The 914,574-nt window shown below is 64.4% G+C and carries 836 protein-coding genes, 9 tRNA genes, 1 other RNA gene, 9 pseudogenes and 1 riboswitch (1 of these 856 only partly in view); of the genes and pseudogenes, 419 read left to right on the top strand and 436 right to left on the bottom strand.

The features are described 5' to 3' along the window. On the top strand, positions 1-56 hold the final stretch of the coding sequence (locus ABZO33_RS07935; RefSeq protein WP_414535578.1) for a GlxA family transcriptional regulator. The gene continues 952 nt to the left of window position 1, outside the view; only the last 56 of its 1,008 coding nucleotides appear in the window; its start codon lies off the left edge, out of view; its stop codon occupies positions 54-56. Positions 57-165: 109 nt separating this feature from the next. Here the strand turns inward: ABZO33_RS07935 and ABZO33_RS07930 are convergent, their stop codons facing one another. Further along, the gene (locus tag ABZO33_RS07930; RefSeq protein ID WP_414535577.1) at positions 166-711 is read right to left on the bottom strand and encodes a thioredoxin family protein; all 546 of its coding nucleotides are present in this window, start codon (positions 709-711) and stop codon (positions 166-168) included. After that, entirely contained in the window at positions 701-976 is a 276-nt protein-coding gene (locus ABZO33_RS07925; RefSeq protein ID WP_414535576.1) for a DUF2790 domain-containing protein, read from the bottom strand. Before ABZO33_RS07925 ends, ABZO33_RS07930 begins: the two co-directional genes overlap by 11 nt. Before the next feature lie 219 nt (positions 977-1,195). Between ABZO33_RS07925 and ABZO33_RS07920 the strand changes: the two genes are divergently transcribed. The 5 genes from ABZO33_RS07920 (at position 1,196) to ABZO33_RS07900 (ending at position 5,199) form a co-directional block, all read left to right on the top strand. After that, on the top strand, positions 1,196-1,936 hold the full coding sequence (locus ABZO33_RS07920; RefSeq protein ID WP_046855862.1) for a response regulator: 741 nt from the start codon (positions 1,196-1,198) through the stop codon (positions 1,934-1,936). Beyond that, on the top strand, positions 1,933-3,219 hold the full coding sequence (locus tag ABZO33_RS07915) for a sensor histidine kinase (RefSeq protein WP_414535575.1): 1,287 nt from the start codon (positions 1,933-1,935) through the stop codon (positions 3,217-3,219). The genes ABZO33_RS07920 and ABZO33_RS07915 overlap by 4 nt, the downstream gene beginning before the upstream one ends. Positions 3,220-3,356: 137 nt before the next feature. Further along, positions 3,357-4,055 (top strand): AzlC family ABC transporter permease, encoded by a 699-nt coding sequence (locus ABZO33_RS07910; protein ID WP_414535574.1) that lies wholly within the window; start codon positions 3,357-3,359, stop codon positions 4,053-4,055. Beyond that, entirely contained in the window at positions 4,052-4,366 is a 315-nt protein-coding gene (locus ABZO33_RS07905; protein ID WP_023632701.1) for an AzlD domain-containing protein, read from the top strand. The genes ABZO33_RS07910 and ABZO33_RS07905 overlap by 4 nt, the downstream gene beginning before the upstream one ends. Then, positions 4,363-5,199, top strand: a complete 837-nt coding sequence (locus ABZO33_RS07900) for an AraC family ligand binding domain-containing protein (RefSeq protein WP_414535573.1) — start codon at positions 4,363-4,365, stop codon at positions 5,197-5,199. The genes ABZO33_RS07905 and ABZO33_RS07900 overlap by 4 nt, the downstream gene beginning before the upstream one ends. On the opposite strand, the gene ABZO33_RS07895 is transcribed toward ABZO33_RS07900, so the two are convergent. Next, positions 5,186-5,965 (bottom strand): AraC family transcriptional regulator, encoded by a 780-nt coding sequence (locus tag ABZO33_RS07895; protein WP_414535572.1) that lies wholly within the window; start codon positions 5,963-5,965, stop codon positions 5,186-5,188. The genes ABZO33_RS07900 and ABZO33_RS07895 overlap by 14 nt on opposite strands. A gap of 103 nt (positions 5,966-6,068) precedes the next feature. Here ABZO33_RS07895 and ABZO33_RS07890 point away from each other — a divergent pair, with 103 nt between their 5' ends. Together ABZO33_RS07890 and ABZO33_RS07885 are read left to right on the top strand one after the other, a co-directional pair. Further along, positions 6,069-7,202 (top strand): MFS transporter, encoded by a 1,134-nt coding sequence (locus ABZO33_RS07890; protein ID WP_414535571.1) that lies wholly within the window; start codon positions 6,069-6,071, stop codon positions 7,200-7,202. A gap of 54 nt (positions 7,203-7,256) precedes the next feature. Continuing rightward, positions 7,257-7,484, top strand: a complete 228-nt coding sequence (locus ABZO33_RS07885) for a hypothetical protein (RefSeq protein WP_414535570.1) — start codon at positions 7,257-7,259, stop codon at positions 7,482-7,484. A 67-nt stretch (positions 7,485-7,551) separates the two neighbouring features. Here ABZO33_RS07885 and ABZO33_RS07880 read toward each other — a convergent pair whose 3' ends face one another. From ABZO33_RS07880 to ABZO33_RS07855, 6 genes are all read right to left on the bottom strand, one after another. Then, entirely contained in the window at positions 7,552-8,034 is a 483-nt protein-coding gene (locus ABZO33_RS07880; RefSeq protein ID WP_038705971.1) for a copper chaperone PCu(A)C, read from the bottom strand. Further along, entirely contained in the window at positions 8,035-8,643 is a 609-nt protein-coding gene (locus tag ABZO33_RS07875; protein ID WP_031315095.1) for an SCO family protein, read from the bottom strand. It abuts the gene before it with no gap. Positions 8,644-8,831: 188 nt separating this feature from the next. Next, on the bottom strand, positions 8,832-9,536 hold the full coding sequence (locus ABZO33_RS07870; RefSeq protein WP_414535569.1) for a hypothetical protein: 705 nt from the start codon (positions 9,534-9,536) through the stop codon (positions 8,832-8,834). 130 nt (positions 9,537-9,666) lie between these two features. After that, positions 9,667-10,251: a Fe-S biogenesis protein NfuA gene (gene nfuA / locus ABZO33_RS07865; protein ID WP_414535568.1), complete on the bottom strand. Its 585-nt coding sequence runs from the start codon at positions 10,249-10,251 to the stop codon at positions 9,667-9,669. A gap of 57 nt (positions 10,252-10,308) precedes the next feature. Then, the gene (locus ABZO33_RS07860) at positions 10,309-11,343 is read right to left on the bottom strand and encodes an acyltransferase family protein (protein ID WP_414535567.1); all 1,035 of its coding nucleotides are present in this window, start codon (positions 11,341-11,343) and stop codon (positions 10,309-10,311) included. Between the two features lie 199 nt (positions 11,344-11,542). Then, positions 11,543-13,843 (bottom strand): fatty acid cis/trans isomerase, encoded by a 2,301-nt coding sequence (locus ABZO33_RS07855; RefSeq protein ID WP_414535566.1) that lies wholly within the window; start codon positions 13,841-13,843, stop codon positions 11,543-11,545. Positions 13,844-14,016: 173 nt separating this feature from the next. On the opposite strand from ABZO33_RS07855, the gene metH reads away from it, so the two are divergent. The 4 genes from metH to ABZO33_RS07835 all read left to right on the top strand — a co-directional run bounded on the left by metH (position 14,017) and on the right by ABZO33_RS07835 (position 20,797). Further along, positions 14,017-17,724: a methionine synthase gene (metH, locus tag ABZO33_RS07850; protein ID WP_414535565.1), complete on the top strand. Its 3,708-nt coding sequence runs from the start codon at positions 14,017-14,019 to the stop codon at positions 17,722-17,724. A 160-nt stretch (positions 17,725-17,884) separates the two neighbouring features. Beyond that, the gene (locus ABZO33_RS07845; protein WP_414535564.1) at positions 17,885-18,997 is read left to right on the top strand and encodes a saccharopine dehydrogenase NADP-binding domain-containing protein; all 1,113 of its coding nucleotides are present in this window, start codon (positions 17,885-17,887) and stop codon (positions 18,995-18,997) included. Between the two features lies 1 nt (position 18,998). Beyond that, positions 18,999-19,478, top strand: coding sequence for a DUF2269 family protein (locus ABZO33_RS07840; RefSeq protein ID WP_414535563.1), 480 nt, complete (start codon positions 18,999-19,001; stop codon positions 19,476-19,478). 164 nt (positions 19,479-19,642) lie between these two features. Then, the gene (locus ABZO33_RS07835) at positions 19,643-20,797 is read left to right on the top strand and encodes a cysteine desulfurase family protein (protein WP_414535562.1); all 1,155 of its coding nucleotides are present in this window, start codon (positions 19,643-19,645) and stop codon (positions 20,795-20,797) included. 21 nt (positions 20,798-20,818) lie between these two features. Here ABZO33_RS07835 and ABZO33_RS07830 read toward each other — a convergent pair whose 3' ends face one another. Beyond that, positions 20,819-22,987, bottom strand: a complete 2,169-nt coding sequence (locus ABZO33_RS07830; RefSeq protein WP_414535561.1) for a TonB-dependent receptor — start codon at positions 22,985-22,987, stop codon at positions 20,819-20,821. 259 nt (positions 22,988-23,246) lie between these two features. On the opposite strand from ABZO33_RS07830, the gene ABZO33_RS07825 reads away from it, so the two are divergent. After that, positions 23,247-24,101: a CAP domain-containing protein gene (locus tag ABZO33_RS07825; RefSeq protein WP_414535560.1), complete on the top strand. Its 855-nt coding sequence runs from the start codon at positions 23,247-23,249 to the stop codon at positions 24,099-24,101. A gap of 48 nt (positions 24,102-24,149) precedes the next feature. Here the strand turns inward: ABZO33_RS07825 and ABZO33_RS07820 are convergent, their stop codons facing one another. Beyond that, complete coding sequence (locus tag ABZO33_RS07820) at positions 24,150-25,151, bottom strand: GlxA family transcriptional regulator (protein WP_414535559.1); 1,002 nt, start codon at positions 25,149-25,151, stop codon at positions 24,150-24,152. A gap of 100 nt (positions 25,152-25,251) precedes the next feature. Between ABZO33_RS07820 and ABZO33_RS07815 the strand changes: the two genes are divergently transcribed. After that, positions 25,252-25,863: a LysE family translocator gene (locus ABZO33_RS07815; protein WP_414535558.1), complete on the top strand. Its 612-nt coding sequence runs from the start codon at positions 25,252-25,254 to the stop codon at positions 25,861-25,863. An 11-nt stretch (positions 25,864-25,874) separates the two neighbouring features. Here ABZO33_RS07815 and ABZO33_RS07810 read toward each other — a convergent pair whose 3' ends face one another. Then, entirely contained in the window at positions 25,875-27,071 is a 1,197-nt protein-coding gene (locus ABZO33_RS07810; RefSeq protein ID WP_414535557.1) for an MFS transporter, read from the bottom strand. A gap of 107 nt (positions 27,072-27,178) precedes the next feature. After that, positions 27,179-28,078, bottom strand: coding sequence for a LysR family transcriptional regulator (locus tag ABZO33_RS07805; RefSeq protein WP_414535556.1), 900 nt, complete (start codon positions 28,076-28,078; stop codon positions 27,179-27,181). A gap of 75 nt (positions 28,079-28,153) precedes the next feature. Between ABZO33_RS07805 and ABZO33_RS07800 the strand changes: the two genes are divergently transcribed. Beyond that, the gene (locus tag ABZO33_RS07800; protein ID WP_414535555.1) at positions 28,154-28,483 is read left to right on the top strand and encodes a cupin domain-containing protein; all 330 of its coding nucleotides are present in this window, start codon (positions 28,154-28,156) and stop codon (positions 28,481-28,483) included. On the opposite strand, the gene ABZO33_RS07795 is transcribed toward ABZO33_RS07800, so the two are convergent. Next, positions 28,474-29,841 (bottom strand): MATE family efflux transporter, encoded by a 1,368-nt coding sequence (locus ABZO33_RS07795; protein ID WP_414535554.1) that lies wholly within the window; start codon positions 29,839-29,841, stop codon positions 28,474-28,476. The genes ABZO33_RS07800 and ABZO33_RS07795 overlap by 10 nt on opposite strands. 103 nt (positions 29,842-29,944) lie before the next feature. On the opposite strand from ABZO33_RS07795, the gene ABZO33_RS07790 reads away from it, so the two are divergent. The 4 genes from ABZO33_RS07790 (at position 29,945) to ABZO33_RS07775 (ending at position 36,079) form a co-directional block, all read left to right on the top strand. Further along, positions 29,945-30,538, top strand: coding sequence for a TetR/AcrR family transcriptional regulator (locus ABZO33_RS07790; RefSeq protein ID WP_414535553.1), 594 nt, complete (start codon positions 29,945-29,947; stop codon positions 30,536-30,538). A 233-nt stretch (positions 30,539-30,771) separates the two neighbouring features. Beyond that, on the top strand, positions 30,772-33,177 hold the full coding sequence (locus ABZO33_RS07785; protein ID WP_414535552.1) for a glucose/quinate/shikimate family membrane-bound PQQ-dependent dehydrogenase: 2,406 nt from the start codon (positions 30,772-30,774) through the stop codon (positions 33,175-33,177). Positions 33,178-33,298: 121 nt separating this feature from the next. Next, entirely contained in the window at positions 33,299-34,549 is a 1,251-nt protein-coding gene (locus ABZO33_RS07780) for a carbohydrate porin (protein WP_414535551.1), read from the top strand. 132 nt (positions 34,550-34,681) lie between these two features. Beyond that, complete coding sequence (locus ABZO33_RS07775) at positions 34,682-36,079, top strand: APC family permease (protein ID WP_414535550.1); 1,398 nt, start codon at positions 34,682-34,684, stop codon at positions 36,077-36,079. 7 nt (positions 36,080-36,086) lie between these two features. Here the strand turns inward: ABZO33_RS07775 and ABZO33_RS07770 are convergent, their stop codons facing one another. Further along, positions 36,087-37,100: an AraC family transcriptional regulator ligand-binding domain-containing protein gene (locus ABZO33_RS07770; RefSeq protein ID WP_414535549.1), complete on the bottom strand. Its 1,014-nt coding sequence runs from the start codon at positions 37,098-37,100 to the stop codon at positions 36,087-36,089. Between the two features lie 171 nt (positions 37,101-37,271). On the opposite strand from ABZO33_RS07770, the gene ABZO33_RS07765 reads away from it, so the two are divergent. From ABZO33_RS07765 to ABZO33_RS07750, 4 genes are all read left to right on the top strand, one after another. Beyond that, complete coding sequence (locus ABZO33_RS07765) at positions 37,272-38,456, top strand: acetyl-CoA C-acyltransferase family protein (protein WP_414535548.1); 1,185 nt, start codon at positions 37,272-37,274, stop codon at positions 38,454-38,456. Between the two features lie 14 nt (positions 38,457-38,470). Further along, positions 38,471-39,319: a 3-hydroxybutyryl-CoA dehydrogenase gene (locus ABZO33_RS07760; RefSeq protein WP_414535547.1), complete on the top strand. Its 849-nt coding sequence runs from the start codon at positions 38,471-38,473 to the stop codon at positions 39,317-39,319. A 12-nt stretch (positions 39,320-39,331) separates the two neighbouring features. Then, positions 39,332-39,919, top strand: a complete 588-nt coding sequence (locus tag ABZO33_RS07755; protein WP_414535546.1) for a TetR/AcrR family transcriptional regulator — start codon at positions 39,332-39,334, stop codon at positions 39,917-39,919. A 1,803-nt stretch (positions 39,920-41,722) separates the two neighbouring features. Continuing rightward, entirely contained in the window at positions 41,723-43,048 is a 1,326-nt protein-coding gene (locus tag ABZO33_RS07750) for a hypothetical protein (protein ID WP_414535545.1), read from the top strand. Positions 43,049-43,339: 291 nt separating this feature from the next. On the opposite strand, the gene ABZO33_RS07745 is transcribed toward ABZO33_RS07750, so the two are convergent. Together ABZO33_RS07745 and ABZO33_RS07740 are read right to left on the bottom strand one after the other, a co-directional pair. Then, positions 43,340-44,092, bottom strand: a complete 753-nt coding sequence (locus ABZO33_RS07745) for an anti-sigma factor family protein (protein WP_414535544.1) — start codon at positions 44,090-44,092, stop codon at positions 43,340-43,342. Beyond that, positions 44,089-44,607, bottom strand: a complete 519-nt coding sequence (locus ABZO33_RS07740) for a sigma-70 family RNA polymerase sigma factor (protein ID WP_414535543.1) — start codon at positions 44,605-44,607, stop codon at positions 44,089-44,091. Before ABZO33_RS07740 ends, ABZO33_RS07745 begins: the two co-directional genes overlap by 4 nt. Before the next feature lie 132 nt (positions 44,608-44,739). On the opposite strand from ABZO33_RS07740, the gene ABZO33_RS07735 reads away from it, so the two are divergent. From ABZO33_RS07735 to ABZO33_RS07720, 4 genes are all read left to right on the top strand, one after another. Beyond that, the gene (locus ABZO33_RS07735; RefSeq protein WP_414535542.1) at positions 44,740-45,786 is read left to right on the top strand and encodes a catalase family peroxidase; all 1,047 of its coding nucleotides are present in this window, start codon (positions 44,740-44,742) and stop codon (positions 45,784-45,786) included. Then, complete coding sequence (locus ABZO33_RS07730; protein ID WP_414535541.1) at positions 45,783-46,316, top strand: cytochrome b; 534 nt, start codon at positions 45,783-45,785, stop codon at positions 46,314-46,316. The genes ABZO33_RS07735 and ABZO33_RS07730 overlap by 4 nt, the downstream gene beginning before the upstream one ends. Before the next feature lie 79 nt (positions 46,317-46,395). Beyond that, entirely contained in the window at positions 46,396-47,613 is a 1,218-nt protein-coding gene (locus ABZO33_RS07725) for an MFS transporter (RefSeq protein ID WP_414535540.1), read from the top strand. A gap of 79 nt (positions 47,614-47,692) precedes the next feature. Further along, the gene (locus ABZO33_RS07720; protein WP_414535539.1) at positions 47,693-48,238 is read left to right on the top strand and encodes a cupin domain-containing protein; all 546 of its coding nucleotides are present in this window, start codon (positions 47,693-47,695) and stop codon (positions 48,236-48,238) included. A gap of 156 nt (positions 48,239-48,394) precedes the next feature. Here the strand turns inward: ABZO33_RS07720 and ABZO33_RS07715 are convergent, their stop codons facing one another. Next, positions 48,395-48,994 carry a 2-hydroxychromene-2-carboxylate isomerase gene (locus ABZO33_RS07715; protein ID WP_414535538.1) on the bottom strand — a complete coding sequence of 200 codons (600 nt, stop codon included), beginning with the start codon at positions 48,992-48,994 and terminating at the stop codon, positions 48,395-48,397. 27 nt (positions 48,995-49,021) lie between these two features. After that, positions 49,022-49,753: an SDR family oxidoreductase gene (locus ABZO33_RS07710; protein ID WP_414535537.1), complete on the bottom strand. Its 732-nt coding sequence runs from the start codon at positions 49,751-49,753 to the stop codon at positions 49,022-49,024. 89 nt (positions 49,754-49,842) lie between these two features. Between ABZO33_RS07710 and ABZO33_RS07705 the strand changes: the two genes are divergently transcribed. From ABZO33_RS07705 to ABZO33_RS07680, 6 genes are all read left to right on the top strand, one after another. Continuing rightward, complete coding sequence (locus tag ABZO33_RS07705) at positions 49,843-50,406, top strand: TetR/AcrR family transcriptional regulator (RefSeq protein ID WP_414535536.1); 564 nt, start codon at positions 49,843-49,845, stop codon at positions 50,404-50,406. Further along, positions 50,393-50,986, top strand: coding sequence for a DUF4157 domain-containing protein (locus tag ABZO33_RS07700; protein ID WP_414535535.1), 594 nt, complete (start codon positions 50,393-50,395; stop codon positions 50,984-50,986). The genes ABZO33_RS07705 and ABZO33_RS07700 overlap by 14 nt, the downstream gene beginning before the upstream one ends. Positions 50,987-51,246: 260 nt before the next feature. Continuing rightward, positions 51,247-52,488, top strand: coding sequence for a multidrug efflux RND transporter periplasmic adaptor subunit MexE (gene mexE / locus ABZO33_RS07695; protein WP_414535534.1), 1,242 nt, complete (start codon positions 51,247-51,249; stop codon positions 52,486-52,488). Between the two features lie 12 nt (positions 52,489-52,500). Continuing rightward, positions 52,501-55,680: an efflux RND transporter permease subunit gene (locus ABZO33_RS07690; RefSeq protein WP_401105205.1), complete on the top strand. Its 3,180-nt coding sequence runs from the start codon at positions 52,501-52,503 to the stop codon at positions 55,678-55,680. Next, complete coding sequence (locus tag ABZO33_RS07685; protein WP_414535533.1) at positions 55,677-57,092, top strand: efflux transporter outer membrane subunit; 1,416 nt, start codon at positions 55,677-55,679, stop codon at positions 57,090-57,092. Before ABZO33_RS07690 ends, ABZO33_RS07685 begins: the two co-directional genes overlap by 4 nt. Before the next feature lie 272 nt (positions 57,093-57,364). Next, positions 57,365-57,982, top strand: coding sequence for a LysE family transporter (locus tag ABZO33_RS07680; protein WP_414535532.1), 618 nt, complete (start codon positions 57,365-57,367; stop codon positions 57,980-57,982). A 97-nt stretch (positions 57,983-58,079) separates the two neighbouring features. Here the strand turns inward: ABZO33_RS07680 and ABZO33_RS07675 are convergent, their stop codons facing one another. From ABZO33_RS07675 to ABZO33_RS07665, 3 genes are all read right to left on the bottom strand, one after another. Next, complete coding sequence (locus tag ABZO33_RS07675; RefSeq protein WP_414535531.1) at positions 58,080-59,141, bottom strand: hypothetical protein; 1,062 nt, start codon at positions 59,139-59,141, stop codon at positions 58,080-58,082. Positions 59,142-59,237: 96 nt separating this feature from the next. After that, positions 59,238-59,633: a hypothetical protein gene (locus ABZO33_RS07670; protein ID WP_414535530.1), complete on the bottom strand. Its 396-nt coding sequence runs from the start codon at positions 59,631-59,633 to the stop codon at positions 59,238-59,240. A 67-nt stretch (positions 59,634-59,700) separates the two neighbouring features. Further along, entirely contained in the window at positions 59,701-60,402 is a 702-nt protein-coding gene (locus tag ABZO33_RS07665) for an NrtR DNA-binding winged helix domain-containing protein (protein ID WP_414535529.1), read from the bottom strand. A 142-nt stretch (positions 60,403-60,544) separates the two neighbouring features. On the opposite strand from ABZO33_RS07665, the gene ABZO33_RS07660 reads away from it, so the two are divergent. The 5 genes from ABZO33_RS07660 (at position 60,545) to ABZO33_RS07640 (ending at position 65,916) form a co-directional block, all read left to right on the top strand. Further along, the gene (locus tag ABZO33_RS07660; protein ID WP_414535528.1) at positions 60,545-61,195 is read left to right on the top strand and encodes a nicotinamidase; all 651 of its coding nucleotides are present in this window, start codon (positions 60,545-60,547) and stop codon (positions 61,193-61,195) included. Beyond that, a complete protein-coding gene (gene pncB, locus ABZO33_RS07655; RefSeq protein WP_414535527.1) occupies positions 61,192-62,391 on the top strand; it encodes a nicotinate phosphoribosyltransferase in 1,200 nt (399 codons plus the stop codon). Before ABZO33_RS07660 ends, pncB begins: the two co-directional genes overlap by 4 nt. A 155-nt stretch (positions 62,392-62,546) precedes the next feature. Continuing rightward, on the top strand, positions 62,547-63,920 hold the full coding sequence (gene ppnN / locus ABZO33_RS07650) for a nucleotide 5'-monophosphate nucleosidase PpnN (protein ID WP_046855903.1): 1,374 nt from the start codon (positions 62,547-62,549) through the stop codon (positions 63,918-63,920). A gap of 217 nt (positions 63,921-64,137) precedes the next feature. After that, positions 64,138-64,788 (top strand): TIGR04211 family SH3 domain-containing protein, encoded by a 651-nt coding sequence (locus ABZO33_RS07645; protein ID WP_414535526.1) that lies wholly within the window; start codon positions 64,138-64,140, stop codon positions 64,786-64,788. Positions 64,789-64,905: 117 nt separating this feature from the next. Beyond that, a complete protein-coding gene (locus ABZO33_RS07640) occupies positions 64,906-65,916 on the top strand; it encodes a zinc-binding alcohol dehydrogenase family protein (RefSeq protein ID WP_414535525.1) in 1,011 nt (336 codons plus the stop codon). Positions 65,917-65,963: 47 nt separating this feature from the next. Here ABZO33_RS07640 and ABZO33_RS07635 read toward each other — a convergent pair whose 3' ends face one another. Together ABZO33_RS07635 and ABZO33_RS07630 are read right to left on the bottom strand one after the other, a co-directional pair. Continuing rightward, positions 65,964-66,869 (bottom strand): LysR family transcriptional regulator, encoded by a 906-nt coding sequence (locus ABZO33_RS07635; protein WP_414535524.1) that lies wholly within the window; start codon positions 66,867-66,869, stop codon positions 65,964-65,966. Next, positions 66,866-67,045, bottom strand: coding sequence for a hypothetical protein (locus ABZO33_RS07630; protein WP_414535523.1), 180 nt, complete (start codon positions 67,043-67,045; stop codon positions 66,866-66,868). Before ABZO33_RS07630 ends, ABZO33_RS07635 begins: the two co-directional genes overlap by 4 nt. Positions 67,046-67,240: 195 nt before the next feature. Here ABZO33_RS07630 and ABZO33_RS07625 point away from each other — a divergent pair, with 195 nt between their 5' ends. The 6 genes from ABZO33_RS07625 to ABZO33_RS07600 all read left to right on the top strand — a co-directional run bounded on the left by ABZO33_RS07625 (position 67,241) and on the right by ABZO33_RS07600 (position 74,353). Further along, on the top strand, positions 67,241-68,461 hold the full coding sequence (locus tag ABZO33_RS07625; protein ID WP_414535522.1) for a M20/M25/M40 family metallo-hydrolase: 1,221 nt from the start codon (positions 67,241-67,243) through the stop codon (positions 68,459-68,461). A 6-nt stretch (positions 68,462-68,467) separates the two neighbouring features. Then, a complete protein-coding gene (gene glcD, locus ABZO33_RS07620; RefSeq protein ID WP_414535521.1) occupies positions 68,468-69,967 on the top strand; it encodes a glycolate oxidase subunit GlcD in 1,500 nt (499 codons plus the stop codon). Further along, on the top strand, positions 69,967-71,013 hold the full coding sequence (gene glcE, locus ABZO33_RS07615) for a glycolate oxidase subunit GlcE (protein WP_414535520.1): 1,047 nt from the start codon (positions 69,967-69,969) through the stop codon (positions 71,011-71,013). The genes glcD and glcE overlap by 1 nt, the downstream gene beginning before the upstream one ends. A 9-nt stretch (positions 71,014-71,022) precedes the next feature. Beyond that, positions 71,023-72,261, top strand: a complete 1,239-nt coding sequence (glcF, locus tag ABZO33_RS07610) for a glycolate oxidase subunit GlcF (protein ID WP_414535519.1) — start codon at positions 71,023-71,025, stop codon at positions 72,259-72,261. A gap of 213 nt (positions 72,262-72,474) precedes the next feature. Further along, positions 72,475-72,813, top strand: coding sequence for a hypothetical protein (locus ABZO33_RS07605; RefSeq protein ID WP_414535518.1), 339 nt, complete (start codon positions 72,475-72,477; stop codon positions 72,811-72,813). Between the two features lie 106 nt (positions 72,814-72,919). Then, entirely contained in the window at positions 72,920-74,353 is a 1,434-nt protein-coding gene (locus ABZO33_RS07600) for a PLP-dependent aminotransferase family protein (RefSeq protein WP_414535517.1), read from the top strand. Here ABZO33_RS07600 and ABZO33_RS07595 read toward each other — a convergent pair. Both ABZO33_RS07595 and ABZO33_RS07590 read right to left on the bottom strand, forming a co-directional pair. Further along, positions 74,346-75,539, bottom strand: a complete 1,194-nt coding sequence (locus ABZO33_RS07595; protein ID WP_414535516.1) for a cyanate transporter — start codon at positions 75,537-75,539, stop codon at positions 74,346-74,348. The genes ABZO33_RS07600 and ABZO33_RS07595 overlap by 8 nt on opposite strands. After that, a complete protein-coding gene (locus ABZO33_RS07590) occupies positions 75,536-75,994 on the bottom strand; it encodes a nucleoside deaminase (protein WP_414535515.1) in 459 nt (152 codons plus the stop codon). The genes ABZO33_RS07595 and ABZO33_RS07590 overlap by 4 nt, the downstream gene beginning before the upstream one ends. A gap of 198 nt (positions 75,995-76,192) precedes the next feature. On the opposite strand from ABZO33_RS07590, the gene ABZO33_RS07585 reads away from it, so the two are divergent. Then, entirely contained in the window at positions 76,193-76,630 is a 438-nt protein-coding gene (locus tag ABZO33_RS07585) for a carboxymuconolactone decarboxylase family protein (RefSeq protein ID WP_038705936.1), read from the top strand. Positions 76,631-76,680: 50 nt separating this feature from the next. Here the strand turns inward: ABZO33_RS07585 and argE are convergent, their stop codons facing one another. After that, positions 76,681-77,841, bottom strand: coding sequence for an acetylornithine deacetylase (argE, locus tag ABZO33_RS07580; RefSeq protein WP_414535514.1), 1,161 nt, complete (start codon positions 77,839-77,841; stop codon positions 76,681-76,683). Continuing rightward, positions 77,834-78,511 carry a DUF1028 domain-containing protein gene (locus ABZO33_RS07575; protein ID WP_414535513.1) on the bottom strand — a complete coding sequence of 226 codons (678 nt, stop codon included), beginning with the start codon at positions 78,509-78,511 and terminating at the stop codon, positions 77,834-77,836. The genes argE and ABZO33_RS07575 overlap by 8 nt, the downstream gene beginning before the upstream one ends. Before the next feature lie 366 nt (positions 78,512-78,877). Here ABZO33_RS07575 and ABZO33_RS07570 point away from each other — a divergent pair, with 366 nt between their 5' ends. Both ABZO33_RS07570 and ABZO33_RS07565 read left to right on the top strand, forming a co-directional pair. Continuing rightward, on the top strand, positions 78,878-80,194 hold the full coding sequence (locus ABZO33_RS07570; RefSeq protein ID WP_414535512.1) for a flavin-containing monooxygenase: 1,317 nt from the start codon (positions 78,878-78,880) through the stop codon (positions 80,192-80,194). Further along, complete coding sequence (locus ABZO33_RS07565; protein WP_414535511.1) at positions 80,194-80,610, top strand: RidA family protein; 417 nt, start codon at positions 80,194-80,196, stop codon at positions 80,608-80,610. Before ABZO33_RS07570 ends, ABZO33_RS07565 begins: the two co-directional genes overlap by 1 nt. A gap of 69 nt (positions 80,611-80,679) precedes the next feature. Here ABZO33_RS07565 and ABZO33_RS07560 read toward each other — a convergent pair whose 3' ends face one another. The 6 genes from ABZO33_RS07560 to ABZO33_RS07535 all read right to left on the bottom strand — a co-directional run bounded on the left by ABZO33_RS07560 (position 80,680) and on the right by ABZO33_RS07535 (position 90,064). Continuing rightward, a complete protein-coding gene (locus ABZO33_RS07560; protein ID WP_414535510.1) occupies positions 80,680-81,567 on the bottom strand; it encodes a pirin family protein in 888 nt (295 codons plus the stop codon). A 183-nt stretch (positions 81,568-81,750) separates the two neighbouring features. After that, entirely contained in the window at positions 81,751-83,388 is a 1,638-nt protein-coding gene (pgm, locus tag ABZO33_RS07555) for a phosphoglucomutase (alpha-D-glucose-1,6-bisphosphate-dependent) (RefSeq protein ID WP_414535509.1), read from the bottom strand. A gap of 79 nt (positions 83,389-83,467) precedes the next feature. Beyond that, the gene (locus tag ABZO33_RS07550; RefSeq protein ID WP_414535508.1) at positions 83,468-85,723 is read right to left on the bottom strand and encodes an ATP-dependent DNA helicase; all 2,256 of its coding nucleotides are present in this window, start codon (positions 85,721-85,723) and stop codon (positions 83,468-83,470) included. Beyond that, the gene (locus tag ABZO33_RS07545) at positions 85,720-87,372 is read right to left on the bottom strand and encodes a VRR-NUC domain-containing protein (protein ID WP_414535507.1); all 1,653 of its coding nucleotides are present in this window, start codon (positions 87,370-87,372) and stop codon (positions 85,720-85,722) included. The genes ABZO33_RS07550 and ABZO33_RS07545 overlap by 4 nt, the downstream gene beginning before the upstream one ends. Before the next feature lie 78 nt (positions 87,373-87,450). Next, positions 87,451-88,830, bottom strand: a complete 1,380-nt coding sequence (locus ABZO33_RS07540; RefSeq protein ID WP_414535506.1) for a hypothetical protein — start codon at positions 88,828-88,830, stop codon at positions 87,451-87,453. A 208-nt stretch (positions 88,831-89,038) separates the two neighbouring features. After that, positions 89,039-90,064, bottom strand: coding sequence for a zinc-dependent alcohol dehydrogenase family protein (locus ABZO33_RS07535; RefSeq protein ID WP_414535505.1), 1,026 nt, complete (start codon positions 90,062-90,064; stop codon positions 89,039-89,041). 207 nt (positions 90,065-90,271) lie between these two features. Here ABZO33_RS07535 and ABZO33_RS07530 point away from each other — a divergent pair, with 207 nt between their 5' ends. Next, positions 90,272-91,186 carry a LysR family transcriptional regulator gene (locus tag ABZO33_RS07530; RefSeq protein ID WP_414535504.1) on the top strand — a complete coding sequence of 305 codons (915 nt, stop codon included), beginning with the start codon at positions 90,272-90,274 and terminating at the stop codon, positions 91,184-91,186. A 38-nt stretch (positions 91,187-91,224) separates the two neighbouring features. On the opposite strand, the gene ABZO33_RS07525 is transcribed toward ABZO33_RS07530, so the two are convergent. The 3 genes from ABZO33_RS07525 to ABZO33_RS07515 are packed head-to-tail and all read right to left on the bottom strand — an operon-like array spanning position 91,225 to position 92,976. After that, on the bottom strand, positions 91,225-91,779 hold the full coding sequence (locus tag ABZO33_RS07525) for a hypothetical protein (RefSeq protein WP_414535503.1): 555 nt from the start codon (positions 91,777-91,779) through the stop codon (positions 91,225-91,227). Further along, entirely contained in the window at positions 91,776-92,300 is a 525-nt protein-coding gene (locus ABZO33_RS07520; RefSeq protein WP_414535502.1) for a hypothetical protein, read from the bottom strand. The genes ABZO33_RS07525 and ABZO33_RS07520 overlap by 4 nt, the downstream gene beginning before the upstream one ends. Positions 92,301-92,322: 22 nt before the next feature. Next, positions 92,323-92,976, bottom strand: coding sequence for a hypothetical protein (locus ABZO33_RS07515; protein ID WP_414535501.1), 654 nt, complete (start codon positions 92,974-92,976; stop codon positions 92,323-92,325). 264 nt (positions 92,977-93,240) lie between these two features. Here ABZO33_RS07515 and ABZO33_RS07510 point away from each other — a divergent pair, with 264 nt between their 5' ends. Then, positions 93,241-93,963 (top strand): tellurite resistance TerB family protein, encoded by a 723-nt coding sequence (locus tag ABZO33_RS07510; RefSeq protein ID WP_414535500.1) that lies wholly within the window; start codon positions 93,241-93,243, stop codon positions 93,961-93,963. A 152-nt stretch (positions 93,964-94,115) separates the two neighbouring features. Here the strand turns inward: ABZO33_RS07510 and ABZO33_RS07505 are convergent, their stop codons facing one another. Continuing rightward, complete coding sequence (locus tag ABZO33_RS07505; protein WP_414535499.1) at positions 94,116-95,024, bottom strand: AraC family transcriptional regulator; 909 nt, start codon at positions 95,022-95,024, stop codon at positions 94,116-94,118. A 203-nt stretch (positions 95,025-95,227) separates the two neighbouring features. On the opposite strand from ABZO33_RS07505, the gene rclC reads away from it, so the two are divergent. From rclC to ABZO33_RS07490, 3 genes are read left to right on the top strand one after another with little or no spacing between them, the layout of a single operon-like run. After that, on the top strand, positions 95,228-95,797 hold the full coding sequence (gene rclC / locus ABZO33_RS07500) for a reactive chlorine resistance membrane protein RclC (RefSeq protein WP_414535498.1): 570 nt from the start codon (positions 95,228-95,230) through the stop codon (positions 95,795-95,797). Between the two features lie 22 nt (positions 95,798-95,819). Beyond that, positions 95,820-96,038, top strand: a complete 219-nt coding sequence (locus ABZO33_RS07495) for a DUF2790 domain-containing protein (protein WP_414535497.1) — start codon at positions 95,820-95,822, stop codon at positions 96,036-96,038. Positions 96,039-96,059: 21 nt separating this feature from the next. Next, positions 96,060-97,076 carry an SLAC1 anion channel family protein gene (locus ABZO33_RS07490; protein ID WP_414535496.1) on the top strand — a complete coding sequence of 339 codons (1,017 nt, stop codon included), beginning with the start codon at positions 96,060-96,062 and terminating at the stop codon, positions 97,074-97,076. A 275-nt stretch (positions 97,077-97,351) separates the two neighbouring features. Here ABZO33_RS07490 and ABZO33_RS07485 read toward each other — a convergent pair whose 3' ends face one another. Then, entirely contained in the window at positions 97,352-98,560 is a 1,209-nt protein-coding gene (locus ABZO33_RS07485) for a hypothetical protein (protein WP_414535495.1), read from the bottom strand. 444 nt (positions 98,561-99,004) lie between these two features. Here ABZO33_RS07485 and ABZO33_RS07480 point away from each other — a divergent pair, with 444 nt between their 5' ends. From ABZO33_RS07480 to ABZO33_RS07465, 4 genes are all read left to right on the top strand, one after another. After that, the gene (locus ABZO33_RS07480) at positions 99,005-100,777 is read left to right on the top strand and encodes a metallophosphoesterase (protein WP_414535494.1); all 1,773 of its coding nucleotides are present in this window, start codon (positions 99,005-99,007) and stop codon (positions 100,775-100,777) included. A gap of 349 nt (positions 100,778-101,126) precedes the next feature. Further along, a complete protein-coding gene (locus ABZO33_RS07475) occupies positions 101,127-102,839 on the top strand; it encodes a tetratricopeptide repeat protein (RefSeq protein WP_414535493.1) in 1,713 nt (570 codons plus the stop codon). A gap of 409 nt (positions 102,840-103,248) precedes the next feature. Further along, a complete protein-coding gene (locus ABZO33_RS07470; protein WP_414535492.1) occupies positions 103,249-104,475 on the top strand; it encodes an MFS transporter in 1,227 nt (408 codons plus the stop codon). Positions 104,476-104,612: 137 nt separating this feature from the next. Further along, a complete protein-coding gene (locus ABZO33_RS07465; RefSeq protein WP_414535491.1) occupies positions 104,613-106,463 on the top strand; it encodes an ABC transporter ATP-binding protein in 1,851 nt (616 codons plus the stop codon). A gap of 54 nt (positions 106,464-106,517) precedes the next feature. On the opposite strand, the gene ABZO33_RS07460 is transcribed toward ABZO33_RS07465, so the two are convergent. After that, positions 106,518-107,405, bottom strand: a complete 888-nt coding sequence (locus tag ABZO33_RS07460) for a LysR substrate-binding domain-containing protein (protein ID WP_414535490.1) — start codon at positions 107,403-107,405, stop codon at positions 106,518-106,520. A gap of 127 nt (positions 107,406-107,532) precedes the next feature. Here ABZO33_RS07460 and ABZO33_RS07455 point away from each other — a divergent pair, with 127 nt between their 5' ends. Together ABZO33_RS07455 and ABZO33_RS07450 are read left to right on the top strand one after the other, a co-directional pair. Beyond that, positions 107,533-108,168 (top strand): glutathione S-transferase family protein, encoded by a 636-nt coding sequence (locus ABZO33_RS07455; protein ID WP_414535489.1) that lies wholly within the window; start codon positions 107,533-107,535, stop codon positions 108,166-108,168. Positions 108,169-108,191: 23 nt separating this feature from the next. After that, on the top strand, positions 108,192-109,220 hold the full coding sequence (locus ABZO33_RS07450) for an LLM class oxidoreductase (RefSeq protein ID WP_414535488.1): 1,029 nt from the start codon (positions 108,192-108,194) through the stop codon (positions 109,218-109,220). A gap of 75 nt (positions 109,221-109,295) precedes the next feature. Here the strand turns inward: ABZO33_RS07450 and ABZO33_RS07445 are convergent, their stop codons facing one another. The 11 genes and pseudogenes from ABZO33_RS07445 to ABZO33_RS07395 all read right to left on the bottom strand — a co-directional run bounded on the left by ABZO33_RS07445 (position 109,296) and on the right by ABZO33_RS07395 (position 123,326). Continuing rightward, on the bottom strand, positions 109,296-111,707 hold the full coding sequence (locus ABZO33_RS07445) for a TonB-dependent siderophore receptor (protein ID WP_414535487.1): 2,412 nt from the start codon (positions 111,705-111,707) through the stop codon (positions 109,296-109,298). Between the two features lie 172 nt (positions 111,708-111,879). Next, positions 111,880-112,800 (bottom strand): FecR domain-containing protein, encoded by a 921-nt coding sequence (locus ABZO33_RS07440; protein ID WP_414535486.1) that lies wholly within the window; start codon positions 112,798-112,800, stop codon positions 111,880-111,882. Continuing rightward, a complete protein-coding gene (locus ABZO33_RS07435; RefSeq protein WP_414535485.1) occupies positions 112,797-113,312 on the bottom strand; it encodes a sigma-70 family RNA polymerase sigma factor in 516 nt (171 codons plus the stop codon). Before ABZO33_RS07435 ends, ABZO33_RS07440 begins: the two co-directional genes overlap by 4 nt. 312 nt (positions 113,313-113,624) lie before the next feature. After that, positions 113,625-116,012: a TonB-dependent siderophore receptor gene (locus ABZO33_RS07430; protein ID WP_414535484.1), complete on the bottom strand. Its 2,388-nt coding sequence runs from the start codon at positions 116,010-116,012 to the stop codon at positions 113,625-113,627. 143 nt (positions 116,013-116,155) lie between these two features. Continuing rightward, entirely contained in the window at positions 116,156-117,094 is a 939-nt protein-coding gene (locus tag ABZO33_RS07425) for a FecR family protein (RefSeq protein WP_414535483.1), read from the bottom strand. A 52-nt stretch (positions 117,095-117,146) separates the two neighbouring features. After that, positions 117,147-117,647: an RNA polymerase sigma factor gene (locus ABZO33_RS07420; protein WP_414535482.1), complete on the bottom strand. Its 501-nt coding sequence runs from the start codon at positions 117,645-117,647 to the stop codon at positions 117,147-117,149. 202 nt (positions 117,648-117,849) lie between these two features. Then, the gene (locus ABZO33_RS07415) at positions 117,850-118,734 is read right to left on the bottom strand and encodes a DNA-3-methyladenine glycosylase family protein (RefSeq protein WP_414535481.1); all 885 of its coding nucleotides are present in this window, start codon (positions 118,732-118,734) and stop codon (positions 117,850-117,852) included. Positions 118,735-118,935: 201 nt separating this feature from the next. Beyond that, positions 118,936-119,943: pseudogene (locus ABZO33_RS07410) on the bottom strand (chitinase); the annotation flags it as partial. Positions 119,944-119,980: 37 nt separating this feature from the next. Continuing rightward, entirely contained in the window at positions 119,981-120,616 is a 636-nt protein-coding gene (locus ABZO33_RS07405) for a lytic polysaccharide monooxygenase auxiliary activity family 9 protein (protein WP_414535480.1), read from the bottom strand. Positions 120,617-120,843: 227 nt separating this feature from the next. Continuing rightward, positions 120,844-122,532 (bottom strand): phospholipase D-like domain-containing protein, encoded by a 1,689-nt coding sequence (locus tag ABZO33_RS07400; protein ID WP_414535479.1) that lies wholly within the window; start codon positions 122,530-122,532, stop codon positions 120,844-120,846. A 23-nt stretch (positions 122,533-122,555) separates the two neighbouring features. Further along, a complete protein-coding gene (locus tag ABZO33_RS07395; protein WP_414535478.1) occupies positions 122,556-123,326 on the bottom strand; it encodes a ribonuclease T2 family protein in 771 nt (256 codons plus the stop codon). 151 nt (positions 123,327-123,477) lie between these two features. On the opposite strand from ABZO33_RS07395, the gene ABZO33_RS07390 reads away from it, so the two are divergent. Together ABZO33_RS07390 and ABZO33_RS07385 are read left to right on the top strand one after the other, a co-directional pair. After that, a complete protein-coding gene (locus tag ABZO33_RS07390) occupies positions 123,478-123,660 on the top strand; it encodes a DUF2986 domain-containing protein (protein WP_414535477.1) in 183 nt (60 codons plus the stop codon). A gap of 25 nt (positions 123,661-123,685) precedes the next feature. After that, the gene (locus tag ABZO33_RS07385) at positions 123,686-124,159 is read left to right on the top strand and encodes a VOC family protein (RefSeq protein WP_414535476.1); all 474 of its coding nucleotides are present in this window, start codon (positions 123,686-123,688) and stop codon (positions 124,157-124,159) included. A 22-nt stretch (positions 124,160-124,181) separates the two neighbouring features. Here the strand turns inward: ABZO33_RS07385 and ABZO33_RS07380 are convergent, their stop codons facing one another. The 16 genes from ABZO33_RS07380 to ABZO33_RS07305 form a co-directional block, all read right to left on the bottom strand. Beyond that, on the bottom strand, positions 124,182-124,964 hold the full coding sequence (locus ABZO33_RS07380; protein ID WP_414535475.1) for an enoyl-CoA hydratase/isomerase family protein: 783 nt from the start codon (positions 124,962-124,964) through the stop codon (positions 124,182-124,184). 52 nt (positions 124,965-125,016) lie between these two features. Further along, the gene (locus tag ABZO33_RS07375; RefSeq protein ID WP_414535474.1) at positions 125,017-125,721 is read right to left on the bottom strand and encodes an NAD(P)H-dependent oxidoreductase; all 705 of its coding nucleotides are present in this window, start codon (positions 125,719-125,721) and stop codon (positions 125,017-125,019) included. Next, complete coding sequence (locus tag ABZO33_RS07370) at positions 125,718-126,242, bottom strand: hypothetical protein (protein WP_414535473.1); 525 nt, start codon at positions 126,240-126,242, stop codon at positions 125,718-125,720. The genes ABZO33_RS07375 and ABZO33_RS07370 overlap by 4 nt, the downstream gene beginning before the upstream one ends. Positions 126,243-126,296: 54 nt before the next feature. Further along, positions 126,297-126,920 carry a c-type cytochrome gene (locus tag ABZO33_RS07365; RefSeq protein ID WP_414535472.1) on the bottom strand — a complete coding sequence of 208 codons (624 nt, stop codon included), beginning with the start codon at positions 126,918-126,920 and terminating at the stop codon, positions 126,297-126,299. Beyond that, positions 126,917-127,336: a c-type cytochrome gene (locus tag ABZO33_RS07360; protein ID WP_414535471.1), complete on the bottom strand. Its 420-nt coding sequence runs from the start codon at positions 127,334-127,336 to the stop codon at positions 126,917-126,919. Before ABZO33_RS07360 ends, ABZO33_RS07365 begins: the two co-directional genes overlap by 4 nt. A gap of 3 nt (positions 127,337-127,339) precedes the next feature. Continuing rightward, a complete protein-coding gene (locus ABZO33_RS07355) occupies positions 127,340-127,864 on the bottom strand; it encodes a methylamine dehydrogenase light chain (protein ID WP_414535470.1) in 525 nt (174 codons plus the stop codon). Beyond that, positions 127,861-128,463 carry a methylamine dehydrogenase accessory protein MauD gene (gene mauD / locus ABZO33_RS07350; RefSeq protein WP_414535469.1) on the bottom strand — a complete coding sequence of 201 codons (603 nt, stop codon included), beginning with the start codon at positions 128,461-128,463 and terminating at the stop codon, positions 127,861-127,863. Before mauD ends, ABZO33_RS07355 begins: the two co-directional genes overlap by 4 nt. Further along, positions 128,460-129,014: a MauE/DoxX family redox-associated membrane protein gene (locus tag ABZO33_RS07345; RefSeq protein WP_414535468.1), complete on the bottom strand. Its 555-nt coding sequence runs from the start codon at positions 129,012-129,014 to the stop codon at positions 128,460-128,462. The genes mauD and ABZO33_RS07345 overlap by 4 nt, the downstream gene beginning before the upstream one ends. Then, positions 129,008-130,228, bottom strand: coding sequence for an amine dehydrogenase large subunit (locus tag ABZO33_RS07340; RefSeq protein ID WP_414535467.1), 1,221 nt, complete (start codon positions 130,226-130,228; stop codon positions 129,008-129,010). The genes ABZO33_RS07345 and ABZO33_RS07340 overlap by 7 nt, the downstream gene beginning before the upstream one ends. A gap of 36 nt (positions 130,229-130,264) precedes the next feature. Beyond that, on the bottom strand, positions 130,265-131,242 hold the full coding sequence (locus tag ABZO33_RS07335) for a WD40/YVTN/BNR-like repeat-containing protein (RefSeq protein WP_414535466.1): 978 nt from the start codon (positions 131,240-131,242) through the stop codon (positions 130,265-130,267). A gap of 13 nt (positions 131,243-131,255) precedes the next feature. After that, on the bottom strand, positions 131,256-133,616 hold the full coding sequence (locus ABZO33_RS07330; RefSeq protein WP_414535465.1) for an efflux RND transporter permease subunit: 2,361 nt from the start codon (positions 133,614-133,616) through the stop codon (positions 131,256-131,258). Between the two features lie 45 nt (positions 133,617-133,661). Next, entirely contained in the window at positions 133,662-135,488 is a 1,827-nt protein-coding gene (locus tag ABZO33_RS07325) for a DUF1302 domain-containing protein (protein ID WP_414535464.1), read from the bottom strand. 18 nt (positions 135,489-135,506) lie between these two features. Further along, complete coding sequence (locus tag ABZO33_RS07320; RefSeq protein WP_414535463.1) at positions 135,507-136,844, bottom strand: DUF1329 domain-containing protein; 1,338 nt, start codon at positions 136,842-136,844, stop codon at positions 135,507-135,509. A gap of 206 nt (positions 136,845-137,050) precedes the next feature. Next, positions 137,051-138,412 (bottom strand): NAD(P)/FAD-dependent oxidoreductase, encoded by a 1,362-nt coding sequence (locus ABZO33_RS07315; RefSeq protein WP_414535462.1) that lies wholly within the window; start codon positions 138,410-138,412, stop codon positions 137,051-137,053. 90 nt (positions 138,413-138,502) lie between these two features. After that, positions 138,503-139,507, bottom strand: a complete 1,005-nt coding sequence (locus ABZO33_RS07310; protein ID WP_414535461.1) for an AraC family transcriptional regulator — start codon at positions 139,505-139,507, stop codon at positions 138,503-138,505. Between the two features lie 124 nt (positions 139,508-139,631). Then, positions 139,632-140,501 carry a LysR family transcriptional regulator gene (locus ABZO33_RS07305; protein ID WP_414535460.1) on the bottom strand — a complete coding sequence of 290 codons (870 nt, stop codon included), beginning with the start codon at positions 140,499-140,501 and terminating at the stop codon, positions 139,632-139,634. 175 nt (positions 140,502-140,676) lie between these two features. On the opposite strand from ABZO33_RS07305, the gene ABZO33_RS07300 reads away from it, so the two are divergent. Next, complete coding sequence (locus ABZO33_RS07300; protein ID WP_414535684.1) at positions 140,677-141,669, top strand: NAD(P)H-quinone oxidoreductase; 993 nt, start codon at positions 140,677-140,679, stop codon at positions 141,667-141,669. Between the two features lies 1 nt (position 141,670). Here ABZO33_RS07300 and ABZO33_RS07295 read toward each other — a convergent pair whose 3' ends face one another. From ABZO33_RS07295 to ABZO33_RS07260, 8 genes are all read right to left on the bottom strand, one after another. Further along, complete coding sequence (locus tag ABZO33_RS07295) at positions 141,671-142,381, bottom strand: PA1136 family autoinducer-binding transcriptional regulator (RefSeq protein ID WP_414535459.1); 711 nt, start codon at positions 142,379-142,381, stop codon at positions 141,671-141,673. Further along, positions 142,378-143,232, bottom strand: a complete 855-nt coding sequence (gene hchA, locus ABZO33_RS07290; RefSeq protein ID WP_414535458.1) for a glyoxalase III HchA — start codon at positions 143,230-143,232, stop codon at positions 142,378-142,380. Before hchA ends, ABZO33_RS07295 begins: the two co-directional genes overlap by 4 nt. A 119-nt stretch (positions 143,233-143,351) precedes the next feature. Beyond that, complete coding sequence (locus tag ABZO33_RS07285) at positions 143,352-143,915, bottom strand: nucleotidyltransferase family protein (protein WP_414535457.1); 564 nt, start codon at positions 143,913-143,915, stop codon at positions 143,352-143,354. Beyond that, entirely contained in the window at positions 143,912-144,883 is a 972-nt protein-coding gene (locus ABZO33_RS07280) for an XdhC family protein (protein ID WP_414535456.1), read from the bottom strand. The genes ABZO33_RS07285 and ABZO33_RS07280 overlap by 4 nt, the downstream gene beginning before the upstream one ends. Positions 144,884-144,886: 3 nt before the next feature. Beyond that, on the bottom strand, positions 144,887-146,098 hold the full coding sequence (locus ABZO33_RS07275; RefSeq protein ID WP_414535455.1) for a c-type cytochrome: 1,212 nt from the start codon (positions 146,096-146,098) through the stop codon (positions 144,887-144,889). A 2-nt stretch (positions 146,099-146,100) separates the two neighbouring features. After that, entirely contained in the window at positions 146,101-146,640 is a 540-nt protein-coding gene (locus ABZO33_RS07270) for a (2Fe-2S)-binding protein (RefSeq protein WP_414535454.1), read from the bottom strand. After that, a complete protein-coding gene (locus ABZO33_RS07265) occupies positions 146,633-149,464 on the bottom strand; it encodes a xanthine dehydrogenase family protein molybdopterin-binding subunit (protein ID WP_414535453.1) in 2,832 nt (943 codons plus the stop codon). Before ABZO33_RS07265 ends, ABZO33_RS07270 begins: the two co-directional genes overlap by 8 nt. Before the next feature lie 163 nt (positions 149,465-149,627). Then, positions 149,628-150,539, bottom strand: coding sequence for a LysR substrate-binding domain-containing protein (locus ABZO33_RS07260; protein ID WP_414535452.1), 912 nt, complete (start codon positions 150,537-150,539; stop codon positions 149,628-149,630). 94 nt (positions 150,540-150,633) lie between these two features. Between ABZO33_RS07260 and ABZO33_RS07255 the strand changes: the two genes are divergently transcribed. From ABZO33_RS07255 to ABZO33_RS07205, 11 genes are all read left to right on the top strand, one after another. Then, entirely contained in the window at positions 150,634-151,725 is a 1,092-nt protein-coding gene (locus ABZO33_RS07255) for a tartrate dehydrogenase (RefSeq protein WP_414535451.1), read from the top strand. A gap of 274 nt (positions 151,726-151,999) precedes the next feature. Continuing rightward, complete coding sequence (locus ABZO33_RS07250) at positions 152,000-153,598, top strand: BCCT family transporter (RefSeq protein ID WP_414535450.1); 1,599 nt, start codon at positions 152,000-152,002, stop codon at positions 153,596-153,598. Positions 153,599-153,714: 116 nt separating this feature from the next. After that, positions 153,715-154,836 (top strand): aromatic ring-hydroxylating oxygenase subunit alpha, encoded by a 1,122-nt coding sequence (locus tag ABZO33_RS07245; RefSeq protein ID WP_414535449.1) that lies wholly within the window; start codon positions 153,715-153,717, stop codon positions 154,834-154,836. Positions 154,837-154,899: 63 nt separating this feature from the next. Next, on the top strand, positions 154,900-155,874 hold the full coding sequence (locus tag ABZO33_RS07240) for a PDR/VanB family oxidoreductase (RefSeq protein WP_414535448.1): 975 nt from the start codon (positions 154,900-154,902) through the stop codon (positions 155,872-155,874). A 247-nt stretch (positions 155,875-156,121) separates the two neighbouring features. Beyond that, positions 156,122-158,740: a T6SS effector BTH_I2691 family protein gene (locus tag ABZO33_RS07235; RefSeq protein ID WP_414535447.1), complete on the top strand. Its 2,619-nt coding sequence runs from the start codon at positions 156,122-156,124 to the stop codon at positions 158,738-158,740. Further along, the gene (locus ABZO33_RS07230) at positions 158,740-159,930 is read left to right on the top strand and encodes a DUF6708 domain-containing protein (protein WP_414535446.1); all 1,191 of its coding nucleotides are present in this window, start codon (positions 158,740-158,742) and stop codon (positions 159,928-159,930) included. Before ABZO33_RS07235 ends, ABZO33_RS07230 begins: the two co-directional genes overlap by 1 nt. A gap of 145 nt (positions 159,931-160,075) precedes the next feature. After that, positions 160,076-160,333, top strand: coding sequence for a PAAR domain-containing protein (locus tag ABZO33_RS07225; RefSeq protein ID WP_110701691.1), 258 nt, complete (start codon positions 160,076-160,078; stop codon positions 160,331-160,333). Positions 160,334-160,513: 180 nt separating this feature from the next. Beyond that, positions 160,514-161,683, top strand: coding sequence for a DUF1624 domain-containing protein (locus tag ABZO33_RS07220; RefSeq protein ID WP_414535445.1), 1,170 nt, complete (start codon positions 160,514-160,516; stop codon positions 161,681-161,683). 27 nt (positions 161,684-161,710) lie between these two features. After that, a riboswitch (cobalamin riboswitch) is annotated at positions 161,711-161,909 on the top strand. A gap of 109 nt (positions 161,910-162,018) precedes the next feature. Next, a complete protein-coding gene (locus ABZO33_RS07215) occupies positions 162,019-163,032 on the top strand; it encodes an ABC transporter substrate-binding protein (protein ID WP_414535444.1) in 1,014 nt (337 codons plus the stop codon). Then, complete coding sequence (locus ABZO33_RS07210; RefSeq protein ID WP_414535443.1) at positions 163,029-164,045, top strand: FecCD family ABC transporter permease; 1,017 nt, start codon at positions 163,029-163,031, stop codon at positions 164,043-164,045. The genes ABZO33_RS07215 and ABZO33_RS07210 overlap by 4 nt, the downstream gene beginning before the upstream one ends. Then, entirely contained in the window at positions 164,042-164,830 is a 789-nt protein-coding gene (locus ABZO33_RS07205) for an ABC transporter ATP-binding protein (protein ID WP_414535442.1), read from the top strand. The genes ABZO33_RS07210 and ABZO33_RS07205 overlap by 4 nt, the downstream gene beginning before the upstream one ends. 297 nt (positions 164,831-165,127) lie before the next feature. Here ABZO33_RS07205 and ABZO33_RS07200 read toward each other — a convergent pair whose 3' ends face one another. Beyond that, positions 165,128-166,573 carry an ATP-dependent nuclease gene (locus ABZO33_RS07200; protein ID WP_414535441.1) on the bottom strand — a complete coding sequence of 482 codons (1,446 nt, stop codon included), beginning with the start codon at positions 166,571-166,573 and terminating at the stop codon, positions 165,128-165,130. Continuing rightward, positions 166,570-167,748, bottom strand: a complete 1,179-nt coding sequence (locus ABZO33_RS07195; protein ID WP_414535440.1) for a DUF262 domain-containing protein — start codon at positions 167,746-167,748, stop codon at positions 166,570-166,572. Before ABZO33_RS07195 ends, ABZO33_RS07200 begins: the two co-directional genes overlap by 4 nt. A 452-nt stretch (positions 167,749-168,200) precedes the next feature. Between ABZO33_RS07195 and ABZO33_RS07190 the strand changes: the two genes are divergently transcribed. After that, complete coding sequence (locus tag ABZO33_RS07190; protein ID WP_414535439.1) at positions 168,201-168,548, top strand: DUF6124 family protein; 348 nt, start codon at positions 168,201-168,203, stop codon at positions 168,546-168,548. Between the two features lie 286 nt (positions 168,549-168,834). On the opposite strand, the gene ABZO33_RS07185 is transcribed toward ABZO33_RS07190, so the two are convergent. After that, positions 168,835-169,155 carry a hypothetical protein gene (locus ABZO33_RS07185; protein WP_414535438.1) on the bottom strand — a complete coding sequence of 107 codons (321 nt, stop codon included), beginning with the start codon at positions 169,153-169,155 and terminating at the stop codon, positions 168,835-168,837. A 137-nt stretch (positions 169,156-169,292) separates the two neighbouring features. Further along, complete coding sequence (locus ABZO33_RS07180; RefSeq protein WP_414535437.1) at positions 169,293-169,727, bottom strand: bleomycin resistance protein; 435 nt, start codon at positions 169,725-169,727, stop codon at positions 169,293-169,295. A 252-nt stretch (positions 169,728-169,979) separates the two neighbouring features. Here ABZO33_RS07180 and ABZO33_RS07175 point away from each other — a divergent pair, with 252 nt between their 5' ends. From ABZO33_RS07175 to ABZO33_RS07155, 5 genes are all read left to right on the top strand, one after another. After that, positions 169,980-170,135, top strand: a complete 156-nt coding sequence (locus ABZO33_RS07175) for a hypothetical protein (RefSeq protein WP_156177603.1) — start codon at positions 169,980-169,982, stop codon at positions 170,133-170,135. Positions 170,136-170,191: 56 nt separating this feature from the next. Then, positions 170,192-170,671 carry a hypothetical protein gene (locus ABZO33_RS07170; RefSeq protein ID WP_414535436.1) on the top strand — a complete coding sequence of 160 codons (480 nt, stop codon included), beginning with the start codon at positions 170,192-170,194 and terminating at the stop codon, positions 170,669-170,671. Between the two features lie 163 nt (positions 170,672-170,834). After that, positions 170,835-172,409: a diguanylate cyclase gene (locus ABZO33_RS07165; RefSeq protein ID WP_414535435.1), complete on the top strand. Its 1,575-nt coding sequence runs from the start codon at positions 170,835-170,837 to the stop codon at positions 172,407-172,409. A 112-nt stretch (positions 172,410-172,521) separates the two neighbouring features. Beyond that, positions 172,522-172,974, top strand: coding sequence for a hypothetical protein (locus ABZO33_RS07160; protein ID WP_414535434.1), 453 nt, complete (start codon positions 172,522-172,524; stop codon positions 172,972-172,974). Between the two features lie 149 nt (positions 172,975-173,123). Beyond that, on the top strand, positions 173,124-174,458 hold the full coding sequence (locus ABZO33_RS07155; protein ID WP_414535433.1) for an MFS transporter: 1,335 nt from the start codon (positions 173,124-173,126) through the stop codon (positions 174,456-174,458). 210 nt (positions 174,459-174,668) lie between these two features. Here ABZO33_RS07155 and katG read toward each other — a convergent pair whose 3' ends face one another. After that, positions 174,669-176,915, bottom strand: a complete 2,247-nt coding sequence (katG, locus tag ABZO33_RS07150; RefSeq protein WP_414535432.1) for a catalase/peroxidase HPI — start codon at positions 176,913-176,915, stop codon at positions 174,669-174,671. Between the two features lie 480 nt (positions 176,916-177,395). Between katG and ABZO33_RS07145 the strand changes: the two genes are divergently transcribed. Then, positions 177,396-178,493 (top strand): carboxynorspermidine decarboxylase, encoded by a 1,098-nt coding sequence (locus tag ABZO33_RS07145; RefSeq protein WP_414535431.1) that lies wholly within the window; start codon positions 177,396-177,398, stop codon positions 178,491-178,493. A gap of 30 nt (positions 178,494-178,523) precedes the next feature. Continuing rightward, positions 178,524-179,768 carry a saccharopine dehydrogenase family protein gene (locus ABZO33_RS07140; RefSeq protein WP_038705903.1) on the top strand — a complete coding sequence of 415 codons (1,245 nt, stop codon included), beginning with the start codon at positions 178,524-178,526 and terminating at the stop codon, positions 179,766-179,768. A 99-nt stretch (positions 179,769-179,867) separates the two neighbouring features. Here the strand turns inward: ABZO33_RS07140 and ABZO33_RS07135 are convergent, their stop codons facing one another. Then, positions 179,868-180,914: a class I SAM-dependent methyltransferase gene (locus ABZO33_RS07135; protein WP_414535430.1), complete on the bottom strand. Its 1,047-nt coding sequence runs from the start codon at positions 180,912-180,914 to the stop codon at positions 179,868-179,870. 185 nt (positions 180,915-181,099) lie between these two features. On the opposite strand from ABZO33_RS07135, the gene ABZO33_RS07130 reads away from it, so the two are divergent. Further along, positions 181,100-181,588 (top strand): signal peptidase II, encoded by a 489-nt coding sequence (locus ABZO33_RS07130; RefSeq protein ID WP_414535429.1) that lies wholly within the window; start codon positions 181,100-181,102, stop codon positions 181,586-181,588. A gap of 113 nt (positions 181,589-181,701) precedes the next feature. On the opposite strand, the gene ABZO33_RS07125 is transcribed toward ABZO33_RS07130, so the two are convergent. Together ABZO33_RS07125 and ABZO33_RS07120 are read right to left on the bottom strand one after the other, a co-directional pair. Further along, complete coding sequence (locus ABZO33_RS07125) at positions 181,702-182,556, bottom strand: type 1 glutamine amidotransferase domain-containing protein (protein WP_414535428.1); 855 nt, start codon at positions 182,554-182,556, stop codon at positions 181,702-181,704. A gap of 13 nt (positions 182,557-182,569) precedes the next feature. Then, entirely contained in the window at positions 182,570-182,875 is a 306-nt protein-coding gene (locus ABZO33_RS07120; protein ID WP_414535427.1) for a putative quinol monooxygenase, read from the bottom strand. Positions 182,876-182,962: 87 nt separating this feature from the next. On the opposite strand from ABZO33_RS07120, the gene ABZO33_RS07115 reads away from it, so the two are divergent. Beyond that, the gene (locus ABZO33_RS07115; RefSeq protein WP_414535426.1) at positions 182,963-183,889 is read left to right on the top strand and encodes a LysR family transcriptional regulator; all 927 of its coding nucleotides are present in this window, start codon (positions 182,963-182,965) and stop codon (positions 183,887-183,889) included. Positions 183,890-184,055: 166 nt separating this feature from the next. Next, the gene (locus tag ABZO33_RS07110) at positions 184,056-185,096 is read left to right on the top strand and encodes a cytochrome D1 domain-containing protein (RefSeq protein ID WP_414535425.1); all 1,041 of its coding nucleotides are present in this window, start codon (positions 184,056-184,058) and stop codon (positions 185,094-185,096) included. A gap of 156 nt (positions 185,097-185,252) precedes the next feature. Here ABZO33_RS07110 and gspF read toward each other — a convergent pair whose 3' ends face one another. From gspF to gspG, 7 genes are read right to left on the bottom strand one after another with little or no spacing between them, the layout of a single operon-like run. After that, on the bottom strand, positions 185,253-186,458 hold the full coding sequence (gene gspF / locus ABZO33_RS07105; protein ID WP_414535424.1) for a type II secretion system inner membrane protein GspF: 1,206 nt from the start codon (positions 186,456-186,458) through the stop codon (positions 185,253-185,255). Next, a complete protein-coding gene (gene gspE / locus ABZO33_RS07100) occupies positions 186,458-187,879 on the bottom strand; it encodes a type II secretion system ATPase GspE (protein WP_414535423.1) in 1,422 nt (473 codons plus the stop codon). The genes gspF and gspE overlap by 1 nt, the downstream gene beginning before the upstream one ends. Further along, positions 187,876-190,230 (bottom strand): type II secretion system secretin GspD, encoded by a 2,355-nt coding sequence (gene gspD / locus ABZO33_RS07095; RefSeq protein WP_414535422.1) that lies wholly within the window; start codon positions 190,228-190,230, stop codon positions 187,876-187,878. Before gspD ends, gspE begins: the two co-directional genes overlap by 4 nt. Then, positions 190,227-190,745, bottom strand: a complete 519-nt coding sequence (gene gspM / locus ABZO33_RS07090; protein ID WP_414535421.1) for a type II secretion system protein GspM — start codon at positions 190,743-190,745, stop codon at positions 190,227-190,229. The genes gspD and gspM overlap by 4 nt, the downstream gene beginning before the upstream one ends. Continuing rightward, positions 190,735-191,655: a type II secretion system protein GspL gene (gene gspL / locus ABZO33_RS07085; RefSeq protein ID WP_414535420.1), complete on the bottom strand. Its 921-nt coding sequence runs from the start codon at positions 191,653-191,655 to the stop codon at positions 190,735-190,737. The genes gspM and gspL overlap by 11 nt, the downstream gene beginning before the upstream one ends. Beyond that, positions 191,652-192,584: a type II secretion system minor pseudopilin GspK gene (gene gspK / locus ABZO33_RS07080; protein WP_414535419.1), complete on the bottom strand. Its 933-nt coding sequence runs from the start codon at positions 192,582-192,584 to the stop codon at positions 191,652-191,654. The genes gspL and gspK overlap by 4 nt, the downstream gene beginning before the upstream one ends. Before the next feature lie 24 nt (positions 192,585-192,608). Then, positions 192,609-193,055: a type II secretion system major pseudopilin GspG gene (gene gspG / locus ABZO33_RS07075; protein WP_414535418.1), complete on the bottom strand. Its 447-nt coding sequence runs from the start codon at positions 193,053-193,055 to the stop codon at positions 192,609-192,611. A 147-nt stretch (positions 193,056-193,202) separates the two neighbouring features. Between gspG and gspI the strand changes: the two genes are divergently transcribed. Continuing rightward, positions 193,203-193,601, top strand: coding sequence for a type II secretion system minor pseudopilin GspI (gspI, locus tag ABZO33_RS07070; protein WP_414535417.1), 399 nt, complete (start codon positions 193,203-193,205; stop codon positions 193,599-193,601). Between the two features lie 38 nt (positions 193,602-193,639). On the opposite strand, the gene ABZO33_RS07065 is transcribed toward gspI, so the two are convergent. After that, positions 193,640-195,874, bottom strand: a complete 2,235-nt coding sequence (locus ABZO33_RS07065) for a TonB-dependent siderophore receptor (RefSeq protein ID WP_414535416.1) — start codon at positions 195,872-195,874, stop codon at positions 193,640-193,642. 303 nt (positions 195,875-196,177) lie between these two features. Between ABZO33_RS07065 and ABZO33_RS07060 the strand changes: the two genes are divergently transcribed. Beyond that, positions 196,178-197,266, top strand: a complete 1,089-nt coding sequence (locus ABZO33_RS07060; RefSeq protein ID WP_414535415.1) for a TerC family protein — start codon at positions 196,178-196,180, stop codon at positions 197,264-197,266. On the opposite strand, the gene ABZO33_RS07055 is transcribed toward ABZO33_RS07060, so the two are convergent. Next, positions 197,267-197,560, bottom strand: coding sequence for a DUF1330 domain-containing protein (locus ABZO33_RS07055; protein ID WP_414535414.1), 294 nt, complete (start codon positions 197,558-197,560; stop codon positions 197,267-197,269). A 78-nt stretch (positions 197,561-197,638) separates the two neighbouring features. Between ABZO33_RS07055 and ribBA the strand changes: the two genes are divergently transcribed. From ribBA to ABZO33_RS07030, 5 genes are all read left to right on the top strand, one after another. Further along, positions 197,639-198,760 carry a bifunctional 3,4-dihydroxy-2-butanone-4-phosphate synthase/GTP cyclohydrolase II gene (ribBA, locus tag ABZO33_RS07050; protein WP_414535413.1) on the top strand — a complete coding sequence of 374 codons (1,122 nt, stop codon included), beginning with the start codon at positions 197,639-197,641 and terminating at the stop codon, positions 198,758-198,760. Positions 198,761-199,103: 343 nt separating this feature from the next. Next, complete coding sequence (locus ABZO33_RS07045) at positions 199,104-200,129, top strand: ABC transporter substrate-binding protein (RefSeq protein WP_414535412.1); 1,026 nt, start codon at positions 199,104-199,106, stop codon at positions 200,127-200,129. Beyond that, on the top strand, positions 200,126-201,043 hold the full coding sequence (locus ABZO33_RS07040) for an ABC transporter permease (RefSeq protein WP_414535411.1): 918 nt from the start codon (positions 200,126-200,128) through the stop codon (positions 201,041-201,043). Before ABZO33_RS07045 ends, ABZO33_RS07040 begins: the two co-directional genes overlap by 4 nt. A gap of 6 nt (positions 201,044-201,049) precedes the next feature. Further along, a complete protein-coding gene (locus ABZO33_RS07035; RefSeq protein ID WP_110701623.1) occupies positions 201,050-201,856 on the top strand; it encodes an ABC transporter permease in 807 nt (268 codons plus the stop codon). A 19-nt stretch (positions 201,857-201,875) separates the two neighbouring features. Then, positions 201,876-203,024 (top strand): ABC transporter ATP-binding protein, encoded by a 1,149-nt coding sequence (locus ABZO33_RS07030; RefSeq protein WP_414535410.1) that lies wholly within the window; start codon positions 201,876-201,878, stop codon positions 203,022-203,024. A 27-nt stretch (positions 203,025-203,051) separates the two neighbouring features. Here ABZO33_RS07030 and ABZO33_RS07025 read toward each other — a convergent pair whose 3' ends face one another. The 3 genes from ABZO33_RS07025 to mqo (ABZO33_RS07015) form a co-directional block, all read right to left on the bottom strand. Beyond that, the gene (locus tag ABZO33_RS07025; RefSeq protein WP_414535409.1) at positions 203,052-215,552 is read right to left on the bottom strand and encodes a filamentous haemagglutinin family protein; all 12,501 of its coding nucleotides are present in this window, start codon (positions 215,550-215,552) and stop codon (positions 203,052-203,054) included. 207 nt (positions 215,553-215,759) lie between these two features. After that, complete coding sequence (locus ABZO33_RS07020) at positions 215,760-216,908, bottom strand: substrate-binding domain-containing protein (protein ID WP_414535408.1); 1,149 nt, start codon at positions 216,906-216,908, stop codon at positions 215,760-215,762. A gap of 350 nt (positions 216,909-217,258) precedes the next feature. Then, positions 217,259-218,833: a malate dehydrogenase (quinone) gene (gene mqo / locus ABZO33_RS07015; protein ID WP_414535407.1), complete on the bottom strand. Its 1,575-nt coding sequence runs from the start codon at positions 218,831-218,833 to the stop codon at positions 217,259-217,261. 216 nt (positions 218,834-219,049) lie between these two features. Here mqo (ABZO33_RS07015) and aroQ point away from each other — a divergent pair, with 216 nt between their 5' ends. Together aroQ and ABZO33_RS07005 are read left to right on the top strand one after the other, a co-directional pair. Continuing rightward, the gene (aroQ, locus tag ABZO33_RS07010) at positions 219,050-219,499 is read left to right on the top strand and encodes a type II 3-dehydroquinate dehydratase (RefSeq protein WP_414535406.1); all 450 of its coding nucleotides are present in this window, start codon (positions 219,050-219,052) and stop codon (positions 219,497-219,499) included. Next, positions 219,496-220,341, top strand: a complete 846-nt coding sequence (locus tag ABZO33_RS07005) for a shikimate dehydrogenase (protein WP_414535405.1) — start codon at positions 219,496-219,498, stop codon at positions 220,339-220,341. Before aroQ ends, ABZO33_RS07005 begins: the two co-directional genes overlap by 4 nt. 71 nt (positions 220,342-220,412) lie before the next feature. On the opposite strand, the gene ABZO33_RS07000 is transcribed toward ABZO33_RS07005, so the two are convergent. Together ABZO33_RS07000 and quiC are read right to left on the bottom strand one after the other, a co-directional pair. Continuing rightward, positions 220,413-221,075 carry a TetR/AcrR family transcriptional regulator gene (locus ABZO33_RS07000; protein ID WP_038705885.1) on the bottom strand — a complete coding sequence of 221 codons (663 nt, stop codon included), beginning with the start codon at positions 221,073-221,075 and terminating at the stop codon, positions 220,413-220,415. A gap of 126 nt (positions 221,076-221,201) precedes the next feature. Beyond that, on the bottom strand, positions 221,202-223,109 hold the full coding sequence (gene quiC / locus ABZO33_RS06995; RefSeq protein WP_414535404.1) for a 3-dehydroshikimate dehydratase QuiC: 1,908 nt from the start codon (positions 223,107-223,109) through the stop codon (positions 221,202-221,204). Positions 223,110-223,617: 508 nt separating this feature from the next. Here quiC and ABZO33_RS06990 point away from each other — a divergent pair. Beyond that, on the top strand, positions 223,618-224,991 hold the full coding sequence (locus ABZO33_RS06990; protein WP_414535403.1) for an MFS transporter: 1,374 nt from the start codon (positions 223,618-223,620) through the stop codon (positions 224,989-224,991). A gap of 154 nt (positions 224,992-225,145) precedes the next feature. On the opposite strand, the gene ABZO33_RS06985 is transcribed toward ABZO33_RS06990, so the two are convergent. After that, on the bottom strand, positions 225,146-226,489 hold the full coding sequence (locus ABZO33_RS06985) for an OprD family porin (RefSeq protein WP_414535402.1): 1,344 nt from the start codon (positions 226,487-226,489) through the stop codon (positions 225,146-225,148). 277 nt (positions 226,490-226,766) lie between these two features. Between ABZO33_RS06985 and ABZO33_RS06980 the strand changes: the two genes are divergently transcribed. Further along, positions 226,767-227,090, top strand: a complete 324-nt coding sequence (locus tag ABZO33_RS06980) for a DUF2790 domain-containing protein (protein WP_046856021.1) — start codon at positions 226,767-226,769, stop codon at positions 227,088-227,090. A 1-nt stretch (position 227,091) separates the two neighbouring features. Here the strand turns inward: ABZO33_RS06980 and ABZO33_RS06975 are convergent, their stop codons facing one another. Both ABZO33_RS06975 and ABZO33_RS06970 read right to left on the bottom strand, forming a co-directional pair. Next, positions 227,092-228,246: a GGDEF domain-containing protein gene (locus tag ABZO33_RS06975; RefSeq protein ID WP_414535401.1), complete on the bottom strand. Its 1,155-nt coding sequence runs from the start codon at positions 228,244-228,246 to the stop codon at positions 227,092-227,094. Positions 228,247-228,390: 144 nt separating this feature from the next. After that, complete coding sequence (locus ABZO33_RS06970) at positions 228,391-229,275, bottom strand: LysR substrate-binding domain-containing protein (protein WP_414535400.1); 885 nt, start codon at positions 229,273-229,275, stop codon at positions 228,391-228,393. 104 nt (positions 229,276-229,379) lie between these two features. Here ABZO33_RS06970 and ABZO33_RS06965 point away from each other — a divergent pair, with 104 nt between their 5' ends. The 8 genes from ABZO33_RS06965 (at position 229,380) to ABZO33_RS06930 (ending at position 236,997) form a co-directional block, all read left to right on the top strand. Next, a complete protein-coding gene (locus ABZO33_RS06965) occupies positions 229,380-230,336 on the top strand; it encodes a DMT family transporter (RefSeq protein WP_414535399.1) in 957 nt (318 codons plus the stop codon). A 116-nt stretch (positions 230,337-230,452) separates the two neighbouring features. After that, positions 230,453-231,289, top strand: a complete 837-nt coding sequence (yghU, locus tag ABZO33_RS06960) for a glutathione-dependent disulfide-bond oxidoreductase (protein WP_414535398.1) — start codon at positions 230,453-230,455, stop codon at positions 231,287-231,289. Between the two features lie 154 nt (positions 231,290-231,443). Beyond that, entirely contained in the window at positions 231,444-232,007 is a 564-nt protein-coding gene (locus ABZO33_RS06955; protein ID WP_414535683.1) for a hypothetical protein, read from the top strand. Positions 232,008-232,023: 16 nt separating this feature from the next. Beyond that, on the top strand, positions 232,024-232,608 hold the full coding sequence (locus tag ABZO33_RS06950) for a hypothetical protein (RefSeq protein ID WP_414535397.1): 585 nt from the start codon (positions 232,024-232,026) through the stop codon (positions 232,606-232,608). 208 nt (positions 232,609-232,816) lie between these two features. Beyond that, positions 232,817-234,520, top strand: a complete 1,704-nt coding sequence (locus ABZO33_RS06945; RefSeq protein ID WP_414535396.1) for an amidase — start codon at positions 232,817-232,819, stop codon at positions 234,518-234,520. A 140-nt stretch (positions 234,521-234,660) separates the two neighbouring features. Next, positions 234,661-235,356, top strand: a complete 696-nt coding sequence (locus ABZO33_RS06940; RefSeq protein WP_414535395.1) for a transcriptional regulator — start codon at positions 234,661-234,663, stop codon at positions 235,354-235,356. 15 nt (positions 235,357-235,371) lie between these two features. After that, positions 235,372-236,286 carry a pyridoxal-phosphate dependent enzyme gene (locus ABZO33_RS06935; protein ID WP_414535394.1) on the top strand — a complete coding sequence of 305 codons (915 nt, stop codon included), beginning with the start codon at positions 235,372-235,374 and terminating at the stop codon, positions 236,284-236,286. 99 nt (positions 236,287-236,385) lie between these two features. Next, complete coding sequence (locus ABZO33_RS06930; RefSeq protein ID WP_414535393.1) at positions 236,386-236,997, top strand: TetR family transcriptional regulator C-terminal domain-containing protein; 612 nt, start codon at positions 236,386-236,388, stop codon at positions 236,995-236,997. 22 nt (positions 236,998-237,019) lie between these two features. On the opposite strand, the gene ABZO33_RS06925 is transcribed toward ABZO33_RS06930, so the two are convergent. From ABZO33_RS06925 to ABZO33_RS06905, 5 genes are all read right to left on the bottom strand, one after another. Continuing rightward, positions 237,020-238,438, bottom strand: a complete 1,419-nt coding sequence (locus ABZO33_RS06925) for a DOPA decarboxylase (RefSeq protein ID WP_414535392.1) — start codon at positions 238,436-238,438, stop codon at positions 237,020-237,022. Positions 238,439-238,677: 239 nt separating this feature from the next. After that, entirely contained in the window at positions 238,678-239,622 is a 945-nt protein-coding gene (locus ABZO33_RS06920; protein WP_414535391.1) for a LysR family transcriptional regulator, read from the bottom strand. A gap of 86 nt (positions 239,623-239,708) precedes the next feature. Beyond that, the gene (locus tag ABZO33_RS06915) at positions 239,709-240,419 is read right to left on the bottom strand and encodes a YebC/PmpR family DNA-binding transcriptional regulator (RefSeq protein ID WP_110995175.1); all 711 of its coding nucleotides are present in this window, start codon (positions 240,417-240,419) and stop codon (positions 239,709-239,711) included. A 105-nt stretch (positions 240,420-240,524) separates the two neighbouring features. Next, entirely contained in the window at positions 240,525-241,916 is a 1,392-nt protein-coding gene (locus ABZO33_RS06910; RefSeq protein WP_414535390.1) for an FAD-dependent oxidoreductase, read from the bottom strand. A 14-nt stretch (positions 241,917-241,930) separates the two neighbouring features. Next, positions 241,931-243,247 carry an MFS transporter gene (locus ABZO33_RS06905; RefSeq protein ID WP_414535389.1) on the bottom strand — a complete coding sequence of 439 codons (1,317 nt, stop codon included), beginning with the start codon at positions 243,245-243,247 and terminating at the stop codon, positions 241,931-241,933. 245 nt (positions 243,248-243,492) lie between these two features. Here ABZO33_RS06905 and ABZO33_RS06900 point away from each other — a divergent pair, with 245 nt between their 5' ends. Both ABZO33_RS06900 and ABZO33_RS06895 read left to right on the top strand, forming a co-directional pair. After that, positions 243,493-244,362 carry a LysR substrate-binding domain-containing protein gene (locus ABZO33_RS06900; RefSeq protein ID WP_139670143.1) on the top strand — a complete coding sequence of 290 codons (870 nt, stop codon included), beginning with the start codon at positions 243,493-243,495 and terminating at the stop codon, positions 244,360-244,362. 855 nt (positions 244,363-245,217) lie between these two features. Continuing rightward, positions 245,218-245,592, top strand: a complete 375-nt coding sequence (locus ABZO33_RS06895) for a DUF2784 domain-containing protein (protein WP_367856351.1) — start codon at positions 245,218-245,220, stop codon at positions 245,590-245,592. Here ABZO33_RS06895 and tam read toward each other — a convergent pair. Next, on the bottom strand, positions 245,569-246,345 hold the full coding sequence (gene tam / locus ABZO33_RS06890) for a trans-aconitate 2-methyltransferase (RefSeq protein WP_414535388.1): 777 nt from the start codon (positions 246,343-246,345) through the stop codon (positions 245,569-245,571). The genes ABZO33_RS06895 and tam overlap by 24 nt on opposite strands. Positions 246,346-246,489: 144 nt before the next feature. Continuing rightward, entirely contained in the window at positions 246,490-247,899 is a 1,410-nt protein-coding gene (locus tag ABZO33_RS06885; protein ID WP_414535387.1) for an amino acid permease, read from the bottom strand. 438 nt (positions 247,900-248,337) lie between these two features. Here ABZO33_RS06885 and ABZO33_RS06880 point away from each other — a divergent pair, with 438 nt between their 5' ends. Further along, positions 248,338-249,762 carry a PLP-dependent aminotransferase family protein gene (locus tag ABZO33_RS06880; RefSeq protein WP_414535386.1) on the top strand — a complete coding sequence of 475 codons (1,425 nt, stop codon included), beginning with the start codon at positions 248,338-248,340 and terminating at the stop codon, positions 249,760-249,762. 351 nt (positions 249,763-250,113) lie between these two features. Here ABZO33_RS06880 and ABZO33_RS06875 read toward each other — a convergent pair whose 3' ends face one another. The 3 genes from ABZO33_RS06875 to ABZO33_RS06865 all read right to left on the bottom strand — a co-directional run bounded on the left by ABZO33_RS06875 (position 250,114) and on the right by ABZO33_RS06865 (position 251,453). Beyond that, a complete protein-coding gene (locus tag ABZO33_RS06875; protein WP_414535385.1) occupies positions 250,114-250,398 on the bottom strand; it encodes a type II toxin-antitoxin system RelE family toxin in 285 nt (94 codons plus the stop codon). Further along, a complete protein-coding gene (locus tag ABZO33_RS06870) occupies positions 250,388-250,633 on the bottom strand; it encodes a type II toxin-antitoxin system Phd/YefM family antitoxin (protein WP_046857823.1) in 246 nt (81 codons plus the stop codon). Before ABZO33_RS06870 ends, ABZO33_RS06875 begins: the two co-directional genes overlap by 11 nt. Before the next feature lie 79 nt (positions 250,634-250,712). Next, positions 250,713-251,453, bottom strand: a complete 741-nt coding sequence (locus ABZO33_RS06865) for a hypothetical protein (protein WP_414535384.1) — start codon at positions 251,451-251,453, stop codon at positions 250,713-250,715. Between the two features lie 365 nt (positions 251,454-251,818). Between ABZO33_RS06865 and ABZO33_RS06860 the strand changes: the two genes are divergently transcribed. The 7 genes from ABZO33_RS06860 (at position 251,819) to ABZO33_RS06830 (ending at position 263,253) form a co-directional block, all read left to right on the top strand. After that, on the top strand, positions 251,819-255,214 hold the full coding sequence (locus tag ABZO33_RS06860) for an Ig-like domain-containing protein (protein ID WP_414535383.1): 3,396 nt from the start codon (positions 251,819-251,821) through the stop codon (positions 255,212-255,214). A 145-nt stretch (positions 255,215-255,359) separates the two neighbouring features. Continuing rightward, positions 255,360-256,325 carry an SCO family protein gene (locus tag ABZO33_RS06855; RefSeq protein WP_414535382.1) on the top strand — a complete coding sequence of 322 codons (966 nt, stop codon included), beginning with the start codon at positions 255,360-255,362 and terminating at the stop codon, positions 256,323-256,325. A 75-nt stretch (positions 256,326-256,400) separates the two neighbouring features. Next, the gene (locus tag ABZO33_RS06850; RefSeq protein ID WP_414535381.1) at positions 256,401-257,678 is read left to right on the top strand and encodes a bifunctional O-acetylhomoserine aminocarboxypropyltransferase/cysteine synthase; all 1,278 of its coding nucleotides are present in this window, start codon (positions 256,401-256,403) and stop codon (positions 257,676-257,678) included. Positions 257,679-257,742: 64 nt separating this feature from the next. After that, positions 257,743-258,510 (top strand): hypothetical protein, encoded by a 768-nt coding sequence (locus tag ABZO33_RS06845; protein WP_414535380.1) that lies wholly within the window; start codon positions 257,743-257,745, stop codon positions 258,508-258,510. A gap of 46 nt (positions 258,511-258,556) precedes the next feature. Next, positions 258,557-259,618 carry a PD-(D/E)XK nuclease family protein gene (locus ABZO33_RS06840; protein WP_414535379.1) on the top strand — a complete coding sequence of 354 codons (1,062 nt, stop codon included), beginning with the start codon at positions 258,557-258,559 and terminating at the stop codon, positions 259,616-259,618. A 204-nt stretch (positions 259,619-259,822) separates the two neighbouring features. After that, positions 259,823-261,577, top strand: a complete 1,755-nt coding sequence (locus tag ABZO33_RS06835; protein WP_414535378.1) for a flavin monoamine oxidase family protein — start codon at positions 259,823-259,825, stop codon at positions 261,575-261,577. Continuing rightward, positions 261,574-263,253: an alpha-keto acid decarboxylase family protein gene (locus ABZO33_RS06830; protein WP_414535377.1), complete on the top strand. Its 1,680-nt coding sequence runs from the start codon at positions 261,574-261,576 to the stop codon at positions 263,251-263,253. The genes ABZO33_RS06835 and ABZO33_RS06830 overlap by 4 nt, the downstream gene beginning before the upstream one ends. Before the next feature lie 84 nt (positions 263,254-263,337). Here ABZO33_RS06830 and ABZO33_RS06825 read toward each other — a convergent pair whose 3' ends face one another. After that, positions 263,338-263,634, bottom strand: a complete 297-nt coding sequence (locus tag ABZO33_RS06825; protein ID WP_414535376.1) for a DUF3077 domain-containing protein — start codon at positions 263,632-263,634, stop codon at positions 263,338-263,340. Positions 263,635-264,000: 366 nt separating this feature from the next. Between ABZO33_RS06825 and ABZO33_RS06820 the strand changes: the two genes are divergently transcribed. From ABZO33_RS06820 to ABZO33_RS06775, 10 genes are all read left to right on the top strand, one after another. Beyond that, the gene (locus tag ABZO33_RS06820) at positions 264,001-264,906 is read left to right on the top strand and encodes an AraC family transcriptional regulator (RefSeq protein WP_414535375.1); all 906 of its coding nucleotides are present in this window, start codon (positions 264,001-264,003) and stop codon (positions 264,904-264,906) included. A 230-nt stretch (positions 264,907-265,136) separates the two neighbouring features. Next, positions 265,137-266,447: an ABC transporter substrate-binding protein gene (locus tag ABZO33_RS06815; RefSeq protein ID WP_414535374.1), complete on the top strand. Its 1,311-nt coding sequence runs from the start codon at positions 265,137-265,139 to the stop codon at positions 266,445-266,447. Between the two features lie 71 nt (positions 266,448-266,518). Then, on the top strand, positions 266,519-267,442 hold the full coding sequence (locus ABZO33_RS06810; protein ID WP_414535373.1) for a carbohydrate ABC transporter permease: 924 nt from the start codon (positions 266,519-266,521) through the stop codon (positions 267,440-267,442). A 10-nt stretch (positions 267,443-267,452) separates the two neighbouring features. Next, complete coding sequence (locus ABZO33_RS06805) at positions 267,453-268,286, top strand: carbohydrate ABC transporter permease (protein ID WP_011533227.1); 834 nt, start codon at positions 267,453-267,455, stop codon at positions 268,284-268,286. 180 nt (positions 268,287-268,466) lie between these two features. After that, a complete protein-coding gene (locus ABZO33_RS06800; RefSeq protein ID WP_414535372.1) occupies positions 268,467-269,579 on the top strand; it encodes an ABC transporter ATP-binding protein in 1,113 nt (370 codons plus the stop codon). 11 nt (positions 269,580-269,590) lie between these two features. Further along, on the top strand, positions 269,591-271,060 hold the full coding sequence (locus ABZO33_RS06795) for a mannitol dehydrogenase family protein (protein ID WP_414535371.1): 1,470 nt from the start codon (positions 269,591-269,593) through the stop codon (positions 271,058-271,060). Positions 271,061-271,076: 16 nt separating this feature from the next. Continuing rightward, positions 271,077-272,567: a xylulokinase gene (gene xylB, locus ABZO33_RS06790; RefSeq protein ID WP_414535370.1), complete on the top strand. Its 1,491-nt coding sequence runs from the start codon at positions 271,077-271,079 to the stop codon at positions 272,565-272,567. Positions 272,568-272,608: 41 nt separating this feature from the next. Continuing rightward, positions 272,609-273,553 (top strand): carbohydrate kinase family protein, encoded by a 945-nt coding sequence (locus ABZO33_RS06785; RefSeq protein WP_414535369.1) that lies wholly within the window; start codon positions 272,609-272,611, stop codon positions 273,551-273,553. An 895-nt stretch (positions 273,554-274,448) separates the two neighbouring features. After that, positions 274,449-275,012, top strand: a complete 564-nt coding sequence (locus tag ABZO33_RS06780) for a hypothetical protein (RefSeq protein ID WP_414535368.1) — start codon at positions 274,449-274,451, stop codon at positions 275,010-275,012. Further along, positions 275,009-275,398: a hypothetical protein gene (locus ABZO33_RS06775; protein WP_414535367.1), complete on the top strand. Its 390-nt coding sequence runs from the start codon at positions 275,009-275,011 to the stop codon at positions 275,396-275,398. The genes ABZO33_RS06780 and ABZO33_RS06775 overlap by 4 nt, the downstream gene beginning before the upstream one ends. A gap of 152 nt (positions 275,399-275,550) precedes the next feature. Here the strand turns inward: ABZO33_RS06775 and ABZO33_RS06770 are convergent, their stop codons facing one another. Further along, positions 275,551-275,859, bottom strand: coding sequence for a DUF3077 domain-containing protein (locus tag ABZO33_RS06770; RefSeq protein ID WP_414535366.1), 309 nt, complete (start codon positions 275,857-275,859; stop codon positions 275,551-275,553). Between the two features lie 76 nt (positions 275,860-275,935). Further along, positions 275,936-276,172 (bottom strand): hypothetical protein, encoded by a 237-nt coding sequence (locus ABZO33_RS06765; RefSeq protein WP_028688843.1) that lies wholly within the window; start codon positions 276,170-276,172, stop codon positions 275,936-275,938. A gap of 974 nt (positions 276,173-277,146) precedes the next feature. Between ABZO33_RS06765 and ABZO33_RS06760 the strand changes: the two genes are divergently transcribed. After that, positions 277,147-278,775 (top strand): DNA cytosine methyltransferase, encoded by a 1,629-nt coding sequence (locus tag ABZO33_RS06760; protein ID WP_414535365.1) that lies wholly within the window; start codon positions 277,147-277,149, stop codon positions 278,773-278,775. Here the strand turns inward: ABZO33_RS06760 and ABZO33_RS06755 are convergent. The 17 genes from ABZO33_RS06755 to thrS all read right to left on the bottom strand — a co-directional run bounded on the left by ABZO33_RS06755 (position 278,723) and on the right by thrS (position 298,263). Continuing rightward, positions 278,723-279,184, bottom strand: a complete 462-nt coding sequence (locus ABZO33_RS06755; protein WP_414535364.1) for a very short patch repair endonuclease — start codon at positions 279,182-279,184, stop codon at positions 278,723-278,725. The genes ABZO33_RS06760 and ABZO33_RS06755 overlap by 53 nt on opposite strands. Further along, entirely contained in the window at positions 279,181-280,965 is a 1,785-nt protein-coding gene (locus ABZO33_RS06750; protein ID WP_414535363.1) for an AIPR family protein, read from the bottom strand. Before ABZO33_RS06750 ends, ABZO33_RS06755 begins: the two co-directional genes overlap by 4 nt. Then, a complete protein-coding gene (locus ABZO33_RS06745; RefSeq protein WP_414535362.1) occupies positions 280,955-281,971 on the bottom strand; it encodes a PD-(D/E)XK motif protein in 1,017 nt (338 codons plus the stop codon). The genes ABZO33_RS06750 and ABZO33_RS06745 overlap by 11 nt, the downstream gene beginning before the upstream one ends. Next, positions 281,955-284,852 carry a Z1 domain-containing protein gene (locus tag ABZO33_RS06740; protein ID WP_414535361.1) on the bottom strand — a complete coding sequence of 966 codons (2,898 nt, stop codon included), beginning with the start codon at positions 284,850-284,852 and terminating at the stop codon, positions 281,955-281,957. The genes ABZO33_RS06745 and ABZO33_RS06740 overlap by 17 nt, the downstream gene beginning before the upstream one ends. Beyond that, positions 284,849-286,339, bottom strand: coding sequence for an ATP-binding protein (locus tag ABZO33_RS06735; RefSeq protein WP_414535360.1), 1,491 nt, complete (start codon positions 286,337-286,339; stop codon positions 284,849-284,851). Before ABZO33_RS06735 ends, ABZO33_RS06740 begins: the two co-directional genes overlap by 4 nt. Positions 286,340-286,523: 184 nt before the next feature. Further along, the gene (locus ABZO33_RS06730) at positions 286,524-289,001 is read right to left on the bottom strand and encodes a sigma-70 family RNA polymerase sigma factor (RefSeq protein WP_414535359.1); all 2,478 of its coding nucleotides are present in this window, start codon (positions 288,999-289,001) and stop codon (positions 286,524-286,526) included. A gap of 425 nt (positions 289,002-289,426) precedes the next feature. Then, entirely contained in the window at positions 289,427-289,810 is a 384-nt protein-coding gene (locus tag ABZO33_RS06725; protein WP_414535358.1) for a hypothetical protein, read from the bottom strand. After that, entirely contained in the window at positions 289,786-290,247 is a 462-nt protein-coding gene (locus ABZO33_RS06720; protein WP_414535357.1) for a hypothetical protein, read from the bottom strand. Before ABZO33_RS06720 ends, ABZO33_RS06725 begins: the two co-directional genes overlap by 25 nt. Before the next feature lie 539 nt (positions 290,248-290,786). Further along, positions 290,787-290,863: transfer RNA gene (locus ABZO33_RS06715), tRNA-Pro, on the bottom strand. Positions 290,864-290,962: 99 nt separating this feature from the next. Then, positions 290,963-291,319 carry a MerR family transcriptional regulator gene (locus tag ABZO33_RS06710; protein WP_023629031.1) on the bottom strand — a complete coding sequence of 119 codons (357 nt, stop codon included), beginning with the start codon at positions 291,317-291,319 and terminating at the stop codon, positions 290,963-290,965. Then, positions 291,300-291,602, bottom strand: a complete 303-nt coding sequence (gene ihfA / locus ABZO33_RS06705) for an integration host factor subunit alpha (protein WP_009394049.1) — start codon at positions 291,600-291,602, stop codon at positions 291,300-291,302. The genes ABZO33_RS06710 and ihfA overlap by 20 nt, the downstream gene beginning before the upstream one ends. A gap of 4 nt (positions 291,603-291,606) precedes the next feature. Further along, positions 291,607-293,988, bottom strand: a complete 2,382-nt coding sequence (pheT, locus tag ABZO33_RS06700) for a phenylalanine--tRNA ligase subunit beta (RefSeq protein ID WP_414535356.1) — start codon at positions 293,986-293,988, stop codon at positions 291,607-291,609. A gap of 31 nt (positions 293,989-294,019) precedes the next feature. Next, complete coding sequence (gene pheS / locus ABZO33_RS06695) at positions 294,020-295,036, bottom strand: phenylalanine--tRNA ligase subunit alpha (RefSeq protein ID WP_194790419.1); 1,017 nt, start codon at positions 295,034-295,036, stop codon at positions 294,020-294,022. Between the two features lie 111 nt (positions 295,037-295,147). Further along, complete coding sequence (gene rplT / locus ABZO33_RS06690; protein ID WP_003250671.1) at positions 295,148-295,504, bottom strand: 50S ribosomal protein L20; 357 nt, start codon at positions 295,502-295,504, stop codon at positions 295,148-295,150. Positions 295,505-295,531: 27 nt separating this feature from the next. Further along, positions 295,532-295,726, bottom strand: a complete 195-nt coding sequence (rpmI, locus tag ABZO33_RS06685; RefSeq protein WP_003250667.1) for a 50S ribosomal protein L35 — start codon at positions 295,724-295,726, stop codon at positions 295,532-295,534. Between the two features lie 63 nt (positions 295,727-295,789). Continuing rightward, entirely contained in the window at positions 295,790-296,341 is a 552-nt protein-coding gene (gene infC / locus ABZO33_RS06680) for a translation initiation factor IF-3 (protein ID WP_172670897.1), read from the bottom strand. Continuing rightward, positions 296,341-298,263, bottom strand: coding sequence for a threonine--tRNA ligase (gene thrS, locus ABZO33_RS06675; protein ID WP_414535355.1), 1,923 nt, complete (start codon positions 298,261-298,263; stop codon positions 296,341-296,343). The genes infC and thrS overlap by 1 nt, the downstream gene beginning before the upstream one ends. A gap of 336 nt (positions 298,264-298,599) precedes the next feature. Here thrS and ABZO33_RS06670 point away from each other — a divergent pair, with 336 nt between their 5' ends. The 3 genes from ABZO33_RS06670 (at position 298,600) to ABZO33_RS06660 (ending at position 300,830) form a co-directional block, all read left to right on the top strand. Continuing rightward, on the top strand, positions 298,600-298,902 hold the full coding sequence (locus ABZO33_RS06670) for a hypothetical protein (protein ID WP_046856070.1): 303 nt from the start codon (positions 298,600-298,602) through the stop codon (positions 298,900-298,902). 163 nt (positions 298,903-299,065) lie between these two features. After that, positions 299,066-299,278: a cold-shock protein gene (locus ABZO33_RS06665; protein ID WP_007956027.1), complete on the top strand. Its 213-nt coding sequence runs from the start codon at positions 299,066-299,068 to the stop codon at positions 299,276-299,278. A gap of 124 nt (positions 299,279-299,402) precedes the next feature. Further along, positions 299,403-300,830: an ABC-F family ATP-binding cassette domain-containing protein gene (locus ABZO33_RS06660; RefSeq protein ID WP_414535354.1), complete on the top strand. Its 1,428-nt coding sequence runs from the start codon at positions 299,403-299,405 to the stop codon at positions 300,828-300,830. On the opposite strand, the gene thpR is transcribed toward ABZO33_RS06660, so the two are convergent. After that, positions 300,794-301,339 carry an RNA 2',3'-cyclic phosphodiesterase gene (thpR, locus tag ABZO33_RS06655; protein ID WP_414535353.1) on the bottom strand — a complete coding sequence of 182 codons (546 nt, stop codon included), beginning with the start codon at positions 301,337-301,339 and terminating at the stop codon, positions 300,794-300,796. The genes ABZO33_RS06660 and thpR overlap by 37 nt on opposite strands. A gap of 216 nt (positions 301,340-301,555) precedes the next feature. Here thpR and lpxO point away from each other — a divergent pair, with 216 nt between their 5' ends. From lpxO to ABZO33_RS06630, 5 genes are all read left to right on the top strand, one after another. Next, on the top strand, positions 301,556-302,455 hold the full coding sequence (gene lpxO / locus ABZO33_RS06650; protein WP_023632669.1) for a lipid A hydroxylase LpxO: 900 nt from the start codon (positions 301,556-301,558) through the stop codon (positions 302,453-302,455). 139 nt (positions 302,456-302,594) lie between these two features. Beyond that, positions 302,595-302,939 (top strand): carboxymuconolactone decarboxylase family protein, encoded by a 345-nt coding sequence (locus ABZO33_RS06645; protein WP_046856072.1) that lies wholly within the window; start codon positions 302,595-302,597, stop codon positions 302,937-302,939. Positions 302,940-303,017: 78 nt separating this feature from the next. Continuing rightward, on the top strand, positions 303,018-303,587 hold the full coding sequence (locus ABZO33_RS06640) for an N-acetyltransferase family protein (RefSeq protein WP_414535352.1): 570 nt from the start codon (positions 303,018-303,020) through the stop codon (positions 303,585-303,587). Between the two features lie 154 nt (positions 303,588-303,741). After that, positions 303,742-305,571 carry an SLC13 family permease gene (locus ABZO33_RS06635; RefSeq protein ID WP_414535351.1) on the top strand — a complete coding sequence of 610 codons (1,830 nt, stop codon included), beginning with the start codon at positions 303,742-303,744 and terminating at the stop codon, positions 305,569-305,571. 108 nt (positions 305,572-305,679) lie between these two features. After that, complete coding sequence (locus ABZO33_RS06630) at positions 305,680-307,098, top strand: diguanylate cyclase (protein ID WP_414535350.1); 1,419 nt, start codon at positions 305,680-305,682, stop codon at positions 307,096-307,098. Between the two features lies 1 nt (position 307,099). On the opposite strand, the gene ABZO33_RS06625 is transcribed toward ABZO33_RS06630, so the two are convergent. Beyond that, on the bottom strand, positions 307,100-307,861 hold the full coding sequence (locus tag ABZO33_RS06625) for a sulfite exporter TauE/SafE family protein (protein ID WP_110698285.1): 762 nt from the start codon (positions 307,859-307,861) through the stop codon (positions 307,100-307,102). Between the two features lie 101 nt (positions 307,862-307,962). Between ABZO33_RS06625 and ABZO33_RS06620 the strand changes: the two genes are divergently transcribed. Further along, positions 307,963-308,880, top strand: a complete 918-nt coding sequence (locus ABZO33_RS06620) for a LysR substrate-binding domain-containing protein (protein ID WP_414535349.1) — start codon at positions 307,963-307,965, stop codon at positions 308,878-308,880. Positions 308,881-309,001: 121 nt separating this feature from the next. On the opposite strand, the gene ABZO33_RS06615 is transcribed toward ABZO33_RS06620, so the two are convergent. Then, a complete protein-coding gene (locus tag ABZO33_RS06615; RefSeq protein ID WP_031315428.1) occupies positions 309,002-309,193 on the bottom strand; it encodes a hypothetical protein in 192 nt (63 codons plus the stop codon). Between the two features lie 528 nt (positions 309,194-309,721). On the opposite strand from ABZO33_RS06615, the gene ABZO33_RS06610 reads away from it, so the two are divergent. Then, a complete protein-coding gene (locus ABZO33_RS06610; protein WP_414535348.1) occupies positions 309,722-310,282 on the top strand; it encodes a cysteine hydrolase family protein in 561 nt (186 codons plus the stop codon). Here the strand turns inward: ABZO33_RS06610 and ABZO33_RS06605 are convergent, their stop codons facing one another. From ABZO33_RS06605 to ABZO33_RS06595, 3 genes are all read right to left on the bottom strand, one after another. Next, a complete protein-coding gene (locus tag ABZO33_RS06605; protein WP_414535347.1) occupies positions 310,283-310,636 on the bottom strand; it encodes an SH3 domain-containing protein in 354 nt (117 codons plus the stop codon). A gap of 47 nt (positions 310,637-310,683) precedes the next feature. Next, positions 310,684-311,175, bottom strand: a complete 492-nt coding sequence (locus ABZO33_RS06600) for a GNAT family N-acetyltransferase (RefSeq protein ID WP_414535346.1) — start codon at positions 311,173-311,175, stop codon at positions 310,684-310,686. 78 nt (positions 311,176-311,253) lie between these two features. Beyond that, complete coding sequence (locus ABZO33_RS06595; RefSeq protein ID WP_414535345.1) at positions 311,254-311,958, bottom strand: SDR family oxidoreductase; 705 nt, start codon at positions 311,956-311,958, stop codon at positions 311,254-311,256. Positions 311,959-312,061: 103 nt separating this feature from the next. Here ABZO33_RS06595 and ABZO33_RS06590 point away from each other — a divergent pair, with 103 nt between their 5' ends. From ABZO33_RS06590 to ABZO33_RS06580, 3 genes are all read left to right on the top strand, one after another. Further along, positions 312,062-312,973: a LysR substrate-binding domain-containing protein gene (locus ABZO33_RS06590; protein WP_414535344.1), complete on the top strand. Its 912-nt coding sequence runs from the start codon at positions 312,062-312,064 to the stop codon at positions 312,971-312,973. 315 nt (positions 312,974-313,288) lie between these two features. Further along, on the top strand, positions 313,289-313,474 hold the full coding sequence (locus ABZO33_RS06585) for a hypothetical protein (protein ID WP_414535343.1): 186 nt from the start codon (positions 313,289-313,291) through the stop codon (positions 313,472-313,474). 339 nt (positions 313,475-313,813) lie between these two features. After that, positions 313,814-314,773, top strand: a complete 960-nt coding sequence (locus ABZO33_RS06580) for a nucleoside-specific channel-forming protein Tsx (RefSeq protein WP_414535342.1) — start codon at positions 313,814-313,816, stop codon at positions 314,771-314,773. A gap of 56 nt (positions 314,774-314,829) precedes the next feature. Here ABZO33_RS06580 and ABZO33_RS06575 read toward each other — a convergent pair whose 3' ends face one another. Further along, a complete protein-coding gene (locus ABZO33_RS06575; protein WP_414535341.1) occupies positions 314,830-315,126 on the bottom strand; it encodes an ArsR/SmtB family transcription factor in 297 nt (98 codons plus the stop codon). A 65-nt stretch (positions 315,127-315,191) separates the two neighbouring features. Here ABZO33_RS06575 and ABZO33_RS06570 point away from each other — a divergent pair, with 65 nt between their 5' ends. Together ABZO33_RS06570 and ABZO33_RS06565 are read left to right on the top strand one after the other, a co-directional pair. Beyond that, positions 315,192-316,007 (top strand): alpha/beta fold hydrolase, encoded by an 816-nt coding sequence (locus ABZO33_RS06570; RefSeq protein ID WP_414535340.1) that lies wholly within the window; start codon positions 315,192-315,194, stop codon positions 316,005-316,007. A gap of 420 nt (positions 316,008-316,427) precedes the next feature. Further along, complete coding sequence (locus ABZO33_RS06565; protein ID WP_414535682.1) at positions 316,428-316,964, top strand: hypothetical protein; 537 nt, start codon at positions 316,428-316,430, stop codon at positions 316,962-316,964. Between the two features lie 283 nt (positions 316,965-317,247). Here the strand turns inward: ABZO33_RS06565 and ABZO33_RS06560 are convergent, their stop codons facing one another. Further along, entirely contained in the window at positions 317,248-317,904 is a 657-nt protein-coding gene (locus ABZO33_RS06560) for a hypothetical protein (protein WP_414535339.1), read from the bottom strand. A gap of 238 nt (positions 317,905-318,142) precedes the next feature. Here ABZO33_RS06560 and ABZO33_RS06555 point away from each other — a divergent pair. Next, a pseudogene (locus ABZO33_RS06555) lies at positions 318,143-318,445 on the top strand (DNA cytosine methyltransferase); the annotation flags it as partial. Between the two features lie 199 nt (positions 318,446-318,644). Here ABZO33_RS06555 and ABZO33_RS06550 read toward each other — a convergent pair. Then, positions 318,645-318,902: a hypothetical protein gene (locus tag ABZO33_RS06550; RefSeq protein ID WP_414535338.1), complete on the bottom strand. Its 258-nt coding sequence runs from the start codon at positions 318,900-318,902 to the stop codon at positions 318,645-318,647. Here ABZO33_RS06550 and ABZO33_RS06545 point away from each other — a divergent pair. After that, on the top strand, positions 318,897-319,139 hold the full coding sequence (locus ABZO33_RS06545) for a DUF4224 domain-containing protein (protein WP_414535337.1): 243 nt from the start codon (positions 318,897-318,899) through the stop codon (positions 319,137-319,139). The two genes, ABZO33_RS06550 and ABZO33_RS06545, sit on opposite strands and share 6 nt — an antisense overlap. Before the next feature lies 1 nt (position 319,140). Next, positions 319,141-319,485: pseudogene (locus ABZO33_RS06540) on the top strand (integrase); the annotation flags it as partial. Positions 319,486-319,662: 177 nt separating this feature from the next. On the opposite strand, the gene ABZO33_RS06535 reads toward ABZO33_RS06540, so the two are convergent. The 4 genes from ABZO33_RS06535 to ABZO33_RS06520 form a co-directional block, all read right to left on the bottom strand. Beyond that, positions 319,663-319,893, bottom strand: coding sequence for a DUF2188 domain-containing protein (locus ABZO33_RS06535; protein WP_414535681.1), 231 nt, complete (start codon positions 319,891-319,893; stop codon positions 319,663-319,665). Positions 319,894-320,617: 724 nt separating this feature from the next. Beyond that, positions 320,618-321,031 (bottom strand): hypothetical protein, encoded by a 414-nt coding sequence (locus ABZO33_RS06530; RefSeq protein ID WP_414535336.1) that lies wholly within the window; start codon positions 321,029-321,031, stop codon positions 320,618-320,620. 471 nt (positions 321,032-321,502) lie between these two features. Continuing rightward, entirely contained in the window at positions 321,503-321,979 is a 477-nt protein-coding gene (locus ABZO33_RS06525) for a hypothetical protein (protein WP_414535335.1), read from the bottom strand. 1,338 nt (positions 321,980-323,317) lie between these two features. Continuing rightward, complete coding sequence (locus tag ABZO33_RS06520) at positions 323,318-324,715, bottom strand: hypothetical protein (protein ID WP_414535334.1); 1,398 nt, start codon at positions 324,713-324,715, stop codon at positions 323,318-323,320. 395 nt (positions 324,716-325,110) lie between these two features. On the opposite strand from ABZO33_RS06520, the gene ABZO33_RS06515 reads away from it, so the two are divergent. The 4 genes from ABZO33_RS06515 (at position 325,111) to ABZO33_RS06500 (ending at position 329,644) form a co-directional block, all read left to right on the top strand. Then, positions 325,111-326,727, top strand: a complete 1,617-nt coding sequence (locus tag ABZO33_RS06515; protein WP_414535333.1) for a pentapeptide repeat-containing protein — start codon at positions 325,111-325,113, stop codon at positions 326,725-326,727. A gap of 518 nt (positions 326,728-327,245) precedes the next feature. After that, positions 327,246-327,923 (top strand): helix-turn-helix domain-containing protein, encoded by a 678-nt coding sequence (locus ABZO33_RS06510; protein ID WP_414535332.1) that lies wholly within the window; start codon positions 327,246-327,248, stop codon positions 327,921-327,923. A 41-nt stretch (positions 327,924-327,964) separates the two neighbouring features. Then, the gene (locus ABZO33_RS06505; protein ID WP_414535331.1) at positions 327,965-328,474 is read left to right on the top strand and encodes a hypothetical protein; all 510 of its coding nucleotides are present in this window, start codon (positions 327,965-327,967) and stop codon (positions 328,472-328,474) included. A gap of 285 nt (positions 328,475-328,759) precedes the next feature. Then, positions 328,760-329,644 (top strand): tyrosine-type recombinase/integrase, encoded by an 885-nt coding sequence (locus ABZO33_RS06500; protein WP_414535680.1) that lies wholly within the window; start codon positions 328,760-328,762, stop codon positions 329,642-329,644. A gap of 122 nt (positions 329,645-329,766) precedes the next feature. Here ABZO33_RS06500 and ABZO33_RS06495 read toward each other — a convergent pair. Beyond that, positions 329,767-329,854 (bottom strand) — tRNA-Ser (locus ABZO33_RS06495). A 146-nt stretch (positions 329,855-330,000) separates the two neighbouring features. On the opposite strand from ABZO33_RS06495, the gene ABZO33_RS06490 reads away from it, so the two are divergent. The 8 genes from ABZO33_RS06490 to ABZO33_RS06455 all read left to right on the top strand — a co-directional run bounded on the left by ABZO33_RS06490 (position 330,001) and on the right by ABZO33_RS06455 (position 335,802). Further along, positions 330,001-330,672 (top strand): Bax inhibitor-1/YccA family protein, encoded by a 672-nt coding sequence (locus tag ABZO33_RS06490; protein WP_028692373.1) that lies wholly within the window; start codon positions 330,001-330,003, stop codon positions 330,670-330,672. 213 nt (positions 330,673-330,885) lie between these two features. Further along, positions 330,886-332,265 carry a nucleobase:cation symporter-2 family protein gene (locus tag ABZO33_RS06485; protein WP_414535330.1) on the top strand — a complete coding sequence of 460 codons (1,380 nt, stop codon included), beginning with the start codon at positions 330,886-330,888 and terminating at the stop codon, positions 332,263-332,265. Positions 332,266-332,350: 85 nt separating this feature from the next. Further along, the gene (gene tusD, locus ABZO33_RS06480; RefSeq protein ID WP_414535329.1) at positions 332,351-332,743 is read left to right on the top strand and encodes a sulfurtransferase complex subunit TusD; all 393 of its coding nucleotides are present in this window, start codon (positions 332,351-332,353) and stop codon (positions 332,741-332,743) included. A gap of 1 nt (position 332,744) precedes the next feature. Next, positions 332,745-333,104, top strand: a complete 360-nt coding sequence (gene tusC / locus ABZO33_RS06475; RefSeq protein WP_094010420.1) for a sulfurtransferase complex subunit TusC — start codon at positions 332,745-332,747, stop codon at positions 333,102-333,104. Then, entirely contained in the window at positions 333,104-333,400 is a 297-nt protein-coding gene (gene tusB, locus ABZO33_RS06470; RefSeq protein WP_414535328.1) for a sulfurtransferase complex subunit TusB, read from the top strand. The genes tusC and tusB overlap by 1 nt, the downstream gene beginning before the upstream one ends. Then, a complete protein-coding gene (locus tag ABZO33_RS06465) occupies positions 333,397-333,732 on the top strand; it encodes a TusE/DsrC/DsvC family sulfur relay protein (RefSeq protein ID WP_414535327.1) in 336 nt (111 codons plus the stop codon). Before tusB ends, ABZO33_RS06465 begins: the two co-directional genes overlap by 4 nt. Before the next feature lie 29 nt (positions 333,733-333,761). Next, positions 333,762-334,745, top strand: coding sequence for a glycosyl transferase family protein (locus ABZO33_RS06460; RefSeq protein ID WP_414535679.1), 984 nt, complete (start codon positions 333,762-333,764; stop codon positions 334,743-334,745). Between the two features lie 97 nt (positions 334,746-334,842). After that, positions 334,843-335,802, top strand: coding sequence for a glutathione S-transferase family protein (locus tag ABZO33_RS06455; protein WP_414535326.1), 960 nt, complete (start codon positions 334,843-334,845; stop codon positions 335,800-335,802). A gap of 131 nt (positions 335,803-335,933) precedes the next feature. On the opposite strand, the gene cysG is transcribed toward ABZO33_RS06455, so the two are convergent. The 6 genes from cysG to ABZO33_RS06425 all read right to left on the bottom strand — a co-directional run bounded on the left by cysG (position 335,934) and on the right by ABZO33_RS06425 (position 343,509). Continuing rightward, complete coding sequence (gene cysG, locus ABZO33_RS06450; RefSeq protein WP_414535325.1) at positions 335,934-337,325, bottom strand: siroheme synthase CysG; 1,392 nt, start codon at positions 337,323-337,325, stop codon at positions 335,934-335,936. Continuing rightward, positions 337,326-338,606 (bottom strand): serine--tRNA ligase, encoded by a 1,281-nt coding sequence (serS, locus tag ABZO33_RS06445; RefSeq protein ID WP_414535324.1) that lies wholly within the window; start codon positions 338,604-338,606, stop codon positions 337,326-337,328. It lies immediately after the preceding gene. A 30-nt stretch (positions 338,607-338,636) separates the two neighbouring features. Further along, a complete protein-coding gene (crcB, locus tag ABZO33_RS06440; RefSeq protein ID WP_023630958.1) occupies positions 338,637-339,011 on the bottom strand; it encodes a fluoride efflux transporter CrcB in 375 nt (124 codons plus the stop codon). Next, complete coding sequence (locus tag ABZO33_RS06435; protein ID WP_414535323.1) at positions 339,008-340,333, bottom strand: replication-associated recombination protein A; 1,326 nt, start codon at positions 340,331-340,333, stop codon at positions 339,008-339,010. The genes crcB and ABZO33_RS06435 overlap by 4 nt, the downstream gene beginning before the upstream one ends. Before the next feature lie 12 nt (positions 340,334-340,345). Beyond that, complete coding sequence (lolA, locus tag ABZO33_RS06430) at positions 340,346-340,969, bottom strand: outer membrane lipoprotein chaperone LolA (RefSeq protein WP_414535322.1); 624 nt, start codon at positions 340,967-340,969, stop codon at positions 340,346-340,348. A 62-nt stretch (positions 340,970-341,031) separates the two neighbouring features. Continuing rightward, positions 341,032-343,509 (bottom strand): DNA translocase FtsK, encoded by a 2,478-nt coding sequence (locus ABZO33_RS06425; protein ID WP_414535321.1) that lies wholly within the window; start codon positions 343,507-343,509, stop codon positions 341,032-341,034. Positions 343,510-343,900: 391 nt separating this feature from the next. Here ABZO33_RS06425 and aat point away from each other — a divergent pair, with 391 nt between their 5' ends. From aat to infA, 3 genes are all read left to right on the top strand, one after another. After that, a complete protein-coding gene (gene aat, locus ABZO33_RS06420) occupies positions 343,901-344,581 on the top strand; it encodes a leucyl/phenylalanyl-tRNA--protein transferase (RefSeq protein ID WP_414535320.1) in 681 nt (226 codons plus the stop codon). A 57-nt stretch (positions 344,582-344,638) separates the two neighbouring features. Beyond that, a complete protein-coding gene (locus tag ABZO33_RS06415) occupies positions 344,639-345,346 on the top strand; it encodes an arginyltransferase (protein ID WP_414535319.1) in 708 nt (235 codons plus the stop codon). 103 nt (positions 345,347-345,449) lie between these two features. Then, positions 345,450-345,668 (top strand): translation initiation factor IF-1, encoded by a 219-nt coding sequence (gene infA / locus ABZO33_RS06410; protein ID WP_002553999.1) that lies wholly within the window; start codon positions 345,450-345,452, stop codon positions 345,666-345,668. Positions 345,669-345,793: 125 nt separating this feature from the next. Here infA and clpA read toward each other — a convergent pair whose 3' ends face one another. Both clpA and clpS read right to left on the bottom strand, forming a co-directional pair. After that, the gene (gene clpA / locus ABZO33_RS06405; protein ID WP_414535318.1) at positions 345,794-348,064 is read right to left on the bottom strand and encodes an ATP-dependent Clp protease ATP-binding subunit ClpA; all 2,271 of its coding nucleotides are present in this window, start codon (positions 348,062-348,064) and stop codon (positions 345,794-345,796) included. A gap of 30 nt (positions 348,065-348,094) precedes the next feature. Beyond that, a complete protein-coding gene (clpS, locus tag ABZO33_RS06400; RefSeq protein WP_414535317.1) occupies positions 348,095-348,469 on the bottom strand; it encodes an ATP-dependent Clp protease adapter ClpS in 375 nt (124 codons plus the stop codon). 231 nt (positions 348,470-348,700) lie between these two features. Here clpS and cspD point away from each other — a divergent pair, with 231 nt between their 5' ends. Next, entirely contained in the window at positions 348,701-348,955 is a 255-nt protein-coding gene (cspD, locus tag ABZO33_RS06395; RefSeq protein WP_217869270.1) for a cold shock domain-containing protein CspD, read from the top strand. Positions 348,956-349,031: 76 nt separating this feature from the next. Here cspD and icd read toward each other — a convergent pair whose 3' ends face one another. After that, positions 349,032-350,288 (bottom strand): NADP-dependent isocitrate dehydrogenase, encoded by a 1,257-nt coding sequence (gene icd, locus ABZO33_RS06390; RefSeq protein ID WP_401112190.1) that lies wholly within the window; start codon positions 350,286-350,288, stop codon positions 349,032-349,034. A gap of 450 nt (positions 350,289-350,738) precedes the next feature. Between icd and ABZO33_RS06385 the strand changes: the two genes are divergently transcribed. The 7 genes from ABZO33_RS06385 (at position 350,739) to ABZO33_RS06355 (ending at position 358,629) form a co-directional block, all read left to right on the top strand. Further along, entirely contained in the window at positions 350,739-352,964 is a 2,226-nt protein-coding gene (locus ABZO33_RS06385) for an NADP-dependent isocitrate dehydrogenase (RefSeq protein ID WP_414535316.1), read from the top strand. A 160-nt stretch (positions 352,965-353,124) separates the two neighbouring features. Further along, a complete protein-coding gene (locus ABZO33_RS06380; protein WP_414535315.1) occupies positions 353,125-353,565 on the top strand; it encodes an NUDIX hydrolase in 441 nt (146 codons plus the stop codon). A 51-nt stretch (positions 353,566-353,616) separates the two neighbouring features. Beyond that, a complete protein-coding gene (mnmA, locus tag ABZO33_RS06375; protein WP_414535314.1) occupies positions 353,617-354,741 on the top strand; it encodes a tRNA 2-thiouridine(34) synthase MnmA in 1,125 nt (374 codons plus the stop codon). Next, complete coding sequence (gene hflD, locus ABZO33_RS06370) at positions 354,738-355,364, top strand: high frequency lysogenization protein HflD (protein ID WP_414535313.1); 627 nt, start codon at positions 354,738-354,740, stop codon at positions 355,362-355,364. Before mnmA ends, hflD begins: the two co-directional genes overlap by 4 nt. Positions 355,365-355,583: 219 nt before the next feature. After that, positions 355,584-356,954, top strand: coding sequence for an adenylosuccinate lyase (gene purB / locus ABZO33_RS06365; RefSeq protein WP_046856178.1), 1,371 nt, complete (start codon positions 355,584-355,586; stop codon positions 356,952-356,954). A gap of 81 nt (positions 356,955-357,035) precedes the next feature. Beyond that, entirely contained in the window at positions 357,036-358,202 is a 1,167-nt protein-coding gene (locus ABZO33_RS06360; RefSeq protein ID WP_102682655.1) for a cupin domain-containing protein, read from the top strand. After that, entirely contained in the window at positions 358,195-358,629 is a 435-nt protein-coding gene (locus ABZO33_RS06355; RefSeq protein ID WP_217869264.1) for a GNAT family N-acetyltransferase, read from the top strand. Before ABZO33_RS06360 ends, ABZO33_RS06355 begins: the two co-directional genes overlap by 8 nt. Positions 358,630-358,743: 114 nt before the next feature. Here the strand turns inward: ABZO33_RS06355 and ABZO33_RS06350 are convergent, their stop codons facing one another. Further along, positions 358,744-360,594, bottom strand: a complete 1,851-nt coding sequence (locus ABZO33_RS06350) for a polyurethanase (RefSeq protein WP_414535312.1) — start codon at positions 360,592-360,594, stop codon at positions 358,744-358,746. Positions 360,595-360,831: 237 nt separating this feature from the next. Between ABZO33_RS06350 and ABZO33_RS06345 the strand changes: the two genes are divergently transcribed. The 5 genes from ABZO33_RS06345 to ABZO33_RS06325 all read left to right on the top strand — a co-directional run bounded on the left by ABZO33_RS06345 (position 360,832) and on the right by ABZO33_RS06325 (position 367,006). Continuing rightward, positions 360,832-362,778 (top strand): DNA topoisomerase III, encoded by a 1,947-nt coding sequence (locus ABZO33_RS06345; RefSeq protein ID WP_414535311.1) that lies wholly within the window; start codon positions 360,832-360,834, stop codon positions 362,776-362,778. 89 nt (positions 362,779-362,867) lie between these two features. Further along, a complete protein-coding gene (locus ABZO33_RS06340; protein WP_414535310.1) occupies positions 362,868-364,157 on the top strand; it encodes an NAD(P)/FAD-dependent oxidoreductase in 1,290 nt (429 codons plus the stop codon). Further along, a complete protein-coding gene (locus ABZO33_RS06335; protein ID WP_414535309.1) occupies positions 364,150-364,701 on the top strand; it encodes a helix-turn-helix domain-containing protein in 552 nt (183 codons plus the stop codon). Before ABZO33_RS06340 ends, ABZO33_RS06335 begins: the two co-directional genes overlap by 8 nt. 10 nt (positions 364,702-364,711) lie before the next feature. Further along, positions 364,712-366,064, top strand: coding sequence for a glutamine synthetase family protein (locus ABZO33_RS06330; RefSeq protein WP_414535308.1), 1,353 nt, complete (start codon positions 364,712-364,714; stop codon positions 366,062-366,064). 168 nt (positions 366,065-366,232) lie between these two features. Then, positions 366,233-367,006, top strand: coding sequence for a TSUP family transporter (locus ABZO33_RS06325; protein WP_414535307.1), 774 nt, complete (start codon positions 366,233-366,235; stop codon positions 367,004-367,006). A gap of 789 nt (positions 367,007-367,795) precedes the next feature. On the opposite strand, the gene nudC is transcribed toward ABZO33_RS06325, so the two are convergent. Further along, positions 367,796-368,626 carry an NAD(+) diphosphatase gene (nudC, locus tag ABZO33_RS06320; protein ID WP_414535306.1) on the bottom strand — a complete coding sequence of 277 codons (831 nt, stop codon included), beginning with the start codon at positions 368,624-368,626 and terminating at the stop codon, positions 367,796-367,798. Positions 368,627-368,661: 35 nt separating this feature from the next. Next, positions 368,662-369,474 (bottom strand): crotonase/enoyl-CoA hydratase family protein, encoded by an 813-nt coding sequence (locus ABZO33_RS06315; RefSeq protein ID WP_414535305.1) that lies wholly within the window; start codon positions 369,472-369,474, stop codon positions 368,662-368,664. Between the two features lie 151 nt (positions 369,475-369,625). On the opposite strand from ABZO33_RS06315, the gene nhaB reads away from it, so the two are divergent. The 5 genes from nhaB to ABZO33_RS06290 all read left to right on the top strand — a co-directional run bounded on the left by nhaB (position 369,626) and on the right by ABZO33_RS06290 (position 373,652). Continuing rightward, a complete protein-coding gene (gene nhaB, locus ABZO33_RS06310; protein ID WP_414535304.1) occupies positions 369,626-371,128 on the top strand; it encodes a sodium/proton antiporter NhaB in 1,503 nt (500 codons plus the stop codon). A gap of 268 nt (positions 371,129-371,396) precedes the next feature. Next, positions 371,397-372,011, top strand: a complete 615-nt coding sequence (locus ABZO33_RS06305) for a dihydrofolate reductase family protein (RefSeq protein WP_414535303.1) — start codon at positions 371,397-371,399, stop codon at positions 372,009-372,011. A 61-nt stretch (positions 372,012-372,072) separates the two neighbouring features. Beyond that, on the top strand, positions 372,073-372,546 hold the full coding sequence (locus ABZO33_RS06300; RefSeq protein ID WP_414535302.1) for a GNAT family N-acetyltransferase: 474 nt from the start codon (positions 372,073-372,075) through the stop codon (positions 372,544-372,546). 31 nt (positions 372,547-372,577) lie between these two features. Further along, positions 372,578-373,279, top strand: coding sequence for a YoaK family protein (locus tag ABZO33_RS06295; RefSeq protein WP_414535301.1), 702 nt, complete (start codon positions 372,578-372,580; stop codon positions 373,277-373,279). 130 nt (positions 373,280-373,409) lie between these two features. Next, positions 373,410-373,652 carry a hypothetical protein gene (locus ABZO33_RS06290; protein WP_414535300.1) on the top strand — a complete coding sequence of 81 codons (243 nt, stop codon included), beginning with the start codon at positions 373,410-373,412 and terminating at the stop codon, positions 373,650-373,652. Here ABZO33_RS06290 and ABZO33_RS06285 read toward each other — a convergent pair. Continuing rightward, on the bottom strand, positions 373,642-374,526 hold the full coding sequence (locus tag ABZO33_RS06285) for an alpha/beta fold hydrolase (RefSeq protein WP_414535299.1): 885 nt from the start codon (positions 374,524-374,526) through the stop codon (positions 373,642-373,644). The two genes, ABZO33_RS06290 and ABZO33_RS06285, sit on opposite strands and share 11 nt — an antisense overlap. Next, on the bottom strand, positions 374,523-375,593 hold the full coding sequence (locus tag ABZO33_RS06280; protein ID WP_414535298.1) for a sugar phosphate isomerase/epimerase family protein: 1,071 nt from the start codon (positions 375,591-375,593) through the stop codon (positions 374,523-374,525). Before ABZO33_RS06280 ends, ABZO33_RS06285 begins: the two co-directional genes overlap by 4 nt. Before the next feature lie 108 nt (positions 375,594-375,701). Between ABZO33_RS06280 and ABZO33_RS06275 the strand changes: the two genes are divergently transcribed. Then, the gene (locus tag ABZO33_RS06275) at positions 375,702-376,295 is read left to right on the top strand and encodes a TetR/AcrR family transcriptional regulator (RefSeq protein ID WP_414535297.1); all 594 of its coding nucleotides are present in this window, start codon (positions 375,702-375,704) and stop codon (positions 376,293-376,295) included. A 61-nt stretch (positions 376,296-376,356) separates the two neighbouring features. After that, the gene (locus tag ABZO33_RS06270; RefSeq protein ID WP_414535296.1) at positions 376,357-376,977 is read left to right on the top strand and encodes a TetR/AcrR family transcriptional regulator; all 621 of its coding nucleotides are present in this window, start codon (positions 376,357-376,359) and stop codon (positions 376,975-376,977) included. Between the two features lie 9 nt (positions 376,978-376,986). Here the strand turns inward: ABZO33_RS06270 and ABZO33_RS06265 are convergent, their stop codons facing one another. After that, positions 376,987-377,889, bottom strand: coding sequence for a LysR family transcriptional regulator (locus ABZO33_RS06265; RefSeq protein WP_414535295.1), 903 nt, complete (start codon positions 377,887-377,889; stop codon positions 376,987-376,989). A 249-nt stretch (positions 377,890-378,138) separates the two neighbouring features. On the opposite strand from ABZO33_RS06265, the gene ABZO33_RS06260 reads away from it, so the two are divergent. Both ABZO33_RS06260 and ABZO33_RS06255 read left to right on the top strand, forming a co-directional pair. Beyond that, a complete protein-coding gene (locus tag ABZO33_RS06260; protein WP_414535293.1) occupies positions 378,139-379,494 on the top strand; it encodes an MFS transporter in 1,356 nt (451 codons plus the stop codon). Next, the gene (locus ABZO33_RS06255; RefSeq protein WP_414535292.1) at positions 379,487-379,888 is read left to right on the top strand and encodes a DUF4440 domain-containing protein; all 402 of its coding nucleotides are present in this window, start codon (positions 379,487-379,489) and stop codon (positions 379,886-379,888) included. The genes ABZO33_RS06260 and ABZO33_RS06255 overlap by 8 nt, the downstream gene beginning before the upstream one ends. 29 nt (positions 379,889-379,917) lie before the next feature. Here the strand turns inward: ABZO33_RS06255 and surE are convergent, their stop codons facing one another. The 9 genes from surE to ABZO33_RS06210 all read right to left on the bottom strand — a co-directional run bounded on the left by surE (position 379,918) and on the right by ABZO33_RS06210 (position 390,082). Then, complete coding sequence (gene surE, locus ABZO33_RS06250; RefSeq protein ID WP_414535291.1) at positions 379,918-380,679, bottom strand: 5'/3'-nucleotidase SurE; 762 nt, start codon at positions 380,677-380,679, stop codon at positions 379,918-379,920. Between the two features lie 48 nt (positions 380,680-380,727). Further along, complete coding sequence (locus ABZO33_RS06245) at positions 380,728-382,251, bottom strand: FAD/NAD(P)-binding protein (protein WP_414535290.1); 1,524 nt, start codon at positions 382,249-382,251, stop codon at positions 380,728-380,730. Positions 382,252-382,299: 48 nt separating this feature from the next. Further along, positions 382,300-383,487 (bottom strand): pyridoxal phosphate-dependent aminotransferase, encoded by a 1,188-nt coding sequence (locus ABZO33_RS06240; protein ID WP_414535289.1) that lies wholly within the window; start codon positions 383,485-383,487, stop codon positions 382,300-382,302. A 23-nt stretch (positions 383,488-383,510) separates the two neighbouring features. Continuing rightward, positions 383,511-384,389 carry an acetaldehyde dehydrogenase (acetylating) gene (locus tag ABZO33_RS06235; protein WP_414535288.1) on the bottom strand — a complete coding sequence of 293 codons (879 nt, stop codon included), beginning with the start codon at positions 384,387-384,389 and terminating at the stop codon, positions 383,511-383,513. Positions 384,390-384,404: 15 nt separating this feature from the next. Continuing rightward, complete coding sequence (gene dmpG, locus ABZO33_RS06230; RefSeq protein ID WP_414535287.1) at positions 384,405-385,418, bottom strand: 4-hydroxy-2-oxovalerate aldolase; 1,014 nt, start codon at positions 385,416-385,418, stop codon at positions 384,405-384,407. A 27-nt stretch (positions 385,419-385,445) separates the two neighbouring features. Further along, complete coding sequence (locus ABZO33_RS06225; RefSeq protein WP_414535286.1) at positions 385,446-386,489, bottom strand: AbrB family transcriptional regulator; 1,044 nt, start codon at positions 386,487-386,489, stop codon at positions 385,446-385,448. An 85-nt stretch (positions 386,490-386,574) separates the two neighbouring features. Continuing rightward, the gene (locus ABZO33_RS06220) at positions 386,575-387,813 is read right to left on the bottom strand and encodes an ATP-grasp domain-containing protein (RefSeq protein WP_414535285.1); all 1,239 of its coding nucleotides are present in this window, start codon (positions 387,811-387,813) and stop codon (positions 386,575-386,577) included. Positions 387,814-388,029: 216 nt separating this feature from the next. Further along, entirely contained in the window at positions 388,030-388,860 is an 831-nt protein-coding gene (locus ABZO33_RS06215) for a hypothetical protein (RefSeq protein WP_414535284.1), read from the bottom strand. A gap of 49 nt (positions 388,861-388,909) precedes the next feature. Further along, entirely contained in the window at positions 388,910-390,082 is a 1,173-nt protein-coding gene (locus ABZO33_RS06210; protein ID WP_414535283.1) for an MFS transporter, read from the bottom strand. 94 nt (positions 390,083-390,176) lie between these two features. Between ABZO33_RS06210 and ABZO33_RS06205 the strand changes: the two genes are divergently transcribed. Then, positions 390,177-391,085 (top strand): LysR family transcriptional regulator, encoded by a 909-nt coding sequence (locus tag ABZO33_RS06205; RefSeq protein ID WP_414535282.1) that lies wholly within the window; start codon positions 390,177-390,179, stop codon positions 391,083-391,085. A 117-nt stretch (positions 391,086-391,202) separates the two neighbouring features. On the opposite strand, the gene preA is transcribed toward ABZO33_RS06205, so the two are convergent. The 3 genes from preA to hydA form a co-directional block, all read right to left on the bottom strand. Then, positions 391,203-392,477 (bottom strand): NAD-dependent dihydropyrimidine dehydrogenase subunit PreA, encoded by a 1,275-nt coding sequence (preA, locus tag ABZO33_RS06200; protein ID WP_414535281.1) that lies wholly within the window; start codon positions 392,475-392,477, stop codon positions 391,203-391,205. Continuing rightward, the gene (locus ABZO33_RS06195) at positions 392,478-393,845 is read right to left on the bottom strand and encodes an NAD(P)-dependent oxidoreductase (protein ID WP_414535280.1); all 1,368 of its coding nucleotides are present in this window, start codon (positions 393,843-393,845) and stop codon (positions 392,478-392,480) included. It lies immediately after the preceding gene. Between the two features lie 207 nt (positions 393,846-394,052). Continuing rightward, positions 394,053-395,492: a dihydropyrimidinase gene (gene hydA / locus ABZO33_RS06190; protein WP_414535279.1), complete on the bottom strand. Its 1,440-nt coding sequence runs from the start codon at positions 395,490-395,492 to the stop codon at positions 394,053-394,055. Between the two features lie 614 nt (positions 395,493-396,106). Between hydA and ABZO33_RS06185 the strand changes: the two genes are divergently transcribed. The 7 genes from ABZO33_RS06185 (at position 396,107) to csrA (ending at position 403,189) form a co-directional block, all read left to right on the top strand. Beyond that, the gene (locus ABZO33_RS06185) at positions 396,107-397,597 is read left to right on the top strand and encodes an NCS1 family nucleobase:cation symporter-1 (RefSeq protein ID WP_414535678.1); all 1,491 of its coding nucleotides are present in this window, start codon (positions 396,107-396,109) and stop codon (positions 397,595-397,597) included. 67 nt (positions 397,598-397,664) lie between these two features. Further along, on the top strand, positions 397,665-398,951 hold the full coding sequence (locus tag ABZO33_RS06180) for a Zn-dependent hydrolase (protein ID WP_414535278.1): 1,287 nt from the start codon (positions 397,665-397,667) through the stop codon (positions 398,949-398,951). A 179-nt stretch (positions 398,952-399,130) separates the two neighbouring features. Next, a complete protein-coding gene (gene modA, locus ABZO33_RS06175; RefSeq protein WP_414535277.1) occupies positions 399,131-399,889 on the top strand; it encodes a molybdate ABC transporter substrate-binding protein in 759 nt (252 codons plus the stop codon). Further along, positions 399,889-400,569, top strand: a complete 681-nt coding sequence (gene modB, locus ABZO33_RS06170; protein ID WP_414535276.1) for a molybdate ABC transporter permease subunit — start codon at positions 399,889-399,891, stop codon at positions 400,567-400,569. Before modA ends, modB begins: the two co-directional genes overlap by 1 nt. A 1-nt stretch (position 400,570) precedes the next feature. Then, entirely contained in the window at positions 400,571-401,662 is a 1,092-nt protein-coding gene (modC, locus tag ABZO33_RS06165; RefSeq protein ID WP_414535275.1) for a molybdenum ABC transporter ATP-binding protein, read from the top strand. A 58-nt stretch (positions 401,663-401,720) separates the two neighbouring features. Next, positions 401,721-402,743, top strand: coding sequence for a DNA topoisomerase IB (locus ABZO33_RS06160; RefSeq protein ID WP_414535274.1), 1,023 nt, complete (start codon positions 401,721-401,723; stop codon positions 402,741-402,743). A gap of 251 nt (positions 402,744-402,994) precedes the next feature. Further along, the gene (gene csrA, locus ABZO33_RS06155) at positions 402,995-403,189 is read left to right on the top strand and encodes a carbon storage regulator CsrA (protein ID WP_023628788.1); all 195 of its coding nucleotides are present in this window, start codon (positions 402,995-402,997) and stop codon (positions 403,187-403,189) included. A gap of 77 nt (positions 403,190-403,266) precedes the next feature. On the opposite strand, the gene ABZO33_RS06150 is transcribed toward csrA, so the two are convergent. The 4 genes from ABZO33_RS06150 to ABZO33_RS06135 form a co-directional block, all read right to left on the bottom strand. Beyond that, a complete protein-coding gene (locus tag ABZO33_RS06150) occupies positions 403,267-403,626 on the bottom strand; it encodes a response regulator (RefSeq protein ID WP_046856207.1) in 360 nt (119 codons plus the stop codon). A 4-nt stretch (positions 403,627-403,630) separates the two neighbouring features. Continuing rightward, positions 403,631-405,076, bottom strand: a complete 1,446-nt coding sequence (locus tag ABZO33_RS06145; protein WP_414535273.1) for an ATPase domain-containing protein — start codon at positions 405,074-405,076, stop codon at positions 403,631-403,633. Positions 405,077-405,082: 6 nt separating this feature from the next. Further along, on the bottom strand, positions 405,083-406,243 hold the full coding sequence (locus ABZO33_RS06140) for a two-component system sensor histidine kinase NtrB (protein WP_414535272.1): 1,161 nt from the start codon (positions 406,241-406,243) through the stop codon (positions 405,083-405,085). Positions 406,244-406,323: 80 nt separating this feature from the next. Continuing rightward, positions 406,324-406,608, bottom strand: coding sequence for a hypothetical protein (locus ABZO33_RS06135; RefSeq protein ID WP_414535271.1), 285 nt, complete (start codon positions 406,606-406,608; stop codon positions 406,324-406,326). 101 nt (positions 406,609-406,709) lie between these two features. Between ABZO33_RS06135 and ABZO33_RS06130 the strand changes: the two genes are divergently transcribed. The 3 genes from ABZO33_RS06130 (at position 406,710) to ABZO33_RS06120 (ending at position 407,618) form a co-directional block, all read left to right on the top strand. Continuing rightward, positions 406,710-406,922: a hypothetical protein gene (locus tag ABZO33_RS06130; RefSeq protein ID WP_414535270.1), complete on the top strand. Its 213-nt coding sequence runs from the start codon at positions 406,710-406,712 to the stop codon at positions 406,920-406,922. Between the two features lie 92 nt (positions 406,923-407,014). Further along, a tRNA-Leu gene (locus tag ABZO33_RS06125) sits at positions 407,015-407,099 on the top strand. Between the two features lie 105 nt (positions 407,100-407,204). Further along, complete coding sequence (locus ABZO33_RS06120; RefSeq protein ID WP_414535269.1) at positions 407,205-407,618, top strand: DoxX family protein; 414 nt, start codon at positions 407,205-407,207, stop codon at positions 407,616-407,618. Between the two features lie 15 nt (positions 407,619-407,633). On the opposite strand, the gene ABZO33_RS06115 is transcribed toward ABZO33_RS06120, so the two are convergent. Continuing rightward, positions 407,634-407,822 carry a hypothetical protein gene (locus ABZO33_RS06115; protein ID WP_414535268.1) on the bottom strand — a complete coding sequence of 63 codons (189 nt, stop codon included), beginning with the start codon at positions 407,820-407,822 and terminating at the stop codon, positions 407,634-407,636. 241 nt (positions 407,823-408,063) lie between these two features. Between ABZO33_RS06115 and ABZO33_RS06110 the strand changes: the two genes are divergently transcribed. The 3 genes from ABZO33_RS06110 to ABZO33_RS06100 all read left to right on the top strand — a co-directional run bounded on the left by ABZO33_RS06110 (position 408,064) and on the right by ABZO33_RS06100 (position 410,830). Further along, positions 408,064-408,738: a polysaccharide lyase family 7 protein gene (locus ABZO33_RS06110; RefSeq protein WP_414535267.1), complete on the top strand. Its 675-nt coding sequence runs from the start codon at positions 408,064-408,066 to the stop codon at positions 408,736-408,738. Positions 408,739-409,086: 348 nt separating this feature from the next. Beyond that, a complete protein-coding gene (locus tag ABZO33_RS06105) occupies positions 409,087-409,752 on the top strand; it encodes an SOS response-associated peptidase (RefSeq protein WP_414535266.1) in 666 nt (221 codons plus the stop codon). A gap of 268 nt (positions 409,753-410,020) precedes the next feature. Further along, positions 410,021-410,830, top strand: a complete 810-nt coding sequence (locus tag ABZO33_RS06100) for a DUF4377 domain-containing protein (protein ID WP_414535265.1) — start codon at positions 410,021-410,023, stop codon at positions 410,828-410,830. Between the two features lie 66 nt (positions 410,831-410,896). Here ABZO33_RS06100 and ABZO33_RS06095 read toward each other — a convergent pair whose 3' ends face one another. Together ABZO33_RS06095 and ABZO33_RS06090 are read right to left on the bottom strand one after the other, a co-directional pair. Then, the gene (locus tag ABZO33_RS06095) at positions 410,897-411,289 is read right to left on the bottom strand and encodes a nuclear transport factor 2 family protein (protein WP_414535264.1); all 393 of its coding nucleotides are present in this window, start codon (positions 411,287-411,289) and stop codon (positions 410,897-410,899) included. Continuing rightward, a complete protein-coding gene (locus ABZO33_RS06090; RefSeq protein WP_414535263.1) occupies positions 411,286-411,936 on the bottom strand; it encodes a DsbA family protein in 651 nt (216 codons plus the stop codon). Before ABZO33_RS06090 ends, ABZO33_RS06095 begins: the two co-directional genes overlap by 4 nt. Positions 411,937-412,047: 111 nt before the next feature. Between ABZO33_RS06090 and ABZO33_RS06085 the strand changes: the two genes are divergently transcribed. Both ABZO33_RS06085 and ABZO33_RS06080 read left to right on the top strand, forming a co-directional pair. Continuing rightward, the gene (locus tag ABZO33_RS06085; RefSeq protein WP_414535262.1) at positions 412,048-412,941 is read left to right on the top strand and encodes a LysR family transcriptional regulator; all 894 of its coding nucleotides are present in this window, start codon (positions 412,048-412,050) and stop codon (positions 412,939-412,941) included. A 91-nt stretch (positions 412,942-413,032) separates the two neighbouring features. After that, a complete protein-coding gene (locus ABZO33_RS06080; protein ID WP_414535261.1) occupies positions 413,033-413,239 on the top strand; it encodes a DUF6434 domain-containing protein in 207 nt (68 codons plus the stop codon). A 68-nt stretch (positions 413,240-413,307) separates the two neighbouring features. On the opposite strand, the gene ABZO33_RS06075 is transcribed toward ABZO33_RS06080, so the two are convergent. From ABZO33_RS06075 to sohB, 4 genes are all read right to left on the bottom strand, one after another. Continuing rightward, complete coding sequence (locus tag ABZO33_RS06075; RefSeq protein ID WP_414535260.1) at positions 413,308-413,523, bottom strand: hypothetical protein; 216 nt, start codon at positions 413,521-413,523, stop codon at positions 413,308-413,310. Between the two features lie 414 nt (positions 413,524-413,937). Then, positions 413,938-414,900, bottom strand: coding sequence for a hypothetical protein (locus ABZO33_RS06070; RefSeq protein ID WP_414535259.1), 963 nt, complete (start codon positions 414,898-414,900; stop codon positions 413,938-413,940). Between the two features lie 409 nt (positions 414,901-415,309). Continuing rightward, a tRNA-Cys gene (locus tag ABZO33_RS06065) sits at positions 415,310-415,383 on the bottom strand. Positions 415,384-415,527: 144 nt separating this feature from the next. Continuing rightward, positions 415,528-416,544 (bottom strand): protease SohB, encoded by a 1,017-nt coding sequence (gene sohB, locus ABZO33_RS06060; protein ID WP_414535258.1) that lies wholly within the window; start codon positions 416,542-416,544, stop codon positions 415,528-415,530. A 199-nt stretch (positions 416,545-416,743) separates the two neighbouring features. On the opposite strand from sohB, the gene ABZO33_RS06055 reads away from it, so the two are divergent. The 4 genes from ABZO33_RS06055 to ABZO33_RS06040 all read left to right on the top strand — a co-directional run bounded on the left by ABZO33_RS06055 (position 416,744) and on the right by ABZO33_RS06040 (position 419,887). Further along, positions 416,744-417,457, top strand: a complete 714-nt coding sequence (locus ABZO33_RS06055; protein ID WP_414535257.1) for a histidine phosphatase family protein — start codon at positions 416,744-416,746, stop codon at positions 417,455-417,457. Positions 417,458-417,511: 54 nt separating this feature from the next. Then, positions 417,512-417,829 (top strand): SCP2 sterol-binding domain-containing protein, encoded by a 318-nt coding sequence (locus ABZO33_RS06050; protein ID WP_023630010.1) that lies wholly within the window; start codon positions 417,512-417,514, stop codon positions 417,827-417,829. A 196-nt stretch (positions 417,830-418,025) separates the two neighbouring features. Then, positions 418,026-419,093 (top strand): phosphotransferase family protein, encoded by a 1,068-nt coding sequence (locus ABZO33_RS06045; protein WP_414535256.1) that lies wholly within the window; start codon positions 418,026-418,028, stop codon positions 419,091-419,093. A 26-nt stretch (positions 419,094-419,119) separates the two neighbouring features. Next, positions 419,120-419,887, top strand: a complete 768-nt coding sequence (locus ABZO33_RS06040) for an SDR family oxidoreductase (RefSeq protein ID WP_414535255.1) — start codon at positions 419,120-419,122, stop codon at positions 419,885-419,887. Between the two features lie 125 nt (positions 419,888-420,012). On the opposite strand, the gene ABZO33_RS06035 is transcribed toward ABZO33_RS06040, so the two are convergent. Continuing rightward, positions 420,013-420,834, bottom strand: a complete 822-nt coding sequence (locus tag ABZO33_RS06035; protein WP_414535254.1) for a class I SAM-dependent methyltransferase — start codon at positions 420,832-420,834, stop codon at positions 420,013-420,015. Positions 420,835-420,968: 134 nt separating this feature from the next. Between ABZO33_RS06035 and ABZO33_RS06030 the strand changes: the two genes are divergently transcribed. Then, entirely contained in the window at positions 420,969-422,009 is a 1,041-nt protein-coding gene (locus ABZO33_RS06030) for a PAS domain-containing protein (RefSeq protein WP_414535253.1), read from the top strand. A gap of 39 nt (positions 422,010-422,048) precedes the next feature. Here the strand turns inward: ABZO33_RS06030 and ABZO33_RS06025 are convergent, their stop codons facing one another. After that, positions 422,049-422,618 (bottom strand): SPOR domain-containing protein, encoded by a 570-nt coding sequence (locus ABZO33_RS06025; protein ID WP_414535252.1) that lies wholly within the window; start codon positions 422,616-422,618, stop codon positions 422,049-422,051. A gap of 157 nt (positions 422,619-422,775) precedes the next feature. On the opposite strand from ABZO33_RS06025, the gene ABZO33_RS06020 reads away from it, so the two are divergent. Next, positions 422,776-424,833, top strand: a complete 2,058-nt coding sequence (locus ABZO33_RS06020) for a hypothetical protein (protein ID WP_414535251.1) — start codon at positions 422,776-422,778, stop codon at positions 424,831-424,833. Positions 424,834-424,925: 92 nt separating this feature from the next. On the opposite strand, the gene ABZO33_RS06015 is transcribed toward ABZO33_RS06020, so the two are convergent. From ABZO33_RS06015 to ABZO33_RS06005, 3 genes are all read right to left on the bottom strand, one after another. Further along, positions 424,926-425,002 (bottom strand) — tRNA-Val (locus ABZO33_RS06015). 93 nt (positions 425,003-425,095) lie between these two features. Further along, entirely contained in the window at positions 425,096-425,905 is an 810-nt protein-coding gene (locus ABZO33_RS06010; protein ID WP_414535250.1) for a hypothetical protein, read from the bottom strand. Positions 425,906-425,999: 94 nt separating this feature from the next. Next, positions 426,000-426,076, bottom strand: a tRNA-Val gene (locus tag ABZO33_RS06005). A gap of 202 nt (positions 426,077-426,278) precedes the next feature. Here ABZO33_RS06005 and ABZO33_RS06000 point away from each other — a divergent pair. Continuing rightward, entirely contained in the window at positions 426,279-427,562 is a 1,284-nt protein-coding gene (locus ABZO33_RS06000) for an NAD(P)/FAD-dependent oxidoreductase (RefSeq protein ID WP_414535249.1), read from the top strand. 78 nt (positions 427,563-427,640) lie between these two features. Here the strand turns inward: ABZO33_RS06000 and ABZO33_RS05995 are convergent, their stop codons facing one another. After that, positions 427,641-428,384, bottom strand: coding sequence for a peptidase C39 family protein (locus ABZO33_RS05995; protein WP_414535248.1), 744 nt, complete (start codon positions 428,382-428,384; stop codon positions 427,641-427,643). A 299-nt stretch (positions 428,385-428,683) separates the two neighbouring features. On the opposite strand from ABZO33_RS05995, the gene ABZO33_RS05990 reads away from it, so the two are divergent. Continuing rightward, a complete protein-coding gene (locus tag ABZO33_RS05990; RefSeq protein ID WP_081941225.1) occupies positions 428,684-428,863 on the top strand; it encodes a hypothetical protein in 180 nt (59 codons plus the stop codon). A 96-nt stretch (positions 428,864-428,959) separates the two neighbouring features. On the opposite strand, the gene ABZO33_RS05985 is transcribed toward ABZO33_RS05990, so the two are convergent. Continuing rightward, on the bottom strand, positions 428,960-429,712 hold the full coding sequence (locus ABZO33_RS05985) for a TerC family protein (RefSeq protein WP_414535247.1): 753 nt from the start codon (positions 429,710-429,712) through the stop codon (positions 428,960-428,962). A gap of 15 nt (positions 429,713-429,727) precedes the next feature. Then, on the bottom strand, positions 429,728-429,967 hold the full coding sequence (locus ABZO33_RS05980; protein WP_046856230.1) for a hypothetical protein: 240 nt from the start codon (positions 429,965-429,967) through the stop codon (positions 429,728-429,730). Positions 429,968-430,099: 132 nt separating this feature from the next. On the opposite strand from ABZO33_RS05980, the gene nhaR reads away from it, so the two are divergent. From nhaR to ABZO33_RS05965, 3 genes are all read left to right on the top strand, one after another. Continuing rightward, positions 430,100-430,993: a transcriptional activator NhaR gene (gene nhaR / locus ABZO33_RS05975; RefSeq protein WP_414535246.1), complete on the top strand. Its 894-nt coding sequence runs from the start codon at positions 430,100-430,102 to the stop codon at positions 430,991-430,993. Between the two features lie 72 nt (positions 430,994-431,065). Beyond that, the gene (gene sstT, locus ABZO33_RS05970) at positions 431,066-432,277 is read left to right on the top strand and encodes a serine/threonine transporter SstT (RefSeq protein ID WP_414535245.1); all 1,212 of its coding nucleotides are present in this window, start codon (positions 431,066-431,068) and stop codon (positions 432,275-432,277) included. A 124-nt stretch (positions 432,278-432,401) separates the two neighbouring features. Further along, positions 432,402-433,040, top strand: coding sequence for a YceH family protein (locus ABZO33_RS05965; RefSeq protein ID WP_414535244.1), 639 nt, complete (start codon positions 432,402-432,404; stop codon positions 433,038-433,040). Position 433,041: 1 nt separating this feature from the next. Here the strand turns inward: ABZO33_RS05965 and ABZO33_RS05960 are convergent, their stop codons facing one another. After that, positions 433,042-433,233 (bottom strand): hypothetical protein, encoded by a 192-nt coding sequence (locus ABZO33_RS05960; protein WP_414535243.1) that lies wholly within the window; start codon positions 433,231-433,233, stop codon positions 433,042-433,044. Between the two features lie 179 nt (positions 433,234-433,412). Here ABZO33_RS05960 and ABZO33_RS05955 point away from each other — a divergent pair, with 179 nt between their 5' ends. Next, a complete protein-coding gene (locus ABZO33_RS05955; RefSeq protein WP_414535242.1) occupies positions 433,413-433,877 on the top strand; it encodes a DUF1348 family protein in 465 nt (154 codons plus the stop codon). A gap of 222 nt (positions 433,878-434,099) precedes the next feature. Beyond that, the gene (locus tag ABZO33_RS05950) at positions 434,100-434,378 is read left to right on the top strand and encodes a hypothetical protein (protein WP_414535241.1); all 279 of its coding nucleotides are present in this window, start codon (positions 434,100-434,102) and stop codon (positions 434,376-434,378) included. A gap of 220 nt (positions 434,379-434,598) precedes the next feature. Here ABZO33_RS05950 and ABZO33_RS05945 read toward each other — a convergent pair whose 3' ends face one another. The 8 genes from ABZO33_RS05945 to ABZO33_RS05910 form a co-directional block, all read right to left on the bottom strand. Beyond that, positions 434,599-435,660 carry an extracellular solute-binding protein gene (locus ABZO33_RS05945; protein ID WP_414535240.1) on the bottom strand — a complete coding sequence of 354 codons (1,062 nt, stop codon included), beginning with the start codon at positions 435,658-435,660 and terminating at the stop codon, positions 434,599-434,601. 28 nt (positions 435,661-435,688) lie between these two features. After that, positions 435,689-436,345 (bottom strand): LysE family translocator, encoded by a 657-nt coding sequence (locus tag ABZO33_RS05940; protein WP_414535239.1) that lies wholly within the window; start codon positions 436,343-436,345, stop codon positions 435,689-435,691. Positions 436,346-436,362: 17 nt separating this feature from the next. Further along, positions 436,363-437,256, bottom strand: a complete 894-nt coding sequence (locus ABZO33_RS05935) for an amino acid--tRNA ligase-related protein (protein WP_414535238.1) — start codon at positions 437,254-437,256, stop codon at positions 436,363-436,365. Positions 437,257-437,297: 41 nt separating this feature from the next. Next, a complete protein-coding gene (locus tag ABZO33_RS05930; RefSeq protein ID WP_414535237.1) occupies positions 437,298-437,684 on the bottom strand; it encodes a GFA family protein in 387 nt (128 codons plus the stop codon). Continuing rightward, the gene (locus ABZO33_RS05925; RefSeq protein WP_414535236.1) at positions 437,681-438,544 is read right to left on the bottom strand and encodes a DUF3865 domain-containing protein; all 864 of its coding nucleotides are present in this window, start codon (positions 438,542-438,544) and stop codon (positions 437,681-437,683) included. The genes ABZO33_RS05930 and ABZO33_RS05925 overlap by 4 nt, the downstream gene beginning before the upstream one ends. 22 nt (positions 438,545-438,566) lie before the next feature. Next, positions 438,567-439,757 carry a hypothetical protein gene (locus ABZO33_RS05920; protein ID WP_414535235.1) on the bottom strand — a complete coding sequence of 397 codons (1,191 nt, stop codon included), beginning with the start codon at positions 439,755-439,757 and terminating at the stop codon, positions 438,567-438,569. 153 nt (positions 439,758-439,910) lie between these two features. Continuing rightward, a complete protein-coding gene (locus ABZO33_RS05915) occupies positions 439,911-440,072 on the bottom strand; it encodes a hypothetical protein (RefSeq protein ID WP_173862437.1) in 162 nt (53 codons plus the stop codon). Positions 440,073-440,554: 482 nt separating this feature from the next. Beyond that, positions 440,555-451,381, bottom strand: a complete 10,827-nt coding sequence (locus ABZO33_RS05910; RefSeq protein ID WP_414535234.1) for a peroxidase family protein — start codon at positions 451,379-451,381, stop codon at positions 440,555-440,557. A gap of 655 nt (positions 451,382-452,036) precedes the next feature. Here ABZO33_RS05910 and ABZO33_RS05905 point away from each other — a divergent pair. From ABZO33_RS05905 to ABZO33_RS05865, 9 genes are all read left to right on the top strand, one after another. Then, positions 452,037-453,773 (top strand): type I secretion system permease/ATPase, encoded by a 1,737-nt coding sequence (locus tag ABZO33_RS05905; RefSeq protein ID WP_414535233.1) that lies wholly within the window; start codon positions 452,037-452,039, stop codon positions 453,771-453,773. A gap of 6 nt (positions 453,774-453,779) precedes the next feature. After that, entirely contained in the window at positions 453,780-455,117 is a 1,338-nt protein-coding gene (locus ABZO33_RS05900; RefSeq protein WP_414535232.1) for an HlyD family type I secretion periplasmic adaptor subunit, read from the top strand. Between the two features lies 1 nt (position 455,118). Continuing rightward, positions 455,119-456,447: a TolC family outer membrane protein gene (locus ABZO33_RS05895; protein ID WP_414535231.1), complete on the top strand. Its 1,329-nt coding sequence runs from the start codon at positions 455,119-455,121 to the stop codon at positions 456,445-456,447. Positions 456,448-456,513: 66 nt separating this feature from the next. Further along, entirely contained in the window at positions 456,514-457,122 is a 609-nt protein-coding gene (locus ABZO33_RS05890) for a hypothetical protein (protein ID WP_414535230.1), read from the top strand. Positions 457,123-457,380: 258 nt separating this feature from the next. Next, complete coding sequence (locus tag ABZO33_RS05885) at positions 457,381-457,683, top strand: hypothetical protein (RefSeq protein WP_414535229.1); 303 nt, start codon at positions 457,381-457,383, stop codon at positions 457,681-457,683. A 167-nt stretch (positions 457,684-457,850) separates the two neighbouring features. Then, positions 457,851-458,660 (top strand): isocitrate lyase/PEP mutase family protein, encoded by an 810-nt coding sequence (locus ABZO33_RS05880; RefSeq protein ID WP_414535228.1) that lies wholly within the window; start codon positions 457,851-457,853, stop codon positions 458,658-458,660. Between the two features lie 205 nt (positions 458,661-458,865). After that, the gene (locus ABZO33_RS05875) at positions 458,866-459,906 is read left to right on the top strand and encodes a hypothetical protein (RefSeq protein WP_414535227.1); all 1,041 of its coding nucleotides are present in this window, start codon (positions 458,866-458,868) and stop codon (positions 459,904-459,906) included. Between the two features lie 27 nt (positions 459,907-459,933). Beyond that, positions 459,934-460,851 (top strand): arginase family protein, encoded by a 918-nt coding sequence (locus ABZO33_RS05870; protein ID WP_414535226.1) that lies wholly within the window; start codon positions 459,934-459,936, stop codon positions 460,849-460,851. Between the two features lie 161 nt (positions 460,852-461,012). Then, positions 461,013-461,876, top strand: coding sequence for a diguanylate cyclase domain-containing protein (locus tag ABZO33_RS05865; protein WP_414535225.1), 864 nt, complete (start codon positions 461,013-461,015; stop codon positions 461,874-461,876). Positions 461,877-461,937: 61 nt separating this feature from the next. On the opposite strand, the gene bla is transcribed toward ABZO33_RS05865, so the two are convergent. Further along, on the bottom strand, positions 461,938-462,813 hold the full coding sequence (gene bla / locus ABZO33_RS05860; RefSeq protein WP_414535224.1) for a class A beta-lactamase: 876 nt from the start codon (positions 462,811-462,813) through the stop codon (positions 461,938-461,940). Between the two features lie 230 nt (positions 462,814-463,043). Here bla and ABZO33_RS05855 point away from each other — a divergent pair, with 230 nt between their 5' ends. Both ABZO33_RS05855 and ABZO33_RS05850 read left to right on the top strand, forming a co-directional pair. Continuing rightward, entirely contained in the window at positions 463,044-463,361 is a 318-nt protein-coding gene (locus tag ABZO33_RS05855) for a hypothetical protein (protein WP_414535223.1), read from the top strand. 96 nt (positions 463,362-463,457) lie between these two features. Then, positions 463,458-463,841 (top strand): tautomerase family protein, encoded by a 384-nt coding sequence (locus ABZO33_RS05850; protein ID WP_023632461.1) that lies wholly within the window; start codon positions 463,458-463,460, stop codon positions 463,839-463,841. Positions 463,842-463,886: 45 nt separating this feature from the next. Here ABZO33_RS05850 and ABZO33_RS05845 read toward each other — a convergent pair whose 3' ends face one another. After that, entirely contained in the window at positions 463,887-464,678 is a 792-nt protein-coding gene (locus tag ABZO33_RS05845; RefSeq protein ID WP_414535222.1) for a response regulator transcription factor, read from the bottom strand. A gap of 138 nt (positions 464,679-464,816) precedes the next feature. Between ABZO33_RS05845 and ABZO33_RS05840 the strand changes: the two genes are divergently transcribed. From ABZO33_RS05840 to ABZO33_RS05830, 3 genes are all read left to right on the top strand, one after another. Then, on the top strand, positions 464,817-465,920 hold the full coding sequence (locus ABZO33_RS05840) for a polyamine ABC transporter substrate-binding protein (protein ID WP_414535221.1): 1,104 nt from the start codon (positions 464,817-464,819) through the stop codon (positions 465,918-465,920). A 119-nt stretch (positions 465,921-466,039) separates the two neighbouring features. Beyond that, the gene (tssI, locus tag ABZO33_RS05835; protein WP_414535220.1) at positions 466,040-467,194 is read left to right on the top strand and encodes a type VI secretion system tip protein TssI/VgrG; all 1,155 of its coding nucleotides are present in this window, start codon (positions 466,040-466,042) and stop codon (positions 467,192-467,194) included. A 92-nt stretch (positions 467,195-467,286) separates the two neighbouring features. After that, the gene (locus tag ABZO33_RS05830; RefSeq protein WP_414535219.1) at positions 467,287-467,940 is read left to right on the top strand and encodes an HD domain-containing protein; all 654 of its coding nucleotides are present in this window, start codon (positions 467,287-467,289) and stop codon (positions 467,938-467,940) included. Between the two features lie 7 nt (positions 467,941-467,947). Here ABZO33_RS05830 and ABZO33_RS05825 read toward each other — a convergent pair whose 3' ends face one another. Then, positions 467,948-468,409 carry an Lrp/AsnC family transcriptional regulator gene (locus tag ABZO33_RS05825; RefSeq protein WP_414535218.1) on the bottom strand — a complete coding sequence of 154 codons (462 nt, stop codon included), beginning with the start codon at positions 468,407-468,409 and terminating at the stop codon, positions 467,948-467,950. Positions 468,410-468,540: 131 nt separating this feature from the next. On the opposite strand from ABZO33_RS05825, the gene ABZO33_RS05820 reads away from it, so the two are divergent. The 6 genes and pseudogenes from ABZO33_RS05820 to glsB all read left to right on the top strand — a co-directional run bounded on the left by ABZO33_RS05820 (position 468,541) and on the right by glsB (position 474,437). Beyond that, positions 468,541-469,776 (top strand): Zn-dependent hydrolase, encoded by a 1,236-nt coding sequence (locus ABZO33_RS05820; RefSeq protein ID WP_414535217.1) that lies wholly within the window; start codon positions 468,541-468,543, stop codon positions 469,774-469,776. Between the two features lie 35 nt (positions 469,777-469,811). Then, on the top strand, positions 469,812-471,017 hold the full coding sequence (locus tag ABZO33_RS05815) for a diaminopropionate ammonia-lyase (protein ID WP_414535216.1): 1,206 nt from the start codon (positions 469,812-469,814) through the stop codon (positions 471,015-471,017). An 84-nt stretch (positions 471,018-471,101) separates the two neighbouring features. Continuing rightward, the gene (locus tag ABZO33_RS05810; protein WP_414535215.1) at positions 471,102-472,271 is read left to right on the top strand and encodes a MerR family transcriptional regulator; all 1,170 of its coding nucleotides are present in this window, start codon (positions 471,102-471,104) and stop codon (positions 472,269-472,271) included. A gap of 25 nt (positions 472,272-472,296) precedes the next feature. After that, a pseudogene (locus ABZO33_RS05805) lies at positions 472,297-472,854 on the top strand (HD domain-containing protein); the annotation flags it as partial. Between the two features lie 9 nt (positions 472,855-472,863). Then, positions 472,864-473,370: a GNAT family N-acetyltransferase gene (locus ABZO33_RS05800; protein ID WP_414535677.1), complete on the top strand. Its 507-nt coding sequence runs from the start codon at positions 472,864-472,866 to the stop codon at positions 473,368-473,370. A 149-nt stretch (positions 473,371-473,519) separates the two neighbouring features. Next, on the top strand, positions 473,520-474,437 hold the full coding sequence (gene glsB, locus ABZO33_RS05795) for a glutaminase B (protein WP_102683362.1): 918 nt from the start codon (positions 473,520-473,522) through the stop codon (positions 474,435-474,437). A 13-nt stretch (positions 474,438-474,450) separates the two neighbouring features. Here the strand turns inward: glsB and ABZO33_RS05790 are convergent, their stop codons facing one another. After that, on the bottom strand, positions 474,451-475,482 hold the full coding sequence (locus ABZO33_RS05790; protein ID WP_414535214.1) for an AraC family transcriptional regulator: 1,032 nt from the start codon (positions 475,480-475,482) through the stop codon (positions 474,451-474,453). Positions 475,483-475,760: 278 nt separating this feature from the next. Between ABZO33_RS05790 and ABZO33_RS05785 the strand changes: the two genes are divergently transcribed. Beyond that, positions 475,761-476,663, top strand: coding sequence for a transporter (locus tag ABZO33_RS05785; protein ID WP_414535676.1), 903 nt, complete (start codon positions 475,761-475,763; stop codon positions 476,661-476,663). A gap of 82 nt (positions 476,664-476,745) precedes the next feature. Here the strand turns inward: ABZO33_RS05785 and ABZO33_RS05780 are convergent, their stop codons facing one another. The 5 genes from ABZO33_RS05780 to ABZO33_RS05760 form a co-directional block, all read right to left on the bottom strand. Then, the gene (locus ABZO33_RS05780; protein WP_414535213.1) at positions 476,746-478,023 is read right to left on the bottom strand and encodes a DSD1 family PLP-dependent enzyme; all 1,278 of its coding nucleotides are present in this window, start codon (positions 478,021-478,023) and stop codon (positions 476,746-476,748) included. A 16-nt stretch (positions 478,024-478,039) separates the two neighbouring features. Further along, positions 478,040-479,368, bottom strand: a complete 1,329-nt coding sequence (locus ABZO33_RS05775; RefSeq protein WP_414535675.1) for a D-arabinono-1,4-lactone oxidase — start codon at positions 479,366-479,368, stop codon at positions 478,040-478,042. A gap of 81 nt (positions 479,369-479,449) precedes the next feature. After that, positions 479,450-479,806, bottom strand: a complete 357-nt coding sequence (locus ABZO33_RS05770) for a c-type cytochrome (RefSeq protein WP_414535212.1) — start codon at positions 479,804-479,806, stop codon at positions 479,450-479,452. A 305-nt stretch (positions 479,807-480,111) separates the two neighbouring features. Then, positions 480,112-484,347, bottom strand: coding sequence for a hemagglutinin repeat-containing protein (locus tag ABZO33_RS05765; protein ID WP_414535211.1), 4,236 nt, complete (start codon positions 484,345-484,347; stop codon positions 480,112-480,114). A gap of 38 nt (positions 484,348-484,385) precedes the next feature. Continuing rightward, entirely contained in the window at positions 484,386-486,095 is a 1,710-nt protein-coding gene (locus tag ABZO33_RS05760) for a ShlB/FhaC/HecB family hemolysin secretion/activation protein (protein WP_414535210.1), read from the bottom strand. Positions 486,096-486,632: 537 nt separating this feature from the next. Between ABZO33_RS05760 and ABZO33_RS05755 the strand changes: the two genes are divergently transcribed. The 12 genes from ABZO33_RS05755 to glpT all read left to right on the top strand — a co-directional run bounded on the left by ABZO33_RS05755 (position 486,633) and on the right by glpT (position 499,153). After that, complete coding sequence (locus ABZO33_RS05755; protein ID WP_414535209.1) at positions 486,633-487,091, top strand: GNAT family N-acetyltransferase; 459 nt, start codon at positions 486,633-486,635, stop codon at positions 487,089-487,091. A gap of 167 nt (positions 487,092-487,258) precedes the next feature. Then, positions 487,259-488,761 carry a glycine betaine/L-proline transporter ProP gene (proP, locus tag ABZO33_RS05750; RefSeq protein WP_414535208.1) on the top strand — a complete coding sequence of 501 codons (1,503 nt, stop codon included), beginning with the start codon at positions 487,259-487,261 and terminating at the stop codon, positions 488,759-488,761. A 148-nt stretch (positions 488,762-488,909) separates the two neighbouring features. Further along, entirely contained in the window at positions 488,910-489,365 is a 456-nt protein-coding gene (locus tag ABZO33_RS05745; protein WP_023631311.1) for a (2Fe-2S)-binding protein, read from the top strand. Then, complete coding sequence (locus ABZO33_RS05740; protein ID WP_414535207.1) at positions 489,365-491,611, top strand: molybdopterin cofactor-binding domain-containing protein; 2,247 nt, start codon at positions 489,365-489,367, stop codon at positions 491,609-491,611. The genes ABZO33_RS05745 and ABZO33_RS05740 overlap by 1 nt, the downstream gene beginning before the upstream one ends. A 17-nt stretch (positions 491,612-491,628) precedes the next feature. After that, positions 491,629-492,963, top strand: a complete 1,335-nt coding sequence (locus ABZO33_RS05735) for a c-type cytochrome (RefSeq protein WP_414535206.1) — start codon at positions 491,629-491,631, stop codon at positions 492,961-492,963. 41 nt (positions 492,964-493,004) lie between these two features. Further along, positions 493,005-494,021: an XdhC family protein gene (locus ABZO33_RS05730; RefSeq protein ID WP_414535205.1), complete on the top strand. Its 1,017-nt coding sequence runs from the start codon at positions 493,005-493,007 to the stop codon at positions 494,019-494,021. A gap of 189 nt (positions 494,022-494,210) precedes the next feature. Beyond that, positions 494,211-494,792, top strand: a complete 582-nt coding sequence (locus ABZO33_RS05725) for a hypothetical protein (RefSeq protein WP_414535204.1) — start codon at positions 494,211-494,213, stop codon at positions 494,790-494,792. A gap of 63 nt (positions 494,793-494,855) precedes the next feature. After that, positions 494,856-495,416, top strand: coding sequence for a lipocalin family protein (locus ABZO33_RS05720; protein WP_414535203.1), 561 nt, complete (start codon positions 494,856-494,858; stop codon positions 495,414-495,416). Positions 495,417-495,475: 59 nt separating this feature from the next. Further along, positions 495,476-495,781, top strand: coding sequence for an NIPSNAP family protein (locus ABZO33_RS05715; protein ID WP_414535202.1), 306 nt, complete (start codon positions 495,476-495,478; stop codon positions 495,779-495,781). Between the two features lie 137 nt (positions 495,782-495,918). Then, a complete protein-coding gene (locus ABZO33_RS05710; protein ID WP_414535201.1) occupies positions 495,919-496,341 on the top strand; it encodes a DUF2231 domain-containing protein in 423 nt (140 codons plus the stop codon). Beyond that, on the top strand, positions 496,338-497,624 hold the full coding sequence (locus ABZO33_RS05705; RefSeq protein ID WP_414535200.1) for a PQQ-dependent sugar dehydrogenase: 1,287 nt from the start codon (positions 496,338-496,340) through the stop codon (positions 497,622-497,624). Before ABZO33_RS05710 ends, ABZO33_RS05705 begins: the two co-directional genes overlap by 4 nt. Positions 497,625-497,800: 176 nt before the next feature. After that, positions 497,801-499,153: a glycerol-3-phosphate transporter gene (gene glpT, locus ABZO33_RS05700; RefSeq protein ID WP_414535199.1), complete on the top strand. Its 1,353-nt coding sequence runs from the start codon at positions 497,801-497,803 to the stop codon at positions 499,151-499,153. 53 nt (positions 499,154-499,206) lie between these two features. Here the strand turns inward: glpT and ABZO33_RS05695 are convergent, their stop codons facing one another. From ABZO33_RS05695 to ABZO33_RS05680, 4 genes and pseudogenes are all read right to left on the bottom strand, one after another. Further along, positions 499,207-499,494 carry a HigA family addiction module antitoxin gene (locus ABZO33_RS05695; protein ID WP_414535198.1) on the bottom strand — a complete coding sequence of 96 codons (288 nt, stop codon included), beginning with the start codon at positions 499,492-499,494 and terminating at the stop codon, positions 499,207-499,209. A 14-nt stretch (positions 499,495-499,508) separates the two neighbouring features. Continuing rightward, positions 499,509-499,787, bottom strand: a complete 279-nt coding sequence (locus tag ABZO33_RS05690; protein ID WP_414535197.1) for a type II toxin-antitoxin system RelE/ParE family toxin — start codon at positions 499,785-499,787, stop codon at positions 499,509-499,511. Between the two features lie 226 nt (positions 499,788-500,013). After that, a complete protein-coding gene (locus ABZO33_RS05685) occupies positions 500,014-500,268 on the bottom strand; it encodes a hypothetical protein (protein WP_414535196.1) in 255 nt (84 codons plus the stop codon). A 360-nt stretch (positions 500,269-500,628) separates the two neighbouring features. Then, positions 500,629-502,429: pseudogene (locus ABZO33_RS05680) on the bottom strand (glycoside hydrolase family 15 protein). A gap of 243 nt (positions 502,430-502,672) precedes the next feature. Between ABZO33_RS05680 and ABZO33_RS05675 the strand changes: the two are divergent. Continuing rightward, positions 502,673-503,722 (top strand): 3-oxoacyl-[acyl-carrier-protein] synthase III C-terminal domain-containing protein, encoded by a 1,050-nt coding sequence (locus ABZO33_RS05675; RefSeq protein WP_414535195.1) that lies wholly within the window; start codon positions 502,673-502,675, stop codon positions 503,720-503,722. 46 nt (positions 503,723-503,768) lie between these two features. On the opposite strand, the gene zwf is transcribed toward ABZO33_RS05675, so the two are convergent. Then, entirely contained in the window at positions 503,769-505,277 is a 1,509-nt protein-coding gene (zwf, locus tag ABZO33_RS05670) for a glucose-6-phosphate dehydrogenase (RefSeq protein ID WP_414535194.1), read from the bottom strand. Beyond that, positions 505,278-506,297 carry a phosphogluconate dehydrogenase (NAD(+)-dependent, decarboxylating) gene (gene gnd, locus ABZO33_RS05665; protein ID WP_414535674.1) on the bottom strand — a complete coding sequence of 340 codons (1,020 nt, stop codon included), beginning with the start codon at positions 506,295-506,297 and terminating at the stop codon, positions 505,278-505,280. Positions 506,298-506,457: 160 nt separating this feature from the next. Between gnd and ABZO33_RS05660 the strand changes: the two genes are divergently transcribed. The 9 genes from ABZO33_RS05660 to ABZO33_RS05620 all read left to right on the top strand — a co-directional run bounded on the left by ABZO33_RS05660 (position 506,458) and on the right by ABZO33_RS05620 (position 520,145). Then, complete coding sequence (locus ABZO33_RS05660) at positions 506,458-506,625, top strand: DUF6026 family protein (RefSeq protein WP_220036851.1); 168 nt, start codon at positions 506,458-506,460, stop codon at positions 506,623-506,625. A 490-nt stretch (positions 506,626-507,115) separates the two neighbouring features. Further along, a complete protein-coding gene (glgA, locus tag ABZO33_RS05655; protein WP_414535193.1) occupies positions 507,116-508,675 on the top strand; it encodes a glycogen synthase GlgA in 1,560 nt (519 codons plus the stop codon). Positions 508,676-508,689: 14 nt separating this feature from the next. Beyond that, entirely contained in the window at positions 508,690-510,432 is a 1,743-nt protein-coding gene (gene treZ, locus ABZO33_RS05650; RefSeq protein ID WP_414535192.1) for a malto-oligosyltrehalose trehalohydrolase, read from the top strand. Continuing rightward, positions 510,429-512,498 carry a 4-alpha-glucanotransferase gene (gene malQ, locus ABZO33_RS05645; RefSeq protein WP_414535191.1) on the top strand — a complete coding sequence of 690 codons (2,070 nt, stop codon included), beginning with the start codon at positions 510,429-510,431 and terminating at the stop codon, positions 512,496-512,498. The genes treZ and malQ overlap by 4 nt, the downstream gene beginning before the upstream one ends. Beyond that, positions 512,495-515,269 carry a malto-oligosyltrehalose synthase gene (locus ABZO33_RS05640; protein ID WP_414535190.1) on the top strand — a complete coding sequence of 925 codons (2,775 nt, stop codon included), beginning with the start codon at positions 512,495-512,497 and terminating at the stop codon, positions 515,267-515,269. Before malQ ends, ABZO33_RS05640 begins: the two co-directional genes overlap by 4 nt. A gap of 17 nt (positions 515,270-515,286) precedes the next feature. Beyond that, complete coding sequence (locus ABZO33_RS05635; protein ID WP_414535189.1) at positions 515,287-515,556, top strand: DUF2934 domain-containing protein; 270 nt, start codon at positions 515,287-515,289, stop codon at positions 515,554-515,556. Between the two features lie 157 nt (positions 515,557-515,713). After that, the gene (glgX, locus tag ABZO33_RS05630; RefSeq protein ID WP_414535188.1) at positions 515,714-517,867 is read left to right on the top strand and encodes a glycogen debranching protein GlgX; all 2,154 of its coding nucleotides are present in this window, start codon (positions 515,714-515,716) and stop codon (positions 517,865-517,867) included. Positions 517,868-517,953: 86 nt separating this feature from the next. Next, on the top strand, positions 517,954-518,748 hold the full coding sequence (locus tag ABZO33_RS05625; RefSeq protein WP_367856544.1) for an endonuclease/exonuclease/phosphatase family protein: 795 nt from the start codon (positions 517,954-517,956) through the stop codon (positions 518,746-518,748). A 320-nt stretch (positions 518,749-519,068) separates the two neighbouring features. Further along, positions 519,069-520,145, top strand: a complete 1,077-nt coding sequence (locus ABZO33_RS05620; RefSeq protein ID WP_414535187.1) for an autotransporter domain-containing protein — start codon at positions 519,069-519,071, stop codon at positions 520,143-520,145. Positions 520,146-520,245: 100 nt separating this feature from the next. Here the strand turns inward: ABZO33_RS05620 and glgB are convergent, their stop codons facing one another. From glgB to ABZO33_RS05605, 3 genes are all read right to left on the bottom strand, one after another. Then, a complete protein-coding gene (gene glgB / locus ABZO33_RS05615) occupies positions 520,246-522,456 on the bottom strand; it encodes a 1,4-alpha-glucan branching protein GlgB (RefSeq protein ID WP_414535186.1) in 2,211 nt (736 codons plus the stop codon). Continuing rightward, entirely contained in the window at positions 522,457-525,774 is a 3,318-nt protein-coding gene (gene treS / locus ABZO33_RS05610) for a maltose alpha-D-glucosyltransferase (RefSeq protein WP_414535185.1), read from the bottom strand. A 77-nt stretch (positions 525,775-525,851) separates the two neighbouring features. Then, positions 525,852-527,870 (bottom strand): alpha-1,4-glucan--maltose-1-phosphate maltosyltransferase, encoded by a 2,019-nt coding sequence (locus ABZO33_RS05605; protein WP_414535184.1) that lies wholly within the window; start codon positions 527,868-527,870, stop codon positions 525,852-525,854. Between the two features lie 138 nt (positions 527,871-528,008). Between ABZO33_RS05605 and ABZO33_RS05600 the strand changes: the two genes are divergently transcribed. Both ABZO33_RS05600 and ABZO33_RS05595 read left to right on the top strand, forming a co-directional pair. Continuing rightward, positions 528,009-528,170, top strand: a complete 162-nt coding sequence (locus ABZO33_RS05600) for a hypothetical protein (protein WP_167388392.1) — start codon at positions 528,009-528,011, stop codon at positions 528,168-528,170. A 161-nt stretch (positions 528,171-528,331) separates the two neighbouring features. Then, on the top strand, positions 528,332-528,592 hold the full coding sequence (locus ABZO33_RS05595; protein ID WP_414535183.1) for an acyl carrier protein: 261 nt from the start codon (positions 528,332-528,334) through the stop codon (positions 528,590-528,592). Here the strand turns inward: ABZO33_RS05595 and ABZO33_RS05590 are convergent. Further along, entirely contained in the window at positions 528,567-530,237 is a 1,671-nt protein-coding gene (locus ABZO33_RS05590; RefSeq protein WP_414535182.1) for an AMP-binding protein, read from the bottom strand. The two genes, ABZO33_RS05595 and ABZO33_RS05590, sit on opposite strands and share 26 nt — an antisense overlap. Positions 530,238-530,520: 283 nt before the next feature. Here ABZO33_RS05590 and ABZO33_RS05585 point away from each other — a divergent pair, with 283 nt between their 5' ends. From ABZO33_RS05585 to ABZO33_RS05570, 4 genes are read left to right on the top strand one after another with little or no spacing between them, the layout of a single operon-like run. Continuing rightward, entirely contained in the window at positions 530,521-531,684 is a 1,164-nt protein-coding gene (locus tag ABZO33_RS05585; RefSeq protein WP_414535181.1) for an isovaleryl-CoA dehydrogenase, read from the top strand. Positions 531,685-531,703: 19 nt separating this feature from the next. Then, entirely contained in the window at positions 531,704-533,311 is a 1,608-nt protein-coding gene (locus ABZO33_RS05580) for a carboxyl transferase domain-containing protein (protein WP_414535180.1), read from the top strand. Positions 533,312-533,314: 3 nt separating this feature from the next. Then, on the top strand, positions 533,315-534,124 hold the full coding sequence (locus ABZO33_RS05575) for a gamma-carboxygeranoyl-CoA hydratase (protein WP_414535179.1): 810 nt from the start codon (positions 533,315-533,317) through the stop codon (positions 534,122-534,124). Next, the gene (locus ABZO33_RS05570) at positions 534,121-536,076 is read left to right on the top strand and encodes a biotin carboxylase N-terminal domain-containing protein (RefSeq protein ID WP_414535178.1); all 1,956 of its coding nucleotides are present in this window, start codon (positions 534,121-534,123) and stop codon (positions 536,074-536,076) included. The genes ABZO33_RS05575 and ABZO33_RS05570 overlap by 4 nt, the downstream gene beginning before the upstream one ends. A 133-nt stretch (positions 536,077-536,209) precedes the next feature. On the opposite strand, the gene ABZO33_RS05565 is transcribed toward ABZO33_RS05570, so the two are convergent. Beyond that, positions 536,210-536,917 (bottom strand): S24 family peptidase, encoded by a 708-nt coding sequence (locus ABZO33_RS05565; RefSeq protein ID WP_414535177.1) that lies wholly within the window; start codon positions 536,915-536,917, stop codon positions 536,210-536,212. A gap of 89 nt (positions 536,918-537,006) precedes the next feature. Between ABZO33_RS05565 and ABZO33_RS05560 the strand changes: the two genes are divergently transcribed. The 3 genes from ABZO33_RS05560 to ABZO33_RS05550 all read left to right on the top strand — a co-directional run bounded on the left by ABZO33_RS05560 (position 537,007) and on the right by ABZO33_RS05550 (position 539,519). After that, positions 537,007-537,321, top strand: a complete 315-nt coding sequence (locus tag ABZO33_RS05560; protein ID WP_414535176.1) for a DUF6124 family protein — start codon at positions 537,007-537,009, stop codon at positions 537,319-537,321. A gap of 430 nt (positions 537,322-537,751) precedes the next feature. Next, entirely contained in the window at positions 537,752-538,267 is a 516-nt protein-coding gene (locus ABZO33_RS05555) for a DUF4880 domain-containing protein (RefSeq protein ID WP_414535175.1), read from the top strand. Between the two features lie 103 nt (positions 538,268-538,370). After that, the gene (locus ABZO33_RS05550) at positions 538,371-539,519 is read left to right on the top strand and encodes a M14-type cytosolic carboxypeptidase (protein WP_414535174.1); all 1,149 of its coding nucleotides are present in this window, start codon (positions 538,371-538,373) and stop codon (positions 539,517-539,519) included. A 13-nt stretch (positions 539,520-539,532) separates the two neighbouring features. Here ABZO33_RS05550 and ABZO33_RS05545 read toward each other — a convergent pair whose 3' ends face one another. The 7 genes from ABZO33_RS05545 to ABZO33_RS05515 all read right to left on the bottom strand — a co-directional run bounded on the left by ABZO33_RS05545 (position 539,533) and on the right by ABZO33_RS05515 (position 545,854). Further along, positions 539,533-540,501 (bottom strand): spore coat U domain-containing protein, encoded by a 969-nt coding sequence (locus ABZO33_RS05545; protein WP_414535173.1) that lies wholly within the window; start codon positions 540,499-540,501, stop codon positions 539,533-539,535. Then, complete coding sequence (locus tag ABZO33_RS05540; protein WP_414535673.1) at positions 540,498-542,831, bottom strand: fimbria/pilus outer membrane usher protein; 2,334 nt, start codon at positions 542,829-542,831, stop codon at positions 540,498-540,500. The genes ABZO33_RS05545 and ABZO33_RS05540 overlap by 4 nt, the downstream gene beginning before the upstream one ends. Positions 542,832-542,899: 68 nt before the next feature. Next, the gene (locus tag ABZO33_RS05535) at positions 542,900-543,676 is read right to left on the bottom strand and encodes a molecular chaperone (protein ID WP_414535172.1); all 777 of its coding nucleotides are present in this window, start codon (positions 543,674-543,676) and stop codon (positions 542,900-542,902) included. A gap of 34 nt (positions 543,677-543,710) precedes the next feature. Further along, complete coding sequence (locus ABZO33_RS05530) at positions 543,711-544,214, bottom strand: spore coat U domain-containing protein (protein ID WP_414535171.1); 504 nt, start codon at positions 544,212-544,214, stop codon at positions 543,711-543,713. Positions 544,215-544,217: 3 nt separating this feature from the next. Further along, complete coding sequence (locus ABZO33_RS05525; protein ID WP_203647345.1) at positions 544,218-544,751, bottom strand: spore coat U domain-containing protein; 534 nt, start codon at positions 544,749-544,751, stop codon at positions 544,218-544,220. Between the two features lie 17 nt (positions 544,752-544,768). Further along, positions 544,769-545,302: a spore coat U domain-containing protein gene (locus tag ABZO33_RS05520; RefSeq protein ID WP_414535672.1), complete on the bottom strand. Its 534-nt coding sequence runs from the start codon at positions 545,300-545,302 to the stop codon at positions 544,769-544,771. Positions 545,303-545,326: 24 nt separating this feature from the next. Continuing rightward, the gene (locus tag ABZO33_RS05515) at positions 545,327-545,854 is read right to left on the bottom strand and encodes a spore coat U domain-containing protein (protein WP_414535170.1); all 528 of its coding nucleotides are present in this window, start codon (positions 545,852-545,854) and stop codon (positions 545,327-545,329) included. A gap of 287 nt (positions 545,855-546,141) precedes the next feature. Between ABZO33_RS05515 and ABZO33_RS05510 the strand changes: the two genes are divergently transcribed. The 3 genes from ABZO33_RS05510 to ABZO33_RS05500 are packed head-to-tail and all read left to right on the top strand — an operon-like array spanning position 546,142 to position 551,262. Further along, positions 546,142-548,394 (top strand): ATP-binding protein, encoded by a 2,253-nt coding sequence (locus ABZO33_RS05510; protein WP_414535169.1) that lies wholly within the window; start codon positions 546,142-546,144, stop codon positions 548,392-548,394. 11 nt (positions 548,395-548,405) lie between these two features. Further along, positions 548,406-548,867, top strand: a complete 462-nt coding sequence (locus ABZO33_RS05505; RefSeq protein WP_414535168.1) for a response regulator — start codon at positions 548,406-548,408, stop codon at positions 548,865-548,867. A gap of 10 nt (positions 548,868-548,877) precedes the next feature. Further along, positions 548,878-551,262, top strand: a complete 2,385-nt coding sequence (locus tag ABZO33_RS05500; protein ID WP_414535167.1) for a response regulator — start codon at positions 548,878-548,880, stop codon at positions 551,260-551,262. A 54-nt stretch (positions 551,263-551,316) separates the two neighbouring features. Here the strand turns inward: ABZO33_RS05500 and ABZO33_RS05495 are convergent. After that, positions 551,317-551,391: transfer RNA gene (locus ABZO33_RS05495), tRNA-Gln, on the bottom strand. A gap of 291 nt (positions 551,392-551,682) precedes the next feature. On the opposite strand from ABZO33_RS05495, the gene ABZO33_RS05490 reads away from it, so the two are divergent. The 3 genes from ABZO33_RS05490 (at position 551,683) to ABZO33_RS05480 (ending at position 554,384) form a co-directional block, all read left to right on the top strand. Next, positions 551,683-551,925: a hypothetical protein gene (locus tag ABZO33_RS05490; protein WP_414535166.1), complete on the top strand. Its 243-nt coding sequence runs from the start codon at positions 551,683-551,685 to the stop codon at positions 551,923-551,925. Positions 551,926-552,031: 106 nt separating this feature from the next. After that, on the top strand, positions 552,032-553,105 hold the full coding sequence (gene zapE / locus ABZO33_RS05485) for a cell division protein ZapE (protein ID WP_414535165.1): 1,074 nt from the start codon (positions 552,032-552,034) through the stop codon (positions 553,103-553,105). 58 nt (positions 553,106-553,163) lie between these two features. Then, positions 553,164-554,384, top strand: a complete 1,221-nt coding sequence (locus ABZO33_RS05480; protein ID WP_414535164.1) for an MFS transporter — start codon at positions 553,164-553,166, stop codon at positions 554,382-554,384. 82 nt (positions 554,385-554,466) lie between these two features. On the opposite strand, the gene ABZO33_RS05475 is transcribed toward ABZO33_RS05480, so the two are convergent. Continuing rightward, on the bottom strand, positions 554,467-556,281 hold the full coding sequence (locus ABZO33_RS05475; RefSeq protein WP_414535163.1) for an ABC transporter ATP-binding protein/permease: 1,815 nt from the start codon (positions 556,279-556,281) through the stop codon (positions 554,467-554,469). Positions 556,282-556,563: 282 nt separating this feature from the next. Between ABZO33_RS05475 and ABZO33_RS05470 the strand changes: the two genes are divergently transcribed. After that, on the top strand, positions 556,564-556,860 hold the full coding sequence (locus ABZO33_RS05470; protein ID WP_414535162.1) for a GNAT family N-acetyltransferase: 297 nt from the start codon (positions 556,564-556,566) through the stop codon (positions 556,858-556,860). Between the two features lie 22 nt (positions 556,861-556,882). Here ABZO33_RS05470 and ABZO33_RS05465 read toward each other — a convergent pair whose 3' ends face one another. The 12 genes from ABZO33_RS05465 to ABZO33_RS05410 form a co-directional block, all read right to left on the bottom strand. Next, complete coding sequence (locus ABZO33_RS05465; protein WP_414535161.1) at positions 556,883-557,095, bottom strand: formate dehydrogenase subunit delta; 213 nt, start codon at positions 557,093-557,095, stop codon at positions 556,883-556,885. After that, a complete protein-coding gene (gene fdhF, locus ABZO33_RS05460) occupies positions 557,092-559,968 on the bottom strand; it encodes a formate dehydrogenase subunit alpha (RefSeq protein WP_414535160.1) in 2,877 nt (958 codons plus the stop codon). The genes ABZO33_RS05465 and fdhF overlap by 4 nt, the downstream gene beginning before the upstream one ends. Continuing rightward, positions 559,965-561,509 (bottom strand): formate dehydrogenase beta subunit, encoded by a 1,545-nt coding sequence (locus ABZO33_RS05455; RefSeq protein WP_414535159.1) that lies wholly within the window; start codon positions 561,507-561,509, stop codon positions 559,965-559,967. The genes fdhF and ABZO33_RS05455 overlap by 4 nt, the downstream gene beginning before the upstream one ends. Beyond that, entirely contained in the window at positions 561,503-561,988 is a 486-nt protein-coding gene (locus tag ABZO33_RS05450) for a formate dehydrogenase subunit gamma (RefSeq protein ID WP_414535158.1), read from the bottom strand. The genes ABZO33_RS05455 and ABZO33_RS05450 overlap by 7 nt, the downstream gene beginning before the upstream one ends. Before the next feature lie 326 nt (positions 561,989-562,314). Further along, positions 562,315-563,472 (bottom strand): glutathionylspermidine synthase family protein, encoded by a 1,158-nt coding sequence (locus tag ABZO33_RS05445; RefSeq protein WP_414535157.1) that lies wholly within the window; start codon positions 563,470-563,472, stop codon positions 562,315-562,317. Between the two features lie 2 nt (positions 563,473-563,474). Beyond that, the gene (locus tag ABZO33_RS05440) at positions 563,475-564,227 is read right to left on the bottom strand and encodes a DUF1190 domain-containing protein (protein WP_062359546.1); all 753 of its coding nucleotides are present in this window, start codon (positions 564,225-564,227) and stop codon (positions 563,475-563,477) included. Positions 564,228-564,252: 25 nt separating this feature from the next. After that, positions 564,253-564,678, bottom strand: a complete 426-nt coding sequence (locus ABZO33_RS05435) for a DUF350 domain-containing protein (protein WP_023631082.1) — start codon at positions 564,676-564,678, stop codon at positions 564,253-564,255. A gap of 12 nt (positions 564,679-564,690) precedes the next feature. Beyond that, complete coding sequence (locus tag ABZO33_RS05430; protein WP_046856318.1) at positions 564,691-565,347, bottom strand: DUF2491 family protein; 657 nt, start codon at positions 565,345-565,347, stop codon at positions 564,691-564,693. A 291-nt stretch (positions 565,348-565,638) separates the two neighbouring features. Continuing rightward, positions 565,639-566,340 (bottom strand): PspA/IM30 family protein, encoded by a 702-nt coding sequence (locus ABZO33_RS05425; RefSeq protein WP_046856319.1) that lies wholly within the window; start codon positions 566,338-566,340, stop codon positions 565,639-565,641. Between the two features lie 16 nt (positions 566,341-566,356). Continuing rightward, complete coding sequence (locus tag ABZO33_RS05420) at positions 566,357-566,971, bottom strand: YjfI family protein (RefSeq protein ID WP_414535156.1); 615 nt, start codon at positions 566,969-566,971, stop codon at positions 566,357-566,359. A gap of 107 nt (positions 566,972-567,078) precedes the next feature. Beyond that, positions 567,079-567,711 carry a hypothetical protein gene (locus ABZO33_RS05415; RefSeq protein ID WP_414535155.1) on the bottom strand — a complete coding sequence of 211 codons (633 nt, stop codon included), beginning with the start codon at positions 567,709-567,711 and terminating at the stop codon, positions 567,079-567,081. A 256-nt stretch (positions 567,712-567,967) separates the two neighbouring features. Beyond that, entirely contained in the window at positions 567,968-568,897 is a 930-nt protein-coding gene (locus tag ABZO33_RS05410; protein ID WP_414535154.1) for a LysR substrate-binding domain-containing protein, read from the bottom strand. Between the two features lie 168 nt (positions 568,898-569,065). Here ABZO33_RS05410 and ABZO33_RS05405 point away from each other — a divergent pair, with 168 nt between their 5' ends. The 3 genes from ABZO33_RS05405 to ABZO33_RS05395 all read left to right on the top strand — a co-directional run bounded on the left by ABZO33_RS05405 (position 569,066) and on the right by ABZO33_RS05395 (position 571,702). Further along, entirely contained in the window at positions 569,066-570,049 is a 984-nt protein-coding gene (locus ABZO33_RS05405) for a DUF1852 domain-containing protein (protein WP_414535153.1), read from the top strand. 26 nt (positions 570,050-570,075) lie between these two features. Continuing rightward, positions 570,076-571,110, top strand: coding sequence for a methionine synthase (locus ABZO33_RS05400; protein ID WP_414535671.1), 1,035 nt, complete (start codon positions 570,076-570,078; stop codon positions 571,108-571,110). Between the two features lie 85 nt (positions 571,111-571,195). Then, complete coding sequence (locus tag ABZO33_RS05395; protein WP_414535152.1) at positions 571,196-571,702, top strand: flavin reductase family protein; 507 nt, start codon at positions 571,196-571,198, stop codon at positions 571,700-571,702. 25 nt (positions 571,703-571,727) lie between these two features. On the opposite strand, the gene ABZO33_RS05390 is transcribed toward ABZO33_RS05395, so the two are convergent. Next, positions 571,728-572,303 carry a hypothetical protein gene (locus ABZO33_RS05390; RefSeq protein WP_414535151.1) on the bottom strand — a complete coding sequence of 192 codons (576 nt, stop codon included), beginning with the start codon at positions 572,301-572,303 and terminating at the stop codon, positions 571,728-571,730. Positions 572,304-572,559: 256 nt separating this feature from the next. On the opposite strand from ABZO33_RS05390, the gene ABZO33_RS05385 reads away from it, so the two are divergent. From ABZO33_RS05385 to ABZO33_RS05375, 3 genes are all read left to right on the top strand, one after another. Continuing rightward, positions 572,560-573,597: a diguanylate cyclase gene (locus ABZO33_RS05385; protein ID WP_414535150.1), complete on the top strand. Its 1,038-nt coding sequence runs from the start codon at positions 572,560-572,562 to the stop codon at positions 573,595-573,597. 345 nt (positions 573,598-573,942) lie between these two features. Continuing rightward, positions 573,943-574,341, top strand: a complete 399-nt coding sequence (locus ABZO33_RS05380; protein ID WP_414535149.1) for a hypothetical protein — start codon at positions 573,943-573,945, stop codon at positions 574,339-574,341. Between the two features lie 9 nt (positions 574,342-574,350). Continuing rightward, positions 574,351-574,848 carry a GNAT family N-acetyltransferase gene (locus tag ABZO33_RS05375; protein ID WP_414535148.1) on the top strand — a complete coding sequence of 166 codons (498 nt, stop codon included), beginning with the start codon at positions 574,351-574,353 and terminating at the stop codon, positions 574,846-574,848. A gap of 151 nt (positions 574,849-574,999) precedes the next feature. Here ABZO33_RS05375 and ABZO33_RS05370 read toward each other — a convergent pair whose 3' ends face one another. Continuing rightward, the gene (locus tag ABZO33_RS05370; RefSeq protein WP_414535670.1) at positions 575,000-575,812 is read right to left on the bottom strand and encodes an aminoglycoside phosphotransferase family protein; all 813 of its coding nucleotides are present in this window, start codon (positions 575,810-575,812) and stop codon (positions 575,000-575,002) included. 110 nt (positions 575,813-575,922) lie between these two features. Between ABZO33_RS05370 and ABZO33_RS05365 the strand changes: the two genes are divergently transcribed. Next, positions 575,923-576,987, top strand: a complete 1,065-nt coding sequence (locus ABZO33_RS05365; protein WP_414535147.1) for an NAD(P)/FAD-dependent oxidoreductase — start codon at positions 575,923-575,925, stop codon at positions 576,985-576,987. 18 nt (positions 576,988-577,005) lie between these two features. Here the strand turns inward: ABZO33_RS05365 and ABZO33_RS05360 are convergent, their stop codons facing one another. Beyond that, a complete protein-coding gene (locus tag ABZO33_RS05360) occupies positions 577,006-578,061 on the bottom strand; it encodes a hypothetical protein (protein ID WP_414535146.1) in 1,056 nt (351 codons plus the stop codon). Positions 578,062-578,287: 226 nt separating this feature from the next. Here ABZO33_RS05360 and ABZO33_RS05355 point away from each other — a divergent pair, with 226 nt between their 5' ends. Further along, entirely contained in the window at positions 578,288-578,899 is a 612-nt protein-coding gene (locus ABZO33_RS05355) for a hypothetical protein (protein WP_414535145.1), read from the top strand. A 44-nt stretch (positions 578,900-578,943) separates the two neighbouring features. On the opposite strand, the gene ABZO33_RS05350 is transcribed toward ABZO33_RS05355, so the two are convergent. From ABZO33_RS05350 to ABZO33_RS05340, 3 genes are all read right to left on the bottom strand, one after another. After that, a complete protein-coding gene (locus ABZO33_RS05350; protein ID WP_414535144.1) occupies positions 578,944-579,351 on the bottom strand; it encodes a hypothetical protein in 408 nt (135 codons plus the stop codon). 64 nt (positions 579,352-579,415) lie between these two features. Further along, complete coding sequence (locus ABZO33_RS05345; RefSeq protein ID WP_414535143.1) at positions 579,416-580,219, bottom strand: tetratricopeptide repeat protein; 804 nt, start codon at positions 580,217-580,219, stop codon at positions 579,416-579,418. Between the two features lie 116 nt (positions 580,220-580,335). Next, complete coding sequence (locus ABZO33_RS05340) at positions 580,336-581,172, bottom strand: hypothetical protein (protein ID WP_414535142.1); 837 nt, start codon at positions 581,170-581,172, stop codon at positions 580,336-580,338. Positions 581,173-581,291: 119 nt separating this feature from the next. On the opposite strand from ABZO33_RS05340, the gene ABZO33_RS05335 reads away from it, so the two are divergent. The 3 genes and pseudogenes from ABZO33_RS05335 to ABZO33_RS05325 all read left to right on the top strand — a co-directional run bounded on the left by ABZO33_RS05335 (position 581,292) and on the right by ABZO33_RS05325 (position 582,427). Further along, complete coding sequence (locus tag ABZO33_RS05335) at positions 581,292-581,525, top strand: hypothetical protein (RefSeq protein ID WP_414535141.1); 234 nt, start codon at positions 581,292-581,294, stop codon at positions 581,523-581,525. 329 nt (positions 581,526-581,854) lie between these two features. Further along, positions 581,855-582,101: pseudogene (locus ABZO33_RS05330) on the top strand (hypothetical protein). A gap of 56 nt (positions 582,102-582,157) precedes the next feature. After that, a complete protein-coding gene (locus ABZO33_RS05325) occupies positions 582,158-582,427 on the top strand; it encodes a DUF3077 domain-containing protein (RefSeq protein WP_414535140.1) in 270 nt (89 codons plus the stop codon). A gap of 303 nt (positions 582,428-582,730) precedes the next feature. Here ABZO33_RS05325 and ABZO33_RS05320 read toward each other — a convergent pair whose 3' ends face one another. The 9 genes from ABZO33_RS05320 to ABZO33_RS05280 form a co-directional block, all read right to left on the bottom strand. Further along, entirely contained in the window at positions 582,731-583,243 is a 513-nt protein-coding gene (locus ABZO33_RS05320) for a DUF2514 family protein (protein WP_414535139.1), read from the bottom strand. Beyond that, positions 583,240-583,692, bottom strand: coding sequence for a structural protein P5 (locus tag ABZO33_RS05315; protein ID WP_414535138.1), 453 nt, complete (start codon positions 583,690-583,692; stop codon positions 583,240-583,242). Before ABZO33_RS05315 ends, ABZO33_RS05320 begins: the two co-directional genes overlap by 4 nt. 58 nt (positions 583,693-583,750) lie before the next feature. Beyond that, complete coding sequence (locus tag ABZO33_RS05310) at positions 583,751-584,347, bottom strand: tail fiber assembly protein (protein ID WP_414535137.1); 597 nt, start codon at positions 584,345-584,347, stop codon at positions 583,751-583,753. Continuing rightward, complete coding sequence (locus ABZO33_RS05305; protein ID WP_414535136.1) at positions 584,347-585,192, bottom strand: phage tail protein; 846 nt, start codon at positions 585,190-585,192, stop codon at positions 584,347-584,349. Before ABZO33_RS05305 ends, ABZO33_RS05310 begins: the two co-directional genes overlap by 1 nt. A gap of 13 nt (positions 585,193-585,205) precedes the next feature. Continuing rightward, complete coding sequence (locus tag ABZO33_RS05300; RefSeq protein ID WP_414535135.1) at positions 585,206-586,063, bottom strand: hypothetical protein; 858 nt, start codon at positions 586,061-586,063, stop codon at positions 585,206-585,208. 301 nt (positions 586,064-586,364) lie between these two features. Further along, positions 586,365-589,895, bottom strand: a complete 3,531-nt coding sequence (locus ABZO33_RS05295) for a host specificity protein J (protein WP_414535134.1) — start codon at positions 589,893-589,895, stop codon at positions 586,365-586,367. Positions 589,896-589,951: 56 nt separating this feature from the next. Continuing rightward, positions 589,952-590,536 carry a tail assembly protein gene (locus ABZO33_RS05290; protein ID WP_414535133.1) on the bottom strand — a complete coding sequence of 195 codons (585 nt, stop codon included), beginning with the start codon at positions 590,534-590,536 and terminating at the stop codon, positions 589,952-589,954. Then, positions 590,533-591,315, bottom strand: coding sequence for a C40 family peptidase (locus ABZO33_RS05285; protein WP_414535132.1), 783 nt, complete (start codon positions 591,313-591,315; stop codon positions 590,533-590,535). The genes ABZO33_RS05290 and ABZO33_RS05285 overlap by 4 nt, the downstream gene beginning before the upstream one ends. A gap of 2 nt (positions 591,316-591,317) precedes the next feature. Beyond that, positions 591,318-592,019 (bottom strand): phage minor tail protein L, encoded by a 702-nt coding sequence (locus ABZO33_RS05280; RefSeq protein WP_414535131.1) that lies wholly within the window; start codon positions 592,017-592,019, stop codon positions 591,318-591,320. Positions 592,020-592,152: 133 nt separating this feature from the next. Here ABZO33_RS05280 and ABZO33_RS05275 point away from each other — a divergent pair, with 133 nt between their 5' ends. Continuing rightward, positions 592,153-592,380: a hypothetical protein gene (locus ABZO33_RS05275; RefSeq protein WP_414535130.1), complete on the top strand. Its 228-nt coding sequence runs from the start codon at positions 592,153-592,155 to the stop codon at positions 592,378-592,380. Between the two features lie 147 nt (positions 592,381-592,527). On the opposite strand, the gene ABZO33_RS05270 is transcribed toward ABZO33_RS05275, so the two are convergent. From ABZO33_RS05270 to ABZO33_RS05240, 7 genes and pseudogenes are all read right to left on the bottom strand, one after another. Next, complete coding sequence (locus tag ABZO33_RS05270; protein ID WP_414535129.1) at positions 592,528-592,875, bottom strand: phage tail protein; 348 nt, start codon at positions 592,873-592,875, stop codon at positions 592,528-592,530. Continuing rightward, positions 592,875-595,430 (bottom strand): phage tail tape measure protein, encoded by a 2,556-nt coding sequence (locus ABZO33_RS05265; protein ID WP_414535128.1) that lies wholly within the window; start codon positions 595,428-595,430, stop codon positions 592,875-592,877. The genes ABZO33_RS05270 and ABZO33_RS05265 overlap by 1 nt, the downstream gene beginning before the upstream one ends. Before the next feature lie 46 nt (positions 595,431-595,476). Next, positions 595,477-596,211 carry a hypothetical protein gene (locus ABZO33_RS05260; protein ID WP_414535127.1) on the bottom strand — a complete coding sequence of 245 codons (735 nt, stop codon included), beginning with the start codon at positions 596,209-596,211 and terminating at the stop codon, positions 595,477-595,479. A 171-nt stretch (positions 596,212-596,382) separates the two neighbouring features. Next, positions 596,383-596,637, bottom strand: coding sequence for a hypothetical protein (locus ABZO33_RS05255; RefSeq protein WP_414535126.1), 255 nt, complete (start codon positions 596,635-596,637; stop codon positions 596,383-596,385). Positions 596,638-596,666: 29 nt separating this feature from the next. Next, the gene (locus ABZO33_RS05250) at positions 596,667-597,005 is read right to left on the bottom strand and encodes a phage tail assembly chaperone family protein, TAC (protein ID WP_414535125.1); all 339 of its coding nucleotides are present in this window, start codon (positions 597,003-597,005) and stop codon (positions 596,667-596,669) included. Positions 597,006-597,014: 9 nt separating this feature from the next. Then, positions 597,015-597,236: pseudogene (locus tag ABZO33_RS05245) on the bottom strand (phage tail tube protein); the annotation flags it as partial. Between the two features lie 165 nt (positions 597,237-597,401). Further along, positions 597,402-597,740, bottom strand: a pseudogene (locus ABZO33_RS05240) (phage tail tube protein); the annotation flags it as partial. Between the two features lie 189 nt (positions 597,741-597,929). On the opposite strand from ABZO33_RS05240, the gene ABZO33_RS05235 reads away from it, so the two are divergent. Then, entirely contained in the window at positions 597,930-598,166 is a 237-nt protein-coding gene (locus ABZO33_RS05235) for a hypothetical protein (RefSeq protein WP_414535124.1), read from the top strand. A gap of 102 nt (positions 598,167-598,268) precedes the next feature. Here ABZO33_RS05235 and ABZO33_RS05230 read toward each other — a convergent pair whose 3' ends face one another. From ABZO33_RS05230 to ABZO33_RS05140, 19 genes are all read right to left on the bottom strand, one after another. Further along, the gene (locus ABZO33_RS05230; protein ID WP_414535123.1) at positions 598,269-598,637 is read right to left on the bottom strand and encodes a DUF3168 domain-containing protein; all 369 of its coding nucleotides are present in this window, start codon (positions 598,635-598,637) and stop codon (positions 598,269-598,271) included. Further along, positions 598,634-599,119 (bottom strand): HK97-gp10 family putative phage morphogenesis protein, encoded by a 486-nt coding sequence (locus ABZO33_RS05225; RefSeq protein WP_414535122.1) that lies wholly within the window; start codon positions 599,117-599,119, stop codon positions 598,634-598,636. Before ABZO33_RS05225 ends, ABZO33_RS05230 begins: the two co-directional genes overlap by 4 nt. Next, on the bottom strand, positions 599,112-599,450 hold the full coding sequence (locus tag ABZO33_RS05220) for a phage head closure protein (protein ID WP_414535121.1): 339 nt from the start codon (positions 599,448-599,450) through the stop codon (positions 599,112-599,114). The genes ABZO33_RS05225 and ABZO33_RS05220 overlap by 8 nt, the downstream gene beginning before the upstream one ends. Further along, positions 599,447-599,764, bottom strand: a complete 318-nt coding sequence (locus ABZO33_RS05215; RefSeq protein WP_414535120.1) for a head-tail connector protein — start codon at positions 599,762-599,764, stop codon at positions 599,447-599,449. Before ABZO33_RS05215 ends, ABZO33_RS05220 begins: the two co-directional genes overlap by 4 nt. Then, positions 599,757-600,182 carry a HeH/LEM domain-containing protein gene (locus tag ABZO33_RS05210; RefSeq protein ID WP_414535119.1) on the bottom strand — a complete coding sequence of 142 codons (426 nt, stop codon included), beginning with the start codon at positions 600,180-600,182 and terminating at the stop codon, positions 599,757-599,759. Before ABZO33_RS05210 ends, ABZO33_RS05215 begins: the two co-directional genes overlap by 8 nt. Before the next feature lie 39 nt (positions 600,183-600,221). Continuing rightward, a complete protein-coding gene (locus tag ABZO33_RS05205; RefSeq protein ID WP_414535118.1) occupies positions 600,222-601,424 on the bottom strand; it encodes a phage major capsid protein in 1,203 nt (400 codons plus the stop codon). Next, on the bottom strand, positions 601,414-602,088 hold the full coding sequence (locus ABZO33_RS05200) for an HK97 family phage prohead protease (RefSeq protein ID WP_414535117.1): 675 nt from the start codon (positions 602,086-602,088) through the stop codon (positions 601,414-601,416). The genes ABZO33_RS05205 and ABZO33_RS05200 overlap by 11 nt, the downstream gene beginning before the upstream one ends. Further along, on the bottom strand, positions 602,066-603,277 hold the full coding sequence (locus ABZO33_RS05195; protein WP_414535116.1) for a phage portal protein: 1,212 nt from the start codon (positions 603,275-603,277) through the stop codon (positions 602,066-602,068). Before ABZO33_RS05195 ends, ABZO33_RS05200 begins: the two co-directional genes overlap by 23 nt. Then, positions 603,277-603,402: a hypothetical protein gene (locus tag ABZO33_RS05190; protein WP_414535115.1), complete on the bottom strand. Its 126-nt coding sequence runs from the start codon at positions 603,400-603,402 to the stop codon at positions 603,277-603,279. Before ABZO33_RS05190 ends, ABZO33_RS05195 begins: the two co-directional genes overlap by 1 nt. A gap of 80 nt (positions 603,403-603,482) precedes the next feature. Beyond that, positions 603,483-605,210 (bottom strand): terminase large subunit, encoded by a 1,728-nt coding sequence (locus tag ABZO33_RS05185; RefSeq protein ID WP_414535114.1) that lies wholly within the window; start codon positions 605,208-605,210, stop codon positions 603,483-603,485. Then, positions 605,210-605,689: a phage terminase small subunit P27 family gene (locus tag ABZO33_RS05180; protein ID WP_414535113.1), complete on the bottom strand. Its 480-nt coding sequence runs from the start codon at positions 605,687-605,689 to the stop codon at positions 605,210-605,212. Before ABZO33_RS05180 ends, ABZO33_RS05185 begins: the two co-directional genes overlap by 1 nt. 136 nt (positions 605,690-605,825) lie before the next feature. After that, positions 605,826-606,194 carry an HNH endonuclease gene (locus ABZO33_RS05175; protein ID WP_414535112.1) on the bottom strand — a complete coding sequence of 123 codons (369 nt, stop codon included), beginning with the start codon at positions 606,192-606,194 and terminating at the stop codon, positions 605,826-605,828. Next, positions 606,185-606,364 carry a hypothetical protein gene (locus tag ABZO33_RS05170; protein ID WP_414535111.1) on the bottom strand — a complete coding sequence of 60 codons (180 nt, stop codon included), beginning with the start codon at positions 606,362-606,364 and terminating at the stop codon, positions 606,185-606,187. The genes ABZO33_RS05175 and ABZO33_RS05170 overlap by 10 nt, the downstream gene beginning before the upstream one ends. A 60-nt stretch (positions 606,365-606,424) precedes the next feature. Then, positions 606,425-606,643 (bottom strand): hypothetical protein, encoded by a 219-nt coding sequence (locus ABZO33_RS05165; RefSeq protein ID WP_054892289.1) that lies wholly within the window; start codon positions 606,641-606,643, stop codon positions 606,425-606,427. Positions 606,644-606,646: 3 nt separating this feature from the next. Next, positions 606,647-606,844 carry a hypothetical protein gene (locus tag ABZO33_RS05160; protein WP_414535110.1) on the bottom strand — a complete coding sequence of 66 codons (198 nt, stop codon included), beginning with the start codon at positions 606,842-606,844 and terminating at the stop codon, positions 606,647-606,649. 4 nt (positions 606,845-606,848) lie between these two features. Then, the gene (locus tag ABZO33_RS05155) at positions 606,849-607,172 is read right to left on the bottom strand and encodes a phage holin, lambda family (RefSeq protein ID WP_134692840.1); all 324 of its coding nucleotides are present in this window, start codon (positions 607,170-607,172) and stop codon (positions 606,849-606,851) included. A 69-nt stretch (positions 607,173-607,241) separates the two neighbouring features. Further along, a tRNA-OTHER gene (locus ABZO33_RS05150) sits at positions 607,242-607,338 on the bottom strand. A gap of 109 nt (positions 607,339-607,447) precedes the next feature. Next, a complete protein-coding gene (locus ABZO33_RS05145) occupies positions 607,448-608,026 on the bottom strand; it encodes a hypothetical protein (RefSeq protein ID WP_414535109.1) in 579 nt (192 codons plus the stop codon). 11 nt (positions 608,027-608,037) lie between these two features. Next, positions 608,038-608,355: a hypothetical protein gene (locus ABZO33_RS05140; RefSeq protein WP_414535108.1), complete on the bottom strand. Its 318-nt coding sequence runs from the start codon at positions 608,353-608,355 to the stop codon at positions 608,038-608,040. Between ABZO33_RS05140 and ABZO33_RS05135 the strand changes: the two genes are divergently transcribed. Continuing rightward, positions 608,341-608,499 (top strand): hypothetical protein, encoded by a 159-nt coding sequence (locus tag ABZO33_RS05135; protein ID WP_414535687.1) that lies wholly within the window; start codon positions 608,341-608,343, stop codon positions 608,497-608,499. The genes ABZO33_RS05140 and ABZO33_RS05135 overlap by 15 nt on opposite strands. A gap of 127 nt (positions 608,500-608,626) precedes the next feature. On the opposite strand, the gene ABZO33_RS05130 is transcribed toward ABZO33_RS05135, so the two are convergent. From ABZO33_RS05130 to ABZO33_RS05110, 5 genes are read right to left on the bottom strand one after another with little or no spacing between them, the layout of a single operon-like run. After that, positions 608,627-609,916, bottom strand: a complete 1,290-nt coding sequence (locus ABZO33_RS05130; protein WP_414535107.1) for a tyrosine-type recombinase/integrase — start codon at positions 609,914-609,916, stop codon at positions 608,627-608,629. Beyond that, positions 609,913-610,341, bottom strand: a complete 429-nt coding sequence (locus ABZO33_RS05125; protein ID WP_414535106.1) for a VRR-NUC domain-containing protein — start codon at positions 610,339-610,341, stop codon at positions 609,913-609,915. The genes ABZO33_RS05130 and ABZO33_RS05125 overlap by 4 nt, the downstream gene beginning before the upstream one ends. Beyond that, positions 610,338-610,634: a DUF1364 domain-containing protein gene (locus ABZO33_RS05120; RefSeq protein WP_414535105.1), complete on the bottom strand. Its 297-nt coding sequence runs from the start codon at positions 610,632-610,634 to the stop codon at positions 610,338-610,340. Before ABZO33_RS05120 ends, ABZO33_RS05125 begins: the two co-directional genes overlap by 4 nt. After that, positions 610,634-611,428: an ATP-binding protein gene (locus ABZO33_RS05115; protein WP_414535104.1), complete on the bottom strand. Its 795-nt coding sequence runs from the start codon at positions 611,426-611,428 to the stop codon at positions 610,634-610,636. The genes ABZO33_RS05120 and ABZO33_RS05115 overlap by 1 nt, the downstream gene beginning before the upstream one ends. Beyond that, complete coding sequence (locus ABZO33_RS05110) at positions 611,418-612,266, bottom strand: replication protein (protein WP_414535103.1); 849 nt, start codon at positions 612,264-612,266, stop codon at positions 611,418-611,420. Before ABZO33_RS05110 ends, ABZO33_RS05115 begins: the two co-directional genes overlap by 11 nt. 440 nt (positions 612,267-612,706) lie before the next feature. On the opposite strand from ABZO33_RS05110, the gene ABZO33_RS05105 reads away from it, so the two are divergent. The 18 genes from ABZO33_RS05105 to ABZO33_RS05020 all read left to right on the top strand — a co-directional run bounded on the left by ABZO33_RS05105 (position 612,707) and on the right by ABZO33_RS05020 (position 621,449). Next, positions 612,707-613,432 carry a LexA family transcriptional regulator gene (locus ABZO33_RS05105; protein ID WP_414535102.1) on the top strand — a complete coding sequence of 242 codons (726 nt, stop codon included), beginning with the start codon at positions 612,707-612,709 and terminating at the stop codon, positions 613,430-613,432. A gap of 595 nt (positions 613,433-614,027) precedes the next feature. Continuing rightward, positions 614,028-614,411 (top strand): response regulator transcription factor, encoded by a 384-nt coding sequence (locus ABZO33_RS05100; RefSeq protein ID WP_414535101.1) that lies wholly within the window; start codon positions 614,028-614,030, stop codon positions 614,409-614,411. A 20-nt stretch (positions 614,412-614,431) separates the two neighbouring features. Beyond that, on the top strand, positions 614,432-614,764 hold the full coding sequence (locus ABZO33_RS05095) for a hypothetical protein (protein ID WP_414535100.1): 333 nt from the start codon (positions 614,432-614,434) through the stop codon (positions 614,762-614,764). Next, positions 614,761-615,249 (top strand): single-stranded DNA-binding protein, encoded by a 489-nt coding sequence (gene ssb / locus ABZO33_RS05090; protein WP_414535099.1) that lies wholly within the window; start codon positions 614,761-614,763, stop codon positions 615,247-615,249. Before ABZO33_RS05095 ends, ssb begins: the two co-directional genes overlap by 4 nt. Positions 615,250-615,251: 2 nt before the next feature. Then, complete coding sequence (locus tag ABZO33_RS05085) at positions 615,252-615,419, top strand: hypothetical protein (protein WP_414535098.1); 168 nt, start codon at positions 615,252-615,254, stop codon at positions 615,417-615,419. A gap of 81 nt (positions 615,420-615,500) precedes the next feature. Then, complete coding sequence (locus ABZO33_RS05080) at positions 615,501-615,749, top strand: hypothetical protein (RefSeq protein ID WP_414535097.1); 249 nt, start codon at positions 615,501-615,503, stop codon at positions 615,747-615,749. A gap of 90 nt (positions 615,750-615,839) precedes the next feature. Further along, on the top strand, positions 615,840-616,385 hold the full coding sequence (locus ABZO33_RS05075) for a hypothetical protein (RefSeq protein ID WP_414535096.1): 546 nt from the start codon (positions 615,840-615,842) through the stop codon (positions 616,383-616,385). 68 nt (positions 616,386-616,453) lie between these two features. Further along, positions 616,454-617,728 (top strand): DNA cytosine methyltransferase, encoded by a 1,275-nt coding sequence (locus ABZO33_RS05070; RefSeq protein WP_414535095.1) that lies wholly within the window; start codon positions 616,454-616,456, stop codon positions 617,726-617,728. An 8-nt stretch (positions 617,729-617,736) separates the two neighbouring features. Beyond that, the gene (locus tag ABZO33_RS05065) at positions 617,737-618,267 is read left to right on the top strand and encodes a hypothetical protein (protein ID WP_414535094.1); all 531 of its coding nucleotides are present in this window, start codon (positions 617,737-617,739) and stop codon (positions 618,265-618,267) included. Next, the gene (locus ABZO33_RS05060; protein WP_414535093.1) at positions 618,264-618,524 is read left to right on the top strand and encodes a hypothetical protein; all 261 of its coding nucleotides are present in this window, start codon (positions 618,264-618,266) and stop codon (positions 618,522-618,524) included. Before ABZO33_RS05065 ends, ABZO33_RS05060 begins: the two co-directional genes overlap by 4 nt. A gap of 49 nt (positions 618,525-618,573) precedes the next feature. Then, complete coding sequence (locus ABZO33_RS05055) at positions 618,574-619,083, top strand: hypothetical protein (protein WP_414535092.1); 510 nt, start codon at positions 618,574-618,576, stop codon at positions 619,081-619,083. Beyond that, on the top strand, positions 619,080-619,331 hold the full coding sequence (locus tag ABZO33_RS05050; protein WP_414535091.1) for a hypothetical protein: 252 nt from the start codon (positions 619,080-619,082) through the stop codon (positions 619,329-619,331). The genes ABZO33_RS05055 and ABZO33_RS05050 overlap by 4 nt, the downstream gene beginning before the upstream one ends. Then, positions 619,328-619,840: a hypothetical protein gene (locus ABZO33_RS05045; protein ID WP_414535090.1), complete on the top strand. Its 513-nt coding sequence runs from the start codon at positions 619,328-619,330 to the stop codon at positions 619,838-619,840. The genes ABZO33_RS05050 and ABZO33_RS05045 overlap by 4 nt, the downstream gene beginning before the upstream one ends. A gap of 94 nt (positions 619,841-619,934) precedes the next feature. Then, entirely contained in the window at positions 619,935-620,153 is a 219-nt protein-coding gene (locus ABZO33_RS05040; RefSeq protein ID WP_414535089.1) for a hypothetical protein, read from the top strand. A gap of 52 nt (positions 620,154-620,205) precedes the next feature. Then, the gene (locus ABZO33_RS05035) at positions 620,206-620,460 is read left to right on the top strand and encodes a hypothetical protein (protein ID WP_414535088.1); all 255 of its coding nucleotides are present in this window, start codon (positions 620,206-620,208) and stop codon (positions 620,458-620,460) included. 66 nt (positions 620,461-620,526) lie between these two features. Further along, the gene (locus ABZO33_RS05030; protein ID WP_414535087.1) at positions 620,527-620,943 is read left to right on the top strand and encodes a hypothetical protein; all 417 of its coding nucleotides are present in this window, start codon (positions 620,527-620,529) and stop codon (positions 620,941-620,943) included. A gap of 37 nt (positions 620,944-620,980) precedes the next feature. Then, positions 620,981-621,157 carry a hypothetical protein gene (locus tag ABZO33_RS05025; protein ID WP_414535086.1) on the top strand — a complete coding sequence of 59 codons (177 nt, stop codon included), beginning with the start codon at positions 620,981-620,983 and terminating at the stop codon, positions 621,155-621,157. Positions 621,158-621,167: 10 nt separating this feature from the next. Continuing rightward, the gene (locus tag ABZO33_RS05020; RefSeq protein ID WP_060545660.1) at positions 621,168-621,449 is read left to right on the top strand and encodes a pyocin activator PrtN family protein; all 282 of its coding nucleotides are present in this window, start codon (positions 621,168-621,170) and stop codon (positions 621,447-621,449) included. Here the strand turns inward: ABZO33_RS05020 and ABZO33_RS05015 are convergent. After that, entirely contained in the window at positions 621,418-622,560 is a 1,143-nt protein-coding gene (locus ABZO33_RS05015) for a tyrosine-type recombinase/integrase (protein WP_414535085.1), read from the bottom strand. The two genes, ABZO33_RS05020 and ABZO33_RS05015, sit on opposite strands and share 32 nt — an antisense overlap. Before the next feature lie 492 nt (positions 622,561-623,052). On the opposite strand from ABZO33_RS05015, the gene ABZO33_RS05010 reads away from it, so the two are divergent. Then, positions 623,053-624,543: a P-loop ATPase, Sll1717 family gene (locus ABZO33_RS05010; protein WP_414535084.1), complete on the top strand. Its 1,491-nt coding sequence runs from the start codon at positions 623,053-623,055 to the stop codon at positions 624,541-624,543. A 207-nt stretch (positions 624,544-624,750) separates the two neighbouring features. Here the strand turns inward: ABZO33_RS05010 and umuC are convergent, their stop codons facing one another. Together umuC and ABZO33_RS05000 are read right to left on the bottom strand one after the other, a co-directional pair. Beyond that, positions 624,751-626,022, bottom strand: a complete 1,272-nt coding sequence (umuC, locus tag ABZO33_RS05005) for a translesion error-prone DNA polymerase V subunit UmuC (protein ID WP_414535083.1) — start codon at positions 626,020-626,022, stop codon at positions 624,751-624,753. Then, positions 626,012-626,440 (bottom strand): LexA family protein, encoded by a 429-nt coding sequence (locus ABZO33_RS05000; RefSeq protein WP_414535082.1) that lies wholly within the window; start codon positions 626,438-626,440, stop codon positions 626,012-626,014. Before ABZO33_RS05000 ends, umuC begins: the two co-directional genes overlap by 11 nt. A gap of 107 nt (positions 626,441-626,547) precedes the next feature. Here ABZO33_RS05000 and ABZO33_RS04995 point away from each other — a divergent pair, with 107 nt between their 5' ends. After that, positions 626,548-627,234 carry an SOS response-associated peptidase family protein gene (locus ABZO33_RS04995; protein WP_414535081.1) on the top strand — a complete coding sequence of 229 codons (687 nt, stop codon included), beginning with the start codon at positions 626,548-626,550 and terminating at the stop codon, positions 627,232-627,234. On the opposite strand, the gene ABZO33_RS04990 is transcribed toward ABZO33_RS04995, so the two are convergent. The 29 genes from ABZO33_RS04990 to ABZO33_RS04850 all read right to left on the bottom strand — a co-directional run bounded on the left by ABZO33_RS04990 (position 627,235) and on the right by ABZO33_RS04850 (position 650,862). Further along, positions 627,235-628,524, bottom strand: a complete 1,290-nt coding sequence (locus tag ABZO33_RS04990; protein ID WP_414535080.1) for a hypothetical protein — start codon at positions 628,522-628,524, stop codon at positions 627,235-627,237. It abuts the gene before it with no gap. Positions 628,525-628,837: 313 nt separating this feature from the next. Next, a complete protein-coding gene (locus ABZO33_RS04985; RefSeq protein WP_414535079.1) occupies positions 628,838-629,380 on the bottom strand; it encodes a lysis protein in 543 nt (180 codons plus the stop codon). Continuing rightward, a complete protein-coding gene (locus ABZO33_RS04980; RefSeq protein ID WP_414535078.1) occupies positions 629,380-629,931 on the bottom strand; it encodes a glycoside hydrolase family 19 protein in 552 nt (183 codons plus the stop codon). The genes ABZO33_RS04985 and ABZO33_RS04980 overlap by 1 nt, the downstream gene beginning before the upstream one ends. Before the next feature lie 23 nt (positions 629,932-629,954). After that, positions 629,955-631,013, bottom strand: a complete 1,059-nt coding sequence (locus tag ABZO33_RS04975) for a phage late control D family protein (protein WP_414535077.1) — start codon at positions 631,011-631,013, stop codon at positions 629,955-629,957. A 57-nt stretch (positions 631,014-631,070) separates the two neighbouring features. Next, the gene (locus tag ABZO33_RS04970; RefSeq protein ID WP_186713635.1) at positions 631,071-631,277 is read right to left on the bottom strand and encodes a tail protein X; all 207 of its coding nucleotides are present in this window, start codon (positions 631,275-631,277) and stop codon (positions 631,071-631,073) included. Further along, entirely contained in the window at positions 631,252-632,094 is an 843-nt protein-coding gene (locus tag ABZO33_RS04965) for a phage tail protein (RefSeq protein ID WP_414535076.1), read from the bottom strand. Before ABZO33_RS04965 ends, ABZO33_RS04970 begins: the two co-directional genes overlap by 26 nt. Positions 632,095-632,103: 9 nt before the next feature. Next, on the bottom strand, positions 632,104-634,713 hold the full coding sequence (locus ABZO33_RS04960) for a phage tail tape measure protein (protein WP_414535075.1): 2,610 nt from the start codon (positions 634,711-634,713) through the stop codon (positions 632,104-632,106). 131 nt (positions 634,714-634,844) lie between these two features. Beyond that, entirely contained in the window at positions 634,845-635,141 is a 297-nt protein-coding gene (locus tag ABZO33_RS04955; RefSeq protein WP_414535074.1) for a phage tail assembly protein, read from the bottom strand. Positions 635,142-635,168: 27 nt separating this feature from the next. After that, positions 635,169-635,678, bottom strand: a complete 510-nt coding sequence (locus ABZO33_RS04950) for a phage major tail tube protein (protein ID WP_414535073.1) — start codon at positions 635,676-635,678, stop codon at positions 635,169-635,171. 12 nt (positions 635,679-635,690) lie between these two features. Next, positions 635,691-636,857, bottom strand: a complete 1,167-nt coding sequence (locus ABZO33_RS04945; protein WP_414535072.1) for a phage tail sheath subtilisin-like domain-containing protein — start codon at positions 636,855-636,857, stop codon at positions 635,691-635,693. An 82-nt stretch (positions 636,858-636,939) separates the two neighbouring features. After that, positions 636,940-637,350: a phage tail protein gene (locus tag ABZO33_RS04940; RefSeq protein ID WP_414535071.1), complete on the bottom strand. Its 411-nt coding sequence runs from the start codon at positions 637,348-637,350 to the stop codon at positions 636,940-636,942. A gap of 21 nt (positions 637,351-637,371) precedes the next feature. Beyond that, the gene (locus tag ABZO33_RS04935) at positions 637,372-638,943 is read right to left on the bottom strand and encodes a phage tail protein (RefSeq protein ID WP_414535070.1); all 1,572 of its coding nucleotides are present in this window, start codon (positions 638,941-638,943) and stop codon (positions 637,372-637,374) included. Then, on the bottom strand, positions 638,936-639,544 hold the full coding sequence (locus ABZO33_RS04930; protein ID WP_414535069.1) for a phage tail protein I: 609 nt from the start codon (positions 639,542-639,544) through the stop codon (positions 638,936-638,938). The genes ABZO33_RS04935 and ABZO33_RS04930 overlap by 8 nt, the downstream gene beginning before the upstream one ends. A gap of 1 nt (position 639,545) precedes the next feature. Next, positions 639,546-640,427, bottom strand: a complete 882-nt coding sequence (locus ABZO33_RS04925) for a baseplate J/gp47 family protein (RefSeq protein ID WP_414535068.1) — start codon at positions 640,425-640,427, stop codon at positions 639,546-639,548. Further along, positions 640,424-640,750: a GPW/gp25 family protein gene (locus ABZO33_RS04920; protein ID WP_110604271.1), complete on the bottom strand. Its 327-nt coding sequence runs from the start codon at positions 640,748-640,750 to the stop codon at positions 640,424-640,426. Before ABZO33_RS04920 ends, ABZO33_RS04925 begins: the two co-directional genes overlap by 4 nt. A gap of 2 nt (positions 640,751-640,752) precedes the next feature. Then, positions 640,753-640,968, bottom strand: a complete 216-nt coding sequence (locus tag ABZO33_RS04915; RefSeq protein ID WP_414535067.1) for a hypothetical protein — start codon at positions 640,966-640,968, stop codon at positions 640,753-640,755. 44 nt (positions 640,969-641,012) lie between these two features. Continuing rightward, positions 641,013-641,594 carry a phage baseplate assembly protein V gene (locus ABZO33_RS04910; RefSeq protein ID WP_414535066.1) on the bottom strand — a complete coding sequence of 194 codons (582 nt, stop codon included), beginning with the start codon at positions 641,592-641,594 and terminating at the stop codon, positions 641,013-641,015. After that, positions 641,591-642,106 carry a hypothetical protein gene (locus ABZO33_RS04905; protein ID WP_414535065.1) on the bottom strand — a complete coding sequence of 172 codons (516 nt, stop codon included), beginning with the start codon at positions 642,104-642,106 and terminating at the stop codon, positions 641,591-641,593. The genes ABZO33_RS04910 and ABZO33_RS04905 overlap by 4 nt, the downstream gene beginning before the upstream one ends. Further along, the gene (locus ABZO33_RS04900; protein WP_414535064.1) at positions 642,099-642,761 is read right to left on the bottom strand and encodes a hypothetical protein; all 663 of its coding nucleotides are present in this window, start codon (positions 642,759-642,761) and stop codon (positions 642,099-642,101) included. The genes ABZO33_RS04905 and ABZO33_RS04900 overlap by 8 nt, the downstream gene beginning before the upstream one ends. Further along, positions 642,758-643,078: a hypothetical protein gene (locus tag ABZO33_RS04895; RefSeq protein ID WP_414535063.1), complete on the bottom strand. Its 321-nt coding sequence runs from the start codon at positions 643,076-643,078 to the stop codon at positions 642,758-642,760. Before ABZO33_RS04895 ends, ABZO33_RS04900 begins: the two co-directional genes overlap by 4 nt. 2 nt (positions 643,079-643,080) lie before the next feature. Beyond that, entirely contained in the window at positions 643,081-643,377 is a 297-nt protein-coding gene (locus ABZO33_RS04890; RefSeq protein ID WP_414535062.1) for a hypothetical protein, read from the bottom strand. A 1-nt stretch (position 643,378) separates the two neighbouring features. Continuing rightward, positions 643,379-644,410, bottom strand: coding sequence for a major capsid protein (locus tag ABZO33_RS04885; RefSeq protein WP_414535061.1), 1,032 nt, complete (start codon positions 644,408-644,410; stop codon positions 643,379-643,381). 11 nt (positions 644,411-644,421) lie between these two features. Beyond that, positions 644,422-644,772, bottom strand: a complete 351-nt coding sequence (locus tag ABZO33_RS04880) for a head decoration protein (RefSeq protein WP_414535060.1) — start codon at positions 644,770-644,772, stop codon at positions 644,422-644,424. Positions 644,773-644,785: 13 nt separating this feature from the next. Continuing rightward, entirely contained in the window at positions 644,786-646,006 is a 1,221-nt protein-coding gene (locus ABZO33_RS04875; RefSeq protein WP_414535059.1) for a S49 family peptidase, read from the bottom strand. A gap of 2 nt (positions 646,007-646,008) precedes the next feature. Then, complete coding sequence (locus ABZO33_RS04870; protein ID WP_414535058.1) at positions 646,009-647,616, bottom strand: phage portal protein; 1,608 nt, start codon at positions 647,614-647,616, stop codon at positions 646,009-646,011. A 2-nt stretch (positions 647,617-647,618) separates the two neighbouring features. Beyond that, positions 647,619-647,834 (bottom strand): hypothetical protein, encoded by a 216-nt coding sequence (locus ABZO33_RS04865; RefSeq protein ID WP_186713655.1) that lies wholly within the window; start codon positions 647,832-647,834, stop codon positions 647,619-647,621. A gap of 11 nt (positions 647,835-647,845) precedes the next feature. Continuing rightward, entirely contained in the window at positions 647,846-649,777 is a 1,932-nt protein-coding gene (locus tag ABZO33_RS04860) for a phage terminase large subunit family protein (protein ID WP_414535057.1), read from the bottom strand. Positions 649,778-649,781: 4 nt separating this feature from the next. Then, positions 649,782-650,303 carry a terminase small subunit gene (locus tag ABZO33_RS04855; RefSeq protein WP_414535056.1) on the bottom strand — a complete coding sequence of 174 codons (522 nt, stop codon included), beginning with the start codon at positions 650,301-650,303 and terminating at the stop codon, positions 649,782-649,784. Positions 650,304-650,514: 211 nt separating this feature from the next. Then, positions 650,515-650,862 carry a phage holin family protein gene (locus ABZO33_RS04850; RefSeq protein ID WP_414535055.1) on the bottom strand — a complete coding sequence of 116 codons (348 nt, stop codon included), beginning with the start codon at positions 650,860-650,862 and terminating at the stop codon, positions 650,515-650,517. 50 nt (positions 650,863-650,912) lie between these two features. Here ABZO33_RS04850 and ABZO33_RS04845 point away from each other — a divergent pair, with 50 nt between their 5' ends. Beyond that, positions 650,913-651,275, top strand: a complete 363-nt coding sequence (locus tag ABZO33_RS04845) for a hypothetical protein (RefSeq protein ID WP_280093029.1) — start codon at positions 650,913-650,915, stop codon at positions 651,273-651,275. A gap of 129 nt (positions 651,276-651,404) precedes the next feature. Here the strand turns inward: ABZO33_RS04845 and ABZO33_RS04840 are convergent, their stop codons facing one another. The 6 genes from ABZO33_RS04840 to ABZO33_RS04815 form a co-directional block, all read right to left on the bottom strand. Then, positions 651,405-651,863 (bottom strand): hypothetical protein, encoded by a 459-nt coding sequence (locus ABZO33_RS04840; RefSeq protein ID WP_414535054.1) that lies wholly within the window; start codon positions 651,861-651,863, stop codon positions 651,405-651,407. A 9-nt stretch (positions 651,864-651,872) separates the two neighbouring features. Next, positions 651,873-652,247, bottom strand: coding sequence for a hypothetical protein (locus ABZO33_RS04835; protein WP_414535053.1), 375 nt, complete (start codon positions 652,245-652,247; stop codon positions 651,873-651,875). Between the two features lie 255 nt (positions 652,248-652,502). Beyond that, positions 652,503-655,067, bottom strand: coding sequence for a bifunctional DNA primase/polymerase (locus ABZO33_RS04830; protein ID WP_414535052.1), 2,565 nt, complete (start codon positions 655,065-655,067; stop codon positions 652,503-652,505). After that, positions 655,064-655,267 carry a TraR/DksA C4-type zinc finger protein gene (locus ABZO33_RS04825; RefSeq protein WP_046856368.1) on the bottom strand — a complete coding sequence of 68 codons (204 nt, stop codon included), beginning with the start codon at positions 655,265-655,267 and terminating at the stop codon, positions 655,064-655,066. The genes ABZO33_RS04830 and ABZO33_RS04825 overlap by 4 nt, the downstream gene beginning before the upstream one ends. Next, positions 655,260-655,748: a phage regulatory CII family protein gene (locus tag ABZO33_RS04820; protein ID WP_414535051.1), complete on the bottom strand. Its 489-nt coding sequence runs from the start codon at positions 655,746-655,748 to the stop codon at positions 655,260-655,262. The genes ABZO33_RS04825 and ABZO33_RS04820 overlap by 8 nt, the downstream gene beginning before the upstream one ends. A gap of 215 nt (positions 655,749-655,963) precedes the next feature. Continuing rightward, on the bottom strand, positions 655,964-656,158 hold the full coding sequence (locus tag ABZO33_RS04815; RefSeq protein ID WP_414535050.1) for a hypothetical protein: 195 nt from the start codon (positions 656,156-656,158) through the stop codon (positions 655,964-655,966). A 99-nt stretch (positions 656,159-656,257) separates the two neighbouring features. On the opposite strand from ABZO33_RS04815, the gene ABZO33_RS04810 reads away from it, so the two are divergent. The 9 genes from ABZO33_RS04810 to ABZO33_RS04770 all read left to right on the top strand — a co-directional run bounded on the left by ABZO33_RS04810 (position 656,258) and on the right by ABZO33_RS04770 (position 661,473). Then, the gene (locus ABZO33_RS04810) at positions 656,258-656,917 is read left to right on the top strand and encodes a LexA family protein (RefSeq protein WP_414535049.1); all 660 of its coding nucleotides are present in this window, start codon (positions 656,258-656,260) and stop codon (positions 656,915-656,917) included. Positions 656,918-657,173: 256 nt separating this feature from the next. Then, a complete protein-coding gene (locus tag ABZO33_RS04805; RefSeq protein WP_414535048.1) occupies positions 657,174-657,683 on the top strand; it encodes a hypothetical protein in 510 nt (169 codons plus the stop codon). Continuing rightward, on the top strand, positions 657,680-657,925 hold the full coding sequence (locus ABZO33_RS04800) for a pyocin activator PrtN family protein (protein WP_414535047.1): 246 nt from the start codon (positions 657,680-657,682) through the stop codon (positions 657,923-657,925). The genes ABZO33_RS04805 and ABZO33_RS04800 overlap by 4 nt, the downstream gene beginning before the upstream one ends. An 84-nt stretch (positions 657,926-658,009) precedes the next feature. Beyond that, positions 658,010-658,510 (top strand): hypothetical protein, encoded by a 501-nt coding sequence (locus tag ABZO33_RS04795; protein WP_414535046.1) that lies wholly within the window; start codon positions 658,010-658,012, stop codon positions 658,508-658,510. Continuing rightward, a complete protein-coding gene (locus tag ABZO33_RS04790) occupies positions 658,507-660,312 on the top strand; it encodes a DNA cytosine methyltransferase (RefSeq protein ID WP_414535045.1) in 1,806 nt (601 codons plus the stop codon). The genes ABZO33_RS04795 and ABZO33_RS04790 overlap by 4 nt, the downstream gene beginning before the upstream one ends. Next, a complete protein-coding gene (locus ABZO33_RS04785; RefSeq protein ID WP_414535044.1) occupies positions 660,309-660,503 on the top strand; it encodes a hypothetical protein in 195 nt (64 codons plus the stop codon). Before ABZO33_RS04790 ends, ABZO33_RS04785 begins: the two co-directional genes overlap by 4 nt. Positions 660,504-660,692: 189 nt before the next feature. Beyond that, positions 660,693-660,878, top strand: a complete 186-nt coding sequence (locus ABZO33_RS04780; RefSeq protein ID WP_414535043.1) for a hypothetical protein — start codon at positions 660,693-660,695, stop codon at positions 660,876-660,878. Then, positions 660,875-661,201 carry a hypothetical protein gene (locus ABZO33_RS04775; RefSeq protein ID WP_414535042.1) on the top strand — a complete coding sequence of 109 codons (327 nt, stop codon included), beginning with the start codon at positions 660,875-660,877 and terminating at the stop codon, positions 661,199-661,201. The genes ABZO33_RS04780 and ABZO33_RS04775 overlap by 4 nt, the downstream gene beginning before the upstream one ends. Continuing rightward, complete coding sequence (locus tag ABZO33_RS04770; RefSeq protein ID WP_414535041.1) at positions 661,198-661,473, top strand: pyocin activator PrtN family protein; 276 nt, start codon at positions 661,198-661,200, stop codon at positions 661,471-661,473. The genes ABZO33_RS04775 and ABZO33_RS04770 overlap by 4 nt, the downstream gene beginning before the upstream one ends. Positions 661,474-661,632: 159 nt before the next feature. Here the strand turns inward: ABZO33_RS04770 and ABZO33_RS04765 are convergent, their stop codons facing one another. Both ABZO33_RS04765 and ABZO33_RS04760 read right to left on the bottom strand, forming a co-directional pair. Continuing rightward, positions 661,633-662,346: a hypothetical protein gene (locus tag ABZO33_RS04765; protein ID WP_414535040.1), complete on the bottom strand. Its 714-nt coding sequence runs from the start codon at positions 662,344-662,346 to the stop codon at positions 661,633-661,635. A 101-nt stretch (positions 662,347-662,447) separates the two neighbouring features. After that, a complete protein-coding gene (locus ABZO33_RS04760) occupies positions 662,448-663,569 on the bottom strand; it encodes a site-specific integrase (RefSeq protein ID WP_414535039.1) in 1,122 nt (373 codons plus the stop codon). A gap of 104 nt (positions 663,570-663,673) precedes the next feature. Between ABZO33_RS04760 and dusA the strand changes: the two genes are divergently transcribed. The 3 genes from dusA (at position 663,674) to ABZO33_RS04745 (ending at position 667,816) form a co-directional block, all read left to right on the top strand. Further along, complete coding sequence (dusA, locus tag ABZO33_RS04755; RefSeq protein ID WP_414535038.1) at positions 663,674-664,684, top strand: tRNA dihydrouridine(20/20a) synthase DusA; 1,011 nt, start codon at positions 663,674-663,676, stop codon at positions 664,682-664,684. A 214-nt stretch (positions 664,685-664,898) separates the two neighbouring features. Continuing rightward, the gene (gene tal, locus ABZO33_RS04750; protein ID WP_414535037.1) at positions 664,899-665,819 is read left to right on the top strand and encodes a transaldolase; all 921 of its coding nucleotides are present in this window, start codon (positions 664,899-664,901) and stop codon (positions 665,817-665,819) included. 143 nt (positions 665,820-665,962) lie between these two features. Further along, on the top strand, positions 665,963-667,816 hold the full coding sequence (locus tag ABZO33_RS04745) for an alkaline phosphatase D family protein (RefSeq protein WP_414535036.1): 1,854 nt from the start codon (positions 665,963-665,965) through the stop codon (positions 667,814-667,816). A 28-nt stretch (positions 667,817-667,844) separates the two neighbouring features. Here the strand turns inward: ABZO33_RS04745 and rssC are convergent, their stop codons facing one another. Together rssC and rssB are read right to left on the bottom strand one after the other, a co-directional pair. Beyond that, positions 667,845-668,327 (bottom strand): anti-sigma factor antagonist RssC, encoded by a 483-nt coding sequence (gene rssC / locus ABZO33_RS04740; RefSeq protein WP_023631332.1) that lies wholly within the window; start codon positions 668,325-668,327, stop codon positions 667,845-667,847. Then, positions 668,324-669,508 carry a two-component system response regulator RssB gene (gene rssB, locus ABZO33_RS04735; protein ID WP_414535035.1) on the bottom strand — a complete coding sequence of 395 codons (1,185 nt, stop codon included), beginning with the start codon at positions 669,506-669,508 and terminating at the stop codon, positions 668,324-668,326. The genes rssC and rssB overlap by 4 nt, the downstream gene beginning before the upstream one ends. A gap of 269 nt (positions 669,509-669,777) precedes the next feature. Here rssB and ABZO33_RS04730 point away from each other — a divergent pair, with 269 nt between their 5' ends. After that, on the top strand, positions 669,778-670,077 hold the full coding sequence (locus tag ABZO33_RS04730; protein WP_414535034.1) for a PilZ domain-containing protein: 300 nt from the start codon (positions 669,778-669,780) through the stop codon (positions 670,075-670,077). 51 nt (positions 670,078-670,128) lie between these two features. Here ABZO33_RS04730 and ABZO33_RS04725 read toward each other — a convergent pair whose 3' ends face one another. Then, the gene (locus ABZO33_RS04725) at positions 670,129-670,836 is read right to left on the bottom strand and encodes a VacJ family lipoprotein (RefSeq protein ID WP_414535033.1); all 708 of its coding nucleotides are present in this window, start codon (positions 670,834-670,836) and stop codon (positions 670,129-670,131) included. A 188-nt stretch (positions 670,837-671,024) separates the two neighbouring features. Here ABZO33_RS04725 and ABZO33_RS04720 point away from each other — a divergent pair, with 188 nt between their 5' ends. After that, positions 671,025-671,576, top strand: a complete 552-nt coding sequence (locus tag ABZO33_RS04720) for a phosphonoacetaldehyde phosphonohydrolase-related protein (RefSeq protein ID WP_414535032.1) — start codon at positions 671,025-671,027, stop codon at positions 671,574-671,576. Between the two features lie 123 nt (positions 671,577-671,699). Next, on the top strand, positions 671,700-671,963 hold the full coding sequence (locus tag ABZO33_RS04715) for a DUF4404 family protein (RefSeq protein ID WP_031315272.1): 264 nt from the start codon (positions 671,700-671,702) through the stop codon (positions 671,961-671,963). A gap of 126 nt (positions 671,964-672,089) precedes the next feature. Here the strand turns inward: ABZO33_RS04715 and queF are convergent, their stop codons facing one another. Then, positions 672,090-672,920: an NADPH-dependent 7-cyano-7-deazaguanine reductase QueF gene (gene queF, locus ABZO33_RS04710; RefSeq protein WP_414535031.1), complete on the bottom strand. Its 831-nt coding sequence runs from the start codon at positions 672,918-672,920 to the stop codon at positions 672,090-672,092. 68 nt (positions 672,921-672,988) lie between these two features. Further along, a complete protein-coding gene (locus tag ABZO33_RS04705; protein WP_414535030.1) occupies positions 672,989-673,489 on the bottom strand; it encodes a plastocyanin/azurin family copper-binding protein in 501 nt (166 codons plus the stop codon). 257 nt (positions 673,490-673,746) lie between these two features. Between ABZO33_RS04705 and ABZO33_RS04700 the strand changes: the two genes are divergently transcribed. Together ABZO33_RS04700 and ABZO33_RS04695 are read left to right on the top strand one after the other, a co-directional pair. Continuing rightward, complete coding sequence (locus ABZO33_RS04700) at positions 673,747-674,427, top strand: heavy metal response regulator transcription factor (protein ID WP_414535029.1); 681 nt, start codon at positions 673,747-673,749, stop codon at positions 674,425-674,427. Further along, on the top strand, positions 674,424-675,770 hold the full coding sequence (locus ABZO33_RS04695) for a heavy metal sensor histidine kinase (RefSeq protein ID WP_414535669.1): 1,347 nt from the start codon (positions 674,424-674,426) through the stop codon (positions 675,768-675,770). Before ABZO33_RS04700 ends, ABZO33_RS04695 begins: the two co-directional genes overlap by 4 nt. A 31-nt stretch (positions 675,771-675,801) precedes the next feature. Here the strand turns inward: ABZO33_RS04695 and ABZO33_RS04690 are convergent, their stop codons facing one another. The 3 genes from ABZO33_RS04690 to ABZO33_RS04680 all read right to left on the bottom strand — a co-directional run bounded on the left by ABZO33_RS04690 (position 675,802) and on the right by ABZO33_RS04680 (position 679,049). Next, positions 675,802-677,046 (bottom strand): lipoprotein-releasing ABC transporter permease subunit, encoded by a 1,245-nt coding sequence (locus ABZO33_RS04690; protein WP_414535028.1) that lies wholly within the window; start codon positions 677,044-677,046, stop codon positions 675,802-675,804. A gap of 61 nt (positions 677,047-677,107) precedes the next feature. After that, complete coding sequence (gene lolD / locus ABZO33_RS04685; protein ID WP_172670900.1) at positions 677,108-677,791, bottom strand: lipoprotein-releasing ABC transporter ATP-binding protein LolD; 684 nt, start codon at positions 677,789-677,791, stop codon at positions 677,108-677,110. Between the two features lie 7 nt (positions 677,792-677,798). Then, complete coding sequence (locus tag ABZO33_RS04680; protein ID WP_414535027.1) at positions 677,799-679,049, bottom strand: lipoprotein-releasing ABC transporter permease subunit; 1,251 nt, start codon at positions 679,047-679,049, stop codon at positions 677,799-677,801. A 93-nt stretch (positions 679,050-679,142) separates the two neighbouring features. On the opposite strand from ABZO33_RS04680, the gene ABZO33_RS04675 reads away from it, so the two are divergent. Next, the gene (locus ABZO33_RS04675) at positions 679,143-679,727 is read left to right on the top strand and encodes a PilZ domain-containing protein (protein WP_046856391.1); all 585 of its coding nucleotides are present in this window, start codon (positions 679,143-679,145) and stop codon (positions 679,725-679,727) included. Between the two features lie 30 nt (positions 679,728-679,757). Continuing rightward, a complete protein-coding gene (locus ABZO33_RS04670; RefSeq protein WP_414535026.1) occupies positions 679,758-680,474 on the top strand; it encodes a glycerophosphodiester phosphodiesterase in 717 nt (238 codons plus the stop codon). 48 nt (positions 680,475-680,522) lie between these two features. Here the strand turns inward: ABZO33_RS04670 and sthA are convergent, their stop codons facing one another. From sthA to ABZO33_RS04655, 3 genes are all read right to left on the bottom strand, one after another. Beyond that, complete coding sequence (gene sthA / locus ABZO33_RS04665) at positions 680,523-681,917, bottom strand: Si-specific NAD(P)(+) transhydrogenase (RefSeq protein WP_023631920.1); 1,395 nt, start codon at positions 681,915-681,917, stop codon at positions 680,523-680,525. A gap of 203 nt (positions 681,918-682,120) precedes the next feature. Next, positions 682,121-683,119, bottom strand: a complete 999-nt coding sequence (locus ABZO33_RS04660) for an FAD:protein FMN transferase (RefSeq protein ID WP_414535668.1) — start codon at positions 683,117-683,119, stop codon at positions 682,121-682,123. 151 nt (positions 683,120-683,270) lie between these two features. Further along, positions 683,271-684,734, bottom strand: coding sequence for a glyceraldehyde-3-phosphate dehydrogenase (locus ABZO33_RS04655; RefSeq protein WP_414535025.1), 1,464 nt, complete (start codon positions 684,732-684,734; stop codon positions 683,271-683,273). Between the two features lie 167 nt (positions 684,735-684,901). Between ABZO33_RS04655 and mfd the strand changes: the two genes are divergently transcribed. From mfd to ABZO33_RS04640, 3 genes are read left to right on the top strand one after another with little or no spacing between them, the layout of a single operon-like run. Then, entirely contained in the window at positions 684,902-688,351 is a 3,450-nt protein-coding gene (mfd, locus tag ABZO33_RS04650) for a transcription-repair coupling factor (protein ID WP_414535024.1), read from the top strand. Positions 688,352-688,360: 9 nt separating this feature from the next. Beyond that, positions 688,361-688,921, top strand: coding sequence for a CsiV family protein (locus ABZO33_RS04645; RefSeq protein ID WP_414535023.1), 561 nt, complete (start codon positions 688,361-688,363; stop codon positions 688,919-688,921). A 4-nt stretch (positions 688,922-688,925) separates the two neighbouring features. Next, positions 688,926-692,240 carry an SNF2-related protein gene (locus tag ABZO33_RS04640; protein WP_414535022.1) on the top strand — a complete coding sequence of 1,105 codons (3,315 nt, stop codon included), beginning with the start codon at positions 688,926-688,928 and terminating at the stop codon, positions 692,238-692,240. Between the two features lie 67 nt (positions 692,241-692,307). On the opposite strand, the gene nagZ is transcribed toward ABZO33_RS04640, so the two are convergent. Continuing rightward, entirely contained in the window at positions 692,308-693,306 is a 999-nt protein-coding gene (nagZ, locus tag ABZO33_RS04635; RefSeq protein ID WP_414535667.1) for a beta-N-acetylhexosaminidase, read from the bottom strand. A 180-nt stretch (positions 693,307-693,486) separates the two neighbouring features. Beyond that, positions 693,487-694,191 carry a TetR/AcrR family transcriptional regulator gene (locus ABZO33_RS04630; RefSeq protein ID WP_046856397.1) on the bottom strand — a complete coding sequence of 235 codons (705 nt, stop codon included), beginning with the start codon at positions 694,189-694,191 and terminating at the stop codon, positions 693,487-693,489. A 209-nt stretch (positions 694,192-694,400) separates the two neighbouring features. On the opposite strand from ABZO33_RS04630, the gene lexA reads away from it, so the two are divergent. Then, positions 694,401-695,009, top strand: coding sequence for a transcriptional repressor LexA (lexA, locus tag ABZO33_RS04625; RefSeq protein WP_110698740.1), 609 nt, complete (start codon positions 694,401-694,403; stop codon positions 695,007-695,009). A 13-nt stretch (positions 695,010-695,022) separates the two neighbouring features. Continuing rightward, complete coding sequence (sulA, locus tag ABZO33_RS04620) at positions 695,023-695,499, top strand: SOS-induced cell division inhibitor SulA (protein WP_414535021.1); 477 nt, start codon at positions 695,023-695,025, stop codon at positions 695,497-695,499. A gap of 51 nt (positions 695,500-695,550) precedes the next feature. Here the strand turns inward: sulA and ABZO33_RS04615 are convergent, their stop codons facing one another. The 7 genes from ABZO33_RS04615 to ABZO33_RS04585 all read right to left on the bottom strand — a co-directional run bounded on the left by ABZO33_RS04615 (position 695,551) and on the right by ABZO33_RS04585 (position 703,814). Continuing rightward, entirely contained in the window at positions 695,551-695,784 is a 234-nt protein-coding gene (locus ABZO33_RS04615; RefSeq protein WP_023630868.1) for a hypothetical protein, read from the bottom strand. A gap of 51 nt (positions 695,785-695,835) precedes the next feature. After that, on the bottom strand, positions 695,836-696,357 hold the full coding sequence (locus tag ABZO33_RS04610; protein WP_414535020.1) for a DUF6586 family protein: 522 nt from the start codon (positions 696,355-696,357) through the stop codon (positions 695,836-695,838). A 147-nt stretch (positions 696,358-696,504) separates the two neighbouring features. After that, positions 696,505-699,117 (bottom strand): type I DNA topoisomerase, encoded by a 2,613-nt coding sequence (topA, locus tag ABZO33_RS04605; RefSeq protein WP_414535019.1) that lies wholly within the window; start codon positions 699,115-699,117, stop codon positions 696,505-696,507. Positions 699,118-699,217: 100 nt separating this feature from the next. Further along, the gene (locus ABZO33_RS04600) at positions 699,218-699,469 is read right to left on the bottom strand and encodes a DUF1653 domain-containing protein (protein ID WP_414535018.1); all 252 of its coding nucleotides are present in this window, start codon (positions 699,467-699,469) and stop codon (positions 699,218-699,220) included. A 78-nt stretch (positions 699,470-699,547) separates the two neighbouring features. Beyond that, positions 699,548-700,723 carry an acetyl-CoA C-acyltransferase FadA gene (fadA, locus tag ABZO33_RS04595; protein WP_232856043.1) on the bottom strand — a complete coding sequence of 392 codons (1,176 nt, stop codon included), beginning with the start codon at positions 700,721-700,723 and terminating at the stop codon, positions 699,548-699,550. Positions 700,724-700,753: 30 nt separating this feature from the next. After that, the gene (fadB, locus tag ABZO33_RS04590) at positions 700,754-702,901 is read right to left on the bottom strand and encodes a fatty acid oxidation complex subunit alpha FadB (RefSeq protein WP_414535017.1); all 2,148 of its coding nucleotides are present in this window, start codon (positions 702,899-702,901) and stop codon (positions 700,754-700,756) included. A 475-nt stretch (positions 702,902-703,376) separates the two neighbouring features. After that, positions 703,377-703,814, bottom strand: a complete 438-nt coding sequence (locus ABZO33_RS04585) for a hypothetical protein (RefSeq protein WP_414535016.1) — start codon at positions 703,812-703,814, stop codon at positions 703,377-703,379. Between the two features lie 110 nt (positions 703,815-703,924). Here ABZO33_RS04585 and ABZO33_RS04580 point away from each other — a divergent pair, with 110 nt between their 5' ends. Beyond that, positions 703,925-704,368, top strand: a complete 444-nt coding sequence (locus ABZO33_RS04580; RefSeq protein ID WP_046856401.1) for a universal stress protein — start codon at positions 703,925-703,927, stop codon at positions 704,366-704,368. A 76-nt stretch (positions 704,369-704,444) separates the two neighbouring features. Here ABZO33_RS04580 and ABZO33_RS04575 read toward each other — a convergent pair whose 3' ends face one another. Beyond that, entirely contained in the window at positions 704,445-706,376 is a 1,932-nt protein-coding gene (locus ABZO33_RS04575) for an ATP-binding cassette domain-containing protein (protein WP_414535015.1), read from the bottom strand. A 206-nt stretch (positions 706,377-706,582) separates the two neighbouring features. Here ABZO33_RS04575 and ABZO33_RS04570 point away from each other — a divergent pair, with 206 nt between their 5' ends. Continuing rightward, positions 706,583-708,511 (top strand): transglycosylase SLT domain-containing protein, encoded by a 1,929-nt coding sequence (locus ABZO33_RS04570; protein ID WP_110698749.1) that lies wholly within the window; start codon positions 706,583-706,585, stop codon positions 708,509-708,511. A 98-nt stretch (positions 708,512-708,609) separates the two neighbouring features. Here the strand turns inward: ABZO33_RS04570 and ABZO33_RS04565 are convergent, their stop codons facing one another. After that, a complete protein-coding gene (locus tag ABZO33_RS04565; RefSeq protein WP_414535014.1) occupies positions 708,610-709,413 on the bottom strand; it encodes an MOSC domain-containing protein in 804 nt (267 codons plus the stop codon). A 55-nt stretch (positions 709,414-709,468) separates the two neighbouring features. Beyond that, positions 709,469-710,404, bottom strand: coding sequence for a chemotaxis protein CheV (locus ABZO33_RS04560; RefSeq protein ID WP_414535013.1), 936 nt, complete (start codon positions 710,402-710,404; stop codon positions 709,469-709,471). Positions 710,405-710,742: 338 nt separating this feature from the next. Between ABZO33_RS04560 and ABZO33_RS04555 the strand changes: the two genes are divergently transcribed. From ABZO33_RS04555 to ABZO33_RS04545, 3 genes are all read left to right on the top strand, one after another. After that, positions 710,743-711,243, top strand: a complete 501-nt coding sequence (locus ABZO33_RS04555; protein WP_414535666.1) for a histidine kinase — start codon at positions 710,743-710,745, stop codon at positions 711,241-711,243. Positions 711,244-711,620: 377 nt separating this feature from the next. Further along, the gene (locus ABZO33_RS04550; RefSeq protein ID WP_414535012.1) at positions 711,621-712,517 is read left to right on the top strand and encodes a sensor histidine kinase; all 897 of its coding nucleotides are present in this window, start codon (positions 711,621-711,623) and stop codon (positions 712,515-712,517) included. After that, a complete protein-coding gene (locus tag ABZO33_RS04545; protein ID WP_414535011.1) occupies positions 712,507-713,169 on the top strand; it encodes a response regulator in 663 nt (220 codons plus the stop codon). Before ABZO33_RS04550 ends, ABZO33_RS04545 begins: the two co-directional genes overlap by 11 nt. On the opposite strand, the gene yegS is transcribed toward ABZO33_RS04545, so the two are convergent. After that, positions 713,153-714,040: a lipid kinase YegS gene (gene yegS / locus ABZO33_RS04540; RefSeq protein ID WP_414535010.1), complete on the bottom strand. Its 888-nt coding sequence runs from the start codon at positions 714,038-714,040 to the stop codon at positions 713,153-713,155. The two genes, ABZO33_RS04545 and yegS, sit on opposite strands and share 17 nt — an antisense overlap. Before the next feature lie 267 nt (positions 714,041-714,307). Here yegS and ABZO33_RS04535 point away from each other — a divergent pair, with 267 nt between their 5' ends. Then, on the top strand, positions 714,308-715,765 hold the full coding sequence (locus tag ABZO33_RS04535; protein WP_414535009.1) for a mannose-1-phosphate guanylyltransferase/mannose-6-phosphate isomerase: 1,458 nt from the start codon (positions 714,308-714,310) through the stop codon (positions 715,763-715,765). Positions 715,766-715,828: 63 nt separating this feature from the next. Beyond that, entirely contained in the window at positions 715,829-717,064 is a 1,236-nt protein-coding gene (locus ABZO33_RS04530) for a glycosyltransferase family 4 protein (protein ID WP_414535008.1), read from the top strand. Here ABZO33_RS04530 and glp read toward each other — a convergent pair. Next, positions 717,053-718,240, bottom strand: a complete 1,188-nt coding sequence (gene glp, locus ABZO33_RS04525) for a gephyrin-like molybdotransferase Glp (protein ID WP_414535665.1) — start codon at positions 718,238-718,240, stop codon at positions 717,053-717,055. The genes ABZO33_RS04530 and glp overlap by 12 nt on opposite strands. 16 nt (positions 718,241-718,256) lie before the next feature. Continuing rightward, positions 718,257-718,796: a molybdenum cofactor biosynthesis protein B gene (gene moaB, locus ABZO33_RS04520; protein ID WP_028692756.1), complete on the bottom strand. Its 540-nt coding sequence runs from the start codon at positions 718,794-718,796 to the stop codon at positions 718,257-718,259. Between the two features lie 180 nt (positions 718,797-718,976). Here moaB and ABZO33_RS04515 point away from each other — a divergent pair, with 180 nt between their 5' ends. Next, complete coding sequence (locus ABZO33_RS04515; protein ID WP_023632528.1) at positions 718,977-719,198, top strand: YgdI/YgdR family lipoprotein; 222 nt, start codon at positions 718,977-718,979, stop codon at positions 719,196-719,198. A gap of 82 nt (positions 719,199-719,280) precedes the next feature. Beyond that, a tRNA-Pro gene (locus tag ABZO33_RS04510) sits at positions 719,281-719,357 on the top strand. 97 nt (positions 719,358-719,454) lie between these two features. Here ABZO33_RS04510 and mqo (ABZO33_RS04505) read toward each other — a convergent pair. From mqo (ABZO33_RS04505) to ABZO33_RS04490, 4 genes and pseudogenes are all read right to left on the bottom strand, one after another. Beyond that, the gene (mqo, locus tag ABZO33_RS04505) at positions 719,455-721,020 is read right to left on the bottom strand and encodes a malate dehydrogenase (quinone) (RefSeq protein WP_414535007.1); all 1,566 of its coding nucleotides are present in this window, start codon (positions 721,018-721,020) and stop codon (positions 719,455-719,457) included. A gap of 331 nt (positions 721,021-721,351) precedes the next feature. Further along, the gene (locus tag ABZO33_RS04500) at positions 721,352-722,056 is read right to left on the bottom strand and encodes a methyl-accepting chemotaxis protein (RefSeq protein WP_371918082.1); all 705 of its coding nucleotides are present in this window, start codon (positions 722,054-722,056) and stop codon (positions 721,352-721,354) included. Positions 722,057-722,284: 228 nt separating this feature from the next. Next, a pseudogene (locus ABZO33_RS04495) lies at positions 722,285-722,395 on the bottom strand (hypothetical protein); the annotation flags it as partial. A 757-nt stretch (positions 722,396-723,152) separates the two neighbouring features. Next, positions 723,153-724,916 carry an ABC transporter transmembrane domain-containing protein gene (locus ABZO33_RS04490; protein WP_414535006.1) on the bottom strand — a complete coding sequence of 588 codons (1,764 nt, stop codon included), beginning with the start codon at positions 724,914-724,916 and terminating at the stop codon, positions 723,153-723,155. 247 nt (positions 724,917-725,163) lie between these two features. On the opposite strand from ABZO33_RS04490, the gene ABZO33_RS04485 reads away from it, so the two are divergent. After that, positions 725,164-725,337 (top strand): PA1571 family protein, encoded by a 174-nt coding sequence (locus ABZO33_RS04485; protein WP_414535005.1) that lies wholly within the window; start codon positions 725,164-725,166, stop codon positions 725,335-725,337. A gap of 54 nt (positions 725,338-725,391) precedes the next feature. On the opposite strand, the gene pdxB is transcribed toward ABZO33_RS04485, so the two are convergent. From pdxB to rlmM, 3 genes are all read right to left on the bottom strand, one after another. Further along, entirely contained in the window at positions 725,392-726,534 is a 1,143-nt protein-coding gene (pdxB, locus tag ABZO33_RS04480) for a 4-phosphoerythronate dehydrogenase PdxB (RefSeq protein ID WP_414535004.1), read from the bottom strand. A gap of 47 nt (positions 726,535-726,581) precedes the next feature. Then, positions 726,582-726,824, bottom strand: coding sequence for a sulfurtransferase TusA (gene tusA, locus ABZO33_RS04475; RefSeq protein WP_023632607.1), 243 nt, complete (start codon positions 726,822-726,824; stop codon positions 726,582-726,584). 67 nt (positions 726,825-726,891) lie between these two features. Then, entirely contained in the window at positions 726,892-727,956 is a 1,065-nt protein-coding gene (gene rlmM / locus ABZO33_RS04470; protein WP_414535003.1) for a 23S rRNA (cytidine(2498)-2'-O)-methyltransferase RlmM, read from the bottom strand. Between the two features lie 219 nt (positions 727,957-728,175). Between rlmM and acnA the strand changes: the two genes are divergently transcribed. The 3 genes from acnA (at position 728,176) to ABZO33_RS04455 (ending at position 733,589) form a co-directional block, all read left to right on the top strand. Next, positions 728,176-730,917 (top strand): aconitate hydratase AcnA, encoded by a 2,742-nt coding sequence (acnA, locus tag ABZO33_RS04465; protein ID WP_414535002.1) that lies wholly within the window; start codon positions 728,176-728,178, stop codon positions 730,915-730,917. A 129-nt stretch (positions 730,918-731,046) separates the two neighbouring features. Beyond that, positions 731,047-731,823, top strand: coding sequence for a lysostaphin resistance A-like protein (locus ABZO33_RS04460; protein WP_414535001.1), 777 nt, complete (start codon positions 731,047-731,049; stop codon positions 731,821-731,823). Positions 731,824-732,023: 200 nt separating this feature from the next. Continuing rightward, positions 732,024-733,589, top strand: coding sequence for a methyl-accepting chemotaxis protein (locus tag ABZO33_RS04455; protein WP_414535000.1), 1,566 nt, complete (start codon positions 732,024-732,026; stop codon positions 733,587-733,589). 111 nt (positions 733,590-733,700) lie between these two features. Here ABZO33_RS04455 and ABZO33_RS04450 read toward each other — a convergent pair whose 3' ends face one another. The 4 genes from ABZO33_RS04450 to ABZO33_RS04435 form a co-directional block, all read right to left on the bottom strand. Next, complete coding sequence (locus ABZO33_RS04450) at positions 733,701-734,585, bottom strand: pseudouridine synthase (RefSeq protein WP_414535664.1); 885 nt, start codon at positions 734,583-734,585, stop codon at positions 733,701-733,703. A gap of 50 nt (positions 734,586-734,635) precedes the next feature. Continuing rightward, positions 734,636-734,944 carry a hypothetical protein gene (locus tag ABZO33_RS04445; RefSeq protein WP_050704807.1) on the bottom strand — a complete coding sequence of 103 codons (309 nt, stop codon included), beginning with the start codon at positions 734,942-734,944 and terminating at the stop codon, positions 734,636-734,638. A 67-nt stretch (positions 734,945-735,011) separates the two neighbouring features. Next, complete coding sequence (locus ABZO33_RS04440) at positions 735,012-735,248, bottom strand: glutaredoxin family protein (RefSeq protein ID WP_046856422.1); 237 nt, start codon at positions 735,246-735,248, stop codon at positions 735,012-735,014. A gap of 73 nt (positions 735,249-735,321) precedes the next feature. Then, positions 735,322-736,530, bottom strand: coding sequence for an ammonium transporter (locus tag ABZO33_RS04435; RefSeq protein WP_414534999.1), 1,209 nt, complete (start codon positions 736,528-736,530; stop codon positions 735,322-735,324). A 303-nt stretch (positions 736,531-736,833) separates the two neighbouring features. On the opposite strand from ABZO33_RS04435, the gene ABZO33_RS04430 reads away from it, so the two are divergent. From ABZO33_RS04430 to ABZO33_RS04405, 6 genes are all read left to right on the top strand, one after another. Further along, positions 736,834-737,145 (top strand): DUF883 family protein, encoded by a 312-nt coding sequence (locus tag ABZO33_RS04430; RefSeq protein WP_023631678.1) that lies wholly within the window; start codon positions 736,834-736,836, stop codon positions 737,143-737,145. A gap of 9 nt (positions 737,146-737,154) precedes the next feature. Further along, positions 737,155-737,529 carry a phage holin family protein gene (locus ABZO33_RS04425; RefSeq protein ID WP_102683128.1) on the top strand — a complete coding sequence of 125 codons (375 nt, stop codon included), beginning with the start codon at positions 737,155-737,157 and terminating at the stop codon, positions 737,527-737,529. Next, complete coding sequence (locus ABZO33_RS04420; protein ID WP_414534998.1) at positions 737,526-737,852, top strand: hypothetical protein; 327 nt, start codon at positions 737,526-737,528, stop codon at positions 737,850-737,852. The genes ABZO33_RS04425 and ABZO33_RS04420 overlap by 4 nt, the downstream gene beginning before the upstream one ends. 78 nt (positions 737,853-737,930) lie before the next feature. Further along, positions 737,931-739,262, top strand: coding sequence for a deoxyguanosinetriphosphate triphosphohydrolase (locus tag ABZO33_RS04415; protein ID WP_414534997.1), 1,332 nt, complete (start codon positions 737,931-737,933; stop codon positions 739,260-739,262). 277 nt (positions 739,263-739,539) lie between these two features. Then, the gene (locus ABZO33_RS04410; protein ID WP_031315749.1) at positions 739,540-740,160 is read left to right on the top strand and encodes a response regulator transcription factor; all 621 of its coding nucleotides are present in this window, start codon (positions 739,540-739,542) and stop codon (positions 740,158-740,160) included. Between the two features lies 1 nt (position 740,161). After that, the gene (locus ABZO33_RS04405) at positions 740,162-743,794 is read left to right on the top strand and encodes a transporter substrate-binding domain-containing protein (protein WP_414534996.1); all 3,633 of its coding nucleotides are present in this window, start codon (positions 740,162-740,164) and stop codon (positions 743,792-743,794) included. A gap of 30 nt (positions 743,795-743,824) precedes the next feature. Here ABZO33_RS04405 and ABZO33_RS04400 read toward each other — a convergent pair whose 3' ends face one another. Continuing rightward, complete coding sequence (locus ABZO33_RS04400; protein WP_046856427.1) at positions 743,825-744,169, bottom strand: YggL family protein; 345 nt, start codon at positions 744,167-744,169, stop codon at positions 743,825-743,827. 185 nt (positions 744,170-744,354) lie between these two features. Between ABZO33_RS04400 and dacB the strand changes: the two genes are divergently transcribed. Further along, the gene (dacB, locus tag ABZO33_RS04395; RefSeq protein ID WP_414534995.1) at positions 744,355-745,818 is read left to right on the top strand and encodes a D-alanyl-D-alanine carboxypeptidase/D-alanyl-D-alanine-endopeptidase; all 1,464 of its coding nucleotides are present in this window, start codon (positions 744,355-744,357) and stop codon (positions 745,816-745,818) included. Between the two features lie 451 nt (positions 745,819-746,269). On the opposite strand, the gene ABZO33_RS04390 is transcribed toward dacB, so the two are convergent. From ABZO33_RS04390 to ABZO33_RS04370, 5 genes are all read right to left on the bottom strand, one after another. Next, the gene (locus ABZO33_RS04390; protein WP_414534994.1) at positions 746,270-747,079 is read right to left on the bottom strand and encodes an OmpA family protein; all 810 of its coding nucleotides are present in this window, start codon (positions 747,077-747,079) and stop codon (positions 746,270-746,272) included. Beyond that, positions 747,076-747,429 carry a DUF4398 domain-containing protein gene (locus ABZO33_RS04385; RefSeq protein ID WP_102683122.1) on the bottom strand — a complete coding sequence of 118 codons (354 nt, stop codon included), beginning with the start codon at positions 747,427-747,429 and terminating at the stop codon, positions 747,076-747,078. Before ABZO33_RS04385 ends, ABZO33_RS04390 begins: the two co-directional genes overlap by 4 nt. A gap of 9 nt (positions 747,430-747,438) precedes the next feature. Further along, the gene (locus ABZO33_RS04380) at positions 747,439-748,260 is read right to left on the bottom strand and encodes a substrate-binding periplasmic protein (RefSeq protein ID WP_023631442.1); all 822 of its coding nucleotides are present in this window, start codon (positions 748,258-748,260) and stop codon (positions 747,439-747,441) included. Positions 748,261-748,345: 85 nt separating this feature from the next. Continuing rightward, positions 748,346-749,275 (bottom strand): electron transfer flavoprotein subunit alpha/FixB family protein, encoded by a 930-nt coding sequence (locus ABZO33_RS04375; RefSeq protein ID WP_414534993.1) that lies wholly within the window; start codon positions 749,273-749,275, stop codon positions 748,346-748,348. Further along, positions 749,276-750,025: an electron transfer flavoprotein subunit beta/FixA family protein gene (locus ABZO33_RS04370; RefSeq protein WP_367856619.1), complete on the bottom strand. Its 750-nt coding sequence runs from the start codon at positions 750,023-750,025 to the stop codon at positions 749,276-749,278. It lies immediately after the preceding gene. 543 nt (positions 750,026-750,568) lie between these two features. Between ABZO33_RS04370 and ABZO33_RS04365 the strand changes: the two genes are divergently transcribed. Then, positions 750,569-752,233, top strand: coding sequence for an electron transfer flavoprotein-ubiquinone oxidoreductase (locus ABZO33_RS04365; RefSeq protein WP_414534992.1), 1,665 nt, complete (start codon positions 750,569-750,571; stop codon positions 752,231-752,233). 251 nt (positions 752,234-752,484) lie between these two features. Here the strand turns inward: ABZO33_RS04365 and ABZO33_RS04360 are convergent, their stop codons facing one another. The 5 genes from ABZO33_RS04360 to ABZO33_RS04340 all read right to left on the bottom strand — a co-directional run bounded on the left by ABZO33_RS04360 (position 752,485) and on the right by ABZO33_RS04340 (position 755,740). Beyond that, the gene (locus ABZO33_RS04360; protein ID WP_414534991.1) at positions 752,485-752,616 is read right to left on the bottom strand and encodes a hypothetical protein; all 132 of its coding nucleotides are present in this window, start codon (positions 752,614-752,616) and stop codon (positions 752,485-752,487) included. Continuing rightward, entirely contained in the window at positions 752,616-753,017 is a 402-nt protein-coding gene (locus tag ABZO33_RS04355; protein ID WP_050704793.1) for a type II toxin-antitoxin system MqsA family antitoxin, read from the bottom strand. Before ABZO33_RS04355 ends, ABZO33_RS04360 begins: the two co-directional genes overlap by 1 nt. A gap of 131 nt (positions 753,018-753,148) precedes the next feature. Next, positions 753,149-754,474, bottom strand: a complete 1,326-nt coding sequence (locus tag ABZO33_RS04350) for an MFS transporter (protein WP_414534990.1) — start codon at positions 754,472-754,474, stop codon at positions 753,149-753,151. 69 nt (positions 754,475-754,543) lie between these two features. Then, positions 754,544-755,029, bottom strand: a complete 486-nt coding sequence (locus ABZO33_RS04345) for a histidine kinase (protein ID WP_414534989.1) — start codon at positions 755,027-755,029, stop codon at positions 754,544-754,546. Between the two features lie 171 nt (positions 755,030-755,200). Then, positions 755,201-755,740 (bottom strand): sigma-70 family RNA polymerase sigma factor, encoded by a 540-nt coding sequence (locus ABZO33_RS04340; RefSeq protein ID WP_414535663.1) that lies wholly within the window; start codon positions 755,738-755,740, stop codon positions 755,201-755,203. A 153-nt stretch (positions 755,741-755,893) separates the two neighbouring features. On the opposite strand from ABZO33_RS04340, the gene ABZO33_RS04335 reads away from it, so the two are divergent. Genes ABZO33_RS04335 through ABZO33_RS04325 form a run of 3 tightly spaced genes read left to right on the top strand, consistent with a single transcriptional unit; the run spans position 755,894 to position 760,442 of the window. Next, positions 755,894-757,072 (top strand): efflux RND transporter periplasmic adaptor subunit, encoded by a 1,179-nt coding sequence (locus ABZO33_RS04335; RefSeq protein ID WP_414534988.1) that lies wholly within the window; start codon positions 755,894-755,896, stop codon positions 757,070-757,072. A gap of 1 nt (position 757,073) precedes the next feature. Further along, complete coding sequence (locus tag ABZO33_RS04330; protein ID WP_414534987.1) at positions 757,074-759,032, top strand: MacB family efflux pump subunit; 1,959 nt, start codon at positions 757,074-757,076, stop codon at positions 759,030-759,032. Positions 759,033-759,035: 3 nt separating this feature from the next. Next, positions 759,036-760,442, top strand: coding sequence for an efflux transporter outer membrane subunit (locus tag ABZO33_RS04325; RefSeq protein ID WP_414534986.1), 1,407 nt, complete (start codon positions 759,036-759,038; stop codon positions 760,440-760,442). Positions 760,443-760,502: 60 nt separating this feature from the next. Here ABZO33_RS04325 and ABZO33_RS04320 read toward each other — a convergent pair whose 3' ends face one another. Further along, positions 760,503-762,125 carry a twin-arginine translocation signal domain-containing protein gene (locus ABZO33_RS04320; protein WP_414534985.1) on the bottom strand — a complete coding sequence of 541 codons (1,623 nt, stop codon included), beginning with the start codon at positions 762,123-762,125 and terminating at the stop codon, positions 760,503-760,505. A gap of 147 nt (positions 762,126-762,272) precedes the next feature. On the opposite strand from ABZO33_RS04320, the gene ABZO33_RS04315 reads away from it, so the two are divergent. Next, positions 762,273-763,205 carry a siderophore-interacting protein gene (locus ABZO33_RS04315; RefSeq protein WP_414534984.1) on the top strand — a complete coding sequence of 311 codons (933 nt, stop codon included), beginning with the start codon at positions 762,273-762,275 and terminating at the stop codon, positions 763,203-763,205. Between the two features lie 205 nt (positions 763,206-763,410). Here ABZO33_RS04315 and ABZO33_RS04310 read toward each other — a convergent pair whose 3' ends face one another. The 3 genes from ABZO33_RS04310 to ABZO33_RS04300 all read right to left on the bottom strand — a co-directional run bounded on the left by ABZO33_RS04310 (position 763,411) and on the right by ABZO33_RS04300 (position 766,946). Next, the gene (locus tag ABZO33_RS04310; protein WP_414534983.1) at positions 763,411-764,811 is read right to left on the bottom strand and encodes an aspartate aminotransferase family protein; all 1,401 of its coding nucleotides are present in this window, start codon (positions 764,809-764,811) and stop codon (positions 763,411-763,413) included. Between the two features lie 132 nt (positions 764,812-764,943). Then, a complete protein-coding gene (locus tag ABZO33_RS04305) occupies positions 764,944-766,266 on the bottom strand; it encodes an ATP-binding protein (protein ID WP_367856628.1) in 1,323 nt (440 codons plus the stop codon). After that, positions 766,263-766,946: a response regulator gene (locus ABZO33_RS04300; protein WP_414534982.1), complete on the bottom strand. Its 684-nt coding sequence runs from the start codon at positions 766,944-766,946 to the stop codon at positions 766,263-766,265. Before ABZO33_RS04300 ends, ABZO33_RS04305 begins: the two co-directional genes overlap by 4 nt. Before the next feature lie 198 nt (positions 766,947-767,144). Between ABZO33_RS04300 and dsbD the strand changes: the two genes are divergently transcribed. Genes dsbD through dsbG form a run of 3 tightly spaced genes read left to right on the top strand, consistent with a single transcriptional unit; the run spans position 767,145 to position 770,453 of the window. Continuing rightward, entirely contained in the window at positions 767,145-768,863 is a 1,719-nt protein-coding gene (dsbD, locus tag ABZO33_RS04295) for a protein-disulfide reductase DsbD (protein WP_414534981.1), read from the top strand. Then, positions 768,863-769,693, top strand: a complete 831-nt coding sequence (locus ABZO33_RS04290) for a TlpA family protein disulfide reductase (protein ID WP_414534980.1) — start codon at positions 768,863-768,865, stop codon at positions 769,691-769,693. The genes dsbD and ABZO33_RS04290 overlap by 1 nt, the downstream gene beginning before the upstream one ends. Before the next feature lies 1 nt (position 769,694). Further along, positions 769,695-770,453 carry a thiol:disulfide interchange protein DsbG gene (gene dsbG, locus ABZO33_RS04285; RefSeq protein WP_367856630.1) on the top strand — a complete coding sequence of 253 codons (759 nt, stop codon included), beginning with the start codon at positions 769,695-769,697 and terminating at the stop codon, positions 770,451-770,453. Between the two features lie 58 nt (positions 770,454-770,511). Here dsbG and ABZO33_RS04280 read toward each other — a convergent pair whose 3' ends face one another. Beyond that, positions 770,512-783,459, bottom strand: a complete 12,948-nt coding sequence (locus ABZO33_RS04280; RefSeq protein WP_414534979.1) for a non-ribosomal peptide synthetase — start codon at positions 783,457-783,459, stop codon at positions 770,512-770,514. 319 nt (positions 783,460-783,778) lie between these two features. Between ABZO33_RS04280 and ABZO33_RS04275 the strand changes: the two genes are divergently transcribed. Beyond that, complete coding sequence (locus ABZO33_RS04275) at positions 783,779-784,306, top strand: RNA polymerase factor sigma-70 (RefSeq protein WP_414534978.1); 528 nt, start codon at positions 783,779-783,781, stop codon at positions 784,304-784,306. A gap of 57 nt (positions 784,307-784,363) precedes the next feature. Here ABZO33_RS04275 and ABZO33_RS04270 read toward each other — a convergent pair whose 3' ends face one another. Further along, on the bottom strand, positions 784,364-785,164 hold the full coding sequence (locus ABZO33_RS04270) for a substrate-binding periplasmic protein (RefSeq protein ID WP_414534977.1): 801 nt from the start codon (positions 785,162-785,164) through the stop codon (positions 784,364-784,366). A gap of 184 nt (positions 785,165-785,348) precedes the next feature. On the opposite strand from ABZO33_RS04270, the gene ABZO33_RS04265 reads away from it, so the two are divergent. Next, positions 785,349-785,900, top strand: a complete 552-nt coding sequence (locus tag ABZO33_RS04265; RefSeq protein WP_414534976.1) for an exonuclease domain-containing protein — start codon at positions 785,349-785,351, stop codon at positions 785,898-785,900. 72 nt (positions 785,901-785,972) lie between these two features. Further along, the gene (locus ABZO33_RS04260) at positions 785,973-786,257 is read left to right on the top strand and encodes a pyrimidine/purine nucleoside phosphorylase (protein WP_028692883.1); all 285 of its coding nucleotides are present in this window, start codon (positions 785,973-785,975) and stop codon (positions 786,255-786,257) included. Positions 786,258-786,372: 115 nt separating this feature from the next. On the opposite strand, the gene ABZO33_RS04255 is transcribed toward ABZO33_RS04260, so the two are convergent. Then, positions 786,373-787,062 carry an alpha/beta family hydrolase gene (locus ABZO33_RS04255; RefSeq protein WP_414535662.1) on the bottom strand — a complete coding sequence of 230 codons (690 nt, stop codon included), beginning with the start codon at positions 787,060-787,062 and terminating at the stop codon, positions 786,373-786,375. 49 nt (positions 787,063-787,111) lie between these two features. Here ABZO33_RS04255 and ccoN (ABZO33_RS04250) point away from each other — a divergent pair, with 49 nt between their 5' ends. The 16 genes from ccoN (ABZO33_RS04250) to ABZO33_RS04175 all read left to right on the top strand — a co-directional run bounded on the left by ccoN (ABZO33_RS04250) (position 787,112) and on the right by ABZO33_RS04175 (position 802,686). Continuing rightward, positions 787,112-788,536: a cytochrome-c oxidase, cbb3-type subunit I gene (gene ccoN, locus ABZO33_RS04250; protein ID WP_046856461.1), complete on the top strand. Its 1,425-nt coding sequence runs from the start codon at positions 787,112-787,114 to the stop codon at positions 788,534-788,536. A gap of 13 nt (positions 788,537-788,549) precedes the next feature. Continuing rightward, positions 788,550-789,158, top strand: coding sequence for a cytochrome-c oxidase, cbb3-type subunit II (ccoO, locus tag ABZO33_RS04245; protein WP_414534975.1), 609 nt, complete (start codon positions 788,550-788,552; stop codon positions 789,156-789,158). A gap of 5 nt (positions 789,159-789,163) precedes the next feature. Further along, positions 789,164-789,358, top strand: coding sequence for a cbb3-type cytochrome oxidase subunit 3 (locus tag ABZO33_RS04240; protein ID WP_046856463.1), 195 nt, complete (start codon positions 789,164-789,166; stop codon positions 789,356-789,358). Further along, on the top strand, positions 789,355-790,296 hold the full coding sequence (gene ccoP, locus ABZO33_RS04235) for a cytochrome-c oxidase, cbb3-type subunit III (protein WP_414534974.1): 942 nt from the start codon (positions 789,355-789,357) through the stop codon (positions 790,294-790,296). Before ABZO33_RS04240 ends, ccoP (ABZO33_RS04235) begins: the two co-directional genes overlap by 4 nt. Before the next feature lie 434 nt (positions 790,297-790,730). Further along, positions 790,731-792,173: a cytochrome-c oxidase, cbb3-type subunit I gene (gene ccoN / locus ABZO33_RS04230; RefSeq protein WP_414534973.1), complete on the top strand. Its 1,443-nt coding sequence runs from the start codon at positions 790,731-790,733 to the stop codon at positions 792,171-792,173. After that, a complete protein-coding gene (gene ccoO / locus ABZO33_RS04225; RefSeq protein ID WP_023631369.1) occupies positions 792,173-792,781 on the top strand; it encodes a cytochrome-c oxidase, cbb3-type subunit II in 609 nt (202 codons plus the stop codon). Before ccoN (ABZO33_RS04230) ends, ccoO (ABZO33_RS04225) begins: the two co-directional genes overlap by 1 nt. Positions 792,782-792,786: 5 nt before the next feature. Continuing rightward, the gene (locus ABZO33_RS04220; protein WP_198742805.1) at positions 792,787-792,978 is read left to right on the top strand and encodes a cbb3-type cytochrome c oxidase subunit 3; all 192 of its coding nucleotides are present in this window, start codon (positions 792,787-792,789) and stop codon (positions 792,976-792,978) included. Then, a complete protein-coding gene (gene ccoP, locus ABZO33_RS04215; RefSeq protein WP_414534972.1) occupies positions 792,975-793,952 on the top strand; it encodes a cytochrome-c oxidase, cbb3-type subunit III in 978 nt (325 codons plus the stop codon). Before ABZO33_RS04220 ends, ccoP (ABZO33_RS04215) begins: the two co-directional genes overlap by 4 nt. Before the next feature lie 297 nt (positions 793,953-794,249). Continuing rightward, positions 794,250-795,665, top strand: a complete 1,416-nt coding sequence (ccoG, locus tag ABZO33_RS04210; protein ID WP_414534971.1) for a cytochrome c oxidase accessory protein CcoG — start codon at positions 794,250-794,252, stop codon at positions 795,663-795,665. A gap of 15 nt (positions 795,666-795,680) precedes the next feature. Further along, positions 795,681-796,208 (top strand): FixH family protein, encoded by a 528-nt coding sequence (locus ABZO33_RS04205; RefSeq protein WP_102684959.1) that lies wholly within the window; start codon positions 795,681-795,683, stop codon positions 796,206-796,208. A gap of 128 nt (positions 796,209-796,336) precedes the next feature. Beyond that, complete coding sequence (locus ABZO33_RS04200; RefSeq protein ID WP_414534970.1) at positions 796,337-798,808, top strand: heavy metal translocating P-type ATPase; 2,472 nt, start codon at positions 796,337-796,339, stop codon at positions 798,806-798,808. Beyond that, positions 798,790-799,002 (top strand): cbb3-type cytochrome oxidase assembly protein CcoS, encoded by a 213-nt coding sequence (gene ccoS / locus ABZO33_RS04195; RefSeq protein ID WP_414534969.1) that lies wholly within the window; start codon positions 798,790-798,792, stop codon positions 799,000-799,002. The genes ABZO33_RS04200 and ccoS overlap by 19 nt, the downstream gene beginning before the upstream one ends. Then, positions 798,995-799,678, top strand: a complete 684-nt coding sequence (locus tag ABZO33_RS04190) for a sulfite exporter TauE/SafE family protein (protein WP_414534968.1) — start codon at positions 798,995-798,997, stop codon at positions 799,676-799,678. Before ccoS ends, ABZO33_RS04190 begins: the two co-directional genes overlap by 8 nt. Before the next feature lie 101 nt (positions 799,679-799,779). Next, the gene (gene hemN, locus ABZO33_RS04185) at positions 799,780-801,162 is read left to right on the top strand and encodes an oxygen-independent coproporphyrinogen III oxidase (RefSeq protein WP_367856639.1); all 1,383 of its coding nucleotides are present in this window, start codon (positions 799,780-799,782) and stop codon (positions 801,160-801,162) included. Positions 801,163-801,349: 187 nt separating this feature from the next. Continuing rightward, positions 801,350-802,084 carry a Crp/Fnr family transcriptional regulator FnrA gene (fnrA, locus tag ABZO33_RS04180; protein ID WP_023630845.1) on the top strand — a complete coding sequence of 245 codons (735 nt, stop codon included), beginning with the start codon at positions 801,350-801,352 and terminating at the stop codon, positions 802,082-802,084. Between the two features lie 53 nt (positions 802,085-802,137). Beyond that, positions 802,138-802,686, top strand: a complete 549-nt coding sequence (locus ABZO33_RS04175) for an adenine phosphoribosyltransferase (protein ID WP_038705708.1) — start codon at positions 802,138-802,140, stop codon at positions 802,684-802,686. Positions 802,687-802,807: 121 nt separating this feature from the next. On the opposite strand, the gene recR is transcribed toward ABZO33_RS04175, so the two are convergent. From recR to dnaX, 3 genes are all read right to left on the bottom strand, one after another. Beyond that, positions 802,808-803,410, bottom strand: a complete 603-nt coding sequence (gene recR, locus ABZO33_RS04170) for a recombination mediator RecR (RefSeq protein ID WP_414534967.1) — start codon at positions 803,408-803,410, stop codon at positions 802,808-802,810. A gap of 88 nt (positions 803,411-803,498) precedes the next feature. Beyond that, on the bottom strand, positions 803,499-803,834 hold the full coding sequence (locus ABZO33_RS04165; RefSeq protein WP_023632783.1) for a YbaB/EbfC family nucleoid-associated protein: 336 nt from the start codon (positions 803,832-803,834) through the stop codon (positions 803,499-803,501). A gap of 65 nt (positions 803,835-803,899) precedes the next feature. Next, the gene (dnaX, locus tag ABZO33_RS04160; protein WP_414534966.1) at positions 803,900-805,966 is read right to left on the bottom strand and encodes a DNA polymerase III subunit gamma/tau; all 2,067 of its coding nucleotides are present in this window, start codon (positions 805,964-805,966) and stop codon (positions 803,900-803,902) included. A 131-nt stretch (positions 805,967-806,097) separates the two neighbouring features. On the opposite strand from dnaX, the gene ABZO33_RS04155 reads away from it, so the two are divergent. Beyond that, positions 806,098-806,907, top strand: a complete 810-nt coding sequence (locus tag ABZO33_RS04155) for a substrate-binding periplasmic protein (protein ID WP_414534965.1) — start codon at positions 806,098-806,100, stop codon at positions 806,905-806,907. Here ABZO33_RS04155 and ABZO33_RS04150 read toward each other — a convergent pair. Next, the gene (locus ABZO33_RS04150; protein WP_414534964.1) at positions 806,868-807,362 is read right to left on the bottom strand and encodes a DUF2938 domain-containing protein; all 495 of its coding nucleotides are present in this window, start codon (positions 807,360-807,362) and stop codon (positions 806,868-806,870) included. The two genes, ABZO33_RS04155 and ABZO33_RS04150, sit on opposite strands and share 40 nt — an antisense overlap. Positions 807,363-807,446: 84 nt before the next feature. On the opposite strand from ABZO33_RS04150, the gene ABZO33_RS04145 reads away from it, so the two are divergent. Then, entirely contained in the window at positions 807,447-807,881 is a 435-nt protein-coding gene (locus tag ABZO33_RS04145) for a helix-turn-helix domain-containing protein (RefSeq protein ID WP_414534963.1), read from the top strand. Here the strand turns inward: ABZO33_RS04145 and ABZO33_RS04140 are convergent. From ABZO33_RS04140 to ABZO33_RS04110, 7 genes are all read right to left on the bottom strand, one after another. Next, positions 807,835-809,781 (bottom strand): hypothetical protein, encoded by a 1,947-nt coding sequence (locus ABZO33_RS04140; RefSeq protein ID WP_414535661.1) that lies wholly within the window; start codon positions 809,779-809,781, stop codon positions 807,835-807,837. The genes ABZO33_RS04145 and ABZO33_RS04140 overlap by 47 nt on opposite strands. Before the next feature lie 23 nt (positions 809,782-809,804). Then, positions 809,805-810,194 (bottom strand): hypothetical protein, encoded by a 390-nt coding sequence (locus ABZO33_RS04135; RefSeq protein WP_414534962.1) that lies wholly within the window; start codon positions 810,192-810,194, stop codon positions 809,805-809,807. A gap of 163 nt (positions 810,195-810,357) precedes the next feature. Further along, positions 810,358-810,454: signal recognition particle sRNA small type (gene ffs / locus ABZO33_RS04130), an RNA gene on the bottom strand. Between the two features lie 188 nt (positions 810,455-810,642). Next, the gene (gene ligA, locus ABZO33_RS04125) at positions 810,643-812,985 is read right to left on the bottom strand and encodes an NAD-dependent DNA ligase LigA (protein ID WP_414534961.1); all 2,343 of its coding nucleotides are present in this window, start codon (positions 812,983-812,985) and stop codon (positions 810,643-810,645) included. A 100-nt stretch (positions 812,986-813,085) separates the two neighbouring features. Beyond that, on the bottom strand, positions 813,086-813,976 hold the full coding sequence (gene zipA / locus ABZO33_RS04120) for a cell division protein ZipA (protein ID WP_414534960.1): 891 nt from the start codon (positions 813,974-813,976) through the stop codon (positions 813,086-813,088). Between the two features lie 204 nt (positions 813,977-814,180). Continuing rightward, complete coding sequence (gene smc / locus ABZO33_RS04115) at positions 814,181-817,669, bottom strand: chromosome segregation protein SMC (protein ID WP_414534959.1); 3,489 nt, start codon at positions 817,667-817,669, stop codon at positions 814,181-814,183. Positions 817,670-817,672: 3 nt separating this feature from the next. Then, the gene (locus ABZO33_RS04110; protein ID WP_414534958.1) at positions 817,673-818,332 is read right to left on the bottom strand and encodes a GntR family transcriptional regulator; all 660 of its coding nucleotides are present in this window, start codon (positions 818,330-818,332) and stop codon (positions 817,673-817,675) included. A gap of 272 nt (positions 818,333-818,604) precedes the next feature. Here ABZO33_RS04110 and xdhA point away from each other — a divergent pair, with 272 nt between their 5' ends. The 4 genes from xdhA to guaD all read left to right on the top strand — a co-directional run bounded on the left by xdhA (position 818,605) and on the right by guaD (position 824,740). Next, on the top strand, positions 818,605-820,059 hold the full coding sequence (xdhA, locus tag ABZO33_RS04105) for a xanthine dehydrogenase small subunit (protein WP_414534957.1): 1,455 nt from the start codon (positions 818,605-818,607) through the stop codon (positions 820,057-820,059). Beyond that, positions 820,052-822,451, top strand: a complete 2,400-nt coding sequence (xdhB, locus tag ABZO33_RS04100) for a xanthine dehydrogenase molybdopterin binding subunit (protein WP_414534956.1) — start codon at positions 820,052-820,054, stop codon at positions 822,449-822,451. Before xdhA ends, xdhB begins: the two co-directional genes overlap by 8 nt. Positions 822,452-822,579: 128 nt before the next feature. Beyond that, positions 822,580-823,425, top strand: coding sequence for a xanthine dehydrogenase accessory protein XdhC (gene xdhC, locus ABZO33_RS04095; RefSeq protein ID WP_414534955.1), 846 nt, complete (start codon positions 822,580-822,582; stop codon positions 823,423-823,425). A gap of 10 nt (positions 823,426-823,435) precedes the next feature. Next, entirely contained in the window at positions 823,436-824,740 is a 1,305-nt protein-coding gene (guaD, locus tag ABZO33_RS04090; RefSeq protein ID WP_414534954.1) for a guanine deaminase, read from the top strand. Here the strand turns inward: guaD and aqpZ are convergent. Both aqpZ and ABZO33_RS04080 read right to left on the bottom strand, forming a co-directional pair. After that, entirely contained in the window at positions 824,737-825,435 is a 699-nt protein-coding gene (gene aqpZ, locus ABZO33_RS04085) for an aquaporin Z (protein ID WP_414534953.1), read from the bottom strand. The genes guaD and aqpZ overlap by 4 nt on opposite strands. A 149-nt stretch (positions 825,436-825,584) precedes the next feature. Further along, positions 825,585-826,340 carry a GntR family transcriptional regulator gene (locus ABZO33_RS04080; protein WP_414534952.1) on the bottom strand — a complete coding sequence of 252 codons (756 nt, stop codon included), beginning with the start codon at positions 826,338-826,340 and terminating at the stop codon, positions 825,585-825,587. A gap of 355 nt (positions 826,341-826,695) precedes the next feature. Here ABZO33_RS04080 and ABZO33_RS04075 point away from each other — a divergent pair, with 355 nt between their 5' ends. Further along, positions 826,696-828,045 carry an NCS2 family permease gene (locus ABZO33_RS04075; RefSeq protein ID WP_414534951.1) on the top strand — a complete coding sequence of 450 codons (1,350 nt, stop codon included), beginning with the start codon at positions 826,696-826,698 and terminating at the stop codon, positions 828,043-828,045. A 153-nt stretch (positions 828,046-828,198) separates the two neighbouring features. After that, complete coding sequence (locus tag ABZO33_RS04070; protein WP_414534950.1) at positions 828,199-828,975, top strand: RHS repeat-associated core domain-containing protein; 777 nt, start codon at positions 828,199-828,201, stop codon at positions 828,973-828,975. 72 nt (positions 828,976-829,047) lie between these two features. On the opposite strand, the gene uraH is transcribed toward ABZO33_RS04070, so the two are convergent. Next, positions 829,048-829,401 (bottom strand): hydroxyisourate hydrolase, encoded by a 354-nt coding sequence (gene uraH / locus ABZO33_RS04065; RefSeq protein WP_414534949.1) that lies wholly within the window; start codon positions 829,399-829,401, stop codon positions 829,048-829,050. Positions 829,402-829,767: 366 nt separating this feature from the next. Between uraH and puuE the strand changes: the two genes are divergently transcribed. The 7 genes from puuE (at position 829,768) to ABZO33_RS04030 (ending at position 836,933) form a co-directional block, all read left to right on the top strand. Next, positions 829,768-830,694 carry an allantoinase PuuE gene (gene puuE / locus ABZO33_RS04060; RefSeq protein WP_414534948.1) on the top strand — a complete coding sequence of 309 codons (927 nt, stop codon included), beginning with the start codon at positions 829,768-829,770 and terminating at the stop codon, positions 830,692-830,694. After that, positions 830,694-831,209 carry a 2-oxo-4-hydroxy-4-carboxy-5-ureidoimidazoline decarboxylase gene (uraD, locus tag ABZO33_RS04055; RefSeq protein WP_414534947.1) on the top strand — a complete coding sequence of 172 codons (516 nt, stop codon included), beginning with the start codon at positions 830,694-830,696 and terminating at the stop codon, positions 831,207-831,209. Before puuE ends, uraD begins: the two co-directional genes overlap by 1 nt. 103 nt (positions 831,210-831,312) lie before the next feature. Continuing rightward, the gene (locus ABZO33_RS04050) at positions 831,313-831,816 is read left to right on the top strand and encodes an ureidoglycolate lyase (RefSeq protein ID WP_023631381.1); all 504 of its coding nucleotides are present in this window, start codon (positions 831,313-831,315) and stop codon (positions 831,814-831,816) included. A 189-nt stretch (positions 831,817-832,005) separates the two neighbouring features. After that, entirely contained in the window at positions 832,006-833,322 is a 1,317-nt protein-coding gene (locus ABZO33_RS04045; protein WP_414534946.1) for a urate hydroxylase PuuD, read from the top strand. Positions 833,323-833,516: 194 nt separating this feature from the next. After that, positions 833,517-834,872 carry a nucleobase:cation symporter-2 family protein gene (locus tag ABZO33_RS04040; RefSeq protein WP_414534945.1) on the top strand — a complete coding sequence of 452 codons (1,356 nt, stop codon included), beginning with the start codon at positions 833,517-833,519 and terminating at the stop codon, positions 834,870-834,872. A gap of 141 nt (positions 834,873-835,013) precedes the next feature. After that, positions 835,014-835,799 carry an outer membrane protein OmpK gene (locus ABZO33_RS04035; RefSeq protein WP_186715585.1) on the top strand — a complete coding sequence of 262 codons (786 nt, stop codon included), beginning with the start codon at positions 835,014-835,016 and terminating at the stop codon, positions 835,797-835,799. A 351-nt stretch (positions 835,800-836,150) separates the two neighbouring features. Next, complete coding sequence (locus ABZO33_RS04030) at positions 836,151-836,933, top strand: outer membrane protein OmpK (protein ID WP_102684649.1); 783 nt, start codon at positions 836,151-836,153, stop codon at positions 836,931-836,933. 91 nt (positions 836,934-837,024) lie between these two features. Here ABZO33_RS04030 and ABZO33_RS04025 read toward each other — a convergent pair whose 3' ends face one another. Beyond that, the gene (locus ABZO33_RS04025; RefSeq protein WP_414534944.1) at positions 837,025-837,939 is read right to left on the bottom strand and encodes a DUF808 domain-containing protein; all 915 of its coding nucleotides are present in this window, start codon (positions 837,937-837,939) and stop codon (positions 837,025-837,027) included. Positions 837,940-838,071: 132 nt separating this feature from the next. Between ABZO33_RS04025 and ABZO33_RS04020 the strand changes: the two genes are divergently transcribed. Further along, positions 838,072-838,683 (top strand): TetR/AcrR family transcriptional regulator, encoded by a 612-nt coding sequence (locus tag ABZO33_RS04020; RefSeq protein WP_023629827.1) that lies wholly within the window; start codon positions 838,072-838,074, stop codon positions 838,681-838,683. A 121-nt stretch (positions 838,684-838,804) separates the two neighbouring features. Here the strand turns inward: ABZO33_RS04020 and ABZO33_RS04015 are convergent, their stop codons facing one another. After that, on the bottom strand, positions 838,805-839,245 hold the full coding sequence (locus tag ABZO33_RS04015) for a GlcG/HbpS family heme-binding protein (protein WP_414534943.1): 441 nt from the start codon (positions 839,243-839,245) through the stop codon (positions 838,805-838,807). A gap of 257 nt (positions 839,246-839,502) precedes the next feature. On the opposite strand from ABZO33_RS04015, the gene gcl reads away from it, so the two are divergent. The 8 genes from gcl (at position 839,503) to ABZO33_RS03975 (ending at position 849,067) form a co-directional block, all read left to right on the top strand. Beyond that, a complete protein-coding gene (gcl, locus tag ABZO33_RS04010) occupies positions 839,503-841,278 on the top strand; it encodes a glyoxylate carboligase (RefSeq protein WP_217868969.1) in 1,776 nt (591 codons plus the stop codon). A 54-nt stretch (positions 841,279-841,332) separates the two neighbouring features. Further along, a complete protein-coding gene (hyi, locus tag ABZO33_RS04005; protein ID WP_028692836.1) occupies positions 841,333-842,115 on the top strand; it encodes a hydroxypyruvate isomerase in 783 nt (260 codons plus the stop codon). An 81-nt stretch (positions 842,116-842,196) separates the two neighbouring features. Continuing rightward, the gene (locus tag ABZO33_RS04000) at positions 842,197-843,090 is read left to right on the top strand and encodes a 2-hydroxy-3-oxopropionate reductase (protein ID WP_414534942.1); all 894 of its coding nucleotides are present in this window, start codon (positions 842,197-842,199) and stop codon (positions 843,088-843,090) included. A gap of 235 nt (positions 843,091-843,325) precedes the next feature. Continuing rightward, entirely contained in the window at positions 843,326-844,600 is a 1,275-nt protein-coding gene (locus ABZO33_RS03995) for a glycerate kinase type-2 family protein (protein ID WP_414534941.1), read from the top strand. Continuing rightward, positions 844,597-846,012: a pyruvate kinase gene (gene pyk / locus ABZO33_RS03990; protein WP_367856657.1), complete on the top strand. Its 1,416-nt coding sequence runs from the start codon at positions 844,597-844,599 to the stop codon at positions 846,010-846,012. Before ABZO33_RS03995 ends, pyk begins: the two co-directional genes overlap by 4 nt. 189 nt (positions 846,013-846,201) lie before the next feature. Further along, positions 846,202-847,077 (top strand): urea transporter, encoded by an 876-nt coding sequence (locus tag ABZO33_RS03985; protein ID WP_414534940.1) that lies wholly within the window; start codon positions 846,202-846,204, stop codon positions 847,075-847,077. 45 nt (positions 847,078-847,122) lie between these two features. Next, positions 847,123-847,944: an ion transporter gene (locus ABZO33_RS03980; protein WP_110739302.1), complete on the top strand. Its 822-nt coding sequence runs from the start codon at positions 847,123-847,125 to the stop codon at positions 847,942-847,944. A gap of 124 nt (positions 847,945-848,068) precedes the next feature. Next, the gene (locus ABZO33_RS03975; RefSeq protein ID WP_414534939.1) at positions 848,069-849,067 is read left to right on the top strand and encodes a sulfate ABC transporter substrate-binding protein; all 999 of its coding nucleotides are present in this window, start codon (positions 848,069-848,071) and stop codon (positions 849,065-849,067) included. A 160-nt stretch (positions 849,068-849,227) separates the two neighbouring features. Here the strand turns inward: ABZO33_RS03975 and ABZO33_RS03970 are convergent, their stop codons facing one another. Continuing rightward, on the bottom strand, positions 849,228-850,157 hold the full coding sequence (locus ABZO33_RS03970) for a class I SAM-dependent methyltransferase (protein WP_414534938.1): 930 nt from the start codon (positions 850,155-850,157) through the stop codon (positions 849,228-849,230). Between the two features lie 161 nt (positions 850,158-850,318). Between ABZO33_RS03970 and ABZO33_RS03965 the strand changes: the two genes are divergently transcribed. The 4 genes from ABZO33_RS03965 (at position 850,319) to ABZO33_RS03950 (ending at position 856,632) form a co-directional block, all read left to right on the top strand. Beyond that, positions 850,319-850,972: a DsbA family oxidoreductase gene (locus ABZO33_RS03965; RefSeq protein WP_414534936.1), complete on the top strand. Its 654-nt coding sequence runs from the start codon at positions 850,319-850,321 to the stop codon at positions 850,970-850,972. Next, a complete protein-coding gene (locus ABZO33_RS03960) occupies positions 850,969-852,072 on the top strand; it encodes an efflux RND transporter periplasmic adaptor subunit (protein WP_414534935.1) in 1,104 nt (367 codons plus the stop codon). The genes ABZO33_RS03965 and ABZO33_RS03960 overlap by 4 nt, the downstream gene beginning before the upstream one ends. Positions 852,073-852,108: 36 nt before the next feature. Next, complete coding sequence (locus ABZO33_RS03955; RefSeq protein ID WP_414534934.1) at positions 852,109-855,186, top strand: MexW/MexI family multidrug efflux RND transporter permease subunit; 3,078 nt, start codon at positions 852,109-852,111, stop codon at positions 855,184-855,186. A gap of 78 nt (positions 855,187-855,264) precedes the next feature. Then, positions 855,265-856,632 carry a TolC family outer membrane protein gene (locus ABZO33_RS03950; RefSeq protein WP_414534933.1) on the top strand — a complete coding sequence of 456 codons (1,368 nt, stop codon included), beginning with the start codon at positions 855,265-855,267 and terminating at the stop codon, positions 856,630-856,632. An 818-nt stretch (positions 856,633-857,450) separates the two neighbouring features. Here the strand turns inward: ABZO33_RS03950 and ABZO33_RS03945 are convergent. Continuing rightward, complete coding sequence (locus ABZO33_RS03945; protein WP_414534932.1) at positions 857,451-858,353, bottom strand: LysR family transcriptional regulator; 903 nt, start codon at positions 858,351-858,353, stop codon at positions 857,451-857,453. Positions 858,354-858,935: 582 nt separating this feature from the next. Between ABZO33_RS03945 and ABZO33_RS03940 the strand changes: the two genes are divergently transcribed. The 8 genes from ABZO33_RS03940 (at position 858,936) to ABZO33_RS03905 (ending at position 867,308) form a co-directional block, all read left to right on the top strand. Further along, positions 858,936-860,123, top strand: a complete 1,188-nt coding sequence (locus ABZO33_RS03940; RefSeq protein WP_414534931.1) for a hydroxymethylglutaryl-CoA synthase — start codon at positions 858,936-858,938, stop codon at positions 860,121-860,123. Positions 860,124-860,128: 5 nt separating this feature from the next. Beyond that, positions 860,129-860,911 carry an enoyl-CoA hydratase-related protein gene (locus ABZO33_RS03935; protein WP_046856508.1) on the top strand — a complete coding sequence of 261 codons (783 nt, stop codon included), beginning with the start codon at positions 860,129-860,131 and terminating at the stop codon, positions 860,909-860,911. An 80-nt stretch (positions 860,912-860,991) separates the two neighbouring features. Then, positions 860,992-862,935, top strand: coding sequence for an asparagine synthase (glutamine-hydrolyzing) (asnB, locus tag ABZO33_RS03930; protein ID WP_094010623.1), 1,944 nt, complete (start codon positions 860,992-860,994; stop codon positions 862,933-862,935). Beyond that, complete coding sequence (locus tag ABZO33_RS03925; RefSeq protein WP_414534930.1) at positions 862,932-864,056, top strand: FAD-dependent oxidoreductase; 1,125 nt, start codon at positions 862,932-862,934, stop codon at positions 864,054-864,056. Before asnB ends, ABZO33_RS03925 begins: the two co-directional genes overlap by 4 nt. A 10-nt stretch (positions 864,057-864,066) precedes the next feature. Further along, a complete protein-coding gene (locus ABZO33_RS03920) occupies positions 864,067-865,143 on the top strand; it encodes an acyl-CoA dehydrogenase family protein (protein ID WP_414534929.1) in 1,077 nt (358 codons plus the stop codon). 11 nt (positions 865,144-865,154) lie between these two features. Next, entirely contained in the window at positions 865,155-865,592 is a 438-nt protein-coding gene (locus ABZO33_RS03915; RefSeq protein ID WP_046856512.1) for a PaaI family thioesterase, read from the top strand. A gap of 206 nt (positions 865,593-865,798) precedes the next feature. Further along, positions 865,799-866,446: an FMN-dependent NADH-azoreductase gene (locus ABZO33_RS03910; RefSeq protein WP_414534928.1), complete on the top strand. Its 648-nt coding sequence runs from the start codon at positions 865,799-865,801 to the stop codon at positions 866,444-866,446. 1 nt (position 866,447) lies between these two features. Further along, positions 866,448-867,308: a glutathione S-transferase C-terminal domain-containing protein gene (locus ABZO33_RS03905; RefSeq protein WP_414534927.1), complete on the top strand. Its 861-nt coding sequence runs from the start codon at positions 866,448-866,450 to the stop codon at positions 867,306-867,308. Positions 867,309-867,317: 9 nt separating this feature from the next. On the opposite strand, the gene ABZO33_RS03900 is transcribed toward ABZO33_RS03905, so the two are convergent. Further along, positions 867,318-868,223: a DMT family transporter gene (locus tag ABZO33_RS03900; protein WP_414534926.1), complete on the bottom strand. Its 906-nt coding sequence runs from the start codon at positions 868,221-868,223 to the stop codon at positions 867,318-867,320. Positions 868,224-868,356: 133 nt separating this feature from the next. Between ABZO33_RS03900 and ABZO33_RS03895 the strand changes: the two genes are divergently transcribed. From ABZO33_RS03895 to ABZO33_RS03885, 3 genes are all read left to right on the top strand, one after another. Beyond that, positions 868,357-868,794, top strand: a complete 438-nt coding sequence (locus ABZO33_RS03895) for an Lrp/AsnC family transcriptional regulator (RefSeq protein WP_028692812.1) — start codon at positions 868,357-868,359, stop codon at positions 868,792-868,794. A gap of 521 nt (positions 868,795-869,315) precedes the next feature. After that, positions 869,316-870,851 (top strand): NCS1 family nucleobase:cation symporter-1, encoded by a 1,536-nt coding sequence (locus ABZO33_RS03890; RefSeq protein WP_414534925.1) that lies wholly within the window; start codon positions 869,316-869,318, stop codon positions 870,849-870,851. A 17-nt stretch (positions 870,852-870,868) separates the two neighbouring features. After that, complete coding sequence (locus tag ABZO33_RS03885; RefSeq protein ID WP_414534924.1) at positions 870,869-871,597, top strand: aspartate/glutamate racemase family protein; 729 nt, start codon at positions 870,869-870,871, stop codon at positions 871,595-871,597. 95 nt (positions 871,598-871,692) lie between these two features. Here ABZO33_RS03885 and ABZO33_RS03880 read toward each other — a convergent pair whose 3' ends face one another. The 8 genes from ABZO33_RS03880 to ABZO33_RS03845 all read right to left on the bottom strand — a co-directional run bounded on the left by ABZO33_RS03880 (position 871,693) and on the right by ABZO33_RS03845 (position 877,693). Continuing rightward, positions 871,693-872,886 (bottom strand): D-amino acid dehydrogenase, encoded by a 1,194-nt coding sequence (locus ABZO33_RS03880; RefSeq protein ID WP_414534923.1) that lies wholly within the window; start codon positions 872,884-872,886, stop codon positions 871,693-871,695. Positions 872,887-872,931: 45 nt separating this feature from the next. Continuing rightward, positions 872,932-873,594 (bottom strand): histidine phosphatase family protein, encoded by a 663-nt coding sequence (locus ABZO33_RS03875; RefSeq protein ID WP_414534922.1) that lies wholly within the window; start codon positions 873,592-873,594, stop codon positions 872,932-872,934. A gap of 189 nt (positions 873,595-873,783) precedes the next feature. Next, entirely contained in the window at positions 873,784-874,122 is a 339-nt protein-coding gene (locus ABZO33_RS03870) for an FKBP-type peptidyl-prolyl cis-trans isomerase (RefSeq protein WP_023629100.1), read from the bottom strand. A gap of 74 nt (positions 874,123-874,196) precedes the next feature. Then, positions 874,197-874,610, bottom strand: coding sequence for a GFA family protein (locus ABZO33_RS03865; RefSeq protein WP_414534921.1), 414 nt, complete (start codon positions 874,608-874,610; stop codon positions 874,197-874,199). Positions 874,611-874,716: 106 nt separating this feature from the next. Continuing rightward, complete coding sequence (locus tag ABZO33_RS03860) at positions 874,717-875,277, bottom strand: DUF1285 domain-containing protein (protein WP_414534920.1); 561 nt, start codon at positions 875,275-875,277, stop codon at positions 874,717-874,719. Between the two features lie 11 nt (positions 875,278-875,288). Beyond that, positions 875,289-875,894, bottom strand: a complete 606-nt coding sequence (locus ABZO33_RS03855) for a DUF4823 domain-containing protein (protein ID WP_414534919.1) — start codon at positions 875,892-875,894, stop codon at positions 875,289-875,291. A gap of 66 nt (positions 875,895-875,960) precedes the next feature. Then, positions 875,961-876,929, bottom strand: coding sequence for a GTP 3',8-cyclase MoaA (locus tag ABZO33_RS03850; RefSeq protein WP_414534918.1), 969 nt, complete (start codon positions 876,927-876,929; stop codon positions 875,961-875,963). Between the two features lie 128 nt (positions 876,930-877,057). Further along, positions 877,058-877,693: a TetR/AcrR family transcriptional regulator gene (locus ABZO33_RS03845; protein WP_023630645.1), complete on the bottom strand. Its 636-nt coding sequence runs from the start codon at positions 877,691-877,693 to the stop codon at positions 877,058-877,060. 73 nt (positions 877,694-877,766) lie between these two features. On the opposite strand from ABZO33_RS03845, the gene ABZO33_RS03840 reads away from it, so the two are divergent. Next, positions 877,767-878,900: an aminotransferase class V-fold PLP-dependent enzyme gene (locus ABZO33_RS03840; RefSeq protein WP_414534917.1), complete on the top strand. Its 1,134-nt coding sequence runs from the start codon at positions 877,767-877,769 to the stop codon at positions 878,898-878,900. A gap of 244 nt (positions 878,901-879,144) precedes the next feature. Here ABZO33_RS03840 and ABZO33_RS03835 read toward each other — a convergent pair whose 3' ends face one another. The 12 genes from ABZO33_RS03835 to ABZO33_RS03780 all read right to left on the bottom strand — a co-directional run bounded on the left by ABZO33_RS03835 (position 879,145) and on the right by ABZO33_RS03780 (position 889,020). Beyond that, complete coding sequence (locus ABZO33_RS03835) at positions 879,145-879,927, bottom strand: TatD family hydrolase (protein WP_414534916.1); 783 nt, start codon at positions 879,925-879,927, stop codon at positions 879,145-879,147. A 34-nt stretch (positions 879,928-879,961) separates the two neighbouring features. After that, positions 879,962-880,948: a DNA polymerase III subunit delta' gene (locus tag ABZO33_RS03830; RefSeq protein ID WP_414534915.1), complete on the bottom strand. Its 987-nt coding sequence runs from the start codon at positions 880,946-880,948 to the stop codon at positions 879,962-879,964. Next, positions 880,941-881,573, bottom strand: a complete 633-nt coding sequence (gene tmk / locus ABZO33_RS03825) for a dTMP kinase (protein WP_414534914.1) — start codon at positions 881,571-881,573, stop codon at positions 880,941-880,943. The genes ABZO33_RS03830 and tmk overlap by 8 nt, the downstream gene beginning before the upstream one ends. Then, positions 881,570-882,745: an endolytic transglycosylase MltG gene (gene mltG, locus ABZO33_RS03820; protein WP_414534913.1), complete on the bottom strand. Its 1,176-nt coding sequence runs from the start codon at positions 882,743-882,745 to the stop codon at positions 881,570-881,572. Before mltG ends, tmk begins: the two co-directional genes overlap by 4 nt. Before the next feature lie 3 nt (positions 882,746-882,748). Beyond that, the gene (gene pabC / locus ABZO33_RS03815; RefSeq protein WP_414534912.1) at positions 882,749-883,564 is read right to left on the bottom strand and encodes an aminodeoxychorismate lyase; all 816 of its coding nucleotides are present in this window, start codon (positions 883,562-883,564) and stop codon (positions 882,749-882,751) included. Next, positions 883,564-884,808, bottom strand: coding sequence for a beta-ketoacyl-ACP synthase II (fabF, locus tag ABZO33_RS03810; protein ID WP_414534911.1), 1,245 nt, complete (start codon positions 884,806-884,808; stop codon positions 883,564-883,566). Before fabF ends, pabC begins: the two co-directional genes overlap by 1 nt. Positions 884,809-884,962: 154 nt before the next feature. Continuing rightward, positions 884,963-885,199, bottom strand: coding sequence for an acyl carrier protein (gene acpP / locus ABZO33_RS03805; RefSeq protein WP_046856533.1), 237 nt, complete (start codon positions 885,197-885,199; stop codon positions 884,963-884,965). Positions 885,200-885,402: 203 nt separating this feature from the next. Beyond that, on the bottom strand, positions 885,403-886,143 hold the full coding sequence (fabG, locus tag ABZO33_RS03800) for a 3-oxoacyl-ACP reductase FabG (RefSeq protein ID WP_203647546.1): 741 nt from the start codon (positions 886,141-886,143) through the stop codon (positions 885,403-885,405). A 16-nt stretch (positions 886,144-886,159) separates the two neighbouring features. Next, entirely contained in the window at positions 886,160-887,095 is a 936-nt protein-coding gene (gene fabD, locus ABZO33_RS03795) for an ACP S-malonyltransferase (RefSeq protein WP_414534910.1), read from the bottom strand. 187 nt (positions 887,096-887,282) lie between these two features. Beyond that, positions 887,283-888,293: a phosphate acyltransferase PlsX gene (plsX, locus tag ABZO33_RS03790; protein WP_082120461.1), complete on the bottom strand. Its 1,011-nt coding sequence runs from the start codon at positions 888,291-888,293 to the stop codon at positions 887,283-887,285. Positions 888,294-888,296: 3 nt separating this feature from the next. Beyond that, positions 888,297-888,479 carry a 50S ribosomal protein L32 gene (rpmF, locus tag ABZO33_RS03785; RefSeq protein ID WP_028690987.1) on the bottom strand — a complete coding sequence of 61 codons (183 nt, stop codon included), beginning with the start codon at positions 888,477-888,479 and terminating at the stop codon, positions 888,297-888,299. A 13-nt stretch (positions 888,480-888,492) separates the two neighbouring features. Continuing rightward, positions 888,493-889,020, bottom strand: a complete 528-nt coding sequence (locus tag ABZO33_RS03780; RefSeq protein WP_023630499.1) for a YceD family protein — start codon at positions 889,018-889,020, stop codon at positions 888,493-888,495. A gap of 96 nt (positions 889,021-889,116) precedes the next feature. On the opposite strand from ABZO33_RS03780, the gene ABZO33_RS03775 reads away from it, so the two are divergent. Further along, positions 889,117-889,695 (top strand): Maf family protein, encoded by a 579-nt coding sequence (locus tag ABZO33_RS03775; protein WP_414534909.1) that lies wholly within the window; start codon positions 889,117-889,119, stop codon positions 889,693-889,695. Positions 889,696-889,789: 94 nt separating this feature from the next. Here ABZO33_RS03775 and ABZO33_RS03770 read toward each other — a convergent pair whose 3' ends face one another. Genes ABZO33_RS03770 through rluC form a run of 3 tightly spaced genes read right to left on the bottom strand, consistent with a single transcriptional unit; the run spans position 889,790 to position 892,416 of the window. Beyond that, entirely contained in the window at positions 889,790-890,776 is a 987-nt protein-coding gene (locus ABZO33_RS03770; RefSeq protein ID WP_414534908.1) for a S49 family peptidase, read from the bottom strand. Between the two features lie 2 nt (positions 890,777-890,778). Then, a complete protein-coding gene (locus tag ABZO33_RS03765) occupies positions 890,779-891,459 on the bottom strand; it encodes an HAD family hydrolase (protein ID WP_414534907.1) in 681 nt (226 codons plus the stop codon). A gap of 3 nt (positions 891,460-891,462) precedes the next feature. Next, the gene (rluC, locus tag ABZO33_RS03760) at positions 891,463-892,416 is read right to left on the bottom strand and encodes a 23S rRNA pseudouridine(955/2504/2580) synthase RluC (protein ID WP_414534906.1); all 954 of its coding nucleotides are present in this window, start codon (positions 892,414-892,416) and stop codon (positions 891,463-891,465) included. A gap of 793 nt (positions 892,417-893,209) precedes the next feature. Here rluC and rne point away from each other — a divergent pair. Then, positions 893,210-896,425: a ribonuclease E gene (gene rne / locus ABZO33_RS03755; RefSeq protein ID WP_414534905.1), complete on the top strand. Its 3,216-nt coding sequence runs from the start codon at positions 893,210-893,212 to the stop codon at positions 896,423-896,425. A 185-nt stretch (positions 896,426-896,610) separates the two neighbouring features. Here rne and murB read toward each other — a convergent pair whose 3' ends face one another. From murB to ABZO33_RS03715, 8 genes are all read right to left on the bottom strand, one after another. Continuing rightward, the gene (gene murB, locus ABZO33_RS03750) at positions 896,611-897,630 is read right to left on the bottom strand and encodes a UDP-N-acetylmuramate dehydrogenase (RefSeq protein ID WP_414534904.1); all 1,020 of its coding nucleotides are present in this window, start codon (positions 897,628-897,630) and stop codon (positions 896,611-896,613) included. After that, positions 897,627-898,091, bottom strand: coding sequence for a low molecular weight protein-tyrosine-phosphatase (locus ABZO33_RS03745; RefSeq protein ID WP_414534903.1), 465 nt, complete (start codon positions 898,089-898,091; stop codon positions 897,627-897,629). The genes murB and ABZO33_RS03745 overlap by 4 nt, the downstream gene beginning before the upstream one ends. After that, on the bottom strand, positions 898,091-898,855 hold the full coding sequence (gene kdsB / locus ABZO33_RS03740) for a 3-deoxy-manno-octulosonate cytidylyltransferase (protein ID WP_414534902.1): 765 nt from the start codon (positions 898,853-898,855) through the stop codon (positions 898,091-898,093). The genes ABZO33_RS03745 and kdsB overlap by 1 nt, the downstream gene beginning before the upstream one ends. Beyond that, positions 898,852-899,037, bottom strand: a complete 186-nt coding sequence (locus ABZO33_RS03735; RefSeq protein WP_003247142.1) for a Trm112 family protein — start codon at positions 899,035-899,037, stop codon at positions 898,852-898,854. Before ABZO33_RS03735 ends, kdsB begins: the two co-directional genes overlap by 4 nt. A gap of 33 nt (positions 899,038-899,070) precedes the next feature. After that, complete coding sequence (lpxK, locus tag ABZO33_RS03730; protein ID WP_414534901.1) at positions 899,071-900,081, bottom strand: tetraacyldisaccharide 4'-kinase; 1,011 nt, start codon at positions 900,079-900,081, stop codon at positions 899,071-899,073. Continuing rightward, positions 900,081-900,515, bottom strand: coding sequence for an ExbD/TolR family protein (locus ABZO33_RS03725; protein ID WP_414534900.1), 435 nt, complete (start codon positions 900,513-900,515; stop codon positions 900,081-900,083). Before ABZO33_RS03725 ends, lpxK begins: the two co-directional genes overlap by 1 nt. After that, the gene (locus ABZO33_RS03720; RefSeq protein ID WP_138221286.1) at positions 900,512-901,147 is read right to left on the bottom strand and encodes a MotA/TolQ/ExbB proton channel family protein; all 636 of its coding nucleotides are present in this window, start codon (positions 901,145-901,147) and stop codon (positions 900,512-900,514) included. The genes ABZO33_RS03725 and ABZO33_RS03720 overlap by 4 nt, the downstream gene beginning before the upstream one ends. 101 nt (positions 901,148-901,248) lie before the next feature. After that, the gene (locus ABZO33_RS03715; protein WP_414534899.1) at positions 901,249-903,465 is read right to left on the bottom strand and encodes a DNA internalization-related competence protein ComEC/Rec2; all 2,217 of its coding nucleotides are present in this window, start codon (positions 903,463-903,465) and stop codon (positions 901,249-901,251) included. 144 nt (positions 903,466-903,609) lie between these two features. Here ABZO33_RS03715 and ABZO33_RS03710 point away from each other — a divergent pair, with 144 nt between their 5' ends. Beyond that, positions 903,610-904,236 carry a DUF2062 domain-containing protein gene (locus tag ABZO33_RS03710; protein WP_414534898.1) on the top strand — a complete coding sequence of 209 codons (627 nt, stop codon included), beginning with the start codon at positions 903,610-903,612 and terminating at the stop codon, positions 904,234-904,236. Here the strand turns inward: ABZO33_RS03710 and ABZO33_RS03705 are convergent. The 3 genes from ABZO33_RS03705 to ABZO33_RS03695 all read right to left on the bottom strand — a co-directional run bounded on the left by ABZO33_RS03705 (position 904,120) and on the right by ABZO33_RS03695 (position 906,585). Then, complete coding sequence (locus tag ABZO33_RS03705; protein WP_414534897.1) at positions 904,120-904,899, bottom strand: ABC transporter permease; 780 nt, start codon at positions 904,897-904,899, stop codon at positions 904,120-904,122. The two genes, ABZO33_RS03710 and ABZO33_RS03705, sit on opposite strands and share 117 nt — an antisense overlap. Next, positions 904,896-905,828: an ABC transporter ATP-binding protein gene (locus ABZO33_RS03700; RefSeq protein ID WP_414534896.1), complete on the bottom strand. Its 933-nt coding sequence runs from the start codon at positions 905,826-905,828 to the stop codon at positions 904,896-904,898. Before ABZO33_RS03700 ends, ABZO33_RS03705 begins: the two co-directional genes overlap by 4 nt. Before the next feature lie 133 nt (positions 905,829-905,961). Beyond that, positions 905,962-906,585, bottom strand: a complete 624-nt coding sequence (locus tag ABZO33_RS03695) for a glutathione S-transferase (protein WP_414534895.1) — start codon at positions 906,583-906,585, stop codon at positions 905,962-905,964. Positions 906,586-907,118: 533 nt separating this feature from the next. On the opposite strand from ABZO33_RS03695, the gene ABZO33_RS03690 reads away from it, so the two are divergent. From ABZO33_RS03690 to ABZO33_RS03675, 4 genes are all read left to right on the top strand, one after another. Next, positions 907,119-907,358, top strand: a complete 240-nt coding sequence (locus tag ABZO33_RS03690) for a hypothetical protein (protein WP_414534894.1) — start codon at positions 907,119-907,121, stop codon at positions 907,356-907,358. After that, on the top strand, positions 907,355-907,594 hold the full coding sequence (locus ABZO33_RS03685; RefSeq protein WP_028690971.1) for a DUF3077 domain-containing protein: 240 nt from the start codon (positions 907,355-907,357) through the stop codon (positions 907,592-907,594). Before ABZO33_RS03690 ends, ABZO33_RS03685 begins: the two co-directional genes overlap by 4 nt. Positions 907,595-907,786: 192 nt before the next feature. Beyond that, on the top strand, positions 907,787-910,234 hold the full coding sequence (locus ABZO33_RS03680) for an acyl-CoA dehydrogenase (RefSeq protein WP_414534893.1): 2,448 nt from the start codon (positions 907,787-907,789) through the stop codon (positions 910,232-910,234). A gap of 197 nt (positions 910,235-910,431) precedes the next feature. Continuing rightward, a complete protein-coding gene (locus ABZO33_RS03675) occupies positions 910,432-910,842 on the top strand; it encodes a PA2817 family protein (RefSeq protein WP_414534892.1) in 411 nt (136 codons plus the stop codon). A gap of 101 nt (positions 910,843-910,943) precedes the next feature. On the opposite strand, the gene ABZO33_RS03670 is transcribed toward ABZO33_RS03675, so the two are convergent. Together ABZO33_RS03670 and ABZO33_RS03665 are read right to left on the bottom strand one after the other, a co-directional pair. Further along, positions 910,944-911,432, bottom strand: a complete 489-nt coding sequence (locus tag ABZO33_RS03670) for a hypothetical protein (protein WP_414534891.1) — start codon at positions 911,430-911,432, stop codon at positions 910,944-910,946. Between the two features lie 5 nt (positions 911,433-911,437). After that, the coding region (locus tag ABZO33_RS03665; RefSeq protein ID WP_414534890.1) for an RHS repeat domain-containing protein at positions 911,438-914,574 on the bottom strand (3,137 nt) is incomplete at its 5' end.

Below are 914,574 nucleotides of genomic sequence, written 5' to 3'. Positions count from 1 at the left end.
GCTATGCGGCGTACTTCGGTTATCCGCCGTCGCGGGAGCAACGGCTGGGAGAGTGATGTCGCCTGGGCCGGCCCTATCGCGGGGCAAGCCCGCTCCCACGACTGCCGTCCAGCAACCTGCGTGGGAGCGGGCTTGCCCCGCGATTGGGCCGCGGCGGACAACGCATCAGCCCTCCTCATCGAGCAATGCCTGGATCACCCGCTCCTGCCCCGCATAATCGCCTTCGCCAAAGTGCACATGGCGCACTTGGCCCTTGCGGTCGACGAAGTAGTGCGCCGGCCAGAACTGGTTGCCCCAGGCATTCCAGATCCGGTAGCCGTTATCCACCGCCACCGGATAGGCGATGCCCAACTGCTTTACCTGCGCCCGGACACTGCCGATGTCATGCTCGTAGTCGTACTCCGGTGTGTGCACCCCGACCACCACCAGCCCCTGCTCGCCGTAGCGCCGCGCCCAGTCATTGACATGCGGCAGGCTGCGCCGGCAGTTGATGCAGTCGTAGGTCCAGAAATCCACCAGCACCACCTTGCCCTTGAGGGCCGGGCCGTCCAGCGGCGGTGAGTTGAGCCACTGCTCGGCGCCGGCCAGCGACGGCATGGGGCCGTAGCTGTCGCGGGCCAGCAGGTGGCCGGCCAGGCCCAACCCGAGCAGGGCCAGGGCCACGCCGCCGGCCTTGAGCAGGCGGCGCTTGCCGCGCGCCTCAGTTGTCATGGCAGCCACTGGTGGCGTAGGAGCGGTACTCGACGCTCTGCGGCTTGCCCTGGGAGTCGAGGTAGTCCATGCGCGTGTTGACCACGCCGCAGGTGTCACTGCGGTCATCCTTCACCGACAGCACCTTCTTCACATCCAGCTTGTCGCCGTAGCGGTACTGCATCACGCTGGCGTCGTTGAGCGAGGTGCTGCTGGCCTGGGCGGTGATGGCGCCAAAGCCGAGGACGGCGAACAGGGCGGCGCTGGCGAGGGTCTTGATAGTCATGGTGGTTCTCCTGATGCGAGGTCTTGGCATGGGGAGGCGTCGCTCCCCGGTCGAGAGCCATTTCACTCCCGCCAGGTATCGCGCTTGTGTCCACCCAGGCTGTGATGTGCTTCCTCCTGTATCCACGGCAGTGCCAGATACACTGCAATACAAACCGTGGCAGGCAAGCCCGGATTCGCTCGGTACACTGCGCCCAACCCTCACTCACAAGGACACCCCATGGAGCATGTCGATCACATCCTGGTCGTCGACGACGACCGCGAAATCCGCGAACTGGTCGGCAACTACCTGAAGAAGAACGGCCTGCGCACCAGCATCGTCGCCGATGGCCGGCAGATGCGCGCCTTCCTGGAAAACAACACGGTCGACCTGATCGTTCTCGACATCATGATGCCCGGCGACGACGGCCTGCTGCTGTGCCGCGAACTGCGCGCCGGCAAGCACCGCAACACGCCGGTGCTGATGCTGACCGCGCGCAACGACGAGACCGACCGCATCATCGGCCTGGAAATGGGCGCCGACGACTACCTGACCAAGCCGTTCTCCGCCCGCGAGCTGCTGGCGCGGATCAACGCCGTGCTGCGCCGCACGCGCATGCTGCCGCCCAACCTGACCATCAGCGAAAGCGGGCGCCTGATCGCCTTCGGCCCCTGGCGCCTGGACACCACCGCGCGCCACCTGCTCGACAGCGAGGGCACCCTGGTGGCGCTGTCCGGCGCCGAGTACCGCCTGCTGCGGGTATTCCTCGACCACCCGCAGCGGGTGCTCAGCCGTGAACAGCTGCTCAACCTGACCCAGGGCCGCGAAGCGGACATCTTCGACCGCTCCATTGACCTGCTGGTCAGCCGCCTGCGCCAGCGCCTGGGCGACGACGCCCGCGAGCCCACCTGCATCAAGACCGTGCGCAGCGAAGGCTATGTGTTCTCGCTGCCGGTGCAGCTGCTGGAGTCGCCGGCATGAAGTGGCCGCGCACCCTGGCCTCGCGCCTGGCACTGATCTTCTTCACAGGATTGGTGCTGGCCTATGGCCTGTCATTCAGCCTGCAAGCCTACGAGCGCTATGTCAGCAGCCGCTCGATGATGCTCAGCAACCTTGAGCTGGACGTCTCGACCTCGGTCGCCATCCTCGACCGCCTGCCCGCCGCCGAGCGCCCGGCCTGGCTGTCGCGCCTGGAACGGCGCACCTATCGCTACCGGCTGGACGAGGGGCTGTCCGGCGAAGCCATGCCGAGCGAGAACCCGCCGATGGCCGCCGACTCGATCGTCAAGGCCATCGGCGACCGCTACCGCCTGACCTTCCAGGAAATCCCCGGCCCCAATGCGCATTTCCAGGCCCACCTGCGCCTGGCCGACGGCGCGCCGCTGACCATCGACGTCACCCCGGCATCGGTGCCGGTGGCCACTTGGCTGCCGGTGGTGCTGCTGATCCAGCTGGCGGTGCTGCTGGCCTGCACCTGGCTCGCCGTGCGCCTGGCCATCGGCCCGCTGACCCGACTGGTGCAGGCCGTGGACGACCTCGACCCGAACAGCCCCGGCCCGCAGCTCGACGAAAGCGGCCCGCGCGAAGTGCGCTACGCCGCCGTGGCCTTCAATGCGCTGCAAGCGCGCATCGCGGCCTACCTCAAGGAACGCATGCAATTGCTGGCCGCCATCTCCCACGATCTGCAGACGCCGATCACGCGCATGAAGCTGCGCGTCGAGCAGATGGACGACGGGCTGGAGAAGGACAAGCTGTGGCACGACCTCGACGCCATGGAGCACCTGGTGCGCGAAGGCGTGGCCTATGCCCGCAGCATGGACAGCGGCACCGAGGCGCCGTGCCGGGTCAACCTCGACGCCTTCCTCGACAGCCTGGTGTTCGACTACCAGGACAGCGGCGCGCAGGTGAATCGCAGCGGCAGCGCCCAGGCCACCCTGCAAACCCGCCCCCACGCCTTGCGCCGGGTGCTGGTTAACCTGGTGGACAATGCGCTGAAGTTCTCCGGCGCCGCGCAGCTGGAAGTCGGCTGCGAGAACGGCGTGACGCTGATCCGCGTGCTCGACGACGGCCCCGGGATCCCCGAGGCGGAGCTCGACGACGTGCTCAAGCCGTTTTACCGGGTCGAAAGCTCGCGCAACCGCAGCACCGGCGGTACCGGGCTGGGGCTGGCCATTGCCCAGCAACTGACCCAGGCCATGGGCGGCAGCCTGACCCTGCGCAACCGCGCCGAAGGCGGGCTGTGCGCGCAGGTCGAGTTGCGTTGAAGTAAAGGGCAAGTCTGCTGCTCAACCTGTGGCAGCGAGCTTGCCCCGCGATACGGCCACAACAAAGCAAGATCGTTCAAGCCACCCCCGGCCCCCTCTGTCATGCTTGTCTGCCCTGTCGATTCGTTGCCGCTTCCATGCCCAGCCCACCCATCGCCCGCCAAGCGTTCCTCCACGGCGCCATCGCCATCCTGCCGCTGTCCGTGGCCGTTGCCCCCTGGGGCCTGCTCGCCGGCAGCATGGCCATCGAAGCCAACCTCAGCGCCTGGCAAGGCCAGGGCCTGTCGGCCATCGTCTTCGCCGGCGCCGCGCAACTGGTGGCCATCGGCATGCTCAAGGGTGGCGCCAACCTGTTCTCGATCCTGCTCACCACCCTGCTGCTGACCTCCCAGCACCTGCTCTACGGGCTGTCGATGCGCCCGGTGCTGTCGGGGCTGCCGACGCGCTGGCGGTTGGGCCTGGGCTTTCTGCTCACCGATGAGTTCTTCGCCCTCACCAGCCACCACGACCAGCAGCAGTTCAACCGCTGGTACGCCCTGGGCGTCGGCCTGACCTTCTACGTGGCGTGGAACCTGTTCACCCTGGCCGGCATCGTCCTCGGCCAGAACATCCCGCACCTGGACCAACTGGGCCTGGACTTCTCCATCGTCGCCACCTTCGTCGCCCTGATCGCACCGCTGGTGCGCAACCTGCCGACCGTGGTGTGCGTGGCGGTGTCGCTGTTCTGCTCGGTGCTGTTCAGTTACTGGCATTGGGAGACCGCCCTGGTCGCCGCCGGCCTGCTGGGCATGGCCGCAGGCTTTATCTGCCAGAAGTTCTCCGGAGGCCGCCCATGATCTGGCTGCTGATCTTCGCCATGGGCGCAGTGGTGTTCCTCAACCGCTACGCCTTCCTCGAACCGCGCTTACCCCTGCGCCTGAGCTCCAATGCGCGGCAGTTCCTCGGCTTTGCCGTGCCCGGCATGCTCACCGCGATCTGCGGACCGATCATCTTCCTGCCCGAGCACCAGCTCGACCTGAGTCCGCTGAACCCCTACCTGCTCGGTTCGCTGGTGGCCATCGCCCTGGTGCTGTTGACCCGCAGCGTATTGCTGAGCATGCTGGCGAGCATGCTGATCTTCTTCCTCCTGCGCAGCTGGCTGGCATGACCACGCCCCTGCGCGAACAGGCCCACCTGTGGCAGGCGCCCGCCCTGGGCGATGTCGAGATGCTGCACGCCCGCTATATCCAGCAGCGCTTCGCCCCGCACGTGCACGAGGGCTATGTGTTCACCGTGATCGAGTCCGGCGCCCAGCGTTTCTGGCATCGCGGCAGCGAGCACCTGGCGCCGGTCGGCAGCATGGTGCTGATCAACCCCGACGAGCTGCACACCGGCGCCACCGCCCACGAGGCCGGCTGGCGCTACCGTGGCTTCTACCCCGAGCATGAACGGGTCACCGGCGTGCTCGACGAACTGGAACTGGGCCGCCATGACCTGCCCCGATTCAAGGACAGCGTGATCCAGGACCCGGCCCTGGCCGCAACGTTCAGCCACCTGCACCGGCTTTCGGAATCCTGCGCCAGCGCCCTGGAGCAACAGACCGCCTGGCGCCAGGCGGTGCTGGCCCTGGTGCAGCGCCATGGCCATTGCGCCGAGCCCGTCGCCCCCGGCAACGAACCGCTGGCCGTGGCCCGCGCCCGCGAGTTGCTGGAGAGTCAACTGGCCGATCCGCCGTCGCTGGAGGCCTTGGCAGCTGCGGTGAACCTTTCGCCGTTCCACTTCGCGAGGGTATTCCGCCAGGCCACCGGCCTGCCGCCGCATGCCTGGCTCAAGCAGCGCCGCCTGGCCCGCGCCCGGGAACTGCTCAAACGCGGTCAAGCCGTCCTAGAAGTCGCCTTTACCCTGGGTTTTGCCGACCAGAGCCATCTGAGCCGGCAGTTCAAGCAGGCCTATGGCGTGCCGCCGGGCGCCTATCGCCAGGCCTGTCTCAACCTGGCGTAGCGGCACGGCTCCAGGCGCCCGGCGTCAGCCCGGTCATGCCACGGAAGAACGCGATGAAGGCGCTGTCGCTGGCGAAGCCCAGCTCATCGGCGATCTCCCCCAGCGGCACGTTCAGAGCCAGGCGCTCGACCGCCCGCAGCAACCGCCACTGCTGGCGCCATTGCTGGTAACTCATCCCGGTGTCGCGACGCAGCAGGCGGCCAATGGTCTTTTCACTGGCCCCGGCTTGCTGCGCCAACTCGCCCAGCGCCGGCGGCAAGCGATCGAGGCCGTCCACCAGGCGCGCCAGGCGTCGGTCACGTGGCAGCGGCAACAGCATCGGCTGGCGCTGCGCACTTTGCAGTTCGGCGCGACACAAACCCAGCAAATGGTGATTGGCCCCATGCCGCCAGTCACTGTCGAAGGGTGCCTGGGCTATCCGCTCGAGCAGCTCGCGCAGCAATGGATTGACGTCGAGGATGGTCACCTGCTCCGGCAGCCCCACCGCCGCCGTCGCATCCAGGTACACCGAGCGGTAATCCACCGTCTCGCGCATCCGCGCACGGTGCGCCAGGCCGCCCGGTATCCACGCCGCGCGGCTCGGCGGCAACAGGCACAGCAGCCCCGGCGAGTCGATGCGCACGCAACCCAGGCGGGTGAACAGCAGCTGGCCTCGGACATGCCAGTGGTTGCCGGAGTCATGGTCACCCAGGGCCGAGCAGATGCCGATCACCGGTGCGCAGTGGGCGTCCGGGTCAAAAGCGCTATCGGGTGCGAGCCATGCCATTGCAGTTTGTCCTGTTTCATTGATTTCCTGGCCTGATCACGATAATGGATCACAGATCGCCAACCCTACCATGGGCCTCCGATCAACTGCAGAGGACAAGCCCATGCAAAATCGTTATTGGCTGGCTTTCGCCACTGCCATGCTCATGTTCCCGCAAATAGCCGAAACCCTGTACAGCCCGGCCCTCGTATCGCTGGCCGAAGGCTTCGCGGTTTCCGCTGCGGATGCCTCGTTGACCCTGTCCTTGTACTTCGTCGCCTTCGCGGTCGGCGTGCTGGTCTGGGGTCGGTTGTGCGATATCAAGGGCCGGCGGCCGACCATGCTCGTGGGCCTTGCCCTGTACGCCCTGGCGGCGCTCGCGGCACTGCTGGCCAGCGATTTCAGCCAGTTGCTGGCGGCGCGGATGGTCGCCGCCTTCGCCGCCGCGGTCGGTTCGGTGGTGACCCAGACCGCATTGCGCGACCGCTACAACGCCACGGAACTGGCCCGGGTGTTCTCGCTGATCGGCGCATGCCTGGCCATCAGCCCGGCACTGGGCATGCTCGCTGGCGGCTTGCTGGACCAGGCGTTCGGCTATCGCGGCGTGCTGGCCGCACAGCTGATCCTGGCAGCGGCACTGCTGGCCTGGGGCTGGCAGGCGATGCCCGAGACCCAGGCCACCACGCCCGCGCTGACACCGTTGCGCCAGGTGCTGATGCGCCTGCTGGCGGACCGCCGGGTGCTGCTGGCCAGTGCGCTGGTGGCCTTGTTCAATATCGCCGTGTTCGCCTGGTACAGCCTGGCGCCGTTCATCTTCGAACGCCTGGGGCAGGCACAGTGGATGGGCTATTCAGGCGTGGCCCTGGCCCTCGGCTCGCTGGCTGGCGCCAGGCTCAATGCCCTGCTGCTGGGGCGCGCAGTCGCGGCCGCCAACCTGATGAAGGGTGCCGCGCTGCTGCTTGTGCTCGGCGCGCTGGGCATGACGGCAATCGGTGAATCACCGTGGATCGTCGGGTCAATGGCCTTGGTGATGGTCGCGTTCGCCATGGCCATCCCCTTGCTGCTCAGCTCGGCACTGCTGGCCTACGCCGATTGCCGGGGTACGGCGGCAGCCTTGTTCGGCCTGCTGTATTACCTGCAGATCGGCGCGGGGCTGATGGTGGTCGGCATGCTACAGATGCTGGCGCCGGCGTTGCTGCTGATCGCGCTCGCCATCTGCGCGCTGAGCCTGGGCTATTTGCGCTATCTGCGCGGCTGACACCGTCGGGTGCAGCCGCTGCTACACTGACAAGGCTGAACGGAGGAACCCGCCATGTCCGAACGAGAAATCACCACGCTCCTGTCGCTGATGAGCCAGCGCCAAGCCTGCCTGAGCAGCGCCTGCAAGGAGATCGCCGACTGGATCGACCGCCAGGGCGATGTGCCCGCCGCCGGCAAGATCCGCGCCAGCCTGAAGGCGCTGGAGGCCGAGGATGCCCAAGTGCGCAGGACCCTGACCTCGCTGAATATCGAACGGCCGCTGCCACGTTTTCGTAGCTGACCGCTGAAAACCATCGCGGGCGATGCGGGCTTGTCGGAGCGCCGCATCGCCCGCGATGGGCGGTGCATCAGTGGTTCATGTGCATATGGTCGTGGCCAGCGCCGGCCTCGGCGTTGAGCGCACGCACCGGAGCCTGCACCTGCAGGGTTTCTTTCGCGCCCTTGGCATCCTCGATGGTCAGGGTCAGCGGCACCTGCTCACCCTCCTTCACCTGCTGGTTCAGGCCCATCAGCATCACGTGGAAGCCGTTCGGGTCCAGCTTCACCGCCTTGCCGGCCGGCAACTCGACCGCCTTCACTTCACGCATGCCCATCACGTCGCCGTTCATGGTCATCTCGTGCACCTGCACGGTCTTGGCCACGGGCGAGGCGACGCTCACCAACTTGCTGTCGCTGCTGGCGGTCAGGGTCATGAAGGCACCGGTGGCGTGCTGGTGCGGCACGCTGGCGCGGACCCAGGCGTCGCTCACGGTGGTCTGGGCCAGGGCCGGCAGGGCCAGGCTCATCAAGGCCAGTGCGGCCAGGCCGCGCTTGATCGGTTGCATCGACATTCAGCAGATCTCCATCAGGGTGACCAGGTCTTCGGCGCATTCCTGGGCGTTCAGGGAATGGCCCAGGCTCAGGCGCAGGGTGCCACGGGTATCGTAGACGTAGCTGGTGGACGAGTGAGAGATGGTGTAGGTATCGCCGGCCGGGACCTTCTCGTAGAACACCTTGAATTCACGGGCCACCGCGTCGATTTCCTCGGGGGTTCCGGTCAGGGCGACGATCGACGGGTCGAAGGCCTTGACGTAGGCATCGAGCACCTCGGGGGTGTCGCGCTCCGGGTCCAGGGTGATGAACACCGGCTGGAACAGGTCGCGGTCGCGGCCTCGCAGGATCTTGCGGATCTGCGCCACACGCGCCATGGCGGTCGGGCAGACGGCCGGGCACTGGGTGAAGCCGAAGAAGATCATCGGCATCGAGCCGTAGAAGCTCGACAGGGTGCGCTCGTTGCCTTGCGGGTCCTTGAGCTTGAACTTGCGCCCGAGGATCTCGTTGCTCATGTTCTTGCCGTACTTGAAGTCCAGGCCCCGGGCCGGGCTGCAGCCCGCCAGCAGGCCAAGCCCCAGTACGCCCATCCCGGCGACAACCGCGCGCCGGGTCAACAGATCATTCATGGAACCATCCTTTACAGGGAAGGTGCCGACCCCTGGGATGGGCCGGCCAGAAAACCGGGGCATTCTGTCACGCCACCCCCGCACCATCTACCCGACATCCGGCTGATCGGGCTGCAGCCCTTTGTTTACGGGGCGCGACCGGTTGTCGCAGGGGTTGAATTGGTAACAGTTTATTGCTACATGCCGGTTCAGTTCTGCAACCTGTCCATGCGCCTGGCTATCGTGGGGCAGCCGTTGATGTCGACAGCCTTCTGCCAGAACTCCCGACGCAACGGGCTGCGGCGATTAGCGGCAAAGCCGAGCAGCCGGTAGAGTTCGGCCTGGTAGGACGGCGCGTCGCCCCATTGCAACTGGATATCTTTCGGGTCCTGCTTGACACATTCCAGGGTCACCGACGGCTGCGGATAGTAGCCAGTGAACTGGGAAAAATCGGCAAGCGCCTTACTTAACGCTGGCGCATAGGCAGGCCCATCGACATAGCCAATGCATTGGTTGGCGATACGCAAAGCGGCTGGCGCGAAGCCTTGCTCCAGGCTCTTGACCAACAGCGTGCATTGGTCAGGGTCGTCGAGCACAGGCGCATCCGGCTGATAGGCGAACCGGTAGAGCGCCATTCGATACTGGGCCACGGCATGGCCTGCATCGACTGCGCGCTGCAACTGTTGCAGCGCCGGGCTCCATTCACCGCGCAATTGGCTCAGGCGGGGTTCCAGGTCCTGGGCGGCGGTGCCTTCGGCCAACTGTTGGATCATCCGCATCAGCTGCGGCTCGACCGCATCGAGACCGGCCACGGCCTGGCGGTAGTCGGCCTCGCTATTACCTGGGGGCTGGTAGGCCCCCAGGACGTGGGTCGAGAGCATCAGGGCAAACAGCGTGATACAGGAGCGGTTCATACCGAGCGTCCTTGTTCAGTCGAATGAAAGTAACTCAACGCACGCGGGGCAAGCCCGCTTCCACACCTGGGCAGCAGCTGCATCCAGGCGTGGGAGCGGGCTTGCCCCGCGATGGCGTCACCACTGGCGATCAGTAGTACGCGTTTTCCTTCTGGCTGTGGTCGGTCACGTCACGCACGCCCTTGAGCTCGGGAATACGCTCGAGCAGGGTGCGTTCGATGCCTTCCTTCAGGGTCACGTCGGCCTGGCCACAGCCCTGGCAACCACCGCCGAACTGCAGCACGGCGATGCCGTCCTCGACCACGTCCACCAGGCTCACGGCGCCGCCGTGGCTGGCCAGGCCCGGGTTGATCTCGGTCTGCAGGTAATAGTTGATGCGCTCGTTGATCGGGCTGTCCTCGTTGACCATCGGTACCTTGGCGTTCGGCGCCTTGATGGTCAGCTGGCCACCCATGCGGTCGGTGGCGTAGTCGACCAGCGCGTCCTCGAGGAACGGCACGCTGACCGCATCGAGGTAGGCGGTGAAGCTCTTCAGGCCCACCGGCTGGTCGTCGGGTTTCTCCTCGCCCGGCTTGCAGTAGGCAATGCAGGTCTCGGCGTAGGTAGTGCCCGGCTGGGTGATGAAAATACGGATGCCGATGCCAGGCGTGTTCTGCTTGGAGAGCAGATCGGCCAGGTAATCATGGGCGGCGTCGGTAATGGTTATAGCGCTCATGGAAGTTCCTCACAGACTTGCCGGCAGTGTACGCCAACCCGGCCGGGTAACAAAGTCCTAGCATTTGACTCGGGATAGCGCCAACGCCGGTTCCCGCGCCGCTCCGCCGGCCAACCAGCCCTTGAGCCGCCAATACAGGCCACGTTCCAGCCATTGGAAGCTGAGCCACGACATTAGTCCGATTGACGGCACGCACAAGGCGAACACCAGGTAAGGGTTCAGGCGCAACCGCTCGCTGATGAACAGGCCGGCATACAGCACCAGCACATGCACCAGGTACACCGAGTAGGAACAGTCGCCGAGGGCCTTGAGCACCTGGTTGCCCTTGAAGTACGGCTCCAGGGCAATGAACGCCAGCACTACCAGGGCGCTCGGCAGGCCCCAGTGCAACAGGCGCAGCGAAGCGTCGAGGTGATAGAGCGCGAACCCTGCCAGGCCAAGCAGCCCCAGCGGCAACCACAGGCCTTCGCGGATCAGCCCGCGGCGATAGAGCACGCCCAGGCCGATGCCCAGCAGGAACTCGTAGACGATGTCGTTGTTGTAGAAGCGGCTGAGCACACCCAGGCGCCCCAGCACTTCGCTCACCAGCAGCAATGCCGCCGTCACCAGCACCAGGTGATGACGCTGGCGCACCAGGAAGGCCAGGCCGAACAGCAGGTAGAAGAACATCTCGAAGTTCAGCGTCCAGCCAACGTTGAGCGTTGGATACAGCCCGTAGCCACCGGGGTTTTCCGCCGGGATGAACAGCAGCGACAGCAGCAGGTGCTGCCATTCGAAAACCTGGTGCGGCATCCAGCGGCTGGCTGCCAGCATCAGCACGGCCATCAGCAGGGTGTAGAACCAGTAGGCGGGCACGATGCGCAAGGCACGGTTGAGCAGGAACTGCCCCGGGGCGATGGCCTTGTCGCGGGTCGACAGGTAGATCACCAGGCCACTGATGACGAAGAAGATGTCCACCCCCACCGCGCCACGATCAGCGAGCAGTTGGCCAATGGGGCCGGTGGCGTGGAAGTCGAAGAAGATCTGCCGGAAGTGGTGGCAGACCACCAGCCAGGCGGCGAATGCCCGGAGTGCCTGAAGCGAATACAGCATGAAATACCCTGTGATCGGCGGTGCATTGAGGCATCGGCGGTCAGGCTACCGCCATCGCGGGGCAAGCCCGCTCCCACGCTTCTGGTCTCCAGAAACTGGCGTGGGAGCGGGCTTGCCCCGCGATGGCCGCAAAGCCGTCCCGAGCGAAGCCACTTACCGATTGCGACCGCAGGATGCCGGGAAAGTCCCGGCCAACCGATCAGAGGTTCTCGTAGCGGTTCATGTCCAGCACCCCCGCCTCCACCGGCTGGGTCTCCTTGATGTAGCTGTTCAGGTCATGGAAGTAGCGCCAGAAATCAGGATGACTGCGGCGCACGCCCCAGCGCATGACGATGCGCTCGAACTTGGCGGTATCGTCACGCGCCGCCTCCATGTCCTCGACGAACTCCGGCACATCGGCCGTCGGGATGTTGAAGATGAAGTTGGGGTAGCTGCTGAGCACGCCCGGATACAGGGTCAGAGTGTCCAGGCCCGGCTGGTAGCGGTAGGCCTCGCCAAGCAGGAACGCCACGTTGCTGTGCGCGCGGTTGCGCAGCAGGCTGTAGACCTGGCGCTGGCCGCCCTGCCCTTCGATGCGCAGCATGCTCGCCTCGGGCAGTTGGCCGATCACCTTGAGCCCCGCCGCCGGGCGCGACACCAGGCGGCTCAGCGACTGCTCGGCGTCACGGAGCTCCGCGGACAGGCCTGGCCGCGAGCAGTAGGCGCCCTGGCAGCGGTTGATCGGGTCCGGCGCCGCGTTCAGGCTGCCGGTGCGTTGCAGCAGCTTGAGGCCGAAGTCGCGCTTGGGATCGTGCTTGTCCAGTTTCAGCGCGCTCGGCGTGCTGGTGTCGATGTCCTCGTAGTCCATCCACATCTTCACCTTGCCGCTGTTCTGGTACCAGTCGCCGAGGATCTCGCCGCGCTTGCCCGCAGGCATCAGGCGCAGGAAGTTGACCTCGGCGCCATTGCGGATCAGGTCGAAGTACAGCCGCGTCTGCAACTGGTGCGAGACGTTGCCGAATACGTCGAAGTTCACCGCCAGCTGGTAGTAGGTGCGCTCGAACAGCGGGTAGTCGAACAGCCACATGGTCAGCGGCACGTCACCGATCAGGCCCTTGGTCACCGAGGCGCTGTCGAAATGGCGGAAGATGCTCAGCAGCGCATTGTCGTTGCCCGCCCACAGCGTCGACCAGCTTGGCGCCGGCTGTTCGGCATAGGCCTCACGGCGCAGGGCTTCGTACTCGTTGCGCTTGTCACGGTAGGCGTGCCACAGGCTCAGCACGCTGCCGACGTCATCGATCTGCCCCGGCATGGCCAGCAGCGGCGTGGCCTCGCCCCGGTACTGGGCGTCGGTGATGTACAGATCGTGGGCCGGCTCCTGGAACAGTGCCCAGAAGTTGTCGCGGATCACGTCGGTGGCGATCTGCCCGCGGCATACCGGGCCACGGATGAAGGTACGGACGAAGTACTCGGCGTTGTCCAGCATGAACTGGTAGCGGGCCACCGCCGGGATCGCCTCGAAGGTCTCGAACGGGTTGGAGCGGTGCCGCGGCCCATAGCCCGGTAGTGCGCTGGCATGCCAGTCGCCGCTGTAGAACAGCTGCTTGACCCGCTTGAGCTTCTGCGGCCCCATCGGGTAGGTGATGTGGGTCTTGTGCACGATCACGCCCTGCACCGGGATCAACCGATAGTAGAAGTCGGTGCCTGGTGGGTCGTTGGGGCGGCGGGTGGCGATCAGGTCCACCGGCTGGCCACTCGGGGTGCGCGAGCGCACCCACTGGAAGAAGTGGCCCTGCTCGCCGCCGACGAAATGGATGTGCGCCAGGAACAGGTGCTCGTACAGCCAACGGCCGACCAGCGCCTCGGTCGAGCCGGGGCGATTGAGCAGTTCTTCCCAGTCGGCGATCTGCTTCGCCTCTGCCGCGCTGGGCTGGATCGGGGTCTTTTCAACCGGCGCGCCAGCGGCCAGCCAGCGCTGCAGGGTCTGGTACTCCTGGTCGGTCAACCCGGTGACCGCCAGCGGCATGCCCTCCTTGGGATGGGCGCCGGCATAGGCATCGAATTCGTGGGGCAACGGGCACATGTTGTTGCGGTTGAGCCCCAGCACGATCTCTTCGGGCAGCTTGGCGTTGGGCGTGAGCGGGGTCTTGTGGCCCAGTTCGAGCATGCGCGCCATCAGCGCCGCCTGGCTGCCCTGCTTGTCCAGCACCGAATAGAAGCCCTGCTTGCGCCAGCCCGCTTCGTCGCGGGCATCGTAGAACAGCCGCGTGGTGGGCACCGCCTGGCTGCGTTCGCCCTGGTAGACCGGCACCTTCGAGGCACCACGCTCGGCGCCCTCGGCGCTGCCCAGGTTGAGCTGGCAGGCAGCGTCGTTGCAGGCGTGGCAGGCCACGCACTTCTCGGTGAAGATCGGTTGGATATCCCGGGTGTATGAGATCGTCGGGCTCGATTGGGGGGCCTGCCCGAACGCCGCGCCACTGAGGAGCAGGGCGAAGGCGCTGGCAAGTATGCGATGCAACATGTGCCGAATGTCCTGGTTCTTGAAAGCCATCACGATGTGCCTGGCGGGTCCTGAGGTGTTGGGGGCGTCGCGCTAACATGAGGGAAATTCATGCGAATGGGCGATACGCCTAAAATCCGTGCAGCTTTGTTATTATTCGGCACCTTCTGTTATTTGCCCGACCAGGTAGTCCTATGTCCGACCGCAGCGCTCGTTTACAAGCACTCCAGAACGCACTCAAAGAGCGCATCCTGATCCTCGACGGCGGCATGGGTACTATGATCCAGAGTTACCGCCTCGAGGAACACGACTATCGTGGCACGCGCTTTGCCGATTGGCCAAGCGATGTCAAAGGCAACAACGATCTTTTGCTGCTCAGCCGCCCGGATGTGATCGCCGCGATCGAGAAAGCCTACCTGGACGCCGGCGCCGACATCCTCGAGACCAACACCTTCAACGCCACGCAGATCTCCCAGGCCGACTACGGCATGGAGGCACTGGTCTACGAGCTCAACGTCGAAGGCGCGCGCATCGCCCGCCAGGTGGCCGACGCCAAGACCCTGGAGACTCCGGACAAGCCGCGCTTCGTCGCCGGCGTGCTCGGCCCGACCAGCCGCACCTGTTCGATCTCCCCCGACGTCAACGACCCCGGCTACCGCAACGTCACCTTCGACGAGCTGGTGGAGAACTACATCGAGGCCACCCGTGGCCTGATCGAGGGCGGCGCCGACCTGATCCTGATCGAGACCATCTTCGACACCCTCAACGCCAAGGCGGCGATCTTTGCCGTGCAGCAGGTGTTCGAGGAGGACGACGTCGAACTGCCGATCATGATCTCCGGCACCATCACCGACGCCTCCGGCCGCACCCTGTCGGGCCAGACCACCGAGGCGTTCTGGAACTCGGTACGCCACGCCAAGCCGATCTCGGTGGGCCTGAACTGCGCCCTCGGCGCCAAGGACCTGCGCCCTTACCTCGAAGAACTGTCGACCAAGGCCGACACCCACGTGTCCGCCCACCCCAACGCCGGCCTGCCCAACGCCTTCGGCGAGTACGACGAGACCCCGGCCGAGATGGCTGCGGTGGTCGAGGAATTCGCCGCCAGCGGTTTCCTCAACATCATCGGCGGCTGCTGCGGCACCACCCCGCCGCACATCCAGGCCATCGCCGAGGCCGTGGCCAAGTACAAGCCACGGGCGATCCCGGACATCCCCAAGGCCTGCCGCCTGTCGGGCCTCGAGCCGTTTACCATCGACCGCCAGTCACTGTTCGTCAACGTCGGCGAGCGTACCAACATCACCGGTTCCGCCAAGTTCGCCCGGCTGATCCGCGAGGAAAACTACACCGAGGCGCTGGAAGTTGCCCTGCAGCAGGTCGAGGCCGGCGCCCAGGTGATCGACATCAACATGGACGAAGGGATGCTCGACTCCCAGGCCGCCATGGTCCGCTTCCTCAACCTGATCGCCGGCGAGCCGGACATCTCCCGGGTGCCGATCATGATCGACTCCTCCAAGTGGGAGGTGATCGAGGCCGGCCTGAAGTGCATCCAGGGCAAGGGCATCGTCAACTCCATCTCCATGAAGGAAGGCGTCGAGCAGTTCAAGCACCACGCCCGCCTGTGCAAGCGCTACGGCGCCGCCGTGGTGGTGATGGCCTTCGACGAGGTCGGCCAGGCCGACACCGCCGCGCGCAAGCGCGAGATCTGCCAGCGCAGCTACGACATCCTGGTCAATGAAGTCGGCTTCCCGCCGGAAGACATCATCTTCGACCCGAACATCTTCGCCGTGGCCACCGGTATCGAGGAGCACAACAACTACGCCGTCGACTTCATCGAGGCCTGCGCCTACATCCGCGACCACCTGCCCTATGCCCTGACCTCGGGCGGGGTGTCCAACGTGTCGTTCTCGTTCCGCGGCAACAACCCGGTGCGCGAGGCGATCCACTCGGTGTTCCTCTACCATGCGATCAAGAACGGCCTGACCATGGGTATCGTCAACGCCGGCCAGCTGGAGATCTACGACGAGATCCCCGCCGCCCTGCGTGAAAAGGTCGAAGACGTGGTGCTCAACCGTACCCCGCATGGCACCGACGCCCTGCTGGCCATCGCCGATGACTACAAGGGCGGCGGCGCCACCAAGGAAGTGGAAAACGAAGAATGGCGCTCGATGCCGGTCGACAAGCGCCTCGAACATGCGCTGGTCAAGGGCATCACCGCCTACATCGTCGGAGACACCGAAGAGTGCCGCCAGCAGTCGACGCGCCCCATCGAAGTCATCGAAGGCCCGCTGATGAGCGGCATGAACGTGGTCGGCGACCTGTTCGGCGCCGGCAAGATGTTCCTGCCCCAGGTGGTCAAGTCGGCCCGCGTGATGAAACAGGCCGTGGCCCACCTGATCCCGTTCATCGAAGCCGAGAAAGGCGACAAGCCCGAGGCCAAGGGCAAGATCCTCATGGCCACGGTCAAGGGCGACGTGCACGATATCGGCAAGAACATCGTCGGCGTGGTGCTCGGTTGCAACGGCTACGACATCGTCGACATGGGCGTTATGGTCCCGGCCGAGAAGATCCTGCAGACCGCCCGCGAGCAGAAGTGCGACATCATCGGCCTGTCCGGGCTGATCACCCCGTCGCTGGACGAGATGGTCCACGTCGCCCGCGAGATGCAGCGCCAGGACTTCCACCTGCCGCTGATGATCGGCGGCGCGACCACCTCCAAGGCGCACACGGCGGTGAAGATCGAGCCCAAGTACTCGAATGACGCGGTGATCTACGTCACCGACGCCTCGCGCGCGGTGGGCGTGGCCACCCAGCTGTTGTCCAAGGAACTCAAGCCCGGTTTCGTCGAGAAGACCCGCCAGGAATACGTGGAAGTGCGCGAGCGCACCGCCAACCGCAGCGCCCGCACCGAGCGCCTGAGCTACGCCCAGGCCATCGCCGCCAAGCCGCAGTACGACTGGGCCGCCTACCAGGCCGCGGTACCCGCCTTCACCGGCGTCAAGGTGCTGGAGAACATCGACCTGCGCACCCTGGCCGAGTACATCGACTGGACGCCGTTCTTCATCTCCTGGGACCTGGCCGGCAAGTTCCCGCGCATCCTCACCGACGAAGTGGTCGGCGAAGCCGCCACGGCGCTGTACAAGGACGCCCGCGAGATGCTCGACAAGCTGATCGACGAGCAACTGATCAGCGCCCGCGCAGTGTTCGGCTTCTGGCCGGCCAACCAGGTGGCCGATGACGACATCGAGGTGTACGACAACGCCGGCGAGACCCTGGCCACCCTGCACCACCTGCGTCAGCAGACCATCAAGCCCGACGGCAAGCCGAACTGGTCGCTGGCCGACTTCGTCGCGCCCAAGGCCAGCGGCGTGACCGACTATGTCGGCGGCTTCATCACCACCGCCGGCATCGGCGCCGAGGAAGTGGCCAAGGCCTATCAGGACAAGGGCGACGACTACAGCTCGATCATGGTCAAGGCCCTGGCCGACCGCCTGGCCGAGGCCTGCGCCGAGTGGCTGCACGAACAGGTGCGCAAGGAGCACTGGGGTTACGCCAAGGACGAGCACCTGGACAACGAGGCGCTGATCAAGGAGCAGTACAGCGGCATCCGCCCGGCGCCTGGCTACCCGGCCTGTCCGGATCACACCGAGAAGGAAACCCTGTTCCGCCTGCTCGACGGCACCGCGATCGGCGAGACCGGCCCCAGCGGCGTGTTCCTCACCGAGCACTTCGCCATGTTCCCGGCGGCGGCGGTCAGCGGCTGGTACTTCGCCCACCCGCAAGCGCAGTACTTCGCCGTGGGCAAGGTCGACAAGGACCAGGTCGAGCAATACAGCGCACGCAAGGGCCAGGACATTGCCGTGAGCGAGCGCTGGCTGGCGCCGAACCTCGGCTACGACGCCTGAGCACACCGGGGCTGCTTTGCAGCCCATCGCCGCGGTTCGTCGCCACGACAAGCCGGCTCCCACAGGGTGACAACTGCACAGTACCTGTGGGAGCCGGCTTGCCGGCGATGGGCCGCAAGGCGGCCCCGCGTTACCCCGACACATGCACAAGGACCCCAGCATGTCTCCCCGAATTTTGGTGATCGGCGCCTACGGCAACTTCGGCCGTATCATCTGCCGCCACCTGAACCAGATGCCCGCCGTGCAACTGGTGATCGCCGGCCGCAATGCCAACAGCCTCGCGCAGCTGGCCGCACAGTTGCGCGGCACCGAAAGCTGGTGCGGCGATGCGATGGCCCCCGGCTTTGCCGATGCCCTGCGCGCGCTGCGTATCGACTGGGTGATCCATACCGGCGGTCCGTTCCAGGGCCAGCCCTACCGGGTGGCCGAGGCCTGCATCGAAGCCGGCGCGCACTACTGCGACCTGTCTGACTGCCGGCTGTTCGTCAATGGCATCGCCCAACTGGACGAACGTGCCCGCCAGGCCCAGGTCACCCTGCTCAGTGGCTGCAGTTCGGTGCCGAGCCTGTCGTCGGCGATTCTCGACGAACAGCGCCATCACTTCAGCCGTATCGAGCGCATCGAGCACGGCATTTCTTCCTCGGCGAAGATGCCCGGCCTGTCCACCATCGAAGGCGTGCTGGCCTATGCCGGCAGGCCCATCCGCCAGTGGCGCGACGGGCGCCCGTACAGCGTGGACGGCTGGCTCGGCCTGCAACTGCGCCATCTGCCCGGGCTGGGCTGGCGCCTGCTGAACAACGTCGACGTGCCGGACATGGACATCTTCGCCGCGCGCTACGGTGCCCGTGACTTGGCGTTCAAGGCCGGCTCCGGGCTGATGCTTGGCGGCCTGGCCAATGCGGCACTGGCGTGGCTGGTCAAGTTGGGCCTGGTGCGCGACCCGCTGCCCTGGGCGCGGCGCCTGCATCGGCTGGGCAGCCGTTTCGAACGCTTGGGCGATGGCAAGAGCGCAATGTACCTCGACGTTCGTGGCCTGGACCCGCAAGGCCAGCCACTGCGTCTGCAAGCCCAGGTCAGCGCCAGCGACGACAAGGGCCCGGAGATCCCCAGCTGCGCGGCGGTGGCGCTGATGGCCAGGGTGATCGAGGGCTACATTCCCGCCCCGGGCGCCCGCCCCTGCGTCGGCGAGATCAGCGTCGAGCAGTATCTGGCGGCCATCGGCGAACCGAACAAGGTGCGCTACAGCGTCAGCCTCCAGCACGAGCGAGGCTGAGATGAGCTACCTGCTGCTCAAGTACCTGCATGTGATCGCCGCCGTGTTCCTGTTCGGTTTCGGCATGGGCTCGTACCTGTACCTGATCGCCGCGAACCGCAGCGGCGACCCGCGGGTGATCGCTGCCGTGGCGAGGATGGTGGTGCGCTTCGATGCCTGGATCACCACGCCCGCCGGGGTCGTGCAATTGCTGACCGGTTACGCCATGGTCAGCATGACCGGCATGCCGTGGTCCGCCGACTGGCTGCAAGGCGCGCTGCTGATCTTCTTCGCGGTGGGCGCCTTGTGGCTGCCGGTGCTGCTGTTGCAGACGCGCATGCAGTGCCTCGCCGCCCAGGCGGCCGGCAACGGTACGGCGCTGGGCGAGAGCTACCAGCGGCTGTACCGTCCCTGGCTGTGGATGGGGGTTGCGGGGTTTGCCGGTATGTTCCTGATCGTGCTGGTGATGGTGACCAAACAGGCACCGTGGCAGTGGCTCTGATCGCCGCGAGTAGAATTTCCTACAAATAGATCAAATACGAGCAGGATTTTTTTCATTCCCCCGTCTATCGCGGGAAAAAGGAAAAACATTCATGTCGGCAGGCGCCTAGGATGATGTCCATGGATGCCGACAGGCGGTGTCCACGCACGGACCCGCCCTCGATCATGCCCAGCACCCCGCTCTACTTCGATTACGCCGCCACCACGCCGGTCGATGACCAGGTCATCGCCGCCATGCTCACCTGTCTGGGCCGTGAGGCGAACTTCGGCAACCCGGCCTCCAGCGGCCATTTCCACGGCCAGGCGGCCCGCGAAGCCGTCGAGCATTCCCGCCACCAGGTGGCCGAGCAGGTCGGCGCACAGCCCGATGATCTGGTCTGGACCTCCGGCGCCACCGAATCCAACAACCTCGCGCTCAAGGGCATCGCCCAGGGCTGCGCACAGCCAGGGCATGTGATCACCAGCCAGATCGAGCACAAGGCCATCCTCGACACCGCCGCCGAGCTGGAGCGCCTGGGCTGGGCGGTAACCCGCCTGGCCCCGGATGCCCGAGGGTTGATCCAGCCCGAAGCGGTCCAGGCCGCGCTGCGCCCGGACACCCGCCTGGTGTCGCTGATGGCGGTGAACAACGAACTGGGCACGGTGACCGACTTTGCCGCTATCGGTGCAATCGTCCGCGAGCACGGCGCGCTTTTGCACGTGGACGCCGCGCAGGCCGTGGGCAAGGTTCGCATCGACCTGGCGCAGCAGGCGGTCGACCTGATGTCGTTCTCGGCGCACAAGGTCTACGGCCCCAAGGGCATCGGCGCCCTCTACGTCGGCCCCCGCGCCCGCCCGGCGATGCGTGCGCAGATGCACGGCGGCGGCCATGAGCGCGGCCTGCGCTCGGGCACCCTGGCCACCCACCAGATCGTCGGCATGGGCAGCGCCTTCGCCCTGGCCGGCCAGCCCGGCGCGGCGGAGTACCAGCGCCTGGAGCAACTCGCCCGGCGCTTGCGCGACGGCCTGTTGGCAATGCCGGGGGTGACGCTCAATGGCTGCTCGGAGCAACGCATTCCCCACACCCTCAACCTGTGCATCGATGCCAAGGGCTTCAACAGCCTGGCCTTGGCCGGCGAGCTGGCGCTGTCGAGCACCTCGGCGTGCAACTCGGCGAGCAATGCCGCGTCCCACGTACTGCTGGCCCTCGGCCTCGACGAACACCAGGCGCGCAACAGCGTGCGCCTGAGCGTCGGGCGCTACACCAGTGAAGCGGACGTGGATACGGCGCTGGCGGTGTTTGGCCGGGTGATCGGCGCGGCGGCAGTAGCGCTCTGGTAGGGCGCGTCGCCGGCATAGGCTTCAAAAATCCAGGGTCCCCGAGAACTTCACCAGTCTCGGGTCGCCCTGGGTCAGATACCCGCCATTGGCCGACGCCCAGTAGTTCTTGTCCGTCAGGTTCTCCACATTGACCCGCAAGGTCACCGCCTTCTCCTGCACCTTGAAGCGGTAGCGTGCGCCAACGTCAAAACGGTTCCAGGTCGGCAGGCTCAGGGTGTTGGCCGGGTTGGCGTACTGCCCGCCGGTGCGCAGCATGCGGGCGTTGAGCGCCACGCCTTCCAGCCCCGGCACATCCCAATCGACACTGGCATTGAGCTGGAAGGTCGGCACGCCTACTGCGTGGTTGCCATCGGCCGTGCCGCCCTGGGTGTTCTTCAGCTCGGTATCCATGCGCGTGCCGCCGGCCATCAACCGCAGCCCCGGCAGCGGCTCGCCGAACACACTGAGCTCGAGCCCCTTGTTGACCTGCTCGCCATCCTGGACGAACACATTGCCGTCAACGAAACCATCGGTGGGCCGTTCGATACGGAACACCGCCAGGTTGGCGCCAAAGGTCTGGTAATCGAGCTTGAGTCCCGCCTCCACCTGCTTGGTCTTGGCCGGCGGGAACACCTCGCCGGCGTTGATCACCTGCCCCGATGCCGTGGCGCCCTGGGCCAGGCCCTCGATGCGGTTGGCATACAGCGAGACCGATGGGTTGAGCTTGTAGACGATGCCGTACACCGGCGTGGTGACCGCCTCGTCATAGAAGGCGTTGCGCCCCAGGTCCGGGCCCGGCCCGTCGTAGGCGTAGCCCTCTACCCGCAATTGCTGGCGCCGCACGCCCACGGTGAGCAGCAGGGTGTCATCGAACAGGCCCACGGTGTCGGACAGCGCGATGCTGCGGTTGCGGGTCTTGCCGGTCACGCCGGGGTCGTCCAGCTTGCCGCCGACGAAGGTCGGCGTGGTCGGTTTGGGCAACGGGTCGGTGCGGTAGATATTGGTGGCCTGCGAGTTGTAGAAGACGAAAGCGTTCTCTTGCTGGGTCCAGATACTCGCCGCGCCGATGTTCAACTGGTGGCTGACGGGCCCTGTCTGGAAGCGGCCATTGATGCCGCCCATGAAGGTGGTGTTGTCCTCGTTGTGGGGGATCTTCGAGCCGCCGATGGTGGCGTCGCCGCTGGCCGCGTCGGTGAGGATCGGCGTGCCGTAGAAGCCGTTCTCGTGGGTGTGCTTGACGCCGCCGGCCAGGTAGCCGCTCCAGTTGTCGTTGAAGTCGTAGTCGCCGCGCACCATGCCGAAGGTGTCCTCGGTCTCGGTCCAGGCCCAGTCCTGGCCGTAGTTGTGGTCGGCGTCCGGTGCGTGGGGGATGTCGGTCAGCCCCGCGCCCAGGCGCACCGAGTTGCGCATATGGTTGACCCGCTGCTTCTGGTAGCCGAAATCGCCCGACACCCGGAAGTTGTCGCCACGGTAGTCGAGCCCGGCAACGAACAGCTTGCTGCGTTGGTCCTGGTCGTCGACCGCGGTCTCGCCCTCGCGCTGCGAGAGGTTCAGGCGCACGCCGAAGCGATTGTCCGCGCCGAAACGCTGGCCAATGTCCAGGTGCTCGCCGATACGCCCGTCACTGCTGATGTCCTGGGTGTAGCGGCGGGTCGGCGTGTCGCCGGCGCGCTTGGGTTGCAGGTTGACGTTGCCGCCCAGGCCCGTGCCAGTGGGGCTGGCGCCGTTGAGAAAGGCATTGGGCCCCTTGAACACCTCGACCCGCTCCACCGCATCGGTGGAAATCATCTGCCGTGGCAACACGCCGTACAGGCCGTTGAACGCCACGTCGTCGCCATTGAGCGGCAGGCCACGAATGACGAAGACCTGGGACTGGTTGCCAAAGCCGAACGACTGGCGCACCGACGGGTCGTTGAGCAGCACGTCGCCGATGTCCTCGGCCTGCTGCTCCTCGATCAGCTGCGCGGTGTAGCTGGTCATGGTGAACGGCACGTCCATCATGTCCTGGTTGCCCAGCACGCCCATCTGCCCGCCACGGGCCACCTGGCCGCCGGCATAGGTTTCGGGCAGTTCGCCGGCAGGTGCCTTGAGCGCCTCGGCGTTGATGGCGGTGGCATCCAGCTCGATGGCGTCGTCTGCGCCATGGGCGCTGACGGCAACGGAACAGCACAGCGCAAGGAGGGTCGATTGATACGGGCAGGCACGTGTCATGGAGGGCTCCCGGGGAGGGTCAGCGCCGTCCTGGCGGATGAGAAACTTGAGGTGACTGAGTAGTGTTTCTAGCCGATAGTGCGAATTATTACCAAACAACCGCACTTTTTTGCCGACCAGCGGTCTACCCCCTCTTTTGCCGACTGCAATCGATTGCCAAGGCTTGGTTTTCATAGCGCACAGGGCCGGGCCAAAAGCCTTGCGCTTGTGTAGGATGGGCAGCGCAGATCCAGACGCTGCCAGTTACAGGGAGATCCACATGCGCGTCCCATCCGTTGCCGGCCTCGGCCTGACGCTGGGCCTGCTTGCCGCGACCGGCAGCCAGGCATATGCCGGCGAAGAAGCGCAACTGATCGATACGATCAACGTCTACCGCAGCCAGGCCCAGCGCTGCGGCGGCGAGGCTTCGCTGGAGCTGCCGCCGCTCAACAGCGACACCCGCCTGGCGCTGTCGCCGGAGGGCACCCGCGACCTGCAGCAGGCCATGACCCGCGCCGCCTACCCGATGGTCAACGTGCAGGCCATCAGCCTGTCCGGCCCACGGGATGCCAAGGCGGCAATGAAAGCCATCGAGGAGAGCTTCTGCCAGGTGGTGCTCGACCCGCAATTCGTCGATATCGGAGTCAGCCAGGAGGGCCGCGACTGGCGCATCGTCCTGGCCCGCCCGCTGCTCAGCGGGCGTCTGGGCGACTGGCAGGCCGAAGGGCAGAAGCTGTTGCAGGAGATCAACGCCGCACGCAACCTGCCGCGCCAGTGCGGCGGCCAGCCCTACCCCGCCGCCCCGGCGCTGGCCTGGAGCGCGACCCTGGCCGGCGTGGCTGCCAACCACACCCGGGCCATGGCCAACCAGAACTTCTTCGACCATATCGACCGCGATGGCCGCACGCCGGGCGACCGTGCGGAGCTGGCCGGCTACCTGTACCGGCAGATCGGCGAGAACATCGCCGCCGGGCGCGACACCGCGCGCAAGGTGGTCGACGGCTGGCTGGCCAGCCCCGGGCACTGCGCCACGCTGATGAACGCGGACTTCCGCGAACTGGGGGCGGCGTATGCGGTGGACCCGAAGAGCGACGCCGGGATCTACTGGACGGGGTTGTTCGGTACGCCGCAGTAAACCCACATCGCGGGGCAAGCCCGCTCCCACGCCCCTGCAAGCCACGGGTCAGACGGTGGGAGCGGGCTTGCCCCGCGATGAGTCCGGCTCGGACTTGCGCAGCGCCAGCGCCGTGCAGCCAAACCGCCGCCGCAGCCACTTGCCCAGGTAGCTCGCATCGCCCATGCCCACTTCATCGGCGATCTGCGCCAGGCTGTGGCTTGAGTTGAGCAACCGCCAGCGCGCCTGTTGCAGGCGCAGCTCCTGCCACCAGGCCTTGGCGCTCATGCCATGGCAGGCCTGGAACTGGCGGTCGAGCTGACGCCGGCTGATCCCCAGCTGCGCCGCCAGCGCCTCCACCGGCAGCTGCGCCGCCAGGTGATGGCGCATCAGCGCCGTGGCCCGTTGTACCTGGCGCCCCTCCCCGGCGCCGGCCTCCAGCGAGCGCAAGGCATGGCGACTGTCGCGGCTTTCATCCACCAGCATGTCGGCCAGGCCCTTGAGCGCCCGGGCGCGGCCGCAGGCGCGGGCGATCAGCTCCACCGCCAGGTCGATGGCCGCCGTGCCGCCGGCGCAGGTGATACGGCTGCCGTCGAAGCAATACAACTGGCCGGTCAGCAGCCGCACACGGGGAAACGCCACGCGGAACTCGGCCTCGTGGCGCCAGTGCACCACCACCTGATGACCGTCCAGCAGGCCACAGGCCGCCAGCAGGAAGGCCGCATTGTCGACGCAGACCAGCTTCACCCCCGCCTTGGCTGCCTGCTTCAGCAAGGCCCGGTAGCCCGGTGCCAAGGCCGCCGTGGCGCTGGCGTTGCGCCCGCCAAACAGTACGAGGTGGTCGTAGTCGCCCCAGTGGATGTCCGCGGGGGTCGCCTCGACCTGGACAACCGCCGCGCTGCTGGAAACCACCGGCTCGCGGTCCAGTCCGAGCACGGTCCAGCGACAATAGCGCTGGCGGCTGTAGTCCTCCTCATCGGCGGAAAAGCGCAGCTTGTCGAGGAACGCGCCAAACGGCAGCAAGGCGAACTCTGGCAGCGGCAGAATAAGCAGGCGCAGGTCGGGCGTCATTGCGAGATGTCCAGATATGACCATTGGATGACCAGATATTACCCCGTATCTGTACCTCCCTGCCCTACACTGGCGCCCTCACCACCGACAAGGCTCTCCCATGGCACTCGACACCTGGCTCATCTACCTGCTCGCCAGCATCGGCCTGTCACTGACCCCAGGCCCCAACAGCCTGCTGGCCCTGACCCATGGCGCGCTGTACGGCGCCCGGCGCACGCTGTTCACCATCCTTGGCGGGGTGCTCGGTTTCAGCACTCTGATCGCCCTGACCATGTTCGGCCTGAGCGCCCTGCTGCAGGCCTCGGCGTCAGTGCTGACGGTGCTCAAGTGGGTAGGCGGGGCCTACCTGGTCTGGCTGGGGATCCAGCTGTGGCGCACCCCGGCGCTGCATCTGGAGCAACCTCTGGGCGGCGTGGCGCTGAGCAATGCCGGGCTGTTCCGCCAGGGCTGCCTGTCGGCGCTGGCCAACCCCAAGGTATTGCTGTTCTATGGCGCGTTCCTGCCCCAGTTCATCGACCCGCATCGCGGCCTGCTGCTGCAGTTCGTGGTCATGGCGGCGACCTTCGCCAGTGTCGAATGCCTGGTGGAGTATCTGCTGGCGCGCCTGGCGTTCCGTATCCGCCCGTGGCTGGCCAAGGGCGGCCGCGGGTTCAACCGCGCCTGCGGCAGCCTGTTCGCCCTGATCGGTGTAGCCCTGCCGTTGGGGCGATGACCGCCCTGGGATCAGCGCCGTGAAACGATCAGGAACACCACCAGCGCCACCGCCGGCAATCCCGCGCCCAGCAATGCCACGCCACTCCAGCCAAACTGCGCATACACTCCGCTAGCCAGCGCCGAGCCCACGGCCCCGCCGAGGAAGATGCTGGTCATGTACAAGGCATTGAGCCGGCCACGGCTGGCCGGATCCAGCGCATAGACCTCGCGCTGGCCGATGACCAGGTTCATCTGCACGGCAAAATCCAGCAGCACCCCGGTCAGCCCCAGGCCGACCACGCTGGCGCCCGGTGCGCTCAGGCCCAGCAGCAACGCCAGCGGCGCCAGGGCCATCGCCAGTAGCGAAGCGCGCCGCGCATGCCCGGCATCGGCTAGCCGCCCGGCCAACGGCGCCGCCACCGCGCCCACCGCGCCCACCAGGGCGAACAGCGCGATCTGGCTCTGCGACAGGCCATGTTCAGCGACCAGCGCCAGCGGTACCGCCGTCCAGTACAGGCTGAACGCCGCGAACATCAGCGCCTGGTACAGCGCTCGCTGGCGCAACGCCGGATAGCGACGCAACAGCACCAACAACGAGGCCATCAGCCCGGCATAGCTGGCCTTGTGCGCCGGTACCCGGCGCGGCAAGGTCAACGCCAGCAGCAGGATGATCGCCACCATCACCCCGGCCGCGCCGACGAATACCGCACGCCAGCCGAAGTGATCCGCCACCAGGCTCGCCAGCGGCCGCGCCAGGAGGATGCCCAGCAGCAACCCGCCCATGATGTTGCCGACCACTCGGCCACGCTCACGCTCCGGCGCCAGGTGCGCCGCCAGCGGTATCAGCATCTGCACCGCCACCGAGCTGAAGCCGATCAGCAGCGCGTACAGCAAGAACATCTCGCCCTGCCCGTGGCCGCTGGTGCCGGCCAGCAGCAGACTGCCGGTGGCCAGCACTGCCGTGGCGATCATCAGCCGACGGTTCTCCAGCAAGTCAGCCAATGGCACCAGAAACAACAGGCCCAGGGCATAGCCGATCTGGGTCAGCGACACGATCAGACCGGCCCGTTCGGGGGACAGGCCCACATCCGGGGCGATCAAGCCGACGATGGGTTGGGCGTAGTAGATGTTGGCGACGATGGCGCCGCAGCAGAAGGCCAGCAACGTCACCAGGGCCCGGCTCAGGCCTGGAGCCGTTGCCTGGGCAACGGCGAGGGAGGGATTCATTCGAGGTTACCTCGGCTTGCGAAAGGATGTGCGCGAAGGGTGACGGACATCCGCCCCGGCGAGAATCCATCGCCCGCGCAACGGGCCTTTGCGCGAAGCGCAACACCTCAGCCGGTCAGCACCCCCTCGCAGAAGGCAACGAACGCCATCACCCGGCGCGAACCACGGTGATTGGGCAGGTACAAGGCGTTGATGCTGGCGCTGGCCACCCCCGGGCTCACCGTCCAGTCGGCGAACAGCCGTTGCAGGCGCCCGGCCTCGACGTCCTCGCGCACCAGCCAGTCGGCCAGCAGCGCCACACCGCTGCCGGCGATGGCGGCCTCGCGCAACAGGTCGGCGTTGGCGCTGCGCAACGGGCCGCTGACATCCAGCTCCAGGCGTTGTTCGCCCCGGCTCAGGCGCCAGGGCCGCGCCGACTGGCCGTAGCGAAAGCGCAGGCAGGCATGCGCGGCCAGTTGCTGCGGCTCGGTCAGTGGCGCCTGCTGGCGCAGGTAGGCCGGGCTGGCCACCAGCCAGCGCTCGAAGCGCCCCAGCGGACGACACACCAGGTCATCGCTGGGGGCCGGCTCGCCAAGGCGGATGGTCAGGTCGTAGCGGCCATCGAGCAGGTCGTCGAAGCGATCACTCAAGTCGATGTCCAGCTCCAGTGCCGGGTGCCGGGCAAGGAACGCGCCCAGGTGCGGGGCGATCACCCGACGACCGAACTCCACCGGCAGGCACAGGCGCAACACACCGACCGGCTCCTCGCCGCGGTCGGCGACGCTGGCGTCGGCCTCGGCCAGGGCCTCGAGGATCTCGCGGGCGCGCTGGTAGTAGCCGGCACCGGCCTCGGTCGGGCTGACCTGGCGGGTGGAGCGGTTAAGCAGGCTGGCGCCGAGCGCCTGTTCTAGGGCATCGACCTGGCGGGTGACCGAGGAAGTTGCCACGCCCAGTCTGCGGGCCGCTGCGGAAAAGCCCCCGGTTTCGGCAGTGGCCATGAACGCCTTGATCGCTAGCAACTTGTCCATCATGGTTTTCCGTGGGGGCAAAGGCCGAAACCTTCCTACAATCCCTTTCTGCAATCAACTACTGCGAGCAGCACCATGCCCGACAACCTGTTCACCGCCCTACCGCCGCTGCCCCCCGAGGCCGACGAGCAGTTCACCGAGCTGCTGCGGCGCCCGGGATTGCGCATCGAGCGTATCGTCTCCAGCGGCCAGGCCAGCCCGCCGGGATTCTGGTACGACCAGGCCGAGGGCGAATGGGTGGTCGTGCTCAGCGGCAGCGCCGGCCTGCGCCTGGAACACGAGCCGCACACCCGCGTGCTGCGCGTAGGCGATCACCTGGACATACCGCCCGGCTGCCGCCACCGCGTGGAATGGACCGAGCCCGGCGTGACCACGGTGTGGCTGGCGGTGTTCTATCAGGGCTGAACCAGCGCCGCGGTGAGCGGCCTTGCCTGCAGGCGATAGAAACGCCACGGCAGCAGCACCGCCGCCACGGCCAGGCCGCAGGCGAAGCCCACCCACACCCCCACCGGGCCCAACGCGGAATGGAAGGCCAGCCAGTAGCTCATCGGCAGCGCCAGCAACCAATAGCTGACCAAGGTCACCCCCACCGGCCAGCGGTAGTCCTGCAGGCCGCGCAAGGCGCCCAGCGCGGTAGACTGCAGGCCATCAGCCACCTGCATGGCCGCGACCACCACGAACATCGGCACGGCGATGGCGATCACCTGCGGGTCGTCGCTCATGGCCTCGGCGATGGAGCGGCCAAACACCGCCAGCAGCACGGTGGCCACCAGCATCCACGCGGTAACGCTGGCAAAGGTGGCGCTGCCGATGGCGCGGATGCGCGCCGCCTCGCCGCGGCCCTGGGCCTGGCTGATACGGATGCTCACCGCCGCGGCCATGCCCAGCGGCAGCATGTACAGCAGCGCGCCAATGGACTGCACCACTTGGTTGGCGGCCAGTGCGGCATTGCCCAGCCAGCCCAGCATCCAGGCGGCGATCACCACCGCGCCGGCCTCGGCCAGGTAACCCAGCCCCAGTGGCCAGCCCTCGCCCAGCAGCGTGCGCCAGGTCAGGCGTGGCCCCTGCGTGGCCGTGCGGTAACGCGCCAGCGAAGGCGCCAGGCGCCAGTAAGCCAGGGCCAGCATCACCGCCAGCGACTCGGCGATCACCCCGGCAATACCCGCCCCCAGCAGGCCCAGTGCCGGCAGGCCGAAATGCCCGTGGATCAGCCCGTAGCTCAGCGGGATGTTGAACAGCACCGCGCTCATCACCAGCAACACCGCCACCCAAGGCCGGCCGATGGCTTCCAGCACATCCTTGAACACCACGGCCAGGCAGTACGGAATCAGGAACACCGCCATGGCTTGCCAGTACGGCGTCAACAGCGCCACGTCCGGCAGCGGCACGCCTAGCCATTGCACCAACGGCAGGCTGGCCAGCATGGCCAGGCAGCCGAGGATGCCGACCAGCAATCCATAGCCCAGGCCGCCACGCAGCGTGCGCGCCACTTCGCCCGGATCATCGGCACCGAAGGCGTGGCCGACGCGCACGCTGAGGGTGGCGAGCATGCCGTACAGCCCGGCATGGAAAATCAGCCCGGCACTGCTGGTCAGCGCGACACAGGCCAGCACCACGGTACCCAGCGAAGCCAGCAGCACGGTGTCGGTCAGGCTGATCAACTCGGCCGCCGACAGGCCCAGCACCAGCGGCAGCGCCAGGCGCAGCAGGCCCGGCAGCTCGCCCAGCCAGGCAGTGGGTTTACGCGAAACGAGAGCAGACACGGTGACAATCTCCAATTGACATACGCCGCGTATGCTAATGCCATTTAATGACATACGCAACGTATGCTAATTTGCAGCCATCGCTTTTCACCCGGAGCTCTCCATGTCTACCCCTCGCCGCAGCCGCGCCGCCATGAGCGCAGACACCACCGAACGGCTGATCGCCGTTGCCCGTCGCCAGTTCGCCGATAAAGGTTTTGCCGCCGTGGTCATGGACGAACTGTGCGCCGAAGCCGACCTCACCCGAGGCGCCCTGCACCACCACTTCGGCGGCAAGGCCGGGCTGTTCACCGCCGTGGTGCAGCACCTGCTCGACGAGATCAACCAGGCCATCGACGCCCGCTACGCCACCCACGACGACCCCTGGGAGGGCTATATCGACACCTGCCTGTACTACTACGACCTGCTGCATGAACCGGCGCTGCGGCGCATCCTGTTGCAGGATGCCCCCGGCGTGCTCGGCCCGCGCCTGCGCGAGATGGAAGAGGCCAGCTACATCGGTCCCATGGCCCAGGGCCTGGTGGAACTGCAGCAAGCCGGCCGGCTGCGCGCCTTCGATGCCGTGGCCATGGCCCACCTGCTCAACGGCGCCATGGGCGACAGCGGTATCTGGGTGATCGCCCAGGACGATCCGCAGGCGGCCGCCGAGCGCGTGAAAGGGGCATTGCGCTGCCTGTTGGAGGGATTGCAGGCCTGAGTTCATTCTGGTTTTGGCGCGTGCTGCGTGGGAGCGGGCTTGCCCCGCGATTGCGTCCTCCCAGCCAACCTGGTTGTAGCGACTGGCCTCATTGCGGGGCCAGCCCGCTCCCACGTGGACGGTTAATCGCCTGCTCTACCTGCGACAATCTGCCACGAATCAAAATGTACTAACTTGTTAATTAGCTTGCTAAGGGATTAAACTGCCGGTATTCCACCTGCGAGATCCCTGGCATGAACGACTCACCCCGCGCCACTGGCGCCTCAACCTTCATCCTGGTCGGCCTGGGCGTTGTCATCGCCCTGCTCGGCCTGCTCCTGGCCGCTGGCGGCGTCAAGCTGGCCGGCCTCGGCGGTTCCTGGTACTTCCTGATCGGCGGCCTGGCCATGGCCATTGCCGGCATTCTCATCGCCCGTCGCAAGCCAGCTGGCGCCTGGCTGTACGCGGTGTTCCTGGTAGGCACGGCGATCTGGGCCGTGGCCGACACTGGCCTGGTGTTCTGGCCGCTGTTCTCGCGCCTGTTCATGTTCGCCGCCATCGGCCTGGCGGTGGCGCTGACCTATCCGCAGCTGGTCCGCCGCAAGGCGCACGGTGCCTATGGCATCGCCGGCGTGCTGGCCGTGGCCCTGGCCATCGCCGCCGGGAACATGTTCGTCGCCCACCCCAGCGTCGCCCCCACCGGCAAGGGCCCGGGCCTGACGCCGGTGGAGCCCGGCCAGCAACAGAAGGACTGGGCCCACTACGGCAACACCGAAGGCGGCAGCCGTTTCGCCGCGCTGGACCAGATCAACCGTGGCAACGTCGACCAGCTCAAGGTCGCCTGGACCTACCACACCGGTGATGTCGCCCTGAGCGACGGCAATGGCGCCGAAGACCAGCTCACCCCGCTGCAGGTCGGCGACAAGGTGTTCATCTGTACCCCGCACAACAACCTGATCGCGCTGGATGCCGACACCGGCAAGCAGCTGTGGAAGAACGCCATCAACGCCCAGTCCAAGGTCTGGCAGCGTTGCCGTGGCATGGCCTACTTCGACGCCACCACGCCGATCGCCCAACCGAGCCAGCCGAACAGTTCACCGATCACCCTGGCCAACGTGCCGGCCGGCGCCAACTGCCAGCGCCGCCTGCTGACCAATACCATCGATGGCCGCCTGATCGCAGTCGATGCCGACACCGGCGCGTTCTGCGAAGGCTTTGGCGACAACGGCCAGGTCGATCTCAAGGCCGGCCTGGGCAACGTGCCGGACTCGTACTACCAGCTGTCCTCGGCACCGTTGATGGCCGGCACCACCGTGGTGGTCGGCGGCCGCGTGGCCGACAATGTACAGACCGACATGCCCGGCGGCGTGATCCGTGGCTTCGATGTGATCACCGGCGCCCAGCGCTGGGCCTTCGACCCGGGCAACCCGCAGGATCGCGCCGCTCCGCAAGGCGACCAGACCTACGTGCGCAGCACGCCCAACAGCTGGGCGCCGATGTCGTACGACCCGGCGATGAACACCCTGTTCCTGCCGATGGGCTCCTCGTCCACCGATATCTACGGCGTCGAACGCAACAAGCTTGACCACACCTACGGCGCCTCGGTGCTGGCCCTGGACGCCACCACGGGTAACGAAAAGTGGGTGTACCAGACCGTGCACAACGACCTCTGGGACTTCGACCTGCCGATGCAGCCGAGCCTGATCGACTTCACCAAGGATGACGGCAATACCGTGCCCGCCGTGGTGATCGGCACCAAGGCCGGGCAGATCTACGTGCTCGACCGCGCCACCGGCAAGCCACTCACGCAAGTCGATGAAGTGCCGGTCAAGCCCAGCAACATCCCCAACGAGCCATACTCGCCGACCCAGCCGAAATCGGTGGGCATGCCGCAGATCGGCGCGCAGACCCTGACCGAGTCGGACATGTGGGGCGCCACCCCCTATGACCAGCTGCTGTGCCGCATCGACTTCAAGAAGATGCGCTACGACGGCCTCTACACCGCGCCCGGCACCGACCTGTCGCTGAGCTTCCCGGGTTCGCTGGGCGGCATGAACTGGGGCAGCATTTCCACCGACCCGGTGCATGGATTCATCTTCGTCAACGACATGCGCCTGGGCCTGTGGATCCAGATGATCCCGTCGCAGAACACGGGCGCGGCGGCGGGCGGCGGCGAGGCGCTGAACACCGGCATGGGCGCGGTGCCGCTCAAGGGCACCCCGTACGCGGTGAACAAGAACCGCTTCCTGTCGGTAGCCGGCATCCCGTGCCAGGCGCCGCCATTCGGTACCCTGACCGCCATCGACATGAAGACTCGCCAGGTGGCTTGGCAGGTGCCGGTCGGCACCGTCGAGGACACCGGCCCCCTGGGCATCCGCATGCACCTGCCGATCAAGATCGGCCTGCCGACCCTCGGCGGCACCCTGTCCACCCAGGGCGGCCTGGTGTTCATCGCCGGCACCCAGGACTTCTACCTGCGCGCCTACGACAGCGGCAACGGCAACGAGATCTGGAAAGCCCGCCTGCCGGTCGGCAGCCAGGGCGGCCCGATGACCTATGTGTCGCCAAAGACCGGCAAGCAGTACGTGGTGGTCACCGCTGGCGGTGCGCGTCAGTCCACCGACCGCGGTGACTATGTGATGGCGTACGCCTTGCCATAAGTGTCGACCCCATCGCGGGGCAAGCCGGCTCCCACAGCCCGGCCCCAGAGGCCTGGCACATAAGGTTTGTGGGAGCGGGCTTGCCCCGCGATGGCCTCCAGCAGCTCCCGAGATTTCCGAAATGCCATTTGTTTCACGCCTCACCCCCACCCTGCTTCTTGCCCTTGCCTGCACCCCTGCATTCGCCGCCGACAACACCCTGACCGGCGACTGGGGCGGCCTGCGCCACCAGCTTGCGGAAGACGGCATCACCTTCACCGGCGACTACAGCGGCGAGACCGCCTACAACGCCCACGGCGGCCTGCACCGTTCGGCCCGCTACTCGCAGAACCTCAAGCTGGGCGTGCAGTTCGACCTGGCGAAACTGTATGGCCTGGACAACGGCGGCAAGGTCCAGCTGACCCTCAACGACCGCCGCGGCAACAGTGCCTCGGAGGACCTGGTGGGCAACCGCCTGCCGATCCAGGAAAACTACGGCGGCCTCTACACCCGCCTCACCGAACTGAGCTACGAGCGCAACCTGTCGCCTTCGCTGAACCTCAAGCTCGGCTACATGGCCATGGGCAACGACCTCGGCGGGCTGGACAGCGGCATCCTGTGCAACTTCATGAACGCCGGTTTCTGCGGCCACCCGCTGAACATGTCCGGCGGCAGCGGCTGGACCAACTACCCCAACGCACACCTAGGTGCGCGGCTCAAGTACGACCTGGCGCCGGACTGGCAACTGCGCGTGGCAGCGTTCAACGTCGACCCCGAGAGCAACGGCAATTCCAGCCGCGCCTGGCATCTGGGGCCCAAGCACAGCACCGGCACCGTGCTCCCGCTGGAGCTGGTGTACAAACTGCGTGGCGAGCTGCCGGGCGAGTACAAGGTCGGTTACTACTACGACAGCTCGAACGTGAAACGCATCGGCAGCAGCGAGGACGTCGCCGGTCGTGGTGGCCATTACCTGCTGGTCGACCAGGCCATGTGGAACGACCCGGCATTGCCGGGCCGCCACCTGCACGCCTTCGGCCAGTACTCGGCCTCGAGCAAGGCCGCCTCGCCATTCACCAAGTGGTACGGTGCCGGCGTGGTGCTGTACCAGCCGTTCGCGGGCCGGCCTCGGGATACCTTGGCGCTGGGTTACGGGCGCGCAGTGCCGAACCCGCGCAGCCGCGACGTGCTCGAGGAGGCCGCATTCAATGCCGGCCAACCGTTCCCCGACATCGACAGCGCCGAGCAACTGATCGAGCTGAGCTACGGCTACCAGGCCACCTCCTGGCTGAACCTGCGGCCGGATGTGCAGTACATCGTCGAGCCGGGTGCGTTCTCGGGGAAAGACATCGACAACGCGTTGATATTCGGTTTGCAGGTCAAGGCGACGTTCTGAGCCCAGGGGCCGCCCTGCGGCCCCTGCCAACCCAGTTTTTTCCTCTGTACCAACCACATATTTACTAATTTCCCCACCTGCCACCCTGTCTCAGTATCTGCGCACTACAAAAACAAAGAGCGGGGAACTGTCATGAGTGCAAGTGCGTCCGTGCCTGCCAGCGTGCAGCACGATCAAGCCGGCTTTCGCCGGGTCCTGGGGCTGGGGTCGCTGCTGGCGGTGGCCGTGGGCCTGGTGGTGTCGCAAGGGGTGATGGTGATGATGCTGCAGGGGGTCGGCGCCGCCGGCCTGGGCTTCATCGTGCCGTTGGGGCTGGCCTACCTGCTGGCCCTGAGCTACGCCTTTTCCTTCTCCGAACTGGCACTGCTGGTGCCGCGTGCCGGCAGCCTGTCGAGCTATACCGAAGTGGCGCTGGGGCACTTCCCGGCGATCCTCGCGACCTTCTCCGGTTACGTGGTGGTGGCCATGTTCGCCCTGTCCGCCGAGCTGCTGTTGCTCGACCTGATCGTCGGCAAGGTCTACCCCGGGGTGTTCCCGCAGTATTCGGTGGCCTTCGGCGTGCTCGCGCTGTTCACCGGCCTCAACCTGATGGGCATCGACATTTTCGCCAAGCTGCAGAGCGCCATGGCCGTGGTCATGGTGATCGTGCTGCTGATCCTCGGCGTGGCCGCGATCAGCGAAGGGCACGCCGAAGGGGTCACCACCACCCTGCTGCAGGGCGACTGGAACCCCATGGGCGTCGGGGTGCTGGCCCTGACCGCCATGGCCGTGTGGGGCTTCGTCGGCGCCGAGTTCGTCTGCTCGCTGGTGGAGGAAACCCGCAAGCCCGAGCGCAACATCCCGCGCTCGATGATCATCGGCCTGACCGTGATCTTCGCCACCATCGGCCTGTACGGGTTGGGCGCGCTGTTCCTGGTGCCCCGCGAAGCCCTGAGCAGCGATGCCCTGCCCCACTACCTGTTCGCCACCACGGTGTTCGGCAAGACCGGCGAGGTGTTCCTGGTGATCGCCGCGGTGACCGCCACCTGCAGCACCCTCAACACCTCGCTGGCGGCCATCCCGCGCATGCTCTACGGTATGGCCTGCAATGGCCAGGCGTTCCCCCAGTTCAAGCAGCTCAGCCCGCGCGCCCGCACACCGTGGGTCGCGGTGTTGTTCGTGGCGGCGATCACCGGGCTGCCGATCCTGCTGATGGGCCAGGACGCGGCAGCGATCAACCTGTTGCTGCTGGCCGCCGCGCTGGCCTGGCTGCTGGCCTACATCATCGTGCACCTGGACGTGATCGCCCTGCGTCGACGCTACCCGCACCTGGCGCGACCGTTCCGCACACCGTTCTATCCGTTGCCGCAGCTGTTCGGCATCGGCGGCATGCTGTATGCGATCTGGAACGCATCGCCCAGCTCCGAGATGAGCCTGAAGATCTACGGCACCGCCGGGCTGGTGCTGGCGGTGGTTTCACTGATCGCGGTCGTGTGGATCAAAGTGGTGATGAAGAAGCCGTTGTTCAGGCCCGAGCCTTTGCGGCACTGACCGCCCATCAAGCCGATGCGCCGCGCTTGGCCCGGTAACTGCCCGGGCTCTGCCCGGTCCACTTCTTGAACGCCCGGTGAAACGCGCTGGGTTCCTGGAAGCCGGTGTGCTCGGCGATCTCGGCGATGCTCAGATGGCCTTCGCGCAGCAATTCGAAGGCCATTGCCCGACGCACCTCGTCCTTGATCTGCTGATAGGAGCGCCCTTCGCGCTCCAGCTGGCGGCGAAAGCTGCTGGCGCTGAGCTTCTGCCGTGCGGCCATGGCATCGAGCGTCGGCCACTGCCCGTAATGCAGCGCGCGCAAATGCCGGTAGACCTCCGCCACCCGGCCATTCTGGTTGCGAAAGCGGATCACCAGCCCCTGCGGCGCGCTGCGCAGGAAGCCCTTCAGCGCCGCCAGGTCCTGCACCACCGGCAGGCGCAGCCAGGCGCTGTCGATCTCCACTTCGGTGCGCCCGCTGCCCAGGCGCAGGTCCGGCCCCCAGAGCAACGCGTCATCTTCCTGCGCCGGGCGCGCCAGGGCCAGCTCGGTACGGTCGATGGCGATGCGCCGGCCGGCCAGCCAGCACAGCAGGCCGATCACCAGCACCAGGTAGGTTTCCTCGGCGTAGACCCGGGTCAGCGGATCGGCGATGGTCGACTGCACGCTGATCACGGTGCGCGCGCCACGCACCGTGACATTGCCGTTCAAATCACGCAGGAACAGGGCGAAACTGCCCAGGCACTGGCGTAGCGCCTTGCCCAGGGTCGGTTCCTGGATCAACCCGCGGCAGATCAGGGCGAAGCTGCCCAAAGGCATGCCGTGGCTGTCGAGCTGGAAGAACTCATCGTGCAACTCGTCGATCAGCGCCAGCCACAGCTGGGCGAAGGCCTTGGCTGGCACCCGCGCCAACGGCTGGGCCAGCATCTGCGGGTCGATGCCCACCGCCCGCAGATGGGCGTCGCGCGCCTGTGGCCGGTCGCGCAGGGCGTGGACCATGGCATTGAGGAAGTACACCGCGACCGTGTCGCTATCGCGCATGGCAGAAGTCCGCTGTCTATGCTGAGTGGCAAAAAATGCCAGGTTGTCTGAACAGATCCGGCATAGGCCGCCTGAGGGCCTTTGCCTAGACTCGATCCACCCCGGGAGGGTGCGGCCGCCATTCTCGCAGAGCCACCCCCGCCCCGCCACGCCTTCGCAAACGGAGCCCCAATGAGCAGCACAGAAATCTTCGTCGTCAGCGCGGTACGTTCGGCCATCGGCAGCTTCGGCGGTTCGCTCAAGGACCTGCCCCTGGCCGAGCTCGCCACCCAGGTGACCCGCGCCGCCATCGAGCGCTCGGGCGTGGCCGCCGAGCAGATCGGCCACGTGGTGATGGGCAACGTGATCCCCACCGAGCCGCGCGATGCCTACCTGGGCCGGGTGGCTGCAATGAACGCCGGCATCCCCAAGGAAACCCCGGCCTTCAGCGTCAACCGCCTGTGCGGTTCGGGCCTGCAGGCCATCGTCTCGGCCGCCCAGGGCCTGCTGCTGGGCGACAGCGACATCGCCCTGGCCGCCGGCGCCGAAGCCATGAGCCGCGGCCCGTACCTGCTGCCGCAAGCCCGCTGGGGCGCGCGCATGGGCGACCTGCAGGGCATCGACTACATGGTCGGCATCCTCCAGGACCCGTTCGAGCACTTCCACATGGGCATCACCGCCGAGAACGTCGCGGCGGCCCACGGCATCAGCCGCCAGATGCAGGATGAGGTCGCCCTGACCAGCCAGCTGCGCGCCGCTCGCGCCATCGCCGAAGGCCGCTTCGACGGCCAGATCGTGCCGATCGAGATCAAGACCCGCAAAGGCAGCGTGCAGTTCGCCGTGGACGAAAACGTGCGCAGCGACGCCAGCGCCGAACAATTGGCCGGCATGAAGGCGGTGTTCAAGAAGGACGGCACGGTCACCGCCGGCAACGCCAGCAGCATCAATGACGGCGCCGCCGGCCTGGTCCTGGCCACGGGTGACGCCGTACGCCGCCAGGGCCTCAAGCCGCTGGCGCGGATTGTCGCCTACGCCCATGCCGGCGTGGATCCGGCGCTGATGGGCCTGGGCCCGATCCCGGCCACCCAGAAGGTGCTGGAGAAAGCCGGCCTGAAAGTTGCCGATCTAGATGTGATCGAGTCCAACGAAGCGTTCGCCTCCCAGGCCTGCGCCGTGGCCCGCGCCCTGGGCTTCGACCCGGAGAAGGTCAACCCCAACGGTTCGGGCATTTCCCTCGGCCACCCGGTCGGCGCCACCGGCGCGATCATCGCCACCAAGGCTATCCATGAACTGCACCGCGTCCAGGGCCGCTACGCCCTGGCCACCATGTGCATCGGCGGCGGCCAAGGCATCGCCGTCGTCTTCGAACGCGTCTGAAAGGAGTCAGCAGCATGAACATCGAACACATCGCCGTGATCGGCGCCGGCACCATGGGCAACGGCATCGCCCAGGTGTGCGCACTGGCCGGCTACCAGGTCCTGCTGGTGGACGTTTCCGACGCCGCGCTGGAGCGCGGCGTGGCGACCCTGGGCAAGAACCTCGAGCGCCAGGTCAGCAAGGGCACCATCGACGCCGACAAGGCCAGCGCGGCCAAGGCGCGCATCCGCACCAGCACCGACTACGCCCAGCTGGCCAGCGCGCAGCTGGTGATCGAGGCGGCCACCGAGAACCTCGCCCTCAAGCAGCGCATCCTGCAGCAGGTGGCGGCCAATGTCGGCGCCGAGTGCCTGATCGCCACCAACACCTCGTCGCTGTCGGTGACCCAGCTGGCGGCCTGCATCGAGCAGCCGCAGCGCTTCATCGGCGTGCACTTCTTCAACCCGGTGCCGATGATGGCGCTGGTCGAGATCATCCGTGGCCTGCAGACCAGTGACGCGACCTACGCCCAGGCGCTGCTGGTCACCGAGCGGCTCGGCAAGACGCCGATCACCGCCGGCAACCGCCCGGGCTTCGTGGTCAACCGGATCCTGGTGCCGATGATCAACGAGGCGATCTTCGTGTTCCAGGAAGGCCTGGCCAGCGCCGAGGACATCGACACCGGCATGCGCCTGGGTTGCAACCAGCCGATCGGCCCGCTGGCCCTGGCCGACCTGGTGGGCCTGGACACGCTGCTGGCGATCATGGAGGCCTTCCACGAAGGCTTCAACGACAGCAAGTACCGCCCCGCCCCGCTGCTCAAGGAGATGGTTGCCGCCGGCTACCTGGGTCGCAAGAGCGGCCGCGGCTTCTTCACCTACTGACGGAGCCGCGCCATGCCCCCGGTCAACGCGGCGCTGCGCTGCGCCAATTTCGAGGAGCGGCGCGACCGGGCCATGGCCCTGTTCGCCGAAAAAGGCTTCGGCCAGGTCAGCATGCGTGAGCTGGCGGCGCACGTGGGCTTGACCGCAGGCTCGCTGTACCACCACTTCCCCAGCAAGCAGGACCTTTTGTACGACCTTATCGAGGAGTTGTACGAGGAGCTGCAGGCCACTCTGGACCAAGGCCGCCGGGCGCGGGCCCAGGGCAAGCCGGTGCTGGCCTGCCTGATCGCCGCGCACTGGCAGTTGCATGGCGAGCGGCCGTTGCAGTTTCGCCTGGCCGAGCGGGACTTCTGCTGCCTGAGCGAGGACCAGCAGGCGCGCCTTGCGCAATTGCGCGAACGCTACGAAACCGGGCTGCTGCGCCTGATTGCGCCGCAGGCGCGGTTGGCCGGGGACACCCTGGCAGCCACCGGGCATGTGCTGGCAACGCTGCTTAACCAGTTGCCTGGAATGTTGCGCGGCAAGGGCCTGGGCGAAGCCGAGGGGGTTGGGTTGATGGAGGGTCTGGTGGTGGGCGCCATGGAAAGGACGCTCGGTTAGCGCTTTGATCACGCCCTACAGACTGCCCCCCAACGCCCGCCGCAACTGTTCGCCACGGGCATCGTCCACCGCGCTGACCAGGACAAAGCTGTAATCCCCATGGGACCAGTAGCAGAATGCGGCCAATTCGGTGATCGAGGCGCTGCTCGACGGGGATGGAAATGGAGCAGGTGGACAAGGCTGAACTGCGTATCGTATGAGGGCTTGCAGGGCCTCATCGCGGAGCAAACCGCTTCTGGCTGTGAGAGCGGTTCTGCGTGTGTAGTCATGCCCCGGCGGGATTGATCACTTCCACACCAGCCTGCTCATAGCACTCCAGTGTTATTACCTCTACCTGATATTTTTGCCAGTTGTTAGAAACCTTGCATGCGCCTCTAATAAGGCCATCAAGCAAGGCGCACTGTTATGGATTCTTCAGGCAGTAAGTCGCCACGCGAGCTGATGCTGGCGGCAGTTCGACCAGAACCTGCTTGGTACGGCAACAGGTTAGCCCATCGTGAAACAACACATGCCTTCGCCGAAGCATTGAATGTGTTCCCATTGACTGAGTGTCGCGAAGTCGCTACGGGACAAGCTACTGGGAAAATATCGAAGACCAAATGTATCAGCTGTATTGTTCAGGGGCGGACCATCACGCGCTGATCAAGGAGAATAGAATTGAACTATCGTATCCAACCAAGCACCTTCTTTATCGTCCACGCGCTGATGTTATGTGCAATACTGGCCTGGAGCGAAGGGGCGTATTCCAAAACCGTTCCGTACATCTTAGTGTCTGCTAAAAATCAAACATGCGCAGTCAATTTCGAAGGAGGTAATTACACAACAAAAGTCGCATGCAAACTCCCTGGCGATGCCCCAGCAGAAAAAGTCATTATCGATGGCGGGTATCCAACTCCGTTTAGCTTCTGCGCATTGGATGAGCACGGACTCAGGCAGTATTGTGTAATAGGCAGCACATATACAAACCCAAACATTAGCATCTCCCTCATAGACCCCGATCCAGCACACAACTTTCTTGGAGTGCTAAAATACACCAACCCCCCCTACAGAACTGCAAAAATTGAATATGGACCACCTGTTACAGCGGTAGAGCTGTATCCTGGACTAAACTTGCAAGGCATTCGACTATGTGTCGTGTTCCTCTCCCAAGGCGACTCCAAGCGAACATGCGATGAATCAGGACGGCAAGCCGGATCTGCACGAATACTTGGGATTCCCGAATCGCCACCTAATACTAATATAGCCCCGGATGTAATTTGCTTAAGAACGCCTAAAGACGAATCCAATCGTTGCTTCCGCTCGACCTCATTTTCGGCCCCCGTTCGGATCATGGATATTAACAGCAAAACCCCCCCCAGAAATGGTGTAGTCATCACTACAAAGGGAGGAAACCTATCAGGCTCACTGTACAGCATAGATAATTTATGTACCCCCCCTCCCGATAGATGCCGTGCCTCCACGGCCAGCGAACCAGAGCGGCCCTAGGGTCTGTACGAAAAGTCTTGAGACGCAGGTCAGGCAAGGCGAAAACAGCCGAGGAACGGTCGGAGTCGCGCACGACTGTACTGAGTACATGAGCATTCCGAGGCTGTTTTCAACGCAGCATGAACAAGTATCAAGGCTTTTCGTCAGAGCCTTATCACGGGGCAAGCCCGCTCCTGCACTGTGGGACAGGTCAGCGTATGTAATCACGGTATCGAGGGGGGATTGCTTCCCTACAACAGATACTCATGGCTTTCCAGGTACTTGCCCCTACCTGATGTTTCGCCTCCAGATGAATCTATTGAGCAAGGGAGCAAAATTATGGATTCTGCAACTAGAAAGTCGCTGGCGGTTCTTACGGTAATTTTCCTGCTTTCAGCGTGCTCTTCCATCAAACAGATTTCTGCGCCGGTGACCACCGAGCTACCCGTGCTGCTCGAACTTGGCCCAGCAATGGACCGCCAAGCTTGGATCGACCAACAACACCAACTGAATCTCGCGCCCTATCTGAATGATTTGCTTGACGACCCCGCCAATCGGGAGCTTCGGCCGGTGAAGGTCAATCCGGCGCTGCTCGGGCGCGAAGCCAGGTTGATCTCGGTACAAGTGGCGGATCACCAGGTCGTGCGCTACCAGCTTCGCTGGTCCGCTGACGACAACCCGGTCAAGACCTACTGGTACGGCGACAGCCCCTCCGATCGCAATCAGCGATTCACCTCCCCCGCAGAGGTGGACGTGGATCCGATCAACTGGATGTCGCTGGCTCGCTACGGCGACAAGGTACTTGGGGACATACATGTCGATGGCCAACTGTATCGGCTCGATTACCTGGGAGCGGGGCAGCAGGTGCTGATCAAGGTCGACCCCTCGAAACGCACACTTGCCCAGACCTGTCTACAGGTGGAAGACCCGGATCCTTCGCTCCCCAGCCAGCTTGCTGCACGGCGGCCTGCAGTACAACCGAGGGCAGTCAGTATCATCCGGGTCATGATGATGAGTACTGTCGAGGCCCGTGCGGGTTATTCCCGGCGGCCGACAGACTATCCAAGCCTCTCGGATATCATGGAAGATCGCCTGATATTTGCCAATCGACAGTTAAAGGACAGTGGCGTGGACATCCAGTATGAGTTTGCTGGATATATTGAAAGTATTGTCAGTGAAAAAAACCTGACACCCAACGCTGTCTTGAACTTGATCCGCATGCGTGGCAGCGATGCTTATAACCAGATGCAGGCTGAGCGTGAACGCTTGCGTGCCGATCTGGTACTCACCGCCATTATTGATCCAAGCGTATTCGGAAGTTATTATTTGGCGTCACGCAAGGAAACCGGGTTTTCCACATGGAACGTGCTGGGCGACCACCTCGACATGGGGCATGTCTTGGGCCACAATATAGGCGCTCAGCATTACTGGAAAAGCGGCGACCCCGATTTCGACCCGAAATACCAACACGGTTATCTACTTCCCGGTGGCAACGCGATGACCATCATGGCAGATTATGAAGATTGCAGAACCTGCACGAGGTTGAACTACTACTCGAACCCTCGTAAAGTGTGGCAGGGCGTACCGCTGGGCACGGCAGAGCGGCATGATGCCGTACGTCGGTTGAATGAGCGACGCACAGAGGTTGAGGCATTCTATCCTTGATCACAGTTTTACCTGCGGCCTGAGATTTACTACGCTGATGTTTCAGCGGCACTGCTGAAACGCCCTACCTGCGCTGACAGCATGTAGCTCTAGATATTCTGCCGGTAAAAAATAGACGAAGGTAAACGGGCGAGCACTATGCAGACATGCAAGCTCAGGCTGTTTGGCCAGCATCGCCGTGGCGATGACTGGGTCATTTTAATCATTCACATAGCAGAGAGTGCCCGCTTTATGTCCCCAATAAATTACTTGAACGCTTTTGAAAAGTAGATGGCGCCGGCCTCGATCTGCCTACAGGCTGACGTCCAGCGCCCGGCGCAACGACTCGCCGCGTGTGTCATCCGCCGCGCTGACCAGGGCAAAGTTGTAATCGCCATGGGACCAGTAGCGCGCCTCCAGCTGGCCATCGGTGCGCTGGCCGGTAGGCATGCGCTCGAAATGCTCGCCGGGTGAACGCAGGAACAGGCTGATGCGCTGCCCCTGGCGATCTTCGAACACCAGCAACGCCGCTGGCCCCGCCTCGTTGCTCAACAGCCGCGCCCCCACTGGCGCAAAGCCATAGCCCGCCAGGTCCGGCAGGCGGCCGACGCGGTTGAAGTGAGTGCCCAGCCAGGCCTGCAGGCGTGCCGGGTCGCGAGCCTCGATATCCAGCGTGCTGGCCTCGGCGAACAGCCTGTGGGCCTGCACCGCATCGGCCATGGGCAGCATGCCGGCGAACAGCGTCGCCTCACGCGCCTGCCAGCCGCCCAGCCCGCCCAGGCCTACCGCCAGCATCAGCACCGCCGCTGTGGCCAGACGGCGCTGCCGACGTTGGCGCAGGCGGCGACGCAGTGGCGCCAGGTCAAGGTCCGGATCGCTCGGCCGCTCGCCAAAGCCGGCCAGGGCCGCCCGCAGGCACCGGGCATCGGCACGCCAGGCCTCGATGCGCGCGGCCTCCCGCGGATTGGCGGCCAGCCAGGCCTGCACCTCGGCCCGGCGCGCCGGCTCCAGGCGCTCGTCAACATAGGCGTGCAACTCGTGCTCGGTGGGGATCAGGCGTGTCATTTGAGTCTCCGCAGGGCCGGGGGCGTGGGGCTGCCCTCGGTCAGTTCACGCAGGGCGGCACGGGCACGCGACAGGCGCGACATCACGGTGCCGATGGGGATGCCAAGGGTTTCGGCCGCCTCCTTGTAGCTCAAGCCCTCGACACTGACCAGCAACAGCAATGCCCGCTGCTCGGGCGACAAGCGGGCGAAGGCCTGCAGGTCGGCCTGGGCCAGCACGATGCTCTCGATCTCGCCGCCCGCCGGCTCCTCGGCCTGGCCCCGGCCGAACCAGGCCAGCCAGCGCGCATGCAGGCGCTCGCGGCGCTTGCCGTCGAGGAACAGCCGGTAAAGGATGGTGAACAGCCAGGGGCGCAGGCTGTCGGTATCACGCTGCTGGCCGCGACGGCTCAAGGCGCGCTCGACCGTGGCCTGAACCAGGTCGTCGGCGCTACCGGGCTCGCGGGTCAGCCACAGGGCGAAGCGGCGCAGGCGCTGCAGCAGCTCGCGCCATTGTTGGTCGTCCAGGTCATGCATGGTCGGGTTCCGGGCCCTGCGGGCTGTCAGTGTACAAGGCAGACGCGCGGGCACGGAATCTATTCCCCCGCCGGGAATAAATCGTTGGCCCCTGCGTCGTACCGGTTCATTCCACCTGACCGGACCGTTCCCATGACGACTCCCCTGCACGGCCCCGCCAAGGCCCTGCGCCTGGCCGCCATCGCTGCCACGCTCGCCGCCCTGGGCGCAGGCTTTGCCTACGCCGCCGGCTGGATCGGCGCGCCAAGGCTGACCCCGCAACGCATCATCGACACCTTCGAAGCCCAGGCCGGCCACCACCCCGGCTACCGGAAGAACCATGCCAAGGGCCTGTGTGTCAGCGGTTACTTCCAGGCCAGCGGCCAGGCCGCCTCGCTGTCCAGTGCCCGGGTGTTCAGCCAGCAGAAGGTGCCGGTGATCGGCCGTTTCGCCATCGGCGGCGCCAATCCGTTCGCGCCGGACACCGCCATACCGGTGCGCAGCCTGGCACTTCAGCTGACCAGTGACGACGGCCAGGTCTGGCGCACCGGCATGAACAACCCGCCGGTGCTGGCCGTGAGCACGGTCGAAGGTTTCTATGAACAGGTCCTGGCCGGCACTCCGGACCCGGCCACCGGCAAACCCGACCCGGCCAGGCTGCAAGCCTTCTTCGCCGCCCACCCGGAGAGCGCGGCGTTTCGCCAGTGGGCAGCCAGCTACAAACCCAGCGACAGTTTCGCCAGCACCGCCTACAACAGCATCAACGCCTTCCGCCTGATCGATGCCAAGGGCCAGGCGCACCCAGTGCGCTGGGCGCTTGAGCCGCAGGCCGCCTACGCCGCCTTGCCCGCCCAGGTCGACGACAAGCAGTTCCTGCAGCACGACCTGCAGCAACGCCTGGCCCAGGGCCCGCTGCGCTGGACCTTGCGCCTGACCCTGGCCGAGCCCGGCGACCCGGTGGACGACCCTGCCCGCCCCTGGCCCGCCGAACGCCGCAGCCTCGATGCCGGCACCCTGGTCATGGAGCAGGTCGACGGCCCCGAGCAAGGCGCCTGCCGCGACCTGAACTTCGATCCATTGATCCTGCCTCACGGCATCGAACCCTCCGCCGACCCGATCCTCGCCGCCCGCTCGGCCGCCTATTCGGTGTCGTTCAACCGCCGCAGCCACGAGTCGCTGACCGAAGGAGCCCGCCCATGAGCGCCACTGCCTTTCACCCCCTGGCCCGGCTGCTGCACTGGCTGATGGCCGTGCTGATCCTGGCCATGCTGTTCATCGGCGTGAGCATGGTCGCCGACCTGTCGCCCCGCCACCCGTGGTTGATCGAGCTGCACAAGGCCACCGGCCTGGCCCTGCTGGTGCTGGTGATCCTGCGCATCATCCTGCGCCTGAGCCTGGCGCACCCGCCACTGCCTCGCGACCTGCCCGCCCTGCAGCGCCTGGCCGCCGGCGCCTCGCACCTGCTGCTGTATGGGCTGATGCTGGCCATGCCGCTGCTCGGCTGGGCGATGCTCTCGGCAGGCGGCTACCCCCGCCCGCTGCAACTGCCCGCCATCGCTCCCCACGACCTGCAACTCTATGCCGTGTTGCGCGAGGCTCACGGCTGGGCCGGCTACCTGCTGTTCGCCACCGTGCTGGTGCACCTGGGCGCGGCCTTGGTGCATGGCCTGGTGCGTCGCGACGGCGTCTTGCGTAGCATGTGGCCAGGTCCGTTGCGTCGCGGTGAGTGAGCACCGCCAGGGCTCGACAAATGTAAATAATAATTACTAACATCGACGCTCATTTCGTCGAACCGCCCTGGACTGCCTTATGAACGTTGCAAAGGACCCTGCCACGCTTGCCCCGGTGAGCAGCCCGCCCAGCACCCTGGACCTGCGCCCGCTGATGCTGGCCAACATGGCCTGCACCATGTCGATGATGGCCTTCGTCGCCCTGATCGGCCCGATCGCCCGCTTGCTGGGCATGGCCACCTGGCAGGCCGGCGCGGCGGTGACCGTGGCCGGCGTGGTCTGGGTGCTGCTGGCCCGGCCCTGGGGGCGCCTGGCCGATCGGCTTGGGCGGCGCCGGGTACTGCTGCTGGGCAGTGGCGGCTTCACCCTGGCCTACTGGGTGCTGTGCCTGTTCATCGACGGCGCATTGCGCTGGCTGCCGGGCGCGACCCTGGCCTTCTTCGGCCTGATGCTGGCCCGGGGCATGATCGGCGCCTTCTATGCCGCGCTGCCGGTGGGCGGCAACGCGCTGATCGCCGACCATGTCGAACCGCAGCGCCGGGCACGGGCCATGGCCTCGCTGGGTGCGGCCAACGCGGTCGGCCTGGTGCTGGGCCCGGCCCTGGCCGCACTGCTGTCGCGCTACAGCCTGAGCATGCCGTTCTATGTGCTGTCGCTGCTGCCGGCCACGGCGTTCTTCGTGCTGCTGTTCAAGCTCAAGCCGCAGCCGTTGGCCCAAGTCCATGCGCCCAACCCGGTGCGGCTGTCCGACCCGCGTCTGCGCAGGCCTCTGCTGGTGGCCTTCAGCGCCATGCTGAGCATTACCGTGTCGCAGATCGCCGTCGGTTTCTTCGCCCTCGACCGCCTGCAGCTCGAGGCCGGCGCCGCCGCCCAGGCCGCGGGCATCGCCTTGACCAGCGTGGGGGTGGCGCTGATGCTGGCCCAGGTGTTCCTGCGCCAGTTGGAATGGCCACCGCAGAAGATGATCAAGGTCGGCGCCTGCGTATCCGGGCTCGGTTTCGCCGCCGCGGCCCTGGCCACCAGCGCGCCATGGCTGTGGGGCGCGTTCTTCGTCGCCGCGTTCGGCATGGGCTTCGTGTTCCCGGCCTTTTCGGCCCTGGCGGCCAATGCCATGCACGCCAGCGAACAGGGCGCGACGGCCGGCTCGATCGGCGCCGCCCAGGGCATGGGGGCGGTAATCGGACCACTGGCCGGCGCCCTGGTCTACGCCCTCGATCCGCGCCTGCCGTTCCTGGCCGTGGGTGCCCTGCTGTTGCTGGTCGGGCTGTGGCCGGCAGGGTCTGACCAGCGCCACTGATGCGCACAGCGCGCAAGCCTGCAGAGTGTGTTTTAATGCCTCGCCCATTATTTTTGACACCTCTGCAAACAAGGCGGCTATGGACACGGGGACACGACTCAAACTGGTGCGTGAACGCAACAACCTCTCCCAACGGGAGCTGGCCCGCCGCAGCGGCCTGACCAACTCGACCATCTCGCAGATCGAGCAGAACCGCGTCAGCCCTTCGGTCAGCTCCCTGAAGAAACTGCTCGAAGGGATCCCCATGTCCCTGGCCGAGTTCTTCAGTTTCGACGAGCCGGTGCGCGAGGAGCGCTTTGTGTTCCGTGGCGGCGAACAGCCCGACCTGGGCCGCAACGGCCTGCGCATGCTGCTGGTCGGCGCCAGCGTCGAAGGTCGGCAGATGCGCATGCTGCGTGAGCTGTACGCACCGGGCGCCGACTCCGGCGAGCCGATCGTGCATGCCGAAGGCGAGGAATGCGGCCTGGTCACCCGTGGCACCCTGGAACTGTGGGTCGATGGCCAGGTGAGCATTCTCAACGCCGGCGACGGCTACTACATCCCCACCACCCTGCCCCACAGCTTCAAGAACATCGGCCCCGACGAGGCCGAGATCATCAGCGCCAACACCCCGGCGAATTTCTGATTCGCCAAAAGGGTTTCAGCGCTTGTGAGATCGAGCTCCGCCCGCGCGGCGCTCGATCTCACTAGCGCTACAACCCTGACGACATGCTCCTGACAGCCATGAAGCAATAGCGCCCAAGATCTTTGAAAGCGCTGCCTGCAAGAACGTGGTTGTACTTCATGCCTGCCTGACCAAGGCCTGCTCGACGAAATCCAGCCGGTCCTGGCCGAAGAACATCTGTCCATCGACGAAGAACGTCGGCGCCCCGAACAAACCGCGCTCGACCGCCTCCTCAGTGGCTTTGCGCAAGGCGTCCTTGACCTCTGGCCGGGCGGCCAATTCATGGAACATCTCGGCCTCGAAGCCACCGGCGGCCAGGGTTTCATTCAGTACCGCGGCGTCCGCCAGATTGCGCCCGTGCACGAACAGTCCTTCGAAAAGCACCTTCAACAAGGCTTCGAAACGCTCTTCGGCGAACAGCTGCACCCCCGTCAACCCACGCATCAAGGTCAAGGTATTGACCGGAAACCCTGGCGGCAGGGTCAGCGGCACGCCATAGCGATCGGCATAGCGCTTGAGGTCGATGCGCAGGTAACGCCCCTTGGCCGGCACCATGACCGGCGAGGCATTGCCGGTGGCCTGGAACACTCCGCCCAACAGAATCGGCTTGTACACCAACCGCGCCCCATGACGCGCGCACAGGGCGGGTAGCTGGGTAGAAGCCAGGTAAGTTGCCGGGCTGCCCAGGTCCAGGAAGAACTCGACGGTCTTGCTCATGATTCAATCCTTGTATGAGGGTGGGATTTACCAGCGCTCCATCCACGGGCGCAGGTCAAGCTCGAAGGTCCAGGCGTCCCGTGGCTGGGCGTGCAGGAACCAGTAACTGTCGGCGATGTGCGCAGGATCGAGGATGCCGTCCTGGTCCTTGAGCGCATAGCGTTCAGGGAAGCTGTCGCGGATGAAGGCAGTGTCGATGGCACCATCGACCACCACATGGGCGACATGGATGTTCCGCGGCCCCAGTTCCCGCGCCATGCTCTGGGCCAGGGCGCGCAGGCCATGCTTGGCACCAGCGAAGGCGGCGAAACCGGCCGCACCGCGGGTACCAGCGGTGGCACCGGTGAAGAGGATGGTGCCGCGTTCGCGAGTCACCATGCGCCGGGCGACCGCCTGGGCAGTGAGAAAGCCGGCGAAGCAAGCCATCTCCCAGATCTTGAAGTACTTGCGCGGGGTTTCCTCGAGGATGCTGCACGGCACATTGGCGCCGATGTTGAAGACAAACACCTCGATCGGGCCGATATCGCGCTCGATGGTCTCCACCAGTTCGGCGACCTCCTCTTCCTTGCGCGCATCCGAGCCAAAGCCATGGGCCTGGCCGCCAGCGGCACGGATCTCGTCGACCAGCGGCTGCAGCTTCTGCGCCTCGCGCCGGGTCACGCAGGCAATGTAGCCCTCACGAGCGAAACGCTTGGCAATCTCGCCGCCGGTAGCATCACCCGCCCCGATCACCAGCACGACCTTTTGTTGTTCTGCCATGGACCGCCCCATTGATGAATGATCGTTTAGTAAACGAACGCTATGCTACGATCAGCTCATCGTCAAGCCCACACCACGAGGTTGCGCGCATGCGCTATGCCACCGACCACAAGCAACAGACCCGCGAGAAACTGCTGGCCAGCAGCGGCGCCCTGGCCAAGCGCGGCGGTTTCGCCGCCACTGGCGTGGCCGGGCTGATGAAGGCCATCGGCCTGACCGGCGGCGCCTTCTACAACCACTTTCCGTCCAAGGACGACCTGTTCAGCGAGATTGTCCGCCGTGAATTGGCCAACAGCCCGCTGGCGCGCCTGGTCGAACGTGGCACCGACCGTACGCGGCTCAAGCGCCTGCTCGACCAGTACCTGAGCCTGGCACACCTGCACAATGCCGAAGGTGGATGCCCGTTGCCGCCACTGGGGGTGGAGATCGCCCGCGCCGAACGGCCGGTGCGCGAACAGGCCGAACACTGGCTGCTGGAATTGCACCAGGCCTGGAGCGAAACCCTGGATGACCCCGACCTGGCCTGGGCCTTGCTCAGCCAGTGTGTCGGCGCGCTGGTGGTGGGGCGCATGCTGGCCAGCGAACCGGTACAGGCACAGGTGCTGGACGCCAGCCGCAAGCTGGTCGAGCGGGTCTTTGATGAGGTTCGCTAGCACGCTGCTGGGGTTGCTGATGACCCTGCCCGCCTTCGCCCAGGACAGCTGCCCGGCCGGGCAGTATCAGGTCTGCCTGGTGGTGTGCTTCTGCGCGCCCATCGACCCCAACCAAGGAGGCCAGGTGCTGCAGGATGTCGAGCGCATGGCCACCGGCAGCCTGGTGTTCGCCCTGCGCCAGGCCCGCGACGAAGCCACCGCCAACGGCACGCAGCCGATTCCCCTGCATATCCGTGCCCAGCTCGAACCCTGGTACGACTTCGCCGTGCTCGACGCGGCACGTTACCGGGTCGGCAACGAACAGCAGGTCAGCGCCGCCAATGCACTACTGCAGAACCCGGACGTCAACGCCGTGACCCTGATCGACACGGTCATCTTTCGCCGCCCCGCCGATGCCGAGGACAACGTGGCGTTGTGGGCCCATGAGCTCAAGCACGTGCAGCAGTACCAGGAACTGGGCGTCGAGGGCTTCGCCCAGCAATACACCCGCGACTACCAGGCGCTGGAGGGGCCCGCCTACGAGATCGAGGCCAAGGTGGCCAAGGCATTGCGTGAAAAGGCCGCTGGCGGGCCGCGCTGACTCAACAGCCTGGCCCGAACGGCACTTTGAACTGAGCGTGGGAGCGGGCTTGCCCCGCGATTGCGTCCTGATGCCCTAACGGCATCGCGGGGCAAGCCCGCTCCCACGGGTAAACGTTGAAGTCGACACCATGCACCATTGTCGATGACAGCACCCGACATATCATTGCCCGTGATAATAACCTTCGCTCCATTTGATTCGTGCGTCACGCGCAAGACACTCAAACTCCGCCCACTACTAATATCTCGGCGGAGTTCTCCATGGATCACTCACTCAAACCCTTGCGCTTCCCCCTCGCTGCCCTGGCAGTGGTGGTGCTCAGCGCTTGCGGTCGCACCCCAGACGCCGTGCAGGCTCCCGCCGCGCCCAAAGTCAGCGTCGCCAAGGTGATCGAACAACCGATCAACGAATGGGACGAGTTCACCGGCCGCCTCGAAGCACCGGAAACCGTCGAAGTGCGCCCACGGGTGTCCGGCCAGATCGACCTGGTCGGCTTCACCGAAGGCGCCCAGGTCAAGAAAGGCGACCTGCTGTTCCAGATCGACCCGCGCCCATTCCAGGCAGAAGTGCGCCGCCTCGAAGCCCAGTTGCAACAAGCCAAGGCCACCGCCATCCGCAGCGCCAACGAAGCCCGCCGTGGCGAGCGCCTGCGTGACAGCAACGCCATCTCCGCGGAACTGGCCGAGTCGCGCACCAGCGCTGCCGCCGAAGCCCGCGCCGGGGTCGACGCGATCCAGGCCCAGCTCGACCTGGCCCGCCTGAACCTGAGCTTCACCCGCGTCACCGCGCCGATCAGCGGCCGGGTCAGCCGCGCCCAGTTCACCGCCGGCAACATCGTCACGGCCGACGTCACCCCGCTGACCAGCGTGGTTTCCACCGACAAGGTCTACGCCTACTTCGACGCCGACGAGCGCGTGTACCTCAAGTACAGCCAGCTCGCCCGCGACGGCCAGCGTGGCCAGAGCACCCCGGTGTACCTGGGCCTGACCAACGAGACCGGGAACCCGCACCTGGGCCAGATGAACTTCGTCGACAACCAGGTCAACCCGCGCACCGGCACCATCCGTGGCCGCGCCGTGTTCGACAACCGTGACGGCCAGTTCACCCCCGGCCTGTACGCGCGCCTGAAGCTGGTCGGCAGCGCCCAGTACGATGCCGTGCTGATCAATGACGAAGCGGTCGGCACCGACCTTGGCAAGAAATTCGTGCTGGTCATGGACAAGGACAACAAGGCCGCCTATCGCGCGGTGGAACTGGGGCCCAAGCTCGAAGGCCTGCGCATCGTGCGCAGCGGCCTGGGCAAGGACGACCGCATCGTCGTCAAGGGCCTGCAGCGCGTGCGCCCCGGCTCGCCGGTAACCCCGGAAGAAACCGCCATGGCCAGTGAACAGACCCTCGCCGCCCTCGCCCAGCAGCGTCAGGCCCTGGAAGCCAGCAATCCGGCGCCGAAGGTTGCCGGCGCCAATGTCAAAGTCGCCAGCGCCCAAGCGCCGCGCGGTTAAGGGACAACACCGATGAACTTTTCGAAATTCTTCATTACCCGGCCGATCTTCGCTGCGGTGCTGTCGCTGGTGCTGCTGATCGCAGGTTCGATCTCGCTGTTCCAGCTGCCGATCAGCGAATACCCCGAAGTGGTCCCGCCCACCGTGGTGGTGCGCGCCAACTTCCCCGGCGCCAACCCCAAGGTGATCGGCGAAACCGTCGCGGCGCCGCTGGAGCAAGCCATCACCGGTGTCGAGAACATGCTGTACATGTCCTCGCAGTCCACCGCCGACGGCAAGCTGACCCTGACCATCACCTTCGCCCTGGGTACCGACCTGGACAACGCGCAGGTGCAGGTGCAGAACCGCGTCACCCGCACCCAGCCCAAGCTGCCGGAAGAAGTGACCCGTATCGGCATCACCGTCGACAAGGCCTCGCCCGACCTGACCATGGTCGTGCACCTGACCTCGCCGGACAACCGCTACGACATGCTCTACCTGTCCAACTACGCCATCCTCAACATCAAGGATGAGCTGGCGCGCCTGGGCGGCGTCGGCGACGTGCAGCTGTTCGGCATGGGCGACTACTCGCTGCGCGTGTGGCTCGACCCGAACAAGACCGCCTCGCGCAACCTGACCGCCAGCGACGTGGTGGCGGCGATCCGCGAGCAGAACCGCCAGGTTGCCGCCGGCCAGCTGGGCGCCCCGCCCGCCCCAGGCTCGACCAGCTTCCAGCTGTCGATCAACACCCAGGGCCGCCTGGTCAACGAGGAAGAGTTCGAGAACATCATCATCCGTGCCGGTGCCAACGGCGAGATCACCCGCCTGAAGGACATCGCCCGGGTCGAGCTCGGCTCCAGCCAGTACGCCCTGCGCTCGCTGCTGAACAACCAGCCGGCCGTGGCCATCCCGATCTTCCAGCGCCCGGGCTCCAACGCCATCGAGATCTCCGACGAAGTGCGGGCGAAGATGGCCGAACTGAAGAAGGACTTCCCCGAAGGCATGGACTACAGCATCGTCTATGACCCGACCGTGTTCGTCCGTGGTTCCATCGAGGCGGTGGTGCACACCCTGTTCGAAGCGCTGATCCTGGTGGTGCTGGTGGTCATCCTGTTCCTGCAGACCTGGCGCGCCTCGATCATCCCGCTGCTGGCCGTACCGGTCTCGCTGATCGGTACCTTCGCGGTCATGCACCTGTTCGGTTTCTCACTCAACGCGCTGTCACTGTTCGGCCTGGTGCTAGCCATCGGTATCGTGGTGGACGACGCCATCGTCGTGGTGGAGAACGTCGAGCGTAATATCGGCCTCGGCCTGAAGCCGCTGGAAGCGACGCAGAAGGCCATGAGCGAAGTGACCGGCCCGATCATCGCCACCGCGCTGGTGCTGTGCGCCGTGTTCGTGCCGGCGGCATTCATCTCTGGCCTTACCGGGCAGTTCTACAAGCAGTTCGCCCTGACCATCGCCATCTCCACCGTGATCTCGGCGTTCAACTCGCTGACCCTGTCGCCGGCCCTGGCCGCCGTGCTGCTCAAAGATCACCATGCGCCGAAGGACCGTTTCTCGCGGTTCCTGGAAAAACTGCTGGGCAGCTGGCTGTTCGCCCCGTTCAACCGTTTCTTCGACCGCGCCAGCCATGGCTACGTCGGTGGCGTGCGTCGGGTCATCCGCTCCAGCGGCATCGCCCTGTTCGTGTATGCCGGCCTGATGGGCCTGACCTACCTTGGCTTCTCGTCCACCCCGACCGGCTTCGTCCCGTCCCAGGACAAGCAGTACCTGGTGGCCTTCGCCCAGTTGCCTGACGCCGCCAGCCTCGACCGTACCGAGGCGGTGATCAAGAAGATGAGCGAGATCGCCCTCAAGCAGCCAGGCGTGGCCGATTCGGTGGCCTTCCCGGGCCTGTCGATCAACGGTTTCACCAACAGCCCGAACAGCGGCATCGTGTTCACTCCGCTCAAGCCGTTCGACGAGCGCAAGGACCCGAGCCAGTCGGCGGCGGCCATCGCGGCAGCCCTGAACGCCCAGTTCGCCGATATCCAGGACGCCTACATCGCGATCTTCCCGCCTCCGCCGGTACAAGGCCTGGGCACCATCGGCGGTTTCCGCCTGCAGATCGAAGACCGCGGCAACCTGGGCTATGAAGCGCTGTACAAGGAAACCCAGAACATCATCGCCAAGAGCCACAACGTGCCCGAACTGGCGGGCCTGTTCACCAGCTACCAGGTCAACGTGCCGCAGGTCGATGCCGCCATCGACCGGGAAAAGGCCAAGACCCACGGCGTGGCGATCAACGACATCTTCGACACCCTGCAGGTCTACCTGGGCTCGCTGTACACCAACGACTTCAACCGCTTTGGCCGCACCTACCAGGTCAACGTCCAGGCCGAGCAGCAGTTCCGCCTCGACGCCGAGCAGATCGGCCAGCTGAAGGTGCGCAACAACCTGGGCGAGATGATCCCGCTGGCGACCTTCCTCAAGGTCAGCGACACCTCGGGGCCTGACCGGGTGATGCACTACAACGGCTTCATCACCGCCGAGATCAACGGTGCCGCGGCCCCCGGCTACAGCTCCGGCCAGGCCGAGGCGGCAATCGAGAAGTTGCTGAAAGAGGAACTGCCCAACGGCATGACCTTCGAGTGGACCGACCTGACCTACCAGCAGATCCTCTCGGGCAACACCGCGCTGTTCGTGTTCCCGCTCTGCGTGCTGCTGGCCTTCCTGGTGCTGGCCGCCCAGTACGAAAGCTGGAGCCTGCCGCTGGCGGTGATCCTGATCGTGCCGATGACCCTGCTGTCGGCCATCACCGGGGTGATCATCTCCGGTGGCGACAACAACATCTTCACCCAGATCGGTTTGATCGTACTGGTGGGCCTGGCGTGCAAGAACGCAATCCTGATCGTCGAGTTCGCCAAGGATGAACAGGCCAAGGGCCTCGACCCGCTGGCTGCGGTACTGGAAGCCTGCCGCCTGCGTCTGCGGCCGATCCTGATGACCTCGATCGCCTTCATCATGGGTGTGGTGCCGCTGGTGTTCTCCTCCGGCGCCGGTGCCGAGATGCGTCACGCCATGGGTGTGGCGGTGTTCTCGGGGATGATCGGGGTGACCGTGTTCGGCCTGTTCCTGACCCCGGTGTTCTTCTTCCTGATCCGCCGTTTCGTCGAGCGTCGCCAGGCCCGCAAGGCCGAGCACGCCGTGGCACTGGAGAACCATGCATGAAGTTGCTCAAACACCTGACTCCGAGCCTGCTGGCACTGGCCCTGGCGGCCTGCGCGGTGGGCCCGGACTACCAGGCCCCGCTGACCGAACCGGCCAAGCTGGACGCCGGCCTTGAAGCCAGAGCCTATGACCGCAGCCGCTTCGAAAGCGTGTGGTGGAAACAGTTCGACGACCCGGTGCTGAACCAGCTGGTGCAGGCATCGCTGGACAGCAACCGCGACCTGCGCGTGGCCTTCGCCCGCCTGAAAGCGGCGCGGTCGATTCGCGAGGACGTGTCCAACGACCAGATCCCCGTGGTCACCAGCCGCGCCAGCAGCGACCTGGGCAAGGGCCAGGTGCCCGGCCAGACCGAGCGCCGGGTCAACAGCGAGCGCTATGACCTGGGCCTGGACATGGCCTGGGAGCTTGACCTGTTCGGCCGCATCCAGCGCCAGATCGAGGCCAGCGAAGCCCAGGAAGCCGCCGCCGAAGCCGACCTGCAACAGCTGCAGGTCAGCCTGATCGCCGAGCTGGTCGACGCCTACGGCCAACTGCGCGGCGCCCAGCTGCGCGAGCAGATCGCCGTGGCCAACCTGAAAACCCAGCAGCAGTCGCGGGACATCACCGTGACCCTGCGCGACACTGGGGTCGGCAACGAGCTCGACGTGGTCCGCGCCGACGCCCGCCTGGCGGGTGTCGAAGCCACCGTGCCGCAGTTGCAGGCCGAACAGGTACGGGCCAAGAACCGCATCGCCACCCTGCTCGGCCAGCGCCCGGACGCCATGACTGTCGACCTGTCGCCCAAGGCCCTGCCGGCTATCGCCAAGGCCTTGCCGGTGGGCGACCCCGGCGAGCTGCTGCGCCGCCGCCCGGACATCCGCAGCGCCGAGCGCCAGCTGGCCGCGGCCACGGCCAACGTCGGCGTGGCCACCGCCGACCTGTTCCCCCGGGTCAGCCTTAGCGGCTTCCTCGGCTTCACCGCCGCACGTGGTTCGCAGATCGGCTCCTCGGCGGCCAACGCCTGGGGGCTGGGCCCGAGCATTACCTGGGCGGCGTTCGACCTGGGCAGCGTGCGCGCCCGCCTGCGCGGCGCCAAGGCGGATGCCGAAGGGGCGCTGGCCAACTACGAACAGCAAGTGCTGCTGGCCCTGGAGGAGTCCTCCAACGCCTTCAGCGACTACGGCAAGCGCCAGCAGCGCCTGCTGGCGTTGATGCGCCAGAGCGACGCCAGCCGCAAGGCGGCGGACCTGGCCTCGGTGCGCTACCGCGAAGGCACGGTGGACTACCTGGTACTGCTCGACGCCGAGCGCGAGCGCCTGAGCGCCGAAGACGCCCAGGCCCAGGGCGAGGTCGAGCTGTACAGCGGCATCGTCGCGATCTACAAGGCGCTTGGCGGCGGCTGGCAACCCGAAGTGGTGGCCAGCTCGCGCTGACCGCCCCCTGATGTAACGGCTCCTTTGGTTGGTTCCTCCCCCAACCGTTTGCCCCGAAGGCCTTGGTCTTCGGGGCTTTTTTATGCCTCGCTGCTGCCTAGGCGTATTCCCTGGATCGGCCTTTCACGTGTTCGACGTTGGAGTTGCAGCGCTCTTCAGATCGAGCGCCGCTGCAAGGGTCGCGACGGACACTGCACCGTCATGGCTTTGCAAACGCCGCGAATGATGGCATATATCGAGGTCTGCCTGCCCCCTTCACCAGGAGACTCCCCATGCTCGGCGTGACCGACTACGGCGCTTTCGTGATCGCGTTCCTCATCCTCCTGGCGATCCCCGGCCCCGGCAACTTCGCCCTGATCACCGCCACCGGCAAGGGCGGCATCAAGGGCGGGCTGGCCGCCACTTTCGGGGTGATTCTCGGCGACCAGGTGCTGATGTGGCTGGCCGTGGCCGGCGTGGCCACCTTGCTGGCCACCTACCCCACCGCCTTCCACGTGGTGCAGTGGGCCGGCGCCGCCTACCTGGCCTGGCTCGGCCTGCGCATGGTGCTGAGCAAGCCCGGCGGCGCGCCGCGTGACAGCGGCATGGCCAGCGGCCGCTACCTGCGCCAGACCATGATGATCACCCTGCTCAACCCCAAGGCGATCATGTTCTACATGGCGTTCTTTCCACTGTTCATCGACCCGGTGCGCCACCAGGGCGTGGTCACCTTCGCCTTTATGGCGCTGACCGTGGCCGGGCTGACCCTGCTCTACGGCCTGATCGCCGTGCTGCTCACCCACCGCCTGGCCGAGCGCATGCGCGCCAGCCCACGCATCGCCAACCTGCTCGAACGCCTGGCCGGTGTCTGCCTGGTGGGCTTCGGCATCAAGCTGGCGGCGATGCGCTGAGGTTCAGGCGTCGTGTAAACACATAACCATTGACAAAGCTGCGGATATCATCGCACCGACTCGTCCGCAGTGAATTCGATTGCCACCGAGGGGGCACTCACACACTCGAGCGGGGAAACAGGTGTTGCTCAACAAGGAACTTATCAATTCCTCCCAGCTCGAGCCGGGACCTGCAAAAGATCTTTTTCATCCCTTCGTCCAGCATCCCCTTAAATCTAGGAGAAAATATCAACCTATCCTTGAGCGCAAGCATTAAGTCGGAGACATCCCATCGCCCCTGCTGCGTCGAGATATCACAACGCTCGAAAATCTCTTGCTTGAATTTATTATCAAGCGCTCCAACATAGAAATACGACTCTCCATCAAAATTTTTTTTGGCCAGGAACGTAAAAAAATAATCTTCTCCTGGAAGCGTCATGTCCCTACAGGCAGAAAACATATAGCCAGGCTCATTAACCAAAAACTTCTTCACCACAATCGGCTGTTTGCCTTCCTGCACATCAACCGCCACTTTATCGTGAATATAGGCAACCCGTTCTCTCGCAGCCTGCTGATCATCAAGATGCCCCGTCATTATAAGCCTGGCTTCTTCAACCCCTTCCCCAGGGCTTTCAAGCGCAAGCGCTTCAAGCTCTTCAACCATAATCTTCAAAGCGCGTACTTTCTGGTCGTAGTCAGCCTTCTCTCTTCCGAGCGCTCTCATGAACTGAAGGTTCATCAAATGAAAATTGTCTGGGTCGGACATCTTGTCGAGCTCAAAAAACAATTTGCCATCATGCTCCTTGCAATAACCAATGAATGTCGTAGCCGACTTTACAGGCGTCTCCTTGAAACACATCTCATAGGGATTCTCTCTTAGATCATCCGTGAGAGCGTCTACAAACACTCGATCATTTTCTCTTTCAGCAAGGAACCTGACCTGTCGACTTTCAGCTATCTCGTGCGACCTGATCGCGACATTTGTACAGCCTTGAAAGCAACAGAGAAAATCGCTTGCTTTCACCTTGGCGCGCAGACGATTGAAAGCCTTTCTGAAGCTATTCCTGAGGCGATCACTCGGATTACTCAATAAGAAAGATCTAACAACCTCAGCCAGCACTTCATCCTGCTCAGCCAACTCCGCCACCAAGGTTTCAACACCTAGATAGTCCAAATCCACTATTTCGCTCCCCATTTATTAGCCGGTACGCAGCAGAGTGAAGCAGTATTTTTGTCTTAAATTGAACTGACAAGCATCACCGCCACGTATTGGGTTTCAAGCATCGCGCAGCAGGTCGTGGGCGTCGAGCAGGCGGAAGGCCACCTGCGGATTGCGCTCCAGCCCGCGGCGGATGGCAGCGGGGATCGACTGGCGGGTCTTGCGGCACAGCCCCGTCTGCACCGCAAGCTCGATGACAATACCACGCATGGTGCGTACCTCGTTGAAGCCCGGGGCGATATGCACGCGGATGCCCAGTTGTTCGTAGAGGCGCGCCTGCAGGCGCTGCAGGTCCTCCAAATCCTTCAGGTTTTCCAGGCGCTCGACCAGGCGCTTCTCCTCCTCGCGGGTGAGCAGCAGGATGCGTCGCTCGGGGCCGTCGGCCAAGTCTTCGCGGCCGCAGTCGCAGGCGCCCGGCGGACAAGGATGGCGTAATGGAGGCAGGTTGGTCATGGGGCAAGGATAGTCGCTACCCGACTACTGCTGGAAGTGGCCGCACCGCGATTACGGCCTGGCCTGACTATCCTCCCGCCAGCAGGCTGCGGTCGAACATGAACGCCCCGTTCCCCTGTGGGGTATGCCGGTACAGCTGCTGTGGCCGTCCCAGCCTGGGCTGGTTCTTCTCTCCGGTGTCCTGCACCCAGCCTTCACTCTTCATGCGCTCCAGGCGTTTGCGCAACGAAGTGTTGTTGACCGGCTGGCCCAAGCACGCCTGCGCTGCGGCCAGGGCATCCAGCACGGTGAACCGTTCCGGTGCCAGGTACAACGGCAGGTTGGTGTACACGGCCTTGGCCGCCAACCGTTCACAGGCGCGCTCGACCAGCAGGCCATGGTCGAACGGCAGCGACAGCTCACGCGACAGAACGCTTTGAAGGTCAAAGAAGGCAACCTGCGCGTTCTCTACCACGACCGCAGGATCGAGCAGCGCCAGGTAGTAGGTGCTCAAGGTCCAACCCCGCGGGTCGCGAACGCCATTGCCTTCGGTGCCTACCTGCTCCAGATGGCGGGGGACCACCTTGGCCTTTTCCGCCAAGGCCCGCGCGGCGGCGGCATCGAGACTGTTGTCCGAGGTGCTGCCATTGACGATGACACCTGGCAAGGCCCATTGGCCGTTGTAGGGCTCGCGCCCACGCCGGTGCAGTAATACCTCCAGGCAAAGGCTGTGCGGCGACAGGCGCAGCGCGATGATATCCACGCTGGCCAGGACTTGTGCTGCGCTCACGGTACGATTCCTTCTGGTAACCCACCTATATTCCACCAGAGCCACTAAGTCTATCAAGGGCTAATTATAATTTAGGGATAGCCTTGACACATATAATGCACCAGGTGAATTATATAGCCATCTCAGCCGAGAACCTCTGCCCATGATCATCGCCAGCTTCGACGTCGACGCGCAAAACGGCTTTACCGCCAACGCTCCCCAGGAGTTGCCGGTACCTGGCGGCCACCTGATCGCGCCTGCGCTCAACACCATGGCCCAGCGCGCTACGCTGCGCCTGGGCAGCAAGGACGCCCACCCGGCCAATGCCGCCTGGGTGGTCGCCGACGCCGGGCAGATGCTGCAACCGCTGCCCCTGGCCAACGCCGACCTGACCTGGGTCAGCCACTGCGTCCCCGGCACGCCCGGCTTCGAACTGCTCCCCGGCCTGCCCGCCCCCATCGACTACGACTACTTCATCTGGAAAGGCGTCGAACCCGACCTGCACCCCTACGGCGCCTGCTACCACGACCTGGCCGAACGCCGCTCCACTGGTGTCATCGAGTTCCTCAAGGTGCAACAGGTACAGGCGATCATCGTAGGCGGCCTGGCGCTGGACTACTGCGTGCGCACCACCGCCCTGCAACTGCGCCGAGCCGGTTTCGAGGTGTTGCTGTACCTGCCGGCCTGCCGCGCGCTGAGCGCTGATGGCGCACAGGCTGCCTGCACTGCAATGGCCAATGCCGGCATCCAGTTGTGCGGCGACGAACAGGCCCTCGACGACCAGCTCACCGCCCTCAAGGAGGCTCGCCCATGAGCGACAGCGTTTTCGGCCCACGGATCATCCAGAACCTGCTGGATACCGACTTCTACAAGATCACCATGATGCAGGCGGTGCTGCACAACTACCCCAACGCCGAGGTGGAATGGGAGTTCCGCTGCCGCAACAATGAGGACCTGGCGCCCTACCTCGCCGAGATCCGCTACCAGGTCGAGCAGTTGGCCGATGTGTCGATCACCCACGACCAGCTGGCGTACCTGGAGAAGATCCCCTTCATCAAGGCGGACTTCATCCGCTTCCTCAGCCTGTTCCGCTTCAACCTGCGTTATGTGCAGGTGGGCCTGGACGACGCCGGGCAGCTGGCGATCCGTCTGCGCGGCCCCTGGCTGCACGTGATCCTGTTCGAGATCCCGCTGCTGGCGATCATCAGTGAAGTGCGCAACCGCTATCGCTACCGCGAGGTGGTGATCGAGCAGGTCGGCGAGCGCCTCTACCAGAAACTCGACTGGCTCAAGGCCGAGGCCAGCAGCGACGAGCTGGCCGGCCTGCAGCTGGCCGACTTCGGCACCCGCCGGCGTTTCTCCTACCGGGTGCAGGAAGAGGTGGTGCACATCCTCAAGCGTGACTTCCCCGGGCGTTTCGTTGGAACCAGCAACGTGCACCTGGCCCGCGAATACCAGATCAAACCGATCGGCACCATGGCCCACGAATGGTTCATGGCCCACCAGCAGCTCGGCCCGCGCCTGGTGGACAGCCAGGCCGCCGCCCTCGAGTGCTGGGTGCGCGAGTACCGCGGCCAACTGGGCATCGCCCTGACCGACTGCATCGGCATGGACGCGTTCATGGAGGACTTCGACCTGTACTTCGCCAAGCTCTTCGATGGCCTGCGCCATGACTCGGGCGAGCCGCTGGCCTGGGCCGAGAAGGCCATCGCCCACTATGAGCGGCTGGGGATCGACCCGAAGGGCAAGACGCTGATCTTCTCCGATGGGTTGGATTTCCAGAAGATGCTTGAGCTGTACCGTGCGTTGAACGGCAGGATCCATGTCAGCTTCGGCATCGGCACCAACCTGACCTGCGACATTCCCGGCGTCACGCCGATGAACATGGTGATCAAGATGACCGCCTGTAACGGCGCGCCGGTGGCGAAGATTTCCGATAGCCCGGGTAAAACCCAGTGCCGGGACGAGAATTTCGTGGCGTACCTGCGGCATGTGTTCAACGTCCAATAACCCCGGGGCTGCCATGCAGCCCTTTCGCCGGCAAGCCGGCTCCCACAGGCTAGGCACTGCGGTCCAAGGTTTTTCACCAAGGCCCTCGTTGCCACGCACATTTGCTTGTATGGTGTTGTCCAAGAAGGATGTTTTACCCGCACAGGAAAGACCAGATGCCCCAACGCAATGTCATCAACGCCTCCGTCAGCCCCAAGGGCAGCCTGGAGACGCTGTCGCAACGTGAAGTCCAGCAACTGAGCGAAGTCGGTACCGGCAGCCTCTACACCCTGTTCCGCCAGTGCGCCCTGGCCATCCTCAACACCGGCGCCCATGTCGACAATGCCAAGACCATCCTCGAGGCCTACAAGGACTTCGAGGTGCGCATCCACCAGCAGGACCGCGGCGTACGCCTGGAACTGCTCAACGCCCCCGCCGACGCCTTCGTCGATGGCGAAATGATCGCCAGTACCCGCGAGATGCTGTTCAGCGCCCTGCGCGACATCGTCTACACCGAGAGCGAACTGGCCAGCCAGCGCATCGACCTGGAAAGCTCGCAAGGCATCACCGACTACGTCTTCCACCTGCTGCGCAACGCGCGCACCCTGCGCCCCGGTGTCGAGCCGAAGATGGTGGTGTGCTGGGGCGGCCACTCGATCAGCACCGAGGAATACCAGTACACCAAGAAGGTCGGCCACGAACTGGGCCTGCGCAAGCTGGACGTCTGCACCGGCTGCGGCCCGGGCGTGATGAAAGGGCCGATGAAGGGCGCCACCATCGCCCATGCCAAGCAGCGCATGCACGGCAGCCGCTACCTGGGCCTGACCGAGCCGGGCATCATCGCCGCCGAGGCGCCCAACCCGATCGTCAACGAGCTGGTGATCCTGCCGGACATCGAGAAGCGCCTGGAAGCCTTCGTGCGGGTCGGCCACGGCATCATCATCTTCCCCGGCGGCGCCGGTACCGCCGAGGAGTTCCTCTACCTGCTCGGCATCCTCATGCACCCGGACAACCAGGGCCTGCCGTTCCCGGTGGTGCTCACCGGGCCGCGCAGCGCCGAGCCGTTCCTGCTGCAGTTGCATGCCTTCGTCGGCGCCACCCTCGGCGAGGCAGCGCAGCGCCACTACCAGATCATCATCGACGACCCGGCCGAAGTGGCCCGGCAGATGGTCGAAGGGCTCAAGGCGGTCAAGCAGTTCCGCCGAGAGCGCAACGACGCCTTCCACTTCAACTGGCTGCTGAAGATCGACGAAGGCTTCCAGCGCCCGTTCGACCCGACCCACGAGAACATGGCCAACCTGGCGCTGCGCCGCGACCTGCCGCCCCATGAGCTGGCGGCCAACCTGCGCCGGGCGTTTTCCGGGGTGGTTGCCGGCAACGTCAAGGACAAGGGCATCCGCCTGATCGAGGAGCACGGGCCGTACCAGATCCGCGGCGATGCGGCGATCCTCGACCCGCTCGGGCGTCTGCTGCAGGCGTTCGTCGACCAGCACCGCATGAAGTTACCCGGTGGGGCGGCGTATGTGCCGTGCTATGAAGTAGTGGCCTGAGGGCACTGGGGGGCCGCTTTGCGGCCCTTTCGGCGGAGAGCCGGCTCTCAAAAGAGCAGATAATTCCTGGCTTTTCGCAATATTTTGCAGATATTTCCTGTGTCAGGTGGTGAACCTGCCTACAAAAAAACGGTCTTTCGCTGACGGTCAATCCACCCGACCGGATCGCCGGCCCAGTCATCGGGCCTTCATTCGTCCTGTTTCAGCGAAGACCAGCATGCCAGACATCCAGCCCGCTTCCCCTGCCCTCACCGCCCTGCGCGGTGGCCTGATCGCCGCCCTGATCGCCCTCGCCGCCCCGGCCCACGCCGAGGAGCCGGCCACTGATGCACGTTGGGTCAGTGACAGCCTGAACACTTACGTACGCAGCGGCCCCACCGATGGCCATCGCATCGTCGGCACGCTCAAGTCCGGGCAGAAGGTCACCCTGGTCACCAGCCAGGGCAACTACAGCCAGGTACGCGGGCAGAGCGGCGACCTGGTGTGGATCCTCACCAGTGACCTGCAGGCGGTGCCCGGCCAGATTGAGCGCCTGCCGCAGCTCGACGCCCAGGTGGCCGAACTGTCCGGCCAGCTCAAGACCATCGACGACAGCTGGAAAAACCGCGTGCAGGGCATGCAGGAGACCCTCGACTCGCGCAAGGCGCTGATCGACGAACTGGAAACCCGCAACAAGGCACTCAACGAGCAGCTCGAGCAGAGCCAGTCGAGCCTGCGCGACACCCAGGCGCGCCTGGGTGACGAGAACAAGCAGGTGATGATGCGCTACATGGTGTATGGCGGCAGCATCGCCGGGGCCGGGCTGCTGGCGGGGCTGATCCTGCCGGCGCTGACCCGTGGGCGCAAACGCAACGATCGCTGGTTCTGACCCTCATGGCCGCTACATTTTCAAGAAAATGCTGAAACTGTTCCTGTGATTGCGATGTTTTTGCGATAAATCTTGCAGGCTATGGTTGCCCCTCTACCACTCAGGGACCCAGATGCCATGAAAGCCATCGTCTTCACCCAACACGGCCTGCCACTGACCGACCCGGCCTCGCTCTACGACAGCGAGCTGCCCGCCCCTGCCCCCGGCCCACGCGATTTGCTGGTGGAGGTCCGCGCCATCGCGGTCAACCCGGTCGACACCAAGGTCCGCGCCGGCAGCGGCAGCACCGGCCAACCCAAGGTGCTGGGCTGGGACGCGGTCGGCGTGGTGCGCGCCATCGGTGAACAGGTGACCCTGTTCCAGCCCGGCGACGAGGTCTTCTATGCCGGTGCCATCGACCGCCCGGGCAGCTACAGCGAACTGCACCTGGTCGATGAACGTATCGTCGGCCACAAGCCACTCAGCCTGGACAATGCCAGCGCCGCCGCCCTGCCGCTGACCTCGATCACCGCCTGGGAGCTGCTGTTCGACCGCCTTGGGGTGCGCGAAGGCGGCGGCGAAGGGCAAAGCCTGCTGATCGTCGGCGCCAGCGGTGGCGTGGGTTCGATCCTCACCCAACTGGCGCGCCAGCTCACCAACCTCACCGTGATCGGCACCGCCTCGCGCCCCGAGACCCAGGCCTGGGTACGTCAACTCGGTGCCCACCAGGTGATCGATCACAATCAGCCGCTGGCGCCCCAGCTGGACGCCGTGGGCATTGGCCAGGTGGACCTGGTGATCAGCCTGACCCACACCGACCGCCACTTCGCGCAGTTGGTCGAGGTGCTGCGCCCACAAGGCCGCCTGGCACTGATCGACGACCCGGCCAGCCTCGACGTGGTGCCGCTCAAACGCAAGTCGCTGTCGTTGCACTGGGAGCTGATGTTCACCCGTTCGCTGTACCAGACCGCCGACATGATCAAGCAGCACGAACTGCTGGAACGAATCGCCAGGCTGGTCGATGAAGGCGTGATCAAGACCACGCTGGGCGAGCATTTCGGCGCGATCAACGCGGCCAACCTGCGCCGCGCCCACGCCTTGATCGAAAGCGGCAAGGCAAAGGGCAAGGTTGTACTGGAAGGTTTCTAGTCCGATAGAGGCCCTGTAGGCGCGATGACGCACCTGCAGGCGCCTTGCTAGCCCAACTGGGCAAACTTCTCCCGCAGGAAGCCCCGCAACCGCTGGATCGCCGGCGACACTGCCTGGCGGTGCACGCACACCAGTTGCAGTGGCGCCGCCTGGCCGCATTCCGCTGGAAACAGCTCCACCAGCCGCCCGGCCCGCACATCGGCCAGCACATCCAGCCGCGACTTGTAGACGATCCCCTGCCCCGCCACCGCCCAGCGGCGGACCACATCGGCGTCGTCACTGCTGCGGTCGCCCGAAACGCTCACCGTCCTGACCCCGTCCGGCAAGTGGAAGCCCCAGCGTTCGTGGGTCTGCTCGCCCATCACATAGCGCAGGCAGTTGTGCCCGGCCAGTTCCTCCGGTGTGCGCGGCGTGCCATGGCGGGCGATGTAGCTCGGCGCGGCGCACAGCGTGCGGCGGTTGTCCGGAGCCAGGGGCAGGGCCACCAGGCCCGAATCGGCCAACTGACCATAGCGGATACTGGCATCCAGGCGATCCCCAACCATGTCCGCCACCTGGTCGCTCAGGCGCAGCTGCAGGCTGATGCCCGGGTGCTGCCGCTGGAACTCGTCGAGCCAGGGCAGCAGCACATTGCGCCCCAGGTCCGAGGGCATCGACAGGCGCAGTACCCCGCCGATCTCTTCACGCCCCTGCTCCAGGGCCATTTCGCCCTCCACCAGAGCCTCGAGCACCTGCCGCGCATGGGGCAGGTAGCGCTGGCCTTCATCGGACAGACGCAGACGCCGGGTCGAACGCACCAGCAGGCGGAACCCCAGGCTGCGTTCCAGGCGCTGCACCGCGCCGCTGGCCAGGGCCGGCGAGATGTCCAGCTGGCGCGCCGCCGCGGAGAAACTGCCGGTTTCCACGGTGCTGACGAACACCTGCAGATCGTCCATGCGCACGAGCTTCTTCATGCTGGCACCTCGTTGGCCAGGCGCAGGGGCGAACGCAGCTTGCCGCTGGCGAGGCTGAAATTGCCCAGGGCATAGACCGGCCGCCCGGCCAGCAGGTTGGCGATCTCGAACACCGACTGCGAGGCCAGCGCCATCACCTGAAAACCTTCGTACGACAGATAACCGACCCGATGCATGGGCACACTCCGGAGCATGTCTCAAATTCGTACTGTATGGGTCATTTCCGTCACCGGTAAAGCCTGGCCTTCCCCCAACCCTCGGAGTCGCAACCATGTCTGGCGCATCGTTACGGGCTGTAGCTGCAACGGCTCGGGCGGCCATTCATCGGGTAGGGTCTACGCTGAAGGGTTCATGACAACGAGACCCTGCCCATGCATCTGCGACTTTGCACTCTGGCCCTTGCCCTCGCCTGCACCACCGCCCAGGCCGCCGAGCCCACGCCCCAGGACCTGCTCCAGCAGGCCCAGGCCGAACAGCCGCACTACCTGGAAACCCTCAAGACCCTGGTTTCGGTAGACACCGGCACCGGTACAGAGGCGGGCCTGAAACAGGTCGGCACCGAGCTGGTGAAGCGTCTCCAGGCCCTCGGCGCCAAGGTCACCACCCAACCGGCCACGCCGTCGGTGGGCGACAACATCGTCGGCACATTCAAGGGCACCGGCAGCAAGGATTTCCTGCTGATGGTCCACTACGACACGGTGTTCGGCCCCGGTACCGTGGCCAAGCGTCCGTTCCGTATCGAAGGCGAACGCGCCTATGGCCCTGGCGTGGCCGATGCCAAGGGCGGCGTGGCGATGATCCTGCATGCGCTGAAGCTGCTGCAGGACCAGCAGTACAAGGGCTATCGCACCCTCACCGTGCTGTTCAACCCGGATGAGGAAATGGGCTCGGCAGGCTCCAGGCAGCTTATCGCCGAGCTGGCGCGCCAGCACGACTTCGTCTTTTCCTACGAGCCACCGGACAAGGATGCGGTGACCGTCGCCACCAACGGCATCAACCGCCTGAAACTCACGGTGAACGGCCGCGCCTCCCACGCCGGCTCCGCGCCGGAGGCCGGGCGCAATGCGCTGATCGAGCTGGCGCACCAGTTGCTGCAATTGAATGCCCTCGGCGACAAGGACAAGGGCACCACCGTCAACTGGACCCTTGCCAAGGCCGGAGAGAAGGCCAACATCATCCCTGCCCTGGCCAGCGCCGAGGCCGACATGCGTTATTCCGACCTGAGCGAGACCGAGCGGGTGCAGGAGGATGCCTTGCGGATCATCAAGCAGCAGTTGGTCGCCGATACCCAGGTCGAACTGGTCATGGAAAAAGGCCGCCCGCCACTGGCGAAGAACGAGGCCTCGACGCAGCTGGCACAAACTGCGCGACAGCTGTACAGCAAGGTCGACCGACAACTGCAGCCAATCGCCATGCGCTTCGGTACCGACGCCGGCTACGCCTACGTGCCCGACAGCGACAAGCCGGCTGTGCTGGAGACCCTGGGCGTGGTCGGCGCCGGCCTGCATGGCGACGACGAGTACATGGAGATCGCCAGCGTGGCGCCGCGCTTGTACCTGACGGTGGCGATGATCCGCCATCTGGCGCAGTAGGCCTGCATGAGCATTCTCTACGACGAACGTGTCGATGGACCGCTGCCAGGCGTGGACAAGTCGGCACTGCTGGACGCGCTGCGTGAAGCCCTGCCCGACCTGGACATCCTGCACCGCAGCGAAGACCTCAAGCCCTATGAATGCGACGGCCTCTCGGCCTACCGCACACTGCCCCTGCTGGTGGCACTGCCCGAACGCTTGGAACAGGTACAGGCACTGCTGCGGCTCTGCCACCAGCGCGGTGTGCCGGTGGTGGCACGGGGCGCCGGCACCGGCCTGTCGGGCGGCGCGTTGCCACTGAGCCAGGGCATCCTGCTGGTCATGGCGCGCTTCAAGCGCATCCTCGAAGTCAACCCGCAGGGCCGCTTCGCCAGGGTCCAGCCTGGCGTGCGCAACCTGGCGATTTCCCAGGCGGCGGCCCCCCACGGCTTGTACTACGCGCCGGATCCCTCCTCGCAGATCGCCTGCTCGATCGGTGGCAATGTCGCCGAGAACGCCGGCGGCGTGCACTGCCTGAAGTACGGGCTGACCGTGCACAACCTGCTGAAAGTGGAGATCCTCACCGTCGAAGGCGAGCGCCTGATCCTCGGCAGCGACGCCCTGGACAGTCCCGGCTTCGACCTGCTGGCGCTGTTCACCGGCTCCGAGGGCATGCTCGGCATCGTCACCGAGGTCACCGTCAAGCTGCTGCCCAGGCCACAAGTGGCGCGGGTGCTGCTGGCCAGCTTCGCCAGCGTCGAGGGCGCCGGGCGCGCGGTGGCCGATATCATCGCCGCCGGGATCATCCCCGCAGGCCTTGAGATGATGGACAACCTGGCAATCCGCGCCGCCGAGGCGTTCATCCACGCCGGCTACCCGGTGGATGCGGCGGCGATCCTGCTGTGCGAACTGGACGGGGTCGAGGCCGATGTGCACGACGACTGCGCCCGCGTCGATGCCGTGCTGCGCCAGGCCGGTGCCCGCGAGGTGCGCCTGGCCTGCGACGAAGCCGAGCGCGTGCGCTTCTGGGCCGGGCGCAAGAACGCCTTCCCGGCGGTGGGGCGCATTTCGCCGGACTACTACTGCATGGACGGCACCATCCCGCGGCGCGAGCTGCCGCGGGTGCTCGCTGGCATCAGCCAACTGTCCGAGACATACGGCCTGCGGGTCGCCAACGTGTTCCATGCCGGCGACGGCAACATGCACCCGCTGATCCTGTTCGACGCCAACCTGCACGGCGAGCTGGAGCGCGCCGAAGCCCTCGGTGGCCGGATCCTCGAGCTGTGCGTGGCGGTGGGCGGCAGCATCACCGGCGAGCACGGCGTGGGCCGGGAGAAGATCAACCAGATGTGCGCCCAGTTCAACAGCGACGAGATCAGCCTGTTCCACGCGGTCAAGGCCGCCTTCGACCCACGGGGCCTGCTCAACCCGGGCAAGAACATCCCCACCCTGCAGCGCTGCGCCGAGTTCGGCGCGCTGCATGTGCACCATGGGCAGTTGCCCTTCCCCGACCTGGAGCGCTTCTGATGGGCACGGATCTCAGCCAGCAACTGCTGGAGCAGGTCAGCCAGGCGTTGCGCCAGGGCACCGCGTTGCGCATCCAGGGCGGCAACAGCAAGGCCATGCTCGGCCGCCCGGTGGCGGGCGATCTGGTCGACACCCGTGGGCACCGTGGCATCGTCAGCTACGCCCCCACCGAACTGGTGCTCACCGCCCGCGCCGGCACGCCGCTGCGGGAGATCGAGGCGACGCTGCGCGAGGCCGGGCAGATGCTGCCTTGCGAGCCGCCGCACCTGGGGCCCGAGGCGACACTGGGCGGCATGGTCGCCGCCGGGCTTTCGGGGCCACGCCGGCCCTGGGCAGGCGCGGTGCGCGACTATGTACTGGGCACCCGGGTGATCACCGGTCACGGCAAGCATCTGCGCTTCGGCGGCGAGGTGATGAAGAATGTCGCCGGTTACGACGTATCGCGGCTGATGGCGGGCAGCTTCGGTTGCCTGGGGCTGCTCACCGAGGTTTCGTTGAAGGTGTTGCCCAGGCCGCGCCAGTGCCTGGGCCTGCGCCTGGAAATGGATGCCCGCCAGGCGCTGGCCAGGCTGGCCGAATGGGGCCAGCAGCCATTGCCGATCAGCGCCGCGAGCCACGACGGCGAGGCGCTGCACCTGCGCCTGGAGGGCGGCGAAGGCTCGGTGCGCTCGGCCCGCGAGCGCCTGGGCGGTGAGGTACTCGACCCGCGCTACTGGAGCGACCTGCGCGAGCAACGCCTGGCGTTCTTCAGCGCGCCGGCCACGTTGTGGCGGCTGTCCCTGCCCATCACCTGCGGCGTGCTCGACCTGCCCGGGCAGCAGCTGATCGACTGGGGCGGCGCCCAGCGTTGGCTCAAGTCCGAGGCGCCTGCGGCCAGCCTGCGCGCCCTGGTGGCCGAAGCCGGCGGCCATGCCACCGCCTACACGCCCGGCGACGACAGCAGCGCGCCGCTGGACCCGATGACGTTGCGCTACCACCAGGCGCTGAAGCGCCAACTCGACCCCCAGGGCATCTTCAACCCTGGCCGCCTGTATGCACACTTGTGAGGCCGCGGCATGCAAACCCGACTGAGTGACTCCGCCCGCCACCTGGCCCGCGCCGACGAGGCCGAGCGCATCCTGCGGTCTTGCGTGCACTGCGGCTTCTGCACCGCCACCTGCCCAACTTACCAGCTGCTCGGCGACGAGCTGGACGGCCCACGTGGGCGCATCTACCTGATCAAGCAGGTGCTCGAAGGCGAACCGATCAGCGCCAGCACCCAGACGCACCTGGACCGTTGCCTGAGCTGTCGCAATTGCGAGACCAGTTGCCCCTCCGGGGTGCAGTACCACAACCTGCTCGACATCGGCCGCGCCGTGGTCGACCGCCAGGTGCCGCGGCCTCTGGCCCAGCGCCTGCTGCGCAGTGGCTTGCGTGCGGTAGTGCCGAGGCCGGCGCTTTTCAGGGCCCTGCTGCACAGCGGCCTTGCCCTGCGCCCCCTGCTCCCGGCCAACCTCAAGGCCAAGCTGCCGCTGCGGATCGCCGCCGCCGGGCAGCGCCCGTCAGCGGGGCACGCCCGCCGCGTGTTGCTGCTTGAAGGTTGTGTGCAGCAGGCGCTCTCACCCAATACCAACGCCGCCACCGCACGCCTGCTCGACCGCCTCGGCATCAGTGTCGAACCGATAGCCGAGGCCGGTTGCTGCGGCGCCGTGGATTATCACCTGGATGCCCAGGCGCGCGGCCTGGAGCGTGCCCGACGCAACATCGACGCCTGGTGGCCGGCCATCGAGGCCGGCGCCGAGGCCATCGTGCAGACCGCCAGCGGCTGCGGCGCATTCGTGCGCGACTATGGCCACCTGCTCGAAGGTGACCCGCGTTACGCCGCCAAGGCCGCCAAGGTCAGCGCGCTGTCCCGTGACCTGGTGCAGGTGCTGCAGGCCGAGCCGCTCGAACATCTGGGGCTGTGCGCCGAGCAGCGCCTGGCCTTCCACTGCCCGTGCACCTTGCAGCACGCCCTCAAGCTCGGCGGCGTGGTGGAGGGCCTGCTGACGCGCCTGGGCTTTCACCTCACCGCGGTGCCCGATGGTCACCTGTGCTGCGGCTCGGCCGGCACCTACTCGCTGACCCAGCCGACGCTGGCACGGCAACTGCGCGATGAGCGTATCAATGCCCTGGAGAGCGGCAACCCACAGGTCATTGCCACGGCCAACATCGGTTGCCAGGTGCACCTTGGAAGCGCCGGGCGAACACCGGTGCGGCACTGGATCGAGATCGTCGAGGCAGCGCTCGATGCCAAGCGCACTGCAACGCTGTAGTCCGTCTGACTGGGCATGAACGGCCTCGGCAACAGGTGCTGGAGCTGACGCGGATCAAGGCGATGTTCAACCTCCTGCCTGTATTTTCGGAACCCTCCTACCGAAAGCAAGGACGCTTCTTGATTGTTGCCACATCCGCGGCGAAACATCATCCGACCTGGAGACGTTACGGCCGCCCTGGCGCGGCCAACCCCATCCAGACGAGGCCATGCCATGCCCACACACGACCGCCCTACCCGCGAACTGCGCCATACCCTGCGCCAGTTGCTGGCCCATGAAGTCAGCAACCCCGACGACAACCCGCACCTGTCCGGTGTGCGCTTCTTCTGCGCCACCGACGAGCACACCCGCCAACTGATCGAGCGCGTCGAACTGCTCGCCAGCGAGGCCTTCTTCGACACCAAGGGCCGCGCCATCCCCGCCCGCATGCGTGAGGCGACGGTGGATGGCGTGTGCATCAGGCAGAAACGCAAGGCCTGCGACGACGAAACGGTGATCCGCATCGCGCTGCCCGAAAAAGGCTACATCACCATCAGTACCGCCCGCCTGTGAACACCCGCTGCCCGCAGGCGCGGACCTGGCTCGCGCCTGCGGCCCTTGCGGCTTTGCCGATAAACCCCGAAGCTTCTACATCCCTGCGCTTCGGACCCTTCCCACGATGGAACTGCACATCCGCCTCGATGGCCGCAAAGGCCTTGCCGAGCAGCTCTACCGGCAACTGCGCGCCGGCATCGACAGCGGCCACCTCGCCGCCGGCACGCAACTGCCGCCCACCCGCCTGCTGGCCGAACAGCTGGGGGTCTCGCGCAAGACCGTGGCCGAAGCCTATTCACGCCTGACCTACGACAACCTGCTCAGCGGCGTGGTTGGCCGTGGCACCTTTATCACCCCACGCCACACCTTGCGCCAGGGCGACAGCGAGCACATCCCGCTGGCCGCCGCCGACACCCTCGAACGCTGGCGCCAGCGCGCCACGGTACTGGCCCAGCGGGCGCTGGACGCGCCTTCGCGCTATGACTTCATCGGCGGCGCCTCGAGCAAGTCGCAGTTTCCCTACGATCAGTGGCGCAGCTGCATGAACTACGCCCTGCGCCGCAGCCAGCGCCACCCCGAGCGGCAGTTTTCCGCCCAGGGCCTGCCCGAGTTGCGCGAGGCCATCACCCATCACATCGCCTTCACCCGCGGCATCCAGTGCGCGCCCAGCGATGTGCTGGTGTGCAACGGCGCCCAGCAAGCCCTGGACCTGATTGCCCGGGTGCTGGTCGAGCCCGGCTGCAAGGTGGCCATGGAAGACCCGGGCTACCCACCGGCCCGGCAGTTGTTCCAAGCCTTGGGCGCACGCCTGCAGTCAGTGCCGGTGGACGACCAGGGATTGTGCGTGGAGCAGATCGAGGATGGCACCCGGCTGATCTACGTGACCCCCTCGCACCAGTTCCCGCTGGGCATGCCCATGGCCGCGCCACGGCGCGAGGCGCTACTGGCGCGGGCCGCCGAGCTGGGTGCGCTGATCATCGAGGATGACTACGACTGCGAGTTCCGCTACCAGGGGCCTGCCGCCGAGGCCCTGCAACGCATGGACCGGCATGGCCTGGTGGCGTATGTCGGGACGTTCTCCAAGACCCTGCTGTCCGAACTGCGCCTGGGCTACGCGGTGCTGCCGCCCGCCGTGCTGCAGGCCGCCTGCGTGGCCAAGCACCTGAGCGACTGGCACAGCCCGACCCTGCAACAATGGGCGCTGGCGCGGTTCCTTGGCGAAGGCCACCTGAACAAGCACATCCGCCGTTGCCACGAGGTGTACAGCGCACGCCGCGAGCGGATCCTGGCGCGGCTTGGCGGCGACCTGGCGCCGTGGTTCGACGCGGTGCCGACCAGCGCCGGCTTCCACCTGAGCGCACTGGCCAAGCCGGGAGTGAATGTCGAGTTGCTGATCAACCTGGCGCGCAAGGTGGAGGTGGGCCTCTACTCCCTGGCGCCGTTCTTCAGCGAAGCCCCGGTGCGACCGGGGCTGCTGCTGGGCTTTGGCGCCATCGAGCTGCTGGATATCGACCCGGCGCTGGACCGCGTCGCCGACACCCTGCAGCGCCTCAGTTGACCAGCGCTTCAGCGGGCTGCTGGCCACGGGCAATCGCCCTGGCGTAGCTCTTCGGCGCGAAGCACGCGGTCACCAGCAACATCGCCAGCACGGTGCAGGCCAGCAAGGTCCAGGAGGCCTGGAAGTCGCCGCTGACATCGCGCAGCCAGCCGGTGATGTACGGCACGATGCCAGTGACAATGAAGCCCACGCCCTGGACGAACGCCGCCAGGCTGCCGGCTTCGCCGGGGCTGCGCAGGTGCTCCAGGGTCAGCGTCAGGCTGAGGCTGAAACAGGCCCCCAGGCCCAGGCCGATCATCGCCACCCACAGGCCCATGGCGCTGGCCGGCGCCAGCAGCAGGCCGAGGAAGCCCCCGAGCTGGATCAGCAAGGCCAGCCACAGGCCGGGCCGCCGATCGACCAGGCGCCGCAGCAGCAATGGCAGGCCCAGGGCACCGCAGACCTGGAAAATGGTCATCAGGCCGACCAGCTCACCGCCCCCCTGGGCCGTGCCGCCGTGCTCCAGGTGATAGGCCGGCAGCCACGCCACCATGCTGGTATAGCCGCCATTGATCAGCCCGAAATACAACGCCAGCAGCCAGGCCCGGCGGTTGCCGAACCAGTGCCCGCCACTGCCGGCAGCCAGGCTTGGCGTGTGCTGGCGCGGACGCAGCAGCACCCAGGCGGCCATTGCCAGCAGCGCCGGCAGCGCCCAGAGGCCCAGGCCGAACTGCCAATGGCCGAAGTGTGCGGCAAGCGCAGGGCCGAGCACCGCGGCCAAACCACCGCCGCTCATCAACGCCGCCGAATACAGCCCCATGCTCGCCGCCAGGCGGCGGGGGAACCAGCGGTTGACCAGCCCCGGCATCATGCCCTGCACCACGGCAACGCCCAAGCCGGCGACCACGGCGCTGGCGATCAACGCCCAGGCGCTGTCCAGCTGCAGGCGCCACAGGCAGGCCAGGGCAATGGCCGCAAGCCCCGCGAGCATGCCGCCATGCTCGCTCAACCAGCGCCGCAGCCAGGGTTGCAACAACGGCACCAGGCCCATGCACAGCACCGGCAGCGCGGTCAGCAACGCCGCCTGCTGGTAACCCAGGCCGGTGCCCTGGCGCATGGGTTCGAGCAAAGGGCCAATGCTGGTGAGGATCGGCCGCAGGTTCAGGGCCAACAGCACCACCAGCAACAGGTTCAGCGCGCCCCTCATCCTTGGCTGGCCTGCTGCCATTCACGGTACAGGCCGCTCTCCCCCGTGGGTTTCAGTGGGCGCAAGGGCAGGCTCTGCTGCTGCGGCGGGCGGGCCATCTGCGCATACACCGCGGCGGTGGACAGGCCATAGGGCCCGCCTTCGTCGTTGTCGTAGGCGAACCAGGCACGCTCGATGCCACACAGGTGCATGGCTGCCAGGCACATCGGGCACGGGTGGCCGCTGGCATAGATCTCGGCGCCTTCCAGGCGCGGCCTGCCAAGGACCTGGGCGGCCTGGCGGATGGCCTGCATCTCGGCGTGGCTGGTCGGGTCCTGGGTGCTGTGGATCTCATTGACGGCGCGGGCGATCACCTGCCCCTGGTAGACCAGCACGGCGCCGAACGGGCGGCCGCCGGCCTGGATATTGGCGCGGGCCAGTTCGAGGGCCTCGCGCATGTAGCGATCTGCGGACATGAAACGGTTCTCCGGTATTGACCCGGCCATTATCCCGGCTGCGACGCCCCGACAGAAATGAAGAGATTGGATGCCTGTCAGTGGCCATCCAAATGCGCGATTGGCCTCCTGGCAAAGCGCGGGATTGGCTATTCGGCACGGCACGACTGGGCGCTAAGGTAGTGCCACTTGCCACCTGCACACCTTTGGAGCCTCACCATGCATGACCGTATCGAATGGGCCAAACACTCGCCGGAAGCCTACAAGGCCATGATCGGCCTCGAACAGGCGCTGGTTGCCTCGGGCCTGGAACACTCGCTGCTCGAGCTGATCCGCCTGCGCGCCTCGCAGGTCAATGGCTGCGCCTACTGCGTCAACATGCACGCCAATGATGCGCGCAAGGCCGGTGAAACCGAGGCGCGCCTGCAGACCTTGAGCGTCTGGCGCGAGACCCGCTACTTCACCCCACGCGAACGTGCCGCCCTGGCCTGGGTGGAGAGCCTGACCCGCCTGCCTGAGCGCGGCGCGCCGCAAGACGAGTACCAGGCGTTGCTCGAGCACTTCAGTGCCAAGGAAATCGCCAACCTGACCTTGGCCATCGCCACCATCAATGCCTGGAACCGCTTCGGCGTGGGCTTTGCGATGGTGCCGGCGTAACAATCGACAGGGTCCCCGCCCCGGCTGGGGCGGGTGTGCACCGCGATCGATCATGCCTGCGCCAGGTACTCGACCAAGCGCCGCAGCATCGCATCACAGCCGCGCAACTGCTCGACGCTGACGAACTCATCGGGCTTGTGCCCCTGCTCCATGCTCCCCGGCCCGCAAACCACGGTGGGAATCCCCGCCTGGTCGAACAACCCGCCCTCGGTGCCGAACGCCACCGTGCCGAAGTCATCCGAGCCACTGAGCAACGCCACCAGTTGCGCGGCCTCGCTGGCGGCAGGCGTGGCCAGCCCCGGGTAGGCGCTCAACGGCCGCAAGCGAATCGCGCTGGCCGCATTGACGGCGCGCATGCGCGGCAGCAGCTCGGCCTCGGCATAGGTCTGCAGTTGGTCCGCCACCACCTGGGCCTCGAAGCCCGGCAAGGCGCGTACTTCGAAATCGAATTCGCATTCCTCGGGGACGATGTTGAGCGCCCTCCCGCCCTTGATCACCCCGGTCTGCACCGTGGAGAACGGTGGGTCGAAACGCCCATCATGATGCTCGGGATGCGCCAGCTCATCACCGATCTCGCCCAGTTTGCCGATCAACCGCGCCGCATACTCGATGGCATTGACACCATAGGGGGCATAGGCCGAATGGCAGGCAGCACCGTGCACCTCGCAGCGCATGGCCAGCTTGCCCTTGTGCCCGAGCACCGGCTTGAGCTCGGTGGGCTCGCCGATCAGGCAAAGGCGCGGCTTGTGCGGGCGCCGTGCCAACGCCGCCAACATCGAACGCACGCCCAGGCAGCCGACTTCCTCGTCATAGGAGAATGCCAGGTGCACCGGCATCTTCAGGGGTTGGGCGAGAAACGCCGGCACCGCCGCCAGTACCGAGGCGATGAAGCCCTTCATGTCGGCCGTGCCGCGGCCATACAGGCGCCCGTCGCGCTCGCTCAGGCGAAACGGCTCGACACTCCAGGCCTGGCCGTCGACCGGCACCACATCGGTGTGCCCGGACAACACCACACCGCCCCGGTCAAGCGGGCCTATCGTGGCGAACAGGTTGGCCTTGGTGCCTTCGTCGTTGTGGAACAGCTCGCTGTGAACGCCAAACCCGGCGAGATAATCGCGAATGAAGGCGATCAGCTCCAGGTTGGAATCACGGCTGACCGTGGCGAAGCCGACCAGCCGATCCAGCAGCGCTCGGCTGCTGGCCTCACTCATCGCCGGGCACTCCGTAGCTGGGCGCGGCGGTCGGGTTCAGCGCGCGGGTCACGTAGTCCTGCATCTGTGGGCGATAGGCTTGCCACAGGGTGTCCAGTTCAGCGATCGGGTCCTGCTCGCTCCAGTCCACTCGCAAATCAACCAGCGGCCAGGTCAGCTCGCCGGCGATCTTCAGCGCCGCCGAGTGCACCGGCCCCGCCTCGCCCCCGGCCGTCATGGCCGCGTGCATGGCCGCCAGCAGGCGGTCGGCCAGGTGGCCACCAGCCTGCTCGAACGCCGTGACCATGGCCGCGATCACCGCCTGCGACGACAACAGGTTGCCGGCCGCCGCGCATTGCTCACCGGCCACCGCATGGTGCGTGCCCAGCGCCTCCTTGCCGGTGAACAGCGCCACCTGCCCGTGGCTGTCGATCACCGTGACCTGGCGGTACTCGCTCCAGCCATTGGCACTGAGCACCCGGTCCAGCGCCGCGGCGGGCGGCAGCTGGCCTTGTTCCAGGGCATCGAGGATCTGCGGGCCGAGGGCCGGCAGGGTGATGTTCTGCGTGGCCACGGCACCGACCCCGGCGCGCACCCACGGGCAACGGGCGCCGACGGCGATGCTCGATGAACTGATGGCGATGCCGACCTGGCCGGTTTCCTGGCAGCGGCCGATGATGGAGAAGGTCATGGTGCAGCTCCTGTGTTGAGTTACCGGCATTCTCGGCGGGCCAAGGCAGCGGCGAAACCAACATTTTCCTCGGTACAGGGCAGGAAAAAACTATGGCGGCGCCAAGTAGACCCCGTGGGAGCGGGCTTGCCCCGCGATGAGGTCGGCCAAAGCCCTCTTCGATGGCCTCGCGGGCACTATCGCGGGGCAAGCCCGCTCCCACGCATCACATAAAACCCGGTCGAGCCCTTCCCACCCTTCGCCAATTTATCGGCAAGCCCCAGCTAAATACTATTTTCGCGATTTCCCGCCCATCCCTAGTCTGGCCCCAGGCAAAGGCGGTCCCCACCGACCTGAACAAGAACGCCGCTGAAGAAGGGCTGGGACATGACACTGAACAACATCGAAATCGACACCCTCGTCGTCGGCGCCGGCCAGGCCGGCGTGGCCATGAGCGAACACCTGAGCAAGCTCGGCGTGCCGCACCTGGTGCTGGAGCGCAAGCGCATCGCCGAGGCCTGGCGCAGCGGGCGCTGGGATTCGCTGGTGGCCAACGGGCCGGTCTGGCACGACCGCTTCCCGGGCCTGGAATTCGACCTCGACGCCGACGCCTTCGCCGGCAAGGACCAGGTCGCCGACTACTTCGAGCAGTACGTACGCAAATACAACCTGCCGGTACGCACCGGCGTCGAGGTCAAGCAGGTGGTGCGCAACGCCGACCGCCCGGGCTTCACCATCGAAACCAACCAGGGCGTGATCCGTGCCAACCGCGTGGTGGCCGCCACCGGCCCGTTCCAGCGCCCGGTGATCCCGGCCATTGCGCCAAAGGACGACGGCCTGCATCAGATCCACTCCGCCGCCTACTACAACCCCGAGCAACTGCCGGCAGGCGCGGTGCTGGTGGTCGGCGCCGGCTCCTCCGGCGTGCAGATCGCCGAGGAGCTGATGCGCGCCGGGCGCCAGGTGTACCTGTCGGTGGGCGCCCACGACCGCCCACCGCGCAGCTACCGCAACCGTGATTTCTGCTGGTGGCTGGGCGTGCTCGGCGAATGGGATGCCGAGATCGCCAAGCCCGGCCGCGAGCACGTGACCATTGCGGTGTCCGGCGCCCGTGGCGGCCACACCGTCGATTTCCGCGCCCTCGCCCACCAGGGCATGACCCTGGTCGGCCTGACCCAGTCGTTCGAGGGCGGCGTGGCGCGCTTCCAGGACAACCTGGCCGAGAACATCAACCGCGGCGACGAGAACTACCTGGCCCTGCTGGACGCCGCCGACGCCTATGTCGAACGCAACGGCCTGGACCTTCCGCTGGAGCCCGAAGCGCGCAGGCGCCTGCCCGACCCGGCCTGCGTCAGCAACCCGCTGCGCGAGCTGGACCTGGCCCAGGCCAACGTCACCACCATCATCTGGGCCACCGGCTACGGCGTGGACTTCAGCTGGCTGCAGGTGGACGCCTTCGACGCCAACGGCAAGCCGCAGCACCAGCGTGGCGTGTCGAAAGAACCAGGCGTGTATTTCCTCGGCCTGCCCTGGCTGTCGCGCCGCGGCTCGTCATTCATCTGGGGCGTGTGGCACGACGCCAAGCACGTCGCCGGTCACATCGCCACCCAGCGCACCTACCTGGCCTACCGCGACCGCGAACAGCGCACGGCGGATGAGCAGCAACCCTCGATCAGCAACGTCAGCACCTTCGGAGCCCACTGATGCCCACTCACACTCGCATCCGCATGTTCAACACCAAGGCCACCTACCCCAACCAGACCCTGGACAACGACCTGTGCCAGGCGGTGCGCGCCGGCAACACCATCTACGTGCGCGGGCAGGTCGGCACCGATTTCGAAGGCCGCCTGGTAGGCCTGGGCAACCCGCAGGCGCAGGCCGAACAGGCAATGAAGAACGTCAAGCAGTTGCTTGAAGAGGCAGGCTCGGACCTGTCGCATATCGTCAAGACCACCACCTACATCACCGACCCACGCTTCCGCGAACCGGTGTACAAGGAAGTGGGCAAGTGGCTCAAGGGCGTGTTCCCGATTTCCACCGGGTTGGTGGTGGCGGGGTTGGCGCAGGCCGAGTGGCTGATGGAGATCGATGTGATCGCGGTGGTGCCGGATCAGGTGTGACGCGCTAAAAAAACGCGGGGCAAGCCCGCTCCTACCTCTGTGGGAGCGGGCTTGCCCCGCGATGCGTTTTCAGCGATTGGCGCCGAGTTCGACGCCGCCCATCTGCCCAAACCGCCCGGCCTGGAAATCATCGAACGACTCGGCGATCTCGGCCTGGCTGTTCATCACGAACGGGCCATACCCGACGATGGGTTCGTCGATCGGCTCGCCGCTGAGCAGCAGCACACTGACGTCCTCCAGTGCCTCGAGGCGCACATCGCTGCCATCGCGCTCCAGCAATACCAGGCTGGCCGCACCGGCTTCGCGCTCATCGTTGACCCGCAGCGTGCCGCGCAGCACCACCAGCGCGGCATTGCGCCCGGCGGCCACCGGCAGTTGCAGCGTGGCACCGGCCTTCAGGCGCAGGTCCCAGACGTCCATCTCGGTAAAGGTGCGCGCCGGCCCCTGATGGTCAAGGTAACGCCCGGCGATCACCCGCAGGCTGCCCGCCTCGCCTTCCAGCGTCACCAGCGGAATGTCACTGGCCAGCAACGTCTGGTAGCCGGCGGCGGCACGCTTGTCCCTGGCCGGCAGGTTGACCCACAGCTGCACCATCTCCAGCGTGCCGCCGCTACGGGCAAAGGCCGGGGAATGGAACTCCTCGTGGATGATACCGCCCGCCGCGGTCATCCATTGCACGTCGCCCGGGCCGATCAGGCCGCCCGCGCCGGTGGAGTCGCGGTGCTCCACTTCGCCTTGGTAGACGATGGTGACGGTCTCGAAGCCGCGGTGCGGGTGCTGGCCGACACCGCGCCGGGTCGTGGTCGGGGCGAAGTCATGCGGGCCGGCATAGTCCAGCAGCAGGAACGGGCTGATATGCCGCGCCAGGTGGTCGTAGGTGAACAGGCTGCGCACCGGGAAGCCGTCGCCCACCCAGTGGGCGTTGGGGCTGCGGTGGATACCCTGGATCTTTTTCATGAGAAGCCTCCTGTTGATGGGTTACACCTTACAGATGAGGCCAATACTGCGGTAGATAGCTGAAATGACATGGATCGTTCCATCAGTGGAACAACCCAACGCATCGCGGGGTAAGCCCGCTCCCCCGCCTGAACGAAGCAGGCAGTGGCAGCAGGCTTGCCCCGCGATGTGTATCAGCGTCGATCAGGCGATCGCCGCGTCCACCAGCACCTGGGCTTCGGCCACCAGGCGCTTGAGGTGCGCCTCGTCGATGAAGCTTTCGGCGTAGATCTTGTAGATATCCTCGGTACCGGACGGCCGCGCGGCGAACCAGCCGTTCTCGGTCATCACCTTCAGGCCGCCGATGGCCTGGTTGTTACCCGGAGCATGGCTGAGGATCTGCTGGATCGGCTCGCCGGCCAGCTCGGTGGACTTGACCTGCTCCGGCGCCAGCTTGCTCAGCAGCGCCTTCTGCCGTGCGTCGGCCTTGGCCTCGACGCGGGTGGCGTACGGCTTGCCCAGCTTGGCGGTCAGGTCGGCGTAGATCTGGCTCGGGTTGCGCCCGGTGCGGGCAGTCATCTCGGCCGCCAACAGCGCCGGGATCAGGCCGTCCTTGTCGGTGGCCCAGACCGAGCCGTCCTTGCGCAGGAACGAGGCGCCAGCGCTCTCTTCGCCACCGAAGCCCAGCGAGCCGTCGAACAGGCCCTGGGCGAAGAACTTGAAGCCCACCGGCACTTCATACAGCTCACGGCCAAGCGCGGCGGTGACCCGGTCGATCAGACCGCTGGAGACCACGGTCTTGCCTACCGCCGCATCACTGCGCCATTGCGGGCGGTTGCGGTACAGGTAGTCGATGGCCACGGCCAGGTAGTTGTTCGGCTGCAGCAGACCGTCGGCGGTGACGATGCCGTGGCGGTCGTGGTCCGGGTCGCAGGCGAAGGCCACGTCGAAGCGCTCGCGCAGGCCGATCAGGCCTTGCATGGCGTAAGGCGAGGACGGGTCCATGCGGATCTGCCCGTCCCAGTCGACGGTCATGAAGCGGAAGGTCGGGTCGACCTCGGTGTTCACCACTTCCAGGTTCAGCTGGTAGTGCTCGGCGATGGCCGACCAGTAGCGCACGCCGGCGCCGCCCAATGGGTCGACACCCAGGCGCAGGTTGGCGCCACGGATCACGTCGAAGTCGATGACGTTTTCCAGGTCGGCGACATAGCTGCTCACGTAGTCGTGACGCTGGGTGGTCGGCGTCGCCAGCGCCTGCTGGTAGTCCATGCGCTTGACGCCAGCCAGGTTGGCTGCCAGCAGCTCGTTGGCCTTGGCCTCGATCCACTTGGTCACATCGCTGTCGGCCGGGCCACCGTTGGGCGGGTTGTACTTGAAGCCGCCGCTCTGCGGTGGGTTGTGCGACGGGGTGATGACGATGCCGTCGGCCAGGCCCTGCTGGCGGCCACGGTTGTAACAGAGGATGGCATGGGACACCGCCGGGGTCGGGGTGTACTCATCGTCCTTGCTGAGCATCACCTGCACGCCGTTGGCGGCCAGCACTTCCAGGGCGCTGGCGGCGGCCGGGGCGGACAACGCGTGGGTGTCGGCACCGATGAACAACGGGCCGTCGATGCCCTTTTCCTGGCGATACAGGCAGATGGCCTGGGTGATCGCCAGTACGTGGTATTCGTTGAAGCTCAGCTCAAACGAAGTGCCGCGGTGGCCCGAGGTGCCGAAGGCCACGCGCTGGGCCGCCACCGCGGCGTCGGGACGGCCGGTGTAGTAAGCGGTCAACAGGCGGGGGATATCGACCAGCACGCTGGCCGGAGCCGGCTTGCCTGCCAAAGGACTGAGCGTCATGCGGAACCTCGAAATCAACGGATGTTGGTGTTTGAACGCGCAGTGTACTGGGAGTTTCAGCGCCAGGCGATGGCGGCGTTCACGCCAATTGCCACCAGCCGGGGAACATCTGCCGCACCCGCGGTTCGGCAAAGCGCTCGTCGATCAGCACCAGTACGCCACGGTCGTGGTCGCCGCGGATCACCCGGCCTGCGGCCTGGATCACCTTGCGCACCCCCGGGTAGAGATACGCATAGTCGAAACCGGCGCCGAACTGCCGGCCCAGGCGCTGCTTGAACTGCTCGTTGACCGGATTGACCTGGGGCAGGCCGAGGGTGGCGACAAAAGCACCGATCAGCCTTGTGCCCGGCAGGTCGACACCCTCGCCGAAGGCGCCACCGAGCACGGCGAAGCCCACCCCCTGCCCGTGCTCCACGAAGCGCGCCAGGAAGGCCTCGCGGCTGGCCTCGTCCATACCGGGGGACTGGCGCCAGACGGGTAGCGCCGGGTAGCGTTCGGCCAGCAGCCGCGCTACCTGTTCGAGGTACTCGAAGCTGCTGAAGAAGGCCAGGTAGTTGCCCGGCTGGCCGGCAAACTGGGCGGCGATCAGCTCGACGATCGGCGCCAGTGATGCCTGGCGCTGCTGGTAGCGGGTAGACACGTCGCTGACGATGCGCACCAGCAACTGCTCGGCGCGAAACGGCGCGGCGACCTCCAGCCAGGCGGTATCGGCCGGCATGCCCAGCAGGTCGGCGTAGAAGTGCCGGGGGTTCAGGGTCGCGGAAAACAGCGTGACGCTGCGCGCCGCGCTCATGCGGGGGCCCAGCAGCCGGGCCGGCACCACGTTGCGCAGGCACAACGTGGCCAGGCGCCGCCCACGGGGTCCGTTACGCGGGCTGATATCGAACAGGAAATGCTCGTCGAACAGCTCGGCGATACGGCTGAACTGCAAGGCCTGGAAGTAGAACTCCAGCACCTTGGGCTCGACCTCGGCGGGCGCCTGGTTCATGCGTTCCTGGATCAGCCCGATGCACTGCTGCAGGGCGCGCAGGAAGGCGTCGGGCAACTGTTCACTGGCCTGGTACGGCGCGACCTGCGCCTTATACAACGCGTTCCATTGCCGATTCAGCCGGTCGAGGGCGCTGCCCAGGCCGGCCGGCTTGCCCTGGCGCAGTGCCAGCAACTGGCCCTGGTCGAGGTTGGCGCTGTACATCTGCCGGCCCCGCTCGACCAGATTGTGCGCCTCGTCCACCAGCACCGCCGTGCGCCACTGGTTGGCCTGGGCCAGGCCGAACAGCAATGCATGGGCGTCGAAGTAGTAGTTGTAGTCGGCTACCAACAGGTCGACCCAGCGCGCCATCTCCTGCCCCAGGTAATAGGGGCAGACCTGGTGCGCCAGGGCCACCTCGCGCAGGCTGGCGCGGTCAAGCAGCGGCACCTGCGCGGCCGCTTCACGGGCGGCCGGCAGGCGGTCGTAAAAGCCCCGCGCCAAGGGGCAGGACTCGCCATGGCAGGCGTTTCCCGGGTACTCGCAGGCCTTGTCGCGGGCGATCAGCTCCAGGCTGCGCAGGGCCGGTTGCGGTGATGCTCGGGTGATCTGGCGCAGCGCATCGAGGGCCAGGGCTCGCCCCGGGGTCTTGGCCGTGAGGAAGTAGAGTTTGTCCAACTGCTGTGGTACCACGGCCTTGAGCAGCGGAAACAGGGTGCCGAGAGTCTTGCCGATGCCGGTGCTGGCCTGGGCCATCAGGCAACGGCCGGTGCTCACCGCCTTGTACAGGGTCTCGGCCAGTTGCCGCTGGCCTTGACGGAACGCGGGGTAAGGAAAGCTCAGGGCCTGCAGGCCCCGGTCACGTTCGGCCAGGCGTCGCTCCTGCGCCTGCGCCCAGGCCAGGAAACGCTGGCACTGCGCCTGGAAAAAGCGCCCGAGGTCGTCGGCGCCGTAATGCTCACTGATCACGGTCTGGGCGTCGCTGTCGACGTCCAGATAGACCAGCGCCACATCGATCGCCGACAACTGCCGCGCCTGGCACAGCAGCCAGGCGTAGACCTTGGCCTGGGCCCAGTGCAGCTGGCGGTGATTGTCGGGCTGGCGGGCCAGGTCACCGCGGTGGGTCTTGATCTCTTCCAGCCGGTTGCGTGCCGGGTCGTAGCCATCGGCACGGCCGCGCACCCGCAGCCCTTGATATTCGCCCTCCAGCGCCACCTCCGACTCATAGCCGGCGCCGCGCTTGGCCACCACCCGGCGGTGCCCGGCAATGCCCTCCTGGGCACTGGGCGACGGCGTGAAGCGCAGGTCGAGATCACCGACCTTGGCGCTGAATTCGCACAGGGCGCGCACGGCCACGGTGTAACTCATGCCGGCGTGGCCTGCCAGCGCACATGGCAGACCGCCACCGGCAGGCCGTGGGCGTGGCAGAACTCGAGCCAGCGCAGCTGGTTGTCCTGCAGGCGGTCGCCCGGCCCCTTGACCTCGACCATGCGATAGCCGCCCTGCCCCGGCCAGAACTGGATCAGGTCGGGCATGCCGGCGCGGTTGGCGCGGATGTCCTGCAGCAAACGCAGGAAGCAGGCTTTCAAATGCTCGGGCGGCAAGTGCTCGAGTGCCTGTTCGAGCAGTGGCTCGTCGAGCATCTGCCAGAACACGAACGGCGACTGCAGCCCTTGCTTGGCCGCATGGCAGTCGCGGATGGCCTGACGGTAGCTGCCGTCGTCCAGGCGCCCCAGACAGGTGTCGAACAGTGCACCGCGACGCTGCTGGAAATCGCTGTCGTGCAGGTCTTGCGGCCCGGCCTGGAATGGGTTGAAGAAAGCGCCGGGGACCGGTGCGAAGATCGCCTCCCAGCACAGCAGGCCGAACAGGCTGTTGAACAGCGTGTTCTCGACATAGTGGACAGCCCCGCCCTGCTGTTCCAGGTGCTGACGCACCGCCTCTTCCACCCCCAGTGCCGCCATCGCGGCGGGCAGTTCCAGCTCGATGAGCGTGACCGCGCTGGTGCGCCGACGCGGCTGTGGCGGGCCGCCGAGCTTGCGCGCCAGGCGTGGCAGCATGCGCTCCAGTGCCTGGCGCTCCAACGCGTTGGCAGGCGCCTGGGCCATGGCCTGGGCCAATGCGAGTGCCGGCTGCCACTGCTCGCTGCGCTCATAGACCCGGACCTGGCGGATGCGCGCCTCGGGGTGGGCGCAGTCGGCATAGACCTGCAACGCAAGGTCCCAGTCGCCAACGCGCTCGCATTGCTGGCCGATGCTGAACAGCAGCCGCGCCCGCCTCCGGACCAACCAGGGGTTGCTGTGGTCCAGGCCCGCGAGTGCCGCGAGCAGTTCGGTGGGCGCGGCGCCCTGTTCGAGGCGCTCGGCGCACTGGTGCAGGGCCATGGCCAGTTCGACCTCGCTACGCTGGCGCAAAGCTCGCGAGTCGGCGCTGAACGCCACCTGTTCGTAACGGAACACGCCCAGGTCGGCGAGCACGAAATCGGACCAGCTCTGGTACAGGTTGCCAAAGAACAACAGCCGCAGCCGGTCGCATAGCGGCTGCCGGCTCCAGTGCAGGATCAGCGTCGGGAAATCGGGGCACCACTGTGCCAGGGGCCTGGGCGTCAGCTCGAGTGCCTGCAGCTGTTCCAGCAATTCGGCCTTGCTGGCCCGAGGCCGGGGAATTGTCCCGGCGAAAAGTCCGGCCAACTCGTCCTTGCGCAGCAAAGCCCACAATTGCTCGACGGCCAACGGTGCGTCGGCTGCTACCCAGCCCAAAGCCAGCAACGGCTCCAGGGCCGCGTCGGTATCGCCGATCTCGGCATAGTCGAGCTTGTCACTGCGAAACCACTCGCCCTTGCGCATGACCATCCGTACCAGCAAGGCCTGCGCGGATACCGGCAGCTTGCTGAACGCCTCGATGAAAGCATGCTCGTCGCGGTCCAGCAGGTCGGCGTAGCGTTGCCCGACCCAGCTCAGGACCTGACGGAAGTTATACAGGTAGTACAAGGGATCATCGACGGAATGGGCGATCACGGTGCAGGTCGGATACGGGAAACAAGCACTGGTTATACATACAGACTACCCGCTGGGGCAAGCGCGCTGGATCAACGGTCACGCTCTGCTCCACGCTCCAGCCGGCAGCGGCCGCAGCCACAGGTCGCGCCGCCCCAGCAACTGGTACAGGCGCCGTGCCTGGCTGCCGAGCGTGCCGGCGTACAGCGCCCGCAACTGCACAAGCTGCAGGCCGCTGGTGTCCACCAGCCACTGGCTGACAGGCTCCGGACAAGTGCGGCCCTGCAGGGCACGGTGCAGGTACGGCAACGCCACGCGCATACCAGGATGACAGCGCAGCACGAAGGCTTCGAGGTTGTGCCCCTGCGCGTCGAAGGGGGTGAACAGTTGGCAAACCAGCTGCGCTTCATTGACGCCGTATGCCGCAAGCAGTCGCGCCTTCGCCTCGTCGCGCAATGCCCGCCCCTGCGGCCAGGCCACCGCCGGCTGGCGCAAACGCTGGTAGAACGCCTGCGCGCCCTCGCGGTAGGTGCGCTGCTCGAGGTACTGCGCCTTGAGGCCATGCAGGTGGGCCAGCGGCAAGGGGTCGAACAACCCGGCCGGCCCCTGGGCATGCCAGGCCTGCGCCTCCTCCCGCCCAAGCATGCGGTCAAGGTGCCCGCCGTCATCGGGATGGCGCAGCAGATCCTCCACCGTCATCAGGTGGGTATCGCTCCAGGGCTGATCGTGCTTGGGCGCTGTCGGCGGCTGCCAAGGGTCGGACAGCACCTGGTGCAGCTGTTCGACACCCGCGGCCAGGACGCTGTGGGGGGTCACGGTGTGCGCGACCTCCCCGCTATGGCGCAGGCAACGCCGCCCCCAGGCCAGCAGGCGGTGGCGCTGGGCAAGCGGCGCGGCGCTGACCAGGAGTTGCTCGCCGCCTTGCCCACCCAGCACCTGCCCAAGGCTGGCCCCCACATCCAGATATCCCCTGGCCCCGAGCAACGCCCCCGGCTGCCCGCCGGCGAGGTGCCCGAACAGCAGCCAAGCGTTACCCGCAGCGGCCAATTGTTCGGCCGAACAGGCCTGCCGGGCACCAAACGGGCCGAGCTGCCCGCCATCGGCGCGCAACAGCTCCACCCGCGGATCATCGTGCAGGAACAGTGCGCTGAAGCAACGGTCGTGAAGGGCCAGGGCGGTGTCGTCGAGGGTGGGCAGGCGGGCCGCCAGCACCCGCAGGCGGAAAGTGGCGGCGTGGCGAATGGCGATACTCAGTTGCGCGGCGCGCAGGCAAGCCAGCAGATGGGCGCTGCGCCGATCCACGCCGTGCAGCGCCAGTACCCGCAGGTTGCCGATGCAGTTCTGGCCACCGGCGATGACCAGCAGGCGCTGGATCAGCAACTGCACCGAGGCGCGCTGGGCCTGGCTCATGTGCTCCAGCAGGCGCTGCAGGACCTGCTGGTAGATATAGTGCATGGCTTGGTCGTGGGTTTCGGTCATGCTATCGCTCCATCTCCCTGACGGCTTCGAATTGAAGTCCGATTCTGGCAGATGAATAGCTGACCGGGCTTGAAGGAAACTTCCCAAAACCGGGTAGGAAAATGAGCTGTATTTGGCGGCGAGGCCACAAGGCAAAGCCCACCCCTACAGGGCGGGCTTCATGCCGCAGCGCTAGAAGCGGGCTCGCCCGGCGCTGGCGTCGGCAGCGTCAGCCCTGCCCGCCCATGTCCAGCACCACCCGTCCGCCGCAAGGGCATGCATCCATATGCCGGTGCGCCTCGACCACCTGTTCGAACGGGTACACCTTGATGATCTGCGGTGTCAGCAGCTGGTCGGCGGTGAACTGGTTGATGTCGCGCAAGGCCCGCTGCAACGCCACCTGGTCCTGGGCAATGCCCAGCTCCGGCTTGCCGGTGAAGTTGCCGATGCAGTGCACATGGAACTGGATGTTCTTCTGGAACGCCGCGCAGGCCGGGAACGGCGTCTGGTTGCCGCCCTGCAGGCCATACAGCACCAGGCTGCCGCGCGGCGCCAGGACATCGCCGAGCAGCGACATCTGCGGGCCGCCCATGCCGTCGAGGACCATGTCCACGCCACGGCCATCGGTGTACTTGCCGACCTGCATCAGCAGGTCCTGCTCCTCGGTGACGATTACCTTGTCCGCGCCCAGGCTCAGCAGGTATTCACGCTGCTCGGGTTCCTTGGTGGCAGCGAACACCTTCAGCCCCAGGGCCTTGCCCAGCTGCACGAAGGCCGGCCCGGCGCAGTGGCTGGCGTCGGTGACCAGCGCGGTCTGCCCGGCCTTGGCCCGGGCCAGGTCGACATAGGCGAAGTAGGCGATCAGCAGCGGGGTGTAGTGCACGCTGGCCTCTATCGGGGTCAGCACGTCCGGGTAACGGGTGATGGCGCTGCGCGGCAGCACGATCACGTCGCCGTAGACCGGATGATCGTTGGGGCTGGTGGCCGGGAAGCTGGCGACCCGGTCGCCCACCGCGATATCGTCCACGCCCTCGCCGACCGCGGTGACCACGCCGGCCATCTCATGGCCGATACCCGCCGGCAGCCGCGCCTGGGACGGCGCCAGGTTCTGCCGCCAGAGCACGTCGTACCAGCTGATGCCGATCGCCTCGACGCGGATCTGCACCTCGCCGGTGGCCGGGGACGGTTCGGCCTGCTCCTCGCAACGGAGCACATCGGCCTGGCCGAACTTGTGGAAACGGATCATGCGGGACATCGCATACCTCGCCTGTGTGAATCTCGTATTACCACGGACTTTATCCGGGCTTTCACGGTTGGACCATCAGTGGCTGTTAATAGTCGACATGCCTGTCATTGATTGGGCCCCTGACAAATCTGTGCATTGGCACCCGGAAATCGGTGCAGGGTACCAGCCTTTGGCCTTAAGATTCACCCCTGCCCCACTTCAGGCGAGCCGCATCGAATGAATCGTAACGACTTGCGTCGCGTAGACCTCAACCTGCTGATCGTGTTCGAGACGCTGATGCACGAACGCAGCGTGACCCGCGCCGCCGAGAAACTGTTCCTCGGCCAGCCGGCGATCAGCGCCGCGCTGTCGCGCCTGCGCAACCTGTTCGACGACCCGCTGTTCGTGCGCACCGGACGCAGCATGGAGCCGTCGGCGCGGGCCCACGAGATCTTCGCCCTGCTGTCGCCGGCGCTGGACTCGATCTCCACTGCCGTCAGCCGCGCCGCCGAGTTCGACCCGGCCACCAGCAACGCAGTGTTCCGCATCGGCCTGTCGGATGACGCCGAATTCGCCTTGCTGCCGCAACTGCTCAAGCGCATCCGCGCCGAGGCGCCCGGCATCGTGCTGGTGGTGCGCCGGGTCAACTACCTGCTGATGCCCACCCTGCTGGCCTCCGGCGAAATCTCGGTGGGCGTGAGCTACACCAGCGACCTGCCAGCCAACGCCAAGCGCAAGGTGCTGCGGCGCAGCATGCCCAAGCTGCTGCGCGCCGACAGCATGCCCGGCAACATCACCCTGGACGACTTCTGCGCCCGGCCCCATGCGCTGGTGTCGTTCGCCGGCGACCTGTCCGGGTTCATCGACGAGGCGCTGGACGAGATCGGCCGCAAGCGCCATGTGGTGCTGGCCGTGCCGCAGTTCAACGGTTTGGGGAGTTTGCTGGCGGGGACCGATATCGTCGCCACGGTGCCGGACTACACCGCCGATGCCCTCACCGCGGCGGGCGGCCTGCGGGCCGAGGACCTGCCGCTGGAAGTACGCAGCTTCGAGCTGCATATGGCCTGGCGTGGGGCGCAGGACAACGATCCGGCGGAGCGGTGGTTGAGGTCGCGGATACAGATGTTCTTTGGGGATCCTGACAGCCTTTGACACCCCTCCTCTGAGGGTTTCACTGCCCTGCTCACCCCTTACCGTTGTTCCACCAACCCAACCTGCCCCGCATCATCGACATGGGGAATCAGCGCACTGTCATCCAGGTCACGCATCAGTTCAGTCAGCATCTGCCGTTGGTTCTCGGTGATCGGCGGTGGCACATACCAGGCGCCCACACTCATGCCCTCACGCTTGTAGCTGAAGCTGCGCAGCAGCTCGCCGTCCTTGTAGACCTTGCCGGTCAGGTTGTGCACGTAGCTATAAGGCATCGGGAACGTCAGCAGCGTCAGGGCGTTGAGCGCGACCAGAAAACCAGCCCCCTCCCCTGGCGGTTGGCTGATGACCAGGGCGTAACCCTTGCGCGGCAGTCCGTGGTCGACGAACGAGAACGCGCCGGACGACCTGACCGCCTTGGTCAGCTCGTCGCGCTTCTGGACGTCCAGGCGGGTGTAGCCATCCGGCAGCACCAACAGGCTCATTGGCACGTAGGGCTTTTGCGCATGATAGCCCAGCGGCTTCATCGACGGGTTGCAGCCGCCGAGCATCGCCAGCGCTGCCGCCATCAGCCCCGCCTTGACCAGGTTGTTCATCGCTGCGCCTCCAGCGGCTTGCTGGACTGGTTGGCGACCTGCATGTCACGGGCGAAGGCGCGGGCGACCCGACGAATGTTTTCCTCGCGTTCAGGAACACCGAGGTCGAGCAGCCAGGCGTACTTGGCCATGTAGTTCTCATAGTGATAACGCTTCAGCACCTTGCCATCACGCATCACGGTGAAGTCGGCCTTGGTGTCCAGGTCACTCTGCAAGGGCAGCAGGAACAGGGTGGCGGCGCTGAGGAACAGCAACGGCACAGGCGCGACCTTGCGCTGGGCATCGAGCTTGACCATCACCTGGGTCTGCCCTTCGCCTGCGGCACCGTTCTCGACGTTGCTGAACACGCCGCTCTCGCGCAGGTAATTGCGCAGCTCGGTGCCGTGCTCGAGCGAATCGACCATTACCGCGATTGGCGGCAGGTAATCCTGGCCTGCCTCGATGTGCGGATCAGGCAAGGTCTGGGTACCTGCGCAACCGGCCAGCAGCAGGCTGGCGCTGAGGAACAGAGTCTTTTTCATTGCTGGGCTTCCTGGGTACGGGTCACTTCGCCGGCTGGGCGGTTTGGGGCAGTTGCATGACGAAGGGGAATGCCGGCGCCATGTTCAGGTTCAGCGCCTGCAGGGGCGGCAATGCAGGGGTGTAGCGCCGGGCGATCACTTCATCGCGCGGCTGTTGATCGCCATGGAAGAACAGGCAGGCGGAAGTTCCGAGGCAGCGCGAACGGAATTCGCCGATGTAGTACGCCTTGCCTGGCTCCAGGCGCATGGGCACGAGGAACTGTTCCCGTGCCCGGATGGAGCTGTAGCCACCGTTGTAGCCGATCCAGAAGAACTGGAAGTCATAGAACTCATAGTCGCCGGGCTTGAGGGGCATGACGAACACGCTGGCCTCGCCGGGCAGCGCCTGCTTGTCGGGGCCGCGCACCTCTTCGATGTCCTTCGGGGTGTGCGCCGCCTCGGCGAACCCCCACCATGCTGCCGCGCCGTCCTGCGCGCCACGTTTGCGCAGGAGGATGCGCTGGTTGGTGTAGGCACTATCACGGCCAAGGGGGCCGATGCTGCCTACCAGGTAAGTCACCGGGCCACCGGCGGCGGGTTGCAGGGCCTCGCTGACGAGGACGGGAGATTGGGCGGCGCAGCCAGTGAGCAGGGCAAGCGGTAACAGACGTGCGAATGCACGGAGCAATCCAGGCATGAAAAATCCTTGGGGCGGGTCTCGATCCACCGGCAGCTGCGATCAGGGAGCAAGCACCTCAGCTGCGGGGGCGCAATGATATAGCGCGGCAAGGGATGAGGCGAGCAGGAATACGGCCTTTTGCCACCCCCTTGGGCAGGCGCTATTTCCGAGCCACGACAACGAATTGAGCCGAACACCCCATTGGTCAGACGGTCATGGCGGATCGCCTTCAGGGGGCTATCGTTGCTTGTCTGGGCGACCACGACCGACGAGGGCGGTGCCATGAATACCAGTGATCTACTCGAACAGCTGCTTCGGGCCGGACAAGCTTCGCAGATGCAACAAGGGAGCGGCGGCAGGTCATCGCAAGACAGCCTGGGTGGCTTGGGTGGCTTGCTCGGCGGCCTGCTTGGCGGCGGCGGTACAACGGCTGGCGGTGGCGGCCTCGGTGGTTTGCTGGGCGGTCTGTTGGGCGGCGCTGGCAGCAACACTGGCGGCTCTACCCAGGGACGCTCCGCAGGCGGCGTCAATTACGCGGCCCTGGCGTCGCTGGGGATGATGGCGTTCAAGGCCTATCAAAGCTGGCAGCGCAGCCAGGCGGCAGCCCCGCAGCAGGCGGTCCGCACGGTGGATCAACTGTCCGGCCCCGAGGCCGAGGATCACAGCCATGCCATCCTGCGCGCGCTGATTGCGGCGGCCAAGGCCGACGGTCGCATCGACCAGCAGGAAGAACAGTTGATCTACGCCGAAATCAAACGCCAGACCAGCGACCCGCAACTGCAGCAATGGCTGGATGAAGAAGTCAGCAAGCCACTCGATGCTGCTGAGGTGGCGCAGTCGGCGCGGGACCCGGCCATGGCCGCGGAAATGTACCTTGCCAGCGTGATGCAGGTGGATGACCAGCAGGAAGCTGAGCGGGCCTACCTGGATGAGCTGGCCGGCGCCCTGCAACTCGATCCGGCCTTGCAGCTCCACCTGGAACAGCAGGCCAAGGGCGTCGCCTGACCGGGCTGCGGTGCCTGCGCTTGCCATTGATCCGAGGCCAGGGCAGGCAAGGATTTGCGAACGACGGTCGTGGGGCGATAGCTGCCATTCGGGACGTCTGCTAACGACCCAAAGCTGTCTTTCGTTAGGCGTTGAAAGCGCTTTGACCAGCGTCAAACACTCGATCTTCGAGCACGACCCGGTGACACGCCATAGTGCTCCTTGAACTTCTTGCTGAACGCGGCTTGTGACTGGTACCCGACCTGGCAGGCAATATCGGTAAGGCCATGTGGGGTTTCACTGAGCAGCCGCAAGGCCAGCTCCATTCTCACGCGCGTCAGCAATGCCCAAGGTGATTCCCCCGCAACTTTGACAAAGCTGCGCATGAAGGTCGCCCGCGACATGCTGGCGTGTTCGGCCAGGCTGTCGATTGTCCATTCAAATGCGGGGTCATCCAGCATGGCTTGCCAGGCCTTGTTCAGGCGTTTGTCGCTCAATAACGCCAAAGTGCCGCTGGCCGGAGCGTGGTGGAGCAGGTAGTTGCGCACTATCAGGGCAAACAGCGCGCTGGACAGGGTATCGATCAGAAACCGCGCACCTATCTGTTCGCCATCGGCTTCGGCGCGGAGCAGGCCAACCAGAGCGGACAACTGATCAGTTATTTGCGGGTAAGCGCTGGACACCTTCAGGAAACCGGGCAGGGCCCCCAGCAACAGCGATTCGCGCTGGTACAGGAAGCGGCCACACAGGATATCCAGCTCACCATCGCCGCTGCCAACCCGGTGCAAGGGAAGCAAGCCGCCCTGGCTGACCAGGGCCTCTGAGGGCGCGTCGTCATAACCTTCACTCTGCAACCTGTGAGGCTCGCCATCGGCAATCATCAGAATGTCGCCGGCACGCAGTGTGATAGGGGCATGGCCTGGCTGCACCGCCTGACAAACGCCCGCCAGCACAATGTGGTAGCGGGCCACACCGACGGGCTTCTGGTCGTGCTCCCGCGCCCAACTGCCTTGAAACCTGCAGCGCAGGTCCAGATTGCCCCTGACGCCGGCGAGCTGGATGAGTTTATCAATCGAATTCATAGGCTCACTTCAAAAACACGGCATGGGGTTGCTGAGCGAATTCTACCTGCTAGCCGACATTGGCGGCACCGCCCTTGCGGGACAGGCTGTCGCAGCCAACTGAGACTTCTCGACAAAACCTTGAGTGCAACGAGCAAAAGCGCACTGCGCAGGTTCTGCATCATGAGCGCACTTGTTCATTGCTCTTGGTTCGAGAGGTTCCCATGTCACGCTTCAAGCTAACGCTGCAACTACTCAGCAAACTCGATACACCCGGTGTCACGCTCATCCGCTTTGCCATAGCAGTGGTCTTTCTGTGGATCGGCGCACTCAAGTTCATCCCTTATGAGGCGGACAGCATCACGCCCTTTGTGGCCAACAGTCCGGTCATGTCGTTCTTCTATGAACACCCCGAAGACTACAAGGCGCATCTCACCCACGAAGGCGAGCTGGTGCCGGAAAAGCGCGCCTGGCAGGCCGCCAACAATACCTACGGCTTCTCCCATGGCCTGGGGGTGGTGGAAATCGCCATTGCCCTTCTGGTCTTGGCAAACCCGCTATCCCGACGTCTGGGTTTGCTCGGGGGTTTGCTGTCGTTCGGTACGCCGCTGGTGACCTTCTCGTTCCTGATCACCACCCCTGAGGCCTGGGTGCCTGCGCTGGGCGATGCGCATCACGGTTTCCCTTACCTGTCTGGGGCCGGGCGGCTGGTGCTCAAGGACATCCTGATGTTTGCCGGAGCCGTGGTGATCATTGCCGACTCTGCCCGCAGCCTGTTGCGTGAAAACGCCTGATTCCCCCGATTGGAGGTACACCATGAAAGCCAGAATTGGGTTACTGCTCGCTGCAGCGCTACTTGCAGCCTGTTCCAACCTTGCGCCAATCGGCCAGCCGGATATCGCCAAGGTCATCTCGATTACAGACACCCATGCGATCTGTGGTGTGGTGCCGGTAAACATGCTCTATGAAGACAGCCAAGGCATGCGCCACAGCATGAGCTACCGTGTGTTGGGCGATGGCTGCCACGATAATTGATAGACGCCGAAGGTGCTCAAGATGACTCAGAACATTGAAACGGCAGCTGACTTCGGTACGCCAAAAGCAGCTGCTCACGAAGGGCGGCTGGCCTACCTGCCGGTCGCCCTGTTCGGCTCGGTGATGGGCCTTGCCGGGCTCTCGGCAGCCTGGCAACTGGCAAGTCGGTTATACGGGTTGCCACTGTGGGTAGCACAGCTGATTGGCGTGTTGGCCATACTGACCTTTGGCCTGGTCGGCGTGGGTTACGCCATCAAGGCGGTCACCGCACCGCATGCAGTGAAGGCAGAGTTCCAGCACCCCATTGCCGGCAACCTGTTCGGCACGGTGTTCATCTGCCTCTTGCTGCTGCCGATTCCCTTGGCCGCCTATAGCCTGGAGCTGGCACGAGGGCTTTGGGTGGCGGGCGCCGTGGGCATGGTGGTATTTGCCTGGGTGATCGTGTCCCGCTGGCTGAGCCAGCGACAGCAAGCGGCGCATGCCACGCCGGCCTGGATCGTGCCGGTGGTGGGCTTGCTCGATATCCCCTTGGCCATGCCAGTGCTGCCGTGGGACAGCCTTGCTGGCGTGGGCCTGTTTGCCTTGGCGGTGGGGCTGTTCTTCGCGCTACCGCTGTTTACCCTGATTTTCTCCCGCCTGCTGTTCGAAGCCCCCATCGCTGCCGGCTTGCGGCCGTCGCTTTTGATATTGCTGGCACCCTTTGCAGTCGGTTCTTCGGCCTACGTGAGCGTGATGGGAGAGGTAGACCGCTTTGCCAGTGCACTGTACATGTTGATGCTGTTCTTGCTGGCTGTTCTGCTCGGGCGCTTGCGCTACCTGCTGAACAGTTGTCCGTTTCGTCTATCCTGGTGGTCGGTGGGCTTTCCATTGGCGGCAGCTGCGGGCTGCGCATTGCGGTATGCCGGACATGCCCCTGGATTGTTCAGCAACGGTGTGGCGATCCTGTTGTTGGCAGGCGCAACATTGATGATTCTCGGTATGGCGATGCGCACACTGTATGGCGTTCTGCAAGGACGTTTGCGGGAACTGGCGGGTTAAGCAGCCTCCAGATCTGGGGGCTCCGCAATACACGCACTCTGGTCTGCAGATAGCCGCAACACCCGCCTGAGCGATACCTGCACAACTGTCTGCTATGAGTCGGAAGCGGCCATTGCTAAGCGTCTGCTTTCGACCTATTGCAACCCGCCCGAAAAGGGCAGCTAATGGCGAAAAGCATTTGACGGACCAATGGGTAGATTAATATCTGCAGGCGTCGCCGGCAGTGCCTGCCCTCATTGCTATCCCCAATACATAATCAACCATCATGTTTCCCCTTAATCAAAGTCTAGCTCGAGAGAAATTCTACTTATTTTAGCTGGCGAGCCGTCCGCGGCTTGGGGGCATTGACGGAAGTGGGACTTATGCGCAAGAGGGACGACGAAACCACCTCGTTGAGCATGATTTTCTTGTCCCGCACAAGTTGCGCTCTGACTACGGTGTAGCTGTACCTCAGAGAAGGGCTCCGGCACCACGTAATCATAGCCCTTCAGTTGCTCGATCAAACCGGTGTAGTTCTGCAGCGGAATGGTTCGAGCCGGCTTATCCAAATCGTTGCCGAAGAAATTTTCCCAGTGACCTATCAGGACAAGCCGAGGGCGCGTGACTCGTAGAAGGCCGGCCGGGTAGTACGGCACCTTGTCCCAGCTGGCCGCGCAGAGGATCTCCACATCATAGCCTTTGCCGTCGGCCATCACAGGCGGGAACCCCCACGGCGGTTCCGCAGCACTATCCTGGTAATGAATCCGGTACATAGGCTTGCCATCATCACCCAGCAGATCGATAACCCAGGCCAGGGTTACGTGACCGAGCTTCCAGTCAAATATGGAGGTCGGCACCTCCTTAAGATCCTGGTCGTATGCGCCTGGCAGCCAGTTTCTGCCCCAGAAGTGCGGGGCATGCCTGCTTTCGACAGGCATCGCCCGGATCCTCCCCCGCGGTTTGCCAATCGGCAGAGCTGACGGGGACTCTCCATCCGTGATCCACTGTCCGGAAGAATAGAACCAGGTACCTCGCCAGCTCGGCTGCTTGGGATAGCTAATCTGGAACAGCTGAGGCTGTACGGTTTTGATGGGGTTCTTCTCCGCATGAAGCAGGTGCCGAACAGTTTCCGACCCATACACCACTGCGTTTGGGGTCTTAGTTCGTACAACATGGTCGACGTCCAACAAGTGATCGTAGTGGGCGTGACCGACCAGTAACATCCGCACATCCTTGGCCTCGGGCATATAATATTCGATTTTCTGAAAATCGGCGCTCACCCTGAAAGGGGGCAGCCCCTTGATGTTAAAAGAGGCCTGGTTGCTGAACGAAGGAGCGAGCAGCAGACCCTCCCCCTTCCAGTGCAGTAGCCAGCCACCAACGCCGAGATACTGGATCTTCGGACCTTCCCGGTTTTGCCGGTTGGATACCACCAAACCCTCGCTCACAGGTTGTGATGTGCACGCGATAAGCGGTAGCAAAGCGAGTAGCAGAATCCATCGCATATATAAGCTCCCGGTTGTGGCTTCCATTACGCTCTCAGTAAAGCATCCCACGCAGCCGAAGGCCTCCAAAACCCTCCTTGAGGGGACTGCCAGCAGCTTTTCAGAGCTCGTGAACGGTGTAGGAATTTCCTACAGACTCGGCCAATTGAAAACTATGGAAACCCTGCTAGGATCCATGATATAGCCAAAAGCCATATAACTTTTCACTTCACCGCTTCTCGTACTTACAGCACAGCATGCATATGGCGAATGAAGCTATGCGTATATAAGGAGCAACGTCATGCATACATTGCGGGAATGTGCAATCCACTCATCTGCAGCTCAACTTCGCATCCTGGATGCTGCCACTTTAATCTTTGACCCCATGAAGACCTTTCCGCTCTTTAGATGCACAACCTAAGATTCCGTGAGATATGGATCACACGCTTTAATGGGGGTAGGACCATGAAACATCACGTTTTGACGTGTATAAACTTCGCCCTTCTGTTGTTCGGTCTGGCAGGATGTAACTCGACTATTCGAGTTCTGCCAGACTCTCCATCTGCTACACCGATTGCCGGCGGCGACTTCCCCACCGCCGTTGTCTACTTTATAGCCGACAATCAGGAGAGGGAGCTATTCGGCGATCCAACATACTATTCCGCGCGCATTGCGCAAGACACCAGCGACGTCGCCATTCGCTCCGTCGAGCAGGATCTCTACACTAAATATGTTGCCGAGTCGGTAATGCGGCGGATCACTCAGCAAGACGGGACTCCCCCAGTGATCCACCTAGGCGATCTTTTGGACTATTCATGCCATTCCGAATTTAAGCGCCTTCAACGCTTTTCCTTTCTCTCTGCTCCAAACGTCTATATTGCCAAAGGAAATCACGATGGAATTTTTCAGGGAAACATGAGTTACGGTGGATGGATCGGAATGGCGTGGCTATACATCCGAAAAATCACTGTCAACTACAGCATTGACCCCTCCCTGGAGGGGCACTTCAATGCCGTCTGCGGCCAGCTAGATGATAATCCCCTTGCATCTGATGCCAATAGACTGCGCCCATTTCCAGATGCCCGTGAATGGCCACACCAGTTCAATTGTGATTACCTGCGGTTGAAGAGTAACGGTAGACTCCCAGTTGCTATTGAGACCTTCTGCAACGCCTCGGACTACCACCGACGCGTACTCGTGGCCCCGGGCGAAGAAACTCCCTCACTCGTTAATTCGCAACTGACTGTCCACGCACCATACAACTACACAGCAACCATGAACACGGGCAATTCGGTAAATAAATGGAACAGGGGCTCGCTGCTTCAATCCTTACGCGTCCCACTAAAGCAGCATGGCAATACCACCAGTGCGGAGCTTGGTGTGATTCTGCTCGACACAACGGATTGGCCCAGCGTGCCGAGCTTTAAGTTTCTTTCGAAAAAGTCGAACTCAGGTTTTGGCACGATTCGCCAAGGCCAGCGTGACCTCGTCGTTGAGCAGCTCAAGTCATGGCGGGACGATCCGACGCACAGCGTCAAGGCTGCGGTACTGAGCGGCCACTATCCGCTTCGGGCGCTTGACCGCAGTTCTGCACAGTGGATGCTAAAGCTGCGCGACGAGTTTCCTTTCTTAGCCCCCGTATACTTCAGTGCACACACGCACGAGGGATATACCTCTGTCGGTGACGACCAGGAAGTGTCCAAGTCCGTTATCCGGGAGATCAACGTCGGTTCGCTGATCGATGCGCCCGTCCACTACCGCAGAGCGGCCTTCAGCTGGGACGCAGAACGTTCGCGCTTGCTTCTTACATCTGAACTACGTACCCCCTGGACGGAATTAAACTGTGCGGCCGACGGATCGCCTCAAGCCAAAGCAGCTGCTGCAGGTAAGACATCAGCCGAAGCATACGCTCAGCGCAAACGCTTTCAGCCGCAACGGCAATGGTGCGAACGCCTGACTTTCGCCGGTAGGTCCATGCGTGACCTCGCAGGGCAGGCGGTAGCAGAAAAGGACTACGCCGAGTGCACTGGTAGCGAGCTGCGCCCGAGACCAGATTTTTTGACCCGCTACAGCATCGCTCAAGCATCTATGGATGCATCGCTGACTGGTAGCATTTCCGAGCAGGAGCGCCTAGCTTGCGCCGCTCTCGCTGGCGCAGAAGTCTTCTCGTTCAATAAGAAGCACAAGCCTCCGGGGACAGTCAGCTATGCCTTCGATTTGGTTGTAGGTGGCCCCTAGGCTCTGTACGAAAAGTCTTGAGACGCAGGTTAGGCAAGGCGAAAACAGCCGAGGAAGCGGAGTGTACTGGAGTACATGAGCATTCCGAGGCTGTTTTCAACGCAGCATGAACAAGTATCAAGGCTTTTCGTACAGAGCCTAAAAGTCCCGCAAGCACTGAAGGTGATCTGATCCTGAGCAAAGCTTCCGGCCGGTAGCTGCGCCCTACGAAGCGCAGCTTTGGATCGGAAGCCGCCGGTCGCAAAAGGCCGCTATCGACCCGAAGCTGACAGTCAGACTTTCACTCTATGGGTAGTCACGGTACCATTGATCAATCTGTCCATAAAACTAGAAGACGAGGCAAGTAGGCATGGCTTCATTTGAAGTAACTGAGTGGACACTGGAAGGTGTTCTAGACGAGATGAAGCGAATTCACAACACCATGAAAGATCGCCAATTCGCGTTCATTCTCGGTGCTGGAGCCTCCTTTACTTCTGGTATTCCCACGGGCCAACACCTAGCTGTAAGATGGCTTAAAGACCTGCATTTACGAGAGTGTTCAGATGGCTGCCCTCTAGAGAATTGGGTGGCTGGATGCGGGGTCGGTGACGTTACTCTCACCTTGGAAGCTGCGGCAGAGCATTATCCACAAATCTTCGAACGCAGGTTTGAAGGTGACCGTGAAGCCGGGTATGCCGAACTGGAAGCGGCTATGGAAGGGAAGGCTCCAAGCCTCGGCTATTCCCTTCTTGCTGAAATTATTCAACATACCCGCCACAAAGTGGTGGTCACCACAAATTTCGACAACCTGGTCGCCGATGCACTAGCCATGCATGCTCACCAGTCTCCCCTCGTCGTAGCCCATGAATCCCTTGCAGGTTTTGTTCGTCCGCAAATGCGACGTCCACTGGTCGCAAAAATTCATCGTGATTTATACCTTCACCCCATCAATGATCCGGCCGGGGTGTCGACGATGGAGCGAGGCTGGAAAATCGCTTTAAAAAAGCTATTTCAATATTTCACCCCCGTAGTAGTTGGGTACGGTGGTAACGACGGCAGCCTAATGAACATGCTCATGGGCCTGGACCAAGGAGATATCGCCGGGCGAATGATTTGGTGCTACAGAGCAGGTTCTCCTCCTCCAGAAAAGGCAATGGGTGTCTTAAGCAAACACAACGGCTTACTTGTAAAAATTCCTGGGTTTGACGAATTCATGCTTCAACTGGCGGCCAAATTAGTTACTGACTTTGATGTCGCAGCCATCGCTGAACGTACCGCAAAACTTGGGCACGAGAGGGCAGCTCGCTATCGTGAGCAGGCCAGTACACTCACCGAATCTTCAATCCATGGTTCCCCTGCCGAGCAACGTGCTGGTGAAGTTCTGACTCAATCGTTACGTTCAAACCACAGTTGGTGGGCATGGGAGATTAGAGCCAAGGCCGAGCAAGATATTGAAAAGCGTAAGCTCATTTATCTTGAAGGCATCGGCCAATTTCCAAACAGTCCAGATCTTGTTGGTAAATACGCTGCCTTTCTTGAGCTTGCGTACGATGACTTAGACAAGACCGAGGAAGTTTACAAAAAGTCGCTTGAGCTGGACCCTATGCACGCGCATAACATAGGGAATTATGCGAGCTTTATTGAGGATCACCGCGAAGACTACGACGTCGCTGAAGAGCTATATAAGAAATCGATCGAGCTTGACCCGAATCACGCAAACAATATTAGTAGCTATGCTAATTTTTTGGTTGAACACCGGCAAGACAACGATGCAGCTGAGGCACTATATAAGAAAGCTCTTGAAGTAGCACCTAGCAATGGGTGGAGTGTTTGTAACTACGCGATTTTCTTATCAGAGCACCGCCAGGACTATGACGCCGCTGATGCGTTGTATAAAAGGGCAATCGAATTAGATCCTAGCAGTGCTTGGGCCATCGGGAACTATGCAAAATTTCTCGCTTATAAACGCCAAGATTACGCCACGGCGCAAGCACTCTTCGAAAAGGCGGTAGAGTTAAAGCCTAGCTTCTGGAATAAGGCCAATTTAGAAGAGTTCATAGCGAGTCAAAATAAAAAAAATTGACTCTTTATTTGCCATTGAACCGCTCTCCGTGAATAGATAATTTTAGCACTTTACTGTAGTCGATAGCTGACCATGCCTCATGGCCGCTTTTGGCCGGTAGCTGCCTTCCTCGAAGGACCGCTATGGGTCGAAAGCAGCCGCCCACAGGTATCGCTTTCGATCCGCAACGACCGATGTGGACAACAGTGATCTTTGTGAGACCCGATTTGCCCGCGCACCAGGCAACACACTGAATCGCACGGGTTTCATCCATGTACCCCCGCCAGTGCCAGCCACTCATCGATCAGGCTGATGATTACTATCGAGCGCCCCGCCTGTTGGCTCGGCAAAACCGTCTCTTATAATCGCCAACCATTTTTCCCGCTCCCCTGTCCGCCCCTGGCGGCATCCCCCCATGGAATCCCGCACCATGCCAAGCGTCACTCCGCCGTCTCACGGCCGTCCCGAACACAGTCAACAGAGCGTCAGCCAACAGTGGCTGGCGATTCTCTCGGTCGCCGTGGGCGCCTTTGCCCTGGTCACCAGTGAATTTCTCCCGGTGGGCGTACTCAACGATGTCGCCAGCGACCTGGGCATCAGCGCCGGCCAGGCTGGCTTGATGGTCACCCTGCCCGGCATCATGGCCGCCCTCGCCGCGCCCCTGCTGTCGGTGGGCATCGGCGCCCTGGACCGTCGCTACCTGCTGATCGGCCTGACCTTGATCATGATCCTCGCCAACGCCGTCGTGGCCTACGCCAGCGACTTCAGCCTGCTGCTGTTCGGCCGCGTGCTGCTGGGCATCAGCATCGGCGGTTTCTGGGCCACCGCCATTGCCCTCAGTGGCCGCCTGGCACCCAAGGGCGTGGGTGTGGCCCAGGCCACCTCGATCATCATGGTCGGCGTGACCCTGGCCACTGTGCTGGGCGTGCCGGTCGGCACCTGGCTGAGCGGCCTGATGGGCTGGCGCATGACCTTCCTGGTCACCGCGCTGGTGGGCGTGCCGGTGCTGCTGGCGCAAGTCTTCCTGCTGCCGCGACTCACCCCCGACAAAGCCATTCGCATCAGCGACCTGCCGGCGCTGTTCGTCAACCCGCAAGCGCGGGTCGGATTGATCGCGGTACTGCTGATCGGCCTGGCGCATTTTGCCGCCTATACCTATGTCGCACCGTTCTTCAAGCAGAGCGCCGGCTTCGATGGGCCAACCATTGGTTCGCTGCTGTTGCTGTATGGCGTGGCCGGGGTGATCGGCAACATCTTCGCCGGTTTCGCCGCCAACCGCAGTGTGCGCCACACCCTGTTGCTGGTCGCGCTGATGATCGGCATCAGCACCGCCCTGTTCCCCTACTTCGCCACCGGCATGACCGGCGCCGCGATGCTGATCGCGCTGTGGGGCTTCGCCTTTGGCGCCTTCCCTGCCTGCGCCAGTATCTGGATGTTCGTGGTGGCCCCCAAGGATGTCGAACGCGGTATGCCGCTGTTCGTCGCCATGTTCCAGGTGATCATCGCCTTGGGCTCGTTCTTCGGCGGGCGCATCGTCGACCAGCTCGGTACCGCGGTGCTGCTGAGCCTGGCCACGGCCTTGGTGGGCTGCGGTTTTGTCGCGGTACTGGTGCTCGGGCGCAACGTCTCCAATCGGATGGCGGCGCAGCCTTGCTGACCGATTGCGCTGGATAACACTGGGCCGCAGCTGGCCTCGGGAAGACACGAGCGGTAAGGCGAACGCCTCGATGTGCGGTATGGTTGCACGATCGCTACGGCGTTGCCGATCAACGCCGCGCCCCTCCGGAGACCAGCATGCTGCGTGTTTTTGAACGATGGCTCGACCCCTTCCCGCCTGACGAAATCCCACCGCCACCGCTAGGCCTGCTGCGTTTCTTGTGGGCCTGCACGCGGGGCGCGCGCGGGTACATCCTGGCTCTGGCGCTGTTCAGTGCCGGCGTGTCGATCTATGAAGCCTGGCTGTTTTCCTTCCTCGGCCAGGTGGTCGACCTGCTTCCCGCCTGGCAGGCGGGCGGCGCAAGCGAACAGGAAAGCCGCGTGCTGTGGAGCATCGGTATCGTGCTGCTGACCAGTATCGTGCTGGTGGCCCTGCGCACCCTGATGCAGCACCAGGTGCTGGCGATCAACCTGCCGCTGCGCCTGCGCTGGGACTTCCATCGGCTGATGCTGCGCCAGAGCCTGTCGTTCTTCTCCGACGAGTTTTCCGGCCGGGTCACCACCAAGGTGATGCAGACCGCGCTGGCCGTGCGCGAGGTGTTGTTCACCCTGATCGAGGTCCTGCCCGGCATCGGTGTGTACTTCATCGCCATCATCGCCCTGGCCGGCGGTTTCGCCCTGCAACTGATGCTGCCGTTCCTTGCCTGGGGCGCCCTGTTCGGGCTGGCCATGCTGTACTTCGTGCCGCGCCTGGGCAAGGTCGGCCAGGAGCAGGCCCATGCGCGGTCATCGATGACCGGGCGCATCTCCGATGCCTACACCAACATCACCACGGTTAAATTGTTCTCCCATTCCAAACGCGAAGCGCACTTCGCACGGGCGGCGATGGAAGACTTCAAGCTCACCGGTTTTCGCCAGATGCGCCTGGTCAGCCAGTTCGAGATCGTCAACCAGGCGCTGGTGGTCGGCTTGATCCTCGGCGCCGGCGGCTATGCCCTGTGGCTCTGGCACCAGGGCCAGGTCGGCGCGGGCGCCGTGGCGGCGGTCACGGCCATGGCCCTGCGGATCAACGGCATGTCGCACTGGATCATGTGGCAGATGACGTCCCTGTTCGAAAACATCGGCACCGTGCAGGACGGCATGGCCACCCTGACCCGCGGCCCCAAGGTGCAGGATGCGCCCGACGCCGGCACGCTGGTGACCCGCGGTGGCGCGGTGACCTTCGACAAGGTGAGCTTCAACTACAACGGCGAACGCCAGGTGCTCGATGACCTGACCCTGCACATCCGCCCCGGCGAGAAAGTCGGCCTGGTGGGCCGCTCCGGCGCCGGCAAGTCCACGCTGATCAACCTGCTGCTGCGCTTCTACGACGTCAACGACGGCGAGATCCGCATCGACGGGCAGAACATCGCCCAGGTCACCCAGGACAGCCTGCGCAGCGCCATCGGCATGGTCACCCAGGACACCTCGTTGCTGCACCGCACCATCCGCGACAACATCGCCTATGGCCGCCCCGAAGCGACCGAGGCGCAGATCCGCAGCGCCGCGGCCAACGCCCAGGCCGATGGTTTCATCAGCCAGCTGAGCGATCGGCAAGGCCACAGCGGCTACGACACCCTGGTGGGCGAGCGTGGCATCAAGCTGTCCGGCGGCCAGCGCCAGCGCATTGCCATTGCCCGGGTGATGCTCAAGAACGCGCCGATCCTGTTGCTCGACGAAGCCACCAGCGCCCTGGACTCGGAGGTCGAGGTCGCCATCCAGGAAAGCCTCGACGACATGATGCAGGGCAAGACCGTGATCGCCATCGCCCACCGCTTGTCCACGATCGCCGCCATGGACCGACTCATCGTCATGGACGAGGGGCGCATCATCGAACAAGGCAGCCATGCCGAACTGCTCGACAGGAACGGCACCTATGCACGGCTGTGGCGGCATCAGAGCGGAGGTTTCCTGGGGGAGGACCAGGGGCTGGCGGAGGCGGTGGAGTAGCGGCGGGGAAACGTCGTGAAAGTCGCGACTCGGAAAGATACCGCCCCCTACCCTCTAGCCACCGCCAAGCTGCCCACCCAGCCAGTCGATGAACGCCCGCACCGGCGGGCGCTCGAGCTTCTCCCTGCGGGCGACCACGTAGTAGGCGAAGCGCGACGGCCAGGGCCGGTCCAGAGCCACCACCAATCGCCCTTCGCGCAGGTCATCCTCGGCATGCTGCGCCTGCACCAGCGCGATGCCCTGGCCAGCGACGGCCGCGCGCAACAGCAGCAAGTCCTCGTCGAAGCTCGGCCCGCGCCGGCTGTGGCTGTCCGGCACCACGCCGTGGGCCTGCAGCCACAGCGCCCAGTCGGCGCGCTCGGCCTCCTGCAGCAGCGGGTACTGCAGGCAATCCTGCGGCTCGCGCAGCAGCGGCCCGCCCGCGAGCAGGGCCGGGCTGCAGACGGGCAGCAGCACCGGTGCCAGGAAGGGGGTCGATTCTAGCCCCGGGTAGTCACCCAAGCCATGGCGCAGGGCGATATCGACGCGCCCGCGGTGCAGGTCGACCAGTTGCGCGGTGGCCTCCACGCGCACCTCGATATGCGGATGCAGCGCATTGAACCCAGCCAGGCGCGGCACCAGCCAGCTGGAGGCGAACGAGGGCTGGGTACTGATGGTCAAGGTGCTGGCGCCCACCAACGCATCCAGATCCAGCAGCGCACTCTCGATCTCGCCGAAGCCACGTGAGAGGCCCGGGTACAGCGCCGCCCCCGCCTCGGTGAGCTGCACGCCATGGCGGCTGCGGGTCAGCAAGCTGACGCCAAGACGGTCCTCCAGCTGGCGGATCTGCTGGCTGATCGCTCCAGGCGTCACCCCCATGCGCTCGGCTGCGGCCTTCAGGCTGCCCAGGCGAGTGGTTTCGGTAAAAGCGCGCAAGGCGAGCAATGGCAGGACAGCGCCCATAGGCAATTCCTTGATTTAGAAAATCTAATTCTGGTGACAGAAGCTATCGTTTTAAATACGCATACAGCATGCATAGCATAGCGCTCAGGCCAAACAACTTACGTTAGTTTCCCTGAGGTTATCCAGTATGCAAGACCCCTCCCTGGTTCTCTACACCGACAGCTCTCCCAACGGCTTTAAGATCACCATCGCACTTGAAGAGATGGGCCTGCCCTATCGCCTGGAGCATGTCCACATCGAGCACGGCGAAAACCTGCAACCGGCGTTTCTGGCGCTCAACCCGGCAGGCCGCATACCGGTGCTGGTCGACCGTGATGCCGACATCGTGCTGTTCGAGTCCGCCGCCATCCTGCTTTATCTGGCTCAGCTCAGTGGCCAGTTGCTTGATCGGGCAGCGCAACCCCGTTGGGCCGCGATCACCTGGCTGATGTACCACAGCGCCAGCATGGGGCCCCTGCTCGGCCAGCGCGTGCACTTCGAGTGCTTCGAGGCCACGCCCAACCCTGCGGCGCTGCAGCGCTACCGCAGCCTGACCGAAAGCACCTTCGCGACGCTCGAACAGCACCTGGTCAGCCGCTCGTGGCTGGCTGGGGACGCTTATTCGATTGCCGACATCGCCACCTTCGCCTGGCTGCATATCGCAGCCCTGGTGGGCTTTGATTTCAGCGCCCACCGCCACCTGACGCGCTGGTACCGGCAGGTCGAACGGCGCCCGGCCGTGCAACGCGGTATCCGCCTACCCGCCCCGGCCACCGGCCCATGAACACGCTGACCCAAGGAGCAGTCATGAACACCACCCCGAGCACCTGCGGCGCCAACGCCGATGCCTTTCGCGAGCACCCCGGCTATCGGCGTATGTTCGCTCCCGATACGCTGACGCTGGGCATCTTCATGCCGCTGCGCTTCTATGACGGCGATATGCGCGTGCTGTCCGGCCAGGCACGGCTGGTCGGCAAGATCGACCAGCTGGGCTTCGCGGCGGTCTGGGTGCGTGACGTGCCGTTGTTCGACCCGCACTTTGGCGATGCCGGGCAGGTCTTCGACCCATTTGCCTACCTCGCCTATCTGGCCGCCCATACCGAGCGCATCGCCCTGGTGACCGGCAGCACCGTCTTCCCCCTGCGCCACCCCATCGACCTGGCCAAGGCTGCGGCCACCCTCGACAACCTGTCGGGCGGGCGCCTGGTGTTGGGCATCGCTTCGGGGGACCGGCCCGTGGAGTTCCCGGCCTACGGCCTGGACCACGCTAGCCGTGGCGAACGCTTTGCCCAGGGCGTGGACTACTTCCGTCGGCTGCTGGCCCAGCAACCTGGGCCGATCGACTCACCGCTGGGGCAACTGGACGGCGCCCGCCTGCTGCCCGCGCCTGTCTGCGGGCGTATCCCGCTGGTGATGACCGGTTCTTCGCGGCAAAGCCTGCAATGGCTCGGCGAGCATGCCGATGGCTGGCTCACCTACCCGGACGCCACCCACGACAGTCGCGGGCCGCAACGTCTGGCGGAAAAAATCCGTGCCTGGCGCGCAGGTATCCCAGGTGGCGGTTTCCGCCCGCACATGACCAATGAATGGATCGACCTGGATGACGACCCGCACTTTCCCCGTACGCCGGTGCAGGGCGGCTATGTGCTGCGCACCGGGCGCCACGGGTTGGTGAGGCTGCTGGAGGAATGGCGCGAGGCCGGGGTGAACCATGCTGCGCTGGGTTTGCAGATGGCCAGGCGCCCCGCACAGGAGATCATCCAGGAACTGGCCGAGGAGGTGCTGCCGCTGTTTCCGACGCTGCCTGGGCCACAGCCTCACTCCCAAGGCTGGTAGCGCCAGGCATCCTCGGCCGTGCCGATGGGTCGGGTGGCGCCACGCCTGTGGATCACCCGGCCCGCCTCGCCTGTGTCAGAACGCGTAGACCAGCGTGGCCGTGGCACTGCGCGGGGTACCGTACCAGCCGCGCGCGCCGATCGCGGTGTAGTACTTCTCGTCGAACAGGTTGTTGAGGTTCAGCGACACGCTGGTTTGCGGCGTGAAGGCGTATTGCGCCATCGCATCGACCACACTGTAGGCGCCCTGGGTGAACGTCTCCTTGTTCGGGCCGGCGTTCTTGTAGTACTCCATCCCCTGCCAACGCACGCCACCACCCACTTTCAACTGCGGCAGGGACTGCAGGCGATAGCTGGTGAACAACTTGAAGGTATCGCGCGGCACTTCGGTCAGCAGGCGCTTGCCATCGGCGTTCTCGGCCTGGGCGTAGGTGTAGCTGGCAGAGACTTGCCAGTCGGGCAGGATCTGCCCCGCCATCTCCATCTCGAAACCACGGGTTTTGGTACCGGACTCGGCGCGGTAGGCCTGGTTGCCGTCCGGTGCGCGTTTGTTGCCGTCGGCCACGGCCAGGTTGTCCTGCTGCACCTCGAACACGCTGAAGGCGGTGGTCAGGCGCTTGTCCCAGAACTCGCTCTTTACCCCCAGTTCGTAGTTCACCCCCTCCAGCGGCTCAAGGTAGCCGCCGGTGGCGTCCTGCCGGCTCTGCGGCTTGAAGATGGTGGTGTAGCTGGCATAGGCCGACCAGTGCTCGTCGATGTCATAGACCAGCCCCACATACGGCGTGACCACCCCATTCTCGCTGCGCGAGGTGCGCTTGGTGGCGCCGGTGGCCAAGGTGGTATGGCTTTCGTCGCGCTTCCAGTCGATCAACCGCGCCCCGGTGATCAGCGACAGGTCATCGGTCAGGCTCCAGCGCACCGAAGCCACCAGGCCGTCCTGGGTTTCATCCAGGGCATCCTCGGTAGACTGGGTGTGGATGGCCGCCGGGATCGCCAGCGAACCGTCCCAGGTATGGATGTTGTCGATGCCCTGGAACGTCCACAGTGGATAACCAGGGTTGCGGTAGTAGGCCCGGTAGTGACTGGCGCCCAGGTACCCCTGGTGCTCGCGGGTGAACAGCTCGAACGGGCCGGAGGCCGACAGGTCGAAAGACGTCTGCCTGGGGTCGCCCGCCCAACGGCCGGTCCAGGTACTGATTCCGCTGCCATCGGGCTTGACGGTGCCACTGGCGGCAGTGGCGAACGTATCGTCATAGCGGCGACGGCTGTGCTCGGCGTTCAGCTTGAGCTGCCAACCGTTGTCCAGCTGATGCTCCAGGGTGGTGAACAGGGTTTTCGTGCGACGCTTGTGGTAGCTCCAGTCCGAGGCCGAGTTGAACGAACGCGACGGGTTGAAATGACTGCCGTCCGAATTGAACATCGGGAAGCCATGGTTGCCTGCCCCGTCGTTGTCCATCTCCTGGTACTCCGCGCCCACGGTCAGCATGGTGCTGTCGGCCAGGTCCCACTCGAGCACCCCGTAGGCCACCTGTTTTTCCAGCGACTGACGGTCGACATGGCTTTGGCTGTCGGTGGTCGAGGCCACGAAACGCCCGCGTACATGACCGCTCTCCGACAACTTGCCAGACACATCCAGCTCGGTACGGTAGCTGTCCCAGGAGCCGGCCTTGAGGGTCAGCTTGCGCTGGGTGTCGAAGGTCGGCTTCTTGCGGATCAGGTTGATGGTCGCGCCGGGGTCGCCGGTGCCCGACATCAGGCCCGTGGCGCCGCGCACCACTTCCACCCGGTCGTAGCTGACCATGTCGGCCAGGTCGTCGCGAAAGCCAAAGGTGTCGGGGCGACTGACGCCGTCGACCTGGATATTGCCGACCTCGAAGCCACGCACATAGATATGGTTGGCGTCGCTACCGGCCGGCCCCATGCTGCTGACGACCACGCCCGGCGTCTGTTCGAGCACTTGGGCCACATCGGTCAGGTTCTGGTCCTCGATCTGCTGACGGGTCACCACGCTGACCGACTGCGGCGTCTCCCGCGCTGAAAGCCGCAGGCCGGTCGCGGTGCTGGCCGAACCTGTGGTGTAGCTGCCGGTGCCTTCGGTGGTGCTGCCCAGGCCCAGGGCGTCGATGCTGGTCGCGCCGAGTTCGACGGCGCCGTCGTTGTGCACCTTGCTCAGCACATAGCGCTTGTCGCCGACCTGCTGCACGCGCAGCCCCGATCCCTGCAGCAACGCGGAGAAACCCTGCTCAAGCTCGAAGCTGCCGTGCAGCCCCGCGGAATGCAGCCCGCTGGTTTCGTCATTGCTGAAGCTGATGGTCACGCCGCTGGCGGCGGCGAACTGGCTGATCGCGGAGGCCATGCTGCCAGCCGGGATATCGTAGCGCTGCGCGGCGGCCCAGGCGGTCGAGGTCGCCAGCGCGGCGCCGCAAAGGCTCAGTGCGAGGGTCGCCTGGCGAATACTGCAGGCTAGCGAGGTACGGCGTGCGGACATGAAAAGGGGTTCCTGTTTCGGGTTGGCTTGGGCACGCTTGAGGCGCGCGCCCTCAAGAGCCGAAGCAGCGAAGGAAATCTGCTACCCCAAATGCGAAAAATTCTTGAATGCTCGAGAACGGATGAGATTTCACCCACTCTTCCTGGCTCAGGTCTCCCACGTTTGTGGGCCCCTACCCCTTGCCGATTGGCTCCAGACGCACCCAATAGCGCGTCATGCGCCGTGCGCGAACCGGCAACGCGTCTTCCAGGCTGGCCAGGGCGACGTCGGTGTCGTCCAGGTTGAATGCGCCAGACAGGCGCAAGCCCGCGACCTCCCCGGCGCAGCCGAGATAACCGGGGCGGTAGCGCGTCAGCTCGTGGACCACCTCGTCCAGGCGCCAGTCGACGCTGACCAGCATGCCCTCGGCCCAGGCCTGGCCACCGGGGGCCAAGGGTTGCAGGGGGCCGATGTGGTCGGCGGCAAAGCTCAGGCTGTACCCGCTGTCGATACGCACCACCTGTGACGCCCGGCTGGGCCGCACCTCCACGGCATGGGCGGCCACCGCTACATGGCTCACGTCGTTGTCCTGACGCACGCTGAAGCGAGTACCCAGGGCCAGGATGTCGCCTGCCACGGTGCGCACGCTGAGTGGCCGCGCATCCTTGGCGGTTTGCACCAGGATCTCGCCGCGCTGCAGCTGGATCAGGCGCTGACCCGCGTCGTAACGAACATCGACACGGCTGTCGGTGTTGAGGTCCAGGCGCGTGCCATCGGCCAGGGTCAGTCGGCGGCGCTCGCCGATCCGTGTCGCATAGTCGGCACTCCAGGGCGAAGCCCGGTACCCCTGCCAACCAACGGCCCCGACGCCGAGCAACAGCGCCAGTGCCTTGACGGCATGGCGCCGGTCGCGCCGGGCGTTCTCCAGGGTCTGCGCGGCACTGCGGGGGGCGCTGCCCAGGCGGCCTTGCAGTTGCTCCAGGCGCGCCCAGGCTGCGGCGTGGCGAGGGTCGGCGGCGCACCAGGCTCGCCACGCGGCGCGGGTGGGTTCATCGACGTGGCTGTCATGCAGGCGCACGTACCAGTCCACCGCCTCGCTGAGAATGGCCTTCATGCGTTCTCGACCAGCAGGCAATGCATCAGCGCGCGGGCCAGGTGCTTGCGCACGGTGCTCACCGAAACGCCCAGGCGTTCGCTGGTCTTCTCGTAGCTAAGGCCGTCCAGTTGCACGGCGAGAAACACAGCCCGCGTACGCGCGCCCAGCCCATCGAGCATACGGTCGATGGCCATCAGGGTATCGAGGACCGCGGCGTGGGTTTCGGCCGAGGGCGCATACCGCTCCGGCTGCTGCGCCAGGGCTTCGAGGTAGGCGCTTTCCAGGCTGCGGCGGCGATACAGGTCGATGGTCAGCCCACGCGCGATGGTCGCCAAGTAGTGCCGCGGCTCCTTGAGGGTGCCAGCGGTGCGCGCCAACAGCACGCGGATGAAGGTGTCCTGGGCCAGGTCCGCGGCATCGGCAGAGTTGTTCAGACGCTGGCGCAACCAGCCGTGCAGCCAGCCGCTGTGCTCACGGTACAGTGTTTCCAGGCCAGTATGCGCAGTGCCATCGGGAACAACGGTGGACATCACGCCTCCCTAAAAAGATTACCAGGTGCAAATAAGAACTTGTCTCAAGTGTACCCAGTGAGGGAGGGATTGGGAATGCTGGGATGTGAAAGGGGTCGCAGGGATTGAAGTTCGCCATAGGCCCTGGTGGGGTCTGGGCATAGCTGGATGTTTGGACGAGCGCAAAGCGAGGCGAAGAGGACTTTGCTAGTGGCTCCTTTCGACCCGTAGCTGCCAGTGAGTCCTGCGCCTACAGAAATTGCAGTTGAACTCATCGACAGCTTCGGGTTGAGTGCGCTCATCGGCGATGTCTTGCCGGTTGGCTTGCCTGCATCAAAAAACAGGCGTGTAACGCACGGTCAGCATCAGGTTGCGCGGATCGCCGAAGCTGTTGGCGCCCCAGCTGTTGCTGATGTTTTGGTAATAGTGTTTGTCGAAGGCATTGTTCAGGTTGGCCTGCAATTGCCACTCTTGCGATGGCCGATATGCGATCATGAAGTCGCTGACACCATAGCCACCCTGTTTTACCCCAAAGCTGGTGTAGGAGCCGCTCTGTGTACGCCAGCCACCACCCACCGTCCAGCGCTCAAGCTCACCGGGCAGTCGGTAGGTGGTGAATACCTTGAACAGGTTGTATGGAGTGTCGCTGTCGAAACGCTCACCCTTCTCTGCCGAACCGGTGGATTTAGTGTATTCAGCCCCAGCGTATGTGTAGCCAGCAGACACCTGCCAACCTGGCATCAGCTCTCCACCCACCTCCAGATCCACACCGCGAGTTCGCACTTCGCCACTGGCTTCAGAGCAGGCGCTGACGCCAGGGGCACATTGGGCGGACGGCAATGATTTGGCGAGGTTTTCCTGCACAAGCTGGAATACCGCCGCGCTGGCGTTGAGCGCGCCGCCGAAGTATTCACCTTTGATGCCGGCTTCATAGTTGGTGCCGGTGATCGGATCCAGCAAGCTGCCGCTGGTGTTTTGCGCAGCCTGTGGTTTGAAGATCCGCGTCCAGCTGGCGTACACCGAGTAAGTGTCGTTCAAGTCGTAGATTATCCCGGCGTAGGGGGTGAGTTCCCGGGTAGCCTTGTAATCGTCACCGAAGCTGTATTCACCTGAATGGGTAAGCTGTTCGTACTCGTACCAATCCAGGCGCGAGCCGAGGATCAGCCGCAGGTCGTCACGCAGATTGAAACGCAGCATGGCATAGGTACTCGATTGTTCCTCATGCCCCGTACGCGACCAGTTGTTGTCTATGTCAGGCTTTGGATAGGCACCAGGCTCAAAGTGCTGCGGGTCGATTATCACATCCGAATCAATGCCCGGGCCGCCCGGGCCATCATTGGTTTCGTCGCGCCGCCAACTGGCACCGACGACCAGTTCATGGGTAGTGCCAAAAAAGCTGAAAGGACCAGAAGCGTATGTGTCCAGGCTTTTCTGGGTGTGCTGGTAGGTGTAGCCACCGATGTTCAGGTGGTAGGCATTGTTCTCGTCGGTGTAAAGGCTGCCGCCGAGCATGTCCATGTCGCCGCGCAGCCAGGTGGCGTTCAAGCGTAGCTTCCAGTCATTGTCCAAGCGGTGCTCAACCTCGGCGAATGCGCTGCGGTTCTTCTTGTTCCAGTAGGTCCAGTTTGGCGCCGTGCGCGTCGACCGTGAAAAGTCGAAAAAGCTACCGTCAGGGTGGGTAGGCAGCCCGTTCCAATCAGCGCCGGGGTTGTCTTCGCGGTTATACCAGGCGCCAAGGGTGAGAGTGGTGGCCGGGTCCAGATCATATTCGGTAATGCCATAGAATAGCTGCCGCGTATTGCCATAGGCGTCGACGAAGCCGTTGCGATCCTGATAGGCGCCGACGAAACGGCCACGCAGGGTACCGCTGTCGTTCAACTTATTGCTGATATCGACCTCCCCCCGATAGTCGTCCCAACGCCCCGCGCTGCCGGTAAGGGACAACTGTGGCGTCAGTGTCGGGCGCTTGCGTATCAGGTTGAGGGTGCCAGAGGGGTTGCCAGCACCCACCATCAAGCCCGAGGCACCCCGCACCACCTCCACATGGTCGTACATGGCCAGCGTCGAGGTACCGAGGGTATCGCTGTCATAGGCCACGGGCAGACCATCGATCATGATGTTGTCGATGGCGGCCCCTCGCGAATAGAACTCGGGGCGCTCGCCACCTGTCTTGCGCAGGGTCAGGCCTGGCGTGTAGGTGGCAATGTCCTCGAGCTTCTGCAGGTTCTGATCGTCCATACGCTGGCGTGTCAGCACTGTCACCGATTGCGGGGTTTCGCGCAGCGAGATCGGCAACTTGGTCGCGGTCTGCATAGCCCCGGTGGTGTACGACCCGGTGTGCTCGCTGGTCATGCCAAGGCCCTGCCCCTCAATGGTGGTCGCGCCCAACTGCACCGCCGTTTCGTTGTCGCTGCGTTGCTGCAGATAGGCGCGGTTGCCATTGGCCATGACGAAACCCAGGCCAGTGCCGGCCAGCAGTTGTTGCAACGCAACGCTGGCCGTGTACTGGCCGTTTACGGTGTTGCTGGTCTTGCCACGGGTCAATGCGCCGTCGGCGAACAGCTGGATGCCGCTGCTGGCCGACCATTGCGCAATCGCGCTTTCCAGCGGCTGGGCGGCAATGCTGAAGGTGCGGGTCTGCGCCTGCACTGCGTTGGCCGCGTGTGCTTGCGGCATAGCGGCGAGCGTGCAAACGCAGCTCAAGGCGCTGACCAGCAGCAATGGCTTGAAGGGGGTGTTAGGGGTGGGCATTCGAATTTCCAGTCCGTCCTGATGGCAGTATTCGCAACTCATTCGCGTTTGCGATCAAGACTAATGACGTGCCACCGGCCAAACACAACGACGCGGATTTTCAGTTTTTTCAATCAGCGCTGTACTGGGCGTACCAAAGTCAACCACGGGCCCACAGTGGTAACACGAATCGGCAGGATGACCTGCAAGCTCTGCAACGCCGCATCGGCTTCTTGAGCTTGCATCGCTGCCGTGACCCGCAACTGAGCGAGGCTGTTGTCCGTCAGCAGCAAGTGCGCGCGGGAATACGATTGCAGACGCTGCAACACCTGCGTCAATGGCTCATCGCGGAACACCAGGCGTTGCTCACGCCAGGCCAACTGTTGGCCGGTATCCACATGCCTTAATGCGCCAATGCCCTGCGCGTCGAAATGCAGAGCCTGACCCTCTCCAGCCTCGGCCTGCTGCCCCGCACGGCTGACCCGCACGCTATGCTCGGTCACGGTCACGTTCGCGCCGCCCTCCAGCACCTGTATGTCAAACGCGGTACCCAAAGCGCGCACATTGCCACCTGCGGCTTCGACGATGAAAGGCCGCGCCGGGTTGGCCGCCACCTTGAACCAGGCTTCACCCTGGTACAGATGCAGGCGACGCTCACCTGCGCTGAAATTCACGCTCAGTGCGGTTTGCGGAGCCAGTTGTACGGTAGAGCCGTCTTCCAGCGTCCAACTGCGTACCTGGGCCACGTCAGTGCGGTAATCTGCCCAGCGCGCCGGCGAAAGGGCGAACACTGTGGCGGCCATCAGCACCGCCGCGGCGCTTGCCAATCCTATGGACGTGCGCCTGGAGATGCGCTTGCGCAAGGCACGGCTGGCGGCAACTTGGGCGTGGCCCGCCATCCCTGCCGCATTCCACACCTGGCTGGCGCGCTGCCAGGCAGCCGAGTGGCTGGGGTCGGCGGCAAGCCACTGCGCGAATGCCTCATGCTCGGCCGGTGTCGCCCCCGCATCCTGCAGGCGCACGTACCATTCAAGCGCCTGGTCCAAGGGGGTGTGAGAGTCGTGTTCGTTCATCATGCAAGTGCAGGCAGGTGACAGTGAAAACGCACGCAGTGTAACCAGCCTTTCATGACATTGCCTTCTCGATGCGCTGCATAGCCTTGACCATCTGGGAAACCACGGTGCTTTTGGAAATGCCCAGGCGCTCGGCAACTTGCTGGTGATCCAGCCCATCGATACGGCACAGGATGAAGACTTCGCGGCAGCGCGGTGGCAATTCGGCGATCACCTGCATCACCTGTTGCAACTCGCGGCTCGATTCGGTCTTGCGCGCCGGGTCGCATTTACCGTCCGGGATCATCTCGACCACCACCGGGTCGGCCTGCACCTCGATGCCCAGGGCTTCACGACGGCGGATATCCATGCCGAGATTGCGGGCAATACGGAAGATATAGGCCCGCGGGTTGCAGATACGCTCGCCCACCTTGCGGCTGGCCACACGCAGCCAGGTTTCCTGGGTCAGGTCATCAGCGATGGTCGTACTTCCGAAGTGACGCACCAGGTAGGCTTTGAGCGCTTCACGGTTGTCCAGGAATGTCGATGTCAGATGATCGCGATCTTGCGGCATTCACCAAGCGTCCTGCGCAGCGGCGGGGAATTGGCAGCAAGGTATCATTTGTTGCTAACAATTCTCAACTGCGTGTATTGACAGGGACGTGTGGGTGTAGGGATATCCACTGCTACAGGATTCGCTTCAAGTGAGAGAAATTGGGCAAGCCGACAGCGCTTTGGGCGTCCAGCCAAGCATCTGCTAGATACTGGCTGGCCTGTCAGTGCAAGCTTTGCCAGGCGCGCAGCACTGCATAGCCGCGCCAGGGTCGCCAGCCCTGCGCGGCTTGCGTTGCCGCCTGTGCGCTGCTAACCCCCAGGGCTTTTTGCAGCGCCACATCACCGGCCGGGAAGGCATCGGGCCAGCGCAACGCCCGCAAGGCGATGTATTGTGCGGTCCAGTCGCCGATCCCCGGCAGTGCGCGCAAGCGGGCACAGGTGGCCGCGACGTCCACCCCGGGGCTCAGGACCAGGCCGCCCTCCAGCACCGCCTCGGCCAGTGCCTTGAGCGCCGCCTGGCGTTGGCGGGTGATACCCAGCCGGCCCAGTTCATCACCGCTGGCCGCAATCAGCGCGGCGGGCGTGGGGAACAGACGGTCCATGCCAGCCAGCGGCGTTGTGATGGGTTGTCCGAAGGCCGCGACCAGGCGTGCGCCCAATGTGCGCGCAGCGGCCACGGTGATCTGCTGGCCCAGCACGGCGCGCACGGCCAGCTCGAAACCATCCACCGTCCCCGGAACGCGCAGGCCCGCACCCGAAGGAAACGCACTGTGCAGCACAGCGTCGATGGCGAGCGGGTCGGCATCGAGGTCGAACGCGTCGCGCACGCGGTTGATCAGCGTGGGCAGGACGCCCGCCAGGGAATTGCTGATCGTCACCCGCGCCTGGGCGCGCATCTCGTCAAAGGCCACGCTCAACCAGCCGCAATGTTCCTGACCGTCCTGCATGAGGCGCAGCGTACGGGTGTATGTCCCCTCCTCCACGCGCTCCATGCCGGGTATCGCCCGCAGGCGCAGAAAGCCGAGCATCGCCGCAGTGTCATAGGGCGCACGCCAGCCCAGGAGGACGCAGGCGTCGCTTTCGGTGGTGTCGATGATAGTGGTCATGGGTCACATGTTAGCCCTTGTGCAGGGCAGTGACTCGCCATTTTCGGACCTGCACCCTATCGACCAGGCACAAAAAATCCGATGCCTTGCGGCATCGGATCTTCATGTGGTGATCAAGCCGACAGGCCTCGACTGTCGGGCATCAGGCACGTCTGCCGGATGCTGGCTCGATCAGGCGTCGACGGACGCTGTGGCCTTGTTGCCACTGTTGATCAGCGGCCCGTAGCGCCGACTGAATTCCTGGTTGTAGGGCACGTGGTTCTTGTTGACCCCGCTGTCCCAGTTGACCGACCAGGTCATCAGGCCCTTGATCGACACGCCCTTGGCGTAGAGACGCTTGAACGCGTTGCTCACCGCCGTCGGGTTGATCACATAGCCGGTGGCGGCGGCATCGACGTTGGCCGGCAGGCCGATGACGAACTTGTCGGCCGGGATCCGGGTGAAGCCGCGGGTGCCACTGATCAGGCTCTCGGTCAGGTAGAACAGGAAGTCCTCCTTCATGGCATCGTTGTTCTGCGCGATCCAGGCGCCGTTGCCATTGTTGGCCTCCTGCACCCAGAGCCCGTCGCCCCCCTGGTTGTAGAACTGCGGGGCGATGAAATCGTAGTACCCCTCCAGTGCCTTGAGGTAGTCGACGTAGCGCCCGGCGCTGGTCAGGTAGGGAAACTCCGGGGCCATGCTGATGATGAAATGCTTGCCCTCGGCGGCGTAGTGATCCTTCACCAGCTTCAGCGCGGCAGGCAACACGGTCTTGTTGGCGGCGAAATCGATCGCGCTCTGTTCAAGGTCGATGTCCAGCCCGTCGAAACCGTAGGTTTCCACCAGGCGAATGATTTCATTGGCCAGCGGTTGTTCATGGCCCGGGTTCAGGGCGATATGCGCATCGGCGCCGCCCAGGGACATCAGCACCGCCCTGCCCTGGCTGTTGAGCACGCCCACCTGGCGGCGGAACTCGGCATCGGACAGGTTGTACGGCTTGAAGGTCGGTATGCCGCTGCCCTTCATGAAGGCCACCGCCACCACGTTGTAGTCGCGCGGCACCTCCTCCAGGCTCATGTTGGCGAACTGCCCGCGCTGGTAACCATCCGCCGGGCCGGCCGGCCAGTTGTGCCAGTAGCCCATGAGGATCTTCTTGCCCGCCAGGCTGGGCATCCGCGATGCAGCGTCATCCTGCGCCGCCTTGAGTTGGGTAAAGTCAATCGTTGCCATGTTCTAATCCTTCAGAACGTGTGTAGATCCCGCGGACTTACTGGAAGTCGACGTCGAATGCCTGGTAGAAGGCGTTGCCGGTGTTGGCGACGATCCACATCAGCACGATCACGTGACGGCCTTTCTTGTTGGCCGGCAGCTTCACTTCGTGATCGACCTTGGCCTTCAGCTCGCCGGCGTGGCTGTAGTACGGCACCTGCGGGTAGAAGTCCTCGGCGAACGGCTTGTCTTCCAGTTGCGCACGGGTGATGCGTTGTTTCGGGTCCCAGCCGTCCTTGGTGATCAGCCAGCGATAGCCGCGGGTGGTGTGTGGTGCGGTGTAGCGCCAGGTCACCTTGAACACTTGCCCGGCGTCGACATTGATCAGCGGCCAGGTGAAGGCGCGGTTGAGCTTCTTGCCCATCTCCTCGTCGGTGAAGTTGACGCAGTCACGGGCGTCGGTCTTGCCACCGCTGAGGATGTAGCCATCGGCGGGCGGCGCGACGCTCGGGTTGTCCGACTGGAACGGTGCGGGGAACGGACCGGCGGCCAGGGCCGGGAAGTTCTTGCCGCCTTCCATTTCATCGACCTGCCAGCCGCTCAGTACGCCGAGGTCGATGGCGACGGCGCCACGCGAGGCTGGGGTGGTGACGCGACCGTGACGAAGCGGGTTGTGGTTTTCTGGTTGGTTCATCGTTGTAACTCCATGTGGTTTGAGAACTCTCCCTTTCCGAAGGAGAGGCCTTCAAACTAACGGAGCTGGATTTATTGTCCACGCAGCCATTTTTGGTCCTGGCGTGCTCAAGTATTGGAACCGCCAATGAATACTGGACAAATATACAGTGCCACTTAAATTATCCTACCCACCCTGAAGCAAAACACTTACACGTCAGCGCGACGTCTGGCCAGTGTCAGAGCCTGTCAGCCAATGAAGTACTGCCGGCGCTTCGAGCGGTAGTTCGACGGGTCCAGGTGCACGGGCAGCCATTGCCCGGTCGCCTCCTTCAGATAATTGCCCTGGCTGCCGGGGCGGGCCTGGTACCTTGCCGCCAGGTAGCGGGCGTAGTGATGGTCGAACAGGCGCATGAACTCGCCGAAGTAGATGTCCGCCACCCGGGTGTCGCCGTGGATCACCAGCATGTTCTCGTCGTTCTTCACCTGGGAAGCACTGCTGAAGTTCGCCGAGCCCGTCACCACCGTGGGCTGCTCGCCCAAGGGATCGACCAGCATGTACTTGGTGTGGATGTAATCGTTGCTGTTGAGCGGGTTGTCGCGTTCCTTCAGCGCATTGGCCAGCGTGTTGTCCTCGCTCAGGTGGCTACCGGCAGCGAAGATCACGTCACCGTCGGTACCGATGTTCTCCGTCGCCCTGAGCGGATCATCCTTGATCACGTAGCGCAGCACATCGTTCTGTGCCTGGAATACCGTCTGGAACTCGGCGGCGATCTCGAAGGCAGCGGTGAAGCACACCAATTGACTGGCCGCACTGGCCAGGTTGGCGTACCACTGCAAGGTCTTGCGCGCCTGGAGCTCGTCCTTGTCTTCGCGCGGGCTGAACACCGGATAGGTGCCCGGCTGCAACGGCAAGGGCGGCAGCGGGCTGGCCTGGGCATTGGGGGTGCGCAACTTGCCCGGCGTCAGGTTGCGTTGCAGGCGTGTCCAGTAGTCGAGGTATTGCCGGGCGATTTCGGGGTCGTGGACGACGTGCCCCACGTTCGAATGGCCGAAGATCCCTCCGGCCGAAATATTGGTCGAGCCGGTCCAGACACTGACCGGCTGGCCATTCTCGAGCAGCACGATGAACTTGTTGTGGCGAATGCCCTCGCTGACCGTGCGCGGATGAGCGTGGGCGGCCAGGCCGGCCTGGGCGATGGTGGCGTGGTTCTCGGCCTTGTACTTGCTGGCCGCGTCATAGACCACCTGCACGTCGCCTTCACGCGCGGCATCGCCTAGCGCCTGGGCGACCGGCAGGTAGTGGAACTCATATAACGCCGCGCGCAACCCCATGCCCGGCCCGGCACCGCGCTCGATGAAGGCCAGCAGGGCTTCGTACAAGCCTCGCGAAAGCCATCGCATCGGCTTGGATTGCGGCGCGTCGGGGTCGGGGGCGACGTTGTCGAATTCCCGGGCGTAGGCCTGGGAGCCGATCACACCACGGTTGAAGTGCACGTCGTGGCGCACGCCCGCGCCCGGCGCTGCCGTGCTTTCGCAGCGCACACGCACGGCAACACCCAGGGCCTCATCGACACGCAGGTTCTTCGGCTCGCCGAACACCGGTTGCACCGCGTACTCGTAGTCGCCTTCGGCCGTGGCGGTGTAGTCCGCCCACAAGAAACTCTGGATGGGATGCTCGCTGGTCGGCACCCGCGTGCCCGGGGGCAGCCCCTTGTCCTTGTCTGCGAAGCGTTTCAAGCCACGCAGGTAATAGCGGGTACGCACCTTGCCAGTCGCATCGAACTGCTTGCGCTGCACGGCAAAGCCCAGCAGGTTCTGCTCGCCGATCAGCGTCGCAAGGTTCGGTGGCGTGACGAAGTCCCAGGCCAGCACCACCACATGGGTGCCGGCGATGGCGCGTACGCGCAGGTAGTCGCCAGTGGCGGATGCTCGCATGGGAGGCACTCCTTGCAGGAAGGTTACTGGTTGGGTGTGCGGACTTTGATCTGCTGGTTGTCGGGGGTCCCGCCGGCTGGGCACGGCATTGGGCCGAGCTGCTTGTCCAGGCAGACCCAGAGCTCTTTCAGGCGGTTGCCCGAACCCACCGATACCCGCAGGCTTTGCGCAGGCAACGCCGGGTTATGGGCCAGGAACGCCTGCTTGATGTCGCTCACCTTGGCGTCCACCAATTGGTTGGGACCTGCTTCGCGGCCGAGCATTTCCTGCAGGGAGGGTCGATGCAGCGAGTCGTAGACCTGCTGGATATCGGCAAAGTAGCGGTCCGGCGACGACCAGCCGCAGGTGCCGTGGGCTTGCCATTCGTTCTGCATCAGGTCCGGCCCGGGCATCATGCACAGGTGCTGCCTGACCAAGGGTGCCGGCAGCGAACCGACAGTCTGGCAGTTGCGCGGATGATCCTGGTTGGACCTGGCGTAGCCATTCTGCGGCCACAGGCCGTGCACCACCCATTCGAAACGATTGCCCGAGAAGCACTGGAAGGCTTGCTTTTCGCGTTGCGCCTTGGGCTTGTTGCGCTGGGCTTCACAATGCTCCGGCGACCAGGACAGCACCAGGGCCAGGTAATCGGTGGGCAGGTCCTTGTTGACGTAATCCACCGGGCGCGCCGGCGCAGGCTCGACATTGTCGGGCAACGCGCAGATCTGTTCGGCGAAGGTGGACGAGGCGGCGGCTGCCAGGCAGCCAAAGAGCAGCGCTTTCAGGCAGGTTGCAGCGTGTGGCGTCCATTGCATGATGACCTCCTTGACGGGTGCGACAGGCTCCATGCCTGTCGCTCGGTTGGACCCGTCAGGTGATGGTGTAGCGCGAATATGACGATTCGCCAGTGGCGGTTTGCTGTATCGTTCGATCCTGCCGCAGCAAGCGTCAATGAAGTGGAAAAACATGAACCGTCGCAAAAAGATCAACCAGCTGTTGAAAGCCCACGCCAAGAAGGCCAGCGCCAAGTTGGCGCCGAAAAACAAGAACCCCTACATTTCCAAGGCCGACCGATTGAAACTGGCGGCCGAGGCCGGCCAGTCCACCGAGGCGGACTCGGTGAGCGACGTCGCGCCGGCACAGCCCTGAACCTTCTGCATAAGCGAGCAATGCGATGGACCTCACGTTCAGCCACGTGGATGTACTGGTCGCCGATCTGGACGCCGCCTGTAGCTATTACACGCAGGTGCTGGGCGCCGACATTTCCAGGACGCTGGTCTGGGAACGCGGCGGCCTGCACGTCCATTACGCGATCGCCCGGGTCGGCCAGGAGCGTTTCATGCTGGTGCAGCCGCTGGCGGGCAACCTCAAGGACCTGCTCGATACCCATGGCGAAGGGATGATCTACCGCCATTGCTATTCCACGCCGGACATCGAGCAGGCCTATGACCAGCTGACGGCCAACGGCATCCAGCCCGAGGACGAAAACGGCAAGCCACTGGCTCGCGAGCACCTGCAATCGCCTGCCGGGGCCCGCATCATCTGGTTGCCCAAGCGTTTCGGGCATTTCTCGATCGAGATCATCGAGGCGCAGGCGCTCGAAGCCTTCATCGAGGACGCCTTCACCGCCCCGGTCGCTGCTGGCTGACGGCTCAAAAGCCTTGCGCCGGTCAGCCGAAGGACGGCGGCCGGCGTTCGCAGAAGGCCTCCACCCCTTCGGCAAAGTCGTCGCTGCCACTCACGCTCACGAATACCCCGCGCTCCCTGTCCAGCGCTGCGGCCAGGTTGCCATCCATGCCAACGCGCAGCAGCCGCTTGGCCCCCGTCTGTGCGGCGACGGCAGCGGCGGCCAGGCGCAAGGCCAGCGCCTGGCCCGTGGCCTGCAGGGCATCGCTGGCCACCACGTCGACAACCAGCCCAAGCGCCAGAGCCTCGCGCGCCGACACCGGTTGATTCAGCAACGCCAAAGCCAACGCCCGGTGCAACCCGAGCTGGCGCGGCAGGTGCCAGCTGGCGCCGCCGTCGGGCGTGATGCCAATGGCACCATAGGCGTAGAGCAGCCGGGTATCCTCGGTGGCGACCAGCAGGTCGCAGCCCAGTGCCAGGGACAGCCCGAAACCGGCGACGGCACCGTTGAGCAGACCCAATACCGGGCATGGCAGCTCGGTGAGGCCAAGTACCGCCTCATTAACCGCAGCGACCAGTTGCGCCACACCGGCGCTGCGAGCGTTCGACGGACCTTGCAACAACTGCTGGAAATAGCGGACATCACCGCCGACCGAAAAGTGCTCGCCTCGACTACACAGCACCACCACCTTCGGTGGCTGCGCCGCCAGGCCGCGCACGGCGTCACGCAAGGCAATGGCCATGGGCAGGTCGACACTGTTGCGCCGCTGCGGCTGGTCCAGGGTGAGAAACGCGATACCTTCGCGGCGCTCGACATGAATAGGCATGAACATCGCTCCTGAAGATTGGCGAGATCCTGTAGAGGGTGGTTTGCAGCCATTACAAGGTGATTGGCCGCAAGCTCGCGTCGAAATCATCCAGCGACGGGAACACCAGCGGCGCCCGTTCATCGAGTGTCAGCAGATGCTCGCGGTACTGCGCCAGACACGCCTGGCGCGCCTGTTCGCTGATGTAGGGAACATGGAACGCCACGAACGGCGGCAGCACCGACAACCCGACATAACCCAGCACTCCGCGCTGGATCGGGCGCAACATCGCGTCGAGTTCGCCATGTACGGCATCCGGCCCGAACATGTGGGTCTGCCCGCCCAGGGAGAAGCTGAGCATCGCCCGCTTGCCCTTGAGCCCGCCACGGTCATAGATGCGCGTGCCGCCATAGCAGTAACCCGAGACGAACACCCGATCAATCCAGCCCTTGAGGATGGCCGGCATGCTGAACCAGTAGATGGGGAAGTTGAGGATGATCAGGTCGGCCCGGCGGATCTTGTCCAGCTCTGCAGCGATGTCCGCGGCCAGGGTGCCGTTGTTGACCGCATGGCGCTGCTCCAGGGCATAGACCAGGTACTCGGCATTGGCGCGCTGGCGGAAGTCATCGGCGCTCGCGACCGGGTTGAAGCCCATGGCATAGAGGTCCGACAGCTGCACGCTGTGGCCCTGGTCCTCCAGGACCTCCACAGCCAGACGGGCCATGGCGCTGTTGAAGGACTGGGGTTCGTTGTGGGCATGGACGATCAGGACGTTCATGGCAGCTCCGCAGTGGCAGGTGGCAAGGGGGATTCGGCCAGCAAGCGCACGCCGTTGTATTTGAGGAAGAAGGTGTCGGCTTGACGCACCACGTCGCGGTAGCGGCCATTGAGGGCCATACGCATCATGTCCAGTTGCAGTTGCTCCTGATCGATCATGTAGTCCAGGAAGCGCCCGGCATCGCTGGGACCGGCGTTGCGTAGCGCCTGCAGAAAAGCCATGTATTTAATCGTCTCGCGATGAACGACGCGCAGCAGCAGGCCTTGCAAGGGTCGGGGCAGCGATGACACCAGCCAGGACTTGAGGCGCGTGAGCAGCCCGGGATGGGTGTCCAGCCCCCAGCGGTCGGCGGCGGCCTGGTAACGCGGCTGGTTGAAAGCCTCGAGGTCGGCGTAGGCCTTCCAGAACGAGTGCGATGGCTGGCCGTCCAGGCGGGTTGCCATGCGCTGTACCGCCGCCCTGGCGAAGGCGCGGTTGGCCAGTTCGTGGCGCAAGCCTTTGATGAAGGTGGGTGATGGCATAGATGGGCACAATTTCCGTGGGGTTGAAATCCTGGGGACGCATGGAGCGCCGACTCATGGGCTGGCGATGTAATCGAGCAATAGCCGCCGCTGTTCGCCGTCGTGCAACTGCAAGGCAATGCCGCGCATCCAGATGGCCAGCTCGCTGCCATGCCGCTCGCTACCTCGCGCGCCTTCACTGAACGCCGTCAACTGTCGGTCGAGATAGGCCCGGTCGAGCAGGCGCAGATTAGGCGTCTTCAGGTGCGCGAAGCCTTCGCCACGCGGCCCGTGGCAAGCCGCGCAGGTGCCCTGGTAGAGCGCCTGACCCGGCGCATCGGGCGCAAGCGACGCGGCGCTGGAGGTGGCGCCCAGGTCGGCGAAGTACCGCGCCAGCAGCGCCTGATCGCTGTCGCCAAGCAGCGTGGCGATCGCTCGCATCTGCGCGCCATGGCTGTCCCCGGGTGCGTAGCCGCGCCGCCCGGCCTTGAAATCGCGCAGCTGCGTGACCAGGTATTCGGCCTGTTGCCCGGCCAGGCGCGGCGCACCCAGGGCCGGGTTGCCCAGGCCTTGGGCACCATGGCAGGCCACACAGGTGGCGGCCTGGACGGGTGGGGTTTCGGCGTGCGCGCTGCACGTGGCGACAAGGGCCAGCAGGCCGGCGCAAAGGCGTAGCTTCATCGGTCGGGATGCTCTCATTGTTGTTCTCGTTCGGCGATGCGCTGCAATAACCGATTGCGCGTTGTCTCGACATCGACGGGTACCGAGCCGCGCCACTGGCCTACTTCAACGCCGGTATAGGGTTTGAAGTCGATGGGCAGATGACCGGCGTCGAAACGCGCCAGCATCCAGTTGAGGACGCCGGCCAAGGCATCGTCCGACAGCCCGGACAAGGCCGAGCCAGGTACCTGCACCAGATACTCGCGACCGCCGGGCACCCACAGGAACTTGCCCAGCTGGCCAGCGAAGGCCGGCACGCTGCGCTGCGGATTGCCGCTGCCGTCGGGCAGGTGGCAGCCCTGGCAGTTGAGCATGTAGTCGAACTGACGCGGCTCGGTGGCCAATGCCTGCGTCGACAACGCCAGCAGCACCATCCAGGGCAGTCGGCCGGCCATGTCCTACTCCTTGACCCCGATCACCACCGACAGCGAGCAGTGGTAGGGCATGTCCGCCTGGCTGCCGGAGCACCAATTGAGGTCGTTGGAATTCTGCGGGCGGTACAACGGCGTGTCGCCCTGGTCGCGCTGGCACACGCAACGGCCGCAGTTGCTCTTGCCGCAGCAGTCGTTGTACGAGATCACGTAGTCCTTGCCGTCGGTGGGGTTGCGGCAGGTGCCGATCCAGGTGATGTCCGAGCGCACGGTGCCCGGTGGGCAGCTGCTGGACGTGCCGCCGCAGCAGCCGCAAAGGAAACCGTCGATGGCGCAGTGGCGCCAGTATTCACAGCTGTTCGGGTCGCCCGACTCCTGCAGCCCCGCGCTTGGCTGGGCAAAGGCGCCGCCGCGAAACACCGGCAGCAGGGTGGTCGCCCCGGCGCCGACCAGCAAGGTGCCCAGGCCGCCGAGAAAGCCCCGGCGCGAAGTGCCGCGGGCGACACGGCGGGTGAGCAGTTGGGTGGCCTCGTCGAACCAACGGATGGTCATGGTTGCAGCCCCTGTTGCGCGGCGTTGTACGCCTGGACGGTGGCATGCCCCAGGCGCCGTGCTTCCAGCAGGCTTTCCAGGTGCTCGCGGGTGTTGACCAGGCCATGGCTGGCGACGCTGCCGTGCTCATCGATCAGCACGCCATAGGGCAGCCTGCTGATCTGGTAGGCCAGGCCCACCTGCCGCGACAGCAGGTAAGGGAATGCCTGCAAGCCGTGGGCGGCGATGAACGCCAGGTGCTCGTCGGCTTCGCCATCGCTGGCCAGCACGACCCTCAGGCGTTCCTCGCGGCGCAGCGCATCGAGCACCGGCAGCAGCGTCTTGCACACCGGGCATGTTTCGGAAAGGAAGAACAGCAAGGTGCCCTGCCCTTGCCCGCTGGAGCCGCCGAGGCTGACCGAGCCTCCGGTCAGACTGGGCAGGGTGAACACAGGCGCCGTGTCACCGGCCTTGATCGCCTTGCCCAGGGACAGCGCCCCCACCGGCTGGATGCGTTCATGCAGCAGCCCGACCTGGCGCGCCAGGGCCCACACGGCAAGGATCAGCATCAGGATGATCGCCCAGGACAACAGGCTGGAAATGATCAGTGCATAGGTCATGGCCGTTGCCTCGGGAGTGCACGGTTGGAGATCAGCTGGTTGGCCAGCAGGTACAGGGCGGCGACACAGACGAAGGCGAACACCAGGGTGCAGCCGTCGAGCCAGGTCAGCGCGCGTTCGTTCATCGGTGCCAGCAGGTTGCCGGCGGCCAGCGCCAGCAGCAGGTTGCGCCAGACCAGCGCCCGGGACGGCGGCTGGCGGCGGCCGCCGAAGTGGCAGCCACAGTCTTCCAGGGATGTACCCTCGCCTACGGCCGCCGCCAGCACGCCGGCATATAGCACCAGCAACACCACGGCGGGCAGCGTCGCCAACGGCCACCACAGGCTCAGCAGCAAGCCGGCGGCGGCCAACACGTCCAGCACCGGTAACAGGTGCACCCACAGCGGCGCCGCGCACCAGCGGCCCAACACCAGCGCATAGCGTTGCAGCACCTCGGCGAACGCCCGGGGATCGTGCAGCTTGTGCAGCGCGGCAGCGCCGAGCAGCAGGGCCAGCCCGCCGACGCTGGCAACATGCACCAAGGGGTCATGCAGCAGTTCGACGGTCACCATGGCATCACCACATTGAGGAAGCCCAGGGGGATGTCACCGACGCTGCGCAGGTGCTCGCCGCTGTCGGCGTCGTACAGGTTCACGCCCTGGCGCAGCAGCGGGGTCAACCCGGCCTCGCCTTCGCTCAGGTAGACCCACAAGGTGAACAGGCTCGGCATCGGCACCATCCAGTCCAGGCTGTACAGCCGTGGTTGCGCGCCCTGGCTGACGCCGATGGCGGTGCTCTGTTCCTTGAGCGACAGGCGCGCCACCCGCTGCTGGGTGGCCACATCGAACACCCACACCTCGGTGCCGGTCTTCTGGTAGTTCTCCGGCTTGTCCTTGTGCATCAGCACGTACAGGCGCCCGCTCTGCCGGTGCAAGGCCACGCCGTGGTTGCCGGCGATGCCCCAGCCATCGGCGCGCTCCTGATCGCTCAGCAGCGACCACTGCTTGCGCGGGCGCACGCCCTCGGCGCTCATGTCCAGGGCATAGGCGCGATTGTGCTGGGAGACAAAGTACCAGGTGTCGCCATCGCGCACGCCGGTGGTCAGCAGCAGGTCCTGCAGCGGATCGAACGCTGGCGGCGTGCGCTCCTGCAACGCCACGTGCCCCTGCTCGTCCAGGCGCAGGTGAAAGAACCCGCCGTTGCCGCAGATGGCGTAAAAATCGCGAGGTCCGGCCGGGTAGATCGACGCGCAGCCGGGGATCGCCACCTCGGTGACGAAGCGGTCGTTCGCCAGGTCCACCACCGAGATGGACTGTGCCGGGGTGAAGTTGAGCACCAGCAGGAAGCGCTCGTCATCGGACAGCACGCTGAGGCCCGTGGAGATCAGTGCGGTCATGCGCTTGGCCGGAATCGGGATCTCGCGCTTGGGGCTCAGGGTCCTGGCGTCGTACACCGTGACCACGTCGCTGCGCTGGCCGCGCACGCCACGGCTGAAGTAGATCTCGGTGGCATACAGCTCGTCACGGCTACGCGCCAGCTGCAGGCCGTTGGACCAGATGCCGGTGCTCAGCTGGCCGAGGTTGCGGCCCTGGTCGTCGAACAGGTAGGCGCGGCCATCGACCATGTTGGGCGCATTGCTGCCCCAGATCCAGAACCAGTGCTGGTCACGATGATCGCCAAGCACTTCGACACGGGCCTGTTCCGGCACGAAGTCGGCCAGTACCGACGCGGCGCCGGCGCACAACGACAGACCACACAGCAGATGACGCAAGTAACGCTTGAACATAGGGGCTCCGCAACAGGCGATCGGCCTGGCTTGAGTCTATCGAGGGGCATTGGCGGTGGATTGGCGCGGGGTGACAGCGGCATTGGCATCTGGTGCCACACCCTTGACCACGCCGGCGGCACCGAACAGCAGCAGGTGGCCGGATCGCGCGGCCAGGGCCGACAGGTTCAGGCGGTCTTCCCGTACTGCGCTGGTGAAGTGCGTCACTCGCGCATCGGAGATCGCCACCAGGCCTGAGTTGCCCACCAGCGCCACCCGGTCGTCATCCAGTTGCGTCACGGCGGTGATCGCTTCGCGGCTGCCGCTGTCGAGAGCCTGCCAATGTCGGCCATCGCGATCGCCCAGCAACACCCGCCCACTCATCCCCGCCAGCAGCACGCGACCATCACGCAGGCCGGTGCCGGTCCACAGCGAGCCACTGACGCCGGTGTCCAGCGCCTGCCAGGACCCGCCCTGGTCAGTGGAGCGGTAGGCATGGCCGGCCTCGCCGGCGATGAACAGGCTGCCGTCGGCGGCCTGGAACACCTGGTTGAGGTGAAAGTCGTCGCCCTCCTCGCCGACGGGCATCGGCTGCCAGCTGACACCGCCATCCGCCGTGCGCGCCGCATAGCCATAGGCCCCGACGACCAGGCCGTGGCGGGCATCGCTGAACAGCACCGACAACAGCACCGGCTTGCCCGCCAGGCGCTGTTGCAGGACCCAGTTCTGGCCGCCATCAACGCTGTGCAGCAGCACCCCGCCATGCCCTACCGCCCAGCCTTGGCGCTCATCGACGAAGCTCAGGGCAGTCAGCAAGCCATCCACCGGCACGCTGCGCGCCTGGCGCCATTGCTGGCCATCGCCGGACAACGCCACCACACCGTGGTCACCCACCGCGACCACCCCGTCTGCGGTCCGCGCCACCGCCACCAGGGGGGCATGGCGCACGTCGCTCAGGGCAATGGCCGGCGCCGCACTGACCTGCCCTGCCCATATCAACCCCAGCAACCAGGGCAACACCTGAACAGTCTTCATCCTTCAGCCCTTCTCAATGGGCGATCAGGGGCGCGCGGACCGGCCCCCGTCGCGGAACCAGCCTTTCCAGCACCACGGCCAACGCCGGCAGCAGGGTCACCGCCATCAGCATGTTGGCCATGAACATGAAGGTCAGCAGCAGGCCCATGTCGGCCTGGAACTTCAGCGCCGAGAACGACCAGGTGGCCACCCCCACCGACAGCGTCAGCGCGGTGAACACCGTGGCCACGCCCACTTCGCGCAGGGCCTGCTGGAATGCGGCAACGATGTCGCGCCCCTCTGCCAGATGCAATTGCAGGCGGTTGTAGAGGTAGAAGGCGTAATCCACCCCCACGCCCACGGCCAGGACCATCACCGGCAAGGTGGCCACGGTCAGGCCGATGTCCAGGGCCTTCATGAACCAATAACCGAGGAAGGTCGCCAGGGTCAGCGGCAGGCAGCAGGCAAGCATGGCCCGCCAGTCGCGGTACACCAGCCCCACCAGCAGTACGATGGTCAGGTACACGTAGAGCATCATCGGCAGCTCCGAGCCCTCCACCACCGCGTTGGTGGCGGCCTGTACCCCGGCGTTGCCGCTGGCCAGGCGCACGTCAACCCCTGGCAGTACATGGCGCTCGCGGTACTGCTCGACGGCCGCGGTTATCTGCTTGAGGGTGCTGGCCTTGTGATCGGCCAGGTACAGGTTGACCGGCAGCACGGTGCAGTCGGCATCGAACAGGCGCAGTGCTTCGGGCACCTGGCGCACGGATTCGCCCAGGGACAGCTCGTCGACCGGCAGCGCCGCCCATTTCGGGTTGCCCTCATTGACCCCCGAGGCCGCCAGCTTGGCCATGGCCGGCAGCGACTGCGCCGACAGTACGCCGGGCAAGGTGCCCAGGTACCAGGTCAGGCGATCGACATAGGCCATCACGTCGTGCCGATAGCACCCACCCGCCGGGGTCTGCACGGCCACGGTGAACAGGTCCAGGCCCAGGGCAAAGTGCCCCACCACCTGTTCCACGTCCTGGTTGTAGCGCGAATCGGCGTGCAACTCGGGCGCGCCCGGCAGCACATGACCGATGTGCCGACCCTGGCTCTGCCACACCGCCAACGCCATCAGGCCGACGCCCAGCACGGTCACTCGCACCGCGTTGCGCGGTTCGGCGATGCGCCCAAGGCCGGTCATCTGCCGCTCGCGGCGTGCCCGCAGGCGCTCGACCCTGGCCACGTAGCGCCCATCGAAACGGCAGTAGCTGGCCAGCACCGGCAGCATCACCAGGTTGGTGATGATCTTGTAGGCCACCCCCACCGACGCGGTGATGGCCAGTTCGCGAATCATCGGGATCGGCACCAGCACCAGGGTGGCGAAACCGACGAAGGCGGTGATCAGGGCCAGGGTGCCGGGAATCATCAGGCCGACGAAACTGCGTCGGGCGGCGGTCATGCCATCGGCGCCGGCGCAGACTTCCTTGGCGATGAAATTGACCTGCTGCACGCCGTGGGACACGCCGATGGCGAACACCAGGAACGGCACCAGGATCGCCAGCGGATCGAGGCCGAAGCCCAGCAGTGTCAGCGTGCCGAACTGCCACACCACCGACACCAGCGAGCACACCAGCGGCAGCACGGTGAGCCGCCAGGAGCGGGTGTACCAGTAGACGGCCAGCGCCGTGAGCACAAAGGCCAGGGCGAAGAATCCGACCACGCTGCGGGCGCCGGCGCCGATATCGCCCATCTGCTTGGCGAAGCCGATGATCTGCACGTCGAAGTCGGCATCGGCGTACTGCGCCCGCACCTGGTCCTCCAGCTGGCGGCTGAAGGCCAGGTAATCGAGGCGTTTGCCCGTCACCGGATCCGGGTCGGCCAGCTCCGCCACCACCATCGCCCCACGCTGGTCGTTGGCCACCAGGCTACCGACAAAGCCTCCAGCCAGGGTGCGCTCGCGGATGCCGGCAATGGCCCGGGCATCGAGGTTGCCGACGGTGACATCACCGCCGACCACATCCTCGGCCTTCATGCCCGCCTCGGTGATCTGCACCGCGCGGGTGTTCGGCGTCCACAGCGAGGTGACGCTGCGCCGATCGATGCCCGGCAGGAAGAACAGCGTCTGGGTCAGGTCGTGCAGGCGGGTCAGCGCCGCCGTGTTCCAGATATCGCCATGGCGCGCCCGCAGCACCACGATGACGCGGTTGGCGCCGAACAGCACGTCACGGTACTGGTTGAACGTCTTGATATAGGGGTGCTGCTGCGGCAGCTGTTTGTCGAAGCCCGCCGTCATCTCCAGACGCGCGGCGAACAGGCCCATCACCAGGGTGACCACGGCCAGCAGGCCGAGGGTCGCCAGGCGATGGCGAAAGACCAGGCGCTCAAGCGCCGAGACCAGATTAGCCAGCATGAATAGCCTCCCCACCACGCGCCCTGCAAGCGCGTGGCGGCCGGATCAGAAGGAGTAGGAAATATTGCCGCTGACGAAGTCGCGGTCGGCCATCAGGTTGTTGTCGCCTCCGCCCCAGTAGCGCACCCACTGCAGACCGCCTTTCCAGCGGTCGCGGTGGTTGAACAGCAGGGAGGCGGTCAACGACTTGCGCCCCTCGACGAAGGGCATCGCGTTGGGCGTGGTGCCCTTGACGTCATGGCTGAAGTCCAGTTGCGGGGTGACGGTGACGCCGCTGCCGAACAGGTTCGGGTAGTTGACCCCGAACTCGGCCACATAGCCCCACGAGGTGCGGTCGGGCAGCGAGTAGTCCGGCAGCACGTAGGGCACCTCGCCCGACAGATCCAGGCCCGGATAGCGCACCACCGCCACCTCGGCCAGCAGGAACGCGTCGGAGGCGCCCAGGGCGTCGGGGATGAAGCCCAGCGGGTCGTTGCCCGAGAAGGTGTAGGTGGCATTCACATCGGCCTGCCACTTGCGTGTCTCGACGAAACCCTTGTGCTCGCCGGTGTCGAACACGCTGTAGCGGTTGTAACCGCCACTGAAGGCCTGGCCGAAGGGTACGGTGGGGTCGATGGCCACGCTGTCCCGGGGCCGGAACGACAACTCACCGGCCACCGCCACCGGTCCGACCAGGGTGCTCACGGACAGGCCGAACAGGTCCTTGTCCTCGCCGTAGTTGATGAAGTAGTCGTCCACCACCAGGGCATCGGGGTTGCTGCGCGCGGTGTAGCCGACAAAGGGCAGCTTGTCGTGGTAGCGCTGGTAGAACAGGCCGAACTCGGTGCCGATCGACTCGGCCATCCAGCGCAGGGCGACACCGTACTGACCGCCATTGCCGGCCTTGCGCTCGCCGCCGTAGGGCACCGCCAGGCCGCTGGCGACGATCTGCTCATGGCTCAGGCCGCTGCTCAGCGGGTCGCCACAGCGGCCCGTCGGCGTGCCGGCGCAGACGCCCGGTTGCAGGCCCTCGATGTAGTTCGTCGGGTAGTAGATCGCCCGGCGCCCTTCCCCGGCGATATCGACGGTGGAAAAGTAGCTGCCCACCGGGTCCAGGCCGTAGGCATTCCACTTGAACTGGTAGTAGCCCTCCAGGCTCAGGCTATCGCTCAGCCCCAGGCTGAACGAAGCCATCGGCGCGGGGATGAACACCTCTTTGAGCTGGGTGCCCGGTGTGTGGTACTTGGGCAGGCTCAGGGCGTTGATCTGGTTGATGCCACCGCTGATGAACATCTCCGCGCCCCAGCTGATCACCTGGTTGCCGACCTTGACCTTGGCCGGCATCTCGCCGAGGTCGAAGCTTTTCGCCAGCCACAGGTCGAGCAGGTCGAAGCGCTGGGTGGCGTCGCGTCGGGCCGGGCCTTGAAGGTCGGTACGGCGGGTATCGTCCATCTTGAAGTCGCGGGCCCAGGCAACCCGGCCCAGGGCACTCCAGCCGTCGCCCAAGCGCAGGCTCAGTTCATGGGTACCCTTGAGCACCTGGGAGAACACGTCGTGCTTGTGGTAGTTGAGGTTGCCGTCGTCGGCATTGGCGTAGTTGATGTCGGCGTTGGCATAGCCATTGCCGCGTTCGAGGTTGTAGTAACGGCCCAGCTCATTGCCGGTGCCAGTGTTGCAGCCGCCGTTGTCACTGCCCAGCAGGTGGCAGTCGGATGACTGCAGGCGGCTGGCGAAACCGTAGGACAAGGTCGAGTCGAAACTGCCCGAGAGCCCGTCCTCGCTACCGAAGGTGAAGGCCTGGCAAGGCTGTACGCCGAGCCATCCGACTGCCGCCAGGGCCAGCGCCGGGCACGGGGCGGCCTTCGCCCATGCCCGCGAAGGGAGTCTGTTCATGCTGTGGTCTCCCGGGGATTAGCGCTCGCCGCGACGGCGCAGTTCGCCTGCGTTGAACAACTTGTCACTGACCCGGCCCTGCAGGCCGGCGGTAAGGTCCAGGGCCGCGCCCTGCTGGGTGAAGCCGTCGGCGATGTAACGCCGGGCGATCAGGTCGTAGCTGACATACTCGAAGCTGGTGCAGGCCTGGATCTCGGGGTCGGCCCACAGGCTGCCCTCCTGCACCCGCCACAGGTTGCCCCTGGCGTCGTACATGTCCACGTGCAGCAGGCTCCAGCTGTCCTCGTCGAAATAGAACACGCGCTTGGCGAAGGCGTGGCGCTTGTCGGTCTTGACCGTGGCCTCCACCACCCATACCCGGTGTTTCTCGTAGCGCTGCGCATCGCGGTCCAGGTACTGCTCGCCGATCAGCGTTTCATAGCGGTTGCTTTTGTCGACCAGCCGGTAGGAGTTGTACGGCACCACCATTTCGCGCTTGCCGACCAGCTTGAAGTCGTAGCGGTCCAGGGCGCCGGTGAACATGTTGATCTGGTCGACAAAGTACAGGTTGTCGGAGCCGGCGATCGGGTTGTCGTAGGCAAAGGTCGGGGCCTGGCGCACGCGGCGTTGGCCGGGGAAGTAGATCCAGGCGTTCTGTGGCTGGTCCAGGCGGGCATGCACCAGGTACATCTCGCCGGCGCGCGAGGACGGCGACTGGATGTCGTAGAGCAGCTTGGCTTCGATGTCGCCGGTGTCCTGGGCAGCTTTCACCGCCGGGTCATTGTAGGGGTAGTACTCGCTGGCCCACTGGCGGATCTCGGTGAGCCCGCCACCCGCTTCGCGGCGCAGGAACGAGATCTGTGCCTTGCGGCCCTTGGCCATGTAACGCAGCTTGTAGTTCCACAGCACCTCGATGCCGCTTTTCGGCTGCGGGAACGGCACCGCGGCCCCGGCGGCCTGCTCCAGGCGCCAACCATCGACACCGATGCGTGCCTGCCCGGCGAAGTCCTGGGTGCGCCTGGCCACCTCGGCCGGGATCGCGCAGCTGCGGTGTGTGGGGTAGACATCCAGGCGATAGCCCGGATAAGCCTTGATCAACGCCACCTGCCCTTGCGGCAGCTGCCCCTGGTACTGGGCCACATTGCTGGCATCGATCGAATACAGGCGCTGGTCGCCGGCATAGGGGTCGCCATGGCCCGGCGACCAGCCGGCCGGCGCCTGGGTCAGGCCGCCGGTCCAGGCCGGAATGCTGCCATCGGCGTTGCCGTTCTTTTCGGCCCCTGTGGGGGTGAGCTCGGCGAGGGCCGAGAGGGAAGTGATGGTACCGAGCAGCGCCAACAGCGCGCCGCCCAACAGGGACAGGGGGCGTGGTTTCATGAACTTTTCCTTGCGGGATTGTTGTGGTTATCGAAAGGCAGTTCGTAACGGGCAAGGGCGCGGAAAAAAGAGGCCGCCGAGGGACGGCCTCAAATGCGTTTCCGGCTCTGCGTGACAGACAGTATTCAATGGCGGCGGCCAACGGCTTGGCCGCAGGCGCCAGGGTATTTGTCATCCGGTGCCAGCAGGCGCGCACCCGCTGCATGTCAGGCCTTGAGCCCGCGCTCCTCCCACCAGTCCCACGCCCGCAACGCCTGGCGCGCCGTACGCCCGGCCCAGCACGACAGGGTGTTGCCGGGCATGGCGATGGCCTTGCGGTTGACGATCCAGAAGTCGCTCAGCTCGCTCTGGCGCCCCTGCAGCAGATCGGCGATGGTGCGGCCGTTGAGGTGGCTCAGCGCCACGCCATGGCCAAAGCAGCCGCCGGCGTAGATCACCCGCTCGTCGTCGATGAAGCTGATTTCCGGGACCATGTCGGCATTGACCGACACCGGCCCGCCCCAGCGGTAGGCGATGCGCACGTCACGCAACTGCGGGTAGATCCACTTCAGGTGCGCCTCGCAGTGGGCCCAGGTGGCCGGCGACGGCTGTTCGTCCATGGCGCTGCCGGAGTAGGCCAGCACATCGCCGCCACCCATGACGATGCGCCCGTCCACGGTCGGGCGGAAATAATGCAGCATCTGCCGGTTGTCGCCGAAGGCTTCCCGGCCCTGCCAGCCCAGGCGCTGCCACAGTGCATCGCCCAGGGGCTCGGTGACCACCTGGTAAGTCCACAGCGGGAACTGGCGCCGCTGCAGGGGGCGGGAGCCGGGCACCTGCCGCGAGTAGGCGTTGGTGGCAAGCACCAGCTTGTCGGTGGTCACCCGGGCCACGGGGGTGCGCAGCACGATGCCGCTGCCCCCGGTGTCGATGTCCAGCACCGGCGTGGACTCGTGGATGCGCACGCCCACCGAGGCCGCCAGGCCCTTGAGGCCCCGCACCTGCTTGCAGGGGTCGAGGTAGCCGGTCTCGGTTTCACGGATACCGCCCAGCAGGCGCGGCGAATCGTACTGTTGCCGCAACGTGGCAGCGTCCTGCCAGCGCATATCTGCCGCCAGGCCCAGGGACGCATACAGCTCCAAGGTCTTGTCCAGGCGCGCCAGTTGCCGCGGCGAATAGCTGACCCGCAGCAGTCCGGCATGGCGGTAGTCCGAATCGATGCCGTGCTGCTCGATCACCTCGCGGGTGTAGGCCACGGCCTTCTCCAGGTAGCGATGGGCGTCGATCATTTTCTGCCGCCCCCAGCGCAGTACCACCAGTTCCGGCTCGAGGCCGAACAGCCGGGTGCTGAAGCCGGCGTTGCGCCCACTGGCACCGAAGCCAATCTGCGCCGCCTCCAGCAGCACCACCCGAGCGCCGGGGTTGTCGCGCTTGAACTGCCAGGCCGTGTTCAGCCCGGTGAAGCCACCGCCGATGACCGCCACATCGACCTTGAGGTCTTCGGTCAGGCGGCTGTTGGGGAGGTAGGCGCCATAGTCGTGCTGCCAGAAGGAGCGGTGCTCGTGCGGGATATTGTTGTTGTCGTTCACGCTGAGTCCTCGGATTTCACCCTTGGGAGTGCAGTCCCGATCAGGGTATCGAGGGCAACGAACGGTGGATTGGCGATGGGTGCCAGATTTTCAGCACGCCGTGCCAGGCGTGCGCCCGGCCTGGCGAAACTGCTGCGGCGATTGCCCGGTCCAGCGACGGAACGCTCGGGTGAACGAGCCGGACTCGGCGTAGCCGAGCAGCAACGAGATCTGCGTCATCGAGTAGTCCGAATGATTCAGGTAGCCCAACGCCAGGTCACGCCGCACGTCCTCCACCAGCAGCGAAAATTCGATGTTCTGGTCCTTGAGCCGACGTTGCAGGGTACGCCGGCTCAGCCCCATGCGCTCGCTGACCTCGTCCAGCGACGGCACGCCACTGGCCATGCCCAGGGCGATCATGCGGGTGACCTGGGGCAACAGCTCGTCGCTGATGCTGCGCTGCTCGCGCTCCTGCTGCAGGTACGGCTCCAGCGCCCTGAACAGGCGCTCGTTGCCCTGCGCCACCGGGAGTTCGAGGACATCGCTGGAGAGCGTGATGCGGTTGGTTGGCTGGCTGAAGAACAACGGGCACATGAACAACTGCTTGTGCACTGACACGTCCGCCGGGCGCGGGTGCTCGAAGTCCACCCGCAGCGGCCGCACCGGGCTGGCGGTGATCAGCTGCAACTGGCGCAGGATCGCGGCGATGGCGAACTCGGCGTCCTGGCGGCGGTTGACCACGGTGCTGTCGGTGACCTGGTAGGTGATGCGCAGTTGGCGGCCCTCGCAGCCATAGTCGATGGACGACTCCTGGGCGAACACCACGATGTAGGTGTGCAGGGTCATCAGCGCCTTTTCCACGCTGGGCGCGCAATGCAAGGCGTGGCCCAGGGCACCGATGTCGTCGGCCTCGGTCTGGCTGCCCAGGGTCAGGCCGACGGCGGGGTTGCGCGTGCCGGCGGCTTCCCACAGGGCGACGTACTGGTCGCCGGGGATCTCGATATCGGCGCGCTCCAGCAGTGGCAGGTCAATGCCGAGGGCTTCCAGGTGCGGCGCGAAGGTGGTCCTGAAACGGCGGAAGAAGTTTTCCGAGATGACGGTGCGCACTGATTTCATGTTGTTCTTCGCAGGTCGTTTTTAGAGTGCCGGGATCTGGGAAAGGCGCCGCCAGGCGGCGCATCGCGGATGAGTCCGCGCCTACAGGGCTCGCAAGGTTGCCAACAGCGACTGTAACCGATTGTTACTGCGGTGGGGCAAACGCCCGCACCAGGTGCTCGATCACCGCGCGCACCCTGGCCGTATGGCGCAGATCCTGGTGGGTGACCATCCACACCTCATAGGGCTGGCTGCGCGTACGCTGCGGCCAGACCCGCCGCAAGCCATCACGCTGCCCCAACTCCACCGGGATCTCACCCAGGCCCAGGCCCTCGCCAATGCCCCGGCGCAGCATCATGCTGGCGTTGGCCGCCATCACCACCCGCCCCTCACCCATGGGCACGTCCACCAGGGTCGGCTCGGCGCGGTCGCGCCAGTACGGCTCGTACACCACCAGGTCGTGGCCGGCGAAGCTGCCCTCCTCCGGCATGCCCCGCCGCGCCAGGTAGTCCGCCGAGGCGAACAGGCCCATTTGCCAGCTGGCCAGCTTGCGCAGCACCAGGTCGGGGCTGTCCGGGCGCTGGTTGCGGATGGCGATGTCGGTTTCACGCTGCGACAGGTTGACGATCTCCGAGCTGCCGCTGAGCACCACGCGCACCTCGGGATGGGTTTCGTGCACCTGCCGCAGCGCCGGGATGACGAACTCCAGGGCCAGGGAGTCGGTGGTGGCGATGCGCACCTCGCCGGCCTGTTCGTTGTCTGCGCCTCGGGTGCGGCGGGCCAGTTCCAGGGCGGCCTGCTCCATTTTCTGCGCCAGTTCCACGGCCACTTCGCCGGTGGCGGTCAACTGGTAGCCAGCGGGGGTGCGCAGGAACAGGGTCGCGCCAAGGTCCGCCTCCAGCGCCGCCACCCGCCGGCCCACGGTGGCCTGATCGACCCGCAGTACCCGGGCGGCGCGGCGCAGGGTCAGTTCGCGGCTCAAGGCCAGCAGCATGCGGGCATCATCCCAGTTCATTGGTCCACTCCTGATTCAGCGCAGCCACTGCCGGCTGAAGAAAATCTGCAAAGGTGCGTCGCAAAATCGCCGCGCGACCCGGCAACCCAGGTTTCATACCCTGTGACGCAACGGGCCGACACGGCCTTTCTTCAGAATGACAGAGGTCTTCATGCGTCACATCATCCCAACCCAAATGAGCGCCATCGACATCACCCGGCCAGGCGGCCCCGAGGTCCTGCAGGTCGCCAGCCATGCCACGCCCCAGCCAGGCCCGCGCGAGGTGCTGGTGCAGGTGCATGCCGCCGGCGTCAACGGCCCAGACCTGTTGCAACGCAAGGGCCTGTACGACCCGCCCGCCGGCGCACCGGCCATTCCGGGCCTGGAGATCGCCGGCAAGGTCGTGGCCATCGGCGAACAAGTCCGCCACTTTGCCGTGGGTGACGCGGTGATCGCCCTGGTCCAGGGCGGCGGCTATGCCGAGTACGCCGTGGCCGACGAGCGCACCACCGCGCACCTGCCGGACAACCTGTCGATGGTCGAGGGCGCGGCCTTGCCGGAAACCTTCATGACCGTGTGGGTCAACCTGTTCCAGCGCGGCGGCTTCAAGGCCGGTGAAAGCGTGCTGATCCATGGTGGCGCGTCGGGCATCGGCACTACCGCGACGCAACTGGCCCGGGCCCTGGGCGCGGCGAAGATCTTCACCACGGTCAACGGCGCCGGGCAACAGGCCGCCAGCCTCGAACTGGGCGCCGACGTGGCCATCGACTACACCCGCGAGGACTTCGTCGAACAGGTCATGGCGCACACCGACAGCAAGGGCGTGGATGTGATCGTCGACATCATCGCCGGCGACTACGTGGCGCGGAACTTCAGGGCCGCCGCCATGGACGGGCGTATCGTGCAGATCGGCGTGGTCAAGGGCCCGGCCACCGAGGTCGACCTGTTCCCGCTGCTGACCAAGCGCCTGACCCATATCGGCTCGACCCTGCGCGCGCGCAGCGCCGACGACAAGGCGGCGATCCTCGGCGAGCTGCAGGCCAAGGCCTGGCCTCACGTACGCAGCGGCGCGGTCAAGCCGCTGATCCACGCCATCTTCCCGCTGGCGGCGGCCAGCCAGGCCCATGAACTGATGGAGTCGGGCCGGCATATCGGCAAGGTGGTACTGAACGTCGCGCACAAGGGCTGAGTCAGTCGAGCGCACCGCTGCCCAGTGCGATCCTGATCGCCTGGGCGGTGGTGCTCACTCCCAGGCGCCGGCGGGCGGCGCGCAAGTGGTTTTCCACGGTGCGCAGCGACAGGCCCAGGGTGGCGGCGATATCGGCCTGACGCTGCCCGGCGGCGGTCCAGGCCAGGACCTGGCGCTCACGCTCGGACAAGCGCCCCTGGCCGCTGGGCGCTTCCAGCAGCCGCCGAGCGCCCGCGAAGGCGGCCTGGGCCAGCAACGTCAGGGCCAGCCGTGCGGCAGGTGTCGCCACGACCTGCGCACCACCGAAACTCATGGCGCCTTCCAGGCCTGCGGGGCCGAACACCGGCACCTGCAAGCCGTGGATACCCGGCCCGCTTGGCGTTCGTACCACGCGGTAGCGCTCGTTGCCATCGTCCAGCCGCTTGCTCCAGAAGAACGGCTCGCGTGCCGCCAGCAGGTGACGGGTCACAGGGCAGTGGCGCACGTAGGTCTGGGCATCGACCGCCTGGCCATCGCCGAACCAGTCCCCCTCCACCCAATGGATGCGCTCGACCACCTCGTCCCGCGCAGCGCTGGCGCTGAACAGCACGAAGCGGTCATAGCCCAGCGGCCGGGCGACATTGCGCACGGCCGTCTGGATACCCGCCAGGTCGGTTGCCTGCGCGATCCGCTGGACGGCTTGCACCACCTGATCGAATGGCAGGTCCCTCATCCGCCGTTGACTGCCTTGAGCAACGCCGAGGCGGCCAGCTTGCCCAGCGCATTGCCGGCCAGCGGGCTGTCGCCGGTGAGCAGCTTGCGGTCCTGGTGGACGGCCCCGGAAATACCCTCGTTGATGATCTCGACGCCTTGGGCCTGCAGGCGTTCGCCGAACTTCCAGGTCAGGTGGCCGGGCATGTAGCCGATGTCCGGGGTCTTGGCATCCAGATCGTCTGGGAAGGCGCAGATCTTGTAGCCGTCGTAGAGCCTGCCGCCGGCCAGCAGCGCCGCCGGGCCGTGGCACAGGGTGATGACGAACTTGTCGTGGTCCGCCGCCCATTTCAGCACGCGCCCGACCTCTTCGCTTTCCGGCAAGCCGATCAGCGCGCCGTGCCCGCCCGGGATGAACACACCGATATAGTCCGAGTCCTCACCCAAGGCCTGCTCCAGCACATCGGCGAGCTTGCGTGGCTGCTTGAACGCCGGCTTGTAGCGATCGAACAGGCCCAGCACCTCGGTGTCCTCGCCGGGCATGGCCCAGTACTCGAACTTGACCGGGTTGCCCGACAAGGTCGCGACGTCGAAGGCGAAACCGGCCTTGTCCAGGTGGTACATCGGCAGCAGGGTTTCCACCGGGTGGTTGCCAGTGGAGAACAGCGTGCCGTTGTCGGTGAGCAGGTAGCGCTCGTCGGCACCGATCAGCAGGACCTTCCAGCGCCCGCCACGGTAGGCGTCGGGATAGTCGGCGCCGCTGAGGTCGGACTTGCGCGAGGTGAACTGGCTGAGGGAGTACGGCGAAGGGAAGAAGGCGTTGTCCTCGGCCGGGTCGGGGGTTGGGCGTTTGTCGTCGTTGGGGCTGGTCATGGTTGTGCTCCTGTGGCCTGGGGTAGGTAACCGGATCCATGCTAGGAGGCCGCCGGATGAGCGGCAATGAGGGTTTTCCCTCAACGGTGGCGTCGGTGACGGGGCGGCCCCAGGGCAGTCTAGCCGAGCGCCGAGGGCGTATCGACGTCGCGCAGCACACCGCTGTCCTGCAATTCCAGGAGCAAAACGCTGTTCGCATGCCGCCGCAGCACCGAACGCGCCCCTTCATCACCGGACAACTGGCCAAGCTCGGCCCAGTAATCCCGGCCGAACACCACCGGGTGGCCGTTCTGCCCCTGGTGTCGCGGCACCACGATGATCGAGGGCGCCGCCGAGGCGAGCAGACGACGGAAGGTCGCCGCCTGGATCCACGGCATGTCCCCGAGCAGGATCGCCACCGCCTGCGCCTCGCTGTCACCCAGCGACGCCGCGCCGGCCGCCAGGCTATGGCCCATGCCCAGGCCTGCCTCGGGGCTGTGGACGACCCGGCAGGCCGGCGGCAACCCAAGGTCCTCTGCCCGCTCGCCAGCGCGCAACACCACGCGCACCTCGTCGAACGCCGCCAGGGCGCGCTCGACGCTGTGCTGCAACAGGCTGCGCCCATCGGCCAGCAGGGCCCGGCGCTTGTCCGCGCCGAAGCGCGCGCCCTGCCCGGCCGCCAACACCAGGGCGACGACCTTCACAAGGCCTCGCGGGCGATGCCGCTGCGGGTCCGCAGGATATCGGCGAGCACCGCCAGGGCGATCTCCGCCGGCGTCTTGCTGCCCAGGTTCAGGCCGATCGGCGCATGGATGCGCGCCATGTCTGCATCACCGAGCTCGCCGATACGGCGCAGGCGCTCACGACGCTTTGCCGACGTGGCCTGTGAGCCCATCACACCGATGTAGAACGCTTCGGTACGCACCGCTTCGAGCATGGCCAGGTCATCGATCTTGGGGTCGTGGGTAAGCGCCACCACCGCGGTATCGCGATGGCAGCCGCCGTTGGCGATGAACAGCGAAGGCAGTTCACGGCGGATTTCTATCCCGTCGAGCACCACGTTGTCCATCACCTCGTCGCGAGGGTCGCACAGCACCACTTCGAAGCCCAGGCCCTTGCCGAATTCGGCGCAGAAATGCGCGACGCTGGAATAGCCCGCCAGCAACAGACGCTGGGCGGCGCCGATGCGCAGGCGCACGCAATGCTCGCCACGCTCCACCCGTGGCCCCTGGCCGAGGTCATCGCTCAGCCGCCGTTCACCGCTGCGCAGGTCAACCTCGCGCAACAGCCGCCGACGCCCGAGCAAGGCGCTCTCCAGCTCGGCGAGATGCGCCTGGGTGGCACAGTCGCCGGGCAGGTTCTCCACCAGCACGTCGAGAATGCCGCCGCACGGCAGGCGGATGTTGCCGCGGGTGTCGCTGCCGTCGCCGTAGCGCACCACGGCAACCGCCGTGGCGAACTCGCCGGCGGCGACGCGTTCGAGGAAGTCATCCTCGACACAGCCACCCGACAGCGATCCCACCCACTGCCCACCCTCGCTCACCGCCAGCAGCGAACCCGGCGCGCGCGGCGCCGAGCCATAGGTGCACAGCACGCTGCACAGCCACACGCGCAGGCCGTCGCGCGACCATTGCGCCGCCTGGCGCACCACCTGCAGGTCGAGATGCTGCACGGGTCAATCCGCCTTCAGCTGGGCCAGCTGCTGGGTGGTCAGGTCGCCCGGCAGGCCGCCCCAGGCTTCGCGCAGGTAGTTGACCATGTCGGTCAGCTGCTGGTCGTCGAGCTTGTCGGCAAAGCCCGGCATCGGCTGCATGCGCTCGAAGCCGGTGAACTGCTGTTCGCGGATGCCGTCGACGATGGCCTTGACCAGGTTGCGCGAGTCGGCCTGGCGCAGCACGGTGTTGCCCTGCATGGCCACGGCGATGTGCGGCTTGCCCTCGCCATCGCCGCCGTGGCAACCGGCGCAGACGTTGAGGTACTGCTGGCGGCCGCGCTTGGCGCTTTCGCCCAGGGTTTCATGGGCCACCGCCTGCACCACCTTGGCCGCCGGCGGCTGATCGCCCAGGAGGAACGTGGCCATGGCCGACAGGTCGCTGTCTTCAAGGTGCTGGGTGCTGTGGTGCACCACCGGGTACATCTCGTTGAACATGCTGCCCTGGGCACTGATACCGTGCTTGAGGAAGGTCGCCAGGTCGGCCTGGTTCCAGCCGCGGTCGGCCAGGTCCTGGGCCAGCAGGCTTGGCGCCAGGTAGCCCAGCAGCAGGCCGCCGGTCAGGCGCTTGTCCTGCTGCAGCGCGCCGATGAGATTGCGCGGGGTGTGGCACTCGCCGCAATGGCCGAGCACCTCGACCATGTACTGGCCACGCTTCCACGCCTCGCTGTTGCCCTTGCCCTCCTCCAGCTGCACGCTCTTGCCGTACAGCAGGTTCCAGCCCATCAGGCCGGTGCGCACATTGAACGGGAAGCTCAGGTTGGTTTCCGGCGCCGGCCGGTTGATTGGCGCCACACTCATCAGGTAGGCGTGGATCGCATCGGAATCCTCGCGCTTGATCAGGTGGTACGAGGTGTAGGGCATGGCCGGGTAGAGGTTGGCGCCGTCCTTGCGCTTGCCCTCGGTGAGGGCGGCGAAGAACTCGTCGCTGCTGTAGCTGCCGATGCCGTGCTGCTTGTCCGGGGTGATGTTGGTGCCGTAGATGGTGCCGAACGGCGAATGGATCGGCAGGCCGCCAGCATAGGGCGCGCCACCTTCGGCGGTGTGGCAGGCCATGCAGTCGGCGGCGCGGGCGAGGTATTCGCCGCGCTTGATCAATGCCTCGTCGGCCGCCTGGACGTTGCAGGCGACCAGCGCGCCAATGGCCAAGGCCAGGCTGCTCAGAACTCGCGTCATGCTCAACCCTCCTTGACCAGGCCGAGGTCGCCCAGCACGTCGCGGGTCGCCTCGTAGTAGCGCACGTAGCCGGTGCAGCGGCACACATGGTGGCCGAGGCTGGCTTCGATGGCATCCTCCAGCTCGCTCTTTTTCAGCGGCTTGCGCTGGGCTTTCTCCACCAGCACCGTGGCGGCGTTGACGAAGCCCGGCGCGCAGTAGCTGCACTGGAAGGCGAAGCGGTCGACGAACTTCTGCTGGATCGGGTTCAACTCGGTGGGGTTGCCGGCTTCGTCTAGCTTGGCGTGGCCTTCGATGGTGCGGACTTTCTTGCCCTCGAAATAGTGCGCGCCGGTGATGCAGGTGCGCACTTCCTCGCTGGTGCCGTCGGGGTTGTCGACGATCACCACGCAGGCGTGGCAGATGCCCTGCCCGCAGCCCAGGCGCGAGCCTGTGAGGTTCTGGTACTCGTGCAGGTAGTCGATCATCGCCAGGTCATCGGGGACCACTTCGGTGACGACAGGTTGACCGTTGAGGGTCAGTTGCAGCTTGCGGTCAGCCATTGAGGGCCTCCTTGACGCGGGCGGGGGTGATGGGCAGGTCGCGGACACGCTTGCCGATGGCATGGGCCACGGCATTGCCGATGGCGCCGACCACCGGGATCATCACCACCTCGGCGATGCCCTTGGACGGGTCGGTCGGCGACAGCGGCGGCAGGATCTCGGACGTCTGCTTCCACACCGCCACATGCTTGGCCATCGGCAGGCGATAACGGTTGAAGTTCCAGTCGCCCTCGCCCGGGCCACCCTCGTACAGCGGCATCTCTTCCAGCAACGCATGGCCAATGCCCATGGCGATACCGCCCTCGAGCTGGCCCTTGACCAGCTCGGGCACCAGCACCCGGCCGCACTCGACCCAGCTGTGGTGGTTGAGCACGCTGACCTCGCCGCTGCCCTTGTTCACCTTGACCTCGACGATGGTCGCCACCGGGCTGTAGTAGGTGACCATGGCGTTGTTCAGCTGGGTGGCCGGGTACTCGACGTTCTGCCGGTCGAGCAGGTGGAAGCCGGCGCTGTTCATCTGCGCCTTCTTCGCGTTCAGCGCACCGTCACCGTACTTCACCGCCAGGCCGTCGAGCGGCAGGCGCTCGCGCACACCGTCGATGACGAAGTCGGCCTCGGCCCAGCTCCAGCGGTTGAAACCGTGCACGCTGACGCCGGTGACCAGGCCCATCTCGTGGGCCTTCTTCGCAAGCGTGGCGAACGGGATCGGCTCCAGGCCGTTGCCGGTCAGCGCGCCGTTGACCCACACCGCGTTCTCGCGACGCACCACCAGCGGGTTGGCCTGGCCGCCGAACGGGCCCTGGCTCCACAAGGCCATGGCCGCCGGCCACAGGCCGTGGTTGAACAGTACCCGGGCCGCCTCGCGGGTAGCGTGGCTGAAGTAGAACGCCGAGTTGGTCGCCGACGACGGCGAAGCCAGCTTGGCGACCCAGCGCGGGTTGCGCAGCGCGGCGTCCTGCTCGGCCTGGCTGATCAGGTAGGGGTTGCCGCTGGTGCTCAGCTGCAGCTCAGGCCATTCGGTCTGGGCGGTCTGCACATGATCGGCGACGCGGCCGAGGAAGTCGCTGACCACCAGGGCCTGGGAGGTCGACATGCCGGTGCCCAGTTCGGTGCCGATATGGCGCAAGGTAATCTGGCCATCGGCAGTGAACTCGACCGCCGCCATCGGCGCTTCGGCGCCGGTGCCGAAGTCCTTCTGGGTGATGGCGAAGCCCACGCCGTACCAGTTGTCGTGGTCCTTGGCGTCTTCGGCCTGCTTGCGCGCGTGGCGGTTCTTCCACCAGTCGTGCTCGGCAGCCTTGTCGAGGATCTCGTGCAGGCGCAGGGCACCGGCGGGCACCGCGCCCTGGGTGTTCTTCATGCCCGACTTGAGCGCGTTCTTGCGGCGCAGCTCGATGGCATCCACGCCCAGGCGATCGGCAATCTCGTCGACCATCATCTCGGTGGCGGCCATGCTCTGCAGGGTGCCGTAGCCGCGCATGGAGCCGGCCTCGACACCGCGCGAGTGGTAGGCGGTGACCGACAGGTCGTTCTGCGGCATGTAGTAGATCGACTGCGCGGCGGTGGCGCCCACCGAGGCCACTGACGGGCTGTAGTTGATGCGCCCGCCGCCATCGACGGTCATGTCGGCGCGGAAGATCTTGAAGCTCAGGTCGTTCTTGTCCACTGCCAGCTGGTAGCGGATATCGAACGGGTGACGCTTGATGCCGCTCTGGAACTGCTCGTAGCGGTCGTTGGCCAGGCGGATCGGCACACCCGCGCCATACAGCGCGGCGACGGCGGCGTAGAACACGAAGATGTTGTTGTCCTTGGAGCCGTAGCCGACGGTGTAGCCCGGGTGCATGTTCAGGTGCTTCAGGCCGAAACGCGACGGCTTGATCATGTGCACGCACTCCTGCGCCACTTCGAACGGGCACTGGGTGGCGACGACGAAATGCAGGGTGCCGGTGGCCGGGTCGAACCAGCCGTTGCCGTTGTCCGGCTCGAGGGCGGCCGGCTCGATGGACGGGGTCTTGTAGCGCTCGTCGAACAGCAGCCACTCTTCCGGCAGCTGCTTGAGCTGCTCGTCGATACGCTGGGCGTAGAACATGCCCTGCTCGGTGAGGGTGCCGTGCTGCTTGGGCTCGGCGGTCCATACCGGCTTGCGCGCCAGGATGGTGGGGAACAGCATGGTGTTCTTCAGGCTCGAGTATTCGTCTTCGTCGAACGGCGTCTTGCCGGCCACGCGCACGAAACGGAAGCTGCCGTAAGGGTCGCGCTGGTACAGCGGGGCCTGGGCGCCGTAGCGGATCGCCTGGTCGTTGAACTGCAGCTTGAGCTTGGCCTTGCGGAAGCGCTCGAAGTCGTTCCAGATCAGGATCGCCACCGGGTGGCCGATGAACATCGGTACCTGGCCGGGTGGCAGCAACGGATCAGGCGAGTGCGCCTCGGGCCAGGCAATGCCGTCCTTCTTCAGGTCATCGGCGCTGACGACGCGGTCCGGCTGCAGCTCGGCGCCCAGCAGCGACAGGTCGTAGCCCGCGTAGATACGGTCGGCCTTGGTCGCCTTGAGCAGCATGGCGTGGCCTTGCTGCTGCGGCCAGCCAGGCATGTCCTTGGCACGGATGTCGCGGGCGAACACCTTGTTGCCGCAGACCTTGGACAGCGCGTCGTTACGCAAACGCACCTTGCCGTCGTGGTTCATCCACTTCTGCGCCGAGGTGGTGACCTTGCTCTCCATCAGGGCGGCGAATGCCTGGCTGCCGAGCGGCGCCATGGTCACGCCGACACCGGCGATCAGCCCGCCTTGCAGGAACGAACGCCGGGAAATATCACGGTTGGACATGGTTGATCCTCTGGGCAGCTCTTGGGTTGCCCATGCTTTTTCTGGTGCTTGAGAAACTGGAAGGGCGCGCACGATCACAAAAACTGACTACGAAGTCAAGTTAACCATCGTAGGGTGCTCCTGCAAGTCAAGCAGACAACTTGTCGCGGGGCGCCGCGAAGGGTCAATCCGGCAAGCGATAGCGCTCGGCGAAGTACTGGCGGAAGAACTCCACCGCCACCCGCACCTTGGCCGAGCCGGCCAACGGCGCGGTGTACACCGCCCAGATATCCGCCGCCTGCTGGTACTCGGGCAGCACCTGCACCAGGCGCCCGTCGGCGATGCTGTCATGCACGTCCCACCAGGAACGCAGCAGGATCCCCCGCCCGTCCAGGCACCACTGGTGCGCCACCTCGCCGTGGTTGCTGGAAAGCGCGCCGGTGACGCGCACGCTTTCCTCGCCCTGGGGGCCTTCCAGGTGCCACAGGCCGAACGGGTGGTCACGCTCCTTGATCACCAGGCAGTCATGGCTGGCCAGATCGGCCAGCACCCGCGGCGTGCCATGCGCGGCCAGGTAGCCAGGGGCGGCGCACAGCACCCGACGGTTGCGTGCCAGGGGCTTGGCGATCAGGTGCGGGGCGATGACATTGCCCACGCGGATGTCCAGGTCCACCCCTTCGGCGATCAGGTCCACCAGGCGGTCATGCACATCCAGGCGGATGTCCAGCCCAGGGTAGCGCGCTGCCAGCTCCGACAGCGCCGGCGCCACGAAGCGCCGACCCAGGCCCAGGCTGCTGGCGATGCGCAGTTGCCCTGCCGGCTCGCGCTGCCCGGCGTTGAGGTCGTCGTCCATGCGCCGCAGGGTTTCGAAGATCTGCTGCGCCCACTGGTAAACGCGCTCGCCCTCCTCGCTCACCGTCACCCGCCGGGTGGTGCGGTGCAGCAGGCGCACGCCAAGGCTTTCCTCCAGCAGGCGAATACGCTTGCTGATGAACGCCGCCGACATGCCGCGCTCATCCGCCACCGCAGCGAAGCTGGCGCGGCGGGCCACCTGCAGGAAGATGTCGAGGTCATCCAGGTTCGGCAGATTATTCACGTTTCGTGCACCAAGAATTGATGGATTGCCGGATTATCTCCGAAGCACAGCCTTATAGCATGACCGCATCTTCCCTGGACACGAGATGCGCCCCATGACCAAGACCTTCAAGATCGCCGCCATCCCCGGTGACGGCATCGGCAACGAAGTCCTCCCCGAAGGCCTGCGCGTGGTCGAGGCCGCTGCCCGCAAGCACGGCCTGGACCTTGAGTTCGAGTTCTTCGAATGGGCCAGCTGCGATTACTACCTGGCCCACGGCAAGATGATGCCCGACGACTGGTTCAACCAGCTCAAGGGCTTCGACGCCCTGTACTTCGGCGCCGTCGGCTGGCCCGACAAGGTCCCGGACCACATCTCGCTGTGGGGCTCCTTGCTCAAGTTCCGCCGCGACTTCGACCAGTACGTGAACATCCGCCCGGTGCGCCTGTTCCCCGGCGTGCCCTGCCCGCTGGCGAACAAGCAGCCCGGCGACATCGACTTCGTGGTGATCCGCGAGAACACCGAAGGCGAATACTCCTCCCTGGGCGGGCGCATGTTCGAAGGCACCGACAACGAGTTCGTGCTGCAGGAGTCGGTGTTCACCCGTCGCGGCGTGGACCGCATTCTCAAGTACGCCTTCGACGTGGCGCAGACCCGCGAGCGCAAGCACGTGACCTCGGCGACCAAGTCCAACGGCATGGCCGTGAGCATGCCCTACTGGGACGAGCGCACCGCCGCCATGGCCGCCCACTACCCCGAGATCAGCTGGGACAAGCAGCACATCGACATCCTCTGCGCCCGTTTCGTGCTGCAGCCGGAGCGTTTCGATGTGGTGGTGGCCTCCAACCTGTTCGGCGACATCCTCTCCGACCTCGGCCCGGCCTGCGCCGGCACCATCGGCATCGCGCCGTCGGCCAACCTCAACCCCGAACGCAAGTTCCCCTCGCTGTTCGAACCGGTGCATGGCTCGGCGCCGGACATCTACGGCAAGAACATCGCCAACCCGATCGCGATGATCTGGTCCGGCGCGCTGATGCTCGAGTTCCTCGGCCAGGAAAACAACGATGCTCGCTACCAGGCGGCCCACGACGACATCCTCAAGGCCATCGAGACCGTGATCGCCAACGGCGACACCACCCGCGACATGGGCGGCAGCCGTTCGACCCAGGAAGTGGGCAAAGCCATTGCCGAGTTGCTCGGCGCCTGATTCGGCGCAAGTCATCGCGGGGCAAGCCCGCTCCCACGGATAGAAGCGCGCCTTTGCGTGCGTGGGAGCGGGCTTGCCCCGCGATAGCGCCAGCCCAGCCCAATCATCCGGATTGTCCGACGATCCTATTGCCACCCACTTCGATTCAATGCAGAATCTGTCAACCAAAAGATACTTGTTATCTGTTAGTTAACAGAAAGGAAACACAGGACCTCGATACGGACTTCCCAACGCCTGACGCCTACTACAAAAAAAATGCTCCAGGAGACAATTGATGTCCCCCAATAACAAAAAGATCGACGTGTTCCTGATCGCCGTGAGCCTGTTGGCCGTGCTGCTCACCGTGATCGGCCTTGCCGCCTTCCCTGCCCAGGCCGAAAACCTGGCCAACCAGCTGTTCGAAGTGGCCACCCGCACCTTCGGCACCAGCGTCCAGGTACTGGTGTTCGGCAGTTCCCTGGCCGTGCTGTACCTGGCCTTCAGCAAATACGGCAACATCCGCCTGGGTGCCGGCAAGCCCGAGTATTCCACCACCACCTGGGTGTTCATGTTCATCTGCGCCGGCATGGGTTCCTCGACCCTGTACTGGGGCGTGATGGAATGGGCCTACTACTACCAGACCCCAGGCCTGAACATCGCGCCGATGTCGGCCAAGGCCCTGGAATACAGCGTCAGCTACTCGTTCTTCCACTGGGGCATCAGCGCCTGGTCGATCTACGCCCTGGCCTCGCTGGCCATGGCCTATCACTTCCATGTGCGCAAGAAGAGCGGCCTCAACCTGGCCTCGATCATCGAGGCAGTCACCGGCTTCAAGGCCACCGGCCCGGTCGGCCGCGCCGTCGACCTGATCTTCCTGCTGACCATGATGGGCGCGCTGACCGTGTCGCTGGCGCTCACCGCCTCGACCCTGACCCGCGGCCTTGCCGACCTGGCCGGCACCCCCAACACCTTCACTGTGCAACTGCTGGTGATCGGCGCGGTGGCGCTGCTGTTCTCGCTGAGTTCGTACATCGGCATCGACGGCGGCCTGCAGCGCCTGTCGAAGATGGTCTGCATCGGCGCACTGATATTCGCCGCCGTCGTGCTGCTGGTCGGTCCGACCCAGTTCACCCTGAACAACACCGCCAATTCCATCGGCCTGATGCTGCAGCACTACGTGCAGATGAGCTTGTTCACCGACCCCGCCGGCGACGGCGCCTTCACCCGCAACTGGACGGTGTTCTACTGGCTGTGGTGGGTGTCCTACGCCCCGGGCGTGGCCATGTTCGTCGCCCGCGTCTCGCGTGGCCGGCTGATCAAGGAAGTGGTGTTCGCCCTGCTGCTGGGCGGCAGCTTCGGTTGCTGGTTCTTCTTCGGCGCGCTGGAGAGCTACAGCATGCACCAGTTCATCAACGGCCAGATCGACGTGCCCAAGCTGCTCGGCACCCTCGGTGGCGAAGCCGCGGTGACCGACCTGCTGCTGGCCCTGCCCTGGGGCACGCTGTTCCTCGCCGCGTACCTGTTCATCATGGCGGTGTTCTGCGCCTCGCACATGGACGCCGCCGCCTACGCCGTGGCCGCCACCAGCACCCGCAACCTGCGCGAAGGTGAAGACCCAAGCCCCACCCTGCGCCTGTTCTGGTGCGTGGTGCTGACCCTGGTGCCACTGGCCATGCTGTTCGCCAAGGCCTCGCTGTCGACCATGAAGACCGCCGTGGTACTCACCGCGATCCCGTTCATGCTGATCTTGCTGGTGAAGATCTACGGATTCTTCAAGTGGCTGGTGGCCGACTACGGCCAGGTGCCGGCCTACCGCATCGAGGAAGAGGCCACCCGCCTGGCGGGTGAGGAACCGCAGCCGCAAGCGCCGCGTAGCGCTGCGGCGGTGCACTGAATTGAGATCGCAACCTGGGAGCGGCGCACCGTCGCTCCCACGGTCCGCAACAAATTTTTTTGCCCTGCTTGTTAACCAACAGATACGCGTTAACCAATAAGAACCGAGATAAAGCCATGAACGATTTCAAACGCCTGCCCTCCGACTTCTGCGCCAACCCCGAGGAAGCCTTCACCCTCCCGGCCAAGTTCTACACCCAGGCCGCCGTCTTCGAGCACGAGAAGGAAGCGATCTTCGCCCGCAGCTGGATCTGCGTCGGCCACCGCAGCGAAGTCGCCGAGAAGAACGCCTACATCACCCGCCAGGTGATCGGCGAGAGCATCATCGTCGTGCGTGGCCGCGACGATGTGCTGCGAGCCTTCTACAACGTCTGCCCGCACCGCGGCCACCAGCTGCTCGAAGGCAGCGGCAAGGCCAAGAACGTGATCACCTGCCCGTACCACGCCTGGACCTTCAAGCTCGACGGCGAGCTGGCCCATGCGCGCAACTGCGAGAACGTGGCCAACTTCGACAAGGACAATTCCACCCTGGTGCAGCTGCGCGTGGAGGAATACGCCGGCTTCATCTTCATCAACATGGACAACGACGCAGGCTCCGTCGAAGACCAGCTGCCGGGCATGCAAAAGCGCATGCGCGAAGCCTGCGCGGTGATCGACGACCTGCACCTGGCCGCGCGCTTCGTCAGCGACACACCGGCCAACTGGAAATCCATCGTCGACAACTACCTGGAGTGCTACCACTGCGCCCCGGCCCACCCCGGCTTCTCCGATTCGGTGGACGTCGGCCAGTACAGCCACAGCCTGCACGGCAACTGGACCTTGCAATACGGCCTGGCCAAGCCCTCGGAGCAGTCGTTCAGCTTCGACGAGTCGGTGAAAGACCCGTCCTTCGCCGGCTTCTGGGCCTGGCCGTGCACCATGTTCAACGTACCGCCAGGGGCCAACTTCATGACCGTGATCTACGAGTTCCCGGTCGATGCCGAGACCACCCTGCAGCACTACGACATCTACTTCCTCAACAAGGAACTCAGCGAGGAGCAGCACAAGCTCATCGACTGGTACCGCGAAGTATTCCGCCCCGAGGACCTGCGCCTGGTCGAGAGCGTGCAGAAAGGCCTGAAGTCGCGCGGCTACCGTGGCCAGGGCCGGATCATGGTCGATTCGCAGCGCAGCGGCGTCAGCGAGCACGGCATCGCCCACTTCCACAACCTGATCGCGGTCGCCCACCTGGACGACTGAACACACGCCAGCTCCCTGCCCCGCGCCAGGGCCTGGCGCGGGGCTTTGTTGTCGAGGTACGCCATGGCCAAGCAATACGAGATGTTCAAGGTGCGCGTGACCGGCGTGGAACAGGCCACGCCGCAGATCAAGCGCTTCACCCTGGCCCGCGCCGACGGCGCCGCCCTGCCCGCCTTCAGCGGCGGCAGCCACGTGATCGTGCAGATGCAGTCGGCCTGCGGCAGCCAGTTCAGCAATGCCTACTCGCTGATGAGCGACCCGCGCCAGTTGCACAGCTACCAGATCGGCGTGCGGCTCGAGGAGCAGTCCAAGGGCGGTTCGGCGTTCATGCACAACCAGGTCGCGGTGGGCAGCGAGCTGACCATCTCCACCCCCAACAACCTGTTCGCCCTGGACGCCGATGCCGGGCGCCATGTGCTGATCGCCGGCGGCATCGGCATTACCCCGTTCCTGGCGCAGTTGCACGAGCTGGAAGGTGGCGCCACCCCCTACGAGCTGCACTACGCCTTCCGCGCCCCGGAACACGGCGCCTTCCAGGGCGACCTGGAGCAAGGCCCGCATGCCGGCAACACGCGGTTCTACATCGACAGCCTGGACCGCAAGCTCGACCTCGCCGCGCTGTGCGCGGGCCTGGCCGATGATGCCCACCTCTATGTGTGCGGGCCCAAGCCGCTGATCGACGCGGTGATCGCCACCGCCGCTGCCGCGGGCATCGCCGAATCGCGGGTGCACTGGGAACAGTTCGCCGCCGCCGCGCCGGCCACAGGTGCGGCCTTCACCGTGGTGCTGGCCCGGTCGGGCACCGAACTGCACGTCGAGCAAGGCATGACCATCCTCCAGGCCATCGAGAAGTCCAAGGCCGCGAAGGTCGAGTGCCTGTGCCGCGAAGGCGTGTGCGGCACCTGCGAGACCGCGATCCTCGAAGGCGAGGCCGAGCATTTCGACCAGTACCTGAGCGACGAGGAGAAAGCCTCGCAACAAACCATGATGCTGTGTGTCTCGCGGGCGCGCTCGGCGAGGTTGGTGCTGGATCTCTGAGCCTCGGCGGCGGATCGCCTGCCCGCGCGGATTCGGCGGTGAGAGGTAACTGAATACTGCCAATAAGCGCTGAAAAGGAAAATCAGAGAAACGTCCTACGCGGATTTGGGAAGCCCTGTCGACCACCCTCAATCCGTTCCTCGCTAGTGTTTCAGGTCTGCGTAACGTCGCCCGTGGCTGACTGTAATAGCCAGCCACGGGCTCGGTACTAACCCACCTGCATGAACAGCTTCGCTGAGGACATCGGATGTTCGACTTCAACAAATTGCTCGAAATCAATCGGCAAGTCTGCGAGGCCCTGGAGGCCCCCTTCCCCAATGGCCCCGCCGTTCATTGCACGCGCACCTTCACCATCCTGCCCCTGCGCTATGCAGCGGTTGGCGGCACCACCGGCCAACGCCTGCGCTTGCCCAGCCTGCCCGAACACCTGCGCCATCCCTACAGCGTTGCCACGCTCCAGCATGCCGACTATGCCATTCGGCCACTGCGCCAAGGCTTCCTGTACGTCATGGAGAAACGCAAGCGCAGCGGGCAGCACAGCTTGCACCTGCCCTATCACATTGCGGCGAACGGTTCATTGTCGCTGGTTGCCCCCGGGCAGTCCGAGCCGGACGCCACAGACGCCCACACCCTGCGCGACATGATTCGCAACACGGCCTTGGCGTTCAACGTCCATGACCTCGAAGACCTGGCTGAGCTGCGCCTGTTCTACAGCCCCGACCCGCTGACCGAAGCGGCCCAGCAGCAACTGCTGCGTCGACGCGACAGGCTGCCGGCAGTGGATGTCGCCGCCTTCACCGGCCTTGGCTGCCCGACGCCCAGGCCTTATGTGCTGCGCCATGACCAACTGGACCTGGTCGCCGATTTCGCTGCGGAAACCGACAGCTCATTGCGCAAGCTGCTGGACAACCAGCTGTTCAGTGAAACCAGCGTCCATTCGCTGACAGCGGCCCGGTACATGCTGGGCCCGGTTGCCGGCAAACCCGAGGCCCGTGGCATCGCGGTGGTGGTGGAGGATGCCATCGGCATCACCCAGCAACTCAATGCCTGGCGCAACGCGGGCATGGAGTACCTGAAGGATTGGCTGGAGGCCTCAGAGTCGGTCGCGGGAAAACCCGGCCCCAGCAACGAGCGCAAAGTGCTGGTCGCCCAGGCCTTCACCGAACTGCATCAGCAATTCAGCGAGCGCAAGGTCGCCGCGCTGGTCGACCGTCACAAAGAGGCCATGCGTGCTCACCTCGCCGGTGCCGACCAAGGCGCCAACCCGCAGATGGCCGCCTGGTGGGCGCAGGCCAAGGAAGGCATTCTCGACACCGCAGGCGCACTCAGGCGGCAGGACCTGGAGGCCCGTGCGAACAACGGCGAGTTCGCCCGGCAATTCGAAGCGCGTTACCTGCCACACGTCGACCTCAAGGCCATGCACGACCAGCTTGCCTGGTTCGAATCCCACGGCCTCGAGGCGCAGCGCCTGGCCGACGTGCGGGCCGACGACCATCTCGTCTGGCTGCAATCTGAGCAACTGCTCGCGGCCCTGGCCTACTACGACGAGAACGACCTGGGCAGCGGGCTGTGCTTCGCTCACCAGACCGGGCTCTGCGTGGTCGGCATGGAGGGCGTGCCAGCCGGGGCACGGCTGCTCGCCCAGTGGTGGCATGCCGACACGCTGACGCCCGACAACCTGGCCCTGCGTTCCTTCGTCTTCAACCAGCGCGCCATTGCCGAGGTGCTGGAGCAGACACGTCAGGCCCTGCAAGCGCTGCCGCCGGAATACGACCACTGGCAGCAGGTGGACACCTCGCTCAAGTACGCCAAGGAACTCGCCTCGCAGTTCAGCCGGGTGGACGGCCACCTGGATGCGCTGGCCCAACACAGCGCCCTCAACACCGCCGGCGCCTTGGCCTGGCTGGGCCAACTGGGGCGCCAGAGCCTGCAGGCCGGCGCCCCCGGCAACATGGATCGCCTGCTGTACCGGCGCCTGGGCACCTACCTCATCGCCTCGCTGGGCGAGCAAGCCCTCAACCTGCGCCTGAGCGAACACGCACTCGAGGGTGACACCCCCTCGCGAGGACGGGTGGCGGCCCCCATCGTCCGACGCCTTGATCGCGTCTATGTGGAGACGTTGCAGGGCGCTCACGCTCATTCGTTCTATCGGCTTCGGCTAGCCAGTGGGCTGCTCCTGCTGGAGGCGGGGCTGCTCCTGTTGCAGGGGCAGCGGGATAACAAGGACCGGCGCTTCTGGAGCGAGGTGGTGGCCGCTGGATTGGCCAGTGCGGCGGCGGGGTTCGAGCTACTGGCGGTGGGGACCGAACAGACTCTGCTGGGCGTCGGGCGGAACAGCGCGATTGCGCGGGGAGCGGACATCAGCCTGGGGCGCTATCGGCTGTGGGGGGCGGGATTGGCGACGGTGGGAGGGATGGTCAGTATTGCGTGGGACTTCTCCGACGCTAAAGCAGCAGAGGCCAGATCCAAATCAACGCTTGCAGCAGCCTACGGCCTTAGAGGAAGCGCCACCATCGCTCTACTTCTAGGGCAGGGGGGAATTGCATTTTCACAGGCGAGTGCGTTTTTTCAATGGCTATCAATGAGTGCCAATCAAACTTGGAGAAGCAGCTTATACGCTACCCTTTCCACTCTTTCCGCACGACTAGCCGCGAACCGTGCCGCCATGATATTTCTGAGCCGCTTGAACTGGATAGGCGGCGCTATTGTACTCGGTACCACTATCACCTTACTCATTATCGATGACGACGCATTGGAAAAATGGTGTAGCAAATGCTGCTTCCGCCTTAAATCACCCAATAAAGGATACGTGAAGGACGCCGAAGAGCTCGAAGCGCTGTTCAATGCTATGAGCGAGGTGATTTAATGTATTTTATTGAGTGGTTCGCATGGCTGGCCTCCATTGACCCAAAAGAAGAGCGCGAAGCCTTTGAAAAACAGAACAAGACAATCAAGAAAAGAGGGGTATACGAAAGCGAAGACGAAGAATACGTTGCAGCCGCAAAAAAATCAGTATGCGACACCCCAAAAAGCCGCGGCCCTGTCTACCTGTACAATGAGCATGTTCTCGAAATGCGCTGCGGCATGTGGGAGGATAAGCGCGGACTGATCTCTATACTTTCTTTGACGATTATAATTTCAGCAGCATTTAACTTAGGGATAGCCATTGGCGGGATAGAAAAGCTTAACCACTTAATATCTAATGGCAAGCCATATGGCGAGCAATTATTCATGACACTTTTCTTTCTTGGCATATCTTTAACCCTCGCAGTGCCTTATCTGATGTATGGCCTGCGTTTAACGCGGTTGGAAATGTTCACCTCCCGCCACTTGTTGATACGCTTCAACCGTACCACCCAACAGGTCTATCTCCATCGCCCTGTCTACTGCGGCGGGATCGTCACGCTGCCGTGGAGCGGCGTATCGTCCAGTGGTTCTGATAAAAAATATGCACCACCAGGTGGCATGGGCATGCCACTGGAACTCACTTGGTCGCCTGTGTTCACCGGCACGCTGCGTCCCGAACTGATCTGGGTAGGCAAGTCCGCGAACAACTTCACAGAGCTTCAAGCCGAATGGGAGTTTATCCGTCGTTTCATGGATGAGGGCCCGGAGGGGCTACCATCTCCCCACATCACCTCGCACTTCCCCTGGCCCTGGCAAGCCTTTACGCCTCAGTTCGAAGGCCTGACCCACTACTTCCGCAGTTCCTCGCGCGTCCTCAAATGCGGCCTGCTGCTGCTCTCTCCCGCCTTCCTGATCATCGGAACAGGCCACTGGGTGAGTCTCCTGCTGTGCTGGAAACCTCGTTGGCCAAAGATCATCCGTGAAGCCGGCCTGCCGGGGAAGCCCGTCCCGGCACTGACCACCGTTGATGATTACCCACCCCATATTCAGGAGCGGTTGCGGGAAAACGCCTACCTCTGGGCCATACGCCCAGGCAAACGACCGGAGAGGAAGCGCCGAACGTCTCCACGTCGACCCAAGAGTGAAACTCAAAAGCCAGATGCCGAGAGGGATACCACCTGTGAGGCCAAAAGTATCGACCAGCCATGAAGCTGAGATCATCCGCGAAGCCGACATTCCCAGCGGTCCGGAAACGCCTGCTCGCCAACACTGGCCTGGCACTTCGAACCCGGTAGCCGTCCGGAGAAGAAGCCGCGCCACCCCCTATACCCAAGGCAAGAAAGGAGCACACGTGATGAAACCCATCGTTCTGGTAGGTCACCAGCATGACTGCCCCCTGCATGGCGCAGGCGAGGTCGTCTCAGGTCATTCGGCCACATTGATCAATGGCAGGGCGGTTGCCTGCGTGGGCGACAGGATCAGTTGTGGGGCCGTCATCGAAACGGGGTCGGCGAACCATGCCATCGAAGGTCGGGCCGTTGCGCGCCAAGGCGATACCACCAGCCATGGCGGCACACTGGTGGAGGGCGAGATCGGCTGGATGGTGGATTAAGGCGCTCGTAAGTACAACAACCCCAAAAGCCACAACGCCGCCCAGCGCTGGGCGGCGTGCTACGGTGGATTGCCTGCAAAGGCGTTCGCAGCGCCAATACAATCCAGTATTCAGAGCACAGAAAAATGAAATAAGATAACGTTTCACTCGAAAGTCTTTCCAGCCTGCGATCACTCCTCGATGACCAACTCTCCACCCGCCCTCCCCACCCAACGCCTGCAAAGCATCGACGCCCTGCGCGGCCTGGTGATCCTGTTCATGCTGCTAGACCACGTGCGCGAAACCTTCTTCCTGCACCGCCAGGTCAGCGACCCGATGACCATCGATGCGATCGACGCCACCGAACCCGGCCTGTTCGCCAGCCGCACCCTGGCGCACCTGTGCGCGCCGGTGTTCGTGCTGCTTACCGGGCTATCGGCCTGGTTGTATGGCGAAAAGCACCAGGGCCGTGGCGATGTCTCGGTGTTCCTGTTCAAGCGCGGTCTGTTCCTGGTAGTGCTGGAATTCACCCTGGTCAACTTCGCCTGGACCTTCCAGCTGCCACCGAGCGTGATCTACCTGCAGGTGATCTGGGCCATCGGCCTGAGCATGCTCGCCCTGTCGCTGCTGGTGTGGCTGCCGCGCCCGGCGCTGCTCGCCCTCGGCGCGCTGATTGTCGCCGGTCACAACCTGCTAGATGGCCTGCACTTCGGACCTGAATCGGCGCTGCATGTGCCATGGGCGATCCTGCATGAGCGCAGTTGGCTGGAGGTGGGCGAACACCTGCGCCTGCGCACGTCCTACCCGCTGTTGCCGTGGATCGGCGTGATCGCCCTGGGCTATGGGCTCGGCCCGTGGTTCGCCCGGGGCAGCGACGCCGGCAAGCGCCAGCAGCGCCTGCTATGGGCCGGCGCCGCCTTGCTGCTGGGGTTCGGCGCGCTGCGCCTGCTCAATGGCTACGGCGAAGCCCCCTGGAGCCTCTACGCCAGCGTCGGGCAGACGCTGATGAGCTTCTTCAATATCACCAAGTATCCACCGTCGCTGCTGTTCCTGGCCCTGACCCTCGGCGTCGGCCTGCTCCTGCTGCGCGGTTTCGAGCGGGCCGGCGACGCCCGCTGGATCGGCCCGTTGGCGGTGTTTGGTGCAGCGCCGATGTTCTTCTACCTGCTGCACCTGTATGCGCTCAAGCTGCTGTACGTGGCCTGCGTGGCGCTGTTCGGCCTGAACCAGGGCCGCTATTTCGGTTTCGATGGCATCGGGGCGGTATGGCTGAGCGCCGTGCTGCTGCCGCTTGCGCTGTACCTGCCGGTGCGCTGGTTCGCCCGGCTGAAAGCGCGCCGGCGCGATATCGCCTGGCTCAAGTACCTGTAAAAGCGTTTTCACCCGACAGCCCGATGATCTACCATGCCGCCCGCCGGTTTCCACACGGAATCAAAAGGGAATCCCGGGCTCGCCACTGGCGATCCAAAGGGAACTGCCCCCGCAACTGTAGGTGCCGAGCCTGCGCCATCGATGCCACTGGGTCTGCCGACCCGGGAAGGCTGGCGCCGGCCTGGACGCACCAGTCAGGAGACCTGCCGGCACGCATTCACCAACCGGCGGGGTGTCCGGGATGGTCATCCGCCCCTGGCCGCGTGCTTGCGCAGGCTGCCGGGCGATGCCTGTCCGTGGGCCATTCCGTGCACCACCCAGGAGATCGCCTCACCATGCCGCACCGCCTTGCCGCCCTCCTCGCCGGCCTGTCCCTGTCGGGCCTGGCCCACGCCAGCGCCACCCAGTACCCGCTGACCGTCGACAACTGCGGCATGCCGCAGACCTTCACCCAGGCCCCGCAACGGGCGGTGACCGTCGGCCAGGCCGGTACCGAGTTGCTTTATGCCCTGGGCCTGGGTGAGCGGCTGGCGGGCACCTCGCTGTGGTTCAACAACGTGCTGCCGGAGTTCAAGGCGCAGAACGACAAGGTCCCGCGCCTGGCTGACAACGAACCGAGCTTCGAGGCGGTGGTTGGCAAGCGTCCGCAACTGGTGACGGCGCAGTTCGAGTGGATGATCGGCGCCCAGGGCGCGGTCGGCACCCGCGAGCAGTTCCAGGAGCTGGGCATCCCCACCTACCTGCTGCCCTCGGACTGCGAGGGCAAGGACAACCTGGTGGGCGCCGACGGCACCCGCCTGCAGCCGTTCAAGGTGCAGAGCATCTACAAGAGCGTCAGCCAGCTGGCGGAGATCTTCGACGTGCAGGAGCGTGGCGCGCGCCTGAATGCCGAGCTTCAGGGCCAGCTGGAACAGGCCAGGCAGCGCCTGGCCGGCCAGGACCTGGCGCACACCAGCGCGCTGTTCTGGTTCTCCAGTGCCGACCTCAAGACCGACCCCTATGTCGCCGGCCGCCAGGGTGTGGCCGACTACATGCTGCAGACCCTCGGCGTGCGCAACGTGGTCGAGTCCAGCGAAGAATGGCCTACTGTGGGCTGGGAAACCCTGGTCAAAGCCAACCCCACCTGGCTGATCGTCGCGCGCATGGACCGCCGTCGCTACCCGGCCGACGACTACCAGAAAAAACTCGACTTCCTGAGCAGCGACCCGGTCACGCGCAACATGGACGCGGTCAAGCACGGCCGCATCATCGTCCTCGATGCCGACGCCATGCAGGCCGGCATCCGTCTGTTCCGTGGCCTGGACGTGCTCTCCAGCGCCTTCGCCAGCGGTAAAGCACCCCAGCCATGAGCCGCCTGCTGCCCATCAGCCTCTTTGCTTTGCTCGCCCTGTGCCTGGCCATGCTTGCCGGGATTGCCATCGGCGAGACCCGTGTCAGCGCCGAAGCGATCTGGCAAGTGCTGGCCAACCAGCTGTGGCAGGCCGGCCATGCCGTCGACCCGATCGACGCCGGCATCGTCTGGAACTACCGCCTGCCGCGCACCCTGGTCGCCGCCGCCTGCGGCGCGGGGCTGGCGACCTGCGGGGTGATCCTCCAGGCGCTGCTGCGCAACCCGCTGGCCGAGCCGTACCTGCTGGGCCTGTCTGCCGGCGCCTCGACCGGCGCCGTGGCGGTGGGGTTGTTCGGCCTGGGCGGCGCGGCGCTATCGCTGTCGGGTGGTGCTTTCATCGGCGCGCTGGCCGCGTTCGCCCTGGTGCTGCTGCTGTCGCGCGCCAGTGGCAGCCGCCATGACAACGCCCAGGTGATCCTCGCCGGCATCGCCGGCTCGCAGCTGTTCAACGCCCTCACCGCCTTCCTCATCACCAAGTCGGCCACCGCCGAGCAGGCCCGCGGCATCCTGTTCTGGCTACTGGGCAACCTCAGCGGCGTGCGCTGGCCGTCGGTGTGGCTGGCGCTGCCGGTCGCCCTGTTCGGCCTCGCGATCTGCCTGTGGCAGCGCCGGGCACTGGACGCCTTCACCTTCGGCGCCGACTCGGCGGCCTCGCTGGGCGTACCGGTGCGCCGCACACAGCTGCTGCTGATCAGCTGCGCGGCGCTGGTCACCGCGGTGATGGTGTCCATCGTCGGCGCCATCGGCTTCGTCGGCCTGGTCATCCCCCATGCCCTGCGCCTGCTGCTCGGCCCCGGGCACAGCCGCCTGCTGCCGGCCAGCGCCCTGGGCGGTGCGCTGTTCCTGATCATCGCCGACATCCTCTCGCGTACCCTGATCGCCGGCCAGGTGATCCCGGTGGGCGTGGTCACAGCCTTGATCGGCGCACCGGTGTTCGCGCTGATCCTGATCAGCCGTCGGGGGCGCCCATGACCGTGATGACCGCCATCGCCGACGCGCCGCTCACCTGCCAAGGGCTCGGCCTGCGCCTGGGCGGACGCGACGTGCTGCAGGGTGTCGACCTGAACGTGATGCCCGGCGAAACCCTCGGTGTGGTCGGCCCCAACGGCTCGGGCAAGTCCACCCTGCTCAAGCTGCTCGCCGGCCTGCGCACGCCCAGCAGTGGCAGCGTGCGTCTGCTCGGCGAAGCGCTGGAACGCATGCCACGCCGGCATATCGCCCAGCGCCTGGCCCTGGTCGAGCAACAGGCCGACACCCTGGACGCCATCAGTGTGTACGACGCCGTCGCCCTGGGCCGCACGCCCTGGCTCTCGGCCCTGGCACCGTTCAGCAACGATGACCGCGCCATCGTCGAACAGGCGCTGGCCGACGCCGACGCCAGCCACCTGCGCCGACGGCTATGGGGCGAACTGTCAGGCGGCGAACGCCAGCGCGTGCATATCGCCCGGGCGCTGGCGCAACGGCCGCAGGTGCTGTTGCTGGATGAGCCGACCAATCATCTTGATATCCAGCATCAGCTCGGCTTGCTGCGCCAGGTGCAGGCGCTGCCGGTGACGACGCTGGTGGCGCTGCATGATCTCAACCAGGCATTGACTTGCGATCGGCTGGCCGTGCTCGATCAGGGGCGGTTGGTTGCGCTAGGCAAGCCGGAGGCGGTGTTGACGCCGGAGCGGTTGTTGGGGACGTTTGGGGTGCAGGGGCACTACCTGGTCGATCCGTATGATGGGGCGCGAGTGTTGCGGTTTCGTTCTAGTTGAACGGAAGCGGTTCATCACCATTATGTATCTTCATCACCATACCTATCAAAATCAGTGTTACCCTGTGCTAAAGCCAAGTATTAAACCAAAAAAAACTTGCACAATAATTTATAGACAAACCCATTTCAAGACAACAAAACGCCCTGCCACTCAACATGCTAAAGCTCGAAAAACAAATCACCCAAATTATAGAGTAGTTCCGATCAAGCATAGAAAAACGGACAAGGCGGAGCACTTCATCTTCTTAAATTAAAAAACAAGAAGCTGTTTACACAGCCTCTTGATTAGAGCTCAACATCAGATTAGAGCATCCAACAGCTCGCTCGAGAATTCATCCGCCACATCCGAATTAAGCCGCACCCACAACCTAAAAAAAGACTCAATTACAGTTGCAAGATCTCGATCCATGTAATTAGCAACCTCTGAGAAGTAGTCATGGTGATCTACGCCTCTAGCACTATCCAAGGCTCTAGAGATAAGTCCCTCAGGGACTCCGAGAGCTACAGAGAGCTGATCTAGCGGTAGAGTATCAGCCTCACTTATAAGGAGCTCTTCAGGGCTAACATCACCCGGCAAGAAGCATTTATTTTTGATGTTAGAAATTTTCAGCTCTTTTTCACGACTGCGACAATCGCCATCAAAAACGCCTACAAAACCAAAATAATCAAAGTTCGATGGCAGCCTCGATAGAACCTCGCTTATTTTAGAATCGCCATCGCACACATGAAAGGAAAAACTCTCCGCAACATGCAATGAAGAACCTCTGATAAGCTCCTTTGCAAAGACGCAAGCGCACGGATCCTCTACGAATAAAACCCCTCGTTTAGGAGGATTCAAACCTAACACCCGCAACACCATAGAATCGTTCTCTGGCGGACTGGCATGAATTCCTGCACGATCCCTAGAAAGAATGGCTATATGAGAGCGAGGAATACGCTTCAATACATGCTCGGAGTGAGATGACAAAACACAAGAAATTCCAGTCTTACTCACCAACCTGGCTAGAATATTTGCCAGCTTATTTTGGGCATTTGGCGGCAAAAAACTTTCTGGCTCTTCAATGAAAAGCAGGTGCTTTACATTAGGAACACTGGAAATTTCCAGCAACTCTGCAAGCCAGCAGAAATAAAATAAAGATAGCTCCCCAAGCCCCATGCTAGTAGAGTCGTAGCTAAGGCTCTCGGTCTCAACCCTAAAAAAAGGAAGACTTGGAAAGCTTTCAAATTCCTCTTCTATATTTGTGATCTTAATAGCTCTATAGGTATTTCCAGTAGCGTAATTCACCGCCATTAGAAACTGCTCGCTTGCGTTCGTCTCCTCAAAACTTTCCAAAATTTCAGAAAAGTTCTCCTGCGATATCAAATCCTGGACTAAAGGAATGAGAACACATGGATCAAACATCATCCCAGTCAACTCTGGATCCGCGCCCCCAGCCTCCCCAAGTCTAGATACGACAGCCCCATCCTTCACCAAGAGAACAGCTTCAGTCTGCTCCACTAATGGCAGCTTAAATTTCGACCTATTGCTTTCCTCCTTATGAAAAGCATTGAATAACAGTCGAATAAAATTGCTTTTACCTACGCCATTTTTCCCTGCCACTGCGAAAATCCCAGGCGGAATATCTATATCAATACCAGAAAAACTACCGACACCTTCGGTCCTTGCTTGGCAAAGAGAGATTTGATAATTACGTCGAAAAACGGTTTTCCAGTAATCGGTAGCCCTAGCTGCGCGCATATTCATAGCTCGATATCACCCCAGGCGACCTTCTGGGATAGTTTTGTGAGATTTCTTTCAACCTCATCCAAGTCGGCTCTCGAGGAGATATAATGAAAGTATCTTTTCACATCTGAATATTGAGCTATATCATCACCACAGTCGGTGTAACACAAATAAAGCCCGAACAGTATTATATCACGAAGAATAACCGACGAAGTGTCCGACACTCGGGAGCTCGCGCGATCCTGATATATACCAATACATACATTTAAAAATTCAGTCGTCAGACCACGAGGAACCAACACCGTGCTCTTGCTTGAGTACTTGTCTTTGAAAGACTCAAACCAATCCATGTATGCCTCTATCGACCCATCGATTCCATCTCTACGAGCTCGGCAAATAAATACAATCCAACTGAACAAGGTTGCCTTGTTTAGCTTAGTCTTTTCCACTCGCGACAGAGCAGAGCCAATAATTTCGGAAAGAGCACCTTTCACATATTCAAGATGGCGCGCAGAAAAACCGGTAGCATCTCTATACCTGGTCGTAACCGACCCAGCAGTTACTTTTTTATTAAGGGATTTATTCTCCAAAGCCAGAAAAGTCTTTGCCAGCACATCATCATATGCCATACGAGAATTTGAAAACCCTATGGTTTCAGTGGTAAAACCACTATCCGCCATCCACTCAGCAAGATCTTTTACCTGTTGTCTTGCCTCTCCAAAAAATGCATTACGCTGCTCTGCAGATGTCAAATTTGTCGGCTGATTCAACCTGTAAAATAACTCTCCAGGCTCGCCAGGCTTGTAGTTAGATACGGTCAAAACACGAATCGTGAAATCTTCAATTCTGGACTGAATATTTGAAGGCAGGTCCTTCCAATACATATCATCCAAACTGGAGACTTCAGCATCCTTCGGATCTTGGCTGCCATTAATTGGAAATTCATTCTTAATGAAATCCCTGATAGCAGCCAAGCGCTGCTGACCATCTAAGACCTCTTGCTTTTCAGATAGAGGCGCCTGGATAACATGTATCGGCGGAATATGCCACCCCCTGATAATGCTATCAATCAACTTCTGTTTCTTTTGCTTACTCCAGACTTCACCGCGCTGAAAGTTCGGCTGAAGATCGAGTCTATTTTGCTCAATCTTCCTAACCAAAGTAGCAATATCTGGATCCGAACCGGTTAACTGCATCGTAACTCCATCAATTTTTATCTTTTAAACACTTTATGCGGGTATATATCTTTAATCTACTTTCCCGCAAGCCATCAAAACGCCACCTTACCATCGTGCACGAGCAACCGCCAGAGGTCTGATTTGTCTTAGAGAGTACTAATGAGCCTCAACATATGCTTGACTAAGAAATCTTTCTTGATCTCGAGTAATCACCTAGTTACCATCTGCTAGTCGTTGTCAGTCCAACGATCGGGTTTAGCAGCCCGTCCAATGATCAAGGTGCACACAGCGCTCCTATCTCGTTCAAGTCTCGATCTCGCATCGCGGTTTGTCTCGTGTTATGGCGGTTGTGCGCGGGGCGCCTTCGTGCGCGCCGGGTTCCTTGATCCCTGGTCTGCTAACCCGCGTACAGCTGCCACCCTTTCGTTTAGCAGCGATGCGTGGCAGCGCCATTGATCAAGGAGCTTCTTATGACCAAGGGAATACCCGACCCACCCTGCTGTGCCACCTACACCTTCGGCACCTGTAACAACCATCACGCCCCACTCTTCACCGTCCGTCCCGGCGTTTTTGCCGAGGATGCGCTGGTCCATGCCATCCAACTCGTGCAACAGGTCTACCAGGCCACAACCCTGTCTCGTGAAGAGGTGCAGGGCGATGCCCGGCGGATGCTGGGCGGCGCGCAGTTGTCGTTGGAAATGATCGAGGCCTTGTTGAACAAGGTGCTGGATGGGCTGGTGCTGTTGCCGACCAATCCGCCTGCGCCTGATCGGCCAGGGCGACTGGAAAAACCGATCAGACGAGAGGATTTCAGCTAGGAGTGGGATACGTGTCTGGCTGGCAGGTCTGTCGCCAGACGCTTTGAAGTGACTGCTTCAAGGTTTGGTGATTAGGTTTTTCATAGCTCCCAGGGGAGCTGCGTCGGGCCTGAGGTGATAGAGCCTCGCCGGCAAGCCTCCCACAGGTGTTCGCTCATGTTTTGCAACTGCATGGCACCGGCTACGCCGGTGATCGCGGGGCAAGCCCGCTCCCACGCTGGTCATGGCGACAACCTGACAACTGGGCGATCACCTGCAGTTGGGCGAAGGATCTCGGTTGGGTGCATCAGGTCAAATGCCCCTCCCGCGATAGTTTCCACACCTGCATCTCCTGCGGTGTCAGGCTCGCCAACACCTGCATGAAGGTTTCGGTCAGCTCGCTGCTGACATTACCGTGGGCCTGGTAGTTGCTCAGCAGATAGCGCTTTACCGTATTCGGCCAGTTGTTCGCCAGATGGGCGGCCTTGATGATGCCCTTGGCGTCCTGGTAGTTGGCGGCGGGCTTGACCTGGGTCAGCCGGCGCTCGAAGTGGCCGAAGCTCCAGTCATCCTCGCGAGCCTCGAACTCGTCCAGCAGTTTCACCTTGTACAACGCAAGCTCGGGCATGCGTGATCTCCTTGTGATGGGGTGGAAGGAGACGGTAGGCCAATACGGCAGGAATGGAAATGAACGCGGTGTTGAGGATGGTGGGTGTCGATTGGGACGGTCTGTCAGACGCCGGCTGCAGGGGCCGGTAGCAAGAGCTACCGCGCGGACAACGCAACCGGGCGCTCGCCCAGTTTCTGCGCCAGCCTCAACAGGTAGCCATCCGGGTCCTGGACCAGGAACTGGCGCAACCCCACTTCGACGGCATCTGCGCGATACCAGACCTCCTCGCACGCCTGGAACAACGGCCAGCGACGGCGCTCCAGCCGTTCGAGCAGCGGCGCGACAGTGGCGACATCGATCTGCAGGTTGATTCCCCGCCCGAAGGGTTTTTCCAGCGGCCCGGTAAGCCAGTGATCATCGGCATCAAGCTGTTCGAGCATCACCTGCGCGCCGTGCAGGTCGAGGTAGGCGAAACGCTGCTCCGGGCGTTGATAGGCAATCTCGAAGCCCAGCAGCGACACCCAGAAATCCAGGCTGCTGTCGAGGTCGCTGACGATCAGTTCGGGCACCATCCTGTTGCGCTGAAGCATACGGGTCGTCCTTGAGGGGCAGGGGCAAGCGGACGACATGATAACGCTTACCCCAACTTCCACCAGCGTGGCTGGCAAGCACGAAACGAATGCGATATGGCCCGTAGGGCCTGGCCACCTTGGCAGCCGCCTTAGTGGGCATAGGGCGCCGTAAAAGTGTTACGCCGTATGGCATCCTGGCCTGCGGCCCCGCGCCACTGCTAAAGTGCGCGCCGCGGCCCTTCCGGCCCCAGCAATGATGGAAACCTGCCGATGGAAAGAATGATCCAGTTCGTGGCGGTGGTGGTGGTCTGCACCAGCATCGGCATCGCCTGCGAGCACTACGAAGTGAACCGCTACCTGAAATGGCTGCTGATGGCCCTGCCGGCGATTGTCTGGGTGCGCCTGCGCAATCCGTTGCAACGCTGAATTTGCGCATGGGTTTGCAGTAAACTCGCAGGCCTTACCGTGCCCAAGGCTGCCCCATGTCCCGCCTGACCCGCCTGCTGTTGCCCGTACTGCTGCTCGGCGCCCTCGCCGCCTGCGACCAGAAGCCCAGCCGCGAGGAACAGATCCTCGCCAACCTGCCCTTGCAGGAAGCCTACGACCACAACATCGAACGCATGGCCGGGCTGCTGGCCATGACCCACGCGCAGGTGCCCCAGGACAAGATCAAGGAGGTGCTGCGCAAGCACCTCACTGTCGAGGATCAACGCCAGGACCTGTTCAAGCTGTACAGCGAGGAGCACTTCGACGACGCCGAATTCGCCAGCATCGTCCAGGCCACCCGTGATCCGGCCAAGGCCAGGGAACTGGGCCAGAGCGACGAGGGCAAGCGCCTGAGCGAGAAGCTCACCCGGCTGATGCGCGAGAGCGCCAGCGATCCCCAGGTCCAGGCCCTGGCGCAGGCGCGCATGCAGCAGGTCGAGGATGACCTGCAAGCACTGCAACAGGCCGCGCCCTGACCCTGGAGAGCACAGCAATCACGGCAAAGTCCGTGATTGCTGTGAGAAACTGGAGCGCCCTCCGTCAGTCAACCCTGCAAATGCCTGCCTGCATGGTTCACCTCGCGCCTAGCGCGTAAGGTGAGGTACCTGCTGCATCCCATGAGGCCAAGGATTGCAATACATGCCACCCCCCGCTCGGCGCCCCGACCTGCGCACACTCATACTCGTGCTCTGCGCCATCACCGCGTTGGTGATGCTGCTGGCCAGTTACTTCGCCAGCTACCGGGTGCAACGCCAACTGCTTATCGACAGCGCCCTGGAAGCCAACCGGGCGTACGCCGCCAAAGTGGCCGCCGTCACCGAGAACACCCTCGGCAACGCCCTGCAGCAACTGGCCTACAGCGCCAGCCAATGTGCCCGGCACCCCGATGACGATAGCCTGGTACAGGCTGAGATCGACCGTCTGCAACAGCAAAGCAACCTGTTCAACTCCACCTTGCGGGTCAACGCCCAAGGTGTGGTGCGTACGCTTGCGCCAGCGCCGCTGCAACACCTGGCCGGCACCCAGGCCAGCTCGGATGCATCCCGGCAAGCCTTGCGCGAGCGCCGCACGCTGGTGTCCACGCCCTTCCTGTCGGCGGCCGGCAACCTGCTGGTGATCATGTCGCAGCCGATCTTCGACGCAGGCGGGCGCTACCAGGGCTATATCGGCGGCAGCCTGTACCTGCGTGAACGCAACCTGCTCAACAGCCTGCTGGGCACGCACTTCTACCAGAACGGCGCCTACCTCTACGTGGTCGATCGCAACCGTCGACTGCTGTTCCACCCCGACAGCCAGCGGGTCGGCACCCTGGTGGGCGACAACCCATTGGTCGACGACCTGCCTGGCCTGGACCAAGGCACCCGGCGGCTGGTCAACAGTCAGGGCGTGGAGATGCTTGCCGGTTTCGCCACGGTGCCCAGCACCGGCTGGGCCATCGTTTCCCAGCAACCGCTGCAACAGACCGTGGCACCGCTGCGCCACCTGATCCTCAATGTCATCGCCATTTCCGCGCCGCTGGCCCTGCTCGGCTGCCTGCTGCTGTGCTGGCTGACGCAAGTCATCGCCCATCCGCTCAGGCAACTGGCCACGGTCGCCCGGGGCCCGGGCGAGCAGCAGACCACCGAGCGCATCCACCAGGTCCGCGCCTGGTACGCCGAGGCCGCAGAGCTCAAGCGCGCCCTGCTGTTCGGCCTGAACCTGTTGCAGGAGCGCATCGGCCGGCTCAACCACGACGCCCAGACCGACCCGCTCACCGGGCTGTTCAATCGCCGCGGCCTGCAGCAAGCACTGCGTCTGCTGCAGGCCGAGAAACGTGGCTTCGCCGTGGTGGTGCTGGACATCGACCATTTCAAGCGGATCAACGACAACCATGGCCATGACATTGGCGACCTGGTCCTGCAGCGTCTGGCAGGCCTGATGCGTGGCACCTGCCGTGAGGGCGATCTGCTGTGTCGCACCGGCGGCGAGGAGTTCCTGATGCTCCTGCCGGGCGCCGAGCTGGAAGTGGCGACCGCCATCGCCGGCCACCTGCGCCTGACCGTGGAACACACTGCTATCGAGCCAATCGGTGGGATCACGCTGTCACTGGGCGTGGCCAGCTGGCAGCCCCAGGCGGGTGACGAACCTGCGGATACCCTGCGCAAGGCTGACCAGGCGCTGTACCGGGCCAAGCAGAAGGGCCGCAACCGCGTGTGTATCGATAGTCAGGCCTGATGGAGAGTGAGGGGAAGCCTTCCTGAAGAATCAGGCGCCAGCCACGTTAAGCTACTGCCCCTTTTCAAACCGGTACACGCAGGTACCGGTGTTTGCCTCAAAGGACGTTCCCGTGTCGAAGATCCAGCGTTTCACCCTCCTCCCCCTGGCAGCGCTTGGCCTGCTCACCCTCGTGGCCTGCAGCGCCAACCCCGAGGCCAGGGCAAAAGTCGACCCCGCCGCCCTGGCCGGTTTCACGGCGGCCATGCAGAGCGCGCTCATCAACCGCATCGATGCCGCCAACCAAGGCACACTGGTTGGCGTGGTCACGCTCAAGCTCACCCTGGACCGCAACAACCGCCCCATCGCCTGCAAGGCTATGCGCAGCTCGCCCGCCCATGAACGGCTGCTGCCCATCTGGGCCAATGCCTCTCCCCTCAGCCAATTGAAGCAACTGGTTGAGCACGAATGCTGGAGAACCACCTACCCGCCCGTTCCCGACAGCCTGTTCGAAGACGGTCATGTCGATGTCATCGCGCCCCTGGTACTCATGCCTCGCCTGCCAACACCGATGCCACTGCCCTGAACCCGGCATCCGGTGCTAACAGGCATCCGGAGGTCGCCCCCGACAAAGCACCCTCGCCCTGCCGCTTGTCTACTGGCCCGAGAACAACGACGCCGCGCCCCGAGCGCGGCGCATCCGCCCAGGCTGCCAAGACCACCGGAGAGCACCCCATGTCCATCGTCCACGAGGTCCCACCCGCCACCTTGCGGCGGGTGATTGCCGCCTCGGCCATCGGCAACTTCGTCGAATGGTTCGACTTCGCCGTCTACGGTTTCCTCGCCACCCTGATCGCCAGCCAGTTCTTCGCCAGCGAGGACGCAAGCGTCGCCCTGCTCAAGACCTTCGCCGTGTTTGCCGTGGCCTTCGCCTTGCGTCCGCTGGGCGGCATCGTGTTCGGCGCGCTGGGCGACCGCCTCGGGCGCAAGCGCATCCTGTCGCTGACCATCCTGCTGATGGCCGGCTCCACCACACTGATCGGCCTGCTGCCGACCTATGCCAGCATCGGCGTGCTGGCCCCGGCGCTGCTCACCCTCGCCCGTTGCCTGCAGGGGTTTTCCGCAGGGGGTGAATATGCCGGCGCTTGCGCTTACCTGATGGAGCACGCGCCACGGGGCCGGCGCGCGTTCTACGGTAGCTTCGTGCCGGTCTCGACCTTCTCTGCCTTCGCCTGCGCGGCGGTCATCGCCTATGGCCTGGATGCGTGCCTCAGCCCCGAAGCGATGAACGCCTGGGGCTGGCGTATTCCGTTCCTGGTCGCCGCGCCCCTGGGCCTGGTCGGCCTTTACCTGCGCTGGCGCATGGAGGAAACCCCGGCGTTTCGCCAGGCAATCGCCGAAGGCAAGGCACACAGCCATACGCCGCTGGGCGACACCCTGCGCCACCATGGCCGCACCATCGGCAACCTCGGCGCGTTCATTTCGCTGACGGCGCTGTCGTTCTACATGTTCACCACCTACTTCGCCACTTACCTGCAGACGGTCGGCCACCTGAGCCGGGCCCAGGCGCTACTGGTCTCGACCGTGGCGCTGCTGTTCGCCGCGGCCGGCTGCCCGCTGGCGGGCGCCTTTTCCGATCGTGTCGGGCGACGCCGGACCATCGGCTTCACTTGCCTGTGGGTGATGATCGCAGTGTTCCCGGCCTACTGGCTGGCCAGTTCGGGGTCGCTGGCGGGAGCATTGCTGGGAGTGATCCTGCTCGCCATCGGCGCGCTGATGAGTGGCGTGGTCACCGCCGCGCTGCTGTCGGAGTGCTTCCCCACCCGCAGCCGCTACACCGCCTCGGCGATCACCTACAACGTCGCCTATACCCTGTTCGGCGGCACCGCGCCACTGGTGGCGACCTGGTTGATCGAACAGAGCGGCAGCCGCCTGGCGCCGGCGTTCTACCTGGTGGTGATTGCCTTGCTGGCATTGATCGGCGGGCTGGCGTTGCCGGAGACAGCGCAGGTTTCGCTGCACGAGGAAAACCCGGGCACCAACCCGTTGCAGGCATCCCAGGGGCTTTAGGCTCTGTACGAAATGTATCTGCACTCGCCCATACTGCGTTGAAACGGGGCTCGGAATGCTCATGTACTCCAGTACACTCCGCTTCCTCCCCCCGTTTCGCCTTGTCTGGCCTTCGCGCAGACACTTTTCGTACAGACCCTAAGACCGGGATAACAAACATCGCGAGGCATGTCGCATCGAAGCGCCGATGCAACATGCCCGCGATCGGCGTTATGCCAGGTCGAACCTGTCCAGCTCCATCACTTTCACCCAAGCCGCCACGAAGTCCTTGACGAACTTGTCCTTGGCATCGCTGCTGCCATACACCTCGCTCAAGGCACGCAGCTGCGCATGGGAGCCGAATACCAGGTCGACCCGGCTGGCGGTCCATTTCACCTGGCCGGTCTTGCGGTCACGGCCCTCGAACGCTTCGTTGTCCGCCGCAGTCGGCTTCCACTCCACGCCCATGTCCAGCAGGTTGCGGAAGAAGTCATTGCTGAGCACGCCGACCTTGTCGGTGAACACACCCTGCTTGCTGCCGCCATGGTTGGCGCCCAGCACCCGCAGGCCACCGATCAGCACGGTCAGTTCCGGCGCGGTGAGCGTCAGCAACTGGGCCTTGTCCAGCAGCAACTTCTCGGCCTTGACGCTGTAGCGCGCCTTGCTGAAGTTGCGCAAACCGTCGGCCAGGGGCTCGAGCACGGCGAACGACTCGACATCGGTCTGTTCCTGCGAGGCATCGACACGCCCCGGGTGGAACGGCACGCTGATACTGTGCCCGGCATCCTTGGCGGCTTTTTCCACTGCCGCGCTGCCGGCCAGCACGATCAGGTCGGCCATGGAGATCTTGTTCCCGCCCTCGTTGCGGATTTTCTCCAGCGCCGTCAGTACCTTGTCCAGCCCTTGGTTCGCCGTCCAACCGTTCTGCGGCGCCAGGCGCAGGCGGCCGCCGTTGGCGCCGCCGCGCTTGTCGGAACCGCGGAAGGTCGAGGCCGAGGCCCAGGCGGCGGACACCAGTTCACCGACACTCAGCCCCGAAGCCAGCACCTTGGCCTTGAGCGCGGCGATATCGGCGTCGCTGGGTTGAGGCCCGGCCTTGGGCAGCGGGTCCTGCCACAGCAGCTCCTCGTTGGGCATTTCCGGCCCGAGGTAGCGCGCCAGCGGGCCCATGTCGCGGTGAATCAGCTTGTACCAGGCACGGGCGAAGGCATCGGCGAGCTGGTCGGGGTTGTCCTTGAAGCGCCGGGCAATGGGCTCGTAGATCGGGTCGAAGCGCAGCGCCAGGTCAGAGGTGAGCATCGACGGCGCATGCTTCTTGCCGGGATCATGGGCATCAGGCACGCTCCCCGCGCCCTTGCCGTCCTTAGGCCGCCACTGGTGGGCACCGGCCGGGCTCTTGGTCAGCTCCCACTCGAAGTTGAACAGGTTGCTCAGGTACTCGTTGCTCCACTTCGTCGGGGTCGAGGTCCAGGTCACTTCCAGGCCGCTGGTGATGGTGTCGCCACCCTTGCCGGTACCGAACTTGTTGCTCCAGCCCAGGCCCTGCTGCTCGAGGCCCGCCGCTTCCGGCTCGGCGCCGACGTTGTCGGCGGGACCGGCACCGTGGGTCTTGCCGAAGGCATGGCCGCCGGCGATCAGCGCCACGGTCTCTTCATCGTTCATGGCCATGCGGCCAAAGGTTTCGCGGATATCCTTGCCCGATTTCACCGGATCGGGCTCGCCTTCCGGACCTTCCGGGTTGACGTAGATCAGGCCCATCTGTACAGCGGCCAGTGGGTTTTCCAGGTTGCGCTCGGCGGACAGGTCGCGGTTCTGTTCCTCGCCATGCTTGGCGGGCTCGGCCACCAGGTCACCCTGGCCGGGCGGCTGGGCCTTGAGCTGTTCCTTGCCGTAGCGGGTATCACCACCCAGCCAGACTTTCTCCGAGCCCCAGTACACGTCTTCGTCGGGCTCCCACACGTCGGCGCGGCCACCGGAGAAGCCGAAGGTCTTGAAGCCCATGGACTCCAGGGCGACGTTGCCGGTAAGCACGATCAGGTCGGCCCAGGAGATCTTGTTGCCGTACTTCTGCTTGATCGGCCACAGCAGGCGCCGGGCCTTGTCCAGGCTGACGTTGTCCGGCCAGCTGTTGAGCGGGGCGAAGCGCTGCTGGCCGGAGCCGGCGCCGCCACGGCCATCGCCGATGCGATAGGTGCCGGCGCTGTGCCAGGCCATGCGGATGAACAGCGGGCCATAGTGGCCGAAGTCAGCCGGCCACCAGTCCTGGGAATCGGTCATCAAGGCTGTCAGGTCTTTTTTCAATGCCTGGAAGTCGAGGCTCTTGAACGCCTTGGCGTAGTCGAAGTCCGGGTCCATGGGGTCGGACTTGCGCGAATGCTGGTGGAGGATCTTCAGGTTGAGCTGGTCAGGCCACCAGTCACGGTTGCTGGTGCCGCCACCGGCGGTCTGGTGGAACGGGCATTTCGATTCGTTCGCCATCTGCTTCTACCTTTTGGGTCGGTTCAATTCAGATTTCCGGGCGTTCTTGTAATTGCGCTGCCAGGTGTTGGATCAGGCGTTCGCCACGCGTGCCTGCCCCTCATCGGTTATGGCCGGGCACACCTGTGCGCCGGCTTTTCACGGAACCAGCACAAAGACTAGCCGAGCCTGGGCAGAGGTCTAATAGAGGCGATATTGGGGGGTGATAGCCTGGCTCTGTCAGCCTGTGGCGCCAGCAGATCAGGATCGTCACATTGATCTGTTCAACTGGGCTCGCCCCAATGCAAAAGCATATTCGGCCGTCCTTCGCGATAGCGGCCGACCCCGCGCCAGGGACGACGCAGTCACGGGCCTGATGGCACTTGCATAGCCAAGTGCGTGGACAACTCGGACGAAATGCGCCTCGCGCCCTTTCGTACCGCGGCAAGTGAAGGCACAATGCGTGTCCTTTTTTTGGCCGGCCTGGCCGGGGGCCTTTAAATGATCAAGACGCCGTACTACCTCATCGACAAAACCAAGCTGCTGAGCAACATGGAGAAGATCGCCTACGTGCGCGAACACTCCGGTGCCAAGGCACTGCTTGCCCTCAAGTGCTTCGCCACCTGGTCGGTATTCGACCTGATGCAGCAGTACATGGACGGCACCACCTCGTCTTCGCTGTTCGAGCTCAAGCTCGGCCGCCAGAAGTTCGCCGGCGAAACCCACGCCTACAGCGTGGCCTGGGCCGACGACGAAGTCGAAGAGATGCTCGACAACTGCGACAAGATCATCTTCAACTCCATCGGCCAGCTCGAGCGTTTCGCCGAGCAGTCCGAAGGCAAGGTGCGCGGCCTGCGCGTCAACCCGCAGGTGAGCAGTTCCGACTACCTGCTGGCCGACCCGGCACGCCCGTTCAGCCGCCTCGGCGAGTGGGATCCAGAGAAGATCGAGAAGGTGATCGAGAAGATCTCCGGCTTCATGTTCCACAACAACTGCGAAAACGGTGACTTCGGCCTGTTCGACAAGATGCTCACGCACATCGAGGAGCGCTTCGGCCACCTGCTGCACAAGGTCGAGTGGGTCAGCCTCGGCGGCGGCATCCACTTCACCGGCGAGGACTACGCGGTGGACGCTTTCTGCGCGCGCCTGAAGCAGTTCGCGCAAACCTACGGCGTGCAGGTCTACCTGGAGCCGGGCGAAGCGGCCATCACCAACAGCGCCTCGCTGGAAGTGACCGTGCTCGACACCCTGTACAACGGCAAGCACCTGGCCGTGGTCGACAGCTCGATCGAAGCGCACCTGCTCGACCTGCTGATCTACCGCCTCAACGCCAAGATGGCCCCCAACGACGGCGCGCACACCTACATGGTCTGCGGCAAGTCGTGCCTGGCCGGCGACATCTTCGGCGAGTACCAATTCGACAAGCCACTGGCCATCGGTGATCGGTTGTCGTTCGTCGACACGGCGGGCTACACCATGGTCAAGAAAAACTGGTTCAACGGTCTGAAAATGCCATCCATCGCGGTCAAGCAACTCGACGGCAGCGTCGAAGTGGTGCGCGAGTTCGGTTTCGAAGACTACGTTTCGAGCCTGTCGTAAGACAGGCTTTCATGAAGGAGAGCAGCTGAATTGAAGAAGAACGTTCTTATCATTGGTGCAGGAGGTGTCGCCAAGGTGGTGGCCCACAAGTGCGCACAGCATAACGACGAACTGGGTCGTATTGCGATTGCGTCACGGAACATCTCCAAATGCCAGGCCATCATCGACAGCGTCAAGGCCAAGGGTAGCCTCAAGGTTCCCGCCGACATCCAGGCCTTCTCGCTCAACGCCCTCGATGTCGAGGCGACCAAGGCACTGATCCGCGAGACCGAATCGCAGATCGTGATCAACGTTGGCTCCGCCTTCCTCAACATGTCGGTGCTGCGCGCCTGCATCGATACCGGTGTCGCTTATCTTGACACCGCCATCCACGAAGAGCCGGGCAAGATCTGCGAGACCCCGCCGTGGTACGGCAACTACGAGTGGAAACACCTCGAAGAGTGCCAACAAAAGAACATTACCGCCATTCTCGGCGTCGGCTTCGACCCGGGTGTGGTGAACAGCTACGCGAAACTCGCGCAGCAGCAGTACTTCGATCAGATCGACTCGATCGATATCCTGGACGTGAATGCCGGCTCCCACGGCAAGTACTTCGCCACCAACTTCGACCCGGAAATCAACTTCCGCGAGTTCACCGGGCAAGTGTGGAGCTGGCAGAACAGCCAGTGGACCAGCAACACCATGTTCGAGGTCAAGCGCACCGACGATCTGCCGGTAGTGGGTTCGCAGAACCTGTACCTGACCGGCCACGACGAAGTGCACTCGATCTCGAAGAACCTGAACGTGCCGAACGTGCGTTTCTGGATGAGCTTCGGCGAGCACTACATCAATGTGTTCACCGTGCTGAAGAACCTCGGCCTGCTCAGCGAGCAACCGGTGAAGACCGCAGAAGGCCTGGAAGTGGTGCCGTTGAAAGTGGTCAAGGCCGTGCTGCCGGATCCGGCCTCGCTGGCTCCGGGCTACACCGGCAAGACCTGCATCGGTGACTTGGTCAAGGGCACCAAGGACGGCCAGCCGCGCGAGGTGTTCATCTACAACGTGGCCGACCACGAAGAAGCCTACGCCGAGACCGACAGCCAAGGTATTTCCTACACCGCAGGCGTGCCTCCGGTAGCCGCCGCGCTGCTGGTTGCCCGTGGCCAGTGGGATGCCGGGCGCATGGTCAACGTCGAGGAGCTGCCGGCCGAGCCGTTCCTCAAGGCGCTGGACGTGATGGGCCTGCCGACCCGCGTCAAGGATGAAAAAGGCGATCGTCCGTGGGACGCTGAAGCCTAAGCTGCACGACGAAGGGGCGCCGGATGGCGCCCCTTCTGTTTGTCGGAGCTGTCTGTGGGAGCGGGCTTGCCCCGCGATAGCGCCAGCACCGGCAGAGCGCTACTTCCTGGCCTCCAGTATCAAGTTGAACGGCGTCTGCGTCGCCCGCCGGAAACGCCTGAACCCCGCCTCCTCGAACACCGCCCGCAGCCGCGCCTCCCCAGCCTGCGCCCCCAACCCCAACCCCACTTCCTGCGACAGCGAGTTCGGTGTGCAGATGAACGTCGAAGCCGCGTAGAACAAGCGCCCCACCGGGTTGATGTTGGCATCCAGCGTATCCTCGGCGAACGGCTCCACCAGCATCACCGTGCCGTCCCCCTTGAGTGCCTGATAGGCATGTCGTGCCGCGCCCACCGGGTCACCCATATCGTGTAAACAATCGAAGAAACACACCAGGTCCAGATCGTGGCCGGGATAGTCCTTGGCTGACGCCTGCTGGAAGCTGACCCGCCCGGCCACGCCCGCGTCACGCGCACGCTCGCTGGCGGTGAGCACCGAAGGCGCATGGTAGTCGTAGCCGATGAAGCGCGAGGCGGGAAACGCCTCGGCCATGACGATGGTAGAGGCCCCATGACCGCAGCCGACATCCGCCACCTGGGCGCCGGCCCGCAGTTTTTCCACCACGCCGTCCAGTGCCGGCAGCCAATCGGCCACCAGGAACGTCCGGTAGCCGGGCCGGAAGAAGCGCTCGGTGCCACTGAACATGCAGGGATGGTGATCACCCCAGGCCACGGCGCCATCGCCGCGCATGGCCGCCACCAGCTTGTCCTTGTCATGGAACAGTGCCGCCAGCACCGAGGCGCCGCCGGCCATGTAGGCGGGCGAGTCCTCCAGCGCCAACGTCATGGCCTGCTCCTCGGGCAGGGTGAACTGTCCATCGTGATGCACCAGGTAACCCGCCGCAGCCTGGCCATTGAGCCACTCGCGTACCAGCCGGGGCTGGCAGCCGGTGCGCTCGGCCAAGGCCTCGGGCGTGACTGGCTGGCTGTCGGCCATGGCCCGATACAGCCCCAACTCATCCCCCAGGATGACATTGGCCAGCGTCGCCGCCGCGCCCATGTCGCCCACCAGCTTGCCCATGAATTCGTGAAGCCGTGCCTCGTCCATGACCTGCCCTCCTCTGCCAGAAGGCCACCGTCGGCGACGTCCGGTCCGGGAGGCGGTGGTCGGATGGATGATCGGGTCGCGTCTGCAACAGACCCAGGCTTTAAGTCTAGACCCGCCTGCGCTATCTTCGCCGCGCCGCAGGCTTGGCCATCAGCCCGCATTCGCGCACTAAAGGAATTGTCAGCATGTTTTCCAGCCGTACCCTCGTCCTCACCCTGGGCGTCGCTTTCATCATTCTCGACCAATGGGTGAAACTGATCGCCCTGGTCGCCCTGAACAATCACAGCTATGTCTATGGCAACCCGAGCGTCTGGCTGGACCTGGCCCTGAGCCTCAACCCCGGAGCGTTCCTCAGCCTCGGCGCCGGACTGGCTCCGTGGCTCAAGCAAATGGTATTCGTGGTCGCCGTCGGCGTGGTGTGCGCCTGGGCCATGGTCTGGGCTTGGCGCCACTGGCCATCGGCACCGGTCAAGGCCAGCGCGGCCTGGTTCATCGCCGTGGGCGGGCTGTCCAACCTGATCGACCGGTTGTTCCGCGACGGCCACGTGGTCGATTACCTGGTCCTCAACATCGGCACCCTGCACACCGGCGTATTCAACCTGGCCGACATCGCCATCATGGCCGGTGCCACGGTGCTGGTGGTGGACGGCATTACCCGGCCGAGCAAACGCTGATCCCGCCTCGCCAATGGGCCGTACTGCGGGCCGCCCCAAGCGAGGCAAAGTCTGCGCACCTGAATGACCGAGGCCCTGCCAGCATCCGCAAGGCCTCAATCAGCTGCACTCGCTCAGTTCTTGCGATTACCGACACTCTCCAGCTGCTCAAGCAACGCCTTGACCAACGCCTTGTCGGAAAACGGATTCTGCCCGGTGATCAACTCACGATCGACCACTACATGGGGCTGCCAGGCCTGGGCATAACTCATGTCGCCTCCTGCGCCGGCCATTGCCTTGGCGGGATAGAACTGCAGACGCTGCTCCTTGAGTGAGCTCTCGAACACCTGCTCCTCAGGGTCAGAAAAAATGGTCATGCGATAGCCCTGGTACGTCCAGTCGCTGGCCGCCGGGGTTTCACCCCGGGCGAGCGCGGCGCGGTAGGCAACCGGATCCTGTTGCGCCGACAGCAACGTGATCGGGCCGTGGCAAATGGCAGCCGTGGGCTTGCCGGCCTGGTGGAAATGACGCAACAGGGCCCCGACGTCGGGGTTGTTGGCCAGGTCGATCAGCGGTGCGTGGCCCCCCGGGATGAAGATCCCGGCATAGCGGCCCATATCACCCGCCAGCACCTCCTTCACCGACAGCGTGTCGTCGATATCCGGCAGGCTATCGACCACCTGGCGGATACGCTGCATCTCGCTGGCATCGCCGCCGAAGTACATCGGGTCGATCGAGCGCTCATCGACACTCGGCGCATTGCCCTTGGGAGTCACCAGCACCAGCTTGTAGCCGGCCTTGAGCAACTGGTCGGCAGGCACGCCGAATTCGTTGAGGTAGTAACCGGTGGGGTATGGTTTGCCGTCCTTGAGCTGCAGCTGGTTCTCGCTGGACAACAGCACCAGTACCTCACCCTTCGCAGCGGCGGTGGCCTGACCGGCCAACAGGGCGCCAGCCAATGCCAGCGCGAGGGGAGCAATCATGTTCATGGTGTTTTCCTGATCAGTTGAATGGCGCGATATCCAGCGCACGGGCAAGCTGCACCTGGGTCGGTGCGGCCAGCCAGCCGGCGCTGGCCGCGCGATAGGCCTGGTAATGGGCACTGTTGCGATGGGCCTCGACGGCGGCGGCATCGACATACAGCTCGAACAGCTCGAACGCCATTACCTCGCCCTCGCGGACGAACAGGTCATAGCGCAGGTTGCCGGGCTCGGCGCGGGTCTGCTCCACCATCAGGCGCAAGGCCTGTTCTGTGACCTCACGGTGTTCAGGATGCGGCTGGATAGTGGCGAAAATGGCGATGGTCACGGGCGTCTCCCTCAACAAGTTGGGCCCATCCTAACCATCGCGTTATGATTCGATAATTCGAAAGCACTTATTCCTGTGATTCATTTTATGAATATCAGCAACAAGGACCTCAACCTGCTGCACCTGTTCCAGGTGCTCTATGAAGAGCGCAATGCCTCCCATGCGGCGCAACGGCTGGCCCTCAGCCAGCCCGCCCTGAGCCACAAGCTCAACAAGCTGCGCCAGCAGTTCGGCGATCCCTTGTTCGTGCGTGCGCCGCGTGGCCTCACGCCAACACCCAGGGCCCATGAACTGGCGCCCCGGATACAGCAGCTGGTTGCACAGCTACAGGACTTCTACAGGGATTGCGACGGCGATGATTTCCTCTCCCGCCCGACCCAGGTGCACCTTTACAGCACCGACTACCTGGAGCAGACCCTGCTGTCCAGGCTGCTGCCGATCCTGCGCACCCAGGCACCGAACCTGACCCTGATCACCCACAACACCCAGGGCAACCTGCCACGCGAGGCGCTGGAAAAAGGCACCTGCGACCTGGCCATCGCCGGTTTCTACAACGGCTTGCCGGACACCTTCCATCAACAGCGCCTGCTCAGTGAGGACTTCGTGGTACTGGCCGCCGCCGACAACCCGCGTCTGACCGAGGGCATGAGCCTGGAGGCGTTCCTGGCCTGCGAGCACCTGCTGACCACACTCACCGGCGACCTCGATGGCCGGGTCGATCACGCCCTGCGGGCTGTTGGTAGGCAACGTCGGGTGGTGGCCGGCCTGTCCAGCTTCATTGCCCCTACGCGCCTGGTGCGCGGCACCGACCTGCTGCTGACCTGCCTGCGCTCGCTGGCCATCGAGGCGGTCGAGCGCGACCCCAGCCTGCGCCTGCACACCCTGCCCCTGGTGCTGCCCCGGGTCGAAGTGATGCAGATCTGGCACGCGCGCACCCACGCCGACCCCTTGCGTCGCTGGTTCCGGCAACAGGTGTGGGAGGTGGCGCAGCAGGTCACTGCACCAGCTGGTTGATCTTTATCGGGCCTTGTCTGCAACCGGCCCGAACTTGAGTCTGGATCCACCGGCACTGCCCCTGCCGCTGCACATGTCCACTGAAACTCTCGGGCGGCCCGACGGGTCACAGCCAGTGCATGCAACAAGGATCACACCTTCAAGGAGACTGGACATGCCCTACCCCATGACATTCACATCCCCCTTCCGCCTGCTGGCCCTGGCCGGTGCCCTGCTGGCCTGCGCCACGTTGGCCAACGCCGACGACGTGCTGCTGGTCGGCAATAAGGCCGACGCCAGCGTGTCGGCCCTGGACACTGGCAGTGGCCAGGAAATGATCCGCCTGCCGGTAGGCACCGGCCCCCACGAGGTGGTGGTCAGTGGCAATGGCCTGCTCGCCGTGGTCGGCAACTACGGCGCGCAAGGCACGGCGAACAACAGCCTGAGCGTCATCGACTGGCCGACCCGGACGGTCGTGCGCACCATCGACCTGGGCGAAGACGCCCGCCCCCATGGCATTCGCTTCCTGCCCGACAGCCAGCGTGTGGTGGTCACCACCGAAGCCAGCGAACGTCTGCTGGTGGTCGACCTGGCCCAAGGTAAAGTGCTCGACCGGATCGACGTCGGTGGCGGCAAACCGCACATGGTCGCGCTGTCACCCGGTGCCGACCGCGCCTACGTCAGCCATGTCGAGAGCGGCACGCTGTCGGTGGTCGACCTGCTGCACAAGAAGAAAATTGCCGAGATCCCCACGGGCGCCGGCAGCGAAGGCGTGGCGGTAACCCCCAGCGGCACCCAGGTATGGGTCAGCAACCGCGACGGCAACGAAGTGGTCATCGTCGATAGCAAGCGCCTGGAAGTCACCGACCGTATCCGCACCGGCCTGTTCCCGATCCGCGTCGCGATGACCCCGGATGGCAAGTATGCACTCGTCACCTGCGCCAAGTCGGCGGAACTGGCGGTGATCGATGTGGTGGCCAAGAAAGAGATCAAGCGCATCGGCCTGGCGCGCGAAGGCGCCGAATACCGCCGCACGATGCTCGGCGAGGAGGCGCTGCCAATTGGCGCGGTGGTCTCGCCGGATGGCAAGCGGGTCTATGTGGCGATCAGCGGCGGCGATGAGGTCGCGGTGATCAGCACAGCCAACTGGACCGAGAAGGCTCGCTGGAAAGCCGGCCCCGAGCCGGACGCCCTGGCGATCGTGGTGCAGCCGAAGGAAGAGAGCTGAGCACCGCAAAGGCGCCTCGCGAGAGGCGCCTTTGCTCCCACTGGCCTTGGCTGGATGGAAGAAACCGGCCAAGATCCGCCCCCTCTTGCGGTCACAGCTCAACCTTCCTTCTTGATACTGGTTCCGCCAACAAGGTGTGGGAAGTGACGCAGCAAGTCACTGCACCAGCTGGTTGATCTCGATGATCGGCATCAGCACGGCCATGACGATCAGCAGCACCACCGCACCCATGATCACGATCATCAGCGGCTCGAGCAGCGCGGTCATGCCCATGGCGCGGCGCTCGATGTCTTTGGCCAGGCTGTCGGCGGCGCGGTCGAGCATCGGCGGCAGGTTGCCGGTCTTCTCGCCGCTGGCGATCAGGTGGATGAGCAGCGGCGGAAAGACCTTCTCCACCGCCAGCGCCGAGGCCAGCCCGGCGCCCTCGCGCACCCGCGCGGTGGCCTCGCTGACGCACTGGTCGAGACGGTCGTTGCCCAGGGTCTGGCGCGCCGCCTCCAGCGCCCGCAGCAGTGGCACCCCGGCGCTACCGAGGATCGCCAGCGTGGAGGCAAAGCGCGCCGTGTTCAGGCCCAGCACCAAGCGGCCGAACAACGGCAGCCGCAGGATCCGCCCATGCCAGGCCAGGCGCGCCGCCGGAGCGCGCAGGTAGATCCGCCAGGCCCAGAACGCCCCGGCCATCACGGCAAAGCACAGCACACCCCATGCGCGCACGAAGTCACTGGCCGCCAGCATGGCCAGGGTCAGCCCGGGCAGGTCCTGGCGTGCCTGGGTGAAGGCGCTGACCACCTGTGGCACCACGTAGCTGAGCAGGAAGATGACGATGCCCACCGACACCAGGCCGACCACGCCGGGGTAGATGAACGCGGTGAGGATCTTGCCGCGCAAGGTGTTGCGCTCCTCGATATAGTCAGCCAGGCGCTCCATCACCTGGGCCAGGTCGCCGGACTCCTCGCCTGCCGCCACCAGCGCCCGGTAGATCTCGGGAAAGTCCCGCGGCCGCCCGGCCAGGGCGTCGGCCAGGCGCATGCCACTGCGCACATCACCGCGCACCGCCGCCAGCAACTGCGCCACATGCTTGCGCTCGGCCTGCTCCAGGGTCGCACCCAGCGCCGCCTCCAGCGGCAGGCCGGCGGCCAGCAGGCTGGCCAGCTGGCGCGTGGCCCAGGCCAGGTCGCCATCGCTCAGCCTGGCGCTGAACAGGCCTGCGCCCTGCCCGGCAGCGGCCTGCGCCTCGACCTCCAGTGCGGTCAGCCCCAGGGCGCGCAGTTGCGCCATCGCGGCGCCCGGGCTCTCGGCTTCGAGCAGCCCTTTGACGATATGCCCCTGGGCGTCGGCGGCTTCATAGCGATAACGGTTCATCAGGCATCCCGTGTCACGCGCAGGATCTCTTCCAGGCAGGTACTGCCGCTGTCGACCCAGCGCTGGCCGTCTTCACGCATGCTGCGCATGCCGTTGCTCCGCGCAGCGACGCGCAGGGCCTGTTCATCGGCGCCCTGATGCACCAGGGCGCGCACGGTGTCGTCCACGCAGAACAGCTCATGGATGCCGGTGCGCCCGCTGTAGCCACAGTGGTTGCAATGCGCGCAGCCCACCGCCCGGTACTGCCCGGGCGTGGCCGGATCAGGCTCGCGGCAGTGCGGGCACAGGCGCCGCACCAGGCGCTGGGCCAACACGCCGAGCAGCGCCGAGGCCAGCAGGAACGGCTCGACGCCCATGTCGACCAGGCGGTTGACCGCCGACACCGCGTCGTTGGTGTGCAGCGTGGCCAGCACCAGGTGCCCGGTCAGCGAGGCCTGCACGGCGATCTGCGCGGTCTCCAGGTCGCGGATCTCGCCGATCATGATCACGTCCGGGTCCTGGCGCAGGATCGCGCGCAGGGCCACGGCGAAGCTCATGTCGATGCGCGCGTTGACCTGGATCTGGCTGATCCCCGGCAAGTCGTATTCCACCGGGTCCTCGACAGTGAGGATGTTGCTGACACTGGCATCCAGCCGCGCCAACGCCGCGTACAGGCTGGTGGTCTTGCCCGAGCCTGTAGGGCCGGTGACCAGCACGATGCCATGGGGCTGGCGGATCAACTGGTCCAGGCGTGCCAGCACCGCGGCGTCCATGCCCAGCGCCTCCAGGCGCAGGCGCCCGGCCTGTTTGTCCAGCAGGCGCATCACCACGCGCTCGCCATGGCCGGTGGGCACGGTGGACACGCGAATATCGATGGGCCGCCCGGCCACGCGCAGGGCGATGCGCCCGTCCTGGGGCAGGCGCTTCTCGGCGATGTCCAGCTGCGCCATGATCTTGATCCGCGACACCAGCGCGCCGTGCAGCGCCTTGCGCGGCGAGACCACGTCGCGCAGGGTGCCGTCGACCCGGTAGCGCACCAGGCAGTGGCTCTCGAACGGCTCGATATGGATATCGCTGGCTTGGTCGCGGGCCGCCTGGGTGAGCAAGGCGTTGATCATGCGGATCACCGGCGCGTCGTCCTGGGCCTCGAGCAAGTCGGTGACTTCCGGGATGTCCTGCAGCAGGCGGTCGAGGTCCACCTCGTTCTCCGCCGCGCCCACTACCGCCGCCGCGCTGCCAGTGTCGGCGTAGGCACTGACCAGCAGCGCATCCATCTGCGCGTCGTCGAGCGCCTCGACCCGCGCCGGACCATGGCGCCTGCGCACTTCGGCCACTGCCCAGGTCGGGCTCGACGGGCAGCGCGACAGCACCGCCCCGGCCTCGCCGTCGATTTGCAGGACCAGGCGCTGTGCTTTGGCCCAGGCATACGGCAGGCGGCTCAACGGGCCACCTCGTCCACCGGCACCGCGCGGATCGCGGCCCGCGGTGCACGCAACGCCGCCGGCTGGGCGCGGCCCTGGTCGGGCACCCCCTGCTCCACCGGCGGCAGCAGCGGCATGTCCATGTCCGGCAGCGCCCAGGAGTGCTCGGGCTTGAGATTGCCCTGGGTGCGGCGGATAAAGTCGTAGCGATTCAGCGTAATGCTGCGCCCGGCCGCGGCATCGCGCACGATGTACGGGCGCAGGAACACCATCAGGTTGGTCTTGGTGCTGGCCCGGCGCTCGCTGCGAAACAGCGCGCCGACCCCCGGCAGCCCGGACAGCCACGGGATGCCTTCGTTGCTCTGGGTGTAGCCGTCCTGCAGCAACCCGCCCAGGACCATGATCTGGCCATCGTCGAGCAGGATGCTGGTATCGATGGCGCGCTTGTTGGTCACCGTGCCGGCGGCGCTGGAGGCGCGCTGGTCGACGCTGCTGACTTCCTGGTAGACGTCGAGCTTGACCGTGCCACCCTCGGAGATCTGCGGCCGCACGTTCAGGCGCAGGCCCACTTCCTCGCGCTGGATGGTCTGGAACGGGTTGTTGCTGTTGCCGCCGCCATCGGTGACGTACTGGCCGCTGACGAAGGGGATGGTCTGGCCGACGAAGATGCTCGCTGCCTCGTTGTCCAGGGTCAGCAGGTTGGGTGTCGACAGCACATTGCTGCCACCCTTGCTGGTCAGCGCACGGGCCAGCACCTTGAGGTCGAGCACCTCGCCGATACCGGGGATCTTCACCGTGCCATCGACCACGCCCACCGACAGCCCCTTGGGCAGCACATCGATGCTGCTCGGCCCCTTGACCAACCCGCTGCCACCCAGATTGGCACCGCCGAACACGCCATTCTTGCCAAGGTTGCCGGCCTGCCACTGGATGCCGAACTCATTGGCGTCGTCCTCGCCGACCTCGACGATCAGGCTTTCCACCACCACCTGGGCGCGGCGCTGGTCAAGCTGGTCGATGACCTCGCGCAGGCTGCGGTACAGCGGCTCGGGGGCGGAAATCAGCAGGGTGTTGGTGGTCTTGTCGGCCTGGATGGTCGCGCCGCCGGCGGAGAACGCGGTGCCTTGGTCGTTCTGCTGCGCGCTGGCGCCGTAGCCGTTCGGCGCGCTGCCGGTGGCGTTGTTGTTCTGCGTGGCGGAATTGTTGCCGGTGCTGGTGCTGGTGCTGTTGCTGTTGCCGTTGCCGTTGCCGTTGCCACCACCGCCGGTGAGCATGCCGCCACCGCTGAGCAGCGCGCGCGTGCCGTCGGCAGTGGCGCTGTCGCTCTCGCCGGTCAGCAGCCCGCGCAGGCTCTGCGCCAGCTTGTCGGCCTGGGCGTTGCGCAGGTACACCACGTGCAGGTTGCCGGCGCTGTTCTGGGCGTTGTCGAGCTTGTAGACCAGGTCACGGGCCAGCTGAGTACGCTCGGGGCTGCCGGAACGGATCACCACGCTGTTCGAACGCGGGTCACCCAGCACGCTGATCTTCTGGGTCGGGTCGCTGCCCTGGCTGTCGAGCAGCTCGTTGACCATGCTGGCGATATCGCTGGCGATGCCGTTGTTGATCGCCACCACATCGGTGTCGATGGCCGTGGGAATGTCGACCCGGTCGAGGATCTGCGCGACCCGCTCGAGGTTCTCGGCGTAATCGGTGACGACCAGGGTGTTGTTGCCCGGGTAGGCGTTGATCGGGTTGTCCGGCGAGACGATCGGGCGCAGCACCGGGATCAGGTTGACGGCGTTCTCGTACTGCAGCCGGAAGGTCCGGGTGACCATGCCGTTGCCGGCGTCGCGGTCGCCACTCACCAGCGCGCCGCCAAGCAGCTTGGCGTCGGCCTGGGGCACCACCTGGGCCACGCCGCCGACATCGACCACGCTGAAGCCCTGCATGCGCAGGGCCGAGAGCAACATGGAATAAGCCTTGGCGGCCGGCACTTCGCCTTCGGAAACCAGGGTCAGCTGGCCCTTGACCCGTGGATCTACCAGGAACTGGCGGCCCGTAGCGCGGGACAGGCCGCGCACCACAGCCTGGATATCGGCATCGACGAAGTTCAGCTGTACCGGCTGGTCGCCAAGTGGATTGGCCGGAGCGGGTGCCGCCACCGCGCGGCTGTGGCGCTGCCCGACCCGCGGCGGCGACTGGCGCTGCTGCGGGCGGCTCTGCGGTTCGCGATGATCCAGCGTGCCCGGCGTGGCACCGGCTTCGGCCAGCGGGCGGCCCAGCTCGCTGCTGGCCAGGGGGCGTTGCACGCTCGGCGCGCTGGCGCAGGCGCTGAGTGCCAGGGCCAGGAGCAAGGGCGCGAACGGCAGTCGCGGTGAACGGAGGCACGTCATGAAGGGTCCTTAGCGCCATGCGCCTGAGTCATGCGAAGGGTTCCGGAAAAGGTCACCGGGCTGCCGGGCTCGCCGGGGTCCCGGCGCAGCGCCAGCTGGCCAACGCCGAGCCCCAGGCGCGGCGGCACAGACTGTAGCCAGGCCATGGCCGCTTCTGCGGGGGCCTGCTGCCAGCCCAGGCGCCAGGTGTCGCCCTCGCCGTCGAGCTGTGACTGCGCCAGCAGGCCAGCCTGCTCCAGGCTCTGGCGCAATGCCTGGGCGGTATCCGCGGGCCGTTGTGCCAGGCGCTCGCCGAGCAAGGCATCGAGCGCCTGCGCCTGGCTGCGCAGCTTGGGTGTTTCGGCCTGCCAGTGCTCGATCCGGGCCAGGGCTGGCAGCACCAGTACCTGCCAGCAGAACAGCGCGCCGAGCAAGCCGCCTGCCAGCGCGACCGCACGACGCTCCCTCGCGGCCAGGGCTTGCCAGCGTTGTCGGCCCTGCCCGCGCAGCATGCCGAGGCGGGCCTTAATCGACATGGGCCAGCTCCTCACCGGCTGGGTTGGCCGCCCGCAGGGTCCAGCCGTGCCCACTGGCCTGGCCTTCGATGCCGCGTGCGGCGAGGTCGGCCTGCCAGGCGCTGTCCGCCGGGGCCTTGCCACCATCTTCCAGAGGCGTGAGGCGCAGCACGCCATCCTGATAGTCCAGCGCCTGGACATTGCCTGCCAAAAACGGCATGACCTGGCCGGCGCCGTCGAGCAAGGCCGCCAGCCCCGAGCCGGCGCCGCCCTGCCCGGCCTGCAGTTGCTGACGTGCCTGTTGCAGGGGGTTGAGCACTACCGGCAACTGCGGGAAGGCCATGCGTACCTGGGCGACCATGTGTGCACGCAACTGCTCGCCCTCATCGGCCAGGTGCGCGGCATAGAGGTTCAAGCCCAGGCACCAGATCACTGCCGCCGCGCCCCAGATCGCCAAAGTGCGTCCCCAAGCTGGCGATTTCACCGGCCCGGCAAGCCCGCCGGCCAAATCGACCGACGACGCTGTATCGTCCTGCCGGGCGAACAGCCCGGCCACGCGGATGCCATCGGCCTGCAGCCACGCTTGCAGGCGCGCCATCTGCGCAAGGCCCAGCCAGGCCACGGCGACCTGCCCGTCAGCCTGGCGCGGCCCGTGCGCCACGTGGACCTGCCCGGCATCGCCGAGCACCAGCCCCTGGACCGCGCAGCCCACCGCCGCGCTCAGCCGCTTGCCCGTCAGCGGTGGCAAGGCCAGGGCCAGGGCCAGGCTGTCGTGCGCATGCAGGTGCAGACGCCAGGACGCGCCCTTGGCCTGGCGCTGCAACTGCGCGCGGGTGGCCTGGCCGCCACGCTCGGCCTGGCGGTAATCCAGCAGCGAGGCATCCTCCAGTTCCGCCAACGGCGGCAGCTGCACATCAACCAGCGTACTCATGCGCCCACCCGGCTCCAGATGACATCCGGCAACTGCCCCTCACGCTGGCGCAGCAGCGCCTGCAGCGGTAGTTCGCGGCTGCCCAGGCGCGCCTGGCCGCGCAGGCGGAACCAGTCGCTGTTGATCCCCACCCGCACATTGGCCATGGCCAATTGCGGCATGCGCAAACGGTTGACGAAATCGCCCCGGTTGATGAACCAGCGCCCACTGTCGCGCTCGGCCACCAGCGCCATGGCCTGCTGCAGCGACAGCCCCGGCACCTGCGCGGCAAGCACCTCGGCACTGGCAGTGTTGCCATTGATCCAGGTCAGCGCCGGCAGCACCGTGACGAATCGGCGCAGGCGCTGCAGGGCCTCGGCATCCATGCCCTTGAGCCCGGCCAGGGCATCGACGCTGCGCAGCATCGGGCGCCTGGCCGGCAATGGCTCGGCGGCAACGGCCGGCGAGGTCGCACGGCCGCCTTGCAGACCTTGACCGGCACTGCCTGGGGATACCGGCGGACGCTGTGGGTAGCTGTCGATCACCTGCCCGGCGATGGCCGTGGCCAGCCGTTCACCGATGCCGATCAGCGCGCACAGACGCTGGAAGGTCGCCAGTGCCTCGCTGTCCACCTGGCCATCGACCACCAGATTGCGCAGGTTGAACTTGCCCTGCTCATCCTCCAGCTGCCCATCGAAGCGCACGCTGCCGGACGGCACATCGCGCATCGGTCGCGTCCAGGGTTGGCCGCCACGTACCAGCGGATCGCGCAGGCGTTGTTCGAACAACACCCGGCGGCTAAGCTGCAGGCCGCCCTCCAGGGCCCATTGCCCCTGCAGCGCCATCTGCCGGTTCTCTACCTGCCGGGTCAGCAGCCCCTGGCGTTCGAGCATGCCCGCGGCGATCACCGCCACCACCGCGGCAATCAACAGCGCACTGATCACGGCCATGCCTTCCTGGCGCGCCATGGCCGGTCACAACTGCCAGGAGCCGAGGTCGGCGTTTACCCCATCGCCCCCGGCCTGGCCGTCGGCGCCCAGGGAAAACACATCGATCTCGCCGTTGGCGCCCGGGTTCAGGTACTGGTAAGGGCGGCCCCAGGGGTCGTTGGGCAGGCGCTCGAGGTAGGCACGCCATTGGCCATCCTTGGCCTGTGCCGGCTTCTCCACCAACACCTTCAGGCCCTGGTTCTGGTTCGGGTAGGCACCGTTGTCCAGGCGGTACAACTTCAGCGCCTGCATCAACCCACCGATGTCCTGGCGCGCCGCCGTGGCGCGGGCCTGGTCGGGGCGGTCGAGCACCTTGGGCACCACCATCGCCGCGAGGATCCCGAGGATCACCACCACCACCATGATCTCGATCAGGGTGAAACCCTGCTGGCGCAAGCGGCGGGTGGGAAGGTTGCGGCGGGCGATCTGCATCTCGGCATTCCTTGCGTGAGTTCGAATCGGGGGCCGATTGTGGCAAGGCGGTATGTCACGGATATTGAAAAAGCTCGGGAGTCGGCGTCGTCAAAGCGTCATCGGGCCGCTCTACAGTGCCGCTTTGCCTTGTGCGAAAGGTGCCCTGTGCGTGCCACCGAGGATGGTTTCACCCTGATCGAAGTGCTGGTGGCGTTGACCATCGTGGCGGTGGCCATGGCTGCCGCCGTACGCGCCAGCGGCTTGGTCACCCAGGGTAACGGGCTGTTGCGCGACAAGGCGCTGGCCTTGCTCGCCGCCCAGGGGCGTCTGACCGAGCTGCGCCTGGAAGGCAACGCCAGGCCGGGTGTCCGGCAGTTCGAATGCGACCAGGGCCGTCTGCGCTTGCGCTGCGAGCAGCGCGTGGCGCGCTCGCCGCAAGGGCTGCTGGAGGTGTCGCTGCAGGTGTTCGACCGCCAGCACGAAGGGCAGGCGCTGGCGCGGTTGCAGACCCTGCTCGGGGGCGCCGAGCCTGCGCCCGCCACCCCCGCCACCCCCGCCACATAGAAAGCGGGCGTGCCCGCTTCCCCGTACCGGTACCGCCCTCAGAACGCGTAGCGCGTGGTCAGCATGAAGTTGCGTGGGTCACCGTAGTAACCGCCGTTGTAGAAGCCCAGGTTGTTGAAGTACTTCTTGTCGGTGAGGTTGTTGCCGTTGAGGGTTACCGACAACTGCTCGGTCACCTGGTACCGCGCCAGCGCATCGAGGGTCAGGTAGTTCGACTGGGTGTAGCGGATGGTCTCGCCCGCCGCCACCGGGCTGTCCAGGTCCTTCCAGATCTTGCTCTGCCAGTTGGCCGAACCGCCCACGGTGAGCTTGTTCCACACCCCCGGCAGGCGGTAGGTGGTGGACAGGCGCAGCAGGTTCTCCGGCTCGATGGTGGAGATCTTGTCACCCTCGCCATCGCGGGTGATGCGGTGGGTGAAGCCGCCCTGCACATGCCAGTCCGGGGTCAGCTCGCCCGCCACTTCCAGCTCGAAGCCACGCGTCTTGGCGCCCTGGATCGCCCGGTAGATGCCACGGTTGGTGGCCGGGTCGGTGCGGTCAAGTTCAGCGAGGTTGTCCTGGCGAACCTCGAACAGCGCCAGGCTGGCATTGAGGCGCCCATCGTAGAACTCGCCCTTCAGCCCCAGCTCATAGGCGTCGCCCTCCTCCGGCTCGATCATCTTGCCGTTGGCGTCCTGCTCGCTCTCGTGCGGCTTGAAGATGCTGGTGTAGCTGCCATACACCGACCAGCTATCGTCCAGGTCATAGACCACGCCGGCATAGGGTACGACCACGCCGTTCTCTTCCAGGTCCTGGGTCTTGCTGCGCTGGCCACTGGTGGTGTCCAGGCGGGTGCTGTCGAGCTGCCAGTTGGACAGGCGACCACCGACGATCACCGACAGTTTGTCGGTGGGCTTGAAGCGGCCGGTGAGGTAGGCCGCGTCTTCCTGCACGCGGGTATCGACCTTCGACAGCGGACGCCCCCAGTCGGGTTCGCTGAACTCGCCGCGCCACTGATAGATGTTGGCGCCGCCGAACAGGAACGGCCAGTTGCTTTCATGGGCGCGCACGTCGCGGTGGGAGATACCCGCGACCAATTCGTGCTCACGCCCCAGCAACTGGAACGGGCCGCTGGCGTACAGGTCGTAGGCGTTCTGCTCGGTCTGGTAGCGGTAGCGGCCCAGCCACACACCCATACCGTCCCCTGTGGCGGCGTCGGGGTAGCCGCTGGCGGCCGAACCCAGGCGCATCGGCGCATCGGTTTCGCTGCGGGTGGCCGAGGCCTTGAGCGTCCAGTCGTTGGCCAGGCGCTGTTCGAGGGTGACGAACAGGTTGTCGGCGGTGTTGTCCCAGGCACTCCACTTGGCACCGGGGTTGAACGAGCGCGACATGCCGAAGCGGTTGCCCTGGCTGTCCAGCAAAGGTGTCGACGGCCCCCAGGACGAACCTTCCGGGCGGTTGCTCTGGCGGCTCAGGCCGACGCTGAGCACGGTGTCATCGCTGAGGTCGGCCTCGACGATGCCGTACATCACCTGCTTCTTCTCGGACAGGTTGTCCATGAACGACTGGCCGTCCTCGTAGGCCGTGACCAGGCGCCCGCGCACGTTGCCGTCCGAGGTCAGCGCGCCGCCGATGTCGAACTCGCCACGGTAGGTGTCCCAGCTGCCGGCACCGAGCGATACGTAGCCTGACAGCTCGCGGGTCGGCCGCTTGCGCACCAGGTTGACCGTCGCCGACGGGCTGCCGAAGCCACTGAGCAGGCCTGTGGCGCCACGCAGCACCTCGACCCGGTCGTAGATCACCAGGTCGGTCTGGTCGATGCCATTGCCGAAGCGGAAGGCCGCCGGGATGCCATCAACCTGGAAGTTGTCGATGTCGAAGCCACGGGCCTTGAAACTGGCGCGGTTGCTGTCGAGCTTGGTGACGGTGACGCCAGGCGTCTTGCCCAGCACATCGCTGATGCTGGTGAGGTTCTGGTCATCCATCTGCTGGCGGGTGATGACCGTGACCGACTGCGGCGTTTCCCGTGGCGACAAGGCCATGCGCGTGGCGGTGCGGCTGGCGCCGGTGGTGTAGGACCCGCTGCCTTCGGTGGTCTCGCCCAGCGCGGTGTCGGTGATGGCGGTGACGCCCAGCTCCAGGGTGCCCTTGCCGCTGGTAGTTTCGGCCCAGGCCGGGCCGGCCGGCGCGGCAAGGCTTGCCGCGAGGATGGCCAGTGCCAGCGGATGGCGCTGGCGGACGGTGTTGGCGTTCCCTGCCCTTTGAACCGTGTTCAGAGAGTGCTGTCGTTGCACGCTTGTCGACCCCTAGTTGTTGTGTCTGCTTGATGCAGGTGGGGCTAATCACTGGCGATTGTTGTGGTTGTGCGCCCGTTCTGCGACGGCTGCGGCGCATCCTAGGGTTTTTACGAATTTTTTACAATTGCGAATATTTCGCAACAATTGGATCCAGGCAAAGAAATGTAACAGCCTGCCATTCGGCAACCCCGGCGAACGCGACTAGGCTCAATCGCATATGATGCCGGGCCCCTCTGACGGTTTGCGCCGCCATGTCGGAATCACTGTTGCCATGCAACGTCGACAATCAAGGAGGGGCTCATGACGGCTCTGCACACATTCCTTTTCACGCCTTTTCTCGGCACCAGCACCTGGTTGTGGCTGGTCTTCATCACCATCGTCATCGCCTTGCTGGTCCTCGACCTCGGCGTGCTGCACCGCCAGGACCGCGAGATCGAGATGCGCGAAAGCCTGCTGCTGTATTCGGGCTACTTCAGCGTCGGTGTGCTGTTCGGCGTATGGGTCTGGTATGAACTCGGGGCGCAGCCGGCGCTGGAGTTCTACACCGGTTTCCTGGTCGAGCAGTCGTTGTCGATGGACAACGTGTTCGTCATGGCGATGATCTTCAGCTTCTTCGCCATCCCCCGCCGCTACCAGCACCGCGTGCTGTTCTGGGGCATCCTCGGCGTGGTGGTGCTGCGGGCGATCATGATTGGCGTGGGCGCCGCGCTGGTGCAGCACTTCGCCTGGGTGCTGTATATCTTCGGCGCCTTCCTGCTGTTCACCGGAGTGAAGATGGCGCTGTCCAAGGACGACGCCCACCCGGACCTGGCCAACAACCCGGTGCTGCGCTTCGTGCGCCGGCACATGCGGGTGACCGACCAGCTGCATGGCCGGCACTTCTTCGTCCATCTCACGCCGCCCGGCACCGATCGCGCCATCCGCTATGCCACGCCGCTGTTCCTGGCCCTGGTGCTGATCGAGCTGGCCGACCTGGTGTTCGCCGTCGACAGCGTGCCGGCGATCTTCGCCATCACCCAGGATCCGTTCATCGTCTACACCTCGAACATCTTCGCAATCCTCGGCCTGCGCTCGCTGTACTTCGCCCTGGCGGCGCTGATGCACCGCTTCGTCTACCTCAAGTACGCGCTGGCGTTGGTGCTGATCTTCATCGGCTGCAAGATCTTCTGGCACGGGCTGGTGGGCAAGGTGCCGGCCGGGATTTCACTGGGGGTCACGTTCGGGCTGTTGCTCGGTGGCGTGCTGCTGTCGTTGCTGCGCACGCGCAACCAGCCGCAAGCGGCCGAACAACAACCCGTGCAGGACGAACCACTGCCCACAGTGGACAAGCCGACAGCCATTGCCACCGACAGCAATCCCGAGAAGAAAGGCCCGCACCTGCGGGTCTGATCAGGGCGCGAGCCCCTCGACAATGATCACCTGCGCCAGCGCCGCGCCCTGGCGATGGCGGCAGGCCTCCTGGTACAGGTCCGAGCGATAGCAGGCCACGGCCTGCTCATAGGATTCGAACTCGATCACCACGCTGCGCTGCGGTGTCGCCCGCCCCTCCAGCGCCTCGCTACGCCCGCCCCGGGCCAGGAAGCGCCCGCCGAAGGCGACGAACGCCGCCGGGGCGCGCTGGGTGTATTGCAGGTATTGCTCGGGGTCGGTGACGTCCACGTGGGCGATCCAGTAGGCCTTCATTCGTCGCGCTCCTGTTGCATGGTCATTTTCGTATTATGGTATACCATAAAACTTTCTTGACCAGCATGAGCGTGCAACATGGCCTTCAACAGCATCGAAGAACTCCTCGAGGACTATCGCCAGGGCCGGATGGTCCTGCTGGTGGACGACGAGGACCGGGAAAACGAAGGCGACCTGCTGATCGCCGCCGAGCGCTGCGACGCCCAGGCCATCAACTTCATGGCCCGCGAGGCGCGTGGCCTGATCTGCCTGACCCTCACCGACGAACACTGCCAGCGCCTGGGCCTGGAGCAGATGGTGCCAAGCAACGCCAGCGTGTTCGGTACCGCCTTCACCGTGTCGATCGAAGCCGCCAGTGGCGTGACCACCGGCATTTCCGCCGCCGACCGGGCGCGCACGGTGGCTGCGGCCATGGCCGCCGACGCCCGCCCCGAAGACCTGGTGCAGCCCGGTCATATCTTCCCCCTGCGTGCCCGTGAAGGCGGCGTGCTGACCCGCGCCGGGCACACCGAAGCCGGGTGCGACCTGGCCCGCCTGGCAGGTTTCAGCCCGGCGTCGGTGATCGTCGAGGTGCTCAATGACGACGGCAGCATGGCCCGCCGGCCGGACCTGGAAGTGTTCGCCGCCCGGCATGGCATCAAGATCGGCACCATCGCCGACCTGATCCACTACCGGCTGAGTACCGAGCAGACCATCAAGCGCATCGGTGAAAGCGCATTGCCCACGGTGCATGGCACCTTCCGCCTGGTCACCTACGAAGACCGCATCGAAGGCGGCGTGCACATGGCCATGGTCATGGGCGAGATCCGCCGCGAGCAGCCCACCCTGGTGCGCGTGCATGTGATCGACCCGCTGCGCGACCTGGTCGGCGCCGAGTACGCAGGCCCGGCCAACTGGACGCTGTGGGCGGCGCTGCAGAAGGTCGCCGAAGAAGGTGCCGGGGTGGTGGTGATCCTGGCCAACCACGAGTCCTCCCAGGCCTTGCTCGAGCGCGTGCCGCAATTGACGCAGCCGGTACGGCCCTACCAGCGCGGCCAGTCGAAGGTCTACTCGGAGGTCGGCACCGGCGCGCAGATTCTCCAGGACCTGGGCGTAGGCAAGCTGCGCCACCTGGGGCCGCCACTCAAGTACGCCGGGCTGGCCGGGTATGAACTGGAGGTGGTGCAGAGCATTCCATTCGAACCGCAAACGGCTGGCTGATACCGGTAGTGCTGAATTTGCCACAGCCCCCGTGGGAGCGGGCTTGCCCCGCGATTGCGTCAAACCAGATGAAACACGTGAGTCGACTGGCGCAATCGCGGGTCAAGCCCGCTCCCACGGGGGTTGTGTCGTTTTTGCAGTCAGCACGGTGATGGCCGGTCGCCCAACCCTCTTGCGAAAAGTTTGGAATACCATAATATGACATTCCGTAGACCTTGAATTCTGCCGGCCGCACCTACACTGACATGACGGCCACGCTCCACCCGTTTGACGCTGCTCCCCGAACATGATTGGCGGGCGACAGAAGCCCGCCTCGAATAACAAAAGCAACGAGGGCGTAACCATGCTGTTGAGCAAACGAGTAACCGCAGTGCTGTCCGCCAGCCTGCTGACCCTGGCCTGCCAGGCCACCCAGGCGGCCGACAGCCTGAACTTCGTCAGCTGGGGCGGGACCACCCAGGATGCGCAGAAGGCCGCATGGGCCGAACCCTTCAGCAAGGCGTCCGGCATCAAGGTGGTGCAGGACGGCCCCACCGACTACGGCAAGCTCAAGGCCATGGTCGAGAGCGGCAACGTGCAGTGGGACGTGGTCGATGTCGAAGCCGACTTCGCCCTGCGCGCCGCCAGCGAAGGCCTGCTCGAACCCCTCGATTTCAAGCAGATCCAGCGCGACAAGATCGACCCGCGCTTCGTCTCCGACCATGGCGTCGGCTCGTTCTTCTTCTCCTTCGTGCTCGGCTACAACGAGGGCAAGCTCGGCGCCAACAAGCCGGTGGACTGGTCCGCCCTGTTCGACACCAAGACCTACCCCGGCAAGCGCGCCCTGTACAAATGGCCCAGCCCCGGCGTGCTCGAACTGGCCCTGCTGGCCGACGGCGTGACGCCCGACAAGCTCTACCCGCTGGACCTGGACCGCGCCTTCAAGAAGCTCGACACCATCAAGAAGGACATCGTCTGGTGGGGCGGCGGCGCCCAGTCGCAGCAGCTCCTGGCCTCGGGTGAAGCCGCGCTCGGGCAGTTCTGGAACGGCCGTGTGTACGCCTTGCAGCAGGACGGCGCGCCAGTCGGCGTGAGCTGGAAGCAGAACCTGGTCATGGCCGATTTTCTGGTCATCCCCAAGGGCGCGAAGAACAAGGACGCGGCCATGAAGTTCCTGGCCAACGCCAGCAGCGCCGAAGGCCAGGCCGAGTTCGCCAACAAGACCGCCTACGCGCCGGTCAACGTCGACAGCGTGGCCAAGCTCGACAAAGACCTGGCGCCGAACCTGCCGACCGCCTACGCCCAGGACCAGGTGACCCTGGACTTCGCCTACTGGGCGAAGAACGGCCAGGCCATCGCCGCCCGCTGGAATGAGTGGCTGGTCAAATGAAAGTCGCCATCAATGCCCTGCACAACGCGCAAGGCGCCCCCAGCGGCACCGGCGCGCCCGGGGCGGCCGAACGCCGCCCGCCCATCGGCCAACGCTGGCGCGGCAGCCGCAACCTGCTGCCGGCGCTGCTGTTCCTTGGCCTGTTCTTCTTCGCCCCGCTGGTCGGCCTGCTGCTGCGCGGGGTGCTGGAGCCCGAGCCGGGCCTTGGCAACTATGCGCAGCTGTTCGCCAACTCGGCCTATGCCCGGGTGCTGTTCAACACCTTCTCGGTGGCCGGCCTGGTCACCCTGATCAGCGTGCTGCTGGGCTTCCCGCTGGCCTGGGCGATCACCCTGGTGCCCAAGGGTTGGGGCCGCTGGCTGCTGAACATCGTGCTGCTGTCGATGTGGACCAGCCTGCTGGCGCGCACCTACTCGTGGCTGGTACTGCTGCAGAGCTCGGGGGTGATCAACAAGGTGTTGATGGCCATGGGCATCATCGACGCCCCGCTGGAGATGGTGCACAACCTCACCGGCGTGGTGATCGGCATGAGCTACATCATGATCCCGTTCATCGTCCTGCCGTTGCAGGCGACCATGCACGCCATCGACCCGATGGTGCTGCAGGCAGGCTCGATCTGCGGTGCCAGCCCCTGGACCAACTTCTGGAAGGTGTTCCTGCCGCTGTGCCGCTCGGGGCTGTTCTCCGGCGCGCTGATGGTGTTCGTGATGTCGCTCGGTTACTACGTCACCCCGGCCCTGCTCGGCGGCGCGCAGAACATGATGTTGCCCGAATTCATCATCCAGCAGGTGCAGTCGTTCCTCAACTGGGGCCTGGCCAGCGCCGCTGCCGCGCTGCTGGTGGTGATCACCCTGGTGCTCTTCTACCTGTACCTGAAGCTGCAGCCGGAGTCCCCGGTCGGCAACGCGAGGTAAACCGCCATGCTGCTTTCCCCCAATGCCATGGGTCGCCCGCTGCGCACCGGGCTGTACCTGACCACCGGGCTGATCGCCGCCTTCCTGCTGCTGCCGGTGGTGTTCATCATCCTGCTGTCGTTCGGCTCGTCACAGTGGCTGGTGTTCCCGCCACCGGGCTGGACCTTGAAGTGGTACGCGCAGTTCTTCGCCAACCCCGAGTGGATGGACGCGGCGCTGGCCAGCCTCAAGGTGGCGCTGCTCACCACCTTCGCCGCCGTGGCGCTTGGCCTGCCCACCGCCTTTGCCCTGGTGCGCGGTCGCTTCCCGGGCCGCGAGCTGCTGTACGGCCTGTTCACCATGCCGATGATCGTGCCCCTGGTGATCATCGCCGTGGCGGTGTACGCGCTGTTCCTCAAGCTGGGCTACACCGGCACCTTGTTCGCCTTCGTGGTCAGCCACGTGATCGTCGCCCTGCCCTTCACCATCATCTCGATCATCAACTCGCTCAAGCTGTTCGACCAGTCGATCGAGGACGCCGCGGTGATCTGCGGCGCCTCGCGCCTGCAGGCGATCGTCAAGGTGACCTTCCCGGCGATCCGCCCGGGCATGATCGCCGGCGGCCTGTTCGCCTTCCTGGTGTCGTGGGACGAGGTGGTGCTGAGCGTGATGATGGCCAGCCCCGACCTGCAGACCCTGCCGGTGAAGATGTGGACCACCCTGCGCCAGGACCTGAGCCCGGTGATCGCGGTGGCCTCGACGCTGCTGATCGGCCTGTCCCTGCTTGTGATGTTCATTGCCGCCGCCCTGCGCCGGCGCGCCGAAAACGCCTGACTGTCCGGAGACAATGACAATGAGTGCAGTGATCAAAGACGATACCCGCAACCCGACCCTGGTCAGCCTGCGCGGCCTGAACAAGCACTACGGCGACTTCACCGCCGTGGACAACCTCGACCTGGAGATCCAGGACGGCGAGTTCCTCACCTTCCTCGGCTCCAGCGGCTCGGGCAAATCCACCACCCTGTCGATGCTGGCCGGCTTCGAGACGCCCAGCAGCGGCGAGATCCTGGTCGACGGCCAGTCGCTGGTCAACGTGCCGCCGCACAAGCGCGACATCGGCATGGTGTTCCAGCGCTACTCGCTGTTCCCGCACCTGAACGTGCGCGACAACATCGCCTTCCCCCTGGCCATCCGCAAACTCGGCGCCGACGAGACCCGCAAGCGCGTGGAGGCCATGCTCAAGCTGGTGCGCCTGGAACCCTTCGCCCATCGTAAGCCGTCGCAGATGTCCGGCGGCCAGCAGCAGCGCGTGGCGATCGCCCGGGCGCTGGTGTACGAGCCGCGCATCCTGCTGATGGACGAGCCGCTCGGCGCGCTGGACAAGAAACTGCGCGAAGACCTGCAGGACGAACTGCGCCAGCTGCACCGGCGCCTGGGCATCACCATCGTCTACGTGACCCACGACCAGGAAGAGGCGATGCGCCTGTCCCAGCGCATCGCCATCTTCAGTCACGGCCGCATCGTCGGCCTGGGCACCGGCTACGACCTTTACCAGAACCCACCGAATGCCTTCGTCGCCTCGTTCCTGGGCAACTCCAACTTCCTGCGCTTCACTGCCAGCGGCAACGGCGCCGGGCACTTCGAGGGCCAGCCGGTAACGGTGCGCCTGACCCCAGGCCTGGCCAACGGCCAGGAAGCACTGATCATGGTGCGCCCGGAGAAAGCCCTGGCGCTGACCGTCGAGCAGGCGGCGCGCGAACCCTTGCCGGCCGGCTGGAACGAAGTCACCGCCACGGTCGCCGAGTTGCTGTTCCTCGGCGAAAGCCAGACCTGCCACGTGGTCACCCAGGGCGGCACGGCGCTGACGGTCAAGGCGCTGTCCGCCGCGGGCATGCCCATGCAGCCGGGCGACCAGGTCAGGGTGCGCTGGGCCGTGGCGGATGCATGCATCTACACCGACTGGGCCGAGAGCGACCTGAGCAAGGGCGCCGGGGCGCATTGAGCCAACCCGGGGCCGTAGCGCGGCCCCTCACAGCAACAGGTTGCCGCGCTCCTCATCGGTCAATTGCGCCTTCGCCCGCTCATCCAGCGCCCCTGCGCCCAGCACCTGCACCGGGCTCTGGCGGTTGTACTGCGGGTTGAGGCTCGCCCCATCCTGCCCCGGCACCAGCCGCTCGCCACCGAAGCCCAGCACCTGCACGGTGATCACCGACGGCTGGCGCTGGCGCGACGCGGCCTGTTGCTGGCGGCCCGCCTCCTCGGCCGCCTGGCTCGCCGACGACGCCGCGGCGCTGGCCGAAGCGATCGCCCCGGTGTTCACCGCAGCCACCACCGGCATGCCCTTGGCATCACCCTGCACCTGGATATTGGCGGCGTTGACCACCTGCAGCGCGGCAATGTTGACGTTGCCCGACACGCGGATCCCCGCCTCGCCGGCATCGATGGTGCCCAACGGCGCGATCAGATCGATATCCCCTGGCGGCACCTCGGCAATCGGGTTGAGCGTGGCGATACCGGCACCGGTGCTCGGCACGCTCGGCGCCAGGCCGACGTTGCCCCACAGGTCGTAGGTGCGCTTGGGCGGCGTGTACACCACGGTGGTCTTCGAGCCGCGACCGGCGTTGATGTCGCCCTGGGCCGACCAGCCGAGGATCGAGCCGCCGAAGGTGGTCATGATCCGGCTCTGGCCGAGCAGGATGTTGCCCTGGGAATACAGCTGGATATCGCCGCTGCCCTGGGTGATCACCCCGGCGGTGGACGGCGGCGCCTCGCCCTCGATGCCGAACACCTGCTGGCCACCCGGGGTCAGCACCTGGATGCCACCGCCGAAATCGGTGTGGATGCCCGCGCCGCCGTAGAAGGTGGCGCTGCCGTCGTAGCGGATCGGGTTGCCGGCCACGTCCTTGTCGGGGAACAGCGCAGCGATGGCTTGGCGACCGCGCAGGTAGCTGCCGGTGCGCGGGCCGTTGACTTCGTTGTACTCGCGCCCGCCTTCGCGCAGTTCGCTGAAATAGACCTGGCGGGCAAAGATGCGCTGCTGCTCGGCGGGCAAGCCGGCAAAGTAGGCGCGGCTATCGGCGCTGTCGCCGCTGAAGCCGAAGCGCTCGCGCAGCCAGGCCTGCAGCTCCAGGTCATAGCGCTTGAACACGTTGTCCGCCTGACCGCTGTCGGCGGGCTGCTCCGCGCCGAGGTAGCGCTCGAGCAGACGCTGGTAGTCCGGGCCGGCCTTGCCGGCGCCGACGACAATGGCGATAGCCGCGCCATCGTTGCCGCCACCACTGCCATCGACCCGGCCGATACTGTTGATCGCCGCCTCCTGATAAGCCGAGCCCACGCCCTGGCCGGACTGGAACAGGTTGCGCCCGGCGACCACCTCCAGCAGGCCGGGGCCGGCGACATTCAAGGTGCTCAGGCGAATGTCGCGCCCGGCGCTGATCAGCGAGACATCCAGGGCATCGCCATGAATGACCAGGTTGCCCGAGGAATAAATGTTGCCCTGATCCCCCGCCACCATGCCCGGAGCGCCGAAGCGCTCGACGCCCAGCGCCTTGCCGGCGTTGACGATGTCGCGCCCGGCCATCACCCGCACCGGCCCCGCACCCTGGTACAGCTTGAGCCCGGTCTGCTGGTACTCGATGATCTCGCCGGTGTTCAAGCCGACGATATCTCCGGCCAGGGCGTAGAAGCGCGCGGGTGTCTGCAGCCGTGGCCCGGCCTTGTAGGTGTTCAGGCCATAGCTGAACAGCGGCGACGCATCCAGGCTCGCGGCGATATCCGCGCTGAGGTTGCTGGCCTGGTACACGTACGAGAAGTCCTGGCCCAGCGTTGCCGGCCGTTGCGGCGTGGCGATGGCCGAAGTGTCGGTGCCCGCCTGGCTGATCACATAGCCGCCGGCATGGATCGACTCACCGGCGATCAACTGCAGGGCGCTGCGCGCCGAGGGCGCGGTCATCAGCGAATAGGCGGAGGTGGCGATGCCACGCTCGCTGGCCGAACTGCCGTAGTACAGGCTACCGTTGGCCGCCGTCACCCGCAGCGCCGTCGGGTAGAACAGACGTCCACCGTAGAGCGGCAGGTTGCGGCCCGGACGCAGCTCATCGAAGCTCACCGGCGTGACATTGCCGCCCAGGGCGAGCATGTCCACGGCGGTGGTCTCGCGCCACAACGAGAACCAGCTGTTGCCCTGCCCGGCGTAGCGCACACCGTTGTCGCCGAGGAAGCCGGTCATGTTGAACTGCGGCACCCGGCCCGGGTCACCGACACCCTGCACGACCAGGTCGCCGCGGCTGTCCAGGCGCACCGCGGCATCACCGGGCATGAGTGTCAGGCCACCCAGCGCCGCGGCCTTGGTCGAGGTATACGGGTCGTAAGCGCGCGACTCGCTGCTGTCATTGAAGGCGAAGCTGCTGCCATACACCTGCCTGACCACCCCGACGCTGCCCGCCTGGACATTCAGGGCACCGCGCAGGTTGACCAGTGTGCCACCCAGGTCGGGGGTGACCCGTGCCATCTCCAGGGCCGCGGACGCCGGGTTGATGCCACCGGCCACCCGCAGGTTCAGGTCGCCGCCGCCGGTCTGCACCAGGCGACCATCCTCGGCGATCCGGCCGCTGCCGCCGACCACCAGGTTCAGCCCCTGGCTGCGCTCGGCCTCGACGCCCGCGGTGTTGCTGGCCTGCAACAGGCCGGCCGAGCCACCCACGCCGACGTCCAGGTTGCCACCACCCAGGGTGCCGATGCCGGTGAAGCCCACCAGCCAAGGTTCGGCCACCGAGGCCTGGGGCTGCTGGGCGAAGGTGCCGAAGTTGATCCACCACGCCGCCGGGGTATCGGCACTGGTCTGGCCCTGGCGCCACAGCCAGTTGCCCACCGCGGCCGATGCCACTTGCGGCCTGGAGAGGGCGCCACCGGTCTTGCTCGCCACCAGGTTGCCGGTAAAGTCACCTCCGGCCGCGATCCGCAGGTTGCCGCCCTGCTCCGGATACCAGGCGCGGTAAAGGCTGTCGGTCAGCGCCTCATAGGGCGCGCCGGCGCTGCCGAGCAAGCTGCCGTCGGCCAGCCGGCCCCGGGCGAGCTGATGCGGATCGACGCCATCGCGCCACAGCGACGGCGCCTGGGTGCCGGCGGTGTAGACGCCGAACAGCGAGTCCATGCGCCAGTCGCCGGCACTGAGCAGGTCCAGATCGCCGGTGCCGGTACGTAGCACGCTGAACATCAGGGTCTGCGGCGTTACCTCGATACGCTCGGGCTCGGTCGGCGCGTCGATCTCCACGCACCAGCCGGGGATCGAGCACAGCTCCATGTCGGCGTCGGCCACCGGGGTGCCGGGCTCCATGCCATAGGTGTTGTCCGGCCCCCAGACCCAGATTTTCTTGCCCCCCAGCGTCTGGTCCACACACCAGCCGGCGATGTCGCACAACACCAGGTCCTCGGGTGCCACCGGCGTGCCCGGTTCCATGCCATAGGTGTTGTCGGGGCCCCACACCTTGATGGTCTTCACCGCCGGCTCGCACCAACCGGCGATGTCGCACAGCGCCAGGTCCTCGGGGGCTACCGGGGTACCGGGCTCCATGCCGTAGGTGTTGTCCGGCCCCCAGACCATGCCGGTGCCGCCAGCCCCGCCACCGCTGCGTTTCTGCTGCGCGATGTAGTGCAGGTCGGCCAGGCGCAGCACCCCGGCGTCGGTATCGGCGCGGGTGATGCGGCTGTCAGCGGCGTCCAGGTCGGCGCCGGCCACCAGGCGCATCGTCCACGACTGCGAGCCTGCCGGCAACATCTGCGCCAACGCCCAGTTGCGCCCCTGCTGGCCATTGTTTGCCGGGCGCAACTCGATCAGGTCGACGCCTGCCGCGAGCTTGACATCGGTGCCCGCCGGCAGCCGCGAGCCCACGGCCAGGGCGAGCGCACGGCCTTGGGTGAGGCCGCCACTGGGCAGGGCGATGCCCTTGCTCCAGATACCGCCCTGCACAGCCACGCTGACCGGCAGGCGGCTGCCGGCGTCCAGGCGCGTGCCCGAACCCAGGGTGAGCGCCTCGCGCAGCAGTGTGCCGGCGGCGTACAACAGGTTGCCGCCAGCGTCGCGTACCGCGGCCTCGAGTACCGTGCCCGCGGGCAGGGTCAGCGGCGCCGACAGGCTCATGGCGCTGGGCAGGCGCAGGTTGGCCGGCAAGGTGGTGGCGGCGAACGGCAGGTCGAAATTGAGCAGGCTGCCTTCGGGGAACAGCGTACCTTCGGCCAGCTCGACGCCGCTGCGAGGGATCACCAGGTCGCTGTCGAACGGCTGCTTGCCGGGCAGCAGCAACCAGCCCTTGCCGTCCATGCGCGCTTCGTCGCTGGCCAGGTCCGGCGGCATGAAGCCGTCGCTGATGCTGCCATACACCTCCAGGTTGCCGCCGGCGCGCAGCACCAGGTTGCCCACCTCGCCCGAACCATGGACGGCGGTCTTCGGTGTCAGCGGGTTGAGGCTGGCGTAGCGGTGGCCGGACAGGTCCAGGTCACCCTGCACCACCAGGTCGGTGCCGGTATCGACCGTGGCGATTTCCACGCCCGGGCGCAGGTGCAGGGCATGGGCGTAGCGGGCGTTGTTCAGCCCGGCCAGGCGCACGTCGAGCAGGTCGCGGTTGCGCAGCAGGTTGTCGATGAACAACATACTCAGGTCGTGCTTGCGGGTCAGGTAGTCCTGGTCGATGACCTGGATCGGCCGGCCACTGGCCGAGGTGCCGCCCGGCGCCGCGTCGGTGTAGCGCTGGTTGCCGACCACAGCGATGGAGCGCGCGCCGAGAATGTCCACTGAACCACGCACGTCGATGGCGATATCACCCGCCGTATCGCTGCCCAGACGCGGGGCGATCAGCTCCAGGGTGCCGCGCTGACGGCCATCGCCCAGCCCGGAGGCGGTGCCGTGGCGCAGGTCGATGCGTGCGCCGCTGGCCAGGGTCAACTGGCCCTGGCCGCTGTTGAGCTCGACCACCGCACGGTTCGGCGCATCGATGATCGCGCCGTAGCTGTCGACCCGCAGCATACTGCCATGGGCGTCAAGCAAGGCCCCGGCGCCCAGGGTCAGGCCTCGATTGGCGGCCAGGCGGATGCTGCCGACCTGCTCGCCGCTGGCATCGACATGGCCGTTGACCGTGAGCTGCCCGTTGTCCAGCGACACGTTGATCTGCTGGGCCTTGAGCTCATCGCCGATCACCAGATCGCCCTGCTTGATCTGGAAGCTGCGCGCACCGAACACCTGGTCACGGTTCAGGCGCTGGTTGAGGCCGGCAAAGTCGTCCAGCTGGCGGGCGCGGATATCGACCACCCCGCCCGCGTAAGGGACCTGCGTGCCGGCGGCGTCGTAACGGCCACTGGCCGCGCCGAGGATCTGGCCGAGCAGTTCGATGCGTCCGCCCTGCTCGCCCAGAGCGATGGCCGTCAGCCGCCCGGCGCGGTTGCCGCGGGCACTGAGGTCGATCAGCGCGCCAGCGGCCTGGTGAATATTGCCGAACTGGCTGCCCAGCACCAGCTCGCCGCCCCAGCTGTACTGGGTCACGTCGTTGAGGGTCAAGGTACGCCCGGCCAGGTCCAGCCGCGCAGCGTCGCCCAGACGCAGGTCGTCCAGCGCCTGCAGGGTCAGGCGGCCGCTGGGCAGGCTGAAGGTGCCATCGACCAGCAGTTGCCGCGCCTTCAGGCTCAGCTCGGCGCCCAGGGCCTGCCGACCGCTGGCCAGGGTGCCACCGCCGCCCTGCACGCGCAGGGTGCCACCGGCCTCGATACGATTGAGCGAGCCGGCGGTGCCGGTCCACAGCGGAGTGTCCACCAGCAGGTCACCGCCGCTGTAGGCAAAGCTGCCGTCGGCCTGGTAGTCGCCGCGGCGGTGGTGGACCAGCAGGCTGCCCTTGTGATTGGCGCTCACCTGGTGGCTGGCGTGCAATTCCACGCGGCTGAAGCCCAGGGTCTGGCGCGCCATGTCGGCGCTGCCATCGGGCTGGCTGTTGGCGCCGTAACCGAACTCCAGGTCCTTGACACGGATCGCCAGCAGGCCATCGCCACTGCCAGCCCCGCCGGCGATCGGCGCGCCCGCGGCGTTGCGCGCACCACTCCAGATCAGGCGTTCGGTGCGAATGGTCGCCTGGTCGCCGGCCTGGCCATGGCCATAGATGGCCGGCACGCCGAGCACCAGCGCCTGCAGGCGGTTCTTGCCGGTGACCGGGTCGTAGGTGTCGAGCGCCGTGGTGCCGAAGAAGTTCAGCGAGTCGGACGCCGCCAGGGTCAGGGTCTCCAGCGCTGGTACAGCCTCGGCCGGGCTGCCCTGCAGCAGGCGGTCGAGCACCTGCTGGTTGAGGGTCAGGCCCTGGCCCAGCACGCCGTCCGCCAGGGCGCGAGCCAGCGCGTCGGCACTGCCGACGTTGATCCGCCCGACCGCCAGGCCCAGGTGCCGGGTACCGAAGGCCACCCCGTCATCGAGACTGAAGGTCTTGTCGGTGGCGGCGAACAACGAGCCTTCCGAATACAGCCGGGTGGTGCCCTGGCAACCGCCAGCGCTGCAACCGCCAATGAGGATGGAGCCCGGCGACCAGCTGCTGGTGAACTGCGACGACACCACATCCAGCCGCCCATTGGACACCGCCAGCAAGGCACGGCCGTTGCTGTTGATGAAGTAGCCGTCATTGGCATCGAAAGGTACTGCGCCGCGGCCAAGGGTGACGATCCCGGCCCCCTGCTCGACGACGATGTTGCCACGCGGGTCGTTGTTGGTCAGGAACACTTCACCGGCCTGCAGCACCGCCCCCGAACGCAGCCAGATATCACTGCTGCCTTCGAGGAAGGTCATCTGGTTGCCGCCCTGGCCGTAGAGCACATTGGCGCGACCGCCCAAGGTCAGCCGGGGTGCCTGCAGGGCATTGAGCTCGCGGGCCGACAGCACCGCGATGTGCTCGCCGCTGGCCTGGCCGGCGCCGCCATCGGCCAGCACTTCAAGGCCACGGGCGCCGAACACCGCCGCGCTGCCGGCATGACCGCCTTCGGCGCCGGCGAAGTTCACCCGGCCAGCGACGCGCAAGGTACTGGCGGCCTCGCTGTTGCCCTGCACCCGCAGGTTCAGCCACTTGCCATCGGCCTCGATCGCCGCGCGCGGCACGCCTTTGGCCACGGCATCGGCGCGAGCGAAGGCGGCGTAGGAGGTTTCGTTGTACTGCGAGTAACGCCGCAGCACGTCGCCCGAAGTCAGGATCACCTGGCTCGACAGCGGCTGGCGAATACCGGTGTTGGCCACCGACAGGCTGCCCGTGGTAGTCCAGGAGCCGTTGCGCATCGCCAGGCTGGCAGCGTTGCCCCCGGCCATGGCCAGGCCATTGAGCTCGACCCTGAACGCCCCCGGCAGCAGCGCAAAGCTGGCCGGCAGCAAGGTATAGGTGCCCGCCGCCAGCCCAGGAACGCTGCCATCCAGGGTGATCTGCTGGCCGATCCCCGGCGCCGTCACGCCGGCCTCGCCGGTCACCGGCGCGTAAGGGCCGGTGAAGCTCGGCACAATGGCGTAGACCGGGTTGCTGCCCAGCGTGGGCAGGACCAGGCGGCCCTCGCCATCGAGTTGCATCAGCGGGTGGTAGCGGGCATCGGTGGAACCGCCACGCCCGGAGACGAAGCCGGCGCCGGTCAGCGTGCCGCCTCCGGACAGGTCGATCAGCGCGTCCTGGCGGATGTCGATGGACTTGCCGTTGAGCGATACCCCATACAGGCTGTCGCCCGCCGCGCCCAGCAGCTTCACCGCCTGGCCTCCGAACAGGTAGCTCAGGCCATCCACCGTCCCGCCGTAGGGCATGACCAGCCCTGCCGCGCTGACCGAGGTGATGCTGCCCGGCAACAAGGTGACCGCCTGGGTGCCGCCCGTCTCCTGCCCCAGCGACAGCCCGCCCAGCGGCGCGCGCAGCACACCGCCCTGCTCGACCTTGCCGGCGACCAGCGCCAGCCGGCCGAACACCGAGAACGGCTGGTCGGGCGTGCCTTGCCCAGCCCTGCCGATGCGCAAGGTGGCGTCGCTGCCCGTCTCGATCTGGCCGAAGGCACCGGTGGTCGGGTAGATCTGCGCGGCGAGCAGCTCCAGGTCGCTATCACTGCGCAACAGAGTACGGTCGATGCCATCGTTGACCTTGCCCAGTACCCGCAGGTCACCCTCGCTGCGCAGGCTGCCCAGGGCGAAACCACGGCGGTCGAAGTCCAGCGTGCGCCCCGCGGTCAAGGCCAGGCTGCCATGAGCGCCCAGGGTCAGCGCATCGCGCAGATCCAGCAGATGAGCATCGACCTGTAGCTGCGCCGTACTGTCCTGCGTGGACAGCCCGCCCTTGATTGTCGGCCGGATCGCGGCATCCGTGTTGCGATGGTTGCTGCCGGCAAGCCGCACATAGGGCGCCTGCAGGTGGACGCGGGCGTCGCCGGCGCTCCCTTGGGCCAGCACCAGTGAGCCGGTGTACAGCTGCAGGCTGCGGGCCATCCGCAGGTCGAGGTCGCCGTCGAAGGCCACCACGCCGTCGCTGAGCAGCGAGAGGCTGTCGAAGCCCCCTGCGTTGATCCTGGCGACGTCGAGCCATCCCTGGCCATAGCGCAGCGTGCCGTCCTCGACGTTGGCCGCGCCCTGGGCAAGGACCAGCTCGCGGGGGGCCTTGACTCCGTCGACCAGGCTACCGTTGAGATACAGGCCACTATCCAGCGCCACCTCCAGGCTGCCGCCTGCGGCGCCAAGGCCACCGGAGGCGGCGCTGAAGCTGCCGTTCAGGCGCAAGCCGTGGCTCGACGCCAGGCTGATGCGCCCGCCGTTGCTTGCCATGGCCAACGGCCCCTGGCCACGGATATCCAGCGTTGCCTGGGCGCCATCGGCGCGCAGGCGAGCGCCCTCGGCCATGTCCAGGAACAGGTAGGCGCCGTTGCTGGTGCCCTGTTCATGGTCGATCTGCCCGCCGATGACGATGCTGCCGCCAGCGTCGACCCGACCATAACGGCGACCTTGTGCATCCAGGGCGGTGACCGCCCGCCCGGACACATCGATCAGGGCCTGGTCACCCAGGCGGATCGAGCGCTGGTGCGCCCCTTCCGTCACCCCGGAGTCCATGGTCGGCAACCATTGCTGCAGCAGGCTGACACTGCCGCCCCAGGCATTGAGGGTGCCGTTCAGGTTCAGTTGCGCGGTGCTGGTCAGGCTGATGGAGTGCAAGGGGTCGACGCTGATCGTCGCGCCGCGCCCGACCACGAGCACCGCCGCTTCACGGCTCGCCTGGTCGAAGCGGCTATCACCCGCCGCCAGGGCCAGGCTCGCGCCGGCGCGCTGCTCCAGCTTGCCGGCCACGGCGTTCTGCGCCAGCAGCGGCGCCAACACGATCAGCGCCGGATCGCCGAGCGGCCGGCTGGCGTCAAGCTGCTCCACCGGCCGGGTGATGTCGATATGGCTGCCGGCGGCTACACTCAGGCCATGGTTGCCGGTGATGGCGTAATGCGCGAAACCACGGTTGAAGAAATCCTCGGCCAGGTGCACGCTGGCCTTGCCATCCGCAGCGCCGCCAATGCTCACCCGGTCGGCGGCCACGATCAGGGTGCCCGCGCCACTGCTGCCGTAACCGCGCAGCTCGCCGTCGAGGCGCATGCGCCCGCTGCCGGTGTTGTCCAGCGCACTGCTGTGCAAGGTCAGGTTGCCGCCACTGCCGCCGAGCAGGCGGTTGCCCTCGCGGCGTACCACACCGCCGGACACGTCCAGCACGCTGGCGCTGTCGAGCAGCACATCGCCGCTGCTGCGCAGGCTCAGGCTGCCACCGTTGCGCCAGGCGCGCTCACCTGGGTCCGTGCCCTCGCTGCGCACACCGCTGACATCCAGCCGCACCCCGGCGGCCACGCCGACCTGCGCGCGCAGCCCTGCCGGGGTGGCCAACGCCTGGTCCTGCAGGCTGGCGAGAACACGCTGGCGCAGCACATCGCCCAGGGCCATCTGCCCGCCCCTGGCGGTCAGGTCGGCATTGACCTGGACCTGCGGGGCATAGAGCGTCAGGCTGCCACCATCGGCCAGGCGCACGGCACCCTCGACCTCGATGCGCTGCTGGGCGGCAACACTCAGGCCTCCCAGCGCCAATCCGTTGAGCCAGTCGCTGTCGAGTGCCAGCTGGCCACGCCGCCGCTCATCCAACGGTGCCTGCAGGCCGACGTCGGCGCTCTGCCCCCCGGCGCCCTGGCGTATCAGCACTTGCTGCATGACCGGGGTCAGGCTGAAGCCCAGCTCCTTGGCATCGCTGAGGTAGCCGGGCACCTGTTGGCCAATCACCAGTTGCGCGCCCTGGGCCCGGGCGGTGTGCACCTGGCGATAGCCGTCGCGCCCGCGTACCGGCGCCTGCACCTGGCGCTCGTCCTGCCAGGTCTGACCGATCAGCTGGCCGTCGAGCAGCGCGCTCTGGGTCGCCACCACCAGGCTGCCGGCGTCGCGCCCCACGGTATAACCCTGCTCGTAACGCTGGCCGGGGGCAATCAACGGGTTGTAGAAGGTGCGGGTCTGGTCCCAGCGCGCGCTGTGCGCCTCGTAGCCGTTGTACAGGCCGGTGTAGAGCAGGTCGCCGGGGGCCTTCGACAGTTCGTAAAGGCGGCCGTCCTCACCGCGCAGCCAGCTCTGGCGGATGTAGCCGTCCTGCACCGCCAGGGTGCCGCCGGACAGGTTGATCTCGGCGCCGGCGCGGGTCACCAGGTCCTGGCCGGTGAAGGTCACCGTGCCGCCCTGGGCCATCCACTCGCCGACGCTGTGGTTGCGCGTGCCCAGGTAGCCGCCCACCTCGAGCAGGCCACCGGCGGTGTACCAGCGCTCGCTGGCATAGCCGTTGATGCCTTTCTCGACATGCACCAGCTCACGCACGTCCACCCACACATCGCGGTTGATCAGGCCGCCCTTGTCACGGTTGCCGGCCGCATCGCGCTGTTCGTTGCCCTGCACATTGATCTTGATGACATTGCTTTCCATCGCCACCTTGACCCCGAGGGCCCCGGCCACATCGATGCGCGCGCCATCGTCCACCAGGCTGCGCAGCCCGGCGCTGACGGCCACCTGGCCGCCGGTGGCCAGGGTCAGGGCGCCTTCCTGGAAATGCACGGTGCCGCCGCTGACCACCTCCACCCGCGACTGCTCGGGGCGATCGATGACCTTGCTCAGGTTGTCGAAGCGGCCCGTGGCATTGTTGCCGCTGACCCCATCCACCCCCTGCCGCGAGGCCTCGCGCTGGCTGTCCAGGGCCTGACTGTCGTCGAGCAGCACGGCGGTGACGCTGCCCTTGCCGAAACTGACCATGCCACTGGTGTCGCTGGCCGAGTTGAGCAGGTGGATGCTGCCGCGCCGGTCTACCGCGGTGCTGGCCAGGGCCACGCCATCCTGGCGCACGGCATGGCCGGTCAGGGTGATATCACCACCCGCCGCCTGGATCAGTCCGTTGTTGACCACGCTGCCGGCGCTGCTGCCGGGCTTCAGGCTGCTGGCGACCTCGTTGCCGCGGGTAGTGGAGAAGGCGTTGGCCTGGGTGCCCCTGCCCCGGCGGATGTAGAAGTCGTCACCGGCGGCAAGCGTTGTCTGGCCCTGTGGGGTGATGATCTGGCCCTCGTTGTTCACCTCGCTGCCCAGCAGCAGCACATAGCCGCCGCCTTCGGTGGAGGTGGCTGGGGCGCGGGTCTGCACTTGCGCGCCCCGTTGCACCACGACCTTGCCGCCGGCCTGGGTGAAGGTGGCCTGGCTGCCGTTGCTGTCGACATACAGCCCGCGCTCGCGGAACTGCTCGTCGCTGACCTGCGCCGCCGCCGCAACCAGGTTGCGCACGTTGACCTGGCTGCTGCCGTTGAACACCACGCCATTGCGGTTGACCAGCATCACCGTGCCCTGGGCCTCGATCTGGCCGTGGATCTGGCTCGGCCTGGCGTTGGGGTCGTTGACCCGGTTGAGCACCGCCCACTGCGCCTGCTGGTCGAACTTGACCGTGGTGTCGCGGCCGACGTTGAAGGTCTCCCAGTTGAGGATCGCCTTGTCGGCGGTCTGCTCGATCAGCACCTGGGTCTTGCCGCCCACCTGGCTTTGCTGTGGTGCCTTGGCGTTCTGCCAGCCCTTGGTCAGCGGGTTCTCGTCGACCTTCAGGCCCCCCTTGCCCAGGCCGTTGGGCACGGTCTGCGGCTGCACCTGCGCCAGGGTGCGCCCGGCGGCCTGTGCCGCCTGCTGCGCGGCGATGGCGGCCACGGTGTTGTCGAGGTTGCCCAGCGAGCGCTGGAACCGTTGCTGCAGGCGCTGCTGCTGGGCCAGCGGTGGCGGCGCGCCGGGCAGCTGCACTTGGCCACCTGCAGCGCCGCCACCAGCCGCGGGCGCGGCGCCCTTGGCCGCGAACCAGGCCGAGCTGAACGGCTGCGCGGCCTGGGCCGTGCCTGACAGCAACAGCAGTGCGATGGCCTGGGCCAGGGGCTTGAGCAGCATCGGCGCGTGGCCTGCAGGCTGGCGACGCCGATGGGCGACGGTGGCTGGTAGGTCTGGCTGGTGCTGGCCGCGCGACATTGCAGGGTTCCTTGTGCAGGGTCATGGAAGGCAGGTCGGTGCGGCCGTGATGCCGCTTTGCCATAAGGCAGTCGGCCCGAGCGCGGACCGAAGCTTTGTCATGCAAAGTTCATCTGCCTGGAGTACGCGCACACGCGAAAACCGACGGTGCCGTGCCGGCCACCGTCGGTTGTCAGCCCGTTGCGGGCCTGGCGCCTGGCGTGACGCTTACAGACGGCCGATACCGTTGCAGACCGAAGCGTTGGCGATGTTGGTGCCTTCGTTGTAGCCGTTGTCCAGGAACACCTTCTTGATCTCGGCGGCGTAGGCGGCCGGCAGGCTGACGAAGGAGTGCTGGGCGATGGTGGCGGCCTTGGTACCGGTGTACAGATCGTTCAGGAAGCTGCGGATGGCAGTGGCATCGGCGGCGGTCTGGTAGCACTGGCCGACCAGCAGGTTGGTGTAGCCGACGATCGGGTAGCCCGAAGTCGGTACCACGCCACCGGCGTTGAAGATCGGCACCCACTTGCTTGGGTCGGCGCGGTCGGCTGCGGTGCCCGGGGCGACAGCGGTACCCAGGGCGGTGCGGGCGTTGGCGGCGGTTGGCAGCGGCGCGGTACCGGCGGCCATGGCATTCTTGCTGACGCGGGCGACCACTGCGTTGTTGTTGGTGGCGACATAGTCAGGGCTGACGTAGCCGATGGTGCCATCGGTGGCGTTGACCGCGGTGACCACGTCGGCGCTGCCGGCGACGGCTTGCCAGGTGGCCGGTTCGCTGCCGACGTTGGCGGTGGTGAAGGTGCTGCTGACCACGAAGGACGACGGGCAGGAATCAGCCAGGAAGCGCGACAGCAGCTCGGTAGTGCCGCTGCTGCCGGAACGGTAGATGACCTTGATCGGCGTGGCGTCGGCAGTGCCCAGCAGTTGGCCCCAGGTGGTGGTGGTACCGGAGAACACGCCACACAGCTGGGCGCCGGTCAGTTGCAGGTTGGTCACGCCCGACTTCTTGTAAGGGATGGCTACAGAAGTGCCCACGGACGGGATCTGTACCAGTTTGCCCAAGGTGGCGGCCTGGTTGCTGTTGTAGGTCGACAGCTCGGAAGCGCTCAGCACCGAGTCGCTGCCAGCGAAGTCGACATTGGTGCCAACCGGCTGGTTGATCGAGGTCGGTGAGTTGGTCAGGAACGCCGTCTTGCCACCACCGCTGCCCACGCTGTCGTAGCTGAAATCGGCCGGCAGCAGGCGTGGCAGGGTCGAAGTGCCATTGTAGAGGTTTGCCGGCAGGGTGGCGCCGCCACCGACAACAGCAGCCATGGATTGGGCCGAAGCCAGGGTAGCAGCCACCAGGGAGGCGGCGATCACAGTACGCTTAAACATGAAGCAATCTCCTATCGTCGTGTTCATACGTTGAGTGGGTCGCGCATTGCCGTGGTCACAGGCCGTATACCCTGATCCAGAGGGGCTTGAGGCCTGTCCACGGGGCCAACATTCGCAGCTTGTGGTGACAGGCAAAGGAAAAAACATCGGGAGTTCGGCGGGGAAAGACTCGGGTGTCGGAGGGCGCTTTTCGGGCGTGCGGCGGGCTGGCCATGAGTCGACGCAGGCGATACGGGAGGGGACGCTCCGGAGGATGGCGGATCAGGCACTCGGGAGTTTGGCCAAGGGGAGAAAAAACAGTGTGCCAGTGCCGGCCACTTCACAGCGGCCGGTGGGTCATGGCCGGCTCTTCAGGGCGCGGCCACCTCGCTGGGCGATGCCAGTTGCAGGAGTTCGCTGGTATAGGTCCACTCTTCCTGGACCTTGTCCGGGTGTTCGTTCAGGCGGATGCCATAGGACGGGATGATCTGCTTGATCTTCGCCTGCCACTCAGGCGTGGCCACCTTGTCCTTGAACACCTTGTTCAGCAGGTCGAGCATGATCGGCGGCGCGGTCGAGGCGCCCGGCGAGGCGCCGAGCAACCCGGCGATGCTGCCGTCCTTGGCGGTCACCACTTCGGTGCCCAGCTTCAGCACCCCGCCCAGGTTGTCGTCCTTCTTGATGATCTGCACCCGCTGCCCGGCCTGCCACAGGCGCCAGTCTTCCTTTTTCGCCTCGGGGAAGTAGGTCTGCAAGGCGGCGAAGCGGTCATCATCGGACTGCATCAACTGGCCGACCAGGTATTGCACCAGGTCGAACTCGCGCACCCCCACCCGCACCATCGGCCAGGTGTTGTGCAGCGACATGCTGGCGAACAGGTCGAGCAGCGAGCCCTCCTTGAGGAACTTGGTGGAGAAGGTGGCGAACGGCCCGAACAGGATCATGCGCTTGCCGTCGAGCACCCGGGTATCCAGGTGCGGCACCGACATGGGTGGCGCGCCGGTGGCCGCGATGCCGTAGGCCTTGGCCATGTGGCGCTGGGCGATGGCCGGGTTGTCGGTGACCAGGAACGAGCCGCCCACCGGGAAGCCGGCGTAGTCCTTGGCCTCGTCGATGCCTGACTTCTGCAGCAGGTGCAGCGCGGCGCCGCCGGCACCGATGAACAGGAACTTGGCGTCGGTGGTCGCGGTGCCGCCATCCTTGAGGTTCTTGTACTCGACGTGCCAGCTGCCGTCGTCATTGCGGGTGATGTCCTGCACCTCGCTGGACAGCTTGAGGTCGAAGTTCGGCCGGGTCTGCAGGTAGCCCACGTACTGGCGGGTGATCTCGCCGAAATTGACGTCGGTACCGATCGGCGTCCAGGTCACGGCGAGCTTCTGGTTGGGGTCGCGCCCTTGCATCATCAGCGGCACCCACTTGGCGATCTGCGCGTGGTCCTCGGAATACTGCATCGGCTTGAACAGCGGGCTGGCCTGCAACGCCTCGTAGCGCTTCTTGAGGAAGCGGATGTTGTCGTCACCCCAGACGAAACTCATGTGCGGGGTGGTGTTGATGAACGAACGCGGGTTCTTCAGCACGCCCTGCTTGACCTGCCAGGCGAGGAACTGGCGGGTGATCTGGAACGACTCGTTGATCTCCACCGCCTTGCTGATGTCGATCTTGCCGTCCTTCTCCGGCGTGTAGTTGAGCTCGGCCAGCGCCGAGTGGCCGGTGCCGGCGTTGTTCCAGCCGTTGGAGCTTTCCTCGGCCACCTTGTCCAGGCGCTCGACCATCTGCATCGACCAGCCCGGCTCCAGCTCGTTGAGCCACACCGCCAGGGTGGAACTCATGATGCCGCCGCCCACCAGCAGCACATCGACGCGCTTGCTGTCGGCGGCCTGGGCATGCAGCCCCAGGGCCAGGGTGAGGGCCGCCAATGCCCATCTGGGCGTTTTGTGGATGTTCATGTGCTCTCCCGTATTGGTCATTCCGTGCGCCTGGAGGACAAGCTTAGCCGAGTGTTTTGCTCGGGCATGGTTGCAGTGTTTTCGCGCCCCTTGCCCCGCGACAAGACCAGTACCCCGAGTTCGATAATCGCCCGTTTTCAACCCTCCGGGATTTGACGAAACTAACCAGATAGTACAAATATCAAGCTACTCAAAAACAACAAAGCGATACCCGCCATGACACCCCGAATCCTCGTGCTCAACGGCCCCAACCTCAACCTGCTGGGCACCCGCGAACCCGCCCAGTACGGCCATGAAACCCTGGCCGACCTGGCCAGCCTGTGCGCCGACTGCGCCCGTGAGCTGGGCCTGGAACTGGAGTTCCGCCAGACCAACCACGAAGGCGAGCTGCTCGAATGGATTCACGCCGCCCATGGCCGCTGCCACGGCATCGTGATCAACCCCGCCGCCTGGACCCACACCTCGGTGGCTATCCGCGATGCCCTGGTGGCCTGCGAGCTGCCGGTGATCGAGGTGCACCTGTCCAACGTGCACAAGCGCGAGCCGTTCCGCCACCTGTCATTCGTCTCCAGCATCGCCGTGGGCGTCATCTGCGGCCTTGGCAGCCAGGGTTACCGCATGGCACTGAGCTATTTCAGCGAACAGCTGCGCGAGCACGCGGCATGAGCGCCCAAGGTATCCTTGCCGGCCTCATCGGCCGTGGCATCCAGGCTTCGCGCACGCCGGCGCTGCACGAGCACGAAGGCGACGCCCAGGCGCTGCGCTACCTGTACCGGCTGATCGACGCCGACCAGCTGGGCCTGGACGACAGCGTCCTGCCCGCGTTGCTCGACGCGGCCCAGCGCACCGGGTTCAGCGGGCTCAACATCACCTACCCGTTCAAGCAGGCGATCCTGCCGTTGCTCGACGAGCTGTCGGACGAGGCCCGCGGCATCGGCGCGGTGAACACCGTGGTGCTGCGTGATGGCAGGCGGGTCGGCCACAACACCGACTGCCTGGGCTTCGCCGAAGGTCTGCGTCGCGGCCTGCCCGGCGTGGCCAAGCGCCGTGTGGTGCAGTTGGGCGCGGGAGGCGCGGGCGCGGCGGTGGCTCATGCGTTGTTGGCCGAAGGCGTCGAGCAACTGCACGTGTTCGAGGTGGACCCGGCCCGTGCCCAGGCGCTGGTGGACAATCTCACCCAGCGTTTCGGCGCCGGTCGCGCCGTGCTCGGCGAAGACCTGGCCCGCGCGGTGGCCGAGGCCGATGGCCTGGTCAACACCACGCCCGTGGGCATGGCCAAGCTGCCGGGCACGCCCTTGCCGCCGGCGCTGCTGCACGCACGGCTGTGGGTGGCAGAGATCATCTATTTCCCCCTGGAGACCGAACTGTTGCGCCAGGCCCGGGCCCTGGGCTGCCGCACCCTGGATGGCGGCACCATGGCGGTGTTCCAGGCGGTCAAGGCGTTCGAGTTGTTCAGTGGGCGCCCGGCGGATGCTGCGCGAATGCAGGCGCATTTCGCCAGTTTCTAGGCGCCAGACAGCTCATCGCGGGGCAAGCCCGCTCCCACGAACGAGGGAGCGAGCCTGCCCCGCGCTTGCATTCAGGCCTTGATATAGCGCATCACCGCTTCGCAGATCACCTGCTTGTGGCGTTGCTTGATCTGCTCGTCGGACAGGTCGATCTGGAAGATGTCGCCAAAGGTATGGCGGTTGGACACCCGGTAGAAGCAGAACGAGCTCATCAGCATATGCAGGTCGATCACTTCGATGCCGGGGCGGAACACGCCCTGGGCAACGCCACGGGCGAGGATCTTGCCCAGCGCGTCGAGCACCATGCTGCTCATCTCGCGGATCACCGGCGACTGCTTGACGTACTCGCCGTAGTGGATGTTCTCGGTGCAGACGATGCGCACAAAATCGACGTTGTTGGCGTGGTGGTCGAAGGTGAACTCCACCAGGCGCTGGATCGCCTGTTCGGGCGCCAGCGAGTCGAGGTCGAGGCTGTGTTCGGTCTTGCGGATGTCGCCGTAGAGCTTGACCAGGCACTCGACGTACAACTGCTCCTTGCTGCCGAAGTAGTAGTAGATCATGCGCTTGGAGGTGGCGGTACGCTCGGCGATGGCATCGACCCGGGCACCCGCCAGGCCCTGCTGGACGAACTCGGTGATGGCGGCCTGGAGAATGTTCTCGCGGGTCTTTTCCGGATTGTTCTTGCGCGTCTTGCGCAGGCCTTCGACTTCAGGCTTGACGACCGAATCACTCATACCGACTCACAGGCTCGTTGTAGTAATCCGGGCGATTATCCGTGAGCCGGGCGATGCTGGGAAGCGCGGTGTTGGTCGGCTGGTCAGGTTTGGCCTAGCCGCCCCGTCGCTGGCCAAGAGCCTGGCTCACAACACCACCTTGCGCCCTGCCCCGCTGCGCGCCTTGGCCATCGCTGCCAGGCGCACCGCCACGTTGGCCGCGCCATAGCCGGCATAGCCGCCCTTGCGTTGCAGGATCTCGAAGAAGAAGCGCCCTTCAAACGGCTCGGTGTAGACATGGAACAGCTCGCCGCCCTGGGCATCGCGGTCGTACAGCACGTTGTAGTACGCCAGCTCGCTGAGGAACTCGTCGTCGAAGTCGAAGCGCGCCGCCAGGTCGTCGTAGTAGTTCAGCGGGATCTCCAGCAACGGCACGCCGGCCTCCTTGGCCCTGGCCACCTCGCGGAAGATGTCGTCACAGTCGAAGGCAACGTGGTGCACGCCAGAGCCGCGATAGCTGTCCAGGGCATGGGCGATGGCAGTGTTGCGGTTCTCCGAGATGTTCAGTGGCAGCCGCAGGCTGGCGCAGTGGCTGCGCAGGGCACGGCTCTTGACCAGGCCATAGGGGTCGGGCAACACCACCTCGTCGTCGGCGGTGAAGTCGAACAGGCTCTTGTAGAACAGCACCCAGCTGTCCAGGGCCTCGGCCGGCAACGCCAGGGCCATGTGGTCGATACGCTTGAGGCCACCGCTGGCGCGGGCTGTCGGGTCCAGGCGGAAATCGGTGTCGTAGAGGGTCTGGCCGCTGCCGTCGGGCTGCACCAGGTACAACAGGCTGCCATCTGGTGCGCGCACCGCCGGGAGCTCGCGCTCGTTGGGGCCGACCAGGCCGCGGAACGGCTGGCCACGGTAGGCCATGGCGCGCTGCAGCGCGGCCTGGCCATCATTGACTCGCAGCGCCGTGGCGCACAGCGACGGGCCATGGGCTTCGAAGAAATTGTGGGCGAACGAATAAGGTTCGCCATTGAGGACGATGTTGATATCGCCCTGGCGCAGCAGACGCACGGCCTTGCTGCGGTGCTCGCCGGCCTCGGCGAAGCCCAGGCGCTTGAGCCATGCGCCCAGGCGTGCGCCGACCGCCTCGTCGACGGCGAACTCGAGGAACTCCACGCCGTCGTAGCGGCTGGCGGCCGGTGGCGCGAACAGCACGCCCGGCTCGACCGCCCGCGCCTCGCGCTCGAGCTGGCGGCGGGTCTTCTCCTCCAGGTACAGCAGCGAGCGCAGGCCATCGGCGGCGTTCTGCCGGGCTGGCGCCGCGCGGAAACCGTCATTGAAGATCTCCAGCGACAGCGGGCCGCGATAGCCGCTGGCCAGGATCGGCGCGAGGAAGCCCGCCAGGTCCATCTCCCCTTGCCCTGGGAAGCAGCGGAAGTGCCGGCTCCATTCCAGCACGTCCATGGCCAGGATCGGCGCGTCGGCCATCTGCACGAAGAAGATCTTCTCGCCGGGGATATCGCGGATGCCGCTGGGGTCGCCTTTGAGCGACAGCGTATGGAAGCTGTCGAGGATCACCCCCAGCGCCGGGTGATCGGCCTGGCGCACCAGGTTCCACACCTGTTGCCAGGTATTGATGTGGCGGCCCCAGGCCAGGGCTTCGTAACCGATGCGCAGGCCGCGGTCGCCCGCGTGCTCGGCGAGCAGGCGCAGGTCGTCCACCAGCAACTGTTCGTCGCCCAGGGCGTCGGGCTGGACATTGCTGCACAGCAGCACCAGGTCGGTGCCCAGCTCCTGCATCAGGTCGAACTTGCGCTCGGCGCGGTCGAGGTTCTTGTGCAGGCGGTCGCGGTGGCAGCCTTCGAAGTCACGGAACGGCTGGAACAAGGTAATCGCCAGCCCCAGGTCGGCGCACAGCTGGCGCACCTCGCGGGGGCTGCCGGCGTAGTACAGCAGGTCGTTCTCGAAGATCTCGACGCCGTCGAAACCGGCGGCGGCGATGGCTTCGAGCTTTTCCGGCAGGGTGCCGCTCAAGGAAACGGTGGCGATCGAACGGTGCATGGCGGGTGTTCCTTGTTATTGAGTGAGGCCAGGGGAGGTCCGCCCTATCGCGGGGCAAGCCCGCTCCCACGTGCGCAATGCTTTCGCGTGAGTGGCTCACGTGGGAGCGGGCTTGCCCCGCGATGAGGCCGGTACGGACAACACCTGGCACGATCGATTATTCGCAGGTAAAGTCGCCCCGGCAACGAACTTTGTACGGAACAGTTAGTTTTTGTTCGATTACCGAACAAAACCCGTTCCAGCGAATTGCTTCACCCACCCCCGTGAACAACCATGAACACCAGTCGCAGGCCCGCCGGCCCTTCTCGCCGCCACGCCGGTCGTTCGGCGGAACCTGCGCTGCACTACCCAACGTCACCACATAATAAGTTCAAGAAAACGGGTACCGACCTATGCACACCTTGCTCGCCCTGCGATCCGCGCCGCCTCGTTCGTCTTCTCCACACAGCCCCTGCCCGCGCCTCAAGCGCTGACCAATCCGGCCCCTGACAAGAACAACGGAGACAACATGGCCCGCTCAAGCTCCCAAGCCAAGAAAGCCACCGCCAGCGGATGGATCGGTTCTGCCCTCGAGTACTACGACTTCTTCATCTACGCCCAGGCCGCGGCGCTGATCTTCCCGCAGATCTTCTTCCCGTCCGCCGACCCGAAGATGGCCATTATCGCCTCGCTGGCCACCTACGGCGTGGGTTACCTGGCGCGCCCGATCGGCGCCTGCGTGCTCGGCCACTGGGGCGACACCCGCGGGCGCAAGAACGTGCTGCTGCTGTGCATGTTCCTGATGGGCCTGTCGACCATGGCCGTGGGCCTGCTGCCGACCTACCACGACATCGGCCTGCTGGCCCCGGCGCTGCTGGTGCTGCTGCGCCTGGTCCAGGGCTTCGCCGTGGCCGGCGAGATCTCCGGGGCCAGCTCGATGATCATGGAACACGCGCCGTTCGGCCGCCGCGGCTACTACGCCAGCTACACCCTGCAAGGCGTGCAGGCCGGCCAGGTGATGGCGGCGGCGGTGTTCCTGCCACTGGCCTACTTCATGCCCAGCGAGGCCTTCAACGAGTGGGGCTGGCGCATTCCGTTCCTGATGAGCGCGGTGGTGCTGATCGCCGGCTTCATCATCCGCAAGGAAGTGCACGAGACCCCGGCCTTTGTCCAGGAGGAGAAACAGGACAAGGTCGCCAAGTCGCCGATCGGCGAGGCCTTCCGCCATAGCTGGAAGCACATGGTGCTGGTGATGTTCATGGCGCTGATGAACGTGATCCCGGTAGTCGCCACCATCTTCGGCGCGGCCTACGCGGTGCAGCCGGCCTACGGCATCGGCTTCGACAAGAGTGTGTACCTGTGGATCCCGGTGGTGGGCAATATCGTCGCGGTACTGGTGATTCCCTTCGTCGGCAACCTGTCCGACCGGATCGGCCGCCGCCCGACCATGATCGCCGGCTGCCTGGGCTCGGGCCTGCTGGCCTTCGTCTACCTGTACGCGATCAGCATCCAGAACGTGCCGCTGGCCTTCGCCGCCTCGATCCTCATGTGGGGCATGGTCTACCAGGGCTACAACGCGGTGTTCCCAAGCTTCTACCCAGAGCTGTTCCACACCCGCTACCGCGTCTCGGCCATGGCCATCGCGCAGAACATCGGCACCATGATCACCGCCATGCTGCCGGCGCTGTTCGCCGCGGTCGCGCCCCCGGGCTCGGACAATATCCCGCTGGTGGTCGGTGGGTTGGCGTTCCTCATCACCTGTGTGTGCGCACTGGCCGCCTACCTGGCGCCGGAGACCCATCGCCTGGCGATGGAAGACCTCGGCAACCCGCAGGCACAACCCGTGGCGCGGGAAGCCTATGAAGCGAGCCGCAAGGGCAGCCTGAAAGCGTTCGGCCACTGACCGTCCGCCGTTGCCCGTACGGACCTCATCGCCGGCAAGCCGACTCCCACAGGGCACACGCAAACCCTGTGGGAGCCGGCTTGCCGGCGATGCGCCGCGCGAGCGGCGCTCTATCTCGAGGGGGCCCGCACCTCACCTGGCGAACAGGTGCCGATCAGAGAATCGACAACGGGTACTCGACGATCACCCGCACCTCGTCCAGGTCCGACTCGAAGGCCGTCGCCCGGGTGGTGGCCTGGCGCACGCGCAGTGCCAGGTCCTTGGCCGCGCCGGTCTGCACCACGTACTTGACCTCGATGTCGCGCTCCCAGCGCTTCTGGTCGGTGAGCGGGTCGCCGTTGCCGTCGCGGCGCATGTAGTAGGCGTTGGCGTTGCTGTAGTCGGCATCGCTGCCACGGCCATAGCGGGTCATGAACGACAGCCCCGGCACACCGTAGGCGGCCATGTTCAGGTCGTAGCGCAACATCCATGAGCGCTCTTTCGGCGAGTTGAAGTCGCTGTACTGGATGGAGTTGTCGAGGAAGATCGAATCGGACTGACGCAGGTAGTCGAAGTCGTCGTCGCCGTTGTTGCGCTGGTGGGTCAGGGCCAGGGTATGGGCGCCGTAGCGCACGCCAAGCTTGGCGCTCCAGATGTCGTTGTCGAACTGGCCCAGACGCTGACGCCCTTCATCCCTGGCGTTGTAGAAGTTGAACCCGCCGATCAGCGCCAGCTCGTCGGACAACGGCCAGGTCACGCTGGTGCCGGCGTAGTACTGGTTCCACACATCCTTCAGGCGGCTGCCGAACAGGCTGACACTGACGTTTTCGTTGATCGCGTAGTCGCCACCGCCGTAGGCGATCCACGGCGAATCCACCGGGCCGCCGTAGAACGTCACGAAGTTGTCGCGCAAGTCGCTGGACACCGGCTGGCTCATGGCGTGCAGGCGCCCTGCCTGCAGCGTCAGGCCTTGCAGGCTGGTGTTCTCCAGGGTCACGCCGCGAAAGCTTTCCGGCAACAGCCGCGAGTCGCCGGCGGCGACCACCGGGTTGACCGGGAACACATCGCCCACCCGCAGCACGGTGTCGAACAGGCGCACCTTGGCCGCGCCGCCGAGCTTGCTGTATTCGTCGCGGGCCTGGCCATCGCGGTCCACCGGCAGCACGTCGAACGAGCTGCGCCCACCGTTGCGCCCGCCACCGGTGTCGAGCTTGAGCCCGAGCATGGCGAAGGCGTCCACGCCGACGCCCACCGTGCCTTGGGTAAAGCCGGATTCGAAGCGGGTGATGATGGCGTGGGCCCAGGCCTCGGAGTAGCCGTTGGCGCTGTCCTTGCCGCTGTTGTAGGTGGGGGCCGGGCCATCGCGATGATCGCGATTGAAGTAGTAATTGCGATTGAGCACGCTCAGGCGGCTGCCCTCGATGAACCCTTCCTGCTGCTCTTCTGCGGCCCAGGCCGCCGGGCCGAAGCCGGCCAGCGCCACCAGGGCGGCCAGGGAAAGTGTTGGATTGCTTGTCATCCGTTGCTCCTTCGATTGCGGCTGTTCTTGTTGTCGGGCCTTGGTGCTGGAGCGTCCCTGGTCTGGCCAGATGCGTGCGCACCCAGCCCCGTTGGCCGAGCCTGATGCTCGCCGCTGGCGGATAACGGGAAGGTGATGGGGGCATTACAATCGTGTCATGCGCAGCCGGGGGCCTGCGTACACGCCCAGCTTTCACATCTGTAACCCGGCCGTCATGCCCCTGTTGGCCGGGCATCGCTAGCGTGGTCTGCGAAACGAACCTTTCGGAGGCACGACCATGCTACGACCGACCCTGACCGCCGCCCTGCTGGCGCTTTCCCTCTCGACCCAGGCCAGCGGCTTTTCCAGGCTGGACAGCGAACAGCTGCTGGCGGACCACCAGCAGGCCGTGGCGGCCTATGCGGCCAAACGGGCGAAGCCCATGCCGGAGATCGTCGACTACCGCTACGGCATGAAGCTCGATGTTGCCCGCCTCGTGCGCCAATCGGGCGACCCGCGCACCTGCGAGGTGGTGCCGCGGCTGATGACCTTCGAAGACAGCCAGGGCACCTTGCGCACTGTGCGCTACGCAGTGCAGTCGCAATGCATCAACAACAAGTAGCTCAGCCGCGCAGCCCGTCCACCAGTTGCAGGCTGTTGCGCCCGCTGCGCTTGGAGGCGTACAGCAGCACGTCGCCTTGCTCGATCAACGCCGCCAGGCTGGCTGGCGGGCGGTCGAACAGGTTGGCGCCGATGCTCAGGGTCACCGCCTCGGGAGTGCGGAACGACTGTTCGGCGGTGGCCTGGAACTGCTCGCGCAAGGCTTCGGCCAGGCGCTGGATGGCGTCGCGCGAAGCCCCGGTCAGGAGGATGACGAACTCGTCGCCACCCAGCCGTGCGGCAATCGCCCGCTCCGGCAGCATGGCCCGGATCATCTCGCTCAAGGCCACCAGCAGGCGGTCGCCGGCGGGATGCCCATGCAGGTCGTTGACCAGCTTGAAGTGGTCGATGTCGATCAGCAGCAAGGCCCCGGGGTTTGCCGGGGAAACTTCGTTGAACAGGCTCGCCGCGCGCATTTCCAGGGCGCGGCGGTTGTACAGCGCGGTCAGCGGATCACGCGCGGCCAGGCGCTCGATGCGCTCCTCGCGGCGGTAGCGCACGGTGCCGGTCATCGACAGGGCGATCAGCATGATCGCCATGGCCCCCTCCACCAGCGACACCTGGATGATCTGCCCGCGAAACGCGGTCAGGTCGATCAGCGTTCCCGGCAGCAGCGCCGGCAGCGTCTTGGCCAGGTAGAACAGCCCGTGCAGCAGCAGGATGCAGCGCAATTGCACCGCGCCGACGCTGAACGACTTGCCGTGCGGGCGCAGCAACGCGCTGGCGTACAGGGTGAACGCGGCGACCAGCAGCGAGTTGGCCACCAGGAAGGTCTTCGACCAGGTGGGCCACTGCGGCAGCAGCAACAGGCTCAGCCAGGCCAGCGGAGCCAGGTAGCAGAGCCGCGACAGGCGGGTTTCGGTAAAGCGTGACACCCCCAGCAGGAACAGCCAGTGGGCGGCCACCAGCATGCCGTTGGCGAACCAGATGCCGATGAACAGATAACCGCTGCCGCGCAGCAAGGCGAGCGAGGAACCGACGCTGATGGTGGCGAAGCTGGCGCTCCAGCACAGCAGCGAGGACTCGCGCACGCTGCGCCACTCCACGGCCAGATAAAGCGCGGCGGCCGCGGCCAGGGCGATGGTGAGGGTCAGCATGGTGGAAGCGTCGAACGCCATGGGTGGAAGTGGCCTGTATCTGGGTTACCGTTCAGAACGGTGATTGTATGCGTTCAAGGGCCGATGCACAGGCATAAATGATATCCAAATGATGGCATTCTGACGGATAACCTATTCACACGCACACCAAGCGACAACAACCTGTCATTGCCCAGAGAGGAAGCTCACCAACTGTCGCCCATGGGAGCTGAGCGCCTCCCAACTGCGGAAACAGATTCGCAACTCCAGCGTCGCCCAACGCTCCTCCAGCGCCACCCGGCGCACCGCCAGTTCCTGTTCGGCGCGCACGGCCGCCGTCTCCGGCAACATGGCGATGCCCGCGTGCTGAGCCACCAGCTGGGCGATGGCTTCGAAGCTGGGCGCGCGCACCCGCACCTTCAGCGGCATGGCCAGGTTCATCGCCAGCTCTTCGACGAAGCGCTGCATGGCACGCTCGGCAGGCAGGCAGACGAAGGGAAAGCCCAGCGCGTCCGCCAGGCGCAGCTGGCCGCGCGCGGCCAACGGGTGATCGAGCGGCACCAGCAGCACCAGGCGCTCGGTGCGAAACGGCAGCGATACCACGCCCTCGTTGACCAGGTTGCCGTCGTACACGCCGATCTCGCACTCCCCGGCCAGCACCACCCGCAGCACATCGATGCTCTTGTGTTCGACCAGTTGCAGGTCGACCTCCGGATAGTCGGCCAGGAACGGTCCGAGCACGGCCGGCAACAAGGTACTGTTGGTCACGGTGGACGCCGCCAGGTGCAGGGTGATGCGCCGCTGGCCGGCGAGTTCGCGCAGCGTGTCCTGCAGTTTCTGCGCCTCGCCGAGCACGCCGCGCGCCGACTCCAGCACCAGGCGCCCGGCCGGGGTCAGCTGCATGCCGTCGGCCTTGCGCAGAAACAGGGTCAAGCCGCTGCGCGCCTCGAACAGGCGCAGGCGGGTGCTGGCGGCCGATACTGCCACCGGGAAGGTCGCCGCCGCCTTGCTCAGGCTGCCGGTAGCGGCAATGGCAGCGAGCAGCCGCAGATCGGCCAGGTCGAAGTGCATCAAGGCTTCTCCAAATCAGAACGCCACGTTCGAGAAAAAGCGATTCTAGCGCGCTTGCGTTCTGCGCAGAATAAACCGCACTTCTTCTGTGCCACGGACCCGCCATGACCCGCCTGCCCGCCCCGCTCCAGCGCGCCCTTGCCAACGGCAGCCTGTACGCCGTACTTGCCGCATTGGGCTTCAGTTTCAAGGCCATCTTCGTCAAGCTCGCCTATGCCGCAGGCCCGGTGGACGCCATCAGCCTGCTGGCGCTGCGCATGGCCCTGTCGCTGCCGTTGTTCGCCTGGCTGGTGTGGGCCAGCCGTGGCCACGGCGGCGCGCCGCTGAGCGCCGGCGACGGCCTGCGCGTGGCCTTGCTCGGCCTGTTCGGCTATTACCTGGCCAGCCTGTTCGACTTCTATGGCCTGCAATACATCAGTGCCGGGCTCGAGCGGCTGATCCTGTTCACCTACCCGACCCTGGTGCTGGTGATCCAGGCCGTCGTCCAGCGTGAACGCCCGACCCTGCGCACCCTGGCGGCCATGGGCCTGTGCTACCTGGGGCTGGGCATCGCCTTCGTCCACGACATCGGCGCCGCGGGCGGCGGCAATGCGGTACTGGTCGGCTCGCTGTGGGTGTTCGCCAGCGCGGTCACCTATGCCCTGTACTACTCGGGCACCGGCATGATGCTCAAGCGCATGAACTCGATGCGCCTGGCCGGGTTGTGCGGCACCGCCTCCTCGCTGATGGTGCTGGCCCACTACCTGCTGGTGGCCGATGTCGCGCCGCTGCTGCAGCTGCCGAACGCGGTGTGGCTCAACGCGGCATTGATGGCGCTGTTCTCCACGGTGCTGCCGATCTACTGGGTGGCGCTGGCGATCCAGCGCCTCGGGCCCACGCACACGGCGGCGGTGGGTAACCTGGGGCCGGTGCTGACGATGCTGGCCTCATGGCTGATCCTCAGCGAGGCGGTTTCGCTGTACCAGGTGGCCGGGCTGGTCCTGGTACTGTTCGGGGTGTCGCGGCTCAAGCCTGCGAAGAAGCCCCAGCCGCAACCCGCAGCCCCGGCCCGGACCGTGTAGCTGCGGCCTTGCACCCCACGCCGGCACACATTGCATTTGCCCATCACGGCGAACCCGTGGCATAGAAGGCTGTCCACCTGCTTACCCAGCCGCATCGCGCCATCCTGGAGATTCCCATGAGCAAGCCCTACGTTCCGCCCAAGGTCTGGACCTTCGAGGCGCCCTCCGGCGGCCAGTTCGCCAGCATCAACCGCCCGGTGGCCGGCCCCACCCACGACAAGCCGCTGCCCACCGGCAAGCATCCGTTGCAGCTGTACTCCCTGGCCACGCCCAACGGGGTCAAGGTCACCATCCTCCTCGAAGAACTGCTGGCCCTGGGTCACGGCGGCGCCGAGTACGACGCCTGGCTCATCCGTATCGGCGAAGGTGACCAGTTCGGCAGCGGCTTCGTGCAGGTAAACCCCAACTCGAAGATCCCCGCCCTGCTCGACCGCAGCGTCGAACCGCCGGTGCGGGTATTCGAGTCCGGCGCGATCCTGCTGTACCTGGCGGAAAAATTCGGCGCCTTCCTGCCCCAGGACGTGGCCGCACGCACCGAGGCCCTCAACTGGCTGTTCTGGCAGATGGGCTCGGCCCCGTACCTGGGCGGTGGTTTCGGCCACTTCTATGTCTACGCGCCGGAAAAGTTCGAGTACGCCATCAACCGCTTCACCATGGAAGCCAAGCGCCAACTCGACGTACTCGACCGTCGCCTGGCCGAAAGCGCCTACCTGGGCGGCGACGCGTACAGCATCGCCGACATCGCCGTGTGGCCCTGGTATGGCCAGCTGGTGCGCGGCAACCTGTACGGCGCCGCCGAGTTCCTCGCGGTGCACGAGTATCCCAATGTGCAGCGCTGGGCAGAAACCATCGCCCAGCGTCCGGCAGTGCAGCGCGGCACCCGCGTCAACCGCACCTGGGGCGAGGAAGCCAGCCAGGTGGCGGAGCGCCACGCGGCCAGCGACCTGGGCTGAAAGAGCGGCCGAACATGGCCGGCACAAATAGTGGCATTGTGCCCTAAAGCTGCCGGCCCCTCGGCCGTAAACCTTGATCAGGTTCAACTCCGATCAAGGATGGCATCACTTGAAGAAACTGTTCCAGGCCAGCGCCGTCGTCGCCTTGCTGACGATGAGCGGCTGCGTCTCCTACAACGTCATCGGCCCGGTGGGCACGCCGCCCCACGCCTCCGCCGTCGCCAGCCCACGCAGCGCCCAGGTCGCCGATGTGCAGGTCAACGCCCCCGGCATCGACAACGCCACCGGCCAGGCCATCAGTCGCGCCCTGACCCCGCAGCTCAGCCAGTACGTGCAGCGCGCCGGCTACTTCAAGGCCGTCACCGAATACCCCACGCGCCTGGACGAACAGGACGTGATGCTCAAGTTCGACATGACTTCGCTCAAGGGCCATCGCGCCCCGCACCCGGCGTACTTCCCCGGCGCCCTGCTGACCCTGACCTTCTGGATCTGGTTCAACGGCCCGATCTACGTCGACAGCTTCGATGTCGCCGGCAACCTGGTGATCGTCGACCGCGACGGCATCGAACTGGCGCGAGCCAAGGAACAGCTCAAGTTCGAGCACAACGTCGGCCTCTACGGGGGCGACTACTGGGTGCCGCAGATGGGCGGCAAGCAACTCACCAAACTGGTTGGCGAACTGCTCGACGACGCCACCACGCAACTGGCAAAACGCTGATAACAGGAAACGATCGATGAACCTCTGCAAACACGCCGTACTGCTGGGCGCCCTGCTGCTCGGCGGTTGTGTCTCCTACTCCACCGGCGACCTGGCCCCGGTCGGCACCTGGCCGCCGGCGGCCAGCACCGCGGCGGTCAAACCCAACGCCTACCTGCGCAACACCGCGCTGTACCAGGTCAATGACGGGCCGGCCGTGGCCGCCGCCGGCGCCCACGCCGACATGTGGGAAAAGACCGTCAGCGAGACCTACCAGCAATCCGGTCGCTTCACCCAGGTCAGCACGCAGAAGGGCGAAGCGGACCTGTACGCCGAATCGACCCTGACCAACCACGAGGAGTTCGTGACCGCGTCGGCGTTCATCACCGGTTTCACCCTGTTCCTCATCCCCTCCACCGCCAAGAACACCTTCACCCTGCAGACCGTGTTCAAGGACAAGGACGGCAAGGAACTCGGCCGCGTCAGCAAGAGCGAATCGATCCGTACCTGGATGCAACTGGTGCTGATCGTCGGCCTGCCATTCCAGGCCGACACCCGCGACGTGGTGCGTGAGCTGGCGCGCAGCACCCTGGACGAAGCAGTACAGCGCAAGCTGCTCTGATCGTCACCACCGTTCGAAACTGCGGGCTTGCCCCGCGATCGGCGCCAACCGGTCGCGGGCCAAGCCCGCTGCCGTTTCAGCCCCGCCACCCGGCGCTCAGCGTGCCGCGCTGCAACGAACCATTTCCCCGCTGCATGCCTGCGCCCACCAAGACCTTCTTGCTACACTCGCCGCCATGATTTTCCACCTGCACAACTGTGGTGACAGCATGATCGAGGTAACCGAGGTTTCCATTGCCGAGCTGCGCGACGCGCTCGAGTCCGGCCGCACGACCGCCGTCGAGCTGGTCAAGGCCTACCTGGCGCGCATCGACGCCTACGACGGCGCCGACACCGCCACGCGGCTCAATGCCGTGGTGGTGCGCAACCCCGAGGCCCTGAAAGAGGCCGAAGCCTCCGATGCCCGCCGTGCCCGTGGCGAACCCCTCGGCCCGCTGGATGGCATCCCTTACACCGCCAAGGACAGCTACCTGGTCAAGGGCCTGACCGCCGCCTCCGGCAGCCCGGCGTTCAAGGACCTGGTCGCCCAGCGCGACGCCTTCACCGTCGAGCGCCTGCGCGCCGGCGGCGCCATCTGCCTGGGCAAGACCAACATGCCGCCGATGGCCAATGGCGGCATGCAGCGCGGCGTCTACGGCCGCGCCGAAAGCCCGTACAACGCCGCCTACCTGACCGCCCCGTTCGCCTCCGGCTCTTCCAACGGTGCCGGCACCGCCACCGCCGCCAGCTTCAGCGCCTTCGGCCTGGCCGAGGAAACCTGGTCCAGTGGCCGCGGCCCGGCCTCGAACAATGGCCTGTGCGCCTACACCCCGTCGCGCGGGGTGATCTCGGTGCGCGGCAACTGGCCGCTGACGCCGACCATGGACGTGGTCGTGCCTTATGCGCGGACCATGGCCGACCTGCTGGAGATCCTCGACGTGGTGGTGGCCGACGACGCCGACAAGCGCGGCGACCTGTGGCGCCTGCAACCCTGGGTGCCGATCCCGGCCGCCTCGAGCGTGCGCCCCGCCTCGTACCAGGACCTGGCCGTTGGCGCCGAGTCGCTCAAGGGCAAGCGCTTCGCCGTGCCACGCATGTACATCAATGCCGACGCCGAAGCCGGTACGGCGGAGAAACCCGGTATCGGAGGCCCGACCGGCCAGCGCATCCATACCCGCGCCAGCGTGATCGAGCTGTGGCAGCAAGCCCGCCAGGCCCTGGAAGCGGCCGGCGCCGAAGTGGTCGAGACCGACTTCCCGCTGGTATCCAACTGCGAGGGCGACCGCCCCGGCGCGCCGACCGTGTTCACCCGCGGCATCGTCAGCAAGGAGTTCCTCCACGACGAACTGTGGGAACTGTCCGGCTGGGCCTTCGACGACTTCCTGCGCGCCAACGACGATCCCAGGCTCAACCGCCTGGCCGATGTCGATGGCCCACAGATCTTCCCCCACGACCCCGGCACCCTGCCCAACCGTGAAGACGACCTCGCCGCCGGGATGGACGAGTACGTCAACATGGCCAAGCGCGGCCTGAAGACCTGGGACCAGATCGCCAGCGTGCCCGATGGCCTGCGCGGCCTGGAAGCCACCCGCAAGCTCGACCTGGAAGACTGGATGGACGCCCAGGGCCTGGACGCGGTGCTGTTCCCCACCGTGGCCGACGTCGGCCCGGCGGACGCCGATGTGAACCCCGAATCGGCGGACATCGCCTGGAGCAACGGCATCTGGGTGGCCAACGGCAACCTGGCGATCCGTCACCTGGGCGTGCCGACCGTGACGGTGCCGATGGGCGTGATGGCCGACATCGGCATGCCAGTGGGCCTGACCTTCGCGGGCAAAGCGTACAGCGACAACAATCTGTTGAAATTCGCCGCCGCCTTCGAGTCTACCGGCTCGCGCCGCAGCATCCCGCCGCGTACGCCGAAACTGGGCTGAAGCACCTGATCGCGGGGCCCTCCCGCTCCTGCCCTGAGTAGGAGCGGGAGGGCCCCGCGATTGCTTTTGAGTGTTCGACACCTTCGCCAAATTCAACTTTTTGTGTAATATTCAACACAATATTGAATCTGGTGCCGACCATGCTCACCCTCGCCCACGAACGCCAGCTCACCCTGAACGTGCTCAGGACCGCCCTGCAGGCCTTGGGCAGCGTCGTCCCGCGCAATGTGGAAATCCTTCTGCACGACCTCGAACACCCGGAACGCTCAGTGGTGGCGATCGTCAATGGCGAGCTCTCCGGCCGCCAGGTCGGCAGCCCGATCCTCGCCGCTCCCGAACAGGACCAAGGGTTCAAGGCGCTGATGCAGGCCGCCGCCGACCAGCAGGGCTGCGACCCTGTGGTACTGCCCGACTACCCCACCACCCTCAAGGGCCGCAGCTTGCGCAGCGCCACGGCGATCTTCCGTGACAGCACCGGCCTGCCCTTCGCCAGCCTGTGCGTGAACACCGACGTCACCGGCCTGGAGGCGGCGATGGCATTCCTGCAGCACTTCCGACCGCTGGGCGCCACACCGGCGACGGTGCCAGGCGACGAGCCGGCGGACATGACCGCGTTGATGGCCGGGATCATCCAGGACGCCCTGCAGCGCAGCGGCCAGGGGCGGATGAGCAAGCAGGCCAAGGTCGAGGCCGTGCGCGTGATGCAGGAGCGCGGCCTGTTCATCGTCAAGGGCGGCGTCGAGAAAGCCGCCGAGGCCCTCGGCGTGACCCGCTACACCGTCTACAACTACCTGGAGCAGCTGCGCGGCGAGCCCGCCGCGGCTGCCCGCGACTGAGCCACGGAGCCCACCATGCCCTTGCATATCCCTACCCCGTTGATCGAATCCCGTCCGCTGTCGCTGAGCGCCGGCCGCCCGGTGTGGCTCAAGCTCGAAGCCCTGCAACCCTGTGGCTCGTTCAAGCTGCGCGGCGTCGGCCACGCTTGCGAGACGCACCATGCTCGCGGCGCCCGTCACTTCGTCTCCTCGTCCGGCGGCAATGCCGGGCTGGCGGTGGCCTACGCCGGCCGCAAGCTCGGCGTGCCGGTGACCGTGGTGGTGCCCGAGACCACCACCGAACGGGCCAAGGAACTGCTGCGCCTGGAAGACGCAAGCGTAGTGGTGCACGGCAGCTCCTGGCAGGAAGCCAACGAGCACGCGCAGACCCTGCTGGGCGCGGGTGACGCCTTCATCCACCCGTTCGACGACCCGCTGCTGTGGACCGGCCACGCCAGCATGATCGATGAAGTGGCCCAGGCCGGCTGCAAGCCGGATGCCGTGGTGCTGTCGGTCGGCGGCGGCGGCCTGCTGCGCGGCGTGGTCGAAGGCTTGCAGCGCAATGGCTGGCAGGACGTGCCGGTGCTGGCGGTGGAAACCGCAGGCGCGGCGTCGCTGCACGCGGCCATGGCCGCCGGGCACACCGTGGAACTGCCGGGGATCACCTCGGTAGCCACTTCTCTGGGGGCCAAGCGGGTGGCCGAACAGGCGCTGGCCTGCACCCGCCAGCACCCGGTGGTCAGCCACCTGGTGAGTGATCGCGAGGCGCTCGACGCCTGCGAACGTCTGCTGCGCGATCACCGCCTGCTGGTGGAGCCGGCCTGCGGCGCGGCGCTGGCCTTGCTCGAACACCCCGAGGCAGTGGCGGCCTTCGGCAATGTCCTGGTGATCGTCTGCGGTGGCGCCACCGCCACGCTGGAGCAGATCCGCGCCTGGCGCGAAGCCTGCTGATCCGACACAGGCGCGCTTGAACACGCGCCTGGCAGCTGCCGGCGAACACGCTACCGCTATATACTTTTGAACATATCGATTCAGAAGTACGTGTTTGCCATGCCCAGTATCCGTGACCGCAACCTGCAACTGATCCTCGCTGCCGCCAGCGAGGAATTCGCCCACCATGGTTTCGCCGCCGCCCGGGTCGACGCTATCGCCGCCCGCGCCGGGCTGCCCAGGGCCAACGTGTTCTACTACTTCCGCAACAAGCGCCTGCTCTACACCGCAGTGCTCGACCTGGTAATGGAACCCTTGCTGCGCGCCTCGCGCAGCCTGGTGCCGGAGGCTCACCCCGAACAGGCCCTGCCGCGCTACTTCAAGGCCAAGGCCGAGGTGGCGCGCCAGCACCCCGGCGCGGTGCGCGTCTGGCTCAAGGAAATGCTGCATGGCGCCCGGCAACTGCCCGGTGAACGCGCCGAGCTGCTGCGCAGCAGTACCAGGCAGACCCTGGCCTGCCTGGCGCAGTGGATGGAGCGCGGGCTGATCGTGCAGACCACGCCCGAGCACCTGCTGCTGTTCCTGTGGTCCACGTCCCTGGCGACCTTCCGCTTCGGCATGGCCCCCGGCAGCTCAGGGCAGATCAAGCCATCCCGCGCCTCGACCCAGGCCCAGGCCGAGCTACTGCTGCGCGGCCTGCGCCCAACGCCATTTTCAGCCCAGTCGCTATAGCGCAAAAAATATAGCGATAGATTCAGGCTTGTTCAGCCACCACCCCCTGCAACCGCGCCCACAGCCGCTCGACATGCTCACGCTCGGTGGGCAGCGCCCCCACCGAGACCCGCACCATCCAGCGCCCGTCCAGGGTCGCCGGGGTCACGTAGGCATCACCCGAGGCGTTGAGCCGCTCGGCCCAGGCGCGGGTGTGGGCATCCAGCGCCTCGCCTTCGAGACCCGCCGGACGATGGCGGATGCACAAGGTCTGCAACTGCACCGGCGCCAATACCTCCCACGCGGGAGCCGCCTCCACCTGCGCGGCCAGCCACTGCGCGTTTTCCAGGTCGCGGCGCAGGCGTTGCTGCAGGGCCTCGACTCCTTCGCTGCGCAGCATGAACCACAGTTTCAAGGCACGGAACCGACGACCCAGGGGGATGCCCCAGTCGCGCAGGTTCTTCACCTCGCCATCGACCGCCGACTGCAGGTAGCTGGGGTTGGTGCTCATCACCCGGATCAGGTGCTGCGGGTCGCGTACATAGTAGATCGAGCAGTCGAAGGCCACGCCCAGCCATTTGTGGGCATTGACCACCACCGAATCGGCCAGCTCGATGCCGTCCCACATCCAGCGGCATTCCGGGAGGATCATCGCCGAGCCGGCCATGGCCGAGTCCACGTGCAGCCACAGCTGGTTGGCCTGGGCGATCTCGCCGATCGGGCGCAGCGGGTCCAGCGCGGTGGTGGTGGTGGTGCCGGTGGTGGCAACCACGGCGCAAGGCTGGTTGCCGGCGGCGAGGTCCTGGGCGATGGCTTCGCGCAGCGCCTCCGGGCGCATGGCGTAGTGCGCGTCGGTGGGGATCAGGCGAATGTTTTCACGGCCGAATCCGGCCAGCAGCGCGGCCTTGTCCACCGAGCTGTGGGCATGGGCGCTGACGTAGACCACCAGGGGCTTGCCCTGGGCCTGCAGGCCGCCGCGCACCTGGGCATGGTCGGTGGCCCGTTCGCGGGCGCAGATCAGCGCCACCAGGGTACTGGTCGAGGCGGTGTCCTGGATCACCCCGCTCCATTGCCCGCTCAGGCCCAGCAACTGGCGCAACCAATCGAGGGTGGTTTCCTCCAGCTCGCTAAGGGCCGGGCTGGACTGCCAGGACAGGCCGAGCACGCCAAGGCCGGTGCTGAGGAAGTCGCCGAGCACCGATGACAGGGTGCCGTTGGAGGGGAAGTAACCGTAGAAGTCCGGGTGCTGCCAATGGGACAGGCCGGGCATCACCAGCTTGTCGACGTCGGCGAGGATGGCCTCGAACGGCTCGCCTTGCTGCGGCGCGCCCTGGGGCAGCGCGGCCTTGAGGTAGCCGGGCTCGACCTGGGCCATGACCGGGCGCTCGCCGACGCTCTGGCGGTAGTCGGCGATCAGGTCGATCAGTTGGTGGCCGTATTGGCGAAACTCTTCTGGGGTCATGCGCGTTCTCCTGTGAGGTGTCCGCTGCCTGTGCCGGCCCTATCGCGGGGCAAGCCCGCTCCCACGCGAGTTTGCTTGCAACCCTGTTCACTGAGCGACAGCGTCGGGCTGTTTCCAACCACAGGCAACATCTCAACGTGGGAGCGGGCTTGCCCCGCGATGAGGCCGGCACAGGCAACACAATGCCCGCAGTCTAGGCGCCTGCCGGCTTGCGAATAACCCCGCTTCGCGCATAGCTGCTATGGCAAAGGCGCATGCCCGCCCTGCACGCCGAACTGCGACTGGCGCCACACCTCGAACACCCGGTTGCGCAACCAGCGATGCTCGGCCGAGGCCTGCAGACGCTGATGCCATACCACCCAGTAACGCTGGGTATGCTCGACAAAGCCCATCGGCCGCCAGCTCAGCCCATGCAACCGCGCCAGTTGCCGGGCGATATGCTCGGGCACCGTGGCCAATGCCTGGCCGTTGCCGACCACCTGGACCATCGCGCTGAAGAACGGCACCTCCAGACTGACGCGCCGTTGCAGCCCCTGGGCGCGCAGATGGCGGTCGATGAAGCTGTCCTTGTCACCACCACCGGACACCCGCACATGCTTGAAGGCCAGGTAGTCGTCCTGGCTCAGTTCAGCGCGGGCGCTCAGTGGATGGTCATGGCGCATCAGGCACACCGCCCGGTCCTCGCCCAGCAGCCGGCCGTGCAGGTTGGGCGGCGACTCGTCGAACAGCGTGGTGGCCAGGTCGATCTCGCCGCTGGCGAGCAAGGCGTACTGCCCGGCCTGCCAGGTACGGTATTCCAGCGACACCCCCGGCGCCTCCTGCTGCAACACCTTCACCAGCTGCGGCAGCATGTGTTCGGCCACGTAGTCCGAGGCCGCCAGGCAGAAGCGCCGCTCGCAGCGCGCCGGGTCGAACGCTGCGGGCTGGCGCAGGGCGTTGAGCTCGTCCAGTACCTGGCGCAATGGCTCGACCAGCGTTTCGGCGTGTTCGCTGAGCACATAGCCACGCCCCTGGCGCACCAGTAGCGGATCGTCGAAGGCCTCGCGCAGGCTGGCCAGCTGGCGGCTCAGCGCCGACTGGCTGCATCCCAGGCGCTCGGCGGCGTGGCTGAGGTTCTTCAGCTGCAGGAGGCAGTCGAGGGTGCGCAGGTGGGCGAGGCTGAGGGAGGCGAAGGTGGGGTGCATGGCACAGGTCCGCAAATGTTCGCGGGGCAAACCCGCCCCCACAGACGTGCTGGGAGCGGGCCTGCCCCGCGAGGATGACGCTCGGCTCAGTCAGTCAGGCCGACATAGACGTTCTGCACGTCTTCGTTCTCGTCGATAGCCTCGAGGAAGGCCTCGACCTCGGCCAGGGCTTCGGCGCTCAGGCTGGCGGCACTCACCGGGTTCTTCGGGGTGTAGCCGATCTTCGCCGAAGTCACGGTGAACCCCTGCTCGGGCAGGGCTTTCTGCACGGCGTCCAGGTCGGTGGTGTCGGTGATGAACAGGGTCGAACCCTCTTCCTCGCCGTCCTCGAAGTCCTGGGCGCCGGCTTCGATGGCTGCCATTTCCGGGTCGGCGTCGCCTTCCGGGGTGGCCTCGATCAGGCCTACATGGTTGAAGTCCCAGGCCACCGAACCGCTGGCACCCAGTTGGCCCTTGCGAAACAGCACGCGGATCTGCGCCACGGTGCGGTTGACGTTGTCGGTCAGGCACTCGACGATCAGCGGCACCTGGTGCGGGGCGAAGCCTTCGTAGCTCACCGCATGGTATTGCACGGCCTCGCCGTCCAGGCCGGCGCCTTTCTTGATCGCGCGCTCCAGGGTTTCACGGGTCATCGAGGCTTTCTTGGCCTGGACGATGGCCAGGCGCAGGCGCGGGTTCATGTCCGGGTCGGCGCCGGACTTGGCGGCGATCTGGATCTCCTTGGCCAGCTTGCCCATGATCTTGCCCTTGGCGTTGGCCGCCGTTTCTCTATGCTTGGCTTTCCACTGTGCGCCCATATCGACTCTCTTTGTTTCAGCGGCCGGTTCAGGAAGCGACCGGCCAAAAAGTGGGGAGAGTTTATACGCCCTGCGCACCGGGTTCGACAAGAAATCGCATCAGCTTCAGCCCTTGTCGGCCTTCCCCGCCGCCGCCGCGAACTTCGCCAGGCGCACATCCAGCCCGCGCGGACGCACGCCGCGGTCTTCGGCACGCTCCTTGCGGCGGATGGCGTTGCGCACCATCAGCGACCCCAGGTAGCGCACCGGCTCCGGCGGGAAACGCCCCAGCGGGCCCTTGACCAGCGGCGAGCGGGTCCAGGCGTTGTCCAGCCCCAAGGCCAGCGACGAGAGGATCTGCCCGCCCATATGGCACGGCCCCACCCCGCTGCCGGAATAGCCGAAGCCGTAGAATACGTTGCCCTGCCCATCGAGCCGGCCGAAGAACGGCAGGCCGGTCACCGAGCGGTCCGACGGCCCGTTCCAAGTCGCCGCCAGCGGCACCTCGGCCAGCGCCGGGAAGAACTCGGCCAGGCTGTCACGCAGCAGCGGCTGGTACGGCGATGGCTGGTCGAACACCGGCAGCATGCGCCCGCCGTAGGCGAAGGTGTTGCCGCCCTTGCCGAGCATCAGCCGGCCATCGGAGGTGTTGTGGTAGTAGTGCACGAAGATCCGCGAATCGAGCACGCTGACGCCGCTGTCCAGGCCGATCTGGCGCAGCAGTTCGGGGCACGGCTCGGTGATCACCATGTCGCTGGAGACGATCGCCACGCTGCGCTCGAACTGCGGAAAGGCCCGCGCCATCCAGGCATTGAGGCCGAGGACCACGCGGTCGGCGCGGATGGTGCCCGTCCGGGTGCGCACCTGAACCGGCGCACCATGCTCCAGGCCAGTCATCGCCGTGCCTTCGTGGATGCGCACGCCACGCTGCAAGGCCACCCGGCGCAAGCCGCGCACCAAACGCCCCGGCTGCACCGTGGCCGCAGCCGGCGAGTACCAGCCCTCCAGGTGACGCTGGGAACCGGCCAGGCGCTGCACCTGCTCCAGCGCCAGGCGCTGGAACGAGTTGATGCCCTTCCGCTCCAGCGCGGCGATCACCGCATCGGTGCCGCCGAGCTGGGCCTGGTTGGTGGCGGTGTAGAGCGTGCCGTCCATGCGGAAGTCGCAACGGATGCCATTGGCCGCGCAGAACTCGCCAATGGCGCCAATGCTGCGTTCGGACTCGCTCACCAGACGCACCGCCTCGGCCACCCCGAACAACCGCTCGAGGGTGAAGTACTTGGCCGACCAGGAAAGCGCGCAGCCTCCATTGCGCCCGCTGGCCCCGGCGCCACAGATGTCGGCCTCGATCAGCAGCACCTCCAGCTGCGGCGCCTGCTCCTTGATCATCAAGGCAGTCCACAACCCGGTGTAGCCACCGCCGACGATGCACACGTCGCAGCGCACGTCACCGGCAAGCGGCGGGCACAGCGCCTCGTCTTCCTGGTCCAGGGCCTGTTGCAGCCAGAAGGGTCTCATCTACTCGCTTTCCTTTAGGTACGCAGTGGCTTGATCGCCATGCTGGTGTTGGGAGCCACGTCATTGGCCTGCTCGGTGGCCGCAGGACGACTGTTCCAGTGCGGCAGCAGCACCAGGGCGGAGAACAGCGCGGTGCCGGCGAAGACGATGAACACCGTGACACTGTCGAAATAACCCGGCAGCAAGCCGCCAAGCACCGCGCCCACCGAGCCGCAGCCGTTGACGAAACCGGCTGCGGTGGCGCCGGCCTTGGCCGTGCCGAAGTCGATGGCCGCGGCGCCGCTGATCATCGAGTCCGGGCCGTACAGGGTCAGGCCCATGACGAACAGCAGGGCCACCACCAGCAGCACGCTGCCGCTGTGCATCGCCGCCATGAAGCCGGCCAGGGTCAAGGTGAGCAGCACCAGGCTGATCACGCAGGCCGGCATGCGCCGGGCGCCGAACAGCTTGTCCGAAGCCAGGCCGATGAGGATCGGGCCAAGCAGCCCGGCCAGTTCGAAAGCCGTGGGGATGATCGCCGCGCCGACCTTGCCCACCGAGGGCATCTGCTCAAAGACGATCACCGGCCCCCACAGCAGGATGGCGTAGCGCGCCGGTTTGAGCATGAAGTAGGCCAGGCCCAGGGTCAGCACCGTGCGGTTGCGCAGGATCTCGCGCAGCGGCGCCCAGACGCTGCACAGGTTCGCCCCCGGGGCCATGCTCTGCGGTTCGGGCTCCACCGCCGGCAGGCCGACGTCCTCGGGCTTGTTGCGCTGGAAGATGAAGAACAGCACCGCCACCGCGGCCACCACCACGGCACTGGAGAAGAACGCCGCGTGCCAGGTGCCGACCAGGGTGTAGGCCCACCAGCCGGCGAACGGCGAAGCCACCAGGCCGCCGAAGGCGTAGCACGAACTCCACAGCCCCAGTACCCGTCCACGCTGCGAGGCCGGGAAGAAACTGCCGATGTTCTTGCACAGCCCGGCCCAGCCGGTGGACTGCGCCAGCCCCTGGATCAGCATGCAGGTGGCGAAGATCGGAAAGGTCGCGTAACTGCCCATCACCACCGCGGCCGCCGCCGAGATCAGCAGCCCGCCCAGCACCACCACACGGGGGCCGAAGCGGTCGGCGAGCATGCCCCAGGTGAACTGGCCTATGGCGTAGGCGGCCAGGTAGATGGCGTCGAGGTTGGCCATGGCGGCCTTGTCGAGCATGAAATTCGGATCCTCGCCGATGCCGAGCTTGGCCACCGAGAAGGCTTTGCGGGTGAAGTAGAAGGCGGCGTAGGCCAGCCAGGTGATCGCGAAGATCTGCACGCGCCAGCGTTTGATAGCGCCCAGGGATTGATTCATTGACTCTGACCTCTTGCTTGAGTGTGCCGGCAGAATGTGAAGAAACGCCTGTCTTGTTGTTGTGTTGCGCACTGCGTGACGGAGGGACGTCACCTGGTCAGATGGCGGTGGTGCCGCCATGGCCGACATGCCGCTGCTCGTGGCAGAGGCGTCGGGTTGAAACACATGGAAACAGCTGCTGACTGATAAATAAAATCGATTTATCGTATTTCACACATAAGCCCAGCTTTTAAGTGGAGTGTTCGATGTCGGTCTCCCATGCTCAACTCAAGGCCTTCCACGCGGTTGCCGAACAGGGCAGCTTCACCCGCGCGGCACAGAAGCTGTTTCTCACCCAGCCGGCGGTGTCCGACCAGGTGCGCAAGCTTGAGGAGCGCTTTGGCGTTTTGCTGTTTCACCGCAACAAACGTTCGGTGCAGTTGACCGACCTGGGCGAGCGCCTGCTGGGCGTCACCCAGCGTCTGTTCGCCTGCGAGGCCGAGGCCCAGGAGCTGTTGCAGGACTCCCGCGCCCTGCACACCGGCAGCCTGACCCTGGCGGTGGACGCGCCGGTGCATGTGCTGCCGCAGATTGCCCGGTTCTGCCAGCGCTATCCGGGGATCCAGGTGAAGATCGAGACCGGCAACACCGACGAGTCGCTGGCGCGGCTGTTCAGCTACCAGGCCGACCTGGCCCTGCTCGGGCGCGATGTCGATGACGAGCGGCTGTTTTGTGTGCCGATGCGGCGCGACCCGATGGTGGCGTTTGTCTCGCACCAGCATCCTTGGGCCAGCCGTGGGCAGATCAGCCTGGCGGACCTGGACGACACGCCGTTGGTGCTGCGTGAGCCGGGGTCGGTGACGCGGCAGACGCTGGAGGAGGAGATGCAGCGGGCGGGGTTGCGGATTCGGTCGGCGATCCAGGTCGAAGGGCGCGAGGCGGCGCGGGAGGCGGTGGTGGTGGGGATTGGCGTGGGGGTGGTGTCGGCGGCGGAGTTCGGGGCCGATGCTCGGGTTTGTGCTTTGCCGATTGTGGATTGTCAGCGGCATTTGACGGAGACGTTGGTGTGTTTGCAGGAACAGCGGATGCGGCGGGTGGTGGCTACGTTTTTGGAGATGGTTTTGGAGGGGGGTTAGGGTCTGGATCTTTTGTGATTGTTTTTGTATTTGTATGCGCATTCGTAGAAGATATCGACATTTAGTCACCTTTCCGCCTTTACGGCGGGTTTTACTTTGGACGGCCAAAGTAACCAAAGCCGCCCCGCTCCGTTCATCCGGCCCCTGCGCTTCGCTCCGGGGTTCCCTCGCTCCGTTCTTGCTCCCGGGAGTACCGCGCTGAACGCCCCATCCTGGGGCGCAGCGCTTGACGGCCATCCATGGCCGTCACCTCCCTTCGCAAGAACTCCGCTCGGCCTCCTGAAGTCGCAATTTGTGGTGTCTGAACTATCGCGCGCTTAGAAGCCAGAGCAAGAGCAAGAGCAAGAGCAAGAGCAAGAAATGCAAAGTTATTTAATTAAAGTTTAGTTATACCATTTCGCAGGACAAGGTCGCTCCAGGGTTATATGCGGCGGCTGGCTGCGTTCGAGAGTTTAACTAATTACTCAACTAGCGACAGCAGCTCCAGTTCAGGCGCCGCCCGTAACTTCGCGACTTCAGGAGGCCGAACGCAGGTCTTGCGGAGGGAGGTGACGGGCAAGGATGCCCGTCAAGCGCTGCGCCCCAGGATGGGGCGTTCAGCGCGGTCCTCCCGGGAGCAAGGCCGGAGTGAGGGAACCCGGAGCGAAGCGGAGGGCCGGATGAATGGAGCGCAACGGCTTTGGTTACTTTGGCCAAGACCAAAGTAACCCGCCGTAAGGGCGGAAAGGTGAATAAGCGTCGACATCGCAAATGAATGCGCCTACAACTATTAAAACAATACCCAGGAACTCAGGAACAAAAAACCATTCCATGACAAACTACTAACTCCCCTACAACCGCAAGGCCCCACAAACCATGTTCCACCGCCTGGCCGCCGACACCCTGGTCCTGTTCCACCTCTCGTTCATCCTGCTGGTCCTGTTCGGCGGCCTATTGGTGCTCTGGCGCCGCCGCGCCCTGCTGATCCACCTCCCCGCCCTCGCCTGGGGCCTGGCCGTGGAAGGCCTGCACCTGGAATGCCCCCTGACCGACTGGGAAAACCACCTGCGTAAAGCCGCCGGCGACGCCGGCTACCACGGCGGTTTCGTCGAACACTACATCTGGCCCGTGATCTACCCCGCCGGCCTGACCCCACAGATCCAGCTGTGGCTGGGCACCATCGTGCTGGCGCTCAACCTCGGCATCTACACCTATGTGCTCTGGCGCCTATCGCGTGGCCACCACAAATAGCCGCGGGAACGGCAACAACACCCGACCGTCGCTGGCCGCCGGGTAGTCCTGCTGCATGGCCTGCAGGTACAACTGCAGAAAACCCGCCTGCTCCTGCTCATCCAGCCGCGCCAGGTAAGGCCGCAACGCCGAGCCCTTGAACCACTCCACCACCGCCTCCGCGCCACCGATCAAGGGGTGGTGATAGGTGGTGCGCCACACATCCACCCGCGCGCACAAAGGGCTGAGCAAATCGTAATAGAACCCCGCGTTGTGCCGCGGCGGCAGGCTGAAGTCAGCGAACTTGTCAGCCCAAGGCCCTTGGCTTGCAATCTCACGCAAGCGGCGATGGGCCGGCTCGTCGAGGTTGTCCGGGGTCTGCACGGCCAGGCTCGCACCCTCGTTCAGCTGCCGCACCAGATGCGGATAGAGGCTGGCATGCTCCGGCACCCACTGCAGCGAAGCGTTGGCGAGAATCAGGTCCTGGGGCACCTGCGCCGCCCAGCCGGCGATCTCGCCAATCTCGCAACGCACCCGCGGAATGCTCAACCGTGGCCGCTGCCGGGCCTTGTCGACCATGTCCGGGTCGCTGTCCAGGGCGACGACCTGCGCATCGGGGCAACGTTGCAGCAACACCTCGGTGGAGTTGCCCGGCCCGCAGCCAAGGTCGGTGGCGTGGCGCACCGGGCGCGTCGGCACGGCGGCAAGCAGGTCGCGTACGGCGCGGGTGCGTTCGTCTTCGAACAGCGAATACTGGGTGGCGGACCAGGACATGGGACGACTCCTTGTAGGGCAATTGCGTGCAGCATAAGCCATGTCGGCACCACACAACGTAGGGATGATCCGATTGGCGCAGGCGAAAACGAAAACGGCCGGTCCCTTGGCGGGGACCGGCCGTTGCGCGAGGCGCTACCGCAGTCAGTGACGCTTGGCGGTACGCATCTGGTGCACCACGCCCATGGCCACCACGATGGCCGCGGCGATGCCGGTGGAGATCACCAGGATCTGGTAGTCAGGCATGAAGGCCATGGTCACCAGCGCCGCCACGATGAACACGATCACCAGGTAGGTCAGCCACGGGAACAGCCACATCTTCAGGCGCACTTCCTTGCCCTCGGCAATCAGCTTGCGGCGCATGCGCAGCTGCGAGAAGGCGATCACCAGGTACACCAGCAGGGCGATCATGCCGGTGGTGTTCATCAGGGTTTCCAGCACGTCCTTCGGGCGCAGGGTGTCGCTGAAGTTGATCAGCGCGCAGAACACCGCCACCAGGCACGAGCCGATGATCGCGTTCACCGGCACGCCAGTACCGGTGCGGGTGAACTTGAACAGGCGCGGCGCGTCGCCACGCTGGGCCAGGGAGAACAGCATGCGCGAGGCGGTGTAGTGGCCGGAGATCAGGCAGCTGCTCACCGAGGTCAGTACCACGAAGTTCATCAGCAGCTCGGCATACGGCACGCCCAGCAGCTCCAGGGTACGGCGGTAGGCGCCATAGCCAGAAACGCCCAGGTGCGGATCGTTCCACGGCACCAGGCAGACGATCAGGAAGATCGAGCCGACATAGAACAGGCATACCCGCCAGACCACCGAGTTGGTCGCCTTGACGATCTGGGTGGCCGGGTCCTTCGCTTCGGAGGCGGCGATGGTGACGATTTCGGCGCCGAGGAAGGCGAACATCACCCCCAGCAACGCACCGATCACCGTGGTGATGCCGTTGGGCATGAAGCCTTCGGCGGTCAGGTGGGTGATGCCACGCACTTCACCGTACTGCCAGACGTTCATCACCGCGGCGGTGCACACCACCAGGAAGCAGACGATCGCCACCACCTTGATCAGCGCGAACCAGAACTCGAACTCGCCGTAGTGCTTGACGTTGAAGAAGTTGACGGTGATCAGCAGCAAGGTCGTGGCCAGCACGAACACGTTGACGCTCACGTCCGGGAAGAAGCCGTGCAGGATCTTGCCCGCCACGTAGGCCTCCCAGGCCATGAGGATCACCCAGTACCACCAGTACAGCCAGCCGATGGTGAAACCGGCCCAGCGGCCGATGGCGCGGTCGGCGTAGGTGGAGAACGAGCCGGTGTCCGGCGAGGAAGTCGCCATTTCACCCAGCATGCGCATGATCAGCACCACCAGGATGCCGCCAGCAAGGTACGCCAGCACGGCCGCCGGGCCGGCGCTGTGGATCACGCTGCCGGAACCGACGAACAAGGCGCCGCCGATCACCCCGGCGATGGACATCATCGTCAGGTGGCGCGACTTGAGCGAGGCGCTGAGCTTGCTCTCGTGCCCATCCTTCGCGGTGGTGGATGTGGATGTTGCGTCCATCAGTTATTTACCCCGTGCTTCTTTTTATCCAAGGAAAAACTGTGAAACCCCGATGGTTATCGGTCTCACCTGTACATCAGTGCTACTGCGGGCAGGGAGGTGTGCGCGAGCACACGCAGGCCATCCGTGGCGGCCTGCTTACGCGGCCAGAGGCAATCCTCTGGACGAACTGAACCATGCTGGGGACGGACGAGCAGCGTCCGGCCACGCGAGAAGAAGGTGCGAGGCAGAGCTCGACGGTAAAGCAGCGATGTTGTGATTATTCATGGCGCTGTCATGTGCTGTGTTGGCTATATCTGACACGTAATGTAAAAATGTCGAACACATTGAGCCATGCACAGCGGCATGAAAAACGCACTGCACTGTACAGGCCGCCGATGCAATACACCCGCTGTACCCCCGCAGCGCCTGGCGTCCCGCACACCTGAAGGCCCCCGAATGCTCCAGCTCCATCCGGACTCCTCCACCCCGCTGGTCAACCAGATCATCGACGGCTTGCGCGCGCTGATCGACGACCAGACCCTCAAGCCCGGGGCGAAGGTCCCGTCGATCCGGGCGTTCGCCTCGACCTACTCGGTGAGCACCTTCACCGTGGTCGAGGCCTACGACCGCCTGGTGGCCCAGGGCTTGCTGGTGAGCAAGGGCAATGCGGGGTTCTTCGTCAATCGTGCGGCGAACGAGCTGCTGGACAAGCACAACGTCGAGGTCGACAGCGGGCGCCCCACCTTCAACTCCGAGTGGTACTTGCAGCAGATCTTCGAGATCCGCCAGTTGCCGTTCAAGCCGGGTTGCGGCTGGTTGCCCAACGACTGGATGTACGAGGAAGGCCTGCGTCGCGGCCTGCGCCAGGTGGCCGGTAGCCCGCTGGAGCTGTCAGGCTACGGCGACCCCCTGGGCCTGCCGGAGCTGCGCGCGCTGACCGCGCAGAACCTGCAGCAGGAACTGTCGATCGTCGCCAACCCGGCGCAGCTGATGCTCACCCACGGCGCCAGCCAGGCCCTGGACCTGGCCGTGCGGACCCTGGTGCGCCCCGGCGACGTGGTGCTGGTGGACGACCCCGGCTACCCCAACCTGATGAGCATCCTGCGCACCCAGGGCGCCACCCTGGTGGGCGTGCCGCGTACCCCGGCCGGCTACGATCTCGACCAGCTCGAGCGCCTGCTGGCCCACCACCGCCCCACAGCCTTCTTCACCCAGCCGCATCTGCACAGCCCGACCTGCTCGCGCACCCCGCTGGCGCAGCTGCACCGCCTGCTGCAGCTGGCCAGCCAGCATGGTTTCCGCCTGGTGGAGAACAACCTCTACGCCGACATGATCGCCGACCCGCTACCCTGCCTGGCGAGCCTCGACCACCTGCAGCAGGTGGTGTACGTGGGCAGCTATTCAAAAAGCATCTCGCCCAACGTGCGCGTCGGCTACCTGCTGGCCAACCCCGAGCTGACCCAGCAACTGCTGCACCTGAAGATGCGCTCGGGCCTGACCACCTCGCAGGTGATGGAGCGGGTGGTGTACGCCGCGATCATCGACGGCCGTTGGCGCAAGCACCTCAAACGCCTGCGCCAGCGCTTGGCAGAAGCGCATCAGGAAGTGGGCCGGCACCTGCATCGGCTGGGCTTCGAGCTGTTCATCGAGTCGGATGAGGGGATGTACATCTGGACGCGCCATCCGGCGATCCCCGACAGCGCCGCGCTGCTCGACGATGCCCTGGAGAAAGGCATCATGCTCGGGCCCGGACAGTTGTTCATGGTCGATGCCAAGGCTACCGGGTGGATGCGCTTCAATGTCGCGTTCAGTACCGACCCGGCGATGTGGGAGTTGCTGGAGAGGGTGCTGGTGAAGCATGTGCGTAGAGACAGTGTTTGAAAATACGCTGCGTGTATGAGTTAAGCGCAATAAAAAGAGACACGCAGCGCTAGCAAGCAGCACAGAACTGTTAACTTCAACTTCTCACTGAATCTAAAACCAGATAAGAGACAACACTACTTGCTCACTGTAGTCGTGGTAACTGTCAGCCTGACCGCCTTGGCACGCTCCAGAAATTCTTCAAACGTCACCACTCCATCGCCATCTTTATCCAGCACGTTTCGAAATTCAAACTCAAGGCGCTGAAATTCTTCACCTGCTATGGAACAAGGACCAGCGCATGAGCCGAGCGGAAAGCCTGTTCATCGAGGCCTTGCTGTCGGCCGCCACACCTGTGATCTAGCTGCAATCCTATAGGCGATCAGCGGCCGAGCGATACGCCCGCCCACGTTCGCGTTTGCCTATCGCCACGACCACGACAACCACCCGATCATCCTCGACGCGGTAGACCACCCGATAGCCGCTGGCCTTGAGCTTGATCTTGAAATGGTCGGGCAAATCACGCATTGCATCCGCTACAACCCTGGGCGAGAGCATGCGCTCCCTGATCTTTTTCCTGGCCTGCTCACGCACGGTGTGCCCCAGCTTCTCCCATTCTTTCAGGGCCGAAGGCAGAAACTCGAGCTTATAAGTCATCCAGTTCGACCGGGATGCCTTTCTCTCCCGCACGCGCCTTGACCAAAGCCGCAAGTTCCATGTCTTCCAGTCGCTCCATCATCGCCTCGTAGAGTTCAGCGGGTACCATGTAGCCCATGACGCGATTATGGTTGAGAACGGCCACCGGTTTCCCCTGCGCATCGGCCATCACCGCTGTAGGATTCTTCTTTAGTTCCGAGACGCTGACGGTCACGTCGGCAAAGATGTTCTGCATATCGATCGCCCTCATTCAAGAGCCATAGATTGGTCTGTATTCAGGTCTTTTTCAAGCCGGCGTGCCATAGGCTGATCACCTACAGGCTATGCGATACCCCGGTGGCCCGTGCCCGCCCCAACCAGGTATACGCCAGCGCCAGCAACCCCAGCCCCAGCGCGGCGAACATCGCCACCACCACCTGGCTGTAACGCGCCAGCAGCGCCGGGAACCCCGTCACTTCACGAACCACCTGGATATCGGCGCTGCCATCGGCATCGCGAATACTGATCCCAGCCTGGCGGATCTGCGAATAGTCAGCATCGAAGTACACCCAGACCTTGCTCTCGCTCACCCCGTCGATGGCCGGCAGGTCGATGCTGCTGGTCGGCGTGGCCACCAGCGTGTCGTTGCCGGCGGCGTCGCGCACCTGCACCAGGCCCTTGGCCGGCAAGCGGATGTGCACGGCCTTGAGCGGTACACGGGCAGGGTTGGACAGTTCGATGAGCAGGCCAGTGCGGTGATCCACCAACCCGGCCTCGAACGGCCTGGCGAACAGCTGCCGGTACGGCGCCTGGGCCAGGTCGACCAGCTTGTCGATCTGCGGGTGGCTGAGGGCGCCTGCGCCGATCTCGCTGATCTGCGCATGCAGCCGCTCGTACTTGAGCAGGTCGTTGGCCTGGCTGATGCGCTCGTTGAACTGGCCCGGGTAGGTGAGATGGGTGTAGGTCAGGCGCGCCTGCAGGCGGTCGTCGTCGCGCAACGCCATATATAACGTAGCGGCGACGGCAACCAGGGCCAGCAGGCCCACCAGGGATTTACCGACTTTTTCCCAACTCACCTTGAAGGTTCCTTGTTTGATGGGCGTGACGAGACGCAAGGCAGGCAAGGGTGCCAAGAACACCGGTTGCGGGCAAGGCCTGGCTGCCTGTGGCGACACTATCGCGGGGCAAGCCGGCGACAGGAGCCTAGCCCACCCTAGTGTTCGCAAAGTGGGGAGCATTCCCCACCCAGCCCTGGGTGTCTATCCCCAGGTTTGTGGCAGCTGCCCGAGCGTTTCTCATTCGCACCCTTGCAACATCTTGAAACACGTGGCGTTTAGCCATTTACCGATTGGCACAGCGGTTGCTGACCCCTGTTCAAGGCACATCGCCACTGATCGCAGTGGCAACAGATGCCAACCTGCACAACACGGGGCACAAGGCAATGAAGAAACCAGCTGCAACATCGACCCAGGTGTTCAGGTTGTCCTCCGTCACGGCGTTGCTGCTCAGCCTCGGGCTGGCCAGCGCACTCGCCGGGTCGTTGGACGACGTGAGCCAACCACCACCTACCGACCCTTCGGCCTTCAGCGATCCGGCCGCCGACCCAGTGGCCCAAGCCGCCGCACTGGAAGCCTTGAAGTCGATGCCCGAGGCCAACGAAGGGTCGCTGGAACTGAGCAACGGTGCCTACGGCACCCGCGCCACGGTGACCAGCAACAACGTGCTGCCCCCCACGCTGCAGACTTCACGCAAGTACCCCACCAACGGCAAGCCCAGCCCGTTGTTCGGCGCCGAGCCATTCACCCAGCAACTGCTGCTGTTCGAAGAATTCGGCCCGGAGAAACTCGACCCGGCCACCCCGCCCTACGTCATGAGCTTCCCGCCGCCCGTGATCGGCGCAGCCCCCGCGCAGGACCCCGACTACGCCGCGCGCAGCAGCCCCAACGGCAATGCCCTGGAGGCATTCCTGACCCAGCCGGGGCTGACACCGTTCCCGTCGCAGTATGCCAACGTGCTCGACCGCAACCCGTGGAAGGCGCAGATCGAGATGTTCCTCAACCGTAGCGGGGTCGGTTCGCCCGCCGAAGGCCGTCCGCCAGGAAAGGGCTGGTCGCACCAGCGCTGGAACGAGTTCTACCCCCAGGCCGCGTTCAAGACCGCGCAGGCCGGCGCGCGCATCAACCAGGGCCTGCGCGACCGCAAGCAGCTGCACAACTACGCCAAGGGTGAGTTCGCCCCGGGCGGGCTGTACTATCAGACCTCCGATATCCCCACCACCCTGGGCACCACCAAGGGCATCGATACCCGCTTCCATCCGAAGATGCCCCTGCAGGGCCACAAGGCGCTGTGGACCTTCGACGGCACCTTCCCGGTCAAGTTGCTGATGGTGCGCTACGGCCAGCCAGTGCTGATGCGCCACTACAACGCCCTGCCGATCGACCCGTCGGCCAACAACGGCTTCGGCCTGCACACCATCTCCACCCACGAACACAACGGCCACTCGCCGGCCGAGAGCGACGGCTTCGCCAACGCCTACTTCTTCCCCGGCCAGTACTACGACTACCGCTGGCCGATCCAGCTGGCCGGCTACGACACCATCAACACCCGCGCCCAGGACCCGCGCGCCGCCTTCCCCTGCGCGCCGGGCGAAACCCTGTACGTCAACGATGCCTCCCCGGGCCTGAAGACCTGCGACAACGGCAGCATCAAGATCCGCGGCGACTGGCGCGAGACCATGAGCACCCATTGGTTCCACGACCACATGCTCGATTTCACCGCGCAGAACGTCTACAAGGGCAACGCGGTGATGATGAACTACTACTCGGCCATCGACCGTGGCAACGAGGCCCTGCAGGACGGCGTCAACCTGCGCTTCCCCAGCGGCGCGGCGATGCCCTGGGGCAACCGCGACTACGACGTCAACCTGGTGATCGCCGACAAGGCCTGGGACGCCAATGGCCAGCTGTGGTTCAACCCGTTCAACACCGACGGCTTCCTCGGCGACCAGATCCTGGTCAACTGGCAGTACCAGCCCAAGCTCAAGGTGCGCGCGCGCAGCTATCGTTTCCGCATCCTCAACGGCTCGGTGTCGCGCTACTTCAAGTTCGCCGTGGTCCGTGAAATCGCTGGCAACAGCGGCGAGTTCAAAGGCCCGAGCGGCTCCAACGTCTCCTATGCCCGCGTGCCGTTCCACATGATCGCCAACGACGGCAATATCATGGAACACGCCGTGCCGTTCGACGGCACCCTCGACCTCAACGGCGACGGCAACCTGCAGGACAACAACGCCATCATGCCGCTGCAAGGCATTGCCGAGCGTTACGACATCATCGTCAACTTCGCCAAGAACGGGATCAAGGTCGGCGACAAACTGTACTTCGTCAACCTCATGGAACACGACACCGGCAAAGGCCCGAAACAGCCCATATCCCTGGCCGACGTGTTGTCGGAGAAGTACAAGGCGGTGATCAAGCAGACCAGCAAAGGCCCGGAATGGGACGGCGGCGACCCGGTGGTCGGCAAGTTCATGCAGTTGATCGTGCAGCCCTATACCGGCCAGGACCTCAGCATGGACCCGAGCCTGTATGAACCGGCCAAGCCCGGCAAGGCTGCCGGCCTGGTGATGATCCCCCTGTCGATCGACCGCAACAGCGCCAGTGACCAGACCAAGATCAAGGCCGCCCGCCACCGCGAGTTCATCTTCGGCCGCTCCGACGGCACCGACAGCACGCCCTGGACCATCAAGACCGACGGCGGCTTCGGCTACACCATGGACCCGCGACGCATCAGCGCCGCCCCGCAACTGGCCAACGAAGCCACCGACGGCGGCTTCAGCGGCGACGGCACCCTGGAGGTGTGGAAGATCAAGAACGGCGGCAACGGCTGGAGCCACCCGGTGCACGTGCACTTCGAGGAAGGGGTGATCCTCAGCCGCGACGGCAAGGCGCCGCCGGAATGGGAAAAATGGGCGCGCAAAGACGTGTACCGCATCGGCCCGGACGCGGATTCGTCTGAAGAAGTGGAAATGGCCATTCGCTTTCGCGAGTTCGCCGGCACCTACATGGAGCACTGCCACAACACCCAGCACGAGGACTCCTCGATGCTGCTGCGCTGGGACCTCGAGCACCCCGGCCAGTTCCAGATGATGCCGACGCCGCTGCCCGGCTGGGATGGCGTGGAGTATGTCAACTCCGCGGCCCTGCCGACCTTCCGCACCTCGAGCAGCGGCCCCGGCAATGACAGCAACAAGCCGCCGGTGGCGGTGAACGACAGCGCCGCGACCATGGCCGGCAAGCCGATCGTGCTCAACGTGCTGGCCAACGACACCGACCCTGACGGCAACCTGCCGCTGAGCGTCAGCAGCCTGGCCCAGCCCGACTCCGGCCAGGGCACGGTCAGCAGCAACGGCACCCAGGTCACCTACACCCCACCGGCCACCGTCGCCACGGCGTTCACCGCCAGCTTCACCTACGCCGCACGCGACGCCAAGGGCCTCGAATCCCTGGCGCCGGCCACGGTAAGCATCGCGGTTTCGCCCGCAGTACCGATGGACGAGATCCAGGTCAGCAGCGCTTCGGTGCAGTTGCGCAGCAACAGCCGCTGGACCTGGGAAGTCTCCGGCACCACCTCGGTGGCCGCCGGCAACAGCATCCGGGTGACCAGCAACACCACCAGCGGGCCGCTCGACCTGGGTCTGGCGACGTTGAGCGCCAGCGGTTCCGGCGCGCGCTGGAAGCTGTCGGTGACCACCACCGGCAGCGGCCCGGCCTCGCCGCCGGCGGTAACGGTGAAGTCGGCACTGGGGCAGAGCGTAACGGTGCCGCTGAGTATCCGTTGATATCGCCAAGACCCCATGGGGGTTGGCGTGGGAGCGGGCTTGCCCCGCGATGGACGCACCGCGTGGCACCGGCTCTGCCGGTGTTCGCGGGGCAAGCCCGCTCCCACGCTGTCCTTGCCCTGTTCCCTGTCCAGAGGGTAGAACCATGCCCCGCCTCTGCCGCCTGCTGCTCCTGCTGCTGCTCACCCTGAGCCTCGCCTGGTCGCTGCCCCCCAGCACCCGCGCAACGCCCTCCAGCCCCTGGGGCGCCGACTACTTCCCCAACATCCCCCTGCTTACCCAGGACGGCCGCCAGGTGCGCTTCTTCGACGACCTGATCAAGGACAAGGTGGTGGCCATCAACTTCATCTTCACCGGCTGCGGCGACTCCTGCCCGGTGGAAACCGCCCGCCTGCGCCAGGTGCAGAAGCTGCTGGGTGAGCGCGTCGGCCAGGACATCTTCATCTACTCGATCAGCATCGATCCCTACAACGACACCCCCGCCACCCTCAAGCGCTACGCGGAAAAATTCGCCATCGGCCCCGGCTGGACCCTGCTCACCGGCGAGGCCGCCGACATCGAACAACTGCGCCGCAGCTTGGGTCTGTACATCGAAGGCCTGGAGAACGGCCGCAGCAAGGACCATAACCTCAGCCTGATCATCGGCAACCAGGCCACCGGCCGCTGGATGAAAGCCTCGCCCTTCGAAAGCCCGTACATCCTCGCCGACCGCCTGGCCAACAGCCTGCACAACTGGAAGACCGCCAGCGCCCAGCGCCGCGACTACACCCAAGCCCCCGACATCCGCCCGCCGAGCAAAGGCGAACAACTGTTCAGGACCCGCTGCTCGTCGTGCCATACCCTGGGCGATGCCGAGCCTGGGGCCACCGGAGGCATCGGCCCGGACCTGCTGGGGGTGACACGCCAGCGCGACGAAGCCTGGCTGAAACGCTGGCTGATGGTGCCGGACCAGATGCTGGCTGAAAAAGACCCGCTGGCGATGCTGCTGTACACGCAGTACAACCAACTGGCGATGCCCAACATGCGCCTGGGCGAAACGGAAGTGGCGGCGCTGATCAGCTACTTCGAGGAGGAGACACAGCGGCACCAGGCCCCCTCGGCGCAGCGTTGACCTTCGACCCTTGACCGCCAGAGGCGCCCCGGCCCATGCTCAGGCGCTTCCATCCCACGCTCAAGGAACGACCGCATGAAGCTGGAAACACTCGCCATCCACGCGGGCTTCAGCCCCGACCCGACCACCAAGGCGGTGGCCGTGCCGATCTACCAGACCACCTCGTTCGCCTTCGACGACACCCAGCACGGCGCCGACCTGTTCGACCTCAAGGTGGCGGGCAACATCTACTCGCGCATCATGAACCCCACCAACGACGTGCTGGAAAAGCGCATGGCCGCCCTCGAAGGCGGGGTTGGCGCGCTTGCAGTGGCTTCGGGCATGGCCGCCATCACCTACGCCATCCAGACCGTCGCCGAGGCCGGCGACAACATCGTCTCGGTGGCCAAGCTGTACGGCGGCACCTACAACCTGCTGGCCCACACCCTGCCGCGCCAGGGCATCACCACCCGCTTTGCCGCCCACGACGACATCGCCGCCCTCGAGGCGCTGATCGACGAGCGCACCAAGGCGGTGTTCTGCGAGTCGATCGGCAACCCCGCTGGCAACATCGTCGATATCGCCGCGCTGGCCGAGGCCGCCCACCGCCATGGCGTGCCGCTGATCGTCGACAACACCGTGGCCACGCCGGTGCTCTGCCGCCCGTTCGAACACGGCGCCGATATCGTCGTGCACTCGCTGACCAAGTACATCGGCGGCCACGGCACCAGCATCGGCGGCATCGTCATCGACTCGGGCAAATTCCCCTGGGCCGACCACAAGCAGCGTTTCGCCCTGCTCAATACCCCCGACCCGTCCTACCACGGCGTCACCTACACCGAAGCCTTCGGCCCCGCCGCCTTCATCGGCCGCTGCCGCGTGGTGCCGCTGCGCAACACCGGCGCCGCGCTGTCGCCGTTCAATGCCTTCCTGATCCTGCAAGGCCTGGAGACCCTGGCCCTGCGCATGGAGCGCCATACCGAAAACGCCCTCAAGGTCGCCCACTACCTGCAGCAGCACGAGCAGGTGGCCTGGGTGAAATACGCAGGCCTGCCCGACCACCCCGAGCATGAACTGGCCCGGCGCTACACCGGCGGCAAGCCGGCATCGATCCTGTCGTTCGGCATCAAGGGCGGCCAGGCCGCCGGGGCGCGCTTCATCGATGCGCTGCAACTGGTGGTGCGCCTGGTGAACATCGGCGACGCCAAGTCTCTGGCCTGCCACCCCGCCTCCACCACCCACCGCCAGCTCAACGACGAAGAGCTGGAGAAGGCCGGCGTGCCGCGGGACATGGTGCGCCTGTCGATCGGCATCGAGCACAGCGACGACATCATCGCCGACCTGGCCCAGGCGCTGGAGGCCAGCCACGGCTGATCCACCCGCGCCCCACCCAATGCCGACGGCGGGCGCACCCTTTGCAGAACCGGAACCCCGCGCAATGACCCTTTTTTACCTGAAACTCCTGGTCACCCCGCTGCTGATGTGGGCCATCTCCCTTGCCTCGCGGCGCTGGGGCGGCCTGCTCGGCGGGCTGCTGTCCGGGCTGCCGATCACCTCGGCACTGGTGATGACTTTTCTGTACCTGGAGCAAGGCACGGGCTTCGCCCTTGGCGCGGTGCCCGGCGCGTTGGGCGGCTTGGCGGCGGTACAGGCCACCTACACCTTCTACCTGTTCGCCACGCGCAGGGTCGGTATCGCCCCAGCCGTGCTGCTGGCAATCCTGTTCTATGGCCTGGCGGCCTATGCGTTCACCCACTGGGGTGGGCTGTACCTGTCGGTCGGCGTGACGCTGCTGCTGATCGGCGTGCTGATCCGCGCCAGTGGCCGCGAGCCCAGGCCCGACACCCTCGCCCGCCCCCGGCATCGTTACTGGGAAATCCCCCTGCGCATGGTGTCCGCCACCTCGCTGCTGCTGCTCACCACCAGCCTGGCCAGTTGGCTGGGGCCGGCGACCAGCGGGATGCTGGCGCCGATCCCGGTGATCGCCTGGCCGTTGGTGGTGTTCGCCCACGTACAGGGCGGCCGCGCCGGGATGGCGGCGATGGTGCGGGGCAATGCCATCGGCGCGGTGGGAGTGATTGCCTTCTACCTGGTGATGGCGGGGTTGCTCGAGCAAGCGGGTGTCGCTATTACCATGCTGGTTGCGATGGCGACCGCCGTTGGCCTGACCATCGCCCTGGCAACCCTGTTGAAAGGGCGTACCTAGCTGGCGCAATTGATACCCCCGCAAGGGGAACACACGGAGAAACACCATGGATCTGGATCAGGCACGCGCCCTGCTTGCCGAAGCTGAACGACATCGCCAGCCGGCGTATGAGCCCAGCATTTTTGCCCTCGGAGGGCGCGGTTACTACGAAAACCCCACCACTGACCTGCTCGCGTTCTTTCTCGACCCCGGCCAGGTCCATGGTTTTGGTGATTGCTTCCTCGGCGCCCTGCTGAGCTGCATCTGCAAGGAGTCGCCTCCCGAGCCGACCCTGCGCCTGCCTCCGCAACGTGAAGTGACTACCACCAATGGCAAACGCATCGACCTGTTATTGCAGGGCGAGGACTGGCTGCTGATTCTCGAAAACAAGATCTTCCACGCCCAGGTCAACCCGTTCGCCGACTACGAACTCTATGCCGAAACATTGGTGGGTGGCCGCGACAAGCGCGTGTTGTTCGCGGTGCTGTCACCGTCGGGCAACAACGTCGCCGATGGTTGGACAGGGCTCAGCTATGCCGACCTGCTCGGCGCCCTGCGCACAGCCCTGTCGCAAAACGTCGAGCACAGCCGCCTGAACAAATGGCGTGTGCTGGCCGACGAGTTCCTGCTGCATCTGGAAAACATCACCGTGGAGCGTGACATGAACCCTGAGAGCATCGATTTCATCTTCGAACACCTGCCGCAGATCAATGCGCTGAACAAGCTGCGCGACCAGGCGCTCGAGGCACTGGATCGCAGGATCATCGCCCACCTGGAGGCCGAGATCGACGGCTTCGAAACCTACACGCGCCGGCAACCCTGGGCGGACGGACCGGCGCTGCGTTACGCCTGCAACGACTGGGTCGAATGGTCGGATGTGGTGCTCTACCTGGATGGCAGCCAGGCGCCACTGCGGCCGATCATCCGCGTGTACCTGATCAACGTCGATCCGCGCCAGATGGAGTTCGGCCGCCATCTGTTCGTGGATACCACAAGACAACCGTGGACCGAAGGCCGGCGCGTGATCGGTTTCGAATGGAAGTTGGAAAGCTTCGACGAACGCGTCGTAATCGACACGATCCTGGAGAAAATGCGGCTGTTGATGCAATTCGAAGCCGAAATGCGCTGACATCAAGCTACCAAGCCATGGGCAGGTTGCCCTTGAGCAATGCTCGCACCGAGAAGCGCTTCGACCTGCTCCCACGTGCCGCTTTTGTACCAGGGCCTGGCCCCTTCGAAAAATCGATGATGGCAAACTGGCATTCCGGCAAACCTCGACAATACTGGCTCGTCACATGGATTCCTTGCCCACAACAACAAAAGGGAATTTGCGATGAGCCAGACCCAACCCTTGGACGTCGCCATCATCGGCGGCGGTGTCTCCGGTACCTACAGCGCCTGGCGCCTGCAACAGGCTCATGGCGACAGCATGCGTATCCAGTTGTTCGAATATGGCGACCGCATCGGCGGGCGGCTGTTCAGCGTCAAGCTGCCTGGCCTGCCCAACGTGGTCGCCGAGGTGGGCGGCATGCGCTACATGCCCGGCGCAGATGGCCATGTGATGGTCGACACCCTGGTGCAGCATCTGGGCCTGCCGAGCCAGGACTTCCCCATGGGCAACGAACTGCCCAAGGACGCGCCCATCGGCGCCCAGGACAACCTGTTCTACCTGCGTGGCCAGCGCTTCCGTTTCCGCGACTTCGTCGAAGCGCCGCACAAGATCCCCTACGACCTGGGCTGGACCGAACGCGGCTACAACCCCGAAGACCTCCAGGTCAACGTGATGAACAGCATCTACCCCGGCTTCGACAAGCTGAGCCTGGCCGAGCAGATGCAGGTGCAGGTGTTCGGCAAGCCGATCTGGCGCTATGGCTTCTGGGATCTGCTCTACCGCGTGCTGAGCAACGAGGGCTACCAGTTCATGAAGGACGCCGGCGGCTACGAGGCCAACGTCGCCAACGCCAGCGCCGTGACCCAGTTGCCGGCCACCGAGTACAGCGACGCCACCGTGTTCCGCACGCTCAAGGATGGCTTCCAGAGCCTGCCGCTGACCCTGGCCCAGCGCTTCAGCGAACAGGCCGGCGGCCTGGTACCCGCCGACCAGCGCATCCAGATGAACCGCCGCCTGGCCGCCCTGAGCTACAGCGACGACACCGAGTACCCCTACCGCCTGCACCTGCGCCACACCGAGACCGTCAACGGCAAGACCCACGACCTCGAAGGCGAGGACATCGTCCACGCCCGCCAGGTGATCCTCGCCCTGCCGCGCCGCGCGCTGGAGCTGATCGACTCGCCACTGTTCGACGACCCGTGGCTCAAGGACAACCTCGGCTCGGTGCTGGTGCAGTCGGCGTTCAAGCTGTTCCTGGCCTATGAGCAACCCTGGTGGCGCAACCTGGGCCTGGTGGCCGGGCGTTCGGTCACCGACCTGCCAATCCGCCAGTGCTACTACATGGGCACGGAGTGCGATCAGGCCGGTGGCGAAAACACTTTCAACTCGCTGCTGATGGCCTCCTACAACGACATCGGCACCGTGCCGTTCTGGAAAGGCCTGGAAGACGGTCCCGAGTTCGTCGGCTACACCCCGCGCAGCCTCGAAGGGCGCATCGCCAATGACGCGGTGGTGCCGCGCACGCAGTTCCAGATCAGCGACGAGATGGTGCGCATCGCCCAGCGCCAGGTCACCCAGCTGCACGCCCAGGTCGAGCTGCCGGCGCCCTACAGCGCCGTGTACCACGCCTGGGACGCCGACCCCTACGGCGGCGGCTGGCACGAGTGGAAGGCCAACTACCGCCTGGACCTGATCATCCAGAAGATGCGCCACCCGGTTAAGGACCAGCAGGTGTTCATCGTCGGCGAGGCGTATTCCTATGGCCAGGGTTGGGTCGAGGGCGCGCTGACCACCGCCGAGTCCGCCTTGCAGGAGTTCTTCGAACTGCCGCGCCCCAACTGGCTGCCGGCCAGCTACCAGTTGCTGCCGACCCCGGCACCGGAAGAGATCGACTACGCCACCCCGCCCATGCCCGGCCACGCGCCGCAGGTGCTCGAAGCCATCACCCAGGCCATCTGCGCGGGGGTCAAGCCATGAGCACCTTTACCGTGGCCGACTACCTGCTGACCCGGCTCAAGGAGCTGGGCCTGGACAAGGTGTTCCAGGTGCCGGGGGATTACTGCTCGAACTTCATGAGCGCGCTGGACGCCTTCGACGGCATCGACGCCGTGGGTGAGGTATACGAGATGGGCGCCGCCTACAGCGCCGACGGCTATGCCCGGGTGCACGGCCTGGGCGCGGTGTCGCTGCAGTACGGCGTGGGCACCTTCAGCGCGGTGAACGCCATCGCCGGTGCCTACGTGGAGCGCAACCCGGTGGTGGTGATCTCCGCCAGCCCCTCGACCAGCGACCGCCTCAAGGCCAATGCCCAGAACGTGCTGTTCCATCACTCCACCGGCAACTTCGAGGCCGACCGCAACGTGCTGGAGCAGGTGACCGTGGCCTGCGAGATCCTCTCCGACCCGCACCGCGCGCCGTGGCAGATCGACAACGCGCTGATCGCCGCCCTCACCCACCGCCAGCCCATCTACCTGGAGGCGTACCAGGACATCTGGGGCGCCGAGGTCAGCCGCCCCCACGGCCAGCTGACCCCAGCCCCGCGCCCGTCCAACCCCCAGGCCCTGCAGAGCCTGGTCGAGGCCAGCGTGCAACGCCTGGCCACGGCGCGCCAGCCGCTGGTGCTGCTGGGCGTGGAGATCATCCGCTACGGTTTGCAAGACGCCGTGCAACGCCTGATCGACAGTTGCGGCCTGCCGTTCTCCACCACCCTCGACGCCAAGACCGTGCTCGACGAAAGCCAGGCGCCGTTCATCGGCACCTATGCCGGCCCCGCTTCGCGCCCGGAAACTTCGGCCCGGGTGGATGCCTGCGACTGCATCCTGGCCATCGGGGTGATCTTCACCGATGACTACCTCGACCTGCTCAAGGCCCGCTATGGCGAAATCGTCCAGGTGAACTGCGAGCTGGCCCGCGCCGGTGCCGACTACTACCCCAACGTGCGCCTGCCCGACTACGTCGAGGCCCTGCTCAAGGCTCTGAAGGTGGACACCCAGTTCCCCCGCCCGGGAACGGCCCTGGCCGCCTCGCGCCCGCTGCTGGGCAGCGGCGCGGTGCCCAGCGCGCTGAGCTATGCGAGCTTCTTCGACAGCCTGGTGGACTTTGCCCAGGAGCACCGCCTGTGGCAGACCTGCACGCTGATCCTCGGCGAGAGCTCGTCGCTGTACGTGGCCAGCAACATCAACGGCATGCCCCGCGGCAGCTTCATCTCCGACGCCATCTGGGGCTCGCTCGGCCACGAGACCGGCTGCGCTCTGGGCGTGGCCCTGGGCAGCGGCCGGCGCCCGGTGGTGGTGGCCGGCGATGGCGGGTTCATGATGGTCAGCCAGTCGCTGGCGGCGCTGGCGCGCAACAAAGTCAATGCCGTGGTGTTCGTGATGAGCAACCAGGTGTATGCGATCGAGCAGGCCTTCGTCGACCCCGACGCGTTCACGCCCGAGGGTGAGTTCGCGCCGTTCGATACCCTGCCTGCGCTGGACTATACGGCGCTGGCCAGCGGCTATGGCGCGCTGGGGTATCGAGTGGAAACGGTGGACGAGCTGGAACGCTTGCTGCCGCAGTTGCTGATGGTGGTGCAGCGGCCGGTACTGGTGGAGGTGAAGATTGCCGAGAAGGACTTTGCCGAGCAGATCAAGCGGTTGGCCGGGGTGAGTTGATTGCACGGCTGATCGTCCTACCTGCCGCCAAACAAAAAGCCGCTTTCGATTGCTCGAAAGCGGCTCTTGCGCTGGCAGTGCGGCTCAACCGTCACCCTGCCCTTTGCTTGCCGGCAGTTGCCCATCGATCATCGCCTTGGCCATGCCACTGAGGTAGTACGTTGCGCGCATCAGCGTCTGTGCCTCTTTCGGCTGGCTCAATGCCTGGTACGTCAGCGATGTGATGCAGCCCAGGATGATCGTTGTTTCGCGCAGCACGTCCTCGGTCGGCAACCCCGGGATCGCCTGCACCCAGTCGCGCACCGAGTACCGCTTGGTGCGGCCGACCAGGCTGACGATTTTCAGTTCGCCGCTGCCCTTTGCTTGTTCGTCCTTGTCCATGACCCACCCCCTGAAAAAAGAAAGAGCCCGCCGCGTCTCACCGCCCGGGGCCAGCGGGCCAAACCGCGCGATCCTTGCGCGGTGCTCTGCCCAAAGGCCCGGCCAACCCCGGACGGCGAAACACGACGAGCAGGGCGAGACTAAAGGGCCTACCCACTCGCCACAACGGGCCGGCGGGTGGAAAAGCTACCTTTAGGAAAAGGACTACACGAACAACGGAAGAATAGCTGTAGGACCTACAAAATTTGCCTGAGCACGCGGCCGTATAGGTCCATCGCAGGGCATGCGCCTACAGAAATGTGCGCTGCCCTGCTCCGCCACTTCAGGCTAGGATGACACCTCGCCCCTCCAGGCCCAGCCACCGCCATGCCCAGAACGAGCAAAGTCACCGACCCGTCCTACGAGCTGATGGACGACCACGAAGGCGCCTCGCTGATCTACCGCCAGCACGGCTTCCCCAGCCCGCTGGTGCGCTGGCATTTCCACAAGGAATACGAGCTGCATCTGATCGTCGCCAGCGCCGGCAAGGTGTTCATCGGCGACTACATCGGCAACTTCGCCCCCGACACGCTGTTCCTCACCGGCCCCAACCTGCCGCACAACTGGATCAGCCAGGTCGGCCCCGACGAAGTGGTGGGCAAGCGTGACATGCTGGTCAACTTCACCGACGAGGTGCTCGAGGACGGCGGCCAGGTGTTCGCCGAACTCACCCTGCTGGCCCCGCTGCTGGCCCGGGCGCGCTATGGCATCGAGTTCCGCGATCCGGCACTGATCCAGGACAGCCGCCAGTTGCTGCAACGTATCGCCGACAGCCGCGGCATGACCCGCCTGGGATACTTTTTTATCCTCATGGAGCAGTTGGCCGCCTGCGAGGATTACCAGCTGCTGTCCACCGTCACCTCCTCGCAGCTGGCCGACGAGCAGAATGTCGAGCGTATCAACCGGGCGGTGGACTACATCTTCCAGCACTACGCCCAGGACCTGAGCCAGAACGAGGTGGCCGAGCATCTGGGGATGACGCCGACCTACTTCTCGCGCTTCTTCAAGCAGGCCGCCGGGCGTGGCTTCGTCGAGTTCGTCAACCGGCTGCGGGTAAGCAAGTCGTGCGAGCTTCTGGCCAAGGGCGAGCTGCCGGTGACCGAGGTGTGCTTCGAATCCGGGTTCAGCAACCTGTCGAACTTCAACCGGCGCTTCCTGCAGCTCAAGGGCATGACCCCTTCCGACTACCGCAGCCTGGTGACCCAGCGACTGACCGAGCAGAACCGCGCCTGATTTTGCCCGGTATCTGGGTGGGAACCTGTAGGAGCGGCTTCAGCCGCGATGCAGGCGCTGCGGTGTCTGGCACCCACTCCGTGGGTGATCGCGGCTGAAGCCGCTCCTACAGACACTCCACACCCACTGCAAAAAAGTATCAGCCAAGGTGCAGGCGAGGCTTTGTCGGCGTCGCCGTGCACAGGTGTAATCAGCGCCGAGCGATACAAAAACAATAAGGGAGTTCACTGATGAACGACTCGATCAAGGCCTGCCTGGCCGCCGCCTGCCTCAGCCTGCCGCTGCATGCCCAGGCCGCCGACACCCTGACCATCGCCACGGTCAACAACAACGACATGATCCGCATGCAGCGCCTGGCCAAGGTGTTCGAGCAGCAGCACCCGGACATCCAGCTCAAGTGGGTGGTACTTGAAGAGAACGTGCTGCGCCAGCGCCTGACCACCGATATCGCCACCCAGGGCGGCCAGTTCGATGTGCTGACCATCGGCATGTACGAAGCCGCGTTGTGGGGCGCCAAGGGCTGGTTGGCGCCGATGACCGACCTGCCCGCCGACTACAACCTCGACGACGTGTTCCCCTCGGTACGCAATGGCCTCTCGGCCAACGGCACGCTGTACGCCCTGCCCTTCTACGCCGAAGCCTCGATCACCTATTACCGCAAGGACCTGTTCGAAAAAGCCGGGCTGAGCATGCCCGAGCAACCGACCTGGACCCAGCTCGGCGAGTTCGCCGCCAAGCTCAACCACCCCGACCAGGGCCAGTACGGTATCTGCCTGCGCGGCAAGGCCGGCTGGGGCGAGAACATGGCGCTGATCGGCACCGTGGCCAACGCCTTCGGCGCGCGCTGGTTCGATGAGCAGTGGAAACCCGAATTCAGCGGCAGCGAATGGAAGAACGCGCTGAATTTCTATGTGAACACCCTCAAGCAATACGGCCCGCCCGGCGCCTCCAGCAACGGCTTCAACGAAAACCTCGCGCTGTTCAACAGCGGCAAGTGCGCGATGTGGGTCGATGCCAGCGTCGCCGGCTCGTTCGTCACCGACAAGACCCAGAGCAAGGTCGCCGATCAGGTCGGCTTCACCTTCGCGCCCAAGGAAGTCACCGACAAGGGCGCGACCTGGTTGTATTCCTGGGCACTGGCGATCCCCACCAGTTCCAAATCCAAGTCCGCCGCCAGGACGTTCGCCACCTGGGCCACCTCCGAAGCCTACGGCAAGCTGGTAGCAGAAAAAGAAGGCGTGGCCAACGTGCCGCCCGGCACCCGCGCCTCGACCTACAGCGATGCGTACCTGGCCGCCGCGCCATTCGCCAAGGTCACCCTCGAATCACTCAAGCGCGTCGACCCCAACCACCCCACCCTCAAACCCGTGCCCTACGTGGGCATCCAGCTGGTGACCATCCCCGAGTTCCAGGCCATCGGCACCCAGGTCGGCAAGCTGTTCGCCGCCGCGCTGACCGGGCAGATGAAAGTGGACCAGGTGCTGGCCTCGGCCCAGCAATCCACCGAACGCGAGATGAAGCGCGCCGGTTACCCCAAGTAACCCGCAGCGCTCCCCGACCGCGCCGCACCCCGGCGCGGTGACCGCCCCTTTTTGCTGCACACGGAGTCGCCATGAACACATCGGCCCTCGATACCCCGAGCCTCGCCACCGCGCGCCCCGGCAAACGCCGCGTCGGCCCCGGCTGGTTCCTGGTCAGCCCTTCGGTGGCGCTGCTGCTGTTGTGGATGATCGTGCCCCTGGGCATGACCCTGTATTTCTCGCTGATCCGCTACAACCTGCTGTACCCCGGCGAAAACCAATTCGTGGGCCTGGAGAACTTCGCCTTCTTCGTCACCGACGCCGGCTTCATGCCCGGCGCCCTCAACACCCTGACCCTGGTCGGCAGCGTGCTGGCGATCAGCGTGGTGCTCGGCGTGCTGATCGCCGCATTGCTGGAGGCCGGCGAGTTCTGGGGCCGCGGTGTGGTGCGGGTGCTGCTGATCTCGCCGTTTTTCATCATGCCCACGGTCAGCGCGCTGCTGTGGAAGAACCTGATCTTCCACCCGGTGTCGGGCGTCCTCGCCGCCGTGTGGCGCCTGTTCGGTGCGCAACCGGTGGACTGGCTGGCGCACTACCCGCTGCTGTCGATCATCCTCATCGTGTCGTGGCAGTGGCTGCCGTTCGCCATCCTGATCCTGATGACCGCCATGCAGTCGCTGGACCAGGAACAGAAGGAAGCCGCGCGCCTGGATGGCGCAGGCCCCTTGGCGATCTTCTGGCACCTGACCCTGCCGCACCTGGCCCGGCCGATCGCCGTGGTGGTGATGATCGAGACCATCTTTTTGCTCTCGGTGTTCGCCGAGATCTTCACCACCACCAGCGGAGGCCCCGGATACGAGTCCACCAACCTCGCCTACCTGATCTACAACCAGGCGCTGCTGCAGTTCGACGTCGGCATGGCCTCGGCCGGTGGCCTGATTGCCGTGCTGATTGCCAATATCGCCGCCATCGTGCTGGTCCGCATGATCGGCAAGAACCTCACCGCGCGCAGCTGAGGAGCCCGCCATGCTGACACTCAAGCAAACCCGCACCCTGAAGAACGCCCTGCTCGGCCTGCTGTGCTGGGCCATCGCCCTGGTGATCTTCTTTCCGATTTTCTGGATGCTGCTGACCAGCTTCAAGACCGAGCTGGACGCCTTTGCCACGCCGCCGCAGTTCATCTTCGCGCCGACGCTGGAGAACTACCTGCATATCAACGAGCGCAGCGACTACTTCGCCTATGCCTGGAACTCGGTGCTGATCTCCTTCTCGGCGACCCTGCTGTGCATGCTCATCGCCGTACCGGCGGCGTATTCGATGGCCTTCTTCGAAACCCGCCACACCAAGCGCACGCTGCTGTGGATGCTGTCGACCAAGATGCTGCCGCCGGTGGGCGTCTTGATGCCGATCTACCTGCTGGCCAAGCAGTTCGGCCTGCTCGATTCGCGCCTGGCGCTGATCATCGTCTACACCCTGATCAACCTGCCGATCGTGGTGTGGATGGTGTACACCTACTTCAAGGACATCCCCGTGGACATCCTCGAAGCCGCGCGCCTGGACGGCGCCGGCACCTGGCAGGAGATCGTCCGCGTGCTGCTGCCGATCGCCCGCGGCGGGCTGGCCTCGACGCTGCTGCTGTCGTTGATCCTGTGCTGGAACGAAGCGTTCTGGTCGCTGAACCTGACCTCGTCCGCCGCTGCGCCGCTGACTGCGCTGGTGGCCTCCTACTCTAGCCCCGAAGGGCTGTTCTGGGCCAAGCTCTCGGCCGTTTCGACCCTGGCCTGCGCGCCGATCCTGATCTTTGGCTGGATCAGCCAAAAGCAACTGGTGCGCGGGCTCTCCTTCGGCGCCGTCAAATGATCCCGACGCGCCTGATTTCGCGTATGGCGTGGGAGCGGGCTTGCCCCGCGATCACCGGCTACGCCGGTGCCATCCACCGCGCCGTCTGCATCGCGGGGCAAGCCCGCTCCCACGCCAGCCCTTTCCACGCCAGCCCCTTTCCACGCCTCCCTTTCCACGGCTCTGACAAGGACACCCACCATGGCTGACCTGAAAATCCGCAACCTGCACAAAGGCTTCGATGGCCACGCCATCATCAAGGGCATCGACCTGGACGTGCGCGACCGCGAGTTCGTGGTGTTCGTCGGCCCCTCCGGCTGCGGCAAGTCCACCCTGCTGCGCCTGATCGCCGGCCTCGAGGAAGTGAGCAGCGGCAGCATCACCCTCGACGGCGCCGACATCACCGACACCGCCCCGGCCAAGCGCGACCTGGCCATGGTGTTCCAGACCTACGCCCTGTACCCACACATGACCGTGCGCAAGAACCTGTCGTTCGCTCTGGACCTGGCCGGCGTCGCCAAGCACGAAGTCACCGCCAAGGTCGACAACGCCGCGCGCATACTCGAGCTGCAACCGCTGCTCGAACGCAAGCCGCGCCAGCTCTCCGGCGGCCAGCGCCAGCGGGTGGCGATCGGCCGCGCCATCGTGCGCAACCCGAAGATCTTCCTGTTCGACGAACCACTGTCCAACCTCGACGCCGCCCTGCGCGTGCAGATGCGCCTGGAACTGGCGCGCCTGCACCAGGAGCTGGCCGCGACTATGATCTACGTGACCCACGACCAGGTCGAGGCGATGACCCTGGCCGACAAGGTGGTGGTGCTCAACGGCGGGCGCGTCGAGCAGGTAGGCTCGCCGCTGGAGCTGTACCACCATCCGGCCAACCTGTTCGTTGCGGGGTTTCTGGGGACGCCGAAGATGGGCTTCCTGCGTGGGCACCTGAGCCGCAACCAGGGCAACCAGTGCGAGGTGGCCCTCGAATGCGGCGCCCGTATCGCCCTGCCGCTGTGCGCGGGCGAGCTGCATACCGGCAGCCAGGTGACCCTGGGCATCCGCCCCGAACACCTGAACATCGACCGCGCCGGACAAGGTACCCAGGGCTCGCTGCAGGTGACTGCCGATGTCAGCGAGCGCCTGGGCAGCGACAGCTACTGCCACGTGCGCGCCGCCTCGGGGGAGATGCTTACCGTGCGCGTGCGCGGCGACTTCGCACCGGGGTTTGGTGAGGCGCTGGAACTGACCTTCGACCCCGCCCACTGCCACCTGTTCGACAGCAACGGCCAAGCCCTCGACAAGCGCCTGCAACAGGCGGCCTAAGGACCTTCAGGATGAAACTCAACCAGCACAATCTCCCCCGCCTGGCGGTCGCCCGCCCCAGCTACGACCCGGCCCAATTGCGCCAGGGCATCGTGCACATCGGCGTCGGCGGCTTCCACCGCGCCCACCAGGCCGCCTACACCGACGCCCTGATGAACCTGGGCGAAGGCCACGACTGGGCCATCTGCGGCGCCGGCCTGCGCCGCGAAGACCGCGCCATGCGCGACGCCCTGGCCGCGCAAGACCACCTCTACACCCTGTTCGAACTGGGCGACCAACCCGACACCCAAGTCCGCGTGATCGCCGCCATCAACGGCATGCTGCTGGCCGAGGACGGCGCCGAAGCACTGCTGGCCAAGCTCGCCGAACCCGGCATTCGCATCGTCTCGCTGACCATCACCGAAGGCGGCTACTGCATCGACGACAGCACCGGCGAATTCCGCGCCGACCTGCCGCAGATCCAGCACGACCTGGCCAATCCGCAAGCCCCACAAAGCGTGTTCGGCTTCCTCTGCGAAGCCCTGCGCCGCCGCCGCGAGAACGGCAGCGGGCCGTTCACCGTGATGTCCTGCGACAACCTCCCGCACAACGGCGACGTCGCCCGCAAAGCCCTGCTGGCCTTCGCCCACCTGCAGAACCACGACCTGGCCCGCTGGATCGACGGCCACGTCAGCTTCCCCAATGCCATGGTCGACCGCATCACCCCGATGACCAGCCCCGCCCACCGCCAGCAGTTGCTCGAACGCCACGGCGTCGACGATGCCTGGCCGGTGGTGTGCGAGCCGTTTTTGCAATGGGTGGTGGAAGACAAGTTCGTCGCCGGCCGCCCGGCCTGGGAGCAGGTCGGCGTGCAGTTCACCGACGACGTCACGCCTTATGAGGAAATGAAGATCAAGCTGCTCAACGGCAGCCACCTGGCCCTCACCTATCTGGGCTTCCTGCAAGGCTACCGCTTCGTCCACGAAACCCTCGCCGACCCGCTGCTGCGCCGCTATATGCGCACCTTCATGGACCAGGACGTAACCCCGCAACTGGCCCCAGTGCCGGGCATCGACCTTGAGCGCTACAAGCACAGTCTCACCGAGCGCTTCGCCAACCGCGCCATCGCCGACCAATTGGAGCGCGTGTGCTCCGACGGCTCGTCGAAATTCCCCAAGTTCATCGTGCCCACCGCCAACCGCCTGATCGCCGACGACAAGCCCCTGGAGCGCGTGGCCCTGGTGGTGGCCGCCTGGGCCCTGTACCTGCGCGGCGAGGACGAACACGGCACCCGCTACAGCATCCCCGACCCCCGCGCCGCCGACTGCCAGGCACGGATGGCGCAGCGCGACGGCCTGGCCGCCCGGGTGCTCGGCGACGAGGCGATCTTCGGCACGGCCATCCCCGCATCCAAAGCCTTCGTCAGCGCCTTCGAGCGCCTGTACGACAGCTTGCGCGAAATCGGCGTGAGTGAAACCCTGCGCCAGGTCCTCGGCGACTGACACGGAGGCCTTTAAAATGGACGGACTGTTCCTCGGCATCGACTGCGGCACCCAGGGCACCAAGGCCCTGGTGCTGGACGCCGGCAGCGGCCAGGTGATTGGCCTGGGCAGCGCCGCCCATGCCCCACCCCAAGGTCGCGATGGCCGGCGCGAGCAGGACCCGGCCGATTGGCTAGAGGCCTTGGGTGCTGCGGTATCCTCTGCATTGCATGAAGCTGGCGTAAATGGCCAGGCGATCCGCGCCGTGGCGGTATCCGGCCAGCAACATGGCCTGGTGTTGCTCGACGCCCAAGGCCAGGTACTGCGCCCGGCCAAGCTCTGGTGCGACACCGAGAGCGCGCCCGAGAACGCAGAATTGCTCGATGCCCTCGGCGGTGCACAAGGGTCACTCGAACGCCTCGGGCTGGTGATCGCGCCGGGCTATACCGTGTCCAAATTGCTGTGGACCAAGCGCCAATATCCCGAGCTGTTCGCCCGCCTCGCCCATATCCTGCTACCCCACGATTACCTCAATTACTGGCTGACTGGTCGCGCCTGCACGGAGCCCGGCGACGCCTCCGGCACCGGCTATTACGATGTGCGCCGCCGCACCTGGGCGCCCGATGTCCTTCAGCACATCGAGCCAGGCACACGTCTTTTGGCCGCGCTACCCGAACTGGTCGACTCCGGCGATTGCATCGGCACCCTGCGCGAACAGGCCGCCACTGCCCTCGGCCTGAGCCCACGGACATGGGTGGCCACGGGCGGCGGCGACAACATGCTCGGCGCCATCGGCACCGGCAATATCACCCCCGGCATGATCACCCTGAGCCTCGGCACCTCCGGCACCCTGGCCGCCCATGCCGACCAGCCCCACGTCAGAGCCTTGGGCGAAGTGGCGACCTTCTGCGCCTCCAGCGGCGGCTGGCTGCCGTTGATCTGCACCATGAACCTCACCAGCGCCTGCGCCCTGGTGCGCGACCTGCTGGAGCTCGACCTCGACCGTTTCACTGAGCTCGCCGCCCAAGCCCCGATCGGCGCCGACGGCCTGCTGATGCTGCCGTTCTTCGACGGCGAGCGCGTGCCCGCGTTGCCCGAAGCCACGGCCAGCCTGCACGGCATGACCAGCGCCAACCTGACCCGCGCCAACCTCTGCCGCGCCGTGCTCGAAGGCACCTGCTTCAGCCTGCGTCACGGCCTCGACCTGCTGCGCGCCAGCGGCCTGCCAGGCAGCGAAATCCGCCTGGTCGGCGGCGCGGCGAAAAGCCCGCTGTGGCGCCAGGTGCTAGCCGACCTGCTCGGCCTGCCGGTGGTATGCCCCCAACAGACCGAAGCCGCCGCCCTGGGCGCCGCAATCCAGGCCGCCTGGAGCCTTAGCCGCCAGCTGGGCCAAGGCGACAGCCTCGCAGCCTTGTGCGAGCGCTGCGTCGCCCTCGACGAAAGCACCCGCACCCTGCCCCGCCCGGCGCAACAGGCCGAGTACGAGGCCGCCTATCAACGTTACCGGGAGCAACTGCCTGCGCGCTGAGTGCGGGTATCCTGCCCTTATCTATCGTTCTGGAGAACTGCATGTACCTGGTGTGTGGCGAGGCCCTGTTCGATGTCTTCAGCCTGGAAAACAGCAACCGCAGCAGCGAGCTGGGGTTTACCGCGATTGCCGGCGGCTCGCCGTTCAACGTGGCCGTCGGCCTGCGCCGGCTGGGCGTGGAATCGGCGTTGTTCGGCGGGTTGTCCAGCGACTACCTCGGTGCCCGGCTGCGGCGGGTGCTGGAAGAGGAACGGGTGGACTGCCGCTATGTGGTGACCAGCGATGCGCCGACCACCCTGGCTATGGTCGGGCTGGATGCCAATGGCTCGGCGCAGTATCAGTTTCGTGGTGAAGGCTGTGCGGATCGGCAGGTGACACTGGCGCATCTGCCGGTGCTGGATAAGCGTGTGCGGGGAATCCATGTGGGTTCGTACACCCTGGTGGTGCAGCCCGTGGCCGATACGCTGTTGGCGCTGGTGCAGCGCGAGCGCGACCGGCGGCTGATCAGCCTGGATCCGAATGTGCGGCTCAATCCGCAGCCGGATGTGGCGTTGTGGCGGCGGCAGGTGGAAGCGTTTGCCGGGCATGCGCATGTGATCAAGGCCAGTGAGGAAGATATTGCCTTGCTCTATCCAAGTCAGGAGCCTTATGACGTAGCACGTGACTGGCTGAACGAGCGCTGCCGGTTGGTTTTTGTCACTCACGGTGCTGACGGTGCCAGTGTGCATTGCGCGCATGGCTCATGGCAGCGCCCGGCGGATACTTCGTTGCCGGTAAGCGACACCGTGGGTGCTGGTGATACCTTCCAAGCGGCGGTGCTTGCCTACATGGCACGCATCGGAGCAGACAGCCCGGCCGGCGTGGCGAATCTCCCCCATGAAACCATCGATGCGATCCTCGCCTACGCGATCCATGCCGCAGCAATCACCTGCTCCCGAACAGGCCCGAATCTGCCCTTCGACCATGAGCTGCCGCCAATAGCCTAACCCAAGATAGACACCGCCGCCCCTCGTTGCGGGAGCGGTCTTGCGTCGCGAAAGGACCGCAAAGCGGTCCCAGCGATTTCAGCCCAAACCACCATCACGGCCTCAACCACTCCAACCACTCAAGCGCTGCGTCTAGAAGGCATTGCCCCACAATGCAGAAGCACCCCAGCCAACGCCGCCCACCCTACAATGATGTTTTCCCTGACAAACTCCGGCTGATACCCAAAAAACAAAAACCGGTCAAACTCCAGGACTCTCATGTAGTAAGTGATAAAGAACAGATTATAAATCAGACAAATACAAAACAACCCGTAGCCGAGACGCGGGCCTGAACACTTGGCGCGCAAGACAAATGCCGAGCACACGCCAAGCGCTACGCACACGACAAACAGCCAAGCCATTATCTATCCCTCAACTCGACGATAACCTGTCTAAGCCTGTCGAGCCTGCTCCTCACGATTCACCTGCGCCTTGCTCCGAAGATAAGCCACCCGACTCAACAACGAAGACGGTATGGGCTGGATTCCCTCCGGGTTCTTGGCAATGTCAGTGTGCACAAGCTGAAGAAAGGCCATGTCGGCCCCCGGTACGTCATGCTCAGCAGCTAGAAACGCCTCCTTCGGCTTAGATTCGAACATCTTCTGCCCCTCCGCCTAGACCATACGGCAACCACCGCATGTGCAACGTGATCAAAGATAAAAAGAGTGCAGCCTACAAAAACGACAACAGACCGTATGCCGGACGCCTCCCAAAATATTCGCTACTCACGAAACACTCTGTTTACTGCACCCAAGCGCTACAAGCCCTTGGCCATTAGCACAACCGCCCTAATCGACCCTACTCACCCAGCGCTCGTATAGTCCCTCCTTGATTACATAAATCGGGAAAGGACTCCATGCGTCACAGCCTTCCACTCCCCTGCCGATGGCTCGCCATCCTGACCATGGCCTGCAGCACCCCGGCCCTGGCCGAACAAGCCTCAGGCGACTACTGGATCATCTACGGCAAAGGCGAACGCCTGCACAACGAGGTCTACGTCGCCGATGCCGCCGGCATCCTGCAAAAGCCCGGTGGCGTGCAATCAGCTCAGGTCATGCAACTGTTCGAAGACCCGGCCTTCCCGACCCTCGCCGCCTACGAGGTGCAGGTCAAATGCAAACAGCGCCAGATCCGCCTGGACAGCGCCCGGGCGATACGTCGCTTCGACGGCGCCGTGCGCGATGTGAAAACCAACGCCAAAGACTGGGTCGCACCGAAGGACTACTGGCTGCAGCGCACCTTCGCCTTCGTCTGCGCCCCTGACAATCGCGCGCGCAACCAGATGCTGTCGATCGGCAAGATGCCAGCGGCGAAGATGGTCGCCACCATCCAGGCCATGTTCATCCAGTTGATTGGCGTGCAGGCCAACAGCCAGGCGGTGCAGGAGCTGGACGACATGCTGGCGAACACCCCACGATGAGCACCCGCCCCCTGCTGGTCCTTTGCCTGCTGCTGCCTGCGCTGGCCGGCTGCATCCCGACCCTACCGGAGATTCTGGCGGGTAACCAATGGCAAGGGCGCGACGCCAAGCAGGCCATCGACTTCTTCGGCCCGCCGATGCGCATGGAGCCATTGCCCGGCGGCGCTGGGGTGCAGTTGGGCTGGTATCGCGATACCACCTACGTGCGCAAGGAAGTGGTCGGCAGCACCGCCGAGATGCAAGGCAACGTGATGGTCCATACCAACTACTGGGACGACGTGGCCCATCCTGGCGGCTGCACGATCCTGATGTCGGTGGACAAAGCGCGACAGATCAACGACTTCTCCACCAAAGGCCGCTGTAACGGTGTGGACCTGGCGCCATAGCGGCTTGGCGAAACGTGGGAGCAGGCCTGTGGGATCGGGCTTGTGGGCGCGGACTCGTAAGAGCGGACTTGTATAAGCGGACTCGTGGGAGCGGGCTTGCCCCGCGATAGCGCCCGCCCAGACAACCAAGCCTCCAGCCAGACACCCTCCCCCTACTCAGCCCCCCGCCCAACCATCAACCCATGATTCACATCCTGGGCCAACGCCTTGGCCATGCCACTGAGGTAATGCACCGCCGTCAGCAGCGTAGGCAGATGATCAGTCTCCACCATCGCCAGATCGCTGATCTTGTGCACCGCACACATCAGCACGGTCGCCTGCTCCACCGCATGGTCCAGCGGATGCCCCGCCACCACGCGAAACAGCGGGTCTTGCACCCCCACCTCTGCGCCTTCGCCGAAATGCCCGACGCCGGTGGTGGCGAGTTTCTTGATGCGCGGGGTTTGCAATTCCTTATCCATACCATTCCTCCTGCGGCCCCGCGAACAGCGCGGGGCCTGATCGGTGAACAACAAGTGCGAGCCCAGGCTCGCCAGGTCAATGCCGGGATTGCACGCGGCTCAGCGCCACCTCCACCAAGGTGCGGGCGCTGTCGATTTCGTGCATGGCGGCGAGGGTCAGGACCTGGCCTGGGGGTTTGGCGTGGAGCAGGACGGTCTGCTGACTGACGGTCAGGGCGCAGACGAGGTATTCGGAGATCTGGACCAGGAGGTCTTCGAGGGTGTGGGTGGTGTATTTGTCGTGTAGGGGTGGATCGGGGACGATCTTTAGCATGTTGTTTCTCCGTCTCGGTGGAGCCACCACACCCTGCTGTCAAACTGAGGGTGGCAGCTGTACGTGGGTTGACAGACCGAGGAGACGAAGAAAACCCGGCGCACACGAGGTGCCCCACGTACAGCCGCCATAACGGCTTGCTACGAGACTTCGTTCTACCTGCGGCCTGTCAAAGCCGGTCGCTGGATTGGTAGCGACTTGGCGAGACTAGACGGCTGGTGGGCGAGCGGCAACAGGCTGTAAGGCGGTAGGAGTATGTTTCGGAAAGGGACTACAGAGAAGAGGGAAAATCCGATTCGAGATTGCTTGGCCAGCGTCCCAAGGAAACAAAAACAGGTACGAATAGGACTGCCGACTAGAAACATATTGAAACAGCCCCCCCAAGTTACCCTGACAGACAGTGTTTGATCTGCGACTCTAGCGCCGTGCTGACACGGGACGCAGGCAAAGAGGTGACCCTGTTGGTCGGGCTGTTCAATGGCGCAATCAAGGTCGCTCAGCGTCCACATGAGGGGAGCGGCGATGCCGCTCTTCTCAGCGCAGCGGTCGCAGCCGCGTACCCGGAGACCCGGAAGGCGCCGGAGGATGTCGTACGGTTTCACTTCGCCGACTTCGACTGCCTGTGCCTACGATGCGGCGCTTTGCTCTATGAGACAGCAGAAAGTCAGGAGGGCCTTACCCAATAGCCGCACGCACACTGCCGTGCTTGCTCCAATCCGCCGCCTCGTTCTTGCGCAGATGCTGATCAATTAATGAGCGAACCTAGCCAACGTCTCATCGTCCAGCTCGTGTACCGAAGCCACGCTGGCCAAGGCATCATAGAAACCAGCTCATCGTCATTAAGACCAAGCTGATCGCCGCGCTCGCAGCATTATCCATACCCTCATTTCTTGCCCGCCACTTGGTGAACCGGTACCATCTGGCTCTATTTAGCGCATACCCATGAAGGGGCTGCGTCCCCCCCTGAGCGCAAAATGGCGCTCTTTTATTTTCCCCTTGGCGTGTTGGTTAGCTCAATGAATCACAAGGATTCAATCCCGGTCATCGACCTCTTTGCTGGGCCAGGTGGACTCGGAGAGGGATTCTCTTCCATCGGCGGTCATGAAAAGGGAACACGCAAGTTCAAGCTTCGTGTCTCGATCGAGAAGGATCCAGTCGCTCACGCGACACTCTCCCTACGCGCGCTGTTCCGCGCCTTTCCGAAAGGCGAAGTGCCTGAAGCTTACTACCAGTACACTCGGGGCGAGATTACCCGCGAAGAGCTATTCAAGCATCCGGACGTCCCGGCGGAAGCTGTGGAAGCGTCGCAAGAGGCAAAGCTCGCCGAACTTGGCAAAGATTCACATGAGGACATCGACCGTTGGATCAGTAAAGCCCTAAGTGGCGCAAGTGAATGGGTTCTCATCGGCGGTCCACCCTGCCAGGCGTACTCGGTAGCCGGCCGCGCCCGTCGTACCCGCGAGACCTTGGAGGAATTTGAGAGCGACGAGAAGCACTTTCTATACAAGGAATACCTGCGGATTATTCGCGAGTTCAGACCAACGATCTTCGTTATGGAGAACGTAAAAGGCATCCTGTCGTCGCAACACAGTGGATCGCACATCTTCCAACAGATTCTCGAAGACCTTTCGAGTCCCACAGGAGATCTTTCGTACCGCATACGCTCCTTTGTCGTCGCTGACGAATCGGAAAACCTGGATCCGCACGACTTCATCATCCAAGCCGAGCGATACGGTCTCCCACAAGCACGACACAGAGTCATCTTGTTCGGCGTTCGCTCTGATGTGGCATCGAACTGTCCCGCATTGCTGGAGCGTTCTCACAACTTGGTGCTGGAACCCAGTCAAACGGCCTTTACCGTTGGCCAAGCCTTATCGGGACTAGCCCCACTGCGTAGCAAGATCTCAAGGGGAGGAGACTCTCTTGAATCTTGGCTTGCGGCATTGAATGAGGCCAGCTCTATCCTTTTGCGCCCTTATGTAGCCGGTCGAGGTGATCTAATAGACACCATGCGAACTGCAGCGGCCAACGCACAGCGATTAAACTCAAACGGCAGTCGCTTCATACCTTGGAACGTAGCGCCAAAGATGAACCCCAAACAACGGGAGTGGTTCCTCGACCCCAGGCTTGGGGGAATCCTGCAGCATGAGGCAAGGAGTCATATGCGCTCTGATCTGCATAGGTACATTTTTGCTGCAGCCTTCGCAAAACTGTACGGAACCTCACCAAAAATACACCAATTTCCCGAGCAACTCCTGCCAGCTCATGAGAACGTCTCTTCCGCCTCAGTCCCCTTCAGTGACCGTTTCAGGGTTCAAATGGCGGATGCCCCATCTACGACTGTTGTTGCCCACATCGCCAAAGATGGCCATTACTACATACACCCAGATCCGAGTCAGTGCCGGAGCTTGACTGTTCGCGAAGCTGCACGACTGCAGACCTTCCCTGATAATTACTTCTTTGAAGGTAACAGAACACAGCAATACACACAGGTCGGAAACGCCGTGCCGCCACTTCTAGCGCGGAAAATCGCAGCTATCGTTGCAGCGGTCATCGACTCTTATCGGGCAGGGAAAACTCGCCAAAAATTGCAGGGCCTCTGATCCAGGCGGACAGCATATCGGGAAAGGCTACCAGCGCCTGAGAGTCTCGGGTCAGACATTCCCACACAACAACAACTCGCCAGCCTGCCTCTGCCAACGCTACCTGCACCCTTAGATCCCTCTCGACATTAGCCTTGAGCTTTCTCCGCCAGAACTCGGTGCGAGTGGAAGGGATCTTTGCCTTGGAACAACCTTGATGCATGTGCCAAAAGCAGCCGTGCACAAAAAGCGCCACCTTCCATTTGGGAAGAACGATATCGGGGACTCCGGGCAAGTCTTTTCTGTGCAGCCTGAAACGATAACCCGCTTTGAAAAGGACGCGACGTACAAGCATCTCTGGCTTGGTGTCCTTCCCCCGTATTCCCGACATCATTCGGCTGCGGACCAGTGCATTGACTATATCCGTCACAATCCTCCCCGACGCGTTTCCGGAATATCAATGGAAGGGGCAGTGAATGGGCGGGAAAACATGGTCTCTCGACACTCTAGACGCTTCGCCCATTCAGAGATCATTTTGCCGTTGGCGGTCTCATGAAGCCGATCATTGATCTCGCGAACCCAGATTTCAATCTGCTCAACAAGCTGAGGAGATACACCTTGTCTATTCCAGATCCGCTCGAGATCAAAAGACTCGCCATAAGTTTTTGAAACCAACGCAACAGTGTAAGCAGTAACGTTGGCGAGAAATGCTGGTACCAATGGCCGCGCCGTCTTATGGACTGCCTTGAAAAGTAATGCTTTCGAGACAACAGCCTTGAAATAGGCAACATCAGGAACGAAAACCTTCCCTTCAGCTTCCACTTCAGCCATGCCAGACATGAATCGATCAAAGCACTTCTGTGCGCCAAGGCTGACAACGTCAGCTTGGCCATCCCACGCCATGAGATATTTTGCCAGCTCGGTTTTTGTAATTTTCCTCGAGGTCGGTACGGATTCCTTCAGCGCTCGAAGTTTGCCAGGGGTTACCCCCTCTCGGGCAAGAAGAGTGCTGTAACTGCCTGCTGCCCTCTCATAGAACCAGCGCCCAGTACCGTCAGGGCAGTAGACTGAGAGCGACAACCGCTCAATATCGACATGAAACGGCTTATTGGCAGACAGGTCTGATTGACGGACAGAGTTTTGACTATTTGCATATCGCGATATATCGGAAACAAGAGACTCCTCTTTGGAGGGATCCTCCTCTTTCATGACAATGATCTTGGCTGGCACGCGAACCCTACTCAGATCCGTATCAGCATATTTTTTTTTGGCAAAGAAAATTGATGCAGTAGTCTGCCCGCCATTAACGATTTGCATCCCCCGCAACCAAACTATACCGGGCGAACCATCTGCGGCACGGTCAAGCCGCATTTCATCAGCGACCAATACAATTCCGTTGTTGTATGCCATGAACCTTTCCGGGGCATTCCGGAGGGTATTCTGAAGCCCAGCATTCACACCCCGGGCCTTCACGCTCAAGAATGAGCGAACATTGGCCTCAAGTAGACGAGAGCCGAACTTCTCATAGACAAACCGAAGCGCCTCCCCCGGAATTGCAGTCAGTGCATAGTCATAGTCCCCGGTGTCACCTGGAACAAAGACACAGGGTAGCGGGGAACCGGATACCTCATTGAAGTCAACGACAAGCTCATCACGTGGCTTACCTTCGGAGCGATGCCGAAATAACCGTTCGATGTCCATGACTTCAAGCTTCACGTACTTTCCACCAACGTCTCGAGCTTTGAAGCTCTTCGACTTGGCGATACCGTCCGTAAGTACGTAGACACGGACCTGCTCAAGCCCGTCGTAAATCTCCCGAATCGTCAGCGCAAGGGAGTGGACGTCGCTTGACGGATCCAGCTTATCGGCGATGCGCCCTGCCGCACAGAGCTCCAAAAAGCGAACACACTGAGCCGCCGCCGTCTTCACATCTTGCTCTGGTATCGGCTTCAGGCCCTCGAAACCCTCGTAGAGGCTTACAAACAGGTCAAGCTGATCGGCCTCTTCAGACATGGCGTAGCCGCTCAAACGCAGATTCGCATTGCCGACCTTCCCTTGAAAGTGACAGATGACCGGCTCGAAGGTCATTCCGGCATCAGCCAGGTGCTGCATCACTACTTCAGAGAAAACGAGCTCAGCAAAGGGGGATCCGTCGCTCATCTGAGCCGTTATCTCGCCCCTAGTCTCAGCGAAGAATTCATCAAGCGTCATCCGTTACTCCTAGCAGCTTTAAAGCCACGTCGAGGTCCACGAGAAAATCCCCGGCGTGATCAAGATTGGTTTCGTAAATGGCTCGTGTGACACCAGCTGGCACGGCTCCCACCGTCAGCCGTGGAAAGCCCGCAGACACGGAGAAAGTCCGCCTCTCCTTCGGCTCGAATTTTCGGGAGTATTGGCCCGCGTGGGCGTCTGAGTAACCAGCGACCATGAGCCTCTCATGCAGGAAGTCGATCAACTCAAGCTCACCGCCCAGACGTCGTTTGACCTCACCAACCATCTCGGGAAGGGTCGCGCCACCCTCTCCCCTAGCGAACCGGACAGCCATAAGGAACAGCGGCGAGGCAACTGCATCGTCCAACTGCTCCAACGAGCCTATCTTCACCGGAAAACCGGACGAAGACATCGTCGCCTTGACTTCTATAGCTCCGTCTCCCAAAAGGAAATCCTGAGGGGCGTCGTCGGGCCCGACCCAACCCTGGAGGATCGTCTCCGGAGAAATCCCCGCGTCGAAAAGAACGCCCATGAAGAAGAGCTCTCCCGCCAGACCGAGTTCCGCCTCGGGGCTGAGAGGCCCCGCGCCGCGGGACATGAACTGCTGCCACATGCGCACACGGCGCAGCATGGTCCGCAGAACGGCGGCCTCGCCCTCCGCCACACAGCCGTCCATGGCTCCGGCGACATCAACGACCATTTCCACGAACAGCTCGGGACTTCCCGACTCCTTCCGGGACAGCGCTATCCAAGTCTTGCCATCGCCGCGGGGATCCGCCCGAACGACCTCGAACCCCCGGCCCTCGGGCAGCCGCTCGGACGAACCGAGACGGGCCGTCGGAAAGCGAGCCAGAAGAGCTTCCTCGTTACCTGGGAAGCGCCGAGCAGCCAAAAGCTCGCACTCACCAACGGGAGTCACAGCGATACCACGCCAGCCACTCCCCTCCTCACCGCGCCCGGAGAGCGCCTCCCAGGCGGAGGCGAACTCGTCAATCGGCCGGGGCATATTCGGTCTCCCAGAGAAGGTGATCCACCTCGTACTTGACAGTGGTCGTCGAACGACTGGCGGGGAAGCTGGCCCCGAACCCAATGACCGGCAGAGCATCGCCCACGAAACCAGCCCCTTTCGGATCGATGGGATATAGCAGCAGAAGCCCTCTCTCGGGGTGATTGGGGACACCATCGGCGCCAAGTCCGCGCACCCTCCTAACACAAGGGCCGCTAGGCGACTTAGGAGGTTCCTTTCCAGTCTCTTCAGTTCCTCTCGCGGGGTCCTTCGCTCGGTCTTCAAGGGTAAGTTTCAGGGCAGCCATCCATGCTTCTTCGTCGAGGTCAATTGCCTCATCTCTGGACGACAAAAGTCGGCCAATGGAATAGTAGTCCCCCTTGGAAGCTGGGTTCTGGTTTCGAGTGACCATATGTTCCAGTGCATACTTTCCGCAGAAGAGACTGGGCCCGCCGCCTTCACTTCCATCTTTTGCACCAACAAGCGCAATGGTCCAAGACGTAAGTTCGCTCTTGGTCGCCATGACCTTCACGAATTCGGCCAAGACCACACTGTTCACCTTCCTTGCCGCCGGGTGAGTCAAGTACCCGGAGAAAAACTCAATCACATGCTCTGAAGGAACGCTCTCCCAGAGGAACCCTTTCCACTCCTGACTAGCCGCACCTCGTTTACGCGAAATGACGCCACTGCCCTCGGTCGGTAAACCGGCAGCGTCGAGCAGCCTCTCCATAACTCCGAGATTCTTCTCGATAATGGAGATGTCGCGATGGAAGGCGACAGTTTCGAGGACCGACCCGCAGAAGGAGACTTGCAAGGTCTTGGCACTGCGCATCTTGATCGGTGAGGTCACCATGAGGACTGGATGCGACTGGACCTTCATGCCATAGTTCTCCGGCGTGGCATGGACCTTTGCCATGGTGTCGAACTCTTGGCGAAGCTCCTCGGCCGCGTCGGCTATGTGGCCGAACCACTCGACGAGATCTGAAGTCGTGTAAAGGCGGCACAAATCGAGGTACCCAGGACGGTAGCCGAACCAGCGCCCCATCTGCATCAGGGTGTCGTACATCTTTGTGGAGCGCACGAAGTAGCTGACGCAGAGGCCTTCAAGAGTCAGCCCCCGGGCGAGCTTGTCGCCGCCGACGGCGATGACCTTTAAGCCGGTTTCCTCGCGCTCGGCATAGTCAAGGACGTCCCCGGCCGAACCGTTAATAGCCCTGACGCTGTTCGCAAGATCTTCAAGAACTTCGGGAAGCACTGCCTCGACATCCTCCCACTGGGGAAGGTCGAACTCGACTTCCGCCGCTCCCATAGCCGTCGCCACGGCGGCCGATGTTGGAACGAAGTCGGATTCCCATAGCTCGCGCCACTCGACCATCAACTTATCCCTCTCCGCCTGACCGAACCCTCTAATCCGGTTGCGGAAGCGTTTCACGAGCTCGTCGACCTGGCGTCGCACCTCTTCCTGGACAGCGGTGTAGCGCGTCACGTGAATCAGCATTGAACAGTGCCTGCGGCCCTCACCACGTAAAACGCGGACAGCGCAGGCCAGGACAAAAACGGATACAGCTTCCCTGAGGGACGGTGGTACCTCGTCGCGTCCCTCGAACATGGGCACATGGGTCTTGTCATGGCGGGGCGGCATCCAGCCGTCCTCGCCTCGAGCGTCCGTCTGATCATACACCTCCCGGGTCAGCGGCAGGCCACCGTCTCTACCCTCAGTCGAGCGCAGTCCGAAGACACGGGCGGGGCCAACGTAGTTCGAGGGGGCAGAGATGTTGATGATGAAGGACTGCGGAAACAGGTCGGGACCCTCTTCCTTGGTCGCCTTGCGTCGATCAATGAAGATGTTTGCGAACGGCGTGGCGGTGTACCCGACATATGCCTTCCGGGAGAAGGAGTGAAGAATTTTTCGGATTCGGCTGTTAATGGCCTTCGGCTGATACTCGTCGTCTACCGTACCGTCCTTGTTCACGACTTGATCCCCCGTGTCGACCGACGCATGGTCTGCCTCGTCGTCGATTAGAAGCAGAGGGAAACCTGAAACGAGCGGACGGCCGTCGGCATCCTTGGAGTCCGCGACGTGGTTGCGAATCCATTTGAGGAGGCGGTCTAGCACCGTCTTGTTCTTCTTCACCACAAATAGCCAGGGACGCTGCTCCGGGGTAATGGCCAGGTGCTTCGCGACTTTGGTGTTGAAATCCCCGTTGTCGGAGCGATTCGTCGCGCAGTTGGGGCGAATCTCAGCGTCACGACCGTTCTCGCCGACGCCGATGTAGCGGACTACGTCATTCTTCGCGGAGGTCTCGTAGCCGAGGAAGCCTTCCTCCAAACGAATTTGAGTCTGCGAGCGCAGGTTGTTGTGCAGACCGGCGAGGACGATGACGATCTTGTAGCCCGCATCGGCTGCCTTGCATATCAGCCCCGTGTAGTTACCTGTCTTACCTGACTGGACGTGCCCGACAACGAGCCCGCGGCGATCCCAGCATCCCTCACGCAGAGGATCTTCGAGCAGCTCCAATACTTTGTTGGTCGCGTCATCCAAAGCGTCCACGGCCTTGACGGACATCTTGCCCTCTAAGAAGTCGCGATAGCGCTGCCAGTAGCGCCAATCCTTCCTGCGGGCGGCGGTAAGCCAGTCCTTGTGGCCGGTCTTGTCTGAAAGAGTGGATGCCCCGCCGATCCATAGGCTGAATCTACGAATGAGCTCCGCGACCACCTCCTTCCTGTCGATGTTATCGCCCGGGGCCATGTGAGTCGCCACGAAGTCGACCTTCTCGGCGATCAGGGTCGGCGTGACCGCGCCCTTCTCCATGGCCTCGGCCAAGAACGTCTGGGCGGCGCTTACGACCCGCTGATACACCTTACTCTGCTCTTCCGTCATACTGCGTTCCCTTCGTCAGGCGTTGCCGCGATATCCAGGAGGCTCGCGACGAGATTTGGATAGATTTGGAAAGGCTCCGTAGAGGACAGGGCTCTGACGGCCGCCTCCGGACTCATGCCACGTCGCCCGATCATGTCCCTGAACAGGGTCAGAAGCACGGTCTTGACGCCATCGGGGGCCGTTTCGGCCTCTCCCGAGAAGCCAGTTCTCGGGGTCTCCTTGTTCTCGGCAGTATCGAGCCATATCCGCTGAACAGGGACGGTCTCTTCTATTACCCGGAGCATCGCCCGGACAAGGTCAGCTTTGTCACCAACCGCCTCTATGACTGCAGCTACCGCCGGATGCCCCTCCTCAATGCGGTAACGCACACCGCCTCTGAGCCTATCGACACGCCATGCTTGTTGCTCGACCTTGAGGCCACCCGGTCCTGGCATTGGCGCGCCACGAAAGGCAAAAACCCTTCTAGCTCTTTCTCGAGTATCCTCAGCCAACTTGGTAAGCCATGGGCGCACCGTTACAGGTGGCCGTGCGGTTGACTTCTTGACATCAATCTTCCAAGTGGAGTCAGCCGTGTTGGGGATATCCAACCTGATTCTGGCGAGCCGCTGAGGCTCCTCCCGATTCCACGAGCGCCCCTGCCCAAGCCCAAGCCACCCTCCTGCCAGAAGCAAACGGTGGTTTCGGTACACGTAAAAGCCCTGCTGGGATGTCCACCCTTCTGGCCCACCTGCTTTACGGTATTCCTCCTCGGAGATCCGATCTTTGTGTGGCAGAACATGGCATTGAGCCTCAACGAGACCGGACGGAGTGAAAATCTGAGCGACCGGTGATTGCCACGGTTTCGCAGGGTGGCCTGTCATGAAGGGATCCCAAGGGCTCACCAATCTGTCGTTGATGAACAGCCGAAAAATCGGGCTTGGACCTTCCAGCAAACGATGGAACACCATTGCCAAACGTAGCTCTACGCCGTCGACCAAGCCCGCAAAGTGGTCGAGGTCATAGCCGGGTGTAACAATGCGATCCAATCGCTCCCAGAGGACGATCGTTCCATGACAGAGAGTCTCGATTGGCTCAACGAACGCATCGGAACCAAAGGCCGGCCCCTCAAACATCTTCCAACCGTCCGGCGATGCCGCAATGGCATCAAGATCCCAACGCAAACAGGAAATGGGGCCATCCATCCTTCTGGATGCGACAGTAAGACAGCGACATTGAGAGAAGGAGCCAGTCTTCAAACCCATCCCGAAACGACCGAGATCAGTGGGTGCACGCTCATCAAGAGGACTCTTGGCACCAAGAGTCATGGCTGTCTCCAGTTCGGCGTCATCCATTCCACGGCCGTTATCCAAGATGGATATCCGGCTGTCCTGCCCACCCCATTCAAATTTCACACGAACCTCTGTTGCCCCGGCTGAGACGCTGTTATCAATCACATCTGCCAAAGCAGCTGCCGTCGAGTAACCGAGGCCACGCAGGGCTTCCAGCATCGCCCCTGCTCGTGGCGGAGCAAATCGGGTTTTCACGTTCATTTGACGTAGGTATTTCCTAAATGAAGGGCAAATTCGGCATTCATGAGCTTCCGGGCAATACTGCGAATAGCGGCATCTGATCGTGCCGCAAACGACACGCAGATATGTCCGCCATGGGAGCGAGCGTCCTCTACTGTAAGCCCTAACATTCGAGCCCCTTCGAGAGCTCGGAAAGCAGCTCATGTTGACGCTCGGATACTGCCTCAGGGCTTCTCGCCGACGCAGATTGCTCGCCCGATTGGAGAATATCCTTCAACGGATCAGCGAGCTGTTGAGCACACATCACCTCTCCAGAAAACTTATCTTCGGACGATTGTGGCATTTCCGGTGAGGAGGAACGGGGTGCGAGGAGACGCTTCCACTCAAATTGATCGCCCATGTACAGGGCAAGCTTTTCTTTCCTTGCAGGGGTGGATAATTTCCCCAAAGCTTTTGATTCTATTTGTCGAATCCGCTCGCGAGTAACATTGAATCGAAGCCCCACTTCCTCCAATGTCATGGGTTCCTCGCCCCCAAGACCAAAGCGAAGCTTTATTACCTCAGCGGCACGCTCATCAAGGCTACCAATAACCTTGAGAATGAGCTCCCGAAGAGAGTTTCCCTCAACTGCAGAAGCAGGATCCGAAGTCTCAAACTCCACTACGGTGTCGATATGAGGAAGTCCAGTATCTCTGCTGGCCTCATCCAAGGAGAGCACATCATCAAAAGCTGCCAGGAGAAATCGGACTTTATCGATGGGCATCCCTATCCGACGCGACGTCTGGATTTCGGTTTCAGGGCGCCCTGTTTTGCTTTCATATAGCGCCCTCTGGCGCAGGATAGGCAAGGCTTCTTTGTGAACGTGCACCGGAACGCGAATGGTCCTAGCCTTGTTTTCGATTGCGCGAGATATCTGCTGACGGATCCACCACATTGCATAAGTGGAAAATCTAAATCCCTTTCGCCAGTCATAGCGCTCAACGGCCTTGATCAGGCCGATATTCCCCTCCTGCACCAGATCATCGAAGGGAAGTTCAGACCACATATATTTCCTAGCTGTGGAATACACCAAGCGCAGATTAGCGAGGATCATCCGCTCCCTCGCACCGACCTGGCGCCGAACGGCAGATACGAAAGTCTCGCCCACCGGGTCGGTTGCTTTACGTGCAAGCTCTAACAGGAAGCCTCTTGAAAGACCCGCTGCTGCAAGTGCTGAGCGCACTCGGACTTGATCTCCGCCCGCAGATCGTGCTTCTGAGATTGCGGAGAGGAAAGCTGCCCCCTTTGGATCAGAGGCTACTTCTTCATCTTTTTCGGCATCGTCCTCAATTGCCACCGCCCCAATGCTCTCCTCATCTACCTCACCGGGCACAGTCTCCCAACTAAATGTTCCATTATCAGCTTCTCCACGAGCAACCCTATCAGCAGCCTCGAAAACCATAGAAAGGCCCGCGGGCCAGTCAGAAAGAACGTCCAACGCCTGAGCCCCGGCCTCCTCCATCTCACGTCCCAAAGAAATTTCCTCTTCGGCCCGAAGCAGGTCAGCTTTGAGTCCTTTTACGTAGTATCGCAAAGGGTCGTTGCGACCAGATGCCAAGTCCTCTGCAAACTCCAAGGTCTCAATTAACAACAGCTCCTCTTCGGCCGTTGGCTCAGCCAGATCCGACTGATAAGCCCACGCCCCGGATTCGTCGATCAGCGCACCCATATCGCCCAGAACAAAGGCCAGCAATCGCTCAGACTCTTCGTTGCGACAGTCGTCAGCCCCTCGACAGACCTCGATAAGATCGGCTTCGGATACAGCACCGTCACGCAGTGCTCGGAGTAGCAAACCACGAACGCCTTCGCCCTCATCATACGCCAACGGAAGCGCCCTGATGGGGAGGAACAGGTCAATGTCGTCCCATTCCACATCAGTATCGATAGCTTTGTGCCGACCGATCACTTCCTGAAGGGCACTGGTTCCCTTGGTAACAGTATCGTCACCCTTCGGGGCAACAGCCTCCGGCTCCGCTAACCAATCGCTTTCAAATCCAGACTCAAGAGGTTCGTCGTCAATATCGATGAGGTTAGACAGCCTTCCCATAACGACGGGGAAGGCTTGTTTGACGGTGAGCGACTCCTCCACATTCAGAAAAGGCCCTTCACCAGAGGTAGAGGATCTAGAAGTAAAACGGCCATCAACATCAGCTACTTTTTTGAACTGAGTTTCCCTACAGACCCGCTCATCCTCCGCTTTGCTGGAATCAAACTCTCTAGGGAGGGAGGCCTGACAGGTATCTGCCTTTGTGGCATTGGCGTGGGTTGATTCACCCGGCAGGGACGAAGCCTCTCCGGGCACCTCGCTCTCTTTTATCGGGTCCAGAACATCCAGAGCATTTCGCAGCAGAGTGATACATTCATAACATCCCCCCTTCTCCGCGTAGGCCAGGGTGCTAATCCCTTGAGAGTCGAGCAGTGCCGGATTGGCTCCAGCAGTCAAAAGAAGCCGAACAACACCCTTTTTTCTTCTTGCGGCGGCAAGCATAAGAGGAGAGGCGCCGGCGTTGTCCCGGGCGTTTAGGTCATCGCCCCTAGCGATATGAAGCTTGACGGCGACCTCAACGCCAGCTATCGACGCCATTCGGAGTAAAGGGTTCATCGTCACAAGCGTGCCCCCCTCATACACGCGCTCTCCCAACAATAACTTGGGAAGTGGATTTGCTGCATCCGACAGTATTCAGGGGTGACTCCTTGTCCATGGTCCAGTCCTAAACGGCATGAAAAGTCGCAATCACCCTCACGAGTATACGGACTCAGGCCGAACAAGGGCGACGCAAAATCGACGCGCCCAATCGATAGATGAAGCGGGTTAGCGGCTATCCCTGACGCCACTGCGGCACTCCGTAATGATACTGCGGTCACAATATCCACCGGTCTTAATTGGGTAAAGCCTGAGAGGTGGCTGGCCAGTGTTTTTTTGTACATTTGTACATATTTCAGCCAGCGACTCAGGCAGCTTATACGTCGAGTTGCCGCCAACCCGCCCATGATGTTCTACTATCAGAACATTCCCGTCCTTAGGCATCAGGCTCCCTCGGGCCTTAAGCGCAGATGCTGAGCATCCTTGACGAGATACCTCACTACCTTATGTACATGGCGCCGAATCCCTCGATCACTCCTCTTGATGCGACCGATACCACACTCGTCTCCATACTGCTCCTTGTCGTGGTTACAGCTATGCAAATAGCCTTGGCCACGGGTGATGTCTTCCCACAACTCGCCTAGCCGGATGGCCTTGTAGACATCGCCACGCACCTCGTTGCCATTGAAGAAGTAAGCGGCATGGATATGGTAGCCCCTGTCCTCGTGGTGATCACCTTGCTCGACCGAGTAGATGTGGCCGATGAGATGCTCGAAGATCGGGCCCCGTCTGTGCTCGTAGATCAGAACATCCGGGTCATCGAACACGTGCTCGGCACATAGCCTGGCCTGCGCCTCAGCACGTAATGGGAGTCGACCCCGACGATGGTGACACGCGAGTAGAGTTCACATAAGGCATCGCCATAGTCGCAGACTTGGATCTCCTGCTTCCTGACTTGGCGGCGGCGGTCATGCGTCCGGCAGAGATACCACTGTTCACGAGTCAACTGACGGATCCGGGCGACCAAGACGTTCATGCTGCGATGATGATCCAGGTAGCCCATACCGTTCTCATTCAGACAGACAGGCCCACCAGTACCATGCTCCAGCCCGATGTCATGACAGGCCTCCCTGAACGCTTGCAGGTGCTCGCTGTAGTCGAAGGGCACACGATCATCGAACAAGTCGACCATCTGCTTGATGTGCGTCAAGTACCGGGAGAGCCTGGCCTCTTCGACACGCTCGTAACCCTTACGAGTCTGCATAATTCGGCATGCCTGGTGAGGCAGAGTCTTCGATGACTTGGACAAGTTGCTCGATCTGGAGGGCAATGTCAGATTGAGACAGGTGAGTGGAGGTCTTGCGATTGTTCATGGTAGGTACCTGATTGGCTGTTGTTCATATCAGGTACGTGATGTGTTTCTTTTTACTGGCCTAGCCTCCTGTTGGTAGTCGGCACTGATTCTTTGTGACTTTTACTATTGACATATTTGAAAAGATAGTTAATAGCTATATCAATAGATGCAGCCCTACCCTATACAGACCTTCCCAATCAGCCCGAACGATAGGGAGCAATACTGCAAGGCCTATCGAGAGATTTTGCGCATTGCATGATGGGTGAGTTAGCTGAGTGTCACTCAGGTTTAGCAGAGCTTCAAGGTGGCCTAAACGCTGACGAGGCCGGTAGGAGATACTCAGATTAGAGCTAACGGTGACCAAAACGCAAAAATCTTGGCAGAGAGATAAAACCATCAGGCATAAAAAATCCAGTCACCGCTAAGTGACTGGATTATTTGGAGTATTTTGGTCGGGACGGAGTGATTCGAACACTCGACCCCTTGCACCCCATGCAAGTGCGCTACCGGGCTGCGCTACGCCCCGACATCATTCTCGATACCGCTGAGAACGTTGAAGAATTTAACCTAACCTTTTGAATAATGGAAGCTTTTTTTCAAAAATTTCCACTCGTCGCCAACCAGGTCACTTCTTCAGCACCACCAACACATCCTCCAACTCCGCAATCATCTGCCGAATCAGCTGCTTGTACTGGCTGGACTCATCCTTGACCTCATCACTGGAGAGCCGTAACCGCGCCCCGCCAATGGTAAAGCCCTGGTCATACAGCAAAGCGCGGATCTGGCGGATCATCAGCACGTCTTGGCGCTGATAATACCGCCGGTTGCCACGGCGCTTCACCGGGTTGAGCTGCGTGAATTCCTGCTCCCAGTAGCGCAGCACGTGCGGTTTTACCGCACAGAGCTCGCTGACTTCACCAATGGTGAAGTAGCGTTTGCCCGGGATGGGGGGCAGCTCGTCGTTATGGCTTGGTTCCAGCATAGGCCTCTACCCGGGCTTTCAGCTTCTGCCCTGGACGAAAGGTGACGACGCGGCGCGCGGTGATCGGGATCTCTTCCCCTGTCTTAGGGTTGCGGCCCGGCCGCTGGCGTTTGTCGCGAAGGTCGAAGTTGCCGAAACCGGACAACTTGACCTGCTCGTTGTCTTCAAGCGCGTGCCGAATTTCTTCGAAAAACAGCTCGACCAGCTCCTTGGCCTCACGCTTGTTAAGCCCCAGCTCCTCGTACAGCCTTTCGGCCATCTCAGCTTTCGTCAGAGCACCCATGCCGTTATTTCCTTAACGTGGTGTTCAACCTTTGTTCAAGCGAGGTGAGGATTGTTTGCAGGGTTTCATTCACCTCATCGTCGTTAAGAGTGCGCGATGGATGTTGCCAGGTCAAGCCGACCGCCAGGCTTTTTCTATCAGGATCAATGCCTTTACCTTGGTAGACGTCAAACAGCCTGAGGTCTGTGAGCCATTCGCCTGCATTGTCACGAATTACTTCAAGCACCGAGCTAGAAGCTACATCACGACCTGCGATCAAGGCCAGGTCACGGCGGGTTTCCGGGAACTTGGACAGCTCGCTGAACTTCGGCAGGCGCCCTTCCACTACATCACCGAGCACCAGCTCGAAGACGAACACCGGGCGGTCGAGGCCGAGGGTCTTGGCCAGCTCCGGGTGGATGGCGCCAAGGTAGCCGACTTCCTTGCCGTCGCGCTCGATGCGGGCGGTCTGGCCTGGGTGCAGGGCTGGGTGCTTGCCGGCGACGAAGCTGAAGTCGCTCAGGGCGCCGGAATAGCCCAGCAGGGCTTCCACGTCGGCTTTGACGTCGAAGAAGTCGATGCCGTCGCGGCCGTTGGCCCAGCCTTCTGGCTGGCGGCTGCCGGTGACGACGCCGGCGATCATCGGCTGCTGCTTGAGGTCACCGAGCTGGCCGACGAAGCGCAGGCCGCTTTCGAACAGGCGCACGCGGTCTTGCTGGCGGTTGAGGTTGTGCTGCATCGCCTTGACCAGGCCCGGCCACAACGAAGCGCGCATGGCGGCCATGTCGTTGGAGATGGGGTTGGCCAGCAGCAGCGGCTCGACGCCTGGGGTGAACAGCTCGAACAGTTTCGGGTCGATGAAGCTGTAGGTGATGGCTTCCTGGTAGCCGCGGGCGACCAGCAGGCGGCGCAGGTTCGGCAGCTCGCCACGGGTTTCCGGACGGGCTTGCGGGGCCAGGCGGGCCTGCGGGTAGCGGACCGGCAGGTTGTTGTAGCCGTACAGGCGGGCCAGCTCTTCGATCAGGTCGACTTCCAGGCTGACGTCGAAGCGGTGGCTTGGGACGGTGACAGTCCACTGCCCTGCCCCACTTGCGCTGGTCTTCAGCTCCAGGGCGTTGAGCAGCTGCTCGACCTGGGCGGCTTCCATCTGCATGCCGAGCATCTGGGTGATACGTTCGTCGCGCAGGGTGATCGGCGCGATGTTCGGCAGGTGCTGCTCGCTCACGGCCTCGACTACGGGGCCGGCTTCGCCGCCAACGATCTCCAGCACCAGGGCGGTGGCGCGCTCCATGGCTTCACGGGCCAGTTGCGAATCGACGCCGCGCTCGTAGCGGTGCGAGGCATCGGTGTGCAGGCCGTAGGAACGGGCCTTGCCGGCGACGGAAATCGGCTCGAAGAAGGCGCTTTCCAGGAACAGGTCGCGGGTCTTCTCGGTGTTGACGCCGCTGTGCTCGCCACCCATCACGCCGGCAATGGCCAGGGCGCGGGTGTGGTCGGCGATCACCAGGGTGTCGGCGCGCAGGGCAACTTCCTGGCCGTCCAGCAGGACGAGCTTTTCGCCCTCCTCGGCCATGCGCACGCGGATGCCGCCGTTGATTTCGGCGAGGTCGAAGGCGTGCATCGGCTGGCCGAGTTCGAGCATCACGTAGTTGGTGATGTCGACGGCGGCGTCGATGCTGCGCACGTCGCTGCGGCGCAGGCGCTCGACCATCCACAGCGGGGTCGGCTTGCTCAGGTCGACGTTGCGGATGACGCGGCCCAGGTAGCGTGGGCAGGCGGCCGGGGCGCTGACTTCGACCGGGCGCACTTCGTCGTGGGCAGCCGGTACGGCTGGCACCGCCGGGCGGGTGACCGGTACGTCGTACAGGGCGCTGACGTCACGGGCCATGCCGGCGATGGACAGGCAGTCACCGCGGTTCGGGGTCAGGCCGATCTCGATGCTGGCGTCGTCCAGGTTCAGGTACTGACGGATGTCCTGGCCAACCGGGGCGTCGGCCGCCAGTTCCAGCAGGCCGTCGTTCTCTTCGCTGATCTGCAGTTCGGCCGCCGAGCAGAGCATGCCGAAGGATTCGACGCCGCGCAGCTTGGCCTTCTTGATCTTGAAGTCGCCAGGCAGTTCGGCGCCGATCATGGCGAACGGAATCTTGATGCCTGGGCGGGCATTCGGGGCGCCGCAGACCACCTGGAAGGTTTCCGCGCCGTTGCTCACCTGGCACACGCGCAGCTTGTCGGCGTCCGGGTGTTGTTCGGTGGTGAGGATCTCGCCCACCACGATGCCGCTGAACTGGCCGGCAGCGGGGGTCACGCTGTCGACTTCGAGGCCGGCCATGGACAGGCGGGCGACCAGTTCGTCACGGGAGACTTGCGGGTTTACCCAACCGCGCAGCCACTGTTCACTGAATTTCATGCTGTTCTCCTGAAAGTTGCGTCGATTGGGCCTAGCGGAATTGAGCCAAGAACCGCAGGTCGTTGTCGAAGAACAGACGCAAATCGTTGACGCCATAGCGCAGCATGGCCAGGCGCTCGGCGCCCATGCCGAAGGCGAAGCCCTGGAACTCTTCCGGGTCGATGCCGGACATGCGCAGCACGCTCGGGTGGACCATGCCGCAGCCCATCACTTCCAGCCAGCCGGTCTGCTTGCAAACACGGCAGCCGTTGCCGGAACACATCACGCACTGGATGTCGACTTCGGCGCTTGGCTCGGTGAAGGGGAAGAACGACGGGCGGAAGCGCACGGCCAGTTCTTTCTCGAAGAACACCCGCAGGAACTCTTCGATGGTGCCCTTGAGGTCGGCGAAGTTGATACCGCGGTCGATCAGCAGGCCTTCGACCTGGTGGAACATCGGCGAGTGGGTGATATCCGAGTCGCAGCGGTATACACGGCCCGGGCAGACGATGCGGATCGGCGGCTGGGTCGATTCCATGGTGCGCACCTGGACCGGCGAGGTGTGGGTGCGCAGCAGCATGTTGGCGTTGAAATAGAAGGTGTCGTGCATCGCCCGGGCCGGGTGGTGGCCGGGGATGTTGAGCGCTTCGAAGTTGTGGTAGTCGTCTTCAACCTCGGGGCCTTCGGCGATGCCGTAGCCGATGTGGGTGAAGAACTGCTCGATGCGCTCGAGGGTACGGGTGATCGGGTGCAGCCCGCCGGTGGTCTGGCCACGGCCTGGCAGGGTCACGTCGATGCATTCGGCGGCCAGGCGAGCGTTGAGCTCGGCCTCTTCAAAGGCGGCCTTGCGTGCGTTGAGCACGTCGGTGACGCGTTCCTTGGCGTCGTTGATCAGCGCGCCGACCTTGGGGCGCTCTTCGGCTGGCAGGTTGCCCAGGGTCTTCATCACCTGGGTCAGCTCGCCTTTCTTGCCGAGATATTGGACCCGGATCTGTTCCAGGGTTGTGATGTCTTCAGCGCGTTCCACGGCCTCAAGGGCTTGGGCGACCAGCGCGTCCAGGTTTTCCATGTACAGACTCCAGATACGAAAATAGGGGAAGAGCTTTTGAAGGCTCTTCCCCTATCCGATGACGTTTTACACCCGACGGCGCAGGCGCCGCCGGATGATTGTCGTGGGTACTTAAGCCAGTACGGCTTTAGCCTTCTCGACAATCGCAGCAAACGCCGCTTTTTCGTTCACTGCCAGATCAGCCAGAACCTTGCGGTCGATTTCGATCGACGCTTTTTTCAGGCCAGCAATCAGACGGCTGTACGACAGACCGTTGGTGCGGGCACCGGCGTTGATACGAGCGATCCACAGTGCGCGGAACTGACGCTTCTTCTGGCGACGGTCGCGGTAGGCGTATTGGCCTGCCTTGATGACCGCTTGCTTGGCTACACGGAATACGCGCGAACGTGCACCGTAGTAACCTTTAGCCAGTTTCAGAATTTTTTTGTGACGCTTACGAGCGATAACGCCGCGCTTAACACGAGCCATGAGTAACTTCCTCTATCTTAACCAGAATTAACGAACGCGCAGCATGCGCTCGACTTTTGCCACGTCGGACGGGTGCAGCAAGCTGGCACCGCGCAGTTGACGCTTACGCTTGGTCGACATTTTGGTCAGGATGTGGCTCTTGAAAGCGTGCTTGTGCTTGAAGCCGGAAGCCGTCTTCAGGAAGCGCTTCGCAGCACCGCTCTTGGTTTTCATTTTTGGCATGTTGGAACTCCGCATTCGAATAAAAATTACACAATAATCATCAGGCCTGCCGTGCCCGGGAGATTACTTCTTCTTTTTGGGGGCGATGACCATCATAAGCTGGCGTCCTTCCATCTTCGGATGCTGCTCAACGGTGCCGTATTCCACGAGGTCAGCTTCAACCCGCTTCAACAGCTCCATGCCCAGCTCCTGGTGGGCCATCTCACGGCCGCGGAATCTCAGAGAGATCTTGGCCTTGTCCCCATCGCTAAGGAAACGTACCAGGTTGCGTAGTTTTACCTGGTAATCCCCTTCTTCCGTCCCTGGACGAAACTTGATTTCTTTGATCTGGATCTGCTTCTGGTTCTTCTTGGCTTCGTTGGCCTGCTTCTTCTTCTCGAAGAGGTGCTTGCCGTAGTCCATCACCTTGCAGACGGGCGGTACCGCGTCTGCAGAGATTTCCACCAGATCCAGCTTCGCTTCATCAGCGATACGCAGCGCTTCATCAATCGAGACGATGCCAATCTGCTCGCCGTCAGCACCAATTAACCGAACCTCGCGTGCCGAGATATTCTCGTTGATCGGGGCTTTCGGTGCAGTTCGTTTATCGTTTCTCATTTCACGCTTAATAGTCATTACTCCGATTCTTGGCGACCACGCCGGGAAACCGCTTGCGACAGCAGCTCAGCGAACTGCGCGACGGGCATCGAGCCCAGGTCTGCGCCTTCGCGGGTGCGCACAGCGACGGTTTGCGTTTCGACTTCGCGATCCCCTATAACCAAAAGGTAAGGGACCCGCAGCAACGTATGCTCGCGGATTTTAAAGCCGATCTTCTCATTTCTCAAGTCCGACTTGGCACGGAATCCGCTACCGTTCAGGGCTTTTTCCACCTCGAGGGCGAAATCGGCCTGCTTGTCGGTGATGTTCATGATCACGGCCTGGGTCGGCGCGAGCCAGGCCGGGAACACGCCGGCGTAGTGCTCGATGAGCATGCCGATGAAGCGCTCGAACGAACCGAGGATGGCGCGGTGCAGCATCACCGGGCGCACGCGGCTGTTGTCTTCGGCGATGTAGCTGGCGTCCAGGCGCTCGGGCAGGTTCGGGTCGTACTGCAGGGTGCCGCACTGCCAGTTACGGCCGAGGCAGTCACGCAGGGTGAACTCGATCTTCGGGCCGTAGAAGGCGCCCTCGCCCGGCTGGTATTCCCACTCCAGGCCCGATTCGTTCAGGGCGTCGGCCAACGCGCCTTCGGCGCGGTCCCACAGCTCTTCGGAACCGACACGCTTGGCCGGACGGGTGGACAGCTTCATGGCGACGTCGGTGAAACCGAAGTCCTTGTACACGTCCAGGGTCAGCTTGATGAAGTCGGCAGCTTCCTTCTTCACCTGTTCTTCGGTGCAGAAGATGTGCGCGTCGTCCTGCACGAAACCACGCACGCGCATGATGCCGTGCAGCGCGCCGGACGGCTCGTTGCGGTGGCAGGCGCCGAACTCGGCCAGGCGCAGCGGCAGGTCACGGTACGACTTCAGGCCCTGGTTGAACACCTGCACGTGGCACGGGCAGTTCATCGGTTTTACCGCGTAGTCGCGGTTTTCCGACGAAGTGGTGAACATGTTCTCGGCGTAGTTGGACCAGTGGCCGGAACGCTCCCAGAGGATGCGGTCGACAACCTGCGGGGTCTTGATTTCCTGGTAGCCGTTTTCGCGCTGAACCTGGCGCATGTACTGCTCAAGCACCTGGTACACGGTCCAGCCGTTGGCGTGCCAGAACACCATGCCCGGGGCTTCTTCCTGCAGGTGGAACAGGTCGAGCTGCTTGCCGATCTTGCGGTGGTCGCGTTTCTCGGCTTCTTCGATGCGCTGGATATAGGCGGCCAGCTGCTTCTTGTCGGCCCAGGCGGTGCCGTACACACGTTGCAGCTGCTCGTTCTTGGCATCGCCGCGCCAGTAGGCGCCGCTGAGTTTGGTCAGCTTGAACGCCTTGAGGAAGCGGGTGTTCGGCACGTGCGGGCCACGGCACATGTCGACGTATTCTTCGTGGTAGTACAGGCCCATGGCCTGTTCATCCGGCATGTCCTCGACCAGGCGCAGCTTGTAGTCTTCGCCACGCTGGGTGAACACGTCGATGACTTCGGCGCGCGGGGTCATCTTCTTGACGACGTCGTAGTCCGTGTCGATCAGCTGCTGCATGCGCTTTTCGATGGCGGCGAGGTCGTCCGGGGTGAAGGGACGCTCGTAGGCGATGTCGTAATAGAAGCCTTCGTCGATCACCGGGCCGATCACCATGCGGGCGGTCGGGTACAGCTGCTTCACCGCGTGGCCGATCAGGTGGGCGCACGAGTGACGGATGATCTCCAGTCCCTCTTCATCTTTAGGGGTGATGATCTGCAGGGTGGCGTCGTGGTCGATTTTGTCGCAGGCATCGACGAGCTTGCCGTCGACCTTGCCGGCCAGGGTGGCCTTGGCCAGGCCTGCGCCGATGGATGCGGCGACTTCGGCTACGGATACCGGCTGGTCGAACGTGCGTTGACTGCCATCGGGAAGAGTAATAATGGGCATGGCGCCTCCTCTCCTAGTGGTGACCCCTACCAAAGGTCACGTGGGTTGGGATGAGCCAGTACAAGATCCGCCCTGCCTTTCCCGCGGGAAAGCCTGCCTCACAGTGGCAGAGACCTTTCGGCCTGCCAGGGACGAACCAGAGTGACTGGAAGGTATAAAAAGAAATGCGCCCGCACAGGGCGTGGCGCAAGGCAGGCATGCTAGCACGGGGCTAGAGCGGCCGGCAGAAATATTTGGAATTTACGCCGTGGCGGTGAACTCTTGCGGAAAATTTCCTATCAGACTTTCTGAAGCAACCTACTCTTGATGAGACCATTAACCAAGGAGTGTCCGGTTATGCGACTTCAGTCCCTTCTGGCTGCCTGCGCCGCAAGCGCCCTGCTGCTGCCCCTGGCTGCCAACGCAGGCAATTTCCCCGCCGGCAAGGAAGCATCCTATATGGCGCAGTGCCAACAAGTGGCGAGCGGCCAAGGCGTGGATGCGGCGACAGCCAAGAAGCACTGCGAGTGTGGTGCCCAAGCCATCAAGAAGAATTTCAACGACAAGGAGATCGAGGACCTCGACAGCCAGGACGGCGTAGACGCCAAGCTGATGCAGAAGGCCCAGCAGGTGGTCCAGGCCAGCTGCAAGCCAAAATAGGCCGGATTTTCCGGCGTTCCGTCGCATCTTTTGCCTTGGATCAACATCCTGCGAAGGTAATAGGGGCTAGATGCGAAGAATTAGACTATAGTGTCGTCGGTGCCACTGAAGCTTAGGCGACACTGCACCCCGATAAAAAATCATGTTTCTGGAGATTCACCCCATGTCCAATCGCCAAACCGGCACCGTCAAGTGGTTCAACGATGAAAAAGGCTTCGGCTTCATCACTCCTCAAGGCGGCGGCGACGACCTGTTCGTACACTTCAAGGCCATCGAAACCGACGGTTTCAAAAGCCTGAAAGAAGGCCAAACTGTTTCCTTCGTAGCCGAAAAAGGCCAGAAGGGCATGCAGGCTGCGCAGGTTCGTCCGGAGTAATTTTCGGATAGCTGCAAAAAAACCCGCCCTCGTGGCGGGTTTTTTATTGGGTGCCTGCCAAGGCAGACTGTGCCCATGCGCGCTGCCGATCAAGCGCGACAGTGGCCAGGAGGGCCACCATCCCATGGCAATGATCGAACTACACGGCGTGGGCTTGCACCATGGCCGCAAACACCTTTTCAGCGAACTCGACGCGCGCATCGAATGGGGGCAGCGCATCGCCATCATCGGCGACAACGGCAGCGGCAAGTCGTCACTGCTGCGCCTGCTGCAGGGCAGCCTGGCGCCCAGCGAGGGGCACCTCGAGCGCCACGGCGGTTTGCGTGTCGGCCATGTGGCCCAGGTGCTGGACGGCGAGTCGTCGCTCAGCGGCGGCCAGCGGGTCAACCAGGCATTGAGCCAGGCCCTGGCCCTGGGCCCCGACCTGCTGCTGCTGGACGAGCCAACCAACCACCTGGACGCCGCCAACCGTCGCTCGCTGTCGCGCATGCTCGAGCATTTCCACGGCACTCTGGTGCTGGTGACCCACGACGTGGCGCTGATGAACCAGACCTGTGACACGCTCTGGCACCTGCACCACGGGCGGCTGGAGGTGTTCAACGGCAGCTACGCCGACTACATGGCCGAGCGCGACCTGCAGCGCGGCGTGCTCGACAAGCGCATCGCCGAGGTACGCCGCGCCCGCAACGACGCCCACGACTCGCTGATGCAGGAACAGGCCCGTGCCGCCGGCGCCCGCAAACGTGGGGTCAAGGCGATCCAGAACAGCAAGTGGGCGACCGTGCGCTCGCCGACCAAGCTGGGCCGCGGCAACACCACGGCCGGGCGCAAGCAGGCGCAGATCCTGCAGCAGCAGCGCGAGCTCGGCGAGCAGCTGGCCGAGCTGCGCCCGGAGCCGGTGATCTTGCCACGCTTCCACCTGCCGGCGACGAGCCAGTCGTCGCGGGTGCTGATCCAGGTGCGTGACGGCAGCGTCGGCTATGCCGAAACGCCGGTACTCGGCGGCATCGACCTGCAACTGGACGGCGGCGAACGCCTGGCCCTGACCGGCAACAACGGCAGCGGCAAGTCCACCCTGGCGCGGGCGATCCTCGGCGACCCGCGGGTCTGGCGGCGTGGCGACTGGCTGCTGCCGGCGCCCGAGCAGCTCGGCTACATCGACCAGCACTACGACACCCTGCCCGCCGATGCCAATGTGCAAGAAACTCTGGCGCGGCTAGTGCCGGATTGGTCGCAGGAACAGTTGCGCGCGCACCTGGCGGACTTTCTGTTCCGCCAGGCCGATGCAGTGCAGGCGCCGGTGGCCGGGCTGTCCGGCGGCGAGAAGGCGCGCCTGTCGCTGGCCTGCATCGCCGCCCGGCCGCCGCAGCTACTGATCCTCGACGAGCCGACCAACAACCTCGACCTGCGCATGCGCACCCACCTGCTGGAAGTGCTGGCGGACTACCCCAACGCGCTGCTGGTGATTTCCCACGACCAGGACTTCCTCGACGGCCTGGGCATCGACCGTCACTTTCACTGCGTCAGGGACCACTCGGCCAAGGGCCAGTAGCGGCCCTTGCGTGACTCGTACAGGGTGAAGTGGCGAGCGATGAGGTGGAACGCCGGCGCCTCGCCCGCCTCCGGCAATGGCTCGCGAAAATCCCGGGACAGGGTCAGGTGTGGCCGGTACTCACGCACCTGCGGTTCGATACCCAGTGGCAGCAGTGCCTGCTGCAAGTCGTACACCAGCTGGCGCAGGGCCAGCGGCGCTTGCGCGGGCGCCAGCACTAATGCCGAAGCCCGCGGCCACACCTGCAACTGGTCGAGGACCAGGCGCAGCCTGGCCTCAGGCAGCCTCAGCGCATCCACTGCGGCGCACACCGCCGGCACCTGGGCGGCATCGACATCGCCCAGGAACAGCAAGGTGACATGGAAGTTCTCGCTCGGCACCGGTTTGCCACTGCGCAGGCCCAGGCCACGCCGCCACTGGCTGATGCCACGGCGCTGTTCTTCGCCCAGCGACAGGGCGAAAAACAGCCGCTTGAAGGGGGCCCCACTGGGGCGTGCGTCCTGGATCATCGGGAGTTCCTTGCTGGATGGACGGCCACCCGAGTGTAAACGCCGGGGCGTCAAAAAATACCCACCCATGCACATGAATCGTTTGCGCAAGCTGTAGGCCATGCCACCTAAGTCGGGCGGTCTTGTCGTAACAATAAGTACAAACCCACGCCACGATTGTTTATGCTGGCGGGCTTACGCCATGGCGCATGGCCATTTTTCGACAAGTAAACGTCCATGAAAATTGCACTCGTACTGATCTTCGTCCTCTCGATCGCCTATGTTCACTTGCGCGGTCGGGTACGTCACAAGCTGACCCGTCAGCTGGGCGACCACTCCAGCTTCCTGGCTCCGGTCAACGCCTTCCTGTACCTGTTCTCCAAGCACCCGGCCAAGCCTTACCTGCCGGTCAGCGCCTTCCCCGAGCTGCAGGTGCTGCAGGACCACTGGCAGGAGATCCGCAAGGAAGGCCAGCAACTGCTGCAGGCCGGCGAGATCAAGAAGTCCGACAACTATGACGATGTCGGCTTCAACTCGTTCTTCAAGACCGGCTGGAAGCGCTTCTACCTGAAGTGGTACGGCGAGAGCCACCCCTCGGCGATGACCCTGTGCCCGCGCACCACCGAGCTGCTGCAAGGCATCGGCACGGTCAAGGCAGCGATGTTCGCCACCCTGCCGCCGGGCGCCAAGCTGGTGCGTCACCGCGACCCCTACGCCGGCTCGTACCGCTACCACCTGGGCCTGGACACGCCCAACGACGATGGCTGCTACATCGACGTGGACGGCGAGAAGTACTCCTGGCGCGACGGTGAGGGCGTGGTGTTCGACGAGACCTACATCCACTACGCCGCCAATACCACCGAACACAACCGCATCATCCTGTTCTGCGACGTCGAGCGCCCGCTCAAGTACCGCTGGGCAGCCGCCTTCAACCGCTGGTTCAGCCGCAACGTGATGGCCGCCGCCGCCGCGCCCAACGATGCCAATGACAAGACCGGCGGCATCAACCGCCTGTTCACGCGCATCTACAAGATCCGTGAGCGTGGCAAGGCCATGAAAAAGCGCAACCGCACCCGCTACTACCTGGAGAAGTGGGCAGTGGTCGCGGCGCTGGTGCTGGTGTTCATCTACATCTGATCCGCTCGTCATCCGCGCGGGGCAACCCCGCTCCTGCCAACAGTGGGAGCGGGCTTGCCCCGCGAGTGTTTTCCCCGCTGCAAATCCCGTCTTCGACTAGCCTGAAAGCTCCTGTTGCCAACCTGACAAGGTGAAGACGATGAGCATGATGGACTGGGACGCCTACCGTAAGCAGTTGATGGCCGGCATCGGCGATCTCAAGCAACTGTCCCCCGATACCGTGGCCGGCTACATGACCGCCAGTGGCGCCGGGGCCAAGACCAACCACCTGGACGCCAAGACCCGCGAGCTGATCTCCCTGGCCGTGGCCGTCACCACCCGCTGCGACGGCTGCATCGCCGTGCATTCGCAGCAGGCGGTCAAGCATGGCGCCACCCGCGAGGAGATCGCCGAGGCCCTGGGCGTGGCGGTGGCGATGAACGCCGGCGCGGCACTGGTCTATTCGGCCCGCGCCCTGGACGCGGTGGGCAAGGCCGGCGCCTGACACACCAAGGCGTCGCCGCCCTTGCGCGACGACGCCCTGGCACCCAGACTTGGCGGCCCAGCCCGCGCAGGAACCGCCATGATCCAGATCCGCCCCATGACCCCGGAAGACTTCGAGCGCTTCTGGCCGACCTTCCAGGCCATTGTCCAGGCACGCCAGACCTACGCCTTCGACCCCGCCCTGAATATCGACCAGGCCCGCACGCTGTGGCTGGAGACCCCGTTGCGCACCCTGGTGGCCGAGGCAGACGGCGAACTGCTCGGTTCCTACTTCCTCAAGGCCAATGCCGCCGGCCCTGGCGGGCATGTGGGCAACTGCGGCTACATGGTGTGCGAAAACGCTCGTGGCCGTGGCGTGGCCAGGCTGATGTGCGAGCATTCGCAGAAGCTCGCCCGCCAGGAAGGCTTCCTGGCCCTGCAGTTCAACTCGGTGGTGGCGACCAACGAAGTGGCCGTGGCGCTGTGGCACAAGCTCGGCTTCGAGACCGTCGGGCGCCTGCCCAAGGCCTACCGCCATGGTGAGCTGGGCCTGGTCGATTGCCTGGTGATGTACAAGTGGCTGGCCGACGAGCCGGTGGTGGAGAAACCGCCGCTGCTGATCGGCCGCAAGAACATCGAGGCGCGGGTGTCACGGCGGCGCGGTCGCTAGCGGCTGTTTCAGCGGGCCGCCGACCGGCTCGCCCGTAGCCCTTGCCGGGCCATCACCCGGCAAAACACTGCAGCACGTCAACGACGCCGTCGCGTCAAGCTGCCACACTAGGGCCATTGCCTTTCGTGCCTGTGTGAAGGAACACCCCCTCCCCATGAACCATGAGCTGCTCTGGGTCCTTGGCCTGCTGGCCGTCGTCGTTGTCCTGTTCATCCTCAACCGCCCGCGCATGGACGTGGTCGCCCTGCTGGTGATCGTCGCCCTGCCGCTGTCGGGCATCCTCACCGTGGAGCAGGCCATGGCCGGCTTCAGCGACCCCAACGTGGTGCTGATCGCCGCGCTGTTCGTGATCGGCGAAGGGCTGGTGCGCACCGGCATCGCCTACCGCATCGGCGAATGGATGAGCGAGCGCGCCGGCAACAGCGAGGCGCGCCTGCTGGTGCTGCTGATGGTGGCCGTGGCCGGCCTGGGCTCGGTGATGAGCTCCACCGGCGTGGTGGCGATCTTCATCCCGGTGGTGCTGAGCATTGCCGCGCGCCAGCAGCTTTCGCCCAGCCGGCTGATGATGCCGCTGAGCTTCGCCGGCCTGATCAGCGGCATGCTCAGCCTGGTGGCGACGCCACCTAACGTGGTGGTGCACAGCGAGCTGGTGCGCCACGGCGAACAGGGCTTCGGCTTCTTCAGCTTCACCCCTTTCGGCCTGGTGGTGCTGGTGCTCGGGATCGGCTACATGCTGCTGACCCGCCACTGGCTCAACGGTGAGGTGCGCAAGGACGGTCGGGTCGAGAGCCGCCGCACCCTGCTCGACCTGGTGCTGGACTACAAGCTCAACGGTCGCGAGCGGCGCCTGCGCATCCGCCCGCATTCGCCGCTGATCGGCCACACCCTCGGCGAACTGGAGCTGCGCACCCGCCACGGCGCCAACGTGATCGGCATCGAGCGCCAGCACAAGTTCACCACCCGGGTGATCAGCGCCGACTCCGGCACCTTGCTGCAGCAGGGCGACGTGCTGTTGCTGGACCTGTTCGCCAACCGCGACGACCTGCGCAGCCTGTGCCAGACCATGCTGCTCGAGCCCCTGCACTTCAAGGCCGCCTACTTCATCGACCAGTCCCAGGAGCTGGGCATGGCGGAGATCTCGCTGCCGCCCGGCTCGCAACTGATCGGCAAGAGCATCCTCGAACTGACCTTCCGTACCCGCTACGACCTCAACGTGGTCGGCCTGCGCCGTGACCAGCAAGCCATCGAAGGGCAACTGGTGGAAGAAAAGCTGCGCCTGGGCGACACCCTGCTGGTGGTCGGCCCGTGGAAGGCGGTACGCCAGCTGCAGGGCAAGCCGCGCGACTTCCTGGTGCTGAGCCTGCCGGCGGAAATCGACCAGGTCGCGCCAGCGCGCGCCCGGGCGCCTTATGCACTGATCAGCCTGGCGGTGATGGTCGGGCTGATGGTCAGCGGCCTGGTGCCCAATGTCATCGCCGCGTTGATTGGCTGCCTGCTGATGGGCGCCGGGCGTTGCATCGACATGAACAGCGCCTACCGCGCCATCCACTGGCAGAGCCTGGTGCTGATCGTCGGCATGCTGCCCTTCGCCCTGGCCCTGCAAAAGACCGGTGGCATCGACCTGGCCGTCGGTGCGCTGGTCGGCGCGCTCGGCGGCGCCGGCCCCAGCGTGATCCTCGCCTGCCTGTTCGCCGTGACGGCGCTGATCGGGCTGTTCATCTCCAATACCGCAACCGCGGTGCTGATGGCCCCGGTGGCGGTGAGCACCGCGCAGCAGCTGGGCATGTCGCCCTACCCGTTCGCCATGACCGTGGCCCTGGCGGCGTCGGCGGCGTTCATGACGCCGGTGTCGTCGCCGGTCAACACCCTGGTGCTGGGGCCGGGCCAGTACCGCTTCGCCGATTTCGTCAAGGTCGGCGTGCCGTTCACCTTGCTGGTGATGCTGGTAACCGTGCTGATGGTGCCGTGGGTGTTCGGGCTGTAGTCGCCATCCGCGCCGATTGCGGCGAATTGACATCAATTGACCAGTTGAAAGACACTGCATGACATCGTCCCAGGTGCCTACAGCCGTTTTCCTGGATTCTGTCTTCGCTTGCCGGTCGAGCCCATGGTGTCTTCAGTCCCGTCGCGCCTGCTGCCCCCGCTGATCCTGTTCGGCTTGACCCTGGCGCTGACCCTGGGCGGTATCCTCGCCCGCCCGATCGAATCACTGTCGCTGTTCTGGCCGGTTAACGCGGTGCTCGCCGGCCTGCTGCTGCGCAACCCGCGCCAGGCCACCCCCGGCGGCTTCGTCCTGGTCTACCTGGCCATGGTCGCCGCCGACCTGGCCTGCGGCAGCGCCTGGCGCCCGGCCTTGTGGTTCAACCTGTGCAACCTCGGCGCCATCGCCACCATCTGGTACCTGATGGCCCGCCTGCCGCGCGTGCATCGTCGCCTGCGCACCCCGCATGGCACCTTGTGCCTGTTCGGCGCCTGCGCCGTCGGCGCGATGGTCGCCGCAAGCCTGGCCTGCGTGATGGCCGCGCCGTGGTTCGAGCAATCGCTGCGCGCCACCTGGCTGGCCTGGTTCAGCGAACAGTTCTCCACCAGCGTGCTGGTCCTGCCGGTAATGCTCACCGCGCCATCGCCCAGGGCCCTGACCCGCCCCGGCAGTGCCGGGCAAACGGTGCGCCTGGCGCCGTTGCTGGTGCTGCTGGCCTCGCTGAGCGTCAGTATCGTCTTCGGCGGGCCCGGCGCCATCGCCTTCCCGATTGCCGCGCTGCTGTGGTGCGCGCTCAGCTACTCGCCGTTCCTCGTCTCGCTGCTGGCCCTCACTGCGGGCAGCACGTTGATCGTCGCCGTGGCGCAGAACCTCATGCACTTCAATATCCCGCAGAGCGAGTCGGGGGTCACCACCTTGATGTCGGCGCGCCTGGGCATCGCCATGCTGGTGCTCGGCCCGTTGGTGCTGGCCTGCGTCAGCAGCGCCAACCGCAGCCTGATGGCGCGCCTGGCGCACCAGGCGACCATCGACCACCTGACCGGCGCCCTCAGCCGCAGCGCGTTCATCCGCCGCGCCCATGCCCTGCTCGACAACCGCCAGCAAGCGCCGCTGACCTTGATGATGCTCGACATCGATCACTTCAAGACCATCAACGACCAGCATGGCCACGCTGTCGGCGACCAGGTGCTGCGCCAGTTCGCCACGACCCTGCACGACCAGTTGCACGACGGTGAGCTGTTCGCCCGCCTGGGCGGCGAGGAGTTCGTCATCGTCGTGCCGGGGCTGGCGCCGGAGCTCGCCAGGTTCACCGCCGAGCGCCTGCGCCGGGCGGTGCAGGACCAGCACATCGCGCAGCCCGGGCAGCCGCTGCGGATCACCGTGAGCATCGGTGTGAGCGGCTGCGCCGCCGACACCCCGGCGCCCAGCCTCGACGAGCTGCTGGCCAGCGCCGACCAGGCGCTCTACCGGGCCAAGGCCCAGGGCCGCAACCGCGTCGAACAGGCCGATGGGCAGCGCCAGGTGGTGTGAGTCAACCGGCCAGCAGGTCCCAGCTCAACTTGGCGATCAGCACGCACAGCAGCACCAGGAACAGCCCCCGCACGAACCCCGCGCCCTTGCGCACCGCCAGCCAGGTGCCGGTCAGCGCGCCGAGCACATTGAACAGCGCCATCGGCAGTGCAATGGCCCACAGCACATTGCCCGACGGGATGAAGAACACCAGCGCGGCCAGGTTGGTGGCGATGTTGACCAGCTTCGCCGAGGCCGAGGCATGCAGGAAATCCAGGGCGAAGAAACGAATGAACAGGAAGATCAGGAAACTGCCGGTGCCCGGCCCGAACAGCCCATCGTAGAAGCCGATGGCGCCACCGATCAGCACAGCCAGGCACTGTTCCTTGCGGCCAATGGCCATTGGTTTGTGCAGGGTGCCGAAGTCTTTCTTGCAGAAGGTGTAGATGGCCATCAGCACGATCAGCGCCAGCACCATCGGGCGCATCACGCTCGCCGGCACCAATGACACCGTAGCCGCGCCGAGAAACGACATCACGAAGGCGCTCAGCGCCGCCGGCACGATCAACCCCCAGTCCAGCTTGACCTTGCGGATGAACGAACGCGCCGCGAACGTGGTACCGCATACCGAAGCCAGCTTGTTGCTGCCCAGCAGGGCCGCTGGCTGGGCGTTGGGCAGCACATTGAACAGCGCGGGGATCTGGATCAGCCCGCCACCACCGACGGCAGCGTCGATCAGGCCAGCGGCGAAGGCAAACAGCGAAAGCAGGGCAATATCCATCATCTCGAAGGTCCAGGCGGCACAAAACAGGCTGCCAGACTAATCAAAGCGCCGCGCTTGTGTTGAAATGCCACATTGCAAAAACTGCAACGAGGAATCCCTCCATGGCCTTGGACATGCTGCGTGAAATTCAGGCATTCGTCAGCGTCGCGCATAAGCGCAGCTTCGTCAGCGCCGCCCGCGCTCTGGGCCGCTCGCCCAGCGCGGTAACACGTGCCGTGCAGGCCTTGGAGGACAACAGCGGCGCCAAGCTGTTCAACCGCAGCGCCAGCGCCGTGTCATTGACCGAGGCCGGCGAGCGCCTGCTGCCCCACGCCGAACGCTTGCTGGATGTGCAACGGGATGCCGCCGACGAGTTGGCCGCGCTGACCGGCAACGCCCAGGGCTGGATCCGCCTGGCCGCGCCCGAGGTGCTGGCCCAGCAGATATTGCCGGGTGTGCTGGCCGGGTTCTCCCGTCGCCACCCTCATGTCACCCTCGACGTGCAGTACAGCGACCAGGCTCTGGATCCGCTGCAAGGCAAGCTGGACTTCGTGATCCGTGGTGCCTTCCCGCAGTCCAGCGAACTGATCGGCTACCCGCTGTGGCGTTACCGCCGCCACTTGTACGCCAGCCCCGAGTACCTGGCGCAGGCCGGCACGCCCCAAGGGCTGGAGGAGCTGGAACGGCATGCACTGATCCTGCACACCGCGCCGCGCATCCTCAAGGCCTGGCATTTCAGCAAGGACGGGCGCATCTCCAGCCTGCGCCCAAGACCACGCCTGCGCCTGGGTTCGGGGGTGGCAGTATTGCAAAGCACGCTGGCGGGCGCCGGCATCGCGCGGCTGGCCGATTGGCTGGGGGAACCGGAAGTGCGCGCCGGACGGCTGGTGCGGGTCTGCCCCGATTTTCACCTGACGTCCAGCACCGGGCACGACCCGCAGATGCATGCCGTATACCCCGCCGGCGACCTGCCGGCGCGGGCTCGCGAGCTGCTGCAGGCCCTGCGCGATGCCCGTCCGCGCCTGTGGGATCAGCCCTGAACAGGGCTGCTCAATTTCTGCTCAATCTAACAGAGTGCTTGCCAATACTGGCCTGTAGCGTTTTATCCACAGACCTACCCACGATTTTTGTGGACAGTTTCCGCAAGGCTTGAAGGAAAAATTACAAACGCAGCAAGGCCACATTGGCCAGCTTGACCAACTCGATCCATTCGCTTGCGCTGATCACACCGGAACGCTCCAACTCTTCGGCACGGCGCAGTGCCTGATCGTAGTCCTCTTCGTGGAGGATGCCCTCGCCGAGAAAACGACCGCGCCACTCCAGCATCGCTGCAGTGCCTTTCTTGCATTCCATAGTGTGTATTGTCTCCAAGGCAAGTAAATGGCCCGTGTGCCCGGGCCCTTTGATTGGGGGCGGGAGATTACACGAGCGCCTTGCACTTGAGAACGACTTGCAGCTACCGCTTGTCTAGACGACTGCGGCTTTCGGCGGGAAAACCGGGAGGGAAGAGTCTGGCCCGCCATTGCGCCAGGCGGGCCGGGACAGGAAAAAGTTGCGGCTCAGCTTGGCGGAATTGTGCCCAGCAGGCCAATCATGATAGTCAGCAACAGAAAACCACCCAGAAACAGCGCGAGCTTGCCCATCGGAACCTCTACAGTGTGATGACGTAACGGCGGGGCTGGCCGCTGCGGGCATGCAGCGGGGCAGCCTGCCCAGCGCACACCGGATTGGAAGGCTGGGCCTGGGCGTAATTGTCCGGCAGCGGCTGATACGGTTACAGATTCAGGTTCGTGGAAAAAAAGCGGATCAGATGCGGGTTGTCCCTCGGGCAAGCTACTCCCGTGCTACGGTGCAGAGTCCAGCCAAGGAAGACCACCGGATATGACCGCACTCGCCGCCAACGCCGCCCTGCTGATCATCGACATGCAGAACGGCATCAACCACCCTCGCCTGGGCCGTCGCAACAACCCCGAAGCCGAACAGCGCATCAGCGAACTGCTTGCCTTTTGGCGCGCAAGCACGCGCCCGGTAGTGCATGTGCGGCATATCTCCCGCGATCCGGATTCGGTGTTCCGGCCAGGCCAGCCCGGCTGCGAGTTTCAGCCCGCCTTCACTCCGCAGGCGAACGAAGCCGTGTTTGAAAAACATCTGCCCGACGCTTTCTGCAACAGCGGCCTGGAACACTGGCTGCACCAGCGCGGCATCCAGCAACTGGTCATCATCGGCGTGATCACCAACAACTCGGTGGAGTCGAGCGCACGCTCGGCGGGCAACCTGGGGTTCGCAACGGTGGTGGTGGGCGACGCCTGCTACACCTTCGACCAGCGCGATCTACAAGGCCGGCTGTGGCCGGCGGAGGATGTCCATGCCCTGGCCCTGAGCAACCTGGCCATGGACTATGCGCGCGTTCTGGACAGTGCGGCGGTGCTGGCCGCAGGCTGATCACGCCAGCGCGCGCAGCTTGGCCAGCGGCACCCAGCCGAGCTCGCCATTGCTCACCCGGCGGCACCAGGCCCAGCCATTCAAGGGGCGCAGGCTATCGAGCTGCTGGCCGGGATCGACGTCCAGTTCATGGGCCGAATAGGCTTCCAGCGCCCTGCCCCGGCCCACGCCCAGCCGCTCGATGAACTGGGCAGGCACCCAACCCGCTGCCTGCCCCTGGCAACTGCACAGGTACCAGTCCTCCCAGTGCTCGTCGCCCTCGTAGCGCTGGCCGATCTCCAGCAGCGTGCCACGGGCAAAGGTGATGGGCGCAGGGTACTCACTGCGGTGTGTCTCGATCACGACGTACTTCACAAGCCTCTCCCTGGCTGCGAAAAGCGTCGATGCTAGTCGAAGGGCCTCTACAGCACCATGACCATTTCATGCCAGGCCATGCCGCCATGGTCGGAAGCCGACGGGCGTACATAGGCGTAGCCCATCTTCTCGTACAACCCGACATGGCGCTCCTTGCACATCAGGTGGATGGTGGCCTTGCCGCGCTCACGCATCTGCGCGACGAAGCGCGCCATCAACCGGCTGGCATGGCCCTGGCCCTGGTACCCGGGGTCGAGCACCACCGACATGATCACCACGTTGGGCGCCTGCGGGTCATGCCCGACTAGTTCCTTGAACGCCTCGTCCGACATCACCACCTGGTCGGCGCAACCGCTGTTGATGAAGCCGATTACCTGGCCCTCGGCCTCCAGCACGAGGAAGCCCTCCGGGTACTGGGCGATGCGCGTGGCGATCTTTTCCCGGGTGGCGGCTTCGTCGCCTTCGTAGGCACTGGTCTCGATCTGGTAGCAACGGTCCACGTCGCTGGAGGTGGCCTGGCGGAATGTCGGTGTGCTCATGGGCGGAATCCGGATAGCGGGAAACAGGGGCGACATCCTAACGGAAGTCGCCGCCCTGCTACAGGCTCGCCATACCCCTTACACCGAACGAGTAATACCCCCATCGACCCGCAGGTTCTGCCCGGTGATGTAGCCTGCGCCCTCGGAAGCCAGGAAGGCGACAGTGGCCGCAATCTCCTCGGCCTTGCCGTACCGCTCCATGGGAATCCGGCTACGGAACTCTTCTTTCTCCGGCAGGCTGTCGATAAAGCCCGGCAGCACGTTGTTCATGCGGATGTTCTCGGCCGCGTAACGGTCGGCGAACAGTTTGGTAAAGGCCGCGAGCCCGGCGCGGAACACCCCGGAGGTGGGGAACGCAGGATCCGGCTCGAAGGTGGCGAAGGTCGAGATGTTGATGATGGTGCCGCCGCCCTGGCGCTGCATGATCGGGGTCACCAGGCGGGTCGGGCGCACCACGTTGAGGAAGTACACCTCCATGCCCCGGTGCCAGTCCTCGTCGCTGAGCTCAAGCACCGGCGCACGCGGGCCATGCCCGGCGCTGTTGACCAGCACATCGATACGCCCCCATTGCTGCATCACAGTGTCGACCAGGCGCTGCAGGTCCTCTGCGGACTGGTTGGAGCCGGTCACACCGATGCCGCCCAGCTCGGCAGCCAGGGCCTCGCCCTTGCCCGAGGACGACAGGATCGCCACCCTGAAACCATCGGCAGCCAGCCGCCGCGCAGCCTCCGCGCCCATGCCACTGCCACCTGCGGTGATGATTGCCACTTTCTGAGAAGACATATGCAGCTCCTTCCGGGAGTTGATCAAGTAGGCCCATGAAGCCAGAATCCGGCTGAACGTACCAATCACGAATACTGGCAGCAGCCTGCAGGAAATCTACTGGATGAGCGCGCCCAAGCGACGCAACGCCCCCGCCATCGTCAACCACCTGGTAGCCTTCGAGGCCGCCGCCCGCCTGGGCAGCTTCCGCGCTGCCGCCGACGAACTGCATGTCACGCCGGGCGCGGTCGCCCAGCAGGTACGCACCCTGGAAGACAAGCTCGGCCGCCCGTTGTTCGAGCGCCTGCCCCGGGGCCTGCGGCCCAACCGGGACGGCGCCGACTACCTGGCCCGCGTGCGCCTGGCCCTGGAGATCATCGAGGACGCCACCGGCGAACTGCTGGAGCGCGACAACCCGCGCGATCCGCAGCAGGTTCTGCTCAGCACCACTCCCGCCTTCGCCAGCCGCTGGCTGATCCCGCGCCTGGGGCGCCTGGCCGAGGCGTATCCGCAGGTGGCCCTGATGATCGACGCCTCCGACAGTACCCGCCCGCTGAGCGGCAAGGGTGCGGTGGACCTGGCCGTGCGCTGGGGAGCGCCGCCCTTCGCCGACGCCTACGCCCTGCCCCTGCTGCCCGGCGTGGCGGTGCCGGTGTGCGCGCCGGGCTTGCGCGGCGAGCAGCCTTGGCGGCAAGCCGCGGATCTTGCGCAGCACCCGCTGATTTCCGACAGCCACAACAACTGGAAGCGCTGGTTCGACCACTACGCGTTGCCCGGCGCACGCTTCAGCGGCCCGGTGTTCTCGCAGACCATCCTCGCCATCGAGGCTGCCGAGCAAGGCATGGGTATCGCCCTGGTGCCGCGCCTGCTGGTGGCGAATGCCCTGAAAGCCGGCACGCTGGTGCTGGCACTGGAAGGCCATGAGCTGAGCACCGATGCCGGCTTCCATCTTCTTGCCAGCCAGACACCGCCGTCTGGATCACCCGCTGAGCAGGTGGTGAACTGGCTGCTGGGCCAAGCCAACACCCAAGTCTGAGCGATGCGTGCATTTAGCACGGCAATTGCAACATATCGTTTCAGTAACGTGCGATGGGTACCGGGATGCACGCCTGATCTCAGCGACCCGCCAGTTTTGCGGCAGGCCTTGTGATCCGAGGCCTGCCGGGGCATGGATGGAAGCATGCCGAAACATTCAATCCAGGCAACTTGTAAGACGCCTCTTTTGTCGCTGTAGGACGCTTCGACAGCTGTGTCAGCCAGTGTATGAATAATCAGTATTGGCCAGGGAATTGAACTGATACCGTCGAGCCTTTCCTACAACGGCACGGATGCCACGGCCAGTGAGAACGACATGGACAACTACGACAGCTCGGCACTTGGACTGCAGAAATGCCTGCTGAACCTGCGGCGCGATCATGCACGGATGAAGGCATCCGGAGAGCTGGAAAGAGCGGCGATACTGGCGCAGGTGATCGGGCGGATGGAGCAAGGGTTGCAGGAGGCTTCCAAAGGCAGGAAGCCCGAGACACTGCAGTGAAGTGATCCAGTCATAGGGCGATGGTTTTGCCGTGACACGTCACAAGCCATCGCCCAATCCGCCCGCGTTCAATCGACGCCCCGCTACCGCGCCTTTTGCCTCCCCCTGCAGCATGACTGCTCCCTGCTCGCGCCTGCCCCCATCCCTCGCCCTCCTTCTATGCAACCGACTAACCGAAGGGTCAGCTGAAACCCTGTGTTCAGGTTTTATTTCAGCGACCTCTGGCAGGTTGGTACAGAGTATGCAAACGTTTGCTTAAAACAATTAAGCGAACAATCGCCGAAGCTGTCGCCCATCTCCAGCCCACTTGGGCTGGCACCGCATGAACAAGGACTTTCGATGCGTCAATCTGCTTTCCTCCGCCCAGCGGCCCGCCCCCACCTGGCTGCCTCCCTGCTACTGGGCACTGTTACGGGACTACTCAGCCTCACCCTCCATGCCCAGGAAACTGCCCCCACCGAGTCAGCCCAGGGCGAGGCCCTGAGCCCGGCCGCCGCGCCGGCCAAATCAGGCCCCTACCTGTCGGACTGGTACAACCAGAACTTCACCCTGATCGGCAGCAAGGACATCAGCTTCGGCCCGCGACCGACCGACGATATCTACCTGGAGTACGAATACTTTGGCCGCAAGGGGCCGTTCGAGCTTTACGGCTACATCGACATTCCGAAAATCCTCACCATCGGCAACAGCCATGACAAAGGCGTCTGGGATCGCGGCTCGCCGGTTTTCATGGAGCATGAACCGCGGATCTCCATCGATTACCTGGCCGGACGCAGCCTGGCCGTCGGCCCATTCAAGGAATGGTACGTAGCCTTCGACTGGATCTACGACCACGGCAGCAACAGCGCCAACCGCGCCAATACCCTCTACAGCGGCCTGGGCACCGACATCGACACCCATTCGCGGGTCAACCTGTCGGCCAACTTCTACGGCCGCTACCAGTGGGAAAACTATGGCGCCAGCAACGAGTATTCGTGGGACGGTTATCGGGCTCAGCTGAAGTACATCGTACCCCTCGGCAAGTTCGACAACGGCGCCTCGCTGACCTATATCGGTTTCACCAACTTCGATTTCGGCTCGGATCTGCACAAGGACAACCCCAACCGCACGGCCAACGCCACGGTGGCCACCAACGTGTTGCTGTATGCCTTTACCCACCTGCGTTTCACCCTGGTCGGCCGTTACTTCCACAATGGCGGTAACTGGCAGGATGGCAGCGAGCTGAATTTCGGCGATGGGGATTTCCGCGGCCGGTCCGATGGCTGGGGGTATTACGCGGGGGTCGGGTACCAGTTCTGACCGTTTGAGCCATGCAGGCTGATGCAGCGTTGTACTTCGCCTCGACTCAAGCGTTTCTAGACACCTGGCGCCAACTCAAGCCGGAACCACTCCAGAAACTCGAGAATCTCAGCATCATTACGCTTGCAGTACGACCATTTTTGCTGCTTTGAAACCGAGATGAACCTCGCCTGCCTGAGAATTTCAAGGTGACGGCTCGCTGTTGGCTGGGCAACACCCAACGCACTGGCGATAAGGGTCATGCAGACGCCGAACTCGACCGGGTCTGCCGACCCTTGATCGGCGAAGTGCTCACGAGGCGCTGCGAGCAGGCGAAGTATCGCCATGCGAACCTCACTGCTCATCGCTTTCATCTGTGTTGATCTGTCCATGCCTGCATCATATAGTCATTTAGCTAAATGACAATGTGAGGTGAGCCATGTTGGATCTACCCTACGCATCGAGCATCGAAGGCAACACGGTCAGATGGGGAAAAATGGGCACAGGCGCGCCGCTGGTCGCCATCCATGGCACGCCCTTCTCTTCGCAGGTATGGAGGCGCGTCATACCCCATCTCACTGACCGCAGGACCGTGTATTACTTCGACCTGGTTGGCTATGGCCTGTCTGAAATGCGGGAGGGCCAGGATGTTTCACTGGCGATTCAGAACAAGGTCCTGGCTGCGCTTTTCAAGGAATGGGGCATCGAGCGCCCTGACGTCCTGGCCCATGACTTTGGAGGCGCGACAGCGCTGCGCGGGTACTACCTGAACGGTCTGCGCTATGCGTCTCTCACCATTTTCGATGCGGTAGCCCTGGCACCCTGGGGCTCTCCTTTCGTTCAGCATGTCCGTCAACATGAAGCCGCCTTTTCCGGGATGCCTGACTACATGCATCGGGCGCTGCTGGCCGCCTATCTGCAAACCTCTGCGGCCAATCCCCTCAGTGACGAGGCCCTGCAGGTTTACAGCGCACCATGGCAGGGGCCGATTGGCCAGGCGGCCTTTTACCGACAGATCGCACAGATGGATCAGGTCTACACCGCGGAAGTTGAACCGCTGTACGGGAGGCTGGATTGTCCCGTGTCGGTGCTTTGGGGTGCGGAGGACGCGTGGATTCCCTACTCCCAGGGGGAGCGTCTTGCTGGGCTTATCTCCCAATGGCCCTGCGTCCGAGTAGAAAACTCGGGCCACCTGATGCAGGAAGACAGGCCAGAAGCGATTGTGGCGGCGGTTTTGAAGCAGATTGGCTACTGAGCGAAGATCGCCGGTCTGTTTCGGGCCAGTTTGCCTGTGCGGCCGCGGCTGTCAGCCTTGGCGCATGCCTCTAGATGGGTGAGACCGCCACAGCAACCGCGCGGAAACACCTGGCTGCCAAAATGCGATAAAAGCCCCTCGCCCCCTCAAAGAACGCCCTCCCGGACAATTCCCAACTCCCAGAAACGCAAAAAGCCCTGACATTGTCAGGACTTCAAATACCTGGCCGTCCTGCCCCGGCGCCCGAACCTTTGTTCCAGGCAGTAGCCAAGGGCAAAGCCTGGCACATCATTGATGTTTGCTACCGGCAATACCAAGAGATTCTGCTTTAGCGGCCATGCGGCCATGCACATTATCGAAGCAATGGAAGCAGGCAAGCGAACCAGCATTTTTCGCACCGCAGATCAACGGAGGTGCCGTATGGCGATGGACCAAACAGAGCGCGACCAGCGCCGGCACGAAAGGGCCGAGCGACTGCAGGAAGAGGATCTGCGCTTGAAGGTCCGACCAGGGACTAAACAGGCCCTGCTGGACCTAATGGAGTGGGCCGGGATCGAGGAACAGGGCGAGGCGATGACGCTGATGATTCATCACATCGAAGCGCTGGGGCATCACGCGCTGTTCAGGATTGCGCGCCACGAAATCGAGGATCACAGATCTGTGGCGCGGACTGAGCCGCTTCGGCTGTCGGCCAGGAAGCAAACTGGCCAGCACCTGCGGGCCATCTGCGGATGGGCGGATGCCACCTACAGCCAGATTATCGAGGCGCTGATCCACGGAATTCACACCCTGAGCCGGCGGCACGCAGCAAAGTTTCTTACCCCGCCGCGGCACGAAATCAGCATATCGCCGCGCCTGGCTCTGGCCTTCGACCGGAAGAGCATGCTGATGATTCAGCAGGACCCAGGAGACGAGGTCATTCAGCCAGGTCAATGGGGCCGTAGTATCCGCTGCTAGGCATCCCTGCCCCTACCCACTGAGCTGCATATTCCTTCGCCTCTTCAATGACATCAGCGAAGTTATTCGACTCAACCGATCTCCACGTGATTCTTTTGGGAGGACTCTCGGCCACTATGTATACCTCGGTCGGCGCAGATCCATCTTCGTTACCCCTGGGTTGATTCGGATGTCGACATCACCTGAGCGGCAGCGGAAACACCGCAATATGCCAAATGTGATTTAATCACAACCCATGCCTCACCTCACCAACTGAATCCTCGCCCGAGCACTCACAGCCCGGCTACTCAAAATATTCCAGCTCGGGGCTTAACACAAACTTGTCGACAGAGAATCTAACAAAGATAAATCGCTGAGAGCCTTTACTACCATTGGCCCGAATGTACTTCACTGTGATACCCGCCCCACGCTGTTGACCATCAGAATACTTAATTCCGTTAAAACTGATAGCTTTCCCGGGTGAAAGCAACCCATAAATCGATGGCCCCGCCTTTTGGGATCCATCACCCGAATTCATTTCAACTGTGAATTGACGACAAGCGTTTTCAATACTTTCGATAGAAAACACTTCAATTTTATCTGCGCCTGAAGACCTGCAACCCAGAGACTTTACCTGCAAAACCGGGTCAAGTGTCAAGTCGTGTTTCTTTGCAATTTCCTGCTGTAAATCAAACGAGGCCTTTAGCTCAGAGACCTGCATTTCCAAAGCTTGAGTACTTGCGCTAAGCTCTTTTCCTTGCTGTCTATAGCCTAGCACCAGCCAAAGAAATGCGAGCGGGCCAAATGCGCCTGCCGCAAAGTCTCCCAGCTCATTCAAGGGCAGTGAAATTAGCTCCCTGACACGAGCACATACAATTCCAAGAATCAATGACAGGTAGCTAACGGTAATGATCTTTGCCCACGACTCAAAACCTAAATCCCCTAAGTATTTTGCATGCATATGTGATTTTTTTACTAACCACCGGCACCGCTGTGAAACCTGTGCACGCACCCACCTTGCCCATACAGAGTACTTTCGCCACTTTGCCACGATCAATTCTCTTCCATGATTCCAGATCGCCATCTTATCAAACGACCCTAAGTGCCACCACATTCCGCTCGACGATCCACGATGACTCTCCCTTTAATCCCTTTGGCTCATCTTCCCTAGCACAGAGCCTGCACGCAAGGACGACAACATGACCTGTATGACCTCCCTCGCCCTGGTTGTCGATCTCTTCGCCGGCGGCGGCGCCAGCAGCGGTATTGCCGAGGCTTACCGCGAGCCGGATGTCGCTGTGAACCACAACCCAATCGCCCTGGCCGTGCATCGCGCCAACCACCAGCAGAGCGAGCACTACGTGGCGGACGTTTTCGAGGTCGACCCGGTCATGGCTACCAAAGATCAGCCGGTCGGCATCTTGTGGGCATCGCCCGACTGCCGGCACCACAACATGGCTAAGGGCGGCAAGCCTCGCAATCGCAAGATTCGCGGCCTCGCCTGACCAAGCACGCCGTTGGCGTGAAGCTCACTAAGCCGCAAGGAGAATCACTGCCGATGGCCATGTTCAAGGACTTGTGGGTTTCCATCAACGGCCCGGAAGCCTGGGAAAACAATCCGTGGATATGGGTCGTCGAGTTCAAGAGGATCGAGCCATAACTGACCTGCTCGAAACGCGAGCTTAAATCCATCCTACCAACTTAAACCCGCTGGCGATTCGACCTATAGCCCGCACTGAGCAACAACAAACCAGGCACCAGTAGCCCAACTGCGGTGTAGCCGAAGGCTTCCTGTCCCGACGCACCTATAGCGGCAAAGGCGGCGCCAATCGCAACGAGCGGTGCACCTGCGAAGTAGAAAGGTTTTTTTTGGCTGTCTTGCCCATATCGATCCTCCTGATTGAGGCCCCATTTAATCACACCTGCCGCCATCAGCGGCGTGGAGACCATCACATGCAAACCGAGATTCTTTCGGACGAAGAGCTAGCCGAACTGACTGACTATAAGGCCAGGGGATATCAGCGTTGCTGGCTAGAGGAACGTGGCTGGGTACTCGTTGAAACCCGAAGCGGGCGCCCACTGGTTGACCGCCATTACGTCCGCATGAAGCTGGGCGTGAGCCTTGGAATAATGCCAACGGCGTCGCCACCACCAGTAGTCCCCGCGTGGACACCTGACATTTCGAAGGTGAGGTGAAATGCGCCCAAGGAAGACTGAGAGCCGTGACCTGCCGCCCGACATGTACCGGCGCAAGCGCACTAGTAAGAGCATGAAAAACCCTGGCAAGGAGTGGATCAGCTACTTCTACTTGGATAAGTCTGGGAAGCCGGTACCGCTGGGCACTGACCTGAATCTGGCAAGGCTGAAGTGGGCCGAGCTGGAAGCGAAGGAGAAACCCAAGGACCTGGTCACCATGGGTGCGATCTTTGACCGATACGAGCGCGACATCATCCCGAAGAAGGCGCCGCGCACTCAGAAAGACAACCTGGCGGAGATACGCCAGTTGCGTAGCTACTTCGAGAAGGCTCCAATCGACGGCATTGAGAGCATGGTGCGAGCGCTCCTGATGGCAACCTGTCATGGTGAATGACCCACGCCAAATGAACGTCATAGACAACCCGTTACTAAACCCTCGTATCCATTAGAGAGCTGGGGAGTGTGCACCAGCAAAGCTGGTGCACCTGACGCCCATGCAAGGGTAACCTGCAATGAAAAACGGTCATCCTTTGGTGCGCTGCGGGTCAGCCGACCGAGGGTAGACACGCTCTTCTTCAAGAGTACCGTCCTCATTGTGAATCTTGACCGACGCATTTTTACGAGCGAAGAAGTCGGCCAACCCCCCCAGCAGTTCTTGCCTCGTCGCTGCATATTGAGAGGCTCGATCAGCTCCTGCCTTCCTCAACTCCCAACCATGTAAAGCGGGGGTGACATCGTAGTTCTCGACTACCATTTTCCCCTTAAGGATCTTAGTGTAGTAAATATAAACCTTGTTACTAAGATCACTTTGATCCTTATAAATCAGAACCCGCTCACTCTGCAAATCAAAGGCAATTTCTTCTACACCCTGAGAAACCAACAACACATTCTTGCCGAGCGCATGAGCAATCCCGAGCTCGTAGTGCACATTAGGATTGCGCCCATTGATAATAGCAACAATAAATGAAGAGCAAATAATCTGCTCAATGATATGTTTTAGTATATTGCCAACCTTGAATGCTTCGTCGCCACGAACAGCAACCAGATCATTCATTGCACACGCCGACTTGATAGTGCCGTAAGTTTCTTCATACATCGAATGGAACGGCGTCAGCACAAACACCTGATTCTCTTTAATTTTCAGAGAACCCAAGTCAATGCCTAGATCTTCGATAAACTGATAAGGCCTCAAGGCAGCCGCGGCATTGCCTGATGGAGTCAGGTTACCTTCGGCACGCGCTGAGTTACCTTCAACAACCAGATGATTGACGTCCTGCCACCGATCCGGATTTTTCTGCATACGCTCGGTTAGACGGTAAATCTTTTCCTCAAACGACTTACGCATAACCTCAAGCTCAACTCTTCGAGCCTGCTCATTATAGCGCGTCTTGCTTCTACTCGAATAAAGCACATAAACACCGAGCACAATTGACAGGATTGCGGAAACAGACCCTGCTACCCCTGCAACATCTTTGAGATCAAGAAAGACCATTTTGCTTACTCACCAGAAGTGTTACAGAATAAAACGCCATCATGATAGTAATAAAAAAGTTAAGTCCTGTACCCAAGACGATTCCCGCCAACCTCCACCAAACCAACCTCCCCTTTTCCACTTCCGAAATACAAATCCGCCAAATCACAATACTGAATATCTTTAAAGATATAAAACCCAACAAAAGAAACATGGCTTCAGACAGGGCGCCACCACTACCCAAGATCATGATAAAACTGATCAGCGTCGACACCCCAAAAATTGAAATGTCGACAGGGATTTCCATCGTGGCCCGCCATACTTCTTGACCGCTTATTGGCCTGCATGCGGTCAACTTCACCATAAACACAATTGACAACAGAGCGATCGGCAGAACCGCTGTATACGTTGCGGGGGTCATTTAATGCAATCCTATGCCTCGATACTTTCTCATTTTTCTAGCAAGTGCCGCGCACCATGTGCCAGCCCAAGGAGTGGCATTATGCCACACCCATGAGCTATTCCAGAGAGGCGTTTTGGGTGGGCAGGTACCGTCACAGGCTAGAGCAACATGTGCTCCAAGCCTGCCGCGGCGTGACCCCTAGCATCCTGCATTTAATGGCCGCCCTGGTTCAGTCGGTGGCGGCGCCCTCAGTGCTTGAGTAACCCCAAGATAAGGTTGGCCAAGCCAATACCGATTTTCAGGAGTTCAATCAGGCGTGCAGCCCACCGCCTTTCGCGACCCGCACTTCTAGCCTGTGCGCTGGACGGTGATGTGGATTTTTTCTCTCGGCCCTTCTGTGGGCGCTTGGAAGATGCACGACGTTTTTTGGTAGGCACGAGCAAAGCTCCCCATTCGAAAAAGGAAAAAATGAAAATTTCGAAGGGAGAGTTAACGAAGGCGGTGCTTGTAGCCGCTGAGCTCAGGGCCGTCAGCATGCAAAGGGATACTCAAGACAGCATGCCGAGAGTAGGCAAGAAGCGCATAAAGTCTCGCCAGGACGGCAAGGCTGTAGGTCAGAACACTCGTCCAGATACGCGCTTGGCGCTGCAAGCTCGCGGTTAAGCCGATAGCCTCGCTGATATCATCGAGAGCATTCAACACCAATCGCGCACGCTCAATGGCGGTAACGATTGTTTTGTAGTGGGCGGTTTTGCCGGAGCCTAGGGTTAAGTCGATGATGTAGCCGATCGCTTCATTGGCCCTCTTTCGGCGCCCAGCGTCTGTAAGCGACGGCTCAAAACAGCCACCCTCTTCTCGCTCGAGCTTTCGGAACTCAGCTCTCAGCTCATCAATGATGGACGCATGCTGCCCAGGATCAGAATCCGGCAAGTTGCCTGAAGGCGTTGTGTGGGTTTGATCGTCCATAGGGATTCTCATGAATGACACCCGGATACGTTAACCAGCTCAGCAGCCGTAGACAACTAATTTTGGTGACACTTCTATCCCTGGTAGACCTCTACGCACTCCTCCGCCGCTCCACCAGTGCGCGATCCACAAAAATGTTGGGCGCAGTGCTTGCTCAAAGCGATGATGGGATCGCAAAGAGAATACGACTCTCCGCTTACGAATACTGAACCTCACATAGACCTTCTGGCAAACAAATAAAAAAGCAGCTCCTGAGAGCTGCTTTTCGGTACTACTCCCCCTTTTTATGCTTATGGGGCTTCAGATCTGGATGATCTTTTTTCTTTTCAGGCGTAACTCTCTGCCTTTTATCTGGAGTACCATCTTCGTTTGTTCGTTTCGGGCCTGGCTTGATGCTCATACTTGATTTCCTATCGTCTGGTTTGCGAAGCCTACTTTTAGATAGTTCAAATCCTGTCAGGCGTCAAACCGAAATCGGACAAGATCTTGCACTTTGGCGCATGAGCTCGGTAACCGCCAGTAGGCTTGTAAGACCGTAGCAGCTTTGACACCTTCCGAGTTGGGTAAGCCCCCACGAGACTCACTGCGGAGCTAGTTTTAGCTTTCCGTTAGCCTGCGTTACTGCCCGCCGTCCCGGCGGAATAGCAAGGACTCGCCCGTCAGTACCTTGCTGTGAGGTATAACCTTTAGGTATTGCAACAACTCGGCCATCGGAGCCTTGCCGGCTCGTGCCCCCAGGTGGGATCACCACCACTCGACCATCGCTACCTTGCCGACTTGTAGCTCCGGGCGGAATCGCCACTACTCGACCATCGCTACCCTGCCTAGAAGTCCAGCCCGATTGGATTTCGACAACCCTGCCGTCCGACCCCTGCCTTGAGGTTGCGCCAGGTCGGATAGGCACAACATGGCCATCTGAGCCCTGACGAGATGTCCAGCCCGTGGGGATTGTTATCGACTTACCGTCAGAACCTCTGCGTTGAGTTGGCATAAAACTCCTTGTAATGAGTCCCTTCTACCCAGGCGGCGCTGCCACCCAGCCCCCGTGGTACTACACGACATTATATGTACCGAGATCTGGGAAATTTCCACCAGCCTCTCGATGACCTGTCTGAGTCTGTCCTCGGCCTATAATGGCTGGTGTGTGAGCTTGACCCAGTCGGCCGGCGACAGTGGGGACGCTCACCATGCGTCCCCTCTACACAGTTGGTCGTCAACCAGGGGCCGTCAACCTCACTAGCTCGAACCTGCACGGCCTAGATTAATCCTGGATCGAGTGATTGAGAATCAACCGATAAATGGTGGCCAATGCAGTGGCTCACCTTCAATGTTCGAAGGTCATTGGCCGGGGCGCGCCAGTAAGATTGGCTGGATGACGTCGCGTGTAATCAACTCAAGACCTTGGTCACCAAAGAACAAACCTGAGACCTTCTGTGAGTCCAGAGCGCCATCTGTGTGGGCCCTATGCATTTGCAGTGCAACCAGCTTCATGGTGAGTTGGAGCACCTGCCAGGCGATGGGCGTCAATCCATTATGCCGGCTCTCGTCTTTCGCAATCAGAGAGCGCAGAACCTGTGGAGCCGGCTCATGATCTACGAACTTTGGTGCTAGACCGTCAACCACTTTCCGAAGCAGGTTGAGCAGTGACTGTCCGTACTCCTGCGTGATGACCATGAACTGTTCAAACCCTTCAAAAGACGCCACTGGTTGAGGTGGTACCCGCGAGAGAATGTCAGCGACGATCGTTTCTGTGTGTCGCGCATGCAGCTTTTGCTGAAACCGCCCAACAGCCCTCGACGCCGCACCCGAGTGAATCATGTCATAAAGGGAAACCCCCGGTTTGCCGATCTCCGTGTTGAAGATGGTTTGAGGCACCTCGGTTACGGAGTCTCCTGCCCGATCAGCCAGGGGGTTGATGAACGTGCACACCGTCTTTTTATCGCCTGAATACTCAACCGGCCCCAAATCCACGCCGAAGCCCAGGCATGAGAAAAATGATACATAGGCGTATGCCCGTGACGTGACGTCACACACCCCCACCGCCAACGTGTGGCCGAAGTCGTAGGGATTGTCACCCACAACTGAGGAGGCCTCCCGGCCATCCCACCAGACCAACTCCTGCTCCCAGTTCGCCTTGTCATCTTCAAGGTCGCGCTGGAGCATTTCCTTGAAGCTCTTCAGCCCTTCATGTCGAGCAGCATCAGGGAATGAGTGCGCAAAGAACGTCATCGCAAGGTAGCCGACAGCTTGCAAGAAATCACACCCGCCAAACCTCAACTGGATGCGGTTACCTTCAGTTCGGTAGTGCGTTTGCGGTGCCCCCGTTTGCTTAAGATCAATCTTGATCTTATCTGTCTGATTAGCTTCAACCCAGCGCTTGGCTACGTCCAGGCTGGGCACAGCAAGCTTCACCTCGGTGCTCGCTCCAACGCTTGCTAAATCAAGAGGCGGTGGCATATCGATGTCGATGTTCGAACCAGCCATGCGATAACGGGTATCACCGTCCATAAAGAAATAGGGCTTGGCCTTGTCCTTGCGATCCGGCCTCACCTCTAATGCACCGTTCATCATGGCCAGCTGGGTTTCCAAACGCGCCACCAGCTTACCGAAGCCAAGGTTGTGGTCATGGCAATAGATACCGCGATTGGTTCTACGCCCGCCCAACGCGGCGGGAAAGATATGCTCGTTTGACTTCGCAGGCTCACCGCAGATGATGCATGCTCGATTCGTAGCCATTACCTCTCCTTACTGACCCTAGCCGTTATCAAGGGCTCTTGCGCCCGATGAGTATCGCAATGATGTTCATGAAGCCAGCCAGTATAGGGCCTAGCCATGGCAGAGGTATGACGGTGATTTGATCCGCTGCAGCCAGCTTCCACTGCCCGTGAAGATCTATTGATCAGGGTCTTTAAGACCTGATGCCTGCTCACCTCCACCTGGTCAGCAAGGAGTTATGAACGCTTCAGGGCTGGTCAATGTGACCAGATCGGACAGCTGTCACCCCATCAGGGATGACGTCCAGACTTACGCAAGCTGAGCTGGGCTGACGCTTATATTGCACCTACCTGACCTGTCTCACAGAAAGACAATTCGTTACCCTGTCGACCTCAACTTTCTAAGCACCAGTCGACATGTCTGTGAACCGTAAGCAGCCCATCAGGGCAGTATTCCCACGCAAAGCGTCGCCCAAGGAGGAAGCGAACCAGACTGAGCTGTCGTCCCTCCTCTCCTACGCCCTTCTCATTCTCTACGTATTGGCCAGCGTATCGTCCACCAAGGACTCTATGCTGCTCATGCCAAACAACGGGATTCAACTGCCACTGGTGAGCGCCACAGTGTCTGTGGTTGGGTTTTACGTCCTGAGCCCCCTGATCGTGCTAGTAGGGCATCTGGTGACCTTGAGAAGGCTCCCGAAGATGTTTGCAGGGCTCAAGTCCTCACGTCCGAGAAATGCGTCAGAAATACTCAGTCTTCGTACCGACCTGGCGATGCTGATTTGCCTACTGTCTGCGGGCCCAGCAACTCTGTTCTACATCCTCACCACTTTCACGGCCTACCAGAGCCCGCTGCTCTTCGTGCTACACGTCGCGGCGCTCTACTGCGCTTGCTATGCCACGCGCATTCGCATTAGAGAACTGCTCGCTGCCAGTTTCAGCACGCGCATCCAAACCAATACGAAGCGGATTCGAGGTTTAGCCACGGGAGTATTCGAGCTCTGGTTGCTGGTGTGCATTGATGTGATCTTCCTACCCACGCACCTCTCTCCAGTGCTATGGCTGAAGACCCACACGCACTGGCTGGACAATCAAGATGGCGGCACAGTTTTCTGGGTACCTCATATTGAAATTGATAGGGGCGAGCAGCTGTGGAAGGGGCCATCCAATACGGATGCGGAGCTTGCAGCATACTCGGGCCACGCCGACCCAAAGGAATACTTCATGACCCGTGAGGTGGCGATGGATCTGCGATCACGCAATCTACGCTACCTGGATATCAGCTTGCAGGTCATCCCGCGGATCTGGGCGCAAAATGCGGATCTTGCAGGCGCTAATTTTTCATTCTCTCGGCTCTACGGGACAGTCTTTGTGGACACCGTCCTGAACGGTGCCAATTTCAACATGGCCTCGCTAGACGGGGCGACATTCATGAACATCGACCTCGTGTCCACCGACTTCACCCAAACCAGGCTGAAAGGCACGCTCTGGGACAACGTGACAGTGAAAAAATCAGCCTTTGTTAATGCTGACCTCTCCCTCGCATCATTCTTCAATGTCTCCTTCGATCATGTGGAGTTCCTGGGCACATCCTTCCCGGCCACCTCTCTGTTTGAGGTCGATGGGAACAAGGTGAGCTTCGCCACTCGGGAACCCATCAAAATCATGTCCCGAGCTGAATCAGACGGTTGGCTGGAAAGCAGTGACTCCTTTTTTGAAGTGAACCCCAGGGCCGCGTTAGAAAGCGTCCAGGCCCATCTGTGCAAGCCAAAGCCAAGCCCAGACTGGGCTTATGCATGGGGCTTGTTTGTCCAGACGAAGCTACTGCTTGCGCGTACGGAGCCGGAGGTTGCCAAAGCCATTCAGGAATTCATGAAGATCAAAGGTTGCGACAACCTGCCCGATCGGGGCCTCAGGGAGGATGTAGCGGGCATTCTCACAGCCGCAGTCAAAGACAAGGCTGCCCAGGCACACAGTGACTCTGCGCTCCCACGTAGCAAGCCGCCGAAGCCGGAGGGCCCAAGCACTCAATGAGCCAAGTAGAGAACAGAAGGTCAATTGAGCGATAAGGACGCAGGAGGACGGGAGGAAGCAAGGTCTCGTGAAAACCACGCTAAAATCCCTACCTGCCCTGCTCGCCGGCATCCGAGTGTTCAGTGGCCATGGTTAAGCGATCAATATCCCACGTGCCGAGAACCTCTATGCCCATTCTCGGCTCTCAAGAAAGGCCTTATGAGGCCCTCTAATCGTCAGAAATAGGATCTAAACGCAAAAATGTGAAAAATATTTTGCGCATACCCAAGACATTCACGCCTCCCCAGGAGGACGGGAATGACCCCAGGAGGGAGATCCACAAGCCCTCATCCCGGGAGACTCCACCGTCCTACAAATCATATTCAGCAATTAACCACATCAACTGTGGAGCACATTCAGCGAAATCCACACGCAGCATAACAGTGCGGGGGAGACACCCTAGTCGCCACCCACCCCATTGCCACCCTGATTTTGACGCACCCATAATCGGCTCCGACTCAGACATTACGGAGCCCATCATGGCCACTACCCCTCAGCCTGCCAGCACTCGAAAAAAGCCTGTTGCATCCAAAACCACTGCAAGCACGAAGAAAGCTGATGCGAAAGCCAGCACTCCCAAGATCAATGCCCCTGGCACGGCCGCAGAGCAGCTAGAGGACAGCAATAAAGCAGGCTCGGACGAGCCAGCTGCGAGCGAGACCACGGCAGCAAGCGCAACCCCACCTGCCAAATCTAAGAAAAGCAAAAAGCCGCCCGCCGAGGACAAATCGATCGCTGACCGCTGGGGCAAAGACCTGACCGCATCTGGCTGGACGGCAATCCCCAACGTCTTGTTCGAATACTCTCAGGAGCTGGGCCTCAAAACGCTCGATATGGTGATCATCCTTCACCTCGCCGGCTACTGGTGGCGCAAAGGAAATGATCCGTTCCCAAGCAAGGCGACCCTGGCCCGCAAGATTGGGGTTGAACCGCGGACGGTGCAACGTGCCATCGCAGAACTCGAGAGCAAGGGTTACATCGAGCGTACCAAGCGCTTCGCCACCAGCGGCGGCAATCTCAGTAACAGTTACTCGTTCGACGGGCTCATCAAGACAGCCCGCACCTTTGCCAAACAGATGATTACTGAACGCGAGGCGAAAGCAGTAGCCACAAGCCGGAAGAAACCTACGCGCGCTGCAGCAAAGGCCTCGCGATAACGCCTCGCATGTCACCGCAATCGGCCAGCGAGGACTGAGCAATGGGCAATAGTCAGCAGGGTGATGTGATAGTCGCTCAAGCGTTCCGAGCGCTAATAGAACATGCGATGCGTCTGGAGCAAGCAGGCCTGCGCCTCGATCAAGCCGGTCACGTCGCAGAGTTCACTTACCTCCTGACGGCGAAGCAGTTCGATCGAATTCGGAAAATATGCCGCCAACAGCAGTGGCCGGTACCGAACTGCAGAGGTATCCGATTTGACCTGGAAGCGATCAGACATGCGCTGCTCGCCCGGCAAATGAAAGACGGGTGCACCCCTGACGAGGTGCTTGAGATCATAACGAGCGCGTATTGCAGCCAAAGCCAGGTTGGCCTGAACAAACCTAAGCATGCGCAGGTGATGATGTTCAGCGGCGGGCGCAAGGTGCTGGTGGGAAAGACACGCTACCAGGCCGTGGCCATCATCAAGGTTTGCCAAGAAGGAGGCAGAAAGTACTTGGCCCCCGTCACGGCTTTTCACGCGACGGAGGCCAAGGTACGCAGCATTTCGTGACTACGGAGGAAGGACGGCCTCAGAAGCAAGCCTCCCGCACTGAAGCGGAACAGCCCAAACGCTTCCGATTTCCCTTCATATGACCCACAGCTAAAGGGCCTACGCAGCACCGCCGACAAATTTTCTGCTGTCTACGTAGTCAACTCGCAATGCTACGGACGATGCCAGTGCAATGCAACGCCTGACCTACCCAACGGCTTTGGCGAGCGGGTATTCCCGGCGCAACCGGATGACAACCATCTTGAAGCAACCAGTGATTGCGAAGGCCGTGGCACATGCCGCGACATACGGGAAGCCTTGCCGAAAGTCACTCGCCTGATGAGCCACCTCTTCGATCGATACGAGCGAGATGTCATCCCAACCAAGAAGCCTCGGACACAGAAGGACAATCTGGCCGAGCTTCGGCAGCTCAGGAAGGCTTTCAGCGACGCACCTATCGAAGCGATCACGCCGCACACGCTTGCTCAGTACCGCGACAGGCGCACTGGGAAGGTGCGGGCAAATCGAGAGATCGCCCTGCTGTCGCATATCTTCAACATGGCGAGGGAATGGGGAGTGACTTCTCAGGTTAACCCAGCGGCTGGGGTTCGCAAGAACAAGGAGAAGCCGCGGGACTTCTACGCCGGCCCTGCAATCTGGGATGCGGTGTACGCAGTCGCCGTACCGGAACTCAGGGATGCGATGGACCTGGCCTACCTCACCGGTCAGCGGCCAGCCGATGTCCTGGCGTCTAGGGCGTCAGACGTGGTCGACGGGTACCTGCAAATTGACCAGGGCAAGACAGCCAAGAAGCTTCGGATACGACTGGCCACTGACGGTGAGCAGAGCCAGATGTCGCTTCTGCTTGAGCGTCTGCTGCTGCAGCGTAGGGAGCGAGGCGTGCGAGGCCCATACCTGATCAATACAGAGGACGGTCGCAATGTCACCAGGTCGATGCTTCGACTCCGGTGGGATGACGCGAGAAGGGTAGCGGCAGACAGGGCGATTGATGACATGGACCCAGCCCTAGCCGATCGGATCAAGGGCTTCCAGTTCCGAGACATCCGCCCAAAGGCTGCCAGTGAAATCGAGGACCTGGCCCATGCAAGCAGGCTGCTCGGCCATACCGACAAGCGCATAACAGAGGTTGTTTACCGCCGCGTCGGAGAGGTTGTAAAGCCAACCCGGTGACGGAACAAACCAGCAAGGTTGCGGAACACCTCTTAAAAGATGCGGAACACTTGCGCGAATCACCCAGCCTAAACGCATGCCCCAAAAACGCAAAAAGCCCTGAAAAATCAGGGCTTTGAATATGGCGGAAGCGTAGAGATTCGAACTCTAGGATAGTTGCCCATCGACGGTTTTCAAGACCGTTGCCTTAAACCACTCGGCCACGCTTCCAGCTGTTTTGCGGCGGCAATAATACCTTAATGTAACAAGCTGTCAAACTCTCTGTGTCGCGGCTTGCGACAGCTCTGATATGCTCTGCACCATACGTTCCACTACCGCAGGTCCCGGACCGCGGTCTCACCCCAAAGGAGTGCGCCATGCGCGAACAGGATTACGCCGTCCAACACGGCCAGCAGGTCGAGCAGCAGGAGGTCAGCAAGGTCCTGCGCAACACGTACAGCCTGCTGGCCCTCACCCTCGCCTTCAGCGGCATCATGGCCTTCGTCGCCCAGCAGATGCGTGTCGGCTACCCGAACATCTTCGTGGTGCTGATCGGCTTCTACGGCCTGTTCTTCCTCACCAACAAGCTGCGTGATTCGGCCTGGGGCCTGGTGTCCACCTTTGCCCTCACCGGCTTCATGGGCTTCATCCTCGGCCCGATCCTCAACCGCTACCTGGGCATGGCCGGTGGCGCCGAAGTGGTCAGTTCGGCCTTCGCCATGACCGCACTGGTGTTCGGCGGCCTGTCGGCCTACGTGCTGATCACCCGCAAGGACATGAGCTTCCTCAGCGGCTTCATCACCGCCGGTTTCTTCGTCCTGCTGGGTGCCGTGGTGGCCAGCTTCTTCTTCCAGATCAGCGGCCTGCAACTGGCGATCAGCGCTGGCTTCGTACTGTTCTCGTCGGTCTGCATTTTGTTCCAGACCAGCGCCATCATCCATGGCGGCGAGCGCAACTACATCATGGCCACCATCAGCCTGTACGTGTCGATCTACAACCTGTTCGTCAGCCTGCTGCAGTTGTTCGGCATCATGGGCCGCGACGACTGATCGAATCTGTTGCCACCGCCTCAGGAAAAGCCCGCTTCGGCGGGCTTTTTCGTGCCCGTTGAATAGCTGCAGGAAAGCCGCCGGAGATTGACTTAAAAGTCAGCTTATTAGCCGATTCCGCCGCGATTGTGCGGCCATCGTGCTTGCCTCTACCGCAATGGCCGTTCTGCCCGTAGAATGCGCTCCTTTTTTCTTCCGGGGCGGCATTTTCCCATGAGTTCACACGAACACGGCCCAGGCGCGGCGGCGCCTGCCAATGAACTGGTCCTTGGCCTCGAGGACAAGCCTCGCCTGCTGATCGGCCTGCTGGCGGCACTGCAGCACTTGCTGGCGATCATCGTGCCGATCGTCACGCCGGGCTTGCTGATCTGTCAGGCGTTGGGCGTGTCGGCGCGTGACACCAACCTGATCGTGTCGATGTCGCTGGTGATCTCGGGTATCGCCACCTTTGTCCAGTGCAAGCGCTTTGGGCCGTTTGGCGCCGGGCTGCTGATCGTGCAGGGCACTAGCTTCAACTTCGTCGGCCCGCTGATCGCTGGCGGCGCGCTGATGGTCAAGCAAGGCACACCGGTCGAGGGCGTGATGGCGGCGATCTTTGGTGTGGTCATCGCCGGTTCGTTCGTGGAAATGGGTGTGTCGCGCATCCTGCCCTTCGTCAAACGCCTGATCACCCCGCTGGTGACCGGCATCGTCGTGCTGATGATCGGCCTGACCCTGATCAAGGTCGGCTTGATCAGCATGGGCGGCGGCTTCGGTGCCATGGCCAACGGCACCTTCGCCGATGGCGAGAACCTGCTGCTGTCGGGCGTGGTGCTGGCGATCATCGTTATCCTCAACCGTGTCCCGGTGGTATGGATGCGCAGTTGCGCCATCGTCATCGCCCTGGCTGTGGGCTACGCCCTGGCCGGCTACCTGGGCCGCCTGGACTTTACCGGGATGCACCAGGCCGCGCTGTTCCAGGTGCCGACGCCGCTGCACTTCGGCCTGGGCTTCTCCTGGTCGCTGTTCATCCCGATGCTGGTGATCTACCTGGTCACCTCGCTGGAGGCCATCGGTGACGTGACCGCGACCAGCAAGGTTTCGCGCCAACCGGTGGAAGGCCCGGTGTGGATGCAACGGATCAAGGGCGGGGTGCTGGTCAACGGCGCCAACTCGCTCCTGGCGGGCTTGTTCAACACCTTCCCCAGCTCGATCTTCGCCCAGAACAACGGCGTGATTCAGCTGACCGGCATTGCCAGCCGCCATATCGGTATCTGGATCGCCGCCATGCTGATCCTGCTGGGCCTGTTCCCGTCGGTTGCCGGGGTGATCCAGGCTGTGCCGGAGCCGGTGCTTGGCGGTGCGGCCATGGTGATGTTCGGCGCCGTCGCGGCCTCGGGCATCAATATCCTCGCCAGCACCCGCCTCGACCGCCGCGCCCTGCTGATCATCGCCGTGTCGCTGTCGCTGGGCCTGGGCGTGGCCCAGGTACCGGAGTTCCTCGCGCACATGCCGGCGGCACTGCGCAACGTGCTGGAGTCGGGCGTCGCCACCGGCGGCATCTGTGCCCTGCTGCTCAACTGGTTCCTGCCTGAGGGCAAGGAACAGGCCTGAGCCCAGGCGATCCGAGCAAAAGCCCGCGCCCACCTGCGCGGGCTTTTTGCTTTATCATGGCCGCATTCATTTGCTCGAGCCTTACATGAAATTCGCCATTGCGGTCTTTTCCCCGGCCCATACGCCCTCCTCGCGCCGCGCCTTGCGCTTTGCCGAGACGGTGCTGGCCGGCGGGCATGAAATTGCCCGGCTGTTCTTCTACCAGGACGGGGTACACAGTGCTTCGGCCAATATCGTCGCGCCCCAGGATGAGCTGGACGTGGCCGCGCAGTGGCGCGCTTTCGTCAGCGATCACCGGCTCGACGCCGTGGTGTGCATTGCCGCGGCCCTGCGCCGGGGTGTGCTCGACGACACCGAGGCCAACCGCTACCAGCGCCCGGCGGTGAACCTGCCGATGCCGTGGGAGCTGTCAGGCCTGGGCCAGCTGCACGAAGCCGCGCAACTGGCCGACCGCCTGGTCTGCTTCGGAGGTGATTGAAATGGCCAAGTCCTTGCTGATCATCAGCCGTCAGGCGCCATGGAGCGGCCCGTCCGCTCGCGAAGCGCTGGACATCGCCCTGGCCGGTGGTGCCTTCGACTTGCCGCTGGGCATGCTGTTCCTTGATGACGGCGTGTTCCAGCTCGCCGCCGCTCAGCAGCCAGACGCCGTGCAACAGAAGAACCTGGCCGCCAACCTCCAGGCCCTGCCAATGTTCGGTGTCGAGGAGCTGTTCGCCTGTGGCCACAGCCTCGCCCGCCGAGGGCTGGACAACGACGCCCTGTCACTGCCGGTGGAAGTGCTCGACAACGCCGCGCTGACCGCGCTGATTGCCCGTTTCGACCAGGTGGTGACGCTCTGATGACGACCCTGCACGTAATCGCCCATTCGCCCTTCGGGGACGAGCGCCTGGCCAGTTGCCTGCGCCTGCTGGGCCCACAAGACGCATTGCTGCTGTGCGGTGACGCCACCTACGCGCTCAAGGCCGGCAGCGAGCCGTTCGCCGCCCTGCAGGCCGCAAACCTCGGCGAGCGCCTGTTCGCCCTCGCCGAAGACCTGCAGGCCCGCGCCCTCGACAACCCGCTGGCCAAGGCCGTGGACTACGCCGCCTTCGTCGAGCTCTCCCTTCTCCACGACAAGGTCAACAGCTGGCTATGAGTACCCTGACTGTCGGCGATCGGAGCATCGCCCTGGACAAGGACGGCTTCCTGGTCGAACTGCAGGATTGGTCCCGCGAAGTCGCCGAGGCCCTCGCCACGCGCGAAAGCATCGCCCTGACCGCAGACCACTGGGAAATCCTCGAACTGCTGCGCCAGTTCTACCAGGAGTACCAGCTGTCGCCGGCCACCCGTCCGCTGATCAAGTACACCGCGCTCAAGCTCGGCACCGAGAAAGGCAACAGCCCACACCTCAATCGCCTGTTCAACGGCACCCCCGCCAAACTTGCCGCCAAGCTGGCGGGCCTGCCCAAGCCGACCAACTGCATATGACTGAGCCACAGCTGAACGAAGCACGCCCTTTGACCCTGGAAACCCCGGCCGAACACCCGTTCGCCGAGTTCGTGCGCATACTTGGCAAGGGCAAGCGTGGCGCCCGCGGCCTGACCCGCGAAGAAGCCCGCGCCGCGATGACCCTGCTGCTCGAGGGCAAGGTCGAGGACACCCAGCTGGGTGCCTTCCTGATGCTGCTGCGGCACAAGGAAGAAAGCGCCGAGGAGCTGGCCGGCTTCACCGAGGCCCTGCGCGCCCACCTGCACGCCCCCCAGATCACCGTCGACCTCGACTGGCCCAGCTACGCCGGCAAGAAGCGCCACCTGCCCTGGTACCTGCTGGCGGCCAAGTGCCTGGCAGGCAACGGCGTGCGTATCCTGATGCACGGTGGCGGCGCCCATACGGCGGGCAGGCTGTACACCGAGCAACTGCTCGACCTGCTGGGTATCCCGCTGTGTCGCAACTGGACGACCGTGGAGCAAGCCCTGGACAGCCATCGGCTGGCCTTCTTCCCGTTGCAGGACTGGGCGCCACAACTTCAGCGCATGATCGACCTGCGTAACACTCTGGGTCTGCGCTCGCCCATCCACTCCCTGGCCCGGGTGCTCAACCCGCTTGGCGCCCGCTGCGGCCTGCAGAGCATCTTCCACCCCGGCTACCAGGCGGTGCACCGCGAGGCCAGCCGCCTGCTCGGCGACCACGCCGTGGTCATCAAGGGCGACGGCGGCGAGATCGAGGTCAACCCGGATGTCATCAGCCACCTGTACGGCACCTCGGCCGGCGAGACCTGGGACGAGGAATGGCCGGCCCTCAGCGCCCAGCGCCATGTGAAGCCGGCCAGCCTGCAGCCCGAGCACCTGCTGGCGGTATGGCGTGGCGAGGCACAGGACAGCTATGGCGAGCTGGCCGTGGTCGCCACCATGGCCTTGGCCCTGCGCGGGCTGGGCCAAGGCCGCGAGCAGGCGTTCAGCTGCGCTCGCGACTACTGGGCCAGGCGCAGAAGCATCGAATAACCCGATAAATACGGCGCACTCTTTGCGCTATTTATTCGAACGCTTTTCACTAGACTGAGCTCCAACGACAAACGACTTTGTTCCGAGGAGCTCCGCAATGGGCCTTTTGATCGATGGCCGCTGGCATGACCAGTGGTACCAGACCAGCCAGGATGGCGCGTTCAAGCGCGAGAACGCCCAGCGCCGCAATCAATTGCCCGCCGCCGAGGCCGGCCGTTATCACCTGTACGTGTCACTGGCCTGCCCTTGGGCGCATCGCACCCTGATTTTCCGCGCCATCAAGGGCCTGGAACCGCTGATCGACGTCTCCGTGGTCAGCTGGCTGATGGGCGAGCACGGCTGGACCTTCGACCAGCAGCAGGGCTCCAGCGGTGATCATCTGGACGCATTGCAGTACCTGCACCAGCGCTACACCCAGGACGACCCGCACTACACTGGCCGGGTGACCGTGCCGGTGCTGTGGGACAAACAGGAGAAGCGCATCATCAACAACGAGTCGGCCGAGATCATCCGCATCTTCAACAGTGCGTTCAACGAACTGACCGGCAACACCCTGGACCTGTACCCCGAGCCGCTGCGCGCCACCATTGATGCGCTCAACGACCGTATCTACCCAGCCGTGAACAACGGCGTGTACCGCGCAGGCTTCGCCACCTCGCAGGAAGCTTACGAGGCCGCCTTCGACGATGTCTTCAACGAGTTGGACCACCTGGAAGCGCTACTGGGCCGCCAGCGTTATCTGGCCGGTGAGTACCTGACCGAAGCCGATGTACGGCTGTTCACCACGCTGGTGCGTTTCGACGCGGTGTACCACGGGCACTTCAAGTGCAACCTGCGCCGCTTGAGCGACTACCCGAACCTGTCCAACTGGCTGCGCGAGCTGTACCAGTGGCCGGGCGTGGCGGGCACGGTGAACATGGAGCATATCCAGAAGCACTATTACATGAGCCACAAGACCATCAACCCGAACGGGATCGTGCCCAAGGGGCCGTTGCAGGACTTTGGCTTGGCGCATGATCGGGAGCGGTTAATGGGCAAAGGGATCTGGAAGGCTTGATAAAGCTAGGGCTGCTTTGCAGCCCATCGCCGCGGTTCGTCGCCACGGCAAGCCGGCTCCCACAGGGGCTTGCATGATCCTGTGCGAGCCGATTTATCGTGGCGATGGGCCGCAAGGCGGCCCCAGTCATTTCAGGCGTCTTGCGAGCCTTCGAACCACGCCAGCTTCTCGCGCAACTGCACCACTTCCCCGACGATCACCAGGGTCGGCGCATGCACTTCGTGGCGTGCCACCAGCTCCGGCAAGTCAGCCAAGGTACCGGTGAACACCCGCTGGTTGCGGGTGGTGCCCTGCTGCACCAGCGCAGCCGGCGTACTCGCCGCACGGCCATGGCGGATCAACTCGGCACAGATGGTCGGCAAGCCAACCAGGCCCATGTAGAACACCAGGGTCTGGGCCGGCGCCACCAGGTCATCCCAGGGCAGGTTGCTGGTGCCGTCCTTCAGGTGGCCGGTAACGAAGCGCACTGACTGGGCATAGTCGCGGTGGGTCAGCGGAATCCCGCCATAGGCCGAACAACCACTGGCCGCCGTGATGCCCGGCACCACCTGGAACGGAATACCCTCGTCAGCCAGCTCCTCGATCTCTTCACCACCCCGGCCAAAGATAAACGGATCGCCACCCTTGAGCCGCAGCACGCGCTTGCCCTGGCGAGCGAGGTCGACCAGCAGGCGGTTGATCTTATCCTGCGGCACGGCATGATCGGCGCGGCGCTTGCCGACATAGATGCGCTCGGCGTCACGCCGGCACATCTCGATGATGGCCGGAGCCACCAGGCGGTCGTACAGCACCACGTCGGCCTGCTGCATCAGGCGCAAGGCGCGGAAGGTCAGCAGGTCCGGATCACCCGGTCCTGCGCCAACCAGATACACCTCGCCGCCCTGCTGCACCGGCGCGCCGTCGACCATCGCCTGCAACAGGCGCTCGGCTTCGACGCCCTGCCCGGCCAGCTGGCGCTCGGCGACCGGCCCCTGGAACACGCTCTCCCAGAAGCCGCGACGCTGGTTGACGTCCGGGTACAAGGCTTTGACCTTGTGACGGAAACGCGCGGCCAGCCCGGCCAGCTCGCCGTAGGCGGACGGGATCCAGGCTTCCAGCTTGGCGCGAATCAACCGCGCCAGCACCGGGGCGTCGCCGCCGCTGGAAACCGCCACTACCAACGGTGAACGGTCGACAATGGCAGGGAAGATCACCGTGCACAGGGCCGGCGCGTCCACCACGTTGACCGGCAGGCTGCGCGCCTGGGCCTCGGTCGAGACCTGAGCGTTGAGCGCCGAGTCGTCGGTCGCTGCGATCACCAACCGGCAGCCATCCAGGTCCGAGGCCCGGTAGCCACGCACCAGGACCTCGCCACCGCCCTCACGGGCCAGCGCGGCCAGCTGGCCGTCGACCTCAGGCGCCACCACCCGCAGCGCGGCGCCGGCATCGGCCAGCAAGCGCGCTTTGCGCAAGGCGATCTCGCCGCCACCGACGACCAGCACACGGCCGCCCTGCAGCTTATGGAAAAGCGGCAGGTAGTCCATTCAGCGAATGACCTCGACGCCACCCATGTACGGCTTGAGCACTTCCGGCACGCGGATCGAACCGTCGGCCTGTTGGTAGTTCTCCAGCACCGCGACCAAGGTACGGCCGACGGCCAGGCCCGAACCGTTGAGGGTGTGCACCAGCTCCGGCTTGCCGGTTTCCGGGTTGCGCCAGCGGGCCTGCATGCGACGCGCCTGGAAATCACCGCAGTTGGAGCAGGAGCTGATCTCGCGGTACTTGTCCTGGCTTGGCACCCAGACTTCCAGGTCGTAGGTCTTCACCGCGCCGAAGCCCATGTCACCGGTGCACAGCGCCAGTACGCGATACGGCAGTTCCAGCAGCTGCAGCACGCGTTCGGCGTTGGCGGTCAGGCCTTCCAGGGCTTCCATGGATTTCGCGGGCTCGACCACCTGGACCATCTCGACCTTGTCGAACTGGTGCTGGCGGATCATGCCGCGGGTGTCACGGCCCGAGGCACCGGCCTCGCTGCGGAAGCACGGGGTGTGGGCAACCAGCTTGAGCGGCAGCTGCTTGGCGTCGAGGATTTCACCCGCCACCAGGTTGGTCAGCGACACTTCGGCGGTCGGGATCAGGTAGAAGTCAGCCTCGCCTTCGCGGGTGATCTTGAACAGGTCTTCCTCGAACTTCGGCAGCTGGCCGGTGCCCTGCAGGGCCGGGGCCTGCACCAGGTACGGGGTGTAGTGCTCCTCGTAGCCGTGCTCACCGGTGTGCAGGTTGATCATGAACTGCGCCAGGGCGCGGTGCAGGCGGGCCACCGGGCCGCGCAGCACGGCAAAGCGGGCGCCGGAGAGCTTGGCTGCGGCCTCGAAGTCCAGGCCACCGCTGACTTCGCCCAGGGCGACGTGGTCCTTGATTTCGAAATCGAAGGCCTTCGGCGTGCCCCAGCGGCGCACTTCGACGTTGTCGTCTTCGCTGGTGCCGACCGGCACGCTGGCGTCCGGCAGGTTGGGGATGGTCAGCAGGATGCCGTCCAGTTCCGCCTGGATGCCGTCCAGCTCGGTCTTGCCGGCGGCCAGCTCGTTGGCCATGCGCTCGACGTCGGCCATCAGCGGGGCGATGTCCTCGCCCTTGGCCTTGGCCTGACCGATGGACTTGGAGCGGGCGTTACGCTCGGCCTGCAGCTGCTCGGTGCGGGTCTGCACGGCCTTGCGGCGCTCTTCCAGCGATTCGATGCGCGCGACATCCAGGCTGAAGCCACGGGAGGCCAGGCGGTCAGCCACTTCCTGAAGTTGGCCGCGTAACAGTTTGGAATCGAGCATATCGTTCTCTCGTTATAAGTAGGTGTTGGTTCAGAATCGGGTCAGGGACAGGCCGGCCCAGGTCGCGAGCAGGCCGCCCACCACGCTGATAATGGTATAGCCCAAGGCCAGCGGGACCTGCCCGCTTTCCATCAGGCGCACGGTATCGAGCGAGAAGGAGGAAAAGGTGGTCAGGCCGCCGAGAAAGCCGACGATCAGCCCGGCGCGCAGCTCGACCGGCACCAGCGGCTTGTGCAGGAACAAGCCGTAAAGCAGGCCGATCAGCAGGCAACCGACCAGGTTGACCGCCAGCGTACCGGCATAGAAGTGCCGTGGCCAGTGGGCTGTGACCCAGTTGGCGGTGGCGAAACGCAACAGCGTACCGGCGATGCCGCCGGCGCTGACTGCGGCAATCAGTGCAATCACGGTTTTCTCCGCTGGCGGGGGCTGGCGCGATCGAGCTCGGCCAGGTGCTTGAGCTTCTCGCCGATCTTCAGTTCCAGGCCGCGGGGCACTGGCTGATAGTACTGGCGCGGTTCGAGCTGCTCGGGGAAATAGTCCTCGCCGGCGGCGTAGGCGTCCGGCTCGTCGTGGGCATAGCGGTACTCCTCGCCATAGCCCAGTTGCTTCATCAGTTTGGTCGGCGCGTTGCGCAGGTGCAGCGGCACTTCCAGCGAGCCGTGCTCGGCCGCCTCGCGCATGGCCGCCTTGAAGCCCATGTACACCGCGTTGCTCTTCGGCGCGCAGGCGATGTAGGTGATGGCCTGGGCCACCGCCAGCTCGCCCTCCGGGCTGCCCAGGCGCTCCTGCACGTCCCAGGCCGCCAGGCACAGGCTCAGGGCGCGGGGGTCGGCGTTGCCGATGTCCTCGCTGGCCATGCGCACCACCCGGCGGGCGATGTACAGCGGGTCGCAGCCGCCGTCGAGCATGCGCGCGTACCAATACAACGCACCGTCGGGGTTGGAGCCGCGCACCGACTTGTGCAGTGCCGAGATCTGGTCGTAGAACGCCTCGCCGCCCTTGTCGAAGCGCCGGCGGCTGTCGCCGAGCAGGCTTTGCAGCATCTCGACGTCGATCTCGCTGCCGTCTTCGGCCAGGTCCGAGGCGTTTTCGAGGAAGTTGAGCATGCGCCGGCCATCGCCATCGGCGGCGGCCATGAGCATCTTGAAGGCTTCGTCACCCACCTGCAGGTTGCGCTTGCCCAGGCCGCGTTCCTCGCTCAGGGCGCGATCGACCAGCTTGCGCAGCGCGGCCTCGTCCAGGCTCTTGAGCACATAGACCCGCGCCCGCGACAACAGCGCGTTGTTCAGCTCGAACGACGGGTTCTCGGTGGTGGCGCCGATGAAGATCAGCGTGCCGTCCTCCACGTAGGGCAGGAAGGCGTCCTGTTGCGACTTGTTGAAACGATGCACTTCATCGACGAACAGGATGGTGCGCCGGCCATACTGGCCGGCCTGCTGCTTGGCCACCTCGACGGCCTGGCGGATCTCCTTGACCCCGGCCAGCACCGCCGACACCGTTTCGAAATGGGCATCGCAGAACTGCGCCAGCAGCCGCGCCAGGGTGGTCTTGCCCACCCCGGGCGGCCCCCAGAAGATCATCGAGTGCAGCGCACCCTGCTCCAGCGCCTCGCGCAGCGGCTTGCCACGCGCCAGCAGGTGCTCCTGGCCGACGTACTCGTTCAGGTTCGACGGGCGCAGGCGGGCGGCCAGGGGCTGGGCGACGGGTTCGCTTCGAAACAGGTCCATCACGGGCTCCGCTTACTCCTTGATGACGTCCGCGCCCTTGGGGATGTCGAACTGGAACTTGCTGTCCGGCACCGCCTGGTTGGCCTTGACGCCATTGAACAGGATGTTGGTGCGCTGGCCGACGCTGTCGATCAGCTGCATGTCATTGATCAGGCCCCGGCGGAACGACACGCGCAGCGAGTCGAACAGGGTGTCCTTGGTCTTGGGTTTCAAGGTGAAGTCCATGACCTCGCCCTGCTCCTTGGAGGTAATGTCGAAGCTCTGGCTGATCTTCGAGACGTCACCGGAGAGCAGCAGCGCCGGGGTCTGGTTCAGGCGCACATCGAGCTTCTTGACGGTGGCCTGCTCCAGGTCCGGGTCCCACAGGGTGACGTTCTTGCCGTCGGATACCACCACCTGCTCCTGGGGCGCGTCGGTGTGCCAGTAGAACAGGCCCGGGCGCTTGACCGTCATCTTGCCGCTGGTCTCCTGCAGGCTGGTACCGCTGGCATCCAGGGTCAGCTGGGAGAAATTGGCCTCGATGGTCTGCGACTTCTCCAGCAATTGCGTCAGGCGCTGGACGTCCTGTTCGCCGGCGTGGGCCGACAGGCTGGCCGCAGCCAGGGCAGAAACCAACAGCATGCGAATCGCGCGCATGGAAATCCTCATTGCACAGTGAAGGGGCCGGGCGCCGTCTATGGCGCCCGGCAGGTTGTTCATCAATCGCGTGGGCCGCCCGGGGCAATCACTTCCCGCGAGCCATTGCTGTTCATCGGCGTGACCACACCGGCCATCTCCATCGCCTCGATCATCCGCGCGGCGCGGTTGTAGCCGATCTTGAGCTTGCGCTGCACCGCCGAGATCGACGCCCGGCGGCTTTCCAGCACGAACTGCACGGCTTCGTCGTACAGGGCATCGCTTTCCGAGTCTTCGCCATCGCCGCCACCGCTGCCGCCGTCGAAACCGCTGCCGGCCTCTTCGACACCATTGAGGATGTCGTCGTTGTAGTCCGGCGCGCCGCGCAGCTTCCACGCTTCGACCGTGCGGTGCACCTCGTCGTCGGAGACGAAGGCGCCATGCACGCGGATCGGCAGGCTGGTGCCCGGCGGCATGTAGAGCATGTCACCGTGGCCGAGCAGCTGTTCGGCGCCGCCCTGGTCGATGATGGTCCGCGAGTCGATCTTGCTCGACACCTGGAACGCCATGCGGGTCGGGATGTTGGCCTTGATCAGGCCGGTGATCACATCCACCGACGGACGCTGGGTGGCGAGGATCAGGTGGATGCCGGCGGCACGGGCCTTCTGGGCGATACGGGCGATCAGCTCTTCGACCTTCTTGCCGACGATCATCATCATGTCGGCGAATTCGTCGACCACCACCACGATGGTCGGCAGGGTCTTCAGCGCCGGCGGCTCGTCGTCCATGCTCTCGCGACGGTACAGCGGGTCGTGGATGATCTCGCCGGCTTCCTGGGCATCCTTGATCTTGCGGTTGAAGCCCGCCAGGTTACGCACGCCCATGGCCGCCATCAGCTTGTAGCGCCGCTCCATTTCGGCGACGCTCCAGCGCAGGGCGTTGGCGGCATCCTTCATGTCGGTGACCACCGGGCACAGCAGGTGCGGGATGCCTTCGTAGATCGACAGTTCGAGCATCTTCGGGTCGATCATGATCAGCCGCGCGTCTTCCGGGCCCGACTTGAACAGGATCGACAGGATCATCGCGTTCACCCCCACCGACTTACCGGAGCCGGTGGTACCGGCCACCAGCAGGTGGGGCATCTTGGCCAGGTCGGTGATCACCGGCTTGCCGCCGATGTCATGGCCCAGGGCCAGGGTAACCGGCGACTTGTTCTCGTCGAACTGCGGCGACGACAGCACCTCGGAGAAACGCACCATCTGGCGGTTCTCGTTGGGGATCTCGATACCCACGGTGGTCTTGCCGGGGATCACCTCGACCACCCGCACGCTGGTCACCGCCAGGGAGCGCGCCAGGTCTTTGGCCAGGTTGGCGATGCGGCTGACCTTGACGCCGGCGGCCGGCTGGATCTCGTAACGGGTGATCACCGGGCCCGGGTGGATCGAGTCCACCGCGACTTCCACGCCGAACTCCTTGAGCTTGATCTCCAGCAACTGGCCGACACCGGCCAGGGACTCAGGCGAGTACTCGATCTTCTTCTGCTCGGCCGGGTCGAGGATGGAAATCGACGGCAAGGTGCCTTCCACCGCGCTGTCGATGAACAGCGGCGCCTGTTTTTCCTTCATGACCCGCTTGCTCGGTTCCGGCACCTTGTCCGCGGTCGGCGGAATGATCACCGGGGCGGCGGGCTGGGGGCGAGCTACAACGGTTTCGCGCGGCACGATCGATTCGCGGGCCACGACAGGTTCGCGCGGCGCCACCGGGCGGGCCGGCGGCTCGTCACGCGTCATCACAGGCTCGGCGCGCTCGCGCAGCTGCGCTTTGGCCGGCTCGCGCCTGTCGCCTTTGCCGCCCAGGTCAAAGACCGGGTCGTCGACTTCACGCAGCTGGGCCTCCAGGCGCTTGCGCTCGTTGCGCGCCTCCCACCAGCGGCTGGCTGCGCCTTGCACCAGTTCGAACAGGTCGAGGGTAATCTTGCCCGTCAGGTCCATCACCTTGAACCAGGACAGGTCGGTGAACACCGTCAGGCCGAACAGGAACAGGGCAATGAACATCAGCGTGCTGCCCTGCACGTTCAGCAGGTTGCGTGCCAGGTCGCCCAGGCTTTCGCCCAGGGCGCCGCCCGCGGAGAACGGGATGTTCACCGAGGGATGGAAGTGGATATGCGCCAGCGCCGCGCCCGACAGCACCAGGAACACCAGGCCGATCAGGCGCCAGGAGAACAGCCAGCCGCTCCATTGCCAGGGCTGGTGGCGCTCGCGGAAGATCTGCCAGGTCTTGATCGCCAGCAGCAGCGGGAAGATGTAGGCGAAGTAGCCGAGCACCATGAACAGGATATCGGCGAAATAGGCCCCGGCGCGGCCGGCGGCGTTCTGTACCTGCTCGGCGTTGCTGGTGTGGCTGAAGCCCGGGTCGGCGGTGTCGTAGGTGACCAGTGCCATCCACAGGTACAGGCACAGGGCGCCGACGGCAATCAGCGCACCTTCCTTCAGGCGGTAGTGCAGCTGCTGCCGCCACAGGGGCACTGGCAAGGGGGCTGGGGTTGCGGTGGATTTCTTCAAAACGCGTCTATTCCTGCGCGTGCTGCGCGTCCAATAGTGATTGGCCGGTCACCGGCCAATGAACCACTACTTTTAACATTACTGCCCACCCGCCGCCATGGCGGCACGCTGTATGGCGCGTGAACGGGGGCGACTTTCATATGGATGCAATTTGATCACGCATTTTCTTTTGTGACAAAGGCTTATGCTGTGTTTTTGCACAGGTGTGACAGCAATTGTGCCAGATGGTGCCGGTGGCTGGATGAATACGTGGATATCGAGGGTCGATTTTGCCTGCTCCGGCCCTACTGCGGGGCAAGCCCGCTGCCACGCTGGCCCGAAGGCGATCGTTGACCTCATTCTCAACCCGCGCCATGCTGCCCTCTCCCCTCCCCCGCCGCTCAAGAACCCCATGCTCACCTGGCTGACCCGCGACTCGCTGACCTTCCCGCCCCTGGAAAAGGCCCTGCACGACCCCAATGGCCTGCTCGCCGCTGGCGGCGACCTGACCGCCGAGCGCCTGGTCGCGGCCTATCGCCATGGCTGCTTCCCCTGGTACCAGGACGGCCAGCCGATCCTCTGGTGGTCGCCCGACCCGCGCACCGTGCTGTTTCCGGACGAACTGCATGTTTCGCGCTCGCTGGCCAAGCTGATCCGCCAGGGCCGCTACCAGGTGAGTTTCGACAGCGACTTCGCGGCGGTAATCGCCGCCTGCGCCGCGCCCCGGGACTACGCCGATGGCACCTGGATTACCGACACCATGCGCGCCGCTTACTGCGAGCTGCACCGGCGCGGCATCGCCCACTCGGTCGAGGTACGCCGGGAGGGTGAACTGGTCGGCGGCCTGTACGGCCTGGCTATGGGCCGGCTGTTCTTTGGCGAATCGATGTTCAGCCGCGCCGACAATGCCTCCAAGGTGGGATTCGTGACACTGGTCGAGCACCTGAAGCAGGCAGGTTTCGTGCTGATCGACTGCCAGATGCCCACCGACCATCTGCACAGCCTGGGCGCCCGCGCCATCAGCCGGGCCAGCTTCGCCGATTACCTGGCTCGCCATCTGGACCAGCCCAGCGCGGCCAGCTGGGTTGCCTAGGCGAGTTCCCGGAGCTGGCTTACACTTAGATACAACGTCTCACCTAAGGGGTTGATCATGACAGAGCTGGCGCGGTTGAAGTTTTATGCCACTCAACCCCACTCCTGCAGCTACCTGCCGGATGAGCAGGCAACCACACTGTTTCTCGACCCTAGCCAGCCGATGGATGTGCACGTCTACGCAGACCTCTCGGAAATGGGCTTTCGTCGCAGCGGCGACCACCTCTATCGCCCGCATTGCCAGCAGTGCAACGCCTGCGTTCCGGCGCGCATCCCCGCTGCGCGCTTCATTCCCAACCGCCAGCAGCGACGTATCCTCAAACGCAACGCCGACCTGACCGTCACCGCCGCCCGGCCGGCCTACAAGGAAGAGTACTTCGACCTGTACCGGCGCTATATCGAGCAGCGCCACGCCGATGGCGACATGTACCCGCCCAGCCGCGACCAGTTCTCTACCTTCCTGGTGCGCGACCTGCCGTTCTGCTGGTTCTACGAGTTCCGCCTGGCAGGCCGGCTGCTGGCCGTGGCGGTGTGCGACCTGCTGCCCAACGGCCTGTCGGCCGTGTACACCTTCTATGAGCCTGACGAGGATCGTCGCAGCCTCGGGCGCTACGCCATCCTCTGGCAGATCACCGAGGCCCTGCGCCAGAATCTCGAGGCCGTGTACCTCGGCTACTGGATCAAGAACTGCAAGAAGATGAACTACAAGACCCAGTACCGCCCCATCGAACTGCTGATCAACCAGCGCTGGGTCAGCCTCAACTGAAAGGCATTGGCTTGAAACACAATTTTCGGGCATAATCCACGCCACTTTTTTGCCCGGTGCAGTCGTGCGTCGGGCCATCACTGGATACCGAGGGCTTTACTGCATGTCGAAAGAAGACAGCTTCGAAATGGAAGGCACTGTCGTCGACACCCTGCCCAACACCATGTTCCGCGTGGAGTTGGAAAACGGGCACGTCGTTACCGCGCACATCTCTGGCAAGATGCGCAAGAACTACATCCGTATTCTCACTGGCGACAAGGTCCGCGTCGAACTGACGCCGTACGACCTGAGCAAGGGCCGCATCACCTACCGTGCGCGCTAAGCTCAAGCCATGAAAAAGCCCGGCCATTGTGCCGGGCTTTTTTGTGGGTGCTGAAAGCATCGCGGGGCAAGCCCGCTCCCACGCCAGTACAGTTGGCATGGGAGCGGGCTTGCCCCGCGATGGCATTACGCGACTTCAGCCGTGGTCTCGTAATCGAACACCAGCTCATCATCGCGCAGGTCGATGTGCACCACACCGCCGTGCTCGGCCAGCTCACCGAACAGGATCTCTTCGGCCAACGGCCGCTTGATCTTGTCCTGGATCAGCCGCGCCATCGGCCGCGCACCCATCTGCACGTCGTAGCCCGAAGCCGCCAGCCAGCCGCGCGCGGCGTCGGTAACCTCCAGCAGCACACGCTTGTCTTCCAGCTGCGCCTGCAGTTCGATGAGGAACTTGTCGACGATGCTCTTGATCGTCTCGTGGGACAGGCGGCCGAACTGGATGATGGTGTCCAGGCGGTTGCGGAACTCCGGCGTGAAGCTCTTGCGGATGACCTCCATGGCGTCGGAGGAGTGGTCCTGGTGGGTGAAGCCGATCGAGGCCCGCGCGGCGGTTTCGGCACCGGCGTTGGTGGTCATGATCAGGATCACGTTGCGGAAGTCCGCCTTGCGCCCGTTGTTGTCGGTCAGGGTACCGTGATCCATCACCTGCAGCAGCAGGTTGAAGACTTCCGGGTGGGCCTTCTCGATTTCATCGAGCAGCAGCACGCAGTGCGGCTGCTTGGTGATGGCCTCGGTCAGCAGGCCACCCTGGTCGAACCCGACATAGCCAGGGGGCGCACCGATCAGCCGCGACACGGTGTGACGCTCCATGTACTCGGACATGTCGAAGCGCACCAGCTCGACACCCAGGGCCTTGGCCAGCTGGCGAGCAGCCTCGGTCTTGCCCACGCCGGTGGGGCCGGCGAACAGGAACGAGCCCACCGGCTTGTCCGGCGCCTTGAGACCGGCACGGGACAGCTTGATGGCGGTGGCCAGCGAGTCGATCGCCGGGTCCTGGCCGAACACGGTCAGCTTCAGATCGCGCTCGAGGTTGCGCAGCAGCTCCTTGTCGGAACTGGTGACGTGCTTCGGCGGAATCCGCGCGATCTTGGCAACAATATCCTCGACCTGCGGCACGTCGATGCGCTTGACCCGGTTGGCCTCCGGCTGCAGACGCTGATAGGCGCCAGCTTCGTCGATCACGTCGATGGCCTTGTCCGGCATGTGCCGGTCATTGATGTAGCGCGAAGCCAGTTCGGCGGCGGCGCGCAGGGCCTCGTCGCTGTACTCGATGTTGTGGTGGCTTTCGAAGCGCCCTTTCAGGCCACGCAGGATGCCCACGGTGTCTTCCACCGATGGCTCGGTGACATCGACCTTCTGGAAGCGACGCGCCAGGGCACGATCCTTCTCGAAGATGCCGCGGAACTCCTGGAACGTGGTGGAGCCGATGCAACGGATCTCACCGGACGACAACAGGGGCTTGAGCAGGTTGGACGCATCCATCACGCCACCGGAAGCCGCACCGGCGCCGATGATGGTGTGGATTTCGTCGATGAACAGGATCGCCTGCGGCCGTTTGCGCAGCTCGCCGAGCAGCGCCTTGAAGCGCTTCTCGAAGTCGCCACGGTACTTGGTGCCGGCCAGCAGCGCGCCGAGGTCCAGAGAATAGACCACGCTCTGGGCCAGCAGGTCAGGCACCTGGCCATCGACGATGCGCTTGGCCAGGCCTTCGGCGATGGCAGTCTTGCCGACACCAGCCTCGCCGACCAGCAACGGGTTGTTCTTGCGGCGACGGGCAAGGATCTGCGCGACGCGCTCGACCTCCTGCTCACGGCCAACCAGCGGATCGATACGACCGGCACGGGCCAGTTCGTTCAGGTTGCTGGCGTAGGCGTCCAGCGGGTTGCTGGAAGAGGAAGCCTCGCCGCCCTCCTCATCCTGCATGTCCTGGTCGCTGTCGGTGTTCGGACCATGGCCCGGCACCTTGCTGATGCCATGGGCGATGTAGTTGACGACGTCGATACGCGCCACGCTCTGCTGCTTGAGCAGGAACACCGCCTGGCTTTCCTGTTCGCTGAAGATCGCCACCAGCACGTTGGCGCCGGTCACTTCGCGCTTGCCGGAGCTCTGCACGTGGAACACGGCACGCTGCAGCACGCGCTGGAAGCCCAGCGTCGGTTGCGTCTCGCGGTCCTCGTCATGCACGGGGATCAGCGGGGTGGTGGAATCGATGAACTCCTGCAGGTCGTGCTTGAGCTTGTCGAGATTGGCGCCACAGGCGCGCAGAACGGTCGCGGCAGCCTCATTGTCAAGGAGTGCCAGGAGCAGGTGTTCTACGGTCATGAACTCATGACGCTTCGAACGGGCCTCCTTGAAGGCCAGATTGAGGGTGACTTCGAGCTCGCGGTTTAACATAGCTTCACCTCATACCCAAGTGGTCGGCGATTAACCGTCCTTCTCGATTTCACAGAGTAGCGGATGCTGGCTTTCCCTGGCGTATTGGTTGACCTGCATGGCCTTTGTTTCGGCGATGTCACGGGTAAACAATCCGCACACTGCCCGCCCTTCGGTATGGACGGTCAGCATGATCTTGGTCGCCAGCTCGCGGTTCAGACTGAAGAACGTCTCGAGCACTTCGACGACGAAATCCATTGGCGTGTAGTCATCGTTGAACAAAACCACCTTGTACATCGGTGGCGCCTGCAGGATCGGCTTGGCCTCCTGGACGGCAAGGCCCGCGCCATCGTCCTCGTGCCCGTCCTCATGCGGCTGCGGGTGATCCTGATTGAATGTTAGTCGAATCTCACTGAGTACATGCATGGAAAGAATTTCATCATGATCGACAGGTTAAGGTTGTGGGTTGACCGCGCAGGCCCCTCCCGGCGCGGGCGCCGGCTGACCTTGACTATCGGCAAAACGGTGTTACAACCAATAAGAACCCACCGTGGTCGATAAAGATCCGCGCAGTCAACCAGATTTTCTCGCAAGGTTCGTATGCGGATGAAGTGGATGATACTCCAGTGATGGAGTCCTTTGCAGAGGGACATAGGGATGGCAAGCGGTAAAGTCAAGTGGTTCAACAATGCCAAGGGCTACGGATTCATCAACGAGGACGGTAAGACCGATGATCTGTTCGCCCACTATTCAGCGATCCAGATGGACGGTTACAAGACGCTGAAAGCCGGCCAATCCGTGAACTTCGAGATCATCCAGGGCCCCAAAGGGCTGCACGCGACCGACATCAGGAGCGCCACCAGCCACATCCAGGCCAGCGCCACGAACCCGGGCAGCACCGTCGAAGTCTGATCTCCGAACTGTCTGCCGGTAAACGAAAAAACCGGTCGCCCCTTTAATAAAGAGGCGACCGGTTTTTTTGCCACGCTTACATGTGCTTGATCAGCGCCTCGCCGAAGCCCGAGCTGCCGACCAGGGTCGCGCCATCCATCAGGCGTTCGAAGTCGTAGGTCACGGTCTTGGCCGCAATGGCGCCATTGGTGCCCTTGATGATCAGGTCCGCCGCCTCGGTCCAGCCCATGTGCCGCAGCATCATCTCGGCCGACAGGATCACCGACCCCGGGTTGACCTGATCCTTGCCAGCATACTTCGGCGCGGTGCCGTGGGTAGCCTCGAACATGGCCACGGTGTCCGACAGGTTGGCCCCCGGCGCGATGCCGATACCGCCCACCTCTGCCGCCAGGGCGTCGGACAGGTAGTCGCCATTGAGGTTGAGGGTGGCGATCACATCGTACTCGGCCGGGCGCAGCAGGATCTGCTGGAGCATGGCGTCGGCGATGGCATCCTTGACGATCACCTCGCGGCCGGTCCGCGGGTTCTTGAACTTCATCCACGGGCCGCCATCAAGCAGTTCGGCACCGAACTCGTCGCGGGCCACCTCATAGCCCCAGTCCTTGAAGGCACCTTCGGTGAACTTCATGATGTTGCCCTTGTGCACCAGGGTCAGCGACTTGCGGTCGTTATCCACCACATATTGCAAGGCCTTGCGCACCAGGCGCTTGGTGCCTTCCTTCGACACCGGCTTGACGCCGATGCCGCAGTCCTGGTCGAAGCGGATCTTGGTGACGCCCATCTCCTCCTTGAGGAACTTGATCACCTTGTTCGCCTCGGGCGAGCCGGCCTTCCACTCGATACCGGCATAGATGTCCTCGGAGTTCTCGCGGAAGATCACCATGTCGACGTCGCCGGGCTTTTTCACCGGGCTCGGCACGCCCTGGAACCACACCACCGGACGCAGACATACATACAGGTCGAGCTGCTGGCGCAACGCCACGTTGAGCGAACGGATGCCGCCACCGACCGGCGTGGTCAGCGGCCCCTTGATCGACACCACATAGTCCTTCACCGCATCCAGGGTTTCCTGGGGCAGCCAGGTGTCCTGGTCATAGACCTGGGTGGCCTTCTCGCCGGCATACACCTCCATCCAGGCGATCTTGCGCTTGCCGCCGTAGGCCTTCTGCACGGCGGCATCGACCACCTTGATCATCACCGGCGAGACGTCCACGCCGATGCCGTCGCCTTCGATGTAGGGAATGATGGGGTTGTCGGGAACATTGAGCGAATGGTCTGCATTGACGGTGATCTTGGCACCATCGGTCGGAACCTTGATTTTCTGGTATCCCATGCTGCACTACTCCGCTTTTCCTGGTGTGATTGGAAATCGTGCGATCCACTGAGCCTAAACCACATCTGCCCACGCGCAAGGTGGCAGGCCTGGACTCGCGAAAAAGCACCGCCCAGGCCTGCGGCAACGCGCCACATTGCTCATACGTCTTTGGTCTTATAAATGCGCTGATACCACTTCGCCTTGCTGATTAGCCCAAAGGGTTTGATATACTCCGGCGCGACCATAGGGTCATCGGGGCGAACCCTAGGAAAATGCGGCTCGCCCTTGGTCATGAATGACCACAAAGCCTGGGTCGTTACCGCGGCCCAGCACTTGACGCTCGACTGATGCATCCACCATCACCGCTCGCAGCCTCTCGACTTTCCGCTCATGGCGTTGCCAGGGCGAAGCGCCTACCCTGCGCACCTCGAGACTCGAGTACGCTCAGCACATAGAGAGTTAACCCGCATGCCCACCCGTTCCAAGATCATCTACACCTTCACCGACGAAGCCCCCGCCCTCGCCACCTACTCGCTGCTGCCGATCGTCGAGGCCTTCACCGCCTGCGCCGACATCGCCGTCGAAACCCGCGACATCTCCCTGGCCGGCCGAATCCTCGCCGCCTTCCCGGAGCAACTGGGCGCCGAGAAGCAAGTAGGCGATCACCTGGCGGAACTGGGCCAGCTGGCCACCACCCCTGAAGCCAACATCATCAAGCTGCCGAACATTTCCGCTTCGGTTCCACAGCTGAAGGCCGCGATCAAGGAGCTGCAAGCCAAGGGCTTCAACATCCCCGACTACGCCGACGAGCCGGTCAGCGCTGAAGAGAAAGAATCGCGCGCCCGCTACGACCGCATCAAGGGCAGCGCCGTGAACCCGGTCCTGCGCGAAGGCAACTCCGACCGCCGCGCGCCGCTGTCGGTCAAGAACTACGCACGCAAGCACCCGCACAAGATGGGCGCCTGGGCCGCCGACTCCAAGTCGCACGTTGCCCACATGACCCAAGGCGACTTCTACGGCAGCGAGAAGGCCGCGCTGATCGAGGCTGACGACAGCCTGCGCATCGAGCTGGTCGGCAAGGACGGCAGCACCACCGTGCTGAAAGAAAAGACCGCCGTCAAAGCCGCCGAAGTGATCGACTGCGCCACCATGAGCCGCAAGGCCCTGAAAGCCTTCATCGCCGAACAGATCGCCGATGCCAAGGCCTCCGGCGTGCTGCTGTCGGTGCACCTGAAAGCCACCATGATGAAGGTTTCCGACCCGATCATGTTCGGCGTGATCGTCGAAGAGTTCTACAACGACGTACTGGCCAAGCACGCCGCAGCCCTGGCCGAAGTAGGCTTCAACGCCAACAACGGCATCGGCGACCTGTACGCCCGCATCAAGGACCTGCCTGCTGAAAAGCAAGCCGAGATCGAAGCCGACATCCAGGCCCTGTACGCCGTTCGCCCGGCCCTGGCCATGGTCAACTCGGACAAGGGCATCACCAACCTGCACGTACCGAGCGACGTCATCGTCGACGCCTCGATGCCGGCGATGATCCGCGACTCGGGCAAGATGTGGAACACAGCCGGTGAGCTGCAGGATGCCAAGGCCGTGATCCCGGACCGCTGCTACGCTGGCATCTACCAGGCCACCATCGAAGACTGCAAGGCCAACGGCGCCTTCGACCCGACCACCATGGGCAGCGTGCCGAACGTCGGCCTGATGGCGCAGAAAGCCGAAGAGTACGGTTCCCACGACAAGACCTTCCAGATCAAGGCCGACGGCGTCGTGCGCGTGGTCGACGGCAAGGGCAAGGTCGTCCTGGAGCAGAACGTCGAAGCCGGTGATATCTTCCGCATGTGCCAGACCAAGGACGCGCCGATCCAGGACTGGGTCAAGCTGGCCGTCAACCGCGCCCGCCTGAGCAACACCCCGGCGGTGTTCTGGCTGGACCCGGCCCGCGCCCACGACGGCGTGATGATCGAGAAGGTGCAGCAGTACCTGAAGGATCACGACACCGCCGGCCTGGATATCCGCATCCTGGCCCCGGTCGACGCCATCAAGTTCTCCCTGGCCCGCATCCGTGAAGGCAAGGACACCATCTCGGTGACCGGCAACGTGCTGCGCGACTACCTGACCGACCTGTTCCCGATCATGGAGCTGGGCACCAGCGCCAAGATGCTGTCGATCGTACCGCTGATGAACGGCGGTGGCCTGTTCGAGACCGGCGCCGGTGGTTCGGCACCGAAGCACGTGCAGCAGCTGGTTGAAGAAAACTTCCTGCGTTGGGACTCGCTGGGTGAATTCCTGGCCCTGGCCGCTTCCCTGGAGCACCTGGGCAACACCTACGACAACCCGCGCGCCAAGGTCCTGGCCAATACCCTGGACCAGGCCACCGGCAAGTTCCTCGACACCAACAAGTCGCCTTCGCGCAAGGTCGGCGGTATCGACAACCGTGGCAGCCACTTCTACCTGACCCTGTACTGGGCAGAAGCACTGGCCGCCCAGTCCGACGACGCCGCCCTGCAGGCGCGCTTCGCCCCGCTGGCCAAGACCCTGAGCGAGAACGAAGCGACCATCGTCGCAGAGCTCAACGCTGTCCAGGGCAAGCCGGCTGACATCGGCGGCTACTACGCCCCGGATGCCGAGCTGACCGCAAAGGTGATGCGCCCAAGCCAGACCCTGAACAGCGCCATCGCCGCACTGTAAGGTTCGCTTGACGTAACAACACAAACCCCGGCCACGCACCGGGGTTTGTGCTTTTTCAGCTGCAAGTTTCAAGCTGCAAGCCACAAGTCAAAGCAGTCCGCGTACCGCTTCGTCTTGTGGCTTGCAGCTAGAAACTTGCTACTTAGGGAGAGCATCGACCGTGTCCTGGCAACCCCACATCACCGTCGCCACCGTCGTCGAGCACGAGGGCAAGTTCCTCTTCGTCGAAGAATTCAAAGCCAACCAGCACGTCTTCAACCAACCCGCCGGCCACCTCGAACCGAACGAGACCCTGCCCCAGGCCGCCCTGCGCGAAACCCTCGAGGAAACCGCCTGGGAAGTCGAGCTCACCGGGGTGGTCGGCATCTACCTGTACACCGCCCCCAGCAACGGCGTCACCTACCAGCGCATCTGCTTCGCCGCCCGCCCCGTGCGCCACCACCAGGACCGCGACCTGGACAGCGACATCGTCCGCGCCGTATGGCTGACCCGCGACGAACTGCTGGCCGAGCCGTCGCGCTGGCGCAGCGAGTTGGTGCCACGCTGCCTCGACGACTACCTCAAAGGCCCGCTGCACAGCCTTGACCTGCTGCGCGACTGACGCCGGTTTGATAGAATCGGCGTTTTTCCCCTCTGATACACACCGGTAGCCATGACCAGCCCAGCACTCAAAGACCCCGCCAAGACCCGCGTCATCGTCGGCATGTCCGGCGGCGTGGACTCTTCCGTCTCCGCCCTTCTGCTCATGGAGCAGGGCTACCAGGTGGAAGGTCTGTTCATGAAGAACTGGGAAGAGGACGACGGCACCGAATATTGCACCGCCCGCGAAGACCTGGCCGACGCCCAGGCCGTGTGCGACCGCATCGGCATCAAGCTGCACACCGCCAACTTCGCCGCCGAGTACTGGGACAACGTGTTCGAGCACTTCCTCGAGGAGTACAAGGCTGGTCGTACGCCGAACCCGGACATCCTCTGCAACCGCGAAATCAAGTTCAAGGCGTTCCTCGACTACGCCCTGTCCCTGGGCGCCGACCTGATCGCCACCGGCCACTATGTGCGCCGCCGCGACACTGGCGAGCTGACCGAGCTGCTCAAGGGCCTGGACCCGAACAAGGACCAGAGCTACTTCCTGCACGCCGTCGGCGGCAAGGAGATCGCCCGCACCCTGTTCCCGGTGGGCGAGCTGGAAAAGCCCGAGGTACGCGCCATCGCCGAGAAACACGGCCTGGCCACGGCCAAGAAGAAGGACTCCACCGGTATCTGCTTCATCGGCGAGCGCCGTTTCAGCGACTTCCTCAAGCAGTACCTGCCGGCCCAGCCGGGCGAGATCCAGACCACCGAGGGTGAAGTGATCGGCCAGCATCACGGCCTGATGTACCACACCATCGGCCAACGCCAGGGCCTGGGCATCGGCGGCCTGAAGGACGCCAGCGACGAGCCGTGGTACGTGCTGGAAAAAGACCTCTCGCGCAACGTGCTGGTGGTCGGCCAGGGCAACGAGCACCCATGGCTGTTCTCCCGCGCCCTGCTGGCCTCGGAAATTTTCTGGGTAAACCCCATCGACCTGTCCAGCCCGCGCAAGCTTACCGCCAAGGTGCGCTACCGCCAGGGCGACCAGCAGTGCACGCTGGAGCAGACCGCTAGCGGCTACCGCGCCGTGTTCGACGAGCCGCAGCGCGCCGTCACCCCTGGCCAGTCGGTGGTGCTCTATGACGGCGAGGTATGCCTGGGCGGCGGCGTGATCGAAGTCGCCGAGCCCTGGAGCCCGCGCCCATGAACAACCTCCAGGAGCAACTGATTGCCCTGGGCGGCGTGTTCCAGGCCGCCGTGCTGGTGGACCGCATCGCCCGTACCGGCCAGGCCAGTGAAGCCAATATCGGCTGCATGCTCGGCAGCCTGCTGGTGGTCGACCCCAAGGACACCCTGGAAGTGTTCGGCGGCGACGACATCAACCTGCGCGACGGCTACCGGGCGCTGGTCGGAGCCCTGGAGCGCGACCCCAGCAGCCTGCAACGCGAGCCGCTGCGCTACGCCCTGTCGATGCTGGGCCTTGAGCGCCAGCTTAACAAGCGTGGCGACCTGCTCGACACCATCGGCAACCGCCTGCCGCAGATCCAGTCCCAGGCCGAGCATTTCGGCCTGGTTCATGAAAACGTCATCGCCTCAAGCGGAGCCTTGTACCAGGACACCCTGAGCACCTTGCGCCAGCGTATCCAGGTGCATGGCGACATGCGCTTCCTGCAGCAGGCCAGCAACGCCTCGAAGATCCGCGCCCTGCTGCTGGCCGGCATCCGCGCCGCGCGCCTGTGGCGCCAGCTGGGCGGGCACCGCTGGCAGCTGGTGTTCAGCCGGCGCAAGCTGCTCAACGAGCTGTACGGCATGATGCGTACTGACTCCTGAATGTCTGTATTGATCCCCGTGGGAGCGGGCTTGCCCCGCGATTGCGATGCCGGACGCAACGCCGCCATCGCGGGGCAAGTCGCAGCGGCGCACCGCCGCTCCCACGCCCGGTACCACCCGTTTCAAACAGGCCCGACCTTTGGTCAGCCACCCGACCCGGGCGCGTTTTTCATGTATGATATGCGCCCTTCCAAAAGCCTGACTGTCCGAGAACACCCCATGCAGCTCTCCTCGCTCACTGCGGTTTCCCCTGTAGACGGCCGTTATGCCGGCAAAACCCAGGCCCTGCGCCCCATTTTCAGCGAATTCGGCCTGATCCGTTTCCGCGCCCTGGTCGAAGTGCGCTGGCTGCAGCGCCTGGCCGCCCACCCGCAGATCGGCGAAGTGCCGGCGTTCAGCGCCGAAGCCAACGCCGTGCTGGACAGCCTGGCCACCGACTTCAAGCTCGAGCACGCCGAGCGCGTCAAGGAAATCGAGCGCACCACCAACCACGACGTCAAGGCCATCGAGTACCTGCTCAAGGAGCAGGCCGCGCAATTGCCTGAGCTGGCCAAGGTCAGTGAGTTCATCCACTTCGCCTGCACCAGCGAGGACATCAACAACCTGTCCCACGCCCTGATGCTGCGCGCCGGCCGTGACGAAGTGCTGCTGCCCCTGATGCGTCAGATCGCCGAAGCGATCCGCACCCTGGCCCACACCCACGCCGCCGTGCCGATGCTGTCGCGCACCCATGGCCAGCCGGCTTCGCCGACCACCCTGGGCAAGGAACTGGCCAACGTCGTTTACCGCCTGGAGCGCCAGATCGCACAAGTGGCCGCCGTGCCGCTGCTGGGCAAGATCAACGGCGCCGTGGGCAACTACAACGCCCACCTGTCGGCCTACTCGCAGATCGACTGGGAAGCCAACGCCCGCGCCTTCATCGAAGACGAGCTGGGTCTGGTGTTCAACCCCTACACCACCCAGATCGAGCCGCACGACTACATTGCCGAGCTGTTCGACGCCATCGCCCGCTTCAACACTATCCTCATCGACTTCGACCGCGACGTCTGGGGCTACATCTCGCTGGGCTACTTCAAGCAGAAGACCGTCGCCGGCGAAATCGGCTCCTCGACCATGCCGCACAAGGTCAACCCGATCGACTTCGAGAACTCCGAAGGCAATCTGGGTATCGCCAACGCGCTGTTCCAGCACCTGGCCAGCAAGCTGCCGATCTCGCGCTGGCAGCGTGACCTGACCGACTCCACCGTGCTGCGCAACCTGGGCGTGGGCTTCGCCCACAGCGTCATCGCCTACGAGGCCAGCCTCAAGGGTATCGGCAAGCTGGAAGTCAACGAAGCGCGTATCGCCGCCGACCTGGATGCCTGCTGGGAAGTCCTGGCCGAGCCGATCCAGACCGTGATGCGCCGCTTCAACATCGAGAACCCCTACGAGAAGCTCAAGGAGCTGACCCGTGGCAAGGGCATCACCCCAGACGCGCTGCTGACCTTCATCGACGGCCTGGACATGCCAGCCGAAGCCAAGGCCGAGCTCAAGCAGCTGACCCCGGCGACCTACATCGGCAACGCGGTGGCCCAGGCCAAACGCATCTAAGCTGACCGTCGCGTGCAACGCCCGGCCTGGCCGGGCGTTTTTATTCCCGTACGAAAATTACGTTTTTTCAATAGGTTGAACATGAATTCTGATACTCCACTGCAACTGTTGGGCGGCCTCACGGCCCGTGAATTCCTGCGCGACTACTGGCAGAAGAAGCCACTGCTGGTACGTCAGGCCTTCCCTGACTTCGTCAGCCCCATCGACGCCGACGAGCTGGCCGGCCTGGCCCTGGAAGAAGAAGTCGAGTCGCGCCTGGTGCTCGAGCACGGCGAGCGCCCGTGGGAGCTGCGCCGCGGCCCGTTCGCCGAGGACGCTTTCAGCGACCTGCCCGAGCGTGACTGGACCCTGCTGGTACAGGCCGTGGACCAGTTCGTGCCGGAAGTGGCCGAGCTGCTGGAAGAGTTCCGCTTCCTGCCGAGCTGGCGCATCGACGACGTGATGATCAGCTACGCAGCGCCCGGCGGCAGCGTCGGTCCGCACTTCGACAACTACGATGTGTTCCTGCTGCAAGGCGACGGCACGCGCAACTGGAAAGTCGGCCAGATGTGCAACAGCGACAGCGCGCTGATCGACCACGCCGACCTGCGCATCCTCGCTGATTTCGAGCAGAGCGACGAGTGGACCCTGGAGCCGGGCGACATGCTCTACCTGCCGCCGCGCCTGGCCCATTACGGTGTCGCCGAGAGCGAGTGCCTGACCTACTCGGTCGGTTTCCGCGCGCCAAGCGCCGCCGAAGTGCTGACCCACTTCACCGATTTCCTCGGCCAGTTCCTGCCGGATGAAGAGCGCTACAGCGATGCCGACGCCCAGCCGGTCAGCGACCCGCACCAGATCCAGCACGATGCCCTCGACCGCCTCAAGGCTCTGATCGACAAGCATATGTCCGACAAGGACCTGCTGCTGACCTGGTTCGGCCAGTTCATGACCGAGCCGCGCTACCCTGAGCAGGTGGTGGGCGAAGAGCTCTCCGAACAAGAGCTGCTGGACTACCTCGGCCAAGGCGCCATCCTGATCCGCAACCCAAGCGCACGCCTGGCCTGGTCGGAGTTCGGCGACGACCTGCTGCTGTTCGCCAGCGGTCGCAGCTGCCCGCTGCCAGGCAAACTGCGCGAGTTGCTGAAGCTGATCTGCTCCGCCGACGCGCTGCACAGCGAAAACCTGGGGCAGTGGCTGCAGGACGAAGACGGTCTGATGCTGGTACAACAGCTGGTCATGCAAGGCAGCCTGGGATTCGCCGATGAATAAGATCAGTGTTCGACTGGCCGACTGGCACAAGGACAATGCCGACATCCACCGCATCCGCAGCGCCGTGTTCGTCGCCGAGCAGCACGTGCCGCCGGAGCTGGAGTTCGACGCCGAGGATCCGACCGCCGTGCACTTCCTGGCCATGGAGGGCGACTACCCGATCGGTACCGCCCGCCTGCTGCCTGACGGCACCATCGGCCGGGTTTCGGTGCTCAAGGACTGGCGCGGCCTGAACGTGGGCGACGCGCTGATGCGCGCGGTGATCATCGAGGCGCAGAACCGTGACCTCAGCCAGCAGATGCTCAGCGCCCAGGTACATGCAACGCCGTTCTACGAGCGCCTGGGGTTCCGCGTGGTCAGCGAGGAGTTCCTCGAGGCCGGCATCCCGCATGTGGACATGGTTCGGGATTCGCGCGAGATCGCCTGAGCAAACGGGCCGGCTAGCGCCGGCCATCGCCGGCAAGCCGGCTCCCACAAAAAACAGCGCTGTGCCTGTGGGAGCTGGCTTGCCGGCGAAAGGGCCGCCCAGCGGCCCCTTGGGTCAGGCAATCACAATCTGCCCATCCCCAACCCCCTGCCCCGCAATCCCCACCAGCGTCACGCTGTCCCCGCCGAACTTCAGCACCAGGTCATCCCCCACCTGGCTGGCATGGGCACGCCAGTCCGGCGCAGCGGTGCCACCCTCCACGCCAATGAATACCAGTCGATCCTGCCCGGTGAAGTCCAGCACCCGGTCCTGGCCGAAATGGCCGCTGAACAGGAAGGTGTCGCGCCCCCCGCCACCCATCAGCACATCGTTGCCCGTACCGCCGACCAGCACGTCATTGCCGGCGCCGCCCTGCAGCCGGTCGTCACCGCCCAGGCCGAACAGCCATTGGCCCTGATTGCCCGCTACCAGCTGGTCACCTGCCTGGGTGCCGTTGAGCGAGGATGCATAGGGGGTGATCTTGCCGCTCTCGAACAGCCCCTGCGCCGCCACCGCGTGACTGACTTCCTTGCTGAAGATCAGCAGGCTCGATTCCTTGCTCACCAGGCTCTCGACATTGCGCACCAGGCTGATGCCACCCCCGGCGTCGCGCACGTACAACGTGCCCTCGCCATCCCGGGCGATGCTCAGGTTGGCCAAGGCATCCTGCAGCTTCAGGGTGTCATGGCCGGCGCCGCCGTCGATCAGGTTGAAACCGCCGTCATCGCGGAAGGTATCGTTGCCGGCCCGGCCTTCGAGGTAGTCGTTGCCGCGCCCGCCATGGATCAGGTCGTCCTTGTCCGAGCCGATAATGAACGTGCTGCCCTTGTGCTGCTCGGCATTGCGGTTGAGGTCCTCGACCCAGGTCGAGCCACGGGTCACATCGGACAGGTTGCTGACCACGACGGTCGAGTCGCGGCTGGTCCACTGATAGAAGGAGGAATCCAGCACACGCCCAAGACCATCGGTGTAGGCCGTTGGCAGGTGCGATAGCCAGGTGGCGATGTTGCCGATAGAGAACGGCAGCAGGTTCCAGGCATCGGACGCGTAGTGATCATTGAAGTTGACGATGTTGTTGGTGGCCGAGGCCTTGGCGCCGTCGTGCACGCCCAGGGTGCTCCAGGTCGCCGAAGTGCCGTCGAGCGCGCGGAACACCGGGTCGTTCTCGTAGCCGATATTGAGCACTTTGCTGGCGTCGGCGGCCTGGGTCGGCGAGGCGAAGGCGACGTAGCGTGCATCTTGGTAGAAACCACCCCAGCGCGAGCCGCTCAGGTCGGCCAGGCTGTTGACCGCCAGGCCGCCAAGGCTATGACCGCTGACGGTGACATCCGCGCCGCTCAGGCCGTTGGCCTTGGCAAAGGCCGCCACATCGGCGAGCAGTTGCCCGAATGCGTTGCCGGCGTAATCACGGGCATAGCCTGCCGGGCCGATCGCCGCCAGCAGGTCGTTGATGGCGTCACCGATGGTGTCGCCCAGCAGGTTCTCGCGCGGGCCGCTGGTGCCGCGAAAAGCGATGCCGATACCGCTGAGCTGTCCGGCGGCATCGTAGCGGCCGAGGATCTCCACCTGCGCCGAGGTGTAGCCTGGTGCTTCGCCGTGGAAGGTGCCGCGGGCGTCGGTCTTGCCTTGGTAACCCAGTTGCGCCGCGCTGATCGGCGACCAGCCGGCGGCCTTGACCTGGGCCAGGGCCCGCGCTTCGGAGTCGGGGTTCCAGGGGATGCCGGGGATCACGCCCTGGCTGTCGGTGCCGCCGATCAGCGCCTTGACCAGCGTGGCCGGCAGGCCAAGGCCGAAGCCGTACTTCTGGTAGCCGGCGCTGAAGCCATCGTCGATGCCATGGTAGGCGTAGGTGGCCAGCGCCATGGCGTCCTTGTACAGAGCAGAGGAGGCAGTGCTGTCGAGCTGTCGGTAATCGAATACGGGCATTGGTTTACATCCCTGTTGTTCTTGTAGGAAGGACACCCCAGCGACATCGTCCGGTGACACGACTGACGGGCGAAAGGCAAAGCTGGCACGCATTCGCCACCTCGTCCAACCCGAAGGGATGACGTCCCTGCCAAAGATGCGGGCATAAAACCTGTACATGCATACAGATAAAACTTGCCTGCGCGCCCTGGCTTGCGCATCCTAGGGGCCAACTTTCACGATGAAGCGTTTTCGGCCATGCGCCTCTTTCTCTGCGAAAAGCCCTCCCAGGCAAAAGATATCGCCAAGGTTCTCGGCGCCCAGCGCCGCGGCGATGGCTGCTGGCAAGGCACTGATGTCTGCGTGACCTGGTGCATCGGCCACCTGCTGGAGACCGCCCCGCCGGACAGCTACGACGAGCGCTACAAACGCTGGACCCTCGAAGACCTGCCGATCATCCCGGAAAAGTGGAAGATGACGGTCAAGCCCAAGACCGCCAGCCAGTACAAGGCGGTCAAGCGCCTGCTGGGCGAGGCCCGGGAACTGGTGATCGCCACCGATGCCGACCGCGAGGGCGAGATGATTGCCCGCGAACTGGTCGAGCACTGCCGCTACCGCGGGCCGATCCAGCGCCTGTGGCTGTCGGCGCTGGACGATGCTTCGATCCGCAAGGCGCTCGGGCGCCTGCTGCCCGGCCAGGAGACTTTCAGCCTGTACCATTCGGCCCTGGGCCGCTCGCGGGCCGACTGGCTGATCGGCATGAACATGAGCCGCCTGTTCACCCTGCTCGGCCGCCAGTCCGGCTACCAGGGCGTATTGCCGGTGGGCCGGGTGCAAACTCCGACGCTGCGTCTGGTGGTTGACCGCGACCGCAGCATCGCCGATTTCGTGCCGGTGCCGTTCTGGGCCATCGACGTGCAGCTGGAAAGTGCGGGCGCCGTGTTCAACGCCCAGTGGCGCGCCCCCGAGGACGCCTGCGACGATCAGGGCCGCTGCCTGAAGCAGGACCTGGCTCAACAAGCCGCCGCCGACATGCAGGCCGCTGGCAGCGCCCGGGTGCTGAAGATCGCCACCGAGCGGGTGCGCGAAGCCGCGCCGCTGCCCTTCGACCTCGGCACCCTGCAGGAGCTGTGCTCGAAGAAGCTCGGCCTCGGCGCCCAGGAGACCCTGGACATCGCCCAGGCCCTGTACGAAACCCACAAGCTCATCACCTACCCGCGCAGCGACAGCGGTTACCTGCCCCTCAGCCAGCATGGCGAGGCCGCTGCCATCCTCGCCGCGTTGCAGCGCGCCGACAGCAGCCTGGCGCCGCTGCGGGACCACCTGGACCCACAGCGCCGCTCGCGGGCGTGGAACGACCAGAAGGTCAGCGCCCACCACGGCATCATCCCCACCGCCGCCGCCAGCGACCCGGCGCGCCTGCCACCCAAGTACAAGGCGGTGTACACCCTGATCCGCGCCCGCTACCTGGCGCAGTTCCTGCCCAACCATGAGTACGACCGCACCCAGGCCGAGTTCGATTGCGCCGGCCATGCGTTGCGGGCGGTGGGCAAGCAGATCGTCGAACCGGGCTGGCGCCGGGCATTGCCCGAGGCGCTGACCCCGGCCAAGGGTCGCGAGGCACCACCGGCCCAGGTGCTGCCGGCGTTGCGCAAAGGCCAGGACTGCCCAGTGCGGGACCTGCAACTGAAGAACCTGTGGACCCAGCCACCCAAGCCCTTCACCGAAGGCGACCTGATCAAGGCGATGAAGAACGTCGCCAAGCTGGTGGACGACCCCAGGCTCAAGCAGAAGCTCAAGGAAACCACCGGCATCGGCACCGAGGCGACACGCGCCAGCATCATCCAGGGCCTGCTCGACCGTGGCTACCTGGTCAAGAACGGCAAGGCCCTGTCGGCCACGCCTGCCGCCTGCAGCCTGATCGACGCCGTGCCCCGGGCCATCGCCGACCCCGGCACCACGGCGATCTGGGAGCAGGCGCTGGATATGGTGCAAAGCGGGGAAATGAGCCTGGAGGAGTTCGTCGCCCGGCAATCGGCGTGGATGGGCAAGCTGGTGCAACGTTGCAGCGGCATGCGCCTGACCATCAGCGGGCCGGCGGCGGGCAAGGCTGCAGCGCCCTGGAAGAAGAAGCGCAAGAGCGCTGCCAAGGGCAAGACAACCGCCGGCAAACCCCGACAGCCGCGGCGCAAGGCAGCGAGCTAGCCCCGCGATGGCGCCAGCAACTGGCGCAATGAAAATCCTCTGCTATTTTTTCATGAAAATAATCAGAAAAAATTTCACGAGGCCCCGACATGTTCAAGCAGTCCGCCCAGCACGTCGCCAGCTACTACGCCCGCACCTACCCCGCCACCATCCCCTTGCGCCCTACCCTGCAGGGCGCCCACGACACCGACATCCTGATCGTCGGTGCTGGCTTCAGCGGTCTGCACACCGCCCTGCGCCTGACATTGGCCGGCCAGCGCGTGACCCTGCTGGAAGCCAGCCGGGTGGCCTGGGCCGCCTCGGGCCGCAACGGTGGCCAGGCGTTGCTGGGCTGGTCGTGCGATATGCCCCCGCTGGAGCGAGCCCTGGGCCTGGAGCGCACCCAACGCCTGTGGGACAGCATGTGCTGGGCCGCCCGCGAGCTGCGCGAACTGCCCCAGCGCCATGGCTTCGACGTCGATTATCGCCTGGGCAGTCTGTGGACCGCCGTGTTGCCGCGCCGTGTGAAACTGCTGGAGCAGGCCCGGCATGAAGCCCAGGAAAAATTCGATTACGACTGCCTGCGCCTGATTGACCGCGAGGAGCTGCCCGAGTGGATCGACAGCCCCCGCTACCAGGCCGCGCTGTACGATCCCAATGGCGCCCACCTCAACCCGCTGAAGCTGGCCCAGGGGCTGGCTGGCGTGATCGAAGCGCATGGCGGGCGGATCTACGAGCAGAGCCAGGTGATCGATTACCAGGAACACGCCGACGGCTTCGTCGCCCGCACCGATCAGGGCGAGGTGCGCAGTCGTGTAATGGTGCTGGCCTGTAACGCCTACATCGACCGTCTCGACCGCACCCTCTCGCAGCGCCTGCTGCCGGTGGGCTCCTACCAGGTGGCCACGGCGCCGCTGGACGCCGACTTCGCCGCCTCGCTGCTGCCGCGCAACAGCTGCGTGATCGACAACCAGTTCGTCCCCGACTATTTCCGTCTGACACCCGACCACCGTTTGCTGTTCGGCGGTGGCTGCACGTACCTCGGTGGCATCCCCAAGGACGTCGCCGGCGCCACCCGGCCATACCTGGAGCGTGTGTTCCCACAGTTGCAACGGGTCGCCATCGAGCATGCCTGGGGCGGCCACATCGATTGCAGCATCCAGCGCACGCCGGATATCGGTCGCCAGGGCCAACGTTACTGGCTGCAGGGTTTTTCCGGCCACGGCGTACTGCCGACTTTGGCCGGTGCACGCGCGGTCAGCGACGCGATTCTCGGCGACGACGAGCTGCTGAAGCTGTACCAGGGCATCGACAACGGCCGCTTCCCCGGTGGCGACCTGCTGGCAGCGCCGCTGGAGGCGGCGGCCAAGGCCTGGTACAGGATGCGCGACCATGTCTGACGATATCCACGCCCTCGCCCGCCAGGTGCGCGACCTGCGCAAGCACCGCGGCCTGACCCTCGATGAGCTGGCAACTCGGGTCAACCGCTCACTGGGTTTCCTCTCCCAGGTCGAACGTGGCCTGTCGCGGCCCACGGTGGCCGACCTGACCGCCATCAGCGAAGCGCTGCGCGTACCTACGACCTATTTCTATCAGGCCGTGCCGCCCCGCGAGATCGACTGGGTCACCCGCCCCGGCGAGCGACGCACCCTGTACTACGCCGCCGGGGTTACCGACGTGCTGGTCTCGCCGACCCTCAATGGCCGCTTTGCCATGCTCGAAAGCCATCTGGCGCCGGGCGCCAGCAGTGGCGAGGGGCATCTGGACGACAGCTCGGAACAAGGCGGTTTCGTCCTCGAGGGCGAGCTGACCTTGTGGCTCGAGGGCCGCGACGACGCCGTCACCCTCAGCCCCAACGACAGCTTCCAGCTGCCACCCCACAGCCAGTTCCGCTACGCCAACCTGACCGCCCGAACGACCCGGGTTCTCTGGGTTTTCCGTTGAGAGCATGCCAATGACAAGTACAACAGGCTTCCCCGATCTGCTCAGCGAAGTGCGCGCCTTCCGCGCCCGACACCCCGACGTGCGCTACGTCGACCTGATCAGCCTGGACATCCCAGGGCATTTCTACGGCAAGCGCTACCCCATCGACATGCTGGAAAAAGTCGCGGCCGGCAGCCCGCTCAAATTGCCGCAGAACTGCGTACTGCTCGGCGTGCAGGGCGGGCTTTTCCCGATCGGCGACTACTGCTTCAACGACGGCGACCCGGATGCCCCGCGCCGCCTGGTGCCCGGTACGCTCAAGCCGGTGAACTGGGAGCGAGAGCCGCTGGGGCAGATGCTGATCACCTCGGACGGCACCGCGGCGCCCATCGAGTTCGAACCCCGCGAGGTGCTGGCCCGCGTCCTGCAACGCCTCGAACGCCGAGGCATCCGCCCGGTGGTGGCGTTCGAACTGGAGTTTTACCTGTTCGACAGGACGCTAAAGGAGGGCCTACCGCAGTTCCCCCGCGACCCGGTCAGTGGCGATGCCGACAACCAGCCGAACATGCATATCGAGCGCCTGTCACGGTTTTCCGATGTGCTGCGCGAAATGGTCGAGACCGCCAATGCCCAGGGGGTGGACGCCAACGTCATTACCGCGGAACTGGGCCCCGGCCAGTTCGAGATCAATTTCGGCCATTGCGACGATGGCCTGCGCGCCGCTGACTGGGCGGCGCTGTTCTGCCGTAGCACCCGGGGCGTAGCGCTCAAGCACGGGCTGCGCGCCTCGTTCATGAGCAAACCCTATCTGCAGTCGCCGGGCAGCGGCATGCATGTGCATGTCAGCCTGTACGACCCGGCGGGCAACAACCTGTTGTCTGCCGATAACCATCGGCCGCTGCGTCACGCCGTGGCCGGTTGCCTGGCGCTGCTGCCGCATTGCATGCCGGTGTTCGCCGCCAACCACAATGCATTTCGCCGCTACGGCGCCATGGTCAACGCCGCCAGCCGCGCCAGTTGGGGCTTCGAGGATCGCGACGCCTGTATCCGCATCCCGGAGTCGGATGCGCGCAACCTGCGGATCGAGCACCGGCTGGCCGGGGCGGATGCCAATCCCTACCTCGTGCTGGCAGCGATCCTGTGCGGCATGGAGCACGGGCTGGATGCCGGACGGGAGCCGATCGCGCCGCTGAACGAGGATCGTGGCAGCGGGATCGAATTTCCCAAGGACATGCTCGGCGCGGTGGCGGCAATGCGCGGGCATCCGGCGGTCAACGAGGGGTTGGGCGCGGAGTTCGTGATGGTCTATTGCGAGAACAAGCGCCAGGACCATCTGGCGTTTCTGCAGGAGGTCAGTGCGCGGGAGTATCGCTGGTTCCTGTGACATCCCTCGCGGGGCAAGCCCGCTCCCACGCAACGACCCCGAACTGGCGTGGGAGCGGGCTTGCCCCGCGATGAGGCCGGCACTGGCACCTGCTATCTCCCGGTATTACCATGCACCACCTCCAGCGCGGCCTTTTGCCGCACCCACCCCCTTCGCCTGCCAGATCCCATGCCCTTCGAACTCACCGTAGAACCGCTCACCCTGCTGATCCTTGTCCTGGTCGCCTTCGTCGCTGGTTTCATCGACGCCATTGCTGGCGGTGGCGGCCTGCTGACCACCCCGGCGCTGCTCACCGCCGGCATGCCGCCGCACCTGGTGCTGGGCACCAACAAACTCAGCTCGACCTTCGGCGCCGCCACAGCCAGCATCACCTACTACCGGCGCAAGCTGTTCCATCCGGCGCAATGGCGTCTGGCGATAGTCGGCACCCTGGTGGGCGCGCTGATCGGCGCGGTGGTGGCCCACTACATGCCGGCCGAGTGGCTGAACAAGATGTTGCCCGTGGTGGTCTTCGCTTGCGGCGTCTACCTGCTATTCGGCGGCACGCCCAAGGCACCTTTGGACGCCGAGGCGCCGATCAAGAAGAAATGGCAGTTCCCGCAAGGTTTCACCCTGGGCTTCTACGACGGCGTCGCCGGGCCGGGTACCGGTGCGTTCTGGACCGTGAGCACGTTGCTGCTGTATCCCATCGACCTGGTTCGTGCCAGTGGTGTGGCGCGTAGCATGAACTTTGTCAGCAACATTGCGGCGCTGACGGTGTTCATCATTTCCGGGCAGGTGGATTACATCGTCGGGCTGTGCATGGGGTTGTCGGTGATGGTCGGGGCGTTCTTTGGGGCGCGTACGGCGATCAGCGGGGGGAGCAGGTTTATTCGGCCGGTGTTTATTGCTGTGGTGTTGGCGTTGACTGTGCGGTTGGCTTGGCAGCATTGGTTTGGATAAGGGTTCGGGTTCGGGTTGATTGTTTTGATTTTTGTAAGCGCATTCGTAGAAGATATCGACATTTAGTCACCCTTCCGCCCTTACGGCGGCCTACTTTGGTCTTGGCCAAAGTAGGCAAAACCGTTCGGCTCCGTTCATCCGGCCCCTGCGCTGCGCTCCGGGGTTCCCTCGCTCCGTTCTTGCTCCCGTGGGTACCGCGCTGAACGCCCCATCCTGGGGCGCAGCGCTCGACGGCCATCCATGGCCGTCGCCCCACTACGCAAGAACTCCGCTCGGCCTCCTGAAGTCGCAATTGGCGGCGCCTGAACTATCGCGCGCTTAGAAGCAAAAGCAAAAGCAAAAGCAAAAGCAAAAGCAAAAGCAAAAGCAAAAGATGCGAAGTTAGTTGTTTGACAGTTAGTTATTTATTGGCTGCCCCGCGAATCAATCGAGAGATCAATTAATTTCCAACTAGCGACAGCTGCGCCAGCCCAGGCGCCGCCCGTAACTTCGCGACTTCAGGAGGCCGAACGCAGGACTTGCGGAGGGAGGTGACGGGCATGGATGCCCGTCAAGCGCTGCGCCCCAGGATGGGGCGTTCAGCGCGGTCCTCCCGGGAGCAAGGCCGGAGTGAGGGGACCCGGAGCGAAGCGGAGGGCCGGATGAATGGAGCGAGCGGCTTTGCCTACTTTGGCCAAGACCAAAGTAGGCCGCCGTAAGGGCGGAAAGGTGAATAAGCGTCGCCATCGCAAATGAATGCGCATACAACTTTCAAAACCCACCAACCCAACTAAAACCAGAAACCAGAAATCAGACAGGCAAAACCGGCTCAGACAACCCCAACCGCCGCGCCACATACAAATCAATCAGGTACCGCGCAATCGACCGCCCCGCCGGCAAAGGCGGCAACGCATGCACATTGAACCACTGCGCATCCTCGATCTCATCCGCCTGCATGACAATCTCCCCTCCCGCATACTCGGCATGAAACCCGAGCATCATCGAATGCGGAAACGGCCAGCACTGGCTGCCGACATACTGGATGTTCTTCACCTCGACCGCCACCTCCTCACGCACCTCACGCACCAGGCAATCCTCGGCCGACTCCCCCGGCTCGGCGAAGCCCGCCAGGGTGCTGTACACCCCAGTGACAAAACGCGGCGAACGCGCCAAAAGCACCTCGTCACCGCGAGTAATCAGCACGATCATGCTTGGTGAGATACGCGGGTAACTGCGCAAGTCGCAAGGTTGGCAGTACATCGCCCGCTCCCAGTGGATCTGCGTCATCGGCTGGCCACAACTGCCACAGAAACGGTGCTCGCGAGCCCAGGTACCGATCTGCGCGGCGTAACCAAGCACCTTGTACGTATCGAAGTCGCCCTCGAGCATGAACCGCCGCAGCCCCTGCCAGCCACAACCCGGCACTTCGCTGGCGCTGCGCAGTTCCAGCAGGAACACCGGTTCGCCGTCGAGGTGGCCGATGCCGTGCTCGCACAGCACATCGAGGTCCTGGCGCTTGAGCCAGTCACGGGGGAACAGCGCGCCGTTGGCGTCCACCAGGAACCCCTCCGGGCTGCGGGCGACAGCCAGCCCCCCGGTGGTCTGCGGGTCGAGTACTGCGGTTGTCCAGCGTGCTGACATGGTTCAGGTCCCTAGATGGCGCCCGCCACTGTCAGTCAGTCGGCGAACGTCGGTTGCTGTTTGCTCATGTGGGCGGCCATGGCCACGCGCAGGTCTTCGGACTGCAGCATGGCAGCGTTCCAGGTGGCGATGTACTCCAGGCCATCGTCGATGCGATGGTCGCGCATGTAGCTGATCATCTCCTTGGTGCCGGCCACGGCGATCGGTGATTTTGCGGCAATCTCGCGGGCAATGGCAAAAACCCCGTCGAGCAGTGCCGCCTGGTCATCATAGACGCGGTTGACCAGGCCGATACGCAGCGCCTCCTGGGCGTCGACCATACGGCCGGTGTAGGCCAGCTCGCGCATGATGCCGTCACCGATGATCCGCGGCAAACGTTGCAGGGTGCCGACATCGGCGGCCATGCCCATGTCGATCTCCTTGATCGAGAACTGCGCATCGCTGGCGCAGTAACGCATGTCGCAGGCCGAGACCATGTCGATGGCGCCACCGATGCAGTAGCCCTGGATCGCCGCCAGCACCGGCTTGCGGCAGTTGTCCACGGCGTTGAACGAACCCTGCAGGCGCAGGATGGTGCGGCGCATCACCCGGGCGTTGCGGCCGACATCCTTGCCCAGCTGCTGGGCCAACGCGGCCAGCATCATCAGGTCGATGCCGGAGGAGAAATGCTTGCCGGCGCCGCTGATGACCACCACCCGCACCGCGTCGGTGTCGTCGATCCACTGGAAGATCGCGACGAGCTCCTCCCAGAAGGCGGCGTTCATCGCGTTGATCTTCTCCGGGCGGTTGATCTGCACGTGGGCGATGTTGTCGGTCAGTTCGACCTTGAACGCGGTGTATTCGGTCACGGACGGCACTCCTGTGGGGAAAGGATTCACAACGGCGGATCTTAGCGCACCCGCAAGGCGGTGCATGTGCCAAAAGCCGGACTGGACAACTTGCACCCTGGCGCACGATCCGGCACCGTGCGCCACTGCTGAATCAAAAGGATACAAATTCATGTCCCGTTCCCTGACCGGCGCCCTCGCCCACAGCTTCCTGGGCCAGTCGCCGCGTTGGTACAAGGCCGTCATCTGCCTGTTCCTGCTGCTCAATCCGTTGCTGCTGGCGACCCTCGGTCCGGTGGTCACCGGCTGGGTGCTGGTGATCCAGTTCATCTTCACCCTGGGCATGGCACTCAAGTGCTACCCGCTGATGCCCGGCGGCCTGCTGCTGGTCGAGGCGCTGCTGCTGCGCCTGACCACGCCCGAAGCCCTGTACGAGGAGTTGCAGCACAACTTCCCGGTGATCCTGCTGCTGATGTTCATGGTCGCCGGCATCCATTTCATGAAGGAGCTGCTGCTGTTCCTGTTCTCGCGGATCCTGCTCGGCGTGCGCTCCAAAGCGGTGCTGAGCCTGCTGTTCTGCGTGCTGTCGGCGTTCCTCTCGGCGTTCCTCGATGCCCTGACCGTGACCGCGGTGATCATCAGCGCCGCCGTGGGCTTCTATGCCGTCTACCACCGGGTCGCCTCGGGCGCCAATCCGCGGGAAGAGTCGGCGCTGGACAGTGACCATCAGGTTGAACAGTTGCACCGCGAAGACCTCGAGCAGTTCCGTGCCTTCCTGCGCAGCCTGCTGATGCATGGCGCGGTGGGTACCGCGCTTGGCGGCGTCTGCACCTTGGTGGGCGAGCCGCAGAACCTGCTGATTGGCCATGAAATGGGCTGGCACTTCGCCGACTTCTTCCGCAAGGTCGCGCCGGTGTCGATGCCGGTGCTGGCGGCGGGTCTGGTGACCTGCGTATTGCTGGAGAAACTGCGGCTGTTCGGCTACGGCACGCTGATGCCCGAGCGCGTGCGCCAGGTGCTGGCCACCTACGCCGCCGAGGACGATGCCGCGCGCACCCAGGCGCAACGGGTGGCGCTGGTGGTCCAGGGCCTGGCCGCACTGATCCTGATTGTCTGCCTGGGGCTGCACATTGCCGAAGTGGGTCTGATCGGCCTGCTGGTCATCGTGTTGATCACCGCCTTCACCGGCATCACCGACGAGCATCGCCTGGGCCGGGCGTTCCAGGACGCCATGCCGTTCACCTCGCTGCTGGTGGTGTTCTTCGCCGTGGTTGCGGTGATCCACCAGCAGCAACTGTTCAGCCCGCTGATCGCCTGGGTGCTGGCGCTGCCCAGCGAGCAGCAGCCAGGCATGCTGTACCTGGCCAATGGGCTGCTGTCGGCGATCAGCGACAACGTGTTCGTCGCCACCATCTATATCACCGAGGTCAAGCAGGCGTTCGTCAATGGCGCGATGAGCCGCGAGCACTTCGAGACCCTGGCGGTGGCGATCAACACCGGCACCAACCTGCCCAGCGTGGCCACACCCAATGGCCAGGCGGCGTTCCTGTTCCTGCTGACCTCGGCGATTGCGCCACTGATTCGCCTGTCGTACGGGCGCATGGTGTGGATGGCGCTGCCCTACACCGTAGTCATGGGCGGCCTGGGCTGGTGGGCGGTGACCTACTGGCTGTAACAGCCAGGAATAAAACGCTACCTGAAGCAGCGTGGGAGCGGGCTTGACCCGCGATCACCGGCGAAGCCGGTGCCATACACCGCATCGCGGGGCAAGCCCGCTCCCACGCAAGTGATGCTTACAATGCTAATTCTGCCCGCCAGGCCGCTCATTGCCTTTCTCTCCTCCCGTGCCCCCATCCGTCGAACCCTGACTATCGTTCAGCACTGCTGTCGATTCTCGCCAACCCCGTTCGACTATCCAGCACACCCACGAGGAGGTTCACCCCATGCGCAAGCTCATCGTCGCCGCCTTCGTCACCCTCGACGGCGTCATGCAGGCCCCCGGCGGACCGGAGGAAGACACCAGCGGCGGCTTTACCCATGGAGGCTGGATCCCGCCCCTGGCCGACGAGGCCTTCGGCCAGGCGATGCAGACCTTGTTCAGCCAACCGTTCGAACTGCTGCTGGGACGACGCACCTACGATATCTTCGCCGGGTTCTGGCCAAAGGTCGGGCCCGAGGCGCCGGACCGCCCGTTGGCCGACCTGTTCAATGGCGTGGTCAAGCACGTCGCCACCCACCACCCCGAATCCATCGACTGGCAAAACAGTCACCCGTTGGGCGCTGACGTGCCAGGCGCTGTCCGCGCCCTCAAACAACAGGATGGCCCAGCGCTGCTGACTCAAGGCAGCGGCGAACTGGTACGCCAACTGCTGGCGGCCGGCCTGGTGGATGAGCTGCGCCTGTTGATCCATCCCCTGCTGCTCGGGCGCGGCAAACGCCTGTTCGGTGAAGATGCAGAGGCAGCGGCGTTCAAGCTGGTGGAATCGAGCAGCACGCCCAAGGGTGTGCTGCTGGCGCACTATGTGCGCAGCGGCGAGGTGCGCACGGGTTCATTCTGAAGGCCGGCGCCCCATGATCGAGCCCCCTTGTTAATATCCGGACTCAACCGGGAGGGAACCCATGCTCGAAATACGCCGCGCCAGCTGCCTCGACGCGCTGGACACCTATGCAATCCGCCGCCAGGCAATCCTGTGGCAGTGCACCGCTGCCTACGATGGCGCCCTGGCCCAGGCCTGGGCCGACGTACCGTTCACCGAAGGCTATGCCGCCTTGGTCGCCGAGCATTTCCACCTCGCCTGCATGGGCGACACGATCGTCGCCACCGGCATGCTCGACCTGCACAGCGGTGAACTGGGCGCCCTGTTCGTGCTGCCAGCGTTCATGGGTCGTGGCATCGCCCGGGCGATGGTCGAACACCTCGAAGGCATCGCCAGGGCCGAAGGTCTGGAGGCTGTCCACCTGGACTCGACCTTGAACGCAGCGGCGTTCTATCGCCGCTGCGGCTATATCGGCGATGAACTGTCGGTCTACCAATCACCTTTCGGCCTCGAACTGACCTGCATCCCCATGCGCAAGGTGCTGGCCGGGGTATAAGATCAGCCCCTGCCCCCCGGAGACTTGCCCCATGCTGCCCACCGCCACCTCCCAGCACAGTGCCCGTCGGGCCCGCTTGCAGGCCTTGCGCGGGCGGGTCGGCCTGGGGCTGGTGGCCGGGTTGTCGGTGCTGGCCGGCATGACCGACGCCATCGGCCTGCTGGCGTTGGGCGATTTCGTGTCGTTCATGAGCGGCAACACCACGCGCCTGGCGGTAGCCATCAGCCAGGCGGACTTTTCGCTGATGCTGCGCCTGGCCCTGGCGATCCTCGGTTTCGTGCTGGGCAACACCCTCGGCGTGCTGCTGGCCCGTAGCTTGCGCCGCCGCGCCGCGCCCTTGCTGCTGATCGTCGCCTGCCTGCTGGCGTTTGCCGCGGCCTGGCCTGCGGTCACCACGTTCCCAGCACTGATCGCAGCCACCCTGGCCATGGGCATGCTCAATGCCGTGGTCGAACAGGTGAACGGCCTGCCGATCGGCCTGACCTACGTCACCGGCGCGCTGTCGCGTTTCGGCCGTGGCCTGGGGCGTTGGTTGCTGGGTGAGCGGCGCCACGGCTGGCGGGTACAGCTGGTGCCCTGGAGCGGCATGCTGCTAGGTGCCGCGCTCGGGGCTTGGCTGCAACAACGGCTGGGCTTGCAGGCGCTGGCGGCCAGTTGCGCCCTGGCCTGCGTGCTGGCGTTAGTGACGCTGTTCATTCCGCGAGCCTGGCAGCTGGGCTACATGCCGCGTTGAGGGCCTTGAACAGGCGTGAAAGGCAGGCGCACAGGCGTCGATAGTCACTATCGAGCACAGCGATTTCCATCATGCCAGTGCGGCCAATAACCTGGGTTCATCGATCCGACAGCCCCACGGAATCATCCCGATGAACACCACCGCCCGCCTCCTCCTCGCCGCCCTGGCCATCGCCGTGCTGAGCGGTTGCGCCAGCCATCCCGAGCTTCGCCCCTATAGCGCCGAGGAAGCCCGTCAGCTGCAACTCGAGGCATTGCAACGCCAGGGTCTGAGCCAGGAAGAGTACGAACGGCGCAAACTGGCCGTGGTGCGCGCCGATCACCAGCAGGCCGTGACCGACGCCGCCAAGGCCACGACCGCAATCAGCGGTTGACCTCGACCTCCTCCAGGAACGCCAGCAGGTGCTCGTTGAACAACACCGGCGCTTCCTCCATGACGAAATGCCCACAACCCGGCAGCATCACCCCGCGCACCAAATCGGCATGCCCCTGCAGCGTTCGCAGCGGCGCATCGCCCGTGGCGTGCTCGGCACCGATCGCCAGCACCGGCATGGGCAGCGGACGCCTGGCACGCTCGCGGTTCTGCCTGATGGTCTCGGGAATCGCCCGGTAATAGGCGAAGCCCGCCCGCATCCCGCCCGGCGAGGCGTAGGCACGGATATAGACATCCGCCGCCACCGCATGCCGATGGATCGCCCAGCGGTCGAACATGAAGTTGAGGTAACCCTCCTCGCGCCCGGCGATCAAGAACTCCGGCAGGTCGCGCACCTGGTTGAACAGGAAGTGCCAGAGGAAGATGTTGTCCTGCGGCGCCACGAAGATCGGCGGCGCCTCGGCAAGCCCGGGGATCACCGCTTCGGCCACAGTCAACGAACGCACCGCCTGCGGCCGATCACTGGCCAGGGCATAGGCCACCCACATGCCCACATCGTGGCCGACCAGGTGATAGCGCTCATGCCCCAGCTGGCTCATCACGGCATGCAGCACACCGGCGACGTTACCGGTGTCGTAGCCCTCCTCAGGGCGGTCCGAATCCCCCAGGCCCGGCGGATCGATGGCGATGGCTCGGAACCCGCGCGCAGCCAGGATCGGCAGCACATGGCGCCAGGCGTACCAGGTCTGCGGCCAGCCCGGCACCAGCAGCACCGGCTCGCCGGCACCGGCCACGACACAGTGGATGCGCTGCCCCTGCACCTGCACATAGACATGCTCGAAGGCGTCAGCCTGGTTTTCGGCGAACAGGCTCATACCCGTGTCTCCCTATCGATACCCAGCATGCGCCGGATCTGGCGTTCGTCGACCGGCGCGCCGGCGAAGTCGTCGAATACCTGGTCGGTGACGTGGATGATATGGCGGTTGATGAACTCGACGCCTTCACGGGCGCCGTCCTCCTGATGCTTCAGGCAGCATTCCCACTCCAGCGTCGCCCAGCCGGCGAAGTCGTATTGCGCCAGCTTGGAGAAAATGGCCTTGAAGTCCACCTGGCCATCGCCCAGCGAACGGAAGCGCCCTGCACGTTCGGTCCAGTCGCTGTAGCCGCCGTACACGCCCTGCCGGCCGCTGGGGTTGAACTCGGCGTCCTTGACGTGAAACATGCGGATCAATGGATGGTAGAGATCCAGGTAGGCCAGGTAGTCGAGCTGCTGCAGCACGAAATGGCTGGGGTCGAAGAGCATGCGGCAGCGCACGTGCTCATCCACCAGGGCATGGAAGCGCTCGAAACTGGTGCCATCGTGCAGGTCTTCCGCAGGGTGGATCTCGAAGCACAGGTTGACGCCCTGCTCATCACAGCAGTCGAGGATCGGCCGCCAGCGCCGCGCCAGCTCTTCGAAGGCAGCCTCGACCAGGCCCTGGGGACGCTGCGGGAACGGGAACAGATAGGGCCAGGCCAGCGCGCCGGAAAAGGTCCCCATGTCCTCAAGGCCCAGGTTGCGGCTGGCCCGAGCCGCCAATGTCATCTGCTCGATCGCCCAAGCGGTACGTTCTGCCGGCCGCCCGGCCAACGCGCCCGGGGCGAAGGCGTCGCACATCGCGTCGTAGGCCGGATGGACCGCGACCAACTGGCCGATTATATGGGTGGTCAACTCGCTGACCTGCAAGCCGTGCTCGGCCAGTCGCCCCTTGATTTCATCGCAGTAGCCGGTGCTCTGCGCAGCCAGTTCCAGGTCGAACAATCGGGCGTCCCAGGCCGGGATCTGCAGCCCCTTGAAGCCCAGCCGCCCCGCCCAGTCGGCGATGCTGTCGAGGCTGTCGAACGGCGGCGTGTCGTTGCTGAACTGCGCGAGGTGAAGGCTGGGGCCTTTGAGTGTTCGCATGATGTCATCCTATTGTTTGCTGATCGACAAACAATAGGATCGAATCGCGCTGCCCGTCAATCGCAAATTGGCTAGAATGCGCGTTTCACGGAATCAGGCAGGCGAGCGATGGCAGGGCGACCTCGGGAATTCGACAAGCAACAGGCGCTGCGCAAGGCGATGCGGCTGTTCTGGGAACATGGCTACGAGGGCACCTCGATGTCGGCCCTGGTGTCCGCGCTGGGCATCGCCTCCGCACGTATCTATGCGGCCTTTGGCAGCAAGCAGCAACTGTTCGAGGAGGCCGTGGCCCTGTACGAGTCAGCCGAGGGCGGCTTCGCCGACCGCGCCCTGGCCCTGCCGGATATCCACCAGGCGCTGGCACGGATGTTCGAGGATGCTGTCAGCACCTACACCCGCGCCGACGAGCCCATGGGCTGCCTGGTGGTCAGCGCCGCCAGCGGCGTGGGGCCGGACAACCTCGGGGTCCAGCAATGGTTGGCCGGGCACCGCCGGCAGCGTACCGAGTCGATCATCGAGCGCCTGCGCCAGGCCCGTGACCAGGGGCAGTTGCCAGCAGAGACGCAGGTCGAGGCTCTCGGCCACTTCTATGCCACCTTCCTCCACGGCATTTCCGTGCAAGCCCGCGATGGCGTGCCGGGCGAGGACCTGCGCGGCGCCAGCCGCCAGGCACTGGCCCTGCTTCCGAACAGGCAGCCTTGACCTTATCGCCGCCCCGGCAAAGCTGTTAGCCTTGCCCTGTTCAGGTCACCACGGACAGCCCATGGCCAACCACAAGATCGAGATCCGCCGGCGCAACGTCGAAAAGATCCTGCAAGCCGCCGAACAGGTGTTCGCCGACAAGGGCTACGCCGCCACCTCCATGGGCGATATCGCCGAACGGGCGCAACTGCCGCGCTCTAACCTGCACTACTACTTCAGTACCAAGGACGAGCTGTACCGCGCCGTGCTGCAGGACCTGCTGGACGTCTGGAAGCAGGATGCCCTGTGCTTCGAGCACTTCGACGACCCGCGGGTGGTGCTGACCAGCTACATCCGCGCCAAGATGGGCCACTCGCGCTCGCGGCCACTGGGCTCGAAGATCTGGGCCGAGGAGATCCTCCACGGCGCCCCGCTGCTGGGCCCCAGCCTGGACGAAATCCTGGTGCCCTGGGCGCAGCTCAAGCAGGCGAAGATCCGCAGTTGGGTCGACGACGGGCGCATCCTGCCGGTGGAACCGTCGGCGCTGCTGTACATGATCTGGGCGGCGACCCAGCACTACGCCGACTTCGGTTTCCAGGTCACCCTGCTCAATGACGGTGAGCCACTGTCGGACATGGCGTTCGAGCAGGCGGTGCAGACCGTGACCGGCGTCATCCTGCGCGGCATCGGCCTGGAGCCCTGAGCGGCGGCCTCAGCGCCCCAGGTGTTCACACAAAAAATCGATGAACACCCGGGTCTTGTGCGGCACATGGCTGCTGTTCGGGTACACCACGCTGATCGGCTGCCTCGGCAGGCTGTAGTCCGGCAATACCCGCCGCAGGGTGCCGTCGGCCAGGTCCTGCTCGACCAGCCAGGCTGGCAACACGGCCACGCCCAGGGCGGCGCAGGCCATCGCCCGGATAGCGTGGGACGCATTGGACTGGTAGGCCGTCCGGCCGACAACGCTTGCACTCCCCGCCTGCGCGCTGTGCAAGGTCCAGGCGGTCGGGCTCTGCAGGTTGCTGTTGGCAATCCAGGGTGTATCCGCCAGTTCCTCGGGCCGTTCGATGGCATGGCGGGCGAGAAAGGCCGGGGCAGCCACCAGCAGAATGTCGTATTCGGCCAACTGGCGACTGCGCAGGTTCGAATCCGGCAACGCGCCAAGGCGCACCACCAGGTCGAGCCGTTCGGCAATCAGGTCGCTCAGCGACGAGTCGGTTTCATAGCTGATCGACAGCGTCGGATAGCGCTCGGCGAACAACGGGATCAGCGGCAGGATGAAGCGCTCGCCGTACTCCCCGGTGGTGCTGATGCGCAGCTTGCCCGATAGGCCGTTGTGCCGACGCAGCACACTGTCGAAGGCGCCCTCGACATCGCTGACGATTACCTTGAAATCATCATAGAAACCTTGGCCGGTTTCGGTCGGGGCGATGGCGCGGGTGCTGCGCGCCAGCAGCGTCACCCCCAGGGCCTGCTCCAGTGCCTTGACGTGCTGGCTGGCCATGGCTTTGCTGATGCCGAGAAAGTCCGCCGCCTTGGTGAAGGAGCCGAAATCGACCACCGCCAGAAACGTCTGCACCCGGTTGAGCTGGGTGTGGAGGGCCGTGCGCGGCATTGTTCACTTCCATCAAACAGAGTTTCAAGGGTAGCGACATCGACATGGACAGTCCACGCACCTAGTGTCCTGTCTCGGAAATAAGCTGTTCACTTTTGGCGGCGTCTTGGGCGCCCGGCCGGCGTTGCCACTCCTCGCCATAGCCCTGCTATGACTCGTCGCGGCGCCTTGGCCGAACACCCAAGCCACTCGCCAAAAGAGAACGTATTTCCGAGACAGGACACTACTGCGCGCCGAAAAGGAGTGGCAATGACGTACCGGTATCGCGTGGCAACGATCTTCCTGATGGGCTTTTTCATCGACTGCATCAACCTGTTCATGCCGACCGTGGCGTTGCCACGGATCGCCGCCGAGTTCGCCATCGGCAACGCCAGCAGCGCCTGGGTCGGCAATGCCTACATGCTCGGTCTGACCCTGGCCGTGCCGGTGAGCACCTGGCTGGCCAATCGCTGGGGCGCGCGGCGGCTGTTGAGCGCCGCCATGCTGGCGTTCAGCGTGGCGGTGTGGGGCTGCGGCGAGGCGCAGAGCTTTGCCGCGTTGATTGCCTGGCGCCTGCTCCAGGGCATGGCCGGTGGCTTGCTGATCCCCGTGGGGCAGGCGCTGACCTTCGAGCGCTTCCAGGGCCCGGAGCGCGCCCGCGTGTCCACCCTGGTGATGGCCGTGGCGCTGCTGGCGCCGGCACTGTCGCCGAGCCTTGGCGGGTTGATCGTCGACCATGGCCGCTGGCCGTGGGTCTTCCACAGCAACATTCCGTTGGCCCTGCTGACGGCGGCGTTGGCCTGGGCCTGGCTTGACCAGGCACCGGGCCCGACAGCGCCACGCCCGGACTTCAAGGGCTTGCTGCTGGTCAGCGCCACCCTCGCCTGCCTGCTGCTGGGCCTGTCGCTGTATGGCGCCGGGCATGGCGCCCTGTTGGCCATCGCCTGCCTGCTGGCGGGTGTGTCCTGCGCCCTGCTGTATCGCGGCCACTACCAACGCGCGGCGGCAGGCATCGTCGAACTGAAACTGCTCGCCAGCCCTCGCCTGCGGGTCTCGATGCAGGTCTACCATGCAATCCCCGGGGTGTTCACCGGGGTCAACCTGCTGAACATCTTCTATCTGCAGGATGTACTGCGGCTGAGCGCCCAGGCCACCGGCCTGTTCATGCTGCTCTACGCCGCCGGGGCCTTCGCCGCCATGTTGCTGGCCGGCCGCCTGTACAACCGCGTCGGTGCCGCCCGCCTGTTGCTGCTCGGCATGCTCCTGCACAGCCTGGGCATCTTTCTGCTGGTCATGGTCGACACCGCGACGGACAACACCGTACTGATGGCGGCCTACGGCCTCATGGGCATCGGCGGCGGCATCGGTGCCAACACCGCCCAGACCACCGCGCTGCTCGACTTCAGCGGCGAGCGGATGCAGCAGGCCAGCGTGCTGTGGAACCTCAATCGACAGATGGCCTTCAGCGTCGGCGCCGCCTTGCTGCTGATGATCTTCAACCTGCTGCTGGTGGGCCTGAGCACGCCGGAGGCCTATCACCTGACCTTCACCCTGGCCGCGCTGCTCGGGCTGGCGCCACTGCTGTCACTGCACACACTACCTCCGGAGAACCCTCGCCATGCCTGACTACGCGATAGCCCGCGCCGAACGCAGCATTCATCACGTCCATGAGCTGATCCACAGAATCTTCACCCGCCCCGCGATCGAGACCCAGGCAGTGCTAGGCGGACTGATGGCGGTATTCGCCGATGATTTCAGCATGGTCGGCACGGCGGGCACAGTGGTGACTCGCGCACAGGTGGAGCAACTATTCAGCCGGGCGGCCGGCGCACGGCCAGGGCTGGAGATCATCGTCAGCGACGTCCAGGTGGTATGGCAGGCCGGGGTGAACGTAGCAGTGCGCTACAAGGAAACCCATCGGTTACAGGGTGTGGTGCAGGCACGCTGGTCACTGGCACTGTTGGAGTGCAGCAACCGCGGCGTGGTGTGGCGCTGCCTGCATGAAACCGCGATTGCCTAGGTGATCGCGCATCTGCGCCCCCATGCCAATCAACCAGGCAAGGACAGTTCCACAGCGCCATGGGTACGCTCGAACTGCAACGGTGTCACCGTGACATGGCCACGCGCCAGTTCCGCCATTTCGCTGCCGGGCTCATCCTCGGTGCGGTGATTGTTCAGCTGCAGCCAGTGGTACTCGAAGTGCCGGGGGTCGACTTCGGTACGCACCGATATGCTGTTCAACGGCCCGACGCCCTGGCGCGTCACCTTCAACGGCCGGACGGCCTCCAGGGCACAGTCAGGAAAGTTGACGTTGAGGCAGGCATCGGCCGGCCATGGCATGTCCAGCACAGCGAGAATCACCTCGGGCGCCAGATTCAGCCCAATGTTCCAAGGCACCGCTTCGCGGTCGCTGTAGGCCTGGCTCAGGGCGATCGAGCGCACTCCCAGCAGCAAGCCGGTCATCGCCGCGCCAACCGTTCCGGAGAACACGGTTTCAGTACCCAGGTTCGCCCCGCGATTGATTCCGGATAACACCAGGTCGGGCCTGGCGCCCTTGAGCAGGTGCCCCAACGCCAGCGCCACGCAGTCGCCCGGCGTGCCGGTGACGGCGAAGCGCCGCTCGCCATGACTGCTCACCCGCAGCGGCGCGTGCAGGCTCAGCGAATGGGAGGTGCCGCTCTGGTCGCGGTGCGGCGCCACCACCCACACCTCCCTGGCCAGCCTGGCCGCCACCTGCTCCAGCACGGCCAGGCCGGGCGCATCGATGCCATCGTCGTTGGTCAGCAGAATGCGTTCGAATCGGTAGGTCATGGTTAATCCTGTGAAGTTGCCGATCAAAGGTGCCTCGGCAACGATAGCTCAGACATGCTCCTCCACACGCCCGAACGTGCGCATGCCCTGCTTCCACTCAAGCCCATCGGCACAGCTGGCGGCGTGGCGACCATTGATCTCCAGCGCGGAGGTGAAGAAGAACTGGCCGACTGTCAGCTCACCCACCGCATGAATCTGCCGGGAGCTGCCAGTCCGGCCCTGCACGCGATAGCTCGTCGGATCGATGCAGATTCCCCCCTGTGGATGGCGGGTGACCGTGCCATTGTCCAGCAAGGTAGCCAGCAACGGCGAGTCGAGCAGGTCGGCGTCTCGCGGAGAACCGATGGCATGGATCAGCCGGTCGTAGACATGGCGCCAGCCGTTGCCCTGCACGACCAACCCGTCGTCGCCCCGCTGCGGGGTGGCGAACGGACCGGCGACGAACTCCAGCTGGCCACTGCGCAGGTAGCTGAGGATCTTGCGCGCATTCTGCGCCGGGATGGAAACCCGATAGGCCATGAAGAAGCTGAAGTACTCGCGCAGGAAGCGCGCCTGCGCGCCATCGTCCAGCGCCTGCCAGATATCCTCGACGAATCCGTTGGTGGCATAGAGGATTGCCTGCCAGGTCCGTGGTGAACGTGCATGCTCGAGTTCAGCCTCGATGAAACCGACGATATCGGCCGGCGGCGCAGGCATGGGGATCACCGCGCTGGCCTTGCCCGGCTCCTGAAAAGCCAGCTCCTTGCGGAACAGCCCGACCAGGTCGCTGATCTGCAGGCGGCCGCTCTGCGCCACCAGCGCCTGGAGGCCTTCACGGGTCAGGTAGCGCAGCGTGACCGGCTCCTGGGTACCCCGCACCACGGGAAAGTAACCACTGCGCGAATGCATGCGGATGGGGCCTCGATGCCCGCGCTCGATCAGGGCGATGGCGGTGTCGATGGCGCTCAGCCGTGCGCCGACCACCGCCACCCGCTCGTGGGGCGCCACCACGCGCAGTAGACGAGAAACCGGATACGGCGTATCCAGCACCCGCGGGTCGCCGGAGGGTTCCGGCTTCTTGCCCAACGGCCCGCAACACAGCACGACCTTGCCGGTCGGCAGGCTGAGGCCACAGCGGGTGCGCAGAGTTTCCACGCCATCGATCAAGTCGATCGCGCAAACCTCCGCCTGCAATTGCACCAGCTGGCAACCCAGGGTCGCGCCGCGCAGCACGATCTGCTTGAGCTGGTGCTGCAAGTAGATGCCGAACAGGGCTCGAGGCGCGAAACCGTCCGCCTCGGGACGAAAATCGGGGTACGCGCGGTGCCAGGCCTGCGGGCTCTGCTGCAACCACTGCAGGAAATGCCCTGGCAGATGCGGGTATGGCGTGATGAGACCGGTCCTGGTGTTGAGCAGGTTGCTCTCCAGGTCGGCCTCGTAGGCCGCGCCGCGCCCGAAATCATCCCGCTTTTCGAACAGGTGGATGACGCCCGCCGGCGCGCTGCCGGCGGCCACCCGATCCAGATGGCGTTGCAGGAAGGCGATGGCCGTCGCGCCGCAGCCGACGATTGCAAAGGCGTTTCTCATCATCATGCGTCCCTCTCCAGAAATGCTTCCCTGCTGACAGATTCCGTTGCGGCCTCAGGCGAGCTCGCCGAGGAAGGCCCTGATGCGCTCGGCACCCGCCAGGACTTTGCCGACCTCGCCGGAGTACGACAGCCGTGCGTGCCCCGCTGTACCGAAGAAGCTGCCGGGAATCAGGGCAACGCCGAAGTCCCGGAGCAAGACGTCGCAGAACGTCTCGTCATCGCCGACGGTTTTCCCCCGGAACGACCGGCCCAGTGCCTGGCTGATGTCGAGAAACAGATAGAACGCTCCGGCAGGCTCGCAAAAGCGCAGCAATGGCGCGTCACGAAGCACTTCGAGCAAGGCCTGGCGCTGCCCGGCAAGACGCTGCCGGGCGGCGATGGAAAACCCCTGGTCACCGTCCAGCGCCGCTGTCGCCGCCGCCGCCGCAGGGGCCGGCAGGTTGGAGATCGAGTTGGAATTGAGCGTTGTGACCGCATCGGCGATGCGGCGATCCGCTGCCAGCAGGCCGACCCGCCACCCCGGCATGCCGTACAGCTTGGAAACGCTGTCGATCTTGATGATGCGCCCGGCAAGGTCCGGCGCCACCGTCAGCAGGTCGGGACAGCTGTCCATGCCGTAGACAAAGCGCTGGTAGACGTCATCGCAGATGATCCAGACATCATGCCGGCGCAGCACCTGTGCCAGCCCCTCGAGCTCCTCGGTCGAATACACCGCGCCCGTAGGATTGCCGGGTGAATTCAGCAGCACCACCCGCACCTGCTCGTCGAGGGCCTCTTCAAGTGCCCGGGCAGACATCTTGTAGCCGCTCTGCGCGGTGCAGCGCACATCAATGACACCGGCCCCGACCAGTTCGGCGATGTCAAAATAGGTCGGCCAGCACGGGGTTGAGACCAACAGTTTGTCTCCTGGCCGGATGACCGCCCGCAGCACGCTGAACAACAGGTGCTTGGCGCCGAGGCCGGCGACCAGGTTGCGTTCGTCGAAATGCGCGTGGCCAAGGCGCCGCAGATAACCCAGGTAAGCCTTGAGCAATGCCGGGTCGCCACGGCTGGCACCATAGCCGCCGGTATCCTCGTGGGCCGCCCGCACTGCCGCCTCGACGATATGTGGCGCCGGCAGGAAACCCGGTACGCCGACCCCCAGGTCGATGACCGGCTGCGGCGCTTCTCTGACCTTCTGAGCCACTCCGAGGATCGGACAGAATCGAGCGAATTCCAGGTCTGGTGAAAGCGAAAGCATGCAGGATTCTCCAGAAGTCCGTTTCAGGCAGCGCGCACGGCAGTGCGGCCACGCGCCATGAGCGCGGCCATGTGGGTGGCCGTCGCGGTGATGATGTCGAGATTGCCGGCACTCGGATCGAGGTAGTCCCCCGCCCCCTCGACCCGCACCATGGTGAACAGGCGACCTTCGCTGTAGTGCAGGTCGACGATCACCTCGTAGCCCGGCACGGCCTCGCGCACCAGCGCCACGGCCCGCTCCACCTCGCGGCGGGTGGCGGCCAGGTCGGCCTGAGCGATCAGTGCCGAGACCGCCGTCTGCATGTAGACATTGGGTTTGGCCGGGTTGATGTTGAGGATCGCCTTGACCTGCTCGCAGCCAGTGAAGCGCCGCAGCGCCTGTTCGGTGGTGGTGATGTAGTTGCTCAAGTTGCGTCGGGTGGCGGGGCCTGCGCTTTCGGCGCTGATCGACGACACCACCTCGATGTAGCGCACCCCCGGGTTGGCCCGGGCTATAGCGGCGGCCAGCGGGATCGAGGCCTGGCCACCACAGGTGATCATGTTGACGTTGCTCGCTCCGGTCAGCTCCAGGCCGTTGAGCGAAGGCACGCACAGTTGACCCAGCGCCGCCGGGGTGAGGTTGATGATCACCTTGCCGGCCTCGATCAGGCGCGGCGCATGACGCTCATGGTCGGCAGCCGAGGTGGCGTCGAACACCAGGTCGAACTCGCCGATCCGGGCGAACAAGCCTTCGATGCCATCGGCGGTGGTGGCGACCCCGCGCTCCCGGGCGAAGGCAAGGCCCGCGGAGTGTGGGGAACGTCCGGCGACCAGCGTGCAGTCCAGGTCGGGATGGGCCAGGACCTTGCACAGGATGTCGCAACCAATGTTGCCGCTGCCGATGATGGCGGTTTTCAGGGACATGAACGCACTCCAGATTCAGGCAACGGAAGGTTGCGAAAGGCGGCTGGCCACCGAGATGATCAGGTCTTCCTGGCCAGCCACGGCATTGCACTGGGCCAGTGCTTCATAGATTCGCCGTGGTTCGACGCCGAACTCGCTGGCGGCGCGCGCGACATGTTTCTCGAAACCGCTGCACACACCGTACAGACCGCTGATCAGGTTGGCGGTCTTGACGACCGTGGCTGTGCTGACCGGGGCGATGCTCTCCAACTGCTCAATGGCGTGGCACAGGGCGAAAATGTCCACGCCGGTGGCGAAGCGGTAGCGCTCAAGCACCGCGCACAGGGTCTCCAACTGGGTGTTGCCGGCGCCGGCTCCGAAGCCGCGCATGCAGCCGTCGACAATAGTCGCCCCGGCCTGGACCGCGGCCAGCGAGTTGGCGATGGCCAGGCCCAGGTTGTTGTGGCCATGGAAGCCCACCGGAATCGACAGTTCGCTGCTGAGCAAGGCAATGCGCTCACGGGTGCTCTCCGGATCGAGGTGGCCCGCCGAATCCATCAGCACAATGGCGTTGGCACCATAGCCCTGCTGTTTCGACGCCTCCTCGAGCAAGCGCTCGGGGCTGGCCATGTGGCACATCATCAGTACGCCATGCACATAGGCGCCGTTGCCGCGGGCATGCTCGATATAGCTTTCGGTCACGCTCGCCTCGGTGCAATGGGAGGCGATGCGCAACACCTCGACACCGATCCGCAACGCGGTATCGATATCGCCGAGCCTGGCAAAGCCCGGAATCATGTGGATGCCAAGGCGCGTGCGACTGAGGTTGGCGCGTGCGGTCTCGAGCATCTCGGTGTCGGCGTGGCGGGCCAGGCCCAGTTGCAGGGACGATGCCCCCAGGCCGTTGCCGTGGCCCACCTCGACCACGCTCAGGCCGCAGCCGTCGACTGCACGGCAGTAGGCGGCGATATCTTCCAGGCTCAACGAATGGGAGACGGCATGGTTACCGTCGCGCAGGGTCGGATCATGAATGGCGATTGCAGCGGTCATCGAGATCAAGTCCTTGTGATCGAAGGTTCAGTTGCGTGGAGCATCGGTAGCCGGCTCGGGCTGAAGCAGCCGCTTGGGCAGGAACGCCGGCGAGATATGGATGATCGACATGCGCACCACGTGGTTGAGCATGACGAAGGCCGGATCGAGCTTGAGCAACAGGGCTGCCGCGGTCATGACCTCGACCCCGCCCGGCACCCAGGACATGAACAGCGCCAGGAAGGGTTTGCCGGTAAGCTGGGCGGCGAGCGCGGCCACCAGCAAGGTGGTGCAGAACGTCAGCGTGGTTACCACCAGGCCAGCACGCACGTATCGCAGTACGTCGCCCAGGGTGATATCGCGCAGGCGGATGCCGATCAAACCGCCCAGCAGGATCAACGCCACCATCGCCACCGGGTCAGGCACATGCAGGTTGACCGAGGGCATGCCGATATTGACCGCGGCCGCACAGACCAGGCCGGTAAGCATGTACGGCGCGGGCACATCGAAGCGCTCCAGCAGATAGCCGGCGGCAACCGCGACCAGCGCCACGGGGACGATCCGCAGGTAGTCGCCCAAGGTGCCGGTGGCCGGCGCCGCACTGTCGCCATGCCCGCCTGCGATCAGCGTCACCACCAGTAACAGCGCCAAGAGCCGGACGATATGCACGAAGGCGATACGGCCAGAGGCCGGCCCCTCCTCCCCCGACACCGTCATCACCGCCGCCATGGCGCCGGGAATGGCACTGAGCAGGCTTTCGATATGGCCCCATTTCTCCATGCGTCGCAGCCAGTTGTAACCCACCAGGATCTGCGTGGTCATGCACACCAGCAGCCCGAGGAGGATGCTGACGTCGGTGAGCTCGTGCATCATCGAGGCGGTGACCGTGGAACCGACGCTGATGCCCAGCAGCAACTGCACGGTGGCCACGAACGGAAACGGCATGCGCATACGCACGCCCCACTTGCTCAGCGCCGTGACCGCGCAGATGGCGCCTATCAGTTCACCGAGCGGCAGCCCGGTGAGAAATCCCAGCCAGGCCCCCAGGGCCGCGACCGGAATGGGGATGAGGCTCTCGATCAAAGGTTTCATGGCATCGTCACCTGTCTGCAGGCATGACCGTCCCGACTGGCGGCACGGTCAGCAAAAGTGATGGAGGAACAGGACGGTCAAGCGGCTAGACAGCGGCCGCTTCGTTGCCCGCCCAGTCGCAGCTTTCGTGGAACCAGCGCTCGACTTCGCCAAGGCGCAGTTGCAGTTCACGCTCGTTGCGCCCGGCGACGATGGCGTTGAGGATTTCCGAGTTGGTGAACTCCATCGACCGGTAGGCAGTCATCCTGCTCGCCGAGATGCGGTACTCCAGCACGCCTTCGAGCGGGCAGTCGCTCGGCACCTCGCGCAACAGGCCGACTCGCGGTGGAATGCTGATGTGCCCGACCATCTGTCGCGGCTCGATCATGGACGTCGGACGATACTCGGGATCGCGCAGCGCGCGCAGGAAGGTCATGCGCGGATCCAGGCCCCAGGCATGGCTGATCTCCTGGTTGAAGAACACCCCGCCCAGCCGCGAGGCAATCTCGCACAGGACAATCTCGCCAGTGTCGGTGACGAACAGTTCAAGGTGGAACAGCAGGGTCGGCTCGGAAGGCAGCACATCCTCGACCAGCGCGCGGGCATAGCCCACCAGCTTGTCGCGCATCGGATTGCTGGCATCGAGCATGTGCAGGTCGTGGGCCTTGCCGCCGAGGAAGTCCAGCGCCGAGGTCATCACCCGCACCGGCGACACCAGGATCGGCTTGCCATCGATGTACAGGCCGTTGACGATGTAGTGGCTGCCCCGCACATAGCGTTCGATCATCAGGTTGTGGAAGGTGGTGGCGCCACGCGCAGCCAGCCACTGGCGCAGCTGCGGCATGTCCCTGAGCACTTCCACACCGTTCGAGCCACGACCATCGCGCGGTTTGACCACCACCGGGAAGCCGTGCTGCTCACTGAACTGGATCGCCCCGGTGGCGTGGGTCAGCGGCGCCATGTCGGCGACAGCGAAACCACGGTCGCGGGCCCTCTGCTTCATGAAGAACTTGTCGCGATAGAACATCGCACGCCCCTCGGCGCCCTGGCTGACACCCAGCCGATCGTTGATGCGCGCCACCCGCAGCACGTCGATCTCGGCCAGTGCCACGCACAGCGGATCGCGCATCTCGCGGGCCATGTCATGGACATCCACCTCGACCAGCGCGTTGTCGTTGAAATAGTCGAACAACCGGTACGCCACTTGTTCGCCAAGGTGCGCAGTGATTTCCTGGGCGCGGGAGTTGCAGCTCAGCAGCATGCCTCCCGGCCCAAGCGCGTCGGCCCAGCTTTGTGCGCTGTGCTGGAGAATGATCTTGGGGGGACAGAAGACGATCAGCTGCATGGGGCGTTCCTTGCGTGCTTGCATGAGTCAGAAAGTGACCAGACACCAGGGCCAGGCTCACCAATGATTCTGCTGATGAGTCGATGGCCGATGCCAATACCGATTCAGTCGTTATTGATACTCCTCGCCTTGCCCACGCAGGCGGTTTGCAAGACGCGCGAAAGCGCTGCCATGTCGGGGAACATGGCAGGCGACTTTCGCGCATGATTGAGTCGGTCAGATCAGGCAGGCGGCGCAGTCGCGCATCACCTCGGCCTTGCGCTGCAGGTACTGAGCAAAGACTTCACGGGCCGTGGTCCTGTCCACGGCGATGCCCATGGCCTTGACGAAGGCCTCGACCGCCTCGACCGCGTGGGCAAAATGATTGCTCTCGGTCCCCCCGGTGTGCACGGTGACCCAGGCCACGGTCTTGCGCACCTGCTCGGGCGGAACACCCATGTCGCGCTCGAACCAGCGGGTGTACAGCGGATGGATGTACTCCACTTCACCGTGGGTGTAGACCTCATGCACCAGCGTGGTCAGCAAGCCCTGGAGCAGGTCGCGATCACGCAGGCGTCGGGCATCGGTCCAGTCCTTGAACGCCTGCGCCGACGGCAGGCAGTTTTCCTTGAGCAGCCACTGGTCGTCGCCGCAAAGGGGCGTGGCCATGTTGTAGAACAGGTCGGCATGCAAGGTGTTGCCCAGCGCCCCCAGGTCCTCGTCGGTGATTCGCTGCAGGCTGCCACACACCTGGTAGATCTGCTGCGCCGCGGCGCTGCCCTGCTCGGAACGCGCCAGCAGGGTCAGGCGATTGGCCAGGCCGGAGACGCTGGCGGCCGAGTTGTTGGTCTTCGACCAGCTGGCGAAGAACTTGCGTAACGCCGCGGCACCATGGCGCCGCGAAGTCAGCACCTGGAACGCCTCCTCGATGTCGACCAGCGCGGCCTCCTGGTTGCGAAACTCATCCCATAGCGCCTGTTTCAGCACGCCGGCAGGCATCTCCTGCAACACCGGTTCAATCACATTCAGCAACTGGCTGTGCACGGTCGGCAAGTTACTCACGGTCATCTCACTCTTTTCCTTGTTGGATGATGATGTAGCGCGTTGAGGAAACGATTCATTGCAATGGCTGGACCGCCGGCCCGCGGACCGGCGCCACCCGCCAGCTGCCCCGCGCGATCAGCAGCGGCAGCAGCTGGAACACCACGATCAGGGCGACGCAGCCGCCCCACCCCCAGCGTTCCCACAGCCCGCCGGGCACGAAGGCGCCGAAGCTGCCACCCAGGTAGTAGCAGCTCAGGTACAGACCGACCGCGGCGGATTTCTGCCGTGGTGCCTGAGCTGTGATGAAGGCATTGGCAGCGGCCTGGGCGAGAAATACGCCGGTGGAGCTGAGCGCCAGGCCCAGCACGATCAACCACAGCGACGGAGAAAGGGTCAGGGCCGAGCCGGCCATGCCCAGATAACCTGCCACCCGCACCAGGTCGGCGTGGGGTCGCGCCTTGCTCAGGCGTCCGGCCAGCGGCACCACCACAAGCGCCAGCAGGAACACTGCGTAGATGGCACCCAGCGCTGCAGTGCCCAGGGCGAATGGGGCCTCACTCAGGTGCAGGCCCACATAGGTGAAAGTCGCGACCTGGGCAAACAAGACGCAGAACCCCACGGCATAGGCCCCCAGCAACGGCCTGCTGGCAAGTTCGCCAAGCGCCAGCGGCTCACGCCGGGCCGCTGGCGGATTGCGCGGCAACAGCAGCGCGATGCCCAGCGCAACCGCCAGGCTGAGCCCTGCCTGCACCGTCAATGCCACACGCCAGTCGGCAAACTCGGTGACCAGGCCGGTGAGGAAACGCCCGCAGAAACCACCGAAGATCGTGCCGGCAACATAGACGCTGGTCATTTCGGTCACAGCACCACCCTGCCAGCGCACGCCGATGTAGGCCACGCTGGTGGCGAACACCATCGGGATGAACAACCCCTGCGCCGAGCGCCACAGCAGGAATTCGCCATAGCTGCCGGCCCACGCTGCCAGCAACGCCGGCAGCGCCAGCAACAGCGCCGCCCCGGCGATGACCCGGTGCTGTTCGCCGCGAGCCGTCAGCCAGCCGACAAAAGGCGCGGTCAAGGCCACGACGAGGATCGTTACGGTGATGCTCCAACTAGCCTGTCGCAGCGTGACCGGAAAGGTCCGGGTCAATTCCGTGAGCAGCCCCTGGGTGGAATAGAGGTTGAGAAATGCGGCACATCCGCCAAGAAACAGGGCAATTCGGGGGAAGTCGGCGGGAAAACGCATACAAACACTCGTAAAAAATTGTTACAGGTTTATAAGGTAGGACGAACTTTGGATCCAATACCTATTCCCGACCGATTAATACTCAAGGAAGAACATGATGGATTTGCGCCGTCTGCGCTGTTTCCTGGTTGTCAGCGAGGAATTGCACTTCGGCCGTGCGGCAGCGCGCCTGCACATGGCCCAGCCGCCGCTGACCCGACAGATATCGGCATTGGAGACGGAGCTCGGGTTTCGTCTGTTCGACCGCAGCACCCGCAACGTCAGCCTTACCACTGCAGGCCATCACCTGCTGCCCTACGCTCGCGGCGTGCTTGAGCAGGTCGACCTGACCACGGCGATTACCAGCAAGCTGGCGGCGGGTTCGGCCGGCCAGCTGACGGTGGGCTACGCCAGTTCGATCGCCCTGTCGGATACCTTCAGCCATACCATCCAGGCGTTCTGCTCGAAGTACCCGGATGTGCAACTGAATGTGGAGGAAGGTGCTTCCAGCACCCAGTGGACGCAACTGATCGAAGGCCGTCTGGATATCGGCATGAGCCGCATGCACCCGCCGGGCGACAACCCTCAGGTCCAGGCCATCTGCCTGGACAACGAGCCGCTGGTCGCGGCCGTTCCCAGCGACAGCCCCCTCGCCGGACAGTTGCAGGTCAACCTGGCCGAGCTCGGCGAACTGCCGCTGATCACCTTCCCCCCGGATTACGGCTCGGGCTTGAACGAAATCATCCTCGGCCTGTACCGCCGCCACGGGCTGACGCCACGGCCGGCTCCGAGCGGCCGGCAGATCACCTCGATCATCGCCCTGGTTGCCGCGGGCCGCGGTGTTGCGGTGGTACCGCAGTGCACCCGGACCTTGGTCAGGCGTGGCGTGTCCTACCTGCCGTTGGCCGAACCCGGCGCCTGCGCGCCGCTGCTGGTGCTGACCCGCAGGCACGAGCGCAGCCCGCTGGTGCGGGCGTTCGTCGAGGTGATCGAGCAGACCTTGCGCAGTGGTCTGAGCGGGTAGACGAAAACTCCGTGGTAGCGGGCTTGCCCCGCGATAGCGTTTGACCTGCGTTCAACGCTATCGCGGGGCAAGCCCACTCCCACGAGAGACCTGCGTGAGGTCTGCGTCCCACCGACCTCAACCCGCCTCGCGATAGGGATTACGCGGGTCCTGCGTCCAGTTCATGTATGGCTTGCCGGTGTCCTGCGCCTGCATGTCGATGCAACCCTCCACCGGGCAGGTGATCTGGCACAGGTTGCAGCCCACGCATTCGGCCTCGATCACGCTGTAGGCGTGGGTGCCGTCGGCCTTCAGGGTGCTGGCGATGGCCTGGTGCGAGGTGTCCTCGCAGGCGATGTGGCAGCGCCCGCAGCCGATGCAGGCATCCTGGTCGATCTGCGCCACCGACTTGTAGTTGATGTCAAGATACTTCCAGTCGGTGGTGTGCCCAACGGCCTGGCCACGGAACGCCTCGAGGGAACGGTGGCCGTGCTGGTCCATCCAGCGCGCCAGGCCGTCCTGCATGTCTTCGACGATGCGAAAGCCATGCAGCATCGCTGCGGTGCACACCTGCACCGCGCCGCTGCCCAGGGCGATGAACTCGGCGGCGTCGCGCCAGGTGCCGATACCGCCGATACCGCAGATCGGCAGCCCGCGGGTCTCGGGGTCGCGGGCGATCTCGGCGACCATGTTCAGGGCGATCGGCTTGACCGCCGAGCCGCAGTAGCCGCCATGGGTGCTCTGGTCGCCAACGATGGGGTGGGCGACCATGCGGTCCAGGTCGACGCTGGTGATCGAGTTGATGGTGTTGATCAGCGACACCGCGTCCGCTCCGCCACGGTGGGCGGCCCGCGCTGACTGACGGATGTCGGTGATGTTGGGGGTGAGCTTGACGATCACCGGCAGCGTGCAATGGGTCTTGCACCAGCGGGTGACCATTTCCACATACTCGGGCACCTGGCCGACGGCGGCGCCCATGCCGCGCTCGGGCATGCCGTGGGGGCAGCCGAAGTTGAGTTCGATACCGTCCGCACCGGTGGCTTCCACCAGCGGCAGGATGAACTTCCAGGACTCTTCGACGCACGGCACCATCAGTGACACGATCAGCGCACGGTCGGGCCAGTCCTTCTTCACCTGGGTGATCTCGCGCAGGTTGATCTCCAGCGAGCGGTCGGTGATCAGCTCGATGTTGTTGATGCCCTGCACCTGGCGGTTGGCGCCGTAGTGCGCCGAGTAGCGCGACGACACGTTGACCGCCGCCGGGTCCTCACCGAGGGTCTTCCACACCACCCCGCCCCAGCCGGCTTCGAAGGCGCGGATTACGTTGTAGGCCTTGTCGGTAGGGGGCGCGGAGGCCAACCAGAATGGATTGGGTGCCTTGATGCCAGCGAATACGATGGACAGGTCGGCCATTTACGCAGCCTCCACGTTGAGCATGAGTTGGGCATGGATGGCTTCGGCGGCCAGCTTGCCATGTTGCACGGCCTGGACGGTGAGGTCCTGGCCCAGCGCGGTGCAGTCGCCGCCGGCGTAGATACCGGGGATGGAGGTGCGCATGTGCGCGTCCACCTGGATGCGCTCGCCGTCGCGGGCCAATTGTGCCGCCAGCGGATCGCCGAGGCTTTGCTCATCGAAGCGCTGGCCGATGGCCTTGAAGATCGCGTCGGCGGCTAGCTCGAAGGTTTCGCCGGTATCGCCCAGGCGTCCGTCGACCAGTTGCGTGCGCGCGAAGCGCATGCCGCGCACGCGCCCGGCATCATCCAGCAGCACCGCATCAGGCCGGGCCCAGGTGTGCAGGCGTACCTGGTTGTGCTTGGCGATCGCCTGTTCGTGACCGGTGGCGCCCATGTCGGACACGCCGCGGCGGTACACCAGGTTGACGTCGCGGGCGCCCAGGCGGCTCATCTGCACGGCCATGTCGATGGCGGTGTTGCCGGCGCCGAGCACCAGGCAGCGGTCGGCCAGCGGCAGTTGGGTGAGGTCGTCGGCCTGGCGCAGCTCGCGAATGTACTCGGTGGCGGCGAGCAGGCCCGGCGCGTCTTCGTCCGCCAGGCCCAACTGGCGCACGGCATCCAGGCCCAGACCTAGGAACACCGCGTCGTATTGGCCATGCAGCTCCGCCAGCGACAGGTTGCCGCCCAGGCGTTGGCCATGGCGGATCTCGATTCCGCCGATGCCCAGCAGGAACTCCACTTCGCGCTGGGCGTAGTCGTCCACCAGCTTGTAGCGGGCGATGCCGTATTCGTTGAGACCACCTGCCTTATCCCGCGCCTCGAAGATCACCACGTCGTGGCCGTGCATGGCCAGGCGGTGCGCGCAGGACAGCCCGGCGGGGCCGGCGCCGACCACGGCGATGCGCTTGCCGCTGGCCGGCGAGCGCTGGAACGGATGTTCGGTGAAGCCGGCGTGGTCCAGGGCGTAGCGCTGCAATTGGCCGATCAGCACCGGGGCGCACTCCTGGGCGTTGTTGCGCACGCAGGCTTGCTGGCACAGGATCTCGGTGGGGCAGACCCGGGCACAGCTGCCGCCGAGGATGTTGGCCGAAAGAATGCGTTCGGCGGCGCCTTGCAGGTTCTCATCGCTGATGCGGTGGATGAACGAGGGGATGTCGATCTCGCTGGGGCACGCATTGACGCACGGCGCGTCGTAGCAGTACAGGCAGCGCGCGCTCTCGACGGCGGCCTGGCGGGCGGTGAGCGGGGGCGCGAGGTCGCTGAAGGCCTCGGCCAGCTGGTCGGCGCCGGCGCGGGGGCGCGGCAAGTGGTTCAGGGCATCGATCACGGTTGTAGCCTCTCTCTTTTTTATTGGAGGCGGCGGTGGTCAGGCGCCGGTCCGTTCTGGGGGATGGCAGTCAACAGGAGCATGTGTGTTGTTATCAGGGGGCGCTTTGCGCCCCTTTCGCCGGCAAGCCGGCTCCCACGGGGGTCTGCGGTACGTCTGTGGGAGCCGGCTTGCCGGCGATGGGGCTGTGCAGCAGCCCCAACGGCTTCAGCGCTGAACCGGCGTCGGTTTCTGCCGCTCGGCACGCCGCTCCAGCACCTCGTACACCGACGGATACGCCGGCCGTTCCACGTAACGCCCCGCGCCCGGCTCGGCACGCAGGTCGCCATCGGCCCAGAGCACCTTGCCCTGGCTGATGGTGTGGCTGGGGATGCCGCGCACGGTGCGGCCTTCGAAAATGTTGAAATCGACCCGCTGGTGGTGGGTCTGGGCGCTGATGGTACGGCTGCCCTGCGGGTCCCACAGCACCAGGTCGGCGTCGGCACCGACACGGATCGCGCCCTTGCGCGGGAACAGGTTGAAGATCTTCGCGGTGTTGGTGGAGGTCAGCGCGACGAACTCGTGCATCGACAGGCGCCCGCTGTTCACCCCGGCGTCCCACAGCACCGCCATGCGGTCCTCGATGCCGGCGGTGCCGTTGGGGATCCGGCTGAAGTCGTTGCGGCCCATGGCCTTCTGCTCGGCGCAGAAGCAGCAATGATCAGTGGCCGTGGTGTGCAGGTTGCCCGACTGCAAGCCGCCCCACAGCGCCTCCTGGTGCTGGCGCGGGCGGAACGGCGGGCTCATCACGTAGCCGGCGGCGGTGGCCCAGTCCGGATCACGGTAAACGCTGTCGTCGAGCAGCAGATGCCCCGGCAGCACCTCGCCGTATACCGGCTGGCCCTTGGCCCGGGCATAGGTGATCTCGTCCAGCGCCTCGCGGCTGGAGACATGCACCAGGTACAGCGGCGTGCCCAATGTTTCGGCGATGCGGATGGCGCGGCTGGCGGCCTCCCCTTCGACCTGCGAGGGGCGCGACAGCGGGTGCGCCTCGGGCCCGGTCAGGCCCTGGGCGAGCAACTTTTGCTGCAGGTGATAGACCAGCTCGCCGTTTTCGGCGTGCACCGTGGGCACCGCGCCCAGTTGCAGGCAGCGTTCGAAGCTGGCCACCAGGGTGTCGTCGGCGGCCATGATCGCGTTCTTGTAGGCCATGAAGTGCTTGAAGCTGTTCACGCCATGCTGGGCGACCAGTTCGCCCATCTCTTCGGCGACCTGCTCGCTCCACCAGGTGATGGCGACGTGGAAGCCATAGTCGCTGGCACTCTTCTGCGCCCAGCCGCGCCAGGTGTGGAAGGCCTCGAGCAGCGATTGCTGCGGGTTGGGGATGACGAAGTCGATGATCGAGGTGGTGCCCCCGGCCAGGCCCGCGGCAGTGCCGCTGAAGAAGTCCTCGCTGGCCACCGTGCCCATGAACGGCAGCTGCATGTGGGTGTGCGGGTCGATGCCGCCGGGCATCAGGTACTGGCCACTGCCGTCGAGGATCTCGCAGTCGGTGGGGGCTTCGAGGTCTTTGCCGATGGCGCGGATCAGGCCATCGGCACACAGGACATCGGCGGGGTAGCTTTCTTCATGGGTAACTACGGTGGCGCCACGGATCAACAGGGACATGCCGTCTTCCTCGCAGGCTGACCGGTCTTCTGGCCGGTTCTTGGAATTGTGTTGGCCGGGCGCTGGAGGTAATTTCATCAATCCTGTCAGGCCTGACAAGAATCGAGGCTAGTATCTGATCGGATATTCATCAAGAAAAAATATATGCAACTATCAAAAACAATAACTAATTGATTTATAACTATTTATTGAACAACTCACCAAAAAGTGACACCCCTTCACCATTTTGACGCACTTGACAGGAAGCCAAATTGGTCAAGATTTTCTACGCAAAATCAGGTGTTTGTTTCCTGGCTGGATGGCGCAGGCCGCGCCGGTGGTTTTCCAGGTTGCACCCGTTTGCATCACGCGGGTGATGGACCGGCCAGACAGACGGCATGCGCGGGTGCTCCCGCTTCGCCTGCCGTGTTGATGAATGCCTTTGCAGGTCAGTGAGTTACCTCCGGTCGGCGGCGGCCCGCCGGGAAGGCGCGGGCTTTCCCGGCACGTTTGTTGAAAACGCAGGCCACAACCGCCTGGCCGGGCCGGAGGTGCAGTACTGGTGGTGTGTGTACTCCGGCCATCGCGTCAGCCCGATGAGCGACAACTACAAGAAAAAAGACCTGGAGAACCCCATGCAACAGAGCAGATCGCAAGTGGTCGAGCAGCATGGTCTGTACGAGCTCGACGCCGGCAGCGACGTCCTCGACAGCCCCCGCTACAACCACGACATCGCCCCGACCAAGGTGCACCAGCGCACCTGGAACAAGTGGCACATCACCGCGTTGTGGGTGGGCATGTCCATCTGCGTGCCCACCTACACACTCGGCGGCGTGCTCACCGCCTACTTCGGCCTGAGCGTGGGCGAGGCGCTGCTGGCGATCCTGCTGGCCAACCTCATAGTGCTCATCCCGCTGACCCTCAACGCCTTCCCCGGGACCAAATACGGCATCCCGTTCCCGGTGCTGCTGCGCGCCTCATTCGGCATCTTCGGCTCCAACGTGCCGTGCCTGATCCGCGCTGTGGTGGCCTGCGGCTGGTTCGGTATCCAGACGATGTTCGGCGGTCTGGCCATCCACCTGTTCCTCGGCTCGCTGCTCCCCGACTGGAAGGCACTGGGCGGCACCGGCGAGGTGATCGGCTTCATGCTGTTCTGGTCGCTGAACCTGTGGGTGGTGCTGCGCGGCGCCGAGTCGATCAAGTGGCTGGAGACGCTCTCGGCGCCCCTGCTGGTGGCGGTCGGTGTCGGCCTGTTGTTCTGGGCGCTGCCACACATGTCGATGAGCGAGCTGCTGGCGCAACCGCCCAAACGCCCCGAGGGCGCCAGCGTGGTCAGCTACTTCTGCGCCGGGCTCACCGCCATGGTCGGTTTCTGGGCCACGCTGTCGCTGAACATCCCCGACTTCAGCCGCTACGCGAAAAGCCAGAAGGACCAGATTCTCGGGCAGATCTTCGGCCTGCCGCTGACCATGTTCCTGTTCGCCGCGCTGGGCGTGATCATGACCGCAGCCTCCGCCTCGCTGGTGGGCCAGACGGTGTCCGACCCGGTAAGCCTGATCGGCCATATCCAGAGCCCCGGCTGGGTGGCCCTGGCCATGGCGCTGATCATCATCGCGACGCTGTCGACCAACACCGCGGCCAACATCGTCTCGCCCACCAACGACTTCCAGAACATCGCCCCGCGCCTGATCGGGCGCAGCCGCGCGGTCTGGCTGACCGGCTTCATCGGCCTGGCACTGATGGGCCACGAACTGCTCAAGAAGCTCGGCTGGATCGTCTCCGACCTGAGCCTGGAGAGCGTGTACTCCAACTGGCTGCTGGGCTATTCCAGCCTGCTCGGGCCGATCGCCGGGATCATGGTGGTGGACTACTTCCTCGTCCGGCGCCAGCAGCTGGACCTGGCCGGGCTGTACCGCGACGACGTGTACCCGGCGTGGAACTGGGCCGGGTTCATCGCCTTCGGCGTGCCGGTGGCGCTGACCGTGATGGCCATCGGCAACAGCAGTTTCAGCTGGTTCTACGACTACGGCTGGTTCACCGGCTCGCTGCTCGGCGGCGGGCTCTACTACGCCCTCGGTGGCATCGCGGTGCGCGGGCCGGCGCGGCTGGCCAAGCCGATGCCCTGATGCGCCGCATCGCGGGGCAAGCCCGCGCCCACGTGATGGTAAAAACAACAGCCTGAGGAGACACCCCATGACCACCCCCGCCAAGGAAATCCTGCAATCGAGCCAACGCCACATCGACAGTAACCGCCTGTGGCAATCGCTGATGGATCTGGCCCGCCTCGGCGCCACGCCCAAGGGCGGCGTCTGCCGCCTGGCGCTGACCGATCTCGATCGCCAGGCTCGCGATCTGTTCGTGCAGTGGTGCGAAGCAGCCGGTTGCACGGTGAGCATCGACGCGGTCGGCAACATCTTCGCCCGCCGCCCCGGGCGCAACGCCAAGCTGCCGCCGGTGATGACCGGCAGCCATATCGACACCCAGCCCACCGGCGGCAAGTTCGACGGCTGCTTCGGCGTGATGGCCGGGCTGGAGGTGATCCGCACCCTCAATGATCTCGGCGTGGAAACCGAAGCGCCGCTGGAGGTGGTGGTGTGGACCAACGAGGAAGGCTCGCGCTTCGCCCCGTGCATGATGGGTTCGGGGGTGTTCGCCAACAAGTTCACCCTCGAGCAGACCCTGGCCAAGCGTGACGCCCAGGGCGTGAGCGTCGGCGAGGCATTGAACGCCATCGGCTACGCCGGCAGCCGCGCCGTGTCCGGCCACCCGGTGGGCGCCTACTTCGAGGCGCATATCGAGCAGGGCCCGATTCTCGAAGACCAGCACAAGACCATCGGCGTGGTGCTCGGCGCCCTCGGCCAGAAGTGGTTCGACCTGACCCTGCGCGGCGTCGAGGCCCATGCCGGCCCCACCCCGATGCACTTGCGCAAGGACGCCCTGGTCGGTGCCGCCGCGGTGGTCGAGGCGGTCAACCGCACCGCCCTCGCCCACCAGCCCCATGCCTGCGGCACCGTGGGTTGCCTGCAGGCCTACCCCGGCTCGCGCAACGTGATCCCCGGCGAAGTGCGCATGACCCTGGATTTTCGTCACCTTGAAGGCCAACGACTGGAGTCGATGATCGCCGAGGTGCGCCAGGTGATCGAGGCCACCACGGCCAAGCATGGGCTGCAATACGACCTGGTGCCCACCGCCGACTTCCCGGCCCTGTACTTCGACAAAGGCTGCGTCGAGGCGGTGCGTGATTCGGCGCACAACCTGGGCCTGGCACACATGGACATCGTCAGCGGCGCCGGGCACGACGCAATCTTCCTCGCCGAGCTGGGCCCGGCCGGGATGATCTTCGTGCCGTGCGAGGGCGGGATCAGTCACAACGAGATCGAGAACGCTGCCCCCGAGGACCTCGCGGCCGGCTGCGCGGTGCTGCTGCGGGCAATGCTGGCGGCGTCGGAGGCGATTGCCAGCGGGCGGTTGGCAGCGTAGCGGTGGCCTGCGAAAAATTGCCCAGCCTTTGGGCTGGGCAAGTATCACCTGCGCAGGAGCGGCCGTGCGCCGCTCTCGCAAGACCACCTCCGACGGCAAATCACAGCAGCCCCTTCCCGACAGACGGCTTATCGCTATATATTCCGCACCATAACGATAATCCCTCAGGAGCCGTCTTCATGCGTATTCGCTTGCCCTATCTGGCCGCCAGCACCCTTGCCAGCCTGATCAGCCTCAACAGTGCCTGGGCCGATGAAGTCCAGGTCGCCGTCGCGGCCAACTTCACAGCGCCCATCCAGGCCATCGCCAAGGATTTCGAGAAGGACACCGGCCACAAGCTGGTCGCTGCCTACGGCGCCACCGGCCAGTTCTACGCACAGATCAAGAACGGCGCGCCATTCGAGGTATTCCTCGCCGCCGACGACAGCACCCCGGCCAAGCTGGAACAGGAAAAGGAAATCGTTGCAGGCTCGCGCTTCACCTATGCCATCGGCACCCTGGCGCTGTGGTCGGCCAAGCCAGGCTATGTCGACGCCAAGGGTGAAGTGCTGAAGAAGAACGCGTACAAGCACCTGTCCATCGCCAACCCCAAGGCCGCGCCCTATGGCCTGGCAGCCACCCAGGTGCTGGACAAGCTGAAGCTGACCGAAGCGACCAAGGCCAAGATCGTCGAGGGCCAGAACATCACCCAGGCCTTCCAGTTCGTCTCCACCGGCAATGCCGAGCTGGGCTTCGTCGCGCTGTCGCAGATCTACAAGGACGGCAAGGTCAGCGAAGGCTCGGCCTGGATCGTGCCCGCCGAGCTGCATGACCCGATCCGCCAGGATGCGGTGATCCTCAACAAAGGCAAGGACAACCCGGCCGCCAAGGCGCTGGTCGACTACCTCAAAGGCCCGAAGGCCGCCGCGGTGATCAAGTCCTACGGCTATGAGCTCTGATGCCCCTCGACGCCAGTGACCTGGGTGCCATCTGGCTGACCATCAAGCTGGCCAGCCTCACCACCGCCATCCTCCTGGTGCTGGGCACGCCCATCGCCTGGTGGCTGGCGCGCACCCGCTCCTGGCTGCGCGGGCCGATCGGCGCGGTGGTGGCCCTGCCCCTGGTGCTGCCGCCGACGGTAATCGGCTTCTACCTGCTGCTGGCCCTCGGCCCCCATGGCTGGGTCGGCCAGACCACCCAGGCCCTGGGCCTGGGCCCCGTGGTGTTCAGCTTCACCGGGTTGGTGATCGGCTCGGTGGTGTATTCGATGCCCTTCGTGGTGCAGCCACTGCAGAACGCCTTCGGCGCCATCGGCCAGCGCCCCCTGGAAGTGGCCGCGACGCTGCGCGCCAGCCCGTGGGACACCTTCGTTCACGTGGTGCTGCCCCTGGCTCGCCCCGGTTTCATTACCGCCAGCATCCTCGGCTTCGCCCATACCGTCGGCGAGTTCGGCGTGGTGCTGATGATCGGTGGCAACATTCCCGACAAGACCCGCGTGGTCTCGGTGCAGATCTTCGATCACGTCGAGGCCATGGAATACAGCCAGGCCCACTGGCTGGCCGGAGCCATGCTGGTATTCTCGTTCCTGGTGCTGCTGATGCTCTATGCCGGCCGCCGTGGCAAGGCAGGCTGGAGCTGAAATGAACGCATCGATACAGGCGCGCCTGAAACTGGCGCGTGACGACTTCACCCTGGACGTCGACCTGGAGCTGCCCGGCCGCGGCATCAGCGCCCTGTTCGGCCACTCCGGCTCAGGCAAGACCTCGTGCCTGCGCTGCCTGGCCGGCCTGGAACGGGCCGCCAGCGCCTACATCGAAATCAATGGCGAGGTGTGGGAAGACAGCGCCCGCGGGCACTTCATCCCACCACACCGGCGCCCGGTCGGCTACGTGTTCCAAGAGGCCAGCCTGTTCCCGCACCTGTCGGTGCAAGGCAACCTGGAGTTCGGCTGGCGCCGCATTGCCCCCCAGGACCGCAAGATCAGCCAGGAGCAGGCCTGCCAGTTGCTGGGCATCGGCCACCTGCTGGCGCGCAAGCCGGCAACGCTGTCCGGCGGCGAGGCACAACGGGTCGGCATCGCCCGAGCCTTGCTCAGCAGCCCGCGACTGTTGCTGATGGACGAGCCCCTGGCGGCCCTCGACAGCGCGCGCAAACGTGAAATCCTCCCGTACCTGGAGCGCCTGCACGACGAGCTGGATATCCCGCTGATCTACGTCAGCCATGCCCAGGACGAAGTGGCGCGCCTGGCCGACCACCTGGTACTGCTGGAACAGGGCAAGGCGGTGGCCAGCGGGCCGATCGGCCAGACCCTGGCCCGCCTCGACCTGCCATTGGCCCAGGGCGAGGATGCCGGGGTGGTGCTCGAAGGCGTGGTGGTGGGCCACGACCCGCATTATGGGCTGTTCGACCTGCGCCTGCCCGGCACGGAGGGGCAACTGCTGCGGATCGCCCATCCCGCCTTGCACGTGGGCAGCACCCTGCGCCTCAAGGTCCAGGCCCGGGACGTCAGCCTGGCATTGGCTGCTGACGGGGCCTCGAGCATCCTCAACCGCCTGCCGGTGCGGGTCCGCGAATGCCGCCCTGCGGACAACCCGGCCCATGTGCTGGTCAGCCTGGATGCCGCCGGCAATGCGCTGCTGGCACGCATCACGCGCTATTCGGCGGACCAGCTCGACGTACGCCCGGGCCAGTTGCTGTGGGCGCAGATCAAGTCGGTGGCGCTGTTGGGCTGAGCAATGACGCGGCGGATGCTGTCCATTGCAGCAAGAGTGCCCTCGATGGACTGCGCCGATGCCCGACTGCCCGTTGCCTGCCGCCCTGCACTATGTCGATGACAGCCAGCCCGGCCTGACCCGCCGGCGCTGGCGCGACCGCTTCCACTATTTCGACGCCGGCAACCAGCGGGTGCGCGATAAAGAGACCCTGGCGCGCATCGCCGCCCTGGTGATCCCGCCGGCGTACACCGATGTGTGGATCTGCGCTGACCCGCAAGGGCACCTGCAGGCCACCGGGCGCGACGCCCGGGGGCGCAAGCAGTACCGCTACCACACGCAATGGCGTGAGCTGCGCGACCAGCACAAGTACGCGCGCATGCTGGCCTTCGCCGAGGTGCTGCCGAGGCTGCGCAAGCAACTGGACACGCACCTGGCCTGCCCCGGGCTAGGCCGGGAGAAGGTCATGGCGCTGGTGATCAGCCTGCTCGACACCACGCTGATCCGCATCGGCAACCGCCAGTACCTGCGCGACAACCGCTCCTACGGGCTGACCACCCTCGACACCCGCCATGTGCAGGTCAAGGGCAGCCGTATCCGCTTCCAGTTCCGCGGCAAGCGCGGCGTCGAGCACAACGTCACCCTGACCGACCGGCGCCTGGCCGGCCTGGTCAAGCGCTGCATGGAACTGCCCGGCCAGAGCTTGTTCCAGTACCTGGACGACCAGGGGCAACGCCATGGCATCGGCTCGACCGAGGTCAACCAGTTCCTCCAGCAACTGACCGGCGCCGACTTCACCGCCAAGGACTACCGCACCTGGGCCGGCAGCAGCCTGGCCCTGAGCCTGCTCAGGCCACAGGCCTGGGAGCCCGACAGCGAGGCGCGCCGGCAGGTCGCCGCCATCGTTCGCCAGGTGGCGACGCGCCTGGGCAACACACCGGCGGTGTGCCGACGCTGCTACATCCACCCCGCTGTGCTCGAGCACTTCCACCTTGGCCGTCTTTCGGCATTGCCCCTTGCACGTCCGCGCAAGGGCCTGGAAACCGAGGAAGTGGCATTGCTGCGTTTCCTGCAGATGCTGGAGCGCCAAGACGATCATTGACGGTCACTATTTACTTCATCGAGCAGAGAAATTTCCCATATGGCGCCAAGCACCCTATCCTTGCCACCGAGCACCTTGCCGTGGGGTTGCCCCGCAGCCCCACCGGCGCCTGCAACTAAAGATCGACAACAGAATTTGTCTGTCGGGGAATTACTATCCGCCGAAAGCGTCTTTAATGAGAAGGAAGAGGGACAGGCTCCCACCGCAGAGCACCTGGCTCGGCGGTTTTCTACATCACCAAGGAGAACTACATGCTGATACTCACCCGCAAGGTTGGCGAAAGCATCGTCATCGACGATGACATCAAAGTCACCATTCTGGGCGTCAAGGGGATGCAAGTGAGGATCGGTATCGATGCACCGAAAGATGTCCAGGTGCACCGTGAAGAGATCTACAAGCGGATCCAGGCCGGCAGCCCGGCGCCCGAAAAAAGCAACGACGAGTAACCCGCAAGCCAACCGCATCATGCCGCACGGATGCGCCTGATCGATTGCCCGCCCATGCGGGGAGCCTCTCCTGAACCTCAGGTGCCCAGCAATTCGCGCACCGTGGCGATCATCCGGTCCATGTCGAATGGCTTGTCGAACACCGCCGCGAACTTCCCCGGGCAGGCCCGGCCCTGGCTGGCCTGGGCGCCGCTCATGAGAATGACCGGCAGGTCCGCCAGTTGCAGCTCTTCACGTATGGCCTGCAGCAGCTCCTCGCCATTGAGCACCGGCATCATGTAGTCGGTGATCACCAGGTCCACGCGCTTTTCCTTCAAGGCCTCCAGGGCCTTGCGCCCGTTGCTCGCCTTTTCGACCAGGTAGCCTTCATCCTCCAGGGCAAAACCGAGGATATCGGCAATCAGGTACTCGTCGTCGACGATCAGGATGCTGTTCATCCCATCAGCGATCTCCCGGCGGTGTCGCCGAGCCACTGAGCACGCCACTGGCACCGTCGAACGCCCGCGCCAGGCTGATGCCACGAGGCCCCAGACTCAGTGCCTGCAAAGCAGGGTCGTGGTCGCTGTCGCGTACCTTGATCACCGACAGGGCGCGGTGCAGTTGCGCGTCGAGTTCGGCGAAGCGCATCAGTATCAGGTTGTCGACGATGCTCGACAGGTCGGGGGCCGGCGCGGTGATTTCCGAGCCGAAGATGTCGCGCATCTCCCAGGTCAGCAGCACCGTCACGCCACGGGCGCGCAGCTCACCGGTCAGCGCGCGGAAGAAGGCATTCAGGCGGGCAGGCTCCAGCGCCAGGCGGCCAAAGGCTCCAAGGCTGTCGATTACCACGCGCCTGGCACCGAGCGCCGCGACCTGCGCCAACAGCTGGGCGCCAAGTTGGTCCAGCAGGCCTTCGCTGGTCGATTGCCAGCTCAGCTGCACGCCGCCTTCACGCTCAAGTGCCTGCAGGTCGAAGCCCAGCGCGCAGGCCTTCAACCGCAACCGCGCAGGCGTCTCGTAGAAACCGAAATGCAGGCCCGGCGCAGCCTTGGTCGAAGCGGCCAGGAACGCGATGCCCAGCGCTGTCTTGCCCACGCCCGATGGCCCCATCAGCAGAGTCACAGAGGCCTCGGCCAGTCCGCCGCCGAGCATGGCATCGAGGTCGGCAACACCCGTGGCGACCCGGCTCAGGGTTTGCGACCCGGCCTGGCTGGGGCGACTGTAAAGCGACTCCAGGCGCGGGTAGACCTGCAACCCGGCCTCCGTGATCAGGCATTCGTGGCGCCCGGACAACGCGTCGCTGCCACGCGTCTTGCGCAACTGGACATGGCGCACCGCCGTGCTGCCGACCAGGTGCTCGCCAAGTTCGATAACGCCATCGACCATGGTGTGCTCGGGGCTACCCTCGTCCAGCCGCGCACTGGTCAGCAGCAGCAGCGTGCAGCCGGCGAACGCCGCATGCCCCTGCAGTTCGGAGACGAACTTCTTGGTGTCGAGGCTGGTTTCCGCCCTGGAGCGGGCGTTGAGCAGCCCGTCGACAATCAGCAAGGTGGCCTGCTGCCGGGCAATTTCCTGGCGCAACAGCCTGACCACCGCGTCCAGGCCGTCCTGCTCGAGGGTGTCGAATGCGCTGACGAATTGAATGGTGTCGCCCACCAGCGCCGGGTCGAAGAAGCTCAGGGTCGACAGGTACTGGAACAGCCGTTCATGGGACTCGCTGAGCAACGTTGCCACCAGCACCCGACCACCCTCACGCACATGGTTGCACGCCAGCTGGTTGGCCAGGATGGTCTTGCCCGAGCCGGGATGCCCCTGAACGATGTAAGAGGCGCCGACCACCAGCCCACCTTTGAGCAGCGCATCGAGCCCCTCGATGCCCGTGGCCAGTCGCTTCAGTTGCTCTACCATGGCTGTCTATCCGTCGGTCGAAAGCGAATCGGGGCCCGTCCGGGCTGGTAGGTACAAGCTCATGCAGGTGCCCTCGCCAAGCCGGCTGGACACCTCGATCACGCCATTGCTCTGCCGGGCGAAGCCATAGGCCTGACTCAGGCCAAGGCCAGTGCCCTTGCCGAAAGCCTTGGTGGTGAAGAATGGCTCGAAGATCCGTGGCAGCACCTGCGGGTCGATACCCTGGCCGTCATCACGCACATCGAAGCGCACGAACTGCCCGTACAACCCATCCACCTCCCCGGACAACTGCACACTTTCGACCACCAGGCGGATCTGTCCGGTAGCGGCAATGGCGTCGCGGGCATTGAAAACCAGGTTCAGCAAGACCATCTGCAACTGCCCGGCATCCACCTCGATCAGCGGCAAGTCAGGCTGTACCTCGGGTAGCAGTTCGATTTCCCGGGGCAATGCGTGCTCCGCCAGCCCGCAAATGATGTCGATCGCCTCGGCAGGCACGATACGCGTGATGCTCAGTTGCCGATGCCGGGCAAAGCTGAGCAGTTGCTGAGTCAGCTGGGTGCCACGCTGGCCGGCATCGAGGATATGCTCGAGCAAGCGCCTCACGCGTGCCGGGTCCTGGCTGCTGCTGGCCAGCCGCGCAGAACTGAGGATGATGGTCAGCAGGTTGTTGAAGTCATGGGCCAGGCCCCCGGTGAGTTGCCCCAGGGCCTCGAGCTTTTGTGCCTGGAACAATTGCGCACGCATGGCATCGAGCTGCAGGGCCGACTCGCGGCGATCAGTGATGTCGCGGGTGACCTTGGCCAGGCCGATGACCTCGCCTTGCGCGTCGCGAATCACATCCAGCGCCGCCAGCGCCCAGAACTGCGTGCCGTCCTTGCGCACGCGCCAGCCTTCGTCCTGCGCCTTGCCTTCTTCGAGTGCCTGGCGCAGCAAGCGCTGCGGGCGGCCGTCGGCACAATCCTGGGCGGTGAAGAACAGCGAGAAATGCTGGCCGATAACCTCTTCGGCATCGTAGCCCTTGATCCGCTGCGCGCCAGCGTTCCAGGAAACCACATGGCCGGTTGGGTCGAGCATATAGATGGCGTAGTCCACCACCGCCTGGACCAACTGCTCGTAGCGTGCCTCGGGCATCACCGAATGGGTGGGGCGGTCTGTCGAAACCATGCGAGCTCCACAAGCACCGCGAAAGGACATATTGAGCGTAGTCAAAAGTCCAGCCTGCACTGCACCTTATGCGACGACCGTCAGCGCTCGCGCTCCACCACGGTCGGCACCAGCTTGCGTGGCATCGCCACCTTGAGCAGCCACACCCCCACCAGCAGGATCAGCGCTGCGCCTGCGAAGGCGAGCAAGCGCCTGGGCTGCGCAGTCTCCTGGTCGAAGCCGAGCATCAGCAGGTAACCACCCAGGCTGATGAAGCCCGCATACAGGAACGCCGCCAGCAGGCAGACCAGCAGGAACAACAGGCGCCAGAACAACTTCGGGCGGATACGCCGCGTCGCGTCCGGGCCAGGGGGGAGCGATGACATGGCAACAGGCCTGGTTGGATCCAATGCGCGACAGTGGCGCAATGGCAGCACCCTGTCAATTGAACTATAGTGCCCGCGCCCCGGATCCCACAGGAACCATCATGACCTCCAACCTTCGCATGCAAGGGCTGCAGGATGACCTGATGCGCAGCGCCAGCGAACTCGATGAACTGAGCCAGGCGCTGGACGGCCATGTCCGTTACCTGCGTCATTCGATTCATCAGGCCGATGCGCACGCGATGGGCGGGCACGTAAATGACCTGCGCCATAGCGCCTGTGATATGCGTGATATCGCGCGTGCCATCGAGCCCTGAACCCTAGGCTGGTTGACGCTTCTATAACAATGGGTTATAAAGCGCGCCTGATTGTCTGGGCTCTGTTGCCTTATGGCACGCCAGCCAATCGTGCGAGTGTGGTGGAATTGGTATACACAGCAGACTTAAAATCTGTCGGCGTGAGCCTTGCGGGTTCGAGTCCCGCCACTCGCACCATCTTCTGTCGATGAAGGCGCCCTTGCGGCGCCTTTTTCGTACCCGCCGGAAATCCGCCGCGCAGCTGCTAGAGTGGAACTTGTCCTTGTTCACTGGAGCGCCGCCATGCGCTATAGCCTGCTCGACGGTCAACGCGACGTCATTCTGCTGCTCGCCCGCATCCTGCTGATGATCCTGTTCGTGCTCTCGGGCTGGAGCAAACTGACCGGGTTCGAAGGCACGGTCGGCTACATGACCTCCCTGGGCGCTCCGGCCCCAATGCTGGCTGCGGCCATTGCGGTGATCATGGAACTGCTGGTCGGCATACTGTTGATCCTGGGGTTCTACACCCGCCCCCTGGCCTTGCTGTTCGCCTTGTTCGTGCTGGGCACCGCGCTGATCGGACACCCGTTCTGGAACATGGTCGAACCCGAGCGCAGCGCCAACATGACCCAGTTCCTGAAAAACCTCAGCATCATTGGCGGCTTGTTGCTGCTGGCCCTCAGCGGTGCCGGCCGGTTCTCCCTCGACCGCCGCTGAGCCCCCAGGTCGACATCAGTCGTCGCAGTCGTCGTGCCAGGCCGGGTGGTCCTCTTCGGCATCGAAGTCGTCGAGCGATTCTTCGTCCTCCTCGACTTCGTCAAGCGCCCCGTAGGCATCCGCCTCGGGGTCGTAGCCCTCGTGGAATTCTGGGTCGAGCAGATGGTCGTGCTCAGGTTCGTGCAGATCGTCTTCGTCGTGCATCACAGCCTCCGGTATCAACGGCAGGCCTGTATAGGCGCATCGGCGCATGGGGTCAATCCTCATGGCACTTAACCCCGGCTTAACCGACCAGGCGCACAGTGCAGGCTCTCCCTTCAAAAACGTTCTTTGCCCGCCGCCCTGGCGGGCTTTTTTTGCCTGGACCTCCCTCGTCCGATGAACCGAGTGCCCTTTCAGGGCTCGCATGCGGTGCGGGATCTTTATCATCAAGGAGGTTTTCAGCATGACCGTGAACATCGACAACCTGATCATCACCACCCCGGTGGCGAAGTCATCCAGCAACCCAGTGGCGCTGGAATTGACCGGCGCCCAGGCACTCGCCACCCTGCCCCAGGTGATCAGCCGCCTGGCCGATGGCGCCGTGCGCATGAACGCGCCAACCAAGGGGGCGGCGAGCAAGAGCACCCATCGCACCCGCTGCGAGTGGAAGGAAGCGGTCTATTGGACGCTGGCCAGCGCCGGCCGGCATGTCAATCACCAACGCATGATGCTGGAGCGGGTCAACTCGGCACAGAAGGTGGTGATCGCGCAAATGCATGTGAAAGATGACGACAGCCCGGCGATCAAAGTGTTCTGGAACAAAGGGAAGATCACCCTCGGTTTCCGCCAGGACTTCAACCAGGTGACGCCCACCAGCAGCACGGTCCTGGCCGATGTGCCGCTGGGCGTGCCTTTCGACATCACCATTGAGGTCACTGCGGCGGGCGCCGCTACGGTGTCGGCCGCCTGCGCTGGCCGCACCGGCAGCAGCGGGATGCTGAACATGACGTCAAGCTGGAAGGGCCATACGTTCAACTTCCACGGTGGGGTTTACAACCAGTTGGATTTCAGTACGACCACCCCAGCCTCGGATGGCTCGACATGCGTGATCAGCCAATTGGAATGCCTGCATGGCTGAGGGCACGACTGCTACGCGGTCACACGCCGCATGGTCAATGAAAAATTCAGTAACGGTTACTGAGAGCCTGTCGGAATGATCTTCACGAAATTCTGACATTCGAGAAGGCAGACTGGCCTGGCTTCGATACGTTCTGTTCAACCCGCCAATCTGGCGGGTTTTCTTTTTTCTGGGCTTTCCTTCCTGCGCAAGCCTCGGTCGTTGACAACATTTTCACGTCTGCTGTGGCAAGTTGACGACTCATCCGTGAAACACTTGGCCCGCCCTCCCCAGCGGGCCTTTCTTTGCGTGCAGCACAAGCCCCTCGCGAAATCTATGCTTCACCTGCGTACGCAGGAGAGGCTTGCGATGTGCGGAAGGCTCAGCCAGTACCGTGGGATCCATGAATTCGTCGAAACGCTCAGCATGCCGGATGCCTGGCGTAACGCCGTGGGTGACGGGGCATTGTTGCGCTACAACGTCGCCCCCGGCACTCCCGTGGCGTTACTGCGCTGGGAGGCTGCCGGCCGCAAGGCCGACCTGGTGAAATGGGGCTGGCGCCCACATTGGGCCACCGGCCCTGTCACGCCGATCAATGCCAGGGCCGAAAAGGTCGCCCATGGGCCCTACTTTCGCTCGATCTGGCCCCACCGCGCCGTCGTGCCCGTGGATGGCTGGTTCGAATGGGTCGATGAGGGCGCGGCGAAGAAACAGCCCTATTTCATCCGCCGCCGCGATGGTCACCCTGCCTTCTGCGCGGCCATCGGCGAATTTTCCGGCAATGAACGCGACGGCTTCGTCATCATCACTGCCGACGCCCAAGGCGGCATGGTCGATGTGCACGACCGCAGGCCAGTGGTGCTGTCAGCGCAGCGGGCCGTGGCGTGGATGGCGCCCGACCTGCCCAGCGAAGCCGCCGAGCAGATGGCTCTTGGCCTGGGCGAACCGGCCGAGCGCTTCGAGTGGTATCGGGTCAGCATGGCAGTGGGGAATGCACGCAACCAGGGCGCCGAGCTCATCCAACCGCTACCATGAATGACTTACACGCAGGCTCAAGGGGCAAGACAGCCATCAGCTCGAAAACCGCCAACGTCGTGAGCAAGATTTCGTAACACATACTCACCACCCATTCCATGAAACCGAACGGGATCGATGCTGTCCGATTGCCATCGGTCGCCGCAGAGGTCACCTCGAGCTGTCGTCGGACAACCCCGGTGCATTCTCGAGAACCCCGGCTTACCGGCGCGTGCACCTCGCCTGCGAGGGTGCCGCCCATATTTTTTCAAGGCTGAAAGAGCGAACCATGAAACAGAATATTCTCCTCGTCGCCGTCTGTGCCGCCCTGCTTCAGGCCTGCACCCCGGCTTCCACCTCCCATGAAGGATCGCCTTCCATGCCGGCCACCACCGCGTCTGCCGCAGCCCAGCCTGAGCTCTCGGCCTACTACTGGAACCTGGCATCGGCCAGCGATGCAGCCGGCAAGCCTATCCCAGCCCTGGCCACAGGCATCGAGCGCAAGTTGCGCCTGAACTTCGCTGACCAGCGCCTGAACATCAGCGGAGGCTGCAACAACCAGTTCGGTGGCTACAGCTACCAGAACGGTGTCCTGAAGGTGCAGCAACTGGCTTCGACCATGATGGCCTGCGACAAGCGCCTGATGGACCTGGATGCCGAGATCGGACGCCAGTTGAAAGGTGATCTGCGCGCAGCCTTCAGCGGCGAAACCCATGCACCCGTGTTGCAATTGACCACCCAGGATGGCGCGGTACTGAAGTTCCAGGGCGAAGCCACTCCAGAGACCCGCTACGGCAGCAAGGGTGAGACCAAGTTCCTGGAAGTTGCCGCCAAGACCGTCAAGTGCAGCCATCCGCTGATCCCCAACTACCAGTGCCTGCAAGTGCGCGAGCGCCGTTATGACGACGCTGGTCTGCAATTGGCGACCCAGGACAACTGGCACCCGCTGTACCAGTCCATCGAGGGTTACGAGCACCGTGATGGCGTGCGTAGCGTGGTGCGTGTGAAGCAATACGACTGGAAAAACCCGCCAGCCGACGCCCCTTCGCAAGTGTATGTGCTGGACCTGGTGGTCGAGCAGGATGCTTCGGGCAAGTAATTGCCAGTCGGCGCAGGCCGCCCTGCAGCGGCCTGCGCCTGGAACCGACGGCGACCGTGAAACGGCTCAGATAAGCGCCGCGTTGACCTGCGCACTGTCGACGTATTGCTCCATGCTGACGATCTTGCCGTTGTTCATCCGGTACAGATGGGCAAAGGTAGCAGTCATCGCTTTCCCGGTCTTGCGATAGGTGCCCGAGTAGACGCCAAAGGCGGCAACCCGGTCGTCCTCGGCCACATAGGTATGCACCTTGGCCTGGTAGCCATCCCATTCGGTGGCCAGGCGATGGAACACACCCTCCATGATCGCCTGCGGGCCGACATAGGTACCGGCATAAGGGAAGCCAGCCGCCTCGGTCCAGGTCACGTCCGCAGCCAGCGCCGCCAGCAGGTTCTGGCCATTCTGTTCGGCTGAGCCTTCGTAAGAGGCTCGGATGATGTCCAGGTTGCTCCTGCTCATGGTTTTACCCCCACGTTCAGCTCGCGAATGAAGGCCTGAGGATCTGAAAAGATAGCGCTGGCAGGTAACAACTGCATGGCGTCGTCCGCTTGTTGCAGAACGAATGTCGGCACACCTTGACCGCCCACGCGACGCAACAAGGCACGCCCCTGCCCCACACGATCATCGTTGGCCTGCAGCAAGGCCGAATCCGGACGCGTCAGCCGCTGCGCGGCGGCATCCAGACCCAGGTCCGCCAGCACTGCTGTCAACGTCTCCAGTCGAGTCACGTCCAGGCCATCGACATAGCGCGCCGTCTGAATCGCCTTGAGCGCTTCGAACTCGTGCTCTGGCGAAGTCAGGCTCACTGCGCTGAGCGCCAGGGTAGACGGACCACTGTCGAACCCCTGAAGACGGTCGGCGAGTACCTGGTCACGATAGCGTTCACTGAAGACCTGCCCGGTCAGGCGCTCAATACGCTGGTCGTTGCTCCAGGCGTAGGCCGCAAAGTCATCATCCATGGCGCGAGCACCGCTGCCGGAAAACAGCCCCGTCGGTATCAGGCGCAACGCAAAGCCCGTGGATTCGAGAACCTGAGGCAGCGGTCCCCCTGCACCGTAGCACCAGCCGCACAGTGGATCGTAGAGGTAAACCAGGGTCTGGTTCATAGTGAAACACCTTGAATGGAATGCCTCGAATCTTATAGCGCGCGAATTGACATTTAAACGTATACAAAATAAACACACTGTATGTTTTTGGCATACATTAAGGACATATCAATGACCGGCGCTTCCAGCCTGAACAGGCTTGCGTACTTCACCGCAGTGGTCGAAACCGGCTCTTTCACCGCAGCAGCAGAGCGCCTCGGCATCACCAAGGCCGTGGTCAGCCAACAGGTGGCGCGACTGGAAAGCGACTGTCGTACCACGCTGCTGGTTCGCAGCACGCGGAAAGTCCGCACCACCGAGGCGGGCCAACAGTTCTATCACCGCTGTGCATTGATCCTCAAAGAGGCTGAAGAGGCTTTCGAGGAATTGTCCGAAGCCGCCAGCGAGCCGACGGGCACCCTACGCCTGACCGCCCCTTTCGATTACGGCATCGGTGTCGTGGTGCCGGCCATCACCGCATTCTCGCAGCGATATCCGCAGTGCAAGGTCGAGGCACACTTCAGCGACCAGACCCTGGATCTGGGCGCCAACGATCTGGACCTTTCCATTCGCGTTGGCTGGATAACCGAGCAACATCTGCAGGCCCGGCGAATCGGCGAGTTTGCGCAACGGTTGGTGGCCGGCCCTCAGTGGCAAGCGCGAGTGGAAAAACTGCAGGCGCCGGCGGATCTGGCCGAGTTGCCGATCGTGGCGAACCTGGCGCTGCGAGAACCGACCCGATGGCTATTTGCCAAGGGTGCCTCGCAGCGCGAAACAGTGGAGATGAAAGCCAGCCTGTCGCTCAACGCCACCTTGGCAGTGCGCGAAGCCACGCTACTCGGGGCCGGGCTATCGGTCCTTCCGGACTATGTGGCGGAACCTGACCTGCAAGCGGGCCGGCTGATCGAGGTGCTGCCGCAGTGGTCGCTGCCCCGAGGCGAGATCCATGCGGTCTTTCCAACGGCCCGCTTTCGACCGGTCAAGGTGCGGGCGTTTGTCGAGCTTCTGGCAAGCCGCCTGGCTTAATGAGACGGCGCAGACCATCAGGTCAGGGCGCGTCCGCGCAGCCGCCGCCAATGCTACTCTCCTGGGATCACAGCCATCCAAGGGAAGAAAGATGAGCTTCGACTGGCACGCTGGACCGATCACCCGCGCCACCCCGCTGGACAGGCACTATCGGAACACACAGAAGGTCCGGCGGTTCCTGGTCGGTGAATGTGGTGAAGCCTTCAAGTTCGACCGCGCCTTCATGGCCTGGATCAAGAGCGGAGCGCCTGCCACCATGGAGGAAGTTGCGGATGAATGGCTACGCAGACGCGGCTGATCCAGGCCGCTTGCTGTCCCACGCTGGCCGCCCTTCCTCTCACCCCGGATGCTACCCGGTAGCCGCCTTCAGGATTGGCCCTTTTTAGCGTGGAACGGCGCGAAGGTCATACCGAAGAACCAGCCGCCGATCATTGCCAGCCAGATCGATTTGTATCCCTCTATGTTGTAGGCGCACCAATAGTTGATCGCCGTAATCACAACGAACATCGAGAAAAACTGCTTGCGAGAGTACCTGTTCAGGTAACGGGTGGCGGCTGCGTCCAGTTCTTTGAGCTTTTTCATTTCGTTTCATCCTTGAATAACCAGTAGAGGATCACAGCGCATTTAGCGGCGGCCACACACTTTCCTTCGTGGCCCACGATTGTCCCAGATGGCGGGGCGACGAACAATTCGCAGGCATTAAAAAACCGCAGCCCCAGCTCTGCGGGGTTTTGCCAATCTTCCAGCTTGTCCGCCAATGGGCTTGCAGCGCTGGCACCCAACTGAACCAGTCTCGCCGCACGTCCTGCGCATCCCCCGATAAAACATGATGGAACCGGTCTGCGGGCTGCTCGGTGTTTTTCGTGATGCGCGGCACTACCGGCTTATCCGCGTCCAGGCATCCCCCGAAGGGCCACCCTGGCTGTGGCGAGCCTGAATCAGAAATGAAAAAGCCCAGCGCGACGGCTGGGCTCTATTACGCAAGGAGATAGACGATCATGGAGTCCAGTAAGCAATCTTGCCGGCTGCACCAACAGCTACAAAATTGCCGTTGCCGTAGGCGACGCTCCGGATATCGGTTCCTGCGAAAGTGTTGGCTTGCTGAACCCAGCCGATCCCATCCTCGGAAACGGCTGTCTTGCCGCCGTCGCCGACAGCTACATACTTGCCATTACCGTAAGCAATGTCGCGGATGATGGTTCCACCGAAACTGGTATCTTCAACAGCAGTCCAGCTAAGCCCATCGGATGAATATGCCATCTTGCCATCCGCACCAACGATAAACATTTTCCCGTTGCAAAGCTTCATGGAAAGGATGGTGCTAGTGCCGAAGGTGCTGGTTCTGGTCGCGAATGATTGCGGATTACCCGTTGGCATCTTCACAGCGCTAAGCAGCTTCCCATTCGATCCCGCAATCAACACAAAAACGCCAATGACGTTGACGCAGTACACAGTCTCGCTAGAAGTGAAGGTCGTAGTGCGCTCCACCGTGCCTGACCAATCCTCATAACGGGAAAAGACTTTACCGTTAGACCCAACCAGTATCCAGGTCGCGATGTCGCCGTAAATTGGCTGATAATACACAATGCCATGCAAGTCTACATACGCGCGAGCAGCTGCCGTAAGGTCTGTCCAATCCCTTAAAGGGCGTGCAATGCTGCCGTGGACCACATTGCCGGATTGAGAAAGGCCTTGAAGCGTTGTCCCAAGACCGTTCCAGTACAGCTCGTTGAGGACCTTTCCGCTATCAGAGGTGACGGCGCCCTTAAGCTTGGTCCACGCTGTACCAGTTGCGTCTCCGCTGATGAGCTGAGTGGTTGTGGGAAGACCGTTGCCACCAGCCGCATAAAACTTGCCTTGCGCAAAAACCACGCGCCTAAGCATGCCGGTGTTCTCCACCGGGTCTACTTGAGTCCAAAGATCTTGCAAGGTTTGAGACGCCGAGTTTGCGTTGTCCATTTTAAACTCCGTTACTGAGCTGATTTAAGTTCAGGCCTCTGTATTGGGCGTATGGCGCTCATGGGCGATGGTTCGAGACTCGAGGTCCTCTGGCGAAGATCAGGGGTGACGAGGTTTCACCAACCTCAGACCTGTCGCTGATGTAGGAAATTATGCCACATGAGTACTGTATATTCAACCAGTATTCTGAAGTTTTTATTCAGTGAACTTCGACGCATCCACCGTGCTTGAGTGGATTGGCCACTCCAAGGAGGACATCACGAAGCGGGTGTACCGCCGTGTCGGAGCGATCGCCAAGCCTTCAAAGGGCTGAAGTTTCGGAACTCCATGCCTTTTGTTTCGGAACTCTTGGCATTTTCTGCGCGCAAAGAAAAACCCCGCAGACGTTAATCTGCGGGGCTTTCGAATATGGAGGCCGAGGTCGGAATCGAACCGGCGTAGACGGATTTGCAATCCGGAGCATAACCACTTTGCTACTCGGCCTCAAAGTCGGAGTCAGCTTTCGCTATCTCCTTGAAACCGCTGGGCTTTTTCAAGTCAGCTGCGTTTCGATGGAGGCCATTATGTCGGCATTCGATGGACCTTGCAACCCCCTTGAAGAAAAAAATCTTCAAGGGGTTCAAGGTGTTAGCGCAGACGCCCGAGTTTGCTCCACAAGCTGACCAGGGTGTTCTCCACCGCCCCGCTGGCGGCCACGCCAATGCGCTCCTGCAGGCTCTTGCGCTCGGCGAAGCGCAGGTGGAACACATTGGCCTCGCGGGCGCTGCGGCTCAGGTACTCGTCGCTGGTGCCCAGTTCATCGACCAGTTGGCGATTGAGCGCAGCGATGCCGAGCCAGACCTCGCCGGTCGCCACTTCGTCGATGTGCAACTGCGGGCGGTAGCGGGCGACGAAGTCCTTGAACAGCTGATGGGTGATGTCCAGGTCTTCCTGGAACTTCTCCCGGCCCTTGTCGGTGTTTTCGCCAAACACGGTCAGGGTACGCTTGTATTCGCCAGCGGTGAGCACCTCGAAATCGATGTCGTGCTTCTTCAACAGGCGATTGAGGTTGGGCATCTGCGCCACCACGCCGATCGAGCCCAGTATCGCGAACGGTGCACTGACAATCTTCTCGCCAATGCAGGCCATCATGTAGCCGCCGCTGGCGGCGACCTTGTCGATGCAGATGGTCAGCGGGATGCCGGCCTCGCGGATACGCGCCAGCTGCGAAGCCGCCAGGCCGTAGCTGTGCACCATACCGCCGCCGCTCTCCAGGCGCAGCACCACCTCGTCACGCGGGGTGGCCAGGGTCAGCAGCGCGGTGATCTCGTTGCGCAGGCTCTCGGTGGCCGAGGCCTTGATGTCGCCGTCGAAATCGAGGACGAACACCCGGCGCTTGTCCTCGGGCTTTTTCTTCTGCTGTTTTTCTGCCTTGGCCTGCTGCTTGCGCACAGCCTTGAGCTGGGCCTTGTCGAGCAGGCCCGATTCCAGGCGCTCGCGCAGCTCCTTGTAGAACTCGTTGAGGCGGGTGACCTGCAACTGCCCGCCCGGCTTGCGCCGCCCTTTGCCACGCAGGCCGGCGATGGCCGACAGCACCACCAGGATGGCGATCACCAGGGTGGCGGTTTTGGCGAGAAAGCTTGCGTATTCGGCAAGAAACTCCACATTGACTCCTTGATAAACCAGCGCCGCAAGGGCGCGAACTGGATGCAAGCATACCGGGGCGCCAGAGCCACTGCCAGCCGGTGAAAATGCTGGCAACACAGTTCAAACGACCTTTTCAAACGCTTGTATGTTTTTTCGTTGACAGCCCGCCTGGGGCAACCTAACCTCGCAGCAACCTCCAACCGGGCCGGACTTCAACGTGGGCAATCTCTACCTGATCCGACATGGCCAAGCCTCCTTTGGTGCCGCTGACTACGACGTGCTGTCGCCTGTGGGCGAACGTCAGAGCCAGGCGCTGGGTGAGCACCTGGCCCAACTGGGCCTGCGCCTGGACCGTTGCGTGGCCGGCACCTTGCGCCGCCAGCAGGACACCGCCCGCCTGGCGCTGGACGCGCTGCATGCCCATGGCAACCCGGTCCCGGCCATTGAGACCGATGCGGCCTTCAACGAGTTCGACGCCGATGGCGTGATTCGCGCCCTGCTCCCGCGCCTGCTGCCTGAAGAGCCCGAAGCCCTGCATGTACTGCGCAACTGTGCCCAACACCGCAGCGAGTTCCAGCGCCTGTTCGCCCTGATGGTGCAGCGCTGGCACGACGGCGACCACGACCACGACGAGCACCTGGAAACCTGGCAGTCCTTCACTGGCCGGGTCAGCGATGGCCTGGGGCGTCTGCTCGACAGCGCCGCCAGCGGCGACAACATTGCCCTGTTCACTTCCGGCGGCACCATCGCCGCCCTGCTCCACCTGGTAAGCGGAATCACGCCGGCTCAGGCATTCACCCTGAACTGGCAGATCATCAACACGTCGCTCAGCCACCTCAAGTTCCGTGGCCGCGACGTCACCCTGGCTTCCTTCAACAGCCAAGCCCATGTGCGGCTGTTGCGGTTGCCGGAGCTCGTCACCTACCGATGAGCCCGGTCTGTTGTGTCCTTGCGGACGCGAATATCACTTAACAAGGAATACACCATGAGCGATGTAGCTAAAGCCGTCGAGGCGATGAAGGCAAAATTCAACCCTGCAGCTGCCGCCGGCCTGGACCTGGTGTTCGGCTTCAACATCACCGACGAAGACAAGCACTACGCCCTGCTGGTCAAGGACGGTACCTGCGAGATCCAGGAAGGCGAGAACGCCGACGCCAACTGCACCCTGGTAATGGACAGCGAAACCCTCAAGGGCATCGTCAGCGGTGACACCGACGGCATGCAGGCCTTCATGGGCGGCAAGCTGCGCGTCGAAGGCGACATGATGCTGTCGATGAAACTCAGCGAGCTGTTCCCGGCCTGATTGGCGCGGTAGATCGCGAATGAAAAAGACCGAAGCCTGATGCGCTTCGGTTTTTTTTCGCCCGCGCAAAACCGTCCATCAGGGCCATTGATCGCCCGGCAACACCCAGGCCAATAAGCGTCTGGCACGCTTGTACCAGCTTCGACAGGAAATTAGATTAGCCAATAGTCCTTGCTATAGATCATAAGGGAATCGCATGACGCTCACCGACCAGTCCACCCAGGTACGCCCCGGCGAAGAACTCGACGCGGCCGTCATCGATCCGTACCTCAAGGGGCATATACCTGGCCTGCAGGGCAGCCCGACCATCAGCCAGTTTCCGGGTGGCGCCTCGAACCTGACCTACCTGGTGGCCTACCCGGGCAAGGAATTCGTCCTGCGCCGCCCGCCATTCGGCCACAAGGCCAAGTCGGCCCACGACATGGGTCGCGAATTCCGCATCCTCAACCAGCTCAATGCCGGGTTCCCCTACTGCCCCAAGGCCTACGTGCACTGCACCGATGAAGCGCTGATCGGCGGCGAGTTCTATGTGATGGAGCGGGTCAACGGCATCATCCTGCGCTCGGACATCCCCGCCGAACTCGACCTGGACGCCGGCCGTACCGAGGCGCTGTGCAAAAGCTTCATCGATCGCCTGGTCGAGCTGCACCAGGTGGACTACCAGGCATGCGGCCTGGCCGACCTGGGCAAGCCGGAAGGTTATGTGCAGCGCCAGATCGAAGGCTGGGCCAGCCGCTATGAAAAAGCCCTGACCCCCGACGCACCGCGCTGGGAGCAGGTGATCGCCTGGCTGCGCGAGAAAATGCCCGCCGACCATCCGCACCCGGGCATCGTGCATAACGACTACCGCTTCGACAATGTGATCCTCGACAGCGCCAACCCGATGCGCATCATCGGCGTGCTGGACTGGGAAATGGCCACCATCGGCGATCCGCTGATGGACCTGGGCAACAGCCTGGCCTACTGGATCGAGGCCGGCGACCCTGCGCCAGTACAGCTGATGCGTCGCCAGCCGAGCAATGCGCCAGGCATGCTGACCCGCCAGCAGTTTGTCGACTACTACGCCGAGCGCGCCGGTATCCGTATCGACAACTTCGACTTCTATTATTGCTACGGCCTGTTCCGCCTGGCCGGCATCGTCCAGCAGATCTACTACCGCTTCTTCCACGGCCAGACCCAGGACAAACGCTTCGCCCAGTTCATCCACATGAACAAGCTGCTGGAGCACATGAGCCTGCAACTGATCGGCAAATCCAGCCTGTAACCCGGCCCATAACAAGGAATACCCGAATGTCCAAGACCCACCTGTTCGACCTCGACGGCAAGATCGCCTTCGTTTCCGGTGCCAGCCGTGGCATCGGTGAAGCCATCGCCCATTTGCTGGCACAGCAGGGTGCGCATGTGATCGTCTCCAGCCGCAAACTCGACGGCTGCCAACAGGTGGCCGAGGCGATCGTCGCCGCCGGCGGCAAGGCCACCGCAGTGGCCTGCCATATTGGCGAGATGGAGCAGATCCAGCAGGTGTTCGCCGGCATCCGCGAACAGTTCGGCCGCCTCGACATCCTGGTCAACAACGCCGCCACCAACCCGCAGTTCTGCAATGTGCTGGACACTGACCTGGGCGCCTTCCAGAAGACCGCCGACGTCAACATCCGCGGTTATTTCTTCATGTCGGTGGAAGCCGGCAAGTTGATGCGCGAGCACGGCGGCGGCAGCATCATCAATGTGGCCTCGATAAACGGTGTCTCGCCAGGGCTGTTCCAGGGCATCTACTCGGTGACCAAGGCGGCCGTGATCAACATGACCAAGGTGTTTGCCAAGGAGTGCGCGCAGTTCGGCATCCGCTGCAACGCCCTGCTGCCGGGTCTGACCGACACCAAGTTCGCCTCGGCGCTGGTGAAGAACGACAGCATCCGCAATGCCGCGTTGCAGCAGATCCCGCTCAAGCGCGTGGCCGACCCGAGCGAGATGGCCGGGGCGGTGCTGTACCTGGCCAGCGACGCCTCCAGCTATACCACCGGCACCGCGCTCAATGTGGACGGCGGGTTCCTCTCCTGAGGACGGCGGACCCTGGCTGAAATAGCGCGGGTTTCGTGGGAGCGGGCTTGCCCCGCGATTGCAATAGCGGCCCTATCGCGGGGCAAGCCCGCTCCCACGACTCGCGTTCACGCAAAGTCCGCCATCTACCCCTTTATCGCCTGCAGCGTGTAGCTCAGCGGCAATCGCCAGGGCGCCTCGACCAGACGCCACTCGCCGTCATCACCCAACGCCATCTGCCCAGGCAAGGCCTCCCAGGGAATGCTCTGGTGCTCCTCCAGGGCAGTAATGCGCAGACCGTTGCGCAACAGCGCGGTGATCACCTCGCCGAGGCCATGGTTCCACTCATGGGTTTCGGTCTGGGTCAGGGCCTGCTCGGTGTCGACGTAGGTCTGGTCGCTGATCCACACGGTGGGCGCCTCGCGCTCGAAGTACGGATACTCCAGCTGCAAACGGTCCTCATGGTCTTCGTTGACCGCCATCAGCATCGGGTGGCCATCGCGCAGGAACAGGCGTCCGCCCGGCTTGAGCAAAGTCGCCACTGCCTGCGCCCAGCGCTCGATACTCGGCAGCCAGCACAGCGCGCCGATACCGGTGTAGACCAGATCGAAACTACCGGCGGGCAGCACCTGTGCCGCCTGGTAGACGTCCGCTTCGACATAGGCGATGCCAGCGCCGCAACGTTCGGCCAGGTCCCGCGCCTGGGCCAGCGAGGCGGCTGAGAAGTCCAGGCCACAGACATCCGCACCCAGGCGCGCCAGCGACAAGGTGTCGGTACCGATATGGCATTGCAGGTGCGCCGCGCGCAGGCCATGGATATCGCCCAGGCGCGGCAGGTCGAACCGCACCACCTCGGACAGGTGGCCGGGTTCGGCGACAAAGCGTTCGACCTCGTAGTCCTTCGAGGCGGCGTGCAGTGGCGCCCGTTCATTCCAACTGGCGCGGTTGAGTTCCAGTGATCGGCTCATGCGGTGCATCCCTGTCGTGAATGGTCAGGCGCCACGTTAACCGGCGCCGTCGGGCGCGGCAACCGCGCTGTCAACCTGAAGTTGACAGCTCAGGTATACTGAACGCCTCGTCCACGCCCAAGGATCCAGCACCCATGACGGAAAACAGCTTCGCCTTTCGCCTCAAGGAACTGCTCGAACACCACAAGCTGACCCTGCAGGCGGTGGGCACGGCCTTGGGGATCTCGCGCACGGCGGTACACAAGTGGACCCGCGGTGGTGAGATCGACTACACCAACCTGCGCAAGCTGGCCGACCTGCTGAAGGTCAACTGGATCTGGCTGCGCTACGGCGAAGAGGCCCTGCACAGCGTGCAGCAGGCCGAAGTGGTCGAGCTGCCGATGACCGACGTGCGCCGCCGCTACACCGCCGAGATCATGGAGAGCGAGACGCGCATGAAGCTGGCCCAGGAGGGAGCGCGCATCGTCACCTGGGAATGGAACCTGCTCACCGACGAAGTGACCTACTCGCCCAACGTCGAGGCGGTGTATGGCTGGCCACTACGGCGCAACGAGGACTTCTGGGAGCACATCCACCCCGAGGACGCCAGCCACATGCAGGGCATGTATGCCCAGGCCGTGGCCGACGGCACCGGCTGCGAGTGCGACTTTCGCATCACCCGCCCCGACGGCGACCAACGCTGGATCGCCTCACGCGCCACGGTGCTGAGCGACAGTGCCGGGCGCCCGGTGAAGATGGTCGGCATCAGCATGGACAACACCGAGCGCAAGGTGGCCGAAGAGGAATTGCGCCAGAGCGAGGCGCGTTTTCGCACCATCTTCGAGCTGGCCTGGGGCGCGCTGGCCTACATCGACCCGGATGGCAGCTGGCAGCGGGTCAACGGCAGCCTTTGCGAACTGCTGGGTTACCGTGAGGACGAGCTGTACGGCACGACGTTCCAGCAGCTCACCCACCCCGACGACCTGCCGGATAACCTGGCGCTGCTGCGGCGCATGCTGGCCGGCGAGATCGAACGATACGAAGTGCAAAAGCGTGTGCGCCACAAGGACGGGCACTACCTCTGGGTGCGGGCACGCACCTCGCTGGAGCGCCGCGCCGACGGACAGCCGGAACATCTGATCAGCGTGTTCGAGGACATCGGTGCCGAACGCGAGGCAAGCCCGCGTTCTAGCTGATACCTGCCCAGCGCCGAGCCTGGCAGGTGCGGGTAAAAGTCAGCGCTTGACGCCGTGCTGGATGACAATCGAGTCGGTGCCCAGCTTGGCCATCACCTCGGCCTTGCGCGCATCGGCCTCGACCTTGGCCGGGAACGGCCCCATCAGCACCACCGGCTTGCCATCGCGGTACTCGACCCAGGACGGGATGCCCTTTTCGATCAGGCGTGCGGTCATGTCGGTCAGGGCGCCCATGTTCGGCCCCTGAATCACCTCCACGTCCCAACCTTCTGGCGCCGGCTGGTCGGCCAGCGCCTCGGCGCGGCGCTGCAGGTCGGCGCCACCGCAGACTTCGCGGATACGCAGGTTGTTGCCGGTCTTGTCGATGAGGATCTCGTACTGGCCATCGTGCTTGATCGCCACGTAGCTGCGATAAGCCTCGTACTGACCGGCATCGTCCTTGCCACGCACCTGGCCGCAGATGGAGCCCTGAGTGTCGAAGCGCACGTTGGCGAACTTGGCCGTCTTGGGGTTATTCAGGTGTTCGGCCACCTGCTTGTGCACGCCTTCGACCTCGTTGTTACAGCCCGCCAGGGCCAACACCGCCATTACCACCGCCAGTTTGCGCACGCCTGTACCTCCAGATTCGAAGGGGCGGATTCTAGCATGGCCCGGAACATCCCCTCATGGCGCTTCTGTCGCAGGCTTTGTCTGTTGCCTTCGGTTATCGACCTGGCCGAAGATGTCGCCGCGCCACAATGGACAGATAGCGATACAAGGACTCAGGTTGGAACCTTCAAACGCCACAGCCACCCCTGCAAACAAGCCCGAACTGCCGCAAGAGTGGCCTTCGCACCTGCAGCCCGAAGCCAGCATCACCCCCGACACGCGCATCTACCCACGCACGACCTTCGTGCTTGATTTCGCGATGCCGCCGGAATCCTTCGAACAGCTGTGCTGGTGGCTGCTGAGCAAGGAACAACCGCTTGGCGGCTGCCATCGCCTCGGGAAAAGCGGCACACGGCAAGGCGGCATCGACCTGTTCGCTCAGGACGAGGAAAGCCCCGATCAGCTGAACGTCTTCGAATGCAAGGCCTGGAAGGACTTCACCGGCACCGAGCTGACGGCAGCCATCGATGCCTTCCTGAATGGCCCCTGGCCTTCGCTCACCCGCTCGTTCACCCTGATCCTCGCGCAACGCGAGATCGGCACACTGGCCAGTCGCTGGATCGGCGAGAGAAAACGACTGAAGGCGGCCGGTATCGAAGGGCAGCTGTGGACCGCCCATGACCTGACGCAAAGACTGCAGCAGCATCCCGACGTGCTGTCGAAGTTCTTCCCTGGCGCGCATATCGAGACGTTTGGCAACCTGTGGATGGAGCGCGTGGGCTTCTCCGAGCTGGTTGCCAAATCCATCTTCGACCCGCGCCCCTACGTGGCACGCAGAGCCAGGGCATTCGTCGAGCGTCCCGGCAGGCTGAGCGACCACTTTGCCGCCGCCAGGCATGCGCCCGATAGCGCCTGCAGCCCCGATGCCTTCACCCGTATCGGCCATCACGGCCGCCACTGGTACTACCGCGGGCCTTGGTTTTCGCTGAGCGTGTTCCTGCCGGACCTGACCTCGTCCCGCGCCAGCGCCGCCTTCGACTTCCACCAACACGACCTGCGCGGCGTGACGATCACCGTCAGCCACGAATGGCTGCTCGAGCGCTTTCTGTTTGCCAGCGGCGCGCCACTGGACAGCCAATCGCGCCCGTTCATCGTCGGGCTGATGCCAGGCGACAAGGACCGTTACCTGATCGACCTGCCCAACAGCCGCCTGATACTCGAAGAGCCCGTGGTCCAGGCACTTGCCGATGTCGCCGACGCGCTCACCGTGGTGGTGCGCGACACCTTGCAGGCACTGGAGCGCAGCCTGTCCGCCAGCGGATTTCCATTCATCGCCCACGGTGGCTCGCACCGAGTGAAAATCGGCTCGCTGCGCAAGCATGCCTGGAGCTATATCGCCCGCTTCTGCGAGGCGCACGACTACGCCGCCGGCACAAGCCCCTGGTACATGTTCGACGCTCACCCGAGCATGCTCAAGCCCTGCCACGCACAGGCAACCGACCGTCACGACAGCGGATACCACGCGGTGATCACCACCCATGCGTCGACCGAGGCATTCTCCAGCGATTGGCTAGACCTGCTGTGGACGCCCCACGACCTCAGCGAACGCGAACCGTCAGCCAGAGGCTGGTGGCCCTGCCAGGACACCCTGGAGTGGCTCGACCAGGAACTGCTGCCAGAGGTCAGGCGCTGGACCTGGGAGCGCGAATTCGGCTCACGCTGGCGCCGGTTGCGCTACGCCAGGGAGGCTCGAAACTTCGCAGGCTATCTGGATTATCTGCTGACGATCGGGGACGTGCGCGAACAAGCACTGGTAGCTCAAGGCAGCTGGCAGGCAGACCTGCCGCACGCCATCAACCGACTCGAGCGCTACTATGCAAGCCGCTCGGCAGGGCACATCGACAAGGAGGATGTCGTCAACCTGTACCGCGCAGTCGCCATGATGGCAGGCCACAAGCGAGGGCTGCCCAGGTATCTTGCCCTGTCGCTGAGCCTCGAACCGACAGAGGATCACGAAGCGCTGATAGCATCGATCCACCACCACATCGAGACATCACAAACAGTCGTCAACAATACCGTGGTCGAATATGCACTAAAGGCCTTGGCCGCTCAGTTCGAGGGCGCGGACAGCCCTTTGCAGGCCAATGAACACCAGCAGATGCTGGAATGGTTGCTGCCGCTGGCACATACGTGCGATGACGGTGCGCTGGTACGGCGCCACAGCAGCAAGCGCTGAGGCCGTACCGGAGCAACCGAGGGAAAGCGCCACAAGCATCTTTTGTTGCGCAAACAAAAAGGGCGATCCTTACGGATCGCCCCTTTCTGATTTGGTAGGCACAATTGGACTCGAACCAACGACCCCCACCATGTCAAGGTGGTGCTCTAACCAACTGAGCTATGTGCCTGTCGTGTGGTGCGCATTCTACGCAATCGGCCAACCATGTCAACACCGTTTTGCAAAAAAATTGCAAAAAAATCAGCGACTTCAATCATTACCATCAAAACGCATTGAAGCGTACGCGTGTCTTGTCGGCATAGATCTGCCCAGTTTTGATGTTGACGATCCCAGCCGCTGCCAGCTTCACACTGAAGAAGTAGTTGTTGGCCGTCGTTTCCTGGCGATTGCGGATGGTGGCCTGGGCCACCACCTTGCGGTATTGCAGATAGTTCGGAACCGACTCATAGATCACCGCCAGCCGCAGGTTCTCCCGCTGCGCCTTGAACTCGGCGGCCGACATCTTCAGATCGGTGACAAGACTGACCTCAACGACCCCCAAGCGCGGGCCGGGCATGGGCGGAGAAACCAGGAACACTCGCCGCCCTTCGACTTCACGCATAGCCGCCGTGGCGCCGAACGCATTCTGGCCGACGAACTCGCCCTTGTCTTGCCAATCCCCTTTCAGCCTGATTGCCACATAGAGCTTGCCAGGATCTGCGGTACCCCGCCCTTTTTCCATAAAGCCAAAGGTCTGCGCATCCGGCATGTCGCTTGCGTAGCTCAGAGCGCCGGTTTCCTGGTTGAACCTTATCTCGGCATCATTGATCTCGGAAAAGATCACCGAGCCACCCAACGCCGACATCCGCGCATTGAATTCGCTATTGGTCTCCATCTTGCCCTGCGGCCCACCCAGGTCGGCGACCTTCTTCAACAGTGCTTGTGGACTCTGGTAGACAGCAACATTGACAGGCGAAACATAGGGCCTCAGATCCACATAGGTATCCGAGGGTGCGTACTGCGCCCTTATGGATTGGGGTGCCGCGCAACCGAACAACAACGCCGCGCATGCGGCCATCACGATGAATTTCATTCCTTGCCCTCGAGCCGTGAAAAAACCGCGCATGCGAAAAAGGCGACCCTTACGGATCGCCTTTTTCGACATCGCTCTAAAGAGCGATAATGTTTGGTAGGCACAATTGGACTCGAACCAACGACCCCCACCATGTCAAGGTGGTGCTCTAACCAACTGAGCTATGTGCCTGTCGTGTGGGGCGCATTCTACCCGATCCAGATACCCTGTCAACTGTTTTTTTCACGCTAAGCTACTGAATCTTAAACTATTTATAGAAAGGCCGAGGCTCCGGGGGGCGTAAAGGATTTTCACCGGACGACTAGCGGGTGTTTATTATTATTGATAGCATCGGTACATTCGTTAAAAATATAAAACACGAGGTTCCTCGAGCATGGCAAACACCCCCTACCCCCAGTCCTACTACGCCGCCTCGGCCAACCCGGTGCCGCCACGTCCGGCGCTGCAGGGTGAGGTGGAAACCGATGTGTGCATCATCGGTGCCGGCTACACCGGCCTGTCCAGCGCCCTGTTCCTGCTGGAGAACGGCTTCAAGGTGAGCATCGTCGAGGCCGCCAAGGTCGGTTTCGGCGCCTCGGGCCGCAACGGTGGCCAGATCGTCAACAGCTATAGCCGCGACATCGATGTCATCGAGCGCACCGTCGGCCCCAAGCAGGCGCAACTGCTCGGCCAGATGGCCTTCGAGGGCGGGCGCATCATCCGTGAGCGCGTGGCCAAGTACGACATCCAGTGCGACCTGAAGGACGGCGGCGTGTTCGCCGCGCTGACCAGCAAGCAGATGGGCCACCTGGAATCGCAAAAACGCCTGTGGGAACGCTTTGGCCACAACCAGCTGGAGCTGATGGACCAGAAGCGCATCCGCGAAGTGGTGGCCTGCGACAGCTATATTGGCGGCATGCTCGACATGAGCGGCGGCCATATCCACCCTCTGAACCTGGCCCTGGGCGAAGCCGCCGCGGTCGAGTCGCTGGGCGGCATCATCTATGAGCAGACCCCGGCCGTGCGCATCGAGCGTGGCGCCAACCCGGTGGTGCACACCCCGCAGGGCAAGGTGCGCGCCAAGTTCATCATCGTCGCCGGCAATGCCTACCTGGGCAACCTGGTACCGGAGCTGGCTGCCAAGTCGATGCCCTGCGGCACCCAGGTGATCACCACCGAGCCGCTGGGCGAGGAACTGGCCCGTACCCTGCTGCCGCAGGACTACTGCGTCGAGGACTGCAACTACCTGCTCGACTACTATCGCCTGACCAGCGACAAGCGCCTGATCTTCGGCGGTGGCGTGGTATACGGCGCGCGTGACCCGGCGAACATCGAGGCGATCATCCGTCCGAAGATGCTCAAGGCTTTCCCGCAGCTCAAGGACGTCAAGATCGACTACGCCTGGACCGGCAACTTCCTGCTGACCCTGTCGCGCCTGCCGCAGGTCGGCCGCATCGGCGACAACATCTACTACTCGCAGGGTTGCTCGGGCCACGGCGTCACCTACACCCACCTGGCGGGCAAAGTGCTGGCCGAAGCCCTGCGCGGCCAGGCCGAGCGCTTCGACGCGTTCGCCGGCTTGCCGCACTACCCGTTCCCAGGTGGCCAGATGCTGCGTGTACCGTTCAGCGCCCTCGGTGCCTGGTACTACAGCCTGCGCGATCGCCTGGGCTTCTGATGTAAAGCCAGCGCGGGGCAGCCCGCTGCCACAAGGCCCATCTTGTGACAGCGGGCTTGCCCCGCGATCATTTCAGCCTCAGCGCCCCAGGCTGATGACCGCCTGCTTCGCCGCGATCTCCTGCCCCGAACGGGCCAGCTCATCCGCTGCCTGCAGCCAGCGCTGGCGATCCACCTGGGCCGGCAGTTGCCGTGGCGATTGCAGCAACACCGCCCAGTTACCCTCCTTGGCCCACGCCGACTCGAAATCATCGAAAGCCATCAACTGGCGCCTATGCATGCCCGAGCGCAGCAACACCCGCTGCTTGTAGCGGTCATAGCCGATCAGCACCGCATAGCGCGGCTCGCTCCACCACGCCGAGCCTTCCTGATAACGCAGCAGCACCGGATAACCGGCCGCCACTTGGGCGAGCAAGGCATCCAGGTGTTTGTCCAACGGATAGACAACCCTGCCGTATTCACGAGCAACCCGAGGGATGCCGGTTTCCAGCGACTCGGCGGCGGCAGGCAAGCCCAACGACTTGTCGAGCAGGCCTGGCGTGATCGGTGCGCCCTGCTGCGACAGCACGGCGGCCAGGGCCATCGCGCCACTGTGGTTGGCGTTGCCGCCGTAGAAGGGAACGCTGCTGATCTCGACCCGCTGCGGCAGGCCCTTGAGCGCGGCCGGTGGCGCACTGGCGCAACCCGACAACGTGGCCGCGACCAGGCAGGCGGCCAGCAGGCGACGTGGGCCCAGGGCCCGGGACGTGATGAGTTTTTGCAACATGGACACTCGCATGATCCAGCGCCAGGCAGGCGGTGCCCGGCCATGAGTGCCGATCATAGGGCGCGGGCGGCTTCGGGTATAGCCCGATGCGGGCTTGGAACGAAACGGCCCAAGTACTGAAATGTGTCTGCGCGAAGGCCAGACAAGGCGAAACGGGGGGAGGAACGGCCGGGGTCGCGCCCGACTGTACTGGAGTACATGAGCATTCCGAGCCCCGTTTCAACGCAGTATGGGCGAGTGCAGATACATTTCGTACAGAGCCTAGACCTTCGGTCAATGGAACGTCACAGGTAACAGGCTAGACTAAAGCAGTGTCTGGATGGCGGGCTTGGCTCGCCAGAGAGAAGGAGGCACACATGAGCCTGACAATGGCGATTCTAATGCTGGTCGGCATGTGGCTGAGCGTCGCAGCCGCCATGCTCTGGGGCGTACTGCGCATCGTGCGCCGGCATGCACACCCACATCACCTGCCCCCTCAAGCCCTGGTCAAACCACAACCTGTGCGCCGTGCGCGTCGGCATGCCGGGGCGCATTGAGCTGAAGTTTTCCTGAAACGCATCGCGGGGCCAGCCCGCCGCCACAAGCTACATGTCTTGTGGCAGCGCGCTGGCCCCGCGATGGTTCACGCCAGGTCAGCCCTCGGCAGCCTCACGCTTCAAGCGCGCCCGGCGGGCCATGATGTTGAGCATCTCGATCGCGGTCGAGAACGCCATGGCCGCATACACATAACCTTTCGGCACATGGGCACCGAAGCCTTCGGCGATCAGGGTCATGCCGATCATGATCAGGAAGCCCAGGGCCAGCATCACCACGGTCGGGTTGTCGTTGATGAACTTGGCCAGCGGGTCGGCGGCCACCAGCATCACGATCACGGCGCTGATCACGGCAATGATCATGATCGGCAGGTGCTCGGTCATGCCTACGGCGGTAATGATGCTGTCGATCGAGAAGACGATGTCCAGCAGCAGGATCTGGAAGATTGCCGCGGTGAAACCGATGGTCACGGTGCCGCCGAGCTTGGACTCTTCCTTGGCGCCATGCGGGTCGACGCTTTCATGGATTTCCTTGGTCGCCTTCCACAGCAGGAACAGGCCACCAGCAATGAGGATCATGTCCTTCCACGAGAACGTGTGGCCGAACACTTCGATCACCGGCTCCGTCAGCTGGACGATCCAGGCCACGGTGCTGAGCAGCGCCAGGCGCATCACCAAAGCCATGCTGATACCGATGCGCCGCGCCTTGGAGCGGTAGGCTTCGGGCAGCTTGTTGGTCAGGATGGAGATGAAGATCAGGTTGTCGATGCCCAGCACGACTTCCATGGCTACCAGGGTGGCGAGGGCAACCCAGGCGGTGGGGCTTGCGGCGAGTTCCAGCAAATATTCCATTGGTCAGTCCTGCTCTCAGATGTCCTGGGTGTCTTTCTTGTCGTCTTCGGCCTTGGCCTTCTCGCCATCGCTGCCGATGGCGTCGCTCAAGGCCTGCTGAGCGGCGTCATTGGTCTTGTCGATGGCCTGCTTGGCCGTTTCAGCGGCCTGGTCAAGCATCTGCTGGGCGGATTTCTCGGCCTGGTCGCAACCGGACATGGCGAACAGGGCCAGGGCCAGCACCAGCGGTGTGCCAATGGATTTGAGTTGTAGCATGGAGTCCTCGCTTGTCGAATTCCGGGCAGCGCGGCGTGCGCCTGATGGTGTGGCATTCTAAAGAGGCTGAAACATCCGGAAAATTCGTTTTTTCGGCGTGTATACTTCGGTTTTTCCGAATCGAGGCAGGCCATGCTCAACTACCGTCAGCTTCATTATTTCTGGGCCGTGGCCAAGACCGGCAGCATCGCCCGCGCCAGCGAACAGCTCAACCTCACCCCGCAGACCATCAGCGGCCAGATCAGCCTGTTCGAGCAGACCTGGAACCTGGAGCTGTTCCAGCGCGTCGGGCGCCAGCTGGAACTGACCGAGACCGGGCGCCAGGCCCTGGTCTACGCCGAGCAGATGTTCCAGATCGGCGGCGAACTGGAGGCCATGCTGCGCGCCGGGCCGCAGGAGCAGATCCTGTTTCGCGTCGGTGTGGCCGACGTGGTGCCCAAGTCCATCGTCTACCGCCTGTTGGCACCGACCATGGAGCTGGACGAGGTACTGCGCATCAATTGTCGCGAGGACAAGCTCGAACGCCTGCTGGCGGACCTGGCGATCCAGCGCCTGGACCTGGTGATTTCCGACAGCCCCATGCCCAGCCACCTGGACATCAAGGGCTACAGCCAGAAGCTCGGCGAGTGCGGCCTGAGCTTCTTCGCCACCCCTGCACTGGCCGAGCGCCTGAAGCAGCCCTTCCCCGCCTGCCTGGACGACGCGCCGCTGTTGATCCCAGGCCAGGAGACCGTGCTGCGCAGCCGCCTGCTGCGCTGGCTGGCCGAGCAGCAGGTGCAACCGCGGATCGTCGGCGAGTTCGACGACAGCGCGCTGATGCAGGCCTTCGGCCAGTCGGGCAGCGGCATCTTCGTCGCCCCCAGCGTGATCGCCGAAGAGGTCTGCCGCCAGTACGGCGTGCGCCTGATCGGCCAGACCGAGGCGGTGAACGAGTCGTTCTACGCCATATCGGTGGAGCGCAAGGTCAAGCACCCGGGGATCCTGGCGATCACCGAGGGCGCGCGGCGCGAGCTGTTTCACTGGTAGGCCCGCGCCTACAGGAGCCAGCGCGGTCTGTGGTAAAGTCGCGCGCTTTCACGTAACTGGATTGCGCTGCACATGACCCCCATCCTCCGCCTCATCAACCGCACCGGCCTGGTGACGCAGATCTGCATCGGCCTGGTGGCCGGCATCGCCCTGGCCCTGCTCGCCCCCGCCGTGGCCCGCGACCTGGGGTTCCTCGGCAAGGTCTTCGTCAGCGCCCTGAAGGCCGTGGCGCCGATCCTGGTGTTCATTTTGGTGATGGCCTCGATCGCCAACCACCGCCATGGCCAGGAAACCCACATCCGCCCGATCCTCTGGCTGTACCTGCTGGGCACCTTCGCCGCCGCGGTGGTGGCCGTGGTGGCCAGCATGCTGTTCCCCTCGAACCTGGTGCTGAGCACCGGCGAGGCCACGCTGAGCGCCCCCGGCGGCATCACCGAGGTGATGCAGAACCTGTTGCTCAGCGCCGTGGACAACCCGGTCAACGCATTGCTCAACGCCAACTTCATCGGCGTGCTGACCTGGGCCATTGGCCTGGGCGTGGCCCTGCGCCATGCCGGTGACACCACCCGCACCGTGGTCGAGGACCTGTCCAACGGCGTGACCCTGATCGTGCGCATGGTGATCCGCTTCGCCCCGCTGGGCATCTTCGGCCTGGTCAGCGCCACCCTGGCGCAGTCGGGGCTGGACGCACTGCTCGGCTACCTGCACCTGCTGGCCGTGCTGATGGGCTGCATGCTGTTCGTGGCACTGGTGATGAACCCGCTGATCGTTTACTGGAAGATCCGTCGCAATCCCTACCCGCTCACCCTGCTGTGCCTGCGCGAGAGCGGTATCACCGCGTTCTTCACCCGCAGCTCGGCGGCCAACATCCCGGTCAACCTGGCGCTGTCGGAGAAACTTGGCCTGCACGAGGACACCTATTCGGTGTCGATCCCGCTGGGCGCGACCATCAACATGGCGGGCGCTGCTATCACCATCACCGTGCTGACCCTGGCTGCCGTGCACACCCTGGGCATCCCGGTCGACCTGCCAACCGCGGTGCTGCTCAGCGTGGTGGCGGCGGTCTGCGCCTGCGGCGCCTCGGGCGTGGCCGGAGGCTCCCTGCTGCTGATCCCGCTGGCCTGCAGCCTGTTCGGCATCCCCAGCGAGATCGCCATGCAGGTGGTGGCGGTCGGCTTCATCATCGGCGTGCTGCAGGATTCGGCCGAGACCGCGCTGAACTCCTCGACCGATGTGCTGTTCACCGCCGCGGCCTGCCAGGCCATGGAGCGACGCAGCGCCTGAAGCCCCAGCCGTGCCAGCACCCACGCCACAGGGGAGCTGGCACGGCCGGCGACGCCAGCAGTGATTGCTTAAGCCTGGCGCTTTACCTAGGCTAGTGGCCTTTTCCTCGCAATGAGACAGGGCCATGTCAGAACACGAAAGCACCCGCGAAGGCCGTTTCAACAGCATCGAGATCCGCGTGCTCGGTTCACTGATCGAGAAACAGGCCACCAGCCCGGAAACCTACCCCCTGACCCTCAATGCCCTGGTCCTGGCCTGCAACCAGAAGACCAGCCGTGAACCGGTGATGAACCTCTCCCCCGGCCAGGTCGGTCAGGCCCTGCGTGCCCTGGAGAACCAGGAAATGGCCCGCCTGCAGATGGGCAGCCGCGCCGACCGTTGGGAACAGCGGGTGGACAAGGGCCTGGAACTGGTGCCGGCGCAACTGGTGCTGATGGGCTTGATGTTCCTGCGCGGCCCACAGACCCTCAGCGAACTGCTGACACGCAGCAACCGCCTGCATGAGTTCGAGGATGTCGATCAGGTCCAGCACCAGCTCGAGCGCCTGGTCTCGCGCGGCCTGGCCTTGCACCTGCCGCGCCAGGCCGGCCAGCGCGAAGACCGCTACACCCACGCCCTGGGCGACCCGGCCGAGATCGAGGCGATTCTCGCTGCCCGCCAGCAGGAAGGCGGTACGCGCACCAGCGCGGCGGACGAGCGCATCGAGGCGCTGGAAGCACGGGTCGCTGCGCTGGAGGCGCGCCTGGCCCAGCTCGAAGGTTGACTCAGGGCTTTTCGGCGTCGGGGAAGTTACGGCAACTCTTGCGTTCGGCCAGCTCCCGCTTACTGGGGCGCTGGTCGACGAACACGGTGCGGCCGTCGGCGTAGATTTCCAGGTAGCCCCAGTGCAGGTCCTGCTCGGTCTGTCCGGGCTTGGGCGGGACGAGCCACCAGGGTTCGCGGCTGATCAGGGTCATGGCGGGCTCCAGCGAATGTCTGGGCTAACTATAGAAGACAGGCAGGCCAGACGGGCCAGGCAGGGATTGTTCCTCAAGGAGCAATTATGAAGTGCCAAGGGCACCGATTCTCCCCGCCAGCCGAACGAACTAATCTCGATCCTGCAAACCAAGCCCACCGACCTTGAGGATTGACCACGATGTCCCGCCCCCCACTGCCCCCGTTCACCCGTGAAACCGCCATCGAGAAAGTCCGCCTTGCCGAAGACGGCTGGAACAGCCGCGACGCGGCCAAGGTGGCCCTGGCCTACACCACCGACACCCACTGGCGCAATCGCGCCGAGTTCTGCAACAGCCGCGAAGAGGCCCAGGCCTTCCTCACCCGCAAGTGGAACCGCGAGCTCGAATACCGCCTGATCAAGGAGCTCTGGGCATTCACCGACAACCGCATCGCCGTGCGCTACGCCTATGAGTACCGCGACGACAGCGGCCAGTGGTACCGCGCCTACGGCAACGAGAACTGGGAGTTCGCCGAAGACGGCCTGATGCGCAATCGCCACGCCAGCATCAACGAACAACCCATCAGCGAAGCCGAGCGCAAGTTCCGCTGGCCACTGGGGCGCCGTCCGGACGATCACCCGGGCCTGAGCGACTTCGGTTTCTGAAGACCGACACCGGATCAGCGGGGCCGCTCGACGGCCCCGTTTCAGGTTTGGGAAACGGACTACGTGGAGCGGGGAAACAGTGAGCGCAGCGCTGTGCCAGACTTTGCGGCGAATCCACTTCAGGACAGCCCGATGACCCTCCTTGATGCCTTTTTACAGCGTCGACGCTATGAGGCCCTCCATGTGCGCAAGCGGTTTCGCATTGCGCGGAGGTGTCCAGCGATGGCAGCAAAAGCGAAGAAGGTCTCCGAACGGGACCTCGATACCCTTGAACAACAGATCCCCCTGCACGCCAGCGAGGCCACGCATTCGGCCTACCTGCGTGCCCTGCAAGCCAGCCAGCGCGGCGTGCTGTGTGTCGATGACGGCGAACTGGTACGCGTCGGCGCCGATGGTGTCCGGACCGTGCTGGGCAAGGCCAGCCCCCGGCGCAAGGTCCGGGTCGGCGAAATGATCAGTGTGCGCAGGGTCGATGACCAGACGGCCGGCGGGCGTGCCTAGGCTGCGTGTTTTTGCGGGCCCCAACGGCTCGGGCAAGAGCACTATCAAGGCCAGCCTGCCTGCGGCGCTGACACGCCTTTTCGTCAATGCCGACGAACTCGAGCAGGAGGCAAAGGACAGCGGCTTCATCGACCTCGTCCCGTTTGGTATTCAGGCCACTCAGGCCGAACTGCGATGTCGGCGGTCAAGGCGGATTGCTTCGTCGAGCAGTACGCCGACCTCACCGCAGCGCAGCACTTGCCGGCCAGCTCTGCAACTCCTCCCACAGGCTGGCGTAGCGCGCCTGTACCGCAGGCGGGCAGGCCAAAGTGAACTCGGCGTTGTCCAGTACCGCCTGAGGGATATTCAGTTCGGGCGCTGTCTTCAGGTGCTCGGGTAGAAAAGCATCGGCACCTTCGATGCCTGTGGCATAGCCGTGAAACGTCGAATTGAGCGCGGCATTGCGCGGCTCGAGCACGAAGTCCATGAACAACCGCGCATTCTCCACATTGCGCGCCTGTGCCAGCAGCACCAGGCTGTCGCTGAACACCTGTGTCCCCTCGCGCGGCAGGCCAAAATGAATGTGTGCGTTCGCCAGGCGCTGGCGCAGGGCCGCGCCGTTCCAGTCGATGCTTGCCTGGAAATGCCCGCTGGCCATCATTGCCACGCTACCGTAGTCCAGCGCCTTCCAGGCCGGCCTCGCCTTGAGCAAGGTCGTGCGCACCTTGGCCATCAGCGCGGAATCGGCCTCACACATGCGCCCGCCATGCAAGCGCACCGCGGCGTAGATCACTTCGTTGAGGTCGGCGCCGATATTGATGGTGCCGACCAAGGCCGCCGGTGGGTCCAGGAGCACCGACCAGGTATCGATATCACCGCTGTAACGGTCGGCATGCACCGTCACGCCCACCACACCCCAGGCCCATGGCAGCGAATGCTCGCGCCGTGGGTCGAATGGCGGATCGGTCCAGGCGGCCTGGACATGCCGGAAGTTGGTCAAGCTGGCCGCCTCGCTCGGCCGCAGCAGGCGCGCCTCGCGCCAGGCGGGCAGAAAGTTGCTGGCGACCACCGCCAGGTCCGCCTCTATCTTGCCCTCGCGCAACTCGGCCAACGCCGCTTCACTGGTGCGGTATTCGATCAGCCGCACCTTGATGCCGTGGGCCTGCTCGAACCTGGCCAGCAGCTCGGGGCTGGTGTAACTCTCCCAGTTGTACAGGGTCAGGCTACCGGCGGCACTGGCCAGCCCGGTCAGCAGCAGGTTGCACACAACAGCCAGCAGGCCGGTGAACAGTGTGTTGAACATGGTGCGCTTCCTTAGCGGGGTTCATGGGTCAGGCCATGGGCAGCAGGATGCGGCCCAGCGCCACCTGCTCGGCGCGCTCGTCCGCCCCGTCCAGCGTGGAGTAGGCGATCGAGGCAGAAAACAGCATGAGCATCACCGATGCTGTGCGCAGGAAGGTGCCAGCATGCATAGACCAGGCACTGCGCAACGTCAGCAGGTGGCCGAGGCAGGCCCACAGGCTGCCGATCGGGACCAGCACCAGCAGGAACATCCCCATGAACCAGGCGAACTGCTGCACCGACTGAAACGCCGACAGCGGAAAGACGCTACTGGCGAACAGGAAGGCCTTGGGGTTGAGCAAGGTCGCCAGGAACACCTCGAAACGCCCTGCGCTGCGTCGCTCCGCCACCAGGCGCGTCGCGCCACATCGCCATAGCTTGATCGCCAGCCACAGCAGGTACAGCGCGCACAGCCATTTCATGCCACTCAGCAGCCAGGGCCGGTCGCTCGCAACCACCAGCAGGACGCTGCCCCAGGCCAGTATCGACAGGCCATAGCCTGCCGCCTCCGCACCGACCAGGGGCAACGCGCGACGCAGGCCGACCTGCAGGCCAGCCGAGAACAGCAAGGTATTGGTAGGCCCCGGCACCACCAGGATCAGCGCGGCAAGCAGCGCCATGGGTAGCAGTTGTTCGAGCGTCGGCATCGCAAGTCCTCGCTGAACTAGGGCGCGGTGAAAGGTAGTGAGGTGCGCAGCGGCTCGACGCTGTCCAGCCCCAACCCCATGCGGCACAAGCGCTCGATCCCGACGCCGAATCCGGCGCTACGTAGCGGTACGCTGCCGTCGCGCATCAAGGCGCACATGATCGCGTCCTCAGGGCCGAAACTGGCCAGGTGACGGGCCTGGGCCTCGAAGCGGTCCGGGTCATCCTCGTCGGTATAGCCGTGGACCACTTCCACGCAATCGATGAGGATCTCGAAACGCTCGACGATCGCGCCGGCGCCGTCACGCCGCCTGGCACGTACCTCCGGCAGCAGCGGGAAGTCGGTCACCACCATGCAGCAGCCACGCGACAAAGGCTCGATCTGCTCGGTGATGTAGCGGTCGATCAACCATAGCGGCGAGATATCCGGCTCGTCATACAGCTGGCGGAAAGTTCGCACCAGCGCATCCCCGGCCGTCGGATCGGCGAACAGATCGATGCCCAGGTCATCACGCAGGTGGCTGGCGAACGACAGCACCTGGATCGGCCCCGGATAGAAGGCTTGCACCAGCCGGCAAGCCAGGTCCAGCATTTCACCAAGGCTGGCATCCTGGCGATAGAGATCGAGCATGGTGAACTCGGGCAGGTGGGTGGCATCCAGCGCATCCGGCCGGAAGCACGCCGCCAGTTCGTAGACCGCCGGCGCGTATTGCAGGTTGCAACGCAAGGCAAAGGCCGAGGACTCCCGCAGCCAGCGGCCATCGCTCAACTGCAGGCGAGGCCGGTCGGCATCACCGGGATAGCGGCGCAGGATGGGGGTCATGATCTCGAGGTAGCCTGCGCTGTCGAGCATCTGGCGGATACGCCGCAGCATCAGCGCCTTGTAGAGCACCGGATGGGTGTCGGGGGACATGCACACTCCTTGTGGCGGGCCGCGCACGGCCCGCAGTCAGCTCAGGGTTGGGGGTCGATCTTCCACCAGCGTGGACGGGACGATGTGAACGAGTGAGAGGTCGGGCGCAGCGCCTTGTCGCCCTTGGCGTCGAAACAACCCAGCAACAGGCCCACGGTGGGCGCGTCGTCGATGGCGCCGATGCTGCTGCCGCATGTGGGGCAGAACGCCCGGCTCGAGTGCGCCGAAGAGCGGTACAGGGCCGGCATGCCACCCTCTCCCACCCACTCCACGGCGTCCTTGTCGTACTCCACCCAGCACAGGGTCAAGCTGCCCGAGTGGCGCTGGCACATGCTGCACGAACAGGTATGCGGAAAACGCGGCACGCCAGTGGCGATGAAGCGGATGCGGCCGCACAGGCAGCCGCCTTTGTAGACGGTGGTTTTCATCGGGCTACAGGTTCCTTGCCATCGCGTGCCGCGTTGACCATGGCGCTGAGCTCCACCCACTGGTCGACGAAGGGGTTGAGCATCTGCAGGAAGCCGTCGATCACCTGTGGCTGGAGGAAGCCGAACAGCGGAGCCTGGCGAATGAAGTCGGCTATGCCGTCCTGATGCCCCTGCTCCACCGCCACCTTGCCGTTGGCGGCGGCATGCGCTTCATCCAGGTGCATGCGGTAATAATCGTGCAACCGGGGGAGATCGGCGCCGCAGCCACGCCCCAGCACTACCCCGAGCCGGTCGGTGATGGCCTGCAACAGGCGGGTCTCGGCGATAGCCACCGCCTCGGTGGCGTAGTACATGCCAAGGATGGTCGAAGGGCAGTGCGACCAAGCCAGCACATCGATCAACGACACCAGGCTACGGGTGGAGGCCGCCCTGGGCATCCAGCCGTTGACACGCAGACCGAGGTCGGCAATCAACGCTCCACTGAACACCACATAGTGTGCCGGCAGCTTGCCGCGTTCGCCGCCCTCCTCGAGGTAGTTGCGCGTCAGTTCCTGGGCCAGCTCCGGACAGAAGCCCCGCACCGTGTCGGCCGCCCGCAACAGCAAGGTCGAATTGTAGCGGGCGAACACCGACAGTTCGCCGATGTACAGGCGCGCCTCATCCGCACTCAGCTGCAACGGGTCGACCCGCTGCCAGATCTGCTGGTAGACACGGGCAATCAATGGGTCGAAATGTTCGCTGATAAGGCTGTGCCCGGTGATGACTGCGTGGCCCTGGCCAATCGCTTGCTCGAAAACCTGGCGGGTGACGCTTGCCTGGTCGAGGTCATCATCCACCAGGCTGGGAAAGTTTCGGTACATGCTCAACGCTCCTTGTTCATGTTCAGAACGCTTCCAGGCAGCCAGTGCGCGAGAGCGCCTGGCCGACCACACGCTGCTGCTCGGTAAGCACCTGCAGGGCATCATGGTTGTTCAGTTTTTCCAGCCATGCCCCCTGGCTGCCGTCAGGGTCGTCCAGCACCACGCTGCGCGCGGCAGCGAAGACCCGCCGCTGACCAACAGCACAGCCCAACGCCGCCTGCTGGCTGATGCGGAACGGCTCGCGCAAGCGAATACGCTGCCCAATAGCCAGCACCAGCGGCTCATGCAACGGGACTTCCTCGCGCACCTGGGCCGAGATGGCGCGCGGCAGCTCCCAGCCACCATTGCTGACCAGGCGATGCCAGTGATAGCCGAGGTACTCCGGCAGCGCACCGTCGCTCCAGCGCCGCAATGTATCGTCGAACAGTTGCCCGAGCGGTAACAGCAGCGGGTTGCGACTGCCCAATGGCAGCAGTGCCGAAATGCCTTCCTGATCGAACGGCAGGCTTTGCTCACTGAGGTCGGGGATCACCCGGCGAGCGAGAAACCGGCTCAACGGATAGGTATAGAACGGCAGCGCCACCGATACGGAATACTGGTCCTGCCGGCCAATGTGATAGACCGAGGCAGGCAGATACAACACGTCACCGGGCTTGAGCACGAACAGCTTGCCGGTCTTGAGCAATGCCTCGTAGGCGCCGGCATCGGCAAAGGTCGGTGCACGCCCTCCGGCGAGGGCCAGGTACTCTTCACGGGTCCAGCAGTAGAAGTCCTTCACCCCGGGGCCGAGGTGGCAAAGGAAGGCATGCTCGAAGCCTTCATGGATGCCGAAGGCCGTGCCGGCATAGTTGCCACAGAACGCGGCCTGCTCCACGCCGCCAATCGGCATGCCGCGGAACTCGAAGAACGAGCGGATGAAACGACCGAAGTCTGCCGCCAACTGCGGGCTGATTTGTTCGAGGTTGTTGATCACCAGGCTGAAGCGTTGCTTGCCGGTGAGGCGCTGCATGAAAGCGACCAGCGATTCGTTGTCGAGGCGAGGCTGCTCATGGGCCTGGTCGATAAGTTCATCCCGGCGTGCTTCACCGTCATAGACCCGAATACGGCAGTCGGTACTTTCGCGCAAGGTCTGCTCGGCCAGGGCATAAAACGCTTGCTCTACTGTGTGCGGCCCGGCAAAGCCTTCACTCAATGGCAAGACCGACTCAAACAAGTAAGGCGCCCGCCCGTTTGCGGTCTTCTGGTCAAAACCATCCCACAACTTTACGTCAAACATAGACAGACATTCCCTTGCGCCAATGAATAACAACGTTACGGTTGCATAAGCCGGTCACCGGCGATTCCCGGTGACCGGCCCTGGCAGCAATCAGGCGTCAGGACGCACGCCTGCCTTCATCGCGTCTGGCCGAACACCCGCCTTCATGGCATCCGGCCGTTCCCCGGCCTTGAGCGCATCCGGGCGAACACCGGCTTTCAGGGCATCAGGGCGTACACCCGCTTTCATCATGTCCATTTCGAAAGTCATCATGCATGTTCCTTCTTGATGATTGGCAAACTAAGGTTGCCCGCACGCACAGGCACGACAACGGCCCCGGCAAAACTTTGAAGTTACCTAAAGTTCCACCACGACAACTTGATCAGGCCATTTGTTTTTTGTACTTGCTGGTACAGACAGTGGTTTCAACTACGCTGTCGAAGTGGGGTTCGGCGGCGTCGGAGAAAAACTACCTTTTGCGTAGGAAATTACCAGAGCGGAAAGTGTTTCGACTTGTTTTAGAGTGTTCAACACTTTGATTCGGCATTGAAAAAAGCCAAAAAATGATAAAAATCGACAGGGCATCGGCAGGGTGTCGAGATGAGCGTTGCAGGCCGGTTCCAGGGTGGGTACGCAAAGCCGCGCAGGCACTCTGCGTACAAACCCTGGAACGCACCTGCTCTCTCCCGGGCATGCTCGCTCCTGCAGACCTGAACTTGCAGGAGCAGACATGCCTGTGATGCAACGCGCCATCCTCAGGACGCCAGGATAAAGTCCGCCGCCGTCACGCTGGTCGCATCCCCCACCCCGACCAGGCGGATGGAGTCAGGCCCACCGAAACTCACCAGCGTATCGGCGCCCACATCGGCAATGCTGACACTGACGGCAAAGGTCGCCGCGGTAATGCTCAGCGCCGTGATATCCAGCCGGTCCTGGCCGCCTGCCTGGGCGGCGTCGAAACCGAACACCTGGTCGGTGCCGAAGCCTGCCGCGAACTGGAAGATATCGTTGCCGTCGTTGGCAACCAGCGTGTCGTTGCCAGCCCCGCCACTAACGATGTCGTCACCGGCACCACCATCGACGAAGTCATTGCCGTTGCCACCCTGCACCACATCGTTGCCGCCCCCGCCCAGCACCGTGTCGTCGCCATCGCCACCGGCCAGCAGATCGATGCCGACGCCACCGTCGAGGTTGTCGTTGCCGGCCCCGGCCTGCAGCGTATCGTTGCCGACGCCGCCATTAAGCGTGTCGTTGCCGTCACCGCCGTCGAGGCTGTCATCGCCACCACCACCGTTGAGGCTGTCCGCGCCAAGGCCACCGATCAACTGGTCGTTGCCGGCATCGCCATTGAGCGTGTCATTGCCCGCGTTGCCGATGAGGGTGTCGTTGCCGCCGTCGCCCGTGAGCGTGTCGTTGCCGGCACCGCCGATGATGACGTTGTTGAGCCCATTGCCGGTGCCGACGAAATTGCCGACGCCGGTATAGGTCAGGTTTTCGACGTTGGCACCCAGGCTGTAGCTGGCCCGCGCTGTCAGCACCGTGTCGATGCCGCCGCCACCCGCCTCGACCACCACATCCGAGGCTGAGTCGACAATGTAGGTGTCGTTGCCGGCACCGCCCACCATCCGGTCACCGCCGGCGCCGCCATCGAGCTGGTCGTTGCCGGCAGCACCGGTGAGGGTGTTGGCCAGTGCGTTGCCTAAGCCTGCGAAGTTGCCACTGCCGGTGTAGGTGAGGTTCTCGACATTGGCGCCCAGTTGGTAACTGAGCAGGCTGGTCTGCACCAGGTCGGTACCACCACCGACCGCCTCGATGACACTGTCGCCGGCATTGTCGACCACAAAGGTGTCGTTGCCGAGGCCGCCGTCCATGGCGTCCGCGCCAAGGCCGCCGTTGAGCGTATCGTTGCCGTCCTCGCCGAACAGCAAGTCACCGTCGTCGCCGCCGTTGAGGATGTCGTTGCCCGCTCCGCCGAACAGCTGGTCGACAGCGCCCAGCCCATTGAGCGTGTCATTGCCACCCAGGCCACGCAGGACGTCGTTGCCGGCGCCGCCAGTAAGCGTGTTCGCCGCGTTGGTGCCCAGCAGCGTGACGCCGCTCAGCAGCCGCACCGCGGTGGTCGCCGCGGAGGTCACCGTCTCCTGGGCGCCGAAGCCGTCGGTGTAGCGCACGATCACCCGCAGTTGCTGGTTGCCCTGAGCGAAGCCCGGGGTGTAGCTCGCGGCGGTGGCGCCGGCGATATTGACGAAGTTGCCGCCCACGCCCTGCTGCCACTGGAAGCTGAAGGCCCCCAGCCCGTCGAGGTCGGCGATGCCGGCGGTCGAGGCGGTCAGCAGTTGCCCCTGGTCAGGCGTGGTGTTGCTGATCAGCACCGCGCCGGTCGGCGCGTCGTTGACGTTGGCCACCGGGCCGAGGATGTCGCTGGCGGCGCGCTCGGCCACACCGAAGGTGTCCACGTAGCCCACCTGCACCCGCACATGCTGGCCGACCTGGGGCTGGCCAAGGGTGAAGGTGCTGGCGGTGGCACCGGCGATATCGACCCAGCCCGCGCCGTTGTTCATCTGCCATTGGAAGGTGAACGGCGCGCTGCCGATGCCATCGGCGTCGACGATACTCGCCGGGTTGGCGCTCAGCACCTGGTTCTGCACCAGCAGCCCGGCCACGGCGGGCCCGCTGCTGGGCGCGCTGTTGGCCGAGGAGTCGACGATCTCCAGGGTGCCCTTGGCGTCCTGGTACACCGCCCGCACGCGGATATTGAGGCCGGCGACATCGTCCGCTACTCGATAAGTGCTGCCGGTTGCCCGCGAGACTTCGCCGGCGGCAACGAAGGTGATGTCCTCGTAGACGCCCGTGCCGGGGATGCTCTCGACCTGCCAGTAATAAGCCACCGGCCCATTCAGCGCACCGCTCGGGTTGGCCGCACCTTGATTGTCGGCGTCATGCACCGCCAGGTTGCTGACCCGCAGCAGTTGGCCCGCGACCGGTGTGTCGTCGCGCAGACCGCTGGCATCGTCGACGATCGCCAGGTGACCGGTCGGACCGTTGTTGACGGCGCTGCCCACGCCCGAGGCCTGGGCGCCGTCGGCGAACTGCAGGCGCTCGATGCCGGTCAGGCGATCAACACCGTCGCGTCCGACCACCGTATCGGTGACGATCACCGTGTTGCCCTCGACGACGATGCGGTAGTCGGTGGCGATGCCCGAGAACAGCGCGGTGTCGTACTGGTCGGTACCGTTGAGGATCTCCCGCACGATCACCAGCTGGCCGGGGTTGTAGGTGCCATTGAGCATCAGCGGCACCATCGGCTCCATGCTGTCGAACGAGGCGATTTCCACCCCGCTGCCATCGTGGTTGGCGCGCACGCTGATGCGCACGTTCAGCCACTTGTCGCCATCGAGGATGTCGTCGCCGCCACGCCCTTCGATCAGGTCGCTGCCGCTGCCGCCGAGGATGATGTTGCCGCCGTCGTAGAAGGTCGCGCCGGCGGGCAGCAGCCCGGCCAGGCCGTTGATCAGGCTGATGTTGGTGAGCACGCTGCCGGTGGCCCCGGCAGTCGGCAGCGAGGTGGCGTCCTCGTTGTCGCCGCGCAGGAAGTCGCCATGCGCCGAGCCCGACAGGCCTTCCATGATGTCGAAGCGCACTAGCGCCGAAGCCCCCGAGCCCGGAACCGGCGGCACATCGAAGAAGCGGTCGCTGTAGTCGATGCTCACGCCTTGAGCCAAGCCCTTGAAGGTTGCCCAGTCATAGCCCGAGCCACCGATGTAGCGGTCGCCGAAGCCGAGGCTGCCGACCATGATGTCGTCGCCGCCTTCACCGTTGAACTTGTCGTTCTCGTTGCCGCCGACAAATACGTCGTTGCCGATCACCGGGTCGTTGCCGAGCGGGTCGAAGTTGTCGCCAGGGGCGCCGTCCGAGGTGCCCTTCTCTATCCAGTCGTCGCCTTCGTTGCCCATGTCCTGCTCGTTGGCCTTGCTGCCGAGGATGAAGTCGTTGCCCTGACCGCCGATGGCTTCGGAGGCATCCTCGCCGGTGACGATGAAGTCGTTGCCGAAGCCGCCGATGATCAGGTTGACGCCATTACCGCCATGCAGCACATCGTTGCCGTCGCCGCCCTGGATGTTGTCGTCGCCGCCCATGTCGCTGATGATGTCGTCGCCAGCACCGCCGCGCAGCTGGTCGTTGCCGTAGCCCCCTTCGATACGGTCGTTGCCGCCATCGCCCCAGACCGTGTCATCGCCTTCGCTGGAGACGAGGATGTCGTCGCCCTGGGTGCCGCCCAGCACGATGTGCTGGTCACCGGCATAGCGGATGTAGTTGCTGTCAGGCCCGGCGGTCAGCGGGCTGTCGCGGAACACCACCTGCTGGCCGTTGTCGCCGAGCGGGTCGGCGTTGCCCAGGCCGTCGTTGTACTGCTTGCTGCGGTCCAGCTCCAGGTAGAACCCGGGGTCGGAGAACACCAGCCCCGGCAGGTGCGTGGCCGAGGTGTTGGCCATGATCAGCTTGGCGAACGAGTTACTCTCAAGCTCCGCGTTCATCGACAGGCCGGCGGTGCGCTCCAGGTAGTAGAAACGGTCGCCGTCCTGCAGTTTCTCCAGCTGGTTCTCGAACACGAAGTTGAAGGTGCTGCCGAGCATGCCGCCGAATGGCGTCTTGGCCTCGGCCAGGCCGCCGATCCACAGGTCGATGGTATCGACGCCGGTCACGGTCACGCCCTTGAGGTCATCGGCGGTGCCCATCACCCCGTCCTTGCCCGCCAGGGTCATGTTGGCCCAGCTGCCGGTGCCGTTGAGGAAGTCCAGGCGGTCGGACGGCGCGTCCACGCCACCGAAGACCAGGGCCAGGGCCGCGGCGCGTTTGCCGTCGAGGGTACTGGCCGAGGTGATGGAGCCGTGGGTGCCGTAGGCGGCGATGAAGTTGATCAGCGACTCCGGGTGCTTGAGGTGCTGCACCAGGTCGACCCAGCTGGTATAGGGCTTGAGCTGGGTATCGCCGGTCTGCCCGAAGATGTCGCGGCGCACGGCGTTGAGCGAGGGGATACCGACATCGCGGCCCCGGGCGATGTTGATCGCCGGCAGGTCCAGTGGCAGGCCGAGCAGGTTGTTGCGCAGCGCCTCGGTGACGAACTCGTCGATCTCGTTGCCGGCCTGGCGGGTCACCCCGCGCACGATGGCGCTGGTCGCCTCCTCGGGAGTCACGCCGCTGGCAGCGTAGGCCAGCGGGTTGAGGAACGCCGCGATCAGGCCCATCTGCTGCTCGGGGTTGGCGCTGGCCGGGTCGCCGATTACCTTGAAGTCGATGTCGAAGCGATCGACGGTTTCGGTCAGCATCGAATGGCCGAAGCGGTACACGGTGTGCGCGAACTCGGCGACGATCGAGGCATCGAGGTCGACGTCGTAGACCTGGGTCGGGGCGAAGAACAGGTCGACGCGCGGCTGGATGGTCCGGGCGAACTCCTCGAACACCAGGTGCTGGTATTGCATCTCGGTGCCGAACTTGGCCGCCTGGAACAACCGCTCGCCGTTCCACATCAGCGCATCGATCTCGGCCTGGTTGGCCGGCAAGGCGCTGACCGGGGTCAGCAGCCACTCGTTGAGGAAGGCCAGGTCGCCCGAGTCGAGCACGGTGTCCTGGGTCTGCGCCACCAGCCGGTTGTGCTCGGAATGGAAGATCGCATGCACCGCCGTCAGACCGATGTTCTCGTTGACCCGGCCATCGCCGGCGATGTAATGGGCGTCCAGCAGTTCGTTGTCGTAGGCCAGGTTGGCGCCGGTGTGCGGGTTGACCGGCACGGCATTGCCGGTGGCGCTGTCGGCATCCGGCGCCAGCACCCCGCCGGCGAACACCGGCACGGCATTGTGGGCGATGTCGGCGAGGAACTGGTGACCGGTGCGCACGGCGTTGGTCAGGTCGATCGGCGCCAGCGGGTTGCCTTCGACCAGCACATCGTCGGCGGTGCCGCCCAGGCCGTCGGCGCCCTTCATCACCACCATCGGATAGCCATGCGGCCCTTTGATGAAGTTGCCGTAAGCATCAGTGGCCAGCAGCGGCACGTTGTCGACGTCGGCGTCGGTCAGGTGGATGCCGAGAATGTCGTTGGCCTGGGCCTTGACCACCTTCCAGGTGGCCATGCCACCGATCTCGCTGTCGTCGCTGGTACCGAACTTGCCGTCGGCGCCCAGGTCACGGTTGGTGATCAGCCGGCCGGTGGCGATAGGGCCACTGGCGGTGAGCTGGTAGCCACGCAGGAACACCTGGTGCGAGGGGTGCGAGCTGTAGGTCTGGTTCTGGTCCACGAACGGTGTGGTGGTGTTGGTGTGCTCATGGATGTCATCGGCGTTGCCGAGAATGCCGTCCGGCCCTGGCAGGTTGGTGGCGCGGGTCAACACCATGAAGTTGGCGGCGCCGCCTGGCACGTACAGGGGGTCGTCCGGCTGCAGGGGGATGAAGATGGTCCCCGAACCGCCCTTGGTGACCAGGTCCAGGCCATGGTCGAAGAACTGGCCGAAGAAGGTCATCCAGGCGTTGAACGGCGCCGACAGCCCGGCATCTGCCGCAGTGTTCTCGAACAGGAAGACATCATGGTCGTCGCTGGTGCCGAACTGGCCGTCCATGCCCGGGCTGGCCACCACCCGTACACCGTCCTTGAGCTGGTCGTCGTTGCCCGGCGTGCCGAAGTCCAGCACGCCATTGGCGCCAGGGTCGTAGGCGCTGGCATAGGCCGCCGGGTTGTTCGAGGTCTGGTCGACGATCAGGTTGCTGATGGTGCGCGGCTGCGAGTCGAACACGTAGCCGCTGGTCTGCTGGTAGGACGAGCCGGGAATGGCCGGCGAACCCGGACCGAAGAACCCGGCGGGCGCGCCCTCGGCGGCGTTGAACACGGGGTCGGTCAGGCGCGGGAAGACATTGTCGGCGGCGCCGTAGCCAGTGTGGTCGTGGCCATTAAGGTTCATCAGGTTGTTGTTCGAGCCGTCGACCGCACGCAGGCCCAGGGGCGCGCGGATGTTGGGGATCAGCGAAAGGATGTCCTGCCCGGCGGCGTCCGCCTCGGCGATCTTGATCTGGGCGAGGATGAAGTTGAGGTCGGAGCGGACCATGTGCAAGCCATCGCCCCCCGCGCTGGCATCGACCACCGGCGTCGGCGCAGTCGGCACCACCGGCGCGCCGGCCTCGACCACGCTGGTGGGCGCGCTGAGCAGCACCTCGGTGGTGCCGTGGGCGTCCTGGTAGATCGCCTTGACTCGCAGCGACAGGCCGGCCAGGTCCGGCGACACCTTGAACGCGGTGCCATCGGCGCTCTGGAACGCCAGGTCGCCGGCCGGCAGCAGGATGATGTCCTGGAACACGCCGCTGCCGGGGTCGGCCTCGAACTGCCAGTAGTAGGACACCGAGGCATTGGCCAGGGTGCCCAGCGGGTTGCCCGCCGTGACGTTGTCGCCGTCGCGCACGCCGGCCACGCTCACGCTGAGGATATCGCCGACGGTGATCGCGCCACCGTTGCCGTCACTGAGGCTCGGGCTGCCGGTCGGTTGCGCGTTCAGCCCCGGCACCAGCACGCGCTGGGCATCGGCGAACTGCAGGCGTTCGATGTGCAGCAAGGTATCGGTGCCGTCACGCCCGGCCACGGTGTCGGCCACGGTCCATACATCGTCCGCCAGGTCGGCGGTGCCGCGGGTGTCCTGGGTCACCACGTACTCGGCCTGCACCCCGGAGAACACTGCGGTGTCGAAGGCCGCGCCGCCGCTCGAGGTGCCGGGCAGGATCTCGCGGATGGCCTTGAGCTGGCCTGGGTTGTAAGTGCGGTCGAGCATGAACGGGATCATCTCGACCATGCTGTCGAAGCTGGCGATCTCTGGCCCTGTGTGGTCGACATCATCGGCGGCGTAGACCGCGATGCGCACGTTGAGCCACTTGTCACCGTCGATCAGGTCGTCACCGCCACGGCCTTCGATCAGGTCGCTGCCATTGCCGCCCAGCAGGATGTTGCCGGTGGCGAAACCGGTGGTCGGCAGCCCGGCGTCGGCGAGGAACTGCGCCAAGCCGCGGATCAGCGCGACATTGCTCAGGGCGCTGCCCGTCGCGCCGCCATGGTTGAGGATGGTCACCGCATCGACGTCATCGCCCTTGAGCACGTCGGCGAAGCGCGAACCGGACAGCCCTTCGACCTCGGCGAAGCGGTCGAGGATCGACGCCGGCGAGGCGCCGACCGGGTTGAATACCCCGGCGTTCTGGTTCGGCGCATTGCCATGGGGCTGCGCCAGCGCGGCCAGGCTCAGGTCGGCGGTGACACCGACCTGATCGTTCTTGTAGGTGACCCAGTCGAAGCCGGACATGCCGTCCATCTTGTCCTGGGCATCGCTGCCGACAAAGATGTCGTCGCCGCCCTCGCCGATCATTTCGTCGAAGCCGCCGCCACCGACGAAGATGTCGTTGCCCACCACTTCATCGGTGAGCAGCGGCGCGAAGTTGTCGCCCGGCGCGCCGTCCTGGGTGCCCTTCTCGATCCAGTCGTCGCCCTCGTTGCCGGTGGGCGGCAGGTTGGTCTTGGCGCCGAGGATGAAGTCGTCGCCCTGGCCGCCGAAGGTGGTGCTGATGTCTTCGGTGGTGATGATGAAGTCCTGGCCGTCGCCACCGAGGATCAGGTTGCCGGCGGCGAGCATGCTGCCGGCCACGATCACGTCGTTGCCGGCGTTGCCCTCCAGGCGGTTGTCGCCGAACGCGTCGGTGATGATGTCGTCGCCTGCGCCACCAAGCACGGCATCGTTGCCGGCGCCACCTTCGAGGTAGTCGTTGCCACCATCGCCATACAGCGTGTCGTCGCCTTCGCCGGAGATGATGATGTCGTCGCCCGCAGTGCCGCCGAGCACCACATGGTCCTCGCCGGTGTAGTGCAGGTAGTTGCCGTCCGGCCCCACGGTGTCGGGGTTGTCGCGAATGACCAGCGGCACGACCTCCACGCCGTTGATCTCGATTCCTCCGGTGGGGTCGGCGCGACCGTCGCCGCCGAGGCCGGTGAACTGGTTGGCCTGGTTGACTTCGAGGGTGAAGGTCGGGGTGAGGAACACGGTGTTGGACAGGTGGGTGACATCCGAGTTGGCCATGATCAGCTTGGCGAACGAGTTGTTCTCCAGCTCCGCGCCGAAGTTCAGGCCGGCGGTACGCGACAGGTAATAGAAACGGTCGCCGTTCTGCAGGGCCTCCAGCTGGGTCTCGAAGACGAAGTTGAAGGACGAGCCAAGCATGCCGCCGAAGGGCATCTTCTGCTCGGCCAGGCCGCCGACCCAGAAGTCGATGGCGTCGACCCCGGTCACGGTTACCCCGGCCAGGTCATCCGCGGTGCCGAGCACGCCGTCCTTGCCGGCCTTGGTCACGTTGGCCCAAGCGCCGCTGCCGTTGAGGAAGTCCAACCGGTCGGACGGCGCGCCGCTGCCGCCCAGCACCAGGGCCAGGGCGGCGGCGCGCTTGTCGACCAGGGTGGTCGCCGAGGTGATCGAGGCGTGAGTGCCGTAGGCGGCGATAAAGTTGACCAGCGACGCCGGGTGCTTGAGGTGGTCGGCAAAATCGACCCAGCTGATGTAGGGCTTGAGCTGGCTATCGCCGGTCATCGCGTAGAACTCGCGCCGCGCCTCGTTCAGCGAGGGAATGCCGGTGTCGCGGCCACGGGCCAGGTTCAGCGCCGGCAGGTCCAGAGGCAGGCCGAGCAGGTTGTTGCGCAGCGCCTCGGTGACGAATTCGTCGATCTCGTTGCCGAGCTGGCGGGTCACGCCACGGATGATCGCCCCGGCCGCTTCATCGGCGGTGGCGCCGCTGCCGGCGAAGGCCAGCGGGTTGAGGAAGGCGGCGATCAGGCCCAGTTGCTGGTCCGGGTTGTCCGGATCGCTGAGGATCGGGTTGAACGCCGGGTCGAAGCGGTCGACGGTCTCGGTCAGCATCGAGTGGCCGAAGCGGTACACCACATGGGCGAACTCGGCGAGGATCGCCGGGTTGATCGAGGTGTCGTAGCCGTTGGGCGCGAGGAACTCGTCGATCTGTGGCTGGATGGTCCGGGCGAACTCCTCGAACACCAGGTGCTGGTACTGCATCTCGGTACCGAACTTGGCCGCCTGGAACAGGCGTTCGCCATTCCACACCAGCGCCGCCACCTCGGCGGGCGTGGTGGGCAGTGCAACCACGTCGATGGCCAGCCACTCGTTGAGAAACGCCAGGTCGCCGGAGGCGAGCACGGTGTCCTTGGTTTGCTGGACCAGACGGTTGTGCTCGGCGTGGAACACGTGGTGCACGGCGGTCAGCCCGATGTTCTCGTTGACCCGGCCGTCACCGGCGATGTAGTGGGCGTCGAGCAGTTCGTTGTCGTAGCTCAGGTTGTTGCCGCCCGGGCCCATGGGCTGGGCATTGCCCACGGCACTGTCGGCATCGGCCTGCAACACCCCGCCAACCAGCACCGGCTCGGCGTTGTGGGCGATGTCGTCGAGAAAACCATGGCCGGTACTCACCGCATTGGCCAGGCTGATGGGCGCGGCGCGGTTGCCTTCGACCAGCTGGGTGACATCGTCGGCGGTGCCGGCAATGCCGTCGGCGCCATTGCCCACGCGGATCACCACTTGCGGCATGCCATTGGGCCCACGCAGGAAGTTGCCATAGGCATCGGTGGCCAGCAGCGGCACCCGGTGCACGTCGGCGTCGGTCAGGTTGATGCCGAGGATGTCGCGGGCCTGGGCCTTGACCACAGCCCAGGTGGCCATGCCGCCGTTCTCGCCGTTGCCATCGTCGCTGGTGCCGAACTTGCCATCGGCGCCCAGGTCACGGTTGGTGATCAGCCGCCCGGTCGCCACCGGGTGGCCGCTCGCGTCGAGGGCGTACTCGCGCAGGAATACCTGGTGCGAGGGGTGCGAGCTGTAGGTCTGGCTCTGGTCGACGAAGGGCGAGGTGGTGTTGGGTTGGCCATCATCGGCGGTACCGACCACGCCATCGGCACCGGCTGTGCGCACGGCGCGTGGCAGCACCATGAAGTTGGTCGGGCTGTTGACCACGTACAACGGGTCATCCGGTTGCAGCGGGATGAACACCATCTGGCTGCTGCTCTTGGTGACCAGGTCCAGGCCGTGGTCGAAGAACTGGCCGAAGAACGTCATCCAGGCGTTGAAACCGGCAGTCAGGCCGGCGTCCGGCGACTGGTTGGGAATGAAGAACACCGTTTTGTCATCAGCGGTGCCGAACACCCCGTCGATGCCGGGGCTGATCACCGGGGCGGCGCCGCCGTTGGCATCGACCGCGGCCGGGTTGTTGGCCGTCTGGTCGACGATCAGGTTGCTGATGGTGCGCGGCTGGCTGTCGCTCACCGTGCCGGTACCGGCGTACGCCGCCCGGTACTGGGCATCCATCAGGCGCAGGAAGGCGTTGTCTGCGGCGCCGAACTCGCTTTGCCCGGCCACCAGGTTGTTGTAGCTGCCGTCGACGGTGCGCAGGCCGAACGGCACCTGGCTGTTGGGCAACAGGTCGATGAGGCTGGCGCCGTTGGCGTGGGCCTCAGCGATGAAAATCTGCTGGAGGATGAATTGCAGGTCGGACTTGCTGAAATTGGCCATGGTGGTTGACCTCTGTCTGTCGGGAGCGAGGCGCAGGCGCCCGTCGCGCCCGGTCGGTGGCGTGCACGGTCATGCGATTTTTTTTATGGCGATTACGGGCGCGCGACAGCCTTACCCGTCGTGCGGGCTACGTGCCTCGGATTCGCACAGGTTCAGGGCTTGCCGTCGCTCAGGCGCGGCGCTCCCGGGCCCGGGGCGGGCCATGGTTTCTCGAATGGCAGGGGAACGTCCTGTAGAGCCCATTCACTCGGTACAAGAACAGGAGACGAGTCATGTTCTGCTCCCACAGGAATGTCGACAAGGATTCGCGAGGGGTCGGGGCGACAGCAGGCCTGCGGCGAAAGTTCCCACGAACTGATTAAGACTAAAGTTGCGCCGTAAAATCTTGTCAATATTTCGTCAGCAAAAAACCTTACCAGCGATAATGGTTATCAACCCACTGTTTTTAATAGGAACTTGAAGGAATATTTAGAGCAAAAAGATATTACAAGATGTTTCTGGGCCACCTACTCTGCTGCTTGTGGGCTCCCTGCAGCGTATTCGGAATAACCCGCCAAAAGAGCGACAAACCCTTCTGCAGGCCAGCAACCACAAGGCTTTTAGCCCGAACGCCGCAACGGCGACCGGCATTTTGCGCAGAGGGAGGCTCCCCCCGATGACCAGGCAGACAGGTACCCGCTCCGAGCTGGCCGAGGCACTGTTTCATTTACGACGCAGTTTCTATGCCCTGGCGGTGTTCAGTGGGGTGATAAACGTCATGATGTTGACACCCGCGGTGTACATGCTGCAGGTGTACGACCGCGCGCTGGTCAGCCGCAACCTCACGACCCTGGGCATGCTGACGGTCCTGGTGACGGGCCTGTTCCTGCTGATGACCGCCCTGGAGCTGCTGCGCAGCCGGGTACTGGTACGGGTTGGCAATCGCCTGGACATGGCGCTGAACCGGCGCCTGTTCAGCGCCGCCTTCGAGCGCAACCTCAGCCGTGCCGGTGGCAGCCCCGGCCAGGCCCTGCAGGACTTGGCGCAGGTGCGCCAGTTCCTCACCGGCAATGGCCTGTTCGCCTTCTTCGACGCCCCCTGGACGCCGATCTACCTGCTGGTCGCCTACCTGATCCACCCGTTGCTGGGGCTGGTCACGCTGGTCGGCTCGCTGATTCTCGCGGCCCTGGCCTGGCTCACCGAGAAAGCCACCAAGCAGCCGCTGTCCGAGGCCAACCACGCCGCCCTCGCCTGCGCCCACTACGCCAACAACAACCTGCGCAATGCCGAAGTGATCGAGGCCATGGGCATGCTGCCGTCGATCAGCCAGCGCTGGTTCCAGAGCCACCTGCGCATCCTGCAGATGCAGACCCTGGCCTCCGACCGCGCCGCCGTCATCGGCAGCATCGGGCGCTTCGTGCGCATCACCTTGCAGTCATTGATTCTCGGCACCGGCGCCCTGCTGGCCATCGAAGGCAAGATCACCCCCGGCATGATGATCGCCTGCTCGATCCTCACCGGCCGGGCGCTGGGGCCGGTGGAACAGGTGATCGCCGCATGGAAACCGCTGCTCGGCTGCCGTCTGGCCTGGAGCCGCCTCAACGGCCTGCTGCAAGACTACCCGCAGCGCCCGCCAAGCATGTCACTGCAACGGCCCGTGGGCATGCTCGCGGTGGAAAACGTCTACGCCGGGGCGCCCGGCACCAGCAACACCATCCTGCGCGGGGTCAGCCTGAGCCTGTTGCCGGGCGAAAGCCTCGGCGTCATCGGCCCCTCGGCCTCGGGCAAGTCGACCCTGGCCCGGCTGCTGGTCGGGGTATGGCCGGCCCAGGCCGGCAAGGTGCGCCTGGACGGCGCCGACATCTTCACCTGGAACAAACGTGAGCTGGGCCCCTGGCTCGGCTACCTGCCCCAGGACGTGGAGCTGTTCGAAGGCAGCATCGCCGACAACATCGCCCGCTTTGCCGAGGTGGACAGCGACGCGGTGATCCGCGCTGCCAGGAGCGCCGGCGTGCACGACATGATCCTGCGCTTCGCGCAGGGCTACGACACCCGCCTGGACAGCGACGGCAGCCCGCTGTCCGGTGGCCAGAAGCAGCGCATCGCCCTGGCCCGCGCCTTGTACGGCGAACCCAACCTGATCGTGCTGGATGAACCGAACGCCAACCTCGACGACGTCGGCGAAAAAGCCCTGGTCGACGCCCTGGCCGAGCTCAAGGGGCGCGGCGCCACGGTGGTGCTGATCTCGCACCGCCCCAACGTGCTCTGCGCCGTCGACAAGGTACTGATGCTGCGCGATGGCGGCGTGCAGATGTTCGGCAGTCGCGACGAAGTGTTCGCCGCCCTGCGCACGGCCAGCGTCATCCCCGCTGGCACCGCGACCCCACTGGCTGCCGTCAAGGCAAGGGAGTGACCGATCATGTCCACTACCGCGCATACCGAACTGCTTGTCGCCAACACCGAGCTGCTCGACCTGGACGTTGGCAAACCCGTGCGCTGGGGCCTGTGGCTGGTTCTCCTCGGCTTCGGCGGCTTTCTCCTGTGGGCCTGGCTGGCGCCGCTGGACGCCGGCGTGGTCGCCACCGGCACGGTCAAGGTCACCAGCAACCGCAAGGCCGTGCAGCACCTGAGCGGCGGCAGCGTGGAGGCGATTCTCGTGCACGAAGGCGAGCGGGTCGGCAAAGGCCAGCCACTGGTGCGCCTGGATGCCCTACATGCCGTGGCCGAACAGGGTGCGGTCAGCGCCCAGTACATCGTCAGCAAGACCGTGGAGAACCGCCTGGAGGCCGAGCGTGATGGGCGCGACACAGTCATCTTCGCCCCCAAACTGCTCAGGCAATACGCAGGTGACCCGCGCCTGCTGGCGGCCATGGACCTGCAACAGCACCTGCTCGATACACGCCGCGCGGGGCTCGCCGGGGAGATCAGCATCCTCGAGGAAAACCTCGCCGCCTCGGCGGTGCAGCTCAAGGGCCTGCAGCAGGTGTACGGCGCCCGCGCCTCGCAGATCGGCTTCCTCGGCCAGGAGCTGCAAGGCACGCGCATGCTCGCGGCCGAAGGCTACGTGCCGCGCAACCGCCTGCTGGAGCTCGAGCGCAGCAACGCCGACCTCTCCGCCGGCCAGGCCGAGAACCTCAACAACATCGCCCGGGTGCGCAGCCAGGTCACCGAACTCAAGCTGCGTGTCCTGCAGCGCCGTCACGACTACCTCAAGGAAGTACAGTCGCAGCTGACCGACACCGCCAAGGAGAGCAGCACCCTGGCCGACCGCTTGCGTGCCCTGGACGACGAGGTGACTCACACGGTCATCCGCGCGCCCATCGACGGCATGGTCCAGGCCCTGGGCATTGCCACCGTCGGCGGGGTGGTGCAGCCCGGCGCGCGGATCATGGAGGTGGTCCCGCTCGACGAGCCGCTGCAGGTCGATGCAATGATCCCGGTGCAGGCCATCGACAAGATGACGCCGGGGCTGGCCGTGGACATCGCCTTCCCCGCCTTCAACCACGCCAGCACGCCGAACATTCCCGGGCGCGTGCTGACCGTCTCCGCCGACCGCCTGCTCGACGAGGAGAGCAAGCAGCCGTTCTACCTGGCCCAGGTGGAGGTCACGGCCGACGGCATGGCCTTGCTCGGCAGCAACCATATCCGCCCCGGCATGCCCGCCACCGTCACCATCAAGACCGGCGAACGCAACCTGCTGAGCTACCTGCTCAAACCCCTGCTCGAACGCGTCGACGCCGCGTTCAAGGAGCAATGAGATGAACCGCCACTGCCTTGGCCTGTGCCTGCTGGCGCTGGCGTTGCCGGCCGGCGCCATGGACCTCCGGCAGGCCTGGGACCTGCTGCAGTACCAGGGGCCGATCTACCGCGCCGCGGTGCATGAACAGCAGGCTGGCGTGGAAAACCGCGCCATCGGCCAGGCCGGCCTGCTGCCGCAGGTCAACGCTTCGGCCTACGCCAACCGCATCGACGGCAGCCAGCGCCAGAGCGGCATCGACAATGACCTCGACTACGACGCCACCGGCGCCAACCTGCGCCTGCGCCAGCCGCTGTTCAACAAACAGAAAATGGCCGAGTACCGCCAGGGCCAGCAACGCGCCGACTACAGCGTGGCGGTGTTCGACGCCAAGAGCCAGGACGCCGCCGTGCGTTTGGCCGACAGCTACTTCGACGTGCTCCTGGCCAGCGAGACCATCACCCTGGCCCGCGCCAAGCTCGCCTCGTTCGAGGAACAGCTCACCTCGGCCCGGCGGCGCATGCAGCTGGGTGCCGGCACCGTCACCGATATCGACGAGTCCCTGGCCCGCCGCGACCTTGCCGAAGCCCAGCTGATCGAGGCCCAGGACGACCTGGCCAATGCCAGCCGCAAGCTGGCCGAATACATCGGCGAGACACCGGCGTCGCTGACCACCCTGCAAGCAGACTTCGCCACCCCGCCGCTGCTGCCGGACAACCTGCGCGACTGGCTGGCCCGGGCCCAGGCCGACAGCCCATTGCTCCATGCGCGCCAGCACAGCTACGCGCTGGCCGAAGAAGAGTTCAAGCGTGCCAAGGCCGGTCACTGGCCGACCCTGGACTTCGTCGCCGGCTACACCGCCGGCAAGAGCCAGTCGATTTCCGAGCTCAACCAGCGCAACCACTACAGCTCGATCGGCCTGGAGCTGAACATCCCGCTGTACAGCGGTGGCGGCGTCAGCGCGCTGAGCCGCCAGGCCAGTGCCAACAGCGCCAAGGCCTTGGACGAGCTTGACGCCACACGCCAGGAAGTCATCACCGGCACCACCCGCGAGTTCCGCGGCGTGCAAAGCGGCGCCCTGCGCGTGCATGCGCTGGAGCGGGCGGTCGCCTCCAACGAACGCTCGCTGCTCTCGGCGCGCAAGGGCTTCAGCGCGGGCGGCACCAGCACCAACGCCGATGTGCTCAACGCCGAGGAATTGCTGTTCGTGGCACGGCATGACCTGTTCGAGGCCAAGCTGCATTACCTGATGTCACGGCTGCGCCTGGCGTCGTCGGTGGGCAGCCTGGGGGATGACGACATCGACCAGATCAACCGCTACCTGGGGCCGGAGCTGTTGGTGAACAACTAGCCCCACGACATCCGCCCATGGATTGGCGATACTACGCAGCCCTCATCCATGAAAAGGACTTCGCTGATGAAGCGACTGCTTGCCCTCACCCTCCTCACCCTGGCCATTGCCGGTTGCGACAAGAGCGAACAGACCACTGCGGCGTCCGGCCAGTGCGCCAAGGACACCGACTGCAAGGGTGAGCGCATCTGTGAAAGCGGCCAGTGCGTCAACCCGCAGCCCCAGGCCGCACTGCTGGCCAAGCCCGCTGTCACCGCACCGCTGGCGCCAAGCATCGCCTATGAGCCGCTGCCGATCAGCGACGAAGGCGCCGGTCCGTTCACCGTCCAGAGCATGGACCTGGGCACGGCGTTGAACTACCAGTCCCGGGCAGGCGTGATGAACGTCATGGAGTCCATCGTCGCCGACGCCGAAGGCACCGGCTACGTCGCCATCGAGAAGGCCTACGCCTTCGGCCCGAGCCGCTATGTGCTGGTGGTGTCCACGGGCGAAGGCGGCAATGCCTGCCCGGCGTCCACCTATGTCTTCAGTTTCGACACCAGCGGCGAGCACGTGGACGGCAAGGCCGAGGTGGACGGCTGTTCGGAAATGGTCGAAAGCATGGCCGAGGGCAACAAGCTGACCATCAAGAAAGATGGCGCCGCAACCGTGGTGTACAACGGCCAGGTGAAGTGATCAAGGGCGGTCAGGTGGCCCGGCTCGCGCCAGGCGCAACGCACTGAAGTCGTTGATGATTCCGCCATGGGCCCGGCAGAACTTTTTCCGTTTTGCCGGTCTATTGGGTGAGTGCGCCACGCGGCTGTCCTGGCACCCGCTGGCCGCACGCTCAATTGCCCACAGAGGTTGTCTTCACTGATGAAAATCCCTGCCCCATGCATGCTGCTCGTTGGCCTCTTTGCACTCGCGGCCGCAAGCTCGGCATCCGCCGCACCGATGAAGACTGTTGCACCTCCCGCCCAGGTCCTCGACGCGGCGAGCCATCCCGCAGCCGAAAACCCCTGGCCAAGCCTGGCAAGCGCGCCATCGGCAGCGCTGCTGGCCCATGACGACCGCTACCGCCACGACGAGCGCTGGCATGACCACCGCGACGACTGGCGCCGAGAGCAGTGGCGCCGCGAACAATGGCGCCGGGAGCAGCACCGTCGGGCAATGGAGCGGCAACGCTACTGGGACCGCCACCACGATCGCGCCCTGCACCATCGCTATGACGACGACCGCCGCTACTATCGCCGCTGAACAGCACCCCGTGTATTCAGCCCCGCGCTGAAGCTCCACTGGGGGCTGGAGGCCACCGCAACGCTTCGCTGGAATATCTTGAAAAATCGTGCAGGCCCGACCGGTTGAATGGCAATCTAGTGCGCGCAGTAAACCCTCTTCAGGATATTCAAGGGAGTCATGCACACATGGCAGCAATGGATCGCGTTTTTCATGACCTTCACCAGCAAGGGCTGCTGCTCCTGGCCAACGTGGCAGACGCGGGCGGTGCGCGCCTGGTCGAACGCCAGGGCAGCAAGGCAGTTGCCACCAGCAGTGCTGCCGTGGCCTGGTCCCATGGTTACCAGGACGGCGACAAACTGCCCCTGGCGCTGCTGGCCGGCACCATCGAGTCGATGGCCAGGGTACTCAGCGTGCCGCTGACCGTGGATATCGAAGGCGGCTACTCGGACGCTCCCGAACAGGTCGCCAAGGTCGTCGACACCGTCATCGCCGCTGGCGCCGTGGGCATCAACATCGAGGACGGCACGCAGCCCCCCGAACAGCTCCTGCGCAAGCTCGACGCCGCGAGAAACGCCGCCAGCCAGCGCGGGGTCGACCTGTTCATCAACGTGCGCAGCGATGTCTACCTGAAGAACCTGCTGCCCGCCGAGCAGCGCCTCGAGGAGCTCCTGCGGCGCGCCGCGCGTTATGCTGCTGGTGGCGCGAACGGGCTGTTCGCCGCCGGCGTGGTCGAGCCCGGCGAGATCGCCACGCTGTGCCGGGAGGTGACGCTGCCGGTCAACCTGCTCTGGCGCGCAGGCTTGCCCGGCCCTGCCGAACTGCAACGGCTCGGTGTTCGCCGTCTGAGCGCCGGCTCGAGCATCGCCGAGTTTCTCTACGGCGCCATGAGCGGCCTCACCCAGCGTTTCCTGGAAAGTGGACAGCTCGACACCAGCGGGTTGAAGGCCCACAGCTATGCAGAACTCAACGCACTGATGGCACCTCCTGAACGGTAGGGAAAGCCTGTACATGCTGAAAAGCACCTGACCATTATTGGTTCGTGTGGGCTGGTCAAGGCCTTGCTCTACCTGGACGGCAGCGGATGCTCTAAAAGGAAGAGCAAGCGCTCCACAACCGTGGGCTGATCACCTTCGGCCCACTGGACGAATAGCTGGAATCGCCCTAGCATCGGCGCCCCCATGGCCTCACTCACGGACGATCATGCCCCCCGCCGCCCGCCTGCTTGCCCTGTTCGTACTGTCCACCCTGGTCAGCGCCTGCAGTATCAACGGTACCTATATCGACAGCACCCGCCCGGATGCCGCCAAGCTGCGTTACATCTCGGGCAATGGCAGCGCCACCCTCGACCTGTTCGACAGCGCGCGCTGTGAAGCCCGGACCACCGGCATCCTCAACAACCTGTTCGTGCCCAACTCTCGCCGACGGGCTGACATGAGCGTGCCGCCGCCAGCAAACAGCAACAGCTACTACGAGATCCGCCTCGAACCCGGCCAGCCGGTACATGTTCGCGCCAACACCCAGGGCGCCACTACGGTCTGCTCGGCCTCGTTCACCCTGACACCGCAGGCAGGCTCAGAGTATGAACTGAGCTTCGACCAGTCACCTGGCTACTGCCAGGCGGCACTGGTGCGTCTGCAACGGGTCGAGGGCAAGAACCAGCGCCAGCCCTATCCGATGATCGACACCATCCCAAGCGCCTGCCGGGGTACCTCAGCGTTGTTCCCGAAACAACCCACGCCACTGCCCGATACCCCCCGGCGCACCGCGTTGGTCGATAGCATCATCCACGACAGCGTCACCCCGGAGATGGAGCAACTGACCACGTTGCGCACTGCCGTCGCCATCACTCGTCAATCCTCTCCCGAAGCCCAGGTAGCGGCACGCAAGCGGGAACTGGGCCTCGATCTGCCAGAGGCCTACTGGCAGCAGTACCAGCAGAATCTGCAGAGGCACGCCGAGGCGCTCGCCAACCTCAAGGCACGTACGCTGGAGCGCTACGACTCTGACAGCCGCGCCTACCTGCGTAGCGTGCGCGACGAGCAGCTGCAGGTCTGGGCCGGTGGCAACAACGACGCAGGCCTGCGCAGCAAGGCCCAGCGCATGCGCGACATGGCGTACTACTACAACTATGTCCTGCAGGAGACGATCGCGCAGATCAGCCTCGAACACTTGCGCAGCATGGCTGAACTGGATCAACGCGAAGGGGTTTGCAAGCGCTTCGCCGGATGCTGGAGACTGTAGTCAGTCACACGAGCGCAAGTCTGCCCCATGCAAGTGATCGCCGCCCCCTCGAACCTCGGCCTCAGTCCCCTGAGGCCAGGTCATCAACCCGGTACCTGGCGTGCCCCGTCAGTCCTGCTGGCAGTTGGCCTGCTGCAGGCGATCGGCGCCAGGACCGTGAGGCATCTGCCACGCCCGGTCTACTCAGCCGAGGCACAACCCGGCACCCGCCTGCGCAACGGCCACGCCCTGCGCGCGTTCAACCTCGCCCTGGCGGACCTGGTGCGTGCCGCCACGCTGCAAGACGACTTTGCACTGGTCATCGGCGGAGACTGCTCCATCCTGCTCGGCGCACTGGCCGGTGCGCGCCACGCAGGCCCGCTGTCGCTCCTCCACATCGACGGCCACAGCGACTTCCGCCACCCCGGCAACTACGATCCGGCACAGAGTCTCGGCGCGGTCGCTGGCATGGATCTGGCCCTGGCGACCGGCCGTGGCGAAGCGCTGGCGACCGACTGGCCCGGCATAACCAGCCCGCTCGTCGCCGATGCCCAGGTTATCCAGCTGGGCGAGCGCGAGAACCGTGACCATGACTTCGCCTGGCCCGACATAAACCATACGGCCATCAACCGGATCGACGTGTTCGAGGCGCTTGCCATCGGCCCGGACGCGGTCATCGCACGGATCCGGGACACACTCGCACAGGTGCCTGACCAGGGGCTCTGGATACACCTCGACGTCGACGTGCTGGACCAGGCGATCATGCCCGCGGTCGACAGCCCCGGCTCACCGGGCATCGCACCCGACGACCTGGCGAAAATCCTCACCCCGTTCGTGGCGGATCGACGCTGCCGGGGCATGACGGTGACCGTCTTCGACCCTGACCTGGACCCCGACGGGCGCTGCGCGGCGACGATCGTCGAGCTGCTGGGGCGATTGCCGTTTCCACCGATCACGACCGATTGAAGCAGCCGCCATTTTGCTTGCGTACCGGTAGTGCCCCGCCCCCGACCCTGTGTATGCTGCACGGGCGCGGCAAGCGGCCCACGGCGGCTTGCAGGACATCGCGCGGCCGCCCTGCGTGATCGGACCATGACCGGGCTACCCGTATCGGACACCCCCGCCCTATGCCCGTCGACCTGCAAGCGCTCTACCCCAGGCTGATCCACCTGATGCTGGACACCGTATTCGTGGTCGACCAGGACGACACCATCGTGTTCGTGAGCGATGCCTGCGAGGCCTTGCTCGGCTACCGCGCCGACGAGCTTACCGGCACCCCGATCACCCGCTACATGCACCCGGACGACCTGGAGGCCACCCGTGCCTCGATCGTGCGGGTGATGAACGGCAACGCCCACTGCGACTTTCGCAACCGCTATGTGCGCAAGGATGGCGAGATCGTGCACATTCTCTGGGCGGCCTCCTGGTCCGACGAAGTAGGCGCGCGGATCGGTGTGGCCCGCAACATCACCGCCCTCACCCAGGCCGAGCAGGAACTGCGCTTTTTGGCCCATCACGACCCGCTGACCAAGCTGACCAACCGCTCGCTGTTCAACGACCGCCTCGCCACGGCCCTGCGCACGGCCCGCCAGCAGCGCCGGCGGCTGGCCTTGCTGTTTCTCGATGTCAACGATTTCAAGGGCATCAACGATGTGCATGGCCACGCTGCCGGCGACCGCGTGCTGTGCACCATCGCCCGCCGGCTGCAGGACAGCGTGCAGGCGGCGGACACCGTGGCGCGGATTGGCGGCGACGAGTTCATCGTGCTGCTGACCGACGTGCCCTCGGAGGATGCCGTGTACGAGATGGTCGAGCAGATCGCCAGGGTCATGGAGGAACCGCTCGGCGCCGGGTTCGGCGAGGTCAGGATGCCCTCCTGCAGCATCGGCGTGGCCTGCTACCCCAGCAATGGCGAGGATGCCGATACCTTGCTCAGCCACGCCGATGGCCAGATGTACCTCAAGAAACGGCGGCGTGTACGCGTGGGGTGATCCGACCTCATCGCGGGGCAAGCCCGCTCCCACGCGTTCAGGTAATGGTCCGCGCGATTGCTCAGCCCTTCCAGGCCTCCACCACCACCCGCGTGGCCGCCGCGATCGTCTCGCTGTTCCAGGGCGCATCCGCCTTGGCTCCACGGCTGAACACCACCAGGATCCACGGCGCCCGGCCTTTGGGCCAGATGACCGCGACATCGTTGGCCACGCCATAGTCACCCGACCCGGTCTTGTCGCCCACCACCCAATCCTTCGGCACGCCGGCGCGGATGCGGGCATCGCCCGTGGTGTTGCCCTTGAGCCAATCCTGCAGCTGTTGGCGCTCGGCAGCAGCCAGGCCGTCACCCAGCAACAGGCGCTGCAAGGTTACGCCCATGGCCAGGGGCGTGGTGGTGTCACGCGGATCACCCGGCAAGGCGGTATTGAGGGTCGGCTCGTTGCGGTCGAGGCGGAACGTCGGGTCACCCAGGCTGCGGGCAAACGCCGTAAGCCCCGGCGGGCCACCGACCAGCTCGAGCAACAGGTTGCCGGCGGTGTTGTCGCTGTACTGCACCGCGGCGGCGCACAGCTCGGCGACGGTCATGCCGGGGCCCACGTGCTTTTCGGTGACCGGGGAATACACCACCAGCTGCTCGGCGCCGTAGGCGATACGCCGCTCCAGCAAGCCCGGCTCGGCCTGGCTGCGGTGCAGGATGGCGCCGGCGAGGACGGCCTTGAAGGTGCTGCAGAACGCGAAGCGCTCCTCGGCGCGCCAGGCCAGTTGCTGGCCGCTGCCGGTGTCCAGCGCCCACAAGCCGATCGTGCTGCCGGTGGCGGCCTCCAGTTGCTGCAATGGCTTGCGCAGCGGGTCATCCGCCCAGGTTGGCAAGGCCAGCAGGGCCGAGCAGCCGAGCGCGCCCTGGAGCACGCGACGGCGGTTGAGGGTGGAAGTCATGCGAGTAATCCTTACGGCAATTGAGCAAAATGCGAAGGCTAGAACGTTTTAGCATGCACGCCAAGCAGAGGATGCGCCCTGGCCCCCTCCCTGCGCAGCGCTTGGCACACGCGGCTCCCGCGAGCGCGCCTGGGCAATTCTTTTCGCGCCACCGCCCTGGCCACCCTTGCGCTGACCGGCAAAAGGCAGGACAGTAACCGGGTATTCCCGCAAAGAAACGGAGATTCGCCTTGACTACCGATCGCCTGAGCCTGCTCCAGTTCGAGCACCTCAGCCTGAAACCCGCCGCCGCCAGCCAGTTCGCCCTCTCGTTGAAGGAGCTTGAACAGCTGACCCTCCCCGAGCGCTACGCCTTCCGCGCAGCCCAATACCTGGGCGACCTGGCCGAAGCGGAGGACAGCCAGCAACTGGCGGTCGCCAAGGACCAGGGTATCGGCTTCACCCAGGGCCTGCTCACCGCCGCGGCAATCGAAGACGCACTGGCGAAAAGACTGATCGAGGTCTTCAATAACGCCAGCGAACGCGCCCACAAGAAGTTGCCTCAGTAATACCTTCAAGAGCCCGGCGCCATGCCGGGCTCTGCCCTGCCCCGATCTTGCCCTACCAGCTTCTGCGTCTCGCCTGGCACCGCCCAAGGAGTCCACATGCCCCTGGTACGCATCGACATCAAGCGCCACCCCGACCCGACTCACCTGCGCACGCTTGGCCAGATCGTCTACGCCTGCCTGCGGCGCACGATCAATGTCCCCGAGCACGACAACTTCCAGGTCCTGACCGAGCACGACGGTGATCGCCTGGTGTTCGACCCACAGTACCTTGGCATCCAGCGCTCCGACGGCCAGGTGTTCATCCAGATCACCCTCAGCGAAGGCCGCACCCTGGAGCAGAAGAAGGCGCTGTACCAGGCGATCGCCGAAGGCTTCGAACGCGAGGCCGGGGTGCGCCCGCAGGACGTGTTCATCAACCTGGTCGAAGTGCGCAAGGAGAACTGGTCGTTCGGCAACGGTATCGCCCAGTACGCGCTCTGAAATAGAACGGACACTGGTGATCAACATCTGGCCCAACAACTGACCTCACCGCGCAGAAAGAGCGTCCTGCTTTGGCAAGAGAAACCGGGCGAACAATTCGGATTGTGACCTGACATTCAACTTGGCGTAGAGGTTACGCCGATGAACCTTGATGGTCTCCACCGAGAGCGCCAGCTTGCCGGCCACTTCCTTGTTGGAGAAGCCACTGAGCAACAACCTGAGCACATCGCTCTCGCGCGAGGTGATCTGCGTGGCCAGCTGCGCAACCGTTTCCGGCCATGACAGTGGTTCGGCGAGGTGTTCGTTGGCGTCGACTTCAAAGGCCATGCGCTGGTGCATGAGCGCAGTCACCCAGGGCTTGATGATATCGAGCAGGGTAATTTGTTCCTGGCTGAAACGTACCTTGCTGCCGATGGACATGCACAATGTTCTATCGGGGTCGAGCTGGACATTGTATTGGACTTCATCCGCCGAAATATAATGAGCAAAATACTGCTGATAGTATTCCGTCTCGACAAAGTATTCCGGCGCTATGTCCAGCAGATGAAAGAAGCCACTCTGCGGGTTTTCCCGATTGGCGATATAAAACGGGTCCAGCAGGTAAAGCCCCTTCACATAGCGATGAATGAACGCATCGACCTCCTGCGCATCCGCCACTTCCGGAAGGGCCACTACCTCCACCTGCTGCTGGCTGAAGATCAGCACCACCCAGTTGTCGATCTGCACGTACTCATTCAGTACCCGCACCAACGAACTCCAGAACGCGGGGCGGTCCAGCTGCATGATCAGCTTGCCGATCGAACGGTGCCACGCCAGGCCATGAAGGTCGAACGGCATTTTCTACCCCTTTTGGGTTAGGCATTAGCAGGTCAGCGCTACGTAATCGGAGGTATTTACTATCCCGGCCTGCCCGGTATAGTCGCTGTCTGGGCCCAGGACGGGCCAGAAGATACATCGTTTCGATAAGGATGTTGCATGAGAACGTCACGTTTGCGAACCCTTTTTGCCGCCTCGCTGCTCGGTGCGGCAATCAGCACCTCGGTGGCCGCGGCCCAGCCCGGCATGCACCTGTACAACTGGTTCGGGCTGCTCGCGCCAGAGACGCCCAAGGCCTTCGAGCAGGCAACCGGCACGCGGATGCGCATGGATGCGTTCGACAGCGCCGACATCATGCAGAGCAAGGTAATGGCCGGGCGCACGGGGTATGACGTGGTCGTGGCCACCTCCAATGTGTTGCCCAGCCTGATCCAGGCGGGCGTACTGCAGCCCTTGGACCGTGAGCAACTGAGCAACCTGGCGCATATCGACCCTGCGCTGCTGGCGCAGGTTGCGGTCAACGACCCTGGCAATCGTTACGCGGTGCCCTACCTGTGGGGCACCACTGGCATCGGCTATGACGTCGACAAAGTCAAAGCAGCATTGGGTGAACAGGCGCCGGTGGACAGCTGGGACCTGATCTTCAAGGAAGAGAACATCAGCAAGCTGAAATCCTGCGGCGTGGCGATGCTCGATTCCCCCAGCGAGATCATCTCGATTGCCTTGCATTACCTGGGGCTGCCCAGCAACAGCAAGAACCCGGACGACTATCAGAAGGCCCAGGCGCTGCTGTTGAAGATCCGCCCTTACGTCCTCTACTTCGATTCCTCACGAATCGACACCGACCTTGCTGACGGCAATATCTGCGCGGTTGTCGGTTGGGCCAATGGTGCCCTTGCCGCGCAGGCCATAAACGAAAAGACCAACACCGGGCGGCGGATTTCCTACAGCCTGCCGCGCGAGGGCGCGCTGGTCTGGTCGGAGAACCTGGTACTGCTCAAAGACGCGCCTCACCCCAAGGAAGGCATGGCGTTCATCAACTACATGCTGCGGCCAGAAGTCATTGCCAAGACCTCGAACCACACGCTGTACCCCAACGCCAACAAAGACGCCACCGCGTTTGTCGAGCAGAAGCTGCGCGACAATCCCTGGATCTACCCGGACGCCACGACGATATCCACGCTGATTCCACTCGAGCCACTGCCGTTGAAACTGGAACGGATCCGCACCCGGGTCTGGACCAAAGTGAAGAGCGGTGTGTGACCTGAAGTAATAGTGTCTGCTGCCCCATGCTAGCCCTTGATCGCGTCCATTGGCGTGCAGCACGCTGCACGCCAATGCCTGTTGCTCAATTGAGCTCGACCTTGAAAAGAGAACAGTGGATGTTCAGCCCAGCCCAGCAAACCCACTTCAGCTTGACGATCGACAGCATCGATCACGCTTTCCACGTGCTCGCGTTCAACGGTGAGGAGGCGATCGGCAGGCCGTTCTTCTTCAATGTGGAGCTTGTCGCCGAGCGGGCTGACCTGGACCTCGAAAGCCTCTTCGACCGTGAGGCTTTCCTGTCTTTCGACAACAAGGGCAACGGCATTCATGGCCGGGTCTACCACATCGCTCATAGCGGTAATGCACAATGCTCGAAGCACTACAGCATGGCCCTGGTACCGCACCTGTCCTACTTGCGCCACCGCATCAACCAGAGAATCTATGAACAGTTCTCGGTACCGAACATTGTTGCCTTGATCTTGGAAGAGCACGGGATCGTCGGCGACGCTTATCGGTTTCATCTAGGCTCGAACTACCCCGAGCGCGACTACTGCACCCAATACGACGAAACGGATTTGCACTTCATTCAGCGCCTGTGCGAGGAAGAAGGCATCCACTTCCATTTCCAGCACAGTGCCCAGGGCCATGTGCTGGTGTTCGGTGATGACCAGGCGGTGTTCCCCAGGCTGGGGCAACCCGCCGCCTGCACCCAGGACGGCGACAACCCCCTCGATTTTCGTAGCCTGGCGGATCATCAAGCTGAAGGGCAAAGTGCCCAGACCCATTTGGCCAGTGGCCATGTGCTGGATATTTGCGGGCATCCGCGCCAGACGTGCAACGCACCGTGGCTGCTGACGCGGGTCATTCACCAGGGCAGGCAACCACGGGTAGCCGGTGAGCGCGGCGCCACTGACCAGGTGGATGACGTTGCTCAGGGATACCGCAACCACTTCATGGCTATTCCCTGGGATGCGCCGTACCGTCAGCCGTTGACTCACCGCAAACCTGAGCTGCCCGGCAACCAGACTGCTGTCGTCATCGCGGTGGAAGACGAGATGTCCCAGCGTGACCGGCGCCTGGCAAAGATCCAGGTCAAGTTCCCTTGGGACCGCGAAGACTGGTTCGACGACAAGAGCAGTTGCTGGCTGAGTGCGTCCTCCAGTTGGCGCTGTGCGAGCACGCTACCGCACACAGGCATGCAAGTCATGGTCACCTTTCTGGAAAACGACCCCGATCAACCGCTGATCAGCGGTTGCCTGTGTTGCCGCTGACCGCACGCACTGCCCGCGCCAGCGACGATTGGTGTACCGTTGCCGCGCCGAACCGATGTTCGGTCCCTCCCCTGATCGATGGAGCACACGCGATGGCCAACGCGCCGTTCTTTCCCCTGCAGCCTCTGGCAGACGAACTGCTGCGCTGCCTGCCCGGCGCCTGTACCGACGGCTCCCACGATCTCGCCCATGTGCAGCGGGTGTGGAGCAACGTTCGGCGCATCCAGGCCAAGGAAGGTGGCGACCTTGAAGTGCTGCTCGCCGCCACCGTGCTGCACGACTGCGTGGCGGTGGAGAAGAACTCGCCTCTGCGCAGCCAGGCCTCGACGCTCTCGGCCGAGCGGGCCGCCGCGATCCTCACCGATATGGGCTGGCCATCGGCACGCGTCGAACAGGTAGCCCATGCGGTGCAGACCCACAGTTTCTCGGCGGGCATCGCACCACTGAGCCTGGAGGCGAGGATCCTCCAGGACAGCGACCGCCTCGATGCCCTCGGCGCGGTGGGCGTCGCCCGTTGTTTCTATGTCGCAGGCCGCATGGGCTCGTCACTGTACGACGTCGAGAACCCCACCGCCGAAGGGCGGGAGCACCAGGACAACCGGTACGCCATCGAGCATTTCCACACCAAGCTGCTAAAGCTCGCCTCAGGGTTCCAGACCGTCGAAGGGGCTCGGCTAGCCATGCTGCGGCATGAACGGCTGGCGTCGTTCCTGGACGAGTTCATGGATGAGATCGGCGTGGCCTGAGCCCGTCTCAGGTCGCCGGCACCTGCAAGCCGGTCTTCACATTGCTCATCGACACCAGCGTCTTGAAGCGCTTCACATTGTTGCTCTGGAAGAACAGCTCCCGCGTCAACTGGGTGTACTGCGCCATGTCCCGCACCAGCATGATCAGCACGAAGTCGCATGCCCCCGCCACGTAATAGCACTGCTGCACCTGCGGGCAGGCCATGAAGGTGCGCTTCATGGCGTCGAGCAGGTCGAGCCGCTCGTTCTCCACCTCCACTTCGGTGATCACCGTCAGCGTGTAACCCAGTGCCACCGGGTCGACCTGGGCCACGGTGCGCTGGATCACGCCGTCCTGGGTGAGTTTCTTCAGCCGACGGTTTACCGCAGCCGACGACAGGTTCACCTGCACGCCAAGGTCGACCTGGGAAGTGCTGGCATCACGCTGCACGGCGTCGAGCAGTGCGCGGTCGAAGGGGTCAAGGCTCATGTAAGTGGGGTCCTGTCAGGCGTATGCGACTGCAATGAGATTACGCTTTTCGCCTGAAAATCAATCTTTCAGTTCACCTCAAGCAAATATCATTTCGCCCACACCGTATGAACGAGGCCCTGGAGAAGCGCATGAGCAAACTGCACCTGAACGGCCCAAAACTGCTAGAACAGATCCGTGCTCTGGGCGAGATCGGCGCCGATGCGCAGAACGGAGGCCGCACGCGCATCGCCCTCACCGACGCCGACAAGGCCGGCCGCGACCAACTGGTTGCCTGGATGCGCGAGCTCGAACTGGAAGTCGCTATCGATCGCATCGGTAATATCTTCGGCACGCTGCGCGCCCCCGGCGATGCCGCGCCACTGATGATCGGCTCGCATATCGACAGCGTCACCAATGCCGGCGCCCTGGACGGCTGCTACGGCGTACTGGCCGGGCTGGCGGTACAGCGGGCCTACCGTGAGGCCGGCGTGACGCCCGCACGCTCGATCAGCGTGGCGGCCTTCAGCAACGAGGAAGGCGTGCGCTACCAGCCGGACATGATGGGCTCGCTGGTGCATGCCGGCGGGCTCGCGCTGCAGGCAGCGCTGGACACCCTCGGCACCGATGGCACACGCCTGGGTGACGAGCTGCAACGCATCGGCTACGCCGGCGACATGGAGCCTGGGGCGATCATGCCCCACGAATACCTCGAGCTGCATATCGAACAGGGACCGCTACTGGAAGCCGAGCAAACGCAGATCGGGGTGGTCGAGAACCTGCAAGGGATCTCCTGGCAGCAGGTGACGGTAACAGGCAACGCCAACCATGCCGGCACCACCCCGACCCGGTTGCGCCACGACGCAGGCTTCGTCGCCTGCGCCGCGGTCACCGAGCTGCGGCGCCTGGCCAGGGATAGCGGCACGACACTGGCCACCACCGGCTGCATGCGTTTCGAGCCCGACGTGATCAATGTGATCCCACGCCGCGCCACCTTTACTGTCGACCTGCGCGACCCGGACGAACAGCGCCTGCAACAGGCCGAGGCGCACCTGGCGCGGATACTCCGAGCGCTTGCCGAAGCTGAAGGGGTCGCCGTCGCAACCGAGCAGTTGGTGCGTTTCCAGCCGGTGACATTCGACGCCACGCTGGCCAACGCCATCGAGGCCAGCGCCCGGCGCCTGGGCCTGAGCCATCGGCGCATGACCTCAGGCGCCGGGCACGACGCGCAGATGATCGCGCGCATCGCCCCGGCAGCGATGATCTTCGTACCCAGCCAGGGCGGTATCAGCCACAACCCCCGCGAGCATACCGACGACGCCCAGTTGCTTGACGGCGCGCGGGTGTTGCTGGACGTGGTCGCCACACGGCTGAACCCCACACGCTGATCGCCGCCCTGTTGCTCTGCCTATTGGAGAATCACATGCTTTTCGCCAACCCCGACGCCACCCGCACGCCCTACCCTCGCGCCCTGCAAGCCCTGATGAACATCCGCCAGGCGAACGAAAGCCGCCAATGGCTGGCGCACTGGCCACAACTGCGTGCCACGGGCACACCTCTCTACGACCTGCCGGACCTGGCCGCGGAACTGGGTGTCGGCCAGGTGCGGGTCAAGGACGAATCGGTGCGCTCCCCCCTGGGCAGTTTCAAGGCATTGGGGGCGCCCATCGCCCTGGTGCGCCTGATCCTGCGCACCTTCCCCGGGCAAGGCTTGACCGCCGCCGACCTGTTCGCCGGCCGGCACGCCAGCCAGCTGGCCGGCTTCAGCGTGGTCAGCGCCACCGACGGCAACCATGGCCGTGCCCTGGCCGCCGCCGCGCAGAGCGTGGGCTGCCGCTGCGTCATCGTCCTGCACGCCCATGTCAGCGTGGAGCGCGAACAGGCTATTGCCGCCTACGGCGCGCAGATCATGAGGGTCGAGGGCAACTACGACGCCTCGGTGGCGCACGCCGCAGCCTTGGCCCAGGCCCACGGCTGGCAGGTGGTTTCAGACACGTCCTACGATGGCTACGAACAGGTCCCCGGTGACGTGATGCAGGGTTACGCAACCCTCGCCGCCGAACTGGTCGAGGCCAGTGCACAGGATCCAGCCTTCACCCATGTGTTCCTGCAAGGCGGCGTGGGTGGCTTGGCGGCGGGCATTGTCAGCTACCTGTGGGAGCTGTTGGGTGAGCAGCGCCCGACCTTCATCCTGGTCGAACCGGAGCAGGCCGACTGCCTGCTGCAAAGCGCCATGGCCGGCCTGCCCCGTGCAGCCAGCGGCTCGGTGGACTCGCTGATGGCCGGGCTGGCCTGCGGTGAAACCTCACCACTGGCATGGCGATTCCTGCAGCCGAGCGTCGACTTCTTCATGACCCTGAGCGACACCGATGCCGTCGCGACGATGCAGCGCCTGGCGCAAGGCAGTGCCCGGGACATTCCGTTGCTGGCGGGTGAGTCGGCGGTGGCCGGGCTGGCAGGGTTGATGCGGTTGATGGCGACGCCTGCGTTGGCGGCCCAGGTGGGCCTCGGGGGCGATTCGAGGGTATTGCTGATCAGCACCGAAGGGGCCACCGCGCCGGCCCTGTATACCGAGTTGGTGGGGGAAACGCCGGCATCGGTGCTGGCCAGGCAACGGGCGTGGCGCTGAATCAGGATACCCTCTGTGGAAATTCGCTTTACCTGTCTATAACTTCAGGGTTCATCATCGCCCCATTGCATGAGGGGAAGACAGGTGTATCGCATTTCCGAACTGGCGGCGAAGGTGGGCCTCAGCCGCTCCACGCTGCTCTACTACGAGAAACTCGGGCTGGTCACCTCACGGCGCCAGGCCAATGGTTATCGCCTCTACCATGAGCAGGACCTGCAGCAGTTGCGCCTGTTGCAGCAACTGCAGGCTGGCGGCCTGAGCCTGAAGGAGTGCCAGGCGTGTCTGGAGGCGCGACTCGACCGGCCAGCCCTGCTCGAACGCCTGCGCAGCCTCGACGAAGAGATCGCCGCCCGCCAGCGTTCGCGTGAACTGCTCGCGGCCATGCTTGGGTTGTCGTCCATGCGCCCCTGGCACCAGGCCCTCGAGCAGCAGGCACCCGGCGCCCACCTGGCGTGGTTGCGCAGGCAGGGTTTCAGTGAAAAACAGGCCCTGCGCCTGAAATGGCTATCGCGCGACATGAACCAGCACGAACACTACATGGCCGACTTCGAATGCATTGTCGAAGGCCTGAGGCACCTTGGGCCAGGCTCGGCGCAGGATTCGCTGAAAGCGTTGCGCGCCCTGCCCCGCCCGCCCGCGACATTGCTGGACATCGGCTGCGGCCGTGGCGCCACCAGCGTGCTGTTGGCCGAACACAGCCAGGCGCAGATCACCGCGCTGGACAACGACGAACACAGCCTCGGCTGCCTGCGGGAAACCCTGGCCGCCAGCGGCCTGCTGGAGCGCGTCACGCCGCTGTGCGCAAGCATGACCCAGCTGCCATTCGCCCCCCAGCGCTTCGACACGATCTGGGCCGAGGGCTGCGCCTACATCATGGGCTTCGACAACGCCCTGGCGTACTGGCGCACCTTCATCAAACCCCAGGGTTGCCTGGTGGTCAGCGACCTGGTGCGAGTGGCCGACAGGCTAGCGCCAGCGGCCGAGGCCTTCTGGCAAGCCGCCTACCCGGACCTGCAAAGCGTCGACACTCGCCTGGCCGCCATCACCCGCCAAGGCTATCGCTGCCTGCTGCACTTGCCTTTGAGCGCGCAGGCCTGGGCCAACTATCTGGAGCCGCTGCGCGAGCGCGTGGCCGCCCTGGCAAACGAAACGTTCGCCTCCCAGGCCCTGGCCGACATCCGGCGCGAACTCGAGATCCACCAAAACTACCTGGGCGAGTACGGGTATCATCTGTTCATCATGCAGACACGCTGAACCCGCCCCAGGACATGGAGTCACCATGAACATCGAAAAACTGCAGAACCGCCTGGACTTCCTGCGCCAGGCCGAACAACTCAAGAGCGTGCTGCGCAGCGCCCATACCTCCAGCGGCCGTGCCGAAAGCACCGCCGAGCACACCTGGCGGCTGTGCCTGATGGCCATCACCTTCGCCGACGAACTGGGCGACCTCGACCTGCTCAAGGTCCTGAAGATGTGCCTGGTCCACGACCTCGGCGAGGCCATCAGTGGCGACGTGCCCGCCGTCAGCAAGCAGGGCTTCCCCGACAAGAGCCAACAGGAGCGCGACGACCTGCTGCACCTGATGTCGAGCCTGGATGCGCCCCTGCGCGAGGAGATCATGGGGCTGTGGGAAGACTACGAAGCCGCGACGTCGGCAGAGGCCCAGGCGGTCAAGGCCCTGGACAAGCTGGAGACCCTGTTGCAGCACAACCAGGGCCGTAACCCGCCGGGCTTCGACTACGCCTTCAACCTCAACTACGGCAAGCGCTACACCGCCGCCACGCCGCTGTTCGAGGCCCTGCGCGGCCTGATCGACGCCGACACGCGCAGGCACCTGGACAATGGCATCGCCCTGCGCGACGAACGCCCCGAGGACATCGATGCCATCGGCCAATTGACCGAAGCCGCCTTCGCCGAAGCCGAGCACAGCAGCCACACCGAGCAGTTCATCGTCACGGCGCTGCGTCGGGCTGGACAGCTCACGGTCTCGCTGGTGGCCGTGGAGGCCGGCACCGTCGTCGGCCATGTGGCGATTTCCCCGGTCACCCTGTCGTCGGGCGCCAGCGGCTGGTTCGGCCTCGGGCCGGTCTCGGTGTCGCCGGCGCGCCAGGGGCAAGGCATCGGCTCAGCGCTGATCAATGCCGCGCAGGCCCGGTTGCATGGGCTGGGAGGCCAGGGCTGCGTGGTACTGGGCGACCCGCGCTACTATGCCCGCTTCGGCTTCAAGGCCCAACCGGGCCTGACCTTGCCGGGCGTGCCTGCCGAGTACTTCCAGGCCCTGGCCTTCAGCGGTGATGTGCCGCACGGCAGCGTGCAATATGCTGCGGCGTTCGAGGCAACCTCCAACGCGTAAAATGCGGTCACTGCAGGCGCGGGGCAAGCCTGCGCCTGCAGGTTACGCATCATCACAGGAGTCGACTCGGGCAGATGTGCTCCGCAGCCAGCGGCCATCGTCTACCTGAACGTTTTCGAACGCGTCTTTCCTCCGCACCAGGTTTTCCGATGCAAGCACTCCTGCAAGAGATCCTCGACCACGTCCGCCCCCTGCTCGTCCAGGGCCAGGTGGCGCAGTACATTCCCGCCCTCGCCCAGGTCGACCCCAACCAGCTGGGCATCGCCGTGCAGAGCCTGGACGGCCAGTTGCACTGCGCCGGGGATGCGCGCACGCCGTTCTCGATCCAGAGCATCTCCAAGGTGTTCAGCCTGGTGCAGGCGATCAATCACAGCGGCGAGGACATCTGGTCGCGACTGGGCTACGAGCCTTCGGGGCAGGCGTTCAACTCGCTGGTGCAGCTGGAGGTGGAAAAGGGCCGGCCGCGCAACCCGTTCATCAATGCCGGGGCGCTGGTGATCTGCGACATCAACCAATCACGCTATGCCACACCTACCCTGTCGATGCGCGACTTCGTCCGCCGCCTGGCGGCCAACCCGCGCATCGTCAGCGACACGGTGGTGGCCGAGTCGGAATACCAGCACCGCGCGCGCAATGCGGCCATGGCCTACCTGATGCAGGCCTTCGGCAACTTCCACAACGATGTCGACGCGGTGCTGCGCAGCTACTTCCACCACTGCGCGCTGTCGATGAGCTGCGCCGATGTGGCCCGTGGCTTTGCCTTCCTGGCCAACAGCGGCTACTGCCCGCACAGCGGCGAGCAGGTACTCAGCCCACGCCAGGCGCAGCAGGTGAACGCGATCATGGCCACCAGCGGGCTGTATGACGAGGCTGGCAATTTCGCCTACCGGGTCGGCCTGCCGGGCAAGAGCGGTGTGGGCGGCGGTATCGTCGCGGTGGTGCCGGGGCGCTACAGCATCTGCGTGTGGTCGCCGGCGCTGAATGCCTCGGGCAACTCGTTGGTGGGGTTGCGGGTTCTGGAGCTGTTGAGCGAACGGATCACCGGGTCGGTGTTTTCGGCGGTCTGAGCGAGGTCGTCGCCTAAGGAGGGCTTTCGCGCCAGGCCGACGGGCTTAGCCCGGTCCAGCGCTTGAACGCCCGGCGAAAGCCGCGCACATCGCTGTAACCCAGCGTCTCGGCGATGCGCTCGATGGCCATCCGCGGGTTGCCCAGCAGGCTCATCGCCCGCGCCTGGCGCACCTGCTCCTGCAAGCCGTCGAAGGTCATGCCGTGCTCGTTCAGGTGCCGGCGCAGGGTGCGGCTGCTCATGTTCAGGTCAGCGGCGACGCTATCGATACGGCAGCCCTGGGGCAGGTCGCGGGCGATGGCGCGCTCCACGGTCTGCAGCAGGCTGGCCTTGTGCTGCAGCGGCGCGCATTCCATCTCCAGCAGCGTGAGTGCCTGGCGCAAGGCCACGGGCTGATGGCCCGGCAAGGGCTGGTCCAGCCAGTGGCTGGCGATCACCATGCGGTTGTGCAGGCAACCGAACGCCACCTCAGGGCCCAACAGGCAAGTGTAGGTCTCCAGGTAGGCCGGCGCGGCATGGGTGAACTCCAGGCGCAGCGGCGCAAAGCCGGTGCCGATCAGCGCCCGGCTGTAGACCATCAGGCTGGCGAAGAACTCTTCCACCGCGAACACCTGGATATCGGCGTAGGGCAACCGGCATTCGACCTCGACGAAGGTCTCCCGCTCGCCCTCATGCAGGCTGTATACCGCGATGCCGCCGCTGGTGTGCTGGTAGCGCGCGCCCACCTCGAAGGCATCGCGCAGGGTCCGGCACAGCGACAGCACATGCCCCAGCAGGCCCAGGGTACCCAGCACGTTGCGATGCCCGACCCATAACCCCAGCCCCTGCCCGGGCAGCGCCTCCAGGGTGCGGCGGATCAGCGTCACCGCCTGGCGGAAGGCGATGCGCTGGGCCGGGTCCTGCAGCTCGCCGGGGGTGAAGCCCAGGCCGCGACACAGCCGCTCGCCGTCAAGGCCCCGGTCGCTGGCGAGCTGGATCAACGTCTGCAACATGAAAGGCGAGGCCAGCGCCTGGTCCAGCTGCGGGTCGAGGGGGGTATGGGGCATGGCGACGACTCCCGAACCGAGACGCCTGGGTTCTTGTTGTCGGGGGCTGCGCTCGGCGCCGTCATCATATCGCGCAGGAGAAGGCCCTGGCGGCGAGAGTAACAAAATATTGCAGAGTGTCCGGCAAAGCCCCCCTGGCTGGCCGGCACGGCCCTGCATCCCCGAGCGGCCAGCGCTTATTTGTATAGGGCGGCCGACGCCGCTCGCCCACAACAACAAGAACGAGCCCGACCATGACCCCGACCCGCCGCCCCTGGCTGCTCCCGGCAGCCGCCTGCATGCTCAGCGCCAGCCTCGCACTCCCGGCCCACGCCACCGAGAACGGTGTCGACAACATCGGCCCCGGCACCGACGGTTTCTTCGTCCTGCCGCTGAACGTCGATCAATTACCGGAGCACATGTTCGCCTTCAACCTGTACTACAACCACTACCAGGCGCGGAAGCTGGATATCAGCTCGCTCGGTGGCAAGGTCCCGCAGGTGAAGATCACCTCCGACGCGATCATCCCGCGGCTGGACTATCTCAGCCCGCTGCGCCTGTTCGGCGGTCGGCTCGGCGGCTACGTGGCGCAGCCCTACATGCGCCAGCAGGTGGCGATGTTCGGCCAGCGCAGCCGCCACGAGAGCCAGGGCGATGTCACCGTCGCGCCGATCATCCTCTGGGACCTCGGCCCACACCTGACCCTGGGCGCGGCGCTGGAGATCACCCTGCCCACCGGCGACTACGAAGCCACGCGCCTGGCCAACACCAGCAACAACTTCTACACCTACAAGCCTCTGTTGTCGGCGACCTGGCTGCCCAGTGAACGCAGCGAGCTGTCAGTCAAGGCTACCTACAGCTTCAATGAAGAGAATCACGACACCGACTACCGCTCGGGCCAGCTGTTCCACTTCGACTATTCGGCCAGCTACCGGGTGACCGATAACCTGCGCCTTGGGGTCAATGGCTACTACGTAAAGCAGACCACTGACGACAAGCAGTTCGGCCGAACCGTGAGTTTCATGGGAGAGGATGTTGACGACGGTGTGCGTGGCCAGGTGTTCGCCATCGGCCCGGCGCTGCATTACACCTTCCTCGAGTACGCCAGCATCGAGGCGCGCTGGGCCAAGGAGTTCGCGGTACAGAACAGGCCGGAGGGCGAGATGCTGTGGGTCAAGCTGAGCTTGCCGTTCAGTTTGTGATGCTGCTTCGAAGTGCAAGGCGATAGTCTTGCAGTGCTCTCGAGATCGAGCGCCGCGCGGGCGGCGCTCAATCTCAAATGACTCACGCATACACCGGCCACCTCTCTACGATCCGCCCGTCGCGCACCGCCAGCAGGTCGCCGAACTGCAGCAGGATCGCCTCGGACTGGGTCGGTCGCAGGAACACCTGGTCGTCGACCTGCAGCCCGACCGCGGCCGAGCCATTGAGCATTTCCTGGTTGGAACTGCGCCCGTACAGGCCGTTGAAACGCAGGCCCCTGGGCGACTCCGGTTCGGCCAGCCAGTTACCGCCGTAGATGAAGAAGGTCTCGCGCTGATTCGGGTCCCACCAGGCGAACAACGCCGACTTGCCGTCCAGTGCCGGGATCTGCACCGCCCCCGTGCGCTTGATCACCGGCGTGGCGATGTAGGCCGCCGGCAGGTGCTCCTGCAGCGACGGCAGGTCATAGTGGCTGGGCTTGAGCAATGCCGAGCCCACCGACACCTCGCTGCTGGTGCGCTCGTGCTCGTGCATGCGATAGCTCGGGCTGCCGGCAGTGTTGAGCGTCAGGTCCGTGCGCCACAGCCCGGGGTAGCGGCTACGGGCATGCTCGACGAAACCGTCGTACGCGCCCATGACCTTGGCGAACAGCGCCTCGGGCGACCCCAGGATGCCCGGCACACCCATGCCGACAAAGGGGTCGTAGCCCATGAAGCCGGCGAAGGTCAGGTGCCGGGGGTTGGCGGCGATGATGGCGAGCATCCGCTCCAGCTCCGCCGCGTCCTTTACCCCGCCACGGTGCAGGCCGACATCCAGCTCGATATTGATCCGCAGCCGCGTGCCCAACCCCTGAGCCAGCGCCAGGTACTGTTGCAGGCGCTCGGGGGTGTCGAGCAACCATTGCAGCTGCCTGGCCGGATCGAAAGCGCCGCGGTGCGCTTCGTAGAACAGCTGCGCCGAACGCACCGGCAACGGTTTGCCAAGCAGGATGTCGGCCTCGGCAAAGCGCACGGCGTCATGGTTGAGGAACGGCTGGTGGAAGGACATCAAGCGGCCGGTGCCGGCGCGCCGTGCGATGTAGTCGAGCAACTGCGGCGAAGGCAGCGACTTTTCCACCAGGCGCAGGTGCTTGCCGGCGCGGCGCACCGACTGGGTCACCACGTCGATGTTGTGGTCCAGGCGGTCGAGGTCGATCAGCATCACCGGGCGCATCGGCCCGTGCTCGCGCAGTTCGCGCTGCAGCCTGGCGAAGTAGTCGCTGTGCGGCGCGCCCTGTGCACCGGGGCGTAGCCAGGCACCGGCGGCGGCCAGCAGCACACCGGCACCGGCGGCGCCAACCAGAAATCTGCGTCTGTTCATGTAGATCTCCTTGTGCTCAGGCCACGCCCAGGATCGAAGCCAGGTGGGCATTGAGGAACTTGCCGGTCGGGTCAAGCGCCTGGCGCACCTCGGTAAAGTCCTTCCAGCGCGGATACAACGGCTGCAGGGTGCGCGCATTGAGGGTGTGCAGCTTGCCCCAGTGCGGGCGCCCGGCGTACTTCCAGAAGATCGGTTCGATGGCGGCGAAGAAATTGTGGTGGTCCATGCTGTAGTGCTGGTGTACCGAGATCGAACAGCTGTCGCGCCCTTCGAACATGCTCAGCGGGATATCGTCGGCCTTGACGTAGCGGTACTCGATGGGGAACCAGGTGCGCAGGTCGCGCTCGCGGATCAGCGCGAGGATCTCCCGCAGGCAGGCCGACCCCTGCTCGGCGGGCACCGAGTACTCCATCTCGTTGAAACGCACGTTGCGCACATTGGCAAAGATCGCGTACGAGTCATCGACCCGCTCGTCGAAGCTGGCGACATGCCGCAGGCTGTTGAGCAACGCCCGCCGCGCGGCAGGAAAGTCACTGCCGTACTTGTCGAGCTTCTCGATCAGGCTGACGAACTCATTGCCGCCTTCACTCGCCGGGTCCCGGGCGGCGGTCGGTGCATCATCGGTTTCGTTGAGGGCGATGGACAGCGCGTAGTCGGAGTGGGTGATCACCAGCATTTCCCAGTGCTGGTTTTCGCGTGTGTTCTTTTCCACCTCCTCCAGCAATTCGTCGGTACGGGCGATCCACTGCCGCTCGCGCAGGCGGAAGGCCTCGCGGTTCTGCAGGCGGATCCGCGTGGTCACGCCCAATGCGCCGAGGGACACCCGCGCCGCAGCGAACACTTCAGGGTGCCGGCGGCTGTCGCAGTCGAGCACTTCACCGCTGGCCGTGACCAGTTGCAGGCCGCTGACCCGTGAAGAGTACGAACCGAAGCCCACACCGGTGCCATGGGTCGAGGTGGCGATCGCGCCAGCCAGGGTCTGGTAATCGATGTCGGCCATGTTCGGCAGCGCCTGGCCGACCGCCTTGAGCGCCGCGCCCATCGACGCCATCGGCGTGCCAGCGGCGAACTCGGCCTGCAGCGTGGCGGGATCGTGATCGAGCAGGCCGCTGAAGTGACCGAGCGACACCAGGGTGCCGTCGGTTGGCACCAGGGCGCTGAAGGAATGCCCCGAGCCGACCGCGCGTACTTTGCCGGTGGCCTGGCCGATGACCTGGACCAGCTCGTCCAGGCTCTGCGGCGCCAGCCGCGCCTCGGGCAGGCAGCTTTGCGCGCCGGACCAGTTGCGCCAGGGAATCAGCCGTGGCGCGCGCAACAGCTGTGCCAGCGCCGGGTTGCCGGACAGCGCCAGCAAGGCGCAGGCCGCGCCCGCCTGTTGCAGCCAGCGGCGTCGAGAAAGGTGGATCGCCATGAGGATACCTTGCGTTCAGTGAAGGGGCTGGCCGGCCATGTAGCCGATCAGGGCCAGGAACTGTGCCTCGGAGCACTGCATGCACTGACCCATGGGTGGCATGCCCTGGTAGCCGTTGATGCTGTGGTCGAGCAGGCGATCCGTACCCTGGGCAAGGCGTGGCGCCCAGGCCTCAGTGTCACCGGCCAGGGGGGCACCGGAAGCCGGGTTGGCGTGGCAGGTCTTGCAGGTGCTGGCATAGAGCGTGGCCAGGGCAGGGTCCGCAGGGGCGGCCTGGGTGGCGGCGGGCTTGCTGTCGTCCCGGCAACCGCCGAGCAGCAGGGCCAGGGTGGTCAGGGCGGCTGCGCACGGCAGCGGTGGAAAAAGCGGCATGGTGCTCCCCTCTTCTACCGTGCTTGGGCACGGCGTTTTCTTGTGGTGGGTAGGGGGCAACAGTAAGGCTGGGACAGGCAGGCTGTTCAGGGCAATGGCGGACAGCGAAGGGGGTGGGATCGGACAATCCTGCAAGACGGGACTAGCCCGCTTGCAGGGAGTAGAACATGACGAGCGCTACGTGGGAGCGGGCTTGCCCCGCGATTCAGGCGGTGCGGTGCATGGCACCGGCTTTGCCGGTGATCGCGGGGCTAGCCCGCTCCCACGTAGTCTCTCTTCAGGCTGGGGGCATGAGGCGGGCCCCGTCAGCCCTTGTTGGTCAGGCCGTCAAGCTGACCTTCGACCGTCACCGGCCCGACTTTCAGCTTGCCGTCATCCAGCGACACGCTGGGCAGGCCGGCTTCAGGCAGCTTGGGCAGGTCGAGGGTCGCCTTGACCTGGTAACCGAGCGGTTTCACCTCGGCCCCGACCGTGTTCCCGCCCTGCTCCACGCCCTTGACCTGCAGCCCCAGCTCGCGCTGCGCCGTGATCTGCGACGTTTCCTGGACCCCGGCCTTGCGCACGAACTCGCCCTGGGCATTGAACGACGGCGTGTAGCCGAAAGCGGGCTTGGCTTCGCCCTCCTTGGCCTCGCCTGGCTTGCCGACAAGGCCGGCGCCCAGGTCGAGACGCACCGAGGTGGTGGTGTCCTGACGCTCCTGGACGCTAAGGCCGCCGTCGAGCTTGCCGCCAATGTGCTGGCCTTCGACACGGGCGCCGCTCAGTTGCGCAGCGCCGGTGCTGTTCAACGCCACCGTGTCGGCGGCGATCCGGCTGTTCTGCTGGGTGGTGCCCTGCAGATAGTCCACGTGCACCTTGCCGCCGAGGTCGAAGTCATGGGACGCCGTGGCCTGCTGGCCGGCGTCGGCCGGGGTATTGCGGCTCAGGTTGCCGCCGGCCTTCAGCTCGACGCCCCAGTTGCTGCGGCTCTGGGTGGACTGCGCCGACTCCAGCGCCAGGCCACCCTCGCCTGCGCCGACGTTGACGCCCCTAGCTGCGACCTGCGTGCCCTGCAGATGCACCGACTGGCCTGCCAGGTCCACATTGGCGTGGCTGTTCAGCTGGCCACCGCTCAGGGTCTGCGAGCGTTCGTTGGTCTGGCCCACATTGAAGTTACCGCCCAGCTTGCCGCTCAAGTCGCGGCCCTGCTCGCCGGTGGCAGCCTTGCCGCCGAGATTGAGGCCGCCACCCAGGTGGTTGCCGCTGACGGTCCGGGTGTCGCTGGCGGCCTGCAGGTCGAGAGCGCCACCGGCCTTGAGTTCGACCGGGCCCGCCGTGTCGATGCGCGTACCTTGCAAGGTCTGGTCGCCACCACTGCCCAGTCGTACCGGGCCGATGCCGCTGATGCTCGCCACCTGGGCCTTGCTGTCGACACTGTGTTCGCCGGCATGGTCGAGTTGCAACCCTGCGCCCAGGTCGACCTTGTCGCCCACCGGCAAGGTGCCCACGGTCAGCGAGCCGCTGCCACCGAGGCTGCTGGTGTCGCGACGCTCATGGTTGCTGACCTGCTCCAGGGCCAGCTTGCCGCCGGTGTTCACGGCCACCGCGCCCTGGCCACCGTCGAGGCGGCTGCCTTCGAAGCGGGCATCGCCACCGACCTGGATGTTCAGGCCCTGATTGCCACTGAAGGTGCCGACCACGGCAGTGGAACGGTCTTCGGCCAGGCTCTTGCTCCCACCCGAACCACTGGCGGTCACATTCAGGTCCTCACCGGTCTTGGTGTAGACCCGGGCGGATACATCGGCATTCACCTGCTGCTCGCTACGGCTGTGGGTGTTGCTGGCTGCATCGGCCTGCAGCGAACCCGCCTTGACGTCCAGCGCGCCGCCGTTGGCGTTGTACCGGGTGCCCTGGTCCTTCAGCGCACCGGCCACGTCCAGCTGGACGTTCTGGCCGTTGAACTGGCTGACCACCGCGGTCCCGGTCTGCTCGCCCTGCTGCTGGCTGGCATGGCCCACGGCCAGGTCGACGCCCAGGTTCGGCGTGCCGAGCTTGCCCAGGGCGTCGGTCAGCGAGGTCTTGCCGGCAAGCACGTCCTTGACGTCGCCCAGCGGCAGCTTGCCGTCGAGCGCGTCCTTCACCGACACCTTGCCGTCCACCACATCCTTGACCACCCCGGCGATCGGCCGGGCGATGTCCTTGTACTCGACATTGACGCCGACATCCGCCGTCCAGCTGCTCTGCTGGTGGCTGCTGCTGCTGGTGTCGCGAGCCGCGCGGTTGTCCACCTGGTTGGCGCTGACGCTGAGGGTGCCGGCGCTGTTGACCTGCGCGCCTTCGCTGGCCAGGGTGTCAGCCTTGATGGTCAAGCTGCCGGCGCTGTCGATGCCAGTGGTCTTGGCAGTGCTGCTGCTCGAGGCGTCCTGCTGGGTGCCATGGGCGAAGTCGACCCCGGCGCCGGCACGGTCGAGGCCGGCGGTGAGGTAGACGCCACCCCCGGTGTGGCTGCTGTCGCGAGACTCGCTGCGGCTGTCCTGCTCGGCCAGCAGCGAAACCTGTTTGCCGGTCAGGGTGGTATCGCCTGCGGTGGACTTCACCGCTGCGCCCTTGACGGTCAGGTCAGCGCCGGCGGTCAGCTGAACCTCGCTGCCGCTGAGGCTGGAACCTTGCTGGCTGACCTGGCTGCCAGTGGCGCTCTGGCTATCGCTCGCATAGCCGACACCGGCGCGATACTGCCCCGAGCCCGGCGCGGTCTCCTTGGCCGAGGCGACGAAGCCACGGCTGCTGCTGGCGCTGCCGTGCTCACGGGTATCCTGGGCCGAGGCGACCTTCAGGTCGCCCGCCGCGTCGGCGTTCAACGCGCCGGTGGCCTTGACCGTGGAGCCGACCACCTCGATGCCTTCGGCGCTGTTCAGACCGACGCTGCCACCGGCCACCAGCTCGCTGCGCACGGCGGTGCTTTCGCGGCTGTTCTGCTTGGCTTCGTTGTGGCTGACGCCGAAGAACTTGCTCTGCTGGTTCTGGTTGTCGCGCTGGTCGGTGCGCGAGGCGTTGCTGATCTGCACCTGCTTGCCGGCGATGCGGATGTCCTGGCCGCTGGTCAGCTGGGCACCTTCGGCCAGCACCGAAGCCTTGGCCCGCAGTTCGATATCGCCGCCCTTGAGCTGGCTGGTGACGCTGCGCTGGGTTTCGCTACGGTTGTCCCAGTCGGCCTTCCAGAAGCCCTTGGTGTGCTTGCCCTGGTCGCTGTTGACCTGGCGTTCGGTGGCGGCGGTCAGGCGCAGGTCGCCACCGCTGTTCAGGCTCAGTTGGCCGGGCGCCTCGATGCTGGCGGCATTGACGGTGAGATCCTGGCCGGCATTCGCCCGAGCATCACGCTGGGCCACGACCTGCACCCCATGCTCGCGGGTATCGCTGTCGGTCTGGGTGCGCTGGTAGGTTTCCCAATCGATGCCCAGTGCACCGCTGCGCCAGTTCTCGCGTTTTTCCTGGAGCTTGCGGCTTTGCACGGTGCTCAGGGTGAGGTTGCGCCCGGCGTCGAGCTTGACGTCGCGCCCGGCCACGTCGGCGGCGGCCAGGGTCAGGTCCTGGGCACCACGCAGTTGCACATCGCCCTGGCTGCTGCGCACGCCCGCGCGGGTCGCCTCCAGCGAGTCGGCCACGGCGGCGCCGCTGATGTTCAGGTCACCCGCCGAGTCGATGCGCACGCCATCGCGGCCGTCGATCTGCCCCTGCCCAACCCGCACCCCGGCACCCTGCGCGGTACTGACGATATTGATGCGCCCGGCCTGCATCGCGCCGAACAGGCTGGCGTCGATACGCTGCTCGCCGCTGGCCGCGCCGCCGTCGAGCACCTTGACCTGGCCGCTGGCGTAATCCACCTGGTTGCGGCCCACGGTGAGGTTGAGCTGGTCCCGGGCATCCAGGCGGCCCTGGCTGTCGATGCGCGGGGCGATCAGGTTGACCGAACCGCCGTCGTTGCGCACGCCAGCGCCCTGCACCTGCAACTGGCCGCTGGCATCCTGGGTGCCCAGGGCCTTGAGCCTGCCCGCGTCCAGCTCGGGCCGGCCCACTACCAGGCTGGCGTTGGGCGCGTTGATGAAGCTGGCGCCGTTGACCGAGATGCCGTTGGGGTTGGCCAGCACGTAGTCGGCGGCACGACCGAAGATTTCCTGGGCGCCATTGATGGCGGAGGCGTTGCGGCTGACCACTTCGTTGAGGATCACGCTCGCCGCCTGGCCCTGGAACTGCGGGTTGGCCGCCAGCTCGCCGGCCAGCTGCGAGTGCCCGGCCTGCAGGGCGTTGTTGAGCACCAGGCCCTGGCGGTCGACGTTGTAGTCGAGGAACTGGTTATGCGACAGGCCCGCGCCGTTGGGGGCGACGATATTGACGATGGGCACGCCGCCCTGGGTCTGCAGTTGCGCCGTGCCCCCGGGCCCGGGGGCGACCACCACGCCGCCGGCCAGCGCCTGGGGCAGGCTGGTGGCCAGCAGCAGGCTGGCGATCGCCCAGCGCAGCTTGCCTTGCGGGGACAAATTGAAGGTAAAGGGGGTTTTGGGCATAGGTCACTCTCCATGTAGGTACTGCTGAATCGGTGCACTCAAATCTGCACGGCGGCCCGCAACAGCCAGACTTCGGGCTCGCGCTGGTAACCGCGGGGCGTGTTGAGGCTGCGCTGGTAGTCGAGGTCCAGCTGCAGTGCCTTCCAGCCCAGGTTCACGCCCAGGCTCGCGCCGCTCAGGCGCTGGCTGGCGGCGCCGTGGTCGGCCTTGATCCAGCCGTGGTCCAGGCCCAGCCGTGGGGTGACGCTCAACGCCCCCTGTGCCCGCAGCGGCAGGCGCAGGGTGTTGCGCCATACCGCCCCACTGGCACCCGACAGGCTGCTGATGCGGTAGCCGCGCACGGCCGAATCGTCGGTGCCGAGCAACTGCTCGATGGCTGGCAGCGGGTCGGGGCTGTACTGCAGGTTGAGCTGGCTCTGCCACTGCCAGGCCTGGTCCAGCAACTGGCCATTGCGCCACTGGCTGAGCCCGGCGCGGTACTTGTGGAACTGCGCCCTGGGCAGGTCGGGCACCGGGCGATCAGCGTCATCGTCGGCACCGAACCCATGCAGCCCCTGGGCATAGTTGAGGTCCAGGTTCCACACCGCGCGGTCGAGCCAGAACAGGTTGAGCCCGGCCTCGGCCACGGTCAGCGTCGGGCTCTGCACGTCCAGGCGCACCTTGGCGAACTCGCTGTCGACATCCTTGTGCGCCAGTTGCAGGCTGGCGCTCAGTTGATGGCGCTGGTCGCGCCACAGCACGCGCTCGCCGCGCAGGCTGAGCTGGTCGGTGATGCCGCGGCTATGCAGGGTCAGCGTGCTGAGCTTGACCGGCGAGCGGTACTCGGCATGGCTGGCGAACAGGCTGAAGGTCCAGTAGCCATAGGGGATCGCGTAGTACAGGCTGGCGTTGCGGCTGTAACGGTCGCCCTGGTTGAGGGTATCGCTGGCCGACAGGCTGAGCAGGTCGTTGAGTGCCAGCGGGTTGTCCAGGCCCAGGCTGAGCACGCGACGGTCGCGCCCGGTGCTGGCGCTGCCAAGGTTGTCCAGGCCCAGGCCCACGGCCACCCGTGGCTGCCCGGCGCTGCGCGGGCGCAGGATGATCCGCGAGGCGCCCGGCTGGCTACCGGGGGCGATATCGGCGGTCAGGTCGACCGAGCGCAGGCGGTTGAGCTGGTCCAGGCCTTGCTCCAGGTCACGCAGGTTCAGCGGCTCGCCGAGCATGCCGGGGAAGGCCCCGGCCAGGGATACCGGCAGGCGCTGGTCGGCCAGTTCGATGGCCTCCAGGTAGCCTTCGTCCACCAGGATATCCAGCGACTGCCCGGCCGCCGGCGCGCTGCTCAGGTAGGGCCGGCTGGCGATATAGCCCTTTTCCAGGTACAGCGCGGTGATACTCGCCAGCAGCTGGTTGATCTGCCCCACGCCCATGCACGCCGCCACCAGCGGATCGATGCGCGCATCAAGGGTGGCACGGTCGATCAGGGTGACACCGCCCACCCGCACCCCGGCCAGCGGCCAGCAGTGCGTATCCGGGGTCGCGACCTGAGGGACCTGCGCGGAAGTATCCGGCCCCGTGAACGCACCGCGTTGCAGCTGCCGGCGGCGTTGTTCCAACTGCAGTTGCTGCAGATCCTGTTGTTGCTGTTGCTGTTGGCGCAACACTTCCTGGCCGGGCACGAACGTCTCGGCACGCACGTTGCCCAGAGACAGGCAAGTCAATACGACGCACAGCGAAACGCGACGACAATCAATAGCAGACAGGTACGACATACAACACCCATTCGCAGGCAAAGGCACAGCGAGAATCGCAGTACTTGGAACTTCCCGGCACGGTTACCGAGAGTTATCGGCACACGTGCAATAACTTTAGAAAGTTGAGCGTTGTTCACTGCAACGCTCACGGAAAAGTTAATGACTGCCAATTACCACCCGAAGCCTGGCATGACCAACTGGTCACCCGGAACCCCGTGTTTAAGAGGCCAGAGAGACTGGCGCGCTAGATTGTCCAACAATCAAACTTGCCGACTGTTTGAGCCAACGGTACTTCTAGACACGAGCGGTAGACACCGGACTTTAGTCGCATGCCGCCTGTGCACAGCAACTTGGAAACACACTAAAGGATTCTACCGCGGTGAAAAGCGCCGAAACTAAGCCGAATAATGGGTCCGCGCGCCGACGTATCGCGCTGAAATTTGCACTCTATTGAAGCGACCGTCCTCGAATGTACTTGCAACTCGAGTGCGCGTTAGATGCCTGGTGTATGCTCGCGACATCACAGCTGAATACCCCCTCGAAAAGGACACCACCATGCCCCGCCTGGACTGGCTGAAACACCATATGGCCCACAGCGATACCCTCGCGCAGTGGCTGCACCAGCAGTTCCATTATGAATACGCAGACCTGCCGCTTGCCGACTGGCAACGCGAATTCGCCGAAGGCCAGCACAATGGTCAATGGCAATGCCTGGTGGCCCTGGACGGCGACCGCCTGCTGGGCAGCGCCGCCCTGGCCAGCGACGACCTGCCCGGGCGCGGCGACCTTGGCCCGTGGCTGGCCTGCGTGTTCGTCACCCCGCAAGCACGAGGGCAAGGCCTGGCGGAACAACTGATCGAAGGCATCTGCGACCATGCACGCAGCAGTGGGGTCTCCACGCTCTACCTGCACACCCATGACCAGAGCGCCTACTACGCCAAGCGTGGCTGGGCACCGCTGGAACCCTTCGAGGCCTGGGGGCAGCAGCACTGGCTGATGTCACGCACGCTCTGATCGCTAGCCTGATGGCCGCTAGAAGCGTGTTTTCCCCGCGCCAGGGCCATCCGTGCCGCACACGAATGATCCAACAGGGAATTATTTAGCGCGCCGTTGTATCTGACCCTAGGTACAAGGCTGGCCAAACCATGGCCATGCCCCCAAGCCTCGAAGGACAACGGCCCATGAAATCACGCAGAAAACCCGTCAAGCCCATCGGCTTGAAGGACATCACCATCGTCGACGACGCCAAGATGCGCAAGGCCATCACCGCCGCCGCCCTGGGCAACGCGATGGAATGGTTCGACTTCGGCGTCTACGGCTTCGTCGCCTTCGCCCTGGGCAAAGTGTTCTTCCCCAACGCCAGCCCCGGCGTGCAGATGATCGCGGCACTGGCCACCTTCTCCGTGCCCTTCCTGATCCGCCCGCTGGGCGGGCTGTTCTTCGGCGCCCTGGGCGACCGCTACGGGCGCCAGAAAGTACTGGCCGCGACCATCGTGATCATGTCCCTGAGCACCTTCGCCATCGGCCTGATCCCCTCCTACGCCAGCATCGGCATCTGGGCGCCGATCCTGCTGTTGCTGGCGAAGATGGCCCAGGGCTTCTCGGTGGGCGGTGAATACACCGGCGCCTCGATCTTCGTCGCCGAGTACGCCCCGGACCGCAAGCGCGGCTTCCTCGGCAGCTGGCTGGACTTCGGCTCGATCGCCGGTTTCGTCCTCGGCGCCGGGGTGGTGGTGCTGATCTCGACGGTTCTCGGCGAGGAACAGTTCCTCGAATGGGGCTGGCGCCTGCCGTTCTTCCTGGCCCTGCCGCTGGGCCTGATCGGCCTGTACCTGCGCCACGCCCTGGAAGAAACCCCGGCGTTCCAGCAACACGTCGACAAGCTCGAGCAAGGCGACCGCGAAGGCCTGGCCAGCGGCCCGAAAGTGTCGTTCAAGGAGGTGGCAACCCAGCACTGGCGCAGCCTGCTGACCTGCATCGGCGTGGTGATCGCCACCAACGTCACCTACTACATGCTGCTCACCTACATGCCCAGCTACCTCTCGCACAACCTGCACTACAGCGAAGACCACGGCGTGCTGATCATCATCGCGATCATGGTCGGCATGCTGTTCGTGCAGCCGATCATCGGCCTGCTCAGCGACAAGTGGGGGCGCAAGCCGTTCATCATCATCGGCAGCGTCGGCCTGTTCGCCCTGGCGATCCCGGCGTTCATGCTGATCACCAGCGGCAAGCTGGCGGTGATCTTCGCCGGCTTGTTGATCCTCGCCGTGCTGCTGAACTTCTTCATCGGTGTGATGGCCTCGACCCTGCCGGCGATGTTCCCCACCCACATCCGCTACAGCGCCCTGGCCAGCGCCTTCAACATCTCGGTGCTGATCGCCGGCCTGACCCCGACCCTCGCCGCCTGGCTGGTGGAAACCACCGACAACCTGTACATGCCGGCGTACTACCTGATGGTGATCGCGCTCATCGGCCTGCTCACCGGCCTGACCATGAAAGAGACCGCCAACCGCCCGCTGCGTGGCGCCGCCCCAGCCGCCTCGGATATCGACGAAGCCCGTGAACTGCTGCAGGAGCACCACGACAACATCGAACAGAAGATCGAGGACATCGACGCGCAGATCGCCGAGCTGGAGGCCAAGCGCAAGACCCTGGCCCAGCAACACCCGCGCATCGATTGACGCGGCTTGCGCATTCCGCCGGATTACTTGCCTGATCCTCTGAACCTGCGGGGTGTATCGGTTGCGCAATGGCCCCCTGTGCTAGCGTTTCTGGATTGGGGAACAGCGTATTCCCCACCTCCAGAACCGATGATCAGCAGGTGAGCCCATGGAACTACGAATCAACCAGCAGACCTACCAGGTCGAGGCTGACGCCGACACGCCCTTGCTCTGGGTGATCCGCGACGACTTGGGCCTGACCGGCACCAAGTACGGCTGTGGCCTGGCCCAATGCGGCGCCTGCTCGGTGCTGGTGGACGGCAATGTGGTGCGCGCCTGCGTAACCCCGGTGGCCGGCGTGGTCGGTCGTGAAGTCACCACCATCGAGGCCATCGAAGCCGACGCCGTGGGCAAGCGCGTGGTCGCCGCCTGGGTCGAGCACCAGGTGGCCCAGTGCGGCTACTGTCAGTCCGGCCAGGTAATGGCGGCCACCGCGCTGCTCAAGCACACGCCCAAGCCCAGCACCGAACAGATCGACGCGGCCATGGTCAACCTGTGCCGCTGCGGCACCTACAACGCCATCCATGCCGCCGTGCACGAACTGGCCCAAGGGGAGAACGCCTGATGAACGCGCGTATCGACACCCCTGACGACCTGGCACGGCTGCGCAGCGGCGAAACCGTCAACCTGTCGCGCCGGCGGTTTCTTGCCGGCAGCGCCATCGGCGCCCTGGTGCTGGGCTTCGGCCTGCCGCTGGGCTCGGCGCGGATACAGGCCGCCGCCGCGACCAGCGAGCGCGGCACCCAGGTGCCGGCCTTCCTGGAAATTCGCGCGGACGGCAGCGTGCACCTGCTCAGCCCGTTCATGGAGGGCGGGCAAGGGGTCAACACGGCCATGGCGCAGATCATCGGCGAGGAACTGGACGCCGACCCGGCCACCTTCGTGGTCGAAAGCGCGCCAGCAGGCGAGGCCTACGTGGTGATGGAGAACGGCCTGCGCATCACCGGCGGCAGCATGTCGGTGCGCATGAGCTACCCGACCATGCGCCGCCTCGGCGCCCTGGCCCGCGCCATGCTGCTGCAGGCCGGCGCCGAACAGCTGGGGGTGCCGGTCGATGAATTGAGCACCGAACCGGGCAAGGTGGTGCACGCGGCCTCGGGCCGGGCGCTGGGCTACGGCGAACTGGCCGCCAGGGCCATGGACCTGCCGGTACCGGACCCTGCCAGCGTCAAGCTGCGCGACCCCAGCCAGTTCCGCTGGATCGGCAAGCCGGTGCAGCGCCTCGACGCCTACGACAAGTCCACCGGCAAGGCCGTCTACAGCATCGACGTCAAGGTCGACGGCATGCTCCACGCCGCCGTGCAGCATGCCCCGCGCCTGGGCATGACCGTCGGCAACCTGCGCAACGAGGAACAGGTCAAGGCCATGAAGGGCGTGCACTCGGTGCATCAACTGCCCGGTGCGGTCGCCGTGGTCGCCGAACGCTGGTGGCACGCCAAGCGTGCGGTAGAGGCACTGCAGGTGGACTGGAAGGAAGTGGCCGCCGACAGCCAGGTGCGGCCGATGCCTGCCGATTTTTCCAGCGATGGCTGGCGCGAACACCTGGCCGCCCAGACCGGGCCGAGCCGCGACGAGGAAAACCAGGGCGATGTCGCCGGCGCCCTGGCCGGGACCAAGACCAAGGTCGAGGCCACCTACCACAACCAGTTCCTCAACCACGCGCAGTTGGAACCGCCCTCCGCCACCGCCCGTTTCAACCCCGACGGCTCGCTGGAAGTGTGGCTGCCCAACCAGGCCCAGGACATGTTCCGCGCCGACATCGCCAAGCGCACCGGCCTGGACCCGGCGCGGATCACCCTGCATTCGCCACTGCTCGGCGGTTTCTTCGGCCGGCACTTCCTGTACGACTCGGCCAACCCCTACCCGCAGGCCATCGCCCTGGCCAAGGCGGTCGGCAGGCCGGTGAAACTGATCTGGAGCCGTGAGGAGGAGTTCCTGCGCGATGCCATGCGCCCCATGGCCGTGGTCAAGTTCCGCGCCGCGCTGGACGAAAAAGGCCTGCCGCTGGCCATCGAGGCGATCAGCGCCACCGAAGGCCCGACCGAGGCCATTGCCGGCAAGCAGGGCGACAAGGTCGACCCCACCGCCCTCGAAGGGCTGTCGGGCAAGGCCTACGCGATCGCCAACAAACGTATCGCGCAGATCTATGTCAAAGGCCCGGCCATGCTCGGCTACTGGCGCTCGGTGGGCAATTCGCTGAACGACTTCTTCTACGAGTCGTTCCTCGACGAGCTGGCCGACAAGGGCGGCCATGATCCCTTCGAGCTGCGCCTGCACCTGCTGCGGGACAACCCGCGCCTGACCACCCTGCTGCAGGCGGTGGGCGAGCTGTCCGGCGGCTGGAAGCGCGGCCCGTTCACCGCCGAGGACGGCAGCAAGCGCGCCCGCGGCGTGGCCATGGCCTCGCCATTCGGCTCGGAGGCGGCGGTCATCGCCGAGGTGTCGCTGGAGGGCGGCCAGGTCAAGGTGCACGATATCTGGCAGGCCATCGACCCGGGCAGCATCGTCAACCCGGCGATCATCGAGGCCCAGGTCAACGGCGCGGTATCCCTGGGCCTGTCCCAGGTGCTGCTGGAAGAATCGGTGTGGCTGAACGGTATGCCACGGGCACGCAACTACGACCTGTACCCGGTGCTGCCACCGTCGCGCATGGCCCGGGTGCATGTGCGCATCGTCCAGAGCGGGGCGAAGATGGGCGGCATCGGTGAACCGCCGCTGCCGGCGGTGGCGCCCGCGGTGGCCAACGCCGTGGCGCAGCTCACCGGCCAGCGCGTGCGCAGCATGCCCCTGAGCCGCCATACCTTCAGCTGACACGACAAGGACAGCCCATGAACAACAGCCGATTCGCAAGAACCGCAGGCTGGTTGGCCTTGCCGTGCCTGGTCGCGGCAGGCCTGCTGGCCTGGTACGTCACCCGCGAGCCCGCCACGCCCTTCAGCGCCTCGGACAGCGCCGACGCCGCCCTGGTCAGCCGCGGCGAATACGTCGCCCGGCTCAGCGACTGCGTGGCCTGCCACAGCCTGCCGGGCAAGGCGCCCTTTGCCGGAGGCCTGGAAATGGCCACGCCGCTGGGGGCGATCCATGCCACCAATATCACCGCGGACCGCGAGCATGGCATCGGCGCCTACAGCCTGGCCGACTTTGACCGCGCCGTGCGCCAGGGCGTCGCGCCGGGAGGGCGACGGCTGTACCCGGCCATGCCCTACCCTTCCTACGCCAAGCTCAGCGACGACGATGTGCGGGCGCTCTACGCGTTCTTCATGAAGGGCGTGCAACCGGCAGCCGAAGCCAATATTCCCAGCAGTATTCCCTGGCCATTGAACCTGCGCTGGCCCATCGCCCTGTGGAACGGCCTGTTCGCACCGACCACCGCCTATGCGCAGAAACCCGACCAGGATCCGCTGTGGAATCGTGGCGCCTACATCGTCCAGGGCCCCGGCCACTGCGGCAGTTGCCATACGCCTCGGGGCCTGGCCTTCAACGAGAAAGCCCTGGACGAAGGCGGCGCGCCGTTCCTCGCCGGGGCCCTGCTCGATGGCTGGTACGCGCCGAGCCTGCGCCAGGACCACAACACCGGGCTCGGCCGCTGGAGCGAAGCCGAGATCGTGCAGTTCCTCAAGACCGGGCGCAATCGCCATGCAGTGGTGTACGGCTCGATGACCGAGGCGTTCAACAACTCCACGCAGTTCATGAGCGACGACGACCTGGGCGCGATCGCCCGCTACCTCAAAGCGTTGCCCGGTGACCCTCGGCGTGATGGTGCACCTTGGCAGTACCAGGCGACGGCCGCCGCGCCTGATGCGCCCGGCGCGCGCACCTACGCGACCCGTTGCGCCAGCTGCCATGGCGCGGATGGCAAGGGCCAGGCCGAGTGGATGCCGCCGCTGGCGGGGGCCACCTCGATGCTGGCCGGCGAGAACGCCTCGGCGATCAACATCACCCTCAACGGCTCGCAGCGCATCGTCGCCGCCGGGGTGCCGGACGCCTACCGCATGCCGGCGTTCCGTGAGCAGCTGTCGGACCGGGAGATCGCCGAGGTGCTGAGCTTCGCCCGCAGTGCCTGGGGCAATCACGGCGGCGCGGTGCAGGCCAAGGCGGTGGGCGAGCTACGCGGACATACCGACCCTGCCAGCAGCAGCCCGATCATCCTGCATATGCGCTGATACCACATTATCAGCGTGGGCCACAGACAACCGAGGACACCATGGAAAGCATCGACCTGCTGGTCCTGCGCACCACCCACGACTGGCTCCAGGCCGGGCACCGCGTGCTGCTCGCCACTGTCGCCCGCACCTGGGGCTCCTCCCCGCGCCCGGTCGGCTCGATGATGGCGCTGCGCAACGATGGCCGGGTGGTCGGCAGCGTGTCTGGCGGCTGTATCGAGGACGACCTGATCCATCGCTACACCACCGCCTATGGCGGCCCCGGCCTGCCCCTGGGCAGGCCCGAGGTGATCCGCTATGGCGTCAGCGCCGACGAGGCCCACCGCTTCGGCCTGCCCTGCGGTGGCACCCTGGAACTGATCCTGGAATTCGAACCGGCAATGTTGCCGCTGCAGCAACTGCTGGAGCAGCTCGACCAGGGCCGGCTGATGCGCCGCCGACTGGCCCTGCAAAGCGGCGCGGTGAGCCTGGCCGCCACCACCACGCCCGAGCAGTTCAGCTTCGATGGCCAGCACATGGTCAACACCCTCGGCCCCGGCTACCGCATGCTGCTGATCGGCGCCGGGGCCCTGGCCGAATACCTCGCGACCATGGCCTTGTTCAACGGCTTCCGGGTGGCGGTGTGCGACCCTCGTCCCAAGCACATGACCACCTGGGCGGTGGCCGGCGTCGAGCACCTCAAGGGCATGCCGGACGATGCGGTACGCGCCTTCAACGCAGACCTGCGCACCTGCATCATCGCCGTCAGCCACGACCCCAAGCTCGACGACCTGGCGCTGCTCGAGGCCCTGCACGGCCCGGCGTTCTACATCGGCGCCATCGGCTCGCGGCGTAACAGCCAGCTGCGCCGCGAACGGCTGATCGAGCATTTCGGCGAAACCGAACAGTCCCTCGAACGCCTGCATGGCCCCATCGGCATCTACATCGGCAGCAAGACCCCGGCGGAGATCGCGGTGAGCGTGATGGCCGAAGTGCTGGCCGCCAAGAATGCCGTGAGCTTGCCGGGGGCGGTGAGCGTATCCGGGGCCAAGCGCGAGCGTGATCATTACCCTTTGTAATGCCTGAGCCAGCCTCATCGCGGGGCAAGCCCGCTCCCACGATCGTCAGGCAGCAGAGTTGCGAGTAGTGCCAGCGTGGGAGCGGGCTTGCCCCGCGATGAGGCCGACATGGTCCACACATCTGCCAACCTGTGTCTATGCTTCTTCTCGCATACATCCACCGGTATCGACCACAAGGAAGACAGGCCAATGACTGCCACCCTCGCACGCGCTGTTGCTTTCGCCTCGTTAGTGTCCGCCGCCAGCCTCGCCGCCCACGCCGCCGAACTGCCCATCGCCAGCGAAGCACTGGAAAGCCATGTCACCACCGAAGTGACCAAGATCGACCTGCCCAACCGCCAGGTCACGGTAAAGGGCCCCCACGACAAGGACGTGACCTTCCAGCTCACCGAACAGGCCAAGGCGCTGCCCAACCTCAAGGTCGGTGACCAGGTCGACATCAAAGTCACCCGTGCCATCGCCTATGTACTGAACACCAATGTCGGCGGCGCGCCCAAGGCCTCCGAGGAATCGGGCACCATCCGCGCCACCGCGGCCAACCCCAACCCGGGTGGCGAGGCTTTCCGCCAGGTCAAGATCACCTCGCAGATCAAGAAGATCGACCTGAAAACCCATGAAGTCACCCTGCTGCCGCCCGCAGGCGAACTGCAGGTGGTCAAGGTCGAGAACCCCGAGCTACAGGAGCGTATGAAAAACCTCAAGGTCGACCAGACCGTCGAAGCCATCTTTACCGAAGTACTGAGCGTGGAAACTTCCCGCCCAGCCCAGTAAAACCTTTGGCCGGCCCGCGCATCGAAAGCCATGTGAGCCTTTCCCCCCTTCAGGAGGTTTCCCATGGCGATGCGCCTGGCCGTGCCGTTTTGCTGCTGCCTCACCCTCGCGCTCACGGGCTGCACCAGCGCCCGCGACGAGCAGCCACCGCCCACCACGCAACAGGTCGAGCTCCAGCGCTACCAGGGCACCTGGTACGAACTGGCGCGCCTGCCTATGTTCTTCCAGCGCAACTGCGTGCAGTCCGAGGCCCGCTATGGCCTGCGCGAGGACGGGCGCATCGACGTCACCAATCGCTGCCTGGAAAAAGACGGCCAATGGAACCAGGCCAATGGCATCGCCGAGGCGCAAGTACCCGGCCGCACCGACAAGCTCTGGGTACGCTTCGACAACTGGTTCAGCCGCCTCGCACCGGACCTGACCAAAGGCGAGTACTGGGTGCTGTATCACGACGCGGATTACCGCGTGGCCGTGGTCGGCCATCCGAACCGCGAATACCTGTGGCTGCTGTCACGCACCCCCACCGTCAGTGACCAGACCCGTGACCAGCTACTGGAGCTGGCGCGCAAGCAGGGTTATCCCACCGAGCAGTTGATCTGGCGCCAGGCCAACGCCAAGCCCTAGGCGCCCACTCTCGTGCACTGATAAGGTGAGCCCCCGGCTCACCCAAAGGATTGCGTGCAATGATCACTTGCCACCTCAAGTACATCATCGACCCCTACCAGATTCCCGCCTTCGAAGCCTACGGCAAGCTGTGGATCGGCCTGGTCAACCGCATGGGCGGCAACCACCATGGTTACTACCTGCCCAGCGAAGGCGCCAACAATGTCGCCTACGCGCTGTTCAGCTTCCCCAGCCTGGCGACCTACGAGCAGTACCGCAAAGCCTCGGAAACCGACCCGGAGTGCATCGCCGCCTTTGCCCTGGCCACCGAGCAACGCTTCATCCTCAGCTATGAACGCAGCTTCCTGCGGCCCGTGCTCGACTGAATTCCCCACGCAAGACCTGGGTTCTTGCAGGCGCCGGTAAAGCCAACGGCAAACGTCACTGAACTATTGCACCTCGATCACGATCCTCACCTAAGCACCCTCGACCCAGGATCGTCGATCGACAAGGAGCCTAGCCAGTGACCACCACCACCCTCCCCCGTTGCACCCCAGGGCCGCTGCACGCGACCCTGCTCGCCGGCAGCGTGCCGCTGTTCCTCGGCGCCCTGCTCAGCGACATCGCCTACTACCAGAGCTACCAGATCCAGTGGAGCAACTTCGCCGCCTGGCTGATCGCCGGGGCACTGCTATCCAGTGGCCTGGCGCTGCTGTTCGCCCTGGCCAACCTGATCCGGGCGCCACGCAAGGCCGGTCGCCCGCTGCGGTACGTGCTGTTGCTGCTGGTCACCTGGGTACTGGGCCTGGTCAACGCCTTCGAGCACGCCAAGGACGCCTGGGCCGTGATGCCCGCAGGCCTGGTGCTGTCAGTGGTGGTCACGGTGCTGGCCATGCTCGCCACCTGGGCCGGCCTGACCCGCCTGCGCACGGAGGGTGAAGCATGAAGCACACATTGAGCGCCCTGAGCATGGCCCTGCTGCTCAGCGCCTGTGGCGGCGACGGCGAGAAGACCCAGGCCCATGGCCCGGACCCGAAATTGCCGGCCCCCGAACGCGGGCTGCTGCCAAGCATGAAGATCGCCCAGCCGGCCGCCTGGGGTGAGCAACAACCCCAGGTGCCCCAGGGCTACCGCATCAGCGCCATCGCCACCGACCTGAAGATCCCGCGCCAGACCCTGGTGCTGCCCAATGGCGACATCCTCGTTGCCGAGGGCCGTGGCGGCAACGCCGCCAAGCTCAAGCCCAAGGACGTGATCGCCAGCCAGATCAAGGCCAAGGGCAACACCCAGGTCAAGGGCGGCAACCGCCTTACCCTGCTGCGCGACGCCGACGGCGATGGCCGCTACGAACTGCAGACAGTGTTCGCCGAACACCTCAATGCCCCGTATGGCCTGGCCTACGCCGACGGCAAGCTGTACGTGGCCAACCAGGACGCGCTGGTGCGCTTCGATTACCAGGACGGCCAGACCCAGGCCGGCGGCCCGCCGACCAAGGTCACCGACCTGCCCGCCGAGATCAACCACCACTGGACCAAGTCGTTGGCCATCAGCCCCGACGGCCGCTACCTGTACGTCGGCATCGGCTCCAACAGCAACATCACCGAGCGTGGCATGGAGGCGGAGGTCGACCGCGCGATGGTCTGGCAGGTCGATGCCGCGAGCGGCGCCCACCGGCCTTATGCCACCGGCCTGCGCAACCCGACTGCGCTGGCCATCCAACCGGGCGACGGCCAACTGTGGGCAGTGGTCAACGAGCGCGACGAACTGGGCCCGGACCTGGTCCCGGACTACCTGACCTCGGTGCGCGAAGGTGCGTTCTACGGCTGGCCGTATAGCTACTGGGGGCAGAACGTCGATGAGCGCGTGCGCCCGCAGAACCCGGACAAGGTGAAAGCCGCGATCAAGCCCGACTACAGCCTCGGCTCGCATGTGGCAGCGCTGGGCGTGGCCTTCTCCAACACGGCCATGGGCGAAACCTTCGCCGATGGGGTGTTCGTGGGCGAACACGGCAGCTGGAACCGGCCCAACCCGGTGGGCTACAAGGTGATCTTCGTGCCGTTTCGCGATGGCAAGCCGACCGGCGAGCCGGTGGATTTCGCCACTGGTTTCCTCGGCGAGGACGGCAAGACCCGTGGTCGCCCGGTGGGGGTGACGGTCGATCCGAAAGGCGCGCTGATCATTGCCGACGACCTGGCCAATACGATTTGGCGGGTTACACGCAATCAGTAAGCCCCTGACGCTGAACAGCCCCTCTTGCGCGCAAGTCGCGCGGGAGAGGGCCCGGTTGCGAATAGCGCTGACAAAGGTTCACAAAACAACAGTATTTCCCAGCAGAACCGGTATTTTTTCTGTAACGAAAATGTAAAATTCGTTTTCGCATACCTATAACAAGCTGGGAGCTTCACATGTTTGCCTTCTTCCGCCCTGCCGCGCACCAGGCGCCGCTGCCCGACGAGCGCGTCGACAGCACCTATCGCCGCCTGCGCTGGCAAATCTTCGCCGGGATCTTCTTCGGCTATGCCGGCTACTACCTGCTGCGCAAGAACTTCTCCCTGGCCATGCCCTACCTCATCGAGGAAGAGGGCTACACTCGCGGCCAGCTTGGCCTGGCGATCTCCGCCATCGCCATCGCCTACGGCTTGTCCAAGTTCCTCATGGGCCTGGTCTCGGACCGCTCCAACCCACGCTACTTCCTGCCCTTCGGCCTGCTGATCTCGGCCGGGGTGATGTTCATTTTCGGTTTCGCGCATTGGGCCACGTCCAGCGTGACGATCATGTTCGTGCTGCTGTTCATCAACGGCTGGGCCCAGGGCATGGGCTGGCCGCCAAGCGGGCGGACCATGGTGCACTGGTGGTCGCAGAAAGAGCGCGGCAGCGTGGTGTCGGTATGGAACGTCGCCCATAACGTCGGTGGCGGCCTGATCGGCCCGCTGTTCCTGCTGGGCCTGGCCTGGACCAACGACTGGCACGCGGCCTTCTATGTGCCCGCCACGGTCGCCGTGCTGGTGGCCGTGTTCGCCTTCGCCACCATGCGCGACACCCCGCAATCGGTCGGCCTGCCGCCGGTCGAGCAGTACAAGAACGACTACCCCGAAGGCTACGATGAGAGCCACGAGCAGGAGTTCAGCGCCAAGCAGATCTTCGTCCAGTACGTGCTGTGCAACAAACTGCTGTGGTACATCGCCCTGGCCAACGTGTTCGTCTACCTGCTGCGCTACGGCGTGCTCGACTGGGCGCCGACCTACCTGAAGGAAGCCAAGCACTTCAGCGTCGACACCACCTCGTGGGCGTACTTCTTCTACGAGTGGGCCGGCATCCCCGGCACCCTGCTGTGCGGCTGGATGTCCGACAAGATCTTCCGCGGCAACCGTGGCCTGACCGGCATCGTGTTCATGGCCCTGGTGACCGTCGCCACCCTGGTGTACTGGCTCAACCCGCCGGGCAACCCGACCATCGACATGATCGCGCTGTTCTCCATCGGCTTCCTGATCTACGGGCCGGTGATGCTGATCGGCCTGCAGGCGCTGGAGCTGGCGCCGAAGAAAGCCGCCGGTACCGCGGCGGGCTTCACCGGCCTGTTCGGCTACCTGGGTGGCTCGGTCGCGGCGAGCGCGGCGATGGGCTACACCGTCGACCACTTCGGCTGGGACGGCGGCTTCGTGATGCTGGTCAGCGCGTGTGTGCTGGCGATTGCGTTCCTGATTCCGACCTTGCGTCATACCAAGGTGGCCAGTGCCGGTCGTGAGGCAGTGGCCTGACAGCCTCGGCTGACGCTCAGGTAAAAGCCCGGGGCCTGCACCCCGGGCTTTTTTCAAGCGGCTTGATGCAACCGCGTGATCACCGGTTGCTGGCGCTGGCGTGCCTGCCAGATGTCGTAGTCCACCTGGATCGTCAGCCACAGCCGCGCCGTGCTGATGCCGGCCATTTCCAGGCGCACCGCCAGGTCCGGTGAAACCGCCGCTCGGCCATGAAGGACCCGCGACAGGGCCTCACGCGAGAAACCCAGATGCTCGGCGAACGCCTTGACCGTCAGGCCCAAGGCCGGCAGGACATCTTCACGCAGGGTTTCGCCGGGGTGAGGCGGGTTGTGCATAGCCATGATTTTGCCCCTTGTCAGTGGTAGTCGAGATAGTCGACCAGTTCGACATCAAAGCCTGTGAAACGGAACACCAGGCGCCAATTGCCGGACACGCTTATCGACCAGAAACTGAGCCGCTCTCCTTTGAGCGGGTGCAACTGCCAGCCAGGCACACTCATGTCCTCGGCGACCACGGCACTGTCGAGGAACTGCAACTGTCGCCGCAGGCGCTGGACATGGGCAGCCTGAATGCCGCGGGTATTGCCCGTTTCGTGGAAGAGCCGCAGGCCTTTGTGGCGAAAGCTGATGATCATGGGGCACGCATCCGTTTCATGCGAAAAAACCCGAGTGTGACCCCACGCATCACACATGGGAAAGTATCATATGTGACCCCATGCGTCACACCCTGCCGATGAAAATGTCGTGCCCTGCCTACGTGCTTGCCCCGTGATAGCGTCGGTGCGGATGCTCCCGCAGGCATGGCCGATCCTCGACGGTCATTCACACCTCAAACGTTGCCTGCCCGCAGGATGCAACACCTCAATGCCGTGTCTGCGGCTCACCTGGTATCTGTACCTGCGCCAACGCCGAGTCCAGCAGCGCGCGTACGGTTTCCATCTCGTGCACCGCCGTCAGCGCCAGCGTTGCTCCAAGCGAATGCGGATGCGAGACCAATACCGACTGATGGGCCACGATCAGGGCGCAGCGCACGTATTCCGCCGCCTGGATCAGGGTGTCTTCGAGGTGGTGAGGGGAAGGATTGGATGGGGGTGGATCGGGGACGATCTTCAACATTTCGACTTCTCCTGCAGTTAAAGATAGGTCGCCATCCTTCCTTTGCAGTGGAGGGGTGGCGACTACGTACAGGCTGCAAAAACCGGGGCAGAAGAAGGTAACCCGGCAGGTCCGAAGACCTCCCGTACGCAGCCACCATGAAACAAACCTCACAGTGCGCTAATGCACCTGAAGCCTGGCAACGGCGTCCTTCTTCTTTGGCACGGGTTTGCAGACCCGGTCGCTGAATTGGCAACGACCGGGGGAGCCTAGGTTGCAAGGAGGACCGTAGCAATGGCTGAAAGGTGGCAAAAGAATGATTCGGAAATGGACTACAAGCAATGAGGAAAAACTGATAGCCCAGTGTCAGAAGTCGCAGGCTCAGTCACCGCACTTCGCCCGATCCCGCACCGGACACTGCGCCCGGTGCAGGTTCAACGCGGTATTGATGATGCCGATATGGCTGAACGCCTGCGGAAAATTCCCCAGCATCCGTTTGCCCACCGGGTCGTACTGCTCGGCCAGCAATCCCACGTCATTGCACAAGCCGGTAAGCCGCTCGTAAAGCGCCTGCGCCTCCTCCTGCCGCCCCAGCAGCACGTAGACATCCGCCAACCAGAACGAACACACCAGGAACGTCCCCTCCCCTGGCGTCAGGCCGTCGCTGCAACTGTCGCTGTCGTAGCGCAGCAGCAGGCCGTTGCGCAGCAGGCGCCTTTCGATCTGTTCGAGGGGTGCGCAGGAAACGTGGATCGTCGGCCGGCAGAAAGCCGGTCAGGGCGATCTGCAGCAGGCTCGCGTCCAGCTCGGTCGAGCCGTAGGCCTGGACGAAGTGACGCCCGTCGGCATCCAGCCCGCGACGGCAGACCTCGTCACGGATCTGGTCCGCCACCTGGCGGTAATGTCGCCCCCGTTCACGCCCTTCCTCGGTGGTGTCGGCCAGGCTCGCCGACCGGTCGAAGGCGACCCAGGCCATGACCTTGGAATGCACGAAATGCTGGCGACCGCCGCGCACCTCCCACAGCCCCTCGTCCGGCTCGCGCCAGATGCTTTCGAGGTACGGCAGGATCGCGCGGGCGATGGCGGCGCTGCGCGGATGACGCGGCAGCCCGCCCTTGATGGCCTGGGTCATGGCGTCGGCCAGTTCGCCATAGATATCCAGCTGCAACTGCTCGGACGCGGCATTGCCGACCCGCACCGGCTGCGAATGCTCGTAACCGGGCAGCCAGGGCAGGCTGAACTCCGGCAGGTCGCGCTCCCCCGCCAGCCCGTACATGATCTGCATCTGCTCGGGGTTGCCCGCCACCGAGCGCAGCAGCCATTCGCGCCAGGCCTGGGCCTCGTCGAAGTAACCAAGGTTCATCAGCGCCAGCAAGGTCATGGTAGCGTCGCGCAGCCAGCAGTAGCGGTAGTCCCAGTTGCGCTCGCCACCGATGCGCTCGGGCAGCGAGGTGGTGACGGCGGCGACCATGCCCCCGGTGGGCGCGTAGGTCATGGCCTTGAGGGTCAGCAGCGAGCGGCGTACCCGCTCGGTGTATGGGCCGACGTCGGGGCAGCGGGCGGCGAAGGCCTGCCATTGGTTGATGGTCTGCTCCAGGTCATGATCGACGTCGCATCCAGGCTGCACAGGCAGGTGCGAGGGCTGGTGGCAGAGGCTGAACACCTGGCGCTCACCGGCGCGCACGCGAAACCGGGCGACGCTGTGGTGGTCCCGGCCATGGGTCTCGGTGCTGCTGCGCAGGATCAGGCGATCGGGGCCGGCAACCGCGCTCAGGGTCAGCGGGTCGAGCTTCTCCACCCAGGGCACGCTGCGGCCATAGTCGAAGCGCAGCACCAGGTCCATCTCGAACGCCGTCTCGCCGGCCAGGCCCTCGACAATGCGCAGCACCGCATTGGATTTGCCCAGGGGCATGCAGTCGAGCACGCGGGCGCGACCACTGGCGGTGGTCCAGGTGGTTTCCAGTACCAGGGTGTCATCGAGGTAGCGGCGGGTGCTGTGCTCGACCGGGTCGCTGGGGGCGATGCGCCAACGGCCGTTTTCCTCGTTGCCCAGCAACGCGGCGAACACTGCGGGGGCGTCGAAGCGTGGCAGGCACAGCCAGTCGAGGGCGCCGTCGCGGTTGATCAGGGCGGCGCTGCGGCAGTTGCCGATGAGGGCATAGTCTTCGATCAGGGCGGGCATCTCGGATCCTCAGGCGGTGGGCGTGAGTTTGGATACCGAAGCGGGATTGCCGGTTCCGTTGAGACTCATCCGGCGCAGGTTATCGAGGCGCTTGAATCGATGCGCTGGAACATTGATCCACGGCACTGATTGACTGTTGCGCTGTGTTAGAAATACCGGGCCAGTGGTTGCTTATCAGGATGAATAAGCTTCTGCCCGTGCGCAACCATTGCGCTGAGTCACTACTTTCAACAAGGACGTTATATGAAGATTGTCGGTTTATCCGCAATACTGCCCTCACGCTGCGTCAGCAACCAGGACGTTATCAACCTGGTGGAAGAACACTCCCGGAACACCTTCCTGGAAGACTTGCCGAAAACACTGAAGACCATCGGCAAGTTGCTGGAAAAAAGCGGCAGCGACACCCGCCATTGGCTGGCGGCTGACGAGACACCGATGCAATTGATGGAGGCAGCGTTCGATGCGGCGCTGGCCCAGGCCAATATCAGCAAGGCCGACCTGGACCTGCTGATCTATCCCAACGTCACCCGTGGCTTTATCGAGCCAGCCAACAGTACCTTCATCGCCAAGGCGCTGGGCCTGAATTGCCGCAACTTCGACGTGGTCGACGCCTGCAACGGCTGGGTGACGGCCATGGACGTCATCAACAGCAAGATGCAAGCCGGTGAAATCCGCTACGCCGCCATCGTCAACATGGAGTTCGGCATGTCGGAAGGCGGGCCGGTGATGCCCAAGAACTTCTCGTTGCAGTCGCCGGCCGAACTGGCCTACAAGTTCCCGAGCTTTACCATCGGTGAAGCCGCCGTCGTCACCATCCTCAGTAACGAAGCAGCGGATAACTTCAAGTTCTCGTACATCAACCGACCCGACCTGAGCGACTTGTCGACGATCTCATTGCCGGACTGGAAACTGTTCTGCAACGAGGCGGATATCGCCAAGATCGAACCGACCGGTGGCCAGTACCAGTTCAACTCCTACGCCGCCGCCCTGCACGAAGACGGGCGCAACGAAGCGATCAAAGTCTTCAACCTGCAGAAGCTCACTGCGGACGATGTGCACAAAGTGTTCATCCATACCGGCTCGCCAAAGATGTGGGAACACATTGGCCAGATGATCGGCGTCGATCACAAGTTGCACCACGTAGGGCACAAGACCGGCAATATCATTACCGCGTCGATCCCCTTCGGCATCTTTGATGCGATGAGCCGGGGCGAAGCCGAGCCAGGCCAGTTCTGCATGGGCTGGGCGGGCAGTGGCGGGATGGTGTTCTCGGCCCTGTCGTTCACCTTGTAGGGCACATCTGCGCACCTACCGCCCACGGCGGTAGGTCGCTGCAAGCTCACCCCAGCGTATGCCACTCGCGCTTGTCCCGCGCCAGCAGCTCGTCACCGGCCTCGGGGCCATCCTCTCCCGCCGCATACTCATGCACCTCGCCACCCTCGGCCGCCCAGGCATCGAGGAACGGCTGCACCGCACGCCAACCGTTCTCGATATTGTCGGCGCGCTGGAACAAGGTCTGGTCGCCGGTAAGGCAGTCGTAGATCAACGTCTCGTAGCCGGTCGCCGGGGTCATCTTGAAGAAGTCCTTGTAGGCAAAACCCAGCTCGACATTCTCCATCACCAGCTCCGGCCCCGGGCGCTTGGCCTGCAGGTCGAACCACATGCCTTCGTTGGGCTGGATCTGGATCTTCAGGTAGTTGGGCTTGGGCCGCTCCAGCTCGCTTTCGCGGAACTGCGCGTAGGGCGCCGGCTTGAAGCAGATGGCGATCTCGGTGTCGCGCACGCTCATGCGCTTGCCGGTGCGCAGGTAGAACGGCACCCCCGCCCAGCGCCAGTTGTCGATCATCACCTTGAGGGCGACGTAGGTCTCGGTCTGGCTGTGCGGGGCGACATTGGCCTCCTCGCGGTAGCCGGGCAGTTTCTTGCGGCCCTGCTTGCCGGCGCCGTACTGGCCACGCACGGAATTGCGCAGGGCCATTTTCTGCGACCAGGGGCGGATGGCGCCGATCACCTTGGCCTTTTCACCGCGCACCGCATCGGCGCCGAAGGCCGCCGGCGGTTCCATGGCGACCATCGCCAGCAACTGGAACAGGTGGTTGGGCACCATGTCGCGCAGGGCACCGGTGTTGTCGTAGAACGCCCCGCGCGTCTCGACGCCGACGGTTTCGGCGGCTGTGATCTGCACGTGGTCGATGTAATGATTGTTCCAGAACGATTCGAACAGGCCGTTGGAGAATCGGCTGACCAGGATGTTCTGCACGGTTTCCTTGCCCAGGTAATGGTCGATGCGGTAGATCTGCCGCTCGTTCATCACCTTGAGCAGGCAAGCGTTGAGCGCTTCGGCGCTGGCAAGGTCAGTGCCGAAGGGTTTCTCCACCACCACCCGGCGAAAGCCGCCGCCCGACTCGTCGAGCAGGCCGGCGTCGCCCAGGCGCTGGGCCACCTCGGGGAAGAAGCGTGGCGAGGTGGCCAGGTAGAAGATGGCATTGCCATGGCCGGTTTTAGCGATGCGCCGAGCCAGGGCCTGGTAAGTCTCGGGGTCGAGGAAGTCGCCGGTCTGATAGTCCAGGCGCTTGGCCAGGCGCGCCCAGAGCTTTTCGTCCAGGCACTTGGCACTGCCCTCCCCGCCCTTGTCCCGCGCCTGCATGAAAGCATGCAGGCGCGCGGCAAAGTCCTCGGCCGTGGCCGGGTTGTGGTCGACCCCGACGATACGCAGGTTGCGGTCGAGCAGGCCGTCACGGCTGAGGTTGTACAGCGCCGGCGTCAGCAGGCGCTTGACCAGGTCGCCGTTGGCGCCGAACAGGAACAAGGTGCATGGCGGCGCCGCGGGGATGGTCGGTTTAGTCATTTAGTCCTTCTTTTTCTCGACGTGGCCGCCAAAGCCCAGGCGCATGGCGGAGAGGATCTTGTCACCGTAGGTGCCCTGCTGCTGGCGCGAGCGGAAACGGGCGAACAGCGCGCTGGACAGCACCGGCACCGGCACGGCCTGTTCGACGGCGGCGTCGATGGTCCAGCGCCCTTCGCCGCTGTCGGACACCGAGCCGCTGAATTCGGTCAGTTGCGGGTCGGCGACCAGCGCGTCGGCGGTCAGGTCCAGCAGCCAGGAAGTGACCACGCTGCCGCGGCGCCACACTTCGGCGATCTCGGCCACATTGAGGTCGAAGCGCTGCTCTTGCGGCAACTCTGGGCCACCCTTGCTGCGCAGCAGGTCGAAGCCTTCGGCGTAGGCCTGCATCAGGCCGTACTCGATGCCGTTGTGCACCATCTTCACGTAGTGACCGGCGCCGGGCGGGCCTGCGTGGATGTAGCCATGCTCGGCGCGCTCGTGCTCGCCGCTGCGGCCCTGGGTGCGCGGAATGTCGCCGACGCCCGGGGCCAGGGCCTTGAACAGCGGCTCGAGGCGCTCGAACACAGCCTTCTCGCCGCCGATCATCATGCAGTAGCCACGGTCCAGGCCCCACACGCCGCCGGAGGTGCCGACGTCGAGGTAGTGCAGGCCGCGCTTGCCCAGCTCGGCGGCGCGGCGCATGTCGTCCTTGTAGAAGGTGTTGCCACCATCGATGATGGCGTCACCCGGCTCGAGCAGGTCGGCCAGTTGCGCGATGGTCTGCTCGGTGATTTCACCCGCCGGCAGCATGACCCACACCGCCCGCGGCGCCTTGAGTTTCTGCACCAGCGCACCCAGGTCGTGGGCGCCCACGGCACCTTCGCCTTCCAGGGTGGTGATGGCTTCGCGGTTGCGATCGTGGACCACAGTGCTGTGACCTGCGCGCATCAGGCGCCTTGCGATATTGCCGCCCATGCGGCCAAGCCCGATGATTCCCAGTTGCATGTGACGACGCTCCCGTTGGTTTTGCTTTACAACAATTGACGATTTCAGATTAGTCCAGCGTTCTGGCGTAGGGTTCACCGACGAACGGGGCGACAACGATAAACAAAAAAGTTCCCAAGGGCCTGCAAAGAATTCAGAATGCGCGCCGCGTGAAGCGTCTACGCTTCAAATTGTCACCAGCCATGCGAGGTGTGCCATGGGTACTCTGATGCCTGCCACTCCCACCCAGACCCTCTATGTCACCGTGCGCCGCGACGAGCTGCGCCAGTTGAAGGATGAGCGCGATCACCTGCGCCAGCAGGTCGCCCAGCTGAACCTGCTGCTCGAACAGGCCCGTGTGCAAGGCAAGGCCGCCGGTCTCTGAATCACCGCCCCTCTGCGTGGGAGCTGCCAGGCTCCCACCTCGTCACAGCTTCCCTTCCTGATTGCGTTGTGCCGCGTCTGTCGCGAATCCGCTGCGCCTACGCTGGCTAGCCTCATATTTTGCAACAACTCGCCAACGTTTGCGCGGGTAAACCGTCGCGACAAAAATGACCAACGGGTCACTTTCTTTGCGTTTCGTCCCCTACACTTCAGATTCGGCCCGCGTTTTGCTCGGAAAAAGTGACGTAAAAAAGTCGAACTTTCCAAAACACGGGCAGGTCAGGACTTAAGTAGGGCCGACGCAAAAGGACTGCCTCACGCCAGGCCCGCACACCCCAACCAGTCCATACGTCATTCGGCGGGAATGCCGAGCGTGCCGTGCCTGCGCGCACGAATCTGGGGCAAGGAACGCACTACGAAGATGCAACAAAGATCAGAGAGCAGACCCACGAGCCAACGCCAAGCAAACAGAACAAGGGACGGAGAGAAGTATGATCAGTGCCGCTGTCGAACCTCACGTAGAGTCATTCAACCCGGATAACCGCGAGCCGCTGCCTGCGGCCCTCGCCCCGACAGTCAAGGCACCCGGCGCGCAGCGCCAGCACAACCCGAACAAGCGCAAGATCCTGTTCGTCACCTCGGAGATCGCCGACCTGGTCAAGACCGGCGGCCTGGGCGACGTGTCCGCTGCCCTGCCCCGTGCCCTGGCGCACCTGCACGATGTGCGCGTGCTGATCCCCGGCTACCGCCAGGTGGTCGAGAGCGACAACCCCATTCATATCGTCGGCGAACTGGGCGGCCATGCCGCGCTGCCGCCGTGCAAGATCGGCCGCATGGATTTGGCCGACGGCCTGGTGATCTATGTGCTGATCTGCCCCGAGCTGTACCAGCGCGACGGCACGCCCTACGGCGCCAACAACGGTCGCGACTGGCCCGACAATCACATCCGTTTCGCCCGCCTGGGCCTGGCCGCCGCAGAGATTGCCGCCGGCGAAGGCATGGCCCACTGGCGCCCCGACCTGGTGCACGCCCACGACTGGCCGGCCGGGCTGGCCCCGGCCTACATGCACTGGCGCGGCCTGAGCACCCCGACCTTGTTCACCATCCACAACCTGGCCTACCAGGGCGTGTACAGCCGCGGCTGCAGCCCGGAACTGGCGATCCCCGACCACGCCATGCAGCAGGAAGGCATGGAGTTCTACGGCAAACTGTCGTTCCTCAAGGCCGGGCTGGCCTACGCCAGCCATATCACCACGGTCAGCGCCACCTACGCCCGGGAAATCACCACCCCCGAGTTCGGCTGCGGCCTGGACGGTTTCCTCGCCAGCAAGGCCCAGCAGGGGCTGCTCGGCGGCATCCCCAACGGTATCGACGAAAGCTGGGACTCGGCCACCGACCAGCACCTGGACCACAACTTCAGCATCAACGACTGGGACGGCAAGGCGCGCAATGCCGACCAGGTGCGCACGCTGTTCGGCCTGCACGCGAGTGAGGGGCCGCTGTTCGCCGTGGTTTCGCGGCTGGTGTACCAGAAAGGCCTGGACCTGACCTTGGGTGTGGCCGACTACATCGTCGAACAAGGCGGCCAGATCGCCATCATCGGCCGCGGCGAGCCCGAGGAAGAACAGGCCATGCGCGAACTGGCCCTACGCCACCCGGGTCGCATCGGCGTGCGCATCGGCTTCAACGAGACCGACGCCCGGCGCATGTTCGCAGGCAGCGACTTCCTGCTGATGCCGTCACGCTACGAGCCCTGCGGCCTGAGCCAGATGTACGCCCAGCGCTTCGGCTCGCTGCCGGTGGCGCGCAACACCGGCGGGCTGGCCGACACCATCGAGAACGGCGTCACCGGCTTCCTGTTCGACGACTCCAGCGTGGACAGCTATCGCGAGGCCCTGGGCCGCGCCTTCTATGTGTACGGCAAGAAGCACCTGCTCAATGCCATGCGCTGCCTGTCGATGACCCAGCCGTTCAACTGGTGCCAGGCGGTGGAACCCTATGCGCGCCTGTACGAGGACCTGGTGAAGCAGACGCAGCACGCCCACTACTGAGCGGAGAGCCGACGATGCACAAGCATGGCGCACAGTTGCTGGACGCCACGTCGGCGCGCTTCACCCTGTGGGCGCCGGATGCGCGCAGCGTGAGCGTGGTAATCGGCCAGCAGCCGCCCGTGGCACTGCTGCCCGACGACGATGGTTGGTACACCGGGGTCGCCCCTTGCCAGGCGGGCGAGCGCTATCAGTTCGTGATCGACGATGAACTGCGGGTGGCCGACCCGGCCTCGCGCTGCCAGCCCGAGGGCGTGCAGGGCCCCAGCGAACTGCTGGACCTGGGCGGCTACCCGTGGCGCCATCCCTGGCAGGGGCGGCCCTGGCACGAGGCGGTGATCCAGGAGCTGCACGTCGGCCTGCTCGACGGCTATGCCGGCGTGGCCAAGGTGCTGCCGCGCCTGGCCGAGCTGGGCATCAGCGCCATCGAGTTGATGCCCCTGGGGCAGTTCCCCGGCGCGCGCAACTGGGGCTATGACGGCGTGCTGCCATTTGCCCCGCAGCACAGCTATGGCCGCCCGCAGGACCTGTGCGCGCTGGTCGACGCCGCCCATGGCCAGCGCTTGATGGTGCTGGTGGACGTGGTCTACAACCACTTCGGCCCGGACGGCAACTACCTGCACCGCTACGCCGGCCCGTTCTTCCGCGAAGACCGCCAGACCCCGTGGGGCGCGGCCATCGACTTCCGCCGCGCCGAGGTGCGCGAGTTCTTCATCCAGAACGCCCTGATGTGGCTGTGCGACTACCGCTGCGACGGGCTGCGCCTGGACGCGGTGCACGCCATCGACCAGCCGGACTTTCTCGTCGAACTGGCCCAGCGGGTACGCGCCACGGTCGAGCCCGGGCGGCAGGTCTGGCTGGTGCTGGAGAACGAGCACAACCAGGCCACGCTGCTCGAGCAAGGCTTCGACGCGCAGTGGAACGACGACGGCCACAACGCCCTGCACGTACTGCTGACCGGCGAAACCGAAGGCTACTACGCCGATTACAAGGACCGGCCGATCGAGCAATTGGCGCGCTGCCTGGCCGAGGGCTTCGTGTTCCAGGGCCAGCCCGACCGCCACGGCAGGCCGCGCGGCGAACCCAGCGGCCACCTGCCGCCCAGCGCCTTCGTGCTGTTCCTGCAGAACCACGACCAGGTCGGCAACCGCGCCCTGGGCGAACGGCTGTCCCGGCTCTGCCCCCCGCCGGCCCTGAAGGCCGCCACCACCCTGCTGCTGCTGGCACCGATGATCCCGCTGCTGTTCATGGGCGACGACGATGGCAGCCGCAAGCCGTTCCTGTTCTTCACCGACTTCCACGACGCGCTGGCCGATGCCGTGCGTGAAGGCCGGCGTGGCGAATTCGCCCATTTCGAGGCCTTCGCCGACCCGCAGAAACGCGAGCAGATACCCGACCCCAACGCCGAGGCCACCTTCGAGACCTCCCGCCCGCGGCAACAGGAGGTGCTGGCCGGCTGGCACGGCCTGTACCAGCAGTTGCTCGAACTGCGCAGGCGCCACCTCATCCCTTGCCTGCCCGACACCCGCGCCGAGGGCTGCGAGGTGCTCGGCGCCAAGGCGCTGACCGCCCGCTGGCGCCTGGGCGACGGCCAGCAGCTGCGCATCGACCTGAACCTCGATGCCCAGCCCCAGCCGGTCACCTTGCCGGCCCTGCCCCACCGCCTGTTCGACAGCAGCGACAACGCCCACCCCGACTCGACCCTCGCCGCGCACAGCTGCGTGGTGAGCCTGCTGCCCCCCGACCAGGAGATGCCATGAGCGCAGAGCCCCTTCACCGCCTGGCCGCCCGGGTGGGCCTGGCCCGCGACTGGATCGACGCCAACAATCGCCCGCAGCTGGTCAGTGATGACGTGCTGCGCCAGGTGCTCGCCGGCCTTGGCCACCCAGTTGGCAGCGCTGCCGAAATCGACGCCAGCCTGCACGCCGTGGAGCAGGCCGAAGACAGCGAGCATCTGCCACCGTTGCTGACCGTGGACATCGATCAGCCCCTCGACCTGCAGCGTTACTTCAGCGCCGCCAGCCAGGTGCGCTGCAGCCTGGAAGACGGCAGCCAGCGCAGCCTGACCCTGGACGCCCAGGCACGCCTGCCGGCCGGCTTGCCCCTGGGCTATCACCGCCTGGATATCGATGGCCGGACCTGCACCGTGGCCGTGGCACCGACGCGCTGCCATGCCCTGCAAGACTGCGTGGAGCAACCCCCGCCCCGTTGCTGGGGCCTTGCCGTGCAGCTGTACAGCCTGCGGCGCCCCGGCGATGGCGGCTTTGGCGACTGCCTGGCGCTGGAACAACTGGCGCGCCACGCCGCCGAGCGCGGCGCCGATGCCCTGGCGATCAGCCCGATCCACACCCTGTCGGCCTTCGACCAGCACCACTACAGCCCCTATTCGCCGTCCAGCCGCCTGCTGCTCAATGTGCTCTATGCCAGCCCCGGCGTGGTCTTCGGCGAACGCGAAGTGCGCATGGCCACCGAGGCCTGTGAACTGGAGGCCACCCTCGAAGCGCTGGAGCAGCACACGCTGGTGGACTGGCCCAGGGCCGCCGAGGCCCGGCTGCGCCTGCTCGAAGCGCTCTACCGGCACTTCAGCCAGGGCGAACACCCCTTGCGCGCGGACTTCGACAGTTTCCGCGCCAGCGCCGGCGAGCAACTGGAACACCACTGCCGCTTCGAAGTGCTGCAGGCCGAGGCGGTGAGCAGCGGCCTGGGCGCGGACTGGCGCAACTGGCCCAAGGCCTGGCACGACCCCTACGACCCCGAGGTCGAGGCGTTCGCCAACGCCTATCCGGCACGGGTCGAGTTCCATGCCTTCTGCCAGTGGCTGGCCGAGCGCAGCCTGCAACGGGCCCAGGACGCAGCGCGCGGCAACGGCATGGCCGTGGGCCTGATCGCCGACCTGGCAGTGGGCGCCGACGGTGCCGGCAGCCAGGCCTGGAGCCGCCAGGACGAACTGCTGGCCGAACTCAACGTCGGCGCCCCGCCCGATATCCTCAACCGCGCCGGGCAAGACTGGGGCATCTGCGCATTCTCCCCCGAAGGCCTGCGGCGCAACGGCTACCGCGCCTTCATTGAAATGCTGCGGGCCAACCTGGCCCATGCCGGCGGCCTGCGCATCGACCATGTGATGGGCCTGCGCCGCCTGTGGCTGATCCCCCGTGGCGCCCGGCCCAGCGAAGGCGCCTACCTGCAATACCCGCTGGACGACCTGCTGCGCCTGCTGGCGCTGGAGTCGGCGCGGCACCAGGCGATCATCCTCGGCGAGGATCTGGGCACCGTGCCCGAGGGCCTGCGCGAGCGCCTGGCCGACAAGGCCGTGCTGGGCATGCGCGTGCTGCCGTTCGAGCAGCAACCGCCAGGCCGGTTCACGCCGATCCTCGACTGGCCGGACAACGCCCTGGCCACCACCGGCACCCATGACCTGGCCCCGCTCGCCGGCTGGCTGGCCAGCCGGGACATCGACTGGAGCCATCGCCTGCAATTGATCGACGCCGCCACCGAGCTGCACTGGCGCCATACCCGGGCCCTGGAGCGCGACGGCCTGCGCCGCACCCTGGAGCAGAACTACGGGCCGCTGCGCGACGATTCGGCGCTGATCGATGCAGCAATCCGCTACGTCGGCCATACCCGCGCACCGCTGGTGCTGGTGCCGCTGGAGGACCTGCTGGGCAGCGACGAGCAACCCAACCTGCCCGGCACCACCACCGGCCATCCCAACTGGCGCCGCCGCTTCAAGGCGCCGGTACGCGAACTGCTGGACGACGAGGACGCCGCCCGGCGCCTGGAACTGCTGGCCCAGGCCCGCGAACAAGCCTGGGAGCGTGACCGATGAAAGCCTTGACCGCGACCCTGCGCCTGCAACTGCACAGTGACTTCACCCTCGACCACGCGGTACCACTGGTGCCCTATTTCGCCCGGCTGGGTATCAGCCACCTGTACGCCTCGCCGATCCTCACCGCCCGCGCGGGCTCGCGCCACGGCTATGACGTGGTCGATCCGACCCGGGTCAATCCCGAACTCGGCGGCGAGGCGGCGCTCGAACGCCTGGTGGCCGCCTTGCGCCAGCATGGCATGGGGCTGATCGTCGACACCGTGTCCAACCACATGGCCGTGGGCGGCGCCGACAACCCCTGGTGGCAAAGCCTGCTGGCCTGGGGCCGGCGCAGCCCCTATGCGGAGTTCTTCGATATCCAGTGGCATTCCAGCGACCCGTTGCTGGCCGGCCAGCTGTTGTTGCCGTTCCTCGGCAGCGACTATGGCGCCGCCCTGCACAACGGCGAAATCCCGCTGACCTTCGACGCACAAAACGGGCGCTTCGAAGTGGCCCACCACGAACATCGCTTCCCGATTTGCCCGCTGGACTACCCACGCATCCTCGGCCAGGCCGAGGATCCGCGCCTGCAGGCGCTGGCCGCGCATTTCAGTGCCCTCGGCGAGGCGGCCGACCCGCTGGCCGAGGCCCAGCCCCTACACCGCGAACTGGCGCGCCTGGCCGCCGCCGGCGCGGATCCGCAATCGGCCCTCGCCGCCTTCGACAGCCGCGGCGAAGCAGGCTTCAAGCGCCTGCACCTGCTGCTCGAACGCCAGACCTACCGCCTGGCCAGCTGGCGCACCGCCGCCGACGACATCAACTGGCGGCGCTTCTTCGACATCAACGAACTCGGCGGCCTGCGCGTGGAACGTGCCGTGGTGTTCGAGGCCACCCACGCCAAGCTGTTCGAACTGATCGAGCGCGGCCTGGTCGATGGCCTGCGCATCGACCATATCGACGGCCTGGCCGATCCGCGCCGCTACTGCCGCAACCTGCGCCGCCGGGTCGATTCGCTGCTGGCGCGACGCCCCGTCGATGCCGCGCTGGCACACTTCCCTATCTACGTGGAAAAGATCCTCGGCACGGACGAACACCTGCACCGCGACTGGCTCACCGACGGCACCACCGGCTACGAGTTCATGAACCAGGTGTCGCTGCTGCAGCACGACCCTGTGGGCCAGCCCACCCTGGACGAACTATGGCGCAGCACCAGCGAGCGTCCCGAGTTCCCCGAAGAGGTGCGCATCGCCCGGCACCTGGTGCTCAACGCCAGCCTGGCCGGCGACTGCGAGTCGGTGGCCCAGGCCCTGCTGCAGGTGGCCCGCGACGACCTGATGACCCGCGACCTCACCCTCGGCGCCATTCGCCGGGCGCTGCAGGCGCTGGTCGAGCATTACCCGGTGTACCGCACCTACATCAACGCCTGCGGCCGGCCCGCCGAGGACGAGGCGTTCTTCCAGCAGGCGCTGGCCGGAGCGCGCCAGTCGCTGGGGGAAGCCGACTGGCCGCTGCTCGAACAGCTCGAACGCTGGCTCGGCGGCCAACCCTGGCGGCACCTGCCGCCAGGCCGCCCGCGCAAGCACCTGCGCCATGCCTGCGTGCGCTTCCAGCAACTGACCGCCCCCAGCGCCGCCAAGGCCGTGGAAGACACCGCCTTCTACCGCTCCGCCCGGCTGCTGTCGCGCAACGATGTGGGCTTCGATGCCGAGCGTTTCAGCGCTGATGCGGCCTGGTTTCACAACGAAGCCCAGCGCCGCCTGCGCGACTTCCCCGACAACCTGCTGGCCACCGCCACCCACGACCACAAGCGCGGCGAAGACTGCCGCGCGCGGCTGGCCGTGCTCAGCGAACGCGCACCGTGGCTGGCCAGTCGCGTCGAGCACTGGCGCGAGCTGGCCGCGCCGTTGCGCGAGGCAGTGGACGATGGACAGGCACCAAGCCCCGGCGACGAGCTGCTGCTGTTGCAGACGCTGCTCGGCAGCTGGCCACTGGACCTCGACCTGCATGCCCCGCAAGCCCTGAAGCGCTACGCCGAACGCCTTCGCCAATGGCAATGCAAGGCGCTGCGCGAAGCCAAGCTGCGCAGCAGCTGGGCCGCGCCCAACGAACGCTACGAGGCGGCTTGCGCGGCCTATGTCGACGGCCTGCTGCTGGACGAGGAAAACCAGCAGCTGCGCCAATCCCTGCACGAGGCCGCGCAGCGCCTGGCCTGCCCCGGCGCCTTGAACGGCCTGGTGCAGTGCCTGCTGCGCATGACCACCCCCGGCGTGCCGGACCTGTACCAGGGCAACGAGTACTGGGACCTCTCGCTGGTCGACCCGGACAACCGCCGCCCGGTGGACTACCCGGCCAGGCGCGCCAGCCTCGACGACGGCACGCCCCTGGCCGAGCTGCTCGCCCACTGGCGCGATGGCCGCATCAAGCAGGCCCTGATGGCCCGCGTGCTGGACGCCCGTCAGGCCCATCCCGAGCTGTTCCAGCGCGGCGCCTACCTGCCGCTGACCGTGCAGGGCCGCCACGCCGACCAGGTACTGGCCTTTGCCCGCCTCGGCCAGGGCGAGTGCGCCATCATCGTCGTGCCACGGCTGGCCAGCGCCCTGCTGGGCACGGCCGCCACCCCGTTGATCCCGGCACAGAACTGGGACGATACCCGGCTTGTACTGCCGTTTGCCTTGTCGCCTGCCAACTGTTCGGGACTTTTCGGCGGCGGTGCTGTCACCCCTTCAAGGGAGCTGATGTTGAGCACCGTGCTGGCAGAGTTTCCGGTCAATGTGTTGATTGATCATGCCTAACTGTATTCAGGAGCGTCGTGATGAGTGTCGATGAAAAACGTATTCGCGAGTTCGCCTATCAAATCTGGGAGTCGGAGGGTAAGCCCGAGGGGCGCGAGGAAGAACATTGGGACAAGGCGCGCAAGCTGGCCGAAGCCGAAGCGCTGGCCCCCAAGGCGCCGCCACGCAAGAAGGCAGCGGCCAAGCCCAAGCCACCGGCAGACCCCAAGGTGGCGGCGTTGCCGGGTGTGACGCCGGCCGCGGCGGCGAAAAAACCGCGAGCGGCGAAGAAGCCTGCCGCTGGTTGAGCCTTTCGCAAGCCTGTACCGGCCTCATCGCGGGGCAAGTCGCATCGGCGCACCGCCGCTCCCACGCCTCAGTCACTGAGTGCTCTTGCGTGGGAGCGGCGGTACGCCGATGCGACTTGCCTCGCGATCCCTCCCTACACGCACCACAAGGATCGCCATGAGCCCCCGCACCCCGAAGAAAACCCGCTCCGTCGCCCCATCGCGCATCCGCGAAGGCCTGCCTTTCCCCCTCGGCGCCACCTGGGACGGCCTTGGGGTCAACTTCGCCCTGTTCTCGGCCAACGCCACCAAGGTCGAGCTGTGTCTGTTCGACGCCACGGGCGAAAACGAAATCGAGCGCATCGAGCTGCCCGAGTACACCGACGAGATCTACCACGGCTACCTGCCCGACGCCCACCCGGGCCTGGTCTACGGCTACCGGGTACACGGCCCGTACGAGCCGGAGAACGGCCACCGTTTCAACCCCAACAAGCTGCTGATCGACCCCTATGCCAAGCAATTGGTGGGCACGCTGAAATGGTCCGAGGCGCTGTTCGGCTACACCATCGGCCACCCCGACGGCGACCTGTCGTTCGACGAGCGCGACAGCGCGGCGTTCGTGCCCAAGTGCAAGGTCATCGACCCGGCCTTCACCTGGGGCCGCGACCAGCGCGTGTCGATCCCGTGGGAGCGCACCATCATCTACGAGGCCCACACCCGCGGCATCAGCATGCGCCACCCGGCGGTGCCCGAGCACCTGCGCGGCACCTTCGCGGGCCTGGCCAACGACGAGCTGCTGGGGCATATCAAGGAGCTGGGCGTATCGAGCATCGAGCTGCTGCCAATCCATGCCTTCGTCAACGACCAGCACCTGCTGGACAAGGGCCTGAACAACTACTGGGGCTACAACAGCATCGCCTTCTTCGCCCCCCACCCGCGCTACCTGGCCAGCGGCAAGATCGCCGAGTTCAAGGAGATGGTCGCCCACCTGCACGACGCAGGCCTGGAGGTGATCCTCGACGTGGTCTACAACCACACCGCCGAAGGCAACGAACGCGGCCCGACCCTGTCGATGCGCGGTATCGACAACGCCTCGTACTACCGCCTGATGCCCGACGACCGGCGCTTCTACATCAACGACTCCGGCACCGGCAATACCCTCGACATGAGCCATCCACGGGTGCTGCAACTGGTCACCGACTCGCTGCGCTACTGGGCCGGCGAGATGCACGTGGATGGTTTTCGCTTCGACCTGGCGACCATCCTCGGCCGCTATCACGACGGCTACAGCGAGCGCCACGGCTTCCTCGTCGCCTGTCGCCAGGACCCGATGCTCAGCCAGACCAAGCTGATCGCCGAACCTTGGGACTGCGGCCCGGGCGGCTACCAGGTGGGCAACTTCGCCCCAGGCTGGGCAGAATGGAACGACCGCTTCCGCGACACCGTGCGCAGCTTCTGGAAAGGCGACGAAGGCATGCTCGCCGACTTTGCCGCGCGCATTACCGCCTCGGGCGATCTGTTCAACAACCGCGGCCGGCGCCCCTATGCCTCGGTCAACTTCGTCACCGCCCACGACGGCTTCACGTTGCGCGACCTGGTGTCGTACAACGACAAGCACAACGAGGACAACGACGAGAACAACCAGGACGGCACCGACAACAACCTGTCGTGGAACTGCGGCGCCGAAGGCCCCACCGACGACCCGGCGATCAACGCCCTGCGCATGCGCCAGATGCGCAACTTCTTCGCCACCCTGCTGCTGGCCCAGGGCACGCCGATGATCGTCGCCGGCGACGAGTTCAGCCGCACCCAGCACGGCAACAACAACGCCTACTGCCAGGACAGCGAGATCGGCTGGGTGAACTGGGACCTGGACGAGGACGGCCAGGCGCTGATGGCCTTCGTCAAGCGCCTGACCCGGCTGCGCCTGGCCTATCCGATCCTGCGCCGCTCGCGCTTCCTGGTCGGCGACTACAACGAGGCGATCGGGGTGAAGGACGTCACCTGGCTGGCCCCGGACGCCAGCGAGATGACCGTCGAACAGTGGGAAGACCCGCACGGGCGTTGCCTGGGCATGCTGATGGATGGTCGCGCGCAGGTCAGCGGCATCGCCCGGCCCGGGGCCGAGGCGACCATGCTGCTGATCGTCAACGCTTACCACGACGTGGTGCCGTTCACCCTGCCGGCGGTGCCGGAGGGCGACTATTGGAGCTGCCTGGTGGACACTGACCGGCCCGAGCTGCGCAAGGCGCAACACCTGGCGTTCGACACGGTGTTCGAGGTCAAGGGGCGGTCGTTGCTGCTGATGGTGCTGCAGCGCGAGGAGGAGTGAACCCGAAACAGGAAGTCCTGTCCTAGACTGTGTCGAGCCAGTTGAACCTGGGGCTGCTGCGCAGCCCTCAAAGAACAGGAGCGGTCGTGAACCTCGAAGCCGGCAGTCCAGGTTTCGCCAGCGTCAGCCAAGCCCCGGCCGTGCACCGGGTCAAGGTGCTGACGGTCAACACCCACAAGGGCTTCACCGCCTTCAACCGGCGCTTCATCCTGCCGGAGCTGCGCGAGGCGGTGCGCAGCACCGGGGCTGACATCGTGTTCCTCCAGGAGGTACTCGGCAGCCACGACCGCCACGCCGCGCGATACCCCGGCTGGCCCCAGACCTCGCAGTACGAATTCCTCGCCGACAGCATGTGGAGCGACTTCGCCTACGGCCGCAACGCGGTCTACCCCGACGGCCACCACGGCAACGCGCTGCTGTCCAAGTACCCGATCATCGAGCACCGCAACCTCGACGTGTCGATCACCGGGCCCGAGCGCCGCGGCCTGTTGCACTGCGTGCTGGACGTGCCCGGCCAGCGCCAGGTGCATGCGATCTGCGTGCACCTGTCATTGCTCGAGCGGCACCGGCAAAAGCAGCTGCATCTGCTACGCCAGTTGCTCGATGCGCTGCCCGCCGACGCCCCGGTGATCATCGCCGGCGACTTCAACGACTGGCAACTGCGCGGCAACCGCACCCTGCGCCTGCACCGCGACCTGCACGAGGCGTTCGAGCGCCATCATGGCTTGCTCGCGCGTACCTACCCCGCCCGCCTGCCCCTGCTGCGCCTGGACCGCGTGTACCTGCGCAATGCCGACAGCCACGCACCGAGAATCCTCGGCAACAAGCCCTGGACGCACCTGTCCGACCACCTGCCGCTGGCGGTGGAAGTGCGGTTGTAGCAACGATTCGGCATAGCCACGCGGCGGGAAATCACCATTGTCGATATACGTGAATCAATTTCTAACTTATTCAACAAGTTGGGCAGTCAAACAGGCATTTCGCGATCATTTCACGCTTTCTTGACGCAAGCGCCGTCCTCTCCTTAGCTGAACAGTAATCACCAGATGGAAAATCTCGTGCCGGGCCTCTAGCTCGCGCCCTCGTGCGCGCTCCAAGAAGCTGGCGCGCTGGTTTGGGTCGCCCCTGTTCTTGTCGTACAGCTCGTGACATCAGGCCAGGTATCGGGCTGTTTACTTCACACAACAACAGGAGATCCGCCATGAAAAGCACCTCGAATCCCTCGCGCTTCGACGCTTTTTTCTGTGCGGTTTCCACGTCGCTGCTCCTGGCAACCCCGGTGGAAACCTTCGCGTTCGAACTGCAGGAGGGCGAGCCCTTCGCCCCCTTCCTGGCGCAACCCGAGGTGCCGCGACTATCGCTCGACCCGGTCAGCGCCAGCGGCCTGAGCCAGGGCATGCTGAACGCCTTTTCCGAACGCATGGGCGAGCGCCACGGCCAACTCGACAACGACCACATTGCCAGCCAGTGGGCGCAGTTCTTCCCCGGCACGCCGCGCCAGGGCGCCCAGCCACCGGCTCAGGTGGAGGCACCCAGCCAGCAGATGGTGATCGGCCCGGACCTGTTCGTGCGTGAAACCGGCGCGGGCAATGTGCACCGCGCGGGCATCTTCGTCGGCCACAACAACCTGCAGAGCAGCTTCAACGGCATGCGCCCGCTGCTTGGCGACAAGCAGCGCAACGCGGTCAACCTCAGTGGCGAAAGCCTCGGCGTGTACTGGAGCATGACCCACGAGCAGGGCTGGCATGTGGACGCCGTGGCCATGGGCACGCGCATCGACGTCAACGGCCGCTCCCAGGCCGGCCAGCGCCTCGACGACAGCGGCCATGCGATGACCTTCTCGGTGGAGGGCGGTTTCCCCATCGGCCTGGGCGCCGGCTGGGTGATCGAGCCCCAGGCGCAGTTGATCAACCAGCAGTTCTTCCCCGGCAGCCAGGTGCAGGAAGAGACCCTGCAGGCTTTCGACAGCCAGCCCAGCTGGAGCGGCCGGGTCGGCGCCAAGCTGTCGGCGCGCTACGAGGTGCGTGGCATGCCCATCGAACCCTATGTGCGCACCAACGTCTGGTACGACTTCAGCAATGCCGACCCGGTGAAGCTGGACCAGGTGGACAAGATCTCCAGCTCGCGCAGCGCCGCCACGGTGGAACTGGGGTTGGGCCTGGTGGCCCGGGTGACGCCGAACGTGGCGCTGTTCGTCAGCGCCGACTACAGCTCCGATGTGGATGACAATGACCTGAATGGGCTGATCGGCAGCCTTGGCGTGCGGATGCGCTGGTAGGCGGTTGATCCATCGCGGGGCAAGCCCGCTCCCACGCCGAGGGCCAGATAAAGGCGTGGGAGCGGGCTTGCCCCGTGATAGCGCCGGTATAGCCCACGCCTCAGGTCGGCTTCATCACCAGCACCCCCAACGGCGGCAGGTTCAGCGCCAGCGACAATCGCTGGCCATGGCTGGCGATCTCATCGGCGACCACCGCTCCGAGGTTGCCGACGTTCGATCCGGCATACAGCTCGGCGTCGCTGTTGAGCAGTTCCACCCACTGTTCGCCAAACGGCACGCCGATGCGGTAGCCCTCGCGCGGCACCGGGGTGAAGTTGGCCACCACCAGCAACGGTTCGCCCTGGCTGCTCCAGCGCAGCCAGGCATACACGCTGTTGGCGGCATCGTCGCCGATCAACCACTGGAAGCCTTGGGGCTGGCAGTCCTGCTCGTGCAGCGCGGGCAGGTCGCGGTACAGGCGGTTGAGGTCGGCGACCAGCTTCTGCACCCCTTGGTGCTCGGAGTACTGCAGCAGGTACCAGTCCAGCTGCTGGTCGTGGTTCCATTCGCGCCACTGGCCGAACTCGCAGCCCATGAACAGCAGCTTCTTGCCCGGGTGCATCCACATGAAGGTCAGGTAGGCGCGCAGGTTGGCGAATTTCTGCCAACGGTCGCCGGGCATCTTGTCGATCAGCGAATGCTTGCCGTGCACCACTTCGTCGTGGGAAATGGGCAGGATGAAGTGCTCGGAATAGGCATAGATCAGCCCGAAGCTCATTTCGTTGTGGTGATAGGTGCGGTGGATCGGGTCGTTCTGGATGTAGTGCAGGGTGTCGTGCATCCAGCCCATGTTCCACTTGTAGGCGAAGCCCAGGCCGCCCTGCTGCACCGGCTGGCTGACGCCGGGCCAGGCCGTGGATTCCTCGGCGATGATCAGCGCGCCCGGCGCTTCATGGGCGGCGACGCTGTTGAGGTGGCGGATGAAGTCGATGGCCTCGAGGTTCTCGCGCCCGCCGTGACGGTTGGGCACCCATTCGCCGGCCTTGCGCGAATAATCGCGGTAGAGCATCGAGGCCACCGCGTCCACGCGCAGGCCGTCGATGTGGAAGTGCTTGAGCCAGTGCAGCGCCGAGGCCAGCATGAAACCGCGCACCTCGTTGCGGCCGAGGTTGTAGATCAGCGTGTTCCAGTCCTGGTGGAAACCTTCCAGGGGGTTGTCGTATTCGTACAGGGCGGTGCCGTCGAAACGCGCCAGGCCATGCTCGTCGGTGGGGAAATGCGCCGGCACCCAGTCCAGGAGCACGCCGATGCCGCCCTGGTGGCAGGCGTCGACGAAGAAGGCGAAGTCCTCGGCGCTGCCATAGCGCGAGGTCGGCGCGAACAGCGACAGCGGCTGATAGCCCCAGGAGCCACCGAAGGGGTGCTCCATGATCGGCAGCAACTCGATATGGGTGAAGCCCAGCTCCTGCACATAAGGCACCAGGCGCTCGGCCAGTTCGCGCCAGTTGTAATACCGGGCGACCTCGCCGGCATCGTCTAGCTCGCAGCGCCAGGAGCCGGCGTGCAGCTCGTAGATCGACAGCGGCGCGCTGTAGGCATGACGCTGGGCGCGCAGGTCCATCCAGTCGTGGTCGCGCCAGTCGTGGGCCAGGGCGCCGGCCACCTTCGAAGCGGTGCTCGGCGGCAGTTCGGTGGCGCGGGCCAGGGGGTCGGCCTTGAGCGGCAGTACGCCGTCCTGGCCGAGCACTTCGAACTTGTAGGTCTCGCCCACGCCGAGGCGCGGCACGAACAGCTCCCACACCCCGGCGCCATGGCGCAGGCGCATGGGGTGGCGGCGGCCATCCCAGTTGTTGAATTCGCCCACCACCGACACCCGCCGGGCATTCGGCGCCCATACCGAGAAGCACACCCCGGCGACGCCCTCCACCTCGGTCGGTTGAGCACCGAAACGCCCGGACAGGTCGCGGTGGTTGCCCTCGGCGAACAGGTACATGTCCATCTCGCCCAATTGCGGGCCGAAGCTGTAGGGGTCCTCGGTAACCTGTTCGCCGCCGGCCCAGCCGATCTGCAGCAGATAGGGGGCCGCCTGGTCCAGATGCGCGGTGAACAGCCCGGGCACGGCGCCTTGGCGCATCTCGGCAAGTACCCGGCCGTCGTCGCGGGCCAGCACGCGCGCGCTCAGGGCACTGGGCAGGAAGGCCCGGATGAACTGGCCGCCTGCACCATCGGGGTGCGGGCCGAGTACGGCGAACGGGTCGGCGTGCTCGGCGCGGGCCAGGGCATCGAGGTCCCGTTGCCGAAGGCCGCCGTTGTCACGCGTGGTTGCATTCATCTATGACTCTCCCCAGGTACTGATCAGTCCATGCAGGCCATGCAAAGGCACGGCCAGCCAACTTGGCCGGTTCTCGGCTTCATAGGTAATTTCGTAGGCGGCCTTCTCCAGGCAGAACAGCTCCAGCGCGGCGCGCTCGCCCTCGGCCTGCTGCCAGGCGTGGGGCATGGCGGCGGTGGCCAACCCATAGGCTTCGACGAAGGCATGGCGCGACTGGTGCAGGTACTGCCGGGCGACCCGCTGCCGGGCCTGGCGCGCCGCCTCGGAGAGGTCTACCGCCGAGGCGCTGCGCAGGATCATCGCAGCAGCATAGTCGAAGGAGCGCAGCACGCCGCTGACATCCTTGTACGGGCTGTGCCTGGCCCGACGCTCGTCCAGCGGCCGCGCCGGCTCGCCCTCAAAATCGATCAGGTAGGCGTCGCCCTGCACCACCAGTACCTGGCCCAGGTGCAGGTCGCCGTGTACCCGCATCAGCAGGCCGCCCTGGGCCTGGCGGGCGAGATTGTCGACATGCTGTTGCAGGCCTTCGCGCTGTTGCTGCAGGTCGTCGACCAAGGCCTGGCTGTCGCTGTCCAGGGTGTCACGGTGCTGGGCAAGCAGGTCGAGGGCATGGCTCAGTTCGGCGCTGATCTGGCGGCTCCAACGCTCGCTGTCACGGGCGTCGCTCGGGCGTGAACGGAACGCTTCGTCGTCGCTCGGCGCGGCCAGCAGCAGGTGCATTTCGCCCAAGCGCTGGCCGAGCAAGGCGGCAAAACCGGTCAGTTCGGCCAGCGCATCGGTGTGCGCCTCCTGCTCGACGCTGGTGGGTTCCATCTGGTCGCGGATCGCCCGTTCCAGGGTGTTCTGCGTCCAGTCCCAGGCATCGCCCTGGTTGCTCAGGTAGCCCTGGGCAATCATCAGCAGGTGCGGCTGCTCGCTGTCGTCCACACGGCTGACCCAGGCCAGCAACGGGGAGATATTGGCAAAGCCGGCGGCGGTCAGGTAGGCGCTCATCTCCAGCTCCGGGTGAGTGCCCGGATTGACCCGACGGATCAACTTGAGCACCAGGCTGCCACCGACCACCACCGAGCTGTTGGACTGCTCGGCGCTCAGGTAGCGCACCTCGCTCTGCTCATCGAGCTGCAGCGCGGCCAACTGCTCGGTGCTGTGGAAGCGCAGCTCGCCCAGGCCATCGCCACAGGCCAGGCGCAGACCGTCCTGGCAGCCCTGGAGCACGGCGCGAATGAAGGGCTCGAGCACGAAGGCATCGGTGATCAGCCCCACCTGACGGCCACGGCGTACCCGCGACAGCGCCAGCTGCTGGGGCAGCGCGGCATTGATCTGCTCCTCCGGCAACAAGCCGAAGGGCAGCTGGTAGTGGGTGACCACGCCTTCGCTGTGCACCTCCAGCTCGCCAAGCAGCACTGGCAATGCCGGGGTGGCCATGCGCACGCCATAGCGCAGGCGGACCTGGTCGATCGGCCCTTCCTTGCCGGCGAACCAGCGGCGCTTGGGCAGGTACTGCGGCAGGATCGCTGCCTGCAACGTCTCGCGGGCCGGTGATTCGAGCAGTTCCTCCATGCGCTTGCGCAGTACCAGGGTGGTCAGCTCGGGCAGGCCCTCGCTGGGCTGGATATGCCAGCTGGGCATGCGGTCATGGCTGGCCAGCAGGAACCAGTAGAAACCGTACGGTGGCAACGTCAGCAGGAATGGCAGCTGGCCGATGGGCGGGAAGGCACTGCCGCCAAGCATCTCCACCGGCACCTTGTCGGCGTATTGCGACAGTTCCAGCTCGGCGGCCTGTGCGGCCCGCGAGACGTTGGCCACGCACAGCACGATCTCGACGTTGCCCTCGGCATCGGTGTATTCGCGGATATAGGCCAGCACCCGCCGGTTGCTTGGCGTGAGCATCTTCAGGCTGCCGCGGCCGAAGGCCTTCTGCTGCTTGCGCACCGCCAGCAGGCGGCGGTTCCAGTTGAGCAGCGAATGCGGGTCGTGGGCCTGGGCCTCGACGTTGATCGTCTGGTAGCCGTACAACGGGTCCATGATCGGTGGCAGCACCAGGCGCTGCGGGTCGGCACGGGAAAAGCCACCATTGCGGTCCGGCGACCACTGCATGGGGGTGCGCACGCCATCGCGGTCGCCCAGGTAGATGTTATCGCCCATGCCCAGTTCATCACCGTAGTACAGCGTCGGCGTGCCGGGCATCGACAACAGCAGGCTGGTGAGCAGCTCGATACGCCGCCGGTCGCGTTGCAGCAGCGGCGCCAGGCGCCGGCGAATCCCTAAGTTGATGCGGGCGCGGCGGTCCTCGGCGTAGTAGTTCCACAGGTAGTCGCGTTCGCGGTCGGTGACCATTTCCAGGGTCAGCTCATCGTGGTTGCGCAGGAAGATCGCCCACTGGCAGTTGGCCGGGATCTCCGGGGTCTGGCGCAGGATATCGGTGATCGGGAAGCGGTCTTCCATGGCCAGGGCCATGTACATGCGCGGCATCAACGGGAAGTGGAAGGCCATGTGGCATTCGTCGCCATCACCTTCGCCGAAGTACGGGCGGGTGTCCTCGGGCCACTGGTTGGCTTCGGCCAGGAGCATGCGGTCGGGGTAGTTGGCGTCGATCTCGGCGCGGATCGCCTTGAGCACCACATGGGTCTCGGCGAGGTTCTCGTTGTTGGTGCCGTCGCGCTCGATCAGGTAGGGGATGGCGTCCAGGCGCAGGCCGTCGACGCCGATGTCGAGCCAGAAGCGCATCACCCCGATCACTGCCTTGAGCACTTGCGGGTTGTCGAAGTTGAGGTCCGGCTGGTGCGAGTAGAAGCGGTGCCAGAAGTACTGGCCGGCGACCGGGTCCCAGGTCCAGTTGGACTTCTCGGTATCGAGGAAGATGATCCGCGTGCCGTCGTACTTCTGGTCATCGTCCGACCACACGTAGAAGTCCCGGGCCTTGCTGCCACGCTTGGCATGCCGGGCGCGCAGGAACCAGGGGTGCTGGTCGGAGGTGTGGTTGATGACCAGCTCGGTGATCACCCGCAGGCCACGCTTGTGCGCCTCGGCGATGAAGCGCCTGGCGTCGGCCATGCTGCCGTAGTCCGGGTGCACGGCCTTGTACTCGGCGATGTCGTAGCCGTCGTCGCGCCGTGGCGAGGGGTAGAACGGCAGCAGCCAGAGGGTGTTGACGCCCAGTTCGGCGATGTAGTCGAGCTTGCCGATCAGGCCTGCGAAATCGCCGATGCCGTCGTTGTTCGCGTCGAAGAACGATTTCACGTGCAGTTGGTAGATCACCGCGTCCTTGTACCACAGCGGATCGTCGATGAAGGCTGCCGGGCGGGAACGCTTGGCCATTGGGGACTCCTTTGTGTCCGAGGGTTCAGCTTGAAGCCCATCGCGGTGCGCCGATGCGACTTGCTCCGCAATGGGCCCTAGCGCGATTTCTCGATGCGCCAGATACCGAACGGCTGGTGCCACGGCTCGATGCGCATCCACTGGGTCTTGCCATGCCAGGTCCAGCGCTGGCCATTCATCAGGTCTTCCCCTTGGGTGTCGGCACTGTCGTCCAGCCCCAGCTCCCACAGCGGCAACTCGAAGCTGGCCTCCTGGGCGTTGTGCGGGTCGAGGCTGATGGCTACCAGAATGAAGTTGTCACGCTCGGGGGTGCGCTTGGCGAAGTAGAGAATGTTGTCGTTCCAGCAGTTGAGGAACACCACCCCAAGATGGGTCTGCAGGGCGCGGTTCTGCCGACGGATACGGTTGAGCTGGGCGATCTCGGCGACGATGTTGCCAGGTTGGGTGAAGTCGCGCGGGCGGATCTCGTACTTCTCCGAGTCCAGGTACTCCTCCTTCCCCGGCAACGGCGTGCCTTCGCAAAGCTCGAAGCCCGAGTACATGCCCCACAACCCCGAACCCATGGTCGCCAGCGCCGCGCGGATCAGAAAGCCTGCCCTTCCCGAGGTCTGCAGGAAGAACGGGTTGATGTCCGGCGTGTTGACGAAGAAATTGGGCCGGTAGCACTGGCTCCAAGGCGGCTGGTTGAGCTGCTCGAAGTATTCGCGCAGCTCTTGCTTGGTATTGCGCCAGGTGAAGTAGGTGTAGCTCTGCGCGTAGCCGACCTTGCCCAGGCGCGCCATCATCGCCGGGCGGGTGAAGGCCTCGGCGAGGAAGACCACCTCGGGGTGCTGGCTGCGCACATTGGCGATCAGCCATTGCCAGAACGGCAGCGGCTTGGTGTGCGGGTTGTCGACGCGGAAGGTCTTCACGCCCTCCTCGACCCAGCCGACCACCACGTCACGCAGCGCCAGCCACAGGCTCGGCACCGATTCGGGGGCGTAGAAGTCGACGTTGACGATGTCCTGGTATTTCTTCGGCGGGTTTTCCGCGTAGCGGATGCTGCCGTCGGGGCGCCAGCTGAACCAACCGGGGTGCTCCTGCAACCAGGGGTGGTCCTGGGAGCACTGGATGGCGAAGTCCAGGGCGATCTCCAGGCCATGCTCGGCGGCGGCGGCGACCAGCCGGCGGAAGTCCTCGCGGCTGCCCAGCTGCGGGTGGATGGCATCGTGGCCACCCTCGGGGCTGCCGATGGCGTAGGGGCTGCCGGGGTCCTCGGGCTGGGCCTGCAGGGCATTGTTGCGGCCCTTGCGGTGCTTCATGCCGATGGGATGAATCGGCGGGAAGTACAGCACGTCGAAGCCCATGTCGCGGATCATCGGCAGGCGCTGGTGCACGTCGTCGAAGGTACCGTGGCGTTCGGGGTCGTCGGTGACCGAGCGCGGGAACAGCTCATACCAGCTGGCGAACTGGGCCGCCTCGCGGTCCACATCCAGCGGGAATTCGCGGCTGCGGGTGAGGTAGCTGCGGTGCTCGGCCTCGGCCATCAGCTGGGCCGCGTCGGGGTGCAGCAGCAGCGCCACCTGGTCGTCCGCCGGCAGACCCGGCAGGCGCTGCTGCAAGTTTTCGAGCTGCTCGCGCAGTAGCCCGTCGCTACGCTCGATACCCTGGCCCAGCAGCAGCCGGCCCTCTTCCAGTTCGAGCTTGACGTCCACGCCGGCGGCGTACTTCTTCTCCAGGTCGTGGCAGAAGGTGGCGAAAGGGTCGATCCAGGCCTCGATGCTGAACAGGTGCAGGCCCAGACCCGTGGGGATGAAATCGGCCTGCCACAGGTCGTTGCCCGGCGAATGCATGGCCACGCAGTGCCAGCGCCGGCTGTGGGCCTGGCGCCAGTTCAGGGTTACCGCCAGTCGATCGTGCCCGTCGCTGTAGACCTTGGCCGTGACCTCGACCTTGTGCCCGCGCACCGCCTTGGCGGCGAAGGTGCCGCCGTCGAGCACCGGGTTTGCGTCCTCGATCACGATGCGCGGCGCCAGCAGCGCCTGGGCCAGGCTGATGGCCTGGTCCGGGTGATCGTTGGCCATGGGCACGCTTTCGAACGGCTCGTTACCAGACATCGACCTGCTCCCCTGGGCTGGTGGCGTTAAGGGTTCAGAGCCGTGGTCGGGCGCGGGGGTTCAAAAAAAATGAGCGTCGGGCGCAGGCCTGGGTCAAAGCCTGCGACACCTCTTCACTCATCCCGCGAGGCCAGGCCCATGAACATTCCCATTCCACCGGAGACGCCCGACCCGAACATAGACGACCCGACCCTGCCGCCGCCGGTGCCCGAGGAGGATCCGGACGAGCTGCCGATCAAGCCGACCGTGCCGCCGACCGTGGGCGACCCGCCAAGCCAGGAGCCGCCGGTGAAAGCTTGAGGATAGACAAGGCTGCAGAAAATTGGCGCTTGGGCCGGCCCTGTCACGGGGCCGGCACTGCAAGCACAACCCTGACGCAACCGCACCTGGCATTTCTACCAGTAGCCCCTGCCGACAAAGCGACGTACAGAGGAACATCACTCTCTGACGATCCTTCCAGCATGCACTCACGCCTCTACATCGCCTTCCACGTGCAATGGATACTCGCAAGCTTTCTGGAGCAGAGCCTGCACCAGATCCGCCCCGACATCACCCTGGACGAACTGGGCGCCGACAGCTTCGACGTGGTGGAGCTACAGGCGATCATCGAAGAAACCTTCGGCATCTTCATCGCCGAGCCACTGCGAACCTACGTCACCTTCGCCGATCTGGTCGACCTGATCTACCAGACCATGGCTAACCCCCCAGCTCCTCCACACTGATCTCGCGCATGCGAAACTTCTGCACCTTCCCTGTCACCGTCATCGGGAACTCATCGACAAAACGGTAATGCCTTGGCGCCTTGAAATGTGCCAGCCGCGCCTTGCACCACTGCTGCAGCTCATCCGCAGTGGCGCTGTGTCCCGGATGCAGGCGGATCCACGCCACCACCTCCTCGCCATACTTGCTGCACGGAATCCCCACCACCTGTGCCTCGGCAACAGCCGGGTGGGTATGCAGGAACTCCTCCAGCTCACGCGGATAGATGTTCTCGCCGCCGCGAATGATCATGTCCTTGTTGCGCCCGACGATGCGTACATAACCGTCGTCGTCCATCACCGCCAGGTCGCCGCTGTGCATCCAGCCCGCCGGGTCGATGGCGTCATGGGTGGCCTGCAGGTTGTCCCAATAGCCGAGCATCACGCTGTAGCCACGGGTGCACAGCTCGCCGATCTCGCCTTGTGCGACGATGCGCCCGTCGGCGTCCACCAGCTTGGTTTCCAGGTGCGGCTGGGTGCGGCCCACGGTGGTCACGCGCAGCTCCAGGCCATCGTCGGGGCCGGTCTGCAGCGACACCGGGCTGGTTTCGGTCATGCCGTAGGCAATCTGCACCTCGGCCATGTGCAACTGGTCGATCACCTTGCGCATGACCTCGATCGGGCAGGTAGCGCCGGCCATGATGCCGCTGCGCAGGGTGGATAGGTCCATGGCCTGGCGTGACGGGTGGTCGAGCATGGCGATGAACATGGTCGGCACGCCATAGAGAATGCTGGCACGCTCCTCGGCCACCGCGCGCAGGGTCAGCTCCGGGTCGAAGGCGTCATTGGGATAGATCATGGTGCTGCCGTGGGTGATACAGCCGAGGTTGGCCATGACCATGCCGAAGCAGTGGTACAGCGGCACCGGGATCACCATGCGGTCGCGCTCGGTCAGGCCCAGGCTGCGGCCGACCATGTAGCCGTTGTTGAGGATGTTGTAGTGGCTCAGAGTCGCGCCCTTGGGCGCGCCGGTGGTGCCGGAGGTGTACTGGATGTTCACTGGCTGGTCGAACTGCAGGCCCTGTTGCCGCGCCTGATAGGCGCCGACCTCGACCTGCCCTGCCCGCCCGGCCAGCTCGGCCCAGGGCAGGAAACCCGCGGGCGGCTCGGCGGCCAGGCTGATCACGCCACGCAGGTCTGGCAGGCGTTCGCTGGCCAGCTCGCCCACGGCATGGAGCGCCAGCTCCGGCACCAGCTCCTGCACCATCGCGTGATAGTCGGAAGTCTTGAAGGCATCGGCGCATGCCAGCCAGCGGCAGCCGGACTGACGCAGCACGTATTCCAGCTCACCCACCCGGTAGGCCGGGTTGACGTTGACCAGGATCGCGCCAACCTTGGCCGTGGCCAATTGCAGGATGCACCACTGGGCGCAGTTGGGCGCCCAGATACCGACTCGCTCGCCCACCTCCACACCCAGCGCCATCAAGGCCCGGGAATGTACGTCGACCTCCGCGGCCAGCTCGGCCCAGCTGTAGCGCAGTTCCTGGTGGCGCACCACCAGCGCCTCGCGCTCGCCGTGAAGGGCGACGGTGGCATCGAAGGCTTGGCCGATGGTCAAGGTCAGCAGTGGATGGTCCTGGCGGCCACGGGTGTAGCTTGGTTGAGGCATGGTGATCCCTTCTTGTGGTTGTTCTGGGCATGACTGAAGCAGGCGGCAAATACTCTGGCGCAGATTTACGTTTACGTAAAGGTGATGATCCGATTGACAGCCCCGGAAGGCAGGTTTACGTTAACGTCAAGCAAAGGCCTCAGGGACTTTGTGGGAGCGGGCTTGCCCCGCGATGAGGCCGGACCAGGCGACACAGCTGGCCGATCTGACGGCATCGCGGGGCAAGCCCGCTCCCACAAAGTCTCAGCAAACACTCCCTTTCAAGAACAATAAGGTGCCCCGCATGCATTATCCCAGCCTGAACTTCGCCCTGGGCGAAACCATCGACATGCTCCGCGACCAGGTGCGCACCTTCGTTGCCGCCGAGCTGGCGCCGCGCGCCGCGCAGATCGACCACGACAACCTGTTCCCCGCCGACATGTGGCGCAAGTTCGGTGACATGGGCCTGTTGGGCATCACCGTGCCGGAAGAATACGGCGGCGCCGGCCTGGGCTACCTGGCCCACGTGGTGTCGATGGAAGAAATCAGCCGGGGCTCGGCGTCGGTGGCCCTGTCCTACGGCGCCCACTCCAACCTGTGCGTCAACCAGATCAACCGCAACGGCACTCACGAGCAGAAGCTCAAGTACCTGCCCAAGCTGATCAGCGGCGAACACATCGGCGCCCTGGCCATGAGCGAGCCCAACGCCGGCTCCGACGTGGTGTCGATGAAGCTGCGCGCCGAAAAACGCGGCGACCGCTACGTGCTCAACGGCAGCAAGACCTGGATCACCAACGGCCCCGACGCCAACACCTACGTGATCTACGCCAAGACCGACCTGGACAAGGGCGCCCACGGCATCACCGCGTTCATCGTCGAGCGCGACTGGAAAGGCTTCAGCCGCAGCAACAAGTTCGACAAGCTGGGCATGCGCGGCTCCAACACCTGCGAGCTGTTCTTCGATGACGTCGAAGTGCCGGAAGAAAACATCCTCGGCCAGCTCAACGGCGGCGTGCGCGTGCTGATGAGCGGCCTGGACTACGAGCGCGTGGTGCTGTCCGGCGGCCCGACCGGCATCATGCAGAGCTGCATGGACCTGGTGGTGCCGTACATCCACGACCGCAAGCAGTTCGGCCAGAGCATCGGCGAGTTCCAGCTGATCCAGGGCAAGATCGCCGACATGTACACCCAGCTCAACGCCAGCCGCGCCTACCTGTACGCCGTGGCCCAGGCCTGCGACCGTGCCGAGACCACCCGCAAGGACGCCGCCGGGGTGATCCTCTACACCGCCGAACGCGCCACGCAGATGGCCCTGGAGGCGATCCAGATCCTCGGCGGCAACGGCTACATCAATGAGTTCCCGGCTGGCCGCCTGTTGCGCGACGCCAAGCTGTACGAGATTGGCGCCGGCACCAGCGAGATCCGCCGGATGCTGATCGGCCGCGAACTGTTCAACGAAACCCGCTGAGCACAAGGAACTGGCGTCCATGGCTACCCTGCATACCCAGATCAACCCGCGCTCGGCGGAGTTCGCCGTCAATAGCGCGGCCATGCTCGAACAGGTCCAGGCCCTGCGCGGCCTGCTCGCCCAAGTCAGCCAGGGCGGCGGCCCGAAGGCCCAGGAGCGGCATACTTCTCGCGGCAAGCTGCTGCCCCGCGAGCGTATCGACCGCTTGCTCGACCCGGGCTCGGCGTTCCTCGAGATCGGCCAGCTGGCCGCCCATGAGGTGTATGGCGAAGACGTGCCCGCCGCCGGCGTGATCGCCGGCATCGGCCGCGTCGAAGGCGTGGAGTGCATGATCGTGGCCAACGACGCCACGGTCAAAGGCGGCTCCTATTATCCGCTGACGGTGAAAAAGCACCTGCGCGCCCAGACCATCGCCCTGCAGAACCGCCTGCCGTGCATCTACCTGGTGGACTCCGGCGGCGCCAACCTGCCGCGTCAGGACGAGGTATTCCCCGACCGCGAGCACTTCGGGCGGATCTTCTTCAACCAGGCCAACATGAGTGCCCTGGGGATCCCGCAGATCGCCGTGGTGATGGGCTCGTGCACCGCCGGTGGCGCCTATGTGCCGGCCATGGCCGACGAGGCGATCATGGTGCGCCAGCAAGCGACCATCTTCCTCGCAGGCCCGCCTCTGGTGAAGGCCGCGACCGGCGAGGTGGTCAGCGCCGAGGACCTCGGCGGCGCCGATGTGCACTGCCGCACCAGCGGCGTGGCCGACCATTACGCCGACAACGACGAACACGCCCTGGCCATTGCCCGGCGCAGTGTCGCCAACCTCAACTGGCACAAGCAGGGCAAGCTGCAGTGCCAGGCGCCGATTGCGCCGCTGTACAACGCCGAGGAGCTGTACGGCGTGGTCCCGGCCGACGCCAAGCAGCCGTTCGATGTGCGCGAGGTGATCGCCCGCCTGGTCGATGGCTCGGTGTTCGATGAGTTCAAGGCGCTGTTCGGCACCACCCTGGTGTGCGGCTTCGCCCACCTGCACGGCTACCCGGTGGCGATCCTGGCCAACAACGGCATCCTCTTCGCCGAGGCCGCGCAAAAAGGCGCGCATTTCATCGAACTGGCCTGCCAGCGCGGTATCCCGCTGCTGTTCCTGCAGAACATCACCGGGTTCATGGTCGGCAAGAAATACGAAGAAGGCGGCATCGCCAAGCACGGTGCCAAGTTGGTAACGGCAGTGGCCTGCGCCCAGGTGCCGAAATTCACGGTGATCATCGGCGGCAGCTTCGGCGCCGGCAACTACGGCATGTGCGGCCGCGCCTACGACCCGCGCTTCCTGTGGATGTGGCCCAACGCCCGCATCGGCGTGATGGGCGCCGAGCAGGCGGCCGGCGTGCTGGCCCAGGTCAAGCGCGAGCAGAGCGAGCGCAGCGGCGAGGTGTTCAGCAGCGAAGACGAGAAGAAGCTCAAGCAGCCGATCCTCGACCAGTACGAGCGCCAGGGCCACCCCTACTACTCCAGCGCCCGGCTGTGGGACGACGGTGTCATCGACCCGGCGCAAACCCGTGACGTGCTCGGCCTGGCGTTGTCCGCCGCGCTGAACGCCCCGATCGAACAGAGCCGCTTCGGCATTTTCCGGATGTGACCCATGAGCGAATTCGCCACCCTTGAACTGGTCAAGGACCCCCGCGGCTTCGCCACCCTGTGGCTGAGCCGGGAAGACAAGAACAACGCCTTCAACGCCCAGATGATCCGCGAGCTGATCGTCGCCCTCGACCAGCTGGGCGAGGACAGCGGCCTGCGCTTCGTGGTGCTGCGCGGCCGTGGCCGGCACTTCAGCGCCGGGGCCGACCTTGCCTGGATGCAGCAGTCGGCGCAGCTGGACTTCAACACCAACCTCGACGACGCCCACGAGCTGGGCGAGCTGATGTACGCCCTGCACCGGCTCAAGGTGCCGACCCTGGCCGTGGTCCAGGGCGCGGCTTTCGGCGGCGCGCTGGGGCTGATCAGTTGTTGCGACATGGCCATCGGTGCCGAAGACGCGCAGCTATGCCTGTCGGAAGTGCGCATCGGCCTGGCCCCGGCGGTGATCAGCCCGTTCGTGGTCAAGGCCATCGGTGAGCGCGCCGCCCGCCGCTACGCCCTCACCGCCGAGCGCTTCAGCGGCGTGCGCGCCCGCGACCTGGGCCTGCTGGCCGAGGTGTACCCGGCCGCCGAACTGGACGCCCAGGTCGAGGCCTGGGTCGACAACCTGCTGCACAACAGCCCACAGGCGCTGCGCGCCACCAAGGACCTGCTGCGCGAAGTGGATGATGGCGAACTGAGCCCGGCCCTGCGCCGCTACTGCGAGAACGCCATCGCCCGCATCCGCGTCAGCGCCGAAGGCCAGGAGGGCCTGCGCGCCTTCCTGGAAAAACGCCGCCCCGCCTGGCAAGACAACAAGGAGCCGCGCCCATGAGCCGACCCACGCTGACCACCCTGCTGGTCGCCAACCGCGGTGAGATCGCCTGCCGGGTGATGCGCACCGCCAAGGCCATGGGCCTGACCACCGTGGCCGTGCACAGCGCCACCGACCGCGATGCGCGCCACAGCCGCGAGGCTGATATCCGCGTCGATCTCGGTGGCAGCAAGGCCGCCGACAGCTACCTGGTGATCGACAAGCTGCTCGCCGCCGCCAAGGCCAGCGGCGCCCAGGCCATCCATCCAGGCTATGGCTTCCTTTCGGAGAACGCCGGTTTTGCCCGCGCCATCGAACAGGCCGGGCTGATCTTCCTCGGCCCACCAGCCAGCGCCATCGACGCCATGGGCAGCAAGTCGGCGGCCAAGGCGCTGATGGAATCCGCCGGGGTGCCGCTGGTGCCGGGCTACCACGGCGAAGCCCAGGACCTGGAGACCTTCCGCGCCGCCGCCGAGCGCATCGGCTACCCGGTACTGCTCAAGGCCAGCGCCGGCGGTGGCGGCAAGGGCATGAAGGTGGTCGAGGAGGAAAGCCAGCTGGCCGATGCCCTGGCCTCGGCGCAACGGGAAGCGCAGTCGTCGTTCGGCGATGCGCGGATGCTGGTCGAGAAATACGTGCTCAAGCCTCGCCATGTGGAGATCCAGGTGTTCGCCGACCAGCACGGCCACTGCCTGTACCTCAACGAGCGCGACTGCTCGATCCAGCGCCGCCACCAGAAAGTGGTCGAGGAAGCTCCGGCACCGGGCCTCTCCCCCGAGCTGCGTCAGGCCATGGGCGAGGCGGCGGTACGCGCCGCCCAGGCCATCGGCTACGTCGGCGCCGGCACCGTGGAGTTTTTGCTCGATGCCCGTGGCGAGTTCTTCTTCATGGAGATGAACACCCGTCTGCAAGTGGAGCACCCGGTCACCGAGGCCATCACCGGGCTCGACCTGGTGGCCTGGCAGATCCGCGTGGCCTGCGGCGAGCCGCTGCCGATCACCCAGGAGCAGGTGCCGCTGATCGGCCATGCCATCGAGGTGCGGTTGTACGCCGAGGATCCGGCCAACGAATTCCTGCCGGCCACCGGCACCCTGGCGCTGTACCGCGAGTCGGCGCCGGGCGAAGGCCGCCGGGTGGACAGCGGCGTCAGCGAGGGCGATGTGGTGTCGCCGTTCTACGACCCGATGCTGGGCAAGCTGATCGCCTGGGGCCAGGACCGCGAACAGGCGCGCCTGCGCTTGCTGGCGATGCTCGATGAGTTCGCCATTGGCGGGTTGAAGACCAACATCGCCTTCCTGCGCCGCATCCTGGCGCACCCGGCGTTTGCCGAGGCGGAACTGGACACCGGGTTCATTCCGCGTCACCAGGATGTGCTGCTGCCCCCGCCACAGGCGCTGCCGGCGCAGTTCTGGGAGGCCGCCGCCGAAGCCTGGCTGCAAAGTGAGCCAGCACAACTGCGCCAGGACGACCGCGCTTCACCGTGGGCGGCCCGCGATGGCCTGCGCCTGGGCTTGCCGGCGCGCAGCAGCCTGCACTTGCAGTGCGAAGGGCATGAACAGGCAGTAGCGCTGGAACGCAGCGCGCCTTCGACCTATCGACTGGAGGGGGAACAACTGTGTCATGACCAGGACGGCCTGCGCCGTCGCCACCTGGCGGTGCGTCGGGGCGCCACGCTGTACCTGCAGTGGCAGGGTGAGTTGCATGCCGTCAGCGTTCATGACCCGATCGCTGCGGCCGAGGCCAGCCACAGCCACCAGGGCGGGCTGGGTGCGCCGATGAACGGGAGTATCGTGCGGGTGCTGGTGGAACCGGGGCAGGTGGTCGAGGCCGGTACCGCGCTGGTGGTGCTGGAGGCGATGAAGATGGAGCACAGCATTCGGGCGCCGCATGAGGGGACGGTGAAGGCGCTGTTCTGTCAGGAGGGGGATATGGTTAGCGAAGGGACGGTGTTGGTGGAGCTGGAGGGGGCGTAACGGCGGCAAGGTGTCCGTCGAAAAGGTTGTTTCGCCTATGAGATCGAGCGCCGCCCGCGCGGCGCTCGATCTCGAGAGCGCTGCAAGACCCCCGCCTGGCACCTCGCAGCCCCAACACGGTCTGCGCGGGAACCTAGAGCACTCCGTGCATCCGCACCACAACACCAAGAAACTCGCACCCCTCCTCGCACACCAAGGTCGGATAGGCATTGTTGAGCGCCTTCAGATACCGCTGCCCACCCTCCTCGGTCAACTGCCGAAAGATCGCGGACTTGCCAGGCAGCCGGGCAATCACCAGACGCCCCGGCTCGGCGGGCACACCATCATCGACCAGGATTCGAACTCCCTCGGGCACGCTCCTGCCGCTGGCCGCATTCATGGTGTCGTTCTCGACCGTCAGCCAGAACGCCTTGCCCTGGGCCAAGTAGTCAGTCTGCTCGAAGACATCCGGCGCCTCCTGCTCCTGCTGACCCAACGTGCCCCAGTCACGTACCGGATAGCGGAAACACACGAAGTATTTCGCCAGCCCGTCGTCGTCATCCTCGTCCTCGAGGCCATAACGCGCCCGCTCCTCGCCCACCTGCCCCAGCACACGCAGTTGCATGCTGACCTGGTAATGCGGCATGCCCAGCTCGATGAACGTGCGGTTCATCGAGTCGACCCGAGGCTGACGGCGTTTCTTCAACCAATGGCCGATGCTGCCCTGGGAAACCCCAACGCGTTCGGCAAGCTGCTCCTGGGAGATATCGAGCTCTTCGATCCGTTCCCGGACCAGGGCTATCCATTTGTCCATATTCATCGCAGGCACGATACGGACTGCCTCCCTGGGTTCAATACACATCAAGTAGTATTTGCCAAAACACATTTCAATACTTTAGGTATTAGAATCGAGCTTCACCTTTCACCTATTGGTATTCGCAGGTAATCAGGATGAGCATCTCGAAAGAAACGGAAACAGATCTCGACGAAGAAGCAGCCCGCCGCGCCCTCGATTTCTACCTCAACCCCACCCCCACGCCCCGCGACCTGGAGCGTTCACTGTGGACCCTGCGCGAAGGCGTCAGCGACGCCCAGGCCAGCGAGCACGCCATGGCCCTGCTGCGCTGCGCCTCGGCCACGGCACAGGAAACCGGCAACCATCTGCAAGGCACGACGCGGGAAGTGGTGTTTGCGCTGATGCACATGGTCAACATGGCCCGGGCCCTGCTGGAGCAGTGCCACGCCACGGAAAAGGCATCGATCTGAAGGGAGAACGTGATAGCCGACGAACGGCAAAAGCCCCGATTGCCGGGGACGAGGAGTGCGTCAGGAAGATTTTTTTAGTCAATCGCTGAAAAATCATTTGACTGGCAAATGATAACGATTATTATTGCACTCAGCAGGTCGCGAGACCCGCTGGATAACCTGCAACGTCCTCAGGTCGGACGCTCAGATTATCTCCTCATCAGGCTAATCACGGTTTTTGACCCGGCTTTTTGCCGGGTCATTTTTTTTGGCTCTTCAGGCTAATGAAGATCGTTTAATGGCCGCGATGATAGCAAAAGTGTGTCAGCACGTGAATGCTCATTACAAATCTTTGCGGAATCAGCACTTGAGAATCAATCTCGTTTAGCCTAAGCTGGCTCCGCATCAAGGAAGATGCCCCCACCCTTTCCTTATGAGCAAGGAGCTGTCCATGACCCGCCTGCTGCTGCCTCTCGAGCACGACCCGCGCCCTGCCGAACTGCACGCTGAAGACGCGCTGCTGCATGCACTCAAGCGCCTGCCGCGCCGGGTCCAGCAAGTCTTCCTGCTCAACCGCCTCGACCAGCAGAGCTTCGCTGCCATTGCCGAGCGCCTGGACCTGCCACTGATCAGCATCGAGCGCCACATGAACCAGGCCCTGCAGACCGCCCGCGCGCCCGGCGACGCGCTGGCCAGCATCGCCGGCCAATGGTACGTGCGCCTGCAAAGCCCACAGGTAACCGCCAGCGAACGCATCGACTTCCGCCGCTGGCTGGATGCCGACCCCGACCACCTGCGCGCTTTCCACGAAACCGAACTGCGCTGGCGCAGCCTGCTCGCCCCTGCCCGGCAATTGGGCCATGACGGCTGGTACCGGCAAGGGCGCGCGGCGCTGTCGCTGGGTGGCTGTTCGATTGCCATCGGGCTTGGTGTTGCCGCCCTCGTGGCGCTGGGGCTGCTGGCCTGATTCACAGGGGCGGACTTATCCACGACTGCGTCAATTAACCTGCGCACCCGCACCACCAGGCGGTGTAGAGTACGGTCACAACAACGCCAACAGGAGGCTGGCAATGACCGTGACGCTCTCCCCGCTGCACATCGACTGCGATTTCGACTCCGGCAACATCCTGGTCCTGGACGCCAGCGACCCTGCGCACGTCCACCTGAACATCCGCCCCGACACCCACAGCGGGCACTTCCAGTGGTTCCACTTCAAGGCCAGCGGCCTGACCCCGGGGCAGGTCCATCGCTTCAGCCTGGGCAACGCCCATGAGTCCTCCTACAAGAACGCCTGGACCGGCTACCACGCCGTGACCTCCTACGACCAGCAGACCTGGTTCCGCGTGCCCAGCCAGTTCGACGGCAAGGCCCTGAGCTTCGACTTCAAGGCCGAACAGCCACACGCCTGGTTCGCCTACTTCGAGCCCTACCCTCGTGCCCGCCACAACCAGCTGATCGAGCGTGCCAAGCAGATCCCCGGCGTCGAGCTTCTGGCCAGCGGGCGCAGCGTGCAGGGTCGGGATATCCCGCTGCTGCGCGCGGGCGACGGCGGGGCCGGCAAGCGCAAGCTGTGGATCATCGCCCAGCAGCACCCGGGCGAGCACATGGCCGAATGGTTCATGGAAGGCGTGATCGACGCCCTCGAAGCCAACGGCCCGGTCATCCAGCAACTGCTGGCCAAGGCCGACCTGTACCTGATCCCCAACATGAACCCGGATGGCGCCTTCCTCGGCCACCTGCGCACCAACTTCAAGGGCAAGGACCTCAACCGTGCCTGGCAGGACGCCAGCGTCGAGCTGAGCCCCGAGGTGTTCTTCGCCCAGAGCCAGATGAAGCTGCATGGCGTGGATGCGTTCATCGACGCCCATGGCGACGAGGAAATCCCCCATGTGTTCACCGCGGCCTGCGAGGGCAACCCTGGCTACACGCCGCGCATCGCCAAGCTGGAAGAACAGTTCCGCAGCACCCTGTGCAGCCTGACCCCGGACTTCCAGACGAAGTACGGCTATACCCGCGACGAACCAGGCCAGGCCAACATGACCCTGGCCTGCAATGCCGTGGGCCAGGCCCATGACTGCCTGTCGCTGACCCTGGAGATGCCGTTCAAGGACCACGACGATGCGCCGAACCCGCGTACCGGGTGGTCGGGTGAGCGCTCCAAGGCGCTGGCCGGGGCGGTGCTGGAGACATTGCTGAAGATGGTCGGCGATCTGCGCTGAGCAACGCCGTCATTCAAAACTGCACATCCAGAATCACGCTGTCGGTGTAGGTCGCCGCCGGCGGCGTGGCCTGGTCTGTGTAGACCTTGGCGTTGTAATTGAACACCTGGCTGCCCGTGCCGGTCCCCGCCCCGGGGTTCACCTCGGCATCGCTGCTCGAACGCCGCGCCGCGCCCACCGAGCCCCAGCGCACCACGCCAGCGCTCTTGAAGATGTCGTAGGCCAGGTAGTTGTTGGCGCTGGATTTCATGCGCCGCCGGCCGCCCGACACATTCTGCCCGTCGTCCAGCCCCACCGTGTAGTTGCTGCCCTTGGTGCACGACACGCTCAGGCTCTGGTTCACCGTGCCGAACCCGGCCACCACCGGTGCGCTGGCGAAGCTGATGTTGGGCGTGGTGATCTGGCAGTCGTTGCTTACCGTCAGGCTGACGTTCAGGGTCTTGCTGCCACTGCCGATATCGCGCCCCAGGCAGATGGCGCCTATGCCGATACCGGAACAGTAGTTCCAGCTCCAGGCGACGGTCAGGGTTTCCTGGTACAGGCCCGCAGCGACATTGCTGCCGACCTGGGTGCGCAGATAGATCGGCACCGCCTTTGGCGTGGGGCCATTGAGCAGGCCGAGCAGGTCGATGATGCCATTGCGGGCAAAGTCGAACGCGACGCCACGGGTAATCGGGTAGTTGACGCTGTTGTCGGCGTAAAGGGTGTAGTTGATGACATCGCCGGTCGGGCCGACCAGGCCACCGGAGGCTGGCGTGATGGTTGCGTAGAAGTGGTCGTTGCTGGTCAGCAGGCTGAGCAGCGAGCCCGTGCACTGCAAACCGGAATTGGTCGTCGAGGCGGTTTGCACGGTGGTGCGTACCAGTGTCGAGTTGACCGTACCGAACGCCGCGGGCGTGGTGGCCACCGACGAACACAGTGCCCAGGCCGGGCATGGCGCCAGCAACAGGCCAAACAGCAGGCCGTGCCGCCAAACCTTCACTGGCACACCAACGGGCCGATCAACGGGATCGGCCCCTCCCCTTCAGGCAGATCGAACGCCACCTGGCACTGCCCGCCATCAGCCTTGTCCACCTGCAGGCGATTGTGCGGTGACAGGTTCTCCAGGTAGACCAGCCCATCCCACCCCACCACCGCCTCGCCGCCGCTTTCCTGGTGGCGCACCCGGCTGCCCAGCTTGAGCTCCCGCTGGTCGCCGTCGACCAGCACCAGGCTCGCCGCCAGCACACGCTTGAGCGGGAACTCCAGCAGGTAGCCGCTGCCACGCCGCACGGCCACGCGCTGCTCCACCTGCGGCGCCAGCACGTCGGCAGGCAGGTCCATGGGGTCGATCTCGTACTTGCCGCGGTAGTAGCCGCTGCTGTACGGCACCAACAGGTGGCCGTTGCGGTCGGTGCTTCCGATCTGCTGGTTCTCGTAGCGCACCGGCACATCGGCATAGCCGCTGGTGCTGACCACCACGAAGGCATCGTCGATGCGGTTGGCGGCGAACAGGCCCGCATCCATCAGCACCAGAGAGCCACTGGCGTCGGCCCAGCGAGTCATCTCGCCGCTGCTGCCGTAGGCGCCCACCTGCAACTGCACCGACTGCAGGCGCCAGGTCAGGTCGGCCTGGCGGTAGTCGTCGCGATTGCCGCCGGTGGCGTAACCCAGGTTGTAGCCCACCCCGCCACCCACCGGCACCGCCTGGCTGTAGTTGACCCGCTGCAGGTCCTGGCCGTCCTTGCTGCGCTCGGCGCTGAAGGCCAGGGTGCCGCGCAGGTCGAAGGGGATCACCAGTTGCGCCTGCACCGCCCACTGGCTGTCGCCGACCTCGCGGTTGGCCGACAGGTACAGGCTGCTGTTGCGCCACAGCGGCTTGCTCCAGCTGAGGTTGATCAGCCGCGTGCGCGTGCCGTCACCGGCGCGCACATCGAAGTAGCCGGCGCCGACGCTGCCGTAACTGTCCAGGTTCAGGCTCAGGGTCGCCTGCTCGCTGCGCTGGCTCAGGCGCGTGTAGGGGCTGTCGACCCGCGACAGGTCGGCGTAGTCGCCATGGCGCTGCACGCGCTGGTAGTTGAAGCCGATGCGCCGGCTGTTGTACTGGTAGCCCAGCGCCAGCTGCTGGCCTGTATCGCCTTCGAAGCGGCTCTGGGTCACTGCCGCGTTGAGCACGCCGAAGGTGCCCAGGCGCAGGTTGCCGCCCAGGCCGCCAAGCATCAGCGACTCGGCGCTCTCGGCATGGGTTTCCACGGTGAAGTAATCGGACACCCCGTGGCGCAAGGTCGCCGAGGCCACGCCCGGGCCATAGGCAAAATCGCGCACGGCGTAGTCGCGACGCAGGCTGCCGGCGGCCACCGAGAAGTCCGACAGGCCCTTGGCCAACAGGCTGCTGGTGACATAGAACGGCAAGGTGGTCGACACCTGCCGGCCGAGGGCATCGGTGGTGACCACCACCGCTTCGCCGGCGCCGTTGATGAACGGCACGTTGGTCAGGGTGTAGGGGCCGGGCTGCAACTCGGTACTGCTGCTCTTGTAGCCGTTGATGAACAGGTCCAGTGAAGTCGGCACGGCGGCTTCGCCGGCAAAGGCCGGCAACGGATAGGTGACCAGGTCGGGACGGGCACCGAAGTCGCGCGACAGTTGCAGGCCGCCCACGCGCACCGAGGTGGTCCAGGGCAGCGCGCCGGTCACCAGGTCGCCGGCCTCATAGGTGAGCAGGCGCTGCTCGTCGGTGTAGCGGAAGGTGGTGTCGTAGCGCAGGAAGCCCTGACGGCCCTGGGCCTGGGCGCCATTGAACGACTGGCGCCACTGCCCGGTGGTGGAGAAGGTGCCCCAGTCGTCGAACAGGCGCAGCTCGTTCCAGGCGGCCAGGTAGCTGCCGCCCTCATCGGTGTCGTTGAGGTAGGCATCGTAGTTGAGCAAGGCGCCGAAGCTGCTGCGGGCGTCGCTGGCCGGGTACAGGTTGCGCTCACCGACCTGCTGGTCGGGCAGCCAGGCCGGCGGCACCTGCAGCAGCAGGCGCTGGTTCTGGCTGTCGTAGTCGCTGTGCAGGCCGGGGATTTCGTCCAGGGCCACTTCGCCCTGGGCGTCGCCAGGCAACTGGATGCCGGCCTCGCGCAATACCTGGCTACCCAGGTACAGGCGCCCGGCGCGCTGCTGCACCGGTACCAGCTCAGCCTTGGCCACCTGGTTCACCAGCAGGTCGAGGTACAGCGTGGCGTCGGCGATGGCGGCATGTTCCGAGGGCGGCGGCGGCAGCTCGTCGGCCACGCCCAGGCCGGGCCCCAGCACCGCCAGGCCCAGCCACAACCGGTGCGTTGCCACCCGCACCCAGCTCACACACGATTTCCAACCATTACCGGGTCCTCCCTGGCCCCTGCGATCCGTTCAAGCGTGGGTCATTGCCCCTGTTTGATGGCCTGCGCCACCTCCTGGCCGTTGACCCGCCCCTTGAGCACGCTGGCCGCACCCGGCGTGGCCGGTGCCGGCCAGCGCATGCTGGCACCGGGCAGCACGTAACCGAGCAGCCCTTCGACCAATGGCCTGTCCTGGCCGGCCTGCTGCAGCACCACATCGGTCAGCCGCGCATGCACAGGCCCCGTGTTGCGCAGCTCGACATAGGGCTTGCCCTGCACGCTCACCGCGCGCCAGCTCAACTGCGGTTTGCCCACGCCTTCGGCGCTGCGCTTGCCCTCTGGGTCGGGCTTGCCCCACAGCCCCTCGCCGTAGACGAACAGCGGCACTGAATAGCGCATCTGCAGGCGGATCGCCGCCTTCGGCCCCTCGCTGGCGGCATCGGCCGGCAACGGTGACGGGATCTCATCGATGATGATGCGATAGGCCTGCTCCTGGCCTGCGGGCGAGCTGCCGGTGCGGGTCAGGCGGATCAGTTGCTTCTGCCCCGGCGGGATATTGGCCACCGGCGGGCTGCCGATGATCTCGCGCTGGGCCTGGAACTGCTCCTGGTACTCGCCCTGACGCCAGGCGAACACCCGCACCTGCAGGCTGGCCGGCGCCGTGCCACGGTTTTCCAACCACAGCGCGCCGGCCTTCTGGTCAGCCTCCAGCACCGGGTCGATCGGCCAGATCAACACCGACGTGGCCGCGAAAGCCGGTGCACTGGCCAACAGCAGCAGCCCGATGATCCCACGCGCCCAGTTAGCGCCTGCCCCCATGCCCCTCTCCTTCTCTGTTATCCGCAGTGGCCTTTCACCAGGTCACCGTCACTTGTACGACATCGGTGTAGGTCCCCGCCGGCAAGGTGCCGGTCAGGGTGGTACGGCCATAGACCGGCAGCTTGATCGCGGTCGGGTCGCTGTAGCTCACCGCCACGTTGCTGCCGATGCCCAGGCTCTGGCTGAAACCGGCGTCGCGGTAAAGCTGGTAGGCCAGCAATTGCGTACCGCCCGAACGCTTGAGGTTGCGCGTGCCGCTGGCGCTGTTCTGGCCGCCGTCCAGGCTCATGCTCAAGGCAACGCCGGGCGTGCACTGAAAGGTCACCGTGCTGCCGCCGAGCGAGGTGCTCAGGGTGGCCGTGGACAGTGCCGAGCTGGTGCCGTAGTCGAGCACGCCATAGGCCGTCACGCCGCCCACCACCAGGCAGCCTGCGACGATCTGCGCCGTCACCTGGAAGGTGCTGGTGGTGACCGCGTGGGCGCCCTGGGCCAACGTCAGGCACAAGCCGACCGCCAGTAGCCGCGCCGTGCCTGGCATGGCTCAGAAACTCAGCTCGACCGCCACCGTGTCGGTGTACACCCCGGCCGGCAGGCCGGCTTTACCCCGGGCCTGGCCATACAGGTTGACGGTCTGCGCCACGCCGGTGCTGGTCGGCAGGGTGATGGTGCCGTCGATCGCCAGCAGCTGGGTGTGGCCGGCATCGGTGTAGAAGTCGTAGGGCACGAAATTGCCCGCGCCATCGGCCAAGGCCCGGGTCCCGCCGGCGGACTGCGAGTCATGGGTACCGGCACGCACCTTGATCGTCGGCACCGTGCCTGCCGAGCAGAGAATGCTCATGGCCCCGCCACCACCGCCGAGCACCTGGCCATTGGCGGTGGTGAACAGTGAATCCTGGGTGCCGAAGTTGAGGCTGCCGAAATTCAGCCCGGAGGTGCCACCGCTGCCGTTGACCTGGCAGGCGGCGGTCAGGGTCAGGGTCGAGCTGATGGTGCCGGTCACGGTGGCGGCCTGGGCCTGGGCCGCCAGGGCGAGGCCAAGGCCGGCGAGGATGCAGCGGGTGAGGTGCTTGGGCATCGGAATCTCCTTGCGTGTTACCAGTCCAGGGTCACCCTTAGGGTGTCGCGATACAGCCCGGCGGGCAGCGCGCGCGGCTGCGCTACCACCACGCCATAGATGGGCACGGGCACTTGCTGAGTACTGCTGATGGTGAAGGTACGGGCCTGGCCGATGCCGTAGCGGCTGTTGCCGCCCGGGTCGATGGCCAGCTGGTAGGGAATGAGTTCGCGGCCGTTGCTCAGGCGGCGCACGCCGTCGCTGCCATTCTGGCCACCGTTGATGCGCACGCTGAAGGCGCGTACCTGCGGCGAACAACTGATCTGCAGGCTGCCCTCGCCTCCCGCCTCGTCGACCCGGCTGGTCAGTGGCTGGTCCCAGGTCGGCCCGCGTGCGCCGAAATCCATCAAGGCTGGATTGCCCAGGGTAGCCGGTTGCGGGTCGCTGCTGATCTGGCAGGCGGCGCTTACCACCAGGCGCGCCTGGATGAAGCCGGTCGTAGTGCCGTGGGCCGCGCCACTGGGCAACAGCAGCGGGCCAAGGGTGAGCAGCAGGATCGAACCACGGTGCAACGCGTCCATGAGCATGCAGCCTCCCTACCAGGTGACCGTGACTTTGAGCAGGTCGGCATACAGGCCGGCGCGGGGCACCCAGGCCAGTTTGTCGATCCGTGCGTAGAGGGGAAGCTCTACCGAGCCGCTGTCCGGCACCCGCGCCGATTGCGCAGCGTCCACCGCCAGCGGCTGGCGCCAGGCGGCGTCGCGGTAGAGGCGATAGGGAATCGGCCGGGCCTGGTCATCGCGGCTTGCCAGGTAGCGCAGTTCGCCGATGCCGCCGTGCTGGCCGCCATCTACACGTACCTGATACGGGGTATCGGGGTTGCACTCCAGCCGTGGCGGACGTTGGGCCAGCAGCACGCCACTCAACGGCGCACCTGGGCCATCCAGGCGCGCCGCGCTGCCCAGGTCGATGCGCCCCAGCGCCTGCGGGCCGGCATCGCGTTGCTGGTTGACCAGCATGCACCCGCGCTGCACGCGCACCTGCACTTCGACGAGAAAATCCGCTGCCATGGCGTTGCCACTCAACCACAGGCCCAACAGCATGGCCACAAAGCGCTCCGTCACCTGTCGATCCTTCCTGTATAGGTTGAGCTTGAGCGTAGCAGCGCGATTGGATCCGGGCTCGGCAAGCCCTACCCCTCTTTGGCATTAATGAAAATGGCTGTGCCAATTGCGGGCCCGACAAGCGTGACACGATTGAATTTTCTTGCCTGGCAACGAAACCCCAGCGCCTGACGCCTTTCAAAACAACCAGATCCCGGCAAAGTGGCCGGCATTCTGATACCGTTCACCAGCAACATCCTGTGCAACGCGCATGCGCCATGCGTGGACGGACCCTACAGGAGAGTCCCGTGACGACCGAACAGACCTCGCTCGAGCAGGCCATCGAGCGCTGTGCCCAGGAACCGATCCAGGTCCCGGGCAGCATTCAGCCACAGGGTTTCCTGTTGGTGCTGGACGAGACCGACCTGCGTATTCTCCAGGCCAGCGAGAATGCCGAGCGTTGGTTGGGCCTGCCTGCCCGCGCGCTGGCGGGCCAGGCCTTCGCCGAGCTGGTCAGCGCCAGCTTCGACCTGCGTACCCGCCTGGCCAACCTGCCGGACGACGAGATCTTCCCGTTCCACATCGGCGACACGCGCCTGCACCACGGTGCGCCTTGGCAAGCGCCGCTGCGGGTTTTGGCCCACCGCCACGACCAGGTGCTGATCCTCGAACTGGAACCCCACCGCAGTGCTGCGCAAGGTACCGAACAGGACAACTACTACCCGCTGGTCCGCGCCTTCGTCAGCACCCTGCACCAGGTCACCAGCATCGACGAGTTGCTGCTGCAGTCAGTGCGCCAGATCAAACGCATCACCGGCTTCGGACGGGTCAAGGCCTACCGCTTCGACAGCGAGGGCACCGGCACGGTCCTGGCCGAGGAAGCCGACCCCGGCTACCCGAGCTACCTGGGGCTGTGCTTCCCGGCTTCGGACATTCCGCGCCAGGCCCGCGAGCTGTATCGGGTCAACCGCATCCGGGTGATCGAAGACGCCAACTACCAGCCCTCGCCCCTGGTGCCGGCCAACAATCCGCTTACCGGCAAGGCCCTGGACATGAGCTTCGCCTCGCTGCGCAGCGTGTCGCCGGTGCACTTGCAGTACATGCGCAACATGGGCACCTTGGCGTCGATGTCGTTGTCCATCGTGGTCGATGACCAGCTCTGGGGCCTGGTGTCCTGCCACCATGACCAGCCAAGGCCGGTGGATTTCCAGACCCGCACCGCCTGCGAGCTGCTGGCCAATGTGCTGTCATTGCAGATCGAGGCCATCGAGTCCCACGACAGCACACGCCAGTTGCTCGATTTGCGCCAGCGCATCGTGCGCATGCTCGGTTCGATGGCCGACCACGACAGTGTCAGCGATGGCCTGCTCGCCCAACCCGAGGTGATGCTGCAGTTCGCCGGGGCCTCGGGGGCGGCGATCATCAGCGCCGAGCGCTGCGACCTGATCGGCACTACCCCGCCAGCGGCGCTGGTCAATGCCCTGGCGCACTGGCTGGCACGGCGTGACGGCGAGGCGGTGTTCCATACCGACAATGTTCACCGAGACATCGATGAGCTGCCCGAGCTGGCCCGGCATGCCGCCGGGGTGCTGGCAGTCGCGATCTCGCAGATTCATTCGCACTATCTTGTATGGTTCCGGCCCGAGCAGGCCCACACGGTGAACTGGGCAGGTCGGCCGGAGAAGACCGTCGGTTTGCAGGGCAATCTCAACCCACGGCACAGCTTCGAACGCTGGCAGCAGGAAGTACGCGGTTTCAGTGCCCCTTGGCACCCGCTGATTGTCGAAGGCGTGCTGGAGTTGCGCGGCGCGGTGCTCGGTATCGTCCTGCGCAAGGCCGAGGAACTGGCACAGCTGGCCGGTGAGCTGAAGCGCTCGAACAAGGAACTCGAAGCGTTTTCCTACAGTGTGTCCCATGACCTGCGTGCCCCGCTGCGGCACATCGCCGGCTACAGCGAACTGCTCGGCGAAATAGAGGGGGAGCAGCTCTCCGAGCGCGGCAAGCGCTTCCTCGGCCATATCGAAGATGCCGCGCAGTTCGCCGGCTCCCTGGTGGACAACCTGCTCAACTTCTCGCAGATGGGCCGTTCGGCACTGCGCCTGTCCGACGTCGACCTCAACACCCTGGCCGACACCATCCGCACGGAGCTGGCGCCGGACTACACGGGGCGCGACATCGTCTGGGAAATCGCCGACCTGCCCAAGGTGATCGCCGACCCGGCCTTCATCAACATGGTCCTGCACAACCTGATCGCCAATGCCATCAAGTACACCCGCGGCCGCGCGCCCGCGCGCATCGAGATCGGCGCGGTGCGCCACCGCCACGAGCTCGAGGTCTATGTGCGCGACAACGGCGTGGGCTTCGACATGGCCTATGTCGACAAGCTGTTCGGCGTGTTCCAGCGCCTGCACCGCATGGAAGAGTTCGAAGGCACCGGGATCGGCCTGGCCAGCGTGCGCCGCATCATCGAGCGCCACGATGGCCGGGTGTGGGCGGAGGGTCGCATCAATCAGGGCGCCAGCTTCCACTTCACCCTGCCACTCAATCCAAAGTCTGCCTGAGGCCGGACATCATGCTCAAACCTATCCTGCTGGTCGAAGACAACCCCAGAGACCTCGAACTGACCCTGCTCGCCCTTGAGCGCAGCCAATTGGCCAACGAGGTGGTCGTGGTGCGCGACGGCGCCGATGCGCTGGACTACCTGCTGCGGCGCAACGCTTATGCCGAGCGCGACGGCGGCAACCCGGCAGTGATGCTGCTGGACCTGAAGCTGCCCAAGATCGACGGCCTGGAAGTGCTCAAGGTGGTGCGCGAAACCGCCGAGTTGCGCAGCATCCCCATCGTCATGCTGACGTCCTCGCGCGAGGGACCGGACCTGAGCCGGGCCTATGAACTGGGGGTCAACGCCTATGTGGTCAAGCCTGTCGAGTTCAAGGAGTTCGTCACCGCGATCTCCGACCTGGGCATGTTCTGGGCGGTGCTCAACGAGCCACCACCCGGTTCGCTGCGCCTGAACCGTCGCGGCAGCAACTGAGGCGGACACGATGCAGCTTACTCCGCTGAAACTGCTGATGGTCGAAGACAGCGCCATGGATGCCGAGCTGATCCTGGTGCGCCTCGAGCGCAGCGGGTTTCAGGTGCAATCACGGCTGGTGTTCGATCATGTCGGTGCCGAGCACGCCTTGGCCGAGTCCTCGTATGACCTGATCCTGTGCGATTGCGTGCTGCCGAGCTCCTCCGGCGCCGATGTGCTGGCCATCGCCCAACGCCTGGCGCCACACATCCCGTTCATCTTCCTCTCCGGCATCTACGGCGAAGAGCACGCGGTGGAGATGATCCGCCTCGGCGCCACCGACTACGTCCTGAAGAAGAACCTGCCACTGCTGCCCAAGGCCGTGCGCCGGGCGCTGACCGAAGTGCAGGAACGCCAGCGTCGACGCCACGCCGAAGAAGCCCTGGCCGAAGCGGAGGCGCGTGCCCGCATCGCCATCGATGCCGCCGGCATGGGCACCTGGGACTACCGCCCGCAGGACGGGCAACTGGTCTGGGACGACCGCTGCAAGATGCTATTCGGCCTGCCCAGCGACACCCGGATGACGATCGAGGTGTTCTACGCCGGCATCCACCCCGACGACCAATCCCGTGTGCGTAACGCCGTCGAGCAAGCCATGCGCCCAGACAGCGATGGCCATTACCGGGCCGAATTTCGTATCGCCCAACCCGGCGCCCTGGAACCGCGCTGGCTGCTCTCCACCGGCCAGACCCAACTCGTCGACGGCCTGTGCGTACGCTTTTCCGGGGTGCTGCAGGACATTCACCAGCAGCGCCAGGCCACCCGGGCACTGGAGCTGCTCAACGAGATGCTCGGCGAGCGGGTCGAGCGCCGCACCCGCGAGCGCGACCGCGCCTGGGAACTGTCCCAGGACCTGCTGGCGGTACTCAACAAGGACCTGACCCCAGTCGCCCTCAACCCGGCCTGGGAAGCCGCGCTGGGCTTTCCCCATGAGCGGTTGGCGCAGATCTCGCTGCTGCAGCTGCTACCGGAAACCGACCAGGAAACCTTCCTCACCGAGCTGGCCGCGCTCTCCCAGGGGCGCACCAGCGCCCGCTTCGTCGGCCGCATCCTGCATGCCGAAGGCCAGCAACGCTGGCTGTCGTGGGTGGTGGTGCCGGACGACAACCTGCTGCATGTGGTCGCCCGCGACATTTCCAGTGAGCGCGAGGCAGTGCTGGACCTGGCCGAGGCCAACGAGCGCCTGCGCGAACAGATTGCCGAGCGCGAACGCATCGAGGCCGCGCTGCAGCAGATGCAGCGCCTGGAAGCGGTGGGCCAGCTCACCGCCGGGGTCGCGCACGACTTCAACAACCTGCTGACGGTGATCCTCACCGGCGCCAGCTTCCTGCAAAACGACCTGGACAAAGGCCTGCTGGACAAGGCCCACAAGCGCCTGCAGCACATTCGCGAGGCTGGCGAGCGCGGGGCCAAGCTGACCAGCCAGTTGCTGGCGTTTTCGCGCAAGCAACGCTTGGAGCCGGTGCCGCTGAACCTCAACCGCACGCTGGCGGGGCTGGAGGAACTGCTGCGCCGCACCCTGGGTGGCAGTGTCGCAGTACGCCTGGAACTCGATGCCGGGCTATGGCAAGCCCTGACCGACCCGACCCAGACCGAGATGATCATCCTCAATCTGGCGATCAACGCCCGCGACGCCATGCCCGAGGGTGGCCAACTGACCCTGGCCACGCGCAACACCCGGGTCAGCACCCACCCACAACGCCCGGAGGATCCGGAGCCCGGCGAGTACGTGGTGCTGAGCATCCGCGACAGCGGCTGTGGCATGAGCGACGAAGTGCTGGCCAAGGCCTTCGAGCCGTTCTTTACCACCAAGGACATCGGCAAGGGTTCGGGCCTGGGGCTGGCGCAGGTGTTCGGCTTCGCCAAACAGATCGGCGGCGGCGTGCGCATTGATACGACGCCAGGCCGCGGCACGTTGGTCAGTGTCTACCTGCCAGCGGTGAAGGCCCGTGCCGATGCGCTCACGGCGGGCGAGGACGATGTGCGCCCGCTTTTCGCCCGAGGGACCGAGCGTCACATCCTGCTGGTTGACGACGACCATCTGGTGCGCGAGATGATCGGTGACCTGCTGGAGCGCCAGGGCTACGAGGTACACCAGGCGCACAACGGTACGCAGGCCATGGCCCTGCTCGATGAACGCATAGACCTGCTGCTCACCGATTTCGCCATGCCGGAGTTCAATGGTGCCCAACTGGCACTGGCGGCCCGCAAGCGCTTTCCGCGCCTGCCCGTGGTGTTCCTCACCGGGTACGCGCAACTGCAAGGGCTGGAGTTGCCAGGGTGCCAGGTGGTGCAGAAACCGGTGCACGAACACATCCTCGCCCAGGTACTGGCCGAGTCGCTGGAAAACAGATAGGCAGAAACGAAAAAATCGCCGAAAGGCGATTGGGGAGAGAGTACAGCTTGAAAATGGCAGGGGCGGCTGGATTCGAACCAACGCATGGCAGGATCAAAACCTGCTGCCTTACCGCTTGGCGACGCCCCTGTATCGGATCTGGCGAATGACTGATCACCGCCTCACTGACAACCCCCGGCAGCTCCGTGTGTTGCTGCTCGGGAATGGCCGGCACTTTAGCAACCTTTTTTCGAGGTGGGAAGCTTTTTTTTAAAAAAAACGCAGAAAAACAGCAGGTTAGTTGTATCGGCTACCTTTCAAGTGGGTTCTCGCAGCGCATCCGACAACCGCTCGTCGCAATTCCACCGCCTCGCTTCAACACAATCGCATTCCTCCATTCCAATCAGATAGAGCCCACCGGCGCATCACAAGGAGGACGCCATGCCCGTTTCCCATGACCTCTACCAGGACCTGCACTACCCACGCGAGATCGTCCAGCAGCGCCGCCAGCAAGACCCGCAGCTCGACCGCCTGCTGGATGAGTACATGGACATCGACAATCAGGTGCTGGCCGCCGAGTCGATCTCGGCAGGCAACTTTGTCGACGAAGACCTGCGCCATCTCAAGGAGCGCCGTCTGGCGGTCAAGTACATGATCGAGCGCCGACTCGAGCACAAGGCCTGAGCTATCGCATTTCACGATCATTGCCCGGCACATTCTCGATTGGTCAAAATGCCCGGCATCGCGCAAGCTGCGCCCTGCCCCAGACTCGGCCCGAGGAGCCAGCCACTTGCCCACTTGGATTCCCGCGCCCTTGCGCCAGATTGGCCAGCGCCTGCGCAGTGCCCCAGCCAAGGCCCCCACCTTGTTGAGCCACTTTCAGACACTGGCAACCGAGCGAGGCTATACCTTGAGCTACGGGCAGCTTCAGGTGATCGAGGCGATGGCCATGCTATTGGGCAGCCTCGACGCGGGTCAGGCACGCAGCCTGTACCTGCACGGCGCGGTCGGACGCGGCAAGAGCTGGCTGCTCGATGGCTTCTTCCAGGCCGTGCCGACGACGTCCAAGCGCCGCCTGCATTTTCACGATTTCTTCGCCCGCCTGCACCAGGGCATGCATCACCACCGGGCGCAGGACGATGCCCTGGGGGCGACCCTCGACGCACTGCTGGGCCACTGCCAAGTGCTGTGCTTCGACGAGTTCCACGTCCATGACATCGGCGACGCCATGCTGCTCAAGCGGCTGTTCGATGCCCTGTTCGCTCGGCGCGTGGTCCTGCTGCTCACCTCCAACTACGCCCCTGAGGGGTTGCTGCCCAACCCGCTGTACCACGCACGCTTCCTGCCGGTGATCCGCCTGATCAACCGCCATATGCAAGTGCTGGAGGTAGCCGGGGAGGCCGACTTTCGCAGCCTGCCAAGCAACCGTGAGCATCAGCGTTTTACCCAAGGACACTATGTCTGGCCGGGCGATGCGCGGCAACGTGTGGCCCTGCGGGTGCCCACACCGCAGAGGGTCTGGCTGGAGGTCAACAAACGGCCTTTGCGGGCGCTGGCCAGCGAGGGGCGCCAGGTAATGTTCAGCTTCGACGACCTGTGCGAACAGCCGACCGCAGTGATCGATTACCTGGCCCTGGCCGAGCGTTATGATCGCTGGATCATAGACGGCCTGGATGATCTGGCCGAGTGCTCCCTGGCGGCGCAGCAGCGCTTCGTCAACCTGGTGGATGTGCTCTACGACCAGGACCGGGAGGTGCTGATGATTGGCAGGCAGGCCCTGGAAAAAAGCCTGGGCGGCGCCATCGCCGATCTTGTGCGTACTCGCAGCCGCCTGGGTCAGCTACATCAGCAAGGGCCAGCCTGAGCCCCCTGGATGAGCCGCTATTGTCTAGAGTGAAATCGGAGCAACACCGAGATCACCCATGAACAGTGTTCCGCACTCGCGCCGCCGCCACAGCCTCGCCCTCATCCCCCGCAGCGTCTGGGCCCTGGGTTTTGTCTCGCTACTGATGGACATCTCTTCGGAGATGATCCACGCCCTCCTCCCGCTGTACATGGTCAGCGTGCTCGGCACCTCGGTGCTGGCCATCGGCCTGATCGAAGGTATCGCCGAGGCGACCGCGGCGTTTACCAAGCTGTTCTCCGGCACCCTCAGCGACCGCCTGGGCAAACGCAAGCTGCTGACGGTGATCGGCTACGGCCTGGCAGCCGTCACCAAGCCGGTGTTCCCGCTAGCCCCCGGGCTGGAATGGCTGACCGCGGCACGGTTCGTCGACCGAGTAGGCAAGGGCATCCGCGGCGCGCCACGGGATGCGCTGATCGCCGACGTCACCCCCGCACCACTGCGCGGGGCGGCATTCGGCCTGCGCCAGGCGCTGGATACGGTCGGGGCGTTTCTCGGGCCATTGCTGGCGATCCTGTTGATGTGGCTGACCGCCAGCCACTTCCAGACGGTGTTCTGGGTGGCGGTGATTCCGGCGTTCATGGCGCTCTATGTGCTGGTAGCCTTCGTCCGCGAGCCCGACAAACCCGCAGCGGTCGGCACGGTGGCTGCACCTCTGGCTCTTCGCGAACTGGCCCGACTGGGCAACGGTTACTGGCGCCTGGTCATCCTGGCCACGCTGTTCACCCTGGCGCGCTTCAGCGAAGCGTTTCTGTTGCTGCGCGGCCAGGCGCTTGGCCTTGCGGCACTGTGGGCGCCAGCAGTGCTGGTGCTGATGTCACTGGCATATGCACTGTCGGCCTATCCTGCCGGGGCACTGTCCGACAAGGTCGGGCGACGGGGTGTATTGATGCTCGGGCTGGCCCTGCTGGTACTGGCCGATCTGCTGCTGGCCTGGTTGCCGGGCCTGTCCGGCCTGGCGCTGGGCGTGATCCTGTGGGGGCTGCACATGGGCTTTACCCAGGGCGTGTTCAGCGCCCTGATCGCCGACAGCGCGCCCGAGGATCTGCGCGGAACCGCGTTCGGCGTGTTCAATCTGGTGACGGGGGTGGCGTTGTTGGTGGCCAGTGTTTTGGCCGGAGGATTGTGGGACTGGGTGGGGTATCAGGCGACATTCATGCTGGGGGGCGCGTTCGCCGCTACTACAATGGCAGGTTTGTGGTTCATGGCTGATCGTGGGAGCGGGCTTGCCCCGCGATGAGGCCGCCAGGAGCAACTGCATTACCTGACCTGACGCCATCGCGGGGCAAGCTCGCTCCGACAGGGATGCGGGCGGCCTGAAGTTACAGGGGCATGGCTGCCGGTTGCTGTTCCAGCAACGCCCACCCCCCCTGCCCGTCCACCTCCAGGCGGTGGGAGTGGAACCCCGCCAGGGTGCTGCGGTGCCCGACACTGACCAGCAGTGTCGCTGGCAACTCCTCACGCAGCAGCGAATACAGCGCATGCTCCAGCCCTTCGTCCATGGCCGAGGTGGACTCGTCGAGGAACACCACCTGCGGTCGGTTGAACAGCACCCGGGAAAACGCCAGGCGCTGCTGTTCGCCAAGCGACAGGATCCGCGACCAGTCGCGCTGCTCGTCCAGTCGTTCGGCCAGGTGGGCGAGGTTGACCTGGCGCAGGGCCTGCTGCATGCGCGCATCGTCCCCAGGCTCGCCGTGCGCCGGATAGGCGATGGCGGTGCGCAGGTCGCCCAGCGGCAAGTACGGGCGCTGCGAGAGGAACAGCGCCTGCGTCCCCAGCGGTCGCCTGACCTCGCCCTCGGCATAGGGCCACAGGCCCGCCAGGGCACGCAGCAAGGTGGTCTTGCCGCTGCCCGATGGCCCTTTGATCAGCAGCGCCTGACCGCTGTGCAGGTTCAGGTCGAGATCGGCAATCAATGCGTGGCCATCGGGGCGGCGCACCTGTAAGCCCAGAATCCCCAGCGCGTGCTCCTGGCCCACGGTGGCCACCCGCGGCAACGCGGCGGCCTGCTGGTTGGCGTCGAGAAAACCGGTCAGACGGTCGAGGGTGGCGCGGTACTGGGCGAAGGTGTCGTAGGACTCACGGAAGAACGACAGCGAGTCCTGCACCTGGCCAAATGCCTGGGCGGTCTGCATCACGTCGCCGAGCTTGATCGCGCCGCTGAAAAAGCGCGGTGCCTGGAGGATGAACGGGAACACCACCGCCACCTGGCTGACGCCCAGGTTGAAGCCGCTGAACTTGAGGTTCCGGAACACCAGCGCCCAGGCGTTGCCAATCAACGCGAAGAAGCGCCCGAGCAAGGTGCCCCGCTCCACTTGCGCGCCTTGGTAGAAGGCGATGTTCTCGGCATTCTCACGCAGGCGCATCAGCGCGTAGCGGAAGTTGGCGGTAAGTTTCTCGTTGAGGAAGTTCAGACGGATCAGCGGCTGACCAAGGCGGAAGGCGATCCAGGTGGCAATCAGCACATAGACATACACGGCGAACACCATCGCCCGGGGGACTTCGATGCCAGCCACTTCCAGCGGCGCCGACAGCCCCCAGAGAATGCCGGTGAACGCCACCAGCGACACCACCGCGCTGACCGCCCCCAGCGCCAGGGAAACGGAACCGCTGACGAAGTTGTTCACGTCAAGTTCGATACGCTGGTCGGGGTTGTCCACGGGCTCTTCGAGAAACTGCCCGCGATAGTAGGCATCGCCGTGCATCCAGTCGGCGGTCAGGCGTTCGGTGAGCCATACCCGCCAGCGGATGTTGAAGGCCTGGGTGACGTAGAAGGCGAACAGCGAGCGCAACACATGGATGCTCGCCAGCACCGCGAACACCCCGAGCAGGTACCAGAATGCGCTCTGGTCCAGTGCCTGCAACGCGCTGTAGAAGCCGTTGTACCAGAACGAGAACAACACGTTGAGGCGCACCGCGAACAGCGTCAGGACCAGCAGCAGGGCGAAGGCCAGCAAAGGTCGCCAACTGCGACGGAAGCTGAAATAGGGCCCGGCCAGTTGCCAGAACTGCGCGCCCCAGCGGGTATAGCGCACCGCCAGCAAGGCGGTAATGGTGAAGCAGACAAGGGTGACCAACGAGGCGATTGCCAGCCAGCTCAGGCTATCTTGCAGGGCCTGGTGCCAGTTCATGTCCATGGTGCGCTTCCACAGAGGATGTTTTTGCGAGCGTAGCACCGCACCTGCATCAACCCTGCAAACATGACGGACATTTCATCCGGGCATGCGCTGCAACAACATCTGTGCATGACGTGTCCTGGCGCAGATAATCCCGGCACCGCCACTGCAGAACCAAACCATGAACATTCGTCTTGCTGGACTACAGGATCTATCTGCCCTGATCGCCATCGACAGCGTCGCTCATCGGGACCCGCAGCGTGCCGAACAGATGCCGACTGGCTCAGGCAGTACCGTTGCCTGGTGACCGAGGTGCAAGGCGCGGTGAGCGCCTATGCGGTGATGCACCGGCACTTCTTCGGTTGCGCGTTCATCGAGATGCTGATGGTCGACCAGGGCCACCGCCGCAGTGGGCTGGGAGCCGCGCTGCTGGCTCACATACAGGCCGACTGCACGGGGCAGAAGCTGTTCACCTCGACCAACCGCTCCAATGGCCCGATGCGCCGCTTGCTGGAGCGCCGGGGCTTTGTCGAGAGCGGCATTGTCGAGCACCTCGACGAAGGGGATCCGGAGCAGGTCTATTTCTGGATATCAGAATAAGCCGGGGCGGTCCTGCCCTACGTCAAATCATCGGGTGCACCGCCTCTCGCACCAGCGCATCCAACTCCAGGCCCCCATCAGCCTGCGCCCTCTCGGTCAACTGCCGACGCATGCCCGGCGTCCAGAAGCTCAGCAGGTGCTGCCTCACCCCCTGCACCGCCTTGGCATGGTCCGGCTCACTGTCGAAGTAATGGCCGATCTGGTTGGCCATCTTCACCAGGTTGTCGCTGCTCATCGGCGCACCTCCGCCTTTTCCGCCTGACGCCGTTCCTTGAGCAAGCGCCGCTGCTCGTCGCTGAAGCTCTGATAGCGCTTCTGCCATTCCGACGGCTGGAACACCTTCACCACCTCCACTGCGGTGACCTTGTATTCCGGGCAGTTGGTAGCCCAGTCGGAGTTGTCGGTGGTGATCACGTTGGCCCCCGACTCGGGGAAGTGGAAGGTGGTGTACACCACCCCCGGCGCCACCCGGCCGCTGACCCTGGCGCGCAGCACGCTCTGCCCGGCGCGGCTGCCCACGCCCACCCAGTCGCCGTCGGTGATGCCGCGGCTCTCGGCATCGCTGGGGTGGATCTCCAGGCGGTCCTCGTCGTGCCAGGCGACGTTGCCGGTGCGCCGGGTCTGCGCGCCGACGTTGTACTGGCTGAGAATGCGCCCGGTGGTCAGCAGCAGCGGGTAGCGGCTGTTGACCTTCTCGTCGGTGGGCACGTAGCCGGTGAGCATGAAGCGCCCCTTGCCGCGTACGAACTGGTCGATATGCATGGTCGGCGTGCCGTCGGGCGCGGCGTCGTTGCACGGCCACTGCAGGCTGCCGTGGTGGTCGAGCTCGGCATAGCTGACCCGGCGGAAGGTCGGGGTCAGGCGGGCGATTTCGTCCATGATCTGCGACGGATGCTGGTAATCCATGTGGTAGCCCAAGGCATCGGCCAGGGCCAGGGTCGCCTCCCAGTCGGCCTTGCCGGCCAGCGGCTCCATCACCTTGCGCACCCGCGAGATGCGCCGCTCGGCATTGGTGAAGGTGCCGTCCTTCTCGAGGAACGAGCTGCCCGGCAGGAACACATGAGCGAACTTGGCCGTCTCGTTGAGGAAGATGTCCTGCACCACCACGCACTCTATCGCCAGCAGCGCGGCAGTGACATGCTGGGTGTTGGGGTCGCTTTGGGCGATATCTTCACCCTGGCAGTACAGCGCCTTGAAGCTGCCGTCCAGCGCAGCCTCGAACATGTTCGGAATGCGCAACCCCGGGTCGGGCTGCAGGGTCACGCCCCAGGCCTGCTCGAACTCGGCACGCACGCTTTCGTTGGAGATATGCCGGTAGCCGGGCAACTCGTGGGGGAACGAGCCCATGTCGCACGAGCCCTGCACGTTGTTCTGCCCGCGCAGCGGGTTCACGCCCACCCCTTCGCGGCCGATATTGCCGGTGGCCATGGCCAGGTTGGCGATGCCCATCACCGCGGTGCTGCCCTGGCTGTGCTCGGTCACGCCCAGGCCATAGTAGATCGCCGCATTGCCGCCGGTGGCGTACAGCCGGGCGGCGGCGCGGATCTGCTCGGCGGGCACGCCACACACCGGGCCGAGTACTTCAGGGGCGTTGTCGGGCTGCGCGACGAAATCGCGCCAGCGGGCGAAGTCCTCGGTTTCGCAGCGGGCATCGATGAAGCGCTGGTCGAGCAGGCCCTCGCTGACGATCACATGAGCCAGGGCGTTGAGCATGGCCACGTTGGTACCCGGACGTAGTTGCAGGTGCAGTTCGGCGCGGGCATGGGGCGCATCGACCAGGTCGATACGCCGCGGATCGATGACGATCAATCGCGCGCCCTGGCGCAGGCGGCGCTTGAGCTGCGAGCCGAACACCGGGTGCGCGTCGGTGGGGTTGGCGCCGATCACCAGCACCACGTCGGCCAGCATCACCGAGTCGAAGCTCTGGGTACCGGCGGACTCGCCCAGGGTCTGCTTGAGGCCGTAGCCAGTGGGCGAATGGCAGACCCGCGCGCAGGTGTCGACGTTGTTGTTGCCGAAGGCCGTGCGCACCAGCTTCTGCACCAGGTACGCCTCTTCGTTGGTGCAGCGGCTGGAGGTGATGCCACCGATGGAATCACGCCCGTACTTGAGCTGGATGCGCCGCAACTCGCTGGCGGCATAGGTGACTGCCTCATCCCAGCTGACCTCTTGCCACGGGTCCTCCAGGCGCTTGCGAATCATCGGTTTGGTAATGCGGTCCGGGTGCGTGGCATAACCCCAGGCGAAGCGCCCCTTGACGCAGGCATGGCCGTGGTTGGCGCCGCCATTCTTGTCCGGGACCATGCGCACCAGCTGGTCGCCCTTCATCTCGGCGCGGAACGAGCAGCCCACGCCGCAATAGGCGCAGGTGGTGATCACCGCGCGCTCGGGCTGGCCGAGCTGGATCAGGCTTTTCTCGCTCAGGGTCGCCGTCGGGCAGGCCTGCACGCAGGCGCCGCAGGACACGCATTCGGAACTGAGGAAATCGTCACCGCCGGCCGCCGCCACCCGCGAGTCGAAACCGCGCCCGGTGATGGTCAGGGCGAAGGTGCCCTGAATGTCTTCGCAGGCGCGCACGCAGCGGCTGCAGACGATGCACTTGCTCGGCTCGTAGTCGAAGTATGGGTTGGACACGTCCTTGCCTTCGCCCAGGTGATTGGCACCGTCATAGCCATAACGCACCTCGCGCAGGCCAACCTGGCCGGCGACGGTCTGCAGCTCGCAATTGCCGTTGGCCGAACAGGTCAGGCAGTCCAGCGGGTGGTCGGAGATATACAGCTCCATCACGTTGCGGCGCAGGTCGGCCAGGCGTGGCGTCTGCGTACGCACCACCATGCCCTCGCCCACAGGTGTGGTGCAGGAGGCCGGGTAGCCGCGCATGCCGTCGATCTCGACCATGCACATGCGGCACGAGCCGAAGGCCTCGAGGCTGTCGGTGGCGCACAGTTTGGGGATGCTGGTGCCGAGCATGGCTGCGGCGCGCATCACGGAGGTGCCGGCGGGCACGCTGATCGAACGGCCGTCGATGACCAGGCTGACCTGCACCTCGCTGAGGCGTTGCGGGGTACCCAGGTCGAGGTCGCTGCTGGGGTCGAAGTAATTGATCATTGCGCGGCCTCCAGGCCGAAATCGGCGGGGAAGTGCTTGAGGGCGCTGACCACGGGGTACGGGGTCATCCCACCCATGGCACACAGCGAGCCGTACTGCATCGTGTCGCACAGGTCGCGCAGCAACCCCGCCTGGCTTTCGCGGTAGGCTGGGTCGGTGCTGGCGATCAGCCGGTCGACCACTTCCACGCCGCGGGTCGAGCCGATCCGGCACGGCGTGCACTTGCCGCAGGATTCCTCGGCGCAGAACTGCAGGGCGAAGCGGGCCATGCCGGCCATGTTCAGGGTGTCATCGGCCAGCACCACGCCGCCATGGCCGAGCATCGCGCCAATGGCGGCGAAGGCCTCGTAGTCCAGCGGTGTGTCGAACTGTTCAGGCGGCACCCAGGCACCCAGCGGGCCGCCGACCTGCGCCGCCTTGATCGGCCGGCCACTGGCGGTACCGCCGCCGTAGCCTTCCACCAGCTCGCGCAGGGTCAGGCCGAAAGCGCGTTCCACCAGCCCGCCATGGCGGATATTGCCGGCCAGCTGGAACGGCAAGGTGCCCAGCGAGCGGCCCATGCCGAAGTCGCGGTAGCAGACCGCGCCCTTGGCCAGGATGATCGGTACCGAAGCCAGGGTGAGCACGTTGTGCACCAGCGTCGGTTGGCCGAACAGCCCCTCCAACGCCGGCAACGGCGGCTTGGCGCGGACGATGCCGCGCTTGCCCTCCAGGGATTCGAGCAGCGCGGTTTCCTCGCCACAGATATAGGCGCCCGCGCCGACCCGCACCTCCAGGTCGAAGGCCACGCCGCTGCCGGCGACATCCAGGTAACCGGCCTCGCGAGCGAGCAGGATCGCCTCGTTGAGCGCGCGCACGGCATCGGGGTACTCCGAGCGCACATAGATGTAGCCCTTGCTCGCCCCCACGGCGAGGCCGGCAATGATCATGCCCTCGATCAGCAGGAACGGGTCGCCCTCCATGAGCATGCGGTCGGCGAAGGTGCCGGAGTCGCCTTCATCAGCGTTGCACACCACGTACTTCTGCACGGCCGGCGCCTGGCGCACGGTGCGCCACTTGATGCCCGCCGGAAAGGCCGCGCCACCCCGGCCACGCAGGCCCGAATCGAGCACCGCCGCGACCACTTCGTCACCGTCCAGCAACGTGGCCTGGCGCAGCCCCTCGAAACCACCGTTGGCATGGTAGTCGTCCAGTGACAGCGGCCGGGTGATGCCGGCGCGGGCGAACAACAGGCGCTGCTGGGTTTTCAGGTAGGGAATCTCTTCGACCGGCCCCAGCGCCAACGCATGGCCTGCATGGTCACCCGCCAGGGCATCGAGCAAACCGGGGACATCCTCAGGTGTGACCGGCCCGAAGCCCAGCCGGCCTTGCGCGGTGTCCAGCTCCACCAGCGGCTCCAGCCAATACAGGCCACGGGAACTGGTGCGTTTGATGCGTAGCACCAGGTTGCGCTGCGCCGCCTCGCGGGTCAGTGCCTCGGCCACCTGATCGGCGCCCACTGCCCGGGCCAGCGAATCGCAGGAGATGCTCAGGCTCAGCATGCTTTCACCTCCTCACGGCAGCCCGCCACCAGCGCCCGCAGGCGTTCCGGAGTGACGCGGGCATGGAGCTGGCCATCGAGCTCCAACGCCGGCGAGCAGGCACAAGCACCCAGGCAGTACACCGGACGAAGGTCGAGCGCACCGTCTTCGCTGCGGCCGTGGTCATCCAGCCCGAGTTGCTCGCGCAATTGCGCGGCCAGCGCCTCGGCGCCACGGCTCTGGCAGGACTCGGCGCGGCACAGGCGCAGGGTATGGCGGGCCGGCGGCGTGGTACGGAAATCGTGGTAGAAGCTGATTACCCCGCGCACCTCGGCCTGGCTGAGGTTGAGGGCATGGGCGATCTCGGCGACGGCGCTGTCGGGAATGTAGCCGGCGCCGGCCTGGATGGCGTGGAGGATCGGCAACAAGGCGCCAGGGGTGTCCTTTTCACGGGCCAGGACACGCTGGATCAACGGCAGGTGGTTCAACTCATCAGGCATACAGCGGACCTCGGCAACCCGGCCCGGCCCTGATCGCGGGCCAGTGTCCGGCGGTGTTCAGCTGCGGTGCGCAGGCCGCGTCACGGTGGCGGCAGGCCAGGCACCCTCCTTGCCTGCGGCCATGCGTCTTGCTGCGCGCGGTCCACGGGCATCCTCAGAGCATGGCAGCTATTGCGCGAAGAGGTTGTGCGCGGGCGACCCGGCGCGTCCTGAAACCGACCATCTGAGGGACCATCATCGGTGGAGCAATCGTAACGTTGTGATCAGCCCGCTCCCACGCTGACGAGGCTTGCTACGTAGCTCTCTACGCGACATAGCGCAGCCGGTCAGTCCACCACTACATGGGGCACAAACCGCGAGCTGTCCTTGGTGATCAGGGTGTCGTCTTCACGAATGCCGATCCCCGAGGCCAGGTCACCGACTACCCACGAGCCGATCAGGGTGTAGCTGTCGCCGAACTTCGGCAAAGGCGCGAAACCTTGCAGGATGTACGGTGCGTCATCATAGGGCCCGTCCTCGAACACCCGCTGGTCATCGGTGGTGCGAATGTCCACATTGGCCCCCTCGCGAGAGAAATACGGCTTGCGCACCCAGCCCTTGGGCACCGGCCGCCGGGGGTCTTCGTCGAGAAAGGCTGGCAACAGGTTCGGGTGGCCCTCATGCCATTCCCACAACAACGGCAAGATGCCCTTGTTGGAAATCAGCGACTTCCACGCCGGCTCGACGAACTGGGTATCGCAACCGGCGATGGCCTGGCCGAAGTCCTCGTGGAAGATATGCTCCCAGGCATGCAGCTTGAACAGGCGCGGGATCGGCCGGCCTTCGAGGTCGACGAAGCGCCCCTCGTCATTCAGGCCGATATCCTCCAGGTCGATATGCCGGGTGCTGATACCCACGTGCCCGGCCATCTTGCGCAGAAAATCCGTGGTGCCGCGGTCCTCGACGGAGCCGCCGATGGCCGAGAAGTAGAACGGGCTTTCACGTTCGAAGGCGGCAAAAGCCCGCACCAGGTCTTCAGCCAGGGTGTTGAACTGGCTGGCATGGGCCGGCAGCACACCGCGCTCGATCTGCTGCTCAAGCCAGATCAGCTGGAACGCCGCCGCCTCGTACAGCGAGGTCGGCGTGTCGTAGTTGGCCTCGATCAGCTTGGCCGGACCCGTGCCGTCGTAGCTGAAGTCGAAACGCCCGTAGAGGTGCGGATGCCCCTCCTTCCACGAACGACGCACCAGGTCGAAGAACGCCGGCGGGATCGCCAGGCGAGTCATCAGCGCTTCGCTGTCGACAATGCGTGCCACCGCGTCCAGGCACATCGCATGCAGCTCCTGGGTGGGCGCCTCCAGGTCACGGCTGACCTGGGCCTCGCTGAACTGGTAATAGCCACGCTCGTCCCAGTAGCGTTCACCGTCGATGGTGTGGAAGGTGAAACCTTCGCGCTCGGCGGTGGCGCGCCAGTCCGGGCGTTCGTCGCAACGGATCTTGCGCATGCTCAACCGCCGAAGCTGAAGCCGCCGCTGCTCTTGCCGCCCCAGCCACTGCGTGCAGTGGCCTGGCTGCCGAAGCCGCCGCGAGAGATCGACGAGGACACGCTGGAGCGGGTCGAGGTGCTGGATTTGTAGCTGCGCCCGCTGGAGCTGCCGGAGTAGTAGCTGCTGTAGCTGCCGCCGCTCTGCTGGGCCTGGTCGGAGCGCTCGAAGCGCTTGCCCTGGTCGATCTGCTGGCCGAGCGTGGTGCTGCGGTATCCGCCGCTGCTGTCACGGTACTGGTAGACCGGCTGCGAGTAGTACTGGCGATTGCCGCCGCTGAGCACCTGGCCGAGCAGCAGGCCGGTAAGCAGGCCGTTGAAGTTGCTGCCGCCGCTGCTGGCCTGGCCGCTGTTCTCGACCTGGGCGCGGGCCGCGTCGACCTGAGACTGGCTGACCTCACCCGACACCGCCAGCTCGAAGCCGCCGAGGCGCGGCATGTAGCGGTTGTCACTGGTGACCTGGCAGTAGTCCGGCACGAAGTCGGCCTCGCAGGCAGCCTTGTCGCCATAGGTCGGGGCAATGCGGCGGTGGTCGGCCAACGCCTGCATGTAGGCGTCGGAACACACGTCCACCGGCATCTTGTCATCGACGCAAGCCTGGACGGTGGTGTAGTTGCTGCGCTTGCTGACCGTGTAAGTCTCCTCGGGCGCGCTGCACGCGGTAAGCGCCAGCGGCAGGGAACTGGCCAGCACCAGCTTGACGGAACTGCGTCTCATATAGGGCTCCTTGCGCGCAAACGGCTCAGACCGACGGGGTCATGCAGGCCGAGTTGAGGAAGCCCACGCTGATCGCCACGGCAGCGGCGTAGATCGCGGCGGCCATCTCGCCCTTGGCGATGCGGCTGGCCAGGCCCTTGAGCACCAGGCTGGTGATGCCGAAGGCGAGCAGTTGCACCACGGCGGCGATCACCACCCAGACCACGAAGTCGAGCAGGCTGACGCTGTAGGCGATGATGTTGCTGGCCGGCAGCGAGAAGCCGATCAACGCACCACCCAGGGCGATGGCCGCGGCGCTGTTGTTGTCGCGAATCAGGGCGAACTCACGGTGCGGGGTGAGGTGCGTGTAGATGAACTGGAACAGCCAGAACAGCACCAGCGCCACGCTGATGTAGAGAATGAAGCCGATCACTGCCTGGGCGTTGAGCGACATGCGAAGTGCGTCGAGCATGGTGAATCCTTGTCAGATGACGTTGAAGTCCGTTGATTGCAGGGTGACACCCACCGAAGTGGTCAGGCTGACATTGCCGTCCTCGTCTTCCTCCACCGAAAGCAGGAGGAATTCGCGGCGATCGGTCAGGCCGGTTTCGCGTGCATACAGCATCGACAGGTGCTGGATGCGGTAGCTGGTCTCGGGGCTGGTGACCCACTCGCTGATCGGCGTCAGCTCGGTCTGCCCTTCTTCGCTGCCCCACTGGCGAACGAACTCGTAGCCTTCGTGCTCGTAGTACGGCAGGCCGATGTTCGACTCGGGGCCGACCAGGCGCTTGAGCTCCGCGTCGCTGGTGACCGGCACCACGCTGTAGTAACCGAACAGGATGATATCGCGCACATCGTCTGCCGACGCGCCGTTCATCACCACCTGCAGCCAGTAGTCCTCGTCTTCCATATAGAAGCGCGCCAGGCGCACCGACTGGCCGAGGTCGACTTCACCGACCGCCCAGACCACTTCCTGCTCGGGGACCTCCAGCTCGGAATGCCCGTCGAGCAGCAGTTTCAGCGAGCGATCGAGCTTGAGCATGCGCCCGCTGCCCAGGCCGAATGGCAGGTTGCCTTGGGCCTGGCTGCCGGCGGCAGGTTTGGGGGCTTCGAAGCCCATGAAGCGTTTCAACCAACCCACGGGGCATCTCCTGGGTGAGAGGGTGACGGAACAGGAGCCAATACTGGAGCTGTAGCGAACAGGCTGGGCCTGTCGGGAGAAGGCGACATTGAAAATCCCTTGGGTCGCGGCAGTCCTTTGGCGGGGGGCGACACGATACTGCTTTTCGTGCGCCCCGCCAACGGGTCTGCAGCAGGGTTTTGCGCCAGACGGGCCGGCCTCATCGCGGGGCAAGCCCGCTCCCACGAAGCCGCTGCGGATTTTACTGTGGGAGCGGGCTTGCCCCGCGATGAGGCCCGCCCACTCGACGAATCACTCCGCCGGCTTGGCCGCCTTGGCCTTCAAGCGTGCCAGCACATCGTCGGCCCCGCTGTTGCTCGCGCCGATCCCAGCCGACTTCAGGCGTGCTTCCAGGTCGCTGCCATCAGCCTTGCCCGCCAGCTCCGCCGCCGCTTCCAGCTCGGCCGCCCGCTCGGTCTGGCGCTTCTTGATGCGGTCCAGCGAACCGACCGCCGTTTCCAGGCTGCCATTGGCGCCGCCGGTGGCCGAGGCCGCGCTCACCTGGGCACGCTGCACGCTCTCACGGGCCTTGACCAGGTCCACCTGCTGCTTGAGGCCCTTGATCTGCGCCTCGGTCTTGCTCACGGTGGCGGTCAGGGTGGTCACCGACGCGCCGAACTGGTCGGCCAGCGCCTGCTCGCTGTCACGCTGGTTGGTCAGGTCGGCGATGCGCGCCGCGCATTCGTGGGCCAGGCCTTCCTCGCCCTTGTCCAACGCGGCAATGGCCTTCTGTTCCCAGTCGCCGATGGTCTTGTCGAACTCGGTGATGCGCTGTTGCGCAGTCTTGTGCTTGGCCATGATCTTGACCAGCTGATTGCGCGCATCGATCAGGTTGTTGTCCGCGTCGCGGATCTCCTGGTCGAGGATGCGCAGGGCCTGGGAGTCGACGATCGCCTCACCGACTTCCGAAGCGCCGCCACGCAGGGCGGTGACGATCTTTCTCAACAAACTCATGGTGCAATCTCCGGAATCAGTGGGTGAAGTAGTCTTCGAAATCTTCGGCGGCGGTGATGACGTTGTCGGCCAGGGTGTGGATTTCCTGGACGATGTTATCCAGCGACGAGGCCGCGCTCAGGGCGCCGAACAGGGTGTACACCGACTCGCCCGACGGCAGCGTGTGCAGGCCGATCGACGACAGCGGGAACACGTCGCGGGTGCGCAGCACCGCATCGTTGAATGCAGCGCGGTCTTTCACCTGGCTGGCTTCCACCAGCAACGTGTCGACCAGGATCTGCTCACCGGCCACGGCGATGTACAGCGGCAGGCCGTCCAGTTCGTTCATCACCAGCTTGAGGCTGGGCTCGGCGCCCTGTTGCAGGGACAGGCCGATCGACCCGTCACGCACCTCGTCCAGGCCTTGCAGGGCGCTGTGCAGCGTTTCGATCGTCCAGTGGGTGTGCTCGGTCATGAAATCCTCCGTTCTGACCTGTTTGCCCGCGTGGGGCTGACGTAAAGCCTTCTCGATACCGCGCAGGGCGGCGGCGTGCTCGGGCAGGATCCACAGCTCACGCTTGACCAGGCCCGCGGCCTTGAGCCGGGCGCGCATGTCACGCATGTAGTCGGTGGAGCTTTTCTTGCCTGCCATCGAAGGGGGTGTCCTTGTCTCACATGTGATGCACGTTACGCCTGGATCATGAGCTGCGCAAGCCTCACATGTGAGGAGCGATGCCCGCGCGGTGCGCCCGCCCCGACCTACCCCGCCACTCGCGTCAGCCGCTGCAGCGCCTCGATCACCTGCGGATTACGCGCCTCGAGCACATCCACATGGATTCTTGCGATCACCGCCTTGAGCAGCTCGGTCTGACTCATCCGGGTTTGCCCCAGCAGCGTCAGGAAATCCTCGGCCATGTGCGGGTTGACCTTCATCGACAGCCGCCGCGTGGCTCCGGACGCCAGCAAACCCCTCTGACGCCGCTGCACGTCGAGTGCCTGGACAAAGGCCTCGTGGCCGGGTTGCAGACCTGCTCCCTGGCAGGCCTGCACCAGCCGGTGGAAGTAATGGGCGAGGAACAGCTTGCGCAGATGTACCCCTGCCTCGCTGCTGACCGCTTGCATCGCCGCGTCGAGTACATCGACATACACTGCCGGCAGCCGCGCCTCGATGGACTTGAGCTGCTGCTTGCGCGCCTCGCGAATCGCCGGAGTGGACTGCGGCGGGATAGCCACCACCGTGTCGCAGCCGTCGCACACGCCCACCAGGATGTCCCGCGCCACGCCCAGGCCATCGCTGAAAGGCACGTCGCGCCGGGTGTAATGCATGGCGACCAACGCCTGACAACGCTCGCACAGGGCCTGGCCGGTGTCGCCCTCGAACAGGATATTCATGCTTGGGTTACTCATTGGTGAACCACATCTGCGGCGAAATTACGAAAATCCTCGTACATTTTGTCGACCGAATCTAGCTTGCGCTTCGACTCAGCCGACCAATGGCGCTGTCGCACTAGTGTGCAGCCGGGATGTGTAACCAGCGCTTTCGGAGATATACAGAGTGTTTCGCGCGATCCTTGCCGACTCGGTGATGACCCGCTAATCGGTGCGCCTCGATTGCCAGGTAATGCGCTGCGATAGATGGGGCTGGCTGTCAAACGGCGATCCCGGAAACAGCATTGACGCCTTCCAGCGTCGCGAAGGACATATCCTTTGCCGTGAGCAGGAAGTCGCTTACATAAGGCACTTCGAGCATGTCGCTGCGGACCGCCGCGTAGAGTCTTGCCTGCAGCCCCTTCTCTCCCAGTCGCTTGGTGGTCACGTAACCCCGCGAGCTGTATTCATGCACGGCCCAGTTCGGCAGGCAGCACACACCGCGGCCGCTGGCCACCAGTTGCATCATCATGATCGTCAGCTCCGAGGTACGCACCTGCGTCGGCTCGATGTCGGCCGGGTCAAGGAAGCGGGTGAAGATGTCCAGCCTGTTGCGCTCGATCGGGTAGGTGATCAGCGTCTGGCTGGCAATATCTGCGGGTTCGAGGTACGGCTTTGCGCACAAGGCATGATGATTGTCGATGGCCAGCAGTGCCTCATAGCCGAACAGTGGCACGTAGCTGATCCCCGGCAGTTTCACCGGGTCGGACGTCACCACCAGGTCCAGATCGCCCCGCTCCAAGGCCGGCAGTGGCGCGAACGAGAACCCCGACGCCAGGTCCAGCTCGACCTCGGGCCAGGCACCGCGAAATTCGTCCACCGACGGCATCAGCCATTGATAGCAGCTGTGGCACTCGATCGCGATGTGCAGCCGCCCGGCCGTACCGCCAGCCAGCTTGCCCAGGTCCCGCTCGGTGGCGCGGATCTGCGGCAGCACCTGCTCGGCCAGCTCCAGCAGCTTGAGACCGGCGCTGGTAAAACGTACCGGTTTGGACTTGCGCACGAACAGCGGCATGCCAATACGGTCTTCCAGCTCGCGGAACTGGTGCGACAGCGCCGACTGGGTCAGGTGCAGCCGTTCGGCGGCTTCGTACAGGCTGTCGGTTTCGCGCAAGGCATGGATGGTGCGCAGGTGCCTCAGATCGATCATGAGCAAAACTACACTTGTATGCAAAAAAAATGAGTTTGTCTCATGACGCACTGATCTTTGACAATCCCCTCATCGAATTTGCGTGAGCGAGAAAGGCAGCCTGGCATGGGCGCGTCCTCAACCCTGGCCCTTCTTGCCTCGCCTCAGACATCAGGGCACACGACCACCATGAACAACGAGTTGGCATTCACCCTCAAACGTATTTGTTTCGATGAGCACTACCAGCCTTCGGACAAGACCCGCACCACCACCAACTTTGCCAACCTGGCCAGGGGCAAGAGCCGCCAGGAAAATCTGCGCAATACCTTGAGGATGATCGACAACCGCTTCAATGCCCTGGCGCACTGGGACAACCCCTTCGGTGACCGCTACACGGTCGAGCTCGACATCATTTCAGTGGAAATGGATCTCGGCCTCTCGGGCACTGCCCCTGCCTTGCCCTTGATTGAAATATTGAAAACGACGGTGGTCGATCGACAAACCAACGAGCGTATCGACGGCATGGTCGGCAATAATTTTTCGTCGTACGTGCGCGATTACGATTTCAGCGTGCTGTTGCTGGGGCACAACAAGGACCGGCAAACCTTCAGCACCCCCGATGACTTTGGAGACCTGCACGGAAAGCTGTTCAAGTGCTTCGTGAATTCGCGCGCCTACAAGGAGCATTTCAGCAAGCCCCCCGTCATCTGCCTGAGCGTCTCGAGCAGCAAGGTTTATCACCGCACGGAAAACCAGCACCCGGTCCTGGGCGTTGAATACCTGCAGGCGGAGTACTCGCTGACCGACGAGTACTTCAAGAAGATGGGTTTGAAGGTGCGCTACTTCATGCCGCCCAACAGTGCCGCGCCGCTGGCGTTCTATTTTGCCGGCGATTTGCTGGGCGACTACAGCAACCTTGAACTGATCAGCACCATCAGCACGATGGACACCTTCCAGAAAATCTACCGGCCTGAAATTTACAACGCGAACTCCGCCGCCGGCAAAACCTACCAGCCCAACTTGCAGCACCAGGACTACTCGTTGACGCGCATCGTATACGACCGCGAAGAGCGCAGCCGGCTGGCTGTCGAACAGGGGAAGTTCGCGCAAGAGCACTTCATCAAGCCCTACCAGGCGGTTCTCGAGCAGTGGTCCGCCCGCTGCGCGCTTTGACTCAACCAGACACAAGGTTTTCCAGTATGAAAAAGCTGTTACCCACCTCCACTGCGGGCAGCCTGCCCAAACCCGCCTGGCTCGCTGAACCTGAGAAACTCTGGTCGCCATGGAAGTTGCAGGGTGATGAACTGATCGAGGGCAAGCAAGATGCGCTGCGCTTGTCCTTGCAGGAGCAACAGCACGCCGGTATCGATATCGTCAGCGATGGCGAACAGACACGTCAGCATTTCGTCACGACCTTTATCGAACACCTCGACGGTGTCGATTTCGAGAAGCGCGAGACGGTCAGAATCCGTGATCGCTACGATGCGAGCGTGCCGACGGTCGTAGGCGCTGTTGCTCGCCGCAAGCCTGTCTTCGTCGACGACGCCAAGTTCTTGCGTCAACAAACCTCGCAACCCATCAAGTGGGCGCTGCCAGGCCCCATGACGATGATCGACACACTGTATGACGCCCACTACAAAAGCCGCGAAAAACTGGCCTGGGAGTTCGCCAAGATCCTCAACCAGGAAGCCCGCGAGCTCGAAGCGGCGGGTGTCGACATCATTCAGTTCGACGAACCTGCCTTCAACGTGTTCTTCGACGAGGTCAATGACTGGGGTGTGGCTACCCTGGAGCGCGCCATCGAAGGGCTCAAGTGCGAAACCGCCGTGCACATTTGCTACGGCTACGGCATCAAGGCCAACACCGACTGGAAAAAGACCCTGGGCTCGGAATGGCGGCAATACGAAGAAGCCTTCCCCAAGCTGCAGAAATCCAGCATCGACATCGTTTCGCTGGAGTGCCACAACTCCCACGTGCCGATGGACCTGATCGAGCTTATCCGCGGCAAGAAAGTGATGGTTGGCGCCATCGATGTCGCCAACCACGCCATTGAAACTCCCGAGGAAGTTGCCAATACCCTGCGCAAGGCCCTGCAGTTCGTCGACGCCGACAAGCTCTACCCTTGCACCAACTGCGGGATGGCGCCCCTGCCGCGCCAGGTGGCAAGAGGCAAGCTCAATGCGTTGAGTGCGGGCGCGGAGATTGTGCGCAGAGAGCTGGCAAACAAGCGCTGAGCCCAGGTCGGAGGTAACAGGTGGAGGCCCGGACAGATACGGGCCTTCCCACACCTTCGAGCGGTACCCACACCCAGGATCTACTATGTCACTCCCTATCGAGCCATCGAGCTTTCGCGAAGCGCTCGGGCACTACGCCTCCGGTATCACGGTCATTACATCGCACACCGATGACGAGCCGATCGGCTTTACTTGCCAGTCGTTCTACAGCGTGTCGATGAACCCGCCACTGGTGTCATTCAGCGTGATGGCCAGTTCGGCCAGCTACCCCAGGATTCGCCAGGCCGGTCGCTTCGCGGTCAACATCCTGGCGGGTGAGCAGGTCGAGATTTCCAACCGGTTCGCGCGGCGCGGCACGGACAAGTGGCACCAGGTGCAATGGCAGCCGTCACCGCTGGGCAATCCGATCATTGCCGGCAGCCTGCACTGGATCGATTGCGAGATTCACGCTGAACACGTCGCGGGCGATCACCTGATCGTCATCGGGGAAGTGAAGGCATTGAATGTGCAGCAAACCACGCCCTCGCAACCTTTGCTGTATTTCAAAGGGCAGTATTGCAACCTCGCGGCGCTGGGCGCGACGAGCGCCTGACGCTAGCGCGAGCACGCCATGGCCATCAGAACAGCCCGCCCATGGTCAATGCCAGGCCACCGCCCGCCTGCACGCCGATGTTGAACCCAGCGGAGAAGATCACGCCCTTGGCCGAGCGCAGCAGGCGCGGCAAGGTTTCCTGCGGCAGGAACGCGCCGCCGCCGCCAATCGCGGCGGTGCCCAGGACCAATAGCTTGGGATCCAGGCCGAACAGCACACCCGAGCCGCTGCCACCGCCAACCAGGCCCAGCCCGCCTTCGAGGAACACGCACCCACCCTTGAAGTCGTCGCGCACCAGGCCCCGGGCAGCGACCGATTCGGCCACCAGTACCGTGCCGATCGCCGGGAAGTCTTCATTGGCGCCGACCGCGCCAACGCTCTTGCCCGCCACCAGCAAGTTGATCTTGCCTACCCGCGGCAAGCGTGCGCCTACGCCAACACCGACCCCGAGCGAGCCATAGCGAAACTGCTGCTCGGCCTGGTTGGGATCGGTCAGGGTCAGCAAGCCACCGTTGGCGGCGGCAAACATCACCGTCAACCCACCCCCGCTGGCAGTCTTGTATTTCCAGTCGCTGACACTCAGCGGCAATGTAATCTGCATGTGCACCTCCGTGTAGTGGCAGCGCCATTCGACGCCAGCCCATCCCTGTGTCCAGACCGCCAGCAGCATAGCAACCCGCGCCTTGCCAGCCCCATAGCCCCAATGAGCTATTGCCAAACGGCTACAAGGCGCCAGCCGATACAGATGACGAGCCGATCGGCGGCACTCGCCAGCGGCGAAGCAGGTTGCCCATGTGCGCCTAGCATTGTCTAAAGTAGTTCCCATCACAGACCCTGCCGATGCAATGGAGAAGCAGATGCCGGCTTGCCCGATCCCCACCGACGAAGCGCTGCGCCAGCACGCCCTCGATGAGATGAACCTGGTCGACACGCCCGCCGAGCATTACCTCGATACCCTGGTGCGGCTCACCCAGGACCTGGCGCACGTGGACACCGTGCTGATCAGCCTGATCGACCAGGACCGCCAGTGGTTCAAGGCCAGGATCGGGCTGGACGCCAGCGAGACCCCGCGCGACGTGTCCTTCTGCGGATACGCCATTCTCGATGACGGCACCTTGCTGGTGCCGGACGCCACGCGCGACCCGCGATTCGTCGACAATCCGCTGGTGCTGAACCCGCCCTATATCCGCTTCTACGCCGGCCATCCGCTGCGTGCCGGAAACGGCAAGGCCATCGGTACGTTGTGCATGTTCGACCCGCAACCGCGCCTGCTGAACGAGGTCCAGCAAGCGAATTTCAAGGATTTGGCCACCCTTGCGGAGGGCTATCTGCAACTGCGCAGCCTGATCCAGACCAACCGCGACCTGCGCCTGGAGATGGACCGCGAACAGCGCAAAGCGCTGCTCGACCCCTTGACCCAGCTGTGGAACCGCGGGGCGTTGGCCGCCTTCCATGACCGTGAGCGGCACCTGGCCCACGAGCGCGGTTTGCAGCTGGGGGCGATTTATGCCGACCTTGACCACTTCAAGGCCGTCAACGACCAGCATGGCCACGCGGCCGGCGACCAGGTGCTGTGCGAGTGCGCCCGCCGCCTGCGCGCCGCGCTTCGCCCCGATGACCTGCTGGTGCGCCAGGGTGGCGAGGAATTCGTTGCCTTGCTGCCGGTCAAGGACAGCGCGGAACTGAACGGCATCGCGCAACGGGTGCGTCAGCTGATCGGCACCCAGCCGGTGCAGTTGGCCAGCGGCCCGTTGCGGGTAAGCCTCAGCGCAGGGTGCACCCTGTTTGCCGAGGGGGAAACGCTCGAAGACGCGCTAAGGCGCGCCGACAGCGGGCTGTACGCCGCGAAGCAAGGGGGGCGGGATCAGGTGGTCTATGTGCCGGGCGCGTTTTGAGCGAGGTGGATTTGCGCGCCCCATTCAATCGAAGCCCATCTCGGCAGTCATCACTTCCAATCAACAGACAATCCTCATCCAGAAGCGATCGTTTGATCAAGCAAGGCGAAAACAGGCGAGAAACGGTAGGCGTCGAGCCTGGTCTTGCTGATTGCACATGAAAACTCCGAACTTGCTTTCACCGCCGCATGACCGTCGTGCAGGCACTTTCGTACAAGACATCGCCTGGCCTTCGGATATCCTTTCCATACCTTGGACACGACTGGCCCATCCCTGTCAGCTGTCCGACCAGGTCAAGATGACAAGGAAAAAGTGCTAGGATCGGGAAATACGGAGAATATCGTTGTGACGAACAGATCTGAAGCCGGGCTTGCCCGTCGTGCCGCTACCAGAAAAAAGCAGCTCCTGCTGAAAGGCGGGAGAATGGAAGCGTTGCGGATCACTGCTGACGATCTCGTTGAAGATCTCGCAACGAAGACCCTGTCTGGCGGTACCTGGGTTAACGTCAAGATTCACGGCAGGAATCGCCCCGCAAGAGCGCCGCACCTCTCCGATGTTGAACGAGACCTGTCAGACCTGAAAAAGCTTGTCGCTGCCCTGGCTGTCCGTTCCGTTGCGCATGCAGAAGTCACCAGTGTTGATACCACAGGCATGACGGTTCTCGACGCCGAGGCAGCCGAGCAGATGCTCGATGTTCCCCCTGAGCCCACCGAGGCGCTTTGTAACTTACTCGCACTGCGCTAAGGGGTATCAATGGACTTCATTACTGTCGACTTCGACAAGTCGATTGATCGCTCTGCGTTCGATTGCAAGATCCATCCCGCTCTCAACGCCTATATCACTCAACAAGCCGGCCAAGACCAGAAGCGCAATGTGTCGCGCACATTCATGTACGTTGAGGAAGGCACTTTGCTGGGCTATTACACGCTAGCTAATGCGTCCGTGGCGCTCGACTCGCTTAGTAAGGGTCAGCAGAAAAAGATGCCTCGGCATCCGATCCCGGCAATTCTCTTGAGTCGTCTTGCAGTCGACCGAACCGCACAAAAACAGGGCCTTGGCAAACGCCTGACGGCAGACTTCTTTCGGCGAGTGCGCGTTGTTGCCCGACATTCGGGAGTCGCGCTCATTGTCGTCGATGCAAAGGACACGGACGCTGCCAGCTATTACCAAAACAAGCTTGGTTTCATCCCTTCCAACAATAATCCATTACGACTCGTGCTGCCTACCGCCACTCTTTTAAAAGCGGTTTAGACCGATCTGCCCAACGCAGGGAAATACACTGTGTGTCCTTGTGGGACCAGTATGCACGTGGCCAACGCCTGGGGCTTGAAGGGCTGCATGGCGAATTGGCCATCAGCGCAATCCCGGCTTCACCCTTGATCGCCGGCTAACATGCAATGCCTTAGTCAGAAACCCGAGCGCCGCCATCGAGCGCCGAAACCGCCAGCCTCGCCAACGCCAACCTGCCCCCCGGCTCAGCACCGTCCTCGATCATCCAGGTTGCCGACAACCCTGCCCACGCCAGCACCCACTGCAACAGCCTGTGACGCTCAATACCGGCTGCCTGCGAAATGATCGCTATACGCCGTGGGAAGCGCCCCGGTGCCTGCGCGCTGGTTTCGTCCGGGTTGCAGAGGATGTTGGCAAAATCGAAGCCCCGCTCGCCGAACAACCCTTTGGGATCGATGGCGAGCCAGCCGGCCGGCCCGAAATCCAGCACATTGCCGTGATGGATATCGCCATGCAGCACCGCAGCGTCCTGCGGAGCAGCGAACAGCGCCCTCGCCGCCTTTGCGCTGTGCTCCAGCACCCCACCGTGGGTCGCCGCCGCGCTCCACAATGCGTCGAACCATTGCTCCAGCGGCACCAGCGCAGGCCTCGGCGTCGACCGTGGCGCATGCAGGCGGGCTGCCACGGCACAGAGAATGCGCGTGGCCTGCTCATCCCTGCCATCTGCAACCATCTGCGCGAGTGACGCCGAACCTTGCGCCCGCTTCATCAGCAATGCCTCGCCCGCGTGGGCCAGCACAGGGGCTGCACCGTCGCCTGCCCACCAGGCCATCAGCTGGCTGCCGGCCTGCTCCTCCGGCGCCTGCGAGACTTTCAGCATCGCCGGTGTATCGCCCTGGCGAACAGGCAATAGATGGCCATTGAGTGAAACGAAAGCCTCCCCATCGATGGTCAGCCCCCATTGCTTAAGGTATTGGTCGAACATAGGCTCGCTGGTATTCACGCTTTCCATTTAATATCGCTGTTTGCCCCTGTGGACCAAGGGTTGCCAGGGACGGTCAGTGAAACATAGTTCCAGGTCGGTGACGGAGCACGATGAAAAATATCCCGGGAATGAATGTGGTAGTGGTGGGGGCAGGTATCGTGGGGGCCTCTGTTGCATACCACCTTTCCTGCCAAGGCGCGCAGGTGACCATCGTGGAGGCTGGCCATGTAGCATCTGGCGTGACCTCGACTTCCTTTGCATGGATCAATACCACCTACAGTGACGCAGACCCTGTCGCCGCACTGCGGGCCGCAGCCATATCAGACTATCGTCGCCTCGAAGCGCAACTGCCGGACCTACTCATTCAATGGACCGGTTCGCTGACCTATGGCCTTGCGGAAGTACCGGCCGCCCCTGCGACGGATACAGGCATATCAACGGTATCCCAGGCTCAGATCCTCACCCTGGAACCTAACCTGAAACACCCGCCTGCCCACGCCAACCATGCTCCAGAGGAAGGCGCGCTGAACGCAGTAGCGGCCACCCGGGCCTTGATCAAAGGCGCTCAAGCTCGAGGCGCCAGGTTGCTGGAGCAGACACAGGTGCAAGGGTTCACGGGCACCGCAGACAACGTCTCAGGTGTGAAAACCATCCACGGGGTAATCGATGCGGACTTGGTGGTGCTTGCGGCGGGAACGGGTACCACGCTATTGACGGACTTGCTGGGCTACCCACTCCCGCTCGACGCCTCTCCTGCCATCTATATCCGATACCACTCGCCGCCCCACCTTGTCCGAGGGATCATTTCCAACGCAGCCATGGAGGTGCGGCATGCTGATGACGGCAGCCTGTTGGCGGCAGAGGACTATCTGGACAATGCAGCAGACAACCAACCAGGCGCCATTGCGCTGAGAACCGCCGAAGCCATCAAAGCAGCGCTGCATGGCGCCGTTTCACTCGACATTGAAAAGGCGTGCGTGGGTTTCAGGCCGATACCCAGAGATGGTGCACCGCTGGTTGGTTTTCTGCCGGGTATCAGCGGCGTTTACGTCTGTGTCATGCATCCTGGTGTCACGCTGGCCGCTACCGTAGGCCGTCTCGCGAGCATGGAAATCACCAGTGGCACGCCATCGCCTGATTTGGAGCCGTGCAGGCTGGGTCGCTTCAGGCGATAAGTTGGGGCCTGCTCCTGCCTATTGCAACTTGATACCTAGGCTCACGAGTGCGGCCAACTCCAGCGGGTTCAACTGGTCAAGGCTGTTAATAGTGGGCGAGCTCGTCATACCGCTTTCGGGCATATCAAGCTTCGCGCGAAGCAGGCCGACCAGGCTATCGCTCAAGCCCTCGGCACGGGTCATGCGTGACAGAAGCTGATCGTCATCATCGGCCAACCCCAAGAGCTCGCTGGCAATCCCCATGACCCCACTTGCCCGCTTACCGAACTCCCCCTCCAGTTGCTCGAGCATCTTGTTGGCCTGGTGAGCACCCAGCTTATCGATATGCACCTGGAGCTGTTCGCTAATGAAGCCGTTCTGCGCTTGAGCGTCCAGCAGCATCTCAGGATTACTCCCGTTTTTTTCGAACCACCGAGTTTCCTGCCCTTGCAGGAATGTCATCAGCCCACCCAGAAAGACGCTTGGGTTTGGACGGTCGGTGGCCAAGTTCGCCAGCGCTGCCTTGATTGAGGGCTGATGGGCGTCGACATCATGAGTCAAGCTCAACGCGAGGGTTCGCACCCACTGCAAATCCCCGCGGGTTTTCACCAGCAATTCAATTTCTTTGAAATTTGCACGCCCCTCGACAATGGCACCTTGCAAGCTATTAATCTGCTCGGCTTTCAGCGTTACATCGAAGCGATTGTGATCAACCTTGGAGGAAGTCGCGAGCAGGCTTACTGCATCGAGCACGGTCTTGAAGCCATTACCGAAACTGCGGCGAAAAGGCGCTGCGGTGCCGGTCGGTTCGGCGTGTTGCACGCGTGGATCCTCCGGCGCGCCCTGGGCAGCCCCGCTTCGGCCGAGAAAACTGGCCAACCATTGGAGCAAGTCCTTCAGCGGCTGAGTCGTGGATACAGTCAGGTGCTGGAGCAAACTCTTGCCTGCACAATATTCAATTCGCTTGGCTAAACGACTGGCCTCTGGCGAGGTAGTGACCACGCTCACCTGCGCCTCACCAACGGTACCTGAATGAGTCTTCTCGCTGATTTGGCCGGGCAGGTACTGGAAGCTCTGATAACCATTGATCAGCATAGGTAACTCCTTGGTTGAACCTGGCGATCAATGTAAGACCCTGGGCAGCGCACGGGCTATCAATGCTGATCGGTTTGTTTTAGGCAGCGCTTTTCAAATGAGGGCTGGCTGCCGGCCTGTTCCTTCGGTAATTGCATTCACTCATGGGCGGGGACTTCACGCTTGAGCGGAACAATGCCGCTCGAAAATGATTATCCTGGCGCGACTATTACGTGAGTACCCATAGATGCTATCCGCACACCAAGCCAGCGCCATCGTCCTCGGCCATCTTGCAGACGTCATCAGGGACGGTCGCCCGGAGCGGTTCGTCATCCAGTCCTGCGAGCGCTCAGCGAACGGTGGCTACTGGGTAGTCCGCTGCAACAGCGAGGACTGCGTGGTGCATGGCAAGACCGAGTATTGCTATGTCGGTGTCAACGCCTATCTGGTCGACGCCATCAGCGGTGCGCTCGAAACGGTCGCCAACTGCTTCACTATTGAGGAGTACCTGCAGGACAAGGACGACCTCCATGCCGCAGCGGGCAAAACCTATGTGCTGGCGCCTGCGTTCACTCGTGACAACAGAACGGCGGTGATCACGCTGCGCCAGAAGCTCGCCTATTCCTATCCCGACACCCTGTTCCTGCTGGCGGGGGCAGGCCGACTGTGGCTCAAGGGTATCCGCCGGCAACTTGAAGATGCCCGGCAACTGCTCGCCAGCGAAGGTATTACGACACAGATCGAGCTACATGCCGAGCCACTGGACGCCATCCTGATCGGGCCGGAAACCTGGTACGCCGAGGCGGTATTCAATGCGCTTCGCAGGAAGCCGCTTCACACTGGCGGGCCTGCTGAATGAGCAAGGAGCTCGCTGTGTTCGACGTAACCTGCCCTGCAAATCCCTCAACGGGAAAGGTCTGCCAGTAACGTTTTGACCGCCCCCAGCCCCATGGTACTCAAAACCTGCGTGGCCGCCTCGCGCATCGGCTGCCAGTGGCCACGCTGAAAGATCGACCGATCATGGCACGGCAGCTCGACGTCGCCCATCGACGCATACAGCGCCCATACCCGGTTCAATGGCGTTGCAATCGAATCAGGCAAGGCATGGCCAACGACCTGAAGCGCGTCCTGCAAAGGCTGCATCCTGGAGTTCCACACCTCGCAGGCCAGGCAACCCGGCAGTGCTTGCTCCTGCTGCGCTGCCGGCATGGCAATGAACTCCAGCACCGGAATCAAACGCGCTATTGCATCGACAGGTTCGAGTTCATCGGCGCCATACCACTGGCAAATCAGGGCGACAATATCAGGCATCTCGTTGGCCTTTGAGGTTGAAGTGCATCCACAGGCACACTGCCAGCGATCACCAGGTCCTGCGCTACTGTGCCGCCCGCATGGTCGGTTTGTCGACGACAGGCATCAGGACGACGGACGCGACAATATCGGGGGTTGGCTGGCCAAAAGGCGTGAGATAGGGATCATCCATCGGCAACTTGTCCAGCGCATTCACCACGACGGCATCCGCCTGCAGGTTGCCACTGCTTTGCGTCAGATAAGCATCTGGGCGGGTCCGTCCTGCCGGGAAGCGGTATAACACCTTGACGGTCAGTTGCACGGAACGATCAACGCCATTGAAGCTCGTCCTGCGGTTCAACCACTTGCCCTGAAGCGCCCATAACCCCTTGGTCCAGAGCCGGTTGTACTTCTTCACCTGCCCCGCATCCAGCGGAAAACCGGCGGCCAGCAGCGGCCGCATGGCCATCCATGCAGGGTCAAGGTGTTTCTGGGTCGTCGCCATGTACAGGTCAAGGGCGCCTTGTACATCTTCAGGCCCACCCTTGCCCTGCTCCATCAACTTGCCCAGGCCTACAACGCCGGCCGGGCCTGCCATTTTGTAGTACTCGCGTGCCTTGGCGAAGTCCGCCGGTGCGTCGACACCGTCACGGGCCATACGCCCCAACTCGGCATAGGCATATGGGTCGCCCAGTGCCGCCTTCAGGAGCGATGAACAGGAAAAATTAGAGTCTACTTCTATGAGTTCACAGGTAAAAACAGGCGACTCTATATTAAATTCAGCGCAAAACAGATCGAAGTCTTCAAAATAATTGAAGAGATGCTGAAAATCCTGGAGATTGTTTTTGGCGGTGGATTCAAGCCTACAGCGACTACGGCAAGGAGGCACTACATCGAATATACCTCAGGCAAACAGAATCGTTTTATTCAGCAGATTGAGTCAGAACTCCATACAGTTATTCACTGACGCAAAAGGAGGTCTCAACCTGAGACCTCCCATGCTAGTCAAGGCTTGGGGGCCTTGCTCCTGATAGACTCAATTACATCGTAAGGGATATGCCTACCAAGGTCATCTGGGATTTTTTGTTCAATTGCACTCCGAGCCTTGTCGTACTCGTTATGAGCTGCTTGCTCACTACTAACTGCTGCTTTGAATTTAGTCGCCAACTCTTTAACAGCCTGTAGTTGAGCCGCAGTCTCCCTATACAAAGATTTTAAGCCAAGCAGGCGGTACAGCTGTCCTTTTTTTACACGCAGATAGGCAAATGGCGATGCCTTCCAATTTGCCGGGTGATCGTCCTCACGATGACTGCTGTAGGTGGTAAAGTCGTTATACAGATTTATTTGACGCTCTATGATGCTTGGGAATTCTTCAGTCATGAATTTTTCAACCGATACCCATTGGTATTCGGTTTTTTCAGCGCCCTGAAATTCTTCAATTTTCTTAGATATCGAGCATACTGGCTGCTCTGGAGTAAAGAATCTTGCTCTTGAGAAACGTGCCAGCGGCTGCTCAATCTCCTCAAGGTAATCAGAGAATTCAAGGTCGTCAAATTTGATCAAGGCGGCTGCCGCCACTAACTCATCATAAACCTTTTGAGTTTCTTCTATCTTGCTCTTCAGCAGCCCAGCAACCTCAGGAACTTTAGACTCAGCCTCACTGACCTCATCCGACACTACTGCAGCCGCAAGATATGATAATGCGTCTGATAAATCAAAGTCAGGATCTTCTTTTTTTGCAGCATTCTGAGCTGCCTCAAATACCCAATCGTAAACCTTTTCAGAACCGTGCTCGCGAATCAAATATGAAAAAGTACAAGATAAACCGGTGTATGCAGACATTAGTCAATCCTTTGTCATGGGTTGCCAAGAAACTTTACCACACTCAGTGAGCGATCTTAATGTTTGCTGGCAGCTCTGGCAAGAGCTATAATCTGAAGAAAATGTAAAAAGTTAGCCATATGGCTCGCTGCGCATTAATTTATGAGGCGCGCACTCTACTTAACGGTAACGAGCTTGACGTTGTCGGTTTCACCTATGGAGTTATTGGTGAAAAAGAATTTGACGGAGAGTCGCACCAAACTAGCAACTTTCGAAAAGTGTGGATTGATGATATTCGGAAAAATGGGGACGGATTTATTTTCCATACTCTGAATTCAGTCGGTGATGGCGGCGTGCAGAGCGAACCGGCCTGAAAATAGTCAATTGAAGCCATCAACAATCAGATTTAATCCCTTCCTTGTAGTCCATTTCCCAAACATACTGCTGCCGCGTTTTTTCCGTTGCGACCTCTTGGGCAGGGCTCTAGTCTCGGGCTGTCGTTGAATATCAACGACACAGCTTTGACAGGCTGTAACGGTAGAATCACGCAGGCAGTCTCCGTTCAATGGTGGCTGTACGTGTGGGCACGCTTGCGTGCGCCGGAATTTTTGCGTGATTTACCGCCGGTCTGTCAACCCACGTACAGCTGCCGCCCTTCTGTTTGACAGCAGGCTGGTGGTGGCACCGTCAACGGTAAATCACCATGTTAAAGATCGTCCCCCGATCCACCCCACAACCACCACTCTCTCGAAGACACCCTCATCCAGGCCACCGAATACGCCCTGTGCGCGCAGAGCGTGGCGCATCAGGCTGTTCTGCTGCAGCCCAAGTCACCCGCCTCGATTCTGATGCTGGCCTCCATGCATGAGATGGAGGCACTGCGCGTGCTGCTCGAATCAGCATTGATCCAGGTACAGATGCCAAACGCGCAGCCGCGTCCGTTGCACTAGACCTCAAGGCAGGTGGTGCCAGATCAGGCAGCAGAACACTTCAGGGAGATTCAACAATGACCACAGATACCACCCCGCCCCACACCACCGTGGGCAAGACCAAGTTCTACCAGGGCGAAGGCCAGACCGACCCACTGTTCTGCATCGAACCCGGGATCCCTTGCCAGCATGCGCGGGACCAGGCCTCGGAATTGATAGGCTGCGTACGCGACCTGACCATCACCGGCATCATGGAGGAAAAGCCCCAGCTGCTCTGGGCTTCGTACTACCTGAGCGCGCTGGTTAAGGCATTGATGGACGACGCGGAGCTGGGAATGAGTCGCTAGGCAAAACGGCTGATCGGCCGGTGCCAGAAGCCAAGGCACCGGCTTTGCTGAGTTCGTGCCCTACACTTATGCATTCTCAAGCCACTAGCCCCGCCGCCACGCGCCCCGAGCCGCCCCCCGTCTCTGTGCCGCCGATGATGGATCGGGTCGATTAATCGTGGAGGCCCAGTGTTTACGGGGCAAAAAGGACGCTTGAAGATTTGCTAAAGCAAAAATTCAGCAAGGAAGGCTGGATGATCACAGAAGTGGTCATTTTTTAGGCAGTAAACCAGTGGCACTCCGGTCTGCCACTGCAGGTTTTTCTCACGGCCTCCGGACGCCGTCAATAACTGACTCGCACGCAAGCCCAGCTATTCGGCTTCGCTCAAGCGCTGTCGCGAGATCTCCCGCCATTCGGTCAGCCTCTTCAAGCAATCCCCCGAGCACCACGACGGCAGAGGTTCCTGCCTGGCACTGCTGGGCAGCGATGGTATCGCAGGTGGCTGATCGGCCGGCGCGCAGTCGGGCGATTTCCCCGCGCAGGCCGACAGCCCGAGACTCAGCATCAGCAGCCCTGATTTCAAGATCGGTGTATTTCTCATCTGCTTTCCTGTCTGCTTCGTCCGCCACAGCCTGGCGGCGCTGTTCTTCGGTTCTAGCCTTGACCGTGGCGCGCCGGTCGCGCTCGGCCACCTGCAGGCGGTAGTCGGCCAGCTCTGCGCGGGCGGTGTCGGTTTCGCCCTGGGCAACCACCACCCGGTACTGCTGGCCGCCACCGACCAGCACCAAGGCGATCAGCCACCAGCACCAGGCCGGCACCGCGCCAAGCCAGTTCATGCCAGCGCCCTCCGCACGCCCTCATCGATGACCGCGCCCTTGTACGGGTTGCCGCCGTTCTCGTGCACGATGATGCCAACGATGGTCTCGCGCAGCACGCGGGGGTTGCTGATGTCGATCGAATCGCGCACGCCGACACCGAGTCGCTTGGCAATGGCCTGGGCGTAGACGGTGGTGTTGTTCTCGGTCGACGGAGCCCAGCGGCTGATGAACTCGATGGGGGTGTCGATGCCCGGCTTGCCAACCCCGGGCATGCCGTCCTTGCCACGGTAGTTCAGCAACAGCTTGCCCAGAGCGCGGATGCCATTCTCAGGCGAGTCGAAACGGGCGAAGCGCGGCTTCGCCACGCCAACCTCGACGCCCAGTTGCCCCTGCCAAGCGTTGCGGGGGTTGTAGTCGATGTTGCCGGGGTTGTTGTTGCGTACACCGCGTGCGGTGGATTGGGTCATGGGTTTTCTCCAGGCAAAAAAATACCGCCTCTCGGGCGGTCGGTGGGTTCGATGCGGATCAGGCCGGCGGCGCGGGCCAATCAATTTCGGCGGGGTAGCCGTGCTGTTCGGGCAGGCGATTCAGCGCAACGCGGTAGCGCTTCCACTCTTTCAACCGCAGGGCCTCGGCCTCAGTGGCTTCGTCAAGGTCGACCGCGTCCTGCAGCGGTGCGATAGCATCGTCGGCCGCCCTGCGCAGTCTGGCGGTTTCAGCGACCACACCCGCTAACCGCTCCGCGGCGGCGGCCTGAGCCTTCGCCTCTGAGGTGATCACGGCCGACCAGTCGATTACTCCGGGTGTTGTGCCGCCTGGTTGGCCAGCCGCGAGCCCTGGAAGCACAATCGCCCCGTCTGGCGGATCGAGTATATCGGCAGGGAATCGCGCTTGTGCCGGGGCATCACCAGCGTGCGGCAACAGCAGAGTAAGCCGCAGCTCTCCGGCCAAGCGCTCAACATCCCCGAACACCCATGGCGTGCCGATGCTTCCAGATGGCAAGGTCGCGCCGTCAGGCAAATCGCCGAAGTCGAACCGAACCGCGTTAATCGTTAGCGCTTCGCCGTCGCGAAACACAATGAGGTTGTCATCCCTACGCTGTGGGCTGAGCGAGATCCGCATCACTGCCACCTCCCCTTTGCGATGTAACAAATATCGACGGTTGACGACGCCCGGACAATTTGACTGGCGATGTAGACGCCAGGCCAGTTCGTTTGGTTTGTCAGCCCAGCAGGCACAGTCAAACACTCAAACTCACCAGATGCCGTGATGCTGATTGTGGGTATTTCGGAGAATGGCGTCGGATACGCGAACGACGGCTCCAGCGCACTGAAGAACAATGAGCCTGAAGCGTTGTTCATCGTCTTGGGCACACGAAGCGTCCGCCAGCACTCAAGCGTTCCGTCGAGAAACTTCGTGTAGTGTCCGTTCGAGTTGCTTCCGCGCTCGATGATGGCCCCAGCCGACACCAGGCCAATCGCGTCCGCGAGGGCCGCGCTTTTTAGACCCAGGCTGGCACGCGCCGCCCCAGCAGTTCCACCGCCCGTGCCGCCTTGGGCAAGGCTCAAGGGCGTGGTGATCCCCGACAGCGATGTGATGTCGCTGTTCGCGCCACTTTTCGCCGCACCGATGTTTGCCCGAAGCGTAGCGATATCGTTTGCGTTGCCGAACAGGGCCAGGGTACTGCCAAACTGCTCAACCAACTGACGCAGGCGGTCTGCCGACTCTTTGACGTAGCCTTGCATCGGCGCCATTCCGTAGGCGCCGGCGGTGACCGTTGGCCCCTGATATGCCGGCAGAATGCTGATGACAGTCGGGCTCGCCACATTGGCCAGTTCATAAACGTTGCCATCAGGACCGATGAATGCGTCCCCGATTCGGCTGTTCGCCGCGAAGTTTGTTCCGGTGCCTACCACCGTTGTTTGGCCGGCAGTGATCGCTACCGTGCCTGCTCTGTACCATGGCATAGATACCCCTGGATCAGTTGAATGGGAAAGGAAGTCCAGCGGTCCTGATCACCAACGCCCGGGGGCGAAGATCAGGAATTGCGCGCCAGTAGTTGTAGGGGAAGCTCCCCACCACGGAACTCGTCGTAGCGGCAGCAACGGTGAACATGAACCTCACGCCGCCGACATAGCCGCCGCAGCCTTCTTGACTGCCGAACTCGAAGCCACCAGCGCCTGAATTCGACCCGTTGCAGGCCGCAGAGCGGGTAAACGTAATGGCTGCGGCGAGCTCGCCGGCCTGGACCGGCACATCGACATACGACTTCATCTGGTAGTACGTGGTACCACCATTTGTGCCGATCATTGAGTTGTACCCCCCCTGGTACGCCGTGTACCGATAGTCGAACGATGGATGCACCAACACTCCAGGGGCGGGCGCCTCAATCGACGCGATGATGTTCAGGGGTGGCTGCCCGGAGTTGAAGGTGAGTTCCCACGGGTTGTCACGGAAGCACTTGAGCCCAGTGATTGGACCATCATCCGACATCAGGTCGAACACATAGGCCTTTGTGCTGGCCGATGCGCCAACGAACAGCAGCGTCTTCACACCGCCGACCAACATCTCCCCGCACGGGCTTCCATCCCCTACCAAGAACACCAGTGGAGACGACCACTTACTCAACGATATGCCGTAGATCGGCTCCTTGGGCGGAGCGGAGTCAACCCAGTTCGCCCCGTTGTTCGGGTCTAGCTGCGCAGACCTCAGGAACTTCTGGGACCAGTTTTCGATGAAGGACAAGTACCCGCTCTTGCGCAAACCGTAACTGATCAGTTCGGTATCGAAGATCAGCTCTCCGCCGACATCACGATATGCGACAAATTTGCCAGCCATCAGTAGTACCCGTAGTAGATCCGGCAGTTCGCCGAGAAGTAGCCCCAGTTGTTCGTGCTGTAGGAGTAGGCCCAGGCCATGGTGTCTCCGGTAATGCTCACACCTGGGCGCTTCCCTTTCTCGCGGTTCATGTCAACCAGCGACACAATCATGTAGAACCGTTGGCGGCCAGCCGGCACAGGCGGGAGCACAGCGCTGCCGTTGACCGAGCCAGTCACGACACTTCCTTGCGTTTGGCTGATAAGAATCGTCATATCCGTGATGACTGAGCCGTTTTCGGCAAACGCAAGAAACCCTGTGCTCATATGCCGATACCCATCTTCGTGGCCGGATTGCCGCTGGTGTAGTACGTGTTGACCTGGCCGTTGGTGATGAGCGTCGAACCATTGGCATCCTGGCCGCGGAACGTCACGGCACCCGTTTTGAAATTCATCTCCAGAAGCGGCCGGCCCTGGGCGTCTTTCGACTCCGAGACAATCGACATGCCCGCCACAATCTGCTGGATGAACGCAGTGTTGATGAACGCCTGGTTGATGAACACCTGACCTCCTTGAACAACGAAGGGTGACGAGAGAGCGCCGTTGATGTTGTTCACCACTGCGAACCGATCGGCAGACACCAGGAACTGACTTTGCAGTCCGCCAGGACCGTTCTCGGTGCCGAGGCCAACGCTTGCCGCCACATACTGCCCTTGGGCGTTAAGCTGCAGCTTTACAGCCCACATGGCGCTGGCCTTGCCTTCGAAGCTGGCCTGAGCCTGGCTTACCGTCTGCACGGCCGCATCGGTCTCGCCGATCTTTGCCTCGAGGGTTTCCGAGCTTCGAGCAAGCGCATCGGTTTTGGTCGTCCGGACAAGTTGCTCACGAGCGATCGCTGCTGTTGAAGTCCACAGTTTCATGGCCCCCGCCAGGTCACCTTCGGCGTCTTCCTCACGGGATGATGCCCGGAGGACCTGCACGCTCTCGGCAGTGGAAATGACCTTGCCGTCTACCTCCTCGATCTTTGCCGTGTTGTTCAGCACCTGCTGCGCCAGGCCATTGGCAGCCTCTACCGACTGGCCAACGTCGATCCAGAACACCACGTTTGGCGGGGCATTCGCGCCGCTCGGGTCAGCCGGCACATCGTGCACCGCCTGGTAGATTCGGCCATCGACCACGACCATTTGCCCCTCCTCGTAGGCCGTGTCTTTGTCGTAGGCTTTCAGTCCGTCCAGGGCGTCGATCTGGTCCTGCAGCCCGTTGATCTTGTTCTTCAATTCTTCGCCGAGCATGGACTCGTCGATTTCGCCGGAGATCATGTCGAGGATGGGGCCGGGATCGGTTTGCGCGATGCCGTGCACGACCGTCGGCGCGGTCGGGTACCAAGGGCCGATATTGCCGGTTCGGTCGACCAAGCGCGCCCAGAAGAAGAACGCTGCGCCACCTGCCAGGCCAGACATCACGTACTCTGCCTGGGGATACGCAAGGTCTGCCAGCTTGGTCGATAGCTCTCGATCAGTGCTCGGGCCGTACCAGATCTCGGTTCGCTGCGTGTCCTCTGCGCCTTCAGGGAAGCCCCACTTCAAGCGTATCGAGAACAGCTCGCTCGAAGCCGTAAGGTGCGTGACAGCTGGCGGCGGCGTGGTCTTTCCTTCGACATCGGTGAGCACCGAGGCCGTCGGGATCGATGCAACATCCATCGCATTGACCGCGCGCACACGGGCTAGGTACTGCCCGGCATACACCCCGCGGACGTCCACTGCCAGCTCGCCAGTACGCGGCACCTTGATCCAGTCGCGCGAACCCCAGCGCCATTCCACGTCATAGGCCACAGCGCCTGGCGCGGCGTCCCAACCAATGGTCATGGTGGTAACCGCGATACCCTGGTCAACGGCCGAATGACTGCTGATCAGGACGCGGGCCGGCGCATCTTGCACGCCTGGCGGCAGCACGCTGATTGGCCTGTCGTCGATCATGGTGCCGTGGTCGATGGCATCGAACTTGCCAGGCTCATGCTGGATCAGCTCGAGCTGGAAACGGGTCCACTCCGGCCGGGTCACGTTGCGGACGTAGAACTGCATCAACTTGAGGTCGTCATAGTCGATCGCCCAGGCGCACTCTGGCTGTAGGGCCTCGGTAAAGTCGGCCATGACGGTGACCTGGCGCCCAGCGATCGAGCGAATCTGGCGCGTTTCAGCCTTCCCGCTCGGCAGGTTGACCAGCAGCCTTGCCCCGGTGGGCACCTCAACGTCACGGTCGAGTGTCACGACACGTCCAGCGACAGCAGCTATCCGGCCGCCATTGGCACGGCCGGCCAGCATCGGATCGGAAAGCGCGATCACGGTGCCAGGTTTCGGGATGTAGCCATCGAGGCCGACATTGATCGTCGCGCCGCGTATCTGCAGCTGCTCGGTCAGCAGCGCCCACTTGCCGGCGCGCTGGGCCTGGCCACGACTGGTGCAACCAACGGCCTCCACGGACACGTCGCGCACGCCGTACTCGGCCATGGCGTCTTCGTCGAACACCGGCTCCTTGTCGGTCTCGAAGCCCTGCTCGGGATCGTCGAACGTGACCATGGCCAGGCTGTGGCGGTCGCGCCACTTGCTGCCCGAGTACTTGATCACGCCGTCGCCAAGGATCTGGGAAGTGGTGTAGGTGTAAACCGGGTCCTGCGGCATGTCGGCGTTCACCGCGATCTGGCTGCCGTCCCAATAGGCCAAGCCATGGAAGATCGCGGCCAGGTCCTGCAGCACCGCCCAAGCCTCGGCCTGCTTCTGCAGGTACAGGTTGCAGGTGAAGCGCGGCTCTTGACCGCCCTTCCCGTCCGGCACCAGTTGGTCGCACCACTGCGCTATCCGGTACAACGACCAGCGGTTGATCATCGATGCGTCAATGCGGTCGCCAAGCCCGTAGTACGGGTGCAGCGCCAGGTCGTAGAACACCCAGGCCGGGTTGTTGGTGTAGGCCTCCTTAAACGATCCATCCCAGACACCGTTGGTGGTCCCGGCGCCGGAGGTCGCATAGGTGCGGGTTTCGGGGTCGTAGTTCATCGGCACACGGACGATGCGCCCACGCATCAGAACGGCGATCTTCGGGAAGTCACCACCAAACTGCTGGGCGTCGTATTCCACGCAGCCGACGGCAGTGAGCGGGTACTCCTGATCGCTGTCGACCACCTCGGCGATCGCCTCCACAACCATGGCGTCCTGCACCAGCGAGCTGTTCGCCTCTGGCGTCAGGCGGCGGGCGCGGATCGTCCAGCTGCTACCCTCTGGCAATTCGACGCGATGTGACCGCTCGTACTTGGTGACGTTCTTGCGGTCTACGCTGGACGCCAGCACCTGCTGGTAGGGGCCGCTGTCGGTGGCCACGTCGATTGCATAGTCGATGATCACGCCGTTGATGTTGCCGCCGCTGTCCTGGGCCTGCAGTACGGGCCAAGAGAACCGCACCCGCACAGCGTCGATCACGGGGTTGCTGATTGAGTAGACCCACGGCGCGGTGGTGCGTAGTTCCTGGCCGACCTGGATCTCGTTACTCGACTCGCTCACTCCCTCCAGGCGATCCTGGTGCAGCTCGCCCGATCTGAACTGCCACTTCACCCCGGGATAGTTGATCGTGCCGTCCGTTGCCATGATCGGCGTCCCGTCGAGTTTGACCGAGCGCAGGCCGTTCACCGGGCCGACGATGGGGCCCCAGCTCCACAGGTAGACCAGGCGCGCCGTGGAGATCGACGGCACGCTGTTGGAAGCAATGCTGGGCTGCTTCTGCTTTTTGCTGCCCCCCTTGTGCCCCATAACCTGGCGCCGTTGCACCTGCGGGGCCTGGGTCTTGCGCTTCACTTCTGCGCCCATTCATTCCTCCAGAAACAAAAAGACCTGCCGAAGCAGGTCAGGTAGTCGAGTGGTGGCTACAGCTTGTCTTGTGGGTACACCCCGCCGGACTCAATCGCCCCGCCGATCTCCCGTTCGCCATACAGGACTGGATAGGGGTTGCCCTGGGCGATGGTGGTCACGGCTGAACCGAAGCCATAGCTGGGGTTGTTCCCATCCTCGTTGCGGTCGAGGCTACCGGTCTTGGCCGTTGGCGAGAGCATCTGCACAACGCCGCCCAGTGCCAGGGCTGCGCCGCCGGCCATCAGCGCGATACCGACACCGGACGACAGGCCGCCGGTGAACACGCCGGCCACCACCAGCACGGCACCGAGCACCACCTGGAACAGACCGCCCTGCTTGCTGCCCTGAATGATCGGCGCGATGCGGATCTCCTCGGCGTCACTGCCCTGCAGGTCCAGTTCCTCGGGCGCTAGGTTGCGGCGACCGGAGAACACCGTGAACACCAGGCCGCGCTCCTCGCCGGTGGCCAGGAACTTCTCGAAGCCCGGCACCAGGATGCATAGCGCCTGTACAGCATCCCGCGGGCTTTGCACATCCAGCAGGTACTCACGACCAAAGTGCTTGCGGAGCACGCCGTAGAGCTTCACCGTGCGCTTCATGGCTGGTAGTCCTTGTGTCGGAGGATCAGCCGGCAGCGGCTGGCCATCGACCACCCGTAGATGTCGCGGGTTGAAGCGCGACCGGCCATGTGGTGGTAGATGAATGGACCGGAACCGCCCAGCGCCGGAGCGTCCTCGCTGACCAGGGCGGGCTCGCTGCCGAGGTAGATCGCTGCGTGGTTCGGGTGGAAGCATGGGCGCCCAGGCGACGGCACCATGAACACCAGCATGTCGCCGCGGCGCGGCTCGCTGACCTGGTAGAAGCCGGCGCCCTTGAAGTTGTCCTCGTAGAGGCTCGGGCCGTCGGCCTCCTCCCACCACAGATCCTTGCGTTCGAAGTTCGGCAGCTGCAGGCCGGCCTCGCGGGCGTACCAGTCGCGGCAGGCGCCCCAGCAGTCGAGCAGCCCGTGGGAGAACTCGCGCCCCAGCAGCGGCGCGGTGTAGCCGGATGGCTTGAACCACTCCATATCGCCGCCTGGCCACGCCACGATCCCCCACGGCACCTCATGCAGTTCGCAGCTGACGCGGTCGGCCATGCTCGGGCGCGGGCTGGCGTCTGGGTGGCTGTGGATGATCGCCAGCAGTTGGCCATGTTCCTCGGCGTTGGCCAGGTCCTCGTGATGCAGGGTGAACTGGTCGCGGGGCGTCCTGGCCAGGTTGCGGCACGGGACATACTCCCGGCCGGCGGCCGTCTTGATCAGCACGCCGCACGCTTCGGTCGGGTGCTCGCGTTCGGCATGCTCGCGGATCGCGGCCTGCAGCCGTTGGTTGATGCGCATGGTTACCTCGAACTGGCGATCAGGCTTGCGCCCATGGAGCCGCCGAAACGGCGGGTGTTGCCGCGCAGCTTGCAGCTGTTCCAGCGGCCCGCGCAGCGATCAAGCGCGGGGTTGTCCGTGGGCTCGTTCTGCTTGGTGAACATTGCCGCGCCGGCATAGGCACAGGCCTCGCCCCGGTACCAGTTGCGCGTGGCCCAGCGGCACAACTTGGTGATCTGCTGGCTGGGCAGCTGCACGCCGCCCAGGTCAAGCGGGCTCGACAGCTGGAACGTCACCTGCTCGCGGTCTTCCTCGGTCTTCTGTTCGATGAACCAGAGGTTTTCCCGCGCCTGGTTCGCGGCATTGGGGTTGCCGTCTGGGAAGTTGGCGGCGTCCAGGAAGTGCCGGAAGGTCTCAATGACCGTTACCCGCGCACCCACCAGGTCCTTCAGGGCCAGGCACAGCGCCGTCACGGCGCCGCGCACGCCGGCGATCTCGTTGGCCAGCTGCAGGGTTGGTGTGGCCGGCCGTCCGTCGCCGCGGATGTCGAAGCCCTTGGCCTCGATCTGGATTGCCTCGTACAGCTGGCCCTGCCAGATGATGTCGCCTTCCTGGGCGTGGCCGTGGAATCGCATGAGGTTGCCGCCCAAGCGCGTGGCGTCCACCTCGTACAGCCGGATCTGGTTGCCCGGCTCGAGCTTCTGGATATCGGTCTCGAAAGTCATGGGAGTCTCTAGGAAACAAGGGACGCTTTACTGGCGGGGTATCCAGACTGGATGCAAACCCAGTGGCAAGATTCGCTCCAGCCGTAGTAGCGTCATGCCTCTATTAGCGAAGCCACATACAAGGGACTTAGAAATGATTGACGAACGTCGTCTGATTCAGGCCATTGATGGCCACACAGAGGAACTGGCCACGCTCTCCTGCTTGGTCATCGGTTTGCTCAAGCACATCAAAGAGACACAGGGCGAAGATGCTGCCCACAATGCAGTTACGCTGGCCATCCAAGAGGCATCGAAAACTCAACCGCCAGGCAGAATCGGCGGAAATGCCCACCGTATCCGGGATCTTGGAAAATACATCTAGCCCCTTCCAGGGGCGTCTTTTTGCTTTTCTCGGCCGCCCCTTTTTCGACCCTTAAGCCCAAGCTCATAAGCCAGGCTCGGCAGAGAAACGAAGGGAACCTCTGGCTTACGTGGCTCTTGTTCTTCTACGGTGTGCATATTCATTTCCTTAGTAAGGGGTGAAGACCTGCTTCATCGTGAAGCTGATCCTGAACAGGCCGGCGCCCTGCGGGTCGAGCTTGTAGTCCTTGACCTTGTACCGGCCCTGGGTGCCGCCTGGCGGCGTCCAGAGGAATGACTTGTAGCCTTCGTGGCGGTCGAGGAAATCGCGCATCAGGCGCAGCTCCTGCCCGTCCTCCAGGCCTCCGGTGGCTTGGTGCGACCACTCCTGCGACTTGCCGTTGATCCCGGTGCCACCGGACTGGACGTAGCCGTCCCCGAACTCGTTCTCCCAGGTCCGATGCTTGATCTCGCCTGAGGCACCGACACGGGTGCAGAAGCTGAATGTCTCTGCCATCAAATCCTCCAGAGGATGCCGCCCTGTTGCATTTCCTGGTACAGCACCTCGCGCACTTGGGTCACAACCGACTGCCCAACCATGTCGGCTTGCCGACGAGCATCGGCATCGCTCATGCCTGGCTGGGCCTGCACGGTGACAGGCGCGTTGATGGTGATGCCACCGCCCCCAAGGCCACCGCCAGCATCGTTCGCATTGCGCAGGTACTGGGTCAGGTCGCGGTTCTGGTTTGGGTTCAACACCCGCTCGCCGCCATCGAGCAACCAGGTCCCCTCCCGGGGAATGTTGTCGATACCGTCGTGGGCCATGCCCATCAGCGCGGTGGACGCCACGCCGGCAACCATTGGTGCAGTAGCCGCAGCCGCAGCAGCTGCGGCGGCCGGGGCCATCGCTGGACCAACGACCGGAATGGCTGCGGTGGACGCGAACGCGGCCAGGCTGGCTTGAAACGCGGTGGCCTGGGCGTTGGCCACCATGGCGATACCCGCGCTCGATTGCGTCGCCTTGCCCACCAGCAGCTGCACGGCCTGGTACACCAGCCACTGAGCAGCCATATCAGCAAGCGCACCGACGAAGGCCTTGCCGAAGCCGGTGATCATGTCCATCAGCGCATCACCCGCATCTGCGGAGCCGGTGGCCACATCGGATAGGAACGTGCTCAGCTCACTCTTCGCACTGCCCAGCACCGAGGTGGTGGCGTCGGCGGCCATGGCCGAGTAGTTGGTGGCGGCGTCGGCGAAGTTCTCCCAGGCACTGGTGACGCCGTCCATCCAGTTGGCTTGTGCCTCATCGAGCCGGCTGTAGTAGTCGTTCTGAAGCTCCAGCCGCTGGGCCAGGGCGTCACTCAGGACCTGCGTTTCCTGGTCGTACAGCTCCTGGCTGATATCGCCGCTGTTGCGCTGCAGCACCAGCTCACGCTGCTGGCGGTTGAAGTCTTCCTCGATCGCCAGGCGCTCTTTCAGCCGCTCCTTGTACTTGTCGCCGCGCCCGGCGCCGGCCAACTCCTGATCGAAACCGCTGCGCGCGGTCTGGTAATCCTCGCCAACGTTGGATCGGAAGGCCGCCAGCTTCTTGGCATCCTCGTTCTGCTGCTTGATTTGCTTGAGCTGGTCGAGCTCAGCGGCGAGCCCCTTAAGGCGGTCCTGCTGCTGGGCGCTGAGGCCGTGCAGCTTCCCGGATTCCAGCTCGAACTGCAGCTTGGCCACCTCGGTGGCGTCCTTGCGCTTGTCGACCTCAGTGTTGATCAGGGCGATCTGGCGCCTGTAGTTTTCGTCGTTTGTTTCGAAGGCTTGCTTGATTTTCTTCTGGGCAGCTTCGGCAGCCTTCTCCGCAGCCTTCTGCGCATCGGTCTGGCCAAGCACTCCCGGCTTTCCAGAGCCAGGGACATCAAGTTTTGGAAGCTCTGAAGCAGCTTTCCTGGCTTGCTTCACATATTCCCTGATTGAATCTCCAGCCCAAGCCTTGTTCAGGGTCTCGCCCATCTCCAAGAACACAGTGTTAGCAACGCGAGCGTTTATCTTGGCGTCACTGCTCATCTGATCCGAGTTCTTCTTGAAGTCCTCGGACATTTCGCCAAACGTAATTTTGCTCAGCGTCAGGTTGGCTGTCGCGCCTATGCTTTGAAGGTACGCCATAGCGGTGGCAAAGGTGCCTACAGCTGCAGCAGCCACAACCTTGAAAGCCCGGCCAACCCCATCGGCAGTAGAAGACAACATTGCGCCGACTTCCACAAAATCGTTGGAGAACTCGCGGACTTTTTTCTGAAGCCCCCCTGCCTCTTTGGTGGTGTCTACAAAGTCCTTGGCTAGCTGGGCTAGAATCGGCATGAACTCTGCAGCTAGTGCAGTTCTTGCCGAATTTGCGTACTGACCTATGGTGGTAAGTTGATTGTTGAATTCCTTAGCGGAAGCAATGGTCAACCCATCCAGAACCATCCCCGTGGACTGGGCCGAATCTCCAAGCTCTTTGAATCTCTTACCTCCGTCCGCCAGCAAAGGAGCCAATGCGCTTGCCTCATCCGCAATAGCCTCCATGAAGAAAGTCATCTGTGCCTGATTGACATTTGCCTTCTGCAAGCTGCTTGCATAGAGCTGCAGGGCCTCGGCACTACTCAACTTTCGGAACTGCTCGGCAGTCACACCGACCTTAGGTGCAATCGTCTCGAAGAAATTTTTGAGCTCACCACCACCGGTAGCTAGGAAATCACCAACCTTGTCGTTGGTGTCCTTGAAGATGTCCGATAGCTTATCCTGCTGGATTCCAACTGACGAAGCAGCGGCGGCATACCTTTGAAACTCGGTGGTGCTTAGGCCAGCCAACGATGACAGGTTTGATATCTCTTTTGCGGCAGACGCAGAGCTGGCAACCAAGCCAGCTACGGCGGCAGGGATCGAAGCGAACGCGGCACCTAAGGCTGTTCCAACGAGCTCAGCAGACTTCTTGATGTCAGCCATACGCTTCTGCGTTTCGCGGCTGGCTTTGTCTATCGGACCAGTGAACCCACCAATCTTCGCAATTAAATCAAGGGTGAGTGTGCCAAGAGAACGGCTCGCCATGCTTTCCTCCAGGCGAAAAAAAGCCCGCTAGAGCGGGCTTAGTAGATCACAAATTTTTGAATCTTACCCTTACCTGGTCAGACACAACTGATTTCGACCTAACATTTACTACGCTTACGGCGGCAAACTTAGCGCTAACAAAGTAATTGCTAATGGTTGATTCTTTAGCATGATTCATTGTGGCGCTGCCAAACGATTTATCAACCTGCAAGTAATTCGGAATCGGCTCTACAATAATAGCGATCCGTAGATCAGGCCTTTGCTTCTGAAACTCAGCACTTGACATATTCAACTTGGCAACAAGATCCACAGACATAGAACCTCCGGATTTTGGAATACCTGGCCCCACTAAGTAAACCCTATCAATCTCGAACTCTTGAACTACAGTTTTCGCGCCGTATGAGTTCTGACCTACAAACTCCCCTTTCTTTGTTTCAATGTCCGGGAGAGCTGCAGAATAGAAACTTTTCTTGAAATCTTGGATCAACTGGCCGTTTTCCCTAAAGCCGAAGCCTTGGGCATCATCAAGGCGCATCCTAAACCCCAGAGAACCGTTCTCCTTGTCAAACTCAATATTGTAGTCCTTCAGCTCTGACATTACTGCATAAAGCCCAAGGCCCGCCATCCTCTGCCTGAACTCCGAATTGGTCTCTAGTTTACCCTGGGCGCCACCGAGACTCTTGTACTTATCAACCAGTAGCTTTGGGGAGTCAAACGTTAAAAACTTTCCATTAAAAACGAACGGACGAAGATCTACATATGATTCGGACGGCCCTGCCATTTCATATCTATGACTAACCGACGGAGCCGCGCATCCAGACAGCAGTAACGAAATCGCCAACACCCATCCTAGTTTCATGTCTTCCCTCAACGCAGCATTAATAAAATTGCCACTGTACATGCCTGAGAAAAGATTACAACTCTACCACCGCCGCCAAAAGACCACTTGAAATCAGCTCCACTCAGCCATGGCTTGATCCAAAGCCGACCCCGGCTTGACATGATGCGGCATGAAGTCCTGAAGGTCTGCCTTCCCGCCACCAGTGCGGTTCACCTGCATCGCAACGATAGCGGCCGACAGCTCCTGCCGGCTCGCCAGGTTCAGCGATCCATGCTTATCTCGGTAGGCGACCCAGGCCAACACCTCCGCATAGGAAAGCGTGGCCTTGGCCTCTGCGATCGTGTTACCGCCGATCCCGTTAAGCACCAGCTCATGCCACAGTTCGTCAGCCGAGGTCAGCTCTTTGGGGGCGGGTTGTTCACCGACTTCACGGCCTCGTAGAGCACAAGGCCGAGGCCTGGGTCGAGGTTCACGGCATCTTCGAATGGCAACTCCTCGGAACCATCCTTACCCAGCATGACGCTTGCCGAGAGCAGGCTGGCGGTCCGGAACTGTTCGGTTTCGCCTCTGGCGTACATCTTCTCCATCACGCCGAACGAATGGCGGCGAATGTGAACGGTGAACTTGTCGGTGACCGGCTTGCCGTTGTCGTCGAGGTGCTTCCACTCGACCTTGACTGGTACCAGGGCGTCAGCAACGACGCCCCCTTTCTTCTTCAGTTGCGCGAGATCCATGGATGCCCCTTACGCAGATTTCTTGAGCCAGGCAGAACCGCCCGAGCGCTGGATGGATACCGCGGTGCTGACCACGGCGTTGGCGGCGAAGTCGAACGGGAAGTCGGCGACGTAGCCCTCGAACACGAACCAGGTGCGCGAAGGCGGCAGGACGAAGTCCTCTTCCAGGTTGACGGTGGCGGTGGCCGCAGCCCCCGAGCCGGCGCCGCCAGTGAAGCCCACGGTCGGCGCGCTGGTGTAGCCAGTGCCTGGGTTGGTGATGTTGATAGCCACCACCTCGTCATCCTCCAGCACGGCCACGGCGGTAGCGCCGCTACCACCGCCGCCGGTGAGGGTAACGGTCGGGGCGGTCGTGTAACCGCTGCCGCCGGCGGTAACGGTGATCGCGTCCAGGCTGCCAGCCGCGGCCACGGTAGGCACTGCGGTGCCGTCGGACCAGCCAACCGCCCACTTGATGGTGGTGTCGCCGTCGGTCTCGGACAGCTGGTGAAGGCGGACATGGCTCGCGCTGTTCGGGTCGGCGTTGATGGTGAGCGAGGCCTGGCCCGGGGTGCGCAGGCCCTTCTTGTAGGTACGGGAAGTGGAGCTGAGGCAGGTGTCCTCGATCTGCTCAGCCGGCGAGCCGCCAGGGTTGAAGGCGGTGGCACACTCGACCTCAACAACGGTCGAAGGGCCGGTGCCGGTGAGGGGCGGCATCAGGGCAAAGACCTGGGTGCCTTGGGTCAAGATCGACATGGTGGTCTCCTGTCGGGCAAAGAAAAGCCCGCTCGAGGCGGGCTGGGCTTAACTGGCTGGTTGTCCAGGGTGGATGGAAATTCAGTAACGACAGCGTGTGTAGCCGTAGTAGCGTTGTGCCTCCCAATGAACCGCTCCGGTCCGTTTCCGGGAATCCCAAGGACTGGGCACGATGAAGTAGGAGGTCAGATGTCAAACGAGCAGCGCGCACTAACCCCATTTGAGACAAGCGTTTGCGCAGCGCTTCAAGTGGTGGGCGTAACGATCGCGTCCCTCGCCCCAGAGCGGCGCGCCGACATGGAAGAAGTCGTCACTAAATTGATCAAGGCGCTCCCTGCTGACCAGTCGATTTATGGAGGTCGGTCCGAGCATCACATTGCACTGGAATCCTTGATCGCAGGTATTTTCCCAGAGCGGAACAAGTGATCTGCTGAGAGATCCAGTCGAGTATCTTCCCGGCGTCACCATGACCCGGGAATCCCCCATCCTGCCTTGCCATACTTATCTCCTGCGGCTTTGCCGCGTCGTTTATCTGGGGACTATCCAGTCCACGTCGAAGCTGGTTCGGTAGTTCTTGGTGGTGGGGTCGCGGGTTTCGCCGCCCCACCGCGTGACATAGGCCTGTAGCTCGATCGCGTCACGAATGGCATCCCTGACTGAGCGGGACGAGGGGCCCGTGCTGCCGTACACATCCACCTGCAGGGTGAAGCCATCGGCATCTGGGCGGCCGGCCAGGTAGTTCTCCGGGCTGCCGTTGACCAACTGCCACACGGCATAGGGCTTCGCCACGTTGTCCGGCGCCTCGCCGAACGAGTACAGGCGCATGCCCGCCCCTGCCCCGAGCAGCGCAGTCACAGCGGCGCTCTGCGAGCAGGCTTCAACGATTGGTGGTGTCATGTGGATGCCGCCTTCTTCGCTGTGCGCCGGATAGCGCGGTCTATCGCCTTCTCGTACTCGGTGACGAAGGTGCTCGTTACCTGGCTGATGCTGTCGGCCAGCGCTGGGCGCATGAACGGAACGGCCGCCATCTTCTCGGTACCGAACTCGATGAGGCGCCAGTGCGGGGTCGGGGAGTTCGGGCTGAGGTCGCCACCGTTCTTCAACACCGCACCGTGCAGCACGCCGATCCGGAAGCCCAGATCGCCGGTCTGCTTGAACAACTTGCCATTCCAGCGCAGCGCGATGTTGTCAGCGATCGAGCGGCCAGTCTCCTTGTCGTCGATGCGCTCTGCGCGATCCTTGGCGTTCTGCACCACCACCTGGGCGGCCTTGCGCAGCGCGGCACGGCCACCCTTGCGCTTCACGTCATAGGCGACCGCATCGAGCTTGCCGAGCAGGCTGTCCAGGCCGGTGATAGAGAACTCGACACCGTCAGCCATCCCTCACCCCCTTCGATACCAGGATCGTCAGGTACTCCAGGCCGGACTTGGGGTCCTCCAGCGGAGGGCCTTCGATGCTGTAGAAATCGCCCCGATGCACGATCCGCATGCTTGGCAGAACACCAGTCCGATATCGGATGACAATCCGTGCCGTGGCTTCCGACTGGCCGGCCTGGGCGGCGATAAGGTCGCGGGCTGATAGTGGCGATACTTGTGCCCAGACCTTGGCGAATAGCTCCCAAACCGGCTCACCGAACTCTACAGTTACAGGGTCACGAGGTGTAACCTTGTGCTGGATCTCAATCCGATGCTTAAGATCGCCAGCCCTCATACGTTCACCCAGCGATGAGGCCCCCAAAGAGCCTTGGTGGCCATCGGCAGTTCGGTCGCGATAGTGCCGGTGACAACCGTCTCCCGGCTGGCGTACCAGTGGCCAATCAGCAGCAGCGCGCCCTGCTGGATCGACTTGCGGAACGCCAAGGCGTTGCCGATCGGGTCAGGCAGCGGCTCCCCCTCTGCAATCAGCTTACGGTTGGTCCACTGCTCGAACGTGCTGAATGCCGCGTCGGTGTATGCCTGGATCAGGGCGTCTTCTTCGTCACCGTCAACCCGCAGGTGCGACTTCACGGTGTCGAGGTCAATCATTTTTCGGCACCAGGGCCTGCAACGCCGGCTTTTTCGCGTCTGCCGCGAACTCAATACCGTTGGCGGTGAGCCATTCTTTCAGCTTGGGAACGGTCATCTTCAGGGGGTCGGTTTCGTTTTCGGAGCCCTTCTGCAACTCGATGGCCGCGTCGATTTCTTCCTGCGAACTGCGCGAGGCATAGCCTTCCGGCGGATAGTTGGCAGCCAGGTAGCCTGCCTCCACGAATTCAGCCACGGTGGGGCCGTCCTCGCGAAGCCCTGGGGTGCGCTTCTGGTCGAGATATTCGGCCACGCCCAGGTGATCGACCGCCACCAGCGCGCAACGGTCCGAAACCTCCTGCTCGCCCACCTGGATCTCGACCACCTGGTTGCCGTCCACAGCGAACGGAAACGCCTTCTTCACGGAAATGATTGGCATAAATCCTCCAGGAGTGGGCGCCCGTGGGCGCCCGCTCGATCAGGCAGCGCTCAGGGTCAGAACCTTGATCGCCTGGGAATCGACGAGCATGCCGCCGACGCGCTTGGTGGTGTAGAAACCAACGAACGGCTTGTTGGTGTACGGGTCGCGCAGCACGCGGGTGCCGATGCGGTCGACGATGGTGTAGCCGCGCTTGTAGTCGCCGAAGGAGACTGCGTTGGCATCCGCCGCGATATCCGGCATATCCTCGTTTTCGGTGATGCCGTAGGCCAGCAGGGTCGAAGGCTGCCCCAGCTCCAGACCAGGACGCCACAGATAATTGCCCTCGCTGTCCTTGAGCTTGCGGGCATAAGCCACGGTCAGGTTGTTCATCATGAAACGGGCGTTGGCCCGATAACCCGCTTTCAGCGAGTGGACCAGGTCGATCAGGTTGTCACCGGTGAAACCACCAGCGGCACCGGTGATGAGCTTTTGCAGAGTGCCGAAAGGACGGGTCGCGTCCTTGGCCGTGCTCAATGCGTAGGCCAGAATTCCTTTCGGCTTCTTGTCGCCGTTGCCGAGCAGGAAGGCATTGCCCTCACGCTCGGCAAACTCCCGTGCGACCTCGCTATTCAGCCAACCCTCGGCGTCGAAGAAGATGTCGTCCAGGCTTGTCTGGGTAGCCTGCGGGTTGGCGTAGATCTCGCCCATGAAGGCAGAGACCTGGCCGAGAGTTGGAGTGCTAGTCGCCGGGCGCGGGTCGGTTTCACCAACCCAGCCAGAACCTGCACCGCCCAGGCTGACCAGGCGCTTGTAGTCAGGCGAGCCCACGGTGATCTGGTTGCACACCTGGCGCATCGGCGAGGTGTCCTTGAGCAGCTCAATGATGCTGCGGTCCAGTTCTTCAGGGACGGCGTAGCCGCCGTCAGCGTCATTGCCGATCTGCAGCGCCTTGGCCTGCAGGTCGCCCAGGCCGGTGTCAACGCCTTTGCGAACGAACTGCATGAACGCGGTCTTGTGCTCGCTCGCGGCCTTGGTGCCGGAGCCGTCGGGGCGCTTCAACTCCGCGAGCTCCTTCTCGAGGGCTGACTTGAGCTCATCGAGTTCGCCCAGCTTCTCGTTCAGCGTGTCGACCTGGCCGGAGAGCTTGCCTTTCTCCGCTTCCAGGCCCTCGATGCGCTTGTCGTTCTTTTCCTTGAACTCGTCGAACTTCTTGCCCAGGGCATCCGCGACTTCTTTGATGTCTTTTTCTTCAACGGCCATGAGAGGCTCCTTCAATGCGGTCAATAAGGGATTTCAAATGATTGAGTGATGCGTCGGCACCCGCCTCTCGCGGTGAAACTGCGCCGTAGCCCTTGGCCATGAAGGCCTTGGCTTGGGAGCCGGAAAACCCTACCTCTCGCAGGGCCCGCTCCACTTTGCTGGGCGGCGGTGTTTCGCCGCGGGCCAGCAGAGATTTCACATCGGTGATCCGGGCCTCATCGTTGGCTGGGAAGGTGACCAGGGAGACTTCCCACAGGTCGATGGCCTTCAAGAGCCAGATGCCCTTTTCTTTGTCGTACTCGTAGTCGTCGAGCATGTAGCCGATGGACATGCCTGTGAGGCTGCCGGCCTTCATGTGACCGTGAGCCCGCTTTGCCAGGGGGTCTGCGTCAGTGAGCAACCGCCCTTTGACATACAGCCCTACATCGTCCTCGCGCATCTCGGTGTACACACCGATCGGCTCGCTCATGTTGTGCTGCCAGAGCATGGCCGGCAGGCGGGACTTCTCTTTCCATTTGGCCAGGCTTGCGGTAAAGGCGCCGCGGACAACAACATCGCCGTAGCTGTCCTCCACGCCAAACACCGAGCCGTAGCCCTCGAACTCGCCGTTGTCGCTGACCGACTTGATGGTCAGCGGCAGGTCAAGGCGCTGTTTTGTCTGCATCGCCGGCAGCCTCTGGTTTGGTGGTCATGTTCATCGGGGTCAGGTACACATCCCCGCCCTCGCGCGGGTTCAGGTCTTCCAGCTCACGGCAATCATTCGGGCTGAGGATTCCCCACTGGATACCCTTGCCGTAGGACTCATATCGGCCTTTCAGGTCGCCTCGCATCAGTCCGCCGGCATTGAACTTGGCGTAGTGGCTGAGCCGATCCTTCTCACTGAGGAGGCCGACCTGAATGCGATGCTCAATTCGCGTCAGGTACGGCACTAGCGAGTAGTTGACAAAGCTCATCCCCAATTGCTCGACGTTGTTGAGCGTCATCTTGTCCATGTTTGCCACCAGGTGCGGCGGCACGCGGTACAGGCCGCAAATCTGCGCTTCGGTGAGTTTCTTGGACTCGATGAACTGGGTATCCTGGGCATTCAGGCTGATCGGCTTCCAGTCCAGCCCCATCTCCAAGATCATGGGCTTGTAGGCGTTGGCCACGCCCATGTGCTCGCCTTGGAACTCGGTTTTCAGTCGCCCGAACGCTTCGTCAGTGAGCTGCTGCTCAGTTCGCAGAACACCGCTGGTGACCGCGCCATTCGTGAACAGCTTGGCCGCATGGGCGTCCATCGCCTGCCCCAGCCCGAGCGCTTGCCTGGCGTACGCAATCGGGTTCAAGCCGACGAGCCCATCGAGCGTGAACAGGCGCACATGCCAGATCTCGTCCTGGCTCAAGGTCTCTTGGCCGCTGTTGAACGTGACCTTGTACTCGACGGACCAGTCGTCCTTGAGCTTCGGCTGAACCCGGTCGGGGTTGATCGGCAGCAACTCGACGACATTGCCAAGGGCCTTGACCTTGTAGGCGTAGAAATTGCCGCGCAGGCACAGGCAAGCCACCATGAGCTCCCAGAACTCCTGTGCCGTCATGTAGCCGTTCGGCGCCATGGTGAGCAGTGGATAAAGCCGGTGACCGGTGGCCGGCACCCTGACCTTGCCGTTTTGCTTCAACAGCCGGCAAGGCAGCATGCCGATCGACTCGGCCAACACCCGCACGCAGTTGAAGACCACCAACTGTTGCATGGCGCTGGTGGTGGTCACCCGCTGACCTGACGCACTTTCGTAGCCGGCGCCAAGCGCCTGGGCCAGTTTTTCCGGCGTATCGATGATCAGCGGATTTTCTTTCCTTCCAAGAAGAGCCTTGAACATCAGCGCCCTCCCCGCACGACGGCATAGGCCGAAAGTGCCATCAGGATCATGCCGCACACCGACAGCGCCACGGCCTCGCCCATGCCGATCCACAAGCCCCGTGCAAGCAGCGCAAACCCAGCCATGCCCACGGTGTCCGGCAAAGATTCGCGCAGACGAGCGAGCGCGGACGCCCAGCCGCTACGGGGCGCCTCGTTGTGAGAGGTCATAGAGTTCTGATTCCGTGCTTGGTGATGTGGTCGGAGAGTGTTTCCTCCGGATTTGCGTTGGCCAGCACCCGGCCGATCGCCATGATCAACGCCACTGCCCCGTCGATCTTGTTGTCTTCGCCCTGCTTGATCGGTCGAACCACGTCATCGTTGCCGGGCAGGTTCTTGCCGATGACGTTGCCGATACACCAGGTCATGATCGGATTGCCGTCGTGATGGAAGCGGCCCGCCTCAATTGCGGCCTCCAGCTCCTTCATGCCGTCGGACATGTTGGTGTAGTTCTGAGTGATGGTGACCGGGTTGAAACCCTCGTCATCCAGGTCATGGCTCAGGCCCGTGGCGCCGTGTGGGTCGATCGGGCTTTCCCTGATCGGTGCCAGCTTGTTGGCTTCCTTCGTGTCCTCAAGAATTTCGCGGTAATCGACCTCGGCGCCTGGCGTGGCAGTCAGGTGGCCGGTGTTAACCCAAGCCTGAAAGCGCTCGGACATGCGCTTGTTGTCCACGTCGTTCGCGGTGTCCTCAGGAACCCAGAATACCGGAGCCACGCTGTAGTAATGGATCTTCCCGTCGATCTCTCGCCAGAACAGCCTGGCCCTGGAGTTCATGTCGAGCTTGCGCGCCAGGTCAAACCCGGCCATCCACTCTTGCCCCTCGAACTGTTCAAGCGTGAGCGCCTTGTCCTCACAGGCCTTCCAGCTTTCCATGTTGAAGAAGCCGGACTTGGCGCTCACCCACAGGTTCAAGTGCTTGGTCTTGAACGTGTTGGTGAAGCGCGCCGAGCGGATCGCCCTGGCCAGCTGGCTTTCCAGATACTCCTGGAACACCGACACCCCCATGCAGGGGTTGGCCTTGGCCAGGTTCTTCGGATCGGTCCAGTCGTCGCCCTCGTCGAGCGTCCAGATGTAACCGAACAGTTCGTCGTCGGGCACGGTGCCGTTCAGCATCTCGATGACCTGGCGCCGCTTGTCGTAACACGGCCCCTCGATGTTCGCGCCGGCGGTGGTAATGATGAACATCAGCGGCTGGCGGCGGGCGCCCATGCCGGTGAGCATCGTGTCGTACTGGGCCGCGCTGTCGTGTTCGTGGTATTCGTCGATGATCGCGCAAGACGGAGAAGCACCGTCGCCTGGATTGCCGATCAGCGGCTCGAAACGGCTGCCGTTCGACGGTATGTTCAGGTTCGAGGCGTTGACCTCGATGCCCGCCGCCTCGATCAGCATGGGCGACCGGCTGACCATCAGCCTTGCGGGCCGGAACACCTCCCACGCCTGCTTCTCGGTGGTCGCGCCGGAGTAGACCTCGGCGCCGAACTCGTTATCAGCGGTGAACATGCTGATGCCGACGCCCGCGGCGATCACCGACTTGCCGTTCTTGCGCGGCACCTCCCAGTAGCTCTCGCGGAAGCGCCGATAACCACCTTTCTTCCGGACCCAGCCGAACGTGCAGGCCAGGCCGAAGAGTTGCCAGGGCTCAAGCGTGATCAGCTGCCGCTTGAACGCCCATTCGCCCTTCGTGTGGGGCAACAGCTGCATCAGGCGCAGCTTATTCTCGGCCTTGGCCGGGTCGAACTTGTACGGGTAACTCTTCGAGCGGCTGGCCGCCACATCCTCGAAATGCCGCTCGATCGCCTGGTGGATGTAGCGGCATGCCGGGAACTTGCCCTTGAGGACGGACCTCGCCCACACCATTGCCTTGTCGACATTGGTGTACTTGGCTCTGGCCATCAGGAACTCAGTAGGGCTGCGAACTCGTTGGTGGATTTCTGCTTGTTGCCGCCGATGATCCGCGTGCGGCTGGCGGGGTCCAGGCCCAGCATCGAACCGAAGGTGACCATCTGGCGCATCGCTTCGTTGGCCGCAGTGAGCGCTGGGTTTTTCACCGGCCCGCCAGTCGCTCCAGCAACCACGGGACCGTGATCGCGCACGTAGTCCTGCGCTGTGCGCCAGTTACCGTAAGCCGTGCAGAACGCCTCGACGTTGTGTATGTCGGTCAAGGCGAGAACCTTGGCGCGGAGCAGTTCCGGCACCAGCATTTCCCAGACCCGAGTCGCGTGCTCGCACATCCACTCGGGCGGATCAATGTTGGTCACCAGGGCGAAATCTGGCTCGTCCTTGTTCAGCTTGCGCTTGCCGGGGTTACCGGCCAGCTCCTTCTGGGCCGTGGGTTTTGGGCGACGGCCAGAGCGCCCGGCAACCCCTGGCATCGGCGCCTCCACTAAACTTTATATTTCGCGGGTGTAAAAAAACGACTGAGGGCGCGGTGTCCGAGCGAAAGGGCCTGAACTTTTGACCCTCCCCCTCCCCATCAATGAGATTTCGTCTCATTACAGCGGTTTTCGATCACTTTTTGATCGCTTTCGACTCCCGCTGCGTCTTGACCTTGTGGCAGTCGTGGTTGATCGCCCGTAGGTTGTTGTCATCGTCGGTACCGCCATGGGCAAGCGCAACGATGTGGTCAACCTCGTCAGCTTCTCGAACCCTGCCGAGCCTGGTGCAGTCGTCGCACCGGCATAGGTATTGGTCACGCTTGAGGATGCGGTCACGCAGCCGACGCCATGGACGCCCACCTCGGCCCGAGCCCTTGCGGGTTGCCCAAGCCTTGGCTTGCTCAGCTGCGAGTGCCGCATGACCATCGCAGTAGCCGTTGGCGTTGCGGTGCAGCGCTCTGCACCCTTGGGCCCGGCACGGCCGCTGAGGCCTCAGCGGCATGGCTGCCCACTCAGGTAGGTCAGCGACGCTTCGCCATTGTCGATACCCTGGTCATCTGCCAGCGCCTCGATCAGTGCGATCTGGCTCAGTGCGATCTGCTCGAGCAGGCTGGTCTGCTTCTTCTGCTCGGCCAGCATCTGCTCCAGCAATGAGGTCTCTTGCTCGCTCATATGCAATCCTTGTCCACTTGTTGATCCACTCGCGCCGGGCGGCGCATCCACTGCAGGCCATCACTCACCATCCAGTCGGACGTGAGTGCCATCACAGTTGAACTCGACGATTAGCCGCGCTACTTCGTTGGGGTTCTGCACCAGACGAACCTGGGCTTGACCTGCCAGCACCTCGCCGCTGAAGGCATCGTGGAGGCAGTAGTGCAACCCGTTGCGCTTGACGATGAGAGGACGCGAGGTGAGCAGGTAGTTAAGCCTGGATTGCTCGGAACTCTTCATGGCTCACTCCTCTCGGCGCATGCCGACTTGGCGGGCGATATCGGCGGCACGCTCACGCACCTCGAGCACCTGGCCGTCGAACGTATGGACAATGGCGCAAACGCCGTGCCACTGGGAGCTGGTGCCGGCCTCCTGCACGCGGGCAATGGCGGTCGGCGCGAAGAAGTGCTCTCGGCGGTTGATGTCAGTCAGCGTGATCATCGGGTCACCCTTGGGCCTTTCGGGACAGGAACAGGTCGGAGTAGCCGCGAAGCTTCTCCACTCCCATGAAGCCGACCGCGCCGCCGGCAAACGTCGCCATCCCCTGCGGCAATCCCATCCACTCAAGGAGGGGCACCAGGGCTAGCGTGATCATTCCGCACAGCGCGCCTTCCAGCAGCATCTGCCGCGTGCTGCCACCGCCGTACACAACCCGCAGGGCGGCGATGGCGACCGACAGGCCGGCGGCGTAGAGCTGTGGCTGATGTGCAATCAACCACGCGAACACAGCGGCCCACAGGCCCGGGTCCTTTTCTGGCATGTTCGGCATCTCGATTCCTCCCTTTGCGGGGAGCTCAAATGAAAAAGCCCCGGCAATTGCCGAGGCTTGGAATGGGTATGGCACCTGATGCAGGAGTTGAACCTGCGACCTCGCAGCACGTGTAACGCTGTAAAAACAGCAGGCCGCGCGCTCTAACCATCTGAGCTAACCAGGTGACAAAAAACGAAAAACCCCGACGTAACGGCCGGGGTTTTGTCAGTCACTCCTCAACACGCGCAGGAATGACAGGATGTGGAAATAATCGGCCATGCGGCCATTTGATGTCAAGCGGCATTTTCCATAGAAAGACCTTCGTAGCTCAGGATGTCGGCAGCAGCCTCCAGTGCTTCTTCAGCCATCTGCTTCAGCACGTCCTCGATGTCCTTCCTCCAGCGGCGGCGAGTTCGCTCAGGCCGAGCATCCGGGTCCCACCGGTTGACATCGTAGAACTGAGCCGGCAACACGATCATGTCGCTCGACCGCTTTCCATCGGCGCCCTTCATCTTCGGGATCGCCCAAGCCGTCACGGCACTGGTGATGAACAGCTTCGGCGCATGGGAGGCAACCATGGGGATCAGGCGGCTGATCGACTGAACCTTTCGCCCCTTGTGCGTGCTGAACCTCGCCACCAGCACATCCCAGTGCCGGGGTTTCAGATGGCTGTGCAGCCTGGCGAACACCCAGCAATCAGCATCCATGCGGCTGATCTCGCCGCTCTCCACTGACCTGCTCAAGGTAGCCATGTCGTGGCCGTCTTCACTGCCGGGATCGTATAGCTTCTGCCAAGCCTGCTTGCTGGTGTTATCGATCGCTTCCGCAGCCAGGGCCGAGACGACCGCCGCGAGTACGCTGCTGTAAATCATGTCCTTCCCCCTCAATCCCCGGTGTAGTTCGTGCCGCCGGCGCCGCGCCGGTTGCTTCCCTGATATCCCGCCTCGGGCCCGCCGGCCTGAGGTCTTTTCAACTGCTCAATCTGCCGCTCTGCGGCCTGGAGACGGAAGCTCAGCTGGGTCACCAGCTCGTCCAGCTCCAGCGCCTGCCCGGTGGAGGCCTCGACCCACCCGGAGGCACTGCACTGCACGCAGGCCATTTCGTAGAAGACGCCCTTCACGACCGCTTTGCCGCGGCACGCAGGGCACTTGCCCAAGTCGATCACGGCCTTCTTCAAGGCTGGGCCGTGACTCTTCCTCATGCGTTGGACGCCTTTACCCAGCGCCGCACCGACAGCTCGCACCCCATCTTCAAGCAGACCCCGTTGGCCATTCCCCGATGGGTTGCCCGGCGCCCGCAGCCGCAGTTGCAGCGCCGTCGCGACTTCGAATCAACCTGTTCCTGATAGCAGATCTGCCCAGGCAGCCCGCCGACAAAACCCCAACCCTCCATCCCACCGCGCATTGCCGCCGAACGGGCAGTTGGAGACATCGTGTTCAAGTCGGGCATGGCTAGCCCTGGGCGCTTTCCAGTCATTTCGAATCCTCGCCTACGGTTGTTCCCGCAATGTCGCCGCAGCCCGCACGCCGAGCGGCCCGCGCCAGAATCCCTGAATCCATCGATCTATCACCGGTCAAGCCGTGAATCGCGGCGAAACCCTTCTGATCAAGGTGGGCGTGCCACTTCTCCAGGGCCTCGCGCTTGCGAGCCATGACGTCCGACTGGATGTAGACCTTCACGTTGTGGCCCATGGCGTGATTGATCAGCAGCTCACCCACCAGGTGGTCGACGCCCAAGTCAGCCCAGCCGGTGCGGGCCAGTTTGCGCAGGTCGTGGCTAGTCCATTCACCCTGGCCCATCGCGGTGAACACCGCGCAGGCCTTCGCCTCACCCATTGGCAAGCCGCGGCGCCCCGGGAACAGGAACTGACCGTCGTAACCCTGATTGCGCTGGATCTCGCGATAGGCCAGCAGCAGGAACCGCACCTGGTCGGTCAGCGGCAGGCGATGCTCGACGCCGGTCTTGGTGTGCTCGGCCGGGATGAACCACTCCCGCTGCGCCAGGCTGATGTGGCTCCAGCGCGCCTGGCGGGTCTCACCCAGTCGGGTGCCGTGGCACAGCATCAGCAAGGCCAGCACGCCGTGCTGCGGATTGTTGGCCAGGGTGGCGACCATGCGCCCCATCAGATCCTCGAGGTGCACGCCACGCAGTCGCGAGGGCTTTACCGTGACCTTGGCCTTCGAGAAGTCGCCGAAACGGATGCCGGCCATGGGATTCGAGCTGATCAGCCCGAGCTTGTGGGCCTGTCGGAATGCCAGCGCGAGGAGCTGGAACACCAGACGCACGTAGTCGATGGACAGCGACTCCTGCAGCGGCCACATCAGCTCCCGGTCCAGTCGCGCTTTGTCGATCTCGGCCAGCGGCACTTCGCCCAGACGCGGCAGCAGGTGCAGCTTGATCGCCGACGCCGCCGTGCTCTTGCGCTTGGTCGACAGGTTGCGATCACGGGCCATCCGATCGGCGAACCAGGCCAACAGCTGGCTGGTCAGCACCCAGCTCGACAGACCAGACCCATCCCCCGCATCCAGTCGAAGCCGGATGTCGGGCAGCGCCGCGGCTACCTTGGCAGCGCTCAGGTCGGGGTAAGCGCCAATCAGGTTCCACTTGCCTTTGTGCACCAGGTACCAAGACCCGCGCTCGCGGGACCGATGGAACCGGAAGTACAGGCCTTGATTGCCCAGGGCGCGTAGGTCGCGCACCTTGCCGGTGGCTTGCCGGCGGATCTCTGCATCGCTGATTTTCACAGCGGCGGTGTTGGTCATGCTGAAACCTCCGTTCTCGGCAGCCGCAGGTAGGCGCGCAGCTGCTCCATGGCGTCGAAGTGCCCACGGCACACGATGGCGAGGTAGCCCTGATCGCTCAGGCGGCGCAGGCAGTCACGCTGGCTCGCTGACACGGGGGCAGGCTCTACGGTCGCCTTGAATTCGATGTACAGGCCGAAGTACCCGCCGCGAGCCATCGGCAGCACCAGGTCGGGGATGCCGGCCTTCACGCCCTGGGCCTTGAGCTTGGCGGCAACAGCCTTCACCCGGTGTCCACCGTTCGGGACGTGATAGATCAGCTCATGCACCTCGGGATAGCGCAGCGCGAGCTCCTGCATCAGCGCGGCCTGCTCCTGCCCCTCCCGGTCGACAGGCTTGGTGCGGGGCGATTTGGCCTTGAACGGGCGAAGTGCAGGTGAATTCATGCGACCACCACGGACTCGTCCAGCAAAATCGACTGGGTGCGCATCACCCCCTCGGCGTGGTACTGGCGGGCGGTGTCGCGATCCACGGCACGACTACGCCCGTCACAGACATCGTGGCAAGCACTGCATGCCCAGGCGCCCTGCAAGTCGTGGGGCTTGCTGCCAACACCGCAGGTACCGGCCAATCGGTAGTGGGCCAACACGGTGGTTTCGGGGTTACCGTTGCACACCCCCGGGATGCGCACTTGGCATTCTCGGCCGCGGGCGGCCTTGGTCAGTTTGGTTTGCCGCATCAGATCTCCTCCTTGCCGCGGTGTGATTTCCAGTCGAATGGCAAGACGATCCCACCACCCTCGCGCAGGCGGTCGGCAGAGCGCTCGCCCATTGCCGCCGGCAGCTCCTTCGCGCCCAGGTTCGAGATCACGATGGTGGGAAGCATCCGCTCGTAACGGCCGTTGATAATCGAGAACAGCCGGGTCAGCTCGAAGTCGCTCGGTGCCTCCTTGCTGGCACCCACCTCATCGAGTACCAGCAGCGCGGGACGCACCAGAGCGTCGAGGATGCTGCCCTCGGTCTGCCCTGAACCACCATCGAACGTCCCCCGGATCGCCTGCAGGATGCCGCCAAGCGTTCGGTAGGCCGCCGCGTGCCGCGTGGTGGCCATAACGTGCTGGGCGATCGATACGCCGAGGTGTGTCTTGCCAGTGCCAGGGTTGCCGACCAGGATCAGGCAGCGGCCATCTTCCAGGTTCTGCCCGAACTCGTCGGCGTAGCGGATGCAGCGAGCCTTCACCTTGCGCTGTACCTCAGTGGTCGCGGCGTAGCTGTCGAAAGTCTTGTCCTTGAATCGCTTCGGGATCAGGGCGTCACCCAGCTTGTAGGCCAGTTCGGCGCGCTGTCGCTGGGCGGCTTCGGCCTCTGCCTTGGTCGCCTGTGCGGCTTTGCAAACGGGGCACGGGGAGCGGAACGTGTGACTGAGCACCTGGTGGACGGTGGCCTGGTACGGGCCATGCTCGTCGCAGACCACAACCGAAGTGGCTTGCGGCCCGGCCATGCTGGATAGGTGGACAACGTTTTCAGAACGCATAGCTGCCATCCCCCCGGTCGATCAGGCCGTCACGGTAGTCGCGGTCGGCAAACCCGTGATGGCGGCTTGGCTGGCCAGTCGCCTGGCCGCCGAGACGCTTGGTGACCCAATCCACCTCGAATCCGCGCCAGCCGTTCTCGACGGCCACGGACAGAGCCTGCGCTGGCTGGATGCCGAAAGCCTTGCACTGCTCGAGCTTGGCGTTCAGGCCAGACCAGATGCGAGCAGTAACCGGGGCTTTGGCGGCCTTGCGGACAGCCAGGTAGTCCGCGATCAACTCCTCGTCCAGGCCGTGAGGGTTGTCGGCCAGCATGGCGGACTTCCCGAACGGGGCCTTGCGATCAGCCTTCGCCTCGGATGGCTCCGAATCGCTGGGGGCGCATGGATTTTCTTCCGAAGGAAGAAATACATAGGGGGTTAGATTCTTAGAATAAAGAAGGCAGGCGGCGATTTTGGTCTGTTTCGACTGCTCGCCGATTCGGACCACTTCAGCCGAGTCGGCTGTTTTGGTCTGTTTCGGCTCTGTCACGTAGATCCAATCCGCTGGGTCGTTCACGCCGATATCGCCCCGTGCTCCACCTTCGCGGAACAGCACACGACGCCGAAGCAAACTTGAGACTGCCTTGGACACGGTGTCGGGGTGAGCATTGATGGCTTTCGCGATGTCGGTCGCCGGGATGCGCTGAGCCCCTGCGCCGAAGTTGATGGTGGCCTTGGCCACGTACAGCACAATCTTCATCTCCCGGGCTGGGAGATCGATAGCCAACAGGCCATCCATGAGCTGGTTGTCCATCCGGGTGAACCCCCTGGACTTGTCAATTTGGACGATGTTTGTCATGCTTAATCCCGTTGAACTGCTGTAGAGAAAGCCGCCCTGCCAGGCGGTTTTTTTTCGCCTGCTGTTCGGGCACTGGATGCATGAACAGCGGGGCGGACTCACTACTGGCGCAAGGCCAGGCCACGCATAATTGACTTCATCCAGCAGCGCTCTTAACCGGCTCTGCGCTAGGGACGTCTCGGCGACTGGCCAGCAGCCGACCTCCGGACTCCTTCTCCAACACGCACTGCATCGGGTAAGAGAAACCACCAGACGACCTGCACTGGGAAACTCGGCTAGTGCTCACACCGAGCGCATCACCGATGGCCTTCCCTGACCCGAAATGCTTAAGGGCCTCGTCGAATGTCATGGGGGGAACCTCCTCCTGTTTGCGGCCAGTTTAGAAAGATAAACACATCATGGCAAGTTATCTAAACTCTGGATTGTTTAGAATCCTAAACATGGAATTCAAAGACAGACTCAAATCCCGGATGGAGGCCCTCGGCCTTCGCCCCACCGACATCAGTGAGCGCGCCGGCGTATCCAAGGCAACCGTCACCTTTTGGCTGAACGGGACCAATGGAGCGAAAGGAAAAAACCTGCTCGCTGTTGCAAAAGCGCTCAACTGCTCCCCTGAGTGGCTATCGAGCGGCAAAGGCCTACCCGAGGCTGGTCGTCAGCCTCAGTCAAACGCCGAGCTGCTGGGCGATCTTTCATTGTGGGAGGACGGCGACCCGCTTGAGGATGATGAGTGCGAGGTTCCCTACTATGCCGAGGTGGAGTTCGCTGGCGGAAATGGAATGACAGAAGTTGTAGAAGTGGCTGACCGAAAGCTGAGGTTTAGTAACTCAACGCTGAGGGCGGCAGGCGTAGATTGCAACAGCGCCGCGTGCGCTCGCGTGCGAGGGAAAAGCATGGAGCGCCTGATCCTGGACGGCGCAGCGATCGGCTTCGACACGACTGATACCTCGATCATTGATGGCGAGATCTATGCCTTCAACCATGGTGGTTTGCTGCGCGTGAAGTACCTCCATCGACTTCCAGCCGGGGCCGTCAGGATCAGGAGCGAGAACAGCGAAGACTACCCGGACGAGGTAATGTCGGCAGAGCAGTTCCATGACGAGATCCGGATGCTTGGCCGCGTGTTCTGGTGGTCAACGGTCAGGCGATCCCCTCGCCGAAAATGACAGATAGCCCGGCTTAGACCGGGCTTTTTTGTGCCCTCCCCCCGCTTTCACCAGGCCTTGACCATGCGCCAGGCGACGAGCTGCACCTATAAAGTTTAGTTTTCTGTACAAAACCCCTTGACGCCTCTTGTTTAGTTTTCTAAATTTCACCGCATGCCGGATCGACACCGGCCGCAGCAAAGGCAGCGATGGACAGGCCTCAACGGTCCAGAGGGGTGGCAACTGCCCCGGGTGTGCAGGGTAAAGCACCGAGATCAGTTATCCGGCGGGCAGGTGGCCGCGGTCGGAGTCACCAAATTGAAAATTGATCCCGGCCTGTCGCCAGTAGCGAGGCCGAGCTTCTACCGGAGCACGGATATGCCAAGACTCACCCTGGGTGTATGGCTCTTCCTCGCATGCCTGATGGCCGGCCTGGCCGGCTCCTTCTGGCTGATTGTTGAAGCCGTCACCTGATTTCATGACAGCCGGAAAGACGGCCCGATCACCTGGTCCCCCATCACCAGGCTGCATCGGAGAGCCCTTCCCGACCCTACATCAACATGTTCAGGGAGACAGGCGGGATAGGCTCTCCAATGCAGCCACCCGAGAGCAAGTCATGGACACCATCACCATTGGCCAATGGAAAGGCCACCTGGGCCGGGGTCTGGCACCCCGTGAGCTGGAATGCGTTCTCGACGTCGCCCAGGGCATGACCTCGAAGGAGATCGCCCGCCACTTCGGCATCAGCGAGGGCGGCGTCGAGAAGCGTATCGCCGCGGCAATGTTCAAGCTCGACGTGCCACGCCGCGCAGCCCTGGTCGCCGAGGCCATGCGCCGCAACATCATCAGCCCCATGTGCTTCCTGCTGGCATCGTTGATCGCCATGCACGCGGTCATCGACGACAGCGACCCCATGCGCCGCGACCGTCGCGTGCCCGAGCGACGCACCGCCCAAGTTCGAATCGTTCGCAAGGCCGAGGCCTTCGAGCACCACGCCTGATCCATGCCGAGGACCAACCCATGAACGCAGCCATCCGCAACAGCCGCGAGCAGTACGCCCAGGTGCAGCACCTGGCCCTGGCCGCCACCGCTGATTTCCGCAGCAACTCCCGCTTCTTCGTGCAGCAGGGCGACAACAACAGCTGGGCCATCATCGGCGCCGGCGACAATCGCCTCTACGGCCAGCGCCGCCGCTACATAGACGCGGTCAACTACGCCCAGAGCCTGGAGCGGGCCGTGGAAGCGAAGTCCTTGCCGGTCCTCACCGTGCGCCGGACCAACGACGGCGCCACGCGCTGGTGCTCGCTGCTGGCCCTGCTGATGATCCTCGCGGCAGCGGTTGCCCAATCATGAGAGGCGTCAACAAAGTCGTCCTGGTCGGCACGCTCGGCCAGGACCCCGAAGTCCGCTACATGCCAAACGGCAACGCGGTCGCCAACCTGAGCCTGGCCACCAGCGAGCAGTGGACGGACAAGCAGTCAGGCCAGAAGGTGGAGCGCACCGAGTGGCACCGCGTCGTGGTGTTCGGAAGGGTTGCGGAGATCGTCGGCGAGTATGCCCGCAAGGGATCGCAGATCTACGTCGAGGGCAAGCTGCAGACCCGCGAGTGGGAGAAAGACGGCATCAAGCGCTACTCCACCGAGGTGCATGTCGACATGCGCGGTACGGTGCAACTGCTCGGCGCCAAGCCGCAGGGCCAGCAAGCCGGCAACCCGCCTGATCGCCAGCCCAGGCAGCAGCGCCAAGCCCCCCAGCAGCAGAGTCAGCAGGCTGTGCCGCCGGACACCTTCGACGATGACATCCCCTTCGCCCCGCTCCACTACCTCGCGGGGGCGTAGCCATGCACTGCCGCGAATCGATGGACCCGCTGACCGTCATCAAGTACGCCGCGATGATGGCCGCCTGCAGCCGGCAGCCATGGGCCGTCTACATGCAGCAGGGAAAGAAGCTGGTGGCCAATCCGTACCGGGGTAAGAAGACCGACCTGGTGGAGGTTTGCCGGCCATGAGGCGCATCACCGCACGCGCACGGCACGGCCGGCGCCAGCAACACATCAATCTGCCGCCCAGCGGCTTGGGAGGTATCGGCCATGGCGAAGACGCCAGCCCAGCGAAAGAAGGAACAGCGCGAGCGGGACAAGTTGTCAGCGGAGGAGCGCGAGGCGCGATTGCTGTCACGCCGGATTGTCACGGACCTCTACCACAACACCGACGCCGCACTTAAGCGATCCATGGCCCGTGCCGGGATCGACGAAGAGCAGGACCTGATTTCCCGCCTGATTCACGGTTCCGACCGACTCACCGACGAGCAGCTTGAAGCGCTTATCAATCATTCGTGACGCTAAGCCGTGACTTCGGCAGCGACCAACCCACCTATTGCCACCATGCCGCCACCAGCACGGAGGGCGGCGCATGCATGGAGTACCGTAATGCAAGTCGAGACCTCGACAGTCACCAAGCTTCTGATCACTGAGGTGCCGAACCTCGACCGGATCAGCGTATACCTCGAAGACCTGGCGCCCTGTAAAGGCAAGATCACCGTCAGCTGCTACGACAAGACCTGGCATGCGTACTGGGGCGGAATGTGGGATGGCCTGAATGTGGCCCAGTTCTTCTGCAAGCTGCACGACGCCTACATCATCGGCTACTTCGACCGGTCGCTGAGCTCTCGCCGGTTCAGTGCTGAGGCCCTGGCCGACAAGGCGCGGAAGGTGATCGTGCAAATGCGGCGTGACCGAGACCTGGACGCAGAAGACGCCCGGAGCCTGCTCGACGAGGCCGAGGATGTTCGCCACACCAGTTCGCTCGATGAGTGCGGCGGCGCCCACCGCGAGTTCATGCATCGCGTGTTCGGTGACGACTGGTGGAACCTGCCGGCCGACGCCATGGAGCCAAATCCAGATTGGGCCTACCTCTGCCGCATCATCGCGACAGTGCAGCAGGCCCTGGCTAAGCAGTACCCGATCGCCGCCTGACCCTCCGGCGCTGCCCGCCAGCGCCTTCCCCTCTCAAACGATGAGCGCCGACCCGGCGAGGATCACCAATGCCCATCACCTACGGAAGTGTCTGCAGCGGCATCGAAGCTGCGACCGTAGCCTGGCACCCGCTGGGCTGGCGTGCCGCCTGGTACGCCGAGATCGAGCCATTCCCCTGCGCGGTGCTGGCCCACCACTACCCAGACACGCCAAACCACGGCGACATGACCCGCCTGGCAGCCATGGTACTGGCCGGCAAGATCCCGGCGCCCGACGCCCTGGTCGGCGGCACACCCTGCCAAGCATTCAGCGTGGCCGGCATGCGCGAAGGCCTGGCCGATCCCCGCGGCGCCCTCACCATCAAGTACGTGGAGCTCCTCGATGCAATTGACCATGTTCGAACCATGCGCGGCGAGCCCGAGGCCGTCTGCCTCTGGGAAAACGTCCCCGGCGTCCTCTCCGACAAAGGCAACGCGTTTGGCTGCTTCCTCGGCGCCCTGGTGGGCGAATCCGAAGAACTCCAACCGCCAGGGGGTAAATGGAAGGACGCTGGTTGTGTGTATGGACCCACGCGAACAGTCGCATGGCGGGTTCTGGATGCCCAATATTTCGGCCTGGCCCAACGACGCCGCCGTGTGTTCGTTGTCGCAAGTGCTCGAGCAGGGTTCGATCCACTTGAAGTACTTTTTGAGCGCGAAGGCGTGCGCCGGGATACTCCGCCGCGCCGAGGCGAGGGGCAAGACCTTGCCGGCCGAGCTCCATTCGGCCCTGCACTCCAGTGCGGCTGCGGATACGTCTTCGGTCTAGACCTGGGCCAATACGGCTGCCCGAACTGCGAAGGTGACGAAGGGCCAGCTGTCGATGTTCTGGCCGGCGTGCCCGCTTACGGCGGCCACAGCCTTCCGGGCGATGTCAGCCAGGGCGCCACGCTTACAGCCAAGGATATGCGCCTGGACATAGAGAGCGAGACCTTCTGTATAACCCCATCGCTCCGGGCACAGCCAAACGCCAGCCACCCCAACGCCGGCGGCCAGGTAGCGGTATGCATCACTGGCGAGATCACCCACACGCTGAAGGCCGAAGGATTTGACGCCAGCGAGGACGGCACGGGCCGTGGCCAGCCAATGATCAATGGGGGTGCAGGAGTTCGCCGCCTCACCCCACGCGAGTGCGAATGGCTCCAGGGCTTCCCCGGCGAGCACACCCGAATCCCCTATCGCGGCAAGCCCGCCGATGAATGCCCAGACGGTCCGCGCTACAAGGCGATCGGCAACAGCAAGGCCGTGTTCGTCGTCCGCTGGATCGGCCGGCGCATCCAACAACAACTTGAACGACTCGCTTGAGGTTACCCATGCCCACAGAAAACCGATCCAGCAACACCGAGATGGTCAGCGTGCCGCGCGAAGCCGTTGAGCAAGCGGCGGAACTACTGCAGGAATACAACAAGTGCAGCATTGCCCGTGAACTGCGCGCCGCCCTGGCCAAGCCAGCCGAGCAGCACCAGGCCGAGCCGGTGGCGTGGCGCGGGGTCAACGAACTCGGCGATATCGTTACCGAATGGATAGATGGCGCTCCACCCGAGGCCATGGTCGACCTATGCGGAAACCCCGCCAGCTTTGCAAGTCTTGAGCTGGCCTACACCAACGCCGACCCTGGCGAGGTTGAGCGGCTGCGCGCTGATCTGGCGCGTATGCAGGCTAACTATGCAGATGCCTTGAAGGCTTCGCGTGGGCTTTGGCAGGACCGAGACAGAATGGAGAAACAGCTGGCCGAGCGGGATGCGCTGCTGCGCGATCTACTGAATTGCAACACTGGGTTCAAAATGCGACAGAGGATCGAAGCCGCCCTATCCGCCAGCGCAGAGCCGCAGGTGAAGTCGTGAAGACGCACTTCGCACCATTCACCGACCTGGAAGACATCGAGCAAGCACCTTGCGGCACCTGGCTAGGGGAATCCCCAGAACTGTCAGGCGACTGGGCCAAAGTCGATTGCCAGCTGTGTCAGAAACGCAAGGAAAGGATCATCGCTGCCGCAGCTGATGAGGAACGATTCATCGTCGAGCAGATGGGCGACATGGCGGCCTATATGCGCGCGGTGGACTCTGACCCACAAGAGAACATCTGTACTCCCCAGCTGTAACCCCTCTCCCCTCTATTCACTGCCGCGATATGGCGGCCAAGGAATCCGTATGCCCAGCGCACAAACGGCGGCACGGTGGTGCCCGGACGAATGCCCGATAACAGGCCGCAAGTTCTTCATGTGGATCGAGCACCCCGATGGCGGGATGGTGCCAACCTATGGCGGTCCTTTCGACAGCTACACGATCCCGACCCGCGACGGCGACGAAGGCTTCTTCTGCGAGCGGTACGACCACGATTACGGTGGTTGGCGCGACGACGAAATGGTGGGCCTCAAGCTGATCGACGACCAAAGCGACGAATGCGAGCACGGCCAGGTTGCCGAGCTCCAGGCAGAAATTGAACGGCTGAAGGCCCAGAGCCGCGTCATCACGTTGTCCGGGTGCGAGTACACCGAAGACGATTTGCTCGCCCGGGCGGTTCGCGGAGTGAGAGGCACAGCAAGGCAGAAGAGACCGCGATGGGCACTGATGACCGACGTGTTCCTGTGCGGATCGGGGGTAGCACATGCGCTGTGCAGGCGATTCAACGTTGATCCAAGCGAGGAACTCAGCAAATGACTCGCCTCGCCTTCTGCCTCCTGCTGCTGACCACCGGCGCCAGTGCAACCGAGAACGTCATCGACGTGCAGCACGACAGCCAGCGCGGCGTCACCTGCTACCTGCTGAATGGGGTCGGCATCAGCTGCATCCCCGACAGCCAACTGCAGGCCGGCAAAGAGCGCCAGCTCTCCCCGCACGAAACCCAACCCGAACCTACACCTGCTGCCGCGCCGGCGGCCTGGAATGATGAGAGGTATCAGCTGTGACAGAAGACGACATCATCAAGCTGTCGGCCAAAGCCATGGGCTTCGAGCTGGATTACCGGCGCGGCAGTGACGCCTTCTACTACGACGACCCCGAGACAGGTCGGGAGGTCTGGCTGCCGATGCAAGATGACCGGCAGACGATGCTCATCATCGCAACGCTCAGGATGGACATCTGCTGCTTGCACCACCTCGCTCGCGCCACAGCGCATGTGCCGTATGTCGGCTTCAAACAAAGTGAGGTGCCGCACGCAGCCGAACCAGGAGCCCGGCGAAATGCCTTGCGCTTGGCAGTGGCCACGGTGGCAGCCAAGTATGGCCAGGGGATGCTCGACGGCGGGACAGACGAGCGAGTTCTGGGGCACCTGCTTGCCATCGAAGGCTCAACCGCCCACGCCATGCGCGGCGCGATCCGAGAGTCTCGCGAGGAGATCAGCAAGGCGTGCCAGCGCCTGAAGCGGAAGGGGCTGGTGACCAACAAAGGGCCTTTCTGGCAGGCGGTGCAGCGATGACCGACCTGATCGAAGTGAAGACCTGCACCTGCCCATCCGGCGACGGCTCACTGCGCTGGCCGTGCCCGGTTCATCCGCCAGAGGAGGTCCAGCCATGACAACTGAATCAACCAACGTGCAAGGCCTGATGAAGGCCTGCCAGCGCGGTGTGTCCGGCAAAGGCCCTGCGATCGAGGCGGCAAACAACCTGCTGGCCGAGTGCTACGGCCTGCTGGGCAAGCTCGCCGCCGAGAACGAGGCGCTGCGCAAGGACCGAGATAGTTTGCGCGAAGACCGAGACGGCCTGCTCGAAGCCGGAGGGCACCTTCTATGATCGCCCTCGCCTACATGGCCTACCTGATCTATCGGGGGCCGCGATGACCGAGATGAGCAAGATCTACCCGCACATGACGGAGAAGGAAGAGCAGGAGCACTTCCGGAAACTGCTCGAAGAGGATGAGCGCCAGCAAATCGCCCAGTTCGCCTTGCTCAAGGCCGAAGATCACCACACCCACTGCCGCGATTGCGGCCGCTTCGTCGATAAGAGCCGCTGGCTGCTCAAGACCTCTGTTTTTGCGCAGCGCGGACAACGCCCGCTATGCGCGCCCTGCTTTGCCGAATACGACTTCGACTACGGCTGATCCAGCCTAACCCCTCCCCCAACTACTCAAGCCCGCCGACATGCGCGGGCATGGAGAGCTATTGCCATGACGAAAGAAGAACTGGCGGCACAACTGTGCTGCATCGAGTACGGCGCGAGGATCCCAGGTGAACTGATAGTCGCCGCACAGAGCTCTGGGCTGGTAATCCTGTGCGGTGCCAGTGACGACCTGATGGAGTTCTACGGCGCACGCCGCGAAGAGATCGGATGCTACGGAGGAGGCACGGCCTTTGTCGATGTAGACGGTGTGCTGCCCGACCGTGACTGCCTGGACGGCGACGAAGAGATCGCCGAGTACGTGCATCGCCAAAAGTCAGCCAAGCCAATCGAAGCGCTGTGGTGCCAAGAGGACGGCTACAGCTGGACCTACAAGACGGACATACCTCACGCCACGTTCCATGTTCTGGAAGACGACGCTCCCTACTGTCGCGGGATCGTGTTCGCACTGGCGGATTTGGCCTGACATTTACCTGCCGCCACCGGCGGCGTGGAGACCATCCATGAACCTGATCGACTGCTACGTCACGAAGATCCTCGGCGAGCCGTATCGCAAGTTCGGCCACTGGTGGGTATCGGCCGAGTACGAATCGGAAGGCCGACCAGGCACAACCCAACTCATGTTCCGCACCGAGGAAGCCGCCCGCGCGGCGAAGGTCGGGTACCACTTCACGGCCTGAGGAGGCCCACATGAACACCTATTTCCTGCTCATGGCCCAGTACGGCGGCCAGGCAATCATCCCGCTCGAGCGTGTGTGCCTTGACTACTTCAGCCACCTGACCCCGGAAAAGATGAAGGGCAAGGTGGCCCGGGGCGAAATCAACCTGCCGCTGGTCTGCATGGAGTCGAGCCAGAAGTCAGCCAGGGGCGTGCACCTGAACGACCTGGCCGCCTATCTCGACGCGCAGCACGCCAAGGCCAAGACAGAGCATGACAAGCTCATGGGTCGAGGCCTTCGCCGCGTCTCGTGATTCTCTTCTGGGCCTCGATCACGGGGCCCGTTATCACCTTCTCGATCCATTCCCATGCTTTATATGGATCGCCATTCCCCCGCAGGTGCGTATAGCGCCTCATCGAGTTCCAATCCCGGTGACCGGAAACAGAGGCCACCTTCGGGATATCCCACCCCATTTCGAATAGCCGGCTGACGCCATCGTGGCGCAGGTCGTGGAAGTGCAGGTCGTCCACCTCCAGGAAGTTGCAGGCCCTGGTGAAGGAGGCGGACACCGACTTCGAGTTGTACGGAAACACCTCGTCGGCTACCCGCGGCATCGACTGCAGAATCCGCCAGGCCTCATCGGGCAGGTGGCACCACACGTCGTTTCCGTACTTCTGGCCCGGGTTCTTCATGTCGGTGATCAGCGCCGACTGATCCTTCTCGTTCAGCGCGTCCCAGCGAATCCGGGTGATCTCCTCTTGGCGACGGGTGGAGAACAGCGCGAACAGAACCACCCGCAGCATGTCGATCTCCTGCTTCCGGCGATCGCGCATCTCCTCGAAGTACTTCAGGATCTTGTCGAGCTCGTCCTTCGTCGGCCGGCGGCTGCGCTCGCGGCTTTTGCTGACGGCCCCCATCTTGCGCAGCACCTTGCGGGCATCGGGCATGGCGTGCGGGTCGACCTCATAGCCCCAGGCTGGCCTGGCCACGGAAAGCACGGCGCCCAGGTGGGCCAGGTCGTTACCCACGGTCTGCGCCTGAATACCGTACTTCTCCATCCGCCACAGCGCATACTCGACCAGCTTCTGGCTCGTCAGCTCGCTGTCGACCACGTCGCCCATCCACGTTTCCTTGATGGCCAGCAGCGTGGCGCGCTTGGTCTTGCCCAGCGGGCGCAGCTTCTCGTACTGGCCCAGGTACTTCTCGATCATGTGCCTGACGGTGACGCCGCTTCGGTTCGCCTTCTCGATCGCGCCCGGCTCGTGAAGTTCGGCCTCGCGCTTTCGGATCCAGGCCTGGGCCGTAGTCTTCCGATCGAAGGTCTGGCTTTCCTGATAGACTTTCACGCCCTTGCGCATGATCCTGATCTGGGCGTCGTACGTGGTCGACCCGTCTTTCCTTTTGCGGGTTGTGATGGTGCCCATTTGCTAAATCCCCAATTGCCCTTGCTGAAATTCAGCAACGAGCTTTGGAGAATAAGCAAAAAAGGTGGTAAACGATAGATAATGAGAGAAACCCGAATGCACCCCGAAACACCAGAAAACGCGGCCCGCCCAATGGATACGGTAGTAAGGCGGTTTTCTGTTGCGCCGATGATGGATTGGGGGTGTTTTCCCTAGAGACACCGGATTTACTGGCCTAGATAGACACCGCGCTGAACGCGTACCATTTCTGTACCAACCCTTCGCAGATTTCCGGTTGAAAGCTCAATACGAAAAATGGGAACCAGATTTCTCCCAATGGCGCTTTGTGCCCTTCTATGATCCGCTCACCGTGATAGGGCGACCATTATGGGTCGCATGGTATGGAAGGCGCTTGACAACTCACGCAATCCAAGCTGCACAATACGTGCAGAATTTTGGGGCATTAGATCGATTAAGCTTGCCATCACTCAACAACTAACATGGACGAACGATTTGAACAAGAAGACTCTTTTAGCGTCGATTCGAGTAGGCCACCGAGTCGCTGAAGATGAAAAAAATGAACTTGCAAATTATTTCATCAGAACTTCACAATGGAACAAACTATCCAATGGCGAGATCGATGTAATCTACGGCGCCAAGGGAACAGGAAAAAGCGCCCTATACTCTTTGTTAACCAACAACACTGACGAATTTAAAGGCAGAAACATCCTTTTAACCCCGGCAGAAAATCCGCTAGGCGCATCTGCATTCCAAGAATTAATTGACAACGACTCCTGTAACGAATCCGACCTAACCTATATATGGAAGTTATATATTCTCCAACTTATAGCCGCCAAGCTGCGTGAGACCGGAACAGCCAACAGCGTTTCAAGCAAATTAATCGAGACCCTGGAAACCGCAGGATTACTACCAAAATCGTTCACGCTCGGCGCGCTATTCAGCAGAGCAATTAACTACATAAAAAGCTTTGGCGACAAAGATCCCACTGACGTTGAATGGACTCTATCCCTAGACCCTACGTCTGGCGCCCCTAGCGCAACAAGGAAAGCCTCCTACGGGCCAACAGACACCCGAGCCAAACTTTCTAGCGTCCCAGTCAACGATTTACTTCACTTCGCCAATGAAGGCCTGAGTGCTGAAAAACTTTCTATCTGGCTTCTTTTTGATCGCCTTGATGTTTCGTTCTCATCCTCGCCGGAATTAGAAAAGTCCGCCCTACGAGCGCTTTTTCGTGTATATGCAGACCTAAAGCCTTACACCCACATAAAAGCTAAAATCTTTGTCCGTAAAGATATATGGGAGCGCATCACAGAGGGTGGTTTCAGGGAAGCAAGCCATGTCATTAAGACTGACACAATCGAATGGGACCGCGACGGCCTGCTCAACCTAGTCATCAGCCGACTCCTCAACAATCAGTCTTTGGTTGACTATCTTCAAGTCAATAAAAACGATGTCACAAGCGACATATCCAAGCAAGAACTAATACTTAAGAGAATCTTCCCAGACAAAGTTGACACGGGAAAAAACCCAGATGCATTTGACTGGATTATCTCGCGAGTCCAAGACGGAACAAAGAAAACAGCACCCCGCGAAGTCATCCATATGCTTGAGTGCCTCCTTGCCAGCCAAATTAGAAAAATCGAACAAGGCAAACCGGAACCAGACGCAGAGATACTGTTTGATAGAACCGTATTCAAAGAATCGCTATCATCGGTTTCCCAGGTTAGGTACACACAAACCCTGTGCGCTGAGTACCCGAATCTAAAGAACTACACTGAGCTTCTCAAGAATGAAAAAGCTGAGCAAAAAGTAGATACTCTAACGCGCATATGGAATATCGAGTCCGAGAAGGCACTTTCAGTGGCAGACCAGCTTGTAGCAGCCGGGTTCTTTGAAGCCCGTAACGACAAAAATCAGCCCACCTACTGGGTACCATTTCTGTACCGTGATGCACTGGACCTGATACAGGGAAAGGCTGTTTGATTTAGCCTAAAAGCCCGAGAACCTTTGGTCGATATCTACAACACACCCCGATTGTGCTGGAGTATTGACGAAAAAAGCGCCCAAGCCCCACGTACAAGGGGCTTGGGCGCTTATTTGTACCTGTTAACGAAACGTCCAAAGGGCATTGAGGGGCATAGAATGGCGCTCAGTTTGCCCCATTTTTGCCCCATGGTCTGGAGTGTCCTTCTACCGTACTCGCCATAGCTGATCGATCCGCGTGGTGTACGAACGGCTCATCATCTCGCGCCGCATCCCCCAGTCAGGGGTGTCGGGGACGCTGGCCGTGCGCATCGTTCCTCGGCCGTACTTGCCGTTGATTTCGTCCAGCATCGACATCAACCGATCACAAGCCGCCGGCTGCGTCACGGCGAACAGATCATCGCTGAACTCCCCCGGCTGCCGCAGATCCATCAGCAGAACCTCAGCCTTGCTGTAGCGGAAGCCCGAGCGGTAGACCTGCTCCGCCGCTTCGGTGGCGGCCCTGGAAAGCAGCAGCGTGTCGTTGGTTGGGTATGGCAGCTCGACCAAAGCGCCCTTGGCGTACTTGGCTTCGTCCGGGTTGAACATCCCAGTACGGATGCTGACCCGCATGCGCTTGCATACCGATCCCTGGGCGCGCAGCTTCTCCGCCGCTCGCGCCGTGTAGGTGGCCACCGCCTGCTTGATCGGTGCCAGCTCCGTCAGCCGCTTGCCAAACATGCGGCTGCAGCAGATCTCCTGCTTCGGCGGGTCAGCCTCATCCAGCTCGAGGCAAGGTGTGCCGGCGAGCTCGCGCGCGGTCTTCTCCACTACCACACTGAATTTGTCGCGCAGCATCCGTGGGTCTGCCTTCGCCAGGTCCATGGCCATGCGGATGCCCATCGCCTCGAGGTGCGCTGTCATTCGCCGGCCGATGCCCCACACCTCTTGCACCTCGGTGTTGCGCAGTACCCAATCGCGCTTGAAGTCATCAGTGATATCGACCACCCCGCCCGTATGCGCCTGCAGGCGCTTGGCAGTGTGGTTGGCGAGCTTTGCCAGGGTCTTGGTGCGGGCGATCCCCACACCGACGGGGATACCGGTACAGCGCAACACCCTGGCGCGCACCTCCCGGCCGAACTGGGTCAGGCTTCCCTGCACGCCGGTGAGATCAGCGAAGCATTCGTCGATCGAGTAGACCTCGGCCGCCGGCACCATCGACTCGATCAGCGACATGACCCGCTCGCTCATGTCGCCATACAGCGCATAGTTGGACGAGAACGCCACGATGCCATGCCGCCGCAGCTTCTCCTTGGCCTGGAAGTAAGGCTCACCCATCTTCACGTAGGGCTTTGCATCATACGACCTGGCGATCACACAGCCGTCGTTGTTGCTCAGCACCACGATGGGGGTCTTGGCCAGATCCGGCCGGAACACGCGCTCGCAGCTCGCGTAGAACGAGTTGCAGTCGATCAGCGCGAACACCTGGTCACTGGGCATGATCGCGCACGCTGTAGCGAACCACACCCCAGATGACCAGATCGTCGCCCTCCATGACGTGCCGCGCTGGATAGGCAGGATTCTCCGATTGCAGGATCAGCACGCCGTCGCGCCGGTACAGGCGCTTGCAAACGGGCTCGGCGTTGATCGCGGCGATCACGATGTCGCCGTGCTCGGCCTCCTTGCTGCGGTCTACGATGAGAAGGTCGCCCGAGAAAATCCCGGTCCCCTGCATGCTGTCGCCCTCCACCTGCACCAGGTACACGTGCGGGGCACGCAGGTCGAACAGCTCGTCGAGGGAGATATGACGCTCCAGATGATCCGCCGCCGGCGAAGGGAATCCGGCCGGCACACGGAACGAGTACACCGGTAGCAGCGCAGGGCCGCCCGTCGGCGCGCCAAGGAAGGTGATGGTCATGGCAGATCAACTCAAATGAATAGCTGTATATTCGTACAGTAAACTGTCAGACCGTTCCGACGTCAATGCGCGGACGCGAGGCAGCCGACAAACGAGCGAGGTGTGGTATGTGCGGGAGGTACTCGATCTACGAGAGCATGGACGACTACCTGAGGCAGCTGGCCCTCGATCTGGTGGTCATCAACGGGTATGACCATGAGCGGATCAACCGGTACAACGTGGCGCCCTCTACCCGTGTAGAGCTGATAAGGCCAGTGCCTGGAGGGTTGAGCGTCGATCAAGTGAAGTGGGGATGGTCGCCATTATGGGCGAAGGGGAAGCGGCCCGACCCGATCAATGCGCGGGCCGAGACGGTGATGACGGGGAAGTTCTTCAAGTCGCTTTGGCCGAATGGCCGAGCCTTGGCGCCGGCCAATGGCTGGTTCGAGTGGATAGCCGATCCTGCGGACCCAAAGCGCAAGCAGCCCTACTACATCCAGGCAGCGGACCAGGCCCCGCTGTTCTTCGCGGCGCTGGCTGAAGTCCACGCCGGCATCGAGCCAGACGAGCGCGACGGTTTCGTGATCATCACCGCGGCAGCTGACCAAGGGCTTATCGACATCCACGACCGTAAGCCGTTGGTCCTCAGCCCTGCATTGGCGCGCGAATGGATCGATTCCGCAACCTCGGAGGAACGCGCCACCGAAATCGTCCAGACGGGTTGCCGCCCGGCGAGCGACTTCAAATGGTACCCGGTAGGCGAATCAGTTGGGAACGTACGCGACCAAGGCAAGCATCTAATAGAGGCGAAGTAGCTATTGGGCTGGCAGAAACCGCTCAACATCTACATCTAAAGACGACGCTACATTTTTAACCTTCTCAAAATCAGTGGCGGCCACAAAAGCACGAACAACCCCACTAAGTTCATGACTATAAAAGACCTGATCATTTTTCTTGACTAACGCAAAAAACTTACTTAGATACGCCGAAACATTGAGAGATACCGAAACAATACTTTTCAAAAATCGTCCAATCTCATTAGCCTCAGCAAAATCCCTTGACAAAGAATATAAATCCAACCACCTATCCAAGGCTTGCTCAGGTACATAATACACCCAACCTACGCCTTTTAGCTCTTCAAATGTCGCCTTCTTCAACCTAGTTATCGCGGATCGTTTCAACGTAGGCAGATCATCCCCGACCAGCAAAATCTCAAACTGATCCATTAATTCTACGGGAGAATTCTCTACAAAATTATTGATCCTGTCACGCTGGGCATCACTCAAACAGCCCCAATAATCCATAGATTGATTGTAACAGATAAGCGCAACCAACCTGACAAGCTCTTCATCGGTCCGCTGCGTAGAGGCCAAGTTACTAAACACCGGATAACACTCGCTAACCCAAAGCTGAGGATGCATTTCTTTAACGGATGCCAAAGCAAGGCTGGCTCTGATTTTAGAAATATTTTCCTGCGTTCCAGAAAGGATATTCTTGAGTAGGACAACAACAAAATTTCTGTAAAGAGAAGCCCGAGGTCTCCCCAAAGGCCCCTCGCTTAAAAATTGTTTTACTGCCTCGGGACGGCTTGGGAAGTACCTGGAAGCCATATCAAACATAATATTATCTAAAGCTGATTTTCCACTCGCCGCTGGGCGGGACAAGACAGATCTAACAGAGTTTACAATATGAAGCCTAGCCAATTCCGCCGTAGGAGTAAAAACCTCGGAATCAATTACATGAGAAGGATGAGCACAACGATTACGGTCAACGACCAGGCGACCTAAGTCAACATATTCCACATGAGATACAAATTCAAACTTCTTTGCCTGCTCAGGCAAGTCTTTCTCAAATGCAAGGGCAGCGCGAATATCACCATCTCGCTGTATCTTCTCAAACTTATTAATCTCTTGCTCAGCCATTCTATCGCCAGCAGCCGATAGTTCCCTTAGCTTATCAACAATGTCGAATGCAACCGCAATCCAGCAAGATACCACAGCCGACCTATAGGCCCCCGCCTTATAACATAGCACGGCCTCACGAATATATTCTTTAGACCGAGGATCTTGGCAGGTCAAAACAATTTCATCGAGATCTAAAAGCATAACGCTCCCAAAAAATTCAATTCTTGCTCTGTCTACACTCGCACACAACCATATTGAATTTCAAGATCGAACAAAAATACCGCCGAATACTTGTGGATTCCAGTTCATAGTCACGTGCTATCCCTCGCTTTAGCTTTGCAATACCGTTGATTGGCAGCGGAGTAGTGGATATCCAGGTGCTTGAAGTGGAAGCCATCGAAGGCTCGCCGCGCTTTGTGCACAAGGCAGGGGCCACGGCTGGACTTGCAGGAAGGGTCTGTGGGTTCGGCGGGCCGGGCTGGATGTTGGCGCATCCGCCCGGCTCGCCTCTTTACTACTTCGTGACTTCGCGCACGTAGGCCTGGCAGGCCTTCAGCGCGATCAATCCTCGATCGCCTTCGTCAGTGATGGCGACAATTCGTCGAGCATGCGCTGGGTCAAGTTGGGCGCGTAGGGCTCCATCCACCACGCCTCCGGTGCCGGCGGGCGCTCGCACCCCACCGCCACAACCCTGGGCGGCAACGGATCCGGCGTCGACCAGGACTGACAACCGCAGATCAGCAGTAGCAAGCCGGTCGCGCAGACGAGCCTGAGCTTGTTGAGCATCGTTAATCTCCTTCCAGTGGGTTTTTTCCTGTGCCTGCAGGCGATCTTCCAACTCGCGCCTGGCTGCCTGCTGCTGTTCGAGCTGACCGAGCACCGCCACCGCAGCACCCTCCCGCTCCCGGCTATGCTCCAGATCCTTTGTCGCAAGCCGCAGCTCGTAGCCTGCCGCCTGCGTGGCCAGCTCGTTGGCCTGCCACAACCAGGCAAGCCGTGCGCCGACCACGGCACCGAACACCAGGGCCAGCAGGGCGAGCCGCGATTCGAGGCCCATCAGATCAGCACCTGCTCGGCACGCCTGTAGATCGCCAAGCGATCCTCCAGGCCATTCAGGCCGCCGTTGATGCGCCGCGTGATGGCTTCGAACGCCGCCGGTCCCTTATCGGCCAGCGAGTTAAGGCCCGCCTGATGCCAGAACCACCCCGCCGAGTCAGCGGCATGCTCAGGGCGCTCGAGGAGTTCGGGGTGGGCCAGCAGGTTCAGGCCCAGCGCCTCGCCACAGCGCTTGTAGTTGTCGTGACCGGTGACCTGAATCAGGCCACGGCCGCGATACTTCTGGCCGTCACCGTCGGCCTCGGGCGTGTTGCCCAGGCGCGCGGCGAGCTTGCCGGTGTCGTACCTGCTCAGGTACTGGTTACTGCCCAGCTCGCGGACGTAGCGTAGCTGGCCCGACTCATGGCCGACCTGGGCAAGCCAAGCACGTTTGCGAAAGGGAGTGACGATCCCCCACTTCACCATCGACGCGTTCAAGACAGGAAGAAAAACGCCGGCTTGGGTGCCGGCGTTGGGAAGGATCTGCTGCAGCTGCTTGAGTGTGACGGTCATCTTGAATCTCCTGTTGTGGCCGCTCAGGCCGGGTTCACCGCGACCACCTTCAGTGGCTTATCGGATTTCGATTTCTTGCCCTTGCCTTTGGCCTTGGCCTTGCCCTTCTTCCCGCCGTTGCACTCCACCGCAGTTGACCAGCCAGAGACATCGAACGTCTGCTCGACGCTGTCGACCAGGTACTGTCCGTCAAGCCCATCCTTGAAGCCCTGGGCGTTGATCACCCGTTCAGCGAAGAGATCGGTTCGCCCAGCCATCTGCAGGCGCACGCCGGCCGTGCTGCGGTTGAAGGCCGCGAGCTTGGCTTTGGCCGCCTGCTGGGCTGCCGACTTGTTCGGGTAGATGTGACGATCGGTGTGCACGCCCGGCAGGCCGGAGGGGACGTCGTCGTTGCTCAGCTCGATGACGGCCAGATCTCCAGTCTTCTTGTCCTGGTGCGTGGTCTTCACCGCTGCCTGCGCGCTGCGATCACCGAGCCGGAACTGCCACCGGCTCACATCTGCCGGGGTGATGGTGATCGTGCCAAAGGCCTTGCCGCTGGCACTCAGGCTGGCTTCGCGAGGCATGACCAGCAGCTTGCCGTCGGCCACCTTCGCCGTGCAGTCGTACTGCTTGGCCAGGCGGGTGATGAAGTTGAAGTCGGATTCGTTGCGCTGGTCGACGCGATCGACCTTGGTTTGCACCTGACAGACCGGAGTCCAGCCATTGCGGGCGGCGATGTCGCGGACAATCTGCGACAGAGGCACGCCCTCCCAACTACCACTGCGTGTGGTCTTGCCGGTGCCGCGCATGTCGCTGGCCTTGCCACGGATCACCATGGTGCGGGGCGGCGCCGAGACCTCGATCTCGTCGACGGTGTATCGGCCCAAGCGAGCCAACGGCTGGCCAACGTAGCCGAGGTGAACCTCGATCCGCGCACCTCGAGCAGGCAAAGCCACCGCTGCGTCGCGGTCATCGATCCGCAGCTCGAACTCGTCGGAGTCCATACCGGGCTTGTCGGTGGTTCTCAGCAGGATCAGTCGGTCGTTGATCAGCGTCGTGATGTCCCTGCCATCAGCGACGATGCGGAAAGTGGGTTGCATAGCCCCTCCAGAATGAAAGAGCCCCGCACTGGGCGGGGCTCGGTGTGTGGCGGTGGGTCAACCCCACAACTCAATTGTCTCGATCGACGGCGCCGCCAGTTCGGGCAGCACGATGATCACCCCGGCGCGGTAGGGCTGCGGCTCATCCGCCAACCCAGGATTCTCCTGCAGCACCAACTCGACCGTGCCGTTGAGGTGCCCGTAGTGCTGGTAGCACAGCGTGTCGAGCAGATCCCCGTCAGACGTTCTGCATGTCATTGCCATAACTCACGAACTCCAATGAGAAACCCTGCTTACGCGGAATGCCGCCGGCCAGCAGCGCGCCTTGCTCTTCGTCCAGGCTGGTCAAGCACCAGGTGCCCAGCACGTCGCCGTAACCGGTCACCAGGCTGACCGGCTGTAGCCGGCGGACGATTGTGCGCAGCGCATCCAGCTGCTTGATCCCGCCCCTGCTCGTGAAGATCACCCCCTTGAGCGTGATCTTGTCCTCGCCCTGCCCGACCGCCTGCTGCGCAATGGTTCGCGTCAGGCGCTCCTGGCCGGCCCAGCGCGCCGAGGTCTGCCGGCGCAGTTCGTCGAAGGCCGCAGTGTCCAGGTTGAAGTAGTACGGCTGCAGCTTGGCATCGAGCGGCTGCAGGATCAGCAGGTGCGGGAAGGGCTTGATTGCCTCGGCTGCCGGCGTGGCCAGCGGTGCGAGCGCACTGGTCGGCAGGATGTTGGCCAGCGTAGGGCTTGCCTGCCCAGCGATGCGGCTGATCGCCGCCGAGGCCCTGCCGGCCTGCTCCTTCAGCGAACCGAGGCGGTCTTGTACCGCTGCCGCTCCGCTGACCACCTGGCTATAGGCTGATGCGGCCTGCCCCACCGTGGACTGGGCCGCGTTGATGGCTCGCATCGTGCGCTGCAGCTTCTGGCCGAGGGCCGGGCCAAGGACTGGCAGGCTCTCCAGCTCCGAAGCGGCACCGGTCATGTCACCGACAGCACCGGTCAGCGGGCCGAGCATCCCATCGAGACTGGTACGGCCAGCCTCCCCCGCCGCAATCAACGACGACAGCGTCGACTGCATGGACGCCATGTAGGCCATGGCACCTCCTTAAACGTGAGGTTGATCGAAGAGCTGACCAGCGGCCTGGCGAGCCAGGTTTTCCCGTGACCAGGTTTCCCAGCTGTTGCGGATCATCCCCTCGAGCGAGCGGAACACCTGCTGCGGATCCTTGACGTCACCCTGCACCGTGATCGGCATGTTGGGCATGTAGGAGAACTGCTGGTCGACCTTGGGCGGGTCCGCTTTCGGCTTGGCCTGCTCGAGCGCCTGGGCCACAACGGGCGCCGTGGGAGCGGGCGCTGCAGCTGCGATCGATCGCGCGACATCCCCTGGCGCGGCTTTGTCCTTGTCGGCCTTCGCCACCTGCTCGTCCTCGCCGAACAGCTTCTTGCCCAACCAGCCACCCAGGCCCTCACCGCCGAGGCCGCCGATCGCAGCACCGATGGCTCCACCAATCGCCGTGCCCAAGACCGGTACAACAGAACCGAGCGCCGCACCTGCAGCACCGCCCGCCAGCGCACCGGCCAACCCGCCCGCCGCGCTGCCGTAGCCCTCGGCTTTCTCGTCCTGGTTTTTTGCGTTCATGGCCGTCTCGACCACGGTCATGCCCGCATCGAGGACCTTCCCGCCTGGGAGCCTGCCGACCACCTTCGACACCTTGCCGACGGCACCCATCATCCGGCCTATCCGCCCGACCTCCGCTCCAGCCGTCGCACCACCTACGGCCGCCGCACCTGTCGCAACCCCGGCTCGAGCGACTCGGCCAACAGCCCCCGTAGGAGCAGATCGACGCGGCGCAGGCCCACCCCGGTCCCTGCGCTGCTGCCGGCGGCGCCGTCGACCACCCGGCTCACCCTCGCCGGCCGATGAGCCAAACCCGCCGAGGTCCTTGGCGTTGACGACAAACACACGCTGCGGATCGCTCGCGAGGGCACCACGATCATCGTTCGCAGCACCCGCGCCGAACACCTTGCCTAACGCGCCGAGGCCAGCATCGACCACCGGATTGCCCGTCTCCGGCAGCTCCCCCTCGCCACCGGCGCCACGCCCCATCCTGCGGCCCCGTGCGAGGTTGAACACCCCGCGCCCGACCCTGACCGCGCTGCGGGCCGTGAGGAACGCCATTACCGCCGCAGCAACACCCGCGATGCCCATGACCAGTCCAGGCAACTTATCCGACAGGTCGGTGATGCCGTGGACGATCTTGGTCAACCCCGTTGCCAGCAGGTCAGTGGCCGGGCGGATCGCATCGCCGATGCTACGCATTGAGTCGTCCACCGCCTGGCCCAGCTCGCCCCACCGCTGCTTGGACGTCTCCCGACGCTCGGCCAGGTTCTTATCGAGGATGCCCCCTACCTTTTTCGCATCAGCCGAATCGGCCTTGAGGGTGTTGTACAGACCTCGGTTCTGCGCGTAGGCCGTCAGGGCTGCCTTGACCTGCTGATCAGCGAACACATCGCCAGTACGTAGGCTTTTCTCCAAGGCCGCCAGGGCCGCCGTGGCCTTCTCCGGGTCGACTTCCTTGTCGATCTTGGCCTGGGCTTCCTTCATTGCCTGGGCTTTCTTCGGGTCGGTCTTCTCGACGTACTGCAGGGCCAGGCCCATGGACGCCTCGAAGACGTTCATGCCCTTTTGCAAGCCGGTGTTCAGCGACTTCTGGTAGTCGATCCCGACCTTCTCATAGTTCTTCTGGATGTCGCCGGCACCGATCTTCTCCATCCAGTTCTTGAAGTTGTTCGCCGCTTCGTCGGAGCTGCCGGCGGTCTTCATCTGCACCTGCAGCATTGCACCCAGCGAGGTGACGGCATCCAACCCCGTGACACCACCCTTTTCCATGCCCGCCAACAGCTGCGGAAACCAGCGCGCCATGTCGCTGGCTTCAAAGCTACCGGCCTGGCCCTGGTAAGCAATGGCCTCCAGCGCCTGCTGCATGACCTTCGGATCGGTGATCTTTGCGTTCTGCTGCAGCGCCTGAATCATCGCCGCCGTGTCGACGCCCAATGCACCCTGACCGATAGCGAACTTCGCCGCCGTCGGCGCATAGGCCATGGCCTTGTCCACCTCCATACCGGCGCCGACCAGCTGGTTGATCAGGTCCGCCACGTCGTTACGCGACATCCCGGTATCACGCGCGGTATCGATTACCGCCCGGCTGAGCTGGGCCTCTTGCGGCTTGTTGACGATGTCCGACTTGATCGCGATGTCACGGATGATCGCTTGATAGTCCGCACTGATCTTCGTCGGGAACGCAGCCAGACCGGCGCCGACCACGGTGGCACCGATGTTGGACTTGAGCGACGACTTGCCCGCATCGATCTGCTGCCGGCCTTTGTGCTGCAGATCTGCAGCTTTCGCCTCGCGCCCGAGTCGCTGGTACTCCTTGGACAGCCGGCCGACCTCGATACCCTGTTTCTTCAACGCATTGAGATTGCCGTCGAGGCGCCGCAGCAGCCCGGAGGCCGCCGCCGAGCCGCTGTCGTGGGCTTTCTTCCATTCCTCCCGGAGCTTGATCGTCTCGCCGATGGTGTTCTTCAACACCTTCGCGCGGCTGCCGCTCTCCTCAAGCCTCTTGATATGCCCCTTGGCAGTGCCGAATGCCGAACCAAGCGATGCAGCAACGGCCCCGCCAATTTCCAGTGCGATCGCCAGCTTTGCCATGCGTTACCCTCCTGCAGGCTCAATCCGTGAGCCACCAGACGATGTCCATCCACGACATCGCCGAGATCTCGTCCGCCGAGAAACCCAGCTCCTTCGCTAGCCGCTTGGCCAGCTGCTTCTGGGATCGCGGGTCAAAGTTCGTCGTCTTGCACCAAACGAAAATAACCGGCCTGCAGGCGGGCATAGTCTTTGAGGATCAGGCCTTCGAGGTCCTTCACACCGACCTCGGCCAGGGAGGCGAACAGGTTCAGTTCGCGTTGCTCGTCGTCGCCATTGGTGAGCTGCTGTGCCGCGCGGATGTCGCGCACTGTCGGCGCCCGCAGGCTCAACTTGTCCACCTGCACGCCATTGCACTCGGCGGGCTTGCTCAGGGTGACGATGACGCGGTCGGCTTCAACCTGCAGGTAAGCGGGGATCTTCTTGCTCATAGGGTGTTGTCCTTGTCTGTGAATGCGTTAAAGGCCCAGGGCCTGGCGTTGCTGGGCGAGCTGGTCAACGCCGTCGATCACCCGTTTCATGCCCAGGGCATCGATCTCGTAGATCAGGCGCCCGTCGACCTCGAGCTTGTAATAGGTCACCGCGACGTTGTGCTTGATCTCGGCCTTGTCGCCCGGCTTCCAGTCGCCCATGTCGACCTCTTTCAGCGCGCCGCGCAGGGTAACGACCACTGGGGTGACCTTGCCCTTGAGGCCCTTGAAGGCGCCACGGAAGGTGCCGTTAAAGGCGGTGCCGTCGGCCAGGCCGAAGAACTTCAGCGCCTCCCGGCGAACGCCGGTGGTGGTGAAAGCGGCCTCTTGCTTCTCCATGCCCTGCTCCATCTCGATCGGCATGTCCATGCCGCCCGGGCGGTGCTCTTCCATCTTCAGGGTGAGCTTGGGCAGGGTCAGGCTGGGCACGTCGCCCTGGAAGCTGACGCCGTCGACGAACAGGTTCAGGTTGGCCAGTGTTTCGGGAATCATCGCCATGGGGTTCGCTCCTTATGCGTTGGCGTCGAGGACTTCGGTCAACCACTGGTTAGTGACCTCGACGCGGAAGTTGGGGTTTTCGGCAGGCGGTACGTCGGTGAAGCGGATGTTCCAGTACACCTTGCCCTGCTCCAGCTGGCTGGCAGTGTTCAGCTCGGGGTCGGCGAAGACCTCGAAGTTGATGATCGCGCCCTGGTTCTTCAGGTCGCGCATGAAGGCCTGCAGGCCCTCGGTGACGTCCTTGACGTAGGTGGCGGTGATGGAGCGGTCCACGGCCCACTTGTGGCCGTAGAGGATTGCGTCCATGACGATGTCCATCGTCCGCACGCGGGTGACGAAGGCCCACTTCGGATCGCTGGACAAGGTGCGGTTGCCCCACAGGCGGTAGCCGTCGTCGCGAATGATGGTGGCGATGTTGGCGTTGTTCAGCAGGTTGGCGCGGCAGGTCTCGTCGCCGTCGAGGAACTCGATGGGCCGCGATGTACCGGTGATGCCGACGAACTCCTTGTTCGAGGGCGATGCCCAGAACCCATACTCGCGGTCGGTCCAGGCGAACAGTCCGGCCACCCAGGCCGAGCTGGCCGCGTCCACCGTGGCGCTCGCGTCGGTATCCCAGAACCGCACGCCCGGGTCGACCAGGAACGCACGCTTGGCACCGAACTCGCCGGCATACGCGACAGCTGCTTCGTCGGTGGTATTCGGCCCGTCGATAATGGCGATGCCGCGCAACTTGTCGGCCAGGGCCACCAGGGCGGTACCGACGGCCTGGGTGGCGCTGTGCTTGGGAGTGACCAGCAGCCGAGGCTGGGCGTTGAACCGGCTCTTGCCGTCGAGCAGCGCCTGCAGGCCGGTGCGCTGCCCGCCTGCTTTAGTACCCCCAATGATCGCCGAAGTCTGTTCAGCGGCGTCCTCGAGCTTGGCCACGCCGCACGCGACGATCACCGCCTTGGCACGGCTGTAGATGGCACGGCAGGCCTTGGTGATTGCCGCGTTCTCACCGAAGGCGGCAACCGCCTCGCGCTCGCTAGTGATCATCACCAGGTCGTTCGCAATGGCCGTTGCACCGGGTCCAGGGGTGAAGGTGTCGACCAGGCCAATGATCGAGGACGACGGCAACGCGATGGTGCGCGCGCCGGTGTCGACGTTCGTTACGGTAACGCCGTGGAAAAAGCCACTCATAAAAATCTCCAGATGCGAAAAGGCCCCGCATCGCAGGGCCTGGGGTACAACGGAAAAGAAAACGCCCCGTCAGTGCGGGCCGTCATTGGGTTTGTTCGGCGATCCAGGGCGGCGCGATAGGCCGATGCTCAATCTCGGGAAACTGTTCCGACTGCGGCCAGTCGCGTAACGCTTGCAAGTGCGCTAGCAGTTCATTGAACTGCTCATCCGTGATAGTCGTGGCAACACCCAGTTCGACTTGGTCACGATGCCGGTCCCTGATCCACTGGATACTCAAAAGAGTGTTAGCTCGCCAACCACGCTCGCGTGCCTCTTTGAACTCCTCCGTATACTCCAACGTCAACTGGCCGTTCTTCAGTTTTATTTCTTGACCTGAGTTACGACCGGTCACAAGTAACTGATATTCAGCTTCCGCCACTTCAATAGCATCCGAAGGAATATCTTTGTGAATACGAGAGCTATAGAAACAGCCCGTAGAAATACTAAATTTCATAATTTGATTCATTAGATCGCCCTACCTTCCAATCGCGAAAATCCAGCCCTTGCCGCCTCCGCCGAACGTTCCGCCAGCGGTCCAGGCATAACGGGTATTGTCGACCACTTGAACAATCGTCCCGTAGCTCCCAGCAAAGCCATTGATGGTGTCCACGCCGAGCTGCAACCAACTACCGAACACAACAGAAGGAAACGGCACCGGGAAATACCGATAGTCAGTCGCCGAACTTGACTCGTCGCTATAGGCCCACTGGATCATGAATCCCCCCAGCCAGGTGGGAAACTTGATAAAGCCATTGCCGCCAAAGGTGTAGGAGAATCCGGCGACCAAATACGCAGGCGCCACCGCAAGATAGCCAGAGGCGCCAGTGACCACCTCGTTCAAAGTAGCGAAACGGCAATAGCCTGCAATCGTCTCGCTCGCGGCTTTCAGCTTGGAAGATACATAGTAAGCAAGGCCGGCAACACTGACCCACTTCGCGGGTGTCACGCCAGCATCAAGGTCAGGAATGCTGGCCTCCATGCTGGTATCGAGGATTTGTGACGACGTATAGGCCTGAGCACCCACAGCCCAAGTTCTCACATACGCCCTACCGGAGTGCGCACTGATCGCTATCGAGACTTTCGAGGTATCGTGTTTTTTCCAATCAACCCCATCCCAATAGGCGTTCTGACAGACGCTTGACTCAAGCTGCGAAGTAACGAACGCGTAGTTAGTTCCATGCAGGTCATAACTTCCATAAGGCAGCGGATTTACATTCGGAATGGCATCGGTGATGCCATAGCCGGCCAGGGTACTGGCTTTGTTGGCCTTGCCTGACAGGGCCGTGTTGATCTCAACTTTGGTGTAAGCATCGGTAATGCCATAACCGGCCAGCGTGATGGCGTTGTTTGCCTTACCAGATAGCGCGGAATCAACAGCAACCTTGGAATATACGTCCTGATTGTTCGCTTTGGACGACAGCAGGTTGTCAATGGCCGTCTTGGTGTACGTATCTTGAATGCCGAACCCGGCGAGCGTTGTCGGGTTGGCCCCCTGCAGCACAATCCCCCGCTCATCTATCGTGACTTTCGTGTACGTGCCGGCTGCTTTGTTCTTCGGCAATACGCTCAAGATTGCCGTATCGACATACTCCCGAGTCGCAAGCACCACCGACGGGTCAATCTTGAGCTGCACATTACTGGAGCTGCTGACAATCAGGTTCATGCGCACCACCTGGGTGCGCCCCGAGCCCTGGCTGAGCAACGGTTTGTAAGTCGGCGCGCAATTGGCCACCGCCACCATGTCGCCGTCGGCATCGTACAACGCAATTTCGCGAATCCAGTGGCCGCCCACATCAGCCGGAATGACTTGCTCCGCCACGATAACCGAGGCGTCCTTGTCGTCCACCTTGAGCAGGTTCAGGGGCGCGCGGCGCCACTCGTTAATCAGTCGTGTCTGGGCTGCGCTCGGCGTCGGGTCGGCACCGTTGGCATCGCCCACTCCCATCTGCGTGATCTTCCACGGAATGCCCAGCGCATCCGCATTGGCCTGTTTCGCCGCGCCCACGTTGGTGAGGATGGCGAAGAACTGCGAGTTCTGGTCAACCATGTGTAATGTCCAGAGTGTCGATTGTGTGTTCACGTCCCCCGCGCCTGATGACGCCGGAAACATCTATGTCGCGCTGTGCCGGCGGGTAGACGTCGAGCACATCGCCGTCGCTCAACGAACTGGCCAAGTAGAAGCTGCCTCGGGTTTCCAGACTGATCTCCAGGGTGACCAGGTGCCGACTCACGGGCCGGGCGTCATCCAGCAGTGACGAGAGCTCCCGATAGGTCTCTTCATCGATACCCTCGTCCGAAACCCCCACCTTTAGCCCGAAAGTCCCTGGCACTCCTCGCGGCTGTTGCTGCCACCATTCGTTGATTTCGATGAGGTAACCGAACGGCTCGACAACACGCCGAAGCGCGCCGATCGTGCCCTTGTGGGCATGCACGAAGAACGCGGAGCGGATCACCGAGCGCTTCACTGTTTCGGACCAGCCATCGTCCCAGCGGTCCACCGACCAGGCCCAGGCCAGCTGGTACAGCAGGTGCGCCGGACAGGTGTCGGGGTTGTAGAGGGTCCGCAGGGGAATGTCGGTCAGCTCGTCCGTGGCGACCTCGACGGCGCGTTCCAGCTGGGTGCTGTTCACGGGGAGCAGGCTTTTCATGTCAGCTACCCCATGCCACGTCGATCGCCTCGCACCAGGCTGCCTGTTCCTTCGTGGGGCGGATGTCCGTCCACCCCACCAGATCCACGCGGCTCACACCGTCAATGTGCAACTGGGCATCGATCCCCGACCGCGAAACCTCAAGGCCCAAGCGACGCCGGGGGTTAACCCACGCCTGCAGCCGAGCCCGGCACACCGCCAGGATGGCTTCGTTCTCCGGCCCCGCGCCAGCCTTGTACAGCACGGCCTCGACTCGATACGGCAGGATCTCGGCAGCCTGGACCGTAAGACGGTCCGCCACCGGCCGCACATCGTCGTCGCTCAGGTGCGCGCGCACCGTCTCCAGCAGCTCCGGCGGCGGCACGCCCATGCCCTCCAGATCCAGCACCGTGACCACCACCTCGGCCGGGGCCGGGCTCTCGGCTGTCGCGTCAGCCACCCGGCCGGAGGCATTGCGTGCATGCAGGATGTAGCTGTTCCTCGGGCCGGCGGTGGTCAGGCCCTCATAGACCAACTGCACGCGTTCACGCAGCGCGTCGTCAGCCTCGAGGACGCGCTCGATCGGAGGCACCGCATTCAGATCCTCGGCCTGCACCACCAACCGCTGCAGGTTCACATTGGCAGCCAACTGGTCAAGGTCAGCGCCGCGTGCATAGGCCAGCATCAGGGCCTTGGCCGCGTCGTTGACCCGCGCCCGGTTCTGCATACGCCGGTAGGCGCCCAGCTCGAGGAGCTTGGTGATCGGGTCACTCTCAAGCAGCGCGTCCCATTTGTCCCCCATGTACTGGCGAAAGCGCTGCAGCTCTTCGTCGTACACCCCTTCGAAATCAAGGCCCTCCAGCACCTGCGGCGCCGGGAGCTGCGACAGATCCACTACGCTCATGCACTCACCTCCAAAACTGCGCTGTCGCCCAGGTACGTGCCGGTCAGCTGCAGGTCGATCTTGCCGTCAATGACCGCAAGCACCCGCACCCGCTCCAGCTGCAGACGCGGTTCCCATCGGCCCAGGGCACGGGCAACCTCGGCCTGCACCGCACTTTTCCAGCCCTCGTTCACCGGCAGGTCGACGTAGCGGCGCAACTGGCAACCGTACTCAGGGCGCATCCGGCGGCTGCCTACCGTGGTAGTGAGGATGTCCTCAATGGACTGCCGCAGGTGCCCCAGGCCGGAGACTGGCTGGCCCGTTCGACGATCCATTCCGATCACGGTCAGGCTTCCCTGAAGTCGGACCGGTTGCGCATGTAGGCCAGGCCCACCGCGTCCTCGCCGCTGATCGTGACCTGGCCCTGCACCACCTCAAGCTCCACCCAGTCGGGCAGGATCAACTTGCGGCGGGTGTACTCCTGATCGATGAATGTCACCGGCCCGCGCGATAGCGGCGCCGCTTCGCTGCCCTCTTCAGGCGCTCTCTGTGTTCTGGCCATGCTTTCCTCCAGGCATGAAAAAGCCCGCACTAGGCGGGCTGTGGTCAGTGTTTGTGGTTTGCCGTGTTGCCGGCGGTGTCGATGATCCGCCCCCCGCCGTTGATGTCACCCGTGACCACCAGTGTTCCGTTGATCGTGACCGCGCCGGTCAGCGTGATCGTGTCGCCCTGGGCGGTGATGCTCGAGGACTGGGCCGTGATGGCGTCGTCCGTCAGCACCGCCTGGGAGGCTCCGACCTTCACCGTAACCGTGCCGCTGGGCAGCTCGATCGTGTAGCTGTGGGCCTGCCAGTCGTAGACCAGGGAGCCACCGTCGTCGAAACGCCAGACCTCGACATGGTCGCGGTTGTCCGGCGCCGGGCCGGCGTTGCCGTACAGCCCTGGCACGAACGTGCCCTGGGCAGGCTCGCCGCTGGGACTGATCAGCGCGCCCTGCTCGTCCAGGCTCGGCGCCCGCCAGTGGCGTGCCTTGCCAGCGGCCTGGCTGTGCCAGCGGACCCAGGCGCTGGTCCAGCCGCTGCCGTCCGACACCCGCACCATCGCGGCGACCAGGTCGACGGCGACCACCCGGCAGGGGATCACCAGGCTGGCCAGCATCCGGTCGTGCATGGCTGATGCGTAACTCATGACAGTTCCTCCGGGCTGACGGGCTCAGCGTCTGGGCCGACCTTCAGCACCAACGAGCCGGGCGGCTCTATTGGCCAGGGCCACTCTTCCTCGCCGAGGTAGATGATCTGCGTCCACTCGACCACCCAAACCGCCATGCTGTCCAACTCGGGGCGACTCCAGTCCCGCTCCGCCCGGACGAACTGTGCAGGCTCGACTTCAATGCCCCAGGTCTGCAGCCGTAACAGCACAACCAGCTGTGCAGCAATGAACGCCACAACGTGCAGGTGATCTTCGTCCTCGACGCCAACAATGGGCCGCGCCTCGAAGCGAGCCTCAACCGCCACTTCCCCCGTGCCAGGGTCACGCTCTGCAGCGTCGAACCCCGCGAGCTCGATCACCACCGCCGGCACATCAACGACGGTGAGCATTCCGGGCATCGTGCCCACATAGCGCAGTCCCGGTATCGCCTGCGTGATGGCTTCTTCCATCGCCGCGTACACCCTGGCCAGGGGGATTGGATCGTCAGCCATTTCCGACCCTCCGTGTAAGCTTGACCATCTCGAAGTTCAACTCCTGCTCCATCACCACCAGCAGGCGCTGGTGGGCCTTGTTCGTCCATGACTCGAAGTGAGGCCTGACGTCCTCCAGCGAGATCTTGGCCTTGGCCAGGGGGAAACGGCTGTCGTTCTCCGCGATCCAGCCAGAACTAGCCCCGCCAGCCTTGGAGACCTCGCTGTCGGGGTAGTCGCCTGGGTCAAAGTGCTTGCTCGCCGTGCGGATCCAGATATCGGCCTTGCTGCCATACACCTGGCGGTAGAACGCGCCTTGATAGCGACGCCCTGCCACAGACACACCCGCACGGGTCTGCCGAGGCCGACCAGCCCGGCTGGCCTCGATCGGATTGAGACCGAACCACAACTTGCCCTGGCCATTGCTACCGGCCTTGTAGGCCCGCAGGCGCTGCCGCACCGCCTTGACGGCAATGCGCTCCTGCTGGCCCACCGAACGAGCGACGTGCCCCTGCAGCCAGCGCAGCGTCTTGTTGATAGCTCTCCGCTCCGCTGCGGCGACCGCCTTGGGCACCAGCCCGGCGAACTGCTCGAACCCCTTGACCTGCCGGGGGTTGGCCTGCAGCGTGATCAGGCCTGTGCTGCCGGATTGCTTGTAATAGCTGCCAACGCTCATTTCACCTCCCGCAGGGCACAGTTGATCCAGCCGCTACCATCTGGCTCCCGCTTGGCGATGACATACCGTCCACCGCCATCTGCCGGGGCGAGATCGCACACCAGGTGCAGCCCCTCCCTGATGCCATTGGCCTGGGCTACGCGCACCGAGAAGACGGGTTGCCGCAGGCCGGTGTTGATCGAGCCGACCCGGGGCTGCTGCCACGGTACCGACATGAACCCAGACACCGGCTTAGGGAAGCCCTCGATCTCGACCTCGTCGCCCAGCTCCTCGAGCAGGGATTCATCCATGTCCGACATGCTCTCGCGAAAGGACATGATCAGGCCTCCCCGTCTTCGTCTTCTTCCTCTTCCTCTTCTTCCTCCTCGTCCGGGTTACCACCACCAGCATCCGGGCCAGGGGCTGGAGCAGGGGCCGGAGCGGGCGGCCCCGCCGAAGGCGAACGACCAGCGGAACGACTAGCGGTACTCAGCTTGCCGCGAGCAACGATGGCCCCCTCTTCAAGCAGCAGCTCGCGGATGGCAGCCGAAGACGGAACGAAGACCTCACCCGCCTTCACGACCTTGCCGCCGTCCTGAATGCAGCCATCCACCACCACGTATTCGACTTTGGCCATGTCACACCACCTTGGCGAAGAGGAAGCCGTTCGGCTCCAGCAGACCAGCCAACGGGGCGGCCTGCACCTTCAGCCAACGCTGGCTAGGCTCTTGGGTGACCCAGCTTTTGGGGAAGCGAGACGCCTCGACCAGACCACTCTCGATGGCTTCCATGTCCTGAATCGCCGCGTACAGCATCGCGTTGCGCGTCCCGGTAGAACCCAGGATCAAGCCACCGGCTGGCACCATGGGCTTCTCGCCGTCCTCGTCGTCCAGGTACCACTCGTCATAGGCGTAGAGGTCAATGCCCGGATCGTTGAGGTAGCCCAGGTAGGTCACCCCATCCGGCAGCAACTCGGGTTTGATCAAGCCGAGGTCGACGCGACGGTTGTTCAGTTGCTTGAGCACCGAATCGTTGTTGTGGAAGGAGTCCTGCGCTTCAGCACTCAACACCGCCACGTTGGCGGAGCGCCCCGAGTCCTTGGCAATCAGGCGACGCCACTGACGCAGGTTGCCGATCGGGTCAGAATCGCTGGTGTTCCAGCGCCCTGCGGCCAGCGTGACCTTGTGAGTGTCCTCCATGAGGAAGTCGATGGTGTCATCCACACCATCACCGACAACGCGCAGACGGCCAGTAGTCAGCACTTGAGCGCACATCCACTCTTCCCGCCGAGTGATCTCGTCGTCGAGCTCGACCAGGTCCCGGCCGAGCCGCTCGCCTGCACGCTCAAGTGGCGTGCGGGTGGAGAACGGGGTCTCGCCCGCACCACGCTTCAGGATCAACTCTGCCTGGGTTGCGCGCTTTGGCTGGATGTAGGGTGGCTTGTAAGTCGACGAACTGATGCCGCCGCGCTGCGATACGCTGCCCGGCAGGGTTGGATGAACGAACGGCGCCATCTTGCGCTTACCTTTCACGATGTCGATGGTCACCGCTTCGGTGCCGAAGGTCTCGGGATTGGCAGCGTTGAAAAAGGTGTCCATCAGGAAGCGCCGCGGCGTCGGCATCTGCTCGATGGCTTCCAGCATGGTGAGGGTGTCAAAGATGTCAGTCATGGTTGCTCCGATCAGCGAATGAAGAGGCACAGAGGTCGCAGGGCGGCCTTCGCGGCGGCCAGGGTCAAGCCCTCGCCAAAGGTGAGTTGGCTGCCAAGCACCTGGCCGGTCAGGCGGATCGGCGTGCTCTTGGTGCCGTCGGTGGTGTCGACGTCCTGGTCGAGGATCGCGCAGGGCGCCTGCGAGCCGTCCTCGGCCGCCGCCTTGCACAGCACGTACTCATGACTGGCCGTGATCTGGCCCAGTACCGCGCCACGGGTCAGCTTCTGGCCGGCGGCGATCAGGCCGGTATCCATCACGATGGGGAAGTCGCCCGCCGAAAGCTGGCTCGGCAGGTAGGAACTGCGGGTAGGGTTTGGCATTGGAACCTCCTAGTTAGCGGCGCGAGGCGCCTGCAACGATTGCGCTGACGGCGACCTTGCGCTCGCCCTCCTTGCCGCCGGCAGGTGGAGCAGTGCCGGTAACACCCTGGGCGTCGCTCTTGATGCCGGCCAGCGAGATACCGCGATCCTGCGAAGCCTTGAGCAGCGTCAGGGCCGTGACCTCTACGGACGTGCCGTCGTCGATCGCCGCACTGATCTCCTTCTCGAAGCCCTTGACGCCCAGGGCGTTGATACCCTTGATGCGGTCACGTTCGGCCGTGGTGGCCTCGGTGCGGATCGCCGCGGTGTCGACCTGCTCGGCCTGGGCGATCTCGATGGTGTTGGGGTCAGTGCCCGCTGCAATCGCGGTGCGCAGCTCTGCCGTGGTCTTGACGGTGGTCATGGTGTGTATCCTTGGGGAGTTGATGGCCGGCTTGGCCAGTTCGGTGATCAGGGATTCCAGCGAGCCCGTACGGTGGGCCAGGCCGTGCTTGACGGCGTCCGCACCGACGCGGATGCCGCCGTGATCGCCCATCTCGGGCACCTTCTCGGCAGACACGCCGAGGTTGCGGGCAACCTTGCCCACGAAGACTTCGGCCATTGCGTCGATGGTCTCGCCTACCTTCGCGCGCCCTTCTTCGGTACCAAGGTCAGGGCGCTTGTTCGGCGCGTTGCGGCTGACAATCTGGTAGCGGGCTCGCCCGGCCTTCTTGTCGTCCTCGACCACAGCCTCGACGACGACGCCAATGCTGCCGGCCAAGCTGGCCTCATCAATGACGATCTCGCCTGCCGCCGAGGCGATCCAGTAGGCCGCGCTCGCGCCCATCCCACCGATGTAAGCCACGATGCGCTTGCGGGCGCGGCCCGCGTAGATCATCTCGGCGAGCTCGTTGATGCCCGAGGCGACGCCACCAGGGCTGTCGATGTTCAGCACGATGGACTTGACCTTGGGGTCGTCCAGGGCACGCTGAATGTCGGTGGCCAGGACCTGGGTGCTGGTGGCACCGCTGATTTCGGTGAACAGGTTGGCGTAGCGGAAGATCGGCCCGGTGACCGGTACCACCGCCACGTTGCCGCGCATGGTGACGCGCCGGGTTTCTTCCAGCCGCTCGCCGCGCTTGGTCGCCAGCGCCACCGGATCGCCCATGCGGTCGGAGATGGTCAGCAGGTTGTCCAAGGCGTCGGGCAGCATCAGCCAGGGCTGCGAGGCAGCCAGCTCAAGTGCTCGAGGCATTTCTATTCCTCTTTGGGTTCGGGATCTGGCGTGTTTTCAAGGCCGCCCTTGGGCAACGCCTGCATGTTGTGCTGTCGGCGGTACGCGACTTCGCGGGTACGCTGACGGATCACCTGCTGCCAGGGCTCGCCGGTCATGGCCGCCGTCTCCAGCGTTTCGTTGCTGACGCCGATCTCGATGCGCTTGCCGGCGGCGTTGGCCTCCTTCAGCTCGTCGATCGCGCCCCGCGCCGGACCAATCCACAGGGCCTGGCAATACGCCTTGCGCTTGGCGGGCTCGCTGTACCCAGGCAGGTCAATCAGCCCCCTGGCCACGGCTTCATCGATAATCAGCTCGCGGCTTGGCTGGCAGAAGTCGCAGGCCAGCCACCAGCGGCGCAGGCTGTAGAACCGCCAGGCCTGGAGCATGGCGGCGCGGGCGGCGCTGTAGCTGCTGCTGTAGTGCAACAGCAGCTCCTCCAGCGGCAGCTCCAGCGCGGCCCCGATCTCCTTCACCACCGCGGTGAAGAACGGGTCGAACTGAGCGTTGGGCCGGCTGGGGTTGGCCACCATCGGCTCTTCACCCACACCGAGGTCGACAATGGCGCCCTCGCCCAGGGCGAGCGCACCGTCGGAGGTGTCATCGCCGCCGGGCTGCTCTTCGCTGAGCGCCGACATCGGCAGGTTGCCGGGGTTGAAGCCGTCACTCTTCTTGATGAACACGGTGAACATCGCCGAGATCACCGCCGCCATCAGCTCGGCGCTGCTGTAGCGCTCCAGCTTCTGCAGCGGCTCCAGCACCGGTGACAGGTACGGTGCCCCGCGCTTCTGTCCAGGCCGCTCCTTGTCAGCCATGACATGCAGCACACGGCGCCGTCCGGTCTCCGTGCCGAACACCGGCAACCGCTCCCACTGCAGCGTCTTGCCCTGCAGGTGCTCGCCGGGGTAACCGGTGCACACGTGATACGCCACCGGCGCGCCCAGGCCGTCGAACTCGACACCCTCCACCAGGTCAACACGGTCCAGGCCGCTGTTGGGGTTGCCGACACGGTCGGACTCGATCAGTTGCAACCGCGTACTGAAGAGGCATCCGGGTCGCTCTTGGTCCGGGCTAGCGACGAATACGTCACCCGCCACCATCGACGACACCAGCACCAGGGCCTGCAGCTGGTAGTGGTTGAGCGTTGCTTCTGCATCGCACTCACGCGGGTCATCGGCATACAGCGACCACAACCGGTCCAGCTGGCCATTGAGCTGCTCGGCGTCCTCTTCGGTAATGCCCAGCGCCTCATGGTCAACCTGCGCCCGGCAGACCAGCCCCGTTCCCACCACGTTGGTGCGCAACCGCGTGATGGCCGCGCGGGCTACCAGGTGGTTGCGCATGGCATCGCGGGAGCGCGCCACCAGCGTGCGGCGCTCGCTCTGGTTGAAGTCGCGCCGTGGACTACCAAGACCAGGCAGCCAACTGGCCATGCTTCGAAGCACGCGCGACGCACCGCGCCAGCGGGTTTCAACCCCACCGCCGCCGCCCTGTGCCGAAATCTGCTGATCCTCGACCGACGCCCTGGCGACCCGAATGGCTTCGGTCATCAGCTGCTCGGCAGCCGACTCACGTTTACTGAACGGCCACATGGTCAAATCCCCACGTACGAAACGCGGTTGCGGCCACGCCCCAAGAGAGCGGCCTGCTCTCGGGCGACCTCGTCGGCGTACTGCTTTTCCAGCATCCGTAGACTGCTAAGTTCGGCCAGCTGGACCTCGCGATCCTGCCGACGCAGGCGCTGGCCATTCTTCAGGACGCGCGAGATCGCCGCCCGGACCTCTGCGAGGCGTTTTTGTGCATCAGTCATGGTGACCTCGGTTAGTGGACGCGGCTCCGCGTGCCCCGGCCGCGCGTGACAGCCCGGCGAGGAACCGGCGCCACCGCCTGTTCAGTTGTGAAGAGGGTGGGCTGCAGCAGTTGCTGCTCCAGCTGGTCCCATTCGTGATCACGCAGCAGGTGCGTCTTGAGGCTGCGAGCCGCATGCAAGGCATACACCTCGCAGTCCAGCGCTTCGTTGCGCCGGCCGGCTTTCTTCTGCCACACCATCTTGCTTGGGTTGCGCGGGTGCGGAGCCAAGACCTCGTTGGTCACCTGCTCGTAGTAGTCCGAGCGGATCTCGCTGTACCAGTGCATGCGCCCTGGTCCTGAGCCTTTGAGCTTCATCCGGCCATCGATCAGCGTCTTGGCCTTGTGGGTGCCGACGATGAACACCCGCAGCCCGTACTTCGAGGCCTTGGTGTTGTCCTGGCTGGTGTCCGCCGACTGGGCCGGCTTGGTGAAGATCTCCCGATCCCGGCTGTCGATGGAGGCGCCCTTGATCGCCATGATGTTGAAGCGCTGACGATCTCGAACGTAGGTGTACACCGCGTCGCTGGTGTTACCGTCAGAGCTGTCGATGCTCACCGCCGACACGGCGATCTGAGCGCCGCTGTCGGTCGGGATCGGTGTAGCGATCATCTTGTCCAACTCGGTCCACACCGGGTCGTGGGGATCGATAGGGTTGCCGGGCAGCTCGCCCCAGTACAACCGCCAGGACTCCTCCCCGCGCCCCCAGCCCGTGAACAGCACGGCGAGGCGATCGCCCTGGACGTCGACACCCACCGTCACCAGCAGCACACCCTTTGGCGCAGTGAGTTCGGCGTAAGGCTCGGCGCGCTTTTCCAGCTCGTCGGTCTTGGGCGCGTCGCTCTTGTACTCGTAACTCTCACCCATCGAGCTGTTGGTGAAGGCGATCATCGGGCCGATGTTCCCTTGCCGCTGGGCGTACTCAGCCTGCAGCTTCTTCTCCATCAGCACTTCGAAGCGGGAGCCGGGGAACGTGGCGTACAGCTCGTTGATGATGTAGCCGGCAATGCCGCGGAACTCGGCCGTCGCCTCCCAGCGGCAGCGAGGGTCGCCCAGGTTGGCGTTCTTTTGGTGGTCATCCCAGATCTCGCCGCAGTGCGGGCAGGCGTAGTACGCCGTCTCCGGGCGCCGCTTGCCGTACACCTCGTGGAAGTAGTGCTGGTCTTCGTCGCAGTGCAAATGCTCGAAGCTAGGCGTGTGCAGCTGTCCGCAACCATGGCAGGGGATCAGGCCAACGCGCTTGTCTGACAGCTCAAGCTCAGCGTCGATCGCCGACAGGCCCTTGATGGTGGGCGTGCCGCCGATGATGATCTTCGACCGCAAGAACGTCTTCAGACGTTCCTTGGCGAGCTTGATACTGTCCCCCTGCCCCCGCAGGTTCAGGTTGCAGTCGTCGGGTTCTTCGATGGCAACCCGTGGCACCGGTGTCGACTTCACACTGGCCGGGCTGTTGGAGCCGACCATCTTTAGGAACCCGCCAGGAAACCGCTTGAAGTCCTGCCGCTGCTGCAGTTTGCGGCTGCGAAGGTCGACCTTTTTGCGCAGGCGCTTGGTGGCCTGGATCATCGGTTCGAGCTTTTCGGCCACGTACTGCTTGGCCGCTTCTGCCTTGGGGAACAGGACCAGAATGGGTGACGGATCGAGATCGATCCACTTGCCCAGGGCGTTCCCCAGCACGCCCGACGTCCAGGCCACCTGGGCCGACTTACGCGCCACAATCTCGGTGACGTTTGGATCATCCAGCGCCTCGAGCGGGCCGCCTGGCCAGATCAGGTGTGGCGTTTTGTCGAATCGGTATTTACCTGGTGCCGCCGACTCCTCGGGGGCCAGCCAGCGGAACCGGTCAGCCCATTCGATGATGGACATGCGTGGCGGCGGCGCCCACTTGCGGCAGACGCGGCGCATAGCCTTACTCGCCGTCTTCTTCAGAGCCCTCCTCGTCGTCTGGCTCGTCAGGATCCCCGGCGAGATCGTCGTCCTCGTCATACGCGGACAACCTCCTCAGTATGGATTCGATGGGATCGCGGATCAGCTGGTTGTCCACCGGCACGCCGTACTTGGCGGTCAGCGTCATCGCCAGCTCATCAGGGAAGGTGTTCAGCAACTCGATCTTGGCGGCAGTGATCACCGCCTCGAAGCGCTCGACCATTTCGGCCTCGACCACCACCTCGCCCAGCTCCCGAGCCAGCGCGATCTCTTCGCGGTCGCCGCGCAGCCTGTCAAGCCGGTCCCGTGAGGACTCCTTCTTGCCGTTCAACGAGGCCTGGCGCATCAGCCATTCGATCACCGCCTGGGTGTCGTACTGGTTTTCGTTGCCGCGCCCCACGCCAAACTCGTTCACCGGCATGCCCTCGTTCTGCCATCGGCTCAGAGTGCGTTCATCCCGCCCGACGATCTCGCTCAGCTCAAGCTTGCTGACTGTCTTCCCCATCGCTAAGCCCTTGAAAAGACGGACATCCCTGCCAGATTTCCAGCTGCAGGGAAACCGCGAGTCTGCGCACCCGTGTAGGGGGCGGCCCAGGGGGAGGACCCAGAATTCACCAACCCCCACCCCTGCCCGCCGGCTCGTCGGCGCGGGTTCCCGGTCCCGTACCCCGGCCATATCGCCAGGGTCCCCGGCCCCACGCAGGATTCCGGGCGGGTCACTGGCCCGCCTCGGTGCCAGCTGGCGGCACCTGCGCCAGACCCAGCCGCTTGGCGGCCCAGCGTTCGTACAGGTTGATCGCAACATCGGCGCCGGCCATCGCGGTTAGGCAACCAACCGCTGCCGCCGCCCACACCGAAACCCCGAGGGCGTACAGCAGCATGTTTGCCGACAAGCCGCAGGTCACACAAGCACCCGAGCGTAGCGCGAGCCGGCGCATTAGCCCCCAGCCGCGTGCGCCCGCCTTGTCTGCGCGCCACATCTCACCGGACACCCCGCCTACCAAGGACAGCACTATCACCATCCAGATGGGCATCTCTACTAACGTTTGTTGCTCACTTGTCATGCGAGGCTCCAAAATCCTGCTGTTATCAATAAGTTCGATGAGGTGGTGCGATGGATAGCTTTCTAACTGTACTCAGCACACTGGGCTCGATCGGTGGAGTGTTTGGACCCCTGATCGCATGGGTAGCACTGAAGCCTGAGCAACGCGTGGAACTGCGCAAAATCTTAAAAAGGCTTTGGGAGCACTCAACCAAGATCCTCCCCGTGCTCCTCGCAGCCTTCACCGCGGGAATGAACATTTGGGAAATTTACGCATTCGGAAAATTGGACACAGCACCAACTAGGCAGGACATACTTGTTCTACTGATGAATATCTGGAACGCGGCCTCATACTTCTTTTTCGGCATGGTCCTATTCGTTTATTGGCTCAAGGACGTTATAAAAAAGGATTTCCCATTCCAAGCGCAGACTTGAAATGAAGAACCCCACCTGAGGTGGGGTTCTGACTTAGCGCCTAAGCACACTTTTCATATCGTGGCGTCTTTTTACCCCCGACCGGAAAAACCGAAAAGAGGCAATTTTCGGTACGTCACAATGTGGGCGCTATGTAGCATCAATGTTGCACGCATGTTGCATTGGCACCCGACGAACGGTATGGCTTCGATCTGGGCCAGATCGCGCCGCCAGGATCCCTTGCACCTGCAGATGCATCGCTTTAACCCAGTTGCGATAGGTACGGTCCGCATCTTCGGCCAAACCTACCTGGCGCATCTGCTCTCGGACGGGCGCTTCATGCAGATAGCGAAATACCGCCAGTCGAGCCAATACCTTGCCACGCTTGTCGCGCCGTTCCAGTTCGGCCACAGCGGCATCGACTTCAGCCGCCGCATGATCAAGCCCAGCACCTGCGACCAAGATGCTGGAGCCTGAAGCTCCACCGCGCGGTGCGACGCCCTTCCACTCCATGATGCTGCCCATCTGGCTGCCCAAGCCGGAACCCAGTCCGACACGTGCGCGCTGTTCCGCCCAATGGCGCATCAACATCTCGACGTCAGCAAGCATAAGTGCCCCTCAGCTCCGGCGACCGGAAAGTCTCTCCGCTTCAACTTCGTTTTTCAGGGCGGCGTTGCGATTACACATCGGCTCCAGCATCGCGATGACGGCCAAGTAGTCAGGCAGGTGATCGCCAACCAGGATGTAGTCAATCACGTCATCATGGGCTTGAACGTCGAAGACATGTAGAACCCCTGGCAGTTGTTTGAAGGAGGTGTCAGCCGAGCGCTGGTAGTGGCGGTACACATCCTTCGCATCATCCCAGAGATGAAAGCCCATGGTCTTCAAGTAATCGTCGCCATCGCAGATGTTTCCCCACTGCTGTCCCGAGTACAGCTCCATCTCCTCAGCAACACGTTTCAGTTGTCCATTCTCTACGGTGTAAACAGCCATTTTTAGCCTTCCTACGCTTATGGTTGATGTCGGATCATTTGTCTGAATTCTGTCGGAATGATTAATCCCTTTAAATTCAATAAATTAGCATCTAATTCAGACAATCAGACAGGTATTTTGAGAAAGCCTTACGTATGGGAGCGCGCGCACGCGCACATGAGGATTCTCAAAAAGTCTGTCTGATTGTCGGAATGCCCGATTTCATTGGGCGAAGCACTGTCGGAACGTTGTCGGAATAGTGTCGGATTGTCGGAATCAAAAAGGTCCCGGCGGTGGCAATACGGGGCGGTCGAAAGCCGTCGTAAATTTACGGCATTCCAGCCCGGCCTTGCCAGCCCAATCGCGCCCTAGCTCGCCCTTCTCCGCCAAGAATGATGGCGTGACATAAATCCGCTTGGTGATGAACTGATCCCCCTTCGTGGGGTACCGAATGTCGGTGCGTGCCTGTTTCAAATCCCTCACAGCCTCCTGCGTGAAGTCGCGCTGTCGGCGCTTGAACTCGTTCGCGCCATCACACCACTTACAGAACGCGCGCCACAAGTCATCTTGAGTAACAGCATTCGTCACTGGGAACTCTGTCTCCCCGGCGAGCCATCGGCGCACGAAATATCGTGGCGCGGGAAGGCTGCCATCAATCAGTCCCTGCTTTTCCTCATTGAGTGGAGGCTTGGTATGAGGGTTGAAGTCCGTCAAATCTAGGCTCATCAGGTATTCATAGAACGCCGAGATACCGCCTGTCTCGATCTCGCTCACCAATGCCTCGAAGTACTCCTTAGGTGGCACCCGGTCTACATACAGCACCAGGTACCGACGATCCCCATCATCCAATGCCAATGGTACCGTGGAGTTTGAAAGAAACACGAAATTGAGGTGATTCTTCTCTTCCCTCACCGGCATGTTCTTCTCGTTGATCTGTAGTGTCTCCCCGGTGACCAGGTGCTTCAGCACTCCCTTGTAGTGCCGCATTTCTTCACGGCTTACCACCTCTTCAGCCAGCGCGAACAGCTTGCGGCTCTGCCAGCCCGTGAACTGACTTTCCAACTGCGCCTGCCCGATGGTGGTGCCGTACGCGCCATAGATCTCCCGCACCACCTTTTCCCACAGCAGGCTTTTACCAGGCCCTTCGGCCCCGAACATCACCACGGCTGTCGCCATCTTCGCGCCAGGGTTCTGAAGCGGATAGGCAATCCACTTCAACAAAAAACGGTACTCATCCGCGCGGTTGTTACACAGCAGCCCCAAGTGTTTGAGAATGCGTTGGCATCCCTCTTGGCCGCGCTCATCCCGCTCTGCATGAAACCCATCGAACAGGTTCAACATCATCGGGTTGCAGGTCTCAGTCGGGTCAAAGACCACGTCCTGCGCCATCCGGCGATGCTCACTCTCTTGCCACCACTTGTACGTGGTCCGCCCTACCGCCTCTCGAATGGCAGACAGCTTGATCATCCGTCCCCGGGCGCAATCCCAGGCAACGTCTGAGCCATAGATCACCACGAAGTCGCGCAGCAACTCCTGCTCGCTGATTCGAAAGCCCCCCGAGCCCCCAGGTGTGTGTGAGCCAGCCTGAAAATCATCATCCGGCCACTCTCGAGAAGGGGCGTGGGGAAGAGATTCAGAATCTGCAGCGACAGACACAGGCACGGATCCACTTTCAGGTGCCGCCTGCTCACCGGAAGGGGCGCGGGGAGGGCCGCTGGGCACCATCCTCGCCTCTCCCAACGGTGGCGGCAAAGGTGCCCGGGACTGCCCCCCCAGGCCGAGCTGCCGTGCCGCTTCCTTGGTAGCAGCACGAACGTCACCCCCATGTTCAAGGATGCAGTACACGTCGAAAGCATCGTTCTTGTGACCGTTCGCCAGCGGGTCGGAGGTGTGGTGCGAGTAGAGCTTGTCCTCGTTGATTGTCACCCCGGGCATCCCCGAGCTGCTGTGCGGGCTTAACCACTTCCCGTCGATGCGCTTGTAGCCATGCGCCTCGATCATCGTGGCGATGTCATGGATGCGGTTGAATTCCGGGATGACCTCGGGGAGCTTGTCACCAGAGCGAGCAACAGCTGGTGAGGGCCTTGGCGTTGGGCGAGCCGCGGGCATAGCCGGCTTCGGCCTCCACGGGCAGACGGCCTCCCCTTTGGGCTTGAACTCGTCCCAGCCCTGCCAGATCGCCAGCAGCTCGGGCGGGAGCTCCGGCAAGCCGCCAGCGTCTGGCGCAGTGCGCCATGTGTAGGGCTTACCCGTGCCAGGGTGGATGGAAGGCGGCAGCACATCTTGTACCAGGCCGCCCCGCAACTCAAAGACGGTCACTTTCTTGAAGGGCTCAGCCGCCAATCGGAAAGCCGCTTCGCGGTCGGCATCTTCCGCGTCTACCGCTGCTTGGACCTGCGCCATTAGCCCTTTGTAGATGGTGCCATCGGGGTCGTTCTTGTTGGGCCAAACCAGGGCGTGGCGACTCAGTTCCACACCCTCGGGGACGCGGAACATCACACGGAAACGTTCAGGGTTACCCACGGAGGTCGGGTATGCGTCTGCAAGGGCGTCAACGTCGAGCCCCAGCGTCTGCTGCATGACCTGCCGCGTCAGTTCGACGTCATCAACGTCCAACGAGCAGACGCGACTAGGCCCGAGCACCACCCCAAGATTGTGACTCGGGCGCTTCGCCCAGAACGCCTCGGCATCATCGGCGACAGTGAAGTAGCGACCGGGCTGGTTCCAACCCTTACCCTTCGGCCCCTTCTCACCTGGCTCGATCGGAACCAGGGCCAAGTTGAAGGTTTCAATGTAACGCCGCGCCCAATCAGCTGTGGTAGGAGTTGGGCGCCCGCTCATCTCCGGCGCTCCCGCAACCCCTGGCAGTCGACGCAGGTTTCGCAACCCGCGACCGACTGCTGACGGGCCAACGGAATCGGCTCGTCGCAATCCTCACAGAACTGCGCGCTCGGCTTTTCAGGAAGGCGCGCAAGGCGCTGCAACGACAGCTGCAGGAAGTACTCAGCATGATCGTTGGCGAAATCAACGGCGTCAGCCATGAGCTTCGTCCTCCATGGCCTGGCGAGCGCCCGCCATGATCGCGAGCACCTGGCGGATCACGTCCATCCCACGTTTCTCAAGATCCACCACCTCGGCAAGCGTCCATATGTTGTCGGCTGCACCGTCGTGGAGACTGCCCACGAACTGACTGGACTCATCCAAGAGTTTGGCTACAGCTTGCAGCGCTTCGTTGGTGGCTGGCACCGGCTCTGGCCGGTACCAGACCGCCCCCGCCGGACGAACCAGGGCATCCAGCAGCCGCGGGTCTGAGGTCCACTGAACGATTTCTTCCAGCTCATCAGGGGTCGGCCAGCGGCGCTCCTCATTGTGGTGGAGCTTCTTCTGCAGCGTGTCCACCTCCAGGCCCATGTCGAAGGCCAACCTGGTGATACCGCCGTGATAGTCACGACCTGCGCGGTAGAGCGCCTGTCGCAATGTGAGGACCGGACCTGCGCCCGGCAATAGATCAATTCGACTCATAACCGTAAATCCTCGGTTTACGGCCTAGTCACAGGGTTAGGTAAGACCTATCCTACGACCACGACCTGTGTGCTGTGCCTTGCGTGCTGTGCGGGCATGGCATGCGGTAATAGTCGTCCGGCTTCACTTGTGAGAGAGGGTGCCGGACGACGAGAGTGATAGTGCTTTGCGCTGTCATAGCTGGGCCGGGAGGTGAGAGTCCTGGCTCAGCGTTCTTACTTCTGCTTACCTCTGGCCATCTGCATCTGTTCCTCGCAGAACAGTTCGATTGCCTTACCTACCTCGTAGCGGACCGCCGCCCCTCTTGTCGCCCTGTAAATAGTTGGCTGGGTTGTCCCCACCCGCTCAGCAATCGCGCGCTGGGAAAACCCCAGGTCGATCAGCTGTTGAAGCATCTGTTGAATAGTCATGACGCCCACCGATGCGTTAGCGAATTGAAATCATAATACCCAAGCGAATTGACGCAGGCAATACAATTCCAATACGTTAACGAATCAGAGCTTTAAGCCGTGATAGGAAACCGCGTCGCACAGCGTATGCAGGAACTGAGATGGTCTGAAGGGGAACTAGGCAGGAGATCAGGGGTGCCACAACCCACGATCCACCGGATCCTGACGGGTGTTTCTGCCAGCCCACGTCAAGCTAACGTGGAAAAGCTAGCAAAAGCCCTCGGGGTCACTACCGAATGGCTCTGGAAAGGCGGGGATGACCCAACGCTGGCACCTGGCCAGCATTCAAATGTTGAGCTGGGCCCAAGGGTTCGCGGCTTCGTTCCATTGATTTCCTGGGTACAGGCTGGTGCCTGGTGCGAGATGCAGGACGATCTGGAACTGCAGAGCGTAGAGACTTGGCTTCCTTGCGCTGTTTCCCACAGCAGCTCTACTTTCGCACTCCGCGTACGCGGGCTGTCAATGTTCAATCCCCATGAGCGCCGATCTTTTAGGGACGGGGATATCATTTTCGTAGACCCCGCAAAGGAGTACGACAACGGCTCCTTAGTCATTGCCAAGCTACCTGATAGCAAGGAAGCTACGTTCAAACAGCTCGTGATCGAAGGGCAGCGACAATTCCTCAAGCCTCTCAACCCTGCCTGGCCTGACCCAATAATTGAGTTACCTGACGACGCAATGATCTGTGGCGTCGTTGTCTCAAAAGTCGAGATTTTCTAGGCGTCTTCGAACAATTCAATACGTTTATGTATTGACCCTCAAAATTCGTTTGAGTATTGTCTGAGCCACACCCTCTCTCTCACTGAGGTTCAGACATGCCAAACGCACAGCACACTCCATCGTGCAAGGTCTACTTGCACCCGATGACCTGCAACCGCCCCTCCCAAGTGGCGGCATTCCAGCTCCGCACAGGCCTTCAAATCGTTGCCACTCCCCGTGGTAACGCTCAAGCCGTTCCCGCGACTGGGGGTGCTGAATGAGCGAGTTCACTATCCCCCTGCGTCGGATTATGGTGCTTGAGCGCACCTTGGAGCATGGCGGTACCGCGACCTGCAAACTGCAACGCCCCGAGACGTCGCTGGATGCCCTCGTCTATGTCGAGAACGACAGCACAACTCACCACATCAAAGTGACGATGGGGCCGCTTGTCAGCTCTCTGTCCCTCCCACGCAGGCTGGCCACCAAGTGCCAGTCATTGCGCGATTTCCTGCAAGACCTGGCCAATGGCCGGGCTGACTCTGGCGCGATGTCAGAAGAGGCCCTCGCCCTGCTGGAGGCGCAAGACAGCGTGAATGAGGTCCTGCTCGCCGGCCAGATAGCGTATGTGATCAGCACCGTTAACCGAGCGTTGCCCTTTGGAGCCGTTGTGACCAACGATCAGGGTGAGGTGTGCGCAGCGGTTACTGCCCCAAACAAACAGCAACTCGCCGTCTCCCTGCGCGCAAAACTCCAGCCCGGCCATGAGGGTCTTGGGGAGCTCATATGAGCACCTTGGATCAGCTGCGAAGCGAGTGGACGACGCCCTGCCCTACGTTGAGCGCCGTGCGAGAGCGCTACTTCCCACACATCGGTTCTGACCGCCGTTTCAGGGCTTTGGTCAACAAGGGGGCGATACCACTAAAGCTGACAAAGCTGCACAACTCAGCGAAGGCACCCCACGTGATCTACCTGCACGACCTCGCTCACTACCTCGACCGCCAGGCGGAACAATCCTCGCAAATCGCGTGACCTAGGCGGCCCCGGCCAACAGGGGCGCATAGCCCGCCACCGGCTCTCAACCCCACGGTGGCGGGTTCACTTGGAGCACAGCACATGCAACCGCACCAACTAGTCCTCGCCATGGGCATCCTTTGGCTTATCACCTTGATCGTCGCGCCATACCTGTTCTCGAAGGCCCGCAGCCGCTCCTTCAGCCGTGGCGTGGAGATCGGCAAAGAACACCATAGAGTCGACCTGAAGCTGCAGCTCAAGGCCCTCCGAGATGAACTGGACGAAACCCGCATCCAGACCGAGGAAGATCAGCGCAGACATCATCTGGCCGTGGCCTCGCTCAAGCGGACCATCACCGAACTCGAAGAGCGGATCATGTCCTACACCGGCATGCCCGTGACCAGGGCCGACTACGACCTAATGATCAGCGCTGTCGAGACGCTGGCCCTGGCTGAGAGAACGTGGAAGGTCGTCCAGGGAACTGAGCCATGGTGCAAACGGGCCCTGCAGCAGCGGCATGACATCCAGGCTCTCGCAGTGCGCGCACACCATCAACTGCGTAGCACACCGGCCAGCGCCGCAACAGCGGGGGCTGCAGCATGACCTTACGCAAGCACACACTGAAGCACTTCCACATGTGCTGCGGCCTGGGCGGGGGCGCGAAGGGGTTCAATCGGTCCAAGCCTATCGTTGGCAACCTGCAGGCCGACTGGCAGTGCATCGGCGGCGTCGACGTTGACCCAGCCGGCCTGGCCGACTTCGAGCGCCTTTCGGGCGTCAAGGGCACTCTGATCGACTTGTTCACCCGCGACCAGTACATCCGCTTCCACGGCAAAGAGCCGCCATCAGGGTGGCGCGAAGCCACGCCGGAAGACATCCGTCGCGCAGCTGGTGGCCAGCGCCCCGACGCAGTTTTTATAAGCTCCCCGTGCAAGGGCGCTAGCGGGCTACTCTCGGAAACGATGAGCCAGACACCTCGCTACCAAGCTCTCAACGAGCTGACCCTGCGCTGCATCTGGCTGTTCTGCGAAGCGTGGGCCGACGACCCAGTACCGCTCCTGGTGTTCGAGAACGTTCCGCGCCTCGCCACCCGTGGTCGGCACCTGCTGGATCAGATCAACAGCCTCCTGGCCCAGTTCGGTTACGCCGTCGCCGAGACCACCCATGACTGCGGCGTTATCGGCGGGCTGGCCCAGAGCCGCAAGCGGTTCCTGCTGGTGGCCCGTCACGTCGAGAAGGTCCCTCCGTTCCTATACGAGCCAGAGAAGAAAAGCCTGCGCGCGGTGGGCGATATCCTTGGGCGCATGCCACTGGCCGGCGACATCGAGGCCGCCGGCCCCATGCACCGGGTTCCCGCACTGCAGTGGAAGACCTGGGTACGCCTCGCCCTGGTCGAGGCCGGCAAAGACTGGCGCAGCCTTAACGACCTCGCGATCGAGGATGGCTACCTTCGCGACTTTGTAATCGTCCCCGAAGCCTACGCAGGCTATTTAGGCGTGAACGACTGGCAGAAAGCCGTGGGGACTGTCGCTGGAAAGTCTAATCCAACGAACGGCGCATTCTCGATCGCGGATCCTCGCGCTCAAGCCGGCGCCCTGCAGTACCAACAGTACGGGGTGCGCCGCTGGGAAGACACAAGCGGCGCGGTAATCGGGGTCAAGAGCCCAGGGCAAGGGACGTTCAGCGTGGCTGACCCACGACGAGCAGGCGGCGGCTTCGGCAAGTATCAGGTCACCCCTTTCACCAGCCCAGCCAACACTGTGATTGCTGGGAGCACCACCGGCCAAGGCGCCTTTGCGGTACAGGACCCGAGGTACCACAACTGGCACCCCGGCGCATCGAGCCGCAAGCTGAACGTGGTAGGAATGAACCAAACCGCTGGCACTGTCACCGGCTCGCAACAGGTCGCCAGCGGCGCCATGTCGATCGCCGATCCCCGACCCGGCATGCGCCGCACCAAAGGCGATGCTTACCTGACTGGAGGGCATTATGGCGTGGTGCCGTGGGACGGCCCGGCCGGCGCCGTGTCCGCCAGCGCGATGCATGACAACGGCCGCTGGAGTGTCGCCGATCCGCGCCTGCCGGCCGCCAACGAACGCCTGGCCTGCGTAATCGAATCGCTGGACGGGACATGGCACCGCCCCTTCACAACCTTCGAGCTGGCCGCCATCCAGAGCCTGGTCGACCCCGAGGAGCAGCTGGAACTGGACGGCCTGAGCGACCAAGCCTGGCGGGAGCGTATCGGCAACGCCGTCCCACCAGCTGCTGCAGAAGCCGTAGCCGATGTGATGGGGACCACCCTGTTGTTGGTCGCACAAGGGGAAACCTTTGTGCTTAGCAGCATGCCGATTTGGGTACGCCCCATCGCCGTAGGTCTGAGCGTTGCTCAGCGGGAGGCCGCATGAGCACACCTCGCAACAACGACGCAGCGACTGACTCCGAGCAAACCGCAGTCGCTTGGCTCGGCCAGGCCGGGCTTTACCGCACTCGATTGGAAGCCTTGCAGAACGGCGAACAGCACCTCGAACCAGTTTCCGCCGACGTGCTATTCGAACTTGCTCGTAACCACGTTCGCGAGGGCCACATCCATGCCTAGTCCAACCCGCACCTGGCAGCTGATCAGCCTGATTATGGCCTGCGCGCTGATCGCCACCCTAATCCAGCTCCACTGGTCAGCCCCTGTTAACCCCCAGAAAGGCACGTTACCGACTGTCTACAGAAACACCGGCTACGAGCACCTGGCCCTGAGCCCGAACGCACGCCGCGCCCAAGAGAGGTATTCGCTGTGACCACCCCACAGACCTACACCCCGACCATCCGGACGCGCCAAGGCATGCAGCCCATGATGCGGCCCGCTATGTCGTTCATCTGCGACATCTGCGGCAAGGCTCGCGTGAAGGGTAACCACGACCAGTGCTCCAAGACCCGCCAGGCAGCTGGCTTCATCATCAGCCGGAGGGCTACGGCATGACCATCGATCTCACCAATCTGAAGGCGCTTGCCACCGCTGCCGCCGCCAACCAATACGACGCCGTAGCCCTGAATGACTACGGAACTGCGGTACCGCCCGCGACGGTGTTGAGCTGGATCGCCGATATCGAGCGCCACCGACTGATGAACGCTGAGGGCTGCAAGCCCGACAGCAACATCCTGCTTTCCGGCCTCCCATGCGCCGGTGCAGCGTCTTTCCGCAGCCTCGATAAAGCGGAGGGCTTCAAGCCCGACCTCAACACTCGACCTAGAGCCCAAGCTATAGATTCCCTAATCCAAATAGGCCAGGAGTACACAGCATGAATACTGCCTTCGTGCTGTTGGCACAGTACAATGGCTTGGCGATCATCTCGCTTGAACAAGTCTGCGCCGACTACTTCACACACCTGACACCCCTGGTGTTCCAGCGTAAGGTTCTGGCCGGAGAGATCAAACTGCCTATCACACGACTTGAACCGAGCCAGAAGAGCGCCCGAGGGATTCATATCGCCGATCTGGCGCTGTACTTAGATCAGCAGCGGGATGCTGCGCGCAAAGAGTGTATGCAATTGAATAAGACGCTACGGGCAGGCTAACTGGGAAATTCTTCTCTTGATCCGTGATGTCGCCTAGACTCATCGTTGTGCTTACTCGGACCAGACGACAGCATTCATTTTGATGCCTATCGCGTCGATGGCCGCCAGTGATAGGCGGCTATCGATCCATAGCGCATGTTCAGTGTCTACGGAAAATCATTACAACTTTAAGCCAAAACCCCAAGGGAATGGACCGATTTGTGAAGTCTGCGACACCGCTGCCCAATTAATTCTAACTTGATCGGGGGAGCTTATGAGCACGGCTTCGTCCCTATTCCAGCTAAAATTAACACCTAACAGAGGCCCTGGAATGTGCGCATCGAGCGCACCGAAGGCGATATAGTGATAAGCCCCTCGAGGCCCTTCACACCCGCTTACGAGTAGTTCGCTATGCCGTAATGACTCATCGAATGTTAATGAAAGATGATCCACCAAAACGTCAGATAGAACCATCTTCCCTAGTGGCGGGCAGTCGAAGTGCATTGCAGGAAAATCGAAGGTTGTCGCCTCATCTACAAGTGCAACAGAGAGCGTTAATAGCGAATGATTTTCATCGAACACAAGAGAAACCAAAGAGTCTGAAAAACGGTAGCCCCACCAATTTTCGGCGATTCTGTTCGGGGGACCTAATTGCTCCTTTATCCACTCCGCCGGGGCTCCCAGTTCAATTCCTGTGAATATATTTGAGGGGGTTTTTCGGGCTTGCAACAAAACGGTCGGCCTTGTCAACCTTGATCTCAAGGCGCTAATACCTTGCCGCCCCATTGCGAGCCATAGAAGTAGAGCACTGCCAAGAAACCCACCGACAGCATTAATGGCGACATCCCTTAAATGCAGAAATTCTGTTAACTCAGCAAAGGTGCTTATAGCCATATTTAGATAAGCCTAATATTTTAGCGGTAGTTAACAATGTCCTGACATCTAGCTAGGACTTAGCTTAGCTGTTAGCCTCACTCCGCATGGGGCAAGCCCAACTAGTCAGTCCTAGCACCGAGGGAAACTGGCGCCTGGATGATCCGCGCTAACCAACTCCACCCAATGTATCGATCGCCTCGGCCCCGCAGATGGGTATAACGCCGCAGCGAATTCCAGTCCCGATGACCAGAAACACTGGACACCCGTGGTATATCCCAATCCATTTCGAACAGCCTGCTCACACCCTCATGACGCAGATCGTGGAAATGCAGATCTTGGACACCGACCATCTTACATGCTTGGGACCAAGCCTTCCCGATTGAGTCACTGTTGTAAGGGAAGATCTCTGCGCACTGACGCGGCATGCTTTGCACGATTCTCCACGCCTCATCAGGGAGATGGCACCAAACATCGTTGCCAATCTTCTGCCCCGGGTTCTTCATGTCGCGCACTTTCACTGCCTGGCGGTGCTCATCAAGATCCTCCCACAAGATGCGGGCGATCTCGTCCATACGCCGGGTAGAGAAGATGGCAAACGCCGCCACCTTGGGCATGTGAATGACAGTCGGGCGCCGTGAAAGCATCTCGAAGAAATGCTCTAGCAGCTTGTCGAGTTCGTCGAGATTGGGCCTTCGATCCCGCTCACGGCTCCTCATGTTGTAACCGAGCCGCTTCAGCACGAGGCGTGCATCCGGCATGGCTTGAGGGTTGATCTCATACCCCCACGCCGCCCTGGCCAGCGACAGCACTGAGCCCAAGTGAGCAAGATCATTGCCAGCTGTCTGCGGTTTGATGTCACCACCCTCGGGGCTCATGCGCCATAAAGCATAGTCCACCAGCACCTGCTGAGAGATGTCGGAATCGACCACGTCGCCCAGGTAGCTACTTTTGATGGCCACGAGGGTCTGCCGCTTCGTCTTGCCAAGCGGCCGAGCTTTCTCAGCCTCCACCAGGTATCGGTCGATCATGTCCTTGACGGCGTGCCCACCACGATTGGCCCGCTCGATCGCTCCAGGTTCCGCCAACTCGGTCTCTCGTCGCTTCGCCCAGGCTTGAGCTGCCTGCTTGCGGGCGAACGTCTGACACTCTTGGTAGACTAGGACACCTTTTTTCTTGAGGCGGATCTGGACGGTATAGCTGACCGTTCCATCGGCCTTTTTCCTTGCTCTGATCGTTGCCATATTTTCCGGTGGTACAAGCGTGATTGGCGGTGGTACATCGTACCACTGTCACACTAAAAACGTCCGAAAACCCCGGAAAATGGTACAAAACCGTGTAGACCAGAATGCCCTTAGAAACAGCTTCAAAGCCACAAACCACGCGCCACGAGCCCTCCCGTCGCTTCTCCGTAGCGCCGATGATGGACTGGACCGACCGCCACTGCCGCTTCTTCCTGCGCCTGCTCTCCCAGCACGCCCTGCTCTACACCGAAATGGTCACCACCGGCGCCTTGCTGCACAACGACGCCCAGCGTTTCCTGCGCCATGACGAGTCCGAGCACCCGCTGGCCCTGCAGCTGGGCGGCAGCGTGCCGGCGGACCTGGCCGCCTGCGCGCGCCTGGCTGAAGCGGCGGGCTACGACGAGGTCAACCTCAACGTCGGCTGCCCCAGCGACCGGGTGCAGAACAACATGATCGGCGCCTGCCTGATGGGCCATCCGGCGCTGGTGGCCGATTGCGTCAAGGCCATGCAGGACGCGGTCGGCATTGCAGTCACGGTCAAGCACCGCATCGGCATCAACGGCCGCGACAGCTACGCCGAGCTGTGCGACTTCGTCGGCCAGGTGCGCGACGCCGGGTGCCGCAGCTTCACCGTGCATGCGCGCATCGCCATCCTCGAAGGCCTGTCGCCCAAGGAGAACCGCGAGATCCCGCCGCTGCGCTATGACGTCGCGGCGCAGCTGAAGGCCGACTTCCCGGACCTGGAGCTTGTGCTCAATGGCGGCATCAAGACCCTCGACGAATGCCGCAGCCACCTGCAGACCTTCGACGGCGTGATGCTGGGGCGCGAGGCGTACCACAACCCGTACCTGCTGGCCGAGGTCGACCAGCAGCTGTTCGGCAGCACGGCGCCGGTGGTCAGCCGGGCCGAGGCGATGGAAAAACTGCGTCCGTATATCGTCGCGCACATGGCAAGCGGCGGCGCGATGCATCACATCACCCGGCATATCCTCGGGCTGGGCCAGGGCTTCCCGGGCGCGCGGCGCTTCCGCCAGCTGCTGTCGGCAGACATTCACAAGGCCAGCGAGCCGCTGAAGGTGCTGGACCAGGCCGCCGAGCTGTTGCATGGGCGCTGAGGGAACCTGGGGCGGGCTTGGGACTCGAAGGGTTAGCCTATTCGCGGCCCCGGGCTTGATCCATCGGGGCTGCTTTGCAGCCCTTCGCGGGGCACGCCCGCTCCTGCACAGGGGCGCGTTGCCTGCGGGGGTTTCCCGATACGCCTGCGACGGGCCTTGAGTGGCTGTCGGGGCTCGGGTAATGTCGAGTCATTGCACAGGACAGAGCACGCCCATGACCTCCAAGCTGGAACAACTCAAGCAGTTCACCACCGTGGTCGCCGACACCGGTGACCTGGACGCCATCACCCGCCTCAAGCCGGTCGACGCCACCACCAACCCGTCGCTGCTGCTCAAGGCCGCCGCTATCGCCGGTTACGCCGAGCTGCTCAAGCAGGTCAAGGCCGATGCCAAGGGCAATGTCGACCTGGCCTGCGACAAGTTCGCCGTGTCGGTGGGCTCGGGCATTCTCAAGGTCATTCCGGGGCGCATCTCCACCGAGGTGGACGCGCGGCTGTCGTTCGACGAGCCGGCGCTGCTGAAAAAGGCCCGTCAGCTGATCGAGCTGTATGAAGCGGCCGGGGTGCCGAAAGACCGCGTGCTGATCAAGCTGGCCTCCACCTGGGAAGGCATCCGCGCCGCCGAGAAGCTGGAAAAGGAAGGCATCCAGACCAACCTTACCCTGCTGTTCTCCTTCGCCCAGGCCCAGGCCTGCGCCGATGCCGGGGTGTTCCTGATCTCGCCGTTCGTGGGGCGCATCTACGACTGGTACAAGAAGAGCACCGGCAAGGAGTACGTCGGCGCCGAAGATCCGGGCGTGCAGTCGGTCACGCGCATCTACGACTATTACAAGACCAACGGCTACAACACCGTGGTCATGGGCGCGAGCTTCCGCAACATCGGCCAGATCGAACAGCTGGCCGGCTGCGACCGCCTGACCATCAGCCCCGAGCTGCTGCAGCAACTGTCGGACGACCAGGGCGAACTGCCGCGCCTGCTCAAGCCGGGCAATGCCGGCGAAGCCAAGCAACAGTTGAACGAGAGCCAGTTCCGCTGGGCCATGAACGAAGACGCCATGGCCACCGAGAAGCTGGCCGAAGGCATCCGCCAGTTCGCCCGCGACCAGGAAAAGCTGGAAGCGCTGTTGGCTGGCTGACAAAGCCTGATACATCTTCGGCTTGATCGACGGGCGGTTAATGCAGAGCATTTCCGCCCGTTTTTCATTAGGGTGGCCATTCCCTGTGGGAGCGGGCTTGCCCCGCGATAGGGCCATCAGCATCACACGAACCTGAGCCATCCATGCCCGCCACCGCTTCGCTCCCCCTCGTCCTCGCCGGCCCCATCCTCCGCCGCCTGGAACCGCAACGCCTGGCCATCTGGCTGGTCGGCTCGCAACCGCTGCAACCCGAATTCCTCCTCGACCAGGCCGATATCAGCGCCACTACGCGCTGCGAGGTGATCCCGGTCGGTGTGCACGCCTTTATCCACCTGCTGGACATCCACTTCGATCAGCCGCTACCCAGCGACGCGGCCCTCGACTACGACCTGCGCCTGGCCAACGGCCAAGGCATCGCCGACTGGGCCCCGCACCTGCTCTACCCCGGCACCAGCTGCCCCAGCTTCGTGCTGCGCGAGCGCCTCGACCAGGTACTCCACGGCTCCTGTCGCAAGCCCCATCATCCGGCTGCCGACGGCCTGCTGTGCGCCGACCGCCTGCTGGCCGCCGGCCCGCGCCCCGAGGAGCGCCCCGCCGTATTGCTGATGAGCGGCGACCAGGTCTATGCCGACGATGTCGCCGGCCCCATGCTGCGCGCCATCCACGCGCTGATCGAGCGCCTGGGCCTGTTCGACGAGGCCCTCGACGGTGCCCTGGTCGACAGCGGCGCCGCGCTCTACCAGCACCCGGCCTGCTATTACCACCGCGCCGACTTGCTGCCGGCCCAGGAAGGCAACGAGACCCTGCGCGAGCGCTTCTTCGGCGGCAAGCGCAAGCCGATCTTCTCGTCCAGCAACGCCGACAACCACCTGGTGACCTTCGCCGAGGTCATGGCCATGTACCTGCTGGTATGGTCGCCGCTACCGTGGACGCTGGTGCGGATGGACATGCCGAGCGGCCTGACCGACCAGCGCCAGGCCCGCTATCAGCGCGAACTGCCGCTGATCGAGGCCTTCCGCGACGGCCTTGGCCAGGTGGCGCGGGTGCTGGCCCACCTGCCCTGCCTGATGATCTTCGACGACCACGACATCACCGACGACTGGAACCTGTCGGCGCAGTGGGAACAGACCGCCTACGGTCATCCGTTCTCGCGGCGGATCATCGGCAACGCGCTGCTCGGCTACCTGCTGTGCCAGGGTTGGGGCAACGACCCGGACGGCTGCGCGGCGCTGGTCCAACAGTGCCGACGGTTGCACGAGGCGCGGGATGAGCTGATTGGCGAACTGCTGCGCTTCCAGGGCTGGCAATACGCGCTGCCGAGCAACCCGCCGCTGCTGGTGCTGGACACCCGCACCCGGCGCTGGCGCAGTGAAAGCAACCTGGCCAAGCCCTCGGGCCTGCTCGACTGGGAGGCGCTGAGCGAGTTGCAGCAGGCGCTGCTTGATCACCCCTCGGCGATCATCGTGTCGCCGGCACCGATCTTCGGGGTCAAGCTGATCGAGACCGTGCAGCGGGTGTTCAGCGCCTTGGGCTACCCGTTGCTGGTCGATGCCGAGAACTGGATGGCGCACCGCGGCGCGGCGCAGGTGGTGCTCAATATCTTCCGCCACTCGCGCACGCCGGGGCATTACGTGGTGCTGTCGGGCGACGTGCACTACTCATTCGTCTACGAAGTGCTGATCCGCCATCGCCAGCGCAGCCCGCACTTGTGGCAGGTGACCAGCAGCGGGATCAAGAACGAGTTCCCGCGGCGCCTGCTGGATGTGCTCGACCGGCTCAACCGCTGGCTGTATTCGCCGCGCTCGCCGCTCAACTGGTTCACCAAGCGTCGGCAGATGGAAGTGGTGCCGCGTACGCCCAGCCGGAGCAAGGCCGGCGAGCGACTGTGGAACAGCGCGGGGCTGGGGCAGGCGTTCTTCGATGACCAGGGGCGGCCGGCGCGGATATATCAGTTGAATGCCGACGGTTCGCCGGCTACGGCGTTCATCAAGGACTGAAGCCATCGCGGGGCAAGCCCGCGACGGGTCAGGATCTTTCCAGCGCGCTCACCAGGTCATGGAACGCCTCGCGGTTGGAGTCGTTCAAGCCCATGAGGATCTTGTGCGCCTCCAGCACCTTGGAGCGCACCACGCTCTCGTCCTGATCCTGGGACGGCAGGTCGGTCAGGCATTCCGGGCACGGCACCGGGCGGTCAACGATGTTGAACACCTGGTCGAAGCCCATGGACTGCAGCAGCCGGGAAATGTCCGGGTTGGTGGTGACCACGGTCGGCAGCAGGCCGACCTTTTGCCGGGACAGGATCGACAGCTTGGCCAGCAGGCCCAGGGTGGTGCTGTCGATGCTTTCGGTTTCGGTCAGGTCGATGACGATGGCCGAGAAGTTCAGCGCGGTGAAGATCTTCTCGATCGTCGCATCCAGTGCCGAACACAGGGTCAGGCGCACTTCACCGACAAATTTCAGAACGAAGGTCCCGCTTTGCTCGGCGAACTGGATTCTACCAGTACTCATTCAAGGTTCCTGCTCAACACCAATAGGGCGATATCATCCGGCATCTCCCCAAGCGTAGCCAATTCGAATCGTTGGCGCAGCCCCTCCAGGCTGCCACCCGCCGCCTTGACGATTTCCGGCAAGGCAGCTTCCTTATCTTTGAGTGTGTCCCCGGGCAAAAGGTCCAGAATGCCATCGGACATCAGGGTGAGGCTGAACTGCGCTGGCAGCTCCAGCACCAGGTCCTGGTAGCTGGCCTCGTCGAACAACCCCACCGGCAGGCCGCGGCCTTCGAGGTAGCGGGCCTGCCCTGGGGTATACAGCACCGGTAGCGGCAAGTGGCCGCCGACGCTGTAGGTGAGCAGGCCGGTGTCCTCGTCGATGACCCCTCCGACCATGGTCACATGCTTGCCCAGCTTGCAGTTGATCAGGCCACGGTTGATGTGGCTGAGCACCTGCGAAGGCTTGAATTCGCGCATTTTGCCGCCACGCTTGAATTCGAACAGCAGGCGCGTGGTCATGAACTTGAGCAGCACCGTGACGAACGCCGACGAGGCACCGTGGCCGGACACGTCCGCCAGGTAGAAGGCAATGCGCCGGTCGTCCACGCGGAAGTAGTCGGCAAAATCCCCCGACAGGTACAGCGACGGGATGATCTGGTGCTCGAAAGCGAAATCGCCGGCCACCCAAGGGTTTTCCGGCAGCATGTTCATCTGCACCTGGCGCCCGGCGGTCTGGTCCTCCTGCAACAGGTGCAGGCTGGCCTCCAGCTCGCGGTTGGCGGCTTCGAGCTTCTCGCGGTAGCGCTGGTTCTCCAGCACCAGGCGCGAGCGGTCGAGCGCGCGGCGCACCGAGTGCTCGAGCACGGCCAGGTCTTCCAGGGGCTTGATCAGGTAATCCGCCGCGCCCAGGCGCAAGGCTTCGACCGCGTCGCTCATCACGCCGGCACCGGACACCACGATCACCGGCAGCTGCGGCGCGCGCTCGCTGATCCGGCGGATCAGTTCGAGGCCGCCCATCTGCGGCATGCGCAGATCGCAGATCACGAGGTCGGGCTGGTGTGCTTCGAAGACCTGGAGGCCCTGCTGGCCGTTGCCGGCCTGGAGGACGCTGAAGCCGCTGTCTTCCAGATAGGCGGCGAGGCTGGCACGGACCACCTCGTCGTCATCGATGATCAGCAGCGTTGCACTGGGTTTCTGCATGTGGGCGAACGGCGCCAGATTTGGGTTGGCGTAGCGGCTGTGGAGAACCGACAGACGGCTACTGGAATGCTCTCTAGCCACTCTCTACTTGAGTTGTAGGACAAGAAGACTGGTCCGGCAAATAGCGAGGTGCCCTGTAAGGCGCTGACGGTACTCCCATCCGCCAGGGGTTTCAAGCATGGCAAGGAAGACTTCCCCGCACTTTACAGGGCAAATCACCCGGCGTTATAAGAAAGCACATCAGTGCAACCTGACGAAAGGATGCAAGCATGTCCCAGCACCCCGTGGATTACAGCGAAAAACGTGATTTCATTCGCATGCGTATTGATGCCGAGGTCCAGCTGCTGCAGGCCGACCAGGTAATCAGCGCTGTGTGCATCGACCTCTCCAGCACCGGCATGCAGGTACAGGCGCCGCAGCGTTTCCAGGTGGGCGACCACCTCGAGGTGCGCATCGACTCCGACCACACGGCCCTCGCGGGGCTGCATGCCAGCACCGAAGTGGTGTGGATCGCCGACCAGCCAGGCGGTGCGCAGCGCTTCGGCTTGCGCATCCTGGCCATGCATTGAACTGTTACGAAAAAGGCGACCCGAGGGTCGCCTTTTGCGTAAGCAGGCAGATCAGAAGTCGTCTTCGACCTCGCCGTCCTTGACCTTGAACTCGCGGTTCTGCAGGTAGGCGTTGCGCAGGAAGATGTACTTGTCGCCCTGGATCAGCTTTTCCGCCGACAGCAGGCTGGCGCGGGTGTCGATCACGTCCATGGCGACGATCGAGTTGCGCGTCGGCACATGGTCGATGTAACGGTAGGGCTCGGTGTAGGTGTCCGGGTACTTGGCCAGGCCGTCACGCACGGTGCTTGGGCCAAGGAACGGGATGACCACGTACGGCCCGCTGGGCACGCCCCAGTAGCCGAGGGTCTGGCCGAAGTCTTCGTCGTTGCGCTGCAGGCCCATCTTGGTGCCAACGTCGAAGAAACCACCCAGGCCGAAGGTGGTGTTGACGATCAGCCGCGCCGTGTCGACGCCCGCCGCATGGGGCTTGAGCTGCAACACGTTGTTGGCCAGGTTGGTGACATCGCCCAGGTTACGGAAGACATTGTGGATGCCATCTTCGAGGAACTGCGGGGTGACGAACTGATAACCCTGGGCCAACGGCTTGAGGGCATAGGTGTCGAGGACGTCGTTGAACCGGAAGATCGGTCGGTTCACCGCCTCCCACGGATCCTCCTCGGTGGCCGCCTGGGTAGCTGCCACGGGCGCCAGCAGCAAGCCGGCGCAGACACAGGCCTGGGTGACTCGCTCGATCACTCCGGCACCGATCCTACGCATAGATGTTTCTCCATCGGATTTCACGGCGGCAACGGCCTTTGGCACGCTGCTCGATAGGGCGCAAGTATACTGGCTTGCTGGCCGAACGATAGTTTTACATATCAGCGTCAAGAATTTGTGAACAACTGTAGCCGTCATCCGCCGGTAACAATCGCTGGTTAGCCTGCGGGTTATTTAGGGACGTTGCCATGCAAGACGCACCCGCCTTCACCGCTGTGCTGTTCGGTCTGCGCGGCTGTCTGGTCCAGGCGACCGACGGCAGCCCCCTGCCCGCCCCCGGCGCCCTGGATTCCCTGCTTCGCCTGCGCTCGCAGCAGGTGCCGTGCATCTGGCTTGACGAACTCAGCGCCACCCTGGGCAAACGCCTGAGCAGCGTGCTGCCCGACTGGTTGCCGGGCCACTGCGCCAATGGCAGCAAATGGCCGACCCCCAACGCCTGCTGGCAGGCGCTGATGAACTTGCAAAGCCAGCGCCTGGACGGCTGCGTGCTGGTCAGTGGCGAGCCGCTGCTGTTGCAGTCAGGGCTCAACGCCGGCCTGTGGACGGTGGGCCTCGCGGCCTGCGATCAGGGCTCGGCGCAATGGCAGGCGCTGAGCCGGCAGGAACAGGAGCTGGCCCGTGGCAAGGCCACCCTGGCGCTGTTCGGCCTGGGCGTGCACTCGGTGATCGACCACCTCGAATCCCTCGACACGTGCCTGGCGGACATCGCCCAGCGCCGGCACAAGGGCGAGAAACCCTGATACATCCCCGTTGATGCGGGTCATGCAAAGCGTCGGCAGGTGGATTACGCTAGAGGACAGGCCCGAACCTTTGCCGCTTCGCTGAGGTCCATGCCTTGCCAAGTCATTGATGGAGTATGAACAATGCCTGCCCGCGAACTGCAAGAGCGCCTGAATAGCCTGCGCGAGCAACTGGATCGCAATGTGCCGCTTTCGGAAGAGGAGCTGGCCAGCCTGCATGAAGAAGCCAGGCAGATCGAGGCCCAGCTCAAGCTTGAGGAAGCCACCCCGGACAACAACCTCGTCGACGGCGTAAACCTCGCCATCGAACGCTTCGAGGCCGAACATCCCGACCTTACCGCCACCTTGCGCAGCATTGCCAACTCGCTGCACAGCATGGGGATCTGATCAGGTTGCGCTGTCGCGCATAAACAGGGGCGTGGGAGCGGGCTTGCCCCGCGATACCGGTGTAGCCGGTGCCATCCATCGCGGGGCAAGCCCGCTCCCACGAGTGTCCTTCGACACGCTCAAAAACTACTGACGCACCAACCGCAGGTTCTGCGGATTGATCGCCCCGGTGCTGCGATACGGGTTGATATCCAGCCCGCCACGGCGCACATACCGCGCGTATACCGTCAGGTGCTCAGGCTTGAGCAGGTTCTTCAGGTCCAGGTAGATCCGCTCCACGCACTGCTCATGGAAGTCGGCATGCTGGCGGAAGCTGATCAGGTAGGTCAGCAGGCTGGCAGGGTCCAGCGCCGGCCCCTTGTACTCCACCACCACGCTACCCCAGTCCGGCTGGCCGGTGACCGGGCAGTTGGATTTGAGCAGGTGGCTGTGCAGCGTCTCCTCCACCACCCGCTCCGAGGAGCAGCGCAGCAGTTCCGGTTGCGGCTGCTCGTAGTTGCTGATGCTCACATCCAGCGCGTCGATGCACTGGCCCGGCAAGGCAGTCACGCCTTGGCCTTCGACCTCGGCCAGGGTGCTGACCTTGACCGCGACCGGCTTGCCCGCGGCAGCAGACAGGTCTTTCACCAAGCACGCCTGCAACTCGGCCACCGAGGCGAACACTGTCTGGTTCAGCGAGTTGAGGTACAGCTTGAAGGACTTGGACTCGATGATGTTCGGCGAATCGCAGGGAATGGCGAACTCGCCGATGGCCACCACCGGCTTGCCCGAAGGCAGCAGCCAGGACAGCTCGAAGCAGTTCCAGAAATCCACGCCCTGCCACGGCAGCGCGTCACCGCTCACGCCCAGCTCGGCCCATTTGGCCAGGCGGGGAATCGGGAACAGCAGCGCGGGGGTGTAGGTGGCGATGTATTCGCTGGACTTGCCCAGCGGGGAATGTTCGGCGGCGGGATGCATGGAAACTGACCTGAAGGTTCGAAATTGCCCTTAGTCTACCGGTTTTGCGCCCCGCCTTGGAGCGGATGTCACTCGATGGTCAAGGGCCCGACCATGCCCGCCTGGTAGTGGCCCGGCACGTTGCAGGCAAATTCAATGGGCGCCGACTTGTGGAAGGTCCAGGTCAGCTCGGCGCGCTGGCCGGGCTGCACCAGCACGGTATTGCCGCCCGCATGGCCGTGGCCAGCGCCCATCTGGCCATGGTCCATGCCTTCGTGGTTCATCCCGGCGGTGAAGATCTTGCCTTGCATGGCGACCATTTCCTTCTGGTGCTCGACGTGCATGGCCTTGTCGCCCAAGTTGAACTCATGGGGCAGCTTGCCTTCGTTGACCAACACAAAGCGCACGGTCTCGCCGGCCTTGACCTTGAGGTCCTTGGGTTCAAAGGCGATGTCCTTGAGCACCACCTCGACGGTACGGGTGGCCTTGGCTGCCAGCGCTGGCTCGCCGAAGGCGAAGGATTTGGCTTCGCCAGCGAAGGTGGGCAGGCTGGTCAGGGCAAGCGCGGCGGTGAGGAACAGGTGTTTCATGGGTGACTCCAGATCAATGCAGCGAAGATGGCGCCATTGTCGAAAAGGCTGGCTGGCAGCTGGCTGACGGGAAGATTACAACTTTGTCAGCTTGGGCAGGCCGCCAGATCGTCACGTATCATTTCCTCGAAGGCTTTGTGGGAGCGGGCTTGCCCCGCGACTGCACTCGCCCAGGCCACCCTCTCGCGGGGCAAGCCCGCTCCCACGAAAACCGTTCCCCAGCGCACGCCACAAGCCACATCACTACAAGGACTGTCATGAAACTGCTGATCGTCGAAGACCAGGCCAAGACCGGCCAGTACCTGAGCCAGGGCCTGAGCGAGGCCGGTTTCGCCACCGAACTGGCCAACGACGGCGACACCGGCCAGCACCTGGCTCTGAGCGGCGACCACGACCTGCTGATCCTCGACGTGATGCTGCCGGGGCGCAACGGCTGGCAGATCCTCCAGGCCGTGCGCCAGGCCGGGCTGGACACCCCGGTGCTGTTCCTCACCGCCCGCGATGCCGTCGAGGACCGCGTCCATGGCCTGGAGCTGGGCGCCGACGACTACCTGGTCAAACCCTTCGCCTTCTCCGAACTGCTGGCCCGGGTGCGCAGCCTGCTGCGCCGGGGCGCCAACGCCAGCCAGGACACCTGCCTGGCCCTGGCCGACCTGCGCCTGGACCTGATCCGCCGCCGCGCCGAGCGGGCCGGCCAGCGCGTCGACCTGACCGCCAAGGAATTCGCCCTGCTCGAACTGCTGCTGCGCCGCCAGGGCGAGGTGCTGCCCAAGTCGCTGATCGCCTCGCAGGTATGGGACATGAACTTCGACAGCGACACCAACGTCATCGAGGTGGCCATCCGCCGCCTGCGCCTGAAGATCGACGACAGCCATGCCACCAAGCTGATCCACACCGTGCGCGGCATGGGCTACGTGCTCGAAGAGCGCCTCGACTGATGCGCCGCCTGTCCCTGGGCAGCCGCCTGGCGCTGCTGTTCGCCGCCTGCACCGCCGCCGTGTCGCTGGGCGCCGGCCTGCTGTTCAGCCGCGCCAGCGAGGAGCATTTCGTCGAACTCGACCAGCAATTGCTCAGTGGCCGGCTTTCGCTGATGAGCAGCCTGCTCGCCGGCGTCGCCACCCAGGAGCAACTGGCCATGCGCCTGCCGGCGCTGCTCAACGAACTGAGTCACCAGTCCGACCTGGCTTTGCGTGTGCGTGGCGCCGACGGCACGCTCTGGTTCGCCAGCCGCGGCGAGCTGCCGCAAGCCCCCGCCCCCACCGGCCTGGCCACGCTGCACAGCCACGGGGTTGATTACCGCAGCCTCAGCGCGCCACTGATCGACGGCCAGCCCGCTTCACCACAACTGACCCTGCTCCTCGACATCACCCACCACCAGCACTTCCTGCAAGGCATGCAGCGGCTGATCTGGTTCACCGTCGGCCTGTCGGCGCTGGCCACCGCGCTGCTCGGCGCCTGGGCCGTACGCCGCGGCCTGAAACCGCTGCGGCAGATGGGCAAGGTGGCCGCCAGCGTCACCGCCGGCTCGCTGACCACGCGCCTGCCGGTCGCCGAGATGCCCGAGGAACTGGCCGAACTGGCCGCCACCGTCAACGCCATGCTGCAGCGCCTGGACGACGCCTTCCAGCGCCTGTCGGCCTTCTCCGCCGACATTGCCCACGAATTGCGCACGCCGCTGTCCAACCTGCTGACCCACACGCAGGTCACCCTCACCCGCCCGCGCAGCCTCGAGGAATACCGCGAGGCCCTGCACGGCAACCTCGAGGAACTGCAGTGGATGGCCCAGCTGGTCAACGACATGCTCTACCTGGCCAAGGCCGACCACGGCCTGCTGATGCCCAGCCGCCAGGCGCTGGACCTGGCGACCGAGGTCGATGCGTTGTTGGAGTACTACGCACCGCTGGCCGAGGACGCCGAGGTGCGCTTGCTGCGTGAGGGCCAGGCCCACACCGAAGGCGACCGACACATGTTGCGCCGGGCGCTATCCAACTTGCTGGACAACGCCCTGCGCTTCACCCCCGCCGGTGGGGAGATCCGGGTAAGCCTGGAGCCAGGGCTGCACATCGTGGTGGCCAACACCGGGCCAGCGATTGCGCCGCAAATGCTTGAGCGATTGTTCGACCGCTTCTACCGGGCGGATCCAGCGCGCCAGGAAGGCAGCAGCGAGCATGCGGGGTTGGGGCTGGCGATCACCCGCTCGATCGTGCAGGCGCACGGTGGGAAGATTCGGGCAGAGTGTGAAGATGGCTGGACCCGGTTCGTGATCGAGTTGCCTGCGTAGGGGCGCAAAGCGCCCCCGGTGTTGCAATGTCCTACTCGTAACGCAATGCCATCGCCGGTTCGATCTGCGAGGCGCGGTACGCAGGGTAAATGGTCGCCAGGAAGCTCATCACCAGCCCGGCCACGCAGATGATCGCCACATCGCCCCATTGCAGCTCCGACGGCAGGCTGCTGATGAAGTAGATGTCGGAGGTGAAGATATGCTGGCCGCTGACTCGCTCGAGCCAACCGACCACCGCGCTGACGTTCAGCGCCAGGATCACCCCGAGCACACCGCCAAGCAAGGTACCGACGATGCCGATCAAGCTACCCTGGACCATGAACGTGCCCATGATCTGCGCCGGCGTGGCGCCAATGGTGCGCAGGATGGCGATATCCGCGCCCTTGTCGTTCACCACCATCACCAGGGTGGCGATGATATTGAACGCGGCCACGGCGATGATCATCATCAGCAGCAGGCCGATCATGGTCTTTTCCATCTTCATCGCGCTGAACAGGCTGCCCTGGGTGTGCGACCAGTCATCGGCGCGGTAGCCATCGCCCAGGCCCGCGGCGATGGCCTTGGACACTTGCGGCGCGGCATACAGGTCATGCAGTTTCAGGCGCACGCCCTGCACCTGGCCCGGTGCCCAGCGCTGCATCTCGCCGGCATCGGCGACGTGGATGTAGGCCTGGGAGCCATCCAGCTCGGCACCGACCTTGAAAATGCCAACCACCGTCAGGCGCTGCATGCGCGGGGTGATGCCGCCCGGCTCCTTGCTGATCTCCGGGACGATCAGGGTCAGCTTGTCGCCGGTGTTCAGGCGAAAACGCCGCGCGGTCAATTCACCGATGACCACGCCATACTCGCCCGGCACCAGGTCCTGCAGGCTGCCCTGAACGATGTGCTGGGTGACGATGGAGACCTTGCCCTCCTCGGCCGGGTCGATGCCGGCGACCTGGATCGGCTGCATCGCCCCCTTGTACGAGAGCATGCCTTCCATCTCGGTGATTGGCGCTGCGGCCATCACCGCCGGGTTGCCTTCGGCAGCGGCGGCGACCTTGCGCCAGTCGTCCAGCGGCTGCGCGCCGAGGATAGCAGCGTGTGGCACCAGGCCAAGCACCCGCGAACTCATCTCGCGCTGGAAGCCGTTCATCACCGACAGCACCGTGATCATCGCCAGCACCCCAAGCGACAGCCCGATCATCGAGGTCATGGAGATGAACGAGATGAAGTGGTTGCGACGCTTGGCACGGGTGTAGCGAGCACCGATGAACAAGGACAAGGGTCTGAACATGAACAGGGATACCCAATCTAAGTGTGAACCGGGACGCCTCGGGGCGCCCCGCGCAGGCGATTCAGATCGCCACCAGGTGCCCGTCTTCCAGGCTCAGCACACGGTCCATCTGGCGCGCCAGGTTGAGGTCGTGGGTCACTACCAGGAAGGCGGTCTGCGAGTGGGTCGACAGCTCGCGCATCAGCTCCTGGATACCCTGGGCGGTGTGGTGGTCGAGGTTGCCGGTGGGCTCGTCGAGCATCACCAGGCCCGGGCGGTTGACCAGGGCGCGGGCAATCGCCACGCGCTGGCGCTCACCGCCGGACAGCTCGGCCGGCTTGTGATTGAGGCGGTGGCCCAGGCCGACGCGCTTGAGCAGCGCCTCGGCGCGCTCGCGGGCCTCGCTGATCGGCGTCTTGCCGATCAGCAGCGGCATGCAGGCGTTTTCCAGGGCGGTGAACTCTGCCAGTAGGTGGTGGAACTGGTAGACGAAGCCCAGCGCGCGATTGCGCAGCAGGCCGCGGGCCCGCTCGCCCAGTGCCGACAGCTCTTCGCCAGCCAGCCAGACACTGCCCTGGGTCGGCGTGTCGAGGCCGCCCAGCAGGTTGAGCAGGGTACTCTTGCCCGAACCCGAACTGCCGACGATGGCCACCCGCTCGCCCGGGTGCAGTTCGAGGTTCAACCCCGACAACACCTGCACCGACTCCGGGCCTTCCTCGTAGCTCTTGCCCAGGTTGCGGCAGCTCAATACGGCTTTATCACTCATGCGCGACTCACTCATAACGTAGCGCCTCTGCAGGCTGGGTGCGCGAGGCGCGCCAGGCCGGGTACAGGGTGGCGAAGAAACTCAGGACCAGCGCCGCACCGCAGACCATGTACACGTCCTGGGCCTGGATCTGCGACGGCAGGTAATCGATGAAGTACACGTCGGCATTGAGGAACTTGTGCCCGATCAGGGTTTCGATGCCGGCGATGGCCGCGCTCACGTTGAGCGCGCCAAGGATGCCCAGCACCGCGCCGATCAGCGTGCCGACCACGCCGATCACCGTGCCCTGGACCATGAAGATGGCCATGATCTGCCCGGGCGTGGCGCCCAGGGTGCGCAGGATGGCGATGTCGCCGCGCTTGTCGTTGACCACCATCACCAGGGTGGAAATGATGTTGAACGCCGCCACCGCCACGATCAGCAACAGCAACAGGCCGATCATGGATTTCTCCATGCGGATCGCCTGGTACAGGTTGCCGTGGGTGCGGGTCCAGTCTCGCGGGTAGTACTCCTGCTCGCCCAGCTGCTGGGCAATGGCCCAGGTGGCGCGCGGCGCCTGGAACAGGTCGTCGAACTTCAGGCGCACACCCTGGACCTGGTCGGCCTTCCAGCGATGCAGGCGCGACAGGTCGGCGATGTTGGTCAGGCCCAGGTAGCCGTCGATCTCGCCGGCGCCGACGTGGAAGGTGCCGACCACGGTGAAGCGCTTCATGCGCGGGAACATGCCTGCCGGGGTGACGCTGACCTCGGGGGCGACGAAGGTCAGCTTGTCGCCGATGCCCACGCCCAGCTTGGCCGCGGCCTTGTCGCCGATCATGATGCCCCACTCGCCCGGCGCCAGCTTGTCGAGGCTGCCGTCGAGGACGAACTTGTCGATGATCGACACCTCGCGCTCGCGGGCCGGATCGATGCCGTTAAGCAGCACCTTCTGCACCTTGCCTTCATGGGTCAGCAGGCCCTGCATCTGGGTGAAGGGCGCAACCGCCAGCACCTGCGGATTCTGCTTTACTTTAGAGGCGAGGGCCTGCCAGTCGTTGATCGGCTGGCCGGTCTCCAGCGTGGCATGGGGGATCATCCCCAGCACGCGGGTACGCATCTCGTGGTCGAACCCGTTCATCACCGAGAGCACCACGATCATCACCACCACGCCCAGGGCGAGGCCGATCATCGAGGTGAGCGAAATGAACGAGACGAAGTGATTGCGGCGCTTGGCACGGGTGTAACGCGTACCAATGAATACGAATAGAGGTCTGAACATGTCGGGGCTTGTTCGGATGAAAGGGAACGTCCTTGTGGCGAGGCGCCTACGGCGGCTTTACACTCGGACCACCGCCGTAACCTTGGGTTCGCCATGACGACATTAGACGAAGAAGATCGCCGCGAATACTACCGCATCGAAGATCGGATCGCACTTCAAATCAGCCCCCTCAGCGCGGCCGAAGCCCTTGAGACAGAACTGTTGCAGGATGATTCGGAGCTGTTCAACCTGCTCAGCGAACTGCACCTGTCGGACTTCGAGTCGCAACACCTGCTGCGCCAGTTGAGCGAGAAGGACCGCACCCTGGCCGCCTTCCTGCGCGCCCAGAACAAACGCCTGGACCTGCTCAGCGCCGTGGTCGCGCAAACCCTGATCGGCGAAATCGGCCAGCCGACGCCGGTGATCATCTCCGAAGGCGGCATCGAGTTCGCCCAGGCGCAGAAGATCGCGCCCGGCACCCGGGTCAAGGTGAAGATGGTGCTGATGCCCCGCGCCCATGGCCTGCTGCTGCGCGGCCGGGTCACCCATTGCGACCCGCGCCCGGACGGCGACTTCGAGGTCGGCACCGAATTCATCGACATGACCGACGCCCAGCGCCAGCTCCTGGCCCGCTACATCCTGCAGCGCCAGCAACAGCAACGGCGCCAGGCGCTGGAGCAGAACGAGCCGGACGCATAAGCCCTTTCTCCCTGATTTGAAGGAACGAACGTGACCCTGATCTATGGCCACCGCGGCGCCAAGGGCGAAGCACCCGAGAACACCCTGCAGAGTTTCCGCCAGTGCCTGTCCCATGGCGTGGACCGCTGCGAACTCGACCTGCACCTGTCGGCCGACAACGAGCTGATGGTGATCCACGACCCGACCCTCAAGCGCACCACCGGCCGGCGCGGCAAGGTGGTCGAGCACACGGCGGCCGACTTGGTCACCTACGACGCGCGCAAGGGCGGCCCGGGCCATGTGCAGCCCTGCCCTATCCCGCGCCTTGAAGAGCTGTTCGAAAAATGCGCCTTCGAGCACTGGCAACTGGAGGTCAAGAGTGCCTCGCGCACCCGCGCCGCCAGCACGGTGCTGGCGATCCGCGAACTGGCCCTGCAGCACGGCCTGCTGGACAAGGTGACCATCACCTCGAGCTCACGGGAAGTGCTCGGCGCCGCGCAGGAGCTGGTGCCGGACGTGAAGCGCGGACTGGTTGCCGAGTACGCCTGGCTCGACCCGTTGAAGGTCGCGCAAAACTACGGCTGCGAGATGCTGGCGTTGAACTGGACACTGTGCACCCCCGAACGCCTGTTGAAGGCGCAGAAACAGGGGCTGCATGTGTCGGTATGGACGGTCAACGAACCGGCACTGATGCGCCGGCTCGCTGACTTTGGCGTGGACAGCCTGATTACAGACTTTCCCGGTTTGGCCAGGACCACCCTCGGGTAGGGCTGAAATCGGTCTCCCCGACCGGCTCAGGCCACCGGTCGGAGCCGCTCAAAAAAGCCGGTTCAGACCATCATAGGCGGCTACCCGATAGGCCTCGGCCATGGTCGGGTAGTTGAAGGTGGTGTTGACGAAGTACTTCAGGTTGTTCTGCTCGCCCGGCTGGTTCATCACCGCCTGGCCGATGTGGACGATCTCCGAGGCCTGGTAGCCGAAGCAGTGCACGCCCAGGACCTCCAGGGTCTCGCGGTGGAACAGGATCTTCAGCATGCCTTGCGGCTCGCCGGCGATCTGCGCGCGGGCCATGCTCTTGAAGAAGGCCTTGCCCACTTCGTAGGGCACCTTGGCCTGGGTCAGTTCCTGCTCGTTCTTGCCGATCGAGCTGATCTCCGGAATGGTGTAGATGCCGGTCGGCACGTCGTTGACGAAGCGCCAGCTGCCGTTGTCGACGATGCTGCCAGCCGCCGAGCGGCCCTGGTCGTGGGCGGCGCTGGCCAGGCTCGGCCAGCCGATCACGTCACCGGCGCCGTAGATGTTCGGCACGCTGGTGCGGTAGGTCTCGTCGACCTCGATCTGGCCGCGGCTGTTGACCTTGATACCGATGTTCTCCAGGCCCAGCTTGTCGGTGTTGCCGGTACGGCCGTTGCACCACAGCAAGGCGTCGGCCTTGATCTTCTTGCCCGACTTCAGGTGCAGGATCACCCCGTTGTCCAGGCCTTCGACACGGTCGTACTCCTCGTTGTGGCGCACGGTGATGTTGTTGTTGCTGAAGTGGTAGCTCAGCGCCTGGGAAATTTCCGAGTCGAGGAAGCTCAGCAGCTGGCCGCGATTGTCGACCAGCTCCACCAGCACACCCAGCCCGCTGAAGATCGAGGCGTACTCGCAACCGATCACCCCGGCGCCGTAGACGATCAGCTTGCGCGGGGTATGGCTGAGGCTGAGGATGGTGTCGCTGTCGTAGACGCGCGGGTGGTGGAAGTCGATGTCGGCCGGGCGGTACGGGCGCGAGCCGGTGGCAATGATGATGTGCTTGGCGTTGAGCTTCTCGACCACGCCGTTGGGGCACACCACTTCGACGGTCTGCTCGTCGGCGAAGCTGCCGGTGCCGACGAACACATCGACGCGGTTGCGCGCATAGTAGCCGGTGCGCGAGGCGACCTGCTTGCTGATGACCTTCTCGGCGCTCTTGAGCACGTCGGGGAAGGAGAACCAGCGCGGCTCGCCGATGGCGCGGAACATCGGGTTGGTGTTGAACTGCATGATCTGCCGCACGGAGTGACGCAGCGCCTTGGACGGGATGGTGCCCAGGTGGGTGCAGTTGCCACCGACCTGGCGACGGCTGTCGACCATGGCCACCTTGCGCCCTGCTTTGGCGGCGTTCATTGCCGCGCCCTCACCGGCCGGGCCGGAACCCAGCACCACTACGTCGTAGTTGTAGACAGCCATGCGTACTCCTTCAGAACTGGCCCGCCGGCCGGTTGGCCGCGGGGCGCGATCATGTCGCCGGGGCGCCATGAGAAAATTCGGGTGCAGTCTAATCAAGCGTGAACGCCGCGCACATTAACCCTTGGTCGCGTCGTAGGCCATTATTGCCTGCACTACATGTCGTTGCACCGTTTCCCTGGCATCGATCATCCGTGGCTTGCCTATCACTCGCCTTTCACCCGCCGCTCGAAGGCCGGCGTGGAACGGGAGACGAAACCACCCTCGACCCGGGTCACCAGCACCGCGGCGATACCGTGGGCGATGGCGAAATCCCAGCCTTGCTGCGGCCCGAGGATCAACAGCAGGGTCGAGTAGCCGTCGGCCAGCAGCGCCGAGGCATCAAGTACCGTCACCGCCGCCAGGTCGTGGGCGACCGGGCGCCCGAGGCGGGCATCAAAGGTGTGCGAATAGCGCCGGCCATTGTCCTCGAAATAATGCCGATAGTCACCCGAGGTCGACACGGCCAGGTCCTGCACGTCGATGACCTGGCGGGCGATCTGGCGATCCTCGCGCGGCAGCTCCAGCGCCACCCGCCAGGCACTGCCATCGGGCTTGCGGCCCACGGCCTTGAGTTCACCAGTGGCCTCGGCGAGGAAGTTGTCGATACCCATGGCGCGCAGGCGCTCGGCGATCAGGTCGACGGCGTGGCCGGCGGCGATGCTGTTGAAATCCAGTTCGATGGCGGCGTCCTTGCACAGGGCCTCGCCTTCAAGGCGCAGGTGGCGGTAACCCACGCGCAGGCGCGCCCTGGCCAGCGCCTGCGGCTCGGGCACCTGCATTTCGCGGGCTTGCGGGCCGAAGCCCCAGAGGTCGAGCAGCGGCTCGACGGTGAGATCGAAGGCGCCCTGGCTCTGTTCGGCCAGGTGCTGGCCGAAGGTAACCAGCTCCAGCATGTCGGCATCGATGGGCAGGCACTGGTTGGCCGGCAACTGGTTGAAACGGCTGACGATGGAGTCGCCGCGGTAGGTGGAGTAATGCGCGTCGATGGCTTGCAGGATGTTTTCGACCGCCGCCTGCACCTGCGCCGGCGCCGGGCCGCCGGGCTGGCGCACGTACTGGATGCTGTAGCTGCTGCCCATGGTCGGGCCACCGAAGCGCTCGAGGGCTGGGCCTTGGTCGCAGGCTGAGAGCAGCATGAAGGTGAACAGCAGAACTGCGCGCAAATTGGAGATCTCAAGCATCTGGACCGGCCTCATCGCGGGGCAAGCCCGCTCCCACGGAAGGGAGCGTGGGAGCGGGCTTGCCCCGCGATGAGGCCAGGCAAAAAAAACGGGAACCCGAAGGTTCCCGTTTTCTCAACGCATTACAAGCGGATCAGCGTGGAAACGCTGGCGGGTTCACACCGGCCATGTCTTCCATCACGCGCACCACCTGGCAGCTGTAACCGAATTCGTTGTCGTACCAGACGTACAGGACAACACGGTTGTCGTTGCAGATGGTCGCCTCGGCGTCGACCACACCGGCATGGCGCGAACCAACGAAGTCGGTCGATACCACTTCCTGGGAGCTGACGTAGTCGATCTGCTTGTGCAGCTCGGAGTGCATGGCGGTCTGGCGCAGGTACTCGTTCAGCTCTTCGCGGTTGGTGCCCTTCTCGAGATTCAGGTTGAGAATGGCCATCGACACGTTCGGCGTCGGAACACGGATCGCGTTACCGGTCAGCTTGCCCTTGAGCACTGGCAGCGCCTTGGCGGCGGCAGTGGCGGCACCGGTCTCGGTGATGACCATGTTCAGCGGCGCGGCGCGGCCACGGCGGCTGCCCTTGTGGAAGTTGTCGATCAGGTTCTGGTCGTTGGTGAACGAGTGAACGGTTTCGACGTGGCCGTTGACGATGCCGTACTGGTCGTTGATGGCCTTGAGCACCGGCACGATGGCGTTGGTGGTGCAGGACGCCGCCGAGATGATCTTGTCGTCGGCGCTGATGTCGCCGTGGTTGATGCCGTGCACGATGTTCTTCAGCGCGCCCTTGCCAGGTGCGGTGAGGATCACGCGGGCGGCGCCCGGGCAGGCCAGGTGCTGGCCGAGGCCGTCGGCGTCACGCCAGACACCGGTATTGTCGACGATCAGCGCATCGTTGATGCCGTACTGGGTGTAGTCGACTTCGCTCGGGCTCTTGGCGTAGATCACCTGGATCAGGTTGCCGTTGGCGGTGATGGTGTTGTTGGCTTCATCGATGACGATGGTGCCGTCGAACGGACCGTGCACCGAGTCGCGGCGCAGCAGGCTGGCGCGCTTGACCAGGTCGTTCTCGGCGCCTTTGCGCACGACGATGGCGCGCAGGCGCAGGCCGTCGCCGCCACCGGTCTTCTCGATCAGGATGCGCGCCAGCAGGCGGCCGATGCGGCCGAAGCCGTACAGCACGACGTCGGTGCCCTTGCGTGCGGAAGCGTTCTGCTGACCCACGACGTCGGCCAGTTCGTCACGGACGAACTGCTCGGCGCTGCGGCCATTGCCTTCGGTCTTGAACTTGTTGGCCAGCTTGCCCAGGTCCACCGAGGCGGCGCCCAGCTTCAGCTCGCTCATGGCCTTGAGCAGAGGGAATGTCTCGTGGACGGACAGCTCGGTCTCGTCGGTCTGACGGTGACGGGCAAAGCGGTGGGCTTTGAGGATCGAGATAACCGAACGGTTGATCAGGCTGCGGCCATAGATCGAGCTCACCACGTTGTTGTTGCGGTAGAGCTGACCGATAAGCGGGATCATCGCTTCAGCCAGGGCTTCACGATCGATCCACTCACCAAGACACTGGTCGGGCTTCTGAGTCACGGTAACCTTCCACATGTAGGGGAACAAAAAAGGGGCTACATTATGACGCCCCGCGGCGTATCGGGCAATGAGCGCCTGTCGCCGTCGCCAAGCCCCGTCGCCAAGCCCTTTGGAACCTGACAGCGCGCCTCGTCACCGGTACAATCGACCTCTTTGCCGCAACGCTTGGAGTCCGATCTCCCGTGTCAGTTCTGCGCCTACCGCAAATGTCGGCCACGGCCGGCAAACATACCTGGGGCAACCTGCCCGGCGCGGCCTTGAGCCTGGCCGTCGCCGAGGCTGCCAGTACCGCCGGTCGCTTCACCTTGCTGCTGACCGCCGACAGCCAGGCGGCCGACCGCCTCGAGCAGGAGCTGCGCTTCTTCGCGCCGGAACTGCCGGTGCTGCCCTTCCCCGACTGGGAAACCCTGCCCTACGACCTGTTCTCGCCACACCAGGACATCATCTCCCAGCGCATCGCCAGCCTCTACCGGCTGCCGGAGCTGGACCACGGCATCCTCGTCGTGCCGATCACCACCGCCCTGCACCGCCTGGCCCCCACGCGCTTCCTGCTGGGCAGCAGCCTGGTGCTGGACGTGGGCCAGAAGATCGACGTCGAGCAGATGCGCGCGCGCCTGGAGGCCAGCGGCTATCGCTGCGTCGACACGGTCTACGAGCATGGCGAGTTCGCCGTGCGCGGCGCGCTGATCGACCTGTTCCCGATGGGCAGCAAGCAGCCGTACCGCATCGACCTGTTCGACGACGAGATCGAGACCCTGCGCACCTTCGACCCGGAGAGCCAGCGCTCGATCGACAAGGTCGACTCGATCCGCCTGCTGCCGGCGCGCGAGTTCCCCATGCAGAAGGACGAGGTGACGCGCTTCAAGGCGCGCTTCCGTGAACGCTTCGACGTCGACTTCCGCCGCAGCGCGATCTTCCAGGACCTCACCAGCGGCATCATCCCCGCCGGCATCGAGTACTACCTGCCGCTGTTCTTCGAAGAAACCGCCACCCTGTTCGACTACCTGCCGGCCGACACCCAGGTGTTCTCGCTGCCGGGCGTGGAACAGGCCGCCGAGCACTTCTGGAACGATGTGCGCGGGCGCTATGAAGAGCGCCGCGGCGACATGAGCCGGCCGCTGCTGCCGCCGGCGGAGCTGTTCCTGCCGGTGGAGGATTGCTTCGCCCGCCTCAAGCAATGGCCACGGGTGGTGGTCAGCGCCGAGGACCTCGACGCCGGCGCGGGGCGCGAGCGCTTCCCCGCCCGCGCCCTGCCCAACCTGGCCATCGAGGCCAAGGCCCACCAGCCGCTGGCGGAACTGGCCAACTTTCTCGACCAGTTCAGCGGCCGCGTGCTGTTCACCGCCGAGTCCGCGGGCCGGCGCGAAGTGCTGCTGGAGCTGCTCGAACGCCTCAAACTGCGCCCGCAGACCGTCGACGGCTGGGCCGACTTCGTCACCGGCGGCGAGCGCCTGGCGATCACCATCGCCCCCCTGGACGACGGCCTGTTGCTGGACGACCCAGCAATTGCCCTGGTAGCGGAAAGCCCGCTGTTCGGCCAACGCGTGATGCAACGCCGGCGCCGGGAAAAACGCGGCGAGGCGGCCAACGACGCAGTGATCAAGAACCTCACCGAGCTGCGCGAAGGCGCGCCGGTGGTGCACATCGACCATGGCGTGGGCCGCTACCTGGGCCTGGCCACCCTGGAAATCGACGGCCAGGCCGCCGAGTTCCTCACCCTCGAATACGCCGAGGGCGCCAAGCTCTACGTACCGGTGGCCAACCTGCACCTGATCGCCCGCTACACCGGCAGCGACGACGCCCTGGCCCCGCTGCACCGGCTGGGTTCCGAAGCCTGGCAGAAAGCCAAGCGCAAGGCCGCCGAGCAGGTGCGCGACGTCGCCGCCGAGCTGCTCGACATCTATGCCCGTCGCGCCGCGCGCAAAGGCTATGCCTTCGCCGACCCGGCCGCCGACTACGCCACCTTCAGCGCCGGCTTCCCGTTCGAGGAGACCCCCGACCAGCAGACCGCCATCGAGGCCGTGCGTGCCGACATGCTCGCCGGCCAGCCCATGGACCGCCTGGTGTGCGGCGACGTCGGCTTCGGCAAGACCGAGGTGGCCATGCGCGCCGCCTTCATCGCCGTGCACAGCGGCCGCCAGGTAGCGGTGCTGGTGCCCACCACCCTGCTCGCCCAGCAGCACTACAACAGCTTCCGCGACCGCTTTGCCGACTGGCCGGTGAAGGTCGAGGTGATGAGCCGCTTCAAGTCGGCCAAGGAAGTCGCCAGCGCCGCGGCGGAGCTGGCCGAGGGCAAGATCGACATCCTTATCGGCACCCACAAGCTGCTGCAGGACGACGTGCGCTTCAAGGACCTGGGCCTGGCCATCATCGACGAAGAGCACCGTTTCGGCGTGCGCCAGAAGGAACAGCTCAAGGCGCTGCGCAGCGAGGTGGACATCCTCACCCTGACCGCCACGCCGATTCCGCGCACGCTGAACATGGCGGTGGCGGGCATGCGCGACCTGTCGATCATCGCCACGCCCCCGGCGCGGCGCCTGTCGGTGCGCACCTTCGTCATGGAGCAGAACAAGAGCACGGTGAAGGAAGCGCTGCTGCGCGAACTGCTGCGCGGCGGCCAGGTGTACTACCTGCACAACGATGTGAAGAGCATCGAGAAGTGCGCCGCCGAGCTGGCCGAGCTGGTGCCCGAGGCACGTATCGGCATCGGCCACGGGCAGATGCGCGAACGCGAACTCGAACAGGTGATGAGCGACTTCTACCACAAGCGCTTCAACGTGCTGATCGCCTCGACCATCATCGAGACCGGCATCGACGTACCCAGCGCCAACACCATCGTCATCGAGCGCGCCGACAAGTTCGGCCTGGCCCAGCTGCACCAGCTGCGCGGCCGGGTCGGGCGCAGCCACCACCAGGCCTACGCCTACCTGCTGACGCCACCGCGCCAACAGATCAGCGCCGACGCCGAAAAGCGCCTGGAGGCCATCGCCAACACCCAGGACCTGGGCGCGGGCTTCGTTTTGGCCACCAACGACCTGGAGATCCGCGGCGCCGGCGAACTGCTCGGCGAAGGCCAGAGCGGGCAGATCCAGGCGGTCGGCTTCACCCTGTACATGGAGATGCTCGAGCGCGCGGTCAAGGCCATCCGCAAGGGCAACCAGCCGAACCTCGAACAGCCGCTGGGCGGCGGCCCGGAGATCAACCTGCGCCTGCCGGCGCTGATCCCCGAGGACTACCTGCCCGACGTGCATGCGCGCCTGATCCTCTACAAGCGCATCGCCTCGGCGGCCGACGAAGAGGGCCTCAAGGACCTGCAGGTGGAGATGATCGACCGCTTCGGCCTGCTGCCGGAGCCGACCAAGAACCTGATGCGCCTGACCCTGCTCAAGCTGCAGGCGGAAAAGCTCGGCATCAAGAAAGTCGATGCCGGCCCCAACGGCGGCAAGCTCGAGTTCGAAGCCGAGACACCGGTCGACCCGCTGACCCTGATCAAGCTGATCCAGGGCCAGCCCAAACGCTACAAGTTCGAAGGCGCGACCCAGTTCCGCTTCCTGGTGCCGATGGAACGCCCCGAAGAACGCTTCAACACCCTGGAAGCGCTGTTCGAGCGCCTCACTCCACAAAATTCATAAGGAAGCTTCATGCGTGCCATCCGTTGCCTGACCCTGCTGCTGGCCCTGCTCGCGCCAGCTGCCTTCGCCGCAGGCCCCTACCAGGTGGAAATGATCCTGGTGCGGCAGAACGCCGTGCCGGCGATCACCAGCCCGTTCGCCCCGGAAGACTGGAGCGCCGGCGCACCGCGCCTGGAAAAAGGCGCCGAGCGCCCGACCGGCCTGGGCGACGAAGTCACCCGCCTGCAGGCCACCGCCGACTACACCGTACTGCTGCACAAGGCCTGGCAACAGGATGGCGAAAGCGTTGCCCTGAGTGCCGGTGACGAACAGTTCGGCCACTTCCCGATCGAAGGCAACCTGCGCATCCAGGAAAGCCGCTTCATCGCCGTTGACGCCAACCTCTGGGTCAACCAGCTCGACAGCAATGGCAGCGTGCTGCGCAGCGAGCAGTTCAAGCAGAGCAACAGCAACATGAAAGCCGGCCAACTGACCTTCCTCGATGGCGGGCACCTGGCGCTGCTGCTCAAGGTTTCACCGGCCGGCATGCGCAAGATGCCGCTGCCCGACCCGGAAATGATGGAGCAGTGAAACCGTGAACGCCGACGTGCAGAAGCTGGCAGCCGAGAACCCGAGCTGGAAGCACGACTTTTCCGCGGCCACCCTGCAACGTGGCGAACGCTACGCCGAACAGGGCCTGGTGCAGATCCAGTCCCACGGCGATTCACGCATCGAGTCGACCTGCCGCGGCAGCGGCGGCAATGTCTACCGCCAGCGGATAATCATCACCACGGGGCCATCCGGACAATGCCACGTGCGCGGCAACTGCTCCTGCCCGGTCGGCGAGAACTGCAAGCACTGCGCCGCCGCGCTCTACACCCTGGCCAGCAGCCACGGGCGCGGTGCGGCCAGCGGCGAGCAACTGCCCCATCACCTGCAACACTGGCTGCAAGGTCTGGAGCAACCCACGCCCAGGCAAGACGGCGCTGAAGACCGGCGTGGGCGCATGGTCTGCTACGAGTTGATGCTCGTCGATGACCACAGCAGCTGCGCGCTGCGCGTGCGCAAGGGTACTCGCGAAGAGCACGGCATCCGCTACAGCCGCATCCATTCGTTATACGAATTGCTTTACGAGCCGCCGAAGTACGTCAAGGGGGAAGACCTGCGCATCCTGCGCCAGCTCTCCGCACAGAACGCGCCCTACGGCCAGGAACGCGGCTACACGCTCAAGGGGCATGAAGGCGGCGAGTTGCTGCAGCGGGTGCTGGACACCGGGCGCCTGATGTTCATCGAAGGGCTGCCGCTGCTGCAACAGGGCGCAGAACGCCGGGCACAGTTCCGCTGGGTTCGCCTGGACAACGGTGACTACCGGGGCATGTGGTACTGCGGCGAGCAGCCGCTAAATTGCATACTGCCGCTGATACCGCTGTTCTATTTCGATATCGATACCAAGGAAGTCGGCACCGTCGGCCACGACCTGGACCCGCACACTGCCCTGCAGCTGTCCCTTGCTCCCGATGTACCGGAACACCTTATCGTGCCCCTCAGTCACAAGCTCAACGCCCTCAATCACCACCTGCCGACACCCACCACCGTGCAACAGGAACAGCTCGACGGCATCGAGCCAACCCCGCACCTGACCCTGGGCAGTCTCGAATTCAGTGCCTACACGCCCAAGACCGGGCGCATGCAGCGCCAGATGCAGCACCGCGCCGCGCTGGCGTTCGACTACGACGGCCTGCGCGCCAGCGGCAGCGACGACAAGTCACTCAGCCGCCTGGTGGGCACCACCAGCCAGCGCATCCAGCGCCAGCCACAGGCCGAGCAGGCCCTGCGCAAGGCCCTGCGCGACCTCGGCTTCAAGGTGGCCACCCGCCAGAGCAAGGCCCTGCCCGACAGTGCCGGCGAAATGTACCAGCTGCCCGACGACGAAGCCTGGCTGCGCTTCGCCCGCGAGGGCCTGCCGCGCCTGCGCGAGGCGGGCTGGGTGATCGATGTGCACCGCGACTTCGCGTTCAACCTGCACGAGGTCGACGACTGGTACGCCACCATCGACGAAGCGCCGGGCCACGAATGGTTCGACCTCGAGCTGGGCATCGTGGTCGACGGCCAGCGCCACAGCCTGCTGCCCATTGTCCTGCAACTGCTGCGCACCAGCCCGGAACTGCTGCGGCCCAGCGAACTGGCGCGGCGCAATGACGATGAGCACCTGCTGATCGACCTCAACCGCACCCGCCATGACGGCCCGGCATTGCGGGTCGCCCTGCCCTACGGGCGCATCAAGGCGGTGATGGGCACCCTGGGCGAGCTGTACCTGCACGACGACGCCGTGGGCCCGAGCCTGCGCCTGGACCGCACCGATGCCGCACGCCTCAACGACATCGACCACTTGCCGCTGCAATGGGAAGGTGGCAGCCATGTGCGCGACCTGGGCCGGCGCCTGCGCGACGCCCGCGACCTGCAGGTGGCGCCGCCCAAAGGCCTGAACGCCACATTGCGCCCTTACCAGCAGCAAGGCCTGAACTGGCTGCAGGCCCTGCGCGAGATGGGCACCGGCGGCATCCTCGGCGACGACATGGGCCTGGGCAAGACCCTGCAGACCCTGGCCCACCTGCTGCTGGAGAAGGAAAGCGGGCGACTGGTACATCCGGCGCTGGCGGTGATGCCCACCAGCCTGGTGCCCAACTGGCTCGACGAAGCCCGGCGCTTCGCCCCCGACTTGCGCGTCCTGGCCCTGCACGGCCCGGGCCGCAACAAGCACTTCGCCAACCTCGCCGGCTACGACCTGGTACTGACCACCTACGCCCTCGTCCCACGCGACCTCGAGCACCTCAAGGCGCAGCCCTGGCACCTGCTGGTGCTGGACGAGGCGCAGAACATCAAGAGCAGCACCAGCAAGGCCGCCCAGGCCGTGCGCGAGCTGCAGGCCAGCCAGCGCCTGTGCCTGACCGGCACACCGATGGAGAACAACCTCGGCGAGCTGTGGTCGATCTTCCACTTTTTGATGCCCGGCTGGCTGGGCGACAGCAAGCGCTTCACCCAGGACTACCGTACCCCGATCGAGCGCCACGGCGACGCTGAGCGCATGGCCCACCTGGCCAGCCGCATCCGCCCGTTCCTGCTGCGCCGCACCAAGGAACAGGTGGCCACCGAGCTGCCGGCCAAGACCGAGATGATCCACTGGGTCGAGCTCAGCGACGCCCAACGCGACACCTACGAGGCGCTGCGGGTGGCAATGGACAAGAAGGTCCGTGACGAGATCGCCCGCAACGGCGCCGCGCGCAGCCAGATCGTCATCCTCGACGCACTGCTCAAGCTGCGCCAGGTGTGCTGCGACCTGCGCCTGGTCAAGGGCACCGAGGTCAAGGGCACGTTCGCCGACAAGGGCAAGCTGGGCAGCCTGCTGGAGATGCTCGAAGAGTTGCTCAGCGAGGGGCGCAAGGTGCTGCTGTTCTCGCAGTTCACCTCGATGCTGGCGCTGATCGAGTTCGAGCTGGAGAAGCGCGGCATCCGCTACAGCCTGCTGACCGGCGATACCCGCGACCGTCGCGCCCCCGTGCAGCAGTTCCAGAACGGCGACAGCGAGGTATTCCTGATCAGCCTCAAGGCCGGCGGCACCGGGCTGAACCTGACCGCCGCCGACACCGTGATCCACTACGACCCGTGGTGGAACCCGGCCAGTGAAAACCAGGCCACCGACCGCGCCTACCGCATCGGCCAGGACAAGCCGGTGTTCGTGTTCAAGCTGATCACCCGGGGTACGGTGGAAGAGAAGATCCAGCAGTTGCAGCAAGAGAAGGCGGCACTGGCAGCCGGGCTGCTCGATGGCGGGCAGGCCGGGCAATGGCGATTGGGGGATGAAGAGATCGAGGCGCTGTTCGCGCCGCTGCCGGGCAAGCGAAGCAAGTAAAAGCCCGCCCCCACGAACCCTCAGGGCTTCGTGGGAGCGGGCTTGCCCCGCGATGAGGCCAGCGAGGTCAATCGACCAGCTGGGCTTCCTTCAACGCCCCCAGCGCCTCCAGCCAACGCGGCTGCTGGCGGTAGTCGGTACGCGCAAAGCCCTGCCCGCGCATCCGTGCAATCCGCGGCGACGGCTTGACCTTCATGCGCTGCGCCGCGCTCAGCGCCAGCTCGGCCGAAGCCCGGTCATTGCACACCAGGCCCATGTCGCAGCCGGCACTGAGCGCCGCCTCGATGCGGCTGGCGGCATCGCCCACCACGTGGGCACCGGCCATGGACAGGTCATCACTGAAGATCACCCCGTCGAAGCCCAACTCGCCGCGCAGGATGTCCTGCAGCCAGCGCCGGGAGAAGCCGGCCGGCTGGTTGTCGACCTGCGGGTAGATCACGTGGGCCGGCATCACCGCCGCCAACTGGCCGCTCAGACGGGTAAACGGCACCAGGTCGACGGCGCGCAGCTGTTCCAGGCTGCGCTCATCGACCGGGATCGCCACATGGGAATCGGCCTCGGCCCAGCCGTGACCGGGGAAATGCTTGCCACAGGCGGCCATGCCGGCGGCATTCATGCCACGGATGAACGCGCCGGCCAGTTCGGTAGCCCGCTGCGGATTGCCTTCGAAGGCGCGGCTGCCGACCACGGCACTGCGCTGATGGTCGAGATCCAGCACCGGGGCAAAGCTCAGGTCCAGGCCTACCGCCAGCACCTCGGTTGCCATCAGCCAGCCGCACTGCTCGGCCAGGTATTCGGCATTGGCGTTGTCGGCGATGGCGCGCATGGCCGGCAGGCGCACGAAGCCCTGGCGCAGGCGCTGGACCCGCCCACCTTCCTGGTCCACGGCGAGGATCAGCTCGGGACGGATGGCGCGGATCGAGGCGCACAACTCACGCACCTGGCGCGGGCTGTCGATGTTGCGGGCAAAGATGATCAGGCCAGCCACTTCGGGCTGGCGCAGCAGATGGCGGTCTTCGGCGGTCAGCCATTTACCGGCGATATCCACCATCAGGGAGCCTTGCAGGCTGGCAGTCATTGGGAATCCTTCATTGGAGATCCGGAGGTCGCGCAGACGCACGCACACATCGGACAACGCGGTGTCCGATGGTTCAGTGGCGAAGTTGCCGTGCTGACGGGAGTTGCGGCGGGGGCGAGTTCAGGCATGGGCGCTAGCTTAGCGCAAGCGCCCTGCCCCGCCCAGTGTTCAGGCCTTGGCGGGCGCGCCGGACTTGCTGCGTGGGCGCAACTGCGCCGCGGCCATGGCCTGGTCGGTGACACCGCTGTCGGCCCGCATGCCGGCGGCCAGGAACGGCACCATCAGGCGCATCACCTGCTCGATCGAGGTGTTGATGCCGAAATCGGTTTCGGCGATGGCGCGCAAGGCCTTGATACCCGACATGCTGAACGCCGCGGCGCCGAGCATGAAGTGCACGCGCCAGAACAGCTCCAGTGGCGGAATGCGCGGCGCGGCCTCGTTGACCAGCAGCATGTAGCGGCGGAACACCTTGCCGTACATGTCCTCCAGGTAACGGCGCAGGTGCCCCTGGCTCTGGCTGAAGGCCAGGCCCAGCAGGCGCATGAAGATCGACAGGTCGTTGTTGCTGCGCGGTTGCACGACCAGGGCCTGCTCCACCAGCATTTCCAGCAGCTCCTCGAGCGAGGCCTTCTGCTCGGGACGCGCCTGATGGCGGTCGAGCTCACGCTCCAGGCTGGCGCAGAAGGGCCCCAGGAAGCGGGAAAAGACCGCCTGGATCAGGGCTTTCTTCGAACCGAAATGGTAGTTCACCGCCGCCAGGTTGACCCCGGCCTTGCTGGTGATCAGCCGCAATGAGGTTTCCGCGAACCCGCGCTCCGCGAACAGCTGCTCCGCCGCATCGAGGATGCGCTCAACGGTTTCCGATTGGGCCATGACTACTCCGCCTGACAAACAGTTGTTTGAAACATACGTTTCAAGCCTGATTATGTCAAGGTCCAGTGACCGGGTGGTCGCTCATTTAAACACAGCCACAAAGCATTGAATGCGCACGCTTTGCAGCTGTTGTGCGGCAAGGGTGCTTGCAGCTTGCCAGCCACTGTATATAATTCCAGTCACTGTATATAAAGACAGAGCCCTCGCCCATGCTGAAACTGACGCCACGCCAAGCCGAGATCCTGGCTTTCATCAAACGCTGCCTCGAAGACAACGGCTTTCCGCCGACCCGCGCCGAGATCGCCCAGGAGCTGGGCTTCAAGTCGCCCAACGCCGCCGAGGAGCACCTGAAAGCCCTGGCCCGCAAGGGCGCCATCGAGATGACCCCTGGCGCCTCCCGCGGTATCCGCATCCCCGGCCTCGAGCCCAAGCAAGAGGACAGCGGCCTGCCCATCATCGGCCGCGTCGCCGCCGGTGCACCGATCCTCGCTGAGCAGCACATCGAGGACTCCTGCAGCATCAACCCGGCCTTCTTCCATCCGCGCGCCGATTACCTGCTGCGGGTGCACGGCATGAGCATGAAGGACATCGGCATCTTCGACGGCGACCTGCTCGCCGTGCACACCACCCGCGAAGCCCGCAACGGCCAGGTGGTGGTAGCCCGTATCGGCGACGAAGTGACCGTCAAGCGCTTCAAGCGCGAAGGCAGCAAGGTCTGGCTGATCGCCGAGAACCCCGAATTCGCCCCCATCGAAGTCGACCTGAAGGATCAGGAGCTGGTGATCGAGGGCTTGAGCGTCGGCGTCCTGCGCCGCTGAACCAGGAGGCGTCATGCAGCCGTTCACCCATGCACCCCAGCAAGCCCAGTTGCCGCTGTTCGAGGCCTTCCTTGCCCAGCCGGTGCTGCCAGGCCTCAAGCCCAGCGAAGCGCCGCGCAAGAGCAGCCAGCCAGAACTGTTCAGCGAGCTGGCCCTGCGCGGCGCGCCAGGGCACTGCCAGAGCCTGTTGGCGCCGATCCTGCGCGAACTCAGCGAAGAAGACGACAGCCGTTGGCTGACGCTCATCGCCCCACCCGGCAGCCTCACCCAGGCCTGGCTGCGTGATGCCGGCCTGAACCGCGAACGTATCCTGTTGCTGCAACCCGGTGGCAGGCAGACGGCCCTGCAACTGGCCTGCGAGGCGCTGCGCCTTGGGCACAGCCATACCGTGGTCAGCTGGCTGGGCACCCTCAACAGCAACGCCCGCCAACAGCTGCAGCGCGCAGCGGCAAGCGGAAACGCACAAAGCCTGAACATCCGCCTCGGCTGATGTTCAGGCTTTGCCTGTCAAACGCTTGAAACCCTGGGCCGCTACCGTGGCTCAGTGAAGGACGCGCGGCCCCTCTTCACGCTCGAAGTCGCCTTCAACCAGGCGACCGGCCATTTGCACGCCAACGCTGAGCATGGCCTTGGCCACTTCCACATGCTGTCCTTGCAGGAATGCCTTGGCATCCTCGGAAAAATCCAGGGTTACCAGTGAGCCTTCATCTTCGGCGCGGCGCAGTTCGATCCGGCCATCAGGCAACTCGACAATTTCTAGAAAGGACGTTGACATAAAGGGCCTGCTTTTCACGAAAGGCTACTAGTGTACCAGCCATGGAAGCGCTCAGCACTCACTCAGCGCTTCGCGGAATCGTCTCACCAGGCTTTTCAGGTTCTGCCGCCAGGCCTCCAGTTCCTCGCGGGAAAGCTCGACCGGCTCAGGCTCGTCCAGGTTGACGGCCTGGATCAGCGGCTGGGTAACGTCACCCTTCACGGTTTTCTTCGCGACCGGTGGTCGGAACAAATCGGCATAAGCCACCAGCAGACGCGCCAGCCAGGTTTCCGGCTGGCGTGCCAGCTCCAGCAGTTCGGCCATTTCCGGGATCGCCACGCTCTGCAACACCTCGTCGCTGAACAGCAACTCCGCCCGCGCCGCCGAGGCCTGGGGCAGGCGGTAGAAACCGGCGATCTCATGGCACAACCCAAGCAGCGCGCCATACAGGTGGAACAGCGCCGACTCGCGCTCGGCCTGGAGCAGCCCCTGGGCATTCAGCGCCTGGCTGTCCGCGGCCTTGGCCATGGACTCCAGCGCGAGGCCGGCGAAGAACAGTTTCTGGTTGGTGCGGGTGTAGAGTTCCTGGGCCATTTCGACTGACTCCTGAAGGCGGCAAGGCGATTGCCTGCAGTTTCAGGGATTGCGCTTTGCTTGTCATCAAATGACTGGGGCCGCTGCGCAACCCATCGCCGGCACGCCTGCGATGGGGCACGAAGCGGCCCCAGTCACGACTTCAGATCAACGCTTGTCTTCGACCTTCCACGCCTTGCCGTCGTAGAACGCCTTCCAGCCAGTGGGCTTGCCGTCGACTTCGGACTGCACGTACTGCTCCTTGGTCTTGCGGCTGTAGCGGATCACCGTCGGGCGCCCTTCCGGATCCTTCTGTGGCGCTTCGCAAAGGAAGTGGTACTTCGGATCGATCTCATGCTTGTGCGGAACGATCTCCAGCACCAACGGCGCACGGGTTTCGCGGTTTTTCGGGAACTGGCTGGCCGCCAGGAACAAGCCCGAGGCCCCGTCACGAAGTACGTAGGTATCGTCGACCTTCTCGCACTTGAGCTCCGGCATGTCCACCTTGTCCATCTTCGGTGGCGCCGCCTCGCCGCTCTTGAGCAGCTTGCGGGTGTTCTTGCAGGTTGGGTTGGTACAGCCGAAGAACTTGCCGAAACGGCCAGTCTTGAGCTGCATCTCGCTGCCGCACTTGTCGCATTCCAGGCTCGGGCCTTCGTAGCCCTTGATGCGATAGTTGCCTTCCTCGATCTCGTAGCCGGCGCAATCCGGGTTGTTACCGCAGATGTGCAGCTTGCGCTTCTCGTCGAGCAGGTAGGCATCCATCGCCGTCGCGCAGATCGGGCAGCGGTGCTTGCCGCGCAGCACCAGCGACTCGGACTCGCCCTCGTCGTCGGCGGCGATTTCGTCGCCCGGCACCAGGTTGACCGTCGCCTTGCAACGCTCTTTAGGCGGCAGGCTGTAGCCCGAGCAGCCGAGGAACACACCCGTGGACGCGGTGCGGATCATCATCGGCCGGCCACATTCCTTGCAGGCAATGTTGGTCGGGGTCGGCTGGTTGGCACGCATGCCGTTCTCGGCAGATTCGGCGGTCAGCAGCTTCTTGCTGAAATCGCCATAGAACTCGTCGAGGACGTTCTTCCAGTCACGCTCGCCCTGGGCCACGTCGTCGAGGTTCTCTTCCATGCCGGCGGTGAAGCCGTAGTCCATCAGGTTGGCGAAACTCTCGGACAGACGCTCGGTGACGATGTCGCCCATCTTCTCGGAGTAGAAGCGGCGGTTGTGCAGGGTGACATAGCCGCGATCCTGGATGGTCGAGATGATCGCCGCATAGGTCGACGGGCGACCGATACCGCGCTTTTCCATCTCCTTGACCAGGCTGGCTTCGGTGAAGCGCGCCGGCGGCTTGGTGAAGTGCTGGCTCGGGTCGATCTGGATCAACTTGAGCACTTCGCCCTGGGTCATTTCCGGCAGTACGTCATCTTCGCCCGGCTTGCTCTGCTGCGGCAGCACACGGGTGTAACCGTCGAACTTGAGGATACGACCCTTGGCGCGCAGCTCGAACTCGCCGGCAGCCACGGTGACGCTGGTGGACAGGTACTGCGCCGGCGGCATCTGGCAGGCCAGGAACTGGCGCCAGATCAGTTCGTACAGGCGCTCGGCGTCACGCTCCATGCCACTGAGCTTGGTGGGGTGGGTGCTGACGTCGGACGGACGGATCGCTTCGTGCGCCTCCTGGGCCCCTTCCTTGCTGCCATAGACGATGGGTGCGGCAGGCAGGTACTGCTTGCCGAACTCCTTCTCGATGTAGCTGCGGGCCATCTCGACGGCGTCGGTCGACAGGTTGGTCGAGTCGGTACGCATGTAGGTGATGTAGCCGGCTTCGTACAGACGCTGGGCCATCATCATGGTCTTCTTCACCCCGAAGCCCAGGCGATTGCTTGCGGCCTGCTGCAGGGTGGAGGTAATGAACGGTGCCGAGGGCTTGCTGCTGGTCGGCCGGTCCTCGCGCTTGCTCACGCTGTAGCTGGAGGCCTTGAGCTTCTCCAGCGCGGCCATGGCCTGGGCTTCGTTGAGCGGTTTGAAGGCCTCGCCCTTCTCGCGGGCCACCTCGAAACGCACCTTGGCGTTCTTGGCGGTGCCCAGATCGGCGTGGACTTCCCAGTATTCTTCCGGGTTGAAGGCACGGATCTCGCGCTCACGTTCGACTACAAGCTTCACCGCCACCGACTGCACGCGACCGGCGGACAGGCCACGGGCGATCTTCGCCCACAGCAGCGGCGAGACCATGTAGCCGACCACGCGGTCGAGGAAGCGTCGCGCCTGCTGGGCATTGACCCGATCGATATCGAGCTCGCCCGGCTGGGAGAAGGCTTCCTGGATGGCTTTCTTGGTGATCTCGTTGAACACCACGCGCTTGTAGCGGCTGTCGTCACCACCGATGGCTTCGCGCAGGTGCCAGGCGATGGCTTCCCCCTCGCGATCCAAGTCGGTTGCGAGATAGATGGTGTCGGCATCCTTGGCCAGGCGGCGCAGCTCCTCGATGACCTTCTCTTTGCCGGGAAGGATCTCGTACTTGGCCTTCCAGCCCGCCTCGGGGTCCACGCCCATGCGCGCAACCAGCGTGCGGCGTGCTTTTTCCTTGGGCGTCAGCGCTGGCGCTTCGCCAGCCGCTGCCTTACCACGCTTGGCCGCCGGTTCCTTGCTCGCACTGGCGGAACCGCTGGTGGGAAGGTCACGGATGTGGCCGATACTCGACTTCACCACGTACTGGCTGCCCAGGTACTTGTTGATGGTCTTGGCCTTGGCCGGGGATTCCACAATGACCAGCGATTTGCCCATGGATCGGAGTATTCCTGAATCTGAAGATGAAAAACGCGTCAGGTGCCAGACGCGGCACCGCTATATATAGTGGCAAAAGAGTGAGGTCAAGCGCGGTCTATCACTCGTGCGCCTTGCCCAGCCGCTCGCCAAGGCTCTCTTCGGCCTTGACCAAAGCAAAGCGTGGCACCTGCTCGCCGTCAACCTCGACGGACTCCTGGAACATCGAAAGTGGCCTGACCCAGAAGCTGTAATCACCATACAGGCACTGGTAGAACACCATCCACTCTTCGCTCTCGGAGTGTCGCGCAGCGCTGAAAACACGGTACTCAGGGCCTTTGTAATGCCGGTACACACCAGGTTGTATCTGCATGTCGCTCGCCCTCTTGAACAAATCCTGTAAAAAACAAAAGCCGGGGCACATGGCCCCGGCTGCTGTCCTGCAACGCGATCAGACGCGTTCGAAGACAGTGGTGATGCCTTGGCCCAGGCCGACACACATGGTGGCGACGCCCAGGGTACCGCCATTTTGCTTCATGACGTTGAGCAGGGTGCCGGAAATCCGCGCCCCCGAGCAACCGAACGGGTGGCCCAGGGCGATGGCGCCGCCGTGCAGGTTAACCTTCTCATTCATCTTGTCGAGCACTTTCAGATCTTTCAGCACCGGCAGGGCCTGTGCGGCGAAAGCTTCGTTGAGCTCGAAGAAGTCGATGTCGGCGATGGTCAAACCAGCACGCTTGAGGGCTTTCTGCGTCGACGGGACCGGGCCGTAGCCCATGATTGCAGGGTCTACGCCAGCAACCGCCATGGAGCGAATCACCGCCAATGGCTGGATCCCCAGGTCCATGGCACGCTGCCCGGACATGACGATCATGCACGATGCGCCATCGGTGATCTGCGACGAAGTGCCCGCCGTTACCGTACCACCTTTCGGGTTGAAAGCTGGCTTGAGGGCCGCCAGGCTTTCCAGCGTAGTGTCCGGGCGAATGGTTTCATCGTAGTCGAAGACTTTGAGGAAGCCGTTTTCGTCATAGCCCTGCATCGGGATGATTTCGTCCTTGAACTTGCCTTCGAGCGTCGCCTTGTGGGCGAGCTGATGCGAGCGCATGCCGAAGGCATCCTGCTGCTCACGGGTGATCCCGTGCATCTTGCCGAGCATCTCGGCAGTCAGGCCCATCATGCCCGAGGCTTTTGCCGCATGAAGCGACATATGCGGGTTCGGGTCGACACCGTGCATCATGCTGACGTGGCCCATGTGCTCGACACCGCCGATGACAAACACATCACCGTTGCCGGTCATGATCGCCTGGGCGGCGGTGTGCAGTGCGCTCATGGACGAGCCGCACAGGCGGCTGACGGTTTGCGCGGCGGAGGTGTGCGGGATCTGGGTCATCAGCGACGCCATGCGCGCGATGTTCCAGCCCTGCTCCAGGGTCTGGTTGACGCAGCCCCAGATCACGTCCTCGACTTCTTTCGGGTCGACCTTGTCGTTGCGCTCCAGCAGCTTGCTGATCAGGTGCGCGGACATGTCTTCGGCACGGGTGTTGCGGTGCATGCCACCCTTGGAACGGCCCATCGGCGTGCGACCGAAGTCGACAATCACCACGTCTCTTGGATTCAGGCTCATATCAATATTCTCGCTCTAGCTCGTGGGCGCTCAGTTGAAGAAGCGCTGGCCGTTCTTGGCCATTTCGCGCAGCTTCGCAGTGGGGTGGTACAGCGGCCCCAGGTCGGCATACTTGTCGGCCAGTGCAACGAACTCGGCGACCCCGATCGAATCGATGTAGCGCAACGCGCCACCGCGGAAGGGAGGGAAACCGATGCCGTAGACCAGGCCCATGTCGGCTTCGGCGGCGGTCGCGACGATGCCGTCTTCCAGGCAGCGAACGGTCTCCAGGCACAGCGGCACCATCATCCAGTTGATGATGTCTTCGTCGGTGACTTCACGCTGCTCGAAGATGACCGGCTTGAGCACGTCGAGCACGCTGGCATCGGCGACTTTCTTCGGCTTGCCGCGCTTGTCGGTCTCGTAGGCGTAGAAGCCCTTGCCGTTCTTCTGGCCCAGGCGGTTGGCTTCGTAAAGTGCATCGACGGCCGAGCGGCGCTCGTCCTTCATGCGATCCGGGAAACCTTCGGCCATCACGTCGCGGCCGTGGTGGCCGGTGTCGATGCCGACCACGTCCATCAGGTAGGCCGGGCCCATCGGCCAGCCGAACTTCTCCATCACCTTGTCGATGCGCACGAAGTCGACGCCAGCGCTGACCAGCTTGGCGAAGCCGCCGAAGTACGGGAACAGCACGCGGTTGACCAGGAAGCCCGGGCAGTCGTTGACCACGATCGGGTTCTTGCCCATCTTCTTGGCGTAGGCCACGGTGGTGGCCACGGCTACGTCGCTGGACTTCTCGCCACGGATGACTTCCACCAGCGGCATCATGTGCACCGGGTTGAAGAAGTGCATGCCGACGAAGTTTTCCGGACGCTTGAGGGCCTTGGCCAGCAGGTTGATGGAGATGGTCGAGGTGTTGGAGGCGAGGATCGCATCCTCTTTCACCTGGCCTTCCACTTCAGCCAGCACGGCTTGCTTGACCTTCGGGTTCTCGACCACCGCCTCGACGATGATGTCGACGTTGCCGAAGTCACCGTAGGACAAGGTCGGGCGAATGGCGTTGAGGGCCTCGGCCATCTTGGCCGGGGTCAGGCGCCCCTTCTCGACGCGCTTGCCGAGCAGCTTGGAGGCCTCGTTCAGGCCCAGCTGGATGGCTTCCTCGCGGATATCCTTCATCAGGATCGGCGTGCCCTTGACGGCCGACTGGTAGGCGATGCCGCCACCCATGATACCGGCGCCGAGCACGGCGGCCTGTTTCACGTCATGGGCGATCTCGTCGTGGGCCTTGGCCTTGCGCTTGAGCTCCTGGTCGTTCAGGAACAGGCCGATCAGGCTCTCGGCGACCGAGGTCTTGGCCAGCTTGGCGAAACCGGCGGCTTCGACTTCCAGGGCCTTGTCACGGCCGAAGTTGGCGGCCTTCTGGATGGTCTTGATGGCCTCGACCGGCGCCGGGTAGTTCGGGCCGGCCTGGCCGGCAACGAAGCCCTTGGCGGTCTCGAAGGCCATCATCTGCTCGATGGCGTTGAGCTTGAGCTTTTCCAGCTTGGGCTGGCGCTTGGCCTTGTAGTCCAGCTCGCCGCTGATGGCGCGCTTGATCAGGTCCAGGGCACCGGCCTGCAGCAACTCGGGGGCGACCACGGCATCGACGGCGCCGACTTTCAGGGCGTCCTCGGCACGGTTTTCCTTGCCGGAGGCGATCCACTCGATGGCGTTGTCCGAGCCGATCAGGCGCGGCAGGCGCACGGTACCGCCAAAGCCTGGGTAGATGCCCAGCTTGACTTCCGGCAGGCCGATCTTGGCGCTGCTGGCCATGACCCGGTAGTCGGCGGCCAGGCACATCTCCAGGCCGCCACCCAGGGCGATGCCGTTGATGGCGACCACGGTCGGCACCTGCAGGTCTTCGAAGTCACTGAAAATGCGGTTGGCTTCCAGGTTGCCGGCGACCAGTTCGGCCTCGGGCAGCTTGAAGTTGTCGACGAACTCGGTGATGTCGGCGCCGACGATGAACACGTCCTTGCCACTGCTGACGATCACGCCCTTGACCGAGGCATCGGCCTTGATCACGTCCACGGCCTGACGCAGCTCGTTCAGAGTGAGACGGTTGAACTTGTTGACGGACTCACCCTTGAGGTCGAATTTCAGTTCGACGATGCCGCTTTCAAGAGCCTTAACCGTGATGGCTTTACCTTCGTAAATCATCAACTGATCTCCACGATATGGAAGCTGAACAGTACACGTCGATCGCTGGCAACGAGAGCCGGTCTACCGGTCCCTCGCCCCAGGCACACCCGTCGACGCGCTAATCGGGATTCTGTAAGAGCCGTCTGACATACAAACGCTCAATTCATACGCCCGTTTGACTTGGGTGTGCACACATTCCCCGAAAAGAACCGCGTTGTCAAATACTCGCGAAGGCCGTGAAAACGCGACTTTCCAGTCATCTTCTACCCGCCGGGTACGAAACATGATGACAGTGATCGCCAACCATTCATGTCAGCGATAGACCATCACCGACAGCAGACGGCGCTTTTTTCTAAACGCATCCGCCAACGATGGCTACACTGCGTCTGCATGAAAGTGTTTCCGGCCTGCCTGGCCTTTTTCTGCACTGCAGAACGCAAAACGGCGCGCAAGAGCATGGTTGCTCCGGCGCGCCGTTTTGCGTTGGCCAGGTTCAGGCGAGGGTTTCGAGAGCCTGGGCAATATCCTGCAAAACAGATTTGTCGCCCCGCTCGCTCCAATACAAAGCAATCATGCGACTGTCGGCCTCGACCTTGTAGACCGTTGCCGGCAGGCGGGCGAACGCCTCTGCCAGGCGCGGATCCTCGCAGGGCTCGCGCCACTGGTTCCACCACACGCCCGGGGTAATTTGCCAGTAACACCAGCTGTCCGTGCGCCCCTTGCGTCGTGCCCGGTGATATTGCGGGCAGGGGCTGGGCGGCTCGTTTACCAGCCAGTGCGGCCACTGTTGCGGCGCCAGTTGCATGGCCAGCCCCATGCGGCGCCCCTCCAGGCGCAGGCTCATCTGCTCGCTCTGTTTGCGCGAGGGGCGCAACCAGGCCAACGGGCTGAGAATCAGCGCAAGGATTGACACCACCAGCCATACCGTCATATCTGTAGACCTTATAAAGCGTTGCAAATGAGCGGGTTAGTCAGTTTTCACGGAAGATCCGCGCGAAAGCGACCATACTTCTACTATCGCGATTGTCAGGAGTACTGCACATGTCCTATGAACATCTTCTGGTCGCTGTCGACCTGACCGAAGAATGCGACCCGGTGATCAAGCGGGCCAAGGCCATCGCCCTGGCCAGCGGCGCCAAGGTCTCCCTGGTGCATATCGTCGAGCCCATGGCCATGGCCTTCGGCGGCGACGTGCCGATGGACCTGTCGCAGTTGCAGCAGCAACAGTTCGACCAGGCCAAGGAACGCATGGAGCGCCTGTACAACAAGTACCCGGATATCAATCGCGGCGACTCGCACCTGGTCTACGGCCAGCCGCGCCAGGAAATCCACCAGTTGGCCAAGGATCAGAAGTGCGACCTGATCGTGGTCGGCAGCCATGGCCGCCACGGCCTGGCACTGCTGCTGGGCTCCACCGCCAACGACGTGCTGCACGGCGCGCCGTGCGATGTGCTGGCGGTGCGGCTGCAGAAGAAGGCCGAGTAATACATTCATCGCGGGGCAAGCCCGCTCCCACGGGTCCTGAGCGACCCGGTGGGAGCGGAGTTGTCCCGCGATGGCTTCAGCCTTCCAGCTCGGCCCAGCGCTCCACCAGTACGTCCAACTCGCCCTGCAGCTTCTCGATCTTGGCCAGCACCGCCGCAGTCTCGGCAATCGGCCGCTGATAGAAGCCCGCCGCACTCACCTCTTCCTGAGCCTCGGCCATCCGCTGCTCCAGGGCATCGATCTGCCCCGGCAGCATTTCCAGCTCACGCTGCAGCTTGTAGCTGAGCTTCTTCTTGCTGGCATCGGCGGCAGGCACAGCGGCGGCAAGCGGCGCCACCTCCTCCACCGGCGCTTGCACCACGGCGCTGTTGAGCTCGGACTTGCCGCCCTTGCTTTCGGTCACGCCCAGCAGCTTTGGTGAGCCGCCCTGACGGATCCAGTCCTCGTAGCCACCGACGTACTCGCGCACACGCCCCTCACCTTCGAACACCAGGGTGCTGGTCACCACGTTGTCGAGGAAGGCCCGGTCGTGGCTGACCATCAGCACCGTGCCCTTGTAGTTGGACAGCACCTCTTCGAGCAGCTCGAGGGTCTCGACGTCGAGGTCGTTGGTCGGTTCGTCCAGCACCAGCAGGTTGGCCGGTTTGCTGAACAGCTTGGCCAGCAGCAGGCGCGCGCGCTCGCCCCCGGACAGCGCCTTGACCGGCGTGCGTGCGCGCTGCGGGCTGAACAGGAAGTCGCCGAGGTAGCTGAGCACATGACGGTTCTGGCCATCGATCTCGATGAAATCGCGGCCTTCGGCCAGGTTGTCGATGACGGTCTTTTCCAGGTCCAGCTGATGGCGCATCTGGTCGAAGTAGGCCACCTCGAGCTTGGTGCCACGCTCGACCTTGCCGCTGGTGGGCTCCAGGTCGCCCAGCATCAGCTTGAGCAGGGTCGTCTTGCCGGTGCCGTTGGCACCCAGCAGGCCGATCCGGTCCTGGCGCTGCAGCACCATGGAGAAGTCCTTGACCAGCTTCGGCCCGTTCTGGTGAGCGAAGCTGACGTCCTCCAGCACCATCACCTGCTTGCCGGACTTGTCCGCCACCTCGATCTGGATATTGGCCTTGCCCTGGCGCTCGCGACGCTCGCCGCGCTCCACGCGCAGCGCCTTGAGCGCGCGCACACGGCCTTCGTTGCGGGTGCGTCGGGCCTTGATGCCCTGGCGGATCCACACTTCCTCCTGGGCCAGGCGCTTGTCGAACAGCGCGTTGGCAGTGGCCTCGGCGGCAAGCTCGGCCTCCTTGTGCACCAGGAAGCTGGCGTAGTCGCCGTTCCAGTCGATCAGCCCGCCACGGTCCAGCTCGAGGATCCGCGTGGCCAGGTTCTGCAGGAAGGAACGGTCGTGGGTGATGAACAGCACCGCGCCGCCGAAGCCTTTGAGCGCCTCTTCCAGCCAGGCGATGGCGCCGATGTCCAGGTGGTTGGTCGGCTCGTCCAGCAGCAGCAGGTCGGGCTCGGAGACCAGCGCCTGGGCCAGCAGCACGCGCCGGCGCCAGCCGCCGGAAAGTTCGGCCAGGGTCTTGTCGGCCGGCAACTGCAGGCGGCTCAGGGTGCTTTCGACCACCTGCTGCAGGCGCCAGCCGTCACGGGCTTCGAGCTCGTGCTGAACGTGCATGAGCTTTTCCAGATCCTCGTCGCCTTGGATGTTCTGGCTCAGGTGATGGAACTGCGCCAGCAGCTCGCCGACGCCGTCAAGGCCAGCGGCTACCACATCGAATACGCTACGCTCGTCGGCCACCGGCAGCTCTTGCGGCAGCTCGCCAATCTTCAGGCCCGGGGCGCGCCAGATATCACCGTCATCGCCCTTCTGCTCGCCCTTGACCAGGCGCAGCATGCTCGACTTGCCCGTGCCGTTGCGGCCGATGATGCACACCCGCTCGCCACGGGCGATCTGCCAGGACACTTTGTCCAACAGCGGCATGGCGCCGAACGCGAGGGACACATCGCTGAATTTGAGCAGGGTCATGATCATCTCCAAAAACCGGGCGCGCATTCTACCTGACTTACCCTTGCACGGCATCAAAAGCCCGTTGCCACGACAGGGCGTCGGATAACAACTCGATACAAGCACAGTGCTTTCGCCGGCCACCGGCAAACGGCTAAGCTAAGCAGTAATACCCAACAGTGCTGGCTCCGCCGTCACTTTCCATGGTTCCACTGCCCGGACGTATCATGCGCAGCCGCCTGTTACAAATTGCTTCCTGCCTGTTGCTGACCACGCTCGCCGCGAGCGTCGCACAGGCCGCCGACCTCACCCAGCAACGTCAATACTACGACGAGGCCAAGCGCGCCCTGGCCAAGGGCGACAAGGGCCCCTACCTGCGCTACGCGCAGGCGCTGCGCGATTACCCGCTCACGCCCTACCTCACCTACGACGAGCTGACCGCCCGCCTGAAGAGCGCCAGCAACGAAGAGATCGAGGGTTTCCTCAAGGCCCATGGCGACCTGCCCCAGGCCAACTGGATGAAGTTGCGCTGGTTGCGCTGGCTGGCCGAGCGCGGTGAATGGAACACCTTCACCCGCTATTACGACCCCAAGCTGAACTTCACCGAACTGGACTGCCTCAACGGCCAGTACCAGCTGTCCCACGGCCAGCGCGCCGAAGGCTTCGCCAGCGCCGAAAAATTGTGGAACGTCGGCAAATCGCAACCCACCGCCTGCGATACCCTGTTCGCCATGTGGGCCGCCGAAGGCCAGCTGACCGAGGCCAAGCGCTGGCAGCGCGCCAAGCTGGCGGCACAGGCGCGCAACTACGGCCTGGCCAACAACCTGGTGAAAACCCTCACCACCCTCGCCCCCCAGGGCAAGCTGCTGATCGACGTGGCGCAGAAGCCCGAGCTGCTCAACCAGCCGTCGCGCTTCACACCGGTCAACGAGGCCATGTCCGACGTGGTCAGCCTGGGTCTTCGCCGCCTGGCCCGGCAAAATCCGGAGCAGGCCATGGCGCTGCTCGACGATTATGCCCAGCGCATGCACTTCTCCCGTGACGAGAAGGTCGCCATCGCCCGCGAGATCGGCCTGACCCTGGCCCGCCGCTACGACCCGCGCGCCCTCGACCTGATGACCCGCTACGACCCGGAACTGCGCGACAACACCGTCAGCGAATGGCGCCTGCGCCTGCTGCTGCGCCTGGCCCGCTGGGAAGAAGCCTACGAACTGACCAAGCGCCTGCCCCAGGACCTGGCCAGCAGCAACCGCTGGAAGTACTGGCAGGCGCGCAGCCTGGAGCTGGCCCAGCCGAACAACCCGCAGGTCCCGCTGCTGTACAAGACCGTCGCCCGAGAGCGTGATTTCTATGGCTTCCTCGCCGCCGACCGGGCGCAGACGCCCTACCAGCTGAACAACAAGCCGCTGGCGCTTAGCCAGGCGGTGACCAACAAGGTCCGCAACACCCCCGGCATCCGTCGCGCACTGGAGTTCCACGCCCGTGGCCAGATCGTCGAAGGGCGCCGCGAGTGGTACCACGTCAGCCGCCACTTCAACCGTGACGAGATGGTCGCCCAGGCCCGCCTGGCCTACGACATGCGCTGGTACTTCCCGGCCATCCGCACCATCAGCCAGGCCCAGTACTGGGACGACCTGGACATCCGCTTCCCGATGGCCCACCGCGACACCCTGGTGCGCGAGGCCAAGGTTCGTGGACTGCATTCGAGCTGGGTGTTCGCCATCACCCGCCAGGAGAGCGCCTTCATGGAAGACGCCCGTTCCAGCGTCGGCGCCAGCGGCCTGATGCAGCTGATGCCGGGCACCGCGAAGGAAACCGCGCGCAAGTTCAGCATCCCGCTGGCTTCGCCGGCCCAGGTGTTCAACCCGGACAAGAACATCCAGCTCGGCGCCGCCTACCTGAGCCAGGTGCACAGCCAGTTCAACGGCAACCGCGTGCTGGCCTCGGCCGCCTACAACGCCGGCCCCGGGCGTGTACGCCAGTGGCTCAAGGGCGCCAAGCACCTGAGCTTCGATGTGTGGGTCGAGTCGATTCCGTTCGACGAGACGCGCCAGTATGTGCAGAACGTGCTGTCATATTCGGTCATCTACGGACAGAAGCTCAATTCACCACAGCCGCTGGTGGATTGGCATGAGCGGTATTTCGACGATATGTAATCGTTCGCCGAAGGTGCTGCACCGCCTATGAGATCGAGCGCCGCGCGGGCGGCGCTCGATCTCATAGGCGGTGCAAAACAATCGCCCAGCACCTTGCCTTACTCGATAACCTCAACCGCCATCCCCACCTTAAGCTCCCCCTCGCCGTCCACCGCCAGGTTCTGGCCAAACAGCACATCGCCTTCCTTCTCGCGGAACGTCTTGAGCGTGGTCAACGGCTCACGGTCCGGGCTGCGCTCGCCTGTGGCGGGATCGAGGGTGGTGAGGATGCAGCGCACGCTCGGCTTGAGCACGCGGAAAGTCATGTCGCCAATACGGATGCTTTTCCAGCGGTCTTCGGCAAAGGCCTCGGCCCCCTCGACCACCAGGTTCGGGCGAAAGCGCAACATCTCCATGGGGCGCCCCACCCGACGGCTCAGCTCATCCAGCGAAGCCTGGCCGATCAACAGCAGTGGAAAACCATCGGGAAAGGCTGCCCGGTCACTATTGAGGCCGTAGCCGCTGGGCAGGTAGCGGGCCCGCTGCTCGGGGCAGTACACCAGCCTTACCGCCTTGCCCAGCAACTCGCTGAGCCAGGCTGCGGCGGCATCGCCGGCATCGGGCACGCGCAAGGTGTCGCGCCAGATGGTGACGCCGCGCAGGGCCTCGTCGGCAAGCGGTACCGGCACCTCCAAGGGTGCCTGCCCCGGCGCCTGGAGCAGCAGTTGGCCCTGCTCGCCGTAATTGGCGCCAATCTGCCCCAAGCGGGGCCAGGCGCGCTGGGTCAGGAAGCGGCCGTTCTCCTGCTCCACCACCAGCCAGCGCCGGTCACCGTCCAGGCCCAGGTTGCCGACCACCGACGTTTGCAGGCACTGGGCCTGGGCCGATTTCACCGGGTACCGATACAACGCACTGAGAAACATCCCTGCCACCTTGCGCCAGTCGAAACACCAAGCTTATACCGGACCGCTACCGCCGTTACACCGTGGCGTTGTCCAGGCTCAGGCGTTGACGCACCACATCGACCAGGCGGTCAGGCTGGAATTTGGACAGGAAGTTGTCGCAACCGACCTTCTTGACCATGGATTCGTTGAAGCTGCCCGACAGCGAGGTGTGCAGTACCACGTAGAGGCTACGCAGGCGCGGGTCGTTGCGGATTTCGGTGGTCAGCCGGTAACCATCCATCTCGGGCATCTCGGCATCGGTGAAGACCATCAGCAACTTCTCGCAGACATTCTCCCCGGCATCGGCCCAGCCCTTGAGCAGGCGCAGGGCCTTGAGACCGTCACTGGCCACGTGCAGTTTCACCCCCAGTTGCGAAAGGGTATCGCGCAGTTGCGCCAGGGCCACGGTGGAGTCGTCCACCAGCAGCACCTCGCGACCACGGGCGCGGGCCAGCACCGGGTCTTCGAGTTTGTCGCGGGAGACCTTGGCGTTGTAGGGCACGATCTCGGCCAGCACCTTCTCAACATCGATGACCTCCACCAACTGCTCGTCGACCTTGGTGATCGCCGTGAGGTAGTGTTGGCGGCCAGCGCTGGCCGGCGGCGGCATGATGGCCTCCCAGTTCATGTTGACGATACGATCCACGCCACCCACCAGGAACGCCTGCACCGAGCGGTTGTACTCGGTGACGATGATGGTGCTGTTCGGCCCCGGCTGCAGCGGGCGCATGCCGATCGCCTGGGACAGGTCGATGACCGGCAGCGTCTGGCCGCGCAGGTTGACCACGCCACAGACGAAGGAATGGCGCTGCGGCATGAGGGTCAGCTTGGGCAGCTGCAGCACCTCCTGGACCTTGAACACGTTGATGGCGAACAACTGCCGGCCGGCCAGCCGGAACATGAGGATTTCCAGGCGGTTCTCACCCACCAGTTGCGTGCGTTGGTCTACCGTGTCGAGAATGCCAGCCATTGGAAGCCCCCAGGCGTGAGTCGGGAAAAAGTGAATGCATCCCCCTGTATCGGCGGACACGGGCACAGCTTGACCCCTGATGGAAAAAGCCATGCGGGGTGATTGATATCACTTTACCATCATGCTTTACTGCTGCCACATCCCACCACGTCCGTCGCTCGCAACGAACGACCCGCCTGAAACCGCATCAGGGAAACCCCTAGTAGCAATCGGGTGCAACCTGATGTTCGCAATATCCATTAGCCATTAATGTGACGCCATTCTCACTGCATGAACGGAGTCAGGCTTTTGCGAGCGATCATCTTGGTACGGCCAATCCCTGAAGACGGGGCGCCATGATGGATAGCACTCCACTGCACAACGCCGCCGTGGCGGCCTTTCTGCAGGACGCGCAAGTCCTGCTGGCCAGGTCCCAGGAATGCCTACAGCACCTGGAGCTGATCGCCAACGACCCGGACGCCTGCCACAGCCTCACCACGGCACTCGACACCCTCGCCCACCGCGCCGACGCGCTCGGCCTGCTCGAGGTGGCCCACTATACGTTCGCCTTGCAAAAGCTGCTGGCGCCCACCTGCGCCCAGCAGCACCTGCACGGCAGCAGCCTGCCTGCGCTGGACGCCTGCCTGACCCTGCTCGACTGGCAACTGGAGCTGCTCGACCCGCAGACCGGCGAGCTGGGCATGGACACCGACGAACAGCGGCTGCTGCTGGGCGAACTGGCCACCTCCCTCGGCCAGCCAGCCACGCAGCTGTGCGCGGACTGCCAGCACACGGGTGTGTACTGCGCCCACCCCCATACGGCAGACAACGGCATCGACTCACCTGAACAGCAACACTAAACCGGCCAATTGAGTCACAACTAAAGCCGCCCCAGGGGGAAACTTGCAAAGTTTGACAAGTTTTTCCAAATGTTTTCGCGAAGGCAGATTGTTAGTTGCCTCAGACGCAGTGGAAACATCATTTAATAATGGCACTCTGCTAGCCGACCCTTCGACCTCCAGGCCCGCCACAGCCCGGAAAATACGAGGTTTCAAGCAGTTATCCCCCCGCGACCAAATTCAATCAAAGTGATAACATGCGCGCACTCGAACATGCGCGCCCAGATTATCGGGCGATTGGATCCGCATCCCGCACTTGATTGAAGGCGGAACGGTAAAACCTCTGGTCAGACGTGTGCAATGCCCCTAACCGCTATAACTCAGTGGCTTCCCTATCTATGCTCCCACGCTTGAAGTTCCTCCAGCGTTGCCGCTCCAGAGTTGCCCTGCTGCGCTGGACGACCACGCTGCTGTGCATTGCGTCGCTGGCGGCGAACCTGGTGGTGTACCTGAGCACCCTGCCATTGTCGGCCAGCCTGCTGCTGCTGCAGTTGCTGGCGATGCTCGGCGTCGGCTGGCACCTGCGCCACTGGGCGCGCTCGATCAACCTGCGCCCGGCGGAACTGGCCACGCGCATGCTCAAGGTGCAGGAGAGCGAGCGCCAGCGGCTGAGCCGTGAGCTGCACGACGATATCGGCCAGTTGCTGACCGCCGCCAAGCTTCAGGTCGACTGGCTGCAACGCCGGGTACCGGCCGAACTGCAGGAGCACTGCACCACCCTGCGCAGCACCCTGGACCTGACCCTGAGCAACGTGCGCGACGTCTCCACCATTCTCAACCCGCGCCAGCTGGCCAGCCTGGGCCTGGAGGCAAGCCTGCGCGCCCATCTGCTGCGCACCCTGGAAAACACCGAGGTGCACTGGAGCCTGGAATGCAAGCAACGCCTGGGCGGGATCAGCGAAGAGGTGGCCATGGCCGCGTTCCGCATCACCCAGGAGGCGGTCACCAACATGCTGCGCCACGCCGACGCGCGCAACCTGGTGGTTCGCCTGCAACGCACCTCGGCCGGCCTGGCCCTGTCGATCCACGACGACGGCGGCGGCTTCGTGCCAGCCCAGGCCCCCGCGCAATACGGCCAGCGCGGCATGGCCGGCATGCAGGAACGGGTGACCGCCCTGCAAGGGAGCCTGACCATCACCAGCCAGCCCGGCCAGGGCACCCAGATCGACGCCCTCTTCCCATGGCCGCCGCGCAGCCAAGAACGCGCCAGGACCCCTACTCCCGATGACCTGTAGACTACTGCTGGTGGACGACCACTCCCTGATCCGCGCAGGCGTCAGGGCACTGGTATCGGACATTCCCGGTTACGCCGTGATCGGCGAGGCCGACGACGGCGGCCGGCTCCTGGAGCATGTCCAGCGCCTGGCGCCGGACATCGTCCTGCTGGACATTTCCATGCGCACGACCAGCGGCCTGGACGCGCTCACGCAGCTACGTGCAAACGGCTGCACCTGCAAGGTGCTGATCCTGTCGATGCACACCGACCCGGAGCTGATCATGCGCGCCCTGGAGAGCGGCGCCCATGGCTACCTACTCAAGGACACCACGGCCACCGAACTGGAGCAGGCACTGACCGCCCTGCGCAACGAGGAACGCTACCTCAGCCCGGCCATCGCCCACACCGTGATCAACCAGGCGTTGTTGCGCGCCCAGAGCGGCCGCCAACCGAACAACGAAGGCCAGCACAACCTGACCGCCCGCCAGCTGGAGATCCTGCGCCTGATCGTGCGCGGCAAATCCACCCGGGAGATCGCCGGCGGCCTGGGCCTGTCGATCAAGACCGTGGAAACCCATCGCTCGCAGATCATGAAGCGCCTGCAGATCTACGATGTGGCGGGCCTGGTGCTGTTCGCCGTGCGCGAGAAGATCATCAGCCTGGACGACTGAGCAACGGCGAATCCGCCGGTAGGTGCACGCGCAGCGCCTTGGGTACGGCCTCGAACCGCAGGCTGGCCGCTTGCAGGGGCTCGCCGTCGAGATTCATGTCCAGCCCCTGGGCGCTCTTGATCTCCACCCATGGCAAGCGGGCGCGCACGAACAGCCCCTCACCGGCCAACAGATCGCGCAAGGCTCCGGCCATCTCCTGGGGCGCCGGCAGGATGCCGACGTCCAGTAGGCCATCGTCCACGCTCGCCTCGGGGCATAGCACGTGGCCGCCGCCGGCCTGACGACCATTGCCGATGCCCAGCGCCAGCAACTCGCCCTGCCACTGGAACCCGGGTCCCTGCAGCTCGACCGAGGCCGCCTGCAGCTCACTGAAGCGCGACAGCCCGGTGAACAGGTAGGCCGCGGCGCCAAGCACTTTCTTCAGGTCTTCAGAGGTGTTGGCGGTGACCTGGGTGCCGAATCCGCCGGTAGCCATGTTCAGGAACAGCTGGTCACCCACCCGGCCCAGATCGATCGGCCGTGCCGGTACCTCCAGCAGGTCGAGGGCCGCTTGCGGCTCAAGCGGCACACCGGCCGCCTTGGCGAAGTCGTTGGCCGTACCCAGCGGCAGCAGCGCCAGGCTGGCCGGGGTAGCCGCCAGGCCCATGGCCTCGGCCACGTCGCGCAACGTGCCATCACCGCCGCCGGCCACCACGTGAGCATAGCCCGCCGCCAGTGCCTCCTCGACCAGGCGCTGGGCATCACCGCCCTCCCAGGTCAGGCGCACGTCCAGGGTCCAGCCCCGTTCACGCATCTGGCCCACCGCGGCTCGCACCTCTTCGTTGCCGGCCTGCTTGCCATGCAGGATCAACAATGCCTTGCGCTCGCTCATGCCGTTCTCCCCGAATAGAAATGCCCTACCGCAATCTCGACCACTGCGGCGAGCAGATTGCTCCCTGCAACGCCGAAAAACCGCCGTTTCACATAAATGCCATTGAAAGCCGGACGCCACAGGTGCATCATCTGACAAATATTTGGCCATCACGGACGAAGCCGACTCAAAAAGTCATTTTATTGACTTTGTGCCGCCAGACGCCTGACAGGTCGTGATTTCCCTTGCATTGCGCTGCCCCCGGCGCCCTGATTCGAGGCTGTGACTATGAGCGTTCTGATCCCTTGCATCATCGCTGGCGGCGCCGGCACCCGATTGTGGCCGGTCTCGCGCGAGGCCATGCCCAAGCCCTTCATGCGCCTGCCCGATGGCATGAGCCTGCTGCAGAAGACTTTCAGCCGCGCCAGCAGCCTGCCCGGGGTCGAGCGGGTGCTCACGGTGACCAACCGCGAAGTGGTGTTCCGCACCCAGGACGAGTACCGTCAGGTGGGTACCCAGCGCATTGCCCTTGACTTCATCCTCGAGCCCTTCGGCCGCAATACCGCCCCCGCCATTGCCGCCGCAGCGCTGCACTGTGCCCGCCTGCATGGCGAGGACAGTCTGCTGCTGGTACTGCCCGCCGACCAGCTGGTCCAGGACCAAGGCGCCTTCGAGGCGGCCGTCCAGCGCGCCATGACCCTGGCCGGACAGGGCTGGCTGGCCACCTTCGGCCTGCTGCCGACCCGCGCCGAGACGGGTTTTGGCTATATCGAACAAGCCGAGGCACTGGGCGACGACGCCTATCGGGTTGCCCGTTTCGTCGAAAAGCCCGACGCCGACACCGCCCAGGCCTACCTGGAGGGCGGCCGACACCTGTGGAACGCCGGCATGTTCTGCCTGCGGGTAGGCACCGTGCTGCAGGAGCTGCACGTCCATGCTCCCGAGGTGCTGCACTGCGTGGCCCAGTGCCTGGAGCAGAGCCTGGTCAAGGAAGGCACGGGCGGCCTGCAGGTGGAGCTTGATGCCGACAGCTTCGCGCTGGCCCCCGACATCTCGATCGACTACGCCCTCATGGAGCCATCCACCCAGGTGGCCGTGGTGCCCTGCGACATCGGCTGGAGTGATATCGGCAGTTGGGAGGCGGTGCGCGAGCTACGCCCGACCGACAACCAGGGCAACCACTGCAATGGCGAAACCGTGCTGCACGACGTGAGCAACTGCTACATCGACTCGCCACGACGGCTGGTCGGCGCGGTGGGCCTGGACAACCTGATCGTCATCGACACCCCCGACGCCCTGCTGATCGCCGATGCGGCGCGCAGCCAGGAGGTCAAGGTGATTGCCCAGCAACTCAAGCGCCAGGGCCATGACGCCTACCGCCTGCACCGCACGGTGACGCGCCCCTGGGGGCTGTACACCGTGCTCGAGGAAGGACCGCGGTTCAAGATCAAGCGCATCATGGTCCGCCCCGGCGAATCACTGTCGCTGCAGATGCACCATCACCGCAGCGAGCACTGGATCGTGGTCAGCGGCATGGCCTGCGTGACCAATGGTGAAGAGGAGTTCCTGCTCGACACCAACGAGTCGACCTTCATCAAGCCCGGGCGCAGCCACCGCCTGACCAACCCTGGGGTCATCGACTTGGTGATGATCGAGGTGCAGAGCGGCGAATACCTGGGCGAAGACGACATCGTACGCTTTACTGATATTTATGGACGCGCCCCGGCAGCAGCAGCACCTGCTTGACTGCCAGAGGGCGCGTTTTGCCATCCAGGGCCGACACCCGGCCAACCGCGAGGATTCGGGCTCATGCGCATACTCTGGACCCTGCCCTACCTGCCCTGGCCCACCACCAGCGGCAGCAAGACCCGGCAATACCACCTGCTGCGCGCCCTGGCGCAGCATGGCCACCGGATCACCTTGCTGGTGCAGTCGAAGGTCCCCTTGAGCGACACCGCGCGCGAAGCCCTGGAGCCCCTGGTGGAGCGCCTGATCGTACTGCCCAGGCGAGCACTGAACAGCCCGCTCAACCTGCTCGCCTCGCCCATCATCGACTATCCCATGCGGGCCATCATTAATGGCCTGGCGCCTTGCCTGCGGCACCGCTTCGAGCAACTGCTGGACGAACCCTGGGATGTGATCCAGATCGAGCACAGCTACAGCTTCCAGCCGTTCGAGAGAGCCCTGCAGGCCCGGGGCCTGCCCTACATGCTCAGCGAGCATTACCTGGAATCGGTGATGGGCGCCGCCTGCCATGACCGCCTGCCCTTGTGGCTGCGCCCGCTGAACGCCTTCGATCGCTGGCGCTATCGGCGCTGGGAACAACGGGTGCTGCGCCAGCCCACCGAGGTGGTGGCGGTCAGCGCCCAGGATGCCGAGCTGATTGGCCAGATCAGCGGACGCCCGGTGAATGTGGTGGTCAATGGCGTGGACTGCGACCACTACCAGGACGTGCGCCCTACCCCGCACAGCCAACGCCTGCTTTTTGTCGGCAACTTCGAGTACGGCGCCAACCTGGAGGCCATCGAATGGGCGCTGGAGGAAATCCTGCCGCAGGTATGGATGAGCAACCCGGCGGTGCGCCTGGCCATTGCCGGGCACGCGTTGCCGGCCAGCTGGAAGCTGCACTGGAACGACCCACGCATCGAATGGGTAGGTTACCGCCCCGACCTGCGCGAGCTGCAGCGCCGCTCGGCGCTGTTCTTCGCGCCACTGCGCCATGCCGGTGGCTCCAAGGTGAAGATCCTCGAGGCCATGGCCGCCGGGCTACCGGTCATCACCACCAGCAAGGGCGCCTCGGGCCTGGCCATGAACAACGGCGAACACTACCTGGGCAGCGACGACAGCGGCCAGCTGGCGCTGTTGGTCACGCAACTGCTCAACCAGCCGTGGCGCATGTGCCAGCTCAGCGAGGCCGGGCGCCAATTCGCCCGCCAACGCCATGACTGGAGCGTTGCCGCCCAGCAACTCGAGAACGTACACATGCGCCTGACCCAGCTGGCACCGGCAGGCGCAGGCGCCAGCGGCGGCGTGCTAGCCAAGTAGCTCGCTGAACGGGATGAATGCCACGGGGTCGCCCTGCCGTGGCGTGCTGCCTTCAAGCACCTCCACCACCCCATCGGCCCAGGCCGCGCTGCGCAGCACACCGGAGCTCTGGTTCTTGTAGATGCGCACCCGGCCATCCTCGATGCGCGCGCGCAGGAATTCGCGCCGCGTCCCGGCCTTGGGCCAATCGAAACCCGCCGGTACGCTGAAACGCAGCGGCGCAACACTGTGCACACCCAACCGGCGCAGCAGGTAGGGCCGCGCCAGCAGGCCGAAAGTGACCAACGTCGAGGCCGGGTTGCCCGGCAGGCCGATCACCGGCACACCTTGGTAATGGCCAAAGGTCAGCGGCTTGCCCGGCTTGATCGCCAGCTTCCACAGCGCCAGCTCGCCCGCTTCGCGCAGGGCCAGGCCAAGAAAATCGGCCTCGCCCACCGACACACCACCGGTGGACAGGATCAGGTCGACATCGCCCAGCCCGGCCAGGCACTGGCGGGTGCGTTCGAGGTCGTCGGGCAGGATCCCGGCGTCCACCACCTCGCAGCCCAGGCGTTGCAGCCAGCTGACCAGCAGGCGCCGGTTGCTGTTGTAGATCTGCCCGGGCCCCAGCGGCAAACCCGGCTCGACCAGTTCGTCACCGGTCGACAGCACCGCCACCCGCGGCCGGCGCCGCACTTGCAGCGTGCCAAAACCCAGGGTCGCGGCCAGCCCGAGCTGGATCGGCCCCAGCCGCGTGCCAGCGCTCATCACCTGTTCGCCAACACGGGTTTCCTGGCCTTTGGGGCGAACGTTCTGTGACAGTGCCAGGGGCTCGAGGAACCGTACCCGGCCGTCCTCGAGCACTTCGGTGTTTTCCTGCATCTCAACGCAATCGGCGCCTTCGGGCAGCGGCGCGCCGGTGAAGATCCGTGCGCAGGTGCCAGGTTCCAGGGGCTGTGGCGCGTGGCCGGCGAAGATGCGCTGGGTTACCCGCAGCGGCTCGCCCCGCCAGTCGGCCAGGCGCAGGGCGTAGCCGTCCATGGCACTGTTGGGCCAAGGCGGCAGGTCGAGGCCAGCCACCAGCTCATGGGCCAGGACGCGCCCTTCGGCTTCGGCCAGCGCGACGTGTTCGGTCTCGGCAATGGGCGCCTTCTCGGCCAGCGCCAGCAGGCGCTCCAGGGCCTCTTCAACCGGCATCAACGGCCGGGCCAGCTCAACCACGGCTGTCACAGGCCGCTGCCTGCTTCAGGTGTGGCACGAAGTTGCACGGCCGGTGACGGGCATCCAGCTGCTCGGCGAGGATGCCGTCCCAACCGGTGCGCACCGCATTGGTCGAGCCCGGCAGGCAGCAGACCAGGGTGCCGTTGGCAAGGCCTGCCAGGGCGCGGGACTGCACGGTGGAGGTGCCGATATCGGCCACCGAAATCTGCCGGAACAGCTCGCCAAAGCCCTCGACCTGCTTGTCCAGCAGGCACGCCACGGCCTCCGGGGTGCTATCGCGCCCGGTAAAGCCGGTACCGCCGGTGATCAGCACCACCTGCACCTGGTCATCGGCGATCCAGGTCGCGACCTGGGCGCGGATCTTGTACAGGTCGTCCTTGAGCAGCACGCGCTCGGCCAGGCGGTGGCCGGCGGCGCCTAGGCGATCGACGAACAGCTGCCCGGAGGTATCGGTGTCGAAGGTACGGGTATCGCTGACCGTCAGCACGGCGATGTTCAGCGCTACAAAAGGGGTATCTGCCTTGGCTTTCATGGGAGTCCGTCGCAGGGGAACAGGGAATGTGCGCTGTTATATCACAGGCCACGGCGCCCAGACCGCGACGTTGTTCTTGGTCAATGCCGGTGCGATGGCGCTATGCTGCACTGTGCAAGGAACTTGCGTGGACGCCCTGCGTCTTAATGACATCTAGCACCATCGCACTGGAGAAACACGATGATCCAACGGACCCTTCCCGCCTTCCTGCTTGCCCTGGGCCTCGGCGCCCTCGCCGGCTGCGCCTCGCCAACCGTCATCACCCTGAACGACGGCCGCGAGATCCAGGCGGTGGACACCCCTTCGTATGACGACGACTCCGGCTTCTACGAATTCGAACAGCTCGACGGCAAGCGCACGCGCATCAACAAAGACCAGATCCGCACCGTCAAGGAGCTGTGATCCAGCCCTGCGTTTTTGGCGCAACTCCTTTTTGCAACAAGGGGTTGCGTTGAAAAAATCGATGCAGTAGCATTTCGGACATCGGAGTGTAGCGCAGCCAGGTAGCGCGTCTCGTTCGGGACGAGAAGGCCGCAGGTTCGAATCCTGTCTCTCCGACCAAATCCTGCAAAAAACCCGCCTTGCGCGGGTTTTTTGTTGCCTGCGAAAAAGCCAATCACCGGTGGGAGCAGGCCAGCCCGCTCCCACGCTTGTGCGATTACTCCGGCAACACGGGCACATGCAGCAGTTGCAGGCGCGCACTGCTCCACTCGCGGGCCTTGTTGGTCAATTCAAGGTCATTGTTCAGCTTCTGGCTGTAGGTCGGCACGATTTCCTTGAGCTTGGCCTGCCACTCGGCGCTCTTGATCCGATCCTTGAAGGTCTTCTCCAGCACGCTGAGCATGATCGGCGCGGCGGTCGAGGCACCGGGCGAGGCACCCAGCAGCGCGGCGATGCTGCCATCCTCGGCGGCCACCACTTCGGTGCCGAACTGCAGCACGCCGCCGTGCACGGGGTCCTGCTTGATCACCTGCACGCGCTGGCCGGCCTGGAGCAACTGCCAGTCTTCGTTCTTGGCGTTGGGGAAGTATTCGCGCAGGGCCACCATGCGATCATCGAAACTGAGCATCAGCTGGCCCATCAGGTAGGTGCTCAGGTCGATGTTGTCGATGCCGGCATGCATCATCGGGCTGATGTTGTGGGTGGTCAGCGAACTGAACATGTCCAGCAACGAGCCGTGCTTGAGGTACTTGGTGGAGAAGGTCGCGAACGGGCCGAACAGCAGCACCTCCTTGCCATCGATCACCCGGGTGTCCAGGTGCGGCACCGACATCGGCGGCGCGCCGACCGAGGCCTTGCCATACAGCTTGGCCTTGTGGCGGGCGACCAGGTCGGCGTTGTCGGTCATCAGGAACTGGCCACCGACCGGGAAGCCGGCATAGCCCTCGGCCTCCGGAATGCCGGACTTCTGCAGCAGCTTGAGCGCGCCACCACCGGCCCCGATGAAGACGAACTTGGCCTTGACCGCAGACTCCTTGCCACCTTTGGCCAGATCGGCCACCACCACGTTCCAGCTGCCGTCATCGTTACGCACGATGTCGCGCACTTCATGGCCCAGGTGCAGTTGCACGTTCGGGTTGCGGGTCATGGCGGCAAACAGCTGGCGGGTGATCTCACCGAAGTTCACGTCGGTACCGATGGCCATGCGGGTCGCGGCCACCTTCTGCCCGGGGTCGCGCCCTTCCATCACCAGCGGCACCCACTGGCGGATCTGCTCGTGGTCCTCGGTGATCTCCATGCCGCGGAACAGCGAGCTGTGGCGCAGGGCCTCGACGCGCTTGTGCAGGAAAGCGACGTTCTCGTCACCCCAGACGAAGCTCATGTGCGCCACGTTGTTGATGAACGAGCGCGGGTTGCTCAGCACGCCCTGCTCGACCTGGTAGGCCCAGAACTGCTTGGACACCTCGAACTGTTCGTTGACGTTGACCGCCTTGCTGATGTCGATGCTGCCGTCCTTGCCGACGCTGGTGTAGTTCAGCTCGCAGAATGCAGAGTGGCCGGTGCCGGCGTTGTTCCAGGCGTTGGAGCTCTCTTCGGCGACCTGGTCCATGCGCTCGTAGACGTCGACTTTCCAGTTCGGTTCCAGTTCGGTGAGGTAGGTCCCCAGGCTTGCGCTCATGATGCCGCCGCCGATCAGCAGGACATCGACGGACTTCTGTGGCTCCGCGGGCTTGGAGCAACCGATGACGCTCAGGCACAGGAGCGCCAGCAGGATTTTTTTCATTAGCTCAATCCAATTGAAGTGAAGGACTGGCAGTCGTTGCCCCCGGTGTGCACGCCCGGTTGTTGTGGTTGGCAGGGAGAATCGCGGGATCGGGGCACGATCGCCTCGGGCCTTGGCCCGGGGCGCCGTAAAGCAGGGAGTGTGCCAGGTTGGCCTGGGCCACGGCTGATGCCGCCCCTGGCGCTCCCGGCCAACAAGTGGATGGCGACAATCCGCCACAGGCATCTGATACAGCATGCGAAACTGGCGGATTTCCCCACCCTCAAAAGCATCGCGGGGCAAGCCTGCTCCCACGCCGTGGTGGAAGCAGGCTTGCCCCGCGATGGGTATTTCAAGCGGTCAGGCGGGAAGTCACTTCGCCCAACTGGCCCGACAGTCCGTGCAGACGCTGCCCGGCCTGCTCGGTGTGCTGCACCGCCTGTTGGTTGGCGGTGGCGATGCGGGTGATCTCGACCAGGTTGCGCGAGATGTCCTCGGCGACGCTGGTCTGCTCCTCCGCGGCGGTGGCGATCTGCCGGTTCATGTCGCGAATCGCCTCCACCGCCGTGGTGATACGCTGCAGCATCTGCCCGGCCTGCTGCACCTGCTCGGCGCCCTCCTCGCTGCGCTGCTGGCCACTCTCGATGGCCTTGACCGCCTCCACCGCGCCCGACTGCACCGCCTCGATGATCTGGTGGATCTCGGCGATCGATGCCGCGGTGCGCTGGGCCAGGCTGCGTACTTCATCGGCTACCACCGCGAAGCCACGCCCGGCCTCGCCGGCACGGGCGGCTTCGATGGCGGCGTTGAGCGCCAGCAGGTTGGTCTGTTCGGCGATGCCGCGAATCACTTCAAGCACCTTGCCGATGCGCGTGCTGTCGTTTTCCAGGTGGCGGATCACCGCTGCGGTGCCGGCGATCTCGCGGTTGACCACGGCGATGGTGTCGATGGTCCGCTGCATGACCTGCTCGCCGGCCTGGGCGCTGTGGTCGGCCTCGTCCGCGGCACGGGCGGCGTCGGCGGCATGGCGAGCCACTTCCTGGGCAGTGGCGGACATCTCGTGCATCGCCGTGGCGACCTGGTCGGTACGCTGGAACTGATCATGGGTGCCGTGGGCCATGTCGCCGGCGATACGGCTGAGCTGGCCGCTGGCGCTCTCCAGCTCCTCGGCGTTGTCCTTGAGCCGGCCGACGGTGTCGGCAAGAAAATCACGCAGGGTGTTGGCCGCCAGTGCCAGGCGCCCGAGTTCATCCTCGCGACGGCTGTCGACCCGGGCGGCGAAACGCCCCTGGCTGAGCTGGGCAACATAGTCGATCAACTGGCGGATCGGCTCGACCAGGCTGCGGTTGACCAACCACAGGCTGAACAGCCCGACCAGCACAGCCGAGGCCAGCATCACCAGCACGCCCAACCACACCGTGCGCTCGGCGCTGGCGCTGATGGCGTCGGCACGCCCGTGGGCGTCGGCGCGCAGTTGCTCCACCAGTGCACTCATCTGCTCGCTGGTAGCACGGTCCACGCCCTTGACCGCCAGGTCGCCGGCCACCGGATCGCCACCGGCGGCCAGGAATGCCTGGCGCCCTTGCTCGTAGGCCGACCCCAGCTGGCGGTGGCTGGCCTTGAGCTGCTCCAGACGCGCCTTGAGCGCCGGATCGCTGCTGTCGATCAGTTGCCCGAGCAATTGCTGCACCTGCTGCTCGCGCGCCTGGAACTGCTGCCAGTACTTGTCCAGCTCCGCCGGCTGGCGACCGCGCAGCAGTACGTTCTTCCATTCCTGCACCTGGATCTTGAACTGCAGGTTGGCTTCGTCGATCAGCTGCGAGGCTCGCAACGGTCCGTCCACCAGCTCGGCGTAGCCGCGCACGCTGGAGGACAGGAACTGGAAGCACACCAGGGCGATCAACAGGATCGCCACCAGGCTGCCACCGAGCAGGGAGAGGATTTGCACTCTGAGGGATTTACGCAAGATTGCGGATCTCGGAACAAGGATGAGGGGAACGGCACACGCCGACAGAGGCATCCTTGTCCTCGTTTGCTGGCTCCAAAGCCGCCATCGGGCGATGGCGGCCAGGGCGAGCATCTGCGCAACAGTTGAGCTAGATAGTCTCAGGCAATTGCTACAGATTTGTTACAAAACAGCGACAACAAGACGCTCAGCCCGGGTTGAATTGCAGTGCTGCCAAGCGTGCGTAGAGTGGGCTTTGCTCGATCAATTGTCGATGGGTCCCGACTGCCGCCAGTCGGCCTTTGTCGATTACCGCGATACGGTCGGCATGCTGCACCGTCGCCAGGCGGTGGGCGATGACCAGTGTGGTGCGCCCGGCCATCAGTTGTGGCAATGCCTGCTGAATCAGATACTCGCTTTGCGCGTCCAGCGCGCTGGTGGCTTCGTCCAGCAGCAGGATCGGTGCATCCACCAGCAGCGCCCGGGCAATCGCCAGGCGCTGGCGCTGGCCCCCGGACAAGCCCACGCCACCCTCGCCCAAGGGTGTCTGGTAGCCCTGAGGCAGCTGGATGATGAATTCATGGGCATGCGCACCGCGCGCAGCCGCCTCGACCTCAGCCAGCGTGGCGTCGGGCCGGCCGTAGCGGATGTTGGCCTCGACCGTGCCACGGAACAGCGCTGGCTGCTGGGCCACCAGGGCAAACTGGCGACGCAGGTCGACAGGCGCCAGCCCGGTGATCGGCTGGCCATCGAGCAGAATCGCGCCACCTTGCGGGTCGTAGAACCTCAGTAGCAGGTCGAACAGGGTCGACTTGCCGGCTCCCGACGGCCCAACCAGCGCCACGGTCTCGCCGGGGCGGATATGCAGGCTGAGGCCGTCGACGACCGCCACCGCGGGCCGTGACGGGTAGGCGAAGCGCACCTCGCGCAGTTCGATGTCGCCACTGGCGCGCCCGTGCGCCAACCGCGCCGGCTGTGACGGCGCCAGGATCGCCGTCTGCGCCGCCAGCAGCTCGGCGATGCGCTCGGCGGCACCGGCGGCCCGTTGCAATTCGCCGATCACCTCGCTCAGGGTGCCGAAGGCGCTGCCGACGATCAGGCTGTAGAACACGAAGGCGGCCAGCTCGCCGCCGGAGATGCGCCCGGCGATCACATCCATGCCGCCGACCCAGAGCATCACCCCGACCGCGCCAAGCACCAGCACGATCACCAGGGTAATCAGCCAGGCACGCTGGGCGATGCGCCGCCGCGCCACGTCGAACGCGGCCTCCACGGTGTCACCGAACAGTGCCTGGTCACGCGCCTGGTGGTTGTAGGCCTGCACCGTCTTGATCTGGCCTAGGGTCTCGGCAACATAGCTGCCCACATCAGCCACCCGATCCTGGCTCTGCCGCGACAGACTGCGCACGCGCCGGCCGAACAGCAGGATCGGCGCCAGCACCAGGGGCAGGGCCAGCACCACGATGCTGGTCAGCTTGGGGTTGGTGATGAACAGCAGGATCACCCCGCCGACCACCATCAGCGCATTGCGCAGGAACAGCGACAGCGACGAGCCGATTACCGACTGCAGCAAGGTGGTGTCGGCGGTCAGCCGCGACTGGATCTCCGAGCTGCGGTTGTCCTCGAAGAACCCCGGATGCAGCCAGACCAGATGGTCGAACACCGCCCGGCGGATATCGGCCACACAGCGCTCGCCGATCCACGACACCAGGTAGAAACGGGCGAAGGTCCCCACCGCCAGCGCCACCACCAACAGCAGGAACAGGCCGATGGTCTGGTTGAGCTGATGCGCCGAACCGGTCATGAAACCCTGGTCGACCAGCAGGCGGATGCCCTGGCCCATGGACAGGGTGATGGCGGCGGTGACCACCAGCGCCAGCAAGGCCAGCAGCGCCTGGCGGCGATAGGGGCGCACGAACTGCCAGCCCAGGTGCAGGGCACGGCGTTGGCGGGGAGAGATCGGATCGGGCATGGCGAAGGGTCGTTCCGCAGGGGATTGGTAGCAGACTACCACTCGTCGGTGCTGTGCAACGCTCCGGAATACGAAGCCGTCCCATGCTCGGACGGAGCGGCAGTGGCTATGCCCATTCGTTCTAAAGTGTGACTGGAGCTTTGCCGCGCTTTCTGTTGGACTGATCCAGCATGCCGCCGCAAAGCTGTCACAGACCAGTCACGGCGAAGCGATACCTTGAGCTTGAACCTGAAAGAGGAGACAGGACATGAGCTTGCAGCACAGCACCGATACGCCCAAGACCCAACCCCGTCCGCAGACTCAGGCCTGCGGCTCGGTCATCGATGCCCAGGGCCGCGAGGTCGCGATCACCGAACAGATGATCCAGAAGGCCTGCAAGGACCTGGAAGAGAGCCGGGTCGAAAAAGTCCGCAAGCCCTGACCCCCGAATTGCGTGCAACCCGGCGCTTGCGCCGGGTTTTTATTGCGCCGCCTCTCAGGCCAGCACCGCCCCCAGTGCACTGACCAGTTGCGCCAGCTGCGGCGCCTCCCCGCGTACACGCACCGCCAACCCCTCGATCTCGCGCCGTACCGGATAGTGCTTGCGCAGCAGGTCGAACGCCACGCGCTGCTCGGCGGGGCCGTCGCTGAGGCTGCGACGAAAATCCGCATCGTCGCGGCGTGGGTCATACACTGCGCGGCACAGGGTGGCCAACGTCCACGCCGGCTCCGCGCTGGCGTCGAACTCGATCTGCGCCAATCCCGTCGCCGGCAACAGGTCGGCCAGTCGCACCTGCTCGGGCAAGCCTTGCCACTGGCAGAACGCCTGGTAGATCTGCGCCGTGCCCCGCTGCTTGCCATCCAGGCTGTAACCGGCGATATGCGGCGTGGCCAGGGTGCACAGATCGGCCAGCGCCAGGTCCACCTGCGGCTCGCCCTCCCACACATCGAGCACCGCATGCACATCTTCTCGGTCCAACAGCAGTTCACGCAGGGCGGCGTTGTCCACCACTGGACCACGGCTGGCGTTGATCAGCCAGGCCCCGGCACGCAAGCGCGCCAGCCGCGGCTGGTCGAGCAGGTGCCAGGTCGGGTGCTCGCCGCCACGCTGCAGCGGCGTGTGCAGGCTGATCACATCACACTGCTCGAGGACACTGTCGAGATCGACAAACTCGCCGGCCTCGCTGGCCTGGCGCACCGGGTCGCACACCAGCACCTTCCAGCCGAGGCCGCGCAGCACCCGCACCAGCCGCCCGCCAACCTCACCCGCGCCGACCACGCCGTAGACGCGCTTGCCCAGTTCGACGCCTTCGAGCTCGGCCAGGGTCAGCAGGCTGCCCAGCACATAGTCCACCACGCCACGGGCGTTGCAGCCCGGCGCGCTGCTCCAGTGGATACCGGCTTCGGCGAAGTGTTCGAGGTCGAGGTGATCAGTGCCGATGGTGCAGGTGCCGACGAAACGTACCCGGCTGCCCTCGAGCAGTTGCCGATCGACGCGAGTCACCGAGCGTACCAGCAGCACGTCGGCGTCCTTGACGCAGGCGGCGTCGATGGCCCGGCCGGGATAACGGCGGATTTCACCGAAACCGGCAAAGAAGGCATCGAGCAGCGGGATATTCTCGTCGGCAACTATCAGCATGGCGCTCTCCTGTCAGGGGAGCGCAGTGTAGCGCGATCGCGGCGGGCTCAGTCGGCCTTCTTGCGGATCCAGTACAGGTAGGTACCGGCGTCTTCTTCCTGGCCGAGCAGCTCATGGCCGAGGAAGATGCAGAACTTGGGGATGTCGCGGCGGGTCGACGGGTCGGTGGCGATGACCTTGAGCACGCCGCCGGATACCAGCTCGCGCACATGCTTGTGCAGCATCATCACCGGCTCCGGGCAGTTCAGGCCGGTGGCGTCGAGGATCGCGTCGTGGGTGAAATCGGTCATGAAAGGCTCCGCAAAATGATCGTCATTGTGGCGCATGAAGCAGGGCTGTCACAGCCCCGCGAGGGCCTCAGCGCGGCTTCAGGTCCAGCCGACGCAGGTGGCAGGTGACTTCCTCGCGGTCGTGATACAGCTGCTTGCAGGCGATCGACACCTTCACCTTGCGCGCCTTGAACCCGGCCTCGATACGGTCCAGGAGCTTGCGAACCTCGGCATGGCGTTGCTTCATCGGCAGCTTCAGGTTGACCACCGCCTCGCGGCACAAGCCCTCGCCCAGCCAGGTCTCGATCAGCGAAGCGGTGCGCGCCGGCTTCTCGACGATATCGCAGACCATCCAGTCCACCGTCTGCTTCGGCTGCCAGGTGAAACCGTCGGCCATCAGATGGGTGACCAGGCCGGTATCCATCAGGCTCTCGGCCATCGGGCCGTTATCGATGGCGGTGACCAGCATGCCACGCTTGACCAGCTGGTAGGTCCAACCGCCGGGCGAGGCGCCCAGGTCGACACCCGTCATGTCGTCGTTCAGGCGCGCGTCCCATTGCTCGCGCGGGATGAACTGGTGCCAGGCTTCCTCGAGTTTGAGGGTCGAGCGGCTCGGGGCCTCGCGGGGGAACTTCAGGCGTGGGATGCCCATCGGCCACAGCGCCGAGTTGTCGGCCTCGGCCAGGCCAAGGAACACCCGGCGGCCGCTGATGAAAGTCAGCAGCAGGCGCGGACGGCGGGCGTCGTCGACCAGGCGGCCGGCCTTCTCCAGGGCCTTGCGCAGCGGCACCTCGAACTTGCGGCAGAAGGTCGACAGCTCCTTGCCCTCGTTGCTGTCGAGCACCTCCAGCCACAGGCTGCCGCACACCGGCAGCGCGGCCAGGTGCTCGAGCAGCACGCTGATACGGTCGGTCTCCGGCAGCTCGACGTAGGCGCCGCGGGCCCATTGGCGCGGGAAGATCAGCTGCGCGAAGCGCAGCGCCTGCATCATGCGTTCGGCGCCATCGGGCTCGGTGCAGACGAACTCGGCGCAGGCACTCTGCGGCTTGCCCTTGGCATAGCCGGGCACGCCCAGGTGGGCGGCGTGTTCGCTGATTTCGGCGCAGACCTCGCCCTCGAAGCCGGGCCGGCAATGCATGAACAGGGTATTCATTTCTCACTCCACATCACTGGCGCAGACGGCGCCAGGGCGGCGAATGATAAAGGAAGTCGGGAACCAGCGACACGCCCCATCGGTCCAGAAAAGGGTCGGGGCCGGCAAACCGGTCTAACCTGACTGTTCAGCCAGGTCCGTGCCGTGCGGACCGATCCAGAGCGGTGACACCGGCGAGCGACCCGCAGTCGCCGGGCACCGGAGCACAAGGAGTTGTAAATGCCCTCGCTCGATAGCCTGAAAACCCTCAAGACTCTCCAGGTGGCGGACCGCGCCTACCACTATTTCAGCTTGCCCGACGCCGCCCGCCAGCTCGGCGACCTGCAGCGCCTGCCCATGTCGCTCAAGGTGCTGCTGGAGAACCTGCTGCGCTGGGAAGACGGCAAGACCGTTACCGGCGACGACCTCAAGGCCCTGGCCGCCTGGCTGCAGGAGCGCCGCTCCGACCGCGAGATCCAGTACCGCCCGGCGCGGGTGCTGATGCAGGACTTCACCGGCGTGCCGGCAGTGGTCGACCTGGCGGCCATGCGCGCGGCCATGGCCAAGGCCGGCGGCGACCCGCAGCGGATCAACCCGTTGTCGCCGGTGGACCTGGTGATCGACCACTCGGTGATGGTCGACCGTTACGCCACCCCGGCCGCGTTCGCCCAGAACGTCGATATCGAAATGCAACGCAACGGCGAACGCTACGCCTTCCTGCGCTGGGGCCAGAGCGCCTTCGACAACTTCCGTGTGGTGCCGCCTGGCACCGGCATCTGCCACCAGGTCAACCTCGAATACCTGGGGCGCACGGTGTGGACCCGCGAAGAGGATGGCCGTACCTACGCCTTCCCCGACACCCTGGTCGGCACCGACTCGCACACCACCATGATCAACGGCCTCGGCGTGCTCGGCTGGGGCGTGGGTGGCATCGAGGCCGAGGCGGCCATGCTCGGCCAGCCGGTATCGATGCTGATCCCCGAGGTGATCGGCTTCAAGCTCACCGGCAAGCTGCGCGAAGGCATCACCGCCACCGACCTGGTGCTGACGGTCACGCAGATGCTGCGCAAGAAGGGCGTGGTGGGCAAGTTCGTCGAGTTCTATGGCGACGGCCTGGCCGACCTGCCGCTGGCCGACCGCGCCACCATCGCCAACATGGCCCCCGAGTACGGCGCCACCTGTGGCTTCTTCCCCGTCGACCAGGTGACCCTCGACTACCTGCGCCTGTCCGGCCGCCCCGAACAGGCCGTGCAACTGGTCGAGGCCTACTGCAAGGCCCAGGGCCTGTGGCGCCAGCCCGGCCAGGAGCCGCTGTTCAGCGACACCCTGGCGTTGGACATGAACGACGTGGAAGCCAGCCTGGCCGGGCCCAAGCGCCCGCAGGACCGCGTCGCCCTGGGCCAGGTGCGCCAGGCCTTCGACCACTTCATCGAGTTGCAACCCAAACCCTTGGCCAAGGAAGTCGGCCGCCTGGAAAGCGAGGGCGGCGGTGGCGTGGCGGTGGGCAATGCCGACCAGGCCGGCGAGATCGACTACACCCATGAAAACCAGACCCACACCCTGCGCGACGGCGCGGTGGTGATCGCCGCCATCACCTCCTGCACCAACACCTCCAACCCCAGCGTGATGATGGCCGCCGGGCTGGTGGCGAAGAAAGCCGTGGAGAAAGGCCTGCAACGCAAGCCCTGGGTGAAGAGTTCGCTCGCCCCCGGCTCCAAGGTGGTCACCGACTACTACAAGGCCGCAGGTCTCACCCCCTACCTCGACCAGCTCGGTTTCGACCTGGTCGGCTATGGCTGCACCACCTGCATCGGCAACTCCGGCCCGCTGGACGAAGCCATCGAGCAAGCCATCGGCAGCGCAGACCTCACCGTCGCCTCGGTGCTGTCGGGCAACCGCAACTTCGAAGGCCGGGTACACCCGCTGGTCAAGACCAACTGGCTGGCGTCACCGCCGCTGGTGGTGGCCTATGCCCTGGCCGGCAGCGTGCGCATCGACCTCAGCCAGGACCCGCTCGGCACCGGCAAGGACGGCAAGCCCGTGTACCTGCGCGATATCTGGCCAAACCAGCAGGAGATCGCCGAGGCGGTCAGCAATGTCGACACTCGCATGTTCCACAAGGAATACGCCGAGGTGTTCGCCGGCGACGCCCAATGGCAGGCGATCGAAGTACCCCAGGCCGCGACCTATGTCTGGCAGGACGATTCCACCTATATCCAGCACCCACCCTTCTTCGATGACATCGGTGGCCCGCTGCCGGAGATCGGTGATGTGCGCAACGCACGCATCCTCGCCCTGCTCGGCGATTCGGTGACCACCGACCACATCTCCCCGGCCGGCAACATCAAGGCCGACAGCCCGGCCGGCCGCTACCTGCGTGGCAAGGGCGTGGAACCGCGCGACTTCAACTCCTACGGCTCGCGTCGCGGCAACCATGAAGTGATGATGCGCGGCACCTTCGCCAACATTCGCATCCGCAACGAGATGCTTGGCGGTGAGGAAGGCGGCAACACCCTGTACGTGCCCAGCGCTGAAAAGCTGTCGATCTACGACGCCGCCATGCGTTACCAGCAGGATGGCACGCCACTGGTGGTGATCGCCGGGCAGGAATACGGCACCGGTTCCAGCCGCGACTGGGCGGCCAAGGGTACCAACCTGCTGGGGGTCAAGGCGGTGCTGGCGGAGAGCTTCGAACGCATCCACCGCTCCAACCTGGTGGGCATGGGCGTGCTGCCACTGCAGTTCAAGGCCGGCGACGACCGCAAGCGCCTGGGATTGACCGGCAGAGAACGCATCGATGTGCTGGGGCTGAGCGATGCGCAGATCCGCCCGGGCATGAGCCTGCCGTTGCACATTACCCGCGAGGATGGGCGTCAGGAACAGATCGAGGTGCTGTGCCGGATCGATACGCTCAATGAGGTGGAGTACTTCAAATCGGGGGGGATCCTGCATTATGTGCTGCGGCAATTGATCGCAGGGTAAGGCGCCATCGCGGGGCAAGCCCGCTCCCACGCAATGTGGGGGCTTGCCCCGCGCGGGTGGTTTCAGGTGTCCTGAAGGCCAGACGAGGAGTCCTACCCTCCTCGGATTCACCGGCACTAAGGAAATGTCATGCCTCTTCTCCACTGGATCGCCCTGCTCCTGCTCGCCCTCGGCTATGCGATCGCCCTGACCTACGGCAGCCTCGGCCTCGCCGCCCTGCCCGCCTTGCTCGCGCTGCTGTGCAGTGCCCTGCTCGCCCGGCGCCCGGTGCGCTGGCAACAAAGCCTCGGTCACCTGCTGTTCATCGTTCTCGCCGTAGCCCTGGCGCTGCACTGGCTGCCCGGTTTCCATGGCGCTCGCGTCATCGACAAGGCCGTCCTGAGCGAAGGCGCAGTGCCCTTCTCGATGTATCTGAACCTCGACAAACCGCTGATCGGCCTGTGGCTGCTGCTGGCCTGCCCTTGGCTGGTAATGCTGCGCAGTCGCGGCTTGGCCATGAGCCTGGCGCTGATCCTGCCCCTTACCCTGCTCGCCTGTCTGGGTGGCGCCTGGACCCTGGGCCTGGTGGCCTGGGCACCGAAATGGCCGGACCAGGCCTGGCTGTGGCTGGCCAACAACCTGCTGCTGGTGAGCCTGACCGAGGAATTGCTGTTCCGTGGCTACATTCAGGGCGGCCTGCAACGTCTGTTCAAGCATGAGGGGCTGGCCCTGCTGGTGGCCGCGCTATTGTTCGGCCTCGCGCACCTGGCCGGCGGCTGGCAATGGTTCTACCTGGCCACCCTGGCCGGGGTGGGGTATGGTCTGGCCTATCGCCATGGCGGGCTGGCGGCGGCGGTGCTGTGCCACACCTGCGTCAACCTGGCGCACTTCGCCCTGTTCAGCTACCCGATGCTGGCCCCGAGTTGAACAATCGGTCATGATCCGACCTATTCGTCATCATTTATAAAGAAAACTGCAATATTGAAGGCAATGGCTGCGATCAGGTCGGCTGCGTTAGCGCAACCCCACTGATGGCACCTTGCCCCAGATCAAGCCAGTTAAATATTCATTCAATAAAACCAGAGGCTTGCCGATACCCGTCGAAAGCCTTGCGGATTGAACAGCCAATGCGTAACAACCAGCCGATTACCCAGAGAGAACGGACTTTCCCTGCCCAGCAGCGGTTGATCTCCACCACCAACGCCAAAGGCGTGATCACTTACTGCAACGATGCCTTCATCGAAATCAGCGGATTCTCCCGCGAGGACCTGATGGGCGCGCCGCACAACCTGGTGCGCCACCCCGATGTGCCCCCAGCCGTGTTCGCCCATATGTGGCAGACCCTCAAGCAGGGCCTGCCGTGGATGGGCATCGTCAAGAACCGCTGCAAATCGGGCGACCACTATTGGGTCAATGCCTACGTCACGCCGATCTTCGACAGCAATCAGGTGGTCGGCTACGAGTCGGTGCGGGTCAAGCCCACCGCCGAGCAGATCCGCCGCGCCGAGTCGCTGTACCAGCGCATCAACCAGGGCAAGTCGGCCATCCCGAAACGTGACAAGTGGCTGCCGGTGCTGCAGGACTGGCTGCCGTTCATCCTGGTCAGCCAGGTCGGTTTCCTGATCGGCAACTGGCTCGGTCACTCCTGGGGCTTCGCCCTGGCCGCCGGCTTGTCAGTGCCGCTCGGCCTGCTCGGCCTGAGCTGGCAGCAACGTGGCCTCAAGCGCCTGCTGCGCCTCGCCGAACAGACCACTTCCGACCCGCTGATCGCGCAGATGTACACCGACAGCCGCGGCGTCCAGGCACGCCTGGAAATGGCCATGCTCAGCCAGGACGCACGGATGAAGACCTGCCTGACCCGCCTGCAGGACAGCGCCGAGCAGCTCAGCGACCAGGCTCGCCAGTCCGACACCCTCGCCCACCAGAGCTCCTCCGGCCTGGAGCGCCAGCGGGTGGAGACCGAGCAGGTGGCCGCCGCCGTCAACCAGATGGCCGCCACCACCCAGGAAGTGGCCAATCATGTTCAGCGCACCGCTGATGCGACCCAGGAAGCCAATCGCCTGACCAGCCAGGGCCGCAATATCGCCGGCGAAACCCGTGACGCCATCGAGCGGCTGTCGGCTGCCGTGGGCGAAACCGGGCTGACCGTCACCCAGCTGGCCAAGGACAGCGACGAGATTGGCGGCGTGGTCGATGTGATCAAGGGCATTGCCGACCAGACCAACCTGCTGGCGCTCAACGCCGCCATCGAAGCGGCGCGTGCCGGTGAGATGGGCCGCGGCTTCGCCGTGGTGGCCGATGAGGTCCGCCAGCTGGCCCAGCGCACCGCCGAGTCCACCGGGCAGATCCATACCCTGATCGCCAAGCTGCAACAGACCGCCAACAACGCGGTGCAGACCATGGAGACCGGCCACCGCCAGGCCCAGGAAGGTGTCGAGCGGGTCATGCAGGCCGACGAGGCATTGGTGGGCATCAGCGAGGCCGTGGCCAACATCACCGACATGGCGACGCAGATCGCCGCGGCCACCGAAGAGCAGAGCGCGGTAGCCGAGGAGATCAGCCGCAACATCAGCACCATCGCCGACCTGGCCGACCAGACCGCCGGTCAGGCCCAGCGCTCGGCGCTGCTCAGCGAAGAGCTGACCAGCACGGCGGGTACCCAGTACTCGCTGGTGGAACGCTTCAACCGCTGATGGCATAGAGCGCCGCTCAAGCGGCGCATCGCCGGCAAGCCGGCTCCCACACCGACCGCGCCGCCCTCAGGCCAAGCGCCATCCCTGTAGGAGCCGGCTTGCCGACGATGTTTACCAGTCGAGCTTCAGGCGACTCTCGAAATAGCGTTCCTTACCCGTCAACGGATCCTCGAAGCGCAGGCTGTGGGCCAGCAGCTTGAGTGGCCGTGCATAATCATCCTGCTCGTTGACCAGCTGCGGATAGAACGGATCGTTGCAGATCCCCGCGCCCAGCGCCGCCATATGCACGCGCAACTGGTGGGTCTTGCCGGTGACCGGTGACAGGCCATAGCGCCACAGCTCGCCATTTTTCTCCAACACACAGGCGTGGGTTTCACTGTTGTCGACCCCATCCACCTCATGCATGCGGAAGAACGGCTCGCCGTGCACCAGTCGGCTGCGATGCACCAGCGGGTAGTCATGCTGCGGCATGGCCGCGGCGATGGCCTGGTAGTGCTTGTCGATGCGTCGCTCGGGGAACAGGCGCTGATAGGCACCACGGCTCTGCGGGTTGGCAGAGAACAGCACCAGCCCGGCAGTGTGCCGGTCGATGCGATGCAGCGGCACCAGGTGCGGGTTGTCCAGGCGTCGGATCAGCCGGCGCAGCAGGGTCTGCTCGACGTACTCGCCGGTGGGCGTCACGGGCAGGAAATGCGGCTTGTCCGCCACCACCAGGTGCTCATCCACATGCAGGATTTCTTCCTGCACCGGGATCACCCTTTCATTGGGTACTTCACGGAAATAGTGCAGGCGCATGCCCCGACGATAGCGGGTGTCCGCTGCAATGGGCTGGCCCTCGGCATTCAACACCCGCCCTCGGGCGAAGCGGTCGAGCCATTGTTCGCGGCTGATACCCTTGAAATGCTCGCACAGGCAATCAAGCACCGTAGCCCAGGGCCCTGGAGGCAGACAGACAGTGCTGGCTTGTTGCTGGGCGGGGTCGAAAGGCGTGGTCATCATCAGGCTCGGTTCTGCGTGGGCGGACATTATCTCCTACCCCCCGCCCCTCAACCAGCCTCGCTGGCCGGCTCGCAGCGCGCCTTCAGCCAGCGCAGCACCTGCACCGCGTCCCAGCGGCCCGGATCATAAAGGGCGTAGCTCAGGCCCTGGTAACCCACCACATCCAGCGGACGGTGGAACCCGGCGCGCTGGAACAGCGCCTCGATTTCGGCGAAGCAGGTATTGAAATGGACCTTGCCGAACGGTGTGCGCTCGTCGGTGACGATGCCATCGAGGCGCAGTTCCAGCACCGCCTCGCACACACGCTCGGGGGCCATGTGATTGATGCTGTACTTGAGTTGCTCGACATTGAGCATGGCTTACCTCGGGATACTGTATTTATATACAGCATACGAAGCGAAGCCTGGGCCGTCAATGCGCGACTCAGCCGAGGAAGGCCACTACCTGCTCGGCATCGAACGGCCAGCCCAGCTCGGCACCGGTATCGCAACGGCGCAATACCGGGATGATCAGCCCATAACGTTCGAACAGCGCCTCACTGTCGGCGATATCGACCAGCTCGACCAGCAAGCCGTGCTCGACGAACGGCATCAGCACGGCTTCGGCCACTTCGCACAGATGGCACCCGAGGGTGCCGAACAATTGGGTTTCAGGCAGCATGCGTCTATCCGCAAAATCGCAGGAAGGGATGCTCATTCTAGGTCCGCCTGCGCCTGCGTGCACCTGACCTGCCTCAATCCTGGCTGGTGGCGCCGATTCGATGCACCGCCAGGTCCGCGCCCTGGAACTCCTGCTCATGGTTCAAGCGCAAACCATGCAGCGCCTTGAGCAGACCGTACACGGCAAAGCCACCGACCAGTGCAACCAGCACACCCGCCAGGCTGCCCAGCAGTTGGCTGACCAGGCTGACACCGCCCAGGCCACCCAGGGCCACCTGCCCGAACACGCCGCAGGCGATGCCGCCCCACACGCCGCACAGGCCATGCAGCGGCCATACCCCCAGCACGTCGTCGATCTTCCAGCGGTTCTGCGCCGCAGTGAAGCACCAGACGAACAGCCCGCCTGCCACCAGGCCGGTGGCCAGCGCCCCCACCGGGTGCATCAGGTCGGAACCCGCGCACACCGCCACCAGGCCGGCCAGCGGGCCGTTGTGCAGGAAGCCGGGGTCGTTGCGCCCGGCCAGCAAGGCCGACAGGGTGCCGCCGACCATGGCCATCAGCGAGTTGATCGCCACCAACCCGCTCACCCCTTGCAAGGTCTGCGCGCTCATGACGTTGAAGCCGAACCAGCCGATGATCAGGATCCACGACCCCAGCGCCAGGAACGGAATGCTCGAGGGGGCGAACGCCACCAGCCGGCCATCGCGATAGCGGCCGCGGCGCGCGCCCAGCAGCAGCACCGCCGCCAGCGCCAGCCAGCCGCCCATGGCGTGCACCACCACGGAGCCGGCGAAGTCATGGAACGGCGCACCGAAGCGCGTTTGCAGCCAGGCCTGCAAGCCGTAGTTGCCGTTCCACACGATGCCTTCGAAAAACGGGTAGATGAACGCCACGATCAGCGCCGTTGCGCACAGCTGCGGTGCAAAGCGCGCCCGTTCGGCGATGCCGCCGGAAATGATTGCCGGGATCGCCGCGGCGAACGTCAGCAGGAAGAAACATTTGACCAACGCGTAGCCATGGTCGCTGGCCAACGCCGCCGCCGGCTGCAGGAAGCTCACGCCATAGGCGATCCAGTAACCGACGAAGAAGTACACCAGCGCCGAGATGGCGAAGTCGCTGAGGATCTTCGACAAGGCGTTGACCTGATTCTTGTACCGCACTGTGCCGACTTCAAGAAAGGCGAACCCCGCATGCATGGCCAGGACCAGTATCGCGCCCATGAGGATAAACAAAGTGTTGGAGCCGTGGACCAGGGAGTCCATCGCGCTGTGGGTGTTTTCCATGTAGTGGCAGACCTGCAAAAAGGCACCAGGACAGTTCAAGAACCGGTATCCATGCACCGCATCGGTGCCAGACCCCTGCCCGGTTTCGGTGAGCCGGGCGGTGCCTGCGTGGTTTTTTCTTGGGTTTGTCGTGGATTGGGTTAAGGTTTAGCGGTATCCGCATCAAGAGCGCATGCTTTCGGCGCAGGCCTCGGCGGACACGCACCGCTTTTTAGCAAGCGCTGTACCAACACATCCCGCTGAACCTTCCGCACCACCGATCACTCGAAATAGCCACACACATCCACAGGGAGAGGCCCACTCATGGCCAGCAAATCGGCAAAGACTGCACAAGACATACTGATGGCTGACTTCCAGGCCCTGGTCCGCGACACCGAAAAACTGCTGGCCGACACGGCCAACCTGGCCGGCGACCAGGCCGATGAACTGCGCGAGCAGATCCACGACCGCCTGGTCCAGGCTCGTGAAACCCTGCAACTGACCCAGGACTCGGTGCGCGCCCGTGGCCAGGCGGCCCTGGGCAGCGCCGAGCAGTACGTGCAGGAGAACCCGTGGCAGGCCATCGGCATCGCCGCCGGCGTCGGCCTGCTGATCGGCCTGCTGGCCAAGCGCTGAGGAACCTTCATGGACAACGAAGCCATCGGCACGGGCGCCTCCGGCAGGCGCCTGGGCGCGGCCGTGCTGGGCTTGCTGCACAGCCATATCGAGCTGTTCGGTATCGAGTTGCAGGAGCAGAAGGCGCGCACCTTGAGCCTGCTGTTGTTCGCCGGCCTGGCGCTGGTGTTCGCCCTGCTGCTGCTGACCGCCCTGTCGGGCCTGGTGCTGGTGCTGCTGTGGGACAGCTACCGCCTGGCCGGGATCATCGGCCTGTGCGTGTTCTACGGGGTCGCCGCGCTGTACTGCGGCCTGCGCCTGAAGGCCGCGGTGTTCGACGAGTCCTCGCCATTCAATGCCACCCTCGAGGAGTTGGCCAAGGATCGGGAGCGCCTGCTGCCATGAGCCTGCCAGAACTACCCAACACCCGTAACCCACGGGAGCTGCGCAAGGCGCTGCTGCGCCTGCGCATGGAAATGCACCGCCAGCAAATCCGCCACGAATCCGGGCAACTGCTCGAACCGGTCCGCCGCCTGCGCGGCATGGGCGGCTCGTTCGGCGAAGGCCTGGGGGTCAAGCACGGCTCGCTGTGGGGCATTGGCGCCGTGGTCGCCCTGGGCTTTCTCACCGGCAAGGGCGTGCGCAGCGGCAACCTGACGCGCCTGGTACGCCTGGGCGCCAGCCTGCCCCCCCTGGTCCGCCTGTTCCTCGGCAGCCGCCGCCGCTGAAGCCCGAGCGCGCCTGACCCTTGCGCGGGCGCGCCGGACACAGGAAGCTATCCCGACTCTACGATGGGAGAACACGCCTTGGACTGGCAAACCCTGCTGACCCGCGAACGACTGGGCAAGGCCCTCTACAGCCCCGAGGAGCTCGGGCGCAGCCCTTTCCACAAGGACCACGACCGCATCATCTTCTCCGGCGCCTTCCGCCGCCTGGGGCGCAAGACCCAGGTGCATCCGGTGTCCAGCAACGACCACATCCATACCCGCCTCACCCACTCCCTGGAAGTCAGCTGCGTCGGCCGCTCGCTGGGCATGCGTGTCGGCGAGACCCTGCGCGGCCAACTGCCGGACTGGTGCGCACCCAGCGACCTGGGAATGATCGTGCAGTCGGCCTGCCTGGCCCACGACATCGGCAACCCGCCGTTCGGCCACTCGGGCGAAGACGCCATTCGCCACTGGTTCCAGCAGGCGGCCGGGCGTGGCTGGCTGGACGACATGAGCGACGAGCAGCGCGGCGACTTCCTCAATTTCGAAGGCAACGCCCAGGGGTTTCGTGTCCTCACGCAGCTCGAGTACCACCAGTTCGACGGTGGCATGCGCCTGACCTACGCAACCCTCGGCGCCTACCTCAAGTACCCCTGGGCCGCGCGCCACGCCGATGCCCTGGGCTACAAGAAGCACAAGTTTGGCTGCTACCAGAGCGAACTGGGGCTGCTTGAGCAGATCGCCGGCAAGCTCGGCCTGCCCCAGCTCGAACACCAGCGCTGGGCTCGCCATCCCCTGGTGTACCTGATGGAAGCCGCGGACGACATCTGCTATGCCTTGATCGACCTCGAGGACGGGCTGGAGATGGACCTGCTGCGGTACGCCGAGGTCGAGGCACTGCTGCTGGACCTGGTGGGTGACGATCTGCCGGAAACCTACCGCTTGCTGGGCCCGGGCGAGTCACGCCGGCGCAAGCTGGCGATCCTGCGCGGCAAGGCCATCGAGCACCTGACCAATGCCGCCGCCCAGGCCTTCGTCGAACAACAACAAGCCCTGCTTGCCGGCCGGCTGGCCGGTGACCTGGTGGAGCACATGCACGGCCCGGCGCAACGCTGCGTGCTCCAAGCCAAGGACATGGCGCGCAAGAAGATCTTCCAGGACAAGCGCAAGACCCTGCACGAGATCGGCGCCTACACGACCCTGGAGATCCTGCTCAACACCTTCTGTGGCGCGGCCCTGGAGCAGCACGGTGGGCGCACGCCGTCGTTCAAGAGCCGGCGTGTGCTGGACCTGATCGGCAACAATGCCCCCGACCCGCAGGGCTCGCTGCATGGCGCGTTCCTGCGCATGATCGACTTCATCGCCGGCATGACCGACAGCTACGCCAGTGAAATGGCCCAGGAAATGACCGGGCGCTCCAGCCCGAAGTAGGAAAACCGGGCGGCAGACGAATGTTTGCCGCCCATGTTTAATTTGTACGAAATTTCCTATGCTATTTATTTGTAAATAAACTCTCCAGCCTCCTCGCCCCACAAAAACTATCAGCGCCTGATAAAAGCCTGCCAACATCTACATCTCTCGTAGCAATGTTTCGCGGGCGTTGTAAGTTAATTCCTATATCCCGCATTTGGCACCTACTTCCCTGCCCGCCGCCATGCAACTGAGCTAATGTGCCGGCTGCCTTCACCTGCAGCCTGGAATGTTGAATATGCACTCAGTCTTTATTGTTGATGACCATCCCGTTATACGCCTGGCGATACGGATGTTGCTGGAGAATCAGGGATACCGAGTGGTCGGTGAATCAGACAATGGCGTGGACGCCATGCAGCTTATCCGCGAAACCCCACCGGACCTGGTCATACTGGACATCAGCATCCCCAAGCTCGATGGCCTGGAAATGCTCTCGCGCCTGCAGGCCATGGCCATCCCGCTGAAGGTCCTGGTGTTGACCGCCCAATCACCGGCACTGTTTGCCGTGCGCTGCATGCACTCCGGCGCGGCAGGGTATGTATGCAAGCAGGAAGACCTCAGTGAGCTGCTCAGCGCCATCAAGGCCGTGCTGTCCGGCTACAACTACTTTCCCAGTCAGGCACTCAATCCACCGCCGACAGGCAGCAACCAAGAGCTGGAACTGTTTCGCCAGGTCAATGACCGGGAACTGATGGTCCTGCAACTTTTTGCCCAGGGCCGCAGCAACAAGGAAATTGCCAAGGGCATGTTCCTCAGCAACAAGACCGTCAGCACCTACAAGAAGCGCCTCATGCACAAGTTGCGCGCCAGCACATTGGTAGAGTTGATCGACGTCGCCAAGCGCAACGCACTGGTCTGAAATGATGACGTGGAGGTACATCGCTGTATTGCTGCTCTGCCTGGGCACGCCGCTGCAAGGTGGCGGCGTGACCGTCGACCTGGGCCGCACCTACACCTTGCTCAGCCGCTCGGCACCGACGTCGGTCCGGCCGCCCCTGACAGAGGCCCAGCGCGACTGGCTAGCAGAGCGCAAGGAGCTGGTGCTGGGTACCTCGGCGCCCGACTATCCCCCCTTCGATATCGCTACGGGTGGGCGCGAATACCAAGGGCTGACCGCCGACTACGCCGGCTTGATCGGCAGCGCCTTGGGCCTGCCTGTCCGTGTGCAGCGCTTTCCCAGCCGCCCGGCGGCGGTCGCGGCGCTCAAGAGCGGCCATATCGACCTGCTGGGCAGCGCCAACGGCTATGAAGCCATCACCCAGGGCCTGGCGCTGTCACGCCCCTATGCCATTGACCAACCCGTGCTGGTGACCCGCGAGGACGAAAGCCGCGCGCTGGACACCGGCCTGCCGGGCATGCGTCTGAGCATGCTGTATCACTATCTGCCGCCCGGGGAAATCCACGCCAACTACCCCAAGGCCGAGCTGCTGACCTTCGAGTCATCCACCCAGGCCCTGAATGCGGTGGCCTTCGAACAGGCCGACGTGTTCATTGGCGACACCATCTCCACTCACTATCTGATCAGCCAGGGCCACCTGCCGCATGTGCGCATGGCCAACTTCGGCAAGCACGAGGCCGTGGGCTTCAGCTTTGCCATGCGCGAGGGCGAGCCAACCCTCCAGTCCCTGGTGGATGCCGCGCTCGACGCGCAGCCCAGCGCCACCCGCAACGATATCTTCAAACGCTGGAGCGCCAGCAGCGGCAGCTTGCTGACCGATCGCAAGCTGCAGTTGTCGACACGCGAGGAACAGTGGCTGAGCCAACACCCGATCATGCGCGTGGCGGTCAACGACACGGCGGCGCCACTGACGTTCTTCGACAGCAATGATCGCCTGCGGGGGATAGTCGCCGACCTGCTCGAGCTCATTCGCCTGCGCACCGGCCTGCGCTTCGAGATCCGCCGCGCCAGTGGCGACGGCGACATGATCGACCAGCTCGAGTCCGGGCGTGCCGATATCATCGCCAGCCTGTCCACCGAGGCCCGTCGGGGCAACCCGCTGCAGGTCAGCCGCCCCTATCTGGAGAGCGCCTATGTGCTGGTCACCCATACCGGCACCGACCAACCCGACAGCCTCAAGCAACTCAAGGGCAAGCGAGTCGCCGTGCCCCGCGACAGTACCGTGGCCGCCCTGCTTGCCGCTCGCCACCCGCGGATCCACCAGGTTGCCACCGAAAGCACCTATTACTCCATGGTACTGCTGGGTAGCGGCGCGGTGGATGCGGCGATCGCCACCCTGATCGACGCCAATCACATGCTGGCCACCAGCAACAACCTGGTCATTCGCAGCACGGTCGGCACGGAACCTGCGGCCTTTTCCATGGCCACCGCCCCCGAGGCCAGCGAGCTGGGCTCGATCCTCGACAAGGCGTTGCTGAGCATCTCGCCGGAAGAACTGGGGGTGATCAACAGCCGCTGGCGCGACCATGGCCTGCGTGACGACGCCTACTGGCGCAGCTACCGCCGGGCGATCCTGCAGGTGGTCGGGGTGATCGCCGTCCTGCTGGTGCTCGCATTGGTATGGAATGCCCGGCTGCGCCGTCAGATCAAGCAACGTCAGCGGGCCGAACGGGCGCTGAACGATCAACTGGAGTTCATGGGCGCCCTGCTCAATGGCACGCCCCATCCCATGTATGTGCGCGACCGCGAGGGACGCCTGCAGAGCTGCAACGACAGCTATCTGCAAGCCGTCGGCGCCAGCCGCGAACAGGTGCTGGGCAAACGCCTGGAAGACGCCCCCTACAGCGACTGTGACTATACCCAACAGGTGCAGGACGACTACCAGCGGGTGATGGCGCAGGGCACGCCCTTGATTCTCGATCGCCCCTTGCAGCTGAAAGACCGCGACCTGACGATCTATCACTGGATCCTGCCCTACCGCGATTCGGTGGGCGAAATGCAAGGAATCATCGGCGGCTGGATCGACATCAGCGAACGCCGCAACCTGGTCCAGGACCTGCGCCTGGCCAAGCAGCAGGCCGATGACGCCAACCGGGCCAAGAGCACGTTCCTGGCCACCATCAGCCATGAGATCCGCACGCCGATGAACGCCCTCATCGGCATGCTGGAACTGGCCCTGAAGCGCGCCGAGCAGGGCAAGCTGGACCGCCCCGCACTGGAAGTCGCCCACCATTCGGCCAATGATCTGCTGGGCTTGATCGGCGACATCCTGGATATCGCCCGGATCGAATCCGGGCAGATGTCCCTGGCACCCGAACCCGTCGACCTCGCGGCGTTGGTCGAGTCAGTCGGGCGGATTTTCGACGGCCTGGCCCGGCACAAGGGCCTGGCACTGGATGTGGTGATTGCCCGCGAGGCACGCTGCCATGCGCTGCTCGACCCGCTGCGCTTCAAGCAGGTCCTGTCGAACCTGGTCAGCAATGCGATCAAGTTCACCGAACAAGGGCAGGTACGCATCACCGTCAAGCTGCGCAACGACGGCGAATCGGAACTGCCGGCGCTCGACCTGGAGGTCCGCGACAGCGGTATCGGCATTCACGAGCAGGACCTGCAGCGCCTGTTCTCCCCCTTCGTGCAGGCCAACCCCTACAGCGACGGCGCCCGGGCCGGCACCGGGCTGGGGCTGGTGATCAGCCGTGACCTGTGCGCGATGATGGGCGGCGAGCTGACCCTGCAAAGCCTGCAAGGTGTCGGCACCCGCGTGCGTCTGGTGATGCCGCTGCAGTGCGTCGAACCGATCGCGGCCCTGCCGCGGCCCATGGCGCAAATCCTGCCACCGGACGACCAGCTGAGGATTCTGGTGATCGACGACCATCCGGCCAACCTGCTGCTGATGGCCCAGCAGCTGAACTACCTCGGACTGAAACAGGAAAGCGCCGAGGAAGGTGGTGAAGGACTGCGCATATGGCGTGAGGGCTGTTTCGATGTGCTGATCGTCGACTGCAACATGCCACAGATGAGTGGCTACGAGCTGGCGCGGACCGTGCGCACGGAGGAACGCCTGCATGACCGGCCGCGCTGCACCATTCTCGGTTATACCGCCAACGCCCAGCCCGAGGTTCGCCAGCAGTGCCTCGATGCTGGCATGGATGACTGCCTGCTCAAGCCCATCGGCCTGCAGGTGCTGGGGCAACGCCTGAGGGCCATCACACCCATTGCCCGGCGGAGTGACGGCCGCCCTGGCCCGGCACCACGCTTCGATCTCAAAGGCCTGTCCACGATCGTTGGCGACAACCTTGCCGACCGCGATCGTATCCTCGAAACCCTGCTTCTAAGCCTGCGCCAGGACCTGAAGATCCTCATGGCCATTGATCCGGGGCACGAAGGTGACGAGCTGGCGCTGCAGGCACACAAGATCCTCAGCGCGGGAAGGATGCTGAATGCGCGGTCGTTGATCGAGGCTTGCCAGGCGCTGGAGGGAACGGACGTACCCCAGGCCGAACTGCTAAGGCGCCGTCAGGCGTTGGCGCGGCACATGCGCCGCGTGGAGAAAGCCCTGGCCAGGCAACTGGAGCACCTGGCCGAGGCGGGATGACAGCGGTACAGGGCGTACCGCCGACATCGATCAGGAAGCCGGGTTGATCGGCTTTTCCGGATACCAGGCATCCAGCAGCGGGCTGACTTCGATGCTGGTCAGTTCGCTACGGCCCTTGAGCCAGGCTTCAACAGCGGCGCGCTGTTCTTCGCTGACCGAGCCACGCTTGACGGAGCAGACCAGACCGAAGTCATCGCCGCCGACATAGTCCAGGCCGTTGGCATCCATGGCATCAGCCAGGAAAGCATCGAGGAAGGCATCGATGGCTTCATCGGACAGGTCTTCCTTGAAGCCCAGGTTCAGTTCGAAACCCAGCTCCTGGAATTCATCCACGCACAGTTTCTTGCGCAGGCGACGGGAACGGTTGGTAGCCATGAAACAATCCTCTCAATTAATTACGCGCGGCACTTTACCAGTTTCCGGCGCGCAACGGCGCTTTTCCGTCGAACGAGGCCCATGCAGGGCACGCTTGGGGCATAATGCGCACTCTATTCGTCTTGGGGCCATCACTTCATACAGCCCCAGTGTCTTTTCCCCTCGCCCGCAGGGTTTGTCCATTTATGATCAAGACGCTCCGCCCACTGCTGTTCGCCGGCCTGTTGCTGCCCTTGTCGCTGTCCGTGCAGGCCGCCGCCGTAAACACCAATCTGCCACCGAAAGTGCAACAGGCGCTAAAGACCAACAAGCTGCAGGACTCGGCCCTGTCGCTGGTCATGCTGCCGCTGGACGGACCGGGCACGGCGACCGTGTTCAACGCCGACGTGTCGGTCAATCCGGCCTCGACCATGAAGCTGGTCACCACCTATGCCGCGCTTGAGCTGCTGGGCCCCACCTTTCAGTGGAAAACCGAGTTCTACACCGACGGTACCCTGAGCAACGGCGTGCTCAATGGCAACCTGTACCTCAAGGGCGGTGGCGACCCCAAGCTGAACATGGAAAAGCTCTGGTTGCTGATGCGCGACCTGCGCGCCAACGGTGTGCGTACCGTGACCGGCGACCTGATCCTGGATCGCAGCCATTTCGTGCAACCCAACCTGCCGCAGTTCAACGACGACGGCGGCGACGACAACAAGCCGTTCCTGGTCAAGCCGGACTCGCTGCTGGTCAACCTCAAGGCCTTGCGCTTCGTCGCCCGTAACGACGGTGGCAAGGTCAACGTGTCGGTCGAACCACCGATCGCCAGCATCCGCATCGACAACCAGGTCAAGGCCGCGGCGGGCAAGCAGTGCACTGGCGAAGTGCGCTACAACCCGGTGGCACAGCCCGATGGTGTCAGTGTCACGGTCAGTGGCCAGCTCGCCGATGGCTGCAACTCGCAGACCTACCTGGCGCTGCTGGATCACCCGACCTATGCCGCCGGTGCCGTACGGGCCATCTGGAACGAGCTGGGCGGCAGCATTCAGGGCCGCGACCGCATCGAGAATGTGCCCAAGAGCGCACGCCTCTTGGCTCGAGCCTTCTCGCCAGACCTGGTGGAAGTGATCCGCGACATCAACAAGTACAGCAACAACACCATGGCCCAGCAGTTGTTCCTCAGCCTTGGCGCGCAGTTCCGCACCGACGCTGATGGCGACGACGCCCGCGCTGCTCAACGAGTGGTACGTCAGTGGATGGCCAAGAAAGGCATCACCGCGCCGCATCTGGTGATGGAGAATGGCTCGGGCCTGTCCCGTGCCGAGCGGGTCAGCACCCGTGAGATGGCTGCACTGCTGCAGGCGGCCTGGAAGAGCCCGTACGCGGCCGAGTTCATCAGCTCGATGCCGCTGGTGGGTATGGACGGCACCATGCGCAAGCGGCTCAAGCGCACCGCCATGACGGGCGAAGGGCACATCAAGACTGGCACCCTGAATACCGTGCGGGCGATTGCCGGGTTCAGCCGGGACAGCAACGGGCACACCTGGGCGGTGGCGGCCATTCTCAATGATCCCAAGCCTTGGGGGGCTTCGCAGGTGCTGGATCAGGTGTTGCTGGATCTTTATCGGCAGCCGAAGGTGGGGAATGGGACTGTTGGGGTGATGCCCTGATTTGAATGGGTTTGGGCTTTCAGGCCTTCAGGGTGTGGGTTTTGAGGGCTGTAAGCACATTCATTGGCGAGGGCGACGCGTAGTCACCTTTTCGCCTTTACGGCGACCTCCTTTTCTCTTGGGAAAAGGAGGCAAAACCGTTCGGCTCCGTTCATACGGCCCCTACGCTTCGCTTCGGGGTCCCCTCACTCCGGGCTCGCTCCGGGAGGACGCGCCGACGGGCCATCCATGGCCTGATCGGCGCTTGACGGGCATCCATGCCCGTCACCTCCCTGCGCAAACCCTGCGTTCGGCCTCCTGAAGTCGCAATTGGCGGCGCCTGAACTATTGCGCGCTTAGAAGCAGAGCAAGAGCAAGACGAAAAAGCACAGATGTTTGTTTGGCAGCTGATCTTTGATTGGCTGTCGCATCGGTGCGCCGATGCGACGTGCCTGTGATCGAAGTTGCGGGCTCAGCGTGCGGGGGCGAGCTTGCCTTTGTCGTCGGAAAAGACGATCTCCACCCGACGGTTCTGTGCCCTGCCCCGCTCCGAGGCATTGGCTTCGACCGGGTACTGGTCACCATAGCCCTCGACCTGGATGCGCTTTTCATCCACGCCCAGGTCAACCAGCATGTCGGCCACCGACTGCGCACGATCACGGGACAGCTTGAGGTTCTCTTCCGCCGCGCCGGTGCTGTCGGTATAACCCTCGATCCGCACCACTCGACGCGGGTTGAGCTGGAGGAACTGCACCAGCTTGAGCACGGTGCGGCTGGCCGAGTTCTTGAGGTCGGCTTGGCCTGTGTCGAACAGCACATCACCCAGGGTCATCACCAGGCCGCGATCAGTCTGCTCTGACGCCAGCGCGACAATTTGCGCCTCGACGAACTTGCCTTGCTGCTGCACGCTCGCCAGCTTGGCCTCGCGCAACGCCAGTTGCAGACGTTGGCGCTCCAGGTCGAGCTTGGTCAGTCGCTCCTGATTGAGCGCCAGCTTGGCATGCTCACTGGCGATCTCGCTGTAACGTTGGCTCAGGTAGGCGTAATGGCGAACATCGCTGCCGGTGCCGACATAACCTGCCAGGCGCTCCGCACGCCCCAACGACTCACCGGCGCGGATCACATCACGGGGCGCGCTGCGCAGAACGTCGGAATTGTCCTTGACCTTCTGGAATGCGGCGCTGGCGTCGTCCAGCGCCGACTCGCTGCGCTGGCTGGCGCAGCCCTGCAACCCCACCAGGGCCAGCAAGGCCAACGCGGCCATGGGCTTGACGCGGCTCATGGCTGCACCTCCAGCTGTTTGCGCAGACGCTTGATACGCGATTGCAACACCTGCAACTGCTCCTCGCTTTTCTGGTTCAGCACCCGCGCCTCGGCCAGGCGAGCATCGAGCTCGGCCTGCTCGGCGCGCATGCGTGCGTCACGATAGCTTTCACCAAGCATGTTGCTCTTGGCGCGGGCCAGTTTGTCTTCAGCCAACTTGAACTCCGGCACCTGCTCGGTGGCACCGACCGCCTTGGCCTGCTCGAGCGCCTGCTCAGACAAGCGCAGCTGTTCATTGGGTGCCGGGTCATTGGCACAGCCGGCCAGGCCAAGCACGGCCAGGGCGAGCATCAAGGGTTGGATTCTCACACACGCTTCCTACTGTTTGGGGGCACCCTGCGACGCCTGCATCTGCGCCTTCCAACGCTCGACATTGCGCTGCAGCACAGCCTCGCTCGCCCCGGAGATCGGCAATTCTGTCAGCTTTTTCGCCAGTTGTCCGCGCAACCAGCTGTCGTTGCAGGCTGAGTTGTGCGACACCGTCAGGTACAACCCTGGCCGGTCCACCGGCAAGCCCCGGGCGATGAGGTCGTTACCCACCCCCAGGCTCTGGGCCATGGCCATGCCCGAGTAACGCCCGGCCAGCACATAGTCGACCTGGCCAAGCACCAGTTTCTGGAAGGCCTGCGTCAGGTTCTGCGCCGGTTCCAGCTTGAGCTGGGCCTTGGCGAACGCCTCGAAGGCCGGTGTCAGGCGGGCCTTCTCCGACAGTGCGCCCTGGTAGCGGGCAAGGTCGGCCGGGCCGTCGAACACCAGGGGCGCGTCGTGACGGGTCCAGACCAGGTACTCATTGAGCTGCAAGGCCGGATGGATATAGTCCAGGCTGGTCAGCTGGGTTACCTGCATCGGCGTGTCGAGCAGCAGGTCCATGCGCCCGCTGCGCACTTCCTCCAGCGCCTGTTCGCGCTTGCCGGCGTGCAGCACCTCGACTTTCACCCCAAGCTCGGCGGCGACTTGGCGAAGCAGGTCGACATTGGCGCCGATCAGGTGCTTGGGGTCTTGCGGATCCTGCCAGGAATACGGCGGCGCATCCGGGCTGCCGGTGGCCACCAGGCGCTCGCATTTACCCACCGCCAAGGCCTGAGTCGACAGCAACGCCAGCACACAGGCCAGCCCTCCCTTGCTCCAGCGAAACGCCATGCACCCTCTCCCGCCCCTGAAAAAAACATGAAAAAACCCGGACCGCCAGGGGCGGTCCGGGTTCTTTATAAGTGAAGCAGTCGGATCAGACCAGCTTTTCCAGCTCTGGAACCGCTTCGAACAGGTCAGCGACCAGGCCGTAGTCGGCCACCTGGAAGATCGGCGCCTCTTCGTCCTTGTTGATCGCGACGATCACCTTGGAGTCCTTCATGCCGGCCAGGTGCTGGATCGCGCCGGAGATACCGACGGCGATGTACAGCTGTGGCGCAACGATCTTGCCGGTCTGGCCGACCTGCATGTCGTTCGGCACGAAGCCGGCGTCGACCGCGGCGCGCGAAGCACCCACGGCAGCACCGAGCTTGTCGGCCAGGGCGTACAGGTGCTTGAAGTTGTCACCGTTGCCCATGCCACGGCCGCCGGAAACGACGATCTTGGCGGCGGTCAGCTCTGGGCGATCGGACTTGGCCAGCTCTTCGCCGACGAAGGCCGACTTGCCAGCGTCGTGGGCGGCGGCGACGGCTTCGACGGCAGCCGAACCACCTTCGGCGGCCACGGCGTCGAAGCCGGTGGTACGCACGGTGATGACCTTCACGGCAGCGTTCGACTGCACGGTGGCGATGGCGTTACCCGCGTAGATCGGACGCTTGAAGGTATCGGCGGATTCGACCGCGATGATCTCGGAGATCTGGTCGACGTCCAGCAGCGCGGCGACGCGTGGCAGGATGTTCTTGCCGTTGGTGGTGGCCGGGGCCAATACATGGCTGTAACCCTTGGCCAGCTCGACTACCAGCGGCGCGACGTTTTCCGGCAGGGCGTGGGCGTAGGCCGCGTTGTCAGCGACCAGCACCTTGGCGACACCTGCGATCTTGGCGGCGGACTCGGCGACGCCACCGACGTTCTGGCCTGCGACCAGTACGTGGATATCACCACCGATCTTGGCGGCGGCAGCGACAGTGTTCAGGGTGGCCGGAGCTACGGCACCGTTTTCGTGTTCAGCGACAACCAGGATAGTCATTTAGATTACCTTCGCTTCGTTCTTCAGCTTCTCGACCAGTTCGGCCACCGACTTGACCTTGATACCCGCGCTGCGGGCAGCAGGCGCTTCGACCTTGAGGGTCTTGTTGGTGGAGGCGATGGACACGCCCAGCGCGTCTGGAGTAACGGTCTCCAGCGGCTTCTTCTTGGCCTTCATGATGTTCGGCAGCGACGCGTAGCGCGGCTCGTTCAGGCGCAGGTCGGTGGTGACGATGGCTGGCAGGTTCAGCGCAACGGTCTGCAGGCCGCCGTCGATTTCACGGGTGACATTGACCTTGTCGCCGGCAACTTCGACCTTGGAGGCGAAGGTACCCTGGGCGAAGCCGGTCAGCGCGGCCAGCATCTGGCCGGTCTGGTTGTTGTCGCTGTCGATCGCCTGCTTGCCGAGGATGACCAGCTGCGGCTGCTCCTTGTCGACAACAGCTTTCAGCGCCTTGGCCACGGCCAGGGAGTTCAGTTCGTCAGCGGCTTCGACCAGGATGGCGCGGTCGGCACCCAGGGCCAGGGCGGTACGCAGTTGCTCCTGGGCGGTGGCCGGGCCTACGGAAACGACCACGATCTCGCTCGCCACGCCTTTCTCTTTCAGGCGCACGGCTTCTTCCACGGCGATTTCGCAGAAGGGGTTCATGGACATCTTGACGTTTGCAAGGTCGACGCCGGAGTTGTCCGCCTTGACGCGAACCTTGACGTTGTAGTCGACCACTCGTTTGACAGCTACAAGAACCTTCATGGATTCCTCGTTACTCTCCGGTGAAAAGAATGTCGCCTGGGGGCTGCCCGGCGAATGCGCGTGGGTACAAGGGCACCTCTAAAAACGTGCCGACAGCAGTAAAGTTCAGTTGACCGATCAGTCCTGTTACGACCCTGAAGGTCCAAAACCCACGGGTCATTTCCTGTGGTGCCGTGTAGACTCCACTACAACACCTGATTCGGCCCGTAAACCCTGCTCTACGCCCGGTCTTTAGGGGTGCACCTGCGCCCGACGGTCAGCCTACGGCGAACGCGAAAGCGCTCGTATCTTGACCGTAACACCCAATCCGGTCAATACGGCAAATTGGCCAGCCCTCAGCCGCCTACCTGTGATTTTACGGGCCTCCGGCAAATTCAAACAAACGTTTGTATTGGACCCGCCAAGTGGTGTAGATATAATGCGCGGCCAAGACAAAACGGTGTAGTCCATCACCTGCGAAGCTACAACACCTGAACGCCGCACGTGACCGTGAACACCCATAAAAGACAAGCAACGCGATGAGCCTTGAGTAGGAGAGAACCTGTGGAACGCGAATACATGGAATTCGACGTGGTCATCGTCGGCGCAGGCCCGGCGGGCCTGTCCGCCGCCTGCCGCCTGAAGCAGAAGGCCGCCGAAGCCGGTAGCGAGATCAGCGTCTGCGTGGTCGAGAAAGGCTCCGAAGTCGGCGCCCATATTCTCTCCGGCGCGGTGTTCGAACCGCGCGCCCTGAACGAACTGTTCCCCGACTGGAAAGAGCTGGGCGCGCCGCTGAACACCGAAGTGAAGCGCGACGACATCTATGTGCTCAAGGATGCCGGCAGCTCGACAAAAGTGCCTGACCTGTTCGTGCCCAAGACCATGCACAACCAGGGCAACTACATCATCTCGCTGGGCAACCTGTGCCGCTGGCTGGCCCAGCAGGCCGAGAACCTCGGCGTGGAGATCTACCCGGGCTTCGCCGCCCAGGAAGCGCTGTTCGACGAAAACGGCGTGGTCCGCGGCATCGTTACCGGCGACCTCGGTGTCGACCGCGAAGGCAACCCGAAGGACGGCCTGTACACCCCGGGCATGGAATTGCGTGCCAAGTACACCCTGTTCGCCGAAGGCTGCCGTGGCCACATCGGCAAGCAACTGATCAAGCGCTTCGATCTGGACAACGAGTCCGACGTCCAGCACTACGGCATCGGCCTCAAGGAAATCTGGGAAATCGACCCGGCCAAGCATGAGCAGGGCCTGGTGGTGCACACCGCCGGCTGGCCGCTGGACGTGATGAGCAAGGACAACACCGGCGGCTCGTTCCTCTATCACCTGGAGAACAACCAGGTGGTGGTCGGCCTGATCGTCGACCTGTCCTACACCAACCCGTACCTGTCGCCGTTCGACGAATTCCAGCGCCTCAAGCACCACCCGGTGATGGCCCAGTACCTCGAAGGCGGCAAGCGCATCAGCTACGGCGCCCGCGCCATCTGCAAGGGCGGTTTCAACTCGCTGCCGAAGATGGTGTTCAACGGCGGCGCGCTGATCGGCTGCGACCTCGGCACCCTGAACTTCGCCAAGATCAAGGGCAGCCACACCGCGATGAAGTCCGGCATGCTCGCCGCAGAAGCGGTGGCCGACGCACTGATCGCCGGCAGCGAGGGCGGTGACCAGCTCAACAGCTATGTCAGCGCGTTCAAGGCCAGCTGGCTGCATGAAGAGCTGTTCGCCAGCCGCAACTTCGGCCCGGCCATGCACAAGTTCGGCCCGATCCTGGGCGCTGCGTTCAACTACGTCGACCAGAACTGGTTTGGCGGCAAGCTGCCGTTCACCCTGCACGACACCAAGCCGGACTACGCCTGCCTGAAGCTGGCGGCAGACTCGCAGAAGATCGACTACCCGAAACCCGACGGCAAGCTCAGCTTCGACAAGCTCAGCTCGGTATTCCTCTCCAGCACCAACCACGAAGAGGAACAACCCTGCCACCTGAAGCTGACCGATCCGAACATCCCGATCGCCAGCAACCTGCCGCTGTATGACGAACCGGCGCAGCGTTACTGCCCCGCTGGTGTTTACGAAGTGATCACCCAGGAAGACGGCAACAAGCGCTTCCAGATCAACGCGCAGAACTGCGTGCACTGCAAGACCTGCGACATCAAGGACCCGGCCCAGAACATCACCTGGGTTACCCCTGAAGGCGCCGGCGGGCCAACCTACCCGAACATGTAGGCCCTGCCCTTGAGGCAAGCAAAAGCCCCCTGGCCGTAAGGCCCGGGGGTTTTTTCATGGCATAGCCGCTATTGCCTATACGAAACCACGGTGTGCGTGGTGTCCAGCCCTAGGCTCTGTACGAAATGTATCTGCACTCGCCCATACTGCGTTGAAACGGGGCTCGGAATGCTCATGTACTCCAGTACACTCCGCTTCCTCCCCCCGTTTCGCCTTGTCTGGCCTTCGCGCAGACACATTTCGTACAGACCCTAGTTGCTCGAGCCGCTCCAGGACATGCCCCAGGCACTGCCCACCATCGGGCTTGTAGTGCCCGGAGGCAACTGCACCGGGCAGGTGTAGTCGGCAAGGTCGAGGGACACCGAGGGACTGTCAGGATGCATCAGGCAGTCCTGACTTCCTCAAACAGCTCCGGATGGCGATCCAAGAGCTTGAAGAGCTTGATCAAAGCGACCGGCGGCCGGGTCTTGCCATTTTCATAACGAGAGAACGCATTGACGCCTCCCCCGAAGATTTCACCCGCTTCGCGCTGGTCGAGATCGAACTTCTTACGCACGGCAACGATGAAGGCAGGGTCAATTGCCTCAGCATTGATCTTCCGATCAAACTCCACCATCAGGTCACTGACACGCATGGCTTCGGCATGACTCAACACCGCCTCACCACAGGCGGGGCAATAATCACCACTGACATGCGGAATGAGCGTCGACATGCCCTTGTAGCGATAGGGCATGTCCTGAGTGTCCGGTGCAAGCTCGGCACCACCACAAATCGGGCATCTCATGTTTACAGCTCCTTGAGTGCGGCGTTCTTTTCTCCATGAGAAATTAACCTTCCAGGTTATTTTCGGCCAATAGGTTATTCCAATAACCCCCGCCCGGAAGTCTGCCTCACTACCCAGCAGCCATTACCGCGTCATTTGTCACCACACATGAGCGGCGACGGCTGCACAGCGAATCCCAACGACCCACGACGCACGAAATAGAGCGCCGTCAGCAATCCGACCATGCCCATGACCAGACAAAATCCGACACACACCCACGGGCTCCAGGGCATCAGGGCAATCAGCGCCAGCGGCGTGGTGCTGGCCCACAGGGCGTAGGCAACGTTATAGGTGAAGGAGATGCCCGACACCCGAATCTCGGCCGGGAACAGCCCGACCATCACCGACGGCACCACCCCCACCACGCCACATGACAGGCCGGCCAATGCATAGGCAGCCCAGGTCTGCCCCCACTGCCCCACCAGGCTGGCGTACAAGACGCCGATGCCCAACGGCAGCAGCAGGCAGTAGAGCATCAGCGCCCGCCAGGCGCCGACACGATCCACCAACAACCCCGCCAACACGCAGCCGATATTGAGAAAGACGATACCCACGCTGCTCAGGGCGAAAGTGTGCCCGGCCGTCATGCCAAACCGCTGTTGCATCACGGTCGGGGTGATCACCACCAGCACCACCACCGCCGAGGTCAACACACAGGTCAACAGCGCCGCCGGGACCAGAGCCCGTCTATGAGTACTCAGCACCCGACGCAGAGGGAAGGCCACCGGCTGCTCCTGTTGTGCCCGCAGGGCCAGGAACACCGGGGTTTCGCTCAGCCAGCGGCGCAGCCAGACCCCGATCACGCCGAACACCCCACCCAACAGGAAGGGATAGCGCCAGGCGTACTCGAGGATCTCCTGGGGTGTGAACAGCTGTGCCAGCAAGGTCGCGGTCAGCGCCCCGAGCAGGTAGCCGAAGGTCAACCCAGCCTGCAGGAAGCCCAGCGCATAGCCGCGGCGCCCCGGTGGCGCGTGCTCGGCAACGAACGTCCAGGCACTGGGCACCTCACCGCCCACCGCCGCCCCTTGCAGGATGCGCAGCGCCAGCAGGATCAGCGGCGCGGCGTAGCCGATGTCGGCGTAGGTCGGCATCACCCCGATCAGCAGGCACGGCAACGCCATCATCAGGATGCTCAGGCTGAACACCCGCTTGCGCCCCAGGTGATCGGCGAAATGGGCCATGAGGATGCCGCCCAGCGGCCTGGCCAGGTAACCGGTGACGAAGATCCCGAAGCTCTGCAACAGGCGCAGCCACTCCGGCATTTCGGGCGGGAAGAACAGCTGGCTGAGCGTCAGGGCAAAGAACACGAAGATGATGAAATCGTAGATTTCCAGTGCGCCACCCAGCGCGGCCAGCCCCAGGGTCCGGTGGTCGCTACGGCTGAACCGTGGCGGGCGGGTGGTATCGAGCGCAGTCATGGCAGCTTCCGCAACGTGGCAAAAGGCCAAGAGGATAGCAAAAGCCTTGGGCCTATGGCCGCCCGTGCTTCAGGAGTTGCGGCAGAACACCGTCTGCGCGAGGTTGGTCCGCCGCCGGGAATAGTTCGAGGCCCCCGCCAGCCCGGGCGGCAGGGGCAACTGCCCGACCAGCACCGGCAGGTCGATGATCGCCATGAACGACTCCAGCGCCTCGCTGTCGGGTGCATGGGGCAGGCTGATGCTGACCGCATGCCGGTCACTCGACGGCACCGCTGGCACCTTCAGGTGCGGCGAGTGGTACAGCAGCGCGTGCTGGATCTGCGAACTGACCCGGCAGAAGCGCGCCAGGTCGACCCCCGCATGGCTGGCCAGCTCGATGTTGCCCACCAGCAGATTGAACGGCTGCAAGGCACTGTGCACCAGGCGCTGCAGGTCGTCGAAACTCTCCACCGGAGCGATCCGGAAGTAACCCAGGCCATTGAGCATCCGTTCCAGCTGCAGGCGCTGGGCGGGATGCTCGTCGGCGATGAGGATGCGCATGGATTTGTTAGGCATCGTCCGGACCTGGGCAGTTAGGTGATGACAGTGGCTCCATGACCATACTGCGCCGGGAACGGCAACGTCAGGCGGAACGCCTGGACGGGGGGTCTTTATTGATAGTTGTCGTGATCCCGGGAGAAATCAAGTCGCCAGCTCACGGAATTTTCACATCCGCCGGCACCCCGCTCAGGACTCCCACTGGCGCATGCGCACGCGACAGTGCTTCATCGCGTTGACGATGTGCTTTTCCACCACGCTGCGGGATATATCCAGGCGCTCGGCGATCTGCTGGTGCGACAGGCCCTCGAGCTTGCGCAGCAGGAAACTGTCACGGCAAGGCGCGCTCAGCTCGCCCAAGGCCTGCTGCATCAGCGCCAGGCGCTGGTCGAGCTGCATGCTGTGCGTCGGGGCGGGGCTGTGCCAGCGTTCGTCGCTGTCAAGCACCTCGAGCGGCTCGGCCTGACGCACCTGGTGACGCCGGTGATGATCGACCACCAGGTTCATCGCCGTGCGATAAAGAAACGCGCGCGGGTGTTCGATACGCTCGCCTTCGGTGCGTTCCAGCACGCGGATGTAGGCATCATGGGCGACGTCTTCGGCCGCCTGGCGATTGCCAAGCCGGGCGGACAGGAAGCTCACCAACTCGCGATAGTAATGTTCCACGACGGCACCTGTCGTCTCCCTGCTCGAGCGCTGGTAGGCAGGCGCAGCGGGTCTGGATGATATCAGTGTGCGATCTTACAAATTATAATTATTCGCAGCAACACGCAGACCACCCCCTTCCTGCGTTAAATCGCCAACTATCACATTCGTTTAACTGGGACCCCCGAGCGCATGCCCCGTGCGGCACTCGGCCACTACCTCCGGCTGGAAGCCCGCATGACACGCACATCCAATACCCGCCGCCGAGTGCTGTTCGGCGCCCTGGGCCTGGCCGGCCTCGGTAGCCTGGTGGCCTGGCAGGCCCTGCCGCTCGGCGGCGCACCGGTCAGCACCGTGCCGGTGCTGCGCGCCGACATCGAAAGCAGCGTCACCGCCCTGGGCACCCTGCAACCGCGCCGCTACGTCGACGTCGGCGCCCAAGCCTCGGGGCAGATTCGCAAGTTGCATGTGGAAGCCGGTGACGAAGTGCGCCAGGGCCAGTTGCTGGTGGAAATCGACCCGTCCACGCAACAGGCCAAGCTCGACGCCGGACGTTACTCGATCGAGAACCTCAAGGCTCAGCTGGCTGAGCAGCGTGCGCAATACCAGCTGGCCCAGCAGCAGTATCAACGCCAGCACGGCCTGGCCGCCGCCGGCGCCACCCGCCAGGAAGACCTGCAGACGGCACAGGCGCAATTGAAGGTGACCCAGGCCCGCATCGACATGTACCTGGCGCAGATCCGCCAGGCCCAGGCCAGCCTGCGCAGCGACGAGGCAGAGCTGGGCTACACGCGCATCTACGCGCCCATGAGCGGCACCGTGGTGGCAGTGGATGCCCGCGAAGGCCAGACCCTCAATGCCCAGCAGCAGACCCCGCTGATCCTGCGGATCGCCAAGCTCTCGCCGATGACCGTCTGGGCCCAGGTGTCCGAAGCCGACATCGGCAAGGTCAAGCCGGGCATGACCGCCTATTTCAACACCCTGGCCGGCGGCAAGCGCCGCTGGACCAGCACCGTGCGTCAGATCCTGCCAGTACCGCCCAAGCCGCTGGACCAGACCAGCCAGGGCGGTGGCAGCCCGGCCAGCGCCACTGCCGGCACCACCGGCAGCAAGGTGGTGCAATACACCGTGCTGCTGGACGTGGACAACCCCGATGGCGCCCTGATGGCCGAGATGACCACCCAGGTGTTCTTCGTCGCTGGGCAAGCCAGCCAGGTGCTCAGCGTGCCGTTGGCCGCGCTGGACGAGACACCCGAAGAGGGCTTGCGCCTGGCCCAAGTGCTGAACGGCAAGGGCCAGGTCGAGGCGCGCCAGGTGCGCACCGGCTTGAGCGACCGCCTGCGAGTGCAGGTGCTCGAAGGCCTGAACGAAGGCGAGCGCCTGGTCATCGGCCTGCCTGCCGCCAGTGGGGGTTGAGATGGCCACGCCCCTGATCGAGCTGTGCGACATCCGCAAGGTCTACGGCGGTGTCGATTCGCCCAGGGTCGAGGTGTTGCGCGGCATCAGCCTGAGCATCCACCCCGGCGAGTTCGTCGCCATCGTCGGCGCCTCGGGCTCCGGCAAATCGACCCTGATGAACATCCTCGGCTGCCTCGACCGCCCCACCTCGGGCAGCTACCGCTTCGCCGGCCGCGACGTGGCCGAACTGGACAGCGACGAGCTGGCCTGGCTGCGTCGCGAAGCCTTCGGCTTCGTGTTCCAGGGCTATCACCTGATCCCTTCGGGTTCGGCCCAGGAGAACGTCGAGATGCCGGCCATCTACGCCGGCACCCCGCCCGCCGAGCGCCATGCCCGCGCCCACGCCCTGCTCGAGCGCCTGGGCCTGGCCAGCCGCACCGGCAACCGCCCGCACCAGTTGTCCGGCGGCCAGCAGCAACGGGTATCGATCGCCCGCGCATTGATGAACGGCGGCCACATCATCCTCGCCGACGAGCCCACCGGCGCCCTCGACAGCTATAGCGGCGCCGAGGTGATGACCCTGCTCGACGAGCTGGCCAGCCAGGGCCATGTGATCATCCTCATCACCCACGACCGTGAAGTCGCAGCCCGCGCCCAGCGGATCATCGAAGTGCGCGACGGCGAAGTGGTCAGCGACTCGCCCAGCCAGCCATCGGCCGACATCCCCCGGCAGTTGCAGGCCGACGACCTGCGCCAGCGCCTGGACCGCGGCGCGACCCAGCGCGGCGCCTGGAAAGGCGAACTGGTCGAGTCCCTGCAGGCCGCTTGGCGGGTAATGTGGATCAACCGCTTCCGCACCGCCCTGACCCTGCTCGGCATCATCATCGGTGTGGCCTCGGTGGTGGTCATGCTCGCGGTCGGCGAAGGCAGCAAGCGCCAGGTCATGGCGCAGATGGCCGCGTTCGGCTCGAACATCCTCTACCTCAACGGCAAGCACTCCTCCGAAGAACTGATGGGCATCGTCACCCTCGACGATGTCGACGCCATCGGCGAACTGCCCCAGGTCAAACGGGTCATGCCAGTGATCGGCGACAAGCTCATGGTGCGCCACGGCAACAAGGGCGAGCAGTTCTACGTTGGCGGCAACAACACCGGGTTCCCCGAGATCTTCAACTGGCCCGTGGTCGAGGGCAGCTTCTACAGCGAGGCCGACGAAGCCAACGGCGCCGCCGTGGCCGTGATCGGGCAGAAGGTGCGAGACAAGATGTTCGGCCCGGGCAGCAATCCGCTCGGTCAGTACCTGCTGATCGGCAACGTGCCGTTCCAGGTGATCGGCGTGCTCCAGGGCAAAGGTGCCAGCTCCGGCAGCGAGGACAGCGACGAGCGCGTGGTGGTGCCCTACTCCGCCGCCTCCATCCGCCTGTTCGGCAGCCGCGACCCGGAGTACGTCACCATCGCCGCCCAGGACTCCAGCCAGGTGAAAGAGACCGAACAAGCCATCGAGCGCCTGATGTTGCAGCGTCACCAAGGCAAGAATGACTTCGTCCTGACCAACGACGCCGCGCTGATCCAGGCCGAGGCCCGCACGCAGAACAGCCTGTCGCTGATGCTTGGTGCGATTGCCGCGATCTCCCTGCTGGTGGGTGGCATCGGCGTGATGAACATCATGCTCATGACTGTGCGCGAACGCACCCGCGAGATCGGCATCCGCATGGCCACCGGCGCGCGCCAGCGCGACATCCTGCGCCAGTTCCTCACCGAGGCGGTGATGCTGTCGATGGTCGGCGGCGTGACCGGCATCGTCCTGGCCCTGGCCATCGGCGGCAGCCTGTTGCTGGCCGACATCGCCGTGGCCTTCGCCCTGCCCGCCATCCTCGGCGCGTTTGCCTGCGCCGTGATCACCGGCGTGGTGTTCGGTTTCATGCCGGCCCGCAAGGCCGCCCGCCTCGACCCGGTCAAGGCCCTTACCAGCGAATAACCCATGACGACCCCCTGCCGTATCAGCTTGCTGGCCCTGAGCCTTGGCCTGGCCGCCTGCAGCACCCCGCCGCCGCCTGCGGCGAACATCGACACCCCGCCGGCCTGGCAAGGGCCGACCAGCGCCAACCAGGCCCTGCCGGACAACCAGTGGTGGCGAGCCTTTGCCAGCCTGGAACTGGACCAGCTGGTCGAACGCGCGCGGGTGAACAGCCACGACCTGGCGGCGGCCGCGGCACGCGTGCGCAAGGCTCAAGCCATCGCGGTGATCGCCGGCGCGCCCTTGCTGCCAGAAGTACAGCTCGGCCTGGATGGCAGCCGACAGCGCCTGTTGCGCGGTGAAGGCAACCGCCAGCTGGACGCCAGCAGCAGCGAGCGCACCAGCACTTCCTTCGGCACCCGCCTGAGCGCCAGCTACGAGATCGATTTCTGGGGCGGCCTGCGCGCCACCCGCGACAGCGCGCTGCGCAGCCTGGATGCCAGCCGTTTCGATCGCCAGACCGTCGAGCTGACCCTGGTCAGCGCCGTGGCCGACAGCTACCTGCAAGGCCTGGCACTCGACGAGCAACTGCGCATCGCCCGGCTCAACCTGGGCAATGCCCGCGACGTGCTGGGTCTGGTCGAAGCCCGCGAACGTTCAGGCTCGGCCACCCGTCTGGAACTGGCCCAGCAGCGCAGCCTGGTGGCGGCCCAGGAACGCCAGCTGCCGTTGCTCGAACAGCGTCGCCAGGACAACCGCATCGTCCTCGCCACCCTGCTCGGCGACCCGGTGCAGGCCCTGCCCGACAATCGCGAAATGATCAGCAACGTACAGTGGCCCAGCATCGGCAGCGGCGTGCCCAGCGAACTGCTCGGCCGGCGGCCGGACATCGCCGCCGCCGAAGCGCGCCTGGCGGCGGCCAGCGCCAACATCCAGGTGGCCCGGGCGGCCATGCTGCCTCGCCTGATACTCGGTGCGAACCTGGGCAGCGGTGCGCGCACCCTGCCCAACGTCTTCGACAGCCCCTACTACACCCTGACTGCCGGCCTCGCCGCGCCAATCTTCAACAACGGCCGCCTCAGCGCCGCACGGGACCAGGCCAGCGCCGAACAGGAGGAATTGCTGGAGCTGTACCGCGGCAGCATCCTGGCGGGCTTCGCCGATGTGGAGAAAGCCTTGAACGCCATCGCCGGTGTTGAACGCCAGCGCCGCTGGCAGGACCAGGAGGTGGAGCAGGCACGCATCGCCTTCGACCTGGCCCAGCAACGTTACGCCGCTGGCGCCGAGACCCTGCTGACAGTACTGGAGACCCAGCGCACGCTGTATCTGGCCCAGGACCAGCAGGCGCAACTACGCCTGGAGCAGTTACAGGGCAGCGTGGCGCTGTACAAGGCATTGGGTGGGGGCTGGCAGTCGCCGGCCAAGCTGTAGGGCACGCGACAAGTCCCAGCAGGCGCGGGTTTGCCCGCGCTTGCAGGGACATGGGGTGCATCAGGGCACGATGTTCTTCAGTGACAGGTGGCGCGCGTACCAGGGGCGTTGTGGCACCTTGCGCAGCAGGCTATCCAGCTTTTCCTCGTTACCGAACGTGATACGCAGGGCCAGCTTCATGGTCTCCACGTCCATCTCCACCGACTTGCCCAGGCGCATGCCTGGCTGCGTGCTGCAGCCATGGGTGTCCGGGCCCAGCCACGGGTCGCCGGCTTCGACCCAGCGGCCCGGGGCGAACCAGGGCACGCCATTGATCTCCAGGCGCCGTACCTGGCCGGGGTGATAGCGTTCATGGGCACGGAACCAGTCGTCGATGCGGTCGTCGATCCAGCCATGGAAGCCCCAGAACACCGGATTGACATGGGACGAGAACGGGTCGCCGAGAAAATCGTTTTCGGGTTCGAACCAGCGCGCGGCAAAGTCGGCCTGGTCACGGGCGAACGGCACCGGCGCGCCATTGTTAGGATCACGCGGCACCGACGCCCAGCACATGTGCAGCCAGTCGTGCAGGTTCATCTCCAATTCCGAGCCGAAGGCCCCCAGGGTCAGCTTCGACAGGTACAACGGGTCCTGGTACTGCGACTCCCACACCTGGAAGTTGCTGCAATAGGTTTCGCCAGCCTTGATCGCCCCGACCCACTGGCCATAGGCCTCGTCGCCCGGCGCCTGCCAGGTCGGCGGCACGCAGTAGCCGTCGTGGTTGTCGAAATAACGGGCAAAGCCTGCGCGGTCAAACTCGACGCTCGGCTGCGGCAGCGGGAAGCGCTGCCAGGAGGGCAAGTCCTGCAAGGTGCGCGCATACATCAGCATGTGCCGGTGCATGAACAGGAAATCGATACCCGAACCATTGCGGTGCTTGCGCGGGCCACGGGCATCGCGCTCATGATCCCTGGGCCCGGGCTGCCAGCCCAGGCCACGCAGGGCATCCTGCTTGTTCTGCGGCAACTTGTGCCACTGGTCACGGGTGGCATGCCAGAGCTGGTGGAACAAGCGGTGTTCGGCACCGACCACCCAGGCCAGCATCTCGGGGGTATAAGGCAGGCGCTCACGGGCCTCGGGGAACAACCGCTTGACCGCGACGAAGCGGCTGTCGGGCACCGGCAGGGTCAGCGGCCGATCCAGACGCTGCACGCGCCCGGTCAGCGTACCGCTGCCGGCATTGGCGAACTCGGCCCAGACTTCGTCCAGGCTGGCCACGCATTCATAGCCCGGCCCGCCATGCTGGCTGATCAGGCGCCAGCGCACCTGCGCGCTGCTGGCCCCGACCAGGTCGCCCAGCACCCGGTAGGCCGGCTCGCCAGCCCCACGCAAGCGCTCGCCGGTATCGACGAAACCGCGCAAGCCGCGCCCCTTGGTGGCGACGTCGAGGAACATCTCGACACCTTGCTGGGGCAGCCCTTCCAGGCCGCGTTCGGCACCCTCGAAGCGGATTTCCCAGACGCCGCGCAGTTGATCCGCGAGCATCTGGCCTGCGTAGTCGGCCAGCTCGACGCTGGCTTCCCCAGGCGTGACGATGTCGTCCTCGGGGTCATGGGTCAGTTGCTTGTGCGCGTAATAGGCCGCCGTGCCTGTGGCGCCCGCCACAGCCAAGCCGGCGATGAATCCTCGTCGGGAAATTGTCATTGCGCCTCAATCCGTCTTCGCGTGCCGCGACTGCTATCCAAGCTAGAACGTAGGCGGGCCGGGGAAATTTAGGCACGACACACACCAGCTAATTAACCGCGCAGTGCGCTCGTCTGATGGGTATCTCCCGCTGACAGAGGCATGCCCATGACCTCCCCGCTTGCTCGCCTGGCACCTGCCGTGCAGGCCACGCCCTACCGGCTCTTCGACCTCGACCTCAAGGCCATCGAACCCTTGAGCCCCTCACTGGCTCGCTTCGTCTTCACCGGCGAGGACGTCGCGCAGATGACCACCCTGGCCCCCGACCAGCGCGTGAAGTTGCTGTTTCCGACGCCAGCCGGCGCGCCACCCAACCTGCCCAAGCACGCGCAATGGCAGCAGGCGCGGCGTGAACTGCCGGCGCAAGACATGCCGCCCATGCGCACCTACACCATCCGCGCCCTGCGCCGCGAGGCGCTGGAGGTGGAGGTGGACTTTGTCCTGCACGGCGTCAATGGCCCGGCCTCGGCCTGGGCCACCCATGCCCGCGTCGGCGACCGCCTGCAGATGGTCGCCCCCAACCTGGCCTATGCCGACGACCCCGGCGGCTATGAATGGAAACCGCCGCGCAGCGCCCGGCGCATTCTGCTGATCGGCGACGAAACCGCTCTGCCGGCGATTGCCGGCATCCTCGAACAGCTGGCCACGACCGCGCCGGAGCTGGCAGTGGAAGCCTTCATCGAAGTGCCATTGGAAGCCGACTGCCTCGACCTGCGCCAGGGCCCGGCCACCCGCCTGCACTGGCTGCCACGCGACCTGCTGCGCAGCGAGCACGGCCAAGGCATGCAGCACGCCGTGCGCGAGCTGGCCAGCCTGCCGGCGCTGCGTGGCGCGTCGGCGGTCGAGCTGGAAGACGTGGATATCGACGAAAGCATCCTGTGGGAACAGGCCTGCGGCGAACACGGCGACTTCCATGCCTGGATCGCCGGGGAATCGGGGACTGTCATGGACATCCGCCGCTACCTGATCCAGGAGCGCGGGCTGCCGCGAGAAAGCCTGACGCTGATGGGCTATTGGCGCGCCGGGCGCACCTTTGACTGATACAGGCGTCCTGTAAAAGATCTGCTCAACCCCTTGGGCTGCGCTGTCGCTCACGGAACAGAAGAGCAAGCATCACGAACGTGGGAGCGGGCTTGCCCCGCGATCACCGGCAAAGCCGGTGCCATAAACCGCATCGCGGGGCAAGCCCGCTCCCACGCTGTTCCAGTCAAGTCAGCAAATTACGTTTTGCTCCCTGGGTATGGCTTCAGCCAGCCAATACCGCCGCCGCGACGGCTTCGGCAAATCTGGCGGCCACTTCATCGATCTGCTCGGCACTGATGATCAACGGCGGCAGGAAGCGCACCACAGCACCATGGCGACCGCCCAGCTCGAGGATCAGGCCGCGGCGCAGGCACTCGCGCTGCACCTTCGGCGCCAGGCTGCGGCATGCCGGCGGATGCCCCTGCACGTCGCGCTTGCCCGCCGGGTCCACCAGCTCCACGCCCAGCATCAAGCCACGACCACGAATGTCGCCAAGCTGCGGATAGTCCTGCTGCAACCGTTGCAGGTGCCCGCGCAGGCGCTGACCCATGGCCTCGGCGTGCTCGCACAGGCGGTGCTCGACCAGGTACTTCATCACCGCAGAGCCCGCCGCCATCGCCATCTGGTTGCCCCGGAAGGTGCCGGCATGGGCGCCCGGCGACCACTGGTCGAGCCAGTCGCGGTAGACCATCACCGCCAGCGGCAGGCTGCCGCCGATGGCCTTGGACAGGGTCACCACGTCCGGCACGATGCCGGCGTGCTCGAAGGCGAACATCTTGCCGGTGCGGGCGAAGCCGCTCTGGATCTCGTCGACGATCAGCGCCACCCCAGCCTGCTCGGTGATTCGGCGCAGCCCGCGCAGCCACTCGATATCGGCAGGGATCACACCGCCCTCGCCCTGCACCACCTCGACGATCACCGCCGCCGGCAGCGCCACCCCGGCTTCGGGGTCGTTCAGCAGGTTTTCCAGGTAATGCAGGTTGGCGCGCACGCCCGCCTCGCCGCCCAGGCCGAACGGGCAGCGGTAGTCATAGGGGTAAGGCAGGAACTGCACGCCATTGTTCAACAGCGCGCCAAGGGGCTTCTTCGGCCCCAGGCTGCCCATCAGGCTCAGGGCGCCCTGGGTCATGCCATGGTAGGCGCCCTGGAACGCCAACACGGTGCTGCGCCCGGTCACGGTACGCACCAGCTTGAGCGCGGCCTCCACCGCATCGGTGCCGGTCGGGCCGCAGAACTGGATCTTGGCTTCGCCGCGCAGGCCCTCGGGCAACAGGCCGAACAGGTCCTGGACGAACTGGTCCTTGACCGGCGTGGTCAGGTCCAGAGTATGCAGTGGCAGCTCGTCGGCCAGCACGCGCTGGATGGCGTCGATCACCACCGGATGGTTGTGGCCCAGGGCCAGCGTGCCGGCACCGGCCAGGCAGTCGATGAACTGGCGGCCCTCGACATCTTCGACGTACAGGCCACGGGCGCGCTTGAGCGCCAGCGGGATGCGCCGCGGGTAGCTACGGGCGTTGGACTCCTGCTGTTGCTGGCGCAGCAGCAGGGGTGAGTCCTCGAATTCGTACAGCGGGCGCGGCGCGGTGGCCGGCAGCACCTGGGCAAGGCTGGAAGCGGTCGACATCGGAAAATCCCTCGCAAGCAAGCGAATGTGCCCGCCACGCGCCCTGTAACCGGATGTGTGTCGGGTTCTTATCGCTTGAAAAACGCTTCAGCGAGGTGCGGATTTAGCGGTTGCCGTCGGATTTGTTGCAGATCAACTCCCTGAGCGTGCCGGCACCTGCAGGCGCACCCGCAAGCCATCGGCCTGGCTGTCGAAACGCAGGCTGCCGGCACAGCGCTGGACGATGGCCTGGACGATCGCCAGCCCCAGGCCGCAACCACCGCTTTGGCCGTTGCGCCAGAAGCGCTCGGTCAGGTGTTCGAGGTCGCCCTGCGCGATGCCTGGCCCATGGTCGCGGACGAGGAAATCCACCTGGCCGTCCTGCGCCTGCACATCCAGCTCCACGGCGGCATCGCCGCCATGGCGCAGGGCGTTGTCCAGCAGGTTGCGCAGCGCCGCCACCGCCAGCGGCGCCGGCATGCTCAGGTAGACCTTGGCCGCCTCCTCGGGCAGATGCAGGTGAATACGGCGGTTGTCGCCGCCGCCGGCATCCTCGATGGCCTGCCGGGCAACCTGGGCGGCACTGCACTGCACGCCGTCATCGAACGACAGGCTGCCCTCGACCCGCGCCAGCATCAGCAACTGCTCCAGCGTGCGGTGCATGCGGTCGGTACCCTGCTCGGCGTGCTCCAGGGCCTGTTCACGCACCGCGCCGTCGGTCATGCGCGCCACCTGCAGGTGGGTCTTGATCGCGGTCAACGGGCTGCGCAGTTCGTGGGCGGCGTCGTCGGTCAGGCGGCGTTCGCGCTCAAGGGTCTGGGCGATGCGCAGGAACAGCTGGTTCTGGGTATCGAGCAACGGTTGCAACTCACTGGGCAGACCGGCCACCTGCAAGGGTTCGACGCTGTCGGCGCGGCGCCTGCGCAAGGCATCACGCATGCGATTGAGCGGTTCCAGCCCCTTGCCCAGGCCGATCCACAACAACCCCAAACTGCCCAGCAAAGCCATGAGCACCGGTGCCGAGGCCGCCAGCAGGATCGACTGGTTCAGCGCCTCGCGCTCCTGGTGACGATCGGCGGTGGTGATGCGCACGTCGCCATGGTTGTAGGTGAAGGTACGCCATGAGGCGCCATCGATGGTCTGGTCACGAAACCCGCTGCGCTCGTCGTCCATGGCGCCATCGTGCTTGTGGTTGCTGGCGAGGATCTCGCCGCGCAACGAGCTGACCTGGCAGGCCATGCCATCCGGCACGCTGAACTGGTCGGCGGAAAAATGCGCGTCCTGGCCCTTGGCGGTCAGCGGCTGCGGCAACTGGTCGATCAGCCCCGCGACCATGCGTGCCGAGGCCACCAGCCGCTGGTCGAGGGAGAACATCATCTGCTGGCGCAGGTCACGCAGCATCCACGCTGCCGCCAGCACCCAGATGACGATGAACACGCTGCCGAGGATCAGCGACAGGCGTACCCGCAGGCTCATGATGCGGCCTCCTCCGGCGCCTGGGCCGGGCCCAGGCGGTAACCCAGGCCGCGCACGGTCTCGACGATGCTGTTGCCCAGCTTGCGTCGCAGGTGGTGGATATGCACGTTCAGCGCGTTGCTTTCGACCTCGTCGCTGAAGCCATAGACGCAATCCTTGAGCTGCTCGCTGGAGAGCACGCGCCCCGGGTTCTGCAGCAACGCCTGGAGCAGCGCCTGCTCGCGCCGCGACAGGTCCAGTGGCCGGCCCGCCAGGGTCGCCGCGCAACTGCTGGGATCGTAGCGCAGCGGACCATGCTCGATCACGTTCACCGCCCGCCCGGCCACCCGGCGCAGCAGGGTGTGCAAGCGGGCGGCCAGTTCGCGCAGGTCGAAGGGTTTGAGCAGGTAATCGTCGGCGCCGGCCTGCAGGCCGTCGACCCGGTCGGTGACCGCGTCACGGGCGGTGAGCACCAGCACCGGCAGGATCTCGCCCTGCTGACGCAGGCGGCGCAGCAGCTTCAGGCCATCTTCGTCGGGCAGGCCCAGGTCGAGGATCATCACGTCGAACTTGGCGGTCTGCAGCATCTGCCGGGCCTGCGAGGCGCTGGCCACCCGGTCCACGGTCAGGCCTTGGGCCGAGAGGCCGGCGCAGATGCCGCTGGCGATCAGGTCGTCGTCCTCGCAGAGCAGAACGTGCATGTGGGGGCTCCTGGGTAGGGAAGATGGCATTGCACAGCTTCATCATTAAGGGGGGATTATGAACCGGTTTGGCGACGTTCGTCGGCCTGATAGCATCGGCCGCTGCAACGCTGGCTGCCAGTCCTAGGACCAGCTTAACCTTCAGTTAATAACCCAAGGCCAGCATGGCCTCCTTCAAAGTTCTGCCAAGGCGTCGACATGCGTGTTCTCCTGCTTTTCCTGACATTCCTGCTCGCCGGCCCCCTACAGGCCAACCCGTTCGCGGTCAAACCGGACTTCCTGCCGGTGAACGAAGCCTTCGTGCTGACCCACGACCGCCTGGAAAACGGCCAGATGCGCCTGCATTTCCAGATCAAGGACGGCTACTACCTTTACCAGAAACGCCTGAAGTTCGACGGCCTGCCCCCGGAGCAGCACCCGCCCCTGCCCCAGGCCGAGAACCATCACGACGAGTTCTTCGGCGACAGCGCGGTCTACCGCACCGAACTGGAATTGCTGCTGCCGGCCAACGCCAGCGGTGAACTGCGCCTGGGCTGGCAAGGCTGCGCCGACGCCGGCCTGTGCTACCCACCGCAGACCACGCCGATCGCCCTTGGCGGGGCGACTGCGGCAACACCCGCTGCCAACCAGGCCAGCGACCAGGCCCTGGCCGGCACCCTGCAGCAGGACAGTCTGGCCTGGAGCCTGCTGGCCTTCTTCGGCCTGGGCCTGCTGCTGGCCTTCACCCCCTGCTCGCTGCCGATGCTGCCGATCCTCGCCGGGCTGGTTCTGGGCAATGGCGCCAGCGCCCGCCGAGGCTGGTGGCTGGCCGGCGTCTATGTGTTGAGCATGGCCCTAGTGTACGCCGCACTTGGCGTGATCGCCGCGCTGCTGGGCGCCAGCCTGCAGGCCTGGCTGCAACAACCCTGGCTGCTGGGTAGCCTGGCGGGGCTGTTCGTGCTGCTCGCCCTGCCGATGTTCGGCGCTTTTGAATTGCAACTGCCCGCCGCCCTGCGTGACCGCCTGGACCGCGCCGGGCAAGGCACCCGTGGCGGCAACCTGTATGGCGCGGCGCTGCTGGGTGCCCTGTCGGGCTTGCTGCTGGGCCCCTGCATGACCGCGCCACTGGCCGGCGCGCTGCTGTTCATCGCCCAGAGCGGCGACGTGCTGCAAGGGGCACTGGTGCTGTTCGCCCTCGGCCTGGGCATGGGTGTTCCGCTGTTGCTGTTGGTCACCCTGGGCAATCGCTACCTGCCACGCCCGGGCGCCTGGATGAACCTGGTCAAGGGCTTGTTCGGCTTCGTGTTCCTGGCCATGGCCCTGTACACCGTGCGTGGCCTGCTGGCGGAAACGCTGGTACTGGCCCTGGCCGGCGCCTGGTTGATCGCCCTGGGCTGGGCCGCCTGGCCTGCCCTGCAGCGCCTGCCCGCCTTGCGCGCGATCCCCCTGCTGGGCGCGCTGTGGGGTGGCCTGTTGCTGGTGGGCGCCGCAGCCGGTGGCAACGATGTGTGGCAGCCTTTGCAGCCTTTTGCCGGCAAGAGCACGGCCGCGGCCCCCGCCAGCGGCCACGACGCCTTTGTCACCGTCAGCGCACCGGCCGAGCTGCAACGTGAACTCGATGCCGCCAAGGCCCGTGGCCAATGGGTCCTGGTGGACTACTACGCCGACTGGTGCGTGTCGTGCAAAGTCATGGAGAAGCAGGTGTTCGCCCGTGCCGATGTCCAGGCCAGCCTTGACGACGTGCACCTGCTGCGCCTGGATGTAACCGCCGACTCCCCGGCCAGCCGCGAACTGCTGCAACGCTACCAGGTCCCGGGCCCGCCCAGCCTGATCTGGGTCGGCCCGGAGGGCGAGGAACGTCGCGCCCGCCGTATCACCGGTGAAATCGACGCCGCCGGATTCCTGCAACACTGGGCCCAGACCAGGAGCCAAGGCTGATGCTGACCGTCACCCTCGGGCCGCTGACCATGGCCCTGAACCACCTGCTGCTGCTCGCGGCGCTTGGCATCGCCAGCCTGGTCGGCTGGCGGGTGGCAAAGTGCGGCGGCGAGAACCCGGAGTCGGCGCTGTTCAACCTGTTCCTGCTGGGTTTGCTGTTCGCCCGCCTGGGTTTCGTCCTGGCCTACTGGCCGATGTACCGTGACGACCTGCTGCAAATCATCGATATCCGCGACGGCGGCTTCCTGCTCTGGGGCGGGCTGCTGGGCATCGTCCTCGGCACCCTGTGGCAAGGCTGGCGCCGCCCGGGCCTGCGCCGCCCGCTGGGCTGGGCGCTGTTCAGCGGCGCGCTGTTCTGGGGCTTGGGCAGCATGGCCAGCCACCTCTACAGCAAGGGCACCGAGCTGCCGGACATGAGCCTGCGCGACAGCCGCGGCCAGGCGGTGGCCCTGCACGCCTACCGCGGCCGCCCGCTGGTGATCAATATCTGGGCCACCTGGTGCCCACCCTGCCGCCGCGAGATGCCGGTGCTGCAACAGGCCGAGGACGACTACCCCCATGTGACCTTCCTGTTCGTCAACCAGGGGGAGACCCCCGAGAACGTCAGCACCTTCATGGCCACCACCGGCCTGACCCTCTCCAACGTGCTGTTCGACGGCACCGGCGAGCTGGCCCGCAAGGTCGGCTCCATGGCCCTGCCCACGACCCTGTTCTACAACGCCGAAGGGCGGCTGGTCGGCAGCCACCTGGGCGAACTGTCGCGCGCCAGCCTGCGCCACGCCCTGGAACCCTTCGAACGCGCCAATGCGCCCGCCCCACAAGGAAACTGACATGCGATTGAATGCGCTGCTGCCCCTGACCCTCGCCCTGCTTGCCACACCCACGCTGCAAGCCGAGGAACTGCCCAAGGCGATCCAGCAACTGCAGGCCAAGGGCGCCGTGATCAAGGGCAGCTTCGACGCTCCCAACGGCCTGCGCGGCTATGCCGCCGAGTACCACAACAACGGTATCGCCCTGTACCTGACGCCCGACGGCAAGCACGTGCTGGTGGGCAGCCTGTTCGACGAACAAGGCAAGGACCTCAGCGCCGAGCCGCTGGAAAAACTGGTGTACGCACCGATGAGCAAGGCCGTGTGGGCGAAAATGGAAAAGACCGCCTGGATCCAGGACGGCAAGGTCGATGCGCCGCGTACCGTCTACCTGTTCAGCGACCCCAACTGCCCCTACTGCAACATGTTCTGGCAACAGGCGCGGCCTTGGGTCGAGTCGGGCAAGGTGCAGCTGCGCCACATCATGGTCGGCATCATCCGCGAGGACAGCCCGGGCAAGTCAGCCGCGCTGCTCGCGGCCAAGGACCCGGCCAAGGCCTTGCAGGAACACGAGAAGGCCGGCAAGGCCAGCACGCTCAAGGCGTTGGACAAGGTGCCAGAGGCGGTTCAGAAGAAGCTCGAGGCGAACCTGGCGTTGATGGAGGAACTGGGCCTGGCGGCAACGCCGGCGATTTTCTATCAGGACGAGCAAGGGCAGTTGCAGAGCCAGCAAGGCGCGCCGCGGCCAGAAATGCTCGGGAAGATCCTCGGCAAACGCTGAGAACCATCGCGGGGCCAGCCCGCTCCCACGTGGGAGCGGGCTGGCCCCGCGATGGCCGTTACAACGCTTCCAGCTCCGCCATCAGGTCGCTCAGCCGATCGACCTTGTCATCGTCCAGCGCGCTGTCCTGCAAACCACGCACATAGTCCGCCAGCTCTTCCACCGTGCTGCACTCGAACATCGCCCGCAACGGCACGTTCAGTTGCAGGGCCTTCTGCACCCGCGAGGCGATCTGCGTCGCCAGCAACGAATGCCCGCCCAGCTCGAAGAAGTTGTCGCGCACGCCCACCCGCTCGGTCTTGAGCACATCGGCCCAAATGCCGGCGAGGGTCTCTTCAAGCTCATTGCGCGGCGCCAGGTAGGCCTGGCTGTGCTGGCCACCGATATCGATGGCCGGCAGCGCCTTGCGGTCAAGCTTGCCGTTGGCGTTGTGCGGCAACCTGTCGAACCAGCCCCAGTGCAACGGCACCATGTACTCCGGCAACTCGGCGCGCAGGCGCTGCTTGAGCTGGTCGAGCAGCGCAGCGTCGGCACTGACGCCCTGGTGCGCCACCAGGTAGCCGACCAGGTGCTTGCCGTTGACGCCCTCCTGCACGCCCACCGCGGCATCGCGCAGCTCCGGCTGTTCGTGCAGGCGCGCCTCGATCTCGCCCAGCTCGATGCGGTAGCCACGGATCTTCACCTGATGGTCGATGCGCCCGACGTACTCCAGCACGCCATCCGGACGGCGCCGCGCCAGGTCGCCGGTGCGGTACAGGCGCTCGCCCGGCGCACCGTATGGGTGTGGGATGAAGGCCTGGGCGGTGCGCAGCGGGTCGCCGACATAGCCACGGCCCACGCCGGTACCGGCGACGCACAGCTCGCCCACCGCGCCCAGCGGCACCAGGGTCTGGTCCTCGCCTAGCAGGTACAGGCGGTTGTTGTCGGTCGGCGTGCCGATCGGCAGGTAGCTGCCCTGGGTCGAGGCGGCATCGACGCGGAAGAACGCCACGTCGTCCGAGCACTCCGCCGGGCCGTAGGCGTTGACCAGGCCGATGGCCGGGTAGCGCTGCAGCCACTGGGCGGCCAGCTCGGGCGGCATGGCCTCGCCGGTCGGCAGCATCCAGCGCAGCCCATCGAGGGCCTGGTGATCGTTGGCCAGCATGCCCTGGATCAGCGACGGCACACTCTCCAGCACGGTGATGCCGGTGGCCTGCACATGGCTCAGCAGGCCTTGCGGATCATGGGCGATAGCGTTCGGCACGATCTCCACGCGGGCACCGAACAACGGCGCGGCAAGGAACTGCCACACCGAGATGTCGAAGCTCTGCGAGGCAGTCTGGGCGATCACGTCCTGCTCGTCCAGGGCCAGATACGGCACCTTGCTCAGCTGGTTGTTGAGCATGCCGCGCTGCTCGACCATCACGCCCTTGGGCAGGCCGGTGGAGCCGGAGGTGTAGATCACGTAGGCGAGGTTGTCCGGCGCGCTGTGAATGCCGAGGTTGTGGCTGGCCACGTTGCTCGCCTGCACCTCTTCCCAGACCAGCAGCTTCGGCCGTGCCGCACCCGCCACCTCGTCGAGCAGCTGGCGCGCCTGCTCGGCGCAGGCCGCGCTGCACACCAGCACCGGCGTGCGGCTCAGCTCGACGATGCGTTGCAGGCGTGCCGCCGGCAGGCCCGGATCCAGCGGCAGGTAACCGGCGCCGGCCTTGAAACTGCCGACGATCATGCCCAGCAGCGCCAGGCCGCGCTCGGCCAGCAGCGCCACCGGTTGGTCGATGGCCACGCCAGCCGCGACCAGGGCATGACCCAGCCGGTTGGCCGCCACGTTCAGGCCCGCATAGTCGTAAGCGGCCGCCTCGCAACGAGCGACAGTGCGCTGCGGATGCGCGGCCACCCGCGCCTCGAACAGCTCGACGTAGCTCTGCTCCAGCGCGTAGGCATGCTCGGTGCGGTTGCAGTCCTCGAGCAGGAAACGCTGCTCGTCGGCCCCCAGCAGCGGCAGTTCGCCGACCTCGCCTTCGAAGCCCTCGACCAGCGCCAGCAGCAGGCGCTTGAATTCGGCGAGCAGGCGCTCGACGGTCGGGTAGTCGAAGTAGCGCTGGTCGAACGACAGGTGCAGGCCCAAATCATCACCCGGGTAGCACACTGCGGTCAGCGGGAAGTTGGTGTGGGTGCGGCCCGAATCGGAGCTGGCGTCCAGGTGCTGGGCGTGGTCGAGCACCGCAGTTTCCACCGGGGCGTTCTCGAACACGAACAGGCTGTCGAACAGCGGTTGGCCCTTGGGCAGTTCGCTGCACTCCTGGATTGCCACCAGTGGCAGGTACTCGTATTCACGCAACTGCATGTTGCGATCGAGCAAACCCTGCAGCCACTGGCGCACGCTGCTGCGCTCGCCCGGCTGCGGCAACTGCACGCGCAGGCCGATGCTGTTGATGAACAGGCCGACCGTGCGCTGCATCTGCGGCAGGCTCACCGGGCGCCCGGCCACGGTGACCCCGAACACGACGTCGCGGTCGCCGCTATAACGGGCCAGGGTCAAGGCCCAGGCCGCCTGGGCGAAGGTGTTGACCGTCAGCTGGTGGGCCTGGGCCAGTTCGCGCAAGCGTACGCCCTCGCTCACCTCGAGGCGGGTGTAGCAGTCGCCCACCACCATGCCATCACCCGCGTGGTCATGGCGCAGCGGACGGTCGCTGGGGATCGCCGTGGCGCGCTCGAAGCCGGCCAGGTTGGCCTGCCACCACTGGCGCGCCTCGTCGAGATCCTGGCGCTGCAGCCAGCCGATGTAGTCACGGTAGCGCGGCGGCACCGGCAACTGGGCCTGGCGCCCTTCGCCGAGGGCCTGGTAGATCTCGAAGAAGTCGTTCATCAGCAGCGAGCGGCACCAGGCATCGATGAGGATGTGGTGGTTGCTCATCATGAACCAGTAACGCGCGTCGTCCACGCGCACCAGGCGCAGGTGGAACGGTGCTTCGCGCAGCAGCTCGAAGCCGGCCTCGCGCTCCTCCTTGTGCAGCGCTTGCAGGCGCGCTTCCTGGGCGTGCTCGTCGAGGCCGCGCCAGTCCTGGTAGTCCACGGCGGTCTTGCCGGGTTTGTGGATGATCTGCAGCATCGCTTCGCCGGCGTTCCAGCTGAACGAGGCGCGCAACGCCTCATGGCGCGCCACCACGGCCTGCCAGGCCTGGGCGAAGCGTTCGGGGTCGAGGGCGCTGTTGATGCGGTAGCGGTCCTGCATGTAGTAGATGCCGGTGCCCGGCTCGAGCAGGGTATGCAGCAGCAGGCCTTCCTGCATCGGCGTCAGCGGGTAGACGTCCTCGATCTCGGCGGCCGGGATCGGCAGCGTGTCGATCTGCTCCTGGGTCAGTTGCGCCAGTGGGAAGTCCGACGGCGTGAAGCTGCCGTTGCCGTCCGCCAGGCAGTGGCCGACCAGGGCCAGCAGCTCCTGGCGGTAGGCGTCGGCCAGGCGGGCGATGGTCGCTTCGTCGTAGCGCTCGGCGCTGAAACTCCAGCGCAGTTGCAGCGCGCCGCCGTAGACCTGGCCATCGACGCTCAGCCAGTTCGGCAGCGGCGCATCGAGGTCATGGGCCAGACCTGCGGGGGCGTCCAGCGGCTGGAACAACGCCGCCTGGTCAAACTGCTGGTCGAACTGGCCCAGGTAGTTGAAGGTGATGCGCGCCTGGGGCAGCGCGGCCATGCGTTCGCGCCCGGCCTCGTCGGCCAGGTAGCGCAGCACGCCATAACCCAGCCCCTTGTGCGGCACCTGGCGCAGTTGCTCCTTGATGCGCTTGATCGACCCGGCACGGGCCGACTCGCCCTCGCCCATCTCCGGGCTCAGGCTCAGCGGGTAGGCGTTGGTGAACCAGCCGACACTGCGGGTCAGGTCCATGTCCTCGAACAAGCCGTCGCGGCCATGGCCTTCCAGTTGCACCAGTACCTGTTGGTCGCCACTCCACTGGCACAGGGTGCGGGCAAGGGCGGTCAGCAGCAGGTCGTTGACCTGGGTGTGGTAGGCCGCCGGCGCCTGTTGCAGCAACTGCCGGGTCTGCTCGACGTCCAGTTCGGTGGCGATGCTGCGGGCATGACGGTGCAGGTTGCCGCCCTGGGGATGGTCACAGGGCAGTTCGCGGCGGGCGTTGCCCAACTGGCCTTCCCACCAGCCCAGCTCGTCGCGCAGCGAGTCGCTGCCGGCGTAACTGGCCAGGCGTGCCGCCCAGTCGCCCATGGCATGGGTCTTGGCGGCCAGGGTTTCACCGCGGTACAGCGCCTGCAGGTCTTCCAGCAGCACGCGCCAGGACACGCCATCGACCACCAGGTGGTGGATCGCCAGCAGCAGGCGCTGGGCGCCCTGCCCGTCAATGACCAGCAAGGCGCGCAACAGCGGCCCCTCGGCAAGGTCGAGGCTGCGCTGCACGTCGGTATAGAGCGCCTGGCAGTCCTCGAAGTCGGTCACGTTCGCGGTCCACAGCAACGGCTGGCTACCCGGCTGGGTGTACTCGCCCTGCCAGCGGCCATTGGCCTGGCCGAAACGCAGGCGCAGGCTGTCGTGGTGCTCGACCAGCGCGGCCAGGGCCCGCTCCAACGCCTCGGCCTGCAACGGCTGGCGCACCTGCAACAGCACTGCCTGGTTCCAGTGCTGCGGCTGCGGTACTTCGCTGTCGAAGAACCAGTGCTGAATCGGCGTCAGGCCAGCGCTGCCCTGACGTGCACCCTGCTCGATCGCGCTCGGCGCCTCGCTGTGGGTCACCACTGCCGCCAGGGTCTGGATGGTCTGGTGCTGGAACAGGTCACGCGGGGTGAACTGCAGCCCCAGCTGGCGGGCACGGCTGACCACCTGGATCGACAGGATCGAGTCGCCGCCCAGTTCGAAGAAGTTGTCCTGCACACCGATGCGCGGCAGGTTGAGCACTTCACGCCAGACCTGCGCCAGCTGGCTTTCCAGCTCGTTGGCCGGGGCCTGATAGTGCTGACGCGCCTGCTCCAGATCCGGGGCCGGCAACGCGCGGCGGTCAAGCTTGCCGTTGCCCATCAACGGCAGGCTGTCGAGCAGCACCAGGTGCGCCGGCACCATGTAGTCCGGCAGGTGCTGGCGGGCGTCCGCCTTGACCGCCTCGCGCAGCAGGGCCTGGGCCTCGCTGTCGGCGCCGGCCTGCGGGCACACCAGGTAACCCACCAGTTGCTTGCCGCCCGGCAGGTCGAGGGCCAGGACCACCGCCTCCTCGACGTCGGCGTGCTCCTGCAGGCGGCTCTCGATCTCGCCCAGCTCGATACGGAAGCCACGGATCTTCACCTGCTGGTCGGCACGGCCGACATACTCCACCAGGCCATCGGCGCGCAGGCGCACCAGGTCGCCGGTGCGGTACAGGCGGCCACCGACATGGCTGAACGGATCGGCGACGAAGCGTTCGGCGCTCAGGCCCGGGCGGTCGTGGTAACCCTGGGCCAGGCCCGCGCCACCCACGTACAGCTCACCGATGCCACCCTGTGGCAACAGGGCCAGGTCGTCGTCGAGGATGTAGGCGGTGCGCGCGCCGATCACCCGGCCGATCGGCACGCTGCCGGCATCGACGGGCAGCGTGTCCGGCGCCAGGCACGCCAGCGGCATGACCACGGTCTCGGTCGGGCCGTAGGCGTTGAAGAACTGTTGCGGGGCAAAGGCCTGGCGGATGCGCTGCAGGTGTTCCCCGGTCAGCGCCTCGCCGCCGGTGATCACCAGGCGCACCGGCAATTGCTCGCCCTGCCCGGCCAGGTACTGGGCCAGCTGGCTGCCGTAGCTCGGGGTGAATCCGAGCACGCTGACCTGCTGCTCGCGCACCAGCTGGCAGATTTCCTCGGCGCCCCACTGGCCCTGGGCGCGCAGCACCACGCGGGCGCCGCACAGCAGCGGCACCAGCAGGCGTTCGCTGGCGGCGTCGAAGTTGATCGAATAGAAATGTAGCTCGCAGTCGTCGCTGCGCATGCCGAACTCGGCGATCACCGCCTTGCAGTGCATGGCGATTTCACCGTGGCTGACCACCACGCCCTTGGGCTTGCCGGTGGAACCGGAGGTGTAGATCAGGTAGGCCTGGTGTTGCGGCAGGTTGAGGTTGTCCAGGGCTGCGTCGCTGTAAGCGGACAGGATCGCGGCATCGTCCTCCAGGCTCCAGCGGGCAACGCCCGGCGGCAGTTCGCCCAAGGTGTCGAGCAACGCCCGCTGGCCGATCAGCAGGCCGAGGCGGCTGTCCTCGATCATGTAGCGCAGGCGGTCGAGTGGGTATTCCGGATCCAGCGGCACGTAGGCGCCACCGGCCTTGAGAATGGCCAGCAGGCCCACCACCATTTCCAGCGAGCGCTCCAGCGCCAGGCCCACCCGCACCTGGGGGCCGACACCGCGCTCACGCAGGGCGCGGGCCAGGCGGTTGGCCTGCTGGTCGAGCTCGGCATAGCTCAGGTGCTGGCCGGCGAAGGTCAGGGCCAGGGCCTGCGGGGTACGCTCGGCCTGGGCGGCGAACAGCCCGTGCAGCGTCTTATCCAGCGCGAAGTCCTGCTCGCCCTGCAACTGGCCGATCAGCACCTGCTGCTCGGCGTCAGCCAGCATCGGCAGTTCGCACAGGCGCTGCTGCGGATCGTCGATCAGCGCCACCAGCAACTGCTGCCAGTGCTCGGCCATGCGCGCGATACGCGGTTCATCGAACAGGTCGCGGCTGTAGGTGAAGCAGCAGCCCAGGCGGCCGTCGAGGTCGGTGACCTCCAGGTACAGGTCGAACTTGGTGGCGCTGGCGTCGTTGACCAGGTAGTCCACCTGCATGCCGACCAGCTCACGGCTCTGCTGGAAAGCCCAGCGCTGCACGTTGCACATCACCTGGAACAGCGGGTTGTAGGCGCTCGAACGCGGTGGCTGCAGGGCCTCGACCAACTGCTCGAACGGCAGGTCCTGGTGCGACTGGCCATCAATGATGGTCTGGCGCACCTGGTCGAGCAGCGCGCCGGCGCTCATCTGCCCGTCCAGTTCGCAACGCAGCACCTGGGTGTTGAGGAAGGCGCCGATCAGCCCTTCGCTTTCCGGGCGGATGCGGTTGGCCACCGGGGCGCCGATACGCAGGTCGCGCTGGCCGCTGTAGCGATGCAACAGCGCGGCCAGGGTGGCGGTCATGGTCATGAACAAGGTCAAGCCGCGCTGGCTGTTGAAGGCATGCACGCGCTTGACCAGCGCCGGATCCAGGTCGAAGCGGTACAGCTCGCCGCGGTGGCTCTGCACCGCCGGGCGTGGGCGGTCGGCGGGCAACGCCAGCACCGGGTGCTCGTCGCCCAGGCGGTCTTTCCAGTAAGCCAGCTGGCGATCGCCCTCGCCGCCTTCCAGCCACTGGCGCTGCCACACGCTGTAGTCGAGGTACTGCACCGGCAGCGGCGCCAGCGGCGACTCGCGCTCGTCGACGAAGGCTTCGTACAGCTCGCCCAGCTCGCGGGCGAAGATGTCCATGGCCCAGCCTTCGGTGACGATATGGTGCAGGGTCAGGACGAAGTAGTGCTCGCGCTCGCCGGCCTTGACCAGGCAGGCGCGCAGCAGCGGGCCGCGCTCCAGGTCGAACGGCTGGTGCGCCTGGTCGTCGGCCAGTTGTTGCAGGCGTTGCTGGCGGGCGTCAGCGGCCAGGGCGCTGAAGTCGTGCCAGTGCAGTTGCACGTGACTGTCATCGGCCACGCACTGGTACGGCTTGCCGTCGATGCTGGGGAAGGTGGTGCGCAGGGTTTCATGACGGACGATCAGGGCATGCAGGGCGCGCTCGAAGGCGTCCACATGCAGCAGGCCCTGGAAGCGAGCCATGCCGCCGACGTTGTAGGCGGGGCTGTGCGGGTCCATCTGCCAGAGGAACCACATGCGCTGCTGCGAGTACGACAGCGGCACGGCCTGGCGGCGGTCGACACGGGCGATGGCGCCTTGCAGGTTGCGTGCGCCGCTGCCCTGCAGACGGGCAATCTCGGCGCAGAACGCGCCCAGCTCGCTGGCCTCGAACAAGGCCTTGAGCGGCAACTCGACATCCAGCGCCTGGCGGGTGCGCGAGACGATCTGGGTGGCCAGCAAGGAGTGGCCGCCAAGGGCGAAAAAGTCATCCTGCAAGCCGACCTGCGGCCGGCCCAGCACCTCGCGCCAGATCGCCGCGACCTGTTGTTGCAACGCGCTTTGCGGCTCGACATGTTCACGTTGCTGCCAGACCGGCGCCGGCAGCGCCTTGTGATCGACCTTGCCGCTCGGCCCCAGGGGCATCTGCGCAAGATGAATGAGTTGTGCCGGCACCATGTACGCCGGCAGGCGCTCGGCCAATGCGGCCAGCAGCGCCTCGCTCTGCTCGACACCGCTGTAATAGCCCACCAGTTGCGCACCGACGGCATCCTTGTGGACCAGCACCAGTGCCTGGGCGACACCCGGCTCGGCCAGCAGCAGCGCCTGCACCTCCTCCGGCTCGACGCGGAAGCCGCGCACCTTCACCTGCTGATCGAGGCGCCCCAGGTACTCCAGGGCTTGGCTCTGCACATGCCAGCGGGCGCGGTCGCCACTGCGGTACAGGCGTGCGCCGTCGCCATCGGGCTGCGGCACGAAGCGCTCGGCGGTCAGCCCCGGGCGGCCGAGGTAACCACGGGCCAGGCCCGCGCCCCCCAGGCACAGCTCGCCAGGCACGCCCGGCACGGTCAACTCGAACTCATCGTCCAGCACCCGGCACAGCACGTTGCCCAGCGGGCGACCGATGGGCGAGCGCTCGCCATCGTTCGCCTGGCAGTGCCAGTGGGTGACGTTGATCGCGGTTTCGGTCGGGCCGTAGCGGTTGTGCAGTTGCACCTGTGGCAGCAGTTGCAGCACGCGGTCACGCAAGGCGGCGGACAGCGCCTCGCCACCGGAGAACAACCGGCGCAGGCTGGTGCAGCCGGCGGCCAACGGCTCCTGGACGAACACCTGCAGCAACGGCGGCACGAAGTGCAGCGTGGTCACCGCGTGTTGCTGGATCAACTGGGCGATGCGCTGCGGATCGCGATGTTCGCCGGGGCCGGCCAGGACCAGCTGGCAACCGGTGACCAACGGCCAGAAGCACTCCCACACCGACACATCGAAGCTGATCGGCGCCTTCTGCATCAGCACGTCGCTGTCATCCAGCACGTAGGTGGCCTGCATCCACTGCAGGCGCTCGGCCAGCGCAGCATGGGTATTGCCCACGCCCTTGGGCTGGCCGGTGGAGCCGGAGGTGTAGATCACATAGGCGAGGTTGTCGCCATGCAGGTGCAGGCCAGGGGCCTGGCTTGGCCAGCTGTCCAGGTGCAGCTGGTCGAGGGCGATGGCGCTCACGCCTTCGACCTGCGGCAGTTTGTCGAGCAGGCTGCTGTGGCTGAGCAGCAGGCCGGCCTGGCAATCACCGAGCATGTAGGCCAGGCGCTCGGCCGGGTAGTCGGTATCCAGCGGCACGTAGGCGCCACCGGCCTTGAGAATGGCCAGCAGGCCGACCAGCAGTTGCGGCGAACGCTCCAGGGCAATCGCCACGCAAGTGTCCGGACCGACGCCCTTGTCGCGCAGGTAGTGCGCCAGGCGGTTGGCCTGCTGGTGCAGCTCGGCATAGCTGAGCTGGCCACCGTCCCACACCAGCGCGGTGCGCTCGGGGCTCAGGCGGGCCTGTTCGTTGAGTTGTTCGACCAGCAGGCGCGGCGCGCTCGCCATCGACGCCTGCCCCCAGCCGAGCAGTTGCGCGCGGCCCTGCTCGTCGAGCAGGCGGACTTCGCCAAGGGCCAACTGCGGCTCGGCGCAGACCTGCTCGAGCAAGGCCAGCAGATGGCTGGCCAGGCGCTTGACGGTGGCTGCCTCGAACAACCCGGCGGCGTAGTCGAAGGCCAACGTCAGGCGGCCCTGGTGGTCTTCCTCGCTGTGCAGCTGCAGGTCGAACTTGGCTTCGCGGCTGTGCCAGGGCAGCTCTTCGGCGAGCAGGCCGGGCAGGCGGCGCAAGGCCGACAGGTCGCGTTGCTGGTGATTGAACATGACCTGGAACAGGCCTTGTTCACGGGCCTGCGGCAGCGCCTCGAGCAGTTGCTCGAACGGCAGGTCCTGATGGGCCTGGGCCTCCAGGGTGGCCTGGCGCGCCTGGGCCAGCAGCCCGGCGAACGGCAGGCGGCCGTCGAGTTCGGCGCGCAGCACCTGGGTGTTGATGAAGAAGCCGAGCATGCCCTGGGTTTCCAGGCGCGGGCGGTTGGCGTTGGGCACGCCGACACGGATGTCGCCCTGGCCGCTGTAGCGGTGCAGCAGGGCCTGCCAGCCGGCGAGCAGGACCATGAACAGGCTGGCCTGCTGGTCGCGTGCCAGGTCCTTGAGGGCGTGGGTCAGTGCCGCCGGCACCTTGAGGCTGTGGCGCGCGGCACGGGTGTGCTGCTGGCTGGCGCGGGGCTGGTCGGTACACAGGTCGAGCACCGGCAGTTCATCACCCAGCTTGTTCTTCCAGTAGTCGAGCTGGCGGGCGCTCTCGCCATCGGCCAGCCACTGACGCTGCCACTGGCCGTAGTCGGCGTAGCCCAGCGTCAGTGCGGGCAGTTGCACGGCCTGGCCCTGGGCGGCGTACAAACGGGCGAACTCATCCAGCAGGATGTTCAGCGACCAGCCGTCGGCGACGATATGGTGCAGGGTCACCCACAACTGGTGCTCTTCGTCGTCCAGGCGGGCCAGGGTCACCCGCAGGAGCGGGCCCTGGCGCAGATCGAACGGCTGCTGCGCCTCATCCTCGCGGCGCGCAGCCACCTCGGCGGGAGACTGCCCCTCAAGGTCCAGATGACGCAGGGTGAACGCCTGGCTCGGCAGGATGCGCTGCACGGCCTGGCCGTCGACTTCGTCGAACAACGTGCGCAGGGATTCATGGCGTGCCACCAGGGCCTGGAAGCTGGCCTCCAGCGCAGCGACATCCAGCTCGCCGCGCAGGTGCAGGCCAGCGGGGATGTTGTAGGCGGCGGACTGCGGCTCCAGCTGCCACAACAGCCACAGGCGGTTCTGTGCCAGGGACTGCGGCAGGGCCTGGTCGCGGGCCTGGGTTGCGATGGTGCCGGCGGCGCTGCCACCTTCGGCGAGGACGGCCGCCACGGCGGCGCTGTATTCGGCCAGGGTCGGTGCTTCGAACAAGGTGCGCAGGCTGAGCTGGATGCCCAGTTCGTCGCCCAGCCGTGCGGTCACCTGGGTGGCCGCGATGGAGTTGCCGCCCAGCAGCAGGAAGTGATCGTCCGCCGCCACCGCCTCGACCTTGAGCAGTTCACGCCAGATACCCGCGATCCGTGCCTGCAGGTCGTCACCGGCCACGCCGTTGCCCTGCTCCGTTTGCGCCGTCGGGAACCGCGCATAGATATCCAGGCTGCCGTCGTTCATGCGCAGGCGGCAGGCCGAGCGCTGCAGCTTGCCGCTGGAGGTCTTGGGCAAGGCGCCCGGGTTGAGCAGCAACACCACGGCCGGTGCCTGGCGACAGGCATCGGCAATGACCCGGCGCAAGGTATTGATCAGCGCCTCTGGCGTGTGCGCCTTCTGCACATTGCGGCTGATCTCCACCGCCACGCCGATGCCCTCCTCGCCCTGGTCGTCGACGGCGAACACCGCCACCCGGCCCTTGCGCAGCACATCGACTTCACGCTCGAGGGTCTTTTCCAGGTCCTGCGGGTAGATGTTCTGACCACGGACGATAAGCATGTCCTTCAGGCGCCCGGTGACGAACACTTCGCCATCGCGCATGAAGCCCAGGTCGCCGGTGCGCAGCCAGGTCTGGCCGTCACGCTCGACAAAGGTCCGCGCGCTGGCCTCGGGGTTGCGCCAGTAGCCCAGGGCGATGCTCGGGCCGCCGGCCCAGATCTCGCCAACCCGGTTGTCCTCCAGCACCTCCAGGCGCTGCGGGTCGACAATGCACACCGCATGGCCCGGCTGCGGGTAGCCGCAGCTCATCAGTACGCTGCCCCGGCCGGGCTCGGCACGGTTGGCGGCGAAGGCCTCGGCATCCAGTTCCAGCGCGCCAATACCCTGGCCACGGCGGCTGCCACTGACGAACAGGGTGGCCTCGGCCAAGCCATAGCTGGCGAAGAAGCTGCTGGCCGTGAAGCCGCAGGCGGCAAACTTTTCAGCGAAGGTATCGAGACTGTCCTGGCGGATCGGCTCGGACCCCGAATAGGCCACGCGCCAGCGGCTCAGGTCCAGGCCGGCGAGCGCCGCCTCGCTGACCCGCTCGCTGCACAGGCGGTAGGCGAAGTCCGGGCCGCCACTGATGGTACCGCCGTACTCGCTGATCGCCTGCAACCAGCGCAATGGCCGGGCGAGGAAATAGCCCGGCGACATCAGCACGCAGGGCACGCCACTGAAGATCGGCTGCAGCAGCCCACCGATAAGGCCCATGTCGTGGTACAGCGGCAACCAGCTGACGATCACGTCGTCCGGGTTCAGGTCGATGCCGAAACCGTGGCGGATCAGCTGTTCGTTGGCCACCAGATTGCCGTGGCTGACCTGCACGCCCTTGGGCAGCGCGGTGGAGCCGGAGGTGTATTGCAGGAAGGCGATGTCACTGCCTTGCAGCACTGGCTCGCGCCACTGCACGGCCAGCTGCGGATCCAGACGGTCCACCGCCAGCAGGCCCGGGGCGTTGACCCCGGCCAGGGCTTCGAGGCCCTGCAAACTGTCACACAGCGCCTCTACCGTCAGCAGCAGGCGCGGCTCGGCGTCGTCGATGATCGACAGCAGGCGTTCCTGATGGTGCTGGCGCGAAGACTCCGGCGGGTAGGCCGGCACGGCGATCACCCCGGCGTACAGGCAACCGAAGAACGCCGCGACATAGTCCGGCCCACTGGGAAACAACAGGATGGCACGCTCGCCAAACCCGGCCTTGGCCTGTAACGCCGCGGCAATGGTCCGCGCGCGCTGGTCGAGGTCTCGGTAACTGAGCACCGCCTGCTCGCCGGGCGCATCAGCGAGGAAGCGCAAGGCAATGCGCTCCGGGGTCTGGGCGGCGCGTTGCGCCAGGGCCTGGACCAGCGAGTGCGGGAGTTCGAAGGCGTCCGTCATGGAATGTTCCTGCCAGTGTCTGGGTGAGTCGCGCCTGACTGGCCCGCGCACGACAGGCGGGCAGTGTTCGGCAGCCGAGATGTACACAGGGGAACGGATGGGCGGAGGAAGAAATTAGGGCCGTCGGGAAGGCCGCTAAGGCCGGACGCAGAGGCAAATATTGAAGCGTTTCACAGGCTGAAGCTTAGAACCAAAATGGATAGAAACTCATTAACTTTCGTATTTGACAATCATTATCATTACGAATAGTTTGTCGCACGTCGTAGGAAGCCTCCTTAAGGGGTGCGCTCCCTCTCCTCTCTGAGACAAGGTGATTTCCATGGCGGAACAACTATCCACAAGTAAGTGCGATTCACCATTACTCCAGGCATTCGTCGACAACCGCAGCATCCTGGTCAAGATCGCAGCCCGCATCACCGGCTGCCGCTCGCGCGCCGAGGATGTGGTGCAGGATGCCTTCTTCAGGCTCAGCGCCGCCCCGCACATCACCTCATCGTTCAAGGCCCAGCTCAGCTACCTGTTCCAGATCGTGCGCAACCTGGCCATCGATCACTACCGCAAGCAGGCCATGGAACTCAGGTACTCCGGCAGCGAAGAGGAAGGGATGAACGTGGTCATCCAGAACGCCTCGCCCGAGGCCACCCACATCAACCTGGCCACCCTGGAACACATCGCCGACGCCCTCGACGAACTGCCCAAGCGCACCCGCTACGCCTTCGAGATGTACCGCCTGCATGGCGTACCGCAGAAGGACATAGCCAAGGAGCTGGGGGTCTCGCCGACGCTGGTCAACTTCATGATCCGCGATGCGCTGATTCATTGCCGCAAGAGCAGCCGCCTGGGCTGAGCCGCTCCTACACAGGTACAACCTTCACCTGAGAGAACGCGACGACTTTGCTGAAATTTAGTCGTGCGGCGCTTCGACGGTGATCTGGTAAGGCTGGAAGATCCGCAGCAGTTCGCCGTTTTCCCGCAGCTGGCGCAACAGGCTGGCAAACGCCTCGGGGCTGATGGACGCCCCCGGGCGCAACAGCGCGTAGTGATGGTAGACCTGGTCGACCCGTTGCGAGGCCAGCAACTGGCCGGCACTGTCCGGGTTGCGCTTGAGGAAATCGCTGAGGTACGAACGGGTGACCAGGGCGATATCCGCACGCCCACGCTCGACCATGTTCAGGTTACTGTCGTGGGAATAGGTCAGGGTCGCCCTGTAGCGTTTCTTCAACCAAGCCGGGTCCGGATTGAAATCGGCGAAAGCGTAGTGGTAGCCATTGAACAGCGCCAGGCGCTTGCCTTCGAGGTCGTCGAAGTAGTGCTGGTTACGCCCGGCCTGCTGACGGCTGACGAACACCTCGGCATCTTCCAACCCCATGTCCACGGTCTTGTGGGCAATCTCCTGCCAGCCCCACTGCGGGTTCTCGAAAATCGCCATGTCGGTGCGGCCTTGCTGGAAGTCGCCAAAGCGCCGGGGAATCGAGGTGGGCACCAGGACGAAACGGTGCCGGGACTGCAAACGGTTCAACGCCTCGACCAATTGCGGCAGCAAACCGGTATCGGCGCCCTGCTCGGGGCGCACGGTATACGGAGGAAAGTGCGCCGCCCCGATCTTCACTTCCAGCACCTCGTCGGCCCGCGCCGCACCACCCAGCGCTACCGCGACGAACAACAGCAGGGAAGAGGAAATCTTGACGCTGGGCAGTGGGATCAAGTCGAGACACTCATCACGGGTAGGGGCCTGAATGCGCCTAAGCTAGGCGTTTTCCCACATGGGCACAACCGCCGAATATGCCAAAGTGCCAGGGGATGCCGTGGCCCTCGACTTTGGCTACGCTCTACGGGCCGGCCCGCGCTGACCCGCGCGCCGGCCTTTGTGCATTGAAAGGGAGCCTGGCATGGGCCACTGGTTGGTGATCGACCTGGAAGCCACCACCGACGACGGCGGCTGGCCGGTCACGGAGATGGAAATCATTGAAATCGGCGCAAGCCTGGTCACCCGCGAAGGGCGCGAGGTCGATCACTTCCAGCGTTTCGTGCGGCCCAGGCGGCGGCCGCAATTAACACCATTCTGTTGCCAACTGACCCACATCACCCAGGCCGACGTCGATGCCGCGGAGAAATTCGACCTGGTCTGGCGCCAGTTCGAACAGTGGCTGCAGCCGCACCAGGCGCAGTTGCAGGCGTGGGTCAGCTGGGGCGACTACGACCGCAAGCAACTGCTGCAGGAGTGGCAATTGCATCATGTGCGCAGCCTGCTGGAGCAACTGCCGCATATCAACCTCAAGCAACGCTTCGCCAAGGCCCGCCACCTGCAGCGCCCGGCAGGGCTGAACAGTGCCCTGCAGCTGGCCGGCCTGCAGTTTTCCGGGCAGCAGCACCGAGCCCTGGAAGACGCCCGCAACACCGCCCGCCTGCTGCCCTTGAGCCTGCCGCCGGGCGCGGCCTGAAACAGATGACGCTGGGGCGGGCCTTGGGCATACTGGCCAGCCTTTTTTCATTGCTTTTTCAGGAGTCGCCCGATGTTCAAGGTCAATGAGTACTTCGATGGCACCGTCAAGTCGATCGCCTTCGAAAGCAAGGAAGGTCCGGCCACCGTGGGCGTGATGGCCCCGGGCGAATACGAGTTCGGCACCGCCAAGCGCGAGATCATGCACGTGGTTTCCGGCGCCCTGAGCGTCAAGCTGCCAGGTAGCGACAACTGGGAAACCTTCAACGCTGGCGACAAGTTCAACGTCGCCGCCGACAGCAAGTTTCAGCTGAAGGTGGCCGTGGACACTGCCTACCTGTGCGAGTACCGCGACTAAGCAAGCCGGCCCCTACGCCAGTAGGAGCGGCTTTAGCCGCGATGCAGGCAACGCGATGCCTGGCACCCGCTTCGCGGGTAATCGCGGCTAAAGCCGCTCCTACAGGGGGTTCTCTTCATGAGAGAAACCTAGCCACCCGCTCTGCCGCCGCCTGCATATGCTGCTCATGGCTCAACCCCGACGCCTTCAGCGGCTTCAGGTCATGGTCCGCCGCTGCCAGCCAGCTCACCTCGATCGCCGCCGATAGCGCATACCCCCCGACCGCCTCGCGATTGCCCAGGGCATCCCGCTCGCCCTGCACGATCAGCGTGCGTGTGCGCAGGCCTGCCAGATGCTCCACGCGAGGTTTCTCCGGCTTGCCAACGGCATAGAACGGATACCCCAGGCACACCAGCGCATCGGCGCCCAGTTCGTCCGCCAGCAGACTGGCCATGCGGCCCCCCATGGACTTGCCACCTATGGCCAACGGGCCTGCGACTAAACGCCGCACCTGTTCGTATACAGTCCGCCAGGACTCCAGCAATACCTTCTGCGGATTGGGCGGCCGCTTGCCGCCATTCAACCGCCGTTCGGCCATGTAGGGAAACTCGAAGCGCACTACCCCTACCCCTTGCCCCGCCAGCCTTTGCGCCATTTCCTGCATGAACCCGCTGTCCATTGGCGCGCCGGCGCCATGGGCCAGGATCAGGCAGCCTGAAACGCCGCGATCCGCCGGAATTTGCGGAGGATCGCAGCGCAAGCCTGGGACATTTCCGATCTTCGCCCATTGATCCCCGTCAATACCGGCACTTTGCCCATTAATCATGCTTGCCTCGCTGTCTAGCCTGCCTATAACCGTGGATGGGAACCCATACATGAACACAACCAGCAGTACCGCCTACAACTACCAGGTGGTCCGCCAATTCGCCATCATGACGGTGGTGTGGGGCATCGTCGGGATGGGGCTCGGCGTCTTCATTGCCGCCCAGCTCGCCTGGCCCGCCTTCAACCTTGACCTGCCGTGGACCAGCTTCGGCCGCCTGCGACCCTTGCACACCAACGCGGTGATCTTCGCCTTCGGCGGCTGTGCCCTGTTCGCCACCTCGTATTATTCGGTGCAACGCACCTGCCAGACCACCCTGTTCGCGCCGCGCCTGGCCGCGTTCACTTTCTGGGGCTGGCAACTGGTGATCCTGCTGGCGGCCATCAGCCTGCCGCTGGGCTACACCAGCACCAAGGAATACGCCGAACTGGAATGGCCGATCGACATCCTGATCACCATCGTCTGGGTCGCCTATGCCGTGGTGTTCTTCGGTACGCTGATGAAGCGCAACACCAAGCACATCTACGTGGGCAACTGGTTCTTCGGTGCCTTCATCCTGACCGTGGCGATCCTGCATATCGTCAACAACCTGGAAGTACCGGTCAGCCTGACCAAGTCCTACTCGCTGTACGCCGGCGCCACCGATGCCATGGTGCAGTGGTGGTACGGCCACAACGCCGTGGGCTTCTTCCTGACCGCCGGCTTCCTGGGGATGATGTACTACTACGTGCCCAAGCAGGCCGAACGTCCGGTGTATTCGTATCGCCTGTCGATCGTGCACTTCTGGGCACTGATCACCCTGTACATCTGGGCCGGCCCGCACCACCTGCACTACACCGCCCTGCCGGACTGGGCGCAGTCGCTGGGCATGATCATGTCGCTGATCCTCCTGGCACCAAGCTGGGGCGGCATGATCAACGGCATGATGACCCTCTCGGGTGCCTGGCATAAGCTGCGCAGCGACCCGATCCTGCGCTTCCTGGTCGTCTCGCTGGCGTTCTACGGCATGTCCACCTTCGAAGGCCCGATGATGGCCATCAAGACGGTCAACGCCCTGTCCCACTACACCGACTGGACCATCGGCCACGTCCACGCCGGCGCGCTCGGCTGGGTGGCAATGATCTCCATCGGCGCGCTGTACCACACCATTCCGAAAGTGTTCGGCAAGGAGCGCATGTACAGCCTCGGCCTGATCAACGCGCACTTCTGGCTGGCGACCATCGGCACCGTGCTCTACATCGCCTCGATGTGGGTCAACGGCATCGCCCAGGGCCTGATGTGGCGCGCGGTCAACAGCGACGGCACGCTGACCTACTCGTTCGTCGAAACCCTGGTGGCCAGCCACCCAGGCTTCGTTGTGCGCTTCGTCGGCGGCGTGATCTTCCTCAGCGGCATGTTCCTGATGGCCTGGAACACCTGGCGCACCGTGCGTGCCCCGGCTGTCGAGCAAGCCACCGCCAATGCCCAGCTGGCTTGAGGAGTAGAGCCTGATGAACCATGAAGTCGTTGAGAAAAACATAGGCCTGATGGCCCTGCTGATGGTGTTCGCCGTCAGCATCGGCGGCCTGACCCAGATCGTCCCGCTGTTCTTCCAGGACGTCACCAACAAGCCGGTCGAGGGCATGAAGCCCTACACCGCCTTGCAGCTCGAAGGCCGCGACATCTACATCCGCGAAGGCTGCGTCGGCTGCCACTCGCAGATGGTCCGGCCGTTCCGCGCCGAAACCGAGCGCTACGGCCATTACTCGGTGGCCGGCGAAAGCGTTTGGGACCACCCATTCCTGTGGGGCTCCAAGCGCACCGGGCCGGACCTGGCCCGGGTCGGCGGGCGCTACTCGGACGACTGGCACCGCGCGCACCTGTACAACCCGCGCAACGTGGTGCCGGAGTCGAAGATGCCGTCCTACCCCTGGCTGGTGTCCTCGCAAGTCGACAACAGCCACACCGACGTCAAGATGCGCGTGCTGCGCGGCCTGGGCGTGCCGTACACCGACGACGACATCGCCGGGGCCAAGGACGCCGTCAAGGGCAAGACCGAGATGGACGCGCTGGTGGCTTACCTGCAGGTGCTCGGCACCGCGATCAAGAACAAGAGGTGAGTGCGATGGAAATGGACATCGGCATGATCCGCGGCCTGGGCACCCTGTTGGTGATGATCGCCTTCATCGGCTTGTCGCTGTGGGTGTTCAACCGCCGCCGCGACCGTGATTTCGCCGAAGCGCGCCTGCTGCCCTTCGTCGACGACCGCCTGCCCCCCGCCGGGCAGGAACCTGCTGCAATGAGGAGTACCCGGCAATGACCACCTTCTGGAGTACGTATATCAGCGTACTGACCATCGGCAGCCTGATCGGCCTGACCTGGCTGCTGCTCAGCACCCGCAAGGGCCAGAGCAGCGACACCACCGACCAGACCATGGGCCACAGCTTCGATGGCATCGAGGAGTACGACAACCCGCTGCCGAAATGGTGGTTCTGGCTGTTCGTCGGCACCCTGGTGTTCTCGGTCGGTTACCTGATCCTCTACCCGGGCCTGGGCAACTGGAAAGGCATCCTGCCCGGCTACGAGAACGGCTGGACCCAGGTGGACGAGTGGCAGAAAGAAATGGACAAAGCTGACGCCAAGTTCGGCCCGATCTTCGCCAAGTACGCCGCCATGCCGGTGGAGGAAGTGGCCAAGGATCCGCAGGCGCTGAAGATGGGCAGCCGGCTGTTCGCCTCCAACTGCTCGGTGTGCCACGGCTCCGACGCCAAGGGCTCGTACGGCTTCCCCAACCTGACCGACAAGGACTGGCGCTGGGGCGGCGAGCCCGAGACCATCAAGGCCTCGATCATGAACGGCCGCCACGGCGTGATGCCGGGCTGGGCCACGGTGATCGGCGAGCAGGGCGTGGCGGATGTCGCCGCGTTCGTGCTGACCAACCTCGATGGCCGCAGCCTGCCGGAAGGCGTCAAGGCCGACCCGGCCAAGGGCCAGGAGATCTTCGCCAGCAACTGCGTGGCCTGCCACGGCCCCACCGGCAAGGGCACCCCAGCCATGGGCGCACCCGACCTGACCCACCCGCAGGCGTTCATCTACGGCTCGAGCTTCGCCCAGCTGCAGCAGACCATCCGTTACGGCCGCCAGGGCCAGATGCCGGCGCAGCAGGATATCCAGGGCAATGACAAGGTCCACCTGCTGGCGGCCTATGTCTACAGCCTGTCGCAGGATGAAGTGCCGGAAACCGTAACCGCCAAGTAAGCAAGCGCAACACCCCTGTGGGAGCCAGACCGCTCCCACAGGCCCGCTCCTCCCTCCCCGCCTTGCACCCCCTCCGAACACAACTAAGCTTGTTGCCACAGTGGCTCCGCTCGCAGCGACCGGAACAGACGTGGTGCACAGCCTGACATCACGCACCGATCCTGGACGCTCGAGCCTGCGGCTTTGGGATGTGCCTTGCGTGCCCGTCCCAGAAATAAAAGCTTGACCGATCGATCAGAAAAACATGGAAAACGGTACACATTACAAATATTTATTTGTGTACAATCGTTCAGCCCCCAACGCCACGGGACGGTGGCGAAAAGGGTCCGGACACGGGTCGGCGTACATGACTTGCGTTGCCATAACCCTGGTGGTTATCAATACTGGCGCCGATTTACCAACCAACAAGAACACCCAAACCGTGGAACCTTAGAATGAGCACTGCAATCAGTCCGACTGCTTATAACTATAAGGTCGTCCGCCAGTTCGCCATCATGACGGTGGTCTGGGGGATCCTTGGCATGGGGCTCGGCGTCTTCATCGCCTCGCAACTGGTATGGCCCCAGCTCAACCTGGACCTGCCATGGACGAGCTTCGGCCGCCTGCGCCCGCTGCACACCAACCTGGTGATCTTCGCCTTCGGCGGCTGTGCCCTGTTCGGCACCAGCTACTACGTGGTGCAGCGCACCTGTCAGACCCGCCTGATCTCCGACAGCATGGCCGCCTTCACCTTCTGGGGCTGGCAGGCGGTGATCGTCGGCGCGCTGATCACCCTGCCGATGGGCTTCACCACCACCAAGGAGTACGCCGAGCTCGAATGGCCGCTGGCGATCCTGCTGGCCATCGTCTGGGTCACCTACGCCCTGGTGTTCTTCGGCACCATCGTCAAGCGCAAGACCAAGCACATCTACGTCGGCAACTGGTTCTACGGTGCTTTCATCGTGGTCACCGCGATGCTGCACATCGTCAACCACATCTCGTTGCCGGTGAGCCTGTTCAAGTCCTACTCGGCCTACGCCGGCGCCACCGACGCGATGATCCAGTGGTGGTACGGCCACAACGCCGTGGGCTTCTTCCTCACCACCGGCTTCCTGGGGATGATGTACTACTTCGTGCCCAAGCAGGCCGAACGCCCGATCTACTCCTATCGCCTGTCGATCGTGCACTTCTGGGCGCTGATCACCCTGTACATCTGGGCCGGCCCCCACCACCTGCACTACACCGCGCTGCCGGACTGGGCGCAGTCGCTGGGCATGGTGATGTCGATCATCCTCCTGGCGCCGAGCTGGGGCGGCATGATCAACGGCATGATGACCCTGTCGGGCGCCTGGCATAAGCTGCGCACCGACCCGATCCTGCGCTTCCTCGTGGTGTCGCTGGCGTTCTACGGCATGTCCACCTTCGAAGGTCCGATGATGGCCATCAAGACGGTCAACTCGCTGTCGCACTACACCGACTGGACCATCGGCCACGTCCATGCCGGCGCCCTCGGCTGGGTAGCGATGATCTCGATCGGCGCGGTCTACCACATGATCCCGAAACTCTACGGCCGCCAGCAGATGCACAGTGTCGGGCTGATCAACGCGCACTTCTGGCTGGCGACCATCGGCACCGTGCTGTACATCGCCTCGATGTGGGTCAACGGCATCACCCAGGGCCTGATGTGGCGCGCCATCAACGACGACGGCACCCTCACCTACTCCTTCGTCGAAGCCCTGCAGGCCAGCCACCCGGGCTTCATCGTTCGCGCCCTGGGCGGTGCGTTCTTCGCCTCCGGCATGCTGCTGATGGCCTACAACGTGTACCGCACGGTACGCGCTGCCAACCCGGTGGAGGCTGAGGAAGCCACCAAGATCGTCGTCGCGGGAGCCCACTGATGAAGCATGAAGCAGTCGAGAAGAACATTGGCCTGATGGCCTTCTTCATGGTCATCGCCGTCAGCGTCGGCGGCCTGACCCAGATCGTCCCGCTGTTCTTCCAGGACGTCACCAACAAGCCGGTCGAGGGCATGAAGCCACGCACCGCGCTGGAACTCGAAGGCCGCGACATCTACATCCGCGAAGGCTGCGTCGGTTGCCACTCGCAGATGATCCGCCCGTTCCGCGCCGAGACCGAGCGCTACGGCCACTACTCGGTGGCCGGCGAAAGCGTCTGGGACCACCCGTTCCTGTGGGGCTCCAAGCGCACCGGCCCGGACCTGGCCCGGGTCGGCGGGCGCTACTCTGACGACTGGCACCGCGCGCACCTGTACAACCCGCGCAACGTGGTGCCTGAGTCGAAGATGCCGTCGTACCCGTGGCTGGTCGAGCACAAGCTCGACGGCAAGGACACCGCCAAGAAGATGGAAGTGCTGCGCACCCTGGGCACCCCCTACACCGATGAAGACATCGCCGGCGCCGCCGACGCGGTCAAGGGCAAGACCGAGATGGATGCCCTGGTCGCGTACCTGCAAGGCCTTGGCACCCTCATCAAGAGCAAACGGTGACCGTGATGGATATCGGGATGATTCGCGGCCTGGGCACCGTCGTGGTGCTGGTGGCCTTCGTGGGCCTGGCGCTGTGGGTGTTCAGCCCGCGGCGCAAGCAGGAATTCGACGAGGCAACGCAATTGCCGTTCGCGGACGACCCCGAAGCCACCCGTCACGTCGAGCAAGCACAAGCTTCTAGGAGCAAAAAACAATGACAACCTTCTGGAGTCTGTACGTCACCGTCCTGACCCTGGGCACCATCTTCGCCTTGACCTGGCTGCTGCTGTCGACCCGCCGAGGCCAGCGCGAAGAGATCACCGACGAAGTCGTCGGCCACGCCTTCGACGGCATCGAGGAATACGACAACCCCCTGCCGAAATGGTGGTTCTGGCTATTCGTCGGCACCGTCGTCTTCGCCCTCGGCTACCTGGTGCTCTACCCGGGCCTGGGCAACTGGAAAGGCATCCTGCCGGGCTACGCGTACGTCGACAACGAAAAGCAGACCGAGTTTTCCGACGGCCAGCCCGGCTGGACCGGCGTGCACGAATGGGAAAAGGAAATGGCCAAGGCCGACGCCCGCTTCGGGCCGATCTTCGCCAGGTTCGCCGCCATGCCGGTGGAGGAAGTGGCCAAGGATCCGCAGGCACTGAAGATGGGCGCGCGCCTGTTTGCCTCCAACTGCTCGGTGTGCCACGGCTCCGATGCCCGCGGCGCCTACGGCTTCCCCAACCTGACCGACAACGACTGGCGCTGGGGCGGTGAGCCGGAGACCATCAAGACCACCATCATGAACGGTCGCCATGGCGTGATGCCTGGCTGGGCCACGGTGATCGGCGAACAGGGCGTGGCGGATGTGGCGGCCTTCGTGCTGACCAACCTCGACGGCCGCAAGCTGCCCGAGGACGCCAAGGCCGACCCGGCCAAGGGCAAGGAAATCTTCGCCACCAACTGCGTGGCCTGCCACGGCCCCGAAGGCAAGGGCACCCCGGCGATGGGCGCGCCCAACCTGACCCACCCGCAGGCGTTCATCTACGGTTCGAGCTTCGCCCAGTTGCAACAGACCATCCGCTATGGTCGCCAGGGCCAGATGCCGGCCCAGGCGCAGATGCAGGGCAACGACAAGGTGCACCTGCTGGCGGCGTACGTGTACAGCCTGTCGCATCAGGAGCCGACCCCGAAAGCCGAGTGATGTTGAATCGTGGGAGCGGGCTTGCCCCGCGATGACGTTGTCAGCTTCGCGACCATCGCGGGGCAAGCCCGCTCCCACGCCCGCCTACAGGGTAAAAAGTTCAGACGGCTGACCTGGATCAATTGACACCCGCCATAACACGATTCACACCACGAACCCAACGCGACTAAGTGTCGCAGTGCGCCCCGCATGCGCCATCACAGGCGTATCATGGGCCGCAGAGCGCTAGCAGAACGCGCGAGACTGCGGCCGGCACGCACTGGCCGCGGCATTTCTCCACTGCCGTGGGACTTGATGATGAGCAAGCAAATTCCGGTACATGACGTCACCCCGCCTGCCAGCAAAGGGAAGGATTCCGTCGACCTCTACGCCTCGCGCGAAAAAATCTACACCCGCGCCTTCACCGGCATTTTCCGCAGGCTGCGGATGGTCGGTGGCGCGGTGCTGTTCCTGCTGTACTTCGGCACCGTCTGGCTGAACTGGGGCGGCCACCAGGCCGTGTGGTGGAACCTGCCCGAGCGCAAGTTCTACATCTTCGGCGCCACCATCTGGCCCCAGGACTTCATCCTGCTCTCGGGCATCCTCATCGTCGCCGCCTTCGGACTGTTCTTCATCACCGTGTACGCCGGGCGGGTCTGGTGCGGCTACACCTGCCCGCAGAGCGTATGGACCTGGGTGTTCATGTGGTGCGAGAAAGTCACCGAGGGCGACCGCAACCAGCGCATGAAGCTGGACAAGGCGCCCATGAGCGCCAACAAGTTCCTGCGCAAGCTGGCCAAGCACAGCCTGTGGCTGTTGATCGGCCTCGTCACCGGCCTGACCTTCGTCGGCTATTTCTCGCCGATCCGCGAACTGGTCATCGAGTTCTTTACCGGCCAGGCTGATGGCTGGGCCTACTTCTGGGTCGGTTTCTTCACCCTGGCCACCTACGGCAACGCCGGCTGGCTGCGCGAGCAGGTGTGCATCTACATGTGCCCGTACGCGCGCTTCCAGAGCGTGATGTTCGACAAGGACACCCTGATCGTTTCCTACGACCCGCGCCGCGGCGAGACCCGCGGCCCGCGCAAGAAGGATATCGACTACAAGGCCAAGGGCCTGGGCGACTGCATCGACTGCACCATGTGCGTGCAGGTCTGCCCCACCGGCATCGACATCCGTGACGGCCTGCAGATCGAGTGCATCGGCTGCGCTGCCTGCATCGACGCCTGCGACAGCATCATGGACAAGATGAACTACCCCAAGGGTCTTATCAGCTACACCACCGAGCACAACCTGTCCGGGCAGAAGACCCACATGCTGCGCCCACGGCTGATCGGCTATGCCCTGGTGCTGCTGGTGATGATCGGCGCACTGGTCACCGCCTTCGCCACCCGCTCGCTGGTCGGCTTCGACGTGGCCAAGGACCGCGTACTGTACCGCGAGAACGCGCAAGGACGAATCGAGAACGTCTACAGCCTGAAGGTGATGAACAAGGACCAGCGCGACCACGTCTACGTGCTCGACGCCGCCGGCCTGCCCGACCTCAAGCTCGAAGGCCAGCGCGAGATCCGCGTCGCCGCCGGCGACATCGTCAACCTGCCGGTGCAGTTGTCGGTCGCCCCGGAGCAACTGCCCTCGACCACCAACGAAATCACCTTCATCCTCAAGGACGCCGACGACAGCGCCAGCCAGGTTGAAGCCAAGAGCCGCTTCATCGGCCCACAGATCCGCTGAGAGAGAACCTAGACAATGCCTGCCGCCACCGCCGCCAGCCCCTGGTACAAGCACCTCTGGCCCTGGATCATCATCGGCATCCTGGCCACCTCGGTGTGCCTGAGCCTGACCATGGTCAGCATCGCCGTGCGCAACCCGGACAACCTGGTCAACGACAACTACTACGAGGCCGGCAAGGGCATCAACCGCTCGCTGGACCGCGAACTGCTGGCCCAGACCCTCAACCTCAAGGCCAGCGTGCACCTGGACGAGCTGACCGGCGAAGTCGAAGTGCGCCTGACCGGCAACAGCGACCCGCAGGCGCTGGAGTTGAACCTGATCTCGCCGACCCAGCCGGCCAAAGACCGCAAGGTACAACTGGCACGCACCGAGCCAGGCCGCTATGTCGGCCAGCTGGACGACAAGGTCGACGGCCGGCGCTTCGTCGAGCTGCTCGGCAGCCAGGACGACCATGTGTGGCGGTTGTTCGAAGAGGAGAAAGTCGAGCATGGGGTGACCTTGCAGCTGGGCGATGAAGCCATTCAAGGGGCCGAGCACCAGTAACAGCGACACCACCACACCTCGTGGGAGCGGGCTTGCCCCGCGATGGCGCCGGGCCTGAAAACCAGCATGCCGGGCCCATCACGGGCAAGCCCGCTGCCACGAACCCGCTGCAGCAAGAAGAGATGTCGATGAGCCAACCCACCCCCTGCTACCACTGCGCCCTGCCCGTCCCCGCCGGCAACCGCTTTACCGCCGTGGTGCTTGGCGAGCCCCGGGCATTCTGCTGCCCCGGCTGCCAGGCAGTGGCAGAGTCCATCGTCGCCGGGGGCCTGGAGCACTACTACCAGCACCGCAGCGACACCAGCGCCAACCCCGAGGCCCTGCCCCGTCAACTCCAGGACGAGCTGGCCCTGTACGACCGCAGCGACGTACAACAGGCATTCGTGCGCCATGCAGGCGAACTGGCCGAGGCCACGCTGATGGTCGAGGGCATCAGTTGCGCCGCCTGTGGCTGGCTGATCGAAAAGCACCTGTGCACCCTGCCCGGTGTCGCCGACGCCCGCCTGAACCTGTCCAACCATCGCCTGCTGGTCAGCTGGGACGACCAGCAGTTGCCGCTGTCGCAGTTGCTGGCCGGGTTGCGCCACATCGGCTACGCCGCCCACCCCTACCAGCCCGACCAGGCCGCCGAACAGCTGGCCCGGGAAAATCACAGCGCCCTGCGCCGCCTGGGCGTGGCCGGGCTGCTGTGGTTCCAGGCGATGATGGCGACCATGGCCACCTGGCCGGAATTCAACATCGACCTGTCACCTGAGCTGCACACCATCCTGCGCTGGGTCGCGTTGTTCCTCACCACGCCCATCGTGTTCTACAGCTGCGCACCGTTCTTCAAGGGCGCGGCCCGCGACCTGCGCACCCGCCACCTGACCATGGACCTGTCGGTGTCGCTGGCCATCGCCCTGGCCTACTGCGCCGGGATCTGGACCGCCATCACCGGCCACGGCGAGCTGTATTTCGACACCGTCGGCATGTTCGCCCTGTTCCTGCTCACCGGCCGCTACCTGGAGCGCCGCGCCCGCGAACGTACTGCGGCAGCCACCGCGCAGCTGGTCAATCTGCTGCCGGCCTCATGCCTGCGCCTGGACGCCAACGGACAGGGCGAGCGCATCCTGCTCGGCGAACTGCAGTGCGGCGACCGCGTACAGGTGCTGCCGGGGGCGGTGATCCCGGCCGACGGACTCATCGTCGACGGTCGCTCCAGCGTCGACGAATCACTGCTGACCGGTGAATACCTGCCACTGGCGCGCCGTGCCGGCGACCGGGTGACCGGCGGCACCCTCAACATCGAAAGCACGCTGACGGTCGAGGTCCAGGCCCTGGGCCAGGACTCGCGCCTGTCGGCCATCGTCCGCCTGCTGGAGCGCGCCCAGTCGGAAAAACCGCGCCTGGCGGAGATCGCCGACCGCGCCTCGCAATGGTTCCTGCTGTTCACCCTGGTCGCCGCCGCGGTGATCGGTGTCGTCTGGTGGCAGCTCGATGCGCCCCGGGCGTTCTGGATCGTCCTGGCCATGCTGGTCGCCACCTGCCCTTGCGCCCTGTCGCTGGCCACCCCCACCGCCCTCACCGCCGCGACCGGCAGCCTGCACAAGCTCGGCCTGCTGGTGACCCGCGGGCATGTGCTCGAAGGCCTCAACCAGATCGACACGGTGATCTTCGACAAGACCGGCACCCTCACCGAAGGCCGCCTGGCCCTGCGCAGCATCCGCCCGCTGGGCCAACTGGACGGTGACCAGTGCCTGGCGCTGGCGGCGGCGCTGGAGAACCGCTCCGAACACCCCATCGCCCGTGCCTTCGGCCGCGCCGCGCAGGCAGCCGAAACCGTCGATGCCGTGCCGGGGCTGGGCCTGGAAGGTACGTTGGCAGGCCAGCGCCTGCGTATCGGCCAGGCCACCTTCGTCTGCGCCCTCAGCGGCGCCGAGGTACCCACCGTGCCGGAGCCACACGGCCAATGGTTGCTGCTCGGGGACCGGCAAGGGCCGCTGGCCTGGTTCGGCCTGGATGACCGCCTGCGCGACGACGCCCAGGACCTGGTGGCGGCCTGCCAGGCACGCGGCTGGAAAACGCTGCTGCTGTCCGGCGACAGCTCGCCGATGGTCGCGCAGGTGGCCGCGCAACTGGGCATCGATGTCGCGGTCGGCGGCCTGCGCCCGGACGACAAACTCGCCCGCCTGAAGGCGCTGCAGGGCGAAGGGCGCAAGGTGCTGATGCTTGGCGACGGCGTCAACGATGTACCGGTGCTGGCTGCCGCCGACATCAGCATCGCCATGGGCAGCGCCACCGACCTGGCCAAGACCAGCGCCGACGCGGTGCTGCTGTCCAACCGCCTGCAGGCGCTGGTGCAGGCCTTTGACCTGGCCCGCCGAACCCGCCGCAACATTATCGAGAACCTGCTTTGGGCGACGCTGTACAATGGCCTCATGCTGCCGTTCGCCGCGCTCGGCTGGCTCACCCCGGTGTGGGCGGCGATCGGCATGTCGGTCAGCTCGCTGATCGTGGTGCTCAATGCCCTGCGCCTGACCCGGCTGCCCAGCGGCGTGACGCCGCCCGGGCGCGAGCCCGCGTCGCTCGAAAGGAAACCGCTATGCCCGCCCTCTACGTGATGATCCCTGCCGCCCTGCTGCTGGTCGGTGTCGCCGTGTACATCTTCTTCTGGGCGGTGGACAGCGGCCAGTACGACGATCTGGAAGGCCCGGCCCACAGCATCCTGTTCGATGACCAGGATCCCTGCCACCAGGCCGCCGTGAAGCCTGAGGGCGAAAAGCCCAAAGACCCGGACACGACCCCGCGTGCCTGAACTGATCCCCCTGCTCGGCTCGGCGCTGGTCCTGGGCCTGCTCGGTGGCGGCCATTGCCTGGGCATGTGCGGCGGCCTGATGGGCGCGCTGACCCTGGCCATTCCCCCCGAACAGCGCAGCCGGCGCCTGCGCCTGCTGCTGGCCTACAACCTCGGGCGTATCCTCAGCTATGCCGCCGCCGGCTTGCTGCTGGGCCTGGCTGGCGTGGCCCTGGCCAGCAGCCAGCTGGCGACCGGTTTGCGGGGCGCGGCCGCGTTGCTGCTGATCGCCATGGGCCTGTACCTGGCCGGCTGGTGGAGCGGCCTGACCCGTATCGAGGCACTCGGGCGCGGCCTTTGGCGCCATGTGCAGCCGCTGGCCACGCGCCTGCTGCCGGTGTCCAGCCTGCCCCGTGCCTTGCTGCTGGGCGCCCTGTGGGGCTGGTTGCCGTGCGGCCTGGTGTACAGCACCCTGCTGTGGGCGGCGAGCCAGGGCGATGCACTGCACAGCGCGGCGCTGATGCTGGCGTTCGGCCTGGGCACCTGGCCGGTGCTGCTGGCCACGGGGCTGGCGGCCGAGCGGGTCGGCAGCCTGCTGCGCCATCGCGGAGTGCGCATGGCCGGCGGTGTGCTGGTGATTCTCTTTGGCCTGTGGACCCTGCCCGGGCCTCACCAACACTGGCTCATGGGGCATTGAGAGGTCACTGCGACTGCCAGATCTCCTGATACAAATCAACACGACTTCTTACATCCGCCCCTAGACTCCGGACACTGCAGCTCTATCCGGGGACTACCCACATGCTCGACGACCTACACTGGGACGCCGACCTGATTCGTCGCTACGATCTGGCCGGACCACGCTACACCTCCTATCCGACCGCTGTGCAACTGCACGGCGAAGTGGGCTCGTTCGACCTGCTCCACGCCCTGCGCGAGAGCCGCCGCGCCGCCCGCCCACTGTCGCTGTACGTGCATGTGCCGTTCTGCGCCAACATCTGCTACTACTGCGCCTGCAACAAAGTGATCACCAAGGACCGCGGCCGCGCCGCGCCCTATCTGCAACGCCTGGAGCAGGAAATCCAGCTGATCGCCTGCCACCTCGACCCCAAGCAAGTCGTCGAACAGCTGCATTTCGGTGGCGGCACGCCGACCTTCCTCAGCCATGTGGAACTGCGCCAGCTGATGGCCACCCTGCGCCAGCATTTCCACCTGCTGGACGACGACTCCGGCGACTACGGTATCGAGATCGACCCGCGCGAGGCCGATTGGTCGACCATGGGCCTGCTGCGCGAGCTGGGCTTCAACCGTGTCAGCCTCGGCGTGCAGGACCTCGACCCGGCCGTGCAGCGCGCGGTCAACCGCCTGCAGAGCCTGGAGCAGACCCGCACCCTGATCGAAGCGGCGCGCACCCTGCAGTTCCGCTCGATCAACCTGGACCTGATCTACGGCCTGCCCAAGCAGACCCCGGAGGGCTTCGCCCGCACCGTCGAAGAAGTGATCCGCCTGCAGCCCGACCGCCTGTCGGTTTTCAACTACGCGCACCTGCCCGAACGCTTCATGCCCCAACGGCGCATCGACAGCAGTGACCTGCCAGCCCCAGCGGCGAAGCTGGAGATGCTCCACGCCACCATCGACCAGCTGACCGCAGCGGGCTATCGCTACATCGGCATGGACCACTTCGCCCTGCCCGACGACGAGCTGGCCATCGCCCAGGAAGAAGGCACCCTGCAACGCAACTTCCAGGGCTACACCACCCACGGCCACTGTGACCTGATCGGCCTGGGCGTGTCGGCGATCAGCCAGATCGGCGACCTCTACTGCCAGAACAGCAGCGACCTCAACACTTACCAGGATACGCTCTCCACCGCGCAGCTGGCGACCCAGCGCGGTTTGATGTGCAACCAGGACGATCGCTTGCGCCGGGCGGTGATCCAGCAATTGATCTGCCACTTCGAACTGGATTTCGAAGCGATCGAACAAGCCTTCACCATCGATTTTCGCGGCTACTTCAAGGAGCAGTGGCCGCAGCTGCAGGCCATGCAACGCGACGGCCTGATCAGCCTGGACGCCAAGGGCATCCGCATCCTGCCTGCCGGCCGCCTGCTGGCGCGCTCGGTGTGCATGGTGTTCGACGCATACCTCGCGCAGCAGAACCGCCAGCGTTTTTCGCGGGTGATCTGAGGCGATTGAGGCGTTTCACCGCATGGACAGCCCGCCTTTCGAGGCACACTATGGACAGTTGAACGGTGCAGGGACACACCTTCCGCACCGCTGCTAGCGTGCACCAAAAATGCGCACACTGGCCTACAGCCCATGCCGCAGGTTATCCTTACGGCTTATGTGTGCTTTCCCACAAGGATCGAAAGAAATGTCCGAGCCAGTAAAACTGCGCCCACACAACCAGGCCCACTGCAAGGATTGCAGCCTGGCCCCCCTGTGCCTGCCCCTGTCCCTGAACCTGGAGGACATGGACGCACTGGATGAAATCGTCAAACGCGGCCGCCCGCTGAAGAAAGGCGAGTTCCTGTTCCGCCAGGGTGACAATTTCGGCTCGGTCTACGCAGTACGTTCCGGCGCCCTCAAGACGTTCAGCCTCAGCGACAGCGGCGAAGAGCAGATCACCGGCTTCCACCTGCCCAGCGAGCTGGTCGGCCTGTCCGGCATGGACACCGAGGCCTACCCGGTATCGGCCCAGGCCCAGGAAACCACCTCGGTGTGCGAGATCCCCTTCGAGCGCCTCGACGAGCTCTCGGTGCAACTGCCGCAACTGCGCCGTCAGCTGATGCGGGTGATGAGCCGCGAGATCCGCGACGACCAACAGATGATGCTGCTGCTGTCGAAGAAGACCGCCGACGAGCGCATCGCCACCTTCCTGGTCAACCTGTCGGCGCGCTTCCGCGCCCGTGGCTACTCGGCCAACCAGTTCCGCCTGAGCATGTCGCGCAACGAGATCGGCAACTACCTGGGCCTGGCGGTGGAAACCGTGTCGCGCGTCTTCACCCGCTTCCAGCAGAACGGCCTGCTCAAGGCCGAGGGCAAGGAAGTGCACATTCTCGACCCGATCCAGTTGTGCGCGCTGGCCGGCGGTGCACTCGAGGTCTGATCGCCGCGCTAAAAGGGTATACTGACGCCGAGTTTTTCCAGGATACCCGCCCCATGCACAGCGACACCTTCGACCTCAAAGCCCTGATCCGCCCGGTAGTGGACTTCCCCAAGCCGGGCGTGATCTTCCGCGACATCACCCCGCTGTTCCAGTCGCCGCGCGGGCTGCGCTATGTCGCCGACCAGTTCATCGAGCGCTATGTCGAGGCCGAGTTCAGCCATATCGGCGCCATGGACGCGCGAGGCTTCCTGATCGGCTCGATCATCGCCCATCAGCTGAACAAGCCGCTGATCCTGTTCCGCAAGCAGGGCAAGCTGCCGGCTGACGTATTGAGCGAGGGCTATCAGACCGAATACGGCGAGGCCTTCCTGGAAGTGCATGCCGACAGTCTCTGCGACGGCGACTCGGTCTTGATCTTCGATGACCTGATTGCCACCGGCGGCACCCTGCTGGCGGCCGCCAACCTGGTGCGCCGCACCGGCGCCCAGGTCTTCGAGGCAGCGGCGATCATCGACCTGCCGGAGCTGGAAGGCTCGCGCCGCCTGCAGGCGGCCGGCGTGCCGACCTTCTGCCTGACCGAGTTTTCCCTTAGCGAATACTGAGTTCGCGTTCAGAACGATCGCGGGGCAAGTCGCATCGGCGCACCGCCGCTCCCACGCAGATCAACCTGCGTGGGAGCGGCGGTGCGCCGATGCGGCTTGCCCCGCGATGCTTTACATGGACTTACAGCGAAATCGGCCTGCGCCCCGCGAAAGCATGGGCCAGCGTGCCGCCATCCACCAGCTCCAGCTCGCCACCCAACGGCACACCATGGGCAATGCGCGTGGCGGTCAGGCCCTTCTCGGCCAGCAGCTGGGCGATGTAGTGCGCGGTCGCTTCCCCTTCCACCGTGGGGTTGGTGGCCAGGATCACCTCACTGAAGGTGCCCTGCTCCTCGATCCGCGCCATCAGCTGCGGAATGCCGATGGCATCCGGCCCGAGCCCGTCCAGCGGTGAGAGGTGCCCCTTGAGCACGAAGTAGCGACCGCGATAGCCAGTCTGCTCCACTGCGTACACATCCACCGGCCCCTCGACCACGCAAAGTTGCGTGTCGTCACGGCGCGGGTCGGCGCACTGCGGGCACAGTTCCTGCTCGGTCAAGGTCCGGCACTGGCGGCAATGACCGACGCCTTCCATGGCCTGGTTCAGGGCCTGGGCCAGGCGCGTGCCGCCACTGCGGTCGCGTTCGAGCAGTTGCAGGGCCATGCGTTGGGCGGTTTTCTGACCGACGCCGGGCAGGATGCGCAGGGCGTCGATCAGTTGGCGGATCAGGGGGCTGAAGCTCATGTGTGCAGGCCTGCCAATTCAGGAAACAGAATGAACAAGGGAGCAACGACCGTCGGGCCGTTGCTCCCCATTTGAAGCCAGAAGCCGATCAGAACGGCATCTTGAAACCAGGCGGCAGCTGCATCCCAGCGGTCATGCCGCCCATCTTTTCCTGGCTGCTCTGCTCGATCTTGCGCACGGCGTCGTTCAGCGCGGCGGCGATCAGGTCCTCGAGCACTTCCTTGTCGTCAGCGTCGGTCGACATCAGGCTCTGGTCGATGCTGACGCGCTTGACGTCGTGACGACCAGTCATCACCACACTGACCAGGCCGCCGCCGGACTGGCCGGTGACTTCCGCATTGGCCAGCTCTTCCTGCATCTTCTGCATCTTTTCCTGCATCTGCTGGGCCTGCTTCATCAGGCCGGCCATGCCACCTTTCATCATGGGGGTATACCTCGATTGGGTCATGTGATGCGGCCCGGCACAGGGCCGGCCGCATGGTTATCCGTTCATTGGCCCTGGCTGGCCAGGGCGTCTACAGGCTCAATAGTATCCTGCCTGACCGTCGCGCCGAACTGCCGGATCATCTGCTGGATGAGCGGGTCCTGCTCGATCGACACCACGGCGTCATGCTGGCGCTCGGCGCGCTTGCGCGAGGCGGCCTGGGCCGGGGTTTCCTGCTCGGGGCGGATCAGCTCGATCTTCAGGCGGATCTCGCGGCCCAATTGCTGGTTCAGCGCGTCGTTCAGCCTGCGCTGCTGCGTCGAGTTGAACAGCGCGCCCTGCCCCGGGTCCAGGTGCAACAGCCAGTCATCACCCTCGGCGGCGATCAGCGTACAGTTTGCGGCGATGTTGCCTGTCATACCGGAGACAGGCAACTGTGGGAATAATTCCAGCCATTGCAGGGCCAGGCCGGTCGCGGGCATGGCCGCCGGCAGTGGCTCTGGCGCCTGGGCAGGCGCCTCCTCCTGCACGTGCTCGGCCAGCTCGTCCAGGTAGCTGAAGCCGACCGGGTCGCTGTCAGGGGTGTAGTAGTCCTCGTCCGCTGGCGGCTCGTCGTCGCGCTCCATGCCCGCCGGGCTGTAGGCCGACGGATCGAACGGTGGCTCGTCGTCGTCCGGCTGCTGGCTGGCGGCCTCGACCGCGGGTGCCGGCTCGGGCAACGGCTCGGGCGCAACCGACGCCGGAGGAGCAACTGGCTCCTCCCACGGCAGGTCGATGACCTCCTCGACGGGCTGCGGCTGCGGCTCTGGCTCCGCTGGCGCTTGTGGCGCCTCGACAACCTCGGCAACGGGCGGCACCTCGACGACTAGCGGCTCGGCCTGTATGGATGGCTCAGCCACGGGCAGCGGCGCGACCACTTCAGCCACAGGGCTGGCGGCAACGGGCGGCGCCACGGCCACAGCCGCTGCCGCCACCGGTTGGGTCGGATCAGCTGTGGCCTGGCTGATCCCCGTCGGCTTTAGTACTGGCCTCGGTGCGTCGTCGGTATCGGCCGGGCGGAACGCCAGCATGCGCAGCAGGACCATCTCGAAACCGCCGCGCGGGTCCGGCGCCAATGGCAGGTCACGGCGGCCGATCAACCCCATCTGGTAGTAGAACTGCACGTCTTCGGCCGGCAGGGCCTGGGCCAACGCCAGCACGCGGTCACGGTCGCCCTGGCCGTTGTCCACCGCCTCAGGCAAGGCCTGGGCGATGGCCACGCGGTGCAGCACGTTGAGCATTTCCGACAGTACACCGTTCCAGTCCGGGCCTTGCTCGGCCAGGTCACGCACCGCGGCCAGCAGCGCCCGGGCATCGCCTTCGAGCAGGGCCTGGAGCACGCCATACACCTGGCCGTGGTCGAGGGTGCCGAGCATCGCCCGCACGTCGGCGGCCAGCACCCGCCCCTCGCCAAAGGCGATGGCCTGGTCGGTCAGGCTCATGGCATCGCGCATGGAGCCGTCGGCGGCGCGGCCGAGCAACCACAGGGCATCCTCCTCGAACGGCACGTTCTCGGCGCCCAGCACGTGGGTCAGGTGCTCGACCACGCGCTCCGGGCTCATGTTCTTCAGCGAGAACTGCAGGCAGCGCGACAGGATGGTTGCCGGCAGCTTCTGCGGGTCGGTGGTGGCGAGGATGAACTTGACGTAGGGCGGCGGCTCTTCCAGCGTCTTCAACAGGGCGTTGAACGAGTGGGTGGAGAGCATGTGCACTTCGTCGATCAGGTAGACCTTGAAACGCCCGCGGCTCGGGGCGTACTGCACGTTGTCGAGCAGCTCGCGGGTGTCCTCGACCTTGGTGCGGCTGGCGGCGTCGATCTCGATCAGGTCGACGAAACGGCCTTCGTCGATCTCCCGGCATACCGAGCAGGTACCACACGGCGTCGAGGTGATACCGGTCTCGCAGTTCAGGCACTTGGCGATGATCCGCGCAATGGTGGTCTTGCCCACGCCCCGGGTCCCGGTGAACAGGTAGGCATGGTGCAGGCGCTGGTTGTCCAGGGCGTTGATCAAAGCCTTGAGCACATGGGTCTGGCCGACCATTTCGCGGAACGAGCGCGGACGCCATTTACGTGCAAGAACCTGATAACTCATCAAAAAACCATCGTGACCGGAGCGGGCGGAAAGAGCGCTAATGCTAGCGGAGCGGGGCCGAAATTGCACCCTGCCGATCTCGTCTAAGCTCAGTGACGGGCACACGGACGACGGATCAGGGAGGATGAGGCGTGCGGCGAGTCCTGGCCATCCTGTTGTTGTGGATATTGTTTGGGGCCACCCACGGCCTGGCGCAGCCGCCGGTGTTGCGCTTTTCCATCGCCGAAAGCTGGAGCATGCCGCTGATGCGCATCGAGGACCAGCAGCCGGCGGAGGGCATCCTGCTCGAGCTGATGCAGGCCATCGCCCGGGAGGTCGATGCCCGCCCCCAGTACCATGTGCTGGCCCGCCTGCGCCTGCAGGAGGCGATGCAGGCCGGCGAAATCGACGTCCGCTGCTACGTTTCCACGCAATGGCTGACCGATCGGCCCGGCGACTATCTCTGGAGCATCCCGCTCATCGAGCAGCGCGACCTGCTGGTCGGCCGCCCCGGCGACAGCGGCCCCGTCAGCCCGGACGCACTGCCACCCCAGGCCATCGGCACCGTGCTTGGCTACACCTACCCCACGCTCGAGCCGCTGTTCAGCCAGGCCCGCCTGCAGCGCGAAGATAGCCGCAATCAGTTGCTGGTCCTGCAGAAACTCCAGGTCGGGCGCTTGCGCCATGCCGTCAGCAACCAACTGTCGCTGCAGTGGTACAACCGCTCCCTGCCCCCGGCTCGACACCTGCAGCCCCTCGCCGTGCTTGAACAACAGGCGCTGGGCTGCATGGTGCGCAACGACCCCGCACTGCCAACCCAGGCGGTGCTCAGGGCGTTGGTGCGGATCAAGCAGTCGGGGGAGATGCAGCAGATCGTCGAGCGCTATACCGAGCCCCATCGGCTCATCGGTGACGACAGGCCTCAAGCACCCGCAGTCGCGACACCCAGCGCGGCCAGGTAGAGGCCAAGTCCGAACACACAGTGCGTCGCCAGGCTGCGCAGGCAGCTCTTCAAGGGCGCGGGTGTGTTCGTCGCGAAATACCCTGCCCCCAACGCAGGTTGCACCACGCACAACGGCACGAGCACCGAGACCACCCCGAACAGCAAGGCTGGCCACAGTGTCGGCCCACGCAACCACCCCTCCCCTGCAATAGCCGCAAGCAGCGCCGCGAATACCAACCCGGTGGCGTAGTGAAGCAGCCAGCCCCACGCCAGCTCCCCCCTGACCGGCGCAGCCTTGCCGATCGCCGCATGCCGCCAGCGCCCTTCGAGCAGATGCCCAGCCCAGCGCCCGACCATGGCGTAGTTCAGGGTGGTGACGCCCAGATGCCTGAGCAGCAAGGTCCACAGGTCCATGACCAGGGTGGCGCCGATACCGATGAACAGGATGGAAAGCACAAGCGAGGAGATGGTCATGACGAGAGCCCTTGGCAGATTGACGGAAAGACCGATGCCAAGCAGCATGCAAGTTGAAGTCAACTTCAAGTCAAGAGGGCTGCAATGGACATTGCCGATGTCGCCAGGCGCACCGGAGTGCCGGCGTCGACATTGCGTTACTACGCGAACAAGGGGTTGCTCAGATCACTGGCCGGCCATGGGCAGCGCCGCCAGTTCCCGCCAGACACCCCCGAGCGCCTGGCGCTGATCGCGCTGGGCCAGGCGGCTGGCTTTTCGCTGGACGAAGTAGCCGCCATGCTTGACGAGCAACGGGTCGACCGCGAGTTGCTGCTGGCCAAGGCCGACGAGATCGACCGCCGGATCAAGCGGCTGCAGGCGATGAGCAAGGGGTTGCGCCATGCGGCGCAGTGCCCCGAGGAGAACCATCTGCAATGCCCGACCTTCCAGCGGCTGATGCAGGTGTCGGCCAGCCAGGGCAGGCGTGGAGGCCTCAGTAGCCGTGCAACTCGCGGAACGGCTGGCCCTTGTGGTAGTTGATCCACTCCTCCACGTCATACGGCAGGTACAGCTGCCGACGTGCCCGCGACAGGGCGATATACACGGCGCAGATCCGCGCATCGAAGGCGTAGGCGTCCTTGAAGCGGTCGGTGGTCATCAGTTCCGGTGTCAGCAGCACCCGATCGAACTCCAGGCCGCCGGCCTCCTCGGCCATCAACAGCGTCAGGCTGTCGGGCCGCGCGGCGATGCGCGCGTCCAGCAGCGTCAGGTCTGCAAGCTTGAAACCCGCCTCAAGGCGTGCCTCGACCCAGAGGAATGCGGCATCGAAACGCTCGGACTCACGCACCTGCTGCCAGTCGAGCAGGTGCGCGAAGTACGGATGCGGCCCTTCTGCATCCTGCCCCGGCGCATAGAATGCGGCCCTGAACAGGCCGATCGCCGTGGCCATGAAGCGGCGCATCTGCGGCCAATCGGGGAAATTCAACAAGCAGTTGGACTCGGCCAACTCCATGGCCCAGCGCATCGTGTCCCAGCGCGAGGCGGTGAGCACCACGCAGCCCTCGGGCGGGACGAATCCTTCGGGGAAGTGCTCGATGCCGACATCGACATGGCGCGCAGCCTCGAAGGCCACCTTGGACTTCTTCGAATGCACCCCGATCAACGGGTTGATCAGGCGTTCCACCTTGGGCCCGGAGCGCACGGCAAAGGCCATGTCCTTCTGCCGCACCTGACGCTCGCGCCTGACCACCTCGCCGGAGGCCTTCTGGTACTCGTCGCCCAGTGTGATCAACACCTGGCGGCCACGCTCGATGACCTGCAGCAGCGAGGCCGGCACGTCCTGGCTCTCGTCGATGATCACGTGGCTGAAACGCCCCGGCACGCTGCAACCTGCCAGACTCGCTCGCTTGAGCAGCAGCAACGCCTCGAACCCGGTCTGCGCGCCCCAGGCCGGTTGCGCCTCCAGGTAGCGCCATAGCCGACTGGCGTACTCGAGCAGGACCTGGGCATCGACGCCGGAGAGTGCTTGGCGAAAATACGGCAGGTGACGATTAGACAGGCTGTAATCCCGCGAATCGCAGTAGTTGCGCAGCACTTCCAGGCAGATGTCCAGGGCATGTTCGGCGTCGTACTGGCGCAACCCGACGATGCCCAGTTCCTCGGCCAGCCTGCGTTTGCCGGGACCGCGCTGCGCCGTCCGGGCGGAAACTGGCCGGGTATCCTTGAGCAGGGCCCGGGCGAACTGGCCGAAGGTCATGCCGACCTTGGCCTGCTCATCCAGCCCCATGCGCCGACGCAAGGTGCCGAGCTTGGCCGGCGTGCGCGCCAGGGCCAGCACCCGGCCACGGGGCAGGCAGTCCATCAGCGCGCCAAGCAGGTAGCTCTTGCCGATCCCGGCATAGCCCTGCACGTGGATGTCTTCGTCGAGGTTGGCCTGGATGACCTTGAGCAGCTTGTCCTGCTCGACGGTCAGCCAGCGCTCGCTGTCGAAACCGGTGGTCACCCGCTGGCTGAAGGGGTTGTCACTACGATGCAGGCGAATGCGGTAGTCGAAATCCCACTTGCCATCCGCCAGCAGGTACTCCCGCGCCTGAACCTGTTCGGAATCGAGCAGGCGCAGCTTCGAGCCCTTGATCACCTCAAGGCCGAAATAGAGCTTGCGCGCATCGAACAGCCTACGGGCCTCGGACAACAACCCCACGCCAGGCGAGTGCGCGCCATCCACCGCCCACGCCAACAGCTTGCCCAGCACCTTCTCCGCCGCCCGCGCATCGGCCTGACCCTGTGCCTGGGCCAGGTTCTGGATCACCAGCACTGCCGCCAGCTCCGGCTCGCCCAGGGCGCCGAGCGCAGACACGCCGTCGGCCAGCAGGGTCTGGCACACCTCTGCGGTGACCGGCAGGTACACCGGATGGGAAAAGTCGAAGTGCTCGGGCTGCATGTCGGTACGGGTCCGGGGATCACTCAAGGTTTGTCGGATTCAGCGGCCTGCCCCACCACCAGTTCGAAGCGGTAGGCACCCAACGACCCAGCCATGTCGCCGGGGTGGCTGACACCCGCCTGCGGCGCGTCGAGTACGCCATCGAGCTCATGCAGGGCCAACTCCAGCAGCTTGCGCAAGTCACGCACCGAGTGCGCAGACACCTGCAGCTCCAAGGCCACCGCGTCAGCCTTCACCGCCACTGGCGCAGCCGCTTCCTCGAGAATGCGCTCGTGCTCTTCTTCCATCTGGTCGAGCACCTGGGACAACTCCAGCACGCGCTCGGGGCTGGCGGCCATCTGGTCCTTGATTTCCAGGCGGCGCAGCTGCCACTCGCGAATCTTCTGGCGGGTGAGGTCGTCGACATGTTCCACGGTCGCTATCTCCTGGCCGAATGGGCCGACACGATGGGATGCATGATAAGGCGCTGCGCGGGATCGTGCAGGCGGAAAACAGTGCGAGGGTGTAAAGAAACGCGTCTGATGTGCGACGCCTGACAGGTACGCCGGAAAAATCCTGCGCCCAAAATGGAGGCGGCCCCACCAGCCACACCCCGGCACTCGATGTTCCCGCTATGGCTGCTCCCTTCCGGGCCTGACCAGGTTAACGGGTAATCAATGCGGGGGGACCGATGGGGCCACCACGACGGCTCGTCAGCTGACGAGCCGCGCCATTGTACAACGCCAGGGCGAAGTTACAACCTTTGATCGTGAAAAAACCATCATTTCTCAAGGACTTGTGGCAAATCCATCGCGAGGCGAGCCTGCCCCCACGTACGATCACCCGTGAGAGTGGGCTTGCCCCGCGATAAGGCCACCGGCCTCAAACGTCGATTCCGCGCTCCGCGAGGAAGGCCACGAACGCCTCCTCATCCATCACCGACACGCCCAGCTCGCTGGCCTTGGCCAGCTTGGAACCCGCGCCGGGCCCGGCCACCACGCAATGGGTCTTGCCGGACACTGAGCCCGCCACCTTGGCCCCCAGGCTTTCCAGCTTTTCCTTGGCGATATCGCGGCTCATGCGCTCCAGGGTTCCGGTCAGCACCCAGGTCTGGCCGGCCAGCGGCAAGCCCTCGGCGGATTTCTTCTCGCACGACCAGTGCATGCCGAACTCCAGCAGCTGGGCTTCGATGGCGCGGGCCAACTGCTGGTTGGCCTCGACCTTGAAGAACTCGCGCACCCCGTCGGCGGCCTTGGTATTCAGAGCCTGGCGCAAGTCGATGCCATCGGCGGCGATGATCTTGTCCAGGGTGCCCAGCTTGTCTACCAGCTTCTCGGCGCCGGTCGGGCCGACCGAAGGGATATCGAGCTTGGCGAGCATCCCGGCGAGGGTGGTGCTGGCGGCGAACTCGGCGCTCAGCTCACCTTCATCCTGCAGTTGCATACCGCTGTCCAGCAGCTGCTTGATCACCGCACGGTTGTGCTCGTCCTCGAAGAAATTATGGATCTCGTAGGCGACTTCCAGGCCGATGTCCGGCAGGTAGGTCAGCACTTGCGGCAGCGCCACCTGCACCCGCGCCAGGCTGCCCAGGGAGCGGGCCAGCACCTTGGCGGTCTCCTCACCGACATCGGGGATGCCCAGGGCGTAGATGAAACGCGCCAGGCTCGGGCGCTTGCTGGCCTCGATGGCTTCGAGCAGCTTGCGACTGGAGACCTCGGCAAAGCCTTCAAGGGCGACCACCTGTTCGAACTCCAGCTTGTAGAGGTCGGCCGGCGAACGGATCAGGTTTTCATCGACCAGTTGCTCGACGCTCTTCTCGCCCAGGCCGTCGATGTCCATGGCCCGGCGCGAAACGTAGTGGATGATCGCCTGCTTGAGCTGGGCGGCGCAGCTCAGGCGCCCCACGCAGCGGTACACCGCGCCTTCGCTGGTGGTTTCCTTGCCCTTGCTGCGCTTGACCAGCTGGGTGCGCTCGACCTGCGAGCCGCACACCGGGCATTGACTCGGCACCTGCACCGCGCGAGCGCCTTCCGGGCGGCGCTCGAGCACCACCTGCATGACCTGCGGGATCACGTCGCCGGCACGGCGGATGATCACCGTATCGCCAATGCGCAGGCCCAGGCGGGCGATCTCGTCCATGTTGTGCAGGGTGGCGTTGGACACCGTCACGCCGGCCACCTTGACCGGCTTGAGACGGGCGACCGGAGTTACCGCACCGGTACGCCCGACCTGGAACTCGACATCGAGCACCTCGGTGAGCTCTTCCATGGCCGGGAATTTGTGGGCAATCGCCCAGCGCGGTTCACGGGCACGGAAACCCAGCTCACGCTGGGAGGCCAGGGCATTGACCTTGAACACCACCCCATCGATCTCGTAGGGCAGGCTGTTGCGGCGCGCACCGATGTCGCGGTAATAGTCCAGGCACTCGTCGATACCGGCGGCGTGCCTGAGCTCGCGGCTGATCGGCAGCCCCCAGGTCTTGAGTTTCTCCAGGATGCCGATATGGCTGTCGCCAAACGGCTCGGACACCTGGCCGACGCCATAGCAGCAGAACTCCAGCGGTCGGCTGGCGGTGATCTTCGAGTCCAGCTGGCGCAGGCTGCCGGCGGCGGCGTTGCGCGGGTTGGCGAAGGTCTTGCCGCCGGCCTCGGCCTGGGCCGCATTGAGCCGGTCGAAACCGGCCTTGCTCATGTACACCTCGCCGCGCACTTCCAGCACCGCCGGCCAGCCCTCGCCCTGCAGCTTGAGCGGGATGTTGCGCACGGTACGCACGTTGGCGCTGATGTCCTCGCCAGTGCTGCCATCGCCGCGGGTGGCGCCTTGCACCAGCTGGCCGTCGCGGTACAGCAGGCTCACCGCCAGGCCGTCGAGCTTGGGCTCGCAGCTGTAGTCCACGGCTGCCTGATCGCCGCCCGGCAGGTCCAGGCCTTCGACCACGCGGCGGCCGAAGTCGCGCAGGTCGTCTTCCTCGAAGGCGTTGCCCAGGCTGAGCATCGGTATCTCGTGACGCACCTGGCTGAAGGCCGCCAGCGCCGCGCCGCCGACGCGCTGGGTCGGCGAATCCGGTGTCACCAGGTGCGGGTGCTCGGCTTCCAGCGCCTTCAACTCATTGAACAGGCGGTCGTATTCGGCATCGGGCACGCTGGGTTCGTCGAGCACGTAGTAGCGGTAGTTGTGCTGGTCGAGTTCGGCGCGCAGTTCGTGGATTCGGGATTCGGCGTTCATTTCTGGTCTTCTCTTGCAAAGCAAAAGAGCAGCCCCTGGCTGCTCTTTCGTTTCAATCATCACGGCGCGGACCGAGGCAGGGTCCGCCCGCTCGGGTGTATCAGCGTTTCTGCGTCAGGGCGCGGCGCTCGAACTCGACGATGCGCTGGCGGTAGTGCTCGATGGTCTGGGCGGTCAGCACGCTGCGCTGGTCGTCCTTGAGCTCGCCATTGAGCTCGTGGGCCAGCTTGCGGGCGGCGGCGACCATCACGTCGAAGGCCTGCTTGGGGTGACGCGGGCCTGGCAGGCCGAGGAAGAAGCTCACCGCACGGGTGCTGAAATGGTCGATGTCGTCCAGGTCGAACACGCCGGGCTTGACCGCATTGGCCATGGAGAACAGTACTTCGCCGTGGCCAGCCATGCTTTCGTGGCGATGGAAGATGTCCATCTCGCCGAAGCGCAGGCCGCTTTCCAGGATGTTCTGCAGCAGCGCCGGGCCCTTGAAGCCGCCTTCGTCGCGGGAGATGACGCTGATCACCAGCACTTCTTCGGCCGGCGGCAGCTCCTTGGCCGGCGTGGAGGCGGCAGTGAAACCGCTGTTGCGGGTGTTGTCGGCGGCGAAGTCGTCGTCGCCAGCGTCGAACAGGTCCGGTTCACGCGGCTCGGCGGCCAGCTTCAGGTCGCCCTGTTGCGGCTCGCTGTTGTTGCGTTTGCCGCGCTTGGCCTTGGCCGGTTTGGCTTCACGCTCGCGTTCGCGCTCACGCACCGGGGCGCTGACCGATGGCAGGTCGCTCTCATCCAGCTCGGGTTCTTTCTGGGTTTCCAGCACACGCGAAGGGCCGAGCACCTCGGCACCGCCGCTGTCGTCGTCCGGGGCGTTGGCGTAGCTACGGTCCAGACGGAACTTCAACTTGCCCTTGCCGCCGCGCATGCGGCGCCAGCCGTCGAAAAGAATACCGGCGATGACAATGATGCCGATGACGATCAGCCACTCGCGCAGACCGATTTCCATGTAATCCCGTGCCTCTATAAAAAATATGCTTGAAAACAAAGGCTTCAAAGGCCTTTAACACGTGGCGCCAACTCTATGTTCTGACAGGCGTTTTACCCACGCAAAAAACAAGTGACATAAAGCTAGCACGACCAAAGGCAACTTTACACCGTCTGTCGCATCTGCCGAGGAAATTGCCTACAAGATCGAACACTTTCTTACAGCTCATGTGTCAACCATGGCCATGGCCTCTTCCACATCAACTGCAACAAGACGTGAACAGCCAGGCTCATGCATGGTCACCCCCATCAATTGATCGGCCATCTCCATGGCAATCTTGTTATGGGTGATGTAGATAAATTGCACGGTTTCGCTCATTTCCTTGACCAGGCGCGCGTAGCGCCCGACGTTGGCATCGTCCAACGGCGCATCGACTTCGTCGAGCATGCAGAACGGCGCCGGGTTGAGTTTGAAGATGGCGAACACCAGGGCCAGGGCCGTCAGTGCCTTTTCGCCGCCGGACAGCAGATGGATGGTGCTGTTCTTCTTGCCCGGCGGGCGCGCCATGATCGTCACCCCTGTATCGAGTAGATCTTCGCCCGTCAGTTCCAGATAAGCGCTGCCGCCACCGAAAACTTTTGGGAAAAGTGCCTGTAATCCGGCATTTATCTGATCAAAGGTATCCTTGAAGCGGTTGCGGGTTTCCTTGTCGATCTTGCGGATGACGTTTTCCAGGGTCTCCAGTGCCTCGACCAGATCGGCGTCCTGGGCATCCAGGTAGCGCTTGCGCTCGGACTGCTGCTCGTACTCTTCGATGGCCGCCAGGTTGATCGCGCCCAGGCGCTGGATACGCGCCTCGACCTGCTCCAGCGCCTGTTCGGTACCCTGTTCGCTGGCCTCGGCCTCGAGCGTGGCGAGCACGCCCTGCAGATCGTAGCCGTCGGCGAGCAGCTGCTCCTGCAAGGTCTTGCGCCGTACGTCCAGCCCCTGGGACTCCAGGCGCTGCTGCTCCAGCTGGCCGCGCAGCAGCTGGGCCTGCTGCTCGGCCTGGGTGCGGCGGCGCTCGGCATCCCGCAGTTCGCGGTCCGCCTCGTCCATGTGCAGGCGGGCCTGGCGCATTTCTTCGTCGACGCTCATGCGGCGCTCGAGCAGTTCCTCGAGCTTCAGGCGCAACTCTTCGAGCGGCGCCTCGCCCTCCTCGAGATTCAGGTTCAGCTGCTCCTGACGCTCGTTCAGGCGCGCGGCCTGCTGCTCCAGGCGCTCGAGCGCCTGCCGGGTGGAATCGTGCTGGGCACGCAACGAGCCCAGGCGCACGGCCAGCTGATGGGTATGGTCCTTGTGCTGGCGGGCCTCCTGGCGGATGCGATCGAGACCCTCGCGCAGGGTGTCGCGACGGGCCATGAGTTGCTCGCGTTGCTCGGTGTCCTGGGCCATCAGGTCGAGGGATTCCTGCAACAGCAGGCGTGCCTCACCCAATTGCTCGTGCTCCAGGGCGCGCTGCTCTTGAAGCTCGGCCAGTTCTTCGTGCAAGCGTCGGCGGCGCAGTTCGAGCTGTTCGGCGCGGGCCCGGCCGGCAGACAGGCGTGCCTTGAGCTCACCGTGCTGGCGGCTCTCGTCCTGGCTGCGACGGCGCAATTGCTCGCGCTGCTCCTCCAGGTCGAGCTGTTGTTCACGCAGGCGCTGCAGTTGCTCGTCAAGCTGTTCGAGCGACGCCTCCTGCTCCAGTTGCTCCTGGGCCAGGCGTTCGATTTCCTGCCCCCTGGCCAGCACGCCGCCCTGGGCTTCACCGCCGCGGCTGACCCGCAGGAAATGCCGCCCGACCCAGTATCCGTCGCGGCTGATCAGGCTGTGCCCAGCAACCAGCGACGCCCGCTGCGCCAACGCCTGCTCCAGCGTTTCAACCGGCCTGACCTGCCCCAGCCAGGCCGACAGGTCGGCCCGCCCCTCGACCTTGTCGAGCAGGCTGCCGGCAACGCGCGAGCCCTCGCCCCCGGCCAGCAGCAGGCGCAGATCGCCCTGCTCCAGCGCGGCGAAGTCGAGGCCGTCGAAGTCGTCCAGCAACACTGCCTGCAGGTCGGCGCCAAGCACCGTTTCCACCGCCAGCTCCCAGCCGGGCTCGACCCGCAGCCCCTCGGCCAGGCGCGGGCGCTGCTCCAGGCCCTGGGCGCGCAGCCAGTCGGCGGCACCGACACCGGGCTCCAGCGCAGCCTGCTGCAAGGCCTCCAGCGAGGCCAGGCGCCCGCCCAGGCGCTGCAGATCACCCTGCTGTTGCTGTTGCGCCTGGCTGGTCTGCTGCAATTGTTCGCGCACCCCTTCCAGGCGCTCGACCACCTGCTGCTCCTGCAGGTGCAGCTCTTCGAGCAGCAACTCGCTGCTGGCCACTTGCTCGCCCAGATCGGACGTCTCGGTGTCCTGGGTATCACCACCGAGCTGCTCACCCTCCTCGCCCAGCTTGCGCTGGCGCTCGGCCAGGCGCTCCAGGCTGGATTCGAGCTGCGCCAGGCGCGCCTGCTGCACTTCGGCCTGGCGGCGCGGCTCCGCGGAACGGGTGTTGAAGCCGTCCCACTGCTCCTGCCAGCCGTGCATGCCGAGCTCAGCTTCCTCCAGGGTCGCGGCGGCTTCCTCGGCCGCGGCCAGGGTCAGCTCCTGCTCCGGTTCGAGCATCGCCAATTCTTCGCCGAGGGTCGCCAGCAAGGTGCGGTCGTGCCCCAGGTGCGATTCGGTTTCCAGGCGGCTGCGTTCGGCTTCCTTGAGGTCGTCCTGCAACTGGCGCAGGCGCTGCTGGCCATGCTGGATGCTCTGCTCGACGCGGGCGATATCGCCGGCCACCGAATAGAAGCGGCCCTGCACCTGGTTGAAGCGTTCGGACAACTCATGGTGACCGTCGCGCAGGCGCTCGATGCTGGCGTCGGCATTGCGCTGCTCGGCCACCAGCGCCTCGAAGGCGACTTCCTGGTCGCCGATCACCGTCTCGCGCTGGCGCACCCGCTCATCCAGGTCGCGCCAGCGCAGGGCCGCCAGGCATGCCTTGAGCTGACGTTCCTCGGCCTTGTACTCGCGGTATTTCTCGGCAGCCTGGGCCTGGCGGTGCAGGCGCTCGATCTGGCGTTCCAGCTCTTCGCGCAGGTCGGTCAGGCGCGCGAGGTTTTCCTGGGTGCGGCGGATGCGGCTCTCGGTCTCGCGACGGCGCTCCTTGTACTTGGAGATGCCCGCCGCTTCCTCGATGAAGTTGCGCAGCTCCTCGGGCTTGGCCTCGATCAGCTTGCTGATCATGCCCTGCTCGATGATCGAGTAGCTGCGCGGCCCCAGGCCGGTGCCGAGGAAGATATCGGTGATATCGCGGCGCCGACACTTGGTGCCGTTGAGGTAATAGGTGTTCTGCCCGTCGCGGGTGACCTTGCGGCGGATCGAGATCTCGGCGTACGCGGCGTACTCGCCCACCAGACTATTGTCGCTGTTGTCGAACACCAGCTCGATGCTCGCCTGGCTGACCGGCTTGCGGCTGGTGGAGCCGTTGAAGATGACATCGGTCATCGACTCGCCACGCAGGTTCTTCGCCGAACTCTCGCCCATCACCCAGCGCACTGCGTCGATGATGTTGGATTTACCGCAGCCGTTGGGGCCGACCACGGCGGCCATGTTGCTGGGGAAGTTGACCGTGGTCGGGTCGACGAACGACTTGAACCCGGCCAGGCGGATGCACTTCAGGCGCACCGGTCAGACCCGCGCCAGCGCCGCCAGCACCAGTTCGCAACTGCGCTGGCAATAGGCGGTGAGTACCTCGCGGATGCGCGGCAGGTCGCGGGCGACCACGGCTTCGAGCAGGCGGGCGAACAGCTCCAGGTAATCGACCATGTTGGCCTGGCGCTGGTCCAGGGCCAGGTAATAGGCACGGCTCATGGCCGGCTGCAGGTTCTCGACGGTTTCCTGCAGGTACGGGTTGTTGGCGAACGGATAGGCGGCGCGCATCACCGCGAAGCTGTCGCCGACGAAGGCCTTGATGTCCTTGCCGGCGTGGGCCTGCTTGAGGCGCTGCTGGATGTCCAGGAACGGGCGCAGGTCGCCCTCGGTGCGCCAATGCTGGGCAACGGCATTGCCCAGCAGGATGTAGAACTCGCCCATCAGGGTGCACAGGCTGCGCACGCTGTTCTCGTCGAGTTCGGTCACATGGGCGCCACGGCGCGGCAGGATGGCCACCAGGTGCCGGCGCTCGAGGATGAGCAGCGCCTCGCGCACCGAACCGCGGCTGACGTTGAGGGCCTGGGTGACCTTCTGCTCCTGGATGCGCTCGCCGGGTGCGAGTTCGCCGCGGATGATCCGCTCGGCCAGGTAGTGGGCAATTTGCTCGGAGAGGCTGTCCGGCGCCTTGAACGTCATGGTTTTCCTTCGCAATCTGGGTAGCTGTGCACAAGGGCGCGATTGTAGCGCACTTGCCAGGCGCTCGCGCAGCGGGACTACGTGCTTTCTGCGACTGACGGGTCAACTTTCCTACACGGCGCGAACTATGCTTTGAAAAAGGCTCGATGAGGCGGTGCGGAGGGCCTTCGTGCAAATTCTTGACCTTTGAGTCAGAAAATTATTGACCCAGAGGTCAGCCGTTGCTTAGAGTCCGCCGGAACAACAATAAAACCATTGCGAGGCCCTCCCCCGTGATCCAGTTTCTCGTCAACCAGGAGCTGCGCAGCGAGCACGCCCTGGACCCGAACATGACGGTGCTGCAGTACCTGCGCGAGCACCTGGGCAAACCCGGCACCAAGGAAGGCTGCGCCAGCGGCGACTGCGGTGCCTGCACCGTGGTCGTCGGCGAACTTGTCAAGGACGCCCAGGGTGGCGACGACATCCGCTACCGCAGCCTCAATTCGTGCCTGACGTTCGTTTCCGCCCTGCACGGCAAGCAACTGATCAGCGTCGAGGGCCTCAAGCACCAGGGCGAGTTGCACAGCGTGCAAAAGGCCATGGCCGACTGCCATGGCTCGCAGTGCGGCTTCTGCACCCCAGGTTTCGTCATGTCGCTGTTTGCCCTGCAGAAGAACAGCCAAGGCCACGACCTGCACCATGCCCAAGAGGCCCTGGCCGGCAACCTGTGCCGCTGCACCGGCTACCGGCCGATCCTCGAAGCCGCCGAGCAGAGCTGTGCCCGCCCTTGCCGCGACCAGTTCGACGCCCAGCAGACGCAGACCATCGCCCGCCTGAAGGCCATCGCCCCGCAACAGACCGGCGAACTCAACAGCGGCGACAAGCGCTGCCTGGTGCCGCTAACCGTGGCGGACCTCGCCGACCTGTACAGCTCGCACCCCGAGGCGCGCCTGCTGGCCGGCGGCACCGACCTGGCGCTGGAAGTCACCCAGTTCCACCGCACCCTGCCAGTGATGATCTACGTCGGCCATGTCGCCGAACTCAAGCGCGTCGACAAGACCGCCACCCACCTGGAGATCGGCGCCGCCACGCCGCTGACCGACTGCTACACCGCGCTCAACGAGGAATACCCCGACTTCGGCGACCTGCTGCACCGCTTCGCCTCGCTGCAGATCCGCAACCAGGGCACCCTGGGCGGCAACATCGGCAATGCCTCGCCGATCGGCGACTCGCCGCCCCTGCTGATCGCCCTGGACGCGCAGATCGTCCTGCGCCAGGGCGAGCGCCAGCGCACCCTGGCGCTGGAAGACTACTTCATCGACTACCGCATCACGGCGCGCCAGGACAGCGAGTTCATCGAGAAGATCCTCGTGCCGCGCGCCAGCAACGACTGGGCGTTCCGTGCCTATAAAGTGTCCAAGCGCCTGGACGACGATATCTCCGCGGTGTGCGCGGCGTTCAACCTGAGCATCGAGAACGGCGTGGTCAGCGGTGTGCGCATCGCCTTCGGCGGCATGGCGGCAATCCCGAAACGCGCCCGCGCCTGCGAAGCCGCGCTGCGCGGCAAACCGTGGAACCAGGCCAGCGTCGAGCGCGCCTGCCAGGCCCTGGCCGAGGACTTCACCCCGCTCAGCGACTTCCGCGCCAGCCGCGAGTACCGCCTGCTGACCGCGCAGAACCTGCTGCGCAAGTACTTCATCGAACTGCAAACGCCGCACATCGAAACCCGGGTGACCGCCTATGTCTAACCATCACGCCGTCAAGAGCCAGGCCGAGATGGCCGCACTGTTCAGCCAGGACCTGACCACCGGGGTCGGCCGCAGCCTCAAGCACGACAGCGCCGACAAGCACGTGGCCGGCGAGGCGGTGTACATCGACGACCGCCTGGAATTCCCCAACCAGCTGCACGTCTATGCGCGCACCGCCGACCGCGCCCATGCGCGCATCTTGCGCATCGACACTACGCCCTGCTACCAGTTCGAGGGCGTGCGCATCGCCATCACCCACGAAGATATCCCGGGCCTCAAGGACATCGGCCCGGTGGTGGCCGGCGACCCGCTGCTGGCCATCGACAAGGTCGAGTTCTTCGGCCAGCCGGTGCTCGCCGTGGCCGCCTGCGACCTCGAGACTGCAAGACGCGCAGCCATGGCGGCGATCGTCGAGTACGAAGACCTGGAGCCGGTACTTGACGTGGTCGAGGCCCTGCGCAAGAAACACTTCGTGCTCGACAGCCACACCCACCAGCGCGGCGACTCGGCCGCCGCCCTGGCCAGTGCCCCGCACCGTATCCAGGGCACCCTGCACATCGGCGGCCAGGAACACTTCTACCTGGAAACCCAGATCAGCTCGGTGATGCCCGGCGAAGACGGCGGCATGATCGTGTTCTGCTCCACGCAGAACCCCACCGAGGTGCAGAAGCTGGTCGCCGAGGTGCTCGACGTGCCGATGCACAAGATCGTGGTCGACATGCGCCGCATGGGTGGCGGTTTCGGCGGCAAGGAAACCCAGGCCGCAAGCCCCGCCTGCCTGTGCGCGGTGATTGCGCGCCTGACCGGCCAGCCGACCAAGATGCGCCTGCCCCGCGTCGAAGACATGACCATGACCGGCAAGCGCCACCCGTTCTATGTGGAATACGACGTCGGTTTCGACGACAGCGGCCGCCTGCACGGGATCAACTTCGACCTGGCCGGCAACTGCGGCTACTCGCCGGACCTGTCCGGCTCGATCGTCGACCGCGCCATGTTCCACTCCGACAACGCCTACTACCTGGGCGATGCCACGGTGCACGGCCACCGCTGCAAGACCAACACCGCCTCCAACACCGCCTACCGCGGCTTCGGCGGGCCGCAGGGGATGGTCGCCATCGAGCAGGTGATGGACCATATCGCCCGTCACCTGGCCCTCGACCCGCTGGCGGTGCGCAAGGCCAACTACTACGGCAAGACCGAGCGCAACGTCACCCACTACTACCAGACCGTCGAGCACAACATGCTCGAAGAGATGACCGCCGAGCTCGAAGCCAGCAGCGACTACCATGAGCGTCGCGAGTCGATCCGCCGCTTCAACGCCAACAGCCCGGTACTGAAGAAAGGCCTGGCGCTGACCCCGGTGAAGTTCGGCATCTCGTTCACCGCCACCTTCCTCAACCAGGCAGGTGCCTTGATCCACATCTACACCGACGGCAGCATCCACCTCAACCACGGCGGCACCGAGATGGGCCAGGGCCTGAACACCAAGGTCGCACAGGTGGTGGCGCAGGTGTTCCAGGTGGATTTCAACCGCATCCAGATCACCGCCACCAATACCGACAAGGTGCCCAACACCTCGCCCACCGCCGCGTCCAGCGGCGCCGACCTGAACGGCAAGGCCGCGCAGAACGCCGCCGAGATCCTCAAGAAGCGCCTGACCGAGTTCGCCGCCCGGCACTACAACGTCACCGAGGAAGACGTCGAGTTCCGCAACGGCCATGTGCGCGTGCGCGACCAGATCGTCAGCTTCGAGCAACTGGTGCAGCAGGCCTACTTTGCCCAGGTGTCGCTGTCGACCACCGGCTTCTACCGTACGCCGAAGATCTTCTACGACCGCTCCCAGGCCCGTGGCCGCCCGTTCTACTACTTCGCCTTCGGCGCGGCGTGCGTGGAGGTCATCGTCGATACCCTCACCGGCGAGTACAAGATGCTGCGCGCCGACATCCTGCATGACGTAGGCGACTCGCTGAACCCGGCCATCGATATCGGCCAGGTGGAGGGTGGCTTCGTCCAGGGCATGGGCTGGCTGACCACCGAGGAGCTGGTGTGGAACGCCAAGGGCAAGCTGATGACCAACGGCCCGGCCAGCTACAAGATCCCGGCGGTGGCCGACATGCCGATCGACATGCGGGTCAAGCTGGTGGAAAACCGCAAGAACCCCGAGGACACCGTGTTCCACTCCAAGGCCGTGGGCGAGCCGCCGTTCATGCTCGGCATCGCCGCCTGGTGCGCGATCAAGGACGCGGTGGCAAGCATCGCCGACTATCGCGTGCAGCCGAATATCGACGCGCCGTCGACGCCGGAGCGGGTGTTGTGGGGATGTGAACAGATGCGCCAGGCGGTGGCTGCGGCGCAGCCTGCCGAACAGCAACTGGAACCCGTGACGCACTGACGACGCCGCCCTTGTAGGAGCGGCTTCAGCCGCGAAGCTGACACTGCGGTGCCTGGCAGCCGCTTCGCGGCTGATCGCGGGTGAACCCGCTCCTACAAGCACCGAGTCGCTTGAAAGAGGATCTGTCTATGCACCAATGGATCAACGCCCTCGCCGACCACCAAGCCCGTGGCGAACCCTGCGTGCTGGTGACCATCATCGAGGAGCGCGGCTCCACCCCGCGCAACGCCGGCTCGAAAATGGTGGTCAGCGCCAGCGCGCTGTACGACACCATCGGCGGTGGCCACCTGGAGTTCAAGGCCCTGCACATCGCCCGGCAGATGCTCGAGGAGCAGCGCATCACGCCGCACCTGGAGCGCTTCAGCCTCGGCGCCAGCCTCGGCCAGTGCTGCGGCGGCGCCACCGTACTGCTGTTCGAGCCGATGAGCGGCGTGCAGGCCGAGATCGCCGTGTTCGGCGCGGGCCATGTCGGCCGCGCTCTGGTACCCTTGCTCGCCGCGCTGCCCTGCCGGGTGCGCTGGATCGATTCGCGCGAGCAGGAGTTCCCCGCGCTCATCCCAAACGGGGTGAGCAAGATCGTCAGCGAAGAGCCGGTCGACGAAGTCGCCGACCTGCCCGCCGGCAGCTACTGCATCGTCATGACCCATAACCACCAGCTCGACCTGGAGCTGACCGCCGCGATCCTCAAGCGCAACGACTTCACCTGGTTCGGTCTGATCGGTTCGAAGACCAAGCGCGTCAAGTTCGAGCACCGCCTGCGCGAGCGCGGCTTCGACGACGCGCTGATGGCGCGCATGCGCTGCCCGATGGGCCTGGCCGAGGTCAAGGGCAAGCTGCCGATCGAGATCGCCGTGTCCATCGCCGCCGAAATCATTGCCACCTACAACGCCTGCTTCGGCCAGCACGACGCTGCCGCCAATTCAGGCCCCATCGCCCAGTTGCTGCCGTCCTCGCGACGCAGCCAGACCCTTTGACGAGAGCCCCATGAGCGCAACCCGCAAAGCCTACCGAGCCGCCATCCTGCACAGCATCGCCGACCCCGCCGAGGTCGGCCTGGAGGCGTCCTGCGAATACTATGAAGACGGCCTGCTGGTGGTCGACAACGGCCGCATCAGTGCCCTGGGCCATGCCAGCGAGCTGCTGCCGACCCTCGACGCCGACATCCCGGTGCAACACTACCAGGACGCGCTGATCACCCCGGGCTTTATCGACACCCATATCCACTTCCCGCAGACCGGCATGATCGGCTCCTATGGCGAACAGCTGCTGGACTGGCTGAACACCTACACCTTCCCCTGCGAGAAGCAATTCGCCGACAAAGCCCACGCCGATCAGGTGGCGAAGATCTTCCTCGCCGAACTGCTGCGCAACGGCACCACCACCGCGCTGGTGTTCGGCAGCGTGCACCCCGAGTCGGTCAACGCCCTGTTCGAGGAAGCCGAGCGTCTGGACCTGCGCATGATCGCCGGCAAGGTGATGATGGACCGCAACGCCCCCGAGTACCTGACCGACACCGCCGAGTCCAGCTACCGCGACAGCAAGATGCTGATCGAGCGCTGGCACGGCAAGGGCCGCCTGCACTACGCGGTGACCCCACGCTTCGCCCCGACCAGCACCCCGGAACAGTTGAGCGTGGCCGGCCAGTTGCTCAAGGAGCACCCGGGCGTGTACATGCACACCCACCTTTCGGAGAACCTCAAGGAAATCGACTGGGTCAAGGAACTGTTCCCCGAGCAGAAAGGCTACCTGGACGTCTACGACCACTTCGAGCTGCTCGGCGAGCGCTCGGTGTTCGCCCACGGCGTGCACTTGTGCGACGACGAGTGCCAGCGCCTGGCCGAAACCGGTTCGGCCATCGCCTTCTGCCCGACCTCCAACCTGTTCCTTGGCAGCGGCCTGTTCAACCTGCCCCAGGCCGAGCGTTTCAAGGTCAACGTGGGCCTGGGCACCGACGTCGGCGCCGGCACCAGCTTCTCGCTGCTCAACACCCTCAACGAGGCGTACAAGGTGATGCAGCTGCAAGGCGCGCGCCTGCACCCGTACAAGTCACTGTACCTGGCCACCCTCGGCGGCGCCCGCGCCCTGCGCCTGGACGACCGCATCGGCAGCCTGCGCCCGGGCAATGACGCCGACTTCGTGGTGCTCGACTACAAGGCCACCCCGCTGCTGGACTACCGCCTGCAGCAGTCGAAGAACATCGAGGAGACCCTGTTCGTGCTCACCACCCTGGGCGACGACCGCACCGTGCGCGAAACCTACGCCGCCGGGCGTTGCGTGCACCAGCGCTAAGGCTGTTTCGCCAGGCCTCGATAGAGCGCACCGCCGATCGCCGCGCCGATCAGCGGTGCTATCCAGAACAGCCACAACTGCTGCAAGGCCCAGCCACCGACGAACAGCGCCGGCCCCGTGCTGCGCGCCGGGTTCACCGAGGTGTTGGTGACCGGGATCGAGATCAGGTGGATCAAGGTCAGCGCCAGGCCAATGGCGATCGGTGCGAACCCGGCCGGCGCCCGGGCGTCCGTGGCGCCCATGATGATCACCAGGAACATCGCGGTCATCACCACTTCGCTGGTGAAACCTGCCGCCAAGGTGTAGCCGCCAGGCGAGTGCTCGCCGTAGCCGTTGGACGCCAACCCATTGGCCAGCTCGAAACCGGCCTTGCCACTGGCGATGAAGTAGATCACCGCCGCGGCGAGGATCGCGCCGATCACCTGGGCGATCACGTAGGGCAGCAATTCTTTTGCCGGGAATCGTCCGCCCACCACCAGCCCGAACGACACGGCGGGATTGAGGTGACAACCGGAGATATGACCGATGGCGAATGCCATGGTCAGGACGGTAAGGCCGAAAGCGAAGGCGACACCGAGGACACCTATGCCGACCGGGGAGCTTGCGGCCAGCACCGCACTGCCACAACCACCCAGGACCAACCAGAAGGTGCCGACCAGCTCGGCACCCATGCGCACACCCAGGGATGAACTCATGGAGCATTCCTCAAGTAATTGGACGCAACGACTGCGCAAGCCCAACTGCTTGATGAAGGTTTGCAAAACTAAAATCTAGCAGAGCTTTGGCCAGTGGCCAGTAACGACCAAGGGCCGCAAAGCGGCCCTTGGTTCATGCAGGCAAACGTTCAACCCTTGGCGGTAACCTTGGGCTTTTTCAGCAGGTGCGAGAACACCGCGTGCAGGTCGTCCGAAGCGCTCTCCTCGTCAAGGTTGAGCTTGCTGTCGATATGGTCCATGTGATGCATCATCAGGCTTACCGCCTGCTCGGCATCACGGGCCTCGATCGCATCGATCAGCTGCATGTGCTCATCGTACGAGCAATGCGAGCGATTGCCGCTTTCGTACTGGGCGATGATCAGCGAAGTCTGCGACACCAGGCTGCGCTGGAAGCTCACCAGTGGCGCGTTGCCCGCGGCTTCGGCCAGTTTGAGGTGAAACTCGCCGGACAGGCGGATACCGGCGCCACGGTCACCACGGGAGAAGCTGTCACGCTCCTCGCGGACCATCTGGCGCAGTTCGTTGAGCTGTTCGAGGGTGGCGTGCTGCACGGCCAGTTCGGTGATCGCGCGCTCGACCATGCGCCGCGAGAAGAACACCTGGCGTGCCTCTTCGACTGTGGGGCTGGCCACCACCGCGCCGCGGTTTGGCCGCAACAGCACCACGCTTTCATGGGCCAGGCGCGACAGGGCGCGGCGGATGATGGTGCGGCTGACGCCGAAGATCTCGCCCAGTGCTTCCTCGCTCAACTTGGTGCCCGGTGCCAGACGCTGCTCGAGGATCGCCTCGAAGATGTGCGCGTAGACGATGTCGTCCTGGGTACCGCTGCGGCCGGCCTTGCCAGTGCGCACAGGTTTTTTCAGAGGTTGCAGCTGTTCGTTCATGGGCGCTCGAGCACAAAGGATCTGCCAGTCGGACCGTGACTGTAATACCGGTCAGCGGGGGTATGGCAAGTCCTGGAGGAAGAAAAGGGGCCAAGGTATGGCGCCATTGTACACAGGCTGACCCGTTTCTGCAGGTGGCCTTTTACCTATATAGCCGTTGTACGGCAGTTTGTGAGCACAAAAGATAAAACATTATTTGCATTCTTTGTACACAAAAGCATAATCCTGCGAGCAACTTCCTGACCCAAAAGTCAACAAAGCGGTCGGACGTCTGCCACACCCCCTCGCGAAGCCCCCCAGTGCATGGCTCAGGACCAGGCTTCGAACAACAAGAAAGACTTGAGGAGTACTCGCTGTGGAAAGCCGCAAATCCGAAGCACCTACGCTGGATCTCGCCCCACCGCTCGAAACGGGCTGGTTGGAGCGGATTTTCAAACTCAAGCAGCATGGCAGCACCGTCCGCACCGAGCTGATCGCCGGGGTGACCACCTTCATCACCATGGCCTACATCATCTTCGTCAACCCCAACATCATGGCCGATGCCGGCATCGACCACGGCGCGGCGTTCGTCGCCACCTGCATCGCCGCCGCGCTGGGCTGCCTGCTGATGGGCCTGTATGCCAACTGGCCGGTGGGCCTGGCGCCGGGCATGGGCCTCAATGCCTTCTTCACCTATACCGTGGTCGGCACAATGGGCTACAACTGGGAAACGGCGCTGGGGGCGGTGTTCGTCTCGGGCGTGCTGTTCATGTTCCTCACCGTTTCGCGCGTGCGTGAGTGGCTGCTCAACAGCATCCCGCTGAGCCTGCGCCATGCCATGGGGGCCGGCGTCGGATTGTTCCTCGGGTTGATCGGCCTGAAGACCGCCGGCATCATCGTCGACAGCCCGGCCACGCTGGTCAAGCTGGGCTCGCTGCACGAACCCGGCCCGCTGCTGGCAGCCGTGTGCTTCCTGTTGATCGCCATCCTCAGCTACAAGCGGGTGTTCGGCGCGATCCTGATCAGCATCATCGGCGTCACCGTGGCCGGCTGGGGCCTGGGCCTGGTCAAGTTCGGCGGGGTGGTATCGATGCCGCCGAGCCTGGCGCCGACCTGGATGGCCATGGACGTGGTCGGCGTGTTCAACGTCAGCATGATCAGCGTGGTGCTGGCGTTCCTGTTCGTGCACATGTTCGACACCGCCGGCACGCTGATGGGCGTGGCGCAGCGGGCCAATCTGGTGGCGCCGGACGGGCGCATCGAGAACCTGTCGCGAGCCCTGAAGGCCGACAGCACCTCCAGCGTGTTCGGCGCGGTGGTCGGGGTGCCGCCGGTGACCAGCTACGTGGAAAGTGCCGCGGGCGTCGCGGCAGGCGGCCGTACCGGCCTGACGGCCGTGGTGGTGGGGATCCTGTTCATTGCCGCGATGTTCTTCGCCCCGCTGGCCGGGATGATTCCTGCCTATGCCACCGCCGGCGCGCTGATCTATGTGGCGATGCTGATGATGGGCAGCATGGCGCATATCGAGTGGGACGAAGCCACCGACAGCATTCCGGCGATCGTCACGGTGATCATGATGCCGCTGACCTTCTCAGTGGCCGATGGCATCGCCCTGGGCTTCATCAGCTACGTGGCGCTGAAGGCGGGTACCGGCAAGTACAAGGAGATTTCGGCCAGCCTGTGGGTACTGTGCCTGATCTTCATTGCCAAGTTCGTGTTCCTCTGATCAGCGCGATTCATTCGACTCACCTCGGGCAGCTGCAGCGGCCCGAGGTGCCACGTTCGCCTGTGCCCTTCTGATATTTCTGATAGGTGTAAATCCGGTGCAAGCACGCTATTACTAGCGGGAATTACTCACCTAGGCAGCCTATCAAAAACCATGTTTGTTTATATTTTGGCAATAGACTGGGCCAACTCGGTCATGCAAGCCCAGTCCATCCCAAACGCCTATACCCCATACGGAAGCAAGGTACACAAGGGAGGCGTACGGACTGGCTTCAGTGGGCAGATTCCAGACCCCTACACCGGTCATTATCATCTAGGCAACGGCCACCGCGTGCTCAACCCCAACCTCATGCGCTTCATTAGCCCAGATCCGCTAAGTCCCTTCGGAGAAGGTGGCAGCAATAGTTACACCTATTGCGCAGGCGACCCGATCAATAAGCATGACCCCACCGGCGATTTCTTTAATTTCATCAAGGAGATGCATCAACAGTTCACAACTTCGTTTTTGCGCAATAGCGTGCCCGACGCCATACCGGGCCGGGTCATGGCCACGGCGGAAGCTCAACAGATCGTCTATGCCCCAAACAAATCGTTTTTTGGAGAACGTGTCGCCGGCGCCTACATTGCAAAAGACAGTAATGGTGCCCCGCCTCTGCCCCGATATCTCCAGACTCGTTACGCAGAAACCGTGCTACGGGCGAACAGGGGTGAAACGCCCAATGTCGTCGCCCATCTCGAGATGGCAAACACCTGGCTGAAATTCAACGGTGCTCCAGAAGCGGTTGCCGCAAAAATCACACCCGGAACCATAGCAACCGCTGTAGTCGGCCACCTGCTGGGCGCAGCGACGGCTGGAGGCGCGGACATAGCTGCACTGAAAACCGGAAAAGCATTGAATCTTTCCAGCATCGTAGAGGAAGCCAGGGAGTAAAGCTCCAGACGAAAAAAAGCCCGCCAGTGTGAGAGCGGGCCAAGGACCTACGAAGATTCTTCTAGCGACCAACTAGCTTCCACGATAGGTCGAATAGCTGTACGGCGAAATCAGCAGCGGCACGTGGTAGTGCTCCTGCTTTTCATCGATGCCGAAGCGCAGCACGACCACGTCGAGGAACGCGGTGTCCGGCAGCTTCACGCCTTTGGCGCGGTAGTAATCACCCGCGCTGAACTGCAGTTGATAAACACCGGTACGGTAGTCGTCACCCTGCAGCAGCGGTGCGTCGACGCGCCCATCACTGTTGGTCAGGGCAGTGTTCACCAGCTCCAGCTGCTGGCCTTCGACGCGGTACAGCTCGACCTTGATCGAGCTGCCCGGGCAGCCATGCGCGGCGTCCAGTACGTGTGTGGTCAAACGTCCCATTTGCTTGTCGCCTCTTGTCATCTACGTGGGCAAAAAATACACGGCAACAGGCTGGCACCGTGCGGGAATGCAGCCATTAAGACAGTTTAGCGATAAATTGTACACAATTTTTTGTGCATCCCAGGTCAAGACTCCTCGAACACTCCATCAGTCGCAAAGACAAGCTCCATGCCGACCCTCACGACATTAGCTGACCAATCAGGCAGGTTTCTTGCAAGCCATTCTCAAGCGACAAATGGGAAGAAATGCAGAAAAACAGGCTTACAAAGTATTTAAGAAGTTGTATACAATCAGCCCATCCGGTGGTGCGACATCCCGACGCGGCCCGCCCACCAACCGCACATACGTACAAGAAGGAAGACTGCAGTGAGCGCTGACTACCCTCGCGACCTGATCGGTTACGGCAACAACCCACCTCATCCGCAATGGCCGGGGAATGCCCGCATTGCGCTGTCCTTCGTGCTCAACTACGAAGAAGGTGGCGAGCGCAACATCCTGCATGGCGACAAAGAGTCCGAAGCGTTCCTTTCCGAAATGGTCGCCGCCCAGCCGCTGCAAGGCGCGCGCAACATGAGCATGGAGTCGCTCTACGAGTACGGCAGCCGCGCCGGCGTGTGGCGCCTGCTCAAGCTGTTCAAGGACAGCGGCGTGCCGCTGACCATCTTCGCCGTGGCCATGGCCGCCCAGCGCCACCCCGACGTGATCCGCGCCATGGCCGCCGCCGGCCACGAGATCTGCAGCCACGGCTACCGCTGGATCGACTACCAGTACATGGATGAAGCGCAAGAGCGCGAGCACATGCTCGAAGCCATCCGCATCCTCACCGAAATCACCGGCGAACGCCCCGTGGGCTGGTACACCGGCCGCACCGGCCCGAACACCCGGCGCCTGGTGATGGAGGAAGGCGGCTTCCTCTACGACAGCGACACCTACGACGACGACCTGCCCTACTGGGAGCCGAACAACCCCACCGACAAGCCGCACCTGGTGATCCCCTACACCCTGGACACCAACGACATGCGTTTCACCCAGGTGCAGGGCTTCAACTGCGGCGAGCAGTTCTTCCAGTACCTGAAAGACGCCTTCGACGTGCTCTACGAGGAAGGCGCCGAGGCGCCGAAGATGCTCTCCATCGGCCTGCACTGCCGCCTGGTCGGCCGCCCGGCGCGCCTGGCCGCGCTCAAGCGCTTCGTCGACTACGCCAAGAGCCACGAGCAGGTCTGGTTCGCCCGTCGCGTGGACATCGCCCGCCACTGGCACGCCACCCACCCGTACAAGAAAGAGAACGCCTGATGACCGCCTTCAAGACCCTCAAGCCTTCCACCCTCGAGCGCGCCGCCTTCGTCGCCGCCTTCGCCGACATCTACGAGCACTCGCCGTGGGTCGCCGAGAAAGCCTACGACCTGGGCCAGCTGGCCGAGTTGGACGAGATCGAGGCGCTGCATCAGCGCATGAGCGACATCCTGCTCAGCGCCAGCCATGCCGAGCAACTGGCACTGATCAACGCTCACCCGGATCTGGCCGGCAAGGCCGCCATCCAGGGCGAGCTGACCGAATCGAGCACCAATGAACAGGCCGGCGCCGGCATCCACCAATGCACCGCCGAGGAATTCGCCCGTTTCACCGAGCTGAACGACGCCTACAAGGCCAAGTTCCAGTTCCCGTTCATCATGGCGGTCAAGGGCAGCAACCGCCACCAGATCCTCGCCGCCTTCGAAAAACGCATCCACAACGACACGGATGCCGAGTTCAAGGAAGCCCTGGCGCAGATCAACCTGATCGCCCTGTTCCGCCTGCTGCAGCTGTAAGGCACTGGCACCGCCCTGGCCCGAGTGCGTGACGCGTCCGCACCCAGGGCCCCGGCCCGCCAGGCCACCAAAATCCAGAACAACGAATAGAAGAGATAACCGCATGCGCACCCTGATGATCGAGCCCCTGACCAAAGAAGCTTTCGCCCCCTTCGGTGATGTGATCGAAACCGACGGCAGCGACCACTTCATGATCAACAACGGCTCGACCATGCGCTTCCACAAGCTCGCCACGGTCGAGACCGCCGAGCCCGAAGACAAGGCGATCATCAGCATCTTCCGCGCCGACGCGCTGGAGATGCCGCTGACCGTGCGCATGCTGGAACGCCATCCGCTGGGCAGCCAGGCTTTCATCCCGCTGCTCGGCAACCCCTTTCTGATCGTGGTCGCGCCACTTGGCGATGCACCTGTATCAGGTTTGGTCCGCGCCTTCCGCAGCAATGGCAGGCAGGGCATCAATTACCATCGCGGCGTCTGGCACCACCCGGTGCTGACGATCGAAAAGCGGGATGACTTCCTGGTGGTTGATCGCAGTGGTTCCGGCAACAACTGCGATGAGCATTACTTCCCCGAGGAACAGATGTTGATCCTCAATCCCCACCAATAAGAAAGGGTCGGTCATCCGAGGGGCTGTACGAAATGCTTCGAGCGGCGATCAGGCAAGGCGAAAACAGGCGAGGAAGCGGAGTTTGCTCATTGCAAATGAGAATTCCGAGCCTGTTTTCAACGCAGCATGATCGCCGCGCAGAAGTGTTTCGTGCAGTCCCTGAACGGTGACTGGCGAGAGGTATATACTGTGGAAGCACACCTTCACGAATGGCTGAACCTGAGCATTCGCTGGGTTCACATGATCACCGGCGTGGCCTGGATCGGTGCATCGTTCTACTTCGTCTGGCTGGAGAACCACCTGAATCGAAGCAATCCGCGCGATGGGTTGTCGGGTGACCTCTGGGCCATCCACGGTGGTGGTATCTACCACCTGGAAAAATACAAGCTTGCGCCGCCGAAAATGCCCGAGAACCTGCACTGGTTCAAATGGGAAGCCTACTTCACCTGGATGTCCGGGATCGCCTTACTGTGCGTGGTGTTCTACTGGAACCCAAGCCTCTACCTGCTGGCGCCCGGCAGCACCTTGAGTGGTGCCGAAGGCGTGGCCATCGGTATCGGCTCGCTGGTTGCCGGCTGGTTCATCTACGACTTCCTGTGCGACTCGCCCCTGGGCAAGCAACCGGCCCTGCTGGGCGGCGTGCTGTTCGTGCTGATCATCGCCGCCTGCTGGGGCTTCAGCCTGGTGTTCAGCGGCCGTGGCGCGTACCTGCACACTGGCGCGATCATCGGCACCATCATGGTCGGTAACGTGTTCCGCATCATCATGCCGGCGCAGCGCCAGCTGGTGGCGGCGATCGAGAACAACCAGACCCCCGACCCGGTCCTGCCGGCCAAGGGCCTGCTGCGCTCGCGCCACAACAACTACTTCACCCTGCCGGTGCTGTTCATCATGATCAGCAACCACTTCCCGAGCACCTACGGCAGCCAGTACAACTGGCTGATCCTGGCCGGGATCGCGGTGGCCGCGGTGTTGATCCGTCACTACTTCAACACCCGCCACGACAGCAACAAGTACGCCTGGACCCTGCCAGTCGGTGCCCTGGCGATGATCTGCCTGGCCTATGTGACCGGCCCAAAACCGCTGCCGACCGCTCCTGAGCAGGCCGCCGCCAAGGTCGAGTACCAACCGCTGCCAGCCACCGCCGTGGGCGGCAAAACCGCCGCCGAACTGCGCGCCGAGGAAGCCGCCAAACCTGCGGCACCCGCCGAGGCACCTGCACAAGCCACAGCCCAGGCTGGTGGTGAAACCTTCGACAAGATCCACACCGTCATCCAGGAACGCTGCACCGTGTGCCACTCGGCCAAGCCGACCAGCCCGCTGTTCAGCGCCGCGCCTGGCGGCGTGATGTTCGACACCCCGCAACAGATCCAGGCCCAGGCCGCGCGCATCCAGGCGCAGGCCGTCGCCAGCCAGATCATGCCGCTGGGCAACATCACCCAGATGACCGTCGAGGAACGCAAGCTGGTCGGCGACTGGATCGCCAAAGGCGCGCAGGTCAACTGAGACACCCCACGACTGCGTGGGAGCGGGCTTGCCCCGCGATGAGGCCGGTATGCCCGGCCTCACTACAAGCTCTATGTAACAAGCAAGCATCGAGCGTTCGGCTTCACGCGGGAACCCCGGCCTCCTTCACCGGAGCCTGCCACGTGAAGCCGCCCGCTTGGATCCGAGAATAAAAACAAAACTCGAGGTGCTGCATGTCCGAGTCACCCAAGGCGTACATCCCTGTTGCGCCGCCACGACAGCCCCTGCCCTTGTTCCAGCTGATCCTGGTAGGTCTGCAACACGTTCTGCTGATGTACGGGGGCGCCATCGCGGTGCCGCTGATCATCGGCCAGGCGGCGGGCCTGTCCCGCGAAGAAGTCGCCTTCCTGATCAACGCCGACCTGCTGGTCGCCGGCGTTGCCACCATCATCCAATCCTTCGGTATCGGCCCGGTCGGCATTCGCATGCCGGTCATGATGGGCGCCAGCTTCGCCGCCGTTGGCAGCATGGTGGCCATGGCCGGCATGCCTGGCGTCGGCCTGCAGGGGATCTTCGGCGCGACCATCGCCGCCGGGTTCTTCGGCATGCTGATCGCGCCGTTCATGTCCAAGGTCGTGCGCTTCTTCCCGCCACTGGTGACTGGCACGGTCATCACCTCCATTGGCCTGTCGCTGTTCCCGGTGGCGGTCAACTGGGCCGGCGGCGGCCATGAGGCGCAAGCCTTCGGCGCGCCGATCTACCTGATGGTCGCCGGCCTGGTGCTGGCGGTGATCCTGCTGATCAACCGATTCATGCGCGGCTTCTGGGTCAACGTGTCGGTACTGGTGGGCATGGGCCTGGGCTACATCCTGGCCGGCTCCATCGGCATGGTCGACCTGTCGGGCCTGAGCGAGGCGCCGTGGCTGCAGGTGGTCACTCCCCTGCACTTCGGCATGCCGACCTTCAGCCTGGCGCCGATCCTGTCGATGTGCCTGGTGGTGGTGATCATCTTCGTCGAGTCCACCGGCATGTTCCTGGCCCTGGGCAAGGTGACCGACCGTGAAGTAACGCCGGGCATGCTGCGGCGCGGCCTGCTGTGCGATGCCGGCGCGTCGTTCATCGCCGGCCTCTTCAACACCTTCACCCACTCCTCGTTCGCCCAGAACATCGGCCTGGTGCAGATGACCGGGGTGCGCTGCCGCTACGTCACGGTAATGGCCGGCGCGCTGCTGATCCTGCTCAGCCTGCTGCCCAAGGCGGCGTTCCTGATCGCCTCGATCCCGCCCGCGGTACTGGGCGGCGCGTCCATCGCCATGTTCGGCATGGTCACCGCCACCGGGATCAAGATCCTCCAGGAAGCGGACATCTCCGACCGGCGCAACCAGCTGCTGGTCGCGGTCAGCGTCGGCTTCGGCCTGATCCCGGTGGTGCGCCCGGAGTTCTTCGCGCAGATGCCGCAGTGGATGGAACCGATCACCCACAGTGGTATCGCCATGGCCACCCTCAGCGCCCTGGTGCTGAACCTGCTATTCAACATCCTCGGCGGCGCCGACCGCGCCGCGCATAACGATGCCTGTCACCAGCATTGAGTGACCAGGGGCGGCGCCGTCCTGGCCGCCCCGCTTCAACCCTGTGGTAACGCAGTACCGTCGGCCCGCCGGAATGGGCCGCCCGGGGCGCCTGCGCGCCGAAAAAGCCCTTACAAAAACAATAAGTCCGGGAATCACAACATGAAGCGCATCACCACCTCCGTCCTGCTGGGCAGCAGCCTGCTGGCCACCCTCCCCGCCCATGCCGGCGAATGGTTGCAGTGGCACGGCGAAAGCCTGAGCTACCTGTACGGCAAGGACTTCAAGGTCAACCCCGATATCCAGCAGACCATCACCTTCGAGCACGCCAACAAGTGGAAGTACGGCGACACCTTCCTGTTCGTCGACAAGATCTTCTACAACGGCAAGGCCGACCCCGGCAAAGGCGTGACCACCTACTACGGTGAGTTCAGCCCGCGCCTGTCGTTCGGCAAGATCTTCGAGCGCAACCTGGCCTTCGGTCCGATCAAGGATGTGCTGCTGGCCATGACCTACGAGCGTGGCGAGGGCGACAACGAGGCCTACCTGATCGGCCCCGGCTTCGACCTGAACGTGCCCGGCTTCAACTACTTCACCCTCAACTTCTACCTGCGCAACACCGAAGGCAGCCGCCCCGGCGACAACGTCTGGCAGATCACCCCGGCCTGGTCGTACACCATCCCGGTGGGCAAGTCCGACATCCTGATCGACGGCTACATCGACTGGGTGGTCGACAACGACCAGACTCGCCGCGGTACCTACCACGCCAACCTGCAGTTCAACCCACAGGTCAAATACGACCTGGGCAAGGCCCTTAACCTGGGCGCCAAGCAGCTCTACGTCGGCTTCGAATACAGCTACTGGAAGGACAAGTACGGCATCGACAGCCGCGGCAACGTGGACAGCAACCAGAGTGTGGCCAGCGCCCTGGTGAAGGTGCACTTCTGAAAAACTGACCGAACGCCCAAATTTGCACCACTGTGCTCCAGGACGGAGCACTTGAGGCCCGGCGCGCAAGTGAGTAATCTGCGCGCCCCCTCGATCGGGGCGGGAAGGATCCCGCCCGCGTTTGCTGACCGCCCAGTCAATGTTTCCGGGCGGTTGGCCAACGTGTTGCCAGCGTGAAATACCTATTTCATCCGTTCAGAAAGACGTCGAGCAGGATGGTTGTGCCCAACGAGGAAAAGTTGGCGCAGCTCTTGCCAAACAGCTGTGGCCAAGTGAAAAAAGCTGACCCAAAAGACAAGAACAGCGCCCGAGCGCTGACAACAGATCCAACTCAAGGGAGCGACACACGCAATGCGTACCATCAATAGCCTGATTCTCGCCGGTGGCCTGCTGGCCTGCGGCGCCAGCCAAGCCGGTGACCTGCTGCAATGGCAGAACAACAGCCTGACCTACCTGTGGGGCAAGAACTTCAAGGTCAACCCCGAGACCCAGCAGACGGTCACCTTCGAGCACGCCGATGCGTGGAAGTACGGCGACAACTTCTTCTTCTTCGACAAGATCTTCTACCAGGGCAAGAAGGACGCCAGCAACGGCCCGAACACCTACTATGGTGAGTTCAGCCCGCGCCTGTCGTTCGGCAAGATCTTCGACCAGAAGCTCGAGTTCGGCCCGGTCAAGGACGTGCTGCTGGCCATGACCTACGAGTTCGGCGAGGGTGACACCGAGTCCTACCTGATCGGCCCCGGCTTCGACCTGGCGATCCCCGGCTTCGACTACTTCCAGCTGAACTTCTACCAGCGCACCACCGACGGCAGCCGCCCAGGCGACAACGTCTGGCAGATCACCCCGGTGTGGTCCTACACCATCCCCGTGGGTTCGTCCGACATCCTGATCGACGGTTTCATGGACTGGGTGGTGGACAACGACGAAAACCGCCGCGGCACCTACCAGGCGAACCTGCACTTCAACCCGCAGGTCAAGTACGACCTGGGCAAAGCGCTGCACCTGGGCGAGAAGCAGTTGTACGTGGGTATCGAGTACGACTACTGGAAGAACAAGTACGGCATCAAGGACAGCGATGCCTTCACTACCGATCAGAACACCATGAGCTTCCTGGTGAAAGTGCACTTCTGATCACACAGCGCTCAGGCTCTGTCTGACGTGGGAGCGGGCTTGCCCCGCGATCGCTATCGCGGGGCAAGCCCGCTCCCACGCCCTGCGCTACTCAATGCGCAGGGCGCAGCTCCTGCCACAACTTGCCGACGACGCTCACCACCGCCAGCACCACACCCCCCGCAATCACCCCCGCCACACCATTGAGCAGTGCCCCGGTCAACGCCCCGCCCCGTCCTTCGCTGAACGCCTCGATGGCGTGATGCAGCGGCGCGATGCCGTGCACCAGGATGCCGCCACCGACCAGGAACATCGCCGCGGTACCGATCACCGACAGGCTTTTCATCATGTACGGCGCGGCGCGCAGGATGCCGTTGCCCACCGCCTGGCTCAGCGCCGAGGCTTTCTTGGTCATCCACAGCCCCAGGTCATCGAGCTTGACGATGCCGGCCACCAGGCCATACACCCCCAGGGTCATGACGATGGCGATCCCCGACAGCACGATGATCTGCTGGCTCAACGGCGCATCGGCCACGGTGCCCAGGGTGATGGCGATGATCTCGGCGGAGAGAATGAAGTCGGTGCGCACCGCGCCCTTGATCTTGCTCTTCTCAAAGGCCACCAGGTCGACCTGCTCGTCGGCCACGGCCGCCTTGCGCGCCTCGTGCTGCGCGTCGTCCTCGGCCTTGCTGTGCAGGAACTTGTGCGCCAGCTTCTCGAAGCCCTCGAAGCACAGGTAGGCGCCACCAACCATCAACAGCGGAATCACCGCCCAGGGAATGAACGCGCTGATCAGCAACGCCGCCGGCACCAGGATCGCCTTGTTCACCAGCGAGCCCTTGGCCACCGCCCAGACCACCGGGATCTCGCGTTCGGCGCGCACACCAGTGACCTGCTGGGCGTTGAGCGCCAGATCGTCGCCCAGCACCCCGGCGGTCTTCTTCGCCGCGACCTTGGTCATCACCGAGACATCATCGAGTACCGTGGCGATATCGTCGATCAATACCAGTAAGCTGCTTCCTGCCATGTCAAAATGTTTCCAGTAGGTTCGAATGGCCGGGATTCTAGCCCAAAGACGCTGCCTTGAGCGCCCATCCGAGCGGGTGCTACCATGCCGGACCCCTCATGGAGGGGCCAGACCCGAGGAAGATTCCCGACAATGAGCACCATTCGCGAGCGCAACAAGGAACTGATCCTGCGCGCAGCCAGTGAAGAATTCGCCGACAAGGGCTTCGCCGCCACCAAGACCAGCGATATCGCGGCCAAGGCCGGCCTGCCCAAGCCGAACGTGTACTACTACTTCAAGTCGAAGGAAAACCTCTACCGCGAGGTGCTCGAGAGCATCATCGCGCCGATCATGCAGGCCTCGACGCCGTTCAACGCCGACGGTGATCCGAAAGAGGTGCTCAGCGCTTACATCCGCTCGAAGATCCGTATCTCCCGCGACCTGCCCCACGCCTCCAAGGTGTTTGCCAGCGAGATCATGCATGGCGCGCCGCACCTGTCGCCGCGCCAGGTCGAGCAGCTCAACGAGCAGGCCCGCCACAACATCGAGTGCATCCAGCGCTGGATCGAGCGCGGCCAGATCGCCCACGTCGACCCGCACCACCTGATGTTCAGCATCTGGGCAGCGACGCAAACCTATGCGGATTTCGACTGGCAGATCGCCGTGGTGACCGGCAAGGCCAAGCTGGCCGACAGCGACTATGACGCGGCCGCCGAGACCATCATCCGCCTGGTACTGAAGGGCTGCGAGCCAGAGGTAGCCTGAGCCATCGCAATCGCGGGGCAAGCCCGCTCCCACGATCTGAACTGCCCTAAGCATTCAAATACGTTAGGGAAAAATCCAGGTCGTGGGAGCGGGCTTGCCCCGCGATAGTTCTAATCCCTGATCAGGCAGCCACCCCGGCATCCGCCGTCAGCCCCACCTCTTCAATCGCATTGATTGCGCACTGCTCGTCGATATCCGACGTATCCCCGCTGATCCCCACCGACCCCAGCACCTTGCCCTCTTGATCGCGGATCAGCACGCCCCCTGGCACCGGCACCACCGGTCGCTCGCCGAGCCCGTTCAGCGCAGCATAAAACGCCGGTCGCTGCTGCGAGTCCAGCGCCAGCAGGCGCGACCCCTTGCCCAGCGCCACCGCGCCCCAGGCCTTGCCAATGGCCACCTCGGGGCGCAGCAAGCTGGCGCCGTCCTCGCGCTGCAATGCCAGCAGATGCCCGCCGGCGTCGAGCACCGCCACGGTCAAGGGCGCGGCGTTGATCTTGCGGCCTGCGGCCAACGCGGCATTTACCACGCCCACGGCCTGTTCGAGGGTCAATGCGTTCATGAAAAGGTCCTCTTCTTGTTGTGAGAAGCCCTGAGGGCAGTTGAAAACCAATAGACACGATAGAACACAACAAAGACACTGTTTGTATACAATTTTCTAATCCAATGTGTCTCACTGCGACGAAATGCCGCCCTTTTTCGCCATGACCAGCAAGTCAAACCCGCCGACGAAAATGGATTGACCTTTTGCGTCGACCATGAATACACTCTGCCGCAACGCAAGTTGTATACAATTACAAAATCGATGAGGCACAAACCATGAGCAAAATGAGAGCAATCGATGCAGCCGTTCTGGTCATGCGCCGTGAAGGTGTAGATACCGCGTTCGGCATCCCCGGCGCCGCGATCAACCCGCTGTACTCGGCCCTGAAAAAAGTCGGTGGCATCGATCACGTCCTCGCTCGCCACGTCGAAGGCGCCTCGCACATGGCCGAGGGCTACACCCGCGCCAACCCGGGCAACATCGGCGTGTGCATCGGTACCTCCGGCCCCGCCGGCACCGACATGGTCACCGGCCTGTACAGCGCCTCGGCCGACTCGATCCCGATCCTCTGCATCACCGGCCAAGCCCCGCGTGCCCGCCTGCACAAGGAAGACTTCCAGGCCGTCGACATCACCAGCATCGTCAAGCCGGTGACCAAGTGGGCGACCACCGTACTGGAACCGGGCCAGGTGCCCTACGCCTTCCAGAAGGCCTTCTACGAAATGCGCACCGGCCGCCCAGGCCCGGTGTTGATCGACCTGCCGTTCGACGTGCAGATGGCCGAGATCGAGTTCGACATCGACGCCTACGAGCCACTGGCGATCAACAAGCCAGCCGCCACCCGCGTACAGGCCGAGAAAGCCCTGGCCCTGCTCAATGACGCCGAGCGCCCGCTGCTGGTAGCCGGCGGCGGCATCATCAACGCCGACGCCAGCGACAAGCTGGTCGAGTTCGCCGAACTGACCGGCGTACCGGTAGTGCCAACCCTGATGGGCTGGGGCACCATCCCGGACGATCACGAATTGATGGTCGGCATGGTCGGCCTGCAGACCTCGCACCGCTACGGTAACGCGACGATGCTCAAGTCCGACCTGGTGTTCGGTATCGGCAACCGTTGGGCCAACCGCCACACCGGTTCCGTCGACGTCTACACCGAAGGCCGCAAGTTCGTGCACGTGGACATCGAACCGACCCAGATCGGCCGCGTGTTCACCCCAGACTTAGGGATAGTTTCCGACGCCGGCAAGGCCCTGGACGTGTTCCTCGAAGTGGCCCGCGAATGGAAAGCCGCAGGCAAGCTCAAGTGCCGCAAGGCCTGGCTGGAAGACTGCCAGGAACGCAAGGCTACCCTGCAGCGCAAGACCAATTTCGACAACGTCCCAGTCAAGCCGCAGCGCGTGTACCAGGAAATGAACGAAGTGTTCGGCAAGGACACCACCTACGTCAGCACCATCGGCCTGTCGCAGATCGCCGGCGCGCAGTTCCTGCACGTGTACAAGCCACGTCACTGGATCAACTGCGGCCAGGCCGGCCCGCTGGGCTGGACCATCCCTGCAGCCCTCGGTGTGGTCAAGGCCGACCCGAAGCGCAAGGTCGTCGCGCTGTCCGGTGACTACGACTTCCAGTTCATGATCGAAGAACTGGCAGTGGGCGCGCAGTTCAACCTGCCATACGTCCACGTGCTGGTGAACAACGCCTACCTCGGCCTGATCCGCCAGGCGCAGCGTGGTTTCGACATGGATTACTGTGTACAACTGGCGTTCGAGAACATCAACTCCACCGACGCCGCCACCTACGGTGTCGACCACGTCGCCGTGGTCGAAGGCCTGGGCTGCAAGGCCATCCGCGTGTTCCAACCGGCCGAGATCGCCCCTGCCCTGCTCAAGGCGCAGAAGATGGCCGAAGAGTTCCGCGTACCGGTGGTGGTCGAAGTGATTCTCGAGCGCGTGACCAACATTTCCATGGGCACCGAGATCAACGCGGTCAACGAGTTCGAAGACCTCGCCCTGGTCGGCAACGACGCGCCGACCGCCATCTCGCTGCTGGACTGATCGCCTGACGCCCCCGCGCCGCGCGCGGGGGCACTCAATGCAAGGAGACGACTTATGCCTCGCTTCGCCGCCAACCTGTCCATGCTGTTCACCGAACAGGACTTCCTGGCCCGCTTCAAGGCCGCCGCCGACGCTGGTTTCAGCGGCGTCGAATACCTCTTCCCATACGATTTCAGCGCCGCCGAGATCAAGCAGCAGCTCGACGCCCATGGCCTGACCCAGGTGCTGTTCAACCTGCCTGCGGGCGATTGGTCGAAAGGTGAGCGCGGTATCACCTGCCACCCCGACCGCGTCGAAGAGTTCCGCGCCGGCGTCGACAAGGCCATCGAGTACGCCAAGGTGCTGGGCAACACCCAGGTCAACGCCCTGGCCGGCATTCGCCCCGAGGGCCTGGACTGCGCCACCGTGCGCAAGACCTTCGTAGACAACCTGCGCTACGCCGCCGACAAGCTCAAGGCCGCCGGCATCCGCCTGGTCATGGAAATGATCAACACCCGCGACATCCCGGGCTTCTACCTGAACACCACGAAACAGGCCCTGGAAATCCAGGCCGAAGTGGGCAGCGACAACCTGTTCCTGCAGTACGACATCTACCACATGCAGATCATGGAAGGTGACCTGGCGCGCACCCTGGAAACCAACCTGAAGCTGATCAACCACGTGCAGCTGGCCGACAACCCGGGCCGCCACGAGCCGGGCACCGGCGAGATCAACTACCGCTTCCTGTTCGAGCACCTGGACCGCATCGGCTACCAGGGCTGGGTGGGCGCGGAGTACAAGCCCAAGACCACCACCGAGGCTGGCCTGGGCTGGCTGAAGACGCACAACGCAATCTGAAGGCCGAGCGCAGGCCCGATCCTGAAAGGCCTGCCCCGCCTGCTCCATCGAGATTCAACAATTACAACGAGGTAATCTCTCATGGCTAAAATCGGTTTCATCGGCACCGGCATCATGGGCAACCCCATGGCCCAGAACCTGCAAAAAGCAGGTCACAGCATCTTCGTTTCGACCCACCACGACGCAGCTCCGGCCAACCTGATCGCCGCTGGCGGCGTTGCCCTGGCCAACCCGAAGGAAGTGGCCCAGGAAGCTGAATTCATCATCGTCATGGTGCCCGACACCCCACAGGTCGAAAGCGTGCTGTTCGGTGAAAACGGCGTCGCCGAAGGCGTGGGCCCGAACAAGGTGGTGATCGACATGAGCTCGATCTCGCCTACCGCCACCAAGGCCTTCGCCGAGAGGATCAAGGCCACCGGCGCCGCCTACTTGGACGCACCGGTGTCCGGCGGCGAAGTCGGCGCCAAGGCCGCGACCCTGAGCATCATGGTCGGCGGTTGCCCGAAAGCCTTCGAACGTGCCCTGCCGCTGTTCGAAGCCATGGGCAAGAACATCACCCGCGTCGGCGGCAACGGCGACGGCCAGACCGCCAAGGTCGCCAACCAGATCATCGTCGCCCTGAACATCCAGGCCGTTGCCGAAGCCCTGCTGTTCGCCGCCAAGAACGGCGCCGACCCGGCCAAGGTACGTGAAGCGCTGATGGGCGGTTTCGCCTCGTCGAAGATCCTCGAAGTGCATGCCGAGCGCATGATCAAGGGCACCTTCGACCCAGGCTTCCGCATCAACCTGCACCAGAAGGACCTGAACCTGGCCCTGCAAGGCGCCAAGGAGCTGGGCATCAACCTGCCCAACACCTCCAATGCCCAGCAAGTGTTCAACACCTGCCAGGCCCTGGGTGGCGGCAATTGGGACCACTCGGCGCTGATCAAGGGCCTGGAGCACATGGCCAACTTCTCGATCCGCGACGACAAGTAAACCTGTACCTGCCCTTCGCGGATAAATCCGCTCCTACAGGTTGATTCGATCGCAATGCATGGACCGATCGTCCTGTAGGAGCGGATTCATCCGCGATGCGGCCAACACCGATGAACCTGCAACCACAGGTCCATGAGGTGACCCCGAGCAACACCCGCCCCTGGTTCGGCCTGCACGGAGGCAGTTCCAGGGGCGTTTTCGATTGTGCAGAACAACAAGAATCTGGGAGCCTGCCATGTCGGTCGATCCACAAAAATTCCTGCGCGAGCTGTTCGACACAGCCATCGCCGCCGCCCACCCCCGTCAGGTCCTCGAACCCCACCTGCCCGCCGACCGTAGCGGCCGGGTCATCGTCATCGGCGCCGGCAAGGCCGCCGCCGCCATGGCCGAAGTGGTCGAGAAAAGCTGGCAGGGCGAAGTCTCCGGCCTGGTGGTCACCCGCTACGGCCACGGCGCCAGCTGCCAGAAGATCGAGGTGGTCGAAGCCGCCCACCCGGTCCCCGACGCCGCCGGCCTGGCCGTGGCCAAGCGCGTGCTCGACCTGGTCAGCAACCTGAACGAAGACGACCGCGTCATCTTCCTGCTCTCCGGCGGTGGCTCGGCCCTGCTGGCCCTGCCCGCCGCAGGCCTGACCCTGGCCGACAAGCAGCAGATCAACAAGGCCCTGCTGAAATCCGGCGCCACCATCGGCGAGATGAACTGCGTGCGCAAGCACCTCTCGGCGATCAAGGGCGGGCGGCTGGCCAAGGCCTGCTGGCCGGCCACCGTCTACACCTATGCAATTTCCGACGTGCCCGGCGACCTGGCCACGGTCATCGCCTCCGGCCCCACCGTGGCCGACCCGAGCACCTCCGCCGACGCACTGGCGATCCTCAAGCGCTACAACATCGAAGCGCCCAAGGCCGTCATCGACTGGCTCAACAACCCGGCGTCGGAAACCGTCAAGGCCGACGACCCGGCCTTGGCCCGAAGCCACTTCCAATTGATCGCCAGGCCCCAGCAATCGCTCGAGGCCGCCGCGGTGAAAGCCCGCCAGGCCGGCTTCAGCCCGCTGATCCTCGGCGACCTGGAAGGCGAGTCGCGCGAGGTGGCCAAGGTGCATGCCGGCATCGCCCGCCAGGTCGTCCTGCACGGCCAGCCGCTGAAGGCACCCTGCGTGATCCTCTCCGGCGGCGAGACCACCGTCACCGTGCGCGGCAACGGCCGTGGCGGGCGCAACGCCGAGTTCCTGCTCAGCCTCACCGAAAACCTCAAGGGCCTGCCGGGGGTGTACGCCCTGGCCGGCGACACCGACGGCATCGACGGTTCGGAAGACAACGCCGGCGCCTTCATGACCCCGGACAGCCACGCCCGCGCCGAGGCCCTGGGCCTGTCGGCCAGCGATGAGCTGGACGACAACAACGGCTACGGCTACTTCGCCGCGCTCGACGCGCTGATCGTCACCGAGCCGACCCGCACCAACGTCAACGACTTCCGCGCCATCCTGATCCTCGAGACCGACCCCTCATGACGCCTGATAAAAAAGTAAAAATCCTCGCCACCCTCGGGCCTGCGATCAAGGGCATCGATGACATCCGCCAGCTGGTCGAGGCCGGGGTGAACATCTTCCGCCTCAACTTCAGCCACGGCGAACACGCCGACCACGCCCTGCGCTACCAGTGGATCCGCGAAGTCGAGCAGCAGCTCAACTACCCGCTGGGCATCCTCATGGACCTGCAGGGTCCGAAGCTGCGCGTCGGCCGCTTTGCCGACGGCAAGGTGCAACTGCAACGCGGCCAAGCCCTGCGCCTGGACCTGGACAAGACCCCGGGCGACAACCGCCGCGTGAACCTGCCGCACCCGGAGATCATCGCCGCGCTGGAGCCCGGCATGGACCTGCTGCTCGATGACGGCAAGCTGCGCCTGCGGGTGACCGCCAAGCACAGCGACGCCATCGACACCGAAGTGCTGGCCGGCGGCGAGCTGTCCGACCGCAAGGGCGTCAACGTGCCGCAGGCAGTGCTCGAGCTCTCCCCGCTCACCGAAAAGGACCGCCGCGACCTCACCTTCGGCCTCGAGCTGGGCGTGGACTGGGTGGCCCTGTCGTTCGTGCAGCGCCCGCAAGACATCCTCGAAGCACGCGAGCTGATCGGCGACCGCGCCTACCTGATGGCCAAGATCGAGAAACCCTCGGCGGTCGAGCAGCTGCAGGCCATCGCCGAGCTGTCCGACGCGATCATGGTCGCCCGTGGCGACCTGGGTGTGGAAGTGCCGGCCGAGAGCGTGCCGCAGATCCAGAAGGGCATCATCAATACCTGCCGTCAGCTGGGCAAGCCGGTGGTGGTGGCCACGCAGATGCTCGAGTCGATGCGCTTCTCCCCGGCACCGACCCGCGCCGAGGTCACCGACGTGGCCAACGCCGTGGCCGAAGGCGCCGATGCGGTGATGCTGTCGGCCGAGACCGCCTCGGGCGACTACCCGCTGGAAGCCGTGCAGATGATGAGCAAGATCATCCGCCAGGTGGAGAACGGCCCGGACTACCAGGCCCAGCTCGACGTTGGCCGGCCCAAGGCCGAAGCCACAGTGTCGGACGCCATCAGCTGCGCCATCCGCCGCATCAGCGGCATCCTGCCGGTGGCGGTGCTGGTCAACTACAGCGAGTCGGGGAATTCCACCCTACGCGCCGCCCGCGAGCGGCCACGGGCGCCGATCCTCAACCTGACGCCGAACCTGAACACCGCGCGCCGCCTGAGCGTGGCCTGGGGCGTGCACTCGGTGGTCAACGACCGCCTGCGCCAGGTCGACGAAGTCGTCTCTACGGCGCTGGAGATCGCCCAGGCCCAAGGCATGGCCAGCCGTGGCGACACGCTGCTGATCACCGCCGGTGTGCCTTTCGGCAAGCCGGGTTCGACTAATACGCTGCGGATCGAGACGTTGGTCTGATCTGAAAAAATCGCGGAGCAAGTCGGGTCGCCGCATCGCCGCTCCCACGCTCTCCCCCGCCATTGACGATCGAACGTGGGAGCGGCGATGCGGCGACCCGACTTCCCCCGCGATGACTGTACCTTGGACCTGCGGAAAACCGCGGCCCAAAGAGGCCCACCGCTCCCCCACCCACCTTGCCGACTGCCCATGTACACCAAGAATTTCGTCAACCCGTGCCCCGACTGGGCCACGGCCTTGCTCAACGGCTTCAGCCAGGTGCTGCTGCTGCGCAACCCCTTGTGCGGCCTGTGCTGCCTGCTGGCCATCCTGCTGACCGCGCCGAACCTGGTCGGCGGCGCCCTGCTCGGCGCCCTGGCCGGCCTGCTTACCGCCCAGCGCCGCGGCTACGACCGCGCCGACCGCCAGGCCGGGCTGTACTGCTACAATGGCGTATTGATCGGTGTCCTGATCAGCGCCGTACTGCCCTGGTCGGCGATCCTGCCACCGCTGATCATCGCCGCTGGCGGCCTGTCGAGCATGCTCACCCACCAGTGGCGCAAGCGCGGCGGCAAGCTGCTGATCGCCTACACCGCGCCGTTCGTACTGCTGGGCTGGGCCACCCTGCTGCTGGCCGAACCGTCGGCCAACGGCTATGTCGAAGCCGACCCTGTGTATGCCCTGCTGCGCGGCGTGGGGCAGATATTCCTGCTCGACAAGCCCATGGCCGGCCTGCTGGTCGTCATTGGCATGTACTTCGCCAACCCCTATGCCGCCACCTGGGCGCTGATCGGCTCGGCCATCGGTGGCGGCGTCGCGCTGCTGGCGGGGGAAACGCAGGCCGCGTGGCTGGGGTTGTATGGCTTCAACGCCGCCCTGGCGGCCCTGGCCTTCAGCCGCCAGGGCGAGAAACCCTGGGTGACCTTGCTCGCCATCGCCTGCGCCCTGCTGTTGCAGCCGCTGTTCAACCTGTTGCCGATCGCCGGGCTGACCGCGCCGTTCGTCACCGCCTGCTGGCTGATGCACCTGGGCAACCACCTGGCCCAGCTCAACCAGCGCCGCAACGCGCCTCGCTTGCACAGCTGAAACACAGCCCCTAGGCTCTGCCCATTCGCACAATGGAACGCGCCCATGGACAACCCTTCGAGCCTGCGCGAGCGGCTCTACGTCATCGTCTTCCAGACCGACACCACGGCTGGAAGGCGCTTCGACAAGATGCTCCTGCTGATCATCCTCGCCAGCCTGGTCACGGTGATCCTCGACAGCATCGACGACGTTCACCAGAACTACGCCGGGCTGCTGGCCGGAATCGAGTGGGGTTTCACGGCGATCTTCCTCGCCGAGTACATCACCCGCCTGTACTGCTCGCCCAAGCCGCTGCGCTATGCCTTCAGCTTCTACGGGCTGGTCGACCTGCTGGCGATCGTGCCGGGGATCATCGCCCTGTACTACAGCGACGCCCAGTACCTGCTGATCATCCGCGTGGTGCGCATGCTGCGGATCTTCCGCGTGCTCAAGCTCAGCCCCTACCTCAAGCAGGCCCATTACCTGCTGGCAGCGCTGCAGGGCAGCAAGCAGAAGATCATCGTGTTCCTGGTCAGCGTGTCGACCCTGGTCACCGTGTTCGGCACGCTGATGTATGTGATCGAAGGACCGGAGCACGGTTTCACCAGCATTCCCAAAGGCATCTACTGGGCCATCGTCACCCTCACCACCGTGGGCTTTGGCGATATCGTGCCGAAGACGCCACTGGGCCAGGTGCTGTCGTCGCTGGTGATGATCACCGGTTACTCGATCATCGCCGTGCCCACCGGGATTTTCACCGCCGAGCTGGCCAATGCCCTGCGCGGCGAGCAGTTGCAGCATGACTGCCCGACCTGCGCCAAGCACCACCACGAGCATGGCGCGGCGTTCTGTTCGCGCTGTGGCAATGCGTTGTTTCCAAAGCAATAGGCAGCGTCCCCAACGCAGGGCAAGCATAAGCAAAGAGCCATTTGATCTTTAGCCACCAAAGCGCCAAACGCTATAGTCGCTGGCATATCGCCAACCCTTTGAATCAGAACAAGGAATGCCCCCAGTGAAAAAACTCTTCAGCGCCTCGCTGCTCGCCGCGGGCCTGGCCCTGGGCAACCTCGCCCAGGCCGCCCCTACCCTGCTCAACGTGTCCTACGACGTGATGCGCGACTTCTACAAGGACTACAACCCGGCGTTCCAGAAGCACTGGGAGAAGGAGCACAACGAAAAGGTCAACCTGCAGATGTCCTTCGGCGGCTCGAGCAAGCAGGCGCGCGCGGTGATCGACGGCCTGCCGGCCGACGTGATCACCATGAACATGGCCACCGACATCAATGCCCTGGCCGACAACGGCAAGCTGGTACCGGACAACTGGGTAAGCCGCCTGCCGAACAACAGCGCGCCGTTCACCTCGGCCACCGTGTTCATCGTGCGCAAGGGCAACCCCAAGGCGCTGAAGGACTGGCCCGACCTGCTCAAGGACGGCGTGCAGGTGATCGTGCCCAACCCGAAAACTTCCGGTAACGGCCGCTACACCTACCTCTCGGCCTGGGGCTACGTGCTCAAGCAGGGCGGTGACGAAAGCAAGGCCCGCGACTTCGTCGGCAAGCTGTTCAAGCAGGCGCCGGTGCTGGACACCGGCGGCCGCGCCGCCACCACCACCTTCATGACCAACCAGATCGGCGATGTGCTGGTAACGTTCGAGAACGAGGCCGAGATGATCGCCCGCGAGTTCGGCCGCGACCAGTTCGAGGTGGTCTACCCGAGCGTGTCGGCCGAGGCCGAGCCGCCGGTAAGCGTGGTCGACAAGGTGGTGGCCAAGAAAGGCACCCAGGCCGTGGCCGAGGAATACCTGAAGTACCTGTGGTCACCGGAGGCCCAGGAGATCGCCGCGAACAACTACCTGCGCCCGCGTGACGCCACCGTGCTGGCCAAGTACACCGACCGCTTCCCGAAAGTCGACTTCCTGTCGGTGGAGAAGACCTTCGGCGACTGGCGCACCGTGCAGAAGACCCACTTCAATGACGGTGGCGTGTTCGACCAGATCTATACCAACAAGTAACCGCCGCTCTCAGGGTCAGACCTGAGGGCGCGGTTCTGTGGTAGCGGCTCGTGGGAGCGGGCTTGCCCCGCGATAGAGCCAGCCCAGGCAACACTGTCGTTGCCTCCGTCGCCATCGCGGGGCAAGCCCGCTCCCACGCACCTTCCAGTATCAATAAGGGTCAGGCCTGCTGGCGGAACACCAACGCCTTCAGGCCACCCTCCGGATCCGCATCCGGAAACTCCGGCGGATTCTCCAGCCGCTCGACAAACACCAGCCCCGGCGCCTGCTCGGCCATCCCCTCGATGAGAAACTGCGGCCCGATCCCCGGATCGTTGACGCAGGCCAGCACCGTGCCGCCTTCATTCAGCAGCTCCGGCAAACGCCGAAGGATCTTGGCGTAGTCCTGGGTCAGCACGAAGCTGCCGCGCTGGAAGGTCGGCGGGTCGATGATGATCAGGTCGTACGGCCCGTACTTGCGCACCTTGCCCCACGACTTGAACAGCTCATGCCCCAGGTACGCCACCCGCGAGGCGTCATGGCCATTGAGCCGGTGATTGTCGCGGCCACGGGACAGCGCCGACTTGGCCATGTCCAGGTTGACCACCTGCTCGGCGCCGCCGGCGATCGCCGCCACCGAGAAGCCACAGGTGTAGGCGAACAGGTTGAGCACGCGCTTGCCGCCCGCCTGCTCGCGCACCCAACGCCGGCCATAGCGCATGTCGAGGAACAGGCCGTTGTTCTGGCGCACGCCCAGGTCGAGCAGATATTTCAGGCCATCCTCGACCACCTCGCGCTGCTGGCACGGCGCGCCCCACAGCCACTGGCCGGGGCTGTCCGGCAGGTAGCGGTGCTGCAGCAGGATGGCCTGGCCGCTCCACTGCGGGCGCTCGGCCAGCGCCATCAGCATCGCTTCAAGCTCGGCCAACTGGCCCTCGGGCGGCTCGCGGAACAGCGCCACCAGCAGCACGCCATCGAGCCAGTCGACGGTGATCTGTTCCAGCCCCGGCCAGCAACGGCCACGGCCGTGGAACAGGCGGCGGGTTTCCTCGGGGGCGGGATCGAGGGCGGCGAGCAGGTGCTGCTCGAGGGTGGCGATGGTTGGGCTCATGTCGGCTACGGTCAGGCAAAAGCGCCATTCTACCCGCTCGCGGCCGGGCCGGGCGGCCATCGATGAAGGGGATGAGAGGGTTTGCGGCACTTTTGTCGCTTTTTTCTTGTCGGGGCGCTGTGGATAGTGCGGCCATCCCTCCCTGAAACCGGATCACTGCCATGTCACCCCTGAAAGTCGAATTCTTCCACGATGTCGTCTGCGGCTGGTGCTTCGTCCTCGCCCCGCGTCTGAAACAGTTGCAGGACGAACTGAACCTGGACGTGCAGCACCGCAGCTTCATCCTGCAGACCAGCCGCGAGGCAATGGTCGAGCGCTTCGGTTCGATGCCAAAAGCCAAGGAAACCATCCTCAGCCACTGGCTGTCGTGCTCGCGCGCCGAGGACGTCAAGCGCATCGACATCGAAGCCATGCGCCAGCAGGACTTCGAGTACCCTACCGGCCTGCTCGCCGGCCTCGCCTGCCAGACCGCCAAGGCCCTGGGCGGCAACGAAGGCCACGAGCGCATGTTCGACCGCCTGCAGGAAGCCCACCTGGTGCAGGCCCGCAACATCGGTGACCGCGCCACCGTGCTGGCAGTGGCCGCCGAGGCCGGTTTCGACCCGCAGGCCTTCGCCACGGCATTCGACCAGCAGGCGCCGCAGATGCTCGAGGAAGAACTGGCCCAGGGCCGGCGCCTCGGTATCAGCTCGGTGCCGAGCCTGGTGATCGACGGCCGCTACCTGGTCCCCGGCGCCCTGAGCCTCGAGCAACTGCGCCAGACCTTCATCCAGGTCCGTGCCAACCAGAACCAGGCACAAGGAGCCGCCCAATGAAAAACCGTTACTGGATCGCCGCCGGCACCTCCCTGTCGTTGCTGGCCATGGCCCTGCTGCCCGCCCCGGTGGTAGTGGCCAACGATGCCCCCGCCGCCCAGGCCAACGCCACCCCGGTGGCGATCGCCCGCGTGCAGTCCGGCCCGATGCCGCAGGTGCTCAGCGCCGTCGGCACCCTGGAGGCCGTGCACCAGGTCAATGTCTCGCCGGAAGTCGGCGGGCGCATCACCGCGCTGGAGTTCACCGCCGGCAAGGCCGTGGCCGCAGGCCAGGTGCTGGTCAAGCTCAACGACGCGCCCGAGCGCGGCGAGCTGGCCAAGCTGCAGGCCCAGGCCAAGAACGCCAAGCTGGCCCTGGAGCGCACGCGCAAGGTGCTGCCGCTGGCCTCTACCCAAGCCCAGCTGGACCAGGCCCAGGCCAACTACGACCAGCTGCTCGGCGAGATCGCCCAGGTCCAGGCGCAGATCGCGCAGAAGACCATCCGCGCCCCGTTCGCCGGCGTGCTGGGCATTCGCAAGGTCAACCTCGGCCAGTACGTCAGCCCCGGCGACAGCCTGGTGACCCTCACCGAGCTGTCGCGCCTGCACGTCAACTTCCCGCTCCCCGAGCAGTCCGCCGCCGCCCTGCAGGCAGGCCAGGCCATCACCCTCAAGGTCGACGCCTGGCCGCAGCAGCGCTTCGTCGCCGCGGTCACCACCCTGGAGCCGCAGATCGACCCGGGCGCCCGCTCCATGCAGGTGCAGGCGACCCTCGACAACCCTGGCCAGCAACTCAAGCCAGGTATGTTCGCCAACGTCAGCATCGAACTGCCGAGCCACGCCGATGTACTGAGCGTGCCGGAAACGGCGATCAGCTACAGCGCCTATGGCAACTCGCTGTACGTGCTGCGCGAGAAGGACGGCGCCCTGCGCGTGGAGCAGGTATTCGTCAAGCTCGGCGCGCGCCGCGACGACCGTGTGGTGGTGCTCGATGCGCTGACGCCGGGCGACCGCGTGGTGGTGTCCGGACAGATCCGCCTGAGCAACGGCATGCCGGTGCGGGTCACCGAAGACACCCTGGCCGCCAGCACCACGCGCAAGCCGGACCTGGCCCAGCAGTAATGGGTTTGCGTGCCACTGAAAAGGACCTGTAGCACCATGAAATTCACCGACCTGTTCATCCGCCGCCCGGTACTGACCCTGGTGGTCTGCGCGATGATCGTCATGCTTGGCCTGCTGGCGCTGCTGAACCTGCCGATCCGCCAGTACCCGCAGCTGGAAAGCGCGACCATCACCATCACCACCGAATACCCCGGCGCCCGCTCGCAACTGATGCAGGGCTTCGTCACCCAGCCCATCTCGCAAGCCGTGGCCTCGGTCGACGGCGTCGACTACCTGAGCTCGACCTCGACCCAGGGCAAGAGCGTCATCAGCGTGCGCCTGAAGCTCAACGCCGACTCCAACAAGGCCCTCACCGAGATCATGGCCGCCGTCAACCAGGTCAAGTACCGCCTGCCCGAAGGCGCCTACGACTCGGTGGTGGCCAAGTCCTCCGGCGAAGGCACGGCGGTGATCTACGTCGGCTTCTCGAGCAAGGACATCGGCCTGCCGGCGATCACCGACTACATCTCGCGGGTGGTGCAGCCCCGCGTGGCGGCCATCGACGGCGTGGCCGAGGCGCAGATCCTCGGCGGCCAGAAGCTGGCCATGCGCCTGTGGCTGGACCCGGCGCGCATGGCCGCGCGCAACCTCTCGGCCAGCGACGTGGCCGAGGCCATCCGCCAGAACAACTTCCAGGCCGCCCCCGGCCAGACCAAGGGCCAGTACGTCTCGGCCAACATCAACATCAACACCGACCTGACCAGCGTCGACCAGTTCCGCCAGATGGTGGTGCGCCGCGACGGCGACACGCTGATCCGCCTGAGCGACATCGGCACCGCCGAACTCGGCGCCACCTCCTACGACACCAGCGGCATCATGGATGGCGAGCCGGCGGTGTTCATCGGCCTGCACGCCACCCCCGCCGGCAACCCGCTGACCATCGTCGGTGCGGTGCAGGAGATGATGCCGCAGATCCGCGAGACCATGCCGCCGGGCATGACCGCCAACATCGTGTTCGAGGTGGCGCGCTTCATCCAGGCGTCCATCGATGAAGTGGTCAAGACCCTGATCGAAGCCGTGGTGATCGTCGCCGTGGTGATCTTCCTGTTCCTCGGCTCGCTGCGCAGCGTGCTGATCCCGCTGGTGACCATCCCGCTGTCGCTGATCGGCGCGGCGGCGATCATGAGCCTGTTCGGTTTCAGCATCAACCTGCTGACGCTGCTGTCGATGGTCCTGGCCATCGGCCTGGTGGTGGACGACGCCATCGTCGTGGTGGAGAACGTCCACCGCCATATCGAGGAAGGCAAGTCGCCGTTGCAGGCAGCCTTGGTCGGTGCCCGCGAGATCGCAGGCCCAGTGATCGCCATGACCCTGACCCTGGCCGCGGTGTACGCCCCCATCGGCCTGATGGGTGGGCTGACCGGCGCGCTGTTCAAGGAGTTCGCCTTCACCCTCGCCGGCGCCGTGGTGGTGTCCGGTGTGGTGGCGCTGACCCTGTCGCCGGTGATGAGCGCCTTCCTGCTCAACCGCCAGGCCAGTGAAGGGCCGATGGCCCGTGGCGCCGAGCGCTTCTTCCAGTGGCTGGGCAAGGGCTACGGCCGCGTGCTGGACGTGTCCCTGCACCACCGCTGGTTGACCCTGGCGATTGCCGCGGCGGTATTCGTCAGCCTGCCGATCCTCTACCTCGGCGCCCAGCGCGAGCTGGCGCCGGTCGAGGACCAGGCCCAGGTGCTGGCGGTGGCCAAGGCCCCGCAGTACGCCAACATCGACTACACCCAGATGTACGCGCATCGCATGGACCGCTTGTTCGCCACCTTCCCGGAAACCGACATCACCTGGGTGGTCAACGGCAACGACGGCCCGCGCACCGCCTTCGGCGGCGCCAACCTGAGCACCTGGGAAAAGCGCCAGCGCAGCGCCGACCAGCTGCAGGCCGAGATCCAGAAAGCCGTGGGCGAGATCGAGGGCGTGGCCATCTTCGCCTTCCAGCTGCCGCCACTGCCCGGCTCCACCGGCGGCCTGCCGGTGCAGATGGTGATCCAGAGTTCCCAGGACCACCGCGTGGTGTTCGACGCCATGGACAAGATCAAGCAGGCGGCCATGGCCAGCGGCCTGTTCGCCGTGGTCGACAGCGACCTGGACTTCAACAGCCCGCTGGTCAACATCAACATCGACCGCAGCAAGGCCAACGACCTGGGCATCAGCATGCAGGCCATCGGCGACGCCCTGGCGGTGCTGGTGGGCGAGAACTACGTCAACCGCTTCGCCCTCGACGGCCGCTCCTACGACGTGATCCCGCAGGTGGCACGGGCCCAGCGCCTGTCGGCCGAGATGCTGGTAGGCCAGTACGTCAAGGCCGCCAACGGCGCCCAGGTGCCGCTGTCGACCCTGGTCAGCTTCGACATGTCGATCGAGCCCAACAAGCTGACCCAGTTCAACCAGCTCAACTCCGCCACCCTGCAGGCAGTGCCGGCGCCGGGCGTGAGCATCGGCGACGCGGTGCAGTTCCTCGCCGCCCAGGCCAACGCCCTGCCCACCGGCTTCAGCCATGACTGGCTGTCGGATGCCCGCCAGTTCGTCCAGGAAGGCAGTGCCCTGGTGGTGACGTTCATCTTCGCCATCCTGGTCATCTACCTGGTGCTGGCCGCACAGTTCGAAAGCCTGCGCGACCCGCTGGTGATCCTGGTCAGCGTGCCGATGTCGGTGTGCGGCGCGCTGATCCCGCTGTACCTGGGCTACGCCACGGTGAACATCTACACGCAGATCGGCCTGGTGACCCTGGTCGGCCTGATCAGCAAGCACGGCATCCTCATGGTCGAGTTCGCCAACGAGCTGCAGCAGGCCGACCAGCTCGACCGCCGCACGGCCATCGAGCGCGCCGCGCAGATCCGCCTGCGCCCCATCCTGATGACCACCGCAGCCATGGTGGTGGGCCTGGTGCCGCTGCTGCTGGCCAGCGGCGCCGGTGCCCACAGCCGCTTCAGCCTGGGCCTGGTGATCGTCATCGGCATGCTGGTCGGCACCCTGTTCACCCTGTTCATCCTGCCCACCGTGTACTCGCTGCTGGCCAAGGACCACCGCGCCAGCGAAGACCCACGCCTGCAGGAACTGGCCGCCTACACCCAGCCGGCCTGACCCTTTAGCCCGCCCTCCCCTGTGGCAGCCGTGATCGGCTGCCCCTGGGAGCGGCCGGCCCGAATAAAGAGAAACGACATGCTACGTAAGACCCTTCTGCCCCTGCTGCTGCTGGCGCCCCTGGCCCAGGCCGTTGCCGCCGACCGTGCGACGCTGATGTCGGTGTACGCCCAGGTGGTCGAGCACAACAGCGACATGGCCGCCGCCCGCGAGAACTACCTGGCCCGCCGCGAGGCCGTGCCCCTGGCCCGCGCCCGCCTGCTGCCGCAGGTGGCCCTGGATGCCGAGGCCGGCGACGTGCGCAGCGACCGCCGCCAGGTCGAGCAGCGCAGCGGCAGCCTGTACCGCCTGAGCCTCGACCAGCCACTGTTCGACCTGAGCCGCTGGTTCGACTTCAAGGCCGCGCAATCGGAGAACGAACAGGCCGAACTGGACTTCTCGGCGTTCCAGCAGCAGCTGATCCTCGACACCGCCAGCAGCTACTTCGACACCCTGCTGGCCGAGGACAACCTGGCCACCGCCAAGGCCGAGCTGCGCGCCTTCGACCGCCAGTTGCAACAGACCCGGCTGAGCTACGACGCCGGCCTGTCCGACCAGAACGACATGCTCTCGGCCCAGGCCAGCTTCGACCGCGCCAGCGCCAACCTGATCGACAGCCAGCGCCGCAGCGAGGACGCCTACCAGGCACTGATGCGCCTGACCGGCCAGGCCCAGCCGGCATTGGCCGGGATCCGCCACAGCCTGCCGGTGCAGGCGCCGGTGCCCGAGCGCGCCGACGCCTGGGTCGAACAGGCCATGGCACAGAACCTGCGCCTGCGCGCCAGCCAGGCCGCCGTCAGCCAGGCCGGCCAGACCCTGCGCAGCAGCAAGGCCGATCACCTGCCCACGTTCAACCTGGCCATGGGCTACGCCGAGGGCGACAGCGACCTGATGGACTCCAGCGCGCACTTCGGCCAGCGCCCGGGCAACCAGCGCGACAGCTCGGTGATGGTGCAGATGAAGCTGCCGCTGTTCAGCGGCGGCGGCACCAGCGCGCGGGTGCGCCAGGCCACCCATGAGCTGGCACGCACCGAGTACGGCCGCACCAGCCTCGAGCGCGAGGTGCTGGAAGGTTCACGCAACGCCTTCCGAGCGGTGGTCAGCGATGTCGAGCAGGTGCGCGCGCGGCGCCAGAGCATTATCTCCAGCCAGGGCTCGTTGCGGGCCACCGAGGCGGGGTATGAGGTGGGCAGCCGCAACATCGTCGATATCCTCGATGCCCAGCGCGACCTGTACAACGCGGTGCGCGACTACAACGTCTCGCGCTATGCGTACATCGTCGACAGCCTGCGGCTCAAGCAGCAGGCCGGCAGTTTGAGCCCGGATGACCTGCGTGAATTGGCGGGGTATCTGAAGCTGGATTACGAGCCGGAGCGGGATTTCCTGCCGAGTGATTTGCGGGGTTGACTGGAGGCACTGCCCATCTCGATCTTTCTCAACGAGCAGGTGGCCGCCGTACGCGGGGTGAGAAACCGACGCACTGAAGCCGGTCAGACCGAAGTCTGCCCGCGTACGGCAACCATGAAGCAATGAACTTGGCATCTCACAGGACAAAGGGTGGCAGCCGTGCACGGGGTGAGAAACCGAGGCGCAAGAGAAACTCGGCCAGACCGAAGTCTGCCCGGGCACGGCTGCCATAACTGGATTGCCGATACTTTACGCCTCGGGTTCTCACACCCGGTCACCTGGTGTGGCGACCCAGTGAAGTTATCCGTGGGGTATTTCCCCGACAACGCAGCAGCTTCCGGCAAGCGCGTAGGATAGTTCCCAAGCTTTGCTGGCTGAAGCATTTGGTTTCAGGTTCGGAAATGTCTTACCTGGAAATGAACAAGCATGGCCGGGCAAGACCCGGATTGCGAGCAAGCCCGCGATGGCGATCAAGAGTTCACCAAACAGCCACTAGCGATAGCTGCACCAGCCCAGGCGCCGCCCGTAACTTCGCGACTTCAGGAGGCCGAACGCAGGCCTTGCGAAGGGAGGTGACGGGCATGGATGCCCGTCAAGCGCTGCGCCCCAGGATGGGGCGTTCAGCGCGGTCCTCCCGGGAGCAAGGCCGGAGTGAGGGGACCCGGAGCGAAGCGCAGGGCCGGATGAATGGAGCGAGCATTTTTTGGTTCCTTTTTGATGCTTCAAAAAGGGACCCGCCGTAAGGGCGGAAAGGTGAATAAGCGTCGACATCGCAAATGAATGCGCCTACATCCCTCGAAACCAGCACCCACGATCCATCAAGCAACAACCGGCCGATACTCCCGACACCGCTCGCGCAGTATCTGCGCCAGCAACCGCACCTCGGGACTGTGCCGATACTCCTCGGGATACCCCATGTACATCGGCACCTCCCGCTCCCGCTGATGCTGCAGGTTGACCCGCACCAGCCGCCCTTGCGCCAGCCCCGCCTGCACCCGATGCTCCGGCAACCAGGCAAAGCCCATCCCCCGCTCGACGAAGCTCTCGGCCGCCGCCAGGCTGCTCACCGTCCAGCGCTGCGAGGTCCCCAGCCAACCACTGTTCTGCGAATTGCGCGTGCCGGAATCGCGGATCACCACCTGCCGGTGGTTCTTCATGTCGTCCAGGCTCAACTCGCCCTGCGCCTCGCTCAGCGGGTGGCTGGCCCCCACCACACAGATCAACGAGACATTGAGCAGGAACTCCTGCAAGTAGCCGGAAGGCAAGCTGCTGGCGATGCCCAGCTCGACCTTGCCGTCTTCGAGCAGCTCGCGAGCCCCGGACAACGCCGTCTCGTACAGGCGGATACGGTGATCCTTGTACTCCAGGGCAAACTCCTGCAATGCCTGTTGCAGCAGCTCGATGGGGAACAGCACATCCACCGCCAGCGCCTGTTCGGTGAACAACCCGGGCTGGTACTGGTTGGCCAGGTGCTCGAGCTTCTGCGCCGCGCCCAACAGGTGCTTGGCCTGGGGCAACAGCGCCTTGCCCAGCGAGGTGAGCACGGCCTTGCGCCCTTCGATGATGAACAGCTCCTGGCCCAGGAGCATTTCCATGCGGTTGACCGAGTGGCTGATCGCCGACTGCGACTTGTACATGTGCTCGCCGGCCTGCTGGAAACCGCCGCACTCGACCGTGCAGACGAACGCGCGCCACTGATCGAGACTGATCTTGGAAAACACCACTACCTCCTTGTGTGCCCGAAAACCGGGCGACGAATCCTTTGTCCTGCGGCGTTGTACCACAGCTGCCGCCAACACATGAAGACCGTGCCGCGATGCGCGCACTTTTTGTCACTATTCGCCCAGGCCGCTTCGTGCGACAACAACGTCCCGCACAGTGCCTGGCACTAATGGATGAACAACGGACAAGGAAGTCCCGACCATGCAGATATGCACAAGCGATACGGCATAAACATATAACCGAAACAACAGGCCAAGCCGGTGATAACACCACCATAAAATTTTCATATTAAAACAATTGAAAATTTTAATTGCCCTATTGTTCGACAATCCGCTCACTCCCCTTTGCACACGCCGCGTGGAATCACGGGGCACACGCCTGCGCGCAATAAATAAACGCCGAACTTTCCACCCAGAAAAAACCATGAACAGGCGTCATCAATCCCATCGGAATTATTCGCTTTTTTTGGCAAAAGCTTCAGCCGCAATAATTAAATGGCCAGCAGGGTCTGGCACCGGAACAACAAGACCGGTTGTGTATTTTGGGATTTTTTCAACAGTGAAAAATAATTGGGCATACACATGAAAATCGGCATTGATGATATTGGGCTGTCTGTACCGCAACACTTTTTCGCACTGGAAGAACTTGCCGAACGGCACGGTATCGACCCGCAGAAATACCTGGTCGGCATCGGCCAGGAGTTCATGGCCGTGCCGGCCCCGGACGAAGACATCGTGACCCTGGCGGCCAACGCCGCGCTGCCGCTGCTCGACGACGCCACCCGCGCCTCGATCGCCACGGTGATCCTCGCCACCGAGAGCGGCATCGACCAGTCCAAGGCCGCCGGCCTGTTCGTCCACAGCCTGCTCGGCCTGCGCGCCGACTGCCGCGTGGTGGAGTTCAAGCAGGCCTGCTACGGCGCCACCGCCGGCTTGCAGATGGCCCGCGCACTGGTCGCCCAACGTCCGCATGAGAAAGTGCTGGTAATCGCCACCGACATCGCCCGCTACGAGCAGAACTCCGAGGGCGAATGCACCCAGGGCGCCGGCGCCGTGGCCATGATCGTGGCCGAGAACCCGCGTCTGCTGGAGCTGCACCCGCACCAGGGCCGCTACAGCCTGGACGTCTCGGACTTCTGGCGGCCGAACATGCGCAGCACCGCGCTGGTCGACGGCAAGCTGTCGATCGAGGTGTACCTGGAGTCGCTGCGCAACGCCTGGCACAGCTACCGCGCCGACGGCGGCCTGGGCCTGGAAGACATGAGCTTCCTGTGCTTCCACCAGCCGTTCACCAAGATGGCGAAGAAAGCCTTCTCGGTGTTCGAGGCGCTCGAGCCGGCCACCGCCCAGGCCTTGGGTGAAAAGGCCTACGCCACCAGCCAGCTGTACGGCAAGGCCATCGGCAACTGCTACACCGCCTCGCTGTACATCGCCCTGCTGTCGCTGCTGGACAACAGCGACGAGGACCTGACCGGGCGCAACATCGGCCTGTTCAGCTACGGTTCGGGCAGCGTCGGCGAGTTCTTCAGCGCCACCGTGGTGCCGGGCTACCAGGCCCATTCGCGGCGCAAGGCGCATGCACGCATGCTGGCCAGCCGCACCCGCCTGGGCCATGAGCAGTACAGCGCCTGGTTCTACGGCGACAACCACCCGGCCGTGGCCGACTACAGCACGCCGTACGTCACCGCCGGCGCGTTCCGCTACGGCGGTTGCGAGGGCTATCGCCGTCAGTACGAGAGCACCGCCCTGTCCCTGAAGATGGCGAGCTGACGACCATGAGCGACGTGCTGCTGAGCTGGCCGCAACCTGCGGTCGCCTGCCTGACCCTGAACCGTCCGCATGCCGGCAACGCCCTCGACGAGGCCCTGCTCGGGGCCTTGCACGAGCAGTTGCAGGCCCTCGCCGAGCACCCCGGGCTGCGCGCCCTGGTGCTCGACGGCGCCGGCGAGCACCTGTGCACCGGGGCGGACCTGGAGTGGATGCGCCGCAGCCGCGAGTTCGACCATGCGCGCAACCTGGAGGACGCCAGCCTGCTGGCCAACGTCCTGCAGCGCCTGGACGACTTCCCGGTGCCGGTGCTGATGCTCGCCCGCGGAGCGGTGTTCGGCGGGGCTTTGGGCCTGCTGTGCTGCGCCGACCATGTGCTGGCCGCGGAGGATGCGCGCTTCTGCTTCAGCGAGGCGCGCCTGGGCCTGGCCCCGGCGTTGATCAGCCCCTACGTGGTGCGCGCCATGGGCGTGCGCCAGGCACGGCGCTACATGCTCTCGGCCGAGGTGTTCGGCACCGAGGACGCGCTGCGCCTGCAGCTGGTCCACCGCCTGGTGCCCGCCGCCGAGCTGGAGCAGGCCCGCGACCGCTGGCTGGCGACCCTGCTGCAGACCGGCCCCCAGGCCAGTCGCGAGATCAAGCAGATGCTGGCGCGCCTGGCAGGCCGCGACCACTTGCTCGACGAGCAGGGTTGCAACCTGCAGCTGATCGCCCGCCTGCGCACCTCCAGCGAGGGCCAGCACGGTCTTGCCGCTTTCTTCGAACGCAGCCGCCCCGACTGGGCGCAATGAACCCTGGGTGCGCGGACCACGAAGCCCGCGCCGTTCCGGCGTCGCCGACGACGCCCGACCTATGAGAAAAGGATTTTGCCATGTGTGGTTTCATCGGTGTCTACCAGTCCAAACGCAACAGCATCAGCGACCAGTCGATCCTCGACGCCCTGGCCGCCATCAACCACCGCGGCCCGGACGAGCACAGCCTCTGGCGTGACCCGGGCGAGCGCGCCGTGCTGGGCCATACCCGCCTGAGCATCATCGGCCTGGACAACGGCATGCAGCCGATCGTCGCCGACGAAGGCGACCTGGCGGTGATCGTCAACGGCGAGTTCTACGACCACGAGCGCATCCGCGCCGAGCTGCAGGCCGAAGGCGCGATCTTCAAGACCGCCTCGGACAGCGAGATTGCCCTGCACCTGTACCGCCGCTCCGGCATGGCCGGGCTCAAGGAGCTGCGCGGCGAGTTCGCCATGGTCCTGTTCGACCGCCGTCGCCGCCTGATGCTGGCGGTGCGCGACCGCCTGGGCATCAAGCCGCTGTTCTACACCCAGCATGAAGGCAACTGGTACTTCGCCTCCGAGATCAAGGCCCTGCTGGCCGCCGGCGTCAACCCGACCTGGGACGAGAACGCCTATGCCAGCCGCGCCTTCTACCTGCGCGACCACACCCTGTTCGAAGGCGTGCGCAGCGTGCAGCCGGGCTGCTGGGTGATGGTCGACCACGGCGGCCTGCACAGCGGCCGCTACTGGGACATGGAATTCGCCCGCCGCGACACCCCGGCGCCTAGCGACGAGGCCGGCATGATCGAATCGGTGCGCGCCGCCATCGAGGAAGCCGTGCGCCTGCGCCTGCGCGCCGACGTGCCGATGGGCGTGTACCTGAGCGGCGGCATCGACTCCTCGGCGATGCTGGGCATGGCCACCGCCCTCAAGGGCGAGCCGCTGGATGCTTTCAACCTGTCGTTCACCGACATGGACGACTACGACGAGAACCGTTTCGCGCGCATGGCCGCCGAGCACAACGGCGCGCGCTTCCACACCATCGAGATCACCCAGGACGACCTGGCCGACAACTTCGAGCAGGCGGTGTGGCACAACGAGACGCCGTTCTTCAACGCCCACGGCGTGGCCAAGTACATCCTCAGCAAGGAAGTGCGCAAGGCCGGCCTGAAAGTGGTGCTGACCGGTGAAGGCGCCGACGAAGTGTTCGCCGGCTACCCGCACTTCCGCCGCGACATGCTGCTGTACAACAACGAACAACAAGACCCGAAAGTCATCGACCTGCTGCGCCAGCGCATCCAGGCCAACGAACAGGGCTACACCAACGCGCACATGCCCCACGACATCCACTGGATGGTCGACCAGCTCAAGCACGGCGTGTCGTGGCTGGACAACCAGGCCGGCTGGTTCAAGGCCCTGGAGAGCCTGTACCGCGGCGACTTCCGCGACCACTTCACCGGCGTCGACCCGTACCGCCAGTTCTTCGACCGCCTCGACCACGGCAAGCTCGCCGACCGCGACCCGGTGCACAACTCCATGTACCTGTGGGCCAAGTCGTACCTGCCGAACTTCGTCCTCACCACCCTGGGCGACCGCATGGAGATGGCCAACAGCATCGAAGGCCGCGTGCCGCTGCTCGACCACCACGTGGTCGAACTGGCCTGCCAGCTGCCGGTGTGGATGAAGGTGCGCGGCGCCACCGAGAAGTACGTGTTCCGCGAAGCCATGCGCCCTTACCTGCCCAAGGCCCTGTACGAGCGCAAGAAGCACTACTTCCGCGCGCCGCCGGCCACCCTGCAGCAGCAAGGCCGCCTGTGGCAGCTGGTGCAGGACACCCTGCACAGCCGTGACCTGGACGCGCTGCCGTTCTTCGACGCGGCCAAGGTACGCAGCCTGCTCAAGCAACTGCCAACCCTCAGCGCCCAGGAGCAGGGCCTGCTCGACCCGATGCTGATGGAGCTGACCAGCCTGTGCCTGCTGCAGCGCCGCTACCGCATGAGCGGCCAGAGCTGGAACACCCTGAGCGAGGTGGCCGCATGAAGATCGCGATCATCGGCGCCGGCCTCAATGGCCTGGCCTGCGCCCTGATTCTCAAGCGCTTCGGCCTTGACGCCACGGTGTACGAGCGGGCCCATGGCCCGCGCGACTCGGGCACCGGCATCTATGTCTGGCCCCAGGGCGTGCAGGTACTGCGCTTTCTGTTCAACGACACCGGCTTCATCGGCCGCGGCAAGGCCATCGAGTTCCTCGACACCCATGGCCGCGACGGTCGCCTGATCCACAGCCAGCCGGTGCGTCCGGATGGCCTGGGGATCCCGGCGCCGGCGGTGATGTTCCCACGCCCCGAGCTGTTCGGCCTGCTGCGCGAACGCCTGGGTGCCGAGCAGATCCGTTACCAGATGGGCTGCGAAAAGGTGGAGAAGGTTGGTGAACAGGCACGGGTCACCTTCAGCAACGGCGAACAGGAAGACTTCGACCTGGTGATCGGCAGCGACGGCGTCGGTTCCACGGTGCGCCAATGCCTGGAGCCGGGCCTTACGCCCTACGACACCGGGCTGGTAGCGAGCCGCGGCATGGTCGAGTTCGACTCGCCGCTGCTGCTGCCCGACCGTTGCCAGATCTTCGCCTCGGAGTTCTCGCGGGTGGTCACCTACCCGCTGGCCGCCGACCGCCCGTACCGCTACTGGTTCGCCGCCTACCAGCACCGCAACCAGCCGCTGCACGACCGCGACGGCCTGGTGCGGCTGTTCGCCGACCTGCCGGAGGACGTGGTGCGGATGATCGAGGCCACCGAGCACGAGCAGATCCTCACCCACAAGATGATGGCCCTGACCGGTGCCGGCTGCTGGCAGAACGGCCGCGTGGTGATGCTCGGCGACAGCATTCACGCCATGCTGCCGACCCTCGGCTACGGCCTGACCCTGGGCCTGGAGAACGCCTTCATGCTCGCCCAGGCCCTGGTCGGCTGCTGCGACGAGCGTCTCGACAGTGCCCTGCAGCGCTACGAAATCCGCGCCGCCGAGCGTTCGCGGGTGATGCTGGAAGTGATGCGCGACATGACCGACCTGTACTACTTCGAGGAGGACAGCGCCATGACCTCCTCGCGGATCCGGCCGATCGTCGAGCGCTTCCACGACCTGGCCCTGACCACGGTGTTCTGAGGAGGCCGTCATGACCGACGCATACCGCCAGCGCCTGCAAGCCTTTGTCCAGGCGCAGATCACGCCGAACATCGATGCCTGGGAACAGCTCGGCGCCTACCCCGCCGCGCTCAACCGCGAGGCCGGCGCGGCCGGCCTGCTGGGCCTGGGCCACGACCATCGGCAGCTGCCCGACGACCCACGGGCGGTGGCCGTGCTCATCGAGGAACTGACCCGCAGCGGCGCCCAGGGCATCACCATGGGCCTGGGCTCGCACTTCGTCAGCCTCAAGGCGGTGCAGGCCACCGGCCACCCGATCGCCCACGACCTGGTGCCGGCGGTGCTCGACGGCCGCCAGAGCATCGCCCTGGCGATCACCGAGCGCCAGGCCGGCTCCGACCTGCGCGCCCTCGAGTGCCGCGCCACGCGCCAGGCCGACGGCTACCGGCTGAACGGGCACAAGGCGTTCATCTGCAACGCCACCCGCGCCGACTGGTTGCTGATGGTCGGCCACTGCGAGGACGGCCTGGCGCTGTTCCTGGTGGAGGGTTCGGCCGCCGGTATCCGCCATACGCCGCGTCGCGCCCTGGGCTGGCGCTGCCTGCCGCTGGCCGACCTGGAGCTGGAGAACGTGCCGGCCATCCGCCTGACCGAGAAAGGCGGCGTCGGCCGCCTGTTGCAGGCCAGCCTGCAGCAGGAGCGCTTGAACCTGGCGGTGATGGCCATCACCAGTGCCGACATGGCGCTGCAGGCCGCCATCGACTGGTGCAAGACCCGCCAGGTCGGCGGCAAGGCACTATTCGACAAGTCAGTGATCCGCCAGCGCCTGGCCGAGCATTACGCGCAGCTGACGGTCAGCCGCCAGTTCGTCGACACCTGCGTGGCCCGCCAGGCCGAAGGCACCCTGGACGCGCACCAGGTCGCCATCGCCAAGAACAGCGCCGTGCAGACGTTGGAAACCTTGGCTCGTGACGCCGTGCAACTGCATGGCGCCCACGGCTGCGTCGAGCCCTCGCTGGTCGAACGCATCCACCGCGACGCCCGCCTGCTGGCCATCGGCGGCGGTACCCACGAAATCATGCTGGAAATCATTGCCCGGCACCTGTGAAGGATCACACCATGAGCACCATCAGCGACCACGCCGCCGCGCACTCGCGCGCGCTGCTCGAACACGCCTACCAGCGCTACTGCGGGCTGGAGATGCTGGAACAGTCCCCCGGCCAGTGCACCTGCCGGCTGACCGTCAACGCCGACATCGACAACCTCAGCCAGACCCTGCACGGCGGGGTGATCTACTCGATGCTCGACGTCACCAGCATGCTCGCCACCCTGCCCTTGCTGGGGCCTGACGAATACGCCCTGACCAACAGCTTCAACACCCTGCTGCTGTCGGCCACCCCGCGCGACACCGAGGTGCTGTTCCACGCCAAGGTGATCCGCGACGGGCGCAACCTGATGTTCACCCAGGCCGAGGCCTGGCGGGTCAATGCCGACGGCAGCCAGACCCGCATCGCCAGTGCGCAGCTGAGCAAGTTCAGGCTCAAGCGGGAGTGGTGAAGGCGTAATCACGTATCCCGTTCATCGCGGGGCAAGCCCGCTCCCACGCGATGTGTGGGAGCGGGCTTGCCCCGCGATCGTTTCAGCACAGAGCCCCTGGCGATACATGACAACCTTAAGGGTAATACCCTGATTATCTGCGCTTTTCACTCCCGCCCGATTGCTCAAGACTGGCTATCACACACATCACAGAAAGGATTCGCACAATGAATCACAAGGTCCTGGTCATCCGCTCCTCGATCAAGTCCGATGGCGGCTTCTCCGGCCAACTGGTGGACAACTTCCTCAAGCAGCTCAAAGAGGTCAACCCCGAAGCTTCGGTGGCGGTGCGCGACCTGCACGCCCAGCCCATCCCGCACCTCAATGCGGTGACCATGGACGCCCTGTTCGGCGGTGACGCCAGCAGCATCGAGGCGGCCGCGGCGCTGAAACTGTCCAACGAACTGATCGAAGAAATCCAGGAAGCCGACCGCGTGGTCATCGGCCTGCCGCGCTACAACTTCGGCGCACCGTCGATCCTGCACACCTGGGTCGACTACATCGTGCGTGGCGGCGTCACCTTCACCTACGTCGACGGCGCCCCGGTCGGCCTGCTCGACGACAAGCCGGTGCACGTGCTCAATGCCAGCGGCGGCGTCTACAGCCAAGGCACCGACACCCTGGCCGGCTGGCTGTCGCAGACCCTGGGCTTCGTCGGCCTGAACAGCGTCGAGTTCATCTACGCCGAAGGCCTGGGCATGGGCGAAGAAAGCCTGGCCGCGGGCCTGGCCGCCGCCAACCAGAAGATCCAGCACAGCATCGCCGCCCTCGGCGAGCGCCCATGCCCAAGCCTGGCCACCGCCGTAGGGAGGTAAGATGACCCGCAGCCAAGACAACCCGTCGGTGCAGGAGCTGTTCCTCAGCGAACTGGTGGCCGAGCCCAACCGCTACCACCTGTACATCTCCCATGCCTGCCCGTTCTCGCACCGGGTGCACCTGGTGCAGAGCCTGCTGGGCCTGGAAGACGCGCTGGACGTGACCTCGGTGGCGGCGCGCCGCCACGACCAGGGCTGGGAGTTCGACGAGCACGACCAAGACCCGCTGCACAAGGACGTGACCCTGCTGTCGAGCCTGTACGAGCGTTCGCGCCCGGGCTTTGCCGGCAACCAGTCGGTGCCGGTGCTCTGGGACCGCCAGCAGAACCGCATCGTGCACAACGATTCGGCCGAGCTGGCGCTGCAGATGGCCACCCGCCTGCTGCCCCTGGCCAAGACCCCGATCGACCTGGTGCCCGACCGCTCCAGCTGCGACATCGTCGAGCTCAACCAGTGGTTGCACACCAACATCAACCGCATGGTCTACCACATGGGCTTCGCCCCGGACCAGGCGAGCTACGACGAGGCCTTCAAGCAGTTCTTCGGGGCCATGGACACCCTCGAGCACCGGCTGCGCAAGCAGCCGTACCTGGTGGGCGGCAAGCTGAGCCTGTCGGACCTGTTCCTGCTGCCCACGCTGATCCGCTACGAGGCGGTGTACTACGTGCACTTCAAGGCCAACCACAAGACCCTGGCCGAGTACCCGGCGCTGTACCAGTACCTGGTGCGCCTGACGCAGATCCCGGCGATCTACCGCACCATCGACATGGCGCATATCAAGCTGCATTACTACTACTCGCACAACCACATCAACCCGACCCGGATCGTGCCGCAGGGGCCGGCGTTGAGCTGGTTGAACTGAGCAGTCGCGTCACTCCGGCCGGGCCACGCCACGCGCGCTGGCAGGCCGGAACCACCACCCCTGCTGCATGCCGGCAGCAGCGAGCAGAATCAGCCCCACCCCCAACCACTGCAACGCAGCCAGGCGATGGTCGAAGGCCACCCAGTCGACCAGGATCGCAGCGATCGGGTAGATGAACGACAACGCTCCGGTCAACGCCGTGGGCAGGCGCTGGATGGCGCTGTACAGCAACACATACATCAACCCCGTGTGCACGATGCCCAGGGTGACCAGGCTGCCAAGCGCCGGCAGTTCACCCGGCAGCCCGCCCAGCTTCACCCAGGGTGCCAGCAGCAAGACGCCGGTGCTCACCTGGATCAACGCGATCAGGTGCGGCGGCGTGCCAGTCAGGCGCTTGATGATCAGCGCCGCCACGGCATACAGAAACGCTGCGCCCAGCGCCAGGGCGATGCCCTGCAGGTACTCGCCACCACTGGCCTGCCCCGCGCCATGAGCGCTGACGATGGCCAGCATGCCGAGGAACGCCACGCTCAGCCAGGTCAGCTTGGCCACGGTGATCTTCTCGCCCAGGAACAGTGCCGCCAGCCCCACCAGCATGAACGGCTGGACGTTGTACACCGCGGTGCCGATGGCGATCGATGCCCGCGAGTAAGAGGCGAACAGCAGTACCCAGTTGCCGACGATCGCCACCCCGCTGACCACCGCCAGCAGGAAAGTGGCACGGGTCAGCACGCCCGGTTTGAGGAAGCCCATGGCCGCGCAGATCAACAGCAAGGTGCCGGCACCGAACACGCAGCGCCAGAACACTACTTCCAGCACCGGTTGCCCGGACACCAGCACGAACCAGCCGATGGTCCCGGAAATCAGCATGGCGGCGATCATTTCCAGCGAACCACGGCGCAACGAATTGTCCATCTCACACCTCCTGTCGACGATGGCCACAGTATGCGGAGGGTAGAGGGCAGCCTTCCAGCGGATAACCAAGGCACATCGCTGCATGCACCTTTACTATCAAGGCAAATTTTGCAAATTACCTAATGAGGTAGCCATGACCGATGCCATCGACCAGTTGCTGATAAACGCCCTGATGGAGGACTCGCGCCGCTCGCTCAAGGCCCTGGCGCAGATCAGCGGCCTGTCGGCGCCCAGCGTCAGCGAGCGCCTGCGCCGCCTGGAGGAGCGCGGCGTGCTGCGCGGCTACACGGTAGAGGTGGACCCGCGCTGTTTCGGCTACCAGCTGCAGGCCATCGTGCGCATCCGCCCGCTGCCGGGGCAGTTGCAGGAGGTGGAACGGCAGATCGTCGCCATCCCCGAGTTCACCGAGTGCGACAAGGTCACCGGCGAGGACTGCTTCATCGCCCGCCTGCATGTGCGCTCGATGGAGCAGCTGGACACACTGCTCGACCGCCTCAACGTGCTGGCCGAGACCAATACGGCGATCATCAAGAAGACGCCGGTGAAGCGGCGGTTGCCGCCCATGGCGTGAGGGAGGTTTTGCAGTTGCAGACCCTATCGCGGGGCAAGCCCGCCCCCTCGCGACAGGATAGCCAGCAATAGGGCCAAGGGCCCTGAGCAAAACATGTACACAAAAATGTCACCATAGGTGCCATTTTTGTGTGCACTTTCCACAGGTAACGCCCCATTAAGTTACACACTTCAACCAACTAAATCTGACCAATCGATCAACTAAAAGACCAAGCAAAAAATATAACCTGTTCATTTGGTCAATTTGTATTTCCTTTATTTCATTAACTTATCTTTCAAATAGATAAATTCAAAATAGTAGCAACCTGAAAGTGAGTTGATCACTGGCATGGAACTGGCTTTTGTGTGTTCGTGTTTTGTATACAAATTCAACAGAACATAAATACACAAGAACCCGCAGCGTCGCCCCACCGGTGACCGTTGCGCCCAGAACCCAGTGATGCCAACGCCTGCACCGACGAGATGGCGAGCCCGTGCGCCAGCGCCCGCTCATCGCAGTCACGCGCATCAGGAGCCGCCGGAATGAGTAGCAGCCTCCCCCTTGCCCCTGAACTTTCCGTTGCCAGCACCCACCCCTCGACCACCACCCTCGAAGGCCATCCTGCCGAGCTCGAACTGAGCCCACGCCTGCATAACCGCGACCTCGCCCCGACCAAACTCGAAGGCCGCCGCTGGGGCGGCTACAGCATCTTTGCGCTGTGGACCAACGATGTGCACAACATCGCCAACTACTCGTTCGCCATGGGGCTGTTCGCCCTGGGCCTGGGCGGCTGGCAGATCCTGCTGTCGCTGGCGATCGGCGCGGCGCTGGTGTACTTCTTCATGAACCTGTCCGGCTACATGGGGCAGAAGACCGGCGTACCCTTCCCGGTGATCAGCCGCATCGCCTTCGGTATCCATGGCGCGCAGATCCCGGCGTTGATCCGCGCGGTGATCGCCATCGCCTGGTTCGGCATCCAGACCTACCTGGCCTCGGTGGTGCTGCGGGTGCTGCTGACCGCGGTGTGGCCGCAGGTGGCGGCCTATGACCATGACAGCATCCTCGGCCTGTCGAGCCTGGGCTGGATGTGCTTCGTGGCGATCTGGCTGGTGCAGCTGGTGATCCTCGCCTACGGCATGGAGATGGTGCGCCGCTATGAGGCCTTCGCCGGCCCGGTGATCCTGCTCACCGTGGCCAGCCTCGCCGTGTTCATGTACTTCAAGGCCGATGCACGCATCGCCTGGTCGGTGGCCGAGCCCCTGAGCGGCTACGAGATGTGGCGCAACATCTTCGCCGGCGGCGCGCTGTGGCTGGCGATCTACGGCACCCTGGTGCTCAACTTCTGCGACTTCGCCCGCAGCTCGCCGTGCCGCAAGACCATCCGTGTCGGCAACTTCTGGGGCCTGCCAGTGAATATCCTGGTGTTCGCGGCGATCACCGTGGTGCTGTGCGGCGCGCAGTTCCAGATCAACGGCCAGATCATCGACAGCCCGACGCAGATCGTCGCCAGCATTCCCAACACCGCGTTCCTGGTGCTGGGTTGCCTGGCCTTCCTGATCGTCACCGTGGCGGTGAACATCATGGCCAACTTCGTCGCCCCGGCCTTCGTGCTCAGCAACCTGGCGCCGCGCCACCTGAACTTCCGCCGCGCCGGGCTGATCAGCGCCACCCTGGCGGTGCTGATCCTGCCGTGGAACCTGTACAACAGCCCGCTGGTGATCGTGTACTTCCTCTCCGGCCTCGGCGCCCTGCTCGGCCCGCTGTACGGGGTGATCATGGCTGACTACTGGCTGCTGCGCAGGGGCTGCATCAATGTGCCCGAGCTGTACAGCGAGAACCCCGCCGGCGCCTACCACTACACCAAGGGCATCAACCTGCGCGCCGTGGCGGCATTCATCCCCGCCGCGCTGCTGGCCATCGTCCTGGCCTTGGTGCCCAACTTCCACAGTGTCGCGCCGTTCTCCTGGCTGATCGGTGCCGGCATCGCCGCCGCCGTGTACCTGCTGATCGCGCCGCGCCATGTCCAGTACCACGACGTCAGCGGTGAATGCATCGCCGTCGACCACAGCAGCCACTGAATTCAGGGAGATCCGTCATGCGTATTCTGATCGCCAACGTCAACACCACCGAGGCCATCACCGAGGCCATTGCCGAACAAGCGCGCAGCGTGGCCGCGCCCAGTACCGAGATCGTCGGCCTGACCCCGTGGTTCGGCGCCGAGTCGGTGGAGGGCAATTTCGAAAGCTACCTGGCCGCCATCGCGGTGATGGACCGGGTGCTGGCCTATGACCAGCCCTTCGATGCCGTGATCCAGGCCGGCTACGGCGAGCATGGCCGCGAAGGCCTGCAGGAGCTACTGAACGTGCCGGTGGTGGACATCACTGATGCCGCCGCCAGCACGGCCATGTACCTGGGCCACGCCTACTCGGTGGTGACCACGCTGGACCGCACCGTGCCGCTGATCGAGGACCGCCTGAAGCTGTCCGGGCTGTACGAGCGCTGCGCCTCGGTGCGCGCCAGCGGCCTGGCGGTACTGGAGCTGGAGGCCGACCCACGGCGCGCGGTGGAGGCCATCGTCGAGCAGGCCGAGCGCGCCGTGCGCGAGGACAAGGCCGAGGTGATCTGCCTGGGCTGTGGCGGCATGGCCGGGCTCGATGAGCAGATCCGCCAGCGCACCGGGGTGCCGGTGGTGGACGGCGTGAGCGCGGCGGTGACCATCGCTGAATCCCTGGTGCGAATGGGGTTGAGCACCTCCAAGGTGCGCACCTACGCCACGCCACGGGCGAAGAAGGTGGTGGGCTGGCCGATGCGCTTCGGGCGCTGATCCACCAGTAGCAAGCCCACTCCCCTAGCGTCGAAAGCAATCCGTGGGAGCGGCGATGCGGCGACCCGACTTGCCCCGCGATGAGGCCAACAAGGTCAACTCAACAGCCTCGCCAGCCGCTCGCCACTGCCACACGCCAGGGTGAACCCCAACGCACCATGCCCCAGGTTCAGCCACAGGTTGCGATACCGCGTGGCCTCGATGATCGGCACCCCGGTCGGGGTCGCCGGCCGCATCCCCGCCCACTCCACCGCCTGCCCGTAATCAGCGGCCTCCGGCAGGGTCGCGCGCGCCAGCCGGCGCATGCTCGCGAGCCTGCCGGCGTCCACCGCCTCGTCATAACCGACGATGTCCACCATCGCCGCCACCCTCAGTTGATCGTCCAATCGGGCATAGACAATCTTGCGCTCGTAGTCGGTGATACTCACCTCGGGCGCCCGCTGCCCCGCGCCAATCGGAGCGGTCAGGCTATAGCCCTTCAAGGGGTAGACCGGCAACTTCAAGCCTGGCAAGCCAAGGCCGGCGCTACGGTGCCCGGCGCAGAGCACCAGCCGCTGCACCTCCAGATGCTCGCTGCCAACTTCAAGCGCCAGCACACGATCATCGCGCGCCACGAGCCGTGTCACCGGGCGGCCCAACAGCACCCGACATTGCCCAGACGCCTCCAGACGCTCGGCCAGGCGCAAGCAGAAACGGTGGCAATCGGCGACTTCTTCGTCCGGGGTGTACACACCGCCAACGAAGAGGGTATCGGCCAGCGCCGGGTCGAGTCCGTGCAGCTCAACGGCATCCAGTATACGTTGGCTGTCGGGCTCGAGCAGATGTCGGCGCCCGTGCTCGAATGCACGTGGCGTACGGAATGCAACCAGCTTGCCGTTGCGCCGCCAGGCGAAATCATCGAGGCCGTCGCGCTCGCGCCAGCGCTGCAGTGCCGCCTGGCTTTCCAGCGCCAGGCTCAGCAGCCGAGCGGCATTACGGCGATTGACAGCGCCACGGCAGGCCATGACGAACGCCGCCAGCCAACGCCACTGCGCAGGGTCCAGGCGCAACCGCAGGCGCAACGGCGAATCACCTTGCAACAACCAACCCAACGCTTGCCACGGCACCCCGGCATCGGCCAGAGGCGCGACGTAGCGGTACGAAAGCTGCCCGCCATTGGCGAAACTGGTGGCACTGGCCAGGCTGTCGCGGGCCTCGACCAGATCGACCTGCCAGCCGTCGCGCACCAGCGCATAAGCCGTCGCCAGGCCGACCACCCCGCCGCCGATCACTGTCACCCGCTGGTTCATGCATCCATTCCTGTCCAGGCCTGATGGCCAGACAGTAACAGCAGGTCAGGTCGGGCAGCCAGGTTCGCCGTGATCCAGACCCTGGCGCACGTTACGGCTGAGCAGGGTCGCCTTGCCATCGCGCCAGGTCAGGGTGAGCACGTACAGGGAGTCGAAATCGTCGCGATGCCAGTCCTCGGTGAGCACCCGGTCTTCGCCCAGGGCCTTGCCGGCCACGGTGTTGATCAGCTCAGGCAGATACCCCCGGGACCAGGCCGTGTAGACCGTCGCATTGCGATACTTGTCACTGAGCAGTTCGTCGGCCAGCGCGGCTGTGTCGTTGGCGCCGTAGTCGATATTGACCGGCAAACCGAGGCGGATGGCCGCGGGGCTGATGGTCATCAGCGGGCGGATGTAACTGTAGCGCTCGTCCTGGCTGCCCTCCTCGACACCTCGTGAAGGGTTGGCGGCGAAGACATAGTCGGCATCACCGAAACGCTCGGGCAACAGGGTGGCCAGGTCCAGGGCGCGGTTCAGGCCCTGGCAGTTCAACTGCCCGAGGCCCTCGCCGGGCTTCTCGGCGTGGCGCAGGAACACCAATGTCTGGGTCCCGTCGACCGGCTGCGCCCGGCTCTCGACCACATCCAGGGCCAGCGGCACGGCGGCGACGGCGAGCGTCAGGCCCAACAGCAGGTGGCGGCGACGGCGAAGGAAGGCTGGCAGCTTCATACAGGGCGGACTCTATGTGGCACTGGATATCGGGTTGCCCCGCCACATGTCCCTGTCGTGATTGCCATCCTTGGCAGCGAGTGAGGCTCAGAGTGCCTGCGGCCCGTTTGGTTCCTCCATGACTGCACATACCTTCCTTGGACAATCAGCACCTTAGCGCATCGGTGTTGCTGAATTATTGCGCGCGGTTCAATCGTCGCGGGTCAGCACTTCCAGCAATTCGATCTCGAACGTAAGGTCCGAATTGGGCGGAATCGCACCGACCGAGCGTTCGCCATAACCCAGGTGCGCCGGTACCTGCAGCTTGCGCTTGCCACCCACGCGCATGCCCATCAGGCCCTGGTCCCAGCCCTTGATCACCCGGCCGGTGCCGATGACGCACTGGAACGGCTTGCCACGTGCCCAGGACGAATCGAATTCGCTGCCATCGGCCAGGGTGCCGCGGTACTGGGTGGTGATCAGCGCACCCTTGACCACGGCCTTGCCGTCGCCTTCCTGTAGATCGATGACTTGCAGCTCACTGCTCATGGCAGGTTCCTCGAAGCGGTTTTTCGTGGCCGCCGTTTTCTCAGGAATGCGCAGGTTTGGCAAGACGAGCCGTGTCAGGTGGGGGCGAACTGGTCGAAGACCTGTTGACCGGTGAGGTTGCTGGTCTCGTTCTTGAAGCAATACCAGGCAGGTTGTTCGTCGACGAATATCTGCTCGGTGAAGCTCCAGTCACCCTCGCCATCAAGCAGGCCGACGGGTACGACGTACATGTCGCTCTCTTTCAGGCGGTAGAACAGATGCGTGCCGCACTGGCCGCAGAAGCCGCGCTGGGCCCAGGCAGAGGAGTCATAGGCGATGGGGGCCGGGCCTTCGATGGCTGGGGGCTTGGCGCATTGCACTGCCAGCAGCGGGCCGCCGGTCCATTTGCGGCACATGCTGCAATGGCAAGCGCTGACATGATTATTCTCGAGCGTGACACTCAGTCGGGTTTTGCCGCAGAGGCAACTGCCTTGCTTTTCCAGTGACATGGCCCGGGCTCCTTGCTGTTGTTCTTGGGGACTTGGAGTATAGGGTCCGACCGGTCAAGAGCAAGAACACGAGTCGATGGAGCTGGGCGGCCCGACAACGCCAGCGTCAGGCAGCACGCCCAATCGGATAGAACGTGCCCCGGCTCCAAACCCCAAGCCACTCCTCCCCGTCGATCTCGCGCGGCACCGCCAGTTCCACCAGCTGGTAGAACACGTTGCGATGGATCAGCGCCTCGAGATTGCCGCGCATCAGCACATAGGGCGAAGGCTCCTGGGTGACCGGATCGAGCTCGACCCGCAGCGGATGCTCCGGCCCGGCCTCGACCTGGTCCTCGACGTTGCTGGTGAAGCGCAAGACCTGCTGCTCACCACTGCCCTGCACGTCGAGCAGCACAGCCACGAACGGCGCGTCATCCACCGTGATACCGACCTTCTCCACCGGCGTGACCAGGAAGTAGTCGTCGCCATCGCGGCGAATGATGGTGGAGAACAGCCGCACCATCGGCTTGCGGCCAATCGGCGTGCCCAGGTAGTACCAGGTGCCGTCACGCGCGATGCGCATGTCGATGTCGCCGCAGAAATCCGGGTTCCACAGGTGCACCGGGGGCAGCCCCTTGTGCGCGGGGATCTGCGCCAGCAGATCGCTGGCCTTGCCGGAATCGCTCATGACTTGCTCGCTCAGTTGCTCATGCCCAGGAGGCTACGAGCGTACTCGCGCATTGGCGCGGCAAGCAAATCCTGTGGCGTGTTGTCGTGGAACGTCAACAAACCGCCGCGACTCTTGATCCGCGCCGTGTCGATCAGATAACGGGTGCTGGTCTCGATCAACATCATCTGGACCACGCCACGGTCCCAGCCGAGGCGGTCGACGGCCTGCTCGTCGTACCATTCGTCACCGTTGCCGATACGGTCGTCGGTGCGGGCGAAACGGGTGTACAGCACATAGTCGGCGCCGACCGAGCGGGCTTCGGCGATCGCGTCCTCCAGCCCCAGGGGGCCTTGGGCACGGCGCACCAGCGGGAAGTACTCGACGAAACTCTTGAAAGTCTCCTCGGCCACGGCGTTCTGCCGTGGCACCGGCCCCTTGCCCGGTGGCACGAAGGCGCCCTGGCCGATGAAGATGAACGAGTCCGGCTGCAAGCGGATCGACAGGGTGCGGGTGGTGTCGCTGTGATCCAACAGGCCCGCATCACTCATGTGGTAACGGACGCCCTCGCCCATATCGCTGACATTCATGCAGCCGCCCAACGCCATCAGCGCCAGCAGCAAGACCAGGCTACGCATCTTTCCTCCAGAAACCGGTGACGAAAAACCGGCGAATAGCCGCAGGATGCAGCTTTTGCGCCAGAGTCAGCCGCCGATCACTTTCATCACCATCACATCACCGGAAAACGCCACATCCTGCTTGTCCGCCAGGGCCTTCACCAGTAGCCGCTGCAATGCCGGAAGCGCTTGATGGCGGGGCTTGTCGAGCAGGTCACCGACAAAATGACGGTTACTCGACGACAGGCAACCATGCAGCCAGCCGGTGGACGACAGGCGCAGGCGCGAGCAACTGCGGCAGAATGGCACGCTCTCGTTGGCGATCACCCCGAAATGACCTTTGCCGGGAATGCGATAGCGCAAGGCCGTGGCATCCAGCGGGCGTGGCGCCTGTTCATAGGCATGGGACTGACCGATCAGCGCCAGCAGTTGCTCCAGGCCTACGAACTGCTGCTGGAAGGCGTTGCCATCACGCGCCAGGTGGCCCATGCGCATCAGCTCGATGAAACGCAGCTCGTAGCCGCGCTCGAGGCAGTAGTCGAGCAACGGCAGCACCTGGTCGAGATTCTGCCCGCGCATCGGCACCATGTTGACCTTGATCGCCATCCCCGCGTCACTGGCCTGGGCCATGCCCGCCAGCACGCTGGCCAGGTCGCCGCCGCGGGCGATACGGCGAAAGGCCGTGGCATCGAGGGTGTCGAGCGAGACGTTGAGCCGGCGGATACCTGCGTCGCGCAGCAGCGGGAGCTTGCGGGCGAGCAACTGGCCGTTGGTGGTCAGGCTGATGTCCTCGAGCCCCAGGCCTGCCACTGCGCCGAGGAAGGCCTCCAGGCGTGGGCTGACCAGCGGCTCGCCGCCGGTGATACGCAACCGCTCCACCCCGGCCGCCTCGACCAGGTACGCCACGCCGCGTGCCAGGGCATCCGCCGTGAGCTCGTCCTGCGCCGCCACCAGGCGCTTGCCGTCAGGCACGCAGTAGGTGCAGGCATAGTTGCAGGCAGCAGTCAGGCTGACACGCAGGTTGCGAAAGCGCCTGCCTTGACGATCGACGATCATGGATGACTCCGGCATGGATGAATCGGGCCGGCAAAACCTGACTCAAAAATCAGGTTTTTGCAAGCCTTCCTGTCGAAGCCTAAAGCGAGGATGCCTGGCGAAGGTCGACAGGCATCACGAGAATGGCTTTAGTTCGCGCCTTCCGGATCGCGCTTGCGCTTGTTGCCCATGCGCACGCCGATGTCCATGAGGAACTGGAAGAAGCCCTCCTGGTCCTCGAGCACATTGCTCCAGAACGGCGAGTGATACAGCGCCACGGCGCCATGGACCAGGGCCCAGGCCGCGCAATAATGGAAGTAAGGCGGCACGTCCTCGAGCTTGCCCTCGCTGATGCGCCCCTTGATCAATTGCGTGAGGCGGTCGAAGTTGGAGGCACGGATGCTGTGCAACTGCTCGACCATTTCCGGCACCTGGTTGCCCTTGACCACCTTTTCTTCCAGGCGGTCGAACAGCCGGTAACGCTGCGGGTCACGCATGCGGAACTCGAAGTAGGCGCGCGACAGGGCTTCCTTGTCGCGGTCGACGTCAGCCGAGTGCAGCAGCGCGTTCAGGTCGCGCTCGTAGTCGAGCATCAGGCGCAGGTAGATCTCCGCCTTGGACTTGAAGTGCTTGTAGATCGTGCCTTTGCCGATGCCCACGGCGTCGGCGATCATCTCGACGGTGACACTGTCTTCACCTTGTTCGAGAAACAGCTTGAGCGCCGTGTCGAGGATCTCTTGTTCGCGACGGCGAAACTCACGGACCTTGCGAGGTTCTTTCTGCATAAGAAGGACTGGGATGACAATCGAAGCGGATTATTATGCCTAACTGGCGGCAAAATGCACGGATCTTCCAACCATGTCTGTGTTTCTTGATGAGTTCGAGCAGGCGCCGGGCCTGTGCTACCTGAACCACGCGGCAATCGGCCCCTGGCCACGCCGGGCCGCCGAGGCCGTGGCAAGCTTCGCCCGTGACAATGTACGCCTGGGTGCCAGCGCTTATCCGGCCTGGCTGGCCACCGAGCGACGCTTGCGCGAACGCCTGGCACGCCTGCTCAACGCGCCCACCACCGGCGATATTGCCCTGGTGGGCAACACCTCCCAGGCGCTGTCGCTGGTGGCCTTCGGCCTGGACTGGCAGCCCGGCGACCAGGTCGTCATCAGCGACGAGGAGTTCCCCTCCAACCGCGTGGTCTGGCAGGCGCTGAGCGACCGCGGGGTCGAAGTGGTCGAGGCGAGTCTGGCCGGCGCCGACCCGGAAGCGGCGTTGCTCGCCGCCTGCGGCCCACGGGCGCGGCTGCTCTCGGTCAGCGCCGTGCAGTTCGCCAGCGGCCTGCGCCTGGACCTGGCGCGCCTCGGCGTCGCCTGCCGCCAGCGCGGCGTGCTGTTGTGCATCGACGCGATCCAACAGGTGGGCGCCCTGCCCTTCGATGTACAGCATTATCAGTGCGACTTCGCCATGGCCGACGGCCACAAATGGATGCTCGGTCCAGAGGGGCTGGGCGTGTTCTATTGCCGTAGCGAACTGCGCAGGCAGTTGAAACTGCACGCCTACGGCTGGCACATGCTGGAACACCTCGGCGACTTCGAGCGCCGCGAGTGGCAACCGGCACGCAGCGCGCGGCGCTTCGAATGCGGCAGCCCGAACATGCTCGGGGCCTGCGCGCTGGAGGCGAGCCTGTCGCTGCTGGAAGAGGTGGGCATGGCGGTGGTCGCCGAACAGTTGCAGCTGCGGGTCGAGCAACTGCATCAAGGTTTACTGGCGATCCCCGGCGTGCAGATGCACAGCCCTGCTGATTCTTCACGGCGGGCAGCGATCGTCAGCTTCAGCATCGATGGCCACGCCAACGCCGACATTTATCGAACCTTGGGCAGCAAGGGGGTCATTTGCGCCCTACGCGGTCCGGGCGTGCGGTTTTCCCCACATTTCTATACCGACCAGCGCCTGATCGACGAAGTACTGCGCCAGGTTCGCCAATTGGCAATGCATTGATCGCGCAAGGGGCTGCGCACGTATTCCAAATCTGTTTAAAAAACGATCAACAGCCGCTGGCAGCGCGCCAATCCTGGCCAATACTTGAAGTGTTGGCGCGGCACATCCCCCCCAAGTGACGCGCCGATAAAGGTGCCCAGGGACCGTGTACCTTTGTTTTACTCCTAATGGTCTTAACCCGGATTCCCCCCCCCAGAACCCGGGTTTTTTTTGTCCGGGCCGCAAGCTTTGGGGGGCGCAATCCTCAGGCCACCCGCGCCAGCGGGAACAAGCGCTTGAAGTTCTCAGTAGTCTGCCCGGCCAGTTGCTCATAGCTCACACCGCGCAACGACGCCACGTACTCGGCCACTTCCCGCACGTACTGCGGCAGGTTCGGCTTGCCGCGGTGCGGGATCGGTGCCAGGTACGGCGAGTCGGTCTCCACCAGCAGGCGGTCCACCGGCACCTGCCGGGCCACCTCGCGCAGGGCATCGGCATTGCGGAAGGTGACGATGCCGGACAACGAGATGTAATAACCCAGGTCCAGCGCGGCCTTGGCCATCGGCCAGTCCTCGGTGAAGCAATGCAGCACACCGGCCTGGGGCAGGCTGGCCTCGCGCAGCAGCGCCAGAGTGTCCTCGCGGGCCGCACGGGTGTGCACGATGACCGGCTTGCCGGTCTGCCGGGAAGCCTCAAGGTGCAGGCGGAACGAAGCCTGCTGGAACTCGGCGGCTTCCGGCTCGTAGTGGTAGTCCAGGCCTGTCTCGCCAATGGCCACCACGTGCGGGTGGGCCAACTCACGCAACAGCCACTCCAGGGCCGGCGTCTCACCGGGCGCCAGGTCGAGCGGGTGCACGCCCACCGAGCAATCGACATCGGCGTAACGCTCGCTCAACGCCTTGACCGCACCGGCATTCTCGGCACTGACGCCAATGCACAGGAAATGCCCTACCCCACGCTCGCGGGCCGCCTGCAGGGCGGCGTCGAGGGAACCCTGGTGGGCACTGAGATCGAGACGGTCGAGGTGGCAATGGGAATCTACGAGCATGGGAACACGACACACATAAAGGGAGCGGTGGAAATCAACGCATGCCCGGCAGCTGCGCCCAGTGGGCAAGCAACGCTTCGAGCAGCAGTACACGATTGAGGTTGGCCTTGCCCAGTACCTTCTGGCGCTGCTCAAGAATCCACGCCTGGACCTCGAGCACCTTGGACTGCCGGCTCTTCTGCGCCAGGTACTGCAACACCTTGCGCATGTCGGGCAAGCCTAAACCCTCTTCGTCCTGGGTCAACTGATAACGCAGGATCAGGTGCGACCAGTCGCAGAACCAATCGAACAGCAGCAACAGGGGCACCGTGTTCCAGGCTTCGGCCAACTGGGTAGGCGACTGCTGCTGCTTGAGCAGCTTCTTCACCCCTTCGGTAACCAGCGCCCGTTGCTCACGCACGCCCTGGGCTTGCAGGCTGACCGCCATCAGCGGCGAACCCGCGGCCAGGGTCAGCAGCTCTTCGCGCTCCTGTTCGTCGCTGCCTTCCAGCGCGCCGGCCAGCCAGGCACGGCTTTGCTCCAGGCTTGGCTGCGGGCAGGCGACCTGCTGGCAGCGGCTCTTGATGGTCGGCAGCAGGCGGCTGGGCTGGTGGCTGACCAGCAACAGCACGGTGTCGCCGGAAGGCTCCTCCAGGCTTTTGAGCAAGGCGTTGGAGGCATTGATGTTCATCGCCTCCACCGGCTCGATCAGCACCACTTTGCGTCCACCCTGCTGGGCGGTCTGCACCACGAACGACACCAGTTCGCGTACCTGGTCGATCTTGATCGGTTTGTCGGCCTCCTCCGGCTCCAGCACGAAGTTGTCCGGGTGGCTGCCGGCCTTGAGCAACAGGCACGACTTGCACTGGCCGCAGGCATCCAGGCCCTGCGGCTGCTGGCACAACAGCCGCGCCATCAGGCGTTCGGCCAGGGCACGCTTGCCGATGCCCTGGGGGCCGTGCAGCAGGTAGGCGTGGGCGTGCCGGGCACGCCCGGCCAGTTGCTGCCAGAGCGCCTGCTGCCAGGGGTAGGCCTCAGCCACGGCAACGCTCCAGGATGCCCGGCACCAAGGCGTCGATGGCCTGTTGCACCGCATTCAAGGGCTGCGCGGCGTCCAGCAGGCGATAGCGCTGTGGCTGCTGGCCTGCGCGCTGCAGGTAGGCCTGGCGCACCGCCTCGAAGAAGGCCTGGCCCTCCTGCTCGAAGCGATCCAGCCGGCCACGGGCCGCAGCACGGGCCAAGCCGACCTCCACGGGCAGGTCGAAGACCAGGGTGAGGTCCGGGCGCAGCTCGCCCTGCACAAAGCTCTCCAGGATGGCGATACGCTCTACCGAAAGTCCGCGGCCGCCGCCCTGGTAGGCGTAGGTGGCATCGGTGAACCGATCGCACAGCACCACGGCGCCACGGGCCAGCGCCGGGCGGATCACTTCGGCCAGGTGCTGGGCGCGAGCGGCGAACATCAGCAGCAACTCGGTGTCGACCGCCATGCGCTCCTCGCTCGGCGCCAGCAGCAGTTCGCGGATGCGCTCGGCCAGCGGCGTGCCGCCGGGTTCGCGGGTCATGACCACATCGACGCCCTGCTCGCGCAGGCGCGCCGCCAGGTACTCACGATTGGTGCTCTTGCCCGCGCCTTCGGGGCCTTCCAGGGTGATAAACAAGCCGCTCACGAGCGTTCCTTAGGGTCTTCTGGCACCGACGTATCAGCCGGCGCGGATTCATCGGTGGGGGCCGGCGCGTCGCTTTCAGGTGCGGGCGCAGGGGCCGCGTCAGGCGTCGTCTGCAATTCGGGCGTCGCCGGTTCGGCCTTCGGCGCGGGGCTCGAACGGTAATCGGCCCGCCGCTTGATCTGGAACTCGCGCACCGCGCTGTTGTGATCGTCCAGGTCATCGGAGAACACATGGCTGCCGTCGCCACGGGCGACGAAGTACAGGCTCGAACCATCGCTTGGGTTCAGAGCGGCATGAATGGCCTCGCGCCCGACCATGGCAATCGGCGTCGGCGGCAGGCCGGTCATGGTGTAGGTGTTGTAGGGCGTCGGCTCACGCAGGTCGGCGCGGGTGATCTTGCCGTTGTAGCGCTCGCCCATGCCGTAGATCACAGTGGGGTCGGTCTGCAGCATCATGCCCAGGCGCATGCGCCGCACGAACACACCGGCGATCTGCCCGCGCTCTTGGGGGATACCGGTTTCCTTCTCCACCAGCGAGGCCATGATCAGCGCCTGGTACGGGTCGCGATACGGCAGGTCGGTGCTGCGCTCGGCCCATTCCCTGGCCAGCACTTCGTCCAGGCGCATGTAGGCCTGCTGCAACAGCTCGACATCGCTCATGCCGCGCACGAAGCGGTAGGTATCGGGGAAGAAGCGCCCTTCGGGGAATACGCCGGTGTGGCCAAGCTTGTCCATCACCTCGGTATCGGACAGCCCCTCCAGGGTGTGCTTGAGCTTTTCATGCTTGGCCACCGCGGCGCGCACCTGGCGGAAGGTCCAGCCCTCGACCAGGGTGAGGTTGTACTGCACCACGTCGCCGCGCTTCCAGGCGTCGAACAGCTGCCCCACGGTCATGCCCGGCGTCAGGCGGTATTCACCAGTGTGCAACGCCGTGCCGGCCATGTTGAACCGCCAGTACAGGCGCAGCCACAGCGGGTCATCAAGCAGGCCTTCGCCCTGCATCCGATAGAACATGCGGTTTGGCGTGGTGCCATTGGGCACGTCGAGCATGCGCTCCTGTGCCACTTGCAGCGGCTGCTCCAAGACCGAGTTGACCTTCCAGGCGGCCCAGCCCAATGCCAGGCCGGCGAGGATCAAGCTCATTTCCAGCAGCAGCAGGAATTTGCGTCTCACGAATCAGGTATCCAGTAACGTACGGGCAACGGCCTGCAGTTTACGGGTGAGCGGCCCTGCCGGCCAGTTCAGCGCGGCGAATTCACGCACGGGCCAGATGCCGTAGACACTGTTGCAGACGAATACTTCATGAGCCTGCTGCAGCGCCTCGAGTGGAAGGTCGCACACCTGCGTGGGGATACCCAGCAGCGCAGCCTGTTCCAGCAATGCCGCGCGCATCACCCCGGCCACGCCGCAACGGCTCAGGTCGGCGGTGAACAATACGCCGTCACGCACCAGGAACAGGTTGCTGTACACCCCTTCGATCACCCGCCCTTGGCCGTCACGCATCAAGCCTTCGGCAAACGCGCTGTCCTGCCATTCGGCGCGGGCCAGCACCTGCTCGAGGCGGTTGAGGTGTTTGAGCCCGGCCAGCAGCGGTTGTTCCGCAAGGCGCGTCGCACAGGGGAACAGCCGCACGCCGACCTCGGCATGCTGCGCCGGGTAGGCCGGCAAAGGGCCGCCTTGCAGGATACGCAGCGCCTGCGCGCCGGCCAGCGGGGCATAGCCGCGCTGGCTGTCGCCACGGGTCAGGATCAGCTTGGCGACGCCTTCGCCCAGTTGCCGGGCGAATTGCAACAGTTCATTGCGAACCAGCGTCAGGTCGGCTTCGATCGCCAGGCGCTGGCAACCCAGCGCCAGGCGGTCGAGGTGCAGGGCCAGCAGGCTGGGCCTGCCGCCGCGCACGGCAATGGTCTCGAACAGGCCATCGCCGTAGGCCAGGCCACGGTTCTGCAGGTTGACCGCAGCCGCGTCCTGGCCATCGATCCAGCTGAGCATCAGTCGGCGAACCGGCGGAACACCAGCGAACCGTTGGTACCACCGAAGCCGAACGAGTTGGACAGCACCACGTCGATCGGCATGCTACGCGCCTGGTGCGGCACGAAGTCCAGGTCGCAGCCTTCGTCCGGTTCGTCCAGGTTGATGGTCGGCGGCGCCATCTGGCTGTTGATCGCCAGGACGCTGAAGATCGCCTCCACCGCACCGGCGGCGCCGAGCAGGTGGCCGGTCATCGACTTGGTCGAACTCACTGCCAGCTTGTAGGCATGCTCGCCGAACACCCGCTTGATCGCAGCCACTTCAGCCACGTCGCCAGCCGGCGTCGAGGTGCCGTGGGCGTTGATGTAGCTGACGTCCTCAGGCTGGATACCGGCATCGCGCAGGGCGTTGGCCATGCAGCGGGCGGCGCCTTCGCCGGAATCGGGCGGCGAGGTCATGTGGTAGGCATCACCGCTCATGCCGAAACCGACCAGCTCGGCGTAGATGGTCGCGCCGCGGGCCTTGGCATGCTCCAGCTCTTCGAGTACCAGGGCGCCGGCGCCATCGGACAGTACGAAGCCGTCACGGCCCTTGTCCCAGGGACGGCTGGCACGGGTGGGCTCGTCGTTGCGGGTGGACAGCGCACGGGAGGCACCGAAGCCGCCCATGCCCAGGCCGCAGGCGGCCATCTCGGCGCCACCGGCGATCATCACGTCGGCTTCGCCGTAGGCAATGTTGCGCGCAGCCATGCCGATGCAATGGGTACCAGTAGTGCAGGCGGTGGCAATGGCGTAATTCGGCCCCTGCGCACCCAGGTGAATCGACAGGAAACCCGAGATCATGTTGATGATCGAACCCGGCACGAAGAACGGCGAAATACGACGCGGCCCCTTCTCGTGCAGGATCTTGCTGGTTTCTTCGATGTTGGTCAGACCACCGATACCCGAGCCCATGGCCACGCCGATGCGCTCGCGGTTGGCGTCGGTGACTTCCAGGCCTGCGTTGCGCACCGCCTGGAAACCGGCCGCCAGGCCGTACTGAATGAACAGGTCCAGCTTGCGGGCTTCTTTCTGATCAAGATACTGCCCGACCTCGAAGCCCTTCACCGAGCCGCCAAAACGGGTGGAGTAGGCAGACAGATCCGTATGCTCGATCGGACCAATGCCACTGCGGCCAGCCAGAATGCCCTGCCAGGTGCTCGGTACATCGGTACCCAGTGGCGACAGCATACCCATACCAGTGACCACGACGCGTCTACGCGACACAGTACTCTCCTCATTTCCAAATAACAGAGTCTCTTGCCAGTGCACTTGCCATGGCGAATGGAATGGCAGCAAACCCCGGCTCTCGCAAAGAAAAAACCGCACGCCGGCAAAGGCAGTGCGGTTTTTCCCGACAAGAAGCGTCGACTACAGCGTCTTAGGCCTGGTGGGCGTTGACGTAGTCGATGGCAGCTTGAACGGTAGTGATCTTCTCGGCTTCTTCGTCAGGGATTTCGGTCTCGAATTCCTCTTCCAGAGCCATCACCAGCTCAACAGTGTCAAGCGAATCGGCACCCAGGTCTTCAACGAAGGAAGATTCGTTCTTGACTTCCTCAGCCTTGACGCCCAGTTGCTCGGCGACGATTTTCTTGACGCGTTCTTCGATGGTGCTCATACCTAGTTTTCACTCCTAATGGACATATGTCAGGCAGCTGGCCGGTGACCAAGTTTATAGGAAGACGCCTGCTTTTCAAGCGTAACGCGCCTTCCACCAAGTCACCGGGCCCTCTGCCCGGAATCTGGTTGCAGCTTTATAACGGATTTTAGGCTCGGAGTATGACTCTTTTTTGAAGCAATCCGTCACATTGAGTTGCGGTTTTACATGTACATCCCGCCGTTCACCGGCACGGTGGCGCCGGTGACATAGGCTGCGCCGTCGGAAGCCAGGAAGGAAACCACTTTCGCGATTTCCTCGGCCTGGCCCAGGCGACCCAGCGGAATCTCTTTCTGCAGGGCCTCGCGCTGCGCTTCTGGCAGCTCGCGGGTCATGTCGGTGTCGATGAAGCCCGGGGTCACCGAGTTGACGGTAATGCCGCGCGAACCCACTTCACGGGCCAGGGCACGGCTGAAGCCTTCCAGGCCGGCCTTGGCGGCAGCATAGTTGGCCTGGCCGGCGTTGCCCATGGCACCCACCACCGAACCGATGCTGATGATACGACCCCAACGGGCCTTGGTCATGCCGCGCAGCACGCCCTTGGACAGACGGTAGAGGCTGTTGAGGTTGGTGTCGATCACATCGAACCACTCATCGTCCTTCATGCGCAGCATCAGGTTGTCGCGGGTGATACCAGCGTTGTTGACCAGGATGGCCGGCGCGCCGAACTGCTCGCCGATGGCGCCCAGCACCGCTTCCACGGATTCGGCGCTGGTGACGTTCAGCTCAAGACCGGTGCCATTGATGCCGTGCTCCTTCAGGGTGGCGGCGATACGCTCGGCACCGGAAGCGGTGGTGGCGGTACCGATCACGGTCGCGCCCTGGCGACCCAGCTCGAGGGCGATGGCCTGGCCGATACCACGGCTGGCGCCGGTGACCAGTGCAACTTTACCTTGCAGGCTCATGCAAGCTTCTCCGAATTCAGGCCAGCGCCGCACGGGTGGCGGCGACAGCGTCTGGGGTGTTGAGATTGTAGGTGGTCACGCCGTCGGCGCAACGCTTGTTCAAGCCAGCCAGGACCTTGCCCGGGCCGCATTCGACCAGGTTCACCGCACCGCGCTCGGCCAGCGCCTGCACGCACTCTACCCAGCGTACCGGCTGGTACAGCTGCGCCAGCAGGTCCTGCTTGAGCCCGTCGAGGTCGGCGGCGATGGCGGCGGTGACGTTCTGCACCACCGGGATCTGCGGGGCCTTCCATTCGATGGCATTGACCGACTCGGCGAAACGCTCGGCGGCCGGGCGCATCAACTCACAGTGCGACGGCACGCTGACCGGCAATGGCAGGGCACGCTTGGCACCAGCAGCCTTGCAAGCCTCAATGGCACGATCAACAGCAGCTTTGGCACCGGCGATCACCACCTGGCCTGGCGAATTGAAGTTGACTGCGCTGACCACCTCACCTTGCGCCGCATCGGCACACAGCGCTATGACTTGAGCATCTTCCAGTCCGAGAATGGCGGCCATGGCCCCCTGCCCGGCCGGCACGGCCTCCTGCATCAGCTGGCCACGGCGCTCGACCAGGCGCGCGGCATCTTTCAGCGACAGGCTGCCAGCGGCGACGAGGGCGCTGTATTCACCCAGGCTGTGCCCGGAAACATAAGCTGGCTTGGCGCCGCCTTTCGCCTCCCACAGGCGCCACAGGGCGATGGAAGCCGTGAGGATCGCCGGCTGGGTCTTGTCGGTTTCGTTGAGCTTTTCTACCGGCCCATTCTGGACCAGATCCCACAGGTCGTAGCCCAGAGCTTCGGAGGCCTCCTTGAAGGTCTCGATGACTAGCGGCTCTTCGCCGAGTTCGGCGAGCATGCCCAGCGACTGGGAACCTTGACCAGGAAAGACGAATGCGAGGGATGCAGACATTGAACAAGCCCTTATGATCTTGTCGTCGGATAGGGTGCGCCAGGCCGCGGGCCAGACGCGCAATCTGAAAGCTTGGATGGAACGGCGGACCAAGCGGTCACATTTAAGCACTTCATGGGCGAGTTGCCCAAAGGCTTTGTTTTTCCAGTCATGGCCTCATCGCGGGGCAAGCCCGCTCCCACGGCGCTCAGGGCAACAGGTCTTCGAGGCGCCCGTGCAGACGCTGCGGCAGGTTCTCCTGGATCTCGATCAGCGCCCGCTGGATCGCGCTCTGCAAACCCTGCACACCCGCCGAGCCATGGCTCTTGATGACAATGCCCTGCAACCCCAGGAAACTCGCGCCATTGTGTCGCGCCGGCGCCAGGTCTGCCTGCAGGCGCTTGAGCAACGGCATGGCCATGGCCCCCGCCGCCCGCGCCAGCAGCCCGCCACGGAACAACGCCTCGATACGCGCACCGATCATGGTCGCCAGGCCCTCGCTGGACTTGAGCAGGATATTGCCGACGAAACCGTCGCACACCACCACGTCCGCCTCGCCACGATACAGCCCGTCACCCTCGACGAAGCCGATGTAGTTCAGCCCCCGGGCGTTCTGCAACAGGCTGGCGGCCAGCTTGACCTGCTGGTTGCCCTTGATGTCCTCGGTACCGATGTTGAGCAGCGCCACCCGCGGCCGATGCACGCCCAGGGCCTGGGCGGCCACCGAGCCCATCACGGCGAACTGGTAGAGGTTTTCAGCGCTGCAGTCGACGTTGGCGCCGAGGTCAAGCAACTGGCAGTAGCCAGCCTGGGTCGGGATCGCCGCTACCATCGCCGGGCGATCGATGCCGGGCAAGGTCTTGAGCACGAAACGCGACAAGGCCATGAGCGCGCCGGTATTGCCGGCACTTACGCAGGCCTGGGCCTTGCCATCACGCACCAGTTCGAGGGCGATGCGCATCGACGAGTCCGGCTTGCCCCGCAACGCTTGCGATGGCCGCTCGTCCATGCCGATCACTTCGCTGGCCGCGACAATCTGCAGGCGCGCGCGATCCGCAGCCGCAAGGCCGCCGACAAGATCTTCAAGGAGGGAGGGTTGACCGACGAGGGTCAGGTGCAGCGAGGGGGTAGCCGATAGGCAGGCAATGCTAGCCTGGACAATGCTGCGGGGACCGAAGTCCCCGCCCATTGCGTCGATCGCGATGATCTGAGCGGACAAGGATTACTCGTCAGCGCCCTTGTCGATCACTTTGCGACCACGGTATACGCCTTCTGGCGAAACGTGGTGACGCAGGTGTACTTCACCGGTGCTCTTCTCTACCGACAGAGCTTCTGCCGACAGGGCGTCGTGCGAACGGCGCATGTCACGGGCAGAGCGGGATTTTTTGTTCTGCTGAACAGCCATAATTGATTAACTCCTAAACGTTTGGGTCACGCTTTAACTGCGCCAATACACTGAACGGGTTGGACCGCGATACCTCGTCCTTGCTCGGCTCGGGCTCATCGAGTCCCGCCGGCTGCTGGCATTCTTCCGGATGATGAGCAGGCACGATCGGCAGGGCGAGCAACAGCTCTTCCTCGACCAGCGCCTGCAGATCCAATGGATCTTCGCCCAGTTCCAGCACGTCATAGCCTTTCGGCAACGACTGGGTGTTCGCACCCTCCTTCACCACGGCGTATGTACATTCGCTGTGGATCGGCAGGGTGACCAGCTCAAGACAACGCTGGCAAACCATTTTGACTTCGACATCCAGCGCGCTGTGGATAACCACTACGTGCTGTTCATCTCGTTCAAAATCGAACTTCGCCTGCACCGTACCGACATTGTCGGAAAGCGGGTCGCAGAGTCTTTCCAAATCAGCGAGTTGCAGCGAACCTTCGAGGGTTACGCCACGATCAGCCAATTTGCGCGGGTCAACGTGAGGTGGAATCGGGTCATTCAACATAGGCGCAGCATTCTAGGGATGCACCCCCTCCCTGTCAAAGGAAATTAGGTGCCATCTCGCATGTTAGAATTCGGGGTAATTGCCCAGGAGTCTACCATGCTGCCCTTGTTACTGGCTTCCAGCTCGCCCTACCGCCGCGAACTGCTCACCCGCCTGCGCCTGCCCTTCACCTGCGCGAGCCCCGACCTTGACGAACGGCGCCTCGATGGCGAGCCCGCCGTCGAGCTGGTCCGCCGCCTGGCCCGCCAGAAGGCCGAAGCCCTGGCCGCCAGCCACCCCGACCACCTGATCATCGGCTCCGACCAGGTAGCGGTACTGGGCGAGCAGATCCTCGGCAAACCCCACACCTTCGAACGCGCCTGCGAGCAACTGCTGGAGGCCAGCGGGCAGCAGGTCACCTTCCTCACCGGGCTGGCACTGCTGAACAGCGCCAGCGGCCACTGCCAGGTCGATTGCGTGCCGTTTACCGTGACGATGCGCGAGCTGGACAGGGAGCGCGTGGAGCGTTACGTGACGGCAGAGCAGCCGCTGGACTGCGCCGGCAGCTTCAAGGCGGAAGGCTTGGGCGTCAGCCTGTTCCAGAGCACCCATGGCTGCGACGCCACGAGCCTGATCGGGCTGCCGCTGATCAGACTGGTGGACATGCTGCACAAGGAAGGCGTGCAGGTGCCTTGAAAATGCAATCGCGGGGCAAGCCCGCCCCCACGAGACCGTTGACCGGCCTGCGGGAGCGGGCTTTCCCCGCGATGAGTGCCACGCCGATTTCAGCTCAGCGCAGCGAAGGCCCCTGGAAGCCCATGTACAGCGCCAGGCGCTCCGCCACACTGGCACCGATGCGCTTGGAGAACCGATCGAACGGCGACTCCTGCACAGTGAAGTCCACCAGCTCCTTCTCGCCCACGATGTCGCGGGCGACATAGCTGGCGCTGCCCAGCCCATCAACCAGACCCAGCTCCTTGGCCTGCTCGCCCGACCAGATCAACCCGCTGAACAGCTCAGGGTGATCCTTGTCTTTCAGGCGCTCGCCACGCCCCTGCTTGACCATGGCGATGAACTGGCGGTGCGTGGTGTCCAGCACACCCTGCCAGAACGCGGTTTCTTCCGGCTTCTGTGGCGAGAACGGATCAAGGAAGGCCTTGTGCTCGCCCGCCGTGTAGGTGCGCCGCTCCACGCCCAGCTTGTCCATGGCGCCGACAAAGCCGTAGCCTGCCGCAGTAACGCCAATGGAGCCGACCAGGCTGGCCTTGTCGGCATAGATCTCGTCAGCGGCGCTGGCAATGTAGTAGGCGCCGGAGGCACCCAGATCGGCGATCACCGCGTACAGCTTGATGGCCGGGTACTCGGCGCGCAGACGGCGGATTTCATCGTACACATAGCCCGCCTGCACCGGGCTGCCGCCCGGGCTGTTGACACGCATGACCACGGCCTTGGTCTTCGGATCCTTGAACGCCTCGCGCAGGCTCTTGACGATATTGTCGGCGCTGGCAGGCTCCTGATCGGCGATCACCCCGCGCACCTCGACCAGCGCGGTATGGCTGCCACTGCGCGAGGCAGCCTTGTCCACATCCATCAATGGCGTAAACAGGAACAGGATGCCGAACAGGTAAACGAAGGTCAGCAGCTTGAAGAAGATCCCCCAACGCCGCGCCCGGCGCTGCTCCTGGACACCCGCCAGCAAGGTCTTCTCCAGCAGCTTCCAGCTCTTGCGCTCCTCGCCAGCCTCATCGGCCTCGGGTGCCTTCCACTCGTCAGTCATGCTCACCTACCTTGGAAATTGTTCTGCGCAGGCTCGGCCAGCCATTCGCGCAACTGGGAAAAATGCTCGATACACACCTGCGGGCCAAATTCGGCCAGAGCCTGCAGCGACATGGCGCCATAGCCCACGGCGACCGAATGCATGCCGGCATTGCTGGCCATCTGCAGATCGAACGCCGAATCTCCGACCATCAGCGCCCGCCCGGGTTCGACCCGGCAGTGGGCGAGAATCTCCTCGAGCATCAGCGGATGCGGCTTGCCGCGAGTTTCGTCGGCCGCCCGGGTAATGTCGAAGTAGCTTTCCCAGCCATTGGCCTTGAGCACCCGATCCAGGCCGCGCCGCGCCTTGCCGGTGGCCACCGCCAGACGATACCCCTCGGCACGGAACGCTTCCAGCGACTCGACCACACCGTCGAACAGCGGTGATGGCTGTTGATCCAGCGCCATGTAGACATCGGCGTAATGCTGACGAAAAGCCTCCACCTGCAGCGCATCAAGGTGCGGGTACAGGGTGGCGATCGCCTCCCCCAGCGCCAGACCGATGATGCCCTTGATCGCCTCGTCGCTGCTGGCGGCCTCGCCGGCACGCCCGGCAGCCACGTTCATGGCCTCTACGATGCGCCCGATGGAATCGGCCAGCGTGCCGTCCCAGTCGAAGATCAGCAGGTCATAACTTTTATTCATGGCTCAGGACGCCAGCCGCGCGATGGTCTTGGCCCACATTTCGTCCACCGGCGCCTCGAGCTTGAGCTCGCCGCCGTCGGGCAGCGGCACGGTCAACTGATAGGCGTGCAGGAACAGGCGCTTGCCACCCAGGTCGCGAATCTCGCGGCTGAAGTCTTCATCGCCATACTTGCTGTCGCCGGCAATCATGTGCCCGGCATGCAGGGTGTGCACGCGGATCTGGTGGGTGCGCCCGGTGATCGGCCGCGCCTCGACAATCGTGGCGAATTCGCCAAAGCGGCGCAGCACGCGAAACAGCGTCAACGCCTCCTTGCCCTCGTCATTGACCTCGACCATACGCTCACCGGAGCGCAGGTTGCTCTTCTGCAGCGGCGCATTGACCTGTTTCTTCGAGGTCGGCCAATGGCCGCGCACCAGCGCCATGTAGCGCTTGTCCACGCCATCGCCGCGCAGCGCGGCATGTAGGTGGCGCAGCATGCTGCGCTTCTTGGCGATCATCAGCAGGCCCGAGGTGTCGCGGTCCAGGCGGTGCACCAGCTCCAGTTCCTTGGCGTCGGGGCGCAACTGGCGCAGCGCCTCGATCACCCCGAAGCTCAGGCCGCTGCCGCCATGCACGGCAATGCCGGCCGGCTTGTTCATCACGATCAGCGCCTTGTCTTCATAGACGATGGCAGCCTCCAGGCGCTGCAACAGGCCCTGGGCCACGGGCGCGGGTTCGTCACGCTCGGGCAGGCGCACCGGCGGCACCCGCACGATATCGCCGGCCTGCAGCTTGTACTCAGGCTTGATCCGGCCCTTGTTGACCCGCACCTCGCCCTTGCGCAGGATGCGGTAGACCAGCGTCTTGGGCACGCCCTTGAGCGCGGTGATGAGGAAATTGTCGATGCGTTGGCCGGCAAGCTCCGGCGCGACTTCGATCAGCTGAACGCCGGAAGTCGGAGGGGTATTGGTCGTCATGGCGGGATCATAACAATTTTTTATGGAATTGAAGCACTTAATCATAACTGCTATAGTCGCGAACGCCGCCAAAAGCGGCAGGCCAGCGGCATCAGGCTCTACGCCGGCCCTGACCATCGCAATTCCGAGGACGCGAGGCCGTCCTACGGAGCGTTCGCCAGTTTAACTAAATGCCTGGAATCGCCACCAGCGCTGTGTAGAGAAGACCGAAAAAAACGACAAGTGCGGTGTTTCACCTGCTTACCCGCTTCTTTTCGCCGTACCTCTGCCCGCCACCGTCGTTTCCGCGCATTCGGGCGAATGCTTCGGAAATACCTGCCTTGGATATGTCATGGCGCCAGCTCGGAACCGGGCTGGCGAAAAATGCAACCCGTTGCGGATTCAGCGCGCGGCAGCACCGAATTTTCAGGGATACGTGCAGGGTGGAGATGCACAGCCTTCGGACCGTGTGGCACCGAACCCGACCCAGCGCCCCACTCAACGGGCGATGAGCGGGCAAGGTCCTGAACAGACGCCCTCGTGGCATCCACGGACGACCGGTTGATTCCTCCTCCTGACTGAGTGCACCAGGCCCGCTCGATTGATTCGGATAACCTTCGAAAAGCTCGACAGGTCTTTTGGCACCGCAAAACAGGACGCGTCGTCGCGACAACGGCAGGCTGGGCAACCGGCTGGTGCCGAACGTCGTCAGACACGGGGGTGGCTCGCCACCCTTTGCGCACCTTGGCACCGATCATGAAAAGTCGTGTGTGCCGAACGCCGTTTCCGGCAGCCCGGAAACCGACGGTACAACATGAAAAGAATGCTGATTAACGCAACTCAACCCGAAGAGTTGCGTGTAGCCCTGGTGGACGGCCAACGCCTCTACGACCTGGACATCGAGTCCGGTGCCCGTGAGCAGAAAAAGGCCAACATCTACAAAGGCAAGATCACCCGGATCGAGCCCAGCCTTGAAGCCGCCTTCGTCGACTTCGGCTCCGAACGTCACGGCTTCCTGCCGCTGAAGGAAATCTCCCGCGAATACTTCAAGAAAGCCCCTGAAGGCCGGGTCAACATCAAGGAAGTCCTGAGCGAAGGCCAGGAAGTCATCGTCCAGGTCGAGAAGGAAGAGCGCGGCAACAAAGGCGCCGCCCTGACCACCTTCATCAGCCTGGCCGGCCGCTACCTGGTGCTGATGCCCAACAACCCGCGCGCCGGCGGCATCTCCCGCCGCATCGAAGGCGAAGAGCGCAACGAGCTGCGTGAAGCACTGAACGGCCTGACCGTTCCGGGCGACATGGGCCTGATCGTGCGCACCGCGGGCCTTGGCCGCAGCAGCGAAGAAATGCAGTGGGACCTCGACTACCTGCTGCAGCTGTGGACCGCGATCAAGGAAGCCTCGCTGGACCGCACCGCGCCGTTCCTGATCTACCAGGAAAGCAACGTCATCATCCGCGCCATCCGCGACTACCTGCGCCAGGACATCGGCGAAGTGCTGATCGACAGCATCGACGCCCAGGAAGAAGCCCTGACCTTCATCCGCCAGGTGATGCCGCAGTACGCCAGCAAGGTCAAGCTGTACGAAGACAGCGTGCCGCTGTTCAACCGTTTCCAGATCGAAAGCCAGATCGAGACCGCCTTCCAGCGCGTCGTCGACCTGCCGTCCGGTGGCTCGATCGTGATCGACCCGACCGAAGCCCTGGTGTCCATCGACATCAACTCGGCGCGCGCCACCAAGGGCAGCGACATCGAGGAAACCGCCCTGCAGACCAACCTGGAAGCGGCCGAAGAAATCGCCCGCCAGCTGCGCCTGCGTGACATCGGCGGCCTGATCGTCATCGACTTCATCGACATGACCCCGGCGAAGAACCAGCGCGCCGTCGAAGAGCGCGTGCGCGAATGCCTCGAGGCCGACCGCGCCCGTGTGCAGGTCGGCCGCATCTCGCGTTTCGGCCTGCTGGAAATGTCCCGCCAGCGCCTGCGCCCATCGCTGGGCGAGAGCAGCGGCATCGTCTGCCCGCGCTGCTCGGGTACCGGCATCATCCGTGACGTCGAGTCGCTGTCGCTGGCGATCCTGCGCCTGATCGAGGAAGAAGCCCTGAAGGACCGCACCGCCGAGGTGCGCGCCCAGGTGCCGATCCCGGTGGCCGCCTTCCTGCTCAACGAGAAACGCAACTCGATCACCAAGATCGAACTGCGCACTCGCGCGCGCATCATCATTCTGCCGAACGACCACCTGGAAACCCCGCACTTCGAAGTCCAGCGCCTGCGCGACGACAACCCGGACGTGCTGACCAACCAGTCCAGCTACGAAATCGCCTCGACCGAGACCGAAGAAGCGCCGCTGCCGACCGCCACCCGCACCCTGGTACGCCAGGAAGCCGCGGTGAAGACCGCGCCGGCCCGCGCCAACGCACCGGTACCGGCCGCCGTCGAAGAACAGCCAGCCGCCCCAGTGGCACCGGCGCCGAGCGTACCGGAGCCAAGCCTGTTCAAGGGCCTGGTCAAATCGCTGGTCAGCCTGTTCGCCGGCAAGGAAGAGCCTGCCGCCGCACCGGCCGTCACCGCCGAAAAACCGGCCACCGAGCGTTCGCCACGCAACGAAGAGCGCCGCAACGGTCGCCAGCAGAGCCGCAACCGCAATGGCCGCCGCGAGGAAGACCGCAAGCCGCGTGAAGAACGCAGCGAGCGCGCCCCGCGTGAAGAGCGCCAGCCGCGCGAAGAACGTGCACCGCGTGAAGAACGCGCCCCACGCGAAGAGCGTCAGCGCCAGCCGCGCGAAGACCGCCGCGGCAACCGCGAAGAGCGCGTGCGTGAACTGCGCGAGCCGCTGGATGCCACACCGGCCCCGGCCGCCCGCGAAGAACGCGCCCCACGTGAAGAGCGTGTAGCCCGTGAAGAACGCGCTCCACGCGAAGAGCGTGCTCCGCGTGAAGAACGCGCACCACGTGAAGAGCGTGCCCCGCGTGAAGAACGCGCACCACGTGAAGAGCGTGCCCCGCGTGAGGAACGCGCTCCACGTGAAGAGCGTGCCCCGCGTGAAGAACGCGCCCCTCGTGAAGAGCGTGCGCCACGTGAAGAACGCGCTCCGCGCGAAGAGCGCCAGCTGCGCCCTGAGGCGCAGGCCGTCGAACAGGCCGCCGAGCTCGCCGAAGAGCAACTGCCGAACGACGAGCTGCTGCAGGACGAGCAGGAAGGCACCGATGGCGAGCGTCCGCGCCGCCGCTCCCGTGGCCAGCGTCGTCGCAGCAACCGTCGTGAGCGCCAGCGCAACGCCAATGGCGAGCTGATCGAAGGCGACGAAGACGCCGGCGAAGAGCAGCAGCCACAACAGCACCAGGCCACCGAGCTGGGTGCTGAACTGGCCGCTGGCACTGCCGTCATCGCCGCCGTGGCTACCAGCAACATCAGCGCCGATGCCGAAGCCCAAGCCAACCAGCAGGCCGAGCGCGCCAGCGCCGCTGTCGCCGAAACCCAGGTGGAAATCACCGAGGTGGTGGCCGAGCAGGTCGCCATCGCCCCGGTGGTCGAGCAACCGGTCAGCGAGCCAGTGGTCGCCATCGAGCCGAGCATCGAACCGGTGGTCGAAGTAGCGCCGCAGCCAGTGGTTGAAGAAGCCCCTGTCGAGCAGCCTGCCGTCGCAGCCGAGGCGGTGGAAGCACCTGCCGTGGAAGCCGGTGAAATCGAGCAACCGCAGGTAGTTGAAGCCACCGTGGTCGAAGCCCCGGTAGCCGAGCAGCCTGCAGCGGTCGTCGAGCCCGTGGTCGAGGCCCAGCCCGAAGTGGCTGAAGCACCTGCCGCCGAGCCTGCGCCGAGCGTTGCCGAGCAGGCGCCCGAGGAAGCACCGGCCCCGGTCGAAGCACCTTCGGCGATGCTGGCCAACGGCCGCGCCCCGAACGACCCACGTGAAGTGCGTCGCCGCAAGCGTGAAGCCGAAGCAGCAGCCGCCGCTGCCGCCCAGGCCGCTGCCGAAGCAGCCCCTGCTGAGGCGCTGGAGACCGCCGATGAGCACAAGCCTCATCACGGTTGATAGCCTCGGCTGAATGAAAAAGCCCCGCCAGTGCGAACTGGCGGGGCTTTTTCTTTACCGGGTGGATGGCACCGGCTTCGCCGGTGTTCGCGGGGCAAGCCCGCTCCCACGCAGCCCCACTCAGCCGCGCAACGGTGGCGTGGGAGCGGGCTTGCCCCGCGATAGGGCCGGCCCAGGCCAGCCCATTAGTACAGGTTCGGCTCCATCTCCAGCTCAACCCCGAAGCGCTCAAGAATATCCGCCTGGATCCGCTGAGCCAGCCCATGCAACTGCGCCCCGCTCGCCTGGCCGTAGTTCACCAGCACCAGCGACTGCAAACGGTGCACACCGGCATCGCCATCGCGATATCCCTTCCACCCCGCCTGCTCGATCAACCAGCCGGCCGCCAGCTTTACCTGGCCATCGGCCTGCGGATATGCCACCACACCAGGATGCTCGGCACGAATGCGCTCGGCCAGTGCAGCAGGCACCACAGGATTCTTGAAGAAGCTCCCGGCATTGCCCAGCTCCGCCGGATCCGGCAGTTTTTCCCGACGGATACTGCAGATCGCATCGCTGATCGCCTGCGCGGTCGGCTGCTCGATACCCTGCTCCGCCAGGCGCTGACGCACCGGGCCGTAGTCCAGGTGCGCCTGCAACGAACGGTTCAGCACAAAGCGCACACGCAGGATCAGCCAGCGGCCCGGATTGCGCTTGAACAGGCTGTCGCGATAACCGAACGCGCACTCCGCCAGCGAGAAGTCACGCAGCTCGCCGGTCTCGCGGTCCAGCGCGGTCAAGCCGGCGAACACATCCTTGATCTCCACGCCATAGGCGCCAACGTTCTGCATCGGCGCAGCGCCCACGGTACCGGGGATCAGGCTGAGGTTTTCCAGCCCGCACAGGCCCTGGTCGAGGCTCCACTGCACGAACGGATGCCAGGGCTCGCCGGCCTCGGCCTCGACCACCACGCGCTCGCCGTCGTCGCTGAGCAGGCGCCGCCCACGGCTGGCCATATGCAGCACCAGGGCGTCGACATCGCGGGACAGCAGCAGGTTGCTGCCACCGCCAATGACCAGCACCGGCACCTGCCGCGCAGCGGCCTGGGCCAGTGCCTGGCGGGCCTTGTCGTCGTCATGGGCCTGGGTGAAATAACGGGCACTGACGTCGATGCCGAACGTGTTGTAGGGCTTGAGCGATACCCGCTCCTGCCAGTTCGCCGTCATAACCGCCCCTTGATTTCCACGACCAGCTCACGGCACGCCGCCTCGATCAGGTCCAGGACCTGCTCGAACCCTTCGGCGCCGCCGTAGTAAGGGTCAGGCACTTCGTCCAGCGCCGCGCCATAACGGCGCAGGAACAGGTCGAGCTCGCCCGTGGCGTTGTGTGGGCGCAGGGCCTGCAGGTTGCCGAGGTTGCTCTTGTCCATGGCCAGGACCAGGTCGTACTCGGCGAAATGCGCCGCCTTGACCTGCTGGGCGCGCTGGCGCGACAGGTCGTAGCCACGGGCCAGCGCGGCCTTGCAGGTACGGCTGTCGGGCGCCTTGCCCACATGCCAGTCGCCGGTACCGGCGGAGGCAACCTGCACCACGTCACCGAGGCCCGCGGCCTCGAGCTGATGGCGCAGCACGCCCTCGGCAGTCGGCGAGCGGCAGATATTGCCGAGACAGACGAACAGAACGCGCATCAGGCCTCCAGCAAGCGCCGTACGCGCTCCAGGTCTTCAGGGGTGTCCACGCCCACGGCCGGGGCCTCGATGGCATCGGCAACGTGGATGCGCACGCCGTGCCACAGGGCACGCAACTGCTCCAGCGACTCGGTCTGCTCCAGCCAGCACGGGCCCCAGGCGACGAAGTCCTGAAGGAAACCCACGCGGTAGGCGTACATGCCAATATGGCGGCGGTAAGGAACGCCTTCGGGCATGCGCTCCCGGTCCTTGGCGAACGCGTCACGGGCCCATGGCAATGGGGCACGACTGAAGGTCAGGGCCAGGCCGTTCTTGTCACTGACCACCTTCACCGCGTTAGGGTTGAAAATGGTTTCCGTCGCGTGGATCGGCTCGGCGAGGGTGGCGATGCCAGCCTCGGGGTGCGCGGCGAGATTAGCCGCCACCTGATCGATGATCACCGGCGGAATCAGCGGCTCGTCACCCTGCACATTGACCACGATGGCATCGGCAACCAGGCCCAGCTGGGCAGCCACTTCGGCCAGGCGGTCGGTGCCCGACTCATGGTCGGCGCGGGTCAGCAGCACTTCGGCGCCGAACGCCTGGCAGGCCTCGACGATGCTGGCATCGTCGGTGGCGATGACCACGCGGCTGGCGCCGCTCTTGCGCGCCTGCTCCCACACATGCTGGACCATCGGCTTGCCGGCGATCGCCAGCAGCGGCTTGCCCGGCAGGCGCGTGGAGCGCAGCCGGGCGGGGATCACCACGGTGAAGTCCAGGCTCATTTGTCCAGGCGCTCGTCGTCGGTCAGGGTGCGCGCCTCGCTTTCCAGCATCACCGGGATGCCATCGCGAATCGGGTAGGCCAGGCCCGCGCCCTTGCTGATCAGCTCGGTCTTGTCGGCGCTGAGCTTGAGCGGGCCCTTGGTGATCGGGCAGGCCAGGATATCGAGCAGTTTGGTGTCCATGGGAGCTTCCTTGAAACGGAAATTGAAAAAGGCTCAGGGCCGGGGGCGGCCAGGCAGCAGGCGATCGAGCGCGGCGTCGAACCAGGCAACGAACGCCTGCGAGGGTGCGGCGTCGACCGCCAGGTACCACCAGTCGTCGGCAGCGAACGGCCGGCATTTCACCGCATCCTTCTCGGTCATCACCAACGGCAGCGGCGGGCTGAACGCCAGCACTTCGCGGCTGTACGGCGCATGGTCGGCAAAGGGGTGCGGCACCGGCTGCCAGTTTAGCCCCAGCAGGGTGTTGAAGAAACGTTGCGGGTTGCCAATGCCGGCCACGGCGTGCAGCGCCTGGCCAGCGGGAAACAGGTCAAGCTCGCGGCGCTCACCGCTGCGCAGGTTGATCAGCGCCGAGGGTTGCAGGCGGAAGGCAAAGCCGTCGTCGCGGTCAGCCTCGGCGCCATTGAACAGCACCGCGTCGGCCTCGGCCAGGCGCTCGGCGGGCTCGCGCAACGGGCCGGCCGGCAGGCAGCGACGGTTGCCCAGGCCACGGGCGGCGTCGATCAGTACCAACTCCAGGTCGCGGGCCAGGCGGTAATGCTGCATGCCGTCGTCGCACAGGATCAGGTCCGGCGCGTCGCTGGCCAGCAGCGCCTGCACGGCGCGGGAGCGGTCGGGGTCGATCATCAGCGGCACGCCGGTGCGCTGGACGATCAGCAAAGGCTCGTCGCCGGCCTGATCGGCGGGCTGGTCGGCGGCGACACGCCAGGGATACTGCGGCGGCTTGGCGCCGTAGCCACGGCTGACCACGCCGACCTTCAGCCCCTGCCGGCGGCAGTGCTCGATCAGCCAGAGGATCATCGGGGTCTTGCCGGTGCCGCCCACGGTGATATTACCCACCACGATCACCGGCACCGGGGCGCGGTAGCTGGGGCTGATGCCGCTGAGGAAGCGCGCACGCTTGCGCGTCACCACGCCACGGTACAGGGCCTCCAGCGGGCGCAACAGGGCCAGCGCCGGATGCCCGGCATACCAGGCGGCGAGCAGACGGTCGGCGAAGGCCATCAGGGATTACCCTGCGCGGCCTCGACGGTGGTCATGCGCAACTTGCTGAAGCCGAGCTTGCCGGCCGCATCCATTGCGGTGATCACAGCCTGGTGCGGGGTCTTGCCATCGGCGCTGATCGCCAGCGGCAGGGTGATGTCACCGCCGGATTCCTTCTCGATGGCTTCGGTCAGAGTGGCCAGGTCGCTCTTGGGCAGCAGGTGGTTGTTCACCGAATACACGCCGTCGGCGCTGATGGTGACTTCAATCAGTTTGCCATCATCGGGCTGCGCGGGCGCGGCAGTGCTTGCTTCAGGCAGCTCGACACGCAGCTGGGTCTCGCGGGTGAAGGTGGTGGTGACCACGAAGAACAGCAGCAGCACGAACACCACGTCGATCAACGACGCCAGGTTGATGTCGACGTTCTCGCGCTGGCGATTGCGCCGAAACTTCACGCCTTGCCTCCGGCCACTTCCACTTCGCGGTCGCCCTGCAGCACCTCGACCAGCTTGATCGCCTCCTGCTCCATGCCCACCACCAGCTCATCGATGCGGCGCAGCAGGAAGCGGTGGAAGAACACCGCCGGGATACCGACCATCAGGCCGGCCGCGGTAGTGACCAGGGCCTTGGAGATACCGCCGGCCAGTACCGCCGCATTGGCGGTCATCTGCGAGCCCATGAAGGCGCTGAAGATGTCGATCATGCCCAGCACGGTGCCCAGCAGGCCCAGCAGCGGGGCCATGGCGGCGATGGTGCCGAGGGTGCTGATGTAGCGTTCCAGCTCGTGGATGACCCGCGAGGCGGCCTCCTCGATGCACTCTTTCATGATCTCGCGACCATGGCGTGAATTGGCCAGGCCTGCGGCGAGGATCTCGCCCAGCGGCGAATCGGCGCGCAGGGCCTTGAGCTTGTCACTGGTGAGTTGCTTGTCCTTGATCCACATCCATACCTGGCCCAGCAGGTGCGGCGGGGTGACACGGCTGGCGCGCAAGGTCCACAGACGCTCGACGACGATCGCCATGGCGACGATGGAGCTCAGGATGATCGGCAGCATCATCCAGCCACCGGACTTGACCAATTCCCACACAGTTAGCATCCCCTCGGAAAAAGGCCGCCACTCTACCATAGGACCGACTGGGGCTCATCTGCCGGAGGTCAGGGAAAAGGTCGGCCCGCGATAGCGTCGGCTCAGCCCTCGTCAACCTCACGCCAAAACCGCCGCTCCCTCCGCACACCCTCCACCTCACCCTGACTCCCCAGCATCAACCGCAACGCCCCCTCCAGCGCCGTGTCATGCACCACCACCCCATGCCGCCGATAGCGCTCGATCACCTGCGCATGCGGATGCCCGAAACCGTTGCTCCTACCCCGCGAAATCATCACCCCACGCGGCGCCAGCGCCTTGACGAACGGTTCGGTGGACGACGTGCGGCTGCCGTGGTGTGGCGCCTGCAGCCAGTCGATACGCGGATCCTCGCTGGCCGCCAGCCAAGCCCGCTCCGCCGCGGCCTCCATGTCGCCGGCCAGCAGCAGGCGCTCGCCATTGGCCACCACCCGCAGCACGCAGGAACGGTCGTTGCTGGACGTGCCTTGCGGCCAATGCCACAGCTCGAAATCGACCCCATCCCAGCGCCAGCGCTCACCACTTTCGCACAGCGCGGCAGGCGCAAGCCCGGCAACCTCCCCGGCCAGCACCCGCGCCACCGGCAGCCCCCGGCGCACCGCCGCCGCACCGCCGGCATGATCGGCGTGACCGTGGCTGACCAGCATCAGGTCCAGGTGCCTCACCCCCAGCCTGCGCAAGGTCGGCAGCACCACGCTTTCGCCCAGGTCACTGTCCCCGTGGGCAGGCCCGGCGTCGTACAACAGCGCGTGATGACGGGTACGCAGCAGCACCGCCAGGCCCTGGCCGACATCCAGCTGCCACACCTGCACCAGCCCAAGGGGCACCTGCTCGCGCGGCGCCCACAAGGCCAGCAGCATCACCGCGCCCGGCAAGCGCAACGGCACGCCCCGAGGCAACAGCAACAACAGCGCGCCCAGCGCGACCAACAGCCACGCCCACAGCGGCAACGGTTCGGGCAGCCATGCCGGCCACTGCCCCGCAAGCTGCGCCAGCAGGCGAAACAGCCCATCCAGCGAAAGCCCCGCCAGCCACAGCAGCCCCTCCCCCACCCCAGGCACCGGCAACGTCGCCGTGCCAAGCAAGGCCAGCGGCAACACCGCGAAACTGATCCAAGGCACCGCCAGCAGGTTGGCCAGCGGCGCCGTCAGGCTGACCGGCAACCCCAGCGCCAGCAGCACCGGCAACAGGCCCACGGCAATTACCCACTGGGCGCGGCTCCAGGCCTGCCAGGGCCGCCAGGCGCCCAGCCGGGCAGAGAAGCACAGCATCAGCACGCCAACCGCGGCAAACGACAGCCAGAAGCCCGGCAGCAGGCTGGCCAGCGGATTGATCAGCAACACCCCCGACAACGCCAGCAGCAACGGCAAGGCTGCCCCCAGGTGCCTGAAGCGCAGGCGCCAGAGCAACACCACCGCCAGCATCAGGCAGGCCCGTTGCACCGGCACACCGAACCCGGCCAGCCAGCCGTAGCCCAATGCCGCGACCATGGCCAGGCCACAGGCCCAGGGCAGCCACGGCCAGCGCGGTGGCCAGGCGCCCAGCCGCGCCAACCCCGCGACCAAGCCGTACACCAGCCCGGCCAACAGCCCGATATGCTGGCCGGAGATCACCAGCAGGTGCACCGTGCCGGTAGCTTGCAGGGTTTGCCAGTCTTCGCGCGCCAGCCCGGCGCCATCGCCCAGCACCAGGGCCGTCAGCGCCGCCTCGCGGCCGTGGGCATCCACATTCATCAGCCGCTGGCGCACGGCATCGCGCCAATCCACCGCAGCCTGCCCGACCCGCTCGCCGGCCTTGACCGAGCCGGTGGCACCGATACCCCGGGCCAACAACAACGCTTCGCGGTCCGGGCCATGGGGGTTGAGCAACCCATGGGGCTGGCGCAGGTTCACCGCCAGGCGCCAGCGCTCACCAGCGCGCAATTCAGGGCCGGCGAACCAGCTCAGTTGCAGGCGCCTGGGCAATTGCGCCCGGCGCGACTCAGGATGCTCCAGCTCGAAACGCACGCCACGCTCCGTGCGGGTCGGCAGCCCCACCACCTGCCCCTCCAACCACAGCGTGCGGCCATCCAGTGCCGGGGCCAGGCGATCATCCAGCGCCTGCTGCGCGAACCAGCAGGCCCAGCAGCCACCCAGCACAAACCAGCCCAGCGGCCAGGCCCGCGTACGCAGGCAGGCCAAGGCCAGCAACAGCAACGGAATCAGCCAACCGACCGGCGGCAAAACGGGCAAAAAACGCAGGCTCAACAGCCCGAGCACCAGCGCCAGCATCCCTGTGCGCATGAGATAGAGCTCCAGAAGCGATAACGGCCCCTGAGGCTTAGCCGATTGGCGGGGAAACCCTGCTAAACAATTGTCACAAACTCTGAACGAGGCTGCGTTTCAATCAAGGCATACTGACGCCCTTCAACCCCGCCGGGAGCCCACATGCCGCGCCGTCTGTTCAAACGCTACATGCCGGACCCGACCAGCATCCGCGAACATAAGTCCTTACGCTTTTTCGGCAAGCTGCTGCACGACCCCAACCTGTGGCACCTGAACCGCCATTCGGTGGCGCGGGCCATGGGCGTCGGCCTGTTCGCCGCGCTCATTCCCATCCCCATGCAGATGCTGCTGGCCGCCGCGCTGGCCATTCCCGTGCGCGGCAACCTGCCGATCGCGGTGAGCCTGGTGTGGCTGACCAACCCGCTGACCATGCCGCCGGTGTTCTTCGTCACCTACATGACCGGCGCCTGGCTGCTGCAGGTGCCGCCACGCACGCTGCCCGAGTCGATCACCGTCGACTGGGTCACCGAGCAGCTGGCGACGATCTGGCAGCCGTTCCTGCTGGGCTCGGTGGTATGCGGGGTGGTGCTGGGCGTGCTCGCCTACTTCACCACCATGGGCTACTGGCGCTGGTGGGTGGGCCGGCAGTGGCGCCGGCGCCAGTGCCGATGCCTACGCACGCATGCCGCGGCCGCTGACCAGCAGGCGCACGCACAGCAGGTAGAGCAGCGCGGTGGCCACCAGCATGAAGCTGATCGCCGTGCCGATACTGATATCCGACACCCCTAGGATGCCGTAGCGGAACGAGTTGACCATGTGCAGCACCGGGTTTGCCAACGACACGGTCTGCCAGAACGGCGGCAACAGGTTGATCGAATAGAACACCCCGCCCAGGTAGGTCAACGGCGTCAGCACGAAGGTCGGGATGATCGAGATATCGTCGAAGTTGCGGGCGAACACCGCGTTGACGAAGCCCAGCAACGAGAAGATGGTCGCGGTCAGCAGCACCACGATGACCGTCACGCCCAGGTGATGCACCTGCAGATGGGTGAAGAACAGCGACAGGAAGGTCACGATCACCCCCACCGCCAAGCCGCGCAACACACCGCCCAGCACATAGCCGACGAGGATGGTGTGCGGCGACACCGGCGACACCATCAGCTCCTCGATGGAGCGCTGGAACTTGCTGCCGAAGAAGCTCGACACCACGTTGCCATAGGAGTTGGTGATCACCGACATCATGATCAGCCCCGGCACGATGTACTCCATGTAGGTGAAGCCGCCCATGTCACCGATCTGCCGGCCAATCAGGTTACCGAAGATCACGAAGTACAGGACCATGGTGATCGCCGGCGGCAGCAGGGTCTGCGGCCAGATGCGCAGGAAGCGCCGCACTTCGCGGTAGACGATGGTGTTCAGGGCGACCCAGTTGGTGCGCAGCTCCACACTCATACAGCCACCTTCGACAGGTTCTTTTCCACCAGGGACACGAACAGCTCCTCGAGTCGGTTGGTCTTGTTGCGCAGGCTCTGCACCTCGATGTTCTTCAGCGCCAGCTGGCCGAACAGCGCGGTGATGCCGATGTCCTTGTCCACCTGCACCTCCAGCGTGTGCGGGGTGATCAGCCGGCACGGGTAGCCCTGCAGCTCAGGGGCGGCGGGCAGGTCGCGCTTGAGGTCGAGGACGAAGGTCTCGACGTGCAGCTTGCCCAGCAGCTGGCGCATGCTGGTGTTCTCGACGATGGTGCCGTGGTCGATGATGCCGATGTTGCGGCACAGCTGCTCGGCCTCTTCGAGGTAGTGGGTGGTGAGGATGATGGTGATGCCTTTCTGGTTGAGCTCGGTGAGGAAGCTCCACATCGAACGGCGCAGCTCGATGTCCACCCCGGCAGTCGGCTCGTCGAGGATCAACAGGCGCGGCTCGTGGATCAGCGCCCGGGCGATCATCAGCCGACGCTTCATGCCGCCGGACAGCGAGCGCGAAGGCACGTCGCGCTTGTCCCACAGGCCCAGCTGCGTGAGGTACTGCTCGGCGCGCTCCTTGGCCAGCTTGGGCGGGATGCCGTAGTAGCCGGCCTGGGTGACGACGATGTCGAAGGTCTTCTCGAACTGGTTGAAGTTGAACTCCTGGGGCACCACGCCCAGGCAGCGCTTGAGCGCCGCGGGCGACCGGTCCAGGTCGTTGCCGAACACGTTGACCGTGCCGCTGGTCTTGTTCACCAGGGTCGAGAGAATGCCGATGGTGGTGGACTTGCCGGCGCCGTTGGGGCCGAGCAAGGCGAAGAAGTCGCCTTCGGCAACATCCAGGTCGATGCCCTTGAGGGCCTGGAAGCCGTTGCCGTAGGTCTTGGTCAGCTGTCGAATGGACAGGGCGGAACTCATGGCGGGTCAGGTACCGATGAAAAAGGTTCGGGACACGCCAGGTAAAGACACTGGCGCAGTGAGTGCGGCCATGGTGCAAGGCCCGGCCGCACAAGTACAGTCACATGTATCGATAGTGACTATCGAAGTGGCGTCACGTCAGGGCGGTCATCACCGCCGCCTGGTAGGCCGGGCGTTGCTTGAGGCGCTCGTACCAGGCTTGGAGGTGATACATGGCCGGGCGTTCAATCGGCATTTCGAACCAGGCGTAGATGAAACTGCCCAGGGGGATGTCGCCCATGCCGATGTGCTCGCCGGAGAGGTACGGCTGCTTGGCCAGGGTCTCGTCGGCGATAGCCAGCAACTGGGCGCATTGCTTGTGTGCGGCGTTGATCGCCACCCAGTCGCGCTGGTCCTCGGGGGTGCGCAGCAGGCCCCAGAACAGCGGGCGGAAGGGGCCGGCGAAGGACGAGGTGGTCCAGTCCATCCACTTGTCGGCCAGGGCGCGCTGGCGCGGGTCGTCGAGGTACCAGCCCTGCTCTGCGCCGTACTCGGCGCACAGGTAGCGCACGATGGTGTTGGATTCCCACAGCACCAGGTCACCGTCTTCGAGCATGGGCACCAGGCCGTTGGGGTTCAGGGCCCGGTAGTGCGGTTCGTTGACCACGCCGAAGGCGCCGCCGGCATCGATGGACTCGAAGTCCAGGCCCAGCTCGTGGGCGATCCACAACGCCTTGCGCACATTGCTCGAATTTTTGCGGCCCCAGATCTTCAGCATGGCAACGTCCTTATGAGTGCGGGAGGTGGGTCAGTCTACTCCAAGATCGTGACCTTGCAGGGTCCGCGATGGGGTCTGGGTGAACGCCATCGCGGGGCAAGCCCGCTCCCACAAGAATGGCGCATACCTCGGCTTGTGTGGCGCGCCTGCCTGAATCGTGGGAGCGGGCTTGCCCCGCGATCCGGGCTGCGCCCGGCCATCCTCTGGGGTAAGACATTTCCGAACCTGAAACCAAATGCTTCAGCCAGCAAAGCTTGGGAACTATCCTACGCGCTTGCCGGAAGCCGCCGCGTTGTCGGGGAAATACCCCAGGGATAACTTCACCGGGTCGCCACATTTGGTGACCGGGCGTGAGAAACCCGACTACATATGACAACCAGCGGCTTCGTCATGGTGGCCGTGTGCGGGCAGACTTCGGTCTGGCCGGGTTTGTCCTATGTCCCGGTTTTCTCACCTCGTACACGGCCGCCACCCTTACCTCGTGAGAAAGGACCTGGCTGGTGGTTTTCAATGACCGCATAGGACTCTTGACCATGAAAAAAATCGTCCCAGACCCACCCCGTCTCTCCCACTTCCTCACCATCCGCCCCACCCTCTCCCGCGACGACGCCATGGCCGCCGCCGTCGAAGTGGCCACCGCCATTTCCGACGTCCTCGACATCTACTTCCAGACCGAGCCCGGCGAAACCCAGGACCGCCTGTTCACCGCCAGCGACTACCTCGGCCAGCTCGCCTGCGCCCTGCTCGAGCACAAGCCACAGGTGCAGCCATGAGCCGCGGGCATACCGCAGGCCGCACCACCTGCCTGGACCTGTTCAAGGTCGAGCCGGGCGTTACCTTCGAGGATGCCTTCAGCGAGTTGTCGGTGCTGCTCGGCTGCATCCGCCACCTGACCTGCGAGGCGGAAATGGAGGGCGACCTGCTGGCCGGTAGCTCGGCGCGCATTCTCAGCGCCATGGCCAAGGCGCTGATCGATGACATGGAGGTTGGGTTGAATCGCTCCAGATAATCTGATGGCCGCATCGCGGGGCAAGCCCGCTCCCACGCCCACATTGCATATCTGGCGTGGGAGCGATGACTGCATGACATTCCCCACCGAACTCCCAGCGCCCCGCCCTGTCATTTCCTAGGCAGGCCATCCACCCTGGTGCGTCTAAGCTCTGTGGGTCGGCCTAACGCCCGCTTCCAAGGAGGAAGAATCATGTTGCTGTTGTGGTTGCTGGTCCTGGTGCTTGGCGCCGCGTATCTCCTGCACCGGCGCCTGGCGCCCCTGCAGATCCTCGCGGCCATCGCCGCCTATACCCTGCTGATGGGCATCTTCAGCAGCGCGCCAGGCTGGCTGCTGGCGCTGATCTGGCTGGTGATCGCCGCCAAGGCGGCCTTCTTCGCCCTGCCGGAGCTGCGCCGCAAACTGTTCACCGCGCCCATGTTCAGCTGGTTCCAGCGCACCCTGCCGCCGATGTCGCAGACCGAGCGCGAAGCCATCGACGCCGGCACCGTGTGGTGGGACGGCCACCTGTTCAGCGGCCGCCCCGACTGGAACACCCTGCTCGACTACCCCGCGCCCAAGCTCAGCGAGGAAGAACAGGCCTTCATCGACGGCCCCACCGAGCAGCTGTGCGCCATGGTCAGCGACTGGCAGATCGGCCAGGACCTCGACCTGCCGCCGCAGGCCTGGGATTTCATCAAGCAGCACGGCTTCTTCGCCCTGATCATCCCCAAGGAATACGGCGGCAAGGGCTTCTCGGCCTACGCCCACTCCCAGGTGGCGATGAAACTGGCCACCCGCAGCGGCGACCTGGCCTCCACGGTGATGGTGCCCAACTCCCTGGGCCCGGCTGAGCTGCTGCTGCACTACGGCACCGAGGCGCAACGCAACCACTACCTGCCGCGCCTGGCCCGTGGCGACGACATCCCCTGCTTCGCCCTCACCGGCCCCCTGGCCGGCTCCGACGCCGGCGCCATGCCCGATACCGGCATCATCTGCAAAGGCCAGTGGCAAGGCGAGGAAGTCATCGGCCTGCGCCTGAACTGGGAGAAGCGCTACATTACCCTCGGCCCGGTGGCCACCCTGCTGGGCCTGGCCTTCAAGGCCTACGACCCCGAGCACCTGCTGGGTGAACAGGCCGAGCTGGGCATCAGCCTGGCGTTGATCCCCACCGACCTGCCCGGCGTGGAGATCGGCCAGCGCCACCTGCCCCTGGGCGCGGCGTTCATGAACGGCCCCAACAGCGGCAAGGACGTGTTCGTGCCGCTGGACTGCCTGATCGGCGGCCAGGCAATGCTCGGCAAGGGCTGGATGATGCTGATGAACTGCCTGTCGGTGGGCCGCTCCATCTCCCTGCCGGCGGTCGGCACCGGCGCGGCCAAGTACACCAGCCTGGTCACCGGCCAGTACGCCCGCGTGCGCGAACAGTTCAACGTGCCGCTGGCCGCCTTCGAGGGCATCCAGGAGTCCCTGGCGCGCATCGGCGGCAACGCCTGGCTGATGGACAGCGCCCGCCTGCTCACCGCCCAGGCCGTGGACCTGGGCGAAAAACCCTCGGTGCTGTCGGCAATCCTCAAGTACCACCTCACCGAGCGCGGCCGCGAGTGCATCCAGCACGCCATGGACGTGCACGGCGGCAAGGGCATCATCATGGGCCCGAACAACTACCTGGGCCGCAGCTGGCAAGGCGCGCCGATCTTCATCACCGTCGAGGGCGCCAACATCCTCTCGCGCAACCTGATGATCTTCGGCCAAGGCGCCATCCGCTGCCACCCGTTCGTGCTCAGGGAAATGGCCTTGGCCGGGCGCGAGGACCATGACCAGGCGCTGAAGGAGTTCGACGACCTGCTGCTGCAGCACATCCTGTTCGCCGCCGGCAACGCCGCCAGCACCCTGGTGCTGGGGCTGGGCCTGGGGCATTTTGAGAAGGTCCCGGGCGACGCCCTGAGCCAGGGCTACTTCCGCGCCCTCAACCGCCAGGCGGCGGCCTTCGCTTTGCTGGCCGACCTGTCGATGATGCTGCTGGGCGGCGCGCTCAAGCGCCGCGAGCGTCTGAGCGCCCGGCTGGGCGATGTGCTCAGCTACCTGTACCTGGCCAGCGCCGCGCTCAAGCGCTACCACGACCTGGGCTCGCCCGAGCACCTGCGCCCGTTGTTGCGCTGGGCGCTGGAGGAAAATCTGGGCCAGGCGGAAAAGGCGCTCGCCGCGCTGCTCGACAACTTCCCCAACCGCTTCATCGGCTGCGCCCTGCGCGTGCTGGTATTCCCCTTTGGCCGTAGGCATACCGGGCCGAGCGATGAGCTGGATGCCGAAGTGGCGGCGCTAATCGGCCGGCGCAAAGGCGACCCGGCGCTGGAAGCCGTGCTGGAGGGCTGCTTCAGGCCTCAGGCCGAAGGCGACCCGGTGGCCGCGCTACAGACGGCCTGTGACCTGCTGGACGATGCCGCCCCGCTGCACAAGGCGCTGCATCAGGCGATCAAGGAAGGCCAGGTGCAGGCGGCAGCCGGGCAATCGGTGATCGACGCTGCCATCGAAGCGGGTGTGCTGCAGGCAGAGGAAGGCCAGCGCCTGCACCAGGCCGAGCAGGCGCGGCGGGTAGTGATCGATGTGGATGCGTTTGACAAGGAGGTGTTGTTGCCCGAGGCAGGCAAAGTGCGCTGAGGATTGGTCGACCGCATCGAGGGGCAAGTCGCATCGGCGCACCGCCGCTCCCACGCCAATCGCACATTTGGCGTGGGAGCGGCGGTGCGCCGATGCGACTTGCCCCGCGATAGCGCCATTACAAGCAGCTGCGCTGCCAGCCTGTACAAAACCGGCGTATACTCCGCCCCCCGTTTCAACCACCGAGGAGCGCCGCCATGGCCAACCCCCACCTGGAATACCACCTGCAACTGCTCCACCACCTGCGCACCATCCTGGCCGCGCTGGGTGAAGCCGAACAGGTCCCGGAGGAAAGCCACGCCCTGTTCCTCGAGCGCTTCGACGAACTGCTCACCCTGCTGCCGCAGGACCCGCTGCAAAGCCAATACCTGGGCCAGGACCTGATCTGCCAGGTGATCCAGCGCTATCCGCAAATCGCCCACCTGGTGCCGCGCGACCTGCTGTGGTTCTTTGGTGGCGATTGCCTGCACTTCATGCCGGATGAAGAGTTGGCCTTGTACCAGGAACTGGAAGAACGTCGTTACCTTGCTGAGCAACAAGGTGAAACCTTCGAATGGCACCTGGAAAAACAACGTGCCCAGCGCGCAAACGGAGAGACGTCTCACTGACAGGAAAATGCCCATGGCACCACGTGGCGTGCCATGGGCATCTGGCTCATCACCGATTGTGTCTGCTTAATTTCCTGAGCAGCTGAGCAATAATCACCTCATCAGTGCTCTATTCTTACGCAGGACAGCTTGCCTCCCACTTGCCCTGACCCTCTCTTCCACTCCAATCTTAGTCCGGGGGCAAGTATTGTCCCCTCTGGCTTCTCGTGGGCAGCACTGAGCAGTATTTCGTCAAGCGTTGTTGGGCTTTGCAGTGTACGCACCATGAAGGCGAAATTACCCGTGGCGTCACAGTCGGGGTCATCGTAAAAAGTGACGAGCACCGCGGACGGCACCCCGTCCATTTTAAAATAATAGGCTTCATCATTGGGCAGTGATGTACAGGTCTTGCCGGAGCCAAATCTGTACTCCTCGTTCTTTCCCGCTATAGGCTTGAGCGAGCAGGACCTCTTCAACTCTTTATCGTAAATGATGACATTCCCTTCTACACCCTGACCCCCGACGGTTTTTTCGTGCGAAAGCTGGGTAGCTGAAGCCGCTGCCAGCGCCGTACTCAACAGTATTGTCATACTCAATACTATAGATTTCATCGCCGTCACTCCTGCCCCTGCGACACTGTCGTTTCAGCCAACGGCCCTGCCGGCGAAGTACTGATACGCGTTCCTCCATCGCCCGTCTTGAGCGCGGTCAATTCATCGCCCAGGTAGAAGCGCTGTTCCTCATCCGTGCCCATCAGGATGTTCTGCGGGTTATAGAAGTACGAGACAATTTGTTGTTCCTCCTCGCTCACGGACAACAACTGATTAAGTGCATTGTACTTGAGCACGCGGCCCTGCTCATCATTAGTCAGGTTGCCATTGTCGTCATACGCCAGCACAATTTCTGCCGGGTAGCCGTTCAACGTGCGCACCGTCGGGTCCGTGGCTTTATTGGTGATCCTGCTCAACTGCGCCGGGTCGTCGCCCTCAAAGTGGTAAGTCGCAGTATTCGAGCCACCGACAAACGTAGTCACCACTTCAGTGATATTATCCAAGGCATCGAAGTCAAACACCTGCTCGGTAATATAATTACCATAAGGGTCTTGTGGCTGGTAGGGATCATTATCAACCCCGCGACCGCTGAAAGTGTAAGTCTCCAGGCGCTGGCGCTTATCGTAAGCATACGTTTCAACCCGCAGGTTTACCCCCCCCTCTGACAACGTCCGCGTCGTCAAGGCGTCAACGTCGTCGTAGAGCTGGGTGAGCGTCTGAACCATCGACCCTGCCGTAAACTTGCGCTCGGACTCGCGGTCGAACTCGTCATACTGCAACTCGGTAGCCAGTGACTGACCAGCCTCTCGATCATGCGTGGTATACGACTTCAGTTGCCCAAGCTCGTAATAAGTAAAGTCGGTTTCCAGCAACACCTTGCCGGCCTTGTCCTTCAGCGTGGTCTTTTGCAACTGCCCGGTAGGGTAGTAGTCGTTAGTCTGGACTTGGCCCAGCACATCGGTGTACTTGAGCAAGCGGCCTCGGTGGCTGTAAACATAGTGCTGGGTTTGTGGCTCACCGATCGGCGGCGCTTGCTCATCGCCACTCTCGTGCTGTGTCCAGGTCTCACTTTTGATCTGGCCGGTCTGGTAATACTCGCGTTTGAGCCTCTGCCAGGGTCGCTCACCTTCGGCTGGCATGGTCCAGCCCTTCAGGCGTGCATTCTTCTTGTCGTAGTCGTAGATCACTTCAAGCTCGCCAGCAGTAGTACCCGCCCCCATCAAGCGTGTTTCGGGGTTCTCGCTGAGCTTGAGCTCATAGGTATAGTGAATCTCGCCTTCTGGCGTCTTCACGGTCTTGGGTTTGCGTACACCCGCATCATAAGCATACGTCTGTTCCCGACCTCCGGTTGTGGACACTGCCATCCTGCCCAATCCATCGAAATCCTGGGTACCCAGCTCCTTCGACTCGGCTACAGCGGACTCCTGCACGGCGATAGTGATCGGCAAGTCTTCGCCGCTGTGCTCTGCATAGGTCCGCAGCACGATGGCACCACCAGGCAATACAGTCTTGACGTTTCGGTTGAAGGCGTCATAGGTAAAACCCGTGATCCGCTTGACCGTATCGCCCACGACCTGCTCAACCAACCGACCGAGGCCATCAAAGCCATTGACCTGCAGACTGACCCGGCCATCGCGCAGATCGCGCCGCTCAATCCAAACCTGCTCGTTGAACCGATTGAGCCAAATCTCGGTAATGCCAGTCTTCTTCGGATTCGCTTCCGAGCCTTCCTCTCGCCAGCTCAATACCCGTTTGCCCTTGCTCTCAGGCGTGCCAACCGGATCGTTTTCTTCGATCACCTTGACCTTGTCGGGCCCCGTCACCGCGCGTTGCTGGCCCCAGATGTCATACTCGAACGTCGAATTCAGCGGCACAAGTGTCTTCTCATGCCAGTCGTACTCGGTCTGCTCGGTCAATTGCCCCAGCGTGTTGTAGACGGCGGTATACAGCAAACAGTAGTTGCCCGCGTCAAAGTCCGTGTCCTGACGCTCTTCTTTCACCACACGATTGAGGCCGTCAAGCGTGGTACGGGTGATGACCTCGTTGACATCCTGCCGGGTCTGCTGCGCCTGATCGCCGGGTTTGCTGCACAAGGTGTAGGTGTAATGGCGTGTCGCCTTGAAGGCGTCATCGTCAGGTGCCACGGTTTCGGCGGTTACCCGGCGCAACTGATCGTACTTGTATTGGATCTGCACATCGTTGTCGTCGGCGTTGAGCACCGGCTCGCCGGTAAGCAGCGAATGGGTCAGGGTAATGGTCTTCTGCCGTGACGCCTCGTCTTCGGCGCCCTCCTTGTGATCCCACCCCTCCACGGTCTGGAAGGTCGTCAGCACCGGCTCGTTGTTGAGCAACTTGCGCTGCAGAGGCTTGATCCTGCCTTGCAGCGCCTTGACGTGCGCCGGGAGATCCACCGGTGCGGTGACGTGCTGGCCCGCTTCCTCCTCGCAGTCATAGCAGTAGGCGGTGACGGTGGGCTTGCCGTTGAGGGTGACGGTTTCGGCCTTTACCCTGCCATGGGTCTGGTATTGGGAGGGCGTATCGAAATAGGCGTAATCGGTCGCTTGCAGCCCATCGCCCGATTCGTTCTCGCTCAGCGACAGCACCTCGCGCTTGATCCGGTGCCAGGATTTCGGCCCGGCGCCAGGCAGCGCAGCGGCCTTCTCGTAGCTGTAGTGCTGGTACAGGGTCGGCGCATCCTTGTGCGCGGCGGTAGGGTCGGGAATGCGCGCGGTGCGTTTCAGGCGTGGCGTGAAGAAGTTGGGGTCACGCGGATCGGCGCCCTCGCCGCCGGTCGGATGCCACTGGTAGGCCGTGGTCAGGCCAAGCACCGGCTTGTCGATGCGTGGATCGCCATGCACCTGAGCCTCGCGCTCCAGGTTGCCGTCAGGCTTGTACTGGCGGATCTCCCCTTCGAGGTAAGGCATGCCAGTGTTGCGCTTCCAGGTGCGCGTGGTGATCCCCGGCAACTGGCAATAGGCGTGGTCTTCATGGAAATAACCGCCGTTGCTGTAATACGCCGTTTCAGTCATTTCGGTGGAGGTGACCTTGGCCTGGGTATCGGTGTGGGTGGTCTCCTCGCGGACCAGCAGGTGGAAACGGTTGTACTCGCGCTCGACCTTGTGCTCCTCGCCCTGCTTCGTGCGTGTCTCGGTCGAGCCGTAGGCGTAGGTGCCCACCGAACTGAACAGGTAGTCCAGGCCAT

It is taken from the genome of Pseudomonas sp. CAM1A (assembly GCF_047501685.1).
GTDB lineage: Bacteria > Pseudomonadota > Gammaproteobacteria > Pseudomonadales > Pseudomonadaceae > Aquipseudomonas.
The sequence above is the reverse complement of the archived record's forward strand: the minus strand, read 5'-3'. Positions and strand labels throughout refer to the sequence as shown.

Coding starts and splice junctions, on each gene's coding strand:
- ABZO33_RS06010 (WP_414535250.1), bottom strand. CDS start 425,905: ATGAAATTCATCGTGATGGCCGCATGCGCGGCGTTGTTGTTCGGTTGC.
- ABZO33_RS05195 (WP_414535116.1), bottom strand. CDS start 603,277: ATGTTCAAGGCTCTTCTTGGAAGGAAAGAAAATCCGCTGATCATCGAT.
- ABZO33_RS04930 (WP_414535069.1), bottom strand. CDS start 639,544: ATGAAAAGCCTGCTCCCCGTGAACAGCACCCAGCTGGAACGCGCCGTC.
- ABZO33_RS04835 (WP_414535053.1), bottom strand. CDS start 652,247: ATGGCTGTTTACACCGTAGAGAATGGACAACTGAAACGTGTTGCTGAG.
- ABZO33_RS04705 (WP_414535030.1), bottom strand. CDS start 673,489: ATGAAACACCTGTTCCTCACCGCCGCGCTTGCCCTGACCAGCCTGCCC.
- ABZO33_RS07860 (WP_414535567.1), bottom strand. CDS start 11,343: ATGCTGTATTCGCTTCAGGCACTCCGGGCATTCGCCGCCTGGCTGGTG.
- ABZO33_RS04145 (WP_414534963.1), top strand. CDS start 807,447: ATGGACATTGCCGATGTCGCCAGGCGCACCGGAGTGCCGGCGTCGACA.
- ABZO33_RS05945 (WP_414535240.1), bottom strand. CDS start 435,660: ATGTTCAACACACTGTTCACCGGCCTGCTGGCTGTTGTGTGCAACCTG.
- pheT (WP_414535356.1), bottom strand. CDS start 293,988: ATGAAATTCAGTGAACAGTGGCTGCGCGGTTGGGTAAACCCGCAAGTC.
- ABZO33_RS04020 (WP_023629827.1), top strand. CDS start 838,072: ATGAGCACCATTCGCGAGCGCAACAAGGAACTGATCCTGCGCGCAGCC.
- ABZO33_RS07270 (WP_414535454.1), bottom strand. CDS start 146,640: ATGGCTGACCGCAAGCTGCAACTGACCCTCAACGGTCAACCTGTCGTC.
- ABZO33_RS03780 (WP_023630499.1), bottom strand. CDS start 889,020: ATGTTGAATGACCCGATTCCACCTCACGTTGACCCGCGCAAATTGGCT.
- ABZO33_RS06820 (WP_414535375.1), top strand. CDS start 264,001: ATGCCCAGAACGAGCAAAGTCACCGACCCGTCCTACGAGCTGATGGAC.
- ABZO33_RS06260 (WP_414535293.1), top strand. CDS start 378,139: ATGACGTACCGGTATCGCGTGGCAACGATCTTCCTGATGGGCTTTTTC.
- ABZO33_RS04500 (WP_371918082.1), bottom strand. CDS start 722,056: ATGTCCGCCACTGCCCAGGAAGTGGCTCGCCATGCCGCCGACGCCGCC.
- ABZO33_RS04945 (WP_414535072.1), bottom strand. CDS start 636,857: ATGAGTGGCTTTTTCCACGGCGTTACCGTAACGAACGTCGACACCGGC.
- ABZO33_RS04770 (WP_414535041.1), top strand. CDS start 661,198: ATGAATACTGCCTTCGTGCTGTTGGCACAGTACAATGGCTTGGCGATC.
- ABZO33_RS05845 (WP_414535222.1), bottom strand. CDS start 464,678: ATGCCGTTCGACCTTCATGGCCTGGCGTGGCACCGTTCGATCGGCAAG.
- ABZO33_RS06570 (WP_414535340.1), top strand. CDS start 315,192: ATGTTGGATCTACCCTACGCATCGAGCATCGAAGGCAACACGGTCAGA.
- gspG (WP_414535418.1), bottom strand. CDS start 193,055: ATGCAGATCGCCCGCCGCAACCTTCCCACCCGCCGCTTGCGCCAGCAG.
- bla (WP_414535224.1), bottom strand. CDS start 462,813: ATGACTTCCACCCTCAACCGCCGTCGCGTGCTCCAGGGCGCGCTCGGC.
- ABZO33_RS07855 (WP_414535566.1), bottom strand. CDS start 13,843: ATGTTGCATCGCATACTTGCCAGCGCCTTCGCCCTGCTCCTCAGTGGC.
- ABZO33_RS04840 (WP_414535054.1), bottom strand. CDS start 651,863: ATGCTTGCTGACGTCGAGATGTTGATGCGCCATTGGGCGGAACAGCGC.
- ABZO33_RS03955 (WP_414534934.1), top strand. CDS start 852,109: ATGAAATTCACCGACCTGTTCATCCGCCGCCCGGTACTGACCCTGGTG.
- ABZO33_RS03895 (WP_028692812.1), top strand. CDS start 868,357: ATGACCGATGCCATCGACCAGTTGCTGATAAACGCCCTGATGGAGGAC.
- rpmF (WP_028690987.1), bottom strand. CDS start 888,479: ATGGCTGTTCAGCAGAACAAAAAATCCCGCTCTGCCCGTGACATGCGC.
- ABZO33_RS07040 (WP_414535411.1), top strand. CDS start 200,126: ATGAAAGTCGCCATCAATGCCCTGCACAACGCGCAAGGCGCCCCCAGC.
- ABZO33_RS04110 (WP_414534958.1), bottom strand. CDS start 818,332: ATGACGTTCAAGGCGCCGGACAGCCTCTCCGAGCAAATTGCCCACTAC.
- ABZO33_RS04845 (WP_280093029.1), top strand. CDS start 650,913: ATGGATAGCTTTCTAACTGTACTCAGCACACTGGGCTCGATCGGTGGA.
- ABZO33_RS04820 (WP_414535051.1), bottom strand. CDS start 655,748: ATGAGTCGAATTGATCTATTGCCGGGCGCAGGTCCGGTCCTCACATTG.
- ABZO33_RS04645 (WP_414535023.1), top strand. CDS start 688,361: ATGCGTGCCATCCGTTGCCTGACCCTGCTGCTGGCCCTGCTCGCGCCA.
- ABZO33_RS04745 (WP_414535036.1), top strand. CDS start 665,963: ATGCCCGCCACCGCTTCGCTCCCCCTCGTCCTCGCCGGCCCCATCCTC.
- ABZO33_RS03695 (WP_414534895.1), bottom strand. CDS start 906,585: ATGCTGAAGATCTGGGGCCGCAAAAATTCGAGCAATGTGCGCAAGGCG.
- proP (WP_414535208.1), top strand. CDS start 487,259: ATGAAATCACGCAGAAAACCCGTCAAGCCCATCGGCTTGAAGGACATC.
- ABZO33_RS07380 (WP_414535475.1), bottom strand. CDS start 124,964: ATGCCTATTCATGTCGAGCGCCGCGAAGGTATCGCGTTTCTCACCCTG.
- ABZO33_RS05065 (WP_414535094.1), top strand. CDS start 617,737: ATGCCCACAGAAAACCGATCCAGCAACACCGAGATGGTCAGCGTGCCG.
- ABZO33_RS04865 (WP_186713655.1), bottom strand. CDS start 647,834: ATGACTGATGCACAAAAACGCCTCGCAGAGGTCCGGGCGGCGATCTCG.
- ABZO33_RS06435 (WP_414535323.1), bottom strand. CDS start 340,333: ATGGACCTGTTTCGAAGCGAACCCGTCGCCCAGCCCCTGGCCGCCCGC.
- ABZO33_RS03700 (WP_414534896.1), bottom strand. CDS start 905,828: ATGAGTTCCGCCCTGTCCATTCGACAGCTGACCAAGACCTACGGCAAC.
- ABZO33_RS05350 (WP_414535144.1), bottom strand. CDS start 579,351: ATGCCTGATATTGTCGCCCTGATTTGCCAGTGGTATGGCGCCGATGAA.
- ABZO33_RS07225 (WP_110701691.1), top strand. CDS start 160,076: ATGAAACCCATCGTTCTGGTAGGTCACCAGCATGACTGCCCCCTGCAT.
- ABZO33_RS06900 (WP_139670143.1), top strand. CDS start 243,493: ATGTCGGTCTCCCATGCTCAACTCAAGGCCTTCCACGCGGTTGCCGAA.
- infA (WP_002553999.1), top strand. CDS start 345,450: ATGTCGAAAGAAGACAGCTTCGAAATGGAAGGCACTGTCGTCGACACC.
- uraD (WP_414534947.1), top strand. CDS start 830,694: ATGACCGCCTTCAAGACCCTCAAGCCTTCCACCCTCGAGCGCGCCGCC.
- ABZO33_RS05290 (WP_414535133.1), bottom strand. CDS start 590,536: ATGAAGCGCACGGTGAAGCTCTACGGCGTGCTCCGCAAGCACTTTGGT.
- ABZO33_RS07635 (WP_414535524.1), bottom strand. CDS start 66,869: ATGAAGAAGCTCGTGCGCATGGACGATCTGCAGGTGTTCGTCAGCACC.
- ABZO33_RS07720 (WP_414535539.1), top strand. CDS start 47,693: ATGGACACGGGGACACGACTCAAACTGGTGCGTGAACGCAACAACCTC.
- mqo (WP_414535007.1), bottom strand. CDS start 721,020: ATGAAAAAAATCCTGCTGGCGCTCCTGTGCCTGAGCGTCATCGGTTGC.
- ABZO33_RS04315 (WP_414534984.1), top strand. CDS start 762,273: ATGACCTCCCCGCTTGCTCGCCTGGCACCTGCCGTGCAGGCCACGCCC.
- ABZO33_RS05220 (WP_414535121.1), bottom strand. CDS start 599,450: ATGAGGGCTGGCGATCTTAAGCATCGGATTGAGATCCAGCACAAGGTT.
- ABZO33_RS06760 (WP_414535365.1), top strand. CDS start 277,147: ATGGCGCTCTTTTATTTTCCCCTTGGCGTGTTGGTTAGCTCAATGAAT.
- ABZO33_RS05280 (WP_414535131.1), bottom strand. CDS start 592,019: ATGACTTTCGAGACCGATATCCAGAAGCTCGAGCCGGGCAACCAGATC.
- csrA (WP_023628788.1), top strand. CDS start 402,995: ATGCTGATACTCACCCGCAAGGTTGGCGAAAGCATCGTCATCGACGAT.
- ABZO33_RS05070 (WP_414535095.1), top strand. CDS start 616,454: ATGCCCATCACCTACGGAAGTGTCTGCAGCGGCATCGAAGCTGCGACC.
- ABZO33_RS07135 (WP_414535430.1), bottom strand. CDS start 180,914: ATGGACGAGGCACGGCTTCACGAATTCATGGGCAAGCTGGTGGGCGAC.
- ABZO33_RS06840 (WP_414535379.1), top strand. CDS start 258,557: ATGGATCTGGATCAGGCACGCGCCCTGCTTGCCGAAGCTGAACGACAT.
- ABZO33_RS06000 (WP_414535249.1), top strand. CDS start 426,279: ATGGCAAACACCCCCTACCCCCAGTCCTACTACGCCGCCTCGGCCAAC.
- ABZO33_RS07730 (WP_414535541.1), top strand. CDS start 45,783: ATGAGCGCCACTGCCTTTCACCCCCTGGCCCGGCTGCTGCACTGGCTG.
- ABZO33_RS07495 (WP_414535497.1), top strand. CDS start 95,820: ATGAAAGCCAGAATTGGGTTACTGCTCGCTGCAGCGCTACTTGCAGCC.
- ABZO33_RS07415 (WP_414535481.1), bottom strand. CDS start 118,734: ATGACCACTATCATCGACACCACCGAAAGCGACGCCTGCGTCCTCCTG.
- ABZO33_RS04830 (WP_414535052.1), bottom strand. CDS start 655,067: ATGAGCGGGCGCCCAACTCCTACCACAGCTGATTGGGCGCGGCGTTAC.
- ABZO33_RS06735 (WP_414535360.1), bottom strand. CDS start 286,339: ATGCTGGAAGCCCTGCGTGGCCTCGGTTACTCGACGGCAGCTGCTTTG.
- ABZO33_RS05205 (WP_414535118.1), bottom strand. CDS start 601,424: ATGGCCGTTGAAGAAAAAGACATCAAAGAAGTCGCGGATGCCCTGGGC.
- ABZO33_RS07445 (WP_414535487.1), bottom strand. CDS start 111,707: ATGTCCGCACGCCGTACCTCGCTAGCCTGCAGTATTCGCCAGGCGACC.
- ABZO33_RS07400 (WP_414535479.1), bottom strand. CDS start 122,532: ATGCGAGCATCCGCCACTGGCGACTACCTGCGCGTACGCGCCATCGCC.
- murB (WP_414534904.1), bottom strand. CDS start 897,630: ATGACGGCGAACTGGCAGGAGCGGGTATCGCTCAAGCCCTACAACACG.
- ABZO33_RS07165 (WP_414535435.1), top strand. CDS start 170,835: ATGCCACCCCCCGCTCGGCGCCCCGACCTGCGCACACTCATACTCGTG.
- ABZO33_RS04345 (WP_414534989.1), bottom strand. CDS start 755,029: ATGCCTAACAAATCCATGCGCATCCTCATCGCCGACGAGCATCCCGCC.
- rplT (WP_003250671.1), bottom strand. CDS start 295,504: ATGGCTCGTGTTAAGCGCGGCGTTATCGCTCGTAAGCGTCACAAAAAA.
- ABZO33_RS06215 (WP_414535284.1), bottom strand. CDS start 388,860: ATGACCGTGAGTAACTTGCCGACCGTGCACAGCCAGTTGCTGAATGTG.
- ABZO33_RS04965 (WP_414535076.1), bottom strand. CDS start 632,094: ATGGCCTACATGGCGTCCATGCAGTCGACGCTGTCGTCGTTGATTGCG.
- ABZO33_RS06860 (WP_414535383.1), top strand. CDS start 251,819: ATGAAGAAACCAGCTGCAACATCGACCCAGGTGTTCAGGTTGTCCTCC.
- ABZO33_RS07485 (WP_414535495.1), bottom strand. CDS start 98,560: ATGCGATGGATTCTGCTACTCGCTTTGCTACCGCTTATCGCGTGCACA.
- ABZO33_RS05620 (WP_414535187.1), top strand. CDS start 519,069: ATGAAAAGCACCTCGAATCCCTCGCGCTTCGACGCTTTTTTCTGTGCG.
- ABZO33_RS05410 (WP_414535154.1), bottom strand. CDS start 568,897: ATGATCGATCTGAGGCACCTGCGCACCATCCATGCCTTGCGCGAAACC.
- mauD (WP_414535469.1), bottom strand. CDS start 128,463: ATGACCTATGCACTGATCATTTCCAGCCTGTTGTCCTGGGCGATCATC.
- ABZO33_RS03985 (WP_414534940.1), top strand. CDS start 846,202: ATGTACACCAAGAATTTCGTCAACCCGTGCCCCGACTGGGCCACGGCC.
- ABZO33_RS06305 (WP_414535303.1), top strand. CDS start 371,397: ATGCGCAAGCTCATCGTCGCCGCCTTCGTCACCCTCGACGGCGTCATG.
- ABZO33_RS06130 (WP_414535270.1), top strand. CDS start 406,710: ATGACCTCCAACCTTCGCATGCAAGGGCTGCAGGATGACCTGATGCGC.
- ABZO33_RS05160 (WP_414535110.1), bottom strand. CDS start 606,844: ATGATCACGCTGACTGACATCAACCGCCGAGAGCACTTCTTCGCGCCG.
- hflD (WP_414535313.1), top strand. CDS start 354,738: ATGAACAACCTCCAGGAGCAACTGATTGCCCTGGGCGGCGTGTTCCAG.
- ABZO33_RS07770 (WP_414535549.1), bottom strand. CDS start 37,100: ATGCGCGATAGCGACACGGTCGCGGTGTACTTCCTCAATGCCATGGTC.
- ABZO33_RS07255 (WP_414535451.1), top strand. CDS start 150,634: ATGACCAAGACCTTCAAGATCGCCGCCATCCCCGGTGACGGCATCGGC.
- ABZO33_RS07810 (WP_414535557.1), bottom strand. CDS start 27,071: ATGAATCCCTCCCTCGCCGTTGCCCAGGCAACGGCTCCAGGCCTGAGC.
- ABZO33_RS04990 (WP_414535080.1), bottom strand. CDS start 628,524: ATGCTTTTAGATCTCGATGAAATTGTTTTGACCTGCCAAGATCCTCGG.
- ABZO33_RS05685 (WP_414535196.1), bottom strand. CDS start 500,268: ATGTTGAAGATCGTCCCCGATCCACCCCCATCCAATCCTTCCCCTCAC.
- ABZO33_RS03680 (WP_414534893.1), top strand. CDS start 907,787: ATGTTGCTGTTGTGGTTGCTGGTCCTGGTGCTTGGCGCCGCGTATCTC.
- ABZO33_RS07670 (WP_414535530.1), bottom strand. CDS start 59,633: ATGACCAACCTGCCTCCATTACGCCATCCTTGTCCGCCGGGCGCCTGC.
- tssI (WP_414535220.1), top strand. CDS start 466,040: ATGTTCAGCCCAGCCCAGCAAACCCACTTCAGCTTGACGATCGACAGC.
- ABZO33_RS07055 (WP_414535414.1), bottom strand. CDS start 197,560: ATGAAGGCCTACTGGATCGCCCACGTGGACGTCACCGACCCCGAGCAA.
- ABZO33_RS06110 (WP_414535267.1), top strand. CDS start 408,064: ATGACCGTGAACATCGACAACCTGATCATCACCACCCCGGTGGCGAAG.
- ABZO33_RS05385 (WP_414535150.1), top strand. CDS start 572,560: ATGCCGGCTTGCCCGATCCCCACCGACGAAGCGCTGCGCCAGCACGCC.
- ABZO33_RS05360 (WP_414535146.1), bottom strand. CDS start 578,061: ATGCTGATCAATGGTTATCAGAGCTTCCAGTACCTGCCCGGCCAAATC.
- ABZO33_RS04535 (WP_414535009.1), top strand. CDS start 714,308: ATGAGCGTTCTGATCCCTTGCATCATCGCTGGCGGCGCCGGCACCCGA.
- ABZO33_RS06350 (WP_414535312.1), bottom strand. CDS start 360,594: ATGCCCGTATTCGATTACCGACAGCTCGACAGCACTGCCTCCTCTGCT.
- thrS (WP_414535355.1), bottom strand. CDS start 298,263: ATGCCCATTATTACTCTTCCCGATGGCAGTCAACGCACGTTCGACCAG.
- ABZO33_RS06465 (WP_414535327.1), top strand. CDS start 333,397: ATGAGTACCCTGACTGTCGGCGATCGGAGCATCGCCCTGGACAAGGAC.
- ABZO33_RS06225 (WP_414535286.1), bottom strand. CDS start 386,489: ATGAAACCTTTGATCGAGAGCCTCATCCCCATTCCGGTCGCGGCCCTG.
- ABZO33_RS05995 (WP_414535248.1), bottom strand. CDS start 428,384: ATGATCGGCACTCATGGCCGGGCACCGCCTGCCTGGCGCTGGATCATG.
- ABZO33_RS07605 (WP_414535518.1), top strand. CDS start 72,475: ATGCCCACACACGACCGCCCTACCCGCGAACTGCGCCATACCCTGCGC.
- ABZO33_RS05170 (WP_414535111.1), bottom strand. CDS start 606,364: ATGAGCGAGCAAGAGACCTCATTGCTGGAGCAGATGCTGGCCGAGCAG.
- ABZO33_RS05590 (WP_414535182.1), bottom strand. CDS start 530,237: ATGCCTCAACCAAGCTACACCCGTGGCCGCCAGGACCATCCACTGCTG.
- ABZO33_RS04675 (WP_046856391.1), top strand. CDS start 679,143: ATGACGACATTAGACGAAGAAGATCGCCGCGAATACTACCGCATCGAA.
- ABZO33_RS03735 (WP_003247142.1), bottom strand. CDS start 899,037: ATGGACACCAAACTGCTCGATATCCTGGCCTGCCCGATCACCAAGGGC.
- serS (WP_414535324.1), bottom strand. CDS start 338,606: ATGCTCGATTCCAAACTGTTACGCGGCCAACTTCAGGAAGTGGCTGAC.
- ABZO33_RS06815 (WP_414535374.1), top strand. CDS start 265,137: ATGAACGACTCGATCAAGGCCTGCCTGGCCGCCGCCTGCCTCAGCCTG.
- lexA (WP_110698740.1), top strand. CDS start 694,401: ATGCTGAAACTGACGCCACGCCAAGCCGAGATCCTGGCTTTCATCAAA.
- ABZO33_RS05120 (WP_414535105.1), bottom strand. CDS start 610,634: ATGCGGCAAACCAAACTGACCAAGGCCGCCCGCGGCCGAGAATGCCAA.
- ABZO33_RS03775 (WP_414534909.1), top strand. CDS start 889,117: ATGCTGCCCTTGTTACTGGCTTCCAGCTCGCCCTACCGCCGCGAACTG.
- kdsB (WP_414534902.1), bottom strand. CDS start 898,855: ATGAGCCTGGACTTCACCGTGGTGATCCCCGCCCGGCTGCGCTCCACG.
- ABZO33_RS07890 (WP_414535571.1), top strand. CDS start 6,069: ATGCAAAATCGTTATTGGCTGGCTTTCGCCACTGCCATGCTCATGTTC.
- ABZO33_RS05690 (WP_414535197.1), bottom strand. CDS start 499,787: ATGATCATCAGCTTTCGCCACAAAGGCCTGCGGCTCTTCCACGAAACG.
- ABZO33_RS06220 (WP_414535285.1), bottom strand. CDS start 387,813: ATGCAGCTGATCGTCTTCTGTCCCCCCAAGATCATTCTCCAGCACAGC.
- ABZO33_RS04935 (WP_414535070.1), bottom strand. CDS start 638,943: ATGGTTGACCAGAACTCGCAGTTCTTCGCCATCCTCACCAACGTGGGC.
- ABZO33_RS07475 (WP_414535493.1), top strand. CDS start 101,127: ATGGCTTCATTTGAAGTAACTGAGTGGACACTGGAAGGTGTTCTAGAC.
- ABZO33_RS04550 (WP_414535012.1), top strand. CDS start 711,621: ATGCTCCCACGCTTGAAGTTCCTCCAGCGTTGCCGCTCCAGAGTTGCC.
- ABZO33_RS05735 (WP_414535206.1), top strand. CDS start 491,629: ATGAACAACAGCCGATTCGCAAGAACCGCAGGCTGGTTGGCCTTGCCG.
- ABZO33_RS07575 (WP_414535513.1), bottom strand. CDS start 78,511: ATGACCTTCTCCATCATCGGCCGCTGCCAGGAAACCGGCCAGGTCGGC.
- ABZO33_RS06990 (WP_414535403.1), top strand. CDS start 223,618: ATGGCCCGCTCAAGCTCCCAAGCCAAGAAAGCCACCGCCAGCGGATGG.
- ABZO33_RS04880 (WP_414535060.1), bottom strand. CDS start 644,772: ATGCCAAACCCTACCCGCAGTTCCTACCTGCCGAGCCAGCTTTCGGCG.
- ABZO33_RS07745 (WP_414535544.1), bottom strand. CDS start 44,092: ATGACACGCCTGATCCCCACCGAGCACGAGTTGCACGCCTATGTTGAC.
- ABZO33_RS04455 (WP_414535000.1), top strand. CDS start 732,024: ATGCGTAACAACCAGCCGATTACCCAGAGAGAACGGACTTTCCCTGCC.
- ABZO33_RS07705 (WP_414535536.1), top strand. CDS start 49,843: ATGCGCTATGCCACCGACCACAAGCAACAGACCCGCGAGAAACTGCTG.
- ABZO33_RS04585 (WP_414535016.1), bottom strand. CDS start 703,814: ATGACGGTATGGCTGGTGGTGTCAATCCTTGCGCTGATTCTCAGCCCG.
- ABZO33_RS05305 (WP_414535136.1), bottom strand. CDS start 585,192: ATGCCATGGTACAGAGCAGGCACGGTAGCGATCACTGCCGGCCAAACA.
- icd (WP_401112190.1), bottom strand. CDS start 350,288: ATGGGATACCAGAAAATCAAGGTTCCGACCGATGGTGCCAAGATCACC.
- ABZO33_RS05480 (WP_414535164.1), top strand. CDS start 553,164: ATGAACAGTGTTCCGCACTCGCGCCGCCGCCACAGCCTCGCCCTCATC.
- ABZO33_RS07300 (WP_414535684.1), top strand. CDS start 140,677: ATGAGCGCCATCGACATCACCCGGCCAGGCGGCCCCGAGGTCCTGCAG.
- ABZO33_RS05555 (WP_414535175.1), top strand. CDS start 537,752: ATGACCCGCCTGCTGCTGCCTCTCGAGCACGACCCGCGCCCTGCCGAA.
- ABZO33_RS07595 (WP_414535516.1), bottom strand. CDS start 75,539: ATGAGGGGCGCGCTGAACCTGTTGCTGGTGGTGCTGTTGGCCCTGAAC.
- ABZO33_RS06795 (WP_414535371.1), top strand. CDS start 269,591: ATGAAACTCAACCAGCACAATCTCCCCCGCCTGGCGGTCGCCCGCCCC.
- ABZO33_RS04970 (WP_186713635.1), bottom strand. CDS start 631,277: ATGGCAATGACATGCAGAACGTCTGACGGGGATCTGCTCGACACGCTG.
- ABZO33_RS06385 (WP_414535316.1), top strand. CDS start 350,739: ATGCCCACCCGTTCCAAGATCATCTACACCTTCACCGACGAAGCCCCC.
- ABZO33_RS06510 (WP_414535332.1), top strand. CDS start 327,246: ATGGCCACTACCCCTCAGCCTGCCAGCACTCGAAAAAAGCCTGTTGCA.
- ABZO33_RS05315 (WP_414535138.1), bottom strand. CDS start 583,692: ATGACCCAATCCACCGCACGCGGTGTACGCAACAACAACCCCGGCAAC.
- ABZO33_RS04320 (WP_414534985.1), bottom strand. CDS start 762,125: ATGACAATTTCCCGACGAGGATTCATCGCCGGCTTGGCTGTGGCGGGC.
- ABZO33_RS05035 (WP_414535088.1), top strand. CDS start 620,206: ATGAGCAAGATCTACCCGCACATGACGGAGAAGGAAGAGCAGGAGCAC.
- ABZO33_RS05000 (WP_414535082.1), bottom strand. CDS start 626,440: ATGACCATCACCTTCCTTGGCGCGCCGACGGGCGGCCCTGCGCTGCTA.
- moaB (WP_028692756.1), bottom strand. CDS start 718,796: ATGAAAGCCAAGGCAGATACCCCTTTTGTAGCGCTGAACATCGCCGTG.
- ABZO33_RS06775 (WP_414535367.1), top strand. CDS start 275,009: ATGAGCACCCGCCCCCTGCTGGTCCTTTGCCTGCTGCTGCCTGCGCTG.
- ABZO33_RS04910 (WP_414535066.1), bottom strand. CDS start 641,594: ATGAGTTACGCATCAGCCATGCACGACCGGATGCTGGCCAGCCTGGTG.
- ABZO33_RS06485 (WP_414535330.1), top strand. CDS start 330,886: ATGAGTTCACACGAACACGGCCCAGGCGCGGCGGCGCCTGCCAATGAA.
- ABZO33_RS06985 (WP_414535402.1), bottom strand. CDS start 226,489: ATGACAAGCAATCCAACACTTTCCCTGGCCGCCCTGGTGGCGCTGGCC.
- ABZO33_RS05575 (WP_414535179.1), top strand. CDS start 533,315: ATGAGCGAATTCGCCACCCTTGAACTGGTCAAGGACCCCCGCGGCTTC.
- ABZO33_RS07630 (WP_414535523.1), bottom strand. CDS start 67,045: ATGCATCGGGTCGGTTATCTGTCGTACGAAGGTTTTCAGGTGATGGCG.
- ABZO33_RS07905 (WP_023632701.1), top strand. CDS start 4,052: ATGATCTGGCTGCTGATCTTCGCCATGGGCGCAGTGGTGTTCCTCAAC.
- ABZO33_RS06355 (WP_217869264.1), top strand. CDS start 358,195: ATGAATAAGATCAGTGTTCGACTGGCCGACTGGCACAAGGACAATGCC.
- ABZO33_RS07885 (WP_414535570.1), top strand. CDS start 7,257: ATGTCCGAACGAGAAATCACCACGCTCCTGTCGCTGATGAGCCAGCGC.
- ABZO33_RS04790 (WP_414535045.1), top strand. CDS start 658,507: ATGACCTTACGCAAGCACACACTGAAGCACTTCCACATGTGCTGCGGC.
- ABZO33_RS06340 (WP_414535310.1), top strand. CDS start 362,868: ATGTTCAAGCAGTCCGCCCAGCACGTCGCCAGCTACTACGCCCGCACC.
- ABZO33_RS07870 (WP_414535569.1), bottom strand. CDS start 9,536: ATGAACCGCTCCTGTATCACGCTGTTTGCCCTGATGCTCTCGACCCAC.
- ABZO33_RS07365 (WP_414535472.1), bottom strand. CDS start 126,920: ATGAGAGCATCCCGACCGATGAAGCTACGCCTTTGCGCCGGCCTGCTG.
- ABZO33_RS03690 (WP_414534894.1), top strand. CDS start 907,119: ATGAAAAAAATCGTCCCAGACCCACCCCGTCTCTCCCACTTCCTCACC.
- ABZO33_RS07325 (WP_414535464.1), bottom strand. CDS start 135,488: ATGAACAGACTCCCTTCGCGGGCATGGGCGAAGGCCGCCCCGTGCCCG.
- ABZO33_RS06325 (WP_414535307.1), top strand. CDS start 366,233: ATGCCCTTCGAACTCACCGTAGAACCGCTCACCCTGCTGATCCTTGTC.
- ABZO33_RS06280 (WP_414535298.1), bottom strand. CDS start 375,593: ATGCGAACACTCAAAGGCCCCAGCCTTCACCTCGCGCAGTTCAGCAAC.
- ABZO33_RS05295 (WP_414535134.1), bottom strand. CDS start 589,895: ATGGGCGCAGAAGTGAAGCGCAAGACCCAGGCCCCGCAGGTGCAACGG.
- ABZO33_RS07925 (WP_414535576.1), bottom strand. CDS start 976: ATGACTATCAAGACCCTCGCCAGCGCCGCCCTGTTCGCCGTCCTCGGC.
- ABZO33_RS04975 (WP_414535077.1), bottom strand. CDS start 631,013: ATGCAACCCACTTTCCGCATCGTCGCTGATGGCAGGGACATCACGACG.
- ABZO33_RS05595 (WP_414535183.1), top strand. CDS start 528,332: ATGCACTCACGCCTCTACATCGCCTTCCACGTGCAATGGATACTCGCA.
- ABZO33_RS07330 (WP_414535465.1), bottom strand. CDS start 133,616: ATGCTGGCTAATCTGGTCTCGGCGCTTGAGCGCCTGGTCTTTCGCCAT.
- ABZO33_RS07535 (WP_414535505.1), bottom strand. CDS start 90,064: ATGTCCCGCATGATCCGTTTCCACAAGTTCGGCCAGGCCGATGTGCTC.
- ABZO33_RS06970 (WP_414535400.1), bottom strand. CDS start 229,275: ATGCACTTCGACCTGGCCGATCTGCGGCTGCTCGCTGCCATTGCCGCT.
- dmpG (WP_414535287.1), bottom strand. CDS start 385,418: ATGACCGCTGCAATCGCCATTCATGATCCGACCCTGCGCGACGGTAAC.
- ABZO33_RS05015 (WP_414535085.1), bottom strand. CDS start 622,560: ATGGGCACCATCACAACCCGCAAAAGGAAAGACGGGTCGACCACGTAC.
- ABZO33_RS05825 (WP_414535218.1), bottom strand. CDS start 468,409: ATGAGCCTTGACCCCTTCGACCGCGCACTGCTCGACGCCGTGCAGCGT.
- ABZO33_RS06660 (WP_414535354.1), top strand. CDS start 299,403: ATGGCAATGATCGAACTACACGGCGTGGGCTTGCACCATGGCCGCAAA.
- ABZO33_RS04405 (WP_414534996.1), top strand. CDS start 740,162: ATGATGACGTGGAGGTACATCGCTGTATTGCTGCTCTGCCTGGGCACG.
- ABZO33_RS05030 (WP_414535087.1), top strand. CDS start 620,527: ATGACGAAAGAAGAACTGGCGGCACAACTGTGCTGCATCGAGTACGGC.
- ABZO33_RS04280 (WP_414534979.1), bottom strand. CDS start 783,459: ATGACGGACGCCTTCGAACTCCCGCACTCGCTGGTCCAGGCCCTGGCG.
- gspD (WP_414535422.1), bottom strand. CDS start 190,230: ATGACGTGCCTCCGTTCACCGCGACTGCCGTTCGCGCCCTTGCTCCTG.
- ABZO33_RS05730 (WP_414535205.1), top strand. CDS start 493,005: ATGGAAAGCATCGACCTGCTGGTCCTGCGCACCACCCACGACTGGCTC.
- ABZO33_RS07310 (WP_414535461.1), bottom strand. CDS start 139,507: ATGAAATCAGTGCGCACCGTCATCTCGGAAAACTTCTTCCGCCGTTTC.
- ABZO33_RS05985 (WP_414535247.1), bottom strand. CDS start 429,712: ATGGAATATTTGCTGGAACTCGCCGCAAGCCCCACCGCCTGGGTTGCC.
- ABZO33_RS05165 (WP_054892289.1), bottom strand. CDS start 606,643: ATGAAGAGTTCCGAGCAATCCAGGCTTAACTACCTGCTCACCTCGCGT.
- ABZO33_RS07660 (WP_414535528.1), top strand. CDS start 60,545: ATGATCATCGCCAGCTTCGACGTCGACGCGCAAAACGGCTTTACCGCC.
- ABZO33_RS07115 (WP_414535426.1), top strand. CDS start 182,963: ATGAATATCAGCAACAAGGACCTCAACCTGCTGCACCTGTTCCAGGTG.
- ABZO33_RS05925 (WP_414535236.1), bottom strand. CDS start 438,544: ATGTACCGAAACTTTCCCAGCCTGGTGGATGATGACCTCGACCAGGCA.
- ABZO33_RS06845 (WP_414535380.1), top strand. CDS start 257,743: ATGACCCTTTTTTACCTGAAACTCCTGGTCACCCCGCTGCTGATGTGG.
- ABZO33_RS07245 (WP_414535449.1), top strand. CDS start 153,715: ATGAACGATTTCAAACGCCTGCCCTCCGACTTCTGCGCCAACCCCGAG.
- ABZO33_RS03900 (WP_414534926.1), bottom strand. CDS start 868,223: ATGGACAATTCGTTGCGCCGTGGTTCGCTGGAAATGATCGCCGCCATG.
- ABZO33_RS05875 (WP_414535227.1), top strand. CDS start 458,866: ATGCCCCCCGCCGCCCGCCTGCTTGCCCTGTTCGTACTGTCCACCCTG.
- ABZO33_RS07775 (WP_414535550.1), top strand. CDS start 34,682: ATGAGTGCAAGTGCGTCCGTGCCTGCCAGCGTGCAGCACGATCAAGCC.
- zipA (WP_414534960.1), bottom strand. CDS start 813,976: ATGGAAATCGGTCTGCGCGAGTGGCTGATCGTCATCGGCATCATTGTC.
- ABZO33_RS05225 (WP_414535122.1), bottom strand. CDS start 599,119: ATGGCTGACGGTGTCGAGTTCTCTATCACCGGCCTGGACAGCCTGCTC.
- ABZO33_RS04555 (WP_414535666.1), top strand. CDS start 710,743: ATGGATAGCACTCCACTGCACAACGCCGCCGTGGCGGCCTTTCTGCAG.
- ABZO33_RS06580 (WP_414535342.1), top strand. CDS start 313,814: ATGCGTCAATCTGCTTTCCTCCGCCCAGCGGCCCGCCCCCACCTGGCT.
- ABZO33_RS04390 (WP_414534994.1), bottom strand. CDS start 747,079: ATGAGCCGCGTCAAGCCCATGGCCGCGTTGGCCTTGCTGGCCCTGGTG.
- ABZO33_RS05580 (WP_414535180.1), top strand. CDS start 531,704: ATGGCTACCCTGCATACCCAGATCAACCCGCGCTCGGCGGAGTTCGCC.
- ccoP (WP_414534972.1), top strand. CDS start 792,975: ATGACAACCTTCTGGAGTCTGTACGTCACCGTCCTGACCCTGGGCACC.
- ABZO33_RS07375 (WP_414535474.1), bottom strand. CDS start 125,721: ATGAACGTCCTGATCGTCCATGCCCACAACGAACCCCAGTCCTTCAAC.
- ABZO33_RS05260 (WP_414535127.1), bottom strand. CDS start 596,211: ATGGCAGGGCCGTCCGAATCATATGTAGATCTTCGTCCGTTCGTTTTT.
- ABZO33_RS04440 (WP_046856422.1), bottom strand. CDS start 735,248: ATGCTGCCTGAAACCCAATTGTTCGGCACCCTCGGGTGCCATCTGTGC.
- ABZO33_RS05980 (WP_046856230.1), bottom strand. CDS start 429,967: ATGCTACAACTCAAATCCATTGGCACACCGCTGGTGCTGGCCCTGGCC.
- metH (WP_414535565.1), top strand. CDS start 14,017: ATGTCCGACCGCAGCGCTCGTTTACAAGCACTCCAGAACGCACTCAAA.
- ABZO33_RS04330 (WP_414534987.1), top strand. CDS start 757,074: ATGGCCACGCCCCTGATCGAGCTGTGCGACATCCGCAAGGTCTACGGC.
- ABZO33_RS07755 (WP_414535546.1), top strand. CDS start 39,332: ATGCCCCCGGTCAACGCGGCGCTGCGCTGCGCCAATTTCGAGGAGCGG.
- clpA (WP_414535318.1), bottom strand. CDS start 348,064: ATGTTAAACCGCGAGCTCGAAGTCACCCTCAATCTGGCCTTCAAGGAG.
- aat (WP_414535320.1), top strand. CDS start 343,901: ATGCTCACCTGGCTGACCCGCGACTCGCTGACCTTCCCGCCCCTGGAA.
- ABZO33_RS04855 (WP_414535056.1), bottom strand. CDS start 650,303: ATGGGGAAGACAGTCAGCAAGCTTGAGCTGAGCGAGATCGTCGGGCGG.
- guaD (WP_414534954.1), top strand. CDS start 823,436: ATGAGCGCAACCCGCAAAGCCTACCGAGCCGCCATCCTGCACAGCATC.
- ABZO33_RS05785 (WP_414535676.1), top strand. CDS start 475,761: ATGCTCAGCGCCAGCCTCGCACTCCCGGCCCACGCCACCGAGAACGGT.
- ABZO33_RS04985 (WP_414535079.1), bottom strand. CDS start 629,380: ATGGGCCTCGAATCGCGGCTCGCCCTGCTGGCCCTGGTGTTCGGTGCC.
- ABZO33_RS03940 (WP_414534931.1), top strand. CDS start 858,936: ATGAAAATCGGCATTGATGATATTGGGCTGTCTGTACCGCAACACTTT.
- ABZO33_RS07230 (WP_414535446.1), top strand. CDS start 158,740: ATGTATTTTATTGAGTGGTTCGCATGGCTGGCCTCCATTGACCCAAAA.
- ABZO33_RS06180 (WP_414535278.1), top strand. CDS start 397,665: ATGACCACCCCCGCCAAGGAAATCCTGCAATCGAGCCAACGCCACATC.
- dsbD (WP_414534981.1), top strand. CDS start 767,145: ATGCGTGTTCTCCTGCTTTTCCTGACATTCCTGCTCGCCGGCCCCCTA.
- lpxO (WP_023632669.1), top strand. CDS start 301,556: ATGAAAATTGCACTCGTACTGATCTTCGTCCTCTCGATCGCCTATGTT.
- ABZO33_RS04380 (WP_023631442.1), bottom strand. CDS start 748,260: ATGGCGTTTCGCTGGAGCAAGGGAGGGCTGGCCTGTGTGCTGGCGTTG.
- ABZO33_RS05695 (WP_414535198.1), bottom strand. CDS start 499,494: ATGGCTATGCACAACCCGCCTCACCCCGGCGAAACCCTGCGTGAAGAT.
- ligA (WP_414534961.1), bottom strand. CDS start 812,985: ATGAACGCCGAATCCCGAATCCACGAACTGCGCGCCGAACTCGACCAG.
- pheS (WP_194790419.1), bottom strand. CDS start 295,036: ATGGAAAACCTGGACGCGCTGGTCGCCCAAGCCCTTGAGGCCGTGGAA.
- fabG (WP_203647546.1), bottom strand. CDS start 886,143: ATGAGCCTGCAAGGTAAAGTTGCACTGGTCACCGGCGCCAGCCGTGGT.
- ABZO33_RS03965 (WP_414534936.1), top strand. CDS start 850,319: ATGTCACCCCTGAAAGTCGAATTCTTCCACGATGTCGTCTGCGGCTGG.
- ABZO33_RS07130 (WP_414535429.1), top strand. CDS start 181,100: ATGTTTTCCAGCCGTACCCTCGTCCTCACCCTGGGCGTCGCTTTCATC.
- ABZO33_RS04310 (WP_414534983.1), bottom strand. CDS start 764,811: ATGTCGACCGCTTCCAGCCTTGCCCAGGTGCTGCCGGCCACCGCGCCG.
- ABZO33_RS07790 (WP_414535553.1), top strand. CDS start 29,945: ATGTCTACCCCTCGCCGCAGCCGCGCCGCCATGAGCGCAGACACCACC.
- ABZO33_RS04795 (WP_414535046.1), top strand. CDS start 658,010: ATGCAACCGCACCAACTAGTCCTCGCCATGGGCATCCTTTGGCTTATC.
- ABZO33_RS05020 (WP_060545660.1), top strand. CDS start 621,168: ATGAACACCTATTTCCTGCTCATGGCCCAGTACGGCGGCCAGGCAATC.
- ABZO33_RS07340 (WP_414535467.1), bottom strand. CDS start 130,228: ATGTTCAAGCGTTACTTGCGTCATCTGCTGTGTGGTCTGTCGTTGTGC.
- ABZO33_RS05990 (WP_081941225.1), top strand. CDS start 428,684: ATGAGCCTGACAATGGCGATTCTAATGCTGGTCGGCATGTGGCTGAGC.
- asnB (WP_094010623.1), top strand. CDS start 860,992: ATGTGTGGTTTCATCGGTGTCTACCAGTCCAAACGCAACAGCATCAGC.
- ABZO33_RS07530 (WP_414535504.1), top strand. CDS start 90,272: ATGAATCGTAACGACTTGCGTCGCGTAGACCTCAACCTGCTGATCGTG.
- sthA (WP_023631920.1), bottom strand. CDS start 681,917: ATGGCTGTCTACAACTACGACGTAGTGGTGCTGGGTTCCGGCCCGGCC.
- ABZO33_RS06955 (WP_414535683.1), top strand. CDS start 231,444: ATGAGCGGCTGCGTCTCCTACAACGTCATCGGCCCGGTGGGCACGCCG.
- ABZO33_RS03670 (WP_414534891.1), bottom strand. CDS start 911,432: ATGAAATCTATAGTATTGAGTATGACAATACTGTTGAGTACGGCGCTG.
- ABZO33_RS04375 (WP_414534993.1), bottom strand. CDS start 749,275: ATGACTATCCTGGTTGTCGCTGAACACGAAAACGGTGCCGTAGCTCCG.
- ABZO33_RS07145 (WP_414535431.1), top strand. CDS start 177,396: ATGATCAAGACGCCGTACTACCTCATCGACAAAACCAAGCTGCTGAGC.
- ABZO33_RS07030 (WP_414535410.1), top strand. CDS start 201,876: ATGAGTGCAGTGATCAAAGACGATACCCGCAACCCGACCCTGGTCAGC.
- ABZO33_RS05180 (WP_414535113.1), bottom strand. CDS start 605,689: ATGCCAGGGGTTGCCGGGCGCTCTGGCCGTCGCCCAAAACCCACGGCC.
- ABZO33_RS05780 (WP_414535213.1), bottom strand. CDS start 478,023: ATGAACAGACGCAGATTTCTGGTTGGCGCCGCCGGTGCCGGTGTGCTG.
- ABZO33_RS05915 (WP_173862437.1), bottom strand. CDS start 440,072: ATGATGACTTTCGAAATGGACATGATGAAAGCGGGTGTACGCCCTGAT.
- ABZO33_RS07425 (WP_414535483.1), bottom strand. CDS start 117,094: ATGAACGAACACGACTCTCACACCCCCTTGGACCAGGCGCTTGAATGG.
- ABZO33_RS03675 (WP_414534892.1), top strand. CDS start 910,432: ATGGCCAACCCCCACCTGGAATACCACCTGCAACTGCTCCACCACCTG.
- quiC (WP_414535404.1), bottom strand. CDS start 223,109: ATGCACCGTTCGATCGCCACCGTTTCCTTGAGCGGCACCCTGCCGGAA.
- ABZO33_RS07035 (WP_110701623.1), top strand. CDS start 201,050: ATGCTGCTTTCCCCCAATGCCATGGGTCGCCCGCTGCGCACCGGGCTG.
- ABZO33_RS06335 (WP_414535309.1), top strand. CDS start 364,150: ATGTCTGACGATATCCACGCCCTCGCCCGCCAGGTGCGCGACCTGCGC.
- ABZO33_RS05200 (WP_414535117.1), bottom strand. CDS start 602,088: ATGCAGACAAAACAGCGCCTTGACCTGCCGCTGACCATCAAGTCGGTC.
- ABZO33_RS07815 (WP_414535558.1), top strand. CDS start 25,252: ATGGCACTCGACACCTGGCTCATCTACCTGCTCGCCAGCATCGGCCTG.
- ABZO33_RS04140 (WP_414535661.1), bottom strand. CDS start 809,781: ATGCAGCCCGAGCACTTCGACTTTTCCCATCCGGTGTACCTGCCGGTC.
- hydA (WP_414535279.1), bottom strand. CDS start 395,492: ATGTCCCTGTTGATCCGTGGCGCCACCGTAGTTACCCATGAAGAAAGC.
- nudC (WP_414535306.1), bottom strand. CDS start 368,626: ATGTCAGCACGCTGGACAACCGCAGTACTCGACCCGCAGACCACCGGG.
- ABZO33_RS04490 (WP_414535006.1), bottom strand. CDS start 724,916: ATGCCCGATCCGATCTCTCCCCGCCAACGCCGTGCCCTGCACCTGGGC.
- infC (WP_172670897.1), bottom strand. CDS start 296,341: ATGACTATTAAGCGTGAAATGAGAAACGATAAACGAACTGCACCGAAA.
- ccoP (WP_414534974.1), top strand. CDS start 789,355: ATGACCACCTTCTGGAGTACGTATATCAGCGTACTGACCATCGGCAGC.
- ABZO33_RS03770 (WP_414534908.1), bottom strand. CDS start 890,776: ATGACTGACGAGTGGAAGGCACCCGAGGCCGATGAGGCTGGCGAGGAG.
- ABZO33_RS06270 (WP_414535296.1), top strand. CDS start 376,357: ATGGCCAACCACAAGATCGAGATCCGCCGGCGCAACGTCGAAAAGATC.
- hemN (WP_367856639.1), top strand. CDS start 799,780: ATGCTCGACGACCTACACTGGGACGCCGACCTGATTCGTCGCTACGAT.
- ABZO33_RS04690 (WP_414535028.1), bottom strand. CDS start 677,046: ATGTTCAGACCCTTGTCCTTGTTCATCGGTGCTCGCTACACCCGTGCC.
- rluC (WP_414534906.1), bottom strand. CDS start 892,416: ATGACGACCAATACCCCTCCGACTTCCGGCGTTCAGCTGATCGAAGTC.
- yegS (WP_414535010.1), bottom strand. CDS start 714,040: ATGAGCGAGCGCAAGGCATTGTTGATCCTGCATGGCAAGCAGGCCGGC.
- ABZO33_RS05475 (WP_414535163.1), bottom strand. CDS start 556,281: ATGGACATGAACTGGCACCAGGCCCTGCAAGATAGCCTGAGCTGGCTG.
- ABZO33_RS07190 (WP_414535439.1), top strand. CDS start 168,201: ATGACCAAGGGAATACCCGACCCACCCTGCTGTGCCACCTACACCTTC.
- ABZO33_RS07845 (WP_414535564.1), top strand. CDS start 17,885: ATGTCTCCCCGAATTTTGGTGATCGGCGCCTACGGCAACTTCGGCCGT.
- ABZO33_RS05725 (WP_414535204.1), top strand. CDS start 494,211: ATGACTGCCACCCTCGCACGCGCTGTTGCTTTCGCCTCGTTAGTGTCC.
- ABZO33_RS06600 (WP_414535346.1), bottom strand. CDS start 311,175: ATGAGCACACCGACATTCCGCCAGGCCACCTCCAGCGACGTGGACCGT.
- ABZO33_RS06535 (WP_414535681.1), bottom strand. CDS start 319,893: ATGGTAGTCGAGAACTACGATGTCACCCCCGCTTTACATGGTTGGGAG.
- ABZO33_RS06415 (WP_414535319.1), top strand. CDS start 344,639: ATGACAGAGCTGGCGCGGTTGAAGTTTTATGCCACTCAACCCCACTCC.
- ccoN (WP_046856461.1), top strand. CDS start 787,112: ATGAACACAACCAGCAGTACCGCCTACAACTACCAGGTGGTCCGCCAA.
- ABZO33_RS04515 (WP_023632528.1), top strand. CDS start 718,977: ATGATCCAACGGACCCTTCCCGCCTTCCTGCTTGCCCTGGGCCTCGGC.
- ABZO33_RS06740 (WP_414535361.1), bottom strand. CDS start 284,852: ATGACGGAAGAGCAGAGTAAGGTGTATCAGCGGGTCGTAAGCGCCGCC.
- ABZO33_RS07900 (WP_414535573.1), top strand. CDS start 4,363: ATGACCACGCCCCTGCGCGAACAGGCCCACCTGTGGCAGGCGCCCGCC.
- ABZO33_RS06625 (WP_110698285.1), bottom strand. CDS start 307,861: ATGATGGATATTGCCCTGCTTTCGCTGTTTGCCTTCGCCGCTGGCCTG.
- ABZO33_RS05375 (WP_414535148.1), top strand. CDS start 574,351: ATGGACTTCATTACTGTCGACTTCGACAAGTCGATTGATCGCTCTGCG.
- ABZO33_RS04655 (WP_414535025.1), bottom strand. CDS start 684,734: ATGTGGAAGGTTACCGTGACTCAGAAGCCCGACCAGTGTCTTGGTGAG.
- ABZO33_RS06765 (WP_028688843.1), bottom strand. CDS start 276,172: ATGCTAAAGATCGTCCCCGATCCACCCCTACACGACAAATACACCACC.
- ABZO33_RS06255 (WP_414535292.1), top strand. CDS start 379,487: ATGCCTGACTACGCGATAGCCCGCGCCGAACGCAGCATTCATCACGTC.
- ABZO33_RS05250 (WP_414535125.1), bottom strand. CDS start 597,005: ATGGATCTCGCGCAACTGAAGAAGAAAGGGGGCGTCGTTGCTGACGCC.
- ABZO33_RS05085 (WP_414535098.1), top strand. CDS start 615,252: ATGCACTGCCGCGAATCGATGGACCCGCTGACCGTCATCAAGTACGCC.
- ABZO33_RS06295 (WP_414535301.1), top strand. CDS start 372,578: ATGCTGCCCACCGCCACCTCCCAGCACAGTGCCCGTCGGGCCCGCTTG.
- ABZO33_RS06870 (WP_046857823.1), bottom strand. CDS start 250,633: ATGCAGAACATCTTTGCCGACGTGACCGTCAGCGTCTCGGAACTAAAG.
- ABZO33_RS04815 (WP_414535050.1), bottom strand. CDS start 656,158: ATGACTATTCAACAGATGCTTCAACAGCTGATCGACCTGGGGTTTTCC.
- dnaX (WP_414534966.1), bottom strand. CDS start 805,966: ATGAGTTATCAGGTTCTTGCACGTAAATGGCGTCCGCGCTCGTTCCGC.
- ABZO33_RS04220 (WP_198742805.1), top strand. CDS start 792,787: ATGGATATCGGGATGATTCGCGGCCTGGGCACCGTCGTGGTGCTGGTG.
- gspK (WP_414535419.1), bottom strand. CDS start 192,584: ATGGCCGTGATCAGTGCGCTGTTGATTGCCGCGGTGGTGGCGGTGATC.
- ABZO33_RS06945 (WP_414535396.1), top strand. CDS start 232,817: ATGATCGAGGTAACCGAGGTTTCCATTGCCGAGCTGCGCGACGCGCTC.
- ABZO33_RS07175 (WP_156177603.1), top strand. CDS start 169,980: ATGGAAAGAATGATCCAGTTCGTGGCGGTGGTGGTGGTCTGCACCAGC.
- ABZO33_RS06330 (WP_414535308.1), top strand. CDS start 364,712: ATGACAAGTACAACAGGCTTCCCCGATCTGCTCAGCGAAGTGCGCGCC.
- ABZO33_RS05425 (WP_046856319.1), bottom strand. CDS start 566,340: ATGAGTTTGTTGAGAAAGATCGTCACCGCCCTGCGTGGCGGCGCTTCG.
- ABZO33_RS04800 (WP_414535047.1), top strand. CDS start 657,680: ATGAGCACCTTGGATCAGCTGCGAAGCGAGTGGACGACGCCCTGCCCT.
- glp (WP_414535665.1), bottom strand. CDS start 718,240: ATGCCGGTTGAAGAGGCCCTGGAGCGCCTGCTGGCGCTGGCCGAGAAG.
- ABZO33_RS05940 (WP_414535239.1), bottom strand. CDS start 436,345: ATGCCGACGCTCGAACAACTGCTACCCATGGCGCTGCTTGCCGCGCTG.
- ABZO33_RS05130 (WP_414535107.1), bottom strand. CDS start 609,916: ATGACCAACACCGCCGCTGTGAAAATCAGCGATGCAGAGATCCGCCGG.
- ABZO33_RS07930 (WP_414535577.1), bottom strand. CDS start 711: ATGACAACTGAGGCGCGCGGCAAGCGCCGCCTGCTCAAGGCCGGCGGC.
- xylB (WP_414535370.1), top strand. CDS start 271,077: ATGGACGGACTGTTCCTCGGCATCGACTGCGGCACCCAGGGCACCAAG.
- ABZO33_RS06635 (WP_414535351.1), top strand. CDS start 303,742: ATGAACCATGAGCTGCTCTGGGTCCTTGGCCTGCTGGCCGTCGTCGTT.
- ABZO33_RS06770 (WP_414535366.1), bottom strand. CDS start 275,859: ATGGATAAGGAATTGCAAACCCCGCGCATCAAGAAACTCGCCACCACC.
- ABZO33_RS07645 (WP_414535526.1), top strand. CDS start 64,138: ATGCCAGACATCCAGCCCGCTTCCCCTGCCCTCACCGCCCTGCGCGGT.
- ABZO33_RS04150 (WP_414534964.1), bottom strand. CDS start 807,362: ATGACCATCTCCTCGCTTGTGCTTTCCATCCTGTTCATCGGTATCGGC.
- tam (WP_414535388.1), bottom strand. CDS start 246,345: ATGTCCTGGTCCGCCACCCAGTATTCGCTGTTCGAAGACGAACGCACC.
- ABZO33_RS05235 (WP_414535124.1), top strand. CDS start 597,930: ATGTCAAACGAGCAGCGCGCACTAACCCCATTTGAGACAAGCGTTTGC.
- ABZO33_RS04715 (WP_031315272.1), top strand. CDS start 671,700: ATGCCTGCCCGCGAACTGCAAGAGCGCCTGAATAGCCTGCGCGAGCAA.
- preA (WP_414535281.1), bottom strand. CDS start 392,477: ATGGCCGACCTGTCCATCGTATTCGCTGGCATCAAGGCACCCAATCCA.
- ABZO33_RS05140 (WP_414535108.1), bottom strand. CDS start 608,355: ATGAGGAAGAGTCACGGCCCAGCCTTGAAGAAGGCCGTGATCGACTTG.
- ABZO33_RS07195 (WP_414535440.1), bottom strand. CDS start 167,748: ATGCAGTTAACCGGTTCGGATCCAGATATTGCTACTTTGGTTAGGAAG.
- ABZO33_RS05370 (WP_414535670.1), bottom strand. CDS start 575,812: ATGTTCGACCAATACCTTAAGCAATGGGGGCTGACCATCGATGGGGAG.
- ABZO33_RS06245 (WP_414535290.1), bottom strand. CDS start 382,251: ATGATGATGAGAAACGCCTTTGCAATCGTCGGCTGCGGCGCGACGGCC.
- ABZO33_RS03915 (WP_046856512.1), top strand. CDS start 865,155: ATGAGCACCATCAGCGACCACGCCGCCGCGCACTCGCGCGCGCTGCTC.
- ABZO33_RS06265 (WP_414535295.1), bottom strand. CDS start 377,889: ATGCCGCGCACGGCCCTCCACACCCAGCTCAACCGGGTGCAGACGTTT.
- cysG (WP_414535325.1), bottom strand. CDS start 337,325: ATGGACTACCTGCCGCTTTTCCATAAGCTGCAGGGCGGCCGTGTGCTG.
- ABZO33_RS06810 (WP_414535373.1), top strand. CDS start 266,519: ATGAACACATCGGCCCTCGATACCCCGAGCCTCGCCACCGCGCGCCCC.
- ABZO33_RS05675 (WP_414535195.1), top strand. CDS start 502,673: ATGAAGATTGTCGGTTTATCCGCAATACTGCCCTCACGCTGCGTCAGC.
- ABZO33_RS05760 (WP_414535210.1), bottom strand. CDS start 486,095: ATGTCGTACCTGTCTGCTATTGATTGTCGTCGCGTTTCGCTGTGCGTC.
- ABZO33_RS04040 (WP_414534945.1), top strand. CDS start 833,517: ATGTCCGAGTCACCCAAGGCGTACATCCCTGTTGCGCCGCCACGACAG.
- ABZO33_RS04435 (WP_414534999.1), bottom strand. CDS start 736,530: ATGGAAAACACCCACAGCGCGATGGACTCCCTGGTCCACGGCTCCAAC.
- ABZO33_RS06950 (WP_414535397.1), top strand. CDS start 232,024: ATGAACCTCTGCAAACACGCCGTACTGCTGGGCGCCCTGCTGCTCGGC.
- ABZO33_RS07385 (WP_414535476.1), top strand. CDS start 123,686: ATGGACCTCACGTTCAGCCACGTGGATGTACTGGTCGCCGATCTGGAC.
- ABZO33_RS04730 (WP_414535034.1), top strand. CDS start 669,778: ATGTCCCAGCACCCCGTGGATTACAGCGAAAAACGTGATTTCATTCGC.
- ABZO33_RS07480 (WP_414535494.1), top strand. CDS start 99,005: ATGAAACATCACGTTTTGACGTGTATAAACTTCGCCCTTCTGTTGTTC.
- ABZO33_RS03885 (WP_414534924.1), top strand. CDS start 870,869: ATGCGTATTCTGATCGCCAACGTCAACACCACCGAGGCCATCACCGAG.
- ABZO33_RS06210 (WP_414535283.1), bottom strand. CDS start 390,082: ATGCGTTTTCCCGCCGACTTCCCCCGAATTGCCCTGTTTCTTGGCGGA.
- ABZO33_RS05530 (WP_414535171.1), bottom strand. CDS start 544,214: ATGCCAGGCACGGCGCGGCTACTGGCGGTCGGCTTGTGCCTGACGTTG.
- ABZO33_RS03840 (WP_414534917.1), top strand. CDS start 877,767: ATGTCTGTGTTTCTTGATGAGTTCGAGCAGGCGCCGGGCCTGTGCTAC.
- ABZO33_RS07205 (WP_414535442.1), top strand. CDS start 164,042: ATGACCGTGATGACCGCCATCGCCGACGCGCCGCTCACCTGCCAAGGG.
- ABZO33_RS05770 (WP_414535212.1), bottom strand. CDS start 479,806: ATGCCGCTTTTTCCACCGCTGCCGTGCGCAGCCGCCCTGACCACCCTG.
- ABZO33_RS06930 (WP_414535393.1), top strand. CDS start 236,386: ATGCCCAGTATCCGTGACCGCAACCTGCAACTGATCCTCGCTGCCGCC.
- xdhB (WP_414534956.1), top strand. CDS start 820,052: ATGTCTAACCATCACGCCGTCAAGAGCCAGGCCGAGATGGCCGCACTG.
- ABZO33_RS04080 (WP_414534952.1), bottom strand. CDS start 826,340: ATGAACGAACAGCTGCAACCTCTGAAAAAACCTGTGCGCACTGGCAAG.
- ABZO33_RS07680 (WP_414535532.1), top strand. CDS start 57,365: ATGCTCGGCGTGACCGACTACGGCGCTTTCGTGATCGCGTTCCTCATC.
- ABZO33_RS04260 (WP_028692883.1), top strand. CDS start 785,973: ATGTTCAAGGTCAATGAGTACTTCGATGGCACCGTCAAGTCGATCGCC.
- pdxB (WP_414535004.1), bottom strand. CDS start 726,534: ATGCTGATAGTTGCCGACGAGAATATCCCGCTGCTCGATGCCTTCTTT.
- pabC (WP_414534912.1), bottom strand. CDS start 883,564: ATGCTCAGCTGGATCGATGGCCAGGACGCGGCTGCGGTCAACCTGCAG.
- ABZO33_RS06595 (WP_414535345.1), bottom strand. CDS start 311,958: ATGTCTTCTCAGAAAGTGGCAATCATCACCGCAGGTGGCAGTGGCATG.
- ABZO33_RS07715 (WP_414535538.1), bottom strand. CDS start 48,994: ATGAGCAAGACCGTCGAGTTCTTCCTGGACCTGGGCAGCCCGGCAACT.
- ABZO33_RS04615 (WP_023630868.1), bottom strand. CDS start 695,784: ATGTCAACGTCCTTTCTAGAAATTGTCGAGTTGCCTGATGGCCGGATC.
- ABZO33_RS05905 (WP_414535233.1), top strand. CDS start 452,037: ATGACCAGGCAGACAGGTACCCGCTCCGAGCTGGCCGAGGCACTGTTT.
- dsbG (WP_367856630.1), top strand. CDS start 769,695: ATGCGATTGAATGCGCTGCTGCCCCTGACCCTCGCCCTGCTTGCCACA.
- ABZO33_RS05110 (WP_414535103.1), bottom strand. CDS start 612,266: ATGACAAACATCGTCCAAATTGACAAGTCCAGGGGGTTCACCCGGATG.
- ABZO33_RS05415 (WP_414535155.1), bottom strand. CDS start 567,711: ATGAATATCCTGTTCGAGGGCGACACCGGCCAGGCCCTGTGCGAGCGT.
- ABZO33_RS04570 (WP_110698749.1), top strand. CDS start 706,583: ATGCGCAGCCGCCTGTTACAAATTGCTTCCTGCCTGTTGCTGACCACG.
- ABZO33_RS06585 (WP_414535343.1), top strand. CDS start 313,289: ATGGACAACTACGACAGCTCGGCACTTGGACTGCAGAAATGCCTGCTG.
- ABZO33_RS07355 (WP_414535470.1), bottom strand. CDS start 127,864: ATGACCATCCGTTGGTTCGACGAGGCCACCCAACTGCTCACCCGCCGT.
- ccoG (WP_414534971.1), top strand. CDS start 794,250: ATGAGCAAGCAAATTCCGGTACATGACGTCACCCCGCCTGCCAGCAAA.
- ABZO33_RS04870 (WP_414535058.1), bottom strand. CDS start 647,616: ATGTGGCCGTTCAGTAAACGTGAGTCGGCTGCCGAGCAGCTGATGACC.
- rssC (WP_023631332.1), bottom strand. CDS start 668,327: ATGAGTACTGGTAGAATCCAGTTCGCCGAGCAAAGCGGGACCTTCGTT.
- ABZO33_RS05390 (WP_414535151.1), bottom strand. CDS start 572,303: ATGCAGATTACATTGCCGCTGAGTGTCAGCGACTGGAAATACAAGACT.
- ABZO33_RS04420 (WP_414534998.1), top strand. CDS start 737,526: ATGAGCCTGCCAGAACTACCCAACACCCGTAACCCACGGGAGCTGCGC.
- ABZO33_RS07805 (WP_414535556.1), bottom strand. CDS start 28,078: ATGGACAAGTTGCTAGCGATCAAGGCGTTCATGGCCACTGCCGAAACC.
- ABZO33_RS05325 (WP_414535140.1), top strand. CDS start 582,158: ATGACCACAGATACCACCCCGCCCCACACCACCGTGGGCAAGACCAAG.
- ABZO33_RS07180 (WP_414535437.1), bottom strand. CDS start 169,727: ATGCTTCAGCGCAACAGGATGGTGCCCGAACTGATCGTCAGCGACCTC.
- ABZO33_RS07550 (WP_414535508.1), bottom strand. CDS start 85,723: ATGAGTTACACCGTGGCCGTGCGCGCCCTGTGCGAATTCAGCGCCAAG.
- ABZO33_RS05185 (WP_414535114.1), bottom strand. CDS start 605,210: ATGGCCAGAGCCAAGTACACCAATGTCGACAAGGCAATGGTGTGGGCG.
- ABZO33_RS06070 (WP_414535259.1), bottom strand. CDS start 414,900: ATGGACAACGCAAACTCGGCGTCTCAAACCTTGCAAGATCTTTGGACT.
- ABZO33_RS06780 (WP_414535368.1), top strand. CDS start 274,449: ATGCGTCACAGCCTTCCACTCCCCTGCCGATGGCTCGCCATCCTGACC.
- ABZO33_RS07585 (WP_038705936.1), top strand. CDS start 76,193: ATGCATGACCGTATCGAATGGGCCAAACACTCGCCGGAAGCCTACAAG.
- ABZO33_RS03855 (WP_414534919.1), bottom strand. CDS start 875,894: ATGCGTAGCCTGGTCTTGCTGCTGGCGCTGATGGCGTTGGGCGGCTGC.
- ABZO33_RS06645 (WP_046856072.1), top strand. CDS start 302,595: ATGAGCATGATGGACTGGGACGCCTACCGTAAGCAGTTGATGGCCGGC.
- ABZO33_RS05715 (WP_414535202.1), top strand. CDS start 495,476: ATGATCACTTGCCACCTCAAGTACATCATCGACCCCTACCAGATTCCC.
- ABZO33_RS04775 (WP_414535042.1), top strand. CDS start 660,875: ATGACCATCGATCTCACCAATCTGAAGGCGCTTGCCACCGCTGCCGCC.
- ABZO33_RS07880 (WP_038705971.1), bottom strand. CDS start 8,034: ATGTCGATGCAACCGATCAAGCGCGGCCTGGCCGCACTGGCCTTGATG.
- ABZO33_RS06835 (WP_414535378.1), top strand. CDS start 259,823: ATGAGCCAGACCCAACCCTTGGACGTCGCCATCATCGGCGGCGGTGTC.
- ABZO33_RS05815 (WP_414535216.1), top strand. CDS start 469,812: ATGCTTTTCGCCAACCCCGACGCCACCCGCACGCCCTACCCTCGCGCC.
- gspL (WP_414535420.1), bottom strand. CDS start 191,655: ATGAGTACGCTGGTTGATGTGCAGCTGCCGCCGTTGGCGGAACTGGAG.
- purB (WP_046856178.1), top strand. CDS start 355,584: ATGCAGCTCTCCTCGCTCACTGCGGTTTCCCCTGTAGACGGCCGTTAT.
- ABZO33_RS03920 (WP_414534929.1), top strand. CDS start 864,067: ATGACCGACGCATACCGCCAGCGCCTGCAAGCCTTTGTCCAGGCGCAG.
- ABZO33_RS04275 (WP_414534978.1), top strand. CDS start 783,779: ATGGCGGAACAACTATCCACAAGTAAGTGCGATTCACCATTACTCCAG.
- ABZO33_RS04410 (WP_031315749.1), top strand. CDS start 739,540: ATGCACTCAGTCTTTATTGTTGATGACCATCCCGTTATACGCCTGGCG.
- ABZO33_RS04785 (WP_414535044.1), top strand. CDS start 660,309: ATGAGCACACCTCGCAACAACGACGCAGCGACTGACTCCGAGCAAACC.
- umuC (WP_414535083.1), bottom strand. CDS start 626,022: ATGCCCAGTGACCAGGTGTTCGCGCTGATCGACTGCAACTCGTTCTAC.
- ABZO33_RS07895 (WP_414535572.1), bottom strand. CDS start 5,965: ATGGCATGGCTCGCACCCGATAGCGCTTTTGACCCGGACGCCCACTGC.
- aqpZ (WP_414534953.1), bottom strand. CDS start 825,435: ATGAGTTCATCCCTGGGTGTGCGCATGGGTGCCGAGCTGGTCGGCACC.
- ABZO33_RS04850 (WP_414535055.1), bottom strand. CDS start 650,862: ATGACAAGTGAGCAACAAACGTTAGTAGAGATGCCCATCTGGATGGTG.
- ABZO33_RS03890 (WP_414534925.1), top strand. CDS start 869,316: ATGAGTAGCAGCCTCCCCCTTGCCCCTGAACTTTCCGTTGCCAGCACC.
- ABZO33_RS05745 (WP_023631311.1), top strand. CDS start 488,910: ATGGAACTACGAATCAACCAGCAGACCTACCAGGTCGAGGCTGACGCC.
- ABZO33_RS07265 (WP_414535453.1), bottom strand. CDS start 149,464: ATGTCCAACCGTGATATTTCCCGGCGTTCGTTCCTGCAAGGCGGGCTG.
- ABZO33_RS06090 (WP_414535263.1), bottom strand. CDS start 411,936: ATGAACCAGACCCTGGTTTACCTCTACGATCCACTGTGCGGCTGGTGC.
- ABZO33_RS05265 (WP_414535128.1), bottom strand. CDS start 595,430: ATGGCGAGCCGTTCTCTTGGCACACTCACCCTTGATTTAATTGCGAAG.
- ABZO33_RS05355 (WP_414535145.1), top strand. CDS start 578,288: ATGCTATCCGCACACCAAGCCAGCGCCATCGTCCTCGGCCATCTTGCA.
- ABZO33_RS05870 (WP_414535226.1), top strand. CDS start 459,934: ATGCAAGTGATCGCCGCCCCCTCGAACCTCGGCCTCAGTCCCCTGAGG.
- clpS (WP_414535317.1), bottom strand. CDS start 348,469: ATGCATGTACTCAGTGAGATTCGACTAACATTCAATCAGGATCACCCG.
- ABZO33_RS06710 (WP_023629031.1), bottom strand. CDS start 291,319: ATGCTGGAACCAAGCCATAACGACGAGCTGCCCCCCATCCCGGGCAAA.
- ABZO33_RS06850 (WP_414535381.1), top strand. CDS start 256,401: ATGAAGCTGGAAACACTCGCCATCCACGCGGGCTTCAGCCCCGACCCG.
- nhaB (WP_414535304.1), top strand. CDS start 369,626: ATGTCCCGTTCCCTGACCGGCGCCCTCGCCCACAGCTTCCTGGGCCAG.
- ABZO33_RS07250 (WP_414535450.1), top strand. CDS start 152,000: ATGTCCCCCAATAACAAAAAGATCGACGTGTTCCTGATCGCCGTGAGC.
- gcl (WP_217868969.1), top strand. CDS start 839,503: ATGAGCAAAATGAGAGCAATCGATGCAGCCGTTCTGGTCATGCGCCGT.
- ABZO33_RS06825 (WP_414535376.1), bottom strand. CDS start 263,634: ATGGACAAGGACGAACAAGCAAAGGGCAGCGGCGAACTGAAAATCGTC.
- ABZO33_RS04875 (WP_414535059.1), bottom strand. CDS start 646,006: ATGCCTCGAGCACTTGAGCTGGCTGCCTCGCAGCCCTGGCTGATGCTG.
- ABZO33_RS05570 (WP_414535178.1), top strand. CDS start 534,121: ATGAGCCGACCCACGCTGACCACCCTGCTGGTCGCCAACCGCGGTGAG.
- ABZO33_RS06855 (WP_414535382.1), top strand. CDS start 255,360: ATGCCCCGCCTCTGCCGCCTGCTGCTCCTGCTGCTGCTCACCCTGAGC.
- ABZO33_RS06075 (WP_414535260.1), bottom strand. CDS start 413,523: ATGAAAAAGCTCAAAGAACTGGACGCAGCCGCCACCCGTTACCTGAAC.
- ABZO33_RS07750 (WP_414535545.1), top strand. CDS start 41,723: ATGGATTCTGCAACTAGAAAGTCGCTGGCGGTTCTTACGGTAATTTTC.
- ABZO33_RS04070 (WP_414534950.1), top strand. CDS start 828,199: ATGTTTGTTTATATTTTGGCAATAGACTGGGCCAACTCGGTCATGCAA.
- ABZO33_RS07390 (WP_414535477.1), top strand. CDS start 123,478: ATGAACCGTCGCAAAAAGATCAACCAGCTGTTGAAAGCCCACGCCAAG.
- ABZO33_RS07640 (WP_414535525.1), top strand. CDS start 64,906: ATGAAAGCCATCGTCTTCACCCAACACGGCCTGCCACTGACCGACCCG.
- ABZO33_RS05405 (WP_414535153.1), top strand. CDS start 569,066: ATGAACAACGAGTTGGCATTCACCCTCAAACGTATTTGTTTCGATGAG.
- ABZO33_RS05900 (WP_414535232.1), top strand. CDS start 453,780: ATGTCCACTACCGCGCATACCGAACTGCTTGTCGCCAACACCGAGCTG.
- ABZO33_RS04630 (WP_046856397.1), bottom strand. CDS start 694,191: ATGGCCCAATCGGAAACCGTTGAGCGCATCCTCGATGCGGCGGAGCAG.
- ABZO33_RS05910 (WP_414535234.1), bottom strand. CDS start 451,381: ATGGCCAATTTCAGCAAGTCCGACCTGCAATTCATCCTCCAGCAGATT.
- ABZO33_RS04015 (WP_414534943.1), bottom strand. CDS start 839,245: ATGAACGCATTGACCCTCGAACAGGCCGTGGGCGTGGTAAATGCCGCG.
- mnmA (WP_414535314.1), top strand. CDS start 353,617: ATGACCAGCCCAGCACTCAAAGACCCCGCCAAGACCCGCGTCATCGTC.
- glgA (WP_414535193.1), top strand. CDS start 507,116: ATGATCAGTGCCGCTGTCGAACCTCACGTAGAGTCATTCAACCCGGAT.
- ABZO33_RS05605 (WP_414535184.1), bottom strand. CDS start 527,870: ATGTCTGGTAACGAGCCGTTCGAAAGCGTGCCCATGGCCAACGATCAC.
- ccoO (WP_414534975.1), top strand. CDS start 788,550: ATGAACCATGAAGTCGTTGAGAAAAACATAGGCCTGATGGCCCTGCTG.
- ABZO33_RS04025 (WP_414534944.1), bottom strand. CDS start 837,939: ATGGCAGGAAGCAGCTTACTGGTATTGATCGACGATATCGCCACGGTA.
- ABZO33_RS03905 (WP_414534927.1), top strand. CDS start 866,448: ATGACCCGCAGCCAAGACAACCCGTCGGTGCAGGAGCTGTTCCTCAGC.
- argE (WP_414535514.1), bottom strand. CDS start 77,841: ATGAGTGAGGCCAGCAGCCGAGCGCTGCTGGATCGGCTGGTCGGCTTC.
- ABZO33_RS06720 (WP_414535357.1), bottom strand. CDS start 290,247: ATGCAGACTCGTAAGGGTTACGAGCGTGTCGAAGAGGCCAGGCTCTCC.
- ABZO33_RS04860 (WP_414535057.1), bottom strand. CDS start 649,777: ATGCGCCGCGTCTGCCGCAAGTGGGCGCCGCCGCCACGCATGTCCATC.
- ihfA (WP_009394049.1), bottom strand. CDS start 291,602: ATGGGTGCTCTGACGAAAGCTGAGATGGCCGAAAGGCTGTACGAGGAG.
- ABZO33_RS04700 (WP_414535029.1), top strand. CDS start 673,747: ATGAAACTGCTGATCGTCGAAGACCAGGCCAAGACCGGCCAGTACCTG.
- katG (WP_414535432.1), bottom strand. CDS start 176,915: ATGGCGAACGAATCGAAATGCCCGTTCCACCAGACCGCCGGTGGCGGC.
- ABZO33_RS05830 (WP_414535219.1), top strand. CDS start 467,287: ATGGCCAACGCGCCGTTCTTTCCCCTGCAGCCTCTGGCAGACGAACTG.
- ABZO33_RS07625 (WP_414535522.1), top strand. CDS start 67,241: ATGCATCTGCGACTTTGCACTCTGGCCCTTGCCCTCGCCTGCACCACC.
- ABZO33_RS07465 (WP_414535491.1), top strand. CDS start 104,613: ATGCTGCGTGTTTTTGAACGATGGCTCGACCCCTTCCCGCCTGACGAA.
- ABZO33_RS07395 (WP_414535478.1), bottom strand. CDS start 123,326: ATGCAATGGACGCCACACGCTGCAACCTGCCTGAAAGCGCTGCTCTTT.
- ABZO33_RS05100 (WP_414535101.1), top strand. CDS start 614,028: ATGGACACCATCACCATTGGCCAATGGAAAGGCCACCTGGGCCGGGGT.
- ABZO33_RS07570 (WP_414535512.1), top strand. CDS start 78,878: ATGACACTGAACAACATCGAAATCGACACCCTCGTCGTCGGCGCCGGC.
- sstT (WP_414535245.1), top strand. CDS start 431,066: ATGACCCCCATCCTCCGCCTCATCAACCGCACCGGCCTGGTGACGCAG.
- ABZO33_RS07760 (WP_414535547.1), top strand. CDS start 38,471: ATGAACATCGAACACATCGCCGTGATCGGCGCCGGCACCATGGGCAAC.
- ABZO33_RS04680 (WP_414535027.1), bottom strand. CDS start 679,049: ATGTTCAGACCTCTATTCGTATTCATTGGTACGCGTTACACCCGTGCC.
- ABZO33_RS05960 (WP_414535243.1), bottom strand. CDS start 433,233: ATGACCCTGATCAGCCGCGAACCCTGGTGGCTCGTCCCGCCCAAGCCC.
- ABZO33_RS06920 (WP_414535391.1), bottom strand. CDS start 239,622: ATGCACCCCACCTTCGCCTCCCTCAGCCTCGCCCACCTGCGCACCCTC.
- cspD (WP_217869270.1), top strand. CDS start 348,701: ATGGCAAGCGGTAAAGTCAAGTGGTTCAACAATGCCAAGGGCTACGGA.
- ABZO33_RS07405 (WP_414535480.1), bottom strand. CDS start 120,616: ATGAACCAACCAGAAAACCACAACCCGCTTCGTCACGGTCGCGTCACC.
- ABZO33_RS04355 (WP_050704793.1), bottom strand. CDS start 753,017: ATGAGATGCCCGATTTGTGGTGGTGCCGAGCTTGCACCGGACACTCAG.
- ABZO33_RS05365 (WP_414535147.1), top strand. CDS start 575,923: ATGAAAAATATCCCGGGAATGAATGTGGTAGTGGTGGGGGCAGGTATC.
- ABZO33_RS04200 (WP_414534970.1), top strand. CDS start 796,337: ATGAGCCAACCCACCCCCTGCTACCACTGCGCCCTGCCCGTCCCCGCC.
- dusA (WP_414535038.1), top strand. CDS start 663,674: ATGCCCTTAGAAACAGCTTCAAAGCCACAAACCACGCGCCACGAGCCC.
- ABZO33_RS06080 (WP_414535261.1), top strand. CDS start 413,033: ATGAGCTTCGACTGGCACGCTGGACCGATCACCCGCGCCACCCCGCTG.
- ABZO33_RS04425 (WP_102683128.1), top strand. CDS start 737,155: ATGGACAACGAAGCCATCGGCACGGGCGCCTCCGGCAGGCGCCTGGGC.
- ABZO33_RS06275 (WP_414535297.1), top strand. CDS start 375,702: ATGGCAGGGCGACCTCGGGAATTCGACAAGCAACAGGCGCTGCGCAAG.
- ABZO33_RS04430 (WP_023631678.1), top strand. CDS start 736,834: ATGGCCAGCAAATCGGCAAAGACTGCACAAGACATACTGATGGCTGAC.
- ABZO33_RS06085 (WP_414535262.1), top strand. CDS start 412,048: ATGACCGGCGCTTCCAGCCTGAACAGGCTTGCGTACTTCACCGCAGTG.
- acnA (WP_414535002.1), top strand. CDS start 728,176: ATGCCCTCGCTCGATAGCCTGAAAACCCTCAAGACTCTCCAGGTGGCG.
- ABZO33_RS05965 (WP_414535244.1), top strand. CDS start 432,402: ATGTCAGAACACGAAAGCACCCGCGAAGGCCGTTTCAACAGCATCGAG.
- ABZO33_RS07490 (WP_414535496.1), top strand. CDS start 96,060: ATGACTCAGAACATTGAAACGGCAGCTGACTTCGGTACGCCAAAAGCA.
- ABZO33_RS04360 (WP_414534991.1), bottom strand. CDS start 752,616: ATGCATCCTGACAGTCCCTCGGTGTCCCTCGACCTTGCCGACTACACC.
- ABZO33_RS03880 (WP_414534923.1), bottom strand. CDS start 872,886: ATGAACCAGCGGGTGACAGTGATCGGCGGCGGGGTGGTCGGCCTGGCG.
- ABZO33_RS06785 (WP_414535369.1), top strand. CDS start 272,609: ATGTACCTGGTGTGTGGCGAGGCCCTGTTCGATGTCTTCAGCCTGGAA.
- ABZO33_RS05490 (WP_414535166.1), top strand. CDS start 551,683: ATGCCCGTTTCCCATGACCTCTACCAGGACCTGCACTACCCACGCGAG.
- ABZO33_RS06545 (WP_414535337.1), top strand. CDS start 318,897: ATGCAAACCGAGATTCTTTCGGACGAAGAGCTAGCCGAACTGACTGAC.
- modC (WP_414535275.1), top strand. CDS start 400,571: ATGAACGCATCGATACAGGCGCGCCTGAAACTGGCGCGTGACGACTTC.
- ABZO33_RS04460 (WP_414535001.1), top strand. CDS start 731,047: ATGCCTCTTCTCCACTGGATCGCCCTGCTCCTGCTCGCCCTCGGCTAT.
- fdhF (WP_414535160.1), bottom strand. CDS start 559,968: ATGATCAATTACTTCGACCCCAGCAGCGACCTCGACCTGGGTACCCCG.
- ABZO33_RS05080 (WP_414535097.1), top strand. CDS start 615,501: ATGGCGAAGACGCCAGCCCAGCGAAAGAAGGAACAGCGCGAGCGGGAC.
- ABZO33_RS05445 (WP_414535157.1), bottom strand. CDS start 563,472: ATGCGCAAGATCCGTTGCGACGAACGCCCGGACTGGCGCGCCACCGCC.
- ABZO33_RS05025 (WP_414535086.1), top strand. CDS start 620,981: ATGAACCTGATCGACTGCTACGTCACGAAGATCCTCGGCGAGCCGTAT.
- ABZO33_RS06095 (WP_414535264.1), bottom strand. CDS start 411,289: ATGAGCAGGAGCAACCTGGACATCATCCGAGCCTCTTACGAAGGCTCA.
- ABZO33_RS05790 (WP_414535214.1), bottom strand. CDS start 475,482: ATGCCCCATACCCCCCTCGACCCGCAGCTGGACCAGGCGCTGGCCTCG.
- ABZO33_RS07005 (WP_414535405.1), top strand. CDS start 219,496: ATGAGCGCCCAAGGTATCCTTGCCGGCCTCATCGGCCGTGGCATCCAG.
- ABZO33_RS04725 (WP_414535033.1), bottom strand. CDS start 670,836: ATGCGTAGGATCGGTGCCGGAGTGATCGAGCGAGTCACCCAGGCCTGT.
- ABZO33_RS05565 (WP_414535177.1), bottom strand. CDS start 536,917: ATGTGTATTGAACCCAGGGAGGCAGTCCGTATCGTGCCTGCGATGAAT.
- ABZO33_RS05270 (WP_414535129.1), bottom strand. CDS start 592,875: ATGGCAGAGACATTCAGCTTCTGCACCCGTGTCGGTGCCTCAGGCGAG.
- tusD (WP_414535329.1), top strand. CDS start 332,351: ATGAAATTCGCCATTGCGGTCTTTTCCCCGGCCCATACGCCCTCCTCG.
- ABZO33_RS05740 (WP_414535207.1), top strand. CDS start 489,365: ATGAACGCGCGTATCGACACCCCTGACGACCTGGCACGGCTGCGCAGC.
- zwf (WP_414535194.1), bottom strand. CDS start 505,277: ATGACTAAACCGACCATCCCCGCGGCGCCGCCATGCACCTTGTTCCTG.
- ABZO33_RS06455 (WP_414535326.1), top strand. CDS start 334,843: ATGGGCCTTTTGATCGATGGCCGCTGGCATGACCAGTGGTACCAGACC.
- lolD (WP_172670900.1), bottom strand. CDS start 677,791: ATGAGTGATAAAGCCGTATTGAGCTGCCGCAACCTGGGCAAGAGCTAC.
- ABZO33_RS04560 (WP_414535013.1), bottom strand. CDS start 710,404: ATGGCTGGCATTCTCGACACGGTAGACCAACGCACGCAACTGGTGGGT.
- uraH (WP_414534949.1), bottom strand. CDS start 829,401: ATGGGACGTTTGACCACACACGTACTGGACGCCGCGCATGGCTGCCCG.
- ABZO33_RS06050 (WP_023630010.1), top strand. CDS start 417,512: ATGAGCGATGTAGCTAAAGCCGTCGAGGCGATGAAGGCAAAATTCAAC.
- ABZO33_RS07440 (WP_414535486.1), bottom strand. CDS start 112,800: ATGAAGGCCATTCTCAGCGAGGCGGTGGACTGGTACGTGCGCCTGCAT.
- ABZO33_RS05450 (WP_414535158.1), bottom strand. CDS start 561,988: ATGCCTGATGAGTTGAACCACCTGCCGTTGATCCAGCGTGTCCTGGCC.
- ABZO33_RS07110 (WP_414535425.1), top strand. CDS start 184,056: ATGACATTCACATCCCCCTTCCGCCTGCTGGCCCTGGCCGGTGCCCTG.
- fadB (WP_414535017.1), bottom strand. CDS start 702,901: ATGATTTACGAAGGTAAAGCCATCACGGTTAAGGCTCTTGAAAGCGGC.
- ABZO33_RS04805 (WP_414535048.1), top strand. CDS start 657,174: ATGAGCGAGTTCACTATCCCCCTGCGTCGGATTATGGTGCTTGAGCGC.
- ABZO33_RS06750 (WP_414535363.1), bottom strand. CDS start 280,965: ATGACGCTTGATGAATTCTTCGCTGAGACTAGGGGCGAGATAACGGCT.
- ABZO33_RS06830 (WP_414535377.1), top strand. CDS start 261,574: ATGAGCACCTTTACCGTGGCCGACTACCTGCTGACCCGGCTCAAGGAG.
- ccoN (WP_414534973.1), top strand. CDS start 790,731: ATGAGCACTGCAATCAGTCCGACTGCTTATAACTATAAGGTCGTCCGC.
- ABZO33_RS04400 (WP_046856427.1), bottom strand. CDS start 744,169: ATGGCTACCAACCGTTCCCGTCGCCTGCGCAAGAAACTGTGCGTGGAT.
- ABZO33_RS06980 (WP_046856021.1), top strand. CDS start 226,767: ATGCTACGACCGACCCTGACCGCCGCCCTGCTGGCGCTTTCCCTCTCG.
- ABZO33_RS04205 (WP_102684959.1), top strand. CDS start 795,681: ATGCCTGCCGCCACCGCCGCCAGCCCCTGGTACAAGCACCTCTGGCCC.
- ABZO33_RS06910 (WP_414535390.1), bottom strand. CDS start 241,916: ATGAGACCCTTCTGGCTGCAACAGGCCCTGGACCAGGAAGACGAGGCG.
- ABZO33_RS07370 (WP_414535473.1), bottom strand. CDS start 126,242: ATGCCATCACCCACCTTCATCAAAGGCTTGCGCCACGAACTGGCCAAC.
- ABZO33_RS06140 (WP_414535272.1), bottom strand. CDS start 406,243: ATGGTTTCGACAGACCGCCCCACCCATTCGGTGATGCCCGAGGCACGC.
- ABZO33_RS05115 (WP_414535104.1), bottom strand. CDS start 611,428: ATGCGTTCTGAAAACGTTGTCCACCTATCCAGCATGGCCGGGCCGCAA.
- ABZO33_RS06590 (WP_414535344.1), top strand. CDS start 312,062: ATGAGCGCGCCCAAGCGACGCAACGCCCCCGCCATCGTCAACCACCTG.
- ABZO33_RS05500 (WP_414535167.1), top strand. CDS start 548,878: ATGCAGCTTACTCCGCTGAAACTGCTGATGGTCGAAGACAGCGCCATG.
- ABZO33_RS06620 (WP_414535349.1), top strand. CDS start 307,963: ATGGCCTTGGACATGCTGCGTGAAATTCAGGCATTCGTCAGCGTCGCG.
- ABZO33_RS05765 (WP_414535211.1), bottom strand. CDS start 484,347: ATGCCCAAAACCCCCTTTACCTTCAATTTGTCCCCGCAAGGCAAGCTG.
- ABZO33_RS03950 (WP_414534933.1), top strand. CDS start 855,265: ATGCTACGTAAGACCCTTCTGCCCCTGCTGCTGCTGGCGCCCCTGGCC.
- ABZO33_RS04050 (WP_023631381.1), top strand. CDS start 831,313: ATGCGCACCCTGATGATCGAGCCCCTGACCAAAGAAGCTTTCGCCCCC.
- ABZO33_RS06150 (WP_046856207.1), bottom strand. CDS start 403,626: ATGAACAGCATCCTGATCGTCGACGACGAGTACCTGATTGCCGATATC.
- ABZO33_RS06640 (WP_414535352.1), top strand. CDS start 303,018: ATGATCCAGATCCGCCCCATGACCCCGGAAGACTTCGAGCGCTTCTGG.
- ABZO33_RS05890 (WP_414535230.1), top strand. CDS start 456,514: ATGAAGCGACTGCTTGCCCTCACCCTCCTCACCCTGGCCATTGCCGGT.
- ABZO33_RS05865 (WP_414535225.1), top strand. CDS start 461,013: ATGCCCGTCGACCTGCAAGCGCTCTACCCCAGGCTGATCCACCTGATG.
- ABZO33_RS05040 (WP_414535089.1), top strand. CDS start 619,935: ATGACAACTGAATCAACCAACGTGCAAGGCCTGATGAAGGCCTGCCAG.
- ABZO33_RS04915 (WP_414535067.1), bottom strand. CDS start 640,968: ATGGCCAGAACACAGAGAGCGCCTGAAGAGGGCAGCGAAGCGGCGCCG.
- ABZO33_RS05930 (WP_414535237.1), bottom strand. CDS start 437,684: ATGAAAACCACCGTCTACAAAGGCGGCTGCCTGTGCGGCCGCATCCGC.
- ABZO33_RS04485 (WP_414535005.1), top strand. CDS start 725,164: ATGAGCTTGCAGCACAGCACCGATACGCCCAAGACCCAACCCCGTCCG.
- ABZO33_RS07920 (WP_046855862.1), top strand. CDS start 1,196: ATGGAGCATGTCGATCACATCCTGGTCGTCGACGACGACCGCGAAATC.
- ccoO (WP_023631369.1), top strand. CDS start 792,173: ATGAAGCATGAAGCAGTCGAGAAGAACATTGGCCTGATGGCCTTCTTC.
- ABZO33_RS07335 (WP_414535466.1), bottom strand. CDS start 131,242: ATGAAGACTGTTCAGGTGTTGCCCTGGTTGCTGGGGTTGATATGGGCA.
- ABZO33_RS07220 (WP_414535445.1), top strand. CDS start 160,514: ATGACCAACTCTCCACCCGCCCTCCCCACCCAACGCCTGCAAAGCATC.
- ABZO33_RS05955 (WP_414535242.1), top strand. CDS start 433,413: ATGTCCCGCCCCCCACTGCCCCCGTTCACCCGTGAAACCGCCATCGAG.
- ABZO33_RS03970 (WP_414534938.1), bottom strand. CDS start 850,157: ATGAGCCCAACCATCGCCACCCTCGAGCAGCACCTGCTCGCCGCCCTC.
- ABZO33_RS07515 (WP_414535501.1), bottom strand. CDS start 92,976: ATGCCTGGATTGCTCCGTGCATTCGCACGTCTGTTACCGCTTGCCCTG.
- ABZO33_RS03875 (WP_414534922.1), bottom strand. CDS start 873,594: ATGAAGCTGCCAGCCTTCCTTCGCCGTCGCCGCCACCTGCTGTTGGGC.
- mexE (WP_414535534.1), top strand. CDS start 51,247: ATGGATCACTCACTCAAACCCTTGCGCTTCCCCCTCGCTGCCCTGGCA.
- ABZO33_RS04760 (WP_414535039.1), bottom strand. CDS start 663,569: ATGGCAACGATCAGAGCAAGGAAAAAGGCCGATGGAACGGTCAGCTAT.
- yghU (WP_414535398.1), top strand. CDS start 230,453: ATGAGCAAGCCCTACGTTCCGCCCAAGGTCTGGACCTTCGAGGCGCCC.
- ABZO33_RS04900 (WP_414535064.1), bottom strand. CDS start 642,761: ATGAGCGTTGGCAGCTATTACAAGCAATCCGGCAGCACAGGCCTGATC.
- mqo (WP_414535407.1), bottom strand. CDS start 218,833: ATGAACATCCACAAAACGCCCAGATGGGCATTGGCGGCCCTCACCCTG.
- ABZO33_RS05435 (WP_023631082.1), bottom strand. CDS start 564,678: ATGCTCGACGCACTTCGCATGTCGCTCAACGCCCAGGCAGTGATCGGC.
- ABZO33_RS03835 (WP_414534916.1), bottom strand. CDS start 879,927: ATGCTCGTAGATTCCCATTGCCACCTCGACCGTCTCGATCTCAGTGCC.
- ABZO33_RS03845 (WP_023630645.1), bottom strand. CDS start 877,693: ATGCAGAAAGAACCTCGCAAGGTCCGTGAGTTTCGCCGTCGCGAACAA.
- hyi (WP_028692836.1), top strand. CDS start 841,333: ATGCCTCGCTTCGCCGCCAACCTGTCCATGCTGTTCACCGAACAGGAC.
- ABZO33_RS06665 (WP_007956027.1), top strand. CDS start 299,066: ATGTCCAATCGCCAAACCGGCACCGTCAAGTGGTTCAACGATGAAAAA.
- nhaR (WP_414535246.1), top strand. CDS start 430,100: ATGCTCAACTACCGTCAGCTTCATTATTTCTGGGCCGTGGCCAAGACC.
- pgm (WP_414535509.1), bottom strand. CDS start 83,388: ATGACGCTCAGTCCTTTGGCAGGCAAGCCGGCTCCGGCCAGCGTGCTG.
- ABZO33_RS06880 (WP_414535386.1), top strand. CDS start 248,338: ATGCTCCAGCTCCATCCGGACTCCTCCACCCCGCTGGTCAACCAGATC.
- ABZO33_RS04885 (WP_414535061.1), bottom strand. CDS start 644,410: ATGACTGACATCTTTGACACCCTCACCATGCTGGAAGCCATCGAGCAG.
- tusC (WP_094010420.1), top strand. CDS start 332,745: ATGGCCAAGTCCTTGCTGATCATCAGCCGTCAGGCGCCATGGAGCGGC.
- ABZO33_RS03705 (WP_414534897.1), bottom strand. CDS start 904,899: ATGAGTGTGGAGCTGCGCACCAACTGGGTCGCCCTGAACACCATCGTC.
- ABZO33_RS05820 (WP_414535217.1), top strand. CDS start 468,541: ATGAGCAAACTGCACCTGAACGGCCCAAAACTGCTAGAACAGATCCGT.
- ABZO33_RS07295 (WP_414535459.1), bottom strand. CDS start 142,381: ATGAGGGACCTGCCATTCGATCAGGTGGTGCAAGCCGTCCAGCGGATC.
- ABZO33_RS03685 (WP_028690971.1), top strand. CDS start 907,355: ATGAGCCGCGGGCATACCGCAGGCCGCACCACCTGCCTGGACCTGTTC.
- ABZO33_RS04960 (WP_414535075.1), bottom strand. CDS start 634,713: ATGGCAAAGCTGGCGATCGCACTGGAAATTGGCGGGGCCGTTGCTGCA.
- ABZO33_RS05560 (WP_414535176.1), top strand. CDS start 537,007: ATGAGCATCTCGAAAGAAACGGAAACAGATCTCGACGAAGAAGCAGCC.
- tal (WP_414535037.1), top strand. CDS start 664,899: ATGACCTCCAAGCTGGAACAACTCAAGCAGTTCACCACCGTGGTCGCC.
- ABZO33_RS07800 (WP_414535555.1), top strand. CDS start 28,154: ATGCCCGACAACCTGTTCACCGCCCTACCGCCGCTGCCCCCCGAGGCC.
- ABZO33_RS07830 (WP_414535561.1), bottom strand. CDS start 22,987: ATGACACGTGCCTGCCCGTATCAATCGACCCTCCTTGCGCTGTGCTGT.
- ABZO33_RS04445 (WP_050704807.1), bottom strand. CDS start 734,944: ATGCTCAATGTCGAGCAACTCAAGTACAGCATCAATCACATGGCCCCC.
- ABZO33_RS06925 (WP_414535392.1), bottom strand. CDS start 238,438: ATGACCCCAGAAGAGTTTCGCCAATACGGCCACCAACTGATCGACCTG.
- topA (WP_414535019.1), bottom strand. CDS start 699,117: ATGGGCAAATCGCTGGTCATTGTGGAATCCCCGGCCAAGGCCAAGACC.
- hchA (WP_414535458.1), bottom strand. CDS start 143,232: ATGACCAGCCCCAACGACGACAAACGCCCAACCCCCGACCCGGCCGAG.
- ABZO33_RS06615 (WP_031315428.1), bottom strand. CDS start 309,193: ATGGAATGCAAGAAAGGCACTGCAGCGATGCTGGAGTGGCGCGGTCGT.
- fnrA (WP_023630845.1), top strand. CDS start 801,350: ATGTCCGAGCCAGTAAAACTGCGCCCACACAACCAGGCCCACTGCAAG.
- ABZO33_RS06670 (WP_046856070.1), top strand. CDS start 298,600: ATGCGACTTCAGTCCCTTCTGGCTGCCTGCGCCGCAAGCGCCCTGCTG.
- ABZO33_RS07450 (WP_414535488.1), top strand. CDS start 108,192: ATGAACACCACCCCGAGCACCTGCGGCGCCAACGCCGATGCCTTTCGC.
- ABZO33_RS07785 (WP_414535552.1), top strand. CDS start 30,772: ATGAACGACTCACCCCGCGCCACTGGCGCCTCAACCTTCATCCTGGTC.
- ABZO33_RS06935 (WP_414535394.1), top strand. CDS start 235,372: ATGCCCTTGCATATCCCTACCCCGTTGATCGAATCCCGTCCGCTGTCG.
- ABZO33_RS07505 (WP_414535499.1), bottom strand. CDS start 95,024: ATGAATTCGATTGATAAACTCATCCAGCTCGCCGGCGTCAGGGGCAAT.
- ABZO33_RS06030 (WP_414535253.1), top strand. CDS start 420,969: ATGACGGAAAACAGCTTCGCCTTTCGCCTCAAGGAACTGCTCGAACAC.
- ABZO33_RS03765 (WP_414534907.1), bottom strand. CDS start 891,459: ATGAATAAAAGTTATGACCTGCTGATCTTCGACTGGGACGGCACGCTG.
- ABZO33_RS05310 (WP_414535137.1), bottom strand. CDS start 584,347: ATGCGGATCTCGCTCAGCCCACAGCGTAGGGATGACAACCTCATTGTG.
- ABZO33_RS06360 (WP_102682655.1), top strand. CDS start 357,036: ATGAATTCTGATACTCCACTGCAACTGTTGGGCGGCCTCACGGCCCGT.
- ABZO33_RS06105 (WP_414535266.1), top strand. CDS start 409,087: ATGTGCGGAAGGCTCAGCCAGTACCGTGGGATCCATGAATTCGTCGAA.
- ABZO33_RS06575 (WP_414535341.1), bottom strand. CDS start 315,126: ATGAAAGCGATGAGCAGTGAGGTTCGCATGGCGATACTTCGCCTGCTC.
- sulA (WP_414535021.1), top strand. CDS start 695,023: ATGCAGCCGTTCACCCATGCACCCCAGCAAGCCCAGTTGCCGCTGTTC.
- ABZO33_RS06100 (WP_414535265.1), top strand. CDS start 410,021: ATGAAACAGAATATTCTCCTCGTCGCCGTCTGTGCCGCCCTGCTTCAG.
- glsB (WP_102683362.1), top strand. CDS start 473,520: ATGCAAGCACTCCTGCAAGAGATCCTCGACCACGTCCGCCCCCTGCTC.
- lolA (WP_414535322.1), bottom strand. CDS start 340,969: ATGCGCGCGATTCGCATGCTGTTGGTTTCTGCCCTGGCTGCGGCCAGC.
- ABZO33_RS07780 (WP_414535551.1), top strand. CDS start 33,299: ATGCCATTTGTTTCACGCCTCACCCCCACCCTGCTTCTTGCCCTTGCC.
- ABZO33_RS04580 (WP_046856401.1), top strand. CDS start 703,925: ATGTCCTATGAACATCTTCTGGTCGCTGTCGACCTGACCGAAGAATGC.
- ABZO33_RS05950 (WP_414535241.1), top strand. CDS start 434,100: ATGGCAGCAAAAGCGAAGAAGGTCTCCGAACGGGACCTCGATACCCTT.
- ABZO33_RS06940 (WP_414535395.1), top strand. CDS start 234,661: ATGCTCACCCTCGCCCACGAACGCCAGCTCACCCTGAACGTGCTCAGG.
- ABZO33_RS05755 (WP_414535209.1), top strand. CDS start 486,633: ATGCCCCGCCTGGACTGGCTGAAACACCATATGGCCCACAGCGATACC.
- ABZO33_RS06560 (WP_414535339.1), bottom strand. CDS start 317,904: ATGCATGCAAAATACTTAGGGGATTTAGGTTTTGAGTCGTGGGCAAAG.
- ABZO33_RS05465 (WP_414535161.1), bottom strand. CDS start 557,095: ATGAGCAGCGACAACCTGGTGAAGATGGCCAACCAGATCGGCCATTAC.
- ABZO33_RS07025 (WP_414535409.1), bottom strand. CDS start 215,552: ATGTCGCGCGGCCAGCACCAGCCAGACCTACCAGCCACCGTCGCCCAT.
- aroQ (WP_414535406.1), top strand. CDS start 219,050: ATGACACCCCGAATCCTCGTGCTCAACGGCCCCAACCTCAACCTGCTG.
- rpmI (WP_003250667.1), bottom strand. CDS start 295,726: ATGCCAAAAATGAAAACCAAGAGCGGTGCTGCGAAGCGCTTCCTGAAG.
- ABZO33_RS06160 (WP_414535274.1), top strand. CDS start 401,721: ATGCCCGACTGCCCGTTGCCTGCCGCCCTGCACTATGTCGATGACAGC.
- ABZO33_RS07560 (WP_414535510.1), bottom strand. CDS start 81,567: ATGAAAAAGATCCAGGGTATCCACCGCAGCCCCAACGCCCACTGGGTG.
- rssB (WP_414535035.1), bottom strand. CDS start 669,508: ATGCAGAAACCCAGTGCAACGCTGCTGATCATCGATGACGACGAGGTG.
- ABZO33_RS05935 (WP_414535238.1), bottom strand. CDS start 437,256: ATGTCCCCCGACACCCATCCGGTGCTCTACAAGGCGCTGATGCTGCGG.
- ABZO33_RS04765 (WP_414535040.1), bottom strand. CDS start 662,346: ATGGCTATAAGCACCTTTGCTGAGTTAACAGAATTTCTGCATTTAAGG.
- ABZO33_RS05210 (WP_414535119.1), bottom strand. CDS start 600,182: ATGCCAATCATTTCCGTGAAGAAGGCGTTTCCGTTCGCTGTGGACGGC.
- ABZO33_RS05300 (WP_414535135.1), bottom strand. CDS start 586,063: ATGGCTGGCAAATTTGTCGCATATCGTGATGTCGGCGGAGAGCTGATC.
- ABZO33_RS04165 (WP_023632783.1), bottom strand. CDS start 803,834: ATGATGAAAGGTGGCATGGCCGGCCTGATGAAGCAGGCCCAGCAGATG.
- ABZO33_RS05395 (WP_414535152.1), top strand. CDS start 571,196: ATGTCACTCCCTATCGAGCCATCGAGCTTTCGCGAAGCGCTCGGGCAC.
- ABZO33_RS06520 (WP_414535334.1), bottom strand. CDS start 324,715: ATGGCTACGAATCGAGCATGCATCATCTGCGGTGAGCCTGCGAAGTCA.
- surE (WP_414535291.1), bottom strand. CDS start 380,679: ATGACCTACCGATTCGAACGCATTCTGCTGACCAACGACGATGGCATC.
- ABZO33_RS07510 (WP_414535500.1), top strand. CDS start 93,241: ATGAATACCAGTGATCTACTCGAACAGCTGCTTCGGGCCGGACAAGCT.
- ABZO33_RS07455 (WP_414535489.1), top strand. CDS start 107,533: ATGCAAGACCCCTCCCTGGTTCTCTACACCGACAGCTCTCCCAACGGC.
- ABZO33_RS07420 (WP_414535482.1), bottom strand. CDS start 117,647: ATGCCGCAAGATCGCGATCATCTGACATCGACATTCCTGGACAACCGT.
- ABZO33_RS04950 (WP_414535073.1), bottom strand. CDS start 635,678: ATGGCGATGATTCCCGAAACACTGGCCAACCTGAACCTGTTCGTCGAC.
- rne (WP_414534905.1), top strand. CDS start 893,210: ATGAAAAGAATGCTGATTAACGCAACTCAACCCGAAGAGTTGCGTGTA.
- pyk (WP_367856657.1), top strand. CDS start 844,597: ATGACGCCTGATAAAAAAGTAAAAATCCTCGCCACCCTCGGGCCTGCG.
- ABZO33_RS07000 (WP_038705885.1), bottom strand. CDS start 221,075: ATGAGTGATTCGGTCGTCAAGCCTGAAGTCGAAGGCCTGCGCAAGACG.
- ABZO33_RS04955 (WP_414535074.1), bottom strand. CDS start 635,141: ATGAGCAAGAAGATCCCCGCTTACCTGCAGGTTGAAGCCGACCGCGTC.
- ABZO33_RS05335 (WP_414535141.1), top strand. CDS start 581,292: ATGGCTCGCTGCGCATTAATTTATGAGGCGCGCACTCTACTTAACGGT.
- ABZO33_RS05055 (WP_414535092.1), top strand. CDS start 618,574: ATGCCCAGCGCACAAACGGCGGCACGGTGGTGCCCGGACGAATGCCCG.
- ABZO33_RS04325 (WP_414534986.1), top strand. CDS start 759,036: ATGACGACCCCCTGCCGTATCAGCTTGCTGGCCCTGAGCCTTGGCCTG.
- ABZO33_RS05895 (WP_414535231.1), top strand. CDS start 455,119: ATGAACCGCCACTGCCTTGGCCTGTGCCTGCTGGCGCTGGCGTTGCCG.
- glcE (WP_414535520.1), top strand. CDS start 69,967: ATGGGCACGGATCTCAGCCAGCAACTGCTGGAGCAGGTCAGCCAGGCG.
- ABZO33_RS07345 (WP_414535468.1), bottom strand. CDS start 129,014: ATGGTGACCGTCGAACTGCTGCATGACCCCTTGGTGCATGTTGCCAGC.
- ABZO33_RS07825 (WP_414535560.1), top strand. CDS start 23,247: ATGCGCGTCCCATCCGTTGCCGGCCTCGGCCTGACGCTGGGCCTGCTT.
- ABZO33_RS07915 (WP_414535575.1), top strand. CDS start 1,933: ATGAAGTGGCCGCGCACCCTGGCCTCGCGCCTGGCACTGATCTTCTTC.
- rlmM (WP_414535003.1), bottom strand. CDS start 727,956: ATGAATACCCTGTTCATGCATTGCCGGCCCGGCTTCGAGGGCGAGGTC.
- ABZO33_RS07740 (WP_414535543.1), bottom strand. CDS start 44,607: ATGCATGACCTGGACGACCAACAATGGCGCGAGCTGCTGCAGCGCCTG.
- nfuA (WP_414535568.1), bottom strand. CDS start 10,251: ATGAGCGCTATAACCATTACCGACGCCGCCCATGATTACCTGGCCGAT.
- ABZO33_RS03925 (WP_414534930.1), top strand. CDS start 862,932: ATGAAGATCGCGATCATCGGCGCCGGCCTCAATGGCCTGGCCTGCGCC.
- ABZO33_RS04720 (WP_414535032.1), top strand. CDS start 671,025: ATGCAAGACGCACCCGCCTTCACCGCTGTGCTGTTCGGTCTGCGCGGC.
- ABZO33_RS06505 (WP_414535331.1), top strand. CDS start 327,965: ATGGGCAATAGTCAGCAGGGTGATGTGATAGTCGCTCAAGCGTTCCGA.
- ABZO33_RS05600 (WP_167388392.1), top strand. CDS start 528,009: ATGAACATTCCCATTCCACCGGAGACGCCCGACCCGAACATAGACGAC.
- ABZO33_RS07060 (WP_414535415.1), top strand. CDS start 196,178: ATGACGGCTCTGCACACATTCCTTTTCACGCCTTTTCTCGGCACCAGC.
- ABZO33_RS06135 (WP_414535271.1), bottom strand. CDS start 406,608: ATGTCATCGCTCCCCCCTGGCCCGGACGCGACGCGGCGTATCCGCCCG.
- ABZO33_RS03860 (WP_414534920.1), bottom strand. CDS start 875,277: ATGAGCGATTCCGGCAAGGCCAGCGATCTGCTGGCGCAGATCCCCGCG.
- ABZO33_RS04905 (WP_414535065.1), bottom strand. CDS start 642,106: ATGGCTGACGATCCAATCCCCCTGGCCAGGGTGTACGCGGCGATGGAA.
- modB (WP_414535276.1), top strand. CDS start 399,889: ATGCCCCTCGACGCCAGTGACCTGGGTGCCATCTGGCTGACCATCAAG.
- ABZO33_RS04035 (WP_186715585.1), top strand. CDS start 835,014: ATGAAGCGCATCACCACCTCCGTCCTGCTGGGCAGCAGCCTGCTGGCC.
- ABZO33_RS05175 (WP_414535112.1), bottom strand. CDS start 606,194: ATGCCGCTGAGGCCTCAGCGGCCGTGCCGGGCCCAAGGGTGCAGAGCG.
- ABZO33_RS06515 (WP_414535333.1), top strand. CDS start 325,111: ATGTCTGTGAACCGTAAGCAGCCCATCAGGGCAGTATTCCCACGCAAA.
- recR (WP_414534967.1), bottom strand. CDS start 803,410: ATGAGCTTCAGCCCCCTGATCCGCCAACTGATCGACGCCCTGCGCATC.
- ABZO33_RS05050 (WP_414535091.1), top strand. CDS start 619,080: ATGACTCGCCTCGCCTTCTGCCTCCTGCTGCTGACCACCGGCGCCAGT.
- ABZO33_RS04305 (WP_367856628.1), bottom strand. CDS start 766,266: ATGAGCCTGCGGGTACGCCTGTCGCTGATCCTCGGCAGCGTGTTCATC.
- ABZO33_RS06035 (WP_414535254.1), bottom strand. CDS start 420,834: ATGAGCCGATCACTGGAACTCAACCGCGCCAGTTGGAATGAACGGGCG.
- ABZO33_RS05275 (WP_414535130.1), top strand. CDS start 592,153: ATGATTGACGAACGTCGTCTGATTCAGGCCATTGATGGCCACACAGAG.
- ABZO33_RS06965 (WP_414535399.1), top strand. CDS start 229,380: ATGACCCGCCTGCCCGCCCCGCTCCAGCGCGCCCTTGCCAACGGCAGC.
- ABZO33_RS05400 (WP_414535671.1), top strand. CDS start 570,076: ATGAAAAAGCTGTTACCCACCTCCACTGCGGGCAGCCTGCCCAAACCC.
- ABZO33_RS07600 (WP_414535517.1), top strand. CDS start 72,920: ATGGAACTGCACATCCGCCTCGATGGCCGCAAAGGCCTTGCCGAGCAG.
- ABZO33_RS03710 (WP_414534898.1), top strand. CDS start 903,610: ATGCCGCGCCGTCTGTTCAAACGCTACATGCCGGACCCGACCAGCATC.
- ABZO33_RS07020 (WP_414535408.1), bottom strand. CDS start 216,908: ATGTTTAAGCGTACTGTGATCGCCGCCTCCCTGGTGGCTGCTACCCTG.
- ABZO33_RS07735 (WP_414535542.1), top strand. CDS start 44,740: ATGACGACTCCCCTGCACGGCCCCGCCAAGGCCCTGCGCCTGGCCGCC.
- ABZO33_RS07590 (WP_414535515.1), bottom strand. CDS start 75,994: ATGTCCGCAGATCGCTACATGCGCGAGGCCCTCGAACTGGCCCGCGCC.
- ABZO33_RS07235 (WP_414535447.1), top strand. CDS start 156,122: ATGTTCGACTTCAACAAATTGCTCGAAATCAATCGGCAAGTCTGCGAG.
- ABZO33_RS07215 (WP_414535444.1), top strand. CDS start 162,019: ATGCCGCACCGCCTTGCCGCCCTCCTCGCCGGCCTGTCCCTGTCGGGC.
- ABZO33_RS06915 (WP_110995175.1), bottom strand. CDS start 240,419: ATGGGCGCACAGTGGAAAGCCAAGCATAGAGAAACGGCGGCCAACGCC.
- pncB (WP_414535527.1), top strand. CDS start 61,192: ATGAGCGACAGCGTTTTCGGCCCACGGATCATCCAGAACCTGCTGGAT.
- ABZO33_RS06345 (WP_414535311.1), top strand. CDS start 360,832: ATGCGCCTCTTTCTCTGCGAAAAGCCCTCCCAGGCAAAAGATATCGCC.
- glgX (WP_414535188.1), top strand. CDS start 515,714: ATGAGCCCCCGCACCCCGAAGAAAACCCGCTCCGTCGCCCCATCGCGC.
- ccoS (WP_414534969.1), top strand. CDS start 798,790: ATGCCCGCCCTCTACGTGATGATCCCTGCCGCCCTGCTGCTGGTCGGT.
- ABZO33_RS05155 (WP_134692840.1), bottom strand. CDS start 607,172: ATGCCGAACATGCCAGAAAAGGACCCGGGCCTGTGGGCCGCTGTGTTC.
- ABZO33_RS06525 (WP_414535335.1), bottom strand. CDS start 321,979: ATGGACGATCAAACCCACACAACGCCTTCAGGCAACTTGCCGGATTCT.
- ppnN (WP_046855903.1), top strand. CDS start 62,547: ATGCCCCAACGCAATGTCATCAACGCCTCCGTCAGCCCCAAGGGCAGC.
- ABZO33_RS07470 (WP_414535492.1), top strand. CDS start 103,249: ATGCCAAGCGTCACTCCGCCGTCTCACGGCCGTCCCGAACACAGTCAA.
- ABZO33_RS05320 (WP_414535139.1), bottom strand. CDS start 583,243: ATGAACTGGCTTGGCGCGGTGCCGGCCTGGTGCTGGTGGCTGATCGCC.
- ABZO33_RS07170 (WP_414535436.1), top strand. CDS start 170,192: ATGTCCCGCCTGACCCGCCTGCTGTTGCCCGTACTGCTGCTCGGCGCC.
- ABZO33_RS05095 (WP_414535100.1), top strand. CDS start 614,432: ATGAACGCAGCCATCCGCAACAGCCGCGAGCAGTACGCCCAGGTGCAG.
- rclC (WP_414535498.1), top strand. CDS start 95,228: ATGTCACGCTTCAAGCTAACGCTGCAACTACTCAGCAAACTCGATACA.
- ABZO33_RS04240 (WP_046856463.1), top strand. CDS start 789,164: ATGGAAATGGACATCGGCATGATCCGCGGCCTGGGCACCCTGTTGGTG.
- ABZO33_RS06875 (WP_414535385.1), bottom strand. CDS start 250,398: ATGACTTATAAGCTCGAGTTTCTGCCTTCGGCCCTGAAAGAATGGGAG.
- ABZO33_RS06730 (WP_414535359.1), bottom strand. CDS start 289,001: ATGAACCCTTTACTCCGAATGGCGTCGATAGCTGGCGTTGAGGTCGCC.
- ABZO33_RS06045 (WP_414535256.1), top strand. CDS start 418,026: ATGACGCTCACCGACCAGTCCACCCAGGTACGCCCCGGCGAAGAACTC.
- glgB (WP_414535186.1), bottom strand. CDS start 522,456: ATGAATGCAACCACGCGTGACAACGGCGGCCTTCGGCAACGGGACCTC.
- ABZO33_RS07910 (WP_414535574.1), top strand. CDS start 3,357: ATGCCCAGCCCACCCATCGCCCGCCAAGCGTTCCTCCACGGCGCCATC.
- ABZO33_RS07460 (WP_414535490.1), bottom strand. CDS start 107,405: ATGGGCGCTGTCCTGCCATTGCTCGCCTTGCGCGCTTTTACCGAAACC.
- ABZO33_RS05455 (WP_414535159.1), bottom strand. CDS start 561,509: ATGCTGAGCCTGAGCATCTCCTGCGATTCGCTGGCCCGGGCAGTGGGC.
- ABZO33_RS06185 (WP_414535678.1), top strand. CDS start 396,107: ATGCAACAGAGCAGATCGCAAGTGGTCGAGCAGCATGGTCTGTACGAG.
- gspF (WP_414535424.1), bottom strand. CDS start 186,458: ATGAACCGTTATCGCTATGAAGCCGCCGACGCCCAGGGGCATATCGTC.
- ABZO33_RS05880 (WP_414535228.1), top strand. CDS start 457,851: ATGGCAGCAATGGATCGCGTTTTTCATGACCTTCACCAGCAAGGGCTG.
- ABZO33_RS04995 (WP_414535081.1), top strand. CDS start 626,548: ATGTGCGGGAGGTACTCGATCTACGAGAGCATGGACGACTACCTGAGG.
- ABZO33_RS03865 (WP_414534921.1), bottom strand. CDS start 874,610: ATGTCACTGGAAAAGCAAGGCAGTTGCCTCTGCGGCAAAACCCGACTG.
- ABZO33_RS04175 (WP_038705708.1), top strand. CDS start 802,138: ATGCACAGCGACACCTTCGACCTCAAAGCCCTGATCCGCCCGGTAGTG.
- ABZO33_RS05105 (WP_414535102.1), top strand. CDS start 612,707: ATGGAATTCAAAGACAGACTCAAATCCCGGATGGAGGCCCTCGGCCTT.
- ABZO33_RS06490 (WP_028692373.1), top strand. CDS start 330,001: ATGCGCGAACAGGATTACGCCGTCCAACACGGCCAGCAGGTCGAGCAG.
- ABZO33_RS07525 (WP_414535503.1), bottom strand. CDS start 91,779: ATGAACAACCTGGTCAAGGCGGGGCTGATGGCGGCAGCGCTGGCGATG.
- thpR (WP_414535353.1), bottom strand. CDS start 301,339: ATGATCCAGGACGCACGCCCCAGTGGGGCCCCCTTCAAGCGGCTGTTT.
- ABZO33_RS07275 (WP_414535455.1), bottom strand. CDS start 146,098: ATGACGCGAGTTCTGAGCAGCCTGGCCTTGGCCATTGGCGCGCTGGTC.
- treZ (WP_414535192.1), top strand. CDS start 508,690: ATGCACAAGCATGGCGCACAGTTGCTGGACGCCACGTCGGCGCGCTTC.
- ABZO33_RS06120 (WP_414535269.1), top strand. CDS start 407,205: ATGCGCTATAGCCTGCTCGACGGTCAACGCGACGTCATTCTGCTGCTC.
- ABZO33_RS06040 (WP_414535255.1), top strand. CDS start 419,120: ATGTCCAAGACCCACCTGTTCGACCTCGACGGCAAGATCGCCTTCGTT.
- ABZO33_RS03995 (WP_414534941.1), top strand. CDS start 843,326: ATGTCGGTCGATCCACAAAAATTCCTGCGCGAGCTGTTCGACACAGCC.
- ABZO33_RS05075 (WP_414535096.1), top strand. CDS start 615,840: ATGCAAGTCGAGACCTCGACAGTCACCAAGCTTCTGATCACTGAGGTG.
- ABZO33_RS07240 (WP_414535448.1), top strand. CDS start 154,900: ATGGCCAAGCAATACGAGATGTTCAAGGTGCGCGTGACCGGCGTGGAA.
- ABZO33_RS04530 (WP_414535008.1), top strand. CDS start 715,829: ATGCGCATACTCTGGACCCTGCCCTACCTGCCCTGGCCCACCACCAGC.
- ABZO33_RS05215 (WP_414535120.1), bottom strand. CDS start 599,764: ATGATTGACCTCGACACCGTGAAGTCGCACCTGCGGGTTGACGGTGAC.
- fabD (WP_414534910.1), bottom strand. CDS start 887,095: ATGTCTGCATCCCTCGCATTCGTCTTTCCTGGTCAAGGTTCCCAGTCG.
- ABZO33_RS04895 (WP_414535063.1), bottom strand. CDS start 643,078: ATGTCCTTTCGCGAGAGCATGTCGGACATGGATGAATCCCTGCTCGAG.
- ABZO33_RS07765 (WP_414535548.1), top strand. CDS start 37,272: ATGAGCAGCACAGAAATCTTCGTCGTCAGCGCGGTACGTTCGGCCATC.
- ABZO33_RS05285 (WP_414535132.1), bottom strand. CDS start 591,315: ATGCGCATCAACCAACGGCTGCAGGCCGCGATCCGCGAGCATGCCGAA.
- ABZO33_RS04545 (WP_414535011.1), top strand. CDS start 712,507: ATGACCTGTAGACTACTGCTGGTGGACGACCACTCCCTGATCCGCGCA.
- ABZO33_RS07200 (WP_414535441.1), bottom strand. CDS start 166,573: ATGAATATGCGCGCAGCTAGGGCTACCGATTACTGGAAAACCGTTTTT.
- ABZO33_RS04255 (WP_414535662.1), bottom strand. CDS start 787,062: ATGATTAATGGGCAAAGTGCCGGTATTGACGGGGATCAATGGGCGAAG.
- ABZO33_RS04575 (WP_414535015.1), bottom strand. CDS start 706,376: ATGACCCTGCTCAAATTCAGCGATGTGTCCCTCGCGTTCGGCGCCATG.
- ABZO33_RS06235 (WP_414535288.1), bottom strand. CDS start 384,389: ATGTCCCTGAAAACCGCCATCATCGGCAGCGGCAACATTGGTTGCGAC.
- ABZO33_RS05125 (WP_414535106.1), bottom strand. CDS start 610,341: ATGAATTCACCTGCACTTCGCCCGTTCAAGGCCAAATCGCCCCGCACC.
- ABZO33_RS06115 (WP_414535268.1), bottom strand. CDS start 407,822: ATGCACGACGAAGACGATCTGCACGAACCTGAGCACGACCATCTGCTC.
- ABZO33_RS05145 (WP_414535109.1), bottom strand. CDS start 608,026: ATGATTTACAGCAGCGTACTCGCGGCGGTCGTCTCGGCCCTGGCTGCG.
- ABZO33_RS05550 (WP_414535174.1), top strand. CDS start 538,371: ATGACCGTGACGCTCTCCCCGCTGCACATCGACTGCGATTTCGACTCC.
- ABZO33_RS05885 (WP_414535229.1), top strand. CDS start 457,381: ATGAAGACTGTTGCACCTCCCGCCCAGGTCCTCGACGCGGCGAGCCAT.
- ABZO33_RS05230 (WP_414535123.1), bottom strand. CDS start 598,637: ATGACACCACCAATCGTTGAAGCCTGCTCGCAGAGCGCCGCTGTGACT.
- ABZO33_RS06905 (WP_414535389.1), bottom strand. CDS start 243,247: ATGAATCAATCCCTGGGCGCTATCAAACGCTGGCGCGTGCAGATCTTC.
- ABZO33_RS04370 (WP_367856619.1), bottom strand. CDS start 750,025: ATGAAGGTTCTTGTAGCTGTCAAACGAGTGGTCGACTACAACGTCAAG.
- ABZO33_RS04980 (WP_414535078.1), bottom strand. CDS start 629,931: ATGACCGTCACACTCAAGCAGCTGCAGCAGATCCTTCCCAACGCCGGC.
- ABZO33_RS05440 (WP_062359546.1), bottom strand. CDS start 564,227: ATGAGACGCAGTTCCGTCAAGCTGGTGCTGGCCAGTTCCCTGCCGCTG.
- ABZO33_RS04610 (WP_414535020.1), bottom strand. CDS start 696,357: ATGGCCCAGGAACTCTACACCCGCACCAACCAGAAACTGTTCTTCGCC.
- malQ (WP_414535191.1), top strand. CDS start 510,429: ATGAGCGCAGAGCCCCTTCACCGCCTGGCCGCCCGGGTGGGCCTGGCC.
- ABZO33_RS06610 (WP_414535348.1), top strand. CDS start 309,722: ATGACCGCACTCGCCGCCAACGCCGCCCTGCTGATCATCGACATGCAG.
- queF (WP_414535031.1), bottom strand. CDS start 672,920: ATGCATCCCGCCGCCGAACATTCCCCGCTGGGCAAGTCCAGCGAATAC.
- ABZO33_RS05640 (WP_414535190.1), top strand. CDS start 512,495: ATGAAAGCCTTGACCGCGACCCTGCGCCTGCAACTGCACAGTGACTTC.
- ABZO33_RS07435 (WP_414535485.1), bottom strand. CDS start 113,312: ATGTCCACCGTTGTTCCCGATGGCACTGCGCATACTGGCCTGGAAACA.
- ABZO33_RS07820 (WP_414535559.1), bottom strand. CDS start 25,151: ATGACGCCCGACCTGCGCCTGCTTATTCTGCCGCTGCCAGAGTTCGCC.
- ABZO33_RS05840 (WP_414535221.1), top strand. CDS start 464,817: ATGAGAACGTCACGTTTGCGAACCCTTTTTGCCGCCTCGCTGCTCGGT.
- ABZO33_RS04940 (WP_414535071.1), bottom strand. CDS start 637,350: ATGAAATTTAGTATTTCTACGGGCTGTTTCTATAGCTCTCGTATTCAC.
- ABZO33_RS04350 (WP_414534990.1), bottom strand. CDS start 754,474: ATGACTGCGCTCGATACCACCCGCCCGCCACGGTTCAGCCGTAGCGAC.
- ABZO33_RS04890 (WP_414535062.1), bottom strand. CDS start 643,377: ATGGCCAAAGTCGAATACGTGGTGGTGGATGGCTGCATTCAGGACGGC.
- glcD (WP_414535521.1), top strand. CDS start 68,468: ATGAGCATTCTCTACGACGAACGTGTCGATGGACCGCTGCCAGGCGTG.
- ABZO33_RS03715 (WP_414534899.1), bottom strand. CDS start 903,465: ATGCGCACAGGGATGCTGGCGCTGGTGCTCGGGCTGTTGAGCCTGCGT.
- ABZO33_RS05190 (WP_414535115.1), bottom strand. CDS start 603,402: ATGGCTGGGTTTGCGCTGCTTGCACGGGGCTTGTGGATCGGCATGGGC.
- dacB (WP_414534995.1), top strand. CDS start 744,355: ATGATCAAGACGCTCCGCCCACTGCTGTTCGCCGGCCTGTTGCTGCCC.
- ABZO33_RS07360 (WP_414535471.1), bottom strand. CDS start 127,336: ATGGCCGGCCGACTGCCCTGGATGGTGCTGCTGGCGTTGTCGACGCAG.
- ABZO33_RS04300 (WP_414534982.1), bottom strand. CDS start 766,946: ATGCACGTTCTGCTCTGCGAGGACGACGACCTGATCGCCAGCGGCATC.
- ABZO33_RS07320 (WP_414535463.1), bottom strand. CDS start 136,844: ATGAAACCACGCCCCCTGTCCCTGTTGGGCGGCGCGCTGTTGGCGCTG.
- ABZO33_RS07565 (WP_414535511.1), top strand. CDS start 80,194: ATGCCCACTCACACTCGCATCCGCATGTTCAACACCAAGGCCACCTAC.
- fadA (WP_232856043.1), bottom strand. CDS start 700,723: ATGAGCCTGAATCCAAGAGACGTGGTGATTGTCGACTTCGGTCGCACG.
- ABZO33_RS07540 (WP_414535506.1), bottom strand. CDS start 88,830: ATGACCGAAACCCACGACCAAGCCATGCACTATATCTACCAGCAGGTC.
- ABZO33_RS07125 (WP_414535428.1), bottom strand. CDS start 182,556: ATGAACATGATTGCTCCCCTCGCGCTGGCATTGGCTGGCGCCCTGTTG.
- xdhC (WP_414534955.1), top strand. CDS start 822,580: ATGCACCAATGGATCAACGCCCTCGCCGACCACCAAGCCCGTGGCGAA.
- ABZO33_RS07725 (WP_414535540.1), top strand. CDS start 46,396: ATGAACGTTGCAAAGGACCCTGCCACGCTTGCCCCGGTGAGCAGCCCG.
- ABZO33_RS07875 (WP_031315095.1), bottom strand. CDS start 8,643: ATGAATGATCTGTTGACCCGGCGCGCGGTTGTCGCCGGGATGGGCGTA.
- ABZO33_RS07155 (WP_414535433.1), top strand. CDS start 173,124: ATGTCCATCGTCCACGAGGTCCCACCCGCCACCTTGCGGCGGGTGATT.
- ABZO33_RS04925 (WP_414535068.1), bottom strand. CDS start 640,427: ATGAGCGTAGTGGATCTGTCGCAGCTCCCGGCGCCGCAGGTGCTGGAG.
- ABZO33_RS04600 (WP_414535018.1), bottom strand. CDS start 699,469: ATGCAGATACAACCTGGTGTGTACCGGCATTACAAAGGCCCTGAGTAC.
- ribBA (WP_414535413.1), top strand. CDS start 197,639: ATGGCCTTCAACAGCATCGAAGAACTCCTCGAGGACTATCGCCAGGGC.
- ABZO33_RS07305 (WP_414535460.1), bottom strand. CDS start 140,501: ATGAACTGGGATGATGCCCGCATGCTGCTGGCCTTGAGCCGCGAACTG.
- ABZO33_RS05420 (WP_414535156.1), bottom strand. CDS start 566,971: ATGGCAGGCAAGAAAAGCTCCACCGACTACATGCGTGACATGCGCGCC.
- ABZO33_RS04335 (WP_414534988.1), top strand. CDS start 755,894: ATGACACGCACATCCAATACCCGCCGCCGAGTGCTGTTCGGCGCCCTG.
- ABZO33_RS06895 (WP_367856351.1), top strand. CDS start 245,218: ATGTTCCACCGCCTGGCCGCCGACACCCTGGTCCTGTTCCACCTCTCG.
- ABZO33_RS05705 (WP_414535200.1), top strand. CDS start 496,338: ATGAAGCACACATTGAGCGCCCTGAGCATGGCCCTGCTGCTCAGCGCC.
- ABZO33_RS05525 (WP_203647345.1), bottom strand. CDS start 544,751: ATGCCCAAGCACCTCACCCGCTGCATCCTCGCCGGCCTTGGCCTCGCC.
- ABZO33_RS07210 (WP_414535443.1), top strand. CDS start 163,029: ATGAGCCGCCTGCTGCCCATCAGCCTCTTTGCTTTGCTCGCCCTGTGC.
- ABZO33_RS04565 (WP_414535014.1), bottom strand. CDS start 709,413: ATGTTTCTCAGTGCGTTGTATCGGTACCCGGTGAAATCGGCCCAGGCC.
- ABZO33_RS04030 (WP_102684649.1), top strand. CDS start 836,151: ATGCGTACCATCAATAGCCTGATTCTCGCCGGTGGCCTGCTGGCCTGC.
- ABZO33_RS03960 (WP_414534935.1), top strand. CDS start 850,969: ATGAAAAACCGTTACTGGATCGCCGCCGGCACCTCCCTGTCGTTGCTG.
- ABZO33_RS04000 (WP_414534942.1), top strand. CDS start 842,197: ATGGCTAAAATCGGTTTCATCGGCACCGGCATCATGGGCAACCCCATG.
- ABZO33_RS06800 (WP_414535372.1), top strand. CDS start 268,467: ATGGCTGACCTGAAAATCCGCAACCTGCACAAAGGCTTCGATGGCCAC.
- ABZO33_RS03850 (WP_414534918.1), bottom strand. CDS start 876,929: ATGATCGTCGATCGTCAAGGCAGGCGCTTTCGCAACCTGCGTGTCAGC.
- ABZO33_RS04450 (WP_414535664.1), bottom strand. CDS start 734,585: ATGACCACGCCTTTCGACCCCGCCCAGCAACAAGCCAGCACTGTCTGT.
- glcF (WP_414535519.1), top strand. CDS start 71,023: ATGCAAACCCGACTGAGTGACTCCGCCCGCCACCTGGCCCGCGCCGAC.
- ABZO33_RS06530 (WP_414535336.1), bottom strand. CDS start 321,031: ATGACCCCCGCAACGTATACAGCGGTTCTGCCGATCGCTCTGTTGTCA.
- ABZO33_RS07840 (WP_414535563.1), top strand. CDS start 18,999: ATGAGCTACCTGCTGCTCAAGTACCTGCATGTGATCGCCGCCGTGTTC.
- ABZO33_RS07710 (WP_414535537.1), bottom strand. CDS start 49,753: ATGGCAGAACAACAAAAGGTCGTGCTGGTGATCGGGGCGGGTGATGCT.
- ABZO33_RS03935 (WP_046856508.1), top strand. CDS start 860,129: ATGAGCGACGTGCTGCTGAGCTGGCCGCAACCTGCGGTCGCCTGCCTG.
- ABZO33_RS03910 (WP_414534928.1), top strand. CDS start 865,799: ATGAATCACAAGGTCCTGGTCATCCGCTCCTCGATCAAGTCCGATGGC.
- acpP (WP_046856533.1), bottom strand. CDS start 885,199: ATGAGCACCATCGAAGAACGCGTCAAGAAAATCGTCGCCGAGCAACTG.
- modA (WP_414535277.1), top strand. CDS start 399,131: ATGCGTATTCGCTTGCCCTATCTGGCCGCCAGCACCCTTGCCAGCCTG.
- ABZO33_RS05535 (WP_414535172.1), bottom strand. CDS start 543,676: ATGGGGGCAGGCGCTAACTGGGCGCGTGGGATCATCGGGCTGCTGCTG.
- ABZO33_RS07700 (WP_414535535.1), top strand. CDS start 50,393: ATGAGGTTCGCTAGCACGCTGCTGGGGTTGCTGATGACCCTGCCCGCC.
- ABZO33_RS05585 (WP_414535181.1), top strand. CDS start 530,521: ATGCATTATCCCAGCCTGAACTTCGCCCTGGGCGAAACCATCGACATG.
- ABZO33_RS03870 (WP_023629100.1), bottom strand. CDS start 874,122: ATGAGCAGTGAGCTGCAAGTCATCGATCTACAGGAAGGCGACGGCAAG.
- ABZO33_RS06285 (WP_414535299.1), bottom strand. CDS start 374,526: ATGAGCCTGTTCGCCGAAAACCAGGCTGACGCCTTCGAGCATGTCTAT.
- ABZO33_RS04290 (WP_414534980.1), top strand. CDS start 768,863: ATGCTGACCGTCACCCTCGGGCCGCTGACCATGGCCCTGAACCACCTG.
- ssb (WP_414535099.1), top strand. CDS start 614,761: ATGAGAGGCGTCAACAAAGTCGTCCTGGTCGGCACGCTCGGCCAGGAC.
- tusA (WP_023632607.1), bottom strand. CDS start 726,824: ATGACCGATTTCACCCACGACGCGATCCTCGACGCCACCGGCCTGAAC.
- ABZO33_RS07520 (WP_414535502.1), bottom strand. CDS start 92,300: ATGAAAAAGACTCTGTTCCTCAGCGCCAGCCTGCTGCTGGCCGGTTGC.
- ABZO33_RS04825 (WP_046856368.1), bottom strand. CDS start 655,267: ATGGCTGACGCCGTTGATTTCGCCAACGATCATGCTGAGTACTTCCTG.
- ABZO33_RS07045 (WP_414535412.1), top strand. CDS start 199,104: ATGCTGTTGAGCAAACGAGTAACCGCAGTGCTGTCCGCCAGCCTGCTG.
- ABZO33_RS04265 (WP_414534976.1), top strand. CDS start 785,349: ATGGGCCACTGGTTGGTGATCGACCTGGAAGCCACCACCGACGACGGC.
- lpxK (WP_414534901.1), bottom strand. CDS start 900,081: ATGGCCTTCGCCGACCGTCTGCTCGCCGCCTGGTATGCCGGGCATCCG.
- ABZO33_RS07685 (WP_414535533.1), top strand. CDS start 55,677: ATGAAGTTGCTCAAACACCTGACTCCGAGCCTGCTGGCACTGGCCCTG.
- ABZO33_RS06805 (WP_011533227.1), top strand. CDS start 267,453: ATGCTGACACTCAAGCAAACCCGCACCCTGAAGAACGCCCTGCTCGGC.
- ABZO33_RS06300 (WP_414535302.1), top strand. CDS start 372,073: ATGCTCGAAATACGCCGCGCCAGCTGCCTCGACGCGCTGGACACCTAT.
- ABZO33_RS06885 (WP_414535387.1), bottom strand. CDS start 247,899: ATGGACGCAACATCCACATCCACCACCGCGAAGGATGGGCACGAGAGC.
- ABZO33_RS05660 (WP_220036851.1), top strand. CDS start 506,458: ATGGGTACTCTGATGCCTGCCACTCCCACCCAGACCCTCTATGTCACC.
- ABZO33_RS05505 (WP_414535168.1), top strand. CDS start 548,406: ATGCTCAAACCTATCCTGCTGGTCGAAGACAACCCCAGAGACCTCGAA.
- ABZO33_RS06240 (WP_414535289.1), bottom strand. CDS start 383,487: ATGCTTTCGCTTTCACCAGACCTGGAATTCGCTCGATTCTGTCCGATC.
- ABZO33_RS06205 (WP_414535282.1), top strand. CDS start 390,177: ATGATGGATTTGCGCCGTCTGCGCTGTTTCCTGGTTGTCAGCGAGGAA.
- ABZO33_RS07690 (WP_401105205.1), top strand. CDS start 52,501: ATGAACTTTTCGAAATTCTTCATTACCCGGCCGATCTTCGCTGCGGTG.
- ABZO33_RS03745 (WP_414534903.1), bottom strand. CDS start 898,091: ATGCGCGTTCTGTTCGTCTGTCTCGGCAATATCTGCCGCTCGCCGACT.
- gspM (WP_414535421.1), bottom strand. CDS start 190,745: ATGTCGATTAAGGCCCGCCTCGGCATGCTGCGCGGGCAGGGCCGACAA.
- glpT (WP_414535199.1), top strand. CDS start 497,801: ATGTTTGCCTTCTTCCGCCCTGCCGCGCACCAGGCGCCGCTGCCCGAC.
- ABZO33_RS06565 (WP_414535682.1), top strand. CDS start 316,428: ATGGCGATGGACCAAACAGAGCGCGACCAGCGCCGGCACGAAAGGGCC.
- ABZO33_RS03980 (WP_110739302.1), top strand. CDS start 847,123: ATGGACAACCCTTCGAGCCTGCGCGAGCGGCTCTACGTCATCGTCTTC.
- tusB (WP_414535328.1), top strand. CDS start 333,104: ATGACGACCCTGCACGTAATCGCCCATTCGCCCTTCGGGGACGAGCGC.
- ABZO33_RS05850 (WP_023632461.1), top strand. CDS start 463,458: ATGCCCCTGGTACGCATCGACATCAAGCGCCACCCCGACCCGACTCAC.
- ABZO33_RS06975 (WP_414535401.1), bottom strand. CDS start 228,246: ATGGCGTTCGACGCTTCCACCATGCTGACCCTCACCATCGCCCTGGCC.
- ABZO33_RS07835 (WP_414535562.1), top strand. CDS start 19,643: ATGCCCAGCACCCCGCTCTACTTCGATTACGCCGCCACCACGCCGGTC.
- treS (WP_414535185.1), bottom strand. CDS start 525,774: ATGGCCAAGCGTTCCCGCCCGGCAGCCTTCATCGACGATCCGCTGTGG.
- ABZO33_RS05720 (WP_414535203.1), top strand. CDS start 494,856: ATGGCGATGCGCCTGGCCGTGCCGTTTTGCTGCTGCCTCACCCTCGCG.
- ABZO33_RS05340 (WP_414535142.1), bottom strand. CDS start 581,172: ATGTCTGCATACACCGGTTTATCTTGTACTTTTTCATATTTGATTCGC.
- ABZO33_RS07185 (WP_414535438.1), bottom strand. CDS start 169,155: ATGCCCGAGCTTGCGTTGTACAAGGTGAAACTGCTGGACGAGTTCGAG.
- ABZO33_RS06290 (WP_414535300.1), top strand. CDS start 373,410: ATGAACACCACCGCCCGCCTCCTCCTCGCCGCCCTGGCCATCGCCGTG.
- ABZO33_RS06745 (WP_414535362.1), bottom strand. CDS start 281,971: ATGCCCCGGCCGATTGACGAGTTCGCCTCCGCCTGGGAGGCGCTCTCC.
- ABZO33_RS06145 (WP_414535273.1), bottom strand. CDS start 405,076: ATGGTAGAGCAACTGAAGCGACTGGCCACGGGCATCGAGGGGCTCGAT.